At 67.7% G+C, this 851,611-nt stretch carries 788 protein-coding genes, 5 tRNA genes, 1 other RNA gene, 4 pseudogenes and 2 riboswitches (1 of these 800 running past the window's edge); of the genes and pseudogenes, 387 read left to right on the forward strand and 411 right to left on the reverse strand.

The window, feature by feature from the left end:
• Window positions 1-131, reverse strand: the beginning of a protein-coding gene (locus CUJ89_RS13465) for an AAA-associated domain-containing protein (protein WP_114177751.1). The gene continues 1,207 nt to the left of window position 1, outside the view; only the first 131 of its 1,338 coding nucleotides appear in the window; its start codon is at window positions 129-131; the stop codon falls past the left edge of the window.
• 22 nt (window positions 132-153) lie between these two features.
• Window positions 154-1,911: an ABC transporter permease gene (locus CUJ89_RS13470; RefSeq protein WP_114177752.1), complete on the reverse strand. Its 1,758-nt coding sequence runs from the start codon at window positions 1,909-1,911 to the stop codon at window positions 154-156.
• A 463-nt stretch (window positions 1,912-2,374) separates the two neighbouring features.
• Here CUJ89_RS13470 and CUJ89_RS13475 point away from each other — a divergent pair, with 463 nt between their 5' ends.
• Window positions 2,375-2,641 (forward strand): hypothetical protein, encoded by a 267-nt coding sequence (locus CUJ89_RS13475; RefSeq protein ID WP_114177753.1) that lies wholly within the window; start codon window positions 2,375-2,377, stop codon window positions 2,639-2,641.
• Window positions 2,642-2,698: 57 nt separating this feature from the next.
• Here the strand turns inward: CUJ89_RS13475 and CUJ89_RS13480 are convergent, their stop codons facing one another.
• Together CUJ89_RS13480 and CUJ89_RS13485 are read right to left on the reverse strand one after the other, a co-directional pair.
• Window positions 2,699-4,015, reverse strand: a complete 1,317-nt coding sequence (locus tag CUJ89_RS13480) for an ATP-binding protein (protein WP_114177754.1) — start codon at window positions 4,013-4,015, stop codon at window positions 2,699-2,701.
• A complete protein-coding gene (locus CUJ89_RS13485; protein ID WP_114177755.1) occupies window positions 3,999-4,724 on the reverse strand; it encodes a response regulator in 726 nt (241 codons plus the stop codon). The genes CUJ89_RS13480 and CUJ89_RS13485 overlap by 17 nt, the downstream gene beginning before the upstream one ends.
• A gap of 224 nt (window positions 4,725-4,948) precedes the next feature.
• Here CUJ89_RS13485 and CUJ89_RS13490 point away from each other — a divergent pair, with 224 nt between their 5' ends.
• Entirely contained in the window at window positions 4,949-5,497 is a 549-nt protein-coding gene (locus CUJ89_RS13490; protein WP_114177756.1) for a periplasmic heavy metal sensor, read from the forward strand.
• 70 nt (window positions 5,498-5,567) lie between these two features.
• Here the strand turns inward: CUJ89_RS13490 and CUJ89_RS13495 are convergent, their stop codons facing one another.
• A complete protein-coding gene (locus CUJ89_RS13495; RefSeq protein ID WP_114177757.1) occupies window positions 5,568-6,266 on the reverse strand; it encodes a pirin family protein in 699 nt (232 codons plus the stop codon).
• A gap of 372 nt (window positions 6,267-6,638) precedes the next feature.
• Here CUJ89_RS13495 and CUJ89_RS13500 point away from each other — a divergent pair, with 372 nt between their 5' ends.
• The 4 genes from CUJ89_RS13500 to CUJ89_RS13515 all read left to right on the forward strand — a co-directional run bounded on the left by CUJ89_RS13500 (window position 6,639) and on the right by CUJ89_RS13515 (window position 9,829).
• Complete coding sequence (locus CUJ89_RS13500; RefSeq protein WP_114177758.1) at window positions 6,639-7,415, forward strand: ABC transporter substrate-binding protein; 777 nt, start codon at window positions 6,639-6,641, stop codon at window positions 7,413-7,415.
• A 216-nt stretch (window positions 7,416-7,631) separates the two neighbouring features.
• Window positions 7,632-8,321 (forward strand): ABC transporter permease, encoded by a 690-nt coding sequence (locus CUJ89_RS13505; RefSeq protein WP_114177759.1) that lies wholly within the window; start codon window positions 7,632-7,634, stop codon window positions 8,319-8,321.
• Window positions 8,318-9,031 carry an ABC transporter permease gene (locus tag CUJ89_RS13510; RefSeq protein WP_114177760.1) on the forward strand — a complete coding sequence of 238 codons (714 nt, stop codon included), beginning with the start codon at window positions 8,318-8,320 and terminating at the stop codon, window positions 9,029-9,031. Before CUJ89_RS13505 ends, CUJ89_RS13510 begins: the two co-directional genes overlap by 4 nt.
• Before the next feature lie 18 nt (window positions 9,032-9,049).
• Window positions 9,050-9,829 carry an ABC transporter ATP-binding protein gene (locus tag CUJ89_RS13515; protein WP_114177761.1) on the forward strand — a complete coding sequence of 260 codons (780 nt, stop codon included), beginning with the start codon at window positions 9,050-9,052 and terminating at the stop codon, window positions 9,827-9,829.
• Window positions 9,830-9,895: 66 nt separating this feature from the next.
• Here CUJ89_RS13515 and CUJ89_RS13520 read toward each other — a convergent pair whose 3' ends face one another.
• Entirely contained in the window at window positions 9,896-10,393 is a 498-nt protein-coding gene (locus CUJ89_RS13520; RefSeq protein ID WP_114177762.1) for a GNAT family N-acetyltransferase, read from the reverse strand.
• A gap of 88 nt (window positions 10,394-10,481) precedes the next feature.
• Here CUJ89_RS13520 and CUJ89_RS13525 point away from each other — a divergent pair, with 88 nt between their 5' ends.
• Together CUJ89_RS13525 and CUJ89_RS13530 are read left to right on the forward strand one after the other, a co-directional pair.
• Window positions 10,482-11,453 (forward strand): LysR family transcriptional regulator, encoded by a 972-nt coding sequence (locus CUJ89_RS13525; RefSeq protein ID WP_236654894.1) that lies wholly within the window; start codon window positions 10,482-10,484, stop codon window positions 11,451-11,453.
• 558 nt (window positions 11,454-12,011) lie between these two features.
• Entirely contained in the window at window positions 12,012-13,091 is a 1,080-nt protein-coding gene (locus CUJ89_RS13530) for a porin (protein ID WP_114178609.1), read from the forward strand.
• A 142-nt stretch (window positions 13,092-13,233) separates the two neighbouring features.
• Here CUJ89_RS13530 and CUJ89_RS13535 read toward each other — a convergent pair whose 3' ends face one another.
• Together CUJ89_RS13535 and CUJ89_RS13540 are read right to left on the reverse strand one after the other, a co-directional pair.
• Window positions 13,234-13,572: a P-II family nitrogen regulator gene (locus CUJ89_RS13535; RefSeq protein WP_006398637.1), complete on the reverse strand. Its 339-nt coding sequence runs from the start codon at window positions 13,570-13,572 to the stop codon at window positions 13,234-13,236.
• Window positions 13,573-13,645: 73 nt separating this feature from the next.
• The gene (locus tag CUJ89_RS13540; protein ID WP_114177763.1) at window positions 13,646-15,367 is read right to left on the reverse strand and encodes an NAD+ synthase; all 1,722 of its coding nucleotides are present in this window, start codon (window positions 15,365-15,367) and stop codon (window positions 13,646-13,648) included.
• A 109-nt stretch (window positions 15,368-15,476) separates the two neighbouring features.
• On the opposite strand from CUJ89_RS13540, the gene CUJ89_RS13545 reads away from it, so the two are divergent.
• Window positions 15,477-16,655, forward strand: a complete 1,179-nt coding sequence (locus CUJ89_RS13545; RefSeq protein WP_114177764.1) for a GNAT family N-acetyltransferase — start codon at window positions 15,477-15,479, stop codon at window positions 16,653-16,655.
• A 95-nt stretch (window positions 16,656-16,750) separates the two neighbouring features.
• Window positions 16,751-17,596 (forward strand): GIY-YIG nuclease family protein, encoded by an 846-nt coding sequence (locus CUJ89_RS13550; protein WP_114177765.1) that lies wholly within the window; start codon window positions 16,751-16,753, stop codon window positions 17,594-17,596.
• A gap of 54 nt (window positions 17,597-17,650) precedes the next feature.
• Here CUJ89_RS13550 and ppa read toward each other — a convergent pair whose 3' ends face one another.
• Window positions 17,651-18,178 (reverse strand): inorganic diphosphatase, encoded by a 528-nt coding sequence (gene ppa, locus CUJ89_RS13555; RefSeq protein WP_011352863.1) that lies wholly within the window; start codon window positions 18,176-18,178, stop codon window positions 17,651-17,653.
• Between the two features lie 371 nt (window positions 18,179-18,549).
• On the opposite strand from ppa, the gene CUJ89_RS13560 reads away from it, so the two are divergent.
• The 3 genes from CUJ89_RS13560 to CUJ89_RS13570 all read left to right on the forward strand — a co-directional run bounded on the left by CUJ89_RS13560 (window position 18,550) and on the right by CUJ89_RS13570 (window position 22,266).
• On the forward strand, window positions 18,550-19,989 hold the full coding sequence (locus tag CUJ89_RS13560) for an aldehyde dehydrogenase family protein (protein ID WP_114177766.1): 1,440 nt from the start codon (window positions 18,550-18,552) through the stop codon (window positions 19,987-19,989).
• A gap of 85 nt (window positions 19,990-20,074) precedes the next feature.
• Window positions 20,075-20,833 carry an SDR family oxidoreductase gene (locus tag CUJ89_RS13565; RefSeq protein ID WP_114177767.1) on the forward strand — a complete coding sequence of 253 codons (759 nt, stop codon included), beginning with the start codon at window positions 20,075-20,077 and terminating at the stop codon, window positions 20,831-20,833.
• Between the two features lie 128 nt (window positions 20,834-20,961).
• Complete coding sequence (locus tag CUJ89_RS13570) at window positions 20,962-22,266, forward strand: MFS transporter (protein WP_114177768.1); 1,305 nt, start codon at window positions 20,962-20,964, stop codon at window positions 22,264-22,266.
• 203 nt (window positions 22,267-22,469) lie between these two features.
• Here CUJ89_RS13570 and CUJ89_RS13580 read toward each other — a convergent pair whose 3' ends face one another.
• The 3 genes from CUJ89_RS13580 to hemC are packed head-to-tail and all read right to left on the reverse strand — an operon-like array spanning window position 22,470 to window position 26,631.
• Window positions 22,470-23,657, reverse strand: coding sequence for a heme biosynthesis protein HemY (locus CUJ89_RS13580; RefSeq protein ID WP_114177769.1), 1,188 nt, complete (start codon window positions 23,655-23,657; stop codon window positions 22,470-22,472).
• 2 nt (window positions 23,658-23,659) lie between these two features.
• Window positions 23,660-25,630: a fused uroporphyrinogen-III synthase HemD/membrane protein HemX gene (hemDX, locus tag CUJ89_RS13585; RefSeq protein WP_114177770.1), complete on the reverse strand. Its 1,971-nt coding sequence runs from the start codon at window positions 25,628-25,630 to the stop codon at window positions 23,660-23,662.
• Window positions 25,630-26,631 (reverse strand): hydroxymethylbilane synthase, encoded by a 1,002-nt coding sequence (gene hemC / locus CUJ89_RS13590; RefSeq protein ID WP_114177771.1) that lies wholly within the window; start codon window positions 26,629-26,631, stop codon window positions 25,630-25,632. The genes hemDX and hemC overlap by 1 nt, the downstream gene beginning before the upstream one ends.
• A gap of 208 nt (window positions 26,632-26,839) precedes the next feature.
• Between hemC and ppc the strand changes: the two genes are divergently transcribed.
• Window positions 26,840-29,866: a phosphoenolpyruvate carboxylase gene (ppc, locus tag CUJ89_RS13595; protein ID WP_114177772.1), complete on the forward strand. Its 3,027-nt coding sequence runs from the start codon at window positions 26,840-26,842 to the stop codon at window positions 29,864-29,866.
• Window positions 29,867-29,998: 132 nt separating this feature from the next.
• On the opposite strand, the gene CUJ89_RS13600 is transcribed toward ppc, so the two are convergent.
• On the reverse strand, window positions 29,999-30,751 hold the full coding sequence (locus CUJ89_RS13600) for a class I SAM-dependent methyltransferase (protein ID WP_114177773.1): 753 nt from the start codon (window positions 30,749-30,751) through the stop codon (window positions 29,999-30,001).
• 160 nt (window positions 30,752-30,911) lie between these two features.
• Between CUJ89_RS13600 and CUJ89_RS13605 the strand changes: the two genes are divergently transcribed.
• The 3 genes from CUJ89_RS13605 to CUJ89_RS13615 all read left to right on the forward strand — a co-directional run bounded on the left by CUJ89_RS13605 (window position 30,912) and on the right by CUJ89_RS13615 (window position 34,025).
• Complete coding sequence (locus CUJ89_RS13605) at window positions 30,912-31,721, forward strand: helix-turn-helix transcriptional regulator (protein WP_114177774.1); 810 nt, start codon at window positions 30,912-30,914, stop codon at window positions 31,719-31,721.
• A gap of 116 nt (window positions 31,722-31,837) precedes the next feature.
• Window positions 31,838-33,247 (forward strand): argininosuccinate lyase, encoded by a 1,410-nt coding sequence (gene argH / locus CUJ89_RS13610; protein ID WP_114177775.1) that lies wholly within the window; start codon window positions 31,838-31,840, stop codon window positions 33,245-33,247.
• Window positions 33,248-33,341: 94 nt separating this feature from the next.
• Complete coding sequence (locus tag CUJ89_RS13615; RefSeq protein ID WP_114178610.1) at window positions 33,342-34,025, forward strand: HAD family hydrolase; 684 nt, start codon at window positions 33,342-33,344, stop codon at window positions 34,023-34,025.
• Between the two features lie 108 nt (window positions 34,026-34,133).
• On the opposite strand, the gene CUJ89_RS13620 is transcribed toward CUJ89_RS13615, so the two are convergent.
• The 5 genes from CUJ89_RS13620 to apbC all read right to left on the reverse strand — a co-directional run bounded on the left by CUJ89_RS13620 (window position 34,134) and on the right by apbC (window position 39,775).
• Window positions 34,134-34,964, reverse strand: a complete 831-nt coding sequence (locus CUJ89_RS13620; RefSeq protein WP_114177776.1) for a lysozyme inhibitor LprI family protein — start codon at window positions 34,962-34,964, stop codon at window positions 34,134-34,136.
• Window positions 34,964-37,243 (reverse strand): arginine/lysine/ornithine decarboxylase, encoded by a 2,280-nt coding sequence (locus CUJ89_RS13625; RefSeq protein ID WP_114177777.1) that lies wholly within the window; start codon window positions 37,241-37,243, stop codon window positions 34,964-34,966. Before CUJ89_RS13625 ends, CUJ89_RS13620 begins: the two co-directional genes overlap by 1 nt.
• An 81-nt stretch (window positions 37,244-37,324) precedes the next feature.
• Entirely contained in the window at window positions 37,325-37,894 is a 570-nt protein-coding gene (gene dcd, locus CUJ89_RS13630) for a dCTP deaminase (RefSeq protein WP_027785134.1), read from the reverse strand.
• Window positions 37,895-38,013: 119 nt separating this feature from the next.
• Window positions 38,014-38,550, reverse strand: a complete 537-nt coding sequence (gene sodC / locus CUJ89_RS13635) for a superoxide dismutase [Cu-Zn] (RefSeq protein WP_114177778.1) — start codon at window positions 38,548-38,550, stop codon at window positions 38,014-38,016.
• A gap of 133 nt (window positions 38,551-38,683) precedes the next feature.
• Entirely contained in the window at window positions 38,684-39,775 is a 1,092-nt protein-coding gene (gene apbC / locus CUJ89_RS13640) for an iron-sulfur cluster carrier protein ApbC (RefSeq protein ID WP_114177779.1), read from the reverse strand.
• A gap of 349 nt (window positions 39,776-40,124) precedes the next feature.
• Between apbC and CUJ89_RS13645 the strand changes: the two genes are divergently transcribed.
• Together CUJ89_RS13645 and metG are read left to right on the forward strand one after the other, a co-directional pair.
• Window positions 40,125-40,769 (forward strand): OmpA family protein, encoded by a 645-nt coding sequence (locus tag CUJ89_RS13645; RefSeq protein ID WP_114177780.1) that lies wholly within the window; start codon window positions 40,125-40,127, stop codon window positions 40,767-40,769.
• A gap of 376 nt (window positions 40,770-41,145) precedes the next feature.
• Window positions 41,146-43,299 (forward strand): methionine--tRNA ligase, encoded by a 2,154-nt coding sequence (metG, locus tag CUJ89_RS13655; protein ID WP_114177781.1) that lies wholly within the window; start codon window positions 41,146-41,148, stop codon window positions 43,297-43,299.
• Window positions 43,300-43,387: 88 nt separating this feature from the next.
• Here metG and CUJ89_RS13660 read toward each other — a convergent pair whose 3' ends face one another.
• A complete protein-coding gene (locus CUJ89_RS13660) occupies window positions 43,388-47,419 on the reverse strand; it encodes a translocation/assembly module TamB domain-containing protein (RefSeq protein ID WP_114177782.1) in 4,032 nt (1,343 codons plus the stop codon).
• Window positions 47,420-47,447: 28 nt separating this feature from the next.
• The gene (locus CUJ89_RS13665; RefSeq protein ID WP_114177783.1) at window positions 47,448-49,274 is read right to left on the reverse strand and encodes an autotransporter assembly complex protein TamA; all 1,827 of its coding nucleotides are present in this window, start codon (window positions 49,272-49,274) and stop codon (window positions 47,448-47,450) included.
• A gap of 384 nt (window positions 49,275-49,658) precedes the next feature.
• Between CUJ89_RS13665 and CUJ89_RS13670 the strand changes: the two genes are divergently transcribed.
• The 4 genes from CUJ89_RS13670 (at window position 49,659) to panD (ending at window position 52,265) form a co-directional block, all read left to right on the forward strand.
• A complete protein-coding gene (locus tag CUJ89_RS13670) occupies window positions 49,659-49,847 on the forward strand; it encodes a DUF3460 family protein (RefSeq protein ID WP_114177784.1) in 189 nt (62 codons plus the stop codon).
• A gap of 4 nt (window positions 49,848-49,851) precedes the next feature.
• Entirely contained in the window at window positions 49,852-50,724 is an 873-nt protein-coding gene (locus tag CUJ89_RS13675; protein ID WP_114177785.1) for a segregation and condensation protein A, read from the forward strand.
• A gap of 270 nt (window positions 50,725-50,994) precedes the next feature.
• Complete coding sequence (panC, locus tag CUJ89_RS13680; protein ID WP_114177786.1) at window positions 50,995-51,834, forward strand: pantoate--beta-alanine ligase; 840 nt, start codon at window positions 50,995-50,997, stop codon at window positions 51,832-51,834.
• Between the two features lie 44 nt (window positions 51,835-51,878).
• Window positions 51,879-52,265, forward strand: a complete 387-nt coding sequence (gene panD, locus CUJ89_RS13685) for an aspartate 1-decarboxylase (protein WP_031398432.1) — start codon at window positions 51,879-51,881, stop codon at window positions 52,263-52,265.
• A gap of 129 nt (window positions 52,266-52,394) precedes the next feature.
• On the opposite strand, the gene CUJ89_RS13690 is transcribed toward panD, so the two are convergent.
• From CUJ89_RS13690 to CUJ89_RS13700, 4 genes are all read right to left on the reverse strand, one after another.
• Entirely contained in the window at window positions 52,395-53,054 is a 660-nt protein-coding gene (locus tag CUJ89_RS13690; protein WP_114177787.1) for a ParA family protein, read from the reverse strand.
• 137 nt (window positions 53,055-53,191) lie between these two features.
• Window positions 53,192-53,605, reverse strand: a complete 414-nt coding sequence (locus tag CUJ89_RS13695) for a DoxX family protein (protein WP_114177788.1) — start codon at window positions 53,603-53,605, stop codon at window positions 53,192-53,194.
• Window positions 53,606-53,755: 150 nt separating this feature from the next.
• Window positions 53,756-53,896, reverse strand: coding sequence for a hypothetical protein (locus tag CUJ89_RS38265; protein ID WP_201752241.1), 141 nt, complete (start codon window positions 53,894-53,896; stop codon window positions 53,756-53,758).
• An 81-nt stretch (window positions 53,897-53,977) separates the two neighbouring features.
• On the reverse strand, window positions 53,978-55,480 hold the full coding sequence (locus tag CUJ89_RS13700) for a cobyric acid synthase (protein ID WP_114178611.1): 1,503 nt from the start codon (window positions 55,478-55,480) through the stop codon (window positions 53,978-53,980).
• Between the two features lie 74 nt (window positions 55,481-55,554).
• Between CUJ89_RS13700 and cobU the strand changes: the two genes are divergently transcribed.
• From cobU to CUJ89_RS13720, 4 genes are read left to right on the forward strand one after another with little or no spacing between them, the layout of a single operon-like run.
• Complete coding sequence (gene cobU / locus CUJ89_RS13705) at window positions 55,555-56,109, forward strand: bifunctional adenosylcobinamide kinase/adenosylcobinamide-phosphate guanylyltransferase (RefSeq protein WP_114177789.1); 555 nt, start codon at window positions 55,555-55,557, stop codon at window positions 56,107-56,109.
• Window positions 56,103-57,047: an adenosylcobinamide-phosphate synthase CbiB gene (gene cbiB, locus CUJ89_RS13710; RefSeq protein ID WP_114177790.1), complete on the forward strand. Its 945-nt coding sequence runs from the start codon at window positions 56,103-56,105 to the stop codon at window positions 57,045-57,047. The genes cobU and cbiB overlap by 7 nt, the downstream gene beginning before the upstream one ends.
• Window positions 57,040-58,059 carry a threonine-phosphate decarboxylase CobD gene (gene cobD, locus CUJ89_RS13715; protein ID WP_114177791.1) on the forward strand — a complete coding sequence of 340 codons (1,020 nt, stop codon included), beginning with the start codon at window positions 57,040-57,042 and terminating at the stop codon, window positions 58,057-58,059. The genes cbiB and cobD overlap by 8 nt, the downstream gene beginning before the upstream one ends.
• Entirely contained in the window at window positions 58,056-58,973 is a 918-nt protein-coding gene (locus tag CUJ89_RS13720) for a cobalamin-binding protein (RefSeq protein WP_114177792.1), read from the forward strand. Before cobD ends, CUJ89_RS13720 begins: the two co-directional genes overlap by 4 nt.
• Window positions 58,974-59,056: 83 nt before the next feature.
• Here CUJ89_RS13720 and cobC read toward each other — a convergent pair whose 3' ends face one another.
• The 5 genes from cobC to CUJ89_RS13745 are packed head-to-tail and all read right to left on the reverse strand — an operon-like array spanning window position 59,057 to window position 63,331.
• Window positions 59,057-59,641 carry an alpha-ribazole phosphatase gene (gene cobC / locus CUJ89_RS13725; RefSeq protein WP_114177793.1) on the reverse strand — a complete coding sequence of 195 codons (585 nt, stop codon included), beginning with the start codon at window positions 59,639-59,641 and terminating at the stop codon, window positions 59,057-59,059.
• On the reverse strand, window positions 59,626-60,402 hold the full coding sequence (locus CUJ89_RS13730; protein WP_114177794.1) for an adenosylcobinamide-GDP ribazoletransferase: 777 nt from the start codon (window positions 60,400-60,402) through the stop codon (window positions 59,626-59,628). The genes cobC and CUJ89_RS13730 overlap by 16 nt, the downstream gene beginning before the upstream one ends.
• Complete coding sequence (cobT, locus tag CUJ89_RS13735) at window positions 60,392-61,447, reverse strand: nicotinate-nucleotide--dimethylbenzimidazole phosphoribosyltransferase (RefSeq protein WP_114178612.1); 1,056 nt, start codon at window positions 61,445-61,447, stop codon at window positions 60,392-60,394. Before cobT ends, CUJ89_RS13730 begins: the two co-directional genes overlap by 11 nt.
• 52 nt (window positions 61,448-61,499) lie before the next feature.
• Complete coding sequence (locus CUJ89_RS13740) at window positions 61,500-62,315, reverse strand: ABC transporter ATP-binding protein (protein WP_114177795.1); 816 nt, start codon at window positions 62,313-62,315, stop codon at window positions 61,500-61,502.
• On the reverse strand, window positions 62,312-63,331 hold the full coding sequence (locus tag CUJ89_RS13745) for an iron ABC transporter permease (protein ID WP_321970376.1): 1,020 nt from the start codon (window positions 63,329-63,331) through the stop codon (window positions 62,312-62,314). Before CUJ89_RS13745 ends, CUJ89_RS13740 begins: the two co-directional genes overlap by 4 nt.
• A gap of 137 nt (window positions 63,332-63,468) precedes the next feature.
• Window positions 63,469-63,720, reverse strand: a riboswitch (cobalamin riboswitch).
• Window positions 63,721-63,874: 154 nt separating this feature from the next.
• Between CUJ89_RS13745 and CUJ89_RS13750 the strand changes: the two genes are divergently transcribed.
• The 5 genes from CUJ89_RS13750 (at window position 63,875) to CUJ89_RS13770 (ending at window position 66,254) form a co-directional block, all read left to right on the forward strand.
• Window positions 63,875-64,225 (forward strand): ATPase, encoded by a 351-nt coding sequence (locus CUJ89_RS13750; RefSeq protein ID WP_114177796.1) that lies wholly within the window; start codon window positions 63,875-63,877, stop codon window positions 64,223-64,225.
• Window positions 64,222-64,536, forward strand: coding sequence for a cell division protein ZapA (locus tag CUJ89_RS13755; RefSeq protein ID WP_006478091.1), 315 nt, complete (start codon window positions 64,222-64,224; stop codon window positions 64,534-64,536). The genes CUJ89_RS13750 and CUJ89_RS13755 overlap by 4 nt, the downstream gene beginning before the upstream one ends.
• A gap of 81 nt (window positions 64,537-64,617) precedes the next feature.
• Window positions 64,618-64,799: non-coding RNA, 6S RNA (ssrS, locus tag CUJ89_RS13760), on the forward strand.
• A 71-nt stretch (window positions 64,800-64,870) separates the two neighbouring features.
• Window positions 64,871-65,332 (forward strand): EVE domain-containing protein, encoded by a 462-nt coding sequence (locus tag CUJ89_RS13765; RefSeq protein WP_034178770.1) that lies wholly within the window; start codon window positions 64,871-64,873, stop codon window positions 65,330-65,332.
• A gap of 181 nt (window positions 65,333-65,513) precedes the next feature.
• Window positions 65,514-66,254, forward strand: a complete 741-nt coding sequence (locus CUJ89_RS13770; RefSeq protein WP_114177797.1) for an SIMPL domain-containing protein — start codon at window positions 65,514-65,516, stop codon at window positions 66,252-66,254.
• A gap of 110 nt (window positions 66,255-66,364) precedes the next feature.
• Here CUJ89_RS13770 and lgt read toward each other — a convergent pair whose 3' ends face one another.
• Together lgt and CUJ89_RS13780 are read right to left on the reverse strand one after the other, a co-directional pair.
• Complete coding sequence (gene lgt, locus CUJ89_RS13775; RefSeq protein WP_114177798.1) at window positions 66,365-67,261, reverse strand: prolipoprotein diacylglyceryl transferase; 897 nt, start codon at window positions 67,259-67,261, stop codon at window positions 66,365-66,367.
• 89 nt (window positions 67,262-67,350) lie between these two features.
• Window positions 67,351-68,265: a LysR substrate-binding domain-containing protein gene (locus CUJ89_RS13780; RefSeq protein ID WP_114177799.1), complete on the reverse strand. Its 915-nt coding sequence runs from the start codon at window positions 68,263-68,265 to the stop codon at window positions 67,351-67,353.
• 135 nt (window positions 68,266-68,400) lie between these two features.
• Between CUJ89_RS13780 and ilvD the strand changes: the two genes are divergently transcribed.
• Window positions 68,401-70,074 carry a dihydroxy-acid dehydratase gene (ilvD, locus tag CUJ89_RS13785; protein ID WP_114177800.1) on the forward strand — a complete coding sequence of 558 codons (1,674 nt, stop codon included), beginning with the start codon at window positions 68,401-68,403 and terminating at the stop codon, window positions 70,072-70,074.
• Window positions 70,075-70,201: 127 nt separating this feature from the next.
• Window positions 70,202-70,528 (forward strand): c-type cytochrome, encoded by a 327-nt coding sequence (locus tag CUJ89_RS13790; protein ID WP_114177801.1) that lies wholly within the window; start codon window positions 70,202-70,204, stop codon window positions 70,526-70,528.
• 111 nt (window positions 70,529-70,639) lie between these two features.
• Here CUJ89_RS13790 and CUJ89_RS13795 read toward each other — a convergent pair whose 3' ends face one another.
• From CUJ89_RS13795 to CUJ89_RS13805, 3 genes are read right to left on the reverse strand one after another with little or no spacing between them, the layout of a single operon-like run.
• Entirely contained in the window at window positions 70,640-71,401 is a 762-nt protein-coding gene (locus tag CUJ89_RS13795) for a DUF2486 family protein (RefSeq protein WP_114177802.1), read from the reverse strand.
• A 25-nt stretch (window positions 71,402-71,426) separates the two neighbouring features.
• Window positions 71,427-71,843 (reverse strand): DNA polymerase III subunit chi, encoded by a 417-nt coding sequence (locus CUJ89_RS13800; RefSeq protein ID WP_114178614.1) that lies wholly within the window; start codon window positions 71,841-71,843, stop codon window positions 71,427-71,429.
• A gap of 34 nt (window positions 71,844-71,877) precedes the next feature.
• Window positions 71,878-73,389 (reverse strand): leucyl aminopeptidase, encoded by a 1,512-nt coding sequence (locus CUJ89_RS13805; RefSeq protein ID WP_114177803.1) that lies wholly within the window; start codon window positions 73,387-73,389, stop codon window positions 71,878-71,880.
• A gap of 122 nt (window positions 73,390-73,511) precedes the next feature.
• Between CUJ89_RS13805 and lptF the strand changes: the two genes are divergently transcribed.
• Genes lptF through CUJ89_RS13820 form a run of 3 tightly spaced genes read left to right on the forward strand, consistent with a single transcriptional unit; the run spans window position 73,512 to window position 76,164 of the window.
• The gene (lptF, locus tag CUJ89_RS13810; RefSeq protein WP_114177804.1) at window positions 73,512-74,603 is read left to right on the forward strand and encodes an LPS export ABC transporter permease LptF; all 1,092 of its coding nucleotides are present in this window, start codon (window positions 73,512-73,514) and stop codon (window positions 74,601-74,603) included.
• Between the two features lie 3 nt (window positions 74,604-74,606).
• Window positions 74,607-75,755 (forward strand): LPS export ABC transporter permease LptG, encoded by a 1,149-nt coding sequence (gene lptG, locus CUJ89_RS13815; protein WP_114177805.1) that lies wholly within the window; start codon window positions 74,607-74,609, stop codon window positions 75,753-75,755.
• Between the two features lie 25 nt (window positions 75,756-75,780).
• Window positions 75,781-76,164, forward strand: a complete 384-nt coding sequence (locus tag CUJ89_RS13820) for a sirohydrochlorin chelatase (protein ID WP_114177806.1) — start codon at window positions 75,781-75,783, stop codon at window positions 76,162-76,164.
• An 81-nt stretch (window positions 76,165-76,245) separates the two neighbouring features.
• On the opposite strand, the gene cobA is transcribed toward CUJ89_RS13820, so the two are convergent.
• The 6 genes from cobA to CUJ89_RS13850 form a co-directional block, all read right to left on the reverse strand.
• Window positions 76,246-76,995 carry a uroporphyrinogen-III C-methyltransferase gene (gene cobA / locus CUJ89_RS13825; protein WP_114177807.1) on the reverse strand — a complete coding sequence of 250 codons (750 nt, stop codon included), beginning with the start codon at window positions 76,993-76,995 and terminating at the stop codon, window positions 76,246-76,248.
• A 70-nt stretch (window positions 76,996-77,065) separates the two neighbouring features.
• Window positions 77,066-78,382, reverse strand: coding sequence for a sulfate adenylyltransferase subunit 1 (locus CUJ89_RS13830; protein ID WP_114177808.1), 1,317 nt, complete (start codon window positions 78,380-78,382; stop codon window positions 77,066-77,068).
• Window positions 78,383-78,404: 22 nt separating this feature from the next.
• Complete coding sequence (cysD, locus tag CUJ89_RS13835; protein ID WP_114177809.1) at window positions 78,405-79,367, reverse strand: sulfate adenylyltransferase subunit CysD; 963 nt, start codon at window positions 79,365-79,367, stop codon at window positions 78,405-78,407.
• Window positions 79,368-79,443: 76 nt separating this feature from the next.
• On the reverse strand, window positions 79,444-80,193 hold the full coding sequence (locus tag CUJ89_RS13840) for a phosphoadenylyl-sulfate reductase (protein WP_114177810.1): 750 nt from the start codon (window positions 80,191-80,193) through the stop codon (window positions 79,444-79,446).
• Window positions 80,190-80,732 carry a DUF934 domain-containing protein gene (locus tag CUJ89_RS13845; RefSeq protein ID WP_114177811.1) on the reverse strand — a complete coding sequence of 181 codons (543 nt, stop codon included), beginning with the start codon at window positions 80,730-80,732 and terminating at the stop codon, window positions 80,190-80,192. The genes CUJ89_RS13840 and CUJ89_RS13845 overlap by 4 nt, the downstream gene beginning before the upstream one ends.
• Window positions 80,733-80,757: 25 nt before the next feature.
• Window positions 80,758-82,437 (reverse strand): nitrite/sulfite reductase, encoded by a 1,680-nt coding sequence (locus tag CUJ89_RS13850; protein ID WP_114177812.1) that lies wholly within the window; start codon window positions 82,435-82,437, stop codon window positions 80,758-80,760.
• Between the two features lie 218 nt (window positions 82,438-82,655).
• Here CUJ89_RS13850 and CUJ89_RS13855 point away from each other — a divergent pair, with 218 nt between their 5' ends.
• The 4 genes from CUJ89_RS13855 (at window position 82,656) to CUJ89_RS38270 (ending at window position 85,319) form a co-directional block, all read left to right on the forward strand.
• Entirely contained in the window at window positions 82,656-83,597 is a 942-nt protein-coding gene (locus tag CUJ89_RS13855) for a CysB family HTH-type transcriptional regulator (RefSeq protein ID WP_114177813.1), read from the forward strand.
• A 64-nt stretch (window positions 83,598-83,661) separates the two neighbouring features.
• Entirely contained in the window at window positions 83,662-84,819 is a 1,158-nt protein-coding gene (locus tag CUJ89_RS13860; RefSeq protein WP_114177814.1) for an ABC transporter substrate-binding protein, read from the forward strand.
• 95 nt (window positions 84,820-84,914) lie between these two features.
• A tRNA-Leu gene (locus CUJ89_RS13865) sits at window positions 84,915-84,999 on the forward strand.
• 152 nt (window positions 85,000-85,151) lie between these two features.
• Window positions 85,152-85,319: a hypothetical protein gene (locus tag CUJ89_RS38270; protein WP_201752242.1), complete on the forward strand. Its 168-nt coding sequence runs from the start codon at window positions 85,152-85,154 to the stop codon at window positions 85,317-85,319.
• Window positions 85,320-85,371: 52 nt separating this feature from the next.
• On the opposite strand, the pseudogene CUJ89_RS38525 reads toward CUJ89_RS38270, so the two are convergent.
• Window positions 85,372-85,645: pseudogene (locus tag CUJ89_RS38525) on the reverse strand (alpha/beta fold hydrolase); the annotation flags it as partial.
• Here CUJ89_RS38525 and CUJ89_RS13870 point away from each other — a divergent pair.
• Window positions 85,629-85,871 (forward strand): annotated as a pseudogene (locus CUJ89_RS13870) (LysR family transcriptional regulator); the annotation flags it as partial. The pseudogenes CUJ89_RS38525 and CUJ89_RS13870 sit on opposite strands and share 17 nt — an antisense overlap.
• Window positions 85,872-85,910: 39 nt before the next feature.
• On the opposite strand, the gene CUJ89_RS13875 reads toward CUJ89_RS13870, so the two are convergent.
• From CUJ89_RS13875 to copC, 4 genes are all read right to left on the reverse strand, one after another.
• Entirely contained in the window at window positions 85,911-86,846 is a 936-nt protein-coding gene (locus CUJ89_RS13875) for a LysR family transcriptional regulator (RefSeq protein ID WP_114177815.1), read from the reverse strand.
• 186 nt (window positions 86,847-87,032) lie between these two features.
• The gene (locus tag CUJ89_RS13880; protein ID WP_114177816.1) at window positions 87,033-87,806 is read right to left on the reverse strand and encodes an SDR family oxidoreductase; all 774 of its coding nucleotides are present in this window, start codon (window positions 87,804-87,806) and stop codon (window positions 87,033-87,035) included.
• Window positions 87,807-87,985: 179 nt separating this feature from the next.
• The gene (locus CUJ89_RS13885) at window positions 87,986-88,486 is read right to left on the reverse strand and encodes a DinB family protein (RefSeq protein ID WP_114177817.1); all 501 of its coding nucleotides are present in this window, start codon (window positions 88,484-88,486) and stop codon (window positions 87,986-87,988) included.
• 65 nt (window positions 88,487-88,551) lie between these two features.
• Entirely contained in the window at window positions 88,552-88,926 is a 375-nt protein-coding gene (copC, locus tag CUJ89_RS13890; RefSeq protein ID WP_114177818.1) for a copper homeostasis periplasmic binding protein CopC, read from the reverse strand.
• 113 nt (window positions 88,927-89,039) lie between these two features.
• On the opposite strand from copC, the gene CUJ89_RS13895 reads away from it, so the two are divergent.
• On the forward strand, window positions 89,040-89,756 hold the full coding sequence (locus tag CUJ89_RS13895) for a pseudouridine synthase (RefSeq protein ID WP_114177819.1): 717 nt from the start codon (window positions 89,040-89,042) through the stop codon (window positions 89,754-89,756).
• A 106-nt stretch (window positions 89,757-89,862) separates the two neighbouring features.
• Window positions 89,863-90,051, forward strand: coding sequence for a hypothetical protein (locus CUJ89_RS13900; RefSeq protein ID WP_114177820.1), 189 nt, complete (start codon window positions 89,863-89,865; stop codon window positions 90,049-90,051).
• Here CUJ89_RS13900 and CUJ89_RS13905 read toward each other — a convergent pair.
• Window positions 90,034-91,071 (reverse strand): NAD-dependent epimerase/dehydratase family protein, encoded by a 1,038-nt coding sequence (locus CUJ89_RS13905; protein ID WP_114177821.1) that lies wholly within the window; start codon window positions 91,069-91,071, stop codon window positions 90,034-90,036. The two genes, CUJ89_RS13900 and CUJ89_RS13905, sit on opposite strands and share 18 nt — an antisense overlap.
• Window positions 91,072-91,178: 107 nt before the next feature.
• On the opposite strand from CUJ89_RS13905, the gene CUJ89_RS13910 reads away from it, so the two are divergent.
• The 3 genes from CUJ89_RS13910 to CUJ89_RS13920 all read left to right on the forward strand — a co-directional run bounded on the left by CUJ89_RS13910 (window position 91,179) and on the right by CUJ89_RS13920 (window position 94,153).
• Window positions 91,179-92,210 carry a CDP-6-deoxy-delta-3,4-glucoseen reductase gene (locus CUJ89_RS13910; protein ID WP_114177822.1) on the forward strand — a complete coding sequence of 344 codons (1,032 nt, stop codon included), beginning with the start codon at window positions 91,179-91,181 and terminating at the stop codon, window positions 92,208-92,210.
• 289 nt (window positions 92,211-92,499) lie between these two features.
• Window positions 92,500-93,684 (forward strand): acetylornithine transaminase, encoded by a 1,185-nt coding sequence (locus tag CUJ89_RS13915; RefSeq protein WP_096471559.1) that lies wholly within the window; start codon window positions 92,500-92,502, stop codon window positions 93,682-93,684.
• A 13-nt stretch (window positions 93,685-93,697) separates the two neighbouring features.
• Window positions 93,698-94,153, forward strand: coding sequence for a GNAT family acetyltransferase (locus CUJ89_RS13920; RefSeq protein WP_114177823.1), 456 nt, complete (start codon window positions 93,698-93,700; stop codon window positions 94,151-94,153).
• A gap of 24 nt (window positions 94,154-94,177) precedes the next feature.
• Here the strand turns inward: CUJ89_RS13920 and CUJ89_RS13925 are convergent, their stop codons facing one another.
• From CUJ89_RS13925 to CUJ89_RS38850, 9 genes are all read right to left on the reverse strand, one after another.
• On the reverse strand, window positions 94,178-94,849 hold the full coding sequence (locus CUJ89_RS13925) for a DUF2278 family protein (RefSeq protein ID WP_114177824.1): 672 nt from the start codon (window positions 94,847-94,849) through the stop codon (window positions 94,178-94,180).
• 315 nt (window positions 94,850-95,164) lie between these two features.
• Window positions 95,165-95,869 carry an ABC transporter ATP-binding protein gene (locus tag CUJ89_RS13930; protein WP_114178615.1) on the reverse strand — a complete coding sequence of 235 codons (705 nt, stop codon included), beginning with the start codon at window positions 95,867-95,869 and terminating at the stop codon, window positions 95,165-95,167.
• An 8-nt stretch (window positions 95,870-95,877) separates the two neighbouring features.
• A complete protein-coding gene (locus CUJ89_RS13935; protein ID WP_114177825.1) occupies window positions 95,878-96,654 on the reverse strand; it encodes an ABC transporter ATP-binding protein in 777 nt (258 codons plus the stop codon).
• Between the two features lie 24 nt (window positions 96,655-96,678).
• A complete protein-coding gene (locus tag CUJ89_RS13940; protein ID WP_114177826.1) occupies window positions 96,679-97,848 on the reverse strand; it encodes an ABC transporter permease subunit in 1,170 nt (389 codons plus the stop codon).
• Between the two features lie 18 nt (window positions 97,849-97,866).
• On the reverse strand, window positions 97,867-98,817 hold the full coding sequence (locus tag CUJ89_RS13945; RefSeq protein WP_006488946.1) for a branched-chain amino acid ABC transporter permease: 951 nt from the start codon (window positions 98,815-98,817) through the stop codon (window positions 97,867-97,869).
• A gap of 210 nt (window positions 98,818-99,027) precedes the next feature.
• Window positions 99,028-99,636, reverse strand: coding sequence for an amino acid-binding protein (locus tag CUJ89_RS13950; RefSeq protein WP_114177827.1), 609 nt, complete (start codon window positions 99,634-99,636; stop codon window positions 99,028-99,030).
• Between the two features lie 269 nt (window positions 99,637-99,905).
• A complete protein-coding gene (ispH, locus tag CUJ89_RS13955) occupies window positions 99,906-100,886 on the reverse strand; it encodes a 4-hydroxy-3-methylbut-2-enyl diphosphate reductase (RefSeq protein WP_006488968.1) in 981 nt (326 codons plus the stop codon).
• A 2-nt stretch (window positions 100,887-100,888) separates the two neighbouring features.
• Window positions 100,889-101,344 carry an FKBP-type peptidyl-prolyl cis-trans isomerase gene (locus CUJ89_RS13960; protein WP_114177828.1) on the reverse strand — a complete coding sequence of 152 codons (456 nt, stop codon included), beginning with the start codon at window positions 101,342-101,344 and terminating at the stop codon, window positions 100,889-100,891.
• 11 nt (window positions 101,345-101,355) lie between these two features.
• Complete coding sequence (locus CUJ89_RS38850) at window positions 101,356-101,481, reverse strand: hypothetical protein (protein WP_265341756.1); 126 nt, start codon at window positions 101,479-101,481, stop codon at window positions 101,356-101,358.
• On the opposite strand from CUJ89_RS38850, the gene radC reads away from it, so the two are divergent.
• The 5 genes from radC to CUJ89_RS13985 all read left to right on the forward strand — a co-directional run bounded on the left by radC (window position 101,480) and on the right by CUJ89_RS13985 (window position 106,000).
• On the forward strand, window positions 101,480-102,256 hold the full coding sequence (gene radC / locus CUJ89_RS13965; RefSeq protein WP_114177829.1) for a RadC family protein: 777 nt from the start codon (window positions 101,480-101,482) through the stop codon (window positions 102,254-102,256). The two genes, CUJ89_RS38850 and radC, sit on opposite strands and share 2 nt — an antisense overlap.
• A gap of 237 nt (window positions 102,257-102,493) precedes the next feature.
• Entirely contained in the window at window positions 102,494-102,727 is a 234-nt protein-coding gene (gene rpmB / locus CUJ89_RS13970) for a 50S ribosomal protein L28 (protein WP_004186391.1), read from the forward strand.
• A gap of 17 nt (window positions 102,728-102,744) precedes the next feature.
• On the forward strand, window positions 102,745-102,912 hold the full coding sequence (gene rpmG / locus CUJ89_RS13975; protein ID WP_006478046.1) for a 50S ribosomal protein L33: 168 nt from the start codon (window positions 102,745-102,747) through the stop codon (window positions 102,910-102,912).
• A 160-nt stretch (window positions 102,913-103,072) separates the two neighbouring features.
• The gene (nadB, locus tag CUJ89_RS13980; protein ID WP_114177830.1) at window positions 103,073-104,659 is read left to right on the forward strand and encodes an L-aspartate oxidase; all 1,587 of its coding nucleotides are present in this window, start codon (window positions 103,073-103,075) and stop codon (window positions 104,657-104,659) included.
• A 120-nt stretch (window positions 104,660-104,779) separates the two neighbouring features.
• Complete coding sequence (locus tag CUJ89_RS13985) at window positions 104,780-106,000, forward strand: ISL3 family transposase (protein WP_114177831.1); 1,221 nt, start codon at window positions 104,780-104,782, stop codon at window positions 105,998-106,000.
• Window positions 106,001-106,064: 64 nt separating this feature from the next.
• Here the strand turns inward: CUJ89_RS13985 and nadC are convergent, their stop codons facing one another.
• The 6 genes from nadC to purN all read right to left on the reverse strand — a co-directional run bounded on the left by nadC (window position 106,065) and on the right by purN (window position 113,164).
• The gene (gene nadC, locus CUJ89_RS13990; protein WP_114177832.1) at window positions 106,065-106,946 is read right to left on the reverse strand and encodes a carboxylating nicotinate-nucleotide diphosphorylase; all 882 of its coding nucleotides are present in this window, start codon (window positions 106,944-106,946) and stop codon (window positions 106,065-106,067) included.
• 83 nt (window positions 106,947-107,029) lie between these two features.
• The gene (nadA, locus tag CUJ89_RS13995; protein ID WP_114178616.1) at window positions 107,030-108,166 is read right to left on the reverse strand and encodes a quinolinate synthase NadA; all 1,137 of its coding nucleotides are present in this window, start codon (window positions 108,164-108,166) and stop codon (window positions 107,030-107,032) included.
• A 258-nt stretch (window positions 108,167-108,424) separates the two neighbouring features.
• Complete coding sequence (locus tag CUJ89_RS14000; RefSeq protein WP_114177833.1) at window positions 108,425-109,621, reverse strand: acyl-CoA desaturase; 1,197 nt, start codon at window positions 109,619-109,621, stop codon at window positions 108,425-108,427.
• A 220-nt stretch (window positions 109,622-109,841) separates the two neighbouring features.
• A complete protein-coding gene (locus CUJ89_RS14005) occupies window positions 109,842-111,224 on the reverse strand; it encodes a mechanosensitive ion channel family protein (protein ID WP_114177834.1) in 1,383 nt (460 codons plus the stop codon).
• 18 nt (window positions 111,225-111,242) lie between these two features.
• A complete protein-coding gene (locus CUJ89_RS14010) occupies window positions 111,243-112,505 on the reverse strand; it encodes an RsmB/NOP family class I SAM-dependent RNA methyltransferase (protein WP_114177835.1) in 1,263 nt (420 codons plus the stop codon).
• Complete coding sequence (purN, locus tag CUJ89_RS14015; protein WP_114177836.1) at window positions 112,502-113,164, reverse strand: phosphoribosylglycinamide formyltransferase; 663 nt, start codon at window positions 113,162-113,164, stop codon at window positions 112,502-112,504. The genes CUJ89_RS14010 and purN overlap by 4 nt, the downstream gene beginning before the upstream one ends.
• Before the next feature lie 122 nt (window positions 113,165-113,286).
• Between purN and CUJ89_RS14020 the strand changes: the two genes are divergently transcribed.
• The 5 genes from CUJ89_RS14020 (at window position 113,287) to dut (ending at window position 119,502) form a co-directional block, all read left to right on the forward strand.
• Entirely contained in the window at window positions 113,287-114,279 is a 993-nt protein-coding gene (locus CUJ89_RS14020) for a bifunctional riboflavin kinase/FAD synthetase (protein WP_114177837.1), read from the forward strand.
• Between the two features lie 101 nt (window positions 114,280-114,380).
• Window positions 114,381-117,218 carry an isoleucine--tRNA ligase gene (gene ileS / locus CUJ89_RS14025; RefSeq protein ID WP_114177838.1) on the forward strand — a complete coding sequence of 946 codons (2,838 nt, stop codon included), beginning with the start codon at window positions 114,381-114,383 and terminating at the stop codon, window positions 117,216-117,218.
• Window positions 117,219-117,220: 2 nt separating this feature from the next.
• Window positions 117,221-117,721: a signal peptidase II gene (gene lspA / locus CUJ89_RS14030; protein WP_114177839.1), complete on the forward strand. Its 501-nt coding sequence runs from the start codon at window positions 117,221-117,223 to the stop codon at window positions 117,719-117,721.
• A gap of 67 nt (window positions 117,722-117,788) precedes the next feature.
• Complete coding sequence (gene coaBC / locus CUJ89_RS14035; RefSeq protein ID WP_114177840.1) at window positions 117,789-119,000, forward strand: bifunctional phosphopantothenoylcysteine decarboxylase/phosphopantothenate--cysteine ligase CoaBC; 1,212 nt, start codon at window positions 117,789-117,791, stop codon at window positions 118,998-119,000.
• A gap of 55 nt (window positions 119,001-119,055) precedes the next feature.
• A complete protein-coding gene (gene dut / locus CUJ89_RS14040) occupies window positions 119,056-119,502 on the forward strand; it encodes a dUTP diphosphatase (protein WP_114177841.1) in 447 nt (148 codons plus the stop codon).
• Between the two features lie 51 nt (window positions 119,503-119,553).
• Here the strand turns inward: dut and CUJ89_RS14045 are convergent, their stop codons facing one another.
• From CUJ89_RS14045 to clpS, 4 genes are all read right to left on the reverse strand, one after another.
• A complete protein-coding gene (locus tag CUJ89_RS14045; protein ID WP_114177842.1) occupies window positions 119,554-120,324 on the reverse strand; it encodes a hypothetical protein in 771 nt (256 codons plus the stop codon).
• 155 nt (window positions 120,325-120,479) lie between these two features.
• Window positions 120,480-121,859 (reverse strand): amino acid permease, encoded by a 1,380-nt coding sequence (locus CUJ89_RS14050; protein WP_114178617.1) that lies wholly within the window; start codon window positions 121,857-121,859, stop codon window positions 120,480-120,482.
• Between the two features lie 103 nt (window positions 121,860-121,962).
• Window positions 121,963-124,263, reverse strand: a complete 2,301-nt coding sequence (clpA, locus tag CUJ89_RS14055) for an ATP-dependent Clp protease ATP-binding subunit ClpA (protein WP_114177843.1) — start codon at window positions 124,261-124,263, stop codon at window positions 121,963-121,965.
• Window positions 124,260-124,574 (reverse strand): ATP-dependent Clp protease adapter ClpS, encoded by a 315-nt coding sequence (gene clpS, locus CUJ89_RS14060; RefSeq protein WP_114177844.1) that lies wholly within the window; start codon window positions 124,572-124,574, stop codon window positions 124,260-124,262. Before clpS ends, clpA begins: the two co-directional genes overlap by 4 nt.
• A gap of 543 nt (window positions 124,575-125,117) precedes the next feature.
• Between clpS and CUJ89_RS14070 the strand changes: the two genes are divergently transcribed.
• Window positions 125,118-125,321 carry a cold-shock protein gene (locus CUJ89_RS14070; RefSeq protein ID WP_006478030.1) on the forward strand — a complete coding sequence of 68 codons (204 nt, stop codon included), beginning with the start codon at window positions 125,118-125,120 and terminating at the stop codon, window positions 125,319-125,321.
• Between the two features lie 182 nt (window positions 125,322-125,503).
• Here CUJ89_RS14070 and CUJ89_RS14075 read toward each other — a convergent pair whose 3' ends face one another.
• A complete protein-coding gene (locus tag CUJ89_RS14075) occupies window positions 125,504-127,120 on the reverse strand; it encodes a multicopper oxidase family protein (RefSeq protein ID WP_114177846.1) in 1,617 nt (538 codons plus the stop codon).
• Between the two features lie 669 nt (window positions 127,121-127,789).
• On the opposite strand from CUJ89_RS14075, the gene CUJ89_RS14080 reads away from it, so the two are divergent.
• Entirely contained in the window at window positions 127,790-128,014 is a 225-nt protein-coding gene (locus CUJ89_RS14080) for a hypothetical protein (protein ID WP_114177847.1), read from the forward strand.
• Between the two features lie 120 nt (window positions 128,015-128,134).
• Here CUJ89_RS14080 and CUJ89_RS14085 read toward each other — a convergent pair whose 3' ends face one another.
• Window positions 128,135-130,363, reverse strand: a complete 2,229-nt coding sequence (locus tag CUJ89_RS14085; protein ID WP_114177848.1) for an NADP-dependent isocitrate dehydrogenase — start codon at window positions 130,361-130,363, stop codon at window positions 128,135-128,137.
• A 259-nt stretch (window positions 130,364-130,622) separates the two neighbouring features.
• On the reverse strand, window positions 130,623-131,879 hold the full coding sequence (gene icd, locus CUJ89_RS14090) for an NADP-dependent isocitrate dehydrogenase (RefSeq protein ID WP_048252141.1): 1,257 nt from the start codon (window positions 131,877-131,879) through the stop codon (window positions 130,623-130,625).
• Between the two features lie 277 nt (window positions 131,880-132,156).
• On the opposite strand from icd, the gene CUJ89_RS14100 reads away from it, so the two are divergent.
• From CUJ89_RS14100 to CUJ89_RS14120, 5 genes are all read left to right on the forward strand, one after another.
• Window positions 132,157-132,735 (forward strand): pseudouridine synthase, encoded by a 579-nt coding sequence (locus CUJ89_RS14100; RefSeq protein WP_114177850.1) that lies wholly within the window; start codon window positions 132,157-132,159, stop codon window positions 132,733-132,735.
• Window positions 132,736-133,016: 281 nt separating this feature from the next.
• Entirely contained in the window at window positions 133,017-133,238 is a 222-nt protein-coding gene (locus tag CUJ89_RS14105; RefSeq protein WP_114177851.1) for a hypothetical protein, read from the forward strand.
• Between the two features lie 160 nt (window positions 133,239-133,398).
• Window positions 133,399-133,899 carry a DUF192 domain-containing protein gene (locus tag CUJ89_RS14110; protein ID WP_114177852.1) on the forward strand — a complete coding sequence of 167 codons (501 nt, stop codon included), beginning with the start codon at window positions 133,399-133,401 and terminating at the stop codon, window positions 133,897-133,899.
• A gap of 216 nt (window positions 133,900-134,115) precedes the next feature.
• On the forward strand, window positions 134,116-136,221 hold the full coding sequence (gene fusA / locus CUJ89_RS14115) for an elongation factor G (protein WP_114177853.1): 2,106 nt from the start codon (window positions 134,116-134,118) through the stop codon (window positions 136,219-136,221).
• A gap of 157 nt (window positions 136,222-136,378) precedes the next feature.
• The gene (locus tag CUJ89_RS14120) at window positions 136,379-137,392 is read left to right on the forward strand and encodes a HoxN/HupN/NixA family nickel/cobalt transporter (protein WP_114177854.1); all 1,014 of its coding nucleotides are present in this window, start codon (window positions 136,379-136,381) and stop codon (window positions 137,390-137,392) included.
• Between the two features lie 92 nt (window positions 137,393-137,484).
• Here the strand turns inward: CUJ89_RS14120 and CUJ89_RS39085 are convergent, their stop codons facing one another.
• On the reverse strand, window positions 137,485-139,365 hold the full coding sequence (locus CUJ89_RS39085) for a hypothetical protein (RefSeq protein WP_161556539.1): 1,881 nt from the start codon (window positions 139,363-139,365) through the stop codon (window positions 137,485-137,487).
• 60 nt (window positions 139,366-139,425) lie between these two features.
• Window positions 139,426-140,271: an aldo/keto reductase gene (locus CUJ89_RS14130; protein WP_114177856.1), complete on the reverse strand. Its 846-nt coding sequence runs from the start codon at window positions 140,269-140,271 to the stop codon at window positions 139,426-139,428.
• 166 nt (window positions 140,272-140,437) lie between these two features.
• Here CUJ89_RS14130 and CUJ89_RS14135 point away from each other — a divergent pair, with 166 nt between their 5' ends.
• Window positions 140,438-141,184 carry a GntR family transcriptional regulator gene (locus CUJ89_RS14135; RefSeq protein ID WP_114177857.1) on the forward strand — a complete coding sequence of 249 codons (747 nt, stop codon included), beginning with the start codon at window positions 140,438-140,440 and terminating at the stop codon, window positions 141,182-141,184.
• A gap of 21 nt (window positions 141,185-141,205) precedes the next feature.
• On the opposite strand, the gene CUJ89_RS14140 is transcribed toward CUJ89_RS14135, so the two are convergent.
• Window positions 141,206-142,597 carry a CoA transferase gene (locus CUJ89_RS14140; protein ID WP_114177858.1) on the reverse strand — a complete coding sequence of 464 codons (1,392 nt, stop codon included), beginning with the start codon at window positions 142,595-142,597 and terminating at the stop codon, window positions 141,206-141,208.
• Between the two features lie 141 nt (window positions 142,598-142,738).
• Here CUJ89_RS14140 and CUJ89_RS14145 point away from each other — a divergent pair, with 141 nt between their 5' ends.
• Window positions 142,739-143,971, forward strand: coding sequence for a citrate/2-methylcitrate synthase (locus tag CUJ89_RS14145; protein ID WP_114177859.1), 1,233 nt, complete (start codon window positions 142,739-142,741; stop codon window positions 143,969-143,971).
• Here CUJ89_RS14145 and CUJ89_RS14150 read toward each other — a convergent pair.
• A complete protein-coding gene (locus CUJ89_RS14150; protein ID WP_114177860.1) occupies window positions 143,944-144,267 on the reverse strand; it encodes a DUF2917 domain-containing protein in 324 nt (107 codons plus the stop codon). The two genes, CUJ89_RS14145 and CUJ89_RS14150, sit on opposite strands and share 28 nt — an antisense overlap.
• Window positions 144,268-144,484: 217 nt before the next feature.
• On the opposite strand from CUJ89_RS14150, the gene mdtD reads away from it, so the two are divergent.
• Entirely contained in the window at window positions 144,485-145,921 is a 1,437-nt protein-coding gene (mdtD, locus tag CUJ89_RS14160; RefSeq protein ID WP_114177861.1) for a multidrug transporter subunit MdtD, read from the forward strand.
• A 179-nt stretch (window positions 145,922-146,100) separates the two neighbouring features.
• Window positions 146,101-147,375 (forward strand): EAL domain-containing protein, encoded by a 1,275-nt coding sequence (locus CUJ89_RS14165; protein ID WP_114177862.1) that lies wholly within the window; start codon window positions 146,101-146,103, stop codon window positions 147,373-147,375.
• A 19-nt stretch (window positions 147,376-147,394) separates the two neighbouring features.
• On the opposite strand, the gene CUJ89_RS14170 is transcribed toward CUJ89_RS14165, so the two are convergent.
• From CUJ89_RS14170 to CUJ89_RS14180, 3 genes are all read right to left on the reverse strand, one after another.
• Window positions 147,395-147,997 (reverse strand): class I SAM-dependent methyltransferase, encoded by a 603-nt coding sequence (locus CUJ89_RS14170; RefSeq protein WP_114177863.1) that lies wholly within the window; start codon window positions 147,995-147,997, stop codon window positions 147,395-147,397.
• 106 nt (window positions 147,998-148,103) lie between these two features.
• Window positions 148,104-149,150, reverse strand: a complete 1,047-nt coding sequence (locus CUJ89_RS14175) for a 2-dehydropantoate 2-reductase (RefSeq protein WP_114178618.1) — start codon at window positions 149,148-149,150, stop codon at window positions 148,104-148,106.
• Window positions 149,143-149,667: a DUF962 domain-containing protein gene (locus tag CUJ89_RS14180; RefSeq protein ID WP_114177864.1), complete on the reverse strand. Its 525-nt coding sequence runs from the start codon at window positions 149,665-149,667 to the stop codon at window positions 149,143-149,145. The genes CUJ89_RS14175 and CUJ89_RS14180 overlap by 8 nt, the downstream gene beginning before the upstream one ends.
• An 81-nt stretch (window positions 149,668-149,748) precedes the next feature.
• Here CUJ89_RS14180 and CUJ89_RS14185 point away from each other — a divergent pair, with 81 nt between their 5' ends.
• Window positions 149,749-150,456, forward strand: a complete 708-nt coding sequence (locus CUJ89_RS14185; RefSeq protein ID WP_114177865.1) for a Crp/Fnr family transcriptional regulator — start codon at window positions 149,749-149,751, stop codon at window positions 150,454-150,456.
• An 87-nt stretch (window positions 150,457-150,543) separates the two neighbouring features.
• Complete coding sequence (gene chrA / locus CUJ89_RS14190) at window positions 150,544-151,755, forward strand: chromate efflux transporter (protein ID WP_114177866.1); 1,212 nt, start codon at window positions 150,544-150,546, stop codon at window positions 151,753-151,755.
• Window positions 151,756-151,859: 104 nt separating this feature from the next.
• Here the strand turns inward: chrA and sodB are convergent, their stop codons facing one another.
• Together sodB and xseA are read right to left on the reverse strand one after the other, a co-directional pair.
• The gene (sodB, locus tag CUJ89_RS14195) at window positions 151,860-152,438 is read right to left on the reverse strand and encodes a superoxide dismutase [Fe] (RefSeq protein WP_114177867.1); all 579 of its coding nucleotides are present in this window, start codon (window positions 152,436-152,438) and stop codon (window positions 151,860-151,862) included.
• Window positions 152,439-152,664: 226 nt separating this feature from the next.
• Window positions 152,665-154,047: an exodeoxyribonuclease VII large subunit gene (gene xseA, locus CUJ89_RS14200; RefSeq protein ID WP_114177868.1), complete on the reverse strand. Its 1,383-nt coding sequence runs from the start codon at window positions 154,045-154,047 to the stop codon at window positions 152,665-152,667.
• Between the two features lie 450 nt (window positions 154,048-154,497).
• On the opposite strand from xseA, the gene lpxK reads away from it, so the two are divergent.
• The 5 genes from lpxK to CUJ89_RS14225 all read left to right on the forward strand — a co-directional run bounded on the left by lpxK (window position 154,498) and on the right by CUJ89_RS14225 (window position 158,580).
• Complete coding sequence (gene lpxK / locus CUJ89_RS14205; protein WP_114177869.1) at window positions 154,498-155,526, forward strand: tetraacyldisaccharide 4'-kinase; 1,029 nt, start codon at window positions 154,498-154,500, stop codon at window positions 155,524-155,526.
• Window positions 155,507-155,701: a Trm112 family protein gene (locus CUJ89_RS14210; RefSeq protein ID WP_010090898.1), complete on the forward strand. Its 195-nt coding sequence runs from the start codon at window positions 155,507-155,509 to the stop codon at window positions 155,699-155,701. Before lpxK ends, CUJ89_RS14210 begins: the two co-directional genes overlap by 20 nt.
• Window positions 155,702-155,813: 112 nt before the next feature.
• Complete coding sequence (gene kdsB, locus CUJ89_RS14215; RefSeq protein WP_114177870.1) at window positions 155,814-156,605, forward strand: 3-deoxy-manno-octulosonate cytidylyltransferase; 792 nt, start codon at window positions 155,814-155,816, stop codon at window positions 156,603-156,605.
• 207 nt (window positions 156,606-156,812) lie between these two features.
• Window positions 156,813-157,475: an adenylate kinase gene (gene adk / locus CUJ89_RS14220; RefSeq protein ID WP_114177871.1), complete on the forward strand. Its 663-nt coding sequence runs from the start codon at window positions 156,813-156,815 to the stop codon at window positions 157,473-157,475.
• A gap of 346 nt (window positions 157,476-157,821) precedes the next feature.
• Window positions 157,822-158,580, forward strand: coding sequence for an SDR family NAD(P)-dependent oxidoreductase (locus CUJ89_RS14225; protein WP_114177872.1), 759 nt, complete (start codon window positions 157,822-157,824; stop codon window positions 158,578-158,580).
• Window positions 158,581-158,647: 67 nt separating this feature from the next.
• Here the strand turns inward: CUJ89_RS14225 and CUJ89_RS14230 are convergent, their stop codons facing one another.
• Together CUJ89_RS14230 and murJ are read right to left on the reverse strand one after the other, a co-directional pair.
• A complete protein-coding gene (locus tag CUJ89_RS14230) occupies window positions 158,648-159,490 on the reverse strand; it encodes a SirB1 family protein (protein WP_114178619.1) in 843 nt (280 codons plus the stop codon).
• Window positions 159,491-159,498: 8 nt separating this feature from the next.
• On the reverse strand, window positions 159,499-161,049 hold the full coding sequence (murJ, locus tag CUJ89_RS14235; RefSeq protein ID WP_114177873.1) for a murein biosynthesis integral membrane protein MurJ: 1,551 nt from the start codon (window positions 161,047-161,049) through the stop codon (window positions 159,499-159,501).
• Between the two features lie 302 nt (window positions 161,050-161,351).
• On the opposite strand from murJ, the gene rpsT reads away from it, so the two are divergent.
• A complete protein-coding gene (rpsT, locus tag CUJ89_RS14240; RefSeq protein ID WP_011352994.1) occupies window positions 161,352-161,624 on the forward strand; it encodes a 30S ribosomal protein S20 in 273 nt (90 codons plus the stop codon).
• Window positions 161,625-161,773: 149 nt separating this feature from the next.
• Here the strand turns inward: rpsT and CUJ89_RS14245 are convergent, their stop codons facing one another.
• Complete coding sequence (locus CUJ89_RS14245; protein ID WP_114177874.1) at window positions 161,774-162,094, reverse strand: DUF3579 domain-containing protein; 321 nt, start codon at window positions 162,092-162,094, stop codon at window positions 161,774-161,776.
• A gap of 413 nt (window positions 162,095-162,507) precedes the next feature.
• Between CUJ89_RS14245 and argF the strand changes: the two genes are divergently transcribed.
• Window positions 162,508-163,437 carry an ornithine carbamoyltransferase gene (argF, locus tag CUJ89_RS14255; protein WP_114177875.1) on the forward strand — a complete coding sequence of 310 codons (930 nt, stop codon included), beginning with the start codon at window positions 162,508-162,510 and terminating at the stop codon, window positions 163,435-163,437.
• A gap of 89 nt (window positions 163,438-163,526) precedes the next feature.
• Here the strand turns inward: argF and murB are convergent, their stop codons facing one another.
• Window positions 163,527-164,576: a UDP-N-acetylmuramate dehydrogenase gene (gene murB, locus CUJ89_RS14260; RefSeq protein ID WP_114177876.1), complete on the reverse strand. Its 1,050-nt coding sequence runs from the start codon at window positions 164,574-164,576 to the stop codon at window positions 163,527-163,529.
• A 136-nt stretch (window positions 164,577-164,712) separates the two neighbouring features.
• On the opposite strand from murB, the gene CUJ89_RS14265 reads away from it, so the two are divergent.
• Entirely contained in the window at window positions 164,713-165,198 is a 486-nt protein-coding gene (locus CUJ89_RS14265) for a YajQ family cyclic di-GMP-binding protein (RefSeq protein WP_006482217.1), read from the forward strand.
• 74 nt (window positions 165,199-165,272) lie between these two features.
• On the opposite strand, the gene plsY is transcribed toward CUJ89_RS14265, so the two are convergent.
• Both plsY and ybaK read right to left on the reverse strand, forming a co-directional pair.
• Window positions 165,273-165,911: a glycerol-3-phosphate 1-O-acyltransferase PlsY gene (plsY, locus tag CUJ89_RS14270; RefSeq protein WP_114177877.1), complete on the reverse strand. Its 639-nt coding sequence runs from the start codon at window positions 165,909-165,911 to the stop codon at window positions 165,273-165,275.
• Between the two features lie 108 nt (window positions 165,912-166,019).
• The gene (ybaK, locus tag CUJ89_RS14275; protein ID WP_114177878.1) at window positions 166,020-166,511 is read right to left on the reverse strand and encodes a Cys-tRNA(Pro) deacylase; all 492 of its coding nucleotides are present in this window, start codon (window positions 166,509-166,511) and stop codon (window positions 166,020-166,022) included.
• Between the two features lie 229 nt (window positions 166,512-166,740).
• On the opposite strand from ybaK, the gene CUJ89_RS14280 reads away from it, so the two are divergent.
• Window positions 166,741-168,303 carry a class I adenylate-forming enzyme family protein gene (locus CUJ89_RS14280; protein ID WP_114177879.1) on the forward strand — a complete coding sequence of 521 codons (1,563 nt, stop codon included), beginning with the start codon at window positions 166,741-166,743 and terminating at the stop codon, window positions 168,301-168,303.
• Window positions 168,304-168,347: 44 nt separating this feature from the next.
• Here CUJ89_RS14280 and xerD read toward each other — a convergent pair whose 3' ends face one another.
• From xerD to queG, 3 genes are all read right to left on the reverse strand, one after another.
• Window positions 168,348-169,298: a site-specific tyrosine recombinase XerD gene (xerD, locus tag CUJ89_RS14285; protein ID WP_114177880.1), complete on the reverse strand. Its 951-nt coding sequence runs from the start codon at window positions 169,296-169,298 to the stop codon at window positions 168,348-168,350.
• Complete coding sequence (locus CUJ89_RS14290; RefSeq protein ID WP_114177881.1) at window positions 169,295-169,765, reverse strand: methylated-DNA--[protein]-cysteine S-methyltransferase; 471 nt, start codon at window positions 169,763-169,765, stop codon at window positions 169,295-169,297. Before CUJ89_RS14290 ends, xerD begins: the two co-directional genes overlap by 4 nt.
• 63 nt (window positions 169,766-169,828) lie before the next feature.
• On the reverse strand, window positions 169,829-171,064 hold the full coding sequence (gene queG, locus CUJ89_RS14295) for a tRNA epoxyqueuosine(34) reductase QueG (RefSeq protein ID WP_114177882.1): 1,236 nt from the start codon (window positions 171,062-171,064) through the stop codon (window positions 169,829-169,831).
• Between the two features lie 17 nt (window positions 171,065-171,081).
• On the opposite strand from queG, the gene tsaE reads away from it, so the two are divergent.
• The gene (tsaE, locus tag CUJ89_RS14300; protein WP_114177883.1) at window positions 171,082-171,636 is read left to right on the forward strand and encodes a tRNA (adenosine(37)-N6)-threonylcarbamoyltransferase complex ATPase subunit type 1 TsaE; all 555 of its coding nucleotides are present in this window, start codon (window positions 171,082-171,084) and stop codon (window positions 171,634-171,636) included.
• Window positions 171,618-173,138 (forward strand): N-acetylmuramoyl-L-alanine amidase, encoded by a 1,521-nt coding sequence (locus CUJ89_RS14305; RefSeq protein WP_114177884.1) that lies wholly within the window; start codon window positions 171,618-171,620, stop codon window positions 173,136-173,138. The genes tsaE and CUJ89_RS14305 overlap by 19 nt, the downstream gene beginning before the upstream one ends.
• Before the next feature lie 54 nt (window positions 173,139-173,192).
• Here CUJ89_RS14305 and CUJ89_RS14310 read toward each other — a convergent pair whose 3' ends face one another.
• Entirely contained in the window at window positions 173,193-174,071 is an 879-nt protein-coding gene (locus tag CUJ89_RS14310) for an EamA family transporter (RefSeq protein WP_201752313.1), read from the reverse strand.
• Window positions 174,072-174,331: 260 nt separating this feature from the next.
• On the opposite strand from CUJ89_RS14310, the gene CUJ89_RS14315 reads away from it, so the two are divergent.
• Window positions 174,332-175,213, forward strand: coding sequence for a pirin family protein (locus CUJ89_RS14315; protein WP_114177886.1), 882 nt, complete (start codon window positions 174,332-174,334; stop codon window positions 175,211-175,213).
• A 52-nt stretch (window positions 175,214-175,265) separates the two neighbouring features.
• The gene (gene trxA, locus CUJ89_RS14320) at window positions 175,266-176,111 is read left to right on the forward strand and encodes a thioredoxin (RefSeq protein WP_114177887.1); all 846 of its coding nucleotides are present in this window, start codon (window positions 175,266-175,268) and stop codon (window positions 176,109-176,111) included.
• Between the two features lie 99 nt (window positions 176,112-176,210).
• Here trxA and tcdA read toward each other — a convergent pair whose 3' ends face one another.
• Window positions 176,211-177,068, reverse strand: coding sequence for a tRNA cyclic N6-threonylcarbamoyladenosine(37) synthase TcdA (tcdA, locus tag CUJ89_RS14325; protein WP_114177888.1), 858 nt, complete (start codon window positions 177,066-177,068; stop codon window positions 176,211-176,213).
• 128 nt (window positions 177,069-177,196) lie between these two features.
• Here tcdA and pdxH point away from each other — a divergent pair, with 128 nt between their 5' ends.
• The 3 genes from pdxH (at window position 177,197) to CUJ89_RS14340 (ending at window position 180,505) form a co-directional block, all read left to right on the forward strand.
• Window positions 177,197-177,841 (forward strand): pyridoxamine 5'-phosphate oxidase, encoded by a 645-nt coding sequence (pdxH, locus tag CUJ89_RS14330; RefSeq protein ID WP_114177889.1) that lies wholly within the window; start codon window positions 177,197-177,199, stop codon window positions 177,839-177,841.
• Between the two features lie 121 nt (window positions 177,842-177,962).
• Window positions 177,963-179,183, forward strand: a complete 1,221-nt coding sequence (locus CUJ89_RS14335) for an SAM-dependent methyltransferase (RefSeq protein WP_114177890.1) — start codon at window positions 177,963-177,965, stop codon at window positions 179,181-179,183.
• Window positions 179,184-179,206: 23 nt separating this feature from the next.
• A complete protein-coding gene (locus CUJ89_RS14340) occupies window positions 179,207-180,505 on the forward strand; it encodes a DUF72 domain-containing protein (RefSeq protein ID WP_114177891.1) in 1,299 nt (432 codons plus the stop codon).
• A gap of 33 nt (window positions 180,506-180,538) precedes the next feature.
• Here CUJ89_RS14340 and msrA read toward each other — a convergent pair whose 3' ends face one another.
• On the reverse strand, window positions 180,539-181,099 hold the full coding sequence (gene msrA, locus CUJ89_RS14345; RefSeq protein WP_114177892.1) for a peptide-methionine (S)-S-oxide reductase MsrA: 561 nt from the start codon (window positions 181,097-181,099) through the stop codon (window positions 180,539-180,541).
• A gap of 569 nt (window positions 181,100-181,668) precedes the next feature.
• Here msrA and CUJ89_RS14355 point away from each other — a divergent pair.
• From CUJ89_RS14355 to CUJ89_RS14365, 3 genes are all read left to right on the forward strand, one after another.
• Window positions 181,669-183,075, forward strand: coding sequence for a selenium-binding protein SBP56-related protein (locus CUJ89_RS14355; RefSeq protein ID WP_114177893.1), 1,407 nt, complete (start codon window positions 181,669-181,671; stop codon window positions 183,073-183,075).
• Complete coding sequence (locus CUJ89_RS14360) at window positions 183,072-183,737, forward strand: hypothetical protein (RefSeq protein WP_114177894.1); 666 nt, start codon at window positions 183,072-183,074, stop codon at window positions 183,735-183,737. The genes CUJ89_RS14355 and CUJ89_RS14360 overlap by 4 nt, the downstream gene beginning before the upstream one ends.
• 302 nt (window positions 183,738-184,039) lie before the next feature.
• Window positions 184,040-184,549 carry a flavin reductase family protein gene (locus tag CUJ89_RS14365; protein ID WP_114177895.1) on the forward strand — a complete coding sequence of 170 codons (510 nt, stop codon included), beginning with the start codon at window positions 184,040-184,042 and terminating at the stop codon, window positions 184,547-184,549.
• On the opposite strand, the gene CUJ89_RS14370 is transcribed toward CUJ89_RS14365, so the two are convergent.
• On the reverse strand, window positions 184,536-185,036 hold the full coding sequence (locus tag CUJ89_RS14370) for an Lrp/AsnC family transcriptional regulator (protein ID WP_006477992.1): 501 nt from the start codon (window positions 185,034-185,036) through the stop codon (window positions 184,536-184,538). The two genes, CUJ89_RS14365 and CUJ89_RS14370, sit on opposite strands and share 14 nt — an antisense overlap.
• A gap of 130 nt (window positions 185,037-185,166) precedes the next feature.
• On the opposite strand from CUJ89_RS14370, the gene kynB reads away from it, so the two are divergent.
• From kynB to kynA, 3 genes are all read left to right on the forward strand, one after another.
• Complete coding sequence (gene kynB / locus CUJ89_RS14375) at window positions 185,167-185,808, forward strand: arylformamidase (RefSeq protein ID WP_114177896.1); 642 nt, start codon at window positions 185,167-185,169, stop codon at window positions 185,806-185,808.
• 25 nt (window positions 185,809-185,833) lie between these two features.
• On the forward strand, window positions 185,834-187,087 hold the full coding sequence (gene kynU / locus CUJ89_RS14380) for a kynureninase (protein WP_415859027.1): 1,254 nt from the start codon (window positions 185,834-185,836) through the stop codon (window positions 187,085-187,087).
• A 92-nt stretch (window positions 187,088-187,179) separates the two neighbouring features.
• The gene (gene kynA / locus CUJ89_RS14385; RefSeq protein WP_114177897.1) at window positions 187,180-188,115 is read left to right on the forward strand and encodes a tryptophan 2,3-dioxygenase; all 936 of its coding nucleotides are present in this window, start codon (window positions 187,180-187,182) and stop codon (window positions 188,113-188,115) included.
• A 32-nt stretch (window positions 188,116-188,147) separates the two neighbouring features.
• Here the strand turns inward: kynA and CUJ89_RS14390 are convergent, their stop codons facing one another.
• The 4 genes from CUJ89_RS14390 to mdlC form a co-directional block, all read right to left on the reverse strand.
• On the reverse strand, window positions 188,148-189,545 hold the full coding sequence (locus tag CUJ89_RS14390; RefSeq protein ID WP_114177898.1) for an MFS transporter: 1,398 nt from the start codon (window positions 189,543-189,545) through the stop codon (window positions 188,148-188,150).
• 261 nt (window positions 189,546-189,806) lie between these two features.
• Window positions 189,807-190,751 (reverse strand): ketopantoate reductase family protein, encoded by a 945-nt coding sequence (locus tag CUJ89_RS14395; RefSeq protein ID WP_114177899.1) that lies wholly within the window; start codon window positions 190,749-190,751, stop codon window positions 189,807-189,809.
• A gap of 13 nt (window positions 190,752-190,764) precedes the next feature.
• Window positions 190,765-192,216, reverse strand: coding sequence for an aldehyde dehydrogenase (locus tag CUJ89_RS14400; protein WP_114177900.1), 1,452 nt, complete (start codon window positions 192,214-192,216; stop codon window positions 190,765-190,767).
• Window positions 192,217-192,245: 29 nt separating this feature from the next.
• On the reverse strand, window positions 192,246-193,853 hold the full coding sequence (gene mdlC, locus CUJ89_RS14405) for a benzoylformate decarboxylase (RefSeq protein ID WP_114177901.1): 1,608 nt from the start codon (window positions 193,851-193,853) through the stop codon (window positions 192,246-192,248).
• A 99-nt stretch (window positions 193,854-193,952) separates the two neighbouring features.
• On the opposite strand from mdlC, the gene CUJ89_RS14410 reads away from it, so the two are divergent.
• The 4 genes from CUJ89_RS14410 (at window position 193,953) to CUJ89_RS14425 (ending at window position 199,077) form a co-directional block, all read left to right on the forward strand.
• Entirely contained in the window at window positions 193,953-194,864 is a 912-nt protein-coding gene (locus CUJ89_RS14410; RefSeq protein WP_114177902.1) for a LysR family transcriptional regulator, read from the forward strand.
• A gap of 174 nt (window positions 194,865-195,038) precedes the next feature.
• Complete coding sequence (dalD, locus tag CUJ89_RS14415; protein ID WP_114177903.1) at window positions 195,039-196,433, forward strand: D-arabinitol 4-dehydrogenase; 1,395 nt, start codon at window positions 195,039-195,041, stop codon at window positions 196,431-196,433.
• Between the two features lie 107 nt (window positions 196,434-196,540).
• On the forward strand, window positions 196,541-198,022 hold the full coding sequence (gene xylB / locus CUJ89_RS14420) for a xylulokinase (protein ID WP_114177904.1): 1,482 nt from the start codon (window positions 196,541-196,543) through the stop codon (window positions 198,020-198,022).
• A 56-nt stretch (window positions 198,023-198,078) separates the two neighbouring features.
• Window positions 198,079-199,077 carry a sugar-binding transcriptional regulator gene (locus tag CUJ89_RS14425; RefSeq protein ID WP_415859028.1) on the forward strand — a complete coding sequence of 333 codons (999 nt, stop codon included), beginning with the start codon at window positions 198,079-198,081 and terminating at the stop codon, window positions 199,075-199,077.
• A 160-nt stretch (window positions 199,078-199,237) separates the two neighbouring features.
• Here the strand turns inward: CUJ89_RS14425 and CUJ89_RS14430 are convergent, their stop codons facing one another.
• The 8 genes from CUJ89_RS14430 to CUJ89_RS14465 all read right to left on the reverse strand — a co-directional run bounded on the left by CUJ89_RS14430 (window position 199,238) and on the right by CUJ89_RS14465 (window position 207,530).
• On the reverse strand, window positions 199,238-200,347 hold the full coding sequence (locus CUJ89_RS14430; protein ID WP_114177906.1) for an ABC transporter ATP-binding protein: 1,110 nt from the start codon (window positions 200,345-200,347) through the stop codon (window positions 199,238-199,240).
• A gap of 55 nt (window positions 200,348-200,402) precedes the next feature.
• On the reverse strand, window positions 200,403-201,086 hold the full coding sequence (locus CUJ89_RS14435; RefSeq protein WP_114177907.1) for an HAD family hydrolase: 684 nt from the start codon (window positions 201,084-201,086) through the stop codon (window positions 200,403-200,405).
• Window positions 201,083-201,934: a carbohydrate ABC transporter permease gene (locus CUJ89_RS14440; protein ID WP_114177908.1), complete on the reverse strand. Its 852-nt coding sequence runs from the start codon at window positions 201,932-201,934 to the stop codon at window positions 201,083-201,085. The genes CUJ89_RS14435 and CUJ89_RS14440 overlap by 4 nt, the downstream gene beginning before the upstream one ends.
• On the reverse strand, window positions 201,931-202,878 hold the full coding sequence (locus tag CUJ89_RS14445) for a carbohydrate ABC transporter permease (protein ID WP_114177909.1): 948 nt from the start codon (window positions 202,876-202,878) through the stop codon (window positions 201,931-201,933). Before CUJ89_RS14445 ends, CUJ89_RS14440 begins: the two co-directional genes overlap by 4 nt.
• Before the next feature lie 99 nt (window positions 202,879-202,977).
• Window positions 202,978-204,303: an ABC transporter substrate-binding protein gene (locus CUJ89_RS14450; RefSeq protein ID WP_114177910.1), complete on the reverse strand. Its 1,326-nt coding sequence runs from the start codon at window positions 204,301-204,303 to the stop codon at window positions 202,978-202,980.
• Window positions 204,304-204,372: 69 nt separating this feature from the next.
• Window positions 204,373-205,734 (reverse strand): D-tagatose-bisphosphate aldolase, class II, non-catalytic subunit, encoded by a 1,362-nt coding sequence (locus CUJ89_RS14455; RefSeq protein WP_114177911.1) that lies wholly within the window; start codon window positions 205,732-205,734, stop codon window positions 204,373-204,375.
• Window positions 205,722-206,678, reverse strand: a complete 957-nt coding sequence (locus CUJ89_RS14460; RefSeq protein WP_114177912.1) for a sugar kinase — start codon at window positions 206,676-206,678, stop codon at window positions 205,722-205,724. Before CUJ89_RS14460 ends, CUJ89_RS14455 begins: the two co-directional genes overlap by 13 nt.
• A gap of 75 nt (window positions 206,679-206,753) precedes the next feature.
• Complete coding sequence (locus CUJ89_RS14465; protein WP_114177913.1) at window positions 206,754-207,530, reverse strand: L-iditol 2-dehydrogenase; 777 nt, start codon at window positions 207,528-207,530, stop codon at window positions 206,754-206,756.
• 328 nt (window positions 207,531-207,858) lie between these two features.
• Here CUJ89_RS14465 and CUJ89_RS14470 point away from each other — a divergent pair, with 328 nt between their 5' ends.
• The 4 genes from CUJ89_RS14470 to CUJ89_RS14485 are packed head-to-tail and all read left to right on the forward strand — an operon-like array spanning window position 207,859 to window position 210,949.
• Window positions 207,859-208,320, forward strand: coding sequence for a Fur family transcriptional regulator (locus tag CUJ89_RS14470; RefSeq protein WP_011546084.1), 462 nt, complete (start codon window positions 207,859-207,861; stop codon window positions 208,318-208,320).
• Between the two features lie 46 nt (window positions 208,321-208,366).
• Complete coding sequence (locus CUJ89_RS14475) at window positions 208,367-209,281, forward strand: metal ABC transporter solute-binding protein (protein WP_114177914.1); 915 nt, start codon at window positions 208,367-208,369, stop codon at window positions 209,279-209,281.
• 14 nt (window positions 209,282-209,295) lie between these two features.
• Window positions 209,296-210,174: an ABC transporter ATP-binding protein gene (locus tag CUJ89_RS14480; protein ID WP_114177915.1), complete on the forward strand. Its 879-nt coding sequence runs from the start codon at window positions 209,296-209,298 to the stop codon at window positions 210,172-210,174.
• Window positions 210,167-210,949, forward strand: a complete 783-nt coding sequence (locus CUJ89_RS14485; RefSeq protein ID WP_114177916.1) for a metal ABC transporter permease — start codon at window positions 210,167-210,169, stop codon at window positions 210,947-210,949. Before CUJ89_RS14480 ends, CUJ89_RS14485 begins: the two co-directional genes overlap by 8 nt.
• A gap of 159 nt (window positions 210,950-211,108) precedes the next feature.
• On the opposite strand, the gene fghA is transcribed toward CUJ89_RS14485, so the two are convergent.
• The 3 genes from fghA to CUJ89_RS14505 all read right to left on the reverse strand — a co-directional run bounded on the left by fghA (window position 211,109) and on the right by CUJ89_RS14505 (window position 214,791).
• Window positions 211,109-211,957 (reverse strand): S-formylglutathione hydrolase, encoded by an 849-nt coding sequence (fghA, locus tag CUJ89_RS14490; protein WP_114177917.1) that lies wholly within the window; start codon window positions 211,955-211,957, stop codon window positions 211,109-211,111.
• A gap of 16 nt (window positions 211,958-211,973) precedes the next feature.
• On the reverse strand, window positions 211,974-213,080 hold the full coding sequence (locus CUJ89_RS14495; RefSeq protein ID WP_114177918.1) for an S-(hydroxymethyl)glutathione dehydrogenase/class III alcohol dehydrogenase: 1,107 nt from the start codon (window positions 213,078-213,080) through the stop codon (window positions 211,974-211,976).
• A 274-nt stretch (window positions 213,081-213,354) separates the two neighbouring features.
• Window positions 213,355-214,791 (reverse strand): xylulokinase, encoded by a 1,437-nt coding sequence (locus CUJ89_RS14505; protein ID WP_114177920.1) that lies wholly within the window; start codon window positions 214,789-214,791, stop codon window positions 213,355-213,357.
• A gap of 439 nt (window positions 214,792-215,230) precedes the next feature.
• Here CUJ89_RS14505 and CUJ89_RS14510 point away from each other — a divergent pair, with 439 nt between their 5' ends.
• Complete coding sequence (locus tag CUJ89_RS14510) at window positions 215,231-216,607, forward strand: nucleobase:cation symporter-2 family protein (RefSeq protein WP_201752243.1); 1,377 nt, start codon at window positions 215,231-215,233, stop codon at window positions 216,605-216,607.
• 321 nt (window positions 216,608-216,928) lie between these two features.
• Here the strand turns inward: CUJ89_RS14510 and CUJ89_RS14515 are convergent, their stop codons facing one another.
• Genes CUJ89_RS14515 through CUJ89_RS14525 form a run of 3 tightly spaced genes read right to left on the reverse strand, consistent with a single transcriptional unit; the run spans window position 216,929 to window position 222,945 of the window.
• A complete protein-coding gene (locus CUJ89_RS14515) occupies window positions 216,929-218,452 on the reverse strand; it encodes an efflux transporter outer membrane subunit (protein ID WP_114177922.1) in 1,524 nt (507 codons plus the stop codon).
• Window positions 218,452-221,652, reverse strand: coding sequence for an efflux RND transporter permease BpeB (gene bpeB / locus CUJ89_RS14520; protein WP_114177923.1), 3,201 nt, complete (start codon window positions 221,650-221,652; stop codon window positions 218,452-218,454). Before bpeB ends, CUJ89_RS14515 begins: the two co-directional genes overlap by 1 nt.
• Before the next feature lie 15 nt (window positions 221,653-221,667).
• On the reverse strand, window positions 221,668-222,945 hold the full coding sequence (locus CUJ89_RS14525) for an efflux RND transporter periplasmic adaptor subunit (protein WP_114177924.1): 1,278 nt from the start codon (window positions 222,943-222,945) through the stop codon (window positions 221,668-221,670).
• 397 nt (window positions 222,946-223,342) lie between these two features.
• Here CUJ89_RS14525 and CUJ89_RS14530 point away from each other — a divergent pair, with 397 nt between their 5' ends.
• On the forward strand, window positions 223,343-223,984 hold the full coding sequence (locus tag CUJ89_RS14530) for a TetR family transcriptional regulator (RefSeq protein WP_114177925.1): 642 nt from the start codon (window positions 223,343-223,345) through the stop codon (window positions 223,982-223,984).
• 52 nt (window positions 223,985-224,036) lie between these two features.
• On the opposite strand, the gene CUJ89_RS14535 is transcribed toward CUJ89_RS14530, so the two are convergent.
• Window positions 224,037-224,714 (reverse strand): cysteine hydrolase family protein, encoded by a 678-nt coding sequence (locus tag CUJ89_RS14535; RefSeq protein ID WP_114177926.1) that lies wholly within the window; start codon window positions 224,712-224,714, stop codon window positions 224,037-224,039.
• Window positions 224,715-224,884: 170 nt separating this feature from the next.
• Here CUJ89_RS14535 and CUJ89_RS14540 point away from each other — a divergent pair, with 170 nt between their 5' ends.
• On the forward strand, window positions 224,885-225,892 hold the full coding sequence (locus CUJ89_RS14540; RefSeq protein ID WP_114177927.1) for a helix-turn-helix domain-containing protein: 1,008 nt from the start codon (window positions 224,885-224,887) through the stop codon (window positions 225,890-225,892).
• A 56-nt stretch (window positions 225,893-225,948) separates the two neighbouring features.
• Here the strand turns inward: CUJ89_RS14540 and CUJ89_RS14545 are convergent, their stop codons facing one another.
• The 6 genes from CUJ89_RS14545 to CUJ89_RS14570 all read right to left on the reverse strand — a co-directional run bounded on the left by CUJ89_RS14545 (window position 225,949) and on the right by CUJ89_RS14570 (window position 231,326).
• Window positions 225,949-226,653, reverse strand: a complete 705-nt coding sequence (locus CUJ89_RS14545; protein WP_114177928.1) for a CoxG family protein — start codon at window positions 226,651-226,653, stop codon at window positions 225,949-225,951.
• A gap of 28 nt (window positions 226,654-226,681) precedes the next feature.
• Window positions 226,682-227,041 carry a DUF427 domain-containing protein gene (locus CUJ89_RS14550; RefSeq protein ID WP_114178621.1) on the reverse strand — a complete coding sequence of 120 codons (360 nt, stop codon included), beginning with the start codon at window positions 227,039-227,041 and terminating at the stop codon, window positions 226,682-226,684.
• A 134-nt stretch (window positions 227,042-227,175) separates the two neighbouring features.
• Entirely contained in the window at window positions 227,176-227,613 is a 438-nt protein-coding gene (locus tag CUJ89_RS14555; RefSeq protein ID WP_114177929.1) for a carboxypeptidase-like regulatory domain-containing protein, read from the reverse strand.
• 104 nt (window positions 227,614-227,717) lie between these two features.
• Window positions 227,718-229,202 carry a DegQ family serine endoprotease gene (locus CUJ89_RS14560; protein ID WP_114177930.1) on the reverse strand — a complete coding sequence of 495 codons (1,485 nt, stop codon included), beginning with the start codon at window positions 229,200-229,202 and terminating at the stop codon, window positions 227,718-227,720.
• A gap of 111 nt (window positions 229,203-229,313) precedes the next feature.
• The gene (locus tag CUJ89_RS14565) at window positions 229,314-230,660 is read right to left on the reverse strand and encodes an ATP-binding protein (protein ID WP_114177931.1); all 1,347 of its coding nucleotides are present in this window, start codon (window positions 230,658-230,660) and stop codon (window positions 229,314-229,316) included.
• Between the two features lie 3 nt (window positions 230,661-230,663).
• Window positions 230,664-231,326: a response regulator gene (locus CUJ89_RS14570; protein WP_009691805.1), complete on the reverse strand. Its 663-nt coding sequence runs from the start codon at window positions 231,324-231,326 to the stop codon at window positions 230,664-230,666.
• 201 nt (window positions 231,327-231,527) lie between these two features.
• Here CUJ89_RS14570 and dacB point away from each other — a divergent pair, with 201 nt between their 5' ends.
• The 3 genes from dacB (at window position 231,528) to CUJ89_RS14585 (ending at window position 235,499) form a co-directional block, all read left to right on the forward strand.
• Window positions 231,528-233,066 carry a D-alanyl-D-alanine carboxypeptidase/D-alanyl-D-alanine-endopeptidase gene (gene dacB, locus CUJ89_RS14575; protein ID WP_114177932.1) on the forward strand — a complete coding sequence of 513 codons (1,539 nt, stop codon included), beginning with the start codon at window positions 231,528-231,530 and terminating at the stop codon, window positions 233,064-233,066.
• A 295-nt stretch (window positions 233,067-233,361) separates the two neighbouring features.
• Window positions 233,362-234,276 carry a sterol desaturase family protein gene (locus CUJ89_RS14580; RefSeq protein WP_114177933.1) on the forward strand — a complete coding sequence of 305 codons (915 nt, stop codon included), beginning with the start codon at window positions 233,362-233,364 and terminating at the stop codon, window positions 234,274-234,276.
• Window positions 234,277-234,371: 95 nt separating this feature from the next.
• A complete protein-coding gene (locus tag CUJ89_RS14585; RefSeq protein WP_114177934.1) occupies window positions 234,372-235,499 on the forward strand; it encodes an SGNH/GDSL hydrolase family protein in 1,128 nt (375 codons plus the stop codon).
• Window positions 235,500-235,581: 82 nt separating this feature from the next.
• Here CUJ89_RS14585 and CUJ89_RS14590 read toward each other — a convergent pair whose 3' ends face one another.
• From CUJ89_RS14590 to pyk, 6 genes are all read right to left on the reverse strand, one after another.
• On the reverse strand, window positions 235,582-236,610 hold the full coding sequence (locus CUJ89_RS14590) for an L-threonylcarbamoyladenylate synthase (protein WP_114177935.1): 1,029 nt from the start codon (window positions 236,608-236,610) through the stop codon (window positions 235,582-235,584).
• Window positions 236,611-236,622: 12 nt separating this feature from the next.
• Window positions 236,623-237,819 carry a 5-(carboxyamino)imidazole ribonucleotide synthase gene (locus tag CUJ89_RS14595; protein ID WP_114177936.1) on the reverse strand — a complete coding sequence of 399 codons (1,197 nt, stop codon included), beginning with the start codon at window positions 237,817-237,819 and terminating at the stop codon, window positions 236,623-236,625.
• Between the two features lie 81 nt (window positions 237,820-237,900).
• Window positions 237,901-238,422 carry a 5-(carboxyamino)imidazole ribonucleotide mutase gene (gene purE, locus CUJ89_RS14600; RefSeq protein ID WP_006763511.1) on the reverse strand — a complete coding sequence of 174 codons (522 nt, stop codon included), beginning with the start codon at window positions 238,420-238,422 and terminating at the stop codon, window positions 237,901-237,903.
• A gap of 32 nt (window positions 238,423-238,454) precedes the next feature.
• Window positions 238,455-239,345, reverse strand: coding sequence for a phosphoribosylaminoimidazolesuccinocarboxamide synthase (locus CUJ89_RS14605; protein ID WP_039360621.1), 891 nt, complete (start codon window positions 239,343-239,345; stop codon window positions 238,455-238,457).
• Window positions 239,346-239,580: 235 nt separating this feature from the next.
• On the reverse strand, window positions 239,581-240,645 hold the full coding sequence (fba, locus tag CUJ89_RS14610) for a class II fructose-bisphosphate aldolase (RefSeq protein WP_114177937.1): 1,065 nt from the start codon (window positions 240,643-240,645) through the stop codon (window positions 239,581-239,583).
• Between the two features lie 314 nt (window positions 240,646-240,959).
• Window positions 240,960-242,396: a pyruvate kinase gene (gene pyk / locus CUJ89_RS14615; protein ID WP_114177938.1), complete on the reverse strand. Its 1,437-nt coding sequence runs from the start codon at window positions 242,394-242,396 to the stop codon at window positions 240,960-240,962.
• Here pyk and CUJ89_RS38855 point away from each other — a divergent pair.
• A complete protein-coding gene (locus CUJ89_RS38855; RefSeq protein ID WP_265341757.1) occupies window positions 242,395-242,523 on the forward strand; it encodes a hypothetical protein in 129 nt (42 codons plus the stop codon). The genes pyk and CUJ89_RS38855 overlap by 2 nt on opposite strands.
• A 157-nt stretch (window positions 242,524-242,680) precedes the next feature.
• On the opposite strand, the gene CUJ89_RS14620 is transcribed toward CUJ89_RS38855, so the two are convergent.
• The 3 genes from CUJ89_RS14620 to CUJ89_RS14630 form a co-directional block, all read right to left on the reverse strand.
• A complete protein-coding gene (locus CUJ89_RS14620; RefSeq protein WP_114177939.1) occupies window positions 242,681-243,877 on the reverse strand; it encodes a phosphoglycerate kinase in 1,197 nt (398 codons plus the stop codon).
• Between the two features lie 280 nt (window positions 243,878-244,157).
• Entirely contained in the window at window positions 244,158-244,481 is a 324-nt protein-coding gene (locus CUJ89_RS14625) for an AzlD domain-containing protein (protein WP_059523415.1), read from the reverse strand.
• On the reverse strand, window positions 244,478-245,233 hold the full coding sequence (locus CUJ89_RS14630) for an AzlC family ABC transporter permease (protein WP_114177940.1): 756 nt from the start codon (window positions 245,231-245,233) through the stop codon (window positions 244,478-244,480). Before CUJ89_RS14630 ends, CUJ89_RS14625 begins: the two co-directional genes overlap by 4 nt.
• Window positions 245,234-245,427: 194 nt before the next feature.
• Between CUJ89_RS14630 and CUJ89_RS14635 the strand changes: the two genes are divergently transcribed.
• The 6 genes from CUJ89_RS14635 to CUJ89_RS14660 all read left to right on the forward strand — a co-directional run bounded on the left by CUJ89_RS14635 (window position 245,428) and on the right by CUJ89_RS14660 (window position 249,985).
• The gene (locus CUJ89_RS14635; RefSeq protein WP_114177941.1) at window positions 245,428-246,351 is read left to right on the forward strand and encodes a branched-chain amino acid transaminase; all 924 of its coding nucleotides are present in this window, start codon (window positions 245,428-245,430) and stop codon (window positions 246,349-246,351) included.
• 50 nt (window positions 246,352-246,401) lie between these two features.
• Window positions 246,402-246,596 (forward strand): zinc-finger domain-containing protein, encoded by a 195-nt coding sequence (locus CUJ89_RS14640; RefSeq protein WP_006749970.1) that lies wholly within the window; start codon window positions 246,402-246,404, stop codon window positions 246,594-246,596.
• Between the two features lie 140 nt (window positions 246,597-246,736).
• On the forward strand, window positions 246,737-247,774 hold the full coding sequence (gene waaF, locus CUJ89_RS14645; RefSeq protein WP_114177942.1) for a lipopolysaccharide heptosyltransferase II: 1,038 nt from the start codon (window positions 246,737-246,739) through the stop codon (window positions 247,772-247,774).
• Between the two features lie 115 nt (window positions 247,775-247,889).
• Complete coding sequence (locus CUJ89_RS14650; RefSeq protein WP_034178922.1) at window positions 247,890-248,336, forward strand: nuclear transport factor 2 family protein; 447 nt, start codon at window positions 247,890-247,892, stop codon at window positions 248,334-248,336.
• A 31-nt stretch (window positions 248,337-248,367) separates the two neighbouring features.
• Window positions 248,368-249,405 carry a hydrolase gene (locus CUJ89_RS14655; protein ID WP_114177943.1) on the forward strand — a complete coding sequence of 346 codons (1,038 nt, stop codon included), beginning with the start codon at window positions 248,368-248,370 and terminating at the stop codon, window positions 249,403-249,405.
• Complete coding sequence (locus tag CUJ89_RS14660; RefSeq protein WP_114177944.1) at window positions 249,398-249,985, forward strand: DUF2946 family protein; 588 nt, start codon at window positions 249,398-249,400, stop codon at window positions 249,983-249,985. The genes CUJ89_RS14655 and CUJ89_RS14660 overlap by 8 nt, the downstream gene beginning before the upstream one ends.
• Before the next feature lie 39 nt (window positions 249,986-250,024).
• Here the strand turns inward: CUJ89_RS14660 and CUJ89_RS14665 are convergent, their stop codons facing one another.
• Window positions 250,025-251,719, reverse strand: a complete 1,695-nt coding sequence (locus CUJ89_RS14665; RefSeq protein ID WP_114177945.1) for a M48 family metalloprotease — start codon at window positions 251,717-251,719, stop codon at window positions 250,025-250,027.
• Between the two features lie 178 nt (window positions 251,720-251,897).
• Between CUJ89_RS14665 and moaC the strand changes: the two genes are divergently transcribed.
• The 6 genes from moaC (at window position 251,898) to CUJ89_RS14695 (ending at window position 260,142) form a co-directional block, all read left to right on the forward strand.
• Window positions 251,898-252,386 (forward strand): cyclic pyranopterin monophosphate synthase MoaC, encoded by a 489-nt coding sequence (gene moaC / locus CUJ89_RS14670; protein WP_114177946.1) that lies wholly within the window; start codon window positions 251,898-251,900, stop codon window positions 252,384-252,386.
• 114 nt (window positions 252,387-252,500) lie between these two features.
• A complete protein-coding gene (locus CUJ89_RS14675; protein WP_114177947.1) occupies window positions 252,501-255,188 on the forward strand; it encodes a type VI secretion system Vgr family protein in 2,688 nt (895 codons plus the stop codon).
• The gene (locus CUJ89_RS14680) at window positions 255,181-256,101 is read left to right on the forward strand and encodes a hypothetical protein (RefSeq protein ID WP_114177948.1); all 921 of its coding nucleotides are present in this window, start codon (window positions 255,181-255,183) and stop codon (window positions 256,099-256,101) included. The genes CUJ89_RS14675 and CUJ89_RS14680 overlap by 8 nt, the downstream gene beginning before the upstream one ends.
• A 76-nt stretch (window positions 256,102-256,177) precedes the next feature.
• Window positions 256,178-257,338 (forward strand): WD40/YVTN/BNR-like repeat-containing protein, encoded by a 1,161-nt coding sequence (locus CUJ89_RS14685; RefSeq protein ID WP_114178622.1) that lies wholly within the window; start codon window positions 256,178-256,180, stop codon window positions 257,336-257,338.
• A gap of 340 nt (window positions 257,339-257,678) precedes the next feature.
• The gene (locus tag CUJ89_RS14690) at window positions 257,679-258,839 is read left to right on the forward strand and encodes a WD40/YVTN/BNR-like repeat-containing protein (RefSeq protein ID WP_114178623.1); all 1,161 of its coding nucleotides are present in this window, start codon (window positions 257,679-257,681) and stop codon (window positions 258,837-258,839) included.
• A gap of 97 nt (window positions 258,840-258,936) precedes the next feature.
• Window positions 258,937-260,142 carry a hypothetical protein gene (locus CUJ89_RS14695; RefSeq protein ID WP_114177949.1) on the forward strand — a complete coding sequence of 402 codons (1,206 nt, stop codon included), beginning with the start codon at window positions 258,937-258,939 and terminating at the stop codon, window positions 260,140-260,142.
• Window positions 260,143-260,238: 96 nt separating this feature from the next.
• On the opposite strand, the gene CUJ89_RS14700 is transcribed toward CUJ89_RS14695, so the two are convergent.
• The 9 genes from CUJ89_RS14700 to recA form a co-directional block, all read right to left on the reverse strand.
• Window positions 260,239-260,589, reverse strand: a complete 351-nt coding sequence (locus tag CUJ89_RS14700; protein ID WP_065499274.1) for a TonB family protein — start codon at window positions 260,587-260,589, stop codon at window positions 260,239-260,241.
• Between the two features lie 452 nt (window positions 260,590-261,041).
• Complete coding sequence (locus tag CUJ89_RS14710; protein ID WP_114177950.1) at window positions 261,042-262,820, reverse strand: PglL family O-oligosaccharyltransferase; 1,779 nt, start codon at window positions 262,818-262,820, stop codon at window positions 261,042-261,044.
• A gap of 153 nt (window positions 262,821-262,973) precedes the next feature.
• Window positions 262,974-263,570, reverse strand: coding sequence for a pilin (locus CUJ89_RS14715; protein ID WP_114177951.1), 597 nt, complete (start codon window positions 263,568-263,570; stop codon window positions 262,974-262,976).
• 103 nt (window positions 263,571-263,673) lie between these two features.
• The gene (locus tag CUJ89_RS14720; protein ID WP_114178624.1) at window positions 263,674-264,378 is read right to left on the reverse strand and encodes a TerC family protein; all 705 of its coding nucleotides are present in this window, start codon (window positions 264,376-264,378) and stop codon (window positions 263,674-263,676) included.
• A gap of 158 nt (window positions 264,379-264,536) precedes the next feature.
• Window positions 264,537-265,418, reverse strand: coding sequence for a succinate--CoA ligase subunit alpha (sucD, locus tag CUJ89_RS14725; protein ID WP_034178933.1), 882 nt, complete (start codon window positions 265,416-265,418; stop codon window positions 264,537-264,539).
• A 148-nt stretch (window positions 265,419-265,566) separates the two neighbouring features.
• Window positions 265,567-266,733 (reverse strand): ADP-forming succinate--CoA ligase subunit beta, encoded by a 1,167-nt coding sequence (sucC, locus tag CUJ89_RS14730; RefSeq protein WP_114177952.1) that lies wholly within the window; start codon window positions 266,731-266,733, stop codon window positions 265,567-265,569.
• Window positions 266,734-266,801: 68 nt separating this feature from the next.
• A complete protein-coding gene (locus tag CUJ89_RS14735) occupies window positions 266,802-267,440 on the reverse strand; it encodes a DUF2889 domain-containing protein (protein WP_114177953.1) in 639 nt (212 codons plus the stop codon).
• Between the two features lie 145 nt (window positions 267,441-267,585).
• Window positions 267,586-268,440 carry a recombination regulator RecX gene (gene recX / locus CUJ89_RS14740; RefSeq protein ID WP_114177954.1) on the reverse strand — a complete coding sequence of 285 codons (855 nt, stop codon included), beginning with the start codon at window positions 268,438-268,440 and terminating at the stop codon, window positions 267,586-267,588.
• On the reverse strand, window positions 268,440-269,507 hold the full coding sequence (gene recA / locus CUJ89_RS14745) for a recombinase RecA (protein ID WP_114177955.1): 1,068 nt from the start codon (window positions 269,505-269,507) through the stop codon (window positions 268,440-268,442). Before recA ends, recX begins: the two co-directional genes overlap by 1 nt.
• A gap of 190 nt (window positions 269,508-269,697) precedes the next feature.
• Between recA and CUJ89_RS14750 the strand changes: the two genes are divergently transcribed.
• From CUJ89_RS14750 to CUJ89_RS14765, 4 genes are all read left to right on the forward strand, one after another.
• On the forward strand, window positions 269,698-270,417 hold the full coding sequence (locus tag CUJ89_RS14750) for a response regulator transcription factor (protein ID WP_114177956.1): 720 nt from the start codon (window positions 269,698-269,700) through the stop codon (window positions 270,415-270,417).
• Between the two features lie 17 nt (window positions 270,418-270,434).
• On the forward strand, window positions 270,435-271,982 hold the full coding sequence (locus tag CUJ89_RS14755) for a sensor histidine kinase (RefSeq protein WP_114177957.1): 1,548 nt from the start codon (window positions 270,435-270,437) through the stop codon (window positions 271,980-271,982).
• Between the two features lie 226 nt (window positions 271,983-272,208).
• Complete coding sequence (locus tag CUJ89_RS14760; RefSeq protein ID WP_114177958.1) at window positions 272,209-273,867, forward strand: MFS transporter; 1,659 nt, start codon at window positions 272,209-272,211, stop codon at window positions 273,865-273,867.
• Between the two features lie 91 nt (window positions 273,868-273,958).
• A tRNA-Met gene (locus CUJ89_RS14765) sits at window positions 273,959-274,035 on the forward strand.
• Between the two features lie 246 nt (window positions 274,036-274,281).
• Here the strand turns inward: CUJ89_RS14765 and CUJ89_RS14770 are convergent.
• Window positions 274,282-275,256, reverse strand: coding sequence for a LysR family transcriptional regulator (locus CUJ89_RS14770; RefSeq protein ID WP_114177959.1), 975 nt, complete (start codon window positions 275,254-275,256; stop codon window positions 274,282-274,284).
• A gap of 173 nt (window positions 275,257-275,429) precedes the next feature.
• Window positions 275,430-276,401, reverse strand: a complete 972-nt coding sequence (locus CUJ89_RS14775; protein ID WP_114177960.1) for a GlxA family transcriptional regulator — start codon at window positions 276,399-276,401, stop codon at window positions 275,430-275,432.
• Between the two features lie 117 nt (window positions 276,402-276,518).
• Between CUJ89_RS14775 and CUJ89_RS14780 the strand changes: the two genes are divergently transcribed.
• A complete protein-coding gene (locus CUJ89_RS14780) occupies window positions 276,519-277,202 on the forward strand; it encodes a DJ-1/PfpI family protein (RefSeq protein WP_114177961.1) in 684 nt (227 codons plus the stop codon).
• A 59-nt stretch (window positions 277,203-277,261) separates the two neighbouring features.
• Window positions 277,262-277,573: a cupin gene (locus CUJ89_RS14785; protein ID WP_114177962.1), complete on the forward strand. Its 312-nt coding sequence runs from the start codon at window positions 277,262-277,264 to the stop codon at window positions 277,571-277,573.
• A gap of 58 nt (window positions 277,574-277,631) precedes the next feature.
• Here the strand turns inward: CUJ89_RS14785 and CUJ89_RS14790 are convergent, their stop codons facing one another.
• The 4 genes from CUJ89_RS14790 to CUJ89_RS14805 all read right to left on the reverse strand — a co-directional run bounded on the left by CUJ89_RS14790 (window position 277,632) and on the right by CUJ89_RS14805 (window position 282,203).
• Window positions 277,632-277,916, reverse strand: coding sequence for a PAAR domain-containing protein (locus CUJ89_RS14790; RefSeq protein ID WP_048242675.1), 285 nt, complete (start codon window positions 277,914-277,916; stop codon window positions 277,632-277,634).
• Window positions 277,917-278,041: 125 nt separating this feature from the next.
• A complete protein-coding gene (locus CUJ89_RS14795) occupies window positions 278,042-279,244 on the reverse strand; it encodes a porin (RefSeq protein WP_114177963.1) in 1,203 nt (400 codons plus the stop codon).
• 117 nt (window positions 279,245-279,361) lie between these two features.
• A complete protein-coding gene (locus CUJ89_RS14800) occupies window positions 279,362-280,834 on the reverse strand; it encodes an amidase (RefSeq protein WP_114177964.1) in 1,473 nt (490 codons plus the stop codon).
• 52 nt (window positions 280,835-280,886) lie between these two features.
• On the reverse strand, window positions 280,887-282,203 hold the full coding sequence (locus CUJ89_RS14805; RefSeq protein WP_114177965.1) for an MFS transporter: 1,317 nt from the start codon (window positions 282,201-282,203) through the stop codon (window positions 280,887-280,889).
• Between the two features lie 202 nt (window positions 282,204-282,405).
• Here CUJ89_RS14805 and CUJ89_RS14810 point away from each other — a divergent pair, with 202 nt between their 5' ends.
• The 3 genes from CUJ89_RS14810 (at window position 282,406) to CUJ89_RS14820 (ending at window position 287,854) form a co-directional block, all read left to right on the forward strand.
• Window positions 282,406-283,323 carry a LysR substrate-binding domain-containing protein gene (locus tag CUJ89_RS14810; protein ID WP_114177966.1) on the forward strand — a complete coding sequence of 306 codons (918 nt, stop codon included), beginning with the start codon at window positions 282,406-282,408 and terminating at the stop codon, window positions 283,321-283,323.
• Window positions 283,324-283,629: 306 nt separating this feature from the next.
• Entirely contained in the window at window positions 283,630-284,517 is an 888-nt protein-coding gene (locus CUJ89_RS14815) for a LysR family transcriptional regulator (protein ID WP_114177967.1), read from the forward strand.
• Window positions 284,518-284,761: 244 nt separating this feature from the next.
• Window positions 284,762-287,854 (forward strand): transglycosylase domain-containing protein, encoded by a 3,093-nt coding sequence (locus tag CUJ89_RS14820; protein WP_114177968.1) that lies wholly within the window; start codon window positions 284,762-284,764, stop codon window positions 287,852-287,854.
• A 33-nt stretch (window positions 287,855-287,887) separates the two neighbouring features.
• Here the strand turns inward: CUJ89_RS14820 and CUJ89_RS14825 are convergent, their stop codons facing one another.
• The gene (locus CUJ89_RS14825; RefSeq protein WP_114178625.1) at window positions 287,888-288,235 is read right to left on the reverse strand and encodes a GFA family protein; all 348 of its coding nucleotides are present in this window, start codon (window positions 288,233-288,235) and stop codon (window positions 287,888-287,890) included.
• 153 nt (window positions 288,236-288,388) lie between these two features.
• Between CUJ89_RS14825 and CUJ89_RS14830 the strand changes: the two genes are divergently transcribed.
• A complete protein-coding gene (locus tag CUJ89_RS14830) occupies window positions 288,389-288,634 on the forward strand; it encodes a DUF1272 domain-containing protein (protein ID WP_114177969.1) in 246 nt (81 codons plus the stop codon).
• 26 nt (window positions 288,635-288,660) lie between these two features.
• Here CUJ89_RS14830 and CUJ89_RS14835 read toward each other — a convergent pair whose 3' ends face one another.
• Complete coding sequence (locus CUJ89_RS14835; protein WP_114177970.1) at window positions 288,661-289,344, reverse strand: FadR/GntR family transcriptional regulator; 684 nt, start codon at window positions 289,342-289,344, stop codon at window positions 288,661-288,663.
• Window positions 289,345-289,499: 155 nt separating this feature from the next.
• Between CUJ89_RS14835 and dgoD the strand changes: the two genes are divergently transcribed.
• Window positions 289,500-290,648 carry a galactonate dehydratase gene (gene dgoD, locus CUJ89_RS14840; protein WP_114177971.1) on the forward strand — a complete coding sequence of 383 codons (1,149 nt, stop codon included), beginning with the start codon at window positions 289,500-289,502 and terminating at the stop codon, window positions 290,646-290,648.
• Window positions 290,649-290,810: 162 nt separating this feature from the next.
• Here the strand turns inward: dgoD and CUJ89_RS14845 are convergent, their stop codons facing one another.
• Window positions 290,811-291,743, reverse strand: a complete 933-nt coding sequence (locus CUJ89_RS14845) for a copper resistance D family protein (RefSeq protein WP_114177972.1) — start codon at window positions 291,741-291,743, stop codon at window positions 290,811-290,813.
• Between the two features lie 378 nt (window positions 291,744-292,121).
• Here CUJ89_RS14845 and CUJ89_RS14850 point away from each other — a divergent pair, with 378 nt between their 5' ends.
• The 3 genes from CUJ89_RS14850 (at window position 292,122) to CUJ89_RS14860 (ending at window position 295,778) form a co-directional block, all read left to right on the forward strand.
• Window positions 292,122-292,883 (forward strand): c-type cytochrome, encoded by a 762-nt coding sequence (locus CUJ89_RS14850; protein WP_114177973.1) that lies wholly within the window; start codon window positions 292,122-292,124, stop codon window positions 292,881-292,883.
• Between the two features lie 19 nt (window positions 292,884-292,902).
• Complete coding sequence (locus tag CUJ89_RS14855) at window positions 292,903-294,201, forward strand: c-type cytochrome (protein WP_114177974.1); 1,299 nt, start codon at window positions 292,903-292,905, stop codon at window positions 294,199-294,201.
• Window positions 294,202-294,332: 131 nt separating this feature from the next.
• Entirely contained in the window at window positions 294,333-295,778 is a 1,446-nt protein-coding gene (locus tag CUJ89_RS14860; RefSeq protein WP_114177975.1) for a DEAD/DEAH box helicase, read from the forward strand.
• On the opposite strand, the gene CUJ89_RS14865 is transcribed toward CUJ89_RS14860, so the two are convergent.
• The 3 genes from CUJ89_RS14865 to CUJ89_RS14875 all read right to left on the reverse strand — a co-directional run bounded on the left by CUJ89_RS14865 (window position 295,772) and on the right by CUJ89_RS14875 (window position 299,130).
• A complete protein-coding gene (locus CUJ89_RS14865) occupies window positions 295,772-296,278 on the reverse strand; it encodes a hypothetical protein (protein WP_114177976.1) in 507 nt (168 codons plus the stop codon). The two genes, CUJ89_RS14860 and CUJ89_RS14865, sit on opposite strands and share 7 nt — an antisense overlap.
• Window positions 296,279-296,348: 70 nt before the next feature.
• On the reverse strand, window positions 296,349-297,176 hold the full coding sequence (locus tag CUJ89_RS14870; RefSeq protein WP_114177977.1) for a ferritin-like domain-containing protein: 828 nt from the start codon (window positions 297,174-297,176) through the stop codon (window positions 296,349-296,351).
• 313 nt (window positions 297,177-297,489) lie between these two features.
• Entirely contained in the window at window positions 297,490-299,130 is a 1,641-nt protein-coding gene (locus tag CUJ89_RS14875) for a gamma-glutamyltransferase family protein (protein ID WP_114177978.1), read from the reverse strand.
• Window positions 299,131-299,343: 213 nt separating this feature from the next.
• Here CUJ89_RS14875 and CUJ89_RS14880 point away from each other — a divergent pair, with 213 nt between their 5' ends.
• Window positions 299,344-300,123, forward strand: a complete 780-nt coding sequence (locus CUJ89_RS14880; RefSeq protein ID WP_114177979.1) for a DeoR/GlpR family DNA-binding transcription regulator — start codon at window positions 299,344-299,346, stop codon at window positions 300,121-300,123.
• 302 nt (window positions 300,124-300,425) lie between these two features.
• Window positions 300,426-300,623, forward strand: a complete 198-nt coding sequence (locus CUJ89_RS14890; protein ID WP_201752244.1) for a hypothetical protein — start codon at window positions 300,426-300,428, stop codon at window positions 300,621-300,623.
• Between the two features lie 87 nt (window positions 300,624-300,710).
• Here CUJ89_RS14890 and CUJ89_RS14895 read toward each other — a convergent pair whose 3' ends face one another.
• Entirely contained in the window at window positions 300,711-301,079 is a 369-nt protein-coding gene (locus CUJ89_RS14895; protein ID WP_201752245.1) for a hypothetical protein, read from the reverse strand.
• Between the two features lie 162 nt (window positions 301,080-301,241).
• Here CUJ89_RS14895 and glpD point away from each other — a divergent pair, with 162 nt between their 5' ends.
• The 3 genes from glpD (at window position 301,242) to CUJ89_RS14910 (ending at window position 305,171) form a co-directional block, all read left to right on the forward strand.
• Window positions 301,242-302,765, forward strand: a complete 1,524-nt coding sequence (gene glpD, locus CUJ89_RS14900; protein WP_114177983.1) for a glycerol-3-phosphate dehydrogenase — start codon at window positions 301,242-301,244, stop codon at window positions 302,763-302,765.
• Between the two features lie 105 nt (window positions 302,766-302,870).
• The gene (glpK, locus tag CUJ89_RS14905; RefSeq protein WP_114177984.1) at window positions 302,871-304,373 is read left to right on the forward strand and encodes a glycerol kinase GlpK; all 1,503 of its coding nucleotides are present in this window, start codon (window positions 302,871-302,873) and stop codon (window positions 304,371-304,373) included.
• An 81-nt stretch (window positions 304,374-304,454) separates the two neighbouring features.
• Entirely contained in the window at window positions 304,455-305,171 is a 717-nt protein-coding gene (locus tag CUJ89_RS14910; protein WP_114177985.1) for an MIP/aquaporin family protein, read from the forward strand.
• Window positions 305,172-305,233: 62 nt separating this feature from the next.
• Here the strand turns inward: CUJ89_RS14910 and CUJ89_RS14915 are convergent, their stop codons facing one another.
• From CUJ89_RS14915 to CUJ89_RS14925, 3 genes are read right to left on the reverse strand one after another with little or no spacing between them, the layout of a single operon-like run.
• Entirely contained in the window at window positions 305,234-306,514 is a 1,281-nt protein-coding gene (locus CUJ89_RS14915; RefSeq protein ID WP_114177986.1) for an NAD(P)/FAD-dependent oxidoreductase, read from the reverse strand.
• A gap of 4 nt (window positions 306,515-306,518) precedes the next feature.
• Window positions 306,519-306,827 carry a non-heme iron oxygenase ferredoxin subunit gene (locus CUJ89_RS14920; protein WP_114177987.1) on the reverse strand — a complete coding sequence of 103 codons (309 nt, stop codon included), beginning with the start codon at window positions 306,825-306,827 and terminating at the stop codon, window positions 306,519-306,521.
• Between the two features lie 36 nt (window positions 306,828-306,863).
• The gene (locus CUJ89_RS14925; protein ID WP_201752246.1) at window positions 306,864-307,946 is read right to left on the reverse strand and encodes a fatty acid desaturase family protein; all 1,083 of its coding nucleotides are present in this window, start codon (window positions 307,944-307,946) and stop codon (window positions 306,864-306,866) included.
• A 162-nt stretch (window positions 307,947-308,108) separates the two neighbouring features.
• Here CUJ89_RS14925 and CUJ89_RS14930 point away from each other — a divergent pair, with 162 nt between their 5' ends.
• From CUJ89_RS14930 to CUJ89_RS14955, 6 genes are all read left to right on the forward strand, one after another.
• Window positions 308,109-309,173 carry a LacI family DNA-binding transcriptional regulator gene (locus tag CUJ89_RS14930; protein WP_114178626.1) on the forward strand — a complete coding sequence of 355 codons (1,065 nt, stop codon included), beginning with the start codon at window positions 308,109-308,111 and terminating at the stop codon, window positions 309,171-309,173.
• A 144-nt stretch (window positions 309,174-309,317) separates the two neighbouring features.
• Window positions 309,318-310,319, forward strand: a complete 1,002-nt coding sequence (locus CUJ89_RS14935) for a xylose isomerase (protein ID WP_114177989.1) — start codon at window positions 309,318-309,320, stop codon at window positions 310,317-310,319.
• 37 nt (window positions 310,320-310,356) lie between these two features.
• The gene (locus CUJ89_RS14940) at window positions 310,357-311,184 is read left to right on the forward strand and encodes a TIM barrel protein (RefSeq protein ID WP_114177990.1); all 828 of its coding nucleotides are present in this window, start codon (window positions 310,357-310,359) and stop codon (window positions 311,182-311,184) included.
• Between the two features lie 131 nt (window positions 311,185-311,315).
• Window positions 311,316-312,437 (forward strand): porin, encoded by a 1,122-nt coding sequence (locus tag CUJ89_RS14945; RefSeq protein WP_114177991.1) that lies wholly within the window; start codon window positions 311,316-311,318, stop codon window positions 312,435-312,437.
• A 72-nt stretch (window positions 312,438-312,509) separates the two neighbouring features.
• Entirely contained in the window at window positions 312,510-313,496 is a 987-nt protein-coding gene (gene iolG / locus CUJ89_RS14950; RefSeq protein ID WP_114177992.1) for an inositol 2-dehydrogenase, read from the forward strand.
• 209 nt (window positions 313,497-313,705) lie between these two features.
• The gene (locus CUJ89_RS14955; protein ID WP_114177993.1) at window positions 313,706-314,392 is read left to right on the forward strand and encodes an HAD family hydrolase; all 687 of its coding nucleotides are present in this window, start codon (window positions 313,706-313,708) and stop codon (window positions 314,390-314,392) included.
• 76 nt (window positions 314,393-314,468) lie between these two features.
• On the opposite strand, the gene ribB is transcribed toward CUJ89_RS14955, so the two are convergent.
• From ribB to CUJ89_RS14970, 3 genes are all read right to left on the reverse strand, one after another.
• Window positions 314,469-315,179, reverse strand: coding sequence for a 3,4-dihydroxy-2-butanone-4-phosphate synthase (gene ribB, locus CUJ89_RS14960; RefSeq protein ID WP_114177994.1), 711 nt, complete (start codon window positions 315,177-315,179; stop codon window positions 314,469-314,471).
• A 118-nt stretch (window positions 315,180-315,297) separates the two neighbouring features.
• Window positions 315,298-315,446, reverse strand: a riboswitch (FMN riboswitch).
• 198 nt (window positions 315,447-315,644) lie between these two features.
• Entirely contained in the window at window positions 315,645-316,328 is a 684-nt protein-coding gene (locus CUJ89_RS14965; RefSeq protein WP_114177995.1) for a helix-turn-helix domain-containing protein, read from the reverse strand.
• Between the two features lie 206 nt (window positions 316,329-316,534).
• Window positions 316,535-317,710, reverse strand: a complete 1,176-nt coding sequence (locus CUJ89_RS14970) for an MFS transporter (RefSeq protein ID WP_114177996.1) — start codon at window positions 317,708-317,710, stop codon at window positions 316,535-316,537.
• A gap of 146 nt (window positions 317,711-317,856) precedes the next feature.
• Here CUJ89_RS14970 and CUJ89_RS14975 point away from each other — a divergent pair, with 146 nt between their 5' ends.
• From CUJ89_RS14975 to lnt, 8 genes are all read left to right on the forward strand, one after another.
• Window positions 317,857-318,789 (forward strand): LysR family transcriptional regulator, encoded by a 933-nt coding sequence (locus CUJ89_RS14975; RefSeq protein ID WP_114177997.1) that lies wholly within the window; start codon window positions 317,857-317,859, stop codon window positions 318,787-318,789.
• Between the two features lie 242 nt (window positions 318,790-319,031).
• Window positions 319,032-320,405 (forward strand): tRNA (N6-isopentenyl adenosine(37)-C2)-methylthiotransferase MiaB, encoded by a 1,374-nt coding sequence (gene miaB / locus CUJ89_RS14980; protein ID WP_114177998.1) that lies wholly within the window; start codon window positions 319,032-319,034, stop codon window positions 320,403-320,405.
• 29 nt (window positions 320,406-320,434) lie between these two features.
• The gene (locus CUJ89_RS14985; protein ID WP_114177999.1) at window positions 320,435-321,478 is read left to right on the forward strand and encodes a PhoH family protein; all 1,044 of its coding nucleotides are present in this window, start codon (window positions 320,435-320,437) and stop codon (window positions 321,476-321,478) included.
• Between the two features lie 145 nt (window positions 321,479-321,623).
• Window positions 321,624-322,400 (forward strand): rRNA maturation RNase YbeY, encoded by a 777-nt coding sequence (gene ybeY, locus CUJ89_RS14990; RefSeq protein WP_114178000.1) that lies wholly within the window; start codon window positions 321,624-321,626, stop codon window positions 322,398-322,400.
• Window positions 322,401-322,412: 12 nt separating this feature from the next.
• Window positions 322,413-323,045, forward strand: a complete 633-nt coding sequence (locus CUJ89_RS14995) for a gamma-glutamylcyclotransferase (protein WP_114178001.1) — start codon at window positions 322,413-322,415, stop codon at window positions 323,043-323,045.
• Window positions 323,046-323,118: 73 nt separating this feature from the next.
• Complete coding sequence (locus CUJ89_RS38275; protein WP_201752247.1) at window positions 323,119-323,268, forward strand: hypothetical protein; 150 nt, start codon at window positions 323,119-323,121, stop codon at window positions 323,266-323,268.
• A 308-nt stretch (window positions 323,269-323,576) separates the two neighbouring features.
• A complete protein-coding gene (locus CUJ89_RS15000) occupies window positions 323,577-324,464 on the forward strand; it encodes an HlyC/CorC family transporter (protein ID WP_114178002.1) in 888 nt (295 codons plus the stop codon).
• Between the two features lie 52 nt (window positions 324,465-324,516).
• Complete coding sequence (gene lnt, locus CUJ89_RS15005) at window positions 324,517-326,208, forward strand: apolipoprotein N-acyltransferase (protein ID WP_114178003.1); 1,692 nt, start codon at window positions 324,517-324,519, stop codon at window positions 326,206-326,208.
• A gap of 61 nt (window positions 326,209-326,269) precedes the next feature.
• Here lnt and CUJ89_RS15010 read toward each other — a convergent pair whose 3' ends face one another.
• On the reverse strand, window positions 326,270-327,916 hold the full coding sequence (locus tag CUJ89_RS15010; protein ID WP_114178627.1) for a hypothetical protein: 1,647 nt from the start codon (window positions 327,914-327,916) through the stop codon (window positions 326,270-326,272).
• Window positions 327,917-328,203: 287 nt separating this feature from the next.
• On the opposite strand from CUJ89_RS15010, the gene glyQ reads away from it, so the two are divergent.
• The 5 genes from glyQ to CUJ89_RS15035 are packed head-to-tail and all read left to right on the forward strand — an operon-like array spanning window position 328,204 to window position 333,646.
• Window positions 328,204-329,208 carry a glycine--tRNA ligase subunit alpha gene (glyQ, locus tag CUJ89_RS15015; protein ID WP_114178004.1) on the forward strand — a complete coding sequence of 335 codons (1,005 nt, stop codon included), beginning with the start codon at window positions 328,204-328,206 and terminating at the stop codon, window positions 329,206-329,208.
• Between the two features lie 22 nt (window positions 329,209-329,230).
• Window positions 329,231-331,330 (forward strand): glycine--tRNA ligase subunit beta, encoded by a 2,100-nt coding sequence (gene glyS / locus CUJ89_RS15020; RefSeq protein ID WP_114178005.1) that lies wholly within the window; start codon window positions 329,231-329,233, stop codon window positions 331,328-331,330.
• Window positions 331,331-331,340: 10 nt separating this feature from the next.
• A complete protein-coding gene (gmhB, locus tag CUJ89_RS15025; protein WP_114178006.1) occupies window positions 331,341-331,904 on the forward strand; it encodes a D-glycero-beta-D-manno-heptose 1,7-bisphosphate 7-phosphatase in 564 nt (187 codons plus the stop codon).
• Window positions 331,905-331,947: 43 nt separating this feature from the next.
• Complete coding sequence (locus CUJ89_RS15030; RefSeq protein ID WP_114178007.1) at window positions 331,948-332,712, forward strand: lysophospholipid acyltransferase family protein; 765 nt, start codon at window positions 331,948-331,950, stop codon at window positions 332,710-332,712.
• A gap of 46 nt (window positions 332,713-332,758) precedes the next feature.
• Entirely contained in the window at window positions 332,759-333,646 is an 888-nt protein-coding gene (locus CUJ89_RS15035) for a M48 family metallopeptidase (RefSeq protein ID WP_114178008.1), read from the forward strand.
• Window positions 333,647-333,753: 107 nt separating this feature from the next.
• Here the strand turns inward: CUJ89_RS15035 and gloA are convergent, their stop codons facing one another.
• Window positions 333,754-334,143, reverse strand: a complete 390-nt coding sequence (gene gloA, locus CUJ89_RS15040; RefSeq protein WP_114178009.1) for a lactoylglutathione lyase — start codon at window positions 334,141-334,143, stop codon at window positions 333,754-333,756.
• Between the two features lie 343 nt (window positions 334,144-334,486).
• On the opposite strand from gloA, the gene CUJ89_RS15050 reads away from it, so the two are divergent.
• Window positions 334,487-335,422, forward strand: a complete 936-nt coding sequence (locus CUJ89_RS15050; RefSeq protein ID WP_114178011.1) for a DMT family transporter — start codon at window positions 334,487-334,489, stop codon at window positions 335,420-335,422.
• 102 nt (window positions 335,423-335,524) lie between these two features.
• Here CUJ89_RS15050 and rsmA read toward each other — a convergent pair whose 3' ends face one another.
• Genes rsmA through CUJ89_RS15070 form a run of 4 tightly spaced genes read right to left on the reverse strand, consistent with a single transcriptional unit; the run spans window position 335,525 to window position 341,173 of the window.
• Window positions 335,525-336,352, reverse strand: coding sequence for a 16S rRNA (adenine(1518)-N(6)/adenine(1519)-N(6))-dimethyltransferase RsmA (rsmA, locus tag CUJ89_RS15055; protein WP_114178012.1), 828 nt, complete (start codon window positions 336,350-336,352; stop codon window positions 335,525-335,527).
• Between the two features lie 49 nt (window positions 336,353-336,401).
• Window positions 336,402-337,391: a 4-hydroxythreonine-4-phosphate dehydrogenase PdxA gene (pdxA, locus tag CUJ89_RS15060; RefSeq protein ID WP_114178013.1), complete on the reverse strand. Its 990-nt coding sequence runs from the start codon at window positions 337,389-337,391 to the stop codon at window positions 336,402-336,404.
• 11 nt (window positions 337,392-337,402) lie between these two features.
• Window positions 337,403-338,761, reverse strand: a complete 1,359-nt coding sequence (locus CUJ89_RS15065) for a peptidylprolyl isomerase (protein WP_114178014.1) — start codon at window positions 338,759-338,761, stop codon at window positions 337,403-337,405.
• A gap of 51 nt (window positions 338,762-338,812) precedes the next feature.
• Window positions 338,813-341,173, reverse strand: a complete 2,361-nt coding sequence (locus CUJ89_RS15070) for an LPS-assembly protein LptD (protein WP_114178015.1) — start codon at window positions 341,171-341,173, stop codon at window positions 338,813-338,815.
• A gap of 211 nt (window positions 341,174-341,384) precedes the next feature.
• On the opposite strand from CUJ89_RS15070, the gene CUJ89_RS15075 reads away from it, so the two are divergent.
• The gene (locus CUJ89_RS15075) at window positions 341,385-342,434 is read left to right on the forward strand and encodes an aminoglycoside phosphotransferase family protein (protein ID WP_114178016.1); all 1,050 of its coding nucleotides are present in this window, start codon (window positions 341,385-341,387) and stop codon (window positions 342,432-342,434) included.
• A gap of 31 nt (window positions 342,435-342,465) precedes the next feature.
• Complete coding sequence (murU, locus tag CUJ89_RS15080) at window positions 342,466-343,185, forward strand: N-acetylmuramate alpha-1-phosphate uridylyltransferase MurU (RefSeq protein WP_114178017.1); 720 nt, start codon at window positions 342,466-342,468, stop codon at window positions 343,183-343,185.
• 74 nt (window positions 343,186-343,259) lie between these two features.
• On the opposite strand, the gene CUJ89_RS15085 is transcribed toward murU, so the two are convergent.
• The gene (locus CUJ89_RS15085; protein ID WP_114178018.1) at window positions 343,260-345,131 is read right to left on the reverse strand and encodes an ABCB family ABC transporter ATP-binding protein/permease; all 1,872 of its coding nucleotides are present in this window, start codon (window positions 345,129-345,131) and stop codon (window positions 343,260-343,262) included.
• 174 nt (window positions 345,132-345,305) lie between these two features.
• Here CUJ89_RS15085 and CUJ89_RS15095 point away from each other — a divergent pair, with 174 nt between their 5' ends.
• Window positions 345,306-345,701 carry an acyl-CoA thioesterase gene (locus tag CUJ89_RS15095; protein ID WP_114178020.1) on the forward strand — a complete coding sequence of 132 codons (396 nt, stop codon included), beginning with the start codon at window positions 345,306-345,308 and terminating at the stop codon, window positions 345,699-345,701.
• A gap of 37 nt (window positions 345,702-345,738) precedes the next feature.
• Here the strand turns inward: CUJ89_RS15095 and CUJ89_RS15100 are convergent, their stop codons facing one another.
• Complete coding sequence (locus CUJ89_RS15100) at window positions 345,739-346,221, reverse strand: nitrate reductase associated protein (RefSeq protein WP_114178021.1); 483 nt, start codon at window positions 346,219-346,221, stop codon at window positions 345,739-345,741.
• Between the two features lie 115 nt (window positions 346,222-346,336).
• On the opposite strand from CUJ89_RS15100, the gene fdhD reads away from it, so the two are divergent.
• Window positions 346,337-347,191 carry a formate dehydrogenase accessory sulfurtransferase FdhD gene (gene fdhD, locus CUJ89_RS15105; RefSeq protein WP_114178022.1) on the forward strand — a complete coding sequence of 285 codons (855 nt, stop codon included), beginning with the start codon at window positions 346,337-346,339 and terminating at the stop codon, window positions 347,189-347,191.
• 51 nt (window positions 347,192-347,242) lie between these two features.
• Here the strand turns inward: fdhD and CUJ89_RS15110 are convergent, their stop codons facing one another.
• From CUJ89_RS15110 to CUJ89_RS15195, 18 genes are all read right to left on the reverse strand, one after another.
• Complete coding sequence (locus CUJ89_RS15110; protein WP_114178023.1) at window positions 347,243-348,010, reverse strand: enoyl-CoA hydratase; 768 nt, start codon at window positions 348,008-348,010, stop codon at window positions 347,243-347,245.
• 92 nt (window positions 348,011-348,102) lie between these two features.
• Window positions 348,103-349,302, reverse strand: a complete 1,200-nt coding sequence (locus CUJ89_RS15115) for an acetyl-CoA C-acyltransferase (protein WP_114178024.1) — start codon at window positions 349,300-349,302, stop codon at window positions 348,103-348,105.
• A 31-nt stretch (window positions 349,303-349,333) separates the two neighbouring features.
• The gene (locus tag CUJ89_RS15120) at window positions 349,334-351,769 is read right to left on the reverse strand and encodes a 3-hydroxyacyl-CoA dehydrogenase/enoyl-CoA hydratase family protein (RefSeq protein WP_114178025.1); all 2,436 of its coding nucleotides are present in this window, start codon (window positions 351,767-351,769) and stop codon (window positions 349,334-349,336) included.
• Window positions 351,770-351,882: 113 nt separating this feature from the next.
• On the reverse strand, window positions 351,883-353,670 hold the full coding sequence (locus CUJ89_RS15125) for an acyl-CoA dehydrogenase C-terminal domain-containing protein (protein WP_114178026.1): 1,788 nt from the start codon (window positions 353,668-353,670) through the stop codon (window positions 351,883-351,885).
• A gap of 57 nt (window positions 353,671-353,727) precedes the next feature.
• Window positions 353,728-354,327, reverse strand: a complete 600-nt coding sequence (locus tag CUJ89_RS15130; protein WP_114178027.1) for a TetR/AcrR family transcriptional regulator — start codon at window positions 354,325-354,327, stop codon at window positions 353,728-353,730.
• Window positions 354,328-354,527: 200 nt separating this feature from the next.
• Window positions 354,528-355,802 (reverse strand): cardiolipin synthase ClsB, encoded by a 1,275-nt coding sequence (gene clsB, locus CUJ89_RS15135; RefSeq protein WP_114178028.1) that lies wholly within the window; start codon window positions 355,800-355,802, stop codon window positions 354,528-354,530.
• Entirely contained in the window at window positions 355,799-356,293 is a 495-nt protein-coding gene (gene nudB / locus CUJ89_RS15140) for a dihydroneopterin triphosphate diphosphatase (RefSeq protein ID WP_114178628.1), read from the reverse strand. The genes clsB and nudB overlap by 4 nt, the downstream gene beginning before the upstream one ends.
• 158 nt (window positions 356,294-356,451) lie before the next feature.
• Entirely contained in the window at window positions 356,452-358,254 is a 1,803-nt protein-coding gene (gene aspS, locus CUJ89_RS15145; protein ID WP_114178029.1) for an aspartate--tRNA ligase, read from the reverse strand.
• Window positions 358,255-358,321: 67 nt separating this feature from the next.
• Window positions 358,322-358,972 (reverse strand): DUF502 domain-containing protein, encoded by a 651-nt coding sequence (locus tag CUJ89_RS15150; protein WP_201752248.1) that lies wholly within the window; start codon window positions 358,970-358,972, stop codon window positions 358,322-358,324.
• Window positions 358,973-359,033: 61 nt separating this feature from the next.
• On the reverse strand, window positions 359,034-359,375 hold the full coding sequence (locus tag CUJ89_RS15155; protein ID WP_114178030.1) for an FmdB family zinc ribbon protein: 342 nt from the start codon (window positions 359,373-359,375) through the stop codon (window positions 359,034-359,036).
• A 95-nt stretch (window positions 359,376-359,470) separates the two neighbouring features.
• Window positions 359,471-360,097, reverse strand: coding sequence for an SAM-dependent methyltransferase (locus CUJ89_RS15160; RefSeq protein WP_114178630.1), 627 nt, complete (start codon window positions 360,095-360,097; stop codon window positions 359,471-359,473).
• Between the two features lie 17 nt (window positions 360,098-360,114).
• Entirely contained in the window at window positions 360,115-361,692 is a 1,578-nt protein-coding gene (ubiB, locus tag CUJ89_RS15165; protein WP_114178031.1) for a ubiquinone biosynthesis regulatory protein kinase UbiB, read from the reverse strand.
• A gap of 12 nt (window positions 361,693-361,704) precedes the next feature.
• Window positions 361,705-362,331 (reverse strand): SCP2 domain-containing protein, encoded by a 627-nt coding sequence (locus tag CUJ89_RS15170; protein WP_006487883.1) that lies wholly within the window; start codon window positions 362,329-362,331, stop codon window positions 361,705-361,707.
• A 164-nt stretch (window positions 362,332-362,495) separates the two neighbouring features.
• The gene (locus CUJ89_RS15175) at window positions 362,496-363,524 is read right to left on the reverse strand and encodes a Tim44 domain-containing protein (RefSeq protein ID WP_114178032.1); all 1,029 of its coding nucleotides are present in this window, start codon (window positions 363,522-363,524) and stop codon (window positions 362,496-362,498) included.
• A 41-nt stretch (window positions 363,525-363,565) separates the two neighbouring features.
• Window positions 363,566-364,297, reverse strand: a complete 732-nt coding sequence (gene ubiE, locus CUJ89_RS15180; RefSeq protein ID WP_114178033.1) for a bifunctional demethylmenaquinone methyltransferase/2-methoxy-6-polyprenyl-1,4-benzoquinol methylase UbiE — start codon at window positions 364,295-364,297, stop codon at window positions 363,566-363,568.
• 52 nt (window positions 364,298-364,349) lie between these two features.
• A complete protein-coding gene (locus CUJ89_RS15185) occupies window positions 364,350-364,763 on the reverse strand; it encodes a gamma-butyrobetaine hydroxylase-like domain-containing protein (protein ID WP_114178034.1) in 414 nt (137 codons plus the stop codon).
• A complete protein-coding gene (locus tag CUJ89_RS15190) occupies window positions 364,760-365,203 on the reverse strand; it encodes an HIT family protein (protein WP_114178035.1) in 444 nt (147 codons plus the stop codon). The genes CUJ89_RS15185 and CUJ89_RS15190 overlap by 4 nt, the downstream gene beginning before the upstream one ends.
• 85 nt (window positions 365,204-365,288) lie before the next feature.
• On the reverse strand, window positions 365,289-369,314 hold the full coding sequence (locus tag CUJ89_RS15195) for a DUF3683 domain-containing protein (protein WP_114178036.1): 4,026 nt from the start codon (window positions 369,312-369,314) through the stop codon (window positions 365,289-365,291).
• A gap of 578 nt (window positions 369,315-369,892) precedes the next feature.
• Between CUJ89_RS15195 and ilvA the strand changes: the two genes are divergently transcribed.
• Window positions 369,893-371,416, forward strand: coding sequence for a threonine ammonia-lyase, biosynthetic (ilvA, locus tag CUJ89_RS15205; RefSeq protein WP_114178038.1), 1,524 nt, complete (start codon window positions 369,893-369,895; stop codon window positions 371,414-371,416).
• A 12-nt stretch (window positions 371,417-371,428) separates the two neighbouring features.
• The gene (gene queF, locus CUJ89_RS15210) at window positions 371,429-372,253 is read left to right on the forward strand and encodes an NADPH-dependent 7-cyano-7-deazaguanine reductase QueF (RefSeq protein WP_114178039.1); all 825 of its coding nucleotides are present in this window, start codon (window positions 371,429-371,431) and stop codon (window positions 372,251-372,253) included.
• A 108-nt stretch (window positions 372,254-372,361) separates the two neighbouring features.
• On the opposite strand, the gene CUJ89_RS15215 is transcribed toward queF, so the two are convergent.
• From CUJ89_RS15215 to CUJ89_RS15225, 3 genes are all read right to left on the reverse strand, one after another.
• The gene (locus tag CUJ89_RS15215) at window positions 372,362-372,748 is read right to left on the reverse strand and encodes a RidA family protein (RefSeq protein ID WP_114178040.1); all 387 of its coding nucleotides are present in this window, start codon (window positions 372,746-372,748) and stop codon (window positions 372,362-372,364) included.
• Between the two features lie 133 nt (window positions 372,749-372,881).
• The gene (locus CUJ89_RS15220) at window positions 372,882-374,363 is read right to left on the reverse strand and encodes an N-acyl-D-amino-acid deacylase family protein (RefSeq protein WP_114178041.1); all 1,482 of its coding nucleotides are present in this window, start codon (window positions 374,361-374,363) and stop codon (window positions 372,882-372,884) included.
• 2 nt (window positions 374,364-374,365) lie between these two features.
• The gene (locus CUJ89_RS15225; protein WP_114178042.1) at window positions 374,366-375,304 is read right to left on the reverse strand and encodes a MurR/RpiR family transcriptional regulator; all 939 of its coding nucleotides are present in this window, start codon (window positions 375,302-375,304) and stop codon (window positions 374,366-374,368) included.
• Between the two features lie 119 nt (window positions 375,305-375,423).
• Between CUJ89_RS15225 and CUJ89_RS15230 the strand changes: the two genes are divergently transcribed.
• Together CUJ89_RS15230 and CUJ89_RS15235 are read left to right on the forward strand one after the other, a co-directional pair.
• The gene (locus CUJ89_RS15230) at window positions 375,424-376,704 is read left to right on the forward strand and encodes an amino acid deaminase (RefSeq protein WP_114178631.1); all 1,281 of its coding nucleotides are present in this window, start codon (window positions 375,424-375,426) and stop codon (window positions 376,702-376,704) included.
• A gap of 188 nt (window positions 376,705-376,892) precedes the next feature.
• Complete coding sequence (locus CUJ89_RS15235; RefSeq protein ID WP_048242758.1) at window positions 376,893-377,474, forward strand: DJ-1/PfpI family protein; 582 nt, start codon at window positions 376,893-376,895, stop codon at window positions 377,472-377,474.
• A gap of 116 nt (window positions 377,475-377,590) precedes the next feature.
• Here CUJ89_RS15235 and CUJ89_RS15240 read toward each other — a convergent pair whose 3' ends face one another.
• Together CUJ89_RS15240 and CUJ89_RS15245 are read right to left on the reverse strand one after the other, a co-directional pair.
• Window positions 377,591-378,037, reverse strand: a complete 447-nt coding sequence (locus CUJ89_RS15240) for a MarR family winged helix-turn-helix transcriptional regulator (RefSeq protein WP_114178043.1) — start codon at window positions 378,035-378,037, stop codon at window positions 377,591-377,593.
• Between the two features lie 27 nt (window positions 378,038-378,064).
• Window positions 378,065-379,660 (reverse strand): MDR family MFS transporter, encoded by a 1,596-nt coding sequence (locus CUJ89_RS15245; protein ID WP_114178044.1) that lies wholly within the window; start codon window positions 379,658-379,660, stop codon window positions 378,065-378,067.
• Window positions 379,661-379,769: 109 nt separating this feature from the next.
• On the opposite strand from CUJ89_RS15245, the gene CUJ89_RS15250 reads away from it, so the two are divergent.
• Complete coding sequence (locus CUJ89_RS15250) at window positions 379,770-380,612, forward strand: EcsC family protein (RefSeq protein ID WP_114178045.1); 843 nt, start codon at window positions 379,770-379,772, stop codon at window positions 380,610-380,612.
• Here the strand turns inward: CUJ89_RS15250 and CUJ89_RS15255 are convergent.
• The 5 genes from CUJ89_RS15255 to CUJ89_RS15280 all read right to left on the reverse strand — a co-directional run bounded on the left by CUJ89_RS15255 (window position 380,582) and on the right by CUJ89_RS15280 (window position 386,207).
• On the reverse strand, window positions 380,582-381,544 hold the full coding sequence (locus CUJ89_RS15255) for an alpha/beta hydrolase (protein ID WP_114178046.1): 963 nt from the start codon (window positions 381,542-381,544) through the stop codon (window positions 380,582-380,584). The genes CUJ89_RS15250 and CUJ89_RS15255 overlap by 31 nt on opposite strands.
• Before the next feature lie 89 nt (window positions 381,545-381,633).
• Entirely contained in the window at window positions 381,634-382,068 is a 435-nt protein-coding gene (locus CUJ89_RS15260) for a CHRD domain-containing protein (protein WP_114178047.1), read from the reverse strand.
• 308 nt (window positions 382,069-382,376) lie between these two features.
• Window positions 382,377-383,150 carry a class II aldolase/adducin family protein gene (locus tag CUJ89_RS15265; protein ID WP_114178048.1) on the reverse strand — a complete coding sequence of 258 codons (774 nt, stop codon included), beginning with the start codon at window positions 383,148-383,150 and terminating at the stop codon, window positions 382,377-382,379.
• Between the two features lie 465 nt (window positions 383,151-383,615).
• Window positions 383,616-385,247, reverse strand: a complete 1,632-nt coding sequence (locus tag CUJ89_RS15275; protein WP_114178050.1) for a phospholipase D family protein — start codon at window positions 385,245-385,247, stop codon at window positions 383,616-383,618.
• A 246-nt stretch (window positions 385,248-385,493) separates the two neighbouring features.
• Window positions 385,494-386,207 carry a FadR/GntR family transcriptional regulator gene (locus tag CUJ89_RS15280; protein WP_114178051.1) on the reverse strand — a complete coding sequence of 238 codons (714 nt, stop codon included), beginning with the start codon at window positions 386,205-386,207 and terminating at the stop codon, window positions 385,494-385,496.
• Window positions 386,208-386,335: 128 nt separating this feature from the next.
• On the opposite strand from CUJ89_RS15280, the gene CUJ89_RS15285 reads away from it, so the two are divergent.
• From CUJ89_RS15285 to CUJ89_RS15300, 4 genes are read left to right on the forward strand one after another with little or no spacing between them, the layout of a single operon-like run.
• A complete protein-coding gene (locus tag CUJ89_RS15285) occupies window positions 386,336-387,133 on the forward strand; it encodes a (Fe-S)-binding protein (RefSeq protein WP_114178052.1) in 798 nt (265 codons plus the stop codon).
• A complete protein-coding gene (locus CUJ89_RS15290) occupies window positions 387,130-387,873 on the forward strand; it encodes a LutC/YkgG family protein (RefSeq protein ID WP_114178632.1) in 744 nt (247 codons plus the stop codon). Before CUJ89_RS15285 ends, CUJ89_RS15290 begins: the two co-directional genes overlap by 4 nt.
• Window positions 387,870-389,315, forward strand: a complete 1,446-nt coding sequence (locus tag CUJ89_RS15295; protein WP_114178053.1) for a LutB/LldF family L-lactate oxidation iron-sulfur protein — start codon at window positions 387,870-387,872, stop codon at window positions 389,313-389,315. Before CUJ89_RS15290 ends, CUJ89_RS15295 begins: the two co-directional genes overlap by 4 nt.
• A gap of 52 nt (window positions 389,316-389,367) precedes the next feature.
• Window positions 389,368-391,074: a lactate permease LctP family transporter gene (locus CUJ89_RS15300; RefSeq protein WP_114178054.1), complete on the forward strand. Its 1,707-nt coding sequence runs from the start codon at window positions 389,368-389,370 to the stop codon at window positions 391,072-391,074.
• A gap of 99 nt (window positions 391,075-391,173) precedes the next feature.
• On the opposite strand, the gene CUJ89_RS15305 is transcribed toward CUJ89_RS15300, so the two are convergent.
• The 5 genes from CUJ89_RS15305 to CUJ89_RS15325 form a co-directional block, all read right to left on the reverse strand.
• Window positions 391,174-391,935, reverse strand: coding sequence for a M48 family metalloprotease (locus CUJ89_RS15305; RefSeq protein ID WP_114178055.1), 762 nt, complete (start codon window positions 391,933-391,935; stop codon window positions 391,174-391,176).
• Between the two features lie 198 nt (window positions 391,936-392,133).
• On the reverse strand, window positions 392,134-392,916 hold the full coding sequence (locus CUJ89_RS15310; protein ID WP_114178056.1) for a glycosyltransferase family 2 protein: 783 nt from the start codon (window positions 392,914-392,916) through the stop codon (window positions 392,134-392,136).
• Window positions 392,917-393,041: 125 nt separating this feature from the next.
• Window positions 393,042-394,340, reverse strand: coding sequence for an endoribonuclease L-PSP (locus CUJ89_RS15315; protein WP_114178057.1), 1,299 nt, complete (start codon window positions 394,338-394,340; stop codon window positions 393,042-393,044).
• Window positions 394,341-394,428: 88 nt separating this feature from the next.
• Window positions 394,429-395,145 (reverse strand): 3-oxoacyl-ACP reductase FabG, encoded by a 717-nt coding sequence (gene fabG, locus CUJ89_RS15320; RefSeq protein ID WP_114178058.1) that lies wholly within the window; start codon window positions 395,143-395,145, stop codon window positions 394,429-394,431.
• A gap of 110 nt (window positions 395,146-395,255) precedes the next feature.
• On the reverse strand, window positions 395,256-395,540 hold the full coding sequence (locus CUJ89_RS15325) for a phosphopantetheine-binding protein (protein ID WP_415859029.1): 285 nt from the start codon (window positions 395,538-395,540) through the stop codon (window positions 395,256-395,258).
• Between the two features lie 551 nt (window positions 395,541-396,091).
• Between CUJ89_RS15325 and CUJ89_RS15335 the strand changes: the two genes are divergently transcribed.
• The 10 genes from CUJ89_RS15335 (at window position 396,092) to CUJ89_RS15380 (ending at window position 406,432) form a co-directional block, all read left to right on the forward strand.
• Window positions 396,092-396,745 carry a hypothetical protein gene (locus CUJ89_RS15335; RefSeq protein ID WP_114178060.1) on the forward strand — a complete coding sequence of 218 codons (654 nt, stop codon included), beginning with the start codon at window positions 396,092-396,094 and terminating at the stop codon, window positions 396,743-396,745.
• Between the two features lie 67 nt (window positions 396,746-396,812).
• Window positions 396,813-398,552 (forward strand): AMP-binding protein, encoded by a 1,740-nt coding sequence (locus CUJ89_RS15340; RefSeq protein ID WP_114178061.1) that lies wholly within the window; start codon window positions 396,813-396,815, stop codon window positions 398,550-398,552.
• Window positions 398,549-399,532, forward strand: coding sequence for an acyl-CoA synthetase (locus CUJ89_RS15345; protein ID WP_114178062.1), 984 nt, complete (start codon window positions 398,549-398,551; stop codon window positions 399,530-399,532). Before CUJ89_RS15340 ends, CUJ89_RS15345 begins: the two co-directional genes overlap by 4 nt.
• The gene (locus tag CUJ89_RS15350) at window positions 399,529-400,176 is read left to right on the forward strand and encodes an outer membrane lipoprotein carrier protein LolA (RefSeq protein ID WP_114178063.1); all 648 of its coding nucleotides are present in this window, start codon (window positions 399,529-399,531) and stop codon (window positions 400,174-400,176) included. Before CUJ89_RS15345 ends, CUJ89_RS15350 begins: the two co-directional genes overlap by 4 nt.
• Window positions 400,176-402,638 (forward strand): MMPL family transporter, encoded by a 2,463-nt coding sequence (locus CUJ89_RS15355; RefSeq protein WP_114178064.1) that lies wholly within the window; start codon window positions 400,176-400,178, stop codon window positions 402,636-402,638. Before CUJ89_RS15350 ends, CUJ89_RS15355 begins: the two co-directional genes overlap by 1 nt.
• A complete protein-coding gene (locus CUJ89_RS15360; RefSeq protein ID WP_114178065.1) occupies window positions 402,635-403,519 on the forward strand; it encodes a polysaccharide deacetylase family protein in 885 nt (294 codons plus the stop codon). The genes CUJ89_RS15355 and CUJ89_RS15360 overlap by 4 nt, the downstream gene beginning before the upstream one ends.
• Before the next feature lie 63 nt (window positions 403,520-403,582).
• Window positions 403,583-404,794, forward strand: a complete 1,212-nt coding sequence (locus tag CUJ89_RS15365; protein WP_114178066.1) for a beta-ketoacyl-[acyl-carrier-protein] synthase family protein — start codon at window positions 403,583-403,585, stop codon at window positions 404,792-404,794.
• 8 nt (window positions 404,795-404,802) lie between these two features.
• On the forward strand, window positions 404,803-405,621 hold the full coding sequence (locus CUJ89_RS15370) for a beta-ketoacyl synthase chain length factor (protein ID WP_114178067.1): 819 nt from the start codon (window positions 404,803-404,805) through the stop codon (window positions 405,619-405,621).
• Window positions 405,622-405,623: 2 nt separating this feature from the next.
• Window positions 405,624-406,115 carry a hotdog family protein gene (locus tag CUJ89_RS15375; RefSeq protein WP_114178633.1) on the forward strand — a complete coding sequence of 164 codons (492 nt, stop codon included), beginning with the start codon at window positions 405,624-405,626 and terminating at the stop codon, window positions 406,113-406,115.
• Window positions 406,116-406,141: 26 nt separating this feature from the next.
• A complete protein-coding gene (locus CUJ89_RS15380) occupies window positions 406,142-406,432 on the forward strand; it encodes a hypothetical protein (protein WP_201752249.1) in 291 nt (96 codons plus the stop codon).
• Between the two features lie 82 nt (window positions 406,433-406,514).
• Here CUJ89_RS15380 and CUJ89_RS15385 read toward each other — a convergent pair whose 3' ends face one another.
• From CUJ89_RS15385 to CUJ89_RS15425, 9 genes are all read right to left on the reverse strand, one after another.
• On the reverse strand, window positions 406,515-406,721 hold the full coding sequence (locus CUJ89_RS15385; protein ID WP_114178069.1) for a hypothetical protein: 207 nt from the start codon (window positions 406,719-406,721) through the stop codon (window positions 406,515-406,517).
• A 109-nt stretch (window positions 406,722-406,830) separates the two neighbouring features.
• Window positions 406,831-407,574: an acetoacetyl-CoA reductase gene (phbB, locus tag CUJ89_RS15390; protein WP_114178070.1), complete on the reverse strand. Its 744-nt coding sequence runs from the start codon at window positions 407,572-407,574 to the stop codon at window positions 406,831-406,833.
• Between the two features lie 217 nt (window positions 407,575-407,791).
• A complete protein-coding gene (locus CUJ89_RS15395; protein WP_114178634.1) occupies window positions 407,792-408,973 on the reverse strand; it encodes an acetyl-CoA C-acetyltransferase in 1,182 nt (393 codons plus the stop codon).
• Between the two features lie 278 nt (window positions 408,974-409,251).
• Window positions 409,252-409,836 carry a TIGR01841 family phasin gene (phaP, locus tag CUJ89_RS15400; RefSeq protein WP_114178071.1) on the reverse strand — a complete coding sequence of 195 codons (585 nt, stop codon included), beginning with the start codon at window positions 409,834-409,836 and terminating at the stop codon, window positions 409,252-409,254.
• A 516-nt stretch (window positions 409,837-410,352) separates the two neighbouring features.
• The gene (locus CUJ89_RS15405; protein WP_114178072.1) at window positions 410,353-411,117 is read right to left on the reverse strand and encodes a ParA family protein; all 765 of its coding nucleotides are present in this window, start codon (window positions 411,115-411,117) and stop codon (window positions 410,353-410,355) included.
• Window positions 411,118-411,218: 101 nt separating this feature from the next.
• Window positions 411,219-411,842, reverse strand: coding sequence for a DNA-3-methyladenine glycosylase (locus tag CUJ89_RS15410; RefSeq protein ID WP_114178073.1), 624 nt, complete (start codon window positions 411,840-411,842; stop codon window positions 411,219-411,221).
• Window positions 411,829-412,377, reverse strand: a complete 549-nt coding sequence (mug, locus tag CUJ89_RS15415; protein WP_114178074.1) for a G/U mismatch-specific DNA glycosylase — start codon at window positions 412,375-412,377, stop codon at window positions 411,829-411,831. The genes CUJ89_RS15410 and mug overlap by 14 nt, the downstream gene beginning before the upstream one ends.
• A gap of 114 nt (window positions 412,378-412,491) precedes the next feature.
• Window positions 412,492-413,049: a single-stranded DNA-binding protein gene (locus tag CUJ89_RS15420; RefSeq protein ID WP_114178075.1), complete on the reverse strand. Its 558-nt coding sequence runs from the start codon at window positions 413,047-413,049 to the stop codon at window positions 412,492-412,494.
• Window positions 413,050-413,151: 102 nt separating this feature from the next.
• Window positions 413,152-414,339, reverse strand: a complete 1,188-nt coding sequence (locus CUJ89_RS15425) for an MFS transporter (RefSeq protein WP_114178076.1) — start codon at window positions 414,337-414,339, stop codon at window positions 413,152-413,154.
• Between the two features lie 264 nt (window positions 414,340-414,603).
• On the opposite strand from CUJ89_RS15425, the gene uvrA reads away from it, so the two are divergent.
• Window positions 414,604-417,489, forward strand: coding sequence for an excinuclease ABC subunit UvrA (gene uvrA, locus CUJ89_RS15435; protein ID WP_114178077.1), 2,886 nt, complete (start codon window positions 414,604-414,606; stop codon window positions 417,487-417,489).
• Window positions 417,490-417,741: 252 nt separating this feature from the next.
• Window positions 417,742-418,824, forward strand: coding sequence for an AI-2E family transporter (locus CUJ89_RS15440; RefSeq protein ID WP_201752250.1), 1,083 nt, complete (start codon window positions 417,742-417,744; stop codon window positions 418,822-418,824).
• Between the two features lie 128 nt (window positions 418,825-418,952).
• On the opposite strand, the gene purU is transcribed toward CUJ89_RS15440, so the two are convergent.
• From purU to CUJ89_RS15465, 5 genes are all read right to left on the reverse strand, one after another.
• Window positions 418,953-419,837: a formyltetrahydrofolate deformylase gene (gene purU / locus CUJ89_RS15445; RefSeq protein ID WP_114178078.1), complete on the reverse strand. Its 885-nt coding sequence runs from the start codon at window positions 419,835-419,837 to the stop codon at window positions 418,953-418,955.
• 74 nt (window positions 419,838-419,911) lie between these two features.
• Window positions 419,912-420,778, reverse strand: a complete 867-nt coding sequence (locus CUJ89_RS15450; protein WP_114178079.1) for an NUDIX hydrolase — start codon at window positions 420,776-420,778, stop codon at window positions 419,912-419,914.
• 5 nt (window positions 420,779-420,783) lie between these two features.
• On the reverse strand, window positions 420,784-421,398 hold the full coding sequence (locus CUJ89_RS15455; RefSeq protein WP_114178080.1) for a LysE family translocator: 615 nt from the start codon (window positions 421,396-421,398) through the stop codon (window positions 420,784-420,786).
• A 26-nt stretch (window positions 421,399-421,424) separates the two neighbouring features.
• A complete protein-coding gene (locus CUJ89_RS15460; protein ID WP_040141994.1) occupies window positions 421,425-421,991 on the reverse strand; it encodes an adenine phosphoribosyltransferase in 567 nt (188 codons plus the stop codon).
• Between the two features lie 78 nt (window positions 421,992-422,069).
• On the reverse strand, window positions 422,070-424,076 hold the full coding sequence (locus tag CUJ89_RS15465) for a monovalent cation:proton antiporter family protein (RefSeq protein ID WP_114178636.1): 2,007 nt from the start codon (window positions 424,074-424,076) through the stop codon (window positions 422,070-422,072).
• Window positions 424,077-424,201: 125 nt separating this feature from the next.
• Between CUJ89_RS15465 and kdsD the strand changes: the two genes are divergently transcribed.
• The 11 genes from kdsD (at window position 424,202) to CUJ89_RS15520 (ending at window position 433,436) form a co-directional block, all read left to right on the forward strand.
• Window positions 424,202-425,185, forward strand: a complete 984-nt coding sequence (gene kdsD / locus CUJ89_RS15470) for an arabinose 5-phosphate isomerase KdsD (protein WP_114178081.1) — start codon at window positions 424,202-424,204, stop codon at window positions 425,183-425,185.
• The gene (locus CUJ89_RS15475) at window positions 425,185-425,721 is read left to right on the forward strand and encodes a KdsC family phosphatase (RefSeq protein WP_114178082.1); all 537 of its coding nucleotides are present in this window, start codon (window positions 425,185-425,187) and stop codon (window positions 425,719-425,721) included. Before kdsD ends, CUJ89_RS15475 begins: the two co-directional genes overlap by 1 nt.
• A gap of 3 nt (window positions 425,722-425,724) precedes the next feature.
• Complete coding sequence (gene lptC, locus CUJ89_RS15480) at window positions 425,725-426,339, forward strand: LPS export ABC transporter periplasmic protein LptC (RefSeq protein ID WP_114178083.1); 615 nt, start codon at window positions 425,725-425,727, stop codon at window positions 426,337-426,339.
• 20 nt (window positions 426,340-426,359) lie between these two features.
• A complete protein-coding gene (gene lptA, locus CUJ89_RS15485) occupies window positions 426,360-427,025 on the forward strand; it encodes a lipopolysaccharide transport periplasmic protein LptA (RefSeq protein WP_114178084.1) in 666 nt (221 codons plus the stop codon).
• Entirely contained in the window at window positions 427,022-427,798 is a 777-nt protein-coding gene (gene lptB, locus CUJ89_RS15490) for an LPS export ABC transporter ATP-binding protein (protein ID WP_114178085.1), read from the forward strand. The genes lptA and lptB overlap by 4 nt, the downstream gene beginning before the upstream one ends.
• A 161-nt stretch (window positions 427,799-427,959) precedes the next feature.
• The gene (locus CUJ89_RS15495) at window positions 427,960-429,465 is read left to right on the forward strand and encodes an RNA polymerase factor sigma-54 (protein ID WP_114178086.1); all 1,506 of its coding nucleotides are present in this window, start codon (window positions 427,960-427,962) and stop codon (window positions 429,463-429,465) included.
• A 158-nt stretch (window positions 429,466-429,623) separates the two neighbouring features.
• Entirely contained in the window at window positions 429,624-429,983 is a 360-nt protein-coding gene (gene hpf / locus CUJ89_RS15500) for a ribosome hibernation-promoting factor, HPF/YfiA family (protein ID WP_006477786.1), read from the forward strand.
• 196 nt (window positions 429,984-430,179) lie between these two features.
• Entirely contained in the window at window positions 430,180-430,692 is a 513-nt protein-coding gene (locus tag CUJ89_RS15505) for a PTS sugar transporter subunit IIA (protein WP_048246965.1), read from the forward strand.
• Window positions 430,693-430,821: 129 nt separating this feature from the next.
• Window positions 430,822-431,790, forward strand: coding sequence for an HPr(Ser) kinase/phosphatase (gene hprK / locus CUJ89_RS15510; protein WP_006483133.1), 969 nt, complete (start codon window positions 430,822-430,824; stop codon window positions 431,788-431,790).
• Window positions 431,791-431,865: 75 nt separating this feature from the next.
• A complete protein-coding gene (rapZ, locus tag CUJ89_RS15515) occupies window positions 431,866-432,774 on the forward strand; it encodes an RNase adapter RapZ (protein WP_114178088.1) in 909 nt (302 codons plus the stop codon).
• A 26-nt stretch (window positions 432,775-432,800) separates the two neighbouring features.
• The gene (locus CUJ89_RS15520; protein ID WP_114178089.1) at window positions 432,801-433,436 is read left to right on the forward strand and encodes an LON peptidase substrate-binding domain-containing protein; all 636 of its coding nucleotides are present in this window, start codon (window positions 432,801-432,803) and stop codon (window positions 433,434-433,436) included.
• Window positions 433,437-433,572: 136 nt separating this feature from the next.
• Here the strand turns inward: CUJ89_RS15520 and mutY are convergent, their stop codons facing one another.
• Window positions 433,573-434,679 (reverse strand): A/G-specific adenine glycosylase, encoded by a 1,107-nt coding sequence (mutY, locus tag CUJ89_RS15525; RefSeq protein WP_114178090.1) that lies wholly within the window; start codon window positions 434,677-434,679, stop codon window positions 433,573-433,575.
• A 24-nt stretch (window positions 434,680-434,703) separates the two neighbouring features.
• Window positions 434,704-435,531, reverse strand: coding sequence for a bifunctional DNA-formamidopyrimidine glycosylase/DNA-(apurinic or apyrimidinic site) lyase (gene mutM, locus CUJ89_RS15530; protein WP_114178091.1), 828 nt, complete (start codon window positions 435,529-435,531; stop codon window positions 434,704-434,706).
• Between the two features lie 367 nt (window positions 435,532-435,898).
• Between mutM and CUJ89_RS15540 the strand changes: the two genes are divergently transcribed.
• From CUJ89_RS15540 to hisC, 8 genes are all read left to right on the forward strand, one after another.
• Complete coding sequence (locus tag CUJ89_RS15540) at window positions 435,899-437,722, forward strand: tetratricopeptide repeat protein (protein ID WP_114178093.1); 1,824 nt, start codon at window positions 435,899-435,901, stop codon at window positions 437,720-437,722.
• Window positions 437,722-438,342 carry a lipoprotein insertase outer membrane protein LolB gene (lolB, locus tag CUJ89_RS15545; RefSeq protein ID WP_114178094.1) on the forward strand — a complete coding sequence of 207 codons (621 nt, stop codon included), beginning with the start codon at window positions 437,722-437,724 and terminating at the stop codon, window positions 438,340-438,342. The genes CUJ89_RS15540 and lolB overlap by 1 nt, the downstream gene beginning before the upstream one ends.
• Window positions 438,343-438,369: 27 nt before the next feature.
• Entirely contained in the window at window positions 438,370-439,251 is an 882-nt protein-coding gene (ispE, locus tag CUJ89_RS15550) for a 4-(cytidine 5'-diphospho)-2-C-methyl-D-erythritol kinase (RefSeq protein ID WP_114178095.1), read from the forward strand.
• Between the two features lie 55 nt (window positions 439,252-439,306).
• Window positions 439,307-439,383: transfer RNA gene (locus tag CUJ89_RS15555), tRNA-Gln, on the forward strand.
• Window positions 439,384-439,427: 44 nt separating this feature from the next.
• The gene (locus tag CUJ89_RS15560) at window positions 439,428-440,384 is read left to right on the forward strand and encodes a ribose-phosphate pyrophosphokinase (protein ID WP_048246975.1); all 957 of its coding nucleotides are present in this window, start codon (window positions 439,428-439,430) and stop codon (window positions 440,382-440,384) included.
• Window positions 440,385-440,545: 161 nt separating this feature from the next.
• The gene (locus tag CUJ89_RS15565; RefSeq protein WP_114178096.1) at window positions 440,546-441,151 is read left to right on the forward strand and encodes a 50S ribosomal protein L25/general stress protein Ctc; all 606 of its coding nucleotides are present in this window, start codon (window positions 440,546-440,548) and stop codon (window positions 441,149-441,151) included.
• A 120-nt stretch (window positions 441,152-441,271) separates the two neighbouring features.
• Complete coding sequence (gene pth / locus CUJ89_RS15570; RefSeq protein ID WP_114178097.1) at window positions 441,272-441,871, forward strand: aminoacyl-tRNA hydrolase; 600 nt, start codon at window positions 441,272-441,274, stop codon at window positions 441,869-441,871.
• Window positions 441,872-441,989: 118 nt separating this feature from the next.
• A complete protein-coding gene (gene hisC / locus CUJ89_RS15575; protein WP_114178098.1) occupies window positions 441,990-443,057 on the forward strand; it encodes a histidinol-phosphate transaminase in 1,068 nt (355 codons plus the stop codon).
• Between the two features lie 78 nt (window positions 443,058-443,135).
• Here hisC and CUJ89_RS15580 read toward each other — a convergent pair whose 3' ends face one another.
• The 3 genes from CUJ89_RS15580 to rsmD form a co-directional block, all read right to left on the reverse strand.
• A complete protein-coding gene (locus CUJ89_RS15580) occupies window positions 443,136-443,402 on the reverse strand; it encodes a YfhL family 4Fe-4S dicluster ferredoxin (protein WP_114178099.1) in 267 nt (88 codons plus the stop codon).
• A 59-nt stretch (window positions 443,403-443,461) separates the two neighbouring features.
• Window positions 443,462-443,959 carry a pantetheine-phosphate adenylyltransferase gene (gene coaD / locus CUJ89_RS15585; RefSeq protein ID WP_031403077.1) on the reverse strand — a complete coding sequence of 166 codons (498 nt, stop codon included), beginning with the start codon at window positions 443,957-443,959 and terminating at the stop codon, window positions 443,462-443,464.
• Window positions 443,960-444,070: 111 nt separating this feature from the next.
• The gene (gene rsmD / locus CUJ89_RS15590) at window positions 444,071-444,685 is read right to left on the reverse strand and encodes a 16S rRNA (guanine(966)-N(2))-methyltransferase RsmD (protein ID WP_114178100.1); all 615 of its coding nucleotides are present in this window, start codon (window positions 444,683-444,685) and stop codon (window positions 444,071-444,073) included.
• A 217-nt stretch (window positions 444,686-444,902) separates the two neighbouring features.
• Between rsmD and ftsY the strand changes: the two genes are divergently transcribed.
• Window positions 444,903-446,057 (forward strand): signal recognition particle-docking protein FtsY, encoded by a 1,155-nt coding sequence (gene ftsY, locus CUJ89_RS15595; protein WP_114178101.1) that lies wholly within the window; start codon window positions 444,903-444,905, stop codon window positions 446,055-446,057.
• A gap of 74 nt (window positions 446,058-446,131) precedes the next feature.
• Here the strand turns inward: ftsY and maiA are convergent, their stop codons facing one another.
• Window positions 446,132-446,776, reverse strand: coding sequence for a maleylacetoacetate isomerase (gene maiA / locus CUJ89_RS15600; RefSeq protein WP_114178102.1), 645 nt, complete (start codon window positions 446,774-446,776; stop codon window positions 446,132-446,134).
• Between the two features lie 191 nt (window positions 446,777-446,967).
• Between maiA and ybiB the strand changes: the two genes are divergently transcribed.
• Window positions 446,968-447,942 (forward strand): DNA-binding protein YbiB, encoded by a 975-nt coding sequence (gene ybiB / locus CUJ89_RS15605; RefSeq protein ID WP_114178103.1) that lies wholly within the window; start codon window positions 446,968-446,970, stop codon window positions 447,940-447,942.
• A 380-nt stretch (window positions 447,943-448,322) separates the two neighbouring features.
• Window positions 448,323-449,978, forward strand: coding sequence for a 2-isopropylmalate synthase (leuA, locus tag CUJ89_RS15610; protein ID WP_114178104.1), 1,656 nt, complete (start codon window positions 448,323-448,325; stop codon window positions 449,976-449,978).
• Between the two features lie 143 nt (window positions 449,979-450,121).
• Here leuA and CUJ89_RS15615 read toward each other — a convergent pair whose 3' ends face one another.
• Both CUJ89_RS15615 and CUJ89_RS15620 read right to left on the reverse strand, forming a co-directional pair.
• A complete protein-coding gene (locus CUJ89_RS15615) occupies window positions 450,122-450,505 on the reverse strand; it encodes a nuclear transport factor 2 family protein (RefSeq protein ID WP_114178105.1) in 384 nt (127 codons plus the stop codon).
• A gap of 45 nt (window positions 450,506-450,550) precedes the next feature.
• Window positions 450,551-451,120, reverse strand: coding sequence for an acyloxyacyl hydrolase (locus tag CUJ89_RS15620; protein ID WP_114178106.1), 570 nt, complete (start codon window positions 451,118-451,120; stop codon window positions 450,551-450,553).
• A gap of 361 nt (window positions 451,121-451,481) precedes the next feature.
• Between CUJ89_RS15620 and rpoH the strand changes: the two genes are divergently transcribed.
• The 6 genes from rpoH to CUJ89_RS15655 all read left to right on the forward strand — a co-directional run bounded on the left by rpoH (window position 451,482) and on the right by CUJ89_RS15655 (window position 459,014).
• Window positions 451,482-452,417 carry an RNA polymerase sigma factor RpoH gene (gene rpoH, locus CUJ89_RS15625; protein ID WP_114178107.1) on the forward strand — a complete coding sequence of 312 codons (936 nt, stop codon included), beginning with the start codon at window positions 451,482-451,484 and terminating at the stop codon, window positions 452,415-452,417.
• A 349-nt stretch (window positions 452,418-452,766) separates the two neighbouring features.
• Entirely contained in the window at window positions 452,767-453,054 is a 288-nt protein-coding gene (gene cydP / locus CUJ89_RS15630) for a cytochrome oxidase putative small subunit CydP (protein WP_201752315.1), read from the forward strand.
• Window positions 453,044-454,624, forward strand: a complete 1,581-nt coding sequence (locus CUJ89_RS15635; RefSeq protein WP_114178109.1) for a cytochrome ubiquinol oxidase subunit I — start codon at window positions 453,044-453,046, stop codon at window positions 454,622-454,624. The genes cydP and CUJ89_RS15635 overlap by 11 nt, the downstream gene beginning before the upstream one ends.
• Window positions 454,625-454,655: 31 nt before the next feature.
• Entirely contained in the window at window positions 454,656-455,792 is a 1,137-nt protein-coding gene (gene cydB, locus CUJ89_RS15640; protein WP_114178110.1) for a cytochrome d ubiquinol oxidase subunit II, read from the forward strand.
• A gap of 54 nt (window positions 455,793-455,846) precedes the next feature.
• Window positions 455,847-455,963: a cytochrome bd-I oxidase subunit CydX gene (cydX, locus tag CUJ89_RS15645; RefSeq protein WP_114178111.1), complete on the forward strand. Its 117-nt coding sequence runs from the start codon at window positions 455,847-455,849 to the stop codon at window positions 455,961-455,963.
• Window positions 455,964-456,530: 567 nt separating this feature from the next.
• Complete coding sequence (locus tag CUJ89_RS15655) at window positions 456,531-459,014, forward strand: family 20 glycosylhydrolase (protein ID WP_114178112.1); 2,484 nt, start codon at window positions 456,531-456,533, stop codon at window positions 459,012-459,014.
• Window positions 459,015-459,170: 156 nt separating this feature from the next.
• Here the strand turns inward: CUJ89_RS15655 and nagE are convergent, their stop codons facing one another.
• The 5 genes from nagE to CUJ89_RS38000 form a co-directional block, all read right to left on the reverse strand.
• On the reverse strand, window positions 459,171-460,934 hold the full coding sequence (gene nagE / locus CUJ89_RS15660) for an N-acetylglucosamine-specific PTS transporter subunit IIBC (RefSeq protein WP_114178113.1): 1,764 nt from the start codon (window positions 460,932-460,934) through the stop codon (window positions 459,171-459,173).
• 77 nt (window positions 460,935-461,011) lie between these two features.
• Window positions 461,012-463,594, reverse strand: a complete 2,583-nt coding sequence (ptsP, locus tag CUJ89_RS15665; protein WP_114178114.1) for a phosphoenolpyruvate--protein phosphotransferase — start codon at window positions 463,592-463,594, stop codon at window positions 461,012-461,014.
• A 15-nt stretch (window positions 463,595-463,609) separates the two neighbouring features.
• A complete protein-coding gene (locus tag CUJ89_RS15670; protein ID WP_114178115.1) occupies window positions 463,610-464,617 on the reverse strand; it encodes an SIS domain-containing protein in 1,008 nt (335 codons plus the stop codon).
• A complete protein-coding gene (gene nagA / locus CUJ89_RS15675; RefSeq protein WP_114178116.1) occupies window positions 464,610-465,713 on the reverse strand; it encodes an N-acetylglucosamine-6-phosphate deacetylase in 1,104 nt (367 codons plus the stop codon). The genes CUJ89_RS15670 and nagA overlap by 8 nt, the downstream gene beginning before the upstream one ends.
• Window positions 465,714-466,097: 384 nt before the next feature.
• On the reverse strand, window positions 466,098-466,262 hold the full coding sequence (locus tag CUJ89_RS38000) for a hypothetical protein (RefSeq protein ID WP_161556541.1): 165 nt from the start codon (window positions 466,260-466,262) through the stop codon (window positions 466,098-466,100).
• Between the two features lie 508 nt (window positions 466,263-466,770).
• Between CUJ89_RS38000 and CUJ89_RS15680 the strand changes: the two genes are divergently transcribed.
• The 5 genes from CUJ89_RS15680 to CUJ89_RS15700 all read left to right on the forward strand — a co-directional run bounded on the left by CUJ89_RS15680 (window position 466,771) and on the right by CUJ89_RS15700 (window position 472,918).
• Complete coding sequence (locus tag CUJ89_RS15680; RefSeq protein ID WP_114178117.1) at window positions 466,771-467,313, forward strand: fimbrial protein; 543 nt, start codon at window positions 466,771-466,773, stop codon at window positions 467,311-467,313.
• A gap of 106 nt (window positions 467,314-467,419) precedes the next feature.
• Window positions 467,420-468,184 carry a fimbria/pilus periplasmic chaperone gene (locus CUJ89_RS15685; RefSeq protein WP_114178118.1) on the forward strand — a complete coding sequence of 255 codons (765 nt, stop codon included), beginning with the start codon at window positions 467,420-467,422 and terminating at the stop codon, window positions 468,182-468,184.
• A gap of 115 nt (window positions 468,185-468,299) precedes the next feature.
• Entirely contained in the window at window positions 468,300-471,056 is a 2,757-nt protein-coding gene (locus CUJ89_RS15690; protein ID WP_114178119.1) for a fimbria/pilus outer membrane usher protein, read from the forward strand.
• Window positions 471,046-472,122, forward strand: a complete 1,077-nt coding sequence (locus CUJ89_RS15695; protein ID WP_114178120.1) for a fimbrial protein — start codon at window positions 471,046-471,048, stop codon at window positions 472,120-472,122. Before CUJ89_RS15690 ends, CUJ89_RS15695 begins: the two co-directional genes overlap by 11 nt.
• A 250-nt stretch (window positions 472,123-472,372) precedes the next feature.
• The gene (locus tag CUJ89_RS15700) at window positions 472,373-472,918 is read left to right on the forward strand and encodes a fimbrial protein (RefSeq protein WP_114178121.1); all 546 of its coding nucleotides are present in this window, start codon (window positions 472,373-472,375) and stop codon (window positions 472,916-472,918) included.
• A gap of 302 nt (window positions 472,919-473,220) precedes the next feature.
• On the opposite strand, the gene CUJ89_RS15705 is transcribed toward CUJ89_RS15700, so the two are convergent.
• From CUJ89_RS15705 to CUJ89_RS15730, 6 genes are all read right to left on the reverse strand, one after another.
• Entirely contained in the window at window positions 473,221-476,439 is a 3,219-nt protein-coding gene (locus tag CUJ89_RS15705) for an error-prone DNA polymerase (RefSeq protein WP_114178122.1), read from the reverse strand.
• A gap of 6 nt (window positions 476,440-476,445) precedes the next feature.
• Window positions 476,446-477,969 carry a Y-family DNA polymerase gene (locus CUJ89_RS15710; protein WP_114178123.1) on the reverse strand — a complete coding sequence of 508 codons (1,524 nt, stop codon included), beginning with the start codon at window positions 477,967-477,969 and terminating at the stop codon, window positions 476,446-476,448.
• Window positions 477,902-478,609 (reverse strand): translesion DNA synthesis-associated protein ImuA, encoded by a 708-nt coding sequence (gene imuA / locus CUJ89_RS15715; protein WP_114178124.1) that lies wholly within the window; start codon window positions 478,607-478,609, stop codon window positions 477,902-477,904. The genes CUJ89_RS15710 and imuA overlap by 68 nt, the downstream gene beginning before the upstream one ends.
• Window positions 478,610-478,772: 163 nt before the next feature.
• Window positions 478,773-479,567, reverse strand: coding sequence for an ABC transporter ATP-binding protein (locus CUJ89_RS15720; RefSeq protein ID WP_114178125.1), 795 nt, complete (start codon window positions 479,565-479,567; stop codon window positions 478,773-478,775).
• Window position 479,568: 1 nt separating this feature from the next.
• Window positions 479,569-480,465, reverse strand: a complete 897-nt coding sequence (locus tag CUJ89_RS15725) for an ABC transporter permease (protein WP_114178126.1) — start codon at window positions 480,463-480,465, stop codon at window positions 479,569-479,571.
• A gap of 138 nt (window positions 480,466-480,603) precedes the next feature.
• The gene (locus CUJ89_RS15730) at window positions 480,604-481,569 is read right to left on the reverse strand and encodes an ABC transporter substrate-binding protein (RefSeq protein ID WP_114178127.1); all 966 of its coding nucleotides are present in this window, start codon (window positions 481,567-481,569) and stop codon (window positions 480,604-480,606) included.
• A 332-nt stretch (window positions 481,570-481,901) separates the two neighbouring features.
• Between CUJ89_RS15730 and CUJ89_RS15735 the strand changes: the two genes are divergently transcribed.
• Window positions 481,902-482,210: a VF_A0006 family four-cysteine protein gene (locus CUJ89_RS15735; protein WP_114178128.1), complete on the forward strand. Its 309-nt coding sequence runs from the start codon at window positions 481,902-481,904 to the stop codon at window positions 482,208-482,210.
• Window positions 482,211-482,320: 110 nt separating this feature from the next.
• Here CUJ89_RS15735 and CUJ89_RS15740 read toward each other — a convergent pair whose 3' ends face one another.
• Both CUJ89_RS15740 and CUJ89_RS15745 read right to left on the reverse strand, forming a co-directional pair.
• Window positions 482,321-483,136 carry a MetQ/NlpA family ABC transporter substrate-binding protein gene (locus tag CUJ89_RS15740; protein WP_114178129.1) on the reverse strand — a complete coding sequence of 272 codons (816 nt, stop codon included), beginning with the start codon at window positions 483,134-483,136 and terminating at the stop codon, window positions 482,321-482,323.
• 204 nt (window positions 483,137-483,340) lie between these two features.
• Window positions 483,341-484,978 carry a methyl-accepting chemotaxis protein gene (locus tag CUJ89_RS15745; RefSeq protein ID WP_114178130.1) on the reverse strand — a complete coding sequence of 546 codons (1,638 nt, stop codon included), beginning with the start codon at window positions 484,976-484,978 and terminating at the stop codon, window positions 483,341-483,343.
• A 236-nt stretch (window positions 484,979-485,214) separates the two neighbouring features.
• On the opposite strand from CUJ89_RS15745, the gene CUJ89_RS15750 reads away from it, so the two are divergent.
• Window positions 485,215-485,505 (forward strand): YciI family protein, encoded by a 291-nt coding sequence (locus CUJ89_RS15750; RefSeq protein WP_114178131.1) that lies wholly within the window; start codon window positions 485,215-485,217, stop codon window positions 485,503-485,505.
• Between the two features lie 138 nt (window positions 485,506-485,643).
• On the opposite strand, the gene CUJ89_RS15755 is transcribed toward CUJ89_RS15750, so the two are convergent.
• The 5 genes from CUJ89_RS15755 to CUJ89_RS15775 are packed head-to-tail and all read right to left on the reverse strand — an operon-like array spanning window position 485,644 to window position 489,727.
• Window positions 485,644-486,261: an SCO family protein gene (locus CUJ89_RS15755; RefSeq protein WP_114178132.1), complete on the reverse strand. Its 618-nt coding sequence runs from the start codon at window positions 486,259-486,261 to the stop codon at window positions 485,644-485,646.
• 18 nt (window positions 486,262-486,279) lie between these two features.
• Window positions 486,280-487,182, reverse strand: a complete 903-nt coding sequence (gene cyoE, locus CUJ89_RS15760; RefSeq protein WP_114178133.1) for a heme o synthase — start codon at window positions 487,180-487,182, stop codon at window positions 486,280-486,282.
• 8 nt (window positions 487,183-487,190) lie between these two features.
• Window positions 487,191-488,303 (reverse strand): COX15/CtaA family protein, encoded by a 1,113-nt coding sequence (locus tag CUJ89_RS15765; protein ID WP_114178134.1) that lies wholly within the window; start codon window positions 488,301-488,303, stop codon window positions 487,191-487,193.
• A gap of 26 nt (window positions 488,304-488,329) precedes the next feature.
• Entirely contained in the window at window positions 488,330-488,956 is a 627-nt protein-coding gene (locus tag CUJ89_RS15770) for an SCO family protein (RefSeq protein ID WP_114178135.1), read from the reverse strand.
• A 60-nt stretch (window positions 488,957-489,016) separates the two neighbouring features.
• Window positions 489,017-489,727 (reverse strand): SURF1 family protein, encoded by a 711-nt coding sequence (locus CUJ89_RS15775; protein ID WP_236654897.1) that lies wholly within the window; start codon window positions 489,725-489,727, stop codon window positions 489,017-489,019.
• Between the two features lie 84 nt (window positions 489,728-489,811).
• Here CUJ89_RS15775 and CUJ89_RS15780 point away from each other — a divergent pair, with 84 nt between their 5' ends.
• Complete coding sequence (locus CUJ89_RS15780) at window positions 489,812-490,021, forward strand: twin transmembrane helix small protein (protein WP_011886099.1); 210 nt, start codon at window positions 489,812-489,814, stop codon at window positions 490,019-490,021.
• A 184-nt stretch (window positions 490,022-490,205) separates the two neighbouring features.
• Here CUJ89_RS15780 and CUJ89_RS15785 read toward each other — a convergent pair whose 3' ends face one another.
• From CUJ89_RS15785 to CUJ89_RS15815, 8 genes are all read right to left on the reverse strand, one after another.
• Window positions 490,206-491,063: a cytochrome c oxidase subunit 3 gene (locus CUJ89_RS15785; RefSeq protein WP_114178137.1), complete on the reverse strand. Its 858-nt coding sequence runs from the start codon at window positions 491,061-491,063 to the stop codon at window positions 490,206-490,208.
• A 138-nt stretch (window positions 491,064-491,201) separates the two neighbouring features.
• Window positions 491,202-491,399 carry a DUF2970 domain-containing protein gene (locus CUJ89_RS15790; RefSeq protein ID WP_114178138.1) on the reverse strand — a complete coding sequence of 66 codons (198 nt, stop codon included), beginning with the start codon at window positions 491,397-491,399 and terminating at the stop codon, window positions 491,202-491,204.
• 16 nt (window positions 491,400-491,415) lie between these two features.
• The gene (locus tag CUJ89_RS15795; RefSeq protein WP_114178139.1) at window positions 491,416-492,024 is read right to left on the reverse strand and encodes a cytochrome c oxidase assembly protein; all 609 of its coding nucleotides are present in this window, start codon (window positions 492,022-492,024) and stop codon (window positions 491,416-491,418) included.
• Between the two features lie 35 nt (window positions 492,025-492,059).
• Entirely contained in the window at window positions 492,060-492,200 is a 141-nt protein-coding gene (locus CUJ89_RS38280) for a cytochrome oxidase small assembly protein (protein WP_043187223.1), read from the reverse strand.
• A 69-nt stretch (window positions 492,201-492,269) separates the two neighbouring features.
• Window positions 492,270-493,877 carry a cytochrome c oxidase subunit I gene (gene ctaD, locus CUJ89_RS15800; RefSeq protein WP_114178140.1) on the reverse strand — a complete coding sequence of 536 codons (1,608 nt, stop codon included), beginning with the start codon at window positions 493,875-493,877 and terminating at the stop codon, window positions 492,270-492,272.
• 43 nt (window positions 493,878-493,920) lie between these two features.
• Window positions 493,921-495,528 carry a cytochrome c oxidase subunit II gene (gene coxB, locus CUJ89_RS15805; RefSeq protein WP_114178141.1) on the reverse strand — a complete coding sequence of 536 codons (1,608 nt, stop codon included), beginning with the start codon at window positions 495,526-495,528 and terminating at the stop codon, window positions 493,921-493,923.
• A gap of 57 nt (window positions 495,529-495,585) precedes the next feature.
• Window positions 495,586-496,110 (reverse strand): DUF2244 domain-containing protein, encoded by a 525-nt coding sequence (locus CUJ89_RS15810; RefSeq protein WP_114178142.1) that lies wholly within the window; start codon window positions 496,108-496,110, stop codon window positions 495,586-495,588.
• A 195-nt stretch (window positions 496,111-496,305) separates the two neighbouring features.
• Window positions 496,306-497,271 (reverse strand): methyltransferase domain-containing protein, encoded by a 966-nt coding sequence (locus CUJ89_RS15815; RefSeq protein WP_114178143.1) that lies wholly within the window; start codon window positions 497,269-497,271, stop codon window positions 496,306-496,308.
• A gap of 83 nt (window positions 497,272-497,354) precedes the next feature.
• Here CUJ89_RS15815 and CUJ89_RS15820 point away from each other — a divergent pair, with 83 nt between their 5' ends.
• On the forward strand, window positions 497,355-498,158 hold the full coding sequence (locus CUJ89_RS15820; RefSeq protein ID WP_114178637.1) for a ComF family protein: 804 nt from the start codon (window positions 497,355-497,357) through the stop codon (window positions 498,156-498,158).
• A 101-nt stretch (window positions 498,159-498,259) separates the two neighbouring features.
• Window positions 498,260-498,730 (forward strand): tRNA (uridine(34)/cytosine(34)/5-carboxymethylaminomethyluridine(34)-2'-O)-methyltransferase TrmL, encoded by a 471-nt coding sequence (gene trmL, locus CUJ89_RS15825; protein WP_114178144.1) that lies wholly within the window; start codon window positions 498,260-498,262, stop codon window positions 498,728-498,730.
• 34 nt (window positions 498,731-498,764) lie between these two features.
• Here the strand turns inward: trmL and CUJ89_RS15830 are convergent, their stop codons facing one another.
• The 5 genes from CUJ89_RS15830 to CUJ89_RS15850 form a co-directional block, all read right to left on the reverse strand.
• Window positions 498,765-499,289 carry an O-acetyl-ADP-ribose deacetylase gene (locus CUJ89_RS15830; RefSeq protein ID WP_114178145.1) on the reverse strand — a complete coding sequence of 175 codons (525 nt, stop codon included), beginning with the start codon at window positions 499,287-499,289 and terminating at the stop codon, window positions 498,765-498,767.
• 92 nt (window positions 499,290-499,381) lie between these two features.
• A complete protein-coding gene (locus CUJ89_RS15835) occupies window positions 499,382-500,380 on the reverse strand; it encodes an NAD(P)H-dependent glycerol-3-phosphate dehydrogenase (RefSeq protein ID WP_114178146.1) in 999 nt (332 codons plus the stop codon).
• Window positions 500,381-500,405: 25 nt separating this feature from the next.
• A complete protein-coding gene (gene secB, locus CUJ89_RS15840) occupies window positions 500,406-500,891 on the reverse strand; it encodes a protein-export chaperone SecB (protein ID WP_114178147.1) in 486 nt (161 codons plus the stop codon).
• Window positions 500,892-500,998: 107 nt separating this feature from the next.
• On the reverse strand, window positions 500,999-501,259 hold the full coding sequence (gene grxC, locus CUJ89_RS15845; RefSeq protein WP_114178148.1) for a glutaredoxin 3: 261 nt from the start codon (window positions 501,257-501,259) through the stop codon (window positions 500,999-501,001).
• Window positions 501,256-501,678 carry a rhodanese-like domain-containing protein gene (locus CUJ89_RS15850; RefSeq protein ID WP_114178149.1) on the reverse strand — a complete coding sequence of 141 codons (423 nt, stop codon included), beginning with the start codon at window positions 501,676-501,678 and terminating at the stop codon, window positions 501,256-501,258. Before CUJ89_RS15850 ends, grxC begins: the two co-directional genes overlap by 4 nt.
• 134 nt (window positions 501,679-501,812) lie before the next feature.
• Here CUJ89_RS15850 and gpmA point away from each other — a divergent pair, with 134 nt between their 5' ends.
• From gpmA to CUJ89_RS15865, 3 genes are all read left to right on the forward strand, one after another.
• Window positions 501,813-502,559, forward strand: coding sequence for a 2,3-diphosphoglycerate-dependent phosphoglycerate mutase (gpmA, locus tag CUJ89_RS15855; protein WP_114178150.1), 747 nt, complete (start codon window positions 501,813-501,815; stop codon window positions 502,557-502,559).
• Between the two features lie 243 nt (window positions 502,560-502,802).
• Window positions 502,803-504,353, forward strand: coding sequence for a S41 family peptidase (locus CUJ89_RS15860; protein ID WP_114178151.1), 1,551 nt, complete (start codon window positions 502,803-502,805; stop codon window positions 504,351-504,353).
• Window positions 504,354-504,458: 105 nt separating this feature from the next.
• Window positions 504,459-505,211 (forward strand): HesA/MoeB/ThiF family protein, encoded by a 753-nt coding sequence (locus CUJ89_RS15865; RefSeq protein WP_114178152.1) that lies wholly within the window; start codon window positions 504,459-504,461, stop codon window positions 505,209-505,211.
• An 18-nt stretch (window positions 505,212-505,229) separates the two neighbouring features.
• Here the strand turns inward: CUJ89_RS15865 and ptsP (CUJ89_RS15870) are convergent, their stop codons facing one another.
• From ptsP (CUJ89_RS15870) to CUJ89_RS15900, 7 genes are all read right to left on the reverse strand, one after another.
• Window positions 505,230-507,002, reverse strand: coding sequence for a phosphoenolpyruvate--protein phosphotransferase (ptsP, locus tag CUJ89_RS15870; RefSeq protein WP_114178638.1), 1,773 nt, complete (start codon window positions 507,000-507,002; stop codon window positions 505,230-505,232).
• 201 nt (window positions 507,003-507,203) lie between these two features.
• Window positions 507,204-507,473, reverse strand: a complete 270-nt coding sequence (locus CUJ89_RS15875) for an HPr family phosphocarrier protein (RefSeq protein ID WP_072437289.1) — start codon at window positions 507,471-507,473, stop codon at window positions 507,204-507,206.
• A gap of 40 nt (window positions 507,474-507,513) precedes the next feature.
• Entirely contained in the window at window positions 507,514-507,984 is a 471-nt protein-coding gene (locus CUJ89_RS15880; protein ID WP_114178153.1) for a PTS sugar transporter subunit IIA, read from the reverse strand.
• Between the two features lie 231 nt (window positions 507,985-508,215).
• Window positions 508,216-509,172, reverse strand: a complete 957-nt coding sequence (gene gshB, locus CUJ89_RS15885; RefSeq protein WP_114178154.1) for a glutathione synthase — start codon at window positions 509,170-509,172, stop codon at window positions 508,216-508,218.
• Window positions 509,173-509,199: 27 nt separating this feature from the next.
• Window positions 509,200-510,489 carry a glutamate--cysteine ligase gene (gshA, locus tag CUJ89_RS15890; protein ID WP_031401334.1) on the reverse strand — a complete coding sequence of 430 codons (1,290 nt, stop codon included), beginning with the start codon at window positions 510,487-510,489 and terminating at the stop codon, window positions 509,200-509,202.
• 243 nt (window positions 510,490-510,732) lie between these two features.
• On the reverse strand, window positions 510,733-512,262 hold the full coding sequence (locus CUJ89_RS15895) for an ammonium transporter (RefSeq protein ID WP_114178155.1): 1,530 nt from the start codon (window positions 512,260-512,262) through the stop codon (window positions 510,733-510,735).
• Between the two features lie 37 nt (window positions 512,263-512,299).
• Complete coding sequence (locus CUJ89_RS15900; RefSeq protein WP_038711752.1) at window positions 512,300-512,638, reverse strand: P-II family nitrogen regulator; 339 nt, start codon at window positions 512,636-512,638, stop codon at window positions 512,300-512,302.
• Between the two features lie 355 nt (window positions 512,639-512,993).
• On the opposite strand from CUJ89_RS15900, the gene CUJ89_RS15905 reads away from it, so the two are divergent.
• Together CUJ89_RS15905 and CUJ89_RS15910 are read left to right on the forward strand one after the other, a co-directional pair.
• On the forward strand, window positions 512,994-513,245 hold the full coding sequence (locus CUJ89_RS15905; protein ID WP_006489451.1) for an accessory factor UbiK family protein: 252 nt from the start codon (window positions 512,994-512,996) through the stop codon (window positions 513,243-513,245).
• A gap of 237 nt (window positions 513,246-513,482) precedes the next feature.
• Window positions 513,483-515,081 (forward strand): YifB family Mg chelatase-like AAA ATPase, encoded by a 1,599-nt coding sequence (locus CUJ89_RS15910; RefSeq protein ID WP_114178156.1) that lies wholly within the window; start codon window positions 513,483-513,485, stop codon window positions 515,079-515,081.
• Between the two features lie 333 nt (window positions 515,082-515,414).
• Here the strand turns inward: CUJ89_RS15910 and CUJ89_RS15915 are convergent, their stop codons facing one another.
• A complete protein-coding gene (locus tag CUJ89_RS15915) occupies window positions 515,415-515,987 on the reverse strand; it encodes a hypothetical protein (RefSeq protein WP_114178157.1) in 573 nt (190 codons plus the stop codon).
• 163 nt (window positions 515,988-516,150) lie between these two features.
• On the opposite strand from CUJ89_RS15915, the gene CUJ89_RS15920 reads away from it, so the two are divergent.
• Window positions 516,151-516,687: a TlpA disulfide reductase family protein gene (locus CUJ89_RS15920; protein WP_114178158.1), complete on the forward strand. Its 537-nt coding sequence runs from the start codon at window positions 516,151-516,153 to the stop codon at window positions 516,685-516,687.
• A 96-nt stretch (window positions 516,688-516,783) separates the two neighbouring features.
• Here CUJ89_RS15920 and CUJ89_RS15925 read toward each other — a convergent pair whose 3' ends face one another.
• The 9 genes from CUJ89_RS15925 to CUJ89_RS15965 form a co-directional block, all read right to left on the reverse strand.
• Entirely contained in the window at window positions 516,784-518,139 is a 1,356-nt protein-coding gene (locus tag CUJ89_RS15925; protein ID WP_114178159.1) for a sigma-54-dependent transcriptional regulator, read from the reverse strand.
• 91 nt (window positions 518,140-518,230) lie between these two features.
• The gene (locus CUJ89_RS15930; protein ID WP_114178160.1) at window positions 518,231-520,255 is read right to left on the reverse strand and encodes a sensor histidine kinase; all 2,025 of its coding nucleotides are present in this window, start codon (window positions 520,253-520,255) and stop codon (window positions 518,231-518,233) included.
• A gap of 4 nt (window positions 520,256-520,259) precedes the next feature.
• Window positions 520,260-521,549 (reverse strand): dicarboxylate/amino acid:cation symporter, encoded by a 1,290-nt coding sequence (locus CUJ89_RS15935; RefSeq protein ID WP_114178161.1) that lies wholly within the window; start codon window positions 521,547-521,549, stop codon window positions 520,260-520,262.
• 400 nt (window positions 521,550-521,949) lie between these two features.
• A complete protein-coding gene (locus CUJ89_RS15940) occupies window positions 521,950-523,635 on the reverse strand; it encodes a cation acetate symporter (RefSeq protein WP_114178639.1) in 1,686 nt (561 codons plus the stop codon).
• Between the two features lie 11 nt (window positions 523,636-523,646).
• Window positions 523,647-523,955, reverse strand: coding sequence for a DUF485 domain-containing protein (locus CUJ89_RS15945; protein ID WP_114178162.1), 309 nt, complete (start codon window positions 523,953-523,955; stop codon window positions 523,647-523,649).
• Between the two features lie 130 nt (window positions 523,956-524,085).
• Complete coding sequence (locus tag CUJ89_RS15950; protein ID WP_114178163.1) at window positions 524,086-525,291, reverse strand: CaiB/BaiF CoA transferase family protein; 1,206 nt, start codon at window positions 525,289-525,291, stop codon at window positions 524,086-524,088.
• A 30-nt stretch (window positions 525,292-525,321) separates the two neighbouring features.
• On the reverse strand, window positions 525,322-526,479 hold the full coding sequence (locus CUJ89_RS15955; protein ID WP_114178164.1) for an acyl-CoA dehydrogenase family protein: 1,158 nt from the start codon (window positions 526,477-526,479) through the stop codon (window positions 525,322-525,324).
• A gap of 15 nt (window positions 526,480-526,494) precedes the next feature.
• The gene (locus CUJ89_RS15960) at window positions 526,495-527,703 is read right to left on the reverse strand and encodes an acyl-CoA dehydrogenase family protein (protein ID WP_114178165.1); all 1,209 of its coding nucleotides are present in this window, start codon (window positions 527,701-527,703) and stop codon (window positions 526,495-526,497) included.
• Window positions 527,704-527,732: 29 nt separating this feature from the next.
• Entirely contained in the window at window positions 527,733-529,868 is a 2,136-nt protein-coding gene (locus CUJ89_RS15965) for a 3-hydroxyacyl-CoA dehydrogenase NAD-binding domain-containing protein (RefSeq protein ID WP_114178166.1), read from the reverse strand.
• 241 nt (window positions 529,869-530,109) lie between these two features.
• Between CUJ89_RS15965 and CUJ89_RS15970 the strand changes: the two genes are divergently transcribed.
• Together CUJ89_RS15970 and ggt are read left to right on the forward strand one after the other, a co-directional pair.
• Window positions 530,110-531,072, forward strand: a complete 963-nt coding sequence (locus CUJ89_RS15970) for a LysR family transcriptional regulator (RefSeq protein WP_114178167.1) — start codon at window positions 530,110-530,112, stop codon at window positions 531,070-531,072.
• Window positions 531,073-531,248: 176 nt separating this feature from the next.
• Complete coding sequence (gene ggt / locus CUJ89_RS15975; RefSeq protein WP_114178168.1) at window positions 531,249-533,123, forward strand: gamma-glutamyltransferase; 1,875 nt, start codon at window positions 531,249-531,251, stop codon at window positions 533,121-533,123.
• 24 nt (window positions 533,124-533,147) lie between these two features.
• On the opposite strand, the gene CUJ89_RS15980 is transcribed toward ggt, so the two are convergent.
• The 6 genes from CUJ89_RS15980 to CUJ89_RS16005 form a co-directional block, all read right to left on the reverse strand.
• Window positions 533,148-534,122 (reverse strand): ABC transporter permease subunit, encoded by a 975-nt coding sequence (locus CUJ89_RS15980; protein WP_114178169.1) that lies wholly within the window; start codon window positions 534,120-534,122, stop codon window positions 533,148-533,150.
• On the reverse strand, window positions 534,119-534,916 hold the full coding sequence (locus tag CUJ89_RS15985) for a taurine ABC transporter ATP-binding protein (protein ID WP_114178170.1): 798 nt from the start codon (window positions 534,914-534,916) through the stop codon (window positions 534,119-534,121). The genes CUJ89_RS15980 and CUJ89_RS15985 overlap by 4 nt, the downstream gene beginning before the upstream one ends.
• A gap of 28 nt (window positions 534,917-534,944) precedes the next feature.
• Window positions 534,945-535,961, reverse strand: a complete 1,017-nt coding sequence (gene tauA, locus CUJ89_RS15990) for a taurine ABC transporter substrate-binding protein (RefSeq protein ID WP_114178171.1) — start codon at window positions 535,959-535,961, stop codon at window positions 534,945-534,947.
• A 262-nt stretch (window positions 535,962-536,223) separates the two neighbouring features.
• The gene (lipA, locus tag CUJ89_RS15995; RefSeq protein ID WP_114178172.1) at window positions 536,224-537,216 is read right to left on the reverse strand and encodes a lipoyl synthase; all 993 of its coding nucleotides are present in this window, start codon (window positions 537,214-537,216) and stop codon (window positions 536,224-536,226) included.
• Window positions 537,209-537,955: a lipoyl(octanoyl) transferase LipB gene (gene lipB / locus CUJ89_RS16000; protein ID WP_114178173.1), complete on the reverse strand. Its 747-nt coding sequence runs from the start codon at window positions 537,953-537,955 to the stop codon at window positions 537,209-537,211. Before lipB ends, lipA begins: the two co-directional genes overlap by 8 nt.
• A gap of 84 nt (window positions 537,956-538,039) precedes the next feature.
• Window positions 538,040-538,366, reverse strand: a complete 327-nt coding sequence (locus tag CUJ89_RS16005; protein WP_114178640.1) for a DUF2917 domain-containing protein — start codon at window positions 538,364-538,366, stop codon at window positions 538,040-538,042.
• Between the two features lie 102 nt (window positions 538,367-538,468).
• On the opposite strand from CUJ89_RS16005, the gene CUJ89_RS16010 reads away from it, so the two are divergent.
• A complete protein-coding gene (locus CUJ89_RS16010) occupies window positions 538,469-539,455 on the forward strand; it encodes a transcriptional regulator GcvA (protein ID WP_114178174.1) in 987 nt (328 codons plus the stop codon).
• Here the strand turns inward: CUJ89_RS16010 and CUJ89_RS16015 are convergent.
• The 10 genes from CUJ89_RS16015 to CUJ89_RS16060 all read right to left on the reverse strand — a co-directional run bounded on the left by CUJ89_RS16015 (window position 539,439) and on the right by CUJ89_RS16060 (window position 548,705).
• Window positions 539,439-539,747, reverse strand: a complete 309-nt coding sequence (locus tag CUJ89_RS16015; protein WP_048247125.1) for a YbeD family protein — start codon at window positions 539,745-539,747, stop codon at window positions 539,439-539,441. The two genes, CUJ89_RS16010 and CUJ89_RS16015, sit on opposite strands and share 17 nt — an antisense overlap.
• Window positions 539,747-540,673: a D-amino acid aminotransferase gene (locus CUJ89_RS16020; RefSeq protein ID WP_114178175.1), complete on the reverse strand. Its 927-nt coding sequence runs from the start codon at window positions 540,671-540,673 to the stop codon at window positions 539,747-539,749. Before CUJ89_RS16020 ends, CUJ89_RS16015 begins: the two co-directional genes overlap by 1 nt.
• A 59-nt stretch (window positions 540,674-540,732) precedes the next feature.
• Window positions 540,733-542,043 carry a D-alanyl-D-alanine carboxypeptidase family protein gene (locus tag CUJ89_RS16025; protein ID WP_114178176.1) on the reverse strand — a complete coding sequence of 437 codons (1,311 nt, stop codon included), beginning with the start codon at window positions 542,041-542,043 and terminating at the stop codon, window positions 540,733-540,735.
• A 465-nt stretch (window positions 542,044-542,508) separates the two neighbouring features.
• Window positions 542,509-543,153, reverse strand: a complete 645-nt coding sequence (locus tag CUJ89_RS16030) for an alpha/beta hydrolase (RefSeq protein WP_114178177.1) — start codon at window positions 543,151-543,153, stop codon at window positions 542,509-542,511.
• A 13-nt stretch (window positions 543,154-543,166) separates the two neighbouring features.
• Window positions 543,167-543,484, reverse strand: a complete 318-nt coding sequence (locus CUJ89_RS16035) for a (2Fe-2S) ferredoxin domain-containing protein (protein WP_011694422.1) — start codon at window positions 543,482-543,484, stop codon at window positions 543,167-543,169.
• A gap of 308 nt (window positions 543,485-543,792) precedes the next feature.
• On the reverse strand, window positions 543,793-544,944 hold the full coding sequence (locus CUJ89_RS16040; protein WP_114178178.1) for a VanZ family protein: 1,152 nt from the start codon (window positions 544,942-544,944) through the stop codon (window positions 543,793-543,795).
• Window positions 544,945-544,963: 19 nt separating this feature from the next.
• On the reverse strand, window positions 544,964-545,602 hold the full coding sequence (locus CUJ89_RS16045; protein ID WP_415859030.1) for an ABC-type transport auxiliary lipoprotein family protein: 639 nt from the start codon (window positions 545,600-545,602) through the stop codon (window positions 544,964-544,966).
• 73 nt (window positions 545,603-545,675) lie between these two features.
• The gene (locus CUJ89_RS16050; RefSeq protein ID WP_114178179.1) at window positions 545,676-546,605 is read right to left on the reverse strand and encodes an MlaD family protein; all 930 of its coding nucleotides are present in this window, start codon (window positions 546,603-546,605) and stop codon (window positions 545,676-545,678) included.
• 34 nt (window positions 546,606-546,639) lie between these two features.
• Window positions 546,640-547,584, reverse strand: coding sequence for an ABC transporter ATP-binding protein (locus tag CUJ89_RS16055; RefSeq protein ID WP_114178180.1), 945 nt, complete (start codon window positions 547,582-547,584; stop codon window positions 546,640-546,642).
• A complete protein-coding gene (locus CUJ89_RS16060; RefSeq protein ID WP_114178181.1) occupies window positions 547,581-548,705 on the reverse strand; it encodes an MlaE family ABC transporter permease in 1,125 nt (374 codons plus the stop codon). Before CUJ89_RS16060 ends, CUJ89_RS16055 begins: the two co-directional genes overlap by 4 nt.
• Window positions 548,706-548,986: 281 nt before the next feature.
• On the opposite strand from CUJ89_RS16060, the gene CUJ89_RS16065 reads away from it, so the two are divergent.
• From CUJ89_RS16065 to CUJ89_RS16090, 6 genes are all read left to right on the forward strand, one after another.
• On the forward strand, window positions 548,987-551,056 hold the full coding sequence (locus CUJ89_RS16065; RefSeq protein ID WP_114178182.1) for a bifunctional 2',3'-cyclic-nucleotide 2'-phosphodiesterase/3'-nucleotidase: 2,070 nt from the start codon (window positions 548,987-548,989) through the stop codon (window positions 551,054-551,056).
• 8 nt (window positions 551,057-551,064) lie between these two features.
• On the forward strand, window positions 551,065-551,910 hold the full coding sequence (locus CUJ89_RS16070) for a tetratricopeptide repeat protein (protein WP_114178183.1): 846 nt from the start codon (window positions 551,065-551,067) through the stop codon (window positions 551,908-551,910).
• 230 nt (window positions 551,911-552,140) lie between these two features.
• The gene (locus tag CUJ89_RS16075; RefSeq protein WP_114178184.1) at window positions 552,141-552,671 is read left to right on the forward strand and encodes a hypothetical protein; all 531 of its coding nucleotides are present in this window, start codon (window positions 552,141-552,143) and stop codon (window positions 552,669-552,671) included.
• Window positions 552,672-552,783: 112 nt separating this feature from the next.
• Window positions 552,784-553,704, forward strand: coding sequence for a biotin--[acetyl-CoA-carboxylase] ligase (locus CUJ89_RS16080; RefSeq protein WP_114178185.1), 921 nt, complete (start codon window positions 552,784-552,786; stop codon window positions 553,702-553,704).
• A complete protein-coding gene (locus CUJ89_RS16085; protein WP_114178186.1) occupies window positions 553,701-554,501 on the forward strand; it encodes a type III pantothenate kinase in 801 nt (266 codons plus the stop codon). The genes CUJ89_RS16080 and CUJ89_RS16085 overlap by 4 nt, the downstream gene beginning before the upstream one ends.
• A 179-nt stretch (window positions 554,502-554,680) precedes the next feature.
• Window positions 554,681-554,923 carry a hypothetical protein gene (locus CUJ89_RS16090; protein ID WP_114178642.1) on the forward strand — a complete coding sequence of 81 codons (243 nt, stop codon included), beginning with the start codon at window positions 554,681-554,683 and terminating at the stop codon, window positions 554,921-554,923.
• 29 nt (window positions 554,924-554,952) lie between these two features.
• Here CUJ89_RS16090 and rfaE2 read toward each other — a convergent pair whose 3' ends face one another.
• From rfaE2 to CUJ89_RS16125, 6 genes are all read right to left on the reverse strand, one after another.
• A complete protein-coding gene (gene rfaE2 / locus CUJ89_RS16095; RefSeq protein WP_114178187.1) occupies window positions 554,953-555,438 on the reverse strand; it encodes a D-glycero-beta-D-manno-heptose 1-phosphate adenylyltransferase in 486 nt (161 codons plus the stop codon).
• A 169-nt stretch (window positions 555,439-555,607) separates the two neighbouring features.
• Window positions 555,608-556,486 (reverse strand): ferritin-like domain-containing protein, encoded by an 879-nt coding sequence (locus CUJ89_RS16100; protein WP_114178188.1) that lies wholly within the window; start codon window positions 556,484-556,486, stop codon window positions 555,608-555,610.
• Between the two features lie 466 nt (window positions 556,487-556,952).
• On the reverse strand, window positions 556,953-558,179 hold the full coding sequence (locus CUJ89_RS16110) for a patatin-like phospholipase family protein (protein ID WP_114178189.1): 1,227 nt from the start codon (window positions 558,177-558,179) through the stop codon (window positions 556,953-556,955).
• 24 nt (window positions 558,180-558,203) lie between these two features.
• Window positions 558,204-558,932, reverse strand: a complete 729-nt coding sequence (locus CUJ89_RS16115; protein WP_114178190.1) for a PhaM family polyhydroxyalkanoate granule multifunctional regulatory protein — start codon at window positions 558,930-558,932, stop codon at window positions 558,204-558,206.
• A 79-nt stretch (window positions 558,933-559,011) separates the two neighbouring features.
• A complete protein-coding gene (locus CUJ89_RS16120; RefSeq protein ID WP_114178191.1) occupies window positions 559,012-559,839 on the reverse strand; it encodes an enoyl-CoA hydratase/isomerase family protein in 828 nt (275 codons plus the stop codon).
• A gap of 144 nt (window positions 559,840-559,983) precedes the next feature.
• Window positions 559,984-560,976, reverse strand: coding sequence for a fumarylacetoacetate hydrolase family protein (locus tag CUJ89_RS16125; protein WP_114178192.1), 993 nt, complete (start codon window positions 560,974-560,976; stop codon window positions 559,984-559,986).
• A gap of 129 nt (window positions 560,977-561,105) precedes the next feature.
• Here CUJ89_RS16125 and CUJ89_RS16130 point away from each other — a divergent pair, with 129 nt between their 5' ends.
• From CUJ89_RS16130 to metH, 5 genes are all read left to right on the forward strand, one after another.
• Window positions 561,106-561,972 (forward strand): IclR family transcriptional regulator, encoded by an 867-nt coding sequence (locus CUJ89_RS16130; RefSeq protein WP_114178193.1) that lies wholly within the window; start codon window positions 561,106-561,108, stop codon window positions 561,970-561,972.
• A gap of 118 nt (window positions 561,973-562,090) precedes the next feature.
• Entirely contained in the window at window positions 562,091-563,344 is a 1,254-nt protein-coding gene (locus tag CUJ89_RS16135; protein WP_114178194.1) for a DUF3108 domain-containing protein, read from the forward strand.
• A 241-nt stretch (window positions 563,345-563,585) separates the two neighbouring features.
• Window positions 563,586-563,843: a DUF3567 domain-containing protein gene (locus tag CUJ89_RS16145; RefSeq protein WP_006477667.1), complete on the forward strand. Its 258-nt coding sequence runs from the start codon at window positions 563,586-563,588 to the stop codon at window positions 563,841-563,843.
• A gap of 201 nt (window positions 563,844-564,044) precedes the next feature.
• Entirely contained in the window at window positions 564,045-565,106 is a 1,062-nt protein-coding gene (locus tag CUJ89_RS16150) for a homocysteine S-methyltransferase family protein (protein ID WP_114178196.1), read from the forward strand.
• 42 nt (window positions 565,107-565,148) lie between these two features.
• Complete coding sequence (gene metH, locus CUJ89_RS16155) at window positions 565,149-567,866, forward strand: methionine synthase (protein ID WP_201752251.1); 2,718 nt, start codon at window positions 565,149-565,151, stop codon at window positions 567,864-567,866.
• 111 nt (window positions 567,867-567,977) lie between these two features.
• Here metH and CUJ89_RS16160 read toward each other — a convergent pair whose 3' ends face one another.
• Entirely contained in the window at window positions 567,978-568,301 is a 324-nt protein-coding gene (locus CUJ89_RS16160) for a DUF1840 domain-containing protein (RefSeq protein WP_114178197.1), read from the reverse strand.
• Between the two features lie 200 nt (window positions 568,302-568,501).
• Here CUJ89_RS16160 and argS point away from each other — a divergent pair, with 200 nt between their 5' ends.
• From argS to CUJ89_RS16190, 6 genes are all read left to right on the forward strand, one after another.
• A complete protein-coding gene (argS, locus tag CUJ89_RS16165; RefSeq protein ID WP_114178198.1) occupies window positions 568,502-570,283 on the forward strand; it encodes an arginine--tRNA ligase in 1,782 nt (593 codons plus the stop codon).
• Window positions 570,284-570,392: 109 nt separating this feature from the next.
• Window positions 570,393-571,277 carry an SPOR domain-containing protein gene (locus CUJ89_RS16170; protein WP_114178199.1) on the forward strand — a complete coding sequence of 295 codons (885 nt, stop codon included), beginning with the start codon at window positions 570,393-570,395 and terminating at the stop codon, window positions 571,275-571,277.
• Window positions 571,278-571,346: 69 nt separating this feature from the next.
• A complete protein-coding gene (locus CUJ89_RS16175; RefSeq protein ID WP_114178200.1) occupies window positions 571,347-571,985 on the forward strand; it encodes a thiol:disulfide interchange protein DsbA/DsbL in 639 nt (212 codons plus the stop codon).
• A 19-nt stretch (window positions 571,986-572,004) separates the two neighbouring features.
• On the forward strand, window positions 572,005-572,778 hold the full coding sequence (locus CUJ89_RS16180) for an SDR family oxidoreductase (RefSeq protein ID WP_114178201.1): 774 nt from the start codon (window positions 572,005-572,007) through the stop codon (window positions 572,776-572,778).
• Window positions 572,779-573,206: 428 nt separating this feature from the next.
• Window positions 573,207-574,802 carry an ABC transporter substrate-binding protein gene (locus CUJ89_RS16185; RefSeq protein ID WP_114178202.1) on the forward strand — a complete coding sequence of 532 codons (1,596 nt, stop codon included), beginning with the start codon at window positions 573,207-573,209 and terminating at the stop codon, window positions 574,800-574,802.
• A 198-nt stretch (window positions 574,803-575,000) separates the two neighbouring features.
• Entirely contained in the window at window positions 575,001-576,641 is a 1,641-nt protein-coding gene (locus CUJ89_RS16190; protein ID WP_114178203.1) for an ABC-F family ATP-binding cassette domain-containing protein, read from the forward strand.
• A gap of 123 nt (window positions 576,642-576,764) precedes the next feature.
• On the opposite strand, the gene CUJ89_RS16195 is transcribed toward CUJ89_RS16190, so the two are convergent.
• The 3 genes from CUJ89_RS16195 to CUJ89_RS16205 all read right to left on the reverse strand — a co-directional run bounded on the left by CUJ89_RS16195 (window position 576,765) and on the right by CUJ89_RS16205 (window position 579,988).
• On the reverse strand, window positions 576,765-577,010 hold the full coding sequence (locus tag CUJ89_RS16195) for a DUF6429 family protein (protein ID WP_114178204.1): 246 nt from the start codon (window positions 577,008-577,010) through the stop codon (window positions 576,765-576,767).
• A 34-nt stretch (window positions 577,011-577,044) separates the two neighbouring features.
• Window positions 577,045-578,838 carry an SWIM zinc finger family protein gene (locus CUJ89_RS16200; RefSeq protein ID WP_114178205.1) on the reverse strand — a complete coding sequence of 598 codons (1,794 nt, stop codon included), beginning with the start codon at window positions 578,836-578,838 and terminating at the stop codon, window positions 577,045-577,047.
• 73 nt (window positions 578,839-578,911) lie between these two features.
• Window positions 578,912-579,988 (reverse strand): MBL fold metallo-hydrolase, encoded by a 1,077-nt coding sequence (locus CUJ89_RS16205; protein WP_114178206.1) that lies wholly within the window; start codon window positions 579,986-579,988, stop codon window positions 578,912-578,914.
• 304 nt (window positions 579,989-580,292) lie between these two features.
• Here CUJ89_RS16205 and aceK point away from each other — a divergent pair, with 304 nt between their 5' ends.
• From aceK to CUJ89_RS16260, 10 genes are all read left to right on the forward strand, one after another.
• The gene (gene aceK, locus CUJ89_RS16215; protein ID WP_114178207.1) at window positions 580,293-582,110 is read left to right on the forward strand and encodes a bifunctional isocitrate dehydrogenase kinase/phosphatase; all 1,818 of its coding nucleotides are present in this window, start codon (window positions 580,293-580,295) and stop codon (window positions 582,108-582,110) included.
• Between the two features lie 60 nt (window positions 582,111-582,170).
• Window positions 582,171-582,938 carry a carbonate dehydratase gene (gene can, locus CUJ89_RS16220; RefSeq protein WP_114178208.1) on the forward strand — a complete coding sequence of 256 codons (768 nt, stop codon included), beginning with the start codon at window positions 582,171-582,173 and terminating at the stop codon, window positions 582,936-582,938.
• A gap of 100 nt (window positions 582,939-583,038) precedes the next feature.
• Complete coding sequence (locus CUJ89_RS16225; protein WP_114178209.1) at window positions 583,039-583,716, forward strand: SDR family oxidoreductase; 678 nt, start codon at window positions 583,039-583,041, stop codon at window positions 583,714-583,716.
• A 39-nt stretch (window positions 583,717-583,755) separates the two neighbouring features.
• On the forward strand, window positions 583,756-584,193 hold the full coding sequence (locus CUJ89_RS16230) for a YchJ family protein (protein WP_114178210.1): 438 nt from the start codon (window positions 583,756-583,758) through the stop codon (window positions 584,191-584,193).
• A 107-nt stretch (window positions 584,194-584,300) separates the two neighbouring features.
• Window positions 584,301-585,575: a dienelactone hydrolase family protein gene (locus CUJ89_RS16235; protein ID WP_114178211.1), complete on the forward strand. Its 1,275-nt coding sequence runs from the start codon at window positions 584,301-584,303 to the stop codon at window positions 585,573-585,575.
• Window positions 585,576-586,047: 472 nt separating this feature from the next.
• Window positions 586,048-587,394 (forward strand): adenosylmethionine--8-amino-7-oxononanoate transaminase, encoded by a 1,347-nt coding sequence (gene bioA / locus CUJ89_RS16240; RefSeq protein ID WP_114178212.1) that lies wholly within the window; start codon window positions 586,048-586,050, stop codon window positions 587,392-587,394.
• Window positions 587,395-587,480: 86 nt separating this feature from the next.
• Window positions 587,481-588,665, forward strand: a complete 1,185-nt coding sequence (bioF, locus tag CUJ89_RS16245; RefSeq protein ID WP_114178645.1) for an 8-amino-7-oxononanoate synthase — start codon at window positions 587,481-587,483, stop codon at window positions 588,663-588,665.
• Complete coding sequence (bioD, locus tag CUJ89_RS16250; protein ID WP_114178213.1) at window positions 588,662-589,381, forward strand: dethiobiotin synthase; 720 nt, start codon at window positions 588,662-588,664, stop codon at window positions 589,379-589,381. Before bioF ends, bioD begins: the two co-directional genes overlap by 4 nt.
• Before the next feature lie 46 nt (window positions 589,382-589,427).
• Entirely contained in the window at window positions 589,428-590,447 is a 1,020-nt protein-coding gene (gene bioB, locus CUJ89_RS16255; protein ID WP_114178214.1) for a biotin synthase BioB, read from the forward strand.
• 196 nt (window positions 590,448-590,643) lie between these two features.
• Entirely contained in the window at window positions 590,644-591,045 is a 402-nt protein-coding gene (locus CUJ89_RS16260) for a hypothetical protein (RefSeq protein ID WP_114178215.1), read from the forward strand.
• A gap of 18 nt (window positions 591,046-591,063) precedes the next feature.
• Here CUJ89_RS16260 and CUJ89_RS16265 read toward each other — a convergent pair whose 3' ends face one another.
• Window positions 591,064-591,789: a copper homeostasis protein CutC gene (locus CUJ89_RS16265; RefSeq protein WP_114178216.1), complete on the reverse strand. Its 726-nt coding sequence runs from the start codon at window positions 591,787-591,789 to the stop codon at window positions 591,064-591,066.
• Between the two features lie 122 nt (window positions 591,790-591,911).
• Window positions 591,912-593,198 (reverse strand): EAL domain-containing protein, encoded by a 1,287-nt coding sequence (locus CUJ89_RS16270; protein ID WP_114178646.1) that lies wholly within the window; start codon window positions 593,196-593,198, stop codon window positions 591,912-591,914.
• A 299-nt stretch (window positions 593,199-593,497) separates the two neighbouring features.
• Between CUJ89_RS16270 and CUJ89_RS16275 the strand changes: the two genes are divergently transcribed.
• A complete protein-coding gene (locus CUJ89_RS16275; RefSeq protein WP_114178217.1) occupies window positions 593,498-595,165 on the forward strand; it encodes a Na+/H+ antiporter in 1,668 nt (555 codons plus the stop codon).
• A gap of 85 nt (window positions 595,166-595,250) precedes the next feature.
• Here CUJ89_RS16275 and CUJ89_RS16280 read toward each other — a convergent pair whose 3' ends face one another.
• Both CUJ89_RS16280 and CUJ89_RS16285 read right to left on the reverse strand, forming a co-directional pair.
• Entirely contained in the window at window positions 595,251-598,823 is a 3,573-nt protein-coding gene (locus CUJ89_RS16280; RefSeq protein ID WP_114178218.1) for an indolepyruvate ferredoxin oxidoreductase family protein, read from the reverse strand.
• A 1,822-nt stretch (window positions 598,824-600,645) separates the two neighbouring features.
• Entirely contained in the window at window positions 600,646-601,203 is a 558-nt protein-coding gene (locus tag CUJ89_RS16285; protein ID WP_114178219.1) for a sugar O-acetyltransferase, read from the reverse strand.
• Window positions 601,204-601,648: 445 nt separating this feature from the next.
• Here CUJ89_RS16285 and CUJ89_RS16295 point away from each other — a divergent pair, with 445 nt between their 5' ends.
• The gene (locus CUJ89_RS16295; RefSeq protein WP_114178221.1) at window positions 601,649-602,263 is read left to right on the forward strand and encodes a glutathione S-transferase family protein; all 615 of its coding nucleotides are present in this window, start codon (window positions 601,649-601,651) and stop codon (window positions 602,261-602,263) included.
• Window positions 602,264-602,313: 50 nt separating this feature from the next.
• Here the strand turns inward: CUJ89_RS16295 and CUJ89_RS16300 are convergent, their stop codons facing one another.
• Together CUJ89_RS16300 and CUJ89_RS16305 are read right to left on the reverse strand one after the other, a co-directional pair.
• Window positions 602,314-603,276 carry an ion channel gene (locus CUJ89_RS16300; protein WP_114178222.1) on the reverse strand — a complete coding sequence of 321 codons (963 nt, stop codon included), beginning with the start codon at window positions 603,274-603,276 and terminating at the stop codon, window positions 602,314-602,316.
• Window positions 603,277-603,463: 187 nt separating this feature from the next.
• Window positions 603,464-604,483: a sulfate ABC transporter substrate-binding protein gene (locus CUJ89_RS16305; RefSeq protein ID WP_114178223.1), complete on the reverse strand. Its 1,020-nt coding sequence runs from the start codon at window positions 604,481-604,483 to the stop codon at window positions 603,464-603,466.
• Window positions 604,484-604,935: 452 nt separating this feature from the next.
• Here CUJ89_RS16305 and dapA point away from each other — a divergent pair, with 452 nt between their 5' ends.
• Window positions 604,936-605,829 (forward strand): 4-hydroxy-tetrahydrodipicolinate synthase, encoded by an 894-nt coding sequence (gene dapA, locus CUJ89_RS16315; protein WP_114178224.1) that lies wholly within the window; start codon window positions 604,936-604,938, stop codon window positions 605,827-605,829.
• A 57-nt stretch (window positions 605,830-605,886) separates the two neighbouring features.
• Here the strand turns inward: dapA and CUJ89_RS16320 are convergent, their stop codons facing one another.
• The 3 genes from CUJ89_RS16320 to CUJ89_RS16330 all read right to left on the reverse strand — a co-directional run bounded on the left by CUJ89_RS16320 (window position 605,887) and on the right by CUJ89_RS16330 (window position 607,643).
• Entirely contained in the window at window positions 605,887-606,267 is a 381-nt protein-coding gene (locus CUJ89_RS16320; protein WP_114178225.1) for a type II toxin-antitoxin system VapC family toxin, read from the reverse strand.
• Window positions 606,267-606,494, reverse strand: coding sequence for a hypothetical protein (locus CUJ89_RS16325; RefSeq protein WP_114178647.1), 228 nt, complete (start codon window positions 606,492-606,494; stop codon window positions 606,267-606,269). Before CUJ89_RS16325 ends, CUJ89_RS16320 begins: the two co-directional genes overlap by 1 nt.
• A gap of 96 nt (window positions 606,495-606,590) precedes the next feature.
• On the reverse strand, window positions 606,591-607,643 hold the full coding sequence (locus tag CUJ89_RS16330) for a LysR substrate-binding domain-containing protein (RefSeq protein ID WP_114178648.1): 1,053 nt from the start codon (window positions 607,641-607,643) through the stop codon (window positions 606,591-606,593).
• A 106-nt stretch (window positions 607,644-607,749) separates the two neighbouring features.
• Here CUJ89_RS16330 and CUJ89_RS16335 point away from each other — a divergent pair, with 106 nt between their 5' ends.
• Window positions 607,750-609,021, forward strand: coding sequence for an MFS transporter (locus tag CUJ89_RS16335; RefSeq protein ID WP_114178226.1), 1,272 nt, complete (start codon window positions 607,750-607,752; stop codon window positions 609,019-609,021).
• Window positions 609,022-609,084: 63 nt separating this feature from the next.
• Here the strand turns inward: CUJ89_RS16335 and CUJ89_RS16340 are convergent, their stop codons facing one another.
• Window positions 609,085-609,723, reverse strand: a complete 639-nt coding sequence (locus CUJ89_RS16340) for a glutathione S-transferase family protein (protein WP_114178227.1) — start codon at window positions 609,721-609,723, stop codon at window positions 609,085-609,087.
• Between the two features lie 112 nt (window positions 609,724-609,835).
• Between CUJ89_RS16340 and CUJ89_RS16345 the strand changes: the two genes are divergently transcribed.
• The 3 genes from CUJ89_RS16345 to CUJ89_RS16355 all read left to right on the forward strand — a co-directional run bounded on the left by CUJ89_RS16345 (window position 609,836) and on the right by CUJ89_RS16355 (window position 613,394).
• On the forward strand, window positions 609,836-610,756 hold the full coding sequence (locus CUJ89_RS16345) for a LysR substrate-binding domain-containing protein (RefSeq protein ID WP_114178228.1): 921 nt from the start codon (window positions 609,836-609,838) through the stop codon (window positions 610,754-610,756).
• Window positions 610,757-610,940: 184 nt separating this feature from the next.
• Window positions 610,941-611,228 (forward strand): hypothetical protein, encoded by a 288-nt coding sequence (locus tag CUJ89_RS16350; protein WP_114178229.1) that lies wholly within the window; start codon window positions 610,941-610,943, stop codon window positions 611,226-611,228.
• Window positions 611,229-611,273: 45 nt separating this feature from the next.
• Complete coding sequence (locus CUJ89_RS16355; RefSeq protein WP_114178649.1) at window positions 611,274-613,394, forward strand: phosphocholine-specific phospholipase C; 2,121 nt, start codon at window positions 611,274-611,276, stop codon at window positions 613,392-613,394.
• A gap of 65 nt (window positions 613,395-613,459) precedes the next feature.
• On the opposite strand, the gene CUJ89_RS16360 is transcribed toward CUJ89_RS16355, so the two are convergent.
• Window positions 613,460-614,083 carry an RBBP9/YdeN family alpha/beta hydrolase gene (locus tag CUJ89_RS16360; RefSeq protein ID WP_114178230.1) on the reverse strand — a complete coding sequence of 208 codons (624 nt, stop codon included), beginning with the start codon at window positions 614,081-614,083 and terminating at the stop codon, window positions 613,460-613,462.
• A 318-nt stretch (window positions 614,084-614,401) separates the two neighbouring features.
• On the opposite strand from CUJ89_RS16360, the gene CUJ89_RS16370 reads away from it, so the two are divergent.
• The 4 genes from CUJ89_RS16370 to CUJ89_RS16385 are packed head-to-tail and all read left to right on the forward strand — an operon-like array spanning window position 614,402 to window position 617,044.
• Window positions 614,402-615,343: a 2-hydroxyacid dehydrogenase gene (locus tag CUJ89_RS16370; protein ID WP_114178231.1), complete on the forward strand. Its 942-nt coding sequence runs from the start codon at window positions 614,402-614,404 to the stop codon at window positions 615,341-615,343.
• Between the two features lie 32 nt (window positions 615,344-615,375).
• Window positions 615,376-616,308: a hydroxymethylglutaryl-CoA lyase gene (locus CUJ89_RS16375; protein ID WP_114178232.1), complete on the forward strand. Its 933-nt coding sequence runs from the start codon at window positions 615,376-615,378 to the stop codon at window positions 616,306-616,308.
• A 26-nt stretch (window positions 616,309-616,334) separates the two neighbouring features.
• Complete coding sequence (locus CUJ89_RS16380) at window positions 616,335-616,841, forward strand: YbaK/EbsC family protein (protein ID WP_114178233.1); 507 nt, start codon at window positions 616,335-616,337, stop codon at window positions 616,839-616,841.
• A complete protein-coding gene (locus CUJ89_RS16385) occupies window positions 616,838-617,044 on the forward strand; it encodes a DUF1289 domain-containing protein (protein ID WP_114178234.1) in 207 nt (68 codons plus the stop codon). The genes CUJ89_RS16380 and CUJ89_RS16385 overlap by 4 nt, the downstream gene beginning before the upstream one ends.
• A 253-nt stretch (window positions 617,045-617,297) precedes the next feature.
• On the opposite strand, the gene CUJ89_RS16390 is transcribed toward CUJ89_RS16385, so the two are convergent.
• Window positions 617,298-618,200, reverse strand: a complete 903-nt coding sequence (locus CUJ89_RS16390; RefSeq protein WP_114178235.1) for a DMT family transporter — start codon at window positions 618,198-618,200, stop codon at window positions 617,298-617,300.
• Between the two features lie 112 nt (window positions 618,201-618,312).
• On the opposite strand from CUJ89_RS16390, the gene CUJ89_RS16395 reads away from it, so the two are divergent.
• On the forward strand, window positions 618,313-618,804 hold the full coding sequence (locus CUJ89_RS16395; protein WP_114178236.1) for an Lrp/AsnC family transcriptional regulator: 492 nt from the start codon (window positions 618,313-618,315) through the stop codon (window positions 618,802-618,804).
• 31 nt (window positions 618,805-618,835) lie between these two features.
• On the opposite strand, the gene CUJ89_RS16400 is transcribed toward CUJ89_RS16395, so the two are convergent.
• Window positions 618,836-619,732, reverse strand: coding sequence for an alpha/beta fold hydrolase (locus CUJ89_RS16400; RefSeq protein ID WP_114178237.1), 897 nt, complete (start codon window positions 619,730-619,732; stop codon window positions 618,836-618,838).
• Between the two features lie 283 nt (window positions 619,733-620,015).
• On the opposite strand from CUJ89_RS16400, the gene CUJ89_RS16405 reads away from it, so the two are divergent.
• A complete protein-coding gene (locus CUJ89_RS16405) occupies window positions 620,016-620,975 on the forward strand; it encodes an NAD(P)H-dependent flavin oxidoreductase (protein ID WP_114178238.1) in 960 nt (319 codons plus the stop codon).
• A gap of 116 nt (window positions 620,976-621,091) precedes the next feature.
• On the opposite strand, the gene CUJ89_RS16410 is transcribed toward CUJ89_RS16405, so the two are convergent.
• The 3 genes from CUJ89_RS16410 to CUJ89_RS16420 form a co-directional block, all read right to left on the reverse strand.
• On the reverse strand, window positions 621,092-622,054 hold the full coding sequence (locus tag CUJ89_RS16410) for a LysR family transcriptional regulator (RefSeq protein ID WP_114178239.1): 963 nt from the start codon (window positions 622,052-622,054) through the stop codon (window positions 621,092-621,094).
• 181 nt (window positions 622,055-622,235) lie between these two features.
• The gene (locus CUJ89_RS16415; RefSeq protein ID WP_114178240.1) at window positions 622,236-623,312 is read right to left on the reverse strand and encodes a porin; all 1,077 of its coding nucleotides are present in this window, start codon (window positions 623,310-623,312) and stop codon (window positions 622,236-622,238) included.
• 345 nt (window positions 623,313-623,657) lie between these two features.
• Window positions 623,658-624,140 carry a peptide-binding protein gene (locus CUJ89_RS16420; RefSeq protein ID WP_114178241.1) on the reverse strand — a complete coding sequence of 161 codons (483 nt, stop codon included), beginning with the start codon at window positions 624,138-624,140 and terminating at the stop codon, window positions 623,658-623,660.
• Window positions 624,141-624,486: 346 nt separating this feature from the next.
• Between CUJ89_RS16420 and CUJ89_RS16425 the strand changes: the two genes are divergently transcribed.
• The 6 genes from CUJ89_RS16425 to CUJ89_RS16450 all read left to right on the forward strand — a co-directional run bounded on the left by CUJ89_RS16425 (window position 624,487) and on the right by CUJ89_RS16450 (window position 631,349).
• Window positions 624,487-625,518: a bile acid:sodium symporter family protein gene (locus CUJ89_RS16425; protein ID WP_114178242.1), complete on the forward strand. Its 1,032-nt coding sequence runs from the start codon at window positions 624,487-624,489 to the stop codon at window positions 625,516-625,518.
• Window positions 625,519-625,725: 207 nt separating this feature from the next.
• Window positions 625,726-627,564, forward strand: coding sequence for an EAL domain-containing protein (locus tag CUJ89_RS16430; RefSeq protein ID WP_114178243.1), 1,839 nt, complete (start codon window positions 625,726-625,728; stop codon window positions 627,562-627,564).
• Window positions 627,565-627,805: 241 nt separating this feature from the next.
• On the forward strand, window positions 627,806-628,825 hold the full coding sequence (locus CUJ89_RS16435; RefSeq protein WP_114178244.1) for a LacI family DNA-binding transcriptional regulator: 1,020 nt from the start codon (window positions 627,806-627,808) through the stop codon (window positions 628,823-628,825).
• The gene (locus CUJ89_RS16440) at window positions 628,822-630,102 is read left to right on the forward strand and encodes an AGE family epimerase/isomerase (RefSeq protein ID WP_114178245.1); all 1,281 of its coding nucleotides are present in this window, start codon (window positions 628,822-628,824) and stop codon (window positions 630,100-630,102) included. Before CUJ89_RS16435 ends, CUJ89_RS16440 begins: the two co-directional genes overlap by 4 nt.
• Window positions 630,099-631,007 carry a carbohydrate kinase family protein gene (locus CUJ89_RS16445; protein WP_114178246.1) on the forward strand — a complete coding sequence of 303 codons (909 nt, stop codon included), beginning with the start codon at window positions 630,099-630,101 and terminating at the stop codon, window positions 631,005-631,007. The genes CUJ89_RS16440 and CUJ89_RS16445 overlap by 4 nt, the downstream gene beginning before the upstream one ends.
• A 120-nt stretch (window positions 631,008-631,127) precedes the next feature.
• Window positions 631,128-631,349 (forward strand): hypothetical protein, encoded by a 222-nt coding sequence (locus CUJ89_RS16450; protein ID WP_114178247.1) that lies wholly within the window; start codon window positions 631,128-631,130, stop codon window positions 631,347-631,349.
• A 25-nt stretch (window positions 631,350-631,374) separates the two neighbouring features.
• On the opposite strand, the gene CUJ89_RS16455 is transcribed toward CUJ89_RS16450, so the two are convergent.
• Both CUJ89_RS16455 and CUJ89_RS16460 read right to left on the reverse strand, forming a co-directional pair.
• Window positions 631,375-631,569 (reverse strand): DUF2905 domain-containing protein, encoded by a 195-nt coding sequence (locus tag CUJ89_RS16455; protein WP_006484654.1) that lies wholly within the window; start codon window positions 631,567-631,569, stop codon window positions 631,375-631,377.
• A gap of 1 nt (window position 631,570) precedes the next feature.
• Window positions 631,571-632,767: a class I SAM-dependent methyltransferase gene (locus CUJ89_RS16460; protein ID WP_114178248.1), complete on the reverse strand. Its 1,197-nt coding sequence runs from the start codon at window positions 632,765-632,767 to the stop codon at window positions 631,571-631,573.
• A gap of 13 nt (window positions 632,768-632,780) precedes the next feature.
• On the opposite strand from CUJ89_RS16460, the gene CUJ89_RS16465 reads away from it, so the two are divergent.
• The 9 genes and pseudogenes from CUJ89_RS16465 to CUJ89_RS16505 all read left to right on the forward strand — a co-directional run bounded on the left by CUJ89_RS16465 (window position 632,781) and on the right by CUJ89_RS16505 (window position 639,949).
• Complete coding sequence (locus tag CUJ89_RS16465) at window positions 632,781-633,530, forward strand: SDR family oxidoreductase (RefSeq protein WP_114178249.1); 750 nt, start codon at window positions 632,781-632,783, stop codon at window positions 633,528-633,530.
• Window positions 633,531-633,607: 77 nt separating this feature from the next.
• Entirely contained in the window at window positions 633,608-634,012 is a 405-nt protein-coding gene (locus tag CUJ89_RS16470) for a dihydroneopterin aldolase (RefSeq protein ID WP_072437480.1), read from the forward strand.
• Window positions 634,009-635,004 (forward strand): tRNA 2-thiocytidine(32) synthetase TtcA, encoded by a 996-nt coding sequence (gene ttcA / locus CUJ89_RS16475; protein WP_114178250.1) that lies wholly within the window; start codon window positions 634,009-634,011, stop codon window positions 635,002-635,004. Before CUJ89_RS16470 ends, ttcA begins: the two co-directional genes overlap by 4 nt.
• Window positions 635,005-635,139: 135 nt before the next feature.
• On the forward strand, window positions 635,140-636,501 hold the full coding sequence (glmU, locus tag CUJ89_RS16480; protein ID WP_114178251.1) for a bifunctional UDP-N-acetylglucosamine diphosphorylase/glucosamine-1-phosphate N-acetyltransferase GlmU: 1,362 nt from the start codon (window positions 635,140-635,142) through the stop codon (window positions 636,499-636,501).
• Window positions 636,502-636,556: 55 nt separating this feature from the next.
• Window positions 636,557-638,374, forward strand: a complete 1,818-nt coding sequence (gene glmS, locus CUJ89_RS16485) for a glutamine--fructose-6-phosphate transaminase (isomerizing) (RefSeq protein ID WP_114178252.1) — start codon at window positions 636,557-636,559, stop codon at window positions 638,372-638,374.
• 130 nt (window positions 638,375-638,504) lie between these two features.
• Window positions 638,505-638,873, forward strand: a pseudogene (locus CUJ89_RS16490) (type II toxin-antitoxin system RelE/ParE family toxin); the annotation flags it as partial.
• Window positions 638,869-639,189: a helix-turn-helix domain-containing protein gene (locus CUJ89_RS16495; RefSeq protein WP_114178253.1), complete on the forward strand. Its 321-nt coding sequence runs from the start codon at window positions 638,869-638,871 to the stop codon at window positions 639,187-639,189. The pseudogene CUJ89_RS16490 and the gene CUJ89_RS16495, both read left to right, overlap by 5 nt.
• A gap of 92 nt (window positions 639,190-639,281) precedes the next feature.
• Complete coding sequence (locus CUJ89_RS16500) at window positions 639,282-639,731, forward strand: hypothetical protein (RefSeq protein ID WP_114178650.1); 450 nt, start codon at window positions 639,282-639,284, stop codon at window positions 639,729-639,731.
• Window positions 639,731-639,949 carry a hypothetical protein gene (locus tag CUJ89_RS16505; protein ID WP_114178254.1) on the forward strand — a complete coding sequence of 73 codons (219 nt, stop codon included), beginning with the start codon at window positions 639,731-639,733 and terminating at the stop codon, window positions 639,947-639,949. The genes CUJ89_RS16500 and CUJ89_RS16505 overlap by 1 nt, the downstream gene beginning before the upstream one ends.
• Before the next feature lie 77 nt (window positions 639,950-640,026).
• Here the strand turns inward: CUJ89_RS16505 and CUJ89_RS16510 are convergent, their stop codons facing one another.
• Both CUJ89_RS16510 and CUJ89_RS16515 read right to left on the reverse strand, forming a co-directional pair.
• The gene (locus CUJ89_RS16510; RefSeq protein WP_114178255.1) at window positions 640,027-640,863 is read right to left on the reverse strand and encodes an FTR1 family iron permease; all 837 of its coding nucleotides are present in this window, start codon (window positions 640,861-640,863) and stop codon (window positions 640,027-640,029) included.
• Between the two features lie 12 nt (window positions 640,864-640,875).
• On the reverse strand, window positions 640,876-641,208 hold the full coding sequence (locus tag CUJ89_RS16515) for a cupredoxin domain-containing protein (RefSeq protein ID WP_114178256.1): 333 nt from the start codon (window positions 641,206-641,208) through the stop codon (window positions 640,876-640,878).
• A 316-nt stretch (window positions 641,209-641,524) separates the two neighbouring features.
• On the opposite strand from CUJ89_RS16515, the gene CUJ89_RS16520 reads away from it, so the two are divergent.
• On the forward strand, window positions 641,525-641,725 hold the full coding sequence (locus tag CUJ89_RS16520; protein ID WP_059695248.1) for a heavy-metal-associated domain-containing protein: 201 nt from the start codon (window positions 641,525-641,527) through the stop codon (window positions 641,723-641,725).
• Between the two features lie 49 nt (window positions 641,726-641,774).
• Here the strand turns inward: CUJ89_RS16520 and CUJ89_RS16525 are convergent, their stop codons facing one another.
• Complete coding sequence (locus CUJ89_RS16525) at window positions 641,775-643,265, reverse strand: aldehyde dehydrogenase (RefSeq protein ID WP_114178257.1); 1,491 nt, start codon at window positions 643,263-643,265, stop codon at window positions 641,775-641,777.
• Between the two features lie 87 nt (window positions 643,266-643,352).
• Window positions 643,353-643,904, reverse strand: a complete 552-nt coding sequence (locus tag CUJ89_RS16530) for a cupin domain-containing protein (RefSeq protein WP_114178651.1) — start codon at window positions 643,902-643,904, stop codon at window positions 643,353-643,355.
• Between the two features lie 413 nt (window positions 643,905-644,317).
• On the opposite strand from CUJ89_RS16530, the gene CUJ89_RS38535 reads away from it, so the two are divergent.
• From CUJ89_RS38535 to CUJ89_RS16585, 11 genes are all read left to right on the forward strand, one after another.
• Window positions 644,318-644,542 carry a hypothetical protein gene (locus tag CUJ89_RS38535; protein WP_114178258.1) on the forward strand — a complete coding sequence of 75 codons (225 nt, stop codon included), beginning with the start codon at window positions 644,318-644,320 and terminating at the stop codon, window positions 644,540-644,542.
• Between the two features lie 283 nt (window positions 644,543-644,825).
• Window positions 644,826-645,611: a gamma-glutamyl-gamma-aminobutyrate hydrolase family protein gene (locus CUJ89_RS16540; protein WP_114178259.1), complete on the forward strand. Its 786-nt coding sequence runs from the start codon at window positions 644,826-644,828 to the stop codon at window positions 645,609-645,611.
• Window positions 645,612-645,640: 29 nt separating this feature from the next.
• Entirely contained in the window at window positions 645,641-646,978 is a 1,338-nt protein-coding gene (locus CUJ89_RS16545) for a glutamine synthetase family protein (RefSeq protein ID WP_114178652.1), read from the forward strand.
• 35 nt (window positions 646,979-647,013) lie between these two features.
• Window positions 647,014-648,441, forward strand: a complete 1,428-nt coding sequence (locus tag CUJ89_RS16550) for an aspartate aminotransferase family protein (RefSeq protein ID WP_114178260.1) — start codon at window positions 647,014-647,016, stop codon at window positions 648,439-648,441.
• 61 nt (window positions 648,442-648,502) lie between these two features.
• Complete coding sequence (locus tag CUJ89_RS16555; protein WP_114178261.1) at window positions 648,503-649,618, forward strand: polyamine ABC transporter substrate-binding protein; 1,116 nt, start codon at window positions 648,503-648,505, stop codon at window positions 649,616-649,618.
• A 188-nt stretch (window positions 649,619-649,806) separates the two neighbouring features.
• Window positions 649,807-650,961 (forward strand): ABC transporter ATP-binding protein, encoded by a 1,155-nt coding sequence (locus tag CUJ89_RS16560; protein ID WP_114178262.1) that lies wholly within the window; start codon window positions 649,807-649,809, stop codon window positions 650,959-650,961.
• A gap of 10 nt (window positions 650,962-650,971) precedes the next feature.
• Complete coding sequence (locus tag CUJ89_RS16565) at window positions 650,972-651,958, forward strand: ABC transporter permease subunit (RefSeq protein WP_114178263.1); 987 nt, start codon at window positions 650,972-650,974, stop codon at window positions 651,956-651,958.
• Window positions 651,955-652,800, forward strand: coding sequence for an ABC transporter permease subunit (locus tag CUJ89_RS16570; RefSeq protein WP_114178264.1), 846 nt, complete (start codon window positions 651,955-651,957; stop codon window positions 652,798-652,800). Before CUJ89_RS16565 ends, CUJ89_RS16570 begins: the two co-directional genes overlap by 4 nt.
• Window positions 652,801-652,915: 115 nt before the next feature.
• Complete coding sequence (locus tag CUJ89_RS16575) at window positions 652,916-654,508, forward strand: DUF3138 family protein (protein ID WP_114178265.1); 1,593 nt, start codon at window positions 652,916-652,918, stop codon at window positions 654,506-654,508.
• Window positions 654,509-654,617: 109 nt separating this feature from the next.
• Entirely contained in the window at window positions 654,618-655,922 is a 1,305-nt protein-coding gene (locus CUJ89_RS16580) for an NAD(P)/FAD-dependent oxidoreductase (protein ID WP_114178266.1), read from the forward strand.
• 25 nt (window positions 655,923-655,947) lie between these two features.
• Window positions 655,948-657,249: an NAD(P)/FAD-dependent oxidoreductase gene (locus CUJ89_RS16585; RefSeq protein ID WP_114178267.1), complete on the forward strand. Its 1,302-nt coding sequence runs from the start codon at window positions 655,948-655,950 to the stop codon at window positions 657,247-657,249.
• Window positions 657,250-657,406: 157 nt separating this feature from the next.
• On the opposite strand, the gene CUJ89_RS16590 is transcribed toward CUJ89_RS16585, so the two are convergent.
• The 3 genes from CUJ89_RS16590 to CUJ89_RS16600 all read right to left on the reverse strand — a co-directional run bounded on the left by CUJ89_RS16590 (window position 657,407) and on the right by CUJ89_RS16600 (window position 659,271).
• Window positions 657,407-658,072, reverse strand: coding sequence for a DUF799 domain-containing protein (locus CUJ89_RS16590; RefSeq protein ID WP_114178268.1), 666 nt, complete (start codon window positions 658,070-658,072; stop codon window positions 657,407-657,409).
• A gap of 10 nt (window positions 658,073-658,082) precedes the next feature.
• Window positions 658,083-658,526, reverse strand: a complete 444-nt coding sequence (locus CUJ89_RS16595) for a DUF4810 domain-containing protein (RefSeq protein ID WP_114178269.1) — start codon at window positions 658,524-658,526, stop codon at window positions 658,083-658,085.
• A 67-nt stretch (window positions 658,527-658,593) separates the two neighbouring features.
• Window positions 658,594-659,271, reverse strand: coding sequence for a CsgG/HfaB family protein (locus CUJ89_RS16600; protein WP_114178270.1), 678 nt, complete (start codon window positions 659,269-659,271; stop codon window positions 658,594-658,596).
• A 468-nt stretch (window positions 659,272-659,739) separates the two neighbouring features.
• Here CUJ89_RS16600 and CUJ89_RS38005 point away from each other — a divergent pair, with 468 nt between their 5' ends.
• The gene (locus tag CUJ89_RS38005; protein WP_161556542.1) at window positions 659,740-659,889 is read left to right on the forward strand and encodes a hypothetical protein; all 150 of its coding nucleotides are present in this window, start codon (window positions 659,740-659,742) and stop codon (window positions 659,887-659,889) included.
• Here CUJ89_RS38005 and gor read toward each other — a convergent pair.
• From gor to CUJ89_RS16625, 5 genes are all read right to left on the reverse strand, one after another.
• Window positions 659,886-661,241 (reverse strand): glutathione-disulfide reductase, encoded by a 1,356-nt coding sequence (gor, locus tag CUJ89_RS16605; RefSeq protein ID WP_114178271.1) that lies wholly within the window; start codon window positions 661,239-661,241, stop codon window positions 659,886-659,888. The two genes, CUJ89_RS38005 and gor, sit on opposite strands and share 4 nt — an antisense overlap.
• A gap of 243 nt (window positions 661,242-661,484) precedes the next feature.
• Window positions 661,485-661,712, reverse strand: a complete 228-nt coding sequence (locus CUJ89_RS16610) for a hypothetical protein (protein WP_047901084.1) — start codon at window positions 661,710-661,712, stop codon at window positions 661,485-661,487.
• A gap of 318 nt (window positions 661,713-662,030) precedes the next feature.
• Entirely contained in the window at window positions 662,031-663,173 is a 1,143-nt protein-coding gene (locus tag CUJ89_RS16615; RefSeq protein ID WP_114178272.1) for a porin, read from the reverse strand.
• 256 nt (window positions 663,174-663,429) lie between these two features.
• Window positions 663,430-664,551 (reverse strand): porin, encoded by a 1,122-nt coding sequence (locus CUJ89_RS16620; protein ID WP_114178653.1) that lies wholly within the window; start codon window positions 664,549-664,551, stop codon window positions 663,430-663,432.
• Between the two features lie 200 nt (window positions 664,552-664,751).
• Window positions 664,752-665,456 (reverse strand): YoaK family protein, encoded by a 705-nt coding sequence (locus CUJ89_RS16625; RefSeq protein WP_114178273.1) that lies wholly within the window; start codon window positions 665,454-665,456, stop codon window positions 664,752-664,754.
• A gap of 284 nt (window positions 665,457-665,740) precedes the next feature.
• Here CUJ89_RS16625 and CUJ89_RS16630 point away from each other — a divergent pair, with 284 nt between their 5' ends.
• Entirely contained in the window at window positions 665,741-666,079 is a 339-nt protein-coding gene (locus CUJ89_RS16630) for a hypothetical protein (RefSeq protein WP_114178274.1), read from the forward strand.
• A 39-nt stretch (window positions 666,080-666,118) separates the two neighbouring features.
• On the opposite strand, the gene CUJ89_RS16635 is transcribed toward CUJ89_RS16630, so the two are convergent.
• The gene (locus CUJ89_RS16635; protein ID WP_114178275.1) at window positions 666,119-666,646 is read right to left on the reverse strand and encodes a chromate transporter; all 528 of its coding nucleotides are present in this window, start codon (window positions 666,644-666,646) and stop codon (window positions 666,119-666,121) included.
• Window positions 666,643-667,269, reverse strand: a complete 627-nt coding sequence (locus CUJ89_RS16640; protein WP_114178276.1) for a chromate transporter — start codon at window positions 667,267-667,269, stop codon at window positions 666,643-666,645. Before CUJ89_RS16640 ends, CUJ89_RS16635 begins: the two co-directional genes overlap by 4 nt.
• Window positions 667,270-667,365: 96 nt before the next feature.
• Between CUJ89_RS16640 and CUJ89_RS16645 the strand changes: the two genes are divergently transcribed.
• The 6 genes from CUJ89_RS16645 (at window position 667,366) to CUJ89_RS16670 (ending at window position 674,026) form a co-directional block, all read left to right on the forward strand.
• Window positions 667,366-668,250, forward strand: a complete 885-nt coding sequence (locus CUJ89_RS16645; protein ID WP_114178277.1) for a transcriptional regulator GcvA — start codon at window positions 667,366-667,368, stop codon at window positions 668,248-668,250.
• Between the two features lie 914 nt (window positions 668,251-669,164).
• Window positions 669,165-669,671, forward strand: a complete 507-nt coding sequence (locus CUJ89_RS16650; protein ID WP_114178278.1) for a spore coat U domain-containing protein — start codon at window positions 669,165-669,167, stop codon at window positions 669,669-669,671.
• 131 nt (window positions 669,672-669,802) lie between these two features.
• On the forward strand, window positions 669,803-670,543 hold the full coding sequence (locus tag CUJ89_RS16655; protein ID WP_236654899.1) for a molecular chaperone: 741 nt from the start codon (window positions 669,803-669,805) through the stop codon (window positions 670,541-670,543).
• 25 nt (window positions 670,544-670,568) lie between these two features.
• Complete coding sequence (locus tag CUJ89_RS16660) at window positions 670,569-672,863, forward strand: fimbria/pilus outer membrane usher protein (protein WP_114178280.1); 2,295 nt, start codon at window positions 670,569-670,571, stop codon at window positions 672,861-672,863.
• Window positions 672,860-673,366, forward strand: coding sequence for a spore coat U domain-containing protein (locus tag CUJ89_RS16665; RefSeq protein WP_114178281.1), 507 nt, complete (start codon window positions 672,860-672,862; stop codon window positions 673,364-673,366). Before CUJ89_RS16660 ends, CUJ89_RS16665 begins: the two co-directional genes overlap by 4 nt.
• Before the next feature lie 180 nt (window positions 673,367-673,546).
• Window positions 673,547-674,026 (forward strand): hypothetical protein, encoded by a 480-nt coding sequence (locus tag CUJ89_RS16670; RefSeq protein ID WP_236654900.1) that lies wholly within the window; start codon window positions 673,547-673,549, stop codon window positions 674,024-674,026.
• A 45-nt stretch (window positions 674,027-674,071) separates the two neighbouring features.
• Here the strand turns inward: CUJ89_RS16670 and CUJ89_RS16675 are convergent, their stop codons facing one another.
• The 13 genes from CUJ89_RS16675 to flgB all read right to left on the reverse strand — a co-directional run bounded on the left by CUJ89_RS16675 (window position 674,072) and on the right by flgB (window position 687,586).
• A complete protein-coding gene (locus CUJ89_RS16675) occupies window positions 674,072-675,379 on the reverse strand; it encodes a solute carrier family 23 protein (protein ID WP_114178282.1) in 1,308 nt (435 codons plus the stop codon).
• A 263-nt stretch (window positions 675,380-675,642) separates the two neighbouring features.
• A complete protein-coding gene (flgL, locus tag CUJ89_RS16680; protein ID WP_114178283.1) occupies window positions 675,643-676,884 on the reverse strand; it encodes a flagellar hook-associated protein FlgL in 1,242 nt (413 codons plus the stop codon).
• Between the two features lie 23 nt (window positions 676,885-676,907).
• Complete coding sequence (gene flgK, locus CUJ89_RS16685) at window positions 676,908-678,893, reverse strand: flagellar hook-associated protein FlgK (protein ID WP_114178284.1); 1,986 nt, start codon at window positions 678,891-678,893, stop codon at window positions 676,908-676,910.
• A gap of 194 nt (window positions 678,894-679,087) precedes the next feature.
• A complete protein-coding gene (locus CUJ89_RS16690; RefSeq protein WP_114178285.1) occupies window positions 679,088-679,843 on the reverse strand; it encodes a flagellar brake protein in 756 nt (251 codons plus the stop codon).
• 219 nt (window positions 679,844-680,062) lie between these two features.
• Window positions 680,063-681,046 carry a flagellar assembly peptidoglycan hydrolase FlgJ gene (gene flgJ / locus CUJ89_RS16695; RefSeq protein WP_114178286.1) on the reverse strand — a complete coding sequence of 328 codons (984 nt, stop codon included), beginning with the start codon at window positions 681,044-681,046 and terminating at the stop codon, window positions 680,063-680,065.
• A complete protein-coding gene (locus tag CUJ89_RS16700) occupies window positions 681,047-682,225 on the reverse strand; it encodes a flagellar basal body P-ring protein FlgI (protein WP_114178655.1) in 1,179 nt (392 codons plus the stop codon).
• A 5-nt stretch (window positions 682,226-682,230) separates the two neighbouring features.
• Window positions 682,231-682,920: a flagellar basal body L-ring protein FlgH gene (gene flgH / locus CUJ89_RS16705; protein WP_114178287.1), complete on the reverse strand. Its 690-nt coding sequence runs from the start codon at window positions 682,918-682,920 to the stop codon at window positions 682,231-682,233.
• 21 nt (window positions 682,921-682,941) lie between these two features.
• Window positions 682,942-683,730 (reverse strand): flagellar basal-body rod protein FlgG, encoded by a 789-nt coding sequence (gene flgG, locus CUJ89_RS16710; RefSeq protein WP_114178288.1) that lies wholly within the window; start codon window positions 683,728-683,730, stop codon window positions 682,942-682,944.
• A 34-nt stretch (window positions 683,731-683,764) separates the two neighbouring features.
• Complete coding sequence (flgF, locus tag CUJ89_RS16715) at window positions 683,765-684,523, reverse strand: flagellar basal-body rod protein FlgF (protein ID WP_114178289.1); 759 nt, start codon at window positions 684,521-684,523, stop codon at window positions 683,765-683,767.
• A gap of 20 nt (window positions 684,524-684,543) precedes the next feature.
• The gene (flgE, locus tag CUJ89_RS16720) at window positions 684,544-685,785 is read right to left on the reverse strand and encodes a flagellar hook protein FlgE (protein WP_114178290.1); all 1,242 of its coding nucleotides are present in this window, start codon (window positions 685,783-685,785) and stop codon (window positions 684,544-684,546) included.
• Between the two features lie 27 nt (window positions 685,786-685,812).
• Window positions 685,813-686,574: a flagellar hook assembly protein FlgD gene (locus CUJ89_RS16725; protein ID WP_114178291.1), complete on the reverse strand. Its 762-nt coding sequence runs from the start codon at window positions 686,572-686,574 to the stop codon at window positions 685,813-685,815.
• 55 nt (window positions 686,575-686,629) lie between these two features.
• Window positions 686,630-687,055: a flagellar basal body rod protein FlgC gene (flgC, locus tag CUJ89_RS16730; protein WP_114178292.1), complete on the reverse strand. Its 426-nt coding sequence runs from the start codon at window positions 687,053-687,055 to the stop codon at window positions 686,630-686,632.
• 42 nt (window positions 687,056-687,097) lie between these two features.
• Window positions 687,098-687,586 (reverse strand): flagellar basal body rod protein FlgB, encoded by a 489-nt coding sequence (gene flgB, locus CUJ89_RS16735; RefSeq protein WP_114178293.1) that lies wholly within the window; start codon window positions 687,584-687,586, stop codon window positions 687,098-687,100.
• Between the two features lie 204 nt (window positions 687,587-687,790).
• Between flgB and flgA the strand changes: the two genes are divergently transcribed.
• The 3 genes from flgA to CUJ89_RS16750 all read left to right on the forward strand — a co-directional run bounded on the left by flgA (window position 687,791) and on the right by CUJ89_RS16750 (window position 689,970).
• The gene (gene flgA, locus CUJ89_RS16740; protein WP_114178294.1) at window positions 687,791-689,005 is read left to right on the forward strand and encodes a flagellar basal body P-ring formation chaperone FlgA; all 1,215 of its coding nucleotides are present in this window, start codon (window positions 687,791-687,793) and stop codon (window positions 689,003-689,005) included.
• Between the two features lie 118 nt (window positions 689,006-689,123).
• Window positions 689,124-689,453: a flagellar biosynthesis anti-sigma factor FlgM gene (gene flgM / locus CUJ89_RS16745; RefSeq protein WP_114178295.1), complete on the forward strand. Its 330-nt coding sequence runs from the start codon at window positions 689,124-689,126 to the stop codon at window positions 689,451-689,453.
• A gap of 76 nt (window positions 689,454-689,529) precedes the next feature.
• Window positions 689,530-689,970, forward strand: coding sequence for a flagella synthesis protein FlgN (locus CUJ89_RS16750; RefSeq protein ID WP_114178296.1), 441 nt, complete (start codon window positions 689,530-689,532; stop codon window positions 689,968-689,970).
• A 30-nt stretch (window positions 689,971-690,000) separates the two neighbouring features.
• Here the strand turns inward: CUJ89_RS16750 and CUJ89_RS16755 are convergent, their stop codons facing one another.
• Window positions 690,001-691,851, reverse strand: coding sequence for a M24 family metallopeptidase (locus CUJ89_RS16755; RefSeq protein ID WP_114178297.1), 1,851 nt, complete (start codon window positions 691,849-691,851; stop codon window positions 690,001-690,003).
• A gap of 419 nt (window positions 691,852-692,270) precedes the next feature.
• Here CUJ89_RS16755 and CUJ89_RS16765 point away from each other — a divergent pair, with 419 nt between their 5' ends.
• Window positions 692,271-693,074 (forward strand): helix-turn-helix domain-containing protein, encoded by an 804-nt coding sequence (locus CUJ89_RS16765; RefSeq protein ID WP_114178299.1) that lies wholly within the window; start codon window positions 692,271-692,273, stop codon window positions 693,072-693,074.
• Window positions 693,075-693,110: 36 nt separating this feature from the next.
• On the opposite strand, the gene CUJ89_RS16770 is transcribed toward CUJ89_RS16765, so the two are convergent.
• From CUJ89_RS16770 to CUJ89_RS16790, 4 genes are all read right to left on the reverse strand, one after another.
• Window positions 693,111-694,352, reverse strand: a complete 1,242-nt coding sequence (locus CUJ89_RS16770; protein WP_114178300.1) for a multifunctional CCA addition/repair protein — start codon at window positions 694,350-694,352, stop codon at window positions 693,111-693,113.
• On the reverse strand, window positions 694,349-694,996 hold the full coding sequence (locus CUJ89_RS16775; protein WP_114178301.1) for a glutathione S-transferase family protein: 648 nt from the start codon (window positions 694,994-694,996) through the stop codon (window positions 694,349-694,351). Before CUJ89_RS16775 ends, CUJ89_RS16770 begins: the two co-directional genes overlap by 4 nt.
• 64 nt (window positions 694,997-695,060) lie before the next feature.
• A complete protein-coding gene (locus CUJ89_RS16780) occupies window positions 695,061-696,020 on the reverse strand; it encodes a complex I NDUFA9 subunit family protein (RefSeq protein WP_114178302.1) in 960 nt (319 codons plus the stop codon).
• 345 nt (window positions 696,021-696,365) lie between these two features.
• A complete protein-coding gene (locus CUJ89_RS16790) occupies window positions 696,366-698,318 on the reverse strand; it encodes a lytic transglycosylase domain-containing protein (RefSeq protein ID WP_114178303.1) in 1,953 nt (650 codons plus the stop codon).
• A gap of 8 nt (window positions 698,319-698,326) precedes the next feature.
• Here CUJ89_RS16790 and CUJ89_RS16795 point away from each other — a divergent pair, with 8 nt between their 5' ends.
• A complete protein-coding gene (locus CUJ89_RS16795; RefSeq protein ID WP_114178304.1) occupies window positions 698,327-698,935 on the forward strand; it encodes a 5-formyltetrahydrofolate cyclo-ligase in 609 nt (202 codons plus the stop codon).
• Window positions 698,936-699,009: 74 nt separating this feature from the next.
• Here the strand turns inward: CUJ89_RS16795 and CUJ89_RS16800 are convergent, their stop codons facing one another.
• Window positions 699,010-699,522, reverse strand: coding sequence for a winged helix DNA-binding protein (locus CUJ89_RS16800; RefSeq protein WP_114178305.1), 513 nt, complete (start codon window positions 699,520-699,522; stop codon window positions 699,010-699,012).
• A 148-nt stretch (window positions 699,523-699,670) separates the two neighbouring features.
• On the opposite strand from CUJ89_RS16800, the gene pxpB reads away from it, so the two are divergent.
• The 3 genes from pxpB to pxpA are packed head-to-tail and all read left to right on the forward strand — an operon-like array spanning window position 699,671 to window position 702,211.
• Entirely contained in the window at window positions 699,671-700,327 is a 657-nt protein-coding gene (gene pxpB / locus CUJ89_RS16805) for a 5-oxoprolinase subunit PxpB (RefSeq protein ID WP_114178306.1), read from the forward strand.
• A complete protein-coding gene (locus tag CUJ89_RS16810; RefSeq protein WP_114178307.1) occupies window positions 700,324-701,391 on the forward strand; it encodes a biotin-dependent carboxyltransferase family protein in 1,068 nt (355 codons plus the stop codon). Before pxpB ends, CUJ89_RS16810 begins: the two co-directional genes overlap by 4 nt.
• A gap of 55 nt (window positions 701,392-701,446) precedes the next feature.
• Entirely contained in the window at window positions 701,447-702,211 is a 765-nt protein-coding gene (pxpA, locus tag CUJ89_RS16815) for a 5-oxoprolinase subunit PxpA (protein WP_114178308.1), read from the forward strand.
• 538 nt (window positions 702,212-702,749) lie between these two features.
• On the opposite strand, the gene CUJ89_RS16820 is transcribed toward pxpA, so the two are convergent.
• The 10 genes from CUJ89_RS16820 to CUJ89_RS16865 all read right to left on the reverse strand — a co-directional run bounded on the left by CUJ89_RS16820 (window position 702,750) and on the right by CUJ89_RS16865 (window position 714,142).
• Window positions 702,750-703,895, reverse strand: a complete 1,146-nt coding sequence (locus CUJ89_RS16820; RefSeq protein ID WP_114178309.1) for a TraB/GumN family protein — start codon at window positions 703,893-703,895, stop codon at window positions 702,750-702,752.
• A complete protein-coding gene (locus tag CUJ89_RS16825; protein ID WP_114178310.1) occupies window positions 703,888-704,904 on the reverse strand; it encodes a peptide ABC transporter ATP-binding protein in 1,017 nt (338 codons plus the stop codon). The genes CUJ89_RS16820 and CUJ89_RS16825 overlap by 8 nt, the downstream gene beginning before the upstream one ends.
• A complete protein-coding gene (locus CUJ89_RS16830; RefSeq protein WP_114178311.1) occupies window positions 704,901-705,896 on the reverse strand; it encodes an ABC transporter ATP-binding protein in 996 nt (331 codons plus the stop codon). Before CUJ89_RS16830 ends, CUJ89_RS16825 begins: the two co-directional genes overlap by 4 nt.
• Window positions 705,897-705,980: 84 nt before the next feature.
• Window positions 705,981-706,898, reverse strand: coding sequence for an ABC transporter permease subunit (locus CUJ89_RS16835; RefSeq protein WP_114178312.1), 918 nt, complete (start codon window positions 706,896-706,898; stop codon window positions 705,981-705,983).
• A gap of 4 nt (window positions 706,899-706,902) precedes the next feature.
• Window positions 706,903-707,913, reverse strand: coding sequence for an ABC transporter permease subunit (locus CUJ89_RS16840; RefSeq protein WP_114178313.1), 1,011 nt, complete (start codon window positions 707,911-707,913; stop codon window positions 706,903-706,905).
• Window positions 707,914-708,029: 116 nt separating this feature from the next.
• A complete protein-coding gene (locus CUJ89_RS16845) occupies window positions 708,030-709,658 on the reverse strand; it encodes an ABC transporter substrate-binding protein (RefSeq protein WP_114178314.1) in 1,629 nt (542 codons plus the stop codon).
• 346 nt (window positions 709,659-710,004) lie between these two features.
• Window positions 710,005-711,312, reverse strand: a complete 1,308-nt coding sequence (locus tag CUJ89_RS16850; protein WP_114178315.1) for an MFS transporter — start codon at window positions 711,310-711,312, stop codon at window positions 710,005-710,007.
• Window positions 711,313-711,501: 189 nt separating this feature from the next.
• Complete coding sequence (locus tag CUJ89_RS16855; RefSeq protein ID WP_114178316.1) at window positions 711,502-711,813, reverse strand: high-potential iron-sulfur protein; 312 nt, start codon at window positions 711,811-711,813, stop codon at window positions 711,502-711,504.
• Between the two features lie 139 nt (window positions 711,814-711,952).
• Window positions 711,953-713,062 (reverse strand): NAD(P)/FAD-dependent oxidoreductase, encoded by a 1,110-nt coding sequence (locus tag CUJ89_RS16860; RefSeq protein WP_114178317.1) that lies wholly within the window; start codon window positions 713,060-713,062, stop codon window positions 711,953-711,955.
• Window positions 713,063-713,161: 99 nt separating this feature from the next.
• The gene (locus CUJ89_RS16865; RefSeq protein WP_114178318.1) at window positions 713,162-714,142 is read right to left on the reverse strand and encodes an AAA family ATPase; all 981 of its coding nucleotides are present in this window, start codon (window positions 714,140-714,142) and stop codon (window positions 713,162-713,164) included.
• Window positions 714,143-714,371: 229 nt separating this feature from the next.
• Here CUJ89_RS16865 and CUJ89_RS16875 point away from each other — a divergent pair, with 229 nt between their 5' ends.
• The 10 genes from CUJ89_RS16875 to CUJ89_RS16920 all read left to right on the forward strand — a co-directional run bounded on the left by CUJ89_RS16875 (window position 714,372) and on the right by CUJ89_RS16920 (window position 724,500).
• On the forward strand, window positions 714,372-715,091 hold the full coding sequence (locus CUJ89_RS16875; RefSeq protein WP_114178656.1) for a nitroreductase: 720 nt from the start codon (window positions 714,372-714,374) through the stop codon (window positions 715,089-715,091).
• A 146-nt stretch (window positions 715,092-715,237) separates the two neighbouring features.
• Entirely contained in the window at window positions 715,238-715,726 is a 489-nt protein-coding gene (locus CUJ89_RS16880) for a hypothetical protein (protein ID WP_114178320.1), read from the forward strand.
• 5 nt (window positions 715,727-715,731) lie between these two features.
• Window positions 715,732-716,547, forward strand: a complete 816-nt coding sequence (locus tag CUJ89_RS16885; protein WP_114178321.1) for an endonuclease/exonuclease/phosphatase family protein — start codon at window positions 715,732-715,734, stop codon at window positions 716,545-716,547.
• A 109-nt stretch (window positions 716,548-716,656) separates the two neighbouring features.
• Entirely contained in the window at window positions 716,657-717,304 is a 648-nt protein-coding gene (locus CUJ89_RS16890; protein WP_114178322.1) for a LysE family translocator, read from the forward strand.
• Between the two features lie 228 nt (window positions 717,305-717,532).
• Entirely contained in the window at window positions 717,533-718,303 is a 771-nt protein-coding gene (locus CUJ89_RS16895) for a ferredoxin--NADP reductase (protein WP_114178323.1), read from the forward strand.
• Window positions 718,304-719,034: 731 nt separating this feature from the next.
• A complete protein-coding gene (gene rqpS / locus CUJ89_RS16900) occupies window positions 719,035-719,850 on the forward strand; it encodes a quorum system sensor histidine kinase RqpS (protein WP_114178324.1) in 816 nt (271 codons plus the stop codon).
• Window positions 719,851-719,857: 7 nt separating this feature from the next.
• Window positions 719,858-720,514 carry a response regulator transcription factor RqpR gene (rqpR, locus tag CUJ89_RS16905; RefSeq protein WP_114178325.1) on the forward strand — a complete coding sequence of 219 codons (657 nt, stop codon included), beginning with the start codon at window positions 719,858-719,860 and terminating at the stop codon, window positions 720,512-720,514.
• Window positions 720,515-720,719: 205 nt separating this feature from the next.
• Window positions 720,720-722,123: an amino acid permease gene (locus tag CUJ89_RS16910; protein WP_114178326.1), complete on the forward strand. Its 1,404-nt coding sequence runs from the start codon at window positions 720,720-720,722 to the stop codon at window positions 722,121-722,123.
• 556 nt (window positions 722,124-722,679) lie between these two features.
• A complete protein-coding gene (locus CUJ89_RS16915) occupies window positions 722,680-723,183 on the forward strand; it encodes a hypothetical protein (RefSeq protein ID WP_114178327.1) in 504 nt (167 codons plus the stop codon).
• A gap of 291 nt (window positions 723,184-723,474) precedes the next feature.
• Window positions 723,475-724,500 carry an XdhC family protein gene (locus tag CUJ89_RS16920; protein WP_114178657.1) on the forward strand — a complete coding sequence of 342 codons (1,026 nt, stop codon included), beginning with the start codon at window positions 723,475-723,477 and terminating at the stop codon, window positions 724,498-724,500.
• Window positions 724,501-724,585: 85 nt separating this feature from the next.
• Here CUJ89_RS16920 and CUJ89_RS16925 read toward each other — a convergent pair whose 3' ends face one another.
• The 6 genes from CUJ89_RS16925 to fliE all read right to left on the reverse strand — a co-directional run bounded on the left by CUJ89_RS16925 (window position 724,586) and on the right by fliE (window position 728,710).
• Window positions 724,586-725,320, reverse strand: coding sequence for a PepSY-associated TM helix domain-containing protein (locus tag CUJ89_RS16925; RefSeq protein ID WP_114178328.1), 735 nt, complete (start codon window positions 725,318-725,320; stop codon window positions 724,586-724,588).
• A 269-nt stretch (window positions 725,321-725,589) separates the two neighbouring features.
• The gene (locus CUJ89_RS16930; protein ID WP_114178329.1) at window positions 725,590-725,907 is read right to left on the reverse strand and encodes an EscU/YscU/HrcU family type III secretion system export apparatus switch protein; all 318 of its coding nucleotides are present in this window, start codon (window positions 725,905-725,907) and stop codon (window positions 725,590-725,592) included.
• Entirely contained in the window at window positions 725,904-727,256 is a 1,353-nt protein-coding gene (locus CUJ89_RS16935; RefSeq protein ID WP_114178330.1) for a flagellar hook-length control protein FliK, read from the reverse strand. Before CUJ89_RS16935 ends, CUJ89_RS16930 begins: the two co-directional genes overlap by 4 nt.
• Before the next feature lie 139 nt (window positions 727,257-727,395).
• On the reverse strand, window positions 727,396-727,728 hold the full coding sequence (locus CUJ89_RS16940) for a flagellar protein FliT (protein WP_114178331.1): 333 nt from the start codon (window positions 727,726-727,728) through the stop codon (window positions 727,396-727,398).
• Window positions 727,725-728,159, reverse strand: coding sequence for a flagellar export chaperone FliS (gene fliS, locus CUJ89_RS16945; protein ID WP_114178332.1), 435 nt, complete (start codon window positions 728,157-728,159; stop codon window positions 727,725-727,727). Before fliS ends, CUJ89_RS16940 begins: the two co-directional genes overlap by 4 nt.
• A gap of 206 nt (window positions 728,160-728,365) precedes the next feature.
• Window positions 728,366-728,710, reverse strand: a complete 345-nt coding sequence (gene fliE / locus CUJ89_RS16950; protein ID WP_114178333.1) for a flagellar hook-basal body complex protein FliE — start codon at window positions 728,708-728,710, stop codon at window positions 728,366-728,368.
• 250 nt (window positions 728,711-728,960) lie between these two features.
• On the opposite strand from fliE, the gene fliF reads away from it, so the two are divergent.
• Genes fliF through CUJ89_RS16980 form a run of 6 tightly spaced genes read left to right on the forward strand, consistent with a single transcriptional unit; the run spans window position 728,961 to window position 735,774 of the window.
• Entirely contained in the window at window positions 728,961-730,727 is a 1,767-nt protein-coding gene (gene fliF / locus CUJ89_RS16955; RefSeq protein WP_114178334.1) for a flagellar basal-body MS-ring/collar protein FliF, read from the forward strand.
• Window positions 730,717-731,712 carry a flagellar motor switch protein FliG gene (gene fliG, locus CUJ89_RS16960; protein WP_114178335.1) on the forward strand — a complete coding sequence of 332 codons (996 nt, stop codon included), beginning with the start codon at window positions 730,717-730,719 and terminating at the stop codon, window positions 731,710-731,712. The genes fliF and fliG overlap by 11 nt, the downstream gene beginning before the upstream one ends.
• A complete protein-coding gene (gene fliH / locus CUJ89_RS16965) occupies window positions 731,705-732,388 on the forward strand; it encodes a flagellar assembly protein FliH (RefSeq protein WP_114178336.1) in 684 nt (227 codons plus the stop codon). Before fliG ends, fliH begins: the two co-directional genes overlap by 8 nt.
• A complete protein-coding gene (gene fliI, locus CUJ89_RS16970; RefSeq protein ID WP_114178337.1) occupies window positions 732,382-733,923 on the forward strand; it encodes a flagellar protein export ATPase FliI in 1,542 nt (513 codons plus the stop codon). Before fliH ends, fliI begins: the two co-directional genes overlap by 7 nt.
• 5 nt (window positions 733,924-733,928) lie before the next feature.
• Window positions 733,929-734,387, forward strand: coding sequence for a flagellar export protein FliJ (fliJ, locus tag CUJ89_RS16975; protein ID WP_114178338.1), 459 nt, complete (start codon window positions 733,929-733,931; stop codon window positions 734,385-734,387).
• Between the two features lie 31 nt (window positions 734,388-734,418).
• Window positions 734,419-735,774: a flagellar hook-length control protein FliK gene (locus CUJ89_RS16980; protein WP_114178339.1), complete on the forward strand. Its 1,356-nt coding sequence runs from the start codon at window positions 734,419-734,421 to the stop codon at window positions 735,772-735,774.
• A 27-nt stretch (window positions 735,775-735,801) separates the two neighbouring features.
• Here the strand turns inward: CUJ89_RS16980 and CUJ89_RS16985 are convergent, their stop codons facing one another.
• Entirely contained in the window at window positions 735,802-737,442 is a 1,641-nt protein-coding gene (locus CUJ89_RS16985; RefSeq protein WP_114178340.1) for a GMC family oxidoreductase, read from the reverse strand.
• 728 nt (window positions 737,443-738,170) lie between these two features.
• Between CUJ89_RS16985 and CUJ89_RS17000 the strand changes: the two genes are divergently transcribed.
• Window positions 738,171-739,613 (forward strand): coniferyl aldehyde dehydrogenase, encoded by a 1,443-nt coding sequence (locus CUJ89_RS17000; RefSeq protein ID WP_114178342.1) that lies wholly within the window; start codon window positions 738,171-738,173, stop codon window positions 739,611-739,613.
• Between the two features lie 84 nt (window positions 739,614-739,697).
• Here the strand turns inward: CUJ89_RS17000 and CUJ89_RS17005 are convergent, their stop codons facing one another.
• Window positions 739,698-740,720, reverse strand: a complete 1,023-nt coding sequence (locus tag CUJ89_RS17005) for a serine/threonine protein kinase (protein WP_321970377.1) — start codon at window positions 740,718-740,720, stop codon at window positions 739,698-739,700.
• A gap of 58 nt (window positions 740,721-740,778) precedes the next feature.
• Entirely contained in the window at window positions 740,779-740,991 is a 213-nt protein-coding gene (locus CUJ89_RS17010; RefSeq protein ID WP_114178344.1) for a hypothetical protein, read from the reverse strand.
• Between the two features lie 52 nt (window positions 740,992-741,043).
• On the opposite strand from CUJ89_RS17010, the gene CUJ89_RS38010 reads away from it, so the two are divergent.
• From CUJ89_RS38010 to CUJ89_RS17025, 3 genes are all read left to right on the forward strand, one after another.
• Window positions 741,044-741,424 carry a hypothetical protein gene (locus CUJ89_RS38010; RefSeq protein WP_161556543.1) on the forward strand — a complete coding sequence of 127 codons (381 nt, stop codon included), beginning with the start codon at window positions 741,044-741,046 and terminating at the stop codon, window positions 741,422-741,424.
• Window positions 741,425-741,731: 307 nt separating this feature from the next.
• Window positions 741,732-742,613 carry a DMT family transporter gene (locus tag CUJ89_RS17020; protein ID WP_114178658.1) on the forward strand — a complete coding sequence of 294 codons (882 nt, stop codon included), beginning with the start codon at window positions 741,732-741,734 and terminating at the stop codon, window positions 742,611-742,613.
• Window positions 742,614-742,967: 354 nt separating this feature from the next.
• Window positions 742,968-743,153, forward strand: a complete 186-nt coding sequence (locus CUJ89_RS17025; RefSeq protein WP_014895742.1) for a hypothetical protein — start codon at window positions 742,968-742,970, stop codon at window positions 743,151-743,153.
• Between the two features lie 99 nt (window positions 743,154-743,252).
• Here the strand turns inward: CUJ89_RS17025 and mgrA are convergent, their stop codons facing one another.
• Window positions 743,253-744,296, reverse strand: coding sequence for an L-glyceraldehyde 3-phosphate reductase (mgrA, locus tag CUJ89_RS17030; RefSeq protein ID WP_114178346.1), 1,044 nt, complete (start codon window positions 744,294-744,296; stop codon window positions 743,253-743,255).
• Between the two features lie 185 nt (window positions 744,297-744,481).
• Between mgrA and CUJ89_RS17035 the strand changes: the two genes are divergently transcribed.
• Window positions 744,482-744,688 carry a DUF3185 family protein gene (locus tag CUJ89_RS17035; protein ID WP_107312557.1) on the forward strand — a complete coding sequence of 69 codons (207 nt, stop codon included), beginning with the start codon at window positions 744,482-744,484 and terminating at the stop codon, window positions 744,686-744,688.
• A gap of 148 nt (window positions 744,689-744,836) precedes the next feature.
• On the opposite strand, the gene CUJ89_RS17040 is transcribed toward CUJ89_RS17035, so the two are convergent.
• Complete coding sequence (locus CUJ89_RS17040) at window positions 744,837-745,610, reverse strand: phytanoyl-CoA dioxygenase family protein (protein WP_114178347.1); 774 nt, start codon at window positions 745,608-745,610, stop codon at window positions 744,837-744,839.
• 352 nt (window positions 745,611-745,962) lie between these two features.
• Here CUJ89_RS17040 and CUJ89_RS17045 point away from each other — a divergent pair, with 352 nt between their 5' ends.
• Window positions 745,963-746,304 (forward strand): hypothetical protein, encoded by a 342-nt coding sequence (locus tag CUJ89_RS17045; RefSeq protein WP_114178348.1) that lies wholly within the window; start codon window positions 745,963-745,965, stop codon window positions 746,302-746,304.
• Window positions 746,305-746,414: 110 nt separating this feature from the next.
• Here CUJ89_RS17045 and metK read toward each other — a convergent pair whose 3' ends face one another.
• Window positions 746,415-747,602 carry a methionine adenosyltransferase gene (gene metK / locus CUJ89_RS17050; protein WP_114178349.1) on the reverse strand — a complete coding sequence of 396 codons (1,188 nt, stop codon included), beginning with the start codon at window positions 747,600-747,602 and terminating at the stop codon, window positions 746,415-746,417.
• A gap of 265 nt (window positions 747,603-747,867) precedes the next feature.
• Between metK and CUJ89_RS17055 the strand changes: the two genes are divergently transcribed.
• The 9 genes from CUJ89_RS17055 to hslU all read left to right on the forward strand — a co-directional run bounded on the left by CUJ89_RS17055 (window position 747,868) and on the right by hslU (window position 757,237).
• Window positions 747,868-748,752, forward strand: coding sequence for a lipid A biosynthesis lauroyl acyltransferase (locus CUJ89_RS17055; RefSeq protein WP_114178350.1), 885 nt, complete (start codon window positions 747,868-747,870; stop codon window positions 748,750-748,752).
• 295 nt (window positions 748,753-749,047) lie between these two features.
• Window positions 749,048-749,932 carry a diaminopimelate epimerase gene (gene dapF, locus CUJ89_RS17060; RefSeq protein WP_114178351.1) on the forward strand — a complete coding sequence of 295 codons (885 nt, stop codon included), beginning with the start codon at window positions 749,048-749,050 and terminating at the stop codon, window positions 749,930-749,932.
• Between the two features lie 37 nt (window positions 749,933-749,969).
• The gene (locus CUJ89_RS17065; protein ID WP_114178352.1) at window positions 749,970-750,689 is read left to right on the forward strand and encodes a DUF484 family protein; all 720 of its coding nucleotides are present in this window, start codon (window positions 749,970-749,972) and stop codon (window positions 750,687-750,689) included.
• Window positions 750,690-750,702: 13 nt separating this feature from the next.
• Window positions 750,703-751,623 (forward strand): tyrosine recombinase XerC, encoded by a 921-nt coding sequence (gene xerC / locus CUJ89_RS17070; protein ID WP_114178353.1) that lies wholly within the window; start codon window positions 750,703-750,705, stop codon window positions 751,621-751,623.
• A gap of 76 nt (window positions 751,624-751,699) precedes the next feature.
• A complete protein-coding gene (locus CUJ89_RS17075; protein WP_114178659.1) occupies window positions 751,700-752,914 on the forward strand; it encodes a class I SAM-dependent rRNA methyltransferase in 1,215 nt (404 codons plus the stop codon).
• A gap of 193 nt (window positions 752,915-753,107) precedes the next feature.
• Window positions 753,108-754,199 carry a CobW family GTP-binding protein gene (locus tag CUJ89_RS17080; protein ID WP_114178354.1) on the forward strand — a complete coding sequence of 364 codons (1,092 nt, stop codon included), beginning with the start codon at window positions 753,108-753,110 and terminating at the stop codon, window positions 754,197-754,199.
• 497 nt (window positions 754,200-754,696) lie between these two features.
• The gene (dksA, locus tag CUJ89_RS17090; RefSeq protein ID WP_114178355.1) at window positions 754,697-755,113 is read left to right on the forward strand and encodes an RNA polymerase-binding protein DksA; all 417 of its coding nucleotides are present in this window, start codon (window positions 754,697-754,699) and stop codon (window positions 755,111-755,113) included.
• 233 nt (window positions 755,114-755,346) lie between these two features.
• Window positions 755,347-755,883 (forward strand): ATP-dependent protease subunit HslV, encoded by a 537-nt coding sequence (gene hslV, locus CUJ89_RS17100; RefSeq protein WP_114178356.1) that lies wholly within the window; start codon window positions 755,347-755,349, stop codon window positions 755,881-755,883.
• A gap of 10 nt (window positions 755,884-755,893) precedes the next feature.
• The gene (hslU, locus tag CUJ89_RS17105) at window positions 755,894-757,237 is read left to right on the forward strand and encodes an ATP-dependent protease ATPase subunit HslU (protein ID WP_114178357.1); all 1,344 of its coding nucleotides are present in this window, start codon (window positions 755,894-755,896) and stop codon (window positions 757,235-757,237) included.
• A 78-nt stretch (window positions 757,238-757,315) separates the two neighbouring features.
• On the opposite strand, the gene CUJ89_RS17110 is transcribed toward hslU, so the two are convergent.
• Window positions 757,316-759,388 (reverse strand): hypothetical protein, encoded by a 2,073-nt coding sequence (locus tag CUJ89_RS17110; RefSeq protein ID WP_114178660.1) that lies wholly within the window; start codon window positions 759,386-759,388, stop codon window positions 757,316-757,318.
• A gap of 256 nt (window positions 759,389-759,644) precedes the next feature.
• On the opposite strand from CUJ89_RS17110, the gene CUJ89_RS17115 reads away from it, so the two are divergent.
• Window positions 759,645-760,763 carry a helix-turn-helix transcriptional regulator gene (locus CUJ89_RS17115; RefSeq protein ID WP_114178358.1) on the forward strand — a complete coding sequence of 373 codons (1,119 nt, stop codon included), beginning with the start codon at window positions 759,645-759,647 and terminating at the stop codon, window positions 760,761-760,763.
• Window positions 760,764-760,927: 164 nt separating this feature from the next.
• Here CUJ89_RS17115 and CUJ89_RS17120 read toward each other — a convergent pair whose 3' ends face one another.
• The 3 genes from CUJ89_RS17120 to CUJ89_RS17130 all read right to left on the reverse strand — a co-directional run bounded on the left by CUJ89_RS17120 (window position 760,928) and on the right by CUJ89_RS17130 (window position 763,206).
• Window positions 760,928-761,470, reverse strand: a complete 543-nt coding sequence (locus CUJ89_RS17120; RefSeq protein ID WP_021156278.1) for a response regulator transcription factor — start codon at window positions 761,468-761,470, stop codon at window positions 760,928-760,930.
• A gap of 13 nt (window positions 761,471-761,483) precedes the next feature.
• Entirely contained in the window at window positions 761,484-762,890 is a 1,407-nt protein-coding gene (locus CUJ89_RS17125; protein ID WP_114178359.1) for an ATP-binding protein, read from the reverse strand.
• Window positions 762,891-762,981: 91 nt separating this feature from the next.
• Window positions 762,982-763,206 (reverse strand): cysteine-rich CWC family protein, encoded by a 225-nt coding sequence (locus CUJ89_RS17130; RefSeq protein ID WP_114178360.1) that lies wholly within the window; start codon window positions 763,204-763,206, stop codon window positions 762,982-762,984.
• Between the two features lie 284 nt (window positions 763,207-763,490).
• Here CUJ89_RS17130 and argB point away from each other — a divergent pair, with 284 nt between their 5' ends.
• The 8 genes from argB (at window position 763,491) to CUJ89_RS17180 (ending at window position 773,644) form a co-directional block, all read left to right on the forward strand.
• Window positions 763,491-764,390 carry an acetylglutamate kinase gene (gene argB, locus CUJ89_RS17140; RefSeq protein ID WP_114178361.1) on the forward strand — a complete coding sequence of 300 codons (900 nt, stop codon included), beginning with the start codon at window positions 763,491-763,493 and terminating at the stop codon, window positions 764,388-764,390.
• Window positions 764,387-765,178, forward strand: coding sequence for a pyrimidine 5'-nucleotidase (locus CUJ89_RS17145; protein WP_114178362.1), 792 nt, complete (start codon window positions 764,387-764,389; stop codon window positions 765,176-765,178). The genes argB and CUJ89_RS17145 overlap by 4 nt, the downstream gene beginning before the upstream one ends.
• Window positions 765,145-765,807 carry a nucleoid occlusion factor SlmA gene (slmA, locus tag CUJ89_RS17150; protein WP_114178363.1) on the forward strand — a complete coding sequence of 221 codons (663 nt, stop codon included), beginning with the start codon at window positions 765,145-765,147 and terminating at the stop codon, window positions 765,805-765,807. The genes CUJ89_RS17145 and slmA overlap by 34 nt, the downstream gene beginning before the upstream one ends.
• Before the next feature lie 223 nt (window positions 765,808-766,030).
• Window positions 766,031-768,970 carry an autotransporter outer membrane beta-barrel domain-containing protein gene (locus CUJ89_RS17155; protein WP_236654901.1) on the forward strand — a complete coding sequence of 980 codons (2,940 nt, stop codon included), beginning with the start codon at window positions 766,031-766,033 and terminating at the stop codon, window positions 768,968-768,970.
• Between the two features lie 326 nt (window positions 768,971-769,296).
• Window positions 769,297-770,442 carry a homoserine O-succinyltransferase MetX gene (gene metX / locus CUJ89_RS17165; RefSeq protein ID WP_114178365.1) on the forward strand — a complete coding sequence of 382 codons (1,146 nt, stop codon included), beginning with the start codon at window positions 769,297-769,299 and terminating at the stop codon, window positions 770,440-770,442.
• The gene (gene metW, locus CUJ89_RS17170) at window positions 770,439-771,047 is read left to right on the forward strand and encodes a methionine biosynthesis protein MetW (protein ID WP_114178366.1); all 609 of its coding nucleotides are present in this window, start codon (window positions 770,439-770,441) and stop codon (window positions 771,045-771,047) included. The genes metX and metW overlap by 4 nt, the downstream gene beginning before the upstream one ends.
• A gap of 133 nt (window positions 771,048-771,180) precedes the next feature.
• Window positions 771,181-772,602: an AmpG family muropeptide MFS transporter gene (locus CUJ89_RS17175; protein WP_114178367.1), complete on the forward strand. Its 1,422-nt coding sequence runs from the start codon at window positions 771,181-771,183 to the stop codon at window positions 772,600-772,602.
• Window positions 772,592-773,644, forward strand: a complete 1,053-nt coding sequence (locus CUJ89_RS17180) for a M48 family metallopeptidase (RefSeq protein ID WP_114178368.1) — start codon at window positions 772,592-772,594, stop codon at window positions 773,642-773,644. Before CUJ89_RS17175 ends, CUJ89_RS17180 begins: the two co-directional genes overlap by 11 nt.
• 21 nt (window positions 773,645-773,665) lie before the next feature.
• Here the strand turns inward: CUJ89_RS17180 and CUJ89_RS17185 are convergent, their stop codons facing one another.
• The gene (locus CUJ89_RS17185) at window positions 773,666-774,634 is read right to left on the reverse strand and encodes an AraC family transcriptional regulator (protein WP_114178369.1); all 969 of its coding nucleotides are present in this window, start codon (window positions 774,632-774,634) and stop codon (window positions 773,666-773,668) included.
• A gap of 226 nt (window positions 774,635-774,860) precedes the next feature.
• Here CUJ89_RS17185 and CUJ89_RS17190 point away from each other — a divergent pair, with 226 nt between their 5' ends.
• Window positions 774,861-775,913, forward strand: a complete 1,053-nt coding sequence (locus CUJ89_RS17190; protein ID WP_114178370.1) for an NAD(P)-dependent alcohol dehydrogenase — start codon at window positions 774,861-774,863, stop codon at window positions 775,911-775,913.
• Between the two features lie 102 nt (window positions 775,914-776,015).
• Here the strand turns inward: CUJ89_RS17190 and CUJ89_RS17195 are convergent, their stop codons facing one another.
• From CUJ89_RS17195 to gatC, 9 genes are all read right to left on the reverse strand, one after another.
• A complete protein-coding gene (locus tag CUJ89_RS17195) occupies window positions 776,016-776,738 on the reverse strand; it encodes a hypothetical protein (protein WP_114178371.1) in 723 nt (240 codons plus the stop codon).
• Complete coding sequence (locus CUJ89_RS17200; RefSeq protein ID WP_114178662.1) at window positions 776,735-777,349, reverse strand: hypothetical protein; 615 nt, start codon at window positions 777,347-777,349, stop codon at window positions 776,735-776,737. The genes CUJ89_RS17195 and CUJ89_RS17200 overlap by 4 nt, the downstream gene beginning before the upstream one ends.
• Complete coding sequence (locus CUJ89_RS17205; protein WP_236654902.1) at window positions 777,346-777,915, reverse strand: PAAR domain-containing protein; 570 nt, start codon at window positions 777,913-777,915, stop codon at window positions 777,346-777,348. Before CUJ89_RS17205 ends, CUJ89_RS17200 begins: the two co-directional genes overlap by 4 nt.
• Window positions 777,884-778,264: a PAAR domain-containing protein gene (locus tag CUJ89_RS17210; protein WP_114178372.1), complete on the reverse strand. Its 381-nt coding sequence runs from the start codon at window positions 778,262-778,264 to the stop codon at window positions 777,884-777,886. Before CUJ89_RS17210 ends, CUJ89_RS17205 begins: the two co-directional genes overlap by 32 nt.
• A 327-nt stretch (window positions 778,265-778,591) precedes the next feature.
• The gene (locus CUJ89_RS17215) at window positions 778,592-779,365 is read right to left on the reverse strand and encodes an exodeoxyribonuclease III (RefSeq protein ID WP_114178373.1); all 774 of its coding nucleotides are present in this window, start codon (window positions 779,363-779,365) and stop codon (window positions 778,592-778,594) included.
• A 40-nt stretch (window positions 779,366-779,405) separates the two neighbouring features.
• A complete protein-coding gene (locus CUJ89_RS17220) occupies window positions 779,406-780,245 on the reverse strand; it encodes a polyphosphate kinase 2 family protein (protein WP_114178374.1) in 840 nt (279 codons plus the stop codon).
• A 118-nt stretch (window positions 780,246-780,363) separates the two neighbouring features.
• Window positions 780,364-781,836 carry an Asp-tRNA(Asn)/Glu-tRNA(Gln) amidotransferase subunit GatB gene (gatB, locus tag CUJ89_RS17225; RefSeq protein WP_114178375.1) on the reverse strand — a complete coding sequence of 491 codons (1,473 nt, stop codon included), beginning with the start codon at window positions 781,834-781,836 and terminating at the stop codon, window positions 780,364-780,366.
• A 5-nt stretch (window positions 781,837-781,841) separates the two neighbouring features.
• Complete coding sequence (gatA, locus tag CUJ89_RS17230) at window positions 781,842-783,332, reverse strand: Asp-tRNA(Asn)/Glu-tRNA(Gln) amidotransferase subunit GatA (RefSeq protein WP_114178376.1); 1,491 nt, start codon at window positions 783,330-783,332, stop codon at window positions 781,842-781,844.
• Window positions 783,333-783,400: 68 nt separating this feature from the next.
• Window positions 783,401-783,700 (reverse strand): Asp-tRNA(Asn)/Glu-tRNA(Gln) amidotransferase subunit GatC, encoded by a 300-nt coding sequence (gatC, locus tag CUJ89_RS17235; protein ID WP_006477478.1) that lies wholly within the window; start codon window positions 783,698-783,700, stop codon window positions 783,401-783,403.
• A 370-nt stretch (window positions 783,701-784,070) separates the two neighbouring features.
• On the opposite strand from gatC, the gene CUJ89_RS17240 reads away from it, so the two are divergent.
• The 5 genes from CUJ89_RS17240 (at window position 784,071) to rodA (ending at window position 790,337) form a co-directional block, all read left to right on the forward strand.
• Window positions 784,071-785,114, forward strand: coding sequence for a rod shape-determining protein (locus tag CUJ89_RS17240; RefSeq protein WP_004189550.1), 1,044 nt, complete (start codon window positions 784,071-784,073; stop codon window positions 785,112-785,114).
• A gap of 125 nt (window positions 785,115-785,239) precedes the next feature.
• Window positions 785,240-786,289: a rod shape-determining protein MreC gene (gene mreC / locus CUJ89_RS17245; RefSeq protein ID WP_114178377.1), complete on the forward strand. Its 1,050-nt coding sequence runs from the start codon at window positions 785,240-785,242 to the stop codon at window positions 786,287-786,289.
• Window positions 786,286-786,798, forward strand: coding sequence for a rod shape-determining protein MreD (gene mreD / locus CUJ89_RS17250; protein ID WP_009687274.1), 513 nt, complete (start codon window positions 786,286-786,288; stop codon window positions 786,796-786,798). The genes mreC and mreD overlap by 4 nt, the downstream gene beginning before the upstream one ends.
• Before the next feature lie 108 nt (window positions 786,799-786,906).
• Window positions 786,907-789,177, forward strand: coding sequence for a penicillin-binding protein 2 (gene mrdA / locus CUJ89_RS17255; protein ID WP_114178378.1), 2,271 nt, complete (start codon window positions 786,907-786,909; stop codon window positions 789,175-789,177).
• An 11-nt stretch (window positions 789,178-789,188) separates the two neighbouring features.
• Complete coding sequence (gene rodA / locus CUJ89_RS17260; RefSeq protein WP_114178379.1) at window positions 789,189-790,337, forward strand: rod shape-determining protein RodA; 1,149 nt, start codon at window positions 789,189-789,191, stop codon at window positions 790,335-790,337.
• A gap of 93 nt (window positions 790,338-790,430) precedes the next feature.
• Here the strand turns inward: rodA and CUJ89_RS17265 are convergent, their stop codons facing one another.
• The 14 genes from CUJ89_RS17265 to def form a co-directional block, all read right to left on the reverse strand.
• Window positions 790,431-791,204, reverse strand: a complete 774-nt coding sequence (locus CUJ89_RS17265; protein WP_114178380.1) for a tetratricopeptide repeat protein — start codon at window positions 791,202-791,204, stop codon at window positions 790,431-790,433.
• Window positions 791,201-791,986: an HpcH/HpaI aldolase family protein gene (locus CUJ89_RS17270; RefSeq protein ID WP_114178381.1), complete on the reverse strand. Its 786-nt coding sequence runs from the start codon at window positions 791,984-791,986 to the stop codon at window positions 791,201-791,203. The genes CUJ89_RS17265 and CUJ89_RS17270 overlap by 4 nt, the downstream gene beginning before the upstream one ends.
• A 317-nt stretch (window positions 791,987-792,303) precedes the next feature.
• Complete coding sequence (queD, locus tag CUJ89_RS17275) at window positions 792,304-792,756, reverse strand: 6-carboxytetrahydropterin synthase QueD (protein ID WP_114178382.1); 453 nt, start codon at window positions 792,754-792,756, stop codon at window positions 792,304-792,306.
• 18 nt (window positions 792,757-792,774) lie between these two features.
• Window positions 792,775-793,407: a 7-carboxy-7-deazaguanine synthase gene (queE, locus tag CUJ89_RS17280; protein WP_114178383.1), complete on the reverse strand. Its 633-nt coding sequence runs from the start codon at window positions 793,405-793,407 to the stop codon at window positions 792,775-792,777.
• Window positions 793,408-793,482: 75 nt separating this feature from the next.
• Complete coding sequence (gene queC, locus CUJ89_RS17285; RefSeq protein WP_114178384.1) at window positions 793,483-794,217, reverse strand: 7-cyano-7-deazaguanine synthase QueC; 735 nt, start codon at window positions 794,215-794,217, stop codon at window positions 793,483-793,485.
• A 337-nt stretch (window positions 794,218-794,554) separates the two neighbouring features.
• A tRNA-Phe gene (locus CUJ89_RS17290) sits at window positions 794,555-794,630 on the reverse strand.
• Window positions 794,631-794,691: 61 nt separating this feature from the next.
• Entirely contained in the window at window positions 794,692-795,393 is a 702-nt protein-coding gene (gene esaR, locus CUJ89_RS17295) for a response regulator transcription factor EsaR (protein WP_114178385.1), read from the reverse strand.
• Window positions 795,394-797,808 (reverse strand): sensor histidine kinase EsaS, encoded by a 2,415-nt coding sequence (gene esaS / locus CUJ89_RS17300; RefSeq protein WP_114178386.1) that lies wholly within the window; start codon window positions 797,806-797,808, stop codon window positions 795,394-795,396. It lies immediately after the preceding gene.
• Window positions 797,798-798,388, reverse strand: coding sequence for a DUF4390 domain-containing protein (locus CUJ89_RS17305; protein WP_114178387.1), 591 nt, complete (start codon window positions 798,386-798,388; stop codon window positions 797,798-797,800). Before CUJ89_RS17305 ends, esaS begins: the two co-directional genes overlap by 11 nt.
• Window positions 798,385-799,776, reverse strand: a complete 1,392-nt coding sequence (gene rsmB, locus CUJ89_RS17310; protein WP_114178388.1) for a 16S rRNA (cytosine(967)-C(5))-methyltransferase RsmB — start codon at window positions 799,774-799,776, stop codon at window positions 798,385-798,387. Before rsmB ends, CUJ89_RS17305 begins: the two co-directional genes overlap by 4 nt.
• Before the next feature lie 249 nt (window positions 799,777-800,025).
• Window positions 800,026-800,883, reverse strand: a complete 858-nt coding sequence (htpX, locus tag CUJ89_RS17315) for a zinc metalloprotease HtpX (RefSeq protein WP_014895693.1) — start codon at window positions 800,881-800,883, stop codon at window positions 800,026-800,028.
• Window positions 800,884-800,983: 100 nt separating this feature from the next.
• Complete coding sequence (locus CUJ89_RS17320; RefSeq protein ID WP_114178389.1) at window positions 800,984-801,625, reverse strand: LysE family translocator; 642 nt, start codon at window positions 801,623-801,625, stop codon at window positions 800,984-800,986.
• A 110-nt stretch (window positions 801,626-801,735) separates the two neighbouring features.
• A complete protein-coding gene (gene fmt, locus CUJ89_RS17325) occupies window positions 801,736-802,719 on the reverse strand; it encodes a methionyl-tRNA formyltransferase (protein WP_114178390.1) in 984 nt (327 codons plus the stop codon).
• A gap of 34 nt (window positions 802,720-802,753) precedes the next feature.
• Window positions 802,754-803,257, reverse strand: a complete 504-nt coding sequence (gene def, locus CUJ89_RS17330) for a peptide deformylase (RefSeq protein ID WP_114178391.1) — start codon at window positions 803,255-803,257, stop codon at window positions 802,754-802,756.
• Window positions 803,258-803,442: 185 nt separating this feature from the next.
• Here def and dprA point away from each other — a divergent pair, with 185 nt between their 5' ends.
• The 3 genes from dprA to CUJ89_RS17345 all read left to right on the forward strand — a co-directional run bounded on the left by dprA (window position 803,443) and on the right by CUJ89_RS17345 (window position 808,003).
• Entirely contained in the window at window positions 803,443-804,768 is a 1,326-nt protein-coding gene (gene dprA, locus CUJ89_RS17335) for a DNA-processing protein DprA (RefSeq protein ID WP_236654903.1), read from the forward strand.
• Between the two features lie 36 nt (window positions 804,769-804,804).
• Window positions 804,805-805,185 carry a thioredoxin family protein gene (locus CUJ89_RS17340; protein WP_114178393.1) on the forward strand — a complete coding sequence of 127 codons (381 nt, stop codon included), beginning with the start codon at window positions 804,805-804,807 and terminating at the stop codon, window positions 805,183-805,185.
• Between the two features lie 193 nt (window positions 805,186-805,378).
• The gene (locus CUJ89_RS17345; RefSeq protein ID WP_114178394.1) at window positions 805,379-808,003 is read left to right on the forward strand and encodes a DNA topoisomerase III; all 2,625 of its coding nucleotides are present in this window, start codon (window positions 805,379-805,381) and stop codon (window positions 808,001-808,003) included.
• Between the two features lie 130 nt (window positions 808,004-808,133).
• On the opposite strand, the gene CUJ89_RS17350 is transcribed toward CUJ89_RS17345, so the two are convergent.
• Window positions 808,134-809,183, reverse strand: coding sequence for a LysR family transcriptional regulator (locus tag CUJ89_RS17350; RefSeq protein WP_114178395.1), 1,050 nt, complete (start codon window positions 809,181-809,183; stop codon window positions 808,134-808,136).
• A gap of 426 nt (window positions 809,184-809,609) precedes the next feature.
• On the opposite strand from CUJ89_RS17350, the gene CUJ89_RS17355 reads away from it, so the two are divergent.
• Entirely contained in the window at window positions 809,610-810,623 is a 1,014-nt protein-coding gene (locus tag CUJ89_RS17355; protein ID WP_114178396.1) for a D-2-hydroxyacid dehydrogenase family protein, read from the forward strand.
• Window positions 810,624-810,672: 49 nt separating this feature from the next.
• Here CUJ89_RS17355 and CUJ89_RS17360 read toward each other — a convergent pair whose 3' ends face one another.
• Both CUJ89_RS17360 and CUJ89_RS17365 read right to left on the reverse strand, forming a co-directional pair.
• Complete coding sequence (locus tag CUJ89_RS17360) at window positions 810,673-811,539, reverse strand: patatin-like phospholipase family protein (protein WP_114178397.1); 867 nt, start codon at window positions 811,537-811,539, stop codon at window positions 810,673-810,675.
• 8 nt (window positions 811,540-811,547) lie between these two features.
• Window positions 811,548-811,952: a PaaI family thioesterase gene (locus CUJ89_RS17365; RefSeq protein WP_114178398.1), complete on the reverse strand. Its 405-nt coding sequence runs from the start codon at window positions 811,950-811,952 to the stop codon at window positions 811,548-811,550.
• A 190-nt stretch (window positions 811,953-812,142) separates the two neighbouring features.
• On the opposite strand from CUJ89_RS17365, the gene CUJ89_RS17370 reads away from it, so the two are divergent.
• The 4 genes from CUJ89_RS17370 to CUJ89_RS17385 all read left to right on the forward strand — a co-directional run bounded on the left by CUJ89_RS17370 (window position 812,143) and on the right by CUJ89_RS17385 (window position 815,276).
• A tRNA-Lys gene (locus tag CUJ89_RS17370) sits at window positions 812,143-812,218 on the forward strand.
• A 644-nt stretch (window positions 812,219-812,862) separates the two neighbouring features.
• Window positions 812,863-813,291, forward strand: coding sequence for an excisionase family DNA-binding protein (locus CUJ89_RS17375; protein WP_321970378.1), 429 nt, complete (start codon window positions 812,863-812,865; stop codon window positions 813,289-813,291).
• A 1-nt stretch (window position 813,292) separates the two neighbouring features.
• Window positions 813,293-813,874 carry a PIN domain-containing protein gene (locus CUJ89_RS17380; RefSeq protein ID WP_114178400.1) on the forward strand — a complete coding sequence of 194 codons (582 nt, stop codon included), beginning with the start codon at window positions 813,293-813,295 and terminating at the stop codon, window positions 813,872-813,874.
• Between the two features lie 352 nt (window positions 813,875-814,226).
• The gene (locus CUJ89_RS17385) at window positions 814,227-815,276 is read left to right on the forward strand and encodes a DUF3592 domain-containing protein (protein WP_114178401.1); all 1,050 of its coding nucleotides are present in this window, start codon (window positions 814,227-814,229) and stop codon (window positions 815,274-815,276) included.
• 48 nt (window positions 815,277-815,324) lie between these two features.
• Here CUJ89_RS17385 and CUJ89_RS17390 read toward each other — a convergent pair.
• Window positions 815,325-815,447, reverse strand: a pseudogene (locus CUJ89_RS17390) (CGNR zinc finger domain-containing protein); the annotation flags it as partial.
• Window positions 815,448-815,599: 152 nt separating this feature from the next.
• Here CUJ89_RS17390 and CUJ89_RS17395 point away from each other — a divergent pair.
• On the forward strand, window positions 815,600-815,869 hold the full coding sequence (locus tag CUJ89_RS17395) for a hypothetical protein (protein ID WP_114178402.1): 270 nt from the start codon (window positions 815,600-815,602) through the stop codon (window positions 815,867-815,869).
• Between the two features lie 89 nt (window positions 815,870-815,958).
• On the opposite strand, the gene phnY is transcribed toward CUJ89_RS17395, so the two are convergent.
• Window positions 815,959-817,413, reverse strand: a complete 1,455-nt coding sequence (phnY, locus tag CUJ89_RS17400; RefSeq protein ID WP_114178664.1) for a phosphonoacetaldehyde dehydrogenase — start codon at window positions 817,411-817,413, stop codon at window positions 815,959-815,961.
• 29 nt (window positions 817,414-817,442) lie between these two features.
• Window positions 817,443-818,681 carry a phosphonoacetate hydrolase gene (gene phnA / locus CUJ89_RS17405; protein WP_114178665.1) on the reverse strand — a complete coding sequence of 413 codons (1,239 nt, stop codon included), beginning with the start codon at window positions 818,679-818,681 and terminating at the stop codon, window positions 817,443-817,445.
• A gap of 209 nt (window positions 818,682-818,890) precedes the next feature.
• On the opposite strand from phnA, the gene CUJ89_RS17410 reads away from it, so the two are divergent.
• The 5 genes from CUJ89_RS17410 (at window position 818,891) to CUJ89_RS17430 (ending at window position 825,531) form a co-directional block, all read left to right on the forward strand.
• On the forward strand, window positions 818,891-819,946 hold the full coding sequence (locus CUJ89_RS17410; RefSeq protein WP_114178403.1) for a putative 2-aminoethylphosphonate ABC transporter substrate-binding protein: 1,056 nt from the start codon (window positions 818,891-818,893) through the stop codon (window positions 819,944-819,946).
• Between the two features lie 97 nt (window positions 819,947-820,043).
• Window positions 820,044-821,135: a putative 2-aminoethylphosphonate ABC transporter ATP-binding protein gene (locus CUJ89_RS17415; protein ID WP_114178666.1), complete on the forward strand. Its 1,092-nt coding sequence runs from the start codon at window positions 820,044-820,046 to the stop codon at window positions 821,133-821,135.
• Complete coding sequence (locus CUJ89_RS17420) at window positions 821,132-822,859, forward strand: putative 2-aminoethylphosphonate ABC transporter permease subunit (RefSeq protein WP_114178404.1); 1,728 nt, start codon at window positions 821,132-821,134, stop codon at window positions 822,857-822,859. The genes CUJ89_RS17415 and CUJ89_RS17420 overlap by 4 nt, the downstream gene beginning before the upstream one ends.
• A gap of 48 nt (window positions 822,860-822,907) precedes the next feature.
• Entirely contained in the window at window positions 822,908-824,038 is a 1,131-nt protein-coding gene (locus CUJ89_RS17425; RefSeq protein WP_114178405.1) for a 2-aminoethylphosphonate--pyruvate transaminase, read from the forward strand.
• 104 nt (window positions 824,039-824,142) lie between these two features.
• Complete coding sequence (locus tag CUJ89_RS17430; protein WP_114178406.1) at window positions 824,143-825,531, forward strand: FAD-dependent oxidoreductase; 1,389 nt, start codon at window positions 824,143-824,145, stop codon at window positions 825,529-825,531.
• A gap of 91 nt (window positions 825,532-825,622) precedes the next feature.
• Here CUJ89_RS17430 and CUJ89_RS17435 read toward each other — a convergent pair whose 3' ends face one another.
• Both CUJ89_RS17435 and CUJ89_RS17440 read right to left on the reverse strand, forming a co-directional pair.
• Window positions 825,623-826,351 carry a phosphonate utilization associated transcriptional regulator gene (locus tag CUJ89_RS17435; RefSeq protein ID WP_114178407.1) on the reverse strand — a complete coding sequence of 243 codons (729 nt, stop codon included), beginning with the start codon at window positions 826,349-826,351 and terminating at the stop codon, window positions 825,623-825,625.
• Between the two features lie 195 nt (window positions 826,352-826,546).
• Window positions 826,547-828,718, reverse strand: a complete 2,172-nt coding sequence (locus CUJ89_RS17440; RefSeq protein ID WP_114178408.1) for a phosphocholine-specific phospholipase C — start codon at window positions 828,716-828,718, stop codon at window positions 826,547-826,549.
• A 230-nt stretch (window positions 828,719-828,948) separates the two neighbouring features.
• Here CUJ89_RS17440 and CUJ89_RS17445 point away from each other — a divergent pair, with 230 nt between their 5' ends.
• The gene (locus CUJ89_RS17445) at window positions 828,949-829,857 is read left to right on the forward strand and encodes a LysR family transcriptional regulator (protein WP_114178409.1); all 909 of its coding nucleotides are present in this window, start codon (window positions 828,949-828,951) and stop codon (window positions 829,855-829,857) included.
• Between the two features lie 111 nt (window positions 829,858-829,968).
• On the opposite strand, the gene CUJ89_RS17450 is transcribed toward CUJ89_RS17445, so the two are convergent.
• A complete protein-coding gene (locus CUJ89_RS17450; RefSeq protein ID WP_114178410.1) occupies window positions 829,969-831,609 on the reverse strand; it encodes an L-lactate permease in 1,641 nt (546 codons plus the stop codon).
• A gap of 539 nt (window positions 831,610-832,148) precedes the next feature.
• Here CUJ89_RS17450 and CUJ89_RS17460 point away from each other — a divergent pair.
• Window positions 832,149-832,460, forward strand: coding sequence for a DUF4148 domain-containing protein (locus tag CUJ89_RS17460; protein WP_114178412.1), 312 nt, complete (start codon window positions 832,149-832,151; stop codon window positions 832,458-832,460).
• 103 nt (window positions 832,461-832,563) lie between these two features.
• Here the strand turns inward: CUJ89_RS17460 and gshA (CUJ89_RS17465) are convergent, their stop codons facing one another.
• From gshA (CUJ89_RS17465) to ada, 3 genes are all read right to left on the reverse strand, one after another.
• Window positions 832,564-834,177 (reverse strand): glutamate--cysteine ligase, encoded by a 1,614-nt coding sequence (gene gshA / locus CUJ89_RS17465; protein WP_201752252.1) that lies wholly within the window; start codon window positions 834,175-834,177, stop codon window positions 832,564-832,566.
• A 305-nt stretch (window positions 834,178-834,482) separates the two neighbouring features.
• Window positions 834,483-835,439 carry a DNA-3-methyladenine glycosylase family protein gene (locus CUJ89_RS17475; protein ID WP_201752253.1) on the reverse strand — a complete coding sequence of 319 codons (957 nt, stop codon included), beginning with the start codon at window positions 835,437-835,439 and terminating at the stop codon, window positions 834,483-834,485.
• Window positions 835,436-836,527 carry a bifunctional DNA-binding transcriptional regulator/O6-methylguanine-DNA methyltransferase Ada gene (gene ada, locus CUJ89_RS17480; protein ID WP_114178414.1) on the reverse strand — a complete coding sequence of 364 codons (1,092 nt, stop codon included), beginning with the start codon at window positions 836,525-836,527 and terminating at the stop codon, window positions 835,436-835,438. The genes CUJ89_RS17475 and ada overlap by 4 nt, the downstream gene beginning before the upstream one ends.
• Before the next feature lie 430 nt (window positions 836,528-836,957).
• On the opposite strand from ada, the gene CUJ89_RS17490 reads away from it, so the two are divergent.
• Window positions 836,958-837,371 (forward strand): VOC family protein, encoded by a 414-nt coding sequence (locus CUJ89_RS17490; RefSeq protein ID WP_114178415.1) that lies wholly within the window; start codon window positions 836,958-836,960, stop codon window positions 837,369-837,371.
• Window positions 837,372-837,392: 21 nt separating this feature from the next.
• On the opposite strand, the gene CUJ89_RS17495 is transcribed toward CUJ89_RS17490, so the two are convergent.
• From CUJ89_RS17495 to speG, 3 genes are all read right to left on the reverse strand, one after another.
• Entirely contained in the window at window positions 837,393-837,947 is a 555-nt protein-coding gene (locus CUJ89_RS17495) for a YaeQ family protein (RefSeq protein WP_114178416.1), read from the reverse strand.
• 179 nt (window positions 837,948-838,126) lie between these two features.
• The gene (sap1, locus tag CUJ89_RS17500) at window positions 838,127-838,474 is read right to left on the reverse strand and encodes a surface attachment protein Sap1 (protein ID WP_201752254.1); all 348 of its coding nucleotides are present in this window, start codon (window positions 838,472-838,474) and stop codon (window positions 838,127-838,129) included.
• 501 nt (window positions 838,475-838,975) lie between these two features.
• Window positions 838,976-839,518 (reverse strand): spermidine N1-acetyltransferase, encoded by a 543-nt coding sequence (gene speG, locus CUJ89_RS17505; RefSeq protein ID WP_114178670.1) that lies wholly within the window; start codon window positions 839,516-839,518, stop codon window positions 838,976-838,978.
• Between the two features lie 142 nt (window positions 839,519-839,660).
• Between speG and CUJ89_RS38285 the strand changes: the two genes are divergently transcribed.
• From CUJ89_RS38285 to CUJ89_RS37730, 10 genes are all read left to right on the forward strand, one after another.
• Window positions 839,661-839,828: a hypothetical protein gene (locus tag CUJ89_RS38285; RefSeq protein ID WP_201752320.1), complete on the forward strand. Its 168-nt coding sequence runs from the start codon at window positions 839,661-839,663 to the stop codon at window positions 839,826-839,828.
• 127 nt (window positions 839,829-839,955) lie between these two features.
• Complete coding sequence (locus tag CUJ89_RS17510; RefSeq protein WP_114178417.1) at window positions 839,956-840,204, forward strand: DUF2795 domain-containing protein; 249 nt, start codon at window positions 839,956-839,958, stop codon at window positions 840,202-840,204.
• Window positions 840,205-840,313: 109 nt separating this feature from the next.
• Window positions 840,314-841,672 carry a sensor domain-containing diguanylate cyclase gene (locus tag CUJ89_RS17515; protein WP_114178418.1) on the forward strand — a complete coding sequence of 453 codons (1,359 nt, stop codon included), beginning with the start codon at window positions 840,314-840,316 and terminating at the stop codon, window positions 841,670-841,672.
• A 151-nt stretch (window positions 841,673-841,823) separates the two neighbouring features.
• A complete protein-coding gene (locus CUJ89_RS38860) occupies window positions 841,824-841,949 on the forward strand; it encodes a hypothetical protein (RefSeq protein WP_265341758.1) in 126 nt (41 codons plus the stop codon).
• A 475-nt stretch (window positions 841,950-842,424) separates the two neighbouring features.
• Window positions 842,425-843,084: a PAAR domain-containing protein gene (locus CUJ89_RS17520; RefSeq protein WP_114178419.1), complete on the forward strand. Its 660-nt coding sequence runs from the start codon at window positions 842,425-842,427 to the stop codon at window positions 843,082-843,084.
• A 10-nt stretch (window positions 843,085-843,094) separates the two neighbouring features.
• Window positions 843,095-843,640, forward strand: coding sequence for a PAAR domain-containing protein (locus CUJ89_RS17525; RefSeq protein ID WP_114178671.1), 546 nt, complete (start codon window positions 843,095-843,097; stop codon window positions 843,638-843,640).
• Window positions 843,641-843,644: 4 nt separating this feature from the next.
• Window positions 843,645-844,373 carry a M35 family metallo-endopeptidase gene (locus CUJ89_RS17530; RefSeq protein WP_114178420.1) on the forward strand — a complete coding sequence of 243 codons (729 nt, stop codon included), beginning with the start codon at window positions 843,645-843,647 and terminating at the stop codon, window positions 844,371-844,373.
• A gap of 4 nt (window positions 844,374-844,377) precedes the next feature.
• Window positions 844,378-844,848, forward strand: coding sequence for a hypothetical protein (locus CUJ89_RS37725; protein WP_152036627.1), 471 nt, complete (start codon window positions 844,378-844,380; stop codon window positions 844,846-844,848).
• A gap of 85 nt (window positions 844,849-844,933) precedes the next feature.
• Window positions 844,934-845,383: an OmpA family protein gene (locus CUJ89_RS17535; protein WP_152036628.1), complete on the forward strand. Its 450-nt coding sequence runs from the start codon at window positions 844,934-844,936 to the stop codon at window positions 845,381-845,383.
• 106 nt (window positions 845,384-845,489) lie between these two features.
• On the forward strand, window positions 845,490-845,981 hold the full coding sequence (locus CUJ89_RS37730) for a hypothetical protein (protein WP_152036629.1): 492 nt from the start codon (window positions 845,490-845,492) through the stop codon (window positions 845,979-845,981).
• 287 nt (window positions 845,982-846,268) lie between these two features.
• Here the strand turns inward: CUJ89_RS37730 and mnmE are convergent, their stop codons facing one another.
• Window positions 846,269-847,663: a tRNA uridine-5-carboxymethylaminomethyl(34) synthesis GTPase MnmE gene (mnmE, locus tag CUJ89_RS17545; protein WP_114178423.1), complete on the reverse strand. Its 1,395-nt coding sequence runs from the start codon at window positions 847,661-847,663 to the stop codon at window positions 846,269-846,271.
• A 338-nt stretch (window positions 847,664-848,001) separates the two neighbouring features.
• Here mnmE and CUJ89_RS17550 point away from each other — a divergent pair, with 338 nt between their 5' ends.
• Window positions 848,002-848,436, forward strand: coding sequence for a transcriptional regulator (locus CUJ89_RS17550; RefSeq protein WP_114178424.1), 435 nt, complete (start codon window positions 848,002-848,004; stop codon window positions 848,434-848,436).
• Window positions 848,437-848,560: 124 nt separating this feature from the next.
• Here CUJ89_RS17550 and yidC read toward each other — a convergent pair whose 3' ends face one another.
• The 4 genes from yidC to rpmH all read right to left on the reverse strand — a co-directional run bounded on the left by yidC (window position 848,561) and on the right by rpmH (window position 851,190).
• A complete protein-coding gene (gene yidC, locus CUJ89_RS17555) occupies window positions 848,561-850,228 on the reverse strand; it encodes a membrane protein insertase YidC (protein WP_114178425.1) in 1,668 nt (555 codons plus the stop codon).
• Between the two features lie 8 nt (window positions 850,229-850,236).
• The gene (gene yidD, locus CUJ89_RS17560; RefSeq protein ID WP_009694594.1) at window positions 850,237-850,503 is read right to left on the reverse strand and encodes a membrane protein insertion efficiency factor YidD; all 267 of its coding nucleotides are present in this window, start codon (window positions 850,501-850,503) and stop codon (window positions 850,237-850,239) included.
• A gap of 75 nt (window positions 850,504-850,578) precedes the next feature.
• The gene (gene rnpA / locus CUJ89_RS17565; RefSeq protein ID WP_114178426.1) at window positions 850,579-851,040 is read right to left on the reverse strand and encodes a ribonuclease P protein component; all 462 of its coding nucleotides are present in this window, start codon (window positions 851,038-851,040) and stop codon (window positions 850,579-850,581) included.
• A 15-nt stretch (window positions 851,041-851,055) separates the two neighbouring features.
• The gene (gene rpmH, locus CUJ89_RS17570; protein ID WP_004198824.1) at window positions 851,056-851,190 is read right to left on the reverse strand and encodes a 50S ribosomal protein L34; all 135 of its coding nucleotides are present in this window, start codon (window positions 851,188-851,190) and stop codon (window positions 851,056-851,058) included.
• Window positions 851,191-851,611: the final 421 nt, after the last annotated feature.

Below are 851,611 nucleotides of genomic sequence, written 5' to 3' on the forward strand. Positions count from 1 at the left end.
TCGAGCACGAGCAGTTCGCCCTGCGTCTTGTTGAAGCCGCGGCAGACGTGATCGACGCGCAGGATTTCCTCACCGAGGCGCGGTGGCTGGGACGTCTGGACGGGGGCGTGTACAGCATTCGGATTGTGCATCGCGTTTCGCTCTCAATCGGTCTCAGTCGAGCCGCAGCTTCGCTTCGGCGAAGGCATACAGCGGGCGCCACAGCAGGCGGTTGAACAGGGTGACGAACAGGGACATCACGGCGATGCCCAGGATGATCTTCGGGAAGTCGCCGGCGGCGGTGGTCTGCGCGATGTATGCGCCGAGGCCGTGTGCCTCGATCTTGGTCGTGCCCCACTGCACGGCTTCCGACACGATGCTCGCGTTCCACGCGCCGCCCGATGCGGTGATCGCACCCGTGATGTAGTACGGGAAGATGCCCGGCAGGATCGCCTGCCGCCACCATTGCCAGCCACGGATGCGGAAATTCGTCGCTGCCTCGCGGTAGTCGTTCGGATAGGACGTTGCGCCGGCGATCACGTTGAACAGGATATACCACTGCGTGCCGAGCACGATCAGCGGCGACAGCCAGATGTCGGGGTTCAGGTGGAAGCGCGCGATCACGATCACGAACACCGGGAACAGCAGGTTCGCCGGAAACGCGGCCAGAAACTGCGCGAGCGGCTGCAGCTTCTCGGCCAGCCTGGGGCGCAGCCCGACCCACACGCCGATCGGCACCCAGATCACCGACGCGATCGCGATCAGCACGACCACGCGCAGCAGCGTGATGAGCCCGAGCATGAGCACGTGGCCGACCTCGGCCATCGTCACGCCGGTCGAAACGAAACTGACGACGCGCCACACGATATAGGCCGTGCCGATCAGCACGAGGGCCGCCCACACGATGTCGACCGTACGCGACGCCTTCTTCTCGACGCGCGGCAGCGTGAAGCGCATCGCGCCGGACAGCGGCAGGCGCAACGGAATCCGCGCCGCCTTGGCGAAGAACCAGCCGGCCGGCACGAGCAACTGATGGATCAGGCGCGTGCGGCGCACGAGGTCGAGCAGCCACGACTCCGGCGCGTTGCCCGAGCTCGTGTTCTCCATCCGGAACTTGTCGGCCCACGCGACGAGCGGGCGGAACAGGAACTGGTCGTACGCGAGGATCACGACCGTCATCGTGAGGATCACCCAGCCGATCGCGCCGAGGTTCTTGTCCGAGATCGCCTGCGCGAGATACGAGCCGACCCCCGGCAGCGTGATCGTCTGGTTGCCGACCGTGATCGCTTCCGACGCGACGACGAAGAACCAGCCGCCCGACATCGACATCATCATGTTCCAGATCAGGCCCGGCATCGAGAACGGCACCTCGAGCTTCCAGAAGCGCTGCCAGGACGTCAGGTGGAAGCTCCGCGACACTTCGTCGAGATCGCGCGGCACCGTGCGCAGCGACTGGTAGAAGCTGAACGTCATGTTCCACGCCTGGCTCGTGAAGATCGCGAAAATCGCCGCGAGCTCCGCGCCGAGCACGCGGCTCGGGAACAGCGCGAGGAAGAACGTGACCGTAAACGAGATAAAGCCGAGCACCGGCACCGACTGCAGGATGTCGAGGATCGGGATCAGCACCATGCCCGCGCGCCGGCTTTTCGCGGCCAGCGTGCCGTAGACGAGCGTAAACGCGAGCGACGCGACCATCGCGGCGAGCATCCGCAACGTGGTGCGCAACGCGTATTCGGGCAGGTTCGACGGATCGAGCGAGATCTTCTGCGTCTGCAGGGTCCCGATCGGCGCCATCGTTTCGTGGAAACCGACGATCGCCATCGCAAGCAGGCAGATGATCAGCGGGAACGCGATGAAATCCCACCGGTTCGGCAGAACGCGCCACGCGGACGCGTTGGCGGTCCGGTTCGGATTGAAGAATCCGACGTCCATCAGGCGCTCTCCCCGGTAAGGCCGAACGAAGCCGGCAGTCGATGTTGATTCATGGCAAAGCGCACGGGCGCGGTAATTCGATTGACTGACGGTCTCACGCAGGCGCGATCCGCCGTGCGTGCATGCGCTGCCGCGCGAGTCCCGGTCGAGTCGGCCCGCGACGGCACGACACTACACCAACCTGTATTTCAGGTACAACCGTCCGGGGGCGGTGCAACCACCGTGCCGCGCGAGCGCGCACGGGGCGTGCCCGACGCGGCCGGGCGGCAGGCGCGCGGTAAGGCGCAGCCCGGCCGCAGTCTTCCGGCCGGCATGCAGGCCCGAATTATGCCGTGATCCGGGCCGGCCGTGAACCCGCCCGCCGCACACGGACACAAACCGGGCCGGGCATCCGGAGACGAACACGGCGAAGCGGGTATGATCGGGGCTGGCCCTCAGGGGATCGACGAGCGGGAGGAAGGGAATGGCAGGAAACTTGGTGATCGTCTGTCGCGATCAGGATGCCGACGCATTCTACGAACTGATGCAGGAGTACGGGTCATTCCAGACGCGGCTGTCGTCGACGGCGTGGTACCTGAACATGAACGTCGTGCCGGAATCGCTGCAGGAGGAAATCCTGGAGCGCCTCGGCCGGTATACGACCGTCTACATCTTCGAGGCCACCAGCGTGACCTACAACACCGTCGACAGCAACGCGGCCGAGACGCTCGGCACGCTGTTCGGCGAATGATGCCGCGCGGCGGCGGCCGGGCCGGGCAGGCGGCCCGGCAAGCGCCGCATGCGCCGCTTACGCAGCCTGTGCGTGGGGTTCGTCCTTCGGCACGACCTCGAACGGGAACGTCATCGCGACGCGCAGCCCGCCTTCGGGGCGATTGCCGATGTCACACGCCCCGCCCAGCCTGAGCACGAGCCGTTCGACGATCGCGAGCCCGAGCCCACTGTGGCCGTTCCCGCCGCGTGCGGGATCGAGCCGCACGAACGGCCGCGTGGCGGCCGCCAGGTCGCGCGGCGCGATCCCGCCGCCACTGTCGCTGACCGACAACACGTAGCCGGCCGGCGTGCGCGCCGTCTCGACGAGCACGGGCGGTGCGCCATACGCATGCGCGTTGTCCAGCAGGTTCGACAGGATCCGGTCGAGCGTCGCCGTCGGCAGGCGGAAGCCCGGATCGGCGTCGAGCCGCGTCTGGACCGTCGGTGCATTCGGCGCGACCGCGCGATAGCTGCGTGCGATCCGCTCGCACGCGTGATCGACCGGCACGGGCTCGCTGCGGTCGGACCCGCCGTGCGCAAACACCAGAAACTGGTCGACGATGTGCGACATCGAGTCGACATCGCGCACGACGCCGTCGCGCAAGCGCACGTCGTCCATCATTTCCGCGCGCAGGCGCATCCGCGCCAGCGGCGTGCGCAGGTCGTGCGCGACGCCCGCCAGCATCACCGCGCGGTCGCTGTCGGCCTGCGACACCTGTTCCACCATCTGGTTGAAGCCGTGCGTGAGCTGGCGCAGCTCGCGCGGGCCGCGCTCGCGCAGCGGCGGTACCGGCTGCCCGCGGCCGAAGCGCGCGACCGCGCGTGCGAGCGAGCGCAGCGGCTGCTGCAGCTGCCAGGCCGCGAATAGCGCGGCGATCACGCCGGCCGAGAAGATCGTGCCGAGCCACAGCAGCATCCGGTCGAGCGAGCGCGGCGGCCGCAGCGGCTGCACGGGCACCACGATCCAGTTGCGGTCGGTCGGCTCCTTCACCCACAGCACGGGCGGATGGCCGGGTGCGCCGATCTCGACGCGCGTGCCACGCGGCATCCGCTCGCTCACGTCGTCACGGAACCGCTTGAGCGGCGCCGGCAGGCTCGACGGGTCGCCCTTCGGCACGTCGGCGCTGTCGGGCGTCACGAGCCGCACACGCGACGGCAAAGGCTGGTCGGGCGTGCGCTCGACGTGCTGGCGCACCGCGTCGACCAGGAACGCGGCCTCTTCGACCGCATAGCGCGTCTGCATCTGGTTGCGCTCGAGCCGCATCGCGAAAAACCACGCGAAGTGCGACAGGAGCAGGACACCGACGACGAGCAGCGCCAGCCGCCCGAACAGTGAATCAATGGGTTTGCGCATGGGCCTCGCCGTCGGGCACGAACACGTAGCCGCGCCCGCGCACCGTCTGGATGAAGCGCGGCGTCGACGGATCCGTTTCGAGGATGCGGCGCAGGCGCCACACCTGGACGTCGATGCCGCGGTCGGTGCCGTCGTACTCGGGCCCGTGCAGCAGCTCGAGCAGCCGCTCGCGCGTGAGCGTGCGCAGCGCATGGTTCACGAAGATCTTCAGCAGCGCGAATTCGCTGCTCGACAACGTGGCCGGCTTGCCGTCGACCGACAGCGTGCGCGCCTGGAAGTCGAGCATGAAGCGTCCGAACGCGAACGGCTCGCGCTGTTCGGGCGCGGCCGCCGACGGCGTCGCGCGGCGGCGGCGCAGCACGGCCTGCACGCGCGCGAGCAGCTCGCGCGGGTTGAACGGCTTGCCGAGGTAGTCGTCCGCGCCGAGCTCGAGCCCGACGATGCGATCGACGTCGTCCGCACGCGCGGTCAGCATGATCACGGGGATGTCGTCGCCGGCCGCGCGCAACTGGCGCAACGCGGTCAGGCCGTCCACGCCCGGCATCATCAGGTCCAGCACGATCAGGTCGGGGCGCTCGCGCTCGAGACGCTTCTCGAGCGTCGCCGCGTCGTGCAGCACGGACACTTCCATCCCCTGGCGCACGAGATAGTCGCGCAGCAGGTCTCGGAGTTCTTGGTCGTCGTCGACGATGAGGATCTGGGTAGTCATGGCTCGAAGTTTACCGCGCGAGGGCGGAGTCGAAGAACGAAACAAAGGGACGAAAGGGTTACTGCGGGTTACCGCGCAAGGGAACTGTAATGCACCGTAACCGGACCACCACCCCGCGTAACACCGGCCGGGGCCTGCATCGCTAACCTGCGTCTTACCGGATGCGGTACACGGCTTTCCCCGTACCGCATCGCCGGACCCTTTGGATACAAGGAGTTTCTGAAATGTATAAGAAGACTTCCCGCGTGGCCATCGCGGCCGCCACTGTGCTCGCTCTCGCATTCGGCACCGCGCATGCCGCGCAGCCCAACGACATGCCGCCGCCGGGCGGCCCCGGCATGCACCAGATGCACGGGCACGACGGCGGCCCGTTCGGCGTAGTCATGAAACTGCACGACCAGTTGAAGCTCAACGCGTCGCAGGAACAGCAATGGCAGACGGCCATCAACACGATGAAGCAGAACCATGATGCGATGCGCAAGAGCCACGAGCAGATGCGCGAGCAGTTCAAGGCGCAGCAGAACCAGCCGATCCTCGACCTGAGCGCGATGCACACCGCGCGCCAGCAGGCCGAGCAGCAGAACGCACAACTGCGCGAGCAGACGTCCGCCGCGTGGCTCACGTTCTACAACGGGCTGAACGACCAGCAGAAGACCACGGTCAGCACGGCGCTCAAGCAGCAGTTTGCAAAGATGGAGCAGCGCCACGAGAAGATGAAGGAACGCTGGCAGCAGCATCGCGCGGCCAAGGCTGCGTCGGCGCCGGCGCAGTAAGCCGGCGGGCCGCTCCCCGGAGCGGCGCCGAAGGGGACGCGGGCACCGGCCTGCGTCCCCTTTTTTAATTTCAGGCGACGTCGAACAGCAGCACCTCGGCCGCACGGCCGCGCGCGAACGCCACCGCGTCCACGCCGCCGATCCGCGCGCCGTCGCCGGCGGCCAGCGCGCGGCCGTTGACCTCGATGTCGCCGCGCACCACGTGCACGTAGGTGCTGCGCCCGGCCGGCACGTCGAACGCCGCCGCCTCGTCGCCATCGATCAGCCCCGCGAAAATGCGTGCATCCGCACGCATCGACAGCGCGCCGTCATCGCCATCCGGCGACGCGACGAGCCGCAGCCTCCCGCGTTTCTCGTCGTCCGTGAAGCGCCGTTCCTCGTAGCCGGGCCGCCCGCCCCGCTCGGCCGGCTGTAGCCAGATCTGCAGCAGATGCAGCGGCCGGTCGCGCGACGCGTTGGTTTCGCTGTGCACGAGCCCCGTGCCGGCACTCATCCGCTGGATGCCGCCAGCCCGGACGATCGCGCCGCTGCCGAGGCTGTCGCGGTGCGCGAGCGCACCGCCCAGCACATAGGTGACGATCTCCACGTCGCGGCGCGGCTGCATCCCGAAGCCGCGCGTCGGCGCGATCAGGTCCTCGCTCAGCACACGCAGCGCGCCGACGGGCGAATGCGCGTTCGCGGCGCGGCCGGCGGGCGGAAAGCTGTGACTCGATTCGAGCCAGCCGTGATGCGTGTGGCAGCGGTCTTCGGCACGGCGGATCTGGAACATGGGGCGGACACTCCGGGAGGCGGGTTCTCTTATCGGGTTTACCTCCACTGTAGGGGGGGCAGATGGCGCCACAATCCACCGCCCACGCACTGCATCGTTGCACCCGCACGCCCAATTGTCGTAATACTCGTTGCGAATGCCACGATTGCCGCAACAACCGGATCAAAGAATCGAGGAATCGATCGGTCGCGCCGGATTGCCGTTTTCCGGGTATCGCGTTCGGGTAAAATACCGCCCTTTTGGCGTTCGCCGTTCCGGCGGCTGCCATCGCCAGAGCGCCGATCGGCGAATTTTGGCCGTCTAGAATACGCCGCGGCGCCCGGTCCGACCGGCCGCAAGCGCCCGCGGAAAGTCAGCAACAGAAGGATGCAAATGAAGAAGGCCGCCCTGTGCGCCGCCCTCGCCCTCGTGGCGGGCAGCGCCTTCGCGAAGGAGTGGAAGACCGTGCGGATCGGCGTCGATGCCAGCTACCCGCCGTTCGAGTCGACCGCGCCGAGCGGCGAGATCGTCGGTTTCGACGTCGATCTCACCAAGGAAATCTGCAAGCGGATCAACGTGAAATGCGTGTGGGTGGCGCAGGATCTCGACGGGGTCATCCCGGCGCTGAAGGCGAAGAAGTACGACGTCATCGTGTCGTCGCTGACCGTCACGGACAAGCGCCGCGAGCAGATCGACTTTTCCGACAAGGTATACGACGCGCCGGCGCGGATGATCGCGAAAACCGGCTCGCCGCTGCTGCCGACGGTCGCGTCGCTCAAGGGCAAGCACGTCGGCGTCGAGCAGGGCTCGACGCAGGAAACCTACGCGAAGGCGTACTGGGAACCGCAGGGCGTGACGATCGTTCCTTACCAGAACCAGGACCAGGTCTATGCCGATCTCGGCTCGGGCCGCCTCGACGCGACGCTGCAGGACGAGCTGCAGGCCGACTACGGCTTCCTGCGCACGCCGCGCGGCAAGGGCTTCGCGTTCGCCGGGCCGGAAGTGAAGGATCCGAAGACGATCGGCGACGGCACCGCGATCGGCCTGCGCAAGGAAGATACGGACCTGAAGCTCAAGATCAACAAGGCGCTGGCCGACATGCACAAGGACGGCACGTACGACCGGCTGTCGCACAAGTATTTCTCGTTCAGCGTCTATTCGACCCGCTGAGCGCCGACAAGAGGAAGCAACGGATGCGGGGCGGCCCCGCGTCCGGGCAGTACAGGCAGTCAACCACGCGCCGCCCGCCCCCTTGCCCGTCGCTCGCGCGCCGGGCCGGCCCGGCACCGTTGCCGGGGCGGGAGGTCATGATACGCACGGGGCGTTCCGCGCAGCTTGGCGGGCGCGTCTTTCGCGGCGCACAACGTGAGCCGTCAAGGACCACATATGTTTCTACAAGGTTACGGCCCGCTGATCCTCGCAGGCACCTGGCAAACCGTCAAACTGGCGGTGCTTTCGCTTGCGCTGTCGTTCCTGCTGGGTCTGCTCGGCGCAGGCGCGAAGCTGTCGCGCAACCGCTTCACGCACGGCGCCGGCACCGTCTACACGACGCTGATCCGCGGCGTGCCCGACCTCGTGCTGATGCTGCTGCTGTTCTACAGCCTGCAGATCTGGCTGAACATGGCGACCGACGCCATCGGCTGGGACCAGATCGACATCGACCCGTTCCTCGCCGGCGTGCTCGTGCTCGGCTTCATCTACGGCGCGTACTTCACCGAGACGTTCCGCGGCGCGTTCCTGTCGGTGCCGCGCGGCCAGCTCGAGGCCGGCAGCGCATACGGGATGACGAACTGGCAGGTGTTCACGCGGATCATGTTCCCGCAGATGATGCGCTTCGCGCTGCCGGGCATCGGCAACAACTGGCAGGTGCTCGTGAAGTCGACCGCGCTCGTGTCGATCATCGGCCTGGCCGACGTCGTGAAGGCGTCGCAGGACGCCGGCAAGGGCACGCTGCGGTTCTTCTTCTTCACGCTGATCGCGGGAGCGGTCTACCTCGCCATCACGACGATCTCGAACTTCGTGCTGATGTGGCTCGAAAAGCGCTACTCGACCGGTGTCCGCAAGGCTGACCTATGATCGAACTCATCCAAGAATACTGGCGCAACTATCTCTACACGGACGGTTACCGCATCACCGGCGTCGCGATCACGCTGTGGCTGCTAGTCGTGTCGATCGGCCTCGGCTTCTGCCTGTCGGTGCCGCTCGCGGTCGCGCGCGTATCGAAGCGGAAGTGGCTGTCGAGCGCCGTGTGGCTGTACACGTACGTGTTCCGCGGCACGCCGCTCTACGTGCAGCTGCTGCTCTGCTACACGGGCCTCTACAGCCTGCAGGCCGTGCGCGGCACGCCGATGCTCGACGCGTTCTTCCGCGACGGGATGCACTGCACGCTGCTCGCGTTCACGCTGAACACCTGCGCGTACACCACCGAGATCTTCGCGGGCGCGATCAAGGCGACGTCGTACGGCGAGATCGAAGCCGCGCGTGCGTACGGGATGACGCCGTTCACGATGTATCGCCGCGTGATCCTGCCGTCGGCGCTGCGCCGCGCGCTGCCGCTGTACAGCAACGAAGTGATCCTGATGCTGCACGCGACGACGGTGGCCTTCACCGCGACCGTGCCGGACATCCTGAAGATCGCCCGCGACGTGAACTCGGCGACCTACATGTCGTTCCACGCGTTCGGCATTGCCGCGCTGCTCTATCTCGTGATCTCGTTCACGCTCGTGTGGTTGTTCCGTCAGGCCGAGCGTCGCTGGCTCGCGTATTTGCGCCCGCAAGGCAAGTAAGTTTTCGCAGGACTATTGATGAATTCCCAGACTCAGAAGCTTTTCGTCGACGATCTGCACAAGCGGTACGGCGACAACGAGGTGCTCAAGGGCGTATCGCTGAAGGCGAACTCGGGCGACGTGATCAGCGTGATCGGCTCGTCCGGCTCCGGCAAGAGCACGATGCTGCGCTGTATCAACTTCCTCGAGCAGCCGAATGCGGGCCGCATCGTGGTCGACGGCGAGGAAGTGCGCACGACGGCCGACAAGTCGGGTGCGCTGCGCGCGTCCGATCCGAAACAGCTTCAGCGCGTGCGCACCAAGCTGTCGATGGTGTTCCAGCACTTCAACCTCTGGTCGCACATGAACGTGATCGAGAACGTGATGGAAGCGCCGGTGAACGTGCTCGGCATCCCGAAGAAGGAAGCCGAGGAGCGTGCACGCGAGTATCTGGAGAAGGTCGGCCTCGCGCCGCGCGTCGAGAAGCAGTATCCGTCGCACCTGTCGGGCGGCCAGCAGCAGCGCGTTGCCATTGCGCGCGCGCTCGCGATGCATCCGGACGTGATGCTGTTCGACGAGCCGACGTCGGCGCTCGACCCGGAGCTGGTGGGCGAAGTGCTGAAGGTGATGCAGAAGCTCGCCGAGGAAGGCCGCACGATGATCGTCGTCACGCACGAGATGGGCTTTGCGCGCAACGTGTCGAACCACGTGATGTTCCTGCACCAGGGCCGCGTCGAGGAAGAAGGCGTGCCGGCCGAGGTGTTTGCCAACCCGAAGAGCGAACGCCTGCGCGGGTTCCTGTCGGGCAGCCTCAAGTAACGCACGACACGCGAACGGGCGCCCCGCGGTTCGCCGCGCGGCGCCCGTTTTGCGTTTACATCCTGATCAAGCGGCGCTTACCGGCTCGCTGCCGGCGAACGCGCGCAGCGCGTCGCCCGCGAGCCGGTAACGCACCCATTCGCTCTGCGGCGCCGCACCGACGCGCTCGTAGAAGCGGATCGCCGGTTCGTTCCAGTCGAGCACGCTCCATTCGAAACGCCCGCAGCCCGACTCGACCGCGATCCGCGCGAGCGTCTTCAGCAGCCGCAGCCCGGCGCCGGCGCCGCGAAAACGCGGCGACACGTACAGATCCTCGAGATACAGCCCCTGCCGGGCGAGCCACGTCGAATACGAGAAGAAATACACGGCGAAGCCGGCCGGCTCGCCGTCGACCTCGCACACCAGCGCGCGCGCCGGCGACCCTTCGCCGAACAGGCTGCGCTCGAGCGACGCGGGCGTCGCGACCACTTCGTGCTCCGCTTTCTCGTAGACAGCCAGCTCGGTAATGAAACGCAGGATCTGCGGCACGTCGGCGACGGTGGCGGAACGGATCTCGATTTGCACGGATTGGGCCCTCCTCCGGCCCGGATTTGAAACGGTAAGCGGCGCCGCGCAACCGCGCTGGCGTCGAGCAAACCATCATGCTACGTTCATGCTCCGCCTGCAGGAAGTGCAGTTTCTTCATTCCGACCTGAACATGATGCATCCCGACCTGCGCCGTCTCGACCTGAACCTGCTGCTCGCATTCGACGCTCTGTACCGCCACCGATCGGTCGCCGCGGCCGCGCACGAGCTCGCGATGAGCCCGTCCGCGCTGAGCCACGCGCTCGCGCGGCTGCGCGACGCGATCGGCGACGCGCTGTTCGTGCGCCTCGGTAACGAGATGCAGCCGACCGTGCGCGCCGACGACATCGCCACATGGGCCGGCGACGCGCTCGACGCGATGTCGAAGGGGCTCGCCCGCGCGCGCCGCTTCGATCCCGCGCAAAGCGATCGCACGTTCGTGTTCGCCGCGACCGACTACACGGCGTTCGCGGTGCTGCCGGCGTTCCTCGCGCGCATCCAGCACGTCGCGCCGCGGCTGCGGATCCGCGTCGTCCATTCCGACCGGAAGATTTCCGTCGACGAACTCGCGGCCGGCCGCATCGATTTCGCGCTCGGCTACCACGAGGAATCGGCGGCCGACGCGGCGGGCATCGAGGATTTCGACTGGTTCTCCGACGACTACGTCGTGATCGCGAGCGCCGCCCATCCGGACATCCGCCGGCGGCTGACGCTCGAGCAGTACCTTGCGGCACGCCACGTGGTCGTCACGCCGTGGAACGAATCGCGCGGCGTCGTCGACTACGTGCTCGATCGCCTCGGCCTCGCGCGGCAGGTCGCCGTGCAATTGCCGACCGTGCTGGCCGCGCCGTTCGTGATCGCGGAATCCGCACTCCTGATGACCGTGCCGAACCGCGCCGCGCAGGCGCTGCGGCACGCGGCGCCGATCCGCATCTTCCCGGCGCCGTTCGAGATCCCGCGCTACACGGTGAAGGTCTACTCGCACGCGAAGCATGCGCGCACCGATGCGCACCGGTGGATTCGCGCGCAGCTGCTCGACGCACGGCCGGGCCCCGGCTGAGCGAAGCGCGCCAGTGCGGCGCGCCTTGCGCGACACGTGTTGCAGGCACCAGCCAGCGGCCGCCGACGGCCGCCAATTCATTACGAAATACTTACCAATTTCTCGTCTTGGGCGCTTACGCTCGCGCCCCGACAACGTCAATAGTGGCAATCCTTGACCCCTGTTCGCGGAATTCGTGTCTCCCTTGCGGGACAAGGGTTTTCCGGTAATTGCGAACCCTTAGGGCACCTGATGCGCACTGTGTTGCATGGCAATTTGGCGACACGTGTTAGTCAAACAACGATTTCCATCGCCACAAAATTGTATTTTTGCTAAATTAGTAACCAAAGTAGCAAAACGAAGTTCGTGAAATGTAGTTTAGCTTCACGACACTACAAGGAGACCCCGCAGGCCGACCCGGCTGCGCGGGACCGCTCAACGGTTTTCCGTCTGCTTGCCCGCGTGCTGCGCTTACCGGCCCTGCACGAGGTCTCCCTGGTTATCCCGCTTTTGCCCGGCGCTCGTTGCTCCGGGCATCTCGTGCAGTATGGGTTGACTTTTTGACAGGGTATGGAGGAGATGATGAAGAAAGCTTTGGTCGCGGCCGCGCTGATGGCTGCTGGGGTGGTGACGGCGCACGCGCAGAGCAGCGTCACGCTGTATGGCCGCCTGGATGCAGGCATCGAGTACATGAACGGCCTGCAAAACGGCCACCAAGTGCGCGCGGAAAGCGGCGACTGGGGCACGAGCCTGTGGGGCTTGAAGGGCAGCGAGGACATCGGCAGCGGCAACAAGATCCTGTTCCACCTCGAAGGCGCGTTCAACACGATGACCGGCGGCTTCAGCGGCTCGATCTGGGATCGTTTTGCGACGGTCGGCATCTCGAACGACCACTACGGTACGCTGCTGTTGGGTCGTGAACTCGCGATCGCCAACGGCGTGTGGGACTTCGACCCGTTCGGTCAGTCGGCCTGGTCGACCGCATCGCTCGTCCGCGGCCGCAACTGGAACAAGACCAGCAACAACGTTTCGTACCAGTCGCCGCAGTTCTACGGCCTCGACTTCTACGGTCAGTTCTCGTTCTCGAACTCGACCAGCTTCAACGGCAACACGACGGCCGGCCAACCGGGCCGTGCAATGGGCGGTCAGGTCACCTATACGAACTCGCTGTTCCAGTTGCGCGGCATCTACGACGAAACGCGCGACAGCAACGGCCGCTTCTCGGACGTGTTCAACTACTCGCGAGAATACTTCGCGGGCGTGAACGTGTTCCTCGGCCAGTTCAAGGTGCAGGCGGCGTACCAGGCATCGCGCGCGGACGGCAGCGGCGGCCCGGCAGTGAACGCCGGCGTGACCGGCACCCAGCAGGTCTGGGGCGGCGTGACGTGGCAAGCGACGCCGGCGGCGGCGCTGATCGCGGCCGCGTATCACGTGAACGCGAACCACGGCGGCGGCAACGCGAACATCTACACGGTCGGCGGCTCGTACAACATCTCGAAGCGCACGCTGTTCGATCTGCAGGTCGCGACGGTGCGCAACAGCAAGAACGCGAACTTCGGCCTGAACGCCAACGGTGCAGGTACGGCCGTATCGACCGGCAACCCGAACCCGGGCGGCAGCCAGACCGGCGTCTACGCCGGCATCCAGCACCTGTTCTGATCAGGCGCTGCCGAAGAACGAATCGACAACACTTTCCACGCTGCTGCGAGAGGCGCGTATCGGTGCGGTACCCTACCGGGTATCGCACCGTTTTTTATTGGCGTGAACAGGCCCTAACGCGGCCCGCTGCCGACTGCGGCGCTCAGACGGCCGCTTCGTTCTCTTCGCCGGTGCGGATGCGGATCACGCGCTCGACGTCCGACACGAAGATCTTGCCGTCGCCGATCTTGCCGGTGCGCGCCGCGCCGATCACCGCGTCGATCACCTGGTCGACCTGCGCTTCCGCGACAACCACCTCGATCTTCATCTTCGGCAGGAAGTCGACCACGTATTCGGCGCCGCGATACAGCTCGGTATGCCCCTTCTGGCGGCCGAAGCCCTTCACTTCCGTCACGGTCAGGCCCGTGAGACCCACTTCGGCGAGCGCTTCGCGGACTTCGTCCAGCTTGAACGGCTTGATGATGGCGGTGATGCGTTTCATGGTGGTTGTCCCCCAATGCTCGTTTGGATGAAAAATCGCGATCCCGATTGTAAGCCGGCGAGCCGCGCACGGCTCAATCGAGACGCTCGGTAAAACGTGACGTGATCGGGTAGCGCCAGTCGCGCCCGAATGCGCGGTGCGTGACGCGAATGCCGATCGGCGCCTGGCGGCGCTTGTATTCGTTGATCTTGATGAGCCGCGTCACGCGTTCGACGTCGGCCTGCGCATAGCCAGCCGCGACGATCTCGGCGAGCGGCCGGTCTTCTTCCATGTACATCCGCATGATCGCGTCGAGCACGTCGTACGGCGGCAGGCTGTCCTGGTCGGTCTGGTTCTCGCGCAGCTCGGCCGACGGCGCGCGCGTCAAGATCCGCTCGGGAATCACGTCGCGCAGCAGGTAGTCGGCCGTCTCGTTCCGATAGCGGCAGAGCCGGTACACGAGCGTCTTCGCGATGTCCTTGATCACCGCGAAACCGCCGGCCATGTCGCCGTACAGCGTGCAGTAGCCGACCGCCATCTCGCTCTTGTTGCCGGTCGTCAGCACGATCGAGCCGAACTTGTTCGACAGCGCCATCAGCAGCGTGCCGCGAATGCGCGCCTGAATGTTCTCCTCCGTCGCGTCTTCCGCGCGACCCGCGAACTCGCCCGCGAGCGATGCGCGAAACGCGTCGAACATCGGCGCGATCGCGATCTCGTCGTAGCGCACGCCGACGCGCCGTGCCATCTCCGCCGCGTCGGTGGTCGAGATGTCGGCCGTGAAGCGCGACGGCATCATCACCGCGCGCACGCGCCCGGGCCCGAGCGCATCGCACGCCACTGCCAGCACCAGCGCCGAATCGACGCCGCCCGACAGCCCGACGAGCACGCCCGGAAAACCGTTCTTGCCGATATAGTCGCGCACGCCGGTCACGAGCGCGCGGTACACCTGCGCGTGAGTCGACAGCTCGGGCGCGATCGCGCCGGGCAGCGGCCGCGCGCCGTCGAATTCGACGATCGCGTGCCCTTCGTCGAACTGCGGCATCTTCGCGACGAGCGCGCCCTGCGCATCGAGCACGAACGAACCGCCGTCGAACACGAGCTCGTCCTGGCCGCCGACGAGGTTCACGTACACCATCGGCAGCCCGGTCTCGCGGATCCGCGCACGCAGGATGTCGATGCGCACCGCGCCCTTGTTCATGTGGTACGGCGAGCCGTTCGGGATCAGCAGCACCTGCGCGCCGGCCGCCTTCGCGATCTGCGCGGCCGACGCATGCCACGCGTCCTCGCAGATGATCACGCCGTATTTCACGCCGTTCAGCTCGAACACGAGCGGCTCGGCGTCCGTCGCGAAATAGCGCTTCTCGTCGAACACCTCGGCGTTGGGCAGATCCTGCTTGCGGTAGGTGCCGACGATCTCGCCGCCGACGATCAGCGACACCGCGTTGAAGGTGTCGGTGGGCGGCACGCCGCGCTCGATCGGGCGGTTTGCATTACCATCGACGGCTGGCGCGAGCGGATCGCCGCCCGGCGCATCTTCGCCCACGCTGCGCAACGGATGGCCGACCAGCACCGCGAGCCCGTCGAACGCTTTCAGCGCGTCGGCGAGCGCGTCGAGCGCAGCGGCGGCCGCCGCGTAGAACGCGGGCCGCAGCAGCAGGTCTTCCGGCGGATAGCCGGACAGCGCGAGTTCGGGCGCGACCATCAGTTGCGCACCATCGTTGTGCGCGGCGCGCGCGGCCGCGACGATCCGCGCGACGTTGCCGGCGAAATCGCCGACGGTGACGTTGATCTGGGCGAGAGCGAGTCGGGTCTTCATGGCGGGATCGGCGCAGCCCGGCGGCGCGCCCTGAACGGCTGACGAAATTGTCCCGGGCGCGGGCCACGGCGGCACGCGTCCGGCAACCTCCAACGGTACGGATTCACGCTTGAAACACGAACGCATCGATTATCGCACGGGCATCCTGTCGTCCCCCGCCGAGGTGCCGGCCGACGAATGGAACGCGCTGCTCGCGCGCGACGCGCAGCCGACGCCATTCCTGCGCCACGAATTCCTCGACGCGCTGCACGTCGCGCGCTGCGCAGTCGACGATACAGGCTGGTCGCCGCACTTCGTCACGCTGACCGACGCGCGCACCGGCCGCCTCGCGGCCGCCGCGCCCGTCTACGCGAAGCAGCATTCGTACGGCGAATACGTGTTCGACTGGGCATGGGCCGACGCGTACCAGCGCAACAACCTGCCCTACTACCCGAAGCTGCTGTGCGCGGTGCCGTTCACGCCCGTGCAGGGCACGCGCCTGCTCGCGGCCGACGACGGCGCGCGCCGCCAGCTCGCGGCCACGCTGCTCGCATTCGCCGAGCAGAGCGACGTGTCGTCGCTGCACGTGCTGTTTCCGACCGGCGACGAAGCGCGGCTCCTCGAATCGATGGGGATGATGCTGCGCGAAGGCGTGCAGTTCCACTGGCTCAACGACGGCTACCGCCACTTCGATGACTTCCTCGGCACGCTCGAGCAGAAGAAGCGCAAGAACATCCGCGCGGAGCGCCGCAAGGTGCACGATGCGGGCGTGACATTCCGGCGCCTCACCGGCGACCGGATCACCGACGCCGACTGGCGCTTCTTTGCGCGCTGCTACCGGCAGACCTACCGCGAACACTTTTCCAGCCCGTACCTGAACCTCGACTTCTTCCGCACGATCGGCGCGACGATGCCCGAGAACCTGCTGCTCGTGATCGCGGAAGCCGACGGCCAGCCGATCGCGAGCGCGCTCGCGGTGTACCGGCGTGGCGAGCACGGCGGCGGCACGCTGTACGGCCGCTACTGGGGCGCGCTCGAGCACGTGCCCTGCCTGCATTTCGAAGCGGCCTACTACCAGTTGCTCGAATTCTGCATCGAGGCCGGGCTCGACACGTTCGAAGGCGGCGCGCAAGGCGAGCACAAGCTCGCGCGCGGGTTCCTGCCGACCGTCACGCACTCCGCGCACTGGCTCGCGCACCCGGCGTTCTCGGACGCGGTCGCGCGCTTTCTCGAACGCGAGACCGAGCATATCCACGCGTACGTCGACGAACTGCGCGAGCACGACCCGTTCCGGCGCGGCACGGCGTAGCGGCCCGCGCCGCTTCCGCGACGGGCACGGCGATCGGTGGCGTTGACGCGCGTGTTTTCTGAGACACTGGCGACTTCGTATCCCGCCGCCCTGCCATGTCCTGGTTTCTGTATCTGATCGAATGCGCCGACGACAGCGTCTACACCGGCATCACGACCGACGTTGCCGCGCGCTTCGACGAGCACGCGGCCGGCAAGGGCGCGCGCTACACGCGCTCGCGCAAACCGCGCGCCGTGCTCGCGTCGTTTCCGCTGCCCGACCGGTCGAGCGCGTCGCGCGCCGAATATTGGGTGAAGCAGCTCACGGCTGCGCAGAAGCGTGAGCTGGCGGCCGGCTTGCGTACGCTGGAATCGGTGCTGCCGGCCGTGGTGTCGCTCGACGAAAACGGCGACGCGGCCGGTTTGCAGGCGGGCACGCGCGGGCGGGAAAAGACGAAAGCAAAGGTGGAGAACGTCGACAACGCAACGAAGACGGCTGAAATGGAAAAGGTTGGCGGGAAGAGCGCGAAGACCGGGAAAGCCGGGAAAGCCGAGAAAGCCGTTAAGTCTGCAAAGACCGCGAAGACCCGACAAGCGACCAAGGCGCCAAAGGCAGCACAGGCCGCGCCGGTCGCAAAACGCGCGAAGACCGACGGCGATGCGGTCGAGAAAAAAGCCTCGGCGCGCGGCACACCGGCAAAAAAGGACAAGTCGGCAGCCGCCCCTTCGTCGAAACGGAAAGCGCCCGCCGCCAAGCCCGTCACAAACCGACGCGACGACGCGGCTTCCGCACCGGCCCACCGCCGTCCGTCGGCCACGAAAGCCGCCAAAGCCACCGCGGCCTCCGCTGCCCCTCGCCGCGCAAAACGCGCGAAGGACGCGCCGGACACCACCGCCCCGCCCGCCCCCGCTTCCGCGCGCAAGAAAACCGCACGCGCAAAACAAAACCGCGCGGCCTCCTGAAGAGACACGCGCGGTCTGCGTTTCGCACGAACCGGCCGTCGGCCGGCGCGCCGCTTACTTCTTGTAGTTCGCGGCGCCGTCGGTGATTTCCTTATGCGCGGCTTCGATGCCGGCCCAGCCTTCGACCTTCACCCACTTGCCCTTCTCGAGCGCCTTGTATTGCTCGAAGAAGTGCTTGATCTGGTCCTTCAGGTACTCGGGCACGTCGTCGATCGACTTCAGGTTCGCCGTCATCGGGCAGACCTTGTCGTGCGGCACCGCGACCAGCTTCGCGTCGACGCCCGACTCGTCGGTCATCTGCAGCATGCCGAGCACGCGCGAACGCACGATCGAGCCGGCCAGCAGCGGGAACGGCGTGATCACCAGCACGTCGACCGGATCGCCGTCGCCCGACAGCGTCTGCGGAATGTAGCCGTAGTTCACCGGATAGCGCATGCCCGTGCCGATGAAGCGGTCGACGACGAGGAGGCCCAGCTCCTTGTCCGCCTCATACTTCACCGGATCGCTTTGCGCGGGAATCTCGATGATCACGTTGAAATCTTGCGGCAGGTCCTTGCCGGCCGGAACATGATTGAAGCTCATGAGCGCTCTCTGTAGGTCGATGGGAATTCGGGACAGGGCGCCGCGGCCGATGCAACGCCGCGGGCGCCCCCAAGGGATTGCGCCATTATAGCCAATCGACCGGTGGCGTCCGGATGACGATCGGCGCGATAATCGTTCCGGATGTCCGGCCGTCGAACGACCGGCGGCGTTGCATGGGATCGGCGTCGGCGCTAAAGCACCGGCGCCGGTCGACCGCGAAGCATGGGACCCGATGCAAAGCATGGGGTCCGAGTAAGTGCTAAAGCACTAACTCGGTCCGACATAACCGCTGAAGCGCTAACTCGGGTCGACCGCGAAGCATGGGACCCGAGTAACCGCTGAAGCGCTAACTCGGGTCGACAGGAGCAGGCATGGAAGAGGCGAAGCACTTCATCGCAGGCGAATGGACGTTGCCCGCGCAACTGGAAACGATCGCGGTCGTCGATCCGTCCGACGGCCAGCCGTTCGCGACGATCGCGCGCGGCACGGCACCCGACATCGAGCGCGCGGTCGCCGCGGCCCGCGACGCATTCGCGGGCGCATGGGGCGCCGCGAGCGCCGCCGAGCGCGGCCGCGTGCTGATGCGGCTGTCGGCGCGCGTCACCGACTCCCTCGAGGAACTCGCCGCGATCGAGGCGCGCGACACCGGCAAGCCGCTGAAGCAGGCGCGCGCCGACGCGGCCGCGCTCGCGCGCTACTTCGAGTTCTACGCGGGCGCCGCCGACAAGCTGCACGGCGAAACCCTCCCCTATCAGGCCGGCTACACGGTGCTGACGGTGCGCGAGCCGCACGGCGTCACCGGCCACATCGTGCCGTGGAACTACCCGATGCAGATCTTCGGGCGCAGCGTCGGCGCGGCGCTCGCGGCCGGCAATGCATGCGTCGTCAAGCCGGCCGAGGATGCGTGCCTGTCCGTGCTGCGCGTCGCCGAACTGGCCGCCGAGGCCGGGCTGCCGGCCGGCGCGCTCAACATCGTCACCGGCTACGGCCATGAAGCCGGCGCCGCGCTCGCGCGCCATCCGGGCATCGACCACATCTCCTTTACGGGTTCGCCGGCAACCGGCACGCTGGTCACGCAGATGGCGGCCGAGAACCACGTGCCCGTCACGCTCGAACTCGGCGGCAAGTCGCCGCAGATCGTATTCGCCGATGCCGATCTCGACGCGGCGCTGCCCGTGCTCGTATCGGCGATCGTGCAGAACGGCGGGCAGACCTGCTCGGCCGGCAGCCGCGTGCTGATCGAGCGCGCGGTGTACGAGCCGCTCGTCGAACGGCTCGCCACCGCGTTCAACGGGCTGCGGGTCGGCCCGAGCCGCGCCGACCTCGACTGCGGCCCGCTGATCAACGCGAAGCAACAGCAGCGCGTGTGGGATTTCCTGTCCGACGCGCAGCACGACGGCATTCCGATGGCCGCGCACGGGCAGGTCGTTGCCGACGCGCCCGAAAGCGGCTTCTACCAGGCGCCCGCGCTGTTGCGCGACGTGCCGCCGTCGCACCGGCTCGCGCAGGAGGAAGTGTTCGGCCCCGTGCTCGCCGCGATGCGTTTCATCGACGAAGACGAAGCCGTCGCGCTCGCGAACGGCACGCCGTACGGCCTCGTCGCGGGCATCTGGACGCGCGACGGCGCGCGCCAGATGCGTCTCGCACGGCGCCTTCGCGCGGGCCAGGTGTTCATCAACAACTATGGCGCGGGCGGTGGCGTCGAACTGCCGTTCGGCGGCGTCGGCCACTCGGGCCATGGCCGCGAGAAAGGCTTCGAGGCGCTGTACGGCTTCACCGCGCTAAAGACGATCGCGATCCGGCACGGCTGAACGCGCGGCACGCGAAACGCGGCCGGCAGCGGCCGGCCGCCGGTCGACACACGACGACTCTCATCACCAGCACAGGAGACACACCATGCGGTTGAGCGGCAAGACGGCAATCGTCACGGGCGGCGGCTCGGGTTTCGGCGAAGGCATCGCGAAGACCTACGCGCGCGAAGGCGCGAACGTCGTCGTCAACGACCTGAACGGCGCGGCGGCCGAGCGCGTCGCAAGCGAGATCGCGCTCGCGGGCGGCAAGGCAATCGCGGTGGCCGGCGACGTGTCGAAGCAGGACGACTGGCGCGCGCTGCTGCAGGCCGCGCTCGACGATTTCCATTCGGTGCAGATCGTCGTGAACAACGCGGGCACCACGCACCGCAACAAGCCCGTGCTCGACGTGACGGAAGCCGAATTCGACCGCGTGTACGCCGTCAACATGAAGAGCCTGTTCTGGTGCGTGCAGACCTTCGTTCCGTACTTCCGCGAACAGGGCGGCGGCGTGTTCGTGAACGTCGCGTCGACGGCCGGCGTGCGCCCGCGCCCGGGGCTCGTCTGGTACAACAGCACGAAGGGCGCGATGATCACCGCGAGCAAGTCGCTCGCGGCCGAGCTCGGCGCCGACCGCATCCGCGTGAACTGCATCAATCCCGTGCTCGGCGAGACAGCCCTGATGACCGAGTTCATGGGCTGCGAGGACACGCCCGAGAACCGCCGCCGCTTCCTCGCGACGATCCCGCTCGGCCGCTTCTCGACGCCGCAGGACATCGCGAACGCGGCGCTTTACCTTGCGTCCGACGAAGCCGAATTCATCACGGGTGTCTGCCTCGAAGTCGACGGCGGGCGCTGCATCTAGACTCACCCGGCTAGTCGCGCGCCGCGTCGAGAGTCGCTGGCCGGCACGCCATCCACGCACTGCTTCGCACGAAACCGGATCGGGCACCGATGCGCCGACTCCGGCCAACTATAAGGACAGGAGACAACATGGCAACATCGACGCAGTCGCTGCCGGGCTCGTCCGGCGCATTCGAGGAAGCAACCTATCGCAAGGTGTCGTGGCGGCTCACGCCGCTCCTGCTGCTGTGCTACGTGGTCGCGTATCTCGACCGCGTGAACGTCGGCTTCGCGAAGCTGCAGATGGCGAGCGACCTGAACCTCAGCGATACCGTCTACGGGCTCGGCGCCGGGATCTTCTTCTTCGGCTATTTCCTGTTCGAGGTGCCGAGCAACATCATCCTGCACAAGGTCGGCGCGCGCGTGTGGATCGCTCGGATCATGGCGACCTGGGGCGTGATCTCGATCCTGACGATGTTCGTCACGACGCCCGCGATGTTCTACGTGATGCGCTTCCTGCTCGGCGTCGCCGAAGCGGGCTTCTTCCCCGGCGTGATCCTCTACCTCACCTACTGGTATCCCGCGCACCGGCGCGGTCGGATGACGACCTTCTTCATGACGGCGGTCGCGTTGTCCGGCGTGATCGGTGGCCCGATCTCGGGCTTCATCCTGAAGGCGTTCAACGGCGTGAGCGGATGGCACGGCTGGCAATGGCTGTTCCTGCTCGAAGGCATCCCGTCGGTGCTGGCCGGCGTACTCGTGTTTCTCAAGCTCGACGACCGGATCGCGAGCGCGACCTGGCTCACCGACGACGAAAAAGCGCTGCTCGCGCGCAACGTCGACGCGGAGGAAGCGACGAAGGAAGACCTGCCGCTCGGCACCGTGCTGGCAAGCCCGCGCGTATTCCTGATGGCGCTGATCTACTTCTCGTTCGTGATGGGGCTCTACGGCGTCGGCTTCTGGCTGCCGACGATCATCAAGGCGACGGGCGTCACCGACACGTTCATGATTGGCCTGCTGTCGGCGATTCCGTATGCGGCCGCGGTGGTCGCGATGATCCTGATCGCGCGCAGCGCGGACAAGCGCCGCGAGCGCCGCTGGCACCTCGCGATTCCGGCCGCGATCGGCGCGCTCGGGCTCGTGCTGTCGGTGATCTGGGCACACCAGACCGCGCTCGCGATGCTCGGCCTCACGCTCGCGACGATCGGCATCCTGACGACGCTGCCGCTGTTCTGGAGCCTGCCGACCGCGTTCCTCGGCGGTGCGGCGGCCGCGGCCGGCATCGCGATGATCAACTCGATCGGCAACCTCGCGGGCTTCCTGAGCCCGTACCTGATGGGCTGGCTCAAGCAGGCGACGGGCGCCAACGATGCGGGCATGTACATGCTCGCGGGGTTCCTCGTGCTCGGCGGGCTGCTCGCGCTGTCGGTGCCGAAGCAACTGGTCGACAAGTGACGCAGCGCGCGCTCGTGCGCGAGGCCAATCGCGGCAAATCGGCGTGGTTCGTCACGAGCGAGGACGACCTGCTGCGCAGGCTCGGCGCATAGCGCAGCCGGGCCGGCTCGCAACAGCCAAAAAAATGCCCCGAAAGCCGATTGGCGTTCGGGGCATGTTGCGCAGTGCTGCGGGCCGCCTGCGGCAGGCGGCCTCGGCCCGCGTCAGACCACGGTGATCGCGAGCGCGCTTTCGCGGTAGTGCTTCGCGGCCTTGTCGGTTTCGCCGAGATGCTCGAACAGGCGCGCGAGCGCGCGATGCGCACGCACCTTCAGCGCCTCGTTGTCGGCCAGCTTCAGTGCCGATTCAAGGAACGACTGCGCCTTGCCCCACAGCTGCTGCTGCTGGCAGAGGCGGCCGAGCGCGAACAGCAGGTCGGCATCTTCCGGGTGATCCTTCTTCCACCCTTCCGCCTTCTGGATCAGCGGCAGCGCATCGGCGCCGGCCGTGTCCGGGTAACGGCGCAGCAGGCGCGCGTCCCAGTTGTGCGCGAGCGCGTCCTCGACGATGCGGCGCGCTTCGTTGCGGCGCTCGAGCGACACGAGCAGATCGGCCGCGAGATCGGCAAGACGCGGCGACTGGCGCTCGATCGGCGACAGCGACTGCCACACCTCGAGCAGCGCGTCCGGGTCGTGCCGGCGTTCGCGCAGCAGGTTTTCCGCGGCCTGCTGGCGCAGCCGCACGGCCGCGGCCGGATGCAGCGCCTCGCGCTTCTCGAGCGCCTTCGTGAGCTTCAGCACCTCGGTCCAGTTCTTTAACTGCTGCTGCGCACGCAGTGCGACCTGCTGCGCATGGATGCGCTTGCCGCCCGCCTGCAAGTCGGCCAGCGCGGCGAGCGCACCGTCGGCATCGCGTGCGTCCGCGCGCATGTCGGCCGCGGCGAGCAAACGTGCGTCCTGCCATTCGGGCGCGTCGACCTTCGACAGCCAGTCGTCGCGGCGCGTGTACTCGTGCATCCGGTGCGCGGCGGTGGCCGCGACCAGACTCGCCGCGCCCTGGTTCGCGTCGACCGACAGCGCTTCACGCGCGGCCTTCTCCGCGCGCGAGAAGCGGCCCGCGTACAGGTTCGCGATCGCGTCGCGCAGCGACGCCTGCGCCTTCTGGTTGCGCGAACGCGCGCGATACGCGGCGACCCGCTGCGGCATGCGCCAGATGTTGCGCACGATGCGCAGCAGCGCGTACATGACGATAAACAGCACGACGACGGCGATCACGAACAGGTTCAGCGACACGTCGATCCGGTACGGCGGATAGACGAGCAGCACCTGCCCCGCGTCGAAACGGCCGACGGTGGCGAGCGCCGCGGCGATCGCGAACAGGACCGCGAGCCAGACGATTCCTCGAAGCGTCATCGTTACCCCCGGCTCTTGAACTGCTGAACGGCGTTCAGGCTCGTGTTCAGGTTCGGCACCGCGACCGTCAGCGATGCGCCGTCAACCTGCTTGAGCAGATCCTCGACGGTCTGCGTGTCCTTCGACGCCTGATCGAAATACTTCCCGAGCGACGCCTGCGCGGCGTGCAGGTCGGCCTTCATCGCACTGTCGTTGCGCGCGAGCAGCGACAGCCGCGCGGTGAGCAGGCGCAGTTTCACGTTCTCGCGCACGAAGTATCCCTGGTCGGGCGACGCGAGCATCGCGTCCGCGTTGTCGATCCGGCGCACCTGCACGAGACCCTTCAGCTGCTGGCCGAGACCGGCCGAGAAGTCGTGCCACCACACCTTCCAGCGCGGCTCGCCGGCCACGGCCGACGACGCGGCGTCGACCGGCGCGGCCTTCGGCGCCGCGTGCGGCACGATCGCTTCGCCGGAGAGCGGCAGTGCGTCGATCTTGCCGATCGCGTCGTCGAGCTTGATCGCGAGGCCCGTGAGATCGGCCGCCGGCGCGGCCTTCAGCTTCTCGATGTCCAGCGCGAGCGCCTTGCGCACCGTGACGGCCTGTGCGCTCTGCGATGTCGCGAGACGCGCGTCGGCATTCTGCAGCGCGATCAGCGCGAGCTGCGTGTTACCCGTCAGCTGAAGCTGCTGGCTCGCGCTCGACAGCATCTGGTCGACTTCCTCGAGCATCCACGCATCGCGGTTGCGCGACAGGTCCTGGTATTGCTGCTGCAGCGCCTGCTGCGCGCTCTGCGCGTCGGCGAGCTTGCCGTCGAGCTGCGCGAGCTGCGTGTCGACCTGGTGCGTGCTCGCGAGCGCCTGTTCGGTCTTCAGGCGCGTCTCGGCCGTCTGCGCGTCGAGCGCCTTCTGGCGCGTGACGAACGTGCCGTCGAGCCGGTCGATCTTGCGGTTCAGCGCATAGCCACCGACACCCGCCGCGCAGCCGAGCACGACGACGACGAACCACAGCACCGCGCTGCCGCCGCGGCGCGCGGGCGGTTCGGACGCCATGTAAGGAGGGCGGGACGGCGGTGCGGAGGCCGCGGCCGGCTGGGAAGCGACGCTTTTGGAATCGTTGGTATCTGTCATGCGTTTAGTCACCGGTGCGGCTGTCGCCGGTTGGACGGCCTCGTCGGCCATCGTTCGAAACGCGCGGACGATGCGCTCATCGCCCGCGCCGGTCAGCGTAATCCTATCAAAACCCAATGCGCGCGCGGTCTGCTCGATCCGCGGATGCGGCGTCACGAGCGGCGCATGCTTCAGTGCGTCGATCTCCGCGTCGTTCAGGTGCGCCCGCGCGAGTTCGTGCAGGTTGCGCACGCCTTCCGAGCTCGTGACGAGCCACGCATGCGGTTCACCGCCGAGCAGCACGTGCACGCGCTCCCACGCACCGATGCGCGGCTCGGGCACGACGCGCCGGTACGCGGCGACGAGCGTGACGTCCGCGCCGGCCTCGCGCAGCCGGTCGGCGAGCCATTCGCGCCCGCCGTCGCCGCGCACGATCAGCACGCGTTTGCCGGCCAGTGCCTGCGCGCCGCCGAACGCAGCCTCGATGCACACGAACAGGCTTTCGGAATCGTAATGCGGCACGCCGCCGTCGGCCGGCGCCTGCGGCGCGATCACGCGATGCGCGGGCGCCGCGATGCCGTGACGCTCGAGCGCCGCGACGCTGCCGGGCCCGACCACGCCAACCGGCAGCGCGTTCGGCCAGATCGCGCCGTACTGCGCAAGCGCGCGGTCGATCGCGTTCGGCGACACGAAAATCACGAGCGCGTAGTCGGCGAGCGCCGCGAACGCGGCGTCGAGCGGCGCCGGATCGTCGATCGGTGCAATGTCGATCAGCGGGAATTCGAGCACGTCGCAGCCGGCCTCGGCCAGTTGCGACGCGAGCGCGTCCGACTGGCCGTCCGGGCGTGTCAGGACCGCGGTGAACGCGCGCGCGCCGCCCGCCATCAGGCGTCGCCCTTGCCGGCCTGCGAGCCCGCGAGCAGCGCCCGGACGATGTCGAGCGCGCCTTGCGCCTCGAGCTCGTCGGACACGGCGCGGCCGAGCGCGAGCGCATCGGCGACGGTCACGACGGCGCCGCACTCCTCGGCCGTCAGCACGCGCTTGCCGTCGGTCGTCGACACGCGGCCCGTCAGGTACAGTTCGCCCGCGCGCCACACCGCGTGCGCGGCGAGCGGCACCTCGCAGCTGCCGCCGAGCGCGCGCGACACCATCCGCTCGGCCTCGACCGCGAGCGCGGTCTGCCGGTCGTGCAGCGGTGCGAGCCATGCGGCGACGTCGTCGCGGTGCGCTGCGATCTCGATGCCGAGCGCGCCCTGCCCGGCCGCGGGCGGGCTCGCCTCGACGTCGAGCAGCGCGCGGATCCGCGCTTCGAGGCCGAGGCGCTTCAGGCCGGCGGCCGCAAGGATGATCGCCGCGTAATCGCCGCGGTCGAGCTTCGCAAGGCGCGTGTCGAGGTTGCCGCGCAGCGGCAGCACGTCGAGGTGCGGATAGCGCGCGCGCAGCATCGCTTCGCGGCGCAAGCTCGACGTGCCGACGACCGCGCCGGCCGGCAGTGCGTCGAGCGACGCGTAGTCGTTCGACACGAACGCGTCGCGCGGATCCTCGCGCTCCATGATCGCGGCGAGCGAGAAGCCGTCGGGCAGCGCCATCGGCACGTCCTTCAGCGAATGCACGGCGAGATCGGCGCGGCCGTCGGCCAGCGCGCTCTCCAGTTCCTTCACGAACAGGCCCTTGCCGCCGACCTTCGACAGCGTGCGATCGAGAATCTGGTCGCCACGGGTCGTCATCCCGAGGATTTTCACGTCACAAGCTGGATATAATTTGCGCAGCGCATCACGCACATGTTCGGCTTGCCACATCGCCAGGCGGCTCTCGCGCGAAGCAATCGTCAATGTCGCGGGCGGCTGTGCCTGTTGCGGCCCGGCCGCAAGGGTCTCGGAATTCATTGCTGGGACATCGAAGGACGGGATTGAAGATCGAACAATGGTAGCACGCACGCCCCGGCCCGCCCGGGCCCGGAGCCTGCGCCGGACCGGCCCCTGCGCGGGTCGCGGCGCCGATGTGCGGATGTGCCGCACGTAGCTGGTTGCTTGACCGCAGTTCCCGCAGTTTTCGCAGTTCCTTTTGACTCGAGCTTTCCCAAGGAAACCCATCGTGAAGTCTTCCGGATCGGCGCGCACGGCGCGCCGCAATGCTGCCCTGTCCTCCTCCGACGCCCCGACGGGCACCGTCGCCACCGCCGCGAACGGCCGTGCGAAAACGGCAACGAAACCGAAAGACCCGATACGTCAGACAAAACGCACGACGAAAGCCGCCGGCCCGATTGCCCGCACCGCCGCCCGCCCGGCCGGCGCGCCGAAGTCCGGCACGCGCACGCGCGAGGACAAGGACGGTCCGCTGTTCGAGGACATCCGCTTCCTCGGCCGCCTGCTCGGCGACGTCGTGCGCGAGCAGGAAGGCGACACCGTGTTCGACGTCGTCGAGACGATCCGCCAGACCGCGGTCAAGTTCCGCCGCGAGGACGACAGCGAAGCCGCGCAGACGCTCGAGAAGAAGCTGCGCAAGCTGACGCCGGAGCAGACGGTGAGCGTCGTGCGCGCCTTCAGCTATTTCTCGCATCTCGCGAACATCGCGGAAGACCGGCACCACAATCGCCGCCGCCGCATCCACGCGCTGGCCGGCTCCGCGTCGCAGCCCGGCACGGTCGCGTACGCGCTCGAACAGCTGAAAACGACCGGCAACGCGTCGAAACGCCTGCTGCAGCGCTTCTTCGACGATGCGCTGATCGTGCCCGTGCTGACCGCGCACCCGACCGAAGTGCAGCGCAAGAGCATTCTCGACGCGCAGCACGACATCGCGCGCCTGCTCGCCGAGCGCGACCAGGAGCTGACCGCGCGCGAGCGCCAGCACAACGAAGCGATGCTGCGCGCACGCGTGACCGCGCTGTGGCAGACGCGCATGCTGCGCGACTCGCGCCTGACGGTCGGCGACGAGATCGAGAACGCGCTGTCGTACTACCGCGCGACGTTCCTCGACGAGCTGCCCGCGCTGTACGGCGACATCGAAGCTGCGCTCGCCGAGCACGGCCTGTCCGCGCGCGTGCCCGCGTTCTTCCAGATGGGCAGCTGGATCGGCGGCGATCGCGACGGCAACCCGAACGTGACAGCGCCGACGCTCGACGAGGCGATCAACCGCCAGGCCGCGGTGATCCTCGAGCACTATCTGGAACAGGTGCACAAGCTCGGCGCCGAACTGTCGGTGTCGAACCTGCTCGTCGGCGCGAACGACGCCGTGAAGGCGCTCGCGGCGGCATCGCCCGACCAGTCGCCGCACCGCGTCGACGAACCGTATCGCCGCGCGCTGATCGGCATCTACACGCGGCTCGCCGCGAGCGCGCGCGTGCGCGTCGGCGAAGGCACGGTGCCGGTGCGCAGCGCGGGCCGCGGCGCGCCGCCCGTGCGCGCGATCCCGTATGCGGATTCCGAAGCGTTCGTCGCCGACCTGAAGGTGCTGACCGCGTCGCTCGACGAACACCACGGCACGTCGCTCGCCGCGCCGCGCCTCGCGCCGCTCGTGCGCGCGGCCGAAGTGTTCGGCTTCCATCTCGCGAGCATCGACCTGCGCCAGAGCTCCGACATCCATGAAGCCGTGGTCGCCGAGCTGTTCGCGCGCGCGGGCGTCGAGGCCGACTACGCGGCGCTCGCCGAGGAAGACAAGCTGCGCGTGCTGCTCGCCGCGCTCGCCGATCCGCGCCCGCTGCGCTCGCCGTACATCGAATACTCGGCGCTCGCGCAGAGCGAGCTCGGCGTGTTCGAGAAGGCGCGCGACGTGCGCGCGCAATTCGGCGCGCGCGCGGTGCGCAACTACATCATCTCGCATACGGAAACCGTCAGCGACCTCGTCGAAGTGCTGCTGCTGCAGAAGGAGACGGGCCTGCTCGACGGCGCGCTCGGCGTGCCCGGCGGCAACGCGAAAAACAGCCTGATGGTGATCCCGCTGTTCGAGACGATCCCCGACCTGCGCGACGCGTCGCGCATCATGCGCGAGTACTTCGCGCTGCCGGGCGTCGATGCGCTGATCGCGCACCAGGGCGCCGAGCAGGAAGTGATGCTCGGCTATTCGGACAGCAACAAGGACGGCGGCTTCCTCACGTCGAACTGGGAGCTGTATCGCGCGGAACTCGCGCTCGTCGACCTGTTCCGCGACCGCAAGATCACGCTGCGGCTGTTCCACGGCCGCGGCGGCACGGTCGGCCGCGGCGGCGGCCCGACCTACCAGGCGATCCTGTCGCAGCCGCCGGGCACCGTGAACGGCCAGATCCGCCTGACCGAACAGGGCGAGGTGATCGCGAGCAAGTTCGCGAACCCCGAGATCGGCCGGCGCAACCTCGAGACGGTCGTCGCCGCGACGCTCGAGGCATCGCTGCTGCCGCAGTCGAACGCCCCCGCGCAACTGCCCGCGTTCGAGGCCGCGATGCAGACGCTGTCCGACTCGGCAATGGCCGCGTACCGCGCGCTCGTCTACGAAACGCCCGGCTTCACCGACTACTTCTTCTCGTCGACGCCGATCACCGAGATCGCCGAGCTGAACATCGGCAGCCGCCCGGCATCGCGCAAGCTGCAGGATCCGAAGCAGCGCAAGATCGAGGATCTGCGCGCGATTCCGTGGGGCTTCTCATGGGGCCAGTGCCGGCTGCTGCTGACGGGCTGGTACGGTTTCGGCAGCGCGGTGAGTGCGTATCTCGACGGCGCGCGGGACGACGCCGAGCGCACCAAGCGCGTCGCGCTGCTGAAGAAGATGAACAAGACCTGGCCGTTCTTCGCGAACCTGCTGTCGAACATGGACATGGTGCTCGCGAAGACCGATCTCGCGGTCGCGTCGCGCTACGCGCAGCTCGTCGCCGACCGCAAGCTGCGCAAGCACGTGTTCGAGCGGATCGTCGGGGAATGGGAGCGCACGTCGCAGGCACTGGCGGAAATCACCGGGCACGAAGGCCGCCTCTCGACCAACCCGCTGCTCGCGCGGTCGATCAAGAACCGTTTCCCGTATCTCGATCCGCTGAACCACCTGCAGGTCGAGCTGATCAAGCGCCACCGCGCGGGCGACACGAACGCGCGGCTACGCCGCGGGATTCACCTGACGATCAACGGGATCGCAGCCGGCCTGCGCAACACGGGCTGATCCGCATGCGGCGCGGGCCCGTTCCGCGCCGGCCGGCATCGCGAAAGCCGCGATACGCCACCGTACCCACGGTGCGTATCGCGGCTTTTTTCATCGGGCGGCGCAACGGCAACGACATGCCGCGCCGCCCGGTCAGTGCGCGTCGATCAGCAGCGCGTCGTGCTCGAACGAACCGTCGGGCCGCACAGCGTAGTAGCCGCGCACCTCGTCGGGCGCATGCGCCCACAGTGCACGAATGCCGGCGACGCTGTCGGCCGGCGTGCGGATGCGCGCGACCCACGTGTCGAAATCGATCGGCAGCCGCCAGCGGCTGTGCACGTGCGCGTCGAAACCGGCCTCGCGGAACATCGCGAGCCATTCGTCCGCGCGGTAGTCGCGCACGTGCGACGCGTCGCGCAGCACCTCCGCGGCCTGCAGGTACGTGTCGAGGAGCGGATGGTCGTTGCCCGCGATGTCGATCATCAGCACGCGGCCGCCCGGTTTCAGCACGCGGCGCACCTCGGCGAGCGCCGCGCGCAGGTCGTGCCAGTGATGCGCGCTCATCCGGCTCACGATCCAGTCGAACGTCGCCGTATCGAACGGCAGCCGCTCGGCCGGGCCCTGTTGCGTACGAATGTTCGCGAGCCCGCGCTCGCGCGCGGCCGCATCGACGGTCGCGAGCATCGGCGCGGCGAGATCGTACGCGACCACGTCGCGTACGTGCGGCGCGACCGCGAAGCTCGCGTGGCCGGCGCCGCAGCCGAGATCGAGCACCGCGGCATCGGGCGTCGCGCGTACCGCGTCGGCGAGCGTCTGCAGATCGGCGCCCGTCGCATGGACCGTGCTCGTCAGATAGGCGGCGGCCGTCGTGCCGAATGCGTCGGCGACCTGATCGTGGTGTTTCATCGCACACTCCATTTGTTTTGTGGGACGCCCGCTGCCTGTCAGCGCGCGAGCCGCTACAATAGGCCTGCGTTTGTACCAGTACAAGTTAAGCAGTTATTCTGGTATTCGTTACACCCGTTTGATCCTTGCCGCGTCCTCGCTCCCACTTCGCCGTTTCCGCATGAACCACCCGTCCTCCGCCCCCACCCCGCCGCTCGACGCCACGCCCGCCCGCGCGCTCGGCGAATTCATCCGCGCCCACCGCGAGCGGCTGTCGCCGCAGGCAGTCGGCCTGCCGCCCGGCCCGCGCCGCCGCACGCCGGGGCTGCGGCGCGAGGAAGTCGCGCAACTGTGCGGCGTCAGCCCGACCTGGTACACGTGGATCGAACAGGGCCGCCCCGTGTCGGCGTCGGCCGACGCGCTCGCGCGGATCGCCATCGCGCTGCAGCTGTCGAAGGCCGAGCGCGCGTACCTGTTCGAGCTGGCCGCGCAGCGCGACCCGGCCGAGCCCGACGTCGCGGGCGGCGACCTGCCGCCGACGCTCGCCGCGACCGTCGCGGCTATCGCGACGCCCGCGTACGTGCTCGACCGGCAATGGAACGCGCTCGCGTGGAACGCGCCGGCCGCCGCGCTTTTTTCCGGCTGGCTCGACGGCGAGCACGACCGCAACCTGCTGCGCTTCACGTTCATGTCGCCGGCCGCGCGCACGCTGATCGTCGACTGGGACACCCGCGCGCGGCGGCTCGCGGCCGAATTCCGCGCCGATTCGATCCGCCATCTGGCCGACGCGCCCACGCGCGCGCTGATCGACGCGCTGACCGCCGGCAGCGACGCGTTCGCGCAGTACTGGGCGTCGCAGGACGTGTTCGAACGCGAAGGCGGCCTGCGCGAATTCGACCATCCGGCCGACGGCCGCCTCGTGTACCAGCAGATCACGCTGAAGCCCGCGCACCGCGAGGACCTGAAGCTGGTCGTGCTCGTGCGCGACTAGCGGGCCGGCGGGCCGCCGCGAACGGCTGCGCGCCGCGGCGGGCGGGCCCGCGAATGTTAGAATCGCGGGATTCCTTCGGCGGCGCACGCCGCCCAACTCCCCTTCGAAGAATCGCCATGACGTCCCAACTGCACAAAAAGGGCGAGGCCTGGTCGGCCCGCTTCTCGGAACCGATGTCGGAGCTGGTCAAGCGCTACACGTCGTCGGTGTTTTTCGACAAGCGCCTCGCGCTCGTCGACATCGCCGGCTCGCTCGCGCACGCGAACATGCTCGCCGCGCAGAAGATCATCAGCGCCGACGACCTGGCCGCGATCGAACGCGGGATGGCGCAGATCAAGGGCGAGATCGAGCGCGGCGAATTCGAATGGCAGCTCGACCTGGAAGACGTCCACCTGAACATCGAGGCGCGCCTGACCGCGCTGATCGGCGATGCCGGCAAGCGCCTGCACACGGGCCGCTCGCGCAACGACCAGGTCGCGACCGACATCCGCCTGTGGCTGCGCGGCGAGATCGACCGCATCGGCGGCCTGCTGACCGACCTGCGCGGCGCGCTGATCGACCTCGCGGAACACAACGCCGGCACGATCATGCCGGGCTTCACGCACCTGCAGGTCGCACAGCCCGTCACGTTCGGCCATCACCTGCTCGCGTACGTCGAGATGTTCTCGCGCGACGCGGAGCGCATGCGCGACTGCCGTACGCGCGTGAACCGCCTGCCGCTCGGCGCAGCCGCGCTCGCGGGCACGAGCTACCCGATCGACCGTCATGCGGTCGCGAAGACGCTCGGCTTCGACGGCATCTGCGCGAACTCGCTCGACGCGGTATCCGATCGCGACTTCGCGATCGAATTCACGGCCGCCTCCGCGCTCGTGATGACGCACGTGTCGCGTTTCTCCGAAGAACTCGTGCTGTGGATGAGCCCGCGCGTCGGCTTCATCGACCTCGCCGATCGCTTCTGCACCGGCAGCTCGATCATGCCGCAGAAGAAGAACCCGGACGTGCCCGAACTCGCGCGCGGCAAGACGGGCCGCGTGAACGGCCACCTGATGGCGCTCCTCACGCTGATGAAGGGCCAGCCGCTCGCGTACAACAAGGACAACCAGGAAGACAAGGAACCGCTGTTCGACACGGTCGACACCGTCGCCGACACGCTGCGGATCTTCGCCGAAATGGTCGCCGGCATCACCGTGAAGCCGGACGCGATGCGCGCGGCCGCACTGCAGGGTTTCTCGACCGCCACCGACCTCGCCGACTACCTCGTGAAGCGCGGCCTGCCGTTCCGCGATGCACACGAAGCCGTCGCGCTCGCGGTACGGATCTGCGACGACCGCGGCATCGATCTGGCCGACCTGACGCTCGACGAAATGAAGCAGGAACTGCCGAACGTCGCGCACCTGATCGGCGACGACGTGTTCGGCTACCTGACGCTCGAGGGTTCGGTTGCCAGCCGCAACCACCCGGGCGGCACCGCGCCCGACCAGGTGCGCGCGGCGGCCAAGGCTGCCCGCGCCGCGCTCGGCCAGTAAGCCCGCTGTCCCGGACGGACGCCTTCGGCGTCCGTTTTTCATTCGGGCGGCCGGCGCGCCGCCCATCGACTTCCCCGCTTCCCGGATGCCGCCGATGACCTTTTCCGCCGCGCTCTTCGACATGGACGGCCTGCTCGTCGATTCCGAGCGGACCATCATGAACACGTGGATCGACGTGTCGAATACGCACGGTGTCGCGCTGACCGCCACCGACTATCTGCAGATCGTCGGCCGCTCGTTCGCCGAAGGCCAGGTCATCCTGGCGCGGCTGATCGGCAACGCCGATACGTTCGATGCCGTACGCGTCCGCGTGCGCGAACAGCTCGCGGCGCCCGAACCGCATCCGAAGTTTCCGCTGAAGCCCGGCGCGTTCGCGCTGCTCGACGCGCTCGCGCAGGCCGGCATTCCGTGCGCGGTCGCGTCGTCGTCCGCGTGCGACGTGATCCGTGCGCGGCTCGACGCGGTCGGCGTGCTGCCGTTCTTCCGCGCGATCGCGGGCGGCGACGAAGTCGCGCGCGGCAAGCCCGACCCGGCCGTCTACCGGCTCGCGGCCGAACGCCTCGGCGTGCCGGCGCACGAGTGCGTTGCGTTCGAGGACAGCGACTTCGGCGCGCAGTCGGCCGCCGGCGCGGGCGCATCGGTCGTCACCGTGCCCGACCTGAAGGCGCCGACGCCTGAAATCGTCGCACTGAGCCTGCACGTGCTCGCATCGCTCGATGATGCGGTCGCGCTCGTGCCGTCGTGGTTCGGCCGGCACGACACGCAACAGCCCGCGTAGGCCGCGCGAACGCGTCACGCGCGGCACGTTTCACGCCTTCCAATGCAAACGGGCACCCGAGGGTGCCCGTTTTGTCTTGTCGCCAAACCACCGGCGTCACGACGGCTGCTACTTGTTGCCGGCCGTCTCCGACAACCGCTTCATCGTCGCGATGCGCGCGCCGATCAGGTCGACGCGCCCGTCCTCGCCGACCAGCGGTGCGGTCGCATCGCGGAACGCGACCCACGCGCGCTGCGCGCGCACGAGCGTCGCGGCCGAATGCGCAGGCATCTTGCGACGCAGCTTCTGGTAATAACGGTTCAGGTCGAACAGCGCGTGCTCGCACGCGGCATCCTGTTCGCAAGGCCGCACGCGGCGCACGGCCGGATCGCGCGGCGCGTTGTTCGCCGGCTTGCCGTTCGGCGCGGCCGCGCCCTGGGCCGCGCTCGCACCGCCCTGCGCGCCGCTCGTGGCCGCGACCGGTACGGCAGCGGGCGGCGGCGCATAGCGATCGGCCGCACCGCGCAGCGCCAGCGCACGATCGCGCACGGGCTGCAGTTGCATGTCGGCGCTCGACATCGTATACGCCGTGCCGCGCGTCGTGTCGTACACGGCCTTCAGCAGATGCACTTCGTCCTTGCGCCACGTAAGCCAATGGCGCTGGCTGTCCTGCCAGCCGCGCTTCGCGTCGGCCGGCGCATCCTTCAGGAGGCGCTGGTACGCGTCGTCCATCACGGCTTGCCACTGCTGCTGCGCTTCGCCCATGCACTGGATCTGGCCAGCCGTCGACGACCGGTCGCGCCGCGCGAGACATTGCCGCATCGCGACGTCGATCGGGTCGGCCGCGGCGACTTCCGCGTGCGCCACACCCAACCCCGCCAGCCCCGCCGACCCTGCCGTCCAGACGGCGAGCGCGGCCACCGCCGCGCGCATCGCCTGGATTCGTCCGTGCGTCGCCATCAGTCGCGCACGCAGTCGACGAAGTACTCGACGCGGCCGTTCACCTCTTCCGCGACGAGGCCGTGGATGTCGGTGTGGAAGCCCGGGAAACGCGCGTTGAAGTCGCGCGCGAACCGCAGGTAGTTCATGATCGTCTTGTTGAAGCGCTCGCCCGGGATCAGCAGCGGAATGCCCGGCGGGTACGGCGTGAGCAGGATGCTCGTCACGCGGCCTTCGAGCTCGTCGAGCGGCACGCGGTCGATCTTGCGGTGCGCGAGCTTCGCGAACGCGTCCGACGGCTTCATCGCGGGCTCCATGTCCGACAGGTACATCTCGGTCGTCAGGCGTGCGATGTCGTTCGCGCGGTACACGTCGTGGATCTGCGCGCACAGGTCGCGCAGGCCGATGCGCTCGTAGCCCGGATGCTGCGCGACGAATTCCGGCAGCACGCGCCACAGCGGCTGGTTGTTGTCGTAGTCGTCCTTGAACTGCTGCAGCTCGGTCACCATCGAGTTCCAGCGGCCCTTCGTGATGCCGATCGTGAACATGATGAAGAACGAATACAGGCCGGTCTTCTCGACGATGATCCCGTGCTCGGCCAGGTACTTCGTGACGATCGCGGCCGGAATGCCCGTCTCGCCGAACTCGCCGTCGACGTCGAGCCCCGGCGTGATGATCGTCGCCTTGATCGGGTCGAGCATGTTGAAGCCTTCCGCGAGCGCACCGAAGCCGTGCCAGTGGTCGTTCGGCTTCAGCATCCAGTCTTCGCGCGAACCGATACCTTCTTCCGACAGGTTGTCCGGGCCCCACACGCTGAAGAACCAGTCGTCGCCATATTCGGCGTCGACCTTGCGCATCGCGCGGCGGAAATCGATCGCCTCGGCGATCGATTCCTCGACGAGCGCGGTGCCGCCCGGCGGCTCCATCATCGCGGCCGCGACGTCGCACGACGCGATGATCGCGTACTGCGGGCTCGTCGACGTGTGCATCAGGTACGCCTCGTTGAAGCGGTGCTTGTCGAACGTACGGTTCTCAGAATCCTGCACGACGATCTGCGATGCCTGCGAGATGCCCGCGAGCAGCTTGTGCGTCGAGTGCGTCGCGAACACGAGCGCGCCGGTGCGCGGGCGGCCGTCGCCGATCGCGTGCATGTCGCGGTAGAAGTCGTGGAACGTCGCATGCGGCAGCCACGCTTCATCGAAGTGCAGCGTGTCGAGCAGGTCGCCGAGCAGGTCCTTGATCATCTCGACGTTGTAGACCACACCGTCGTACGTGCTCTGCGTGATCGTCAGGATCCGCGGCTTCATGTCCGGGTTCTCGCGCATCGCCTCGCGCGCGAACGGGTTCGCCTCGATCTTCTTGCGGATGTTCTCCGGCTTGAATTCGTCGCGCGGGATCGGCCCGATGATGCCGAAATGGTTGCGCGTCGGCGTGAGGAACACGGGAATCGCGCCCGTCATCGTGATCGCGTGCAGGATCGACTTGTGGCAGTTGCGGTCGACCAGCACGATGTCGCCAGGCGCTACCGTCGCGTGCCAGACGATCTTGTTCGACGTCGACGTGCCGTTGGTCACGAAGAACAGGTGGTCGGCGCTGAAGATGCGCGCCGCATTGCGCTCGGACGCCGCGACCGGACCCGTGTGGTCGAGCAGCTGGCCGAGTTCGTCCACCGCGTTGCAGACGTCCGCGCGCAGCATGTTCTCGCCGAAGAACTGGTGGAACATCTGGCCGAGCGGGTTCTTCAGGAACGCGACGCCGCCCGAGTGGCCCGGGCAGTGCCACGAGTACGAGCCTTCGTCCGCGTACTTGACCAGTTCCTTGAAGAACGGCGGCGCGAGCGAGTCGAGATAGACCTTCGCCTCGCGGATGATGTGGCGCGCGACGAACTCAGGCGTGTCCTCGAACATGTGGATGAAGCCGTGCAGCTCGCGCAGGATGTCGTTCGGCAGATGGCGCGACGTGCGCGTCTCGCCGTACAGGAAGATAGGGATGTCCGCGTTGCGGCGACGCACTTCGGTGACGAACGCGCGCAGCTCGATGATCGCGGTCGCGAGCTCGGGCAGCTCGCCGTCCGCGCCGGTTTCGCCGAGCATGAGTTCGTCGTCGTCGATCGACAGGATGAAGCACGATGCGCGGCTCGACTGCTGCGCGAACGACGTCAGATCGCCGTAGCTCGTGAGGCCGAGGACTTCGACGCCCTCCTTCTCGATCGCTTCGGCCAGCGCCCGGATGCCGGAGCCCGAGATGTTCTCGGAGCGGAAATCTTCGTCGATGATGACGACGGGGAAACGAAACTTCATGGGCGATTCTCCAAAAAGAACGACCGCGGCGCGTCACGCGCAGCGGTCACCCGGAAACCGGTGAGACGTTATGCAACCAGATCAGGTTTTCGGCAGCGTGACACCGCGCTGACCCTGATACTTGCCGCCGCGATCGGCGTACGACACGTCGCACACTTCGTCGCTCTCGAAGAAGAGCACCTGCGCAACGCCTTCGTTCGCGTAGATCTTCGCGGGCAGCGGCGTGGTGTTCGAGAATTCCAGCGTGACGTAGCCTTCCCACTCGGGTTCGAACGGCGTCACGTTGACGATGATCCCGCAGCGCGCATAGGTCGACTTGCCGAGGCAGACCGTCAGCACGGTGCGCGGGATGCGGAAATATTCGACGGTGCGGGCCAGCGCGAACGAATTCGGCGGGATGATGCACACGTCGCCCTTGAAATCGACAAACGAACCTTCGTCGAAGTTCTTCGGATCGACGATCGTCGAGTTGATGTTCGTGAAGATCTTGAATTCGTCTGCGCAGCGGATGTCGTAGCCGTAGCTCGACGTGCCGTAGCTGACGATCCTGCGACCGTCCTCGGACTCGCGGACCTGACCGGGCACGAACGGCTCGATCATCTTGTGCTCTTCGGCCATGCGCCGAATCCATTTGTCGGACTTGATGCTCATATCGGGGCGCCTGGATACGCTGCGTGACGGTGGGTGTTAAGCGAAGGCCGCCGGTTCGAGACGGCGGCCGGGAAAGGCGCACATTTTACGCGATCATCGTCCCGCGCACGCGGCAGCCGTCAACGGATCACGCCGCAGGCGAGCGCGGCCCCCGCGCCATGCTGCGGAAACGCGGGATCGCTCGATTCGCGGTGCACCAGCGCCGCGCGGTTCAGCGCCGAGCGCACGCCATCGAGGGCCAGATCGGGGGCGACGATGAAGCCGGCCGCGACGCCGTTCGCATCCGCATGGATGTTGCCGAGATCGCCGGCGACGCGGGCACCCGCGCGCAGGCGATCGGCGGCCGGCGCGAACACCTGGCCGGCGCTCGAGCCGTCGCCCGCGTTGCAGTCGCCGCGCTCGTGCACCTGCAGCGCGTGATCGCTGTTGGGCGGCAGGCCGACCAGGTTGTAGGTGACCTGGACACCGTCCGGACGCTCGACGAACGTCACCGCGCCGCGTGCCTGCGAGCCGACCGTCGGCTGCAGTTGTGCGTCGGCCCGTTTTTCGTGCGACGAGGAAAAGGAGCTGCAGCCGGCCAGCAGGCCCAGCGCGGCGGCGGCCAGCAGCGCGCACCGCGCGCGGCCGGCGCGCGCGCCGTGATGTCGTTGTTTCATTCGATCCTCATGCCGGCTGATGGCCGTTTGATACGACGGCCGCGCCGGGCGGGTAAAGGAACCCGGGAAAAGTCGCCATGATACCGCGCCTCGCGGCGCCGTAAGCAGCGTAAGGCCCCGCCCCGCAAGGGTTTTACGTATTTTGAACAACGATCGACGGAAACTTCGACGTCATGTCGCGCGCGCGCTCGGCAATCGCCAGCGCAACCCCGCGCGCGATGTCGCGGTAGCGACGCGCCAGCGCGCCGTCCGGCTCGGCCGCGACGGTCGGCGTGCCGCTGTCGGCCCGCTCGCGGATCGCCATGTCGAGCGGCAGGCTGCCGAGCACGTTCACGTCGTAGTCCTTCGCCATCCGCTCGGCCCCGCCGGCGCCGAAGATGTGCTCCTCGTGGCCGCAGTTCGAGCAGACATGGATGCTCATGTTCTCGACGATGCCGAGGATCGGAATCCCGACCTTCTCGAACATCTTCAAGCCCTTCTTCGCGTCGAGCAGCGCGATGTCCTGCGGCGTCGTGACGATCACCGCGCCCGTGACGGGCACGCGCTGCGCGAGCGTCAGCTGGATGTCGCCCGTGCCGGGCGGCATGTCGACGATCAGGTAGTCGAGTTCGCGCCAGTTGGTCTGGCGCAGCAGCTGCTCGAGCGCGGAGGTCGCCATCGGGCCGCGCCATACCATCGGGTTGTCTTCCTCGATCAGGAAGCCGATCGAGTTGGCCTGCAGCCCGTGGCCGACGAGCGGGTTCATCGACTGGTTGTCGGGAGACTCGGGGCGCTGGCCGTGGATGCCGAGCATCGTCGGCAGCGACGGGCCGTAGATGTCGGCGTCGAGGATGCCGACCGACGCGCCTTCCGCGGCGAGCGCAAGCGCGAGGTTCACGGCCGTCGTGCTCTTGCCGACGCCCCCCTTGCCCGACGCGACCGCAACGATGTTCTTCACGTTCGGCAGCAGCTTCACGCCGCGCTGCACCGTGTGCGCGACGATCTCCTGCGACACGGCGACGCGCGCGTCGCGCACGCCGGGCACGGCCTGCAGTGCCGCGGCGACGCGCGCGCGCACGTCGTCGTGCTGGCTGCGCGCCGGATAGCCGAGCACCACGTCGAGCGCCACGACGTCGCCGTCGATCGCGACGTTGCGCACGCCCTTGTGCGCCGCATACGGACGGTCGGTATTGGGGTCGACGACTGCCGCCAGCGCGGCGTCGACTTGTGCCCGGTCAATGCTCATCGAAACTCCGTGAAAACGTTTTTCTCGCGCGCAAACGTCAAAAAATATCAAATTACGCTGCGAAAATCGGGAAAAGTGAAAGAATCTGTTGCATGCCATTGCGCGAACGCGCGGCCCGGCGCAATCTTCGCGTGCGGCACGCTATGGGGCCAAATCGGCCACTTACCGCCTATATTGTAGAGGCTGACGCGTCGCCCTGTCCGAACAGCCACGCTGACGGACTGGGCATGCGGCCGCTTCGGCGGCTGCCGCGAACGCAGGCTTGCCCTCCTTTTTCGGGCGGGCCTGCGCAGGGAGCCGTAACTGTTGTTGTCGTTGTCGACTCGTTCAACCAAGAGAGGAATCCAAGATGAACATGAAAATCGCGACTCGCCTGTCCGTCTTCGTGCTGGCCGGCGCCGTGCTGGCTGGCTGCGCATCGCCGCAAGGCACCAACACGGCCGTCGGTACCGGCACGGGTGCGGCACTGGGCGCCGGCATCGGCGCACTGGCGGGCGGCGGCAAGGGCGCGGCGATCGGCGCAGGCGTTGGCGCGCTGGTCGGCGGCGTGACGGGTTACAACTGGCAGGCGATCAGGAACAAGCTCGCGCCGTCGGCAGCGAAGACGGGCACGCAGGTGACCGAGCAGCCGGACGGTTCGCTGAAGCTGAACGTGCCGAGCTCGGTGACGTTCGCGACGAACCAGTACGCGATCACGCCGGCATTCACGCCGCTGCTGAACGACCTGGCGACGACGCTGAACCAGAACCCGCAAGTGACGGCATCAGTCGTCGGCTATACGGACAGCACGGGCTCGGCGCAGCTGAACCAGACGCTGTCGCAGAACCGCGCGCAAAGCGTCGTGAACGCGCTCTCGCAGCGCGGCGTCAACGGCGGCCGCCTGTCGGCGCAAGGCATGGGCGCATCGAACCCGATCGCAGACAACGCGAGCGAAGCCGGCCGCGCGCAGAACCGCCGCGTCGAAATCTACCTGCGCGCAGCTCAGGCGCAGTAAGCGCGCGACGAGGAGAATGCGCGGGCACGCCGCCCGCGCAGCCCCGCCGGACAAGGCTTCCGTCGGGGCCGGTAACAAAGCGAAAAAATTTTCGAACTTCTGTCGCAGGCCGCGGTCAGTATTTACGGTACGCGGCTGGTGTTGCCGGCGCGTCACCATTCTCCTCTTGTCGTTGTTGCTCCGGGGCCGTATCCGCCCCGGTTTTTTTTGCCCGCAGATTTCGTGCTGCATCACAGCATAACGCCGTCGGGCACGCCGCTTGCGCGGCCCCGCCCCTTCCGGCGCCCGGTCCGCGGCGCCCGCCCGCGTCGCTGGCCCGCGCCCCTGCTAGAATCGCGGTTTCCCGTCGTTTTTCCGCTGTTCCTCTACAGACCCTATGTCCGCATCCGACCTCACCTCCGTGCAGGCTGCGGCGCCGCAAGGCGGCCGCCAGATCCTCGTTACGTCCGCACTGCCCTATGCCAACGGGCAGATCCACATCGGCCACCTGGTCGAATACATCCAGACCGACATCTGGGTGCGGACGCTGCGAATGCACGGCCATGAGGTCTACTACATCGGCGCCGACGACACGCACGGCACGCCGGTCATGCTGCGCGCGGAAAAGGAAGGCCTGAGCCCGAAGCAGCTGATCGACCGCGTCTGGACCGAGCACAAGCGCGACTTCGACAGCTTCGGCGTGTCGTTCGACAACTTCTACTCGACCGATTCGGACGAGAACCGCGTGCTGAGCGAGAAGATCTACCTCGCGCTGCAGGAAGCCGGCCTGATCGCCGAGCGCGAGATCGAGCAGGCGTACGACCCCGTCAAGGAAATGTTCCTGCCGGACCGCTTCATCAAGGGCGAGTGCCCGAAGTGCCACGCGAAGGACCAGTACGGCGACAACTGCGAGGTGTGCGGCTCGACCTACCTGCCGACCGAACTGCTGAACCCGTATTCGGTCGTGTCGGGCGCGACGCCGGTGCGCAAGACGTCGACGCACTACTTCTTCCGCCTGTCCGACCCGCGCTGCGAGTCGTTCCTGCGCGAATGGGTGAGCGGCCTCGCGCAGCCCGAAGCGACCAACAAGATGCGCGAATGGCTCGGCGACGCCGGCGAGGCCAAGCTCGCCGACTGGGACATCTCGCGCGACGCGCCGTATTTCGGCTTCGAAATCCCGGGCGCGCCCGGCAAGTATTTCTACGTGTGGCTCGACGCGCCGGTCGGCTACTACGCGAGCTTCAAGAACCTGTGCGACCGCAACGGCATCGACTTCGACGCATGGATCCGCCCGGGCTCGACGGCCGAGCAGTACCACTTCATCGGCAAGGACATCCTGTACTTCCACACGCTGTTCTGGCCCGCGATGCTCGAGTTCTCGGGCCACCGCACGCCGACCAACGTGTTCGCGCACGGCTTCCTGACGGTCGACGGCGCGAAGATGTCGAAGTCACGCGGCACCTTCATCACTGCGCAGAGCTACATCGACACGGGCCTGAACCCCGAATGGCTGCGCTACTACTTCGCCGCGAAGCTGAACGCGACGATGGAAGACCTCGACCTGAACCTCGACGATTTCCAGGCACGCGTGAACAGCGACCTCGTCGGCAAGTACGTGAACATCGCGAGCCGCGCGGCCGGCTTCCTGATCAAGCGCTTCGAAGGCCGCGTGCAGGACAGCGCGATGAACCATCCGCTCGTCGCGACGCTGCGCGATGCGATCCCGCAGATCGCCGCGCACTACGAGGCGCGCGAATACAGCCGCGCGCTGCGCCACACGATGGAGCTCGCGGACGAAGTGAACGCGTACGTCGACGGCGCGAAGCCGTGGGAACTCGCGAAGGATCCGGCCAATGCGGTCGCGCTGCATGAAACCTGCAGCGTGAGCCTCGAGGCGTTCCGCCTGCTGTCGCTCGCGCTGAAGCCGGTGATGCCGCGCGTGGCCGAAGCCGTCGAGGCGTTCTTCGGGATCGCGCCGCTCGCGTGGGCCGATGCCGCGAAGCCGCTGTCGTCGGAACAGCCGATCAAGGCTTACCAGCACCTGATGACGCGCGTCGATGCGAAGCAGATCGACGCACTGCTCGCCGCGAACCGCGATTCGCTGCAGGCCGAGGCAACCGGCGCGGCCGCCGCGGGCGCGAACGCCGCGAAGGATGCGAAGAACGCCAAGGCGAACGCGAAGCCGGCCGTCGTGAACGGCGCCGACGACGCCCCCATCTCGATCGACGATTTCGCGAAGATCGATCTGCGCATCGCGAAGATCGTCGCGTGCCAGGCCGTCGAAGGCTCGGACAAGCTGCTGCAGCTCACGCTCGACATCGGCGAGGAAAAGACCCGCAACGTGTTTTCCGGCATCAAGTCCGCGTACCAGCCCGAGCAGCTCGTCGGCAAGCTGACGGTGATGGTCGCGAATCTCGCGCCGCGCAAGATGAAGTTCGGCCTGTCCGAAGGGATGGTGCTCGCCGCGTCAGCCACCGACGAGAAGACCGAGCCGGGCCTCTACATCCTCGAGCCGCACAGCGGCGCGAAGCCCGGCATGCGCGTGAAGTAAGCCGAGCGCCCCGCCGCTTGCGCAAAGCCCCGCACGATGCGTGCGGGGCTTTTTTCATGTCCGCGCGGGCGCCGCCGCGCGCCCGCCGTCATCGTTGACCGAACCAGCGATCGAAGCGCCGCGTGTAGTTCAGGTCGACGCCCTGGAACGTGCCGCCGTACGCGGACACCGACCAGAAGCGCGTCAGGTTGATCGTCGCCTTGAACGCGTTGCTCGCCGATTGCAGGCCCTGCTCGAAGCCGAGCACGAAACGCTCGTTGATCGCCTTCGACACCTGCACGACCTGCGGATCGGTCAGGCCGACATCGCTGCGGCCGATCGAGAACTCGTCGAGACCGAAGGTCTGCGCGACGCGCTTGCCGGTCACGCTGCCGAGCAGCCCGAGCGCCGCCGTCATCGTGCCCTGCTGGCCGACGTTGTTGCCCTGGTCGGTGCCGTGCCCGAACAGCAGCCACGACAGCTTTTCGTTGTCCGTGACGTTCGGCTCCGACACGAGCTTGACCGTCAGCGACTGGATCGTGCCCGTCACCTGCACGCCGGCTTCGACTTCCTGGTTGCGCCGCATCGCGAGGATGTTGACGCCCGGGTTCGACACGGGGCCGTTGAACGTGAAGAAACCGTTCTCGACCGCGAGCTTGCGGCCGAACGACGTGTACGTCGATCCTTCCGTCACGCGCACGTTGCCGACCGCGCGCAGCGGCACGCCCGGCGCGCTCATCACGGTGATCGTGCCGCGCAAGCCGAGATCCGCGCCGTGGCCCTTGAAGCGGAAGTTGTTGCCGAGGCCGATGTCGATGTTGGCGCGCGGCGCGAGCGACGGCGCCGGCTTGTCCGCGGCCGGCTGCGGCTTCGCGGCCGCGGTGCCCGTCGGTGTCTCGCCGCGCACGGTGCTGTCCGGCCGCACGATCACGACATCGTCGGACAGGTGCGGCGCCGAATCCTCGGGCAGGTCGAACAGCGCACGGTCGACGACGAACTTGCCGTCGATCGACAGCGCGCCGCGCGGCCCGTCGTTCGCGACGGTTGCCTTGCCCGACAGCGACAGCTTGCGGTCCGGCGCCGCGAACAGCTCGAGCTTGTCCGCGACGATGCTCGCGGTCAGGTCGGGCGCCTCGCCGTCGAGGCGCACGCGGCCGAGCGCGCGCAGCGTGCCGTCGCCGCCGTGGAACTCGACCTGCTGGAATTCGACGAGGTTTTCCGCGAGCTTCACGCGCACGATACCGTCCTTCAGCTGCACGCCCTGGTCGACGAGTGTCGCGGACAGATCGTCGCCCGTCAGCATCCCCGACAGGTTCGGCTTCACCGGCGTGCCGGCGACCGTCAGCTTCAGCGCCGCGCGCCCGCCGAGAAGATAGCTCGGGCCGAACAGGTTGCCGGTCGTCTTCAGCGCCGGGATGTCGGCGTCGATGCGGCCCGACAGCGGGCCATCGTCGACGACCCCGAACACGCCGTCGCGCAGCGCGAACGGCACCGTGACGTTCGCGTCGAGCGTGCCGATCCGGCTCGCCTTCGCGAGCGCCGTCACGTTGAGCCGGTTGCCGGGCGCGAAGCTTGCGCGCGCGGACAGGTCGGTCAGCCCGAGCGACGCGATGCCGCGCCCGCTCTCGATCGTCACGTCGCCGCCGCGGCGCTTCACCTGCACGTAGCCCGTCGCGTTCGCGCCGAGCGAGAAATCCCAGTCTGCGTCGAGCACGACGTCGGTCCGCACCGGCGGCCGCTGGCCCGTCAGCTCCTGGCGGATCTCGAGGAAGCGCGCGATCGACGCGCCGCTCACGGCGCCCGCCGAGCGCATCTGGCCGTGATCGAACACGAACGACTTCAGGTCGATCGCCGCGCCTTCGAGCGTAAGGCGCGTCGCGCCGAGCGTCACGCGGCCGGCGCCGGCCGACACGGCAAGCGGTGCCTGCAGCGCGACGGCCGGCGTGCCGCGGTTCGCGAGACGCGTGACGGTGCCGTCCCAGCGCATCCCGTCGCGGTTCTCGACCACACCGCCGTTCGCCGCGAGCGTCGCGTCGATCACGCGGCCGCCGGCCATCCCGACCGCCGATGCGTCGAGCGTGTGCTTCGCACGCGTGCCGTCGAGGTTCGCGCGCAGCGATTTCAGCTTCAGCGAGCCGAGCGCGATGTCGGTCGCGTCGGCGGTAAACACGAGTGCGCCGTGCGCGCCGTCGCGGATGTCCGTGCGGCCCTGCGCGGCGCCGATCCGGTTCGATCCGACGACGACGTGCTCGGCCTTGTAGGTGCCCGTCACGTTCGGATGCGCGAAGCTGCCGGTCAGGTCGCCCTGCGCCTGCACGAGCCCCTCCACGCCGAAGCCGAGCCGGTCGAGCTGCGGCGCGTCGACAACGAAGCGCAGCCGGTCGCCGGGCGCGCCGAAGCTGCCGCGCAGGTCGACATGGTTGCCCGCGATCGACAGGGTCGCGTTGCTCGGCAGGATCCGCGAGCCGGCGAGCTGCACGACGCCGGCACCGGTCAGCGGCACGCCGTCGTACAGGCTGTCGCCGAGCTTGAAGGTCGCCTTCGTCGACACCTGCGGCGCAAACGCACCCGACGCCGTCAACGTGCCCGACACGCGCGTCTCGCCGCGCTTGGCCGGCGCCTTTGCCGCCTTGCCGCCACCTGCCTTCGGCGCGCTCATCGCGGCGAGCAGCAGCGGATCGAATGCCGTCAGCGTCGCCTTCGCGTCATAGCTCGAATGCGCGTCGTGGCGGAACACGCCCGTCAGGTCGATACGGCCCTTGGCCGCCGTCACGCGCGCGTCGGTCAGCACGGTCTGCTGCGCCGTCAGCGCGACCTTCGCGCGCGCACCGAGCGCGAGCTTCGGGTCGTTCAGGTTGAAATCGACGGTCGTCACGTCGCCCGCGAGCGTCACGCCGAGCGGGCCGCCCAGGCGCATCGGCCGCAGCTCGGCGACGAATGCGTTCAGGTCGAGGTTCGCGACCTTCAGGTCGAAGCGGCCCTTGCCGCCCGTCAGCGTGCCGTTGCCCGTCACGCTGCCGTCGCGGATCAGTTTCAGCGCGAGTTCGTCGATCCGCTGCGCGTGCGCGTCGAGATGCACGTTCGCGTGCGCGTCGATCACCGGCAGCAGATGGTCGCCGAGCGTGCCGGGCTTCGCGTTGACGATCGACACCGGGCCCGTCACCGCGAAACCCTTCGCCGGCGCGGCGCCGGCCGGTGCGGTCACGGGCGCGAGCTCCGCGCGCACCGCGAGATCGGCGGCCGGCGCGCCGGGCGCGAGCGCCTGCGGGTTCACGTGATCGAACGCGAGCGACGCGCGCGTGAGCGGCACCGCGCCGAACGGCGCGGCCTCGACGTGTGCGCGCCCCTTCAGCTTCATCCCGCTCGCGTCGACATCGGCGACCAGCGCCTCGAGCGAGCCCGACACGCGGGCCCGCGCGTCGACCGGCTCGTCGGACAGCTTGCCCGCGTAGGTGGCTTCGCCCGTCAGCGCGAACGGCTTCACGCCGTCAAGCTTCGCGCGCGCGGTCAGCGCGCCGTACGGCGTATCGACGCCGTCGAGCACGAGCTCATGGTGACGGCCGTCGCTGCGGCCGTTCAGCGCGAGGTGGTCGAGCTGCGTCGTCGAACCGGCGTCGCGGATCGCGACGTGATCGACGCGCAGGTCGTCGATCCGCAACTGCAGCGGCAGGCTCAGGTCCTGCGGCGTCGTACTCGGCGTCGACGGCCCCGGCGCGATCCGCACGTCGATCGTGCCGGCACGAAGATAGGCAATGGACAGCCGCCACGGCGCGCGGGTCAGTGCCCAGCGGCCGTCGAGCCGGTCGATGCGGATCTCGGTGCCGGCGCCGTCGGGGCTGGTCCATGCGAACCCGCGCAACCGCACGCCGGTCGCGAGCGAGCCGCCTTCGAGCGTGCCCGCGAGCCGTGCGCCGAGCACGCGCCCGGCCACCTGCCACGCGAGCCGCGTGCCGCGCTCGGTCGTCGCCGCGGCCAGCACGAGCCCGGCCGCCAGCACGACGAGCAGCACCACCGTCGCGAGCGTCCACGCGACGACGCGCACCGCGCGCCCGCGGCGCGGCGCGCGCGGCGGCGCGTCGGGCGCACTGTCGGGCGAGTCCGGATCGTGAGGCGGCGGCGTGTCGTTCGGGTCCTTCGTCATGCGGTTCGTCGTCGATGAAGCGGTACGTTCAGAAAGCGATGCCGAGCGTCAGGTACGGGCGCACGCTATGGTTGCGCAACCCGTACGCGACGTCGACGTTGATCGGGCCGACGGGGCTGCGCCAGCGCGCGCCGATGCCGACGCCCGGGTAGAACACCTTCTCGCCCCACGCATCGGTGGCGGTGCCGATGTCGAAGAACGTCGCGGCGCCCCAGTCGCGGTTGAACCAGTGCTGGTATTCGGCGGTGCCCGTCATCAGGTACTTGGTCGGCAGCACCGAGCCGTCGACGCTGTTGCCGATGCTCTGGTAACCATAACCGCGCACCGAGTTCGAGCCGCCCGCGCGGAACAGCAGCGACGCGGGCACGCCCGTCGAACTGCCGCTCGTAAACACGCCGCCGAGCTCCGCACGGAACACGAACAGGTCGCGCTTGCCGACCGGCACGTATTGCTGGCCGCGCGCGTAGCCGCGGATGAAGGTCTGGTCGGTCGCCACGCCCTTGATCGCGAAACCGGCCTCCGCGTGGATCAGGTTGCCCGAGCGCGGGAACAGCGGATCGTCGACGTTGCGGCGCGTCCATGCCCATTGCGGCACGAGCGCGCGGCTCGTGGTCGGCCCCGCGCCGTTCTGGTCGAGCCGGTCCTGGTAGTACATCAGCGAATACGCGTAGTCGATGTACTGGCCGGTGCGCGTGCGCTGCACGCCGACCCGCGCGCTGTAGATGCGCGTGTCCGACACGTTGGTGTTCGTATAGGACGCGAGCACGCTGTTGGTCCAGCCTTTCTCGCCCGGCGGCATCGACAGCTGGACCTGCCCGTACTGCTGGATCTGGTCGAGCCGGCCCGACACGGTCAGCGGCCACGCGGCGCCAAACGTGTCGAGATACGTATAGGAGCCCTGCACGTGCGGGCCCGTGTCGGTTGCAAAGCCGACGCCGCCGCGGATGTTGTTGTACGGGAACTCGCTGACCTTCACGTGCACGGGCGTGCGCTCGGGCTTCGCCGTATCGTCGCCGACGTCGATCGCGACGCTCGCGTAGTACGGCGTGTTCTGCAACTGCCGCTGCAATTCGGTGATCCGCTGCACGTCGTAGATTTCGCCTTCCGACAGCGGATTGACGTTCGTGACGATCTTCTCCGGATAGCGGCGCACGCCGTCGACATCGACCTTGCCGATCGTGAACGTCGGGCCGCTGTCGAACGTGACCGCGAGCGTCGCGCGCTGCGTACGCGGGTCGATGCGCGCCTCGGACGAGGCGATCTTCGCGCCGAGATAGCGGCGCGACTGCAGTTGCTTGAGCGCCGAACCCTTCGCGCCATCCCAGTCGGACTGCGTGAACGGGTCGCCCGGCTTCAGCGAGAACGCGAAACGGGTCGCCGCCTCCTGTTTCGGATCCTCGGTGTCGATGGGCCCCTTGAACGTCAGATCGACCGTCGACACGACGGTCTGCGGCCCCGGATCGACCGCGATGCGCACGTCGCGCTTGCCGTCGCGCGTGCGCACGTCGGTGCGCACGACCGGCGAGAAATAGCCGGCCGTCGCGGCCAGGTCGCGCACCTGCTGCGGCGTGGCGGTCACGAGGAAGTCGAACTGGTCTTCGCTGATGTCGTCGCGTTTCGCGAAGCGCGCGATATCGAGATGCGACTTGAGCAGCTTGCGGATCGAGCGCGGCGCATCGATGTCGACGTCGTACTTGGCCTGCGCGGGCAACGCGGCGAGCATCGCGATGCAGGCGAGGGCCACGCGCGCGGCCCGGGCCGCCCCGCCGCCGTCACCGCGCCGGGCGCTGCTGCCGACTGCCTGCCGCCCGGCATCATGCGCCGCGGTTCGTTGCTGGTTCGCGTGACCCGCCAAATATGACCTCGACCTCGGTAATGTTCGAATTGATGGAAAACCCCGTATTTGACCACACGGACGCCGCCGAACCCGCTCACACGCGCGCCAGACGCGCAAAATGCAACATCGTCCGGACGTCATTCTCGACAATTTCCACCTCAAAAGAAGAGGACTCGTCTGATTCTCGTTCTCGGTCGCCCCAACCAGGAAGATCGAACCCGCCCGCCCGCGTGCGACGAGCAGATCACCGCCGGAACGGTCAAAACGGCAGCGCGCCACGACGCGCAACGCCGGCCCGCGGATTCGACGCGCGATTGGCGCCGGCTGTTCCCCGCGATGCGGTAAAATCCCGCCATCGCGAATCCGGCGCATCGTGCGCCGCCCGAAACGGAAAACCCAGCCATGCCGTACCAGTCCGACGTCACGCAGTTCCTGAACCAGCTCAAGCAGCAGAAGCCGACGCTCGAGGAAGAGCAGCGCAAGGGCCGCTCGCTGCTGTGGGACAAGCAGCCGATCGACCTCGAAGAGCGCACCGAGCAGCAGGAATCGCGCGTGACGCAAACGTCGTACGTCTACTACCAGAACTTCTGACGACGTGAGCGCCGCCGACGAGGCCAGCGCCGCCCGGCAGGGCGACGCAGTCGCCGCGCCCGCGGGCGCCGATTCGACGCCCGACACGGTCGACGGTGTCGCGGCGTTTGCTCGCCTGTATGGCGAGCCGCTCTTCAAGCTGCCGCAGGATCTCTACATCCCGCCCGATGCGCTCGAAATCTTCCTCGAGACGTTCGAAGGCCCGCTCGACCTGCTGCTCTACCTGATCCGCAAGCAGAACTTCAACGTGCTCGACATCCCGATGGCGCAGGTCACTGCGCAATATCTGGGCTACGTCGACCAGATCCGCACGTCGAACCTCGAGCTGGCGGCCGAGTACCTGCTGATGGCCGCCATGCTGATCGAGATCAAGTCGCGGATGCTGCTGCCGGTCAAGAAGGCCGACACCGGCGATGAAGCCGAGGATCCGCGCGCCGAACTCGTGCGCCGCCTGCTCGAATACGAGCAGATGAAGCTCGCCGCGCAGCGCATCGACCGGTTGCCGCAGCTCGGCCGCGACTTCCTGCGCGCCGATGTCTACATCGAGCAAAGCATCACGCCGCGCTTCCCCGACGTGAACTCGGACGACCTGCGCGCCGCGTGGGCCGATGTGCTCAAGCGCGCGAAGCTCGTCCAGCACCACAAGATCTCGCGCGAGGAGCTGTCGGTGCGCGAGCACATGAGCCTGATCCTGCGCCGGCTGCAGAACGCGCGCTTCATGGAGTTCGCCGACCTGTTCGACACGTCGCGCGGCGTGCCGGTCGTCGTCGTGAACTTCATCGCGATGCTCGAACTCGCGCGCGAATCGCTCGTCGAGATCACGCAGGCCGAGCCGTTCGCACCGGTCTACGTGCGCCTCGCGTACCTGCCCGCGTAAGGCCCGCCCCTCCCGCTCGGCCGATTCATCCCGACGCTCGCCGCTTCGCCGCGGCAGGTGGTCGCGCCCCGGTACACCCATGCGCGTCGGCTCCGGCACGCCTCAATAAAAAGTGAACGATCGTTCTTTTTTCGGTGCGTTTGGCGGCCAAATCCTCTACAATCCGCCGACGCCCGATGCGCCGCCCGCGCGTCGGCGTTCTCCGCTTCGACCCCGACGCCGCTGCCGCGGCGCCAACGCGCGCATGCGCGAGGAACCCGCTACCCGATCATGAAAGTCATCAGCTCGATCCACGAACTGCGCGACCAGTTGCGCGGACAGAACCGCACGGCCTTCGTGCCGACGATGGGCAACCTGCACGAAGGGCACCTGTCGCTGATGCGCCTCGCGCGCCAGCACGGCGACCCGGTGGTGGCGAGCATCTTCGTCAACCGGCTGCAGTTCGGCCCGAACGAGGATTTCGACAAGTATCCGCGCACGCTCCAGGACGATATCGAGAAGCTGCAGAAGGAAAACGTCTACGTGCTGTTCGCGCCGACCGAGCGCGACATGTACCCGGAACCGCAGGAATACCGCGTGCTGCCGCCGGACGATCTCGGCGGGATACTCGAGGGTGAATTCCGGCCCGGCTTCTTCACCGGCGTGTGCACGGTCGTGTCGAAGCTGATGGCCTGCGTGCAGCCGCGCGTCGCCGTGTTCGGCAAGAAGGACTACCAGCAGCTGATGATCGTGCGCCGCATGTGCCAGCAGCTCGCGCTGCCGGTCGACATCATCGCGGCCGAAACCGTGCGCGACGAGGACGGCCTTGCGCTGTCGTCGCGCAACCGCTACCTGACCGCCGACGAGCGCCGTGAGGCGCCCGAGCTCGCGAAGACGCTGCAGCGCATGCGCGAAAGCTTGCTGGGCGGCGAGCGCGACCTCGGCAAGCTCGAGCAACAGGCACGTACGCACCTCGCCGATCGCGGCTGGGCGCCCGACTATCTGTCGATCCGCCGCCGCACGAACCTGATCGCGCCGAGCGCCGCCGAACTCGAAGCCAGCGAGCCGCTCGTCGTGCTCGCGGCCGCGAAGCTGGGCGCGACGCGCCTCATCGACAACCTGGAAATCTGACGGGCCGCCCGCCCGCGCCTCTCACGACGCATCACGGAGACACCATGCAGCGCCACATGCTCAAATCGAAGATCCACCGCGCGGCAGTCACGCACTGCGAGCTGCACTACGAAGGCTCGTGCGCGATCGACGAAGACCTGCTCGAAGCGTCGAACATCGTCGAAAACGAACGGATCGACATCTGGAACATCAACAACGGCGAGCGCTTCTCGACGTACGCGATCAAGGGCGAGCGCGGCAGCGGGATGATCTCGCTGAACGGCTCGGCCGCGCGCCGCGCACAGCTCGGCGACCTCGTGATCATCGCGGCGTTCGCGATGGTCGACGAAGCCGAGCTGCAGGCCGGCTGGAAGCCGAAGCTCGTGTTCATCGACGACGGCAACAAGATCAAGGGCCACCGCGATCACGTGCCGACGCAGAACTGGACGTAACTTGACCGGCCACCCGCGTGCCGCGGCGCGCGGGCGTGGCTGCGCCGCTTGCGGTTGAAGGGCCGGATCTCGTAAGGCACGGCCCGGCCCTTTCTCATTTCGTCGCGCGCCGGCCCGATGGCCGCGCGATCAGGACGCCTTGGCGGCCTTCTCCGCCTTCGGCGCGCGGTGCTCGGCCCATTCGACGATCGGCCGCCACTGTTCGAGATCCTTGTCGACGCGGCTCTTCGCGACGTCCCACAGCGTGAGGCCGTGCGCGGCGATCTGCACGTAGTTCTGCGTGTCGCGCACGTAGCCGAGCACCGGCAGGCCAAGCCCTTCGACGAACCGGTGCAACTGGTCGGACGAGCGCGTGCGCGCGTCGACCCGCATCCCGACGATCCCGACCTCGACGCTGCCCTTGCGCACGGCCTTCTCGCCGGCGAGGCGCTCCAGAAACTGCTGGGTCGCGAGAATATCGAACATCGACGGCTGCAGCGGCACGATCACCTTGTCGGCCAGTTGCAGCGCGACGTTGAGCCGGTTGCCGTGCAGGCCGGCCGGCGTATCGATCACCGCATATTCGAGGCCGCGCGGCGGCTTCGTCGGCGCGTCCGGATCGAGATCCCATGCCTCGATCGCCGGCAAGCCGGCCGGCCGCAGGTCGAGCCACGCATGCGCGGACTGCTGCCGGTCCAGGTCGGCGAGCGCGACCCACGCGCCCTGCGCCGCGAAATAGCCGGCAAGATTGGTGGACAGCGTGCTCTTCCCCACGCCGCCCTTCGGATTCGCCACCACGATCACCGTCATGAATTCCCCCGAAAAAGCCACGCGGCGCCCGCCGCATGGCTGGCGCCGCTCGATTGCGGATACAGGGAGCGATGATATCGGCAAACGGGGTATCACCGGAACGGGTTGCGCCGAACCGCGCGCCGCTTACGCACCCGTCACGCATGCTGAACCGCGGCCTCCCGTGCGCCGATCGCGAACGCGCCACCGCCCAGCAGCGCCTGCACGGCCAGCGTGACGGCCCAGAACGCCGGATATTCCCAGCCGCCGTTCGGCGACGAGAAGCTCCAGCCGTTCGGCAGATGCGCGGCAGTCGCGCCGAGCATGAACGGCAGCAGCACGAGCGCGGCGACACGCACGCGGAAACCCGCGAGCAGCGCAAGGCCGCCCGCCAGTTCGACGAACGTCGTCAGGTACGCGAGCCAGCCCGGCAGGCCGATCGACGCAAAGAACTGCGCGGTGCCGGGCAGCGTGAAGACGAAGACCTTCTGCGCGACGTGCGCGAGGTACAGCACGCCGAGCGCGACGCGCAGCAGCGTCGCGGCGAAATCGTTCAGGCGATTGGGGTTCATGGCGGATTCCTTCGTGAGTGGATGAGAATGGATCGCACTCTATTCGAATCGATTCGACCGATAAACACGTCAATCCGCTTTAACTGATTCCCAATAGGAACGAATTGGATCGAAAAAAGGGGCACGACCGATCATGCCCCGCACCTTACGTCAGTAACCGCTTTTGCCTTGTGTGGCGTCGCCGGAACCGGGCTGACTGCCGCTTGGTCCGTACGAATCGCAGGCGTGCGCAACCGCCGACGCGCCCAGCAGCGCCGCGAGCAGCACGCTCCACCACCATCGAGCCTTCATCGTCGCACTCCTCCAGGCGGACATCCGCCCTCCTGTGTTGTACGCGATCCGGCGGAAAAAGCGAGGGCGCCCGGCGTCGCGTCAACGAAACTCGGCGTACAGCGCGCCGAGGTCGAGATGTTCGGCGAACGTGTCGGCAAGCCGCTCGAGCGATGCCTCGCGCAGCGCCGGATAGTCGATGCGTTCCGCGCCATCGAGTCCGGCCCATGCGAGCAGCGCCGCGCACGCGTCGGGCGAGTCGAACAGCCCGTGCACGTAGGTCGCGAGGATCTGGCCGTCGGCGGACACCGCGCCGTCCGGGTGCGCGCCGTCTTGCTCAGCGTCGGCTGCCAGCGCCAGCGCGGGCGCCGCGAGCGCGGGCCCGCGCGTGTCGCCCATGTGGATCTCGTAGCCGCGTACAGCGGCGTCGCCCGGCAGCGCGAGATGCCCCGTCACGTTCTTCAGTGTCTTGTCGGGCTGCAGCGTCGTGTCGAAATCGAGCAGCGCGAGCCCCGGCACGCTGCCGGGCGCGCCTTCGAGGCCGAGCGGATCGTCCAGCGTGCGGCCGAGCATCTGCATCCCGCCGCAGATGCCGATCACTTTGCCGCCATAGCGCAAGTGGCGACGGATCACCTCGTCCCAGCCCGCGTCGCGCAGCCAGGCGAGATCGCGCTGCACGCTCTTCGAACCGGGCAGGATCAGCAGGTCGGCGTCCGGCACGGGGCCGCTCTTCCAGTAGGTGAATTCGACCTGCGGATGCGCGCGCAGCGGATCGAAATCGGTGTGGTTGCTGATGCGCGGCAGCGCCGGCACGACGACGCGCAGCACGCCGGCGTCGCCGCGTGCCGCCGCGCTGCGCGCCTGCGCGGGCAGCATGTCCTCGGCATCGAGCAGCAGACCGTGCAGGTAGGGCAGCACGCCGAACACGGGCTTGCCCGTCTGCGCGCGCAGCCAGTCGAGCCCCGGTTCGAGCAGCTTGAAGTCGCCGCGAAAGCGGTTGATCACGAAGCCGCGCACGCGTGCGCGCTCGCTGTCCGACAGGCACGCGAGCGTGCCGACCAGGTGCGCGAACACGCCGCCGCGGTCGATGTCGGCGACCAGCACGACCGGGCAGTCGACGTGTTCGGCAAAACCCATGTTCGCGATGTCGCCGTCGCGCAGGTTGATCTCGGCCGGGCTGCCGGCGCCCTCGACGATCACTGTGTCGTAAGCGGCGCGCAGGCGCGCGTACGACTCGAGCACCGCGTCGAACGCGACCGGCTTGTAGTCGTGATACGCCCGCGCGTTGAGGTTCATGCGCGCCTTGCCATGAATGATCACCTGCGCGCCGCGGTCGCTCGTCGGCTTCAGCAGCACTGGGTTGAAATCCGTATGCGGCGCGACGCCGGCGGCCAGTGCCTGCAGCGCCTGCGCGCGGCCGATCTCGCCGCCGTCGGCCGTCACCGCGCTGTTGAGCGCCATGTTCTGCGGCTTGAACGGCGCAACGCGCGCGCCGGCACGGCGCGCCAGGCGGCACAGGCCCGCGACGAGCGTGCTCTTGCCCGCGTCGGACGTCGTGCCCTGGATCATCAGCGTGCCGCGCGGATGCGGCTCGGGTGCATTCATCGTGTAAAGGTCGTCGCGAAGCAAAGGCCGCATTATCGCCCGCGCCGGGATGCCCGCGCCGTTACAATCACGCGATGATTCCGCACGACCTCACCTTCGTCCTCGGCGGCGCACGCTCGGGCAAGAGCGCGCATGCCGAGCGGCTCGCGGCCGACAGTGGCCGCCCCGTCACCTACATCGCGACCGCGATCGCCGCCGACGCCGAATTCGCGCAGCGCATCGCGCATCATCGCGCGCGCCGGCCGGCCGACTGGGGTTTCGCCGACGCGCCCGTCGACCTCGCCGGCACGCTCGCGCGGCTCGACGATCCGCGCGCGTGCCTGCTCGTCGACTGCCTGACGCTGTGGCTCACGAACCTGCTGTGCCCGGCCGACGGCGAACCGCTCGACGATGCGCAGTACGCGGCGCAGGTCGACCGGCTCGAGCACGCATTGCGCGGCGCACGTGCGAAGGTGATCGTCGTCAGCAACGAGATCGGGCTCGGCGTCGTGCCGCTCGGGTCGGTCACGCGCCGCTACGTCGACGAACTCGGGCGCCTGAACCAGCGCGTCGCCGCGCTCGCGACGCGCGTGACGCTGCTCGTCGCCGGGCTGCCGCTCGACCTCAAGACGGGAGCGCCGTCATGCTGATGCTGTCGCTGCCCGTCGTCGCGATGCTCGCGGTCGCGGCCGTGCTCGTCGACCGCACGATCGGCGAGCCCGCCGGCTGGCATCCGCTCGTCGCGTTCGGCCGGCTCGCCGCGCGCATCGAAGGCGCACTGAACACGGGCCGGCGCGGCCGCGTGGTCGGGGTCGCCGCGTGGGCCGCGGCGGTCGTGCCGCCGGTGGCCGTCGCGGCATGGCTCGCGGCCGTGCTGCCGTGGCCGCTCGCGGCCGCGCTGCACGTCGCGCTGCTGTGGTTCGCGCTCGGCGCGAAGAGCCTCGCCGACCATGTCGCGCCGATCGCCGCGGCGCTCCTGCAACGCGATCTCGATGCGGCCCGCACGCTGACCGCGCGCATCGTGTCGCGCGACACGAGCAACGCGGACGAAGGGGCGCTGTCGCGCGCGGCCGTCGAATCGGCGCTCGAGAACGGCAATGACGCGATCTTCGGCGCACTCTTCTGGTTCGTCGTCGCGGGCGGCCTCGGCGCGCTGCTGTTCCGGCTCGCGAACACGCTCGACGCGATGTGGGGCTACCGCACGCCGCGCTTCCTGACCTTCGGCTGGGCCGCCGCGCGCCTCGACGACGCGCTGAACTGGATACCCGCGCGCCTCACTGCCGCGAGTTATGCGCTGCTCGGCGACACGGCCGCCGCATGGCGCTGCTGGCGCACGCAGGCGCGCCATTGGGACAGCCCGAACGCGGGCCCCGTGATGGCCGCGGGGGCCGGCAGCCTGAACGTGCAGCTCGGCGGCCCGGCCGTCTATCACGGCGAGATCGAGGATCGCCCGGCGCTCGGCACCGGCGCAACGGCGACCGCCTTCCACATCGTCGCCGCGCTGTCGCTCGTCACGCGCACGCTTGCCCTGTGGCTCGCGCTGCTGGTCGCGAGCGGCGCACTCGTCATGGCCACCCATCATGTCTGACCTACACATTGCGCACGGCGGCAACCTGCATGAAGCCGCACGCCGCCACGGCATTCCGTACGACGCGTGGCTCGACCTGTCGACCGGTATCAATCCGGTCGGCTATCCGGTGCCGCCCGTCCCGGCCGACGCGTGGCGCCGGCTGCCCGACGACGGCGACGGCCTCGCGGCCTGCGCCGCGCGGCACTACCACGCGCCCGATCCCGCGCACGTGCTGCCGGTCGCCGGCAGCCAGGCCGCGATCCGTGCATTGCCCGCGCTGCTGCCGACCGGCGACGCCGGCGTCGCGGCACTCGCCTACGGCGAATACGCGCCCGCCTTCGCGCGTCACGGCCATCGCGTCGTCCTGCTCGACATCGGCACCGATGCGCTGCCTGCGACGCTGCGTCACGTCATCGTCGGGAATCCGAACAATCCGACCGCCGAATGCGTGCCGGCCGAGCGTCTGCTCGGCTGGCATGCTCAGCTTGCGGCACGCGGCGGCACGCTGATCGTCGACGAGGCATTCGCCGATACAGGCGCGACGCAATCGCTCGCGCCGCAGGTCGATCGCCCGGGGCTCGTCGTGCTGCGCTCGGTCGGAAAGTTCTTCGGTCTCGCCGGCATCCGCGCGGGCTTCGTGCTCGCGTGCCCCGACCGCATCGTCGCGCTGCGCGACGTGCTCGGCGCATGGACGGTCGGCGGCCCTGCACGCCACGCGGTCGCCGCGGCGTTCGCCGATCGCGCATGGCAGGCGGCCGCACGCGAACGGCTCGCGGCCGACGGCGAGCGACTGGCCGCGCTGCTGCGCGCGCACGGCTTCGCGGTTCGCGCGACGCCGCTCTTCTGCTGGACCGACGACCCGCGCGCCGCGGCGCTGCATGCGGCACTCGCGACACGCGGGATCTGGACGCGATACTTCGCCACACCGTCGAGCGTACGCGTCGGCCTGCCGGGCAGCGAAGCCGAATGGCAGCGCCTGGGCGACGCGCTCGCGCACTGCGTGCCGATGCTGCAACCGGAATCCGCGTGAACCCGCGCATGTTCCGCCGGCTGGCGCCGGCCGCGACGCTGGCTGCGCTCGCTCACGCGCCGCTCGTCCACGCCGATGTCGCGACGCGCGACGACGCCGGCAATACCGTCACGCTGCCCGCGCCCGCACAGCGCGTGATCAGCCTCGCGCCGCACGCGACCGAGCTGGTCTACGCGGCCGGCGGCAGCGCAAAGCTCGTCGGCACCGTCACGTACAGCGACTATCCGCCCGCCGCGCAAGCGGTGCCGCGCGTCGGCGACAACAAGGCGCTCGACCTCGAGCGGATCGCCGCGCTGAAGCCCGACCTGATCGTCGTCTGGCGGCACGGCAACGCCGAGCGGCAGACCGACGCACTGCGCGCGCTGCACATCCCGTTGTTCTTCAGTGAACCGAAGCATCTCGACGACGTGCCGTCGTCGCTGCGCCGGCTCGGCACGCTGCTCGGCACGCAGCCGGCAGCCGACGCGGCCGCGGCCGCCTTTACGCGCGACATCGCCGCGCTGCGCGCACGCTACGCCTCGCGCGCGCCCGTCACGATGTTCTTCCAGGTCTGGGACCGGCCGCTGACGACGCTCAACGGCGCGCACCTGATCAACGACGTGATCGCGCTGTGCGGCGGCCGCAACGTGTTCGCGTCGCTCAAGCCGCTCGCGCCGACCGTCACCGACGAGGCCGTGCTCGCGGCGAATCCGGAAGCGATCGTGACGACGAGCGCCGGTGCGACGCGCTCGGACGAACCGCTGCCGAGCCTTGCGCGCTGGCGAGCATGGCCCGCGCTGACGGCCGTGGCGCGCAACAACCTGTTCGCGATCGACGGCGATCTGCTGACGCGGCCGTCGCCGCGGATCGCGCAGGGCGCGGCCGCGCTGTGCGAGGATCTCGATGCCGCCCGTGCGCGGCGGCCGGCGCGCTGATTCCGGGCAACCATGCGTCGTGTTCCGGTGCCCTGAACGCGCGAAGCATGTCGCATGCCGTTCACCTGCCGGCCCGCGCGCGCCTATTCATCCCAGTGCACGACTTCCCATGCGCGCGCCGCGTCGTCCGCGCGCAGCCAGACGACACCGCCCGTCGGCACCGGCCGCGACAGCAGCGTATCGAGCGGCACACGCAACACGTGCGAGGCAAACGCGCGGATCACGCCCGCATGCGTGACCGCCCATTGCGGCCCATCGCGCTGCGCAACCGCGTCGGCCCGCCGTGCGACGCGCGCGGCGAACCGCGCGACGCTTTCGCCGCCATGGGCGCACGCATGCATCAGGTCGGCCGCCCACGCATCGAGCGCCGCGCGGTCGATATCGTCCCAGCGCCGCATTTCCCACGCGCCGAAATCCATTTCCTGCCAGTCCGCGTCGCGTCGCAGCGGCACATCGAATCGCTGCGCGAGCCGTTCGGCGACCGACGCGCAGCGCGTCAGCGGGCTCGTCCAGAGCAGTGCCGGCGGCGGCGCGCCGAGCGCCGACAGATGCGCGTGCACGGCATGCGCGCCGGCGTCGGCCGGCGCGGCGAGCGGCACGTCGCTGCGTCCGTAGCAGATGCCCGGCTCGACGCTGACGGCCGGGTGACGGATCAGGACGACGTCCATCCAAGCACCACGAGATAGATCGTCAGTTCGCTCAGTTGCTGCGCAAAACCAAGACAGTCGCCCGTATAGCCGCCGATCCGCTTCACGAAATAGCGGGCCGCCCACGCGCGCACGAGCACGAGCGCGACGCATGCGGCGACGCCCGCACGCCAGTCGGGCCAGAAAAGCCACGGCAGCCCGAATACCGCCGCGACGCACGCCGCGCGTGCGCCCATCCGTTGCGCGACCGGCTTTGCCTTGCCTTCGGGCCGCACATAGTCGAGCGACATCAGCAGGCTCACGGCCGCCGCGCGGCTCGCCGCATGCGCGCCGATCATCGTCCATGCGGCGCGCAGCGGCGGCATGGCTGCGAGCGCCTGCCATTTCAGGCCGAGCGCGATCACGAGCGCAACCGCGCCGAACGTGCCGATCCGCGAGTCGTGCATGATGCGCAGCACGTCGTCGCGCATATAGCCGCCGCCGAACGCATCGCAACTGTCGGCCAGGCCGTCCTCGTGGAAGGCGCCGGTCGCGAGCAGCGTGGCGGCCATCGACAGCCCGACCGCGATCGACGCGGGCAGCACGCGCAGCGCGGCGAGATAGACGAGCGCGCCCCACGCACCGACGCATGCGCCGACCAGCGGGAAATAGCGCGCGGCCTGGTCGAGATCGCCGGCCGCGTAGCCGATCGCACGCGGCACGGGCACGCGCGTGAAATAGCCGAGCGCGACGAAGAAGTAGCGCAATTCGGCACGCACGCCGCGCGCGCGATCAGGCGTCACGATTGTCGACGCCGGCCGACTCGAAGCTCGCCATCTCGCTGAGGAACGCGGCCGCCGCGCGCACGAGCGGCAACGCGAGCGCCGCGCCCGTGCCTTCGCCGAGCCGCAGGTCGAGCGCGAGCAGCGGCCTGGCGCCAAAATGCTCGAGCATGCGGCGATGCCCGGCCTCGTGCGACGTATGCGAGAACACGCAGTAATCGCGCACGCCGGGTGCGATGCGCTCGGCGACGAGCAGCGCGGCCGTCGCGATGAAGCCGTCGACGAGGATCGTCATCCGCTCGCTCGCGGCCGCGAGATACGCGCCCGTCATCATCGCGATCTCGAAGCCGCCGAACGTCGCGAGCACGTCGAGCGGCGCGATCGCGTGCGAGTGCCTGACGAGCGCGCGGCCGAGCACCGCGCGCTTGTGCGCGAGACCCTGGTCGTCGAGGCCCGTGCCGCGCCCGACGCATGCGTCGATCGGCACGTCGAGCAGGCGGCTCATCAGGCACGCGGCCGACGACGTATTCGCGATCCCCATCTCGCCGAAGCCGATCACGTTCGTGCCGAGCGATGCGTGCAGGCGCACGCGTGCCGCGCCGGCCGCGAGCGCCGTCATCGCTTCGTCGTGCGTCATCGCCGGCTCCGTCGCGAAGTTGCGCGTGCCGCGCGCGACCGGCAGCGATACCAGCCGGTCGGACAGCGGCAGCGGCGACGCGACGCCCGCATCGACGATCTCGAGCGTGCTCTGCGCGACGCCCGAGAACGCGTTGATCGCCGCGCCGCCGGCCAGGAAGTTCGCGACCATCTGCGCGGTCACCGCTTGCGGATAAGGACTCACGCCCTCGGCCGCGATCCCGTGATCGCCGGCGAACACGATCGTTACGGGACGCTGCACGACCGGCCGCTCGGTGCGCTGGATCAGGCCGATCTGCAGCGCGATCGCCTCGAGCTGGCCGAGGCTGCCGGGCGGCTTGGTCTTGTGGTCGATCACATGCTGCAGGCGCTTGCGCAGCGCGTCGTCGAGCGGCGCGATCGCGGGCGGGAAGTGGGTCGGAGTCGTCATCGAGGAGCCGTGTCGTTGGCGCGGCATGCGCCGCGCATCGGAAAAGGAAAGGTCATTGTCGCTCGGGCCACGCCGGCAGCAGCGCGTCGCGGCCGTGCTCGCGGATCAGCACGAGCGGATAGCCGAACGCGTCGCTCGCGCGCTCGGGCGTCAGCACGTCGTGCACGGGGCCGGCCCACGCATGGCCGCGGCCGTCGAGCAACAGCGCATGCGTCGCGAAACGCCGCGCGAGATTCAGGTCGTGGCACGAGAACAGCACCGTGCGCGGGCCCGCGTCGAGCCATGCGGCCAGCGCGGTCAGGCAGTCGATCTGGTGATGCAGGTCGAGATGCGCGAGCGGCTCGTCGAGCAGCATCAGCGGCGCATCCTGGCACAGCGTCGCGGCCAGCGCGACACGCTGCCGCTCGCCGCCCGACAGCGACAGCACGTCGCGCGACGCGAGCATGGTCAGGTCGAACGTCGCGAGCGCGTCGCGCGCGGCCGCGCGGTCGCCGTCGCGCTCCCACCCCCAGCCGCCGAGATACGGAAAACGGTTGAGCAGCACCGTGTCGAATACGGTCGCGTTGAAGGCATCGTGCAGTTGCTGCGGCATCAGCGCGCGGCGCTGCGCGAGTTGCCCGGACGGCCAGGCGGCAAGCGGCCGGCCATCGATCTCGACATGTCCGCCGGCCGGCGGCTGCAGCCCCGCGAGCGTCGCGAGCAGCGTCGTCTTGCCCGCGCCGTTCGGCCCCGCGACGCACCAGATCTCGCCGGGGCGGAATGCGTGAGTGAAGCCGTCGAGCAGCGTGCGCGCGCCGGCCTTCAGTGTCAGGTCGACGGCCGCGCAGGTCATGTCGCCGGCGGCGGCGTGCAATGAGGCACCCGTCATCGCATCGGCCTCCTCAGCAACATCCACAGGAACACCGGCACGCCGATCAACGCGGTCATCACGCCAACCGGCAGTTGCGCGGGCGCGATCGCGGTGCGCGCGAGCAGGTCGGCCGCCATCACGCCGCCGCCGCCTGCGAGCATCGCGGCCGGCAGCAGCATCCGCTGGTCGTTGCCGAATGCGAGCCGCAGCGCGTGCGGCACGACGAGGCCGACGAAGCCGATCGTGCCGGCCGTCGTCACCGCGGCCGCGGCGGCCAGCGACGCGACGAGATAGATCCGCACGCGCAGGCGCGCAACAGGCACACCGAGCGCAAGCGCAGTCGCGTCGCCGCGCAGCAGCACGTTCAGTTGCGGCGCGGCCGGTAGCGCGACGCATGCGGCCAGCAGCAGCGCACCCCACGCGAACCACGGCGCCGTCACGCCGTTCAGGTCGCCCGTCAGCCAGAAGATGATGCCGCGCAGCCGCGCATCGGGCGCGAGCGACAGCAGCAGCGTGACGAGCGCGCCCCAACCCGCCGCGATCACGACGCCCGTGAGCAGCAGCCGCGGCGACGCGTCGCGCGACTCGCCGCGCCACAGCTCGCGGCGCGCAAGACCGAGCACGAGCGCGACCGACACGAGCGAGCCGGCGAACGCCGATGCGTCGACGAGCCACCATGCGCCGCCCGCGATCATCGCGACGAGCGCGAAGCCGGCCGCGCCACCGGACACGCCGAGCACGTAGGGCTCCGCGAGCGGGTTGCGCAGCAGCACCTGCAGCAGCGCACCGGCAAGCGCGAGCAGCGCGCCGCACGCGAAGCCCGCGAGCGCGCGCGGCAGGCGCAGCGTCCGGACGATGTCGGCGAACAGCGCGTCGCCGCCATGCGGCACGAGCGCCGCGAGCGCCTGCCACGGCGACATCGGCACGCTGCCGATCGACAGCGACGCGACGAACAGCAGCGCGACCACAGCGGCCAGCGCAGCCCAGATCGCGGTGGCGCGTGCGGCGCTCATGCCGCGCACGGCCCCGCGCATGACGCGCGGCGCATCCGCTTACTGCTGCCGGCCGGGTTTGACATGGGCGCCGCGCGGGCGATTGGGGTCAGCATCGAAGAATGTTCCGTGAAGCATTGCGCGCCCCGCTTCCCCGCAGGCCGCGCGTCACGAAGCCCGTGCGGGCTCCCCGTCTCGGCCGGTATCCGGGCTGGCGGCGTACCGGCTCGCCTTCCCGCGCAATGACGCGCAGTGGCCCGCGCCCGTGTGCATAACCTGCACGCGGAACGCGCCCGAGCCGGCCTGCGTCACAGGACGCGGCCGCTTACCGTTGCGGGGGCAGCGCAGGTTGGCGAGCTCATGGAGCCCGCGCCCTGCTTCCCGTTTAACCGCGCGTTCCACGCGCGAGCACCGAGGCGGCGCCAGTTTAGGAGCGGGTCGCGCGAGCGTCAAGGAAGCGTCCGGACACGCACGGGACGCACCTATTCGCGGCAAGAAGCAGGGGTGTTACGACTGGAAACGTTACAGATGTCGGATTGCGCGTTATTCCGCGCTAAAATGCTGGGTCTTTAGAGGACGCAGCAAATGCTCAACGAACTCGAAACATTATCTCAAAATATTGGCCGTCTGATTTCGCTGAACAAGCGCTATCACTCGGAACGGCTCGCGCTCGAGGAGCAGGTCGCGCAATTGCGCGCGGAAGCGGACACGGTCCGCGCGGAACTCGCGCAACTGCGCGACGAACGCAATGCGCTCGCGGCCGAGCGCGACACGCTGTCGGCAAAGATCGACGACGCCCAGGTGAAGCTGAACGCGATTCTCGAAAAGCTGCCGCGCTCGAAAAGCGCGGAGCAAGCCGACAACCAGCTCGACCTGCTGGATGGGCAGGCCCGCACGGATGGCGATGACGCGGCCAGCCACGGAGAACATGCATGAGCACCAAGCAGATCGAAGTCTCGATTCTCGGTCAGCCCTATCGGCTCGCCTGTTCGGCCGAAACGGAAGCGGCGCTGCTCGAGGCTGTCGCGCGCGTCGACGCCGAAATGTCGAAAATCCGCTCGAACAGCTCGGTCCGCGGCACCGATCGCATCGCCGTCATGGCGGCGCTGTCGCTCGCATCGGAATTGCTGCGGCTGCAAACGAGCGTGCGGCACGGTGAAGCATTTCCGGCGGAGGAAATCCGTCGTACAATGCACCAGATGAACGAACAGCTCGGCGCGGTGCTCGCACAGCACGAGACGCAGTAACGTTTCAGTCGATGCGTCGATTCCCCTTGATCTCGGCGATCAACGGTGTTCAAATTGGCGCATCGAATCACAGTTCAGTCAGCTTCCCTGCCTGGTTCGCCAAGGTCATATATTCCTTGAACCAATGCCATGTGCACGGTTGCGGAAATTTGTAGCACGGGCGCGCGCGTCACTCTGTCTGATGTACCCGAAGTGCTGCTAACTGCGACCAACTCTGAACCTCAGGTTCAGGATGCCGGCCTAGCGGCCAAGGCGGGGACCTATCCAACGGCATCGGGCACGTCCCGGTGCCGTTTTCTTTTGTAGCGGCCTCTTTCTGCGTCGATCACGATCCATGCAATACTGGCTGATGAAGTCCGAACCGGACGAAGCAAGCATCGACGATCTCGCCAATGCACCGCAGCGCTCGCTGCCATGGACTGGCGTACGCAACTATCAGGCGCGCAATTTCATGCGCGACACGATGAAAATCGGCGACGGCGTGCTGTTCTATCACTCGAGCTGCCCCGAGCCTGGCATTGCGGGCCTCGCCGAAGTGTCGTCGACGCCCTACCCCGATCCCACGCAGTTCGATCCGAAAAGCCCCTATTACGATCCGAAGTCGACTCAGGAAGCGCCGCGCTGGCTGCTCGTCGACGTGCGCTACGTGAAAAAGTCGCCGCTCGTGCCGCTCGCCGCACTGCGCGAACACGATGAACTCGCCGACATGCGCGTGCTCGCCCGCGGCAACCGGCTGTCGATCACACCCGTCACGCGCGCCGAATGGCGGTTCATCACCGAAAAGCTGATGAAGTAGGCGCGCGCCAAAGGTCAAATCTGGTCAGTACGCGCTCCCGCCACGGAACTCGCGGCACGTTCGCGCGGCCTAAGCAACCGCTGTCGGCCGATCGGGCCGGCTGTCGTTTTTTTCGTCGCGCGGTACGCCCGCGTCGCGCACGCGCGATCCGCGTGCGCGCCCTCGCACAAGGAGTCCAACAATGACCAAGAAATCCGCACTCGCGCTGTCGCTCGCCCTCGCCGCCGCCGTTCCCGTCGCGCTGACGCTCGCGTCGCCCGCCGCGCACGCGCAGACCGCGAATCCGCACTTTCCGGAGCCGGCGGGCGTGCTGTCGCTTTCGTCGCAGGCCAGCGCCGACGTGCCGCAGGACATCATCCACATCACGCTGTTCTACGAGCAGCAGGCAAAGGATCCGGGCAGCCTGACGTCGGCGCTGAACCAGCGCGCCGACGCTGCACTGTCGCAAGCGAAGGGCGTATCGGGCGTCACCGCGCACACGGGCGCGTTCTCCGTGTATCCGAGCACCGATCGCGACGGGAAGATCTCCGCATGGCGCGGCCGCACCGAGGTCGCACTCGAATCGCGCGATTTCGCCGCGGCGTCGAAGCTTGCGGGCCAGTTGTCGAGCCTGATGCAGGTCGCGAACGTCGAGTTCTCGCTGTCGCCCGAAGCGCAGCGCACGGCCGAGCAGAAGCTCACGACCGAAGCGATCAAGTCGTTCCGCGCTCGCGCGGACGAAGCCGCGAAGGCGTTCGGCTACAGCAACTACACGATCCGCGACGTGAATGTCAGCGGCGGCCGCAACGTGCAGCCCTATCCGCGCATGATGGCAATGGCCGCAGCGCCGATGGACAGCGCGAAGATGAGCGCGCCGATCGCAGTCGAAGGCGGCAAGGCCACCGTGTCGGTCACCGTCAACGGCTCCGTGCAGATGAAGTAACGCGCATCGCGCGGCAGTCGGATACGAAGACGCCGGCCCTCGGGCCGGCGTTTTTCGTTTGCATGCGTGTAGCCGATGCACGCGCCGATCGCGCGCGCACCGACATCGCATCACGCAGCCGCATTCGCATTCGCCGCGCGGCGGCGATACGCCCACACCATCAGCGCGATGCCCGCGAGGATCATCGGCAGCGACAGCCATTGCCCCATCGACAGGCCGAGCGCAAGCAGGCCGAGGAAATCGTCGGGTTCGCGTGCGAATTCGACCGTGAAACGCGCGAGGCCGTAGCCGATCAGGAACAGCGCGGACACGGCGCCCATCGGCCGCGACTTGCGCGAGAAGAAGAACAGCGCGAAGAACAGCGCGATGCCTTCGAGCACGATTTCATAGAGCTGCGAAGGATGGCGCGGCAGCATCTGGTACTGCATGAACACGTCGGCGAGATGCCACTTCTCGACGAGCGCCGGATGCTTCGGCAGCCATGCCGCATCGTCGCGCATCGCGCCCGGGAACAGCATCGCCCACGGCGCATTCGGATCGGTCACGCGGCCCCACAGCTCGCCGTTGATGAAGTTGCCGAGCCGCCCGGCCGCGAGCCCCGTCGGCACCATCGGCGCGACGAAATCGGTGACCTGCAGCCAGTGGCGCTTGCGCTGCCATGCGAACAGGATCATCGCGAGCGTCACGCCGAGGAAGCCGCCGTGAAACGACATGCCGCCTTCCCACACCTTGAACACGTCGAGCGGATGCGAGAAGTAGAAGTCGGCCTTGTAGAACAGCACGTAGCCGAGGCGGCCGCCGAGCACGGTGCCGAGCACGCCGTAGAACATCATGTCGTCGATGTCCTTCGCGGTCCAGCCCTGCGCCGCGACGTGCGGCAGCTTCAGGCGGATCCGGCCGACGACGATCGCCGCGATGAAGCCGACGAGATACATGAGGCCATACCAGCGCACGGCCAGCGGCCCGAGATGGATCGCAACGGGGTCGAAATTCGGGTGAATGATCATGAGTTAGCGAAGAAGTTTTCGAATGCGGTGCGGCCGTCGCGAACGCGCAGCACCGCGCTTTGGACGGCACCGGCGCGCCATCGTTCACGTCACGCGGCAAGGCCCTGCGCACGCACGACGTCGATGAAGCCGGCGAGCACGGGGCTCACGTCGCCCGTGCGCCACACAAGGCCCGTCTCGACGACCGGCGCATGACCGGCGAGCGGCCGGTAGACCACGCCGGTGCGCCGCAGGTTACGCAGCGATTGCGGCACCAGTGCGACGCCCATGCCGGCCGACACGAGGCTGACGATCGTCTGCATCTGGATCGCCTCCTGGCCGATGCGTGGAGTTTCCCCCGCCGCGCCGTAGCAGCCCGTAATGATGTCATAAAAGCCGGGCGCCAAACGACGCGGAAAGATCACGAGCGGCAATGCGGCGACATCGGCGAGATGCACGGGCTCGTCTTCAGGCGCGTCGGAGGCAGCGGCCGGCATCGCGACCACCAGCGGCTCGCGCACGACCGGCAGGTACGACAGCCCGGCCGCGTGGCGCGGCGGCACGGGCGGAATGACGAGCCCCGCGTCGATGCGGCCGGCGACGAGTTCGTCGATCTGCACGTCGCTCGTTGCCTCCGCGAGTTGCAGGCGCACCTGCGGATAGCGCGCGCCGAACGCGCGCAGCAGCGACGGCAGCAGCCCGTAATCGGCGGTCGACACGAACGCGAGCGACAGCGACCCGGCCTCGCCGCGCGCGAGCCGCCGCGCGAGCGGCGGCAGCGCATCGGCCGACGCAAGCAGCCGGCGCACGTCGGGCAACAGCGCCGCACCGACCGCCGTCAGGGCCACCGAGCGCTTGGTGCGGACGAACAGCGCGACGCCGAGCGCATCCTCGAGCGCCCGGATCGCCTGCGACAGCGGCGGCTGCGTCATCGACAGGCGCTCGGCCGCGCGGCCGAAATGACGCTCGTCGGCAACGGTCGCGAAATAGCGCCACTGGCGCAGGTCGGGCGTCGGATCGGCCATGCTTCACTCATTCGGGAAACGACTTAATAAGCGACAAATAATATATTGGACATCCCAATCCGGAAACACCATTCTTGTTTGATCCAAACCGGCGCGCCGCTCACGGGCGTCGCCCAGATAACGATGGAGTCCCCCATGTCGTACAACCGTCGCTCGAAGCACATCACGCAAGGCGTGGCCCGTTCGCCGAACCGCTCGATGTATTACGCACTCGGCTACCAGAAGGACGATTTCGACAAGCCGATGGTCGGCATCGCGAACGGCCACTCGACGATCACGCCGTGCAATTCCGGCCTGCAGCGCCTGTCGGACGCGGCCGTCGCGGCCGTGAAAGCGGCCGACGCGAACCCGCAGATCTTCGGCACGCCGACGATTTCGGACGGCATGTCGATGGGTACCGAAGGCATGAAGTACTCGCTCGTGTCGCGCGAGGTGATCGCCGACTGTATCGAGACCTGCGTGCAGGGGCAGTGGATGGACGGCGTGGTGGTGGTCGGCGGCTGCGACAAGAACATGCCGGGCGGCATGATCGCGCTCGCGCGCCTGAACGTGCCGGGCATCTACGTGTACGGCGGCACGATCCGCCCCGGCCACTGGAAAGGCCGGGACCTGACGATCGTGTCGTCGTTCGAGGCCGTCGGCGAATTCACCGCGGGCCGGATGTCGCAGGAGGATTTTGAAGGGATCGAGCAGAACGCGTGTCCGACGTCGGGTTCGTGCGGCGGCATGTACACCGCGAACACGATGAGCTCGTCGTTCGAGGCGCTCGGGATGTCGCTGCTGTACTCGTCGACGATGGCGAACCCCGACCAGGAGAAAGTCGATTCGGCTGCCGAGTCGGCGCGCGTGCTCGTCGAGGCCGTGAAGCGCGACCTGAAGCCGCGCGACATCATCACGAAGGCATCGATCGAGAACGCGGTGTCGGTGATCATGGCGACGGGCGGCTCGACCAATGCGGTGCTGCACTATCTCGCGATCGCGCACGCGGCCGAGGTCGACTGGACGATCGACGACTTCGAGCGCATCCGCAAGCGCGTGCCCGTGATCTGCGACCTGAAGCCGTCGGGCCGGTACGTCGCGACCGACCTGCACCAGGCCGGCGGCATTCCGCAGGTGCTGAGGATCCTGCTCGACGCGGGGCTGCTGCACGGCGACTGCATGACGATCACCGGCCGCACCATCGCCGACGAACTGAAGGACGTGCCGAGCGCGCCACGCGCGGACCAGGACGTGATCTTCCCGATCGACCGCGCGCTGTACAAGGAAGGCCACCTTGCGATCCTGAAAGGCAATCTCGCGGAAGACGGCGCGGTCGCGAAAATTACCGGCCTGAAGAACCCGGTGATCACGGGCCCCGCCCGCGTGTTCGACGACGAGCAGAGCGCGATGGATGCGATCCTCGGCGACCGGATCCGCGCGGGCGACATACTCGTGCTGCGCTACCTCGGCCCGCAGGGCGGCCCCGGCATGCCGGAAATGCTCGCGCCGACGTCCGCAATCATCGGCAAGGGGCTCGGCGAATCGGTCGGCTTCATCACGGACGGCCGCTTCTCGGGCGGCACCTGGGGCATGGTGGTCGGCCACGTTGCGCCCGAGGCATTCGTCGGCGGCACGATCGCGCTCGTGCAGGAAGGCGACTCGATCACGATCGACGCGCACCGGCTGGTGCTGCAACTGAACGTCGACGATGCCGAACTCGCGCGCCGCCGCGCCGCGTGGCAACAGCCGGCACCGCGTTACACACGCGGCGTGCTCGCGAAATTCGCGGCCCTCGCGCGGCCGGCGAACAAGGGCGCCGTCACGGGTTGACGCAAGTTCGTCGCAACATGCGCCCCCAATAAACATGGCCGCCGGGGGAACGCACAAAACGTGCTTTCCCTTTGCTTTTATAATGCGCGGACCATGAAGCCGGCCGTCCCCGCCGGCGGAGAACCGCATGAAACAGACGATATTGCGCACCCTGCTCGTGACGCTGCTGGCCGGCGGCGCGGCGGCGGCGCGCGCCGACCAGGCCGATGGGCTCGCGCTTGCGCAGCGCAAGAACTGCATGGCCTGCCATGCGGTCGGCAAGCCGCTGATGGGCCCGTCGTTCCGCGACATCGCCGGCAAGTATGCGGCGCGCGGCGATGCCGTCGACTACCTTGCCCAATCGATCGTGAAAGGCAGCGTCGGCGTATGGGGCAGCGTGCCGATGCCCGCCAATACGCAACTGACGGCAAGCGAAGCCCACGCGCTCGCGCAATGGGTGCTGTCGCTGCACTGAACCGGATGCCCCGCACGGGGATCACCGTTATACCGGGCTCCGCCGACAGGCGGGCCTGCACCGGCACTTACTGGAACCGCACCCTGTTTTGTCGCCGGAACGACCGCGCGTTCAACCGGATCGACCGGCGCGGCGGCGCGCGATCTCTTCATCGACCGCGTCGCGGACCCAGTCCATGACCTCGGTTTCCAGCGCCAGCGCCACTTCGCGCGTGATCTGGCCGACCAACCAGGCCGAATGGTCATGCAGCGCGTCGCGACAGCGGGCCTCGATGGTCTCGCGCCCTTCTCCGGTCAGATAGTTCGTCAGACGATTGCGCAGGCGCTCGGCGATGTGCTGCGCATCCTCCGGCGTCAGCCCGGTGGCTGCCTGCACATCCGGCTGCGGTGCTGCGGCCGGCACGACCGCCTCCGGCATGGCCGTGTCAGATGCCTGCCCGGCCGCTTCGTGCGCAACCGCGGCGAACGCGTGCTGCGGCACATCGTCGTCGGCCAGCGACGACCTCAGCGGCGCCATCATCGCCGCCGCATCTTCGGTGACCACGTGCTCCGCCGCGCCGGGTCCGGCCGGCGCATCGGTCTCGCCCACCGCCGCCGCCGCAGCCGTCGCCACGTCGCCCGGCAACTCGACCGTGGGCACGTGCGGCGTCGGCACGGGTTCGACCACGACCGATTCGGGGTCGGCCACGGCTTTCGCCGAATCGGCCGGCGCGGCCCCCGCAGTGCCCGGCGCGATCACGTCGGTGAGCGTCGGAAGCGCCGCGCTGTCGTGCGACTGCGGCGCGTCGGGCGCGGGCGAGCGCGCCGGCACCGGCTTGCCCGGCACCAGCACGTCGGTCAGCGTCGGGATCGAGGATGAATCGGCTTTTGTCACGGGAACACTCCGTCGACGGTTGTGGCTAGCTGCCCTGCTTGTAGTTGTTCAGCGCGTATCCGCGGTCGCGGTAGAACCGGTAGCGGTCGCGGCCCGCGGTCAGCTCGTCCGGCGCGTTGCCGACCACTTCGAGCAGGCGCTCGAAGCGCGCGAACTGCGCGGGCACGGCCGCGCCGAGGTTCAGCAGCACGTGATGATGCGGCGCCTTGTCGAGATCGGCGGCCAGCACGATCGGCGTGCCGGCTGCGTGCTCGCTGTCGACGCCGCAATGCGGGATGAAATCGAGCGGCGAGAACGTCCAGAGCCGCTCGTCGAGCGCGCGCAGGCGCGCGGGCTCGGCGAGCACGACGACCGGCTGCCCGGCCTGGTAGGCCTTGCGCAGCAGCCGGCACGCGTACGCGAGCGAATCGCCTACGTTCGAGTGGAAATCGATCCGTGTCATCGCCCGCGCACCCGCATCGTCGTCCATTCCGCCATCACTGGCCGGCGCGGTCGATCAGGAACTGCGCGAGCAGCGGCACCGGACGGCCGGTCGCCCCCTTCGCCGCGCCGCTCTTCCACGCGGTGCCCGCGATGTCGAGGTGGGCCCACGGGTAGTTCTCGGTGAAACGCGACAGGAAGCACGCAGCCGTCACGCTACCGGCCGGACGTCCGCCGATGTTGGCGAGATCCGCGAAGTTCGACTTGAGCTGGTCCTGGTACTCGTCGTCGAGCGGCAGGCGCCACGCCGGGTCGCCCGCCTCGCGCGATGCGTCGAGCAGTTCGCCCGCGAGCGCATCGTCCTTCGAGAACAGGCCGCTGTTGTGGTGGCCGAGCGCGATGATGCACGCGCCCGTCAGCGTCGCGACGTCGATCACGGCGGCCGGCTTGAAGCGCTCGGCATACGTGAGCGCGTCGCACAGGATCAGGCGGCCTTCGGCGTCGGTGTTCAGCACCTCGATCGTCAGGCCCTTCATGCTGGTGACGATGTCGCCCGGCTTCGTCGCGTTGCCGCCCGGCATGTTCTCGCAGGTCGGTACGATCGCGACGACGTTGATCTTCAGGCCCATCTCGGCGACCGCACGGATCGTGCCGAGCACGGAACCGGCGCCGCACATGTCGTACTTCATCTCGTCCATGCCCTCGCCCGGCTTCAGCGAGATGCCGCCCGTGTCGAACGTGATGCCCTTGCCGACCAGCACGACCGGCGCGGCCTTCGCGGCGGCGCCCTGGTAGTGCAGCACGATGAACTGCGGCGGCTCGACCGACGCACGCGCGACCGACAGGAACGAGCCCATCTTCAGCGCCTGGATCTGCTTGAGCCCGAGCACTTCGGCCTTCAGGCCCCAATCCTTCGCGATCTGCTTCGCGGTGTTGCCGAGATAGGTCGGCGTACAGACGTTGCCGGGCAGGTTGCCGAGGTCGCGGGTGAGATCCATCCCGTTCGCGAGCGCGACGGCCTGCTTGACCGCGACCTTCGCGGCCTTTTCGTCGGCCGGATCGACGCTGAACACGACGCGCTTGAGCGTGTGCGACGCCGGTTCCGGCTTGCTCTTCATCTGCGTGAAGCGGTAGGTCTCGTTGCGCAGCGCGAGAATCGCCGCGCGCACGCCCCAGTCGGAGCTGCGCTCGTCGACCGGCAGTTGCGCGAGCGTGAACGTGACCTGGACGACCTTGGTCGCCAGCAGCGCGCGCCAGGCGGCCGTCACGGCATCGTTATAGGCTTTCTGATTGAAAGCATCCTGTTTGCCGAGGCCGACGAGCAGCACGCGCGACGCGCCGATGCCCGACACCTCGTGCAGGAACAGCGTCTTGCCGCGCTTGCCGTCCATGTCGCCGGCCTTCACCACGCGCGCGATCAGTCCCTTGGTGGCCGTGTCGATGTCGAGCGCCGCGCCCGACAGCGTCTGCGCCTCGAAAATGCCGAGCACGATGCAGTCGGATTTCCCGGTCAGGAACCCCTTGGCCTCGCCTTTGCTCCAATCACAGCCTTTTATGCTAAAGTCCATCGCGCTTGTCCTCGGATAAAATCTGGGCTAAGGATGAAAGCCGCAATTATCCGCTATTTTTCCCGTGGCGGCGCGAGCGCTCCACCACGCGTGCGCAGCCTCCCGCCCACTTCTCATCAAGAATGATCTTCGAACGCTCCCTCCAGCGCGAGCTTGCGTATACGGCTGGCGCCGTGTTCATGGTGCTGCTCACGATCATGCTCACGACGATGATGATCCGTATCGTCGGCTACGCCGCGTCCGGTGAAATCGATCCGCGGGACGTGCTCGTGCTGATCGGCCTGACCGTGATCGGCTACCTCGCCGTGATGCTCGTCGTCACGCTGTTCGTGTCGATCCTGTTCGTGCTGACCCGGTGGTACCGGGATTCCGAAATGGTGGTGTGGCTCGCGTCGGGCGTGAGCCTCACGCGCCTCATCAAGCCGATCGGCGTGTTCGCCACGCCGATCATCCTGCTGATCGCGTTCTTCGCGTTCGTCGGCTGGCCGTGGTCGAACCAGCAGAGCAAGATGATCAAGGCGCGCTTCCAGCAGCGCGACGAAATCTCGCTGCTCGCGCCAGGCCAGTTCCGCGAATCGGCCACCAACCATCGCGTGTTCTTCATCGAGAAGATGACGCCCGACCAGAGCAAGGTGCAGAACGTGTTCGTGACGTCGACCGAGAACGGCAAGGTCAACGTCGTCGTGTCGCAGACGGGGCACACGGAAACGCGGGACGGCAGCCGTTTCGTCGTCCTGGAAGACGGCCGCCGCTACGACGGCACGCCCGGCCAGCCGAACTTCAAGATCATGGAGTTCGAGCGCTACGGCGTGAAGATCACGAGCAATCCCGTCGTCAACGTGCCTTCCACCAACAGCACGCCGACGCTCGACCTGCTGCGCAATCCGACGCGCGACAACCTCGCGGAATTCGCGTGGCGCGCGGGGCTGCCGCTGATCGCGCTCAACCTGATGGTGCTCGGCATCCCGCTCGCGTACCAGAACCCGCGCCGCAGCCGCACGATCAACCTCGTGATGGCCGTGCTGATCTACCTCACGTACTCGAACCTGCTGAACGTCGTGCAGGCACAGATCGAGCAGGGCAAGATGTCGTTCGGCGTCGGCCTCGTCGGCCTGCACGCGCTCGTCGCGGTGATCGTCGCCGTCATCTTCTGGTTGCGCGTGCGCAATCGTCCGCTGTTTACACGCGCGCTGTTCGGCCGCTCGGGAGCATGATCGATGCGGCTCTATGAAAAGTACTTCGCGCGGCAGATCTACGTCGCGTTCGTCTTCATCCTGTTCGCGTTCTCGGGCCTGTTCTTCTTCTTCGACCTGATCAGCGAACTGAACTCGGTCGGGCACGGCAACTACAAGTTCGGCTACGCGGTGCTGCGCGTCGCGCTGCAGACACCTTCGCGCTTCTACGAGATCATCCCGGTCGCCGCGCTGATCAGCGCGATCTACGTGTTCGCGCAGATGGCCGCGAGTTCGGAATTCACGATCTTCCGCGTGTCGGGCCTCGCGACCAACCAGGCGTTGCGCTCGCTGCTGAAGATCGGCATACCGCTCGTGATCATCACCTACCTGATCGGCGAATTCGTCGGCCCGTACGCCGACCAGCTGTCCGAACGCGTGCGGCTGCAGGCGCTCGGCGCGTCGGTGTCGTCGAACTTCCAGTCGGGCGTGTGGGTGAAGGACACGCTCGCGGCCCGCGAAAACGGCGAGCAGGTCACGCGCTTCGTCAATGTCGGCAACCTGTCGCCCGATTCGACGATCAGCAACGTGCGCATTTACGAGTTCGACTCGAAATTCCAGCTGCAGAATGTGCGGATCGCGCAGACGGGCCGCTACGAGCCGCCCGGCCACTGGCTGCTGACGGGCGTCACCGAGACCGAACTGACGCCGATCAAGCCGATCAACGGCCAGCCGGCCGACGCGCTGAACCCCGTGTTCCGCTCACAGCAGGTATCGCTGCCCGAATACCGGCTGCGTTCGGACCTGACGCCGCAGATCCTGTCGGTGCTGCTCGTGTCGCCGGAGCGCATGTCGATCGTCAACCTGTTCCGCTACATCCAGCACTTGAAGGAAAACCAGCAGGACACGCAGCGCTACGACATCGCGCTGTGGCGCAAGCTGCTGTATCCGTTCGCGGTGTTCGTGATGCTCGTGCTGTCGCTGCCGTTCGCGTACCTGCACACGCGCGCGGGCGTGGTCGGCGTGAAGGTGTTCGGCGGGATCATGCTCGGCATGAGCTTCCAACTGCTCAATACGCTGTTCTCGCACATCGGCACGCTGAATACCTGGCCCGCGCCGCTCACCGCCGCGACGCCGGGCCTCATCTACCTCGCGCTCGGCCTGTTCGCGCTCAAGTGGGTCGACCGGCACTGAGCGCCGCGTCACGACGGAGATCGACATGAGTTCGCACGGTATCGTCCTGTTCGGCCACGGCGCCCGCGACCCGCGCTGGGCCGAGCCGTTCGAGCGGCTCGCCACGCGGCTGCGCGGGGCCGGCTCCCCTGCGGCGCACGTGTCGCTCGCATTCCTCGAATTGATGACGCCGTCGCTCGGCGAGGCCGTCGCCGCGCAGGTCGCGGCCGGCTGCACGCGCATCATCGTGGTGCCGGTGTTCTTCGGCCAGGGCGGCCATGTTCGCCGCGACCTGCCGCAGCTCGTCGATGCATGCCGCGCCGCGCATCCCGGCGTCGAGATCCGCTGCGCGACGGCCGTCGGCGAAAACGACGCCGTGCTCGACGCGATCGCCCGCTATTGCGTCGACCAGATCGGCGACGACGCGTAAGCAACGCGGTGACGGCACACAAAGAAAAAGCGCTGGCTTCCGCCAGCGCTTTTTTGTTTCAGACTGCGGCCGGGATCCCGCTCAGGCGGCATCCCGCAGCGAATCACCCGCTTTCGCCTGCCGTGCGCGCTCCGCGAACGCGTCGCCGATCATCAGCAGGCTCGGTTCCGCGGGATCGAGCCACGCCTGCGCGTCGCCCGCCGCCATCTGCGCGAGCGTCAGCGTCAGCGAGCGTTCGCGCGCGGTGCTGCACGCCTCGACGATCGCCACGGGCGTCGCCGGCGCACGGCCGGCGTCGATCAGTTCCTGCGCGATACCGGGCGCGCTGTCGCGGCCCATGTAGTAGACGATCGAATCGGCACGTGCGGCTTCGCGGATCTCGTCGCTGCCCGGCGCGCGGCTGTGCGTCGCGAACGCGACGCTGCGCGACACGCCGCGCAAGGTCAGCGAACGCTTCAGCGTCGCCGCGCCGGCCAGCGCCGCGGTGATGCCCGGCACGACCTCGTAGTCGATGCCGGCCGCCTCGAGCGCGCGCATTTCCTCTTCCGCGCGACCGAACAGCATCGGATCGCCGCCCTTCAGCCGCACGACGCACGCGTGCTCGCGCGCCGCATCGACGATCTGCTTGTTGATGAAGTGCTGCGCGGTCGAGCGCTGCCCGCAGCGCTTGCCGACCGCAATCCTGCGCGCGTTCGGCGCGTAGTCGAGCATCGCGGGCTCGACGAGCGCGTCGTGCAGCACGACGTCGGCCTGCGCGAGCAGCCGCGCGCCGCGCACCGTGATGAGGTCCGCCGCGCCCGGCCCTGCTCCGATCAGATACACCTTGCCCATGTTTGTCGCTTCGCTTGTCCGCGGGCGTCGGCTCCGGCCCGCGCCGCCGTGAAGCGGCGCGGTTTCCCGGTTACGCCGAGAACGCCCGGATCATCCCTGCGGCGACCGTGTGGTGCGTCGCCTCGTCGATCAGCACGAACGCGCCCGTGCCCGGATGCGCGTCGTACGTGTCGCAGACGATCGGCTTCTGCAGCGTCAGCGCGACGCGGCCGATGTCGTTCATCTTCAGTTCCTGACGGTCGGTCGCGTGCGACAGCGTATGCACGTCGAGCACCTGCCTGACCGCGCCGATCTTCGCGAACACCGTGCTCGTAGTCTGCTTCAGCAGGTACTTGCGCTGCGGCGACAGCGGCGTTTCGTCGAACCAGCACAGGTCGGCCTCGAGCTTCTTGGCCGGCTCGACGGGTTCGGCGGTCGTGACGAACATGTCGCCGCGCGACACGTCGACATCTTCCGCGAAACGGATCGTCACCGTCTGGCCCGCGAACGCGTGCGCGACGGACGCGGTGCCGCCCGGCACCGGTGCGACGATCTCGGCGACCGTCGCGGTGCGGTTCGACGGCAGCACGACGATCTCGTCGCCGACCTTCACCTCGCCCGACTCGATACGGCCCATGTAGCCGCGGAAATCGTCGGCCGAGCTGCCGTCCTGGCGCGCGACCCACTGCACCGGGAAGCGCAGCGCGTCATGCGCCTGCGTCTCGACCGGCAGCGACTCGAGCACGTCGAGCAGCGGCTCGCCCGCGTACCACGGCATGCGCTCGCTCGCGCCGACGATGTTGTCGCCCTTCAGCGCCGACACCGGCACGAAGCGCACGTCGGTCAGGCCAAGCTGCTTCGCGAGCGCGACGTACGCGTCGCGAATCTCGTTGAAGCGCACTTCGCTGTAGTCGACGAGGTCCATCTTGTTGATCGCGACGATCACGTGCTGCAGCGCGAGCAGCTTGACGATCGCGCTGTGGCGCTTGGTCTGCGGCAGCAATTGCGCAACGCCGTTCTCGATCGTCACGCGCGTCGCGTCGACCAGGACGATCGCCGCGTGCGCGGTCGACGCGCCCGTCACCATGTTGCGCGTGTACTGCTCGTGGCCCGGCGTGTCGGCGATGATGAACTTGCGCTTCGCGGTCGCAAAGTAGCGATACGCGACGTCGATCGTGATGCCCTGCTCGCGCTCGGCTTCCAGCCCGTCCGTCAACAGCGCGAGGTCGAGCTCGTCGCCGACCGTGCGCTTGTTCTTCGCACGCGACAGCGCGGACAGCTGGTCGGACAGCACGGCCTTGCTGTCGTACAGCAGGCGGCCGATCAGCGTGCTCTTGCCGTCGTCGACGCTGCCTGCCGTGATGAAGCGCAGCACGCCGAGGTCTTCGTTGTTCTCGATGATGCTCATGATGTGAATGTCCTCGTGTGCTTCAGAAATAACCTTGCTTCTTGCGCTGTTCCATCGCGGCTTCGGACGCCTGGTCGTCCATCCGGGTCGCGCCGCGCTCGGTGATCTCGGTCACCGCCGTCTCGGCGATGATCTTCTCGACGTCGTCCGCGTCGCTCTCGACCGGGCACGTGCAGCTGATATCGCCGACCGTGCGGAAGCGCACCTGCGCGAACTCGCTCGTCTCGCCTTCACGCATCGGCGTGAGCGGCGTGACGGGCACGAGCAGGCCGTTGCGGCGCACGATCTCGCGCTCGTGCGCGTAGTAGATCGACGGCAGCTCGAGGTTCTCGCGCGCGATGTACTGCCATATGTCGAGCTCGGTCCAGTTCGAGATCGGGAACACGCGCAGGTGCTCGCCCTTGTGCAGGCGTGCGTTGTACAGGCTCCACAGTTCCGGGCGCTGCGCCTTCGGATCCCACTGGCCGAATTCGTCGCGGAACGAGAAGATGCGTTCCTTTGCACGCGCCTTCTCTTCGTCGCGGCGTGCGCCGCCGATCATCGCGGTGTAGCCATGCTGTTCGATCGTCTCGAGCAGCGTGACGGCCTGCGCGGCGTTGCGCGAATCGGTTTCGCGGCGCAGCACGACCGTGCCGCGCTTGATCGAATCCTCGACGTGGCCGACGACCAGCTCGGCGCCGAGCTCCTGCGCGCGACGGTCGCGGAAGTCGATCACTTCGGCGTAGTTGTGGCCCGTGTCGATGTGCACGAGCGGGAACGGCAGCGTCGTCTTGCGGTTCGCACCGAGGCCGAACGCCTTCAGTGCCAGGTGCAGCACGACGACCGAATCCTTGCCGCCCGAGAACAACAGTGCCGGCTTGCTGCATTCGGCGACCAGTTCGCGCAGGATGTGGATCGACTCGGCTTCGAGCCAGTCGAGGTGGCCCATGCGGCTGTCGTCACCGGTGGGCGGGGCAAAGGCGGATTGCTCGAGCGTCGTGCTCATGATTTCAGTCCTTCTTTTCTGGGTTCGTGCCGCCCGCTGTCGCGGGCGGCGCAATATTCAGTCTTTTGTAAGGCGTTCAGTGCGCGGCGCCGGCTTCGGCGGTCGCGGGAATCGGCGTGATCGTGATATGCAGGCCGCATTCCTTCGTGTCGCGCGATTCCCACCACCAGCGGCCCGCGCGGCTGTCCTCGCCGGGGCGGATCGCACGCGTGCACGGCTCGCAGCCGATGCTCGGGTAGCCGCGCGCGTGCAGCGGGTTCACCGGCACGTCAAACGCGTTAAGGTACGCCCACACATCGGCTTCCGTCCAGTCGGCGAGCGGGTTGTACTTCGCGATCCCGCGCGCTTCATCCTGTTCTTCCTCGTGCAGCTCCGCACGCGTGACCGACTGCTCGCGGCGCTGGCCCGTGACCCACGCGTCGACGTCCGACAGCGCGCGGTTCAGCGGCTCGACCTTGCGGATGTGGCAGCACGACTTGCGCAACTCGACGCTCTCGTAGAACGCGTTCAGGCCGTGCTCGGCGACGTACTGATCGACCGCATCCTGCTGCGGATGGAACTGCTCGATCTCGTAGCCGTAGCGCTCGCGCACGCGGTCGATCATGCCGAGGGTTTCCGCGTGCAGGCGGCCCGTGTTCAGCGAGAAGATGCCGATCGACACGCCCTTGGACAGGATTGCGTGCGTGAGCAGCATGTCTTCTGCCGCGAGGCTGCTCGCGAACTTCACCTTCGGATGACGTGCGCCGATCTGCGCGAGCAGCGCGCCGAGGCGTTCGACCTTCGCGGCGAGTTCCGGCGTCAGCGTGGTGGCGGAGGCGGTGCTCATGCGCTCACCTTCGCGTCGGGCACGGCAGCGCGGCGGCGGAACAGCGGCGCCGGCTCGTCGAACGCGCCCTGGTAACGCTGCGTGAATTCCGTGAATGCGTTCAGCGCGTCGTGGATGTCCTTGTCGGCGCGCACCGCGTATGCGTCGAAGCCGCAACGCGACATGTACAGCAGCTGGTCGCGCAGCACGTCGCCGATCGCGCGCAGCTCGCCCGTCCAGCCGTGGCGCTCGCGCAGCAGGCGCCCGATGCTGTAGCCGCGGCCATCCGCGAAACGCGGAAATTCCACGGCGATCAGCGAGATCGCGCCGAAATCGGCCACGAGATCGGCCGGTTCGCTGTCCGGCGCGAGCCACACGCCGAGTTCGTCCTTCGCCTTCGCCGCGACGAGCGCCGCACGCTCGGCCTGCCACAACGCGAACGGCACCAGCACCTTGCCGGCCGGCAATGCGTCGACCGCGGGCAGCGCACCGTCTTCCGCCGCGCGCACGACCTGCCATGCATCGTCGATCACTGCGCGGTTCTTGATAATCGAAGCCATCTGCAAATTCCTTCTAGCCGGTTGGTTAGGCGTTCACTGCCTGGCGCGCCGCATACACGCGCTCCTTGAACGGCGCGATGCCGATGCGGTCGTACGTGTCGACGAAGCGCTCGCCGTCGATGCGCGAATCGACGAACGTGTCGATCAGCTTCGCGATCACGTCGGGCACTTCTTCCGCCGAGAACGACGGCCCGATCACGCGGCCGAGGCGCGCGCCGTTCCGGCCCGTGCCCTGCTCGCCGCCGAGCGACACCTGGTACCACTCGGCGCCATCCTTGTCGACGCCGAGGATGCCGATGTTGCCGACGTGGTGGTGACCGCACGAGTTCATGCAACCGGAAATGTTCAGCGACAGGTCGCCGAGGTCGTACACATAGTCGAGATCGTCGAAACGCTGCTGGATCGCCAGCGCGATCGGGATCGACTTCGCGTTCGCGAGCGAGCAGAAGTCGCCGCCCGGGCACGCGATGATGTCGGTCAGCAGGCCGATGTTCGGCGTCGCGAAACCGGCCGCCTTCGCCTTTTCCCACACCTCGAACAGGTCGCGCTTCTTCACGTTCGCGAGAATCAGGTTCTGCTCGTGCGACACGCGCAGTTCGCCGAACGAGTAAGCGTCGGCCCAGTCGGCGACCCGTTCCATCTGCTGGTCGGTCGCATCGCCCGGCGCCACGCGATGATCCTTCAGCGACAGCGTAACGGCTGCGTAGCCCGGCACCTTGTGCGGCGCGACGTTGCGCTCGACCCAGCGCGCGAACGCCTTGCTCTCGAGCAGGTGCTGTTCGAACGATGCGTCCGTGTCGGCCAGCTTCTCGTAGACGGGCGGCAAGAAGTACTGCGACACGCGATCGACTTCCGCCTGCGTGAGCGTCGACGGGCCGTCCTTCAGGTGCTGCCACTCTTCCTCGACCTGCTGCGCGAACTTCGCCGGCGACAGCGCCTTCACGAGGATCTTGATGCGCGCCTTGTACAGGTTGTCGCGGCGGCCGTAACGGTTGTACACGCGCAGCACGGCTTCGCAGTACGTGATCAGGTGCTGCCACGGCAGGTCTTCCTTGATCACCGCGCCGACGATCGGCGTACGGCCGAGGCCGCCGCCCGCGAGGATGCTCGCGACCACTTCGCCCTGCGCGTTCTTCTTCAGGTACACGCCGAGGTCGTGGATCTGCACGGCCGCGCGGTCGTCCTTCGAGCCCGACACCGCGATCTTGAACTTGCGCGGCAGCCATGCGAATTCGGGATGGAACGTCGACCACTGGCGGAGGATTTCCGACCACGGACGCGGATCGATCTCCTCGTCCTGCGCGACGCCGGCGAACTGGTCGGCCGTGATGTTGCGGATGCAGTTGCCCGACGTCTGGATCGCGTGCATCTGCACCGACGCGAGCTTCGCGAGGATCTCGGGCGTGTCTTCCAGTTCGATCCAGTTGAACTGGATGTTCGAGCGGGTCGAGAAGTGACCGTAGCCGCGGTCGTGTTCGCGGGCGATGCGCGCCAGCATCCGGAGCTGGTCGCTGCGCAGGTTGCCGTACGGAATCGCGATGCGGTGCATGTACGCGTGGCGCTGCATGTACAGGCCGTTCTGCAGGCGCAGCGGACGGAACTCGTCTTCGCTCAACTCGCCCGACAGCCGGCGGCGCACCTGATCGCGGTACTGCGCGACACGCTCGTCGACGATCGTCTGGTCGTATTGGTCGTACTGATACATTCGGGGACCCCAGGGTTTTCGTGTTGACCGCGCGACGTCCTAGCCACGCCGCGCCCGAATTTCCGTTCCGTCGTCACCGCCGCCGGCCATCCGCTGCCGGGTGGATTGCTAATGACGAAAACAGATATCCATATTTGAAAAACTCCGGTGAATCGTAATAAACTCGCCTTATATTTCAAACGACTAAAAAATTCTTTTGATATGCCAAGGGGTTATAAATGAACCTGCACCAATTCCGCTTCGTGCGCGAGGCCGTCCGGCAGAATTTCAACCTCACCGAGGCCGCCAAGGCACTCTTCACGTCGCAACCGGGGGTATCGAAGGCAATCATCGAGCTCGAGGACGAACTGGGCGTGGAGATCTTCACGCGGCACGGCAAGCGCGTGCGCTCGCTCACCGAGCCGGGCAGGATCATCCTCGCGTCGGTCGAGCGGATCCTGCAGGAGGTTGAAAGTCTTAAAAGGGTCGGGAAAGATTATGCTGCGCAGGACCAGGGCAACCTGACCATCGCAGCGACCCACACGCAGGCCCGCTACTCGCTGCCGGCCGCGATCGCCGAGTTCAAGAAGCGCTTCCCGAAGGTGCACCTGTCGATCCTGCAGGGCAGCCCGACGCAGGTGGCCGAGATGGTGATCCACGACCAGGCCGATCTCGCGATCGCGACCGAGGCGATCTCCGACTACAAGGAACTCGTGTCGCTGCCCTGCTTCCAGTGGCACCACGCGGCCGTCGTGCCGGCCGACCATCCACTGCTCGAACGCAAGCCGCCGACGCTCGACGATCTCGCGCAGTACCCGCTGATCACGTACGACGATGCGTTCGCGGGCCGCAAGAAGATCAATCATGCGTTCGCGCTGCGCGGGCTGTCGCCGGACATCGTCCTCGAGGCGATCGACGCCGACGTGATCAAGACCTATGTCGAACTCGGCCTCGGCGTCGGCATCATGGCCGACATCGCGTTCAATCCCGAGCGCGACCGCAACCTGCGGCTGATCCCGGTCGGCCACCTGTTCGGCAGCAACGTGACCCGCGTCGCGCTCAAGCAGGGCGCTTATTTGCGCAGCTATGTGTATACGCTCGTCGAACTGCTGTCGCCGACGCTGAACCGCAAGCTGATCGAGCAGGCGCTCAAGGGCGAATCCGAATCGTACGAGCTTTGAGCCGCGTGTATAAACACAGGGGCGCATATCGCGCCCCTTTTTGCTGCCCGACGGAGAATCCCGCATGACGCTCCCCGCCCTGTTGCGCCGCGCCGCCGGCGCCGCCCTCGTGCTGGCCTGCGCGGCCGCGCATGCCGACCTGAAGGTCGGCGTCGACCTGTCGTCGACCGGCCCGGCCGCCGCGATCGGCATCACGAGCAAGAACGCGATCCTGATGTGGCCGAAGACGATCGCCGGGCAGCCCGTGCAGGTGACGGTGCTCGACGATGCGTCCGACCCGGGCACCGCGGTGCGCAACATCCGCAAGCTGGTCGACGAGGATCACGTCGACGTCGTGGTCGGGCCGAACATCACGCCGGCCGCGCTCGCGGCGCTCGACGCGGTGGCCGCCGGGCAGACGCCGATGATCACGCTGGTCGGCTCCGGCGCGATCGTCGAGCCGCAGGCAGGCGCGCGGACCTGGGCGTTCAAGATGGCGCAGAGCGACAGCGCGATGGCCGACGTGATGACGCGCTACATGGCGAACCATGGCGTGAAGACAGTCGGTTTCATCGGCTTCGCGGACAGCTATGGCGACAGCTGGCTGAACGAGTTCACGCGCTTCGCGGACCTGCGCAAGATCCGCGTCGTCGCGACCGAGCGTTTCAACCGCACCGACGCGAGCGTCACGGGCCAGGCACTGAAGCTGATCGCGGCGAAGCCCGACGCGATCCTGATCGCGGGCTCGGGCACGCCGGCCGTGCTGCCGCAGCGCACGCTGATCGAACGCGGCTACAAGGGCCCGATCTACCAGACGCACGGCATCGCCACGCCGGAATTCATCAGGCTCGGCGGCAAGGACGTCGACAGGACGCTGTTCCCGACCCAGCCGGTGGTCGTCGCACGCACGCTGCCGGCCGACCATCCGGCCCGCAAGGCCGCGCTCGCGTTCGTCGACGCATACGAGGCGAAGTACGGTGCCGGCACGGTCACGCAGTTCGCCGGCGACGCGGCGGGCGTCTACCCGCGCCTCGCCGACGCGGTCGGCCGCGCGCTGAAGACCGCGCAGCCCGGCACGCCCGCGTTCCGCGCGGCGCTGCGACGCGAGCTCGAACGCGCGCACGAACTCGTCGTGCCGAACGGCGTCGTCAACACCAGCGACAAGGATCATGTGGGGCTCGATCAGCGCGCGAGCGTGATGGGGATCGTGAAACAGGGCCGGTTCGTCTACCTGAGCCAGTGACGCGTGCGCCGGTGGCCGGGTGGCTTGCCCAGCCTCCGGATTTCCGCCATAATCCGCGTTTCGCCGCGCACAACCGCATGCGCGGCCAGGATCAAGCCCAGGTGGTGAAATTGGTAGACGCAGGGGACTCAAAATCCCCCGCCGCAAGGCGTGCCGGTTCGATTCCGGCCCTGGGCACCAGTATTTCGCAGCGTCATGCGCTGCACCTGTCGAAACCCGCGCAAGCTCACCGCTTCGCGGGTTTTTTGTTTTTGCCGTGCGCAACGTGCACCGCAACGCGTGCCTTCCCGCAGCAGTCCAAGCATCAGGGAACGCTGCACGGGAGGCAGGCCATGTCCACGCACGTCATTTCAAACCCGATTTGCCGCGGCGTGCTCGCCGCGCTTCTGTTGATCATGCTGAGCGGATGCGACGTGCTGCGCGAGCCGCCCGTGCCCGAATGGCCGGGGCCGCATGCCCCCTATCCGTTCCCGGACAACATTCCGCATCGCACCGAATGACCGGCTCGGCCGACCTCGCGCCGTGGCACGAGCCGCGCGCCCAGCCGTGCTCGCAGAACCGCAGAATCGCGTCCGCGACGGCCGCCGGCGCCTCGCGTTGCGGAAAGTGCCCGACGCCGTCCAGCACGGCGCGCTCGTAGCGGGCCGGTGAAGAACCGCTCGCGCACCGCGGATGTCTCCGGCGCGGTGCAGGTATCCGCGCCGCCGTGCAACATGAGCGTCGGCACCGACAGCACGGGCGCGGGCGTCAGTTGCGCGTCGTCTTCCGCATAGGCTGCACCGCCGTCGACGCCCCCCCGGAGATAACGGTACGAGAGCAGCAGCATGGCCGGCTGCGTATCGGCCGCGCTCGCGGGCTTCGCGGTCACCGCGCTGGCGCGCAGCCAGTTGCGCGACGGCCTGCGCGCATGCGGGGCGCAGGACGGGCTGCCAGCGCTGCCGGCCGCGCGCTTCTACGCGTTCGCGGCGAAACCGGACGGCGTCGGCGCGGCGTTGATCGATGCCGTGCGGGAAACCGGGCGCAACCGGCAGTTCGCGGCGCTGCCCGACTAACAAAGCGCAACGGCGCGCGACGCAAACCGGCCGTCCCGGTCAGTCGCCTTCCGCGCGCCCCCCCGCCCCGGCCGTCGTCAGCGCGTCCGCCATCAGCTCCCCGAACCACTCGATGAACGCATTGAGCCGGCGCGACCGGTGCCGCCGGTGCGGATACACGGCCGACACGTCCATCGGCTCGGCCCGATAGCCGGGCATCACGTCGACCAGTGCGCCGCTGTCGAGCAGATGTTCGACGTCGAACCGCGGAATCTGGATCAGCCCCATTCCCGCGATGCAACCGGCGATATAGGTTTCGGCGTTGTTGACGATCACGCGGCTCGGCAGCGTCAGCGTGTGCCGCCCGCCGTCCGCGCAGTATTCCCACCCGAGCTCGCGTCCCGTGGTCGGCGACGCATAGCCGATCGCCCAGTGCCCGTGCGCGAGCGCATCCGGATGCTCGGGCACGCCGCATTCGCGCAGGTAGTCGGGGCTCGCGCAGTTGATCAACGTGAACTGCCCGAGCGGCCGCACGACGAGGCTGCTGTCCGCGAGCCGCCCGACGCGGATCGCGCAGTCGACGCCCTCCTGCACCAGGTCGATCGAGCGGTCCGTCGAGCCGAGCGCCAGTTGCAGCTTCGGGTAGCGGCGAAACAGCGACGGCAGCGCGGGCGCGACCATGCGGCGCGCGATCCGGCTCGGCATGTCGACGTTCAGCCGTCCGATCACGTCGCGGTCGCGGCGGCGAAACAGGCGGTCGAGCTCGTCGGCCTCCACGAGCAGGCGCCGGCCGCGTTCGAGCAGCAGCACGCCGTCGGCAGTCAATTGCACCTGACGCGTCGTGCGGTGCAAAAGGCGCGTGCCGAGCCCCGTCTCGAGCTGCTGGACGGCCGCCGACACGGTCGCGCGCGGCACGTCGAGCGCGTGCGCGGCCTTGATGAAGCTGCCCATCTCGGCAACTTGCAGGAAGATTCTGACCTGATCCAGCTTGTCCATCGGCGGGGAACGTGGGTTCGGACGACCGTCGCCGCCAGTTGTCGCGCATCGCGGCGAGGTCCGGCGGCACAGAGAAAACGAGCGCGCTGCCTCGCGGCTGCGCGCCCGTCCATTGTCCACGCAAACGCGCCATTGCGGTGCACCACGCGCCCGCGACGGTCGCCGGCGCGGCCCGTTGCCGGGCGGTTACTTGGTCGTATAGCCGCCGTTGATCAGGATCGTCTGGCCCGTGATCCACCAGCCGTCGGTCACGAGATGGCGGATGAACGGCACGACGTCCTCGATGTCGGTCAGGCCCGTCTTGCTGAACGGCGACAGCGCGGCCGCCGTCTTGTGATACGCGACCGCATCGGCGCCTTCGGCCGGGTAGAAGAACGGCGTGTCCATCGGGCCCGGCCCGACGGCCGTCACCGAGATCCCGCGGGCGCCATATTCCTTCGACGCCGCGCGCGTGAAGTGCTCGACCGGCGCCTTCGACCCTTCGTACGCCGCATAGAACGGCGTGAATGCGCCGAGCAGCGACGTCACGAGCGTGACGAGCTTGCCGTGATCCTCGAGGTGCCGCCCCGCTTCCTTGATGAAGAAGAACGCCGACTTGCTGTTGACCGCGAACATCTCGTCGTACTCGGCCTCGCTGATCTCGGTGAACGGTTTCTTCAGCACCTTGCCGACCGTATTGATCGCGATGTCGAGCTTGCCGAAGCGCTGTTTCGCGTCGTCGAACAGCTTCTCGACCGCGGCGGCCGTCGTCAGGTCGGCCTGGAACGTTGCGGCGTCGGCACCGGCCGCGCGCACCGCGGCGGCCGTCTCCTCGGCCTGCGCCTGCGACGCCGCGCTGTTGTAGTGAATCGCCACCGCCTTCGCGCCGTGGCTCGCCAGGTCCCGCGCGATCAGGCCGCCGAGATTCTTTGCGCCGCCTGCGATCAGGACGACCTTGTCTGCGAGCGTGTGAGTTGCCACGGTTGACTCCTTTTTCCGTTGAACGAAGCTAGGAGTGTAGGCACGCGCGACGCGCCGGTCAGCCGGTCGCGGCTGGATGAATTATCCAGAAAATCGATCCAATCGAAACAATGCAATGTGGCCTGACGCACCGACAACCGCGCGGGAATCCGCGCGCGACTGCGCGACCGCCGGCCGGCTCAGCGCGCGTACAGCGCCGCGTCGATCTTGCCGAGCAGCCACTGCATGCCGGCCAGATGCTGTTGGTCGTGGCTGCACAGATAATGGACGAGCCCGCGCACGGTCAACGAACCGTAGCCGTCGAACTCGCCGGTGCGCGCGAACTGTTCGGGCGTGAGGCGCGACACGAGTTCCAGCGTCTCGCGTCGCGCTTCGCGGATCGCTGCGAGCACGTCGGACGCATACGCGTCGTTGTAGCGGCGCTCGATCGCGAGCGCGTCGCCGTCGATCGACACGAGCAGCGGCCGAGCTTCGTCGAGCATCCGCCGCAGCCGCACGTGATAGCCGTCGATCTCGATGTCGCGCACGTGGCAGAGCTGCCCGAGCGGCGAGAAGTGCTCGCTCGGGATCCCGGCCCAGTCGTCGGGCGTCCATCGCGCGTAGCCGTCGGGCACGGCCGCGAAATGGGCTTCGAGCAGACGGGGGAAATCGGCGAGTGCGTCGAGCGTCGTCGGATTCATGCGGGAAACTCCCTGTCGGAAAAGGGCGGCGGCAACCCTGGCACGAGCCTGCCGCCGCCGTTGCGTCACTTCACGCTGAAGCCGTACGCGCCCTGCGTGCGGTGCCCGTCGGTCGCGACGGCCACCCATTTCACCGTATAGGCGCCGGTGCCGACCGCCGTGAGCGGCACCGTCATCCGCTTGCGGTTCGACGCGTCGATGCGCGCTTTGCCATCCGACACCGTCTTGCCGTCGCCAGCGACGACGACGATCGAGCTGAACGCCGGCTCCAGCGGCTCGGTGAAGTCGATCGTGACGGCGGCCGGTGCGGCGGCCACTGCCGCGCCCGCCGCCGGGTCGCTCTTCGCGAGATGCGCGTGCGCGAACGCGGCCGACGAAACGGTCGCGGCAAGTACGACGGCAGCAGCCTTGCGGCCGAACGGGAACGAATCGAAATGCATGGACTTTCCGTGAAGAATGAACGGGTGCCGCGCCCCGCGCGGCGTTCCGGCAGCTTACCAGCTATGCGCGATCATGCCGGCCGCGCGTCGCCGCTTGATAGAATGCGCGCGCTATGGATCTCGAAAGCATTCTCTACACCCAGGGCTTCGGCTCGCGCCGCCAGTGCCGCGGCCTGATCGAAGCGGGCCGCGTCGCCGTCGCGGGCGTCAGCGCGACCGACCCCGACGCCACGTTCGACACCGACGGCCTCGTGTTCGAGGTCGACGATACGGCATGGCCGTTCCACGCGCACGCGTATCTCGCACTCAACAAGCCGGCCGGCTACGAGTGTTCGCGCGATCCGCAACACCACGCGAGCGTGTTCAGCCTGCTGCCCGCGCCGCTCGTTGCGCGCGGCGTGCAGTGTGTCGGACGGCTCGACCAGGACACGACGGGCCTGCTGCTGCTGTCCGACGACGGCCAGTTCGTACACGCGTACACGTCGCCGAAGCGCAAAGTGCCGAAGACCTACGTGGCGACCGTGCGCCACCCGCTCGACGACACGCAACTGCACGCGCTGCGCACCGGCGTGCAGCTCCACGGCGAGCCGAAACCGATCGCGGCGATCGCTGCCGACGCGCGCGACACGCACGCGCTCGCGCTGACCGTCCTCGAAGGCAAATATCACCAGGTAAAACGCATGGTCGCAGCGGCGAGCAATCGCGTTGACGCGCTGCACCGCGAAAGCATCGGCGGCTTCGCGCTGCCGGGCGACCTCGAGCCGGGCGCGTGGCGATGGCTCGACGACGCCGACCTTTCAGCACTGCGCAATTCCGTCAAAACCCTGTAAGGGAAAATCCGCACGACCGTTCGGTGTCCGGCCGCATCTCGGCCGCACCATCCCCCGCTATACTCGAATCACAAGCTGCACGAGCAGCGATGCAGGGGGAGACATCATGAACATCAACCATTCTTTTGAACTGTCGTACGTGACGATCGCGTTCGCGGTCGTCGGTGTCATCGTGATCGGCGGGCTGCTGGCCGCGATGCACGTGAAGCACAAATATCATCCGAACCTGATTGGCGCGCTGATCGGCGCGCTGCTGTGCTTCCTGCTGATCGAGGCGTTACCGGCGCTGACCTGACACGCTGCCCGGCGCGAGCGTTTGAAGGAAATCGTCTACGGTCGGATAGCGCAGCGTCACGCACAATTCGGCCTTGAGCCGTGTGTTGGACAGGCGCCGCGACTCGCGCATGAACGACAGCAGCGTCGGTTCGAGCTGGCGTTCGGCGTCCGCGCGGCTGACGCGCGGCGGCTTCGGCAAGCCGAGCACCTGCGCGACCCGGTCGAAATACTCTCCCATCCGCAGTTCGCTGTCGTCCGACGCGTGCACGGCGCGCGCCGGCCTGCCGCGTTCGGCTGCACGGCGCAGGATCGCCGCAAGATCGTCCGCGTGGATGTGATTCGTGTAGACGTCGTCGGCCGGCTCGAGCGCCGGCGTGCCGCGCTCGAGCCGCGCGACCGGCAGACGGTTCGCCGCGTAGATGCCGGGAATGCGCACGATGCGCGCGGACAGCACGCCGCGCACCGTCGCCGCGCGCAGTTGCCGCTCGGCCGACACGCGCCGGAACGCGCGCGGATTCGCGGGGCGCAGCGGGTGCGTTTCGTCGATCCGCGCCCCGCCGCAGTCGCCGTATACGCCCGTCGTGCTGGCGTAGACGAGCCTCGGCGCGCGCAGGCCGTCGGGTACAATACGCGCTGCCCGAACGGGCGCGCCGGCCTGTCGGGCAGCGGTGCGCAGCGTTCGGAGCCGGCCGACCGCCGATGCCGGCGGTACCGGCGGCCGTCGCGCGGGCACGGTCGTTGCGGCAATCAGCGCACGCGTGCGCCGATCGTCGCGGCCGTCGGACTGCGGCGGCGCGAGATGCAGGATCGTGCCGGCAAGGCCCGCGAGGCGGCCGAGCGTCGCCGGACGATCGAGGTCGCCGACGATCGGCGTCGCGCCAGCAGCGCGCAGTTCGTCGCGGCGGGCCGGGTGGCTGGTCAGCGCGAAGATCCGCAGGTTGCGGCGCGAGTCGCGCCATTGTGCGACGCAGCGCATGCCGACGTCGCCGCAGCCGACGATCAGTGCGCGCGGCCGGCGCAGGATTCGTGTCGCGATCATGTTGGTTGCGAAGTCAGTAGCCGCCGTTGCGCGACGCGCAACGGTTTTGCATTGTAGCTGCCGTGCGCGACACGCACGGTCCCCACATTTTGTTCTAGTTTGGTTCTATGGCATTCAACGTCACTCTCAAGCAAAGCGGCCGGCAATTCCAGGTCGAGTCGGACGAAACCGTGCTGGCGGCCGCGCTGCGCCAGAACGTCCATCTGCCGTACGGCTGCAAGAACGGCGCGTGCGGCTCCTGCAAGGGCCAGATCGTGTCGGGCCAGATCGAACAGGGCCCGCACGCCGCGTCGGCGCTGTCCAACGACGAGCGCACGCGCGGCCTCGCGCTGCTGTGCTGCTCGAAGGCGCAGTGCGATCTCGAGATCGACGTGCGCGAGATCGCCGGCGTCGACGGCGTGCAGGTCAAGAAGCTGCCGTGCCGGATCGCCGCGCTCGAACGCAAGGCCGACGACGTGATGGTCATGAAGCTGCAGTTGCCCGCCAACGAACGCCTGCAGTACCTCGCGGGCCAGTATGTCGAATTCATCCTGAAGGACGGCTCGCGCCGCAGCTACTCGATGGCGAACGCGCCGCACGAGGAAGGCCCGGTCGAGCTGCATATCCGTCACATGCCGGGCGGCAAGTTCACCGACCACGTGTTCGGCGCGATGAAGGAACGCGACATCCTGCGCTTCGAAGGCCCGCTCGGCACGTTCTTCCTGCGCGAGGATTCCGACAAGCCGATCGTGCTGCTCGCATCGGGCACGGGCTTCGCGCCGATCAAGGCGATCATCGAGCACGTGAAGCACACGGGCATCACGCGCCCGATGACGCTCTACTGGGGCGCACGCCGCAAGAAGGACATCTACCTCGGCGAGCTCGCCGAGCAGTGGGCGCGCGAGATCCCGAACTTCACGTACGTGCCGGTGCTCTCCGAGCCGGACACGGGCGACCAGTGGACCGGCCGCACGGGCTTCGTCCATCGCGCGGTGATCGAGGACCTGCCCGATCTGTCGGGCCACCAGGTGTACGCATGCGGCGCGCCGGTGATGGTCGAATCCGCGCAGCGCGACTTCACGCAGCACCACGCGCTGCCGGCCGACGAGTTCTACGCGGACTCGTTCACGAGCGCCGCCGATCTCGCGCATCCGGTCTGACACCGGGCCCGCCCGCGCCGCGCTGCGCGCCGCGATGTCACACCGGTGGCATCGCGGCGGTTTACAGTGGGGCGCGGGATGCCTTATGCTTGCGCACATGAACCGCTTCCTGTCCGCCCTTCGACGTCGCCGCTCGCCGCTCCGCCCGGATGCCGCCGGCTCGTCACGGACTCGCGCGTAACCCCCTCGCTTCACCGGTTACGACCAAGCTGTTCGACTCACCAGCCACGGCCTTCCGTGGCTTTTTTATTGCCCGTTTCCCTTTCAACGTCCGCTGGAGTCTGCTGCCATGCCCCTGAACGATTTTCCGATCGACTCGCTGATGTACATCACGAACCGCCCCGACATCGTGTTTACGCACGGCAAGGGTTCGTGGCTCTACGATCACACGGGCAAGCGCTATCTGGACTTCATCCAGGGCTGGGCCGTCAACAGCCTCGGCCACTGCAACGACGGCGTGGTCGAGGCCCTGAAGACGCAGGCGGAGAAGCTGCTGAACCCGTCGCCGGCGTTCTACAACGAACCGATGGCGAAGCTCGCGGGCCTGCTCACGCAGCACAGCGTGTTCGACAAGGTGTTCTTCACGAACAGCGGCGCAGAAGCGAACGAAGGCGCGATCAAGCTCGCGCGCAAGTGGGGCCGCAAGTTCCGCAACGGCGCGTACGAGATCATCACGTTCGACCACAGCTTCCACGGCCGCACGCTCGCGACGATGTCGGCCAGCGGCAAGCCGGGCTGGGACACGATCTACGCGCCGCAGGTGCCGGGTTTCCCGAAGGCCGAGCTGAACAACATCAACTCGGTCGAGAAGCTGATCACCGACAAGACCGTCGCCGTGATGCTCGAGCCGATCCAGGGCGAAGGCGGCGTGATTCCGGCGACGCCCGAGTTCATGCGCGAACTGCGCGCGCTGACGAAGCAGCACAACCTGCTGCTGATCGTCGACGAAGTGCAGAGCGGCTGCGGCCGCGCGGGCACGCTGTTCGCATACGAACTCGCCGACATCGAGCCGGACATCATGACGCTCGGCAAGGGCATCGGCAGCGGCGTGCCGCTCGCGGCGCTGCTGTCGAAGGCCGACGTCGCGGTGTTCGAGGCCGGCGACCAGGGCGGCACGTACAACGGCAACCCGCTGATGACGGCAGCCGGCTATTCGGTGATCTCGCAGCTCGTCGCGCCCGGCTTCCTCGAAGGCGTGCGCGCACGCGGCGAATACCTGAAGCGCAAGCTGCTCGAGCTGTCGGAGGAGCGCGGCTTCGAGGGTGAACGCGGCGAAGGCCTGCTGCGCGCGCTGCTGCTCGGCAAGGACATCGGCCCGCAGATCGTCGAGAAGGCGCGCGACATGCAGCCCGACGGCCTGCTGCTGAATGCCGCGCGGCCGAACCTGCTGCGCTTCATGCCCGCGCTGAACGTGACGACCGAAGAGATCGACCAGATGATGGCGATGCTGCGGTCGATTCTCGACACGCTCTAAGGAGACTGCCGCGATGGATGCCGCCGCCGATGCTGTCGCTATCCGCCCGTTCGAACGCGCCGACACCGATGCCGTGCTCGCGGTATGGCGCGACGCGTTCCCGCAGTACGACGAAGCCGGCGCGCCGCCGCACCGCGATCCGCTGCGATCGATCGAGCTGAAGCTCGCGACGCAGCCGGACCTGTTCTTCGTCGCGACCAGCGGCGCGCGCGTGGTCGGCACGCTGATGGCGGGTTTCGACGGACATCGCGGCTGGCTCTACTCGTTCGGCGTCGCGAACGATGCGCGGCGGCTCGGCGTCGGCCGCGCGCTGATCGCGCACGCGGAAAGCGCGCTCGCCGCGCGCGGCTGCCTGAAGATCAACCTGCAGGTGCTGCCCGGCAACGACGACGCGTGCCGCTTCTATGCGGCACTCGGCTATCGCGTCGAGGAACGCATCTCGTTCGGCAAGACGCTGCCGGCCGCGTGATGCCGCAGCAGCCGGCGGCCGGCCTCAGCGCGTGATCGGCCCCGCGCCCGGCAGCGGATTGCCGAGCGCGTCGGTCGGCACGGCCTGCTGCTCGAACGCCGCGAAATACGCGGCCCACTGCGTATCGCTCACGCGCACGATCAGCGCGCCATCCTGCCATACGTCGTTGTGGTCGTTATGGTCGTCGCCCGCGCGATGCAGGTAGTTCGGGCCCGTCGAGCCCTGGTTCATGTGCGTGTCGTGGATGCCGTTGCCTTCCGCATACGTGCGGCCGAACACGACGACGTCGAGGCCCTGCGACTGCGCGGCGCTCACGAGCCGCAGCAGCGACGGGATCGGCTCCGGATTCTCGGTGCCGTCCATCACCGCGCTCGCGCGCCACGCGCCCGTCTCGTTCAGGAGGTCGCTGCGCAGGTAGTCGAGCGCGGGCAGCGCCGCCTGCCCCGTGAGGTCGGTGTAGCCTTCGGCGGCGGCCGCGAGCGTCTGCGTGACGGGATGGTGGAAATCGTAGACGAGCTTGTAGTTCAACAGGTCGTCCGCATCGCTGGTGCCGACATTGATCGCGACATCCCAGTCGCCTGCCGGCAGCGCCAGCGTCAGGTGGATGTGATACTGGATCTCGCTGCCGTGCGGCGAGCCCTTCAGCTTCGCCACCGATGTCACCTTCGCCTTCACGAAACCGTAGTCCAGACTCATGCGTGTTCTCCGTGTCCCGATGGGCCGCCCATGCTACGCGGCCCGGATGTCGGTTTGGGGGCGGCCGGCGTCGGGCGACCGGCATTGGGTGGCGCATCGAACGCCTGCCGACGGCCAGGCCGGCGCTGCACCGTTCCCGCGCCGCATGCGCGGCGCAACTGTCGAATGGAGTCGCGTCCGCGCGCACAGTTCGACACGAATCGCACAACACGAAAAAAAAGCTGTCACGGCATCCCGTGACAGCTTTTCGAAAGCCCTGGCGCGGCGCGCGCGGCACCTGCCGTCGCGCGTCACCGGGCCCGCTCGTTCACTCGCTCATTCACCCAGATACGCGGCCCGCACCTTCGGATCGTCGAGCATCTGCTTCGCGTCGCCTTCCATCGTGACCGTGCCCGAATCCATCACGTAGCCGCGGTCGGCCGCCTGCAGCGCGAGGCGCGCGTTCTGCTCGACCAGCAGCACCGTGATGCCTTCCTTCGAGATCTCGCGCACCACTTCGAAGATCTTCTCGACCATGATCGGCGACAGCCCCATCGACGGCTCGTCGAGCAGCAGCAGCTTCGGCTTGCTCAGGATCGCGCGCGACATCGCCAGCATCTGCTGCTCGCCGCCCGACAGCGTGCCCGCGAGCTGCGTCGCCCGTTCCTTCAGGCGCGGGAAGAAGCCGAACATCCGCTCGACGTCCTTCTTGATCTGCTCGTTGTCGTTGCGCAGGTACGCGCCCATCTGCATGTTCTCGAGGATCGACATCCGCGCGAAGATCCCGCGGCCTTCCGGCACCATCGCGAGGCCGCGCTTGAGCAACTCGTGCGACGGCACGCCCTTGATCGACTTGCCGTCGTACTCGATGTCGCCCGCCGAATACGGCTTCAGACCCGTGATCGCCTTCATCGTCGTGGTCTTGCCCGCACCGTTCGCGCCGATCAGCGTCACCAGCTCGCCCTGCTGGACTTCCATGTCAACGCCCTTGACGGCCTGGATGCCGCCGTAGTTGACCTGCAAGCCCTTGATTTTCAACATCGCTGCCATCAGTGCACCCCTGCGCCGAGATATGCCTCAATCACCTTCGGATTCTTCTGCACGTCCTGCGGCAGACCCTCGGCGATCACCTTGCCGTAATCGAGCACCGTCATCCGGTTGCACAAGTGCATCACCAGCTTCACGTCGTGCTCGATCAGCAGGATCGTGCGGCCGTCCGAGCGGATCTTGTCGAGCAGGCGCGTGAGTTCGACCTTCTCGGTCGCGTTCATCCCGGCCGCCGGCTCGTCGAGCGCGAGCAGCTTCGGGTCGGTGGCCAGCGCGCGCGCGATTTCCAGCCGGCGCTGGTGGCCGTACGACAGGTTGCGCGACGTGTAGTCCGCGTACTGCAGCACGCCGACGTATTCGAGCAGCTCGATCGCGCGTTCCTTGATCTCGCGCTCTTCCTTGCGTTCGGCCGGCGTCTGGAACACCGCGCCGAGCAGGCCATGCTTGGTGCGCACGTGGCGGCCCACCATCACGTTCTCGAGTGCCGTCATCCCGCCGAACAGGCGGATGTTCTGGAACGTGCGCGCGATGCCGGCCTTCGCGACCTGGTGCACGGCCGTCGGCGTGTAGTTCTGGCCGTCCAGCTTGAAGTCGCCGGAGTCCGGCGTGTAGAGGCCCGTGATCACGTTGAAGAACGTCGTCTTGCCGGCGCCGTTCGGGCCGATCAGCCCGTAGATCTCGCCTTCCTTGATCTGCAGGCCGACGTCGGACAATGCCTGCAGCCCGCCGAAGCGTTTGTTCACGCCCTGCACGGACAGTCGGATTTGCTTGTCGCTCATGTGTATATCCCCTGTGTCCGTAGGTTAAGCGCGCACCGGCTTCTTGCTGGCGCGCTTCGCCAGTTTCGCGATCCTGTCCTCATGCTTCGGCGCGGGCCACAGGCCTTCCGAGCGGTACAGCATGATGACCACCATCGCGAGGCCGTACAGCGCCTGACGGATCACTTCCGTATCGACGATGTCATGACCGAACAACGCATGCTGCAGCGGGCTCATCGTCGAGCGCAGGAATTCCGGGAAGATCGCGAGCAGCACCGCGCCGAGGATCACGCCGGGGATGTGGCCCATGCCGCCGAGCACCACGCACGCGAGCACCACGATCGATTCCCAGAACGTGAACGATTCGGGCGACACGAAGCCCTGGAACGAGCCGAACATCGCGCCCGACAGGCCGCCGAACGACGCGCCCATCGCGAACGCGAGCAGCTTCACGTTACGCGTATTGATGCCCATCGCCTTCGCCGCGATCTCGTCCTCGCGGATTGCCGCCCATGCGCGGCCGATACGCGAGTGCTGCAGGCGCGTACACACCCAGATCACCAGCAGCGAGCACAGCACGAACAGGTAGTAGTACAGGTAGACCGACGGCAACTGGATGCCGAACAGCGAGTGCGTCTGCGCGAGACTGAAATCGCCGACGTGCACCGGATCGATGCCGGTGATCCCCTTCGGGCCGTTGGTGATGTTCACCGGACGGTCGAGGTTGTTCATGAAGATCCGGACGATTTCACCGAAGCCGAGCGTCACGATCGCCAGGTAATCGCCGCGCAGGCGCAGCGTCGGCGCACCGAGCAGCACGCCGAAGGTGGCCGCGACCGCCATCGCGATCGGCACGATGAAGTAGATCGGCACGTGCAGGCCGCCGGGCGCGAGGTTCGCGATCCACTCGAACTGCGAGGTCAGGTGCGGCGAGCTCAACAACGCCGCCGTGTACGCGCCCACCGCGTAGAACGCGATGTAGCCGAGGTCGAGCAGGCCGGCAAAGCCGACCACCACGTTCAGGCCCAGCGCGAGCATCACGTACAGCATCGCGAAGTCGAGCACGCGGACCCAGTAGTTGCCGCCGGCCGAGCCGATGATGATCGGTGCCGCGATCACGAAGGCCGCGGTCAGGATGCCGATGATGACGGTCTTCGCGGTGTTGCGCTCTTCGACGAGCGACGTCGAGGATTCGATCGGTTGAATGGATGTCATGTTGTTTGCTCCCTTCCGTTACGCGCGATCCGCGACACGTTCGCCCAGCAGGCCCGACGGACGGAACACCAGCACGATGATCAGCACGATGAAGGCGAACACGTCCTGGTAGTTACTGCCGAATACGCCGCCCGTGAGGTTGCCGATGTAGCCGGCACCGAGCTGCTCGATCAGGCCGAGCAGCACGCCGCCGACCATTGCGCCGCCAAGGTTGCCGATCCCGCCCAGCACCGCTGCCGTGAACGCCTTCATGCCGGGGATGAAGCCCATGTAGAAGTGCACGTTGCCGTATTCGGACGCGATCATCACGCCGGCCAGCGCGGCGAGCGCGGAGCCGATCATGAACGTCGCGGAAATCACGAAGTTCGGGTTCACACCCATCAGGCTCGCGGTATTCGGGCTTTCGGCGATCGCGCGCATCGCGCGGCCGAGCTTGGTCTTGTGCACGAGCAGCAGCAGGCCGCCCATCACGATGAACGCCACCGCGATGATCACGATTTCGGTCACCGAGATCACGGCGCCGGGCGTCGTGTCGGTCGCCTTGATCACGTTGATCGGGTCGGTCGGCAGCAATTGCGGGAACGGCAGCGGGTTGCGCGACCAGATGATCATCGCGGCGGTCTGCAGCAGGATCGACACGCCGATCGCGGTGATCAGCGGCGCGAGGCGCGGCGCGCGGCGCAGCGGCCGGTACGCGACCCGCTCGATCGTGAAGCCGACGAACGCACAGACGACCGCGGCGATACCCAGGCCGATCGTCAGCGTCGCGACGTTGCCGAGTCCGGGGAAATGGTTCTGCAGCACGGTGATGGCCGACAGGGCGACCATCGCGCCGATCATCAGCACGTCGCCGTGCGCGAAGTTGATGATGCCGAGAATGCCGTACACCATCGTGTAACCCAACGCGATGATGGCGTAGACACTGCCGAGCACCAGCCCGTTGAGAACCTGCTGGACGAAAATATCCATTTAAAGCTCCTTGGCCCGTGCTGCCGGAGGACGTTGCGCCCCGCGGGTAAGCGAGGAATCGCGCCTTCTCGGCGACACTGCGGGTACTAGTCGAACCGGTAAGGGTGGATCGTCCCGGCGCGCGCCGCCCGGCCTGTACGGCCGGACCTGCCGCCGGAGCGGATACAAAAACGACACCGCACTGTTCCGGTGCCGTCATGAGTCCCGTCGCTAAATCGTCACGACATCGAGGACGGTGTTCGTGGCCTCCTTGAAGTCGTACGGCAGCATGCTGAAACGGCCGTCGTCCGGTTGCCCGGAGTCCGTGCCTTTTTCCGTCCGGAGCGAGGCAAGCCCCGCACCCGGGCGGATCAGGTTCCGCGCCGCGTCGCCTCGCAAGGCGCCGCGAAAGCCGCGCCCGACATTCGTCAGGACTGCGTCGGAATCCGTCGTACGAACCACACCGCGCGCCACGACACGATCGGTCGCGGCGGCCTGCTGTTTCGTCGAATCGAAATGAAGGGGGGCCGGCGTCGCGCCACGATCGGCGGCCTGCTGCGAAGCAACCTGCGTGCCCGCTGCCGGACCGATCGTCAGGCCAAGCGCGTTGATTTCGTCGATCGTCAAACGTGCCCCGTTTTCCTTGTCCTTGCCTAATTGCGCGATACGGCACGCCGATGGCGCCGCACGACCGGTTCCGGCGACACGTACGCCGGTAGCCGGCGGTGCCGCGAACACCGCAGCCTTCCTGCCCGCCCCGTCGTCGCTCTTTTTGCTGCAACCGGCAAGCATTGCAACCGGTGCGGCGACGGACACGGCATAAGCAAACTTCACATGCATTGAATGGTCTCCCGCGCCTTGCCAAAATCCGATTTCAAAGCCATTCCGGCCTGAAAACGGGCGCATTGTAACTCCATTTATAGGACGCCAATAATCCTGATTCGATGGGGTTTTCCTGCATTGCAACCAATTTTGAGAGACAGTCTGGAACGGCGAGAGCAACCGGGTTGCACCATGATCGGGAATAATGGTTGCAATTACAATTTCGAGACGCAAAAAAAAGCGCGCCGGGAGGCGCGCTTCGGTGTGCCGTAGGTGCGATGCGGCAATCAGGCGGCGGGCGGCAGGTTCAACCCGCGCGGCAGCGGAAACGACACGTTTTCCTCGATGCCGTCGAGCGCGCGGACATTGCGCACGCCGAGCTCGCGCAGCCGCGCGATCACGGCCTGGGCGAGCACCTCGGGCGCCGACGCGCCGGCCGTCACGCCGATGCGGCGCTTGCCTGCGACCCAGGCCGGATCGATCTGGTCGGGCGCATCGACCATGTACGCGGCCACGCCGCGCTTCTCGGCCACTTCGCGCAGGCGGCTCGAATTCGAGCTGTTCGGACTCCCGACCACGATCACGACATCGCACTGCGGCGCCATGAACTTCACCGCGTCCTGGCGGTTCTGCGTCGCGTAGCAGATGTCCTGCTTCTTCGGCTCGCGGATCTTCGGATACTTCGCCTTCAGCGCTCCGATGATCTCGGCCGCGTCGTCGACGGACAATGTCGTCTGCGTGACGAGCGCGATGCGCTCGGGATCGGCGAGCTCGAGCTTCTGCACGTCCTCGACGCTCTCGACGAGATGCATGCCGCGCTCGACCTGCCCCATCGTACCTTCGACTTCGGGGTGGCCCTTGTGCCCGATCATGACGATGTCGACACCGTCCTGGCGCATCTTCGCCACCTCGACGTGCACCTTCGTGACGAGCGGACAGGTTGCGTCGTAAATGCGCAGCCCGCGCACGTCGGCCTCGTCGCGCACGGCCTTCGACACGCCGTGCGCGCTGAAGATCACGGTGTTGCCGGCCGGTACTTCCTCGAGTTCCTCGACGAAGATCGCGCCCTTCTTCTTCAGATCCTCGACCACGTACTTGTTGTGGACGATCTCGTGACGGACGTAGATCGGCGCACCGTGCATCGCGATCGCGCGCTCGACGATCTCGATCGCGCGGTCGACACCCGCGCAGAAACCGCGCGGCTGGGCCAGCAGGATTTCGGCATCGGCGGCGACGGTCTGCCCGGACAGCGTATCGGTGGTACTCATGATTACAGGATTCCGATGATTTTCACTTCGAACGTGAGCGCCTGGCCCGCGAGCGGATGATTGAAGTCGAACAGCGCCGAGGTCTCGCTGACTTCCTTCAGCACCCCCGCGTACCGTCCGCCGTCCGGCGCGTTGAACTCGATCAGCTCGCCCGGCGTGAAATCGTCGCCGACCATCCCGTTCTCGCGCAGCGTCGACAGCGTCACGCGCTGGAGCATGTCGGGATTACGGGGACCGAACGCCTGTTCGGGCGCTAGCTGATAAGTCGAGTGGTCGCCGACCCTGAGCCCGATCAGAATCTGTTCCAGCGAGGGCGCCAGTTGGCCTGCGCCGAGCAGCAGCGTGGCCGGCTTGTCGGAGAAGGTGTTGACGATGTCGGCGCCGTCGGCCAGTGCCAGCCGGTAATGCAACGTGACGTGGGAACCGGGCTTCACTTCGGATAGATCGATGAGGCTCATGAATTACTCGTTCAGTCGGCGCCCGAAACGGCCGAAAGGCCCGGCGCAAAGCCAATATTGTAAGTCACCTGAGCGCGCAAGGCGGAAAGTGCGACGACGTCGCGCACATGGCCCGGCGCCAATGGAGTTTCGATCATGCTGTCACCCTGCCTCACCCTGCCGCCGGTCGAATGCCGCGACGCCGGCGATACGCCGGCCGAGCCGGTCCCCGGCCCCCTGCCCGCGCGCCGGCGCAAGCGCCGCCCGCGCAACTGGCGGCCCGATTTGCCGCGCGAGCGGCTGCTGGAGCGCGGGCCGGCCGCGCTGACCGACGCGGAACTGATCGCGCTGCTGCTCGGCACGGGCGGCGGCGGGAAAAACGTATTCAAAAGCGCCACCGCACTGCTCGCCCGGTTCGGCGACTCGCTGCGCGGGATGCTCGAAGCCACGCCCAAGGATTTCAAGGCCCACCCCGGCATTGGCGACGCGCGCTCGGCGCTGCTGACCGCGGTGACCGAGATCGCGCGACGCATGCTCGCCGAAAAGGCGGACGAACGGATGCGAATCGACTCCCCCGGCGCGGTCGAGGACTTTCTGCGGCTCAAGATCGGCGCGCGCCCCCATGAGGTATTCGTCACGCTGTATCTCGACGCCCGTCACGGCATGATCGACATCGAGGAAAGCGCGCGCGGCTCGCTGACGCGGATGGCCGTCTATCCGCGCGAGATCGTGCGCCGCGCGATGACGTTGAACGCCGCTGCGTTGATCGTTGCGCACAACCATCCGTCGGGCGCCGTGCAGCCGAGCGCGGAGGACCGCCGCCTGACCCGCACGCTGAACGACGCGCTCGGGCTCGTCGACGTGCGGCTGCTCGATCATGTCGTCGTCGGCACCAGCGACACTTTCTCGTTCGCGCGGGCCGGTTGGCTGTAGACTGTGCGCCGCGGCCCGCCCCAGGGCGCTGCAACGACGATGCGAAATTAGGTTTGATTTTCCTGAACTTTTTCTGCTAGAATCGTCGTCTGTATTTTTTTCCAACCAGTTCTAGCCATCGAAGGGCCTTGTCTGCAAGGGCTACGGCATTCTGAGTGCAGCCATGGATCACGTGGCGGTGCGATGGAACCTTCATCGGCGATCGAACCCCGAATTTAGCGTATTAGGAGTGCTCTCATGGCACGCGTATGCCAAGTAACTGGGAAAGCGCCGATGAGCGGCAACAACGTTTCCCACGCCAACAACAAGACCAAGCGTCGCTTCCTGCCGAACCTGCAAAACCGCCGGTTCTGGGTTGAAAGTGAAAACCGCTGGGTGCGCCTGCGCGTCTCGAACGCCGGCCTGCGCCTGATCGACAAGAACGGCATCGATTCCGTGCTCGCTGACCTGCGCGCACGCGGCGAAGCCTAAGCCCAAGGAGCACAATCATGGCAAAAGGCGCACGCGACAAGATCAAGCTCGAGTCGACCGCTGGTACGGGTCACTTCTACACGACCACGAAGAACAAGCGCAACATGCCGGAAAAGATGGCGATCAAGAAGTTCGATCCCGTCGTCCGCAAGCATGTGGAATACAAAGAAACCAAGATCAAGTAATCTCCGGTTTCTGCCAGCCTCACGGCGAATGAAAAGCCCCGCACTTGCGGGGCTTTTTGTTTTGCGCACACGCTCGAGCCCGACGCGGTATGCTCTCCCCTTTCCGCGGCCATGGCCGCCGGAACGCACAAGATCAAAAGCGTAACGATGGAGATGCAGCATGAAATTCGACGTGGCGATCGTCGGCAGCGGCCTGGCAGGGCTGTCGGTCGCGCTCAATCTGGCCAGCACGCGACGTGTCGCGCTGATCGCGAAGCGTTCGATGATGGAGGGTGCAAGCGATAACGCGCAGGGCGGCATCGCGGCCGTCCTCGACTCGGCCGACAGCATCGAGAACCACGTCGACGACACGCTGGTCGCGGGTGGCGGCCTGTGCGACGAAGGCGCGACGCGCTACATCGTCGAGCACGGCCGCGAAGCGATCGAATGGCTGATCTCGCAAGGCGTGCCGTTCACGAAGGACGACGCGGCCGAGCTCGGCTTCCACCTGACGCGCGAGGGCGGCCACAGCCACCGCCGGATCATCCATGCGGCCGACGCGACCGGCCATGCGGTGCTCGCGACGCTGTCGGAGCGCGCGCGCCAGCATCCGAACATCACGTTCTTCGAAAACCACCACGCGATCGACCTGATCACGTCGGACCGGCTCGGCCTGCCCGGCCGCCGCTGTCACGGCCTGTATGCGCTCGACGTCGACAACGACCGCACGATCACGATCGAGGCGCCGCATACGGTGCTCGCGACGGGCGGCGCCGGCAAGGTCTACCTGTACACGACGAACCCCGACACGGCGACCGGCGACGGCATCGCCATGGCGTGGCGCGCGGGCTGCCGCGTGTCGAACATGGAATTCATCCAGTTCCACCCGACCTGCCTGTTCCATCCGTATGCAAAATCGTTCCTGATTTCGGAGGCCGTGCGCGGCGAAGGCGGCCTGCTGAAGCTGCCCGACGGCACGCGCTTCATGCCCGCACACGATCCGCGCGCCGAGCTTGCGCCGCGCGACATCGTCGCGCGCGCGATCGACTTCGAGATCAAGAAGCGCGGGATCGACTGCGTGTATCTCGACATCAGCCATCAGCCGGAAGCGTTCCTGCGCGAACACTTCCCGACGATCCACGCGCGCTGCCTCGAATTCGGCATCGACATCGCGAAACAACCGATTCCCGTCGTACCGGCCGCGCACTACACGTGCGGCGGCGTCGTGACCGATCTCGCCGGGCGCACCGATCTCGCGGGCCTGTATGCGGTCGGCGAAACGTCGTACACGGGGCTGCACGGCGCGAACCGGCTCGCGAGCAACTCGCTACTCGAATGTCTCGTGATCGGCCGTGCGGCGGCCGAAGCGATCGAGGCGGCCGGCTTCGATGCCGAAACGCCGGCCACGCTGCCCGCGTGGGACGAAAGCCGCGTGTCGGATGCGGACGAGGAAGTCGTCGTTGCGCACAACTGGGACGAGTTGCGCCGCCTGATGTGGAACTACGTCGGCATCGTGCGCACCGACAAGCGCCTCGAACGCGCGAAGCACCGGCTGTCGCTGCTGCGCGACGAGATCCACGAGTACTACGCGAACTTCCGCGTGACGCGCGACCTGCTCGAACTGCGCAACCTCGTCGACGTGGCGACGCTGATCGTGAAGAGCGCGCACTCGCGCCGCGAAAGCCGCGGGCTGCACTACAGCCGCGACTGGCCGAACACGCTGCCGAAGGCGTTGCCAAGCGTGCTCACGCCGCGCGCGCGCCGCTGAGCGGCGCGCCCTTCCCGGCTGCGCCCGCACAAGAAAAAAGGTTCATCGCAGGAAACCGTGGAGCGTTTGAGGGCGATTGCGTAACCTGACGCCTGATTCTATGGAGGTCAGGGGGAAGAATTGCTCGATCGCAAGGCGCTTCAGGCACTGGGCTGCTGGACCGGCTATCGGTTGGAACGGGTGGAATGGCCGGAAGGAGACGGCCATACGCTGTCGCTGCATCTGAAGCCAGTCAGCAAGGTCATGCACTGCGAACAGTGCGGCGCGCGCTGCCAGCAAATCCACGAGACGACGGTTCGGCGAGTGCGCGATCTGCCACTGTTCGAGTACCGAGTCGTGCTGCATGTCCCCCGCCGTCGGGTCTGGTGCGCACACTGCGGCGGCCCGAGGCTGGAGAAGCTGGCGTGGCTGGGCCGCTACCAGCGAGTGACGGAGCGGTTCGCCAAGGCCTGTGAGAAGCTGCTGCAAGCGGCCAGCGTGCAGGCGGTGGCAGCCTTCTACGACCTGGGCTGGCACACGGTCAAATCGATCGACAAGATGCGCTTGCGGGCTCGCGTGGCCGAGCCGGACTGGTCGACGATCCGCTATCTGGCAATGGACGAATTCGCGCTGCATAAGGGCCATCGCTACGCCACGGTGGTAGTTGATCCGATCGGCCGACAGGTGCTCTGGGTCGGCCCCGGACGTTCACGAGAAACGGCTCGAACCTTCTTCGAACAACTGCCCGAAGGCGTTGCCGAGCGCATCGAAGCGGTCGCGATCGACATGACCACGGCCTATGAGCTGGAGATCAAGGAGCAGTGCCCGCAAGCGGAAATCGTCTTTGACCTGTACCACGTCGTGGCCAAGTACGGCCGCGAAGTGATCGACAGGGTGCGAGTGGATCAGGCCAATCAACTACGACATGACAAGCCGGCCCGCAAGGTCCTGAAGTCCAGCCGCTGGCTGTTGCTGCGCAACCGTCACAACCTGAAACCAGAACAGGCCGTGCACCTGAAGGATCTGCTGGCCGCCAATCAGTCGCTGTTATGCGTCTACGTGCTGCGCGACGAACTCAAACGGCTCTGGTTCTACCGAAAGCCCGCCTGGGCGGAAAAGGCTTGGGGGCAATGGTTCGAACAGGCTCAGCAAAGCGGGATCGCCGCGCTGCAAAAGTTCGCTCAGCGCTTGCAGGGTTACTGGCACGGAATCGTGACTCGCTGCCGTCATCCGCTCAATACCAGCGTCGTCGAAGGCATCAACAACACCATCAAGGTCATCAAGCGTCGGGCTTATGGGTACCGCGACGAGGAATACTTCTTCCTCAAAATCCGCGCCGCGTTCCCCGGTAATCCGCGATGAACCAGAAAAAAGCCGTTGGCGTTTGCACGCCAACGGCTTTTTCGTCTGACCGCATGCCACTCGGTCAGTCGACGATCCGCATCGAATAGTCCGTTGCGCGCACGTCCTTCGTCAGCGCGCCGATCGAGATGCGATCGACGCCCGTCTCCGCGAACGCGCGCACCGTATCGAAATTGACGCCGCCAGACACTTCGAGCACGGCCTTGCCGTCCGCCACGCGCACCGCTTCACGCATCATGTCGAGCGTGAAGTTGTCGAGCAGCACCGACTGCGCGCGATGCGCGAGCGCCGTGTCGAGCTGCGCAAGCGTCTCGACCTCGACCTGCACGGGCACGCCCGAATCCAGCGCGAACGCCGCGTCGAGCGCCTCGCCGACGCCGCCCGCCGCTGCGATGTGGTTCTCCTTGATCAGGATGCCGTCGTACAGCGCGAGACGCTGGTTCTCGCCGCCGCCGACGCGCACCGCGTATTTCTGCGCGAGCCGCAGGCCCGGCAGCGTCTTGCGCGTATCGAGGATCTTCGCGCGCGTGCCTTCGACGCGATCAACGTAACGGCGCGTCGCGGTCGCGACGCCCGACAGCAGTTGCAGGAAGTTCAGCCCGTTGCGCTCGGCCGTCAGCAGCGCGCGCGCCGGCCCTTCGAGTTCGCAGACGGTCGAATCGGGCGACATCCGGTCGCCTTCGCGATAGCGCCATTGCACGACGATCGCCGGATCGATCCGGCCGATCACGGCCTCGAACCACGGCACGCCGCACAGCACGGCTTCCTCGCGCACGATAATGCGCGCGCGGCGACGCCCGCCGGCCGGCACGAGCCGCCCGGTCTGGTCGCCGGTGCCGACGTCTTCCGCGATCGCATCGGCAACGTTGCGCGCGATCGCGTCTTCGAATGCCGTGCCGTATTGCTCGCGGACGATCTCGAACAGCGGGGATACTGCGGTCGTCATGCCGCCTTCCGCCGGGCCGCCCCCAAGGACGGCGGCCGCCCCCTCGGGGGGCTGCGAACAAATGTGAGCTTGGGGGCCGTCCATTATGCCGCCCCCACGTTCGCAAACAGTTGCTGGTCGCGCTGCAGATCGCCGCTCGCCTGCACGCGCTTCTTCTGCGCGGCCGCGAAATCGAGCATCCGGTCGATCGGCAAGCGCGCGCGCGCGCCGATCGCGGGATCGACGAAGATCTCGTTGTGACCGCGTTCGAGCACGTCGGCGAGGTTCGCCAGGCCGTTCATTGCCATCCACGGGCAGTGCGCACAGCTCTTGCAGGTCGCGCTGTTGCCGGCCGTCGGCGCGGCGATGAAGGTCTTGCCGGGCGCCGCGAGCTGCATCTTGTGCAGGATCCCGAGATCGGTCGCGACGATGAAGTGCGTCGCGTCGAACTTGACCGCCGCGTCGATCAGCTGCGTGGTCGAGCCGACGACATCGGCCTGCGCAACGACGTTTTCCGGCGATTCGGGATGGACGAGCACCTTCGCGTCCGGATATTCGGCGCGCAGCAGATCGAGTTCGATACCCTTGAACTCGTCGTGGACGAGGCACGAACCCTGCCAGAGCAGCATGTCCGCGCCGGTTTTCTTCTGAATATAGTTGCCGAGATGGCGATCGGGCGCCCAGATGATCTTCTCGCCGCGCGCGTGCAGGTCGGCAACGATCTCGAGACCGATCGACGACGTGACCATCCAGTCCGCGCGCGCCTTGACGGCCGCGCTGGTGTTCGCGTAGACGACCACGGTGCGGTCGGGATGCGCATCGCAGAACGCCGAGAATTCGTCGACCGGGCAGCCGAGGTCGAGCGAACAGGTCGCATCGAGATCGGGCATCAGGATCCGCTTGTTCGGGCTCAGGATCTTCGCGGTTTCACCCATGAAGCGCACGCCGGCGACGACCAGCGTCTGTGCTTCGTGATCGCGGCCGAAGCGGGCCATTTCGAGCGAATCGGCGACGCAACCGCCCGTTTCGTCGGCCAGCTCCTGCAATTCGGCATCCACGTAGTAGTGCGCGACCAGCACGGCCTTTTCACGTACGAGCAACGCCTTGATGCGCGCCTTCAGCGCGGCGCGCTCCTCGGGGGACGGCGTATCGGGTACTTTTGCCCATGCCTGTCCGACACCGCAGACCGCGCCTGCCGCGACCGGACGGTCGTACTCGACGGGTTTGATCGTCGATTGCATCTCCATATCTCCTGTCGACCAGAGTTAGTGCTTTAGCACTTACTCTGGTCCCATGCTTTGCGGTCGACCGGAGTTAGCACTTCAGCGCTTACTTCGGTCCCATGCTTTGCGGTCGACCAGAGTTAGCACTTCAGCGCTTGCTTCGGTCCCATCCAAAGCTCAACCCTGTTGACGGCCACCTCGAAAACCGGCGGCCCAAATGAAAAAACCCCGCCAACGCGGGGTTTGTGACGTCCTTAGATTCTAATCGATTTCGAATCAGGCGTAGCGACGCAGGCGCGTCGCGAATTCCTGCAGCGACTTGATGCCGCTTTGTTCTGCGCGATGGCACCAATCCTGCAATTGCGCGAGAAGCTGCTCGCGCGACGCGGTCGAGCGATCCCAGATTGCGGCGAGATCCTGGCGCAGCTGGAAGTACGTGTGCAGCTTCTGGCTGTTCGCGAAGATTTCCGGCAGCAGCTTCTTCTGCGGCTCGTCGAGGCCCTCGGCGTCCTTGTGGAACCACTTGCGCGCGCCGCGCATCAGCTGGTACTTCTCGCTCGAACCTAGCTCCTTCAGGTGCGCGAGCTCCTGACGGTACGCACGCTTCACGGCCTTGCCGTAGCGCGCCATCACTTCGTAGCGGTTCGACAGCACGGCCTGCAGCGTTTCCTGGTCGAGCACCATCTTCGGCTTGTTCAGGCGCGGCGTCGGTGCGACCTTCTTCACCTTCGCGAGACCGAACGCCGACATGATGCGGATGTACATCCAGCCGATGTCGAACTCGTACCACTTGTTCGACAGCTTCGCCGACGTCGCGAACGTGTGGTGGTTGTTGTGCAGTTCTTCGCCGCCGATCACGATGCCCCACGGGAACAGGTTCGTGCTCGCGTCGGCCGAGTTGAAGTTGCGATAACCCCAGAAGTGACCGAAGCCGTTGACGACGCCAGCCGCCCAGAACGGAATCCAGACCATCTGCACGGCCCACACGGTCAGGCCGAGCACGCCGAACAGCGCGACGTCGATCACCATCATCATGCTGATGCCGAGGATCGGGTACTTCGTGTAGACGTTGCGCTCCATCCAGTCGTTCGGCGTACCGTGGCTGAACTTGCGCATCGTTTCTTCGTTCTTTGCTTCCGCGCGGTACAGCTCGGCACCCTCGAGGAACACCTTCCAGATGCCGCGCGTCTGCGGGCTGTGCGGATCTTCCTCGGTTTCGCACTTCGCATGGTGCTTGCGGTGAATCGCGGCCCACTGCCCCGTCAGCATGCCGGTCGTCATCCACAGCCAGAAGCGGAAGAAGTGGCTCGCGATCGGATGCAGCTCCAGCGCGCGGTGCGCCTGGCAGCGGTGCAGGTAGACCGTCACGCCGATGATCGTGACGTGCGTGACGGCGAGCGCGAACAGCGCGACCTGCCACCACGAAAAACGCAGGAGCCCGTGGGAAAGAAAATCGAGCAGGGAATTCAACAAGGCAGTTACCTGTGATGAGAGCGACGCCAGCCCGCGCAGACGTCAGAAAAATGAAAGCATACCGCGGATAGACCAGAATTTTACTTCAACCGTTCCAAGTCTTTGTAAAAAATGAATATTTTCTTGCCCTGACGCAATTAGAGCAGTCCATGGGCGGACCAGGAAAGGCTTCCGATCCGGTTCCGACCGCGGGGTCGATACGATTGACGACCGACACGCCCTACGCAGCCGGTGCGCGCCCGTCCGCCGCGCCGTTGCCGGCCGCCGGATCGTGCGCGGCCACGGCACCGGCGGCGGGAAAGCCGTCCGGCAACCCGACGACGCGCACTTCGCGCTGCGGAAACGGAATCGAAATCCCGTGCTCGCTGAACAGCCGCCAGATGTTGCGGTTCACGGTCGAACGCACGCCCGACGTGCCTTTCGCCGAATCCTCGATCCAGAAGCCGAGCTCCAGGTCGATCCCGTCCGCGCCGAAACTCACGAGATACGGAGTCGGTGCGGGCTCCGCCAGCACCCGCGGCACGCCCTTCGCGGCGTCGGCGAGCAACCCGAGCGCGTGCTCGACGTCGCTCGTGTATGCGACCTGCACCGCGACCTTCGCATACCCGCGCGTCAGGTACGACGACTGGTTCTGCACGACGTCGGTGATCAGCTTCTCGTTCGGGATCAGCGTCTCGTTGCCGTCGAGGCCGCGCACGACCGTATAACGCGTGCGGATCTGCGTGACGACGCCTTGCAACCCGCCGACGCTGATCGCGTCGCCGAGCCGCAGCGAGCGGTCGAGCAGGATGATGAAGCCCGACACGTAGTTGCTTGCGATCTTCTGCAGCCCGAAACCAAGGCCGACGCCCACCGCGCCGCCGAACACGCCGAGCACCGTCACGTCGATACCGACGAGCGACAGCCCGATCAGGATCGCCGCGAACACGAGCAGCGCGCGGCCGACCCGCGACAGCACGACCTTCAGGTTCCCGTCGAGCGTGCTCGCGCGCGCGAGGCGATCCTCGAGCACCGAGCCGAGCCACATCGCGACCATCAGCGTCACGCACACCCACAGCGCGCCGGAGATCAGCGACAGCAGCGTGAGGTGCGCATTGGCGACGCGGAACTGCACGCTGTCGAGCCAGCCAAGCACGTCGCGCTGGATGCCGAGCACGGTCAGCACCATCGCGGCCCACACGACGGTCGACACGATCTTCTCGACGATCGACAGCCACGCATGCGTGTGGCCATCGCGGGCGAACACGCGCCGCGCGAAGAAGAACAGCACGTAGATCAGCCCGATGCCGAACAGCGGCACAAGCGCGAGCGACAGCAGCGACGTCGACATGAACGGGTCGAACGCGAACTGCGCGACACCCGCGAAGACGCCGCCGAACAACGGGAACAACGCGCGCTTCAGGCTTTGTGCGCCCGCACCGGGCGCGCGGCCGGCCGCCCGGCGGCGCGCATCGATCCGGCCGTGCACGAAGCGCGCGGCCACCCACGCGAAACACAGCGCGCCGACGAGGATCGCCGCCTGCCAGATCATCACCGGCTGGTGGAAATCGCGAATCACCGATGCCAGCCGGTGCGACAGCAGGCGGCTCTGCAGATTCTCCATCGTCCGTCCGGGCCGCCGTTACTGCGCCCGCCGTTCGAGCACCGCGGCGAAGAAGCCGTCGGTCGCGTGACGATGCGGCCACAGCGACAGGTAGTCGCCCATCTCGAGCTCGATGCGCTGGTCAGCCAGCACCTTCTGCGCAGGCACCAGCACGAACTCGGGGTGGTCGGCCAGAAACTGTTCGACGATGCTCTCGTTCTCCGCGTCGAGCACGCTGCAGGTCGCGTAGACGAGCCGGCCGCCCTTCTTCACGAGGCGCGCGGCGCTCGCGAGGATCGACGCCTGCTTCGGCGCCAGTTCGTCGATCGCCGTGCGCGACTGGCGCCATTTCAGGTCGGGATTGCGGCGCAGCGTGCCGAGGCCGCTGCACGGCGCGTCGACCAGCACGCGGTCGATCTTGCCGGCGAGCCGCTTGATCTTCGCATCGTGCTCGCTGTCGATCAGCACGGGATTCACGTTCGACAGCCCGCTGCGCGCGAGGCGCGGCTTGAGCTTCGCGAGGCGCTTTTCCGACACGTCGAACGCATAGAGGCGCCCGGTCGAGCGCATCATCGCGCCGAGCGCGAGCGTCTTGCCGCCCGCGCCCGCGCAGAAATCGACGATCATCTCGCCGCGGCGCGGCGCGACCAGCGAGCACAGCAGCTGGCTGCCTTCGTCCTGCACCTCGATCTGGCCTTCGATGAACAGCGGGAGCTTCGTGAGCGCCGGCTTGCCGACGACGCGCACGCCGTACGGCGCGAACGGCGTCGCGCCGGCGTCGATCCCGCTCGCGCGCAGCGCGTCGACCACCTGCTCGCGGCTCGCCTTGAGCGCGTTCGCGCGCAGATCGAGCGGCGCCGGATAGTTGAGCGCGGCAGCGAGCTGCGCGAGTTCATCGGCATCGAAGCGGGTCGCCAGCGCCTGGTGGATCCACTCGGGCAGGTTGGTGCGAATGCGCACGGGCAGGCTCGCCGGATCGATCTTCGACACATGCTCGAGCCACGCGGCCTCGCCGGCCGACACGAACGGCTTCAGCGCGTTGCGGCCCATCGTCTGCATCAGGCCGAGCAGCGTGAGACGCCGCGCAGGCGTGCCCGTGCCGCTTTCGGCAAGATGCGAAAACTCCATCTTCCGGCGCAGCACCGCGAACACCGCCTCGGCGATCACGCCGCGCTCGGCATGCCCGAGCTTCGGGTGCGCGCGGAAGAACCGGCTCGTCGTCGCGTCGGCGGGGCCGGCGAACTTCAGCACCTCGGCCAGCAAAGTCTCGGTCTGGCCGATCAGGAATCCGTGCAGCTTCATACGCCCTCACTCGTTTCGGTATGCGGTTGATCCGCGAAAATCCAGCGCGCCTCTTCCGGCGCCACCACTGCACGGCCGTTCTCGAGGCGCAAGCGCCCCTCGACGAACCAGCGCACCGCGCGCGGATACAGCACATGCTCGACCGTCAGCACGCGCTGCGCGAGCGCGGCCGCGTCGTCGCCCGCGCGCACGGGCACCGCGCCCTGCGCGACGATCGCGCCGCTGTCGAGCTCGGGGATGACGAAGTGCACGCTCGCGCCATGCAGCGCGACACCCGCGTCGAGCGCCTGCTGGTGCGTGTGGATGCCCTTGAAGCTCGGCAGCAGCGACGGATGGACGTTCAGCAGCCGGCCTTCATATTGTCTGACGAATGCCGGCGTGAGAATGCGCATGAAGCCCGCGAGAACGACGAGATCGGGCGCGAAACGGTCGATTTCGGCGGCGAGCGCCGCATCGAAGCTGTCGCGGCCGTCGAACGACCGGTGGTCGACCACCGCCGTCGCCACCCCGTGCGACGCGGCAAAAGCCAGGCCGGCCGCATCGGGCCGGTTGGCGATCACGGCGGCAACCTCGGCCGGCCAGCGTTCCTGCGCGCACGCGCGTACGATGGCCTCCATGTTGCTGCCGCGACCGGAAATCAGGATCACGAGTTTTTTCATCCGCGAATTTTACCATTCGCCCCCGCGTTTCCCGCCTTCTCGGCCGCCGGCCCGCCCGAACGTTTATAATCTTCTGCTTTGCGGCATCCCACCGCCCATTCCCCGACGCTGCATCCGCTATCGTGAAAGTCTTCCGCGGCCTGCCCAACGCCGAAAGCCGCGCCCCGTGCGCGCTGACGATCGGCAACTTCGATGGTGTCCATCGCGGCCACCAGGCCTTGCTCGCGCGCGTGCGCGCGGCAGCGGACGCGCGCGGCCTGCCCGTGTGCGTGATGACTTTCGAGCCGCACCCGCGCGAATTCTTCAACCCGGCCGGCGCGCCGCCGCGCATCGCGATGCTGCGCGACAAGCTCGAGGCGCTGCGCGATCACGGCGTCGATCGCGTCGTCGTCGAGCACTTCAACCACACGTTCGCGAGCCAGTCGCCGCAGGCATTCGTCGAGCGCACGCTCGTCGGCGGGCTGCACACGCGCTGGATGATGGTCGGCGACGATTTCTGCTACGGCGCGAAGCGCGCGGGCACCTTCGACACGCTGAAGGCAGCCGGCGAGCAGTACGGCTTCGAGGTCGAGCAGATGGGCACGGTGGCCGGCAGCGACGGCACGCGCATCTCCAGCTCGGGCGTGCGCACCGCGCTCGCGGCCGGCGATCTCGACGCGGCCGCGCAGGCGCTCGGCCACGGCTATGCGATCAGCGGCCACGTCGCGCACGGGCTCAAGCTCGGCCGCGACCTCGGCTTCCCGACGCTGAACCTGCCGATCGCGCACAAGCGGCCGGCGCTCATGGGCATCTTCGTCGTGCAGGTGCACGGCCTCGGCCCCGCCCCGCTGCCGGGCGTCGCGAGCCTCGGCCTGCGCCCGACCGTCGACGATTCGGGCCGTGTGCTGCTCGAAGTCCACCTGCTCGACTGGCACGGCGATGCGTACGGCAAGCTCGTCCGTGTCGAATTCCTGAAGAAGCTGCGCGACGAAGCGAAATTCGACGATCTCGAGGCCCTGTCGCGCGCGATCGCACTGGACGTCGCGAATGCGCGCGCGTATTTCATCGAGCGCGACCGTGCGCCGGGCAGCCGCGCAACGGGCTTCTCGACGTCGGCAACCGACCGAATTAGCTGATCCGGACGGCGGCGCCCCGCGCCGCGCCCTCGCGCCGCTCACTCGCGCGCATACCCGATTCACGACGCACGAGCGTCCCCCGATTTGATAGCGATCCCATCATGAGCAACAAGAAAGCCGATTCGAAACCGCAGGCCAAGTATCCGGTCAACCTGCTCGACACGCCGTTCCCGATGCGCGGCGACCTGCCCAAGCGCGAGCCGCAGTGGGTCAAGGAATGGGAAGAGCGCGGCATCTACGACAAGATCCGCGCGGCCAGCAGCGGCCGGCCGAAGTTCATCCTGCACGACGGCCCGCCGTATGCGAACGGCGACATCCACCTCGGCCACGCCGTCAACAAGATCCTGAAGGACATCGTCGTCAAGTCGCGCAACATGGCCGGCTTCGACGCGCCGTACGTGCCGGGCTGGGATTGCCACGGGATGCCGATCGAGATCCAGATCGAGAAACAGTTCGGCAAGTCGCTGCCGGCGGCCGAAGTGATGAGCAAGGCGCGCGCGTACGCGACCGAGCAGATCGAGAAGCAGAAGGTCGGCTTCAAGCGCCTCGGCGTACTCGGCGACTGGGCCAACCCGTACAAGACGATGAACTTCGTCAACGAGGCGGAGGAGATCCGCGCGCTCGGCAAGATCATCGAGAAGGGTTATGTGTATCGTGGGCTGAAGCCGGTGAACTGGTGCTTCGACTGCGGTTCGGCGCTCGCGGAAGCGGAAGTCGAATACAAGGACCGCACCGATCCGACGATCGACGTGATGTTCGCGTTCGCGGAACCGGAAAAGACCGCGCAGGCGTTCGACCTGCCGGCACTGCCGCGCGCCGAGGGCGGCATCGTGATCTGGACCACCACGCCGTGGACGATTCCGGCGAACCAGGCGCTGAACCTCCATCCGGAAATCGTCTACGCGCTGGTCGACACCGAGCGCGGGTTGCTGATCATCGCGGAAGAGCGCGTCGCCGCGTGCATGGAAGAATTCAAGCTGACGGGCCGCGTCGTCGCGACCGCGCCCGGCGTGAAGCTCGCGAACCTGCGCTTCCACCACCCGCTCGCATCGGCCCACCCCGGCTACAAGCGCACCGCGCCTGTCTACCTCGGCGACTACGTGACGACCGACACGGGTACCGGCGTCGTGCACTCGTCGCCCGCGTACGGCATCGAGGACTTCATGTCCTGCAAGGCGCACGGGATGACCGATTCGGACTTCATCAACCCGGTGATGGGCGACGGCCGCTATATCGAATCGCTGCCGCTGTTCGGCGGCCTGTCGATCTGGGATGCGAACCCGAAGATCGTCGAAGCGCTGAACGCAGCCGGCTCGCTGCTGCGCAGCGAGAAGTACACGCACAGCTACATGCACTGCTGGCGCCACAAGACGCCGATCATCTACCGCGCGACGTCGCAGTGGTTCGCGGGCATGGACGTGACGCCGCGCGACGGCGGCAAGACGCTGCGCGAAGCGGCGCTCGAAGGCGTCGACGCGACCGCGTTCTACCCGTCGTGGGGCAAGCAGCGCCTGTTCAGCATGATCGCGAACCGCCCCGACTGGACGCTGTCGCGCCAGCGCCAATGGGGCGTGCCGATGGCGTTCTTCGTGCACAAGGAAACCGGCGAGCTGCACCCGCGCACGCTCGAACTGCTCGAGGAAGTCGCGAAGCGCGTCGAGCAGTCGGGCATCGAGGCATGGCAGACGCTCGACCCGCGCGAGCTGATCGGCGACGACGCGAACCTGTACGAAAAGAACCGCGACACGCTCGACGTGTGGTTCGACTCGGGCACGACGCACTGGCACGTGCTGCGCGGCTCGCACAAGGATCAGCTGCAGTTCCCGGCCGACCTGTACCTCGAAGGCTCGGACCAGCATCGCGGCTGGTTCCACTCGTCGCTGCTGACCGCATCGATGATCGACGGCTGCGCGCCGTACAAGGGCCTGCTCACGCACGGCTTCACGGTCGACGGCGAAGGCCGCAAGATGAGCAAGTCGCTCGGCAACGGCGTCGACCCGCATGAAGTCGCAAACCGCCTCGGCGCGGAAATCATCCGCCTGTGGATCGCATCGACCGACTATTCGGGCGAGCTCGCGATCTCCGAGGAAATCCTGAAGCGCGTGACCGAAGGCTATCGCCGCATCCGCAACACGCTGCGCTTCCTGCTCGCGAACCTGTCGGATTTCGACTTCGCGCAGCACGCGGTGCCCGTCGACGAATGGCTCGAGATCGATCGCTATGCGGTTGCCTTCTCCGAGCAACTGCAGACGGAACTGCTCGGCCACTACGAAAAGTACGAATTCCACCCGGTCGTCGCGAAGCTGCAGACGTACTGCTCGGAAGATCTCGGCGGCTTCTACCTCGACGTGCTGAAGGACCGCCTGTACACGAGCGCGGCCGATTCGCGCGCCCGCCGCTCCGCGCAGACGGCGCTGTACCACCTGACGCACGGCCTGCTGCGCGTGCTCGCGCCGTTCCTGTCGTTCACGGCGGAAGAAGCATGGAAGGTGTTCCAGCCGGCCAGCGAAACGATTTTCACGGAAACGTACTACGCGTATCCGGAAGTCGCCGGCGCGGCCGCGCTGATCGAGAAGTGGGCACTGCTGCGCGACGTGCGCGGCAACGTGACGAAGGCGCTCGAGGAAGCGCGCACCGCGAACCGCATCGGTTCGTCGCTGCAGGCCGAAGTCGCCGTGCACGCGAGCGGCGCGCGTTACGACGCGCTCGCGAGCCTCGGCGAAGACCTGAAATTCGTGCTGATCACGTCGGCCGCGACGGTCGTCAAGGTCGACGACGAAGCGCAGGAAAGCGTCGACGTGGCCGCGTCGAAGTACCAGAAGTGCGAACGCTGCTGGCACTACCGCGACGATGTCGGCGCGCACGCCGATCATCCGACGCTGTGCGGCCGCTGCTTCTCCAACCTGTTTGAAAACGGCGAAATCCGGAGCGCTGCTTAAATATGGCGAAAACCCTGTCGAAACCGGCCAGCGGCGCGCTCGCGCCCTGGCTCGGTATTTCGCTGATCGTGATCCTGTTCGACCAGCTGTCGAAGATCGCGGTCCTGAAAACGTTCGCGTATGGCGCGCAGCACGCACTGACGCCATTCTTCAACCTCGTGCTGGTGTACAACCGCGGCGCCGCGTTCGGCTTCCTGTCGACCGCGAGCGGCTGGCAGCGCTGGGCGTTCACCGCGCTCGGGATCGGCGCGACGCTGGTGATCTGCTTCCTGCTGCGCCGTCACGGCCAACAGCGGCTGTTCAGCCTGTCGCTCGCGCTGATCCTCGGCGGCGCGCTCGGCAACGTGATCGACCGGCTGGTCTACGGTCACGTGATCGACTTCCTCGATTTCCACCTCGGCGCCTGGCACTTCCCTGCGTTCAACCTCGCCGATTCCGCAATCACGGTCGGCGCGGTGCTGCTGATCTACGACGAACTGCGTCGCGTGCGCGGCTCGCGCTAAGCGCGCATACTCGGCGTCGACGGCCGGCCCCGCGCCGGCCGTCCTGTTCGCCCCTTGGAGGCCTGAGTTGGCACACGCAGAACTCGCAGGAAAACACCTCGTTCTCGGCCTGACGGGCGGCATCGCCTGCTACAAGATCGCCGAGCTCACTCGGCTGCTCACGAAGGCCGGTGCGACCGTGCAGGTCGCGATGACCGAAGCCGCCACCCAGTTCATCACGCCCGTCACGATGCAGGCGCTGTCGGGCCGGCCCGTCTATACGAGCCAGTGGGACGCGCGCATCGACAACAACATGGCGCACATCGACCTGTCGCGCGAAGCCGACGCGATCGTGATCGCGCCCGCGTCGACGGATTTCCTCGCGAAGCTCGCACACGGGTTCGCGGACGACCTGCTGTCGACCCTGTGCGTCGCGCGCGACTGTCCGCTGCTCGTCGTCCCCGCGATGAACCGCCAGATGTGGCAGAACCCGGCCACGCAGCGCAACGCCGCGCAACTGCGCGCGGACGGCGTGTCGGTGCTCGGCCCCGATTCGGGCGCGCAGGCGTGCGGCGAAGTCGGCGACGGCCGCATGCTCGAGCCCGAGGCGATCTATGAAGCGATCGTCGCGCACTTCGCGCCGAAGGTGCTCGCGCACCGGCGCGTGCTGATCACGGCCGGCCCGACGTTCGAACCGCTCGACCCCGTGCGCGGCCTCACGAACCGCTCGAGCGGCAAGATGGGTTTCGCGCTCGCACGCGCCGCGCAGCAGGCCGGCGCCGACGTGCATCTCGTCGCGGGGCCGGTGGCGCTCGACACGCCGTGGGGCGTTTACCGCCAGGACGTGCATACCGCGCAGCAGATGTACGACGCGGTGATGCAGGCTGTCGCCGATGCCGACATCTTCATCGCGGTGGCCGCGGTCGCCGACTGGCGCGTCGATCAGCCGGCCGAGCACAAGATGAAGAAGACGGCCGACCGCAAGATGCCGGCGCTCGCGTTCGTCGAGAACCCCGATATCCTCGCGTCGGTCGCGGCGCTGCCCGATCCGCCGTTCTGCGTCGGGTTCGCGGCCGAAAGCGGCGACCTCGACGTGCACGGCGACGAGAAGCGCAAACGCAAGAACGTGCCGCTGCTCGTCGGCAACCTCGGCCCGCTGACGTTCGGCCGCGACGACAACGAAGTCGTGCTGTTCGAGGCCGCCGGCCTCACGCGCCTGCCGCGCGCACCGAAGGACGAACTCGCGCATGCGCTCGTCGCGGAAATCGCGAAGCGCCTGCCCGACAACCGCCTGATCTGATCTCCCGCGCGGCGGCCATCACTGCCACGCCCTTCCCGACCGATTCGACGACCGCATGAAACTCGATCTGAAGATTCTCGACGCGCGCATGCGCGACTACCTGCCCGCCTACGCAACCACCGGCAGCGCGGGCCTCGACCTGCGCGCGTGCCTCGACGCGCCGGTCACGCTGCAGCCGGGCGAAACGACGCTCGTGCCGACCGGCCTCGCGATCCATCTCGCCGATCCCGGCTATGCGGCGCTGATCCTGCCGCGCTCGGGCCTCGGCCATAAGCACGGGATCGTGCTCGGCAACCTCGTCGGCCTGATCGACTCCGACTACCAGGGCCAGCTGATGGTCTCGACGTGGAACCGCGGCCAGGCCGAGTTCGTGCTGAATCCGTTCGAACGGCTCGCGCAACTCGTGATCGTGCCGGTCGTGCAGGCGCAGTTCAACATCGTCGGCGACTTCGCCGAAAGCGATCGCGGCGAAGGCGGCTTCGGCAGCACCGGCCGCCACTGAGCGGCATCAGGAAAAAAGGGCCTCGCGGCCCTTTTCTTTTTCCGTTCGCCGTCATTCGCCTACCGGCTGCGCGATCCGCGCGGGCACCAGTTCGCGCCGCCGCGCCTGCGCGATGCTCGCATAGATCACCAGCGCGACCAGCACGCCGAGCAGCACGGCCGACGAGCCGACCGTACCGAGCGCAAGGCCGCCCTTGGCGAGCGGCTTCGTCAGCAGGTCGCCGACCGTTGCGCCGAACGGACGCGTGAGCACGAACGCGGCCCAGAACAGCAGCACGCCGGAGATCCGCGTGAAGTAGTGCGCGAGCACGATCACCGCCAGCAGCCCGCCGATCAGCAGCGCGCCGCCGCCGAAGCCGAGCCCCGAGCTGTCCGCGAGGAAGTCGCCGAGCGCGGTGCCGAGCGTGTTCGAGAACAGGATCGCGATCCAGTACAGCAACTCGACCTTGCGCGTGCGAATCAGGTCGACCGACAGCGATTCGCCCGACAGCCGCCATACCGCGAAAATCGCCAGCAGGATGGCGACCAGGATCGACGAGCCGGCCGCATAGCCGAGGCCGAGCGTGCGGTCCATGAAGTCGGACATCGTCGTGCCGGCCGTGCTCGTCGCGACGATTACGGCCCAGTAGATTGCCGGGTGATAACGCGTCGTCTTGAGCTGCGCGCCCAGCGTCACGAGAAAGAAGCCGAACAGCAGGATCGAGCTCACCGCGTAGCCGACGTTCAGCGTCATCGACAGCAGGTCGCCGCCAGTTTCGCCGAGCGTGGTCGCGCAGATCTTCATGATCCAGAACGCGAGCGTAATTTCGGGAAGTTTGTTCATTCGAACCCCTTTTGCAGGAAAGCGGCATGCCGACGCATGCCGGCCCGCATTGCAGACAGGATCGAATGTAGTCGTCGCCGGCTTAACGGAACCTTAGCGAACGTGAAGAACGGCGTGGCCGGCGGGCGCAGCCGTGAGCGGCCGCACCGGCGCCGTCAGCGTGCGTGTTCGTGCCGGTAATGCAGCGCGTACGCGAGCGTCAGCAGCACGACGAACACGACGCCGACCACCATCGTCATCCGGAATTCGCGCGTGAACGCGGTCGTGATCAGGATCGCCGCGACGAGCCCCGCACCGAGCAGGCTGCCGAACGGGTGCCCCCACATCCGAAACGCGAGCGCGGGGCCGCGATACTGCGAACGGAAGCGCAGGTGCGTGACGAAGATCATCATCCACGTGAGCAGCGCGCCGAACATCGCGATCGCCATCATCACGGTGAACGCCGTGTCGGGCGCCAGCGCGACCAGCACGGCCGCTACCGCGACACCGCTCGTCGAGATCCAAAGCGCCGCGCGCGGCACGCCGTTCGTGCCGAGCCGGCCGAACGCCGCGGGCGCGAGCCGCGCGCGCGACAGGCTGAACATCATCCGTGTCGTCACGTAGAGCTGGCTGTTCATCGCCGACAGCGCCGCGACCAGCAGCACGAAGTTGATCACGCCTGCCGCATACGGCACGTGCGTCGCGGCCATCACCTTCACGAACGGGCTTTCGTCGGTGCCGGCCTGCGTCCACGGCACGATCGCGAGCATCAGCGACAGCGTCAGCAGGTAGAACAGCACGAGCCGGAACACCGTCGAGCGAAACGCACGCGTGACCGCGTGCTGCGGATCGCGCGCCTCGCCGGCCGCGATCGCGACGGCCTCGATGCTCATGTAGCTGAAGATCGCGACGATCACCGCGACCCAGGTGCCCCATGGCCCCTTCGGCATGAAGCCGCCGTGCACGGTGTAGTTCGCGAAACCGATGCCCGATGCGGCCGGCGCCGACCACACGAGATACGCGCCGAGCACGATGAACACGACGATCGCCGCGATCTTCAGCAGCGAGAACGCGTATTCGACCGAGCCGTACAGCGTGACGCTCGCGAGGTTCACGGCGATCAGCAGCGCGGAGAAGCCGATCACCCAGTACCAGCCGGGCACGGCCGGAAACCAGTACTTCATGAATACGGCGATCGCGCTGATCTCGGTGCCGATCGCGAACACGACCGCGAACCAGTACGCATAGCGCACCAGAAAGCCTGCTAGCGGGCCGACGTAGTGTTCGGCATACGCGCCGAACGAGCCGGCCGTCGGATGCGCGACGGTCATTTCCGCGAGCGCGCCCATCAGCAGCAGTGCGATCAGCGCGCCGATCGCATACGAGACAAGTACGCTCGGGCCGGCGAGCCCGATCGCGAACCCGCTGCCGAGGAACAGCCCCGTACCGATCGCACCGCCGATCGCGATCATCGCCATCTGCCCCGACGTCAGCGCGTGGCGCAGCCCTTGTTCGCGCGCGACGATGCTGTCGAACGACCGTTGTTGTTGTGTCACTGCGTTGCCACTCCCCTGCACCACCGTCGCGCCGCCGGCGCCAGATAAAACGAAACGGCGCGGAGAACTTCCCGCGCCGTTCGCATGAACAACGAATTATCGCTTACTCGACTTCGACCGTCTCTTCGTTCGGCTTGTGCGGCGGATTCGCCAGCTTGTCGAATGACAGCTGCACCTTGTCGCTTTCGTCGACGTCGACCGTCACGTGACCGCCGTTGACGAGCTTGCCGAACAGCAGTTCGTCAGCCAGCGCGCGACGGATCGTGTCCTGGATCAGCCGCTGCATCGGCCGCGCGCCCATCAGCGGGTCGAAGCCGTGCTTCGCGAGATGCTTGCGCAACGCGTCGGTAAAGAGCGCGTCGACCTTCTTCTCGTGCAGCTGTTCCTCGAGCTGGATCAGGAACTTGTCGACCACGCGCATGATGATTTCCTCATCGAGCGAGCGGAAGCTGATGATCGAGTCCAGACGGTTGCGGAACTCCGGCGTGAACAGACGCTTGATGTCGGTCATCTCGTCGCCCGTCTCGCGGCGCGTCGTGAAGCCGATCGTCGCCTTCTGCATCGACTCGGCGCCCGCGTTCGTCGTCATGATGATGATGACGTTGCGGAAATCCGCCTTGCGGCCGTTGTTGTCGGTCAGCGTGCCGTGGTCCATCACCTGCAGCAGCACGTTGTAGATGTCCGGATGCGCCTTCTCGATTTCGTCGAGCAACAGCACGCAATGCGGCTTCTTCGTGACGGCTTCGGTCAGCAGGCCGCCCTGGTCGAACCCGACGTAGCCCGGCGGCGCGCCGATCAGGCGGCTCACCGCGTGACGCTCCATGTATTCCGACATGTCGAAGCGGATCAGCTCGATGCCGAGCGTGAACGCGAGCTGGCGCGCCACTTCGGTCTTGCCGACGCCCGTCGGACCGGAGAACAGGAACGAGCCGATCGGCCGGTCCATCTTGCCGAGGCCCGCGCGCGCCATCTTGATCGATGCGGCGAGCGCGTCGATCGCCGGATCCTGGCCGAACACGACGCTCTTCAGGTCGCGGTCGAGCGTCTGCAGCTTGCTGCGATCGTCCTGCGACACGCTCTGCGGCGGCACGCGCGCGATCTTCGAGATGATTTCCTCGATCTCGCTCTTGCCGATCGTCTTCTTCTGCTTCGACTTCGGCAGGATGCGCTGCGCGGCGCCCGCCTCGTCGATCACGTCGATCGCCTTGTCCGGCAGGTGACGGTCGGTGATGAAGCGCGCCGACAGTTCGGCTGCGGCCGACAGCGCGCCCGACGAATACTTGACGCCGTGGTGCTCCTCGAAGCGCGACTTCAGCCCGCGCAGGATCGCGACCGTCTGCTCGACGGTCGGCTCCGTCACGTCGACCTTCTGGAAGCGCCGCGACAGCGCCGCATCCTTCTCGAAGATGCCGCGATACTCGGTGAAGGTGGTCGCGCCAATGCACTTGAGGGTGCCCGACGACAGCGCCGGCTTCAGCAGGTTCGACGCATCGAGCGTGCCGCCCGACGCGGCGCCCGCGCCGATCAGCGTATGGATCTCGTCGATGAACAGGATCGCGTGCGGGCGCTCCTTCAATTCCTTCAGCACCGTCTTCAGGCGCTGCTCGAAATCGCCGCGATACTTGGTGCCCGCGAGCAGCGCGCCCATGTCGAGCGAGTAGACCTGCGCGTTCGCGAGAATGTCGGGCACCTCGCCGCGCGTAATGCGGTAGGCCAGGCCTTCCGCGATCGCGGTCTTGCCGACACCGGCTTCGCCGACCAGCAGCGGATTGTTCTTGCGGCGACGGCACAGCACCTGCACGACGCGCTCGACCTCGGGCTCGCGACCGATCAGCGGATCGATGCGGCCGTCCTTCGCCATCTGGTTCAGGTTCTGCGTGAACTGCGCGAGCGGCGTTTCCTTCTGCGCATTCGCGTCTTCGCTTTCCGCGTTCGCGTCGGTCGACTTCGCGGCTTCGCCGTTGTTCGTCTTCGCGATGCCGTGCGAAATGAAGTTCACGACGTCGAGGCGCGTGACGCCCTGCTGCTGCAGGTAATACACCGCGTGCGAATCCTTCTCGCCGAAGATCGCGACCAGCACGTTCGCGCCGGTGACTTCCTTCTTGCCGTTCGACGTCGACTGGACGTGCATGATCGCGCGCTGGATCACGCGCTGGAAACCGAGCGTCGGCTGGGTATCGACATCGTCGGTACCCGGGACGGTAGGTGTGTTGTCGTGGATGAAATTGCGCAGGTTCTGACGCAGGTCCTCGATGTTTGCCGCGCACGCGCGCAACACCTCGGCTGCCGTGGGATTATCCAGCAGGGCCAGCAGCAGATGCTCGACCGTAATGAACTCATGGCGCGCCTGACGTGCTTCCATGAACGCCATGTGCAGGCTGACTTCCAATTCCTGGGCAATCATGCTTCCTCCATCACGCACTGCAGCGGATGCCCGGCCTGCCGCGCATGGGTAACGACTTGCTCAACCTTGGTCGACGCGATGTCCCGCGTATAGACCCCACAAACTCCTCGCCCTTCGCGGTGGACCTGCAGCATGATCTGCGTGGCCGTCTCGCGATCCTTCTTGAAATACTCCTGGACGACCATCACGACGAATTCCATAGGCGTGAAGTCGTCGTTCAGCAGCACCACCTTGTACATTGAAGGCGGTTTGAGCTTCTGCTGCTTGCGTTCCAGGACGGTACTGTCCTGCTTGTCCGGGATAATCGCCATACACCCATTCTAAACAACTCGGACAGGCCCGCAATCCTGCCATTACCCGACCGACCGGCCGGCGCCCTCCCCGGAATCCCGGAACACGCGATCGTCTTCGCGCCATACGAAAGCCGGCTGCGGTGCCGGCTTTCACGCGTGGCGCGGAACACGAACCGTCAGGGGGAATCGCACCGGAACGTCGTATCCGCATCCAGTATCCCACAAGCCGGGACGACTCGAACGCGTGTCACTCGAGCCTGGTATATGAGCCGATTATGCGGCTTTTCAAGTCCCCGCGCTTGGCCGCATGCTGCAAAGCAAAGCCGGAAAAACCCTGAAAATGGGTTCTTTACAACGGCCCTCTATCCGTCTAAAAATTCCACTTGACACTCCAATAAAGAGCGCCAACAATCAAGCTGGCACTTTTTAAATTGGCCGGTTGGCGAATTGAAAGAGGCCGAGGTGAGCTTGTGAGGGGGGAACGGCTGCATTTTCCGGTCGTTTAGCTTTTCGAGCGTGCTCGTGGTAAGTAGCAGCGACTGTGTGACAGGGGAAGTAGGAATGGCAACTGGTATCGTTAAGTGGTTCAACGACGCGAAGGGCTTCGGTTTCATCACTCCCGACGAGGGCGGTGAAGATCTGTTTGCGCACTTCTCGGCTATCACCATGAATGGCTTCAAGACGTTGAAGGAAGGCCAGAAGGTGAGCTTTGACGTCGTTCAAGGACCGAAGGGCAAGCAAGCGTCGAACATCCAGGCCGCATAAAGGCATCGGATATCGGACGAAGAAACCCGGCGCAATGCGCCGGGTTTCTTTTTTTTGAGGCCGGCCAATCGATAATCGATTGGCCGGCCTTTTCGTTCAATCCCGATAATTGAACATGCATTGTCTTGTCACGCACGCAGATCGAATACTGGTCCGGCACGTGAAACAGATTCGCCTCTTCGTTACACGACCTTCAGCGTGCCCATCATGCCGAGATCCTCGTGTTCGAGAATGTGGCAATGAAACATGCGCTCGCCGGACATGTCTTGCCTGACGAGAATCGTCACGGTTTCGCCGCTGCGCACGTTCACGGTATCGCGCCATGCGCGGAACGGTTCGCTCGTGCGCGAGCCGTCCGACGCACGCTCGATCACCTGGAACTGCGTGCCGTGCAGGTGGAACGGGTGATCCATGTCGGTGGCATTGCGGATCGTCCAGCGCTCGATGTCGCCGCGGCGGCTCGTCAGCGTCGCGCGGTGCGGCGCGTAGGTCTCGCCGTTGATCGTAAAGCGCATGCCGGCCGGGCGGCCGTGCGCCGCGCCCTTCATCATCGCCTCCATGTCCATCTCTTCGCCGAACGCCACCTCCTTGTGCGCGACGGGTTCGCCCAGCGCCGGCACCGCGCGCAGCGTCGCCGGCAGCGCACGTGCGCCGGCCGGCGCGAACGCAACGTCGGCCAGGGCCAGCGCCGGATCGGGCGGCAGGCTGCCGTGACCGTCGTCATGCGACATCGCCATCTTGCGGCGGTCGTATTCGGCCGCCTGCAGCACCGCGCGCGACGCGCGATCGCCGGCGCGCACCAGCAGCTCCGCACGCTCGCCCGGCGCGATCAGCAGCGACGTGACGCGGCGCGGCGCGTCGAACAGCCCGCCATCGGTGCCCGCGTGCTCGAACCCGCGACCGTCGTCGAACGCGACGCGCAGGTAGCGCGCGCTGCATGCGTTCCACACGCGCCAGCGTTCGTCGCCCGCGACGTCGATCCGCGGCCCGCGCGCGCCGTTGACCAGCACGAACTGGCCCTCGCGGCCGTTCATCCAGTCCATCATGTCGTTCGGCGCAATCGTGCCGTCGCGCGCGAGCTTCAGGTCCGACACGAACAGGTTGCGCTCGGGCCAGCCGGCGAGCGGATCGTCCGCGGCGCGCACGATGAACGGGCCGGCCAGCCCGCGAAAGACCTGCTCGGCCGTCATCATGTGCGGATGCGGGTGGTACCAGTAGGTGCCGGCGCTCCCCTTCGGCAGCGTGAAGCGGTACACACGCGACGCACCGGGCGCGACCGGATCGGACGGATTGCCGTCCTGGTCGGGCGGCACGGGCAGGCCGTGCCAGTGGATCGTCGACGGCTGCGGCAGCTTGTTCACGAACCTGATCTCGACCGTGTCGCCCTCGCGCACGTCGATCAGCGGACCGACGACGGGGCCCTGCGTGCCCGCGCCGAACTGCCAGAACGTGGTCGGCCGCGCCCCGTGCAGCATCGGGCGCGCCACGGGCTGCGCCACCAGCGTGGCCCGGAACGTGCCGGGCTCGCGGCTTTCGTTCGCGAGCGTACGCAGCGCCGCGAGCGGTGCGCCGGCCGGCAGCGCATCGGCGGCCGCGAGCACGGCCGGCGCGGGCTGGCCGTGCTGCCCGCGACCCGACATCCCTGACATGCCCGACATGCCGGGCATGTCGTCCATCTGGTCCATGCCGGCCATGCCGGCCATGCCGGCCATGCCTGCATGCTGCGCCCACGCGGTGCGCGCGAACAGCGCTGCGGCCGCGACACCGATAGCGCGCGACAGGAAGGTTCTCCGTAACATCAATCGTTCCTCGTTATCCATTGCTGCGTCGCGCGACAGCCGCGACGCTCGCGCCGGCCGGCTGGAACGCCGATGCGCGACGCGAAACCTGATGCCCGCGTCATCATAACCGCAGGCCCATATCGAAAAGCGTCGCCTCCGGTCGGGCGGCGATACGCCGCAGGGCGGCGCTGCCGGCCGGATTCGACGCGCATCGACCGGCATCGCCGATCGGCGTTGCGCGGCCCTTCGCCGGCGACCACGGCCAGCACTCATCCGCTCCCTTTGCAGCTGCCGGCCGATGCCTGGCGCCTGCCGTTCGGCCCCGCATTGGCGCTCGTCGCGTCATCGATCCGCGAATCCGCGAATATTTCACGATGCGGAACAAGTCTCTGCGTTATAAAAATTCGTGGTGCAGGGCACAAATTTCCCGTTTCGCGATGCCGAAAAACGTTCCGCAATACAAAACGTAATAAATAACACTTTGTTTTTAAACATGAATTTTTGTTTCGAGAAGCGCTTCTACGCGCACCATCCGATCGGGTCGCGGACGTAGACTTTGTTCCATGCACTGACGCTTCGCCACGACGTTCGATACGGAACCCGGCGCAAGCAGCCAGTCGGGCCACAGCCGGCCGAGCCGGCGGGCGGCACAACAGAATCGCTTGTGATCAGAAAGGGAGAACGGAAATGAAGGGATTTCGCTTTGGTTCAGCGCTCGGGTCGTTCTACATCCTGCCGGGTAACGGCGGCTGGGAAGCGACGTTCGGCAACGCCGTGCTCGGCGCATTCTCGTGCCCCGAAGTCGCGGCCGACCACATCTCCCGCGGCGACTGCCCGCACCTGTCCGAAATGGACACGGCGACGCTCGAAGTGCCGGACGAAATCGCCGAGTGGGAAATCGTTCACGTCTGAATGGCACGCCTGCAACGAAAAACGCCCCGGGCGACCGGGGCGTTTTTTTGCGGTGGGCGGTGGACGGCAAAGCCCGCCGCGCCGGCACACGCATTGGCTCGCGCGATTGCGCGGCCGGCGTCAGGCGACCGCGTCGACGATGCCGTTCAGCGTCGCGCTCGGGCGCATCGCCTGGCTCGTCAGGTCGACGTTCGGGCGATAGTAGCCGCCGATGGCCTGCGGCTTGCCCTGCGCGGCCGCCAGTTCTTCCAGGATGCGCGCTTCGCTGTCGGACAGCACCTTCGCCACGCCTTCGAACTGCGCCTTCAGCGCGGCGTCCTCGGTCTGCTCGGCGAGCGCCTGCGCCCAGTACAGGCACAGGTAAAAGTGGCTGCCGCGGTTGTCGAGACCGCCGACCTTGCGCGCCGGCGACTTGTTTTCGTCCAGGAACTTGCCGGTCGCCTGGTCGAGCGTCTTCGCGAGCACGACCGCCTTCGGGTTCTGGTACGCGAGGCCGAGGTGTTCGAGCGACGCAGCCAGCGCGAGGAATTCGCCAAGCGAATCCCAGCGCAGGAAACCTTCCTCGACGAACTGCTGCACGTGCTTCGGCGCGGAGCCGCCCGCACCCGTTTCGAACATTCCGCCGCCGGCCATCAGCGGCACGATCGACAGCATTTTCGCGCTGGTGCCGAGTTCCATGATCGGGAACAGGTCGGTCAGGTAGTCGCGCAGCACGTTGCCCGTGACCGAGATCGTGTCCTGGCCCGCGCGGATGCGCTCGAGCGAGAAGCGCGTCGCGTCGACCGGCGTCAGGATCCGGATGTCGAGACCGCTGGTGTCGTGATCCTTCAGGTAGCGTTCGACCTTCGCGATGATCTGCGCATCGTGCGCGCGCGCCGGATCGAGCCAGAACACGGCCGGTGCGCCGGTCGCGCGTGCGCGGTTCACCGCGAGCTTGACCCAGTCCTGCACCGGCGCGTCCTTCGTCTGGCACATGCGCCAGATGTCGCCCGATTCGACCGCGTGCTCGAGCAGCACGTTGCCGGCTTCATCGGTGACGCGCACGACGCCGTCCGCCGGGATCTGGAACGTCTTGTCGTGCGAACCGTATTCTTCGGCCGCCTGCGCCATCAGGCCGACGTTCGGCACGCTGCCCATCGTGACCGGATCGAATGCGCCGTGCTGCTTGCAGTCCTCGATCACGGCCTGGTACACGCCCGCGTAGCAGCGGTCCGGAATCACGGCCTTCGCGTCGTACAGTTCGCCGTCCGGGCCCCACATGCAGCCCGACTCGCGGATCATCGCCGGCATCGATGCGTCGACGATCACGTCGCTCGGCACGTGCAGGTTCGTGATGCCCTTGTCCGAGTTGACCATCGCGAGACGCGGGCGCACCGCGTATTCGGCCTTGATGTCGGCTTCGATCGCTTCGCGCGTGTCGGCCGGCAGGTCCTTCAGGCGCGCGTACAGGTCGCCGATCCCGTTGTTCGGGTTGAAGCCGGCCAGCGCCAGCACGTCCGCGTGCTTCGCGAGTGCGTCGCGGTAGAACACCGACACGAAATGGCCGAACAGGATCGGATCGGAGACCTTCATCATGGTCGCCTTCAGGTGCACCGAGAACAGTACGCCCTGCGCCTTCGCGTCGGCGATCTGCGCGTCGATGAAGCTGCGCAGCGCGTTGCGGCTCATCACCGACGCGTCGATCACTTCGCCGGCTTTCACGGCCGTCTTTTCCTTCAGGACCTTCTTCGCGCCGTCGGTCGTCGTGAGTTCGATCTTCACGCTGCCGGCATCGGCGATCAACGCCGACTTCTCGCTGCCGTAGAAGTCGCCTTCGCTCATGTGCGCGACGTGCGCCTTCGACGCGGCCTGCCAAGCGCCCATCTTGTGCGGATGCTTGCGTGCGTAGTTCTTGACCGACAGCGGCGCGCGGCGGTCGGAGTTGCCTTCGCGCAGCACCGGGTTCACCGCGCTGCCCTTGATCTTGTCGTAGCGGGCCTTGACGGCCTTCTCTTCGTCCGTCGACGGGTCTTCCGGATAAGCCGGCAGCTTGTAGCCCTGCGCCTGCAGTTCGGCGATCGCGGCCTTGAGCTGCGGCACCGACGCGCTGATGTTCGGCAGCTTGATGATGTTCGCTTCCGGCTTCAGCGTGAGCTGGCCCAACTCGGCCAGATCGTCGGAACCCTTCTGCTCCGACGGCAGGACGTCTGCGAATGCGGCGATGATGCGACCGGCGAGCGAGATGTCGCGCGTTTCGACGGCGACGCCGGACGAGCGCGTGAAGGCCTTGACGATCGGCAGCAGCGAATAGGTCGCGAGCGCGGGCGCTTCGTCGGTGAGGGTGTAGATGATCTTGGGCGAAGTGGACATGGTCAAAGCATTGCTACGTGATTGTGGGACTGAGAAGCGCCGGCTGTAACCGGCGGGGAGCGACCGGGTCGGTCGCGAAAGGGGCGCGCCGGCTCAGCCGGGCGGTGGTGTTGCGCGGGCCGTCATGTTCAACCTTGCAGGGCATGCGGGCCACATGCCGGACCGCCCTGCCAACAAACCTGCCATCCACGAAACGCCCCGGCGCCGGCAGCAGGCGCCGGGGCGGCCGGAAACGCTCCGGCCCACCCCGGAAGGGGACTTACATGTTCTCGATCAGCACTTCGCCGAAGCCCGAGCACGACACCTGCGTCGCGCCTTCCATCAGGCGCGCGAAGTCGTACGTGACGCGCTTCTGCAAGATCGACTTCTCCATCGCGGCGATGATCGTGTCGGCCGCTTCCGTCCAGCCGAGATGGCGCAGCATCATTTCCGCCGACAGGATCTCGGAACCGGGGTTCACGTAATCCTTGCCCGCGTACTTCGGCGCCGTGCCGTGCGTCGCCTCGAACATCGCGACCGAATCCGACAGGTTCGCGCCCGGCGCGATCCCGATGCCGCCGACCTGCGCGGCCAGTGCGTCGGAGATGTAGTCGCCGTTCAGGTTCAGCGTCGCGATCACGTCGTATTCGGCCGGACGCAGCAGGATCTGCTGCAGGAACGCATCGGCGATCGAATCCTTGATCACGATCTCGTTGCCCGTCCTCGGGTTCTTCACGCGCATCCACGGGCCGCCGTCGATCAGCTCACCGCCGAATTCCTTCTGCGCAAGCGCGTAGCCGGCGTCACGGAACAGGCCTTCCGTGAACTTCATGATGTTGCCCTTGTGCACCAGCGTGACCGACTTGCGATCGTTGTCGATCGCGTACTGGATCGCCTTGCGCACGAGACGCTCGGTGCCTTCGGTCGACACGGGCTTGACGCCGATCCCCGAGGTTTCCGGGAAGCGGATCTTCTTCACGCCCATCTCGTCCTGCAGGAACTTGATCACCTTCTTCGCCTGCTCGGAGCCCGCGGCCCATTCGATGCCCGCGTAGATGTCTTCCGAGTTCTCGCGGAAGATCACCATGTCGATCTTCTGCGGCTCGCGCACCGGCGACGGCACGCCCTTGAAGTACTGGACCGGGCGCAGGCACACGTACAGGTCGAGTTCCTGGCGCAGCGCGACGTTCAGCGAACGGATGCCGCCGCCGACCGGGGTCGTGAGCGGCCCCTTGATCGACACCACGTATTCCTTCAGCACCTGCAGCGTTTCGTCCGGGAGCCACACGTCCGGACCGTACACCTTCGTCGCCTTCTCGCCCGCGAAAATCTCCATCCAGTGGATCTTGCGCTTGCCCTTGTAGGCATGCGCGACCGCCGCGTCGACGACCTTGATCATGACCGGCGTGATATCGAAGCCCGTACCGTCGCCTTCGATATAGGGAATGATCGGCTGATCGGAAACGTTGAGCGAGAAGTCCTTGTTGACGGTGATCTTGTCACCGCCCTCCGGAACCTTGATGTGCTGATACGGCATGATCGACTCCAGTGACGTGGCTGAGCAGGTGATGCTGGTCGAAGCTGCGCGCGCGGCGGGGGCGCGGCATGGCCACCCCGTGACGGCAACAGCGAGCCGCTATTCTAGCGCCCCAACCGGGCACTTCGGCACGAAGCGCGGCACTGCGTATCAAGACCTCACTTATGTCTTATATAAGACAGAGGACTTGCCGTTCCGTATTATGCATTAAGATTCCGCCATTTGCCATAGACTGCCCGCCCCCGCTTCCCGCGGCGCACCGGGCGGGCGCCCCGCCATGAACCTGATCGCCCTCAACAAGCCGTTCGGCACGATTTGCCAGTTTTCCGCGCACGAGACGCGGCCGTCGCTCGGCGACTGGGTAAAAACGCCCGGCGTCTATGCGGCCGGCCGGCTGGACGCGGACAGCGAGGGCTTGCTGCTGCTCACCGACGACGGCGCGCTGCAGGCGCGCATCGCGGAGCCGCGCCACAAGCTCGTCAAGCGCTACTGGGCGCAGGTCGAAGGCGCGCCCGGCGCCGCCGACCTGAAGGCGCTCGCGCGCGGCGTCGATCTGGGCGACTACGTGACGCGCACGTGCCGCGCCGAACTGATCGAACCGCCCGACGCGCTGTGGCCGCGCAACCCGCCGATCCGCTACCGCGCCGCGATCCCGACCACGTGGATCGAGCTCGCGATCACCGAAGGCAAGAATCGGCAGGTGCGCCGGATGACGGCGGCCGTCGGCTTCCCGACGTTGCGCCTGGTGCGCGTCGGCATCGGTGCACTGGACATATTCGCACTCGGCATTGCACCAGGCGAAACAATGGCGCTGCCGCCGCGCGCGCCGTGGGACGGTTTCGCGCACGGCGGATGACGCATTCGGGGCGCGCGATTTTTTTCGTCATCTTTTTCGTCAACCACCTGCGAAGATCGCGCGTTAAACCACGCAGATGCCACCCTGAGCTATCCGGCATTGGCAGCCGAATCCGCGTTTGCGTCACGAAAGCGACGTTTTCGTCGAATACGATTCGGCGCCCGCAGCGCAAAGAGAAATTTCTTGGAGCGTCTGTCAACCGAAAGGTGGATGGCACCGTTAGACGTCATGACTCCTATGCCGGGTCATTTGGTTAATTAACTAAAGCTGAGGAACACAACATGAACAAACTGATCGCCGCTCTGGTCGCTGGTCTCTTCGCAACGGCTGCTTTCGCACAAGCTTCGGCTCCGGCTCCGGCCGCTCCGGCTGCTGCTGCTCCGGCAGAAGCTGCTTCGGCACCGGCAAAGCACGCTGCCAAGAAGCACCACGCAAAGAAGAAGCACCACGCTGCTAAGAAGGCAGCGAGCGAAGCCGAAGCCCCGGCAGCTGCTTCGAACTAAGCAAGCTGGTTGTAATAACGCAGTCAAGAACACGCAGTCTTGCCGTTCTTACGGCGTTGAAAGGCAGATCGCCGCAAGGCGATCTGCCTTTTTCTTTTTTGTGCCCGCCGGCACGCATCGCGTACCATGCGGGTCTCGTTTTCCAGATAGGAGCCTTGCTGTGCAATTCTCCCTGCGCTCGTCGCTCGGCCGCCTTGCGCGTGCCGCCGTGTTTCCCGCCGCGCTCGCCGTCCTCGCACTCGGCATGCAGGCCGCCAGTGCGCAGATGCCGCCCGGCGCCAAGCAGCCGAGCGAGTTCCCGCGCGTGAAGCTGCGCGCCGGCATGTACGTGATCGACGCGGCCGTCGCCGCGAACGACACCGACCGCGAACAGGGGCTGATGTACCGTTCGCAGCTCGCGCCGAACGAAGGCATGCTGTTCGTATTCAACGAGAATGCCGTGCACTGCTTCTGGATGAAGAACACGCTGATCCCGCTGTCGATCGCATTCATCCGCGCGGACGGCACGATCACCGACATCGACGAGATGCGGGCCGAGACGACCGACAACCACTGCCCGCGCAACAACGGCGTTTATGCGCTCGAAATGAGCAAGGGCTGGTTCGCGGCGAAGGGCATCAAGGCCGGCATGAAGCTCGACGGCCTGCCGAAGGCCCAGTAACGGCGATCGCCGCGGCCTTGCGCCGCGCACCGACCGGAGCCGGCCGCCCGTTGCGCGCCGGTTTTTTTTCGCCCGCCGGCGGCGCCCGCCTTGATTCCGCCGGTGCTGGCCGCATCTGCAAAAGCCACGCGCAAGCGCTATGCTTTAAGTCTCACCAGTTTCAGTCCGGGCCGGCCCAGCCGGCTCGCTTACGATCCGAACCACCAGGAGGTTCACGTGCCCCGCAAAACCCCCATCGAGCGCTATCGCAATATCGGGATCAGCGCTCACATCGATGCCGGCAAGACCACGACGACCGAGCGCATCCTGTTTTACACCGGCGTGAGCCACAAGATCGGTGAAGTGCACGACGGCGCGGCCACGATGGACTGGATGGAGCAGGAGCAGGAACGTGGCATCACGATCACGTCGGCCGCGACCACGGCCTTCTGGAAGGGCATGGCCGGCAACTATCCGGAACACCGGATCAACATCATCGACACGCCCGGGCACGTCGACTTCACGATCGAAGTCGAGCGCTCGATGCGCGTGCTCGACGGCGCGTGCATGGTCTACGACTCGGTCGGCGGCGTGCAGCCGCAGTCCGAAACCGTGTGGCGCCAGGCGAACAAGTACAAGGTGCCGCGCATCGCGTTCGTCAACAAGATGGACCGCGTCGGCGCCGATTTCTTCCGCGTGCAGCGGCAGATCGGCGAGCGCCTGAAGGGCGTCGCCGTGCCGATCCAGATTCCGATCGGCGCGGAAGATCATTTCCAGGGCGTCGTCGACCTCGTCAAGATGAAGGCGATCATCTGGGACGACGAGAGCCAGGGCGTGAAGTTCTCGTACGAGGAGATCCCCGCGAACCTCGTCGAACTCGCGCACGAATGGCGCGAGAAGATGGTCGAGGCCGCGGCGGAAGCCAGCGAGGAACTGCTCGAGAAGTATCTGCACGACCATGAATCGCTGTCCGAGGACGAGATCAAGGCCGCGCTGCGCCAGCGCACGATCGCAAACGAGATCGTGCCGATGCTGTGCGGCAGCGCGTTCAAGAACAAGGGTGTGCAGGCGATGCTCGACGCGGTGATCGACTACCTGCCGTCGCCCGCCGACGTGCCCGCGATCCTCGGCCACGACCTGCACGACAAGGAAGCGGAACGTCATCCGAACGACGAGGATCCGTTCTCCTCGCTCGCGTTCAAGATCATGACCGACCCGTTCGTCGGCCAGTTGATCTTCTTCCGCGTGTATTCGGGCGTGGTCGAATCCGGCGACACGGTGCTCAACGCGACGAAGGACAAGAAGGAGCGGCTCGGCCGGATCCTGCAGATGCATGCGAACGAGCGCAAGGAAATCAAGGAAGTGCGCGCGGGCGACATCGCTGCTGCGGTCGGCCTGAAGGAAGCGACCACCGGCGACACGCTGTGCGATCCGGCGCACCCGATCGTGCTCGAACGCATGATTTTCCCGGAGCCGGTGATTTCGCAGGCCGTCGAGCCGAAGACGAAGGCCGACCAGGAAAAGATGGGCCTGGCGCTCAACCGTCTGGCTCAGGAAGATCCGTCGTTCCGCGTGCAGACCGACGAAGAATCGGGGCAGACGATCATTTCAGGGATGGGCGAGCTCCACCTCGAAATCCTGGTCGACCGGATGAAGCGTGAATTCGGCGTGGAAGCGACGGTCGGCAAGCCGCAGGTCGCGTATCGCGAGACGGTGCGCACGACGGCGAAGGACGTCGAGGGCAAGTTCGTCAAGCAGTCGGGTGGCCGCGGCCAGTACGGGCACGCGGTGATCACGCTCGAGCCGAACCCCGGCAAGGGCTACGAGTTCGTCGACGCGATCAAGGGCGGCGTGATCCCGCGCGAATACATTCCGTCGGTCGACAAGGGCATCCAGGAAACGCTGAAGAGCGGCGTGCTGGCGGGCTATCCGGTCGTCGACGTGAAGGTCACGCTGACGTTCGGCTCGTACCACGACGTCGACTCGAACGAAAACGCGTTCCGGATGGCCGGCTCGATGGGGTTCAAGGAAGCGATGCGCCGCGCGAAGCCCGTCCTGCTCGAGCCGATGATGGCGGTCGAGGTCGAGACGCCCGAGGATTTCATGGGCAACGTGATGGGCGACCTGTCGAGCCGGCGCGGCATCGTGCAGGGCATGGACGACATCGCGGGCGGCGGCGGCAAACTCGTGCGTGCCGAGGTGCCGCTCGCCGAGATGTTCGGCTATTCGACGTCGCTGCGCTCGGCGACGCAAGGCCGTGCGACCTATACGATGGAGTTCAAGCACTACGCGGAAACGCCGACGAACGTATCGGAAGGCGTGATCAGCGCGAAGACGAAGTAAGCGCAGGGCGCTCGCGCCCTGCCGCATGCAAAGCCCGTCCGGTCCGGACGGGCTTTTTTTCGTCCAGCGCGCACCGTGCGCGGCTTTTTGATCGGCCCGCCAGGCGTTTTTTTCGCATGCCACAATGCATCGCGATTCGTCAGATGGAACTGTCCCGATGCCGCCGCCCACCCCTGCCCTGCGCCGCCTGCTGATCCTCTATGCCGGCCTGATCGCCGCGAACGTCGCCGTCTGGCTGTGGGCGTTCGCGGTGCTGCGCGACCATCCGCTGCTGCTCGGCACCGCGGCGATCGCATACGGACTCGGGCTGCGTCATGCGGTCGACGCCGATCACATCGCCGCGATCGACGTCGCGACGCGCAAGCTGATGCAGGACGGCCAGCGTCCGGTGACCGTCGGCCTGTTCTTCTCGCTCGGCCATTCGACGATCGTGATCACCGCGACGCTCGGCATCGCGCTGACCGCGTTCGCGCTGCGCGACCGGTTCGAGGCGTTCCGCGAGATCGGCGGCACGATCGGCACCGCGGTGTCGGCGACCTTCCTGCTCGTGCTCGCGTGCGTGAACCTGATGATCCTGCGCGACGTGTGGCGGCGCTATCGCGGCGCGCCAGCGCACGCGCACGGCACCACGCATGCGCACCGTCCGGCCGGACTCGTGTCGCGGCTGCTGCGCCCGCTGTTCCGGTTCGTGTCGACGAGCTGGCACATGTATCCGGTCGGCGTGCTGTTCGGCCTAGGTTTCGATACTGCAACCGAAATCGGCCTGCTCGCGATTGCCGCCGCGCAGGCGAGCCAGGGCCTGCCGGTCTATACGGTCATGCTGTTTCCCGCGCTTTTCACGGCCGGCATGACGCTGATCGATTCGACCGACAACGTGCTGATGATCCATGCGTACGGGTGGGCGATGGACGATCCGCAGCGCAAGCTGCTCTACAACGCGAGCATCACGTTCGTGTCGGCGGCCGTCGCACTCGCGATCGGCGGGATCGAGGCGGCCGGCCTGCTCGCCGACAAGCTGGCGCTGACGGGCCCCGTGCGCGACGCGCTCGATGCGCTCGGCGAACGCTTCGGCTCGATCGGCTACGGCATCGTTGCGCTGTTTCTCGTCTGCTGGATCGCGTCGATCCTGTTCCATCGCTGGCAGCGCGCGGCCGACGCGCCGGCGCGCTGAGCATCGCTCAGACGTTTCATTTCGGCAACAAAACTCCCACAACGACGCTTCATGCGCCGTCGCGTGCACGCGCACGCCTTGCGCCGCGGGCATCAACGGCCGATGGCACGAATCTCGCAGATAGAGATTCTGCACGGCGGGTCCGCGTGCCGATCCGCGTTCGCGGCTGGCTTCAAGTGCCGGCCCGAAGGTAATCGGCCGCCGAAAGGACTACGAATCTTTATTGGCCCCCTGCACCACACGTAGATAGCCGCGCAGCGACGAGGCATCGCGCGCACAGGGAGACCATGATGGATAAGACGAAACAGCCGTTCCGCACGGCGGGACGGTGCTATCGCGCGACCTTGATGGCCGCAGCCGCGTTTGCGTGCTGCTGCTCGTATGCAGTCGCGCAGAACGCTGCGCCCGAGGCGGTCCCCAACGCGGACACAATAATGATGCTGGTCGACGACGCTACGTCGTGCGCAGCCAATCCGGTTGCGTGCGCGGCGCACGTCTATGCCGGCGGCGGCGGCGGTAACGGTGCCGGCACAAATGGCACTGGCGGCAGCCCTGGCAGCGGAAGCGGGAGCGGGAGCGGCGGAAATAACGGGAACGGCGCTGTCGGACCTGCTGGTGTCGGCGGAACGACAGGCGCAACGTCCGGCGGTACGGGCGGTACGAGCGGTACGGGCCGCGGAGGCAATGCGTCCGGCAATGGTGGTTCGGGCGGCGGCACTTCGGGTGGCGGTACCTCGGGTGGCGGTACTTCGGGCGGCGGCACTTCGGGTGGCGGCACTTCGGGTGGCGGTACTTCGGGTGGCGGCACTTCGGGTGGCGGCACTTCGGGTGGCGGCACTTCGGGTGGCGGTACTTCGGGTGGCGGTACTTCGGGTGGCGGCACTTCGGGTGGCGGCACTTCGGGTGGCGGTACTTCGGGTGGCGGTACTTCGGGTGGCAGTACTTCGGGTGGCGGTACTTCGGGTGGCAGTACTTCGGGTGGCGGTACTTCGGGTGGCGGCACTTCGGGTGGCGGCACTTCGGGTGGCGGTACCTCGGGTGGCGGTACCTCGGGTAGCGGAGGACATGGTGGTCATGGCGGGAACGGCAATGGTGGCGGCCATGGCGACGGTGACGGTGGTGGTCACGGCAATGGTGGCGGCCATGGCGACGGTGATGGCGGTGGCCACGGTAACGGTGGTGGCCATGGCGACGGTGATGGCGGTGGTCACGGCAACGGTGGTGGCCATGGCGACGGTGACGGCGGCGGTCACGGCAACGGCGGTGGCCATGGCGACGGTAATGGCGGTGGTCACGGCAACGGTAGCGGCCATGGCGACGGCGACGGCGGTGGTCACGGCACCGGTGGCGGCCATGGCGATGGTGGCGGCGGTAGCCACGGCAACGGCGGTCACGGTAATGGTGGTGCCAACGGCAGTGGCGGCGCCGGTAATGGCGGTGCCAACGGTGTCGGCAACGGCGCCGGTAATGGCAGTGGCGCTGGTGGCAACGGTGGCCACGGTAATGGCGGCGGCAACGGCAATGGCAACGGCAGTGGCGGCGCCGGTAATGGTGGTGCCAACGGTGCCGGCAACGGTGCCGGCAACGGTGCCGGCAACGGCGCCGGTAATGGCAGTGGTGCTGGTGGCAACGGTGGCCACGGTAATGGCGGCGGCAACGGCAATGGCAACGGCAGTGGCGGCGCCGGTAATGGCGGTGCCAACGGTGTCGGCAACGGCGCCGGTAATGGCAGTGGCGCTGGTGGCAACGGTGGCCACGGTAATGGCGGCGGCAACGGCAATGGCAACGGCAGTGGCGGCGCCGGTAATGGCGGTGCCAACGGTGTCGGCAACGGCGCCGGTAATGGCAGTGGCGCTGGTGGCAACGGTGGCCACGGTAATGGCGGCGGCAACGGCAATGGCAACGGCAGTGGCGGCGCCGGTAATGGCGGTGCCAACGGTGTCGGCAACGGCAACGGCAGCGGCGGCGGTCACGGCAACGGCGGATCGTCCGGAAGCAACCACTGACCTGAAGCGTTGCCCGGCCTGGTGCCGTCAGAGCATCTCGAGCGCGCGTTTGCTGCGCGGCGGACGGAAGTACGCGTCAAGCTGCGCGCGCTCGTCATCGCTCAACACGAAATCGAGCGCGGCACGGTTGTCGCGCACGTGTTCGATCCTCGCTGCCTTCGGTATCGCGAATACACCCGGCCGCGCGAGCACCCATGCAAGCGCGACGCGCATCACCGACACGCCGCGCTGTCGCGCGATCTCGTCGAGCGGCGAGCGCTTCGGCAGCCGCCCGTGATCGACGGGACTGTAGGCCATCGCCGGCATCCGGTGTTCGGCGAGCCACGGCAACAGGTCGAACTCCGGGCCGCGCCGCGCGATGTTGTAGAGAATCTGGTTGGTCGCACATGCGCCGCCGCCCGCTTCGTCGACGAGCTCGGCCAGGTCGGCCGTATCGAAGTTGCTCACGCCCCAGTGGCGGATCTTGCCCGCGCGCCGCAGCGCCTCGAAGCCCTCGACCGTCTCCTCGAGCGGCACCGAGCCGCGCCAGTGCAGCAGGTACAGGTCGAGGCGATCGGTACGCAAGCGCTTGAGGCTCGCGTCGCACGCGGCGACGACGCCACGCCGGCTCGCATGGTGCGGATAGACCTTGCTGACGAGGAACACGTCGTCGCGCAGGCCCGCGAGCGCCTCGCCGACGAGTTCCTCGGTCGCGCCCTCGCCGTACATCTCCGCCGTATCGACCAGCGTCATCCCGAGCGCGATGCCCTCGCGCAGCGCGGCGATCTCGTCCGCACGCCGGGCCGGCTGCTCGCCCATTTCCCAGGTGCCCTGGCCGAGCTTCGGAATCGTCTCGCCGTCCGGCAAGACGACCGTGGCGATCGTGTCTGTCATGCGCTCCTCGTTGTGGATTCGTGGCCGCGCACCGCGACCGAAGCATGGAATACGACGCATCAGTGTAGTCAATCGGCGCGGCACCGGCCTATTGCACGGCAAAAACCGGCTATAACGGCGCCGCATGATGACTTAGAATGGCCGCAACCTGATCGATACCCACCCCATGAAGGCACCCACGGACGACCGCTGGCAGGACCTGCGCCCCGACCCCGACAACGACACGCCGCTCTACCTGCAGCTCGCGCGCAAGCTCGGCGACGCGATCCACGACAACCGCTGGATGGCCGGTGAAGCGCTACCTTCGGAGCGCGTGCTGTCCGACGCGCTCGGCGTGTCGCGCATCACCGCGCGCAAGGCGATCGCGCTGCTCGTCGAGCAGGGCCTGATCCGCCGCACGCAAGGCGCGGGCAACTTCATCCAGCCGCGCTACGAGGATCCGCTGTCGCGGCTGTCGAGCTTCAGCGAGATACTCGAACGGCGCGGCTTCAAGCCGAGCTCGCAATGGCTCGCGCGCGAGATCCAGCCCGCGAACCGCGACGAGGTGATCCAGCTCGGGCTGTCGCCGGCCGCATCGGTCACGCGCCTGAAGCGCCTGCGCCTGGCCGACGGCATCGTGATGGCCGTCGAGAACTCGACGTTCCCCGCGACGCTGATTCCCGATCCGCAGGCGATCGGCGGTTCGCTGTACAGCTATCTCGAAGCGCGCGGCACGCCGATCGTACGCGCGCTGCAGCATTTCCGCGCGGTCAACGCGACCGACGAGATCGCCGAACAGATGGGCATCGCGCCGCACGACGCGCTGCTGCTGATCACGCGGATCGGCTATACGTCGGACCAGCGCGCGATCGAACTGACCGATACCTACTGCCGCAACGACTACTACGACTTCGTCGTCGAGTTGCGCAAGTAACGCACGCCGCGCTGTCGGCGCTCACAGCCAGCGCGCATCGTCGGTGCCGAGCGGCACGGGCGGCCACGCGAACGACGGCGGCGTCGCCGACAAGCGCTCGGCCGGCCGCACGGCGTCGATCGTGCCGAACGGCGACGCGATGCGGTCGATCCGGTCGCGCACGTCGGCGGGCGCGAGATCGGGCGCTTGCAGGCCGTCCGGCACGACGCCGAACGACTGCAGCCAGCGTCCCGTCTGCGCGAGCGACAGTCGCACGTGCCAGCTTCCCCCTTCGCGCGCACGGCGCGCGAGCGCGATCATCGCGCCGAACGCCGCGAGATAGCCCGTCGCATGATCGAGCGCCTGGCACGGCAGATGGCGCGGCTTGTCCGCGTGCGCGGCCTGCTGCTCCTGCCATGCGATCCCGCTCGCCGACTGCACGAGGCTGTCGAAGCCGCGCCGCTTCGCCCACGGCCCCGCGTGCCCGTATGCGGACACCGACACGCAGACGATGCCGGGCCGCAGCGCCGCCAGCGCCTGCAGCGCGAAACCGCGCGCCGCGAGCGCGCCGGGCCGGTACGACTGCAGGAGCACATCCGCATCGCGCACGAGCGCGCGCAGCGTATCGATGCCCACCGCGTCGCGCAGATCGATCCACGTCGAACGCTTGCCGCGCCCGTTGTCGATCACGAGCGGCGCGATGTTCGGCAGGTGCGGGCCGTTGACGAGCAGCGTCTGCGCGCCGTGCGACGCCAGCGTGCGACCCGCGACCGGCCCCGCGATGATGCGCGTGAGATCCAGCACGCGCACGCCGGCGAGCGGCTGGCCGGCTTCGCCGCGACCGATCGGCTCGACCGGCGCGTCGCCGATCCGCTCGATCTCGAACAGCGGCAGCGACGCGATCGCGTGCGCCTGTTCGTGCGCGGCCCATTCGTCAGGCATTCTGATCAACGCCGCGCACAGGCCGGCCTCGGCCAGCGCAGTATCGAGCGCTGCGCCGTCCCACGTGCGGATCGCCGCGGCGACCTCGGCCGGCTGCGCACCGCAACCGAGCACATCGAGTATCCCGTGCAGGTGATGCGGGAAGTTCGCGTGCAGCTGGATCCAGCGCCCGTCGCCCGTCTCGAAGAAGCCCGTCACCGGATGACGCAACTCCGGCGGCGGGCCGTCGTCCACGCGCAGGTAGCGTTCGCTGCGGAACGCGACGAGCGCGTCGCGCACCGACACGTCGACGGATTGCGCGACACCCGTGCGAAGCCGGTGGCATTCCGCCGCCGCGAGCCCGGCTGCCGCGATCGTCGCCGCGGCGAGTGTGCCGACATGGAACGTCGACGGCAGCGTCGGGTCCTGCCCTGTCACGGTCGCGCGGGCCAGCGCGCCGGGGTTGCCGTGTGCGAGTTGCCACAGATGCGTCAATGCGAGTTCGGGTGTCATGGCGAGATGGGCGCAGTAAGAGGAGACGAAATCGAGTCTAGAATTCGCGACGGGCGCGATCAATCTTGATTGCGCGAATCAATACATAACGAATAGTTGTAGCGGGGCCGCGCTTCATGTGCCCCGACAGGAGCGATCGGCATGACATCCCTCAGCGCGCAGGAAGCCGCCGGCATCCTCGGTGTCAGCGTGAGCACCCTCTATGCGTATGTGAGCCGCGGCCTGCTGCGCTCGCTGCCCGACGGCGCGACCAAGCGCCGCTGCTACGACGCGGACCAGGTGCGCCTGCTCGCGCGCCGCCGCGCCGATGCGAAACGCGCGGGCGGCGTCGCCGAGCGTTCGCTCGACTGGGGCGTGCCGGTGCTCGAATCGCGGATCACTCAGATCGCCGATGGCCGCCTGCGCTATCGCGGCGCCGATGCGATCGCACTTGCCGACGATGCGACACTCGAAGAGACGGCCGCGAGGCTCTGGGGCTGTCCGCCCGCGCGGCTTGCCGCCGCGTCGCTCGCGTCGACCGGTTTCGACGCCGCGCAGTGGGACGACTGGGCGCGCCGCTGGGCGCATCTCGCGCCACTCGAACGCACGCTGGTGCTGCTGCCTGCCGCGGCCGCATCGCTGCCGCGCCTGTGGGCGCAGGGGCGCGACGCGCAGCTCGATTCGGCCACGCTGCTGCTGCGGGTCGCGACGGCCGCGCTCGCCGGCATCGCGCCGGACGACGCGCCCGTGCACCGGCAGCTCGCTGCCGCGTGGCGCGTGCGACGGCGCGGCGAAGCCGACCTGCTGCGCCGCGCGCTCGTGCTGTGCGCCGATCACGAACTGAATCCTTCGACCTTTGCGGTGCGCTGCATCGCGTCGACCGGCACCCACCTGTTCGGCGCGATCGCGGGCGGGCTCGCGGCGTTGTCGGGCCCGCGCCACGGCGGCGAGACGTTCCGCGCGGGCACCCTGCTCGACGAAGCGGCCCGTGCCGCCGACCTCGATCGCACCCTCGCGCTGCGGCTTGCGCACGACGAACGTGCGGACGGCGGCCGCACGGCACTGCCCGGCTTCGCGCACCCGCTCTACCCCGACGGCGACCCGCGCGCGCGGGCGCTGCTCGACGCACTGCACGCCGCGGTGCCCGACCGTCCCGTGCTGCAGATGGCGCGCGCGCTCGCCGCGCGCGTCGAAGCGGCGACGGGCCTGCGGCCGGCGATCGATTTCGCGCTCGCGGTACTGGAGCGCACGCTCGCGCTGCCGGACGGCGCGGCGTTCACGCTGTTCGCGGCCGGCCGCACGGCCGGCTGGATCGCGCATGCGCTCGAACAGCATGCGGACGGCAAGCTGATCCGGCCCCGGGCGCGCTACGTCGGCAGCGACGCGGCCGCGTGACGCCGGCCGTCGCGCCACGCGACGAGCGACCGCCACCACGTCTGCGCGGCGCGCACGGCCGGCACCGCGAGCGGGCCGAACGCGAACGTCGCGCCGTGCGGCCCCGCGCTGACCCACACGCGCATGCCGGGCATGAGCGTCAGCGAATCGCCGGCGCCGAGCCAGTGATCGTCGGGCCGGCCCTCGATGGTCACCCACACTTCGCCCTCGGCCACCTGCAGTGCGGTGCGGTCGACGATCCGCCACCGTCCGGCCGGCTCGTCGCCTTCGATCACATAGAGTCGCAGTTCACGCATGGCAGCCTCCTGGTCGCACGGGTTCGATGGCACCAGTATTTCGGACAGTGGCAGCACACGAACAGATACGCCTGCAGACACTTTTGACTGAACTGTACTGGTCAGCGGACGGACGGGCATCCGCCGGCCGGATCTGGCGTCGCACCCCGCGCCGAACCTGCGCGGTGCGGCGGCTTTCCCTACAATGTCGGCTGTCCCGCGCCACCGCCCCGCCTTCATGTTCCAACACTCGCCTGCCGCCGCTCCCGGCGAAAAAAACCTCACCGTGATGCTCTGGCTCGTTGCGACGGGCTTCTTCATGCAGACGCTCGATTCGACGATCGTCAACACGGCGCTGCCGTCGATGGCCGCGAGCCTCGGCGAATCGCCGCTGCGGATGCAGTCGGTCGTGATCGCCTACTCGCTGACGATGGCAGTGATGATCCCCGTGTCGGGCTGGCTCGCCGATACCTTCGGCACGCGGCGCGTGTTCTTCAGCGCGATCCTGGTGTTCTCGCTCGGCTCGCTGCTGTGCGCGAACGCGCATACGCTGACGCAGCTCGTGGTGTTCCGCGTCGTGCAGGGGGTGGGCGGCGCGATGCTGCTGCCGGTCGGGCGGCTCGCGGTGCTGCGCACGTTCCCGGCCGAGCGCTACCTGCCCGCGCTGTCGTTCGTCGCGATTCCCGGCCTGATCGGTCCGCTGATCGGGCCGACGCTCGGCGGCTGGCTCGTGAAGATCGCGTCGTGGCACTGGATCTTCCTGATCAACGTGCCGGTCGGCGTCGCGGGCTGCATCGCGACCTTCTACTCGATGCCCGATTCGCGCAACCCGGCGGTCGGCCGCTTCGACCTGAAGGGTTATCTGCTGCTGACGATCGGCATGGTCGCGATCTCGCTGTCGCTCGACGGGCTCGCCGATCTCGGCATGCAGCACGCGGCCGTGCTCGTGCTGCTGATCCTGAGCCTCGCGTGCTTCGTCGCGTACGGGCTGTATGCGGTGCGCGCGCCGCAACCGATCTTCTCGCTCGAACTGTTCAGGATCCACACGTTCAGCGTCGGGCTGCTCGGCAACCTGTTCGCGCGGATCGGCAGCGGCGCGATGCCGTACCTGATCCCGCTGCTGCTGCAGGTGAGCCTCGGCTACTCGGCGTTCGAGGCCGGGCTGATGATGCTGCCGGTGGCGGCGGCCGGGATGTTCTCGAAGCGGATCATCACGCGCCTGATCACGCAGCACGGCTACCGCAAGGTGCTGCTCGCGAACACGATCATGGTCGGCGTGATGATGGCGAGCTTCGCGCTGATGCGCGACACGGTGCCCGTCTGGGTGAAGGTCGTGCATCTCGCGCTGTTCGGCGGCTTCAACTCGATGCAGTTCACCGCGATGAACACGCTGACGCTGAAGGATCTCGGCACGGGCGGCGCGAGCAGCGGCAACAGCCTGTTCTCGCTCGTGCAGATGCTGTCGATGAGCCTCGGCGTCACGGTCGCGGGCGCGTTGCTGGCGACGTTCACGGGCATGCTGCGCACCGTGACGCCGAGCAACACGCTGCCCGCGTTCCATGCGACATTCATCTGCGTCGGGATCATCACCGCCGCGTCCGCGTGGATCTTCGCGCAGCTCGCGCCCGAAATCCGCACCACCGCGCGCAAGACCGACCCGTCCGAGCGCGCGTGACGCGCGGCGCGCGCCGAACCGGTACGGTGCGCACCATCTCGGTGCAGCGCAGCCCCGCCATGCGCCCGCCATGCCTCGCGTGTCGGGCGCGACGGGCCGCCGCACGGGGCACGATGCCGTGCACGCTTCTTGCTGGCCTATTCTCTAGGTAAACTGGCAGTCTTCCATCGGCCGACATCATGAGCATGATCGACATCGATCCCCCCGGCTTTCAGCCGCCCCGCCCCGTCGCCGGCGACGACGGGAACCGGCGCACCGTGCTGTACGGCGGCTACACCGTGTTCAGCGTGTTCCAGCCCGTTTTCTCGGTGTCGCACCGCCGCGCGATCGGCTATCACGCATCGCTGCGCGCGCACGACGAGGAAAGCCGCCAGGTGGCGTCGCACGAGGTGTTCACGCAGGCGGCGCGGCGCGGCGACCTGCTCGAGCTCGGCCGGCTCGCCGAATCGCTGCATCTCGGCAACTTCCACGCGTTCGACAGTCATGACGAATGGCTCTTCCTGAGCCTGCATCCGGCCGCGCTGATGGACACCATCTACGGCGACGCGCTGCTCGCGAACCTGAAGGCGCTCGGGCTGCCACCGCACCGCGTGGTGCTCGAGGTGCCCGAGCAGGCGGGCGGCGAGACGCCGCGCTACGCGGCGATCATCGACGGGCTGCGCAAGGCAGGCTTCCTGATCGCGCTCGTCGGTTTCGGCGCGAAGCATTCGAACATCGACCGCGTGTGGCACCTGCATCCCGACATCGTCACGCTCGACCGCGGCATCCTCGCGCAGGCGAGCGAGCACTCGCATCTCGAACGCGTGCTGCCGGGGCTGGTGTCGCTGCTGCACGAATCCGGCCAGCTCGTGCTGATGGGCGGGCTCGCGACCGAGCGCGACGCGATGATCGCGCTCGAGTGCAACGTCGATTTCGTGCAGGGCCAGTACTTCGCGGGGCCGAGCGTCGACCCCGTGCAGCCGCAGGCCGCCGCGGGCTGCATGGATACGCTGTCGGCCGCGTTGCGGCTGCGCGTCGCACAACGCGAGCGCACGCAGGCGGAACGGCTCGCGCCGTACGTCGCCGCGCTCGAGGAAGCGAGCCAGAAGCTCGGCGCGGGCGAGCCGCTCACCGATGCCGCCGCCGCCGTGCTCGGGCTGCCCGAGACCGCACGCTGCTTCCTGCTCGACGCATCGGGGCGCCAGATCGGCGACAACGTGCTCGCGCGCGGCAGCGTGTCGCAGCGCGCCAAGCGCTTCCGGCCGCTGCTGCATTCCGAAGGCGCGAGCTGGGAGCGCCGCCCGTACTTCATCGACGCGATGCGTGCGCCGGGCCACGTGCATCTGACGCCGCCCTACCTGTCGATCAACGAGGCGCACCTGTGCGTGACCGCGTCGGTCGCCGCGCCCGCCGCGGCCGGCATGCAGGTGCTCTGCGTCGACATCAACTGGGAAGCGGCGCTCAACCGCGAGTGAACGCCACGGCGCGCCGCATTCACGCAGCGGCCGCCTTGCGCACGATCAGCCGGTGCACGCGCTTGCCGGACGATGCGCTGACGACCTCATGCTCGTCGATCACCTGCGTGCCGGCGCCGAGCGCCGCGTGCATCCGCGCCGAGTCGAGCGGCGTATAGAGGCGGCCGCGCTCGTCGCGCAACACGCCGTTTCCGGCCACCCGCCAGCTCAGGTACAACGTGCCGCCCGGCATCAGGAGATCGGCCAGCCGCGCGGTGGCCGCCGCCGCGTCCGCCTGTTCGAGGTGCATGACGACCGTTTCGCACAGCACGTTGCGAAACGCGCCGGACGGCACGCCGGCCAGCGCCGGCAGCGCAGCCAGTTCGAAGATCAGGTCCGGATGGCGCCACCGCGCCTCGTCGAGCAGCGCAGCGCTCGCGTCGTAGCCGCGCACTTCGAATCCGCGCGACGCGAGCCACGCCGTATCGCGCCCGGCTCCGCAGCCGACGTCCGCGGTCGGCCCCGGCGAGAAATGCTGTTCGAGCAGCGCGTACATGTCGTCGGGCGCAGCCTGGTCGAGCCAGTCCTGCGCATATTGCGCGGCATGGGTGTCGTAGGCGTCGAGAGTCGGGCGATCCACCATGGTGACTGCTCCACATAGGCGTCGTATGACGCACTCCGCATCTTAGCCGTTGCGCGGCGTGTGTGACGTCACACGCGCCCTCCGAGACGGCGGGCAAATCCCGCCCCTATGCGGCCCGCACGTCGCCCGCGCGCGGCGCCTGCGCGGTCAGCTCGGCCCACAGCGCATCGCCGCGCCAGGCCGGGCGCGCCGCCGCGCTTTCCGCGTCGTGGACGAGCGCGCACAGTCGCGCGTTGACGGGCGCCTGCGCGCCGAAGCGCGCGGCGAGCCGCACGATTTCGCCGTTGATCCACTCGACTTCCGTCGCACGGCGCGCCGCGAGGTCGTCGGACATCGACGAGCGCGCGAGCGGATCAATCGCGAGTATCCGGCCGCCGAGCACGCGGAACGCGGCATCGGGAAGATCGAGCACGGCCGGGATCCACGCGGCCGGCAACGGTGTCAGCCGCGCGGGCTGGATCGCGGCACGTGCAAGCCAGTGCAGCGCTTCGCGCTGCGCGAGCGCGACGCAGCGCCGGTACGCACGTTGCGCGAGTTCGTCGCGAAGCGGCAGGTTCGCGAGCGCATTGACCGCGTTGTTCAGGTTGAGCAGCAGCTTCGCCCACTGCACGGCGCGCATGTCGCGATGCAGCGCGAGCGGCAGCCCGGCGCGCGCGAATGCGCCGGCGAACGGCTGCAGCGCGGGCGATGCATCGGCCGCGAGCGTGCCGGCCGAACCCTGGTGAAACGCGCCGGGCCCGCGCTCGATCACGTTGAACGACACCATGCCGGCCAGCACGGTCGCTTGCGGCAGCGCGTCGCGCAGCACGTCGGCATTGTGCAAGCCGTTCTGGAAGCTGATCACGATCGTGCCCGGCTGCAGCACGCCAGCAAGCTGCGCCGCGGCGTCACGCGTCGCGGCCGACTTCACCGCGACGAGCACGAGCCGCGCGGCGGCCGCGGCCGCCGGATCGGTCGCGAATGCGACATCGGCCGGCGCGAGCGTCGTGCGATAGCCGCGCGGGTCGGTCAGCGTGAGCCCGTGCAGATGAATCGCGTCGCCGATCCGCGCGCGGCCGACGAGCGTCACGTTCGCACCGGCCGCCGCGAGCCGGCCGCCGAGATAGCAGCCGACGGCGCCTGCGCCGAACACGCAGACCGGCACGTCAGACATGCGAGTGCGCGCCGCCGTGCACGGGGCCGGCCCGCCGCTCGACTTCGCGGCGCACATCGCCGCGCAGCCCCGCGAAAAACGCGACCTCGGCGACCACGAACAGCGGCCCGACCATCAGGCCGACCAGATCGTCGACGAACGCGGGCTTGCGCCCTTCGAACCAGTGCCCGACGAACTGCACGATCCAGCCGACGACGAACGCGCCGATGCCGATCGCGAGCCATTGCGCGGTCGGCAGCAACGCGAGCGCCTGCGCGGCCCACAGGCCGAGCGCGAACAGCACGGTCATCACGATCCCGAACCGCAGGTCCAGACGCAGGTAGAACACCGCGAACGCGACGGCGAGCAGCAGCGCCGGCGACAGCGCGATGCCGGCCAGCATCCCGATCGCCGGCCGCGACAGCAGCACCTCGACCGCGAACACGATCATCGGGATGCCGACCAGGTGCGTCGCGATGTTGCGCGCGTCGCGATGGTAGGCCGCATACTGGGACAGATGGTCTTCGAGCGTCTTCATGGCGTCTCCTGGCCGGTCGATGAGCGCTATGATGCGCGTCACGCCCGAGAACCTCTGTCAGCTACCCGACATCGCGTGCCCATGCCCTCGTCGCTCGCCCCCTACCTGCCGCTGATCGACGCGAATCCGTGGTTTGCTGCGCTGCCGCCCGCGTTGCGCGCGGACCTGCTGGCCCGCGCGGCGCTGCGCCGCCTGCCGGCCGGCCACGCGCTGTTCCGGCGCGGCGACCCGCCGTGCGGGCTGTACGCGGTACTGGCCGGTTCACTCACGATAGGTGCGGTCAATCCGCAGGGCAAGGAAGCGCTGCTGACGGTCGCCGAGCCCGTCACCTGGTTCGGCGAAATCGCGCTGTTCGACGGCCAGCCGCGCACGCACGACGCGATCGCGCTCGATGACACGCTGCTGCTGCACGTCCCGCAGGCTGCGCTGCTCGCGATTCTCGACGCGACACCGCAATACTGGCGGCAATTCGCGCTGCTGATGGCGCAAAAGCTGCGCCTGAGCTTCCTGACCGTCGAATCGATGAGCGTGATGCCGGCCGCGCAGCGGCTCGCCGCGCGCCTGCTGATGATCGCCGACGGCTACGGCGGCATCAGTGCCGGACGCACACACATCCGGCTGTCGCAGGAAACGCTCGCATCGATGCTGTCGCTGACGCGGCAGACCACCAACCAGTTGCTGAAGGCGCTGCAGGCCGACGGCGTCGTGAGGCTGCATGTCGGCGAGATCGAGCTCGTCGACATCGACGCACTACGCCGCGCCAGCAGGCTGGCCGACGGCGCGCACTGAACAGGGCGCCACGGCCGCCGCGCGAGGCCCCGTCGTCACGGCGTTGCGCTATCGTGGCGGCTCGCTCCGTCCACCGCCCGCATCGCCTTGAACACGTCGACCGTCCCCGCCCCCTCCCGTCATCCGTGGCCCGTGTTCGTCGCCTTCCTGCGGCTCGGCCTCACGTCGTTCGGCGGCCCGGTCGCGCATCTCGGCTACTTCCGCGCCGAGTTCGTCACGCGGCGCGGCTGGCTCACCGAGCGCACGTATGCGGATCTCGTCGGGCTGTGCCAGTTCCTGCCGGGGCCCGCGAGCAGCCAGGTCGGGATGGCGATCGGCCTCGCGCGCGCCGGCTATGCGGGAATGTTCGCCGCGTGGCTCGGCTTCACACTGCCGTCGGCGCTGCTGATGATGCTGTTCGCGCTCGGCGTTCACGCGACCGGCGCGCCGATCGAAGCCGGCGCGCTGCACGGGCTTCGCATCGTGTCGGTTGCCGTGATCGCGCAAGCCGTCTGGGGCATGGCGCGCACGCTGTGCCCGGATGCGCGCCGCGTCACGCTGATGGCCGCGGCCGCGTGCGTCGCACTGCTCGCGCCGGCCTCGTGGACGCAGGTGGCCGTGATCGTCGTGGCCGGTGCGGCCGGCCTCGTGTTGCTGCCGCAGCCGGCGCGCGGCGCCCACGATCCGTTGCCGCTGCACGTGTCGCACCGCGCGGGCGTGCTGTGGCTCGCGCTGTTCGCCGCGCTGCTCGTCGTGCTGCCGCTCGCGGCCCGCGCGCTCCGCTCCGACACGCTCGCCGTCGTCGACGCCTTCTTCCGCACGGGCGCGCTCGTGTTCGGCGGCGGGCATGTGGTGCTCCCGCTGCTGCAGGCCGCCGTGGTCGCGCCCGGCTGGGTCAGCGATTCGGCGTTCCTCGCCGGGTATGGCGTCGCGCAAGCCGTGCCGGGGCCGCTGTTCACCTTCTCGGCCTTCCTCGGCGCTTCGTTGCACGACGCGCCGAACGGCTGGCTCGGCGGGACGATCGCGCTGGTCTCGATCTTCGCTCCGTCGTTCCTGCTGGTTGCCGGTACCGCGCCGTTCTGGGAACGCCTGCGCCGCAGCACACGCATGCAGGCCGGGCTCGCAGGCGTGAACGCGGCCGTCGTCGGGCTGCTGCTCGCCGCGCTCTATCACCCGGTCTGGACCGACACGATCGAGTCGCCGCGCGACCTGGCCGCCGCGCTCGTCGCGTTCGTCGCGCTGACGTTCTGGCGCGTGCCGCCATGGGCCGTCGTGATCGCAAGCGCGGCGCTCGGCTGGGTGCTCGGTATGGTCGCCTGATCCGGCAAACGCGGCACGTTCCTGCGGGACAAAAACAAAAAAGCCCTCGCAGCGAGGGCTTTTTCTGGGTACCGCGCGCCGTAGCGGCGCGCAGGCACCGGGACTTACGCGAAGTTCTTCGCTGCGAAGTCCCAGTTCACGATGTTCCAGAACGCTTCGACGAACTTCGGACGCGCGTTGCGGTAGTCGATGTAGTACGCATGTTCCCACACGTCGATCGTCAGCAGCGCCTTGTCGGCGGTCGTCAGCGGCGTGGCGGCGTTGCTCGTCGACACGATGTCGAGCGAACCGTCAGCCTTCTTCACGAGCCATGCCCAGCCCGAGCCGAACGTGCCGACTGCAGCCTTCGTGAACGCTTCCTTGAATGCGTCGTACGAACCCCACTTCGCGTTGATCGCGTCGCCCAGCGCGCCCGTCGGTGCGCCGCCGCCGTTCGGCGACAGGCTGTTCCAGAAGAACGTGTGGTTCCAGATTTGCGCGGCGTTGTTGAAGATGCCGCCCGACGACTTCTTCACGATCTCTTCCAGCGACAGGGTTTCGAATTCCGTGCCCGGGATCAGATTGTTCAGGTTCGTCACATAAGCCTGATGATGCTTGCCGTAGTGGTACTGGATCGTCTCGAGCGAGATGGTCGGCGCGAGAGCGTCTTCAGCGTACGGGAGCGGCGGGAGCGTATGAGCCATGGCGATTCCTTCGTTGAGTATGTAGGGGGGCTTGTGTTGGATGCTGCCGAGCGTCCGATTGTAGGCGAGGACGAATAACCCCGCAAACTCACGGGCCATTTATCCGCGGTATGCGGAAAAGCGATGTTTGCGCAACGTCCGGCAGGACGAGCCGACGATGCGCAGCATCCGTTCCCGTGCGTGATACGTCTGTCGCGGGACCTTCGTTTCGCTTACGCCGGCCGGCTCAGATCGTATCGGTCAGGCGCGGCTGCACGTCGGCAAGCGACACGTCGGCCGAGCCTTCGGCGAGATGCACGGTCAGGCGCCGCTGCGGCTTCAGCGCGCCCGGCGCGCGCACCGCGCGGCCAGTCTGCGCGTCGATGATCGCCGCATAACCGCGCTCGAGCGTGCGCTGCGGGCTCAGCACCTCGAGCCGTGCCGCACAGGTTGACACGCGTGCCGTGTCGCGTTCGTGACGGCGCTGCAATGCCAGCGCGAGACGTTGCGACAGCCCCGCGAGCGCCTGGCGCGCCGGTGACGAATCGGGCCGCGCGCGCTGCCAGCGCAGTTGCGCGAGCGCGAAACGCGCACGCGCGTCGCGCACGGGCCGCGAGGCCGCCGACGCGAGCCGCACCGCGAGCTGCTCGATGTGCGTACGCTGCCGCTGCAGCCGCTCGGCCGGGCTCACGAGCCGGCGCGCGAGCCAGTCGAGCTGCTGCGCGCGCTGTTCGAGCACGCGTTCGATGCCGCGCGCGAGCGCCCGCTGGCGGTCGCCGACTTCGCGCAGCAGCAGCGCGCGCTGCGGGCTCGCGAGTTCGGCCGCACCGGTCGGCGTCGGCGCGCGCACGTCGGCCGCGAAGTCCGCGATCGTGAAATCGGTTTCGTGCCCGACGCCGCTGACGACCGGCAGTTCGCTCGCCGCGATCGCGCGCGCCAGCGCTTCATCGTTGAACGACCACAGATCCTCGATCGAGCCGCCGCCGCGACAGACCAGCAGCACGTCGACCTCGCGCCGTGCATTCGCGGCCTGGACGGCCGCGACGAGCTTTTCGGCGGAACCGGCACCCTGCACGGGCGCCGGATAGACGATGACCGGAATGTGCGGCGCGCGGCGTGCGAGCGTGGTCAGCACGTCGCGCAGCGCCGCGGCCTGCAGCGACGTGACGATGCCGATCGCGCGCGGATGGGCCGGCAATGGCCGCTTGCGCTCGGGCGCGAAGAGCCCCTCGCCTTCGAGCTGCGCCTTCAGCCGCAGGAACGCCTCGTACAGGCGCCCCTGCCCGGTGCGCCGCACGGCCTCGACGTTGAGCTGCACTTCGCCGCGCGGCTCGTACATCGTGACGACCGCGCGCACCTCGATCCGGTCGCCTTCGCGCGGCGTGAATTCCGCGTATTGCGCGCGACCGCGGAACATCACGCAGCGCATCTGCGCCTGCTGGTCCTTGATCGAGAAATACCAGTGGCCGCTCGCGGCGCGCGTGAAATTCGACACTTCGCCCGAAATCCACAGCAGCGGAAACGAGCGCTCGAGCATCGTCGAAATCGCGCGATTGAGCGCCGAAACGGGAATCACTTCGTCGCCGCCGCGGGTCGCGCCGGGTGCGGCAAAAGGGGAATCGGAAAGCATGGACGGTCGGATGAATGCTGGCGGCCACACGATAGTCCGACACGCGCGCGGCGTCCAGCGCCGGCCGCATTCGCGGCCATGCGCGGAAGGTGTCCACATTCTGGCAATCGTCCGCCTAAAACGCGTGGAAACCCCGGAAAAATCCAGACAATTCCATGTAATGCATTGATTTTTATAGATTTTTAAACCTTTCGGAATGATTCTCATCCGATTCGATGCCCACCCGGCGGGCGTTTGAGGCAATCGGCCGGGGAGTTTTTCACAGAGTTATCCACAGGCCGCCGCGATCCGGCCCCGCGGGCTGTGTCGGCCGGTCGCGCTTGCCGCGTCCGCGTGCGGCGCGCTAGAGTGCCGCCTTCCGCAGACCCCGCGGCATGCGCCGCCCAACGGAGAATCCGCCTTGACGAATCCGTCCCACGCCACGGCGCACGACGCGCCGCGCCCGGCCCGATGAGCGCGCCCGGCGGCCCGCTCGCCCGGCTCGAAGCGCACCTGACACGCGAATGGCAGCGGCGCGGCGCGCTCGCGTGGGCGCTCACGCCGTTCGCGTGCGTGTTCGGCCTGTGCGCGGCGCTGCGGCGCACCGCTTACGCGCAGGGCTGGAAGAAGCCGGTCGACGTCGGTGTGCCCGTCGTCGTGGTCGGCAACGTGACCGTCGGCGGCACCGGCAAGACGCCGACCGTGATCGCGCTGGTCGACGCGCTGCGGGCGGCCGGCTTCACGCCCGGCGTCGTGTCGCGCGGCTACGGCGCGAACGTGAAGGCGCCGACCGCCGTCACGCCCGCGTCGCGCGCGGGCGCGGCCGGCGACGAACCGCTGCTGATCGCGCGCCGCACCGGCGCGCCCGTCTGGGTGTGCCCCGACCGCGTCGCGGCCGCGCAGGCGCTGCGCGCCGCGCATCCGGACGTCGACGTGATCGTCAGCGACGACGGCCTCCAGCACTACCGCCTCGCGCGCACGGTCGAACTCGTCGTGTTCGACCACCGGCTCGGCGGCAACGGCTTCCTGCTGCCGGCCGGCCCGCTGCGCGAGCCGCTGTCGCGGCACCGCGACGCCACGCTCGTCAACGATCCGTACAGCGGCACGCTGCCGCCGTGGCCCGACACCTACTCGCTCGCGCTCGCGCCGGGCGCCGCGTGGCACCTCGACCAGCCCGCGCTGCGCCGCCCGCTGTCGCAGTTCGCGAACGAGCGCGTGCTCGCCGCGGCCGGCATCGGCGCGCCGGAACGCTTCTTCGCGACGCTGCGCGCGGCCGGTCTCGCACCCGCGACGCGCGCGCTGCCCGACCACTACGCGTTCGCCGACAATCCGTTCGTCGACGACGCCGTCGACGCAATCCTGATTACCGAGAAGGATGCAGTAAAATTGGGCGCTTCCTGGCGCGACGCTCGACTCTGGGTCGTCCCCGTCGAAGCCGCGCTCGACCCTCGCCTCATTGCCCTCGTTGTGGAGAAACTCCGTGGACGCTCGCCTGCTTGAAATCCTTGTGTGCCCTATCTGCAAAGGCCCGCTCCACTACGACCGTGCCGCGCAGGAGCTGATCTGCAACGCGGACAAGCTCGCCTACCCGATCCGCGACGGCATCCCCGTGATGCTCGTCGACGAAGCGCGCCAGACCGTCGAAGGCACGCCGGTCGACCCGGCCGGCCGCTAAGCCGCTCACCGGCGGCCCGGCCGCGGCCCATCCCCGGCCGGGCCGCCGAACCCCGCCGGGCAACCGGCTCCGGACGCGCCGCCCGCCTCGTCCTTCTCACCGCTCACCCCCGATGACTCACCCGCAACCTTTCATCGCCGTCATTCCCGCCAGGCTCGCGTCGACGCGGCTCCCGAACAAGCCGCTCGCCGATCTCGGCGGCAAGCCGATGGTCGTGCGCGTCGCCGAGCGCGCGCGCGAAGCGGGCGCGCAGCAGGTGCTCGTCGCGTCCGACGCGCAGAGCGTGCTCGATGCGGCGCGCGATCACGGCTTCGAAGCGGTGCTGACGCGTGCCGACCATCCGTCCGGCACCGACCGGCTCGCGGAAGTCGCAGCGACGTTCGGGTGGAGCGACGACACCGTCGTCGTCAACGTGCAGGGCGACGAGCCGCTGATCGACCCCGTGCTCGTGCGCGACGTGGCGTCGCACCTGGCCGCGCATCCGGCCTGTGCGATCGCGACGGCCGCACACCCGATTCACGAAGCGGCCGATGTGTTCAACCCGAACGTCGTGAAGGTCGCGCTCGACGCGCAGAGCGTCGCGCTGTACTTCTCGCGCGCGCCGATTCCGTGGAGCCGCGACGCATACCAGCCGCACTGGCCCGACGTCGCGGCCATGCCAGCTCCGGCATTCCCGGTCTACCGGCACATCGGCCTCTATGCGTATCGCGCGCGTTTCCTGCGCACGTATCCGTCGCTCGCGCAGGCGCCGATCGAACAGGCCGAGCAGCTCGAACAGCTGCGCGCGATCTGGCACGGCGAACGCATCGCGGTGCTGATCACCGAGCGCGCGCCCGAAGCCGGCATCGACACGCCGGCCGATCTCGCGCGCGTGCAGGCCCTTTTTCAGCCGGGATCAAAATAACCCGTGGCATAATCAAGCGATTGTGCGAGCCGTCCGCGACCAGCGCGTCCTCGCTTGACCCCGCCCGCGGCCCTGCCGGCAGCCGCGCGTCGCCAAAGCCGACGCGCCGCATCAGACCAGTCCGCCGCGCGCCAGGCAAGCCCCGCGCACGCTGTCGCCGGCGCCTTTGCGTCTCGCCACACGAATCTACATACCGGAGATATCACCATGCGTTTGATCCTGTTGGGCGCGCCCGGCGCGGGAAAGGGCACCCAGGCAAACTTCATCAAGGAAAAGTTCGGCATCCCGCAAATCTCGACGGGCGACATGCTGCGCGCGGCCGTGAAGGCCGGCACACCGCTCGGCGTCGAGGCGAAGGGCTACATGGACGCCGGCAAGCTCGTGCCGGACGCGCTGATCATCGGCCTCGTCAAGGAGCGCCTGAAGGAATCCGACTGCGCGAACGGCTATCTGTTCGACGGTTTCCCGCGCACGATCGCGCAGGCTGACGCGATGAAAGAAGCCGGCGTCGCGATCGACTACGTGCTCGAGATCGACGTGCCGTTCTCGGAAATCGTCGAGCGCATCAGCGGCCGCCGCACGCACCCGGCATCGGGCCGCACGTACCACGTCAAGTTCAACCCGCCGAAGGTCGAGGGCCACGACGACGTGACGGGCGAACCGCTGATCCAGCGCGACGACGACAAGGAAGAAACCGTCAAGAAGCGTCTCGAAGTGTACGAAGCGCAGACCAAGCCGCTGATCACGTACTACGGCGACTGGGCGCAGCGCGGCGAGGAAAACGGCCTGAAGGCGCCGCAGTATCGCAAGATCTCGGGCCTCGGCAGCGTCGATGAAATCCGCGAGCGCGCGTTTGACGCACTGAAGTAAGCACCGCGTCGCGCCCCCACGAGCCGCCCTTTCCGGGCGGCTTTTTTTCGCCCGGCCGATATTCGCACGACCGTTCTTGTCTCGCCGCCGCGCGAGGGCGCCCCGTACAATCGATCGAACGCGTGCGCCCCCGCCAACCGGCGCACCGGCTTTTCAACCGATCGTGTGGCATCGGACAGAACAACCGCTTTGCGTGGGACCTCCCCAAGCGCTAAAGCGCCAAGGACGGTCGACCGCGTTGCATGGGACCGCCCCAAGCGCTAAAACGCCAAGGGCGGTCGACCGCTTTTGCATGGGACCTCCCTAAGCGCTAAAGCGCCAAGGGCGGTCGACAAAGGAGACAGTCATGGATATTCGCGGCAGCGTCTTTCTGATCACGGGCGGCGCATCGGGCCTCGGCGCCGGAACAGCCCGGATGCTCGCGCAGGCGGGCGGCAAGGTCGTGCTCGCCGACCTGAACGAGGCGGCGGGCGCTGCGCTCGCGACCGAGCTGGGCGGCGTCTTCGTGCGCTGCGACGTGTCGAGCGAGGCCGACGCGCAGGCGGCCGTCGACGCGGCGACGCGCGCGGGCACGCTGCGCGGCCTCGTGAACTGCGCGGGCATCGCGCCCGCCGCGAAAACGGTCGGCAAGGACGGTGCGCATCCGCTCCACGTGTTCGCGAGGACGATCAACGTGAACCTCGTCGGCACGTTCAACATGATCCGGCTCGCGGCCGCCGTGATGGCTGCGACCGCGCCGACCTCGGAAGGCGAGCGCGGCGTGATCGTCAGCACCGCGTCGGTCGCCGCATTCGACGGGCAGATCGGCCAGGCCGCTTACGCGGCATCGAAGGCCGGTGTCGCGGGCATGACATTGCCGATCGCGCGCGACCTGTCGCGCAGCGGCATCCGCGTGATGACGATCGCGCCCGGCCTGTTCGAGACGCCGATGCTGCTCGGCATGCCGAAGGACGTGCAGGACGCGCTCGGCGCGATGGTGCCGTTCCCGCCGCGGCTCGGCAAACCGGCCGAATACGCGATGCTGGTGCGCCAGATCGTCGAGAATCCGATGCTCAACGGCGAAGTGATCCGCCTCGACGGCGCGATCCGGATGCAGCCGAAGTAAGCCCGCATGAAAAACGCCCGCGATGCGGGCGTTTTTTCATTCCGGGTTCCGGCAGCAGCGCTTTGGTTCAGTCCTCGCCGTCGCGCTGCATCCGCTGCCGCAATTCGGTCACCTGCGATTCGACGACGGTCGCGTCGTCCGCGTCCGGCCGCTCGCCGAGATACTGCTCGAGATCCTCGAGCGCGGGGCGCAGGTAGTCGAGCCGCGCATATGCGAAACCGCGGTCGCGCACCTCGTCGAGATGCTCGGGCAACAGGATCACGAGCCGCTGCTGCACGGCAAGCAGCCGCTGCCAGCGTTCCGTCTGCAGATAGATCGTCTTCAGGTTGCGCAGCATCCGCGCGATGATCTCGCGGCTCGTCGCGGGCTGCAGCAGCGCACGCAACGCGCTGTCGACCGCGCCGGCCGCGCGCGCGACGTACGGCTCGAGCATCTCGACCATCTCGGCTTCGGACAGCGAATGGCCATTCGTCGGATCGATGATCAGGTCGCCATCCGCCAGCGTGACACGCAGCAGGAAATGGCCGGGAAACGAGACGCCGCGCGCCGGCACGCCGATCTGCTCGGCGAGTTCCAGGTACAGCACCGACAGCGAGATCGGGATCCCGCGCCGTCGCTTCAGCACGGCGTTCAGGTGGCTGTTATCGGGGTCGTAGTAATCGTTGTGATTGCACGCGAAGCCGAGCTCGCGGAAAAAGAAATCGTTCAGCGCGGCGACGCGGCCCTTCAGGTCCGCATCGTCGGTGAGCCGCCGGCGCAGCCGCGCCGCCAGCATGTCGAGTTCGGCCAGCGTGCCCTGCAGGTCGAGGTCGGGATACGCGTCCTGCGCCAGCGACAGCGCGGTTTCCGTGACGGGCAGGCTGTCGTCGTCCGCCACGAGCGTGCTGAAGTAGTCGAGGACGCGGGTCATTGCGGTCATCACTTGGCGCGCCTTCTGAAGTAAGCGTATTTGAAGCCCATCACCCACAACATACCGAAATATAGTGCAGCGAACAGCACGAGGCACGCGGCCATCAGCGCGATACGCGCGAGCGGCTGCGCGCGCAGCCCGGTCCAGTCGAAGCTGATCGCGAACCAGTGCATCGTGCCGGCAAGCACCAGCGACGCGCCCACGAGTTGCACGAAGAAGCGCGGCCAGCCCGACGACGGTTGGTAGATGCCGCGCTGCCGCAAGCCGATGAACAGCAGCAACGAGTTCAGGCACGCGCCGACGCCGATGCTCAACGTGAGACCCGCGGTGCCGAGCAGCGGTACGAACACGTAGTTCGACAATTGCGTGACGACGAGCACGCCGATCGCGATCTTCACGGGCGTCTTGATGTCCTGCTTCGCATAGAAGCCCGGCGCGAGGATCTTGATCAGGATGATGCCGACGAGGCCGATCCCGTAGGTCGCGAGCGCGCGCGCGACCATCGTGACGGTATGCGCGTCGAACTTGCCGTAGTTGAAGAGGGTTGCGGTGAGCGGCGTCGCGAAGAAGAACAGCGCGAGCGCGCTCGGCGCCGCGAGCAGGAACGTGACGCGCAGCCCCCAGTCGAGCAGCGCCGAATACTCGTGCGAATCGGCGTCGACGTGCGCCTTCGACAGGCTCGGCAGCAGGATCGTGCCGAGCGCGACGCCGAGCAGCGCGGTCGGGAATTCCATCAGGCGGTCGGCGTAGTTGATCCACGACACGGCGCCCTGCCCGAGCCGCGACGCGATGTTGGTGTTGATGATCAGCGACAGTTGCGCGACCGACACCGCGAACGTCGCCGGCACCATCTTCGCGAGCACGCGCTTCACGCCGCGGTGCCGCAGCGCGCGCAGCGGGTTGAGGCCGATCAGCGGCACCATGTCGATCTTCTTCAGGCCCGGCAACTGCACGAGGAACTGCAGCAAGCCGCCCGCGATGACGGCCCATGCGAGCGCGAACACCGGCACCTTCAGGTGCGGCGCGACGAACACGGCGGCGGCGATGAACGCGACGTTGAGCAGCACCGGCGCGAACGCGGGCAGCGAGAAGCTCTTGTACGTGTTCAGCACGCCGGACGCGAGCGTCGTCAGCGAAATGAACACGATGTACGGGAACATGATCCGCGTCATCGTGACCGCGAGCGGGAACGCCTGCCCGTCGGTGTGCAGGCCGGACGCGACCGCGAACACGACCCACGATGCGCCGACGATCCCGAGGACCGACAGCACGGCGAGCGCCCACGCAAGCACGGTCGACATCGCGTCGACGAGCGCCTTCGTCGCATCGTGCCCCTGCTGGTTCTTGAACTCGGCGAGGATCGGCACGAACGCCTGCGAGAACGCGCCTTCCGCGGACAGGCGGCGCAGCAGGTTCGGGATACGGAAGGCGACGTAGAATGCGTCGGTATATTGACTGGCACCGAACGCACGGGCGATCAGCGTCTCGCGGGCCAGTCCGGTCACGCGCGACAGCAGCGTGAAGCCGCTGACCGTCAGCAGGGCTCGGAATAGATTCATGGGGCGCTTATTATACGGACGTTGCGCGGCGCGGCACGGCCGGATGCCGAAAAGCGCACCCGCCGCACCCGCCCGGCATGCAAGGGTGACGCCAAACTTGCCACGCGCTTGATTTTGTTGCTATAATCCGCCGTTTCTGGGCTTGCCACATGCGTTGCGCCTGACGTTTCCATGTGTTGGCTCCGGTAAAATCACCGTTTTTTATGCGCCCCTGGGCAATCGCTCTCAGGGGACGGATCGAAAAGCAGCGCTTGGCCGTCTAGGCTCCAAGCTCTGGAAACAGGACAGGATAAGGAACCGTCATGGCTAACTCCGCACAAGCACGCAAGCGCGCCCGCCAAGCCGCGAAGGCAAATTCGCACAACTCGGCGCTGCGCTCGAAATTCCGTACCGCGATCAAGGCTGTTCGCAAGGCTGTCGACGCCGGCGACCAAGCCAAGGCTGCCGATCTGTTCAAGGCTGCCGTGAAGACGATCGACACGATCGCCGACAAGAAGATCGTTCACAAGAACAAGGCCGCTCGCAGCAAGAGCCGCCTGGCCGCAGCCGTCAAGGGCCTGCAGGCAGCAGCGTAAATCCGGTGCGCCCGCTCGCGCGGGCGCTCCTGTTTCCTGCGATCGCAAAAAAACCCGCCTAGGCGGGTTTTTTTGTTGCGTGCCGTCCGGGCATCACACCGGCTGACGGCAACCGAAGCGGGCGCGGCAGGCGCCTTCGCCCACCGGCATCACTTCTTCGCGTTGTAGTCCGGCAGCTCGCACGCCTCGGTAACGACGAGGTGGTTGTCCTTCGCGAAATTCAGCACGAAATCGAAAGCCATCGGCTCGATGTCGCGCAGCCGCGAATCGAGGATCACGCATTTCAGGTCGCCGAGCATGGTCGGGCGCACGTACAGCGAATACTTGAGACGCGCATTCGGGCCGCTCGCCCCCGGCCCGAAGCAGGCCATCACACCGGCCAGACGTTCCGACCAGTCGCTCGGACGAAACTTTTTCCCGTCTTTCGTGATGCCCTGGATGAAAAATTCGGTCGGAGGGGTTTCAGCCATGTGGTTACCCAAGTGACGGCCCGGCGATGCCCAGGCGACGGCGCCTGGATACGCGAACACAAAGCTGGAATGGACGGCGGCACAAGCATTTCGATATCCCGAAAACGGGGCGTCGATGCGCGCTGCCGATGTGCTGCACCGGATTTGTGCAGCGCACCGCTTGTGTCCGGCAGAGCGCGAGGAGGCTTGCCTGCCGGGCTGGAGAAAACTTTTGGATTATACCGCAGCGCGCCATCGCGCGTCGTCCCGAGGCCCTGCTTCCCGTGCCGCCGGCCGCACGCGGCGATCGTGCCCCGCTTCTCTTCGCGGCTCGTCAAAGCACAGAAAATCCTTTATGCTGCTTTGAGTTATCCACACCCGACGGCGGCGCCGTCCGGCCTCGCTGCCGGGTGAAACCCGCCGTATCTCGCTTCATGACCGCCAAAACCATTCGTCACTACCTGCAGTTCAAGGATTTCTCGCTGGAAGACTACGAGTACGTGCTCGAACGCACGGGTATCCTGAAGCGCAAGTTCAAGAACTACGAGACCTATCACCCGCTGCACGACCGCACGCTCGCGATGATCTTCGAGAAGAGCTCGACGCGCACGCGCCTGTCGTTCGAGGCTGGGATCTTCCAGCTCGGCGGCCACGCCGTCTTCATGAGCACGCGCGACACGCAGCTCGGCCGCGGCGAACCCGTCGAGGATTCCGCGCAGGTCATCTCGCGGATGGTCGACATCATCATGATCCGCACGTTCGAGCAGGAGGTCATCCAGCGCTTCGCGGAAAATTCCCGCGTGCCGGTGATCAACGGCCTGACGAACGACTACCACCCGTGCCAGGTGCTCGCCGACATCTTCACGTACTACGAGCACCGCGGCCCGATCGCCGGCAAGACCGTCGCGTGGGTCGGCGACGCGAACAACATGCTCTACACGTGGATCGAAGCCGCGCAGATCCTCGGCTTCAAGCTGCGTCTGTCGACGCCGCCCGGCTACGCGCTCGACATGAAGCTCGTGTCGCCCGGCAGCGCGCCGTTCTACGAGGTGTGCGACGATCCGAACGAAGCGTGCAAGGGCGCCGATCTCGTGACGACCGACGTGTGGACGAGCATGGGCTTCGAGGCCGAGAACGAGGCACGCATGCAGGCCTTCGCCGACTGGTGCGTCGACGAGGAAATGATGGGCCACGCGAACCCGGACGCGCTCTTCATGCACTGCCTGCCCGCGCACCGCGGCGAGGAAGTGACGGCCGGCGTGATCGACGGCCCGCAGAGCGTCGTGTGGGACGAGGCGGAAAACCGCTTGCACGTGCAGAAGGCGCTGATGGAGTTCCTGCTGCTCGGCCGCCTCAAGCACTGACGCGCCGGAACCCGGTAATCCGTAAAAAAGCGCCGATCGACGATCGGCGCTTTTTTATTGGGTGCGCGAAAAACGGCGCGGAACCCGCGTTACAGGCAGACCGGTTCGGGCTCGAGTTCGACGCCGAAATGCTCGCGCACGTCGGCCTGGATCGCCCGCGCCAGCGCAAGCACGTCGGCCCCCGTCGCGCCGCCGCGATTGACGAGCACGAGCGCCTGGCGGTCGTGCACGGCCGCCGCACCCAGCACGCGCCCCTTCCAGCCGCAGCGGTCGATCAGCCAACCGGCCGCGAGCTTCACGTGCCCGTCCGGCTGCAGATACGACACGACATCCGGCGCACGGGCCCGCAGCGCATCGAACTGCGCCGCGTCGATCACCGGATTCTTGAAGAAACTGCCCGCGTTGCCGAGGACGAGCGGATCGGGCAGCTTCGCGCGGCGGATCGCGACGACCGCGTCGAACACGTCGCGCGGCGTCGCCGCATCGGGCGCAATACCGCACGCGTCGAGCTGGCGCGTGACGTCCGCGTAGCCGAGCCGCGACTTCCATTGCCTGGGCAGCCGGAACGTCACCGACACGATCGCGAACCGGCCGCGCCCTTCCCGCTTGAAGAAGCTGTCCCGGTAGCCGAACCCGCAGCGTGCGGCGTCGAAGCGCTCGCTGCGCCCCGTCGCAAGCTCGACCGCGACCAGCGAGTCGAAATACGCCTTCATCTCGAGGCCGTACGCGCCGATGTTCTGGATCGGCGCGGCACCCACGGTGCCCGGGATCAGCGCGAGATTCTCGAGGCCCGGCATCCCGTGCTCGAGCGTCCACGCAACGAATGCGTGCCAGTTCTCGCCGCCGCCTGCCTCGACGTACCACGCGTCGTCGTCCTCGCGCACGACGCGGCGGCCCGCGATCTCGTCGAGCAGCACGACGCCGTCGAAATCGCGCGTGAACACGACATTGCTGCCGCCGCCAAGCACGAGCTGCGGCAGGCGCGCGACGCGCGGGTCGCGATGCAGCGCCTCGAACTGCGACGCGTGCGTGATGCGCGCGGCAACGCGCGCCCTCGCGTCGATGCCGAACGTGTTGTGCGCGGCGAGCGGATGGTCGGGAAGCAGCGACAGGGCGGAATCGTCAGGAGGCATCGGCATTCGCGGTCACGTCCGCCCGGACGGCACACGGCCGGCCTTGGGCAAACGGAAGGGCATCGGTAAAATGGCAAACAGTCCGCAATTATAGCGAGTGCCCGCGCGCGAGCCGGGCACCCGCATCTCAAGGGAGAATGCCATGCCATCGTTCGACGTCGTTTCCGAAGCGAACATGATCGAAGTGAAGAACGCCATCGAGCAGTCGAACAAGGAAATTTCGACGCGCTTCGACTTCAAGGGCTCCGACGCGCGCGTCGAGCAGAAGGAACGCGAGCTGACGCTGTTCGCCGACGACGATTTCAAGCTCGGCCAGGTCAAGGACGTGCTGATCGGCAAGCTGGCCAAGCGTAACGTCGACGTGCGCTTCCTCGACTACGGCAAGGTCGAGAAGATCGGCGGCGACAAGGTCAAGCAGATCGTCACCGTGAAAAAAGGCGTGACGGGCGATCTCGCGAAGAAGATCGTGCGGCTCGTGAAGGACAGCAAGATCAAGGTGCAGGCGAGCATCCAGGGCGACGCCGTGCGCATATCGGGCACGAAGCGCGACGACCTGCAAAGCACGATCGCGATGCTGCGCAAGGATGTGACCGACACGCCGCTCGACTTCAACAACTTCCGCGACTGATCGGCCGCCGATCCGCCACGTCATCACGCCGGGCCCCGCACGCGCGGCGCGCCCGGCACGCGGCAACCGCCGCCTCAGGCTTTCCCGCCATCCTGCGCGCCGCCGTTCGCGGCCGCCTTCTTCTTGTCGCCGATCCGGCTCTCCTGCCCTGCGAGCAGCTTCGAAATGTTGCCGCGGTGACGCCACACGAGCAGTACGCTCATCGCAAGCACGGCCCACGCGACCGGGTTGTGGCCCGTGCCGAACAGGAACACGTCGAACACCGGCGCGAACACGGCCGCCACCAGCGCCGCGAGCGACGAATAACGGAAGAAGAACGCGACGATCAGCCAGGTCAGCGCGGTCGCGAGCCCGAGCACCGGGTGCACGGCGAGCAGCACGCCAGCCGCGGTCGCGACGCCCTTGCCGCCCTGGAAGCGGAAGAACACCGGATACAGGTGGCCGAGGAACACGGCGATCGCGACCCATGCGACCGCGACGTCGGGCAGGCCGAGGCGCCGCGCGAGCCAGACGGCGATCCAGCCCTTGAACGCGTCGCCGACGAGCGTCAGGATCGCGGCCTTCTTGTTGCCGCTGCGCAGCACGTTGGTCGCGCCGGGATTCTTCGACCCGTACGAACGCGGGTCGGCCAGGCCCATCGTGGCGCTGACGACGACGGCGAACGACACCGAGCCGATCAGGTAGGCAACGAGGGCGGCGAGCAGGATCTGCATGCGGAGGACTCTTCTTTCAACGTATCGGTAAAGGGACGGCTATGCGCGGCAAGCCGAAACGGCGCCCATTCTACCGAACGAGCGCGGCCTGCCATGAAGGTGAAACCCTCAGTCGACGCTCGCGCACTGCACAGGCTGCGCGCCGAGCAGCGACGTGAGCACCGCCGGCTCGAGGCTGACGAGGTAGCCGCGACGCCCGCCGTTCAGGTAGATCGTCGGCAATTCGAGGATCGTCGCCTCGACGTAGACGGGCATCGTCTTGCGCGTGCCGAACGGCGACGTGCCGCCGACGAGATAGCCCGAATGGCGGTTCGCGACCTCGGGCTTGCACGGCTCGACGCGCTTCGCGCCGATCTGCCGCGCGAGGTTCTTCGTCGACACGGTGCGGTTGCCGTGCATCAGCACGATCAGCGGCTTCGCGTGCTCATCCTCCATCACGAGCGTCTTCACGACACAGTGCTCATCGACGCCGAGCTGGCGCGCCGATTCGCCGGTGCCGCCGTGCTCGACGTATTCGTAAGGATGCTCGCCGAACGCGACCCCGTGACGGCGCAACAGCTGGGTCGCGGGAGTTTCGGACACGTGTCTGGATTTGCTCATGGCGGCATTCTAATGGCGAACGCTCGGCGGGCGGGCAATGGCGCGCCGGCGGTATACTCGCCGCCCGTTTTCCGCCGGCCGGCCTCCCGCATCGCCGCAACGATTCCGCCCGTCATCATTGCGGACCTCGCGAAGCGCTATTGCCCGATTGGCCGATTGTGGCGCGCGCGTCGTCATGGCACGATCGTTCGCAAACATCGTCAGCCGCCGCCCCTTTTCTGGAGACGCCATGCCCTCGCCCACCCGTTCATCCGAGCCGCTCGACGTCGATGCGCTGCTCGCCGCGCTGCCTCGCCGCATCGCCGACGTGCCCGCGCGCTGGGCCGCGCATGCGCCCGCGCACCCGGCGCTGATCGAGGACGCGCGCCGCCTGTCGTACGGCGACCTGTCGCAGGCCGTCGATGCGGCGGCCGCGCTGCTCGCGAGCCTCGGCGTGCAAGGCGGCGACCGCGTGATGATCGTCGCCGAAAACTGCGTCGCGCAGATCGTGTTGCTGTTCGCGGTCGCCCGCATCGACGCGTGGGCGCTCGTGTCGAACGCGCGGCTGTCGGCCGGCGAACTCGATGCGATCACCGCGCACGCGCGTCCGAAGCTGATCGCGTTCGCGACGGACCCATCGCCCGATGCGCGCGCGCATGCCGCGCGGCACGGCGCGACGCCCGCCGCCGCGCTGCCGGTCGACATCGGCGCGTGGTCGTATCACGTCGACGCGAGCGCGCCGCGCGAACCGGTGGCCGCCGACGGCGCCGCGCAATGTGCGGCGCTGATCTACACGACCGGCACGACAGGCGCACCGAAAGGCGTGATGCTGTCGCACCGCAACCTGCTGTTCATCGCGGCGACGTCGAGCACGCTGCGCCGCGTGTCGCCCGACGACGTCGTCTACACGGTGCTGCCGGTGTCGCATGTGTACGGGCTCGCGTCGGTCTGCCTCGGCAGCCTGTACGCGGGCGCGACGCTGCGGCTCGCCCCGCGCTTTGCGCCGGAAGCCGTGCGCGTCGCGCTCGCCGACGAAGGCGTCACGATCTTCCAGGGCGTACCCGCGATGCACGCGAAGCTGCTCGAACACCTGCACACGCACGGCCACGCATGGCATGCGCCGCGGCTGCGCTTCGCGTATTCGGGCGGCTCGCCGCTCGACGCGAACCTGAAGGCGCGCGTCGAGCGCCTGTACGGCGTGCCGCTGCACAACGGCTACGGAATGACCGAAAGCAGCCCGACGATCACGCAGACGCCGCTCGACGCGCCGCGCGCCGACAGTTCGGTCGGCGTGCCGATTCCGGGCGTGGACATGCGCATCGTCGCGCCGGACGGCACCGACGTGCCGCAAGGCGAAGTCGGCGAGATCCGCGTGCGCGGGCCGAACGTGATGCTCGGCTACTACCGCAACGCGGACGCGACGCGCGCGGCCGTCTCGCCGGACGGCTGGCTGAGCACTGGCGATCTCGCACGGCAGGAGGCGGACGGCGCGGTGACGATCGCGGGCCGCAGCAAGGAGTTGATCATCCGGTCAGGCTTCAACGTGTATCCGGTCGAAGTCGAACAGGTGCTGAACGCGCATCCGGACGTCGTACAGGCTGCCGTCATCGGCCGCGCGGTCGAAGGCAACGAGGAAGTGCTCGCGTTCGTCGAGCGGGTGCCGGGCACCGCGGCGGACGAAGCGGCGTTGCACGCATGGTGCGCGGAGCGGCTCGCGCCTTACAAACGCCCTGCGCATATCCGCGTGCTCGACGCGCTGCCGGCCGCGTCGACGGGCAAGGTGCTGAAGCACAAGCTGCGCGAGCTGATCTGACGCCGGCCGACGCGCACGACGGAGCGCGCCGCGCCGGACGCGCGCTAGCCGCGCGGGTGGTGTTGCGCGTGCAGCGTCTTCAGCCGCTCGCGCGCGACGTGCGTATAGATCTGCGTGGTCGAGATGTCGCTGTGGCCGAGCAGCATCTGCACGACGCGCAGGTCGGCGCCGTGGTTCAGCAGGTGCGTCGCGAACGCATGCCGCAGCGTGTGCGGCGACAGGTGCGCGCGCACATCGGCCTGCTGCGCGTGGCGCTTGATGATGTTCCAGAACTGCTGGCGCGTCATCCCGTCGCCGCGCGCGGTCACGAACAGCGCGTCGGCCGCGCGCGCGCCGAGCAGCGCCGGCCGCGCGTCGCGCAGGTAGCGCTCGATCCAGTCGTGCGCCATTTCGCCGAACGGCACGAGCCGCTCCTTCGAGCCCTTGCCCATCACGCGCACGACACCCTCGTTGAGGCCGACCTCGACGGTCTTCAGCGTCACGAGCTCGCTCACGCGCAGCCCGCTCGCGTACATCAGCTCGAGCATCGTGCGATCGCGCAGGCCGAGCGGCGTGCCGATGTCGGGCGCGCCGAGCAGCGCCTCGACCTGCGCCTCGGACAGCGTCGACGGAAACCTGGCCGCCTGTTTCGCGGACGTGATCCGCAGCGTCGGGTCGGCGCTCGCGCGATGCTCGCGCACGGCCCAGCCGTAATAGCGACGGAACACGGACAGCCGCCGGTTCGACGACGTCGCCTTGCCGTCGCTGCGCGCGGCAATGTAGCCCGTCACCATCGCCTCGTCGGCCGAATCGAGCGGCGCGTCGTGCGTCGCGGCCAGCCATTGGGAAAACAGCACCAGATCGCGCCGGTACGCGTCGAGCGTGTTGCGCGCGAGCCCGTGCTCGAGCCACAGCGCATCGCAGAACACGTCGATCGACGCACGGCTCGCGAGCAGCGCGGGCGATGCCGCGGCTGCATCGCCGTCGGCTTCGGGGGAAATCAGCGGTTCGCTCATCGGTACGGCACGCCCTCGTGCGCCAGCAGCCAGCGCTTCACCTTCTGGTAATAACCATTGTCGTCGTGGTTCGCGAAGCCGCCGAGGCCGCCGGCCGCGACCACGCGATGGCACGGAATCACGAGCGGGAAGTAGTTCGCGCCGCACGCCTGGCCGACCGCGCGCGGCGCGCTGCCGATCCGCTTCGCGACCTGGCCGTAGGTCAGCACCGTGCCGGGCGGGATATCGCTGATCACGTTCCACACGCGGTGCTGGAATGCGCTGCCGACTTCGGCGAGCGGCAGGTCGAAGCGCGCCGACGCACGCTCGAAATAACGTTCGATCTGCTTGACCGCGCGCTTCGCGAGCGGCGAGTCCGGCTCGACCGACTTCACCGATTCGGGCAGATAGACGATCTCGCGCACCACCGCGGCGTCCGTGCGGATGCCGACCTTGCCGAACGGCGCGTCGATGACTGCATTGAACATTGCCCCTCCTGACCGATGGATGCGCGCGACACCGCCGCGCGCCGACGACACTTTACGCCGCCTTCACGCGGCACGCAGCGCCCATTCGACATGCTCGCGCACGACCGGCGACCGATCGTCGGCCCGCGCGCGCAACGCGGCGACGATCGCGTCGCGCGCCTGCGGCGCGAGCCGGTCGGCGCCCGTGCGCAGCGCATTGCCGAGCCCGACCGCGAGATTGCGCAGCCAGCTTTCGTAGCCGATGCGCCGGATCGCGCTGCCCTGCATCCGCGTATCGAACGCGTCGGCGTCCCACGCGAACAGCTCGACGAGCGTCGCGCGATCGAGGCCGTGCCGCACGTCGAAATCGGCAACGGGTGCGGCCTGCGCGAACTTGTTCCACGGGCACACGAGCTGGCAGTCGTCGCAGCCGTACACGCGATTGCCGATCATCGGCCGCAGTGGTTCGGGGATGCTGCCTTTCAGTTCGATCGTCAGGTACGAGATGCAGCGGCGCGCGTCGACGCGGTACGGCTCGACGATCGCACCGGTCGGGCAGGCGTCGATGCAGCGCGTGCAACTGCCGCAGTGCGCGCCGGGCGTCTCGGGCGCGGTGTCGGGCGACGTGTGCGCGTCGGTCGGCAGCGGAATGTCGACGTAGATCTCGCCGAGGAAGAACAGCGAGCCGGCATCGCGCTGCAGCAGCAGCGTGTGCTTGCCACGCCAGCCGACGCCGGCCTTCTGCGCGAGTTCGACCTCGAGCACGGGTGCCGAATCGGTGAACACGCGATAGCCGAACGCGCCGATCTCGCCTTCGATACGCTCCGCGAGGGTCTGCAGCCGGTTGCGCAGCACCTTGTGATAGTCGCGGCCACGCGCATAGATCGACACGACGGCCGCCTGCGGATCATCGAGCCGCGCCCGTTCGCGCGCGCGCCAGTCGTGCGGCGCGAGCGCGCCCGGCTCGCCGCCGGGCGCGCCGGCGTCGAGCGTTTCGGCCGGCAGGTAGGCGAGCCGCACGGAGATCACGCGTCGCGTACCGGCCACAAGTTCGGCCGGCCGCGCGCGTTTCATCCCGTGTTTCGCCATATAATCCATTTCGCCGTGGCATCCGGCTTCCAGCCAGGCGGCGAGGCCTGCTTCGGCATCCGAGAGATCGGTACCGCTGATGCCGATCGCCCCGAAACCCAATTCGCGCCCCCACGCCCTGATGCGAGCGGCGAGCGCAGTCAACGCCGCATCATCGAGCGCGCACGGCGCCGCGCCTTCGGCACGAGTCGAAGGCTTGTCGGATGCAGAGAGTTCCGGTAATCGGTTCATCGCACTATTTTACGAGAATGCCAGCTACGTCCAGTCATACGCCTCATGACGCCATGCTGTCCGCCCCATTCGCGGAGCGCGTGATCGCGCTCGCTGACCAAGCGGCGACCGAGGCCTTCGGCACCCGTTTCGCGCACGCGCTCGACGCGGCGCGCGCCGATCTCGCCCGCGCGCACGCGTTCGACGGGCTGCAGATCCAGCTGGTCGGCGATCTCGGCGCGGGCAAGACGAGCCTCGTGCGAGCCATCCTGCGCGGCCTCGGCCACCCGGGACGCGTGCGCAGCCCGACCTATACGCTCGTCGAGCCGTACGCGCTCGAACGCGACGATGGGGAACTTGAGGTCTATCACTTCGATCTGTATCGATTCAATGATCCGGCCGAATGGTCCGACGCAGGCTTTCGCGAATATTTCAATTCCAGCGCGATCTGCCTCGTCGAATGGCCGCAACAGGCGGGCGCGCTGCTCGGCGTGCCCGATCTGGTCTTCTCGCTCGACGTGGATGGCGACGGCCGCGCCCTCACCGTCCGGGCGTATAGCGCTTCAGGAAAGGCATGTCTCGAAAGATGTTGATCAAACCGTTCCGCTCGATCGAATCGGCGGCCACCGCGACGCACAACTGGCGGCGCCGCCAGATCCTGTGCGCGGGCGCGTCGACGCTGGTGCTCGGTCTCGTCGCCCCGCGGCTCGCGCACGCGTCGTCGGTGCTCGGCGTGCGCGTCTGGCCCGCGCGCGATTACACGCGCGTCACGATCGAATCCGACCAGCCGCTGCAGAATAGCCAACAGCTGCTGCAGGGTCCCGACCGTCTCGTCGTCGACCTGACCGGCCTCGATCTCGACCAGGCGCTGCGCGACCTCGTGTCGAAGATCGCGCCGAACGATCCGCAGATCCAGTCGGTGCGCGTCGGCCAGTATCAGCCGCACGTCGTGCGGATGGTGTTCGACCTGAAAGGCTCGGTAAAGCCGCAGGTGTTCACGCTGCCGCCGGTTGGCACCTACAAGTACCGGCTCGTGTTCGACCTGTATCCGGCCGTCGCGCCCGATCCGCTGACCGACCTGATCGCGCAGACGGAACGCAAGGAGCAGGCGCTCAACGACACGGCGCGCGCGCAGCAGATGCAGCCGCCGACCGCGCTGAACGGGCCGGGCGCACCGCCGCCGCCCGCCGCGGGCGACAACAGCGACGCGTTCTTCCAGCGCTTCGCGCAGAACACGCCGCGCACGCCGCCGGCCGCCGGCGCGCCTTCGACGCCCGCGAAGCCGGCCGTCAAGCCGCCGCCCGTCATCGCGCGCCGCGACGACAGCGACGACGACGGCGACACCTACAAGTTCACCGCGCCGAAATCCGGCAAGGGCGGCACCGTGCGCCTGCTGACGGTCGCGATCGATCCGGGCCACGGCGGCGAGGATCCGGGCGCGATCGGCGGCGGCGGCACGTACGAGAAGCACATCGCGCTCGACATCGCGAAGAAGCTGCGCGCGAAGATCGACGGGGCGCCGAACATGCGCGCGATGATGACCCGCGACGCCGACTTCTTCGTGCCGCTGAACGTGCGCGTGCAGAAGGCGCGCCGCGTGGGCGCCGACCTGTTCGTGTCGATCCACGCCGATGCGTTCACGACGCCGTCCGCGCGCGGCTCGTCGGTGTTCGCGCTATCCGACCACGGCGCGACGAGCGCCGCCGCGCGCTGGATGGCGAACAAGGAGAATTCGTCCGACCTGATCGGCGGCATCAATATCAAGACAGCGGATGCGGCCGTGAACCGCGCGCTGTTCGACATGTCGACGACCGCGCAGATCCGCGACTCGCTGCGCTACGGCAACTACGTGCTGAAGGAAGTCGGCGGCATCAACAAGCTGCACAAGGGCTCGGTCGAGCAAGCCGGGTTCGCGGTGCTGAAGGCGCCCGACATTCCGTCGATCCTCGTCGAGACCGCGTTCATCAGCAACCCGGACGAAGAGCGCAGGCTCAACGACGAAAGCTATCGCGACGAGATGGCCGACGCGATCTTCCGCGGCATCAAGCGTTATTTCGCCGCGAATCCGCCGCTCGCGAAGAACCGGATGGCCTGACGGCTTCCCTGGCCGTCCCTTCCCTGCCGCCGGCACGCAGCGCGTGCTGGCGCGTCACGACGCCGCGAAGCGGCGCATCAGTTTCCCGCCGAACACGTTCACCGCGAGCCCGCCCATCACGAGCGCCGTGCCGATCAGCTGCGTGCGCGTCAGATGCTCGTCGAGCAGCAGCGACGACGACGCGAGCCCGACGATCGGCACCAGCAGCGAGAACTGCGCGACCTGCGCGGCCGGGTAGCGCGACAGCAGGCGGCTCCACAGCCCGTAGCCGAGCAGCGTCGCGACGAACGCGAGATAGACGACCGCGAAGATCGATGCGCCGTTCAGCCCGGCGAGCGCGGTCGCGATCCGCTGCGGCCCTTCGAACCACAGCGACAGCAGGAAGAACGGCACGGGCGGCACGAGGCTCGCCCACACGACGAGCGACACGAGGTTCGCACGGCCGACCTTCTTCGTGACGATATTGCCGAACGCCCACATCGCGGCCGAGCAGATGGTCAGCAGGAAGCCCGCGAGCGTCATCGCGTGGCCACCCTGCGCCGCGATCACGACGAGCCCGCCCGCGGCGATCGCGAGCCCGAACAGGTTCTGCACGTGCAGCCGCTCGCCGAGGAACAGCATCGCGAACACGAGCGTGAAGAACGCCTGCGACTGCAGCACGAGCGACGCGAGGCCGGCCGGCATGCCGACGTACATGCCGGTGAACAGGAACACGAACTGGCCGAGCTGGATCGTCGCGCCGTACAGCACCAGCAGGCGCCACGGAATCTGCGGCCGGCGCACGAAGAACACCGCGGGCACGGCCGCGAGCGTGAAGCGCAGCGCGCCGAGCAGCATCGGCGGCATGCCGTGCAGGCCGACCTTGATCACGACGAAGTTCACGCCCCACGCCAGGATCACGACCAGCGCAAGCAGCAAGTCCTTCGGGGCCATCATCGGCGTCTCCTCGATTGTCGAATCGTTGTGCAAAGTGCCCCCGGCCCTGTCGCTTCGCGCCAGGCCCCCCCGAGAGGGTCATCCCCCAGCGGGACTTCCTTCGGGGCGGAAAACCTGGGGCGGCACGGCGTTTTCCTGTGAAGCCGGTCAGTCTACCGGGTTTCGCCGTACGGCCCGATACCCGCGCGGCAAGCATGGAATCGGCGGCGGGCGGCCGTACAATGACCGGCATCCCCCGCCGCCCCACAGGACCCGCCATGACCGATCCGATCAAAGCCCTGCTGAAGCCGCATGTGCGCGACATCGGCAACCTGCAGGTGCGCCGCACGCTGCCCGCGCTCGCCGCGCGCCTCGTCGGCCCGTTCATCTTCTTCGATCACATGGGGCCCGCCACGCTGCCGGCCGGCACGGGGCTCGACGTCCGCCCGCATCCGCATATCGGGCTCGCCACCGTCACCTACCTGTTCGACGGCGCGATCCTGCACCGCGACAGCCTCGGCTCGCGGCAGGAAATCGTGCCGGGCGACGTGAACTGGATGACGGCCGGCCGCGGGATCGTCCACTCCGAACGCACGCCCGATGCGCAGCGTGCAAACGGCCACACCGTGCACGGGATCCAGACCTGGGTCGCGCTGCCGCGCGCGCACGAGACGACCGAGCCGTCGTTCGAGCACCATGCGGCCGACTCGCTGCCGAAGCGCAACGAAGACGGCGTGTCGCTGACGGTGATCGCCGGCGACGCATTCGGGCTGCGCTCGCCCGTCACGACGTTTTCGCGCACGCTGTATGTCGCGGCCGAATTCGCGGCCGGCGGCCGCGTCGAACTCGACGCGTCGCACGAGGAGCGCGCGGTCTACGTGGTCGACGGCGATCTCGCGATCGACGGCACGCCGGTTCCGCCCGAGCAGATGGCCGTGCTCGCGCCGGGCGCGGCGGTCACGCTGACGAGCGGCAGCGGCGCGCGCGCGATGCTGCTCGGCGGCGACAAGATCGACGGCGAACGCTTCATCGAATGGAATTTCGTCGCCAGCAGCCGCGATGCGATCGAGCACGCGAAGCAGGCATGGACGCGCCAGGAAATGGGCAAGGTGCCGGGCGAGACCGAGTGGATTCCGCTGCCCGAGTCGAAGCCGCGTTGAAAAAGGGGCGCGCCGCCCCCATCCTGACGATATTCGAACGGAAGAGAACGACATGGACACCACGCTTGCCACATTCGAGAAAGACGTCATCGAGGCGTCGCTGGACACGCCCGTGCTGGTCGACTTCTGGGCGCCGTGGTGCGGCCCCTGCAAGACGCTCGGCCCGCTGCTGGAAAAGCTCGAGGGCGACTACGAAGGCCGCTGGAAGCTCGTGAAGGTCAACGTCGACGAGAACCAGGAACTCGCCGCGCACTTCCAGACGCGCAGCATCCCGCACGTGATCGCGTTCGCCGACGGGCGCCCCGTCGACCAGTTCGTCGGCGTGCTGCCGGAAGGCCAGTTGCGCGCGTTCCTCGACCGGCTGCTGCCGGCACCCGAAGAAGCCGAACGCCGCGCTGCACAGTACGCGATGGCCGAATCGCGCTACGACGACGCGCTCACGCACCTCGAAGCGGCGCTCGCGCTGAACCCCGGCTTCGACGACGCGCGCCTCGACCTGATCGAATTGCTGCTCGCGAGCAACCAGGTCGACGCCGCGCGCGCCGAGACCGAGCGCCTGTCGCAGACCGTGCAAGACGGCGACCCGCGCTACCAGGCGATCAAGACCCGTTTCGACGCGCTCGACGCAACGGCCGACCTGCCGCCGACCGACGCGCTCGAAGCGCGCATCGCGGCGAACCCCGGCGATCTCGACGCGCGCTTCGATCTCGCGCAAAGCCTGATCGCGCGGCGCGCGTATGAAGGCGCGCTGGAACAGCTGCTGGAAATCGTGACGCGCGACCGCGCGTACGGCGACGATCTCGGCCGCCGCACGATGATCTCGGTGTTCGAACTGGCCGGCGATCGCCCCGACCTCGTCGCCGGATGGCGGCGCAAGCTGAGCATGGCGCTCAACTGACGCGCGACCGGCCGGGCCGCAACGGCCCGGCTGAATCGACGTAGCGCCTGCAGCGCGTTGCCCGCGCTGCCGCATCCGTCAACGCCCGCGCTTCGCGGATCAGCCGGCGGCCTGCGCCGCGATCGCGCGCAGCGCATGCGCGGCGGCCGCGAAGCCGAAGCTCGCGGTCACGCACACGCTCGAACCGAATCCCGCACAGTTGAGCCCCGCGACGTGCGCGGCCGTGGACGGCTCGGCGCCGTCTTCGATATCGCATGCGGCCGCTTCCGGATAGATCAGCGGCTCGTCCGAATACACGGCGCTGACCTTGAAACGCGCCTTCGGACCGCGCGGAAAGCCGTGCTGCTTGCGCAATTGCGCGCGCACCTTCGACAGCAGCGGATCCTGGATCGTCAGCGCGAGATCGTCGATCCGGATGCGCGTCGGGTCGAGCTGCCCGCCGGCGCCGCCGACCGTGACGAGCGGCTGCCGCTTCGCGACGCACCACGCGATCAGCGCGACCTTGGTGCGCACGCTGTCGATCGCGTCGATCACGTAGTCGAAGCCGCCGCCGAGCAGCGCGTCGAAGTTGTCGGGCTCGGCGAAATCCTCGATCCGGTTCACGCGGCACGCGGGATCGATCAGCGCGATCCGCTCGGCCATCGCGTCGACCTTCGGCTTGCCGTAATTGCCGTCGAGTGCATGGATCTGCCGGTTCGTATTGCTTTCCGCGACGTTGTCGAGATCGATCAGGGTCAGCGTGCCGATCGCGCTGCGCGCGAGCGCCTCGGCCACCCACGACCCGACGCCGCCGATCCCGATCACCGCGACATGAGCCCGCTCGAAAGCGGCGAGCGCCGGCGCGCCGTACAGCCGCGCGATGCCGCCGAAACGCCGCTCGCGATCCACGTCAAGCCGGATTGTCGGGGTCGGGGTAAGATCAGAAGTACTGGGCGGGGCAGTGTCGGCAGCGGGCATGGCAGCAAGGAAAACGTAAGTCGTGCAGCCCTCTATTTTGCCTGAACTCCCCGCTCGCACGCGCCACTGTGCACGCACGATTCTTGCGCGTTCGCTATACTGGCCCCAGATTGAAGCGTTTGCATAACATGACGACTCTCGCCGATCTTCGAATCAATTATTCGCGTGCTTCGCTCGACGAAGCCGATGCCGCCCCCGACCCCTTCGCCCAGTTCGACCGCTGGTTCAAGGAGGCGCTCGCCGCCCAGCTGCCCGAGCCGAACACGATGACGCTCGCGACCGTCGGCGCCGACGGCCGGCCGTCGGCCCGAATTGTGCTCATCAAGGGCGTCGACGCACGCGGGTTCGTCTTCTTTACCAATTACGAAAGCCGCAAGGGGCGCGATCTCGCCGCGCATCCGCAAGCGGCGCTGCTGTTCTACTGGATCGAGCTCGAGCGCCAGGTGCGCATCGAAGGCCGGATCGAGAAAACCAGCGCCGAGGAAAGCGACCGCTATTTCGCGTCGCGCCCGCTCGGCTCGCGCATCGGCGCATGGGCATCCGAGCAGAGCGCCGTGATCGACAGCCGCGCGACGCTCGAAGCGCGCGAAAAGGCCGTCAGCGAACGCTACGGCGACACCCCGCCGCGCCCGCCGCACTGGGGCGGCTACCGCCTCGTGCCCGACGCGATCGAGTTCTGGCAGGGGCGCCCGTCGCGGCTGCACGACCGTCTGCTCTACACGCGCGACGCCGACGCGTCGCCGGGCTGGACGATCTCGCGCCTGTCGCCGTAAACGCGGCGCCGGCGCACGCCGGTCGTGTCTCGTGTTGCATCCGGGCGCCCGCCTCGCAAGCGGCGGACGCCGGTCAAGATACTTGGCTGTATTCGATTCAACGAACAAACGGAGAATCCAAATGTTCTGGGAAAAGAAGCTGGCACAGTGGGCGGACGAAGTACGGGCGAAAGCGAACATACCGGCGCGCCTCGTGCTATGGAACGGCGATCAACTCGATTTCGGCACCTTCAGCGCGCCGCAGGTCACGCTGAAGGTGAACAGCGCGTCTGCGTTGCCGCTGCTGCTCGAACCAAGCCTCGACAATCTTGGCGAGGCGTACGTGAAGGGCAAGATCGACATCGAGGGCAAGCTGTCGGACATCATCAACATCGGCTACTCGCTCGCGCGCAACACGGTGACGAGCGCGAGCAAGCTCGCGCGCGTGAAGCGCTACTTCAATCACTCGAAGAGCACCGACAAGAAGGCGATCCAGTACCACTACGACGTCTCGAACGAGTTCTACCAGCTGTGGCTCGACGAGAACATGGTGTACTCGTGCGCATACTTCGAGAACGGCGACGAGGATCTCGCGACCGCGCAGATCAAGAAGATCGACCACATCCTCACGAAGATCCAGTTGCAGCCGGGCCAGCGCCTGCTCGACATCGGCTGCGGCTGGGGCGCGCTCGTGCTGCGTGCCGCGCAGAAGTTCGGCGCGACCTGTCTCGGCGTGACGCTGTCGCAAAACCAGTTCGACCTCGCGACCGCGCGCGTGAAGGCTGCCGGGCTGGAGGACAAGATCGAGATCCGCCTGCAGGATTACCGCGAGATCGACGGCCAGTTCGACCGCATCACGAGCGTCGGGATGTTCGAGCACGTCGGCCGCAAGAACCTGCCGCTCTATTTCTCGCGAGTCCGTGAGTTGCTCGCCGACGACGGCATCGCAATGAACCACGGGATCACGTCGACCGACGCGGAAAGCGGCGAAACGGCGCTCGGCGGAGGCGAGTTCATCGACCGCTACGTGTTCCCGGACGGCGAACTGCCGCACATCAGCCTCGCGCTCGAATCCGCGCAGCGCGGCGGACTCGAGGCGGTTGACGTCGAAAGCCTGCGGCGGCACTATGCGCGCACGCTCGAGATCTGGACGGAAAACTTCGAGGCGAAGGCCGAAGCAGCACGACAACTCGTCGACGACGAAAAATTCCGCATCTGGCGCGTGTATCTGGCCGGCTGCGCGTATGCGTTCGAACACGACGACGTGTCGATCTTCCAGATCGTGTGCCGCAAGGCCGGACACAGCGCGAAAACGCTGCCCTGGTCGCGGCGCTACATGTACGAACACGCGCTGCCGCGCTAGGCGGCGCTTCACGCTGGGCACGCATGGGTGACGGCAGGACACGGCGCAAGGCGCCGCCGGAACGACAGCAGCACGACGACACGGACGGGTCGCGCGCCGACGGACAATTCGACCTGTTCGGCGCGCCGCCCGACGCTGCACGCGCGTCGCCGCCCGCGGACGACGATCTCCCTGCCAACGCCGATGAGCACATGACACAGGGCGCGCATGACGATGCGCTGCCGGTGCCGCCTGCCCGCGCCACCTCCCGCCCGTCCGACGAAGCACCGCCCTCGTCCTCCGGCCTGCTGTGGGACGAACCGTCCCCGCCGGCCGCGCCGCCGAAGCAAGGCCGGCGCCGGCGCGGCGTGCCGCCCGCGCCGATCGCGGCGGACGTTGCCGACGCAGCAGCCGGCCTGCCGCCGAATGTCCGGCTCGGCACGTCGTCGTGGTACTTCCCCGGCTGGAACGGCATCGTCTACGACGGCGATTTCGCGCAGACGAAACTGTCGCGCGAAGGGCTCGAAGCATACGGCGCGCATCCGCTCCTGAAGAGCGTGAGCCTCGACCGGTCGTTCTACGGCCCGTTGTCCGTCGCCGACTACCTGCGCTACGCGCAGCAGGTGCCCGACGACTTCCGCTTCGTCGTGAAGGCGCCGGCCTCCGTGACCGACGCGGTCGTGCGCGGCCGCCGCGGCGAGCCGTCGGGGCCGAACCCGACCTTCCTCGACGCGCAGCTCGCCACCCGCGAATTCGTCCAGCCGTGCGTCGAAGGGCTCGGCCGGAAAGCCGGCGTGCTCGTGTTCCAGTTCTCGCCGCTGCCCGACCGGCTGCTCGCCGAACCGGCCGCGCTGATCGACCGGCTGGCCGCGTTCTTCGCGGCACTGCCGCCGTTGCCGCCGGAACACGACGGCCCGCGCTACGCGATCGAGATCCGCGACGCGAGCCTGCTCACACCGCGCTTCATCCGTGCGCTCGCCGCGCTCGGCGTGCGCTACTGCGTCGGCCTGCACGCGCGGATGCCCGACCCGCTGCGCCAGGCCGCCGCGCTCGCGCTGCTCGACGGCGACGCGCCGGGCCCGCTGATCGTGCGCTGGAGCCTGCACGGCGGCTTCAAGTACGAACAGGCGAAAGCGAAGTACGAGCCGTTCGACAAGCTCGTCGACGAGGATCCGGCCACCCGCTCGGCGCTCGCCGAACTGGCCGCGCGCTACGCGCTGGCCGGGCAGCCGGTGATCATCACGATCAACAACAAGGCGGAAGGCTCCGCGCCGCTGTCGTGCATCGCGCTCGCGCGCGAGATCGCCGCCGCGTGCGCGCAGTGGCGCAACGAGGCGGCATAACGTCGATTTCGCCGGTTTGCACCGGTCACGCGCTTACGCGCCGCGCAGCGACTTCAGCCGGTGCGAAAACTTCTGCCGGAATTTCGCGAGCTTCGGCCCGATCACGACCGAGCAGTAGCCCTGCCCCGGGTTACGCGCGTAATAGTTCTGGTGATAATCCTCGGCCGGCCAGTAGTTGCCGTCGAGCGGCACGACCTGCGTGACGATCGGCTGCCCGAACACCTGCTCGCGCTCCAGCTCGCGGATCACGTCGAGCGCGGTGTCGCGCTGCGCGTCCGAATGCGTGAACACGACCGACCGGTACTGCGTGCCGGTGTCGTTGCCCTGCCGGTTCAACTGGGTCGGATCGTGCGTCGCGAAGAAGATCTCGAGGATCTCGCGATAGCCGATCCGCGCCGGATCGAATGTCACGTTGACGACTTCCGCGTGGCCCGTATCGCCTTCGCATATGTCGCGATAACCCGGATTGCGCGTATGGCCGCCCGCGTAGCCCGACTGAACGGCCGTCACGCCGTCGACGTCGAGAAACACGGCCTCGGTGCACCAGAAACACCCGCCGCCCAAAGTCGCGGTTTCAAGCATCTCGTTCCCCATGAAATCAGTACTGCGTTGATGACAGCGGCCGGCACGCATGCGCCGGCGCCACCGGTCCGTCTCGCCGCTGCCCGTCCGTGGTGCGGGACGAAGCGGCACGTCGGCAAGTATCTCACTCGCGCGCGAACCCGGCAGATCGCGCGCGACCCGCCGCGCGTTTCTCGCCTACACTTAGGCACGTGTGACCGCGGCGGCAAGCCGTCGGGTCACGCGAAGCGTCCGATGCATGCCCGCCCCTGATGCAAACATCATCTGCCGGAACATCGATATGCACGCGTCAACAGCCATCACCTGCGTAGCCAGCCCGGCCGCCGCCGCCTCGCGGGCCGCGGCTTCGACTGCGTCACCGCCATGCCATGCATCCGTCTCGCCACCTGCGCGGCGATCGGGCGCATCGCCTTTACCCGCTTTCACGATCTGATGCACAGCGCCGTGCGTGTCACCGACGCGTGCATCCGCCTGCCGATCGCTCCCGCCGGCGCAATGCGCACCGCGCGGCAACCCCGACCCGCACGCCCGCAGCGCACGGCCGTGCATCTCTGATCCGATACCACCGAGAGGGCACTACCATGAGCATGCGGCCTGACCCGACGTTTCACGCTTCGCCGGAGCTTGCGATGCAGGCACCGGCGGAAGCGTTTGCCTATACGTTGTTGCTGAGCCCCGATTTTTCCAGACCCGACGCGCTCGCCGTGATCGACGTGAAGCACGGCTCGCCGACCTACGGAAAAATCGTGCATACGGTGACGATGCCGAACACCGGCGACGAGTTTCACCACTTCGGCTGGAATGCGTGTTCGTCGGCGCTGTCGCCGCTGACCGGCCATGCGTTCCTCGAACGCCGCTTCCTGATCATCCCCGGCCTGCGCTCGTCGCGCATCTACGTGATCGATACGAAGCCGCACCCGACGCAGGCACGCATCCACAAGATCATCGAGCCCGACGAGATCTTCGCGAAGACCGGCTATTCGCGGCCGCACACCGTTCACTGCGGCCCCGAGGGCATCTACGTGAGCACGCTCGGCGGCGCGGGCAAGGACGGCACCGACGGCGCGCCCGGCATCTTCATCATGGACTGCGAAAGCTTCGACGTGCTCGGCCGCTGGGAGATCGACCGCGGCCCGCAGGACAAGCATTACGACTTCTGGTGGAACCTGCCGCGCGACTACATGGTGTCGAGCGAATGGGCGCTGCCGCCGCAATTCGAGAACGGGATCGTGCCCGAGGACCTGCTCGCGAACAAATACGGCCACCGGCTGCATTTCTGGGATCTGCGCGCGCGGCGCAACGTGCAGACGATCGATCTCGGCGCGCAGCACCAGATGGCGCTCGAGGTGCGGCCCGCGCACGATCCCGTGCGCGAATACGGGTTCGTCGGCGTCGTGGTCGACACGACCAATCTCGAAGGCTCGATCTGGACCTGGTGGCGCGAAGGCGGCAAGTTCCACGCGAAGAAGACAGCGACGATCCCGGCCGAGCCGGCCGCGGCGGACGCACTGCCGCCGCTCCTGAAATCGTTCGGTGCCGTGCCGCCGCTCGTGACCGACATCGACCTGTCGCTCGACGACCGCTTCCTCTACGTGTCGTGCTGGGGCACCGGCGAAATGCGCCAGTACGACGTGTCGGACCCGCACAACCCGGTGCTCGCGGGGTCGGTACGCATCGGCGGCATCGCGCGCCGCGCGCCGCACCCGAACGGCCGCGCGTTCGCGGGCGGCCCGCAGATGGTCGAGATCAGCCGCGACGGCCGGCGCGTGTACTGGACCAACTCGCTCTATTCGACGTGGGACGACCAGTTCTATCCGGACGGCGTGCCGGCCGCGCAGGTGCTCGCGCATGCGGGGCCGGACGGCGGGCTGACGCTCGCCGACGATTACTGGGTCGAGTTCCCCGACGGCTATCGGGCGCACCAGATCCGGCTCGAAGGCGGCGACTGCTCGACCGACTCGTTCTGCTATCCGTCGGTCAAGCGTTGAGCGCCGGCCTTCACGCGCAGTTCGCGCTGTGGGCGGCCGTGCTCGCGAGCGGTGTCTATCACGGGCTCAACCCCGCGATGGGCTGGCCGCTCGCGGTGTCGAACGCGCTGATGACGCGCCGCGGCGGCGCGCTCGTCGCGGCGCTCGGCTATCTCGCGCTCGGCCATGCGCTCGCGGTATTCGCGGTGATGCTGCCGTTCGGGCTGCTCGCCGCGCTGCTCGCATGGCAGTCGGCGATCCGGATCGGCGCGAGTGCGCTCGTGATCGGCTTCGGCGCCGTCCTGCTGATCCGGCGCCGGCATCCGCGTGCGCTTGCGCGGATCCCGCCCGCGCGGCTCGGCCTGTGGTCGTTCGCGGTTGCGATCGCGCACGGTGCGGGGCTGATGCTGGTGCCGATCTACCTCGGGCTCTGCGGGCTCGACCTGGACGCCGGCCACCGGGCGGCGGCGACGCTCGTCGACGCGCATCTCGGGATGGCGCTCGTCGTCGCGGCGGTGCATGCGGCCGCGATGATCGCCGCCGGCGGCGGGCTCGCTTGGCTCGTGTACCGCTATCTCGGGCTGAGGTTCGTGTCGCGGAGCTGGTTCAATCTCGACGCCGTATGGGCGTCGAGCCTGATCGTGACGGGCGCGCTGTCGCTCGGGTTCGCGGCGGCGCGATAGCGCGGGCATCGATGGCAGGCGTGGCGGAGCGGCGTTGAGCGGAGCGGCCGCACCGCACAAAAACGCGACAGAACGGCCGGTCCGATCCGCCTGCCATCGCGAATCCGGCATCGCGCCGCAGTGTTCGCTACGTCACCCTATCCCCGCAATGCGCCGTCCGGCCGGGCCCGGCCGCTCCGATTCCGCTAAAATCGGGCCATGCGCACCACTTCCCAACCGACCGCCTTGTCGCCTTTCGTCCGCCGCGCCCGTCACACCCGCGTCGCGCCGTGCCCGCCCGTTTCGTTCCGGATGGCCGCCCGATGAGCCACGCCAACCCGCCGGATTTCGACGCGTCCGCCTTCCGCCAGGCGCTCGGCCAGTTCGCGACGGGCGTGACGGTGATCACGACGCGCGCGCCGTCCGGGCAACTGATCGGCATCACCGCCAGCTCGTTCAACTCGGTATCGCTCGATCCGCCGCTCGTGCTGTGGAGCCTCGCGCACAAATCGGCGTCGACGCCCGTGTTCCGCGGCAACAGCCATTACGTGGTGAACGTGCTCGCGGCGTCGCAGCTCGACCTGTGCAAGCGCTTCTCGACCTACAAGGGCGATCGCTTCGAAGGGATCGCGCACGCGGCCGGCAACTCGGGGATGCCCGTGCTCGACGGCGCGCTCGCGTGGTTCGAATGCCACAACCGCAGCCGCTACGACGAAGGCGACCACGTGATCTTCGTCGGCGAAGTCGAACGCTGCGGCGTGCGGCCCGCATCGGACACGACGCCGCCGCTCGTGTTCCACGGCGGCGGCTTCCACGGCCTCACACAGCTTTGATCGCGCCCGTGCGCGCCAGCCCGACCGGCGCGCCGGCTTCATCCTTCAGCGTCTGCAGCACGATGTTCGAACGGATGTCCATCACGCCGGGCGCCTTGTAGAGCCGGTTCAGCACGAAATCCGAATAGTGCTTGAGGTTGTGCGCGAGCACGCGCAGCAGATAGTGGCTCTCGCCCGTCACGACGAACGCGCCGACCACCTCCGGCCATTCGCGCAGCGCTTCCGCGAAGCGCTCGTGCCATTGGTTTTCCTCGTTGCGCATCGATACCTGCACGAACGCCTCGAGCTCGAAGCCGAGCTTCTCGCGGCTCAGGCACGCGCGATAGTGCTCGATCACGCCCTGCTCCTCGAGCAGGCGCATGCGGCGCAGGCAGGCGGATGGCGAAAGCGAAATCCGTTCCGCCAGGTCGAGATTGCTGATTCTGCCCTCCTCCTGCAGTACCGCCAGAATCCGGCAGTCGGTGGCATCGAGCGTGATCGCGTGCATTTATGGTCCCCGTTTTCCCTCTGAGTCGAATTATCTGCCAATCCGGCGGATTGTCCATGTTTATTTCGCAAGCACTTTCTGCGAGCGTCCACCTATCATTCGAAGGATCGACTCACCGATTCGTCATGCCATGGACACACTCTGGGACATCTCGCCGCCTGTCAGCCCCGCCACCCCCGTGTGGCCGGGCGATACGCCGGTTTCCGTCGAACGCGTGTGGCGGATGGAGGCCGGTTCGCCGGTCAACGTCGCGCGCCTGACGCTGTCGCCGCACACGGGCGCGCACTGCGACGCGCCGCTGCACTACGACGCCGACGGCGCGCCGATCGGCGCCGTACCGCTCGACACCTACCTCGGCCCGTGCCGCGTGATCCATTGCATCGGCGCATCGCCCGTCGTGCAGCCGGCCGACATCGCGGCCGCGCTCGACGGCGTGCCGCCGCGCGTGCTGCTGCGCACCTGCGAGCACGCCAGCGTCGAGCAGTGGGACAGCAACTTCTGCGCGGTCGCGCCCGCTACCGTCGACCTGCTCGCCGCGCACGGCGTGACGCTGATCGGCATCGATACGCCGTCGCTCGACCCGCAGGAATCGAAGACGATGGATGCGCATCACCGCGTGCGCGCACACCGGATGGCGATCCTCGAAGGCATCGTGCTCGACGACGTGCCGCCCGGCGACTACGAACTGATCGCGCTGCCGCTGAAGTTCGCGACGCTCGACGCGAGCCCCGTGCGCGCGGTGCTGCGCGCGCTGCCCGCGCGTGCTTCCTGATTCTCCCGACCTACGACCCCACACCATGATCAAGACCCGTGAAGACGCGCTCGCCCTCGACCGAGACGACCTGCTCGCCCCGCTGCGCGACCAGTTCTCGCTGCCCGACGGCGTGATCTACCTCGACGGCAATTCGCTCGGCGCACAACCGCGCGCATCGGCCGCCCGCGCACAGCAGGTGATCGGCACCGAATGGGGCGAAGGCCTGATCCGGAGCTGGAACACGGCCGGCTGGTTCGCGCTGCCGCGCCGTCTCGGCGACAAGCTCGCGACGCTGATCGGCGGCGCGCCCGGCGAAACGGTCGTCACCGACACCATCTCGATCAACCTGTTCAAGCTGCTGTCGGCGATGCTGCGCAGCCAGGCCGAGCGCGCGCCCGAGCGCCGCGTGATCGTGTCGGAGCGCTCGAACTTCCCGACCGACCTGTACATCGCGCAAGGGCTGATCGAACAGCTCGGCGGCGACTACGAACTGCGCCTGATCGACGATCCGGCGGACCTGCCCGGCGCGCTCGGCGCGGACACGGCCGTCGCGATGATCACGCACGTGAACTACCGCACCGGCTACATGCACGACATGCCGGCCGTCACGCAGCTCGTGCACGACGCGGGCGGGCTGATGCTGTGGGATCTCGCGCACTCGGCCGGCGCCGTGCCGGTCGACCTGAACGGCGCGCGCGCGGACGGTGCGGTCGGCTGCACGTACAAGTACCTGAACGGCGGCCCCGGTTCGCCCGCGTTCGTGTGGGTGCCGCAGCGCCATCACGCGCATTTCTCGCAGCCGCTGTCGGGCTGGTGGGGCCACCGCGCGCCGTTCGCGATGCAGCCAAGCTTCGCGCCCGATCCGGGCATCGCCCGCTTCCTGTGCGGCACGCAGCCGATGGTGTCGATGTCGATGGTCGAATGCGGGCTCGACGTGTTCCTGCAGACCGACATGCAGGCAATCCGCCGCAAGTCGCTCGCGCTGACCGACGCGTTCATCGCGCTCGTCGAAACGCGCTGCGCGGGCCTGTCGCTGAAGCTCGTCACGCCGCGCGCGCATCACCAGCGCGGCTCGCAGGCGAGCTTCGAGCATCCGCACGGCTACGAGGTGATGCAGGCGCTGATCGCGCGCGGCGTGATCGGCGACTACCGCGAGCCGTACGTGCTGCGCTTCGGCTTCACGCCGCTCTATGTGCGCTTCGCCGACGTGTGGGATGCCGTCGAGACGCTGCGCGACATCCTGGCCACCGCCGCGTGGAAGGCGCCCGAGTTCGCCGAGCGCGGCGCGGTGACCTGACCGGTTTTGCCCGGCGCGCGCCGCAGTTACGTGCGGATTGCGCGCCGCGCCCCCGTTATTCAAATCTGGAGAAAGTCGTGAATTCTGGTCATATGCAGCCACCCGGCGACGACGCGCCGGCGGGCTGCCCGTTCTCGGGCGCGCGCGCCGCACAATCGGCGCAACCGGCGCACGAAGCACCGCACGTGCCCGGCGAGGCCGCCGGGCAAGCCGGCTGGCACGACGCGCAGCTCGATTTCTCGAAGTCGATGAGCTACGGCGACTACCTGTCGCTGAATTCGATCCTCGACGCGCAGCATCCGCTGTCGCCCGATCACAACGAGATGCTGTTCATCATCCAGCATCAGACGAGCGAGCTGTGGATGAAGCTCGCGCTGTTCGAGCTGCGCGGCGCGCTCGATGCGGTCCGCGGCGACGCGCTGCCGCCCGCGTTCAAGATGCTCGCACGCGTGTCGCGCATCCTCGAGCAGCTCGTCCAGGCGTGGAGCGTGCTGTCGACGATGACGCCGTCCGAGTATTCGGCGATGCGGCCGTATCTCGGGCAGTCGTCGGGCTTCCAGTCGTACCAGTATCGCCAGCTCGAATTCCTGCTCGGCAACAAGAACGTGCAGATGCTGCAGCCGCATGCGCACCGGCCCGACATTCTCGAACAGGTGCGCGCGACGCTCGAAGCGCCGTCGTTCTACGACGAGGTGGTGCGCCTGCTCGCGCGGCGCGGTTTCCCGATCGCGCCGGCACGGCTCGATCGCGACTGGACGCATCCGACGCGGCACGACGAAACCGTCGAAGCCGCTTGGCTCGAGGTCTACCGTCATCCGCAGCAGCACTGGGAGCTCTACGAGATGGCCGAGGAACTCGTCGATCTCGAGGACGCGTTCCGCCAGTGGCGCTTCCGTCACGTGACGACCGTCGAGCGCATCATCGGCTTCAAGCAGGGCACGGGCGGCACCAGCGGCGCGCCGTATCTGCGCAAGATGCTCGATGTCGTGCTGTTCCCCGAGCTCTGGCACGTGCGCACGGCGCTGTAACGCACGGCCTGTTCACCACCCGGCCCGCGCCGTCACGGCGACGTGCGGGCCAGCTCCTCCCCTTCGCACGGTTGTGCCGGCGCGCGCGACAGTCGCGGGATATGCCGCCGCACGGCGAGCAGCGCGACGCAGACGACACCCATCGCGGCAGCCAGCATCGTCAGATACGCCGTCGCGCCGCCCGCGGTAATCACGAGCGCGCCCGCGAATGCGCTGAGGATCGCGCCGAGCCGGCCGAACGCGAGTGCGCTCGCGGTGCCCGTCGCGCGCACCGCCGTCGGGTAGAGGTACGCACAAAGCGCATACATGGTCGACTGCACTGCGTTGACGAACAACCCGTGCACGCCAAGCCCGACGATCAGCCAGCCCGTGTGGCGGCCTGCATCGACACCCATCAGCCACACCGCGCTCGCCGCACCGCCGATGCTGCACAGCGCGAGCGGCCAGCGCGACCCGGCATGCGCGATCGCCCATGCGCACAGCAGCGCGCCAATCACGCCGCCGAGGTTGTACGCGGTGAGCCCCGCGCCCGCGACCGACACGCTGAGCCCGCTCGCGGCCAGCATCGTCGGCAACCAACTGAACGCCGCGTAGACAGCAAGCAGGCACATGAAGAAGGCGCACCACAGCGCGATCGTGTCGCGCGCCTGGCCGCTCGCGAACAGCGCGCCGAAGCCGCCGCGGCCGCCGGGCGTGCGTGCGTCTTTCATATCGGTGAACACGGTGCCCGGCGCGACCGGCCGCTGCATCCGCGCGAGCAGCGCGCCGAGCTCCGCCCAGCGCGCGGGCCGTCGCGCGAGGTAGCGCGGCGATTCGGGCAGCGCGCGCACGAGCACGAAGCCGAGCACGAGCGGCAGCGCACCGCCCGCGAAGAACAGCCCGCGCCAGCCGTAGCGCGGCAGCACCTCGTGGGCGAACAGGCCGGCCAGCATCCCGCCGAGCGGCACGCAGACGATCGTCGCCGTCACCATCATCGTGCGGCGCCGCGCGGGCGTGTATTCGGCCGTCATCGTCGTGGCCGTCGGCAATGCACCGCCGATCCCGAGCCCCGCGCAGAAGCGCAGCATCGCGATCGCCGCGACGTCGGGCGCGAAACCGATCGCGCAGGTCGCGACGCCGAACAGGAACACGCTGCCGATCACGGCCTGGCGGCGGCCGAAGCGGTCCGCGACGATCCCCGCGCACGCGCTGCCGATGCCCATCCCGATCAGCCCGGCCGCCACGGCCGGCGCGAACGCGCCGCGCGTAATGCCCCATTCGCGGATCAGCACCGGAATCGCGAAGCCGATCAACTGGCCATCGAAACCGTCGAGCACGATCGCGAGCGCGGCGAGCAGCACCACGCAGCGCTGCATTGTCGTGAAGGGTCCATCGTCGAGCGTCGTGCCGATGTCGACCGACGGCGGCTGCAATGCGTCACGCGTGCTCATGCAGCCTCCGATACGCCGCGCTTCGGCGGCAACGTGTGCGCGGGGCGCGCGGCAGAACAGCGGCGTACGGTGGTTTTCATGGTGTCTCCAGTTGCCCGGGCTGGCGCTCGGCGCTTGCCCGGATCTCGTGCTTCGCGATCGACCGGCGCGACGGCTTCGTCGCCGGCTGCGAGTCTGTCCAACCGATTCCAACCTAGCGCCGTGGCTCGCCCCGGCGCACGTGTCGGTTTGCGCGGCGCAAGCCGGCCGCCGGCGTGATGCTCAGTTCATGCGTGCGTCGATCAGCCGGACGAGCGCGAGCAGCGTCTCGGTATGCGGCACCGCGACGCCTGTTTCGCGCGCGGCCGCGACGACCTTGCCGCTGATCGCGTCGATCTCCGTGCGGCGGCCCGCGAGCACGTCCTGCAGCATCGACGGGCGATGGCCGCGATGCGCGCGGATCGCGTGCTCGACGTTGCGCGCAATGCGCTCGCCGTCCTCCGCGATTCCCTTCGCGCGGGCGACGGCGGCCGTCTCGGCCGCGATCGCGAGCGCGAGCCGCGGCCCGTCATGATGGTTGCCGAGCTGGTCGACCGTGCAGCCCGTCGCCGCGCACAGCGTGTTGAGCGCCGCGTTGAACGCGACCTTCTCCCAGATCGCGGCCCACACGTCGGCGTCGAGCGTGCACGCGAGTCCTGCGCGCGACAGCGCGTCGGCGACGGTTGACGCGAACGGCCGCGTCGCGCCGTCGGCCGTCATCATGCGGATCGTGCCCGCACCGTGCGAGCGAACGTGCGCGGGCCCCGCGGCGTCGGCCGGCCACGTCGTCACGCCGACCAGAATGCGTTCGAGCGGCACGAACGCATTCAGCGTCTCGACGTTGCCGAGCCCGTTCTGCAGCGTCAGCACGTGCGTGCCCGGCGTCAGCAGTGCGCGCACGCCATCGAGCGCGGTGCGCGTATGCAGCGATTTCGTGAAAACGATCAGCAGGTCGAACGGCGTGTCGGGCGACGCGGCCGCGTCCGCATTCGCGGCTTCCGGCCGTACGGCCTGCAATACGCGGATGCGACGTTCGCCGCGATCGTCGTCGATGCGCAACCCGTCGCGGCGGATCGCGTCGAGATGCGCGTCGTTCACATCGATCAGCGTGACGGCCTCGCCGCTTTCGGCCAGCAGCCCGCCGAACAGCGAGCCCATCGCGCCCGCGCCCAGAATTGCGATCCTCATCGTCGTGGCCTCGTCAGAACGGGTAGTGGCGCGGCGCCGTCTGCACGGTGATCCAGCGCAGGTCCGTGAACGCCGCGATGCCGGCCTTGCCGCCAAAGTGACCGAAGCCGCTGTCCTTCACGCCGCCGAACGGCATCTGCGCCTCGTCGTGCACGGTCGGGCCGTTCACGTGGCAGATGCCCGATTCGATGCGTGCCGCGACGCGCATCGCGCGCGCGACGTCGCGGCTGAACACGGCCGACGACAGCCCGAACGCGTTGTCGTTCGCGCAGCGGATCGCGGCCGCCTCGCCGTCGACGCGCACGATGCCCTTCACCGGACCGAACGATTCCTCGGCATAGATGCGCATCGCCGGCGTCACGCGATCGAGCAGCGTCGCCGGGAACAGCGTGCTGTCGGCCTTGCCGCCGCACAGCAGCGTCGCGCCATGCGCGAGCGCATCGTCGATCAGCGCGTTGCAGCGCTCGACGGCCTTCATGTCGATCAGCGAACCGAGCACCACGGGCCCGTTGCGCGGGTCGCCGAGCGGCAGCGACGCGGCCTTGTCGGCAAGCTTCGCGACGAACGCATCGGCAATCGATGCGTCGACGATGATCCGCTCGGTCGACATGCAGATCTGCCCGGAATTCGCGAACGCGCCGAACGCGGCCGCCGCGACCGCTGCGTCGATATCGGCATCGTCGAGCACGACGAACGGCGCCTTGCCGCCGAGCTCCAGCACCGACGGCTTCAGGTGGCGTGCGCACGCTTCGGCGACGATCTTGCCGACCCGCGTCGAGCCCGTGAAATTCACGCGGCGCACGGCCGGATGCGCGATCAATGCGTCGACGACGGCGCCCGCATCCTCGGGCGCGTTCGTCACGAAATTGACGACGCCCGGCGGCAGCCCGGCCTCCTGCAGCGCCTCGACGATCAGCCCGTGCGTGACGGGGCACAGCTCCGAACCCTTCAGCACGACCGTGTTGCCGCATGCGAGCGGCAGCGCGAGCGCGCGCGTCGCGAGGATCACCGGCGCGTTCCACGGCGCGATGCCGAGCACCACGCCGGTCGGCTGCCGCACGCCCATCGCGAGCGAGCCGGGTACGTCGGACGGAATCAGCTCGCCGCCGACCTGCGTGGTCAGCGACGCGGCCTCGACGAGCCCGCTCGCGGCAAGGTGCACGTTGAAACCGGCCCACAACGCGGACGCGCCCGTCTCCGCCGCCATCGCAGCGACGAACTGCTCATGCTTCGCTTCGAGCGCGGCGGCCGCTTTCAACAGCAGCGCGCGGCGCGCGCCGGGGCCGAGCGCGGCCCATTCGGGAAACGCGCGGGCGGCCGCGTCGGCCGCCGCGCGCGCATCGTCGACGGTGCACGCGGGCGCTGCGGACGCGATTTCGCCGTCGAGCGGGTTGCGGCGCACGAAGGTCGCGCCGCTGGACGAATGGCGGCGTTCGCCGCCGATCAGCATCGATACGGTTTGCATGGAGTCTCCGGAAAGGCGCGCACCGCGCGTCAGGCAATCTCGACTTCGACGACGACCGGCGCAGCAACACGCAGCGCGTCGGCCAGCGTATCGCGCAGACACGCCGCGTCGGCCACGCGCACGCCGCGGCAGCCCATCCCTTCGGCGAGCGCGACAAAATCCAGGTCGGGCAAATCGGTGCCCTGCACGGGGTCGCCCGGGCCGAAGCCGAACACGGGCGCGAAATCCTGCAGCGCCGCGTAGCGCCGGTTGTTCAGGATCACGAACGTGATCGGCAGCTTCAGTTGCGCGGCGCTCCACAGTGCCTGGATCGAATACAGGCTCGACCCGTCGCCGATCAGCCCGATCACGCGCCGGCCCGGCTGCGCGAGCGCGACGCCGACGGCGGCCGGCATCCCGTAGCCGAGCCCGCCGCTGTCCATCGTGTAGAACGTGCCGCTGCGCGTGAACGGCAGATGCGCCTGCATCACCGGCCGTGCGCTCGGCGCCTCCTCGACGACGATGTCGCCCGCGTCGCGCACGTCGGCGAGCGTCTGCAGCGCGAACGCGACCGACATGCGCTCGCCGGCGGCCGGCGCGTCGACGCGCGCGCACGACGGCCGCGGCGTGGGCATCGGCCGCTCGGGCGGCGCCGGCCGCGCCAGCAGGTCTCGCGCCGCGAGCCGCAGGTTACCGACGACCGCGTCGCCCGACGGCGTCCACGCGGCGATGCCCGGATCGTCGACGAGCTGCACGAGCGTCGCACCCGGCGGCACGTGCGGGCCGAAGCCTTCGATGTGATAGGTGAACGCCGGTGCGCCGAACGCGAAAACGAAATCGTGCCCGTCGAGCCGCGCGACGATCTTCTCGCGGATCGCGGGCAGGAAGCCGGCGAACAGCGGATGGTCCTCGGGGAAGCTGCAGCGCCCCGACATCGGCGCGACGTACACGCGCGCACGGTGCCGCTCCGCGAGCCGCACGACGTCGTCCCACGCGCCCGCACGGTCGACGGCCGCGCCGACCACGAGCGCGGGACGCCGCGCGGCGTCGAGCGCGTCGCCGAGCCGCGCGAGCGCGTCGGGATCGGGCCGCACGACGCTGCTCACGTCGCGCCGCGGCAGCAGTTCGGCCGGCTGGTCCCAGTCGTCGACCGGAATCGACACGAACACGGGGCCGCGCGGCTCCTGCATCGCGATGCGGTACGCACGCGCGATCGCGGCCGGCACGTCCTGCGCGCGCGCGGGCTCGATGCTCCACTTCACGTACGGCTTCGGCAACTCGGCGGCCTGCGTCGCGCCGAGGAACGGGTCGAACGGCAGGATCGCGCGCGCCTGCTGGCCCGCGGTGACGATCAGCGGCGTGCGGTTCTTGAACGCGGTGAACAGATTGCCCATCGCGTTGCCAACGCCGGCCGCCGAATGCAGGTTGACGACCGCCGCATGGCCGGTCGCCTGCGCGTAGCCGTCGGCCATCCCGACCACGACGGCCTCCTGCAGCCCGAGCACGTAGCGGAAATCGGCCGGGAAATCGCGGAACATCGGCAGTTCGGTCGAACCGGGATTGCCGAACACGCGGTCGATCCCGAATTGGCGTAGCAGGTCGATCACTGCATCGCGAACGGTGACCGGTGCGGCGGATAGGGGCGGGTGGCCGGACATGCTCGGGTGTCTCCTCGAAGGCTTGGCGGTTTCCACAGTATCGAAGCGCAAGCCATTCTCGGATACTGTATTTTTTGCGATAAGCCATTACATTCCGACATGACTTTCGATCTCCGACAATTGCGCGCCTTCACGACGATCGTCGCGTGCGGCAGCCTCGGCCGCGCGGCCGACGCGCTGCATGTGACACAGCCGGCGCTGAGCCGGATCCTGAAGCGGCTCGAGGACCAGGTCGGCGCGCCGCTGTTCGAGCGTCATTCGAAGGGCGTGCAGCTCACCGCGTTCGGCGACGCGCTGCTGCCGCATGCGACGCTGCTGCAGCACGAGGCCGAGCATGCGCGCGAGGAACTCGACGCGATGCGCGGGTTCGCGAAGGGCACGATCAAGGTCGGCGCGGTGGGCAGCATCGCGAGCCTCGTGCTGCCGGTCGCGGTCGGCCGCGTGCTCGACCGCTGGCCGAACCTGCGTGTCGAGATCATCGAAGGTGTGTGGGACCGGCTCGCCGAGGGGCTCAACAAGCACGAGATCGATCTCGCGCTGTCCGCGCACGGGCCCGACACCGACGAGATCGTCGCGATTCCCGAGTGCCGCTGGGAAGATCGCAGCCATATCGTTGCGGCGCCGCAGCATCCGCTGCGCGCGCTCGGCCGCGCACCGACGCTCGCCGATACGATGCATGCGCGCTGGGCGATTCCGCCGCGCGGCACCGCACCGTTCGACCACATGCGCGCGACCTTCGACGCGCACGGGCTCGCGCTGCCCGACATCGCGGTCGAGACGCGCTCGGTCACGACGCTGAAGAGCCTCGTCGCGCATGCGGGCTTCCTGAGCTGGATGGCCGAGCCGATGTACGGCGCCGAGCAGCGCGCCGGCACGATCGACACGCTGCCGGTGCACGAGGTCGTCGCGGTGCGCACGCTCACCGCGTTCCGGCGCCGCCACGGGATCCTGCCGGGGCCGGCCGGCAAGCTGCTCGACGAACTCGTCGCGCTCACCCGCGAAGGGCGCTGACGCCTTTTCTCGTCCGGCCACCCGCGCCCGCCCTGCCCGCGTGCCGCCGCAGCGCACCATCGAAATGCAGTTTCCCCGCCTTGACTTTCGCTCGCCCGAATACGATCATTCGCTCACACGAAGAGCAAATGATCGTATTCAACAGGAAAGACCGGCACGAACAGGAGACACCGGATGAGCGAATCGCCCTCCGCCCGCGCGCCCGTGCTGCTGCACATCGGCGCGGGCTCGTTTCACCGCGCGCACCAGGCGTGGTATCTGCATCGCGTGAACGCGGCCGTGCCGGCCGACGAACGCTGGTCGCTGACCGTCGGCAACATCCGCGACGACATGCGCGCGACGATGGACGCGCTCGCCGCGCAGCACGGCGCGTACACGCTCGAAACCGTCACGCCGCAAGGCGAACGCGCGTACGAGACGGTCCGCGCGATCACGCGCGTGCTGCCGTGGTCGATCGACCTCGCCGCGCTGATCGACGCCGGCGCCGACCGGGCCTGCCGGATCGTGTCGTTCACCGTCACCGAAGGCGGCTACTACCTCGACGAACACAACCGGCTCGACGTCGCGAACGCCGATCTGGCGGCCGACCTGCAGGGCGCGCGCACGACGCTGTACGGCGCGCTCGCGGCGCTGCTCGCCGAACGCATGAAGCGCGGCGCGGGCCCGCTCACGCTGCAGAGCTGCGACAACCTGCGCAACAACGGCGCGCGCTTTCGCGCGGGGATGCGCGAGTTCCTCGAACAGCGCGGAGCGGCCGACCTGCTCGCGTGGTTCGAGGCGAACGTCGCCACGCCGAGCGCGATGGTCGACCGCATCACGCCGCGCCCGACCGCCGACGTGCGCGAACGCGTGCTCGCGGCCACCGGCATCGACGACGCCTGCCCGGTGATGGGCGAAGCGTTCATCCAGTGGGTAATCGAGGACCGCTTCGCAGCCGGCCGGCCGCGCTGGGAGCTGGCCGGCGCGGAGCTGGTCGACGATGTGCACCCGTACGAGGAAGCGAAGATCCGCATCCTCAACGCGACGCACAGCTGCATCGCGTGGGCCGGCACGCTCGCGGGCCACACGTATATCCACGAGGGCACGCACGACGCGGCAATCCGCCGCTTCGCGCACGACTACGTGACGCAGGACGTGATCCCGTGCCTCACCCCGAGCCCGCTCGATCTCGCGCGCTACCGCGACGTCGTCCTCGAACGCTTCGGCAACCCGTACGTGCTCGACACCAACCAGCGCGTCGCGGCCGACGGCTTCTCGAAGATCCCCGGCTTCATCGCGCCGACGCTGGTCGAATCGTTCGCGCGCGGCGCCGCGCCGGTCGCCACCGCCGTGCTGCCCGCGCTGTTCCTGCGCTTTCTCGAACGCTGGGCGCGCGGCACGCTGCCGTACGCGTACCAGGATGGCGTGATGGACGAAAGCGCCGCGCGAGCGATCGTCGGGGCCGCCGACCCGGTCGTCGCACTGTGCGCGAGCCGCCCGCTGTGGGGCTCGCTCGCCGGCAACGCGGCGCTGTTCGAGGCGCTGCGCGCCGGGCTCGCGCGGGTCGACGGATGGCTCGCGCCGCGCTGACGCGCGGCGGCGGCCATGCACGACCGTGCATCCGGGCGAACCAGCCTTGGCAGGTGCCCGGCCGCGCGACTAAAGTAGCGGCTCCTCTCTGACGGAACGGATCGCTCATGTATCTCGGCATCGACCTCGGCACCTCGGAAGTGAAGGTGCTGCTGCTCGCCCCGGACGGCGCGGTCGTCGGCACCGCCGGCTCGCCGTTCACCGTGTCGCGGCCGCATCCGCGCTGGGCCGAACAGCATCCGGACGACTGGTGGCAAGGCACGCTCGCCGCGCTCGCGGCGCTGCGCGAACGGCACCGCCAGGCGTTCGCGCAGGTGCGCGGCATCGGCCTGTCGGGCCAGATGCACGGCGCCGTGCTGCTCGGCCGCGACGACCGCGTGCTGCGCCCCGCCATCCTGTGGAACGACATGCGCAGCGCCGACGAATGCGCGCTGCTCACCGAACGCGCGCCCGATCTCCACGCGCTGGCCGGCAATCTCGCGATGCCGGGCTTCACCGCGCCGAAACTGCTGTGGGTCGCGAAGCACGAACCCGACGTGTTCGCCGCGACCGCGTGCGTGCTGATGCCGAAGGACTACCTGCGGTTCCGGCTGACCGGCGCGAAGGTGTCCGACCCGTCGGACGCGGCCGGCACGCTGTGGCTCGACGTCGCGCGCCGCGACTGGTCCGACGCGCTGCTCGCCGCATGCGGGATGACGCGCGACCAGATGCCGCGCATCGTCGAGGGCAACGCGCCGTCCGGCACGCTGCGCGCCAATATCGCACGCGAACTCGGGCTGTCGGAGGCCGTCGTGGTGGCGGGCGGCGGCGGCGACAACGCGACGAGCGCGCTCGGCATCGGCGCGATCCACGCGGGCGACGGCTTCGTGTCGCTCGGCACGTCGGGCGTGCTGAGCGTGGTCGGCGACCGCTTCATGCCGAATCCCGCGTCGGCCGTGCATGCGTTCTGCCATGCGATTCCCGATCGCTGGCAATTGATGAGTGTCGTGCTGTCGGCCGCGAGCTGCCTGCGCTGGGTCTGCAAGCTGACCGGCACCGACGAGCCCGCACTGCTCGCCGAAGTCGGGGCGCTCGACGCCGACGCGCTCGCGACGGCCCCGCTGTTCCTGCCCTACCTGTCCGGCGAGCGCACGCCGCACAACGATCCGTACGCGCAAGGCGTGTTCTTCGGGATGACGCATGCGACCGAGCGCGCGCATCTCGGCTACGCGGTGCTCGAAGGCGTGACGCTCGGCCTCGCCGACGGCCTCGACGCGCTGCATGCGGCCGGCGTCGAAACCGACCAGCTGTCGCTGATCGGCGGCGGCGCGCGCAGCGCGTTCTGGGCGCAGCTGATCGCCGACGCGCTGAACGTGCACACGCGCCAGATCGGCGGCGGCGAAACCGGCGCGGCGCTCGGCGCGGCGCGGCTCGGCTGGCTGGCCGTCGGCGGCGATCCGCAGACGGTGCTGACCAAGCCGCCCGTGCGCGCCGAATACGCACCGGACGCCGCCCGCCATGCGCTGCTGCGCGAACGCCTCGACGCGTTTCGCACGCTGTACCGTCACGTGCGGCCGCTCTACGAACCGTCGCGCGCGCGGCTCGCGTAAGCGCCGCGGTCGCGCGCACCGGCCGTCGGCCGCGCGTGCGACATGCGGTACAGTGGATGCCGTCGTGCGGCCCGCCGGCCGGCCCTGATCCGAACCGAATCGCTATCGTGTCCAAGTCCTCAGAAAAACTCGATCTCGCCACGCGTGCCGCGTGGCTCTACTACGTCGCGGGCGACACGCAGAACGAAATCGCCGAAAAGCTGCAGGTGTCGCGCCCGGTCGCGCAGCGCCTCGTCGCGTTCGCGGTCGAGAAGAACCTGATCCGCGTGCGCGTCGACCACCAGCTCGCCGACTGTCTCGATCTCGGCGCGCAGCTGTCGAAACGCTATGGCCTCGCGATGTGCGAAGTCGTGCCGGTCGATGCCGATGCGCCCGATGCGATCGACCGCAAGCTCGCGGTCGCCGGCGCGCAGGTGATGGAGCGCTACCTGAACGAAACGCGGCCGATGGTGATCGCGGTCAGCAGCGGCCGGACGCTCAAGGCCGCGGTCGCGCAGATCGCGCAGATCGACCGCCCGCAGCACCGGCTCGTGTCGATGGTCGGCGCGATCGCGGCCGACGGTTCGTCGAACCGCTACGACGTCGCGCAGTACATCTCCGAGAAGACCGGCAGCAAGCACTTCCTGCTGCCCGCGCCGCTGTTCGCCGACAGCGATGCCGAGCGCGCGCAGTGGTGCAACCACCGGCTGTACCGGATCGTCGAGGCGCTGTCGGGCCAGGCCGACGTCGCGTTCGTCGGGATCGGCAACACCGGCCCGCACTGCCCGCTCTACGACGACGGCTTCATCACCGAACAGGAGCTCGACGAGATGACCTCGCTCGGCGCGGTGGCCGAACTGCTCGGCATGCCGATCGACGCGCACGGCAAGCTGATCGACGTGTCGACCAGCACACGCGTGACGAGCGTGTCGCTCGCCGCGCCGCCGAAACGCCCGACGATCGCGTTCGCGGGCGGCCCGAAGAAACGCGACGCGGTGATTGCTGCGCTGCGCGGCGGCTGGCTGTCGGGGCTCGTCACTGACGAAACCTGCGCGAAGGCGGCGCTCAACGCATGAGTGCGACCTGAGAACGCGTGCAGCGAGCGACCTTCGCGCCCATTAGCCGGTATTAGCCGGCCCCGGCGAACGTCTGCGAAATCAGCCTGCACGCGCCCCTCACCGCTTCAGGGAAGCGGTCGGCGCAGGCGGCAATCGACCGCCGCCTGCCCGCTCCTCGTCACGCGGCCTTCGCGTGCGCACTGAGCCGGCGGAACGCCTGCCCGTGCTCGTCAAACAGGTGGCAGTGCTCGGCTTCCGCTTGCACGCGCAGCGCCTCGCCGGTGCGATACGTGTCGAGCGGCGGAATCCGCGCGATCAGCCCGTCCGGCGCGACCGCCGACTCCGCATACAGATACGCGGCATCGCCGAGCGACTCGACGGCCATCGTCCGCGCGGCGACGCCCGTGGCCGCTGCGCCGACCTGCAGGTGCTCGGGCCGCACGCCAACGGTCACCGCTGCGCCGCGCTGCAGCCCCGCTGCTTCGACCGCGACGCGCTGGGTCTCGCCGCTGTCGAAGCGCACCAGCACGCCGCCCGCATCGACCGATTCGACGGTGCCTTTCAGGAAGTTCATCTTCGGCGAACCGATGAAGCCCGCGACGAACTGGTTCGCGGGCGCATGGTACAACTGGTTCGGTGTGCCAACCTGCTGCACCGCGCCACCCGACAGCACGACGATCTTGTCCGCGAGCGTCATCGCTTCGACCTGGTCGTGCGTCACGTAGATCATCGTCGTCTTCAGTTCGTCGTGCAGCCGTGCGAATTCCAGCCGCATCTTCACGCGCAGCGCGGCGTCGAGGTTCGACAGCGGCTCGTCGAACAGGAACACCTTCGGCTTGCGCGTGATCGCGCGGCCGATCGCCACGCGTTGCCGCTGGCCGCCCGACAATTGCTTCGGCTTGCGGTCGAGCAGGTGATCGATGTGCAGGATCTTCGCGGCCTGCTTCACGGCCTGGTCGATCTCGGGCTTCTTCGCGCCCGCGAGCTTGAGGCCGAACGCCATGTTGTCGTACAGCGTCATGTGCGGGTACAGCGCATACGACTGGAACACCATCGCGATGCCGCGCTTCGCGCTCGGCACGTCGTTGACTTTCGCGCCGTCGATCAACAGGTCGCCGTTCGAAATATCCTCGAGGCCCGCAATCATCCGCATCAGCGTGGATTTGCCGCAGCCGCTCGGCCCGACGAACACGACGAATTCGCCGTCGCCGATGTCGAGGTTCACGTTGCGCAGCACTTCGGTGTCGTCGTAGCGCTTTGCGATGTTGCGCAGGAGCACGCTTGCCATGATCTGTCTCCGTTCGTTCGTGATGCGCCGCGCATCGCGTGGCGCGCAATCGTTGCTAGTTCGGCAGCACCGCGCCCGTCGCCTGCCAGCGCGCGACGTAGCCGGGCAGCTCGTGCATGTCGTCGAATACGTGGCGCGCGCCGATGCCGCGCAGTGCGTCGATCTGCGCGGCCGACGCATGCCCGCCGCCGACGAAGCCGAGCACGGTCATGCCGGCCGCGGCCGCCGCGGTGATGCCGGTCACGCTGTCCTCGACGACCAGGCATTGCGCGGGCCCCGCGCCGAGCGTGCGCGCGGCCGCGAGATACACGTCCGGCGCCGGCTTCGGCCGCGCGACGGCATCCGCGCAGAACAGCCGGTCGCCGAAGAAGCGCGCGAGGCCCGTGCGCGCGAGCGCCGCCTCGACATACGCACGGTAGCTGTTGCTCGCGCAGGCCGTCGTCAGCTCGATCGCCGCCAGCGCCGCGTCGATGCCGTCGACCATCGGTGCATTGACGGCCGCCGCCTCGACCGCGCGGCGGATCGCGTCGACGTCGTCGGCCGACAGCGTACGGCCGACGGCATCGCCCGCGCCGGCCAGCACGCGCTCGATGCGCAGCCCGAGCAGCGGCATCACGGCCGGCCGCGCATCGACGCCCGGCCAGCGCGCGTCGAGTTCGCGCACGATCACGTCGGCGGCGACGGCCTCGCTGTCGATCAGCACACCGTCGCAATCGCAAATCAGCACATTCCCGTTCATTTGACCGCTCCGAACGTGAGCCCGCGCACGAGCTGCTTCTGCGACAGCCAACCGACGATCAGGATCGGCGCGACCGCGAGCAGCGAAGCGGCAGACAGCTTCGCCCAGAACAGCCCCTCTGGGCTCGAGTACGACGCGATGAACACGGTCAGCGGCGCGGCGTTCGAGCTCGACAGGTTGATGCTCCAGAACGCCTCGTTCCACGACAGGATCACGAGCAGCAGCGCGGTGGACGCGAGCCCGGGCAGCGCCATCGGCATCAGCAGGTAGACGATCTCCTGCCACGTCGACGCACCATCGATGCGCCCGGCTTCCAGGATGTCCTTCGGGATCTCGTTGAAGTACGTGAAGGTCATCCACACCGCGATCGGCAGGTTGATCAGCGTGTACACGATCACGAGGCCCGACACCGTATCGAGCAGCCCCGCGTTCTTCCACAGCAGGTAGATCGGCACGAGCACGCCGACCGACGGCATCATCTTCGTCGACAGCATCCACAGCAGCACCTTCTGCGTGCGGTGGTTCGGGAAGAACGCCATCGCGTAGGCGGCCGGCACCGCGAACAGCAGCGAGATCACCGTGACGCCCGCCGAGATCAGCACCGAATTCCACGCGAACGCGAAGTAGTTGCTGCGCGCGAACACCTCGCGGAAGCTGTCGAGCGTCGGCACGAACAACAGCGTCGATGCATAGGCCTGCTGCTCGGTCTTGAACGCGGTGATCGCCATCCAGAAGATCGGGAAGAACAGCAGCAGCGCGATCAGCCACGCGAGCGTGCCGGGCAGCGCGCGCCGCACGAGGCCGAACATGGCCGGCACGCGCCGGCCTTCGAAGGTCAGGTCGCTCATTTTTCGTATTCCCCCTTCAGGTTGCGCGCGAGCATCCGCACGAGGAAGAACGACACGACGTTCGCGACCACGACGGCGATGATGCCGCCCGCGGACGCGAGGCCGACGTCGAACTGCTGCAGGCCGAGCGCGTAGATCAGATAAGACAGGTTGGTGGTCGCGTCGCCCGGGCCGCCGCCGGTCGTCGTGTAGATCTCCGCGAAGATCGACAGCAGGAAGATCGTCTCCATCATCACGACCACGGCGATCGCGCGCTTCAGGTGCGGCAGCGTGATGTAGAAGAACATCGCGATCGGGCCCGCGCCGTCGATGCGCGCGGCTTCCTTCTGCTCCTGGTCGAGCGACTGGATCGCGGTGAACAGGATCAGGAATGCGAACGGCAGCCACTGCCACGCGACGATCATGATCACGGCGGTGAGCGGGTAATCGGCGAACCAGTCGATCGGCGTCATCCCGAGCGCGCGCATCGCGTTCGCGACGAGCCCGTAGACCGGGTGCAGGATCATGTTCTTCCAGATCAGCGCGGACACCGTCGGCATCACGAAGAACGGCGCGATCGCGAGCAGCCGCGCGATGCCCTGCCCGTAGAACTTGCGGTCGAACAGCACGGCCATCAGCACGCCGCCGATCACCGTGATCGCGAGCACCGCGCCGATCAGCACGAGCGTGTGCCAGATCGCCGGCAGGAACGACGGATCGGTCGCGAGGAAGCGGTAGTTGTCGAGCCCCGCGAAGCCCTTCACGTCCGGGTTCAGCAGGTTGTAGCGCGAGAACGAATACCAGATCGTCATCGCGAGCGGAATCGACATCCACAGCAGCAGCACCGCGACGGACGGCGAGACGAGCCAGCTCGCGCCGCCGCGCGCGCGGCGCGGCGCGCCCGGCGGCAACGACGCGTCGCCGACCGACGGCGCGTGGCTCAGGGGAAGACGTAGGTGACGCATGATCGGGTCCCTCCGGTTGATGCGCGGGTGCGAACGACATGCCCGCCTGTCAGCTTCGTCGACGCGCACCGTGCGCGACGGCGCACGGTGCGGGCCGCGTTACTTCTTGTAGCCGGCCTGCCGTACCGCGCGGTCGGCGGCGGCCTGCCCGGCGGCGAGCGCCTGGTCGACCGTCATCTGGCCCGCGACCGCACCCGCGATCGACTGGCCGACCACCGTGCCGAACGACTGGAATTCAGGAATCCCGACGTACTGCACGCCCGTGTACGGCACCTTCTTCAGCGACGGATCGTTCGGGTCGGCCGTCTCGATCGCCTTCAGCACGAAGTCCGAGAACGGCGCGGCGGCCTTGTACTCGGGGCGCTGATAGGTCGACGTGCGCGTGCCCGGCGGCACCGACGCCCAGCCTTCGTCCTTGCCGGCCATCTCGACGTACTGCTTCGACGTCGCCCACGCGATGAACTTGCGCGCGGCGTCCTGCTGCTTCGACGTCTTCGGCACGGCCAGCGCCCACGCCCACAGCCAGTGCGAGCCCTTCGGCGTGACGGCGACCGGCGCGGCCGCGAAGCCGATCTTGTCGGCCACCTGCGACTGCTGTTTGTTATAGAGCATCCCGGCCGCGACCGTCGCATCGATCCACATCGCGCACTTGCCCGACGCGGTCAGGGTCAGGTTCTCGTTGAAGCCGTTCGAGCTCGCTCCCGGCGGGCCGTCCTTCTTCAGCAGGTTCACGTAGAACGTGATCGCCTTCTTCCATTCGGGCGACGTGAGCTGAGCGTTCCAGTTCTCATCGAACCAGCGGCCGCCGAACGTGTTCACGACCGTCGACACGAACGCCATGTTCTCGCCCCAGCCGGCCTTGCCGCGCAGGCAAATCCCGTAGGTGCCCTTCGCCTTGTCGGTGAGCTTGTCCGCGAATTCGGCGATCTGGTCGTAGGTCGGCTGGTCGGGCATTTTCAGCCCCTTCGCCGCGAACAGGTCCTTCCGGTAGAAGGTCATCGAGCTTTCCACGTAGAACGGCAGCGCATAGAGCTGGCCGTTGTACGACAGGCTGTCGCGCGCGGTCTTCACGATGTCGTTCAGGTCGTAGTCGGCGGGCAGGCCCGTCATCGGCGCGAGCCAGCCGCGCTTGCCCCACTGCGGCGTCTCGTAGGTGCCGATCGCCATCACGTCGAACTGGCCGCTGCCGGTCGTGATGTCGGTCGTCGCGCGCTGGCGCAGCACGTTCTCCTCGAGGATCACCCAGTTCAGCTTGATGTCGGGGTTCGCCTTCTCGAACGCCGGCGACAGCTTCTTCAGCTCGATCATGTCGGGGTTGTTCAGCGTCGCGATCGTCAGCGTGCCGGCGGACGCGGCGCAGGCAGCCGTCGCGAGCGTGGCGCCGGCGAAGCAGCGTGCGGCGGCGTCGAGCATCTTTCGTTGCATGGCATGTCTCCTGTGATTGTTCGAAGTGTCGTCGGTCTTTCGTCGGTCTTGCGTTTCCTTCGCGGCCCGTCATGCCGGCCGCTGCATTCCGCACGCGCGCGCATAGTGCGCGATCACGTCGCGTATCCGGTGGCGCACCCACGCGCGCGGCTCCTTCGCGAGGCCGCCCGCGCGGCACGCCGCGTAGACATCCGGCAGCCACTGCGCGACGAGCGTCTCGGGCACCGGCTGCCGCGCGAGGTTGCCGAACAGTTGCTCGACCGCGGCCACGACGGCCGGCTGCAGCCAGTAGTAGCGGATGCGGTCGCTGTAGCTGAACTGGCGCGCGAGCCGCTGCTCGGTCTCGTCGCCGCGGTAGTACGGTGCCCAGTGTTCGGGCTGCGCGCGCATCGCGGCGTCGACGACGTCGCGCAACCGCGAGCGCTGCGCGACGTCGTCGATCAGCGCATCCTCGATGAACGTCAACGCGAACAGCGCCTCGCGCAGCGCGAACGTCAGCGCGGGGCCAACCTTCAGCACCGCGAAGTGGTCGCGCACGAGCGCGGCGAGCGCGCCCTCGGTCTGGTAATCGGTCGAATGCGCCTCGAACACGAGGCGCGGTGCATGCAGGATACTCGCGCCGAGTGACGCGGCCTTGGCGCTGTCGTAATCGAGCACGTGGCGATCGTCGAAGTCGACACCCGGCTGCGCGACGATCGCGATGACGCGCGTCCACGCATCGTCGAGCCCGACCGCCGCGAAGGCGCGGCGGTGCGCGTCGAGCGTCGCCTCGATGCTGTCGCTGCGCGTGACCGCGATCCGCGCGATCGCCGCATCAGCCGCGTCGCCTGCATCGCCGCTAACTTCGCCGCCCGGCGTCGGCACCTCGGTGCCGATCACGTAGACGGGCGAGACGCCGGCACGCGACGCCGCATCTTCCGCCACGCGGCACAGTTCGGCCGCGCGCGCGGCGATCGTGCGGTCGTCGAGCCGCGCCGGATCGTCCGCGCACGCCATGCTCGCATCGAGGTGGATCTTTTCGAAACCGGCTTCGACATACGCGGCAACCATCGCGCCGGCCTCGCGCATCGCATCGGCCGCGCGGCGATGCCGCCACGGGTTCGGACCGAGATGGTCGCCGCCGAGCACGAGCGCCGACTGCGGGAGCCCGCAGCGCGCGGCGATCGCGTCGACGTCGCGGCGGAAATCGGCCGGCGTCATGCCGGTATAGCCGCCGAGATGATTCACCTGGTTGCAGGTCGCCTCGATCAAGAGCGGCGAGCCGTCCGCGCGCGCGGCTTCGCAGGCGGCCTCCAGCACGAGCCGGTGCGCGCTGCAGATCGAGTAGATGCCGCGCTGCGCGTCCGCGCGGTTCGCGTCGAAGATCATCCGCAGCACGGCGTCGGCGTGCGCGGTGCGCGCTCGCTCGGCGATGGTGGTCAGGCCGGACATGCAACACCTCGTTCGGTCAGGAAACGGTCGATCTCGGCCGCGCTGCTGTTGCCTTCCATCGGGCCGCGCCGCGTGACCGCGATCGCGCCGGCCGCGTTCGCGCGGCGCAGCGCGACATCGATCGGCATGCCCGCGACGAGACTCGCGACCAGCGTGCCGCCGAAACAGTCGCCGGCGCCGGTCGGATCGAGTTCGTCGACCGGAAAAGCCGGCGCCTCGACGCGGCTCGCGCGGTCGAACGCGACGCTGCCTTGGGCGCCGCGCTTCAGCACGACGCGCTCGAGCAGCGGATGCGTCGCGAGCAAGCCGGCGATCGCGCGCTCGGCCGGCTGCGGCCCGCAGAAGAACAGCAGATCGGCCTCGCTCGGCAGGAACAGGTGGCATGCGGCGAGCATCTGGTCGAGCGCCGCGCGCATCGGGCGAAAGCTCAGCATCTCGGGGCGCACGTTCGGATCGAACGACACCTTCGCGCCGCCACGCGCGGCCTCGATCACGCCGCGCTGAACCGCCGCGATCGCCGATTCGCTCGTCAGCGACGAGCCCATCACGTGGAAGTAGCGGCAGCCATCGAACATCGCCGTATCGACGTCGGACGCATCGACGCACGCGGCCGCGCTGGTGGAAAGACTGAAGACGAAGCTGCGCGAGCCGTCGTCGCGATACGCGACGAACGCGGTGCCGGTCGGGCGCGCGACGCGGCGGATGCGCGCGACATCGACGCCGTCGCGTTCGAGCCGCGCGACGATCGCATCGCCGAACGCGTCGCGGCCGACGCAGCCCGCATACGCGACGCGTGCGCCGAGCCGTGCGGCCTGATCGGCAAAGATCGCGGGTGCGCCGCTCGGGAACGGTCCGGCGAACAGGCCCGGCACGTCGAAGCCCTGGCCGCGCTCGGCGGCGACGAATTCGGCCAGCAGTTCGCCGGCGACGACGATCGCGGCCATCAGACGGGCCCTCGTTCGACGGCGACCGCCCCATCGAGGGCCGGCCGGCAGGTTGTGCATGCGAGCGGCGCCACGTCAGCTCATCCAGTTGCCGCCGTCGACGTTCAACGTCTGGGCGGTGATATAGTCGGCGTCGGACGACGCGAGGAACAGCGCGGCGCCCGTCAGGTCGCCCGGCACGCCCATGCGGCCGAGCGGCACGGCTTCGCCCACGAGCCGCTTCTTCTCGCCGAGCGGCCGGTTCTCGTAGCGCGCGAACAACGCATCGACCTGCTCCCACATCGGCGTGTCGACGACGCCCGGCGCGATGCCGTTCACGTTGATCCGGTGCGGTGCGAGCGCGAGCGCGGCCGACTGCGTATAGCTGATCACCGCGGCCTTGGTCGCGCAGTAGTGCGAAACGAGTGCCTCGCCGCGACGGCCGGCTTGCGACGACATGTTGACGATCTTGCCGCCGCGCCCCTGCTCAACCATCCGCTGCGCGACGGCCTGCATCAGGAAGAACAGCCCTTTCACGTTGACCGCGAACAGCCGGTCGAACACGTCCCACGATTCGTCGAGGATCGGGCGCATGTCGAACAGCGCTGCGTTGTTGAACAGGATGTCGACGCCGCCGAAGCGCTCGACCGTCGTGGCGACGATCCGCTCGATGTCGTCGCGGCGCGTGACGTCCGCGGTCACGGCCATTGCGCGGCCGGGGTTCGCCTCGATCAGCCGCGCGAGCGAGCCGCCTGCCGGCTTCACGTCGACGAGCACGCAGCGCGCGCCCTCGTCCAGATAGCGTTGCGCGACCGCCTCGCCGATGCCGCTTGCGGCGCCCGTCAGGATCGCGACCTTGTCTTCCAGTCTCACTGGCTGTCTCCGGTTCGTTCTGCTGTACGACGGCCGCGAAGTGAGCGAACGCTCGCCGACCGATCAATTGCTCTGTTAGTGATCGAATGATCGGATACGCGATTCGCGCTGTCAAGGCGACGCAACAGCTTTCTATGACGCGCTGCGGCACAACGGCGCATGGCGACGGGCCGCGGCGCATGCCCGGCAAGGCACGGCGCGCACGGTGCGGCGCGGTCGGATCGGCGATGAAGGGGGCGGAGCGTGGACGGAAAGCGGAATTCGCGCTGCACGGCGCGACGATACGTTATATCATCGCCGTACTCCGTTTCATTGCCCGCTTCACGCCATGGCTACCTCATCGTCCATTGACGCCCGGCTGTCCCGAGCCGACGCATTCGCCGCCGAGCACGGGCTCGCGTGGACGCCGCTGCGCCGCCAGGTCTACGAACGCGTGCTGGCCGCGCAGCGCCCGATCGGCGCGTACGACCTGCTCGCCGAACTCGAACCGCAGCGCGGCCGCGTGCCGCCCACGACGGTCTATCGCGCGCTGGATTTCCTCGTCGAGCACGGCTTCATCCACCGGATCGAATCGAAGAACGCGTTCTTCGCGTGCTGCGAGATCGGCGTACCGCACGAAGGCCAGTTCCTGATCTGCGATTCATGCGGTGACACCGTCGAGATTCCCGGCGGCGACCTCGCGAAGCAGTTGTCCGCGAGCGAGCCCGCACACGGTTTCGAAGTCCACCATCAGGTCGTCGAACTGAGCGGCCTGTGCGGGCACTGCAAGCGCAAGCCCGCGCAGCGCTGACGCGAATCGCGCGGCGCCTGCACCGCCCCTTCCAACGAGGAGTTCCATGCCCATTGCCCTGAAGCGCGCGCCGCGGCGCGCCCTGTCGCCTGTCCGCTGGCTCGCCGCCACGGTCGCCGCACTGTCGCTCGCGGCGCCCGCGTTCGCGCAGGCCGCGACCGTCAACGTCGTCGCCGCCGAGAATTTCTACGGCGACGTCGCGTCGCAGATCGGCGGCCGCCACGTCGCGGTGACGAGCATCCTCAGCAATCCCGACCAGGATCCGCACCTGTTCGAAGCAAGCCCGAAGACCGCCCGCGCGCTCCAGCACGCGCAGGTCGTGATCTACAACGGCGCCGACTACGATCCGTGGATGGGCAAGCTGCTCGGCGCCTCGAAGCAGGCGAAGCGCGCGACGATCGTCGTCGCCGATCTCGTCGGCAAGAAGGCCGGCGACAACCCGCACCTGTGGTACGACCCGGCGACGATGCCGGCCGCCGCGCGCGCGATCGCGGCCGAGCTCGGCCGCGCCGACCCGGCGAACAAGGCCGACTACGACGCGAACCTGCAGAAGTTCGTCGCGTCGCTGAAGCCCGTCGACGACAAGGTCGCCGCGCTGCGCGCGCAATACAAGGGCCTGCCCGTGACGGCCACCGAGCCCGTGTTCGGCTATATGTCCGACGCGATCGGCCTCGACATGCGCAACCAGCGCTTCCAGCTCGCGACGATGAACGACACGGAGGCGAGCGCGCAGGACGTCGCCGCGTTCGAGAACGACCTGCGCAAGAAGCAGGTGCGCGTGCTGATCTACAACAGCCAGGCCGAAGCACCGATGACGAAGCGCATGCTGAAGATCGCGCGCGACGGCGGCGTGCCGACCGTCAGCGTCACCGAGACGCAGCCGGCCGGCAAGACCTTCCAGCAATGGATGGCCGGCCAGCTCGATGCGCTCGCCAGCGCGCTTTCCGCCGGCAAGAAATAAACGACCGCAACGAAATGACCGCCACTCCCCACGCACTCGCACTCGATCGCGTCACGCTCGAACTGGGCGGACGCACGATCCTGCGCGACGTCAGCTTCTCGATCGAACCCGGCGAATTCGTCGGCGTGCTCGGGCCGAACGGCGCGGGCAAGACAACGCTGATGCGCGCGGTGCTCGGCCTCGTGCCCGTCTCGGGCGGCACGCTGTCGGTCGGCGGCGTGCCGGTCGTGCGCGGTAACGCGTCGATCGGCTACATGCCGCAGATCCGCAGCGGCCTCGCGAACCGCCGGATGCGCGGCTACGACTTCGTCGCGATGGCCGCCGACGGCCACCGCTGGGGGTTGCCGCACACGAACGCGGCGACGCGGCGCGACGTCGACCGCGTCCTCGACCTCGTCGGCGGCCCGACGCTCGCGCGCCGGCCGCTGTCGGAGCTGTCGGGCGGCGAGCGGCAGCGCCTGCTGCTCGCGCAATGCCTGCTCGGCAGCCCGAAGCTGCTGCTGCTCGACGAGCCGCTGATCAGCCTCGACCCGAACCACCAGCGCGGCGTCGTCGAACTCGTGCGCAACGTGCAGCGCGAGCTCGGCATCACCGTTCTGTTCTCCGCGCACGAACTGAATCCGCTGCTGAACGCGCTCGACCGCGTGCTGTATCTCGGCAACGGTGTCGCGGCGCTCGGCACCGTCGACGAGGTGATCACGAAGCCCGTGCTGTCGCGGCTCTATGGATCGCCGATCGACGTGATGCGCGTGAACGGCAAGATCTTCGTGATGTCGGGCGACGTCGAGATCGAGAAGCACGACCACGAGCACGAGGACGACGACGGCCACTCGCACGGCGGCGGCCATCACCACCACGGACACGCTCATCCCGGGCATTCGCACGATGTTTGAATACGACTTCATGATCAACGCCTTCGCGGCGTCGGGAATCGTCGCGGTGCTCGCGGGCATCGTCGGCTACTTCCTGGTGCTGCGCGGGCAGACCTTCGCCGGCCATGCGCTGTCGCACGTCGGCTTCACCGGCGCGACGGGCGCGGTGCTGCTCGGCATCTCGCCGATCTGGGGGATGGTCGGCTTCACGCTCGCGGCCGGGATCGGAATGGGCGCGCTCGGCGAACGGCTCGCGGGCCGCGACGTCGCGATCGGCGTGATCCTGTCGGGCGCGCTCGGCTTCGGCCTGCTGTTCCTGCATTTCTATACGTCGTTCGCGACGCAGGTCACCGCGCTGCTGTTCGGCAACGTGCTCGCGGTCAGCCACGACACGCTCGCGGTGCTGGCGGGCATCGGCACGGTGAGCCTGATCGCGCTTGCACTGATCGCGCGGCCGCTGCTGTTCGCGTCGCTGCAGCCCGAACTGGCCGAAGCCAAGGGCGTGTCGCTGCGCACGGTGTCGATGCTGTTCCTCGCGGTGTGCGCGCTCGCGGTGGCCGCGGCGACGCAGATCGTCGGCGTGCTGCTCGTGTTCACGCTGCTGGTCGGGCCGGCCGCGGCCGCGCAGAACGTGTCGACGCGGCTGTCGACGGGCGTGCTGCTCGCCGCGCTGTTCGCGCTGTTCGAGGCGTGGGCCGGCATCGTGCTCGCGTATCACACCGACTGGCCGACGAGCTTCTGGATCACCGCGCTGTCGGCGCTCGTGTACGGCGCGAGCCTGTTGCGGCGTAACTGATGCGCTGACGCGCGCGGCCCGCGTCGCAGCGGGCCCGTGAGGAAAATGAAAACGCCGGCGTGCCCGAGGGCTTCGCCGGCGTTTTGTTTTGCGGCCGCCGCTGTCGTGTGACAACGCGACGGGCGTATTCGCATCAGCGGGACGCGTGTCCCGCTCGGTTCACCGTGCGAGCACGCGCGCGTGATGCGCGATGTGATCGGCGATGAACGTCGAGATGAAGTAGTACCCGTGGTCGTAGCCCGGATGGCGACGCAGCGTCAGCGGCTGGCCGGCCTTCGCGCAGGCGGCTTCGAACACGTCGGGGTTCAGCTGGTTCGCGAGGAATTGATCGGCAAGCCCCTGGTCGACCAAGATGCCTTCCGCGAACTTCGGCGCATCCGCGCGCACGACGAGCTCGCTCGCGTCGTGCTGCTTCCAGGCTTCGCGATCGGCGCCCAGGTAGCCCGAGAACGCCTTCTCGCCCCACGGGCAGCGCGTCGGTGCGGCAATCGGCGCGAACGCCGACACCGACTTGTACAGACCGGGATGACGCAGCGCGAGCGTCAGCGCGCCGTGCCCGCCCATCGAGTGCCCGAAGATCCCGAGCCGCGCGCCGTCGATCGGCAGCTCGGCCGCGACGAGTTCGCGCAGTTCGCCCGTCACGTACGACTCCATCCGGTAATGCGCGGACCACGGCGCCTCGGTCGCATCGACGTAGAAGCCCGCGCCGACGCCGAAGTCCCATGCATCGGTCTCGCCCGGCACACCCGCGCCGCGCGGGCTCGTGTCGGGCATCACGAGCGCGACGCCGTGCTGCGCCGCGTATTGCTGCGCACCGGCCTTGATCGCGAACGTCTCGTCGGTGCACGTGAGCCCCGCGAGATAGAACAGCGCCGGCACGCGGCCGTGCGCGGCCTGCGGCGGCAGGTACACCGAGAACTTCATCGGCAGGCCGATGGCCGCCGAATCGTGACGGTAGAAGCGCTGCTCGCCGCCGTGGCACGCATGCGAAGAAACGAGTTCGAGCATCGTCTTGCCTCGGCGATCAGTACAGCACGACCGAGCGGATCGACTCGCCCTTCTTCATCAGGTCGAAACCGTCGTTGATCCGCTCGAGCGGCAGCGTGTGCGTGATCAGGTCGTCGATGTTCAGCTTGCCTTCCATATACCAGTCGACGATCTTCGGCACGTCGGTGCGGCCGCGCGCGCCGCCGAACGCCGAGCCCTTCCACTCGCGGCCCGTCACGAGCTGGAACGGACGCGTGCTGATTTCCTCGCCGGCCGCGGCGACGCCGATGATGAACGACTGGCCCCAGCCCTTGTGCGTGCACTCGAGCGCCTGGCGCATCAGCTTCACGTTGCCCACGCATTCGAACGAGTAGTCGGCGCCGCCGTCGGTCAGTTGCACGATGTGGTCGACGACGTTCTCGACTTCGTTCGGGTTGATGAAGTGCGTCATCCCGAACTTCTTCGCGAGCTCGACGCGCTTCGGGTTGATGTCGACGCCGATGATCTTGTCCGCGCCGACCATCTTCGCGCCCTGGATCACGTTCAGGCCGATCCCGCCGAGACCGAACACGACGACGTTCGCGCCGGCCTCGACCTTCGCCGAGTAGACGACCGCGCCGACGCCCGTCGTCACGCCGCAGCCGATGTAGCAGATCTTGTCGAACGGCGCGTCCTCGCGCACCTTCGCGACCGCGATCTCCGGCACGACGATGTAGTTCGAGAACGTGGACGTGCCCATGTAGTGGAACAGCGGCTTGCCGTCGAGCGAGAAACGCGACGTCGCGTCGGGCATCAGGCCCTTGCCCTGCGTCGCGCGGATCTTCTGGCACAGGTTGGTCTTGCGCGACAGGCAGAACTTGCACTCGCGGCATTCCGGCGTGTAGAGCGGAATCACGTGGTCGCCCTTCCTCACGGTGCCGACGCCGGGGCCGACGTCGACCACCACGCCCGCGCCTTCATGGCCGAGGATCGCCGGGAAGATCCCTTCCGGATCGGCGCCCGACAGCGTGTAGTAGTCGGTGTGGCAGATGCCCGTCGCCTTCACTTCGATCAGCACTTCGCCTGCGCGCGGCCCTTCCAGATCGACTTCCTCGATCGTCAGCGGCGCACCCGCCTTCCATGCAATCGCAGCTTTCGTCTTCATCGTGTCACTCCTGTCTGTCTATTAGGTCGATCCGGGTTGGCGCTTCAGCGCCTGTGTCGACCGGAGTCAGTGCTTCAGCCTGACTCCGGTCCCATGCTTCGCACCGGGTTCCATGCAAAGCTGTCGAAGCCGGGCCGCGCGGCATCGCGCGCGACACGGCAAAGGAATCTCGTGCTCGCCATGATGGCCGGTCCCGCCGCGCACCGCGTGCGGGAAACGGCCGCCGGCTTGCCACGATGCGTCATCGCTGACGCAAAAGAACAAGTGTCCGAGTTTAAACGCCCGTCGTGAACCATGCATCCGTGCGCGCGTACAAATCGATGAAGCGCGCATGGCGCGCGGCCAGCATGCGATCGTCGCGCGGCGCAGCGACCGGCGACGCGGTCGGCGCAAGCGCGGGCAACGCGTCTTCCCGCCAGTGTCCGATCGCGACGCCCGCGAGCAGCGCGGCGCCGCGCGTCGCGGCGTTCGGGCAATCGATCGCGTGAAGCGACGCGCCGAGCGCATCGGCGAGCAACTGGCGCCAGCGCGGATCGACCGAGCCGCCGCCCGCGAGACGCAGCGTCGTCACCGGGTCGCCGCGATCGGCGTCGCGGATCGCATCGAGCCCCGCGCGCAACGCGAACGCGACACCTTCGAACGCGGCGCGCATCATCGCGCCGCGCGTGTCGCCGAGCCCGAGGCCGAGCCAGCCGCCGCGCGCATCGGGGTTCATCCACGGTGAACGCTCGCCCGTCAGGTACGGCAGGAAGCACAGCCGTTCGGACGCCGGTTGCGCGAACGCATCGTCATACGCGTGCGCCCATCCCGGATAGCCGAGCCAGCCGCGCACGGCTTCGAGCGCGAGCCCGACGTTCTGCATCGCGGCCATCGTGTAATAGCCGCCGCCGGCCGCCGCGCGATAGCGATGCAGCCCGCGCCGCGCAGGCGGCAGCGCATCCGCGAGCACGACGATCTGGCCGCCGCTGCCCGTCGTCAGCAGCGCGTCGCCGGCGGCGGAAAGCCCGCTGCCGAGCGCTGCGCACGCCGTATCGGCCGCGCCCGTCGCAAACGGCACGCCGGCCGGCAGACCGAGCGCAGCAGCAGCCTGCGCGCCGAGTGCACCGCAGCGCGCGGTCGACGCATGGACCGGCGCGAACCGGTCGGCCGGCAGTCCGAGCGCGTCGATCAAGGCCGTATCCCATGCGCCGTCGGGCATCGCGAGCGCGGTCGCGCACGCGTCGCTCGGATCGGCCGCGACGTCGCCGCCCAGCGCGATGCGCAGCCAGTCCTTCGGCTGCACGGCCCAGCGCGCGGTGCGCAGCGCATCGGGTTCGTGCACGGCCAGCCACCGCAACAGCGGGCCCGCCATGCCCGGCGCGACGGGGTTCGGTGCGACGGGCCAGCCGGCCGCGTCGGCTTCGCGCACCGCGCGCGTGTCAGGCCACAGCAGCGCGGGCCGCACCGGCTGCCCGGCCGCGTCGATCAGCACGACGCCGTGCATCTGGCCCGAAAAGCCGATCGCCGCGACCTGCGCACGCTCGCCGGCCGGCAGCCGCGCGGCCGCGCGCACGAGCGCCTGCCACCACGCGTCGGGCGCGATCTCGGCCCAGCCGGGCTGCGGCGACGACAACGCATAAGGTTCGCTCGCGACCGCGCGCTCGACGCCGTCGGCATCGAGCGTGACGAGTTTGATGGAGCCGGTGCCGAGGTCGATTCCGAGCAGGCGCATGACGGGAGGGCGAATTCGAATGAACGGATGTCGATGATAACGGGATCGTGATGCGCGCCCCGGTTTTTGCCGCCGCCGCGACCCGCCGAAAGCGCGCTCGGCAGCCAGGTTGCACCGGGCTGCACCTTGCGTACAAAAGCGGCCGTTCGCGGGTTAACCCGGCACGATTTTTCGAAGCCCCGTTTTGCCACTATGCGCCTCCACCGATACACACCATAAAGCCAGCCATATTTGACACGGGGGCCGGCGCTATTTTGAAGGGCTATAAAACCGGGGAACCTCACTCCTGCGGCAGTTCCCCGATGATCGACACCCTGTTTCATGCCGAAACGGCATATCGAACCAGCAAAGAGCGGAATAGTACCCAGTGCTCTTGTTGCGCGGATTCATTCCGCATAACTTCGTATCACCCCGAAAACAAGATCATGGAGTGAGACAGATGCAATCGAACACGGTCCATCCGTGCGATGAGGTGCTGCCGACCGGCAAGCTGGTAACGCTTGGCCTGCAACACGTCCTCGTCATGTACGCCGGCGCTGTCGCCGTACCGCTTATCGTTGGCGGCGCGCTCAAGCTGCCAAAAGACCAGATCGCGTTCCTGATCAGCGCCGATCTGTTTTCGTGCGGCATCGCCACGCTGATCCAGACGCTGGGCCTGTGGATCTTCGGGATCCGCCTGCCCGTCATCATGGGCTGCACGTTCGCGGCAGTCGGCCCGATGATCGCGATCGGCACGAACCCCGGCCTCGGCATTCTCGACATCTTCGGCTCGACCATCGCGGCCGGCATCATCGGCATCGTGCTGGCGCCGATGATCGGCAAACTGTTGCGGTTCTTCCCGCCGGTGGTCGTCGGCACCGTGATTGCCGTGATCGGGCTGTCGCTGATGGAAGTCGGGATCAACTGGGCAGCCGGCGGCGTCGGCAACCCCGAATACGGCAGCCCCGTCTATCTCGGCCTGTCGCTGCTCGTACTCACGCTGATCCTGCTGATCAACAAGTTCGGCCGCGGCTTCATCGCGAACATCTCGGTGCTGCTCGGTATCGTCGCCGGCTTCGCGATCGCGTTCGTCGTCGGCCGCGTGAACACGGAAGGCGTGTCGCTCGCGCCGTGGGTCGGCTTCGTGATGCCGTTCCACTTCGGCTGGCCGCACTTCGACCCGCTGTCGATCGCGACGATGGTCACGGTGATGTTCGTCACGTTCATCGAATCGACCGGCATGTTCCTCGCGGTCGGCGACATGGTCGATCGTCCGGTCAACCAGGAGCGCCTCGTGCGCGGCCTGCGCGTCGACGGCCTCGGCACGCTGATCGGCGGCATCTTCAACTCGTTCCCGCACACGTCGTTCTCGCAGAACGTCGGCCTGATCGGCGTGACGGGCGTGAAGAGCCGTTACGTGTGTGCAACGGGCGGCGTGATCCTCGTGCTGCTCGGCCTGTTCCCGAAGATGGCGCAGGTCGTCGCGTCGGTGCCGCCGTTCGTGCTCGGCGGCGCAGGCATCGTGATGTTCGGGATGGTGGCGGCGAACGGCATCAAGGTGCTGTCGAAGGTCGACTTCGTGAACAACACCCACAACCTGTTCATCGTCGCCGTGAGCGTCGGCATGGGCCTCGTGCCGGTCGTGTCGCCGCACTTCTTCTCGAAGCTGCCGCCCGCGCTCGCACCGATCCTGCACAGCGGCATCCTGCTGGCATCGGCAACGGCCGTGATCCTGAACATCGTGTTCAACGGCGTAAAAGGCGAGAAGGACGCGCGCTGCGACATCCGCCGCGCCGGACACGACTTCGACGGCCGCCCGGCCGACGTGCATCACTGATCGCGCCGCGCCGGATGACGGCGCAAAGCGGTAAAGGAACAACGCCACGGCATGCCGTGGCGTTTTGCTTGGCGGGTGCCGGATCGGGAGAACCGACCGGCGGCGCGGCGCGGGGTGCCGATTGGTCGCGCGAGTCGAAGTGACCGGAATAACCGGAGTAACCGGAGTCCGATGCAGGAATCGTCACAGCAACGGTCCGCGCCCGCACAAAGCGACAGCACAAAAAGAAACGCCACGGACTTTCGTCCGTGGCGTTTTCGTTTCCGTGTATAGCCGGTTCGGCGAACAGGAGCGACTGCCCGCCCCTGCCCTTCGTCGTGCTTACCCGTTCGTCGCCGCTGCCGACGCGGGGGCCGGGGCGGCCGCCTTGTCGTAGTCGACCGGCTCGTCCGGCGCGCGCGGCGTCTCGCCGGCCCGCTGGATCCACCCGCCGCCCAATGCACGGTACAGATCGACCAGGTTCGTCCAGCGCGCCAGCCGCGCGCTGATCAGCGACTGCTGCGCCGAGTACAGATCCGTCTGCGCGGTCAGCACCGACAGGTAGCTGTCGACACCGTTCTTGTAGCGCAGGTCCGACAGGTCGAAGCGGCGCTGCTGCGCGTGCTCGTTGCGCTCCAGCGCCGCGATCTGCTGGTCGTACGTGCCGCGTGCGGCGAGGCCATCCGATACTTCGCGGAATGCCGACTGAATCGCCTTCTCGTAGTTCGCGATCTCGATGCGCTTCTGCACGTGCGCGAGATCGAGGTTCGCGATGTTCTGCCCGCCCTCGAAGATCGGCAGCGCAATGTTCGGCGCGAACGACCACGCCGCCGTGCCGGCCTTGAACAGCCCGCCGAGCGTCGGGCTCGCGGTACCGAACGCCGCCGTCAGCGAGATCTTCGGGAAAAACGCCGCGCGTGCCGCGCCGATGTTCGCGTTCGCAGCCAGCAGCGTCTGCTCGGCCTGCATCACGTCCGGACGACGCGTCAGCAGGTCCGACGGCAACCCGGCCGGCACGTCCGTCAGCAGGTTCTGCGCGTCGAGCGGCATGCCCGGCGGCAGATCGTCCGGCAGCGGCTCGCCGATCAGCAGCACCAGTGCGTTCACGGCCTGCGCGCGTGCCCGTGCCTGCGCCTGCTGGTTCGCGAGCGCCGTCTCGACCACCGTCTGCGCCTGACGCAGCTCGAGCTCGGAGCCCGTGCCGTTGTCGAACTGCAGCTTCGTCAGGTCGTACGACGCCTGCGCGGACTTCAGCGTGTTCTCCGTGACCTTCAGCAGATCGTCGGTCGACAGCACCGCCAGGTATTGATCCGCAACCTGCGACACCAGCGAGATTTCCGACGCCTGCCGCGCATACGCGGTCGACAGGTACTGCGCGAGCGCCTGGTCCTTCAGGCTCTGCACGCGACCGAACAGGTCGAGCTCCCATGACGCGGACAGCCCGACGTTGTAGGTGCGCGAGATCAGCGGCGCCCCGGTCGTCGACACACCGGCCGGCAGACGCTGGATGTTGCCCGTGCCCGTCGCATCGAGCGTCGGGAACAGGCCCGCGCGCACGATCTGGTACTGCGCGCGCGCCGCCTCGATGTTCAGCACCGACACGCGCAGGTCGCGGTTGTTCTTCAGCGCGATCTCGATCAGCCGCTGCAGGCGCGGATCGACGAAGAATTCGCGCCAGCCGATGGCGGTCGCCGCCTGGCCGTTCGCGCCGCGCGCGCCGGCAGCGCCCGGCTGCGTCGCATAGACGCCGCCGGCCGGGTACGCCTGTGCGACGGGCGCGTCGGGCCGCTTGTAGTGCGGCGCCATCGTGCAGCCCGTGGCAAAGAGCGCGACCGCGATTGCAGTCAAAGCGTGTTTTTGCATCATCACTGCCCCTTGTTGCTTTCGTCGCCGTTGCCCGGCTTCTCTTCGTGGTGCGAGTGCTCCTGAGCCAGGCGCAGCGCTTGGTCGACGTCTTCCTTCTCGCCGCTGAAGATCGCGCGGATCTTCACGAAGAACATCGGGATCATGAAGATCGCGAGGAACGTCGCCGTGATCATCCCGCCGATCACGCCCGTACCGATTGCGTGCTGGCTCGCCGAACCCGCGCCGTTGCTGATCGCGAGCGGCATCACGCCGAGAATGAACGCGAGCGACGTCATCAGGATCGGACGCAGCCGCAGGCGCGCCGCTTCCAGCGCGGCCTCGATCGGCCCCATCTTTTCCGACTGCTGCAACTCGCGCGCGAACTCCACGATCAGAATCGCGTTCTTCGCGGACAAGCCCACGGTGGTCAGCAGGCCGACCTGGAAGAACACGTCGTTCTCGAGGCCGCGCATCGTCGCCGCGAGCAGTGCGCCGATCACGCCGAGCGGCACCACCATGATCACCGAGAACGGGATCGACCAGCTTTCATACAGTGCCGCGAGACACAGGAACACGACGAGGATCGAGATCGCGTACAGGATCGGCGCCTGCGAACCGGACTGGATTTCCTGGAACGACAGGCCCGTCCACGAATAGCCGATACCGACCGGCAGCTTCTTCGCGAGCCCTTCCATCGCGGTCATCGCCTGGCCGGTCGACTTGCCCGGTGCGGCCTGACCCTGGATTTCCATCGCCGACACACCGTTGTAGCGCTCGAGCTTCGGCGAACCGTACGTCCAGTGACCGGTCGAGAACGCGCTGAACGGCACCATCCCGCCCGACCCGTTGCGCACGTACCAGATGTTCATGTCTTCCGGCGTCATCCGGAACGGCGCGTCGGCCTGCACGTAAACCTTCTTGATCCGGCCGTCGGTGTCGAGGAAGTTGTTCACGTACTTCGACGCCCATGCGATCGAGAACGTCTGGTCGATCGCGTCCGCCGTCACGCCGAGCGCATTCGCCTTCTCGCGATCGATGTCGACCTTGTACTGCGGCGTGTCGTTCAGGCCGTTCGGGCGCACGCCCTGCAGCGTCGGATCCTTCGAGGCCATCCCGAGCAACTGGTTACGCGCGGCCATCAGCGCGTCGTGGCCGAGACCGGCGTTGTCCGTCAGCTCGAAGTCGAAGCCGGCGGCCGTGCCGAGTTCAGGAATCGACGGCGGGTTGAACGGGATCACGATCGCGTCCTTGTAGCCCGCGTAGCGCCCGAACATCCGGCCGATCAGCGCCTGGACCTTCTGGTTTGCGTGCTGACGCTGCGAGTAGTCCCTCAGGCGAACGAACACGAGACCCGAGTTCTGGCCGCGGCCCGCGAAGCTGAAGCCGTTGACCGTGAACGCCGATTCGACGATTTCCTTCTCGTCCTTCAGCAGGTAGTCGGAAATGTTCGCGAGCGTCTTCGCGGTCGTTTCCTGCGTCGAACCCGACGGCGTCTGCACGATCACGAACATCAGGCCCTGGTCTTCATCGGGCAGGAACGACTTCGGCAGGCGCACGAACAGCAAGCCGACCGCGACGATCACGACCAGGTAGATGATGAGCCAGCGGCCCGAGCGCTTGATCACGTGGTGCACGCCGACGTGGTACTTGTCGCGGCTGTTGTTGAACGTGCGGTTGAACCAGCCGAAGAAGCCCTTCTTCTCTTCGTGATGCCCTTGCGGGATCGGCTTCAGGATCGTCGCGCACAGTGCGGGCGTCAGAATCAACGCGACGAGCACCGACAGCACCATCGCCGACACGATCGTCAGCGAGAACTGACGATAGATCGCGCCGACCGACCCGCCGGAGAACGCCACCGGCACGAACACCGCCGACAGCACGAGCGCCACGCCGACGAGTGCGCCGGTGATCTGGCCCATCGCCTTGCGGGTTGCCTCCTTCGGCGACAAGCCCTCTTCCGCCATCACGCGCTCGACGTTCTCGACCACCACGATCGCATCGTCGACCAGCAGGCCGATCGCGAGCACGAGGCCGAACATCGACAGCGTGTTGATCGAGAAGCCCACCAGCGACATGATCGCGAACGTGCCGAGCAGCACGACCGGCACCGCGATCGTCGGGATGATCGTCGCCCGCAGGTTCTGCAGGAACAGATACATCACGAGGAACACGAGCACGATACCTTCGAGCAGCGTCTTGACCACTTCCTCGATCGACAGCTTCACGAACGGCGTCGTGTCGTACGGATACTTCACGACGAGGCCGTGCGGGAAGAACGGTGCCAGCTCGTCGATCTTCGCGCGCACGGCCTTCGCGGTCGCGAGCGCGTTGGCGTTGGTCGCGAGCTGGATACCGAGTGCCGCGGTCGGCTGACCGTTGTACTTCGTGTCGAAGTTGTAGTTTTCGCCGCCGAGGCCGATCTGCGCGACGTCCTTCAGGCGCACCTGCGAGCCGTCCTGGTTGACCTTCAGCAGGATGTTGCCGAACTGCTCGGGCGTCTGCAGCAGCGTCGATTCGGTGATCGTCGCCTGCAGCACGGTGCCCGGCTTCGCCGGCGTGCCGCCGATCTGGCCGCCCGCGATCTGCACGTTCTGTGCGGTGATCGCGGTCGACACGTCGACCGGCGTGAGGCCGTAGTTCGTCAGGCGGGTCGGGTCGAGCCAGATCCGCATCGCGTACTGCGAGCCGAACAGCGTGACGGTACCGACGCCGTTCAACCGGCTGATCGGATCCTTCACGTGCGACGCCACGAAGTTCGCGAGGTCGTACTTGTTCATGCTGCCGTCTTCGGAGTTGAAGGCGAGCACCAGCAGGAAGCTGCTGCTCGACTTCGTCACCGACAGGCCGAGCTGCTGCACGACCTGCGGCAGAACCGGCGTCGCGAGCGACAGCTTGTTCTGGACCTGGACCTGTGCGATGTCGGCGTTGGTGCCCGGCGCGAAGGTCAGCGTGATCGTCGCGTTGCCCGAGTCGTCACTCGTCGACGACATGTACAGGAAGTTGTCGAGGCCGCTCATCTGCTGCTCGATCACCTGCGTCACCGTGTCTTCCACCGTCTTCGCGGAAGCGCCCGGGTAGTTCGCGGTGATCTGGATCGATGGCGGCGCGATCGTCGGATACTGCGAGATCGGCAGCGTGAAGATCGCCGCAACCCCCGCCAGCATCAGGATGATGGCGATCACCCACGCGAAGATAGGGCGATCGATAAAAAACTTTGCCATGAAACAGGCTCCCTGTTATTGCGCGCTCGAAGCGGCGGCAGCACTCGCCGGCGCGGCGCCCGATGCGGCAGCACCGGAAGCGGCGGCGGCGCCGGAACCGGCGGCAGCCGGCGCGGCGGATGCGGCAGCAACGCCCGATGCGGCATCTGCCGCCGGTGCGAGCTGCGCCGCGACGGCCTTCACGGTCGCACCCGGACGAACCTTGTCGACGCCCTGCACGATCACGTGATCGCCCGCTTCCAGGCCGCCTTCGACGACCCAGTTCTGGCCCTGCATGCCGGTGGTCTTCAGCGGACGCGGCTCGACCTTGTTGCTGGCGTTCACCACCATCGCGACCGCCTGCCCCTTCTGGTCATGCGTGACGCCGATCTGCGGCACCAGGAACGCGTTCTCGTTCACGCCTTCCTCGATCCGTGCGCGCACGAACATCCCCGGCAGCAGCACCCTGCCCGCATTCGGGAAGACCGCGCGGATCGTCACCGAGCCGGTGGTCTGGTCGACCGTCACGTCCGAGAACTGCAGCTTGCCCGGCTCCGAATAGGTCTTGCCGTCTTCCAGCACCAGCGACACCTTCGCGGCGCCCGGGCCGGTCGTCTTCAACCGCCCGCTCTGCACGTCCTGGCGCAGCTTCAGCCCGTCGAGACTCGACTGCGTGAGGTCCACATACACCGGGTCGAGCTGCTGCACCGTCGACATCAGCGTCGCCTGGCTCGCCTGCACGTATGCGCCCGGCGTTACCTGCGAGATGCCGACGCGACCGGTGATCGGCGAGACCACGTCGGTATAGCCGAGGTTGATCTGCGCGGTGTCGACCGCCGCCTTGCCGGCCGCGACGTCCGCCGCGGCCTGCCCTTGCGTGGCCACCGCATTGTCGTAGTCCTGCTTGCTGACCGCATTCGCCGCCACCAGCACCTTGTAGCGCGCGACCAGTGCGTTCTGCGTCACGAGGTTCGCCTGCGCCTTCGCAAGCGTCGCCTTCGCGCTGTTCAACGCGGCGACGTACGGCGCCGGATCGATCTTGTAGAGGCGCTGACCGGCCTTGACGTCGGTGCCTTCGGTAAATTCACGGCGCAGCACGATGCCGTCGACCCGTGCGCGCACCTGCGCGACGAGGAACGCGCTGGTGCGGCCCGGCAGTTCGGTGAAGACCTGTACCGATTGCGGCTGGACGGTGACGACGCCGACTTCCGGCGTTTGCGGCGGCGGTGCCGATTCTTTTTTGCCGCACGCGGCCAGGAAAACGGCGGCCGTCGCGACAGTGATTAAGCGGTATGGAACCCGTTCGACGCGCATGGAGCGACCTCTGTGTATAGCCAATGGAATAAGTGCAGCGCCCGATCGGGGCGCAACACGGATGCGCCTCGCGGCGCCGATCGAACACCTGAATGACTGGACTGCTGGATACAGCACGTCGGCACGAGACCTCCGTGCCGACGGGATGCCGCGAACTGCGGACTGGTACTTGGCGGGAATCAGCAGAGTGGGATATTAACTGATTGCCACTTTGGTCATTCGATCGTAGGGTGGTATTGTATATACATTCACGAATGTATGTAAAAAGCTCGTTTGTGCCCCGCCGACGGTCCAGTCTTACGGATTGTTACCAGTCGCAAGCATAGCCCGCCTGCATGAAGGCGACGAGAGTTGCAGACCCTATATTCACCTACGAACGATCCAATCAGGCCTGCACATGGTCAGACGTACCAAGGAGGAGGCACTCGAGACGCGTAATCGCATTCTCGACGCCGCCGAACACGTGTTCTTCGAGAAAGGCGTGTCGCACACGTCGCTCGCGGACATCGCCCAGCACGCCGGCGTGACGCGCGGCGCGATCTACTGGCATTTCGCAAACAAGAGCGAACTGTTCGACGCGATGTTCGACCGCGTGTTTCTGCCGATCGACGAGTTGAAGCGGATGCCGCTCGACGCGCCGGGCGGCAATCCGCTCGAGAAGGTCCGCCAGATCCTGATCTGGTGCCTGCTCGGGGTGCAGCGCGACTCGCAGTTGCGGCGCGTGTTCAGCATCCTGTTCATGAAGTGCGAATACGTCGCGGACATGGAACCGCTGCTGCAGCGCAACCGCGCGGGGATGAGCGAGGCGCTGCACACGATCGATGCCGATCTCGCGGTGGCCGTGCGACTCAAGCTGCTGCCCGAGCGGCTCGATACGTGGCGTGCGACGCTGATGCTGCACACCCTCGTCAGCGGTTTCGTGCGCGACATGCTGATGCTGCCCGACGAGATCGACGCCGAGCAGCATGCGGAAAAGCTCGTCGACGGCTGTTTCGACATGCTGCGCTACAGCCCGGCGATGCTGAAGGAAGGCGACTGACGGCGCGGCGCTCGCTGCGACGCCCTGCTCGCCCCCTGTCTCTCCGGCCGGTTCAGGCCGCCTTCGCGCGATGCGCGCGGGCCCGCCGGTTCGACGCGGCCACCGAATCGCGCTTCGGCATTGGCGCGCCGGCCAGTCCCTCGATCCACGCTTCGGTCGACATCACGGCCGCGAAATTCGACTGGAACACCACCGTGTACGCGCGGTGAATCTCTTCGGCGCTCGCCGCGCCCGCTTCGTTCTCGTAAGGCAACGCGCCCGTCGCGTCCTCCAGGTACTCGACCTTCAGCCCCGCGTGCGCCGCGTGATAAACCGTCGACGCATTGCAGTTGTGCGTCATGTAGCCGGCCACCGCGAGCGTGTCGATCCCGTGCGCATCGAGCCAGGCGGCGAGATCGGTCCCGGCAAACGCGCTCGCCTGCGTCTTCTCGATCAGGTGCGCGTACGGCCGGCCGGCGACAACCGCGTGCAGTGCAACGCCGTCGGTGCCGGGTGCAAAGATCGGCGCGCCGGCCGGCGCGACGTGCTGAACGACGATCACCGGCACACCGGCCGCATGCGCGGCGTCGATCGCGCGGTCGATGTTAGCGAGCGACACGTCGAGCGGCGGATACTCGATCGGCAGGTTGCCCGTCACGTATTCGTTCTGGACGTCGATCACGATCAGCGCACGGCGGGAAGCGGGACGGGAAACGGAATGAGAAGTGGAATGCGGGACGGCGTTCGACATGGCGGCTCCTGGTCGGGGGCCGCTGGCCGCCCCGGAACGGGACGGCCAGCGGCGCGATGCGATGCGATGCGATGCGATGCGATGCATTGTCGGGCCGCATCGTTCGCGCGGACAGTGGCCCGATAGCCATTCTTCGATAAAATCGGGCCATCGCCATTCCGGAGCCTGCCATGACCGCCGCCGCGTCACCCGCCCCGCCCGTTCCGACTGTCGTCGCGGTGATCGCGTACGACGGCATCAGCCCGTTCCACCTGTCGGTGCCGTCCGTCGTGTTCGGCAAGGAACGCGACGCGGCCGCAGCGCCCGCATTCGAGTTCCGCGTCTGCTCGGCCGAGCGCGGCCCGCTGTCGACCACGGGCGGCTTCACGATCACCGCGCCGTACGGGCTCGACGCGCTCGACGACGCGGACATCGTCATCGTGCCGGCCTGGCGCGACCCGGATGAAGCGCCGCCGGACGTGCTGCTCGACGCAGTCCGCGCGGTCGCCGCACGCGGCGCGCAGCTCGTCGGGCTGTGCCTCGGCGCTTACGTGCTCGCCGCGGCCGGCCTGCTCGACGGCCGCCCGGCCACGACACACTGGGCGTGGGCCGACGACTTCGCCCGGCGCTTTCCGCGCGTGAGGCTCGATCCCGACGTGCTGTACGTGGACGACGGCAACCTGATGACGTCGGCCGGCACGGCCGCGGGGCTCGACTGCTGCCTGCACGTCGTGCGGCGGCGCTTCGGCTCGGACGCCGCGAACCAGATCGCGCGCCGCCTCGTGATCCCGCCGCACCGCCAGGGCGGACAGGCCCAGTACGTGCCGCAGCCGGTCGCCGCGCATCCGCGCGATGCGCGGCTCGCGGGCCTGCTCGACTGGGTGCGCGCACACCTCGACACCGCGCACAGCGTCGATTCGCTCGCCGAACGCGTGCTGATGAGCCGGCGCACGTTCACGCGCCACTTCCGCCAGGCGACGGGCACGACCGTCACCGCGTGGCTGCAGGCCGAGCGGCTCGCGCGCGCGCAGCATCTGCTGGAAACCACCGGACAATCGATCGACGCGATCGCGCAGGCGGCCGGCTACGGATCGAGCGTGTCGCTGCGCCAGCATTTCGCGGGCGCGCTCGGCACCTCGCCGTCTGCGTATCGAAGGGAATTTCGCGGCGCCGGAGCCGGTGCCGATGCGGGGCTGTGACGCCCGCCGCACGCGCAGCGGGCCCCCGTGAAGCGGAACCGGTAGCGCGCGGCCGCTCAGCCGCCGTTGATCCAGCGCGCCGCATAAAGCAGCAGCGCAACGAAGACGATCATCGCCGCCCATGCCCATACGGGCACCGTGCCGGAACCGCGATGAGGGAGCGCGCTGGCACGCCCGGACAGCGTGCCGCCGAGGTGCGGCGGCAGCGAACGCTTGGTCGCGGCCACCAGCGATGCCGGCCGCAGGAACACATGCTGGCGCCGCTGCGCGGTCGAGCGCGCGCGATTCGGCGCGAGGCCGTGCTTGGCCTGCACGACCGCGCAGAACTCGCGGAAGAAATCGTCGGTCCATTCGCGCAGCGCATTGTCGATCTGCCGCACCGGCAGCTCGGCGAGCGGCCCGCTCGCCGTCGCCCAGACCACGTACTCGATGCACGTGGCGTTCGCGTCGTCATCCGGCATCAGTACGAGTTCGACCTGGCCGCGCAGCGCGCCGAGGCCGTCGGCCCGCGCCTTGAAATTGATCACGCGGCGCGGCCGCCCTTCCGCGTCGCCCTGCTCGGCGGCCGCATGCGCACGCACGTCGTAGCGTGCGCGCAGCGGGCCGAGCGGCACCGTGATCGTCAGCGCGAACTCGTCGTGCGCGAGCTTCTCGAACGATTCGCAATGGTCGAAGCTTGCCCGCAGCAATGCGAGATCCTCGAAGGCCTCCCGCACGACAGGCAGCGCGAGCGCTACGCGTAACGTGTCGTTCAGTTCCATGATGCCTCCCCGATGAACGCGCGCCGCATCAGGACGTCTCGACGAGGCTGTCGATCCGTGCGGCATCGAAGGCGACGTAGTGCGCGAGCGCGGACGCCGCCTCCTTCGGTTCTTCGTAACTCCATGCGGCGTTCTCGATCACGCCGTCTTCCGTCTGCAAGTCGAAGTGCACCGCCTGCCCCCTGAACGGGCAGGCCGTCGTGAAACCCGATTTCACGAGCCTGCGCATGTTGACGTCGCCGCGCGGCAGGTAGTGGATGTCCGGCAGTCCCGTTTCGCGCACGGTCAGCGCGCCGTGCGAATCGGCGTACGTGATGCCGCGATGGATCACGCGCACGCGATGACGGTTCGGCACGATTTCGAGACGGGGAGCGGCTGCATCGGACATCGTTTCTCCTTCGGGCGGCCCGGCAAGCAAGCCGGCGCAGGAAACGAAAAAGCCACGGCACGGGTGCCGTGGCTTTCATTATGAGCGAAACTGCGGCCAATTGCGCGGCCCCGGCCGGGGTCGCGCGCGGCGGGCTACTGCGCGCTCCACTGGAATGCGGCTTTCGCGCCGCCCTTCGCGCCGACCGTAACGGCGCGCGATTCGTCGCTGCCCTGGTACGACGCGTGTACCGTATAGCGCCCCGGCGGCAGCTTCACCAGCATGTACGGCCCGCGCGCGTCGGTCGCCAGCACCTCGGTGCCCTTGCCGTCGACGATCCGGACATGGACGTCGGCCAGAAACTCGCCGCCCTTGCCGGTGAAGCGCAGCGCCAGCGGCCATGACGCCTCGTTACTCTGGAATGCCGTCGACTGGTCCTTGCCGATACCGCCCGACACATAGCTGATATCGCCTTGCTGGCTCGCGGCGGGCAGACCGTCCGACTGCGCGTACGCGCCGGTCGCACCGGCCGCGAGGCCGGCGGCCAACGCCGCGGCGACGGCAAATCGGGACACGTTGCGTAGATATTGCATGGCTCTCTCCTTGGGGTCGGAACACATACGGGGCACCGCGCCGTGCGGTCGAACGGCGGCAGCACCCGCCGCGGCCGGCCTGGCCGGCCGTCGGCCGTCGCCGGTCAGCTCAGGTCGACCGGCACGAAGATCTGTGCATTATCGCGCTGGATCAGCAGAGCAAGACTGTTGCCCGCACCCTTGACCGCGTCGCGCAACTGCTCGGGGCTCGTGACCGGCCGGCCGTTGACCGCGAGGATCACGTCGCCGGGCTGGATGCCCGCGTTGGCGGCCGGCCCGCCGGCCTGCTGCACGATCAACCCGTGCGACAGGTTGTCGGCATTGCGCTCCTGCGGCGACAGCGGACGCACCGCGACACCCAGGCGCCCCTGCTCGACGGGCCCGCCGTCGTTCGACGCGAGCTTCGCATCGGCCATCGCGCCGAGCGTCACGCTGATCGACTTCTTCGACTTGTCGCGCCAGATCTGCAGGTCGGCCTTCGAACCCGGCTTCAGGTTCGCGATCTGCGCGGGCAGCGACGTCGAATCGGCGACCGGCGAGCCGTTGACCGACAGGATCACGTCGCCCGGCTGCAGGCCCGCCTTCGCGGCCGGACCGTTCGAATCGACCGAACTGACGAGCGCACCGTCCGGCTTCTGCAGCCCGAACGAACTCGCGAGCGTCTGGTTCAGCCCCTGCACGGCGACGCCGAGGCGACCGCGGCTCACGTGGCCCGTCTTCACGAGTTCGTCCTTCACCTTGATCGCCTCGTTGATCGGGATCGCGAACGACAGGCCCTGGAAGCCGCCCGTCTGCGAGTAGATCATCGAGTTGATGCCGATCACCTCGCCCTGCAGGTTGAACAGCGGGCCGCCCGAGTTGCCGGGGTTCACCGGCACGTCGGTCTGGATGAACGGCGTGTAGTTCTCGTCCGGCAGCGCGCGCGACTTCGCGCTGATGATGCCCGACGTGACCGTGTTGTCGAAGCCGTACGGTGAACCGATCGCGACGACCCACTGGCCGACCTTGCTCTGGGCCGGATCGCCGATCTTCACGGTCGGCAGGCCGCTCGCGTCGATCTTCAGCACCGCGACGTCCGACTGCTTGTCCGAGCCGACGACCTTCGCCTTGTACTCGCGCTTGTCGGTCAGCTTGACCGTGACGACGTTCGCGCCGTCGATCACGTGTGCATTGGTGAGGATGTATCCGTCGGAACTGACGATGAAGCCCGACCCGAGGCTCGCGCTCGGCTGGTCGTCCGGCTGCGCGTCGCCGCCCATGCCCGGCACCTGGCCGTAGAAGTGCTTGAAGAACTGGTAGAACGGGTCGCTCGGATCGATCGGCAGTTGCGGCTGCGGCGCACGCCGCGACACCTGCTTCACGACGTGCTTCGCACTGATGTTCACGACCGCCGGGCCGTAGGTCTCGACCAGCCCGGAGAAATCGGGAATGCCGGTCTTGGCGGCCGCTTCGGCCGGCATCAGCGCGGCCGCCTGCGCGGGCGTGATGATCTGCGGATCGGCGCGGCGGGTGCCGGCGAAGTAGCCGGCCGACAGGGCGGCCGCCACGGCGACCGCGACGGCGCCGCGCGCAAGGAATCGGGTGTTCATCGTAGGACCTCCTCTTTGTTAGGACGCAGCGTAACGACCCTGACTTAAAGGAGGCTTAATCAGCCTTAACCAGGGCTTAAGCGGGCCGCCCGGGCCCGCCCGGCCCCCTTCTCAGACGGATTCCGGCTGGCGCGGCGCCTGGGCCGGCATCTCGGCGTCGCGGAACACGACGCTGACGAGCAGGCCGCCCGCGGCCGCGTCGCCGAGCGACACCGTCGCGCCCTGCTGCGCCGCCACGCGCTTGACGATCGCCAGCCCGAGCCCGCTGCCCGACAGGTCGGTGCGCGCCCGCGCGGAGCTGTCGCGGTAGAAGCGGTCGAACACGCGCTCGCGCTCGTCGGCGGGGATGCCGGGCCCGCTGTCGCCGATCTGCACGCACGCGCGGCCCGCCGCATCGCGGGTCAGCGACACGTCGATGCGGCCGCCGTCCGGCGTGTACTTCACCGCGTTGTCGAGCAGGTTGCCGAACATCACGCGCAGCGCGCCGACGTCCGCGACGACGCTCGCCGCGCGCGTCTCCTCGAAGCCGAGATCGATGTCGCGCCGCTGCGCGAGCGGCGCATGCGCGGCCACGCATTCGGCGAGCAGCGACTGCAGGTCGACCGGTTCGCGCATCGTCGCACCGTCCGGTTCGGCGCGCGCGAGCGCGAGCAGCTGCTCCGCGAGGCGCGTCGCGCGCGTGACGCCGTCCTGGAGATCCGCGACCGCCTCGCGGCGCGACGCGTCGTCCTTCGCGCGGGCGACGAGCTGCGCCTGGATCTGCACGGCCGCGAGCGGCGTGCGCAGTTCGTGCGCGGCGTCGGCCACGAACGCCTTCTGCGTGTCGAGCGCGGCCGACAGCCGCGCGAGCAGCCCGTTCAGCGCGCGCACGAGCGGCTGCACCTCGAGCGGCAGGCGGCCGTCGGGCAGCGGATCGAGCGCCTCGGGCCGGCGCGCCTCGACCGCGCGCGTCACGCGGCCGAGCGGCGCGAGCCCGCGCCCGACGATCACCCACACGGCCGCGCCGAGGAACGGCAGCAGCACGATCAGCGGCCACAGCGTGCGCAGCGCGACGTTCGCCGCCAGCCGGTTGCGCACCGACAGCGGCTGCGCGAGCTGCACGACGTTGTCGCCGACGATCGCGCCGTACACGCGCCATTCGCCGCGATCCGTGCGCTCGGTCGAGAAGCCGAGCTCCGCGCGCGGCGCGATCGGCGCGCGCGGATGCGAGAAGTACATCAGCACGCCGTTGCGGTTCCAGATCTGGATCACGATGCCTTCGTCGCCGTTGGTACGCGAGCCGAACACCTGCGAGAACGGCTCCGACGGCAGCGCCGCGGCGATTTCCTGCAACTGATAGTCGAACAGCTCGTTCGCCTCGGCGAGCGCCTGCCGATAGATGAGCCAGCCCGCGACGCCCAGGCCCGCGACGACGATCGCGAGCAGCCAGATCAGCAATTGATGACGAATCGACCTCACGCGTCAGCTTTCCTTGACGACCATGTAGCCGAGCCCGCGCACGTTGCGGATCAGGTCCGAGCCGAGCTTCTTGCGCAGCGCGTGGATGTAGACCTCGACCGTATTGCTGCCGATCTCCTCGCCCCAGCCGTACATCTTCTCCTCGAGCTGGCTCTTCGACAGCACTGCGCCGGGCCGCGCGAGCAGCGCCTCGAGCAGCGCGAACTCGCGCGCGGACAGCGCGACGGGCGCGCCGTCGAGCGTCACCTGGTGCGAAGCGGGATCGAGCGTCAATGCGCCGTGGCGGATCAGCGACTCGCTGCGCCCGGCCTGGCGGCGGATCAGCGCGCGCATCCGCGCGCCCAGTTCGTCGAGGTCGAACGGCTTGACGAGGTAGTCGTCGGCGCCTGCGTCGAGCCCCTTCACGCGATCGGCGATCGCATCGCGCGCGGTGACGATCAGCACCGGCAGCGACAGCCCGCGCGCGCGCAGCGTGCGCAGCACGTCGATGCCGTCGCGCTTCGGCAGGCCGAGATCGAGCAGCAGCAGGTCGTACGTCTCGCCGCCGAGCGCGGTGAGCGCCGCGTCGCCGTCCTGCACCCAGTCGACCGCAAAGCCGTCCGAGCGCAGCGCCTTGCGCACGCCCTCGGCAATCATTCGATCATCTTCGACAAGCAGAATCCGCATCGGGGCAAGCATCCATGGGGCGAGTCAAACACGCCGACCATTGTAGCGCCGCGAATCGCGTGCGCGGCATGCGCGCGGCAAAGTGATGCCGCAACGCGGCACGACAGGCGATTTCGGCGGGCATTTGCCCACTTGTCTCTACAATGTGCGCTTGCGCGCGACGCGCGCGCCGCCCGAGCCCCTGCTTACCCGTATTCGTCCATGCCGATTTCCGCTCTCTCCGCCCGGTTCGCCCCCCGCGCCCGCGCCCGCATCTGCCTGCGCACAGCCGCTGTCATCGCCACCTGCACGGCCCTGGCCTTCGCGCCGGCCGCGCAAGCCCGCAAGAAGTCCCACAAGGAAGCCCGCAAGACGGCCGTCGTGTCGCCGGCCGCGCGCGCGGCCGGCCTGCCGGCGTCCGTGCTCGTCGCGCTGCAGCGCGCGAAGGTGCCGGCGTCGGCGATGAGTGTCGTCGTCGAGCGCGTCGGCGATCCCGAACCGCTGATCGCGTGGAATGCGAGCCGGCCGATGCTGCCCGCGTCGACGATGAAGCTCGTGACGACCTTCTCGGGCCTGTCGATCCTCGGCCCCGACTTCCGCTGGCGCACGACCGCCTATACGGACGGCACGATCGACCCCGACGGCACGCTGCAGGGCAACCTGTACATCAAGGGCACCGGCGATCCGAAGCTGGTGCCCGAAGAGCTGATCGACCTCGTCGACAAGATCCGCAAGGCCGGCATCAAGCGCGTGGCCGGCGGCCTCGTGCTCGACAAGAGCTATTTCGCGGCGTCGACGCGCGACCTGCCGTCGTTCGACGACGACGCAAGCGCGCCGTACAACGTCGGCCCCGATCCGCTGCTGTACGCGTTCAAGGCCGTGTCGTTCACGGTCACGCCAGGCGACGACGGCAAGGTGGCCGTCGACGTGCTGCCGCCGCTCGCGGACCTGTCGATCGACAACCAGCTGGTCGAAGGCACCGGCTCGTGCAGCGCGGCGGCCGCAGCTGCGCGCCCGACGCTGACGGCCGGCGGCGGGATGATGACCGCGTCGTTCGCGGGCGACTATCCGCTGCGCTGCGGCGCGCACACGACCAACCTCGCGATCCTCGATCACACGACGTTCTTCGCGCGCGGCTTCCTCGCGCTGTGGCAGCAGGACGGCGGCACGATCACGGGGCCCGTGAGCGAAGGCAAGGTGCCGACCACCGCGCGGCCCGTCGCCGTGCATCACAGCCCGGTGCTCGGCAGCATCGTCTACGACATCAACAAGTTCAGCAACAACGTGATGGCGCGCAACCTGTTCCTGACGATCGGCGCGGTCAGCGGCAAGCCGCCCGCAACGCCCGAGCAGTCGAGCCGCGCGATCCAGGCGTTCCTGCAGAAGAACGGGATCGCGATGCCCGACCTCGTGCTCGAGAACGGCTCGGGGCTGTCGCGCGAAGAGCACGTGAGCGCGCTGTCGCTCGCCGCGCTGCTGCAGGCCGCGAACGCCAGCCCCGTCGCGCAGGCGTTCGTCGATTCGCTGCCGATCGCCGGCATCGACGGCACGATGAAGAACCGCCTCACCAACGCCGGCGTGCTCGGCAACGCGCACATCAAGACCGGCACGTTGCGCGACGTGCGCGCGATCGCCGGCTACGTCGCCGGCACCGACGGCCAGAGCTACATCGTCGTCAGCTTCATCAACAACGATCACGCGGAAGGCGCGCGCGCCGCGCACGACACGCTGCTCGAATGGATCTACGCGGGCGCGCACTGACGCGTCGCCCCGCGCGCACGATCGTGCGCGCGTCCCTCATCCCGTGCGCCGGCCGCCACGCATGACGGCCGGCACACCGCCTCCGTTCCGTCCCCAACCGCGCACATCAATCGGGGCCGTACCGCCCGGCCCCGTGCCGCGCGGCTTCCGTAGAAACCCTGTCCTCAGAGGGAACCCTCTACGCTCCCCTCTCGCCTAGCGCGTGGCGATTGCGTAGGCTGTTGGCCTGACCGATATCTACAACGGGCCACACGCCCGGCCTCACGGCTTGCAGGGGAAAGGAGGAGACACGCCCATGCGATTCGACGTCGAATTGCTTCTGCTCGCGCTGGCGCCCGTCTTCCTGCTCTGCATCGCGTGGGAGGCCTGGCACCTCGCCCGCACACGCGCGCAGGACCATGTCTATGCGTGGCGCGACACACTGTGCAATGCGGCGCTCGCGCTGATGCACCAGGGCGCCGACAAGATCGCGTGGCTGTTCGTGATCCCCGTCTACGCGTACTGCTACCGGCACTATCGCCTGTTCACGTGGCACGACGGCTGGCTGTCGTTCGCGGTGCTGTTCGTCGCGCAGGACTTCCTCTACTACGTGTTCCATCGCGCGAGCCATCGCGTGCGCTGGCTGTGGGCCGCGCACGTCGTGCACCACTCGTCCGAGCGAATGAATTTCTCGACCGCGTTCCGCCAGAGCCTGATGTATCCCGTCGCGGGCATGTGGGTGTTCTGGCTGCCGCTCGCGTTCGCCGGCTTTCCGCCGCAACAGGTCGTCGGCATCGTGCTGATCAACCTCGCGTTCCAGTTCTTCGTGCATACGCAGGCGATCGGCAAGCTCGGCTGGCTCGAATACGTGCTCAACACGCCGTCGATCCACCGCGCGCACCATGCGCGCAACCCGCGCTACATCGACCGCAATTACGCAGGCGTGCTTGTGATCTGGGATCGCCTGTTCGGCAGCTATGTCGAGGAAACGCCCGACGATCCGCCGCAGTACGGGATCGTCGAGCGGCTCGGCTCGAACAACCCGATCGTCGCGACATTCCACGAGTGGGTGTCGATGGCGGCCGACGCGTTGCGCATCGACGGATGGCGCAACAAGCTGCGCGCGATTTTCGGCCCGCCCGAGTGGGCGAGCGCTTATCATGCGCAGATCGACGAGGCCGCGAATCAGGATCCGCGCACCGTGCCGCTTGCGGCTGCGCGCGAACAATAACCCGTTTCAGCCAACGGCCGCCGCGCAGCCCGGAACCGAGCAGGCACGCGGCAGATGAGAAACACATCAGGCCATATCTACGAGGAGATCGAACGATGCAGTCACAACAACCATTCCCGTCGCATATCCGGCAACGCCTGCTGCGCACCGCGCAGGTCGCGATCGCCGGCGCCGCGCTCGCGCTGCTCGCCGCCTGCGGCGGCGGTGACGACAACAACAACAGCGCGTCGAACACGCCGCCGTCGGGCGTGAAGATGCAGATCGTGTCGTTCGGCGATAGCCTGTCCGACGCCGGCACCTACTCGCAGATCAAGCTCGGCTTCGGCGGCGGCCGCTTCACGACCAACCCCGGCCAGGTGTGGACGCAGAACGTCGCGCAGTACTACGGCGACACGCTGCAGCCCGCGAACCAGGGCGGCTTCGGCATCCCGCTGCAGGCCACCGGCGGTCTCGGTTATGCGCAAGGCGGCTCGCGCGTGACGCAGCAGCCGGGCATCGGCCATGCGGACGCCAGCGTGCCGAACGCCGACTACGCGCAGGCGACGACGACGCCGATCGCCAGCCAGCTCACGCAATACATCCAGCAGCACGGCAGCTTCAACGCGAACCAGATCGTGCTGCTGAACGGCGGCGCAAACGACATCTTCTATCAGGTCGCGGCCCTGCAGGCAGGCGCCATCACGCCGACGCAACTGCAGCAGAACATCGGCGCTGCCGCGCAACAGCTCGCCGGCCTCGTCCAGCAGATCGTCGCCGCCGGCGCGACGCACGTGTTCGTGTCGAACGTGCCCGATATCGGCGGCACGCCGCTCGCCCTCCAGGGCGGCACGCAAACCACCCTCACGCAACTGTCGATGCTGTTCAACGGCACGCTCGCCGCGACGCTGCAGGCACTCAAGGTCGACACGACCAAGTACGTGCTGCTCGACACGTTCACGTGGCAGGATGGCATCCTCGCGAACTTCCAGGCGAATGGCTTCACCGTGTCGAATACCGACACCGCGTGCAACCTGAAGGCGATGGTTGCGGCTGCAACCCAGTACGGCGTCGCGAACGCGACCGCGTTCGGCTCGTCGCTGTTCTGCTCGCCGCAGACCTACACGGTCGCGAACGCGGACCAGACCTACATGTTCGCCGACACGGTCCACCCGACGACGCGCCTGCACGCACTGTTCTCGCAATTCGTCGAACAGCAGATCGCGAAGGCAGGCGTCGGCAAGTAAGCAGCCGGCCGCACGCCCCAACAAAAACGCCCGACCGGGTTTGCCGGTCGGGCGTTTTTTATTCCTGAAGCGCCGGACTTCGTCAGTCGCGCGCTTCGAACGCGGCCGCCGCACGGCCGAGGCGATCGTTGACCGCGATCCATTCGACGGTCTCGGGCAGCTTCTCGACCAGAATGCGCGCGACCTGCGCGCGGTCGAGCGCACGCAGCATCCCGTACAGGTCGCGCGCATAGGCCTGCGGATCTTCGGGCGCCGCGACGAAATGCACGCCGTCGGCCTGCGCCCAGCGTCCCGCACGCGACGCGCGTGCGACGAGCGCGACGCGCTCGCCGTCGGTTTGCGCGGCCGCGAGCAGCGGCTCGAGCGCGTCGAACGGCAGCAGCGCGAGCGGCGTGCTCGGTGCGTAATGGGCTTTCAGCGTGCCGGACGCGCGCGGCGCGGTCGCGTCGCTGCCGTCCGGCAGCCGCGGCGCGCGGCCGAGCACGTCGGCGATCTGCTGCGGCGTCACGTGGCCCGGGCGCAGCAGCGCCGGGAAACCGCGCGACAGGTCGAGAATCGTCGATTCGATGCCGACTTCGGATGCGCCGCCGTCGAGCACGTGCACGGTGTCGCCGAATTCGTCACGCACGTGCTGCGCGGTCGTCGGACTCACATGGCCGAACCGGTTCGCGGACGGCGCGGCAACGCCGCCGTGCCCGCTGCGCCGCGTGCTGAACGCGGCCAGCAGCGCCTGCGCGACCGGATGCGACGGACAGCGCAGCCCGACCGAATCCTGCCCGCCGCTCACGGCGTCCGGGATGCGCGCATGGCGCTTCAGGATCAGCGTCAGCGGGCCCGGCCAGAATGCAGCGATCAGCGCCTGCGCATCGGCCGGCAGCGCGTCGGCCCAGTAGCCCGGATCGCCGCCGGGCGGCAGGTGCACGATCACCGGATGGTTCGCGGGCCGCCCTTTCGCCGCGTAGATGCGCGCGACGGCCTCGGGATTCGCCGCGTCGCCGCCGAGCCCGTAGACGGTTTCGGTCGGGAATGCGACCAGTTGCCCCGCGTCGAGCAGCGCGGCAGCTGCGTCGATCTGCGCGGGCGTCACGGACTTCGGGAGATCGATGGACATCGGCCTGGCGCCTCAGTCGAGCGGCACGCGCAGCAATTGCGCGCACGCGGTGGCTGCGGCAACGGCTTCGTCGCGCGTCTCGGCCGTGAAGTTCACGTGGCCCATCTTGCGGCCGACACGCGCGTCTTCCTTGCCGTACAGGTGCAGATGCGCAGCCGGCATCGCCGCGACCGTGTCCCACGGCGGCGTGACGGCATCGGCCGCCGCACCGTTCGGGAACCACACGTCGCCGAGGATGTTCAGCATCGCGGCCGGCGAATGCTGGCGCGGGTTGCCGAGCGGCATGCGCGTCATCGCGCGCACCTGCTGCTCGAACTGGCTCGTTGCGCACGCATCGACCGTGTAGTGGCCCGAGTTGTGCGGGCGCGGCGCCATCTCGTTCGCAACGAACGAGCCGTCTTCCAGCACGAAGAACTCGACGCACAGCACGCCGACGTAGCCGAGCGTATCGGCGATCCGCACGGCCGCCTGCTGCGCTTCTTCGACGCGCGCGGCATCCGCGGCCGGCGCGGGCACGACCGTCAGCGCGAGGATGCCGTGGTGGTGCGCGTTCTGCGCGAGCGGGAACGCGGCCGAGCGGCCGTCCGCGCCGCGCGCGATCAGCGCCGACACTTCGTATTTCAACGGCAGGCGCTTTTCGAGCACGCACGGCACGCCGCCGAGCGCCGCATGCGCGTCGCGCGTTTCCTGCGCGGTGCTCACGCGTACCTGGCCCTTGCCGTCGTAGCCGAGGCGCGCCGTCTTCAGGATGCCCGGCAGCACCGCGTCGAGCGCGGCATCGTCGAGCGTGGCGAGCGCCGCCGACGATTCGATCACGACGTGCGGCGCGACCGGTACGCCCGATGCCTCGATAAAACGCTTCTCCGCGATCCGGTCCTGCGCGACCGCGACGCAACGGCCGGCCGGCGCGACGAACGTCGTGCGCGCGAGGAAATCGAGGCTCGCGGCCGGCACGTTCTCGAACTCCGTCGACACCGCGTCGCACAGGTCGGCCAGTTCGGCGAGCGCGGCTTCATCGTCGTAGGCCGCGCGCAGGTGGCGATCGGCGACCGCGCCGGCGGGGCTCGTCGGATCGGGATCGAGCACGGCAACGCGATAGCCCATCGACTGGGCGGCAAAGCAGAACATGCGGCCGAGCTGGCCACCGCCGACCATGCCCAGCCACGCGCCGGGCAGGATCGGGGAAACGGAATCAGGAGTTGCGGTCATGTCAGTGGTCGGTCGCGGCGGGCGCTGCCCGCCGCAGTGGGGAGAGTCGGGCAGCCGCGACGCGCGGCCGCCGGTGCGCCGTCATTCCAGCGGCGGCAGCACCATCGCGTGCGCGGCTTCGTTCTGGCGCACGCGGAACGCGGCGAGCCGGTTCGCGTAGTCGGCCGACGTGCCGGACAGGATCGACACCGCGAACAGCGCGGCATTCGCGGCGCCGGCCTCGCCGATCGCGAACGTCGCGACGGGCACGCCCTTCGGCATCTGCACGATCGAGTGCAGCGAATCGACACCCTTCAGATACTTGCTCGCGACCGGCACGCCGAGCACCGGCACCGTGGTTTTCGCGGCAAGCATGCCGGGCAGGTGCGCGGCGCCGCCGGCGCCCGCGATGATCGCGCGCAGCCCGCGCTCGCGCGCCTTCTCCGCATAGTCGAACATCTCGTCGGGCATCCGGTGCGCGGATACGACCTTCGCTTCGTACGGCACGCCGAATTCCTGCAGGATCGCTACCGCGTGCTTCATTACGTCCCAGTCGGAACTCGAACCCATCAGCACGCCGACGAGCGGCGCGCTGTGCGTGTGGGCGGTCTGGACTTCACTCATTTCGTGCATCTCCGGTTCCATGCAAAGCTCGATCAGGCGAGCGACTGGCCCGTGATGCGCTCGAGCGCTTCCTGGTACTTCGCGGCCGTCTTCTCGACGACGTCGGCCGGCAGCGCCGGCGCCGGCGCCGTCTTGCCCCACGGCTGCGCCTCGAGCCAGTCGCGCACGAACTGCTTGTCGAACGACGGCGGGTTCGTGCCGACTTCGTACTGGTCGGCCGGCCAGAAACGCGACGAATCGGCCGTCAGCACTTCATCCATCAGGTACAGCTTGCCGTGGTTGTCGAGGCCGAATTCGAACTTCGTATCGGCGATGATGATGCCGCGCGTCGCCGCGTAGTCGGCCGCTTCCTTGTACAGCTTGATCGAGATGTCGCGGATCGTCGCGGCCAGCTCGGTGCCGATGCGGCGCTCGGTTTCCTCGAACGTGATGTTCTCGTCGTGCTCGCCCATCTCGGCCTTCGCGGCCGGCGTGAAGATCGGCTCGGGCAGCTTCTGCGCGTTCTGCAGGCCTTCCGGCAGCTGCACGCCGCACACGGCGCCCGACGCCTGGTATTCCTTCCAGCCGCTGCCGGCCAGGTAGCCGCGCACGACCGCTTCGATCATGATCGGCTCGAGGCGCTTGACGACCACGCCGCGGCCCTTCACCTGCTCGACCTCGTCGGCCGCGACGACCGCTTCAGGCGCGTCGCCCGTCAGGTGGTTCGGCACGATGTGCGCGAGCTTGTCGAACCAGAAGTTCGCCATCTGGTTGAGCACGCGACCCTTGTTCGGAATCGGCTCGCCCATCACCACGTCGAATGCCGACAGGCGGTCGGTCGTGACGATCAGGAGCTTGTCGTTGCCGACCGCGTAGTTATCGCGGACCTTGCCGCGACCGAGGAGCGGCAGCGAGCGGAGCGTGGATTCGTAAAGGGTAGACATCGTCTTTTCGCAGATAAGGAGCCAAACAAAAAGGGAAACGCCGTTCCCCGCGGCAGGCGGGAACGGCGGTCTTGCAATACGTCGGCGAACCGGCCGGGCGACGGCGCCCGGGCGGTTGCCGGCCGGCCCTCGTTCGGCCGGACGGAACGGCTGCCCGGGGCCGGATCAAGTCCGGCAACCGGGCGGCCCGCCCCTGCCCAGCGGCAGAATCGGGCGGGGCAATCGTACTACAGTCTCAGCGCACGACCTGCGCGAGCGCGCCGGACTTGTACTGCTCGGCGATCTTGTCGAGCGACACCGGCTTGATCTTGCCGGCCTGGCCTTCGCAGCCGAACGCGAGGTAACGGTCGACGCAAACCTGCTTCGCCGCTTCGCGCGCGGGCTTCAGGTAGTCGCGCGGATCGAACTTGCCCGGGTTCTCGAACAGGTAGCGGCGGATCGCGCCGGTGATCGCGAGACGCAGGTCGGTGTCGATGTTGATCTTGCGCACGCCGTGCTTGATGCCTTCCTGGATTTCCTCGACCGGCACGCCGTAGGTTTCCTTCATGTCGCCGCCGAATTCGCGAATCTCGGCCAGCAGTTCCTGCGGCACCGACGACGAACCGTGCATCACGAGGTGCGTGTTCGGGATGCGCGCGTGGATTTCCTTGATGCGCTGGATCGACAGGATGTCGCCCGTCGGCTTCTTCGAGAACTTGTACGCGCCGTGCGACGTGCCGATCGCGATCGCGAGCGCATCGCACTGCGTGAGCTTCACGAAGTCGGCCGCCTGCTCCGGATCGGTCAGCAGCTGCTCGCGGGTCATCGTGCCTTCCGCGCCATGGCCGTCTTCCTTGTCGCCCTTCATCGTCTCGAGCGAGCCGAGCACGCCGAGTTCGGCTTCGACCGTCACGCCGATCGAGTGCGCCATCTCGACGACCTTGCGCGACACGTCGACGTTGTATTCGTACGATGCGACCGTCTTGCCGTCGGCTTCGAGCGAACCGTCCATCATCACGCTCGTGAAGCCGCTGCGGATCGCGCCCATGCAGACCGCCGGCGACTGTCCGTGATCCTGGTGCATCACGACCGGGATGTGCGGGTACGACTCGACTGCCGCTTCGATCAGGTGGCGCAGGAACGGCTCGCCCGCGTACTTACGCGCGCCGGCCGATGCCTGCATGATCACGGGCGCGCCGACCTGGTCCGCCGCCGCCATGATCGCCTGGACCTGCTCCAGGTTGTTCACGTTGTAGGCCGGCAGGCCGTAACCGTGTTCTGCCGCGTGGTCCAGCAATTGACGCATTGATACGAGAGGCATTGTGGAACTCCTTGGAATGAAAACCGGTGCGCCCTGACGCCGGCGCGGCACCCGCCCCCGTTCAAACCGGGGCGACGCGGCGCGGCTGAGCGTCGAATAGCCGCATTTTATCGCGAAGCGCCGCCGATTCCGACCGCCCGGTGGCGCCCACTCGCAATTTGTTACGTTCGCACGGCACAATGCGGGCAAAAAAGAGAAAAAAAGCCGCGCGGGGCTTCGGACCCCGCGCGGCTTTTGCCTGGAAAACGGTGCCCGATCGAATCGGATCGACCGGGGACGCCGGCCCGCAGGCCGGCCAGGTGCTCAGTCGGCGCTCAATAGTGCTCGCCGACCCGTACGATCTTCAGCGTGTTGGTGCCGCCCGCCTGCCCCATCGGCTCGCCGACGGTCAGCACGACCATGTCGCCATGCTGCACGTAGCCCTGCTTGACGACGATCTCGAGCGCCGCCTGCAACGCCGAGTCGCGGTCGCTGTTGAAGTCGACGTGCAGCGGCGTCACGTTGCGGTACAGCGCCATCGTGCGCTCGCTGCCGACGCGCGGCGTCAGCGCGAAGATCGGCACGTGCGTGTAGTGACGCGACATCCACAGCGCGGTCGCGCCCGATTCGGTCAGCGCGATGATCGCCTTCGCACCGAGGTGGTATGCGGTGAACAGCGCGCCCATCGCGATCGACTGGTCGATCCGCGTGAACGTGCGGTCGAGGAAATCCTTGTCCAGCTCGACGTGCTCCGACTTTTCCGCCTCGACGCACACGGCCGCCATCGTCTCGATCGTGACGACCGGATACTTGCCGGCGGCCGTCTCGGCCGACAGCATCACCGCGTCGGTGCCGTCGAGCACCGCGTTCGCGACGTCCGACACTTCCGCGCGGGTCGGCACGGGCGCGTAGATCATCGACTCCATCATCTGCGTCGCGGTAATCACGAGCTTGTTCGACTCGCGCGCCATCCGGATCATCCGCTTCTGCAGCGCCGGCACGGCCGCGTTGCCCACCTCCACCGCGAGGTCGCCGCGCGCGACCATGATGCCGTCGGATGCGTCGAGGATGCTCTGCAGCGCCGGAATCGCCTCGGCGCGCTCGATCTTCGCGATCATCTTCGGCTTGATGCCGTAGGGCGCGCCCGCGATGTTCGCGAGCTGGCGCGCCATTTCCATGTCGGTCGCGTTCTTCGGGAACGACACCGCGACGAGGTCCGCGCCGAGCGACATCGCGGTGCGGATGTCTTCCATGTCCTTCGCGGTCAGCGCGGGTGCCGACAGGCCGCCGCCCTGGCGGTTGATCCCCTTGTTGTTCGACAGCTCGCCGCCCACCTTGACGATCGTGTGGATCTCGTCGCCGAGCACGCGCTCGACGGTCAGCACGATCAGGCCGTCGTTCAGCAACAGCAGGTCGCCCGGCTTCAGGTCGCGCGGCAGTTCCTTGTAGTCGAGGCCGACCCGCTCGTCGTTGCCGAGTTCGCAGCCCGCATCGAGGATGAAGGCCTGGCCCGGCTCGAGCGTCGTCTTGCCGTTCTCGAACTTGCCGACGCGGATCTTCGGGCCCTGGAGGTCGGCCATGATCGCGATCTCGCGGCCAACCTTGCGGGCGGCCTCGCGCACCATCTCGGCGCGCTGGCGGTGATCGTCGGCCGTGCCGTGCGAAAAATTGAGCCGCACGACGTCGAGGCCCGCCTGCATCATCTGCAGCAGAATCTCCGGCGAACTGGAGGCCGGGCCGATCGTGGCGACTATCTTGGTGGCGCGCTGCATGAAACTCCTCATCTGGATCAAGGTGGATGCGCTGGGTGAAACGCTGCGAGAGCCGGAAGCGGCAGGCCCAGCGGCCGCCGCTCCGGAGGGCGTGCCGGTGCTTGCGCCCGGCATCGCTTTGTTCTGAATCTCGTGGTGCTGCACGGCCGCGTCGCCGGCGGCCGCCGGTGCGCGCGGGGCGGTGTTCGCCCGCGCGGGCGCGCGTTTGCGCTTGCCCGCGCCGGCCGGCTGCTCCGCTTTCGCGGAGCGCGCGGCCTTCGTCACCCCTGCGCGCGCCGCCACGCTCAGGCCGCCCGCGTTTCGAGCACTTCCACCGCCGGCAGCTTCTTCCCCTCGAGGAACTCGAGGAAGGCGCCGCCGCCCGTCGAGATGTAGCTGACCTGGTCGTGAATGCCGTACTTCGCGATGGCCGCAAGCGTGTCGCCGCCGCCCGCGATCGAGAACGCGGACGATTTGGCGATCGCTTCGGCGAGCGTCTTGGTGCCATTGCCGAACTGGTCGAACTCGAACACGCCGACCGGGCCGTTCCACACGATCGTGCCGGCCTTCTCGAGCTGGCTCGCGAGCGCCTTGGCCGTGTCCGGGCCGATGTCGAGGATCATGTCGTCCGCTTCGATGTCAGCGACCTGCTTCACCGTGGCCGCGGCCGTCGGCGAGAATTCCTTGGCCGTCACGACATCGGTCGGGATCGGCACCGACGCGCCGCGCTTGCGTGCGTCGTCGATGATCGCCTTCGCGTCGCCGACGAGGTCGGTTTCCGCGAGCGACTTGCCGATCGGCAGGCCGGCCGCGAGCATGAACGTGTTCGCGATGCCGCCACCGACGATCAGCTGGTCGACCTTCTCGGCCAGCGACTTCAGGATCGTCAGCTTGGTCGACACCTTCGAGCCCGCGACGATTGCCACCAGCGGGCGTGCCGGGTTGCCGAGCGCCTTGCCGAGCGCGTCGAGTTCGGCGGCGAGCAGCGGGCCCGCGCACGCGACCGGCGCGTACTTCGCGATCCCGTGCGTGGTCGCTTCCGCGCGGTGCGCGGTGCCGAACGCGTCGTTCACGTACACGTCGCAGAGCTTCGCCATCTTTTGCGCGAGCTCGTCCGAATTCTTCTTCTCGCCCTTGTTCACGCGGCAGTTCTCGAGCAGCACGACCTGGCCCGGCGCGACGATCACGCCGTTCTCGACCCAGTTCGAGACGAGCGGCACGTCGCGGCCGAGCAACTCGGCGAGGCGCTTCGCGACCGGCGCGAGCGAGTCTTCCGGCTTGAATTCGCCTTCGGTCGGGCGGCCGAGGTGCGACGTGACCATCACGGCCGCGCCGGCGTCGAGCGCGGCCTGGATGGCCGGCACGGACGCGCGCACGCGCGTGTCCTCGGTGATGTTGCCCCGATCGTCCTGCGGGACGTTCAGGTCGGCGCGGATGAACACCCGCTTGCCGGCGAGCTGGCCGGCGGCGATCAGGTCGGTAAGACGCTTGACTTGGCTCATGTTGAACAGATTGAAGTAGTGGATGGGGAAAGGGGATTCACGCTGGATGTGCGCGGGCTGCCGCGAAAGGGCGCCGGATGCGGCCGTGGCTGGCGGTTCGCATGACGCGCACGGGTAAAAAATCTCGAACGGGCATTCTAGCCGATCCACCCGGCAGACTGACCCGTGCGGCGGCGAATTCCGCCTATTTGGGATCGCGCGCGGAAACGGTCACATTTCTGCAGCGCAGCAATTCACCCACGCAAGCGGCAGGCGCTCGGCGGGCCGGAACGGCGGCCCATCAGAAGATCAGACGCAGCGCGGTGAACACGAGCATCCCGACGACGATCGTGCCGAGCATGCTGCGCCGCCACAAAAACCAGCCGAGGCCGGCGAGCGCCGCGTAGAACGGATGGTTGGACAGCGCGAACGACAGACCGGCCGGCGTTTCGAGCACGTCGGGCAGCACGACGGCGACAAGCGCGGCCGCCGGCGCGTAGCGCAGCGCGCGCTGCGCGCGTTCGGGCAGCACGGTACGCTCGCCGCCGATCAGGAACAGCGCGCGCGTGACGGCCGTGACGATCGTCATCCCGATGATGACGATCCAGATCTCCGTCGCGCTCATTCGATCTCCTTTTCCTGCACGGTTTCGGTGCGAATGCGCCGCCAGTCGGCCCGTTCGACGAAGAAATCGGCCATGCTGCCGGCCGCGAGCGCAGCGAGCACCGCGATCGGCAGCGCGAGCCGGTACGGCAGGTCGAACGCGACGAGCGACACGATGCCCGCGACCGCGACCGCCGCGAGCGTCGAGCGGTTCGCGACCGCCGACACCATGATCGGGATCAGCGCGAGCGTGCCGGCCAGCTCGAGGCCCCAGCTCGCGGGAAAGAAGCTCGCGAGCAGGATGCCGGCGAGCGACGACACCTGCCACGACACCCAGCTCGCGAGCGCCATCCCCCAGAAATACGCCTCCTTGCCCGGCACCTGGCCGTTCGCGAAGCCCTGTTTCTGGAACAGCAGGTAGATTACGTCGCCGTTGAAATAGCCGATCGCGAGACGCCGCCACAGCGGCAGGTAGGAAAAATGGGGAGCAAGCCCGGCGCTGAAGATCACGAAGCGCATGTTGACCATCGCGGCCGTGAGCAGCACGGTCCAGATCGGCAGCTTCGCGGCGAGGAGCGGCAGCACTGCGAGTTGCGACGAGCCCGCGTAGACGAGCAGCGACATCGCGCTCGCCTGCCCGAGCGTCATGACCGACTTGCTCATCGCAATGCCGGTGACGAGCCCCCAGGACAGAATCGCCATCAGTGTCGGGGAATAGTCGCGCGCGCCCTGGATCAGCGCGAAGCGGTCGGTGGCGGACAATCGAGCGAGCATGGGAAAGCGGGCCGCAGCGGGCGGTTCGTCGGGACGCCGGCGCCTCCTGCCGGCACGACCCGTCATTATTGGAATCGGTGCCGGACGATTATAGCGCCGGCCCCGCGCCGACCGACCGGATCGTCGCCAAATGACGCTAAAATGAGCGTCTTTCAGGCTCAACGCTGCACACAACCGCATCCCAGGAGAATCCTATGTCAATGGCCGACCGCGACGGCAAGATCTGGATGGACGGCAAGCTGATCGACTGGCGCGACGCCAAGATCCACGTCCTGACCCACACGCTGCACTACGGCATGGGCGTCTTCGAGGGCGTGCGCGCGTACAAGGCGGCTGACGGCAGCACCGCGATCTTCCGCCTGCGCGAGCACACGAAACGTCTGCTGAATTCGGCAAAGATCTTCCAGATGGACGTGCCGTTCGACCAGGAAACGCTCGAAGCCGCGCAACTCGAAGTCGTGCGCGAGAACAAGCTCGAGTCGGGCTACCTGCGCCCGATCATCTGGGTCGGCTCGGAAAAGCTCGGCGTGTCGGCGAAGGGCAACACGATCCACGTCGCGATCGCCGCGTGGCCGTGGGGCGCGTACCTCGGCGAGGACGGCCTCGCGAAGGGCATCCGCGTGAAGACGTCATCGTTCACGCGCCACCACGTGAACGTGTCGATGGTGCGCGCGAAGGCGTCGGGCTGGTACGTGAACTCGATCCTGGCGAACCAGGAAGCGACGGCCGACGGCTACGACGAAGCGCTACTGCTCGACGTCGACGGCTACGTGTCGGAAGGCTCCGGCGAGAACTTCTTCCTCGTGAACAACGGCAAGCTGTACACGCCCGACCTGGCGTCGTGCCTCGACGGCATCACGCGCGACACGATCATCACGCTCGCCAAGGATGCCGGCATCGAGGTGATCGAGAAGCGCATCACGCGCGACGAGGTCTACACGGCCGACGAAGCGTTCTTCACCGGCACGGCCGCCGAAGTCACGCCGATCCGCGAGCTCGACAACCGCACGATCGGCAGCGGCGCGCGCGGCCCCGTCACGGAAAAGCTGCAGTCGGCGTTTTTCGATATCGTGTCGGGCAAGAACCCGAAGTACGCGCACTGGCTGACGAAGGTCTGAGCGCGCCGCGCCACCGACCGCCCCACAAAAGAGTGATAAGAGAAAGTCTCATGAGTGAAATCAAGGAAATGCCGCTGGTCGAGCTGACGGCCAAGGATCTTCCCGCCTACTGCCCGAACCCGGCCATGGCGCGCTGGAGCGCTCACCCGCGCGTCTTCATCGACGTCTCGCACGGCGAAGCGCGCTGCCCGTACTGCGGCACGCGCTACAAGCTGCGCGACGGCGAGGTCGTCAAGGGCCACTGAACCCGGGCGGCCGGGCCCGCGGGCCCGCCGACTCGCGAGGCGGCGCAGCCGGATGCCCGGCGCGCCGCCCTTCTCCATTCTGGCAACCCGAACGCGGCGCCCGCGCGCCGTGCTTCATTACGACATCGGAAGTCGACCTGATGCGTCGAGCGCTGGTTATCGCACCGAATTGGATCGGTGACGCATTGATGGCGCAGCCGCTTTTTGCGCTGCTGAAGAAACTCCATCCCCGCATCGCGATCGATGCCGTCGCGCCCTCGTGGGTCGCGCCCGTGCTCGAGCGGATGCCCGAGATCCACGATGTCTACGCGACCGATCTCGCGCATGGCAAGCTGCAGCCGCTGCGCCGCTGGCAGCTCGCGAGCGACCTGCGCGACGTCGGCTACGACGCGGCGTACGTGCTGCCGAATTCGCTGAAGTCCGCGGTGATCCCGTGGCTCGCGAACATCCCGCTGCGGATCGGCTACACGGGCGAGCACCGCTACGGGCTGCTGAACGTGCGGCACGCGAACCCCGACAAGTCGGGCGAGCGCCCGCCGATGACAACCCACTACGCGGCGCTCGCATATGCGCCGGGCGCGAAGCTGCCCGAGTCGATGAAGACGCTGCCCGCACCGCGCCTCGACGCCGACCTGAACGAGACGGCGCGCGTGTCCGCGCGTTTCAATCTCGATACGCGCAAGCCGCTCGTCGTGTTCTGCCCCGGCGCAGAATACGGCCCGGCCAAGCGCTGGCCGCCCGAGCACTTCGCGTCGCTCGCGACGATCGTGCACCAGTCGTTCCCGTATACGCAGATCGTCGCGCTCGGCTCGCAGAAGGACGCCGCGGCCGCGCAGGCGATCGCCGACCACGCGCCGAACGTGCGCAACCTGTGCGGGCAGACGTCGCTCTCCGAGGCGTGCGCGCTGATCGCGCGCGCGAACGCGGTCGTCACCAACGATTCGGGGCTGATGCACGTCGCCGCCGCACTGCGCCGGCCGCTCGTCGCGCTGTACGGCTCGACGGATCCGCGCCACACCCCTCCGCTGTCGGACCTGGCAAAGGTACAATGGCTGCATCTCGAATGCAGTCCCTGCTTCGAACGCGAGTGCCCGCTCGGCCACCTGAAATGCCTGCGCGAACTCGGTCCCGAGCAGGTATTCGGCGATTTGCGCGGCATGCTCGTCGGGCAGCGCTGACCCTGGCCGGCAGCGTCGCCCGGCGCGCCGGGCAATCCGATTCACCGGTGTGCGGCGGCTCCATCCGGGCCGCCGCGCTGAATACGGCGCGCGACGCGCGCGAGAGATAAACCCGATGCCACGTTTTGCCCGCCTCTTCGAAGCCGCAGCCGATACGCTCAACGCTTACTACCAGGCCGTCGCCGATGCCAATCTCGACGCGCTGCTGGCGTTGTGGATCGACGAGGATTTCGCCAGCTGCGTGTGGGCGGACGGCGAGCATCTGCACGGCCTCGACCAGATCCGCAGCGGGCTCGCCAATCGCCTCGCGACGCGCCCCGTGACGATCGAACCGCTCGATATCCGCGTTTACGACAGCCTCGGCACGGTCGTCTACACGATCGCCGAAGCGCATCAGCAGGCCGACCTGACGGCCGAACCCGACATGGTTTTCGCGACGTACGTGATGATCCACGAACGCGGCGAATGGCGCATCGCGCACATCCACGCGAGCCCGATTCCCGAACAGGCGGCCGGGCAGTTCGCCGCCAAGATCCGCCATGGGCAGGGCCCGCTGCACTGACGAATCGACGAAGAAATGAAGTGGGGCGATCATGAGTACGGCTTCTCCGCCCACCTCGCCGCTGGCCGGGGCCCACGCCCCTGACGACGACGCATTGCGCTATCGCGCACCACGCTGGCTGCCGAACAGCCATGCGCAAACCATCGTGCCCGCGCTGTTCGCGCGGCGTCCGGTCGTCGCGTACCGACGAGAGCGATGGGAAACCCCCGACCACGATTTCATCGACCTCGACTGGGTCGCCCACCTCGACAGTGCCGCGCCGCGGCCCGACGCGCCGCTGTTCGTGCTGTTCCACGGCCTCGAAGGCAGCTCCGGCTCGCACTATGCGCTCGCGATGATGGCCGCCGCGCGCGCGAAGGGCTGGCACGCCGTCGTGCCGCACTTCCGCAGTTGCAGCGGCGAGATCAACCGCCGGCCGCGCTTCTACCATCTCGCCGACAGCGCCGAGGTCGACTGGATCCTGCGCCGGCTCGCCGCGCAGCACCGAGGGCCGCTGGTCGCGGCCGGCGTGTCGCTCGGCGGCAATGTGCTGCTGCGCTGGCTCGGCGAGCATCGCAGCGACACGTCGATCCTGCGGGCGGCCGCCGCGATCTCGACGCCGATCGACGTGCACGCGGGCGGCCTCGCGCTGTCGCAGGGGTTCGCGATGATCTACACGCGCAGCTTCCTGAAGACGCTCAAGCGCAAGGCGCTCGCGAAGCTCGACCAGTACCCGGGGCTGTTCGACCGCGACGCGATGCTGCAGGCCGTGACGATGCGCGATTTCGACGAGGTCGTGACCGCGCCGCTGCACGGTTTCGCGGACGCGGACGACTACTGGACGAAGGCGACGACGCGGCCGCTGCTGCCCGCGATCGACGTGCCGACGCTGATCCTCAACGCCCGCAACGACCCGTTCCTGCCCGAATCGGCGCTGCCGGGCCCGGCCGACGTATCGCCGGCCGTCGAGCTCGACCAGCCCGCGGACGGCGGCCATGCGGGCTTCATGACCGGGCCGTTCCCCGGCCGCCTCGACTGGCTGTCGGCGCGGGTGTTCGGCTATTGCTCGAAATTCGTCGACCATGGATGACATCGTCAGACAAGCGCTCGCCAAATGGCCGGACGTGCCGCACTGCACGGGCTGGCTGCTGCTCGACCGGCGCGGCGAATGGCGGCTGCGCGACGACGCGGCGCAAGCGGCCGGCGAGCTCGGCTCGCCGGTCCGGCATGCGGCGCTGAACGCGTTCATCGGCCGCAACTACGAATGCGACGCGCAGGGCCAGTGGTTCTTCCAGAACGGGCCGCAGCGCGTGTACGTCGAGCTCGCCTATACGCCGTGGGTCGTCCGGCTCGCCGAGCACGACGGACAGCTCACGCTCACCGACCAGACGGGCGCACCGTTCGAACCGGGTGAAGCATGGCTCGACGATGGGGGCGGCGTGCTGTTTCGCGATACCGGCACGCCGCCGCGCGTCGCGGCGCTGCACGATCACGACCTCGGGCTGTTCGCCGATCACGCGGATTTCGACGCCGCGCCGCCCGTGCTGCGCTGGCGCGACGGCCGCACGCTGCCGCTCGGCAACATCGTCTGCGCCGACGTGCCCGCGCGGTTCGGCTATGTCGCGAGCCCGGCGCGACACGCACGCGACGCGGCCGACGGCGGCAACTGACCCGCAGTCGCCCCACCCGCGTTCGCCGCGCGACGGCCGCTACCCGCGGCCGTTCTTCTCGTCCTCGCGCTCTTCCTTGTAGCGCGCCTCGAATTCCAGCAGCCGCGCGCCGATGATCGATTGCTCATAGAACGACACTTCCTTCGCGTCGCGCGCTTCCTTCAGCTGGCGGATCGCCGACGGCCAAGCGCCGTCGAGCGCGAGTTTCTCCGCGAGCGCGCGGCGCCGCGCGAGCACGTCGCCCTTGCCGTCGCTCGCCTTCGCGAGGTAGTCCCACCAGTCCGGCTGCTCGGGATCGGCCTTCGCCTGCGCGCGTGCGAGCGCCTGCGCCTCGGCGAAGCGGCGCGCGGCGATCAGCGCCTGCAGGTGCGCGACGATCGCCGCGTGCGACGCCGGCCAGCGCCGCTGAGCGAGCGCCGCGAGCCGCACCGCGTCGTCGGTCCGGCCCGCGCGGCGCGCGATGTCGGCGGCCAGCACGTCGAGGCTCGGCGAACTCGTCACCGGATCGTCCTCGCGCCGCTCGCGCGCATCGAACGCGGCGCGTGCCGACGCGAGCGCCTTGCCGGCCGCGTCGTATTCGCCGAGCAGCAGGTTCGCGAGCGCGATGCCGTACCCGTTCGCCGCGACGTTCGGCGCCGTGCGATCGTCGATCTCGAGCTGCATCCGGCGCGCTTCGGCCGCGATATCGGTCGGCGCACGGTTCTGCAGGATACGCAGCCGCGCGCGCACGAACCCGTATTCGGCCGACTGGCGCGGCTGCCGGTACGGCGCGCGGCGCGCGCGATCTTCCATATCCGCGATCCGCTCGCCGGTCAGCGGGTGCGTGCGCGCATAGGCCGGCACGCCCGCATCGCCCATCGATGCGCGATCGAGCCGTTCGAAGAAGCCCGGCATCCCGTACGGATCGTAGCCCGCGCCCGCGAGCAGCTGGAAGCCGACGCGATCGGCCTCGCGCTCGGCCGAACGCGAGAAGCGCAGCTGGTTGTCGACCGCGTAGGCCTGCCCGCCCACCGCGATCGCGCTGCCGAGATCGCCGCTTCTCGCCAGCACGCCGGCCAGCACGCCGAGCAGCATCGTCGCGAGCGCCGTGTAGCCGGTCTTCTCGCTCGCGCCGATCATCCGCGCGATATGCCGCTGCAGGACGTGCCCCATCTCGTGGCCGACCACCGATGCGAGCTCCGACTCCGTCTGCGTCGTGACGACGAGCCCGCTGTTGATCCCGATGAAGCCGCCCGGCATCGAGAACGCGTTGATCTGCGGATCGCGCACCGGGAACAGGTCGAAGTCCGGTGTGTAGCCGCCGATGTAGCGCGCGGCGGCCGCGGCCGCGAGCCGCGCCGCCATCGCGTTCAGGTAGTCGCGCACGAGCCAGTCGTCGAGATAGTCGGGGTCGCGCCGCACTTCGCGCATCACGCGCTCGCCGAGCCGGCGCTCGGCCCGCGGCGTCAGTGAACCGCCGGAGCCGTCGCCGAGGTCGGGCAGCTCGAGGGCGCGGAGCGGCGCGCGCAGGCTCGCGGCCGGCGCCGACGCGCCATCCGCGCCCGAAAACCGGCTCTCCGCGCCGCCGTACGTGCCGAAAACGCCGGTCGCGATGCCGGATGGCACGGTGGAAATCGACGGGGAGCCGCCGGTCGCCGGCTCGAGCGGCGGCGCGGACACGCTCTGCGCATGGCCGCTCGGCGGCAACGCGAGCGCCGCCGACAGCGACACCGCAAGCAACTGTTTGACACGCATGGCAGGATGAAAACGACACCGCCCCGCGCGCCGGGCGCGCATCGCGGCGTTTGGTCTGAATATTCCGGTCATTGTACCGGCGCCGCCGCGACTGTCTCGTGCCGCGCATGCCGCATCTGCGCCCCCGGCGACGCGAACGCCGCTGCTATGATAGGCGCCCGTTGAGACGGAGCATGACATGTCAGGACTCACCCATTTCGATGCCGCCGGCCATGCGCATATGGTCGACGTCGGCGGCAAGCAGGAAACACAACGCATCGCGATCGCGCGCGGCACGATCCGGATGCTGCCGGCAACGTTCGCGCTGATCCGCGACGGCAAGGCAAAGAAAGGCGACGTGCTCGGCGTCGCGCGCATCGCGGCAATCCAGGGCGCAAAGCGTACGGCCGACCTCATTCCGCTGTGTCATCCGCTCGCGCTGACACGTGTGGCCGTCGACTTCGAACTCGACGACGCGCTGCCGGGCGTCCACTGCGTCGTGCAGGTCGAGACGTTCGGGCGAACCGGCGTCGAGATGGAAGCGCTGACCGCCGTGCAGGTCGGGCTGCTGACCGTCTACGACATGTGCAAGGCGGTCGATCGCGGGATGGTGATTACCGATGTGAGCGTGCGGGAGAAGCGCGGCGGGAAGTCGGGAGACTGGAAGGCGGAGGAGACAGCCGGCTGAGCGGCCGGGACGCCGCCAGCAGGTAAATTCGGGATAAAGCCAGTTATCTCATACAATTACCGGATTCCGCACGGGAGAGCGTGCGAACCAGCACAAAAAGAGCGAGCACTGGTGATGAATTCGCAAGAGTTAAGAAGCGCACTGCTGGCCGGGCCGATTCAGGACGAGCGACTTGTCAAACTGGATACGCCGCTCGGTTCCGATGTCCTGCTGCCCCATCGCATCAAGGGGCGATCCCGGCTCGGGCATCATTTCGAGTTCACCGTTGACGCCGTTTCGGTGTCCGACGACATCGAACTCAAGAAGCTGATCGCGCAACCGGTCACGCTGCGGATCCAGCAGGCCGACAAATCGTACGCGCCCCACCACGGGTATGTGCACTCGGCACGCCGACTCGGGTCGGACAGCGGCGTCACGCACTACCAGATCGCCTTCGCGTCGTTCCTGCACTTCCTGAAGTTCCGCCGCGACCAGCGCATCTGGCAGGACAAATCTGCCGACGACATCATCGCCGACGTACTGAACCAGCACCCGCAGGCCAAGGGCAACTTCGTCTTCCGGCTCTATCAGCCGCTGCCCGCTCGTTCGTTCTGCATGCAGTACGAGGACGACTGGAATTTCGTGCACCGCCTGATGGAATCGGAAGGCCTGTACGGCTTCTGGGAGCAGGCGGACGACGGCAAGTCGCACAAACTCGTCGTCGTCGACCGGATCGACGCGCTACCCGCGCTGTCGCCACAAACCGTCCGCTTTCATCACGCCGGCGCAAACGACGAAGCCGATTCGCTCGTCCAGTTCTCCGGCACGCGCACGCTGCGAAGCGTCGCACGCACGACACGCACGTTCGACTACAAGCAGCCGCCCACCGCGTCGAATCCGAAGGCAATCCATACGCCGACGATCGCGAACCAGGGCGACCTGCCGCAGCAACTCGAAGTCTACGAATACACGGGCGCCTATACCTACCCCGAACAGTCTCGCGGCGACCATCTGTCGAAGATCTGGATGGAGGAGCAGGAGTCGCACGCGAAGCGCTTTCATGGCATCGGCGGCGTGCGCCGCATGGACGCGGGACGCACCTTCGAACTGGCCGAACACCCCGCGCACGACAAGGACGATGCCGGCCAGCGCGAATTCGCCGTGATCGAGACGGCGTGGATCATCGCGAACAATCTGCCCGTCGCCGATCCGCAGGCCGGGTTCCCGCACAGCCTGCAGGCTGAAATCGGCGACCTCGCGCAGTCGAGCGGCGCGGACCTGTCGCGTGTTTCCCATCCGGACGGCAGCGAGGGATTCTTCCAGATCAGCATCGAAGCACAACGCACGACGGTGCCGTTCCGCAGCCCGCTCGAGCACGCCAAGCCGCCGATGCACCTGCAATCGGCGATCGTCGTCGCGCCGCAGGGCGAGGAAGTCCATACCGACGAACTCAACCGGATCAAGGTCCGCTTCCACTGGGATCGCCTCAACGACGGCGACGAGAAGGCGTCGTGCTGGCTGCGTGCCGCCGCATCGGATTCGGGCAACGGCTATGGCGCCGTTCACCCCCACCGCAGCGGCGAGGAAGTGCTGGTCGATTTTCTCGGCGGCGACTGCGATCGCCCGCTCGTCGTCGGGAAGCTGTACAACGGCGCGACGAGCCCGCAATGGCACAGCAACGGCATCCTGTCCGGATACCGGTCGAAGGAATACGCGGGCGCCGGCTACAACCAGCTGGTGCTCGACGACGCGACAGCGCAGAACCGCGTGCACCTGTACAGCAGCCAGGCCAACGCGCATCTGCACCTCGGCTACCTGATCGACCACACGGGCAACAACCGCGGCAGCTATCTCGGCAGCGGTTTCGACCTGCGATCCGACGCCTTCGGCGCGGTTCGCGCGAACCGCGGGCTCTACGTCACCACGCATCCGAAACAGCCGGCCAGCCAGCCGCTCGACGTCCAGGAGACGCAACAGCAGCTCGTCAGGGCGGAAGGCCTGATGGAAGCGATGTCGGATGTCAGCACCCAGCATCAGGGCGAGTCGCTCGATCCCGGTCATGCGGCATTGAAGCAGTTCAGCGATGCGACGCAGAACAGCGTGACCGGCAGCGCGTCGGGCGGGCGAACCGGCGGCGGCGGAACCGGCAGCGCCAATGCGTTCAAGGAACCCGTGATGCTGTTCGGCAGCCCGGCCGGCATCGGGTTGTCGACGCAGCAATCCGTGCAGTTCGCCGCGGACCAGCACGTCAACCTCGTCAGCGGACAGAGCACCCATGTCGCCGCCGGGAAATCGCTGATCGCGAGCGTCATCGACCGGATCAGCCTGTTCGCGCAGAACGCGGGCATGAAGCTGTTCGCCGGCAAGGGCAAGGTGGAAATCCAGGCACACGCGGACAACATCGAGTTGACCGCGCAGAAGGCGCTGAAGCTGATGGCGGTCACCGAGTCGATCGAAGGCGCCGCGGCGAAGGAAATCCTGCTGACGTCCGGCGGCGCGTACATCCGCATCGCGGACGGCAACATTGAGGTGCACGCGCCCGGCAAGATCGACATCAAGGGTGCGCAGCACGCGTTCAGCGGGCCCACGCACCTGTCGCAAACGATGCCGACGCTGCCGAACTCGAGCGGCAACTACGATCAGGCGTTCATCGCGCACTGGGCCGGCACCGACATTCCGGTCGCGAACACGCGGTACCAGATGTTCTCGAACGGCAAGCTGCTCTCGGAAGGCGTCACCAATGCGGCAGGTGAGACGGGGCTCACGCAGAGCCACGTACCGCATGACGTCGTCGTCAAGTTTCTAGGGAAATCGAATGGCTGACGGACAACAGGACAACAACGTGCTCGGCAGCGGCTCGGGGATGCTGACGCCGACGGGGTACAAGGATCGGCCGAAGGTTGAGATCAACATCTGCGACAAGCATGTGACGCCGGCGGCGGATTCCGTCATCGGCCACTGCACCTACTATTACCAGCCGCTGCACGGCGAGTATATGGAGACGGTCGAAAAGGTCAGCAAAGCGAGTATCTGGGAGACGGTCAAGGCGTTTGCGACGTCGTGGGATCCATGGAAAGACCAGAAAGTCGCCCAGCGACTACTGCATCGGCGGGAGGATCTGATCAAACCGGACAGCAGTGATTCCGACTGGTCCCGTCACGGCAATTTCATGATGCGTCATATCGGGTGCGGGCATAAGCCGCCGGGATACTACGTCAGCTACGGCTATTACTACTGCTCGAACTACGGCGCAAAACTCGCGCCGCGGCTGACCGACACGGGCAAGGCCTGGCTGGCAAGCGCGCGCTGGTTTCTCCAGCACTACATGGAACAGGGGTTGCAGCAAAACATGCGCGGCGACGCCATTTCCATCCGAGGCAAGAAGCCGAACAGCGGCACCTGCGCGATGACAATTCCGCAGTACTCACTGGAACTGGACGACTACACGTTCAAGACGTTCGCGTTCAAGACCCACCCGCTCGCGTACCTCGACGGCGGCCTCGCCGGACTCGGGCCGCTCGATATGGTCAAGATCCTGGGCGAGCCCAATACCCAGGAATGGGGTGATGTCAGAACGCTGTATCAGGCGTACGACAGCGGCGTCGGTGTCGGCAAGCAATATTTCGACAATACGGTGGATTACGCGAAGGCCGCAGGCAACGCAGCAAGCAACGCCGTCAACGAACACGTCGTTGACCCGGTTGCGCAGGCACTCGAAAAATTGATGTCGAAATGAAATGACCAGAAAACTCCTGAAGCTGTCGCTCGGTGCGACAGCGTTGCTCATTGTTCTGATCGTCGGATACACCTATATGTCGAATGACTGGCAAGTCGTTTCCAATAACTTCATGAAGAACAGCAAGCCCTACGGCGGCGGTGACTTCGTGATAACGGGAAATGAAGCAATCACGCTGAAGATCAGCGATCCCGAGATCACCTTCAAGCCGTACGCGGAATGGAAGGACAAGGAAAAGGCCGAGCCGGCCGAAGCCTGGATGAATGACAGCCGCGAAACGCTGAACAGGACGTCGGTCGAATTCTGGCGCGGCCCCGTCAACGGCGACATGACGCGCCATTTCAAGCAGCAGGGCCAGAATGCCGCGTGGTGGCACGCCAAGGACTGGGCCGTCGAATTCGTCAGCACCGGCTGGATGGACTACAAGTCGCCGCAGCCCGCCGACGGGTTGACGCCGCAAGTGACCAAGCTCTGGAAGTCGTCCAACGGCGGACGGGACTGGGTCCAACTCGCGTGGCCCGAGGACCGGAACATCGGTCGCCTGCTGTTCCTCGATCCTCAGCGCGGCTATGCGATCGGCTGGGGCCCGCACGTATGGCGCACGTCCGATGGCGGTCAATCGTGGCAGGAGGTCGTGCTGCCGCCTGACGCTCGCGATACCGGTAAGCCGCGACGCCAGTTCGACGGCGTCGACCTCGGTCCCGACGGCGTGCTGCGCGTGGCGTACCACGTCGCACAGACCGAACACATACCGGCGGGAAGCGTGGTCTACCGGCTCGGCTGGGAACAGCACGAGTTCATCGCCGATGTCGTTCTGCCCGGGCAGGTCGTCGTCGGCCTGTCGTCCACGCCTGGACCGTCGAATCGCTATGCGCTTTACGCGCTCTCGCGTCTCGGCGAACCGCGCAATCTCGACAACGCCGCAGACAACGGACATCGCATCGGCGCGATTTCAACCTGGACGAGCAACGGCGCCGAGCACGTCGAGCAACTGCATACGTTCGGCGACCAACTGATGCTCGACGGGATGAGTGTCGGCCGGGGCGGGCTGCTGCTCGTGTATGCGACCAATCCCAACCCCAACGGCGCACCGATCGATCTCACGTTCATCAGCAGCGACGCAGGAAAAACCTGGAACCAGTCCAGGGACAAGGCGACCCAGGGTGGATATTTCGACGCGAAAACGAATACGCTGTATTCGCTCGTCGCCTATACGCTCAAGAAGCGGCAGTTCTGATCATCTCCCGATGCGATTGCCGCGGAGGCCCGCACCGCTGTTTTCACCCCGGCCCCGCGGCATTCGACCGATCTCGCAAACCCGCCCGATCATGCGGGCAACCCGCAGCCGCCTCGAAGAAACCGTCGCTCCGGACACGCTTCGCACGGCGGATCCGATCCCGCATCGCTTCGCGCCGCGCATCGAAAACACCCCGCCGCGACGGCAAAGACCTGCTCGTCCCGGATCGAACACGTACCGGATCGACCGCCCGCCAAGTGACATGCAAAAACACGCGCACCAAAAATGGATTGCCGGAGGCCTCGTTGCCCTGGCCCTTGCAACCTGCGGGTACGTCAATCTGACGACGGGATGGGAAACGGTTTCGACAAGCTTCATGCCGGGCGGCGGCAACTTCCGCATCAAGGGCAATGAGGCGATGAGCGTGACGCTTGCCATGCCCGAAGTGACGTTCAAGCCTGCATCCGAATCGAAGGATCCGCAGCGGGCCGAGCCGGCGGAAACATGGATGAACGACACGAGCGAGTTGCTGAATCGCATGACGATCAATTTCTACCGGGGAACCCTGGACGGCGGCATGCAGCACCACTTCCAGCAACCCGGCCAGAATTCGGCATGGTGGTACTCGAAAGACTGGGGCACGCAATTCATCAGTACTTTGTGGATCGACTACAAGTCCCCGGACACGCCGGACGGTTTCGCGCCGCGCGTCACCAAGTTGTGGAAGTCGAGCAACGGCGGGCAAACGTGGGGGCAACTCACGTGGCCCGAGAACCGGAACATCGACCGCCTGCTGTTTCTCGATCCGCAGCGTGGCTACGCAGTCGGCGGGGGGCCGCACGTATGGCGGACCTCGGATGGCGGAAATACGTGGCAAGCAATCGAGATCCCCGTCTCTGCACGGGACGCCGACAAGCCATACAAGAACTTCAAGGCAGTCAATCTTGGTCCGGAAGGTGTCCTGCGCGTTGCCTACTATGTCGAGCAGACCGCCGGTGCGCCAGCCCGCAGCGTCGTCGACCGGCTCGCCTGGGAGCAGCACGCATTCGTGACGGATACTGCGCTGCCGGGCCAGGTCGTCACCGCGCTCGACACCACGCCGGGACCGGCATCACGCTATTCGCTATACACGCTGTCGCGCCTCGACAAGCCGCAGAACGGCGAGGTTCGCGACAATGGCCGCCGCACGGGCGCCATTTCCACGTGGACGAGCGATCATCCCGAGTCGGTGCAGCAACTGCGCACGTTCGACGAAAAGCTCAGACTCGACAGCCTGAGCGTCGGTCGCGACGGTCTCCTGCTCGTCTATGCAACCGACCCGAACACGGGGAGCGACGGCCGCGGCGGCGGCGCACCGATCGACCTGACGTTCAGCAGCACCGACTCCGGCAAGTCGTGGGATCAAACGACCGACAAGACCGCACAAGGCGGCTACTTCGACGCGCAGACCAACACGTTGTACTGGCTGCACGCATTCACATTGATGAAGCGGACGTTCTGACCACGCACCGACCTGCCTGCACGCGAAACCGAACCTCCCGGTTCACCCCGTCCGGCTAGAATGCGCAGGCCTCACGCCCCGAACAAAGCAGAGCCCGATGATGAAAACGCTGAAACGCGCAGCACTGGCGCTCCTTGTTATATCCGCCACGCCCACCGCCGCCTTCGCCGCAAACACCTGCCCCGCCGCCGACACCGCGGCGCGCATCGCGCTCGACGCACAGCACCACATACAGCAGGTCCGCAATCCACAAGGCGACGGCGCCGGCAGCGTCGATATCTCGCCGCCGCTGCGCGACGCGCTTCGTGCGTACAAGCAGGCGCTCGTCGGCGCGATCGACGCGCGGCTCGCGTGCAGCGACGAACATGTCGACCCGGCCACGCTGAAACGCACGCTCGCGGCCGCTCTCGGCGTGCCGGCACAGTCGGTGCAACCGAAAAACGGCGAATCGGCGTTCGGCCGCAATCCGGACGTCGATGTCGAACGCAGCGGCACGTCCCGCCCGCTCCTCTTCGTGCGCGCCGGCTTCGACATCGCGTGCGGCGACGACAACCTGCTCACCGCCTACGCATGGGAGAACGGTAGCTGGCGGCGCGTGCTGCGCTGGCAGGCCGACGACTACAAGGACATCGGCGGCGCCTACGGCGGCGGCTTCTGGTTCTCGGCGCTGCCCGGCGGGCAGGTCGCGGTCGTCCACGGCACGCCGTGGTGCTCGTCGCGCTGGAGCCGGTTCGCCGCGGATGTGGTCGCGCCGGCAAATGGCTCGGCCGCGCAACGCACGCTGTTTCATACGGAACACGGCTACGTGATCGATGACGACGCGATCCGGTTCAAGGTCCGCCCCGACGGCTTCGAGCTGCGCACGACGGTCGGCTCGCTCGACAGCGACGTGATGACGCGGCCGGGCATCTTCCGCTACCGCGTCGACGGCGACACCGTGCAACGCGTACAGCCCGTGGCGCTCAACGGCCGCGATTTCGTCGACGAGTGGCTGAAGGCGGACGATGCGCCTGCGCGCGAATGGAGCGAGCCCGCCGCCGCAGCAGCCGCGCTGAAAGCCCGCCAGGCGTTCAACGCGGCAAGCAAGGCGCCCGATACCGGGTTCGCGTACGGCCCCGTGCGCGGATGCGCGGACAGCAAGGATCGCTTTCAGGTCGAACTGGATTTGACGGGCAAGAGCGGGGAAACCGTCGCGCGGCACTATGTGCTGATTCGCCAGGAGCGCAACGGGTTCACGATGCTCGGGCTGCGCAATGCAGCCGAGCCTGCCTGCCGCGGCGCGAACCTGATGCCGCAGCACTGAACATCGAGCGCGCGCGCCGCAACGGCCGCGCGTATCGACTTTCGACCGCGACGCGCAACGGTGCGGCAAGCCGCACGCAAGGCGCGCCGCCGCGCATCACTCGCCGCGTCGCGGCTCGAACACGAACGGCTGCGTCAGCAAGAACGGATTCGCGGTCGCGCCCGTCTGCACGCAGGTCGCGTGCGTCATCGCTTCGACGGCCGCGCGATCCGCCGCCGCATTGCGGCTGCTCGTCGTCACGGTAACGTTCTGCGCTTCGCCGGACGTCGTCATCAGCGCGCGCACGAGCACGGTCGCCGGGCGCGTAAGCGGCTTCGCGGTGTCCGGATAGACGGCGCGCGGAATGTGGCAGGTCAGCTTGCTTTCCTGCGACGACGACAGCATCGCGCAGCCGGAAAACAGCATCGCGACGGCGGGCAGGATCAGGTAGGTCGAGCGAATAGCCATGGTCGAATATCGTTCTTCAGCACTGTTCTGGACGAACGCGCCGCACACCGGGAGACTTCGCCCGGCTGCATCGCGAGCGGCGCACCGCGCCGCGGCCATCGGACCGGCGCCCCGTTACGGCCGCACGGCCGATCGATGCTCGGCCGCGATCCTGCTGGGCGGGTTTCCCGGATAGCCGGGGTGTTGCCTGTGTTCACGCCAGCCCCGCGCCCCACGCGGGTCGGCACGCAAGCGCTTTCGCGCATTGTGCACGCGCCACCCGGTCAGCGGCGGCGATTTGACAATGGTTGACGCGAATCGCCGCGCAATCGGCCGGAATCCACGCAATCCACGAGGTAATCGATACCTGGCCGGATTCGCGCGGTTCGCGCCGGGCCGTTCCGCCCGACACCTGCCCTTGCTTCATCGCGACGCGGCAAACACCGGGATTCCCCGTCCCGGCACTGCGCGCGTCAATCCGAATCGTCGTCGTCCGAATCGTCGGCCGCATCGGCCGGCACTTCGCCGTACTTCGCGACGACGGCCGCCTTGAACGCCTTCAGCGCCGGCTGCTGGTCGCACAGCTTGTACAGCAAGGCCAGCTGTTGCGGCCAGTCCTTCAACTCCTTCGCAAACACATGCAGGCGCGCGACGGTATCGAGCGCGTCGGCTTCGCGGCCCGCCAGCGCCTGCAGCGCCGCATAGCGGCGCAGCACCGTCTCGCCGGGCAGCAGCGCGATCGCGCGTTCATGCGCGGCGAGCTTGGTCGGCAAGTCTTCCGGCGAAATCGTGAGCAGCGTGGCCACGCCGTAATCGCCCCATGCGCCGAACAGCAGCGACGGCGCATCGCGGTACTGCGCGGCCGGGTCGTTGCCGTAATACAGCACCTCCGCGCGCTGGTAGTCGCGCAGCACGGGCACCGCCGCCAGCACGCCGCCGAACGACAGCACCGCGAACAACCCGAATGCCGCACGTCCCGGCAGGATGCGCAGCGGCTTCACGTCGAGCAGCCCGATCACGAACATCGCCGGCAGCAGGAAGAACATGTACTGCTGCGGATACTCGACCAGCGCATGCATCAGCAGGATGCCGATCAGCGCGAAGCCGAACACGCGCATGCTCGACTGCGGCGCGCGCAGCGCACGCACGAACCACATCACGAGCGTGACGGCGAGCAGGCCGAGGCCGACGAGACCGGACTTCGCGAGCAGGTCGATGAAGATGTCGTGCGAGTTGTTCGCGATCTCGACACCGCCGAGCGTGCGCACGAGCGCAAACTGGTGCGACGGGAATTCGCCCCAGCCGACGCCGAGCAGCGGATACTCGCGGAACATCGCGAGCCCGTACTTCCACAGCGCGAGACGCGGCGCGATCTGCCCCGCGTCGCGCATCCGGTCGGCCGCCGATTCCGCCAGACCCAGGTGATAGTGCACGTTGGCCCAGCGCACCGCGACGTTCACCGCAATGAACGCGGCCGCGAGCACGACCGGCATCAGCCACGCGCGCACATTGCCCGGCGTGCGGCGCGATTCGAGCCGCGCCATCCAGAAGCCCGCGACGACCATCACCGCGACCTGCAGCCACGGCCCGCGCGACACCGTCAGCGCGAGGCCGACCGACAGCACGATCGACAGCACGAGCCATGCCCATACCGCGAGCCGGCGCGTCTGCACGAGATACAGCGCGCCCGCGAGCGCGAATGCGATGTAGGTCGCCAGGTGGTTCGCCTGCGCCATGTTGCCGTACGGGCGTCGATCGACCGCGACGTTGTACATCACGACGAACGGCGACACGGCCGACTCGAGGTGGAACAACTGCACGATCTGGGTTCCGACCGCGAACACGCCACCGACGAGCAGCGCACCCGCCATCATCTGCGACACGGCTTCGGCAAACCCGCCGCGCGCGAGCGCATAACCGGCCTGCATCGCGACCAGCGCGGCGGCGAGATAGCCGACCGCCAGCCAGTTCATCGACGGCACCTTGAGCGGGATCAGCGCGACCTGCGCGATGAGCACCACGGCGAACCCGAGCGGCACGACGAACGCGGCCGGTGCGGCAAACGGCTCGGCCGTGCGGCCCGTCCGCGCGAGCAGCACGACCGACAGCCCCACGAGCAGATACAGCACCAGCGCGGAAAACTCGGAATAAAAGGTCGGGATCGGATACGTGTGATTCGTGATCGCGTACGGCACGATCAGGGCGACAGCCAGCGCAACGAGCGACAACGAACGGGAAAAAGTAGAAGGCATGAGCAAACCGGATGTCAGCAACCGGCGCACTATACAAAACTTTCCCCCCTCTGTGCGGGGCGGTCGCGCCACGACCCGATGCGGTGCGACCGCTCCGGCCGGCCGAAGCGACGGCCGGCACGCCGTGCGCGCCGCCCGCCTCCTCCGCCGGCGCTACGCGCGGCACTCGGCCGGCGCATATTTCGCAGGCAGCGTCGCGGCGGCGCCCGGCACCGGCCCGGCCCCTGGCGCCGGCAGCGACGACGCACCCTTGCCGGCGGCAAAGCACTCCCACGCGATCGCGCCGGCTTGCATCGCGCCCTTTTTGAGCGGCACACGCGCGGTGGGCGTATCGGCCTTGTCGGGCGCGGACGGCACGAGCACCAGCGTATTCGAGCCAGCCGCGGCGACGCGGGTGGAGAACGCGACCGTGATCTGGCCGGTCTCGCCGTCGATGGTCACGGATTCGACATTGCGGGTCGCAGCCGGCGGACTGTAGCCGCCGTCGAGGCTCGTGCCACTTGCCGCGTTGTCGGCGACCGCGAGCCGCGCGGACGACGCGAGCGCGAGCCCCTCGCCGACGCGTGAACGCGCGAGGTAATCCTGGTACGCGGGAATCGCATAGGCCGCGACGACGCCGACGATCGCCAGCACGATCATCAGCTCGATCAACGTGAAGCCGGCCGGCCGCCAGCGCGGCGAAGGCCGGTTCGCGCGCCGCAGATCGGCGGCAACGCGACGGAACAGGGAAACGGAAAAGGCTTCGAACATGGCAGGCTCCGGAAACGAAAAACGCCTGCCGATGAAGGCAGGCGTCTCGATCGTAGCCAGCGGGCCGCGAATCCGGCAGTCGGCCGGACGGCCAACGTCAACGTCAGTGCGCGCCCGGTGCGCTGCGGCGCCTCCTGAGCGCGTAGCCGGCTGCCACGACGAACAATGCGCCCGCCATGCTCGCGCCGTAGATCGCGGACGGCGTATCGAGCACCGGCCAGCGGTCGCCGACCGGGTCTTGCACGATCAGCCCGCCCGCGATCCAGCCGAGCAGCGCGGCGCCGAGCGTCACGACGATGGGAAAGCGGTCGAGCAGTTTCAGCACCAGCGTGCTGCCCCACACGATGATCGGCACGCTGACGACGAGACCGAAGATCACGAGCGCGATCCGGTGCGACGGGTCGGCCTGCTCGGCCGCGCCGGCGATCGCGATCACGTTGTCGAGGCTCATCACCGCATCGGCGATCACGATCGTCTTCACGGCGTCCCACAGCCGGTCGGCCGGCTTTACGTGGTCGTGCGCGTCGGCGGCCGGCGCCATCAGCTTGATGCCGATCCACAGCAGCAGCAGCCCGCCGCCGATCTTCAGGAACGGCACGTCGAGCAGCGCGACCGCGAACGTGATCAGCGCGACGCGCAGCAGGATCGCGCCCGCGGTGCCCCAGACGACGCCGCGCAGCCGCTGGTTCGCCGGCAGGTTGCGGCACGCGAGCGCGATCACGACCGCGTTGTCGCCACCGAGCAGGATGTCGATGATAACGATCTGGAGAACGGCGCCCCAGTGCAGCGACGTCAGGAATTCGAGCATGGCGGTGACGGGCAGGACAGCGGCCGCCCGGCGGGCGGCCCGGTTCATCGACGGCACATGCGCGACGCATGCCCGGTGCTTACGAATTCATTGCGCGAGCATAACAAAAAACGCCGGCAAAGCCGGCGTTTTCTGCAGGACAAACCCAGGCGGAAATATTACAGCGCTGCCTTCAGCAGGCGGCCCATTTCCGACGGGTTGCGCGTGACGGTGATGCCGCACGCTTCCATGATTTCCAGCTTCGCTTCGGCCGTATCCGCACCGCCCGAGATCAGCGCGCCGGCGTGGCCCATGCGCTTGCCCGGAGGCGCCGTGACGCCAGCGATGAAGCCGACGACCGGCTTCTTCATGTTGGCCTTGATCCACTCGGCGGCATTGGCTTCGTCCGGACCGCCGATTTCGCCGATCATCACGACCGCGTCCGTATCCGGATCGTCGTTGAACATCTTCATCACGTCGATGTGCTTCAGACCGTTGATCGGGTCGCCGCCGATACCGACTGCCGACGACTGGCCGAGGCCGAGTGCCGTCAGCTGGGCAACGGCTTCATACGTCAGCGTGCCCGAACGCGACACGACGCCGATGCGGCCCTTGCGGTGGATGTGACCCGGCATGATGCCGATCTTCAGTTCGTCCGGCGTGATCGTGCCCGGGCAGTTCGGCCCGAGCAGCAGCGTCTTGCGGCCTTCGCGGCGCATGCGGTCCTTCACTTCGATCATGTCGCGCACGGGGATGCCTTCCGTGATGCAGATCGCGAGATCCAGATCGGCTTCGACCGCTTCCCAGATCGCAGCCGCTGCGCCTGCCGGCGGAACGTAGATGACCGACACGGTCGCGCCGGTTTCTTCCTTCGCTTCCTTGACGCTTGCGTAGATCGGAATGCCTTCGAAATCTTCGCCGGCCTTCTTCGGGTTCACGCCCGCGACGAATGCTTCGCGGCCGTTTGCGTATTCACGGCAGGCGCGCGTATGGAACTGACCGGTTTTGCCGGTGATGCCCTGCGTGATGACCTTCGTGTCCTTGTTGATCAGAATCGACATGTATTTTGACCTCTGTTCGATGGGCGTCGCGTGCAAGCCGCGCCGCCATGCGTATTCAATTAGCGCGCCAAGAAAACGCCGGGCCGCCCCAAGTTTTCTTGACCCCCTCGGGGGGCCTGGCGCACGGCGCCAGGTCTGGGGGCGCTTCTTACTTGCCTTCGGCAGCCGTGACGACCTTCTGCGCAGCTTCTTCCATGCTGTCCGCCGAGATGATCGGCAGGCCCGAATCGGCCAGCATCTTCTTGCCGAGGTCCTCGTTCGTGCCCTTCATGCGCACGACGAGCGGCACCTTCAGGTTCACGGCCTTCGAACCGGCGATCACGCCTTCCGCGATCACGTCGCAGCGCATGATGCCGCCGAAGATGTTCACGAGGATCGCCTTCAGATCCGGGTTCTTCAGCATCAGCTTGAACGCTTCCGTGACCTTCTCGGTCGTGGCGCCACCGCCGACGTCCAGGAAGTTCGCCGGCTCGCCGCCGAACAGCTTGATGGTGTCCATCGTCGCCATCGCGAGGCCCGCGCCGTTCACGAGACAGCCGATGTTGCCGTCGAGCGAGATGTACGCGAGGTCGAACTTCGACGCTTCGATTTCAGCCGGATCTTCTTCGTCCAGATCGCGGTAAGCAACGATTTCCGGGTGGCGGAACAGCGCGTTCGAGTCGAAGTTGAACTTCGCGTCGAGTGCGATGACCTTGCCGTCGCCGGAAACGTTCAGCGGGTTGATTTCGGCCAGCGACGCGTCGGTTTCCCAGAATGCCTTGTACAGGCCTTGCAGGATGGCGCGCGCTTGCGGAATCGAAGCAGCCGGCACGCCGATCTTCGCGGCAAGGTCGTCGGCCTGGGCGTCGAGCAGGCCGGTCGACGGCTCGACGATGACCTTGTGGATCAGTTCCGGGTGCTTTTCGGCAACTTCTTCGATGTCCATGCCGCCTTCGCTCGAACCCATCAGAACGATCTTTTGCGACACGCGATCCACGACGAGGCTGACATACAGTTCCTGCTTGATGTCGGCGCCTTCTTCGACCATCAGACGGTTGACCTTCTGGCCTTCCGGACCGGTCTGGTGCGTAACGAGCTGCATGCCGAGGATCTGGTTCGCGTATTCGCGCACCTGCTCGAGCGACTTCGCGACCTTCACGCCGCCACCCTTGCCGCGGCCACCCGCGTGGATCTGTGCCTTGACGACCCATACCGGGCCACCGAGCTCTTCCGCCACCTTGACGGCCTCGTCAACCGAGAACGCCGGCTTGCCGCGCGGTACCGCGACGCCGAATTTCCGCAGGATTTCCTTACCCTGGTACTCGTGAATCTTCATGCGTGATTCCCTTCAGTCTGAGAGTTGGATGAAAAGTCGCTTAAGACGCTTCTTCGAATGATTTCCGTTCATTCCTTCGTGCCGTCCCCGACGGGCATGTCCCGAACGGGCATGTCCCGGACGGGGACGTCCGGCCGACTCGCGCCATACCAGCGCGGGTAGTACTGCCGCACGACCTCGCCGTCGAACCGCAGCGCACGGCAGCGGCCGAGCTGGAAAGGCGGTTCGTCGCGCGCGCCGTCGTGATCCGGCCCTTCGCCACCCTCCTCGCGCACGTTCCACACGTCACCGGCGAACGCCTGGATCGCTGCCGTCGGCAGCACGGCGCACAGTTCGGTGAGGTGGGAGCAGCCTGCGACTCCGGACAGCAGTCGGTTCGCATCGCGGCGGAAGTGGCGGAAGAGATTGAGCCCGATGAGGGCCCGATAGGCGGGAGGGGCGGATTGACACTGACCGGGATAGGGCACCCATTCCGAAGACGCTTCGGCGTCGACGACATTGAGGTCACGATCGATAGTCACGCGCAGCCAGAGTTCGTGGATCGGCAGGCCTTGGGGCCGGATGCCCGACGCAAGCGCGACATCGCGCGGCTTGTGATCGGTCAGGCAGGCTTCGATGTCCCACAAGCCGTCGCCGCGCTCATAAGCTTCCGCTCGGATTGCGCGTCGATGTCGCAACTGACGGGGCACGGGCTCGGATAGCGGCATGCTGGAGGTTGAGGCCGAAGAGGAAAACCCACGGATTTTAGCATATTGGGTATTTGAGACAGTTTGACGCGACGGCGGGTATTCCCGCCTGCCGGAAGCAGTTGCATTGCAGCAAAATCGCGCGCCACGCGTGCGACCGGCCCGGTCAGTCGTCGATCGGGAAATCGTCGCCAACCTTCAGCAACTTCACGATGGTCGCGCTCGAGAAGCCGCGCGCAGCGAGAAAGCGCGCCTGCTTCGCACGCTCGGCCGGCGTTTGCGGCAGTGCACCGAATTTCTTGCGCCAGACGGCCTGCGCACGCGCCCATTCGGTCTCGCGCAACTGCGCGTTCACCTCTTCGACCAGCGTGTCGCCAACCGCATGGCGCTTCAGCTCGCTGACGATCCGCGCGGCGCCGACACGCGATGCGCGGCGATGCACGAGACTCTCGGCAAAGCGCGCGTCGGACAGCCAGCCTTCCTTTTCCAGCGCATCGAGCACCGGTTCGACGGATTCGTCTTCGCCGACGTAGGGCGCGAGCTTGCGTGCGAGTTCCGTGCGGCTGTATTCGCGCCTGGACAGATAGCCGAGCGCGCGGCCCTTCAATGACCGCGGCGGCTTCGACGACTTGCGCTCGCCGGCGCCCGGATCGTCACCGGAAGAAGCGCCGGACGCACGACGTGTGCGGCGCGGATGCTGGCTGCTGCGCGTATAGACATCTTCCCTGGCCGGCGCCGACGCATCGGATGCACGATCGCCCGGGAAACTGACACCGGACACGCGACGGCGGGGCCGGTCGTGCGCGTCGAACGATTCATCGTCGTCGAACGGATCGTCCGGCGCGGCAATCTCAAACGAAACGAGGGCATCGTCGGATGCCCTCGTCGCGGTGCGGTTCGCATTGCTGCCTGCGACCCGCCGGTCGGCACCCGAGGATCCGGCTCGCCGGCCGGAGCGACCCGCCGTTTCGGGCGCGTCGCTCTCTTCCGGCTCGCCAGCCTGACCCCGGCGCCCGACCATCACTCTTCTTCGTCCATCGCCTCGGCTTCGTTGCCTGCGCCATCAGGCATTGCGACGACGCCGAGCGATTCGCGAATGCGGTTCTCGATCTCGCGCGCGATTTCCGAATTCTCGCGCAGGAATTCACGCGCGTTGTCCTTGCCCTGGCCGATCTTCTCGCCGTTGTAGCTGTACCAGGCGCCCGCCTTGTCGACGATCTTCGCCTGCACGCCGAGATCGATGATCTCGCCCTGACGCGAAATGCCCTCGCCATACAGGATGTCGAAGATCGCTTCGCGGAACGGCGGCGCCACCTTGTTCTTGACGACCTTCACGCGGGTCTCGTTGCCGATCACCTCGTCGTTCTTCTTGATCGAGCCGATCCGGCGGATGTCGAGACGCACCGACGAATAGAACTTGAGCGCATTGCCGCCCGTCGTGGTTTCCGGGTTGCCGAACATCACGCCGATCTTCATCCGGATCTGGTTGATGAAGATCACGAGGCAGTTCGTGCGCTTGATCGTGCCGGTCAGCTTGCGCAGCGCCTGCGACATCAGGCGCGCCTGCAGGCCCGGCAGCGAATCGCCCATCTCGCCTTCGATTTCGGCCTTCGGCACGAGCGCCGCGACCGAGTCGATGACGATCATGTCGATCGAGCCCGAGCGCACCAGCGCGTCGGTGATTTCCAGCGCCTGCTCGCCGGTATCCGGCTGCGAGATCAGCAGTTCCGGCACGTTGACGCCAAGCTTGGACGCGTACTGGACGTCGAGCGCGTGCTCGGCGTCGATAAACGCGGCCGTGCCGCCGATCTTCTGCAGTTCGGCGATGACCTGCAGCGTGAGCGTGGTTTTACCGGACGATTCCGGACCGTAGATCTCGACCACCCGGCCGCGCGGCAAACCGCCGACGCCAAGCGCGATGTCGAGACCGAGCGAACCCGTGGAGACGACCTGGATATCCTCCACCTCGCCGTCGCCCATGCGCATGATCGACCCTTTGCCGAACTGCTTTTCGATCTGGGCAAGCGCGGCGGCCAGCGCCTTGCTCTTCTCGGCGGTCATCCCGGAGCCCTTCTTGCTTTCTTCCATGAATCGTCCTTTGCTATGATGAGCAGCGTCTGTTAAAGGCGCGCCCGCTTTCAAGCGCCGCCCACGAATGCAGACACTGTATAAAAAAACAGTGTTTTATGCAAGCCCGCAATGCAGGCTGCGTCGCACACGAATAATTTCGGAGACAGCCGCGCCGGCGCGAACGCCCTGCCGGCCATCGGTCAGCCACATGCGAATTCTCATCGCCGAAGACGACAGCATACTCGCGGACGGCCTCACCCGGTCACTCCGCCAATCGGGCTATGCGGTCGACCACGTGAAGAGCGGCGTCGACGCCGATACGGCGCTGTCGATGCAGACATTCGACCTGCTGATCCTCGATCTCGGCCTGCCGAAAATGTCCGGACTCGATGTGCTCAAGCGCCTGCGCGCCCGCAATTCCAACCTCCCCGTGCTGATCCTGACCGCCGCCGACAGCGTCGACGAACGCGTGAAGGGGCTCGACCTCGGCGCCGACGACTACATGGCCAAGCCGTTCGCGCTCAACGAGCTCGAGGCGCGTGTGCGCGCGCTGACCCGGCGCGGCGCGGGCGGCGGCCCGACCGTCGTGCGCCACGGCTCGCTCGCGTTCGACCAGGTCGGCCGCATCGCGTATGCGAACGATCACGTGCTCGACCTGTCCGCGCGCGAGCTCGGCCTGCTCGAGGTGCTGCTGCAGCGGATCGGCCGGCTCGTGTCGAAGGAGCAGCTCGTCGACCATCTGTGCGAATGGGGCGAGGAAGTCAGCAACAACGCGATCGAAGTCTACGTGCACCGGCTGCGCAAGAAGATCGAACCGAGCGGCGTACGGATTTCGACCGTGCGCGGCCTCGGCTATTGCCTCGAGAAGGTCGCGCCGGCCGACACGACAGCGCCCCAGCCCGCGGTGGCCGGCACGCCGCTGCGCTGAAGCCGGGCGTCGCCGCGATGGCCACGCCGGCCCATTCCCGCCACCCGACCGCTGCGCCGTCGTCGGCCGCCGACGACGCGCGCGACGCCCGCTACGAGAATCCGTTCGCGCCGCCCGACGAAACCGATGCGCCCGAGGCCCCGCGCCCGCGCTCGCTGTTCGGCGAAATCCTCGACTGGATGCTCGCGCCGCTGCTGCTGCTGTGGCCGATGAGCATCGCCGTCACCTATCTCGTCGCGAAGACGATCGCGAACAGCCCGTTCGACCGCGCGCTCGAGACCAACGCCTACGTGCTCGCGCGGCAGATCCACCCGGTGAACGGGGTCGCCGAGCTGACGCTGCCGGAGCAGACGCGCGACTTCCTGCGCGCGGACAACGTCGACAGCGTTTACTTCCAGGTGCTCGGCACGCGCGGCGAGCTGGTCGCGGGCGAGGCCGACATGCCGCTGCCGCGCGACGAGGACCGCCCGCCGCCGGGCGTCGTCGTGTTTCGCGACGACCTGCTGCGCGGCAACGACGTGCGCGTCGCGTATACAACAGTCGCGCTGCCGCAATCGAGCGGCACGCAACCCGTGCTCGTGCAGGTCGGCGAGACGCTCGACAAGCGCAACGCGCTCGCGAACGACATCATCAAGGGCGTGATCCTGCCGCAGTTCGTGATCCTGCCGCTCGCGATCCTGCTAGTCTGGTTCGGGCTGTCACGCGGGCTCGCGCCGCTCAACGCGCTGCAGGCGCATATCCGCGCGCGGCGGCCCGACGACCTGTCACCCGTCGAGGCGCAGCGCGCACCGCCCGAGATCGAGCCGCTCGTCACGTCGTTCAACGACCTGCTCGCGCGTCTCGAACAGAACATGGCGCTGCAAAAGCGCTTCATCGCCGACGCCGCGCACCAGATGAAGACGCCGCTCGCGGGCCTGCGCACGCAGGCCGAGTTCGCGTTGCGCCACCCCGTCCCGCCCGACGTGCAGCGCTCGCTCGAGCAGATCGCGACGGGCTCCGAGCAGGCCGCGCGGCTCGTCACCCAACTGCTTGCGCTCGCGCGTGCCGAGAACCGCGCGAGCGGGCTCACGTTCGAGCCGGTCGAGATCGCCACGCTCGCGCGGCGCGCCGTGCGCGACTGGGTGCAGGCCGCGCTCGCGAAGCGGATGGATCTCGGTTACGAAGGCCCGCCGGACGACGCGCCGCTCGACGTCGACGGCAATCCGGTGATGTTGCGCGAGATGCTCGGCAACCTGATCGACAACGCGATCCGCTACACGCCGGAAGGCGGCCGCATCACGGTGCGCGTGCGCGCCGAGCGCGCGGCGCGGGTCGTGCATCTCGAAGTCGAGGACACCGGGCCGGGCATCCCGACCGCCGAACGCGAGCGCGTCGTCGAGCGCTTCTACCGGATCCTCGGCCGCGAAGGCGACGGCAGCGGCCTCGGGCTCGCGATCGTGCGCGAGATCGCCACGCAGCATGGCGGCACGCTGACGCTCGACGATCACGTCTACCAGCACGCACCGCGCCTCGCCGGCACACTCGTGCGCATCAGCCTGCCGCTGACCGAAACCGCCCCGGATTAACCCTGACGCGCACCGCCGCAGCGCGCCGCGATCGCACCGAAACCGGCGATTTACCGGACGTTCGCGCCACAATCGGCACGCGAAGCGGCCGATTCGGCGCGGGTTAACGCGCAGTCGTTTTGTACGCGCGAGTCAGTCCGCCGTAAGTTTCCGTGCCAATAATCGTCGACAGGCCCGCCCACCCAAGGCGGCCGCACATCTATATCAAGGGACTTGGAGACGATTCATGGCAACGTTAGGCGGGCAAATTTCGCACTCGCCGATGACGGGCGAAGAGAAGAAGGTGATCTTCGCGTCGTCGCTCGGCACCGTGTTCGAGTGGTACGACTTTTACCTGGCCGGTTCACTCGCGGCCTACATCAGCAAGAGCTTCTTCTCCGGCGTCAATCCGACCGCCGCGTTCATCTTCACGCTGCTCGGTTTCGCGGCCGGCTTCGCGGTGCGGCCGTTCGGCGCGATCGTGTTCGGCCGGCTCGGCGACATGGTCGGGCGCAAGCACACGTTCCTCGTGACGATCGTGATCATGGGCATCTCGACGTTCGTGGTCGGCTTCCTGCCCGGCTACGCGTCGATCGGCATCGCCGCGCCGGTGATCTTCATCGCGATGCGGCTGCTGCAGGGCCTCGCGCTCGGCGGCGAGTACGGCGGTGCGGCCACCTACGTCGCCGAGCATGCGCCGGCGAACCGTCGCGGCTTCTACACCGCGTGGATCCAGACGACGGCGACGCTCGGCCTGTTCCTGTCGTTGCTCGTGATCCTCGGCGTGCGCACGTTCATCGGCGAGGAAGCGTTCGGCAGCTGGGGCTGGCGCGTGCCGTTCGTCGCGTCGATCCTGCTGCTCGCGGTGTCGGTGTGGATCCGGCTGCAGCTGAACGAATCGCCGGTGTTCCTGCGTATCAAGGCGGAAGGCAAGACGTCGAAGGCGCCGCTGACCGAAGCGTTCGGCCAGTGGAAGAACCTGAAGATCGTGATCCTCGCGCTCGTCGGCCTGACGGCCGGCCAGGCCGTCGTGTGGTACACGGGCCAGTTCTACGCGCTGTTCTTCCTCACGCAGACGCTGAAGGTCGATGGCGCAAGCGCGAACATCCTGATCGCGATCGCGCTCCTGATCGGCACGCCGTTCTTCCTGTTCTTCGGTTCGCTGTCGGACAAGATCGGCCGCAAGCCGATTATCCTGGCGGGCTGCCTGATCGCCGCGCTGACCTACTTCCCGCTGTTCAAGGCGCTCACGCACTACGCGAACCCGCAGCTCGAGATCGCGACGCAAAAGGCACCGATCTCGGTCATCGCCGATCCGGCCACCTGTTCGTTCCAGTTCAATCCGGTGGGCACGTCAAAGTTCACCGACTCGTGCGACATCGCGAAGGGCGCGCTCGCGAAGGCCGGCCTGAACTACGAGAACGTCGCGGCACCGGCCGGCACGACCGCGCAGATCAAGGTTGGCGACACGGTGATCCCGGCATATGACGCCAAGGGGGCCGACGCGAAGGCGCAGGGCACGGCGTTCGACAAGACGCTCGCGTCGACGCTGAAGACGGCCGGCTACCCGGCGAAGGCGGACCCGGCGCAGCTCAACTGGCCGATGACGATCGTGATCCTGACGATCCTCGTGATCTACGTGACGATGGTCTACGGCCCGATCGCCGCGATGCTGGTCGAGATGTTCCCGACGCGGATCCGCTACACGTCGATGTCGCTGCCCTATCACATCGGCAACGGCTGGTTCGGCGGCTTCCTGCCGGCGACCGCGTTCGCGATCGTCGCGGCGAAGGGCAACATCTACTCGGGGCTGTGGTATCCGATCGTGATCGCGCTGGCCACGTTCGTGATCGGGCTGCTGTTCGTCAAGGAGACGAAGGGCTCGGACATCTACGCGCAGGATTGAGGTCGACGCGCGGGCCTTCGGCACCTTTTTTCACGGAAGATGAAAAAAGGTGTTGACAGCCCGATAGCCGATCTCCATAATTCATTTCTTCGGCGAATTAGCTCAGTTGGTTAGAGCGACGGAATCATAATCCGCAGGTCCGGGGTTCGAGTCCCTGATTCGCCACCAGTTGTAAAGAAAGCCGCTGATCCGAAAGGGTTAGCGGCTTTTTTCATTGCATCCTGCGATGCGTCGGTTTCGCTTTCGCGTTTCGAGCATTCCGCTCGCCGCTCCACTTCCGCCGGCATCAACGTCGTCCAGCGCACCAGCCGACGTCGCCCGATGATCCCCACCACTCCCGGCAAGACGTCGCGCATCGGGGCAACCTGCCGTTCTGATCGGCCGCGACACGCGCGGCCGATCCCGCGCACCGGCCTACGCCGCCACCGACCCGCGCCGCTCCTCCTCCGCACGCGCCACCACCCGCCCCCGCCAGTTCTCCCCGCCCTCCAGCGCCGGCGTCGACTCGAACACCTCCGCGATCCAGTCGGCGAACACGCGCACCTTCTGCGACAAATGGCGGTTGTGCGGATAAACGATCGAGATCGGCTTCGGCTTCGGATTGCAGTCCGGCAGCACCTCGACCAGCGATCCGTCGAGCAGGTTCGGCAGCACCATGAACAGCGTCGGCTGGATCATCCCGAACCCTTCGAGCCCGCACGTCACGTAGCCATCCGAATCGTTGACCGTGACGCTCCCGTTCATTCGCACTTCGACCGGCTTGCCTTCGATCATGAACACCCACGGAATCGCACGCGCGCCGTGGCTCGAACGAAAATTCACCGCATGATGTTCGGCAAGATCGGCAATCTCTTGCGGCTCGCCGTGACGCGCGAGGTAATCGGGCGACGCGCAGGTCACGCGCTTCAGCATCCCGATACGCCGCGCGACCATCGACGAATCCTCGAGCGGCCCGACCCGGATCATGCAGTCGATGCCCTCCTCGACCGGATCCACATAGCGGTCGGAGAGCCCCAGCTCGATCGTGATGTCCGGATAGCGCTGCCGGAAAATCGACAGCGACGGCAACACGATGCGCCGCCCGAGCGAACTCGGCATGTGGACGCGCAGCACGCCGCTCGGCTTGCGATTGCCCGCCTGGAAACTCGCGTCGGCTTCCGCGATCTCCGAGATGATCTTCGTGCAATGCTCGTAATACGCGGCGCCTTCCGGCGTCAGCGACAGCCGGCGCGTCGTCCGGTGCATCAGGCGCACGCCGAGCAGTGCCTCGAGATTCTGGATGATGGTCGTCACCGACGCGCGCGGCATCGCGAGCGTGTCGGCCGCGCGCGTGAAGCTGTTCGCGTCGACCACACGGGTAAAAACTTCCATTGCCTGGATTCGGTCCATGCTGCCCCCTTCGAATCGCCAACGGAACAGAATAGAGCGCGCGGCGGGCGCGGCACAAGCCCCCACCTATTGTTCCCCTATCCCGAATAGTTTCGGTAGTTCGCACTGGAAAACGATCAATTTCCGTTCAGTTCCACGCGATAACCGCTCGGGCCCCGATCGCGCCCCGCGCGTCACCGCACGAACCGCTCGCGATACCCCTGCGGCGACACGCCCAGCACGCGCACGAAACTGCGCCGCAGCGTCTCCTCCGAACCGAATCCGCAACGCGCGGCGATCCGTTTGACGGGCCATGCCGTTTCGCCGAGCAGGCGCTGCGCGGCTTCGACGCGGATCTGCTCGACCGCGCGCGCGGGCGTGCGGCCGGTTTCCGCGCGATAGTGGCGCACGAAGCTGCGCTCGCTCATGCGCACGCGCTCGGCCAGCGCGGGCACCGACAGGTCGGCCGCCAGGTGCTCGGCCATCCACGCATGCAGCTCGCCGAACCGGTCGTCGGTGCGCTGCATCGACAGCATCGTGCTGAACTGCGCCTGTCCGCCCGGACGCTTCAGGAACACGACGAGTTCGCGCGCGACGTCGAGCGCGATCGCCCGCCCGAGATCCTCCTCGACCAGCGCGAGCGCGAGATCGATGCCGGCCGTCACGCCGGCCGACGTCCACAGCGCGCCTTCGCGGATGAAGATCGGGTCGGATTCGACGCGTACGTTCGGATAGCGCGCCGCGAATTCGTCGCAGCGCGCCCAGTGCGTGACCGCGCGCCGCCCGTCGAGCAGGCCGGCCTCGGCGAGCAGGAACGCGCCGGTGCAGACCGACGCGACGCGTCGCGCGCGCTCCGCCTGCTGCCGCACCCAGCGCACCAGCCGCACATCCTGCGATGCCGCGTGCACGCCCTTGCCGCCGGCAACAATCAGCGTATCGGGATGGCGCGCAGCCGAACGCAGCGACTCGGCCATCACGACGAGGCCCGACGATGTCTCGACGGGCCCGGCGTCGGCCGCGACGACCCGTGGCGCGTACGGCGCCGGCTGCCCGCGCTCCAGCGCGAGTTCGTTGACGGACGCGAACACCTGCAGCGGCCCCGACACGTCGAGCAGTTGTGCGCGAGGAAACGCGAGGACCAGGATCGAGCGCGGGGCGGCAGGCATGGCGATTGGCTGAAAACGTGGGCGATATGGCAATTTCGCCAAACACTACGCGCCTAGAATCGATCTGTCCATCGGGTGCCGGCAACGGCGCGTTCGTCTTCCACTCGGAGTCTTCGCATGACCCTGCATATCGGCCTTCTCGTGTTTCCGGGCGTCCAGCAACTCGATCTCACCGGCCCGCACGACGTGCTCGCGTCGCTGCCCGACGCAGCCGTCCATCTGGTCTGGAAATCGCGCGACGCGGTCGCGTCGAGCAGCGGCCTCGCGCTCGCGCCGACCTGCACGTTCGACGACTGCCCGCCGCTCGACGTGATCTGCATTCCGGGCGGCATCGGGATCAACGACCTGCTGCTCGATGCCGAAACGATCGCGTTCGTGCAGCAGCGCGCGGCCACCGCGCGCTACGTGACGTCGGTCTGCACGGGCGCGCTGCTGCTCGGCGTGGCCGGCCTGCTGCGCGGGCGGCGGGCGACCACGCACTGGGCGTCCCACGCGCTGCTCGAACCGCTGGGCGCGGTGCCCGTGCGCGAGCGCGTCGTGCGCGACGGCAACCTGATCACGGGCGGCGGCGTAACGGCCGGCATCGACTTCGCGCTGACGATCGCCGCGGAACTGGCCGGCGATGAAGAGGCGCAGGCGATCCAGTTGCAGCTCGAATACGCGCCCGCGCCGCCGTTCGACGCCGGCTCGCCCGACACCGCGCCAGCATCGGTCGTGAAGCGCGTCACCGAGCGTTCGGCGGCCGGCCTGGCGAAGCGCAGGCAGATGATCGAGCAGGCGCTGCGCGCGATGTCGCGCTGAATGCGGATGCCGGGGAATTGACTGGAAGGCGACGCGCATTCGCGCCGGAGAACACATCGATGAACATCATCCGCAGTACTGCATTCACCGCGGACCGCCCGTGGGGCGCGCTCGACATCGCGAACCTGAACGGCATCACGGTCCGCCTGCACTGGACCGACCAGCCCTATCGATGGCATGTGAACGACGGCGAGGAAGTGTTCGCGGTGCTCGACGGCCGCGTCGAGATGCGCTATCGCGAAGCAGGCTTCGAGCACGCGGCCGTGCTCGAAGCGGGCGACGTCTTCCACGCGACGGTCGGCACCGAGCACGTCGCGCATCCGCTCGGCGAAGCGCGCATCCTCGTGATCGAGACCGAGGGCAGCGCCTGACGGCGGGCGGCCGTGCGCCGATGCCGCGCGGACGGAAACCGCCTCCGCGCGGCGGGATTCACCCCGTGATCGTTCCCGTTGCCTGCGACGCGATCAGTTTCGGCTGCGGCGTGCACAGGCACTGGCACAGGTCGTGTTCGAGCGCGACGACCTTGCCCATCACGGTCATCGTCCGCTCGCCGCCGTCCGACACGATCACGCCCGGCGACTTGCACGCGGCGCAGAACACGGGCGCGCCGAGATAGGCGAGCTCGCGTCCGTCGAACGACGAATTGGCGATCCCTTCGAGCACGACGCCGCCATGGTCGGTCGTGTCGCCCTTCAGAATGAATTTGCGGCTCATGATGTCGGTTCTTCCCTCGGAAACGCCGCGCAACGCGGCAGCGCGGCCGCGCACGGGCTGTCGGTATCCACCCGTCGGTCGCGGGCGTCCCGCGAGCATATCACCGCTCGCCGCGGCCGCGCCGCTCAGAACTTGTGCCGTATGCCGACCCGCGCTTCGAACTGGCGGTCGTTCGCGGACGCGCCGGGGCCGTTGATCGCGGCGACTGCCGACCGCCCCGTCGAGTCGGTGCCCGACGCGCGCTGATAGACCACGGTCAGATATACGTCGGTGCGCTTCGACAGGAAGTCATCGAGCCCCGCCGCGACCTGGTGATACGTCGCGCCGTCGCGGCCGTCCACGCCGCCGCCGCGCGTGTAGTCGTACGCAACGCCGCCGAACAGGTAGGGCGTGAACTGGTAGCGCACGCTCGCCTCGACATTGTTGAACACCGCGTTGCCGGACACGCCGCCGGGGTTCGGACCGGAAGACAGGTCGCCGAGCCGGCGGAACGACGTGTTCGTATACATCGCGCCGAGCGTCACCGCGCCGATCGCGTAGGTGCCGCCCGCCGCCGCGACCTGAAGCGTGCGTGCCGACGCGTAGCCGGCGTACACGGGCGACAGCATGTTGTTGCCCGGCACGCCGCCCACGGCCGGCGCGGGGCTGCCGGTCGTGCCGAAGAACGACACGTTCGGGTTGCGCGCGTTCAGGTAGCCGGCCGCGACCGCGAGCGGCCCACGCGCGTAGCCGGCCGTCACCGACCACACCTGGTCGCGCGTCGCCGCACCCGCGATGCCGCCGACCCCGTACATCGCCGCGACGCGGAACCCGCCGTAATCGTTGCTCGTGAACTTGATCGCGTTGTTGGTCGAGTTCGCGTTGTTCACGTTGTCGAGATCGCCGGGGTGCGCGACCATGTAGCCGCCGAACAGCGCGGCGGCCTCCAGCGGCCCGAGGAAGTCGACGTTGGTGTCGTACTGCCGCCCGAGCGTGACGGTGCCGAACGGCCCCGACAGCCCGACGAACGCCTTCTTGCCGAAGATCAGCCCGCCCTGTCCGAGCTTGCCCGTGCTCGGGTCGAAACCGTTCTCGAGCGTGAAGATCGCGGCCAGCCCGCCACCGAGATCCTCGACGCCGCGCAGCCCCCAGCGGCTCGCCTGCTGCACGCCGCCCAGCAGGCGCAGCGCGGGCTTGCCGCTCACCGTGCCGTTCGGGCCCGCGACCGCGATGTTGCTCGTATAGGTCAGCCCTTCGTCGATAATGCCGTACAGCGTGACGCTGCTCTGTGCATGCGCCGCACCCGCGATCAGCGCGATGCCCGCGCCTGCCACCAGCCGTTTGTTCATCAAGAGATCTCCAGTGCGCGGGTTGGTTGGGCAAAACGCAGGCGTGCGCGTCCCCCGCAGGCGCGCGGCCTGCTCCGGTGCTAACCGGAACGGTCAGGTGTGAGTCGGGAAAGACGCTCAGCGCATCGCGTCGGCGACGACGGGCGGCGGTGTCCAGCGGCGGCCGGCCGCGACTTCGTACGCATGGCCGAACTGCAGCACGCCCCAGTCGTCGCGGTGCCCGCCGACGATCTGCATGCCGATCGGCAAGCCGTCCGCGCCGAATCCGCACGGCACCGACAGGATCGGCACCTCGGTCGACGACAGGTACCAGCACACGCGCATCCAGTCGATGTAGGTGTGGTTCGCGACGCCCATCACGCCTGCGGGCAAGCGCAGGCCGGCGTCGAACGGCATCACCTGCGTGGTCGGCAGCACATAGAACGCATGACGCTGCATGAACGCGCGCATCCGCTCGAACAGGCGCGTCTTGCGCACGAACATGCGGCCGAGATCGGCGGCCGTCAGCGCGCAATGCAGCCGGTATTCGTCGTGAATCTCGGGTTTCAGCGCCGCACGCTGCGCGTCGTCGAGCCCGTCGACCAGCGTGCCGATCATCCACGCGCGCTCCACGCGGAACACGTCCTCGGCATCGGCGAGATCGGGGTCGGCGAACTCGACCTCGCAGCCGAGCGCGGCAAACACCTGCGCCTGCGCGTCCACCGCGCGCTGGATTTCCGGATCGACCGGCACGCCGGGCAACCCGCGCGACATCGCGATGCGCGTGCCGCGAAAGTCGCGCTCGAGCGGCAGCGCGAAGCGCGCGCCGGGTTCCGCGAGCTCGGTCGCGGTTTCCCCGCTCGGCCCTGCGATCGCGGAGAGCAGCAACGCAGTGTCGGCGACATCGCGCGCCATCGGCCCGTCGACGCCGAGCGTCGCCCAGCCGTTCAGGTCCGGCGCGCGCGGCACGCGGCCCGGCGACGGCCGCAATCCGACGACGTTGTTCCATGCGGCCGGATTGCGCAGCGAGCCGCCCATGTCGCTGCCGCATGCGAGCGGGTTCATCCCGCACGCGAGCGATGCGGCCGCGCCGCCGCTGCTGCCGCCCACCGATCGGCTCAGATCCCACGGGTTGCGCGTCGTGCCGAACACCTCGTTGAACGTATGCGACCCGGCGCCGAATTCGGGCGTGTTCGACTTGCCGATCATCAGCGCGCCGGCGCTCGCGCAGCGGCGCACGATCAGCGCATCGTGCTGCGGCACGTGATCGCCGAACAGGCGCGAGCCGTACGTCGTGCGCACGCCGCGCGTCGCGGTCAGATCCTTCTGCGACACGGGCAGCCCGTGCAGCGGCCCCTGCCATTCGCCGCGCATCCAGCGGGCGTCGATGTCACGCGCCCGGGCACGCAGCGCGTCGGGATCGACGACGGTCACGAGCGCGTTCACGCGCGGGTTGACCGTCGCGATCCGCGCGAGATGCGCGTCGAGCAAGTCGCAGGTGCTGATCTGCCGCGTCTTCAACAGGTCGAGCATCGTGCGCGCGGGCAGGTCGCACAGGTCGCCGGCCTCGACGTCGGCGGGCGTGGACGAAAACGAAACGGTGGCGGTCATACGGTTCGGAGCGAAGAGGATAGAAGGAAGCGACGGCAGCGGGCGCAGCCGGTCACGCATCGTGATCGCTGCGATTCGACGCGAACGCGAGCGCGACGAGCGACAGCACGCCGCAGACGATCACGTACCACGCAGGCGCGGCCGGATTGCCGGTCGCGCCGATCATCCACGTGACGATGAACTGCGCGAAGCCGCCGAAGATCGACACGCCGCCCGCATACGCGATCGACAGCGCGGTGGCGCGCGTGCTCCTCGGGAACAGCTCGGCGAGGATCACGCCGTTCGCGCCGGCGTTGATCGAGTGCAGCGCGGCGAGCAGCATCACGACCGCATACATCGTCGCGATCGACGGCACCACGCGCATCAGCCAGAAGCCCGGCAGGATCAAGACGGTCAGCGCCACGCGTGACCACAGCGCGACACGCTTGCTGCCAGTGCGGTCCGCCAGCCGGCCGCCGATCGGCGCGGCGACGAACATCACGGCGCCGGACAGGATCCCGCACCACAGCGCGGTATCCATCGGCAGGTGCAGCACCTTGATCGCGTACGTCGACATGTAATACAGCACGATGAAATGCGCGGCGGTGCCGCCGATCACGAGGCCGAGCGCCGTCAGCACGGCGCCGCCGTCGCGCCGCAGCACGGTGCCGAGCACCGTCGACGAGCGCCGCGCGGCCGCGGCCGGCGCGTGCTGCTCGATCGCGTTGAAGCGCGCGCGCAGGTAAAGGCCGACCGGCGCGATCAGCACGCCCGCGAGGAACGGCACGCGCCAGCCCCACGATTCGAGCGACGCCGTGTCGAGGAAATACGACAGCAGGAAGCCGACGAACGAGCCAGCCAGCGCCGCGGCGCCCTGACTCGCGAACTGCCAGCTCGTGTAGTAACCGCGCTCGCCCGCCGGTGCGCGCTCGGCGAGCAGCGACGTCGACACGCCGACCTCGCCGCCGGCCGAAAAGCCCTGCAGCAGCCGCGCGAGCACGACCAGCACGGGCGCCGCGACACCGATCTGCGCGTAGGTCGGCAGTACGCCGATCATCCCGGTGCCGATCGCCATCGTGACGAGCGTGAGGTTCATCGCCGGCACGCGGCCGAAGCGGTCGGCGACGAGTCCGATCACGACGCCGCCGACCGGCCGAGCGATGAAGCCGACGCCGAACGTCGCGACCGACATCAGCAATTGCTGCTGCGCGGACACGGCCGGAAAGAACAGTTTGCCGAGCAGCACCGCAAAGAAGCTGAACACGGTGAGATCGAAGAATTCGAGGCCGTTGCCGATCGTGATTGCGACGATCAGCTGGCGATTGGACGGGGATGCGGCAGCGTCGCCGACATGCCCGCCGAACATGCTGTCCGCTCGGGGCGCCTTCATGAAGGTGTGTCTCCGTACTTGGTATGCGTTGGCGGATGCGCAGCCCGTTTCGCCGGCCTGCGCATGCAGTCTAGGCATCCAAAATAGGCAGCCCGGAGCGACATTTTCCGATCGTGATAACGCACGGTTATCACGTGCTTTCGCTGCGGCGGCCCGGTGTAGGATAGGGACGTTCCTACTGCCGCCGCGCCCCGCCCACGCCGTGAAACACCACCAGCTCCGGGCGCTTGCCGCCATCGCCGAACACGGCAGCCTGCGCGCGGCCGCGCGCGCGATCCACCTGTCGCAGCCCGCGCTGACGAAGGCGATTCGCGAACTCGAACTCGATCTCGGCGTGCCGCTCGTCACGCGCAATGCGCGCGGCGCGCAGCTCACGCGCTTCGGGCAGGCCGTCTATGCGCGCGCACGGCTGATCCTCTCGGAGATGCAGCACGCGCGCGACGACGTGATCCAGTTGTCGGGCGGCAAGGAAGGCGCGCTCGCGTGCGCGCTGACGCCGCTGATGTCGCTCGGCTTCCTGCCGGCCGCACTCGACGCGTTCCGCCAGCGGATGCCGACGATCCGCCTCGACGTGCGCGAAGGCTTCCTGGATACGGCGCTGCCGCGCCTGCGCGACGGCTCGCTCGACTTCGTGATCGCGATCGTCGATGCGACCCGGCTGTCGCCGGAATTCATGTTCCGGCCGCTGCTCGAATCGGAGCTGATCCTGATGACGCGCGCGAGCAATCCGCTGCGTCACAGCACGTCGCTCGCGCAGCTGCAGGATGCGCAATGGATCCTCAACACGTCGCCGGAAAGCATCGGCCGGCTGCTGCAGGACGTGTTCGTCGCGCACGGTTATCCGGCGCCGCAGCCGATCGTCGAATGCACATCGTTCAGCGCGGCGTTTTCGCTGTCGGTGCACACCGATACCGTGTCGTGCGTGCCGAAGAGCTTCATGGAGGTCGACTGGATTCGCGAGCGGATGGTCGCGATCGACGTGGAGGAAACGATTCCGGCCGTGTCGGTCGGCGTGCTCACGCGCCGCGATGCGCTGAACACGATCGCCTGCGACTACCTGATCCATTGCTTCGTCGAGGCCGTGCGCCGGCACGATCGCGCGAAGCTGCTGTGGCGGTAGCGGCGCAATGAATGTCCGTCTGAATTAATTTAGTACAAGTACTATAATTTTTTCATCAAATTAATATTGAACGCCGTTTATATCAATAAATCCCGCCGGCCATTTACGCCGCGTCTCAACGGTCTGAATCCGCCCGCACAAGGCCTTCCGGCCGGGTAGAAGCGACACCAAACCTTTCAGAATCCACCCGGAACGCGCCGCCATTTCCACCTGATTCGATAAAACATTATTTCAGGCAATTATTTCAACAATTAAAAAACAGAGGAATACAATTCAATAAAAGAAAATTCATTTACCAAAGAAAAAATGGACGAACTTCTATCGATGCGTTTATTCGTCAAGGTTGCCGATTGGCAGAGCTTCGCCAGGGCCGCCGCCGACCTGAACATTTCCAACTCGTCCGCGACGCGGCTGATCATGAGTCTCGAAGACCGCCTCGCCACTCGTCTGCTGAATCGCACGACCCGCAGCCTGTCGCTGACCGACGCGGGACGCATCTACCTGAATCAGATTCGCCGCGTGATCGACGAGATCGACCATGTCGAGGAAACGATCGCGTCGCTGAACCATGAACCGATCGGCTCGCTGAGAATCGTCGCGCCCGTGATGTTCGGCATGCAGGTGCTCGCGCCGGCGCTCGGCTCGTTCAAGCGGCGCCACCCGAACGTCGTCCCCGAGGTCACGATCGTCGACCGTCACGTCGATCTTGCCTCCGAAGGCTTCGACGTCGGCCTGCTGCTCACGCAGCGCATCAGCGGCGTCAATACCGTGCGGCGCGTGCTGACGCGGCTCGCGCTCGTCGTCTGCGCGTCACGGCAATACGTCGAGCAGCACGGACGGCCGACGCACCCGCGCGACCTCGAATGTCACGCGTGCCTGCTGTTCCATTCCGATTACGCAGGCGAATACCTGCTGTTCGAGTGCGACGACGCGCACCTCAGTATTCGACCGAACAAATCGGCATCGTCGAACAACATGGGCCTGATCCGGCAATTCGTACTGGACGGCATGGGCGTCGCGATCCTGCCGAGCTTTCTCGTCGAGCAGGATATCCGCGACGGCCGCCTGCTGCCGCTGCTCGACGGCTACCGGATCCAGGATCTCGAGATGAATATCGCCTATCCGAGCCGCCGCCACTTTCCGCGCAAGGCGCGCCTGTTCGTCGATCACGTGCTCGAGCATTTCGCCGCGTAGCGGCGCAGCGATCCGGCACGATTTGCCCGCGCGCCCGCCGGATCGGCCTGCACTGCGGCGCACGGCCGGGCGGGCTTCAGGTATGGAACCTGCGCCGCACGCACCGCGGCGGTGCACACCGCCGCCGCGTTCGTTGCATCCGCGCATCTCGGTAGTGAACCCGCCTTGGCAGCGCGCGGCAGGGGACTACACTAATCCTTAATGGGGTGCGGCCGGAGCCCGCGCCCCTCAGGGAGACGCCGCTATGAATCGGCCGCTGAATCGTATCCTGCCGCGCATGACCGGTCTTGCATCGGTCTGGACGTGGGTCAAGTGGTCTTTGCTGGCCGCGCTGCTGATCGCGGTGGCGATCGTTGCGCGACTCGTCCAGACCGAGATCGAAACGTCCCGGCTGCAGGCGCATTACTTGTCCGAGCTCACCCGCGACGTCGGCTACACGGTCGAAACGGGCCCGAGCGACCATATCCGCTTCCCCGCCAACGGCCCTTACGACCAGCGCCTCGGCTACGCGATGATTCCATCGTTCCAGGAGCGGCTGCTCGCGCGCGGCTTCGTCGTCAGCAAGCAGGCACGCGATTCGCAACGGATGCAGTCGCTCGGCGATCGCGGGTTGTTCCTCCCTTACGAAGAGAAGGACCAGGCGGGCCTGATGCTGTTCGACTCGACCGGCTCGCCGCTGTTCGCGACCGTGTTCCCGCAGCGCGTCTATGCCGACTTCGACACGGTGCCGCGCGTGGTCGCCGATTCCCTGCTGTTCATCGAGGATCGCTACCTGCTCGATGCGAACGAACCGAACCGCAACCCGGCGATCGACTGGGGCCGCTTCAGCCGCGCGCTCGCCGACCAGGCGCTGCACGTCGTCAACCGTCACCAGGCGCGCCCGGGCGGCAGCACGCTCGCGACGCAGATCGAGAAGTTCCGCCATTCGCCCGAGGGCCGCACCGCGACGCCGCCCGAGAAGCTGCGGCAGATCGCGTCCGCGTCGGTCCGTGCCTACCTGAACGGTCCGCAGACGATGCTCGCGCGCCGCACGATCGTGGTGCGCTACCTGAACTCGGTGCCGCTCGCCGCTCGGCCGCATGTCGGCGAGATCACGGGCATCGGCGACGGTCTCGCCGCATGGTACGGCCGCGACTTCAACGACGTGAACCGCATCCTGTCGGCGCCGACCACCGGCGACAACGTCGACGAACAGGGCAAGGCGTTCCGCGAAGTGCTGTCGCTGATCATCGCGCAGCGTGCGCCGTCGTACTTCCTCAACCGCGGCTATCCGGTGCTGCAGCGGCTGACCGACAGCTACCTGCGGCTGCTGTCGGGCGGCGGCGTGATCTCGCCCGCCCTGCGCGACGCCGCGCTCTCCGCGCAGATCGAACGCAGCGCGCCGCCGGCCGCCGCGCATGTGCAGTCGTTCGTGTCGCGCAAGGCCGTGACGTCCGCGCGCGCGTCGCTGTTGTCGGCGCTCGGCATCGGCGACCTGTACCAGCTCGACCAGCTCGACCTGCAGGCAACGAGCACGCTCGACAACGGCGTGCAGCAGGCCGTCGCCGAGCGGCTCGCGCGGGCGTCGACCCGCGACGGCGCGCAGGCCGCCGGCCTGTACGGTTTCGAGATGCTCGCGCCGAAGGACGACCCGTCGCACCTCACGTACAGCTTCACGCTGTACGAACACCGCAACGGCGCGAACATGCTGCGCGTGCAGACCGACAGCGTGAACGAACCGTTCGACGTGAATCGCGGCGGCCGTATCAACCTCGGCTCGACCGCGAAACTGCGTACGCTGATCACGTACCTGCAGATCGTCTCCGACCTGCATGCGCGCTATGCGAACCTGTCGAACGCGGAGCTTGCCCGGGTGAAGCCCGACCCGATCGACGGGCTGTCGCACTGGGCGCTCGACTATCTGTCGCATACGCGCGATCGGTCGCTGCAGGCGATGCTCGACGCGGCCGTCGAACGCAAGTATTCGGCGAGCCCCGACGTGTTCTACACGGGCGGCGGCGCACAGGTGTTCTCGAACTTCGACAAGTCGGACAACGGCCGCATCCTGACGCTGCACGCGGCGTTCGAGCATTCGGTCAACCTGGTGTTCGTGCGGCTGATGCGCGACATCGTCCACTACGAGACGCTGCAGGCGGCCGGCCCGTCGTCGTCGTGGCTCAACGATCCCGAGCAGCGCCAGCATTACCTGCAACAGTTCGTCGACGGCGAAAGCCAGGTCTACGTGAAGCGCTACTACACGCGCTACGCGGGCAAGGCGCCCGACGATGCGCTCGCGCTGATGCTGCACGACGTGCGCAAGTCGCCGCCGAAGATCGCGACGGTGCTGCGCAGCGTCGCGCCGAACGAATCGCTCGCGTGGTTCGATGCGCAGATGCGCGCGCAACTGAAAGGCACGCCGGCCGCGACGCTATCCGACGACGACCTCGCCGCGCTCTACGCGAAGTACGCGATCGGCCGCTTCAACCTCAACGATCGCGGCTATATCGCGAGCGTGCACCCGCTCGCGCTGTGGACGCTCAACTACCTGCGCGCGCACCCGGGCGCGTCGCTCCGCGACGTCCAGCGCGACAGCCACGATGCGCGTTTCTACACGTACTCGTGGCTGTACAAGACGCGCTACCACGCGACCCAGGACCGGCGCATCCGTCGCATGGTCGAGTTGCGCGCGTACGCGGAGATCACAAAAGCGTGGCGCGCGCTCGGCTACCCGTTCGCGGAAGTCACGCCGTCCTACGCGGCCGCGATCGGCGCATCGGGCGACCAGCCCGACGCGCTCGCGAAACTGATCGGGCTGATCGCGAACGGCGGCCAGAAGGCGCCGACCGAAACGATCACGCGGCTCGACTTCGCGAAGGGCACGCCGTACGAGACGCGCTTCGTGCGCGCGGCCGCGCAGCCGCAGCCGATGCTGTCGCCGGAAATCGTCAACGTGACGCACACGCTGCTGCGCGACGTCGTGCTCAACGGCACCGCGCGCCGCATCGCGGGCGGCTTCACGCTGCCCGACGGCAAGACGCTCGACGTGTACGGCAAGACGGGGACGGGCGACCAGCGCTTCAACGTCTATGCGCGCGGCGCGCGGCTGATCGAGTCGCGCAAGGTCAACCGCAGCGGCACTTTCGTGTTCGTGATCGGCGACCGGTTCTTCGGGGTCCTGACGGCGACCGCGCACGAACCGTATGCGGCGCGCTACGACTTCACGAGCGCGATGGCCGTGCAGTTGCTGCGGTCGATGGCGCCGGCGCTCGCGCCGCTGATCGAACGCCCGGCCAACGCCGGCCCGCGCACCGCGGGCCCCGCACCGCAGGCGGAAATGCCCGCGGCGCGGCCATCCTGACCGTGGCGCGCAAGTTCGTGCGTGGTGCGCCGCTCAGTGCGAGCGGCCGTCGTAGTGCGTGACGGGTAGCGCGTCGAGATCGATATTCTCGAGGCAGCGCACGTTGATCGCGGCCATCGCGGAGCCGTCCGGATGGACGCCCTCGCCGAACGCATGAATCCCGCAGCGCTTGCAGAAGCGATGCCGGATCACGTGCTTGTTGAACATGTAGGTCGCGAGATTCTCGTCGGGCGTGAGGAGCGTCATGTGGTCGCGCGGCACGAACCACATCAGCGCGCCCTTGCGCTGGCAGATCGAGCAGTTGCACGCCATCACGCCCTGCAGGTCGCCTTCCGCCTCGAACTTCACGTCTCCGCAGTGACAGCTTCCGCGATAAAGCATGGTCGTCTCCCGGTGCGGCCCGTGCGCGACGACGGCGCCCGGGCGGGACACCGTTGGCCAAGCCGATCCATGCGCGTACAGTAGCGCGCACATGCGCCGCACGCAATGTCCGGCGGCGCCCGTCCCGACCCTCCCCGACCAAGGAAAACCGTCATGCTCGAACTGCGCCCCGGCTGCGAATGCTGCGACAAGGACCTGCCGCCCGATTCGGCGGATGCGCGCATCTGTACCTTTGAATGCACGTTCTGCGCGACCTGCGCCGACGAGGTACTGAGGGGCCGCTGCCCGAACTGCGGCGGCGACCTGGTCGTGCGCCCGCGGCGGCCGGAGAGCCTGCTCGCGAAATACCCGGCGTCGACGGAGCGCATCCACAAGCCGGGCGGCTGCGCGAACGCCTGACGCGCAGCACCGCCCGGCCCTCCCCGCTACGACATCTCGATCCGCGCGCGCGTCACCGCGAGCAGCGCCACCATCGCGCGGCGCGCGCCGTCCTCGTCGCGCACGCGGATCGCATCGCTGACGGCCGTGTGCTCGGCGAGCGACGCGTTGTACACGTCCGCTCGGCGCGCATTCAGATGCAGTTGCGCCTCGAGCGTGCGATCGATCAGCGCGCCGAGCGGCACCAGCAGCTCGTTGCCGCCGGCCTCGAGCACGCTCAGGTGAAAGCGCAAGTCGGCGCGCACCCATTCGTCGACGTTGCGCGCAGCGGCCATCGCGCGCGCCGCGTCGTCGATCGCATCGAACGCTTCCGGCGTATGCGCACGCGCGGCAAGCGCGGCCGCGAACGGCTCGATCATTTCGCGCATCTCCTGCAGCTTCAGCGCGAACGCGAGCGGCGGCGCGACGCGCGCGTACCAGTCGAGCAGGTCGGCGTCGAGCAGGTTCCACGCGCGGCACGGTCGCACCCGCGTGCCGACCTTCGGCCGCGATTCGACGAGCCCCTTCGACGTCAGCGTGCGCAGCGCCTCGCGCATCACCGTGCGGCTTACGCCGTACATCTCCATCAGGTCAGGCTCCCTCGGCAGCAGCGACTCGGGCGGATAGTCGCCGCGCAGGATCGCCGTCGCAAGCCGGAAGGCCGTCTGTCCATGCAGGTCGCGTTGAATGATCGTTCTCCGTTGGGCCGGCGTGCCGGCAGCCCACTATCTGCACAATAGTGCTATTAATACTATTTTTTATCGAGCTACGCTAGGATATCAGTGAAAGCACGCGACCGTGCGCCGCGCCGGAGGGCCCGAGCCGGTCAACCATGGAGACTCCCGTCATGAAAATCACCCGCCTCGAAACCTTCGTCGTCCCGCCGCGCTGGCTGTTCCTCAAGATCGAAACCGACGAGGGCATCGTCGGCTGGGGCGAGCCGATCGTCGAAGGGCGCGCACACACGGTCGAGGCCGCCGTGCAGGAGCTGGCCGACTACCTCGTCGGCCGCGACCCGCTGCTGATCGAGGATCACTGGCAGGTGATGTACCGCGCGGGCTTCTACCGCGGCGGCCCGATCATGATGAGCGCGATCGCAGGCGTCGACCAGGCGCTGTGGGACATCAAGGGCAAGCATCACGGCGTGCCCGTGCACGCGCTGCTGGGCGGCCAGGTACGCGATCGCATCAAGGTGTATTCGTGGATCGGCGGCGACCGGCCGAGCGACGTCGCGAACAATGCGCGCGCGGTCGTCGAGCGCGGCTTCAAGGCAGTGAAGATGAACGGCTCCGAGGAGCTGCAGATCGTCGACACCTACGACAAGGTCGAGCAGGTGATCGCGAACGTCGCGGCCGTGCGCGACGCGGTCGGCCCGCACGTCGGGATCGGCGTCGACTTCCACGGCCGCGTGCACAAGCCGATGGCGAAGGTGCTCGCGAAGGAGCTCGACCCGTACAAGCTGATGTTCATCGAGGAGCCCGTGCTGTCGGAAAACGCCGAGGCGCTGCGCGACATCGTCAACCAGACCAACACGCCGATCGCGCTCGGCGAACGGCTGTACTCGCGCTGGGACTTCAAGCACATCCTCGCGGGCGGCTACGTGGACATCATCCAGCCCGACGCGTCGCACGCGGGCGGCATCACCGAGTGCCGCAAGATCGCCACGCTCGCGGAAAGCTACGACGTCGCGCTCGCGCTGCACTGCCCGCTCGGCCCGATCGCGCTCGCCGCATGCCTGCAGCTCGATGCGGTCAGCTACAACGCGTTCATCCAGGAGCAGAGCCTCGGCATCCACTACAACCAGGGCAACGACCTGCTCGACTACCTGCGCAACCCCGAGGTGTTCCGCTACGAGGACGGCTTCGTCGCGATCCCGCAGGGCCCGGGCCTCGGCATCGACGTCAACGAGGAGAAGGTGCGCGAGATGGCCAGGACCGGCCACCGCTGGCGCAACCCGGTGTGGCGCCACGAGGACGGCAGCGTCGCCGAGTGGTGAGCGCAATGCGCATCGCGCGCGGCTGCGGCCCGCGCGGTACGCATCGACTTGAGTACGGCCGCCTGATGAACTGACAGGCGGCCGTTTTTGCATGCGCGGCGAGCATGACATGCGTGGCGCACGCTCGTCGCGCCCTTGCATTGCGCTGCGCAGAACCTGCCGTCAGCCGAGCGCCGCGAACCCCGGCACGCTGAACGACAGCACGGCGGCCGCGACGAACACGCCGATCATCGTCAGCCCTTCGAGATGCAGGATGTTGCGGAACGTGTGCGCGTCCTCGGTCGACGCGGTGCGGCGCAGGCGCGGCAGCGCCGAGAAGCGGTTCAGCCCGCCGAGCACGAGCGCGAGCACGACGAGCAGCAGCTTCAGCAGCAACACGCGCCCCCACGTGCTGCCGTCGAGCGCCGCGAGCGAGCCGCCGAGCCCGCGCACTGCATTGAGCGCGCCCGTCCCGAGCACGAATACGACCGCGAAGATCGACGTACGCGACAGTTGCCGGCCGATGCGGATCAGCGAACCGCGCGCGACCGACGAACCGAGCGCCGGCAGCACCGCGAGCCCGCCCGCGAGCACGAGGCCGCCCCACACGGCCGTCGCGAGCAGGTGCAGCGTCTGCACGCCGACCGCCGCGGACAGCGCGCCCGTATCGGCCGCATGGCCGAGCGATGCCTTGCCGGCCGCGACCACGATCACCGCGAGCCACAGCACCGCGTGCGCGCCCCGGCCGTCCGGCTTCGCCAGCGCGACGATCGCGAGCACCACCGCGCCGGCGAACGCGACGCTCCACGCGAAGCCCGTGTGCGTCTGCACCAGCACGGTCGGGATCGCGGCGAAGGCGCCGCCGAGCCCCGCGCCGCTCATCGTCGCGGCCTCGTAGACGAGCCAGCCGAGATCCGCGAGCACGAGCGCCAGCGCCGCCGCGACCAGCGAATGTTGCGCGCGCAGCCATGCGGGATGCGAAGGCGCGATGACCGGCCGCGCGCCGTCCTTGCCGAGCCACGCCTTGAGCAGCGCCGAGCCGATCGCCATCGCGAGCGCGGCGTCCATCAGCGCCGCGAGCGCGACCTGCCCGATCCACAAGCTGTCGAACTTCATCGCGCGCACCCTCCCGCAAACGGCAGGCCGGCAGTGCGGCGGCAACGGGACAGACAGCGTGAAGAAGGCAACGGCACGGTAGAAAACGTCATCGATGAATCCGGAAACGGGAGAAATGACTGGACCTGCGGCGGAGGCGGCGCCGCGCGACCCGCGAGTGTACGGTCTTCGATGGTGAAAGCGCACGCCGGTTCACACAGCCGCTGCGCAATGCGCGTCAAATTGTCGCAAGTCGCAAACAGACAGGAACCCATGTCCTTTTGCCAAATAGCCGTCATTACCCATCGATGATAGAATGCCGCGTCGCAGCAGCCCGGCTGTCCTGCCGTCCATGCGCCGAGCCGATCGTAGCCCGGACAAGGTCCCCGACGAATAAACATGGAGTCCCGTGTGTCTTCAAGACGCCTCTTCCGTCCGCTGCTCGCCGTTCTGTTGATCGGCGGAGCGGGCCTTATGAGCGCTGCCCAAGCGCAGACCAAGCCCACGGAGCAAGCCGCCCAGCAAGCGCCGCTCAAGGCACCCGATACGATGGCCGAGCGCGTGCGCGGCTGTACTGCATGCCATGGCGTCCACGGCCAGGGCACGGACAACGACTACTTCCCGCGTCTTGCCGGCAAGCCGGCCGAGTACCTGTACAACCAGCTCGTCAACTTCCGTGACGGCCGGCGCAAGTACCCGCCGATGAACTACCTGCTGACGTACCTGAACGACGATTACCTGCGCGAGATCGCCGAGCACTTCTCGGCCGAGCGTCCGCCGTACCCGACGCCGGCGAAGTCGATGCTGCCGGCCGCGACGCTCGCGCGCGGCAAGCAGCTCGTCACGCAGGGCGATCCGTCCCGCAAGCTGCCGGCCTGCGTGGCCTGCCACGGCGCAGGGTTGACCGGCATGCAGCCGGCGATCCCGGGCCTCGTCGGCCTGCACGCCGATTACCTGAGCGCACAGCTCGGCGCATGGCGCTCGGGCAACCGCCACGCCAAGGCACCCGACTGCATGCATGACATCGCATCGAAGCTTTCCGACGAAGACGTGACGGCCGTGACCGCATGGCTCGCAGCACAACCGGCGCCCGCCAACCCCGTGCCGGCCCCGGCGCGTTCGATGAAGACTCCGCTCGCCTGCGGCAGCGAACCGCAATAAGGCAAGGGAGACAGACACAATGAAACGCAAGTCCCTGTTTGCACTCTCGGCTGTCGCGATCGTCGCGGCCGTCGCCCTCGTCCCGGTCCTGTGGCCGGGCAACGACACGCTGCACGGCGCCTCCGCCGTCGCGGCCACGCCGGCCGACCAGGCCGCGCTGATCAAGAAGGGCGAATACCTCGCGCGCGTCGGCGACTGTATCGCGTGCCACACCGTGCGCGGCGGCAAGTCGTTCGCGGGCGGCCTGCCGATGGCCACGCCGTTCGGCACGATGTACACGCCGAACATCACGCCGGACGACCAGAACGGCATCGGCAAGTGGACGTCGGACGACTTCTACCGCGCGATGCACTCGGGTCGCTCGAAGGACGGCAGCCTGCTCTACCCGGGCTTCCCGTTCGCGAGCTACACGAAGGTCACGCGCGCCGATTCGGACGCGATCTACGCGTACCTGCGCTCGGTCGCGCCGGTGTCGGTACCGAGCCGTCCGCACGAACTGAAGTTCCCGTTCAACAACCGCAACCTGCTGATCGGCTGGCGCACGCTGTTCTTCAAGGAAGGCGAGTACAAGCCGGATCCGACGAAGTCGGTCGAATGGAACCGCGGCGCGTACCTCGTCGAAGGCCTCGGCCATTGCTCGATGTGCCATACGTCGATCAACATGATGGGCGGCCCGGTGAGCTCGTCGGCGTTCGCCGGCGGCCTGATCCCGCTGCAGAACTGGTATGCGCCGTCGCTGACGAACGACAAGGAACTCGGCCTCGGCGACTGGCACGTGCAGGAGCTGTCCGACCTGCTGCAGGCCGGCGTGTCGCACAAGGGCGCGGTGTTCGGCCCGATGGCGGACGTGGTCCACAACAGCCTGCAGTACATGAGCGACGAAGATACGCGCGCGATGTCGACGTACCTGAAGTCGATCCCGCAGAAGGCTGAAGCGCCGAAGAACATGCAGTACGAGCCGTCGAAGCAGTTCGGCAACACGCTGTTCGACCAGGGCAAGAAGATCTACGCGGACAACTGCGCGACCTGCCACGCCGCAACCGGCTCCGGCAAGCCGCCCGCTTATCCGCCGCTCGCGGGCAACCACTCGATCGTGATGGAATCGGCAGTCAACCCGATCCGCATGGTGCTGAACGGTGGCTATCCGCCGAGCACGTTCAAGAATCCGCGTCCGTACGGGATGCCGCCGTTCGCACAATCGCTGTCGAACCAGGAGGTTGCGGCGGTCGTTACGTACATCCGCATGTCGTGGGGCAACAACGGTACGCCGATCTCGCCGCAACAGGTGAGCGACCTGCGTTCCGCTCCGCTCGACTGACCATCGGGTGACGCTAACGGGGCGCGGCTGCGGGAAACCGCGGCCGCGCCCTTTTGTTTTTTGCTTTTTCAGCGATGCACCTCTGCGCGGGCCGCGCGACGCATCGCCGATCATATAACTCAAGAGTGTCTATGTCTTTCGCATCCCTCGGCCTGGCCGAACCGCTCGTCAGGGCGGTCAACGAGCTGGGCTACACATCGCCTACGCCGATCCAATCGCAGGCGATTCCTGCCGTGCTCGGCGGCGGCGACCTGCTCGCCGGTGCGCAAACCGGCACGGGCAAGACCGCCGGCTTCACGCTGCCGATCCTGCAACGCCTCCACACGTTCTACGCCGAAAACCACAACGCGAAGCGCGCGGTACGCGCGCTGATCCTCACGCCGACGCGCGAACTCGCCGCCCAGGTCGAGGAAAGCGTGCGTGCGTACGGCAAGTACCTGAAGCTGCGCTCGACCGTGATGTTCGGCGGCGTCAGCATCAATCCGCAGATCGATGCGCTCAGGCGCGGCGTCGACATCGTCGTCGCGACGCCGGGCCGCCTGCTCGATCACATGCAGCAGAAGACGATCGACCTGTCGAATCTCGACATCCTCGTGCTCGACGAAGCCGACCGGATGCTCGACATGGGCTTCATCCACGACATCAAGCGCGTGCTCGCGAAGCTGCCGCCGCGCCGCCAGAACCTGCTGTTCTCGGCGACCTTCTCCGACGAGATCAAGGCGCTTGCCGACAGCCTGCTCGACTCGCCCGCGCTGATCGAAGTCGCACGCCGCAACACGACCGCCGAGAGCATCGCGCAGAAGATCCACCCGGTCGATCGCGACCGCAAGCGCGAACTGCTCACGCACCTGATCCGCGAACACAACTGGTTCCAGGTGCTCGTGTTCACGCGCACGAAGCACGGCGCGAACCGGCTCGCCGAGCAGTTGACGAAGGACGACATCAGCGCGATGGCGATCCACGGCAACAAGAGCCAGTCGGCACGCACGCGCGCGCTGGCCGAGTTCAAGAACAGCACGCTGCAGGTGCTCGTCGCGACCGATATTGCCGCGCGCGGGATCGACATCGATCAATTGCCGCACGTCGTCAACTTCGACCTGCCGAACGTGCCCGAGGATTACGTGCACCGGATCGGCCGCACGGGCCGCGCGGGCGCGACCGGCGAAGCCGTGTCGCTCGTGTGCGTCGACGAGAAGCAGCTGCTGCGCGACATCGAGCGGCTGATCAAGCGCGAGATTCCGCAGGAAGTGATCGCGGGCTTCGAACCCGATCCGAACGTGAAGCCGGAGCCGATCCAGTTGCGCCGCGGGCAGCAGCAGCCGCGCAGCGGTGGCGGTGGTGGCGGCGGCAATCGCCAGCCGCGCGCGGGCGGCTCAGGCCAGCCGGCCGCAAAACGCGAAGGCAACGCGCAACCGAAAGCGTCGCAGCAGAAGGCCGCGAAGCCGCGCACGCAAGGCGGCGCCGGCGGTACTGGCGGACGCCCGGCGGGCGGCGGCAACAGCGCACGCCCCGCGAGCGGCAACGCCGCGCACGCGAACCGCAACCGTTCGTCGCGCAGCGGCCAGCGCGGTCACTGAAGCCGCGCGGCCGCGCGCCGCAGGTGCTCGACCTGGCGTTGCCAGCGTGCGAGCACCGCGGCGCGCTCCCCTTCCAGCGTGAACGTGACGCCTGTCGCGAGACGCGCATAGCCGACCCGCTGCGCATCGCCGTGCGCGATCGTCGCGGCGAATCCGGCCAGTCCGCCGAAGTCGCCTTCGAGCGGCTCGATCCTCAATTGCGCCTGAAAGAACGCGCCGTCCGCGACGAGTGTCAACGCGGCCGCGCGCCGTTGCGCGATCGCGCTCGCCGCACGCGATTGCGGCCATAGCGCGACCAGCAGAGTGCGCGCATCGTGCGCATAGATCTCGCCGACGCCGAGCAGCGTCGTGCGCAACTGGCCGTCGTCGGTCGCGACGATCAACGATGCGGCGATATCGGCATGACGCTCGAGTGCGGTGCCGTCGAACATCGATACGACGGCCGGCGGCCACGCGTCGAACGTCCATTGTTCGAGCGCGTGGCGATGGGTATCGGTCATGGTGGCGCGGCCCCGGTGCGGATCGGATGATGATGCGTCAGCATACGCTCGACGGGCCGCGCCGCGGCGATCAGCGCAAGAATACGTGCCGCGTGATCTTCGTGAGCGGATAGTGGATGCCCGGCTGGATCTTCGCGGGCAGGTCGAGCGGCTTGAGCAGCATCTTCACGCACATATCGGCCGACAGGTTGTGCCGCACGAGCGAACTGATGCGCGCGACGCGCTCGCGGTTGTATTGGCTGTCGCCGACGCGATCGGGATAGCGGATCGCGAACACGTGGCGCAGCGCGATCTCGGAATCCTCGTTCTTGATTTCCATCACGCGGCGCATCAGCGCGCCGAGCACCGCGAGCCGGCCATTGCCTTCGAGCTGGTTGTACTTCTTGAAGAACTTGAAGAAGTGCTTGTAGTGACGCACTTCGTCGGTACGGATGTTGTCGGTAATTTCCTTCAACACGGGCTCATCCGAGCATTCGTTGATCGCGCGATAGAGCGTGGCCGTGCCCGTCTCGACGACGCAGCGCGCGACCATCTCGAGCGCGCGGGTCTTCTCGAACGCCTCGACCAGGCAGGTCTTCGAATACTCGGCAAAGAAATTTGCGAATGCGGCATCCCAGTCGAACTCGGGCCACACGTGCGCGATGTACGCCTTCAGCGCGCGGCCGTGCTGCAATTCTTCGTGCTCCCATACATTGTTGAGCCACTCGGATACTTCAGGATCGTCGTTGAAGAATTCGCTCAGATTGCTCGTGTAGAGATCCGAGCCGCTTTCGATGAACGACGACGCGCACAGCAGCAGCAGCAGATCCTCGTTCGCGGCGGCACGCTGACGATCGATCCGGTTCAGGTCGATGTCCTCGATTCGCCACGGCATGACATGCGTCGTTTTAGTGTCCATGGTGGTGCGCTCCCAGTCGTCGCACGGGGGCCGGCCCGTGCCTTCGGCACAGGCGCCAACCGTCCCGCAGGCGGCGTATTACTTGCGTTTATAGTGAGTTGGTCCGGCCGAACCATGCTGGCATCTTAGCCGGACTTCGACGTTCGTGCTCCAGAGCACTGACCATACCCGACAAGCGCAGTTCCATAGCGTCTGTTGCCGTTCGTTAGACGAGTCCTTCGAACCGCTTGCAACCGTTCAATGGTACGGCCGCACCAAACGAAACGGGCGGCCGTTCGGCCGCCCGTCGAGCGCATGAAGCGGAAGCGAACCGTCAGAAACCGGCCGCCAGACCGTCGCGCCGGCTGTCGCTCGCGGCCACATAGCCGCGCTCGCGATCGTCGCGGTCGAGACGCCAGATGAACTGCCCCGAACCGAAATCCATGTAAGGATCGTCGATCGACTTGATCGTATGGCCGCGCGCGGCAAGCGCGTCGACCGTCGCGCGATTCATCGTCGCCTCGACGTCGAGCGTGAAGTCACGGTTGACCTTCCAGCGCGGCGCATCGCATGCGGCCTGCGGCTGCTGCCCATAGCCGAGCATCCGCACGACGGTCTGCAGGTGGCCCTGCGGCTGCATGTCGCCGCCCATCACGCCAAAGCTCATCGCGGCCTCGGTGCGGCCGTCGACCTCCTCGGTCACGAATGCCGGGATGATCGTATGGAACGGCCGCTTGCCGCCCGCGACGACGTTCGGCGAAGCCGGATCCATCGAGAAGCCGTGCCCGCGGTTCTGCAGCGCGATGCCGGTGCCGGGCACGACGAGCCCCGAACCGAAGCCCATGTAGTTCGACTGGATGAAGCTCACCATCATCCCGCGCTCGTCGGCCGCCGACAGGTAGATCGTGCCGCCCGAATGCGGCCGGCCGGCGCCGAAGTGCGTCGCGCGCGCGGGATCGATCTGCTTCGCGCGTTCGGCGAGATACGCGTCGTCGAGCATCTGCTCGGGCGTGACTTCCATCGCGCGCGGATCGGCGACGTAGCGATAGACGTCCGCGAACGCGAGCTTCATCGCCTCGATCTGCAGATGCTGCGAGTCGACCGAATCGACGGGCCATTCCGTCACGCCCGCATGCTCGGCGATCCCGAGCGCGATCAGCGCGGCGATGCCCTGCCCGTTCGGCGGAATCTCGTGAATCGTATGACGGCCGAAGCGCTTGCCGATCGGCTCGACCCATTCCGGCCGGTACGCACGCAGGTCGGCTTCGGTCATCGCGCCGCCGCCTGCGCGGGAAAACGCGGCGATGCGCTCGGCGAGCGCGCCCTCGTAGAACGCGCGGGCGCCGTCCTGCGCAAGCGTGCGCAGCGTCTGCGCATGACCGGGCAGGCACACGCGTTCGCCGACGAGCGGCGCCCGGCCGCGCGGCATGAAGGTCTCCGCGAAACCCGGCAGCCCCTGCAGCGCGGGCACGGCGGCCGCCCACTTGTGCGCGACGATCGGCGGCACCGCATAGCCGCGCTCCGCGATCTCGATCGCCGGCTCGAGCAGGTCCGCGAACGGCAGCGAACCGAACTTTGCGTGCAGCGCTTCCCAGCCAGCGATCACGCCCGGCACGGTGACGGTATCCCAGCCGCGCGTCGGCTTGTTCGCGATGCCATGCGCATCCTCGCCGTGGCGCTTGCGGAAATAGTCGACGTTCCACGCGGCCGGCGCGACGCCCGACGCGTTCAGCCCGGACAGCCGCTCGCCGTCCCATACGAGCGCGAACGCGTCGCCGCCGAGCCCGCACGACACGGGCTCGACGACCGTGATCGCGGCCGCGGCGGCCAGCGCCGCGTCGACCGCGTTGCCGCCCTTCCACAGCATTCGCAGCCCGGCCTGCGCCGCGAGCGGGTGCGACGTCGACACGACGTTGCGCGCGAACACCGGAATACGGGTCGTCGGATACGGGTTGTGCCAGTTGAAGCCAGTCATCGGTTCCACCTCGTCGAAAGCTGAATGAGCGCGCGCCCGCGGGCGCGGGCAATCCGTCATTGCAACGCGATCAGCGCAATCGCACAAATTCATTTGTCACATGAATCAATGCAATTTCCGCATGAATAACGCGCGGCCATGCCCCGGAGGCCGGCCGAACGCCGTTGCCGCCCTTACAATACCCGCTCCGTCTCACGACACGTCCATCGAGCCATGACCCGAGATCCCCGCCTCACCCTCAACGCGCGTCAGCAGGAACTGCTCGAATGGGTGCAGCGCGACGGCTTCGTGACCGTCGACGATCTCGCCGCGCACTTCGCGGTGACCCCGCAGACGATCCGCCGCGACGTGAACTGGCTCGCCGACCTGAACCTGCTGCGCCGCTACCACGGCGGCGCGAGCCTGCCGACCAGCTCGGAGAACGTGTCGTACACGGCGCGCCAGCGGATGTTCCACGACGAGAAGCGGTGCATCGCGGCACTCGCCGCGTCGCACATCCCCGACCAGGCGTCGCTGTTCATCAACCTCGGCACGACGACCGAGGAAGTCGCGCGCGCGCTGAACCGCCACCACGGGCTGCACGTGATCACGAACAACCTGAACGTCGCGTCGATGATGAGCGGCTACCCCGACTGCGAGGTGCTGATCACCGGCGGCATCGTGCGGCCGTGGGACAAGGGCATCGTCGGCGAGCTCGCGATCGACTTCATCCGGCAGTTCAAGGTCGACTACGCGATCATCGGCACGTCGGCGATCGAGGCCGACGGCACGCTGCGCGACTTCGATACGCGCGAGGTACGCGTCGCCGAGGCGATCATGCAGCACGCGCGCACGGTCTACCTCGTGGCCGACCATTCGAAGGTCGGCCGTCCCGCGCTGGTGCGCCAGGGCCACCTGAGCCAGGTGCACGCGCTCTTCACCGACAAGCCGCTGCCACCCGAGATGGCCGACACGGTGGCGGCCGCCGGCACTCAGGTGTACGTCGCGGAATGATCGTTGCGATGCTGCACCGCACCCGAAACTTCAAGTGAAATCAAGAAGTTGGCGTCGCGACCGGACCGCTTGCGCGCGGCCCGGCTGTCAAACGGAAAATTAACGGGGCACGATTTGTCGTTGCCTGCGCGCTCGACTAGACTCCAGTTCCCCGGCCCGTTTGCACGTTCCGCCCGTGCCAAGGCGTGTGCGAATCTCAGGGCCGGCGAATACAGCTTTCCCCCCAAGCCATACCCCGCGGGGTATCGTGCGTCGGCGTTTGCGCCGGCCGCGCGGGCAGACCGGTTGCCATGGAGAGAACGATGCTGAGTCCGCATGAATTCGCCACGCTATTGCTTGTGAAGGACGCCCCTGATCAGGGCGACATGGATCGGGATGAACTGGACATACTGCTCGAACAGCAGCTCGTCCGCCTTGAAGGGCTCGGCTCGGGGCGCAAATACTGCGTGACCGAGACCGGCGACGCCGCATTGCGATCCATCAAGTACCGCTATTCGTAAAGTCCCGCTGTTCCTGACCTGACCGCGCCGGCCGGATTCCCGGCCGCGCTGTCGTTCTGCGTCCCCGCCGGTTCGCCGCAGCCTGTTTCAGCCACCGCGCAGCGTCGGATCGACCGCCGCTCGCCAGCTGATGGCTTGCGCGCGCGCACCGTTGAAATACGCGATCCAGCCGGCGCGCGCCGCCGCGTCAGGCGCCGCATAGCGCGTCGAAAGTTCGTTTACGAACGCACAATAGTTCGCTGCGGTCAGCCCGCGATACCGTTTCGCCACATACGCATCGTACAGCGTCGAATAGACCGGCTGCGCGTCCACGCCCCAGTCGCGCGCCGTGCCGCCGCACGACGTCTGCAGGTCGACGAACGACGGCGCCCGCCAATTGCCGGCGAGCGGCGGCGTGCCTGCGCTGCAGCCCGCCAGAAGGACCGCGCACACGCCGGCCCACATCCCAATACGCATGATTCACCTCGCGAAACGGTCGATCCAGCCAGTATCGTCCGGGATCGCGCCGCGCGCTACTGGCCCCGCTTTTTCGAACTTTACTTTTTCGATTTCGTTCGTTAAATTTCGAATTCGAACATTTCGTGTTCGCCAACTTCCATCAGACGATAAGGACAGCAGGTGACCCAACCGAATCGCTACGATCTGCTCGTCGTCGGCGGCGGCATCAACGGCGCAGGGATCGCGCGCGATGCGGCCGGCCGCGGCCTGTCGGTCATGCTCTGCGAGCAGGACGATCTCGCGTCGCATACGTCGTCGTCCAGCACGAAGCTGATTCACGGCGGCCTGCGCTATCTCGAGTACAACGAATTCGGGCTGGTGCGCAAGGCGCTGCAGGAGCGCGAGACGCTGCTGCGCGCGGCGCCGCACATCATGTGGCCGCTGCGCTTCGTGATGCCGCACATGCCGAACCTGCGTCCGGCCTGGCTGATCCGCATCGGCCTGTTCCTCTACGATCACCTCGCGAAACGCGAACTGCTGCCCGGCTCGCGCGGCATCGACATGCGCCGGCATGCGGCCGGCACGCCGCTGATCGACTCGATCAAGCGCGGCTTCGTGTATTCGGACGGCTGGGTCGACGACGCGCGCCTCGTCGTGCTGAACGCAATGGATGCGCAGGAGCGCGGCGCCGAAATCCTGACGCGCACGAAGCTCGTGTCCGCCGAACGCCGCGGCGACGAATGGGAAGCGCGGCTGCAGCACGCCGACGGTTCGGTCCGCGTCGTGCATGCGCGCGCGATCGCGAACGCGGCCGGCCCGTGGGTCGGCGAAGTGCTGCACGGCGCGCTCGGTCGCGGCGCGCAGCACAGCGTGCGGCTCGTGAAGGGCAGCCACATCATCACGCGCCGCCTGTTCGATCACGACCACGCGTACATCTTCCAGAACCCGGACAAGCGGATCATCTTCGCGATTCCGTACGAGGACGACTTCACGCTGATCGGCACGACCGACGTCGAATACACGAACGATCCCGCAAAGGTCGCGATCGATCGCGACGAAACGCAGTACCTGTGCGATTCGATCAACCGCTACTTCAAGCGCAAGATCTCGCCGGCCGACGTGCACTGGACCTATTCGGGCGTGCGCCCGCTGCTCGAAGACGAAAACGCGAGCAACGCATCGGCCGTCACGCGCGACTACCGCCTCGAGCTGGACAACGGCGCGGGCGCGCCGCTCCTGTCGGTGTTCGGCGGCAAGATCACGACGTTCCGCAAGCTCGCGGAAGAAGCCGGCGACATGCTGTGCCGCGCGCTCGGCCGCGACGCGAAAACCTGGACGGCCGGCGTCGCGCTGCCGGGCGGCGACATCGCGAACGCGAAGTTCGACGTGTTCGCCGACACGTTCGCCAAACGCCATCCGTGGCTGCCCGCCGCGCTCGCCCGCCGCTATGCGCGCGCGTACGGCACGCGCGCGGAGCGCGTGATCGACGGCGCAAAATCGCTCGCCGGGCTCGGCACCGAAATCGCACCGGGCCTCTACGATGCCGAACTGCGCTACCTGCGCGACGCCGAATGGGCGACCTGCGCGCAGGACGTGCTGTGGCGCCGCTCGAAACTCGGCCTGCACGTCACGCCGGGCACGCTCGATGCCGTGACGGCCGCGGTCGACGCATGGTTCGCCGCCGCGCACGCGCCGCACGCCTGATCCGAATGCAGTTGCAGTTGCCTTACCGACGTTGACTCACCGACGCGCCGCCCACCATGCGGCGCGCATCACAACTAAGCCAATCCACGGATGGAGATGAGAGACATGCAGGACCAGTACATCCTCGCGCTTGACCAGGGCACCACAAGTTCCCGCGCGATGCTGTTCGATCGCCAGGGCAATATCGTATCGATCGCCCAGAAGGAATTCGAACAGATCTACCCGCAACCCGGCTGGGTCGAGCACGACCCTCAGGAAATCTGGTCGACGCAAGCCGGCGTCGCCGCCGAAGCCGTCACGCGCACGGGCCTGAACGGCACGTCGATCGCGGCGATCGGCATCACCAACCAGCGCGAGACGACCATCGTCTGGGATCGCGAGACGGGCCAGCCCGTCTACAACGCGATCGTCTGGCAGGATCGCCGCACGGCCGACTTCTGCGATTCGCTGAAGAAGCAGGGGCTCGAAGCGAAGGTGCGCGCGAAGACCGGCCTGCCGATCGATTCGTACTTCTCCGCGACGAAGATCCGCTGGATCCTCGACAACGTGCCGGGCGCGCGCGACAAGGCGCGCCAGGGCAAGCTCGCGTTCGGCACCGTCGACAGCTGGCTCGTGTGGAACTTCACGAAGCACGAACTGCACGTGACCGACGTGACGAACGCGTCGCGCACGATGCTGTTCAACATCCATACGCGCGAGTGGGACAACGAGCTGCTCGAACTGCTCGACATCCCGCGCAGCATGCTGCCGGAAGTGAAGGCGTCGTCGGAAATCTACGGCCACACGAAAACCACCGTGTTCGCGTCGAAGATCCCGCTCGCGGGCATCGCCGGCGACCAGCACGCAGCGCTGTTCGGCCAGATGTGCACGACGTCGGGCATGGTGAAGAACACCTACGGCACCGGCTGCTTCCTGATGATGAACACCGGCGACAAGCCGATCGAGTCGAAGAACAACCTCGTCACGACGATCGCCTGGCAGATCGGCGACGACGTGCAGTACGCGCTCGAAGGCAGCATCTTCATCGCGGGCGCGGTCGTGCAGTGGCTGCGCGATGGCGTCGGCGTGATCAAGACGGCCGCCGAAATCGAATCGCTTGCCGCGAGCGTGCCGCACACCGACGGCGTCTATCTCGTGCCCGCGTTCGCCGGCCTTGGCGCGCCGCACTGGAACGCGCGGGCGCGCGGCTCGGTGTTCGGCGTCACGCGCGGCACGACCTCCGCGCACCTCGCGCGCGCGGCACTCGATGCGATCGCGTACCAGTCGCTCGACGTGCTGGCCGCGATGGAAGCCGATTCGGGCATCAGCATCGGCGAACTGCGCGTCGACGGCGGCGCGAGCGCGAACGACCTGCTGATGCAGTTCCAGGCCGACCTGCTCGGCGTCGACGCGGTGCGTCCGCAGATCACCGAGACGACCGCGCTCGGCGCGGCCTACCTCGCGGGCCTCGCGATCGGCTACTGGAAGAACCTCGACGAAGTGCGCGACCAGTGGCAACTCGATCGCCGCTTCTCGCCGTCGATGCCGAAGGAACAGGTCGAGCGCTGCATGGCCGGCTGGCAGCGTGCGGTGCGCGCCGCGAAGGCGTGGGCCGACGACACCCAGTAACCGTCACGCATCCAGACGAAATACAACAACATCGGCGGACCGCGCAGCGCGCGAGTCCGCCGAGACCTACGAGAGACAACCATGTCACCTTATATTGCAGAATTCATCGGCACCGCGATCCTCGTGCTGCTCGGCAACGGCGCGGTCGCCAACGTGCTGCTTGCGAAGACCAAGGGCAAGGGCGCGGACCTGATCGTGATCGTGTGGGGATGGGCGATGGCCGTCTTCATCGCCGTCTACGTGACCGCGTCGTTCAGCGGCGCGCACCTGAACCCGATCGTCACCATCAGCCTCGCGCTCGCGGGCAAGTTCGCGTGGTCGAAGGTCGGCGGCTACATCCTCGCGCAGATGCTCGGCGGGATGGCAGGCGCGTTGCTCGTGTGGCTCGCGTATCGCCAGCACTTCGCGAAGGAAGCCGATGCCGACCTGAAGCTCGCAGTGTTCTGCACCGCGCCCGCGATCCGCAGCGTCCGCCACAACGTGCTGACCGAAGCGATCTGCACGTTCGTGCTGATCCTCGGCGTGCTGTATCTGGCGTCGCCGCAGGTCGGCCTCGGCGCGCTCGACGCACTGCCCGTCGGCCTGCTCGTGCTCGGCATCGGCATCTCGCTCGGCGGCCCGACCGGCTATGCGATGAGCCCCGCGCGGGACCTCGCGCCGCGCATCATGCACGCGCTGCTGCCGATCCCCGGCAAGCGCGACAGCGACTGGCGCTATGCGTGGATTCCCGTCATCGGGCCGCTGCTCGGCGGCGCCGCGGCAGCCTTCCTGTATCTGCGGTTGCACACGGCGGTTTGATCGCGGTTTAACCGAAGCGCGCAGCCTACACCGCTGCGCGCTTCACGCCCCCTTCCCTCGCCTCACTGCCGCTCGGCCGGCACCGCCTCCCGCTCGCGGTCGCCCGCGGCCGACATCAGCGACTTCAGCGTCACGCCCGTATCCGCGACCGCGGCCGGCGTCACGTCGATCCCGCGCTCGACCAGCATTCTCGCCACGCGCATCTCCTTGACGAATCCCGACGCGCGGCCGAAGCCGCTCGCGGCGACGAGCCGCGCACCGGCGTCGAAATGGAAATGGATTTCCGCATCGTCGCCGAGCACGCGCGCGACCGACCGTTCGCCGAGCGCCGGTTCCCCGGCCACCTGCAACTGCGCGTCGTACTGATCCGACCAGAACCACGGCGTCTCGCGATACGGCGCGTCGGCGCCGAGCATGTTGCGCGCGGCCACGCGCGCCTGTGTCTCGGCGCCGTGCCACGTCTCCTGCCGGACCGGTCGCCCGGACAACGCGCTCGGAAACACCGCGACGTCGCCGGCCGCGTAGATGCCGCGCGCCGATGTCTCGAGCCGCGCGTTCACGACGATGCCGCGCTCGACCGCGAGGCCCGCGTCGCGCGCCAGCCCGTCGGCCGGTTCGATGCCGATGCCGGCCACGACGGTATCGGCGATCAGCGTGTCGCCGTCGTCGAGCACGACGGCCAGCGCACCGCCGGACGTGCGCTCGATCGCAACGGGTCGACGGTTCACGCGGATCGCCACGCCCTGCTGTTCGTGAAGCGTCTGCACACGCGCCGCGATCGTCTCCGGCACCGCGCGTCCGAGCAAGCGCGGCGCAGCGTCGAGCACGGTCACGCGGCAGCCGCGCAGTCGCGCCGACGCCGCGACTTCGAGGCCGATGAAGCCGCCGCCGATCAGCACGATGCGCGCGCCGGGCACGAGCCGCGCGCCGAGCACCGCCGCGTCGTCGAGCGTGCGCAACGCGAACACGCCGTCGAGCGCCGCCCCCGGAATCGCGAGGCGGCGCGCGCGACCGCCGGTCGCGAGCAGCAGCGCGTCGTAGCCGAACACCCGCTCGCCGGACACGTGCAGTTCGCGTGCGTGCGGGTCGATGCGCTCGACGGTCGCGACGACCGGCTCGATACGATCGGCCGCCCATGCGTCCGGATCGCGCAACCGGCACTGCGCCGCGCTGTACTCGCCGGTCAGCACGCCCTTCGACAACGGCGGCCGCTCGTACGGCAGATGCGCCTCTGCACCGATCAGCACGATACGCCCGCGCCATCCGGACTCGCGCAACACCTGCGCTGCGCGGCCGCCGGCATGGCCGGCGCCGACGATCGCCATCACACGGTCGGTCGTCATCGCGTCACACCTCGATCAGGATACGGCCGCCCTCGATCTTCGCGCGGTACGTGCGCAGCTTCTCGCACGCGGGCGCGGACAGCGGCCGGCCGTCGCGAACGTCGAAGCGCCCGTTGTGCTTCGGGCATTCGATCACGTGGTCGATCACGAGGCCGTCCGCGAGATGCACGTGCTCGTGCGTGCACAGGCCGTCGCTCGCATAAACGTGGCCGTCGATCCGGTAGATCGCGTACGTGCGGCCTGCGTGGTCGAAGCGCGCGACGTCTTCATCGTCGATGTCGTCGAGCGCGCCGGTGTCGATCCATTGCGTCATGATGCGTGTCTCCTGGGTTGGATGGTTCGATGTCGGTCACGTGCGCGCCGTGTCCGGCACCGGCCGCACGACGTGATGCGACGGGTCGCGCGTCTGCCGGACCAGCGCCGGCACGATCTCCGCATACGCGGCGAGCGTGCTGCGGTACGGCGGCGGCATGTCGGCTTTCACGGCGTCGTGCAGCTGCGGCAGCGCGTGGAACGGCACCATCGGGAACATGTGGTGCTCGACGTGGTAGTTCATGTTCCAGTACAGGAAGCGGAACACGGGATTCATCATCACGGTCCGGCAGTTGCGCCGGTGATCGAGCACGTTCTCGGGCATGCCCGCATGCTGCGTCAGGCCGAAGTACAGGTACAGCCACGCGCCGTAAAGGCTCGGCAGCCCGATGTAGAGCAGCGGCAGGATCGTGTGCCAGTAAAGCGATACACCGGCCACGAGCACGTAGACCGCGAGATGGATGCGCGCCTCGCGCACGACCTTCGGCCGTTCCGATTCGGGCACGTAGGTGCGCTCCTCGTCGTCGAGCCGGCCGGTGAACGCAACGGCGATCATCTTGCGCAGCTCGCCGGCCACATGCTTCAGTGCGACGACGTTCAGCACGAGCGCGAGCCAGTCGGTCGGCTTCGGCGCGGCGATTTCCGGGTCGCGCCCGACGACCAGCGTGTCGGTGTGATGGCGCGCGTGGCTCCAGCGCCACGCCGTCGCGCGGCGGAACACCTGGAACGATGCGACCTGGTACAGCGCGTCGTTCATCCAGCGCGTGCGGAACGCCGTGCCGTGCCCGCATTCGTGCCAGCGCGAGTCGGCCGGGCTGCAGTAAAGCGTGCCGTAGATGAAGAACGCGGGGAGCGCCCACGCCGAATGCGCGCGCCACGCAAGCCACGCGAGCACGCCGCTGATCGCGATCGCCGCGTACCAGACCAGCGTGTCGCGGATCGCGCGCGCGTCGCCGCGCTGCATCAACTGCTTCATCAGCGGCCGCGGCACCGGGCACCGGTACCACTCGGCGTTGACGAGCCCGGCCGCGTGCGCGCGCTCGCCGGCACCGCCGATCATTCGGTATGCGTGACGGCGCGCCGCCGTGCGATCGTGCGCCTGGTCGTCCTTATGGGCCACTCGTGTCTCCTTGTTCCTGGTGCGCGGCAAGCGCTTCGTCATAGAACCAAAATTAGGCGACCGACGGCGCCCGCTCAATCGAAACGTTGACGAAATTTCGCCATCGCTTTAGCGTTCGTGACAGCGCCACGCGACCGATGGCGACCACAGATGGAGACAACCATGGCAGGCGAATCCGGGCCGCGCTGGCGCAAGCGCACCGCGCGCTTCGACGAGATCGCGGCGCTCGCCGGGGTCAGCACGACCACCGTCGACCGCGTGCTCAACGAGCGCGGCAGCGTATCGGCGCAGGCGCGCGAACGCGTGGTGGCGGCGGCGCGGCAGCTCGGCGTGCCGCGGCAACTGCCCGACACGCGGCACGGGCTGATCCACATCGACGTGCTGCTGCCGGACACCGATGCGCCGTTCTTCCTGCGGCTGCAGCAGGCGCTGCAGCGCTCGCTGCAGATGCTCGACCGGCGCGTGGTCGTGCACCGGGCGATCCTGCCGGCCGCGGACGACGAACGGGCCGCCGCGCTGATCGAACGGCCCGCCTACCGGCGTGCGGCGCTGATCGTCACGGCGCACGACACCGCCCGCGTGCGCAACGCGCTGGCCGGCGCGATCGCACGCGGCGAGACCGTCGTCACGATGGTCACCGACATCGGCGGCATCGACCGCGTGCATTACGCAGGCATCGACAACTACCGCGCCGGGCGCACGGCCGGCTACTACATCGGCCGCCTGGCGGCGCGCCCCGGCCGCGTGCTGCTGCTCGGCGGGCGCATGGGCTACCGCGCGCACGCCGACCGGATGGCCGGATGCCGGGACCAGCTCGCCGACGCGTTCGCCGCCGTCCGTTGCGACGACGAGCCGATCGAGACGCTCGACCAGGACGACCGCTGCTATCGCGCGGTGACGAAGGCGCTGCACGCACATGACGACGTGGTCGCGATCTACAACAGCGGCGCCGGCTCGGCCGGCATCGAAGCGGCACTGCGCAAGGCCGGCGCGACCGGGCGCGTCGTCTGGATCGGTCACGAGATGATCGACCTGCACCGCACCTTCATCGAAGCCGGCGCGATGGACCTCGCGATCGACCAAGATCCGGACGGACAGGCGCTTTCCGCGCTGCAGCACGTGCTGCATGCGTGCGGGATCGTCGAACAGGCGCCGCCGGGCGACCCGGTCGAATTCCGCGTGTTCTGTCCGGCGAACGTGAGGACGAGCGCCTACCTGCAGGCCTGAAGGTCGCCGCGTATCGCGCCGCGCGCGCGTGGCGAAAAAATCGACCGCCGCATTGGCGATTTTTCGTCAACGTTTGTCATGCAACCCGCGTGACGCATCCGTACATTGGGCAGCCATTCCCCGGACAACAACGGACAGGAGACGATGGCTGAACCGATCCTCATCGGCGTGAACCTCGACGGCGTGCTCGAACACGACGGCCTGCCGTTGCCCGCGCCCGCCGAACGCTTCCGGATGGTCGCCGGCGCCGGCGTGTTCGACTACGTCGAAAAGAACCCGGCACCCGGCGAAGATCTGTCGCCGTATTTTGCGCTGGTCGAACGCCACGCGCTGCCGATTCGCGTGATCGGCGGCATCTGGCGCGCAGGCCGAGACGAAGCGCACGTCGCCGAAATCGTCGACGCGGGCGCGCGGTTCGGCAGCACGGTGCTCAACTGCCAGCTATACGCGCATCACGCGGACGGCCATCCGCTGTCGGACCGCGAGGTCGCCGATTTCTACCTGCGCACGTACGAACGCGGAGAGCCGGCCGGCTGCCTGCCGAGCCTCGAAGTGCACGTCGACATGTGGAGCGAGGATTTCACGCGCATCGCGCGCGTCGCACAGCATGTCGAGCGGGCCGGCGTGCCGTTCCGGATCACGCTCGATCATTCGCACCTGCTGTTCAAGCTCGGCAATCGCGCCGAACTCGACGCATCGAGCATGCGCGAGTCGGTCGACGGCGGCCGCCTCTTGCTCGACCCCGCGTCGCCCGCGGCCCTCTATGCCGACTGGATCGCGCACGGCTGGGTCCGGCATGCGCATGCGCGCAGCGTGATTCCGGACAATCCGGACAACCGCTGGATGCGCCGCGCGGACGGCAGGCCCGGGCGCGGCATCCAGTACCCGTTCGTCGCGCCCGCGCCGGGCGCCTATCACGGCGAATGGCGCGCGGCGGCGCTCGACACGTGGAAGGCCGCGCTGCGCCAATTGCTGCAATCGCAAGTTCACGCGCGGCCGGCGCGGCTCGAACAGATCAGTTGCGAGTTCATCCCGTTCCCCGACTACGGCGGCGGCGCGCGCTATTCGATCTTCGACAACAACGTCGCGTGCGCGCAATGGCTGCGCGACACGTGGCGCGCGGCCATCGCGCGCACCGGCACCTGATTCGGACCCAGCCCCCTCGAGACCCAAGGACAGAACCATGACGCAAGCATTCCACTTTTCGCTGAACCGGATGAGCGCGCCGCGCATGCCGCTCGACCGCTATGTCGCGCTGTGCCGGCGCCTCGGCGTCGACACGATCGAGATCCGCAACGATCTCGACGGCGTCGAGATCGCCGACGGCACGCCGGCCACCGCCGTGCGCGCGACGGCCGAAGCCGGCGGCGTGACGATCCTGACGATCAACGCGCTGCAGCGCTTCGAGCAATGGAACGCCGAGCGCGCGGACGAGGCAACCGTGCTGGCCGACTACGCGGCGCACTGCGGTGCGCGCGCGCTGGTGCTGTGCCCGACCAACAGCCGCACCGACGCACGCGGCACGGATGTGCGCCATGCGGATCTCGTGAAGGCACTGAAGGCGCTGAAACCGATCCTCGAAGCGCGCGGCCTGCTCGGCTTCATCGAACCGCTCGGTTTCGAGGAGTGCGCGCTGCGCCGCAAGTCGGACGCGGTAAAAGGCATCTACGACGCGGCGGGCGAACAGGTCTTCCGGCTCGTGCACGACACGTTCCACCATCACCTGTCCGGCGAGGACATCTTCTTCCCGAACCTGACGGGCCTCGTGCACATCTCGGGCGTCGAGGAAGGCGACCTGCCGGTCGACCGGATGCGCGACGGCCATCGCGTGCTGGTCGGCGGCGCCGACCGGCTCGGCAACATCCGGCAGTTGCGCGAGCTGCTCGCGCGCGGCTACCGCGGCGCGTTTTCGTTCGAGCCGTTCGCGAACGAAATCGCCGAAGCCGACGACATCGAAGACCGGCTGCGGGCCAGCATCGAGTACGTGCGCGGCGAACTGGCGACTCGCTGAGCATCGCGGCGGCACGTGCCGCCGCGGCAACCGCCGCGCGTCATGCCGCGCACGCAGATGCACGCGATGCGACGCAGGCAAGCAGGTAATCAGGCAACCCACAAGAAAACGACAATCGGTTTGGAGACGACATGAAACGAATCGCGCTATCCGCACTCATCTGCTCAGGAATCCTCTGTTATTCTGGCGCTTTTGCCCAGACGTCGATCACGCTGTATGGCGTCGCCGACGCGGGCCTCGATTACGTGAGCCAGGTGCAGACCGGCAACGGCACCACCGCGTCGCGGCTGCGTGCGCAAAGCAGCGACTGGGGCGCGAGCCGGTTCGGGCTGCTCGGCCAGGAAGACATCGGCGGCGGCTATCGCGTGATCTTCAACCTCGAATCGGGCACCAACCTGATGTCGGGCACGGCAGGCGAAGGCAACGGCCGCCTGTTCAGCCGCAAGGCGCTCGTCGGCGTGCGCAACGACCGCATCGGCACGCTGACGTTCGGCCGCAACCTGTTCATCGCGAACGACCAGTGGGACATGGACCCGCTGCTGCAGCAGGCGTATTCGGCGACCGCGCTGGTGCGCAGCCGCAACGTGCCGATCACCAGCAACAACATCGAATACCGGTCGCCGTCGTGGAACGGTTTCAACGTGCATGCGCAGTACGCGCTCGGCAACCAGGCCGGCGGCTTCAATCTCAGCGCGGCAAACGAGTTCGGCCGCAGCGACGGGATCCAGCTCACGTACCGCAACGACTTCGTGATGCTGCGTGCGATGTATGACGAACTGCGCGACGCGAACGGCCGGATGAGCAACGTGTTCACGAGTTCGCGCGAAGTCTTCGCCGGCGCGAACCTCTATTGGCGCGCGCTGACCTTGCAGGCCGCGTACACGCACCTGAACGCGCCCGACACGCCCGCCGGCCTCGCGCGCAATGCGGATCACTACTGGGTCGGCGCGCAGTATCGCGTGACGCCCGCGCTCGCGCTCGGCGGTGCCGCGTACTACGTGCACGTCGGATCGGGCGCAGGCGATGCGACCCACGATCCGTCCGGCCACGCATCGATGTTCGCGCTCGGCGCCGCATACAGCCTGTCGAAGCGCACGCTGCTCTACGCGACCGTCGCGCATGTGCGCAACGCAAGCGGATCGAATTTCTCGGTCGCGAACAACAACCCCGGCACGGACAACGACAATCTCGCGAATCCGCTGCCGGGCCGTTCGCAGACCGGCGCGAACATCGGCATCAACCATTCGTTTTGACGTGCAACGCGGGGCCGCGGCCGACGCGTGCCGCGCCCTATCGGAAGACAACGGAGTCAACAGGAGAGCAGGATGATCGAATTCGCTTTGTTCGGTGCCGGAAGAATCGGCAAGATCCATGCGGCCAATCTGGCGCGCCACCCGGGCGCGAAGCTGAAATACGTGATCGACCGGCATGCGCCGTCGGCCGACGCGCTCGCACGCACGCACGGTGCGCAGGTCGCCGACATCGAACGCGCGCTCGGCGATGCGGCCGTGCAGGCGGTCGTGATCGCGTCGAGCACCGACACGCACGCCGACCTGATCGTCGCCGCGGCGAACGCGGGCAAGGCCGTGTTCTGCGAGAAGCCGGTCGACCTGACCGTCGAGCGCTCTCGCGAATGCGCGGAGGTCGTCCGGCGCAACCGCGTGACCTGCATGATCGGCTTCCAGCGCCGCTTCGATCCCACGTTCGCCGCGCTGAAGGCGCGCGTCGAGCGCGGCGAGATCGGCACACCGGAAATGCTGGTCGTCACGAGCCGCGACCCGGGTGCACCGCCCGTCGACTATCTCCGAAGCTCGGGCGGCATCTTCAAGGACATGCTGATCCACGATTTCGACGTGTTCCGCTGGATCCTCGGCGACGAAGCGCAGACGCTGCACGCGACCGGCAGCTGCCTGACCGATCCGGCCGTGCTCGACGCGGGCGACATCGATTCGACCGCCGTGACGATCCGCACGCGGCGCGGGCTGCTGTGCCAGATCAACACGTCGCGGCGCGCCGCCTACGGCTACGACCAGCGCTTCGAGCTGCTCGGCAGCAACGGGATGCTGCAGGCCGGCAACGTGCGGCCGACCGAAGTGAGCGCGTGGCTCGCAAGCGGCATCGCGACGGACGTGCCGGAGCCGTTCTTCCTCGAACGCTACCGGCATGCGTACGCGGCCGAGATCGCACACTTCGTCGACGCGCTGCGCGACGGCACGCCGGTCAGGACGACGATCGACGACGGGCTCGCCGCGCTCGAGCTGGCCGAGGCCGCGATGACGTCGTGGAAAACGGGGCGCGTGATCGAGATGTAACGCAAACGGCGGCGGCGCGTGCAAGCGGGCCACCGCCGTCGCACGACCGGCCGGCGGAGCCCGGGCGCAATCGGCGGCACATCGGTACGACAGGCTGCGGCGGCGCGGCGGCATCGGGCAAATTTGCCGAAACGTCGCGCGGCGCGCGGGTGAAAGCACGTATGATGACGCATTGATCGGCGTCGCCGACACCCCGCTTCTTCACCATCATGCTCGATCACCTCATCTGCGACTGCGACGGCGTGCTCGTCGACAGCGAAGTCATCGCCGACCGCGTGCTGCTCGATACGCTGTCCACCACGTTCCCGAACATCGATTTCGAAGCCGCCGCGAAGACGGCGTTCGGCCAGCAGACGTCGCGCTTCCTCGCCGGGCTCGAATCCCGCTTCGGGGTCGAGATGCCCGCCAACTTCATCGAGACCATCGAGCACAACATCGAGATCGCGCTGGCGCAATCGCTCGCGCCGATCACCGGCGTGCGCGACGCACTGCTGAAGGTCAGCCTGCCGGCGGCCGTCGTGTCGAACAGCCGGCTCGCACGCGTGCGCAGCTCGCTGAAGCGCGCATCGCTCACCGAAATCTTCGGCGAGCGCGTGTTCAGTTCCGAGCAGGTGTCGCGGCCGAAGCCCTACCCCGACGTCTACCTGCATGCGGCGCAAACGCTCGGCATCACGCCGGCGCGCTGCATCGTCGTCGAGGACAGCGTGTCGGGGCTGAATGCCGCACGCGCGGCGGGGATGAAAACGATCGCGTTCGTCGGCGCGAGCCACATCCCCGACAACTACGCGGACGCGCTGCGCGCGATGGGCATCACGCGGATCATGCGCAGGATGGACGAACTGCCGTTACTCGTCGAAGCCGGCATGCGCGGCGAATTCGGCGACGTGCAGTCCTGACGGTCATTCAATCCGGCGTGCGCCGATTCACGCACGCCGTACTGCGGGCGCGCGAACGCACCCGCTTGCTCGTCGCTCAGGCCGGTTCGCAGCAGCGTTCGCGCGCGGCCGCCAGCGCCTCGCGGAATTCGACGAGTTCCGCGATCGTCAGCATCGGCAGCCCGTGCTGTCGTGCGAAACGCTCGACGTCGTCGCCGCGCGTCATCGTGCCGTCCGGATTCATCAGTTCGCACAGCACGCCGGCAGGCTTCAGGCCGGCGAGGATCGACAGGTCGACCGTGCCTTCGGTGTGACCGCGGCGGGCAAGCACGCCACCCGGTTGCGCACGCAACGGAAACACGTGGCCGGGGCGCACGATGTCGTGCGGCTTCGCGCCGTCGGCGATCGCCGCGCGGATCGTCGTCACGCGATCGGCCGCCGATACGCCCGTATGCACGCCTTCGCGCGCCTCGATCGATACGGTAAACGCGGTGCCGTTGCGGCTCTCGTTGGTCTGCACCATCGGCGGCAGCTCGAGCGCGCGCACCGTGTCGTCGGTCAGGCACAGGCATACGATGCCGCTGCACTCGCGAATCAGGAGTGCCATCGTCTCGGGCGTGATGCGCTCGGCGGCGACGATCAGGTCGGCCTCGTTCTCGCGGTCGTGATCATCCTGCAGCACGACCGCACGGCCGGCGCGCATTGCATCGAGCGCAGCGGCGATGCGCGGCGGCACCGGTTCGGAATCCAGCAACGGGAGATCGGCAAAGGCATCGGCGGGTGCCGACGAAACGGACATCAAGGACATGTGAAACGCTCCTCGCAAATACGATGTGGGCGAAAAACGTTTCAGGGCATTGCAAACAGACAGAACGACAACCCGCTTCGCACGCATAGCGAAGCGGCCCTGACGGACATGACTATCTGCACATCTTCTCTCATCCGGACTGTAACCGTCGGCTCTGGCATTCGACCAGATCTGCTGACCCCGCGCGGATGCGCGGGCGCTCGCGGGCTCGCCGGCTTACGCCAGCCTACCGCCGGTGGGGAATTTCGCCCCGCCCTGAAGACGCACTGATTGCCGGATGGGGGCTGCCCATCGCCGGCGGGCCAAGCATACAACAGCTGCGCGCGCGGCGCAGCGAACCACACCTAAAACCTTACTGACGACGCCGTCTAACGGCATCGTCCAAACGGCCGACGGCCGGACCGCGATCCCGCCGATTCCCGCCCGATACGGGGAAAGCGGCCGTTCCGTGCGGGGCGCACGCGGTCAGCCGGCCGCGTGCGCCGCGTCCGGCACGAGCCAGCGCGGCGGCACTTCAGGGCTCACCGTCACGCGGAACGCGCGTACCTCGCTGTCGCCCGGATTGCGCAGGCTGTACGGCTGGTCGGCATCGAACACGATCGCGTCGCCGGTCGCGAGCAACTGGCGACGGTCATGCACGCTGACTTCGAGCGTGCCCTCGCTGACGACGAGATTGACCGTCGTGCCGGGCGCGCGACGCGCGCCAGGCTCCGTATGCAGCGGTGCGATCCGCAGCTCGTGGAACTCGGCCGCGGCCGGCTCGCCTTCCGGGTACAGCGCGCGCGCCGAGAAGCGGCCGTTCGAGCTGACGACGCGCGACGCACGCTCCGCCGCCAGGTGCTCGAAGCCGTTCACCGCATGGCGGCGCAGGAAGGCGGCGACCGACACCTTCAGCGCCGCGGCAATCTTGCAGAGCACCTTGATCGACGGCACGCTGCGCGCCGACTCGATCTGCGCGAGCATCGCGCGCGACACGCCGGACAGCCGCGCGAGCGCGTCGAGCGACAGCTGCCGCTCGGCGCGCAACCGCGCGAGGTTCACGCCGACGACCTGTTCGAGGACATCGAGCGACGCGGACGCCCGCGCTTCGGCGGCGTTGCCGGACTCGAAGGAAGACACGTCGCGCACGAGCGCCAGGGATGAAGACATAGCATTGCCTCCGGGCCGCTGTGCGGCCCTGCGTAGGGGGTAAGCCGGGATCGGAATCGCGTTGCGCCAGCAATGGCGCGTATCGAGACGCTATCACCCGGTCTGGCGCGGGCAAACGAAGTTATCTTCACACCGTTATCAGCATCGCGGAGAAATGCGTTTCTCGCGAACCTTTTCCTGCTGCCATGACGTCGCCATGGCGCCGCTCATTGCGCTGCCGGCGCCGCGCCGCGTGCCGGGCCGCGCGCATCGAACCGCATCGCGAGCCACGTGACGACGAGCGCCGCGAACGTCACCGCGACGGCGACCCACGGCAGCGCATCGAGCGCGAAACCGTGCTCCAGCGCAAGGCCGCCGAGCCATGCGCCGCCCGCATTGCCGACGTTGAACGCGCCGATATTCAGCGTCGATGCGAGATGCGGCGCGCTCGCGGCCTTCTCGACCACCCGCGCCTGCAGCGGCGGCACCGTCGCGAACGCGGCGATCCCCCACACGAACACGGTGACGGCGGCCGCGACCGGCAGGTGGCTCGTCTTCGCGAACACGGCCATCACGGCCATCAGTGCGACGAGGATCGCGATCAACGACGGCATCAGCGCGCGGTCGGCGAGCTTGCCGCCGAGCGTGTTGCCGATCGTCAGCCCCGCGCCGAACAGCACGAGGATCAGCGCGACCGCGCGCGGCGAGTAGCCCGACACGGTCTCGAGAATCGGCGCGATATACGTGAACACGACGAACACGCCGCCGAAGCCGAGCACGGTCATCAGCAGCGCGAGCCACACCTGCGGCTCCTTCAGCACGCGCACTTCGTGGCCCAGGCCGACCGGCCCGCTGTCGTGGCGGTTCGGCACGAGCGCGGCGACGCCGCCGAGCGCCAGCACGCCGAGCGCGGCGACGATCCAGAACGATGCGCGCCAGCCGAGCAACTGGCCGACGAACGTGCCGAACGGCACGCCGAGCACGTTCGACAGCGTGAGCCCCGTGAACATCAGCGCGATCGCGCTCGCGCGCTTGTCGGCCGGCACGAGCGACGCGGCGACCACCGCGCCGATCCCGAAGAACGACCCGTGCGCGAACGACGTGACGACGCGCGCGACCATCAGCATCGCGTAGCCGGACGCGGTGGCGCACAGCACGTTGCCGACGATGAAGATCGCCATCAGCAACTGCAGCGCGGCCTTGCGCGGCATGCGGCTCGTCAGCACCGCGAGGAGCGGCGCGCCGACCGCGACGCCGAGCGCGTAGCCCGTGACGAGCAGGCCGGCCGACGGCAGCGACACGGCGAGGTCGTGCGCGACTTCGGGCAGCAGGCCCATGATGATGAATTCGGTGGTGCCGATGGCGAAGGCGCTGATCGCGAGCGCCAGTAACGGAATGGGCATGACGTTCTCCGGAAGGCGGCGGACGCGGCGCCCGGTCGGTGCCGCACCGCACAAGAAGCGAGATGTGCGCGCATTGTCCCGAACACGCCTGCATTTGATAATTGGCGTGGCATTTGAACCATTTTCAAAAATTTCTGGAAAATCGAATGGACCGACTGGGCGATATCCGGCTGTTCGTCGAGGCGGCGGAACTGGGCAGCCTGTCCGCTGCCGGGCGCAAGCTGAACCTCACGCCGGCCGCCGCGAGCGCGCGCCTCGCGAAGCTCGAGGCGAAGATCGCGACGCGGCTGTTCGAACGCACGACGCGGCAGTTGCGGCTCACCGACGAAGGCCGGTTGTACCTGAACTGCTGCCGGCAGGCGCTGCAGGCGCTCGACGACGCCGACGCGATGCTGCAGGAAGGCCGCAACGTCGTCAGCGGCAAGGTGCGGCTGTCGTCGACGTCCGATTTCGGCCGCAACCAGTTGCTCGACTGGCTCGACGAATTCACGACGCGCCATCCGGACGTCACGTTCTCGCTGACGGCGTCCGATTCGTCGTCGAACCTGTGGCAGGACGAGATCGACCTCGCGATCCGCTTCGCCGCGCCGCCCGACGGCGCGCTGATCGCACGCCGGCTCGCGACGAACCGGCGCGTGCTGTGCGCGGCGCCGTCGTTCGTCGAACGCCACGGCATGCCGGCCGATCCACACGATCTGGCCCGCTTTCCGTGCAACGTGATCACGATCGCGTCGGGGCCGATGAACACCTGGCATTTCACGCGTGGCGACGAGGTGCAGATCCATACGGTGCCGGTGTCGACCGCGTTCGAGACCAACGACGGCGGCCTCACGCGCGAATGGACGCTGCGCGGCCACGGCATTGCGCTGAAATCGCTATGGGACATTGCCGACGACGTCCGCGCGGGCCGGCTGCGCGTGCTGCTGCCCGACTGGCGGCACCAGGACGCGCCGCTGCATGCGATCTATCACGGCAAGCGCTACATGGCGCCGCGCGTGCGCGTGCTGCTCGACTTTCTCGCCGAACGCTTCGCGCACGAGGAAGCCGCGCTCGACGACCTGCTGAACGCGTGCCGCTGACGGCCGGCGCACCGCCGCCCAGGGGTCGGAACCCGACGATCGGCGTCGCGCGACCGCAACCCGGTGCCCGTCCGGAGCGGCGTGAAAAGCTATAATGAAAGGCTTTCCCGACGGCTTTTCATGCTTGATGCGCGCTGCGCGCGCCCGGCCCGCCACGCGGCCGCGGCATGGGCACCATGCGTGCCGTCCCGATTCACCCTTGACGACGCCCCCAGGTCAACCACTGCGAACGGCGAATCCCCATGACCAAGAAAGTTTACGTAAAGACCTTCGGCTGCCAGATGAACGAGTACGACTCGGACAAGATGGTGGACGTGCTCAATGCGGCCGAAGGCCTCGAAAAGACCGATACGCCGGAAGATGCGGACATCATCCTGTTCAACACGTGCTCGGTGCGTGAAAAGGCGCAGGAGAAGGTGTTCTCCGATCTCGGCCGCGTGCGCGAGCTGAAGGAAGCGAAGCCCGGCCTGCTGATCGGCGTTGGCGGCTGCGTCGCGAGCCAGGAAGGCGCTTCGATCGTGTCGCGCGCGCCGTACGTCGATCTCGTGTTCGGCCCGCAAACGCTGCACCGCCTGCCGCAGATGATCGACGCGCGCCGCGCGAGCGGCCGCGCGCAGGTCGACATCACGTTTCCCGAAATCGAGAAGTTCGACCACCTGCCGCCCGCGCGCGTCGAGGGGCCGAGCGCGTTCGTGTCGATCATGGAAGGCTGCTCGAAGTACTGCAGCTACTGCGTGGTGCCGTACACGCGCGGCGACGAAGTATCGCGCCCGCTCGACGACGTGCTGACCGAAGTGGCCGGCCTCGCCGACCAGGGCGTGCGCGAAGTCACGCTGCTCGGCCAGAACGTGAACGCCTATCGTGGCGCACTGACGGCCGGCGCATCCGAGATCGCCGATTTCGCGACGCTGATCGAATACGTCGCCGACATCCCCGGCATCGAGCGGATCCGCTACACGACGTCGCACCCGAAGGAATTCACGCAACGGCTGATCGACACCTACGCGAAAGTGCCGAAGCTCGTGAACCACCTGCACCTGCCGGTCCAGCACGGCTCCGACCGCATCCTGATGGCGATGAAGCGCGGCTACACGGTGCTCGAATACAAGTCGGTGATCCGCAAGCTGCGCGCGATCCGCCCCGACCTGTCGCTGTCGACCGACATGATCGTCGGCTTCCCCGGCGAGACCGAGGAGGATTTCGACAAGATGATGGCGCTCGTGCACGACATGAGCTACGACACGAGCTTCTCGTTCATCTACAGCCCGCGCCCCGGCACGCCGGCCGCGAACCTGCACGACGACACGCCGCGTGAGGTCAAGCTCAAACGCCTGCAACATCTGCAGGCGACCATCGAGGAGAACGTCGCACGCATCAGCCAGTCGATGGTCGGGAAGATCGAACGGATCCTCGTCGAGGGCCCGTCGCGCAAGGACCCGAACGAACTCGCGGGCCGCACCGAGAACAACCGGGTCGTGAATTTCCCGGCGCCGCTCGCGTCGCACCCGCGCCTGATCGGCCAGATGATCGACGTGAAGATCAACCATGCGTATCCGCATTCGCTACGCGGCGAGCTCGTGCTCGTCAGCGACGACGCGAGCGCGGCCACTCACTGACTGACGTCCAACAGGAGCCCGACGCCACTTTGAAGACCGTCCAAGCACTGGAATTCACCGCGCCGCGCGACGACAACGCGCGCCTCGCCAATCTCTGCGGCCCGCTCGACGAAAACCTGCGGCAGATCGAACAGGCGCTCGACGTCACGCTCGCACGACGCGGCCACCGGATCACGATCCGCGGGCGCGGCGCCAAGCTCGCGCTCGCCGCGCTCGACAACTTCTACAACCGCGCGCGCGATCCGCTGTCGGTCGACGACATCCAGCTCGCGCTGGTCGAAGTGCGCCACACGGCCGGCAACGGCCGCCAGGACGCGATCGACGTGCGCTTTCGCGGCGACCCCGACCATCCGTTCGACGAACCCGCCGGGCCCCTCGACGACGAAGCGCTCGAGGAAGCCGCGCCGAAGCTGTACACGCGGCGCGCCGACCTGCGCGGCCGCACGCCCGCGCAGCGCGAATACCTGAAGCAGATCCTGTCGCACGACGTGACGTTCGGCATCGGGCCGGCCGGCACCGGCAAGACCTACCTCGCGGTCGCCTGTGCGGTCGATGCGCTCGAGCGCGACCAGGTCAAGCGGATCGTGCTGACGCGCCCGGCCGTCGAGGCCGGCGAACGGCTCGGCTTCCTGCCGGGCGACCTCGCGCAGAAGGTCGACCCGTACCTGCGCCCGCTCTACGACGCGCTGTACGACCTGCTCGGCTTCGACAAGACCGCGAAGATGTTCGAGCGCCAGATGATCGAGATCGCGCCGCTCGCCTACATGCGCGGCCGCACGCTGAACCACGCGTTCATCATCCTCGACGAGGCGCAGAACACGACGCCCGAGCAGATGAAGATGTTCCTCACGCGGATCGGCTTCGGCTCGAAGGCGGTCGTGACCGGCGACACGAGCCAGGTCGACCTGCCGCGCGGCCACAAGAGCGGCCTCGTCGAGGCGCAGCAGGTGCTCGGCGGCGTGCGCGGCATCGCGCTCACGCGCTTCACGAGTGCGGACGTCGTACGCCATCCGCTCGTCGCGCGCATCGTCGAGGCATACGACGAATTCCACGCGCAGCACCAGGACGGCTGACCGCCCGGCGGCGCCCGCGCGCGCTGCCACAGCCTGCCGGCCCGGCCCGCCAGACGGCGCGCCGGGCTTTTTTTCGCCCGTGCGAATTCGGGTGCGATCGGCCATTTGGTGTATCCTCAACGCGTCCCAAATCGCCGCACGCGTCATGAAATCCTCCCGTTCTCGCAAGTCCGGGCGCGCCCAGTCCGCCGCGCCCGAATCCCCCCGTCTTTCGCTGTTCGATGCGAAGGGCAAGGCCCGGACCGTCAACGCGCAAGGGCTGCGGATCGACTTCCCGGACGGCCGCAGCCTGATGTTCGACCTGTCGGGCAGCTCGGGCGACGCGGCCGTCGCGATCGTCGCGCAGCACAACGATCCGGCGATGCGCGCGAAGCTCGCGCTGCAGCCCGAGCATTACGACAGCGTGACGCTGCACGTCGGCGCCGAACTCGCGCCGCGCGAAGACGAAATCGAAAACGAACTGCGCGAGCCGGAACTCGACCTGTCCGTGCAGTACGGCGACGAGATCACGAGCGACGTGCGCAAGACGCTGCCCAAGCGCAAGCTGATCGCCGAATGGATCGAGCCGGCGCTGTTCGCCAGCGCGCAGCTCACCGTGCGCTTCGTCGGCGAAGACGAAGGCCGCACGCTGAACGACGGCTACCGCCACAAGGACTACCCGACCAACGTGCTGACCTTCGCGTACGACGCGGCGCCCGACGGCACCGTGATCGGCGACCTCGTGCTGTGCTGTCCGGTCGTCGAGAAGGAAGCGCACGACCAGGGCAAGCCGCTCGCGGCCCACTACGCACACCTGCTGGTGCACGGCGCGCTGCACGCGCAGGGCTACGACCACGAGACGAGCGACGAGGACGCGACCGAGATGGAAGCGCTCGAAGTCGACATCCTCGCGAAGCTGGGCTTCCCGAACCCGTACCAGTAAGCCGGCCGCACGATGCGCAACGCCGCGATGCTCCCGTCCGCCTACCCGCCGTCGATCGGCGACGGGCGGCTGCTGACGGACGACGAGCTCGGGGCATCGCTCGCGCACACGATGCGCGACTGGGACGGCCGCCAGGACCTCTGGCTGTTCGGCTATGGCTCGCTGATCTGGAACCCGGGATTGCCGACCGTCGCCGCCGTGCGCGGCAAGGTGCACGGCTACCATCGCGGGCTCTATCTGTGGTCGCGCGTGAACCGCGGCACGCCCGAACGCCCGGGCCTCGTGCTCGCGCTCGATCGCGGCGGCTCGTGCTCGGGCATCGCGTTCCGGCTCGCGGGCCCGACCGCGCAGCCGCACCTCGAGACGCTGTGGAAGCGCGAGATGCCGATGGGTTCGTACCGGCCCGCGTGGCTGCCGTGCTCGCTCGAGAACGGCGAACGCGTGAACGCGCTCGCGTTCGTGATGCGCCGAGACGCACCGGCCTATACGGGCAAACTGTCCGACCCCGTCGTGAAGGAAGTGTTCGGCTGCGCGGCCGGCCGCTACGGCACGACGCTCGATTACGTGAGCCGCACGGTCGACGCGCTGCGCGCGAGCGGCATCCCCGATCGCGCACTGGAAGGGCTGCTCGCGCGATGCCGGTGACGCGACACGACGCCCGGCTTGCCGCCACGCGATGCCGCGCCGCCGCCTGCGCATGCGAACGAGGACACGACCGATGAAACCGTCACGCCGGTCGCGTTGCAAGGTCGCTGCGCTGATCGTCGCCGCGAGCATCGCGCTGTCCGGCTGCGGGATCCTCGGCTGCGGCGGCGCCGCGACCAACGGCGGGGCCGCCGGCGGCTGCTCGGCCGGCATGCGGTTCTGAACCTCGCCCCGGCGGCGCCCGCGTGCGGCAGCATGCCGCCGTCGCAGGCCACCTCGGCCGGTCGCCTTCCCGCGTCGCGCTTCCCCGCCCTTCCGGTACCCGTTTTTTGCCGCCGCTGCCCCGCCGCCCCTTTCTGAGATAGGATGGATACGAGGACGATGTCGCGCCCGGCGCGGCCGTCTGCGAGCGGGGCTCGCGCAAGCCGCCCACCCTGGCCGTCCGGCCGGGTGACATGGCTGCGCCATGCCCTTGGTGTATCCTTGCCTACTCCGTGACAGCGCGCCCCGGCATGACCCAGGCGCACCACCATGAACGATTCGTATCCCAGTCGTAAGCCAACCGACAAACCGCAAGAAAAGCGCTCGCTGCTCGAGCGCCTGACCGACTTCATCTCGCCCGAGCCCGAATCCCGCGGCGAGCTGCTGGAAATCCTCCAGGACGCCCACGAACGCAACCTGATCGACGCCGATTCACTGTCGATGATCGAAGGCGTGTTCCAGGTATCCGACCTGTGCGCGCGCGACATCATGGTGCCGCGCGCACAGATGGACGCGATCAACATCGCCGACAAGCCCGAGGATTTCATCCCGTTCGTCCTCGAAAAGGCGCACTCGCGCTACCCCGTGTACGAGGAAAACCGCGACAACGTGATCGGCGTGCTGCTCGCGAAGGATCTGCTGCGCTTCTATGCCGAAGAGGAATTCGACGTGCGCGGGATGCTGCGCCCGGCCGTGTTCATTCCCGAATCGAAGCGCCTGAACGTGCTGCTGCACGACTTCCGCGTGAACCGCAACCACCTCGCGATCGTCGTCGACGAATACGGCGGCGTTGCGGGCCTGATCACGATCGAGGACGTGCTCGAACAGATCGTCGGCGACATCGAGGACGAATACGACTTCGACGAGGAAGCCGGCAACATCATCGCGGGGCCGGACGGCCGCTACCGGGTGCGCGCGCTCACCGAGATCGAACAGTTCAACGACGTGTTCGGCACCGATTTCCCCGACGACGAGGTCGACACGATCGGCGGCCTGATCACGCATCATTTCGGACGCGTGCCGCACCGCGGCGAGAAGCTGCAGCTCGGCAACCTCGTGTTCGAGATTCAGCGCGGCGATGCGCGCCAGGTTCATGTGCTGCTGGTGCGCCGCAACCCGCTCACCAGCCGTCGCGCCGAAACCTCGCACGAGGACTGACCGTCCCGCGCCAGCCGCGTCTCCTTCAACCGCTCGCCCACTTCCGCTTCACATGGACGATCCGATCCCGTCCCGCCCGGCTGGCGGCTTTCTCGCGCCGGCGCCCGGCCGCGCGCTGCCACGCTGGCATTACCCGGCCGCACTGCTCGCCGGCGCGGCCAATACGCTCAGCTTCGCACCGACGCCGCACGGCGGCTGGCTGCAGCTCGTCGTATTCGTCTGGTTTTTCGCGCAGCTGACGCGCACGTCGAGCTGGCGCGGCGCCGCGCTCACGGGCGGCGCGTTCGGCTTCGGCAACTTCATCAGCGGCATCTGGTGGCTCTACATCAGCATGCACGTGTACGGCGAGATGGCCGCGCCGCTCGCGGGCGGCGCGCTCGTGCTGTTTTCGCTGTACCTGTCGCTGTACCCGGCGTTCTCGGCCGGGCTGTGGTCGTTCTGCGCGGGCCATGCGTGGCATCGCCGCGCACCCGACCCGCGGCCGTTCTCGCCGACCTGGCACGGCGCGTTCGCGTTCGCGAGCGCGTGGGCCTGCGGCGAATGGCTGCGCGGCACCCTGTTCACCGGCTTTCCGTGGCTCGCGAGCGGCTATCCGCAGGTCGACGGCCCGTTCGCGGGCTTCGCGCCGGTCGTCGGCGTGTACGGGATCGCCTGGGTGCTCGCGCTGTTCGCCGCGCTGGTCGTGCAGGCGCTCGCCGCCGCGCGCTCGTCGCCCGCGCGCGAAAGCGGCGCCAGCGGCAACGCACGCGTGCGCATCGCCGCGCCGGCCGGCATTGCCGTCGCGCTCGTCGCGGCCGGCCTCGGGCTGTCGCAGGTCACATGGACCGTGCCCGCGAACGCGCCGCTCACGGTACGGCTGCTGCAGGGCAACGTGAAGCAGGACATCAAGTTCGAGCAGGAAGGCATCGACGCGGCGATCAAGATGTACCAGCAGATGATCGTCGAGAAGCCGGCCGACCTGATCGTCACGCCGGAGACCGCGATCGCGGTGATGATCCAGGAGCTGCCCGAGCCATTCGCCGTCGCGATCCGCAAGTTCAGCGACACGACGGGCTCGGCCGTGCTGTTCGGCGCGGTCGGCGCGTCGGTGACCGAGGACGGCCGCTACGTCGACTATACGAACAGCCTGTACGGCGTGACGCCGCACTCGCGCGACATCTATCACTACGACAAGCACCACCTCGTACCCTTCGGCGAATTCATCCCGTGGGGCTTCCGGTGGTTCGTCGACCTGATGAAGATGCCGCTCGGCGATTTCGCGCGCGGCGCGCCGGTGCAGAAGCCGTTCCTGGTGCACAACCAGCCCGTGATGGCCGACATCTGCTACGAGGATCTGTTCGGCGAGGAAATCGCCGCGACGATCCGCGACAACCCGCAGCCGCCCGGCGTGCTCGTCAACGTGACGAACCTCGCGTGGTTCGGCGACACGATCGCGCTCGACCAGCACCTGCAGATCGCGCGGATGCGCTCGCTCGAGACGGGCCGGCCGATGCTGCGCTCGACCAACACGGGGATGACCGCCGCGATCGACGCGCACGGCCGCGTGCTCGGCCAGTTGAAGCCGTTCACGATCGGCTCGCTCGACGTGCGGATCGAAGGCACGAGCGGCTTCACGCCCTACGTGACGAGCGGCAACAACATCGTGCTCGCGGTGTCGTTCGTGCTGCTCGCGTTCGGCTTCACGTACGGGCCCGGGCTGCGTCGGCGCAACGGCCGGAAGAACGGCGACGACCAGCCGGCATGACGCGGCAGGCGGCCGCCGCGCACTGCGCGCAGCGGCCCGTAACCGCAAACCGGTCGACCGCTCAGGCCTGCCGGGCCGATTGAGCCGACTGCGCGGCCAGGCTCCGCAGGTCGCGGCTCACGTCCTCCATCACCGGTTCCCACGCGCCGAACGTCCGTTGCCGGTACAGCGTCGCGGTCGGATACCACGGACTATCCTTGCGTTCGAGCAGCCACGGCCAGTGCGGATTCACGTCGAGCAGCACCCAGGTGCGCGCGCCGAGCGCGCCCGACAGGTGCGCGACCGACGTGCACACGGTGATCACGAGATCCAGCGCGCCGATGAATGCGGCCGTATCGTCGAAGCTCTTCAGTTCGGCCGTACGATCGTCGATCGCGAAGCCGGCCGCGCGTGCCGCCGCGACGTCGGCCTCCGCGCCCGGCTGCAGCGAATGGAATGCGATGCTGTCGAGCCCGCGGAATGCCTGCGCATAGCGCTCGAGCCCGACACGCCGGAACGGATTGCGCTGATGCCCCGCGCTGCCCGTCCACACGAGCCCGACCTGCAGCCGCCGATCGCCCGCGAGCCGCGCGCGCCACGCATCGCGCGCGTCCGGCTCGGCCCGCAGGTAAGGTACCGACGATGCGAGCGGCGCGTCCTCCATGCCGAGCATCAGCGGCAATTCGATCAGCGGCACCTCGTAGTCGAACGCGGGCAGCACGTCGACGCCGCCGCCGGCGCCAAACGTGTCCGCGTGCGCGCCGAGACTGCGCTGCAGCAGCGTGCCCACCTGCGGGAACGTGTTCCACGCCAGCCGGCCGCCCTCGCGATGCACGCGTTCGGCGAGCGGTGCGACGAAGCGGCAGAACTGCAGCACGTCGCCGAGCCCCTGCTCGCCCCATACGAGCAGCGTCTTGCCTGCAAGCGGCTCGCCCTGCCAGCGCGGGCCCGGCAGCGCCGGCCGCCGGCCGCGCAATTCGCCGGCGCCGTCCCAGCGCGCCTCGTGGCCACGCCAGCCGGCCGCGTAGTTGCCGCGCACGAGCTGGATGATCGCGAGGTTGAAGCGGTACGACGCGTCGCCGGGCGCCAGTTCGCACGCGCGCGCCGCGTAGCGCTCGGCGTCGTCCCAGCGCTGCGCCTCCTTCATCGCCATCGCGACGTTGTTCATCGCGAGCCCGTTGTCCGGTGCGATCTCTGCGAGCCGTGCGGCGCAGGCGAGCGCGCCGTCCAGGTCGCGCAGCGCGAGCCGCGCGACGACGAGGTTGATCCACGCCTGCACGTCGCGCGGATCGGCCTGCACGGCCGCGTCGAGCAGCGCGACTTCCTCCGCGCGGTCGCCGCCCGACAGCCGCAGTGCGATCGCGAGGTTGTTGCGCAGCGACGGCCAGCCGGGATCGATCGCGAGCGCGGCACGGTAAGGCGCGACGGCATCCGCGTGGCGGCCGGCCATCTGCAGCGCGTAGCCGTGGTTGAAACCGGCCGCGGCGCCGGGGTGCACGCGCGCCGCGCATTCGGCGAGCGCGACCGCGTCGGCGGCGCGCTGCCGCACGACGAGCGCGGCCGTGAGCTGCGCGATTGCATCGGCGTCGACCGCATGCAGATGAGCGGCAGCGGCGAGCCACAGGTCGTGCGTGGCACGCTCGCCGCGCGCCTGCGCATCGGCGGCCTGCCCGAGCAGCGCAATGAATGGCGGAAGCAGCGGAATGAGGATGTCGTTCGAATCGTCCATGCGGTCGGGATCGGCAATCGGTGGCGCGGCGAGCGTCGCACGCACCGCAATATGTGCATCTTAACGCCCTCGCGAAGCGGCGCGGCATGCGCACCGGCCACGCCTGCGCAGGCCGCCGGAACCGGGCCGACGGTGCCCTCGCCTGCGTTCCGGCCGCATCCGGTCGCCGATCCGGTAAAATTACGCGTTTCAGCACACTAACAAGCCGCGCCGCCGCGCGAGCCGACCCTCCGGGCCCCGCCCGGAGCGCCGCCCGCAACGGAGCGCCAGCGCCACGAAGGCTCTTCATGCTTACGTTTCAGCAAATCATCCTGACGCTGCAGTCCTACTGGGACAAGCAGGGTTGCGCCCTGCTCCAGCCCATCGACATGGAAGTCGGCGCGGGCACGTCGCACGTCCACACGTTCCTGCGCGCGATCGGCCCCGAGCCGTGGCGCGCCGCATACGTGCAGCCGTCGCGCCGCCCGAAGGACGGCCGCTACGGCGAGAACCCGAACCGCCTGCAGCACTACTACCAGTACCAGGTCGTGCTCAAGCCGGCGCCGGAGAACATCCTCGACCTGTACCTCGGCTCGCTGGCAGCGCTCGGCTTCGACCTGAAGCAGAACGACGTGCGCTTCGTCGAGGACGACTGGGAAAACCCGACGCTCGGCGCGTGGGGCCTCGGCTGGGAGGTGTGGCTGAACGGGATGGAAGTCACGCAGTTCACGTATTTCCAGCAGGCCGGCGGCCTCGACTGCAAGCCCGTGCTCGGCGAAATCACGTACGGCCTCGAGCGCCTCGCGATGTACCTGCAGAAGGTCGAGAACGTGTACGACCTCGTGTGGACGGAGTGGGAAGAGCAAGGCCCGAGCGGTCCCGAGCTGCGCCGCCTGTCGTATGGCGACGTCTACCACCAGAACGAGGTCGAGCAGTCGACCTACAACTTCGAGCACGCGAACGTCGACCTGCTGTTCACGTTCTTCAACAGCTACGAAGCGGAAGCGAAGCGAATGATCGACGCGCAGCTCGCGCTGCCCGCGTACGAACTCGTGCTGAAGGCCGGCCACACGTTCAACCTGCTCGACGCGCGCGGCGCGATCTCGGTCACCGAACGCGCGGCATACATCGGCCGCATCCGTGCGCTGTCGCGTCTCGTCGCACAGGCTTACTACGACTCGCGCGAGAAGCTCGGCTTCCCGATGCTCGGCAACCCGCCGGGCGTGCCGGGCCTCACCACCGACGCCCAGGATGCCGCGCAACCGGCATGGGCGCCGCCGCTCAAGGTCGAACGCAAGATCGATCAGGACTGACGAGACCAGATTTCCTCCAAACATGACGCACAATCATCCCGCTCCCCTGCTCGTCGAACTGCTGACCGAAGAGCTGCCGCCGAAGGCCCTCGCGCGCCTCGGCGACGCATTCGCCGAAGGTCTCGCGCAACGCCTCGCGGCGCGCGACCTCGTCGATGGCGAACTCGTGTTCGAACGCTACGCCACGCCGCGCCGCCTCGCCGTCGTCGTGCAGAACGTGCGTGCCGTCGCACCTGAAAAGCAGGTCCGCGAAAAGGTCCTGCCCGTGTCGGTCGCACTCGACGCCGAAGGCAAGCCGACCGCCCCGCTCGCGAAGAAGCTCGCGGCGCTCGGCCACCCGAACCTGTCGATCGCCGATCTCGAGCGCGCGCAGGACGGCAAGGCCGAAGCGTTCTTCGTCAACTATTCGGCAGCCGGCGCGACGCTCGCCGACGGCCTGCAGGCCGCGCTCGACGAAACGCTCGCGAAGCTGCCGATCCCGAAGGTCATGACCTACCAGCGCCCGGACGGTTCCGACGTGCAGTTCGTGCGCCCGGTGCATCGCCTGACGGTGCTGCACGACGATCGCATCGTGCCCGTCACCGCGTTCGGCATCGACGCCGGCGACACCACGCTCGGCCACCGCTTCCTGTCCGACGGCCTCGTCGCGATCCAGCATGCGCGTGCCTACGCCGACACGCTGCGCGACAAGGGCCGCGTGATCGCGCACTTCGCCGATCGCCGCGAAACGATCCGCACGCAGCTGAACGAGCACGCGAACGGCGATACGGTCGTGATGCCCGAATCGCTGCTCGACGAAGTGACGTCGCTGGTCGAATGGCCGGTCGTCTACCCGTGCCGCTTCGAGGACGAATTCCTGCAGGTGCCGCAGGAATGCCTGATCCTCACGATGCAGACGAACCAGAAGTATTTCGCGCTGACCGACGTCGGCGGCAAGCTGCGCTCGCGCTTCCTGATCGTGTCGAACATCGAGACGAAAGCCCCGGGCGAGATCATCGAAGGCAACGAGCGCGTCGTGCGCCCGCGCCTCGCCGATGCGAAGTTCTTCTTCGAGCAGGACAAGAAGAAGCCGCTCGCCGACCGCGTGCCGCAGCTCGCGAATGTCGTCTATCACAACAAGCTCGGTTCGGCGCTCGCGCGCGTCGAGCGCCTCGAGGCGCTGGCCGGCGAGATCGCGCCGGCGATCGGCGCCGACGCCGCGCACGCGAAGCGCGCCGCACGCCTCGCGAAGGCTGACCTGCTGACCGACATGGTCGGCGAGTTCCCGGAACTGCAGGGCACGATGGGCACGTACTACGCGCGCCACGACGGCGAAGCCGACGACGTCGCGCTCGCCTGCGCCGAACACTACCAGCCGCGCTTCTCCGGCGACGCGCTGCCGACCACGCCCGTGTCGACCGCCGTCGCGCTCGCCGACAAGCTCGAGACGATCGTCGGCATCTGGGGCATCGGCCTCGCGCCGACCGGCGAGAAGGATCCGTTCGCGCTGCGCCGCCACGCGCTCGGCGTGCTGCGCCTGCTGCTCGAGAAGCAGTTGCCGCTCGATCTCGTGTCGCTGCTGCGCACGGCCCATGCGCGCTTCGAAGGCGTGCCGGGCGTGGCCGAATCGACCGATGCGATCCTCGCGTTCTTCATGGATCGCCTGCGCGGCCTGCTGCGCGAGCGCGGCTATTCGGCCGGTGAAATCGAAGCCGTGCTGAGCCTGAACCCGACGCGCGTCGACGATCTCGTCGCGCGCCTCGACGCGGTGCGCGAATTCACGCACCTCGCGGAAGCCGAAGCGCTCGCGGCCGCCAACAAGCGGATCTCGAACATCCTGAAGAAGTCGGAGGGCGGCGCGAATGGCGCAGTGCAGCCGACGCTGCTGGTCGAGGCCGCCGAGAAGGCGCTGCACGAACAGCTCACGGCCGTGACGCCGCACGTGCAGTCGCAGCTCGAGGCGCGTGCGTACACGGGCGCGCTGTCGGCGCTCGCCGCGCTGCGCGCGCCGGTCGACACGTTCTTCAACGACGTGATGGTCAACGCGGACGATCCCGCGCTGCGAGCGAACCGCCTCGCGCTGCTGTCCGCACTGCACCAGCAGATGAACTGCGTCGCCGACATCTCGAAGCTCGCCGCGTAAGGGCCGCACGATGCCGATCAGCCCCAACCGAAAGCTCGTCGTCCTCGACCGGGACGGCGTGATCAACGTCGATTCGGATGCGTTCATCAAGACGCCCGACGAATGGATCGCGCTGCCCGGCAGCCTCGAGGCGATCGCCCGGCTCAACCACGCAGGCTATCGCGTGGTCGTCGCGACCAACCAGTCCGGCATCGGTCGCGGGCTGTTCGACATGGCCACGCTCAACGAGATGCACCTGAAGATGCATCGCGCGGCGGCCGCGGTCGGTGCGCGCATCGACGCGGTGTTCTTCTGCCCGCACACGGCCGAGGATCACTGCGACTGCCGCAAGCCGAAACCCGGCATGATGCAGATGATCGCCGAACGCTTCGAGATCGATCCCGATCACACGCCGGTCGTCGGCGATTCGCTGCGCGACCTGCAGGCCGGCGTCGCGGTCGGCTTCCAGCCGTACCTCGTGCTGACCGGCAAGGGCAAGAAGACGCTCGCCGCGGGCAATTTGCCGCCCGGCACGAAGGTCCACGACGACCTGCGCGCGTTCGCGCTCGATTTCCTTTCACACGAATACGAGTGATGCCGCCGCCGCGCGCATCCTCCCTAACGCCAGACCCACGCCGATGCGCTTCGTCCGCTCCCTGCTGCTGCTGATCTACTTCATCCTGTACACGGTGCCGTACGCCACCGCATGCTTCATCGCGTTCCCGTTCATGCGCCCCGACGCGCGCTACTGGATGGCGGCCGGCTGGTGCAAGTCGACGCTGTGGGTCGTGCGCTGGCTGAACGGCATCCACTACCGGATCGAAGGGATGGAGAACCTGCCCGACGGCCCGGCCGTGCTGCTGTCGAAGCACCAGTCCGCGTGGGAGACGCTCGCGTTTCCGGCGCTGATGCCGAAGCCGCTCTGCTACGTGTTCAAGCGCGAGCTGCTATACGTGCCATTCTTCGGCTGGGCGCTCGGGCTGCTGCACATGGTCAACATCAACCGCAAGGAAGGCAAGCACGCGTTCACCTCGGTGATCCGCCAGGGCAAGAAGCGCCTGTCGGAAGGCGCATGGATGATCATGTTCCCCGAAGGCACGCGCACGCCGGTCGGCAAGCAAGGCAAGTACAAGACGGGCGGCGCGCGCTTCGCGATCGAAACCGCCACGCCCGTCGTGCCGATCGCGCACAATGCAGGTCGGGTGTGGCCGCGCAACTCGTTCACGAAATTCCCGGGCGTCGTCACCGTGTCGATCGGCAAGCCGATCCCCGTCGAGGGGCTGACGCCCGATGCATTGAACTCGCAGGTCGAAGCATGGATCGAAGCGGAAATGCGCCGTATCGATCCCGATTCGTATCGCCAGGCGGGCAATGCCGGCACGCGCGATGCCGCGCGTGTCTGAATCCCCCGGATTGCAGCCGTTGCGAACGACAAAAAGAAGCGAACTGATGAAACAGCGTCCGCGGCCACGGCCAGCCGTCGTGGCCCTCGATCATCACCAGATGGACCTGCCGCTCTTCGACGGGCCGGCCGCCGCACCGTCGGCGCCCACTACACCGCCAGCCCCGCCCGAAACGGCGCCCGCCGCACCCCTCGATCCGGGCCCGGCGCCCGACCGCTCGCGCGTGCGCACGTTCGCCCTCGACAGCCGCGTGCTCGAATATCGCCTGAAGCGCTCGGCACGCCGCACGATCGGTTTCACGATCGATGGCAGCGGGCTGTCGATCACCGCGCCGCGCTGGGTCACGCTCGCCGACATCGAGGCCGCGATCTCCGAGAAGCAACGCTGGATCTTCGCGAAGCTCGCGGAGTGGAAGACCCGCACCGAACAGCGCGCGCTGCCGCAGATCGACTGGCGCGACGGCGCGCAGCTCCCGTATCTCGGCAAGACGGTGACCATCGCGCTCGGCGCGGGCCCCGTCGCGTTCGATGCCGATGCGCTGCGGCTCTCACTGCCGCTGCCCGCGCAAGCCGACATGCAGCAGATCAAGGATCGCGTGCAGGGCTGGCTGCAGGGCGAGGCCAAGCGGATCTTCGGCGAACGCCTCGCGGTCTACGCGGAAAAGCTCGGCGTCACGTATTCGATGTACGCGCTGTCGTCAGCCGCGACACGCTGGGGCAGCTGCTCGAGCGACGGCAAGATCCGTCTGAACTGGCGGCTGATCCATTTCCCGATGTCGATCGTCGACTACGTGGTCGCGCACGAGCTGTCGCACCTGCGCGAGATGAACCACAGCCCGGCCTTCTGGCAGACCGTCGAGTCGATCTTCCCCGAGTTCCGCGAAGCACGGCACACGCTCAAGCATCACCCGCCCGAGCTGCTGCCGTCGCTGTAACGCGCACGGCCATGCCGTAAACGCAGACGGGCGATGCGGGTCACCCCGCACCGCCCGTCCGTGCCACCGCCGCGCGCATCGCGCGCCGCAGCCCGTTCATCCGGCGCTCAGTGCGCCTTCTTCTGGATGAACTCGATCTTGTAGCCGTCCGGATCCTCGACGAACGCGATCACGGTCGTGCCGTGCTTCATCGGGCCCGCTTCGCGCGTGACCTTGCCGCCTTGCGCCTTGATCTTGTCGCAGGCCGCGTACGCGTCCTCGACTGCCACCGCCAGATGGCCGAAACCGTTGCCCAGATCGTAGGCCGGCGTGTCCCAGTTATGGGTCAGTTCGATCACGGTGCCCGTGCTTTCGGCTTCGTAGCCGACGAACGCGAGCGTGAACTTGCCTTCCGGATAATCCTCGCGACGCAGCAGCTTCATGCCGAGCAATTCGGTGTAGAACTTGATCGAGCGGTCGAGATCGCCGACTCGCAGCATCGTATGCAGCAAACGCATGGGTTGTACTCCTGTGGGGACTTTCCAGAACCGGAAACTCTACCAGAGTCGGGTCGACTTCGCCGAGGGCGCCCTGGGCGTGGCAGCCGATACGAAGCATGGGTCCGGCATGCCCGAACACGCGCACGCCGGCAGAACCGGTCGCGCCCGACCGGCCCCCTTCGCGCCTGCCGATCGGGTACCATCCTTCCACTTCGCACCAAAAGCGGGCATCCGGCCCGCCCCCGAACGCGACCACCCTCCCACTCAGCCACACTGCCGTGCGACACCACCGATTCGAGCGCGCCGAACGCGCCGCCCACCCGACCTCGCTGCCGCCGTGCCGGACCGGCGAGGCCCACCGATGACCGCGCTCGCCGCCGCCCCCGTGCGCCGCGCGCTCGACACGCGCGCCGTCGGCGTGATGCTGCTGCTGTGCGCGATCTGGGGCTTCCAGCAAGTCGCGATCAAGAGCACGAACGCCGCCATCGCGCCGATGTTCCAGGCCGGGCTGCGCTCGGTGATCGCTGCGGCGCTGCTGTGGGGCTGGGCCCGCGCGCGCGGCACGCCGCTGTTCCAGGCGGACGGCACGTTCGGCGCGGGCCTCGCGGCCGGTTCGCTGTTCGCCGGCGAATTCATCTGCGTGTTCTTCGGGCTGACGCTGACCAGCGCGTCGCACATGGCGATCTTCCTGTACACGGCGCCCTGCTTCACCGCGCTCGGCCTGCATCTGTTCGCGCCGGGCGAACGGCTGCAGCGCACGCAGTGGGCCGGCGTCGGCCTCGCGTTCGCCGGCATCGCGCTCGCGTTCGCGGACGGCTTCCTGAAGCCGCGCGCGCCCGGCGCGTCCGCGCTGGCGGGGCTGGCCGGCGACGCGCTCGGGATTCTCGGCGGCGCGATGTGGGCCGCGACGACCGTCGTCGTGCGCTCGACGGCGCTCGCGCGGGCGAGCGCGAGCAAGACGCTGTTCTACCAGCTCGCGGTGTCGGCGGTCGTGCTGGTCTCGCTCGCCGCGCTGTTCGGCCAGGTGTCGTTCGCGCACGTGACGCCGGTCGCGGTGGCAAGCCTCGCGTACCAGTCGGTGATCGTCGCGTTCGTCAGCTATCTGTCGTGGTTCTGGCTGCTGACGCGCTACAGCGCGTCGCGGCTGTCCGTATTCACGTTCCTGTCGCCGCTATTCGGCGTCGCGTTCGGCGTGCTGCTGCTCGGCGAATCGGTTGGCTGGCGCTTCATGTCCGCGGCCGCGCTCGTGCTGACCGGTATCGCGCTCGTCAACACGCCGCCGCGCAGGCGGGCGTGACGGCCGCCAACTGCCCGGCATGCGCCACACGTCCGTGCAATTAAAAAGGCTGCCCGCGGGGCAGCCTTGTCGGCACATCCGGTCCGGCTCGCGCCGCGCGCGTCATCCGGCCTTGCGCACCGCCGCGAGCGCCTGCGCGACGCCGACGTATTCGGCCACGCTCACGTCCTCCGCACGGCGCGCGAGATCGAAACCGAGCGCCTCGAAATCGATCGCCTCGCGGTAGTCGCCGAGCGTATTGCGCAGCATCTTGCGGCGCTGCGAGAACGCGGCGGTGACGATTTCGCCGAGCAGCACGGGATCCACCTCCGGCAGTTCGTGCGGCTCGTACGGAATCATCCGGACGATCGCCGAATCGACCTTCGGCGGCGGCTGGAACGATTCCGGCGGCACGTCGAGCATCTTTTCCATCACGTAGCGGTACTGCAGCATCACCGACAGCCGCGAAAAAGCCTTCGTGCCCGGCTCCGCGACCATCCGTTCGACGACTTCGTTCTGCAGCATGAAATGCTGGTCGATGACCGCATCGGCGAACGTCATCAGGTGAAACAGCAACGGGCTGGAAATGTTGTACGGCAGGTTGCCGACGATCCGCAGCGACGGCTTGTCGCCCGGCGCCGCGAGCGAACGGAAGTCGAACGCGAGCGCGTCGCCCGCGTGCAGTTCGAGCAGCGCGCCGAAGCGCCGTTGCAGGCGCCCGATCAGGTCGCGGTCGAGCTCGACCGCATGCAGCGGCGACTCGGGCGTCGCGAGACGCTCGATCAGCGGCCCGGTCAGCGCGCCGAGCCCGGGGCCGATCTCGACCATGCGCTGGCCGCGCGCGGGCCCGATCGTCGAGACGATCGAGTCGATCACGCCGTGATCGACGAGGAAGTTCTGCCCGAAGCGCTTGCGCGCGAAGTGGCCTTGATGCTGTCTGCTGTTCGACATCGACTCAGTAAAACGAAAAATACGACGAATGGGGTCAGGTCGGGACGCGTCAGGCCGCGCGGCGATGGCGCGCCATCGTGACGGCCGTGTCGAGCGCGGCAACCATGCTGCCCGGATCCGCGCGGCCCGTGCCGGCCAGATCGAGCGCGGTGCCGTGATCAACCGACGTACGGATGATCGGCAGCCCGAGCGTCACGTTGATGCCCTCGCCGAACGTCGCATACTTCAGCACGGGCAGCCCCTGGTCATGGAACATCGCGAGCACGCAATCGGCGTCGGCCAGATGGCGCGGCTGGAACAGCGTGTCGGCCGGATACGGGCCGCGTGCATCGATGCCCTGCGCGTTCGCGCGTGCCAGCGCCGGCGAGATCACGTCGATCTCCTCGCGACCGAGATAACCGTTCTCGCCCGCGTGCGGGTTGAGCCCCGTCACGAGGATGCGCGGCGCGGCGAGACCGAAGTCGCGCCGCAGGTCGCGATCGATGATCGCGAGCGTCTCGACGAGCCCGTCGATCGTCAGCGCGGCCGACACGTCCTTCAGCGGCAGGTGCGTGGTCGCGAGCGCGACGCGCAGCGGCTTGTCGCCGGTGCCCGCCAGCATCATCACGACACGCGGCGTATGCGTGCGCTCCGCCAGGTATTCGGTATGGCCGGTGAACGGAACGCCCGCATCGTTGATCGTGCTCTTCTGCAGCGGGGCGGTAACAATCGCGTCGTACCGGCCTGCCAGCGCGCCGTCGATCGCCGCGTCGAGCAACCCGAGCACGTACCGGCCGTTCGCCGCGTCCAGCCTGCCCGCCTGCGCGGGCGCGGCGAGCGCGCGATGCGCGACCGACACCTGCCCGCCGCCGGCAAGCATTGCCCGGTCGACGCCGACGGCTGCCGCACGCGCATCGAGCAGCGCCGCATCGCCGAGCACGGTGAAATGCGCGTCGGGCCAGCGCTGCGCAGCGTCACGCAGCGCCTGCACGGTCAGCTCCGGGCCGACCCCCGCGGGTTCGCCGGTCGTGATCGCGATCTGCAGCGCGGGCGTCGTCATCGAAAGCTCGCTCAGTTCGCCGGGCTGACGCCGCCGATCTTGTACTGCACGTACGACGAATCGCGCAGCTCGCGCAGCCAGTCGGCATACGCCTGCTCGGCCTTGCGCTGGCCGATCGCCTGGCGCGCGATGTCCATCTGCTGCTGCACCGAGCCTTCCGCATCGCGGCGGTTCAGCACCTGGATCAGGTGGTAGCCGTATTCGGTACGAATCGGCTGGCTGATCTGGCCGTCCTGCAGGTTGTTCATCGCACGCTCGAATTCCGGCACGGTCTCGCCCGGGCTGATCCAGCCGAGATCGCCGCCCTGCGATGCCGAACCGTCCTGCGAGTAGGTGCGCGCGAACTTCGCGAAATCGCCGCCTGCCTCGACCTGGTTACGGATGTCGACCAGTTGCTGGCGCGCCTGGCCTTCCGACTTGCCTTCGCCCACGCGCAGCAGGATGTGGCGTACGTGCGTCTGGACGATCTTCGGCGCCGCGGCGGCGGCGCCCTGGCTCTGGCGGCGGTCGACGAGACGCACGATCTCGAAGCCGTCCGGCACGCGGATCAGCGTCGGGTTGACCTGGCCCGGGCGCAGCTTCGATGCGGCATCGACGACCTCGGCCGGCAGCGCGCTCGGCGCCTTGAAGCCGAGGTCGCCGCCCTTCTTCGCGTCGTTCGCTTCCGAATTGTTCTTCGCGAGCCGCTCGAAATCAGAGCCCGACTTCGCCTGCTGCAGCAGCGCCTCGGCCTTCTTCTGCGCGACTTCGATGTCGGCCTGCGGCGCGTTGGTCGGCGCCTTGATGAAGATGTGCTGGAAGCGCAGGTCCTGCTGCTGCGACGCATTCGGCCCGCGCTGGCTCGCGATGTAGTTCGCGACCTCGGCGTCCGACACGGTGATCTTGCCGTCGACCTCGCGCTCGCGCAGCTTCGACAGCATCAGCTCGGTGCGCGCGTCGCTCGTGAAGATGCTCCAGGGCACGCCTTGCGCCTCGAGACGCGCGCGGTACTGTTCGAGCGTCATCCCGTTCGCTTGCGCGAGACGCTGCAGCGTGGACTGCACGGTCGCATCGTCGACGCGGATCCCGTCGTCCTTGGCCTTCTGCACCTGGATACGCTCGAGCACCATCTGGTTCAGCACCTGCGCGCGCAACTGGTCGTCCGGCGGCACGGGCGCGTTCTGCTGCTGCAGCCGGCGCGCGATCAGGCCGGCACGCTGGTCGAGTTCGCGGCCCGTAATCACGTCGTTGTTGACGACCGCGACGACTTCGTCGGCGAGCTGCGCACCGTGCGAACCGAGCGCCTGCGCCGCGGCCGGCGCGGCGGCGAGCAGCGCGGCGGACGCGGCGAGGCTGGACACGACTGCCGCGAAACGAAGGGTTTTCTTCATTGCCACTGGAACTCCATTGAAATCGTGCTGACCGGTGCAGACAAGCCGGCGTTACTCGTAGTTGCTGAAGCGGGACATCGGCGGCGGCGGCGGCGGCAGCGGCGTGTAGCCCGGCACCCCGGCGCGGAATGCGGACACCAGGCCGTTGTCGACGGTCGACAAGCCCTTGAGCGTCAGCTGCATCATGAATCGCGTCGACGAGTTCTGCTGCCCCGACGAATTCACGCCGTTCGCAAACCGCTGGACACCGACCCCGAGCGCCCAGCAATCCGCGTCGTATTGTAAGCCGAGCAGACCATCGACCACGCGATCGGCGGAGAGGTCGTAGTTGAAGCGCCCGATCGCATACAGGCGGCGCGTGAGCGGCCATTGCGCGGACACCAGGAACTGGTTGATCGGCTGGCCGTCGAGCGTGGTGTTCGCACGCGTATAGCGGTAGCCGACGTTGACCACGCGACGCTCGCCCGGGCTGTAACCGAAACCGATGCTCGACTTCACGAGCTGGTTGTTGTTCTGGTTGTACTGGAACGCCGTCTCCGACATGAAGCCCGAGCCGAGCTTCAGCGCGGCGCCGACGATCAGGTCCGAGTGGCGCGCCTGCGCCGCGGTCTGGCCGGAATTCAGCGTGACGCGCTGATCGGCGAAGTAGTACTGCTGCGCGATCACGAAGCGCGCACGCTCGTCGCCGGTGCGCGGATCGATGAAGCGCGACGTGAGGCCGGCCGTGATCCGGTTCGCATCGGCGATCCGGTCGTTGCCGACGAACGTGTTCGGCTGATAGATCTCCGCGAGGCCGAAGTCCGATTCCGCGGTGTCGAACAGCGGCGCGTTCGACTGGTCGCGATACGGCGTGTACACGTAGTACAGGCGCGGCTCGAGGGTCTGGATGAAGTCCTGGCCGAACAGGCGCACCGAGCGGTCGAAGATCAGGCCCGTATCGAAGCTCACGGTCGGGATCGACTCGGTGAAGCGCTTCGGGCTGTTGGGCGTGCTCGACGACAGGTAGTTCAGGTCGTACGACGCGAAGTGGTACTGGACCTTCGGCACGACGAAGTAGCCCGGGCCGTACACGCCGTACGCGATGTACGGGTTGAAGACGATCCGGTCGCCTTCGGTCGCATCGGCCGTCGTGATGCGGAACCGCGAATAGTCGGCTTCCGCGCCGTAGTCGAAGCCGCCGACGTTGTACTTCGTGTACTTCACGTTCAACTGCGGCTCGCGGCTGTACGGCGCGATCGACGGCGGCAGCGTCTGCCAGTGCTGGTAGCGCGCGAGCACCGACCACGGGCCGTTGTTGTACGTGACACCGGCTTCCTGCTGGTACAGCGTCTGCGTCCCGTTGATGAACTGGTTCATCGAACCAAGATCTTCGGGATACGTGTTGTCCGAGACCTTGTTGAAGTAGACGTAGCCGCCGAAGCCGCCGCCGAAGTTCTGCTGGTGCTGCCAGTAGATCGCGTAGCGGTTGCGGTGCGCGAGCCGGTCATCCGGCAGGTAATTGGCCGTAAACGTGCCCGAATACGACGGCGACAGATAGCGGAACGTCGCCTCGGCCATCACGCCGCGCCGCGAGATGATGCGCGGCGTGAGCGTCAGGTCGCGGTTCGGCGCGATGTTGAAGTAGTACGGCAGCGTCAGCTCGAACCCGTTGTTCGAGTTCATCGAGAACGTCGGCGGCAGCAGGCCGCTGCGCCGCTCGCCCGACAGCGGGAACGTCATCCACGGGCTCGCGAAGATCGGCACGCCCTGGAAGAACAGCACGCCGTTGCGCGCGGTGCCTTCGTCGGCGCCCGTATCGAAGTCGAAGCGGCTGCCCTTGATATACCACGCGGGGTTCGTCGAGCACTGGCACGCCGTGTAGGTGCCGTTGACGAACACCGAGCGCTCGTTGTCGAGCATGTCGACGCGCTCCGCGCTGCCCGACCCGCCCGTCACGTTGAAGTGGTACTTCGGCGCCGTCATGAAGCCCTGGTTCGCCTCGATCTTCAGGTGCGCCTCGGGGCCCGCGAACGACGTGCCCCCATTGAGCACCCTGACCTGGCCGTACGCATCGGCCATGTCGGTATCCTGATCGTAGTGGATCGCGTCGGCCTTCACGACGGCGTCGCCGCGCCGCAGCTCGGCCGAACCCTTCGCGGCAAGATCCTGGTCGGCCGTGCCGCTCGTGTGGTCGGCGATCACGAAGGCGGACGGTTTCGCGCCGTCCTTCAGCGGATGATCCTCGAGCTGGGGCGCGAGACGCAGATCCCACGGCGTGTCGAGCGGCTGCGGCTGCGCGGCCGCGCCCGACAGCTGCGCGTACGACACGGCCGGCACGAGGCCGGGCACGGCCAGGAGCGCGAGCGCGAGCCGCCGTTTGCGCGGCGCCCCGTCACCGGGGAAAACATTCGGGAATAGCGGTTTGGGCGGCATCTATCGTTTGGCGAATCGCCCCTTGTCAACCGCGCCTTCACGCACGGCGGGCCGCGCCGTCGAACCGCGACTGCGGCTGAGCGCAAACCGGGGAGGCGATCGGGCGACGGCGCGACAGGCAGCGGGCCTGCACGGCGGAAGCTGACGCGGGGCGCGTCAAAAAAGTCGTGGGGTATTATATGGCAAGACGTTCTCCCCTCCCCCGAGTTTCATGACGCCCCCATCCGCCGCACCCCAGCCCGACGCCCGCCTCGAAGCGCTCACCGCGTGGCTGCACCCGCTCGCCGAGCGCTACGCCCTCGACCTGTCGACCCTCGCGCCCGCGTCGTCGGACGCCAGTTTCCGCCGCTATTTCCGTGTCGCGTCGGCCACGAGCCCCGGCGGCGCGCTGATCGCCGTCGACGCGCCGCCGCCCGAGAAGTGCCGCGAATTCGTCCAGGTCGCGCAGCTGCTCGCCGCAGCCGGCGACCACGTGCCGGACGTGCTGGCCCACGATTTCGACGCGGGCTTCATGCTCGTGACGGACCTCGGCCGCACGTCGTACATCTCGGTGCTCGATCCGGCCGACCCGGCCGCCGCGCGGCCGCTGATGCGCGACGCGCTCGATGCGCTGATCCGCTTCCAGCTCACGTCGAAGCCCGACGTGCTGCCGCCGTTCGACGAGGCGTTCCTGCGCCGCGAAATGGAGTTGCTGCCCGAATGGTACGTCGGCCGCCACCTCGGCAAGCCCGTCACCGACGCGATGCGCGGCACGCTCGACCGCACTTTCGCGCTGCTGGTCGCCAGCGCGCACGCGCAGCCGCAGGGTTTCATGCTGCGCGACTTCATGCCGCGCAACCTGATGGTCTGCGAGCCGAACCCGGGGGTGCTCGATTTCCAGGACGCCGTCTACGGGCCGCTGACGTACGACGTCGTTTCGCTGCTGCGCGACGCATTCATCAGCTGGGACGAGGAGTTCGAGCTCGACTGCTTCGCGTACTACTGGGAAAAGGCGAAAAAGGCCGGCCTGCCGGTCGACGCCGATTTCGGCGAGTTCTACCGCCAGCTCGAATGGATGGGGCTGCAGCGCCACATCAAGATCCTCGGCCTGTTCGCGCGCATCAATTACCGCGACGGCAAGCCCCACTACCTGAACGACCTGCCGCGCTTCCTCGCGTATGCGCGCAAGGTCGCGCTGCGCTACCGCCCACTCGGGCCGTTCGCGAAGCTGCTCGACGAACTCGAGGGCAACGCGGCGGACGACGTGGGCTATACGTTCTGACCGTCCCGACCGTCCTGATACCCAGCCGAACATGAGCAACACCCTGACCACGGCGATGATCTTCGCCGCCGGGCGCGGCGACCGGATGCGCCCGCTGACCGACACCTGCCCGAAGCCGCTGCTCGAGGCGGGCGGCAAGCCGCTGATCGTGTGGCAGATCGAAGCGCTCGCGCGCGCGGGCATCGACACGATCGTGATCAACCACGCATGGCTCGGCGAACGGATCGAGGCCGTGCTCGGCGACGGTTCGCGCTGGGGCGTGCGGCTCGCGTATTCGGCCGAGGGCGAAGCGCTCGAGACCGCCGGCGGCATCGCGCAGGCGCTGCCGCTGCTGGAACGCGACGGCCGGCCGACGGTGTTCGTCGCGGTGGCCGGCGACGTATTCGCCACATTCGATTACGGGACGCTCGCCGCCCGCGCGGCGCGCATGTTGGCGCTCGACACGCCCGCGATGCATCTCGTGATGGTGCCGAATCCGCCGTTCCATCCGTCCGGCGACTTCGTACTCGGGGGCGACGGGCGCCTGTCGCTCGACGGCAGCCCGCGCGTCACGTTCGGCAGCATCGGCCTGTACGACACGCGGATGTTCCGCGATCTCGCGCCCGGCACGCGGCGCGCGCTCACCCCCTACTTCCGCGCGACGATCGAAGCCGGCCGCGCGAGCGGCGAACTGTACGAAGGGATCTGGGACAACATCGGCACGCCCGCGCAGCTCGGCGAGCTCGACGCGCGGCTGCGCGCCGCGGGCTGACGGGCGGCCGCCAGCACGAGCACTTCCCGCCAAGCACCGGTTTCCGCTGAGCGCCGCGGCGCGCAGCGCTTTCATCAAACCGCCTCGGCCTCTTCCCCGCCCGCCGCCGCGCGCTGCTGCTGCAGCGCCCACATCTGCGCATACAGCCCGTCGGCGCGCACGAGTTCGTCATGCGTGCCACGCTCGACGATCCGACCGTGGTCCATCACGAGGATCTGCTGCGCGTGCACGACCGTCGACAGCCGGTGCGCGATCACGAGCGTCGTGCGATGCCGCGCGATCTGGTCGAGCTCGTGCTGGATCGCGCGCTCCGAGCGCGAATCGAGCGCCGACGTCGCCTCGTCGAACAGCAGGACCGGCGGATCCTTCAGCAGCGTGCGCGCGATCGCGACGCGCTGCTTCTCGCCGCCCGACAGCTTCAGCCCGCGCTCGCCGACCGGCGTGTCATAGCCCTTCGGCAAGCTTTCGATGAAATCGTGAATGTGCGCGGCGCGCGCGGCCGCGACCACCTCGTCGCGGGTCGCGGTCGGCCGGCCGTACGCGATGTTGTAGTAGATCGAGTCGTTGAACAGCACGGTGTCCTGCGGCACGATCCCGATCGACGCGCGCAGCGAGTCCTGCGTGACGTCGCGGATGTCCTGGCCGTCGATGCGGATCGCCCCGCCCGCCTGCCGGTCGAGATCGTAGAAGCGGAACAGCAGGCGCGACAGCGTCGACTTCCCGGAGCCGCTGTGGCCGACCACCGCGGTCGTCGTGCCCGCGTCGATCGTGAACGTCACGTCGTGCAGGATCGACCGCGCCGGCTCGTACGCGAAGTTCACGTGCTCGAAGCGCACCTGCGCGCCGGCCACCGCGAGCGGCTGCGCGTCGGGCCGGTCCGCGACTTCCTTCGCGGACGACAGCAGCCCGAACATCCGGTCCATGTCGGTGAGGCTCTGCTTCAGCTCGCGATAGACGACGCCGAGAAAGTTCAGCGGAATGTAGAGCTGCAGCATGAACGTGTTGATCAGCACGAGATCGCCGAGCGTCAGCTTGCCCGCGAGCACGCCCTGCGTCGCGCGCCACAGGATGAACACGAGCCCCGTGCCGATGATCGCCTGCTGGCCGAAGTTCAGCACCGACAGCGAGTTCTGCGAGCGGATCGCGGCCTTCCGGTAGCGCTTCAGGTTCTCGTCGTAGCGCTGCGCCTCCCACTCTTCGTTGCCGAAGTACTTCACCGTCTCGTAGTTGATCAGCGAATCGATCGCCCGCGAGTTCGCGCGCGAATCGAGTTCGTTCATCGTGCGGCGGAAATGCGTGCGCCAGTTGGTGACCTTCACCGTGAACACGATGTACGTGACCAGTGCCGCGAACGTCACGTACGCGTAATAGGCCTCGTACTTGACCACGAAGAAGCCGAGCACGAGCCCGACCTCGACGAGCGTCGGCAGGATGCTGTACAGCGAATACGAAATCAGTTGCTGGATGCCGCGCGTGCCGCGCTCGATGTCGCGCGACATGCCACCCGTCTGGCGTTCCAGGTGAAACCGCAGCGACAGCCCGTGCAGGTGCCGGAACACCTGCAGCGCAAGCTGGCGCACCGCGCTCTCGGTGACCTTCGAGAACAGGATCTCGCGCAGCTCGGTAAACAGCGACGTCGACAGCCGCACGAACGCATACGCGACGACCAGCAAGCCGACGCCGCCCGCGAGCACGATGCCGGCCGACTGTTCGGCGCGGCCGAGCGCGGTGATCTGCTGCACGTAGGACAGGTGGTCGACGATGCGCTTCATCACGACCGGCACGCCGAGGTTCGCGACCTTCGCGCCGATCAGGCAGCCGAGCGCGAGCGCGACGCGCCATTTGTAGGTGGTCAGGTACGGCAGCAGCGACCGGATGGTCTGCCAGTCGTTGCGGGGCCCGGTCGAAGCCGGCGCGGGCTCGCCGGAAGCTGGAAATCTGCGCATGGGGGAAGGATCGGCGGCGGTGCCGGGCGCGTGCATCGGCGACCGGCTCGCCCGCTTTCTCGTACAATTTGCGAACGTTGTATTGTCGCAGAAGCCGCTTCGCGCCGCTGCCGGCGGACTCGCCGGCCAGCCTGCGCGCGGCGGCCTATTTATTACAGGATGAAAGCCCCCGTCATGACCGATTCGACCCTCGAACTCCCGCAAATGCAGCCCGCGCTGCGCGTCGTCCCGCAACCGCACGACGCGAACGTCCACGGCGACGTGTTTGGCGGCTGGATCATGTCTCAGGTCGACATCGCCGGCTCGATCCCCGCGAGCCAGCGCGCGAACGGCCGTGTCGCGACGGTCGCGGTCAACTCGTTCGTATTCAAGCAGCCGGTGTTCGTCGGCGACCTGTTGAGCTTCTACGCGACCATCACGCGCACCGGCAACACGTCGATCACGGTCGACGTCGAGGTGTACGCGCAGCGCATGCGCCTGATGGGCGAAATCGTGAGGGTCACCGAAGCGACGCTCACGTACGTCGCGACCGGCCCGGATCGCAAGCCGCGGCAACTGCCGCCGCTCTGACGGGCGAGCGCCGCGCTGCGGCGCGGCACGCGGCCCGTCAGTGCGTGGCCGTCAGCCCGAACTCCCGCATCGCGGGCAGGAAATCGTGATTCAGCTTCGGCTTGCGCGACAGCTTCACCAGCACGTAGCGCTGGAACGGCGCGAGCCGCTGCCACTGCGCGAGCGCGGGCGCCGTCAGCCCGGCCAGCGCGCTCTGCTGCACGAGCGACTCCGGCACCGTATCGATGGCGCACCAGGTCGGCTGCTCGTCCGGCTGGAACCAGGTCGGTTCCAGATCGGCGTGCGTGCGCAGCATTTCGAACAGCGCGTGATCGAAGTTGGGCTCGATCGCGGTGTCGTCGTCGGCCGGAAAGCGCGCGAGCAGCTTGCGGTCCTCGAGCGGCAGCAGCTGCCACTGCTCGAGCGAAATCCGCAGGCCGAAGCGGTCGAGATTGAAACGCACGATCATCGGGATGTACGTGAAGTTTTCCGACGAATCGTGTTCGAAATTGAATAGCAACGGAGCGTCGCTGAGTCCCATGGTCGTTACCTGACGTGGCGGATGCCGGCGCGGCCGGCCTGCCTGAGGTATTTTAGAACCTCTGCGCGTGGGCGGCGGACACGATTGTCGCCGGCCGTGCCTCGAATCAACGGGAGTGCTCGTGAATCCGACCGAAACCGACGAACTACGCGCCGAACCGCACGCCGAACCGCGCGGCGCGATCGAACTGTCCGTCCGCCGCACGCGCGGCGGCGCCGTCGAGACCGCGCACGACTACGTGGGCCAGGAATGGCCGGTCGCACTCGTCTTCAACGGCATCTCGCACGCGGTGATGATGTGCACGCCGTGCGACCTCGAAGCGTTCGCGGTCGGCTTCGCGATCTCGGAAGGGATCGTCGCGCGCGGCAGCGACATCAAGGACATCGAGGTGATCCTGCACGCCGACACGCCGCTGCCGCATGCGGAGGTGCACCTGGAGGTCGTCCAGCAGGCATTCGCCGCGCTGAAGGACCGGCGCCGCGCGCTCGCGGGGCGCACGGGCTGCGGCGTATGCGGAATCGAAAGCATCGACCTGCTCGACCTCGCGCCCGAACGCGTGCCCGACACGGGCTTTCTCGCGCGCCTCGCACCCGACGCGCTGGCGCGCGCCGCGCATGCGCTGCCGGCCCACCAGGCGCTCACGCAGCTCACGGGCGGCCTGCATGCGGCCGCATGGTGCGACGCAACAGGCACGATCCGGATGGCGTTCGAGGACGTCGGCCGCCACAACGCGCTCGACAAGCTGATCGGCTCGCTCGTGCTGTCGCGCGCCGATGCGACCGACGGCTTCGTGTTCCTGTCGAGCCGCGCGAGCTACGAGCTCGTGCGCAAGGCCGCACGGGTCGGCATCCCGCTGGTCGCGACGATCTCCGCGCCGTCGTCGCTCGCGATCGACATCGCAAAGGCGGCCGGTTTGCGGCTCGTCAGCTTCTGCCGCGAAACCGGCCACGTCGACTACGGCACGGCCTGATCGCGATCGCGGGATCGCGCCGGCGGTCTGCCGCCGGCGCGGCCTGCTCCATCAGTCGAACTGACGGAAATCCGGCTTGCGCTTCTCGAAGAACGCCGTCATCGCCTCGCGCGCTTCCGGCGCCCGCAGCATCGCGGCGAAGTGGCGCGCCTCCTCGGCCATCCGCGCGGGCGTGGCCACGCCACCCGCATCCTTCAGCAGCGCCTTCGTCACGCGCAGCGACGACGCCGGCAGCGCAGCAAGCTTCGCCGCCTGCTTCGCCGCGAACGCGTCGAGCTCGGAAGCCGGCAGCACGCGATTGACGATGCCGATCCGGTGCGCTTCCAGTGCGTCGAACGCCTCGCCGAGCAGCAGCTTCTCCGCGGCGACCTGATGGCCGGCCAGGCGCGGCAGCAGTACGCTCGATGCGGCTTCCGGACACAGCCCGAGTTGCGCGAACGGCAGCGAGAACGTCGCGGTGTCGGCCGCGTAGACCAGATCGCAGTGCAGCAGCATCGTCACGCCGACGCCGATCGCGATGCCCGGCACCGCGGCCACGACCGGTTTCTGTGCGCTGCTGATCCGCGCGAGAAACTGGAACACCGGCGCGCTGTCGTCCTTCGGCGGCGTCTTCAGGAAATCCTCGAGATCGTTCCCCGCGCTGAAATTGCCGTCGCCGCCGCGCAGCAGGATCACGCGGATCGCCTTGTCTTCCTGCGCGTCGGCCAGTGCATCGGCCATCGTCTGGTACATCGCCGCCGTCAGCGCATTCTTCTTCGCCGGGCGCGCGATCGTGATCGTCATCACGCCTTCGGTGCGTTCCACTTGAATTTCGGCCACAACCGTCTCCTTTGACTTTCCTCTACCGGAATGAAAAAACGGTGCGCGAGCTCGTGGCCCGCGCACCGTCGTCGCTATCGTCGCGTTCCCGCTTACAGGCGTTCGATGATGCCCGCGGCGCCCATGCCGGTGCCGACGCACATCGTGACCATCCCGTACTTCAGGTTGCGGCGGCGCAGGCCGTGCACGACGGTCGCCGCGCGGATCGCGCCGGTCGCGCCGAGCGGGTGGCCGAGCGCGATCGCGCCGCCCAGCGGGTTGACCTTCGACGGGTCGAGGCCGAGATCGCGCATCACCGCCAGCGATTGCGCGGCGAATGCTTCGTTCAGCTCGATCCAGTCGAGATCGTCCTGCTTCAGGCCCGCAGCCTTCAGCGCGGCCGGAATCGCTTCCTTCGGGCCGATGCCCATGATTTCCGGCGGCACGCCGCGCACCGCGAAGCTCACGAAGCGCGCGAGCGGCGTCAGGTTGAACTGCTTGAGCACCTTCTCCGACACGACGAGCAGCGCGCCCGCGCCGTCCGACGTCTGCGAGCTGTTGCCGGCCGTGACCGAGCCCTTGTTCGCGAACACCGTGCGCAGCTTCGCAAGGCCTTCGATCGACGTATCCGCGCGCGGACCTTCGTCGAGCGCGATCTCGCGCGTCTTCACGTCGACTTCGCCCGTTGCCAGGTTCGGGAAACGCTCGGTGAGCGTGTACGCGGCGATCTCGTCGTTGAATTCGCCGGCCTGCTGCGCGGCGAGCGCCTTGCGGTGCGATTCGACCGAGAACGCGTCCTGGTCTTCGCGGCTCACCTTCCATTGCTCGGCGACACGCTCGGCCGTCAGGCCCATCCCGTACGCGATGCCGAAGTCTTCGTTGCGGTCGAAGATGTGCGGCGACATCGACGGCTTGTTGCCCATCATCGGCACCATGCTCATCGATTCGCAGCCGCCCGCGAACAGCGCGTCCGACTCGCCGACGCGAATGCGGTCGGCCGCCATCGCGAGCGCCGTGATGCCCGACGCGCAGAAGCGGTTGACCGTCACGCCGCCGACCGTCTGCGGCAGGCCCGCGAGCAGCGCACCCATCCGCGCGACGTTCAGGCCCTGCTCGGCTTCCGGAATCGCGCAGCCGATGATCGCGTCCTCGATCAGCTTCGTGTCGAAGCCGGGCACCTGCGCGACCGCCGACCTGATCGCGTGGACCAGCAGCTCGTCCGGGCGCGTGTTCTTGAAGACACCGCGCGGGGCCTTGCCGATCGGCGTGCGGCTGGCGGCGACGATGTATGCGTCTTGCAATTGTTTGCTCATATCAGACTCCTTGTCCGCTCTGTCCGCTCGCTCAGTTACGCACCGGCTTGCCGGTCTGCAACATGCCCATGATCCGTTCCTGCGTCTTCTGCGTGCCGAGCAGCTCGACGAACGCGCGGCGCTCCAGCGCGAGCAGCCACTGCTCGTCGACCAGGCTGCCGGCTTCGACGTCGCCGCCGCACACGGCTTCGGCGATGCGGCTCGCGATCAGGTAGTCGTGGTCGCTGATGAAGCGGCCGTCGCGCATGTTGACGAGCGATGCCTTGATCGTCGCGATCGCCGAACGGCCCGCGACCGGTACGTCCTTCGCCCGCAGCGGCGCACGGTAGCCGGTTGCGGCCAGCGCGCGCGCTTCCTTCTTCGCGGTGTCGAGCAACTCGAACACGTTGAAGATGATCGTGTCGGACGGCTTCAGGTAGCCCATCGCACGCGCATCGTGCGCGGACGCAGACACCTTCGCCATCGCCGCGTTCTCGAACGACTTCGTGACGAACTTCAGGATGTCGGTGGTCGCGTTCGCGGCCGTTGCGGCTTCCGCCGCGCGCAGCGCCGCTTCCTTCAGGCCACCGCCCGCCGGCACGAGGCCGACGCCCACTTCGACCAGGCCGACGTAGCTCTCGACGTGCACGACGCGCTTCGCGCTGTGCAGCATCAGCTCGCACCCGCCGCCGAGCGCGATGCCCGACACGGCCGCGACGACCGGCACGTTTGCGTACTTCACGCGCAGCATGCCTTCCTGGAACTTCTTCACGAACGGCTCGATACCCTTCGCGCCGCCCATCATGAACGCGGGCATCGCCTCTTCGAGGTTCGCGCCTGCCGAGAACGGGCCACCCGGCGTGCCGAGCTTCAGCGACGTCGGCTGCCAGATCACCACGCCCTTGTAATCCTTCTCCGCGAGCTCGATCGCCTGCACGAGGCCGTCGATCACGCTCGGGCCGATCGTGTTCATCTTCGACTTGAACGACACGATCACGACGTCGTCCTCGCCCGCACGGTCGTCGACCCATGCGCGCACCGCGTCGGTCTCGAACAGCGTCTTGCCGTACGACTTCGGATCGGCACCCGCTTCGCCGAGCAGCGGCGCGCGGAATACCTGCTTGCCGTAGACCGCCAGGTCCGAACGCGGCACGAAGCGCTTCGCTGCCGGCGCCCACGAGCCTTCGGCCGTGTGCACGCCGCCCTGCTCGGCGACCGCGCCCTCGAGCACCCACGACGGCAGCGGCACGTTCGCGAGCGCCTTGCCGGCCGCGATGTCTTCCTGCACCCACTCGGCAACCTGCTTCCAGCCCGCAGCCTGCCAGCCTTCGAACGGACCTTCGTTCCAGCCGAAGCCCCAGCGGATCGCGAGGTCGACGTCGCGTGCGTTGTCGGCGATCGACTCGAGATGCACGCCGATGTAGTGGAACACGTCGCGGAAGATCGACCACAGGAACTGTGCGTGCGGATGGTCCGTCTCGCGCAGCAGCTTCAGGCGCTCGGCCGGCGGACGCTTCAGGATGCGGCCGACGGTTTCGTCAGCCTTCGCGCCGGCGTCGACGTAGCTGCCCGTCTTCGCGTCGAGCACCTTGATCGCCTTGCCTTCCTTCTTGTAGAAACCGCCGCCCGTCTTCTGGCCGAGCGCACCCTGCTTCACCAGTTCGGCGAGCACGGCGGGCGTCTGGTAGACCGGGAAGAACGGATCGTCGGCGAGGTTGTCCTGCATCGTCTTGATCACGTGCGCCATCGTGTCGAGACCGACCACGTCCGCGGTGCGGAACGTCGCCGACTTCGCGCGGCCGAGGCGGCTGCCCGTCAGGTCGTCGACTTCGTCGAAGCGCAGGCCGAACTTCGCGGCCTCGGTGATCACCGCGAGGATCGAGAAGATGCCGACGCGGTTCGCGATGAAGTTCGGCGTGTCCTTCGCGCGCACGACGCCCTTGCCGACGATGCTCGTCAGGAACGTCTCGAGCTGGTCGAGGATCTCCGGGCGCGTATGCGCGGTCGGGATCAGCTCGACGAGGTGCATGTAGCGCGGCGGGTTGAAGAAGTGCACGCCGCAGAAGCGCGACTTCAGCTCGTCCGAGAAACCTTCGGACAGCTTCGTGATCGACAGGCCCGACGTGTTGGTCGCGAAAATCGCGTTCGGCGCGATGTGCGGCGCGACCTTCTTGTACAGGTCGTGCTTCCAGTCCATCCGCTCGGCGATCGCCTCGATCACCACGTCGCACTCGGCGAGCTTCGCGATGTCGTCTTCGTAGTTGGCTGCCTCGAGGTACTTCGCGTCGTCCTTCACGCCGAACGGCGCGGGCGACAGCTTCTTCAGGTTCTCGATCGCCTTCAGCGCGATCGCGTTTTTCGGGCCTTCCTTGGCCGGCAGGTCGAACAGCAGCACCGGCACGCGCGCGTTGATGAGGTGCGCGGCGATCTGCGCGCCCATCACGCCGGCGCCCAGCACGGCGACCTTGCGAATCAGGAAATTGCTCACGGGATATCTCCGGATAGTGTCGTGCAGCGCGGGGTGTGAGGGCTGCACGGCGAAGTGAGTACCAGGAACCGTTGCGTTCGGGCGGCGCGCATCGCGCACCGCCCGGACTCGCGTCAGAACAGCGATTCGTCGACTTCCATCAGCGTCTTCGAACCGGCGCGCGCGGCGCGGATCGTGGACGCCGTCTCGGGCAGCAGGCGCGCGAAGTAGAAACGGGCCGTCGCGAGCTTCGACTTGTAGAACGGATCGCCCGACGCTTCGTTGTCGAGTGCGAGGCGCGCCATCCGCGCCCAGAAGTACGAGAACACCAGGTGGCCGACGGTGCGCAGGTACGGCACGGCGGCAGCGCCGACTTCGTCGGGGTTCTGCATCGCCTTCATGCCAATTTCCATCGTCAGCTTCTGCACCTTGTCGCCGATGTCGGCGAGCGGGTTGATGAATTCGGCCATTTCCGGCTTCACGCCTTCGGCTTCCGCGAATTCCGTGACGAGCTTGCCGAACTTCTTCAGCTTCGCGCCCATGTCGCCGAGCACCTTGCGGCCCAGCAGGTCGAGCGACTGGATCGAGTTCGTGCCTTCGTAGATCATGTTGATCCGCGCGTCGCGCACGTACTGCTCCATGCCCCACTCGGAGATGAAGCCGTGGCCGCCGTAGATCTGCATCGCGTGGTTCGTGCACTCGAACGCGTTGTCGGTCAGGAACGCCTTGATGATCGGCGTGAGCAGCGCGACGAGGTCGGCCGATTCCTTGCGCACCGCTTCGTCGCCGTGCGACAGCTCCTTGTCGATCTGCAGCGCGGACCAGTACGTGAACGCGCGTGCGCCTTCCGCGTAGGCCTTCTGCGTGAGCAGCATGCGGCGCACGTCCGGGTGCACGATGATCGGGTCGGCCGGCTTGTCCGGTGCCTTCGGGCCCGTCAGCGAGCGCATCTGCAGGCGCTCCTTCGCGTACGCCAGCGAGTTCTGGTAAGCGACTTCCGTGAGGCCGAGGCCCTGCGCGCCGACGCCGAGGCGTGCCGCGTTCATCATCACGAACATCGCGTTCAAGCCCTTGTTCGGCTCGCCGACCATCCAGCCCTTCGCGTTGTCGAGGTTGATCACGCAGGTCGAGTTGCCGTGGATGCCCATCTTGTGCTCGATCGAGCCGCACTTGACGCCGTTGCGCTCGCCCGGCGCGCCCGATGCATCCGGAATGAACTTCGGCACGATGAACAGCGAGATGCCCTTCGTGCCTTGCGGCGCTTCCGGCAGGCGTGCGAGCACGAGGTGGACGATGTTCTCGGCCATGTCGTGTTCGCCGCTCGAGATGAAGATCTTCGTGCCGCTGATCGAATACGAGCCGTCGACGTTCGGTTCGGCCTTGGTGCGCAGGATGCCGAGGTCGGTGCCGCAGTGCGGCTCGGTCAGGCACATCGTGCCCGTCCATTCGCCCGTCACGAGCTTCGGCAGGTATTGCTTCTGCAGTTCCGGCGCGCCGTGCGCGTGCAGGCACTCGTATGCGCCGTGCGACAGGCCCGGATACATCGTCCACGCCTGGTTCGCCGAGTTCATCATCTCGTAGAGCGCATTGTTCACGAACGCGGGCAGGCCCTGGCCGCCGTAGTCCGGATCGCAGCCGAGCGCCGGCCAGCCGGCCTCGACGTATTGCCGGTAGGCCTCCTTGAAGCCGGTCGGGGTCTTCACGACGCCGTCGCCTTCATACGTGCAGCCTTCGCGGTCGCCGACCTGGTTCAGCGGGAACAGTACCTCGGAGCAGAACTTGCCCGCCTCCTCGAGGACCTGGTTGATCGTGTCGGCGTCGAGGTCCGCATGCCGCGGCATTTGCTTGACCTCGGCTTCGACGTTCAGAAGCTCGTGCAACACGAATTGCATGTCGCGCAGCGGCGCGGCGTACTGTCCCATGACTCTCTCCAAAGGTGGGCAAAACGGCTCGAGCTCCTGGCGGGCGGTCACGCGCCGCTAACGGCTCTCGCTCTGATACGAAACAATCGTCTTTTCCAGCGCGGCCCACGTGAGGCGCACTGCGTCCGGCGAATGCAGGAAGCGCGCGTCGTGATGCAGGCCGAGCGTGAAGCTGTACAACTCGAAGAGCATCAGGTCCGGATCCGTATCCGCACGCAGATGGCCTTCGTCCTTCGCCTGCGAAATGGCTCTCAGCATCGCCGCACGCCAGGCTGTCACGCTCGCGATCAATTGCTCGCGCACGGGGCTGTCCGGCCGGTCGTCGTACTCGACGGCACCGCTGATGTAGATGCACCCGGTCGTCACCTCCTGGATGCGCTTCTCCGTCCAGCGCGCCAGCATCGCCCGCAGGCGCGGCAGACCGCGCGGCTCGCGCAGGCTCGGAAAAAACACCTCGTTTTCGAAACGATGGTGATACTCGCGCACGACCTCGACCTGCAAATCCTCGCGCGATCCGAAGTGCGCGAACACGCCGCTCTTGCTCATCTGCATGCGCTCGGCCAGCAGGCCGATCGTCAGCCCCTCCAGCCCGTCACGGCTGGCGAGGTCCAAAGCAGCTTCAAGTATCGCGGCACGCGTCTGTTCGCCTTTTCGCATAGCTATTTCTGTAACCGTTCGGGGGTTCGAATAAAATCGAACGGCCGTACTATTATTGAGTGCGGCCGCTCGCGAAACAAGGAAATTATTAGAAACCGGTGTCTAACCGAGCCGCTATTTTGCGCGATTCCGGCGAGGCCGGAGCGGCTTTTCCGCACGAACGTGCGGACAGTTTTTTTGAAGCGAACGCTTAGTCTGCGTCAGTCGTAACCGCCGACCGTCAGCGCCTTCATCACGACGCGATACGTCGTATAGGCGAGCCAGTTCAGCATGCGCTCGATGCGCGGGCGCGCGGCAAACCGTGCGGGGTCGATCTCCCGGCCGTCGGCGAACGCGGCTGTAATCGCGTCGCGCAGTTCGTTCGTGACCGCATCGTAGCGCACGAGCACGACGTTGGCCTCATTGTTCAGCATCAGGCTCAGCGCGTCCAGATTCGACGAGCCGACCGTCGCCCAGCTGTCGTCGATCACGGCCACCTTGCCGTGCAGCATCGTCTTGTCGTATTCGGCCACGCGCACGCCCGCGCGCAGCAGCGCGTGATAGAGGAACGGCACGGCCGTATCGAGCGCCGCGAACTCCTTGCGGCCGATCAGGATCCGTACGTCGACGCCGCGCCGCGCGGCGCCCGTCAGCGCGCGGCGCAGCTTGCGGCCCGGCATGAAGTACGGATTCGCGAGCAGGATCTGCTGGCGCGCCTGGCCGATCGCCGCGAGATAGGCCTTCTCGATCGCGCGGCGGTTCACGACGTTGTCGCGCGCGACGAACGCGACGCTCGGCTCCGTCACGACCCGCAGCGCGCCGGCCTTGATCCACCGGTGGCTGCGCATCCAGCGCCGGAACATGTCGGGGAACGCTTCGCCGCCATGCAGCCCGGCCGCGTACTGCGCATACGGCTTGTGGCCGAACCGGATCCGGTGCCACTGCAGTTCGAACGCGGCGCGCACGTCGGACACCGCGGGCCCCGCCATCTCGACCGCGAAATCCCAGCGCGGAAACGGCAGCGTCGCGCCGTTCTGCGCATAGTCGTCGATGATGTTGATGCCGCCGCAGAACGCGGCCGCGTGATCGATCACCGCGAGCTTGCGGTGCGTGCGCGAGAAGCCGAAGCGGCCGAACAGGAAGCGGTTGTAGACGCAGTGCTCGACGCCGGCCGCCACCCACGTGTCGAACAGCGGCAGGCGCGCGGTGCCGATGCCGTCGGTGATCACGCGCACGCGCACGCCGCGCTGCGCCGCGCGGATCAGCGCGTCCGACACCGGGCGGCCGGCCGCGTCGTCGCAGAAAATGTAGGTTTCGAGCATCACCTGCTCGCGCGCGGCATCGATCTGTTCGATCAGTGCCCGGAAGAATTCGCCGCCGCCCTCGCACAACCGCACCGTGTTGCCCGACGTGAACGCGAGCCGCGACGCGGAGCCACGTTCCTGCAGGAACATCTGCCGCAATTGCGCGAAGCGCTTGCGGGTCTCCGCATTCATGCGGACGAGCCGTGCGGCGCCCGCGCGAGTGCCACGCGCGCGGGCAATTGCAGAATCGCCTCGGCGTTCGACGGCGAGAAGCAGCGCGCGGCCGCCTCACGGAACGGCAGCCATGCATGGTCGACATGCTCGCGCGGCGACAGCGTCACGTCGACGCGACGCGGCACGCACAGGCCGAACCAGTGCTCGGTGTTGCGCGTGACGCCCGGTGCATAGCGGTGCAGGTATTGCGGATAGATGGCGTATTCGATCCGGTGGCGCCAGTCGATTAGCGCGGCGGCAGGCACGTCCGGCGTGCCGACCGCGATGCCGGTTTCCTCGGCCACTTCGCGCGCGGCCGTAACCGCGAGCGGCTCGTCGAGCGTGTCCTTCGATCCGGTCACCGATTGCCAGAAATCGGGCTGGTCGGCACGCTTGATCACCAGCACATCGAGGTCGGGCGTGTAGATCACGACAAGAACGGATTCGGGGATTTTCGGCGGCTTCGTCATCGTTGTTTCATGCGGCACAGGGCCGCGCGCCGGGCCTATGCTCCGAACGTGCGGCAAGTGCTGCGACTGTACCGCAAAAAATGAAAAAGGCGCATCGCGGCGCCTTCTTCATGTGTGTCGTGTACGCGTCGCCGCACACACGACCGGCGAGACGCGCGTTACGCCTTCGGCTGCTCCGGCTGACGCAGACGGATATGCAGTTCGCGCAGCTGCCGCTCGTCGACCGGGCTCGGCGCTTGCGTGAGCAGATCCTGCGCACGCTGCGTCTTCGGAAACGCGATCACGTCGCGGATCGAGTCGGCACCGGCCATCATCGTGACGATGCGGTCGAGACCGAATGCGATACCGCCGTGCGGCGGCGCGCCGTACTGCAGCGCGTCGAGCAGGAAGCCGAACTTCAGCTGCGCCTCTTCCGCGCCGATCTTCAGCGCGCGGAACACCTTGCTCTGCACTTCCTCGCGGTGGATACGCACCGAGCCGCCGCCGATTTCCCAGCCGTTCAGCACCATGTCGTAGGCCTTCGCGAGGCAGCGGCCCGGATCGGTCTCGAGGTACTCGAGGTGCTCGTCCTTCGGGCTCGTGAACGGGTGGTGCGCAGCAACGTAGCGTGCATCTTCGTCGTCGTATTCGAACATCGGGAAGTCGACGACCCACAGCGGCTTCCAGCCGGCCTGAACGAGGCCGTTCGCCTTGCCGAATTCCGAATGGCCGATCTTCAGGCGCAGCGCGCCGAGGCTGTCGTTGACGACCTTCGCGCGGTCGGCCGCGAAGAAGATGATGTCGCCGTCTTCAGCGCCGGTGCGCTCGAGGATCGCCGCGATCGACGCGTCGTGCAGGTTCTTGACGATCGGGCTCTGCAGGCCGTCGCGGCCCTTCGCCTTCTCGTTGACCTTGATCCATGCGAGGCCCTTCGCGCCGTAGATGCGCACGAATTCCGTGTAGCCGTCGATGTCGCCGCGCGACAGCTCGCTGCCCTTCGGCACGCGCAGCGCCGCGACACGGCCGTCCTTCGCGTTGGCCGGCGTGCTGAACACCTTGAAGTCGACGTCCTTCATCGCGTCGGTCAGCTCGGTGAATTCGAGCTGCACGCGCAGGTCCGGCTTGTCCGAACCGAAACGCGCCATCGCTTCCGAGTACGGCATCACCGGGAATGTCGCGTCGAGCTCGACGTCGATCGTCGTCTTGAAGATGTGACGGATCATGTCTTCGAACAGGTCACGGATTTCCTGCTCGCCGAGGAACGACGTCTCGCAGTCGATCTGCGTGAATTCCGGCTGACGGTCGGCACGGAGATCTTCGTCGCGGAAGCACTTGGTGATCTGGTAGTAACGGTCGAAGTTCGCGACCATCAGCAGCTGCTTGAACAGCTGCGGCGACTGCGGCAGCGCGAAGAACTGGCCCGCGTTCACGCGCGACGGCACGAGGTAGTCGCGCGCGCCTTCCGGCGTGCTCTTCGTCAGCATCGGCGTTTCGATGTCGATGAAGCCCTGTTCGTCGAGGTACTTGCGCGCCTCGATCGCGACGCGGTAGCGCAGGCGCAGGTTGTGCTGCATCTGCGGGCGACGCAGGTCGAGCACGCGGTGCGTGAGACGCGTCGTTTCCGACAGGTTGTCGTCGTCGAGCTGGAACGGCGGCGTGACCGACGCGTTCAGCACGGTCAGCTCGTGGCACAGCACTTCGATCTTGCCGCTCTTCAGCCCGGCGTTGACCGTGCCTTCCGGACGGTTGCGCACGAGGCCCTTCACCTGCACGCAGAACTCGTTGCGCACGCCTTCGGCGGTCGCGAACATCTCCGCGCGATCCGGGTCGCACACCACCTGCACGAGGCCTTCACGATCGCGCAAGTCGATGAAGATCACACCGCCGTGATCGCGGCGGCGTTGCACCCAGCCGCACAGCGACACGGTTTGGCCCAGCAGGTGTTCGGTCACGAGACCGCAGTATTCAGTACGCATCGACATGATGTTTGCTTTCGTTCGGTTTGATCAACGGGCGCCGCAACGCGCGGCCCGGGCGATGATTCTTTACTTACAGCGGCGGCTCGACGGGGCGGCGGGCGGGCGCCGGAGCCGGCGCCGGAGGCGCCACGACGCCCATCGAGACGATGTACTTGAGCGCGGCATCGACCGACATGTCGAGTTCGATGACTTCGCTCTTCGGCAGCATCAGGAAGAAGCCCGACGTCGGGTTCGGCGTCGTGGGCACGTACACGCTCACGTACTCTTCCGTCAGATGGTTGACCACGTCGCCGCCGGGCGCGCCGGTCAGAAACGCGATCGTATACGAGCCGCGGCGCGGGTATTCGATCAGCAGCGCCTTGCGGAACGCATTACCGCTGCTCGACAGCAGCGTGTCCGACACCTGCTTGACGCTCGTGTAGATCGGCCCGACGACCGGGATGTGACGCACGACCGCGTTCCACCACGTGACGAGCTTCTGGCCGACGAAGTTCTGCGTGGCCAGCCCGACGACGAAGATGAAGGCGAGCGTCAGCACCGCACCGATCCCCGGCAGGTGGAAGCCGAGCGTCCGCTCGGGCTGCCACGATTCGGGCAGCAGGAGCAGCGTCTGGTCCATCGTGCCGATGATGAGACCGAGCACCCACAGCGTGATCGCGAGCGGGACGAGAACCAGCAGGCCGGTCAGAAACACCGATTTCAGGGTCGTCTTTTTCATCATCTGCCGTCAATGAACCGCGCCGTCGGCGCGGAGTGATCGCGACCCGGCCGGGCCGCGACTGTCAACTGCTGGCTGCGGGCGCCGCGGCCGGTGCGGGCGCGGCGCTCGTCGTCGTCGTGCTTTCGGAACTCGCTGCGGCCGGCGCGGCCGCAGCCGGTGCCGCGGGTGCTGCCGGCGCCGCGTCGCCCGACGCCGCTGCCGGCGCACTGGCGCCGCCCGCGCCACCGCGGAAATCGGTGACATACCACCCCGAACCCTTCAACTGGAAGCCGGCGGCGGTGACCTGCTTGCGAAAAGCATCCTTCCCGCATTCAGGGCATTGCGACAGCGGCGCGTCGCTCATCTTCTGGAGCACGTCCTTCGCGAAACCGCACGCGTCGCATCGATAGGCGTAGATCGGCATGATATTTATCCCGCAGAAACTGGAAACGGCTTGCAAAACCTTGAATTATAGCCGAAACCCTGGCGCGCTCCGGCAACGGCCGCGACGCCCGGGCATCAGCGGCGGCGCCACGTGAGCCAGCGCTCGTGCCCTTCGAACACGGCCAGCGAATCGGTCACGGGCAAATCCTCGATCAGTTCGAAGTGCGGTGCGAGCAGCGCGTCGAGTTCGGCACGCTCGATCCCGAACGGCGGCCCCTTCGGTTTCGCCGTCAGGAAGAAATAGCCGGCCAGCAATCCGTCCACGGGCAGCAGTTCAGCCATCCGCGCCGCATAGCCGGCGCGCAGGCTCGGCGGCAGCGCGCACAGGAATGCGCGCTCGTACACCCACTGCACGTCGAACGGCGGCCGGTACGCGAAGAAGTCGGCCTGCTCGACGACATCCGCATGCGCACCGAGCTGCGCCTTCGCGGCGGCCACCGCCTGCGCGGCGAAATCGATCGCGCGCACGGGCCAGCCGGCCTCGGCAAGCCACCCTGCCTCCTGCGCGCTGCCGCAGCCGGGAATCAGTACCGCGCACGGCTCGAGCCGGTGCGCGAACACGCGAAAGCCGTCGGGCACGCCGCCGAATTCCCACGGCGTCACGCCGCGCTCGAAACGCTCGTCCCAGAACGACGCGTTGCCGGGATCGCGCGTCGCGAAATCGGCGGCCGCCGGTGCGGCCGGTTGCTTCGGATCGGTCATCGCCGTGCTCCTTTCGGTCATGCGCCGTACGTGAGCGCGAGCAGCACGCGCGCGACGAGCGCCCCGACGCCGACGGCAAGGCCGAAGATCAGCAGCGCCTGCAGCAGCCGGTTCGTACGTTTCTGCTCGACGAGGACCTGGCGCATCAGATCCTCGCTCGCGGCGCGCGGCGCATCGTGGCGCGCCGCCATCGCATGGTGGATCAGGCGCGGCAGTTGCGGCAGCGTCTTGCTCCACTGCGGCGCCTCGACCTTGAAGCGCTCGTACCAGCCGCGCAGGCCGATCTGCTCGGTCATCCAGCGCTCGAGGTACGGCTTCGCGGTCTTCCACAGGTCGAGTTCGGGGTCGAGCGAGCGGCCGAGCCCTTCGACGTTCAGCATCGTCTTCTGCAGCAGCACGAGTTGCGGCTGGATCTCGACGTTGAAGCGGCGCGACGTCGAGAACAGGCGCATCAGCACCTGGCCGAGCGAGATGTCCTTCAGCGCACGATCGAAATACGGCTCGCACACCGCGCGGATCGCGCTTTCGAGCTCCTCGACGCGCGTCTCGGGCGGCACCCAGCCCGATTCGAGGTGGAGTGTCGCGACACGGTGGTAGTCGCGCTTGAAGAACGCGAGGAAGTTCTGCGCGAGGTAATTCTTGTCGAAATCGGACAGCGCGCCGACGATCCCGAAATCGAGCGCGATATAGCGGCCGAACGTGTTCGGGTCGAGGCTCACCTGGATGTTGCCGGGGTGCATGTCCGCATGAAAGAAGCCATCGCGGAACACCTGCGTGAAGAAGATTTCGACGCCTTCGCGCGCGAGCTTCTTGATGTCGACGCCGGCCGAGCGCAGCGTCTCGACCTGGCTGATCGGCACGCCGGTCATGCGCTCCATCACGAGCACCTGCGACGTCGAGAAATCCCAGAACATCTCGGGCACGAGCAGCAGGTCGAGGCCCGCGAAGTTGCGACGCAGCTGGCTGCCGTTCGCGGCCTCGCGCATCAGGTCGAGCTCGTCGTGCAGGTACTTGTCGAATTCGGCGACCACCTCGCGCGGCTTCAGGCGCCGGCCGTCGGCCCACATGCGCTCGGTCCAGATCGCGATGTCGCGCATCAGCGCGAGATCGGAATCGATGACGGACAGCATGTTCGGGCGCAGCACCTTGACCGCGACGGCCTTGCCCGCGTGCACGCCCTCCTTGAGCTTCGCGAAATGCACCTGCGCGATCGACGCGCTGGCGATCGGCTCGCGCTCGAATTCGTCGAACAGCTCGTCGACCGGCGCGCCGAGCGACTTCTCGATAATTGCGATCGCGACCGCCGAATCGAACGGCGGCACCTGATCCTGCAGCTTCGCGAGTTCGTTCGCGAAATCGACCGACAGCAGGTCGCGGCGCGTCGACAGCACCTGGCCGAACTTCACGAAGATCGGGCCGAGGCTTTCGAGCGCATGACGCAGCCGCACGGCGGGCGGATCGGAATAGCGGCGGCCGATCGTCGTGATCCGCAGCAGCAACTTCACGCGGCGGTCGTCGATCCGGGACAGCATCACCTCGTCGAGACCAAAGCGGATGACGGTGAAGACAATCTTGATGAAACGGAAAATGCGCATGCCCTGCGGCCCTCAGTGCGCGCCGCGCGGGCCTGAACCCGTGCGCGCGCCGATTTTTTGTTCGAGTCGCTCGACCCGCTTTTCGACCCGCGCGAGCGCATCGCGTGCGCGCGCCAATTCGGCGTCGAAGCCGCCGAGCGACGCGCGCCGGACGACTTGCGGGTTCTCGTCGAGCCAGTATTCGGCGACGGAATCGAGCACGTTGCGGCCCGTGCGTCGCGCGCGCGCGCCGGCGTCGCGCACGACCGTCGCGATCCGGTACGCCGCCGCGTCGCCGACCAGCTTCGCGAGATCTTCTTCGGGTTCCCAGCGCAGGTGCTCGGCCAGCTTCGCGATCTGCGTCGCGAACTCCGCATCGCCCTCGATCTTCACGTGCTTCATCACGGCCGCCTGGCCGCCCTGCAGGAACGCGGCGACCGTGTCGCCCGCGAGCGCGATCGACACGTCGACCTGTTGCGCATCGTGCGCGTCGACGGCCGACAGATAGCCGTCGGGCTGCACCAGCAGCGTGAGCGTGACGGGCGGCACGTCGATCCGGGCAGTCTTGCCCGCATAGGGAATCAGGCGGTCGCGCGCCCACGATTCGCGCGCGAGCAGGTGGTTGACGGCAGCAGCAAAAGGCTTGGCGGCAAAGGTCATCGGGCTGGGAAAGAAAAAACCCGCGCAGGCCGGGCGCCCACGCGGGTTTCTATTGTAACGTCGGATCGTCGGCAGACCGTGCCCGACCGCACACCCGGGCGGCAAGCGGTCGCAGTGCGGCGGCCATCGCCCGGGCGTCCGGCGGCCCGGGCCGCCGGTCACGCTCAGTGCGTGTTGATCTGCTGGATGCCCGCGAGCAGCCAGCCCTGACTGCCCGACTTCGACAGGTTCCACACCTCGTCGAGCGGCGCGGCCGACGCATTCGGCGATTCGCGGATCAGGCCGTGGAAGCGCACGCTCGCCGACTGCTCGATGCCGCGATCCTCGATCGCGACCAGTTCCGCGTCGAGCTGCACGACATCGGTCTGGTTCGACTCGTTGCCGCGCGAATCGAGGTCGATCTTGATCTCGGCGAACATTTCGGGCGTCGTGAACTCGCGGATATCGGCCAGGTTGCCCTGGTCCCACGCGGCTTGCAGGCGCACGAAATAGACTTTCGCGCTGCGCAGGAACGCTTCGGTGTCGAAGCCGGCCGGCACCTGGAGCGGCGCCGCCGTAGCCGCCGCGCCGGCGGCCGCGGCACCGCCGCCGAACACGCCTTGCGCTTCGTTCGCGTAGCTGCTGCCGCTGCCCGCATAGTTGCTGCCGGTGCTGCCCTGCTGGAACGACGGGCTTTGCGAGTAGCCGCCCGACGACGACGCCGAGCCGCCGGCCGAGTACGCCGGCTCCTGCGTACGGCGGCGGTTCATGAACTTGCGGACCAGCCAGATGCCGACCATCGCGAGCAGCGCGATCACGATGATGTTCGACATCATGCCGGCGAATGCCTCGCCGAGACCGAAGTGCGACAGCAGCGCCGCGATGCCGAGACCGGCCGCGAGGCCGGCGATCGGCCCGAGCCAGCGCGAGCGGTTGGGCTGCGCGGCCGGCGCGGCCGCGGCCGGGTTCGCACGCTGCGCCTGCGACGGCGCGGCCTGCTGCATCGGCTGCTGCGCAGGCGGCGTGGCCTGGCGCTGCGTGACGGTGGAATTCTGACGGCCGATGCTGCGCCCGCCGCCCATGCGCTTGGCTTCGGCGTCGAGCGATGCGAACGTGCCGGCCGTGAGCAGGCCGACCATCAGCAGCGTGCCGACCCGTCGAGCCCACGGCTTCGACGGCTTGCTACGGTTGAACAACGAACGCGATTCGGACATCACTTTCTCCAGATGTAAGGCTAATGTATGGAAAGAACCCCTTAGTACTTGGTTCCCATGTGTAAAGCTACCACGCCACCTGACAAATTGTAATATTTGACGGCATCGAGGCCCGCTTGTTCCATCATCGTCTTCAGCGTGTCCTGATCGGGGTGCATCCGGATAGATTCAGCAAGATACCGGTAACTTTCAGCATCTTTCGCGAACTTGTCGCCAAGCCACGGTAATACTTTGAAAGAATACAGATCGTACGCTTTTTTCAGCGGATCCCAGACTTTCGAGAATTCCAGCACCATCACGCGGCCGCCGGGCTTCGTCACGCGGCGCATCTCGGCCAGCGCAGCATCCTTGTGCGTCATGTTGCGCAGCCCGAACGCGACCGTGACGACGTCGAAGTAGTTGTCCGGAAAGGGCGTTTTCTCGGCATCGCACAACAGCGACGGTGTCACGATACCCTTGTCGAGCAGCCGGTCGCGGCCGACACGCAGCATCGATTCGTTGATGTCCGTGTGCCAGACCTCGCCCGTCGGCCCGGCAGACTTCGCGAACGATTTGGTCAGGTCGCCGGTGCCGGCCGCGATGTCGAGCACCTTGAAGCCGGGGCGCACGTTCGCCTGCGCAATCGTGAACGCCTTCCACGCGCGGTGCATACCCGCCGACATCAGGTCGTTCATCAGATCGTAGTTGCTCGCGACCGAATGGAACACGCCCGCCACTTTCTTCGCTTTTTCGTTTTCCTCGACGCTTTCGAAGCCGAAGTGGGTTTTGCTCATCGCGTTGATCCTCAGTAAATGGCAAGACGGCGCCGAGCGGGCGCCGTCGATTTCAGTGGCAGTGGCCGTGCGGCGCCGTGGCCGCCTGCATCGGGGCGTCTCGATCGGCGCCCGCCGCCTTCAGTTTTTCGAAATAGTCGCGCCACAGCGCGTCCTGCTGCGTCGCCAGCTCGTACAGCAGATCCCACGAGTAGATACCGGTCGAATGGCCGTCGGAGAAGGTCGGCTGCAGCGCATAGTTGCCGACGCCCTCGAGCGCCGTGATCGTCACTTCGCGCTTGCCCGTCTGCAGCGTCTCCTGGCCGGGCCCGTGACCGCGCACCTCGGCCGACGGCGAATACACGCGCATCAGCTCGAACGGGATCCGGTAGCTGTCGCCGTTCGGGTACTGCAATTCGAGCACGCGCGACACCGCGTGCACGACGACGCCGGACGGAATCGGCGTCGTGGAAGTCAAACCGCTCATGGCTGCCTCGAATCGGTCATGCGTTGAATTTCCTCGCGCACCGCATTGTGCAGCAGCGAGGCCTGCGCGGCGCGCGAGCGCAGCAGCGCCTCGGACACGCCACGCTGGCGCGGCGCCCATACGGGCTGCGGGAAATGGGCGTCGTTCGAAAAGCGCGGGATCACGTGCCAGTGCACGTGCGGCACCATGTTGCCGAGACTCGCGAGATTCACCTTGTTCGGCTGCATCACGCGGCGCACGGCCCGCTCGACCGCGTAGACCACGCGCATCAGGTGTGCCCGCTCGGGCTCGCCGAGATCGGAGAATTCGGCCACGTGCGCGCCCCAGATCACCCGGCAGAAGCCCGGGTACTCGTGCTCGCCCGTTGCCAGCACGACGCGCAGCGCATCGTCCCGCCAGAGCAGCTCGCCGCCGTCTTCACGGCAAAACACGCATTCCATCGTCGCTCCCATGTGGGCGGGCGCCCGCGCGTCAACGCCGGCGCCCGCTCATCCCAAGCCCGGTCGGGCGGTCGTCATGCCCGCATTAGACCAGCACGCGCTCGATCCCGCCATGGTTCGCGCGTGCGACATAGTCGGCCATCCAGTTCTCGCCGAGCACCTGGCGCGCGATCTCGACCACGATGTAGTCGGCTTCGAGGTTCGCATCCTCGCTGTAACGCGACAGGCCCTGCAGGCACGACGGGCAGCTCGTCAGGATCTTCACGTCCGGGCCGTTCGCGGCGGCTGCGGCCGGTGCGGGCTCGCCGCCCGCGACGACCGGGATGCTGCGCAGCTTCGCGGCGCCCTTGCGGATCTCCTCTTCCTTGCGGAAGCGGACCTGCGTCGAAATGTCCGGACGCGTGACCGCGAGCGTGCCCGACTCGCCGCAGCAGCGATCGTTCTTCTCGATCTTGTAGCCGTCCTTCTCGGCGCCCATCAGCTCGTTGACGAGCTTCACCGGATCCATCGTCTTGATCGGCGTATGGCACGGGTCGTGATACATGTAGCGCGTGCCCGACACGCCGTCGAGCTTCATCCCCTTCTCGAGCAGGAACTCGTGGATGTCGATGATCCGGCAGCCGGGGAAGATCTTGTCGAATTCATACCCGGCGAGCTGGTCGTAGCAGGTACCGCACGACACGACCACCGTCTTGATGTCGAGGTAGTTCAGCGTGTTCGCGACCCGGTGGAACAGCACGCGGTTGTCGGTGACGATCTTCTCGGCCTTGTCGTACTGGCCCGCGCCGCGCTGCGGATAGCCGCAGCACAGGTAGCCCGGCGGCAGCACGGTCTGCACGCCCGCTTCCCACAGCATCGCCTGCGTCGCCAGCCCGACCTGCGAGAACAGGCGCTCGGAGCCGCAGCCCGGGAAGTAGAACACCGCTTCCGAATCGACGGTCGTCGACTTCGGGTTGCGGATGATCGGCACGATCTTGTTGTCCTCGATGTCGAGCAGCGCGCGCGCCGTCTTCTTCGGCAGGTTGCCCGGCATCTTCTTGTTGACGAAGTGGATCACCTGCTCGACGACGGGCGGCTTGCCGGTCGTCGCGGGCGGGTGCTGCGTCTGCTTCGTCACGACCTTCTTCAGCATGTCGTTCGCGAAGCGCTGGACCTTGTAGCCGACGCCCATCATCACGCTGCGCGCGACGTTGATCGTCTGAGGATTGGTCGCGTTCAGGAAGAACATGCCCGCCGCATTGCCGGCATTGAACTTCTTCTTGCCCATCTTGCGCAACAGGTTGCGCATGTTCATCGTGACGTCGCCAAAGTCGATCTTCACCGGGCACGGCGTCACGCACTTGTGGCAGACCGTGCAGTGGTCGGCCACGTCGTTGAACTCGTCCCAGTGCTTGATCGACACGCCGCGGCGCGTCTGTTCCTCGTACAGGAACGCCTCGACCAGCAGCGACGTCGCGAGGATCTTGTTGCGCGGGCTGTACAGCAGGTTCGCGCGCGGCACGTGAGTCGCACACACCGGCTTGCACTTGCCGCAGCGCAGGCAGTCCTTCACCGAATCGGCGATCGCGCCGATGTCGGACTGCTTCATGATCAGCGATTCGTACCCCATCAGCCCGAAGCTCGGCGTATAGGCATTACGCAAATCGGCGCCGTCGAGCAGCTTGCCCTTGTTGAAGCGGCCGTTCGGGTCGACGCGCTGCTTGTACGCGCGGAATTCGGCGATCTCGTCGTCGGTCAGGAATTCGAGCTTGGTGATGCCGATCCCGTGCTCGCCGGAAATCACGCCGTCGAGCGAGCGCGCGAGCTTCATGATGCGCGCGACCGCCGCGTGGGCGTCCTGCAGCATCTCGTAGTTGTCGGAGTTGACCGGCAGGTTCGTGTGGACGTTGCCGTCGCCCGCGTGCATGTGCAGCGCGACGAACACGCGGCCGCGCAGCACCTGCTTGTGGATCGCCTGCGCCTCTTCGAGGATCTGCTTGAACGCGCCGCCGTTGAAGATCGCGCGCAGCTCCGCGCGAATCTCCTGCTTCCACGAGATGCGCACCGTGCGGTCCTGCGTGATGTGGAACACGGTCGCGCCCGGCTGCTCGTCGGCGCGATCCGCGAACTTCTCGGCCAGCGCCTCGTAACCGAGCTGCACGAGGTAGTGCTGCGCCTCGCGCACCGGCTGGTCGAGCCGGTCGCGCACGAATTCCCAGCGGGCACGCACGCGCTTGAGCAGTTCGAGCGCCTGCTGCACGCGGTCTTCGAGCAGTTCGGCGCTCGGGATCTCGTTCGCGTCGTCGGTCTTGCCGAGCGGCAGGTTGCCGGCCCGGAAGAACGCCTCCAGCGCGTCGACGAGCTGCAGCTTGTTCTTCAGCGACAGCTCGATGTTGATCCGCTCGATGCCGTCGGTGTACTCGCCCATCCGGTTCAGCGGGATGACGACGTCCTCGTTGATCTTGAACGCGTTCGTGTGCTTCGCGATCGCGGCCGTGCGGCTGCGGTCGAGCCAGAAGCGCTTGCGCGCCTCCGCGCTGACCGCGACGAAACCTTCGCCGCTCTTGCCGTTCGCCATCCGGATCACCTCGGACGTCGCTTGCGCCACCGCGTCGGCATCGTCGCCGACGATGTCGCCGATCAGCACCATCTTCGGGAATGAATTGCGCTTGCTCTTGGTCGCGTAGCCGACCGCGCGCAGGTAGCGCTCGTCGAGGTGCTCGAGACCCGCGAGGATCGCGCCGCCCTGCTTCGACGTCTCGAACAGGTAATCCTTGATTTCGACGATGCTCGGGATCGCCTCGCGCGCCTGGCCGAAGAATTCGAGGCAGACGGTGCGCGTGTGCGCGGGCATCTTGTGCAGCACCCAGCGCGCGGACGTGATGAGCCCGTCGCAGCCTTCCTTCTGCACGCCCGGCAGGCCGGCGAGGAACTTGTCGGTCACGTCCTTGCCGAGGCCTTCCTTGCGGAACCGGCGGCCTTCGATCTCGAGCATTTCGGTGCGCAGCAGCTTCTCGCCCGGCGCGTACGCGCCGTCGAACCACTTCAGCTCGAAACGAGCGACCGCGATGTCGTGGATCTTGCCCTGGTTGTGCTCGTGGCGCGTGACTTCGAGCCAGTTGCCGTCCGGGTCGACCATCCGCCACCAGGCCAGGTTGTCGAGCGCGGTGCCCCACAGCACGGCCTTCTTGCCGCCCGCGTTCATCGCGACGTTGCCGCCGATGCACGACGCGTCGAGCGAGGTCGGATCGACCGCGAACACGTAGCCGGCCGCCTCGGCCGCCTCGGTCACGCGGCGCGTGACGACGCCCGCGCCGGAGAAGATCGTCGCCACCTTGTGCGCGACGCCCGGCAGTTCGGTCAGCTCGACCGCGCCGAGCTGTTCGAGCTTCTCGGTGTTGATCACCGCGGAGAACGGCGTGAGCGGCACCGCGCCGCCCGTGTAGCCGGTGCCGCCGCCGCGCGGGATCACGGTCAGGCCAAGCTCGAAGCAGGCCTTGATCAGCGCCGCGATCTCGGCTTCGGTGTCGGGCGTCAGCACGACGAACGGGTATTCGACGCGCCAGTCGGTCGCGTCGGTCACGTGCGACACGCGCGACAGCCCGTCGAAGCGGATGTTGTCCTTCTGCGTGCAGCGGCCGAGCGCCTTGGTCGCGCGGCGGCGCAGGTCGGCCAGTTTCTCGAATTCGTCGGCGAACTCGTCGACCGCGCGCTGCGCGGCGGTTTCGAGCATCTCGACGCGCACGGCGCGCTCGCGGCCCGCGTCGTCGCGGTGCGCGGTGAGATCCGCGCTGCGGCGCTTGCCGATCTCGGTCAGGCGGTGGTTCAGTGCCTCGATCAGCAGCGCGCGGCGCTTCGGATTGTCGAGCAGGTCGTCCTGCAGGTACGGGTTGCGGCGCACGACCCAGATGTCGCCGAGCACTTCATACAGCATCCGTGCCGAGCGACCCGTGCGACGCTCGGCGCGCAGTTCGTCGAGCACCGACCACGCCTCTTCGCCGAGCAGCCGGATCACGATCTCGCGATCCGAGAAGGACGTGTAGTTATAGGGAATCTCGCGCAGACGGGGCGCGGGGTCGGCGGCGACGGCGGCGGCCGCGCCATTCGGATCGAAAACTTGTGGTGCGTTCATGGTCTGACGACTCGGAGGGCCGATACACCGTGCACGGGCGTCGGCAAGCGCGTGGGCGCAATCTTGGGGAAATCTGTTCTGTTACCAGGCGCGCGGCTGTCCTTCATGGGGCCGGAGCGGGCGTTGGTTCGCCCCTCCTGGCCGGCGACAGGGCCTGGCGGCACTCGGAATGATCAGCACGATCGCGCGCGGCGCGCATGCCGTTCCGCCGCTGGGCTGGCTGCGCGCGGCGACGGCTTCAACTGGGCGATCCGAGGGTGCCTCTGCATCTTCCGATCCTTGATTCAAAACAGAATTCTAACCCATGATCGAGCCATACGTGACACGCCGGACAGGTCGTGGGGCTATCGCCGCAAGCCGCGCCAGGCCTGGCTCGGCGCGGTTTCGTGCGATCATTCGCCGGCCGTCCGGTCGGTAACCGTGCGGTTAAACCGGTAAAAACGGCACGCTCCGCGTCGCGAACGCACCGCCCGCGCGGCCCCGCGACTGCTCGCTCGGCATGCCGCTTGCGTGCGGGCGGACCCTTGGCGCTATCATTGATCTTTTACCGTCTGCTTCCGCACTGCACGCGAGCGCCCATGGCATCCCACGATTACCTGAAGAAAATCCTCACCGCGCGCGTCTACGACGTCGCAATCGAGACGGAACTCGAACCCGCCCATAACCTGTCGGCCCGGCTGCGCAATGCCGTGTACCTGAAGCGCGAGGACAACCAGCCGGTGTTCTCGTTCAAGCTGCGCGGCGCGTACAACAAGATGGCGCACATTCCGGCGGACGCGCTCGCGCGCGGCGTGATTACGGCGTCGGCCGGCAACCACGCGCAGGGTGTCGCGTTCTCCGCGGCCCGGATGGGCATCAAGGCCGTGATCGTCGTGCCCGTCACGACGCCGCAGGTGAAGGTCGATGCGGTGCGCGCGCACGGCGGCCCGAGCGTCGAGGTGATCCAGGCGGGCGAATCGTACAGCGATGCGTACGCGCACGCGGTCAAGGTGCAGGAGGAACGCGACCTCACGTTCGTCCACCCGTTCGACGACCCGTACGTGATCGCCGGCCAAGGCACGATCGCGATGGAGATCCTGCGCCAGCACCAGGGCCCGATTCACGCGATCTTCGTGCCGATCGGCGGCGGCGGGCTCGCGTCCGGCGTCGCCGCGTACGTGAAGGCGGTGCGTCCGGAGATCAAGGTGTTCGGCGTGCAGGCCGAGGATTCGTGCGCGATGGCGCAGTCGCTGAAGGCGGGCGAGCGCGTCGAGCTGACCGAAGTCGGCCTGTTCGCGGACGGTACCGCGGTGAAGCTCGTCGGCGAGGAGACCTTCCGGCTGTGCCGCGAATTCCTCGACGGCGTCGTGACGGTCGACACCGACGCGCTGTGCGCGGCGATCAAGGACGTGTTCCAGGACACGCGCAGCGTGCTCGAGCCGTCCGGCTCGCTCGCGGTAGCGGGCGCGAAGCTCTACGCGGAACGCGAAGGGATCGAGAACCAGACGCTCGTCGCGGTCACGTCCGGCGCGAACATCAACTTCGACCGGATGCGCTTCGTCGCCGAGCGCGCGGAGGTCGGCGAAGCGCGCGAAGCCGTGTTCGCCGTCACGATCCCCGAGGAGCGCGGCAGCTTCAAGCGCTTCTGCTCGCTCGTCGGCGATCGCAACGTCACCGAGTTCAACTACCGGATCGCCGATGCGCAGTCCGCGCACATCTTCGTCGGCGTGCAGATCCGTCGCCGCGGCGAATCGGCGGAGATCGCGGCGAACTTCGAGTCGCACGGCTTCAAGACCGTCGACCTGACGCACGACGAGCTGTCGAAGGAACATATCCGCTACATGGTCGGCGGCCGCTCGCCGCTCGCGCTCGACGAGCGGTTGTTCCGCTTCGAATTCCCGGAGCGGCCGGGTGCGCTGATGAAGTTCCTGTCGTCGATGGCGCCGGACTGGAACATCAGCCTGTTCCACTACCGCAACCAGGGTGCGGACTACAGCTCGATCCTCGTCGGACTGCAGGTACCGCAGGCCGATCACGCCGAATTCGAGCGCTTCCTCGCGGCACTCGGCTATCCGTATGTCGAAGAGAGCGCCAACCCGGCTTACCGCCTCTTCCTGTCGTAAAGGCGTCACGCAATGAATCCCGAACATTCCCCGCTCGGCAAGGCCACCGTCTACGCAGTCCAGTACGACGCGTCGCTGCTGTTCCCGATCCCGCGCGCCGGCGCGCGCGAGCAGATCGGCATCACGTCGGCGCTGCCGTTCTTCGGCACCGACATCTGGAACGCCTACGAGCTGTCGTGGCTCAACGCGCGCGGCAAGCCGCAGGTCGCGGTCGCGACCTTCTACGTGCCGGCCGAATCGCCGAACATCGTCGAATCGAAGTCGTTCAAGCTGTATCTCGGCTCGTTCGCGCAGTCGAAGTTCGACTCGGTCGACGCGGTGCGCGACACGCTGAAGCGCGACGTGTCGGCCGCATGCGGCGCGAGCGTCGCCGTGCAACTCGTGTCGCCGCACGACTTCCGCAAGCTGAACATGGACGAGCTCGACGGGCTGTCGCTCGACCGGCTCGATCTCGACACCGACGTGTACGAACCCGATCCGTCGCTGCTGTCGGCGGCCGTTGACGAAGCGCCGGTCGAGGAGACGCTCGTGTCCGACCTGCTGAAGTCGAACTGCCCGGTCACGGGCCAGCCCGACTGGGGCAGCGTGCAGATCCACTACGTCGGGCCGCAGATCGACCACGCGGGCCTGCTGCGCTACATCATCTCGTTTCGCAACCACACGGGCTTTCACGAGCAGTGCGTCGAGCGGATCTTCCTCGACATCCTGCATGCGTGCAAACCGGTGAAGCTTGCGGTGTACGCGCGCTATACGCGCCGCGGCGGGCTCGACATCAATCCGTTCCGCACGAACTACAACCAGCCGATGCCGGACAACGCGCGGACGGCGCGGCAGTAATAGCGGCAAGCGGTCACCGCAGGCCGTAGCGGCATCGCCTAAACGAAACAGCCCGTCCGGCTCGCGCCGAACGGGCTGTTTTCCTGTGCGCGGGGAAGCGCGGCCGCGTTACTTCGCCGGCGCCTTGTACGCGATGCAGTCGACCTCGACCTTGCAGTCGATGACCATGCTCGACTGCACGCACGCGCGTGCCGGCGGATGCTCGCCGAAGTACGAGATGAACACCTTGTTGAACGACGCGAAATCGCGCGCGTCGTCGAGCCACACGCCGCAGCGCACGACGTGCTCAAGGCCGTAGCCCGCTTCCTTCAGGATCGCGATCACGTTCTCGATCGTCTGCTTCGACTGCGTGACGATCCCGCCTTCGACGGCCTCGCCGTTCACCATCGGCGTCTGGCCCGACACGTACAGCCAGCCGTCGGCCTCGACCGCGCGTGCGAACGGCATCACCTGGCCGCCGGTCCCCTTCGCTTCGCCTACGCCATATCGCTTCATCGTTTCACTCCTTGTTTTGTCGACCCGGGCAGGCGCTTCAGCGCTGACCCGGATCCCGTGCAACGCACGGTTGCGGATGCGCGTGCCGGCAGCGGCACACGCGGGAAGATCGGAACAACAGCCGCGCCCGGACTCAGAACGCAGCCTCTGCGCCCACCGGCACGCGCTCGCCGCGCGCGACGAAGCCGCCGGCGCGCTCGCCGGTCGGCTGGCCGTTCTCGTAGGTCAGCACGCCGTTCACCCATACGGCGTCGATCCCGTGCGCGGGCTGCTGCGGCTTCTCGAACGTCGCGGCGTCGATCACGCGCGCCGGATCGAACAGCACGAGATCCGCGTGGTAGCCCACCTGCACCTCGCCGCGCTGCGCGATCCCGTAGCGGCGTGCGGACAGCGACGTCATCTTGCGGATCGCCTCCTCGAGCGGCAGCAGGTTCGTGTCGCGCACGTAATGGCCTAGCACGCGCGGGAACGCGCCCCACAGCCGCGGGTGCGGCAGCGGATCGTTCGGCAGGCCGTCCGAGCCAACCATCGTCGCGGGGTGCGACAGAATCCGGCGCACGTCGTCCTCGGACATGTTGTGGTACACGGCGCCCGCCGGGCGGACGCGCTGCGCGGCCTCCTGCTCGGTCACGCCCCAGTCGGCCGCGATCGCCTTCAGCAGCTTGCCGGCGACTTCCGGGTGCGGCTCCGACCACGTGATCGTGATGTCGATATCGCCCGTCACCTGCTTCAGGTCGAGCGTGGACGAGCTGCGGCTGTACGGGTAGCAGTCGCAGCCGACCGGCTGATAGCGGCGCGCGCCTTCGAGCGACGCGAGCACTTCGGTGCTGCGCCCCCAGTTCGACGGGCCCGCGCACTTCAGGTGCGAGATCACGACCGGCACCTGCGCATGGCGGCCGACGCGATACGCCTCGTCCATCGCATCGAGGATCGCGTCGAACTCGGTGCGCATGTGCGTCGTGTACAGCGCGCCCGCGTTCGCGAGCGGCTCGGCGAGCGCCATCACTTCCTCGGCCGGCGCCGCGAACGCGGAGCCATATGCGAGGCCCGACGACAAGCCGAGCGCGCCGTTCGCCAGCGCCTCCTCGAGCTGCGCGCGCATCCCGGCGATCTCGCCGTCGGTCGCCGCGCGGTCGAGGCGGTCCATCTGGTTGTTGCGCAGCGCCGTATGGCCGACGAGCGCCGCGACGTTCACGGCCGGACGCGCGTCGTTCACGGCCGCGACGTAGTCGGCGAAGGTCGGGTACAGGAACGCGCCGCGCTCGCCGAGCAGGTTCATCGGGTCGGGCGGATCGCCCGCGAGCGTCACCGGCGACGCGCTGATCCCGCAATTGCCGACGATCACGGTCGTGACGCCCTGCGAGATCTTCGGCAGCATTTGCGGCGCGCGGATCACGTGCGTGTCGTCGTGCGTGTGCACGTCGACGAAACCCGGCGCGAGCGCACGGCCGTTCGCATCGACGACGGTCTCGGCGAGCCAGTTCGACAGGTTGCCGATCGCCGCGATCACGCCGTTGCGGATCGCGACGTCGCGCGTGACGGGCGGTGCGCCGGTGCCGTCGTAAAGCTGCGCGCCGACGATCAGCGTATCGGCGGCTTCGGGATGCGAATGCATGGTCAGTCTCCTACCGGTTGACGGTCTCCGCCGCCGCGATGCGCATCGAGCGCATGCTTGATGCGGCGCAACGATTCTCGGCCCGCATCCCCGAGCCGCAGCGCGACTCCGGTGACGAGCACGTCGATCGCCATCATCATCGCGTAGCGCGATGTCGACGGCTTGTAAATGAAATCGGTTTCGAACGCGACGACCGGGATCAGGTGGTCAGCCAGCTTCGCGAGCGGGGAAGCCGGCGCCGTGATCGCGATCAGCTTCGCGCCGTAGCGCTTCGCGAGGCGGCAGCTCTCGAGCAGTTCGGGCACGCGCCCGCTCACCGACAGCGCGACGACGACGGCGTCGCGCGACAGCGTCGCGGACACCATCCGCTGCAGCAGGCTGTCCTGGTAGCTTGCGACCGGCCGGCCGAAGCGCACGAGCCGGAAGCGCAGCTCGTCGGCGAGCGCGGTCGAGCCGCCGCCCTGCCCGTACACGTAGATCATCTTCGCGCCGGCGAGCAGGTCGGCCGCCGCGTCGAACGACGTGTTGCGCAGCAGCTGGTGGTTGTGCGCGAGCGCCAGGCGAATCTCGTCGTAGACGACCGACGCGGGGTTCGTGTCGTCGGACGACGCATCGTCGGACGGCACGAGAAAGCGCTGGCCGACCGCCGCCGCCTGCGCGACCAGCACCTTCAGTTCGCGCACGTCGCGGCAGCCGACGGCCTTCGCGAAACGCGTGACCGTCGCGACGCTGACTTCCGCGTCGCGCGCAAGTGCGCCGATGCTCGCATGCGCGGCGCGCGCGAGATCGGCGAGGATGAACGCGGCGACCTTGCGCTCGGCTTCGCGCAGCTCGGGCGCGCATTCGGCGATCCGCGCGACGATGTCGAGGACCGGCGGAGCGACCGGAGCCGGATGGGGCTCTACCGCGAGCGGAGCGGACGGGGTGGCGGGCGTATTCATCTGTGGGAAAGGGTGTGGAGCTTGATGTTACTAAATAACATCACCGCGCAGATGCTACTTTCTGTACCATCTGCGTGTCAACTTCAGTGCAATGCATAGTGATGATGGAGCAGGATGACATGAAAGTTACAAACTATCAGGAAGCGACGATTGATCCGTTCGGCAAGGGTCTCGGCAATCTGCCGAGCGCGAGCGTGCCGCTCGGCGACGCGGGCCGCCTCGAGTGGAACCTGCTCGCCGAAGACGTCAGCCTGCCGGCCGCCGTGCTTTACGAGGATCGCATCGAACACAACCTGAACTGGATGCAGGCATTCGTCCAGCAGTATGGCGTCAAGTTTGCGCCGCACGGCAAAACGACGATGGCGCCGCAACTGTTCCGCCGCCAGCTCGACGCGGGCGCGTGGGGCATCACGCTCGCAACCGCGCACCAGACGCAGGCCGCGTATCACGGCGGCGTGCGGCGCGTGCTGCTCGCGAACCAGCTCGTCGGCCGCCAGAACATGACGATCATCGCCGGGCTGCTGTCCGATCCTGACTTCGAATTCTTCTGCCTCGTCGATTCCGCCGAGAGCGTCGACCAGCTCGGCCGCTTCTTCGGCGAATTGAAGAAGCCGCTGAACGTGCTGCTCGAGCTCGGCGTGCCGGGCGGCCGCGCGGGCGTGCGCGATGCCGCGCAGCGCGAGGCCGTGCTCGCCGCGCTCGCGCGCTATCCGGACACGCTGAAGCTGGCCGGCATCGAACTCTACGAAGGCGTGCTGAAGGAGGAAGGCGAGATCCGCGCGTTCCTGCAGGGCGCGGTCGCGCTCACGCGCGAGCTGGCCGCCGCGGGCCGCTTCGCGCGCACGCCGGCGATCCTGTCCGGCGCCGGTTCGGCGTGGTACGACGTGGTCGCGGAGGAATTCGCGAAGGCGTCCGACGCGGGCTTCGCGGAAGTCGTGCTGCGTCCGGGCTGCTACCTGACGCACGATGTCGGCATCTACAAGAAAGCGCAGACCGACGTGTTCGCGCGCAACCCGATCGCACGCACGATGGGCGAAGGGCTGCTGCCCGCGCTGCAGCTGTGGGCCTACGTGCAGTCGGTGCCGGAGCAGAATCGCGCGATCGTCGCGCTCGGCAAGCGCGACGCGGCGTTCGATGCAGGACTGCCCGAGCCGGCGCGCCACTTCCGCCCGGGCCGCGACAGCACGCCGCGCGACGTCGCCGCCACCGAAGGCTGGGCCGTCACCGGGATGATGGACCAGCACGCATACCTGCAGATCCCGCCGGGCGCGGACGTGAAGGTCGGCGACATGGTCGCGTTCGACATCTCGCACCCGTGCCTGACGTTCGACAAGTGGCGCCAGGTGCTCGTGCTCGATCCGCAGTTCCAGGTGACGGAAGTGGTCGAAACCTTCTTCTGACGCATGGTGCGCGCGCCGCCCCGCCGCTCGCGCGGGGCGGCCGTCACGCGCGCTTCAATCTGCCGGAGTACACTGCGCTTTCGTCCTCGGGACCGTTGTGCGCTGCGCAACGGCGCCTCGAGGCCGTTGCGCCCGTCTGCCGCGCACGGCGCGAACGGGCGCTCAACGCCGCTTCACTGGAGAAAGCCATGGCCGCGAAGAAGATCCTGTTCCTGACCGGCGATTTCGCCGAAGACTACGAAACGATGGTGCCGTTCCAGGCGCTGCAGGCCGTCGGCCACCACGTCGACGCAGTCTGCCCGGGCAAACGCGCGGGCGACAAGATCAAGACCGCGATCCACGATTTCGAAGGCGACCAGACCTACACCGAGAAGCCCGGCCACCAGTTCACGCTGAACGCGGCATTCGACGACGTCGACGCGTCGCGCTACGACGCGCTCGCGATCGCGGGCGGCCGCGCCCCCGAATACCTGCGACTCGATCCGAAGGTGATCGCGCTCGTGCGCGCGTTCGCCGAGGCCGGCAAGCCGATCGCGGCGATCTGCCATGCGGCGCAGCTGCTCGCGGCGGCCGACGTGATCCGCGGCAAGCGCATCTCGGCCTACCCGGCCTGCGCGCCCGAGGTGAAGCTCGCGGGCGGCGAATACGCGGACATCCCGGTCGACGCGGCCGTGACCGACGCGCCGTTCGTCACCGCGCCCGCGTGGCCCGCGCATCCGGCATGGCTCGCGCAGTTCCTCGCGCTGCTGGGAACACGCATCGAGCTGTAAACGTGAAGTGAAGTGAAATGAGATGAGATGAAGCGCCGGCCGGTGGCGGGATGTCAGGCCCGCTTGCCGGTCGCGATCGGGCGCGGTCGCGGCGTACGCGCCACCTGCCCCGCGCTTCAGCGCGCGACCGGCGTCGAACCGGCGTCCGCGATCCGCGATTCCAGCATCGCCAGCGCGCCCGACAGCGCATTCAGCACGTCGTCCGGCAACTGCGCCATCGTCTGCTCGAGAAACGCCTTGCGGCGCGGCATGCACGCGTCGAACGCGGCACGGCCGTCGTCCGTCAGCGTCACATTGGTCACGCGGTTGTCGCGCGCATCGGATTCGCGCTCGATCCAGCCGAGCGCATCGAGCGCCTTCAACTGGCGCGTCAGCGCGCCCGGATCGATGCGCAACACTTCGACGAGCCGCTTCTGCGACGAATGCCCGCCCATCGTGTGCAACGCGACCATGATGCGCCAGCGCGGCATCGGCTGCCCGACGTGCGCTTCGAACGCGGTCATGAACGCGCGGTACGTGCGTCCGAATTGCTGCAAGATCGCGACGCGGTCCTGTTCTTCCATGCGCTGATTTCGTTTCCGGTGAATCGTTCAATCGGCCGCGACGTGCGGTTCGATCTTGCTCCGCAGCGCGATCGGCGGCACGCGGCGGCACTGCCACACCGACACCACGGCGACGAGGGCCGCCATCGCGACGCCCAGGTGAATCGCGCCGACGAGCGATTCGCGGGCCGCTTCCAGCAGCAGCGCGCCATTATGCCCGGCACGCGTCAGCTCCGCGACGAGACCGCCCTGCGCCGCGCGATCGATCAGGATCTGCGGATCGGCGAGCTGCGCATGCCACTGCATCGCATGGTCGGCCGACAGCGCATTGCGCACGCCGCCCGAATACATCTGGTTGACGAGCGTGCCCGTCAGCGCGGTGCCGACCATCCCGCCGACCATCCGCAGCGACTGCAGCAGCGCCGTCGCGATGCCGAGGTGCTCGCGGCCGGCCGCCTGCTGCGCGAACACGGTGAGGTTCGGCAGCACGAAGCCGAGCCCGATGCCTCCCGCGGCCATCAGCGCCATCAGCATCCAGGTCGGCGTCGTGTGCGTCGACACGACGATGCCCGCGCACGCGATCGCGAACAGCACGAAGCCGACGTGCAGCATCGCGTTCGGATTGCGGATGCGCGTGACGACGCGGCCGTTCATGATGCTGCCGATCGTGATGAACACGACGAGCGGCGTGATCACGAGCCCCGCCTCCTTCGGCGACATCCCGAAGCCGCCCTGGAACAGCAGCGGCGCGTAGAACAGCAGCGAGAACATCGAGAAACCGGCGAGGATCGCGAGCATGAAGAGCGCCGACAGCGCGCGGTTGCCGAACATGTCGAACGGCAGAATCGGCTGCGCGCAGCGCTTCTCCCAGTGCCACAGGCCGACGCCGGCCGCGACCGCGACGACGAGCAGCAACGACGCCCAGCTCGCGACGCCGTACTTCGGCAGCCATTCGACGAACAGTTGCATTGCGCCGAGCGACAGCGCGATCAGCAGCGCGCCCGGCCAGTCGAGCCGCATCTTGCGATCGTGCTCGACGTGGCGCAGGTGCGGCAGGTAGCGCCACACGAACAGCAACGACAGCAGGCCGACCGGCAGGTTCACGTAGAACACCGAGCGCCAGCCGAACGACTGGGTCAGCACGCCGCCCAGCGACGGGCCGACCGCGTTCGCGATGCCGAAGGCGGAGCTCATCAGCACCTGCCAGCGCAACCGCACGACGGAATCGGGGAACAGGTCGGGAATGCACGCGAACGCGGTGCCGACCAGCATCCCGCCGCCGATGCCTTGCAGCCCGCGCGCGAGCACGAGATACAGCATGTCGTTGGCCATCCCGCACAGCACGGATGCGGCGGTGAACACGACGATCGACGCGATCACGAACGGCTTGCGGCCGTAATAGTCGCCGAGACGGCCGAAGATCGGCACCGTGATCACGGAACTGAGCAGGTACGAGGTCGCGACCCACGCGTACAGGTCGAAGCCCCTGAGCTCGGCGACGATGGTCGGCAGCGCGGTGCCGACGACGGTCTGGTCGAGCGCGACGAGCATGGTGACGAACGAGATCCCGATCATCGCCAGCAGCGATTCGCGGAACGGCAGGACTTGCCCGCTCGAATGGTGGGCGGCAGTATGGACGGCCATTTTTTGTTGATGCAACTTTTGACGAGTCAAACAATCTCAAAATTCTAGCACGTCGGAGTAACCTAGGCTGGCGACGGTTTAGGGCCTGTTCCGGCCGCCAAGGAGAAAAATGGAACCGATTTCAATCACCCCCGCGACGACGCTGTCCCAGGAGGATCGGGACGCGCTGGGGCGCGCGAAGCAGGTGCTGGAAAGCCCGTCACTGACGATGAAGCTGACGGGCATGCTCGGCGCGCCGGTCGAGAAAATGATCGCCCGGCTGCCGGATTTCGCGACCGGCAAGATCAACGATGCGACGCAGCTCGCGCTGCGCAAGTGCCTGAACATCGCGCTGCGCACGCTCGGCAAGCCGCCGGCGCCGGACGCCGAGCCCGACAAGCCGAGCAACCTGCTGCACAAGCTCGCGGTCGCGACAACCGGCGCGGCGGGCGGCGCGTTCGGCTTTTTCGCGCTGCCGGTCGAACTGCCGGTCACGACCACGCTGATCTTCCGCTCGGTGTGCGACATCGCGCGCAGCGAAGGCGAGGACCTGGCGTCGGTCGATACGCAACTGCAATGCCTGGCCGTACTCGGCATGGGCGGTAGCACGAACAAGCAGGAAGAGGACGCCGATCTCGGCTATTTCGTGCTGCGCGGCGCGCTCGCGCAGGCCATCTCGAAGGCGTCGTCCGACATCACGACGAAAGGCATCGCCGCGCACAGCTCGGCGGCCGTGTTCAAGCTCGTGCAGACGGTAGCATCGCGCTTCTCGGTACAGGTGACCGAGCAGATGGCCGCGAAGTCGATTCCGGCGATCGGCGCCGTGCTCGGCGCGACCGTCAACACGCTGTTCATCGACCACTTCCAGCAGATGGCGCACGGCCACTTCACCGTGCGCCGGCTCGAGCGCAAGTACGGCTCGGTGGCCGTCAAGGCCGCCTATCAGGCGATCGACGCCTCGCCGACGCGCTGAACCGCACGTTCGACCGCGACGCGGCGCAGGAACGCGGCCGCGCGGTCGAGCGCGTCGCGCGCTTCCGGCACCATCGGCGCATACAGTTGCCACACGTGCGGCATGTCCGGCCACACCTCGAGCTCCACCGGCACGCCAGCCGCCTTCGCCTTCTCGGCGACGCGGCGCGAATCGTCAAGCAGCACCTCGGTGCTGCCGACCTGGATGTAGAGCGGCGGCAGGCCCGCGAAATCCGCGTAGAGCGGCGACGCGTACGGATTCGTCGCCGGTTCGTCGCCGAGATACAGCTTCGCGGCTTTCGGCAGCGCCGCGCCGGCGAACATCGGATCGGCGCCGTCGTTGGTGCGCATCGTGTCGCCGGTGGCCGCCAGGTCGGTCCACGGCGAGAACAGGATCGCGCCGGCCGGCAGCGGCTCGCCGCGGTCGCGCAGCGCGACGAGCGTCGCGAGCGCAAGGCCGCCGCCCGCCGAATCGCCGCCGAGCACGATCGACTCGGGCGGCGTGCCGAGCGCCAGCAGTTGCCGGTACGCGGCCAGCGCATCGTCGAGCGCGGCCGGGAAGCGGTTTTCGGGCGCGAGCCGGTAGTCGAGCGAGAACGAGCGCACGCCCGCGCGCTTCGTCAGGCCGAACACGAGCGGCCGATGGGTCCTGGTCGAACAGAAGTAATAGCCGCCGCCGTGGAAGTACAGCAGCGTGCGGCCGGGCCCGCGACCCGCGCCTGTGTCGGTGCGTTCGAGCCATTCGCCGCGCAGCGGCGCGTCGCCCACGCCGTAGCACTGGCGCAACCGGTAGCCCGACGGCGCGCGGCGCGGCACGACCATCCGCAGGTCGGTAAAGCGCCGTGCGCGGGCGGGATCGAGCACCTCGCGCGTGGTCTCGGGACGGAACTGCCAGCGCAGCAGCCAGCAGGCGAACTTGCTTTGCCAACTCATCGGACGCACTCCGTAATCACAATGTGACGATGGTAAGTGCGATCGCTCCCGCGCCGCTTGACAGGAGCCTCTACATCAAACGCCGGCGCTCAGTTCGCCGGCATCACCTGGCCACGGATCTCACCCGACGGGTGCTCCTTCGTATGGACGTTGAAGTACCACTTGCCGCTCATCAGGTCGGTGACCTGCGCGTCGGTGAGCTCTTTCGAGCCCTTGATCGGGCTCGCCAGCGCGTCCTTCGGAATCGGCACCTGCACGCCCGCGTTCTGGCCGACCGGCGCGGGCCCGTGGAAATGCGCAGCGGTAGCCGGCCCCGTGAGATCTTTGTAAGTTACCGCCCACTGCAGCGTGTGCGTGGCCGTGTCGTAGGTGGCCTCGACGGCGCCCGAGCCCTTGGTTACCGTCGGCGGCACTTCGCTCGACGGCTGGAGATTGGCGGACAGGCGTACCGTTTCGGCGGCGGCGCTGCCGGCGGCCAGCACGCCCGCGAGTAACGCGACCTGGAGCAAACGCAGCTTGAGCATGGACTCTCCTTGCACGACGTTGTACGCCGCCCGAACGGGGGCGCCAGACATGATGGTAGTCGATCGCCGCCGATCCGGCAGTCCGCCGAACGGCCATGCCGCGAATCGCCGCACCGCCCGTCGGCGCGTCAGTCTGCGTCAACCTGGAACGGACCTTTGCAGCCCGATGGCTGAATCCGCGCGCGGCCTTTCGCTACACTTCGTTTCACAGTTGCTTGTTTCCTTCGTCCGAAGGAGTCTGCGAGTATTCACGCGGCCACCCGGCCGCGTTTTTTTTCGTGCGCCGCCGGTGAGCGCAGCGCTTCGCGTCACGCGCGATAGCCGGGATCGATGCGATCGACGATGCGCTGCAGCGCGTCGAACGCGTCCTGCCCCGCGCCGTGCTTCGGATCGAAATTCAGCGAATCGCGCACGCACGCCTCGAGCACGGGCGGCGCGACCGGCAGCGCATCGCCGATCGCGTGCGTGGCGACCTGCACCTCGCACGCGCGATTGAGCAGCCACATCAGCGCGAACGTCTGCGCGAGCGTCGCGCCGATCGTCACGGGTCCGTGGTTGCGCAACAGCAGCACGGGCCGCCCGCCCGCGCTCTCGACGATGCGCCGCCCCTCCTCGAGATGCACGGTGACGCCCTCGAAGTCGTGATACGCGATCTTCCCGTACAACTGCGCCGAATAGAAATTCGAGAACGACAGCCCGTCGCGCGAACAGCACACGGCCATCGCGGGAGTCGTGTGCACGTGCATCACGCAGTGCGCGCCGGGCAGCGCCGCATGGATCGCACTGTGAAACGTGAAGCCGGCCGGATTGATCGGCCAGTCGGAATGACCGATCACGTTGCCGTCGATGTCGATCTTCACGAGGTTCGACGCGCACACCTCGCGGTAATGGAGCCCGAACGGGTTGATCAGGAAATGCCCGTCCTCGCCCGGCACGCGCAGCGAGATATGGTTGTAGATCAGTTCGGTCCAGCCGAGATGATCGAAGATGCGGTAGGCCGCCGCAAGCTGCACGCGCGCCTGCCATTCGGCTTCGGAGAAGCGGGCGGGACGCGTGAACGGCTGGTTCGGTACACGTTGCATTGGGGGAACTCCGGTTGCGGGTGTGCGCGGCGCGCGTGGCGCGGGCCGTCCGGCGGCACCGTCATGCGCGCCACGATAGTTGCACGCACAACCATATCACCTTTCCCCGCGCACCGGTAACGCGGGTTTAGCCGGTGCGATTCCGTCGCCTTAGGGCCTGTTCCCGCTAATAACGGGCTTGCGCTGGCCACCAGAAGGGCCGAGCGCAAGGAATGCGACGAAGCGAATACTTGACGTATTCGCGAGGAGTATGACGCGGCGATCGGCCCTTCTGGTGGCCAGCCCCACGAACGAATTTTCCAAAACAGGGGAACGTGCCGTGCCGGCCACACTGCGGCGTCGATCGTCGCTTGTTTGGCACGGCCAAACGGCGCTCCTCACTCCTTGCATGCGCCCCGCAGGAAGTCCCCTTGGGGGACGGCCGGCAAGGCACGTTCGCAAGCCCGTTATTAGCGGGAACAGGCCCTAAAGCTGGTCGTCGACCGGCAGCAGCATGAAGATGCCGGTCATCAGGTTGCGCAGCAGCCCCGCGTGCGGATCGACGTGATAGGTGGTCGGCCGGCCGTCGTCCGTGCCCGTCCACTCGAGTTCGGGCGCGCCGCCGCTCGACGGCGTCGCGAGGCTCACGCGATAGCTTTCGTCCGGCTGCGTCGCGCGCGCGAAGATCGTCGCGGCCTGCTGCGCGAGCGCCGGGCTGTGGATCACGAGGGCCAGTTCGGTATTCAGGTGCGCGGAACGCGGATCGAGGTTCATCGAGCCGATCACGAGGATCTTCCGATCGATCACGTATGCCTTCGCGTGCAGGCTCGCGCGCGAGCGCGACCCGAACAGGCGCGGGCGCTGCTGCCCGGGCTGCGCCTTGAACTCGTACAGCTCCACGCCGTGCTGCAGCAGCGGCACGCGGTACGGCCCGTAGCCGGCCTGCACGGCGACCGCGTCGGTCGCGGCGAGCGAATTCGTCAGGATCGCGACACGCACGCCGCGCGCGGTCGTGTCGCCGAGGATCTTCACGCCCGCGTCGTGCGGCACGAAGTACGGCGAGAACGCGAGGAATTCCTGCTGCGCGCCGCGCGTCAGCTCGACGAGGCGCTGCATCGGCGGGCTCACGTACGCGTCGGTCGGCTGCGCGACCTTGTCGGGCGCGTCGACCTTGAACTCGGCCGGCGCCCACACGAGCGCGAGCTCGTCGCGCGCGATCTGCTGCGCGAGCGGCGTCGCGTTCAGCGGCTTCGCGTTGTACGGGTCGGCGTTCTTGCGCCAGTGGCCGCGCAGCTCGTCGCGCATCGCGTCGAGCTCCTTCGGATCGAACGTCTGTTGATTCAGCACGCGCAGCGGATAGCTGCTCGCGCTCGACCAGTAGGTGTCGAAGCTCGCCGAGATGTCGTTCGTCACGGGGCCCGCGGCGAGCACGTCGAGATCGCGGAACTGCAGGGTCGGACTCGCGCTGAAGTATTCGTCGCCGAGATTGCGGCCGCCGACGATCGCGATCTGATTGTCCGCGATCATCGCCTTGTTGTGCATCCGGCGCGTGAAGCTGTCGATGCGCGTGAAGAAGTCGGTCGTGCGCTCGACCATGCCCTGCTGCGATGCGCCGAACGGGTTGAACACGCGGATCTCGATGTTCGGGTGCGTGTTCAGCGCAGCCATGATGCGATCGATGTCGCGGAAGTTCAGGTCGTCAACCAGCATCCGCACGCGCACGCCGCGATCGGCTGCGTAGAGCGCCGCGGCAAGCAGCAGCTTGCCCGTCGTGTCCTCGGTCGCGATGTAGTACTGCATGTCGAGTGTTTTCGTCGTGGCGCGCGCGAGCGCAATGCGCATCTGCAGCGCCTCGGCGCCGTCGGCCAGCAGCCGGAAGCCCGACTGGCCCGGATGCGCGGCCTCGGGCACGGCGAGCGCGTCGCGCAGCGGCGTCGCGGTATCGGGCGGCAACGCGTGGGAGATCGGGCGATCGAGCGTGGTGGCAGGCGGATGCGTTGCGCACGCGGCGACGAGCGACAGCAGCGCGCAGACGGCCAGCGCACGGGCCGGGCGGCACGCGGCGCGCCACGACAGCACGGCCGGCGCGCGCCGGAGCCAGATGAAAGACGTGAGCACGGAAGCTTCCTCGACTGGCGGAACAAAGGGTCCGCATTTGCCGCGGCGCGCGGCTGGCGAGCGGTTCCGGCCGATTCTAGTGGGCGCCCGATGAACCGGTCAATCGCGCGAGCAGTGCGGTCGGTGTCACGCGGCGGCGGTGCGTGACGCGGGCCGCCGGCGTACGGCCGCCTGCCGGGCGCCGATGTCCCGCCGCACCTGATTCGCCCACCGGACGGACCACGCACAGAAGCGGTCCGACCAATCTCACGCCATGTCGCCGCTGCGCTCGAAATGGCTGCGCACGTAGTCGATATGCGTCTGCATCGCGGTGCGCGCCTCTTCGGGCCGGTTCGCGCAGATCGCGTCGCAGACGACGCGGTGTTGCAGCAGCAACTGGTCCGCCTGCTCGTCCTGCTCGCTCATGCCGGCGACATTGATCGAGATGTGCTCGCGCAGCATCCCGATCACGCTCGTATGCAGGTGCAGGAACATCGTGTTGCGCGACGCGCGTGCGATCGCCTCGTGCAGCTTCGCATCGGTCGCGGCCTCCACGACCCGGTCGTCGTTCGCGTGCGCGGTTTCGAGTTCGCGCAGCAGCGCGCGGATCCGACGCCGGTCGTTCGCGTCGGCCCGCAGCGCGGCGAAGTACGCGGTCGCGCCTTCGAGCACGCGGCGGAATTCGAGGATGTCGTCGCGCAACGCCGGATGATCGGCCACCAGTTGGCCCCACGGCGACGCGATGCCCGCGCGCAACTGGTCGGTCACGTACACGCCCGCGCCGCGCCGGCTCTGCAGCAACCCGCGCGCGACGAGCCGCTGGGTCGCCTCGCGCACCGTATTGCGCGCGACACCGTACTGCTGCGCGAGCACGCGCTCGGCCGGCAGGCGCGCGCCGGCCGGCCAGGTGCCGTCGAGCAGCGCCGTCTCGATCTTGCGCATCACCACTTCGGTCCGGCCCCGTGCCGTCATCGCTGCCATCGTCGCGTCTCCCTCTGGAATGCCCGTCGCGCCGATTGGCCCAACCAATTTGAGCTGCGGCGCCGTCGCGGGAATTATGCAGCGAAATCGTCGTCCCGCATGCCGGGCCGTCGCCTCTGGAGCGAGACATGAACGAAAGGCAGTACCCCGCCGCCGCCACGCACGTCTATCTGTTCGCGACCTGCCTGGTCGACCTGTTCGTCCCCGAAGCGGGGCTCGACGCGGTCCGCCTGCTGGAACGCGAAGGCCTGACCGTCCACTATCCGCGCGGCCAGAGCTGCTGCGGGCAGCCGGCCTACAGCAGCGGCAATCCCGACGAAGCGCGCCGCGTCGCGGCCGCGCAGCTCGACCTGTTCGCCGAACCGTGGCCCGTGATCGTGCCGTCCGGCTCGTGCGCGGGCATGATCCGGCACCATTGGCCTGCGCTGTTCGCCGACGATCCCGTCCACGGCCCGAAAGCCCGCGCGATCGCGGAGCGAACCTACGAACTCGCCGAATTCCTGGTCCATGTGCTCGACCTGCAACTCGACGCGGCCACGGTAAACGGCCGGCCCGACGAGTGCGTCGTGCTGCACACGTCGTGCGCGGCGCGCCGCGAGATGGGCACGCGCGGGCACGGCGTCGCACTCGTCGACGCGCTGCCGGGCGTGACGCGCATCGAACACGAACGCGAATCCGAATGCTGCGGCTTCGGCGGCACGTTCTCGCTGAAACATCCCGACATCTCCGGCGCGATGGTGCGCGACAAGGTCGCGTCGGCCTGCGCGACCGGCTGCGACCGGCTCGTGTCCGCGGACTGCGGCTGCCTGCTGAACATCGGCCACGCTGCGACCAAGGCCGGCGCGCCGTTGCCGGTCGAGCATCTCGCGAGCTTCCTGTGGCGTCGCACGGCCGGCGCCGCCTCGTTGCGCGGAGACAAGCGATGAGCGCGCGCGCCGCGATTCTCGCGCGCCTGCGCGCAACCGCCCCGGGCGTCGCCGCGACGGCCGCCCCCGCGCTCGACGCGCGCATCGACACGCATTACGACGCGCGACGCGCATCGACCGCGCGCGATCCGCACGCGCTCGCCCAGGCGATGCAGGCCGCGCTCGCCGCATCGCACGCGGACGTCTGGTGCGCGACCGCCGACGCATGGCCCGCGCAGCTTGCCGCGCGCCTCGCCGACGCCGGCGTGCGCCGCCTGCTGCTCGACCCGGCCCGCGCCGAATCCGCGGCCCTCGCCCGCGCGCTGCCCGACGCGGTCGCGCCCGTGCCGTTCGACCGGCCGATCGACGTGTGGAAGGCCGAACTGTTCGACACGATCGACGCAGGCTTCACCGTCGCGCGCTCGGGCATCGCAGCCACCGGCACCGTCGTGCTCGCGCCCGATCCCGGCACGCCGCGCACGGTGTCGCTGGTGCCGCCGCTGCATGTCGCGCTCGTCCACGCGAGCACGCTGCATGCGGACCTGCACGCGGCCGTACACGCGGAGCGCTGGCATGCCGGCATGCCGACAAACCTCGTGCTGGTGTCGGGCCCGTCGAAGACGTCCGACATCCAGCAGACGCTCGCCTATGGCGCACACGGCCCGCGCCGCCTGTGGGTCGTGATCGTCACCGGTCCGGCCGACGCACTGGCCACGTCCAACCCGTCCGCCTCGACCACCCGCCAGGAAATGCCGCGATGACCAACCAGCCGCTGCAATTCGTCGCCCCCGGCGACTTCAAGGCCCGCGCGCGCGCCGCGCTCGACGATCCCGCGCTGCGCCGCAGCTTTCGCGGCGCGATGGACTTCCTGCAGGACAAGCGCGCGACCCAGTTCCCCGACGACACCGAGCTGCAGCAGTTGCGCGATCTCGGCGAAGCCGTGCGGCAGCACGCGCTCGCGCAATTGCCCGCGCTGCTCGAACGGCTGGAGGCGAAGCTCGCCGAAGCCGGCGTGCACGTGCACTGGGCCGAAACAGCCGCCGACGCGAACGCGATCGTGCTCGGCATCGCGCAGGCGAAGAAGGCGCGCCGCGTGATCAAGGGCAAGTCGATGGCAAGCGAGGAAATCGAGTTGAACCATTACCTCGCGGATCACGGGGTCGACTGCATCGAGTCCGACATGGGCGAGTTCATCGTGCAGCTCGCGGGCGAGAAGCCGTCGCATATCGTGATGCCGGCGATCCACAAGACGCGCGGCGACATCGCCGAACTGTTCGAGGCGCACATCCCCGGCACGCGCTACACGGAAGACGTCGACGAACTGATCCAGACCGGCCGGCGCGCGCTGCGCCGCGCGTTCGCCGATGCGGACATCGGCCTGTCCGGCGTGAACTTCGCAGCGGCCGACACCGGCACGCTGTGGCTCGTCGAGAACGAAGGCAACGGCCGCCTGTCGACGACGGTGCCCGACACGCACGTCGCGATCATGGGCATCGAGAAGGTCGTCGAAAAGCTCGAGCACATCGTGCCGCTGTCGAGCCTGCTCACGCGCTCGGCCACCGGGCAGGCAATCACGACCTACTTCAACCTGATCTCGGGCCCGCGTCGCGACGGCGAACGCGACGGCCCGCGCGAGCTGCATCTCGTGCTGCTCGACAACGGCCGCACACAGGCCTACGCGGACGAGCAACTGCGCGCGACGCTGCAGTGCATCCGCTGCGGCGCGTGCATGAACCACTGCCCCGTCTATACGCGCATCGGCGGCCACGCATACGGGACGACCTACCCGGGGCCGATCGGCAAGATCATCTCGCCGCACCTGCTCGGCCTCGACGCGACGGCCGACCTGCCGACCGCGTCGACGCTGTGCGGCGCATGCGGCGAAGTCTGCCCGGTGCGGATTCCGATCCCGCAATTGCTCGTGCGGCTGCGCACCGAGGCGAACCGCAAGCCCGACGCACCCGTCGCGCATCCGCTGCGCGGCCAGGGCGCGAACTACAGCCGCGCGGAAGACCTCGTGTGGCGCTTCTGGTCGGGCGCGTTCGCGCATCCGCGCGCATACCGCGCGTTCCGCTGGACCGCGACGCGCCTGCGCGCGCTGACGCCCGCGAAACAGATGGGCTGGACGCAGCACCGCACGCCGCTCGAACCGGCGCCGCGCAGCCTGTCCGACCTGCTGCGCGCACGCGGCCAGCCCGAATAGCCCCCGCTTTTCTACCCATCCCATTAGACAGATATAGTTGGAGGAGACACCCATGCAGGTTTGGCACCAGATCTACACCCCGCTCGGCAGCCTCGGGTTGTCGGCGTTCGTCGCCGCGATCCCGATCATCTTCTTTTTCATCGCGCTGGCCGCGCTGCGGATGAAGGGCCACGTCGCCGCCGCGGTCACGTTGCTGCTGTCGCTCGGCGTCGCGATCCTCGCGTACGGGATGCCCGTGCCGCAGGCGCTCGCGGCGGCCGGCTTCGGCTTCGCGTACGGCCTGTGGCCGATCGCGTGGATCATCGTCGCGGCGGTGTTCCTGTACAAGATCGTCGTGAAGACCGGCCAGTTCGACGTCATTCGCGCGTCCGTGCTGTCGATCACCGACGACCAGCGCCTGCAGATGCTGCTGATCGGCTTCTCGTTCGGCGCATTCCTCGAAGGCGCGGCCGGCTTCGGCGCGCCCGTCGCGATCACCGCCGCGCTGCTCGTCGGCCTCGGCTTTCGCCCGCTGCACGCGGCCGGGCTGTGCCTGATCGCGAACACCGCGCCGGTCGCGTTCGGCGCGATGGGCATCCCGATCATCGTCGCCGGGCAGGTGACGGGCATCGACCCGTTCCACATCGGCGCGATGGCCGGCCGCCAGCTGCCGCTGCTGTCGCTCGCGGTGCCGTTCTGGCTGGTGTTCATGATGGACGGGCTGCGCGGCGTGCGGCAGACATGGCCGGCCGCGCTCGTCGCGGGCGGCAGCTTCGCGGTCACGCAGTACTTCACGTCGAACCACATCGGGCCCGAGCTGCCGGACATCACGTCGTCGCTCGTCAGCCTCGTCGCGCTCGCCGCGTTCCTGAAGGTCTGGCAGCCGCGCACCGCGCAGCAGCCGGCCGACGGCATCGTCACGTCCGGCGGCGGCGCGGCGCTGGCCGGTTTCGGCGCGGGCGGTAGCGGCAACGGCTTCGGTGCGAGCCGGCAGGCATCGCCGTACACGCTCGCGCAGACCGTTCGCGCGTGGTCGCCGTTCCTGATCCTGACGGCCGTCGTCACCGTGTGGAGCATCGCGCCGTTCAAGGCGCTGTTCGCCGCGCACGGCGCGCTCGCGTCGACCGTGCTGAAGTTCCATGTGGCGGGGCTCGACCAGCTCGTCGTGAAGACCGCACCGATCGCCGCGACGCCGAAGGCGCTCGAAGCCGTGCTGAAGATCGATCTCGTATCGGCGGTGGGCAGCGCGATCCTCGTGACCGCGCTGATCTCGATGGCGTTGTTGCGGATGAAGCCGCACGACGCGCTCGTCACGTTCGGCGAGACGCTGAAGGAACTGACGCGCCCGATCCTGTCGATCGGCCTCGTGCTCGCGTTCGCGTTCGTCGCGAACTACTCGGGGATGTCGTCGACGCTCGCGCTGATGCTGGCCGCGACCGGCGCCGCGTTCCCGTTCTTCTCGCCGTTCCTCGGCTGGCTCGGCGTGTTCCTGACCGGCTCGGACACGTCGTCGAATGCGCTCTTCTGCTCGCTGCAGCAGGCCACCGCCCATCAGCTCGGCGTGCCCGAGACGCTCGTGGTCGCCGCGAACACGACGGGCGGCGTGACCGCGAAGATGATCTCGCCGCAGTCGATCGCGGTCGCCTGCGCGGCGACGGGCCTCGTCGGCAAGGAGTCGGAGCTGTTCCGCTTCACGGTGCGGCACAGCCTGCTGTTCGCGGTGATCGTCGGGTTGATCACGCTCGTGCAGGCGTACGTGCTGCCGGGAATGGTGCCGTAAGCGGCGCGCTGCAAAAACAAAACCCCACGCTCCGACGAGCGTGGGGTTTTTCTTTCTGCATCCGGCGCGCCGGCCCGGGGCCGGCGCCGCGGCCTGCGATCAGCTGCCCTTCGCGATGCGATCCTGGATGTGCTGCGCACGGCTCGCCGACGACGGGTGCGAGCTCATCATCGAGCTCTGGCCGCCATCGAGCTGCGCGAGCTTCTGGAATGCGGTGACGAGGCCCTTCTGGCTCATGCCCTTCTGCTTCATCAGGTCGAACGAGTAGTCGTCCGCCGCGCTTTCCTGCGTCTGCGAGAACTGCGCGTTGATGAACTTCTCGGTGATGTCGCCGAGCTGCGAGCTCGACAGCGCCGCCACGCCCGGCGATGCCGCGCCAGCCGCGCTGCGCGCGGCGCTCACCGCGTACGCCGTCTGCATCGCCTTCTTCGAGTGACCCAGTGCGACGTGGCCCATTTCATGGCCGATCACGCCGCGCAGCTCGTCGTCGTTCATCATGTCCATCAGGCCGCTGTACACGCGCACGCAGCCGTTGCCCATCGCCCACGCGTTGACGTCCTTGGTCACGTACACCTTGTAGTTGACCTTCTGGCCGTTCAGCGTCATGTCGCCGAAGCCCTTCATCACCTTCGTCAGGCGCTTCGAATACGCGCTGTTCGCCGGCGCGATCTTCGATTCGGCGTCGCTGGACTTGCACGAGTCGTTCGACAACGCGGCGATGTCTGTATCCGACAGCGTCGCTGCCTTGAACAGGTTCGTCCCCGCCGACGTCAGGCTGTTCGCGTCGAGACTCTGTACCCCGCCGCATGCGCTCAACAGGAACGCCACGCCACACGCTGCCACCGCTTTCTTGAGTTGCATCCCGGATCCCTCGATAGTTGTATTTGGGAGCGGGGATTTTGCATAATCCGGCAGAAAATTACCAGATGTTTACATCCCATGACACCTTTATTACTCAGAACAATGAAATGAAACGGCGATCCGGAACGGGATTGACGACAAAAACAGAGACAATCGCCGCGACCGGGCGATGAACGGGACGGAAAACGGGCGCACCGCTCAGGCCGTCTGGCCACGGCGTCGCGTCAGCCGCCGCGCGACCAGCACCGGCAGCCGCACGGCGAAGCCGATGAAGAGCCGCAAGTGCATCCAGGCGAGCAGCGCGTTGTCGCGGCCGTAGTGGAAATGCGAGACGCCGCCCTCGTGCCGGCCGAAATAGCGCACCGGCGCGTCGATGCGGATCGGGCGCACGCCGGCCCAGCACAGCCGCACGGCTGCCTCGGGATCGAAGTCGAAGCCCCGCATCCACGGCTGGCGGCGCATGATCGCGGCGAGCGGCGCGACCGGATACACGCGAAAACCGTACAGCGAATCGCCGATCCCGGCCCACAGCGTCTCGAGGTCGGCCCACGCGTTCGACAGCCGGCGCCCCTGCACGCGCAACTGCGGCGCGCTCGCGTCGAACTTCGGCACGCCCAGCACCATCGCATCGGGCGCGGCCTGCGATGCGGCCATGAAGGCGGGAATCAGGTCGGCCGGATGCTGGCCGTCGGAATCCATCGTCAGCACGTGCGTGAAGCCGCTCGCGGCAGCCGCGTCGAGCCCCGCGAGCACCGCGGCGCCCTTGCCGCGGTTCTCCGGCAGCACGATCACGCGCAACCCGGGATCGCGCTCGGCCATCGCCTGCAGCCGTTCGGCGCTGCCGTCGGTGCTGCCGTCGTCGACGACCCACACCGGATTCCACTGCGCGCGGGCATTGCGCACGGTCGTGTCGACCTTGGCGCCCGGGTTGTAGCTCGGGATCAGTACCAGATGGGTGGACGACGCGTGCAGCTTGGACATGGAAACGGCCGATTGCGAAGACAGGGATCCTGACAAAAGTTTATGACTTGCCGACGACTGGCGGCAGGCTTCGTCGACGCTGCCCGCGTGCGGCGCCGATTGCCGGATCGTGAGGCTCTCGCGCTTCATGACAGCCACTCCACCGCATGCCCGCCACTGGCCTCGATCTCGACCAGCAGGTCGTCGCGGCACACGTCCGCATGGACGACGAGCGGCCGCACGCCGGGGCCGGCCGCCTCGCGCAGCACGCGCTCGATCGCGGCAAGCGCCGCGGCATCACCGGCGTCGCGCACGTAGACGCGATAGCTCAGGTCGGCGAGCGAGAACGGGCCATGCCCCTGCCGCGCGGCCTGCCCGAGCACGGCCGCGAGGTTCGCGACCGTCTCGCGCGTTTGCGCGACGACATCGCCGTGATGCACGGTGCGGTGCCCGACGATGCTCGCGGTGCCCGACACGAACAGCACCGGTGCGGCGTCGCCATCCGCCCACGCGGCTGCGCGCGCGAACGTCGGCGCACGCGGGCCGTACTGCGCCGGATAGTGATACGCGCTGACCTGGCGCGGGTTCTCGACCGGATCGGCCGGCGTGCGGCTCGCGAGGAAATGGATCGCGAGCGGCGCGGCCGGCGACGCATCGCCCGCGACCGGCACGACCGAGCCGAGCGCACAAGCGGCCGGCACGCCATCCGTCAGCGCGCGGCGGCACGCATCGAATGCGTGTTGACGGCCGATATTGAACTGACGATAGCGTTCGATCCCGAACTGCACCGCATTAATCGCCGGCACGGTATTCCAGATGCGCAGCGGATGCGGCATGCCGAGCGTATCGAGCACGTCGAACAGCGCGCGGTATGCATCGCGCGTCGCGCGTTCGAGCGGCGTGCCGCCGTCGCGCTGCGCATCATGCGTCTCGTGCACGACGATGCTGCCGAACACGAGGCCCGCCGTTTCGCTATAGCGATAGTGCAGCGCGCCGCGCCGTTCGCTGCGCAGGTCGCGCGCATTGCATTGCCAGATTTCGCAGACGGCATCGCCCGGTGCGGCACCGGCACCGAGCAGCGCCATCTGTACCGGTGCGACCGGCAGGTCGGGCGCGGCATCGGCCAGCATCCGTGCCGCCGCACCGGCCTGCGATGCAACCCGCGATTCGTCCTGCCACCCGGCCGCGCCGATACACACCGCGCCCAACGCGCCAGGAAACGCGTGATCGAATCCTTCGCCACGAATGCGCGCATCGTGCAGCAACGCGACGAGTCGCGCCTGGTTCATCTGGACGAGCCGCAGTGCGCGGTCGCCGCCGTTCGCGAGCGGCGCGCCCGATCGCGATGCGGCCGGCCCGCCTGCCGTCTGTCCGCGCACAACCGGCGCGGTGGCGGACGACAGGGAACACGGGCGCCGTTCGGCGTCGACTGGATGCACGGACACTTCGATTTCCTCACTATGCGGCGCAGGCCGCGCGGCATCGCGGCACTACGCCGCGTTGCGTTACGTTAGGCCGACGCGGCGCGCTGCGTCATGCGAGCCCGCCGTTGACGGACAACACCTGCCCCGTCACATAGGCCGCGGCGTCGGACACCAGATACGCGACCATCGCCGCGACTTCGTCGGGCCGGCCCGCGCGCTGCGCGGGCACGAGCTGCTTGATACGTTCGGCGGGAAACGCCTGTTCGGCCATCGGCGATTCGATAATGCCGGGCGCGACCGCGTTCACGGTGATGCCGCGCGACGCGAGCTCCAGCGACAGCGACTTCGTCGCGCCGATCAGCCCCGCCTTCGCGGCCGCGTAGTTGACCTGCCCGCGATTGCCGGTCACGCCGGCCACCGACGCGATGTTGACGATCCGTCCGCGCCGCGTGCGGATCATCGGCAACAGCAGCGGCTGCGTGACGTTGAAAAAACCGTTGAGCGTCACGTCGATCACGCTGTGCCACTGCCGGCGCGACATGCCGGCCATCGGCGCGTCGTCGTGGATGCCCGCGTTGTTCACGAGGATCTGCACCGGCACGTCGTCGGCGAGCGGCGCCAGCGCGGCGAGCGTCGCGTCGGCGTCGGTCACGTCGAACGCGATCGCGCGCGCGGTGCCGCCGGCCGCGACGATCTGCTGCGCGACTGCCTCCGCCTGCGCGAGATGGCGGTTCGCATGCACCCACACTTCATGGCCGGCCTGCGCGAGCGCCGCGCAGATCGCCTGCCCGAGTGCGCCGCTGCCGCCCGTCACGAGCGCCCGCATCGAATTGCTCCGTTCATCGCGTTCCCCCTTGATCGACGCGGCAGCGAATCGTCTGCCGATCGCCGCCGCGTGCCGTCATCACCTGCGCGCCGCGACCTGGCGCGACGCCGTCACTTCGTGCGATGCGCGGCGACGTAGGCAGCCAGTGCGCCGAGCGTCGCAAAGATTTTCTGGTTATCCGGATTGTCCGAGCGCAGCTCGAAGCCGTATTTCTTCGAGATCAGCAGCGCGATTTCCAGAATGTCGATGGAGTCGAGCCCGAACCCTTCGCCATACAGCGGGGTCTCGGCCGTCACTGTTTCGAGCGGGACGTCTTCGAGATTCAATTCGCCGATGATCAGCGTGGCGAGCTCTTGTTCCAGTGCGTTCATCATGCGTGCGAGCAGGCGGCCCACGGCAGCAGGAGGCGCCCGGAAACGGCAACTGTCGTGCACGCGCGGCGGCGTGCAGATCTCCGTCCCTCCGGCGTCTGCCGGCTTCCCCGCCTGCGTTATTTGGGGATCGTTGGTAAAAGTTACGCGGATTCTAGACGATGGGTATCGGCCCGTATACCGCGAATGGTTACAGACTGGCGAGCCGGCGCCGCGGCCCGTTTCGGCACGCGAATGCACGAGACGCTTGAGCCGCTTTGGATGGAAATGGACCGACCCCGCGAAACCCTTCGTCCGGTGCCATACAATCGGTTACAAAACCCACTCGCGCCCGCCCCGAACACGCGGTGCCGGGGCCCTAAAATGGGCGTGCCCGACCACCGGCCCGGACACGCGTCCCGGCCGCCATTCATATGATGTTTGACGGCCCGACCACCGCGTCCGGCCACGATCCGCCCGATGTCTCCAGTCATGCCGCGCCCGTCCTTCCGCTCCGTTCCGGTTCGCCCGCCCGCCCGCTGCCGCTCGGCGGCCACCGGTGACGGGCGCCCGCGCCGCACGCACGGAGGCCGTCGATGAGCCGGCTGCTGCCGGTCGCGCGCGGCGTCGCTGCGGTCGGCGCCGTGGCGGCCTACCAGGCCGGCGCGCACTACGCGGTCGCGACGCCCGGCGCGCACGGCTTCGGCCTCGCGATGGCGCTCGTGCCGCCGCTGCTGCTCGCGCTCGGCGCGGCGCTGCGCTCGCCGCGGCGCGCAGCGTTCGTGCCGGCGTGGCTGCTGGTCGCCGCCGCGCTGTGGGCCGTGCGCGCGCCGCTCGCCCGGCATTTCGAATGGGGCCTGTATCTGGAACACGCGAGCTTCAACATCGCGATGGCGCTGCTGTTCGGCCGCACGCTCGCGGCAGGCAAGGTGCCGCTGTGCACGCGCTTCGCGACGATGATCCACGGCGCGCTCACGCCGGCCGTCGCGCGCTATACGCGGCAGATCACGCTCGCGTGGGCGCTGTTCTTCGTCGCGATCGCCGCCGTGTCGACGCTGCTGTTCGCGACCGCGCCGATCGTCACGTGGTCGACGTTCGCGAACTACCTGTCGCTGCCGCTCGTCGCCGTGATGTTCGCCGCCGAGCATGCGTGCCGGCGCTTCGCGCTGCCGCACGAGTCGCGGTCGCGGATGGTCGACGCGGTGCGCGCGTATCGCGCGACAACGCACGCGTCGCAGGCCTCACGATGAATTCACGGCCGGCGCGGCGCCGCAACGCGGCCGCGCCGGCCTTCGCCCCTGTCGTTTTTACCGATTTATGCCGACTCACCCGCTGGTATTCCATTCCTCGCCGGACCAGACGATCGCCTGGCGCGACGGCGCGCCCGTCACCGTGCGCGCGTTCGTCGCCGACGTCGCGCGCGTGGCCGCCGCGCTGCCCGCCGGCGCTCACGTGTTCAACGTGTGCCGCGACCGCTACCGCTTCGCGGTCAGCCTGTGCGCGGCACTCGTCGCCGGCAGGATCAGCCTGCTGCCGTCGACGCACACACCGGAAATGGTGCGCCAGCTCGCGTCGTTCGCGCCCGACGCGTTCTGCCTGCACGACGCGCCCGACTGCGCGATCGACCTGCCGCGCTTCGCGTATCCCGATGCCGCACCCGGCGACCGCGCGGACGATGCGCCGTTCGCCGTGCCGCAGATCGATGCCGCGCGGATCATGGCCTACGTGTTCACGTCCGGCTCGACCGGCGCGCCGGTGCCGCACCGCAAGACCTGGGGCTTCCTGGTCGGCTGCGTGCGCGCGGCGGCCGACCGCCTCGGGCTGCTCGACGGCCGCGCGGCCACGCTGATCGGCACGGTGCCCGCGCAGCACATGTACGGCTTCGAGTCGACGGTGCTGCTCGCACTGATCGGCGGCCTCGCGTTCAGCAACCGCCAGCCGTTCTACCCGGTCGACATTCGCGACGAACTCGACGCGATCCCGCAGCCGCGCGTGCTCGTCACGTCGCCGATCCACCTGCGCGCGCTGCTGTCGGCCGGCCATGCGCTGCCGCGCGCGGCGCTCGTGCTGTCGGCCACCGCACCGCTGTCGGAAAAGCTCGCGGGCGAAGCCGAGGCCGCGCTCGACGCACCGCTCGTCGAGATCTACGGCAGCACCGAGACCGGCCAGATCGCGACCCGCCGCACGTCGCAGGGCGCGACGTGGCAGCTGTTCCCGGGCATCCGGCTCGACGCGCGCGACGAACCGGCAAGCGACGATGGCGCGCCGACCGTGTGGGTGACGGGCGGACACGTCGAGGCACCCGTGCCGATGGGCGACGCGCTCGAACTGCTCGGCGACGGCCGGTTCCTGCTGCACGGCCGCAAGGCGGACCTCGTCAACATCGCCGGCAAACGTACGTCGCTCGCGTACCTGAACCATCAGCTCAATGCGATTCCGGATGTGGTCGACGGCGTGTTCTTCATGCCCGACGAAGCCGCGCCGGCGCATGCCGACACGGCGCTCGAACCGGTCACGCGCCTCGTCGCGCTCGTCGTCGCGCCGACGCTCGCGGCCGCCGATCTGCAGCGCGCGCTGCGCGAGCGGATCGATCCCGCGTTCATGCCGCGCCCGCTCGTGTTCGTCGACGCGCTGCCGCGCAACGAAACGGGCAAGCTGCCGCGCGACGTGCTTGCCGCGCTCGTTGCACAACACGCGCGCGCCACGGCAGCGCCGCCCGTGCGCGACACGGCCGGCACGCCCGCGCTCGCGTTCACGATTCCCGCCGACCATCCGGCGCTGCCCGGCCACTTCCCCGGCCATCCGGTCGTGCCGGGCGTCGTGCTGCTCGATCACGCGATCCACGCGATCGGCACGGCGCTGAACCGCCCGCTGCACGCGTGGCGGCTCGGTTCCGCGAAATTCCTGAGCCCGGTCGCGCCCGGCGAACCGCTCGAACTCGCGCTCGACGCCGCGGCCAGCGGCGCGATCCGCTTCACGCTGCGCGCCGGGTCGCGCGATGTCGCGACCGGCGTGCTGTCCGCGCCACCGGCCGCGCAGGATGGCGCGCAGCCATGAAGCGCACCGCGTGGGCCGAACGCCAGGAGCGCAGCAACGCGGGCTTGCTGCGCGTGATGACGTGGATCTCGCTGCACTTCGGCCGGCAGCGCGCACGCGTCGTGCTGCACCTGATCGCGACGTATTTCGTGCTGTTCTCGCCGGTCGCGTGCGCGGCGTCGCGCGACTACCTGCGCCGCGTGCTCGGCCGCCCCGCACGCTGGCGCGACGTGTACCGGCACGTGTTCACGTTCGCGGCGACGATCCACGACCGCATCTACCTGATGAACGGGCGCTTCGACCTGTTCGACATCCGGCTGCACGGTGAAACGCTCGTCGACGATGCGCTCGCCGGCGGACGCGGCGCGTTCCTGATGGGCGCGCACCTCGGCAGCTTCGAGGTCGTGCGCGCGATCGGCCGCACGCACCCGGACCTGCGCGTCGTCGTCACGATGTACGAGAAGAACGCGCGCAAGATCAACGCGACGCTCGCCGCGGTGAATCCCGCCGCGATGCCGGAAGTGATTCCGCTCGGGCAGGTCGACTCGATGCTGAAGGTGCGCGAGCGCCTCGACGCGAACTGCATGATCGGCATGCTCGCCGACCGCACGCTGCTCGACGACGCGGCCGCGTCGCTGCGGCGGCTGCCGCTGCTCGGTACGCCGGCCGCGTTCCCGCTCGGGCCGCTTTACATGGCCGCGATGCTGCGGCGCCCGGTGATCTTCATGACGGGCCTCTATCGCGACGGCAACCGCTACGATGTGCACTTCGAGACGCTCGCCGACTTCTCCGACGTGCGGCGCGACGCGCGCGCGGCGGCCGTCGACGCGGCACTCGCGCGCTACGTCGCGCTACTCGACCAGTACTGCCGCGCGGCACCGTACAACTGGTTCAACTATTTCGATTTCTGGCAAGGCGGCGATGCCGCGGCCTCGGCCGCGCGCCGCGACGCTGCGCACGCCGGTGCCGACCTGCCCGCCACGAGGGATTCCGACGCATGACCACCGTTCGCCGCTGCCTGCCCCTGCCCGCGTTCCCGCTCGCGCTGCGTCGTGCCGTCCGCATGCTCGCCGCCACCGCCGCCGCGATCGCGCTGGCCGTGCCCGCGCAGGCGGCCGACACGGGTTCGGCCTGGAACCTCGACCGGCTGATGTCGACGCTCGCACAGCACAAGTCGGGACGCGCGACGTTCACCGAGACCAAGTACCTGTCGATCGCCACGCAGCCGGTCGAATCGTCCGGCGAACTCGTGTTCGTCGCGCCCGACCATCTCGAGAAGCACACGCTGAGCCCGAAGCCCGAACACCTCGTCGTCGACGGCGACATGCTCACCGTCGAGCGCAACAACCGCAAGTACACGCTCGCACTCGCGCGCTATCCGGAACTCGGCGCGTTCATCGACAGCATCCGCGCGACGCTCGCCGGCAATCGCTTCGCGCTCGAACAGGTCTACAAGGTCGCGCTCGCCGGGCGCGGCGACGACTGGACGCTGACGCTCACGCCGCTCGACTCGCGGATGCTGAAGGTCGTCAGCACGATCACGCTCGACGGCACGCGCGACGTGCTGCGCAGCGTCGCGATCCGGCAGGCCGACGGCGATCATTCGGTGATGCGCCTGCAACCCGTTCCGGCGAACCCGAACTGATGGACGAACGGATCCGGCCCTCGCCCGTCGCCCGCCGCCTGCACGCATTGCGGCAGCGCGCGGTGATCGTGTGGCTGCTCGCGCTCGTCGCGTGCGGCGTCGCGATCGGGCGCGCGCACTTCACGGCCGACCTGTCCGCATTCCTGCCGAGTTCGCCAAGCGCCGGGCAGCGCGTGCTCGTCGACCAGTTGCGCGACGGCATCGTGTCGCGGCTGATCCTCGTCGCGATCGACGGCGGCGATGCGACCACGCGCGCCACGCTGTCGCGGCGCGTCGCCGGCGCGCTGCGCGCCGACCCGCAGTTCGCGGCGGTTCACAACGGCGAAGCCGCGAACGACGCGCGCGACCGGCAATTCATCTTCGATCACCGCTACCTGCTGAGCCCGGCGATCACGCCGCAGCGCTTCAGCGCCGACGGCCTGCACCAGGCGCTCGGCGACAGCCTCGACCTGCTGAGCTCGTCGGCCGGCCTCGTGGCCAAGGCGATGCTGCCGCGCGACCCGACCGGCGAAGTCGCCGCGCTCGTCGACCAGTTCGACAGCGCGGCGCAACCGGCAAGCCGCGACGGCGTGTGGGCGTCGCGCGACGGTACGCGTGCAGTACTCGTCGTGCAGACGACCGCCGCCGGCTCCGATACCGATGCGCAGGCACGCGCGATCGACACGGTGCGGCGCGCGTTCGCCGCCGCGAAGCAGGCCGTGCCAAACGCGACCGCAACCACGCTCGCGATGACCGGCCCCGGCGTGTTCTCGGTCGACATGCGCGACACGATCCGGCATGACGTCGAACGGCTGTCGACGGCGAGCGTCGTGCTGATCGTCGCGCTGCTGCTGACGCTATATCGCTCGCCGCGCACGCTCGCGCTCGGGTTGCTGCCGGTGCTGACGGGTGTCGCTGCGGGAATCGCGGCGGTCAGCGTCGCGTTCGGCACGGTCCACGGGCTGACGCTCGGCTTCGGCACGACGCTGATCGGCGAAGCCGTCGACTATTCGATCTACCTGTTCGTGCAATCGGCGCAGGCCGGCACGCGCGGCGCGGTGCGCCCGGCCGACGCGACGCGCGCATGGCTCGCCGCGTACTGGCCGACGATCCGGCTCGGCGTGCTGACGTCCGTGTGCGGTTTCGCGTCGATGCTGTTCTCCGGATTCCCGGGCCTGGTGCAGCTCGGGCTGTATTCGATCGTCGGGCTGACGGCCGCCGCGCTCGTCACGCGCTTCGTGCTGCCGCACCTGCGCGGCGAACATGTCGCGATCCGCGACGTGTCGCGCGTCGGCGCCGTGCTCGCGCGCGCGGCCGACGCCGCGCCGCGGCTGCGCTGGCCGCTCGCCGTGCTCGTGGTCGCCGCGGGCGCGACGCTCGTGCTGCATCGCGACGGCCTGTGGAGCCGCGAGCTCGCCGCGCTCAGCCCCGTGCCGGCACACGCGCAGGCGCTCGACGCGCGGCTGCGCGCCGATGTCGGCGCGCCCGACGTGCGCTACCTCGTCGTGATTGCCGCGCCGACCGAACAGGCCGCGCTCGAACGCGCGGAAAAGGTCGCCGCGCAGTTGCAACCGCTCGTCGACCGCGGCGCGCTCGCGGGTTTCGAAAGCCCCGTGCGCTACCTGCCGAGCGACGCCGCGCAGCGCGCGCGCCAGGCGAGCCTGCCGGATGCGGACGTACTTGCCGCACGGATGCGCGACGCCGTCGCGAACCAGCCGATCGCGGTGAAGCCCGACCTGTTCGCGCCGTTCATCGCCGACGTCGAGGCCGCGCGCCACGCGCCGCTGCTGGCGCGCGCGGACTTGCGCGGCACGTCGATGGCGCTCGCCGTCGATGCGCTGCTGACCGAACGCGCGGGCCGCTGGAGCGCGATGCTGCCGCTGCGCGCGCCGGACGCCGCGCGCACCGCGCAGCCGGCGCCGGGGCTCGACGCGACACCCGTTCGCGCGGCCGTCGCGCGCGCGGGCGTGCCCGATGCGCTGTTCGTCGACATGAAGGCCGAAGCCGACCGCCTGTACGTGAGCTACGTGCGCGAGGACATCCGGCTGTCGCTCGCGGGTTTTGCCGCGATCGCCGTGCTGCTGCTGATTGCACTGCGCTCGCCGCGCCGCGTCGTGCACGCGCTCGCGCCGCTCGTCGCGGCCGTGCTGGTCGTGGCGGCCGGCTTCGCGCTCGCCGGCGTGCAACTGACGATCCTGCACCTCGTCGGGATGCTGCTGATCGTCGCGGTCGGCTCGAACTATGCGCTGTTCTTCTGCAAGCGCGACGACGCGCAGTCCGTCACGCCGACCACGCTCGTGTCGCTGCTGATCGCGAACCTCGCGACGGTCGCCGGCTTCGGGCTGCTGGCGCTGTCGCGCGTGCCGCTGCTCGAAACCTTCGGGCTGACCGTCGGCCCCGGCGCGATGCTCGCGCTCGCGTTCGCGGCGATTCTCGCGCCGCGCGCCGCGGCGGATGAGCGTCGTCAAGGAAGCCCCGCATGAACGCGCCGTCGTCCAACCCACCGCGCCAGGCCGGCGATGCGCGCCGCTGGAAACCGACGCCGCTGATCGCCGGCACGGCCGCGCTGCACGCGGGCGCGGCTGCCGCTGTCGTCGCGCAGCCGGCCGCGTGGCCGTGGGCGGTCGGCGGCGTGGTCGCCTCGCATCTCGCGCTGACCGCCGCCGGCCTGTGGCCGCGCAGCACGCTGCTCGGCCCGAACTGGACACGCCTGCCGGCCGGCGCCGGCCGCCGGATCGCACTGACGATCGACGACGGCCCGGACCCGGACGTCACCCCACGCGTGCTCGACCTGCTCGCGCGCTACGACGCGCGTGCGACGTTCTTCTGCATCGGCGATCTTGCGCGCCGTCATCCGCAGTGGATCGAAGCGATCGTCGCGCACGGTCACGCGGTCGAGAACCACAGCCAGCGGCACCGGCACACGTTCTCGTTGTCGGGGCCCGCCGCGCTGCGCCGCGAAATCGCGGCTGCGCAGCGGACGCTGACCGAGATCGCCGGCACGCGCCCGCTGTTTTTCCGCGCGCCTGCCGGCCTGCGCAATCCGTTTCTCGAACCGGTGCTATGCGAACTCGGCCTGCAGCTCGCGAGCTGGACACGGCGCGGCTTCGACACGCACACACACGATGCCGCGACCGTCACGCGCCGCCTGCTGCACGGCCTCGAACCGCGTGACATCCTGCTCGTGCACGACGGCCACGCGGCGCGCGACGCGCGCGGCGAACCGGTCGTGCTCGACGTGTTGCGGGCCATGCTGCGCGCGGCCGCCGACGCGCAGTTGCACTGGACCACGTTGCGCGCGGCGCTCGCGCCCGAACCGCCCGGCGGGCCGGGCGGTTCGGCACCCCCGTTTGATAAAATCTGACTGCGAACGGCGCGCCTGCCAGCCCTGCTGCGGCGCCCGTTCCGGCCACCGGATGCGACCCTCGTGAAACCACTCCTGCTCTCGCACTTCACCGCCACCAGCTGCATCGGCCGCGGCCTCGATGCGACCCTCGATGCGCTGCGCCACGCCCGCGGCGGGCTCGTGCCGTGCGACTTCGAGCGCGCGGATCTCGACACGTGGATCGGCGCGGTGGACGGCGTCGATGCGCAACCCGTGCGCGCGGACCTCGCCGACTTCGAATGCCGCAACAACCGCCTCGCGCAGCTCGGCCTCGCGCAGGACGGCTTCGACGCACACGTCGCGGCGGCGGTGGCGCGCTACGGCGCGGCGCGCGTCGGCGTATTCGTCGGCACCAGCACGGCCGGCATCCTCGAGACCGAACGCGCGTACCAGCGCCGCGATCCGGCGAGCGGCGCGCTGCCCGCCGACTTCCGCTATGCGCACACGCACAACCCGTATTCGCCGGCCGCGTTCGTGCGCGCGTATTTCGCGCTGCGCGGGCCGGCAATGGCGATCTCGTCTGCGTGTTCGTCCGGCGCGAAGGTGTTCGGCTCCGCGCGACGCATGATCGAGGCAGGGTTGATCGACGCGGCCGTCGTCAGCGGTGTCGATTCGCTGTGCCTGACGACGCTGTACGGCTTCAATTCGCTCGAACTGCTGTCGCGCCAGCCATGCCGGCCGTTCGATGTCGCGCGCGACGGCATCTCGATCGGCGAGGCCGCCGCGTTCGCGCTCGTCGAACGCGTGCCCGACCCGCCCGCCGCGCTCGACGGCAACGCGATCCTGCTGCTCGGCATCGGCGAATCGAGCGACGCGCATCACATGTCGTCGCCGCATCCGGAAGGGCTCGGCGCGCGCGTCGCGATCGAGCAGGCGCTCGCGTTCGCCGGCCTCGGCGTGAACGATATCGACTACGTGAACCTGCACGGCACCGCGACGCCGAGCAACGACGCGGCCGAAAGCCGCGCGGTCGGTGCGCTGCTCGCCAGCACGCCGTGCAGCTCGACGAAGGGCGCGACCGGTCACACGCTCGGCGCGGCGGGTGCGCTCGAAGCGGTCGTCGCCGCACTCGCGCTGCGCGAGCAATTCGTGCCGGCCGGCGTCAACACGACGCAACCCGACCCGGCCCTCGCCACCGACTACGTGCTCGCGAGCCGCGACGCGCGCGTGCGCGCCGTCCTCTCCAATTCGTTCGGCTTCGGCGGCACGAATTGCAGCCTGATCCTCGGCCGCGCCGACCACGCACGCCACTGAGGCCCGCCATGACGCTCACCGCCTTCATCGAAAGCATCGGCCTCGTCGGGCCGGGATTGAACGACTGGCCGCACGCGGCCGACGTACTTGCCGGCCGCGCACCCTATGCGCCCGCACGCACCGAGCTGCCGCCGCCGGCCGGCCTGCCGTCAGCCGAGCGGCGCCGCACGGGCCCGGTCGTGCGCGTCGCGCTCGCGGTCGGCCACGAAGCAGTGGCTGCAAGCGGACGCGACGCGGCCACGCTCGCGACCGTGTTCAGCGCGTCCGGCGGCGACGGCCAGAACTGCCACGCGATCTGCGAAACCCTTGCCGGCGACGATCGCCAGCTATCGCCGACGCGCTTCCACAACTCCGTGCACAACGCACCGGCCGGTTACTGGGGCATCGCGGCCCGCGCGATGGCGACGTCGAACGTGCTGTGCGCGCACGACGGCAGCTTTGCTGCGGGCCTGCTCGAGAGCCTGTGCCAGGTCGTGGTCGATCGCGTGCCGAGCCTGCTGATCGCGTACGACACCGACTATCCGGAACCGCTGCGCACGGTGCGGCCGATCGGCGACGCATTCGGCGTCGCGCTCGTGCTCGCACCCGAAGCGAGCGCGCGCGCGCTTGCCCGCATCGACGTGCAGCTCACCGACGCGCCCGCCACCACACTCGCGAATGCCGATCTCGACGCACTGCGCTCCGGCAATCCGGCCGCGCGCGTGCTGCCGCTGCTCGACGCGCTCGCCGCGCGGCGTTCGACCCGCGTCGTGCTCGACTACCTGGCCGATACGCGCGTGCAGGTCGACGTCGCGATGGCCGATGTCGCCGCGGAGCATGCTCGATGAAGATGACGCTTGCGCCGCCGCTCGAGCACGCATGGATCGCCGCGCATATTCCGCACGGCGGCGCGATGTGCGTGCTCGATACGGTCGATGCGTGGGATGCCGCACGCATCAGTTGCACCGCGACGAGCCACCGCGACCCGCACAACCCGCTGCGCTCGCACGGCCGGCTCGCGTCGGTCTGCGGCATCGAATACGCGGCGCAGGCGATGGCCGTGCACGGCGCGCTGCTCGGCGCGCACGAAGATTGCCCGCGCGTCGGCTATCTCGCGAGCGTGCGCAATGTCGACGCGTTCGTCGATCGGCTCGACACGTTCGACCTGCCGCTCACCGTCGAAGCGGAACGCGTGAGCGGCGACGGCCGCTCGGTGCTGTACGGCTTCGCGCTGCGCTGCGGCGAGCGCGTGCTGCTGTCCGGCCGCGCCGCGGTGATGCTCGACGCAGCGTCGGCCGGCACGTTTCGCCCGGCGCCTGCCGGCAATACGAATCCTCGTTGAAGAGGCTTACTCAAGGGAACCAGGTCGTGAAAATTCGTCAGTTCATTGGCACCACGCTCGTTCTGGCGCTGATCAGCCCGATCGCGCACGCGGACATGTCGGAAGTGAAGCAGGACATCAAGCGCGATTCGAAGGAAGCCGCGCACAAGACCGGCGAGGCTGCACGCAGCTTCGGCCACGCGACCGCGAGCGCCGCGAAGACGGTCGGGCACGGGGTCGCACACGCGTCGCGCGAAGGCTGGGATGCCACCAAGCGCACGACGAAACGGGTCTTCCACAAGAACGACTCGGGCGGAAAGAGCGAAAAGAGCGATTGAGCACGCGCCTCGCGCGCATCACCGACTGCATGCGCGCGAGGCCTGACCGTTCATCAACCGTGACGCCGCGATATCGCTGCCGTCACCGCGCACCGCGCATGCGGCGTGCCGGCCTCGCCGGCCCGCGCGCGATGCACTTGCCGTACGCGACAAGCCAGCAATCGCGATGATCGAAGTTCCGCAGCCGCCGCGCGCGGCGCCGCTCGAGCCAGTAGAGCGCGATCGCCATCGCCAGCGCGACGGCCAGTGCCGAGCCGCCGATCGCGAGTCCCATCCAGGTGTCACCCATGCCTTCTCCGGAATGCGAGGCCGAAGCGGCGCGCCTGCCGCCGCTCCGGCACTGGATACAGCGGAACGCGGCCCGACACGCGCGCGAACGCCGTCCGGGCCGCCACGCGTCAGTGCATGTGCTGGCCGCCGTTGATCGCGATGTTGGAGCCCGTCACGAAGCCGGCCTCCTCCGAGCACAGGTAAGCGACCAGCGCCGCGACTTCCTCGGGCTTGCCGAGCCTGCCCGCCGGAATCTGCGGGAGGATCTTCGTGTCGAGGATGTCCTGCGGGATCGCCGTCACCATCTTCGTCGCGAGGTAGCCCGGCGACACCGTGTTCACCGTCACGCCCTTGCGCGCGATCTCGAGCGCGAGCGATTTCGTGAAGCCGTGCATGCCGGCCTTCGCGGCCGCGTAGTTGGTCTGGCCGACCGACCCCTTCGAGCCGTTCACCGACGAGATGTTGACGATCCGGCCCCAGCCGCGCTCGACCATGCTTTCGCAAACGGGCTTCGTCATGTTGAACACGGAATCGAGGTTCGTGCGGATCACGGCATCCCAGTTGACCTTGTCGAGCTTGCGCAACGTCATGTCGCGCGTGATGCCCGCGTTGTTCACGAGAATGTCGACCGGGCCGACGTCCCGCACGATCTTCTCGATGCATTGCTGGCACGAATCGTGATCGGCCACGTCCACCGGGTACGCATGGAACTCGCGGCCGGCCGCGTGCATCTCGGTCAGCCAGCGGTCCGCGCCGGTGTTGTTCGGCGAATACGTGACGACAACCCGGTGGCCCGCGTCGTTCAACCTGATGCTGACCGCTTCGCCGAGGCCGCCCATTCCACCTGTCACAACTGCAATTCGCTTAGTCATCCTATAAATTACCGACAAAAAAGTAATCGATGAATGCGGGGCGACGGCATGGCACATGCTGCCGCCCCACCGCTTCGATGCGCAACCGCCCGCGTCGCGGGCACGGCACGCACCGGAACATCGCGCTTGTTGTTGACTGCTTGTCGTGCGCGAAAACCGCTTCGCCCGCATGCGCCGCTGGCCGGCGCCGCATGCGAGCCGTGTCGTCAACCCGGGCTCAGACGCGCTCGACCGCGAGCGCGACGCCCATCCCGCCGCCGATGCACAGCGACGCCAGACCGCGCTTCGCATCGCGCTTGGCCATCTCGTGCAGCAGCGTCACCAGGATCCGGCAGCCCGACGCGCCGATCGGGTGACCGATCGCAATCGCGCCGCCATTCACGTTCACCTTCGACGTGTCCCAGCCCATCTGCTTGTGCACCGCCAGCGCCTGCGCCGCGAACGCCTCGTTGATCTCCATCAGGTCCAGGTCGCCCGGCGTCCAGCCCGCGCGCTCCAGACACCGGCGCGACGCCGGCACCGGGCCCATCCCCATCACGCTCGGATCCACGCCCGCATTCGCGTACGCCTTGATCCGCGCCAGCGGCGTCAGGCCCAGCGCCGCTGCCTTCTTCGCCGACATCACCAGCACCGCCGCCGCGCCGTCGTTCAGCCCCGACGCGTTCGCCGCCGTCACCGTGCCGTCCTTCGAGAACGCCGGCTTCAGCCCCGCCAGCGCTTCCGCCGTCACGCCGTGACGCACGAACTCGTCGGTCGCGAACTGCAGCGGCTCGCCCTTGCGTTGCGGGATCGACACCGGCACGATCTCGTCGTTGAAGCGCCCGGCCTTCTGCGCCGCTTCCGCCTTGTTCTGCGACAGCGCCGCGAACGCGTCCTGCTCGTCGCGCGTGATCCCGTATTCCTTCGCGACGTTCTCCGCCGTGATGCCCATGTGGTACTGGTTGTACACGTCCCACAGGCCGTCGACGATCATCGTGTCGACCAGCTTCGCGTCACCCATCCGGAACCCGTCGCGCGAGCCCGGCAGCACGTGCGGCGACGCGCTCATGTTTTCCTGGCCGCCCGCGATCACGATGTCCGCGTCGCCCGCGACGATCGCATTCGCCGCCAGCATCACGGCCTTCAGGCCCGAGCCGCACACCTTGTTGATCGTCATCCCCGGCACTGCCGCCGGCAACCCGGCCTTGATCAGCGATTGCCGCGCCGGGTTCTGCCCCGAGCCGGCCGTCAGCACCTGGCCCAGGATCACTTCGCTGACCTGATCGGGCTTCACGCCCGCACGTTCCAGCACCGCGCGGATCACCGTCGCGCCCAGCTCGGGCGCCGCAATCTTCGCAAGCGAGCCGCCGAATTTGCCGACCGCGGTCCGCGCGGCCGATACGATCACTACATCCGTCATGTTCAGTTCCTGCATCGAAATCAGTTCGTCGTTCTGACGCCGGCACGAGCCGGCTGCAACTGGCGATGGCGCACCTCGGGCCATCCGGCGCGAGAGCGATCGCACGCCGCCGCGCCGCAAGCGCCCGGTTGCACCAGCACACCGGCATTGCCCGCCCATGCACCAGCGCCTTGCGGCAAACCGGAGGTGCGCCGGACACCGCGTGGCACACACGGCGTCCGGCGCCATCCGGCGCCGATCAATCGTGTCGCGCCTGCGCGCGACACGCGGTCACGTGGTTACGCGGCCGAATCGCGCGTGGCCGCTGCGTCCTTGCGCGCGGCGGCAGCCGTCTGCTTGGCGCCACGCGTTGCCGTTTCGCTGACCGCATCGAAGCCGCTCTGTGCGGCTTCGATCGCCTGCCCCGTTGCTGCACGCACGGAGTCGGCCGCGGCGGTCGCCGCGGACAGCGCCGAATTCAGAGCGGCCACGACAGGCGCCGAGCCGGCCGGCGCATGCTTCGACAGTTCGCCGAGCGCGTCCTTCAGGCGCTTGTCGTTCTGTTCGTATTGCGCCTGCGCGACCTTCGCCCATTCGGATTGCGTCGACACGGCGATGTCGAACAGATGGCGGCCGTACGACACGACCTTGCCGGTCGTTTCCTGCGGTGCGGCTACCTGCTGCGCGAAGCCCGCGGCCGGATTGCTGCTGTTAAATGCGTTCTTCAGCTTGTCCTCGTACTCTTCGAGCGCCGTCCGGGCCGCTTGCAGGTTGAGTTCGACGACAGCCTCGAAACCGTGGATCGCCGGACGGGCGATCGCAAACCACGCGGCGATTCCGGATTGATAATCGGCGGCGAGTTTTTCGGGGGCAAATACGGACATCGGGCACGCTCCTGTTGGCAATGCGAGAGACGACGTAAAGAAAAATGGAAGCCAGATCAGCAACTGCTTCCTTATTGGCAACCCGTCACTTATTTGGATGCGGGAAGTTGAAGGAAGCCATTCTAGATCGACTTATTGTCAATTAAATGGCATTAATGATAGGTGCAAACCCTTATAACCCTATCAAGCGGCCGCCGAAGCCATGGCGCGCCGACATCGCAGAGAAAGCATCATAACACCCTGTCCCGAAACGCCTTTTACCTTTTTACAGCATGGCGCACCATGACTTCGCGCAACATTTACCAGATCAACATTTACCAGCGCATTATTCCGGTTATTAGAAAACAAGGGAGCATTGAAAATGAAGGGGCCCCTTATGTAATCGTTTTTCCAGATTTATTCTGAAATCGTTTCCGGGATTATTAATGACAAAATCAATGATCGGATGAATTGCGGGTCGCAATAAAAAAAAGCGGCCGCATGAAGCGGCCGCGGTCGGCTCCGGCAGGCGCGAGATCAGCCGGCCAGTTCGCGATGCAGTGCGCGAAACTCCTGCGCGAGCTTGTGCCCCGGCTCGAGGTGAATCACCGGCGTGGACTGCTGATGCGACTCGCGGATCTTCACCGACGCCGACAGCCTCGACGCCAGCACCGGCAGCCCTTCGTCGACGAGTTCGTCGACCAGCCGTTGCGGCAGGCTCGCGCGCGGCTGGAACTGGTTGATGACGATCCCTTCCACCTCGAGCGCCGCGTTGTGGTCCTGCTGGATTTCCTTCACGTTCTCGAGCAGCGTGTACAGCGCGCGGCGCGAGAAATCGTCGCAGTCGAACGGGATCAGGCAGCGCTCGACCGCGATCAGCGCCGAGCGCGTATAGAAGTTCAGCGCGGGCGGCGTGTCGATGTACACGGCGTCATAGGTGTCGAGCTCGTTCAGCGCGTCGCGCAGCTTGTAGATCTTGTAACGCGATTCGAGCTTGCCGTGCAGCGTGTCGAGATCCGCGTGCGCGGGCATCACGTCGAGCCCGTCGAACGGGGTCGGATGGATGAACGACGCGACGTCGACCGGACGGAAGTTGAAGGTCAGTGCGGTTTCGAAGAAACCGGCGACGCCCGGTTGCGCGTCGGCCGCGGCGTCGCCGAGCAGGTAGCGCGTGGAGTTCGCCTGCGCATCGAGGTCGATGACGAGCGTGCGCAGCCCTTCGCTCGCGCTGATCGCCGCCAGGTTGCAGACGATCGTCGATTTGCCCACGCCGCCCTTCTGGTTGAATACGACCCGCCGCATTGTGTCCCCTCGATTGAAACGTCGAAAGAACCAGCTTAGCCGGTCAATCATGGCGACAGCATGACGCAGGTCGATTTGCACGCGATTGTGCACGGCACGCGTCAGGTGCGCGACAGCGCCCCCGATACATACCGGTTGCCGGGCACGCTCCACCGCCACGGAAGATCCTTGCCGACGCGAATGCCGATGCGCGGGCCGCCCGCCAGATCCGTGGGCGGCGCCATGCCGTCGTCCACGATCGCGAACCCTTCGCGCGCGCCAACCAGGTCCACGCCATCCTGGGCGCCGCCGATCCCCATCGCCTGGGTCAGCCGGGCCGGCCCCCGGCACAGGTCGCGATCGGGCGTCTGCGGCGGCCGTGCCGCGCGCATGTGTTCGAGCCCGTGCAGCGGTTCCAGCGCACGGATCAGCACGCCCGTTCCCGTGCCATCCGGGCCGCACACGCAGTTGCAGCACCAGTGCATGCCGTACGTGAAATAGACGTACAGGTGCCCCGGCGGCCCGAACATCGTCGCATTGCGTGGCGTCTTGCCGCGATAGGTATGCGCCGCCGGATCGATCGCGCCGGCATAGGCCTCCACTTCGACGATGCGGCCGGCCCTGCCGTCCGCTGCCGCGAGGATCTTGTTGAGCAGTTGCGGTGCCACCGTGGTGGCGGCACGATCGAAGAACGCGCGCGGCAGCGTTGCCCCCGGCCAGTGCGGCGCAGTGTCAGTTCGCGCCATCGGGCACCTCCCGTCGAAGGACGGAATCGGCCGCCACCACCAGATGAAGCTGACGATACGCGTCGACCAGATCGTCGAGACCGAACGCGCGATTTCTTCCGCTCGGATTGGGCAGGACCCAGACGGTCGCGCGCGCCAGACGAGCCGCTTGCCGTCCCCATGCGATATCGCGCTGGCCGGACAACGCGGCGTACGCCGCCTTGCCCAGGAACGCGACGAAGCGCGGCGCGTGATGCGCGATCTTCTGCTCGAACCCGGTGGCGGCCGCCCCGAATTCCGCTTGCGAAAGCTGATCGGCACTCGCCGTCGGCCGGCTCACCACCGTCGTCAGCCCGCATCCGTAGCGAAGTATCGTGCGGTCGTCCTGCGGCGCGATTTCGTGCGGCGTAAAGCCCGCGAGGTGCAGCACGCGCCAGAAGCGGTTGTTGCGTCCCTCGAAATGATGCCCGGTCGCAGCCGCGGCCAGGCCAGGATTGATTCCGCAGAACAGCACGTCGAGATGCGCGGCGATGACATCGGGGAGTGCGTCAGCCATGTGCCGCCCGAACCGAAAAATGCGCAAACGAAAAAAGACCCGAAGGCCCGGACCAGGCAACCGGCCTGGCGCGGACATTCGGGTCCATCCTGATACGGGGTGCCGACGCGATGCTCAGAACGGAATATCGTCGTCCATCTCGTCGAAGCCGCCGCCGGCCGGTGCGCTCGGCCGGCTCTGCGCGCCGCCGCCGGCACCACCAGCACCGCCACGCGCCGCGCCGCCGGCACGACCACCACCGCCGCCACCGCCGCGCTCCATCTGCTCGCCGCCGCCACCACCGTAGCCGCCGCCATAACCCCCTTCGTCACCGCTGCCACCGCCGCCGCCCGCACCGCCGCGGCCGCCGAGCATCTGCATCTGGTCTGCGACGATTTCGGTCGAGTAACGATCCTGGCCATCCTGGCCCTGCCACTTGCGGGTGCGGATCCGGCCTTCGATGTACACCGACGAACCCTTCTTCAAGTATTGGCTGACGATTTCCGCGAGACGACCGAAGAACGCGACGCGGTGCCACTCGGTCATTTCCTTGGAATCGCCGCTCGCCTTGTCTTTATAGCGGTCGGTCGTCGCGAGGCGGATGTTCGCAACCGCGTCGCCGCTCGGCAGGTAACGGACTTCAGGATCGGCGCCGAGATTGCCGACGAGGATGACCTTGTTGACGGATGCCATGTGTTTCTCCAATAAATTCGATGCCGGGCCGCCCGCGCGTGTCGTCGGAGCGGCCCGCCGGGCAAGCCGGCGAACGCCGCCGGTGCCTGCCCGAAAATAGGTTCAGGCCTTGCGCGGCGGCGCTTTCATGCTGGCCGCGATTATAAGCCACGCGGCAACGAGCCCAGAACACGTGAAGAACACCGTGTTCGCGCCGCCGTGCTTCAGCAGCCAGCCACCCACGATGCCGCCGAGCGCGAGCCCGATCGACTGCGTGGTGTTGTAGACGCCCGTGGCCGCACCCTTGCGCGAACCCGGCGCGAGCTTCGACACGAGCGACGGCTGCGACGCTTCCAGGATGTTGAACCCGAGGAAGTACACGAACAGGACCGCCGCCACAATCAGGATGGTATGCGGCGCGCTGCCCAGCAGCAATTGACCGATCAGGATAGCCAGAATGCCGCCGAGCAGCACCGGCTTCATCTTGCCCCTTTTTTCCGCGACGATGATCGCCGGGACCATCATCACGAACGCGAGCCCCATCACCGGCAGGTAGACCTTCCAGTGCGCGGCGACCGGCAGCCCGCCTTCGACGAGCAGGCGCGGCACGACGAGGAACAGCGCCGTCTGCGTCGCGTGCAGCACCAGCACGCCGAAGTTCAGGCGCAGCAGTTCGACGTTGTGCAGCACCTCGGCGAACGGCGCGGGCACGTGCACGGGCTTCGCCGCGTCGGGCACGATCCACAGCACCACGCCGATCGCCAGGATCGACAGCACGCCGACGATCGCGAACAGCCCGCTCATCCCGACCCAGTGGAACACGATCGGCGCGCCGACGATCGCGACCGCGAACGACACGCCGATCGACCCGCCGACCATCGCCATCGCCTTCGTGCGGTTCTGCTCGGAGGTCAGGTCGGCGATGAACGCGAGCACCGCGGACGACACGGCGCCCATCCCCTGGATCACGCGGCCGACGATGATCCACGTGATGTCGTGCGCGAACGCGGCGACGAAGCTGCCGAGCGCGAAGATCACGAGGCCCGTGGCGATCACCGGCTTGCGGCCGAACTTGTCGGACGCCCAGCCGTAGAAAATGTAGAACAGCGACTGCGTGACGCCGTAGGCCCCGAGCGCGATGCCGACGAGCAGCACGTTGTCGCCGCCCGGGATGGTTTTCGCGTAGACCGAGAACACCGGCATGATCATGAACAGGCCGAGCATGCGCAGCGCGAAGATCGCCGCGAGCGACGTGGTCGCGCGCAGTTCGGGCGCGGTCATGCGGGAAGACGTGGCGGACGGATTGGACATCGGGAATGAATTTCGAATGATCGGAATGTCCGCCCGACACCGGGCGGCGGAAGATCAGGACCAGCGGCCCGGGAGGCCTGGCGGGCGACACGTCGGGGCAGGATGCAGGCGGCCTGCGGGCCGCCCGGAACCGCGCGACGCGACCGCTTTCCCCGGCGCAGGCGCCGCCTTGCTGCCACCTGCTGTAAAGGCTGGGGCCCCAAACGACGGTCTCGAAAAGCCGTTATAGTAGCAGGTTTGGTTCCCTCCATTTTCGCCAGGTTCATGGAACAGATCCGTATCCGTGGGGCACGCACCCACAACCTGAAAAACGTCAATCTCGACCTGCCGCGTCACAAGCTGATCGTGATTACCGGGTTGTCCGGGTCGGGCAAGTCGTCGCTCGCGTTCGATACCCTTTATGCCGAGGGCCAGCGCCGCTACGTCGAAAGCCTGTCCGCGTATGCCCGCCAGTTCCTGCAGTTGATGGAGAAACCCGACGTCGACCTGATCGAGGGCCTGTCGCCCGCGATCTCGATCGAGCAGAAGGCGACGTCCCACAACCCGCGTTCGACCGTCGGCACGGTCACGGAAATCCACGACTACCTGCGACTTTTGTACGCACGTGTCGGCACGCCGTACTGCCCCGACCACGACATCCCGCTCGAGGCGCAGAGCGTGTCGCAGATGGTCGACGCCGCGCTCGCGCTGCCCGAGGAAACCAAGCTGATGATCCTCGCGCCCGTCGTCGCGGACCGCAAGGGCGAGCACGCCGAGCTGTTCGAGGACATGCAGGCGCAGGGCTTCGTGCGCTTTCGCGTGCGCTCGGGCGGCGGCACCGCAAACGAAGGCGTCGCGAAGATCTACGAGGTCGAGTCGCTGCCGAAGCTCAAGAAGAACGACAAGCACACGATCGACGTCGTCGTCGATCGCCTGAAGGTGCGCCCGGACATGAAGCAGCGCCTCGCCGAATCGTTCGAGACGGCGCTGCGCCTCGCCGACGGCCGCGCGATCGCGCTCGAGATGGATACCGACCACGAGCACCTGTTCAGCTCGAAGTTCGCGTGCCCGATCTGCTCGTACTCGCTGCAGGAACTCGAGCCGCGCCTGTTCTCGTTCAACAACCCGATGGGCGCGTGTCCGGAATGCGACGGCCTCGGCCAGATCACGTTCTTCGACCCGAAGCGGGTCGTCGCCCACCCGTCGCTGTCGCTCGCCGCAGGCGCCGTGAAGGGCTGGGACCGCCGCAACCAGTTCTACTTCCAGATGCTGCAGAGTCTCGCGGCGTTCTACGAATTCGACATCGACGCCGCGTTCGAGGATCTGCCGGAAAAGATCAGGAAGGTGCTGCTGTTCGGCTCCGGCAAGCAGACGATCCCGTTTTCGTACATCAACGAGCGCGGCCGCACGACGATCCGCGAGCACGTGTTCGAAGGGATCATCCCGAACCTCGAGCGCCGCTACCGCGAGACCGATTCGGTCGCGGTGCGCGAAGAACTGTCGAAGTACCAGAACAACCAGCCGTGCCCGTCGTGCGACGGCACGCGCCTGCGCCGCGAGGCACGCCACGTGCGGATCGGCGCGGGCGACTACGCGCGCGGCATCTATGAAATCAGCGGCTGGCCGCTGCGCGACGCGCTCGGCTATTTCGACGGCCTGACGCTCGAAGGCGCGAAGCGCGAGATCGCCGACAAGGTGATCAAGGAAATCGTCGCGCGCCTGACCTTCCTGAACAACGTCGGCCTCGACTACCTGTCGCTCGAGCGCAGCGCAGAAACGCTGTCGGGCGGCGAGGCGCAGCGCATCCGGCTCGCGTCGCAGATCGGCTCGGGCCTGACGGGCGTGATGTACGTGCTCGACGAGCCGTCGATCGGCCTGCACCAGCGCGACAACGATCGCCTGATCGGGACGCTCAAGCACCTGCGCGACCTCGGCAACTCGGTGATCGTCGTCGAGCACGACGAGGACATGATCCGCACGGCCGACTACGTCGTCGACATGGGCCCCGGCGCGGGCGTGCACGGCGGCGTGGTGGTGGCCGAAGGCACGCCGAAGCAGGTGCAGTCCAACCCGCAGTCGCTGACGGGCCAGTACCTGCTCGGCAAGCGCACGATCGAGTATCCGGACGAGCGGCTCGCACCCGATCCCGAGCGGATGCTGCGCATCGTCGACGCGTACGGCAACAACCTGCAGCACGTCGATCTCGAGCTGCCGGTCGGCCTCTTGACCTGCATCACCGGCGTATCGGGCTCCGGCAAGTCGACGCTGATCAACGACACGCTGTATCACGCGGTCGCGCGCCACCTGTACGGTTCGTCGGCCGAGCCGGCGCCGCACGAGGCGATCGAGGGCCTCGAGCACTTCGACAAGGTGATCAACGTCGACCAGTCGCCGATCGGCCGCACGCCGCGCTCGAATCCGGCCACGTACACGGGGCTGTTCACGCCGATCCGCGAGCTGTTCTCGGGCGTGCCGACCTCGAAGGAGCGCGGCTACGATCCGGGCCGCTTCTCGTTCAACGTGAAGGGCGGCCGCTGCGAATCGTGCCAGGGCGACGGCGTGCTGAAGGTCGAGATGCACTTCCTGCCGGACGTCTACGTGCCGTGCGACGTGTGTCACGGCAAGCGCTACAACCGCGAAACGCTCGAAGTGCAGTACAAGGGCAAGAACATCAGCGAAGTGCTCGACATGACGGTCGAGCACGCGTACGAGTTCTTCAGCGCGGTGCCGGTCATTGCGCGCAAGCTGAAGACGCTGCTCGACGTCGGCCTCGGCTACATCCGCCTCGGCCAGTCGGCCACGACGCTGTCGGGCGGCGAGGCGCAGCGCGTGAAGCTGTCGCTCGAACTGTCGAAGCGCGACACGGGCCGCACGCTGTACATCCTCGACGAGCCGACCACCGGCCTGCACTTCCACGACATCGCGCTGCTGCTCGAGGTGATCCACCGGCTGCGCGACCAGGGCAACACGGTCGTGATCATCGAGCACAACCTCGACGTGATCAAGACAGCCGACTGGGTGATCGACCTCGGCCCCGAAGGCGGCGCCGGCGGCGGCCAGATCATCGCGCAGGGTACGCCCGAGCAGGTCGCGAAGACGAAGGCGAGCTTCACCGGCAAGTACCTCGCGCCGCTGCTCAAGCGTACGGCCCGCAAAGTCGCGGCCGGCTGACGCGCTTCCTGCCCTTCCTGCCCTTCCCGCGCGCGGCCGCCCGGCCGCGTGCGCCCGTCCGCGGTACACCGCCCGCCCCTTGTTTTCCCTCTGCGTTTACACCATGCGCCAAACGGCCCGTTTGCGGCCCATAATGGCGGCTATACTTTACGGTCGTAAGGTTCGCCATCCGCACCAATCCGGTGCAGCGCCGGGCGACCCGCGCTCTGCCGCACGCTGCGCGGCATGACACACGAACGACAGGAATCCACGATGGAGAAGCAACCCGAGTCGCGCGACGCGCAGAACCGCGAGCCGCACCTGCGCAGCGTGCGGCTGACGAGCGACTTCAGCCTGCCGAATCTGTCGGCACTCGAGATCGGCAGCTATCTCTTCGCGATCATCATGATGTGGCTCGTCCTCGAGCTCAGGCTGCTCGGCGGGCTGCTGGCCGGCCTGCTCGTCTACCAGCTGATCCACACGATCGCGCCCGTGATCGAACGCCACACGACGAGCATGCGTGCGCGCTGGGTCGCCGTCGTGCTGCTGTCGATCGTGATCGTCGGCGGGCTCACGGGCCTGACGATCGGCATCATCGAGCATTTCGAGCGCACGGTGCCGAACCTGCAGAGCCTGCTCGACCAGCTGATGCAGATCGTCGAGCAAACCCGCGCGCGTACGCCGGCCTGGATCGCGAACCTGCTGCCCGTCGACGTCGAGCAGATGAAGACGAAGGCGGCCGTGCTGATGCACTCGCACATGGACCAGCTCCAGCAAAGCGGCAAGAGCGTCGCGCGCGGCTTCGGCCATGTGCTGTTCGGGATGATCATCGGCGCGATGATCGCGATCGGCGTCGAGCACGGCAAGGTGCGCCGGCCGCTGTCGACCGCGCTCGTCACTCGCGTGTCGCGCTTCGCCGATGCGTTCCGCCGGATCGTGTTCGCGCAGATCAAGATTTCGGCGATCAACGCGACGTTCACGGGCATCTACCTGCTCGTCGCGCTGCCGATCTTCCACCAGCGGCTGCCGCTGTCGAAAACGCTCGTGCTCGTCACGTTCATCGTCGGCCTGCTGCCCGTGATCGGCAACCTGATCTCGAACACGCTGATCGTTGCCGTGTCGCTGTCGGTCAGCATGGGCACCGCGATCGCGTCGCTCGCGTTCCTCGTGGTCATCCACAAGCTCGAATACTTCCTGAACGCGAAGATCATCGGCGGCCAGATCGAGTCGCGCGCGTGGGAGCTGCTGCTCGCGATGCTGATCATGGAGGCCGCGTTCGGGCTGCCGGGCGTGATCTCCGCGCCGATCTTCTATGCGTACCTGAAGCGCGAGCTGTACCTGCTGCGGCTGATCTGAAGCCCGCGCATCCGGCTATAAAAAACGCCGCGCCCCGTAAAGGGCGCGGCGTTTTTGTTTGTGCGGGGCCGGCCATCCGGCGGCCGGCGGCCGGCGCTCCGGGGGCCGGCCGTCCGGCGAATCGCGAATCAGCGGAACACGACCGTCTTCGTCCCGTTCAGCACGATCCGGTGCTCGACGTGCCACTTCACCGCACGCGCAAGCGTCACGCACTCGACGTCGCGGCCGATTGCGGTCAACTGGTCGGGCGTCATGCTGTGGTCGACGCGCTCGACTTCCTGCTCGATGATCGGGCCTTCGTCGAGATCGGTCGTCACGTAGTGCGCGGTCGCGCCGATCAGCTTCACGCCGCGGTCGAACGCCTGGTAGTAAGGCTTCGCGCCCTTGAAGCTCGGCAGGAACGAATGGTGGATGTTGATTGCGCGCCCGGCGAGTTGCTTGCACATGTTCGGCGACAGGATCTGCATGTAGCGCGCGAGCACGACGAGATCGGCCTGGTGCTCGTCGATCACTTCCAGCACGCGCGCTTCCTGCGCGGCCTTCGCGGCGTCGGACGAACCGCCGATCAGCGGGAAGTGATGAAACGGGATGTTGTAGCTCGCGGCGAGCTGGTAGAACTCCTTGTGGTTCGACACGATCGCCGGAATCTCGATCGGCAGCTGGCCGGTGCGATAGCGGAACAGCAGGTCGTTCAGGCAGTGACCGATCTTCGACACCATGATCACGACGCGCGGCTTCACGGCCGCGTCATGCATCTCCCAGCGCATCGAGAACTGCTCGGCGAGCGGTGCGAATTCCTTGCGAAGCGTGTCGAGCGCCGACGCGGCGTCCACCCCGCCGCCGTCCTGCTCGAAGTGCACGCGCATGAAGAATTCGCTGGTGTGGCTGTCGCCGAACTGCGCCGAATCGAGGATGTTGTTGCTGCGCTCGAACAGGAAGCCCGAGACCGCATGGACGATGCCGTGCCGGTCAGGGCACGACAGTTTCAAGATAAAGCTGTGATCGGTCGGCATGACCGCTACTCCCTTCGTTTCCGTATTCGTCAAATTGCCCGTTCGCGCCGCCGGGCCGCAAATCGCGGCGCGCGTCACGCGGCCGGCGCGAACAGCGCGTCGATGCCCGCCGCGTCGGCCGCCGCGAGCCAGCGGTGGCGCAGCAGCGTGTCGAGCATCGCGAGGCTCGCGTCCATCGTCGCGCGGCCTTCGAGCAGCCAGCCGATCACCTCGGGCACGCCGGCCAGCAGGTGCTCGGCCACTTCGCCGTCCTGGTTGCGCGGCGCGAAATCGTGCGGCAGCGGCAGGTCGTACACGAAGATCAGTTCGGACTGCGTGCCTTCCGGCAGCGAGCACAGCACCTGCACCGCACGGCCCGCGATCGCGCGCGCCGCCAGTTCGGCCGGAATGCCGGCTTCTTCCCAGCATTCCTTCGCAAGCGTCTCGTGAACGTCCAGGCCCCAGCCGATGCCGCCCGCGACGACGTTGTCGAGCATGCCGGGATCGGTTGCCTTGGTCGCGCTGCGGCGACCGAGCCACATCTGCGGCACGGCAGCAGCGGACGGCCCACCCGGCGCAACCGCATATTCTACGATGCCGTTCAGATGCACCGCATAAGTCTGCGTCCCGAAAAAGCGCGACGCAGCGCGCTCGATGTACGCGAGCGGCGGATCGTCGAAGCGGTTGCGAATCGCGTAGATCTCGTCGCGCCAGCCGGGAATCGCGCCTTCGGCCGCGAGCGCGCCGATCGCGCTCGCCAGCGCCATGCTGCGTGCATCGACCGAGTCGTAGCGCGCCGACAGCACCACGCGCTCGCCGGTAAGTTCGAACACGTCGGGCCAGCGGGCGAGCTTCGCGACGTCCTGGCGGCGCACCCAGCCCACCGCGTGGCCGGCGATCTCGAAACGCAGGTGCGCGGCCGGATCGAAGCGGTGCGCAGCCGCGATGCACGGAAACGTCATCGCTGTCAGTCCTTCAGCGCGACGCGGATGCCGATCGCGATGAAGGTCGCGCCGGCAATCCGGTCGAGCCACACGCCGGCCTTCGGGCGGCGCTTCAGCCACGTGCCGATCGCGCCGGCGCCGACGCCGAACAGCGAGAACACCACGGCCGTCTGCAGCATGAACAGCGCGCCGAGTTCGAACATCTGCAGCGTCACGCTCTGCACGCCATGCGGATCGACGAACTGCGGCAGGAACACGACGAAGAACAGCGTGACCTTCGGGTTCATCAGGTTGCCGATCACACTCTGCCGGAAGATCGCGCCAAGCGGCTGCGGCGGGCGTTCGTGCGCATTCGCGAGGCCCTGGCTGCGCAGCGCCTTGATGCCGATCCACACGAGGTACGCGGCGCCCGCGAGCTTCAGGATCTCGAACGCGACCGGCGACGAACGCAGCACGGCCGCGACGCCCAGCGCCGCGAGCGTCGTGTGGAACAGGATCCCGGCGGTGAAGCCGAGCGCGGCGACGAAGCCGGCCGCGCGGCCCTGCGAGATGCCGCGCGCGAGCACCTGCAGGTTGTCGGGACCCGGCGCGAACGTGATCGCGATCGACGTGGCGAGAAACAGCATGAAGTTGGGCATCGTGACCTCGTTGCGTAAGCCGGCGTTCAGTGGCCGGCGAATTCGGTGACGGTATAGACGGGCAGTCCCGCGTTGCGCAGCAGCGCCGAGCCGCCGAGATCGGGCAGGTCGATGATCGCTGCGCCTTCGACGACCACCGCGCCGAGCCGCTGCAGCAGGTTGCGCCCGGCCATCATCGTGCCGCCGGTCGCGATCAGGTCGTCCATGATGATCACGCGGTCGCCGGGGCGGCACGCATCTTCGTGGATCTCGACCGTCGCGCTGCCGTATTCGAGGTCGTACGATTCCGAGCGCGTCTTGTACGGCAGCTTGCCGACCTTGCGGATCGGCACGAAGCCGACGCTCAGCTCGTACGCGACGATCGGCGCGATGATGAAGCCGCGCGCGTCGAGGCCCGCGACGTAGTCGAGCTTCGCATCGACATAGCGTTCGACGAACAGGTCGACGAGGATGCGCAGCGCCTTCGGGCTCTGCAGCAGCGTCGTGATGTCGCGGAACATCACGCCCGGCTGCGGCCAGTCGGGCACCGTGCGGATCTGGCTGTGGATGAAGGCGACCGGATCGAGCGGCGCGCCCGACGACGAATGCGGCATGAAACTCTCCGAAAAAAACGGTGCGCGAAGATCGGGCACCGTTTCGAATAAATACGGGTCAGGTTATTGAATCGCGGCTCAAGCAGCCGCGGCCGGCGGATCGCGCCGATGGCGCGACAACCGCTCCTCCGCGAGCGCGAGCGCCTCGGGCAGCCCGCGCAGCACGACGATGTCGCTCGCGCGCAGCTTGGTCTGCGGATCGGGTTCGACGCCGCGGATGCCGTGCCGGCGAATCGCCGTGACCTCCAGCCCGAGCGCATACAGCCCGAGTTCCTCCAGCGAGCGCCCGACCGCGTCGGCGCGCGCATCGACCGGCACCGATTGTAGCCGCACCTGCTCGTGGTCGTCGTCGTCCGCATCGTCCGCGCCGCGGAAATAGCCGCGCAGCAGGCTGTAGCGCTCGTCGCGCATCTCCTCGACGCGCCGCACGACCTTGCGCATCGGCACGCCGACCAGCACCAGCGTATGCGATGCGAGCATCAGGCTGCCCTCGACGATCTCCGGAATCACCTCGGTCGCGCCCGCCGCGAGCAGCTTCTCGAGATCGGCATCGTCGACGGTACGCACGATCGCGGGCAGCGTCGGCTCGAGCTCGTGCACGTGGTGCAGCACGCGCAGCGCGGACGGCGTGTTCGCATAGGTGATCGCGACCGCCGCCGCGCGGTGGATACCGGCCGCGAGCAGCGACTCGCGCCGCGCCGCGTCGCCGAACACGACCGATTCGCCGGCCGTCGCGGCCGCGCTGACGCGATCGGGGTCGAGGTCCAGCGCGACATACGAAATGCCTTCCTGTTCGAGCATCCGCGCCAGGTTCTGGCCCGCGCGGCCGTAGCCGCAGATGATCACGTGGCCGCGCTGCTTGAGGCTCTGCGTCGCGATTCGCGTCATCTGCAGCGACTGCTGCATCCATTCGGTCGACGACAGCCGCATCACGATCCGGTCGGCGTTCTGGATCAGGAACGGCGCGGCGAGCATCGACAGCAGCATCGACGCGAGGATCGCCTGCAGCAGCGTCGAATCGACGAGATGCCGGTCGAGGATCAGGTTCAGCAGCACGAAGCCGAATTCGCCGGCCTGCGCGAGGCCGATGCCGGTGCGCATCGCGACGCCCGGCGTCGCGCCGAACAGCCGCGCGAGCCCCGTGATCATCGTGGCCTTGAACAGCACCTGGCCGACGAAGAAGCCGAGCACGAGGAGCGGATGCTCCCAGATCACGCGCGGATCGAGCAGCATCCCCGTCGTCACGAAGAACAGGCCGAGCAGCACATCGCGGAACGGCTTGATGTCCTCTTCCACCTGATGGCGGAACGGCGTCTCGGAAATCAGCATCCCCGCGATGAACGCGCCGAGCGCGAGCGACAGGCCGAACTTGTCGGTGATGAACGCGGCGCCGAGCGTGACGAGCAGCAGGTTCAGCACGAACAGCTCCTGCGAGCGGCGCCGCGCGACGACGTTGAGCCAGCGCGTCATGAAGCGCTGCCCGACGATCAGCAGCAGCGACAGCGCGATCACGATCTTGACGGCCGCGAAGCCCAGCGTGAGCGCGAGATCCTTCGACGATTCGGCGCCGAACGCGGCAATCACGATCAGCAGCGGCACGACCGCGAGATCCTGGAACAGCAGCACGCCGAAGATGTTGCGCCCGTGCTCGGTCTCGATCTCGAGCCGCTCGGCGAGCATCTTCGACACGATCGCCGTCGACGACATCGCGAGCGCGCCGCCGAGCGCGATGCTGCCCTGCCACGTGATGTGCACCCAGCGCTCGAACAGCGCGCCGAGCGCGAGCGCGAGCACGAGCGTCGCGACCACCTGCAGCAGCCCGAGCCCGAACACGAGCCGCTGCATCGACCTCAGCTTCGCAAGGGAGAATTCGAGGCCGATCGAGAACATCAGGAACACCACGCCGAATTCCGCGAGATGCTCGGCGCGTTCGAGATCCCCCGCGATCCCCAGCGCGTGCGGGCCGACCAGGATGCCGACGGTCAGGTAGCCAAGCATCGGCGGGAGGTTCAGCGAACGGAACACGACGACGCCCACCACCGAAGCCAGCAGCAGCATGAGCGTCATTTCGAGCGGGGAAATCACGGGCAAAGCGTCCTCGTTCGTCGGGGCCACGGCAATGCGGGCGCGGGTGGTGGCGGTGGACGGGCGGCATCGGACAAGTCCGATGGCCCGGCGCGGCGAACAAACGCCTTTGCTATACTCCGCGCATGATAGCGAAAATCAATGATGACCGGGCGCTCGCGCTCGCCCGCGACGTGCTCGACATCGAGGCGGACGCCGTGCGCGCGCTGCGCGACCAGCTCGACGGCGGCTTCGTCGAGGCCGTCGCGCTGCTGCTCGGCTGCCGTGGCCGCGTGGTGGTATCCGGCATCGGCAAATCGGGGCATATCGCCCGCAAGATCGCGGCAACGCTCGCGAGCACCGGCACGCCGGCCTTCTTCGTCCATCCTGCCGAGGCCAGCCACGGCGACCTCGGCATGGTCACGTCGGACGACGTCTTCATCGGCATCTCCTATTCCGGCGAGTCCGAAGAACTCGTCGCGATCCTGCCGCTCGTCAAGCGGATCGGCGCGAAGCTGATCGCGATCACGGGCCGGCCCGGATCGAGCCTCGCCACGCTGGCCGACGTGAACCTGAACGCCGCGGTTTCGAAAGAAGCGTGCCCGCTGAACCTCGCGCCCACCGCGAGCACGACCGCCGCGCTCGCGCTCGGCGACGCGCTCGCCGTCGCCGTGCTCGACGCGCGCGGCTTCGGTTCGGAAGATTTCGCGCGCTCGCACCCGGGCGGCGCGCTCGGCCGGCGCCTGCTCACCTACGTGCGCGACGTGATGCGCTCGGGCGACGCCGTCCCGTCCGTCGGGCTCGACGCGACGCTGTCGGACGCGCTGTTCCAGATCACCGCGAAGCGCCTGGGCATGACGGCCGTGGTCGACGGCGACGGCAAGGTCGCGGGCATCTTCACGGACGGCGACCTGCGCCGCGTGCTCGCGCGCGACGGCGACTTCCGCACGCTGCCGATCACCGACGTGATGACGCGCGACCCGCGCACGATCGCGCCGGATCACCTGGCGGTCGAGGCCGTGGAACTGATGGAGCGCTACCGGATCAACCAGATGCTGGTCGTCGATGCCGACGGCGCGCTGATCGGCGCGCTGAACATGCACGACCTGTTTTCGAAGAAGGTGATCTGATGAGCGCAGCGCTGACTGCGGCCGAACGCGCCAGCCGCGTGAAGCTGATGATTTTCGACGTCGACGGCGTACTGACCGACGGCGGCCTGCTGTTTACCGCGGCCGGCGACGCGATGAAGTCGTTCAATTCACTCGACGGCCACGGCGTGAAGCTGCTCGGCGAGGCCGGCATCGCGACCGCGATCATCACGGGCCGCCGCTCGGAAATCGTCGCGGCGCGCGCGAAGGAAATGAAGATCGCGCACCTGTTCCAGGGCGTCGAGAACAAGCTCGCCGTGTTCGCCGACCTGATCGCGTCGCTCGGCCTCACCGCCGACGCGTGCGGCTACATGGGCGACGACTGGCCCGACCTGCCCGTGATGCTGCGCTGCGGCTTCGCGACCGCGCCCGCGAACGCGCACCCCGAGGTAATCGCCCGCGCGCACTGGGTGGCCGAGGGCCGCGGCGGCCACGGCGCCGTGCGCGAAGCCTGCGACGCGATCCTGCGCGCGCAGCACCGCTACGACGCGCTGCTCGCGGCCGCCTGCGGAGCCTGACGGATGAATACGCATTTCCGCTGGACCCAGTTGCTGCCGCTCGCCGCGGTCGCCGCGCTCGCGGGCATCACGTGGTGGCTGCTGCAGGCGACGCTGCCGCCGCCCGGCGAGGGCATCGTGCAGCCGAAGCGCCATACGCCCGACTATTTCGCGGACAACTTCTCGGTCACCGAACTCGACCAGTCCGGCACGACCCAGTACCGGCTGACGGCCGCGAAGCTGATCCATTACGAAGACACCGACAACAGCGACCTGGCCGATCCGGCCATGCGCGCATTCCAGCCCGGCAAGCCGGTCGTGACGACCACCTCGAAGCGCGGCACCGTCAACGGCGACGTGTCGATCGTCGATTTGTACGACGACGCGCGCATCCTGCGCGCGGCCGGCGGCGGCGATCCGCAGATGCAGGCCGATTCCCAGCATTTCCGGATCTTCGTCAATGACGATGTGATCCAGACCGAAAAGCCGGTTAAACTTCAGCGCGGCCTGTCCCTCGTCAACGCGACCGACGGCATGAAGTACAACAACGTCACCCGGGTCATCGAGCTTTACGGCAACGTGCGCGGCACGATCGCCGCGGCGGACACGTCCGGCGGCTCGAAAGGTCAACCCAAGTGACGCTTCCCTCACGTGATTGCATGAACGAACCGTTCCCTCGACAGAATTCCGGCGGCGCTGCGCGCGCCGTCCGCGCCGCGCTCGCCGCGACGCTCGTGGCGCTCCCGTTGATCGGGCTGACGCCGCTCGCCCATGCCGAGAAGGCCGACCAGAGCAAGCCGATCAACGTCGAGGCCGACAACCTGACCTATGACGACCTGAAGCAGGTCACGGTCGCGACCGGCAACGTCGTGATCACGAAGGGCACGATCATCATCAAGGGCGATCGCGTCGAAGTGCGCCAGGACCCGGAAGGCTATCAGTACGCGACCTCGTTCGGCAGCGGCAAGAAACACGCGACGTTCCGCCAGAAGCGCGAAGGCCTCGACGAATACATCGACGGCGACGCCGAGCGCATCGACTACGACGGCAAGCAGGACCTGACCACACTGACCACCGCCGCGACCGTGCGCCGCCTGCAGGGCACGTCGACGATCGCCGATACCGTGCACGGCAGCGTGGTCACGTACGACGGCCAGCGCGACTTCTACACCGCGAAGGGCGGCAAGGACGTCGCGGCGCCGGGCAACCCGAACGGCCGCGTGCGCGCGATGCTGTCGCCGAAGAACGGCGGCCCCGCTCCGCTGAACGGCGGCCCGGCGAAACTGTCGCCGTCGACCACCATCCAGGGAGCGCCGGGCCAATGAACGCGCTACCGAACCGCCAGCCGGCCGGCACCACGAGCTCGCTCGTCGTCCGCAACCTGAAGAAGCGCTATGGCTCGCGCACGGTCGTCAAGGACGTGTCGCTCGACGTGAAGAGCGGCGAAGTTGTCGGCCTGCTCGGCCCGAACGGCGCCGGCAAGACGACGTCGTTCTACATGATCGTCGGCCTCGTGCCGCTCGACGCGGGCGAGATCTCGCTGAACGGCAGTTCGATCAGCCTGCTGCCGATCCACAAGCGCGCGTCGCTCGGCCTGTCGTACCTGCCGCAGGAAGCGTCCGTGTTCCGCAAGCTGACCGTCGAGGAAAACATCCGCGCGGTGCTCGAGCTGCAATACGGCGAAGACGGCAAGCGGCTGTCGAAGGATGGCATCTCGTCGCGCACCGAAGCGCTGCTCGACGAGTTGCAGATCGGCCACCTGCGCGAGAATCCCGCGTTGTCGCTGTCGGGCGGCGAACGACGCCGTGTCGAGATCGCGCGCGCGCTCGCGACCAACCCGAACTTCATCCTGCTCGACGAACCGTTCGCCGGCGTCGACCCGATCGCGGTGCTCGAGATTCAGAAGATCGTCAAGTTCCTGAAACAGCGCAACATCGGCGTGCTGATTACCGATCACAACGTCCGCGAAACGCTCGGCATCTGCGACCACGCCTACATCATCAGCGACGGCTCGGTGCTCGCCGCCGGCGCGCCCAGCGAAATCATCGAAAACGAAAGCGTGCGCCGCGTGTACCTCGGCGAACACTTCCGCATGTAACTTCCTCCTCGTGGCTGGCTGCACCCCGCCCGGCATGGCCGCGCGGGGCCCGTGCCCCGCTTCGCGGCCATGCCCGCGACCGGGCGGCGCGCCGCGCGTAATCGCGGATGGCTCAACGCGCCTGGGTCGTGGCACACTGCCGGTATGACTCCCTCCTTGCCATGAAAGCCAGCCTTCAACTTCGCCTGTCGCAACATCTGGCGCTGACACCCCAGCTACAGCAGTCGATCCGGCTCCTGCAGTTGTCGACGCTCGAATTGCAGCAGGAAGTCGCGATGGCCGTTGCGCAGAACCCGCTGCTCGAGAACGACGACGAATGGATCGCGAGCCCGCTGCGCGTCGGGTCGGACGGATCGCTGATCGCGCAGACGCCTCCCGCGCAGAACACCGAGCCGGCCGCGGGGAACGGCAGCAGCCAGTCGGGCGACCGCGCGGAGCGCGACGAGCCGGCCGGCGCGGACGAATACGACGGTTACTCGTCCGGCGACGGCAACGACGGCCCGCAATGGAATCTCGACGAATTCGGCCGCTCGAGCGGCGCGTCCGACGACGACGATCTCCCGCCGCTGCAGGTGCAGGAAGCCGCGACGTCGCTGCGCGACCACCTGTCCGCGCAGTTGCGCGTCACGCAGGCCGGCCCGCGCGATCGCGCGCTCGTGATGTTCCTGATCGAATCGCTCGACGACGACGGCTACCTGACCGCCACGCTCGACGAAGTGCTCGCCGACCTGCCGCCCGAGCTGGAGATCGACTGCGACGAACTGAACGCGGCGCTCGCGCTGCTGCACAGCTTCGACCCGGCCGGGGTCGGCGCCCGCTCGGCATCCGAATGCCTGAAGCTGCAGTTGCTGCGCCTCGATCCGTCCCCGACGCGCACGCTCGCGCTCGAGATCGTGTTGCAGCACCTCGAACTGCTCGCCGCACGCGATTTCACGCGGTTGCGCAAGCACCTGAAGGCGAACGACGACGCGCTACGCGACGCGCATGCGCTGATCCGCTCGCTGGAGCCGTTCCCCGGCGCCGCGTACGGCAAGGCCGAGGCCGACTACGTCGTGCCCGACATCATGGTGAAGAAAGTCGGCCAGGGATGGCTCGCGGAACTCAATCCGGAGGTCATGCCGCGCCTGCGGATCAACAGCCTCTACGCGAACATCCTGCGCAACAGCCGCGGCGATCCGTCGGCCGGTTCGCTGAAGCAGCAGCTCCAGGAAGCACGCTGGCTGATCAAAAACATCCAGCAACGTTTCGACACGATCCTGCGTGTCGCGCAGGCTATTGTCGAGCGTCAGAAGAATTTCTTTGCGCATGGCGAAATTGCCATGCGCCCCTTGGTTTTGCGGGAAATAGCTGATACGCTGGGCCTACACGAGTCGACTGTCAGCCGTGTGACAACCGGGAAGTACATGCTGACCCCGTTCGGGACGCTTGAATTTAAGTACTTCTTCGGATCACACGTTTCGACCGACACCGGTGGCGCCGCCTCGTCGACCGCCATCCGAGCCCTCATCAAGCAACTGATAGGAGCTGAAGACCCAAAATCGCCACTTTCGGATAGCCGCATTGCCGAGCTGCTGGCAGAACAGGGTTTCGTGGTCGCGCGCCGCACGGTTGCCAAATATCGCGAAGCCCTCAAGATCCCGGCAGTCAATCTGCGTAAGTCTCTTTAGGCCTGCTGCCTGCCCGGCGGCAGGCGTGTTCCGGCCACCGCGCACACGGGGAACAAGCCGGGCGACCTGTCTGCGATACGCCGCCTCGTGCGGCACGGGCAAGTCGACTGGAGCGCCGCCTCGATGCGGCCGGGTGGTCACTCGCTTGGAGAAGCACTATGAACCTGAAGATCAGTGGACATCATCTCGAAGTCACGCCTGCAATTCGCGAATACGTGATCACCAAGCTGGACCGGGTGCTACGGCATAGCGATCAGGTGATCGATGGCACTGTGATCCTCTCGGTCGACAATCACAAGGAAAAGGACAAGCAGCAGCGCGCGGAAATCAACCTGCACCTGAAGGGCAAGGATATCTTCGTCGAAAGCGCAAACGGCAACCTGTACGCGGCGATCGATCTGCTGATCGACAAGCTGGATCGCCAGGTCGTCAAGCACATGGAGCGCCTGCAAACGCACGCGCACGACCCGATCAAGCTTCAACCGTCGATCGACCAGATCGAACTGCCGCCGCAGTAACGGTCACCGCAGCACGCACGCCGCCCGGTTCGCCGGGCGTTTTTTTTGCGACTCCGCGCAGTGGTGCGACCGGTCCGTCCATGCTGCGCCACGCACGCGGCTGTGCTCTATAATGTTCCGGTTATCGCCGGGGGGGCATTGGGTACGGTAGCTGCCTTGCAGGTTGCCGATGCCATACGCCTTGATATCGCCGAACATGGAAAATCAGTCTGCCGCCGCAAGGAGACCCCAGGCCGCCCAATCGCCTGCCAACATGAATCGCCTAGCCAAAATCCTGCCCATAGAGAACGTCGTCATCGACCTCTCAGTCACCAGCAAGAAACGCGTCTTCGAACAAGCCGGGCTGATGTTCGAGAATCAGAACGGCGTCGCCCGCAGCACCGTCACGGACAACCTGTTCGCGCGCGAGCGCCTCGGCTCGACCGGGCTCGGCGAAGGCGTCGCGATTCCGCACGGGCGCATCAAGGGTCTCAAGCACCCGCTCGCCGCGTTCGTCCGGCTCGCCGACGCGATCCCGTTCGAAGCGCCCGACGGCCAGCCGGTCGGCCTCCTGATTTTCCTGCTCGTCCCCGAGCAAGCCACCCAGCAGCACCTCGAGATCCTGTCGGAAATCGCGCAATTGCTGTCCGACCGCGACGCGCGCGAGCGTCTGCACAACGAAACGGATATCGCCGAGTTGCATCGCCTGCTCACTCAGTGGCAACCTTGAGTTGATCCGGGCGGAATATTTTCCCGTACGAGGCGGCACGCGGCGCCGTCCAGGGCCGCCCGGCGCCGGCCCGGCATGGCGACGTCCGTCGCCGCGCGCATGCACCGGCCCATTGGAGTGACGAGAGTCATGGATACGTCCAGCATCAACGCCCAGAGCATCTTCGACGACAACGCGGCCACGCTGAAACTGAGCTGGCTGACGGGGCATGAAGGCTGGGAACGCGGCTTTTCGGCCGACACGGTCGGCAACGCAACGTCGAGCGCCGACCTCGTCGGCCACCTGAACCTGATCCACCCGAACCGGATCCAGGTGCTGGGCGAAGCCGAAATCGACTACTACCAGCGGCAGACCGACGAAGACCGCTCGCGCCACATGGCCGAGCTGATCGCGCTCGAACCGCCGTTCCTCGTCGTCGCCGGCGGCGCCGCGGCGCCGCCCGAACTTGTGCTGCGCTGCACGCGCTCGTCGACCCCGCTGTTCACGACGCCGATGTCGGCCGCCGCGGTGATCGACAGCCTGCGGCTCTACATGTCGCGCATCCTCGCGCCGCGCGCGACGCTGCACGGCGTGTTCCTCGACATCCTCGGGATGGGTGTGCTGCTGACCGGCGATTCGGGCCTCGGCAAGAGCGAACTCGGCCTCGAACTGATCAGCCGCGGCCACGGCCTCGTCGCCGACGACGCGGTCGATTTCGTCCGTCTTGGCCCCGATTTCGTCGAAGGACGCTGCCCGCCGCTGCTGCAGAACCTGCTCGAAGTGCGCGGCCTCGGCCTGCTCGACATCAAGACGATCTTCGGCGAAACCGCCGTGCGGCGGAAAATGAAGCTGAAGCTGATCGTCCAGCTCGTGCGGCGCCCGGACGGCGAATTCCAGCGCCTGCCGCTCGAAAGCCAGACCGTCGACGTGCTCGGTTTGCCGATCAGCAAGGTCACGATCCAGGTCGCCGCCGGCCGCAACCTGGCGGTGCTCGTCGAGGCAGCCGTCCGGAACACGATCCTGCAGTTGCGCGGAATCGACACTTTGCGCGATTTCATGGATCGGCAACGACTCGCGATGCAAGATCCCGACAGTCAGTTCCCCGGCAAGCTGGTATAACCCGCACGCGCCGGCCGCGCAACGCCGACGCGTCGAGCCGGTGCTATGATGAAACGTCAGGATTCTCTGCTTCCCATGCGCATCGTCCTTATCACCGGCATCTCCGGCTCAGGCAAATCCGTCGCGCTGAACGCGCTCGAAGACGCAGGCTATTACTGCGTCGACAACTTGCCGCCGCACGTGCTCCCCGAACTCGCCCGCTACCTCGCCCAGGACGGCCAGCGCCGGCTCGCGGTCGCGATCGACGCACGCTCGAGCGCATCGCTCGACGAAATGCCCGGCCTGATCCGCGATCTGTCGCGCGAGCACGACGTGCGCGTACTGTTCCTCAACGCGAGCACCCAGGCGCTGATCCAGCGCTTCTCCGAAACGCGCCGTCGCCATCCGCTGTCCGGTTCGCTGTCGCACGATGCGAACGTCGGCCTGCTGTCGTCGCTCGAGGAAGCGATCGAGCGCGAACGCGACCTCGTCGCGCCGCTCGCCGAATTCGGCCACCAGATCGACACGAGCACGCTGCGCGCGAACGTGCTGCGCACGTGGGTCAAGCGCCTCATCGAGCAGAAGGACAACGCCCTGATGCTGATGTTCGAGTCGTTCGGCTTCAAGCGCGGCGTGCCGCTCGACGCCGACCTGATGTTCGACGTACGCGCGCTGCCGAATCCGTACTACGACCACGAGTTGCGCCCGCTCACCGGGCTCGACCAGCCGGTCATCGCCTTTCTCGACGCACTGCCGATCGTCCACCAGATGATCGACGACATCCATGCGTTCCTGATGAAATGGCTGCCGCACTTCCGCGATGACAACCGCAGCTACCTGACCGTCGCCATCGGCTGCACGGGCGGCCAGCATCGCTCGGTGTTCATCGCGGAAACGCTCGCCGCGCGCCTTGCGCACGAGGCGAACGTGATCGTGCGGCATCGTGACGCGCCAGTGGATGTCGACGCGTCGTCGCGGCTCGTCTCCGAGGTCGACCGACCCTAGCGACACCGCCCCTTCGTTAGCGCGCCATGTCCTCCCTATCGACCAGCCTGATCGACCTGCCGCTGTTTCCGCTGCACACGGTGCTGTTTCCGGGCGGCCTGCTCCCGCTCAAGGTGTTCGAGGCGCGCTATCTCGACATGTCACGCGCATGCCTGCGCGACGACGTACCGTTTGGCGTGTGCCTGCTGAAGAGCGGGCCCGAAGTCGCACAGGACGGCGCCGTGTCGGTGCCCGAAACCATCGGCTGCATGGCGCGCATCACCGAGTGCGATACCGGTGAATTCGGGATGCTGTATCTGCAGGCGGTCGGCACGCAGCGTTTCGAGCTGCTGTCGTATCGCGTCGAAGGCAACGGGCTGCTGGTCGGCATCGCGGAACCGCTGCCCGACGACATCCCGCTCGAAGGCGAGCAGTCGCTCGCGCAGTTCGGCTCGTGCGCCGAGGTGCTCGAGCGCATCATCGACGCGCTGAAGAAATCCGAACCGGGCAAGCTGCCGTTCGGCGAACCGTTCCATCTCGACGATCCGAGCTGGGTGTCGAACCGCCTGTCGGAACTGCTGCCGCTCGACCTGCGCGCGCGGCAAAAGCTGATGGAGTTTCCGGACGTCGGCGCGCGCATCGACGCCGTGCACCACGTGCTCGGCCGGCACGGCTGGCTGTAAGCGCCCGCGGATCTGTCGCTTCGCGCCAGCCCACCGAGGGGGCATCCCCAAAGGGGACTTCCTTCGGGGCGAAAAACTTCTGGCGGCCCGACGTTTTCTTGAGCACGCGGCCCACGCCGCGCCCTTCGCCTTTTCGTTACAGCAACGGCCCGCTCAGCGCATCGAGCAGTTTGCGCACAGGCGCCGGCACGCCGTACGCATCGAGCCTGCTCAGCGGTACCCATGCGGTGTCCGCGTCGCGCGCGTGCGAAGGCAAGCCGCCACCGTCCGCCATGTCGCTCAGCCGCGGCTCGATCTCGAGCCGGAAATGCGTGAACGTGTGCGTGAACGGCGCGAGCGACACCGGGCCGCCGCCGCCGAAGCCGCGCGCGAGTTCCGCGAGCGCGGCATCGCCGTCCGCTTGCGGCAAGCTCCACAGGCCGCCCCAGATTCCGGCCGGCGGCCGCCGCTCCAGCAGCACGGCGTCGCCGTCCCGCAGCACGAGCATCCAGGTCTTGCGCGTCGGCACCGCCTTCTTCGGTCGCGCGGCCGGCAGTTCGCGCTGGCGGCCCGTCGATTGCGCGACGCAGTCGCCCGCGAACGGGCAGCGCACGCAATCGGGCTTGCCGCGCACGCACAGCGTCGCGCCGAGATCCATCAGGCCCTGCGTATAGGCGCTCACGTCGGCCGCGTTCGCGGCGTCGGGCAGCAGCGATTCGGCGAGCGCCCACATGTCGTTCTCGACGCGCTTCTCGCCCGGAAAGCCCTCGACGCCGAATACCCGCGCGAGCACGCGTTTCACGTTGCCGTCGAGGATCGTCGCGCGCGCGCCGTACGCGAACGACGCGATCGCCGCGGCCGTCGAGCGGCCGATGCCCGGCAGTTCGGCCAGTGCGTCGGGCGTCGACGGAAAGGCACCGCCGTGCTCGGCGACGACGACCTGCGCGCAGCGGTGCAGGTTGCGCGCACGCGAGTAGTAGCCGAGCCCCGCCCACAGCGCCATCACGTCGTCGATCGGTGCGGCCGCGAGCGCGGCGACGTCGGGGTAGCGTTCGAGAAAGCGCGTGTAATACGGGACGACGGTCGACACCTGCGTCTGTTGCAGCATGATTTCCGACAACCAGATCCGGTACGGATCGCGGGTGTTCTGCCATGGCAGGTCGTGGCGGCCGTGCTCGCGCTGCCAGGCGATCAGGCGCGTGGCGAACATGCGGTGCAGCGGCGTGACAGGGAACGGAGCGGGAGCGGTGCGGGGCGGCTTCAAGTTATCTAATCGCGGAAAAAGGTTTCAACGCTGGCAGGTCGGGCAGAAATAGGTCGACCGCTGGCCCTGCACGATCTGGCGGATCGGCGTGGCGCATACGCGGCAAGGCTGGCCCGCGCGATCGTAGACGAAGCAGTCGAGCTGGAAATAGCCGCTTTCGCCGTTGCTGCCGACAAAATCTCGCAAGGTGCTGCCGCCGCGCTCGATCGCGTCGGCGAGCGTCGCGCGCACCGCGTCGGCCAGCCGCTCGTAGCGCGGCAGCGAGACCTTGCCGGCGGCCGTCGTCGGCCGGATGCCGGCGCGGAACAGGCTCTCCGACGCATAGATGTTGCCGACGCCAACGACCATGTCGCCCGCGAGCAGCGCCTGCTTGACCGACACCGTGCGGCCGCGCGTGCGCGCGTGCAGCAGCGCGCCGGTGAACGCCGGCGAGAACGGCTCGACGCCGAGGCTCGCGAGGAGCGGGTGCGCATGCACGTCGCCCGCTTCGCGCGGGTGCCACAGCACGGCGCCGAAGCGGCGCGGATCGCGGAACCGCAGCACGAATTCGTCGAAGATCCAGTCGATGTGGTCGTGCTTCGCGGCGACGGGCACGCCGGCCGCGGGCAGCACGCGCAGCGTGCCCGTCATGCCGAGATGGACGATGAACCAGCCCGCGTCGACCTCGAACAGCAGGTACTTGCCGCGACGCTCGACGGCGAGCACCTCGCGCGCGCGCAATTGCTCGGCGAGCCCCGCCGGCACGGGCCAGCGCAGCATCGCGGTACGGACGTCGACACGCTCGACGCGGCGGCCCGCGACAAAGGGCTCGATGCCCCGGCGCGTGACTTCGACTTCTGGCAACTCTGGCATGTTTTGCGGGTCTGAGACTAGGGTCTGTTTACATCTGGAACGCACATGCGTTGCCACGAGAACGGCCGCTCGCGAGGCGCGCGACGCCGCGAATACTGACGTATTCGCAAGGAGCGCAACGCGGCGAGCGGTCGTTCTCGTGGCAACCCCAAATTAAAAAATTCATGTCACGGGAATGCCCGAAATCGCCCGTATGGCGGCGTCGCTCGTCGCTTGTTTGGCTCGCCAAACGGCGCTCGTCGCTTCTTGCCATACGGGCGATTTCGGGCATTCGCATGTGCGTTCCAGATGTAAACAGACCCTATCACGATCGTGCGTGTATTGTAGCGAGCGCGTTACAATCGGTTGAAACATCGAACGGATTTCCATGACCCTGCCCTCGAAGCTGCTTCAGAAGCGCCCCGCCGCCGTGCGCGGCGTCCGCGCCTTCCCGGTCCGTCGTGCACTCGGCGCCGCGCTGTTTGCCGCCTGGACCCTCACCGCCTTCCCGGCTCACGCGCAGGATCCGGCATCGGACGACGCGGAGTCGCAGGGCGCGTTCGAGCATGTGATGCCGGACGAGCAGAGGAATCTCCCCGGCGTCCCGCTGACGAGCCAGGTCGTTTATCAAGTGCTTGCCGCCGAGGTCGCGCTCCAGCGCAACCAGCCCGCGCCGGCCTACCAGACCTACCTCGCGCTCGCCCGCGACACGCGCGATCCGCGCATGGCGCAGCGCGCGACCGAGATCGCGCTCGGCGCGCAGAGCCCGGCCGACGCGCTGTCCGCCGCCAATCTGTGGCGCCAGTACGCACCGGATTCGAACCGGGCGTCGCAGGTCGACGCGGCGCTGCTGGTGCTCGCCGGCAAGCCGGCCGACGCGCAGCCGATGCTCGCGCGCGAGCTGGCCCGGGCGACCGGCGAGACGCGCGGCCCGGCAATCCTCGCGCTGCAGGCACTGCTCGTGCGCGGCTCCGACCGCGTCGGCGGCCTCGCGGTGCTGAAGGACATGCTGAAGAACGACATGAACCGGCCCGAGGCACAGCTCGCGATCGCGCGGCAACAGCTCGCGGTCGACGACAAGGCCGGCGCCGCGCAGTCGCTGAAGCAGGCGCTGCAGCTCCGCCCCGACTACCTGCCGGCGGCCCTGATGCTGTCGCAGATGGGGCCGGCGGAACGCGCGGCGGGCATCGCGTCGTTCGAGAAGTATGTTCAGCAGAATCCGAAGTCGCGCGACGCGCGGCTGGCGCTGTCGCAGCTCTATCTCGCCGACGATCGCCTCGACGATGCGCAGAAGCAGTTCGAGACGATGCGCAAGCTCGACTCGAAGGATCCGACGCCGCTGATGGCGCTCGCGCTGATCAGGATCCAGCAGAAGAAGCTCGACGAAGCGACCGCCTACCTGAAGCAGTACGTGCAGCTCGGCGACAAACAGCCGAACCTCGACGTCGGCCAGGGCTACATCTACCTCGCGCAGATCGCGATCGACCAGAACAACGACGCGCAGGCGTCGCAATGGCTCGACAAGGTCGACCAGACGAGCCAGCACTACCTCCCCGCGCAGATCACGCGTGCACAGCTGCTGCAGAAACAGGGCAAGACCGACGAGGCACGCAAGGTGCTCGACGACCTGCCCATCACGGATCCGCGCGACGCGGCCGTGGTCGCGCGCACCGACGCATCGATCCTGTTCACCGCGAAGCGCTATCCGGAAGCCGAGGCACGGCTCGGGCAGGCGGTCCAGGATTTCCCCGACGATCCCGACCTGCGCTACGACTACGCGATGGCGGCCGAAAAGACCGGCCACTACACGACGATGGAAAAGCAGCTGCGCGAGCTGATCCGCACGCAGCCCGACAACCCGCAGGCGTACAACGCACTCGGCTATTCGCTCGCCGACCGCAACCAGCGCCTGCCCGAGGCCAGCAAGCTGATCGACCAGGCGATGACGCTCGCGCCGAACGATGCCTACATCATGGACAGCCTCGGCTGGGTGAAGTACCGGATGGGCGATACGACAGGCGCGGCGACGGTCCTGCGGCGCGCGTACGAACTACAGCCGAACGCCGAGATCGGCGCGCATCTCGGCGAAGTGCTGTGGAAGAGCGGCGCGCAGGACGACGCGCGTTCCGCGTGGCGTGCCGCGCAGAAGCTCGAGCCCGACAACGACACGCTCGTGCAGACGCTGAAACGCCTCCAAGTCAACGGCCTCTGATGCAGATGTTCCCGATGCTTTCCCTGTCCTCCCGCGCGCAGCGCACGCTGGCCACGGCCGGCGCGGCGCTCGCGCTCGCCGGCTGCGCGAGCACGCCGCCGTCGGTCAGCGCGCCGACAGGCGCGCCGCTGCAGACCGCCGCGACGCACGCTTACCATGGCCGCTTCGCGGTGCAGTACGACGATCGTCTCGGCAAGCAGCAGAACGTGTACGGCAACTTCGACTGGCAGGAGCACGGCAACGACGTGTCGCTCGAACTGCGCAGCCCGCTCGGCCAGACGCTCGCGGTCGTGAAATCGACGCCGCGCGCGGCGTCGCTCGAGTTGCCGAACCGTCCGACGCAATATGCGACGGACGTCGGCGACCTGATGCAGAAAACGCTCGGCTTCGAACTGCCGCTCGCGGGCCTGCGCTACTGGCTGCTGCCGACGCCCGCGCCCGCGACGCACGCGGAGACGGTGCGCGATCCGGCCGACGGCACGCGCGTCAAGCAGATCCGCCAGGACGGCTGGACGATCGACTACCTCGCCTACGCTGATGCCCCGGCCACGGGCGTCAAACGCGTCAACCTCGTGCGCGCGACGCCGCCGCTCGACATCAAGCTCGTGCTCGATCAGTGAACACGTGCGCCTAGCTCCGACATACGCATGACCGATTCGACTCGCTCGCTGCGCAACTGCCTTGCGCCCGCGAAACTCAACCTGTTCCTGCACATCACCGGCCGCCGCCCGAACGGCTATCACGATCTGCAGAGCGTATTCCAGCTGCTGAACTGGGGCGACACGCTGCACTTCACGCTGCGCGACGACGGCCGCGTCGCGCGCGTCACCGACGTGCCCGGCGTGCCCGAGGAAAGCGATCTCGTCGTGCGCGCGGCCAACCTGCTGAAAGCACACACCGGCACCGCGTCCGGCGTCGACATCGAGATCGACAAGTGTCTGCCGATGGGGGCCGGCCTCGGCGGCGGCAGCTCCGACGCGGCGACGACGCTGCTCGCGCTGAACCGCCTGTGGCAACTCGACCTGCCGCGCGCGGCGCTCCAGTCGCTCGCGGTAAAACTCGGCGCAGACGTTCCGTTTTTTATTTTTGGAAAAAATGCGTTCGCAGAGGGTATCGGAGAGGAATTAGCTGAGGTAGAATTGCCGACTCGCTGGTTCCTGGTTGTGACGCCACGCGTTCATGTCCCGACCGCTGAAATATTTTCAGATGAGTTGTTGACAAGAAATTCGAAGCCCGTCACAATTGCTGACTTTCTTGCACAGCAAAACAGCGATGCGGGATGGCCAGACAGCTTCGGCCGGAACGATATGCAGCAAGTTGTGACAAGTAAGTACGCGGAAGTTGCGCAGGTGGTCAAATGGTTGTATGATGTGACCCCCGCGAGGATGACCGGCTCCGGAGCAAGCGTGTTTGCGGCGTTCCGCAACAAACACGAGGCAGAAGCGGCGAAAGCCAGGCTGCCCGCCGGTTGGAACGGTGCAGTTGCCGAGAGCCTGAACGAGCATCCGCTCTTCGCTTTCGCGTCATGAAGTTTTACTTTGCCGGACGGCCTACACAAGTCCGGTGGAGTTATCAGTTAAGTGTAGGGGAGTCGCCAAGTTGGTCAAGGCACCGGATTTTGATTCCGGCATGCGAGGGTTCGAGTCCTTCCTCCCCTGCCAAATATTTTCCCGCATTTCCCGCCCAAGCCTGAAGCAGGTGCACGATGAGCAGCCATGACGGCCTGATGGTTTTTACTGGCAACGCGAATCCCGCGCTCGCCCAGGAAGTCGTCAACATTCTTGGAATCCCCCTCGGCAAAGCGATGGTCAGCCGTTTCTCCGACGGCGAGATCCAGGTCGAGATCCAGGAAAACGTGCGTGGCAAGGACGTCTTCGTCCTGCAATCCACGTGCGCGCCGACGAACGACAACCTGATGGAACTGATGATCATGGTCGATGCGCTCAAGCGCGCATCCGCCGGCCGGATCACTGCTGCCATCCCCTACTTCGGCTACGCCCGCCAGGACCGCCGCCCGCGTTCGGCGCGGGTCGCGATCTCGGCGAAGGTCGTCGCGAACATGCTGGAAATCGCCGGCGTCGAGCGGATCATCACGATGGATCTGCACGCCGACCAGATTCAGGGCTTCTTCGACATCCCGGTCGACAACATCTACGCAACGCCGATCCTGCTGGGCGACCTGCGCAAGCAGAACTACTCGGATCTGCTCGTCGTGTCGCCGGACGTCGGCGGCGTGGTGCGTGCCCGGGCACTTGCGAAGCAGCTCAACTGCGATCTCGCGATCATCGACAAGCGTCGTCCGAAGGCGAACATCGCCGAAGTGATGAACATCATCGGTGAAGTCGAAGGCCGCACCTGCGTGATCATGGACGACATGGTCGATACGGCCGGCACGCTCTGCAAGGCCGCGCAAGTGCTGAAGGACCGCGGTGCGAAGCAGGTGTTCGCCTATGCGACGCACCCCGTGCTGTCGGGCGGCGCCGCAGATCGCATCGCCGCATCGGCGCTCGACGAGCTGGTCGTCACCGATACGATCCCGCTGTCGGCCGAATCGCTGGCATGCTCGAAGGTCCGCTCGCTGACGAGCGCGAGCCTGCTGGCCGAGACGTTCTCGCGGATCCGTCGCGGCGACTCGGTGATGTCGCTGTTCGCGGAATCCTGATCGCGAATCGACACGACAAAGTATTCGCAGAAAGCGAAGCGGCAACGCTTCGCTTTTTGCACAATCGGACGGGATAGACGAAACCCCGGCCGTTTCATCGGGGGCCGCCGTTTGACGGCCCCGTTTTACTGCCTGGTCGCGGGCAGCCATTGGAGAATCACATGAAAGTCGTCGCTTTCGAGCGCCAACAGCAAGGTACGGGTGCGAGCCGCCGCCTGCGCAATTCGGGTAAGACCACGGGTATCGTCTACGGTGGCGAAGCTGCCCCGCAAAAGGTCGAACTCGATCACAACGCCCTGTGGCACGCCCTGAAGAAGGAAGCCTTCCACTCGTCGATCCTCGAGCTCGAAGTGGCCGGCCAGACGCAACAGGTTCTGCTGCGCGACGTGCAATACCACCCGTTCAAGCAACTGGTGCTGCACGTGGACTTCCAGCGCGTTGACGCGAAGAAGAAGCTGCACACGAAGGTGCCGCTGCACTTCCTGAACGCTGAAGTCAGCCCGGCCGTGAAGCTGTCGAGCGCGATCGTTTCGCACGTCGCGACCGAAGTCGAAGTCGAGTGCCTGCCGGCCGACCTGCCGGAATTCCTCGAAGTCGATCTGTCGAAGCTCGAAGCCGGTCAGTCGATCCACGTGAAGGACATCGCACTGCCGAAGGGCGTTGCGCTGATCGCGCACATCGACGTGGAAAACCCGGTCGTCGCGTCAGCAACGATCCCGGCTGGCGCCGTGTCGGACGCTGCAGAAGGCGAAACGCCGGCTGCCTAAGCGGCTGCCCACGCGCCCAATCGATCCGTTTCACGAAACGGTCGACGCAACCCGCCGCGGCTTGCCCGGCGGGTTTTTCTTTTTCTGCGCCCAGGCGGCCCGCGCCGCCTTCGAAACGTCATGATCAAACTGATCGTCGGCCTCGGCAATCCCGGGGCGGAATACACCGCGACGCGCCACAATGCCGGCTTCTGGCTGATCGACCAGCTCGCCCGCGAAGCAGGCGCGACGCTGCGCGACGAGCGCCGCTTCCACGGCTTCTACGCGAAAGCGCGCCTGCACGGCGAGGAAGTCCACCTGCTCGAACCGCAGACCTACATGAACCGCTCCGGCCAGTCGGTCGTCGCGCTCGCGCAATTCTTCAAGATCCTGCCTGACCAGATCCTCGTCGCGCACGACGAGCTCGACCTGCCGCCCGGCACCGTGAAGCTGAAGCTCGGCGGCGGCAGTGGCGGCCACAACGGCCTCAAGGACATCTCCGCGCACCTGTCGTCGCAGCACTACTGGCGGCTGCGGATCGGCATCGGCCATCCGCGCGACCTGATTCCGGAAAGCGCGCGCGCCGGCGCGAAGCCCGATGTCGCGAACTTCGTGCTGAAGCCGCCGCGTCGCGAGGAACAGGAGGTGATCGACGCGTCGATCGAACGCGCGCTCGCCGTGATGCCGATGGTCGTCAAGGGCGAACTCGACCGCGCGACGATGCAATTGCATCGCAACTGACCGCGCATCGCACCGGCACGGTGCAACGGACCGTCCGGCCTCGCCGGGCGGCACCGCCCTTCCCACGGTAACGCGCACATGCGGTAATCTGGTCGTTTTGCCCGACAGGAGCCAAGCGGTGAGCCGTTACTGGAGCGATGTCGTTCAGCAACTCGTGCCTTACGTGCCGGGCGAGCAGCCCGCGCTCGCGCACCCCGTCAAGCTGAACACCAACGAGAATCCCTATCCGCCGTCACCGCGCGTCGTCGCGGCGATCGCACGCGAACTCGGCGAGACCGGCGACACGCTGCGCCGCTATCCCGACCCGGTCGCGCGCGCCCTGCGCGAGACGGTCGCGGCCCATCACCGCATCAGGCCCGAGCAGGTATTCGCCGGCAACGGCTCCGACGAGGTGCTCGCGCACGCGTTCCAGGCGCTGCTCAAGCACGACCGGCCGCTGCGCTTTCCCGACATCACGTACAGCTTCTATCCGACCTATGCGCGCCTGTACGGCGTGGAGACCACGGTCGTGCCGCTCGCGGACGACTTCTCGATCCGCGTCGACGACTATCTCGACGACGCCGGCGGCGTGCTGTTTCCGAACCCGAATGCGCCGACCGGGCGCGCGCTGCCGCTCGCCGACGTCGAGCAGATTGCGGCCGCGAATCCGTCGTCGGTCGTCGTGATCGACGAGGCATACGTCGATTTCGGTGCCCAGTCCGCGATTACGCTGATCGACCGCCATCCGAACCTGCTCGTCGTGCACACGACGTCGAAGGCGCGCTCGCTCGCCGGCATGCGCGTCGGCTTCGCGTTCGGCGATGCGGCGCTGATCGACGCGCTGAACCGCGTGAAGGACAGCTTCAACTCCTATCCGCTCGACCGGCTCGCGCAGGTCGCCGCGCAGGCCGCGTACGAGGACACCGACTATTTCGGCGCGACCTGCCGGCGCGTGATCGACAGCCGGACGCGGCTCACGCACGCGCTCGACGCGCTCGGCTTCGACGTCGTGCCGTCGGCCGCGAATTTCGTGTTCGCGCGCCATCCGGCGCACGATGCGGGCGCGATTGCGGCAAAGCTGAAGGAACGGGAAATTTTCGTGCGGCACTTCCGGCTGCCGCGGATCGACCAGCACCTGCGCATCACCGTCGGCACCGACGCCGAATGCGATGCGCTCGTCACGGCGCTGCGCGAGCTGCTTGGCTGAACCGGAACCGGCGCCGGGCGGCGCCGCTCGGGAATCGTGATGCGCGCGCCGCCTGGCTGGCGCGTGCGTCACGACATGTCACGACGCGTCGTCGCCCTTCACGGCGATCAACGCGTGATACTTCTCCATCAATTGCTCGTGCGATTCGTCATGCTGCGGATCGCGCGGGATGCATTCGACCGGACACACCTGCTGGCACTGCGGTTCGTCGAAATGGCCGACGCACTCGGTGCACTTGTTCGGGTCGATCACGTAGATGTCCGGGCCCATCGAAATCGCGCCGTTCGGGCACTCGGGCTCGCACACGTCGCAATTGATGCACTCGTCGGTAATCATCAAAGCCATACTGATCTCACTTCTTCAGGCCGGCGGCCGGCTTCGCAACGAAACCGGCCAGCGCCGCGTCACGCGGCAGGGCCTCCCATCGCGGCGACTTTCTCGGTCAACCACTTCTCGACTGACGGAAACACGAACTTGCTGACATCGCCGCCCAACTGTGCGATTTCGCGCACGATCGTCCCCGAGATGAACTGGTACTGGTCGGACGGCGTCATGAACATCGTCTCGACGTCGGGCAACAAATAGCGGTTCATCCCCGCCATCTGGAACTCATATTCGAAATCGGACACGGCGCGCAGGCCGCGCACGATCACGCGCGCGTTGTTGGTGCGGACAAAGTCCTTCAGAAGGCCCGTGAAACTCATCACCTTCACGTTCGGATAATGGCCAAGCACCTCGTTCGCAATCGTCAGACGTTCTTCGAGCGAGAAGAACGGCTTTTTCGCGCGACTGTCGGCGACCCCGACCACCAGCGTATCAAAAATGCTCGACGCACGCCGCACGAGGTCTTCGTGCCCGCGCGTCAGCGGATCGAACGTACCGGGATACACGGCGACTACCATGTCGCTCCTCCTGTCATCACGCAAACGGGATGGCAGCCGTGCCACGCGCACGCCACTGCCGAGATGGGCATGCGTCGCCTTTGCGGCGCGCCGCCTCGTATGGAACGCGCATTATTCATCATTTTCGCGCCGCAGCAAATGATAGTGAACCGCACCGGCCTTGCCGTGCTTCACGACCTGCCAGCCCGCGAGCGCGTCGTGCGCGGCCGGGTCGAGTTCCGCCCCCGTCTCGACGTACAGCGCGCCGCCTGCCGCGACGAGCGGCGCCGCCAGCGCGATCGCGCGCTCGAGCACGGCCGTATCGCCGAACGGCGGATCGAGAAACACGACGTCGAACGCGCCCGGCGAGAGCCCGGCTGCGAGCCGCAGCGCGTCGGCCTCCGCGACCTCGACCGAGCGAGCGCCAAGCTTGTCCTTGATCGCGCGCAGTTGCTGCGCAGCGCGCGGATGGCGCTCGACCATCACGACGCTCGCCGCGCCGCGCGACGCGGCTTCGAAGCCCAGCGCGCCGGTGCCCGCGAACAGGTCGAGGCAGCGCCGGCGTTCGAGATCCTGGCCGAGCCAGTTGAACAGCGTCTCGCGCACGCGATCGGGCGTCGGCCGCAGGCCGTCGAGATCGAGCACCGCGAGCGGCGTGCGTTTCCAGTCGCCGCCGATGATGCGGATCGTGTGCGGCTTGCCGCGGCCGGGAGTGGCCGCCGGGCGGCCGGAAGAGGAACGGGACATACGGAATATCGACAACGGAGGGACCGGGCGCGCGCAGGGGCGCACCGCCAAACAGGCGCACGTTACCACAGCGGCGGCGCACACTGACGCGAGCGCCACGCCGCACTGATAAAATGCACGGTTTCGGCCGCCATGCGCCGCGCCCGCGCGAATGCAGAACGGCCCCTCCGGCGCCCCGCCCCTGGGCGGCGGCCCGCCCTCTTCCCGACGTCAGACCATGTTCAGCTTCTTCAAACGATTCAAGAAAACGCAGGAGCCCGATCCGGCGGAATCGCAATCGGCCGACGCGTCGCAGCCGGACGCGTTGTCCGATGCGCCCGCGGTCGAGGCACCGCCCGCGGTCGAAGTACCGCAGGCCCCCGCACAACCGGCCGCGCCGACCGTCGTGATGACGGTCACGCCCACCAACGACGGCCGCGACGAAGTCGTCGAGACGGTCGAAATCGTCCCGCCGCCGATGCAGGACGCATCCGCGAAGAAATCGTGGCTCGCGCGCCTGAAAACGGGGCTCTCCAAGACGGGCTCGAGCATCACCGGCGTATTCGTCAACACGAAGATCGACGAGGATCTGTACGAGGAGCTCGAAACCGCGCTGCTGATGTCCGACGCGGGCGTCGACGCGACCGAGTACCTGCTCGGCGCGCTGCGCGAAAAAGTGCGCACGGGCCGGCTGACCGACCCGCAGCAGGTGAAGGATGCGCTGCACGACCTGCTCGTCGAACTGCTGAAGCCGCTCGAGAAATCGCTGATGCTCGGCCGCGCGCAGCCGCTCGTGATGATGATCACCGGCGTGAACGGCGCGGGCAAGACGACCAGCATCGGCAAGCTCGCGAAGCATCTGCAAAGCTTCGACCAGTCGGTGCTGCTGGCCGCGGGCGATACGTTCCGCGCAGCCGCGCGCGAACAGCTGGCGATCTGGGGCGAGCGCAACAACGTGACGGTCGTGCAGCAGGAAAGCGGCGATCCGGCCGCGGTGATCTTCGACGCGGTCAGCGCCGCGCGCGCGCGCAAGATCGACGTGATGATGGCCGACACGGCCGGCCGCCTGCCGACGCAGCTCCACCTGATGGAAGAGCTGAGGAAGGTAAAGCGCGTGATCTCGAAGGCGCACGACGGCGCGCCGCACGAAGTGCTGCTGGTGATCGACGCGAACACCGGCCAGAACGCGCTCACGCAGGTGAAGGCATTCGACGACTCGCTCGGCCTCACGGGCCTCATCGTCACGAAGCTCGACGGCACCGCGAAGGGCGGGATTCTCGCCGCGATCGCGCGGCAACGCCCGGTGCCCGTCTACTTCATCGGCGTCGGCGAGAAGGTCGAGGACCTGCAGCCGTTCAGCGCCGAGGAATTCGCGGACGCACTGCTCGGCTGAACGCCGCCGGCACGCATCGCACAGGGCGCCTTCGGGCGCCCTTTTTCATGCGCGCCCGGCCGGGCGCGCCGCACTCACTCGGCGTCGGGCTGCGCGCCGGGCTCGGCCGCCTTGAAGGCGTCGAGCGTCGCTGCGTGGTCGACGATCCGCTGGATCGTCGGATAGCGCGTCGTGTCGATCGAGAAGCGGTTCGCGTTGAACACCTGCGGCACGAGGCACACGTCGGCGAGCGTCGGCGTGTCGCCGAAGCACAGCTTGCCGGTGCGCGGATCGCTCGCGAGACGCGTCTCGAGCGATTCGAAGCCCGCCTCGATCCAGTGCCGGTACCACGCGTTCTTCGCCTCCTCGGGCACCTGCAGCGTGTGCTTCAGGTACTTCAGCACGCGCAGGTTGTTGAGCGGATGGATTTCGCACGCGATCTGCAGCGCGACCGCGCGCACATACGCGCGATCGACCGGCTGCTTCGGCAGCAGCGCGGGCTCGGGATGGGTTTCCTCGAGATATTCGATGATCGCGAGCGACTGCTGCAGGGTCGCATCGCCGTCGGTCAGCGTCGGCACGACCGCATCCGGATTCAGCGCGCGGTATTCGTCTTTCAGTTGCTCGCCGCCGTTGCGCAGCATGTGCACGGGGACATAGTCGAACGGCAACTGCTTCAGGTTCAGGGCGATCCGCACGCGGTACGACGCGGAACTGCGGAAATAGCTGTAGAGCTTCATGGGTGTCTCTCGTGATCGTATTCGGCCGGCAACGGCACCGGCGCGGTGCAGCCGGCGCGCACCGCCGTGAATCAGAGTGTAGCGCGGCGCGATGTGCGGCAGCGCTTGCACCGGCCGCGCCCGTGCGATACTCGGGGCATTCCTCACCGCTCACCGCGCGACCCGATGCCGGCCGCCCGCCCCACGCCCCGATGACCGCTTCCCACGATCCCGCAGCCGTTCCGTTCCCTTGCGCCCGCTTCATCAAGGAAATCGGCCGTGGCCCGCACGGCGCGCGCGCGCTGTCCGCCGAGGACACGTTCGAACTCTATCGCGCGATGCTCGACGCGCGCGTGTCGGACGTCGAACTCGGCGCGATCCTGATCGCCTATCGGCTGAAGGGCGAAACCGCCGACGAACTGGCCGCGATGCTTGCCGCCGCGCAGGCGTCGTTCGAGCCCGTGCACGTGCAGGACGCCGCATTCCGTCCCGTGTCGATCCCGAGCTACAACGGCGCGCGCAAGCAACCGAACCTCGTGCCGCTGCTCGCGCTGCTGCTCGCTCGCGAAGGCGTGCCGGTGCTCGTGCACGGCGTAGAGCGCGATCCGGGCCGCGTGACGAGCGCGGAGATCTTCTCGGCGCTGTCGCTCGCGCCGTCGACGTCGCACGATGCGATCGAGGACACGCTCGCCGAGCGCCGCGTCGCGTTCGCGCCGATCGAAGCGCTGGCGCCGCGCATCGCGCATCTGCTGTCGATGCGCAGCGTGCTCGGCGTGCGCAACTCGACGCACACGCTCGTGAAGATCCTGCAGCCGTTCGCGCCGGCCGGCCTGCGGCTCGTCAACTACACGCATCCGCCGTACCGGGACAGCCTCGCGCAGTTGTTCCGCGACCATCCGGACGCCGCGCCTGGCGGCGCGCTGCTCGCGCGCGGCACCGAAGGCGAGGCCGTCGCCGACACGCGGCGCCAGGTGCAGGTCGACTGGCTGCACGACGGCGTGTGCGACACGCTGATCGAGGCCGAACGCTCATCGACCGATACGCCGCCCGTCACACTGCCCGAATCGCGCGATGCGGCGACCACGGCTGCGTGGACGGACGCCGTGTTGCGCGGCGAGGTGCCGGTGCCCGACACGGTCGCGCGGCAGGTCGGAACGATCGTGCAGATCGCCCGCATCGCGCGCTGACGGCGCAGCGGCGGCCCGCCCCCGCGCCACGACCATTTGACACGCGCCCGCATCCTGGCATAGAGTTGCCGTCATGCGTTCCTTTCCGAACACCCTCCGAATTACCTCCGGCCGCCTAGCGCGGCCGCTATCGCTACGACTAGCCTAAGGCTGTCGTAGCGCCGTGTGCTGTCCGCACGGTCCCTCCCAGCAGTTCCTCGCAGTACCCCTCTCGCAGTTTTTACAACCCGAAGTCGTCAGCATTCGTCCGTCTATCCGTCGGTCGATTCGCGAAGATCATCCGCATCCGCAGCGCGATCGCGCGCCACGGTGCGAGGCAGCGCCAACCGTCGCCCATGCCGCCCGTCTTCGCTCACGACTTGAGACCCGAGGTCCAGAAGATGAAGCGCAATCCGCAAGACAAGTACCGTCCGTTCGAGCCCGTCCGCATCAACGGCCGCCGCTGGCCGACCCGCACCATCGAGCGCGCGCCCGTCTGGATGAGCACCGACCTGCGCGACGGCAACCAGTCGCTGATCGAGCCGATGAGCATCGAGCAGAAGCTCGAGTTCTTCGAGATGCTGGTCGCGATCGGTTTCAAGGAGATCGAAGTCGGTTTTCCGTCGGCGTCGCAAACCGACTTCGATTTCGTCCGCAAGCTGATCGACGACAAGCGCATCCCCGACGACGTGACGATCGAGGTGCTCGTGCAGTCGCGCGAAGACCTGATCACACGCACGTTCGACGCGCTCGACGGCGTGCCGCGCGCGATCGTGCACCTGTACAACGCGGTCTGCCCGTCGTTCCGCCGCATCGTGTTCGGGATGTCGAAGAACGACGTGAAGGCGCTCGCGGTCGACGGCACGCGCATCGTCAAGGAGCACGCCGCCGCGCGCCCCGACACGCACTGGACCTTCCAGTACTCGCCGGAAACCTTCAGCATGACCGAGCTGACTTTCGCGCGCGAGATCTGCGACGCGGTCGCGCAGACCTGGCGGCCGACCCGCGACCACAAGATGATCGTCAACCTGCCGGCCACCGTCGAAGCCGCGAGCCCGAACGTGTTCGCCGACCAGATCGAATGGATGGACCGCAACCTCGCGTATCGCGACAGCATCGTGCTGTCCGTGCATCCGCACAACGATCGCGGCACCGCGGTCGCGGCGGCCGAACTCGCGCTGCTCGCGGGCGCCGACCGCATCGAGGGCTGCCTGTTCGGCAACGGCGAGCGCACGGGCAACGTCGATCTCGTCACGCTCGCGCTGAACCTCTACACGCAGGGCATCGACCCGGGCCTCGATTTCTCCGACATCGACGCGGTGCGCCGCGTCGTCGAACGCTGCAACCAGATTCCCGTGCATCCGCGCCATCCTTACGCGGGCGACCTCGTGTTCACCGCGTTTTCGGGCTCGCACCAGGACGCGATCCGCAAGGGCTTCGCGCAGCAGCGCCCCGACGCGATCTGGGAGGTGCCGTACCTGCCGATCGACCCGGCCGACCTCGGCCGCAGCTATGACGCGGTGATCCGCGTGAACAGCCAGTCCGGCAAGGGCGGCGCGACGTTCCTGCTCGAACGCGGGATGGGCTTCACGCCGACGCGCCGCGTGCAGATCGAATTCAGCCACGCGGTGCAGACGCTCGCCGACGCGTCCGGCGAGGAAGTGACGGGCGACGCGATCTGTGCGCTGTTCGCCCGCGAATTCTTCGAGACCGACGGCCCGGCTGCGCGCCATGGCAGCGGCGCGCGCTGGCAGAATCGCGAGATCGCGGCGGCGCCCGCGGCCGACGCGGCCGACGCGGCGCCCGAGGACGCCGTGCGGCGTTTGGCCGCGGCATTCGCGGCGGCGGCCGGCACCGCGATCGACGTCGCGTCGTGCGAACACGCGCGCACGACGGACGGCCGGATCGCGGTATCGGTCGGCTGCCGGGTCGGCGATGCGCCGCTGCGACATGGTGTCGGCCTGCACGCCGATGCGGCCGGCGCCGCGCTCGACGCGGTCGTCAGCGCGATCAACCGCTCGGCGTGGCACTGCACGGACCGACGCGCGGCGGCCTGACTCCCAGGCCTGGATTCAGGGTTCAAACGTCAGCGAGCGGGGCGTGACCGCCCGTGCGCCGCGCGATCCGCGCCGCACGAGGCAGCAAAAAGCGGCCCGGAAGGCCGCTTCGGTCGGGACATGAAAAGGAGCGCCACGCGCGCTCATGTCTCGGTCGCGCACCGCGTCGCCTGCCATGCGAGCAGGCACCAGCGGCCCTGCTCCCGGGTGTGGACTGACGTATAGGCAATCGGGAAGACCAGACCGCCGTTGTTCGCTTCCATCTCGATCAACGCGCGCCCGGTGACGACGCAGGTTTCGTCGCCGACGGGCAGCACGTCCTGCGACTGGATTTCGATCTGGCGATAGCGGCGGCGGCCGGCGACGATGGCGTCGATGAACTGCTGCTTGGTTTCACGTTTGCCGTTGGTGTGCACGAAGAACACGTTGCCCGACAGCAACGCGTCGAGCGCCTCGCCGTCCCCGTCCACCATCGCCCGGAACCGATCGCGCTCGAGCGCGCGGATCGCATCGATCACCTTCGCCATCGCCTGACTCCTCGGCAACGCACACGCCGTGCGCCGGCGTGCGGATCAGAAGTTGTACTGCACGTAGAACTGGTGGAAATTTATACCAGGATTCGGCTCTTTGATACCCGCGTTAGACACATGTTGAAAACGGTAACCGACCTGATACTGTTGCCGTTCTCCGAACTGTGCGCCAACGCCGACGACATCCGCGAACTGGAACGACGTCCCCAGCGAAAGATGGTCGGAGATCGTCGGGGAAGTCAGGAACCGGATGCCTGCGCCGGCCTCGATGAACGGGCGCACCTGGCCCGCGCTCTTGATGAAGCGAAACATCGGCGTCGCGCCGATCTCGCCGAGACTGCCGTGAACATTGCCGCCCGTGTGCCAGTAGCCGACGTGGCCTTCCATCACGAACGCGAAGTGCCAGCCGCCGATTTCCCACCAGTTCCAGCCCGGATCCCACACCACGCCGAGATCGGCCTTGTCGATCCCGTGACGATCCGAAAATCCGCCGCCCGCCTGGATCCCCCATCGATCCGCGAATGCCGCACCCGATCCGCCCAGAAGAGACGCCGCCAGCATCGCATGCAGCGCAAGCCGGCTGCGGGGCCGGCGATTCTTCTTATCGTTCATCTGACACTCCAACTTTGTGGGTTGAATGGGGCCTGCCGCGACAGCCGGGCCCGAGCGAACTGAATGGTATGGTAAAGGACTTTTCTGATCGGCATCGCGAAGCGAAATGGCTTGCTTCCAAATCGACAAAAATCGAAATCGTCTACTGATTCCCATCAGAAACAACGGTTTACGGAACTTCGCTTCGCCGCCTTGGTCGCAGATTAGACTATCGACTCGAGAAGTTCGATAGAAAACCCGGGAACTCCGATGCCCACGCCCGCTCTAAGGAATTAGCACTCAGTTTGCGGGAGTGCTAAGATTGCCCACGAAATCTCATCCGAGACCGGGGGCTTGTCCCTGATTCCAAAGGAGTTTTTTAGTGAGCAACGCCCTGACCCTCCCGAACATCCTGAGCCCGACGCCGGCCAAGGCCGAATCGGCAGGCTCGCTGGCGCTCGCAGCTCAATCGATGTTGCCGGGCCAGCTTGGCAACATCGACGCGTATATCCAGGCCGTCAATCGCATTCCGCTGCTGACGGCCGAAGAGGAACGCCAGTACGCAACCGAATTCCGCGAAGACAACAACCTCGACTCGGCACGCCGCCTCGTGCTGTCGCACCTGCGGCTCGTCGTGTCGATCGCGCGCAACTATCTCGGCTACGGCCTGCCGCATGGCGACCTGATCCAGGAAGGCAACATCGGCCTGATGAAAGCCGTGAAGCGCTTCGATCCGGCCCAGAACGTGCGTCTCGTGTCGTACGCGATCCACTGGATCAAGGCCGAGATTCACGAGTACATCCTGCGCAACTGGCGCATGGTGAAGGTCGCGACGACGAAGGCGCAGCGCAAGCTGTTCTTCAACCTGCGCAGCCACAAGAAGACCATGCAGGCGATGACGCCCGAGGAAATCGACGGCCTCGCGCAAGAGCTCAACGTCAAGCGCGAAGACGTAAGCGAGATGGAAACGCGCCTGTCGGGCGGCGACATCGCGCTCGAAGGGCAGGTGGAAGACGGCGAGGAGTCGTACGCGCCGATCGCCTACCTGGCCGACTCGCACAACGAGCCGACCGCCGTGCTCGCCGCGCGTCAGCGCGACACGCTGCAGACGGACGGCATCGCGCAGGCGCTCGACGCGCTCGACGCGCGCAGCCGCCGCATCATCGAGGCGCGCTGGCTGCACGTCGACGACGACGGCTCGGGCGGCTCGACGCTGCACGATCTCGCCGCCGAGTTCGGCGTGTCGGCGGAACGCATCCGCCAGATCGAGGCGAGCGCAATGAAAAAAATGCGCACCGCCCTCGCCGAATACGCATAAATCCTGACGATTTAGAGCGCCTCATCGAAAACCGCTGCCCACCGGCAGCGGTTTTTTTTCGTCTGTCCTTTTCGCCTGCTTTTCACCCGCTTCTTCGTTCGTTTCTGCGCCGATTAATCGACCCGATTCATCAGGTATTACGCGGTTTGCGGTCCCCTTCCGCATAACCTTGATCTGCCTCAAGTTTTGGCCCGCGTTTCGCGACGGTCTGCCGCAGCGCAGCACTCGGCATCGGAAAGCCGTCCTTTTAAAATTCGCATGTCAGCCGCAAAAGGATTAAAACAGCTTAACGGCCGTCATAAATCCGACGTAAAGTCGCCCCAAAACCGACCTAAATCGATTCAGGATAATCGCCTTGATCTCGATCAATAAAGAGCCTGCGCCGCCGCCTCCCCCGCGGCCAGCCGGCACGATCGGCTGGCGCGCGCGCATCGCCGCGTGGGCACGCGGACCGACCCTCGCCCGCGACATCACCCTGGTGCTGATCGTCAAGCTGATCCTCCTGATGTCGCTCAAATACGCATTCTTTAATCATCCGCAGGCCGAGCACATGTCGCTGCCGCCTGCCGCCGTCGCCGAGAAGCTGCTCTCGGTGCCGGCGCCTGCATCTACCGAGGGAGACCACCATGATAAGTAGTGAAGTCGTCGATCTGTCACGTCTGCAGTTCGGCATCACGGCGCTCTACCACTTCCTGTTCGTTCCATTGACGCTCGGCCTGTCCTGGCTGCTCGTCATCATGGAAGCCGTCTACGTGATGACCGGCAAGCAGGTCTACAAGGACATGACCCAGTTCTGGGGCAAGCTGTTCGGGATCAACTTCGCGATGGGCGTGACGACCGGCATCACGCTCGAATTCCAGTTCGGCACCAACTGGTCGTACTACTCGCACTATGTCGGCGACATCTTCGGCGTGCCGCTCGCGGTCGAAGGCCTGATGGCGTTCTTCCTCGAATCGACGTTCGTCGGCCTGTTCTTCTTCGGCTGGAACCGCCTGTCGAAGGTCAAGCACCTGATGGTCACGTTCCTCGTCGCGCTCGGCTCGAACCTGTCCGCGCTGTGGATCCTCGTCGCGAACGGCTGGATGAACAACCCGGTCGGCGCCGAGTTCAACTACCAGACGATGCGCATGGAGATGACGAGCCTGTTCGACGTGCTGTTCAACCCGGTCGCCCAGGTGAAGTTCGTGCACACGGTGTCGGCCGGCTACGTGTCGGCCGCGATGTTCGTGCTCGGCGTGTCGTCGTGGTACCTGCTGAAGAAGCGCGACGTCGACTTCGCGCTGCGTTCGTTCGCGGTCGCGGCCGGCTTCGGCCTCGCGGCGACGCTCTGCGTGATCGTGCTCGGCGACGAATCGGGCTATACGACCGGCGAAGTGCAGAAGATGAAGCTCGCCGCGATCGAATCCGAATGGGAAACGCAGCCGGCGCCCGCGTCGTTCACGCTGATCGGCATTCCGAACCAGGAAGAACAGCGCACCGACTACGCGATCAAGATCCCGTATGCGCTCGGCCTGATCGCGACGCGCTCGATCGACGAACCGGTGATCGGCCTGCGCGATCTCGCCAAGCACAGCGAGGAGCACATCCAGAGCGGGATGGTCGCGTACGGCGCGCTGCAGAAGATCAAGGAAGGCGACACGAGCGCCGCGACGCGCGAACTGTTCGACCAGCACAAGCAGTATCTCGGCTACGGGCTGATGCTCAAGCAGTTCACGCCGAACGTGGTCGATGCGACGCCCGAGCAGATCAAGGCCGCCGCGAAGAAGACGATCCCGCCGGTCGCGCCCGTGTTCTTCTCGTTCCGGATCATGGTGTTCCTCGGCCTCCTGTTCGTTGCGACGTTCATTGCCGCGTTCTGGTTCTGCGCGCGCCGCGAACTGCTGCAGGACAATCGCCGCTGGTTCCTGCGCTACGCGGTGTGGGCGATCCCGCTGCCGTGGATCGCGATCGAATTCGGCTGGATCGTCGCCGAGCTCGGCCGCCAGCCGTGGACGATCGCGGGCGTGCTGCCGACGCACCTGTCCGCGTCGAGCCTGACGCCGACCGACCTGTACCTGAGTCTCGCGGGCTTCATCCTGTTCTATACCGTGCTGTTCGTCATCGAGATCAAGCTGATGTTCAAGTACGCGCGCCTCGGCCCGTCGTCGCTGCATACCGGCCGCTATCACCACGAACTCGCGGCCGCCAGCGAGAGCGCCCCGGCCTGAGCACGCACCCGAAACGGAACAAGGAATCGCTATGGACTATGCAACTCTCAAGCTGATCTGGTGGCTGCTCGTCGGCGTGCTGCTGATCGGCTTCGCCGTCACCGACGGCTTCGACATGGGCGCGACCGCGCTGCTGCCGTTCCTCGGCAAGACCGACGACGAGCGCCGCATCATCGTCAATACCGTCGGCGCGACATGGGAAGGCAACCAGGTGTGGCTGATCACGGCCGGCGGCGCGATGTTCGCCGCCTGGCCGCTCGTCTACGCGGCGTCGTTCTCGGGCTTCTACTTCGCGATGCTGCTCGTGCTGTTCGCGCTGTTCTTCCGGCCGGTGGGCTTCGACTACCGCAGCAAGCGGCCTGACCCGCGCTGGCGCGCGGGCTGGGACTGGGGCCTGTTCGTCGGCGGCTTCGTGCCAGCGCTCGTGTTCGGCGTCGCGTTCGGCAACCTGCTGCAAGGCGTGCCGTTCAAGTTCGACAGCGACCTGCGCGTGACCTACTACGGCAGCTTCTGGGCGCTGCTGAACCCGTTCGCGCTGCTGTGCGGGCTCGTCAGCCTCACGATGCTCGTCGCGCACGGCGCCGCGTTCATCAAGATGAAGACCGACGGCGTGATCGCACGCCGTGCATCGATCGCGCTGCGCGTGTCGGCGTTCCTCGCGGTCGCGCTGTTCGTGCTGGCCGGCGTGCTGATCGCGTCGACTATCGGCGGCTTCCACATCACGAGCGCCGCGGCGACCGACACGGTCGCGAACCCGCTGCTCAAGGACGTCGCCGCCGGCTCGGGCCTGTGGCTCGCGAACTACAGCGAATATCCGTGGACGATCGCGGCGCCCGTCCTCGGGATCGCGGGCGGCCTGCTCGCACTGCTGCTCGCCGGCTCGAAGCAGGAGAAGACGGCGTTCTTCTGCACGGGCCTGATGATCGTCGGCGTGATCCTGACCGCGGGCTTCTCGATGTTCCCGTTCATCATGCCGTCGTCGCTCGACCCTCGCAGCAGCCTGACCGTGTGGGATTCGACATCGAGCCAGAAGACGCTGCAGGTGATGCTGTTCGCGGTGATCGTGTTCCTGCCGATCATCCTGATCTACACGAGCTGGGTGTATCGCGTGATGCGCGGCAAGGTCACGCGCCAGTCGCTCGAAGAGAACAAGCACTCGATGTATTGAACCGGGCCGGGGCGCGCAGGCGCCCCCGTCCACCGTTTCGCAAGGAGTCGGATCATGTGGTATTTCAGCTGGATTCTCGGTATCGGCGTCGCGCTGTCGTTCGGCATCGTCAATGTGATGTGGCTCGAAGCGCGGCAGAAGACGCAGGAAGCGCGCGTGCGCCACGACTGACGCGCGCGGCCGATCACGCCGCCGCCGTCCGGAAAGAACCTCGCTTCGCGCGAGGTTTTTTTTCGCCCCGGCCGGCCGGACAGGCCCGGCGCGCCGATGCCAATTTAGCGCCAGATTGATACCACTTGAATACCAATAAAAGGTTTCATAAGATCTTTGGACACGGCCGCTGACAGGCCGAATCCATCTGGGTGGGGGAGACATGCGAATCCCGTATGTGGCGCGCGCCTGCGCGCCGTATCGCTGTCCGTGTGCGGCGGCGGCCGGTTGCCGTGCGGCGGCGCCCGACGTCGCCATCGCGCGAGGCCGGCCGAACGCAATCGGCTACGACCGCCTCGTCGCGGCGGTTGCCGCGCGCCGCCGATGAGCACGCGTACGCCACCACGCCGATCCGATCGGCACGCGTGCCCGCCTCCCGATCCGTAACGCACGCCCCGCGTGCCGAATGCGCGCGGTGCGGCCGCATCGCCCCGTGCGCGGGTATCTCCTGCAGCTCCGTTGAAAGCCCCGATCGCAGCGACGTCACCCCACGACGCCGCTACGCCTCCCTTTTTTTCAGGAGTTCGAATGAAACACGCCTTGCCATCCCTCTTTGCCTCCCTGCTGATCGCGGCGCTGTCGCCGGCCGCGATCGGCGCGCAGCCGGCATCGACCGCCGCTGCCGCGACCACCGGCACCGTACCATCGGCCGCGCAACCGGCCAATCTCGCGGCGCTGCTGTCGAACGGCCTCGCATTGCGCGTCGCCGTCGACAACAACCACGCGGCCGCAGCCGGCGTGCCGTGCGCCGATCTCGGCGCCGATGGCGCGGCCTGCGCGACAGGCCGCCTGATCCTGCAGAACCGCGGCCACCAGGTGATCGCCGACGGCGGCTGGAAGCTCTACCTGCACAGCATCCGCCGCCTGCTGCGGATCGACCGCCCGGGCTTCGCGCTGCGGCAGCTCACGGGCGACCTGTACGAACTGACGCCGCAGCCGGGCTCGGTGCGGCTTGCGCCCGGCGAGCGCATCGAACTGCCGTTCGTCGCCGAATACTGGCTGCGGCGCTACAGCGACGTGATTCCGCGCCCGTATGTCGTCGTCGACGGCGCGCCGCCGGCCGTGCTCCGCTACAACGACACCGACGACGAGCTTCGCTACGTCGAATCGCTGCCGGCCGACGCGCAGAACAACTCGACCGGCAATGCGCCGCCCGTGGCCGCACGGCCCGACGCGAGCCGCGCGCTGCCGAGCGTGAAGCGCGAACAGCCGCTGCCCGGCACGCTCGACCTGCGCGGTGTCGAACTCGCGCTGGCGGACCTGCCGGACACGCAGGTCGCGGCGCTGCGCGAGCGCGCGACGACACTCGGGCTCGACGGCGCGCGCGTGCCGGTCCGCGGCGCCGTCGCGCCGCGCCGGCTGCCGGCCGACATCGCGACGCCGGGCGGCTACCGGCTCGCGATCGGGCCGCGCGGCGTGCTCATCGAAGGCTATGATCGCGCGGGCCTCTATTACGGCGTGCAGACGCTCTTCTCGCTCGCGCCGGCCGGCGGCGGCCCGATCCCGGCGATGCTGGTCGAGGATGCGCCGCGCTTCACGCATCGCGGGATGCACGTCGATCTCGCGCGCAACTTCAAGCACCCGGCGACGCTGCGCCGCCTGATCGACCAGATGAGCGCGTACAAGCTCAACCGCCTGCACCTGCATCTGTCCGACGACGAGGGCTGGCGCATCGAGATTCCCGGCCTGCCCGAGCTGACCGCGATCGGAGGACGCCGCTGCCACGACCCGAGCGAGACGCGCTGCCTGCTGCCGCAGCTCGGCTCCGGCCCCGACAACCGCTCGGGCGGCGGCTACCTGACGCGCGACGACTATGTGGCGCTGGTGCGCTACGCGGCCGCGCATTTCGTCGAGATCATCCCCGAGATCGACATGCCCGCGCACGCACGCGCGGCCGTCGTGACGATGGAGGCGCGCTACCGCCGGCTCCATGCGGCCGGCCGCGAACAGGAAGCGAACGCGTACCGGCTGCTCGATCCGCAGGACACATCGAACCTGCTGACGGTGCAGTTCTACGACCGGCGCAGCGACCTGAACCCGTGCGTGCCGGGCGCGCTCAATTTCGCGTCGAAGGTGATCCGCGAGATCGCGGCGATGCATGCGGACGCGCAGGCGCCGCTGCACATCTGGCACTACGGCGGCGACGAGGCGAAGAACATCCTGCTCGGCGCGGGCTTCCAGCCGCTGAACGGCACCGACCCGAACAAGGGCCGCATCGATCTCGCCGCGCAGGACAAGCCGTGGGCGCGTTCGCCCGCGTGCACGGCGCTGCTCCAGCGCGGCGAGATCAAGTCGATCGACGAGCTGCCGACGCGTTTCGCGAAACAGGTGAGCGCAGCGGTCAACGCGAACGGAATCGACACGATGGCCGCATGGCAGGACGGCATCAAGCATGCGAACGGGCCGCAGGACTTCAGCACGCGCCACGTGATGGTGTCGCTGTGGGACACGATCTTCTGGGGCGCGTCGGACAGCGCGCGCGACCTGAGCGGCAAGGGCTACCTGACGGTGCTGGCGCTGCCCGACTACCTGTACTTCGACTTCCCGTACACGCTCAACCCGCGCGAGCGCGGCTACTACTGGGGCTCGCAGGCAACCGACGAGTACAAGGTGTTCTCGTTCGCGCCCGAGAACCTGCCGCAGAACGCCGAAGTGATGGGCGACCGTGACGGCAACCCGTTCGAGGTAACGGGCACGGGCCCCGCGCCGCGCATCGAAGGCATCCAGGGGCAGGCGTGGGGCGAGGTGATGCGCAACGACACCTTCCTCGAATACATGGCCTATCCGCGGCTGCTCGCGCTCGCCGAGCGCGCGTGGCACCGGGCCGACTGGGAGCTGCCGTACGCGGCTGGCGTGCGCTACAAGCGCGGCGACACGCATCACGTCGACACGGCCGCGCTGCAGCGCGACTGGGCCGGTTTCGCGACGCTGCTCACGCAACGCGAATTGCCGAAGCTCGACCGGGCCGGCATCGGCTACCGGAAGCCGACCTTTACGCTGACGAACCCGTGAACGGCTGGATGGTCGAGCGGTAAGCCATGCGCGATGCGGGGGCACGCATCGCGCAATCGCTCCGCCAAAGAAAAACGGCTTGCGACGCATCGCAAGCCGTTTTCGTTTTGCCGGCCGGCCCGAACCCGCATCGCGGATCCGGCCGGCCCGGTCGCGTCAAGCCGGCTGCGCGGCCGCCCCGCCGCCCGACGGCGGCAGGCGCGCGCCGAGCTGTTCGGCATAACGTGCCGCCGCGTTGCCGCAGACGATGTGGAACGTGTCGAGCGACACCCAGGCGACGTCGAGTGCGCCGAGACGATCGCGATCGACCGCCGCCGGATCGCGCACGACGACGCGCAGGCGCGTGGTCGCGACCGCGTCGAGCGACACGACGTTGGTCGCCCCGCCGAACACCGCGAGCCAGCGGGCCGGCTCCGGATCGAGCGGGCCGGCGGCCGCGCCCGTGACGGGCTGCGCCGCAGCGGCCGTCACCGTCGACGCCGCGCCGGTCGCGCCGCTGCCGATGGCGGTACGCATCTCGTCGGCAATGATGTCGGCCTCGGGCCCGATGATCACCTGCACGCTGTTGCCGCCGCGCTTGAGCACGCCGCGCGCGCCGATCGACTTCAGTTCCGGCTCCGATACCTTTTCCGGATCGACGACGCTCAGACGCAGGCGCGTCGTGCATGCGTCGACGACCGTCAGGTTGCCCGCACCGCCGAGCGCGGCGATGTAGCGTTGCGCGCGCGGCGCAGCCGCGGCAGCGCCCGCAGCCGGCGCGACGAAGCCGCCCGATGCGTACGATTCCGCCGCCGCATCGGCCGATGCCGGCTCGCGGCCCGGCGTTGCCATGTTGAACTTTCGGATGAAGAAGCGGAACAGCCCGTAGTACGCGGCGCCGTACGCAATGCCGAGCGGGATCGCGATCCAGCCCTTCGTCGACAGCCCGTAGTTCAACACGTAGTCGATCGCGCCGGCCGAGAACGTGAAGCCGAGCTTCACGCCGAGGATCTGGCAGATCGCGAGCGACAGCCCCGTCAGCACCGCGTGGATCAGGTACAGCACCGGCGCGAGGAACATGAAGCTGAATTCGATCGGCTCGGTCACGCCGGTCAGGAACGACGTGAGCGCCATCGAGAACAGCAGGCCGCCGACCATCGCGCGGCGCTCCTTCGGCGCTTCGTGCAGCATCGCGAGACACGCGGCCGGCAGGCCGAACATCATGATCGGGAAGAAGCCGGCCATGAAGGTGCCCGCGGTCGGGTCTCCCGCGAAGAAGCGGTGCAGGTCGCCGTGCACGATGTCGCCGCCGGCGGGCGGCGTGAAGTTGCCGAACACGAACCACGCGAGCGAGTTGATGATGTGGTGCAGGCCCGTGACGAGCAGCAGGCGGTTCAGGAAGCCGAACACGAACGCACCGATCGCGCCCGCCGTCGTCAGCCACTGGCCGGCCGCATCGATCACATGCTGGACCGGCTGCCAGACGTAACCGAACACGATGCCGAGTATCACGCATACCAGCCCCGTGATGATCGGCACGAACCGTTTGCCGCCGAAGAACGCGAGGTAGTCCGGCAGCTTGATGTCCTTGTAGCGGTTGTACAGCAAGCCTGCGACCACACCCGCGATGATCCCGGACAGCACGCCCATGTTCAGCTTGGGATCGATGTCCTTCATGATCGCGGTTTCGATCAGGTAGCCGATCGCACCCGCGAGCGCCGCGACGCCGTTGTTGTCCTTCGCGAAGCCGACCGCCACGCCGATCGCGAACAGCAGCGGCAGGTTGTCGAAGATCGCACCGCCGGCGTCGGCGATCATCTTGATGTTGAACACGTCCGGCTGGCCGAGTCGCAGCAGGATGCCGGCGACCGGCAATACCGCGATCGGCAGCATCAGCGCCCGGCCCAGGCCCTGTATTTTCAGAAACGGATTCCCGTTCATTCAGTCCTCCAATCCTTGTCTCGTCGTTGACTTAATTGCTTTCGTAGTGAAACGGGCCGCGAGCCTGCCGTCGACGTTCAGTCGAGCGGCCAGACCTCGCGGCTTGCTGCCCTTACCGCCTGTGCCGAATCGAGCGCGAGCAGATCCTGCGCGCGCTGACGGCACAACTGGTAATCGAGACGGCGCACGCGCGCCTTGATGCCCGGCACCGATCCCGGGTCGACCGACAGCTCGGTCACGCCGAGGCCGACGAGGATCGGCACCGCGAGCGGATCGCCGCCCAGTGCGCCGCACACGCCGACCCACTTGCCGTGCCTTTCCGCGCCGCGCACCGCGATGTCGATCAGGCGCAGCACGGCCGGATGCAGGCCGTCGGACTGCGCGGCCAGGTCGGCCTGGCAGCGATCCATCGCGAGCGTGTACTGCGTCAGGTCGTTGGTGCCGATCGACAGGAAATCCGCGTGTTGCGCGAGCTGGTCGGCCAGCAGCGCGGCCGACGGCACCTCGATCATCACGCCGACCTCGATCGGCTCGGTGCGGCCCTGCGCGCGCGCGAATTCGTCGATGCGCTTTCTCAGCCGCACGAGCTCGCCCGCGTCGGTGACCATCGGCAGCAGGATGCGCACCGCGCCGAATGGCTTCACCGCGAGCAGGCCCTGCAGTTGATCGTCGAGCAGATCGGGGCGCACCTGCGCGAGGCGGATGCCGCGCAGGCCGAGCGCCGGGTTCGGTTCGGGCGGCAGCGTCAGGTAGTCGACTTCCTTGTCGGCGCCGACGTCGAGCGTGCGGATGATCGCGGTGCGGCCCTGCAGCGCGTCGACGATCGACTGGTAGCTCTGCTGGTGTTCGGCGACCGTCGGCGCGACCTGGCGATGGATGAACATCAGCTCGGTGCGCAGCAGGCCGACCGCGTCCGCGCCGTTGTCGACCGCGGTGTTCGCGTCGTCGAGCGTCGCGATGTTCGCGGCGACCTCGATCGCACGGCCGTCGGCCGTCGCGGCAGCAACGCCGGCCATCTGCCGGTTCGACTCGCGCACGCCGTCCAGGCGCTGGCGCTCGTGCCGCGCGCGCTCGACGTCGAGCGCGGTCGGTGCGTGTTCGAGACGGCCCGCGCTTGCATCGACGACGACCTGCGTGCCGTCCGGAATCGCGTACAGCGCATCGCCGACCGCAACCAGCGCCGGGATGCCGAGCTGCCGCGCGATGATCGCCGCGTGCGACGTCGCGCCGCCGCGCGCCATCACGAGCGCGGTCACGCGCTGGCGATCGAGCGACGACAGGTCCGACGGCGTGAATTCCTCGGCCGCGAGCACGGCCTCGTCGGGCAGCGCACGCGCCGCGCCGTTCGTGTGGCCGAGCGCGCGCAGCACGCGCTTCTCGATGTCGCGCAGGTCGGCCGCGCGTTCGGCGAGCAGCGTGTCGTCGAGCTTCGACAGCGTGTCGATCTGCGTGCGGATCGTCGCACGCCATGCGAAGCCCGCGCTCTTGCCGAGGCTGATCAGGTCGCGCGCCGCGTCGACCAGCGTCGGGTCCTCGAGCAGCACGCGATGCACCGCGAAGATGCCCGCTTCGCCGACCGCGCCGCGCGCCGACGCGTTGCGCACCGTTTCGTCGAGTTCGCCGTCGACGGCCTTCAGCGCCTGATCGAGCTGGCGGCTTTCCGTAGCGGGCGTGCCGGATGCCTGCTCGGGCGGCACGATTTCCGCATCGTCGAGACGCACCAGCGTGCCGACCGCGATGCCGGGCGCCGCGCACACGCCTGCAAGCGTGTTCGGGTCGATGGGCGCACCGACGTTGCGCGCGACCGTCTGCGGCGCGGGCGAATTCAGCCGCGCCGGCTTTTCCTCGACTTCGCCGTGCGCTTCGCGCAGCAGTTCGTGCTCGACCGCATCGACGGCCTGCTGCGCGTGCGCGCCGCGGCCGACCAGTTCAACCGTCGCGCCTTCGCCGGCGCCGAGGCCGAGCAGGCCGACGACGCTCGCGATCGACGCCTTGCGGCCGTCGAACTGCACGTCGACGGTCGCGTCGAACCCGCGCACGGCTTCACGTGCGCGCGCGGCCGGCCGCGCATGCAGGCCGCCCGGCTGCGCCAGCACGATCTCGCGGCGCACTTCGTTCATCGCTGCCGCGCCGGCCTGTGCCGCCTGCTCGGCGGCTTCACCCTTGCCGCGCAGCGCGAGCAGCGGCGTCTTGCCGGCCGTCGCGAAACCGCTCGCGCGGTCGACGACCTCGAACGCGTCGGAGTTCGCGATCGCGATCACCGACACGAGCGAGTGCGCGCTGCGCGCGACCGCGTCCTGGTCGAACTCGATCAGCAGATCGCCCGCTTCGACACGCGCGCCTGCCTCGACGTGCGCGGCGAAGCCCTGCCCGTTCAGCTCGACGGTGTCGATGCCGATGTGCAGCAGCACTTCCGCGCCTTGCGGCGTCGTGATCGTCACCGCGTGGCCCGTGCGCGCGAGATGCGACACGATGCCCGCGCACGGCGCGACGAGCTTGCCCGCAAGCGGGTCGATGCCGATACCGTCACCGAACATCCCGCCGGAGAACACCGGATCGGGCACGTCGGCCAGCGCGACGATCGGCCCCGTCAGCGGGGCAAGCAGGACGATCTGATCGTGGGTGGGGCTGTTCAACTGGGACTCCTCGGCGCGTCTCATCGGCTTTCTCGGCTATCAGTGCGTTTCGGTGACTTTGTTCAGGTGGCGCGGCGTGTCGGGATTGCGGCCGCGCGCGACGGCGAGATCCGCCGCCATCACGTAGAACGAAAGAATGGCGGCGATCGGGTCGAGCGCCGGATGGGCGGACTGCGCGAGCGGCAACGTCGCGCCGGGCGTGCCGGCGGGCGCCGCGAGCAGCACGGCGGCGCCGCGTGCGCGCATGTCTTCGACGAGCTGCAGCAGGCCGGCCTGCTCAGGCCCCGGCGGCGCGAACACGAGCAGCGGATAGTCGCGGTCGATCAGCTCCATCGGGCCGTGACGGACTTCGGCGCTCGAGAACGCCTCGGCCTGGATGCCGGAGGTTTCCTTCAGCTTCAGCGCGGCTTCCTGCGCGATGGCGAGACCGAGGCCGCGGCCGATGACGATCATCCGCTCGACGCCCGCGAGCGCGGCAACGGCTTGCGACCAGTCGAGCCGGCCGGCCTGCGCGAGCACATCGGGCAGGCCGCGCAGCGCGGCTATCAGTGCCGCGTCGCGCTGCCAGAACGCGACGATCTGCGCGGACAGCGACAGCATCGCGATGTAGCTCTTCGTCGCGGCGACCGACAGTTCGGGGCCGGCGAGCAACGGCAACTGGTGCTCGCACGCGTCGGCGAGCGGCGACGGCAGCACGTTCACGGCGGCGACGGTGCGCGCGCCGGCTTCGCGCAGCGCGGCCATCGTGTTGACGAGATCGGGGCTCTTGCCCGACTGGGAGAACGCGATCGCGAGCTGGTCCTGCACCTTCAGCGGCGCCTGCTGCAGCGTCGCGACCGACATCGGCAGCGACGCAACCGGCACACCGAGGCGGCTCATCGTCAGGCTCGCGAAATAGCTCGCGGCGTGATCCGAGCTGCCGCGCGCAACCGTCAAGGCGACTGCCGGCGGGTGATCGAGCAATTGGCCGGCGAGCGCTTCGACGCGCGTGGTGTCGGCGATCTGCGCGGCGACGACCTGGGCGGACTCGCGCGCTTCCTTAAGCATATTCGACAATCGATTCTCCTTCGACGTAGGTCGCGGTGAGGTTCAGGTCGCGATCGAACACCGCGAGGTCGGCCCATGCGCCGCGCACGAGGCGGCCGCGATCGGCGACCCCGAGGTAGTCGGCCGCATAGCGCGACATCCGGTTCGACACGTCGGCGATCGGCAGGCCGAGCGACACGAGGTTGCGCAACGCCTGGTCCATCGTCAGCGTGCTGCCGGCGAGCGTGCCGTCGGCCAGCCGCACGCCGCCAAGGCATTTCGTCACGTGCTGGCTGCCGAGCCGGTATTCGCCGTCGGGCATGCCCGTTGCGGACGTGCTGTCGGTCACGACGTACAGGCGCGGGATCGCGCGCAGCGCAGCACGAATCGCGCCCGGATGCACGTGCAGCAGGTCGGGAATGATTTCCGCGTATTCGGCATGCGCAAGCGCCGCGCCCACCAGGCCCGGGTTGCGGTGATGCAGCGGCGACATCGCGTTGAACAGGTGCGTGAAGCCGCACGCGCCGTGCTTGAGCGCGGCGACGGCGTCGTCGTAGGTCGCGAGCGAGTGGCCGAGCTGCACGCGCACGCCGCGCGCGGCCATCTCGCCGATGATCTCGATGTGGCCGGCGATTTCCGGCGCGAGCGTGACGACGCGGATCGGCGCGATCGACAGGTACTTCAGCACTTCGTCGAGCACGGCCGACACGGCCGCGTCGGGCTGCGCGCCGAGCTTGCCGGGGTTGATGTACGGCCCTTCGAGGTGCACGCCGAGCACGCGCGCGCCGCCCGGCGTGCGGGTGCGTGCGACGGAGCCGAGGTTGCCGACGACCTTCATCAGTTCGTCGCGCGGCGCGGTCATCGTCGTCGCGAGCAGGCTCGTCGTGCCGAATTGCGCGTGCGTGCGGGCGATCGTCTCGATCGCGTCGCCGCCTTCCATCACGTCGGCGCCGCCGCCGCCGTGCACGTGAAGGTCGATGAAGCCGGGCAGGATGTACGGCGCGTCGTTCTTCGCGGGATCGGCGGGCGTACCGTCGAGCGTGGTGATGCGGCCGTTCTCGCTATCGAGCGAACCGTGAATCCAGCCGTCGGGGGTGAGGATGTTTCCAGTCAGCATGACGTTCTCTTGATGATCTGGTGACGCGGGCATCCGCGTCGTGAGTTCCGGAATCTGTTGCTTGCGGCACTTGCCGCGCGCCGGTGCAGTGTCGCCGGTCGGCGTTTCAACCAGGCGACGAAGCCGTGGCAATCGGCCTGTACACCAGGGAAGCCGGACGACGCACGCGCACCATCGAAAGTGAGGGCATTATATAACCACAATAATACCAGTCAACGAACTGGTATTAGCCTCGTGGAAATCGCCGAAAGCCTTGCCAGGCAAGCGTTTTAGCTCAAACAAAGCCTTTGTTTACAATGCCTTGCAGGATAGGGATTTACCCGATGCGGGATGCAAAGGGACAGTTCATGACAGCCTACAGGCGGCTGTCAGCGCACCGAAATGCTATTGAGATAGGACCAGTTTCACCAACTGGTATGCATTGCGCGGATGCGCGTCGACGATCACCGCCAGCGAGCGCAGCGCGTCCCGGATTTCATCCGGTATCACGAACGGCACGACGTGGTGCTGCGGCCCGGCAGCGGCACCCGCGGCATGGCCGCGCAGCACGCTCGATGATCCGGGAGATCGAAAAATCAACCGCGTCGCTTGTGGCGAAGAATGCACGCCATCGCGTGCCTTAACGGCAATGCGGCTTCGGGGTACCGCCGCTTACGTCCGGGATGATGTGGATCGCTTGACGGCGAATCGCCATTCAGCGGTCCCTGCTCGCGTTCCGAATGGTGCGCGCCCTCTCCGACCGAATAATAATTAGTGATCCGAATTTAATTCATCTGCACGCCTGCGGGTCTGGAGGGCGTCTCGACAACGTTCGCTGTCCGTTCGGAGGCGATCCCGAAACCGCCAAACGGGTCCAAAACTGCAATTTAGTACTCGTCCTATCGGTCTGGATAGACAAACTAATTCTCGTCCCATTTCCGTGGATGTCGGACCTTTCGATAATTACAACCGTTTCCTGTCACGGCTTCGGTCAGCTTTCCTGGCAGTTGCCACCGGCGCGACGGGAAATGTCCGCGTGTCGTTTTTCGACGCAAGCTCACTATTGAAAGGTATCTACATGCGCAAGAAAGTTCTCTCGGTTTTGCTGGCAACTGCTGGTCTGGCAACGATCGCTTCGTCGGCCCACGCAGCGGACGGCACCATCACGTTCAAGGGCGAAATCACCGGCCAGACCTGCACGATCTCCGGTGACGGCGGCGGCAAGGATTTCACCGTGACGCTGCCCACCGTGTCGACGTCGTCGCTCTCGACGGCAGGCACGACCGCCGGCCGCAAGCCGTTCCGTATCGCACTCACGAACTGCTCGCCCAATTCGGGCAATGCTTCGGTGTACTTTGAACCGGGTACGACGGTCAACGCGGAAACCGGTCAGCTGAAGAACGTGACGGGTACCGCATCGAACGTCGAAGTCGGCCTGCTGAACAAGGATAGCTCCAACATCAAGCTCGGCGCGGCCCAGGCGCAGCAGAACTCGCAAGTGGTGCCGATCTCGGGTGGTTCGGCCACGCTCGACTATTTCGCGCAGTACGTCGCTACCGGTGGCGCAGCCACCGCCGGCACGGTCGCTACGTCGGTCCTGTATTCGATCGCGTATCAATAAGCCGGTCGGATGACGGGTGGGTCGGGAGCCGCGGCTGTTCCGCGCGGCACCCGTCCTTGTCCGGTTCATGGATGAACCGTTTCGTTTGTAAAGAAGGAGATCAGCGATGGACGTACGAAAGGGTTGGCGCAAGGGTGCAGGCACCGCCATGCTGGCCGCGTCGTTGCTCGGCCCGAGCATGGCCGACGCGAGCGTCGTGATCAGCGGCACGCGAGTCGTCTATACGGAAAAGGAGCGCGAGGTCACCGTCAAGCTGACCAATGAGGGGGACAAGCCTTCACTCGTTCAGGCGTGGATCGATGCCGGCGACGTGAACGCGCTGCCGAGCGAGTCCAACGTCCCGTTCACGCTAACGCCCCCGTTGTTCCGGCTCGACCCGAAGAAGGGGCAGAGCCTGCGAATCCTCTACACGGGGGATCCGTTGCCGCAAGACAGGGAGTCGCTGTTCTGGCTGAACGTGCTCGACGTCCCGCCACAGGCGGCCGAAGATCCCGACGCGCCGAACATGCTGCAGCTCGCGTTTCGTTCACGCATCAAGCTGTTCTACCGGCCTACCGCGTTGCAAGGCGACGCGGGCGAAGCAGCCGAGCAGGTGCGCTGGAACTTCGCGCCGAAGCAAGGTGGCGGCTACGTGCTGGAAGCGAACAATCCCACCCCCTATCACGTGACGTTCAGCCGGATTGCCGTCAAGGCAGGCGCGTCGACGTGGGCCAACGAGCTGGGCGGCATGGTCGATCCGAATGCCACCGCGAAGTTCGATGTCGGCAACGTGCCATCGCTGCCGGCGGGACCGATCGAGGTCGACTACACATATCTCAGCGATTACGGCGCGGGCGTCAAGGGCAAATACGAACCCAAGGTCGCGCGCTAGCGCAGCACGCTTCGGGCTAACTCATTCCAGGCTGGAACCGAATCGGCGGTGATTGCACCGTCATTGGCAAACCGTCGTTCGCGTTATGACGCTACGGCATCAATGATATCGACTAATGCGAACGTCTCATCAATATCAACCACCGCAGGACGCGGCGCACCCAGCACTCAAGCTGAGCTACGTGTTCGTTCTCGCGGCGCTCGGCAGCTGGGCAGCGCAAGGCCAGGCGTCGGGTTTGCCGGGCGCGGCCGAGGACAAGCTCGAGATCGCGCAAGTTCGCTTCAGCGATCTGCTGATGATGAAGCCGCGCGGCCAGCAGCTCGATCTCGGTCGTTTCGAGAAAGGCAACCCGGTCGCGCCGGGCGACTATCTGGTCGATGTCTACACGAACGGCGCCTGGATCGGTCGCACGAACGTGCGCTTCCTCGCCAGCGAAGGCAGCACCATCGCAAAACCATGCTTCGACAAATCGCTGCTCGGCCGCATCGGCATCGACGACCGCGCGCTGTCCGACGCTGCCCGCACGGAGTGGGCGCGCGTCCAGGCGGGCGATGCATGCACGGATATCTCCAGGTTGGCCGACGATGCGTCGTACGCATTCGACATGTCCGAGCTGCGTCTCGATCTGAGCGTGCCGCAGGCAGTACTGCTGCGCAATCCGCGCGGCTATGTCAGCCCCAAGTTGTGGAGCGAGAGCGTACCTTCCGCGACGCTCCGATACAACGCGAACGTGTTCCGCAGCGCGTCGTCCGGCTACACCAGTACGCAGGCGTACGTCGGCCTCGCCGCCGGCGTCAACATCGGGAACTGGCATTTCCGGCACAACGGCTCGTACAGCACGCAAACGGGCGGCGACAGCGGCTACCAGAGCATCAACACCTATGTGCAGCGAGATCTGCCGGCGCTGCGCAGCCAGCTGAAAATCGGCGAGACCTATACCGACGGCAGCCTGTTCGACAGCGTCGGCATGCGAGGCGTCACGCTCGAAACTGACGATCGCATGTTGCCGGATTCGATGCGCGGCTATGCACCCGTGGTGCGCGGCATCGCGATGAGCAACGCGCATGTCGAGGTCTCGCAGAACGGCAACGTGCTCTACGAAACCAACGTGGCGCCCGGGCCGTTCGAGATCAACGATCTCTACCCGACGGGCTACGGCGGCAACCTGCTCGTGAAAGTCACCGAAGCGGACGGCAGCAAGCACAGCTTCACCGTGCCATACGCGTCGGTCGTGCAATCGCTGCGCCCCGGCGTGACGCGCTATGGCGTGGCGGTCGGCCAGTTACGCGATCCGTCGCTCAATGGTCATCCGAATTTTGCGCAGGTCACGGTGCAACGCGGCATCAGCAATCTGCTGACCGGGTACGCCGGCGCGATCGTTGCGGAGAACTACCTGGCAGGGCTGGTCGGGGCGGCGTTCAACACCCCGCTCGGCGCGCTGGCGTTCGACGTCACGCAAGCGTCGGCGAAGATCCCCGGGGTGGCCAATACCAGCGGCCAGAGTGTGCGCGTGAGCTACAGCAAGTTCGTGGACGCGACCAATACCAATATCGCGGTGGCGGCCTATCGCTACTCGTCGAGCGGCTACTGGGGCATGCGCGACACGATGTATGCACGCGAACGCTCGGCGTCCGGCACGGACCCGAACGCTGCATACCGCCAGCGCAATCAGATTCAGCTGACCTTGAACCAGAACCTCGGCGCAGAGCGCGGCAGCGTGTTCGCAGTGGGATCGACGGCCAGCTACTGGAACCGCCAGGGCACGACCACCCAGTTCCAGGTCGGCTACAACAACAGCTTCCGGCTGAGTGGCGTCAACCTGAGCTACAACCTGTCGCTATCGCGCCAGCGCGACGGTTTCACCGGGCAGTTGAACAACCAGGTGTTCGCGAACCTGTCGCTGCCGCTCGGCAAGCGCTCGTACGCGCCGACCTTGAGCACGAATATCGGGTACGACAACCGGAACGGCTCGTCCCAGCAGATGTCGCTGAGCGGCTCGGTCGGTGAATCCGGCGTGCTGTCGTACGGCGTGAACGCGGACCATGTATCGGGTTCGATGTCCGGCGGCGGCAACCTGCAGTACCGCAGCCCCTACGCGACGTTCTCCGGCAGCGCGAGCGGCGGCAGCGGGTATTCGAGCGTGTCCGCCGGCATGTCGGGCGCCCTGGTCGGGCACGCGGGCGGTGTGACGCTGGCGAACGATCTCGGCGACACCGTCGCGATCGTCGAAGCGAAGAACGCCGTGGGTGCGCGCATCACGAACGGCTCGGACGTGAGGATCGACGGGCGCGGCTATGCGGTGGTGCCGTACCTGACGCCGTACAGGATGAACACCATCGAACTCGATCCGAAAGGCATTCCGCTCGATGTCGAAATGATGTCGACCAGCCAGCAGATCGCGCCGCGCGCGAACTCGGTCGTGAAGGTTCGTTTCGCGACCGTCAGCGGGCGGGCGGCGTTGTTGACGGTGCGCCAGCCGAACGGAGCACCGGTGCCCTTCGGGACCAGCGTGGTCGACAACGACGGCAAGTATGTCGGGACAGTGGGGCAAGGCGGGCACCTGTTCGTTCGAGGCGTGGAGGACACCGGCACGCTGACGGCGAAATGGGGCAATCGATCCACGGACGTCTGCGCGTTCACCTACCAGTTGCCGACCAAGGATGCGAAGGGCGCGGTTTATGCGCGTGCCGATGCGGTCTGCGATTACAGCGCGCCAAAGGCCGTCAAGTCGCTTGATCCCGCCGCTGCGGCTGCGCCTGCGAATGCCGACGTCGAGGCTCGCTCAATCGAACACAAGGGCATCGCAAGCGACACACGTAGCGAGGCAAGCGCCGATGCTTTGAAGTTGGAGGGAAATTCAAATGAAATTTGATGCAAAAAACCGCCTGATTCGCATATTGAGACTTATCACGTTTTTTGGATTCGCATGGATTTGCGTTAATCATTCCGCATATGCTCAGGCCATTTGTAAATTCACACAATTATCCCATGTCAGCAACACACGCTTCACCTTCGGCGATATTGTCATTCCACGTGATGTTCCGGATGGCGCTCCCATTGCAACGATAGTATTCAATCTTGCGTACGATTGCCCGATCAACCCTCCTGCTTACCCACTCAATATAGGCGGATTTTCTATCAAATACGACGGCGCTCTGGCACTGGCAACGCAGTTTCCGGGAGTCGGGCAGTTCAACACTGCTTATGAAGGTCTTTATAAGTACACTGGTTTGCGCATGACCAACATGGATACGGGTCAGGTGATGAATCCCTTGGGCTTTACCACAACTGAGTGGGGGACCACAATTACTGGCGCCAACCCCGTTTCCGGCATGATCAGGATGAAGATAGAGTTGATCAAGCTGAGCGATGGCATTTACAAAATAACACAAATGCCAAACGACTCACGACCACCGGTATTTGTAGTCAGGCTTGCAAACAGAAACATTGACGATCCCGCCGCTCATAACAGAATGGTTGTCACTCATCAAATTAGTGGGACCCTCAAGCCCATGCAGCAGAGTTGCACGGTCACGAACTCGTCGCCGGAGGTGCGCCTGCCACCTGTCGGCGCGAGCAAGCTGAATCTTGCGGGTGCCACTGCGGGCGACACCGGCTTCAATATCGGGCTGACTTGCCGGGCCGGCTCGAACGTGTACGTGACCTTGACCGATCTGACTGCCCCGGGCAACACGAGCGACCTGTTGACGCTGACCCAGGACTCGACGGCGAAGGGGGTGAAGCTGCGCGTCTCACAAAACGGGCGGCCGGTCCGCTACGGCCCCGATTCGCGCGTCCCCGGCAATCTGAACCAGTGGTATGTCGGTCCGTCGGCGTCGACGTCGAACATCCCGCTGAGCGTGCAGTACGTCGCCGACGGCCCGGTGTCCGGCGGAACAGTAAAGGGAGTCGCCACGTTCACCATGAGCTATCAGTGAGCGCACGAGGCCATTGGCATTTCGAATCCTGGGGAAACGAAGCGTTCGCGAGACGAAGTCACGCAACGTGAGTTTTCTCCGGCAAGCCGCCGACCGGCGGTTAAAACCGGCTTCTGCTTAGCAATCCGAATGGGTTGTGTCAGGAGGCCATCGCAGGAGGAGGTCGCGAGTAGCAGGCGGTGCCGGCAAGGGCAGCGGCGGCGATTCGACGACGGAATCCGTTTTTCTACTTACGTACCAGGAAATTGATATGAAACTCGCATTCTCCAGCATCGCAGCGCTCACGGTGGCCATGGCGGCAGCACTGCCGGCGGTGTCGCACGCGGCCGACGGCCAGATCACGATCAACGGCAAGATCGGCAGCCAGACCTGCACGATCAACGGCAACGACTCCGGCGGCACGAACTTCACGGTCCAGCTGCCGAAGGTGGCAACGTCGTCGCTGGCGGTGGGCGGCTCGACCGCGGGCCGTACGCCGTTCAACATCGCGCTGACCAACTGCACGCCGAACTCGGGCAACGTCTACACCCACTTCGAACCGGGTACGACGGTCAACTCGACGACCGGCCAGCTGGTCAACGCGCAGGGTACGGCGAAGAACGTCGAGGTCGGCGTGCTCAATGGCAACGATCACAGCCAGATCGGGATCGGCAAGGCCGCGGAGAATTCGACGGCCGTCGCGCTCTCGAACGGCGCCGCCACGCTGCCGTACCAGGCCCAGTATGTCGCGATGGGCGGCGCTGCGTCCGCGGGTACGGTGAACACGTCGGTGCTGTATTCGATCATGTACCAGTAATGGCGTAGCGCGCGCCATGCGCATTCCCGCGCGGCGTCGAGTCGCCGCGCGGGAATCGTCGCGCAACGCGTTTGTCGGGAACTGTCGGGGCCAGCGAGCCGGTGAGGCTGGCGGAGCCCCATTCATTGAACGACGGTCTCCTTGTCTGGGGCGATGGTGGAAGCCTCTCCATTGTCACGCCCCCTCCCCGGCCTCTCGACGCCATGACCGTTCCGTGCGGCCAACCGGCGGCCAAGGCGCCCGCCAACCGATATCGACATAGAACCCATATCGCACACTGGCATGCATCGCACCGGCGTGCATCAGTGAAATTCCCGGCTCGATGTGCGCAAACCGCCGAGCAGCGACGTCAGATCCTCGAAATGCTGCGCGACGAGGTGCCTCACGTCGCTCACGACCTGCCACACGCCCGACACCGCGAGCAGTTGCGAATCGAGCGTCTCGCGACGCTGTCGCGCGAGCAGTTCGGGCCGGACGATCACGTTCACGCAGCCGGTCTCGTCCTCCAGCGTCATGAACATCACGCCTTTCGCGGTGCCCGGCATCTGCCGCGCGGTCACGAGCCCGCATGCACGCGCGAGCCGGCCGTTCGGGCGGTCGCGCAGTGCCTCCGCCGACGACAGCCGCCGCGCCTGCAGCGCGGGCCGCAGCAGCGCAACAGGATGGCGGTTCAGCGTGAGACCCGTCGTGCTGTAGTCGGCGAGGATGTCGTCGGCTTCCGACGGCGCGCCGAGCGCGGGCTTGTCCGGTTCGTCGATCGGCGCGGCCGCGAGCAGGTCGCGCTCCGGCGCAGCAGCGACGGCCTGCCACAGCGCGTCTCGGCGATGGCCGGCAAGCGTCGCGAGCGCGTTCGCGGCGGCGAGCGCTTCGAGGTCGCGACGTTCGAGTTGCGCGCGGCGCGCCAGTGCGTCGACGTTCTCAAAGGGGCCAGCCGCACGCGCGATGTCGATGCGTCGCGCGGCCGCCTCGCCGAGACCGCGCACGAGCGACAGGCCGAGCCGCACAGCCGGCTGGCCGTGTGGCGGCGGCTGGCCGGGCAGCGCTTCGAGCGATGCCTCCCAACCGCTTTGCGTCACGTCGATCGGCAGGACCTGCACGCCGTGGCGCTTCGCGTCCTGTACGAGTTGCGATGGCGGGTAGAAACCCATCGGCTGACTGTTCAGCAGCGCGGCGAGGAAGATCGCCGGTTCGTGACATTTGAGCCAGCTGCTCGCATAGGCCAGTTTCGCGAAACTGGCCGCGTGGCTCTCGGGGAAGCCGTATTCGCCGAAGCCTTTGATCTGCTCGAAGATCTGTTCGGCGAATTCGCTCGTGTAGCCGCGGGCCAGCATGCCGTCGACGATCTTGTCATGGTAAGGGCCGAGATCCCCCCTGCGTTTCCACGCGGCCATCGCACGACGCAACTTGTCGGCTTCGCCGGGCGTGAAGCCGGCCGCGACGATCGCGATCTGCATTACCTGTTCCTGAAAGATCGGGATGCCGAGCGTGCGTTCGAGCACTTCCTTGAGCGCGTCGCTCGGATAGGTGATGTCCCCTTTCTCCTCTCCCGCCTTGATCCTGCGCCGCTTCAGATACGGATGCACGGCGCCGCCCTGGATCGGCCCGGGACGCACGATCGAAACCTCGATCACCAGGTCGTAATAGTCGCGCGGCCGCAGACGCGGCAACATCGACATCTGCGCGCGCGATTCGATCTGGAATACGCCAACCGTGTCGGCACGGCAGATCATGTCGTAGGTCGCTTCGTCATCCTGCGGAATGTGCTTCAGCGTAAACGGCTTGCCGTCCGGCTCCGGCGGCCCGCGCCACGCGGTGCGCATGTCAAACGCGCGATGCAGCGCCGACAGCATGCCGAGCGCGAGCACGTCGACCTTCATCAGCCCGAGCGCCTCGAGATCGTCCTTGTCCCACTGGATCACGCGCCGCCCGTCCATCGCTGCGTTCTCGACCGGCACGAGCCGCGTGAGCTTGCCGCGGCTGATCACGAAGCCGCCGGAGTGCTGCGACAGGTGGCGCGGAAAGTTGAGCAGCCGGGTAGCAAGTTCAGCCCATGCCTGAATGATTGGCGCGCCTGGATCGAGATCGACCGAGGCGAATTGCTGCAGCAGGTCGCGACTGCCGTCGAACCAGCGATGCCCTTTCGCAACGCGGTCGATCAGCATCGGATCGACGCCGAGCGCCTTGCCGGTTTCGCGCAGCACACCACGCGGGCGGTAAGTCGATACGGCGGCCGCGAGTGCGGCGCGATCGTGTCCGTATTTGCTGTAGATATGCTGAATCACTTCTTCCCGACGCTGATGCTCGAAGTCGACATCGATGTCGGGTGGCTCGCCACGCTCCTCGCTGATGAAGCGTTCGAACAGCATCGTGCTCTGATCGGGATCGACCTCAGTGATGCCGAGGCAATAACAGACTACCGAGTTTGCCGCCGAGCCTCGTCCCTGGCACAGGATGTTCTGGCTGCGTGCGTATTTGACGATGTCGTAGACAGTCAGGAAGAACGGTTCGTATTCCAGTCTTTCGATCAGGTCGAGTTCATGCCGGATCTGCTTCTCCACTTTCTCCGGAATACCCTGCGGATAACGCTCGGCCGCCCCTGCCATGGTTTCCTGTTCCAGATAACTCGTCGGCGTGAGCCCCTTCGGCACGATCTCATCGGGATACTCATAGCGCAGCTTGTCGAGTTCGACATGACACCCATCGAGAATCGCGCACGTCTCCGCGATTTCGTCAGCCGAAAACAGCTTCGCGATCCGCCCGCGCGAACGCAGATGCTGTTCCGCGTTCGGCGCGAGCGCATAGCCGCATTCCGACACCGGCATCCCGACGCGAATCGCCGTCATCACATCCTGCAACTTCTTGCATGAACGCTTATGCATCGTCACGTCACCAAGCGCGACAACGCGCACGCCGCGCCGCGCCCCAGCCTCGCGAATCTCCTCGCGCTGCACACCATCCAGCGCGCGCTGCAGTTGCACGAGCCCGAGCCGCGCACGCTCGCCGAACGTCGCGCGGAACCACGCGACCTGTGCATCAAGCACGTTCGCGCGAACCGGATACGCCGGCACGAGGATCGCGAAGCAGTCGGGCATCCCGCGCAAATGCGCGAATTTTTCAGGTGGCGCCGACAACATCCGCGACGTCAGTTGGTACGTACCCTTCGGCGCTGCCATCCGCCGCCACGAAATCAGCTCGGACAGGTTGCCGTAGCCTTCACGATTCTGCGCGAGCAACACGAGCCCGAACGCGCCGGGCCCCGGATCGTAGCCGGGCGGAACATCGTCCGGCGTCACCTCGAAGTACGAGCCAACGATCAGCGGCAGCCCGGCCGCTTTCGCCGCGACATGCATGCGTGGCGCACCCGCGAGTGAACATTCGTCTGTGATCGCGATCCCGCGATAGCCGAGTTCGACTGCGCGCTCGACCAATTCGTCTGCATGCGACGCGCCATGCAGGAATGAGAAGTTCGAGCGGCAGAACAACTCCGCGTAATCGGGCAGCACACTGAATTCCGCATTCATCGCCGCTCACCCGAACAGCCCGTGCAGAAACCAGCGCGGGTCCGCCTGGCTGCTCGTCCGTTCCTTGAATACCCAGTAGCACGCGCCCTCTTCGTCCTGCGCGACGCAGTAATCACGCTCGACCAGTTGACCGTCGAACCAACCCGCCTCGATCCGCTCGGGCGACGACATCATCCTGAGCGGCGTATGGAACACCGGCCGCTCCCCGCGCATCAGCAGCGGCAGCGGCTCGGCCAGCAGCCACGCGGGACGCGGCGGCGCGGCGGGCAGCGCGACAGCCGGCTTGCCCGCCTGCGCATCGAGCGGCAACCAGCGGTTCGCGGCCTCGGGCCGATGATCGGCGACGGGCGCCGCACGCAGCACGTTGTCCGCGCCGAGCCGCGCGACCAGCAGCTCGAACAGCCGCTCGCGCGTCTCGCGCGTGCTGCCCGGCTCGGGAAAGAGATCGTCGGCCGGCGGCGCGACCGATTCGACGCGCGTGGCCTTCAGACGCACCGCGATCACCGCGGCCGGCAGTTCGACGCGCGCGAGCCGCTCGCCGAGCAGCCGCATGAAGTGTGCCTCGTCGCGCACGGGTGCGGCGAACGCGAGTTCGAGCGGCGTCGGCGGCACAGCCTGGCGGCCGCGCTCGTGCTCGAGATCGAATGTCATCGCGGCCAGCGACAGCTGCCGCGCGGCCAGCCAGCCGCACAGCTGCACAACGAGCCGCCGCGCGGCGAACAGCACAGCCTCCGCATATTCGACGCGCTCCGGCAATTCGAGCCGCACGTCGAACACGGGCGGCACCGCCATCCACGCGAGCGGCTCGACCGCGTCGCCATACGCACGATCGAGCGCGGCCAGCAGCGCGGGACCGCAGCGCCGCTGCAGCCCCGCGCGCGGCAGGCCGCGCAGATCGGCGAGCGTGCGGCAGCCGAGACCGTCGAACCAGCCCGCATACGGACGCGCATCGGGCAACAGCACGCACGGCAGCCCGTCGAGCGCGCGGACCAGCGACGCGCGGCCGGCCACCCGGCGCCGGATCCGCGCACGGGCCGATACGCGCGCCAGCAGCCATGCGCCGCACCCGGTCGGTGCAGCGGACAGGCGCGCGGCATAGCCGAGCGCCGCGAGCGTCGCGCGCACCTGGCGGCACAGCGACGGCAGACCGCCGAACAGCCGCAGGCTCGGGCCGACGTCGACGATGAGCGTGGCTTCGCTGTCGAGCGCGACGCACGGCGAAAAGCGCAGCAACGCGAGCGCGACCGCGCGCAGCGCGTCAGCCTCGCGCGCGGGATCGCGTTCGACGAGCCGCGTGTGCGGCGCGAGCGTGAGCACGCCGCCGCGCTTCATGCCCGCGCGCACGCCGTGCCGGCGCGCGGGCGCGTCGGCGATCAGCACGACGCCCTGTTCGAGCACCGCGCAGCCCGCGTCGTCCGCCTCGCCTGCGTCGCTTGCCTCGCCCGTGTCATCCGCGCCGCCGTCAAACAGCAGCGGGGCGCACACGTCGAGCGGCAGGCGCGGCAGATGGATGCCGAGCAAGACGCGCATAGCGGCTCTCCACGATGGGCGACGGCAGGTCGAGCACGAGCGGCTCGCTGCGCGCGGGCCCGCGACGCTTGACGATGTCGAGCGACACGCCGCCCGGCACCGGATACAGCGCGACGCGCAGCACGGCCGGCGACGGCTGCCGCGCGGCCGACAGCGGGCGCAGCATCACGAACAGCGTGTCGCCGGTGCGCGCGGCCGCGAGATGCAGGCGCCGCAGCGCATCGGGCCGCGCGTCCTGCCAGAGCAGCAGCGCGCCGCAGCAGCCAGTCTTGAGCACCTGCTCGGCAGCCCACAACGCATCCGTGCGGCTGCCCGCACGCAGCCACAGTAGCGCGTCGGCCGGCACGCCGAGACTGGCGAGCGCGGTCGCATGCGGCGCTTGCGGCGGCGCGACGAGCGCGAGCGGGCGCCGCGCGCTGACGGTGCGCGCGAGCGCGGGCGCGAGCAGCCGCATCTCGCCGCAGCCCGGCTGCGCGGCCAGCAATTCGACGAGCCCGCCGACCGGCCAGCCGCCGCCCGGCAGCTCGCTGGACAGCGACGCAAAACCCGTGTCGATCGTGCGCGGACCGCCGCGCGCGAGTTGCGAACCGCGCCAGAGCGACGGATGAAGGGATTCGGGGGAAATGGAGGATGCGAGCATGACGCCACCCACAACTGTATGGATATACAGTATATGGCAATGCGCTCGCGTCGCACAGCGCCAGTGAAAACCGGCCTTTCGTCAGAAGAAAAACATGGGAAAGCCAAAGCGTCCGGCCGACGCGACGCGGCACCCCGCATCGCGCCGGCACACGCGCGTTGCCTCACCCCAGCAGCAGCGCGTCGTCGTCGAGCTGCTCGTGCCGCACCTTCTCGAACATCTGCAGCAGGTCCGGCACGTCGAGCCCCTTGCGTTCGCCGCCCGACACGTCGAGCACGACCTGCCCCTGGTGCAGCATCACCGTGCGGTCGCCGTAGTCGAGCGCCTGTCGCATGCTGTGCGTGACCATCATCGTCGTCAGCTTGCTTTCGGCGACGATACGCGCGGTCAGCTCCAGCACGAACGCCGCCGTCTTCGGGTCGAGCGCGGCCGTGTGCTCGTCGAGCAGCAGGATCCGCGACGGCCGCAGCGACGCCATCAGCAGGCTCACGGCCTGCCGCTGCCCGCCCGACAGCAACCCGATCCGGTCGGTCAGCCGGTTCTCGAGGCCGAGGTTCAAGAGCCGCAGCTTGTCGCGGAACAGCTCGCGCGACGGCCGGCCGAGTGCGGCCCGGAAGCCGCGCCGCACGCCGCGCGCCATCGCGAGCGCCATGTTCTCCTCGATCGTCAGCGCCTCGCAGGTGCCGGCCATCGGATCCTGGAACACGCGCGCGACGAGGTGCGCGCGGTCCCACGCGGGCTGGCGCGTGACGTCCGCGCCATCGATCGCGATGCGCCCCGAATCGACGCGCTGGTCGCCGCTGACCGCATTGAGGAAGGTCGACTTGCCGGCGCCGTTCGAGCCGATCACCGCGACGAACTGGCCGTCAGGAATCTCGAGCGACAGCCCGCGCAACGCGCGCGTCTCGATTGGCGTGCCGGGATTGAACGTGAGTTTCAGGTCTTGTGCGGACAGCATGTCATGCCCCTCCGTTCTTGCGCGCGAACAGCTTCTTGCGCGTCGCCGGCAGCACCAGCGCGATCGTGACGAGCGCGGCCGTCACGAGGTTCAAATCCTGCGCCTTCAGGCCGATGAATTCGCTGTTCAGCGCGAGCGCGATGAAGAAGCGGTAGACGATCGCGCCAAGCACGACGGCGAGCGTCGTCAGCACGAGCCGGCGTGCCGGCAGCAGCGTCTCGCCGATGATCACGGCGGCCAGCCCGATCACGATCGTGCCGATCCCCATCGAGATGTCCGCGCCGCCCTGCGTCTGCGCGAACAACGCGCCGGCGAGCGCGACGAGCGCATTCGACAGCGCCATCCCGGCGAGCGTCGAGCGGCCCGTCGCGATGCCTTGCGCGCGCGCCATCCGCGGATTCGCGCCGGTCGCGCGCATCGCGAGGCCGAGCTGCGACGAGAAGAACCAGTCGAGGCAGAGCTTCGCGACCACGACGACGATTGCGAGCAGCGCCGGGCGCAGCACGTAGTCGGGCATCCAGTCGGGCTGCAGCACGGTGAAGATCGTCGGCTCGGTGATGAGCGGCACGTTCGGCCGGCCCATGATGCGCAGGTTCACCGAATAGAGCGCGATCATCATCAGGATGCTGGCGAGCAGGTCCATGATCTTCAGGCGCACGTTGAGCCAGCCCGTGATGAAGCCGGCAACCGCGCCCGCGACGATCGCGATGCAGGTCGAGCTGAACGGGTCGTAGCCGGCCGAGATCAGCGTCGCGGCAACGGCGCCGCCAAGCGGAAAGCTGCCGTCGACGGTGAGGTCGGGGAAGTTGAGGATGCGAAACGAGATCAGCACCCCGAGGGCGACGAGACTGAAGATCAGGCCGATCTCCAGCGCGCCCAGTAACGAGAACAGAGACATGATGGGGAATCCTGTTGCTTCCCGGCCGGACGTGTACGGCCGGGCGAAGCGAACGGGCAGCCCCGGGTGGAAGCCGCCCGTTCGGCGGTGTCGTTCAGGCCCGGATCGGGCCTGCCGGCGCAGCGGTCGGGCCGCGGCTTACTTGATGACCGTCTTCGCTTCCTTCACGAGATCCGACGACAGCGTCACGCCCTGCTTCGCAGCCGCGCCCGTATTGACGAACAGCTCGAGGTTGCTGCTCGTCTCCGACGCGATCGCGCCCGGCTTCTCGCCCTTCAGGATGCGTGCGACGACCTTGCCCGTCTGGCGGCCGAGGTCGCCGTAGTTGATGCCGAGCGCCGCGATGCCGCCGCGCTTCACGCTGTCGGTGTCGCCGGCGACGAGCGGGATCTTCGCTTCGTTCGCGACCTTCACGAGCGCTTCGTACGCGGACACGACGTTGTTGTCGGTGTTCGTATAGATCACGTCGACCTTGCCGATCAGGCTTTTCGCGGCCGGGCCGATGTCGACGGTGCGCGGCGCGGCCGCTTCCTTCAGCGTCATCCCCTGTTTCGCGAGGAGCTCCTTGAGCGCCTTCACGACGACGACCGAGTTCGCTTCGCCCGGGTTGTAGACCATGCCGACCGTCTTCGCATTCGGCACGACGCGCTTGATCAGTGCGACCTGGCGGTCGAGCGGCAGCTTGTCGGACACGCCCGTCACGTTGCCGCCCGACGGGCCCCAGCCCTTCACGAGCTGTGCGGCGACCGGATCGGTGACGCCCGAATAGACGACGGGCACGCTCTTCGTCGCTGCGACGACCGACTGCGCGGCCGGCGTTGCGATCGCGACGATCACATCGGGCTGGTCGCCGACGAACTTGCGCGCGATCTGCGCGGCCGTGCCCGTGTTGCCCTGCGCGCTCTGGTATTCCCACTTGAGCTTGTCGTCGCCGTAGCCTTCCGCCTTCAGTTCGGCGCGCACGCCGTCGCGGATCGCGTCGAGCGCCGGATGGTCGACGATCGACAGCACCTTGACGGTCTGTGCGTGCGCGGCACCTGCCAGCGCGAGTGCGGCCACGCCGGCCGTGATCGAACGGATCGCGAAAGTCTTGAATCGCTTCATGGGTGAGTCTCCCCCGTATTGTGTCGGTTCTGGATGATGGATTCCCGCCGCCGTCATGCGGGCGCCGCAGCGCGTACAACACGGCGGCGGCCGGCCCGCGCCCCCCGGGAAGGCGTGCAGCGGCGAACGCATGAGGATACCATTTCAGCAGACCACCGCCTGACTCCGCGCTTTCATTCGGCGCACCGGATCGCGGCACCCACCGGGGCGCCGCGACCGCGCGCGAAGCCCGGCCGGCGGCGGTTCCCGCCGGTGTCCGCGCAACGCATCAGCCGCGCTCGCGGCTTTACGTTATGCTGTCGACCGACCCAATTCACTCCATCGGAGGGCCGATGAAACGGGGGATCCGTGCAATCGCATTCGCGGCCGTCGCGCTGGCGCTGCCGGTCGCGGCCTTCGCGCTGACCGACGGCGATGCGCAGTACGACGACTGCATGCTCAACGCGCTGCGCGAAAGCCGCAACGGCGCGGCGGCCCAGTTGATCCAGCGCTCCTGCGACGCGCTGTACCACAACAACGCGATGCTGCTGCCGCGCGAGCGGCGCTTTCACGAGTGCGTGGTGCAATCACTGCCGGGCGTGCGCGACAACTACGCGATCCAGCAGATCATGGCGATCTGCTCGCGGCGCGGCGATATGTGAGCCAGCGCTGAACGCCGGGCGCCGCGCAGCCGTCGGTCGGGCGCGCCAATGAAAAAGGGCCTGCGCGATGCAGGCCCTTTCCGTTCAGCGGTCCGACCGGTGTGCGGCGTTCAGAACGACGCAACCATCGAGCCCTTGAACTGCTTCTTGATGAACTCCTTCACTTCCGGCGACTGGTACGCCTTGACCAGCTTCTTCACCCACGGCTGATCCTTGTCCTTCGCGCGTACGGCGATCAGGTTCGCGTACGGGCTCGTCAGCGCTTCGAGCGCGATCGCGTCCTTGGTCGGCTGCAGGTTCGCGGCCAGCGCGTAGTTCGTGTTGACCACGGCCGCGTCGACGTCCGACAGCACGCGCGGCAGTTGCGCGGCATCGAGTTCGGAGATCTTCAGCTTCTTCGGGTTCTCGGCGATGTCGAGCACCGTCGCGTTGTTGCCGCCCGTGCCGGCGCCCGCCTTCAGCTTGATCACGCCTTGCGTCTGCAGCAGCAGCAACGCGCGGTTCTCGTTCGACGGATCGTTCGGCACCGCGAGCTTCGCGCCTTGCGGCAGGTCCTTCAGCGCCTTGAACTTCTTCGAGTACACGCCCATCGGCGAGATGTAGGTCAGGCCCGCGCTGACGATCTTGTAGCCGCGCTGCTTCACCTGGCTGTCGAGGTAGGGCTGGTGCTGGAAGCTGTTCGCGTCGAGGTCGCCCGAGTCGAGCGCCGCGTTCGGCTGCACGTAGTCGTTGAACTCGATGACCTTCACGTTCAGGCCTTCCTTCTCCTTCGCGACCTTCTGCACGAGTTGCCATACTTCCGAATCCGGGCCGGCGACCGTGCCGACCTTGATCACCTTGTCTTCGGCGTGCGCGCCCGCCGACAGCGTCAGCGCTGCACCAGTGGCCAGCACGGAAAATACCTTCAGGAGACTGCGACGCTTCATCTGTTTCTCGCTTTCTTGCTTACTTTAAATGGGGCGCGATACGGGTATGCCCCGACTCGCAGGAAGGGGCAAATGGTGTCACAGGATCGGCGGGAAGTGAAATACATCCCGCTCATATGGGTATGCACCTCGGCGGTGCTGGCGGCGGATGCGAGGCTTGGCTGTTAGTTGCATTTGTGCGTGACGCGCATCAACCAGCCCGCGTCACGCGACCACTGCCCCGTCGGCCGCCTTCGTGCCGAACGCGGGTTCGACCGCCCGCTCGCCGGCCCGGCGCGGCGACAGGCCGCCGGCGTCGCCGACCCGGAACGCGCCAACCGTGTCGCGCAGCCGCGCGGCCTGTTCCTGCAGCGACGCGGCGGCCGCGGCGGCCTCCTCGACGAGCGCCGCGTTCTGCTGCGTCACCTGGTCCATCTGCGTGACCGCGCGCCCGACCTGCGTGATGCCGCTCGCCTGCTCCTCGGACGCGGCCGCGATCTCGCCCATGATGTCGGTCACGCGCGCGACGGCCTGCAGGATCTCGCCCATCGTCGTGCCGGCCTGGCCGACGAGCGTCGAACCGTTGCGCACACGTTCGCCCGAATCGACGATCAGCTCGCGGATCTCCTTCGCGGCCGTCGCGCTGCGCTGCGCGAGCGAGCGCACTTCGCCCGCGACCACCGCGAAACCGCGGCCCTGCTCGCCCGCGCGCGCGGCCTCGACCGCCGCGTTCAGCGCGAGAATGTTGGTCTGGAACGCGATGCCCTCGATTACGCCGATGATGTCGGCGATCTTGCGCGAGCTGTCGTCGATCTCGCCCATCGTGCCGATCACGCGGTTCACGACGTCGCTCCCCGTGCGCGCGATGTCCGACGCGTTGTTCGCCAGCCCGCTCGCCTGCCGCGCGTTGTCCGCGTTCTGTTTCACCGTCGCGGTCAGCTGCTCCATGCTCGCGGCCGTTTCTTCCAGCGACGCGGCCTGCTCCTCGGTACGCTGCGACAGGTCGTCGTTGCCGGCCGAGATTTCGCGGCTCGCCGACGCGATCGCTTCGGCCGACTGGCGAATCCCGCCGATCGTCGCCTGCAGCCGTGCCTGCATGTCGTGCATCGCGGCCATCATGCTCGTGCGGTCGCCCGCGCGCACGGGCACCGGCTGCGTCAGGTCGCCCTGCGCGATGCGCGTCGCGAGCGCGGCCGCTTCGTCGGGCTCGCCGCCGAGGCTGCCGCGCACGTTGCGGATGATCACCAGCATCGCCGCGCTGATCACGAAGCCGATCACGAACACGACCGCGAGGTGGCCGAGCAGCGTCCGGTAGTAGAGGGTGTCGATGTCCTTCAGGAAGACGCCGCTCGAGATGTTCCAGTCCCACGGCGCGAAGCGCGTGACGTAGCTGATCTTCGGCACGGCGGTCTCGCTGTGCGGCAGCCGCCCGCGATATTCGGCGAAGCCGCTGCCGGTCGCCTTCGCGGCGTTCAGGATCGTGACGAACAGCGGCTTGCCGTCCGGATCGAGATAGTCGCCGACCTGCGTGCCGACCAGCTTCGGCAGCGTCGGATGCATCAGCACGACCGGCTGCGAGTCCATCACGAACACGTAGCCCGAATCGCCGTAGCGCATCGCGGCCAGGCTCGCGAGCGCGTCGCGCTTCGCGTCGGCCTCGGGCAGCGTGCCGCTCTGCGCAAGCGCGTGATACGCATTCACCACGCCGGCCGCCGAGTCGACGAGATTCGCGATGCCGGCCTTGCGTTCGGCGAGCATCGTCGCGCGCGTCTCGTAGGCGCTCCATGCGCCGACGCCCAGGAGACCGATCCATACCAGCGCAAGCGCGAGCCACAGCTTGCGGTTCAAACTCATTCTGCTCATCTGCGTGCCTTGTTGTCGATGTCGATGCGCACGAACGGCCCGTCGCGCGCAAACGGTTGCCCTTCTATTTACGGCAACGAGGCTTACAACTTGAATACGGGCCGGCGCGATGAACACGCGGCCGACCCACTGCCCTCGCCCCGCAACGCGACCGCCGGCGCGACAGCCCGCATTCGCTGTGCTAAAAAGACCGGCTGGCCGGCGCGCGAAGCGCCGGCGCCATTCCAGGGCCATCCATGTACGTCATCGACATCCACTACACCGCGTCGCTCGAGCGCATCGACGACGCGCTCGAACGCCACCGTGCGTATCTGCAGCCGCTGCTCGACAAGGGCATCTTCATCGCGGCGGGACCGAAGGTGCCGCGCGAAGGCGGCGTGATCCTCGCCGCGCGCATCGATCGCGACGAACTGGACACGATCCTGAAGACCGACCCGTTCGTGACCGAAGGGCTCGCCACGTATCGCGTGACGGAATTCCGGATCACGCGCGCCGCATCGGGCTTCAACGTGCCCGCGCTGCCGTAACGCGACACCTGCGCGACGCGCGCGCAGGCCGACGTGCCGCCCGACGGGCGGCGCATGCAAACAACGAGGGGAGAGAATGCGCAACGGCGCGTGGCGGCCGTCACGCGATCGCCGGGCCGTGCGCCCGGCGGATGCCGTTCAGTCGACCAGCAGCTTCAGGTCGTGGACCCACGGGCCGGGGCCCTGGCCGTCGCGCACGAACAGGCGCAGCTTGCCGTCGCGGTCGAACACGTAGCTCGCGGCGGTGTGATCCATCGTGTAGCTGCCGGGCGTCTTGCCGGGCACCTTCGCGTAGTAGACGCGGAAATCCTTCGTGACCTTCTTCAGCGCCGCTTCGTCGGCCGGCCGCAGGCCGATGAACGACGGATCGAACGCGGGCACGTACTGGCCGAGCAGCGCAGGCGTGTCGCGCTCCGGATCGACGGTGACGAACAGCACCTGCACGCGCTTCGCGGCATCGGGCCCGAGTTGCTTCAGCGCCTCGGACAGCTCGGCCATCGTCGTCGGGCACACGTCCGGACAGTGCGTATAGCCGAAGAACATCACGACGGCCCGGCCCTTGAAATCGGCGAGCGTGCGCACCTTGCCGGCCGTATCGGGCAGCGAGAAGTCGTTGCCGAACTGCGTGTTGCCGGTGATGTCGAGATTCTGGAATTTCGGCGCGTTGTCGCATCCGGCGAGCAGCAGCGCTGCCGTGAATGCGCATGCGAGCATCCAGCCTTGGCGCGCGCGGCGCCCGAACCGTGAATGGAGCATTGCGTTCAAACCGTGCGGTTACACGCCGAGCAGCGGGCGTGCATAGTGATCGACGAGCAGCGCGGCGAACAGCAGCGACAGATAGACGATCGAGTAGCGGAAGGCCTTGCGGGCGAGTGCGTCCGAATAGTCGCGGTAGATCTTCCACGCATACGCGAGGAACACCGCGCCGAGCAGCACCGCGCTCGTGAGGTAGACAACCCCGCTCATCCCGGAGATGAACGGCATCAGCGTGACCGCGAACAGGATCACCGTGTACAGCAGGATGTGCAGCCGCGTGAACTTCTCGCCGTGCGTGACGGGCAGCATCGGCAGCCCCGCGCTCTCGTAATCCTTGCGGCGATAGAGCGCGAGCACCCAGAAATGCGGCGGCGTCCACACGAAGATGATCAGCACGAGGATCCACGCGTCGCCGGGCACCGCGCCGGTGACCGCGGCCCACCCGAGCGCCGGCGGCATCGCGCCCGACGCGCCGCCGATCACGATGTTCTGCGGCGTCATCGGCTTGAGCAGCAGCGTGTAGATCACCGCGTAGCCGACGAACGTCGCGATCGTCAGCCACATCGTCAGCGGGTTCGTGAACGTATAGAGCGTCCACGCGCCGGCGCTGCCGAGCACGGCCGAGAACAGCAGGATCTGCGGCGACGTGATCTCGCCGCGCGCGGACGGGCGCCATGCGGTACGGCGCATCATCGCGTCGATCTTCTGTTCGACGAGGCAGTTGATCGCGAACGCGGCGCCGGCCAGCAGCCAGATGCCGACCGTGCCGCCGATCAGCACATGCCACGGCACCATGCCCGGCGTCGCGAGGAACATGCCGATCACCGCGCAGAACACCGCGAGCTGCGTGACACGCGGCTTCGTCAGCGCCATGTATTGGGAAAAGCGGCTACCGAGCGATTGGGAGAGGGTGCTTTGCATGGGGGCGGTCACGCCGGGGCAGCGTCGCGCGCAGGCAGCGCGACACGGCCAGGGCGGCTTGAAAGGATGCGAAAGTTTAACATGACGACGAGCAGCAGCAGGATCGCAGCCCCCCCGTTGTGCGCGACGGCGACCGGCAGCGGCCACTGCAGCACGATGTTGGTCAGGCCCGTCACGAACTGCAGCAGCACGACCAGCAGCACGCCGTTGGCGGGCCGCCGCAGCGATTCGAAGCGGCGCATCTTCAGCGCGAACGCGACCAGGTACGCGACCACGACGAACGCGAACGTACGATGCGTCCAGTGGATCGCGACCAGCGCGTCCTGCGTGATCGCGTCGCCGTCCTTCGTCATCCCGAGCGCGCGCCACAGGTGGAAGCCGTGCTGGAAGTCCATCGGCGGGATCCACTGGCCGTTGCAGGTCGGGAAGTCGGTGCACGCGAGCACCGCGTAGTTGGTGCTCACCCAGCCGCCGAGCGCGATCTGCACGACCAGCAGCACGAGCGCCGCGAGCGCGGCCGCACGGTAGCGGCCGGCCTCGGGATCATGCGACGGCAGCGGCGTCTGCCGCGCCGCGAGCCAGCCGAGCGTGCCGAGCAGCGTGAGGCCGAGCAGAAGGTGGATCGTGACGATCACGGGCTGCAGTTTCATCGTGACCGTCCACGCGCCGAATGCACCCTGCACGAGGATCAGCAGCAGCAGGCTCGTCGGCCACCACGGCGACACGTGCAGCGGGCGGCGGCGCAGCCGCGCGGACCACGCGATCACGACCTGCGCGATGATCAGCACGCCGATCGCCATCGCGAAATAGCGGTGGATCATCTCGATCCACGCCTTCGACATGCTGACGGGGCCCGTCGGCATCGCCTGGTGCGCGGCCGTGATCGCGGCGTGCGCGATGAACGGCGACGACGTGCCGTAGCAGCCGGGCCAGTCGGGGCAGCCGAGCCCCGAATCGGTCAGCCGCGTGAAGCCGCCGAACATCACGAGATCGAGCGTGAGGAACGTGGTGATCCACACGAGCTGGCGGAACTTGTTGTCGTCGGCCTTCACCCACACGTACGACAGCGGCAGCAGCGCGATGCAGAAGCCGATCAGGCCGAGTTGCAGTAGATACGACATCGGAATGTGTGCCTCGTTGTCTCGCCTTAGCCGATGCTCGACCACTTCAGCAGCTTCGTCACGTCTGCCTTGATCTTGCTGGGATTCGGATCTTTCGGGAAACGCATCATCAGGTTGCCGTTCGGGTCGACCATGTAGATGTGGTCGGTATCCCGCGTGCCGGCGTCGGCCGGCAGCCATGCGGCAACCGCAGCCGGATCGGCGACGAGCCGGCGCGTGTCCGGGTAGGCCTCGAGCACCTTCTGCGGCGTCGCGCCCGCATCGCTGCGCAGCCACACCATCGTGATCCGGTGCCGTTCGCCCGCCTGCGTGACGCGGATCTGGCGCATGAAATAGAGCTTCTGCGCGCAGGCTTCGTCGCACGCGCTGCTGTCGGTCATCACGAACAGCCACACACCGCGCAGCGACGACAGCGGCACGGTCTTGCCGGTTTCGTCGGTGACCTGCAGATCCGCCGGGATCGCCCGCTGCGGCTCGATCAGCGTGCCGTAGTTCGTCGAACCGCCCTTCGGCTTGATCACGTAATAGGTGAAGTACGACGCGAGCATCGGCGCGGCGCACACGAGCCCCAGCAGCACGAGCATCCAGCGGCCGCGCTTGCGGGCCGCCGGCGAAACCGGCTTGGCGGCCGGACCCTGACGGGAAGATTGCATGGACAAATCAGACCTCTCGAAACGAACCCGCGGCGCTTGTGCCGCGTCCTGGCATGGCGCTCACGCGCCGGCCGACTTCTTCGCCGCACGCCGCGCGGCGTACAGGCCGAAACCGAGCGCGGCCGCCGCCATGGCCCACCACTGAAACATGTAACCGTAATTGCGCTCGACGCCGGTCGTCGCCGCCGGCCAGTCGCGCACGAGCTTGTCGCCGTCGTCGCTCGTCTGCTGGATCACGAACGGCTGCAGCGGCAGCCCCGTTTCCTTCGCATACGCGGCGACGTCCAGGTTCTGCCGGATCTTCTGGTGCGCCGCCGAACCGCCTTCGCCGAGTTCGAACGCGCGCGACGCGTCGGCGCGCGCAATGCCCACGATCTCGACGTCGCCCGCGGGCGTCGCGAACGACTCGATCGCCGTGCGATCGGCGATGTTGCGCGGCAGCCAGCCACGGTTGACGAGCACGACGCCGCCGCCCGTGAGTTTAAACGGCATCACGACGTAAAAACCCGGCTGGTCGTTATACGGCCGATTGTCGAGGAACACCGCTTGCTCGGGCGTGAAGCGGCCCGTCGCACGCACGCGATGAAATTCGATCGACGCCAGCGGAATCGGCTGCGCGCCGACGTCGACGGGCGCCGCATGCTCGTAGCGCACGATGCTCGCCTGCAGCGCTTCCTTCTGGTGCGCGCGGTCGCGCTGCCAGAAACCGAGACGGATCGTGGCGGCGACGACGACGAGGATCAGCAGCGCAGGCAGCCAGCGAATCTTCATCGTGCGGCCCGCCCGGTACATTCGCGAAAGCGAAGTGCGATAATTATCCCCTTCCTTTCGAATTGCCGTCGTCCGGTTCGTGTCATGCACATACTCGTTCCCATCGCCTTCGTCCTCATCATTGCCAGCATGGGCTCGGCGCTCTACTTCATGATGCACGACCGTGGCCACACGAAACGCATGGCCTGGTCGCTCGCCACCCGCGTCGGGCTGTCGGTCTCGCTGTTCCTGTTCATCCTGTTCGCCAACTGGATGGGCTGGATCCATTCGACCGGCCTGCCGATCGGGCGTTGATGCATGTACCGCTGCGGGCACCACGACCCGCTGTGACATTTCGCCGCACGGCATCGCCACCAAGCAAAAGCGCCGCCTGACTGAGTCGCGGCGGCGCCAGGGTGGTGCGGGCCGACAGCCAGCCGCTGCCAGGTCAACACCAATGAAAACGGCCCGCGCATTGCCGCGCGGGCCGTTTTTCCATTTACAGCCAGTAGACGACGACGTACAGGCCGAGCCAGACGACGTCGACGAAGTGCCAGTACCACGCGGCGCCTTCGAATGCGAAGTGGTGATCGGGCGTGAAGTGGCCGCGGATCATCCGCACCAGCACCACCGCGAGCATCGTGCCGCCGAGGAACACGTGGAAGCCGTGGAAGCCCGTCAGCAGGAAGAACGTCGAACCGTACACGCCCGAGTTCAGCGTCAGGTTCAGTTCGTTGTATGCGTGGTAGTACTCGAAGCCCTGCAGGAACAGGAAGCAGATACCGAACGCGAGCGTCGCGGCCATCCATGCGATTGCTTTCCTGCGATGATCGTCGCGCAGTGCGTGGTGCGAGATCGTCAGCGTCACGCCCGACGACAGCAGGAATGCCGTGTTCAGCGTCGGGATCGGCCACGGGCCCATCGTCTTGAAGTGACCGGCGAGCGCGGCGGGGCCTTCGTTCGGCCACACGGCGGAGAAATCCGGCCAGATCAGCTTGTAGTCAAGGCTGCCGAGCTGGTGCAGCGCGATTTCACGCGCATAGAACAGCGCGCCGAAGAACGCACCGAAGAACATGACTTCCGAGAAGATGAACCAGCTCATGCTCCAGCGGTACGACTTGTCGACGTTCTTGCCGTATTGACCACCTTCCGATTCGGCGATCGCGTCGCCGAACCAGTGATACAGCGTGAAGAGCAACCACAGCAGGCCGAGCAGCGACGTAAACGGCGCCCAGTCGTGACCGTTGATCCACAGCGCCGCCGATCCGAGCATGACCAACAGGCCGATGGCCGCGCTGATCGGATGGTGCGACGGATGCGGCACGAAATAGTACGGGGTCTGGTTTTGACCGCTCATGCTTGATTCTCCACTTCAGTCCAATTTGTGTACCGGAAACCGCTCCGGCTTTATTTCTTGCGCGGCGCAACCACCGCCGCTCTTTCCTGCACGCAGCGCCGTGGCGCCGCGCACTGCATTCTTTCGTGCCCGCGGGCTTCAGCCCACGACGGCACGCACGATCAGGATCAGCACGCCGATGAACACGCCGGCCGCGATCAACGCGACGATCAGCACGTGCAGCGGATTCAACTGCGTCGCGTCGGCCTCCAGGTCGCGCCGCTTGCGCACCCCGAAGAACGACCACAACACGGCTCTCACTGCCTGGCCGAAACCGCCGCGCTTGCCCTCCGTCATCGCCCCGCCTCCGTCGTCATGCACCCGGCGTCGCCGCGCCCTGCGCCGCGGTACTACGCTGCGCCGGCGCCGGCGCGGCCGGCGTATTCAGCTCGAAGAACGTGTACGACAGCGTGATCGTCTTCACGTCCTTCGGCAGTTTCGGATCGATCACGAACACCACCGGCATCTTGCGCGACTCGTTCGCGGCCAGCGTCTGCTGCGTGAAGCAAAAGCACTCGATCTTCTTGAAGAACTCCGTCGCCTGCTTCGGCGCGTAGCTCGGAATCGCCTGCGCAACGACCGGCCTGCCCTGCCCGTTCGTCACGTCGTACACGATCGTCGTCAGTTCGCCCGGATGCACGTCGAGACTGTTGTGCTCCGGCTTGAAACCGAGCGGGCCGCGCGCGTTCGCATCGAACTCGACCGACACCGTGCGGCTGGTGTCGACCTGCGAGTTCTTCACCTCGCGCTCGCTGACATCGCGCTGCACCAGGTTGTTGATGCCGGTGATCTGGCAGATCGCCCGATACATCGGGATCAGCGCGAAGCCGAAACCGAACATCAGCCCTGCCACGACGAAGAGCTTCACCAGCATCGAACGATTGAACGCGCGATCGACGGCGCCCTCTTCCGGCTTCGACATACGACAACTTCCTCGCTACTGCGTCAGTTACTGCATCAGTGGGTGGACAACCACCACTGCTTGATCACGACACCCATAAAAAAAACGGCGGCGATGACGAGCAGGATAAGGCCGAGCCGCTTGTTGCCCGCGCGAATCTGCTCGGGCGTTCGTCTTTCTTGTGGATTCCGGTTCATCTGAAACTTCGGTTCGGCGCCCGCCGCGCCTGCCTGCGCGGCAGGCAGCGGCGGAGCGCACTGTGAAACTTACTCGACGTGCGGCGGTTGCTCGAACGTGTGGAAGGGAGCCGGGCTCGGCACCGTCCACTCGAGGCCCGTCGCGCCATCCCACGGCTTGTCCGACGCCTTTTCCAGCTCGCCGCCGCCACGGTAGGCCGGCAGCGCGACCGCGAACAGGAAGTACACCTGCGCGAGGCCGAAGCCGAATGCGCCGATCGTCGCAACCTGGTTGAAGTCCGTGAACTGCGCCGGGTAGTCCGCGTAGCGGCGCGGCATGCCCGCGAGACCGACGAAGTGCATCGGGAAGAACGTCAGGTTGAAGAAGATCATCGACGCCCAGAAGTGGATCTTGCCGCGCGTCTCGTTGTACATCCAGCCCGTCCACTTCGGCGCCCAGTAGTACCAGCCCGAGAACAGCGCGAACAACGAGCCTGCCACCAGCACGTAGTGGAAGTGCGCCACCACGAAGTAGGTGCCGTGATACTGGATGTCGAGCGGCGCCATCGCAAGCATCAGGCCCGTCAGGCCGCCGAACGTGAACACGAACAGGAAGCCGATCGCGAACAGCATCGGGGTTTCGAACGTCATCGAGCCGCGCCACATCGTCGCGAGCCAGTTGAACACCTTCACGCCCGTCGGCACGGCGATCAGCATCGTCGCGTACATGAAGAACAGCTGGCCGGTGACCGGCATGCCCGTGGCGAACATGTGGTGCGCCCAGACCATGAACGACAGGATCGCGATCGAAGCCGTCGCGTACACCATCGAGCTATAGCCGAACAGCGTCTTGCGTGCGAACGCCGGGATCACCTGCGACACGATCCCGAACGCCGGCAGAATCATGATGTACACCTCGGGGTGGCCGAAGAACCAGAAGATGTGCTGGTACATCACCGGGTCGCCGCCGCCTGCCGCGTTGAAGAACGACGTGCCGAAGTGGCGGTCGAACAGCACCATCGTGATCGCACCTGCCAGAACCGGCATCACGGCGATCAGCAGGTAGGCCGTGATCAGCCACGTCCATGCGAACATCGGCATCTTCATCAGCGTCATGCCCGGCGCGCGCATGTTCAGGATCGTCACGACGATGTTGATCCCGCCCATGATCGACGACGCGCCCATCAAGTGGACCGCGAAGATCGCGAAGTCCATGCCCGGGCCCATCTGCGTCGACAGCGGCGCATACAGCGTCCAGCCGGCGGCCGTCGCGCCGCCCGGCGCGAAGAACGAGCCGACCAGCAGCACGGCCGCGACCGGCAGCAGCCAGAAGCTGAAGTTGTTCATCCGCGCGAACGCCATGTCGGACGCGCCGATCTGCAGCGGAATCATCCAGTTCGCGAAGCCGACGAACGCCGGCATGATCGCGCCGAACACCATGATCAGGCCGTGCATCGTCGTGAGTTCGTTGAAGAACTCCGGACGCATGATCTGCAGGCCCGGCTCGAACAGTTCGGCACGGATGCCGAGCGCCATCACGCCGCCCGACAGGAACATGATGAACGAGAACAGCAGGTACAGCGTACCGATGTCCTTGTGGTTGGTGGCCAACAGCCAGCGCCGCCAGCCGTGCGGTGTTGCGTGCGCGTGGTCGTCGTGCGCGTGGTCCGCGGCTACGTCGTGCCCGATGCTAGACATGAGAATCTCCTAATGCGAATACGTCGACTAACTCAGCGACACGTCAAGCCGCCGGGCCGATCTCGACACGCCGCGCTTCCTTCGCGTCAGCGCCGCCCGAGATCGTTTCCGGTTTTTTGAGAATAATGTGGTCTTCCGCCACGCCTGCTGCCTTCAGCGCGTCGCGCACGGCTTGCGCACGATGCTTGGCCAGTTCGGCGTTCGTGCCGGCCGAGCCCGTCTTGTCGGTGAAGCCCGACAGCGCGAGCTTCGCGTCCGGATGCGCCTTCGCATAGTCGGCCGCGGCGGCGATCGCCGCTTTCGCGTCGGCCGGCAGTTCGCTCTTGCCCGTCTCGAAGTAGATCGTCGACAGTGCGGCCGTGGCCGATGCCGATGCCGACGCTGCCGCCGGCTGCTCGGCTGCGCCCGACGCGGCTTGCGCCGGCGCCGAAGCCGCTTCAGCCGGCGCCGCTGCGCCTGCCGTGTCTTCCGGCATCTTGCCGTTGCGCGCGTCAGCCACTTGCTTCGGCTGCAGCAGGTCGTTCTTGTGGTTGCCCCACGAATTGCGCTCGTACGTGATGACCGAGGCGATGTCGAGGTCCGACAGCGATGCCCACGACGGCATCGCGCCCTTGCCGTGCAGCACGCGCTCGACGTGACCGGCGATCGGGCCGTTCACGATCGGGCTGCCGTCCATCGCCGGGAAGGCGCCGAGGCCCTTGCCGCTCACCTGGTGGCAGGCCGCGCAGTTCGTCTTGTAGACTTCCTCGCCGTGCGCGACGAGTTCGGCCATCGTATAGACCTTGTTCGGATCGACCGACGCGCTGGCCAGCTTGGCCTTCTGCGCGGTCACCCACTTCGCGTAGTCGTCTTCCGACAGGACTTCGACCACGACCGGCATGTACGCGTGTTCCTTGCCGCACAGCTCGGTACAGAAACCGCGGAAGGTACCGACCTTGTCGGCCTTGAACCACGTGTCGCGCACGAAGCCGGGAATCGCATCCTGCTTCACGCCGAACGCGGGCACGTACCACGAGTGGACGACGTCGTTCGCGGTCGTGATGATGCGGATCTTCTTGTTGACCGGCACGACGAGCGGGTTGTCGACTTCCTGCAGATAGGTGTCGGTGATCGGCTTCTTGCCCATCACTTCGTCACGCGGGGTCGCGAGCGTCGACAGGAAGCCGATGCCCTCGCCCGGACCCTTCACGTAGTCGTAGCCCCACTTCCACTGGTAGCCGGTGACCTTGATCGTGAGATCGGCGTTCGTCGTGTCCTTCATCGCGACGACGGCCTTCGTCGCCGGCAGCGCCATCAGCACGACGATGACGAACGGCACGATCGTCCAGATGATCTCGACGGTCGTGCTTTCATGGAAATTGGCGGCCTTGTGGCCTTTGGATTTGCGATGCGCGAAGATCGAATAGAACATCACGCCGAACACGGCGACGAAGATCACCGTACACAGGATCAGCATCATCGTGTGGAGATCGTAGAGCTCCTCGGCGATCTTCGTGACAGGCGGCTGAAAGTTGATCTCGTTGACACGGGGGCCGCCCGGGCTATCACCGACCGCCAGGGCGGCACCGGCAAAGAGCAATCCGCTGCATGCCAGCACGCCCGTGAGGGCTCGCTTGATTGTTTTCATAGCATCCTTACCCAAAATTTCCATTCAAACCCTCCCCCGTCGCAAGCCGCCGGCCTGTTCCCGGCCGGTGCCCGCGCCTCGTCAGCCGCAGCGCCTGAGCGACACGCGCAGTTCGTCGGCGAACTGCGCACGCTTGTACTGCGCGAGATGCTGCCCGATTACGACGGTCTGCCCGCGCGATACCAGTCGAATCGGATCGCGTGGCGTCGCACCCGGCTCGACCCGCACCCAGCGCGGGTTGAATTCGATCAGCGTGAGCCGCTCCGCATCCATCCGCTCGATCACGAGCCGGTGCGGAAACAGCCTGATGCGCTCGTAATCGACCGCATGGCGGGCATAGATCGCAAACGCGACACCCACCGCCAGCAACTCGATTCCGGTGAAGGGCATGACGAGCCAAGCCCCCCGCCACATCAACAACGCCGCGATCACCAGCGAGAAGCCCGCGAGCGACGCGTAAAACAGCACGAACTGGCGTGGCGACGCCGAACAGTTGCGTTTCATGAGCCAGTCTTCGAGGACCGGTTCGCCGCTCGTCGTCTCTGCCGAAACCCTCGCTGCTTCCATCGCCGCCTCACGCGAATGGCATGCGATGCATGCCTGCATCGGACTCGTCGCCCCGTATTGCGGGGACCCCAGGGCGACAAGCTGACGCATTATAGGCGGGTTCAATGGCATCCACAAGCAAGCGCCTATCGCCCCGCAAGCCAAGTGCGACAAGCTTTCCGGCCATTTTTGGCGCCAATTCGACCCCGCTTTGCGCCGCTAATTCCAGACATAACAAAACCCCTCTTTACCGCTTTACCGATTCTTCGGACGTCCCTTTCCGATGTCCTCGATGCGCACGATCCCGTGCCCCTCGGCGGTCGTGCGCGGCACGGCCTTCCACGCGTGGCCGTAAATCACCTCGAAGGTCAGCGGAATCGTGCCGTCCGCGCGCCGGCGCGCTTCCAGCGCGTCGCCGAGCGCCGCGCGAAAGCGCCGCGTCTCGCGCTGCGGCGCCGCGCGCTCGAACGGATAGGCGCCCCAGCGGCGCACGTCGGCCAGCAGTGAGTCGGAGGATTTGTACGTGACGGTCAGCACTTCCTGGTCCATCACGGGAATCTCGAAGCCGCTCTCGACGAGCATGTCGCCGAGGTCGTGCATGTCGACGAAATCGATCACTCGCGCGGCGGGCGGCGCGATGCCGAGCGCCGCTTCGGCGTCCGCGCAGGCCGCGCGCAGTTCGCGCAGCGTGTCGGGACCGAGCGTGCTGAACATCAGCAGCCCGTTTACGCGCAGCACGCGCTGCCATTCGGGCAGCACCGCATCGGGGCGCGAATGCCAGTGAAGGGCGAGATTCGACCAGATCAGGTCGAACGCGCCGCCCGGGAACGGCAGCGCGGCGAAGTCGGCCTGCGCGACGCGCGGGCCGCGCGGGCCGAGCGCCCGGCCGAGCGAAGCCGGCAGCCAGCGGCGCCAGCTCGTCTGCTCGACCTCGCGCTGACCGGCCCGCGCGAGCATCGCGCCGGACAGGTCGACGCCGAAGACGGGCGCTTCCGGAAAGCGCGCGCGCAGCGCCGGCAGGTCGTCGCCCGGGCCGCAGCCCGCATCGAGCACGGCCGCGGGGCTCACCTTGATGTATTCGAGGCGCTCGTTCATTCGCTGCGCGATCTCGCGCGGCAGGAATGCGACCGCGTCGAACGTGGCAGCACGGCGGTCGAAGATCCGCCGCAGGCGCCTGGCGTCATTGGCCGGACGGCTGGTTGAAGTCGAAGCTGGGGACATGTCGGGCACACTGGCGAAGAGCCCGAAGTATACTCGCTCGCCCCGCAGGCTTCATCGAGACGGGGCCGCCAGGAGTGTTCGCGATGACCCACCGTTCCGCTCCGCGCACGATGCGCGTCGTTTTGTCGCAGGTTCGCGCGCTGGCAGCGCGCGTCGCCGCGGTCACGCTGCCGAATCGCTGCGCACTGTGCGGCAATTTGTCACATGCCGTGATTTGCGGCGCTTGCGACGCCGCGTACTGGAATGAGGCGCGGCTGCGCTGCGACGTCTGCGCGCTGCCGCTGGGCGTCGGGCAACCGCATTCGCGCCCGCCCCGTGGCGGGCACACCGGCACCGGCCGCGCGGCCGCGTATCGGTGCGACGCATGCCGCACCGAGCCGCCGCCGTTCGATGCGACGCTCGCGCTCGCGGATTACCGCGCGCCGCTCGACGGGCTCGCGCGCGGCCTGAAGTTTCATGCGCGGCTCGCGCTCGGCGCCGAATTCGCAGCCCGGCTCGCCCGGCTGGTCGACGATACGCGCGGCGCAAGCGGCTTCGACCTGGTCGCACCGGTGCCGCTGTCGCACCGGCGGCTCGTCGCGCGCGGCTACAACCAGGCGTGGGCGATCGCGCGTCCGCTCGCGCACCGGCTCGGCGTGCACTCGGATGCGGCGCTGCTCGCGCGCGTCGCCGACACCGCGCCGCAGTCGCGGCTCGACCGGCAAGCACGGCGCGACAACGTGATGGCGGCGTTCGCGGTGGCAGGCGGCGTCGCCGGCCGCCACGTCGCGCTCGTCGACGACGTGATGACGTCCGGCGCGACGCTCGCGGCGGCCGCGCACGCGCTGAAAGCGGCGGGCGCCGCACGCGTGACGAATCTGGTTGCGCTGCGCACTGCCAGGGATTAATTAGATAGAGAGGCCGGCCGCCCGAACGCGGCCGTCACGAACCGGCCGGCCGGGAACGAGCGCGCGTTGCTCCGCCCCGGCCGGCCCAGCCAAACCGAAACATGTTCAACGTCGTCCTCGTCGCCCCCGAAATCCCGCCGAACACCGGCAACGTGATCCGCCTGTGCGCCAACACCGGCGCGCACCTGCACCTGATCGAGCCGCTCGGCTTTCCGCTCGACGACGCGCGGATGCGCCGCGCCGGCCTCGACTATCACGAATACGCGCAGATGCGCGTGCACCGCGACTGGGACGCGTTCGTCGCGGCCGAATCGCCCGATCCCGCGCGGATGTTCGCGTTCACGACGCGCGGCTCGGGCCGCTTCCACGATCATGCGTTCCTGCCCGGCGACTGGTTCGTGTTCGGCTCGGAGACGCGCGGCCTGCCCGCCGGGCTGCTCGAACGCTTCCCGAGCGAACAGCGCGTGCGCCTGCCGATGCGGCCGGACAACCGCAGCCTGAACCTGTCGAACACGGTCGCGGTGGTCGTGTTCGAGGCGTGGCGCCAGGCCGGCTTCGAAGGCGGCGCCTGACGCGTGCCGGGCGCGGCCCGCACCGCGGGACGTGTCAGGCACGCGCGAGCCGCGCGCGATACAGGTCGTAGATGTCGGGGGAAAAGCACGCGAACACCACGCGTGCGAGGTTAGGCGCCTGCGGCAGCATTTCGGCAACGGTACCGACCGCGATGTCGACAGCCTCTTCGGCCGGATAGCGGTAGATTCCGCAGCTGATCGCCGGGAACGCGATCGACGTCGCGGCAACCTCCTCGGCCAGCTCGATCGCGCGCCGGTAGCACGACGCGAGCAGATCGGCCTCGCCGCGCCCGCCGCCGTGCCACACAGGCCCGACCGCATGGATCACGTAGCGCACCGGCAGCCCGTGGCCGCGCGTGAGCTTCGCGTCGCCCGTGTCGCAGCCGCCGAGCGTGCGGCACTCGGCGAGCAGGCCGGGGCCGGCCGCGCGGTGGATCGCGCCGTCGACGCCGCCCCCGCCGAGCAGCGAGCCGTTCGCGGCGTTGACGATCGCATCGACATCGAGCGTCGTGATGTCGACGAGCTGCGCGTCGAGCGTGGTGGAATGGATCCGCAGCATGACAACCTCCCGGAACGCCGGAGACTGTTCAAGCGTAGTGCGCTTTGGCGCCGCGCGCTTGGTGCGACCGTACCGGGCGGCGCCGGTTCGCGCTACTCGGCGCGCGCGTCGCGCCGCAGCAGGCCGCTGACGGCGTCGCGCGGCGCAATGCCGTCGAACAGCACGCCGCACACGGCTTCGGTGATCGGCATCTCGATCGACTGCGCGCGCGCGATCGCCAGCACGGCCTGCGCACAGCGCACGCCTTCGGCCACGTGGCCGAGTGCGCCGAGGATATCGTTCAGCGTGCGGCCGGCCGCCAGTTGCAGGCCGACCGTGCGGTTGCGCGACAGGTCGCCCGTCGCGGTGAGGATCAAGTCGCCGAGGCCCGTGAGGCCCGTGAAGGTTTCCGCGCGGCCGCCGAGCGCGACGCCGAGCCGCGACATTTCGGCGAGGCCGCGTGTGACCAGCGCGGCGCGCGCGTTCAGCCCGAGGCCGAGGCCGTCGGCAATGCCGGTCGCGATCGCCAGCACGTTCTTCACCGCGCCGCCGACCTCGACGCCGACCACGTCGTCGCCCGTATAGATCCGCATCGCGCCGTGATGGAACGCGGCGAGCGTGCGCTCGCGGCATTCGGCGGACACGCTCGCCACCGTCAGCGCGACCGGCAGCGACAGCCCGACCTCGCGCGCAAAGCTCGGCCCCGACAGCACGCCGTTGCTGTGCTGTTCGGGCAGCTCGGCCGCGATCACCTGATGCGGCAGCAGATGCGTGTCGGCCTCGAAGCCCTTGCAGACCCAGACGACATGCGCGGGCACGCAGCCGGCGTCGCGCATCGCGTGGTACAGCGTGCGCAGCCCGGCCACGGGCGCGGCAATCACGCATAGCGCGTCGTCCGCGGCGCCATGCGCGAGCGCGGCGCCGAGATCGGCGTCGTAGCGCAATGCGTCAGGCAGCGCGATGCCGTCCAGATAACGGGAATTTTCGTGCCGGGCCTGCAGCCCGGCGATGAGCGCGGCGTCGCGCGCCCATAGAAGCGTATCGTGCCGCGCGGCCAGATGGCCCGCGAGCGCGGTGCCCCAGGCACCGGCGCCGAGAACGGCTACTTTCATACCCAGCACCGGTCCGAGTGAAACGTCAGTTCAGCGTCGAGCCGTTCGGCGCGCCTGCTGCGGCACCGCCCTGCTGCTGCTGAAGCTGCGCGAGACGCTGCTCGTACAGCGCCTGGAAGTTGATTTCCGCCAGGTGGATCGGCGGGAAGCCCGCGCGCGTGATCGCATCGGCGATGTTCGAGCGCAGGTACGGGAACAGGATCGTCGGGCAGGCGATGCCGACGAGCGGGTCGAGCTGTTCGTCCGGAATGTTGCGAATGTCGAAAATGCCGGCCTGCTTCGCTTCGATCAGGAACGCGACCTTGTCCTTCACCTTCGCGGTGACGGTACCCGACACGACGACTTCGAACACGCTTTCCGCGAGGCGGTCGGCCTTGACATCGACTTCGACCTCAACCGACGGCATGTCCTGCTCGAGGAAGATCGCCGGCGAATTCGGCTGCTCGAGCGACATATCCTTCAGGTAGACGCGCTGGATGTTGAAGAACGGTTGGTTTTCGACGTCGGACATGGTGTTTCCCTAAAAGTGGTGACGGGACGGCCCGGCTTCTCGCCGGCCGCCACGGATGAATCCTGCGCGCCCAAGCCGCGGCGCGGCCGGCGGCCATTCTGCCCTAATCAGGCTGCTTGCAGAAGCGGGGCGAGCCCGCCTTCGCGGTCGAGCTTCGACAGATCGTCGTAGCCGCCGACGTGCGTGTCGCCGATGTAGATCTGCGGCACCGTGCGGCGCCCCGTGCGCGTCATCATTTCCTCGCGGCGGGCCGGATCGCGGTCGATCAGCACCTTTTCGATCTGCTCGACACCGCGCAGCTTCAGCAGGCGCTCGGCCTGCATGCAATACGGACACACCTGCGTGCTGTACATCAAAACCTTGGTCACTTCGCCACTCCTTGTTTGACGACCGGCATCCCGGCCTGCTGCCAGGCGGCCACGCCGCCCTCGAGCACATGCACCTCGGCGTAACCCGCCGCCTCGACCTCGCGCGCCGCCTTCTGCGACTGCTGGCCGTTCTGGCAGACGAGCAGCACGGGCGTGCTCTTGTTCTTCGCGACCTGCGCAATCTTCGCACCGATCTCGCCCGCCGCGACCTGACGCGCCGACGGCAGGTGGCCGGCGGCGAAATCGGACGCGGCACGCACGTCGATCACGATCGCGTTGCGACGGTTGATGAGTTGCGTCGCCTCTGCGGCCGACAGGCCGCCGCGGCCGCGGCGCAGTGCGGGCCATGCCAGCAGGCCGCCCGATACCAGCAGGATCGCGATAAGGGCCAGGTTCGTGTAATCGGTAAAGAACGTCACGGAATTCCGCCGGAAAAAGAGAAATCGGATGAGGACAATCCCGCCATTATAAAATAACCGTCTTGCGCGATGGCGGACCCGGGTCGGGTTCCGCGCGACGCGCACCGCTTCCTTCACTACCGACCGCAAGATCCATGTACAAACTCGTTCTCATCCGCCACGGCGAATCGACGTGGAACAAGGAAAACCGCTTCACCGGCTGGGTCGACGTCGACCTGACCGAACAGGGTCGCAACGAGGCCTACCAGGCCGGCGAATTGCTCAGGGAGGCCGGCTACACGTTCGACATCGCGTACACGTCGGTGCTCAAGCGCGCGATCCGCACGCTGTGGCACGTGCAGGACCGGATGGACCTCATGTACCTGCCCGTCGTCCACTCGTGGCGCCTGAACGAGCGTCACTACGGCGCGCTGTCGGGCCTGAACAAGGCGGAAACGGCCGCGAAGTTCGGCGACGACCAGGTGCTCGTCTGGCGCCGCAGCTACGACACGCCGCCGCCCGCGCTCGAGCCGACCGACGAGCGCGCGCCGTTCAACGACCCGCGCTATGCAAAGGTGCCGCGCGAGCAGTTGCCGCTCACCGAGTGCCTGAAGGACACGGTCGCGCGCGTGCTGCCGCTGTGGAACGAGTCGATCGCGCCGGCGGTCCGCGCCGGCAAGCAGGTGCTGATCGCCGCGCACGGCAACTCGCTGCGTGCGCTGATCAAGTATCTCGACGGCATCTCGGACAACGACATCGTCGGCCTGAACATCCCGAACGGCGTGCCGCTCGTGTATGAACTCGACGAGAACCTGAAGCCGATCACGCACTATTACCTCGGCGACCAGGAAGCGATCGCGCAGGCGCAGGCCGCCGTCGCGAAGCAGGGCAAGGCGGGCTGACGCCCGTCACCGGGCGAGCCGCGTCCGGCGCGGCGTGCCCGGCCAGCCCGGCGCGGCGCGCGAACCTTCGCGGCCCCGGCGCTGTCGAAACCGCTTTCACACCCGCAAGCGCGTCCGGCGGCGCCTCTCCGGCCTTCTCCGGGCCCTTTTCGCACCGTTGCACTGAGTCATCGGACGAACAGTTATACTTGTCCGCTACATCCCCGCTACCGCCACGCGCTTCCCGACCGCACCAGACTCTCTATGCGAATGAAATTGAAGAACATCGGCCTGATTGCCGCGGGCCTCGCCACGGGCGTGTTCGCCACGCTGCAGATTTCCGCGTCGGCCGAGCAGACGGCCACGGCGCCGCTTCCCCTCGACCAGCTCCGCCTGTTCGCGGAAGTATTCGGCCAGATCAAGCGCGAGTACGTCGAACCGGTCGACGACAAGAAGCTGCTGACGGCGGCGATCAAGGGCATGGTGTCGAGCCTCGACCCGCACTCGTCGTTCCTCGACAAGACCGACTATGACGAGTTGCAGGAGCAGACGAAGGGCCGCTTCGCGGGTCTCGGCATCGAGATCTCGCAGGAAGACGGCCTCGTCAAGGTGATCTCGCCGATCGAAGATACCCCCGCGTTCCGCGCCGGCATCCGTCCGGGCGACCTGATCACGCGCATCAACGACAAGCCGGTGCGCGGCATGACGCTCGACAAGGCCGTCAAGCAGATGCGCGGCGAGCCGGGCACCAAGGTCACGCTGACGATCTTCCGCAAGAGCGACGACCGCACGTTCCCGATCACGGTCACGCGCGCGATCATCAAGGTGCAGAGCGTCAAGATGAAGATCCTCGATCCGGGCTACGCGTATGTCCGCATCACGAGCTTCCAGGAGCGCACGACGCCCGATCTCGCTGCAAAGCTGCAGGACATCGCGCGCCAGCAGCCGAACCTGAAGGGCCTGATCGTCGACCTGCGCAACAACGGCGGCGGCCTGCTGCAGAGCGCGGTCGGCGTCGCCGGCGCATTCCTGCCGCCCGACTCCGTCGTCGTGTCGACCAACGGCCAGATCCCCGATTCGAAGCAGGTCTACCGCGATACGTACGACAACTATCGCCTGCCGTCCTTCGACGGCGATCCGCTGAAGAACCTGCCGCCGGTCTTCAAGACCGTGCCGATGATCGTGCTGACGAACGCCTATTCGGCGTCCGCGTCGGAAATCGTCGCCGGCGCGCTGCAGGATTCGAAGCGCGCGCAGATCATGGGCAAGACGACGTTCGGCAAGGGTTCGGTGCAGACGGTCCGCCCGATGACGGCCGACACCGCGCTGCGCCTGACGACCGCGTACTACTACACGCCGAGCGGCCGCTCGATCCAGAACAAGGGCATCACGCCCGACGTGCCGGTCGATCAGTATGCGGATGGCGATCCGGACGACGTGCTCGTGACGCGTGAGGTCGACTACACGAACCACCTCGCGAACACGCAGGACCCGAACGAGAAGAAGGAACAGGAAGAGCGCGAGCAGCGCCGGATGGATCAGTTGCGCGTCCTCGAAGAGCAGAACGACAAGAAGACGCCGGAGCAGCGCCAGAAGGATCGCGATCGCAAGCCGATCGAGTTCGGCAGCACCGACGACTTCATGATGCAGCAGGCGCTCAACAAGCTCGAAGGCAAGCCCGTCCAGGAATCGAAGTCGCTGCTCGCCGAGAGCACGACGAAGAGCCCGGCCGGCAAGGCCGCCGCGGCACCGAAGGCATCGGGCACAAGCGCGAAGCCGGCCTCCGCACCGAAGCCCGCGTCGGCGCCGAAGTAAGCGCCGGCCGGCATCCGACGGGCCATCGCGGGAAGACCGCGATGGCCCGTTTTTCATGCGCGCCTAAAATAACGAAACGTACGCCCGCCTCGCCCACGACTCCCCATGAACGACGATCAACTCCTGCGCTACTCCCGTCACATCCTCGTCGACGAAATCGGCATCGAGGCGCAGCAGCGCTTTCTCGATGCGCATGCGATCGTTGTCGGCGCGGGCGGCCTCGGCTCGCCCGCCGCGATGTACCTCGCGGCGTCGGGGGTCGGCACGATCACGCTCGTCGACGCCGATACGGTCGACCTCACGAACCTGCAGCGGCAGATCCTGCACGTGACGTCATCGGTCGGCCGCAGCAAGGTCGAATCGGGGCGCGACGCGCTCGCGCAACTGAATCCCGGGGTGAGCGTGCGCGCGGTCGCGGAACGCGTCGACGATGCGTGGCTCGATGCACACGTGCCGGGCGCGACCGTCGTGCTCGACTGCACCGACAACTTCGCGACGCGGCACGCGATCAACCGCGCGTGCGTCGCGCACGGCGTGCCGCTCGTGTCGGGCGCCGCGCTGCGCTTCGACGGCCAGATCAGCACGTTCGACTTCCGCGACCCGGCCGCGCCCTGCTATGCGTGCGTGTTCCCGGAAGACCAGCCGTTCGAGGAAGTCGCGTGCGCGACGATGGGCGTGTTCGCGCCGACGGTCGGGATCATCGGCGCGATGCAGGCCGCCGAAGCGCTGCGCGTGATCGGTGCGATCGGCACGACGCTCAACGGGCGACTGATGATGCTCGATTCGCTGCGGATGGAATGGACGACGATGAAGATCGCGCGCCAGGCCGACTGCCCCGTATGCGGGGGCCGGCACTGACGCGCGTCACGCGGGCGCCTAAGCCGCGGCGTCCGCGCGCGGCTCGGCGACCGACAGGCGCTTCAGCGCCGCCTGCACTTCTTCCGGCTCGAACGCGGCGAGCACGTCGGCCGTCGGCTTCTCGAGCGCCTTCAGGTGTGCGCGCAGGATCTCCTGCTTCACGACGAGCAGCTGGCTCGGGTGCATCGAGAACTCGGTGAGCCCCATCCCGAGCAACAGGCGCGTGAGCGCCGGATCGCCCGCCATCTCCCCGCATACCGACACGGACACGCCCGCGCGCTTCGCTTCGCGCAGCGTATACGAGATCAGGTGCAGCACCGCCGGATGCAGCGGGTCGTACAGGTGCGCGACCGCGTTGTCCGCGCGATCGATCGCGAGCGTGTACTGGATCAGGTCGTTGGTGCCGATCGACAGGAAATCGAACCGCTTCAGGAACAGCGGCAGCGCGATCGCCGCGGCCGGAATCTCGATCATCGCGCCGATGCGCACGTTCGGATCGTACGCGAGCCCCGCGTCGTCGAGCTGGCGCTTCGCCTCGCGGATCAGGTCGAGCGTCTGGTCGATCTCCTGCGCGTGCGCGAGCATCGGAATCAGGATCTTGACCTGCCCGAACGCGGACGCGCGCAGGATCGCGCGCAACTGCGTGAGGAACATCTGCGGCTCGGACAGGCTCCAGCGGATCGCACGCAGGCCGAGCGCCGGGTTCGGCGCCGTCTCGTAGCCTTCGTCCAGCGCCTCGAGCGGCTTGTCCGCGCCGACGTCGATCGTGCGGATCGTGACGGGCATGCCCTTCATCCACTCGACGGCCCGCTTGTACGCGCCGAACTGCTCCTCCTCCTCGGGCATCACCTTCTGATGCATGAACAGGAACTCGGAGCGGAACAGGCCGACACCGACCGCGCCGGCCTCGACGGCCGCCTTCGCGTCGTCGGGCAGCTCGATGTTCGCGTACAGCTCGATCTTGGTGCCGCATAGCGTTTGCGTCGGCGAGAATTTCAGACGCTGCAGCTTGCGTTGCTCCAGCAGCTTCTCGGACTGGCGGTACGAATATTCCTCGAGGACGATCGGCGCGGGATCGACGATCACGATGCCCTGGTCGCCGTCGACGATGATCAGGTCGTTCTGACGGATCAGCGCGCTCGCGTGCTGCACGCCGACCGCGGCCGGGATGCCGAGGCTGCGCGCGACGATCGCCGTGTGCGACGTGCGCCCGCCGAGGTCGGTGACGAACGCCTGGAACGACTGCGTCTTGAACTGCATCATGTCGGCCGGCGCGATGTCGTGCGCGACGACGATCATCTCGCTCGTGCCGTTCGCGGCCGCGCGGTCGAGCGCCTGCGACGCGGACGGCGCGCCGGCGAGCGCCTTCAGCACGCGCTCGACCACCTGCTCGATGTCGGCCTTGCGCTCGCGCAGGTATTCGTCCTCGATGTCGTCGAAATGGCGCGTGAGCAGCTCGAGCTGCTCGGTCAGCGCCCATTCGACGTTGTAGCGGCGCGTGCGGAGCAGGTCGATGGTTTCCTGCACGAGCATCGCGTCGCGGAGGATCATCGCGTGCACGTCGATGAACGCGCCCACTTCGCTCGGGGTGTCGTCGGTCAGGTCGGCGCGCAGCGCTTCGAGTTCGTGATGCACGACGTCGAGCGCCGTGCGGAATCGCTCGACCTCGGCGTCGATCTGGTTCGCCTCGATCAGGTAATGGGCGACGTCGAGCGCCGCCGGCGCGATCAGATACGCTCGCCCGATCGCGATACCTCGTGAGACGGGAATGCCATGCAGCGTGAAGGACACGCGCACCTCCTCTGTACAAGTAAAGCCGCGGCACACTGCTGCGATGCGCTTATGACCCCGGTTAGCGATTATAGATTCCGCGACTCCCCGCTGACTGCATGCACCGCAGCATTGCGCATTCCGCATCAATGCTTCCGACGAAAAAAATGCCGCGAAATCCGCGGCATTCTGACTGGAAACAGCAACGATCCCGCGCGAGAATCACTGGCCTTCGCCGAACTTGTCGGCGATCAGCTTCAGCAGCGCGTCCATCGCTTCCCGCTCGTCGGCCCCTTCGGTCTCGATCGTCACGGTGCTGCCGATGCCCGCCGCCAGCATCATCACGCCCATGATGCTCTTCGCATTGATCTTGCGCCCGTTGCGTGTCATCCAGACTTCCGACTGGAAGTTGCCGGCCAGTTGCGTAAGCTTGGCCGATGCGCGCGCATGGAGCCCCAATTTATTGACGATGGTGGTTTCTTGTTGAAGCATGATTCTCGGTCGGGTCGGTCTAAAACGGAAAACGCGGTGGTCAGTGCGATTCGGTGCGCGGTTTCGGCTCGGGCGGAATCGGCGCGCACTGCCCGCAGCCGGTTTCCGACGGCGGCGGCGGCGTGCCGGCCGCGACTTCGTGGACGCCTTTCGCGCCGCCTGACAGGGCCTTGTCGGCCAGCTTGTCGAGCGGCATCTGGCGGTAACAGACCGCACGCACGAGCATCGGCAGGTTGACGCCCGCCAGCACCCGCACGTCCGCGATCTTCGCGAGCTGACCCGCGATGTTCGCGGGCGTCGCGCCGTACATGTCGGTCAGCACGATCGCGCCGTTCTCTTCCTTGAGCCGCGCGAGCTCCGCGTGCGCGAACGCCATCACCTGGGTCGGATCGCTGTCCGCCTGCACGTCGATGCAGCCGATCCGGGCAGGCACGCCACCGTAGATGTGCGCGATGCAGTCCCGCAGCGCGGTGGCGAGCGGCGCGTGTGCGATGATCAGAATCCCGGCCATGTCAGATCGCTCCCGGCCGCCCCTGGCGGACCGACGCCCCGCGGCGGGGCAACGAGCATAGCGAGTATGGGGAACGTATCATGTTCAGCCTTGCAACAGTGTCGGCCCGACCGCCGGGCCTTCGGTGCGCCGATCGCGGCACCGGGCAAGCGGGCATTGTAGCAGGCCGGTCAAGCTGCTCCGGCGACGGGGGACCTGCGCGGCCGCCGCCGGGGTTGTGCGGGAAACGGCCTACGCGGCCGCACGCTCCAGCGCGTCGATGAACATCGCGGCGACGTCGAAGCCCGTCTGCTCCATGATCTCGCGGAAGCACGTCGGACTCGTGACGTTCACCTCGGTCAGCCAGTCGCCGATCGCATCGAGGCCGACCAGCAGCAGCCCGCGCGACGCGAGCACGGGACCAAGCGTTTCGGCGATCTCGCGATCGCGGGCGGTCAGCGGCTGCGCGACACCGAGCCCGCCCGCGGCGAGATTGCCGCGCACCTCGCTGCCCTGCGGAATCCGTGCGAGCGAATACGGCACGGGCTCGCCGCCGATCAGCAGGATGCGCTTGTCGCCGGCCTTGATCTCGGGGATGAACTTCTGCGCCATCACCGAGCGCGTGCCGTCGTGGCTCAGCATTTCGACGATCGAGCCGAGGTTCATGCCGTCCGGCTTCACGCGGAACACGCCCATCCCGCCCATCCCGTCGAGCGGCTTCAGGATCACGTCGCCGTGCTCGGCGTGGAACGCGCGCAGCCGTTTCGCGTCGCGCGTGACGAGCGTCGGCGCGACGAACTGCGGAAACTCGCCGATCGCGAGTTTCTCCGAATGGTCGCGGATCGACTGCGCCTTGTTGAACACGCGCGCACCGGCGCGCTCGGCCAGTTCGAGCAGCCAGGTCGACGTCACGTATTCCATGTCGAACGGCGGATCCTTGCGCATCAGCACCGCGCCGAACGATTCGAGGCGGCGCGCATCGAGCGGGCCCGCATCGAACCAGGTCTCGCGATGCAGGTCGTCCAGTTCGCCGACGAAGGTGATGCGCCGCACGTCGGCCTCGACGGCCGACCCCGTCCACGCGAGGTGGCCCGGTTCGCACGCATACACCGCATGCCCGCGCCGCGCGGCCTCGGCCATCATCGCGTAGGTCGAATCCTTGTAGATCTTGAAGCGCTCGAGCGGGTCGGCGATAAAGAGAATGTCCATGCGGGTCCTGTACGTAGCGAAGGTCCGTTACACCTGGATGGCTTCGGGATCGGTCTTTTCCAGTTCGATCGACGACGCGATCAGCGACAGGCGCGCGACGACGCCGTACATGTAGAAACGGTTCGGCGGCGCGGCGCCCGGCTTGGCGCCGGCATCCGGCAGCGCGGTGTGCTCGAAGCCGAGCGGCACGTAGTGCATGCCGGGCGCGTTCAGGTTCTGGTCGCGCTCGCGGCCGCCGTGCGTGCGGTAGAAGCCGCCGACCACGTAGCGGTCGATCATGTACACGACGGGCTCGGCGACTTCGTCGCCGACGCGCTCGAACGTATAGACGCCTTCCTGCACGATCACGTCGCGCACCGCGAGGCCGGCCTTCGACTCGGCCATCTGCGCGCGCTCGGCCTTCGACAGGCGGCCGATCTCGGCCGCGTCGTGCACGGTCATCACGCCGCGCCCCGCCGTGCCCGCATCGGCCTTCACGACGACGTACGGCTTCTCGCTGATCCCGTATTCGCGGTACTTGCGCGCGATCTTCTTCAGCACGCCGTCGATCGCGTCGGCGAGTGCCTGCTCGCCTTCATGCGCCTGCCAGTCGACACCCTCGACGTGCGCGAAATACGGATTCACCATCCACGGATCGACGCCGACCATCTTCGCGAACTTCTTCGCGACGTCGTCGTAGCACGAGAAGTGCGTCGACTTGCGGCGCACGGCCCAGCCCGCGTGCAGCGGCGGCAGCAGGTACTGCTCGTGCAGGTTCTCCAGCACGGCCGGGATGCCGGCCGACAGGTCGTTGTTCAGCAGGATCGAGCACGGGTCGAAATTCTTCAGGCCGAGGCGGCGCTGCGAACGCTCGAGCGGTTCGAGCACGATCTTCTGGCCGTCGGCCAGCGTGATCGGCGTCATGTCGGTGATGCTCGGGTCGAGCGAACCGAAACGCACGTTCAGGCCGGCCTGGCGCATGATCGTCGCGAGGCGCGCGACGTTTTCCAGGTAGAACGCGTTGCGGGTCGGCAGCTCGGGAATCACGAGCAGGTTCTTCGCGTCCGGGCAGATCTTCTCGATCGCGGCCATCGCGGCCTGCACGGCGAGCGGCAGCACTTCGGACGGCAGATTGTTGAACGCGCCGGGAAACAGGTTCGCGTCGACGGGCGCCAGCTTGAAGCCGGCGTTGCGCAGGTCCACCGAACAATAGAACGGCGGCGTGTGTTCCTGCCATTCGAGCCTGAACCAGCGTTCGATCGCAGGCGTCGCGTCGAGGATCTTTTGCTCGAGTTCGAGCAGCGGACCGTTCAACGCGGTAACGAGGTGGGGAACCATGAATCACTCGCGAGCGGGAGAATGAAGATTGTAGAGCAATTGCCTTGCCCATTTGGGGATTGTTCCCGGCTTCGCAAGGGTTTGGAGGAAGTTTTCGGCTATTGACCCGATAGCGCGCAGGGTTATGCGCTACGACAGCCGGCGGCAGGAGAAAAAAAGCCCGCCGGGTAGGCGGGCCGAAGTCGCTGCGCTCATTCGTGGCGGGCGCCGTCGTCGCGGCGGCCCGCCGTGCATCCTTATGACTTATTCGACATGCTCGCCGTGCAGGATCACGTCGAGGCCTTCGCGCTCTTCCTCTTCGGACACGCGCAAGCCCATCGTCAGGTCGATCAGCTTCAGCAGCACGAAGCTGATCACGCCGCTGTAGACCAGCGTGATCAGCACGCCCTTCGCCTGCAGCAGCAGGCTGCCGTCGGCGCCGCCGATGTCCTTGACCGCGAACACGCCCGTCAGCAGCGCGCCGAGAATCCCGCCCACGCCGTGCACGCCGAACGCATCGAGCGAATCGTCGTAGCCGAGCTTCGACTTGAGCCACGTCGCCGACCAGAAGCACACGACGCCGGCCGCGATACCGATCACGAGCGCACCCGTCACGCCGACGAAGCCGGCCGCCGGCGTGATCGCGACGAGACCCGCGACCGCGCCCGACACGATGCCGAGCACCGACGGCTTGCCCTTCGCGATCCACTCGGCAAACATCCAGCCGAGCGCCGCGCAGGCCGTCGCCACTTGGGTCGTCAGCATCGCGAAGCCGGCACGGCCGTCGGCCGCGACTGCGGAGCCTGCGTTGAAGCCGAACCAGCCGACCCACAGCATCGAGCCGCCGATCATCGTCAGCACGAGGTTGTGCGGCGCCATCGATTCGCGGCCGTAACCGACGCGCTTGCCGAGCACCAGGCACGACACGAGGCCCGCGATACCGGCGTTGATGTGCACGACGGTGCCGCCCGCGAAGTCGAGCACGCCGTCCGACGACAGCCAGCCGCTCGGCTCCCACACCATGTGCGCGATCGGCACATAGACGATCAGCGACCAGAGCGCCATGAACACGAGCATCGCCGAGAACTTCATGCGATCGGCGAACGCGCCGCAGATCAGCGCCGGCGTGATGATCGCGAACGTCATCTGGTAGACGAAGTAGACCGATTCCGGAATCGTCGGCGCCAGGTGGCTGACGGTCAGCGTCGTCGCCTTGTCGCCGTGGATGTAGTTCATCCCGTGCAGGAACGCGCGCGACAGGCCGCCGATGAAGCCGTTGCCCGGCGTGAACGCGAGGCTGTAGCCGACCACCGTCCATAGCACCGTGATCAGCGCGGTGATCGCGAAGCTCTGCATCACGGTCGCGAGCACGTTCTTCTTGCGGACCATGCCGGCGTAGAACAGCGCGAGGCCGGGGACCGTCATGAACAGCACGAGCGCGGTGGACGTCAGCATCCACGCGGTGTCGCCCGCGCTGATCTTCGACGAATCGACCGAGAACGGTGCCGTCGGCGCGGCGGGTGCGGCCGGCGCGGACGCGGCGGCGGCCGATGCCGCAGCGGCGGCCGATGCGTCGGCGGCGCCCGAGGCCGGTGCAGCGGCAGCGGCGGCGGCGGATGCGTCCGTCGCGGCCGGTGCCGAAGCTGCCGAGGCGGCAGCAGCCGACGCGTCGGAAGCCGTTGCGGCGGGCGCGGAAGCCGTTGCGGCGGACGCCGCGTCGTCCGCGAGCGCGGAGCCGACGCCGGCCGCGATCAGCGAGCCGGCCATCAGCAGGGACATCAGAAGTTTGCGCATCTTGGGTTTCCTCTTGTCGCTTGTCTTGTCTGTTCTGTTACAGCGCGTCTGCGCCGGTCTCCCCGGTGCGAATCCGGATCACTTGCTCGATTTGCGTGACGAAGATCTTGCCGTCGCCGATCTTGCCGGTGCGCGCGGCCCGCTCGATCGCCTCCACCGCCTGGTCGACGAGATCGTCGGACACGGCCGCCTCGATCTTCATCTTCGGCAGGAAATCGACCACGTATTCGGCGCCGCGGTACAGCTCGGTATGCCCTTTCTGGCGCCCGAACCCTTTTACCTCCGTCACCGTGATGCCCGAGACGCCGAGCGCCGACAGCGCTTCGCGCGTCTCATCGAGCTTGAACGGCTTGATGATTGCGGTAATGAGTTTCATGAAGTCCTCTCGCTGGGTTGTCCCGTCGAATTGGTTGGAATGTTGTAACGGACTCTTCTCAGCAACTCGCATGCCATGTTCGTCCGAGCACCGTCTCGAAGGGCTCCGGAACGGGGTCGCATCCCGTGATGTAAGGCGCGGAAGCCCGGCCGAATGGCCAACGTGGCCCGGTTTGCTGGCGCGACGAAAGGATCGTTGCTAGAGTGCACGCACGTCCCGGATCGCCGGGACATTCACCCATGCGGGCGCCATGCCCGGAATTCGCGCTTCGGGCGCACCATTTCCGGTCACGCGTGCATCATGGGCACGTACGCAACTGAAGATGCACATTTTTTGTGCAAGGAAGGGGAATCACATGAAGCAACCCAGCGACGTTTTCAACGATCTGCAGTCGCGCGTCAGCGATCTGCTGAAAAACTCGCCGGCCAAGGACGTCGAGCGCAACGTGAAGGCCATGCTGTCGCAAGGCTTCTCGAAACTCGATCTCGTCACGCGCGAGGAATTCGACACGCAGGCGCAGGTGCTCGCCCGCACCCGCGTGCGCCTCGAGGAACTCGAAAAGCGCGTCGCGGAACTCGAGCAGAAGCTCGCAGCGCCGCAGGCCTGACGCCCCACCCGGCCGCAAGGTCCGGGCGCGGGCCGCCTCGTGCGGCCCGCGCCCGCCGCCCGAAGCCGTTCCGCCGTTCTTCGTAGTCTGTCGTTCTTCGCTGTTCATCGCTCTTCGCTGTTCCGCAGTTCCTCGTTCTTTCCCCGCGCCACGCCGGCAAGCGCGCACCGATTCCTCCGATTCCCGCGGCATGCGGCCCCGAACGGCCGTCGCCCGTCTGTTTACAGGAGCCTCGCCATGTCGCTCGCCGTGGTGCGCAGTCGCGCGCCTGCGTCCGGCCGCGCGCCGGACGTCACCGTCGAAGTCCATCTTGCCAACGGGTTGCCGTCGTTCTCGATCGTCGGCCTGCCCGATCTCGAAGTCCGCGAAAGCCGCGAGCGCGTACGCGCCGCGCTGCAGAATTGCGGATTCGAATTCCCGGTGCGTCGCATCACCGTCAACCTCGCGCCGGCCGATCTGCCGAAGGAATCGGGCCGGTTCGACCTGCCGATCGCGCTCGGCATCCTCGCCGCGAACGGCCAGATCCCGGCCGACGCGCTGGCCGGCCGCGAATTCGCGGGCGAACTGTCGCTGACCGGCGCGCTGCGGCCGATGCGCGGCGCGTTCGCAATGGCGTGCGGCGCGGCGCGGGACTGGCGCGCGGGCGAAACCGGATCGGGCCTCGGTTCAGGGCCAGACGCCGTCACCCTATCCGGCTCCGCGGCAACGTCGCGCCCGCCCGAGCTGTACCTGCCGCTCGACAGCGCGGCCGAGGCGGCACTCGTGCCGGGCGTCACGGTGTTCGGCGCGCGCGACCTGCCCGCGCTGTGCGCACATCTCGCCGATGCGCCGGACGGGCGACTCGCGCCGGTCGCAGCGCCGTGCCTCGACGGCCTGCCGGCGCCCGCCGCACCCGACCTCGCGGACGTGATCGGCCAGCGCGGCGCCCGGCGCGCGCTTGAAGTCGCCGCCGCGGGCGGCCACCACATCCTGATGGTCGGGCCGCCGGGAGCCGGCAAGTCGATGCTGGCCGCGAGGCTGCCGGGCCTCCTGCCGCCGCTGACCGACGACGAAGCACTGACGTCGGCCGCCCTCCTTTCCGCGAGCCGCATCGGCTTCTCGCCCGCGCAGTGGCGCCGGCGGCCGTTCCGCTCGCCGCATCACTCGTCGAGCGCCGCCGCACTGGTCGGCGGCCGCAACCCGCCGCAGCCGGGCGAAATCACGCTCGCGCACCTCGGCGTGCTGTTCCTCGATGAACTACCGGAATTCGACCGGCACGTGCTCGAGATGCTGCGCGAGCCGCTGGAAGCCGGCCGCATCACGATCTCGCGCGCGGCCCAGCAGGCCGACTTCCCGGCCGCGTGCCAGTTGATCGCCGCGATGAACCCCTGCCCGTGCGGCTGGCATGGCGATCCGTCCGGGCGCTGCCGCTGCACGCCGGACGTCGCCGCGCGCTACCTGCGCAAGCTGTCGGGGCCGCTCCTCGACCGCATCGACATCCAGATCGACCTGCCCGCGCTGTCGCCGGCCGAACTCGCGTCGCGCGCGACGGCGCCCGGCGAGCCGAGCGCCGCGGTGGCCGCGCGGGTCGCGCAGGCGCGCGCGCTGCAGCTTGGCCGGCAGGGCAAGACGAATCACATGCTGAGCGGCCGCGAGACCGACGACCGGTGCCGGCCGACCGACGAAGGCGAGCGGCTGCTGCGCGAAGCCGGCGAACGCTTCGGCTGGTCGGCGCGCGCGTATTTCCGTGTACTGAAGGTCGCGCGGACGATCGCCGACCTGGCCGGCGACCCGCTGCCGACGGCCGCGCAGATCGCCGAGGCGATCCGCTACCGGCGCGCGCTCACGGCGCTCTGAGTGCCCTCGGAGGACAAAATCCGGCTGTCAAGACTTGACTTATGCACAATTTCGCGAATCCGGCCCCGGATCACGATTCGCCGGGATGCCTCCATCGCGAAATTCGTATCCCTTTGTTTTTATTGATTTTTATCAAAAGTCGAGCAAGCAACCAAACGAGCCGGAAGGCCGTCCGGCGCGGCTCGGCGGGAGGTAGGGCCGACTTTTCAACAAAGTTATCCACATGCGCTGTGGATAGCTGAAAAACCCTCGCAAAATCCGGCGATTAGCGTCGAAAGCTGCGAATGAACTTTCAGTTGTCACACAGTGTCCGAGCGCCCTCGCCGGCCGCCGTCAGTCGAGTTTGAACGAGCCGAAAAACTGGTCGAATTGTTCCTGCGTGAGCGGCCCGTCGGCGATCACGACGACCTGGTACGCATGGCGGCCGCGCGCCACGAGGCGCGCGACGATCGTCTTGCGCGCCCGATCGCCGCCGGCCGCGGCGCCCGCGACGTGCAGCTCGAGGGCGTTCACCGCGCCGCCGGACGCGAGCGGCACGGACACCGAAGCCGTCTGCGGCGCGCCTTCGAGGTTGCGGGACAGCCCGGCGCGCAGGAACTCGAGCGCCGCGCGGCGCGTGTCGTCGCGGTCGTCGGGCAGCATCAGCGTACCGACCGCGAACACCGCGCCGTCCACGTGCGCGGCCTGCATCCGCATCGGCATCGACGTCCCGCCGATCGCAACCGGCTGCTCCTCGACGGTCGGCTTCGCGGGCAGGTCGATCGTGTAGCCGGCGTCATTGTGCAGCGTGCGCCAGTCGTATGACGGCGAGCACGCGGCCAGCGCGATGCTCGCGCAGGCAAGCGCGGCGAAGTGTCGCAGCGGGCGAAAAAGGGGGCGCAACGAATCGATGACTTCCTTCGGCATGGTGTGGATCGGGCAGGCAAAAAGGGACATAATCCGTCGAACCGGAATCTCGGGATGTGTGGTGGCCACCGGTGCGCGCGCCGCATTCGCGCTAAAATGAGCGCCGAATTTCGATGTCTTTTGCATTGATCCGCGTCATCGACCGACTCCGAGAGCACCGCAGATGAACACCACGCCTCCCACCCGGCGCAGCGCCGGCCCCGTCCGCTACATCGTCGCCGCCGCTGTCGTCGCGGCCATCGCCGTAGCCGGCTTCTTCGCGTTCAACGGCAAGTCCACCGTGCCGGACGCGACGTTCACGCTGCTGTCGGGCCAGAAGGTCTCGACCGCCGGCGACCTGAAGGGCAAGGTCTATCTCGTGAACTTCTGGGCGACGAGCTGCGCGACCTGCATGCAGGAAATGCCGCAGATGGTCGATACCTATAACCGTTTCAAGGGCCAGGGGCTGGAATTCGTCGCGGTCGCGATGAACTACGATCCGCCGATGTACGTCGCCAACTACGCGCAGACGCGCCAGTTGCCGTTCAAGGTCGCGCTCGACGACGGCAGCGTCGCGAAGCAGTTCGGCAACGTGCAGCTCACGCCGACGACCTTCGTCGTCGACAAGAACGGCAAGATCCTGAAGCGCTATGTCGGCGCACCGCAGTTCGCGGAACTCGACGCGCTGCTCAAGAAGGCGCTCGACAGCAACGCGGCCTGAGCGCCGCCGGATCCGGTTCGAAGGGCCGCACGCAGCGCCCTTCGCCGACAACGGACCGCACGACCGGCCAGCCCGGTTCCGCGGTCCGTTTGCTTTTCAGCGGTCGGTTTCGCCTTTCGCCGACAGTCCGTAGCGCTTCATCTTCTCGTACAGCGTCGCCTTGCCGACATGCAGCCGGTCAGCCGTCGCGGCGACCGCACCGCCCGTCTGGTTCAACGCCTCGGCGATCACCGCGCGCTCGAACTGCTCGATGCGCTCCTTCAGCGTCTGCTCGTTGTCGGCATCGTCGCTGCCCGCGCCCGTTTCCTGCGGCATGTCGGCCACGCCGAGCACGAAGCGGTCGGCCGCGTTGTGCAGCTCGCGCACGTTGCCGGGCCAGTCGCGCTGCATCAGGCTCGCGCGCTGCCGATCGGTCAGCACCGGTGCAGGCCGCCCGTAGCGCACGGCCGCATCGAGCATGAAGTGCTCGAACAGCGGCACGATGTCCTCGCGGCGCTCGGCGAGCGGCGGCAGCGCGATCGTCACGACGTTGAGCCGATACAGCAGGTCGCGCCGGAACGTGCCGGCCGCGACGAGCTCGCTCATGTCGCCCTTCGCGGCCGCGACGATGCGGCAGTTCACACGAATCGGCTGGTTCGAGCCGAGCCGCTCCAGCACGCCGTCCTGCAGCACGCGCAGCAGCTTCACCTGCAGCGCGAGCGGCATGCTTTCGATTTCGTCGAGGAACAGCGTGCCGCCGGACGCGTATTCGAGCTTGCCGACGCGCCGTTTCGCGGCGCCGGTGAACGCGCCGGGCTCGTAGCCGAACATCTCCGACTCGAACATCGGCTCGGGCAGCGCACCGCAATTCACCGCGATGAACGGCTTGTCGCGGCGCGGCGACAGTTCGTGCAGGCTGCGCGCGATCAGCTCCTTGCCGGCGCCCGTGTCGCCGTTGATCAGCACCGACGCGTCGGTGGGCGCGACATTCGCGAGCAGCTTGCGCACCTGTTCGATCGCGGGGCTGCGGCCGATGATGCGCGGCGCGACGACGTTCTGCCCGGCCAGCTCGCGCCGCAGCGCATGGTTCTCGAGCACGAGTTCGCGCCGCTCGAGCGCGCGGCGCACCGTCTCGATCAGGCGCTCGGCCGCGAACGGTTTTTCGATGAAGTCGTAGGCGCCGTCGCGCATCGCCTGCACGGCCATCGAGATGTCGCCGTGCCCGGTGACGAGGATCACGGGCACGTCGGGCACGCGCTCGCGGCACTGCGCGAGCACGTCGAGCCCGCTTGCGCCGGGCAGCCGGATGTCGCTGACGATCGCGCCGGCGGTGTCCGCGACGATCGCCTTCTCGGCCGCTTCGGCCGACTCGAAGCCGACGACGTCGAAGCCCGCCAGTTGAAGGCTCTGCACGCTCGCCCGGCGAACGAGCGCATCGTCTTCGATATAAATCACTTGCAGCCGGTTGGCCATCGTACTCACTTGCTCCTGACGGGCCGCGCGGCGCTGTCGCGCGCGCGGCTGCGTTGATGCCGGTCGTTCGCCGACCGGACCTGACGTATGCTCAATGCGGGCCTGCCGGCTCGGACACGGAGTCCGGATGATGCGTGCGCGCGCGCCGCAGCGTCAAGACGAACAGCGCACCACCCGACGGCACGTTGCGCGCGGTCAGCGCACCGCCCGCGTCGCTCGCGATCGACGACGAGATCGCGAGGCCGAGCCCGAGCCCGCGCCCCATTTCCTTCGTCGTGAAGAACGGTTCGAACAGGCGCGGCAGCAGGTCGGGCGCAATGCCGGACCCGTTGTCGCGCACCTCGAGCGCGAGCGTCGCGGCCGACACCGCGATCGTCACCTCGATGGCCGGCGCCGCGACACCGGCGACCGCATCGAGCGCATTGCCGAGCAGGTTGATCAGCACCTGCTCGAGACGCAGGTCCTCGCAGCGGGCGACGAGTTCGGGATAGTCGCGCGCCAGATCGAGCGGCGCATCCCACGGGGACTTCCGTTGGACGTCGTGCGCGGGCGACACGGTCGAGTCCTGCAGCCTCAGCGTGAGCGCGACGCCGCGCAGGCGATCGTCGAGCAGCGACAACGCACTGCGCAGCGCGCGCACAACGAGCGCCCGCTCGTTGCGCGGCTTCGCGCGGCCGACGAACAGCTTCAGCTGGTTCGTGATCTTGCCCATCCGTTCGGTGAGCGCGGCGATCGCCTCGAGGTTCTCGCGCGCGGCCGCCTGCTCGCCGCGATCGAGCAGCACGCGCGTGTTGTCCGAGAAGCTGCGCAGCGCCGCGAGCGGCTGGTTCAGTTCGTGCGTGATGCCGGCCGCCATCTGGCCGAGCGCGGCGAGCTTGCTCGCCTGGATCAGTTCGTCGTGCGCGGCGCGCAGCTCCTGCTCCGCGCGGATCCGGTCGCCGACTTCCTTCTGCAATTGCTCGTTCGCTTCCGACAGGTCGGCCGTGCGCTCCTCGACGCGCCGGTTCAGCTCCGCGTACGCCTGCTGCAGCAGCGCGCGGCCGCGGATCATTTCGCGCACGCGCGCGCGGCGCATCCGCCAGTAGAACGCGAGCAGCGCGACCGATACGAAGCCGAAGCCCGTGACGATCGTCGCGTTGCGTGCATCGGCGTCGACGGGCGCAATCGGCGCGAGCGTGACGAGCAGCCAGTCGGGCTCGCCGATCCGGCGCTTGCTGGCCAGAAAACGCGGCGCGCGCAGGCCAAGGCCGAGGCGCACGATCTCCGCGTCAGGCCCGAGCACCTGCTCGACGCGCAGCGGCAGCGGCGTGACCGGCTGCTGCGCGTACTGGCGGGTTTCATAGATCGACGCGGCAACGGACCCCGTCAACGGGCGCAGCGTGTGGTACTTCCACGCGGGCACCGACGACAGGAACACCACGCCGTGATCGTCCGCGACGACGAGCGGCTCGGACGCGTCGGCGCCCTGGAACCATTCGAGATTGAGCTTCACGACGACGACGCCCGCGATCTTGCCGTCGCGCCACACGGGCTGCGAGATGTAGTAGCCGGGATCGCGCGAGACCGTGCCGATCCCGAAGAAGCGGCCGACCTGGCCGTTCATCGCGTCGAGGAAGTACGGGCGGAAGCGGTATTCGATCCCGACGAAGCTGTCGGGCGCGCGCCAGTTGCTGGCGGCAACGCACAGGCCGTCCGCGCCGATCACGTAGGTGACGGTCGCGTGCGCGTGTTCGTTGAGGTCTTCGAGATAGCGGTTGACGCGCGCGGTGTAGTCGCCGCGCTTCGGCTCGGCGAGCAGGTCCTGCACGTACGGATGGCTGCCGAGCAGATAGGGCAGCGATTCGTAGCGGTCGAGCGTGCTCTTGAGCGCGTTGGTGGTACGGTCGACGCGCACCGCGGCGTTGCGCTGCAGCTCGGCGACGCCGCGCCGCCAGGTAATCGTCCACGTCAGCGCGCACGCCGCGGCGAGCGCGGCGGCAAGCACGACGAGGATGAGCAGGCGGCGCGTCACGGTCGAGGCTTCCTGGCGATGCGGATCGCCTATTGTGTCATAGGCATCCAGATCGTCGCCGCGCGCCGCGCCGCCGGCGGGCGGTGCCGCCGCCTGCTCCTTCATGACGTCAGGCGCCGGCCTTCTCGGCCGTCGCGACCTCGCCGCCGCCCTTCAGCGCCTGGCTCAGCTTCGTGCGATCGAGCTCCTTCTCCCATGCGGACACGACGACCGTCGCGACGCCGTTGCCGACGATGTTGGTCAGCGCGCGACATTCGCTCATGAAGCGGTCGATGCCGAGGATCAGCACCATGCCCGACAGCGGAATCGTCGGCACGACGGCCAGCGTTGCGGCCAGCGTGATGAAGCCCGCGCCCGTGACGCCGCTCGCACCCTTCGACGTCAGCATCGCGACCGCGAGCAGCGTGAGCTGCTGCATCCACGTCAGTTCGATGTTGGTCGCCTGCGCGATGAACAGCACGGCCATCGTCATGTAGATGTTGGTGCCGTCGAGGTTGAACGAATAGCCGGTCGGCACCACGAGGCCGACGACCGAGCGCGAGCAGCCGGCCTTCTCGAGCTTTTCCATCAGCTGCGGCAGCGCGGCTTCCGACGAGCTCGTACCGAGCACGATCAGCAGCTCTTCCTTGATGTAGGACACGAAGCGGATGATCGAGAAGCCCGTGAAGCGCGCGATGGTGCCGAGCACGACGAGCACGAACACGACCGACGTCAGGTAGAACGTGCCGATCAGCTTGAGCAGCGGCACCAGCGAGCCGACGCCGTACTTGCCGATCGTGAACGCCATCGCGCCGAACGCGCCGATCGGCGCCAGCTTCGTGACGATGTGCACGATGCCGAACAGCACGCGCGTGAGGCCGTCGATGAAGTCGGTGACGACCTTGCCGCGCTCGCCGAGGTGCGCGAGCACGCTGCCGAACAGCAGCGCGATCAGCAGGATCTGCAGGATCTCGCCCTGCGCGAACGCATCGACCATCGTGTTCGGGATGATGTGCATCAGGAAGTCGACCGTCGACTGCCCGTGCGCCTTCGCCGCGTACGACGCGACGGCCTTGCCGTCGAGCGTCGCCGGATCGATGTTGAAGCCGACGCCCGGACGCAGGATGTGCGTGGCCGCGAGGCCGAGCAGCAGCGCGAAGGTCGACACGATCTCGAAGTACAGCAGCGCCTTGCCGCCGACGCGGCCGACCTTCTTCATGTCCTCCATGCCGGCGATGCCGGTGACGACCGTACAGAAGATGATCGGACCGATCACCATCTTGATCAGCTTGATGAACCCGTCGCCGAGCGGCTTCATGTCGGTGGCGAGCGCCGGGTAGTAGTGGCCGAGGATCACGCCGACGATGATGGCGAAGATCACCTGCGCATAGAGCACTTTGTAGAAGGGTTTTTTCTTCACGATGATTCCTGCTGAAGTAGATGAGCCGGTGGAATCGGCGTCACGCGCGCGGACGAATGTCAGGGGAAAACAAATCGCCCGCGCGGCTGCCGTGCCGCAACAAGCGATGCCTCAGGACATCCGGAGGGGGAGGAAGGCAGTGGTCATCGATTGTCTCCTGTCGACCCGAGTTAGCGCTTCAGCGCTTACTCGGGTCCCATGCAACGCTGGTTTAATAGTCGGGCCGGGGGGACGGCCGTGCGTTTTATATCGCAAGGTCGATGCCAGGTTTCCGGAACCCCTCAAGCCGTTGTTTTCATTGTATTTATCATAATGCGGCAGGCAAGAAAATCCGGGATTCCGGATTTCCGGAAAATATCCGTCCGGCGATCCGGACGGATGCATGCATTGGTCGGACGAATCAGTGCTGCACGGCCCGGCCGGCCAGCACGCCCGTCTGCGCATAGAACTCCTGCTGCGCGAACGCATCGCGCTCGCGCCGCGCGCGCTCGCCGCGATCCGCGAGCGAGCCGACGACGATCCCGATGAACGCGAGCGGCACCGACACGAGCGCGGGGTTGTCGAGGAACACCGGCGCGTGCGCGTGGTGCAGCACGTCGACCCACACCGACTTCGACAGCACCGTGAGCACCACCGCCGACGCGAGGCCGAGGCCGCCGCCGAGCACCGCGCCGCGCGTCGTCATCCCGCGCCAGAAGATCGACATCGCGAGCACCGGGAAATTCGCGCTCGCGGCCACCGCCGCGACGAGGCCGACCATGAACGCGACGTTCACGTGCTCGAACAGGATCGACAGCCCGATCGCGACGGCCGACAGCGCGATCGTCGCCGCGCGCGAGATGCGCATCTCGAGGCGCTCGTCGGGCTTGCCGCGCGCCCACATCTGCGCGTACAGGTCGTGCGAGATCGTCGTCGCGCCGGCGAGCGTCAGGCCCGCGACCACCGCGAGGATCGTCGCGAACGTGACGGCCGCGATGAACCCGTAGAACCAGTTCCCGCCGACCGCCTGCGCCAGCTTCACCGCGACCATGTTCGAGCCGCCGAGCAGGTCGTGCGTCAGGTTGAACGTGCCGTTCGCGCCGAGCCGGAAGAATTCCGGATGCTGCGCGAGCAGCACGATCGCCGAGAAGCCGATCACGAAGGTCAGCAGGTAGAAGTAGCCGATGAAGCCGGTCGCGTAGAGCACCGACTTGCGCGCCTCCTTTGCGTTCGGCACCGTGAAGAAGCGCATCAGGATGTGCGGAAAGCCGGCCGTGCCGAACATCAGCGCGATGCCGAGCGACAGCGCGTTGGCCGGATCGCGGATCAGCTTGCCGGGCCCCATGATGCCGAGCGCGCCCGGGTGCACGGCCACCGCGCGGCGGAACATCTCGTCGATGCTGAAGCCGAATTCGCCGAGCGCGAGCAGCACGAGCAGCGTCGCGCCGCACAACAGCAGCACGGCCTTGATCATCTGCACCCAGGTGGTCGCGGTCATCCCGCCGAAAAACACGTAGACGACCATCAGCACGCCGACGATCAGCTCGGCCGTGCCGTACGACAGCCCGAACAAAAGCTGGATCAGCTTGCCCGCGCCGACCATCTGCACGACGAGGTACAGCACCACGATCGTCAGCGAATTCGCGGACGTCAGCAGCCGGATCGGCCGCTGCGCGAAGCGGTACGCGACGACGTCAACGAACGTGAACTTGCCGAGGTTGCGCAGCGGTTCGGCGATCAGGAACATCACGAACGGCCAGCCGACGAGAAAGCCGATCGAGTAGATGAGCCCGTCGAAGCCGAACATGAACACCATGCCTGACAACCCGAGGAACGACGCAGCCGACATGTAGTCGCCCGCGATCGCGAGCCCGTTCTGCAGCCCGGTGATGCCGCCGCCGGCCGTGTAGAAGTCGCGCGTCGAACGCGTGCGGCGCGCGGCCCAGCGCGTGAGCGCGAGCGTCGCGAACACGAACGCGAAGAACATCCCGATCGCGACCGGGTTCAGCTCGACCTTGTCGGGCATCGGGCCGGCGACGGATACCGCATGCGCGGCGGAGGAAACGACGGCGCAAAGCGCGCCGAGCGCGATCGAGAAACGATGCATCGCGGCCCCCGTCATGATGAGCGCCCGAGGATCGTGGCGACCGTGCGGTCGAACACGCGGTTCGCGCGCAGCACGTAGCACGCGGTCAGGCCGATCGCGACCAGGATGATCGCGACGCCTGCGGCGATCCCGACCGACGTGGTCGCGCCGCGGTACAGCGGCGCCGCGAGCACGTGCGGTGCGAGCGCGACGAGCAGGATGAAGCCGTAGTAAGTGGCGATCATCAGCGCCGTCAGCGTGAAGCTGAAGCGGCGCCGCGCGCGCACGAGTTGCTGGTAGTCGCGGCGTGCCGTGACCGATTCGACGACGGAAAGCTCCATATTGTCTCCAGTCCCATGTCAATGGGCCTCGTCTCGCGAGGATTGTTGTGTGATCCATCGATCGGCGCGCCCTGCTCCGCCCGCGCCGCAGCGGTTTCAATGCGATATGCGTGATGACGCGTGCAGCGGTTCAGACCACACGATCCGCGCGCAGCCGCGCCACCTCGTCGGCCGACATCCCGAGCCAGCCGCCGAGCACCGCATCCGTATCCGCGCCCAGCACCGGCGGCGCACCGCGCACCGGCAGCCGCGCGCCGTCGAAACGGTACGGCGGCGCGAGCACGTCGACGCCGCCCGCGACCGGATGCGGCTGCCGCGTGACGAGCCCCGCGCTGGTCGCGCGCTCCGATGTCAGCGCTTCGTGCAGCCCGAGCACTTCGCCGCACGGAATGCCCGCGTCGGCGAGCGCCGTGAGCAGCGTCGCGCGCGAACGACGCGCGAGTTCGCGGCGAATCTCGGGCAGCAGGTCGGCACGGTTTTCCGAGCGGCCGAGGTTGGTCTTGTATCGCGCGTCGGCCGCGAGGTCGGGCCGCCCGATCGCGTCGCAAAAGCGCGCGAACTGCGTGTTGTTGCCGACCGTGATCACGAGCGGGCCGTCGGCCGCGTCGAACACGCCGTACGGCACGATCGACGGATGCGCATTGCCGTAGCGCGGCGGGTCCTCCCCCATCAGCAGCGCGTCGAGCCCGTAGTACGCGGTGATCATCAGCCCGCAGTCGAACAGCGCCATCTCGATGCGCCGCCCGCGCCCCGTCGCGTGGCGCTCGTACAGCGCGGCGAGGATCGCCTGCGCCGAATACATGCCGGTGAACAGGTCGACCGCCGCGACGCCGAACTTCAGCGGCGGCTGGCCGGCCTCGCCGTTCAGCGCCATCAGCCCGGCCTCGCCCTGCACGACGAGGTCGTAGCCGGGCCGCGCGGCCTCGGCACCGGAACGGTCGTAGCCGGAGATCGCGCAGTGCACGAGGCGTGGATTCAGTTCGGCCAGCGCGTCGTAGCCGAGGCCGAGCTTTTCCGCGCCGCCGAACTTGAAGTTGTGGATCAGCACGTCGGCCTGCGCGGCCAGCTCGCGCGCGACGCGCTGCCCCGCTTCCGTCTGCAGGTCGACGCAGATCGACCGCTTGCTGCGGTTCACGCTGTTGAAATACGTGGTCTCGGTATCGCCGATCCGCAGCCCCCAGTCGCGCGTGTCGTCGCCGCGCGCCGGATGCTCGACCTTGATCACTTCCGCACCGAAATCGGCGAGCACCATCGCGCACCACGGGCCCGCGAGCACGCGCGAGAAATCGAGCACCTTCACGCCGGCCAGCGGCAACGCACGCGGTTCGTTCGTCATCCTTGTCTCCTCCATTCGCGATTTTCGCTTTTACTGTTTCGACAGCGCGATGTAGCGCGCGAGATGGTGATCCTCGTCACCGAGCTGGTGATCGATCATCACGAGGCGCTTCGCGTAGTGCGACAGCGGCAGCTCCCACGTCATCCCGATCCCGCCGTGCAACTGGATGCTCTCCTCGGCGACGAGCGTGCCGATCCGTCCGATGCTGTATTTGGCCGCCGCAAGCGCGCAATCGCGCACCGCGCGCGGCGCATCGAGCTGCGCGGCTGCGTTGATCACGGCCGAGCGCGCCTGCTCGACTTCGAGCAGCAGGTCGGCCATCAGGTGCTGCAGCGCCTGGAAGCTGCCGATCGGCAAGCCGAACTGCTTGCGCGTGCGCAGGTATTCGAGCGTGTGCTCCTTCGCGACGTCCATCGCGCCGAGCGCTTCCGCCGACAGCGCGAGCAGCCCGTAGCCGAGCACGCGTTCGAGCAGCGCCGCGCCCGCTTCGTCGTCTTGATCGCCACGCTCGCCGCCCGGCTTACCGAGCGCTGCATCGGCCGGCAGCGCAACGCGATCGAAGCGCACCTCGGCCGCACGGCCGCCGTCGATCTTCAGGTAGTCGCGCAGCGACACGCCCGGCGCGTCGGCCGGCACGACGAACAGGCCGATGCCGGCCGCATCGTCGTCGTGACCCGACACCCGCGCACTGACGACGAAGAACGCCGCCTGCGCGGCCTGATCGACGACGCCCTTCGCGCCCGTCAGCACCCAGCCGTCGCCCGCGCGTTCGGCGCGCGTGCGCACGGTCGTCAGTTCGTAGTGCGAGCCCGGCTCGTCGTGCGCGAACGCGGCGCTCGCGCTGCCGTCGATCAGCGCGGCGAGCTTGTCGCGATGTGCATCGCCGCCCGCGAGCGACAACGCGCGGCCGGCCAGCAGCGCGCCGAGGAACGGCTCGACGACGAGCCCGCGCCCGAGGCATTCGAACACCACGGCGATGTCGAAACCCGCGCCGCCGAAGCCGCCGTCGGTTTCGGGAAACAGCGCGCCGACCGTGCCGAGTTCGGCAAAGCGCTGCCACATCGCGCGATCGAAGCCCTCGACCGACTGCGCGATGCGATCGCGCACCGGGAACGCGTACTGTTCGGCGATGAAGCGGTTCAACGTGTCCGCCAGCATCCGGCGGTCTTCTGTGTGCTGGAAATCCATCGTCGCGTTCCCTCGTTACAGCCCGAGCATCATCTTCGCGATGATGTTCTTCTGGATCTCGTTCGAGCCGCCGAAGATCGACAGCTTCCGGTTGTTGAAGTACTGCTGCGCGGCGCTCGCTGCTTCGTCGGGGCCGACCGGTTCGCCGTCGTAGTCCGCATCGAGCGCGTCGTCGACGAACGGCTGCGCGTACGGCCCCATCGCGCGCCGCATCAGCGACGTGATCTCCTGGCGGATCTGCGTGCCGCGGATCTTCAGCATCGAGCTTTCCGCGCCCGGCGCGCCGCCGCCCGCGACCGCGGCCAGCACGCGCAAGTTGGTGGTGCGCATGTTCTCGAGCTCGATCTCGACCCGCGCGACGCGCGCCGCGAAGAACGGATCGTCCGCGAGCGGCCTGCCGTTCTTCATGACCTTCGCGGCGACCGCGCGCAGCCGGTCGAGCGCGGCCGTCGAGAAACCGATCCCCGCGATGTTGGTGCGCTCGTAGGTGAGCAGGAATTTCGCGTAGGTCCAGCCGCGGTTCTCTTCGCCGACGAGGTTTTCCGCCGGCACGCGCACGTCGGTGAAGAACACCTCGTTCACCTCGTGCTCGCCGTCGAGCGTGATGATCGGGCGCACGTCGACGCCCGGTGTATTCATGTCGATCAGCAGGAAGCTGATGCCTTCCTGCTTGCGCACGTCGGTCGCGGTGCGCACGAGGCAGAAGATCATGTTCGCGTAGTGGCCGAGCGTGGTCCACGTCTTCTGGCCGTTCACGATGTAGTGCTCGCCCTGCGCGTCGATCCCGCGCACCGCGCTCGTCTTCACCGCCGCGAGATCGGAACCGGCACCCGGCTCCGAGTAGCCCTGGCACCACCAGTCGGTGCCGTCGAGAATGCGCGGCAGCCAGTGGCGCTGTTGCGCTTCGTTGCCGTACTTGATCAGCACCGGGGCGAGCATGTTCACACCGAACGGCACGATGCGCGGCGCACCCGCGAGCGCGCATTCGTTGTCGAACAGGAACTTCTGCGCGACGCTCCAGCCGGGGCCGCCGTATTCGCGCGGCCAGTGGCTCGCGAGCCAGCCGCGCGCGTTGAGGATCGCGTGCCACTCGCGCATGTTGTCGCGCGTGAGGTGCAGGCCGCCCTTCACCTTGCGCGCGATGCGCGCGGGAAGTTCGGCTTGCAGGAAGCGCTGCACTTCCGTGCGGAACGCTTCCTCTTCGGGAGTGAAATTGAGGTCCATCGTCGGTCCGTTGCGAATGCGGTTGGCGTTCAGTCGATGCGGTTCAGGCTCGCGAAATCCGCGCCGCGCGCGACGAGTTCGACGAGGAGCGGCGAAGGCTTCCAGAACAGCGGATCCTCCTTCGCGAACGCGCGAATATCGGCGAGCACGTTCGCGAGGCCGACCGTGTCCGCGTAGTGCATCGGGCCGCCGCGATAGCGCGGGAAGCCATAGCCGTACAGGAACACCGCGTCGACATCGAGCGGCCGCAGCGCGATCTTCTCGTGCACGACGTTCGCGCCTTCATTGATCATCGCGGCGAGGTAGCGGCGCAGGATTTCGTCGTCGGTGAACGTGCGCGGCGTGACGCCCTTCTTCGCGCGCTCTTCGGCCACGATCGCGTCGACTTCCGGGTCCGGCGTGCCGACGCGCGCGCCGTCCGGATACAGGTAGTAGCCGCGCGCGGTCTTCTGCCCGAACCAGCCGCGCTCGCACAGCCGGTCGGAAATCTCCACGTAGCGCGCGCGCGGGTCGCGCGTCGCCGCGCGGCGCTTGCGGGTCGCCCAGCCGATGTCGCCGCCCGCGAGGTCGACGACCTGGAACGGCCCCATCGGGAAGCCGAATTCACGCACCGCGCGATCGATCTGGTACGGCGACGCGCCGTCCTCCATCAGGTAGTCGGCCGCCGTGCGATAGACGGCGAGGATCCGGTTGCCGATGAAGCCGTCGCACACGCCCGCGCGCACCGGCGTCTTCTTCAGCTGCCGGGCCAGCGCGAATGCGGTCGCGACCACGTCCGCGCTCACGTGCGCCGGCACGACGATCTCGAGCAGTTTCATCACGTTGGCCGGCGAGAAGAAATGCAGGCCGATCACGTCGGCCGGCCGGTCGATGCTCGCGGCCAGTTCGTCGATGTCGAGATACGACGTGTTGGTCGCGAGCACCGCGCCTGGCTTGCAGACGCGCGCGAGCTCGGCGAACACGGCCTGCTTCACGGCCATATCCTCGAACACGGCCTCGATCACGACGTCGGCCTGCGCGAGCGCGTCGTACGACGTGCTGCCCTTGAAGCGCGCGAGCCGCGCCGCATGCGCGGCCGGCGTCATCCGCCCTTTCGCGACGAGGCCGTCGTATACCTTCTCGACATGCGCGCGGCCGCGCGCGAGCGACGCTTCGTCGCGTTCGATCATCGTCACCGGCAGCCCGGCATCGAGCGCCGCGACCGCGATGCCCGCGCCCATCGTGCCGCCGCCGACCACGCCGATCCGCTCGACCGGCCGCGCGCTCGCACGCCGCGCCTCGGGCGCCTTCGCCGCTTCGCGCTCCGCGAAGAACGCATGCACGAGGCCTGCGCGCTGCGGGCTGTCGATGCACTGCAGGAACAGGCTGCGTTCGAACTTCATCCCCGCGTCGAACGACTGCGTGAGCGCGGCCTCGACCGCGTCGACGATCTTCGCCGGCGAGAACAGCCCGCGCGATTTCTTCGGCAGCTCGGCACGAGCCGCGTCGATCGCGGCCTGCGCGGCCGCGCGATCGGCGAGCCCCTGCGCATCGCGCGTGCGGCGCACGGGTGCGCCGAGCGACACGAGTTCCTGCGCATACGCGAGGCCTTCGGCGAGCGTGTCGTCGCTGTGCGCGACGCGGTCGACGAGGCCGAGCACGAGCGCTTCGTCCGCACTTGCATGACGGCCCGTCAGCATCAGGTCGAGCGCGGCCTTCGCGCCGATCAGGCGCGGTGCGCGCTGCGTGCCGCCCGCGCCGGGCAGCAGGCCGAGCGTGACTTCGGGCAGCCCGAGCTTCGCGCCGGGCACCGCGAGCCGGTAATGCGCGGCCAGCGCGACTTCGAGACCGCCGCCGAGCGTCGCGCCGTGCAGCGCGACCACGACCGGCTTCGCGCTCGATTCGATCCGCTCGCACACGTCGGGCAGCGACGGCGGCACGGGCGGCTTGCCGAATTCGCGGATGTCGGCGCCCGCGATGAAGTTGCGGCCGGCGCCGACGATCAGCACCGCGCGGATCGCGTCGTCGGCCTGCGCGGCGTCGAGCGCGTCGGCAAGGCCGCGCCGCACGTCGGCCGACAGTGCGTTGACGGGCGGGTGGTCGATCGTGACGACGAGCACCTTGTCGCGCCGCTCGCGCGTAACCGGGCCGGCTTGGGGTGTAGCGGGGGATGCGGGTGAATTCATGGTTTCTCCTGTCGACCCGACTTGGCGCTTTAGCGCTTGGTCGGGTCCCATGGCGTGGCGGGTTGGCGTTGGCGCTTCAGCGCCTGCGCCAACCCCACGGCGGTCGCGTGCTCCAGACATGACCTGATTCTCGATTGATCCAGATTCATTGACAATTCCCGCACGCCTTTACAAGCTGTCAAGTCCGACTTGACATTGAATGCTTTCCGACCGTTAAACGGGACTGATCAGGAGCGAACGCATGGACCTGAACGCGCTGACGCTGCTCGTCGAGATCCTCGACGCCGGCAATCTCAGCAAGGCCGCGCAGCGGCTCAAGATGAGCCGCGCGAACGTCAGCTACCGGCTGAACCAGTTCGAGCGCTCGATCGGCCAGCAGCTCGTGCGGCGCACGACGCGGCGCATCGAGCCGACCGAGATCGGGCTGAAGCTGTACGAGCACGGCCGGCGCATCCGCAACGAACTCCTCGCCGCGCAGGAATCGGTGACGACGCTCGGCCAGGACCTGCAGGGCCGCGTGCGGCTGTCGGTGCCGAGCGGCTACGGCCAGATGGTGATGTCCGAATGGCTGCTCGCGTTCAAGCGGCGGCATCCGGGCATCGTGCTCGACGTCGTGTTCGAGAACCGCGTGGAAGACCTGATGCGCGACGAAGTCGACATCGCGATCCGCGTGATGTCCGAGCCGCCGCAGAACCTCGTCGCGCGCGACATGGGCGCGGTGCGCTACATCGCGTGTGCGTCGCCCGCGTTCGCGGCCGCATACGGGATGCCCGCGAGCCTCGGCGCGCTCGCGGCCGCGCCGGTCGTCACCGCGACGGTGATGGGCCGGCAGCTCAAGATCGCCGCGTATCTCGGCGACGAGCGCCACGAGGTACTGCTCGAGCCCACGCTGATTTCGGAGAACTTCCTGTTCCTGCGGCAGGCGATCCTCGCGGGGATCGGCGTCGGCATCGTGCCCGACTACGTGATGCAGGACGACATCCGGGGCGGTGCCGTCGTCACGTCGCTCGACGCGTACCGGCTCAGCATCTTCGGCACGCACATGTACATGCTCTACATGCCGAACCGGCACCACACGCGCGCGACCTCGACGTTCATAGAGTTCATCCTCGAACAGGCCGGAAAGACCGGCCGGGGCGGGCCCGGCGGGATGCGTCAGGGTTTCCTGTCGGATGACAATCCGCCGGCCACGCGGCGACAATAGCGCGCCGGGGCGGGCGCGGCGCGGCGGCGCCCCGACAGCACGCACGCGTCGCCGGCCGGCCGCGCGTACGCCGCGACGTCGGGGCCGCAGCCGACCTGCCGCTCGCCGCCTGTACAGACAGCCCCTGTCGCGGCACAACCGCCGCCTCCTTCGAATTCACTGCTGCCGAGGGTTCAATGTTCGACCGGATTCGTCCGCATTCGCGTCCCTGGACGCTGCTCGCCGCCGTCGCACTCGTCGCGTTCAACGCCGGCTGCTCGTCCCCGTCCACGCCGTCGGGTGCCGTCGTCCCTGTCGTCGCCGCATCGGGCGCCGCCGTCCCGCTGCCCGGCGTCCACGCGCCCGAGCAGTCGTCCGGCTGGACCGACAAGCCGGGCTGGACCTCGCAGCACTTCATGATCGCGGCCGCGAACCCGCTCGCGACGCAGGCCGGCTACGAGATGCTGAAGGCCGGCGGCACCGCGATCGACGCCGCGATCGCGACGCAGATGGTGCTCGCGCTCGTCGAGCCGCAATCGTCGGGGATCGGCGGCGGCGCGTTCATGCTGTACTTCGACGGCAAGGCGACACAGGCATACGACGGCCGCGAAACCGCGCCGGCCGCCGCGACCGACCGGCTGTTCTACGGGCCGACCGGCCAGCCGATGGGCTTCTACGAAGGCGTGGTCGGCGGGCGTTCGGTCGGCACGCCGGGCGTGCTGCGCATGCTCGACGCCGCGCACCGCGCGCACGGCAAGCTGCCGTGGCGCCGGCTGTTCCAGCCCGCGATCCGGCTTGCCGAGCACGGCTTCACGATCAGCCCGCGGCTCGCGATGCTGATCGCGAACGACAAGTATCTGAGGAACGACCCGGCCGCGCGCGCGTACTTCTACAACCCGGACGGCACGCCGAAGGCGGCCGGCACGGTGCTGAAGAACCCTGCGCTCGCGACCGTGCTGCGCCAGGTCGCCGACCGCGGCGCGAACGCGTTCTACAGCGGCGCGATCGCGCGCGACATCGTCACGAAGGTGCGCAAGCACCCGACCAACCCGGGCCTGCTGTCGCTCCAGGATCTCGCGCGCTACAAGGCGAAGGTGCGCGCGCCGCTATGCGCCGACTACCGGCGCTCGGTCGTCTGCGGGATGCCGCCGCCGTCGTCGGGCGGCCTCGCGATCGCGCAGATGCTCGGCATCCTCGAAGCGATGCCCGACTGGCAGCAGATCGGCGCGCAGAAGCCGGTGCGCAACGACATCGGCTACGAGCCGACGCCGTTCGCCGCGCACCTGTTCAGCGAGGCCGGACGCCTCGCGTATGCGGACCGCGCGCGTTATGTCGCCGATCCCGATTTCGTGCCGCTGCCGGGCGGCAACTGGGCGAGCCTCACCGACAAGACCTATCTCGCGCAGCGCGCGCGCCTGATCGGCGACAACACCATGGGCGTCGCGCAGGCCGGCACGCCGCAGGGCGCGACGCTCGCGCTGGCCGACGACCGCAGCCCCGAATTGCCGTCGACGTCCGACATCGCGATCGTCGACCGCTACGGGCAGGCACTGTCGATGACGACCAGCATCGAGGATGCGTTCGGCTCGCGGCTGATGGTGCGCGGCTTCATGCTGAACAACCAGCTCACCGATTTCTCGTTCGTGTCGAACGACAACGGCCGGCCGGTCGCGAACCGCGTACAGCCCGGCAAGCGGCCGCGCTCGGCGATGTCGCCGGAGCTCGTGTTCGACAAGAAGACGCAGCAGGTGACGATGATCGTCGGCTCGGCGGGCGGACCCGCGATCATCAATCACGTCGCGAAGACGCTGGTCGGCGTGCTCGACTGGGGCATGACGATGCAGCAGGCGATCGCGCTGCCGAACTTCGGGTCGATGAACGGGCCGACGCAGCTCGAGCGCGGCCGCGTGTCGGACGCGCTGGCCGACGGGCTGAAGGGCCGCGGGCACGACGTGCAGGTCGTCGAGATGAACTCGGGGCTGCAGGGGATCCAGCGGCTGAACGTGCAGGGGCAGACGGTTTGGTTCGGCGGTGCGGACCCGCGGCGCGAAGGGGTGGCGATGGGGGATTGACGGGCGAGCCGGTGCCGCGCGGCGTTAGCCCCGCCCCTTCCACGGCACCACCCGCCGCTCGACCCAGCGCATCGCAAGATCGAACAGCCACGCGATCGCGCCGATGATCAGGATCCCCATCACAACGATGTCGGTGCGCAGGAAGCTCGATGCGTTGAGCACCATCTGCCCGAGCCCGGCCGTCGCGGCGACCATCTCGGCCGCGACGAGCGTCGTCCAGCCGAAGCCGATCGCGATCCGCAGCCCCGTGAGAATCTCCGGCATCGCCGCCGGCAGCACGACGTGCCGCACGATCTGCGCGAAGCTGCCGCCGAGCGAATACGCGGCGTTGATCTGCTCGACCGTCGCCGCGCGCACGCCGGCGCGCGCGGCCATCGCGATCGGCGCGAAGCACGCGAGGAAGATCACGACGAGCTTCGCCGTTTCGTCGATACCGAACCAGATCACGACGAGCGGCAGGTACGCGAGCGGCGGCAGCGGCCGGTAGAACTCCAGCAGCGGATCGAGCACGCCGCGCGCGACGTGGCTCACGCCCATCAGGATGCCGGCCGGCACGCCGATCGCGGTCGCGAGCAGGAACGCGCCGAACACGCGCGCGGCACTCCACAGCAGGTGCTCGGACAGCGGCAGGCCGCCCTGGATGCGGCCGTGCCACGCGTCGACGAAGGCCGCCCACACGGCTTCCGGCGCAGGCAGGAACAGCGGCGGCAACCACTGCCGGTGGGTCGCGACCCACCACAGCACGACTAGCGCCGCGACCGTCGCCGCGCTCAGCCCCGCCGTCTTCCCCTGCCCCGGCAACCGGTAACGGTGCGATGGATACGATGCGCGCACGGGGCGCGCCGCCTGACGCCGCGTCGTGCGATCGTCCTGCTCGAAACCCGCGGCCGCGCGATCGGCCGCCCACGAATCCTGCGTGCTCATGCTGTCCTGCCTGTGCAAAGTGCTGATTCGACCGCGCCCGACGGACGCGCCCTGCCGCGCCAGTTCGCGCGTCACGCGGCCTCCCCGATCGCTTCATCGCGATGCAGGTACGCGATCAGCCGCTCGCGCCACGCGATGAAATCCGGCGACGACTTCACCGCGCGCGCATCGCGCGATTCGACGTAGCGGCGCGCGAACGGCAGTTCGAAGGTGTCCGCGATCCGGCCGGGGCCCGGCGTCATCACGACGAGACGCGTCGCGAGGAACAGCGCCTCCTCGACGTCGTGCGTGATGAAGAACACCGTCTTGCCGGTGCGCGCCCATACGTCGAGCACGAGCGCCTGCATCGTGCCGCGCGTCATCGCGTCGAGCGCGCCCATCGGCTCGTCCATCAGCAGCACGCGCGGGTCGCTCGCGAGCGCACGCGCGATGCCGACACGCTGCTGCATCCCGCCCGACAGTTCGTACACGCGCGCATGCGCAAGGCCGTCGAGCCCGACCAACGCGAGCATCTCGCGCGCACGCGCTGCGCGTTCGGCCTTCGGCACGCGGGCAAAGCGCAGCCCGAGCGCGACGTTGTCGAGCACATCGAGCCACGGCAGCAGCGCGTATTTCTGGAACACGACGCCGCGATCGGCGCCGGGGCCCGTGACCGTCACGCCGTCGACGCGCACGTCGCCGGTCGTCGGCGCGACGAAGCCGGCCATGCAGTTCAGCAGCGTCGTCTTTCCGCACCCGGACGCACCGAGCGCGACGACGAATTCACCGGCGTCGATGCGCAGGTCGACGCGGGCGAGCGCCTGCGTCGTCGGCCGCCCACGCTCGCCCGGATAGGCGACCGATACCTGACGGACTTCCAGCGTGCTCATGATCGATGCTCCGCGATGCGAGCCGCGCTCAACGCGCGGCTTTCTGCACGAACTGCGGATCGACGCCGACCGAGTAGTCGGCAAGCACCGTCTGGATCGTGCCTTGCGATTTGAGGAACGTGGCCGTGGCCGCGAGCGACTTCGCGGCGCCCGATTGCGCACCGCCGCCGAGCCACGTCGGCGACGCCTGCTCGGCCGGCGTCGGGAATGCGTAGAGCGCGAGGCTGGCCGGCACGTCCTGCGCGTTCGCGCCCGACACCTTCGCCACCGCCGCGACCTGCGGCGAGCCAACCTTCCAGGCCGCCGCATGCGCGCGGTAGTCGGCATCGGCGGCCGCGAGCACCTTCACGAAGCCCGCGACGAACTCGGGATTCTCGCGCGCGAACTTGCGGCTCACGACGAAGCCGTCGAAGGTTGCCTTGCCACTTTCTTTCGCAACCCGGCCCGACGTCGTCAGCACGGTGCCCGACTGCTTGACCTTGGCGAGCACCGGATCCCAGATATAGGTCGCGTCGATGTCGCCGCGTGCCCACGCAGCCGCGACTTCGGGCGGACGCAGGTTGACGATCTTCACGTCGTTCGGATTGACGCCCGCGGCCTGCAGCGCGACGAGCGTATGGAAATGCGACGTCGACACGAACGGCACGCCGATCTTCTTGCCCTTCAGCCCCGCGATGCTGGTCACGCCCGAACCGTTGCGCGCGACGAGCGCCTCCGCGTCGTTGATGTTGTCGAGCACCCAGAACAGCGAGATGTCGAGGCCCTGCGACAGGCCGGCCGCGATCGGGCTCGAACCGGCTTCGCCGAGCTGCACCGAACCCGACGCGAGCGCGCGGATCACGTCCGCGCCGCTGTCGAGCTTGCGGAACCTGACCTTGTAGCCGGTCGCCTTCTCGACTTCACCGCTCGCCTGCGCGTAACGCCACGGCACGACCATGTCCTGGTACGCGATCACGACTTCGCGCGATTCGGCGTGCGCCGCGCCGAACGCGGCAAAGGCGGTCAGCGCGACGACGGCGCGGCGGATGAAGCTGAAACGGGACATGCGGCTCTCCTTCGGAATACGGGCGGTGCTGCGGGAGAGCCGACTATAGGAGCTTTGCGCGCGGCGGGAGCGAACTTATCCTGCGAAGCTATCGATGCCGTTTCAGCTTTGCTTTTCGTGCTGGATTGGATCGCGCGTCCGGTCAGGTGGCGATTGTCGCGCCGGGGCGCGGGCCGCGCCCGGGGCTTGCGCCAATGAAAAAGCCCGCATCGCTGCGGGCTTTATCGACTGCGTCGTGTGTGCCGACAGGCAACGCGGACGCTCAGACCACCCCGGCCCCATGCGCCTGCAGATCGGCGTGATAGCTCGAACGCACCATCGCACCGACGGCCGCGTGCGTGAAGCCCATCTTGTACGCCTCTTCCTCGTACATCTTGAAGGTATCCGGATGCACGTACGCACGCACCGGCAGGTGGTGCTCGGACGGCTGCAGGTACTGCCCGATCGTCAGCATGTCGACGTCGTGCGCGCGCAGGTCGCGCATCACCTGCAGGATTTCCTCTTCCGTCTCGCCGAGGCCGACCATCAGGCCCGACTTCGTCGCGACGTCCGGATGCAGCGCCTTGAAGTCCTTCAGGAGCTTCAGCGAGTGCGCGTAGTCCGAACCCGGGCGCGCTTCCTTGTACAGGCGCGGCACCGTTTCGAGGTTGTGGTTCATCACGTCGGGCGGTGCGGCGTTCAGGATCGAGATCGCGCGATCGAGACGACCGCGGAAATCCGGCGTCAGGATCTCGATGCGCGTTTCCGGCGACTGCTCGCGCACTTCGCGGATGCACTCGACGAAGTGGGCCGCACCGCCGTCGCGCAGGTCGTCGCGGTCGACGCTCGTGATCACCACGTACTTGAGCTTCAGCGCGCCGATCGTGCGCGCGAGGTTCTTCGGTTCATCGGCGTCGAGCGGATCGGGACGGCCGTGGCCGACGTCGCAGAACGGGCAGCGGCGCGTGCACTTGTCGCCCATGATCATGAACGTCGCGGTGCCCTTGCCGAAGCATTCGCCGATGTTCGGGCAGCTCGCTTCCTCGCACACGGTGTGCAGGTTGTGCTCGCGCAGGATCGTCTTGATCTCGTTGAAGCGCGAGCTGCCGGTAGCCGCCTTCACGCGGATCCACTCGGGCTTCTTCAGCTTCTCGATCGGAATGACCTTGATCGGGATGCGCGCCGTCTTCGCCTGCGCTTTCTGTTTGGCGGTCGGATCGTAGGCAGGGGTGGCAGCCGAATCGGCCGGTGCGGGAGAAGCGGTAACGTCAGTCATTCGATTGTTCCAGTGCCTGCGGCTTGTCGGCGGCCGCGGATGCGCCGTCGAGGTTGGCGATCAGACGGCGCACCAGCGTGTGGGCGACGTCGTTCCAGTCGGCGGCAACCTCGAGGCTCGCCATGTCGACAGTTTCCAGTCCGGCATAGCCGCACGGGTTGATCGCAAGAAACGGGCGCAGATCCATCTTCACGTTCAGGCTCAGCCCGTGATAGCTGCAGCCGTTGCGGATCTTCAGGCCGAGGGCCGCGATTTTCGCGCCTTCGTGCACGCCGGATGCCACGTAGATCCCGGGCGCGCCCGCCTTGCGGACCGAAGCGAGATTATACGCCGCGAGGGTTTCGATCACGGCCTCCTCGATCTTCGTCACGAGCGTGCGCACCATCAGCTTGCGCCGGCGCAGGTCCAGCAGCAGGTAGACGACGATCTGGCCGGGGCCGTGGTAAGTGATTTGTCCGCCGCGGTCGACCTTCACGAGCGGCACGCCGCTGTCGGCCACCAGCAGGTGGGCCGGGTTGCCCGCCTGGCCGAGCGTGTAGACGGGCGGATGCTCGACCACCCAGATCTCGTCGCCGGTATCGGCCGCGCGCGTGTCGGTGAACGCACGCATCGCGTCGAAGCTCGTCTCGTAGGCCTCGACGCCCCGCCAGCGCACGGCGACCGGCTGAACCGGTGATTCGGCGGGCAAAGCGGAAACGGCGACAGGCGTGGACACGATGGAAACCGGCGAGACGGACATGGGCGGTAGTTTACCGAAAACCCATGGGTCTCGCCGGCTCTGGAAAGGGGACGGATTGTCGGTATCCGTCGGAGGAAATGATGGTCAGACGGTGCGCCATCCGTCATGGAGCAGCGCAGTCACGCGTTCGCGCAGCCGGGCCAGCCCGCCGAGCGCGACTTCGCGGGTCGGCCGCGACACCGAGAACGCGACGCACGCGCCTTCCCGGCCTTCCGCGCTGAGCCACAGCCGCTCGCCGCGGCGCAGCTTGAGGGTCTCGCCATCGACCAGGAAGTAGTCGTCGACGTCGTTGCTGCGCGTCGCCCAGACCGGCCCGCACTGGACAATCAGCCGCGTGCTGCGTTGCACCTTCATCGGCACGGTTTCGCCCGCGGGGATTTCGAACGTGATGCTTGAAGAAATTTCTTGCATGATCGACTCCGCCAATAAATGCTTCGATGGCTACAATCGTAGTCACTTCAAGGCGTCCGACCAAACGACCAATTTTCACGTCGATGTGAGGAAAATTAGCAAATGGACCTCCGCCAGCTGCCTGCGCTGAACGCGATTCGCGCGTTCGAAGCCGCCGCCCGTCACGAGAATTTCTCGCGCGCCGCCGACGAGCTGTACGTCACGCACGGCGCGGTCAGCCATCAGGTGCGCGCGCTCGAGGAAGAGCTCGGCGTGCAGCTTTTCACGCGCAACGGCAAGCGGCTGTGCCTGACCGACGCCGGCATGCGCTACGCGCAGCAGGTTCGCACCGCGCTGATGGTGATCGCCGACGCGACGCGCGACGTGCGTGCGAGCGATCGCGACCGGCGCCTCGTGGTGTCGATGCTGTCGTCGTTCGCCGCGCGCTTCATCACGCCGCGCATCGGCACGTTCATCGAGCGGCATCCGGAAATCGACGTCGAACTGCAGTCGACCAACTCGCTCACCGATTTCGCGCGCGACGACGTCGATCTCGCGATCCGCTTCGGCTTCGGCACCTATCCGGGGCTGCATGTCGAGCCGCTGTTCGAGGAGGTGTTCTTTCCGGCATGCGCGCCGACGCTGAACGGCGGCAAGCTGCCGCAGACACCCGCCGATCTCGCGCACTACAACCTGCTGCGCTCGGACGACGAGCTGTGGCGGCCGTGGTTCGATGCGGCCGGGCTCGATACGCTGACCGAGCCGAAACGGGGGATTCTGTACCAGGATTCGTCGAACCTGCTGCTGGCCGCGATCGACGGCCAGGGCATCGCGCTCGTGCGGCGTTCGCTCGCGGTGCACGACCTGCTGGACGGGCGCATCGTGCGCCTGTTCGACATCGACGGGCCAAGCCCGTGGCACTATTTTTTCGTGTGTCCGCCGCCGCTGTTGAACACGCCGCGCGTGCAGGCGTTCAGGACCTGGCTGCTTCAGGAAGTCGCCGAATACAGGCTGCTGTGCGACGAACTGGACGCGCGGCGCGCGGCGGGGAAGACCCCCGCCGAATGCGCGCAGGAAGGAGGATGGAAGGCGCTTAGAGTACGACCTTGACCATCGGATGGCCGGTCAGTGCACGGTAGATGTTGTCGAGCTGCTCCTGGCTCGTCGCGCGCACGGTAATCGTGAGGCCCGTGTAATTGCCGCCGCTCGACGCCCGCTCCTCGATCTTCTCGACGTCGATCTCGTTGTCGTGGACGGCGACGACCTTGAAGATCGTGTCCCTGAACTCGGGGTGCGCCTTGCCCATGATCTTGATCGGGAAATCGCACGGAAACTCCAGCAGCGACTCCTTCCGGGTCTCGATCGCGCCGGTGACCTCGACGGTTTTGGTCGGTTCGCTCATCATTTTCTCCGGGTTAGGTCAAACTGTTCAAACTCGCGTGCCTTCGCACGCTGGTACGCGTCGTACAGCGCCGCGAACACGGGGCCCGGCTTGCCGCCCTGCACGGGCAGATCGTCGAGCGACGTGACGGGCAGCACTTCCTTCGTGGCCGACGTGATCATGATTTCGTCGGCCGAGCGCAACTCCACTTCGCTGATCTCGCGTGCGACGAACGGGATCCCGCATTCGTCGGCCAGCTGCTCGACCAGCGCGTAGCGGATCCCTTCGAGGATCTTGTTGCTGCGCGGCGGCGCGATCAACTCGCCGTTCTTCACGATCCACACGTTCGACGACGAGCCTTCGGTCAGGTAGCCGTCGCGCAACTGCAGCGTCTCGAACGCGTCGCGTTCGGCCGCATGCTGCGCCATCAGCACGTTGCCGAGCAGCGAGATCGACTTGATGTCGCAATGCAGCCAGCGGCGATCCTCGGCCGTCACGCAGCGCACGCCGTTCGCGCGCTCTTCTTCCGGCGGCAGGCGCAGCGGGCTCGTCATCGCGAACACCGTCGGCACCGTATTCGCCGGGAACGCGTGGCCGCGCTTCGCGACACCGCGCGTCACCTGCAGGTAGACGAGCGCGTTGCCGTCGCCGAGGCCTTCGGCATTCGACTCGACGACGCGCTCGATCAGCGCGCGCCAGCCGGCCGCGTCGTGCGGGTTGTCGATGCCGATCTTCTTCAGGCTGCGCGCGAGCCGTTCCAGATGCTGCTCGATCCGGAACGGCACATGCGCGCCGTCGTGCGCATAAACGGGGACGACTTCATACACGCCGTCGCCGAAGATGAACCCGCGGTCGAGCACCGGGACACGGGCTTCCGACAGCGGCACCCACTCCTCCTGCGACGAGACGCTGAGGTAGACGATCGGTTCGAATTCGGCTTGGCTCATGGCTATGACAGATGGGGATGAAGTCGTAAAAACAAAGGCCCGTCGTGCGTGCTGCGCGCTTACTTCTTCTTGCTGAACATCAGCAGGATCGAGTCCCAGATACGCCCGAAGATACCCGCTTCCGGCACGGCCTGCAGCGCGACGACCGGGAATTCGGACAGCGTCTTGCCATCGGCGACGATCTTCACGGTGCCGACCTGCTGGCCTTCCGCGAGCGGCGCGATCAGCGGCGCGTTGACGGCGACTTCCGTCTTGACCTTGTCGCCGAGGCCGCGCGGCATGGTCGCCCACTGGTCGACCTTCACGCCGACCTGCACGGTGTTGTCCTTGCCCTTGTAGATGCGCGGCGTCGAGATCGCCTGGCCGCCCTTGAACAGGCGCACCGAATCGAACGCGCTGTAGCCGTAGTTCAGCATCTTCATGCTGTCCTGCGTGCGCTCGCCTTCCTTCTGCTCGCCCATCATCACCGACACCAGGCGGCGCTGGCCGTCGACGCCCGGAATCGCGCGCTTGGCCGACGCGATCAGGCAGTAGCCGGCCGCCTGCGTATGACCCGTCTTCAGGCCGTCGACCGTCGGGTCGAGCCACAGCAGACGGTTGCGGTTGCCCTGGCGGATGTTGTTGTACTTGAATTCCTTCTCCGAGAAGATGCTGTAGTACTGCGGAAAATCGCGGATCAGGTGCGCGGACAGGTTCGCGAGGTCGCCGGCCGTCGTGTAGTGGTTCGGGTCGGGCATGCCGTTCACGTCGGCGAAGTGCGTGCCCTTCATGCCGAGGCGCTTCACCTCGTCGTTCATCATGTTGACGAACTGCCCTTCGCTGCCGCCGACGAGTTCGGCGAGCGCGATCGCGGCGTCGTTGCCCGACTGGATGATCATCCCGTACACGAGGTCATGCACGGACACCGGCTTGTTCGCCTCGATGAACATGCGCGACTCGTCGCGGCCGACGCGGCGCACCGCGTCGCTCGGCGTGACGATCTGCTCCATCGAGATCTTCTTCTTGTCGAGCGCCTCGAACACGAGATAGGCCGTCATCAGCTTCGTCAGCGACGCGGGCTCGACGCGCTCGTCCGCATTGCCCGACGCGAGCACCGTGTTGCTCGTCGCGTCGACGAGCACCCACGAGCGCGCGTTCACGCCCGGCGGCGGCACCGCGCCCGGCATGTAGGTCGCGGGCGCGCCGGTGAACTGCTCGGCGGCGGCCGGCGCGGCATGCGCCTTGGCCTTGGCGGCCGGCTTCGCCTCGGCGACGACGATCGTCGATGCGAGCGCGACGGGCAGCATCACGCCGAGCGCGACGTTGCGCGCGGCGGTGCCGAAGGCGATGGAGGAAGCGAGGGACTTGAGGCCTTGGGGAGACAGACGCATGATCGATTCAGGCTGATGGCAGAAAGTGCGGTGCGAAACGCGCAGGGTTGAACGGCAAGGCGGCGGGCGTTTCGGGCACTCGCCCGAAACCGTCGGGCGACGCGAAACGCGCCGGTTGGACTCGTGCGGACGCGTTCGGTTCGCGGCCGTCGCGAGCGGGCGGACAAGCGGCGAAACGAGCGCCGCATGGGCCCAGCCGGGCCGCGGGCGACGCGAAATGCGGCCATTATACGTGGCCGCGAACGGCGTTTTCGGGAACCTGGCGCGGGACGACCGCGTACCAGCTTCGAGAGCATGGCGCGGGCGCGCTGCGGGCCAACGCACTCGAAGCCGCACGAAAGGCGCGCGCAGGCTGTGTGCAAGTCGGGTTGTGCGGCGCAATGTCGCGTGGTCGATCGCGCATCCGGCCGGGTGCCGGTGTGCGACGCGGGCCGCCGGCGCGTTACGCCAGCGCCCGCGTGCCGGCTAGCGCCATGCGTCGACGATGATGCGCTTCAGCACATGCAGCTTGCGATGAAGGAAATGCTCGGCACCGGGGATCACGACGACCGGCAGCTCCTGCGGCCGCGCCCAGTCGTATACCGATGCGATCGGCACCGTGTCGTCGGTTTCGCCGTGGATCACGAGCGTGTTTTCGGGCACGTCGGCCACCTGCCAGCGGCTCGCCGCCGTGCCGACAAACACCATCCGCTCGATCGTCTCGCCCGCGTCGCGCAGCCGCTTCGCGACGTGCGACAGCACGAAGGTGCCGAACGAGAAGCCCGCGAGCACGAGCGGCAGGTCCGCATACGCGGGCTGCGCGCGCATGTGCGCGAGCACCGCGAGCAGGTCGTCGGCCTCGCCGGTGCCGTTGTCGTGCACGCCTTCGGTCGCGCCGACGCCGCGGAAGTTCGACCGGTAGACGACGTAATCGAGCTGGACGAGCGTGCGCGCCAGCGTTTGCGCGACCTTGTTGTCCATCGTGCCGCCGAACAGCGGATGCGGATGCGCGACGAGCGCGATGCCGCGCGGCGCGGCGACGCCTTCGCGCACGGCGTCGGGCAGGTCGACCGCGATTTCGATCTGCCCGACCGGGCCCGCGATCAGCGATTTCTGCGTATGTACGTTCATTCGGCCGGCCCGCTCAGATCTTCAGGCGGTCGACGACCTTGCCGTCGCGCAGGTGCGATTCGACGATCTCGTCGATATCGGCCTGGTCGACGTACGTGTACCACGTGCCTTCCGGATACACGACCATCACGGGCCCTTCCTCGCAACGGTCGAGGCAGCCGGCCTTGTTGATGCGAACCTTGCCGGGCCCCGCGAGGCCGAGCTCCTTCACGCGCTTTTTCGCGTATTCCTGCATGGTCTGCGCGTCGCATTGCGCGCAGCTCGGGCGTTCGGCGCCCGGTTCGCGCTGGTTCAGGCAGAAGAAGACGTGGTGCTGGTAGTAGGAATCCATGATGGTCGCGAGCGGCCCGGCGCAATGCCGTGCGGAAAGAGGGGCGATTGCCGTTGCGCGGGGCAACGGTCGTGTAGTGTTCGGTGCTAAGCGGCACTTATGTGCCAGCGGATTCGTGCTCGTGGCAAGGCGCAAACCGCAGCGATGCCCAGTGGCATCGCGAGGATTTGCAACGCGGCCACGGGCGCGAAGGCGCAGCACATAAGTGCCGATTAGCGCCGAACACTGCACTCGTGCGAACGATTATAGCGACCGGCGCACACCGCTGCCCGCGACAGGGCGGCGGCCGCGCTGCCCGAGCCGCCGCGTCAGCGGCGCAGCGCGGCCGGCAGCCACGCATGCTCGACGCGCTGGCCGAGCCAGATCAGCGCCGCGTACGGCCAGATCCACGCGAGCCAGCGCGCGAGGCTGTTGAAGTGCACGTAGCGCCCCTGCCGCCAGCCCGACAGCGTGAAGTCGAAGAACGGATTGACGGGCAGCAGGTTGACGAGCGCCACGCCGGCCAGCAGCGCGAGCGCCGCGAGCGTCGCGCGCCACGTCGCCGGCACGCGCAGCGCGACGAGCGCGGCCGCGAACCCGAGCTCGATCCCGAGCCGCGCGCCGGGCGTCGCCCACACGACCACAAGGCCGGTGGCCGACTGCATGAACGTCGCGGCCGCCTTCAGCACGAGCGTCGCGACGACGAACGCGATCAGCAGCCGGATGCGCGGCGCGCGCGGCCGCATCGCGAGCGACGCGATCGCCAGCGCAGCGAACAGCATCAGCCCGCCGAGCGCGGCCTCCCATCCGGAGTCGGACAACCAGCCGTCGACGCGCTCGGGCCATTCGCTCACGCGCCATGCGGCCGGCAGCCACGCGAGCAGCGTGTCCTGCATCGACGCGTCGGCGCGCTCCCACAATGCGGCCGGCCAGTCGCCGATGCCGAACAGGAACGGCGACGGAAACAGGATCGCGAACGGCCACAGCACGGCGAGCAGCAGCGGCGTCGCGCCGTCGGTCTCGAACCACGCGAAACGCAGCCGGCGCAGCGCGCCGCGGTCGAGCAGCGCCCCCGTGGCCGGCGCGACGAGCGCCGCACCCAGCAGCGCGCCGAGCGCGTTGGCCGCGAGATCGAGATTCGACGCGACGCGCGTCGGCAGGTAGGTTTGCAGCGCCTCCATCGAGCCCGACAGCAGCACGCCGAGCCCGCCCACGATCAGCGTCGCGGCAACGCCGCGCCAGCGCGGGTGCAGCGCGAGCACGCCGAGCGCGCCGAACGGCAGGTAGCCGAGCACGTTCGTGACTACGTCGAACGCAGTCACGTAGCGCTGCATCGGCGCGAACAGATAGTCGAACGGCCCGATGCCGAGCGACACCCAGCCGTCGAACGGATACAGCGATGCGTAGACGATGAGCGCCGCGTAAGCGGCAAAGGCCTGCCGCGCGAGCGACGACGCGCGAGGCGTGCCGGTCGCGTTCATCGCGGCTGCGCGGCACGCGTCACGGCGTGCCCGCGTATGCCTGCATGCCGACCCACGCAGCGATCTGCGACACGAGCTCGTCGCTCGCCGTCGCGAGCGCGCGCGCGCCGCCAGCGGCGTCGGGCGTGCTCGACGGCGCGCGCGCGACAAACGTGCGCTGGCCGAGCACCTTGCCGTCCAGCGTCAGCGTCGCGCGCGCGGTGACGGCGCCGTGGCTCTGCGACTGACCGTCGAACACCTGCTCGAATTCGTTCAGGTCGACCTTGAGGGTCGGCGCGCGCACGCCGTCGGACCCTTCGAGCACCGCGCCGCGCGACGACAGCGCGCCGCGCAGCCGCTGCGTAAGCAGTTGCGCGGGCGGTGCGGTCCAGCGGCTGTCGCGATAGACGGCCACGTGCTGCGCATCCGCGTATGCGAGGCGATACGAGAACTTGTCCGAGTCGAGCGCGTCGGGCGCGCCGACGTCGAGCACCTTCAGCGCCGGGCCCGCACCGGCGGTCACGACTGACGCGGCCGGCCCGAGGTCGTAGCGGACATTCGACATTACCGCGCTGTTGCCGGCGCAGCCGGCGGCAAGCGAGAGCGTCAGCACGGCGAGCGCGGCCGTGGCCGGACGCAGCGCACGGTCAAGGATTCGTGGCATGGCGTGTTCCTGCATGATGTTTCCGGTTTCGATGGGCGTCACCGCCCGGCCGTTTCCGGCCAGTCGATCGATGGGTTGCCGATGTATGTCACTGCCCGGCCGTCGCACCCGGCCAGACGAAGCCCGGCTCGCCGGGCCCCGGCGCCGGGCCGGGCGAACCGAACAACAGACTGCTCGGATTGCGGCCGAGTTCACCGGCGACGTCCTTCAATTGCCGCGACGCGTCGCCGACGCTGCCGGCCAGCGCATTGAAACGCGGCAGCGTGTCGTACTGCACGCGCGCGTTGAGGTCGTTCAGCGCGACGCCGACCTGCTCCGCGGCCGTGCCGGCCTTGTTCAGGTTCGACACGAGCGGCCCGTTCGGCTGCAGCAGCGTGTTCGCCGACGCCATCGTGCGGTTCACCTCGTGCATCGTCTGCGGCACTGCGGCGACCGCCGGGCCGAGTTGCTTCGACAGCGTCGTCACGCCATCGGCCGCGTGCTGCAGGCTTTCGGCCGTCGCGCGCAACTGCTCGCGCATCTCGGGCGACATCAACTGGTTTGCGCTTTTTGCGGCCAGTTCGAGTTGATGCAGCAGCACGTCGCCGCGCTCCTGGATCTGGTCGAACAGGCTCGGCCGCATCGGGATCTGCGCGATCGCCTTCGACGACGACGGCAGCGGCGCCAGGTCGCGGCCCGTATCCTCGAGCTGCACGAACGCGATGCCCGTCACGCCCTGGAAGCCGAGGCTGCCGTAGGTCGACTGCGTAATCGGCGCATCGTGGTCGACGAGAATCCGGATCCGGATCTGGCCCGGGTGCGTGCGATCGAAGCCGATCGACTGCACCTTGCCGACGTCGAGGCCGCGAAAGCGCACGGCCGCGTCCGGGAACAGCCCCGTCACGTTGGTACGCGCGAGCAGGTCGTACGGCACGCGCACGGTGCGGTCGACGTTGAACCAGAAAACGGTGCCCGCGATCGCGAGCGTCAGCGCGATCGTGAACAGGCCGGCCCAGAACGCATGTGATTTGTTTTCCATCAGAGGGTTCCTTCGTCCTTGCGCTAGGCTCTGCTTACAGCTCGACGCTCGACAGCGCCGGTTCGAGGGCCGCCTTCGGCAGCTTCGCGCGCCGCTCGGGCGGCAGCGCCTGCAATGCGCGGCGCCCGCGCAGCCCCAGGAAATATTCGTGGATGAACGGATGGTCGACGTTCGCGGCCTCCTCGACCGGCGCGGCGACCAGCACCTTGCGGTCGGCCAGCACCGCGACGCGGGTCGACAGCGCGACCATCGTGTCGAGATCGTGCGTCACCATCACGACGGTCAGCCCGAGCGTGCGGTGCAGCGTCGCGATCAGCTCGACGAATTCGTCCGACGCCTGCGGATCGAGGCCGGCCGTCGGCTCGTCGAGGAACAGCAGCTCGGGCTCGAGCGCGATCGCGCGCGCGATGCCGACCCGCTTGATCATCCCGCCCGACAGCGCGGCCGGCATCTTCGACGCGTGCTTGCACGGCAACCCGACCATCTCGAGCTTCAGCATCACGATGTCGTGCAGCAGGTCCGGCGGCACGCGACCGAGCTCGCGCAGCGGCTGCGCGACATTGTCGAACACCGTCATCGACGAGAACAGCGCGCCCTGCTGGAACAGCATCCCCGAGCGCGTGCGCATCATCCGCGCGCTCGCGGCGTCGATCGTCGCCGTATCCTCGCCGAACACCTTGATCGTGCCCGACGTCGGCCGCTCGAGGCCGAGGATCTGCCGCACGAGCGTCGTCTTGCCGGAGCCCGAGCCGCCGACGATCGACACGATCTCGCCGCGCCGCACGTCGAAGTCGAGCTTCTGGTGAACGATGTTGCGCCCGTAGCGCTTCGTCAGGTTGCGCACCTCGATCACGAGGTCGCCGGCATCGGCCGCGGCGGCCGACGGCGTGCCGACCGATGCGGCGCCGATTGCCGCGGCATGGGTGCCCGCGGCATGGGCCGCCGCGGCACCGGCCGGCGATTCGTTCGATGCGTTCATCCGAGCCCCACGTTCTGGAACAGGATCGCGAACACCGCGTCGGCGAGGATCACGACCGTGATCGACGACACGACCGACGTGGTCGTCCCTTCGCCGAGGCTCTGCGAGTTCGCCTTGATCCGGAAACCGAAATGGCATGCGACCAGCGCGATCAGCATGCCGAACACGACGCCCTTGCCGACGCCGATGTACAGGTTCGCGATCGGCACGACGCCCGGCAGCGAACGCACGAAATAGTTGACGTCGATCCCGAGCACGATCTTCGCGGCGAGCGCACCGCCCGACAGCGCGATGATGTTGGTCCACATCACGAGCAGCGGCATCGCGACGCCGAGCGCGAGCACGCGCGGCAGGATCAGCCGCAGCCCGTGCGGAATGCCCATCACGCGCATCGCGTCGAGCTCCTCGGTCACGCGCATCACGCCGATCTGCGCGGTGATCGCCGAGCCCGAGCGACCCGCGACCAGGATCGCCGACAGCACCGGGCCTAGCTCGCGGATCACCGACAGCCCGAGGATGTTCACGATGTAGCGGTTCGCGCCGAACATCTGCAACTGCTGCGCGGACAGGTAGCTGAGCACGATGCCGATCAGGAACGCGACGAGCGCCGTGATCGGCAGCGCCTGCGCACCCGCGCTGTAGATGTTCGCCGAGGTTTCCTTCCACGGCATGATCCGCGGGCGGCGCAGCACCGATATCGCATCGAGAACCACGAGGCCGAACATCGCGATGCCGCCCTGCAGGTGTTCGCCGAACGAGAAGATCGCCTGGCCGAGCCGCGTGACGGGATCGAAGCGCACGACGCGCTCGGGCGCCTCGCGCCCGCTGTCGAGCCGCTCGATGCGCTCGAAGATCGTGCGCTGCGTGACGCTCAGTGCGACGCCGGCCGGCAGCTTGCGGCCCCACACGCGCCACAGCGCCTGGCCGCCGACATGGTCGAGCCGCTCGATACCGGACAGATCCCATTCGCTCACGCGCCCGGACGCGATGCTCGCGACGCGGCGCGCAACCGCGCCGCGATTGCGCGCGAGCGCGAGCGCGGTCCACTGGCCGTACAGGCGCACGGTCTGGCCCTGGCCGCCGGCGTCGACCGACAGGCCGGGAGGAGTCTCGAAGTCCAAGGGCAGGTTGTTTGCAAAAGGATGACAGCGGTCATTGTAGCGAACCGCCCGGCGCCGCGACGTGAGGATTTCCGTGGGGCGCCGGGCCGGGGGCGCCTGGCCCGGGTCTGCCCTGAGGCCACCGCACACCCCGGCCCGTTGCCGGCGTCATCACCTTTCATTCTTCCGTCACGTTTCCTTTCGATACTCTCACGCGCCGCATATCAGGCCGTCGGCGCCCCGCGCCGCCATTTCGTTGCGCACCTCGCCAAAACAGAACAGAACACCGAACAGGACAACCGATGCGTTTTCCCCCGCTTTCCCGCCGCCGCGCGCCGGCCGCCGCCGCGCTCGCCGGCCTCGCCTTTGCCCTCGCCGGCTGCAACGGCGACGACGTCACCGCCCCGCCGTCGTCGCAGACGCAGGCCCAGGCGCCCGTCGGCACGACGGCCACGCTCGCGCTGCTCGAGACGACCGACCTGCACACCAATGTGCTGTCGTATGACTATTTCAAGCTCGCCGCCGACAATTCGCTCGGCTTCGAGCGCGTGTCGACGCTGATCGCGCAGGCGCGCGCGCAGTATCCGAACACGCTGCTGCTCGACAACGGCGACACGATCCAGGGCACCGCGCTGTCGGACTACCAGGCGCTCGTGAAGCCGGTCGGCTGCGACCAGACGCTCGCGATCTACAAGGTGATGAACGCCGCGAAATTCGACGGCGGCGGGATCGGCAACCACGAGTTCAACTACGGGCTGCCGTACCTGTCGCAGGTGACCGGCAACACGTTCGAGGTCGACGGCCTGCCGGCCCCGGCCCAGCAGAAGAAGTGCGCGGGCCCGACCTTCCCGCAGGTGCTCGCGAACGTGATCAGCGCGAAGACCAACGCGCCGCTGTTCACGCCGTACACGATCCTGACCCGCACGGTGACGGCGACGACGCCGGACGGCAAGACGGTCAGCGCGCCCGTGAAGATCGGCATCATCGGCTTCACGCCGCCCGCGATCATGAGCTGGGACAAGCGCTGGCTCGACGGCAAGGTCTACACGACCGGCCTGAAGGAAGCCGCCGAGAAGTACATTCCCGAGATGCGCGCTAAGGGCGCCGATCTCGTCGTCGCGATCTCGCACGGCGGCCTCGACAATGCCGCGTATTCGCCGACGATGGAAAACGGCAGCTGGTGGCTGTCGACGGTAGCCGGCATCGACGCGATGCTGATTGGCCACTCGCACCAGGTGTTCCCGGACGCCAACAGCACCGTGTCGCAGTTCAACCTGCCGGGCGTCGACAAGGTCAAGGGCACCGTCAACGGCGTGCCGACCGTGATGGCCAACTACTGGGGCAAGCACCTCGGCGTGATCAAGCTCGGCCTGAAGTTCGACGGCAAGACGTGGAGCGTCGACAAGTCGCAGACGACCGTCGAGGCGCGGCCGATCCAGAACGCCGACAAGACCTACGTCGCGGCCGATCCGTCCGTGTCGGCCGCGATCGCCGCCGAGCACCAGGCGACGATCGACTACGTGAAGACGCCGATCGGCTCGACCGACTACCGGATGAACTCGTACTTCGCGGATGTCGGCGATCCGGGCGCGATCCAGATCGTCAACGAGGCGCAGGCCGACTACGTCGCGCGCTACGTGCAGGCGAACCTGCCGCAATACGCGTCGCTGCCGGTGCTGTCGGTCAGCGCGCCGTTCAAGAGCGGCTTCGGCGGCGGCAGCGACTACACCGACGTCGCGCCGGGCGCGCTCGCGATCAACAACGCGGCCGACCTGTACCTGTATCCGAACACCGTCTACGCGGTGAAGGTGAGCGGCGCCGACGTGAAGAACTGGCTCGAGACGGCCGCGAAGCGCTTCAACCGGATCGACCCGACCAAGGCGACCGTGCAGCCGCTCGTCAGCAGCTTCCCCGGCTACAACTTCGACATGTTCACGTCGGCCGATCTCGCGTATGAAATCGACGTCACGCAGCCGCTCGGCAGCCGGATCAGGAACCTGACCTACAAGGGCACGCCGATCGACCCGAACGCGCAGTTCATCGTCGCGACCAACAACTACCGCGCGAGCGGCGGCGGCAACTTCCCGGGCCTCGACGGCAGCAAGACGATCTTCGCATCGCCCGATGCGAACCGCGACGTGCTGATCGCGTTCGTGAAGCAGCGCGGCAAGATCACGCGCACGGCCGACGGTGCGCAGCGCAGCTGGCGCTTCACGAAACTCGCGAGCTCGGTCGCGCACGTGCAGTTCGCGTCCGCGCCGAACCGTCTCGGCGATGCGGCGGCGGCCGGCCTGACCGGCATCACGCAGGTCGCGGCCGACGACGGCTCGGGCAAGACCCTCGCCACCTACGAGATCGACCTCACGCAATGAGACACGCGATGCAACCGATCCGGACGATGCGGCCGGCCGAAACCGGCTTCGCCGCCGCCGCGCGGCGCCTGCTGCGCGCGAAACTCCCGCCGGCCGCGCTGCTCGCGGCGGCGGCCGTGACCGTCGCGGCCGTCGTCGCGGCGACCGGCCTGCGCGGCACCGGCCCCGCGCCGAGCGCCGCGCAACTCGACGAATGGCAGGCGATGGTCACGCAGGCCGCCGAACCGCACGCGCTCGCGCAGTTGCGCACGCTCGCGCGCCGCGGCTCGGGCGCCGCCCAGGCGGCGCTCGGCATCGCGCTCGTCGACGCGCGCGAACCGGGGCTGCGCGACGAGGGACGCGGCTGGCTGGAAACAGCCGCGCAGGCGGATGGCCATGCCGACGCGCCGGCCGCGCGGCGCGCGCAGCTCGCGCTCGGCAAGGCACTGTTGCTCGGCAGCGGCGACATCCCGAAGGACTACGCACGCGCCCGTGCGCTGCTCGGCGAAGCGGCCGAACAGGGCGAACCGGCCGCCGCGTATTACCTCGGGCTGATCTATCGCAGCGGCTACGGCATCGCTGCCGATCCCGTGCAGGCCGCGCGCTGGTTCGACATCGCATCGCGCGCGGACATCCCGGCCGCGGACTTCATGCTCGCGAACGCGTACCGCGACGGCAGCGGCGTGCCGCGCGACGATGCACGCGCGCTCGCGCTGTATCGCCGGGCCGCCGAACACGAGTTGCCGGAAGCCGTGCAGACGCTCGCGATGGCCTATCGCAACGGCGAGCTCGGCCTGAAGCCCGACGCGGACGCGTTCCACGCGCAGTGGATCGAGACCGCGCATGCGCTGAAGCATCCGGTTGTCGCGCCTTGACGGTTCCGCGGCACGCGCGAGCGCGAACCAGCGGAACAGCGGCTGCCTGATGCGCACGACCCGACGCCCCGCGCATCGATCGCCCGGAAGCGGAATCGATCGTGGGGCGCGGGCGAGCGCGCCGGTCGCTGTATCGCCGTGTCGCCATCCGATCGATCCGTGTCGGTCGATAGGTGCGCGGCGATGCCTTAACATGCAGCCTCACAACAAAACCTGAGAGAACTGCATCCATGTCCGATCGCCTGTCCTGGCTTCGCGCCGCCGCCATTTCCGTCACTGCCGCCCCGTTCGTTGCGCTCGCCGCGCCGCCTGCCCATCCCGACATTTTCAACGCCGCGCTCTGCAAGCCACCGTTTACGTCGGACCTGATGGACTCGATCTACAACGCCGTGAAGGCGACCGATCCGAAGCCGGACGAGTCGATGCTGGGCGCCGCGGTCTTCCGTCTGCCGGAGCCGATCCGCCGGGACGACTTCACGACGCAGCACGTCGTGTTCGTCGGTACCGGGATCGGCGTGCTCGTCGAAGGTGAGGTTGCCGACCGGCTCGCGCAGCGCTACCAGCTCGCTCCCGAGAAGGGCCACCTGCTGGGCACGTCGTCCGTCGGCTATTCGCGCCGGCTGACGGTCCGCGGCCCCGGTGGCGCGCTGATCCTCGTGTCGGCCCGCCAGGGCCCGGCGCTGAAGGGCAGGACGCTGCTTGCGTGCGAAATGACGTCCGAGGAAGACATCAAGGCGCTGGAGCGGATGGAAAAGCAGTAAGTCGTGTGGCGGGGCACCGGCGCCGTTCGCGTGCGGGCCGCCGCACCTTGCCCCGCCTGTCGCGCGCGCTGCCCGGCGCGCGCCATCGCCCCCTGTGGCTACAATAAGCGCCATGAACGCCCCCACCTCCTCCGACACGCCCGATTCCGGCGACGCGCACATCGCGCGCAACCGGCTCGACGCGCACCTGGACGCCGCGCCGCGTGCGTGGCCGCTCGACATCGTCGCCGCCACCGGCTCGACCAACGCCGACGTCGCAACCCGGCTCAAGGCGCTGCCGCGCAGCGCGAACGCATTGCCCGCGCCGCTCGTGCGCGTGGCGTTCGAGCAGACGGCCGGCCGCGGCCGGCAGGGCCGCCCGTGGTTCGCGCAGCCCGGCAACGCGCTGCTGTGCTCGGTCGGCTGCATCGTGCCGCGCCCCGTCGACGCGCTCGGCGGCCTCAGCATCGCGATCGGCGTCGCGCTCGCCGAAGGGCTGGCCACGCTGCCGCTCGACACCCACACGCGCGTCGCGCTCAAATGGCCGAACGACCTGTTGCTGACGGCCACCGACGACGGCACGCCGCGCATCGTCGGCAAGCTCGCCGGGATCCTGATCGAAACCGTCTGGACCACCGCCAACGCAACCGCCGTCGTGATCGGCTTTGGCATCAACGTGCGCGGCGCGGAAGCCGTCGCCACGCAGGTCGACGCGCTGCGCGCGCGCGATGCGACGCTCGCGAGCGGCCTGCCGCCCGCCGCGCTGTCGATCGCGTGCGCATCGGCCAACCTCACCGATACGCTCGCCGCGTCGCTGAACGCGCTCACGCCCGCGCTCGCGCAGTTCGGCGCCGACGGGCTCGCGCCGTTCCTGCCGCGCTGGCACGCGCTGCACGCTTACGCGGGGCGCGAAGTCGTCCTGCTCGAACAGGGGGTCGAACGCGTGCGCGGCATCGCGACGGGTATCGATGCGACCGGCCAGTTGCTGCTCGACACGCCGGACGGCGTGCAGGCGATCGCAGCCGGCGACGTGTCGCTGCGCGAAGCGCAATGAGCGAGCCGCACCTGCTGATCGACGCCGGCAACAGCCGGATCAAGTGGGCGCTCGCGGATGCGCAGCGCACGCTCGTCGATACGGGCGCGTTCGGCCACGCTCGCGACGGCGGTGCCGATCCCGACTGGTCGAACCTGACGCGGCCGCGCGGCGCATGGATCTCGAACGTCGCGGGCGCCGACGTGGCCGCGCGGCTCGACGCGCTGCTCGATGCGCGTTGGCCGGACCTGCCGCGCACGACGATACGCTCGAGGCCCGCGCAATGCGGCGTGACGAACGGCTATACGACGCCCGAACAGCTCGGCAGCGATCGCTGGGCCGGCCTGATCGGCGCGCACGCGGCCTTTCCGGGCGAGCACCTGTTGATCGCGACGTTCGGCACCGCGACGACGCTCGAGGCGCTGCGTGCGGACGGCCGCTTCACGGGCGGGCTGATCGCGCCGGGCTGGGCGCTGATGATGCGCGCGCTCGGCACGCACACCGCGCAGTTGCCGACGCTGACCACCGACATCGCGAGCGGGCTGCTCGCGGGCGCGCAGGCCGAGCCGTTCCAGGTCGATACGCCGCGCTCGCTGTCGGCCGGCTGCCTGTACGCGCAGGCCGGGCTGATCGAACGCGCGTGGCGCGATCTCGCCGACGCGTGGCAGGCGCCCGTGCGGCTCGTGCTGGCCGGCGGCGCGGCGGACGACGTCGCACGTGCGCTGACGGTCCCGCATACGCGGCACGACGCGCTGATCCTGTCCGGGCTCGCGCTGATTGCCGCGGAAGCGGCCGCCGCAGCGGCGGCACAGGATTGACGGAAAGATGCCGGCGCGGGGCGACACAAGCCCCCGGGCGGGCATGCGTCACGATGACGATGCAATACGGGCGGCGACGCAGCGGCGGCCCGCGCGAACGGTTAGCGGAAGCAATGAAAAAAACCGGCCATGTGGCCGGCCTGACTGAATGACATGAACGACGACGAGGAGTGTCGACGATGCTACGCTGGCTGATCGCTGTTCTCTTTCTCGCCAACATGCTCGCGTTCGTGGTGTCGCGCGGCGTGTTCGGGCCGCTGCCGGCGGCCGGCCCGCGCGAACCCGGCGTGCTGTCGCGGCAGGTGCGGCCCGATGCGCTGCGCGTGACGCCACTGGCGCAGGCGACCGACCAGCCCGTCATCGGCGGCCCGATCGCGCCGCCGGCCGTCACGGCTGCGCCGCTCGCGGCATCCGCGCCCTGACGGCACTCCTGACGGCAATAACGCCGCGCTCAGGACTGCTGCGCGCGCACCTTCTTCAGCAACGCGGTGGTCGAGCGGTCATGCTCGAACGGAATCGCCAGCGCGCGGCCGCCCCAACCGCGCACGAGCGCCGATTCCGGCAGCGCATCCATGTCGTAGTCGCCGCCCTTCACGAGGATGTCCGGACGGACGGCCTCGATCAGCGACACAGGCGTCTTTTCCTCGAACTTCACGACCCAGTCGACGCTTTCCAGCGCCGCGAGCAGCGCCGCGCGGTCGTCCTCGCGATTGATCGGCCGGTCGTCGCCCTTGCCGAGCATGCGCACCGACGCGTCGCTGTTCAGGCCGACGATCAGGCATGCACCGAGCGCTTTCGCGTCGGCGAGATACGTGACGTGTCCGCGGTGCAGGATGTCGAATACCCCATTGGTGAACACGACAGGCGACGGCAGCGACGCGCGCAGGGCGACGAGGGCATCACGGGTGATCAGCTTGCGTTCGAAGGTGGCGGGCATGATGGAGGTCGGACGGAATGAACGACGGCGCGCGCGGCAGACCTCGACGGCAGGACGCGGCGGCGGCGCCAGATAAAAAGCCCGCCGGACCGGCCGGGCGGGCTTCATGCAACGGACGCGAAACGGCGCAACGCGGCCGGCGCGACTCACGCCGGCTGCGGCGCCTGCCTCAGGCCGGCTGCGCGGCCGACGACGGGCCGCTTTCGGACTGCAGGCGGCCGGTGACTTCCTTGCGGTAGCGGTTCAGTTCCTGCGCGGTCGCGAACGTGCGCTCGAACAGGATCGACAGGTTGTGCAGGATGCGCTCGACGACCTTCTTTTCCCACTCGCCGTCGAAACGGATCTGCTCGTCGAGCCAGCGCTCGAGCCATTCCGGATCGGGCAGGCGCGACTGCACGGTGTCGCGCGGGAACAGCGCCTGGTTCACGTGCAGGTTGGTCGGGTGCAGCGGCTTCTCGGTGCGGCGCGCCGACGCCATCAGCACGCCGATCTTCGCGAACGCGGCACGCGCGACGTCGCCGCAGTTGTTCAGCGCCTTCTTCATGTAGCGCAGGTACGCGCCGCCGTGGCGCGCTTCATCGCGCGAGATCGTTTCGTAGATCTGCTTGATGACGGGCTCGGTGTGCCAGTCGGCCGCGCAGCGGTACCAGTGGTTCAGGCGGATCTCGCCGCAGAAGTGCAGCATCAGCGTCTCGAGCGGCGGCGCCGGGTCGAACTGGAAGCGCACCGCGTGCAGCTCCTCCTCGGACGGCACCATTTCCGGCTTGAAGCGGCGCAGGTATTCCATCAGCACGAGCGAATGCTTCTGCTCCTCGAAGAACCACACGCTCATGAACGCGGAAAAGTCGCTGTCGTGCTGGTTGTCGCGCAGGAACATTTCCGTCGCGGGCAACGCCGACCATTCGGTGATCGCGTTCATCTTGATCGTCTTCGCCTGCTCGTCGGTGAGCAGCGAAGCGTCGAACTTGTCCCACGGAATGTCCTTCTCCATGTCCCAGCGGACAGCTTCGAGCGACCTGTAAAGTTCCGGATAAAGCATCGTGTTCATGATGGTCCCACCCCTGTTCTGCGCAATGCGACTTCTCTAAACGTGACTGTTGCCGCAAAAGTGCGCCAAGCGCGCTTTTTGCAGCCAAGACTCTAATTTTACGCGTGAAACCGACCGACCGGACGCTGATTCCGCGTCCGGCAGCCGGGCGGCCGCGCCGCCGCCGTTGGGCACGCCGCAGCCACGCTCCGTACGAACGGAACCGGCCGCGCTTGCCTGAGTTGGGGGCCGGCGCTGGCCGGCTCGTTGGCGAGCCCGTCCCCTGCCCCCAGGCGGGTTCCCCGAAGGGTCCCGTGCGGATGCCGGATCGGCGGGCTGCTCGATATGGTGTATACGGCGGCGGCCATGATATCACGCGTGCATGACGGTTCCGAGACGCCTGCCCGGCCGCGCCGCGCCCATCGCGATGCGGCGATCGGTCGCGGCCGACCGTCGCGAAAACGCAACCGCACGCCCCCTCCATGCATCAGACCCGTATTTCGCCCGTCGCGAGACCGTCTTCCGGCGGCGTGCCGGCAGCCGGCGCGCTGCCGCCGTCCGCCTGCGCGATCCAGCCGACGAGCGTGTCGCGCTGCGCCCGCCCGTCGCAGTAGCCGAGTTCGATCAGTTCGCGCGTGAACGCCTCCTCGAACAGCAGGTAGCTCGCGAACGACGCGCCGGCCGGCTGGCTGCCGCCCACCGCGCCGAGCAGCCCGCGCATCGTCGCCGGCATCTGCTTCAGGTGCTTCGCGGCGATCAGCTCGATGCGCTCGGACGGCGCGATCGCCAGCACGTCGACGTGCCGCCAGCCGCTGTCCACCTCGACCTGGTGCGGCAGGTGCTCGATCATCCGGTTGATGTGCTCGATCCGCTCGATGTCCGAGCCGATCGAGTCGAGAAACACGCTCGCGAGCACCTGCTGGCCGATCTGCGCGAGCGTCGGGTAGCCGCGCACCAGGCCCGCGCCGTTCGCGGCCGGAATCTCGGGCCGCGGGTCGGCGGCGCCGACGACGACGATCCGGTCCGCGCCGAAGTGAATCGCCGGCGACAGCGGGGCAATCTGCCGGATCGAACCGTCGCCGAAGTATTCGATCTGCCCGTCGAGCACGAGCGGCACGGCCGGGAACACGAATGGAATAGCCGACGACGCGAGCAGGTGCGACGCCGACAGGTCGACGAGCCGCGCGGTGCGCTGCGCGCGCCGCCACGCCTGGATCGGCTCGGCCGCCTGGTAGAACGTGAGGTGCCGGCCGCTCGAATAGCTGAGCGCCGTCACCGCGAGCGCATGCAGCAGGCGCGCCTCGAGCATCTGCTCGATCCGGTGGAAGCTCAGCTCGCGCTGCAGCAGGTGCGCGAGCGGCTTGTTGTCGAGCAGCCCGCGCGGCGAGCTGCGGGACGCCCAGCCGAAGGTCATCGCCGCGAGCCAGCGCGCGCCGGCGGCCGCGATGCCGAGCCAGTCGGTGCGATACACGTAGTCGGCGCGCAGCGGTTCCCAGAATTCGAGCAGGCGCCGCACGCCGTGGGAAAAATCGTCCGCGTGGCTCGCGATCGACGTCGCGTTGATCGCGCCGGCGGACGAGCCGCACACGACCGCGAACGGCAGCGTGTGCCGTTGCGGATCGGCCTCGCGCGCGATCTCGGTCAGCGCCTTCAGCACGCCGACCTGATAGGCGGCACGCGCGCCGCCTCCCATCAGAACGAGCGCGAGCCGCATGATCGACCTGCTACCTGCGCCGCGTCACGTCGAGCGCTTCGGCGGACGGGTTGCGGGCGACGAAGCGGCCGCCGCGCGCGCCGCGGCCGAATCGGCCGGCTTCGCGCGCTTCGCCGCGGGCTTGCGCGGCGCGGCAGCAGCCGGCGCCGGCTTCGCGGCTTTCTCCGGCGCTGCGGCCGTGTCCGGCGGCGCGTCGCCCGGCGCCGCGGGCTCCATGCCCGGCTGCGCCATCGCGAGGTTCGCAAGCTGGTTGAACTGCGACTGCAGCAGGTTCCACCAGCCGGCCGGATCGAAGGCCTGCTGCGCGGCGTCGCCTTCCGGCGGCGCATCCGCGGCGTCCGGCGCCGCCGACGCGGCTTTCGCCGCATGCGCCGCCACGACGGCCGCTTCCTCGGCCGCCGACATCGAGCTTTGCGCGAACGCGCCGAACGCACGCAGCGTCGCGAGCGTCGCGCGCTGCACCTCGAGCGCCTGGATCGCAGACTGCAGCATCCCGAGATTGAGCTTCAGCCACTGCTCGACCGCGCGCATATCGGTGATCCGCTTGTCGAGTTCCTCGACGCTCGTGAGCGGCGCCATCATGTCGGACATGCTCGACAGCGACGGCGGCAGCCCTGGCGTGGCGCCCGGAAACGGCGTCATCCCGCCGAACGGCGACATCCGGACCATGTCCCACATCCGGTCGAGCATGTCGGCGGGCTTGAAGCCGGCAAAGCCGGCGAAAGGGTTCGAGCCGGAGGCATCGGTCGTCATACGGGCATCCTGGTTGACTGAGGGAGCGAGGCGGCCGCCATGCGTCGCGCAGCCGCGCGTGGTTCGATCATAGCGCGCGTCAGAACGGCGCGTCGCCGGGGAAGTCGGGCGGACGCCGCTCGCGCAGCGAGCGGAGGCCTTCCTGCACGTCGGGCCCCGAGAAACCCATGAATTCGAGCGCGAGCGACGCGTCGAAGGTCGGCCCGGCCGTGCGCAGCCAGTTGTTCAGCGCGTACTTGGTCCAACGGATCGCCGACTGCGAGCCGTGCGCGAGCCGCCCGGCCACTTCGTACGCCTTCGGCAGCAGGTCGGCCGGCTCGACCGCGAGCGATACCAGGCCGATCCGCTCGGCCTCCTCGCCGCTCACGGGCTCGCACAGCAGCAGGTAGTACTTCGCCTTCGCCATCCCGCACAGCAGCGGCCACACGATCGCCGCGTGGTCGCCGGCCGCGACGCCGAGCCGCGTATGGCCGTCGATGATGCGCGCATCCTTCGCGGCAATCGAGATGTCGGCGAGCAGCCCGGCGACGAGCCCCGCGCCGACGGCCGGGCCATGCATCGCCGACACGATCGGCTTGCTGCAGTTGATCACGTTGTAGACGAGGTCGCGCGCCTCGCGCCACACGCGGGCGCGCACGTCGAAGTCGTTCGCCATGTCCTCGACGAGCGCGAGATCGCCGCCCGCCGAAAAGCCCTTGCCTTCGCCGCGGATCACCGCGACGCGCGTGTCGGGATCGCGGTCGACGTCGCGCCAGATGTCGGCGAGCTCGCGATGCATGCGCGCGTTCGCGGTCGCGAGACCGCTGCGGTTCGCGCCCTCGCCGCTCATCACGATGTCGAGCACGCCATGATCGCGGCGCGTCACCTTCAGTGCTTCGTAACCGCCGTACGCGGCGAGATCGGCCATGCTCTGCTCCTTGCCATACGGTCTGTTTCCACATGAAAACAGACCGTCGCTCCTGAATCGAGTGTAACCAAGCCCGCGCGGGCAAACATCAGGCGAAACCCGGCGCGCGGGCCGGGGCTGGGTTTCGCAGGTGCGTGGCGCGACTTACGCCGCGCCGTCGGGCGGCGCGACCGACTGCTCGATCGCGCCGAAGATCGACTTGCCGGCCGCATCGAACATCTCGATGCGCACCGTATCGCCGTAGCGCATGAATTCCGTCTGCGGCGCGCCGTGCTCGATCGTTTCGAGGCAGCGCTTCTCGGCGATGCAGCAGTAGCCGCGCTTCGCGTCCTTGTTCGACACCGTGCCCGAGCCGACGATCGAGCCGGCGCGCAGGTTGCGCGTCTTCGCCGCGTGCGCGACCAGCTGGCCGAAGTGGAACACCATGTCGGTGCCCGCATCGGGCTGGCCGACCTTCTTGCCGTTCCAGTGGACGATCATCGGCCGGTGCACGCGGCCTTCACGCCATTCGTCGCCGAGCTCGTCGGGCGTCACGGCGACCGGCGCGAACGCGGTGGCCGGCTTGCTCTGGAAGAAGCCGAAGCCCTTCGCGAGCTCGGCCGGAATCAGGTTGCGCAGCGACACGTCGTTCACGAGCGTGACGAGCCGCACGGCCTTCAGCGCGTCGTCGGGCGATGCGCTCATCGGCACGTCGCCGGTGATCACCGCGACTTCCGCCTCGAAATCGATGCCCCATTCCTCGGACGGGCACACGACGTCGTCGCGGGCGCCGAGGAAATCGTCGCTGCCGCCCTGGTACATCAGCGGATCGGTCCAGAACTCGGGCGGCATCTCCGCGCCGCGCGCACGGCGCACGAGCTCGACGTGGTTCACGTACGCGGAGCCGTCGGCCCACTGGAACGCGCGCGGCAGCGGCGCCATGCAATTGGCCGGATCGAACGCGAACGGGTTGCGCGCGCGGCCGTGATTCAGCGCTTCGTACAGGTCGCGCAGTTGCGGCGCGTAGAACGCCCAGTCGTCGAGGACGCGCTGCAGCGTCGACGCGATCGCGTCGGCAATCGCCGCGGTGTGCAGGTCACGCGACACGACGATCAGCTGGCCGTCGCGCGTGCCGTCCTTCAGCGAAGCAAGTTTCATAGGGGGAATTTGCCGTTGTAGTGACGATGGAGGGAATCTATTTTACGATGGTGAATCCATGCGGCGCGCCACGATTGCGTACGCCGTTTCCGCCCTGATCCTTGCCGCATTTTCGCGCACCCGTTGCCCATGCCCGCCAGCCCGCTTCCCGACGATGATCTCGCCGACTCCGACTCCGATGACGCCGCCTCCGGCGAGAACGGCGAGAAGGTCCGTTCCGGCATCCAGTCGATCGAAGTCGGCTTCCGCCTGCTCGACGTGCTGACGAGCGAGCCGCGCGCGATGATGCTGCGCGACCTCGCGCAGCGCGCGGGCATGAGTCCTGCGAAGGCGCACCGCTACCTGGTCAGCTTCTCGCGGCTCGGCGTCGTGTCGCAGGACCCCGTATCGGGCCGCTACGAGCTCGGCGGCTTCGCGCTGCAGATGGGGCTCGCGCGGCTCGCGCGCGTCGACGGCGTGAAGCTCGCGCGGATCGCGCTGACCGAGTTCCGCGACCGCCTCGACCAGACGGTCGGCATCGCGGTATGGGGCAACCAGGGGCCGACGATCGTACACTGGATGGAATCGAGCCATCCGGCGAAGGCGTCGCTGAAGCTCGGCGACGTGATGCCGCTGCTCGGCTCCGCGACGGGGCTGCTGTTCGCTGCGTACCTGCCGCGCAGCAAGACCGCCGCGATGCTCGAGCGCGAACTCGCCGATACGCGCCGCTCGCCGCACCACGGCGGCCCACGCACGCTCGACGAGGTCGACGCGGTGCTCGCCGACGTGCGCAAGCACGAAGCCGCGCGCGTCGAAGGGATGCTGCTGCCGACGATCCACGCGTTCTGCATGCCCGTGTTCGACGCGGTCGGCGAACTCGCGCTCGCGATCGTCGCGCTCGGCCAGGAAGGCTCGTTCGACATTGCGTGGGGCGGCGAGATCGACGCCGCGCTGCGCACCTGCGCGCAGAAACTGTCTTACGAACTCGGCTATAGTCCCGACGCGCGCGACGCCTGACGCGCCCGGTACCCGCCCGGCACGCCACGCACCGCGAACGCGCGGCGCATCCGACGGTCCGATTCCTGTGGCGCGCGCTGCGCACCCGACGTCACGCGACCGCCCCGATCCTGTTCCGATGCCCATGCCGCCTGCCGACATCCGCCCGAGTCACGCCCTGCCCCGCCGCTGGCTGCGCGTGGGCGTCGCGCTCGTGGTCGTGCTGGTGCTGCACGCGCTCGCCGCGCTCTGGCTGATGCGCAACCGCGAATCGTTCACGCCGCCCGCGCCCGCCGAGGTCCCCGTGCAGATCGAGCTGCTGAAGCCGCAACCGATCGAGCGCCAGCCCGCACCGCCCGCACCGAAGCCGGTCGAGCATCCGGCCGCGCCCGCGCCGGCCACGCCCAAGGCCGCCGCACCGAAGCCCACGCCATCGCCGACGCCGGTCCTCACGTCGACGCAGACAGCCGAGCACGGCGAGCCGCCGCCGGCCGCCGCGTCGGCGGCGAGCGGCGTGCCGGGCGCATCGGGCGCGCAGGCCGCGTCGGCTGCCGGCGCAAGCAGCGCCGCGACGCCGGGCCCCGCGACGAGCGGCGTGAAGTTCGCCGCGCCGCCGTCAGGCGACCTGCAATACGACACGTTCTACAACGGGATGCAGAACATGATCGGCACGATCCACTGGCGCACCGACGGACGCACCTACGATCTGTCGGTATCGATGCCCGTGCCGTTCGTCGGCCCGTTCACCTATCGCAGCGAAGGCCGCATCGACGCGTTCGGCGTCGCGCCCGACCGTTACGTCGAGAAGCGCGGCAAGCGGCCGGAAGACATCGCGATCTTCAACCGCGAGATCCGGCAGGTCGTGTTCACGCGCACGCCGAACAACGCGCCGCTGCCCGACGGCGTGCAGGACCGCTTCAGCATGCTGATGCAGTTGTCGGGGCTCGTCCGCGGCAATCCTGCCGCGTACCAGCCGGGCGTCACGCAGCAGTTCGTCGTGATCGACAACAACAGCAGCGAGACCTGGCCGATCACCGTGATCGGCGACGAGCAGGTGCAGACGCAGAGCGGTATCATCAACGCACGGCACTTCATGCGCCTGCCGCGCCGCGACGGCGACACGCGCCGCGTCGACATGTGGCTCGCACCGTCGCTCGGCTGGCTGCCCGCACGGCTCGTGCAGACCGAGCCGAACGGCACGCAGATCGAACTGCTGTGGCATGGCGGGCTCGCGGCGCCGGCCGGCGGTGCAACGAACGCGCCCACCGGCGCACCGACGCCCGATGCATCGGCCGCACCGGTCGCGGAACCGGCACAACCCGCGCCGCCGGCCGCCGTGCAACCGCCGGCACAACCGGCTGCACCGCCCGCCTCGTCGCCGGCCGCACCGTAACGGCAAGCGATTCGGCAATTTCGACCGATTACAGATTTTCGTGAAATAGCCGATGACACTCTTTAACAACTATTTCCGTACACCGGCAGACAATAAGAAACGTTTCATAGACATCGGCTTCTAACCGATACACCCCACGCAACGGGAACGGGGTGTGCAGCGCAAGCCCCTTGAAACCGGCAAGGCCCGCCCCACCTAGGGGACAACAAGGCCAGATGCCACTGCGAAGAGGAGTGCCGCCATGCAAATGATCTACAACAGCCCCAACTACTGCGTCGTCGAATTTGCGCCGCAGGCTGGCCATCATCTGATGAATGCCGGCGGATACGAAATCGTCGACAAGAATGCGCAGCGCGAGATCTTCATCGACGGCGAACTTGCCGAACGCTTCCGCGCGCACGTGAAACAGCTGATCGAGGATGAACCGTCGCTCGACGAAGTCGACGAATTCCTCGGGCAATTCGACAGCCTGATGATGATGCCCGTCGTGCTGCACTGACGACCCGCGGCCCGGCGCCTCGCGCGGCCGGGCCATTCGCCGCGCACCGACGCGGCGCCGCGAGCACTCCGATCATGCCCCCGCCCGGTTCGCCGGGCGGGGGTTTTCGTTTGGCGGGCCGCCCGGCCGGCGCGAGGCCGGGCGGCGGTCAGGCGCACCGGCTACAATGACGGCTTTCCCGTCTTCGCCGGTCTTCCGCCCATGTCTGCGACACCTCTCGCCGCTTACGCCGACGCGCCCTACACGCGCGGCGCCGCACTGCCCGCGCTGCTGAAATCGCGCATCCTGATCCTCGACGGCGCGATGGGCACGATGATCCAGCGCTACAAGCTCGACGAAGCCGCGTATCGCGGCGAGCGCTTCAAGGATTTCCCGCGCGACATCAAGGGCAACAACGAACTGCTGTCGCTCACGCAGCCGCAGATCATCGGCGAGATCCACGACCAGTACTTCGCGGCCGGCGCCGACATCGTCGAGACCAACACGTTCGGCGCGACCACAGTCGCGCAGGCCGACTACGGGATGGAAGATCTCGTCGTCGAGATGAACGTCGAATCGGCACGGCTCGCGCGCGAATCGGCCGCGAAATACGCGACGCCGGCCAAGCCGCGCTTCGTCGCGGGCGCGATCGGGCCGACGCCGAAGACGGCGAGCATCTCGCCGGACGTCAACGATCCGGGCGCGCGCAACGTCACGTTCGACGAGCTGCGCAACGCGTACTACGCGCAGGCGAAGGCGCTGCTCGACGGCGGCGTCGACCTGTTCCTCGTCGAGACGATCTTCGACACGCTGAACGCGAAGGCCGCGCTGTTCGCGCTCGACGAACTGTTCGAAGACACCGGCGAGCGCCTGCCGATCATGATCTCGGGCACCGTCACGGATGCCTCCGGCCGCATCCTGTCGGGCCAGACGGTCGAGGCGTTCTGGAATTCGCTGCGCCACGCGAAGCCGCTCACGTTCGGCCTGAACTGCGCGCTCGGCGCGGCGTTGATGCGCCCGTACATCGCCGAGCTCGCGAAGCTGTGCGACACCTACGTGTCGTGCTACCCGAACGCGGGCCTGCCGAACCCGATGAGCGACACCGGCTTCGACGAGACGCCTGACGTCACGTCGGGCCTCCTGAAGGAATTCGCGCAGGCCGGGCTCGTGAACCTCGCGGGCGGCTGCTGCGGCACGACGCCCGAGCACATCGCCGAAATCGCGAAGGCGCTCGCCGACGTGAAGCCGCGCCGCTGGCCGAACCAGTACAGCGACAACGCCTGACCCGATCGCCCCACGCCCTTCATCACCAGAATTCGCACCGCCATGACCGATCACATGATGCGCCTTGCCGGCCTCGAGCCGTTCAACGTCACGCCCGGGACGCTCTTCATCAACGTCGGTGAACGAACCAACGTCACCGGCTCGAAGGCGTTCGCGCGGATGATCCTCAACGGCCAGTTCGACGAGGCGCTCGCCGTCGCGCGCCAGCAGGTCGAGAACGGCGCGCAGGTGATCGACATCAACATGGACGAGGCGATGCTCGATTCGAAGGCGGCGATGGTCCGCTTCATGAATCTGATCGCGTCGGAGCCCGATATCGCGCGCGTGCCGATCATGATCGACTCGTCGAAGTGGGAAGTGATCGAGGCCGGCCTCAAGTGCGTGCAGGGCAAGGCGATCGTGAACTCGATCTCGCTGAAGGAAGGCGAGGAAGCGTTCCGCCACCACGCGAACCTGATCCGCCGCTACGGCGCGGCAGCCGTCGTGATGGCGTTCGACGAGACGGGCCAGGCCGACACGTACGCGCGCAAGACCGAGATCTGCAAGCGCTCGTACGACTTCCTCGTCAACCAAGTCGGCTTCCCGCCGGAAGACATCATCTTCGACCCGAACATCTTCGCGGTCGCGACCGGCATCGAGGAGCACAACAACTACGCGGTCGACTTCATCGAGGCGACCCGCTGGATCAAGCAGAACCTGCCGTACGCGAAGGTGAGCGGCGGCGTGTCGAACGTATCGTTCTCGTTCCGCGGCAACGACGCCGTGCGCGAGGCGATCCACACCGTGTTCCTGTACCACGCGATCCAGGCGGGGATGGACATGGGCATCGTCAACGCGGGCCAGCTCGGCGTGTATGCCGATCTCGACGCCGAGCTGCGCGAGCGCGTCGAGGACGTGATCCTGAACCGCCGCGCGGATTCCACCGACCGGCTCCTCGAAATCGCCGACAAGTTCAAGGCGGGCGGCGCGAAGAAGGAAGAGAACCTCGAGTGGCGCAACCAGCCGGTCGAGAAGCGGCTCTCGCACGCGCTCGTGCACGGCATCACGACCTTCATCGTCGAGGATACGGAAGAGGTGCGCGCGAAGATCGACGCGGCGGGCGGCCGCCCGATCAACGTGATCGAAGGCCCGCTGATGGACGGGATGAACATCGTCGGCGACCTGTTCGGCCAGGGCAAGATGTTCCTGCCGCAGGTCGTGAAGTCGGCGCGCGTGATGAAGCAGGCGGTCGCGCACCTGATCCCGTTCATCGAGGAAGAAAAGCGCCTGCTCGCGGAAGCGGGCGGCGACGTGCGCGCGAAAGGCAAGATCGTCATCGCGACCGTGAAGGGCGACGTGCACGACATCGGCAAGAACATCGTGTCAGTCGTGCTCCAGTGCAACAACTTCGAAGTGGTCAACATGGGCGTGATGGTCCCGTGCAACGAGATCCTCGCGAAGGCGAAGGTCGAGGGCGCGGACATCATCGGGCTGTCGGGCCTCATCACGCCGAGCCTCGAGGAAATGGCGTACGTCGCCTCCGAAATGCAGCGCGACGACTACTTCCGCGTGAAGAAGATCCCGCTGCTGATCGGCGGCGCGACCACCTCGCGCGTGCACACGGCCGTGAAGATCGCGCCGCACTACGAAGGCCCGGTCGTCTACGTGCCCGACGCGTCGCGCTCGGTGTCGGTCGCGTCGAGCCTGCTGTCCGACGAAGGCGCGACGAAATACCTCGACGAGCTGAAGTCCGACTACGATCGCATCCGCGTCCAGCACGCGAACCGCAAGCAGCAGCCGATGGTCACGCTTGCCGAAGCACGCGCGAACCGGGCCAAAATCGACTGGGCAAACTACCAGCCCACGAAGCCGAAGTTCATCGGCCGCCGCGTGTTCAAGAACTACGACCTGAACGAGCTCGCGAACTACATCGACTGGGGCCCGTTCTTCCAGACGTGGGACCTCGCGGGCCCGTACCCGGCGATCCTGAACGACGAGATCGTCGGCGAATCGGCGCGGCGCGTGTTCTCCGACGCGAAATCGATGCTCGCGCGCCTGATCCAGGGCCGCTGGCTAACCGCGAACGGCGTGATCGCGCTGCTGCCGGCGAACACCGTCAACGACGACGACATCGAGATCTACAGCGACGAGTCGCGCTCGGAAGTACTGCTCACGTGGCGCAACCTGCGCCAGCAGAGCGTGCGCCCGGTGGTCGACGGCGTGATGCGGCCGAACCGCTCGCTCGCCGACTTCATCGCGCCGAAGGAATCCGGCGTCGCCGACTACATCGGGATGTTCGCGGTCACGGCCGGCCTCGGCGTCGACGTGAAGGAAAAGCAGTTCGAAGCCGACCACGACGACTACAGCGCGATCATGCTGAAGGCGCTCGCCGACCGCTTCGCGGAAGCGCTCGCGGAAGCGATGCACGCGCGCGTGCGACGCGAGCTGTGGGGCTACGCGGGCGGCGAGACGCTCGACAACGACGCGTTGATCGCGGAAAAGTACGCGGGCATCCGCCCGGCGCCCGGCTACCCGGCCTGCCCCGACCACCTCGTGAAACGCGACATGTTCGACGTGCTGCGTGCGGACGAGATCGGCATGAGCGTGACCGACTCGCTGGCGATGCTGCCGGCCGCGAGCGTGTCGGGCTTCTACCTCGCGCATCCGGACAGCCGGTATTTCTCGGTCGGAAAAATCGGGCAGGATCAGCTCGAGGACTACGCGCAGCGCATGGCGCTGTCGCTCGACGACGCGCGCCGCGCGCTCGCACCGCAGCTCTGATCCATGCGGACGGGCGGCCAGCCGCCTGTTTTGTCAGACAAAAAGAAAAGCCCGCTCGAAAGCGGGCTTTTTCTTGTCTTGCCAACCGTTCGTACTGTCGGGCAAGGAAACTCAGAACCCCCAGTGCACGTCGGCTTCGCCGGCCTTCGCTTCGCGCAGCATCGTGAGGAACGGCGCGACGCGCTGTGCCAGGCTCGGCGGCACTTCGTGGTGAGCGTGGTCGGCTTCGTCCTCGTGGAAGTGGCCGGCGTGCTCGGCACGCGCCTGCTTCGCCTGCGCGACGGAGCCTTCCAGCTTCGCGATCGCGTCGTCGAGTTCGTCGTGCGTAATCACGCCGCGCTCGCCCAGCGGCTTGCCGACGACACCCAGCACGAAAACCGCGAAATCCTTCAGCACGTCGAGATCCTGTGCCGCCTTGCTCTTGAACGTAATCATGACAATTCCCTTTTCATCTTGTTGTGCCTGCGCGGCGAAGTTGGGGGACGCCGGCAGACCGGCGTCCGGCCTCGCGGACGCGGGCCGCCTGATCGGCATATTAGCACCTGTTAAAATTCTGCGATCCCTGAAACGCGCGCTTAAAAAGCGCGCCGGCGGGCCGGCATTTCCGGCCGCCACCAACGAAGCCTTCTACCAGCATGCTGCCAGCACACAAACAGACCCTCGAAGCCCTGCTCGCGGATAGCGTCAAGCAGGTCGCACACGCGCTGAAAGGCGCCGACGCCGCGTTCGTCGCCCCGGCCATCACGCTGGAGCGCCCGAAGGTCGCCGCGCACGGCGACGTCGCGTGCAACGTCGCGATGCAGCTCGCGAAGCCGCTCGGCGCGAACCCGCGCCAGCTCGCCGAGCAGATCGTCGCCGCGCTCAACGCGCAGCCGGCCGCGCAAGGGCTCGTCGAAGCCGCCGAGATCGCCGGCCCCGGCTTCATCAACCTGCGCCTGTCGGCCGCCGCGAAGCAGGCGGTGATCGCCGCCGTGTTCGACCAGGGCCGCGCATTCGGCACGTCGGATCGCGAGAAAGGCAAGCAGGTGCTGCTCGAATTCGTGTCGGCGAACCCGACCGGCCCGCTGCATGTCGGCCACGGCCGCCAGGCCGCGCTCGGCGACGTGCTCGCGAACGTGATCGCGAGCCAGGGTTACGCGGTGCACCGCGAGTTCTACTACAACGACGCGGGCGTGCAGATCGGCAACCTCGCGATCTCGACGCAGGCGCGCGCGCGCGGCCTGAAGCCGGGCGACGCGGGCTGGCCGGAAGCCGCGTACAACGGCGAATACATCGCCGACATCGCACGCGACTACCTGAACGGCGAAACGGTCGCCGCATCGGACGGCGAGCCGGTCAAGGGCGCGGGCGACGTCGAGGATCTCGACGCGATCCGCAAGTTCGCGGTCACGTACCTGCGTCGCGAGCAGGACATGGACCTGCAGGCGTTCGGCGTAAAGTTCGACCAGTACTACCTCGAGTCGTCGCTGTACAGCGAAGGCCGCGTCGAGAAGACGGTCGACGCGCTGATCAAGGCCGGCATGACCTACGAGCAGGACGGCGCGCTGTGGCTGCGCACGACCGACGAAGGCGACGACAAGGATCGCGTGATGCGCAAGTCGGACGGCACGTACACGTACTTCGTGCCGGACGTCGCGTACCACGTGGCGAAGTGGGAGCGCGGCTTCACGAAGGTGATCAACATCCAGGGCTCGGACCACCACGGCACGATCGCGCGCGTGCGCGCGGGCCTGCAGGGGCTGCACGTCGGGATCCCGAAGGGCTATCCCGACTACGTGCTGCACAAGATGGTCACCGTGATGCGCGACGGCCAGGAAGTGAAGCTCTCGAAGCGCGCGGGCAGCTACGTGACGGTGCGCGACCTGATCGAATGGTCGGGCGGCGCGGCGCCGGGCCAGGAAGCGGCGCCCGACCTGATCGACGAGGCGACCATCACGCGCGGCCGCGACGCGGTGCGCTTCTTCCTGATCTCGCGCAAGGCCGATACCGAGTTCGTGTTCGACATCGACCTCGCGCTGAAACAGAACGACGAAAACCCGGTCTATTACGTCCAGTACGCGCATGCGCGGATCTGCTCGGTGCTCAACGAATGGAAGTCGCGCTACAACGGCGATGCCGCGCAGCTGCCGGGCGCCGACCTGTCGCAGCTGACGAGCGCGCAGGCCGCGTCGCTGATGCAAAAGCTCGCCGAGTACCCGGACATGCTCACGCACGCGGCGAACGAGCTGGCGCCGCACGCGGTCGCGTTCTACCTGCGCGATCTCGCTGGCGAATTCCACTCGTTCTACAATGCGGAGCGCGTGCTGGTCGACGACGAAGCGCCGCGCAATGCGCGCGCAGCGCTCCTCGCCGCGACCCGGCAGGTACTCGAGAACGGCCTGGCGGTGCTCGGCGTGTCCGCGCCCGCCAAGATGTAAGCGGCCCGAACCGGGCAGCGAATGGCCGCGGCAGCGCCCGCCGTCGGATACCCGCCGCCGGATGCCCGTCGCAGCCCTTTCACGATTCTTTTTGCAGGTGACTCAAGCAATGGCACAAGCACGCCGCACTTCGAAGCAATCGAAACAAGCCGGAGGAACATTTCTTGGAATCGTGCTGGGCCTGATCGTCGGCCTCGCGATCGCGGTGGTGGTGGCGCTCTACATCACGCGTTCGCCGTCGCCATTCGTGTCGAAGGTCGCGCCGCCGCCGGCCGACAACGGTGCGAGCCAGCCGCAGCAGTTCGACCCGAACCGCGCGCTGCAGGGCAAGACGCCCGGCCAGCCGGTGCCGCAGGCCGCGCAGCCCGCGCCGCCCAACACCGCGCCCGGCCAGGCCGCGAACCAGACGCAGGGCGGCCTGCTGCCGGAGCCGCAGATCGTCGAAGTGCCGCCGTCGGCCAACGGGTCGAGCGGCTCGAACAGCACCGGCAGCTCGAACGGCACGACCGCGTCGAACAATGCGTCGTCGGGCAACGGCGTCGCCGTCGCGCCGAAGCCGGCCGACAACACGCCGCCGAAGAAGACGCAGCCGCAGCAGCAGGCCGGCGAGGACGACCTCGCGCGCTTCGCCGCGCAGAAGCAGGCACAGCAGGCCGCCGCGCAAAAGCAGCAGCAACTGGCCGCGAACACGCCGAAACCGACGTCGTCGGCCACGGCCGCCGCGGCCGCGAAGCCGCCGACCGCGAGCGACGCGAATACCGGCTACTTCCTGCAGGTCGGCGCGTATAAAACGGAAGGCGACGCCGAGCAGCAGCGCGCGCGCCTCGGCTTCCAGGGCTTCGAGTCGAAGGTGTCGAAGCGCGACGTCAGCGGCGTGACCTATTTCCGCGTGCGCGTTGGCCCGTTCTCGAAGTTCGAGGATATGAACTCGGCCCGTCAACGCCTGTCCGATGCAGGTGTCGACACGGCGGTGATCCGCTTCACGAAGCAGTAAGCAGCCGGCCGAGCCCACGCAGAACCCGTTACGTTTCGTAACCCGAGCAACTGATTTGACGTTCACAACATGAAAAAACTGCTTAGCACGCTCCTTCTGTCCCTGGGCCTCGCGGCCGGCTTCGCCCAGGCTTCGGCCGCCGCGCCGGTCGCCGGCAAGGACTTCGAGGTGATGAAGTCGCCGCAGCCGGTGTCCGCGCCGGCCGGCAAGGTCGAGGTGATCGAGTTCTTCTGGTACGGCTGCCCGCACTGCTACGAATTCGAGCCGACGATCGAGGCCTGGGTGAAGAAGCAGGGCAACAACATCGACTTCAAGCGCGTGCCGGTCGCATTCCGTGACGATTTCGTCCCGCACTCGAAGCTGTTCTACGCGGTGTCCGCGCTCGGCATCTCCGAGAAGGTCACGCCGGCGATCTTCAACGCGATCCACAAGCAGAAGAACTACCTGCTGACGCCGCAGGCGCAGGCCGACTTCCTGGCCACGCAGGGCGTCGACAAGAAGCAGTTCACCGACGCGTACAACTCGTTCAGCGTGCAGGGCGAGGTGAACCAGTCGGCCAAGCTGCTGAAGGACTACGCGATCGACGGCGTGCCGACGGTCGTCGTCCAGGGCAAGTACAAGACAGGCCCCGCTTACACGAACAGCATCCCGGGCACCGCGCAGGTGCTCGACTTCCTCGTGAAGCAGGTTCAGGACAAGAAGCTCTGATCCCCGCCCGCGCGCCGGCATGACTACTCCGCTGAAGGTCTTCATCACCGGCGCGTCGAGCGGCCTCGGCCTCGCGATGGCCGAGGAATACGCCCGCCAGGGCGCCACGCTCGCGCTCGTCGCGCGCCGCCCCGATGCGCTCGATGCGTTCGCGCGGCGCTTCCCCAAGCTGTCCATCTCCGTCTATTCCGCCGACGTGCGCGACGCCGACGCGCTCGCGACGGCCGCCGCGTCGTTCATCGCGACGCACGGCTGCCCCGACGTCGTGATCGCGAACGCGGGCATCAGCCAGGGCGCCGTCACGGGCCAGGGCGATCTCGCGACATTTCGCGACGTGATGGACATCAACTACTACGGGATGGTCGCGACGTTCGAGCCGTTCGTCGGCCCGATGACGGCCGCGCGCCACGGCACGCTGGTCGGCGTCGCGAGCGTCGCCGGCGTGCGCGGTCTGCCCGGCTCCGGCGCGTACAGCGCGTCGAAATCGGCCGCGATCAAGTATCTCGAATCGCTGCGCGTCGAGCTGCGCGCGGCCGGCGTCGGCGTCGTGACGATCGCGCCCGGCTACATCCGCACGCCGATGACGGCGCACAACCCGTACCGGATGCCGTTCCTGATGGACGCCGACCGCTTCGCCGCGCGCGCGGCACGCGCGATCGCGCGGCAGCATGCGTTCCGCGTCATTCCGTGGCAGATGGGCGTCGTCGCGAAGGTGCTGCACGTGCTGCCGCGCTGGCTCTACGACCGCCTGTTCGAAAAGGCGCCGCGCAAGCCGAAGGCCGGCACGCGCTGACGCACCGCAGGCCCGGCACGCGCGACGCGCGCCGGGCCACATCGCCGCGTCGACGTTTCGGTTTCGCGGCACTTGCCGCGGCGTCCGCGCCGCTCCCGACGCGCCGATCTCCAGCACCTCTGCCCCCGCTTCTCCCGCTTCTCCCGCTTCTCCCGCTTCTCCCGCTTCTCCCGCTTCTCCCGCTTCTCCCGCTTCTCCCGCTTCTCCCGCTTCTCCCGCCGCCCAGCCAGCACCCTCCCGCCGCGTCAACATCCGTTCCGTCGCGAACGCAGCCTTTGTTCGGTCAATTCGCCGCGTTCCGGCGCCTTTTTTCACGCGTCGCGCGCTTTGGCGCTATGCTATTCGCCAGCCGCGCCGGCCCCGCCCGCTTCCGGGTCGCGCCCGCATCCCGTCATCAAGCAAAAAGCACAAGCCACGTGGGAGATCCTATGCACGTCAAGCTGTTCGCCGCGGCCGCGGTCGCCGCCGCACTCGCCGCCCCCGGCCTCGCCGCCGCCAAGCCGCTCACCGTCTGCACGGAATCGAGCCCGGACGGCTTCGACGTCGTGCAATACAACTCGCTCGTCACGACCAACGCGTCGGCCGACGTGCTCTTCAACACGCTCGTGTCGTACGACGAAGCCGCGAAGAAGGTCGTGCCCGCGCTCGCCGACAAATGGGAAGCGAGCGCCGACGGCCTCACCTACACGTTCCACCTGCGCCCGAACGTCGCGTTCCAGACCACCGACTATTTCAAGCCGGGCCGCGCGCTCGACGCGGACGACGTCGTGTTCACATTCACACGGATGCTCGACGATTCGAACCCGTGGCACAAGGTGGCCGGCGCGAGCGGCTTCCCGCACGCGCAGTCGATGGGCCTCGTGAAGCTCGTAAAGTCGGTCACGAAGGTCGACGACAGCACGGTGAAGTTCGTGCTGAACGAGCCGAACGCGACGTTCGTGCCGATCCTGACGATGGGCTTCGCGTCGATCTACTCGGCCGAATACGCGAACCAGTTGCTGAAGGCCGGCAAGCAGGCCGACCTGAACGCGAAGCCGGTCGGCACGGGCCCGTTCGTGCTGAAGAGCTATACGAAGGACGCACTGATCCGCTACGACGTGAACCCCACGTACTGGGGCACGAAGCCGAAGGTCGACCGGCTGATCTATGCGATCACGCCCGACGCGTCGGTGCGCCTGCAGAAGGTAAAGGCCGGCGAATGCCAGATCGCGCTGTCGCCGAAACCGCAGGACGTGCTCGCCGCGAAGGGCGAAAGCGCGCTGAAGGTCGTGCAGACGCCCGCGTTCATGACCGCGTTCGTCGCGCTGAACACGCAGAAGAAGCCGCTCGACAACGACAAGGTACGCGAGGCGCTGAACCTCGCGTTCGACCGCACGACCTACCTGAAGGTCGTGTTCGACAACACCGCGACGGCCGCGAACAACCCGTATCCGCCGAACACGTGGAGCTACGCGAAGGACGTCGCGCCGTATGCGTACGATCCCGCGAAGGCGAAGCAGCTGCTCGCGCAGGCCGGCTTCCCGAACGGCTTCTCGACGACGATCTGGACGCGCCCGACCGGCAGCGTGCTGAACCCGAACCCGAAGGTCGGCGCGGAACTGCTGCAGGCCGACCTCGCGAAGATCGGCGTGAAGGCCGATGTGAAGGTGATCGAATGGGGCGAGCTGATCAAGCAGGCGAAGCTCGGCCAGCATGACATGCTGTTCATGGGCTGGGCCGGCGACAACGGCGATCCGGACAACTACCTGTCGCCGCTGTTCAGCTGCAACGCGGTGAAGTCGGGCATCAACTTCGCGCGCTTCTGCGACGCGCAACTCGACAAGCTGATCGCCGACGGCAAGTCGACCGCCGACCAGGCCAAGCGTGCGAAGCTGTACGAAGCGGCGCAGAAGATCATCCACGAGCAGGCGCTGTGGATCCCGCTCGGCTACCCGACCGCGGCGGCGCTCACGCGCGCGAACGTGAGCGGCTATCGCGTGAGTCCGTTCGGACGACAGAACTTCACGACGGTCTCCGTGCAATAACCGCGATAACCGCGCGTGGCGCGCAAGCGACGGCGTTCGCACCCGTCGCTTGCGGCCCGCGCGCTTCGCTTGCTACACTCCGCTCCTATTCCTCATACTGGACGCCAGCCAAAGTGAATAACTAAGCCTTCCCAAAATGTTTTCGCCGCCGTGCCACGCACGCCGCGCGAAGGTCTTCACACATTTTCGGAGGTGCTTATGGCTGCAGCCACGCCCACTGGCGCGCTCGTCGCGCTTCATCACGTTTCCTTCCGCTTCGACGACGGCTTCACGCTGTTCGATTCGCTCGACCTTTCCATCGACCGCACGCCGACGGGCATCGTCGGCCGCAACGGCGTCGGCAAGAGCCTGCTCGCGCAGTTGATCGCGGGCCGCTGCGCGCCGGGTTCGGGGACGATCGACCGGCACACGCCCGTCGCCTACGTCGCGCAGCAGCACGACGACGGATCGGCCGGCCCGCGCACCGTCGCGCAAATCGCCGCGCTCGATGCGCCGCTCGGCGCGCTTGCGCGTCTCGCTGACGGCCAAGCCGAGCCGCACCACTTCGACCTGATCGGCGATCGCTGGGATCTCGCCGAGCGGCTGCGCGCGGCGCTCGACGCGGCCGGCCTGCACGACGTGCGACCCGACACGCCCGCGCAGGCGCTGAGCGGCGGCCAGCTCGCGCGCGTCGCGCTGATCGGGGCACTGCTGTCCGGCGCCGGCCTGCTCGTGCTCGACGAACCGACCAACCATCTCGACGCGCCGGGCCGCGCATGGCTGCGCACGGCGCTCGACGGCTGGCGCGGCGGCCTCGTCATCGTGAGCCACGACCGTGCGCTGCTCGCCAACGTGCAGCGCATCGTCGAGCTGACGCCGCAAGGCGCACGCTCGTACGGCGGCAACTACGCGCTCTACCGCGCGCAGCGCGACGCGGAACGGGATGCCGCGCAAGCGGCGCTCGATCATGCGCGCACCGAGCGCGGACGCGTCAGGCGCAGGCTCGAACAGGAACACGACACGATCCAGCGCCACGCGGCCGGCTCGCTGCGCGATGCAAAGACGGCCAATCTGTCGTCGATGGCGCGTCAGAGCCGCAAGGGTGCGGCGCGCAACGTCATGGGGCAGGTCCGGCGCCACCAGGACGAATTCAAGGCGACGCTCGACGAACGCGTACAGCAGGCGGCCGCGCGCGTCGAGGCCGATGCGCCCGTGCTCGTGTCGCTGCCCGGCACCGAGATCAGCGCGCGCCGCCAGCTGTTCACGCTCGAACGCGCACAACTGCCGTGGCGTGTGGCCGGCGACGCCGATGCGATCACGTGGTCGGCGAGCGGCGCGGTGCGCATCGCGCTGACGGGCCCGAACGGCTGCGGCAAATCGACGTTGCTGCGGATGCTCGCGGGCGAGCTCGCGCCGCGTTCAGGCACCTGCACGACGCACGTGAGCGCGGCGTATCTCGACCAGCGGCTCGCGCTGCTCGATCCCGGGCGTTCGATCGTCGAGCAGTTGGGGTTGCTCGATACGCCGCTCGCCGAAGGCGACCTGCGCAGCCGTCTCGCGCTGCTGCAGCTCGACGCGACGCGCGCGACGCAACCTGCGCGCCAGTTGAGCGGCGGCGAACGGCTGAAGGCCGCGCTCGCGTGCGCGTTGTGGCGCGGCACGCCCGCGCAACTGCTGCTGCTCGACGAGCCGACCAATCACCTCGATCTCGAATCGGTGCGCGCGATCGAAGCCGCACTGGCCGGCTTCCCGGGCGCGATCGTGGTCGCGTCACACGACACCGCGTTTCTCGCGGCACTCGAACCGACGCATACGATGCAATGGCATCACGACGGGTGGCGCTACGAACCCGTCGTGTGAGGAGAACGAAGCGGTATCAGCTGGCGGTGCGGAACCGCAGCACGCCGTCGTCGCTCTGCTCGCGCACGCGACGTGCACTTCGTCGTGGTGCGCGCCGAGCAAAGCGCGTAGACATTCATTTCATCACGGTTCAGCGGCAGTGTCGGAACTGGCGAAAAGTCGCTTGAAAAGGCGTGCCGACTCTCGCAAGCCCTCGTCGGTCAGGACGACCGACTTCGTCTTGTTGACGGGATCGTCGACCAAACCGCGCGCATGCAGCCGGTTCAGCACCTCCCAGTCGAAACTCTTCCAGGCGCGGTTGTGGTCATGCAGAGTCAAGTAGAGGAGCGCAAGGACCGCGTCATCGATTGCGGCTATGTCGACGTTCATCGCATGTTCCCTCCTGATCTTTCGATGCTTCCATTCACCCCGCCGACACGCCGAGCGTCGCAAGCAGCTTGATGAAGTTCCGCTTCGCGCGATACGTTTTCCGAATCGACTCAAGCTCCGCATCGAATTCCGTTTGCTGCCGACGCGCCCCACGCAGCGCGCCGATCTTGCGCACGACGTCGAACGCGTCGTCGTAGCGCGCATTGCCCGTGCCATGCTCGACCGCAACCGGCAGCAGCCGATGATAGAGCGCAATCGCATCGTCGGGATGCGTCTTCGCGCGCGCGGCTGCCATCGCCGACCAGACTGCGGTCGCGACCGGCCCGCCGCAGAACGCGTCCCAGGCCGCCAAGTCATCCTTGTCGGCGAGCAGCAGTTTGACTAGCTCGGTGCGCGGCGACGGCTGCCAGCCCCACCGCGTCTTCGCGCTCTCCTTCGAGGTTTCCGACTGTCGCGCCAACGTCCGCAAATGCACGAGCGCGCGTTCGCGCACGGCATCGCGCCGCGCGGTCTTCGCAGCCACCTTCATCAGCGCGGCGAATTCGTCGGCGGTCGGATTGGTCTCGAAGCGCTGCCAGGCGAGCGCGTCGGCCCGGTCGAAATCGCGCCGGCGCAGGTATTCGACGATGCAGAAGCCTAGCAGGTCCGAATTGTGCCGCTCGGGCGCTTCCTGGATTCCGCGCTCCGCCCACGCGAGACCTTCATCGAAACGATCGTGGGCAGCGCACAATTCCGCGATCTGCAGAAACCGGTATGAACCGGACAGATCCTTCGACCAGATGCGGATCAGCGCGTCGACATCGCCATCGTGCTTCGCCAGCGATTCCATCGCGTGCTCGAGATTCAAACGCACCGTATCGTAGGTACGCCGATCGTCCCGCCCCGGCGGCAGTAGCGGCAACGCGGACCAATGCTGCTCGACCAGTTCGCGATACCGGGCCAATCCCGTCTCGCCGAGCGGCTCGCCGTAGTTCGGCAGCACGTCGTAGAACGTATCCCACTGCCCGCCGGCCTGCACGCGGAACAGACGGTCGGCGAGCTTCACCGGATCAGGCCGGGTCCGGCGGCACGCGTCGAGATGCAGGTCCGCCAGCTCGCGAATCCCCGGCGCGACGCTGCCGTCCGAATCGTCGATCTGCTCGAGGCTCGCTTCCGCGTCCGCGATCGCGAGTTCGGCAAGCTCGACCACCAGCGCGGCATGAGGGCCGGCCAGTTGCCGGCGCAGCATATCCGCCAGTTCGAACAGGCCTTCCCCGTAGACATGGGCTTCATCCCAGCCGAGCGGCCGCGCCACACGCGCCAACTGGCGGACGGCAGCTCTCAGGCTCGCAACATCGCCGGCACTCGCGGCGCGCGCCTCGAACAGCAACCGGTCGCGCAATGACCGGTCGCGCTCGGCCGCGTCGAGCAGCCAGTTCCGCAGGGCGTCCTCGTCAAGTGCCGCCAGATACTCGCGAATCAGCTCCGCATGGGTCTTGCGCTTGCGCCGCGAACGTGTCGGTCCGGGCGTCTCGTCGTGAAAGACCTCCTCGCCGCTGTTTTCAAGCCACGACAATGCGACAGCCACCGCATGCTTGCAAAACGCGCCGCCGTCGCCGACCGGACAATTGCATGCGTAGTCCAGCGCGCCGTCGTCGCTCACCTCGAATTCGACGTGATAGCGGTACGTGCCGCGCACGGTCGCCGACAGCACGCCGTCGCGCTCGGTCAGCCGCGAGACGGCGCCGTCGTGATAATAGGCCTTGCCGCGCTCGAAGGATTTCGGATCGGCCAGCGCCTGGATTTCCGCGAGCGAGATGACGTCGGAGAGGGAGACATTGCCCGGCATGAGTCGCGACAGGTATTCGGATCGAGGGAGAAAATTGTACACAAGCGCCAGGCTGGCCCCGGCCGGCGCGCGCTCAATGCCGCGCGAAACGGATCACGCCGTCCGCGTTCTCGCTACGCTTCAATTCGCCCGCGAGCCACAACAGGTTCAGGTGCGCGAGCGCCTCGCCAAGCGCGAACGTCATCTGGTGGATGTCGAGCTCGCGGCGGCGGAACATGATCGGCACGATGTCGGCCGCGCTCATCGGCTGTTCCGCGCACGCGACGCGCACTTCGTCGAGCCGCGCGTCGTGGTGCGCGCGCAGTTGCGCGATGCGCGTGCGCACGCCGCGGAACGGCTTGCCGTGCGACGGCAGCACGAGCGTGTCGGGCGCCATCGTCTCGTAGCGGCCGAGCGACTGCAGGTACAGCGCGAGCGGGTTCGCTTCCGGCTCGAGGTCGAACACGGACACGTTCGTCGAGATGCGCGGCAGCACCATGTCGCCGGAGATCAGCACGCCGTCCGCTTCGCTGTGCAGCGCGCAATGTTCAGGCGAATGGCCGAAGCCGGTGACGACGCGCCAGGTGCGCGCGCCGATCGTCACCGCGTCGCCTTCGCGCAGGCGCCGGTAGCGCGCCGGCACGGCCGGCACGAGATCCGAGTAGTAGCTGCGGCGGTTGCGCAGCTTGTCGAGCGCGGCCGGATCGGTCAGCCCGTGACGCGCGAAATGATCGGCGGCCGCGGCGCCGCCCGCGTTCGAGCCGTTGCCGCCGGCCATCAGGCAGCCGAACAGGTATTCGCCGAGCGTCATCCACAGCCGCACGTTCCAGCGGCCCTTGTCGCCGCCTTCGCACAGCCAGTTCGCGAGGCCGAAATGATCGGGGTGGCAGTGCGTGACGAGCACGCGCAGCACGGGCAGGCCGTCGAGATGCGACTCGAAGATCTGCTCCCAGTGCGTGCGGATCGCATCCGACGAGATCCCGCAATCGACGATCGTCCAGCCGGCCTGCCCGTCGATCTCGTCGCGCAGCAGCCAGAGATTGATGTGGTCGAGCGAGAACGGCAGCGGCATGCGCAGCCAGCGCACGCCGGGCGCGACCTCGAACGTGTCGCCCGCGGCGGGCAGCGTGTCGGCGAAGGGATAGTCGAGTTGGTGTTCCAGTGCGTTCATCGGTGGGGCGTCTCGTCGTTATCGGTGCGAATGCGCGCCAGCGGCGGGCCGCGGCGCGCGTTGCGTCGATTCTATCGCCGTCCCGCGAAACGCGTGCCCGGCGGCCGCCGGCCCGTCAAAAAAAGTTCGTGCCAGAATCGGTTCCGTACCCGTATCTTTACGCGAAGATGCACCGAACGGCACCCAACGGCAGGCAACCCGTCGCTTGCCGGTTGGCTGCGCATTGCCGCAAAGTCCTTGAACCGCCCGCTTGGGCGCTAAAATGGCGAGTGCTTACAGCCCCTCCTGAACGAGCCTGCACGCAATGAATCACTTCCCCAAACTGCTGTCATCGCAGATCGGTTTCGACGTCGCGCAGACGATGCTCGAATACTTCGATCGCCACTACCGGATCTTCCGCGAAGCGGCCGTCGAGGCGAAGACGCTGTACGAGCACGGCGACTGGCACGGGCTGCAGCGGCTCGCGCGCGAGCGGATCACGTCGTACGACGATCGTGTGCAGGAATGCGTCGAGGTGCTGCAAGACGAATACGACGCGGAGAGCATCGACGACGAAGTCTGGCAGCAGATCAAGCTGCACTACATCGGCCTGCTCACGTCGCACCGCCAGCCCGAGTGCGCGGAAACCTTCTTCAATTCGGTGTGCTGCAAGATCCTGCACCGCTCGTATTTCAGCAACGATTTCATCTTCGTGCGCCCGGCGATCTCGACCGAATATCTCGAGAACGACGAGCCGGCCGCGAAACCGACCTATCGCGCGTACTATCCGGGCACCGACGGGCTCGCGGTCACGCTCGAGCGCGTCGTCACGAACTTCCAGCTCGAGCCGGCGTTCGAGGATCTCACGCGCGACATCGCGTGCGTGATGCAGGCGATCAACGAAGAGTTCGGCCGCTTCGACGAAGCGCCGAATTTCCAGATCCACGTGCTGTCGTCGCTGTTCTTCCGCAACAAGAGTGCGTACATCGTCGGCCGCATCATCAACGCCGACCGCGTGCTGCCGTTTGCGGTACCGATCCGCCACGTGCGTCCGGGCCTGCTCGCGCTCGACACCGTGCTGCTGCGCCGCGACCTGCTGCAGATCATCTTCAGCTTCTCGCACTCGTATTTCCTCGTCGACATGGGTGTGCCGTCCGCGTACGTCGACTTCCTGTGCACGATCATGCCCGGCAAGCCGAAGGCCGAGATCTACACGTCGGTCGGCCTGCAGAAGCAGGGCAAGAACCTGTTCTACCGCGACCTGCTGCACCATCTGTCGCATTCGAGCGACCGCTTCATCATCGCGCCCGGGATCAAGGGCCTCGTGATGCTCGTGTTCACGCTGCCGTCGTTCCCGTACGTGTTCAAGATCATCAAGGATCACTTCCCGCTGCCGAAGGAAACGACGCGTGCGCAGATCATGGAGAAGTACCAGCTCGTGAAGCGCCACGACCGTCTCGGGCGGATGGCCGACACGCTCGAGTATTCGAGCGTCGCGCTGCCGCTCGCGCGGCTCGACCACGCGCTCGTGCGCGAACTGGAGAAGGAAGTGCCGTCGCTGCTCGAATACGAGGGCGGCGATCTCGTGATCAAGCACCTGTACATCGAGCGCCGGATGGTGCCGCTCAACCTGTACCTGCAGAACGGCACCGACGCGGACGTCGAGCACGGCGTGAAGGAGTACGGCAACGCGGTGAAGGAGCTGATGAAGGCGAACATCTTCCCCGGCGACATGCTGTACAAGAACTTCGGCGTCACGCGCCACGGCCGCGTCGTGTTCTACGACTACGACGAGATCGAGTACCTGACCGACTGCAACGTGCGCCGCGTGCCGCTGCCGCGCAACGAGGAAGACGAGCTGTCCGGCGAACCGTGGTATACCGTCGGCCCGCACGACATCTTTCCGGAGACCTACGGGCCGTTCCTGCTCGGCGACCCGCGCGTGCGCAGCGTGTTCATGAAGCATCACGCCGACTTTTTCGATCCCGCGCTGTGGCAGGCGAGCAAGGACAAGCTGATGCAGGGCGAATTGCCCGATTTTTATCCGTACGACACGGCGCTGCGCTTTTGCGTGCGCTACCCCGAACGCTTCGGCGCGACGGACCAGGAGAACGACGAAGGCGGCGCGCAGCGCGCCGCCTGACGCGCGATCCCGACGAACCACCCGATATCGACCCGATTTCCGATGACGGAATCCACACCGATGAATATTCAAGACCACCCGCTTTCACACCTGTTCGACAACAACGACGTCTGGGTCAAGCGCAAGCTCGCCGACGATCCGCAGTACTTCTCGCGTCTCGCCGACCAGCAGGCGCCTGAATACCTGTGGATCGGCTGCTCGGATTCGCGCGTGCCGGCGAACCAGATCATCGGCCTGCCGCCGGGCGAGGTGTTCGTGCATCGCAACATCGCGAACGTCGTCGTGCACACCGATCTCAACTGCCTGTCGGTGATCCAGTTCGCGGTCGACATCCTGCGCGTGAAGCACATCATGGTCGTCGGCCACTACGGCTGCTCGGGCGTGAACGCGGCGCTGCACAACCGCCGCGTCGGCCTCGCGGACAACTGGCTGCATCACGTGCAGGACGTGCGCGAGCGTCACGCGGCGCTGCTCGACGAATGGCCGATGGGCGAAGCGCGCTATCGCCGCCTGATCGAACTCAATGCGATCGAGCAGGTCGTCAACGTATGCCGCACGACGATCGTCAACGACGCGTGGGCGCGCGGCCAGTCGCTCACCGTGCACGGGCTCGTGTACGGCGTGCACGACGGGCGGATGCGCAACCTCGGGATGGCCGTGTCGAACTTCGCCGCGTTGGACGAGACCTACCGGAAGTGCGTCGCCGCGCTCACCGCCCGCGGCCAGCATTCGCCCGACAACGACATGGTCGCGGCGGACGCGGCGCGGCTCGACGACGTCGCGCAGGCCGTCGCCGACACGCTGAAGCCGTGCGGGGACGAGAAGTAACACCGCGGCCTGCGCGACTGCAACGCGACCACGACACGCATCGAACGGAACTGACACCGGCACCGCCACGACGGCGGTGCCAACGAAAGGAGCGACGGGCATGAAAACCGTAATGATCGTCGGTGCATCGCGCGGCCTCGGCCGCGAATTCGTCCGGCAATACCGGCGCGACGGCTGGAACGTGATCGCCACCGCGCGCGACGAAGCGTCGCTCGTCGCACTGCGCTCGCTCGGCGCGCAAGCGCATGCACTCGACATCGCGCAGCCCGAGCAGATCGCGGCGCTCGGCTGGAAGCTCGACGGCGAGCGGCTCGATGCGGCCGTGCTCGTGTCCGGCGTCTACGGGCCGCGCACCGAAGGCGTCGAGACGATCACCGCCGAGGATTTCGACGCGGTGATGCATACGAACGTGCGCGGGCCGATGCAGTTGCTGCCGATCCTGCTGCCGCTCGTCGAGGACGCGCGCGGCGTGCTGGCCGTCGTGTCGAGCCGGATGGGCAGCATCGCCGAGGCGACCGGCACGACCGGCTGGCTGTACCGCGCAAGCAAGGCCGCGCTGAACGACGTGCTGCGCATCGCGTCGCTGCAGACGCGTCACGCCGCGTGCATCTCGCTCCATCCCGGCTGGGTGCGCACCGACATGGGCGGCGCGCAGGCCGCGATCGACCCGGAAACCAGCGTGACCGGCATGCGCCACGTGATTGCCGAAGCCGGCGCGGACGTGTCGCAGGCAAACGGCCGTTTCTTCCAGTACGACGGTATCGAGTTGAGCTGGTGAGCCAGACCGACAACCCGGCGTCGTTAATTCCCGTTTCGCATGATTTTGAACCGACCTGACGCGTGCCCGTGCGGCGGCGCGTCCCCCGCTCCCGCCGGCAAAGCGCCGGCGCCCCGCTACGCGGCCTGCTGCGGCCGCTTCATCGACGGCGGCGAAGCCGCGCCGACCGCGCTCGAGTTGATGCGCTCGCGGTACAGCGCGTACGTGCTCGGCGCGACGGGCTACCTGCGCGCGACGTGGGCGGCGCGCACCTGCCCGCCCGATCTCGACACCGACCCCGAAGCGCCCGACGCGCCGCGCTGGCTCGGCCTCGCGGTGAAACGCCATGTACCGCTCGACGAACGGCACGCGGAGGTTGAGTTCGTGGCCCGCTACAAGGTTGGCGGACGCGCTTGCCGGCTCCACGAGACGAGCCGTTTCGAGCGCGACGAGCATGGTTTCTGGCGCTATGTCGACGGCGAAGTAAGTGAACGCTGACAAATAGTTGCTGTGTCAGACGCCGGGTAATTCCCGCATTGCACAACCCGAATTTGTCGGGCTACGATGACCCTCGAATTGGTCATGTTGCATGGCAGGGCTTACGAATGGCGTTCAGCAAGGTATTGGTGGGATGGATGGCGGCCTGTGCGCTGTCGGCCGCTCAGGCCGGTACGCTGCCGAACGCGAATACGGGTGCCGTCACGGCAAGCGGCTCGCTCGCCCACGCCGAGCGCTTCGATTACGGCGACTCGAACCTGCCGCAGGTCGCAGCCAACCTCAACGAGCAGATCCTCCGCATTCCGGCCGATGCTTCGGGCTCCGTCATGCTCGAGGCGACGCTCTTCAAGCCGGACGGCCCCGGTCCGTTCCCGCTCGTCGTCTTCAACCACGGCAAGAACACCGGCGATCTCCATCTGCAGCCGCGCAGCCGACCGCTCGCGTTCGCGCGCGAATTCGTGCGCCGCGGCTATGCGGTGATCGCGCCGAACCGCCAGGGCTTCGCAGGCTCGGGCGGCACGTACCAGCAGGAAGGCTGCGACGTCGGCAAGAACGGCCTCGCACAGGCGGCCGACGTCGATGCGACGGTTCGTTACATGTCGCGCCAGTCCTACGTCGATGCTTCGCACATCGTCGTCGCGGGCACGTCGCACGGCGGCCTCGTGTCGGTCGCGTATGGCACCGAAGCCGCACCGGGCGTGCGCGGCATCATCAACTTCTCCGGCGGGCTGCGCCAGGATCTGTGCGACGGCTGGCAGCGCAACCTCGTCGACGCGTTCGACCGGTACGGCGCGCACACGGCCGTGCGGTCGCTGTGGCTGTACGGCGACAACGATTCGGTGTGGACGCCCGGGCTCGTCGCGCAGATGCACGACGCGTACGTGTCGCACGGCACGCAGGCCCAGTTCATCGATTTCGGCCGCTACAAGGACGATGCGCACCGGCTGATCGTCGATCGCGACGGCGTGCCCGTGTGGTGGCCGGCCGTCAACGCATTCCTCGCTCAACTGAACCTGCCGACCTCGGTGCGCTATGCGGTCGCGAACCCGCACGAGCCGAAGGCGACCGGCTATGCGTCCATCGATGCAGTCAACGCGGTGCCGTATGTCGACGAAGCCGGCCGCGAAGGCTATCGCCGCTTCCTGAACCAGCATCCGAGCCGCGCATTCGCGGTGTCCTCGGAAGGCGCGTGGTCGTGGGCCGAAGGCGGCGACGACCCGATGGCGCTCGCGCTCGACAACTGCGCGAAGCAGGACGCGGGCGCGTGCCGGCTGTATGCGGTCAACGACCGCGTCGTGTGGAACGCGAACACGACGCAGACGGCCGACAACGGCGACGGCAACCCGCGCGATACCGATACGCGCGCGCTGGCTTCGCGCTGACACGCGGCGGCCCGCACGCCGCGCCGTTTTCTTCCGCTTCCTCCGCTTCCTTTCCTCCGCTGCTCTCCCGTTCGCGACCGCGCCGCGCGCCGTCGCATGCCGTTCCGACAGCCCGTTCCCGTACCGGATTCCGCCTACCATTCGGCCGCAGCCTCTCGCGCCTGGCATCGCTCCGCTTCACCGCACCCTGCTTCGATCCCCGATTTTTCGCGATCGCGCCGCGTCTCGGCCCGCGATTTTTTTCTGTCGGAGGGGCTCACTCGAACGTCGTCATCTGCGGCGATTTCCGCGCATCCGGCGCGTACCGTTCCGAGCCCCCATTAACTGCGCCGAACTCCCGCCCGGCAAGGCTTTGCGGTGTTTGTAACCGCTAGTGCAACGTGCCGCGGAACGCGCTAATCTCAGCGCGTTTTTGTATCCGCTGCGCGGCATCCCGCCGATGCCCGCCGCCGTTTTACCCCCCGGAGTTGCCTTGAGTACGCCAGCCACCGACGACTGGGTCGCGCGCAGCCTGCGCGCGGTCTGGCATCCCTGCACCCAGATGAAGCATCACGAGCGCCTGCCGCTCGTCCCCGTCGCGCGCGGCGCAGGCGTATGGCTGTACGACCGCGACGGCCGCCGCTACTTCGACGCGATCAGCTCGTGGTGGGTCAACCTGTTCGGCCATGCGAACCCGGACATCAACGCGGCGCTGAAGGACCAGCTCGACACGCTCGAGCACGCGATGCTCGCCGGCTGCACGCACGAGCCCGCGATCGAGCTCGCCGAGCGGCTGCACGCGCTCACCGCGCGCACGCTCGGCCATGCGTTCTTCGCGTCGGACGGCGCGTCGGCCGTCGAGATCGCGCTGAAGATGAGCTTCCACGCGTGGCGCAACCGCGGCCGCGCGGGCAAGCAGGAATTCGTCTGCGTCGCGAACAGCTATCACGGCGAGACGATCGGCGCGCTCGGCGTGACCGACGTCGCGCTGTTCAAGGACGCGTACGACCCGCTGATCCGCCATGCGCATGTGGTCGCGTCGCCCGACGCGCGCGGCGCGCTGCCGGGCGAGACGGCCGCCGATGTCGCGGGCCGCGCGCTCGCGGACGTGCGGCGCCTGTTCGTCGAACGCGGCGACCGGATCGCCGCGCTGATCGTCGAGCCGCTGGTGCAGTGCGCGGCCGGCATGGCGATGCACGATCCGTCGTACGTGCGCGGGCTGCGCGCGCTGTGCGACGAATTCGGCGTGCACCTGATCGCCGACGAGATCGCGGTCGGCTGCGGCCGCACGGGCACCTTCTTCGCGTGCGAGCAGGCCGGCATATGGCCCGATTTCCTGTGCCTGTCGAAAGGCATCAGCGGCGGCTACCTGCCGCTGTCGCTCGTGCTCACGCGCGACGACGTGTTCGCGGCGTTCTACGACGACGACACGACGCGCGGCTTCCTGCACTCGCATTCGTACACGGGCAACCCGCTCGCGTGCCGCGCGGCGGTCGCGACGCTCGACCTGTTCGCACGCGACGACGTGCTCGCGGAAAACGCCCGCAAGTCGGCAACGATGCGCACCGCGCTCGCGCCGCTCGACGCGCACCCGCAGGTGCGCCACCTGCGCGAGCGCGGCACGCTGTTCGCATTCGACGTCACGCTCGACGGCGAGGCGGCGCGCGGCTTCTCGCGGCGCTTCTTCGAACGCGCGCTGGAACGCGAGCTGCTGCTGCGCCCGATCGGCACGACGGTGTACCTGATGCCGCCGTACGTGATGAACGACGACGACATCGCGTGGCTCGCGCAGCGCACGCGCGACACGCTTGACGCCACGCTCGCGGAGATCGCGCAATGACGATGAAACAGCCCCCACGCTCACCTCGTTCGCTGCCTCCCGAGGGGGCGGCTGCCGTCCCTTGCGGCGACCCGGCGGGCGGCAGCATACCCCTGCTCGACACCCTGCAGCGCGGCCTCGCCGATCTCGACGCGCAAGGGCTGCGCCGCGTGCGCCGCATTGCCGACACCGCGTGCGACGCGCGCATGACCGTCAACGGCCGCGAGATCGTCGGCTTCGCGAGCAACGACTACCTCGGCCTCGCCGCGCATCCGGCGCTCGTCGCCGCGTTCGGCGAAGGCGCGCGGCGCTACGGCTCCGGCAGCGGCGGCTCGCACCTGCTCGGCGGCCATTCGCGCGCGCACGCGACGCTCGAGGACGAACTCGCGGGCTTCGCCGGCGGCTTCTGCGACGCGCCGCGCGCGCTGTACTTCAGCACCGGCTACATGGCGAACCTCGCGGCAATGACGGCCCTCACCGGCAAAGGCGCGACGATCTTCTCCGACGCGCTGAACCACGCATCGCTGATCGACGGCATGCGGCTGTCGCGCGCGAACGTGCAGGTGTATCCGCATGCGGACACGGCCGCGCTCGCTGCACTGCTCGAAGCATCGGATGCCGAAACGAAGCTGATCGTCAGCGACACCGTGTTCAGCATGGACGGCGACCTCGCGCCGCTCGCCGAACTCGTCGTGCTGGCCGAACGCCACGGCGCGTGGCTGGTCGTCGACGATGCGCATGGCTTCGGCGTGCTCGGCCCGCAGGGCCGCGGCGCGCTCGCGGCCGCCGCGCTGCGCTCGCCGCATCTCGTGTATGTCGGCACGCTCGGCAAGGCGGCCGGTGTCGCGGGCGCGTTCGTGATCGCGCACGAGACGGTGATCGAATGGCTGATCCAGCGCGCGCGCAGCTATATCTTCACGACGGCCGCGCCGCCGGCCGTCGCGCATGCGGTATCGGCCAGCCTGAAGGTGATCGCGGGCGACGAAGGCGACGCGCGACGCGCGCACCTCGCCGCGCTGATCGAGCGCACGCGCGCGCTGCTGCGCAACACGCGCTGGCAGCCGGTCGATTCGCACACGGCCGTGCAGCCGCTCGTGATCGGCAGTAACGACGCGACGCTCGCGGCGATGCGCGCGCTCGACGCGCACGGCCTGTGGGTGCCCGCGATCCGGCCGCCGACGGTGCCGGCCGGCACGTCGCGGCTGCGCGTGTCGCTGTCGGCCGCGCATTCGTTCGACGATCTCGCGCGGCTCGAAGCCGCATTGATCGAAGCCAGCGAGAACGCAGCATGACGGCGCCGCTATCGCTCTTCGTCACCGGCACCGACACCGAAATCGGCAAGACCTTCGTATCGGCCGCGATGCTGCACGGCTTCGCGCGGCACGGCCTGCGCGCGGCGGCCCTGAAGCCGGTCGCGGCCGGCGCGTACGAACGCGATGGCATCTGGCGCAACGAGGACGCCGACCAGCTCGACGCGGCCGCGAACGTCGTGCTGCCGCCCGCGTTGCGCACGCCGTTCCTGCTGAAGGCACCGGCCGCGCCGCACATCGTCGCCGCGCAGGAAGGCGTGACGCTCGACCTCGACACGATCGTAGCGTGCCACCGCGAAGCGCTGACGCGCGCGGATATCGTCGTCGTCGAAGGCGTCGGCGGATTTCGCGTGCCGCTGAACGACACGCAGGACACGGCCGATCTCGCGGTCGCGCTCGGCCTGCCCGTCGTGCTCGTCGTCGGCGTACGGCTCGGCTGCATCAGCCACGCGCTGCTGACGGCCGACGCGATTCGCCAGCGCGGCCTCACGCTCGCGGGCTGGGTCGCGAACCACGTCGACCCGGCCATGTCGTTCGCCGACGAAAACGTCGCGACGATCCGCGACTGGCTCGCACGCGAGCACCGCGCGCCACTGCTCGGCCGCATCGCGCACCTGAGCCCGGCCGCCCCCGAATCCGCCGCGGCGATGCTCGACATCGCCGCGCTCGTCGAGTCGCTGCGCGCCGCGCAGCATTGACCGAACCGATCCCCCAATTCAATCCAGTCCACGACAGGAAAACGATATGACCCAAGCCCAGACCGCCGCCGTGCAACCCGACGCGATTCCCGTGGCTGCTCCGGCGCCGCAGCGCTGGCGCGTCGCCGACGTCGTCGCGCTGTTCGAGCTGCCGTTCAACGACCTGATCTTCCGCGCGCAGCAGGTGCATCGCGAGCACTTCGACGCGAACGCGGTGCAGCTGTCGACGCTGCTGTCGATCAAGACGGGCGGCTGCGAGGAAGATTGCGGCTACTGCTCGCAGTCGTCGCATCACGACACGGGCCTGAAGGCCGAGAAGCTGATGGACGTCGACACGGTGCTCGACGCCGCGCGCGCGGCAAAGGCGAACGGTGCGAGCCGCTTCTGCATGGGCGCCGCGTGGCGCAACCCGAAGGAGCGTCACATGCCGGCGCTGACCGAGATGGTGCGCGGCGTGAAGGAACTCGGCCTCGAGACCTGCATGACGCTCGGCATGCTCGAGGACGAACAGGCGCAGCAGCTCGCCCACGCGGGCCTCGACTACTACAACCACAACCTCGACACGTCGCCGGAGTTCTATGGCCAGGTGATCTCGACGCGCACGTACCAGGACCGCCTCGACACGCTCGATCGCGTGCGCGACGCGGGCATCAACGTGTGCTGCGGCGGCATCGTCGGGATGGGCGAATCGCGCCGCGAGCGCGCGGGCCTGATCTCGCAGCTCGCGAACCTGAACCCGTATCCGGAATCGGTGCCGATCAACAACCTCGTCGCGATCGAAGGCACGCCGCTCGAAGGCACCGCGCCGCTCGACCCGTTCGAGTTCGTGCGCACCATCGCGGTCGCGCGCATCACGATGCCGAAGGCTGTCGTGCGCCTGTCCGCCGGCCGCGAGCAACTCGACGACGCGATGCAGGCGATGTGCTTCCTCGCGGGCGCGAACTCGATGTTCTACGGCGACCAGTTGCTGACGACGAGCAACCCGCAGACGCAGCGCGACCGCGCGCTGTTCGAGCGCCTCGGCATCCGCGCGAGCCAGGCCGACGCACTGTCGGGCAACGCGTAAGCGGCTACGTCGCGCAGCGCATTCCAACGAAAAACCGGGGCACGCCCCGGTTTTTTTCATGCATTGTCAAACAACGTTGCCGATCGCGTGCAGATGCGGAAAGTCCGCACTAACATTGCCTGACCGCCGCGATCGCCGGGCGCACAGGCGCCCGGCCGTCGGGTGGGTATCCAACCACACATCCGGGGAAACAGGAATGAAGAGAACGGCACTGATGCTGCTCGCCCTCGTCGCGACGGCCGCGCATGCCGCGGCACCGAAATGCTCGACGCAGACGCTGAACGGACACACCAGCGAACTCTGCGTGACCAGTACCGCGTTCCAGCACGACTACTACACGCTGAAAGTCGACCGCGCGCTGATCTTCGTGCTGCCGGACGACTACATCGAAGACGTCACGCTGACACACACGATCCCGAAGGATGCGGCCATCGAATTCCCGCTGTCCCAGCAAGGCACGCCCACCGTGAAAATTTCCGGCGGCTGCACGCCCGTCAGCGAAACCCGGGACGGGCAGGCGGTCGAAGTCGGCCGGCGCTGTTCGTTCCAATGGGGCAACGTCGAGATCCTGAAGGATCTGTCGATCCGCTACGATTGATGCGCATCGGCGTGCGCGTCACACGTGCGCCGACGCGCCGTCGAGCGCCGCGCGCACCCGCTCGACGAGTTGCTCGTCGACGGGCGCCAGCACCTCGCCGCGCGGCCGCACGCCCGAGCCGAAATGCACCGCGCGCACGCCGGTGGCACGCACGAAATCGCCGACCGCATCGACAGTGAGCCCCGAGCCAGCCAGCACCGCGCAGGTCGAGCCTGCCGCCTGCCGCACCAGACGCGCAATCGTCGCGGCCGCGTCGAGCACCGACGGATGGCCGCCCGACGTCAGCACCGACGTGACGGCCGGCACGCGCAGCAGCGCGTCGAACGCGGCGTTGAGGTCTCGCGACACGTCGAACGCACGGTGGAACGTGAGCGCGCGGCCGTCCGCGGCCGCGGCGATGCGGGCGAGCGCGCCGAGATCGACGTCGCCGCGCGCGTCCAGCGCGCCGAACACGATGCCGTTCGCACCGGCCACGACCGCCGCGCGCACGTCGCGCTCGATCACGCGCAGGTCGTCGGCGTCGTAGACGAACGACCGGCTGTGCGGGCGCACGATCACGTTGACGGGAATCGGCACGGCGGCCACGACGGCCTCGATCAGGCCGGCGCTCGGCGTCAGCCCGCCTTCGGTGATCGCGGTCACGAGTTCGAGGCGGTCGGCGCCCGCGCGGGCGGCGGCCTTCGCATCGCCGACGGTCGTGGCGATCACTTCGAGGAGGATGGAGGAAGCGGCGTTTCGGTTCATGGGCGGCCCGCGAATCGTCAGGACAATTCGCGCATCCTAGCCGAGCCGTGCGACGGGCGCCAGCGTGCCGGCCGACGCGCGCGTCAGCCGCGCCGCAATCGCCGCCTGCGGTGCGCGCGGCGCTAGCCGGCGTCCGCTTCGTCGTCGGCCCAGTCGATATCGGCGCACAGCACGCGCAGCGCATCGCCGACGCGCACGGCCACCGACAACGTCACGCACGGCTGCGCCTCGTTGATCGACAGGTACGGCCGCGTGACCTGCACGCGCCCCGGTTCGGCGATCGCCGAACGGAAATACGGCCGGCGCAGCCAGTTCGCGCCCTGCGCGTCCGCCAGCGGCGAGAAGCGCGCCTCGCTCAGTGCGCGATCGGCGCGCAGCACGACGTTGCGGCCCGACTGGCGGCCCTGCGCATCGAGCTGGAAGCAGCGCGCGGCCGCGTCGAGCGCGAGGAAGTTCCAGCACACCTCGTCCAGCGGCTCGCCGGCCGCGAGTCGCTCGGCCGCGCGCTCGAACGCGCGCAGGTACGGCGCGAGCCGCTGCGCCTCGCGCCGCTCGCGCGCTTCGGTTTGCTGACGAAAACGCTCGGTCAGCTCGCCGATGCAGCCGGTCGCGGCCGCGCTGTCGGGCAGCCCCGGCGCCGGGCGGCCGAAGTAGTAGCCCTGCACGAAATCGGCCTCGCACGACAGCGCGATCTGTGCCTCGTGCTCGGTCTCGATCCCTTCGACCAGCACGAGCTTGCCGGCCTCGTGCAGCAGCGTCACGAGCCCGTGCAGGATCGCGGTGAGCCCGGTGCGATGCGCCGCGTGTGACAACATGATCCGGTCGAGCTTCACGATGTCCGGGTTCAGCTGCCAGATCCGCTCGAGGTTCGAGTGGCCGGCGCCGAAATCGTCGAGCGCGATCAGGAAGCCGTGCGTGCGGAATTCGCGCACGGCCTCGGCGAGTCGCTCGACGTCGTCCGCGCGCTGCTCGAGCACTTCGAGCACGACGCGGCGCGGCGGCATGTCGAGCCGTTTCAGGTTCGCGAGCAGCGCGGCTGCCTGGAACGGGTCGGTGAGCGCGCCCGGATGGATGTTGAGGAACAGCCACTCGCGCTCGGCGCCAAGCAGCGCGAAGTTCTCGAGATGCAGCGCCTGCGCGAGCCGGTCGAGCTGCAGCAGTTCGCCCTGGCGCGCGGCTTCGCCGAACACGTCGAGCGGCGACACGGCGCGGTCGAGCGCATCGTGCGCGCGCAACAGCGCCTCGTAGCCGACCGCACGCTGGTGCGACAGGCTGAATATCGGCTGGAACACGGTCGTGAGCGTCAGGTCGCGATGCTGCGTCGCCAGACGTTCGAGGCCGGAGCTCATCTCCCGCTCGAACCGGTACGGCGACGCGGCGGCCGGACGCTCCTGTTGCACGATCGTCATACCTTCTTCCTCCTGGTGATGCACTCGAACGCGGCAGCCGACGAAACGAACGGCGCGCGCCATGTCATGGTTGGACCCTCGGTTGCCCGGTCGATGCCGGACGGCTGACCAGCATCAAGCAAGCTCCGTGCAAGGTGCGAACAACCCATGCGCCGCGCGGGCGCGCCGTGCTGCCGCACCACCGTGGCGCGCGCCCGACGCACCATTTTCGTGCGCACGCACCGGCCTCTCGAACGCAGCCGCCACGCCGGCACGCTACACTCCGTACGATCGTTTCATTCCCCGTATTCGCCGTATCGATGGAAATCGTCTTCACCGTCCTGATCCTGCTGCTCACCGTCGCGCTGTCCGGCGCCGTCACGCGGAACCTGCCGTTGCAACTGCCACTGCCGCTGATGCAGATCGCGTTCGGCGCGATGCTCGCGTGGCCGAAGCTGAACCTGCACGTCACGTTCGATCCCGAAATCTTCATGCTGCTGTTTATTCCGCCGCTGCTGTTCGCGGACGGCTGGCGGATTCCGAAACGCGAGCTGTACCTGCAGCGCCGCGCGATCCTGATGCTCGCATTCGGGCTCGTGTTCATGACGGTACTCGCAGTGGGCTACTTCGCGCATTGGCTGATTCCCGAGTTGCCGCTGCCGATCGCGTTCGCGCTCGCGGCCGTGCTGTCGCCGACCGATGCGGTCGCGCTGTCGGGCATCGCCGGGAAAGGCCGGATTCCGCCGCAACTGATGCACATCCTCGAAGGCGAGGCGCTGATGAACGACGCGTCGGGCCTGGTCGCGCTGAAGTTCGCGATCGCAGCCGCGCTGACGGGCATGTTCTCGCTGCGCGCCGCGTCGGTCACGTTCGTGATCGTCGCCGCCGGCGGGCTCGCGACGGGCGCAATCGTGTCGTGGGTGTTCAGCGCGCTGTCGACGCGCTTCCTGAACGCCGAGCAGGAAGGCGATCCGGCCCCGGGCATCGTGATGACGCTGCTCGTGCCGTTCGCGGCCTATCTGTTCGCCGAGCACCTCGACCTGTCGGGCGTGCTGGCGGCCGTATCGGCCGGGATGATGATGAACTACACGAGCTTCTCGCGCAAAAGCACCGTCGCGTCGCGCGTGCGTGCCGAAAGCACGTGGGCGATGATCGAGTTCGTGTTCAACGGCATGGTGTTCATCATGCTCGGGCTGCAGTTGCCGCACATCATCGGCCGCGCGCTCGTCGACGCGCACCATACGAGCGACGCGCTGGTCGGCCGGATGATCTTCAACGTCTGCGCGATGATGATCGCGCTGTACGCGATCCGCTTCCTGTGGGTCTGGCTGCTGCGCTGGATCGCGAGCCGCCGCGCCGCGCGCCAGGGCCTCGCGGGCACGATGGCCGGCGTGCGCACGATCGCGGTGATGACGGTCGGCGGCGTGCGCGGCGCGGTCACGCTCGCCGGCGTGCTGTCGATCCCGGTCGCGCTGTCCGACGGCGCGCCGCTGCCGGGGCGCGATACGGCGATCTTCGTCGCGTCGGCCGTGATCCTCGGCTCGCTCGTCGTCGCGGTAATCGGCCTGCCGCTGCTGCTGCGCGGCGTGCGTTCGTCGCGCAACCCGCTCGCCGACGAGGAGCGCACCGCGCGCTCGGCCGCCGCGCAGGCCGCGATCCGCGCGATCGACTCGTCGCACGACGCGATCTCGGCCGATCTCGACGAATCGGGCGCCGCGCGCTGCGCGGACATCTCCGCGCGCGTGATGGACCAGTACCGCCGCCGGCTCGCCGCGCTCGCCGAGGACAGCCCCACGCCGCGCGCGGAAGCGAAGCAGACCGAAACGATGGAGTTGCAGATGCGGATCGCCGCGATCCGCGCGGAGCGCTCGGTGCTGTACCGGCTGCGCAGCGACAGCAAGATTTCCGACGAGACGCTGACGAAGCTGATTCGCGAAATCGACCTGTCGGAAACCGCGCTGTCGACGCGCAAGAAAGGCATCCTCTGACGGGCCGGCCGCTGCCCGCGCGCCACCGCCCATAAAAAACGGCGACGCCGAAGCGTCGCCGTCTTCACCTCCGCCCGCGTTCGCGCTACTTCGCGACGACGACCGGAATCCCCTTCAGCATTCCCGCGCCCTTCATCTCGTCGAGCGCGTGCTGCACGGACGCGCTCGTCGCCGCGTCGATGCCGAGCTGCAGCGCGAGTTCGCGCTCCGCGCGCTTCACGCCGGCCAGGTTGCGCACCTTCACGTGACCGAAGCCGCGCACGCGGGCGTGCAGGTCGGCCAGCTGCGCGACCTGCGCCGCATTGCCGGCCGTCATCGCGGCAAGCGCACGCGCGAGCGTCGTCTCATAGTCGTCGGCAAGCGCGCGCTCCATCTTCCGCTCGACGGTGCGGCCGAACGGATCGAGCCACGTGCCGCGCAGGCTGCGCACGCGCGCGAGCACGCCGAACACCGGCCACATCCACTGGCCGAACACGCGCTTCTTCGGCACGCTGCCGTCGCTGCCGGCCTTCGCGACCGTCGGCGGCGCGAGGTTGAACTTCACGCGATACGCTTGCCCCGGCACGCCTTCGAACTGCGCCTCGAGCGCCGTGCGGAATGCGTCGTCCGCGTAAAGCCGCGCGACCTCGTATTCGTCCTTCACCGCGAGCAGCCGGTAGAAGGTCGTCGCGACCGCGCGCGTCAGCGCGTCGTCGCCCTTCGCGCGCGCCGCGTTCACGAGCGCACGGTAGCGCTCGACGTAGCGCGCGCCGCCGTACGCATCGAGACGCGCTTCGCGATCGGCGATCAGTTCGGCGAGCGTCTCCGGCGCGACGTGCGCAGCCACCGCGTGACGCGCGTTCCACAACGCATCGAGGCCCGCCGCATCGCCGGCCGCCATCCGGCCGATCGAGAACGCGAGCTTGTTCATCGGCACCGCGACGTTGTTCAGCTCGATCGCACGCATCATCGCGGCGAGCGACACCGGCACGAGGCCGAGCTGCCACGCGTAGCCGAGCATCAGGATGTTCGCGCCGATCGGGTCGCCGAGGAACTTCGCGGCGAGCGCCTGCGCGTCGCAGCTCGACAGGTAGCCGTCGCCGGCCGCGTGATGCATCTTTTCGAGCAGCGCGTCCGCATGCAGGTTCGCGTCGGGGTTCTGCACGAACGACGCGTTCGGGATCCGGTGCGTGTTGACGACGATCCGCGAACGCTCGTGACGCACCGTCTGCAATGCTTCGGCACTCGCGCCGACGACCATGTCGCACGCGAGCAGCACGTCGGCCTGCTGCGTGTCGATCCGCACCTGGTTCAGCCATTGGTCGCTCGCGGCGATCCGCACGAACGACAGCACCGAGCCGCCCTTCTGCGCGAAGCCCATGAAGTCGAGCACCGACGCGCTCTTGCCTTCGAGGTGCGCGGCCATGCTGATCAGCGCGCCGACCGTCACGACGCCCGTGCCGCCGACGCCCGTCACGAGCATGTCGAACGGCGCCGCATCGAGGTGCGTCGCCGGCACCGGCAGCGCGTCGACGCGCACGGCGAGCGCCGCTTCGTCAAATGCGGCGCCCGCGGCCTTCTTCAGCGCCGCGCCTTCGACCGTCACGAAGCTCGGGCAGAAGCCGTTCACGCACGAATAGTCCTTGTTGCACGACGACTGGTCGATGCGGCGCTTGCGGCCGAGCGGCGTCTCGAGCGGCTCGACCGACAGGCAGTTCGACTGCACGCCGCAGTCGCCGCAGCCTTCGCATACCGCGTCGTTGATGAACAGGCGCTTGTCCGGGTCGGGGAATTCGCCCTTCTTGCGGCGGCGGCGCTTCTCGGCCGCGCAGGTCTGGTCGTAGATCAGCACGGTGACGCCCGGCGTCTCGCGCAATTCGCGCTGCACCGTGTCGAGCTCGCTGCGGTGATGGAACGTCGTGCCCTTCGGGAACTGCCCGTGATGGCCGTCGTACTTCTCCGGTTCGTCGGATACGACGACGAAGCGCGACACGCCTTCCGCCTCGACCTGCCGCGCGATCTGCGGCACCGAGATGCTGCCGTCGACCGGCTGGCCGCCCGTCATCGCGACCGCATCGTTGTAGAGGATCTTGTACGTGATGTTCGCTTTCGCGGCGACCGCCTGGCGGATCGCGAGGATGCCCGAGTGGAAGTAGGTGCCGTCGCCGAGGTTCTGGAACACGTGCTTCGTGTTGGTGAACATCGCGTGCGCGGCCCAGTCGACGCCCTCGCCGCCCATCTGGATCAGCCCCGTCGTGTCGCGCTCCATCCACGACGCCATGAAGTGGCAGCCGATGCCGGCCTGCGCGATCGAGCCTTCCGGCACCTTCGTCGACGTGTTGTGCGGACAGCCCGAGCAGAAGTACGGCGTGCGCTTCACCGCGTCGGCCTCGTTCGACAGGATCTGCGGCGCGACCAGATCGACGACGCGTTCGCGGCGGTCGAGCGCCGGCTTGTGCCGCGCGAGCCATTCGGCGAACACCGGCAGGATGCGCGACGGGCGCAGTTCGCCGAGTTCGGACAGCAGGCATGCGCCGGCTGCGTCGTGCTTGCCGAGCACGCGCGGGCGCGCGCCGTCGGTGCGGTTGTACAGGTAGTCCTTGATCTGCTGCTCGATGACCGGGCCTTTTTCCTCGATCACGAGCACTTCCGACAGCCCGTCGATGAAGGTCTCGATACGTGTCATCTCGAGCGGATACGACAGGCCGACCTTGTAGATCCGCACGCCGGCCGCGTCGAGGTCGGCCACCGTCAGGTCGAGACGGCGCAGCGCTTCCATCAGGTCGAGGTGCGCCTTGCCGCAGGTGACGATGCCGACGTTCGCCTGCGCACTCGGCGCGATCCACTTGTCGATGCTGTTGGTGCGCGCGAAATGGCGCACCGCGTCGAGCTTCGCGGCGAGGCGCGCCTCGATCGTGAGGCTCGGCAGGTCGGGCCAGCGGTTGTGCAGGCCGCCCGTCGGCGGCGTGAAGCCCGCCGGCGCCGGCCACTGCGTCTGCAGCGCGTCGAGGTCGACGGTCGAGCCCGACTCGACCGTTTCCGAAATCGCCTTGAAGCCGACCCAGGCGCCCGAGTAGCGCGACAGCGCCCAGCCGTACAGGCCGAATTCGAGCATGTCGGCGATGTTCGCCGGGTTCACGACCGGCATGTGCCACGCGATCATCGCGAAGTCGCTCTGGTGCGGCATCGACGACGACACGCAGCCATGGTCGTCGCCCGCGACGACGAGCACGCCGCCATGCGGCGACGAACCGTACGCGTTGCCGTGCTTCAGCGCGTCGCCGGCACGATCGACGCCCGGGCCCTTGCCGTACCACATCGCATACACGCCCTCGACCGTGCGCTCGGGATCGGCCTCGACGCGCTGCGTGCCGAGCACGGCCGTGCCGCCGAGTTCCTCGTTGATCGCAGGCAGGAAGCGCACGCCGCCCGCATCGAGCAGTTTCTGCGCCTTCCACAACTGCTGGTCAACCATGCCGAGCGGCGAGCCGCGATAGCCGCTGACGAAGCCGGCGGTGTCGAGCCCTTGTTCGACGTCGGCCGCACGCTGCATCAGCAGCAGGCGGACGAGCGCCTGCGTGCCGGTCAGGAAGATCCGGCCGCGCGTCGCGGTCAGGTTGTCGGTCAGGCGGTAGTCGGACAGGGCAGGCGTGCCGTCGACAGGCAAGCGGGCGGTCATGGGGAGTGTCTCCTGATTATGCTGTTCTGGGCTGCGCGGCAAGGCGTCGGGCGACGCGTGGGCGCCGGCAGCGAATGGCTCTATTTTTTCGCGCGCAGACGAGAATGTTTTTTCTCATCTTGCTCGGAAGGGTCCACAGTGAGAAAAACTGCGCAGCTTTTTACCGGGATTTGAGAGAGTTTTCGCGCGCGCAGTGGGAGCGGGATTGGCGGGGCGTCGGGACGGTCGGCTGGTTTGCCGAAAAGGCCGGGGCGCGTCCGACGGCAACCCGCCGGCGTGACGGCGCGCGCTCGCGCCCCGTGTGACAAGGGTTTCGGCGGCGGCAGGCGGTCATCCTCACCGTTGGTATACACAGCGTTCCGATTGGTCGGCGGCGACGGATGTCCACAATGTCGCGCCCCTCGGCCGATCGGGCTTGCGCGCTCACCGGTCGAATGCACAGAGTTTCGAGTGGCGTTGGGGCCGGGCTGTCCACACCGTTATCGGTACTCGGTTCGCCCGGGCGCCGACGCTCACCGTTGAAATTCACAGCGCGTCGAGTGGGTTTCGACGCAGGATATCCACACCGGGACCGACGCACTTCGTCGGTCCGCCGCTCACACTCACCATTCGAATACACAGGATCGCGAGTGCGCTCGCCGGCCGGATATCCGCGCCGGAACACGCATGCTGCGCAATCGCAGGCTCGCACTCACCGCTGAAATACACAGGGCTTCGAGTGGCCTGGGGAGCCGGATATCCACATGGACGAGCATCCGCCGCTCGATGGCGGATGCGCGTTTCGAAGGGTACCGACGACCGGTCATCCATGCCTGTAGCCGCACGCCGTCCGATCGGGCGCCGACACTCACCTCCAAAATACACAGTGACGCGAGTCGTTCAGGCAGCCAGATATCCACACGGGAACCCGCGCGGCCCTCGATCGCTTGCTCGCCGCCCGAGCCTGACATGCACGGCACGTCAGACAGCGACGTCGGCCGAATGGCAACATCTGAACGGGTTGCCCGCCGGTCGCGTGCCCACGCCCGAGCCTGACATGCACGGCACGTCAGACAGCGACGTCGGCCGAATGGCAACATCTGAACGGGTTGCCCGCCGGTCGCGTGCCCACGCCCGAGCCTGACATGCACGGCGTGTCCGACGGCGACGTCGGCCGAATGGCAACATCTGAACGGGTTGCCCGCCGGTTGCGTGCTCGCACTCACCATTGAATTGCACAGCGCTTCGAGTCGCTCGGGAACGCGGATATGCGCAGCGAAATCTGCATGTTGCGGGCCACGCACCTGCGCTCACCGTTAAAATGCACAGCCCTTCGAGTGGCTTCCGGAACCGGATAATCACGTCGCGGCGCACTCGCGGTTCTGTCACGCATGCGCGCGGTCGGCTAGAATGCGCGGCGCCCCGAACCACGGCAAAAGTCGGGAAACCGCGCCGGAACAAGCGCATCGCGTGATCGAGCGCCGACACTCACCGTGGAATTTCACAGCATTTCGCTTCGTCTCGTGGGCGAGTTATCCACAACCCTTCTCATGCACGACGCGACCTCCGGTCATTCTCACCTGTGAAATGCACAGGGCGCCGAGCCGTTTCGGTGCGCGGATATCCACAACGGATCGCGCGAAGAAACCTTCGCCCGCACATCGGCAGAACCGTTCCGCACATCAACCCGCAGCAATCGCGCGATAACCGGAAAGCCTTATCCTGACAGCCTCTACGGCACCCTCACCGCTCAAACGCACAGCGTTTCGAGTCGCCTTGAGGGTGGGTTATCCACATCTGTCCGGCTCCACCTCTTCGAGCCGGCCCGCGCTCCCGAGCGACGTTATTCGGCAATCGACCGAATGACCGTCGCCGGATTGCCGCCGACCAGCGTATTCGCGGGGACGTCCCGGGTGACGACGGCCCCGGCCGCGACAACCGAGTTCTCGCCCACCGTCACGCCGCCGATGATCGTCGCGCCGGCGCCGATCCACACGTTCCGTTCGATCACGATCGGCTTCGCGACGACGAAGTCGCGCCGCCGGGAAGGTTCGACGGGATGGCCTGACGTGATGAGGCTGACGTTCGGCCCGATCATCGCGTCGTCGCCGATCTCGAGCCCGCCCAGGTCGTAGAACGTGCAGTTCTGGTTGACGAACACGTTGCGTCCGACCTTCATGCCGGCGCCGCCCGTCGCATGGAACGGCGGGATCAGCAGGAAGCCGTCATCCACCTGCGCGCCGATCAGTTCGCTGAACAACGCGCGAACTTCAGCGGCATCGTCGAACGTCAGACGGTTGAGCCTCGCGGTGATCGCCATCGCTCGCTTGACCTCGGCCACCATGGCCGCGGATTCGGGCGTTCTTCGCGGAATGGTCGTGGTGCGATCGTCGTTTGCCATGCGTGATTTGCCTCCATGCGCGGTCGAACCGGCGGTTGGTGCGTGACGGCAGCGCCGTGTTTGACGATTCCCGCGTTTCGCGACGCGCCGGCGATCGCGGCCGAATGCTCGCGTTGTCGCGTTGTCGCGTTGTCGCGTTGTCGCGTTGTCGCGTTGTCGCGTTGTCGCGTGCGCGGGTGCTGCGGCATCGGCGAGGCATTGTAGTCATGCCGATTTACACCGAGGTTTTCATCAATTTTAATAACTAGTCTAAATATAACTAGTTATTCATTGACTTTCCTATAACGGCAGGCTTTCTGCTCGATTCACGCCCGACACACAACACCTTGGACCAGACACGCGCAGCCGGGCGCCCCTTGTCGGCCGCCCCTGTCCGAACCTCCCGCGCTCGGGTACGCTTGAGCATCCACCGGACCGACATCTGCACCCAAACGCGGAGACTCTGATGAAGCTCTACTACTGGCCGAAGACCCGGGCATTCCGGGCGTTGTGGATGCTCGAGGAAATCGGCGTGGTGTACGAACTCGTGCCGATCGACCTGCGCTCGCACGAACAGGGCAGCGACGCGTTCGTGCAGGTCAACCCGATGGCCAAGCTGCCCGCACTCGACGACGGCAGCGCGCCATTCGCCGAATCGGGCGCCGTACTGCTCTATCTCGCCGACCGTTGCCCGGGCGCCGGGCTTGGCGTCGCGCCCGACGATCCGCTGCGCGGCCGTTTCCTCCAATGGCTGTTCTTCACGCCGACCTGCCTCGAACCGGCAATGGCCGAGAAATTCACGGGCGCGTCGGGCAATCCGGTCGCGTTCGGCTGGGGCAACATCACGCGCGTGCAGCGCGCGCTCGCGCAAACGCTCGCCCATAACCCCTGGCTCGTCGGCGACCGCTTCACCGCGGCCGACCTGCTGCTCGCCAGCACGCTGAAGATCGCGTTCGACGCGCACCTGCTGCCGCACGAAGGCGTGCTCGGCGACTACGTCGCGCGAGCCGAGGACCGCGACGCGTTCCGCCGCGCGGTCGCGATCGAACAGCGCGAAGCCGCGCGTCTGCTGCACGCGTGATGCGTGAGCGGCGCCGCCGGCCGAAGGCGCACGCCGCGCGGCGAGCTCATCTATGCGGCCGGGCCCGGCGCCGCGGCGCCGGCTTCGACCACCACGCCCGGCGAGCCGCGCTCGTCGGTGTCGGCGTCGACCGGCACGACCTCGTGAAAATGCGTGTAGTCGATGTGCGTGATGCCGTCCTCCTCGTGCATCAGGTCGACATAGCGGTGACGCCAGCGGATCTCCCCATGCGCCCATGAGTGACGCGCCTGCATGACCTGCGCGGTCGTCTCGTCCGAGCCCTCGATCGTGATCAGCAACGACGCGTCGCGCGCGGCCAGCGATTCGGCCGTCTCGCCGAACAGCGGGCTCGATTCGTCGATCACGTGCATCAGGTTCCAGCCGAGCAGGAAGATCGGATGTTCGCTGCGCACCAGCGGCAGGTCGTGGATCTTGCGCAGCGTGTAGCCCTCGTGCGTGCCTTCGATGCGCATCATCCGCAATTTCGCCTGCGCCTCGGCAATCACGTTCTGGCGTGCATTCGCAGCGCGCACCATCAGCGTCATCCGGCCGTTCAGCGGCCGCACGATCGCATGGCGCGCGAACAGGATCTTCGCCTGCGGCCGGGAAAACCGTGCGAACACGAGCCCCGTGGCCAGCGCGATGCTCGACATCCCGACGAAGATCTCGAACGTCGCGACCAGGTGCGCATACATGGTCTGCGGATGCATGTCACCGTAGCCGACGGTCGCGAGTGTCTCCACGCTGAAGAAGAACGCGCCGCCGAACCCGGCCGGCGACTGGTTCGCGATCGGCGCCTGGCCGAGGAGGTAAAGCGTCGCGAAGCCGCCGTTGAGCAGCAGGAACAGCACCGCGAGCGACAGGAAGAACACAGGCCAGCTCACCGTCAGCGCGCGGTGATAGAAGTCGCGCCAGCCGAGCGGCGGCATCCCGTAGGCGATCACCGGGCGGGTGCCCGACCAGATCTTGCGGCCACGGCCGCGGGAGGATGGGGAGGGCGAATCGACGTTCATCGCGCGGGGCCTGTTGCAGGGAGGCGATGAGCGTAGCACGCGCGGCGGCGGCCGGGAATGCGTGCCGATTCGGAACGGAAATCCGCCTCGCCGCCGGATGCGCGCAGCCGCGCGGCGTCAAAAAAAACCGGCCGCGTGGGCGGCCGGCTGCATCGTCATGTGCGAACACGCGCGCTGCGCGCCGCGGTCACTTCCGGTCGACGATCACCTGGTCGAACGTGCCGCCGTCGGCGAAATGGGTCTTCTGCGCGTTCGCCCAGCTGCCGAAGACCTGCTCGACGCTGAACGTCTTCAGCGGCTTGAACTCGGCTGCATGCTTCTTCAGCACGTTCGCGTCGCGCGGGCGCAGATGGTGCTGCGCAATGATCTCCTGCGCTTCCGGCGTGTACAGGTAGTCGAGATACGCCTGCGCGACCTTGCGCGTGCCTTTCTTGTCGACGACCTTGTCGACGACGGCGACGGGCGGCTCCGCGAGGATGCTCGCCGACGGATACACGGCGTCGAACTGCGCGCCCGACGCGCCCGTGTCCATCAGCGCGACTTCGTTCTCGAACGTGACCAGCACGTCGCCGATGCCGCGCTGCGTGAAGGTCGTCGTGGCGCCGCGGCCGCCCGAGTCGAGCACCGGCACGTTGCGGAAGATCGCCTTCTCGAAGTCGAGCGCCTGCTGGTCGGTTGCGCCCTTCTGCTTCTGGAAGCCCCAGGCGGCGAGATACGCGTAGCGGCCGTTGCCCGACGTCTTCGGGTTCGCGATGATCACCTGGACGCCCGGCTTCGCGAGATCGCCCCAGTCCTTGATCGCCTTCGGGTTGCCCTTGCGCACGAGGAACACCATCGTCGTCGAATACGGCGAGCTGTTGTCCGGGAAGCGCGCACGCCAGTCCTTCGGCAGCAGCTGGCCGCGCTCGGCGAGCAGGTCGATGTCGTTCGGCTGGTTCATCGTCACGACGTCGGCCTGCAGTCCCTGCAGCACCGACAACGCCTGCGCGCTCGACGCGCCGTGCGACTGCTTGATCGCGACCGTCTCGCCGGCCTTCTGCTTGTAGGCGGCAGCGAAGCGCGTGTTGATGTCCTTGTACAGCTCGCGCGTCACGTCGTACGACACGTTCAGGATCGACGTGTCCGCGTGGGCAGCCGTCGCCGCCACGACCAGCGCCGCCGCCGCGCCCGTGTGCAGCCAGCGGCCGATCCCCTTCATGCTTGCCATCGTGATATGCCCCGTTTCCCGTGGTGGTGAATGTGCGTGACGGCACGCGTACGCGCTGTCATCGAAACGTAAGCGGGCATTCTAGCGGCCGTGCGCGGCGCGCCTTCCAATCAGTCGTGGAAAGCAAATCTCGAATCCTGCTAAACGGCGGCCGACGCTCGCGCGCGCGTCCGATCAGATGTTAAGATCGCCGCTCAGCCCACTTCACGATTCATCCATGTCCGCTGCCCTGCGCTCGTCCTCGATCCTCGCCGCCATCGCGGCAGGTGCGCGCGCGGCCGGGCTGAAACTGAAAAAACGACTCCTCGACTGACGGGGACGTCGCGTCCCGTCAGGCGAATGCCGGACGGGATGCCCGCAGGTCGTTTCTTTCTCCTCGCTCGCACGCCTCGTTCCGGCACACCGCCGGCGGAACGGTTCCTTCCCACTCCGTTTCCACCATGAGGCTTTGCATGCACACACGTTTCGAAGGTATCTGGCTGCCGATCATCACGCCGTTCCACCACGGCGAAGTCGACCATGCGGCGCTCGCGCGGCTCGCGCGCCACTATGCGGCCGCGGGCATCGCGGGCTTCGTCGCGGGCGCGACGACCGGTGAAGGCGTACTGCTCGACGCGCGCGAACAGGACGCCGTGTTCGCGACGCTGCGCGACGCCGCGCCCGGGCTGCCGATCGTCGTCGGGCTGACCGCGAGCGCGACGCATTTCGCGGCCGCCCGCGCACGCGAACTCGCGACGCTGCGGCCCGACGGGCTGCTCGTCACGCCGCCCGTCTACGTGCGGCCGACACAGGACGGCATCCGCCGCCATGTCGAGGCGATCGTCGATGCGGCCGACCTGCCGGTGCTCGTCTACAACATCCCGTACCGCACCGGCGTGAACGTCGAACTCGACACGCTGCAGGCGCTCGCGCGCGACCCGCGCGTCGCGGGCATCAAGGAATGCGGCGGCACGCTCGACCGGATGAGCCGGCTCGTGCACGACACGCCGCTCGCGATCTTCTCCGGCGACGACAACCAGAACTTCGCGGCGCTGTGCGCCGGTGCGCACGGCGCGATCGCGAGCAGCGCGCACGTGCTGCCCGAATGGCATGTGCGTATCCATGCGCTGCTGCGCGACGGGCGGCTCGCCGATGCGCGGCGCCTGTCGGTCGCACTGCAGCCGCTCGTCGCGGCGCTGTTCGCGGAACCGAACCCGGCACCGGTGAAGGCCTTGCTGGCCGCGCAAGGGTGGTGCGAGGACGGGTTGCGGTTGCCGTTCGTGCCGGCGAGCGACGGGTTGCGGGAGAGGTTGGGCAGGCTCTGCGCGGCGCTCGAGGAAATCGAACCGCACGCTGCTGCTGCATGAACGGCCCGTCATGCATTGGGGGCCGGCGACCGCCGGCTTCCCGCCTGGCAGATTGTTTCAGACTGTCAGAACTAGAGACATGCCGTACCGGGCAAGATGCCCATCGGCAGTGACGAGCTGCAGGGGTTCATGCTGGGCCTGCGCAACGAGCAGCCGATCGAATGGGTCGCGATGATGGCTCGGCAAGTTGCGCACGGCTGCCCCGTGTACGGCCCGGACCGGCAGTTCGCGGAACCCGCTCGCCCGAAGCGCGCGGACCAGCCGATCCACATCGACATCGAGCTTCCCCAAGCCGGCCTTGATGGCGGCTTCCCAGATACTCGCGCTGCTGACGAACCGCTCGTCGGCATCCGAGATCAGTCTGCGCGCTCGGGCGCTGAGCTTCGGGTCGTTGGTTACGCTCCACAAGAAGATGTGCGTATCGAGCAACAACCGCATCAGCGCCCTTCGAAAGCAGCCAGCAAGTCGTCGGGCAGCGGTGCGTCGAAGTCGTCCGCAATCCGGACCTGACCTTGCAGGACGCCGAACCGAACGGGCCGTTTGACGGATATGGAGCGATCCCCGGATGCTGCCGGGTTCGGGATCGCGACTTCCTCGCCGGAAATCGAAACGTCGACTTGTTGCGATGGATGGGCCGTGGTGCCGGGGATGTTTGCGCGTTGCATGATGACCTCCGCTTTGAATGCCACCACTGTAGTCAAGTCCGCCCGGATGATCCATTCAGCCGAACGGGGGATGCCAAGCCGGATCTCGGCGGCGCATCACGCCGCGAGCGCCGTCCCCACCCCGCCCGTCGCCTCCCGCACCGCCTGCGTCACGATCCGCGCGAGCCGGTCGACCGTCGGCGTTGCCGACGACGTGCGCCGCAGCAGGATCAGCGGCAGGCCCGGCAGTTCCGGCAGCCCGAACGACGCCGCGTCGAGCACGCGCACCGACGCAGGCAGCCCGTAGTGCGAGCGCACCGTCAGCCCGAGTCCGGCCGCCGCGGCCGCCCATAGCCCGGCGAGGCTCGGCGTCGTGAACGCGACGCGCCACGGCACGCCCGCGCGGTCGAGTGCGCCGGTCGCCGCGCCGAAGAACCGGCACGGCCGGTCGAACACGACGAGCGGCAGCGGCTCGCCCGGCGCACGCACGGCACGTCCGCCCGTGTCGCACGCACCGCCTTCGGCGCCCTCCTCGCCGCCACCGTCCGGCATACCGAAACCGCCCGCGCCCACCGCGCCGATCCATTGCATCGGCACCTGCGCGATCGCCTCGCTGTCGATCCCCGCCCGCGACACGAGCGCCGCCGATGCCGGGTCGCCCCACACGAGCGCGAGATCGAGCTGGTTCGCGTCGAGCCGGTCGAGCAGGTCGGCATTGCGCGCCACGCGCGCCTCGATCCTCACCTGCGGATGCGCGCGCGCGAATCGCCCGAGCACGTCGGGCAGGATCGCCTCACCGAAATCCTCCTGCAGCCCGACCCGCACCCAGCCGTCGAGATTCACGCCGCGCACGGCCGCGGCCGCTTCGTCGTTCAGCTCGATGATCCGCCGCGCATAGCGCAGCATCGCGTCGCCGGCATCGGTCAGCGCGAGCCCGCGCCCCGCTTTCACGAACAGCGGCGTGCCGGCCTGCTCCTCGAGCTTGCGGATCTGCGCGCTCACCGCCGACGACGAGCGCGCGACGCGGTCGGCCGCCTTCGCAAAACTGCCGAGATCCACGCCTGCGACAAGGCTGCGCAGCGCCGCCACGTCGAAGTTGGGCCGGGCCAGCGCGGCATCGGCCACCGCGAGCAACTCGCCGCCGCCGCGCGGAATGTCTTGTCCGGTCATGTCAATCATCCCGTTTTATCGAACGATTCATCAAAAACTTTCCGATTTTCAGGATGAATGTAGGCCGCCAGACTGTGGATGTCAATTTCCAACCGGGCCTGCCGTCATGGATACCTCGTGCATCGCTTCCCCCTCCTCGCCCGTCCGCGACGCACGCGGCCCGGCCCATCGCTGGCGCGTGCTGGCGGCCGGCGTTGCCGCGAACATGAGCTTTTCGGCCGCCGCGGCCGGCATTCCGACCACCGCCGTGTGGATGCGCACGGCCTATCACCTCGACAACGGCGCACTCGGCCTCGTGCTCGGCGCGCTCGGCTTCGGCGTCGCGCTGTCCGAGCTGCCGTGGGGGATCGCCGCCGACCGCTTCGGCGATCGCCGCGTGCTGCTGACCGGGCTCGTCGCGACGGCCGCGATGCTCGTGCTGATGGTGTGCACGATCGTCCCGACCGCGCACGCGGTGCCGCCGCTGATGCGCGTCGTCGCGGCGATGTGCTGCGTCGGCCTGCTCGGCGGCAGCGTGAACGGGTCGAGCGGGCGCGCGGTGATGCGCTGGTTCGGCGAGCGCGAACGCGGGCTGGCGATGAGCATCCGCCAGACGGCCGTGCCGCTCGGCGGCGGCGTCGGTGCGGCGCTGCTGCCGTCGCTTGCGTCACATCTGGGCTTCGCGGCAGTGTTCGGCGCGCTGATGCTGTTGTGCGCAGGATCGGCCGCACTGACCTGGCGCTGGCTGCACGAGCCGCCCGCCGCACCGGCCGTCGCGCACGTCGCCGCGCATCGCCCCGTCGCGCCGCAGCAGCCCGCCCGGCACGCCCGCGGGCCGCTCGCGAGCGGCCCCGTGTGGCGCATCGTGCTCGGCATCGGCGCGCTGTGTGCGCCGCAGTTCGCGGTGCTCACGTTCGCGACGGTGTTCCTGCACGACTTCGGCCGGCTCGGCCTCGCCGGCATCAGCGCGGCGATGGTCGTGCTGCAACTCGGCGCGATGGTGATGCGCGTGTGGAGCGGCCGCCATACCGACCGGCACGGCAACCGGCGCGCGTACCTGCGCGGTTCGGTGCTCGTCGCGGCCGGTTCGTTCACGCTGCTCGCGGCCGCGACGGCCGGCAGCCCGCACGTGCCGCTCGCCGCGATCGTCGCGATTCTCGTGTTCGCGGGCATCTGCGTCTCGGCGTGGCACGGCGTCGCCTACACGGAGCTCGCGACGCTCGCGGGCGCGAACCACGCGGGCACCGCGCTCGGGATGGCGAACACGATCGTCTACCTCGGGCTGTTCGCGACACCGCTCGCGATTCCGCCGCTGCTCGCCGTCAGTTCGTGGAGCGTGGTGTGGCTCGCGGCCGCGCTGGTCGCGGGCGCGACTTATCCGCTGTTCGCCGCGCGCTAGCGGCCGCGCGTTGCATGCGGGCATCGCGACGTACACACCGACGCAACGACACCCGCGCATCCGTCAGGCAGCCTCGCGCGCCAGCGCGCGCCGCACGGCCGGCCGTTCGGCCTCGCGCTGCGCATGGGCGCTCCACGCGGGATGCCGCGTCATGTCGAGTCCGATCGCGACACCCCAGCGATACAGCACGAACAGGAACGGATCGACGATCGAATGCGCGCCCGGTTCGGCCCACCTACGGCCGTCGGCGAGCGCGGCTTCGATCGACGCGTTCGCGGCGTCGATCACGCCGCGCCCGTGCGCGCTGACCGCACCGTGCAGGGCCGGATCGCCGATGAAGCGTCCCGGCCGCCACAGCGCGCCGTAGCCGACGCCATGCACCCAGCCGACCAGCCATGCGAGCCATTCGTGGCACCGCGCCTCACGCAGCGGATCGCCGATCGGCAGCAATTGCGCGTCCGGATAACGGCGCGCGAGATACGTGAGGATCGCGGGCGTTTCGGTCAGCACGCGCGGCTCGCCCGGAATCGCAAGCACGGGCACGCGCGCCTTCGCGTTGATCTCGAGATAGCGCGCTTCGAGGTTCTGCTGCTGCTGCACGGAGACGATCTCGACGTCGAACGGTGCACCGGTTTCCTCCAGTGCGATGTGGGCGGCAAGCGAGCAGGCGCCCGGCGAAAGATAGAGACGATATGCGTTCATGATGGTGTGGCCCGACCGGGCTGTGGAAGACGGAACCGAGTGTAGGAACGCGCGGACGGCCGCCGCAAACGATGAATTGTCGTGCTCGGACATTAGTGTTACTAATACCCGCATGCGACGCATCCACCTCCCTCCGCTGCAAACATTGCGCGCGTTCGAGACCGCCGTGCGGCTGCAGAGCTTCACGCGCGCGGCCGACGCACTCGCGCTCACGCAAGGCGCGGTCAGCCAGCACATCCGCGCACTCGAGGCTCAGCTCGGCTACCCGCTCTTCACGCGCGAGCGCAACGGCGCGACCCCGACGCACGCCGCGCACGCGCTCGCGCTGCAGGTGCGCCAGGGCCTCAGCGTGCTCGAACGCGCATTCGAGCCGACGCTCGCCGTGCGCAGCCGCCCGCGCACCGGCGACGTCACGCTGAACGTCAGCGTGCTGCCGAGCGTCGCCGAGCGCTGGCTCGCGCCGCGCCTGCCGCGCTTCTCGGCCGCGCATCCGCACATCGCGATCGCGCTGCACCCGGACGTGGCGCTCGCGCCGCTGCGCAAGCGCGACCGCATCGACGTCGCGCTGCGCTACGGGCCCGGCACCTGGCCGGGCGTCGTCGCCGAGAAGCTGATGAACGAGACGATCTTTCCGGTTGCGAGCCCCGCGTACCGCAATCGCGACGGCGTCGCGCCGCGCGCGCCGGCCGATCTCGTGCACGCGACGCTGCTGCGCCATCCCGCGCAGCCGTGGGAACCGTGGTTCCAGGCCGCGCGGCTCGACCTCACCGAATCCGCTCGCGCGCCGCGCTTCACCGATGCGAACGCGCTGATCGACGCGACGCTGCAAGGCCGCGGCGTCGCACTCGCGCGCCGCTCGCTGATCGAGCCCGAACTCGCGGCCGGCACGCTCGTGCGCGTATCGACGGTGCGCGTGACCGACGTGTATGCGCACTACGTCGTGTGGCGCCCCGGCCATCCGCACGAAGCGGCGATCCGCACCTGGCTCGACTGGCTGCGCAGCGAGGTGCGACGCAGGACGCCGCGGCGCTGACGGGCAACGCTGACCGGCGGCGGTCGGCGACGGCCGCATGCCGGCCGCACGCGTGCGAAAGCAATGTGTCGGCTTCACGAAAGCATTTCGCGATCACGCACCGGTCGCAAACGATTCACCGAAACGTCGCATCGCATCGGCATACTCGAAAACGTTTCCCGATCAGCCTGCCAGGAGAGAAGTCATGCGTCGCGTTTCCGTCGTCGTTCTTTGTGCCGCCGCTTTCGTCGCCGCCTGCAGCGATGACGCGCCGCACGACGCACACGCGGTCGACGCGTCGCAGCAGGCCGGCGCATCGGCCGGCTCCGCCAGCGCGTTCAACAGCGATGCAAGCGCGAACGCCGCCGCGTCCGATGCCGCTCCGCTCGCGCCGCCCGTCGTGCACTACCCGCCCGATGACGACGACGACGCGAAACCCGCGACGAACGCGAACGCGGCCGCGTCGGGCGCCGCCGCATCGTCGCCGAACTGATCCCGTCGTTTCCGTCCCCCCGACCGCAGAACCGAGGTGAACAACATGCCGTCATCGAGCCGCCGCCGTTTCCTGCATACCGTCGCACAATCCGCGGGCGCCGCCGTTGCGCTCAACGCATTTCCCGAATCGATCCGCCGCGCGCTCGCGATTCCCGCCGTGCGCGGCACCGGCACGATCCGCGATGTCGAGCACATCGTCGTGTTCATGCAGGAAAACCGCTCGTTCGATCATTACTTCGGACACCTGCGCGGCGTACGCGGCTACAACGACCGCTTCCCGATCCCGCTGCCGAACGGCAAGCCGGTGTGGTACCAGCCGTCGAAGGCCGATCCGGGCAAGCCCGTGCTGCCGTTCCGGCTGAACACGCTGACGACGAGCGCGCAGTGCGTCGGCGACCTCGACCACTCGTGGTACAAGACGCACGCGGCGATCGACGGCGGCCGCTACGACCAGTGGCCCGCGAACAAGACCGACATGACGATGGGCTATCACGTGCGCGAGGACATCCCGTTCCACTACGCGCTCGCCGATGCGTTCACCGTGTGCGACAACTACTTCTGCTCGCTGCCGGGGCCGACCCACCCGAACCGTTCGTACCTGATGACGGGCACGGTCGACCCGACCGGCAAGTTCGGCGGCCCGCTGCTCGACAACAGCGACTACGTCGACGGCGACGGGCCGCCTGCCTACCAGCTGCTGTCGTGGACGACCTTTCCCGAACGCCTCGAGGCACACGGCGTGTCGTGGCAGATCTACCAGCAGGGCACGACGGGCAACGATCCGTACAACGGCAATTACGGCACGAACGTCCTGCAGAACTTCGCGAACTTCATCAACGCCAAGCCGGGTTCGTCGCTTTACCAGCGCGCGCAGACGGTGCGCACGCTCGACAACCTGAAGGACGACGTGATCAACGACCGGCTGCCGCAGGTGTCGTGGCTGTGCCCGCCCGCCGCGCTCTCCGAGCATCCGAAATACACGCCCGCGTACGGCGCGAACTACACGTCGCAGATCCTCGATGCGCTCACGTCGAATCCGGACGTGTGGCGCAAGACCGTGCTGTTCATCATGTACGACGAGAACGACGGCTTCTTCGACCACATCGTGCCGCCGCAGCCGCCGACGTCGGCCACGCAGGGCGCGTCGACCGTGACGACCGATGGCGAGCTGCATACGGTCGTGAACCCCGGCCGCGGCGGCAGCTACACGGCCGACGGCCTGCCGTACGGCCTCGGGCCGCGCGTGCCGATGACGGTCGTGTCGCCCTGGACGAAAGGTGGCTTCGTCTGCTCGCAGGTGTTCGACCACACGTCGGTGATCCGTTTCATCGGCGAGCGTTTCGGCGTCGACGAACCGAACATCACGCCGTGGCGCCGCACGATCTGCGGCGACCTCACCGCAGCGTTCGACTTCCGCTCGTCCGACGCGTCGTTCCCGCCGCTGCCGGACACGAGCCAGTACCGCTCGATCGCGGACCAGCAGTGCACGTCGCAGCCCGCGCCGACCGTGCCCGTGACGCCGTCCCCGGTCGCCCCGCAGGAGCCCGGCGTGCGGCCGGCGCGCGCGCTGCCGTACGAACTTCATGTCAACGCGAGCCTCTACGGCGGGTCCAAACTGCGCATCGAGTTCGCGAACCGCGGCAATCAGGGCGCGCACTTCCACGTGTATTCGACGAACCGCACCGACGGCCCGTGGCGCTACACGGTCGGCGCGCGCCGTCTGCTGCATGCGGACTTCGACCTGACGGTGACGAACGGCGCGTATGCGTTCTCGGTGTACGGGCCGAACGGCTTCGTGCGCGTGTTCTCGGGCAACGTGTCGGGCACGGCCACGCCCCACCGCAACCCGGCGCAGCCGGAGGTGAAGGCCGGCTACGACGTCGCGAACGGGAACCTGTACCTGAAGCTGCACAACCACGGCGCGGCCCACGTCACGCTGACGCTGACCGACAACGCGTACGGCGCGCCGTCGCGGCAGGTGACGCTGCACGGCGGCGACGAGCAGGTCGAGCAATGGGCGCTCGCGTCGAGCCACCAGTGGTATGACGTGACGGTGAGCGACGGCGCGAACGGCACGTTCTCGCGCCGCTTCGCGGGGCACGTCGAGAACGGCCGGCCGAGCTATTCGGACCCGGCCGCGGTGCAGCCCGTCTCCACGTCGTAAGCGCGGCGGCGCGGCGCGGCGTTGCGCGGCACCCGCCGTGCAGCGCGCGCCGCCTACCCGGCCCGTCAGACCGCGTGCGCGAGCGAGCGGTCGACGAGCGCGGCGTCGAAGCCGTCGTCCGCGTCGCGAAAGCGCAGCGGCGCCGCGCAGTGAACCAGCGTATCGACGAAGTACTTCGCGCGCGGCCACGGCCCGAAGCCGGCCGCCGTGTTGATGTGCCCGGCGTCGCCGAGGTTCACGAACGCGCTGCCCAGTCGACGCGCGAGCGTGCGCGCATCGGCGAGCGGCATCCACGGATCGGTCTCGCTGCCGATCACGATCGACGGCGCCGCGAGCCGGCGCGCATCGAACGGCCCGGCAAACGTGAATTTCTTCGGACTGGCGGGCGCGACGAACAGCACGCCCGCGACATCGCCCGCATGCGGCCACTGCGCGAGCGCATGCGCGGCCGCGAGGCAGCCGAAGCTGTGCGCGGCGAGCACGAACGGGCCGCGCTCGCGATCGAGCAACGCGCGCACGGATTGCGCCCAGCGCGCGAGATCGGGCGCGTCCCAGTCGTCCTGCTCGACGCGCAGCGAGCGCGGGAACTGCCGTTCGAGCCAGGTCTGCCAGTGAGTGCCTTCGCTACCGTGCAGGCCCGGAACGGTGACGAGCCGCGGCGGCCACGCCGATTTGCTGCATGCGCGCATGATTGCCCTCGCTTGCTTGAAGACGAGATCCGATTGTGGCGCGGCGTACCCGGCGGTCGAACCAATATTTTGTGCTTTGCTTTTGCGCGGGATGGCAGGCCGGCGCCGGGTGGCCGGCCCGCGCACCGGCGCGCGATGCGTCGCGAGACCGTAGAATGTGGGCTTCCCGTCAGCTTCACACGGAACCGGGCCGGGCGTCGATGCGCCGGGCCCGGTCGTCAGGAGACGCCCGATGTCCGCTACGCCCGCCGGCGCGCTGCGCCCGTTCCATCCCGCCTTTCCCGTGACGCGCCGCGCCGGCGCGCGCGCGGCCACGCGATGAAGATCCTGTTCTATTCGCCGCACCAGGAAGCCGGCGCATGGCGCGACGAAATCGCGCACGCGCTGCCGGAAGCCGAACTGCGCGCGTGGCAGCCGGGCGATACGGCCGCCGCCGACTACGCGCTCGTCTGGCGCGCGCCGCGCGAGCTCTTCGCGCCGCGCGACGGCCTGCGCGCGATCTTCAACCTCGGCGCGGGCGTCGACGCACTGCTCGCGCTCGACCGCGCGCATCCGGGCACGCTGCCGCCGCACGTGCCGCTCGTGCGGCTCGAGGATTCGGGCATGGCGCAGCAGATGGTCGAATACGTCACGCACGCGGTGCTGCGCTACCTGCGCCGCTTCGACGAATACGACGCGCAGCAGCGCGAGCGCCGCTGGCACCCGCTCGAACCGCATGCGCGCGCGAGCTTCACCGTCGCCGTGCTCGGCCTCGGCGTGCTCGGCGCGCAGGTCGCGCTCGCGCTTGCCGCACTCGGCCTGCCCGTGCGCGGCTACAGCCGCAGCGCGAAGCAGCTCGACGGCATCGCGACCTTCGCCGGCGACGGCGCGTTCGACGCGTGTATCGACGGCGCAAAGGTGCTCGTCAACCTGCTGCCGAGCACGCCCGACACCGACGGCATCCTGTCGGCCCGCGCGTTCGCGCGGCTCGCGCCCGGCGCCTATGTCGTCAACGTCGCTCGCGGCGCGCATCTCGTCGAGGCCGACCTGCTCGACGCGCTCGCAAGCGGCCGGATCGCCGCGGCGACGCTCGACGTGTTCCAGCACGAGCCGCTGCCGGAAGATCATCCGTTCTGGTACGCGCCGCGCATCACGATCACGCCGCACAGCTCGGCCGAGACGCTGCGCGCGGAGGCCATCGAGCAGATCGCCGGCAAGATCCGCGCGTTCGAACGCGGCGAGCGCGTCGGCGGCATCGTCGACTACGCGCGCGGCTATTGAATTCCGCCCTACAGAGCAACCAGGAGACAACCATGACGTTCCCCACCGCCGTCAAGATCGTCGAAGTCGGCCCGCGCGACGGGCTGCAGAACGAGAAGACCTTCGTGCCGACCGACGTGAAGATCGCGCTCGTCGACCGGCTGTCGCGCGCCGGCTTCCGCAACATCGAGGCCGCGTCGTTCGTGTCGCCGAAATGGGTGCCGCAGATGGCCGACGGCGCCGACGTGATGGCCGGCATCGAGCGCCGCGCGGGCACCGTGTACTCGGTGCTCACGCCGAACCTGAAGGGCTTCGAGAACGCGCTCGCCGCGCGGGCCGACGAAGTCGTGATCTTCGGCGCGGCGAGCGAGGCGTTCTCGCAGCGGAACATCAACTGCAGCATCGCCGAGAGCATCGCGCGCTTCGAGCCCGTCGCGAAAGCCGCGAAGGACGCGGGCCTGCGGCTGCGCGGCAGCGTATCGTGCACGCTCGGCTGCCCGTACCAGGGCGAAGTGCCCGTCGCGTCGGTCGTCGACGTCGTCGAACGCTTCGCGGCGCTCGGCTGCGACGAAATCGACATCGCCGACACGATCGGCGTCGGCACGCCGAAGCGCACGCGCGAAGTGCTCGCGGCCGTCACGCGCGTGTTCCCGCGCGAGCGCCTGTCGGGCCACTTCCACGACACCTACGGCCAGGCGCTCGCGAACATCTACGCGGCGCTGTTCGAAGGGATCGAGATCTTCCACGCGTCGGTCGCCGGCCTCGGCGGCTGCCCGTACGCGAAGGGCGCGACCGGCAACGTCGCGACCGAGGACGTGCTGTACCTGCTGCAGGGCCTCGGCATCGATACCGGCATCGATCTCGCGCAGGTCGTCGCCGCCGGCGACTTCATCTCGAACGCGATCGGCCGCACCAACGTGTCGCGCGCCGGTCGCGCGCTGCTCGCCAAGGCGCAGAGCGCGGCCGACGCCGCGAACTGCGTCTGACCCCGGCATTCCATGGATTCCTCGACATGACGACCCCTGCTTCATTCGATTCCCTCCCCGATTCCGCGCGACGCGTCGCGCTGCTGCTGCGCGAGCGCGGACATGCGAAAGGCATCGTGATGCTCGCCGAAACCGGCAAGACCTCGGCCGAGGCCGCGGCCGGGCTCGGCTGCTCGGTCGCGCAGATTGCTAAGTCGATCCTGTTTCGCCGGCAGTCGGACGGCGCGCCCGTGCTCGTGGTCGCGAGCGGCGTCAACCGCGTCGACGAGAAGAAGGTCGCCACGCAGGTCGGCGCGGTCGGCCGCGCGGACGCGAAGTTCGTGCGCGACAACACCGGTTATGCGATCGGCGGCGTCTGTCCGATCGGCCATCTCGTCGAACCCGTCATGCTGATCGACGCCGACCTGCTCGAGCTCGACAGTTTGTGGGCGGCCGCCGGCCATCCGCACGCGGTGTTCAACCTGTCGCCGCACGAACTCGTCGCGCTGACGGGCGCGCCGGTCGCGGACGTCGCGTTGCGGGACAACGCATGAGCGACGTAACGGTGCCGGTCAGCACGGTCGGGTCGCCGTGCACCGACGTGTGCCGGATCGATCCGCGCACCGACTGGTGCGCGGGTTGCCTGCGCACGCGCGACGAGATCAAGGGGTGGCGCGCGTCGGACGACGACGCGAGGCGCGCGGTGCTCGCGCGCCTCGATGCGCGGCGGCGTATGCTCGCCAGGAGCGGCGCATAAAAAAAAAGCCGTTCAGCCTCACGGGCGAACGGCGTCGAAATCGGAATCCTGTGAACGTGATCAACGTCACAGCCCGCATCATACGAGCGACGCGGCCGCATCGCATCGGGTGTTTCCCTACAACTTCTTACAGCATCTTTCACGCGTGCGCGCGGGCCCGGCGCGGGCCCCTTGCGTGCGCAATCTGCCAGCAATTCCCGTTCCCGACATTCACCTTCGGCGAGCCGCAGCGGCACCGAATCGCACGACCGTTTCAGTTGCCGACCGCGGCGCGACGCGCGGGCACGATGCGCCAGCCGAGATTCACGCCGGCCGCCGCGAGCAGGATCAGCAGCGCGCCGAACACCTGCGTCCACGCGAGCGTCTGCCCGAACGCGACGTGATCGACGACGATCGCGACGACCGGATAGACGAACGACAGCGCGCCGGTCATCGCAGTCGGCAACTTCTGAATCGCGCCGTACAGCAGCACATACATCAGGCCCGTGTTCACGACGCCGAGCACGACCAGGTCGAGCCACTGCGCGGCTGTCGCGGGCAACGTGCCGAAGTGTGCGAACGGCGCGAGCAGCACGACGCCGAGGCCAGCCTGCAGCAGCGCGAGCAGATGCGGCGGCGTGCCCTTCAGGTGCTTCGTGACGATCGACGAGATCGCATACAGGAATGCCGCGCCGAGCGACAGCGCGACGCCTTCCAGATATTCGCCCGGCACCGCGAGCACGGCCGGCTCGACGCGCACCACGCAGACGAGCCCGGCGAACGCGAGCGCGAGCCACGCGATCGTCGACGCGCTGATCCGCTCGCGGAACACGACGGCGCCGAGCGCGACGAGCATGAACGGCTGCGTGTTGTAGACGGCGGTCGCCATCGAGATCGACGCGCGCGAATAGGCGGCGAACAGCAACAGCCAGTTCGCGACGATCGCGACGCTGCCGAGCGTCGCGAGCGCAAGCATGCGCGGCGAGAACAGCGCGCGGCGCAGGAAGCCGAACGCCGCGCAGACGATCGCGAGCGTCGCGGCGCCGAACAGGCAGCGGAAGAACACGACGTTCGTCAGCGGCTGCTGCGACGACATCACGAGCCAGCCGATCGTGCCGGACATCATCATCGCGACGATCATCTCGGCGGCGCCGCGGCGCATTTCATTCGAGGCCATCATGAACTCCGTTGAAGAGAGTGGATGACTTCGATTCTAGAAACTTGCTTTCGCCGCAACCACGGCTAAACTGAAGTGAAACAACCGATTCACCTTCGAAAGCAAAGCGATCATGCCAAAACGCCTTTCCCCACCTGCCGTCGCGTCGCTCGACGCGACCGACCGCGCGATCCTCGCGGCGCTGGCCGACGACGCGCGCATCGCGACCAGCGAACTCGCGCGGCAGATCGGGCTGTCGGCGCCCGCGACCGCCGACCGCGTGCGGCGGCTCGAGGCGCAAGGCGTGATCGCCGCGTTCACCGTCGATCTCGACCCGCGCGCGCTGGGCTACACGCTGCAGGCGATCGTCCGCGTGAAGCCGCTGCCGGGCCAGTTGCATCTCGTCGAGGAGTTGCTGCGGCGGATTCCCGAATTCGTCGAATGCGACAAGGTGACCGGCGACGACTGCTTCATCTGCCGGCTCTACCTGCGCACGATCGAGCACCTCGACGACATCCTGTCGAAGGTGACGGAGCGCGCGGAGACCAGCACCGCGATCGTGAAATCGACGCCCGTGCCGCGCCGGCTGCCGCCGCTCGCCGAGGACGACGGCGCGCACCGCTGAGCGGCCGGCCCGCGCCGCCCGTGCCGCCCCCTTATGCGGCCGGGTCGCGCGCCTCGAAGAACGCGAGCAGTTCGTCGATCAGCGCGACCGGCGCCTCTTCCGGAATGTAGTGCCCGCACTCGAGCGCGCGGCCGCTGACGTCGCGCGCGACGCGACGCCATTCGTCGAGCGGATCGAAGCAGCGGCCGACGATCCCGTTCGCGCCCCACAGCACGCGCAGCGGGCACGCGACCTTGTTGCCGCGCTCGAGATCCGCACGGTCGTGCTCGAGGTCGATCGTCGCCGATGCGCGGTAGTCCTCGCACATCGCGTGCACGGCGCCCGGCTGCGCGAGCGCGGCACGGTACGCGTCGAGCGCCTCGCGCGCGAACGGCGCGAGCCCGGCGGACCGGTTGCCCATCACGCGCTCGATGTACGCATCGGTATGCGCGCCGATCAGCGTCTCGGGCAGCGGCTCCGGCTGGATCAGGAAGAACCAGTGGAAATACGCGGTCGCGAATGCGCGATCGGTTTTCTCGTACATCGCGAGCGTCGGCGCGATGTCGAGCAGCATCATCCGCTCGACGGCGTCCGCGTGATCGAGCGCGAGCCGGTGCGCGACACGCGCGCCGCGATCGTGCGCGCACACGTGGAAGTGCTCGAAACCGAAATGCCGCATCACGGCGACCTGGTCGGCCGCCATCGCACGTTTCGAATACGGCGCGTGCTGCGCGTCGCTCGGCGGCCGTCCCGATGCGCCGTATCCGCGCAGGTCGGTGGCGATCACCGTGAAGTGATTCGCGAGCGTCGCGGCAACGCGATGCCAGATCATGTGGGTTTGCGGATGTCCGTGCAGCAACAGCAGCGGCGGACCCGAGCCTCCTTTGACACCGAAGATGTCGGTGTCCTGCACCGTCACGCGAAACGGTGCAAACGTCTCAAACGACATGGTTTGTTTCTCGTTGGTTTGTTATGGCGGCTATTTTAGGAGCGCCGGCGCGTCTTCACAGTGGGGCAACCGCCAGAATCCGTAGAAAGAGAACACTCACTCGATTGCCGCCACACCGCGCATTTTGTTAAGCTCGCGTAGAATCGCACGACCGTTCGTATTAATATGAACGAACGACCACGTCCGCAGCTACACTCGAATCACCGTTCGACCGCAAAGCATGGTGTCGGCATCAGCCGCGACCGCGCGGGTGCCGACCGCCCCTGGAGACTGGAGACATCACATGGCATTACCCACTGTCCTGCAGAACCTGACGCTACCCGTCATCGCGTCGCCGATGTTCATCGTCAGCTACCCCGAACTCGTGCTCGCGCAATGCAAGGCGGGCATCGTCGGTTCGTTCCCCGCGCTCAACGCCCGTCCGGCCGAACTGCTCGACGAGTGGCTCACGCAGATCCAGTCGCAGCTCGCCGACCACAAGGCGAAACACCCCGACGCTGTGATCGGCCCGATCGCGGTCAACCAGATCGTCCACCAGTCGAACGCGCGGCTCGAGCACGACGTGCGCGTGTGCGTCGAGCACAAGGTGCCGATCTTCATCACGAGCCTGCGCGCGCCGGCACGCGAAATCGTCGACGCGGTGCACAGCTACGGCGGCATCGTGCTGCACGACGTGATCAACCTGCGCCACGCGCAGAAGGCGCTCGAAGCCGGCGTCGACGGCCTGATCCTCGTCGCGGCCGGCGCGGGCGGCCACGCGGGCACGACGTCGCCGTTCGCGCTCGTCGGCGAAGTCCGCAAGATCTTCGACGGTCCGATCGTGCTGTCCGGCTCGATCGCGAACGGCGGCTCGATCCTCGCCGCGCAAGCGATGGGCGCCGATTTCGCGTACATGGGCACGCGCTTCATCGCGACACAGGAAGCGCACGCGATCGACGACTACAAGCGCGCGATCGTCAACGCGAAATCCTCGGACATCATCTATACGAACCTCTTCACGGGCGTGCACGGCAACTACATCCGCGAGAGCATAGAGAAGGCCGGCCTCGATCCGGAGGCGCTGCCGGAATCCGACAAGACCAAGATGAATTTCGGCGGCGACAAGACGAAGGCATGGAAGGACATCTGGGGTGCCGGCCAGGGCGTCGGCCTGATGGACGACCTGCCGAGCGTGGGCGCGCTCGTCGAACGCCTGAAGCGCGAGTACGACGACGCGAAAGCGCGGCTCGGCATCGCACGCTGACCCGATGCGGCGGTCACGGCCGCCGCCGCTGCAAATACCGTCGGACAAAACAAAAAGCGCGAACCGCAGCGGTTCGCGCTTTTTGTTTCATGGCCCCGCCGGACGGCGCGTGCGGTTCAGACCGCGCGCTTCATCCGCGTGATCGGCAGCACGCGCAGGTGCGATTCGATCGACGGGCACAGCGACTGCCCTTCGAAACGCGCCGCCAGGAAGTCGACGAACGAACGCACCTTCGCGGACACGTGACGACGGCTCGCGTACACCGCATAGATCGGCGCCTCGTGCGGCGGCACCGAGTCGAGCAGCACCGGCACGAGCCGGCCGGATTCGATGTCGTCGCCCACCACCTCGGTGCCGAGCAGCGCGATGCCCGCGCCGGCGAGCACGGCCGCACGCAGCCCTTCGAGGTGATTCACGATCAGGTTGCCGTTGAGGTTCACGCGCGACGCGGCCGCCGCGTCGATCACCAGCGCGTCGAGCATCGTCGAATTCGACTCGCGCCGCAGGTAGTTGTGGTGCGCGAGATCGGCAATCGTCCCGGGCGTGCCGTGCTTGTCGAGATACTCGGGCGACGCGACCAGCAGGATGTGCGCGGTCGCGATCTGCCGCGCGACCAGCGACGACGATTTCAATCCGTTCGGCGCCGCGCGCACCGCGACGTCGTAGCCTTCCTCGATCAGGTCGACCACCCGATCGGACAGCGTCATGTCGACGGTCACGTCCGGGAAACGGCCCGCGTAATCGGTGACGGCCTGCATCACGTGCCGCAGCCCGAACGCGGACAACGACGTCACGCGCAGCCGGCCCTGCGGCACCACGCTCGCGGCGCCGACGGCCTGCCCGGCTTCGTCGAGTTCCGACAGCGCCTGCACCAGGCGCTCATAGTATTCGCGTCCCGCCTCGGTAGGCGCGACGCGTCGTGTCGTGCGATGCAGCAGCCGCGCGCCGAGCTGCTGCTCGAGATGCATCACGTGCTTGCTCGCCATCGCGGCCGACATCTGCATGCGCTCCGCCGCGCCGACGAAGCTGCCCACTTCGACGACGTAGCGAAACACATTCATGCTGACGAGGGTATCCATCGAACTAGCTCGCAATTCCTGGGAATCATGCAATTACGAGATAGGGTAACAAAGGCGAGGAAACAGAAAGGTCAACAAAGGCAAAACGGCGCCGCGGGTGGCGGCGCCGTTTCGGGCGGAAAACATGCAGCCGGAATGCGCGATTGTCGCGCGCGGCCGGCGAACCGATCGCGCGTATGCGTCAGAATTTCGCGCGGATACCTGCGCCGAACGTGTTGCCGGTCGACAGGCCGCTGATGTGATCGTTCATGTACGCAGCGTAGACGTCCGTGCGCTTGGACAGCGGATAGTCGTAGCCGACGGCCCAGGTCTGGCGCGTCTGGTCGAGGCCGCCCGCGTCGCGCGAATACGCGTACGACGCCATCGCGCTGCCCACGCCGAGCGGCACCGACACGCCGCCCTGCGCGGTATTCACGTGCCAGCTGCCCGCGACCTGGTCATTCTTCGTATACATGTACTGGCCGAACAGCTTCACGAGCTTCAGGTCGTAGGTCGCACCGACCAGCGCGATGCCCTGGCTCTTCATGCCGGTGACGAGCGCGCTCAGGTCCTGCGGGCCGTTGTTGAAGTTCACGTACTGATACACGGCGGTCGCCGCGAACGGGCCGTTCGCGTAGTTGAACTGCGCGCTCCACTTCTTCGAGCGGTTGTCGCCGGCCTGGTTGCCGAGCGCGTACATCGCGCCGAAGTTCAGGCCACCGAACGACGGCGACGTATACGACAGCGCGTTGTTCCAGCCCGAATCGCCCACCGCGCCCTGGTCGCTCGGATAGGTCGGGAACGTGCCGAGGCCGAGGAACACGTGGTACACCATCGGCGAGAAGGTGTACGAGTCGTAGAACGGGTTGAACAGGATCGTCGACAGGAACAGGTGCGTCGTCAGGCGGCCTGCCGTCACCGTGCCGTACGGCGAGCTGATGCCGACGTACGCGTTGCGCGCGAAGAACGTATCGCCCTGGAAGCGGCCGAACTGGCCGTTCTGTGCGCGGAAGAAGCTCTCCAACGTGAAGATTGCCTTGTAGCCGTTGCCGAGATCCTCGGCACCGTGCAGGCCCCAGTACGACGTCGACATCCCGCCGCCGCTCACGTTCCAGGCACGGTCGCCGCCCGGGAACTTGGTTGCGCCGACCCATTCGTCGACCTGACCGTAGAGCGACACGCTCGACTGCGCATGGACGGGAGCGGTGGCCGCCACGCAGGCGGCTGCGGCGATCAGCTTGACGGACGTGCGCGACGCACGGCGAGCGAATGCATTCATTGGATCTCCAGATTTTGTCGAATTGTCGATAAGTGGCGCGAGCGTTGTTGTTTGGAGCCGAGTGCTTGCGTCGTATGGGGCGCAGCCATCTTTACGGATCATTCGTCCGGTCAAAATTGCGCACACTTATTGCTGGTATAGCGCCAGCATTAACTTCGCGGAATCGAACCATGGCCGGAAACACGTCGGCGGCCCGCCACGAAAGCGGCCGCGCGGCGGGACGGCGGCGTGGCATACGCGCGCCGGGCGCGAAAGATAGCGCAATGCGGCGGGAAAATCAGCGGAAATCTGCGCGCGACTGTGGCGAATTCGCATCAGCCGGCGGGGGGACGAGCGCGCGGGCGCTCAGTTTCGGTAGAACGGGGAGAAAGACGGCGAGTGCGCAGGCTCTTCCTGCGAGCGGGGCGGCGGCATCGGACGGCCGCCGCGCTCCTCGTTGTAGCGCGCGACGTCGGCGCGGATCGAACCGGCACGCAGCGGCACGTTGCCGCCGCCCGGCGGGTGCGGCATCTGGCGCGTGTCGGCGCTGATCGGGCGATACGGGCTTTGCGCGGCGTAATGGCCATACGACGGCGTCGGTCGCAGCCCCCAGCGGGAGCCGTAGCTGCTCACGCCGCCGGCACGCGCACCGGCGGGCGGCGGAACGCGACGCCAGACGGGCCCGCCGCCAGACGACTGACCGTACGCGCGCATGTCGCCGCCGCCGAAGCCGTGGCCGCCGAACGCATGACCGCCGTGTGGCGGTTGCGCGAGCGCGAGCGGCATCAGCAGCGCGCCGAGCACGCCTGCCACCCATCGTCCGATCTTCCGTTTCACCCGTTCCGTCATCGTTCAGTGCCTGTCGACGCCCGCCGCCGGCTCCTTTCGGCCGACGCAAGGCTTTCAGCAGTAATTTATGAGCGGTCCGAAAGTGTGTCGAGCCAAAAAGTGTTATGTCGCCGGCATCGGTGTAACACCATGTTACCTCTAGGTTTTTTCACTTCAGGGCGCGAACGCGACAGAACATTCTTCTGCCGTTTTGCGCATGGCCGGGCAGGCGCGATGGCCGTTGTCGCATGCAGTCGATTCATCAATCGATTCCCACAATGAATTTGTGTAGTGAATCACCAACCGGGACAATATCGCCATCCGCGCGCGCGACGCGCGCCTCCGTCGTTTCCGAATCGAGTTCCCGATGGCCCGTCCCCGTTTTCTTCCCGACAACTTCACGCTCGCGCTCGTCGGCACCGTCGTGCTCGCGAGCCTCCTGCCCTGCCGCGGCCCGGCCGCGCACGCGTTCAACTGGGCGACCAACATCGCCGTCGGCCTGCTGTTCTTCCTGCATGGCGCGAAGCTGTCGCGCGAAGCTGTCGTCGCGGGCGCGACCCACTGGCGGCTGCACGCGGTCGTGCTGCTCAGCACGTTCGCGCTGTTCCCGCTGCTCGGCCTCGCGCTGAAACCCGTGCTGCAGCCGCTCGTCACGCCCACGCTTTATGCGGGCGTGCTGTTCCTGTGCACGCTGCCGTCGACGGTCCAGTCGTCGATCGCCTTCACGTCGATCGCGAAGGGCAACGTGCCGGCCGCCGTGTGCGCGGCATCCGCGTCGAGCCTGCTCGGGATCTTCGTCACGCCGGCACTCGTCGGGCTGATGGTCACGTCGCAGTCGGCCGCCGCCGCGTCGCCGTGGAGCACCGTCGGCAGCATCGTGATGCAGCTGCTCGTGCCGTTCGTCGCCGGCCAGTTGCTGCGGCCCGTGATCGGCGGCTGGATCGATCGCAACCGTGGCGTACTGCGCTTCGTCGACCAGGGCTCGATCCTGCTGGTCGTCTACGTCGCGTTCAGCGAGGCCGTCAACCAGGGCCTATGGCACCAGATCCCGGCGCGCGCGCTCGGCGGCCTGCTCGTCGCCAACCTCGTGCTGCTCGCGATCGCGCTGCTGCTGACCGCGTTCGTCAGCAAGCGGCTCGGCTTCAACCGCGCCGACCAGATCACGATCATCTTCTGCGGGTCGAAGAAGAGCCTCGCGGCCGGCGTGCCGATGGCGAAGGTGATCTTCTCGGCGAACGCGGTCGGCGCGATCGTGCTGCCGCTGATGCTGTTTCACCAGATCCAGCTGATGGCGTGCGCGGCGCTCGCGCAGCGCTGGGGCGCGCGCGACATGAGCGGCGAAGGCGACGAGGGCGACGCGACATCGGCGCCCGGCGCGCTGAGCGCGGGCAAGCGCTGACGAACGCGGCGGCGCGACGGCCGCCGGATGGCGGCCTTCCCGCCTTCCGCCTTCCGTCTCTCCCTCTCCCACCACCGTCCGGATGCGCATCGATGCGCGCCCGGCGCGATGCACCATCCGTGCGCATCGCGTCATGAAATCTTCATTCAATTCTCCGCGAGCGGTGCCGTTAAGCTGGGCGTCCCGTCGATTCGGCTGCCCTCGCCCATGCCCGCGCTCCACCCCGACCCCGCTGCCGCCCGCACCACGCGCCTGATCGCGGATCGCGCGCTCGCCGCCGTATTCCAGCCGATCGTCGACCTCGGGTCGGGGACGGTCGTCGGTTACGAGGGCCTGATACGCGGCCCGCGCGGCACCGACCTCGAGCCGCCCGCCGCGCTGTTCGCGCAGGCCGCGCGCGAAGGCGCGACCATCGCGCTCGAACAGGCCGCCGCGCTCACCTGCCTCGACGCGTTCGCGGCGCTCGGCTGCGACGGCAAGCTGTTCCTCAATTTCAGCGCGGGCGCGATCCTGCAACTCGCGCGCGAACGCGAGCGCGCACGCCTGCTGCTCGGCCGCGCGCGGGTCGGCGCCGAGCGCATCGTGATCGAGCTGACCGAGCAGAACGCGATGCCGGACATCGCACACATCGGGCCGGCGATCGCGTCGCTGCGCGACGCCGGCGTCCAGTTCGCGCTCGACGACTACGGCACCGCGAACGCGAGCATGAACCTGTGGCTGCGCCTGCAGCCGGACGTCGTGAAGATCGACCGCTTCTTCATCCACGACATCGCGCGCGACCCACTCAAGTTCGAGGCCGTGAAGGCAATGCAGCACTTCGCGCAGGCGAGCGGCGCGCAACTGATCGCGGAAGGCATCGAGAACGAATGCGACCTGCTCGTCGTGCGCGACATGGGCATCTGCTACGTGCAGGGCTTCCTGCTCGGCCGGCCGAACGCGCAGCCGTCGCGGGTCGTCGCGCCGGCCGCGCGCGACGCGATCCGTGCGCCACACATCGCGGTGTTTCCCGGTGCGACCCGCACCGTGCGGCCGGCCGGCACGATCGCCGCGAAAATGCTCGTCCCCGCGCCGGCGCTGCCGCGCGACGCGACCAGCAACGATGTGCTCGACCTGTTCAACCGGATGCCCGACCTGCACGCGGTCGCGCTCGTCGAGCGCGGGCGGCCCGTCGCGCTCGTGAATCGCCGCGGCTTCATCGACCGCTTCGCGCTGCCGTACCACCGCGAGGTGTTCGGGAAGAAGCCGTGCCTGCAGTTCGCGAACGACGCGCCGCTGATGATCGACAACGCGACGACGGTCGAGCAGCTCGCGATGCTGCTCGCGAGCCACGACCAGCGCTATCTCGCGGACGGCTTCGTGATCACCGAACACGGCCGCTATGTCGGGCTCGGCACCGGCGAGAGCCTCGTGCGCGCGGTGACCGAGATGCGCATCGAGGCCGCGCGTTACGCGAATCCGCTGACGTTCCTGCCCGGCAACATCCCGATCAGCGCGCACATCGACCGCCTGCTCCAGCGCGATGCCGGCTTTCATGCGTGCTACGTCGACCTGAACCAGTTCAAGCCGTTCAACGACCAGTACGGCTACTGGCAGGGCGACGAGGTGCTGAAGTTCGCCGCGACGGTGCTGGCCGGCGTGTGCGATCCTCAGCGCGACTTTCTCGGGCACGTCGGCGGCGACGATTTCCTCGTGCTGTTCCAGCGCGACGACTGGCGCGAACGCGCCGCCGACGCGATCGCGCGCTTCAACGACGGCGCGCAGCGCTTCTACACGCAGGCCGACCGGCAGGCAGGCGGGCTGCGCGGCGAGGATCGGCGCGGCAACCCGGCGTTCTTCGGCTTCGTGACGATGGCGATCGGCGTGGTGGGCGTGCCGGCCGGCGCGCACGGCGCGCAGCGCTACGGCAGCGACGAGATCGCGTCGGTTGCGGCGCTCGCGAAGCGGCGCGCGAAACAGCAGCCGGACGGGCTCGCGGTCGTCGATCTCGACGCGGGCCGCGCCGCGCTGCGCAATCGCGGCGAACCGCCGGCCGAGGCGGTGCGCTGAACGGCCGGCGAGCGTCGTTCGCAGAGCGCGAAGCACGAAGCCGGCCCACCTCCCGTCCGCGGAACCCGCACGTCCACCTTGCCTTTTTCGCGTTTTGTTTAGTATTTTTAGTAACGGCGTTTTCGCAGATTAGCGCTTAAAAAACCGTTATTTGCGGGTATTCCCCGGCCATCCGGCCCGAATTCCGCAATACGTTTTACTATACAATCGCTTTCACCCTAAACAAACCAGACCCCGAACGATGGGCACCACCATTCGCGATGTGGCGCGGGCGGCAGAGGTCTCGATCGGCACCGTTTCCCGCGCGCTGAAAAACCAGCCGGGCCTGTCCGAAGCAACGCGTGCGCGCATCGTCGAGATCGCGCAGCAGCTCGGCTACGATCCCGCGCAGCTGCGGCCGCGCATCCGCCGGCTCACCTTCCTGCTGCACCGCCAGCACAACCGCTTTCCCGCCAGCCCGTTCTTCTCGCACGTGCTGCACGGCGTCGAGGACGCATGCCGCGAGCGCGGCATCGTGCCGACGCTGCTCACGGTCGGCCCGAACGACGACGTGCTGCGCCAGATGCGCCCGCACGCGCCCGACGCAATCGCGGTCGCCGGCTTCATCGAGCCCGAGACGATCGAGGCGCTCGCCGCGACCAGCCGGCCGCTCGTGCTGATCGACCTGTGGGCGCCCGGGCTGCGCTCGGTCAACATCGACAACGCGACGGGCGCGGCGCTCGCGATGCGCCATCTGCTCGCCACCGGCCGCTCGCGCATCGCGTTCATCGGCGGCTCGCCCGCGCACTACAGCATCGCGCAGCGCGCAATCGGCTACCGGCGCGCGTTCTTCGAGGCCGGGCGGCTGTTCGATCCCGCGTACGAAGTGACGATCGACGCGGGGCTCGACCCCGACACGGGCGCCACGCGTGCGATGGCGCAACTGCTCGACGCGCCGGGCCCGCGCCCCGACGCCGTATTCGCGTACAACGATGCGGCCGCGCTGGCCGCGCAGCGCGTGTGCACCGCGCGCGGCCTGCGCATTCCGGACGACATCGCGATCGTCGGCTTCGACAACATCCCGGCCGCCGCGCACGCGAGCCCGCCGCTCACGACGCTCTCGGTCGACAAGGAAGCGCTCGGCCGTCGCGGCGTCGAGCTGCTGCTCGCCGATTCGCCCGAGCGCACCGAGATTTCCCTGCCCGTCGAGCTGATCGTGCGGGCCAGCAGCCAGCCCGCCGGCTCCCCGGCATTCGATACCGCCACGGTCACCGAATCATGAACATGCCCCCGGTCCAACCCTGCACGGCCGCGCCGGCCGCCCACGCGCAAACAGCGCCGTTCGTCGCGAGTTTCCGCGATCCGTCGTTCCTGCTGTCGCACATCGAGGACACGCTGCGCTTCTACGCGACGAACGCATTCGACCCGACCGGCGGCTTCTACCACTACTTCCGCGATGACGGCAGCATCTACAACCGCACGTCGCGCCACCTCGTCAGCAGCTGCCGCTTCGTCTTCAACTACGCGATGGCGTACCGGCATTTCGGCGATCCGCGCCACCTCGACTCCGCGCGCCACGGGCTGCGCTTCCTGCGCGACGCGCACTGGGACGACGAGCTGCAGGGCTACGACTGGGAACTCGACTGGCGCGACGGCGCGAAGCGCGCGACGCTCGACGGCACGCGCCACTGCTACGGGCTCGCGTTCGTGCTGCTCGCCGCCGCGCATGCGACGATGGCCGGCATCGACGAGGCGCGCCCGCTGATCGCGGCGACCTACGAACTGGCCGAGCACCGCTTCTGGGATGCGGCCGCGGGCCTGTATGCGGACGACGCGACGGCGAACTGGATCGTATCGTCGTACCGCGGCCAGAACGCGAACATGCATATGACGGAGGCGCTGCTCGCGGCCTACGAGGCGACCGGCCACCTCACGTACCTCGATCGCGCGGAAAAGCTCGCGACCCACATCACGCAGCGCCAGGCCGCGCTGTCGGGTGGACTCGTGTGGGAGCACTACCATGCTGACTGGTCGGCCGACTGGGACTACAACAAGGAAGACAGTTCGAACATCTTCCGTCCGTGGGGCTTCCAGCCCGGGCACCAGACCGAATGGGCGAAGCTGCTGCTGATCCTCGAGCGGCACCGCCCGCTCGACTGGCTCGTGCCGCGCGCGGCCGAACTGTTCGACGCGGCGCTCACGCACGCATGGGACGCCGATCACGGCGGCCTGTGCTACGGCTTCGGCCCCGACTTCACGATCTGCGACCACAACAAGTATTTCTGGGTGCAGGCGGAAACCTTCGCGGCGGCCGCGATGCTCGGCGCGCGCACCGGCAGCGAGCGCTTCTGGGACTGGTACGACGAGATCTGGCGCTATAGCTGGGCGCACTTTGTCGATCACCGCTACGGCGCGTGGTACCGGATCCTCACCTGCGACAACCGCAAGTACAGCGACGAGAAAAGCCCGGCCGGCAAGACCGACTATCACACGATGGGCGCGTGCTACGACGTGCTCGCGACCCTCGCGCGCACGGCCCGCAGCGAGCCGACGCAATGAGCGGCGGCATGTTTCCGGCTTTCGTATCGGCGGGCGACATCCTGACCGACATGGTGCGCGCGGGCGATGCGCAGTGGACGTCGGTGCCGGGCGGCGCCGGCTGGAACGTCGCGCGCGCGGTCGCGCGGCTTGGCGTGCCGAGCGCACTCGCGGGCTCGATCGGCGAGGACTGCTTCTCCGACGAGCTGTGGCGCACGAGCGACGCAGCCGGGCTCGACCTGCGCTTCCTGCAGCGCGTCGCACGGCCGCCGCTGCTCGCGATCGTCCACGAGACCCGCCCGCCCGCGTACTTCTTCATCGGCGAAGCAAGCGCCGATCTCGCGTTCGATCCCGCGCGGCTGCCGGCCGGCTGGGCCGACCACGTGAAATGGGCGCATTTCGGCTGCATCAGCCTCGTGCGCGAACCGCTCGCGGGCACGCTGGCCGCGCTCGCGGCCGACCTGCACGCGCGCGGCGTGAAGATCAGCTTCGACCCGAACGTCCGGAACCTGATGACGGCCGCGTACCGGCCGACGCTGGAGAAGATGGCCGGCCTAGCCGACCTGATCAAGGTGTCCGACGAGGACCTGCGGCACCTGTTCGGCGGCGACGGCCCCGACGCGATCGCGGCGGCGCGCGCGCTGAACCCGCGCGCGGCCGTGCTCGTCACGCGCGGCGCGCAGGCGGCGACGCTCTACGCGGACGGCGACGTGCACGAAGCCGCCCCGCCGCGCGTCGAGGTGGCGGACACCGTCGGCGCGGGCGACGCGTCGATCGGCGGCATGCTGTTCAGCCTGATGGCCGCGCCGCAGCGATCGTGGCGCGAGCATCTCGTGTTCGCGCTGGCGGCGGGCGCGGCCGCATGCCGGCACACGGGCGCGCACGCGCCGACGCTCGACGAGGTCGCCGCGCTGATCGAACGCTGATCGAACGCTGATCGAACGCTGATCGAACGCTGACCGGGCGTCGTTCGGTCACCGATAAGCCGCGCTGTACATGCTGCGCCGCAGTGCTACGATGAAGTGTCCTTTTGCGGGAGAGGCACGATGGACACCAACACGTTCACGAAAGGCATCTACACGGCCAAGGCACATACCCAGCATGCGGGCAACGGGCAGTTCCAGGGTTACGTGATCCTCGCACGGGACGACGGGGACGGCACCGAGAACATGCGCTACGACGTCCACTCGACGAGCCCCAGCGAGGAGGAAGCGTTCGACGAGGCGAAGGCGCTCGCGCACCGGATCCTCGGCGAGATCGAGCTGTAACGCGCGCCGCCCTTTCCGGCGCGGCTCAGAGCAACCGCGCCACCATCGATACCAGCATCGTCAGCACCAGCGTCGACATGAACGGGAACGGGTAGCGCCGCCCGCCGAGCGTCAGCGTGACGTCGCCCGGCATTCGCCCGATGCCGAGCTTGCCGAGCCACGGCCAGCAGCGCGTCAGGATCATCACCGCGACGAACGACGCCATCAGCCAGCGCAGCATGTCAGAGCGCATGCGAGCGGTCGCCGCGCGCGAACGCGTCGAGCGTGCCGTCGATCCCGCGCGAGAACGCGATCACCTTGAACAGCTCGCCCATCTCGGCTTCCGAGATCAGCTTCTGCACCGCGTTCGCGGCCGGCAGGAACTGCCTGATGTCGGACGGATCGATCGCGGCCAGCGCGTCGGTGATGCCCGCGTTCAGCAGGAAGCGCGCCTGCGACGTGTAGCCGAGCAGGTCGGCGCCGGCGGCGATGGCCGCGTCGTAGATGCCGGTGAATTCGACGTGCGCGGTGATGTCCTGCAGGCCCGGGTACAGGAACGGGTCGTCGTGCGCGTGGTGGCGGTAGTGGCACATCAGCGTGCCGCGGTCGCGCTGCGGATGGTAGTACTCGTGCGCGGGAAAGCCGTAGTCGACCAGCAGCACCGCGCCGCGCGCGAGCATCGTGCAGACGGTGCGCGTGAACGCCAGCGCGGCCTCGTGCGTCTCGGTCACGTAGCCGTCGGCGGCCTCGGCGTCGAGCCCCGCGAGTACCGGAGGCAGACTGGCGGGCGCCGCCGGCCGATCGTCGAACACGAACGCGTGCCGCGCGTCGAGCGCGACGCCGCGCTCGTGCCAGGCGCCGTCCGCCTTTGCGAACAGCCGCACCGGCATCGCATCGAGCACCTCGTTGCCGACCACGACGCCGTCGAACCGCTCCGGCAGCGCGTCGAGCCAGCGCACCTTCCCGGCGAGCGCCGGCGCGGCGGCCGCGATCGTATCGCGCTGCCGCTCGCGCAGCTCGCCGGACAGGTCGACGATCAGGTATTCGTCGAGTCCGGCGCCCAGCGCGTCGAGCGCCGCGAGCAGCCCGGCCGCGAGCTTGCCCGTGCCGGCGCCGAATTCCATCACGCGACGCGTGCCGCTCGCCGCGAGGGCTTCCGCCACCGGTTGCGCGAGCGTCTGCGCGAACAGCGGCGACAGCTCGGGCGCGGTGACGAAGTCGCTGCCGTCGTCGGCGCGGCGCCCGAACTTGCGCGCGCCGCCGCTGTAATAGCCAAGGCCCGGCGCATACAGCGCGCGCTCCATGAAGCGGTCGAACGGCAGCCAGCCGCCGGCCGCGGCGATCTCGTCGCGCAGTTGCGCGGCGAGGGTTTCGGACTGCGCAAGCGCGTCAGGGCCGGGAGCAGGTAAACTAGCGGGTTCGTGAGCTTTCGGGTTCATCCCGGCATTGTAAATGACCGTTTCAGCCGATACGTCGACGTCGCCCGCGCACGTGGTGCTCGTCGCGGGCGCCCTGGGCAGCGCGGCCGACGCCGCGTCGATCGGCCGTGCGCTCGCGACGGGATTCGCGCGGCGCGGCTGGGACATCGCGTTGCAGCGCGGCCACGGCGCGCCGCGCGCGGCCGCCGACGCGCTGGTCGCCGAAGTCGCGGCGCTCGGCCGCCGCGCGGCCGTGCTCGACGCCGATCTGGCCCTGGAAACCGACGCGGCCGCACTGGTGGCCGCGTGCGGCGCGGCGCTCGGCCGGCCCGCGTGCGTGGTGTTCGTGAGCGCCAGCGCGGGCACCGATGACGCGCACACGGTGGACGGCGCGTCGCTCGCCGGCGCACTCGCGCGCAACGTGACGGCGCCGCTCGCGCTGGCCCGCGCGCTCGCCGATGCGACGCCCGACGCCGCGCGCGATAACGAAGCGCTGCGCGCGTGCGCGATCCACGTGCTGGACCAGGCGCTGTTTCACCCGGCGCCGGCGCAGCTGTCGCACGCGCTGATGCAGGCCGCGCTGAACCGCGCGACGTCGGCGCTCGCACTGGCGCTGGCGCCGAAGGTGCGGGTCGCGGCGCTCGTGCGCGGCCACGCGCCGCACGCGGACGACATCGCGGCGGCCGCCTGCTATCTCGCGAGCGCGCCCGGCGTCACGGGCGCGACGCTGACCGTCGACGGCGGCGAGCACCTGGTGCCGCCCGCCGCCGGCCCGAATGAATGAACCGCGCGGGCGCGCGGCCTGACCGCCGCCGCCCGCGCCGCTTTGCGTGCGCGCACGCCAATTTGACTGGGACGACCATGTTTTCCGCTCTCCTGCACCCCCGCCTCGCGGATTGCCGCAGGCTCTACCTGCGCGATTACGAAGTGCACATCAACATCGGTGCCTTCGAACACGAGAAGCGCGGCGAGCAGCGCGTCGTCATCAACGTCGACCTGTTCGTGCCGCTCGCGCTGTCCACCCCCGTCGACGACCGGCTGCACGAAGTCGTCGACTACGACCTGATGAAGCAGAGCGTCGCGCAATGCATGGCGCGCGGCCACATCCACCTGCAGGAAACGCTGTGCGACGCGATCGCCGCGCACCTGCTGGCGCACGACGCCGTGCGCGCGGTACGCGTCTGTACCGAGAAACCGGACGCCTATCCGGACTGCGACGCCGTCGGCGTCGAAGTCTTTCGCATCAAGGACGAGGAGCGCGCATGAACGCCCCCCACATGAATGACACGGCGGCCGACGCCGCCCCCCTCGACGCGACCGCCGCCCCGGCCGGCCGCCAGGCGCTGACGCGCCGCGAGCAGAAGGAAGCGTACGAGAACAACAAGCTGTTCAAGCGGATCGTGCGCCAGGTCGGCCAGGCGATCGGCGATTACAACATGATCGAGCACGGCGACAAGGTGATGGTCTGCCTGTCCGGCGGCAAGGACAGCTACGCGATGCTCGACGTGCTGCTGCGCCTGCGCGAGCGCGCGCCGATCGACTTCGACATCGTCGCGGTGAACCTCGACCAGAAGCAGCCGGGCTTCCCCGAGCACGTGCTGCCCGAATACCTGAAGCAGGTCGGCGTGCCGTTCCATATCGAGAACCAGGACACCTACAGCATCGTCAAGCGGCTCGTGCCCGAAGGCAAGACAACCTGCTCGCTGTGCTCGCGGCTGCGCCGCGGGATCCTGTACCGCGTGGCCGGCGAGCTCGGCGCGACCAAGATCGCGCTCGGCCACCACCGCGACGACATCGTGCAGACGCTGCTGCTCAACATGTTCTACGGCGGCAAGCTGAAGGGGATGCCGCCGAAGCTGCAGTCGGACGACGGCAAGAACATCGTGATCCGCCCGCTCGCGTACGTGAAGGAAACCGATCTCGAGAAATACGCGGAGCTGCGCGAATTCCCGATCATCCCGTGCAACCTGTGCGGCAGCCAGCCGAACCTGAAGCGCGCGGAAATGAAGGCGTTGATCCGCGAATGGGACAAGCGCTTCCCGGGCCGCGTCGAGAACATGTTCAACGCACTCGCGAAGGTCGTGCCGTCGCACCTGATGGATGCGACGCTGTTCCCGTTCGCGTCGCTACGCGCGACAGGCGAAGCCGATCCGCACGGCGACATCGCGTTTGACGAAGAGCCGTGCGCGTCGGGCGACGACACCGCGGCACCGGGCGCCGCCAAACCGATCTCGATCGTCCAGTTCGACGACCTGTAAACGGGGCCGGAACATCCGCCGGAACGGGGCGCAGGCCGCCCGTTCCGGGGCTGCCGCGCCCGCGCGGCAGCCCCGGAACGGCGGGGGCCGCATGCTAAAATGGTCAGCTTCGAACTCCTCTGACAAGCTGACGCCATGAATATCGTGATTTTGGCGGCAGGCACCGGCAAGCGCATGCGTTCCGCGCTGCCGAAAGTGCTCCATCCCCTGGCCGGCAGGCCGCTCCTCTCCCACGTCATCGCCACCGCGCGCACGCTGCAGCCGTCCCGGCTCGTCGTCGTGGTCGGCCACGGTGCCGAGCGGGTCCAGGCCGCCGTCGCCGCGCCCGACGTCCAGTTCGCGGTGCAGGCCGAGCAGCTCGGCACCGGCCACGCGGTGCGCCAGGCGCTACCGCTTCTCGATCCCGCGCAACCGACGCTCGTGCTGTACGGCGACGTACCGCTCACCCGCGCGGCGACGCTGCGGCGTCTCGTCGACGCCGCGCGCGAGGGCCGCTACGGGATTCTGACCGTCACGCTCGACGATCCGACCGGTTACGGCCGCATCGTGCGCGACGCGTCCGGCTTCGTCACGCGCATCGTCGAGCAGAAGGACGCGTCGCCGGAAGAGCTGAAGATCGCCGAGATCAACACGGGCATCATCGTCACGCCCACGGCCCAGCTGTCGATGTGGCTCGGCGCGTTGAAGAACGAAAACGCGCAAGGCGAGTACTACCTGACCGACGTCGTCGAACTCGCGATCGAGGCCGGCTTCGAGGTCGTCACGTCGCAGCCCGACGACGAATGGGAAACGCTCGGCGTGAACAGCAAGGCGCAGCTCGCGGAACTCGAGCGCATCCACCAGCGCAATGTCGCGGAAGCCCTGCTCGTCGACGGCGTCACGCTCGCCGATCCGGCGCGCATCGACGTGCGCGGCACGCTGCGCTGCGGCCGCGACGTATCGATCGACGTGAACTGCGTGTTCGAAGGCAACGTGACGCTCGCCGACAACGTGACGATCGGCGCGAACTGCGTGATCCGCAACGCGTCGGTCGGCGCCGGCACGCGCATCGACGCGTTCACGCACATCGACGGCGCCGAGCTCGGCGCGAACACCGTGATCGGCCCGTACGCGCGGCTGCGCCCCGGCGCGCAGCTCGCGGACGAAGCGCACGTCGGCAACTTCGTCGAGGTGAAGAACGCGGTGATCGGCCACGGCTCGAAGGCGAACCACCTCACCTACATCGGCGACGCCGACATCGGCGCGCGCGTGAACATCGGCGCGGGCACGATCACCTGCAACTACGACGGCGCGAACAAGTTCCGCACCGTGATCGAGGACGACGTGTTCGTCGGCTCCGACACGCAGTTCGTCGCGCCGGTGCGCGTCGGCCGCGGCGTGACGATCGCCGCCGGCACGACGGTCTGGAAGGACGTCGCCGACGGCCTGCTCGCATTGAACGAGAAGACCCAGATCGCGAAGAGCGGCTACGTCCGCCCGGTCAAGAAGAAAAGCTGAACCTTTTGCGGGCGCCCGGACGGCGCCCGCGTCGACTTACAGGACTGACCCATTCATGTGCGGCATTGTCGGCGCAGTTGCGCAGCGTAATATCGTTCCGGTGCTGATCGAAGGATTGCGGCGCCTCGAATACCGTGGCTACGATTCGTGCGGCGTCGCCGTGCTCGAGCCGAACGGTCCGAAGCGCGCGCGCAGCGTCGCGCGCGTCGCCGATCTCGACGCGCAGGTGCGCGAATCGCACCTCGAAGGCACGACGGGCGTCGCGCACACGCGCTGGGCCACGCACGGCGCGCCCGTCACGCACAACGCGCACCCGATCTTCTCGTCGGACGCGCTCGCGCTCGTCCACAACGGCATCATCGAGAACTTCGAGCCGCTGCGCGAAGCGCTGCGCGCGAAGGGCTACGAATTCGTGTCGCAGACCGACACCGAAGTGATCGCGCACCTCGTGCACAGCCTGTATCGCGGCAACCTGTTCGACGCCGTGCGCGACGCCGTGCAGCAGCTGCACGGCGCGTATGCGATCGCCGTGATCCACAAGGACCAGCCGCACACCGTCGTCGGCGCGCGCCAGGGTTCGCCGCTCGTCGTCGGCCACGGCGACGGCGAGAACTTCCTCGCGTCCGATGCGCTCGCGCTGGCGGGCAGCACCGACCGCTTCACGTTCCTCGAGGAAGGCGACGTGTGCGAGCTGTCGCTCGACGGCGTGAAGATCGTCGACCGCAGCGGCGCGCTCGCGCAGCGCGAGACCCGCGTCGTCAGCGCCTATGGCGGCGCGGTCGAGCTCGGACCCTATCGCCACTTCATGCAGAAGGAAATCTTCGAGCAGCCGCGCGCGATCGGCGATACCGTGCCGCAGACCGACGCGTTCGACGCGACGCTGTTCGGCGACGCCGCGCCCGCCGCGTTCGCGGAGATCGACAGCCTGCTGATCCTCGCGTGCGGCACGAGCTACTACTCGGGCCTCACCGCGAAGTACTGGCTCGAATCGATCGCGAAGATCCCGACCCAGGTCGAGATCGCGAGCGAATACCGCTACCGCGAGTCGGTGCCGAACCCGCGCCAGCTCGTGCTCGTGATCTCGCAGTCGGGCGAGACGGCCGACACGCTCGCGGCGCTCAAGCATGCGCAGTCGCTCGGCCACACGCACACGCTCGCGGTCTGCAACGTCGCGACGAGCGCGATGGTGCGCCTCACCGAAATGCAGTTCCTGACGCACGCGGGCACCGAGATCGGCGTCGCGTCGACGAAGGCGTTCACGACGCAGCTCGTCGCGCTGTTCGTGCTGGCCGCGACGCTCGGCAAGCTGCGCGGGCGCGTCGACGCTGCGCAGGAAGCGGAATTCCTGAAGCAGCTGCGCCACCTGCCGGCCGCGCTGAACAGCGTGCTCGCGCTGGAGCCTCAGATCATCGCGTGGTCGGAAGAATTCGCGCGCAAGGAAAACGCGCTGTTCCTTGGCCGCGGGCTGCACTACCCGATCGCGCTCGAAGGCGCGCTGAAGCTGAAAGAAATCTCGTATATCCATGCCGAGGCCTATCCGGCCGGCGAACTGAAGCACGGGCCGCTCGCGCTCGTCACGGAAGCGATGCCGGTCGTCACGGTCGCGCCGAACGACGCGCTGCTCGAGAAGCTGAAGTCGAACATGCAGGAAGTGCGCGCGCGCGGTGGCGAGCTGTACGTGTTCGCCGATGCCGATACGCAGATCGTCAACGACGACGGCCTGCACGTGATCCGGATGCCGGAGCACTACGGGCAACTGTCGCCGATCCTGCATGTCGTGCCGCTGCAGCTGCTCGCGTATCACACCGCGTGTGCGCGCGGCACCGACGTCGACAAGCCGCGGAACCTCGCGAAATCGGTGACGGTGGAGTAAATCCGGTCGACCGGGATGGCCCCCGCCGGGCCGTCCCGACCACGTACCGGCGCGAAGCAGGCCATTCGGCCAGGTCGAAATATGTACCACGTAGTGGCATATAATCCTGTGCTAACTCGATCGGCCCGATATGCCCGCCTCCGTACGACGCGTCTTCAAGACGAAGTGGTTTCACAAGGCAGCCAGAAAAGCAGGAATCGCCGATGCAGAACTCTGCCGCGCCACGCGGGAACTGGCGCGCGGCCAGAGCGTCGAGCTCGGCGGCAACGTCTGGAAAAAGCGCCTGGACGGCAATCGGCAGCGCGGGATCGTGCTGAGCAAGGTCGGGCAAGCGTGGGTTTTCGTGTTCCTGTTCGCGAAGCGCGACAAGGACGACATCGACGAACGCGAACTGCGTGCCTTCAGAAAGCTCGCTGCGGACGTCGCGCGCCGCACCGACGCCGACATCGACATCGCGACGCTGATCGCGTTGAAAGAGCTTGTGGAGATTTGCAATGGCCAAGAGTCGATTCAAGAGCGACGCAACGGAGGCGATCCACAGCGCCGCGTCGGGCCTTTATCGCGCCAGGCTGATCGACAAGAAGACGATGCGCGAATACGACGATCTCTGCATCGAAGCCGCCCCGCAGTTCGATCCGGAAGCGATCGCCCGCATCCGCAAAGCCGTCAACGTCAGCCAGAGCGTGTTCGCGCTCTACCTGAACACGACAACGTCGACGATCTGCCAATGGGAACAGGGCGACAAGCGGCCGAGCGGCATCGCCGCACGGATGCTCCAGATCGTCGAGAAACACGGGCTCGAGGTGTTCTCCTGAGCCGGCTTCCCCGAATGCGCATGCACGGCCGACCGAACGCGGGCCGCACCGGATACCGCGACGCGAACCGCAAGGAATATGACGGAGAGACAATGGCAAGACTGATTGGATGCGGTTTGCTGGCGCTGACGTTCGCGTCGACGGGCTGGGCCGCCGAGCACTACGTCGAGGTCTGGAACCCGCCCGAGGCGCGGCAGCCGGCAGCACGGACGCCAGCGCATGCGGGCGCCGACGCGCGCGCCGGCAAGAGCGCGGAGAAGCACGCGAGCGCAACGCCGAAGGCCGCCGTGAAGCCGCACAAGCGCCGCGTCGCGCAGGCCGTGAAAGCCGGTTCGCATCGTCCGCCCGCCGCCGCGGCCGACACGCCGGCCGCACCGCGCCCCGTCGCGCAGCCCGCGCCGGGCCGTCTCACGGTGATGCAGCCTGCCGGCCCCGACGCGACGCACGCGCTCAATTTCTCCAACATCCCGCGGCAATACACGCCGGACGGCAACGTGCTGCGGGTCGGCACGCACAACCGCTCTGCGGAGGTGACTCGATAATGGAAGCGCAAACCTACCGCGGCTACCAGATCTGGGGCCACGCGATCCTGCAGCAGGACGAGATCCTGCAGCCCGAACGCTTCGCGGCGAGCGGCACGATCACGCAGAACAACCGGCTCGTCGAAGCGTCCGGCGTGCTCGGCGTATTCGACACCGAAGACGCCGCACGCGATGCCGGGCTCGAATGGGCTCGCGCATGGATCGACAACCACCGCTGAACGGTCAGGTCCGTCGACAAACACAAAAGGGGCGTCCGCGGAGTGGACGCCCCTTTTTCTTCGTATCGGGCCGGCCTTCAGGCGGCCTGTTGCGGCGGCAGAATCCGCTGCTGCGGCCGGCCGACGAGCCGGGCCAGCACGACGATCGCGACGAGCGTGCCGACATACGCGACGATCTGGATGCCGGCCGGGCGGGCCGTATAGCCGATCAGCGTATGCAGCGCCTTGCCGACGATGCTCGAATCCTTGAGCAGCCACGACGTGTCCCAGATCGTGTCGCCCCACGACGGAACGAGGCCCGCCGCCAGCAGGAAGCCGACGCACTGGCTCGCCATCCCCGCTGCGAGCAGCACGATCAGCCCGTTGGTAACGGCGAACAGGCGCTTCAGCGGAATCTGCAGCAGGCCGGCATACATCGCATAGCCGAGCCCGGCCCCGCCGAGCACGCCGAGCAGCCCGCCGACGATCATCTGCGGCGTCTGCCCGGGATCGCCTGCCGCGATGCCGTACAGGAACAACACCGCCTCGGACCCTTCGCGCAGCACCGCGACGCCGACGACGATCGCCAGCCCGGTCAACGGCCGGCTGCCCGCGGCGACGTCCCGGCCGATCGCGGACATGTGCAGCGCCATCTCGCGGCCATGCCGGCTCATCCAGATGCAGTGCCAGGCCAGCATCAGCGTCGCAACGAACATCACGCCCGCGTTGAAGACCTCCTGGCCCATCCCGGACGCCCACTGCGAGATCACGTCGGCGAACGCCGCGATCAGGCCGGCGCCGATCACGCCGCCGACGAGGCCGCCGCCGACCCACCAGCCGCGCCGCGGCACGCCCTTCGTGGCGGCCATCACGATCGAGACCACCAGCGCGGCCTCGAGCACTTCACGAAAGACGATCAGGGCAGTAGACAGCATGGCGATATGGGCTTATTTGACGGTCAGGTGCGTCTTCGACTGAGCCTCGTGATACTCGTCGTGAAACTCGTAGGTGCCGGCCTTCAGCGGCCCGACCAGGATCTCGACCGACTTGCCGGCCGGCACGACCTTCTCCGCCTTGAAGTCGTCGCTTTCGAATTCCGCCGGCGTTGCGTCGAGGTTCTTCACGACGAACTTCACCTTCTTGCCGGCCGGGATCGTCACGCCGTCGGGCGAAAACTTGTGGTCCTTCAACGTCAGGTTGACGACGTCGTCGGCGGCGAAGGCGGCGGTAGCCGAGGCGCCCAGCAGGGCCACGGCGCACCCGAATGCGAAACGGTTCATGGTCGGAACGGAATGAAATATCGAGGGGAACTGATAGTAAGAGCTATTCGCATTTCCAATGCAAGTACCCGCGCTGTCATTATGGAGATAGCGCTTCACGGGAACGCGAGCGGCCGGCAACATATCGCGGTCAATCGGGACAAGTGCCGACTGAAGCGTGCGGCGGCACTTTCATTCGCCAGACCTCATTTTTACGAATACCTGTCGCTGCGCTACTTCGACGCATGCGCTCGTCACGCGAACGCACGCTTGACCTTTCCACCATAGGAAGCTTCATGCTGTGCCCCATCGTCAATCGTCAACTCAGGAGAACACGATGGAATTCGAAGTCCAGGACATGACCTGCGGCGGCTGTGCCAACGCGATCACGCGCGCGGTGACGGCCGCCGATCCGGCCGCGAAGCTCGACATCGACGTCGCGGCGAAGATCGTCAAGGTCGAATCGGCGCAAGGCGCCGAGCGCGTGCAGTCGATCATCGAAGCCGCCGGCTTCCATCCCGCGCTGCGCAGCGCATAACGCGGGCTGCGGGCGCACCGCCGAACGGCGATGCGCCCCCGGCAGCGCGTCAGTGCAGCCGGATCAGCGTCGACTTCAGCTCGGTGTACTTCTCGAGCGCGTGCAGCGACTTGTCGCGACCGTTGCCCGACTGCTTGTAGCCGCCGAACGGGAAGTTCATGTCGCCGCCCTCGTCGTAGCAGTTCACCCACACCGTGCCCGCACGCAGCCGGCGCGACACGTCGTGCGCAGTCGTCAGGTTCGACGTCCACACGGCCGCGGCCAGCCCGTATTCGGTGTCGTTCGCGATCCGCACGGCCTCGTCGACGTCGTCGAACACGATCACCGACAACACGGGCCCGAAGATCTCCTCGCGCGCGATCCTCGCATCGGGCTTCACCTCGAACACCGTCGGCTCGACGTAGAAGCCGCCCGTTTCCGCCTTCACGCGCGCGCCGCCCGTGACCAGCCTGCCTTCGCTGCGCCCCGCGTCGATATAGCCGAGCACGCGCTCGAGCTGGATGCCGTCGACGATCGCGCCCATCGACACCGACGGATCGAGCGGGTTGCCGGGCACGTACGCGCGCGCGGCCGCCACGAGCTTCTCGATGAACGCGTCCTTGATGTCGCGATGCACGAGCAGCCGCGAGCCGGCCGTGCACATCTCCCCCATGTTGTAGAAGATCGCGCTGGCCGCGGCCTGCGCGGCGCGGTCGAGATCGGGGCAATCGGGCAGCACGATGTTCGGCGACTTGCCGCCGAGTTCGAGCCACGCGCGCTTCAGGTTCGACTGCGCGGCGTACTGCATGATCAGCTTGCCGACCGCCGTCGAGCCCGTGAACGCGATGCAGTCGACGTCGCGATGCAGCGCGAGCAGTTTGCCGGGTTCGCCTGCACCCGGCACGACGTTGAACACGCCGGCCGGAATGCCGGCCTCATGCGCGAGTTGCGCGACGCGGATCGCGGTCAGCGGCGACTTCTCCGACGGCTTCAGCACGACGCTGTTGCCGGCCGCGAGCGCGGGGCCGAATTTCCACGCGGCCATCAGGATCGGGAAGTTCCACGGCACGACGGCCGCCACCACACCGACCGGTTCGCGCGTGACGAGCCCGACGAGATGATGATCGGCCGGCGCAACCTCGCCGCCGACCTTGTCGATCGCCTCCGCAAACCATTCGACGCAGTACGCGGCGCCCGGCACGTCGACCGTCGTGGTGTCGCCGATCGGCTTGCCCGCGTCGAGCGTCTCGAGCAGCGACAGTTCGTCGAGATGCTCGCGCATCAGCGCGGCCCAGCGCAGCAGCACGGCCTTGCGCGCACGCGGGTTCAGGCCGGCCCACACGCCTGCGTCGAACGCGCGGCGCGCGGCCGCGACGGCCGCGTTCACGTCGGCTTCGCTGCACTCGGCGACCTTCGCCAGCACGCGGCCGTCGATCGGGCTCACGCAGTCGAACGTCTTGCCGCCATGCGCGTCGCGCGACGCGCCGTCGATGAATGCGCGCCCTTCGATCTCGAGCGACGCCGCCTTGTCCTGCCAGTCAGCCAAAGTCAACTTGTTCATCAGGAAGCCTCAATGTTGTGGCATTCGCGATGCGGCACGCCGCGCGCTGGTCGCGCAGCCGCCGTCAGCGAATGCGGTGACGCGCGGTCAGAAGGTCGCCGGCGAATTGGCCGAGACGACCTCGCAAATCAGTTCCGCGCTGGGATTGCGAAAACGGTGCGGCAAACGGCTTTCGAAGTAGTAGCCGTCTCCGGGGTCGAGCAGCCACGTCGCGCCGTCGACGGTCAGCTCGAGCCGGCCCGACACGACGACACCGCCCTCGTGCCCCGCGTGCACGAGCATCTCGGGCCCCGTATCGGCGTGCGGGTGGTAGATCTCGCGCAGGATGCACATGTTGCGGTCCTTCACGCTCGCGCCGACCAGATGAAACGCGAGCGTGTCGTTACCGAGGTTCGGCATCTCGTCGCGACGCGACACGACCGAGCGCGATTCGACGAGCTCGAACGTGAAGAACTCCGCGAGACTCATCGGTATGCATTCGAGCAGTTTCTTCAGCGAGCCGACCGACGGGCTCACGCGGCCCTGTTCGATCAGCGAGATCGTGCCATTGGTGACGCCGGCGCGCTTCGCGAGTTCGCGCTGCGACAGGCCATGCTTGTTGCGCACGAAACGCAGGCGCTCGGCGACTTCGGTGGACATCGGTTCGGTTTCGGACACGATAAGTGCGATGACAAAGTGAAACGACGCAGTGGACAGCCGTTGAATATTCTAATCACTTTATGCCGCATATCAGCGGGGAAAACCCTGAAAGGCGTTCGAAATAATCAACACCTCGCCGGTTATTCCTTTTGCGAATATTTTGTTCGCACTGCTCGGGAAAGCCCTGATACAAGACCGTTAAAAAACATTTGACGCCGTTTTTGGCTCGTATATGCTGGCTCTCAGGTCAGCGTCATCAGGCTTTCATAGGCAACAAAACGCGTTATCGCAACGCAAAAATTGATGCCCATCAATGTAAATGACGCAGGACCGGCGCCTTGATTATTTTAAACGCCCAGCGCGTTGAAACGTTCAGGTGCTCAATATTTTCAACAAACCAGTCGAGTGTAATCGTGAGAGTCCGTGGCCCTCTGGTGAGGTGGGATCGAAGCGTTGCGCGAAGTTCGCGCGGCGCGGCGCCCGCTTCCGATGGCAGTTGCGGCTGGCATAGTCCTCGCCTGCTTCATCTGTCGATCTACACCATCCTGTCCCGTCGTTCCGTTCGGCGTCACAACGCTGTTTCCGCACGCGCATTCGTCGCCGTCGATACCGACGAAGTGGCGTCGCTGCTGCCGTAGCGCCTCTCCTTTCTTCACGTCGTTCGTTTCGTCTGCCGATTCGCCAACCGCATCGTCCGTGCGGTGACGGAACGCGTTCGCGCATTCGTTGCCGCGTCGCGTGTCGCAATGAAACGAACGACGGCCTGATCGTCGCGCGCAGCGCGGATCGCCACGCCATCCCGTTGCGCCCATTCACCAGCGGCCTTGCGCTTTGCGCCAGGCTGCGGGGCTGCTGCACGCCTGCGTTTCGCCGCATCCGGCAAGACGCACGCAACAGCCCTTCGGATAACTGATTGACGTCATGGAAAGGAAACCCCTCGTCGGCCTCACCGCCGACTACACGCAAATCGGCACGCACGCGTCGCATACGGTCGGCGACAAATACGTCGCCGCGATCGTCGACGGCGCGCACGCGTTCGCGATGGTGCTGCCCGCGCTCGGCGAACGCCAGTCGGTCGACGACGTGCTCGATACGGTCGACGGCCTGCTGTTTACCGGCAGCTATTCGAACATCGAGCCGCATCGGTACGGTGGCGAGCCGAGCGCGCCCGGCACGAAGCACGACCCGGCACGCGACGCGACGACGCTGCCGCTGCTGCGTGCGGCAATCGCCGCGGGCGTGCCCGTGCTCGCCTTATGCCGCGGCTTCCAGGAGCTGAACGTCGTCTGCGGCGGCACGCTGCACCAGCGCGTGCATGAAGTGCCGGGCTTCGCCGATCACCGCGAGGACGATGCCGCGCCGATGGACACGCAGTACGGCCCCGCGCACGTCGTGCGCCTGACGCCCGGCGGCGTGCTGCATGCGCTCGCCGGCGGCCGCGACGAAGTTCAGGTGAATTCGCTGCATAAACAGGGCATCGCGCAACTCGGCTCCGGCCTCGCGATCGAGGCCGTCGCGCCGGACGGCCTGATCGAGGCCGTGAGCGTCGTCGACGCACCGGCTTTCGCGCTCGCCGTGCAATGGCATCCGGAATGGCGCCATGCGCTCGACCCGCTGTCGACCGCGATCTTCCGCGCGTTCGGCGATGCGTGCCGCGCCCGCCGGGATGCCCGTACGCGTACCAGGGCCGCCGCCGCGCTCGCCTGAGCGCGGCCGACCAACCAACGAGAACGAATATGCAAGACATCGAAGATTTTCTGAAGCAACACCGCATTACCGAGGTCGAGGCGATCATCCCCGACATGGCCGGCATCGCGCGCGGCAAGATCACGCCGCGCAACAAGTTCACGTCCGGCGAATCGATGCGGCTGCCGCAGGCCGTGATGGTGCAGACCGTCACCGGCGAGTATCCGGAAGACGGCTCGCTGACGGGCGTGACCGATCCCGACATGGTGTGTGTGCCCGATCCGTCGACGATCCGCCTGATCCCGTGGGCCGTCGACCCGACCGCGCAGGTGATCCACGATTGCGTGCACTTCGACGGCTCGCCGGTCGAGATCTCGCCGCGCTACGTGCTGCGCCGCGTGCTCGACCTGTACAAGGCGAAGGGCTGGAAGCCGGTCGTCGCTCCCGAGCTCGAGTTCTACCTCGTCGACATGAACAAGGACCCCGACCTGCCGCTGCGCCCGCCGGTCGGCCGCACGGGCCGCCCCGAAACGGGCCGCCAGTCGTATTCGATCGAGGCCGTCAACGAATTCGATCCGCTGTTCGAGGACATCTACGAGTACTGCGAGTCGCAGGGCCTCGACATCGACACGCTGATCCACGAAGTCGGCGCCGCGCAGATGGAGATCAACTTCATGCACGGCGACCCGCTGTCGCTGGCCGACCAGGTGTTCCTGTTCAAGCGCACGGTGCGCGAGGCCGCGCTGCGGCACAACATGTACGCCACCTTCATGGCCAAGCCGATGGAGAACGAGCCGGGTTCCGCGATGCACGTGCACCAGAGCATCGTCGACGAGGAAACGGGCCGGAACCTGTTCACGTCGCCGGAAACGGGCGGTGCGACGTCGATGTTCTACAACTACCTCGCGGGGCTGCAGAAGTACACGCCGGCGCTGATGCCGATCTTCGCGCCGTACATCAACTCGTACCGCCGGCTGTCGCGCTTCATGGCCGCGCCGATCAACGTGCAGTGGGGCTACGACAACCGCACGGTCGGCTTCCGCATCCCGCACTCGAGCCCCGTGGCGCGCCGCATCGAGAACCGCATTCCGGGCGTCGACTGCAACCCGTACCTCGCGCTCGCCGCGACGCTCGCGGCCGGCTACCTCGGCATGACGCAGCGCCTGGAGCCGACCGAGCCGCTCGTCAGCGACGGCTACGACCTGCCGTACCAGTTGCCGCGCAACCTGGAGGAAGGCTTGACGCTGATGGCCGCATGCGAGCCGCTCGGCGAAATTCTCGGCCAGAAATTCCTGAAGGCGTATTTCGCGCTGAAGGAAACCGAATACGAAGCGTTCTTCCGCGTGATCAGCTCGTGGGAACGCCGCCATCTGCTGCTGCACGTATAAGCGCGCGCACCGCCATACGGAATCACGGAGGAAACATGACGTACCGCAACGAATCAGCCTGGATCCAGCCCGCCGCGCCGGCGGCCCGCACCACGCAGCAGCGCTCGACCGCCGAATACCGCGCGCTCGACGCCGCGCACCACATCCACCCGTTCTCGGACATGGGCGCGCTCAACCGCGCGGGCAGCCGCGTGATCGTAAGGGCCGACGGCGTCTACCTGTGGGACTCGGACGGCAACAAGGTCATCGACGGGATGGCCGGCCTCTGGTGCGTGAACGTCGGCTACGGCCGCAAGGAACTCGCCGATGCCGCGTATCGCCAGCTGCAGGAACTGCCGTTCTACAACACCTTCTTCAAGACGACGCACCCGCCGGTGATCGAGCTTTCCGCGCTGCTCGCGGAAGTGACGCCGGCCGGCTTCAATCACTTCTTCTATTGCAACAGCGGCTCGGAAGGCAACGACACCGTGCTGCGTCTCGTGCACCAGTACTGGCGCGTACAGGGCAAGCCGCAGAAGAAATACGTGATCTCGCGCAGGAACGGCTACCACGGCTCGACGATCGCGGGCGGCACGCTCGGCGGGATGGGCTACATGCACGAGCAGATGCCGTCGAAGGTCGAGCACATCGTGCACATCGACCAGCCGTACTTCTTCGGCGAAGCGCAGCCGGGCGAAACGCCGGAAGCGTTCGGCCTCGCGCGCGCGCAGCAGCTCGAAGCGAAGATTCTCGAACTTGGCGCGGAGAATGTCGCGGCATTCATCGGCGAGCCGTTCCAGGGCGCGGGCGGCGTGATCTTCCCGCCGTCGACGTACTGGCCGGAAATCCAGCGGATCTGCCGCAAGTACGACATCCTGCTGGTCGCCGACGAAGTGATCGGCGGCTTCGGCCGCACCGGCGAATGGTTCGCGCATCAGCACTTCGGCTTCGAGCCGGACCTGATCACGATGGCGAAGGGCCTCACGTCGGGCTATGTGCCGATGGGCGCCGTCGGCATTCACGAGCGTGTCGCGCGGCCGATCATCGACAACGGGGAATTCAACCACGGCCTCACGTACTCGGGCCATCCGGTCGCCGCGGCCGTCGCAGTCGCGAACCTGAAAGTGCTGCGCGACGAAGGGATCGTCGAACGCGTGAAGACCGACACGGGCCCGTACTTCCAGGCGCTGATGCGCGAAACCTTCGCGCGTCACCCGATCGTCGGTGAAGTGCACGGCCACGGCCTCGTCGCAAGCCTGCAGTTGTCCGAAGCACCGGCCGAACGCCGCCGCTTCGCGAACGGCGGCGACGTCGGCACGATCTGCCGCGACTTCTGCTTCAACGGCAACCTGATCATGCGTGCGACCGGCGACCGGATGCTGCTGTCGCCGCCGCTCGTGATCTCGCGTCAGGAAATCGATGAACTCGTATCGAAGGCGAAGAAGGCCGTCGATGCAACCGCCCAGCAACTGGGTATTTCGTAACGGCCTTGCCTACAGGCGTGCGGCGGGCGCCGCACGCCGCCATAACCAGGGGAATTCCACCATGCGTGCCTGCTTTCTTCGCCAAGCCTGTTCTGTTGCCGCCCTTGCCGCCGCGGCCGCGTTCACGTCGGTCGCCAGCCCGTCGGCGCATGCCGACGAGCTGAACGTCTACAACTGGTCCGACTACATCGCACCGGACACGATCCCGAACTTCCAGAAGCAAACGGGCATCCACGTCAAGTACGACAACTACGACAGCGACGACACGCTTCAGGCGAAGCTGCTTGCCGGCAGTTCGGGCTACGACATCGTCGTGCCGACGTCGAACTACATGGCCAAGCAGATCCAGGCCGGCGTGTACCAGAAGCTCGACAAGTCGAAGCTTCCGAACCTCGCGAACCTCGACCCGCTGCTGATGAAGATGATCGGGGATGCCGATCCGGGCAACCAGTACGGCGTCCCCTGGGCCTACGGCACGGACGGCATCGGCTACAACGCGCAGGCAGTGAAGAAGGCACTCGGCGACAAGGCGCCCGTCGACAGCTGGGCACTGGTGTTCGATCCGGCCAACATGGAGAAGCTGAAGGGCTGCGGCGTGTCGTTCCTCGACCAGGCCGTCGACGTGTTCGCCGCCACGCTGCAGTATATGGGCAAGGATCCGAACAGCAAGAACCCCGGCGATTACCAGGCCGCATTCGAAGTCCTGAAGAAAGTCCGCCCGTACATCACCCAGTTCAACTCGTCCGGCTACATCAACGACCTCGCGAACAACGACGTATGCGTCGCGCTCGGCTGGTCGGGCGACGTCGGCATCGCACACCGTCGCTCGGCCGAAGCGAAGCGCTCGTACGACATCAAGTTCTCGAACCCGAAGGAAGGCGGGCTGCTGTGGTTCGACGTGATGGTGATCCCGAAGGACGCGCCGCACCCCGAGAGCGCGCTGAAGTGGATCAACTACGTCTCCGATCCGAAGGTCAACGCGGCGATCACCAACACGGTGTTCTACCCGACCGCGAACAAGGCCGCGCACCCGTTCGTCACGCCGTCCGTCGCACAGGACCCGACCGTCTACCCGCCGGAAGACGTGCTGAAGAAGATGGTGCTGATGAAGCCGATGCCGGCCGACATCCTGCGCCTCCAGAACCGCCTGTGGGCGCAACTGAAGACCGGCCACTGATCGCCGCGCATCACGGCGGCGCAGGCATCGCTCCACGCCTGCCCGCCTGAGATCCGCGGACATCCGTCCGCCCGCGCGCACCGCGCGCACTGTTCCATCCGGCACGAGCCGTTGCCCGCGAGTCGCGTCATGCGCGTCGCGCGGGAACGCTCACGCCTGCAATCCGTGAAGAACGAATGGTGACTCCCATGCAATCGATACCCTCTTCCGCTGCTGCAAGACAGACTCAACCGGCCGCCGCGCCCCGTACGCAAAACGACGCGTTCGTACGCATCGAAAACGTCGTGAAGAAATTCGGCGACAGCACGGCCGTCGACAATGTGAACCTGACGATCGCGAAGAACGAGCTGTTCGCGCTGCTCGGCAGCTCGGGCTGCGGCAAGTCGACGCTGCTGCGCATGCTCGCCGGGCTGGAGACGGCCACCTCCGGCAAGATCTTCGTCGACGGCGAGGACCTCGCGTCGCTGCCGCCGTACCGCCGCCCGGTGAACATGATGTTCCAGTCGTACGCGCTGTTCCCGCACATGTCGGTCGAATCGAACGTCGCGTTCGGCCTGAAGCAGGAAGGCACGCCGAAGCACGAAATCAAGGAGCGCGTGGCCGACGCGCTCGCGCTGGTGCAGATGAGCAAGTATGCGCAGCGCAAGCCGCACCAGCTCTCCGGCGGCCAGCAGCAGCGCGTCGCGCTGGCGCGCTCGCTGGTCAAGCGCCCGAAGCTGCTGCTGCTCGACGAGCCGATGTCCGCGCTCGACAAGAAGATCCGCCAGAAGACCCAGCTCGAACTCGTGAACATCATCGAGAAGGTCGACGTGACCTGCGTGATGGTCACGCACGACCAGGAAGAGGCGATGACGATGGCCAGCCGCCTCGCGGTAATGAGCGAAGGCAAGATCGTGCAGATCGGCGCGCCCGGCGAAGTGTACGAGTTCCCGAACAGCCGCTTCTCGGCCGAATTCATCGGCTCGACCAACCTGTTCGAAGGGCGCGTGGTCGAGGACGAACCCGATCACATCTTCGTCGAAAGCGACGACCTCGAAACGCGCATGTACGTGAGCCACGGCGTGACGGGCCCGCTCGGGATGCCGGTCGGCATCTCGGTGCGCCCGGAACGCGTGCACGTGTCGCGCGAGAAGCCGGGATCGAAGCACAACTGGGCGCGCGGCGTGGTGACCGACATCGCGTACATGGGCAGCTACTCGCTGTATCACGTGCGCCTGCCGAGCGGCAAGACGGTCGTGTCGAACCTGTCGAGCTCGCACCTGCTGCACGACAGTGCGCCGGCCTGGAACGACGACGTGTTCGTGTCGTGGTCGCCGGCCAGCGGCGTCGTGCTGACGCAGTGAGGACGACACGATGAGAACCTCCGCTTCCACTCCGTCCGCGCCGGTGTCGTCCGGCGCCGCGAGCACCGACGCCGGCCGGGCCCGCCCGAGCCGCTTCGCCGCGCTGTCGCGTTTCCTGCCGTCGGGCCGCAGCGTCGCGATCGGCGTGCCGTTCCTGTGGCTCGCAGTCTTCTTCGCGCTGCCGTTCGTGCTGGTGCTGAAGATCAGCTTCGCCGACCAGGTGATGGGCATCCCGCCGTACACGTCGCTCGTCGAGTTCAAGGACGGCGTCGTGCACTTCGCGATGCAGCTGTCGCACTACGCGTTCCTGCTGCAGGACGACCTGTACATCGCGACCTACCTCAGCTCGCTGAAGATGGCCGCCGTGTCGACCGTGCTGTGCCTGCTGATCGGTTACCCGATGGCGTACTACATCGCGCGTGCCGAGCCGAACCGGCGCAACGTGCTGATGATGGCCGTGATGCTGCCGTTCTGGACGTCGTTCCTGATCCGCGTGTACGCATGGATCGGCATCCTGAAGGACGACGGCCTGCTGAACCACACGCTGATCGCGCTCGGCATCATCCACACGCCGCTGCGGCTGTATCACAGCGATGCGGGCGTCTACATCGGGATGGTCTATTCGTACCTGCCGTTCATGGTGATGCCGCTGTACGCGCACCTGGTGAAGATGGACCTCACGCTGCTCGAGGCCGCCTATGACCTTGGCGCGAAGCCGTGGGTCGCGTTCACGCGGATCACGCTGCCGCTGTCGAAGAACGGGATCATCGCCGGCAGCCTGCTGGTGTTCATCCCGGCGGTGGGCGAGTACGTGATTCCGGAACTGCTCGGCGGCGCGGACACGCTGATGATCGGCCGCGTGATGTGGGATGAATTCTTCAACAACATGGACTGGCCGATGGCGTCCGCGGTGACGGTCGCGATGGTGATGCTGCTGCTGGTGCCGATGGCGCTGTTCCAGTACTACCAGGTCAAGGAACTGGAGGAAGCGAAATGATCAAGCCGAGCAAACCGCTGTCGACGGGCGTTCTCGCCTTCGGGTTCCTGTTCCTGTACATCCCGATCATCAGCCTGGTCGTGTACTCGTTCAACGAGTCGAAGCTGGTGACGGTGTGGTCGGGCTTCTCGCTGAAGTGGTACGCGGCGCTGTGGCAGGACGACGAGCTGCTGACCGCCGCATGGCTGTCGCTGAAGATCGGCCTGCTGACGGCCACCGCGTCGGTCGTGATCGGCACGTGGGCGGGCTTCGTGCTGGCGCGCTTCGGCCGCTTCAAGGGCTTCACGCTGTACACGGGGATGATCAACGCGCCGCTGGTGATTCCGGAAGTGATCCAGGGCATCTCGCTGCTGCTGCTGTTCGTTGCACTGGAGCAGATGTTCGGCTGGCCGAAGGGGCGCGGGATGCTGACGATCTGGATCGGTCACGTGATGCTGTGCGTGTCGTACGTGGCGATCATCGTGCAGTCGCGGGTGAAGGAGATGAACAAGTCGCTGGAAGAGGCCGCGCTCGATCTTGGGGCGACGCCGCTGAAGGTGTTCTTCGTGGTGACGCTGCCGCTGATCTCGCAGGCGCTTCTGTCGGGTTGGCTGCTGTCGTTCACGCTGTCGATCGACGACCTGGTGCTGTCGGCGTTCCTGTCGGGGCCGGGGTCGACGACGCTGCCGCTGGTGGTGTTCTCGCGCGTGCGGCTGGGGCTGAACCCGGAGATGAACGCGCTGGCGACGCTGTTCATCACGGCCGTGACGGTCGGCGTGATCGTCGTGAACCGGATGATGATCGCGCGCGAGCGACGCCGGGTGGCCGACATGAAGGCGGCGTTCGCGGTGGCGGCAGCATGACGTCCCGCTTCCTGTTCCGACGATAACAAGCACTGCAAACAAGCAAGGCGCGCCGCCCAGAGGCGGCGCGCGATTCGATCACGTATCGACAGGCGCACGACAAGGAGAATCCGCAATGAAGAAGAAACTGATCTGCCTGCTGGTGGCCGGCGCGTTGCCGGGCATCGCGCTGGCCGGCTCGACATCCGCCGAGATCAAGGCGCTGCAGGCGCAGGTCGCGGCGCTGCAGAAGCAGATGAAGGCCATGCAGGCGCAGCTCGGCGCGAAGCCGGGCGGCGCCGTTGTCGCGCAGTCCGGCGCGAAGGCCGCCGCTGCGCCGGCCGAGGTGGCCGCCGATCCGGGCTCGCCGGACTACGGCAAGGCGCGCGCCACGCTGACCAACGACGACGTCAGCGAGATGAAGCAGCAGATCGCGAACCAGCAGCTGAAGGTCGACTCGCTGACGGACGCGGCCAACACGGGCCCGCTCGCCGGCCTGTCGGTGACGGGCTACATCGATCCGACCTACATCTACAACCGCGCGGCCGGCACGTCGTCGTTCCTGTTCGCGAACCACGAGAACGCGTACAACTACTTCAACAGCACGTTCGGTGATCTCTACCTCGACATCAAGAAGACCTTCGGCGTCGGCCCGATGGCGCCGTCGGCGGAAATCACGCTGATGCCGAACCGCGGCAACGGCATCACGCTGCTGCAGAACTCGCGCGGCTCGATCACCGACAACCTGCTGAACACGGCGGTCATCAACGTGCCGATCACCGCCGAGACGACGCTGGTCGCCGGCCTGATCCCGAGCTTCGGCGGCTACGAAGTGCAGCAGTCGAACCAGATGCTCACGCTCACGCACAACCTGCTGTACGATTTCTCGGATCCGGGCAGCTACGTCGGCGTCGGCGCGAACTACACGAAGGGCAGCTGGGCGTGGAAGTTCTTCGTCGGCAACGAGCAGTACCGCACCTACGGCTCGGTCACGCAAACGGGCACCAATGCGCTCGGCGACCCGATCACCACCAGCAACAGGGTGCCGACCTTCACCGCGCGCGCGGACTACACGTGGTCGAGCGCACTTGACCTCGGCGGTTCGTTCAACATCGGGCGGCAGACGCTGTCATCGGCGGCAGTGACAGATCCGGTGACCGGCCAGCAAATCGGCGTTAACTATGGCCCGGGTGGTGCCTCACCGAGCGCCTACGGTTCGTTCTTCTTCGGCGAACTCGACGCGACCTACACGCTCGCCGATATCCAGTACAACGCCGAAGTCGACTACGGCCGGCAGCAGCATGCGGCATTCAACGGCGGGCTCGCGCAGTGGTACGGCCTGTCGCTGCTCGCGCACCGCAAGTTCAACGCGCCGGTGGTCGGCCGCATGGGCGTGACGCTGCGCTACGACCTGCTCGCCAACACGAAGAACGGCGGCGGCGGCGGCGGCATCGCGCTGAACGGCAACGGGATGGATCCGAACAACGGCTTCGGCGTCGATGCGGACTGCCTCGCGATGTCGAAGGCCGGCGGCGGCCTGGGCTTCGAGTGCAAGGGCGCCGTGCGCCAGGACGTCGCGCTCGACCTGCTGTTCTATCCGACCCAGCAGATCACCGTGAAGGTCGAATACCGGCACGACTGGGCGAACAACAAGGTGTTCCTGCGCAACGACGGTTCGTACGGCAAGTCCAACGACCTGCTCGCGACGCAGTTCATCTATTCGTTCTGACGCTGGCCGCGCGGGACGCCGTGCCGCGCGCACGGCGTCCCGCGCCGTTTTCAACGGCGGCTGCCGGCCGGTCGCGTGCCGTTGCAGCCTTTTCGAGGGAGTCGGTTTGATGACGCAGTCTTTCACCCGCCGCGCCGATGCGCTCGCGCGCGACTCGTACTACGAAGCGACGGCCGCACGGCCCGTGGTCGATGACCCGGTGCTCGACGACACGATCGACGTCGATGTCTGCGTGATCGGCGCCGGTTTCGCCGGCCTGTCGACGGCGCTCGACTGCCGCGCGCGCGGGCTGTCGGTCGCGGTGATCGACGCGCACCGGCCCGGCTGGGGCGCGTCGGGCCGCAACGGCGGGCAGGCGATCACCGGCTTCGCGAAGGATGAAGAGATCGAGCGGCAGCTCGGCGCCGACGGCGCGCGCGCCGCGTGGTCGCTGTCGCTCGACGGCGTCGCGCTGATCGCCGAGCGGATCGCGCACTACGGGATCGACTGCGACTACACGCGCGGCTACCTCACGGTCGCGACGAAGCCGCGCCGCATCGACGACCTGCGTGCGTGGATGAGCGCCGCGACGTCGCGCTGGGGCCATCCGTCGCTCACGTGGCTCGACACCGGCGAAATCCGCACGCGCATTGCATCCGCGCGTTACCTGGCCGGCGTGCACGATCCGCTGTCGGGCCACCTGCATCCGCTCAAGTACTGCCTCGGCCTCGCCGATGCCGCGCGCCGCGAAGGCGTCGCGCTGTACGCGCACACGCCCGCGCTCGACGTCGTGCGCGGCGCACGGCCCGTCGTGCACACGCCGTCGGGCGAGGTGCGCTGCCGCTTCGTCGTGTCGTGCTGCAACGCGGGCCCGGGCGGCGTGCTGCCCGCCGCGACCGCCGCACGCATCGCGCCGATCGCGTCCTACATCATCGCGACCGAGCCGCTCGGCCAGGCACGCGCCGACGCGCTGATCGCGCGGCGCGAAGCCGTATGCGACAACAACTTCTTCCTCGACTACTTCCGGCTGTCGGCCGACCACCGGATGCTGTTCGGCGGCCGCGCGAATTCGGCCGGTGCGTCGCCCGCCACGCTCGCCGAAACGATCCGGCAGCGCATGGCCGGCGTGTTCCCGCAACTTGGCGACGTGCGCGTCGACCACGCGTGGGGCGGCTTCGTCGACGTCACGCGCAACCGCGCGCCGGACTTCGGCACGCTCGATCCGAACTTCTTCTACGTCCAGGGCTTCAGCGGGCACGGCGTCGCGCTCACCGGCATCGCCGGACGCGCGATCGCCGGCGCGATCGCGGGCGACACGCGCGCGTTCGACCTGTTCGCGCGCATGCGCCACCGGCGCTTTCCCGGCGGCGACGCATGGCGGCAACCCGCGCTCGAACTCGGGATGCTGTACCACCGCGTGCGCGAGCTGTTCTGAGCCCTCTTTCTCCGTTCTCCTGATCATGCAGACATTCGCCAACCAGCCGCACGTCGCGTCCTACTACGCGGCGACCGCCAACGATACGACCCGCCACGCGCCGCTCGCCGGCGCGGCCGACGCCGACGTGTGCGTGATCGGTGCGGGCCTCACGGGCCTGTCCGTCGCGCTCAACCTCGCCGAGCGCGGCCATTCGGTGACCGTGCTCGAAGCGTCGCGGGTCGGATGGGCGGCGAGCGGCCGCAACGGCGGCCAGTTGATCGGCGGCTTTGCGTGCGACATCGACACGTTCGGGCAATTCATGCCGGAAGGCGACGTGAAGCGCATCTGGGACATGGGGCTCGAAACGCTGTCGCTCGTGAAGTCGCGGATCGCGCAGCACGACATCGACTGCGCGCTGGTGCCCGGCTACCTGACCGCCGCGAACACCGAGCGCGACGCCGACGCGCTGAAACGCTGGCGCGACGAAGCCGCGAAGCGCTTCGGTTACGACCGCTTCCACTTCGTCGAAGCCGACGCACTCGGCGACTACGTGCAGTCCGCCCGCTATTGCGGCGGCTTGTACGACCCGGACAGCGGCCACCTCCATCCGCTCAACTACACGCTCGGCCTCGCCCGTGCGGCGACCGGCGCGGGCGTGCGCATCCACGAAGACAGCTGCGTGACGCGCGTGCGCGACGTCGCGGGCGGCCACGTCGTCGAGACCGGCAACGGTCATGTGCGGGCGCGCTTCGTCGTGCTCGCGTGCAATACCTACGTCGGCACGCTCGCCCCCGCGCTGGCGAAGAAGATCATGCCGGTCGGCACCTACGTGATCGCGACCGAGCCGCTCGGCGAAGCGCGCGCCGCCGCGCTGATGCCCGCGCGCGCGGCGATCTGCGACAGCCGCTTCGTGCTCGACTACTTCCGGCCGGCACCCGACACGCGGCTCGTGTGGGGCGGCAAGGTCAGCTATTCGACGCGGCAGCCGAACGATCTCGCGGCCGCGATGCGTGCGGACATGCTGAAGACGTTCCCGCAGCTCGCGGACGTGAAGGTCGACTACGCATGGGGCGGCTTCGTCGACATCACGATGAACCGCGCGCCGCACTTCGGCCGCATCGCGCCGACGATGTACTTCGCACAGGGGTTTTCGGGGCACGGCGTGAACACGACCGCGCTCGCGGGCAAGCTGATCGCCGAGGCGATCGACGGGCAGGCGAGCCGCTTCGACCTGTTCGACAAGATCCGGCATCGCGACTTCCCGGGCGGCGCGGCGCTGCGCACGCCGGCGCTGGTGCTCGCGATGAGCTGGTACCGGCTGCTCGACGCGTTCGGCGTGCATTGAGCGGCGCGGCGCGTGCCGCGCGCCGTGTTCCGGCACGCGCGGCCGCGTCAACGCAAAACGGCCGCGCACACGCGCGGCCGCCCGGTTTCAATGGCCCGATGCCGCAAGCGCGGCTTACTGCCGCCCCGCCGCATCGGCGCCCATCACGCCATGCCGGTCAGTCGGTGCCGTACTTCGGCGAGTGCGGACCGTACAGCAGCCCGTTCGGCGGCCCCGCCGCCAGCAGCCTTCCGCTTGTAAACGCGGCAACGTCGTGGCTCTGGTCCATCAGCGTATTGGCGATCTGCTTGACCGCGGCCGTCACCAGCATGCCGATCAGGCCGCCGCCGCCGCTGTTGCCGCCTTCGTCGCTGGCCGCGCTGGCCTCGCCCTGCCACAGCACGTCGCCCGTGCGCAGGTCGACGAGTTTGGCCGACGCGGACACCACCGTCGCGCTCGCGAGGATCCGGTACACGGTGCCGTACTTCGATACCTTCGCGTACAGCGCGGCGTCCGCGCCGAAGATCTCGCGCAGCTTCGCGGGCGGCGTCTCCTGGATCTCGGCCGCATTGGTCAGGCCGTTCTGCTTGAAGGTCTCGTCCATCACCGCGACCGGCACGACGTAATAGCCGGACTCGGCGAGCGGCAGCGTCATCTGCGACAGCATCCCGTAGGTCGCGCCGACGTCGGAGGTCTCGTTGACGGGCGGCAGCACGAGGATCGAGCGCGGCTGGCTCTTCTTGAATGCCGTGTAGTCGGGTCGTTTCACCGGCTGCGCGCACGCGCTCAGCAGCGCGGCGATCGACAGCACGGACATCAGCTTGAATGAGAGAGTCTTGAACATGGCTGGCGCGTCACTGTTTGGCTGTGTTCGAATCGGCGGTCTTCTGCCCGGCGATCGTCTGGCTGGCGGCCTGCTGGCCGGCGGCCTTCTGATCCGCGGATTTCGGCGCGCCGGTTTTCTTCTTCAGCAGGAAATCCATGTAGGTCGAGGATTCCGGGAACAGTTGCTTCTCGGCCTGCAGTTCCTGCTCGGCCTGCTGCTCGTTGCCGACACTCGCGTACAGCATCCCGAGATGCGCATGGAAGCCCGGCGGCGGCGTATGGCCCTTGCCGCGAATCTCCTGCAGCGCCTTTTCGAGCGCGTCGATCTGCTCCTGCGGCGACTTCTGTCCCTTGAAGTATTCGTACACCTGCGGCTGATAGCCCGTCCACTGATAGAGCGGCGGCGTGGAACTCGCGCAGCCGGCGAGCAGCAATGCGGCGGCCGTCGCCGGCAGCCAGTTACCCCGTTTCATGGTCTTTTCTCTTTTGATGTCGTGGTGAATCGATCGCGTGCAGCGCCGGCCCCGGCGCCTGCAGCGCTTACTGCGCGGTCTTCAGCGCGCCGGCGTCGACCTGCTCGGCGAGATGGTTCACGGCCTCCTGGATCGCGAGGTCGAGCACCTTGCCGTTGAGCGTCGAGTCGTAGCCGGCGGTGCCGCCGAAGCCGATCACCTCGCGGTTCGACAGGCTGAATTCGCCCGCGCCCTGGCTCGACGCAACGACTTCCGACGTCGTCGTGTCGACGATGTTCAGGTTGACCTTCGCATACGCGACCTGCGTCTTGCCGCGGCCGAGAATGCCGAACAGCTGGTGATCACCGACGTCCTTGCGGCCGAACTCGGTCACGTCGCCCGTCACCACGTAGTTCGCGCCCTTCACCGCCTGCGCCTTCTTCATGAAGCCGGCTTCCTGCTTGATCTCGTCGAGATTCTCGCGATCGAGCACGTTGAAGCGCCGGCTCTGCTGCAGGCGCGTGACGAGAATCGTCTTCGCTTGCCCGCCGAGGCGGTCGATGCCGTCCGAGAAGATGCCGCGCATGTAGCTCGAGCGGTTGTCGAACTTGCCGACCGCAATCGCGACGGGCTTGCCCGCGTAGGGCTTCTGCGCGCTGCTCACGGCCGGCACGTCGAGCGTGCGCGACGATTCGGTCGCGCAGCCGGACAGCGCGGCCGCAACCGCGGCCGCGACGAGAACGATGCGTCCTGTCTGGATATTCACTGCTGGGTCTCCTTGCGTGGAAAGGTGCCCGGATCGGGCGCGCCGGCTCGCGAACGAACCGGCGATCGGAACGGATACGGCAGCACTCATCGCCCGACGGGCGATGGCGGCATTCGAGGGGAAGAAGCGTGCAACGGACGCGTTGCAGCGGCAGGCGCAAAGGCGGCGGCGCGCCCGATATTCGCGCGCGCCGCGGTGATCCCGTTATTCTGATTGCTGCGCTGTTGATCGCGCATGATCGGCCCCGTATATGATTTTGCGCGATGATACCAAACGTATTTATTGAGACGGACTGTCTTTAAAAGAATTGACGATTTTCACGTCCCGCGGGTTGACGCATGCGGCTCCCCGCTCAGCCATGCGATTCACGGCACAGCGCGTCACCCAGCGGAATGGGTCATGCCCGGCTCCCGCAACAGCGAGATCGCCGGCGAGACGAAAATATTGAGATAACTCGAAAAGCCGCGCATGCGCATTGCCAATACCCCGAAAACAATTCTCGAGACACGGCACGGCATCTCCATCCAGAAAACCGGCAATCCGATCGATGCGCCATTGCGGCAGCCTGCACGCGCGCCCGCCGTCGATCACCCGCCGGCGCGCGCTGCCCTCCGCTAATCCGCCACCTTCTGCCGCATCGTCACGAACTCCTCGGCCGCGGTCGGATGGATGCCGATCGTGTCGTCGAACTGTGCCTTCGTCGCGCCCGCGCGAATCGCGATCGCGATGCCCTGGATGATCTCGCCGGCGTCGCGCCCGACCATGTGCGCGCCCACCACGCGCTGGCTGTCGCGCGCGACCACGAGCTTCATCATCGTGCGCTCGTCGCGACCCGACAGCGTGTGGCGCAGCGCCTTGAACGACGTGCGGTAGACGTCGACTTCGCCGTGCGCGCCACGCGCATCCGCCTCGGTCAGCCCGACCGTCGCGACCTCGGGCTGGCTGAACACGGCCGACGGCACCCATTCGTGATCGGCCGCGACGCGCGCCCCGCCGAACAGCGTGCGCGCGAGCAGCCCGCCGTCGCGCGTTGCCACCGGCGTGAGCTGCGGCCGTGACGTGACGTCGCCGATCGCATGGATCGAAGCGACCGACGTCGCCGAATACGCATCGACGGCGATCGCGCCGTGTGCATCAAGCATGACGCCCGCCTGTTCGAGCCCGAGCCCGTCGACATTCGGCACGCGGCCGGTCGCATAGAGCACCGCATCGTACGGCCCGTGCCGCGCGTCGCCGACGCGCACGCTCAGCGTGCCGTCGTCCGCGCGGGAAATCGACTCGACCACCGTGCGCGCGTGGATCGTGACACCCTGCTTCGTCATTTCGTCGGTCAGGAATTGGCGCACGTCGTCGTCGAAGCCGCGCAGGATTTTCTCGCCGCGATAGAACAGGTCGACCTGGCTGCCGAGGCCGTTGAAGATGCCCGCGAACTCGACCGCGATATAACCGCCGCCAACCACTGCGATGCGCGCGGGCAGCGCGGCGAGCGACAGCGCCTCGCGCGATGTGATCGCGTGCTCGATGCCGGGCCGCGGCGGCAGCGACGGACGCGAGCCGGTCGCGATCGCGATGTGGCGCGCCCGGATCGTGCGTTCGCCGATCGCGACCGTGTGCGCATCGACGAGCGTCGCGCGCCCCGCATGCATGTCGACGCCCGATTGCCGCAACAGGTTGATGTAGATGTCGCTCAGCCGATTGATCTCGCGATCCTTCGCGGCGATCAGCGCGGGCCAGTCGAGCGTGCCGGCGCCGAAGGTCCAGCCGAAGCCCTTCGCGTCTTCGACTTCGTGCGGGTAGTGCGATGCGTAGACGAGCAGCTTCTTCGGGATGCAGCCGCGCAGCACGCAGGTGCCGCCGATCTGCTCTTCTTCCGCTATGCCGACGCGCGCGCCGTATGACGCCGACATTCGCGCGAGCCTCACGCCGCCCGAGCCGGCGCCGATGACGAACAGGTCGTAGTCGAAATCCATCGCATTCCCTCATCGCAGTTCGGATGAAGGCACGATAGCAAGATTCGGGAATTCGTGCGGCGCACGGCGCGATCCGGCGCGCGCCCAATAAAAAACGGCGAGAGACGTCGCCTCTCGCCGGTCAACCCAGCTGCCGGTTTGTCATGCGTCACCGATCGACCGCATGCCCGACCTGCCGGTCGCGCGGCACCGGTCCGCCCGGGCGCGCGAACGGCGCGCCCACGGCCGGTCCAGCCGCCATGCTCATGCCTGCGACGTGTCGCTGCCGTCCGTCGCCTGCGTATCGTCTGCCGCCTGTTCGGGTTTCTCTTCCTTCTTCTCGAGCATGCCTTCGATCGCCTCGGCGCCCTTGAAGCCGGCGACGGCCGCTGCCGCCTTGGTCAGCAGGCCCGCATCCGGATCCAGCTTTTCCGCGCCTTCGACTGCCGCCACTGCGCCAGCGATTTCACCCACCGTGTTCAGGATACCCATCGTCATCCCCTTTCAAGAAAATCGTGTGACGGATCGTCCCACGAATAAAACCGGCGGACCGCGTTTGTCATCACCGGATACACAAGTTACGCACCAGGCCGGCCGCGCTCGCCGAGCGCCCGCCGGAACGACGCACGCGCGTGCACGGCGGCACACAGCGGCGATGTACGCAGCGTAGCGGAAAGCCTTCGCGCGTACTGTAAAAGTATGTTCTGGAATGCCGACGGATAGCTTACGAATTCCGCCGCGTCATGAAGCTGACGCCGAACGATGCGGTCCGAACCGGTGCCGGCCGCGCACACACGGCCGGCATCCCGTTCAGAACTGGTGCCGGATGCCGGCCATCACGCCGAGTTGCGTCATGCCGGGTGCGGGCGTCGTGCCGCCGCCGCCTTGGCTGACCGTGTACTGCGCGTTCGCGCTGTTCCACAGGTATGCGCCTTGCAGGTAGACGGCCGTGCGCTTGGACAGCAGGTACGTGCCGCGCAGCACGCCGATCGTGCCGCGCGCGTCGTGCACGCGATTGACGATCCGGTACGCGCCACCGTCGAAGACCAGGAACGGCGCGGCCCGCCACGACGCGGTCAGATAGAACTGGTCGTAGCCGACGTTCGGCATCTGCGCGGACACGAGCCGCACGCGGCGGCCGAGCCAGCCGCCGCCGAATCGCCACGCACCGAACTCGCCGTAACCGTTCAACTGCATGCGCACATCCTTGTCGCCCGGCTGCGTGAACGGGATCGGCGCGGCGCCGTCATAGAAACTCGCGGCCGCGCCCGCGCCGCCGCGCTGCTCGTCGTACGCGGCGGCCACGCCGAAGCCGTGCGCGTCGTAGCGCAGCATCGCCGACCATTCGCGGCACGTCTGCGCGCTGCCCGGCACCGGACCGGCGCAGGTGCCCTGCCCGGGCGAATTGCCGGTACCGGCCGCGTCGCGGCCGAACGACCAGGTCGCGCCGACGGTCAGCCCGCCGAACGCCCCCTTGTACGCGATCGTGTTGTCGCTGCGCGCGCTCGGCAGATATTGATCGAACGAAGCCAGGCCGCCATAGATGTCGGGCCCGAGCAGGTCGGCATCGGCCACCGCCCAGTACGTCATCGTGTACTGGCGGCCGAAACTCAGGCTGCCGTACGGACCGTCCACGCCGACCCACGCCTGCCGACCGAACAGCCGCCCGCCCTGGTTCGCGGCGCCGTTGCGCATGTTGAAGCCGTTCTCGAGCACGAAATTCGCGCGCCAGCCGCCGCCTAGCGCTTCGCTGCCGCGCAGCCCCCAGCGCGACGGCAGCTCGCCGGTGATGCCGGGCATGCGCACCACGCCGTCGCCCGCCGTGTCGGCATGCGAAACGAATTCGACGCCCGTATCGACGACGCCGTACAGCGTGACGCTGCTCTGCGCGCACGCCGGCGCGCACGCGAACGCGGCCAGCGCGGCGGATCCCGCCGCAACCCATGCTTTCATGATCTTTTGTCTCCGTCCGTTTTATTTCGTAGTCCGGATCGAATGAATGCATGGCACGCTGATGCTGCCGCATGCGATCCGGATGCTGGGCGCATTATCCGGAGACAAAACCGTGCTGAAAATTGCCGATTCGGCGAAAAGTCATAACCGCATGGCATGACTTGGTGGCGCGGCGCGCGACGACGATGCGCCAGTCAAAAGCCGGGAGGCGCGTTGCGGCGCCTCCCGGCATGCGATCGAACGAAACGTCTTTCGATCAGAAGATATTGCGCAGGCCGATCGCGATGCCCGTCTGGTTGCTGCGACCCGGCAGTTCGACGTTCGCCGCGCCGTTCGTCTTGTTGAAGTCGACGGTGCCGTAGACTTCGGTGCGCTTGCTCAGCGCGTACTCGGCGATGCCGACGATCGCGTAGCGGTTGCCGCTCGCGAGCGTGCCGTTCGCGGTCATCGCATTGCGCATGTGATCGTAGTAGAACGCGCCCGTCAGCGTCAGCGGCGTGCTGACCTGCCAGCTCACGCCCGCGAACGGACCGTCGTCGATCCGGCCGGTGCCCTTCGCGACCGGAATCGTCTGCTGCGCGAGCAGGCTGTCGACGAAGCCCGTGTCGTCCTTCGAGCGCAGGTAGCCGGCGTAGACCTTCGCCTTGCTGAACGCGTACACGACGTTCGCGTGGTAGATCGTCTGCTTGCGCGCCGAGTTGTCGCTGTTCTGCTGCGCGCCGGCCGCGATGCTGAGCGGGCCCATCACGTACGACAGCGACACGCCCCACGCATTGCCCTTGCCGAGCGAACCCGGAATCTGGCCCGAGAAGCCGCCGGCGCCGGTCGATTCGTAGTTGGTGCCGGTCGAGTACATCGCCTTCGCGGTCAGGCCCGCGAACTTGCCCGTGTACTTGATCTGGTTGTCCGCATACAGGCCGCCGCCGAGTGCGACCGGCAGCCATGCGTTCTCGAGGTAGTTGCCGACCGTCAGCGGATCGTAGGTGTCCGACAGCAGGTCGAACAGCGGCGTCTTCTGGCGGCCGAGGGTCACCGTGCCGTACAGGCTCTGCAGGCCGACGTACGCCGCGCGGTTGAACAGGCGGCCGCTGTCGGCGAATGCGCCGTTCTGCAGGTTCACGCCGCTTTCGAGGTTGAACACGGCCTTCAGGCCGCTGCCGAGGTCTTCCGTGCCGTAGATGCCGAAGCGGCTGTTGGTGATCGCGCCGTTGGTCATCGACAGCAGGCCGTCGTTCTTGGCGTTTGCGTTGGTCAGGTAGCGAATGCTGGCGTCGGCGACGCCCCAGAGCGTGACCGAGCTTTGTGCCGCCGCGTACTGGCTGGCGAATGCGAGCGCGGCGCCCCCTGCGATGGCTGCGAGTCGGGTGGTCTGCTTCATGAGCTTTCCTTTTTGTAGGTGTCTCCGTTCATTGCCGGCCGCGTGCGCAGCCGGGTGGCGATCGCGCACGCTCATGGCGCGCGCGATGTGGCCTGAATCATATGACGAGTCGGAAACATGAAAGAAATTGAAATGCGCCGTCACGGTGCGTTTGTCGTCCGGGAACAACGTTTCCCGCGCCGGGCTTCCGTCGCGCGCCGTCAGGTCGTTTGCGCCGCCCCGCCGCCGCCATTCCCCGCGCGACGCCACGCGCGCCGCACGATCTCCGCAAAGGCGCCGACGAGCAGCAGCACGGCGCCCCACAGCGCGACGTCGGGCACGAGCCGCGTCACGAGGCCGCCGACCACCGCGCCGGCCAGGAAGCAGAAGCTGATCGTCGCGAGCAGCGCCGAGTCGTGCAGCGCGCCCGCGTCATAGCGCGGGATCAGCCCGACGAACAGCTTCTGCGCGGCGCGCCGCAGGTTGCCGGTCGTCATCACCGACGTATACGACAGTTCCTCGAGATGGGTGAACGACAGCGTCTGCAGCGTCGCGACGAACGAGATGCCCGGAATCAGCCATGCGCTCGACGCACCGACGAGGCCGCTCGCGGCCACGCCGAGAAATGCGATCTCGACGATCAGGCTCGTGAACGCCGTGTGCCGCATCCAGCCGCGCTGCGCGGCAAGGCCAAGCAGGTGCGCGACGAACACCGCGATCACGAAGCCGAAGAGCGGCGGCACGTGATGCAGCGCGGCAGCCCATTCGCCGGCCGACAGGTTGATGCCGAGCAGCGCGACGTTGCCGGTCATCGTGTTCGCGAACACGTGGCCGTGGCCGACATACGTGTACGCGTCGAGGTAGCCGCCGGACAGCGTCAGCAACGCGGCGACAGTGAGATTGCGGCTGGCGCCGTCGAGATCCATCGATTCTCCGGTGGTGCGCGCCGCCCGGCCGCGCGCGGCGGGCGGTGCGACATTCAGTCCTGCCGGCGCGGGACGCCGCCGGCGCTGCGCGGCCGGGCATCGCCGCGTGCCGCGCGCCAATATAATGCTCGTCGTCGGGTGGCGGATTCCCGCCGCGCATCGCAGCCAGCCGGAACGTGCCGACCGGGCAGGTTTCACCGCCGAAGAACCGGCCGAGTATACCGGGCCGATCGGACCCGATTGCGACCCGATCGCCGCCCTGCGCCGCTTCACCGAGCCTTCGAATGACACTCGCGAAGTTCTTCCTGCGCTACACCGTCATCCCGTTCGCCGCGATCGTGCTGGTGGCCGTCTGGGCGTTCAACCGCGAATCGGGCGAGATCGACGCGCGCCAGTATGCGGCGCTGGTGGCCGCCTATCCGTCGTTCACGCCGAAGCTGAAGCACGAGGTGGCCGACGCGTTGCGCGGCGGCAGGCTCGCAAAGGCCGATTACGGCACGATCATGCGCGATGCGCTCGATGCGGGTTATGTGGTCGACTGGCCGGCCGTGACGGACGACGTCGGCAGCGAGCGCGGCCGGCTGCTCGGCATCGTGAACAGCGACCTGCCGGCGTCGCAGTAGCCTGCGGCCGCAGCCGGCAACGGCCGGCTGCGCGGCGGCTCACTGCCCGATGCCCGTGAGCCCGATCAGCGCGCCGCCCGCGAGCAGCCACAGCGGATGGATGCGCGTGCGCCACGCGAGCACCGCGCACGCGGCCGTGATGCCCCACTGCATCGCCGTGCGGTTCGACGCCTCTGAGATCAGCACCGCGCTCGCTGCGACGAGCCCCGCCGTGACGGGCATCATCCCCTGCTGCACGTAGCGGCGCCACGGCCGGTCGCGAAAGCGCTCCCATGCATGCAGCGCGAGCACGGTGACGATCGACGACGGCCCGAACTTCGCGAGCGACGCGACCAGCAGCCCGGCCCAGCCGGCCACGTGCCAGCCGACCAGCGACACGATCATCATGTTCGGCCCGGGCGCTGCCTGCGCCAGCGCGAACAGCGCGGTGAACTCGTGCGCGCTCATCCAGTGATGCACGTCGACGACCTGCCGCTGCATCTCCGGCAGGATCGTGTTGCCGCCACCGAACGCGAGCAGCGACAGCTGGCTGAAGATCGTCGCGATCGCGACCAGCGTGTCGTTCATGGCCGGCCTCCATGCTGCGCGTCGCGCGCGGCAGCCGGCGCCGGCCGCGGCGTGCCCGCATCGCGGCGCCGCGACGCGAGCCACACGCTGATGGGTGTGAGCACCAGCATCGTGGTCAGCAGCGGCATGCGCAGCACCGCGATCGCGACGAACGCGAGCGCCGCGATGCCGGCCGCCGCGCGCGCGTGCCGCAACGGCTTCGCGACCTTCACGGCCATCGCGACGAGCAGCCCGGCGGCCGCGGCAGCGAGCCCCGCGAACAGGTGCTGCACGTGCGGATCGTTCTGCGTCTTCGCGTACAGCACGCCGAGCGCGACGACGACGAGCGTCGGGCCCGCGATCAGCCCGAGAATGCCCGCGAACGCGCCGGCGACGCCACGAAAGCGCATGCCGACGGCGACCGACAGGTTGATCACGTTGCCGCCCGGCAGGAACTGGCACAGGCCGAGCAGATCGGTGAATTCGTCGGCGGAGAGCCACTTGCGCTCGTCGACGATCGTGCGCCGCGCGAACGGCAGCGCGCCGCCGAACGACATGAGGCCGAGCGACAGGAAGCCGGTGAACAGCTCGGCGAGACCGACCCTGCGGGGTGACGCGACAGGCGGCGGGGAAACGGATTGCATGGGGATCCTCATCAAACGGTCAGCCGAGGTTACCGCCGTTCGGGATTCCGGCAAAACGATTTTATCGGCGCTTCCTTGTGATCTAGAATCACAAGCATGGCACGCGATCTCCCGCCCTTTTCCGCGCTTCGAGCCTTTGAAGCCGCGGCACGACATGAAAGCTTCAGCGCCGCCGGCGACGAGCTGCATGTGACTCATGGTGCCATCAGCCGGCAGATCGCCGCGTTCGAGGCATGGCTCGGCAAGCCGGTGTTCCACCGCTACGGCAAGCGCGTGAAGCTCACCGACGAAGGCCGCCGCTACCTGGACACCGTGCGCGCGGCGTTCGACAGCATCGCGCACGCGACCGAGCAGTTGCGCAACAGCGGCGCGGCGCGCGTGCTGCGCATCAATGCGCTGCCGACCTTCGCGATGAAATGGCTGCTGCCGCGCCTGTCGCGGTTCCAGCGCGACGTGCCGAACGTCGAGCTGAAGCTGTCGACATCGAACGCGCCGCTCGACGCGCTCGACGGCTTCGATGTCGCGATCCGCCGCGGCCCCGGCCACTGGCCGAACTGCACGAGCGGCCACTTCCTCGACGAAAGCGTGATTCCGGTCTGCAGCCCCGCGCTGCTCAGGCGCGCGCCGATCGCGCGCGCGGACGACCTCGCACGGCACGTGCTGCTGCATTCGGATACGCGGCCGGAAGGCTGGCGCGACTGGTTCGCGGCGGCCGGCGTGGCGATGAAGGGGCGCAAGCGGCAGTCGTTCGACCACTTCTACCTGGCGCTGCAGGCGGCCGTCGACGGGCTCGGCGTCGCGCTCGGCCCGCTGCCGCTGATCGACGACGAGCTCGCGAGCGGCCGGCTCGTGATGCCGCTCGGCGGGCCGCGCATCGCGACGCGCAGCTACTGGTGGATCACGCCGCGCGCGCCGGCCGACGATCCGCTCGTCGCGCAGTTCTGCGCTTGGCTCGAAGCGCAGACGAACGCAAACGCATGACGCGTTGCACACCCGACACCTGATCGAAACGCAAGCGCTGCGCTGCCGCCCGTCCCCGCACGCGTTGCAAGACTGAAACCATTCGCACGCGTCGCATCCGTTTCCCCTGCGGATTCGCCGTCGCGCCGCACATGCGATCCCCCGTCACTCCGGCCTTTCCGCACCGGGCCTGGCGCGCCGCCGACCGGCCCCGCCGTCGCCGGTTTCACGCCTGAAACATTGCCCCCTCCGAAACGTTGCACGGCTGCAAGCAGCGACCGCCCAGCCCCTGCCCGCGCGGCTATCCGCGCGCTGGCCCGCTCCTTGCTGATGCAGCCGTGCAAACAACGACGACTGCACGGCCGGGTGGCTCGATGCAGGCGACAAACAATCATCAAGCAGGTCGGGGAAATCATGTCGAAAATCATATCGGCCGTCACACGGCTGCTGTCTCGCCTCACTGTTCCTATCACTGCTCCTGTTACGCATCGGCTGATGCCGGCGGCGCGACTTCGCACCGTCGACATCCGATGCGCCGACACGGTCCGCATCGTCACCCGACATCACGACGCCTCGATTCGATAGGCAAACCCCGGGAAGCCCCAGCCGGGCGCATGCGCGCCACGACGACGATCCGCGCCGTTCGCGCGGGCATTGCCGCCGACGGCCGCCCCGCGCGCAAAACAAGCGCGCAGGGCGGCGACGGCTGCGAGATGTCGTACGCCCCGCAGCGCCGAGGCCAGGCCTCCCATGCCCCAAGCGCCGCGCCGGTCGGGCCGGCGCATACCGACACGAAGGAGGCGCCCGCCCAGCAAACGACCCCACTCCGACACAACCAGAAGACCCATTGCGCATCTGGACGATCGAGATCCCGTCCCGAATGACCTTCTCGTCGCACCGGCCGCACATTCCAGCTTTCAAGGGAGAAACCCATCATGAAGCATTCCTTACTGACCAAGGCGGCGCTTGCCGCATCGCTCGCTTGCGTGGCCGTCGCGGTATCGGCTGGACAAGCCAGCTCGACGTTCGGCGTGTCCGCCACCGTCAACGCAACCTGCCTGATCGACTCGGCGAGCGCGCTGACCTTCCCCGCCTACACGCCGGGCACCGGCGATCAGACGGCGCAGTCGGCGATCACGGTCCGCTGCACGAACGGCACGAATTTCAACATCGGCCTGAATGCGGGCACCACGTCGGGCGCCACGGTCGCGAGCCGCATCATGACGAGCGGCTCGAATCAGCTCAATTACACGCTGTACCAGGATTCGAGCCGCTCGGTCGTCTGGGGCAATACGCCGCCGACCGACACCGTCAATGGCACGGGCGCAGGCATGGCGATGGCCCAGGCGATCACCAGGACCGTCTACGGCAAGGTGCCGGACCAGCCCAACGCCGTGCCGGGCAACTACGCCGACACGGTGACCGTCACCGTGACGTTTTAGCGCGGCGCGGGAGGGCCCGCCGCATCCCGCATGCGCGCGCCCTCCCCACCGGCCGCCGCCGCGCCCGTCGCACGCAGCGCTGCGCATGGCGAAGCGAATCTCACAGGGGTAGATCTGCGATGAAACCGAACATGTGCCAACTCGCGAAGTGGATCGCGGCCGCAACGCTTGCCGCGGCATGCGTCGACAGTCATGCAACGAACTTCACGGTGTCTCCCGTTCGCGTCGAGCTGTCCGCGGCGCACACGAGCGTCGCGCTCACGGTCAGGAACGAGTCGGCCGACGAACCCGTGATCGTCCAGCTGGGTACCGCCGCGTGGTCGCAGAGCGCGGGCGACGACGTCTATGCGTCCACCGGCGACCTGATTGCCGCTCCGCCCATTTTCACGATCCCGCCCGGCGGTTCGCAGGTCGTGCGGGTCGGCCTGCGACACGCGCCGAGCGCGGATCAGGAGATCGGCTACCGGCTCTATCTGCGCGAAGTGCCGCCCACGCCGAAGCCGGGGTTCGCCGGCGTGCAGATCGCGCTCGAAATGAGCCTGCCGATCTTCGTGAGGCCGAAGACCGACACTGCCCCTCGCCTGCGCTGGGCAGCGGCCCCGCGTCCGAACGGCGCCGGCATGCTCGCGTTGCGCGTGACCAACGAAGGCACCGCGCATGCGCAGGTGGCAAACCTCGAGCTGCTCACGCCGGGCAGCGACCGGCCGGTCGCCACGCATGCGGAATTTGCCTACATTCTGCCGGGCCAGTCGCGGCAGCTGATGTTCAAACCCGGCTCCGGCACCGTACCGGCCGTTGCTTCCGGATTGCATTTGGTCGGCTACTCCGATGCAGGCAACATCGACTCCACGATCGCGCCGAGCGACCGCTAAGGCGGCGATCCTGATCGCGATCATCATGAGCACACGGATGACATTCGCGGAAGAACGTCCGGTCGCGGCACAAGCGGCACCGGCGGCGCACGCTGCGGCGGGCGGCGCGGCCGAGCTGCTGTATCAGGTCGACATCAACCGGCAGGGGCTCGACGAAACCGCGTTGCTGATCAAGGCGGGCGACGGCGAATTCTACGTGTCGGCCGACGACCTGAAGCGCTGGCGGCTCAAGTTGCCGGACGTCCGGCCGCTGGCCGGCGCCGACGCGCCGTTCTACCCGCTGAAGTCGATCGCGGGGCTCGCCTGCACGGTCGACGAGCAACATCTGACGATGTCGATCAGCGTGCCTGCCGACGCGTTCGTCGGCGCATCGTTCGACGAGACGGAGCGGAATCGCCTGCCCGCGGTCGAGCCGGGCATCGGCGGCTTCTTCAATTACGACCTGCTCGCCGAGCAGGCCGCGGGCCAGACGCATGGCTCGGGCCTGTTCGAACTCGGCTTCTTCAACCGCTTCGGCGTCGGCGTCGGCACGTTCCTCGCGGACGAGTCGGGCCCGACCCGCCGGCTGACGCGCCTCGAAACCACGTGGACGACCGATCGACCCGGCAAGCTCGCCAGCCTGCGCATCGGCGACGCGATCAGCCGCCCCGGCATGTGGGGCCGCGCGATCCGCTTCGGCGGCATTCAGTACGCGACCAATTTCGCGACGCAGCCCGGGCTCGTCACGATTCCGCTCCAGGGCGTGAGCGGGCAGGCCGTGCTGCCTTCGACCGTCGACGTCTACGTCAACAACGCGCTCACGTCGACGCGCGACGTCGCGCCCGGCCCGTTCGCGATCAACAACGTGCCCGTGGTGACCGGCCAGGGCGACGTGCGGGTCGTGGTGCGCGACGTCATGGGCCGCGAGCAGGTGATCACCCAATCGTTTTACGCGAGCGCGAATCTCCTCAAGCAAGGCATGCAGGACTTCTCGTACGAAGTCGGCAAGGAGCGGCGGGATTTCGGCCTGGCAAGCAACGACTACGGACGATGGTTCGCCAGCGTGACGCACCGGATCGGGGTGACCGACCGGTTCACCGGCGAGATCCACGCCGAAGCCGAAGCATCCCGGCAGAACCTCGGCGTCGGCGGCGTGGTGCTGGCCGGGCCGCTCGGCGTCGTCAATGCGGCCGCGGCGGCGAGCCGCAGCACCGACGGCCCCGGCGCCCTCGCGGTGATCGGCGTCGAGAGCCAGTCAGGCCTCGTCGACATCGGCGCGCACGCGCAATGGGCCACGCCGCATTTCGCGCAGATCGGGCTCGAGCCGGGCACGCCCGCGCCGAAGCTGCTGACGAGCTTCAACATCGGCGTCGGGATGGGCCGCTTCGGCTCGCTCGGGCTCGCACACGTATTCGTCGACGATCGCGGCGGCTACAAGGTTCAGCTGCTGTCGCTCAGCTACAGCGTTCAGCTCGGACGCTTCGGCTTCGCGAACGTCAGCGTCAGCAAGCCGCTGGGCGGATCGGGCGCGACCAGCGTCGGCGTCGCGTGGACGATACCGATCGACAACCGCACGAGCGCGTCCTTCGCGATGACGCACCAGCAGGGCGCCACCGACATGCTTGCGCAAGTGCAGCGCAGCCTGCCGGTCGGCGAAGGATTCGGCTACTCGGTTCAGGCGGGCAACAACACGCAGGATGCGAGCGCGACGCTGCAGACGCGCACCGGCGCCTACAGCGTCGAGGCCGCGTCCTATCGCGGCCGGGCCGGCGTACGGGCCAACGCATCGGGCGGCGTCGCATTCGTCGACGGCACGGCGCGCCTGTCGCGCCAGATCACGGACAGCTTCGCGCTCGTCAAGGTGCCGGGCTTCGCCAACGTCGGCATCCTCGCGGACAACCAGCTCGTCGCTCACACCGACGCCAACGGCGTCGCGCTGCTGCCACGGCTGCGCGCCTACGAAAGCAATCCGATCTCGATCGAGCAGGCCGACCTGCCGTTCGACGCGAAGATCGGCACGCTGAAGCTCGACGCGGTGCCCTATTTCCGCAGCGGCATGGCGCTCGAGTTTCCGATCTCGCGTTCGCGCGGCGCGGTGCTCACGCTCGATCTCGAGAACGGCGGTCACTTGCCGGCAGGCGCGGTCGTCACGGTCGCGGGGCAGAAGGATGCCTTCCCGGTCGGCCATGACGGCGTCGTCTATCTCACCGGACTGTCGGCGCAGAACCGCCTGCGCGCGACGTGGCGCAACCAGCAGTGCGACCTGACCGTCCGCTTTCCCGCCGGCGACGATCCGCTGCCGGACCTGGGCACCCATCTTTGCAAGGGAGTCACACCATGAGACATCGCAAGCATGCCGGGCGGCGTGACCGGCTGACGCGCCTTCGCGCCGCCGCGACGGCGCTCGCGGCCGGCGCGGCCGTGCTGCCCGCGCTGCCCGCGCTCGCGGCGACCACCTGCACGATGAATGCGCCGTCGTCGATGGTGTTCGGCACGTACGACACGATCAATGCCGCCACCTCCGCGGTCACGATCTCGGTCAACTGCACCGGCAGCGGTACCGCCACGCCGACGGTGTCGGCAAGCATGGGCGGCGGCACCTACGCGAATCGCCTGATGACCCGGACCGGCGGCGCGCAGACGTTGGGCTACAACATGTATCTCGACAGCGCGCACACGACGATCTGGGGCGACGGCACGAGCGGCACGTCGACGATTTCGTGGGGCAAGATCAACGGCGCCGCCAACTTCAGCTCGACCGTGTACGGACTGATCCGCGGCGGCCAGAACGTCGTGCCGGGCGGCTACGCGGACCAGAACATCACGATCATGTTCAACTACTAGGCGCAGCGGCGGCGCGTGCACGATCCCGCCGCCGCCGATCGCCATCACGGACTCAGACAACGGGTGCAGATCATGAATCGAACCGAGACAGCGAGTGCCGCCGCATCGCGGTGCAGGCAGTGCGGACGGCGCGGCGCGGCCCATCCCGCGCCGATACGGGCCGCTCGCCACGCGAAACGGATGCTGGCCGCGACGGCCGCGCTATCGATCGTGTTGTTCGGCGCCGCGTCAGGCCCGGCCGATGCGAAGCAGGCCATCCGGTCGCTGGCGGTCGGCGCGACGGTCCAGCCGTACGCGCGGCTCAAGGCGACCAGTCCGGCCCAGCTCGTGATCGCGAACAAGGACACGAGCATCGGCTACCTGAACGTGCCGAACGTCAACAACGCCACCGGGACGACGCTTGCGGTCCAGACCAACGACCGGGCCGGGTACACGGTGCTGGTGCAGGTTGCCGCCACCAGCCAGTCGCAGTTCAGCTCGATCGAGATCAGCGGAATCGGCAGCAAGGTCGTGCTTCCAGGGACTGGCGGCAAGATCGCCGTGCCGTATACCGCGCTCAACACGACCTTCACGGTGACCTATCGCTTCGTGTTCGCGCCGAAGGCGAAGGACGGGACCTTCGTATGGCCGATTACGTTTTCGGTGCAGCCCAACCCGTGACGTCCGGCGATCGCCGGGGCCGGCAGCCATGATCCGCGCCGTGGCTCACAGCACCGGCCCCGGCTCCTTTTCCTTGCGCAGGATCGCGTACAGGATGATCGCGCCGAACGTCGCGGTGCCGATCCCGCCGAGCCCGAAGCCGCCGATCTTCAGCGAGAAATCGCCGGCGCCGAGCACGAGCGTGACGGCCGCGACGATCAGGTTGCGGTTGTCGGAGAAGTCGACCTTGTTGACGACCCAGATCCGCGCGCCCGTCACCGCGATCAGCCCGAACACGACGATCGACACGCCGCCGAGCACCGGGCCCGGGATCGTCTGGATCACCGCGCCGAACTTCGGCGAGAAGCCGAGCACGATCGCGATCAGCGCGGCGACGACGAACACGAGCGTCGAATAGATCCGCGTGACGGCCATCACGCCGATGTTCTCCGCGTAGGTGGTCACGCCCGTGCCGCCGACGCTGCCCGACACGATCGTTGCGATGCCGTCGCCGATGAACGCGCGGCCGACGTAGCGATCGAGGTTGTGCCCCGTCATCGCGCTGACGGCCTTGATGTGGCCGAGGTTCTCGGCGACGAGAATCACCGCGATCGGCGCGAGCATCAGCATCGCGCGCGGTTCGAACACGGGTGCACGGAAGGTCGGCACACCGAACCACGCTGCATGCGCGACGATCGAGAAGTCGATCGGCTTGCCGAGCCCCATGCCGTTGGTCGCGATCGCGTAGAGCACGTACGCGATCACGAGCCCGACGAGGATCAGCAGGCGCTGCATCATCCCGCGCGCGAACACCGCGACGCCACCCACCGACAGCACCGTGACGAGCGCCATCACCGAGTCGAAAGTCGACGCCGAGACGCCCTTGACCGCGATCGGCGCGAGGTTCAGCCCGATCACCGCGACGACCGCGCCGGTGACGACGGGCGGCATCAGCGTCTCGATCCAGCGCGTGCCGATCGCCTGCACCAGCGCGCCGAGCGCAACGTACACGACGCCGCACGCGACGATCCCGCCGAGCGCGACCGGGATGTTCGGGTTCGGGCCGCTGCCGCCGTAGCCCGTCACCGCGATCACGAGGCCGATGAACGCGAAGCTCGAGCCGAGGTAGCTCGGCACGCGGCCGCCGACCAGCACGAAGAACAGCAGCGTGCCGATGCCCGACATGAAGATGCACAGGTTCGGGTCGAAGCCCATCAGCAGCGGCGCGAGCACGGTCGAGCCGAACATCGCGACGACGTGCTGCACGCCCATCGCGACCATCTGCGGCCACGACAGGCGCTCGTCGGGGCCGACCACGCGCGACGCCGCGCCGGTCGATTGCACCCGCCAGCGCGGGAAGTAGGAATCGGACATGGGAAAAGGGCTCCTGTCGGTCGCCGGCTGCGGAGGGTGCGCCGGTCTGGAATCTGGCGCGAGTTTACGGAGCGGAAATGGGGCTGGCAAGCGGGGGACACGCGGGGCCGTCAAGCGCGGGGGGCGACTTGCCGCATGCGCGAACCGGTGCGCGGCCGCGCGGCCCGGTTGCGTCGGCCGTCCGCGCAGGGCGCGCGGGCGGCGGCGGATGGCGCCGGCAGCGATGCAAGCGTGCGCTCACATCGCTGCCGACGCACCGTGCATCAAGGATTGATGTACTGGAACAGCGACAGGTTCTGCAGTTGCGAGTAGGCCTTCTGCGCGCCGGTCAGCGCGTTCTGCACCTGCAGGTACTGGCTGATCGTCGTCACCATGTTGGTGCTGGTCAGGTCCGACAGGTTGCTGGTCGTCTGCAGCGACGCGGTCTGGTTGACGGTCTGCATCGCCTTGACCTCCTGCTCGCGGCCGCCGACCGACGCCTGGATCGTCGTGACGTTGCGCATCGTGTTGCCGAGCTTGGTCGAGCCCGTCATCAGCGCGTTCGTGAGCGCCGCGCCCGCGACCGCATTGCCCGTCACGGGCGTCTTCAGCGCCGCGATCATCGAGTCGAGCGTCGAGAACACGTCGGAGCCGCCGCTCGCCTGCGGCGCGGGCGCCACCGCGAACGTGTCGCCGGCGGCCGGCGTACCCGACACCGACACCGTCATCCCGCCGCCGAGCGAAATCGCCGAGCCCGCCGAGTAGGCCTGCGCCGGCGTGGTGGTCGGCGGGCTGGCCGATTTGTCGGTCACCGTGTAGGTCGGCGCGGCGGACGTGCCGCCGAACTGGATCGTGAACTGGTGGCCGTTCGTCGCGACCGACGGATTCGTCACCGTGACCGCGGTAATCGTGCCGGTGCCCGTGTTGGCGGCACCGGCCGACGGCACCGGCGCGCTGCCGATCCCCGGCACCGACATGAACACGGCCGCGCCCGTGTCGCCCTGCGACACGCTGCTCGAATCGGCGATCTGCACCTGGCGCGTGCCCGTGTCGCCGACATACGCGATGCTGCCGTTCGGCGTGGTCGTAAACGGCGCCGCCGAATTCTTCGTGCCGGCGAACAGATAGTTGCCGGCGCCGTCGTTCGTGTTCGCGAGCGTCGTCAACTGGTCGCGGTAGCCCTGCAGTTGCGTCGCAAGCGCCGAGCGGTCGCTGTCGGACAGCGAACCGTCGCCCGCGCGCACCAGCAGCGTCTGTGCGCTCGTCAGCACGCCGCTCACGCTCTGCAGCGTCTGGTCCTCGGCCTGCAGCGACGCGAGTGCCGTGTTCTGGTTGGTCGCGTACTGCGACAGCGTCGCCGAGGTCATCGACAGCTGCACGGCCTGCGCCGCGCCGACCGGGTTGTCGGCCGCCGTCTGCAGGCTCACGCCGCTCGAGATCTGCTGATACAGCTGCGCGAGCTGGGCCTGCTGGTCGTTCATCTGCGAGACGTTCAACTGGAAAAACTGGGCGCTGGAGATCCGCATCGCTTCTATCCTCTCGAATCCGGTCAGTTGAACAGGCCAAGCACGGTCTGGAACAGCGTCGCCGCCGTCTGGATCACCTTCGCGTTCGCCTGGTAAAGCTGCTGGTACTGCATCAGGTTGGCCGCTTCCTCGTTCTGGTTCACGCCCGACACCGACTGCTGTGCGGTGGTGATCTGGCCGACCAGCGCGGTCTGCGCGGCGCTCGACGACTTGAGCTGGGTCGCCGTGTTGCCGATGCCGTTCACGTAGTTCGCGTACGCGCCCGTGAGCGTCGTCGTGCCGCTGCCGAGCGCCTTCGCATTGACCAGTTGCGACAGCGCGAGCGCGTTGGAGCCGTCGCTGGTGCCGCCCGCGTACGGCCCGATCGTGAACGAATCGCCGGTCGCCGGGGCGCCGGACAGCGTGACGCTCACGCCGTTGAGCGCGCCCGCGGCCGTCCCCGACATCGTCATCGTCGCGCCGGCCGCCGGGTCGTACGGCACGGTGTCGGTCGCATTGTTGATCGTCACCGTCGTCGGCGGCGTGCCGGCGATCTTCACCGTGGTGCCGACCGGGAAGCCCGACAGCGACTTCGACGCCGCGTCGTAGGTCAGCTTGGTGGTCGGCACCTGATAGCCCGAGGTCACTCCGCTCAGCGTGATCTTGCCGGTGCCGGTGTTGGTGCTCGCCGCCGACGTGACGGCCGGCGACGCGGCCGCGATCGCCGAGCCGCTCGTCGTCGCGAGGCCGAAGCCGTTCAGCGCGCCGCGCGTCGGCAGCACGGTGAACGCGTCGCCGGCCTGCATCTGCGGGCCGGTCCCGGTCGAGAAGTCTAGCCCGCCGAGCGTGACCGGCATCGGCCCTGCCTTCTGGTCGACCACCGAACCGCTCGCACGGTCGGTCAGCGTGTAGTTCGTGCCGTCGTAGGACAGCGTGTAGTCGCTCGTCGTCGGCTGCGACGCGTTCGCGAACGACACGGACAGCGTCGCGGTGCCCGTATTCCCCTGGTTCGCGTATACGGCCGGGGACGGCGTCGTGAACAGGTTGCCGCCCGGGTTGCCCGACAGGTCGATGCCGAGCGCGTTCTGCGCGTTGACCTGCGCGGCGAAGCTGGTCGCGATCGCACCGAGCTGCGCCTGCGCGGGGTCGAGCGTCTGGCTGCGGAACGCGAGCAGGCCGCCGAGCGTGCCGCCCGACAGCGACGCATCGGGCAGCGCCTGGTTCGGCCCCTGCGGGTTCGCACCGGCGATCCCCTGCGACACGACGGTCAGCTCGCTCGGGTCCGACTGCGATGTGGCCGTCGCGAGCTGGTAGCTCTTGTCGGCGACGACGAGCGGCTGGCCGCCCGACAGGAACACGCTGTAGCCGCTGTCGTTGCGCACGACCTGGATGCCGGCGAGGCCCGACAGGTTCGACACCGCGAGGTCGCGCTGATCCATCAGCTGGTTCGGCGGCTGGCCCTGGCTGCTCGCCGCCGCGATCTGCTGGTTCAGTTGCGCGATCTGCGCGGTGTACGTGTTGATCTGCGACACGGTGCTGGTGAGCTGCGTGTTGACGCTCTGGCGCAGCGCGTCGTACTGCTGGCCGGCCGCGTTGATCTGGTTGGCCAGCGTCTGCGCATTGCTGATCGCGGTCTGCCGCACCGACGGATCGGAAGCGTTGTTCGCAATGTTCTGCAGCCCGGTGAAGTAGCTCGTGATCCCGGTCGAAATCCCGGCCGTCGGGCTGCCGATGTAGTTGTTCAGCTGCGCGACGAGCGTGTACCACGTCGACAGCGCACCGCCCTGCGTCTGCGCGCCGTTCAGCTGGTCGCTCAGGTACTGGCTGTACTGCCGCTGCACGGTGACGGTGTTCACGCCCTGCGGCATGTAGCCGCTGCTCGTGTATTGGCCGCTCGCCTCGGCATAGACGGGTCGTTCGACCGAATAGCCCGGCGTCGCGGCGTTGCTGATGTTCTGGCCGGTCGTCGTGAGGCCCCAGAGCGCGGCATTCAGGCCGCTGACGCCGAGGTTCATGAGTGTGTTGGACATGCGCGATCCTGATGAGCCGGCCGCGCTGCGGCCGCCGGGTTGCGTGACTCCCGGTATAACGGCCGCGGATCGAAAAAATTGAGGAAAAAATGCACGCGCGACGCGCGGGCGCGCGTCGCGGGTCGAAGCGTCCTGCAACCGGTGCCGGAGGCGGTGCGCGGGCAGCCCGTGCGGGGCCGGCCGCCGCGTGCGCGTCAGGCCCGCACGAGCGAGCGGCGCTTCATCTCGAGCTGCGTGATCAGCCGCTGCAGCGTGTTCTCCGCGCTGCCCGGCAGCGACATGTAGCGAAAGCCGAGCTGGTAGCGCCGCGACCCGTTCGGCATCTGCGTCGAACGCAGCGACACGAGCTGCAGGTCGAGCGACAGCTTGCCGTGGCCGGTCAGCTCGAGCTCGACGTCGGGCAGCAGCGTGCCGACCTCGAGCGCCTCGACGCGTTCGTCGGCCGTGCGCAGCCCCACGCCGCCGAGCGACAGGTTGTGCACCTCGAACAGGAAGCTCTCGCCGTCCGGCAGCTTGCCGCGGCACAGGAACGGATCGACGATCGGCGCGTCGACCCGGAAATATTCGCGGCGCTGGATGCAGACCAGCACGTCGGGGAAATCGGCGACGAACGCGGGCAGCCCCTCGTAGCGCGTCTCGCGCGGCGTGCCCGTGGTGAATTCGACGCGCACGCCCTCCGGCGAGGCCGCGAACGTGCAGTGCGACGCGCCGAGGATGCCGGCGTTCTGCTCGGACAGCGCGCCCCAGTCGAACGTGAACGTCCGCGCGCCGACGTCGACCTCGAGCAGGCGCGTCACGAGCTGGCCGCCCGGATACTGGACGGTCAGGAAATCGCCGCGGTTCACGAGGTTGCGCAACTGCACGCCGATTTCCAGCGGATTGCGGCGGGCGTAGTCGGGCCCGGAGTGGCCTGCATCCAGGCTGGGGTCCGTCGACGTTTCGATATTCATGGCTAGCCGGTCTTTCTTGTCATGGGCGCCCGGACAACCGGTGCGCAGTAAAACCGGGTCAGAACGCAGGCCCGGTCGCAGGTCTCTCACACTTAGCGGCAGTGCTGACCGAAAGTTTAGATCGAAATGCCGCTTTTTTTCGCGCAAACGTTGAAACCGCGCGCGGCGGGAAGCCGGGCGCGGTCCGAGGGGGGCAACAGGCGGCGGCGGGTGGCCCCGTCAGCCGATCTGCTGCATGATCGAAATCAGCTTCTTCGCGTAGTTCGGATCGGTCGCGTAACCGGCCTTCTGCATCCCGTGCGCGAAGCCTTCGACGCTGCGGCTCGCGCTCAGCACGCCCGAGTAGCGCGGATTGTTCTTCAGCAGGTTCGCGTAATCGGTCATCGCGTGCTCGTACGAGTCGTACGCGCGGAATTTCGCGACCACGCGGCGCGGCGTGCCGTTCACGTACTCGGTCGTCAGCGCCGACACCGTACGGCCCGTCCAGCCCTTGTTCGCCTTGATGCCGAACACGTTGTAGCTGGTCGAGCCGTCGGTCGCGCGGATCTCGCGCTTGCCCCAGCCCGATTCGAGCGCGGCCTGGCCGACGATGAAGCGCGCCGGGATGCCGGTCGACGCGCTCGCCGCCTGCGCGGGGCCCGCGAGCCGGTCGACGAATGCGTCGGCGCCCGGCGCGCCGCTCGCGCCCTTCAGCGGCGGCGTCAGCGCGCTGCCGGCCGAGTAGCCGCGGGCGCCGGCGAGCCCGCCGTTGTTCGCCGCGTTCGCATAGGCCTTCGCCATCGCGTTCATCGCGGCGAGGCTGCCTTCGTTGCCGGCCGTGCCAAGTCCGCCCGCGCCCATCCCGCCCGCGCCGACGTCGGCCGCCGTGTCGCTGCCCGCGCCCTGCCCCGCGTTGCGCAGCAGCTGCTTCATCAGCGCGTCGGCGACACCGATCCCGTGCTTCGACATCTGCTGCGCGAGCTGCTGGTCGAGCATCGACGTGTACATCTTCGACGTATGCGAATCGAACAGCCCGCCGTCGGGCGACGCGTCGCGCATGCTCTTGAGCATCATCTGCGTGAACATCGCGTCGAACTGGCCGGCGACGGCCTTCGCGCCCGCCTGCGGCGACTGCTTCGCCTGCGCGCGCAGCGCGTCGAACCCCTGCACGTCGAGCGCGAAGCGCTGCGTGAGGTCGTTCGCATTCGGAAGATTGGCTGCCATTTAGATGACCTCCAGGTCGGCGCGCAACGCGCCGGCCGCCTTCATCGCCTGCAGGATCGACATCAGGTCCGCGGGCGTCGCGCCGAGCGTGTTCAGCGCCTTCACGACGTCGGCGAGATTCGCGCCGGCCGTCACCATCTTCAGCGCGCCGTTGTCCTGCTTGAGCTGGATCTGCGACTGCTGCGCCACCACTGTCTGCCCGTTCGAGAACGGCCCCGGCTGCGACACGACCGGCTGCGTGTTGACGACGACCGACAGGTTGCCGTGCGCGACCGCGCAGCTCTGCAGCGTAACCATCTGGTTCATCACGATCGAGCCGGTGCGCGCGTTCAGGATCACCTTCGCCGCGGCCTTGTCCGGGCTCACGTCGAGGTTCTGCAGCCGTGCCATGAACGCGACCTGCTGCGCCGAGTCGGCGGGCGCGGCGAGCTGGATCGTGCGGCCGTCGAGCGCCGTCGCGGTGCCCGGGCCGAAGTTCGAGTTGACCGCGGACACGATCCGCTGCGCGGTGCCGTAGTCCATGTCGTTCAGTTGCAGTTGCAGCACGCCGTTCATCTGCGCGATCGCGTTCGGCACCCCGCGCTCGACGATCGCGCCGCCGACGATCCGGCCCGCCGCGAGCTGGTTGACCTGCACGCGGCTGCCGTTCGCACTGGCACCCGCGCCGCCGACCGCCATGTTGCCCTGCGCGAGCGCGTACACCTGCCCGTCCGCGCCCTTCAACGGCGTGAGCAGCAGCGTGCCGCCGCGCAGGCTCTTCGCGTTGCCGAGCGACGACACGGTGACGTCGAGCGCCTCGCCGGGCCGCGCGAACGGCGGCAGCGTGGACGTCACCATCACGGCCGCGACGTTCTTCAGTTGCATGTTGTTCAGCGACGACGGGCCGCCGTTGGCCGATCCGTTGTTGATCGAGATGCCGAGGTTCGCGAGCATGTTCGCGAGCGTCTGCGTCGTGAACGGCGTCTGCATCGTCTGGTCGCCCGTGCCGTCGAGGCCGACGACGAGGCCATAGCCGATCAGCGGGTTGTCACGCACGCCCTGGATCTGCGCGAGATCCTTCAGGCGTTCCGCGTGCGCGGGCGCCGCGCCGAACACGCAGGCCACGGCCGCGAACGCGACGGCGAGCCGCGCGGCGGCATGCGCGCGAGTCGACAGGCGGTTGAACAGGGTCGTCTGCATCGTCATCACCACGGCGCGATGTTGAGGAAGAAGCGCTGCAGCCAGCCCATCGTCTCGGCTTCGTTGATGTAGCCCTTCGACGAGTATTCGATCTTCGCGTCGGCGACCTGCGTCGAATAGACCGAGTTCGCGCCCGAGATCGTGTTCGGGTTGACGACCCCCGAGAAGCGCACGAATTCGTTGCCCTGGTTGATCAGCATCTGCTTCTCGCCGCTGACCACGAGGTTGCCGTTCGGCAGCACGTTGGTGACGGTCACCGTGATCGTGCCGTTGAACGTGTTCGCCGCGCTCGCGCCGCCGGTGGCCGCGAACTTGTTCGCGCCGGTCGCAGACAGGTTCGCCTTCGCGAACAGCCCGCCGAGGAAGCCGGCCGTCGGCACGTTGAAGTCGGTGTTGCCCTGCCGGTTCGTGTTCGCGCCCGACGACTTGGTCGCGTTGATGTTCTCCGCGATCATGATCGTCAGGATGTCGCCGATGTTGCGCGGCCGCTGATCCTCGAAAAGCGGCCGCCCCGCGTAGCCGGGGTTGTAGATCGAGCCGGGCGCCTGCATCGACATCGGCCTCGGCGGCTGCGCCGTCATCGGCTGCTGGATGATCGGATCGCGCGGGATCTGCGCGCAACCGGCGAGCGCCGCCACCGCGAACGCGCACGCGGCGCGGACGGTGGCTGACGGGAGGAGGCGAACCTGCTTCATGGCGACGACGGGGAGTTCCGGTTAGCTCTTCATCTGCGTGACGGTCTGCAGCATCTGGTCGGACGTGGTCACGGCCTTGCTGTTGATCTCGTAGGCACGCTGCGTCTGGATCATGTTGACGAGCTCCTGCACGACGTTCACGTTCGACGCCTCGACATAGCCCTGGTTGAGCGCGCCCGCGCCGTTCAGCCCCGGCTGCGACACGTTGGGCGCGCCCGACGACGTGGTCTCCGAGAACAGGTTCTCGCCCCTCGCCTCGAGGCCGGCCGGGTTGATGAAGGTCGCGATCTGCAGCGAGCCGATCTGCACCGCGTTGCCCGAGCCCGGCTGCGTGACCGACACGACGCCGTCCTTGCCGATCGTCAGCGACTGCGCGTTCTGCGGCACGGTGATCGCCGGCAGGATCTGGTAGCCGCTCGACGTGACGAGCTGGCCCTGCGCGTTGGTCTGGAACGAGCCGTCGCGCGTGTACGCGTTGGTGCCGTCCGGCATCAGCACCTGGAAGAAGCCCGCGCCGTTGATCGCGACATCCTTCGAGTTGCCGGTCTGCGTGAGGCCGCCCTGCGTGTACAGGCGCTCGGTCGCGACCTGCTGCACGCCGGTGCCGAGCTGCAGGCCCGACGGCAGCTCGGTCTGCTGCGTCGAGTTCGCGCCGGGCTGGCGGATGGTCTGGTAAAGCAGATCCTCGAACACCGCGCGCGACGCCTTGAAGCCGTTCGTGCTGGTGTTCGCGAGGTTGTTCGAAATCACGTCCATCTGCGCCTGCTGCGCATTCATGCCGGTGGCGGCGATGTAGAGCGAACGGTTCACTTGTAAGGTCTCCTGCGTGGGCTGGCGCGGGCGCTCAGCTGAAGTTGAGCAGCTGGTTCGCCGACTGCTCGTTCTGGTCGGCCGTCTGGATCAGCTTCGACTGAAGCTGGAACGCGCGCGCGTTGTCGATCATCGCGACCATCGCGGTCACCGGGTTGACGTTGCTGCCTTCGAGCGAATTCGGCGTGACGACCACGGTCGGGTCGGTGTCGGCCGGATTGCCGTCGGCGGTGCGGAACAACCCGTCGTTGCCGCGCGTAAGCGTGGCCGGATCGGGATTGACGAGCTTCATCTGGTCGACGATCGCGACCGCCGTCGGCGGGTCGCCCGGCATCAGCGCGGACACCGTGCCGTCCTTGCCGATCGTCACTTCCGCGTTCGGCGGCACCGAGATCGGGCCGCCGTTGCCGATCACCGGCAGGTTGCTCGCATTGACGAGCTGGCCGTTCTCGTCGACGTGCAGGTTGCCGGCGCGCGTGTACGCCTCGCTGCCGTCGGCCGTCTGCACGGACATCCAGCCGGCGCCCTGCACGGCGACGTCGAGCGGATTGCCGGTGCGCGTGATCGGCCCCGGCGCGAAATCCGCGCCGGGCGTCGACGCGAGCACATAGGTGCGGGTCGTCGTCGGGTCGATCGTGCTGCCGTCGCCGAAATTCATCGGCACCGCGCGATACGTCGCGAGCTGCGCGCGAAAACCCGTCGTCGATGCGTTCGCGAGGTTGTTCGCGACGATCGCCTGCTGGTCGAGCGACTGCGACGCGCCCGTCATCGCCGTGTAGATCAGTCGGTCCATGGCTGCCGGTTATCCGTGCGTCACAGGTTGATGAGCGTCTGGTCGACGGTCTGCTGCGTCTTGATCGTCTGCGCGTTCGCCTGGTAGTTGCGCTGCGCGGTGATCAGGTTCACGAGCTGCGACGTGAGGTCGACGTTCGAGTTCTCGAGCGCGCTGCCCTGCAGCGTGCCGTGGTTCGTGCTGCCTGGCGCGGAGACCTGCGGCACGCCCGATGCGGCGCTCTCCGCATACTGGTTGCCGCCGAGGTTGACCAGCCCGTTCGGGTTGTTGAAGTTCGCGAGCGCGATCTGGCCGAGCACGGCGGACTTGCCGTTCGAGTAGTTGCCGGTCAGCTTGCCGTCGGTGCCGATCGTGTAGGTCGTCAGCGTGCCGCTCGCGAAGCCGTCCTGCACGAGGTTGTTCACGCCGTCCTTGCCGCCGTACTGCGTCGTGCCGGTCAGGTCGAGCGTGAGGCTCTGCGGCGTCGCCGAGCCGTCGGTGTTCGGCACGGTGAACTGGAACTGGCCGACCGACGTGGTCGGCGTCGGCGGTGTGCCCGTCGTCGTGCTCTGGATCGCACCCGACGAGTTGAACGTGACCGTGCCGAGATCGGTCGTGGCGCCGCCCTGGACGCCCGCGTACGCTTCCCACGTGCCGGCCGCCGACTTCGCGAAGTAGATGTTGACCGCCTGCGAACCGCCGAGCGAGTCGTACACCTGGATCGACGTCGAGTAGTTGGAGGTCGTGGTGTCGTTCGGGTCGAACGGCGTCTTGGTCGGCACCGTATCCTGCGAGTTCAGGTTGAACTGGCCGGTGATCTTGGTCGTCACGGTCGGCGCGATGTTGTTGGTCGGCGCCTGCAGCGGCACGGTCTGCGCGGTGTTGATCACGCCGCCCGGGCCCGCCGCGTAGCCCATCAGGTTGCGGCCTTGCGAGTCGACGATGAAGCCGCTCTTGTCGCGCTGGAACGTACCGTCGCGCGAGTAGGTCGTCACGCCGTTGTTCGACATCTGGAAGAAGCCGTTGCCGTTGATCGCGACGTCGAGCGACGAACTCGTCGTATTGATCGTGCCCTGGCCGAAGTTCTGCTCCACCGAGTTCAGCGCCGTGCCGATGCCGATCTGCGTGTTGACCGACGTCGCGACCGAGTTCGCGTACATGTCGGCGAACTGCGCGGTGCTCGACTTGAAGCCGACCGTGTTCGCGTTCGCGATGTTGTTGCCGATCACGTCGAGCGCGTTCGATGCGCCGGCGAGGCCGCTCAGACCCTGTTGATAACCCATTTCGGTCTCCGTTTCGAGAAAGCTCGATCAGTTGGTAGTGGTGCCGCCGGACGAGGACGAAGCCGACGTGGACGACGTGCTGTTCGGGAAAATCGACGCGACCTGGGTGAGCCCCACCGTCGTGCCGTTCGACAGCACGAGCCCCGCCGTGCCGTCCGCCTGCTTGATCACGCTCTGTACCTGCGCGGCCGCGAGCACGGTCGGCGCGTAGGTCTTGCCGTCGGTGCCGGTGTACTGCGCGCTGACCGTGTACTTGCCGTCCGGCAGCGCGTTGCCGGCCGCATCGGTCGGTGTCCAGTTGAACGGCACGGTACCGGCCGACTGCTTGCCCGCGTTGATCGTGTTGACGACGACGCCCGCGTCGTTCTTCACGGTGATCGTCAGGTTCGACACGTCGCTCGTGAGCGACACGCCGAACGGTGACGCCGCGCCGCTCTTCACCGCGACGGCGTTGCCGGGCGCGAGCACGTTGCTGCCGATCAGCAGCGCGGCCTGCGTCTGCTGGCCGGCCGCGAGCTGCGTCGACAGCGACGTGAGCGACGTGTTCAGCTGCGCAATGCCGCTCACCGTGTTGATCTGCGCGAGCTGCGAGGTCATCTGCGAGCTGTCGACCGGGCTGGTCGGATCCTGGTTCTGCAGCTGCGTGACGAGCAGCTTCAGGAACGTCGCCTGCAGGTCGCTCGCCGACGTGCCGTTGGTCGACGACACGTTGTTGGTGTTCATCGTGTCGGTCGGCAAGGTCGACACGTTGGTGCCGCTGCCGCCGATCGTCGTGTTGGAGGATGTCATCCTGGCTGGCCTTCTGTCGGAACTGTCGGGTCTGTAAGGTCGGTCGGCGCGCGGCTCACGAGCCGATCGTCAGCGTCTTGAGCATCAGTTGCTTCGCGGTGTTCAGCGTCTCGACGTTGGCCTGGTACGAGCGCGACGCCGAGATCATGTTCACCATCTCCTGCACCGGATCGACGTTCGGCATCTGCACGTAGCCGTTCGCGTCGGCGGACGGGTTCGCCGGGTCGTAGGTCGACTTCATCGGCGAGGGGTCGTCGACCACCTTGGTCACGCGCACGCCGCCCACGCCCTGGCCGGACGCGGTGCGCGCGCCGCCGATCGGGTCGGTCGCGAACACGACCTGCTTGGCCTTGTACGGCTTGCCGTCGGGGCCGGTGGCGCTGTCGGCGTTCGCGAGGTTCGACGCGGTGACGTTCAGGCGCTGCGATTGCGCGGACAGCGCCGAACCGGCGACGCCGAAGATGTTCATCAACGAAGGCATGGAGGCTCCTTGTGCTTGTGCTCGGGTTCGGAAGCGGCGTGCTTACGAGTTCGTCGAGATCGCGGCGATCATGGCCTTGATCTGCTGGGTCATCACGGTCATCCCGGTTTCGTAGTGCAGCGCGTTGTTCGCGAACTGCACGCGCTCGACGTCGAGATCGACCGTGTTGCCGTCGAGCGACGGCTGCAGCGGCGTCCGGTACTGCGCGCGGCCGTAGTCGTCCGCCGGGCCGCCCGTCGGGATCAGCTTCGCCGTGCCGGCCATGTGGCCCGCCGCCGTCGACACCATCGACATGCCGCTCGTCACGCCGGCCGGCTGCGTCATCGGCAGTTGCGCGGCGTTGCTCGGCGCGAGGCCGCCGTTCGTCTGCTTCAGCGAGCGCGCGAGCGTCGACGCGAAATCGACGTCGCGGGCCTGGTAGCCGGGCGTGTCGGCGTTCGCGATGTTCGACGACAGCAGTTCCTGCCGGTAGGCGCGCACGTCGAGCGCCTGTCGGCCGAACGCGAATTCCGCATCGAGTTTGTCCAGCATGTGTGCGTCTCTCCGTATGAAGCGCTGCACGCCCCTCGCGCCGGATGGCGACCCGAGAGGCTTTTTTCCATGACAGCGATGGTAGGCGTCGCACGCAACCGGCAATCGGGCGAATAACGCGGCAAAGGCCCCCTCTATTCATCGTTTGCGCGGCGGCCCCGCTCCCTAGAATGCAAAGCGGATCAACGGATCGAGGACACGGCGATGACTGGCAGCGCACTTCGCGGCAGGAACGGGCGGCTCACGCAAGTCCGGCGTGCGTTTGCGCTCGCCGCGGCGCTGTGGATCGCGGCGCCGGCCGCGCACGCGGACGACGGGATGATCGTGATTCCCGGACGCGGCGAGACGGCCGAAACCGCGCTCGCGCACGCCAATGCGGCGAGCGGCGGGCAGTTTGGCGGGAATGCGGGCATGGCTTCGGGTTCGGGCATGGCTTCGGGTTCGGGCATGGCGCCGGACGCGGGCCGCGCGGTGGCCGGCGTGGGTGCCGCGGCCAGTACCGGCTATGCGGCGCAGCCGGCCGGCGCGATGGTCGTCACGAGCGTCCCGCCGCCGGCTCCCGTCCAGGCAGCCGCCCGCGCGAATGCCGCGAATGCCGGTTACGGCGCGCCGCGCGCCGCCGATCCGGGCGGCATCGTGACGGTCGTCGCCGGCACGGCCGAGCCCGCGTCGCATGCCGCACGGCCGACGCAACCGCCGGCAGTCGCCGCACGCATGGCGGCGGCCCGCGCCGCGTCGGCGGTTTCCGCCACCCCGGCCCCGGCAGCGCCCGCGGCCCAGCCCGCGACGCCGCCCGGCCAGCAGGACCCCGACGCGATCCGGCGCGCGGCCCTCGTATTCCTGCAGCAGCAGATCGCGGGCCTGCCCGGCAAGACCACCGCGACGGTCACGACCGCGTTTCCGCGCGGGCTCGCCGCGTGCACGACGCTCGAACCGTTCATGCCGACCGGCGCGCGCCTGTGGGGCCGCACGACGGTCGGCGTGCGCTGCGCGGGCGAGCGGCCGTGGACCGTCTACCTGCAGGCGAAGGTCGCCGTGCAGGCCACCTATTACGTCGCCGCGCGCCAGATCGCGCCCGGCGAGCCGCTGAGCGCGGCCGACCTGATTGCGCGCGACGGCGACCTGACGGTGCTGCCGCTCGCGGTGATCACCGATCCGGCGCAGGCGATCGGCTCGACCGCGCTTGCGCGCATCTCGGCCGGGCTGCCGCTGCGGCAGGACATGCTGAAGAGCGCGGCGTCGGTGTCGGCCGGCCAGACGGTGCGGGTCGTCGCGGCCGGGCCCGGTTTCACGATTTCGGCCGAGGGCAGCGTGCTGGCGAATGCGGCGCCGGGCCAGTCGGTGCGGGTGAGGATGGCGGCGGGCCAGATCGTCACGGCGATCGTCAAGGACGCCGGCACCGTGAAAATTCCGCTGTAGGGACGGATGCCGCCGCAAGATTGCAAAGAATTGTTTATTCGGAGAATTTCGGGCTCACGATGCTAAAGTTCGGGCCGACCCGGCCGTTATCTGGGTCAAACCGTACAGGAAACCTATCGTGAAGATCGATTCCACTCCGAACCCGAGCCCCCTCGCGCCGACCGGCAACGGCGCGACCCGTGCGCAATCCGGCGCGGCCCAGTCGTCCGCGCAGGCAGCCGACGCAGGATCGACCGGCGGCGACGCGAGCGTGAACCTGTCGGGTCTGTCGGGTCAGTTGCGCTCGGTATCCGCGTCCGGCAACGCCGATATCGACACGGGCCTGGTCCAGTCGATCAAGGACGCGCTGAACAACGGCACGCTGACGATCGACGCGAACAAGATTGCCGACGGCGTATTGAACACCGCCCGCGAGCTGCTGCAGCAGCAGCGCCCGCAGGGCAGCTAAGCCGGCCGCCTCGCGGCCGGTCCCCCGGTTTGCCGGCGCGCCGCACCTCGCGCACCGGCGCGACGAGCATGACGCGATGAGAGAAGAGCTGCTGGCCACGGTCAACGACGAACACGCGACGGTCGAGGCGTTCGCGTCCCTGCTCGCCTACGAGGAAAAGGCGCTGACGACGGCGGAGCCGCTCGAGATGCTGCCCGGGATCGTCGAGCAGAAAAGCGCGCTGATCGACCGGCTCGCGCAGCTCGAACGCACGCGCGACACGCAGCTTTCCGCGCTCGGCTTTCCGTCCGGCAAGAAGGGGATGGACCAGGCCGCCGAACGCGATGCACGCCTCGCCGGCCGCTGGCAACTGCTGCAGCAGGCCGCCGAACGCGCGCGCCAGGCCAATGCGAACAACGGGATGCTGATCCGGATCCGGATGGACTACAACGAGCGCGCGCTCGCGGTGCTGCGCTCGGCGCCCGCGCCGGCCGGCGTCTACGGCCCCGACGGGCGCGTATCGGCGCTCATGCGCTGACGTCGCGCCGCGCGCCGGCCCTCTCCTTCGTTACAACAGCGGACACGCGGTGACCTGCGTGCCGCGCGCCACACACAGCCGTTCGTAGTCGCGCAGGTACGCGCGCTCGTCGTCGCTCAACAGGTCGAGATCGATCAAGTCCCAGTCGTAGCCGACCGTCACGATGTTCTCGAACGTCACCGTGCCCGGCTGCGCGTCGTCCGGCCGGATGATCACGATGTTCTCGATCCGCACGCCGCCCTTGCCCGGCACGTAGATGCCCGGCTCGACCGAAATCACCGCATTCGGCACCAGCCCGTACTGCGCGCCCGGCGCGAACCGCACGCCGCCCTCGTGCACGTGAATCCCGACGCCGTGCCCGGTGCCGTGGCCGAAATCGTGGCCGTGATCGCGGCACACCTGCCGCACGACCGCATCGACGTCGCCGCCCGTCGCCGTGCTCGGGAAGCGCGTGACGAGCCCCTTGATGCAGGCCTTCAGCGCGACCGTGTAGATCTCGCGCTGCCACGGCTGCGCGACCGTATCCGCGCGGGTCCGGCGCAGCACGACGCGCGTGCAGTCCGTCGCGAAACCGGCTTCGTAATAGGCGCCGCTGTCGAGCAGCACGAGTTCGCCTTCCGTCAGTTCGACGTCGGCGCTCGCCGCCGTGTAATGCGCGAACGCGCTGTTCGCGCCGTTCGCCGCGATCGACGGAAACGTCAGCGCGACCGCCGCGCGCGCGCCGTACGCGTCGTTGATCGCGCGCGCCAGGTCGTATTCGGTGTGGCGTGCGCCCGGCTCACCGGCCTTCGCCCAGCGCATCGTCTCGGCGATTGCCGCGGAACTGCGCGCGAACGCGTCGCGGAACCGGTCGAGCACCGCCGGCGTCTTGCCGGCCCGCATCGCCTCGACCGGGTTGAAGTCGGCATGCCGCGCCTGCGGCCACACGCGGCTCACCGCGTCGACGAGCGCGCAGTTCACCGATTCGAAGCCGTAGCACACGTGATCGACCGCGAACTGCGCGAGAAAGCGCTCGAGCGCCGCGACATCGCGCCGGATCACGTGCAGCGCCGGATACGACGAGAGCGCGACCTCGCAGCGGTCGCAGCCTTCCGGCAGGAACAGCGCGACCTGATCGCCGACCGCGAACAGGAAGCCGAGGTGCGACGACGCATTCGGGATGTGATAGCCGCGGCTGTTCAGCAGATACGCGAGATCGTCCGACGCGCAGGTGAAGAACGCGGTCTTGCCGTCCGCCGCGCCGGTATGCGCGGCCAGCTTGCGGTTCAGCGTGTCGAGGTTCTGCGCGACGCTCAGGCCGGTCATCGATTCCGGCAGCTCGAAGATCGGCCGCTCGACGATCCAGCCCGGCAGCGCGATCGCGCGGTCGATCTCGCGATCGGCGAGGCTCGTCCAGTCGAGCCCCGCGGCCTGCGTCTGCTCGAGCAGCCGGTCGCGCTGCGCGACGCTGATCCGCAGCGCGTCATAGCCGACCCGCGCGAGCCGGCTCGCGTGCGCGACCAGCCAGTCGGCCAGCGCCTGCCAGATCGTCACGTTCATCCCGAGCTTCTCGATGCGCACGCGCGCCGGATCGCACTGCTGCTCGGCCTGCAGGTGATAACGACCGTCGACGAACAGCACGAACGGCGGCACGCCGAGCGCCTGCGCGGTCGCCGCGCCCAGGAAGATCCCGCAGCCGGCCGAGCCGTCGAAGCCCGACAGCGCGTAGCGCGGGTTATTGCCGCGCGGCAGGTACTCGGTGACGTATTCGTCCTGCGACGTGACCACCACGGCGTCGAGCCGCGCGGCGTCGAGCAGGCGCGACAGGCCGGCCTGCGTGTCGACGACGGACGCGTCGTACGGGGGAAGGCCGGAGAAGCTGTATTTCAGTCGATCGATCATCGGATGCCCACGTTATTCATCGTTGTCGGCGGCCGGCGGCGTGACGCGGCGGGGCGCATGCCTGAAGCGACACGGCGCCCGTGCGCGAATGACGCGCGGCCCGGCGCGCCGCCGGGCCACTGTGCCGCGCCAGCGGCAGGACTTCGGGAATTTTTGTCTCACTTAACTTTTTTTGATGCGCGCGACAGAATCTAGAGCAGGCTGAAATTGAGGTCAAGCCAAAATTTTCGTAGGACTAAAATCGGCGGCACGGTGCGGCACGCCCGCGCGACGCGGCTTCGCCCAGCGACACCGCACGGTACAATGCGCCGGCATCGTCGTCCCGACGGCCGTGCTTCGTGCGATGCGCGGAAAGCAACGTCCCGGCGACTGCACCGCCGCTCCGCTCGCCTCCCGACTCGTTGCCACGAAAGAGATTCATGGATTCAGACATCATGCGTATCGGCCAGCGCATTCGCCGCCTGCGCCGGGAAGCGAAGAAGACGCTGCTGGAAGTCGCGACCGAAGCGAAACTGTCGGTCGGGTTCCTGTCCCAGGTCGAGCGCCATCTCACGGGCATCTCCCTGTCGTCACTCGTCAACGTCGCGAAGGCGCTCGGCGTGCCGCTCGGCGCGCTGATCGACCAGCCGCGCCAGGCGCAGCCCGATTCGCACGAGGGCAGCCGCGAGCCGTACGCGGTCGACAGCACGTCGCAGTGGTACGAACGGCTCTCCACCACGTTCGACGGCAGCCAGATCAACGCGGTCAAGGTGCAGATGATGGAAGGCTACCGCTCGGAATGGGTGGCGCACGGCGGCGACGAATTCGTGTACGTGCTGGCCGGCCGCATCTGCTACACGATCGGCAAGAAGGATTACCCGCTGTCGCCCGGCGACTCGCTGCACTTCGACGCGCGCAAGCGGCATCGGGTCGCCAACGTGGGCGACGGTCCCGCCGAGCTGATCGCGGTCGGCACGCTGCCGCTGTTCGACGACAGTTGCGCCGAATTCGTGTCCGCAACGATGGAAATCAGGCAGCCCGCGCCGGGCGCGCCGGGCGAGCCGCGCGTGAGCCGCCGCGAGCCGGCGCCGAAACGCGACCGCGACGCCGATGCGGCACGGCCGGCCGACCAGCCCGCCAACGCAACGGAAAAGAAGGCGTCGGCCAAGCCGCGCGCATCCGCCGGCAAGCGCCCGGCCGCCGCCACGCCGGCACGCAAGGCGACCGCGCACAAGAAGCCATAACGGCTTGCCGGCGCGCGCCGCGCGCCCTTTCCGTCCCTATTCGCCGATCTCGAGCGCCTGCGCGACGGCCTGGATCCGCGCGCGATGCACGGCATCCTTGATCTTCTCCGCCTCGTTGCCGATGCCGCGCGCGATCGCGCCGGCATCGACGCTGCGCGCGGCCGCGAGCGCGACGCGCAGCCGCTCGGCCTGCGGATACGGCTGCGCGTCGAGCCCGAGCCGCCCGCGCGCATCCGATTCGCACGCCTGCAGCATCTCGGCGAAACGCGCCGGCTTGCGCAGCGCGTCGCTGCGCTCGAAGAGCCGCACCAGCGCGGCCGCGCCCATCTCCATCACGCGATGCAGGTTGCCGTGCTCGCGCGCGACCACGAGCGCGAGATCGCGGCATTCGTTCGGCACGCGCAGCCGCTCGCACAGCGGCTTGAGCAGGTCGACGCTGCGGCCCTCGTGGCCGACGTGGCGCGGCAGCACGTCCGCGGGGGTCGTCGCCTTGCCGAGATCGTGCGTGAGCGCCGCGAACCGCACCGGCAGCGAATAGCCCTGCTTCGCCGCATAGTCGACCACCATCATCACGTGCACGCCCGTGTCGACTTCCGGGTGGTAGTCGGCGCGCTGCGGCACGCCCCACAGCGCGTCGACCTCGGGCAGGATGCGCGCGAGCGCGCCGCACTCGCGCAGCACCGCGAACATCCGCGACGGCGTCGCCTCCATCAGCCCGCGCGCGATTTCCTGCCACACGCGTTCGGGCACGAGCGCGTCGACCTCGCCCGCGTCGACCATCCGCCGCATCAGCGCGAGCGTCTCGTCCGCGACCGTGAAATCGGCGAACCGCGCGGCGAAGCGCGCAATGCGCAGGATCCGCACCGGATCCTCGACGAACGCGTCGCTCACGTGCCGGAACACGCGCGCGCGCAGGTCGGCCTGCCCATCGAACGGATCGATCACGGGCCCGACCAGCCCGCCCTCCGGGCTCACCTCGCGCGCCATCGCGTTGATCGTCAGGTCGCGCCGCGCGAGATCCTCGTCGAGCGTCACATCCGGCGCGTAATGGAACTGGAAGCCGTGATAGCCGGCCGCCGTCTTGCGCTCGGTGCGCGCCAACGCGTATTCCTCCTGCGTGTGCGGATGCAGGAACACCGGGAAATCCTTGCCGACCGGCCGGAAGCCCTGCGCGGCCATCTGCTCGGGTGTCGCGCCCACCACCACGTAGTCGCGGTCCTGCACCGGCACGCCGAGCAATTCGTCGCGGATCGCACCGCCTACTGCGTAAATATTCATGGCAGCGGCTCGTAGTCGGCGATCACGGTCGTTTCGCGGCGCGCCGCGTCGATCCATCGCTGGACGGCCGGCAGCGCCGTCACGCGCGCCGCGTAGCCGGCCGCTTCCGGCGACAGGCCCGGCGCGTATGTGTTGAAGCGCATCACGACCGGCGCGTACATCGCGTCGGCGATCCCGAACTCGCCGAACAGGAACGGCCCACCCGACGCCTCGAGGCACGCGCTCCACAGCGCGTCGATGCGCGCGACGTCGGCAAGCGATTCGGCCGTCGCGCCGCGCCCCGGCATCGACGCGCGCACGTTCATCCCCATCTGGTTGCGCAACGCCGCGAAGCCGGAATGCATCTCGGCCGCGACGCAGCGCGCATGCACGCGCTCGAGCGGATCGGCCGGCCACATCGGGAACTGCGGGTAGCGTTCGGCGAGCGTCTCCGCGATCGCGAGCGAATCCCAGATCGCCATGCCGTGGTCGTCGACGAGGCACGGCACCTTGCCGGTCGGCGAATACTCGTGGATGCGCGCGGCCGTGTCGTCGCGGCGCAACTCGATCGCGATCTCGTCGAACGGGATGCCGAAATGCGTGAGCAGCAGCCACGGGCGCATCGACCACGACGAATAGTTCTTGTCTCCAATGACGAGTTTCATGACGGTGTTCCGGAAAACGCGAAGGTGGAAAGGACGGTGCCGACCAACGGCGACCCGGGCGGGCCTAGCGGCGCGAGCGGAACCAGTCGAACCGCGACCGCTTCGTGGCGTCGCCGAGATACGCGGGCGCAATGCTTTCGAGACTCGCGGGCGAGATCCCGAGTTCCGGCGCGAGCGGCCCGGACATCACGTTCGGCACCGACATCGACGCGAGATTGTCGCGCGTGAGCACGGGTTCGCCGGGCAGGCATTCGAACACGCTCGCCTGCAGCCGCGCGAGCGCGTCGGGCAGCCGCACGATGCGTGCCTGCCGGCCGACCAGCGTGCCGCAATAGCGCACCAGTTGCTCGAGTGTGTAGACGGTCGGGCCGCCGAGCTCGTAGGTCTTGCCGTGCGCGGCCGCGAGATCGAGCGTGTTGACGAACGCGCGCACGACATCGCCGACGAACACCGGCTGGAAGCGCGCGTCGGGCATCGCGAGCGGCAGCACGGGCACCGTGCGCTGCAGGTTCGCGAACGTGTTGAGGAATGCGTCGCCGGGGCCGAACACGACCGACGGGCGGAAGATCGTCAGCGCGAGCGAATCGGTCGCTGCGATCGCATGCAGCGCGGCTTCGCCGTCGCCCTTCGAGCGCTGGTACATGCTCGCGCCGCGCGAATCGGCGCCGAGCGCGCTCATGTGCAGCAGGCGCTGCACGCCGACCTCGGTGCAGGCGCTCGCGAGCGCGGCCGGCAGCGCGACGTGCGCGCGCTCGAAACCGGGCCCGTACGGCGTGCCGCGGCCGCCGTGCAGCACGCCGACCAGGTTGATCGCCGCCTGCGCACCGGCGACGAAGCGCGCGAGCGTGCGCGTGTCGAGCGCTTCAAGCTCGACGATCTCGACCGGCAGCATCTGCAGATGGCGCGCGTGGTCGCGCCGCCGCGTGCCGATCCGTACCTGCTTGCCGGCATCGATCAGCGCATTGACGAGCCGGTTGCCAATGAAGCCGGTGCCGCCCAGCAGGGCGACGGTCTGGCGATCCATGTTCGGGACCTCTAAGGGGCTGTTCACGCTAATAACGGGCTTGCGAACGAGCCTGGCCGGTTGCAGTGCAAGAAGCAAGGAGCGCCGTTTGGCCGAGCCAAACAAGCGACGCGCGACGCTGCAATGCGGCCGGCCAGGCTCGTTCCCCTGACTTGGAAAAATCATGAATGGGGCTGGCCGCCAGAAGGGCCGCTCGCTGCGTCATGCTCCTTGCGAATACGTCGAGTATTCGCTTCGTCGCAATCCTTGCGCTCGGCCCTTCTGGCGGCCAGCGCAAGCCCGTTATTAGCGTGAACAGCCCCTTAAACACTGCCGCGTCTCGCGCGGCAGTGTGAAGATTGCGGATCAGGGCGAGATCATGCCTAGACGTTTCTTCAACGACTGCGGTTTGCCCTCGAAGAGCGCCGCGTAATAGACGGTGTTCGACAGCACGTTCTTCACGTAGTCGCGCGTCTCGTTGAACGGAATCGTCTCCGCAAAGATCGCGCCTTCGACCGGCTGCGTCAACACCTGGCGCCACTGGCGCGGCCGGCCGGGGCCCGCGTTGTAGCCGGCAGTGGCCAGCACCGGCGAGCTGTCGAAGTTGTTGTAGATGTCCGCCAGATACCAGGTACCGAGCTGGATGTTGGTATCGATGTCGTGCATCTGCGCGCGCGAGATCGTGCCCATGCCGAGCTTCTTCGCGACCAGCTGGGCCGTGGCCGGCATCAGCTGCATCAGGCCGCCCGCGCCCACCGACGAGCGCGCGGTCGTGATGAAGCGCGACTCCTGGCGGATCAGCCCGTACGCCCATTCGATGTCGAGGCCCGTCGACTGCGCGTAGCGCTCGACGATGTTGCGGTACGGCGACGGGTAGCGCAGCGTGAAGTCGTGCTCGGCCTTCGTGCGGTCGGCCGTGTTGACCGTGCGGTCGAGCAGCTCGACGCGCTTGCCGTACTCGGCAGCCGCGAGCAGCTGGCGATCGGTCATCCCGCGCAGCGGCCAGTTCCATTCGCGGTTGCCTTCGAGGCGCAGGTTCAGCCCGTAGAAGCGTTGCGCGAGCGCGAAGCCCGGAATCTTGCTCATCGCGTCGATCTCGGCGTCGCTCACCTTCGTGCGCGGCGGGACCGTCGTGCGCTGGCCTAGCTCTTCGCCGGCGAGCTGCCCGTAGAAGTTGAACTGGCCCGCGACCTGCTCGAATTCCTGATTCGCCTGCAGCGTGTCGCCGCTCTGCTTGAGCGCGCGCGCATGCCAGTAGATCCATGCCTGATCGTCGCGCAGCGACGGCGGCATCTGCTCGATCGACCAGCGCACCATCGGCCAGTTGCCGGCGAGCAGCGCGGCGCGCGTGCGCCATTCGTAGCCCGGGTTCGACAGCGGCGCATTCGCGGATTTCGCGTACCAGACCGACGCGAGCGGCGAGCGCTTGATCGCGCCCTGGTAGCCGATCGCGCCCCACGCGATCGCCTGCTCCTGCTTGGTCAGCGATGCGGCGACCGAGGTCAGCATCCCGGCGGCCGCGTCCGGATCGTTGCGCGCCATGCGGCCGAGCGCGATCAGCGCGAGCTGGTGCGATGCCGCGTCGGGGCCGACGCCGCGCGCTAGATACAGCGGCGGTGCGCTCGTCGCCTGGTCGAAGCCGACCGGGCGCGGGCCGAGCGCGTCGACGATCTTGCCGCCGAGCGTCGTGTAGTTCTGCTCGTACGCGAGGCGCGCCTGCTGCCACACGTCGTCGCTCGTGAACTGCTGGTTGACGGTCAGCGCGGTGATCAGGTCGACGCATGCGTCGCCGTAGTACTTCGGCTCGACGAGCAGCGCGCGCGCCGCGTCGCCGACGTTCTCGCCGCGCGCCGCGCGCGATTCGAGCGCATAGCACTTGACCTGCGTGTCGTCGTCGAGCACGAAGCGCTTGTATTGATCGTCGAAGCTGCGCCAGTCGTGGCGCGCGCCGAGCACGAGCAGGTAGTCGTTGCGCAGGCGGTCGGCGATTGCCTGGCCGTCGTAGCGCTGCAGGAACGACTGCACGGGCGCGTCCGGCGCATCGACGCGCGCGCGGCCCGTCGAATCGAACAACTGCGGCTTGATCTGGAAATACTCGACGTAGGACGGTACCGGATAATTCGGGATCATCGACGCGAGCTGCGCGGCTTTCGCTGCGTCGTTGCGGCGCGCGGCTTCGCGAAGCTGCACGAAGACCTGGTCATCCCCGGCGACCGTGTCGTCGCCAGGTGCGGCGCACGCGGCGGTGCCCGCGACGAGCGCGGCGGCCGAAAGCGTCAGCGCGACCGCGCGATATACTCGGAAAAGGCTGTTCGACATCGTTTTGAATGGAGCGCGAATTGAGCGAAAGCATAGCACGCAACCCTGTGCCGAACCCGAAGGTTGCGCTGCGTAAAACGCTGTCCGGCGCGCGTCGCGACGCCGCATCGCAGCCCGCCGCGAACGCCGCGCTCGACACGCGGCTGCGCACGCTGCTCGAACGGCTCGCGCCGCGCACGGTCGGGTTCTACTGGCCGCTGCCGGGTGAATTCGATGCGCGCGATGCCGTGCTCGCATGGTGCGCGGCCGGCGCGGGCCGGTGCGCCGCGCTGCCGGTGATCGGCGAGCGGCACACGCCGCTCGCGTTCCATGCGTGGGACGCGCACACGCCGATGCGCGAAGGCCATCACCGGATTCCGGAACCGGCGTCGGGAATCGTCGTCGTGCCCGACCTGCTGCTGATTCCCTGTGTGGGATTCGATCCGCAGCGCTACCGGCTCGGCTACGGCGGCGGCTACTACGACCGCACGCTCGCCGCGTGGCCGGGCAGCACGCTGCCCGTGACGGTCGGCATCGCCTATGAAGCGTGCCGCGTCGATTCGCTGCCGGCCGAAGCGCACGATCTCGCGCTGCGCTGGGTCGTGACCGACGGCGCGCTCTACCCGGCCGCCGGATGACGCGGCGCGCGGCGCTACGGTCGTCGTCGCACGCCCGTCAGCGCATCGCCGCGCGCAACCCTTTCCGCAATCGTTTACAGCGACGCCGCCGCGCGCGCGGCCGTGTCGTAGAGGCCCGATGCGTGGCGCAGCAACTGCGCCGCGTCGCCGATCTGCTCGTTGGTGAGCCCGCTGTCCTTCAGCGTCTCGATCAGGCAGTGCTCGCGCACCTCGCGATACTTCAGGCACAGGTCGCGGCCCGCGTCGGTGGCGAAGAAGAACACTTCCTTGCCGTTCTTCTCGCTCTTCACATAGCCGCGGGCGATCAGTTTTTTCAGCGCATAGGTCGCGACGTGCGTATCCTCGATATTGAGCACGAAGCAGATGTCGGCGAGCTTCTTCTTGCGCTCGCGATGGCTGACGTGATGCAGCAGCGACACCTCGACCGCCGTCATGTCCTTCGCGCCGGCCGCCGACATGCAGCGCACCATCCAGCGGTTGAACGCGTTGCCGGCCATGATGAGCCCGTATTCGAGCTCCGACAGCTCCGCGCTCGAATCGGAAACGAGGTGTTCGGATGACACGATCTGGGTCGGAGGACGCTTCATGGAAAGGCGGCGCAAGCAGGATGTCAGGGTGTGCCGAGTGTACGCCAGAAGCCCCGGCATACGGGCTAGGCGAAAACGCTTATTGGTAACTTATCGATATCTTATTGACAATGTGCGCTAACATTGCCGTCCGAACCGTGCCAGTCCGATGACGCAACCCCGCATTTATCCGCTCGGCGATGCCGCCCTCGTCTGCGAGGTGCCGCCGCCCGCCACGCTCGATTGCCAGCGCCGCGTCTGGGCCGTTGCCGAGGCCGCGCGCGCGTGGCCCGACGTGATCGACGTCGTGCCGGGCATGAACAACCTGACCATCGTATTCGATGCGCTCGCCACGACGGCCGAGTCGCTCACGCCGGCGCTGCGCGACGCGTGGGAGACGGCCGACGTCGAGCACGCGGACGGCCGCGAAGTCGAGATCCCGGTCGAGTACGGCGGCGCAGCCGGCCCCGACCTGCCAGCCGTCGCCGCGCACACGGGCCTGTCGGTCGACGAGGTCGTCGCCCGCCACGCGGCCGGCGAATACGTCGTGTTCTTCGTCGGCTTCCAGCCGGGCTTCGCGTATCTGGGCGGCCTCGACGCGTCGCTGCACACGCCGCGCCGCGCGGCGCCGCGCCTCGAAGTGCCGGCCGGCTCGGTCGGCATCGGCGGCGCGCAGACGGGCATCTACCCGGCCACCTCGCCCGGCGGCTGGCAACTGATCGGCCGCACGTCGCACGTGCTGTTCGATCCGGCGCGGCAGCAGCCGACGCTGCTGCTGCCCGGCGACCATGTCCGCTTCACCATTGCGGGAGTCGACGCGTCATGACCCAGAGCAACGCGCCGGGCAACATCGAGGTGTTGCGGGCCGGCCCGCTGTCGACCGTGCAGGATCTCGGACGCCGCGGCGCGCGCCATCTCGGCGTCGCGCAGGGCGGCGCGCTCGACGGCCTCGCGCTCGAGGTCGGCAACCGGCTCGTCGGCAACCGCCCCGACGCGGCAGCCGTCGAGATCACGATCGGCCCGGCCGCGTTCCGCTTCACGCGCGCGACCCGCATCGCGATCACCGGCACCGAGTTCGCCGGGACGCTCGACGGCCAGCGCGTATATTCGTGGTGGAGCCTGCCGGTCGACGCCGGGCAGACGCTCGTGCTGCCGGCCGCGAAACGCGGGATGCGCGGCTATCTGTGTATCGCGGGCGGCATCGACGTGCTGCCGATGCTCGGCTCGCGCAGCACCGATCTCGCGTCGCGCTTCGGCGGCCTCGGCGGCCGCACGCTGCGCGACGGCGATCGGCTCCCGGTCGGCGTGCCGCCGGCCGGCGCGGGCTGCCTCGCGGCCGATGCGCCCGAATTCGGCGTGAAGGCGCCGGCGTGGTGCGCGTTCGTGCGCGTCGACGAGCCGCCGCGCCGCCACCGCCCCGCGCATGCGCCGTGGGCGATGCCCGTGCGCGTGCTGCCGGGCCCCGACTATGCGTCGTTCGCGGCCGATTCGCAGCAGGCGTTCTGGGACGAGGAATGGCTCGTCACCGCGAACAGCAACCGGATGGGCTATCGCCTCGCCGGCGCCGAGCTCCTGCGCGAGCGGCCGGTCGAATTGCTGTCGCACGCGGTGCTGCCCGGCACGATCCAGGTGCCGCCGAACGGCCAGCCGATCGTGCTGATGCACGACGCGCAGACCACCGGCGGCTACCCGAAGATCGGCACGGTGATCCGCGCCGATCTGTGGAAGCTCGCGCAGGCGCGGCTCAACCTGCCGATCCGCTTCGTGCGCACGACACCCGACGCCGCGCGCGCCGCCCTCGCCGCGGAACGTGCGTATCTGCGGCAGATCGACGTCGCGATCGACATGCGCGAGGAAGCGCGCCGCCGCGCACAATCGCGTGCGGCGTGACAATGATGGAAGCAGCACGGAGGACGCGCCACGCAATCAGTGGACGAGGAACACCATGGAAATCGATCTGAATGCCGATCTCGGCGAAGGGTGCGGATCGGACGAGGCGCTGCTCGACCTCGTCACGTCCGCGAACATCGCATGCGGGTGGCACGCGGGCGGCGCCAATGCGATGCGCGACTGCGTGCGCTGGTCCGTGCAGAAAGGCGTGTCGATCGGCGCGCATCCGAGCTTTCACGATCCGGAGAATTTCGGCCGCAAGGAAATGCAGCTGCCGGCCGGCGACATCTATGCCGGCGTGCTGTACCAGCTCGGCGCGCTGTCGGCGATCGCGCAGGCCGAAGGCGGGCGCATCGCGCATGTGAAGCCGCACGGCGCGCTGTACAACCAGGCCGCGCGCGACCCGATGATCGCCGATGCGGTGGTATCCGCGATCCACGATTTCGATCCGTCGCTCGCGGTGTTCGGGCTCGCGAACAGCGTGTTCGTCGCGGCCGCGCGGCATGCGGGGCTCGCCGCGGTGGAGGAAGTGTTCGCCGATCGCGGCTACCGCGCGGACGGTTCGCTCGTGCCGCGCAGCCAGCCCGGCGCATTGATCGACGATGAAGACGCAGTGCTCGCGCGCACGCTCGACATGGTGCGCAACCGGCAGGTGCGTGCATTGAGCGGCGAATGGGTGCCGCTCAACGCGCAGACCGTCTGCCTGCACGGCGACGGGCCGCATGCGCTGGCGTTCGCGAAGCGGATTCGCGCGGCGCTCGAGGCGGCGGGCGTCGACGTGGTGGCGCCGGGGGTGCTGCAAGCCGACGAAGGCGCGTGATCCACGCGGGTCGCACACCCGAAGCACAAAAGAAAAAAGCGCCCTCGTGGCGCTTTTCCGTTGGCGCAATCGCTGCGGCTTCGCCGTCTGTCGATTCGCTCCCCCGAAACCGTCTTGCGACGGTGACCGGAAAAATATTCCGGATTAAAAAACGTCCGCCGCCGCCCGCACTGCATTCCCCGGTCAGACGACGGAACGTTGCTTATCTGCAAGTCGGTCCGCATGCATGTGTTGTCCGACGATGATTGGCCCCGCCGTACATGCAGACACTCCGCGGCCGGCACGCGCTTCACGTGCCGGCGACGCTAACCCCGCGCTTTATTTCTGCTACCCCGTAGAACTTATCTATTCTTTTCATTTTTTCAACTTGTGGGATGAAGAATAGATATTGGCAGAACGGGATGTCAATCGTTTTAAACGCTATTTTCCGACGAATCGAGGGTTTTCCTTATCGATTGCCGCCGCGATGCAGGCGCCTCACCGCGTGCGCGCGATGTCGATCAAACAGGGGAAGATCGGTGCGTGGAACCCGGCGCGATCAGTTCGCGTCGACCCGGTATCCTTGCTGCCGCAACAATTCGAGCACGCCGCGCGGGCCGCCCAAGTGCAGCGCGCCGATCGCGACGAACAGCGGCCGGTTCGGCGCGGCGATTGCGGTCATCCGTGCAACGAAGCGCCGGTTGCGCTCGTACACGATCTTGTTGTCGATCGACGCCGACAACGCCTTCGAACGCGCAAGCCGCTCGCCCTTCGCGACGGCCCATGCCGAGATCGCGTCGGCGTCGCCAATGCGCCACAGCCGGTGCAGCGACTTGATGTCGTCGGCGTTCTGCGCGGGTGTCTGCACCATGTCCTGCGCGAGCATCTCGCGCTGCTCGGCCAGCGTGAGCCCGGTGAACGCGCGCATCTGTTCGGCGAGCGTCTCGAGCCCGATCACGCGGCCGCCCTTCTTCTTCAGGAACACGTTCTGCAGTTGCGCCTCGGTGCCGTACTCGGTCTGCAGGCCGGCCGACAGCGAATCGTAGGTCTCGACGACGAGCGCTGCGAGCCACGGCCGCATCTTGCGGATCTCGGCGAGCGCGGCCGGGTTGCCGCGCAGGCGTGCCGCGAGCCGTTGCCACAGCGGCTCGGGCAGCAGGCGCTGCAGGCACGGGTAGCGGCACACGCCGTACTTCGACACGTCGTCCTGCGATTCGAGCAGGTCGTCGGGCGACAGCTCGAGCGCGAGCGTCGGCGACGCGGCGAGCGCCGCGAGGATGCGCGGCCGGAACGGCTGCACGCTCGGGTAATCGGACGGGTCGCCGGTGTGCAGCGTGCCGAGCACGTAGAGCGTGACCTTGCCCTTGGTCGCGACGTAGAACGGCATGCGCGCGGGCTGCACGCGCACCGTGCCGCGCGCGACCGTGCCGTCCGACGCGGCAGGCGCGTGGAAGCCCGGCAGGCTCATGCCGGGCGGCGGGACCTGCGACGGATGGATCGGCGAGGTGGCCGGCGCGCGCCCTTCGGCGCGCGCCGGCTCGACGGGAACAACAAGGCTGGCCGCCACGCACGCGCCAGCCAGCGCCGCGCCCGTGACGGTCCGCACGCTCCAGCGCCGCGCGTAGCGGTACGCGCGCATCACGCGCGCGCTGCTTGCCCCCGAACGGCGCACGCCGGACGCGCGCGCCGCCAACGCTTCAGGCATTCGCCTCCCCTACCTCCTCGGCGCGATGGCAGGCCACGCGCCGTCCGTCGACGTCGCGCAGCTGCGGCTCCTCGGCACGGCAGCGCTCGACCGCATACGGGCAGCGCTGGTGGAACGCGCAGCCCGACGGCGGATTGAGCGGCGACGGCAGTTCGCCCTGCAGCTTGATCTGCACGCGGCGGTCTTCCTCGAAGATCGCCGGCGTCGCCGACATCAGCGCACGCGTGTACGGATGGCGCGGCCGCGCGTAGATCGTCGCCTTGTCGCCAAGCTCGGCGACGCTGCCGAAATACATCACCATCACGTCGTCCGCGACGTGCTCGACCACCGACAGGTTGTGCGAGATGAACACGTAGCTCGTCTTGAACTGCTCCTGAAGATCCATGAACAGGTTCAGGATCTGCGCCTGGATCGACACGTCGAGCGCGGACACCGGCTCGTCGGCGACGACGATCCGCGGATCGAGGATCATCGCGCGCGCGATCGCGACGCGCTGCCGCTGGCCGCCCGAGAACATGTGCGGATAGCGCTTCGCGTGCTCGGGCCGCAGGCCGACCGTGCGCATGATCTGCGCGACGCGCTGCGCGCGCTCGGCGGCCGTCAGGTTCGCGTTGATCTCGAGCGGCTCGGACAGCGTCTGCTCGACGGTCTTGCGCGGGTTGAGCGACGCGAACGGGTTCTGGAACACCATCTGCACGCGGCGGCGCAGGTCGGCGACCGTGTCGCGGCTCGCGCCGGCCACGTTCTTGCCGTCGATCGTCAGGCTGCCCGACGTGGGCGTCTCGATCATCGTGAGCTGGCGCGCGAGCGTCGACTTCCCGCAGCCCGACTCGCCGACGACGGCGAGCGTCTTGCCGCGCTTCAGCGAGAACGACACGCCGTTCAGTGCCTTCACCGTGCCCTGCCCGAACATCCCGCGCTTGACCGAATAGTGCTTCGCGAGCCCGTTAGCCACCAGCACGGCTTCCTCGTCGTGCGGAGCACGATGCGTATCTTGGACTGCATTCATCGTGCGCCTCCCGTCAGGTCGAGGTTGGAAACATTGAGCGGCTTGATACAGCGCGCGCGCATCGCATCGTTGCCGGACACCAGCGTGTCGAGCGCCGGCCGCGCCTTGCGGCAATCGTCGACGACGTACTTGCAGCGCGGCGCGAACAGGCACCCGGACGGGCGATCATCGCGGCCCGGCACCATGCCGGGCAATGCGGCAAGGCGACGCGCCCCCTTATTGTGCTCGGGAATCGCCGCGAGCAGTGCTTCGGTGTACGGATGATGCGGCGCGCGGAAGATATCGGGCACGCGGTTGGTCTCGATGATCTCGCCCGCGTACATCACCGCGACGCGCTGCGCGACCTCCGACACCACGGCCAGGTCGTGCGAGATCAGCACGAGCGCCATCCCGCGCTCCTTCTGCAGCTTCACGAGCAGGTCCATGATCTGCGCCTGGATCGTCACGTCGAGCGCGGTGGTCGGCTCGTCGGCGATCAGGAGCTTCGGGTTGCACGCGACGGCCATCGCGATCATCACGCGCTGGTTCATCCCGCCCGACATCTGGTGCGGGAACGACGTGATGCGGTTCTTCGCATCGGGAATGCCGACCTGGTCGAGCAGTTCGAGCGCGCGCCGGTTCAGCGCGTCGCCGCGCAGGCCTTCGTGCAGCTTCAGCACCTCCTTGATCTGGTAGCCGACCGTGTAGCTCGGGTTCAGGCTCGTCAGCGCGTCCTGGAACACCATCGCGATGTCCTTGCCGACGATCTTGCGGCGCGCCTTCGGCGACGCCTTCAGCAGGTCGACGCCGTTGAACGAGACCTCGTCGGCCGTCACCTTGCCCGGCGCGTCGATCAGGCCCATCAGCGCCATCATCGTCACGCTCTTGCCCGAGCCCGATTCGCCGACGACGCCCACCACCTCGCCCGGGGCGATCGACAGGTTGATCCGGTCGACCGCGGGCAGGCCGTTGAAGTTCACCGCGAGATTGCGGATGGTCAGAAGGTTGCTCATGTCATCCTCCGCCGGGCCGCCCCAAGGAGGATGACCGCCCCCTCGGGGGGCAGCGAACGAAGAGAGCGTGGGGGTCGTTTCATCTCATGCCATCCGTTTCAGTTTGGGATCGAGCGCGTCGCGCAGCCCGTCGCCGAGCAGGTTGATCGCGAGCACCGAAATCAGGATCGACAGGCCGGGCATCGTCACGATCCACCACGCGTTGTCGATGTAGTCGCGTGCGGACGCCAGCATCGCGCCCCACTCGGCGGTCGGCGGCTGCACGCCGAGGCCGAGGAAGCCGAGCGCGGCCGCGTCGAGGATCGCCGACGAGAAGCCGAGCGTCGCCTGCACGATCAGCGGCGCGGTGCAGTTGGGCAGCACCTGCGAGAACATCAGGCGCAGCGTGCCGGCACCGGCCACGCGCGACGCCGTCACGTATTCCTTCTGCAGCTCGCCGAGCGCCGACGCGCGCGTGAGGCGCACATAGGCCGGCAGCGCGACGATCGCGATCGCGAACATCGTGTTGGTGAGGCCCGGGCCGATGATCGCGACGACCGCGACCGCGAGCAGCAGCGACGGCAGCGCAAGCAGCACGTCCATGATGCGCATCACGGGCGTGTCGGCCCACTTCTGGAAGAACGCGGCGACGAGCCCGAGCACGATGCCGGGGATCAGCGCGAGCACGACCGACACGAAGCCGATCCAGAACGACATCCGCGCGCCGAACATCAGGCGCGAAAGAATGTCGCGGCCCGCTTCGTCGGTGCCGAGGATGAATTTCCAGTTGCCGCCGTCGAGCCACGCGGGCGGGATCTTCACGTAGTCGCGGTATTGCTCGACCGGGCTGTGCGGCGCGATCAGCGGCGCGAGCAGCGCGACCAGGATCAGCGCGACCACGACGATGCCGGCGCCGACGGCGCCGCGGTTGCGCGAGAAGTTGGCCCAGAACTCGCGCAGCGCGAGCGCTCGGCCGCCGGCCGGCGCGGATTCGGTCGGCAGGGTGTTTTGCAGATTGCTCATGGAATTACCTCGTGTGGCGGATGCGCGGATTCAGCACGCCGTACAGCAGGTCGACGACCAGGTTCACGACGATCACGAGCGTCGCGATCAGCAGGATGCCGCCCTGGACGACCGGATAGTCGCGGCGGCCGATCGCATCGATCAGCCACTTGCCGACACCGGGCCACGAAAAGAGCGTCTCGGTCAGCACGGCGCCCGCGAGCAGCGTGCCGATCTGCAGGCCGATCACGGTGACGACCGGGATCAGCGCATTGCGCAGCGCATGCACGACGACCACGCGCACCGGTGACAGCCCCTTCGCGCGTGCGGTGCGGATGTAGTCCTCGCGCAGCACTTCGAGCATCGACGAGCGTGTCATCCGCGCGATCACCGCGAGCGGGATCGTGCCGAGCACGATCGCCGGCAAGATCAGGTGGCTGACCGCCGACCTGAACGAGCCTTCGTCCGGCGCGAGCAGCGCGTCGATCAGCATGAAGCCCGTCGGGTGCGGGAAATCGTATTCGACGGCGATGCGCCCCGACACGGGCGTCCAGCCGAGGTACGACGAAAACACCATGATGAGGATCAGCCCCCACCAGAAGATCGGCATCGAGTAGCCGGTGAGCGCGGTGCCCATCACGCCGTGGTCGACGACCGAGCCGCGCCGCAGCGCGGCAATCACGCCGGCCGGCAGCCCGACGGCGAGCGCGAACACGAGCGCGCACAGCGACAGCTCGACGGTCGCCGGGAAGCGCGCGAAGAACTCGCCCGCAACGCTCGTGTTGGTGATGATCGACGTGCCGAGGTCGCCGTGCGCCGCACGGCCGATGTAGTGGAGGTACTGCATGGGCAGCGGCTCGTCGAGCCCGAGGCGTTTCATCGCCTCCGCGTGCATGGCGGGATCGACGCCCCGCTCGCCCATCATCACTTCGATGGGGTCGCCCGGTATCAGGTGAATCAGCGCAAACGCCAGGATGGTGATGCCGATGAAAGTCGGGATCACCATGCCCACGCGGCGCAACACGAATGTGAACATGATGCGTCTCGTATTTTCTTGTGGGAAATGTGCGACCGGCGACGGGAAGCTCGTGGCCTCCCGCCGCCGGATGAATTACCGGTCTCGGTCTTCGTAGACAGCTTACGCCTGCCGTGTTACTTCACGCCGACACCGTCGAAGCGTGCATAACCGAGCGGCTCGATGCGCATGTCGACCACGTTCTTGCGCACCGGCTGGTAGACCGTCGAGTTCGCGATCGGCGAGAACGGCAGCTGCTGCGCGAAGATCTGCTGCGCCTGCGTGTAGAGCTTCGTCCGCGCGTCCTGGCCCGTCGTCGTGCGGCCCTTCTGGACCAGTTCGTCGAACGGCTTGTAGCACCAGTGCGAGAAGTTGTTGCCCTTGATCGCCTCGCAGCCGAGCAGCGTGCCGAGCCAGTTGTCCGGGTCGCCGTTGTCGCCCGTCCAGCCGATCAGCATCGTGTCCTGCTCGCCCGAGTGCGCGCGCTTGATGTACTCGCCCCATTCGTACGTGACGATCTTCGCCTTCACGCCGATCTTCGCCCAGTCGGCCTGAATCATCTCGGCCATCAGGCGGGCGTTCGGGTTGTACGCGCGCTGCACGGGCATCGCCCACAGCGTGATCTCGAAACCGTTCGCATAGCCGGCCTTCGCGAGCAGCGCCTTCGCCTTCGCGGTGTCGTACGCGGCCATCTTCAGGTTCTTGTCGTACGACCATTGGGTCGGCGGCACCGGCGCGGTGGCGGCCTGGCCGGCGCCCTGGTAGACGGATTCGAGGATCGCCTTCTTGTTGATCGCCATGTCGAGCGCCTGACGCACCTCGAGCTTGTCGACCGGCTTGTGCTCGACGTTGTACGCGAGATAGCCGAGGTTGAAGCCCGCCTGCGACGGCATGTCGACGCCCGAATCGGCCTTCAGCGTCGCGATGTCGGCCGGACGCGGATAGCTCATCACCTGGCATTCGTTGCGCTTGATCTTCTGCACGCGCACGCCCGGGTCGGGCGTGATCGAGAAGATCAGCTTCGAGAGCTTCACTGCGCCCTTCTTCCAGTAATCAGGATTGCCGTCGAAACGGATCGTCGCATCCTTCGTGTAGCTGCGGAAGATGAACGGGCCCGTGCCGACCGGCTTCTGGTTGATGTCGGCGGCCTTGCCGGCCTTCATCAGCTGGTCGCCGTATTCGGCCGACAGGATCGACGCGAATTCCATCGCCATGTTCTGGATGAACGGCGCGTTCGGCTCGGCCAGCGTGAACTTCACGGTGTACGGATCGACCTTCTCGACCTTCGTGATCAGCTTGTCGAGGCCCATGTCCGTGAAGTACGGGAACGACACCGGGTACGCCTTGCGGAACGCCTGGTTCGGGTCGAGCATGCGCTGGAACGTAAACAGCACGTCGTCCGCGTTGAATTCGCGCGTCGGCTTGAAGAAGTCGGTCGTGTGGAACTTCACGCCGTGGCGCAGGTGGAAGGTGTACACCTTGCCGTCGGACGACACGTCCCACTTCTCGGCGAGGCCCGGCTCGACCTTCGTGCCGCCGCGCTCGAATTCGACGAGACGGTTGTAGACGGTGAACGTGGCGGCGGTGAAATCGACGCCGGTCGTAAATTGCGCGGAATCAAAACCCGCCGGGCTGCCTTCTGAGCAGTAGACGAGCGTTTTGTTCGGGATCTGTGCGAATGCAGAGCCCGCGACGCCGAGCGATGCCGCTGCCACGCCTGCAATGGCGGTAACACGCAGGGTGTGCAACAGACGGTTGTATTCCATGTTTCCTCCAGGTCTCCAGATCGGAACCGGTCCCGCCAGGGGCCGGTGTACGCGGATATTACTTGAGCTAGCGATGCTGCAACAAGCTGGAGAAAAAACTCTTCTAGACGCGCCCGCACGGGTTTTTGCGGATGTTTTGCGCAGGCAAAAAATGCGAAAACGCGCGCGAGCGACAGTTCCGTTCATCCCGCGCAAGTTTCGTTCGATCACTAAACAATTCGGGCGCGAACACGAACGAAAACCACGTCGTTTTCCGCGTCGGGCCACCCATCATTGCGTTTTACGAAACGATCCGATGACGCGCCTTCACGCCGTCACGCCGTCACGCCGTCACGCCGTCATGCCGTCATGCCGGCGCGTCGAGGTCGGCGCTGCGCGCGGGCACGAACGCAACCGCGACGATCGACAGCGCGAGCCCCGCCATCACATAGTAGGTCGGTGCCAGCGGCGTACCCGTGACCTCGATCAGCCACGTGACGATGAACTGCCCGAAGCCGCCGAACAGCATCACCGCGACGTTGTATGCGATCGACAGCCCGGTCGAGCGCACGTTGGCCGGGAACAGCTCGGCGATCATCGCGCCGAACGGTCCGTAATAGCCGGCGAGCGTCACCGACAGCACGGCCTGCACCGCGATCAGCCGCCCGATGCTCGGCGTCGCGTCGAGCCATGCGAACAGCGGATACATCAGCGCGAGCGTCAGCACGAGCGACCACAGCGACAGCCCCTTGCGGCCGATACGGTCCGACCATGCGCCCGCGACCGGCGACAGCACCATGAGCAGCAGGTTGCCGACGATCACCGCGTAGAACGATTCCGCGTACGGCAGCTTCAGTTGCCTCACCGCGAAGGTCGGCAGATAGATGATCAGCGCGTAGATCGTCACCGTCAGCGCGATCACCGAGCCGAGCCCGCACAGCACCTCGCGCGGGTGGCGCGTGAACACTTCGCCGAGCGTCGCGCGGCGCGCGCTCTGCTGCGCATGCAGGAACGCTTCGGAATCGGCGAGATGGCGGCGGATGTAGAAACCGATCGGGCCGATCACGAGCCCGAGGACGAACGGCACGCGCCAGCCCCAGCTGTGCAGCGCGTCGTGCGACAGCCCGCGCGTGACGGCCGCACCGACGAGCGCGCCGATCAGCAGCGCGGCCGCCTGGCTCGCCATCTGCCAGCTGCCGTAGAAACCGCGCTTCGAGAACGGCGCGGCTTCGATCAGCAGCGCCGTCGCGCTGCCGAATTCGCCGCCCGCGGAGAAGCCCTGCAGCAGGCGGCCGAGCACGATCAGGATCGGGCCGCCGATGCCGATCGCCGCATAGGGCGGCGCGACCGCGAGCAGGAAGATGCCGGCCGTCATCAGCAGGATCACGAGCGACAGCGCGGCCTTGCGGCCGGCGCGATCCGCGTACAGCCCGAACACGATGCCGCCGATCGGGCGCATGAAGAACGCGACGCCGAACGTCGCGGTGGTGAGGAGCAGCGACGAATATTCGCTGGAGGTCGGGAAGAACAGCTCGGCGATCACGACCGTCATCAAGCCGAACACCGTGAAGTCGTACCACTCGAGCGCGTTGCCGATCACGGCGGCCACGACCGCACGCCGGTTCAGCGCACGCTCGGGCCGGATCGTTTTCGTTGAATTCGCAATCGTCGCCATGCGTGCCTCTTCCTCGTGAATTCGCCGTGTCGGGCGGCGCGGCGCGCGGTATGCCACGGCTCGCTGGTTTGCAGCGAGTGTAGAAAGCGACGGAACCGTTTTCAAGCAATAAAAACGCCCGCCATCAGACGACGGCGGGCGTTTTGCGGTTTTCGCCACAATGCGGCATCGCACGATGCCGCACGGACCTCAACCCATCTTCGAGAATGCGCTGCACCAGCCCTTCGCCGACACCTGCTTGCCGGGGAAGGCGCCGCACGGGCCCGAAGCCGAACCCTTCTTGCCCTGGTACAGCATGCAGGCCGCGCAATCCTGGCCCGCTGCGTATTTCGGGTACTTCGTCTTGTCGACCTTCGTGGCATCGGCCTTGTAGCCGAGCGCCACCGCGGTCGGATCGGTTTCCGACAGCATCGGCGTATCGGCCAGCGCTTCGCGCGACAGCGCCAGCGCGGACACGACGCCAACGCTCGAAATCAGGAAACTCCGACGGGATGTTTTCATGGGGGACTCGCTCCAACGTTATCGGTTTGAAAGCTGTTCTGGCGACAGCCGTCCGACAGAATAACGCTCAAGCGAATAAATGTGCGCGTCGAAATTCCAGAGATAAGGAATTTCACACAGCCGGCACGCGCACGCCGCGTCAGCGGTAAGCCGCCATGTCGCCTACGCGCTGTGCGAGCGCGAGCGACGCAGTGAGCCCGGGTGACTCGATGCCGAACAGGTTCACGAGCCCGCGCACGCCATGCTGCGCGACGCCCTGCACGATGAAGTCGGCCGGCGGCTCGCCGGGCCCCGCGACCTTCGGCCGGATGCCCGCGTACGCCGGCTGCAGCGCGTCGTCGGGCAAGTCCGGCCAGAACGCGCGGATCGACGCGTAGAACGCGCCGGCGCGCGCCGGATCGACTTCGTAGCGCAGCGCATCGACCCATTCGACGTCCGGCCCGAAGCGCGCCTGCCCGGCCAGGTCGAGCGTCAGGTGCACGCCGAGCCCCGCGCGATCGGGCATCGGGTAGATCAGGTGCGAGAACGGCGCGCGGCCCGACAGGCTGAAGTAATTGCCGCGCGCGAGATAGAGCGGCGGCACCCAGCGCGGGTCGAGGCCGCGCGTGCGGCGCGCCAGCGCCTGCGCACCGAGGCCCGCGCTGTTGATCACGCAGGCGGCCTCGATCTCGGTCGGCGCGTCGCCGCCCGTGCGCACGACGAAGCGCCCGCCGCGCAGCACGTCGATCGATTCGACCGGGGATTGCAGCGCACAGACGGCGCCGGCGCGTTCCGCGTCGCCGAGCAGCGCGAGCATCAGCTGGTGGCTGTCGACGATGCCGGTGGACGGCGAGAACAGCGCCGCCACGCATTCGAGCGCGGGCTCGAGCGTCTGCGCCTCGACGCGCGTGAGCGGCAGCAGGTCGAGCACGCCGTTTTCGGCCGCGCGTGCGGCAATCGTCTTCAGCTGCTTCACCTGCGCGGCGCTCGTCGCGACGAGCAGCTTGCCGGTACGCCGGTGCGGCACGTGATGCGTCTCGCAGAAGTCGTACAGCAGGTCGCGCCCGCGCACGCACGACAGCGCCTTCACCGACCCGCGCGGATAGTAGAGCCCCGCGTGGATCACTTCGCTGTTGCGCGAGCTCGTGCCCGTGCCGATCGCGTCGGCGGCCTCGAGCACGAGCGTCTCACGCCCGCGCGCGGCCAGTTCGCGCGCAATCGCAAGCCCGACGACGCCCGCGCCGATCACCACACAATCCATCTGCTCCATGACTTTTCGCGTCGCTAACGCGTCGAGGGGAGAGAAGAGAATTGTACGTCCCGGTTCACCCGCTTGCCGAACGTATGTGCACCGCGTCGCGCCGCCGGTTCAGAAACCGATCGGCCGGCGCTTCGCGGCGCCCTCGTCGGCGCGGATGTCGCGCGGCCCGATCGCGTCGCGGCCGTCGAGCCGCGCGGCGCCGAATGCGTGCAGCAGCGCGCGGCGCATCGTGCGCGGCGGCGTCGCGGCCAGCACGTCGAGCGCCTCGTCGCCGAGCGTGTCGGGGAAGCGCCGCCCCCACGCATGCGACGTGCGAATCTCGTCGTAGATCGTCTGCGCGATCCGGCGCGCGCCGGCCGCATCGGGCGGCTCGATCTCGTACACGTTCATCCGGTTGAGCAGCGGCTCCGGAATCGCCTGCGCGTCGTTCGCGGTCGCGATCCAGATCACGTTGCCCGCATCGATCGGCACTTCCGCAAATTCGTCGACGAACGCGCGCGCGGTGTCGTGCTCGAGCAACGCATATAGCGCGCCGAGCGGATCGTATTGCGCATCGCTGCCGGCCTTGTCGATCTCGTCGACCGCGATCACGGGGTTCGCATAGCTGCCGTTCACGAGCGCCTCGAACACCTTGCCGGGCTTCGCGTTCTTCCATTGCGACGACGCGCCCGACAGGATCCAGCCGGCCGTCAGCGAGCTCATCGGCACGTAGTGGTACGCGGTGCCGAGCAGTTGCGCAAGCGCCTTCGCGAAATGCGTCTTGCCGATGCCGGGCGGCCCGAGCAGCAGGATCGGCATCAGTTCGAGCCGGTCGTCCGTTTCGAGGCACAGCGCGATTTGCTTGCGCACGTCGCCGAGCGGCTCGACGAAATTGGGCAATGCGTCGCCGAGCGTGTCGAACGACGGCATCCGGTTCGGCTTCACGCAGAAGCGCAGGTTGCCCGTCTTGAGCATCCTCTCGTAGGTGGCGCGCAGTGCGTCACTCGCGCTCTCGTTCAGGTCGCTCAGCGCCGTCTCGACCTGCTCGAGGTCGTACACCGTGCTGAAGGACGCCACCGCCAGTTCCTGCTTCACCATCGCCGTCGTCATACCAACCTCGCTGCCGCTTGCCGTCACACAACCATCAGACCCTTACGATTTCAGTGTAGCGGGCCCGCATCCCCGCGCAAGCAAGCAGCCGCGCGAGTCTGCTGCTAACAGCCGGCGCGGGCTGCACGCCTGCGCGCCGCGGCGTATGATTGTCGGTTCACCCACCACCGCGCCGGCTTCGCCGACGGCGCCCGCGCGGCGCTTCGCGTCCGGCCCCGAAGGTATGCCGATGTCCGTCCCCATTGCTTCCCCGCGCGTCGATGCCGATGCGATCGGCGCCGTCGACACGGCGCTCACGTCGCGCCGCGCAGTCCGCGCGTTCCTGCCGACGCCCGTGCCGCGCGCCACGCTCGAGGCGATCCTCGAAGCCGCGAGCCGCGCGCCGTCGGGCACCAACATCCAGCCGTGGCGCGTGTACGTCGCGACGGGCGCCACGCGCGATGCGCTCGCCGCCGCGCTCACCGCGGCCCACGACGATCCCGCGCGCGACGAGAAATACGTCGCCGAGTACGACTACTACCCGCGCGTGTGGGTGTCGCCGTATATCGACCGGCGCCGCAAGGTCGGCTGGGACCTGTATGGCCTGTTGAACATCGGCCGCGACGAGAAGGCGCGCATGCACGCGCAGCACGCGCGCAACTTCCGTTTCTTCGATGCGCCGGTCGCGCTGTTCTTCACACTCGACCGCGTGATGACGCACGGCGCGTGGCTCGATTGCGGGATGTTCCTGCAGGGCGTGATGACCGCCGCACGCGCACGCGGGCTCGATACCTGCCCGCAGGCCGCGTTCGTGCCGTTTCACCGGATCGTCGCCGAACACCTCGGCATTCCCGCCAACGAACAGTTCGTCTGCGGCATGTCGCTCGGCCATGCGGACCCCGACGCGATCGAAAACCGCCTCGTCACCGAGCGCGCGCCCGTCGCCGAGTTCGCGCGCTTTTTCGCTTGAAAACGCGTAACGCGGCGCTACCTTTCGAACAGGACCGCATCGTGCGGCGAACCTGTCGCGGCGCGTCCTGTCACATCACGATCGAAATCGATCGGGCGTAAGATGTGCGTCCGTTCCCCGCTATTCCGCGTTTCCGGAGACGTTTCATGCTGAAACACGGCCTGGCCGTCCTGCTCGCGAGCGTCGCGCTCGCCGCCCATGCGCAGAGCCCCGCGCCGGCCCTCGTCGCGTGGGAAATCCAGGTGGTACGCGACGGTCAGACGATCGACACGTTCCAGCAGCGCACCACCGTGGGTCAGACCCGCACCGATACCCATCGCTATCCGTCCGCCGTGCCGGTCGGCTGCGGCAATGCCGCGCGCGTCGTGCCGATCGAGCGCTCGCGCTCGGTGACGGTCGCGCCGCTCACCGTCGACGCAAGCGCGAACACGGTGTCGCTCGCGCTCGACGTGCAGGAAACGCTCGACGACGAAAACGCGAAGCGCGGCGATCCGTGCGTGCCCGCATCGCCGCGGCAAATCGTCGCGAGCCACCCCGGCCTGTCGGTCGGCGGCGATGCATGGACCGACTGGACGCTCGTCAACCAGCACCCGCACCTCGTCTACCGCGTGCGCGCGCACGTCGCGAAGGACTGAGCGCCATGTCCGCCGACGCCCTGTCCTTGCCATTCGCCGAACCGCACGCCGCACCCGACGAAATCACCGCGGTCAGCTGGAACCTGCACAAGGGCCGCTCGCCGCTCGGCTTCACCGCGTGGAACGCGATGCGCAACTGGATGCAGTCGACGCACGCCGACGTGTATTTCCTGCAGGAAGCGATGGCGCGCCGCATGCCGCGCCCCGTGCTCGCGCCCGGCTTCGGCGTGCCGATGGACGACGCGGTCGACGACGTATGGCACTGCCAGGCCACCGAGATCGCGCATGCGCTCGACTGGCAGATCGCGCTCGGGCCGAACGTGTTCAAACCGTCGTGGCGGCACGGCAACGCGATCCTGTCGCCGCATCCGCTCGACCTCGGCGGCCGCTGGGACATCTCCGCGCACCGCTTCGAGCGGCGCGGGCTGCTCGTCGCGCGCGCGACGCTCGCGGGCGCGCGCCCGGTCACGCTGCTGTGCGCGCACCTCGCGCTCACGCGCGCCGCGCGGCTGCGCCAGATGCACTGGATCGCGCACTGGATCGTGCGCAACGCGGGCGACGGCCCGCTGATGCTCGCCGGCGACTTCAACGACTGGCGCAACGATTCGGTCGCGCTGTTCGGCGAGATCGGGCTGTCCGAGGTCGCGACGCTGCTCGGCGAATCGGGCCGCACGTTCCCCGCGTTCTCGCCGGCGCTCGCGCTCGACAAGATGTTCGTGCGCGGCCTGACGCCGCTCGAATGGCGCGCGCCGTCCGGCGAGGCCGCGTGGCTGTCGGACCACCTGCCGTACATCGCGCGCCTGCGCCTCGATCCGCAATAACGATCCCGAGAACGACTCGATCACGCTCCACCAAAGCGCGGCCGCACGGCAGGCGCTACATTAACGGCTTGCCCATCCCGCCACCGCCCCGCATCCGGGGCGCGCCGCCATGACCTACCTTCCGATCCTGCTGCAAATCGCCGCCGTCTATCTCGTCGCGGCGATCACGCCCGGCCCGAATTTCTTCATGATTTCGCAACTGTCGCTCGCGGGGCGCCGCAGCCTCGGCGCCGCATCGGCGCTCGGCGTCGGCACCGCGTCGGTCGCGTGGGCGACGCTCGCGATGCTCGGCCTCGCGGCCGTGCTGCACCAGGTCGAATGGCTGTACGAGGCGATCCGGATCGGCGGCGCCGTGTATCTCGTGTATTTCGGCTTCAAGCTGCTGCGCTCTGGCGTGCGCCGCGACGCGGCGCCGGCCGACTCGCCGGACGAACGCGCGCCGCTGGCCGCGCCGCATGCGCGCGACTACCTGCGTGCCTATCGCAGCGGCCTGTTCACCTGCCTGACGAACCCGAAATCGTGCGCGTTCTGGACCAGCGTGTTCGCGGCGATGCTGCCCGCGCACGTGCCGCTGTGGTTCAACGGCGCGGTGCTGGTGACGATCGGCGTGCTGTCGGCCGGCTGGTATTCGTGCGTCGCGTACCTGTTCGCGAGCCCGCGCGCGCAGCGCGGCTACCGGCGCGTGCGGCGCCCGCTCGACGCGCTGTGCGGGGTGGCGCTCGTCGGCCTCGGCGCGAAACTCGCGGCCGATCGCTGAAAGCTTGTTGCAAGAATTCGTTGCGCCAAATCCGCGCAACCGCGGGGGTCAAGCCCGCGATCCGCGCCAAGCAGGGTAAAATAACGAGTTCCTCAATCGTCTGTCATCGAGAAGGCGCGTGTCCGACGCGCCGGCCGGCCGATCCTCGATCGGGCCGTCGCACTCGGTTTTTTTGCCCGTTTTTGGGCCCGTTACACGCGTTCGCTACGCGCGTCCGTTTTCAAAGCCATGAGCAAATACGACACCGCCACCGTCCAATCCGTCCATCACTGGACCGACACGCTTTTCAGCTTCACCTGCTCCCGTGAGGCGGGCCTGCGCTTCAACAACGGCGAATTCACGATGGTCGGCCTCGAGGTCGACGGCAAGCCGCTCGCGCGCGCCTACTCGATCGTCAGCCCGAACTACGAAGAGCATCTCGAATTCTTCAGCATCAAGGTGCAGAACGGCCCGCTGACGTCGCGCCTGCAGCACCTGAAGGTGGGCGACACGGTGCTGATCGGCAAGAAGCCGACGGGCACGCTCGTCGCCGACAACCTGCTGCCGGGCAAGACGCTGTGGATGCTGTCGACGGGCACGGGCCTCGCGCCGTTCATGTCGATCATCCGCGATCCGGACATCTACGACCGCTTCGACAAGGTGATCCTGACGCACACGTGCCGCCTGAAGGGCGAGCTTGCGTACATGGACTTCATCAAGCATGACCTGCCGGGCCACGAGTACCTCGGCGACATCATCAAGGAAAAGCTCGTCTACTACCCGACGGTCACGCGCGAAGCGTTCGACAACGAAGGCCGGATCACCGACCTGATCGCGACGGGCAAGCTGTTCACCGATCTCGACGTCCCGCCGTTCTCGCCGGAAAACGACCGCGTGATGCTGTGCGGCAGCACCGCGATGCTGAAGGACACGACCGAGCTGCTGAAGCAGGCCGGCCTCGTCGAAGGCAAGAACAGCGCGCCGGGCCACTACGTGATCGAGCGCGCATTCGTGGACTGATCCGCACTCGTAGGGCCTGTTCCCGCCAATAACGGGCTTGCGCTGGCCGCCAGAAGGGCCGAGCGCAAGGAATGCGACGCAGCGAATACCGGGCGTATTCGCAAGGAGCATGACGCCGCGATCGGCCCTTCTGGCGGCCAGCCCCACAAACGATTTTTTCCAATCAAGGGAACGCGCCTTGCCGGCCGTATTGCGGCGTCGATCGTCGCTTGTCCCCCAAGGGGACTTCCTTCGGGGCGTTTGGCTCGGCCAAACGGCGCTCCTCACTCCTTGCACTACAGCCGGCAAGGCACGTTCGCAAGCCCGTTATTAGCGGGAAGAGACCCTATTTGTGCCGCATCAAGAACCGGAGCGAAAGCTCCGGTTTTTTTTCGTCCCTACTTGGCGAATTCGTAACAAACTGGGACCATTCCATCTCAAATAGTTACATTTGGATACGTCATCGCACGGTGCTTGGGTGTCAGTGTTTTTCCTACAACACGTTCATTCCGATTATTCACATTTACCCTTAAATGTCCGCCCGACATGACCTTTTCGGAATTTTTGAGATATTATTCGGCCCGCGTGGTGGCCGTTCGAATGAGTGTGGAAGGGTCGGATGCAAGTGTTACAACATGTAACTTTTGTTACGTCGGCATGGGGCGATTCTCTGGCGGAGATCGTCATCGAAACGGCAGCCGATCCACGCAGCCAGCCGGTGTCTGAACCGCTTTCTGACAGCAGGGAGAGTCATGGATACGTCGCTTAACGCGCCCTCGGGTGCCCACGCCCCGTTCCCGTCGCGGCAGCTCATGCACAGCTGCGCCGCTACTCCGCCCATTGCCAAAGCCGCGTCGAAACGCGACGCATCCGCCGCACGAATCGCGGCCCTGTCCGCCCAATTGCTCGCCGCCGACGAAGCGGCCCGCCGCCACTTGGCCGGCGAGCTGCACGACGGGCTCGGCGCCGAACTCACCGCTGCCCGCTTCGCGCTCGCAAACGTTCAAACGTGGCTGCCGGCCGATGCGCCGGACGGTTGCCTGCGCGCGCTGGCGCTTGCGCAGCAGGCGCTCGACTCCGCGACCGACGCGAATCGCCGGCTGATCGACGAGCGCGGCACGCCGGCGCTCGACGCGGGCGTGGTCGGCACGCTGTCGTCGTGGGTCGACAGCCATGCGACGCGCACGGGCCTGCGCACGAGCTTCGTATGCGCGGCCGACGCGCGCCTGACGCAGATCGCCGGCGCCAGTGCGCTCGCGGTGTTCCGCGTCGCACAGGAAGCGCTGTCGAACGTCGCGAAGCACGCGCGCGCGGCGTCGGTCGACGTGCGGATCGTCACCGACGGCACGCATCTGTCACTGATTGTCGCCGACGATGGGACCGGTTTTGCCCGTGGCCGCCGCACCGGCTACGGCCTCGCCGGCATGCGCGCCCGCTGCGAAGCGTTCGGCGGCAGCTTCGAGACGGCCACGCCGGAAACCGGCCACGGCACGCGCGTCACCGCGCGCTTCGCGTGGGATTCGCTGCTCGCGCTGCCCGTCGCGGCACGCCGCGCGTCGCTTTCGTGAGGTCGTCATGAGCCTGAACATCCTGCTCGTGGATGATCACGCGATCGTCCGGCAAGGGGTCCGCCAGTTGCTGATCGACCGCGGCGTCGCGCGCGACGTCACCGAGGCCGAGAACGGCGGCGACGCCATGGCCGCCGTCGACAAACAGGAATTCGACGTGATCCTGCTCGACATCTCGCTGCCGGACACGAACGGCATCGACGTGCTCAAGCGCCTCAAGCGCAAGCTGTCGCGCACGCCGGTGCTGATGTTCTCGATGTACCGCGAGGACCAGTACGCGGTACGCGCGCTGAAGGCCGGCGCCGCCGGCTACCTGTCGAAGACGGTCAACGCCGCGCAGATGATCGGCGCGATCCAGCAGGTCGCGGCCGGCCGCAAGTACGTGAGCCCCGCGATGGCCGAGGCGCTCGCCGAATACGTGTCGTTCGAGAACGAGCCGCTGCCGCACGAGAAGCTGTCCGACCGCGAATACCAGACGCTTTGCATGCTCGCGTCGGGCAAGCGGCTCACCGACATCGCGAACACGCTGTCGCTGTCCGTGAAGACGGTGAGCGTGTACCGGTCGCGGCTGCTCGAGAAGATGCGGCTGTCGAACAACGCGGAACTCACGTTCTACGTGATGAGCAACCGGCTCGTCGACATGGCGCCCGCAGCCTGCGCCTGATACACCCGATTCGCCGGGCTCAACGGCGCGGCGCGCGCCGCAACGCCGTCAACCGCCGCCCGTTTCACGCGCAAGCGCTTGTTTTATCGGACGATTCCGCGGGGTGCCGCTGCGCTGCAGCGGGTCTTGTTCGCCAAATCGGCTAAAATTACGGGTTTTCACTCAGTCAGCGCTGCCGCGCTCGCGCGCTGGCGATTCATCCGCAATGTCTCTCTTCCGCAAGAAAAACGTCGATCGCATGATCGCCGGCGCGCACGCCGCCGGGCTCAAGAAAGCGCTCGGCGCGATCGACCTCACCTTCCTCGGCATCGGCGCGATCATCGGCACCGGCATCTTCGTGCTGACCGGCACCGGCGCCGTGCAGGCCGGCCCCGCGCTGATGCTGTCGTTCTTGATCGCCGCGATCGCGTGCGGCCTCGCGGCGCTGTCGTACGCGGAGTTCGCGTCGTCGATCCCCGTCGCCGGCTCGATCTACACGTATTCGTACGCGACGCTCGGCGAACTCGTCGCGTGGATCATCGGCTGGGACCTGATGCTCGAATACGGCCTCGCGGCGTCGGCCGTGTCGGTCGGCTGGTCGGGCTACCTGCAGTCGCTGCTGCAGGGCTTCGGGCTCACGCTGCCCACCGTGCTGACCGCGGCGCCCGGCGCGGTGCCGGGCGTCGTCACATGGTTCAACCTGCCCGCGTTCCTCGTGATGCTCGTGATCACGACGCTGCTGTCGATCGGCATCCGCGAGTCGACCCGCATCAACAACATCATGGTGTTCATCAAGGTGTCGGTCGTACTGCTCGTGATCGCGGTCGGCGTGTTCCACGTGACGCCCGCGAACTGGAAGCCGTTCATGCCGCACGGCTGGAACGGCGTGTTCGGTGCGGCGGCCGTGATGTTCTTCGCGTTCATCGGCTTCGACGCGGTGTCGTCGGCGGCCGAGGAAGTGAAGAATCCCAAGCGCGACCTGCCGATCGGCATCATCGCGTCACTCGCGGTGTGCGCGGTGCTGTATGTGACGGTCGCCGCGGTCGCGACCGGCATCGTGCCGTCGGCCCAGTACGCGAACATCTCGCACCCGATCTCGTACGCGCTGCAGGCCGCCGGCGAGACATGGGTCGCGGGCTTCATCGATCTCGGCGCCGTGCTCGGCATGCTGACCGTGATCCTCGTGATGAGCTACGGCCAGACGCGCGTGATCTTCGCGATGTCGCGCGACGGGCTGCTGCCGGCGATGCTGTCGCGCGTGCACCCGCGCTACGCGACGCCGTTCCTGACGACCTGGCTCGTCGGCCTGTTCTTCGGGCTGATCGCCGCGCTCGTGCCGCTCAACGTGCTCGCCGAGCTGATCAACATCGGCACGCTCGCGGCGTTCTCGATGGTGTCGATCGCGGTGCTCGTGCTGCGCCGCACGCACCCCGACCTGCCGCGCGCGTTCCGCTGCCCCGGCGTGCCCGTGGTGCCGATCCTCGCGGTCGCGTCGTGTCTGTTCCTGATGCTGAACCTGCAGCCCATCACGTGGGCCGCGTTCGGCATCTGGCTCGTGATCGGCCTCGTGATCTACTTCCTGTACTCGCGACACCACTCGAAGCTCGCGCACGGCAGCGACGCGCACTGAACCCCGCCGCTCCGCGCGCGAACGCAGCGCGTGGAACGGTGCGACACCCCGCGGGGCCGAATCCCGGCCCCGCGCGCACTTCACCGCCCTTCCTCCTGACCGCCGGTCGCGACTCGCGCACGGCGGGTTCATTGCTGCGGATCCGGTTTTCAGAATTCAGCCGCACTCAATACATTTCAATCAATTAAACGGCGCATCGTTCACCCCGATTAAATTACCAAGAAATGACAAAAAAATAATCCGCCAATCTTCATTGACCTATTTCGACCGCGAAACTAGTATTCAGACCGATCACCGCCGAAGTGCCCGCCCGGCCTTGCGCTCCCGAAGCGACGAGCCGCCGCACACACCGCGCGGCATGACGAAAACGATATTGCGGAGACCAATCTTCCCTAATTTTAATTCGGGTATAAATTCCTGAAACTAAAATTCCAGACCCTATTATACGATTTTCATTAAATCGGCTAATTCGCTCGTCCGTTCGTATTGAATTGCCTCCGCATGGAGGCATGGTGCAGTACTGTCTGAAGTTCAACTGGAACCTGAGAGGTCAGTCATGAACAATACTTTGGTCAATGTCACGGCAAAGACCGAGATCAACGCAGCCAATAGCACGATCGCCGAGCTCAAGGAGTATCAGAGCCGTAACTGGGCGATCGGCATGAACGGGGATACGCTGGCGCCGGACGGCTTCCTGTCCTTCTTCACCGAGCGCAGCCTGCCGTTCAGCTACTACGTGCGTGCGCGAGGCGTCTCCGTCGGCGAGCCGACCGCGTACCCGGTGAACATCGAAACGCTCACGCAGCACATCGCTGCGATCCGCGCCGCCGAGTCGAACCTCGTCACCGCGACGATTCGCGATCTCGAACTGTACAAGTCGCGGAACTGGGCGATCGGGCTGAACGGCACGACGCTGCAGCCGGACAATTTCCTGCCGTTCTTCGGCACCCGCTCCGTGCCGTTCGAATACTACGTGCGCAGCGGCGGCGTCGAGCTCGGCTCGCCGAGCGCCTACGACAACAACATCCGCAACCTGAAGCAGTACCTCAGCGCGCTGTAACCGCTGCGATGTGCCGTCCCGCCGGGTGCTTGCGCCCGCCCGGCGGGTGAACCGGCGCCGCCCCGCCAAGGCCGGTCGGGGCGGCGCACATGCCCGGCGTGTGCCGACTCGCTCCCCGGCATCGTTCTCGCGATCGCCCGGTATCCGGGCGTCCCATCGTTTCGCCCATTCGTCTCTTTCCGCCGAGCCCATCCGCACGGCCTCCTGCACGCTTGCGCCGGGCAGTTCATAATCCCGCCATCGAACGACGGGCCGGGCCGACCGGGCCCGTCAAGCAACAGGAAGCGGATGATGGAAAGCGTCGATCTCGATGTACTGAAATCCAGCGCGCGCTGGCTCGAAGAAGGGCGCCGCGTGCTGCTCGTGACGGTCGTGAAGACGTGGGGCTCGTCGCCGCGCCCCGAAGGCGCGATGCTCGCGGTGCGCGAGGACGGGCTCGTGGTCGGCTCCGTGTCCGGCGGATGCATCGAGGACGACCTGATCGCCCGCGTGCATGCGAGCGGGATCGCGGCCGATGCGCGCCCGGAAGCGCTCAAGTACGGCGTGACGGCCGAGGAAGCTCATCGCTTCGGGCTGCCTTGCGGCGGCACGATCCAGCTCGTGCTCGAGCCACTCACGCGCGACAGCGGGATTGCCGCGCTGTGTGCGGAAGTCGAGGCCGGCCGCCTCGTCACGCGCACGATGACGCTCGCGACCGGCCGCGCGTCGCTGTCGCCCGCGCAGGCAGCCGACGGGCTCGCGTTCGACGGCGAGCGGCTCGTGTCGATCCACGGGCCGCGCTACCGGATGCTCGTGATCGGCGCCGGCCAGTTGTCGCGCTATCTGTGCCAGATCGCGGTCGGGCTCGACTACCAGGTGACGGTGTGCGATCCGCGCGAGGAATACACGGATGCGTGGGATGTGCCGGGCACGCGCATCGTGCGCACGATGCCCGACGATACGGTGCTCGACATGAAGCTCGATGCGCGTTCGGCCGTGATCGCGCTCACGCACGATCCGAAGCTCGACGATCTCGCGCTGATGGAGGCGCTGAAGACGCCCGCGTTCTACGTGGGCGCGCTCGGCTCGCGGCGCAACAACGCGGCGCGACGCGAACGGCTGCGCGAATTCGACCTGAACGAAGCGGAACTGGGCCGGCTGCACGGGCCCGCCGGCATCTACATCGGCAGCCGGACGCCGCCGGAAATCGCGATCTCGATCCTCGCCGAGATCACCGCCGCGAAGAACAACGTGTCGCTGCCGACGATCCTGCAGGTCGAGGGCGCGAAGGCCGCGCGCGAGATCGCGTCGAACAGCGGCGCGGCCTGCGGCCTCTGATCCGGACCGCCGCGCCGGATGCGCGGCGGACGCGCATGCGCGGCCGCCACGGCTCGCGCCGGCGGCAGGCCGGCGCGAGCGTCGATCAGGTCAGGCCGGCGGCAAGCGCCGCGGCCACCGAGCCGGCCACCAGCACGACGCCGACCGTGCGGCGCTTGTTCAGCTCGGTCCACAGCAGCACGCCCGTCAGCGACAGCAGGATCAGCGAGCCCGCAATTGTGTCCATCAGCAGTACCCAGCCGAGATTCATCCCGACACCGCGATGCAGGCTGTTCAGCGTCGACAGGAACGAGTTGCTGGTGCGCTTCACCGACACGTAGCCGTTGCCAACCCAGTATTCGGCCTGCAGGTTCTGGTGCGGGCCGAACAGGCCGAACTGCCAGTGCTCCGGCTGCATCACGCGCTGGTCGCCCCATGCGACGGCCTGCGCGGGCTCCTTGCGCATACGGCCCGGCTTGCCGTCGAAATGCAGCGCGTGCTGCAGCCATTTCGTCATCGCAGCGGGCGTCTTCGGCACCGGATCCGGCAGCGCGATCTGCATCTCCTCGACCTGCGGCTCGCCGGTCGAAATCTTCAGCGGCGGCGCGCGGTGATTGAGCAGCACACCCGTCACGCCGAACAGCAGCCCGAGCACCGCGCCCCACAGCCCGACCCAGCCATGCACCTTGCGCAGCCACTTGATGAAGGTCGCGCGGCGCGAGCGCTGGCGGCGCGCGGCCAGTTCGTCGTCGGTCAGCGGGCGGGCCGCCGGGTGCAGCACGGTGACGCCCGCGCGGGGCATATCCACCTGCGGCGGATTGATCGTTTCGGGCGCGTTCACGCGGAAGGTTCCATTCGTTCAAAACAACGGGCGGCACGCAGAGATTGCGCGCCGCCCGAGCAGCATGAAAATGAGAATGGATATCATTACACAAATTGAATGCCGGCTCAATCCGTCCGGGGGCGCGGCGGCTGGCTCGATGAACGAAGAAACGCGAACGAAGTGTGCGCGTTGCACCGCGATGCCGATCGATAGACGGCAAATGCCGGCAGCATGACCATGCCAGGTCAAGACGGCATTTTGTAAGAATCCGCGCGATGCGGAGCCGTTCAGCGCAGCGGTGGCAACGAAAAGCGCGGCGCGGCGTTGTCCGGTGCGGGTTCGGTGCGATCGAGCGCGTACAGCCACGCGAGCAGATCCGCGACGGCCTGGTAGAGCTGCGGCGGAATCCGGTCGTCGAGGTCGACCTGCATCAGCAGCGACACCATCTCCGGCGCGGTATGCACGTACAGCCCCGCGTCGTGCGCGCGCGCGACGATCATCTCGGCCAGCACGCCGTAACCCTTCGCGACCACCCGCGGCGCTGCATCGCCGCCTTTCGGGTCGTAGACGAGCGCAGCCGCGCGCTTGCGGGACGTCATGCTCATTGCGGCACCTCGTCGTCGGGCGCACGCGGTGCCGGCCCGCCGGCCGCGCCGCTCGCATACGCTGCGGCCGCCGCCTGGGCGGCAAACAGGTCGAAGCCGTCCGGCCTGTCGTCGACCGCGCGGATCGACAGCCCGCCAACCCGCAACCCCGATCCTTCGAGCCGCTGTCGCAGCGCAGCCTCGTGCCGCGCGAGGCGGTCGGCGCCCGTCTGGTTCGCACGCAGCCGCGCGACGAGCTGCGTGCCGTTCAGCACCAGTTCCGCGTCGATCGTGCCGAGCGACGGCAGCGTCAACGTCAGGCGCGTGCGCCATGCGATGCCGTCACCCGCGTCGTCGTCGCCGCCGCGCGGCGCGCGGTGGCCCGGATCGTCGGGCTCGATCGTCCAGTCGAGCCGCGCACCGGGCCACGCTTCGCCCGTCCAGCGGAACTGGTCGGTCGCGAGCGCGTCGAGCTGCTGCCTGACGAGCGGCACGGCGGCCGGGTGCACGGGAGCAAGCGTCTGCGCCTGCGGATCGGACGACGCAGCAGCCAGTTCGGCACGCGCGGGCGTCCAGCGCGCGTCGGCGCGCGCGCCGAGCGGATCGGCGGTGTCGGGCGGCACCGACGCGCCCTGCCGGGCGGCCGCCGGCAACGCCGGTGCAGGGTCGCGAGCGGGTGCGCCGGCTTGGGCCGGCGCGCCCGGTTGCGCGGCCGCCCGCGCGGGCGCGGGCGGCGGCAGGCGCTGCGCGAGCAGTTCGTCGAGCACGTCGGTCGAATCGTGCTGCGCAGCATCCGGGTCAGCCGGCGCGAGCGCGGCCGCCAGGCGCGCCTGCGGCTCGCGCATCAGCGCCGCGAGCGGACGCTGGCCGGCCAGCCACTGCGCCAGATGGGATTCGTAGAAAAGGCCGCTCTCGCTCACGGCCTGCGCGAGCGCCGCGCGCAGCGCCGCGACCGGCGGCGGCGCGGCCGCTTCATGCGCAGCCGCGGCGGACGACGCCGCAGCGGAAGAGGGCAAGGCAGACGCCGCCGAAGCGGATGCGGCCGGCGCGCGCGCCGGCACGGCCGGACCGGTCAGCAGCACCGCCGGATCGGCCAGCAGCGGCGTGCGCCCGGCGATCGCCGGCGTCGCGTCGCCGCCTGCGCGCGAGATCGCGTCGAGCACGCGCCCGACATCGGACAACGCGGTCTGCGTGGAAGCCGGCGGCGCGACGGGCGGGCTGCCGGCCGCAGTCGAGGACGACGCGCCGGCGCCCGGCGTGCCGACCTGCGAGGTCGCGCCGCCGCCGGCAGGCGCCGACACGGTGCCGGTCAGCAGGCTGTCGAGCCGGCTCGCCAGCAGCGCGGCCGCAACGGAGTCGATACCGGTCATGATCGGAGCCTGCTCACCTCAGCCACCTCGTTGCGAATCCGGGAACGGCACGCTCGTGCCGCCCGCGGGAACAGCGCGCCTGCCGCTTGCTGCAACGGGTTCGTGCGCCCGCCGCGCCCGGCGCCCCGAAAAACAGGCCCTACCCGCGCGCGCGGTAGAGATCGGTTAATACCTTGGTCGAGCGCCGCGCCTCGAACAGCGCGGACAGCCGCGCGACGTCCGGGCTCGCGAGATCGCGGATCGCGGCGTCGTCGGCCAGGATGCGGCGGATCAGGTCGAGCTTGCGGCCGAGATCCGATTCGTCGAGCGCGACGCCCGGATCGGCTTCCTTCAGCCCGTCGACGAGCTGCATGAATTCGGCCTGCAACCCCGGCAACGCGCTCCAGTCGGCGCCGCGCGCGGCGCACAGCATCCGGCCCGACACGGCGGCGAGCGCCTCGTAACATGCGAAGTATTCGGCCTTGAGATTCATCGTGATGCTTCCGCTGCCTGTTGCGCGGCCATCCGCGCGACTTCCGGGGCGATCCCCGTCCATGCTTCCTCGAGCGTCGCGAGCAGCCCGTCGACCTCGACCAGCATCGCGTCGCTCGCCTGCGCGTTCGCTTCCAGCAGACGCCGGCCGACATACGCATACAGCACGTCGAGCCGGCCCGCGATCTCGCCGCCCGCATCGCGGTTCAGCGACGCCTGCAGGCCGCTCTCGACGATCCGGATCGCCTTGCCGATCGCTTCGCCGCGCGCGGACACGTTGCCCTGCTGCAGGTGCATGCGTGCCAGCGCAATCGCCTGCCGCGCGCCCTGGTACAGCATCGCGATCAGCCGGTGCGGGGAGGCGCCCATCACCCCCGTCTCGACGCCGACACGCGCGTATGCACTGGCTCCAGCGTGTCCTGGGGAAAACATGCGCTTCTCCTTGTGATGCCTTGGCTATACGGGAGCCGCCGCCGTGCATCGCACGACGCGGCCTTCTCCGGAGTTATCGGAAGGGATTTGAAAAGCTTTAGGCGGGGCCGCCACCGGGCGCGGGAAGTCGGCCCCGCCCGGCACGCCCGGATGGCCGTCCCCGGATTGCCGTCCCGCGGATTGCCGTCCCCCGGATGGCCGGCCCGTCACACCGACATCTGCATGATGTCGTTGTAAGCGCTCACGAGCTTGTTGCGGACCTGGAGCCCGAACTGGAAGCCGATGTTGGCTTTCTGCATGTCGACCATCACGTCGTTCAGCGACACGTTCGCCGCGCCGACCTCGAACGCCTTCGCCTCGCCGAGCGCGTGCTGCTGGTCGCCGCTGATCTTGTCGAGCGACGCCTTCATCGCGCTCGCGAACGTGCCGGCCGTCGCCGCGCCCGAGCCGGCAAGCGCCGCCGTCGGGCTCGCGACGCCGCCCGACGCCTGCGCGGCCATCGACTGCATCTGTTGCAACACCGAACCGATTCCGCTGACGTTCGCAGTCATGCTGTCCCCAAGACTTGAGAGAAGAGACCCGGACGCACCGGGCGATCCGCCGGTGCCGCACCACGCGCACCATGCCGGATCGCGAAAAAGGATAGCAGCGCGCCACGCGTCAAAGCCGAGAAAGTACGGGGGAAACCCCGCTCTTTTCGGTCGATCGGAGTACGGCCCGGGTCACGATAATCGCATCGTGTCATTGTCCGCCCGCTCGTCCGAGCGAGCTCAGTCGTCCCGCTCCGGAGAAACTCGACGCATGGATTCGCAGGCCAACTCGCTGATCAACCCAGACGCCCGCGCGGGCCTCGCCAGCCCGGTGCCCGGCGCCGCCGCGGCCGCCGCGTTGCCGGGCGCGGGTGGCGCAGGCGCGGACTTCGGACTTGGCGGCTTCGCGGAACGCATTCCCGGCATCACGCGGATGAAGGGCAACCCGAAGCTGCCGTTCATGATCGCCGTCGCGTTCGCGATCGCCGCGATTACCGCGCTCGTGCTGTGGAGCCGGACGCCCGACTACCGCGTGCTGTACAGCAACCTGTCGGACCGCGACGGCGGCGCGATCATTGCCGCGCTCCAGCAGGCAAACGTTCCCTACAAGTTCGCCGATGCCGGCGGCGCGATCCTCGTGCCGTCGAGCCAGGTGCATGAAACGCGCCTGAAGCTCGCCGCGATGGGTTTGCCGAAGGGCGGCTCGGTCGGCTTCGAGCTGATGGACAACCAGAAATTCGGCATCAGCCAGTTCGCCGAACAGGTCAACTACCAGCGCGCGCTCGAAGGCGAGCTGCAGCGCACCATCGAATCGATCAACGCCGTGCGCGGCGCGCGCGTGCATCTCGCGATCCCGAAGCCGTCGGTATTCGTGCGCGACAAGGAAGCGCCGAGCGCGTCGGTGTTCGTCGACCTCTACCCGGGCCGCGTGCTCGACGAGGGCCAGGTCCAGGCGATCACGCGGATGGTGTCGTCCGGCGTGCCCGACATGCCCGCGAAGAACGTGACGATCGTCGACCAGGACGGCAACCTGCTGACCCAGTCCCCGTCGGCATCCGGCCTCGACGCGAGCCAGCTCAAGTACGTGCAGCAGGTCGAGCACAACACGCAGAAGCGCATCGACGCGATCCTCGCGCCGATCTTCGGCGCCGGCAACGCGCGCTCGCAGGTCAGCGCGGACCTCGACTTCTCGAAGATCGAACAGACGTCGGAAAGCTACGGCCCGAACGGCGTGCCGCAGCAGGCCGCGATCCGCAGCCAGCAGACCAGCAGCGCGACCGAGCTCGCGCAGGGCGGCGCGTCGGGCGTGCCGGGCGCGCTGTCGAACACGCCGCCGCAGCCGGCCTCCGCGCCGGTCGTCGCCGGCAACGGGCAGAACGCGCCGCAGACGACGCCCGTGAGCGACCGCAAGGACCAGACGACCAACTACGAGGTCGACAAGACGATCCGCCATCTCGAGCAGCCGATGGGCAGCGTGAAGCGGCTGTCGGTCGCGGTCGTCGTCAACTACCAGCCGGTCGCCGACGCGAAGGGCCACGTGACGATGCAGCCGCTGCCGCCCGCGAAGCTCGCGCAGGTCGAGCAGCTCGTGAAGGACGCGATGGGCTACGACGACAAGCGCGGCGACTCGGTGAACGTCGTGAACAGCGCGTTCTCGACCGTGAGCGACCCGTACGCCGACCTGCCGTGGTGGCGCCAGCCCGACATGATCGCGATGGCGAAGGAAGCCGCGAAATGGCTCGGCATCGCGGCGGCCGCGGCGGCGCTCTACTTCATGTTCGTGCGCCCGGCGATGCGCCGCGCGTTCCCGCCGGCCGAGCCGGTCGCGCCGGCGCTCGCGGCGCCGGAAGATCCGGTCCTGCTCGACGGCCTGCCGGCGGCGCCGGTCAAGGCCGACGAGCCCGACTCGCTGCTGCTCGGCTTCGAGAACGAGAAGAACCGCTACGAACGCAACCTCGACTACGCGCGCACGATCGCCCGCCAGGATCCGAAGATCGTCGCCACCGTCGTGAAGAACTGGGTGTCCGATGAACGCTGAAGGCTTGACCAAGAGCGCGCTGCTGCTGATGTCGATCGGCGAGGAAGAGGCCGCGCAGGTATTCAAGTTCCTCGCGCCGCGCGAGGTGCAGAAGATCGGCGCCGCGATGGCCGCGCTGAAGAACGTCACGCGCGAGCAGGTCGAGAACGTGCTGCAGGACTTCGTGAAGGAAGCCGAGCAGCACACCGCACTGTCGCTCGATTCGAGCGAGTACATCCGCTCGGTACTGACGAAGGCGCTCGGCGAAGACAAGGCCGGCGTGCTGATCGACCGCATCCTGCAGGGCAGCGACACGAGCGGCATCGAGGGCCTGAAGTGGATGGACTCGGGCGCCGTGGCCGAACTGATCAAGAACGAGCATCCGCAGATCATCGCGACGATCCTCGTGCACCTCGACCGCGACCAGGCGTCCGAGATCGCGTCGTGCTTCACCGAACGGCTGCGCAACGACGTGATCCTGCGGATCGCGACGCTCGACGGCATTCAGCCGGCCGCGCTGCGCGAGCTCGACGACGTGCTGACCGGCCTGCTGTCCGGCAGCGACAACCTGAAGCGCAGCCCGATGGGCGGCATCCGCACCGCCGCCGAAATCCTGAACTTCATGACGAGCGTGCATGAGGAGGGCGTGCTCGAAAGCGTGCGCCAGTACGATGCCGATCTCGCGCAGAAGATCGTCGACCAGATGTTCGTGTTCGAGAACCTGCTCGAACTCGAGGACCGCGCGATCCAGATGGTGCTCAAGGAAGTCGAGTCGGAAACGCTGATCATCGCGCTGAAGGGCGCGCCGCCCGCGCTGCGCCAGAAGTTCCTCGCGAACATGTCGCAGCGCGCGGCCGAACTGCTCGCCGAGGATCTCGACGCGCGCGGCCCGGTGCGCGTGTCCGAAGTCGAGACGCAGCAGCGCCGCATCCTGCAGATCGTGCGCAACCTCGCCGAGAGCGGCCAGATCGTGATCGGCGGCAAGGCGGAAGACGCATATGTCTGATTCGGCGAGCGATCGCGCGGGCACCCTCACCGCTTACGAGCGGTGGGAGATGACGTCGTTCGACCCGCCGCCGCCCCCGCCGCCGCCCGACGACGCGGCGGCAGCCGCCGCCGCGCTCGCCGAGGAACTGCAGCGCGTGCGCGACGCCGCACACGCCGAAGGCCAGGCGGCCGGCCACGTCGAAGGCCAGGCGCTCGGCTACCAGGCCGGTTTCGAGCAGGGCCGCGAACAGGGTTTCGAGGTCGGCCAGGCCGACGCGCGCGAACAGGCCGCGCAGCTCGCGGCGCTCGCCGCGTCGTTCCGCGAGGCCGTGTCGGCCGCCGAGCACGATCTCGCGTCCGACATCGCGCAGCTCGCGCTCGACATCGCGCAGCAGGTCGTGCGCCAGCACGTGAAGCACGACCCGGCCGCGCTCGTCGCGGCCGTGCGCGACGTGCTCGCGACCGAACCCGCGCTGTCCGGCGCGCCGCATCTCGCGGTGCATCCGGCCGACCTGCCCGTCGTCGAAGCCTATCTGCAGGACGATCTCGATACGCTCGGCTGGAACGTGCGCACCGACGCGTCGATCGAGCGCGGCGGCTGCCGCGCGCACGCCGCGACCGGCGAGGTCGACGCGACGCTGCCCACGCGCTGGCAGCGCGTCGCCGCCGCGATCGGCAAGGTGAGCACGTGGTGACGCGGCCGCCCGAATCGCTCGCACACGACGGCATGACGCCGCTCGAACGCGAGCTCGCGCTCGCGTCGTTCGGCCCCGCAGCCGCGCACAACACCGCGCACGATCCGAAACCGCACGCGGCCGACGCAGCCGGCGCCGCGCCGCGCGCGCCGCACAATCCGCATCTCGCGCACTGGCGCACGCACCTGAACGGGCTCGCCGCGCGCAGCCACCGCGCACTGCCGCTGCGGCCGTGCGGTCGCCTTACGCGCGCGGCGGGCCTCGTGCTCGAGGCGATCGGGCTGCGCCTGTCGGTCGGCGCCGAATGCACGATCGAACTGCCGCCCGGCAGCACGCTGCCGCACGCGGAAGCGGAAGTCGTCGGCTTCGCCGGCGACCGCCTGTTCCTGATGCCGACCACCGACGTCGCCGGCGTGCTGCCCGGCGCGCGCGTGTGGCCGCGCGAAACCGCACCCGTCGCCGATCCGCTCGCGGGCGCGAAACGGCTGCCGGTCGGCTGGGAGATGCTCGGGCGCGTCGTCGACGCGTCGGGCCGCCCGCTCGACGGCCTCGGCCCGCTCGCGTCGAAGGTCGATGCGCCGCTGTCGGCGCCGTCGATCAACCCGCTCGAGCGCGAACCGATCCACCATGTGCTCGACGTCGGCGTGCGCGCGATCAACGCGCTGCTCACCGTCGGGCGCGGGCAGCGGATGGGCCTGTTCGCGGGCTCCGGCGTCGGCAAGTCGGTACTGCTCGGCACGATGGCGCGCTACACGAGCGCGGAAGTGATCGTGATCGGGCTGATCGGCGAACGCGGTCGCGAAGTGAAGGAATTCATCGAGCAGATCCTCGGCGAGGACGGGCTCGCGCGCTCGGTCGTCGTCGCGGCGCCGGCCGACGTGTCGCCGCTGCTGCGGATGCAGGGCGCGGCCTACGCGACGTCGCTGGCCGAGTATTTCCGCGACCAGGGCAAGCACGTGCTGCTGCTGATGGATTCGCTGACGCGCTACGCGATGGCGCAGCGCGAGATCGCGCTGGCGATCGGCGAACCGCCCGCGACGAAAGGCTATCCGCCGTCGGTGTTCGCGAAGCTGCCCGCGCTCGTCGAGCGCACCGGCAACGGGCCCGAAGGCGGCGGCTCGATCACCGCGTTCTATACGGTGCTGACCGAAGGCGACGACCAGCAGGACCCGATCGCCGATTCGGCGCGCGCGATCCTCGACGGCCACATCGTGCTGTCGCGCGCGCTCGCCGAGGCCGGCCACTATCCGGCGATCGACATCGAGGCGTCGATCAGCCGCGCGATGACCGCGCTGATCGACGAAACGCATCTCGACCACGTGCGGCAGTTCAAGCAAATGCTGTCGCGCTACCAGCGCAATCGCGACCTGATCGCGGTCGGCGCCTACGCGCCCGGCCGCGACGCGCAGCTCGACCGCGCGATCGCGCTCTATCCGCGCATCGAGGCGTTCCTGCAGCAGGGCTTTCGCGAATGCGCGCCGTTCGCGTCGAGCCTCGCCGGGCTCGATGCGCTGTTCGACGCTTACGGAGGCTGATCCCGATGGCTCACGGCTTTCCCCTTCAGCTGCTGCTCGACCGCGCGCAGGAAGACCTCGACATGGCCGCGAAGCAGCTCGGCGCCGCGCAGCGCGACCGCACCGCGGCCACCGAGCAGCTCGACGCGCTGCTGCGCTATCGCGACGAATATCACGCGCGCTTCGCGCAATCCGCGCAGCACGGGATGCCGGCCGGCAACTGGCGCAATTTCCAGGCGTTCATCGACACGCTCGACGCCGCGATCGCGCAGCAGCGCAACGTGCTGGCCGCGGCCGACGTCCGTATCGACGAGGCACGCCCGAACTGGCAACAGAAGAAACGCACCGTCGGCTCGTATGAAATCCTGCAGGCGCGCGGCGTCGCGCAGGAAGCGCAGCGCGACGCCCGGCGCGAACAGCGCGACGCCGACGAACACGCCGCGAAGATCCTGCGCATGCGGGCCGACGCGGCCCGCTCGTCGTAACCGACCACCGCATTCGAACGAGAGAACCGTCATGCCTCCCCTGCCCCTGCTCGGCGCGCTGATCGACACCGCCGGCGCCGCACTCAAGGCCGCCCGCGGCTCGGGTTCGTCTGCCACCGCCACCGGCAACGACGCCGCGACCGCCGTGCCGTTCGCGCAGACGCTGAAGCAAAGCGTCGTCACACGCCACGACGCGGCACATTCCGGCACGCCGGATGCTTCGACAAAACAGGCTTCGTCGAAGCCGGCCGCAGGCACGAAGCCGTCCGGCGCGGACGACGACCAGTCGACCGACGACGCGAACGCCGCCACCCACCCCGACGCCGCCGCGCTCGCGGCCGCCGCGGCCGTGCAGGCGCAACTGCAGGCGCGCACGGACAACGCGACGCCGGCCGATGCCGCTAGCGCCGCTGCCGCGACGCAAAAGACGGCCGTGTCCGGCCAGCCCGACGCCACCGCCACGCTGGCGGACCATGCGGCCAAGGATGCGGCCGCCCAGCCGGCCGCGCCGGCGTCGAGCCGCGACGCGCTGCAGGCAGCGCTCGCCAAGCTGACGGGCGGCTCGGGCGCGATCGCGATGCCTGCGACCGGCACGACGGCGTCCGCGTCCGCGTCGGCCTCGGCACCGGCATCGACCGGATCGGCCAGCGCCGCCGCCGCACCGCTGACGCCAAAGGTGCCGACGTTCGACCGCACGCTCGCCGACGCGAAAGGAGCACTCGCCACGCAGCAGACACCGACGCAGGCCACCGCGCAGGCGCTGCAGGCCGACGCGAACGCGCAATCCGGCGCGCAGCACGCGCTCGCCGCTGCCAGCGACGCGACGGATCCGGCCGCCAGCGCGACGCTCGCGGCCGGCGCAACGGCTGCGGCCGCGGCGCAGGCGAACCTGCAGTTGTCGCCGGCCGCGAGTTCGATCGCCGCCGCCAACGCGCACGTGCTCGCCCCGCACGTCGGCACCGCCGACTGGACGGACGCGCTGAGCCAGAAGGTCGTGTTCCTGTCGAATGCGCACCAGCAGAGCGCCGAGCTGACGCTCAATCCGCCCGATCTCGGGCCGCTGCAGGTCGTGCTGCGGGTCGCGGACAACCATGCGCACGCGCTGTTCGTGTCGCAGCACGCGCAGGTGCGCGACGCGGTCGAAGCCGCTCTGCCGAAGCTGCGCGATGCGATGGAAGCAGGCGGGCTCGGACTCGGCAGCGCGACCGTCAGCGACGGCGGCTTCGCGTCGCAGCAGCAGAACCCGCAACAGACCAACGCCCGCGGCCAGTCGCCACGGCGCGGGAACGGCGGATCGTCAGCCGTCGATGCACCGGCCGACGCTGCGCGATCCGCACCGGCCGCCGCGAGCGTGAGCCGCGCGGGCCTCGTCGATACATTTGCCTGAGCATTTCCGCGCGGTACTGCACGCCGCTCAGCGGCCGTGCACCGCCGCGGCCGCCTCGCCGCGCGGCACACCGCCGTTGCGCGCCGCGACGATGAAGTCAGCCGCGCGTTCGCCGATCATCACCGACGGCGCATTCGTGTTCCCGCCGACCAGCGTCGGCATCACCGATGCATCCACCACGCGCAACCCTTCGACGCCGCGCACGCGCAGCTGCGGATCGACGACCGCGCGCGCATCGGAGCCCATCCGGCACGTGCCGACCGGGTGATAGATCGTGTCGGCATGCGCGACGATCGTCGCGCGCAACTCGGCTTCGCTCTGGTTCGCCCGCGTGTACAGTTCGCGCCCGCCCTGCGACGCGAGCGGCGCCTGCGACAGGATGCGGCGCATCGCCTGCGTGCCGCGCACGAGCAGGTCGAGATCGCGCGAATCGCTGAAGAAGCGCGGATCGATCAGCGGCGCGTCGCGCGCGTCGCCGCTCGCGAGCGCGACCGTGCCGCGGCTGAACGGCCGCAGCGCACATACGTGCAGCGAATAGCCGAAGCCCCAGTGCATCTTGCGGTTGTGGTCGTCGACGAGCGCCGTGCAGAAATGCAGCTGCAGGTCGGGACGCTCGAGCGACGGATCGCTCTTGATGAAGCCACCGGCCTCCGCGACGTTGCTCGTCATCATCCCCGTGCGGCTCGAGAAATAGCGCGCGAGCGCGGGCGTCATCTTCGCGATGCCGCGCAGGCACACGCCGACCAGCTCGGACGAATTCACGCGCGTGTTGATGATGAAGTCGATGTGGTCGATCAGGTTCGTGCCGACGTCCGGTGCATCCTGCACGACCGAGATCCCGTGCCGGCGCAATTGCTCCGCCGGGCCGATCCCCGAACACATCAGCAGTTGCGGCGAATTGAACGCACCGGCCGACAGGATCACTTCCGCGCGCGCGCCGAGCGTCTCGACGCGTCCGTTGCGCGATACCGCGACGCCGACCGCGCGCTTGCCGTCGAAGCCGACGCGCAGCACCGTCGCGCCGGTGATCACGTGCAGGTTCGGCCGGTTGCGGCCGTAGATATAGGCGCGTGCGACGCTGCAGCGCGAGCCGTCGCGGTGCGTGACCTGATAGAAGCCGACGCCTTCCTGCGTCGCACCGTTGAAGTCGTCATTCAGCGGATAGCCGGCGGCGTGCGCGGCCTGGATGAATCGTTCGGAGAACGGATTGCGAAAGCGCAGATCCGATACCGACAGCGGGCCGTCCGCGCCGTGCCACGCGTCGGCGCCGCGCGCGTTGCCTTCCGCGCGGCGGAAATACGGCAGCACGTCCTGCCAGCCCCAGCCCGTCGCGCCGAGCTGCGCCCACTCGTCGTAGTCGCCCGGGTGGCCGCGCGTATAGATCATCGCGTTGATCGCGCTCGAGCCGCCCATCCCGCGCCCGCGCGGCTGGTAGCCGCGCCGCCCGCCGAGGCCCGGCTGCGGCACCGTCTCGTAGCCGTAGTTCGTGCCGAGCTTGAACGGCACCAGCGCCGCGATGCCGACCGGCATGTTGACGAGCAGGTTGCGCTCCGTATGCGAGCCGGCCTCGATCAGCGCGATCGTCGCGTCGGGGCAGGCATCGGCGAGACGGCCTGCCAGGCTCGAACCGCCCGAACCGCCGCCGACGATGATGTAGTCGTATTGCATGTCACGTCTCCGTCGTGTCATGGAAGGCGCCCGGCACCGCCGCGCGACGCGTCCCCTCTTGTAATGTCCGGGCATTGTAGGAATGGCCGTCGCGCGTGCGGCGCGCGGATTCAAGAGCGATTCCTCTAAACGCCTGCGTGAACTAAATTTAAGATGTATCGATTCGCTTTGCGCGACACGCCGGCCACGAGAAGCCGATCCGTCGCGAAACGGGAGAGACGACGATGCAGCGCCAGGTTCTGCAGGCCGCGTGCCGACCGGGTTGCCCGGATGCGACGCGCGCGGCCCGCATTTCATTTCAAACGGCCGTCCGCGCGGAGACGCACAGCGTCATGCGCGCGGACGATCGAAATCGAACGGCACATGGTGTCGCCGACCGTTTGGACGGCGGGTCGCCGCAGCGGCACGATGCGCTGCGGCACGTATTGGCGTACGCGTCGCATTGCCCCGCTTCGGTGCACCGGCAGGCGATCGCGCTGCAGTGTCGCGGGCCCGGCGGCAGTCGCATCGCGCCGCGCGCGCATGCGCCACGGCGCGGCTTTCGGATGCGGACACCGTCGCGCGGATGCGACGCCCGCCGCACGCTGCAACCGGTTTTCGCGCGCACGTCGCATCCGGCCCCGCGCCGCGCGGCATGTGCCACCCCGATCCGCGTCGCCGCGCTCGCCGAGCAGGCGCGTGCGGCGTGACAGCTGGCCGACAAGCCAGGCCCAACTGGAGGAGACGAAATGAAGAACGACCTGCCCGAACTGGCCCCGCAAGCACTGCCGTCGGCCGATGTGCTGACGTCACTGCTGCGCGACCAGCGCGCGGCCTACCTGCGCGCGCCGTACCCGGCGTGGGAAACGCGCACGCAGCACCTGCGCGCGCTGCGCACGATGCTGATCGACCACGCGGACGCGCTCGCCGAAGCGATCAGCGCCGATTTCGGCCATCGCGCGAAGCAGGAGGTGCTGCTGTCGGAAATCTGGATGGCGAAGGAGGAGATCGACGACGCGCTCAAGCACGGCAAGCGCTGGATGAAGCCGATCCGCAAGCCGATGAACAAGTGGCTGCGCCCGGCGCGCGCGAAGGTGATTCCGCAGCCGCTCGGCGTGGTCGGCATCGTCGTGCCGTGGAACTATCCGGTGCTGCTCGCGGCCGGCCCGCTGATCTGCGCGCTCGCGGCCGGCAACCGCGCGATCATCAAGATGTCCGAACTGACGCCGCGTACGTCGGCGCTGTTCGAGCAGCTGATCGCGAAGACCTTCGCGCGCGACCACGTCGCGGTCGTGAACGGCGATGCGGAGGTCGGCGCCGCATTCAGCGCGCTGCCGTTCGATCACCTGCTGTTCACCGGCTCGACCCACGTCGGCCGCCACGTGATGCGCGCGGCCGCCGACAACCTCACCCCCGTCACGCTCGAGCTCGGCGGCAAGTCGCCGGCCATCGTCGGCCCGAACGCGCGCTTCGATGCGGCCGTCGACGCGATCGTCGCGGGCAAGACGCTGAACGCGGGCCAGACCTGCATCGCGCCCGACTACGTATTGTTGCCGCGCGGGATGGAAGCCGCGTTCATCGAGCGCGCGCGGGCACGGTTCGCGAAGATGTATCCCGACCTGTCGGCCAACGGCGACTATACGACGATCGTGTCGCCGCGCCATTACGCACGGCTGCAGCAGCTCGCGAGCGACGCGCAGGCGGCCGGCGCACAGTTGCATCCGCTGTCCGACGCGCAATCCGATCCCGCGTCGCGCCGCTTCGTGCCGTGCGCGGTCACGCAGGTGCCGGCCGCGTCGCAACTGATGCAGGAGGAAATCTTCGGGCCGCTGCTGCCGCTCGTGCCGTACGAGCGGCTCGACGAGGCGATCGCGTATGTGAATGCGCGCCCGCGTCCGCTGGCGCTCTATCTGTTCGACGAGGATGGCGGCACGATCGACCGCGTGATGCGCGAAACGATCTCGGGCGGCGTGTCGATCAACGAAACGCTGATGCATATCGCGTGCGGCAGCCTGCCGTTCGGCGGCGTCGGTGCGAGCGGCATGGGCGCGTATCACGGCTACGACGGCTTCGTGACGTTCTCGAAGATGAAGCCGGTGCTCACGCAGGCACGCCTGAACGCACGCAACCTGCTCGCGCCGCCGTACGGCAAGCGCTTCGCCGCGCTGATCAAGGTGATGTTGAAGTTCTGAGCCGGACGGGCCAGACGGGCCGCGTGCATCGCACCGCGGCCCGTGGTGCATGCATGCCACGCGGCGCAGGTGCCGCGCGCGCCGTCACACGGGCCAGAGCGGCCCTTCCTGCATCGCGCCGATCTGCTCGCGCAGTTCGAGCACGCGTGCTTCCCAGTAACGATGCGTGTTGAACCACGGGAACGCGGCCGGGAACGCGGGATCGTCCCAGCGCCGCGCGAGCCATGCCGCGTAGTGGATGAGTCGCAGCGTGCGCAGCGCTTCGACGAGATGCAGCTCGCGCGGCTCGAAATCGCAAAAATCCTCGTAGCCGGCCAGCAGGTCCGCCAGCGCGCGCGACGCGCCTTCGCGATCGCCCGGCAGCAGCAGCCACAGATCCTGGATCGCGGGTGCCATCCGGCTGTCGTCGAAGTCGACGAAATGCGGGCCGGCATCGGTCCACAGCACGTTGCTCGGATGACAGTCGCCGTGCGTGCGCAGCAGGCGAATCTCGCCCGCACGCTCGAACGCGGCCTCGACGCCTTCGAGCGCGAGCGTGACCGCCGTCTCGTACGCGGGCCGCACGTCATCCGGAATGAAATCGTGCGCGAGCAGGTAGTCGCGCGGCTCGTAGCCGAACGTGCTCATGTCGAGCACGGGACGCGCGACATACGGCTGCGTCGCGCCGACCGCATGGATCCGGCCGATGAAGCGGCCGAGCCATTCGAGCGTGTCGCTGCGATCGAGATCGGGCGCGCGGCCGCCGCGCCGCTCGAAGACCGAGAAGCGAAAGCCGTCGAACGCGTGCAGCGTGCGGCCGTCGAACGCGCGCGCGGGCACCGCCGGAATCTCGCGCGCGGCGAGTTCGTCGACGAACGCGTGCTCTTCGAGGATCGCGTCGTCCGACCAGCGCGCCGGGCGGTAGAACTTCGCGACGACCGGCGGGCCGTCTTCGATGCCGACCTGGTAGACGCGGTTTTCGTAGCTGTTGAGGGCGAGCAGGCGCCCGTCGGTGCGCAGGCCGGCCGGTATCAGCACGCTGTCGAGCGCGTCGAGCACGCACTCGGGCGTGAGCCCGGCGAACGGCGGGGCGGCGGGAGAAGCAGGAGCGGAAGTGACGTCTTTCATGCTCCGCATTGTGCCGCCAGCCGGGCCGAAAGACGAGCGTCCGCTGCGGCGCGCGCGCTCAGTGGAGCGCCGCGCCCGCCGGCAGCACGGATTCGCCGGTGTCGATCAGGTCCTCGAGAAAGAACGGCTCGGTGTTGAGTTCCTTCGACTCGCCCGGCACGCCCGCGTACCAGGTCACCATGGCCATGTCGCCCAGGATGCGCTGGACGATGCCGCGCGCGCCCTTAGGCACCGCGAGATGGGTAGTGCAGACAATCGACCCGACATGCATGATGGTTCCCCACTCTTGAAACTTGAAACCCGGCCCGCTGACGCGCCGGCAAATGCACGATCCGCGCCGCCCTCATCGGAGCGTTGCGCGTGATCCCATTGTTCACGGTTTATCGAAGCGCGAAAAGAAGAAGAAGCAGGCGAAGTGCCGCGAATTCGTCGAATGTCTCCAATCAACCACTGCGTCGCGCGTGCGCTTGCACGGGCGGATACCCCCATCATACCCTGTCGAATATGACTGCCCGCCGAATCCGCCCGGCGCTGCGATCGCGTCCGGCATCGCGTGCGTGACGTTCGGCTTCTTCGCCGGACATTCGATCGCGAGCAGCCGGGTCGGCCGCCTCGCGACGCACGACATCACCGCAACACGTCTTTCGCCGTACGGGGGCTGCCGACAGTTGTTGCACTGGATGCCGGCCTTGCGGTACCTTTGACTTCCATTCGCGTTCAATCGCATTTCGCCACGACACGATGCATCCGCTCACGTCCGCCCTCGCAAAATCCCGGCCGCAGTTCGACTCGCGGCCGCAGGCGTGCGCGCATCCGTCGGTCCTCCCGCCTCCTGTCGCACCGCCGCTCGTCGGCGCCGCGCCGCCCCCTCCGGCGGCACGCGCCGGCTGACCAGCCGGCTGCCGTTTCGTCTTCCATTCGCCCGTCAGCTTCCGTTCGTGCGTCGTGACGCACGGCGCTTCGCTGCGCGCGCGGATGGAACGTTCCGATCCGTTCGACAGGTGGATTCACATGGTTTCGTTCAAACGAGCGCTTGCCGCGCATGGAGCGACGTCGCTCTTCGTGCTGCTGTGGAGCAGCGGCGCGATCTTCGCTGAACTCGGTCTGCGTCACGCCTCCGCGTTCGTCTTTCTCACCGCGCGTTTCGCGCTCGCGTCGCTCGTGCTGCTCGCGCTGGCCTTCATGCGCAAACGCTGGCTGCCGCCGCGCGGCGAGCGACGCATGGCCGCGCTGACCGGCTTGCTGATGATGGGCGGCTATTCGATCTTCTACCTGCTCGCGCTCGAACGCGGGATCGCGCCGGGCGTGCTCGCAACGATCCTCGGCGTGCAGCCGATCCTCACGCTCGCGATCGTCGAGCGGCGCTGGCAACCCGTGCGCGCCGCGGGGCTTGCGCTGTCGCTGGCCGGCCTCGCGCTCGTCGTGTACCGCGGCGTGGGTGGCGCCGGCCTGCCGGTCGCGGGCATCGCGTGCGCGCTCACCGCGCTCGTCGCACTGACCGTCGGCTCGCTGCTGCAAAAGCGCGTACGCGCGGCGCCCGCCGACGTGCTGCCGCTGCAGAATGCGATCGGTCTCGCGCTGTGCGTGGCGATCGTGCCGTTCCGGCCGGCATCGTTCGACATGAGCTGGGCGTTCGTCGTACCGCTGCTGTGGCTCGGCATCGTGATATCGGTGATCGCGCAACTATTGTTCTACCGGTTGATGCAGCGTGGCGATCTCGTCAACGTGACGAGCCTGTTCTATCTCGTGCCCGTCGTCACCACGCTGATGGATGCCGTCTGGCTCGGTAACCGGCCCGAGCCGCTCGCGCTCGTCGGCATGGGCGCGATCGTCGCGGGGCTCGCACTCGTGTTCCGCGCGCCGGCCGCCCGCGCGCAACCCGACCGCGCGTAAGCGGGCAGGCCGCCGCGCCCGCGGGGGCGGCGGCCCGCATCGGACACGTACGACAATTCCGCAAAAATCGAAAGGAACAGGAAAGATGCGTGCAAGGCGTTCGTCGAAATTGCGGGAAAAATGCGCGGTTCGCCAGGCATTCCGCTGATTTTTAATGGTTCGGATAGCGAAAAGCGCACCGGGTTGCCTATACTCGAATTGACCGCCCCGCTCGCAATCGGGTCGGACCAATACTAGAAACACCCGGCATGGGGCCGAGTATGTGCTAAAGCGCCAACTTCGCGCCGAAATCCCACAGGGATGGGGCCGAAGTAAGCGCTAAAGCGCCAACTTCGGCCGACACTGGAGACACGCATGACCACCTATTTCACGATCGGCGACTTCATCCTGTTGATTCCGATGGCGCTGGCCGGAGCGCTATTTCTCGGCGCGGTGCCGTGCGCAACCGAATTCCGTCACAACCTGCTGCGCGTGCTGGGCGTCATCCTCGGCGTCGGTGTCGCGGTATTGCTGGTCGAAGGCCTGCCTGCGCTGCTCTAGCAGCGCCCCCTCGCCTGACGCGCATCGCTGCACCGCAGCGATGCGACGGGCTGCCTGCAATACGGCACACGATGCTTCGCATGCCGTATCGACTGCCGGTCAGATGGCCTGATCGGTGGATGGCTTTTCCCAAAGATTGATGCCGCCTTCCGTCGCGTAACGATCGATCTCCGCGAGCTCCTCCGCCGAGAATTCGAGGTTCTTCAGCGCACCGGCGTTTTCACGCACCTGCTCCGCACGGCTCGCGCCGATCAGCGCGGACGTCACGCGGCCGTTGCGCAACACCCACGCAAGCGCCATTTGCGCGAGGCTCTGCCCGCGCCGTTCGGCGATCGCGTTGAGCTTGCGCACATGCTCGAGGTTGTCCGCGCTCAGGTGATCCTGCTTCAGCGAGCCGCCGCCCGGCTTGTTCACGCGCGCGTCGGCGGGCACGCCGTTCAGGTATTTCGACGTGAGCAGCCCCTGCGCGAGCGGCGTGAACGCGATGCTGCCCGCGCCGACGTCGTCGAGCGTGCCGAGCAGTTCGCTCTCGATCCAGCGGTTCAGCATGTTGTACGAAGGCTGGTGGATCAGCAGCGGCACCCTGTACTGCGCGAGCAGCCCGGCCATCTCGCGCGTCTTCGCCGCCGAATACGACGAAATGCCGATGTAGAGCGCCTTGCCCTGCTGCACGGCCGATGCGAGCGCGCCCGCCGTTTCCTCGAGCGGCGTGTGCGCGTCGAAGCGGTGCGAATAGAAGATGTCGACGTAGTCGAGCCCCATCCGCTGCAGGCTCTGGTCAAGGCTCGCGAGCACATACTTGCGCGACCCGCCGCCGCTGCCGTACGGCCCCGGCCACATGTCCCAGCCGGCCTTCGTCGAGATCAGCAGTTCGTCGCGATACGGCCGGAAATCCTCCTTCAGCAGGCGGCCGAAGTTGGTTTCGGCGCTGCCGTACGGCGGCCCGTAGTTGTTCGCGAGATCGAAGTGGTTGATGCCGAGGTCGAACGCGGTGCGCAGGATCTCGCGCTGCGTCGAGATCGGCGTCGAGTCGCCGAAGTTGTGCCACAGGCCGAGCGACAGGGCGGGCAGTTTGAGCCCGGATTTGCCGCAGGTGCGGTATTGCATGTCGGCATAACGTTCGGAAGCTGCTTCGTAGGCCATGAATATTTCCCGTCGGGACGTCGGAGGGAGGGGCGCGCGCCAGCCGCGCGCACGGCGCGGCGGCGGCGAAAGAGTCGTACGACGACTATGGTAGCGAAAGCGGCCCGAGCGCGCACGGCAATGGACGCGACTGCGGCCGTCGCCTACACTGCGGCGTCTCGAATCACCGTTTCAGCGAGGTTGGTATGTCCCGGGTCATCTCGGTTGCGCTGCTCGTCGGCGGCGTCGTGCTGCTGTATTTCGGCGGCCAGTCGTTCCATTCGCTCAACGACAACATGTCGCGCTTCTTCACGGGCTCGCCCGCCACGAAGACGATCCTGCTGATCGTGGGCGGCGCCGTCGCATCGTTCATCGGCCTGATCGGCCTCGCGATGCCGGGCGGCAAACGCTGATCGCGCCGCCGCGCGACGTGCGCACGGCCCGCGTCATCCGATCGGGCCGCGCAAAACGAAACGGGCGGCCAAGCCGCCCGTCGCTCCATTCGCCCGCGATGCACCGCATCGCGTGACGCCGCGGCCTCGCCGGCCGCCCGATCCGCACCTAGAACTGCACTTCCGGCTTCGCCGCCGAGCGCGTGCCAGGCACCGGCCGGTTGCTCGCGCCGTGGTAGGTGTACACGAGCGAGAACTTCACCTGGTCGGAACGGTTCTGCCCGGCCGAATGCAGCGTATTGCTGTGGAAGAACACGATATCGCCCGCCGCGAGCGGCGGGCACGTGGCCGCATCGATCATCTTCCGGTTCTCCGGCAGGTCGCTGCGGAAGAACTTCGCGTCGTCGAACGCTTCAGCCCCGAATTCGGCCGTGTGCGAACCCGGCACGAGCCACAGTGCGCCGTTCTCGTTCGTTTCCGGCCCGAGTGCGAGCCACACCGACACCATGTTCGGACGCTCGAACGCCCAGTAGCGGAAGTCGCGATGCCAGCCCGTCAGGCTGCCGTACGCGGGGTGCTTCGTCATCATGCAGTTGTGATGCGCGCGGGACAGCACGGGTTCTTCGCCGAAGTACTCGCGCATCCACGCGCCGATTTCGGGCGCGATCGCGCGCTCGGCGAACGCCGGATCGCGCGAATAGGCATCCAGCAGCCGCCGCACCGTGTGCCCGCCCGGTGCATGCTTCGAATCGGGTGCCCCCGGGTAGCGCAGGTCCGCTTCGAATTCGATCGGCTCCGCGGCCTCTTGCAACTGACGTTCCGCGATACGTTTGAGCGCTGCACACTGCTCCGCGCCGACCAGGCCACGCGCGACGACGAAGCCGCGTTCGCGCAATTCCGCGACTTGCGCGCGGATCGATTCCGACTGCAATGGAGACGACATGGGATGCCAGACGTTTATTGTGTGAATGTGACGATTGTAAATCGGCGCCGGATGCCGCGAACAGCACCATTGTCGTGCGCAGGGGCATGCCAATCGGCGATTTGATCCGGATCAGGGAACTGTGCGGCGCGGCGCTAGCCTCACCGACAGGCGGTATGCGGCACACGCCTTGTGGCACAAGGGTTTATCGCGACTTTTGCCCGTCATGAATCCCCTGTAGCCTGACGCGGCCTGTCAATTCTGGCGGGCGCGGCGCGCAGCGACTTTCGGTAAGATGCGCTGCGCAATCCGAGGCCGTTCATACCAGTGCGCTCTTCAAGGGTGCCATCCATACAAGCGAAGCATCGTTCACATGCCATTCCGTCTGTCTTCCCGTTTCAGCCGCGCTGCAAAGCGCGTCGTGCCGTCCGCTCCTGCCCGCTCGCTGCGTCATCACCGCGCACGCGCGCAGGCGCTGGCCGAGCGTACGCACGCACACAGCCGGCTGGACGGCATCCGTGCGTGGTTCCACGCGTTTTTCTCGATGATGAGCACGCAGGCGTTCGCACGCCGTGCCGGCCTGCGCTCGCTGCTGCAGAAGCCGTCGTCGCTGCGCGCGCTCGCATTGCGCCGCGCGCTCGGCCCGCAGCGCCGCGTCAACCGCCCGCGCCGCCTCGCGGCCAGCAACGGCTGGTTCGGGTTCGGCGCGCGCTGAAGCAGCGCCGGCGGGCACTGCCCGCGATGATCGCCGCCGTTGCGCCGGCGATCGGAACGCATAAAAAAACCCCGGCATGGCCGGGGTTTTTCGTTTCGGGCGAACGACGCTTACGCGACGCGTGCCGTCGGCTCCACGCCGGCCGCTTCGGCCAGCGCAAGCGCCTTGTCGGTCGCTTCCCACGAGAATTCCGGCTCTTCGCGGCCGAAGTGGCCGTAAGCGGCCGTCTTCTCGTAGATCGGGCGCAGCAGGTCGAGCATCTTGATGATGCCCTTCGGACGCAGGTCGAAATGCTCGCGCACGAGTTTCGTGATCACTGCATCCGACACGCGGCCCGTGCCGAACGTGTTGACCATCACCGAGGTCGGCTCGGCGACGCCGATCGCGTACGACACCTGGATCAGCGCGCGCGACGCAAGGCCGGCGGCGACGATGTTCTTCGCGACATAGCGGCCTGCATACGCAGCCGAACGGTCGACCTTCGACGGATCCTTGCCCGAGAACGCGCCGCCGCCGTGCGGTGCGGCACCGCCGTAGGTGTCGACGATGATCTTGCGGCCGGTCAGGCCGCAGTCGCCCTGCGGGCCGCCGATCACGAACCGACCGGTCGGGTTCACCAGGAACTTGATGTCGCCCTTGATCAGGTCGGCCGGCAGCGTCGGCTTGATGATCTGCTCGATCACGGCTTCGCGCAGCGCGGGCAGCTCGATGTCCGGTGCGTGCTGCGTCGACAGCACGACGGTGTCGATCGAATCGGGCTTGCCGTCGACGTAGCGGACCGTCACCTGCGACTTCGCGTCCGGGCGCAGCCACGGCAGGCGGCCGTCGCGGCGCAGGCTGGCCTGGCGCTCGACGAGACGGTGCGACAGGTAGATCGGCAGCGGCATCAGTTCCGGCGTTTCGTCGCACGCATAACCGAACATCAGGCCCTGATCGCCCGCGCCCTGGTCGAGATTGTCGTCGTGTGCACGATCGACGCCCTGTGCGATGTCCGGCGACTGCTTGTCGTACGCGACGAGCACCGCACAGCCCTTGTAGTCGATGCCGTAGTCGGTGTTGTCGTAGCCGATGCGCTTGATCGTGTCGCGCGCGATCTGGATGTAATCGATGTTGGCCGTCGTGGTGATTTCACCAGCCAGAACGACGAGACCCGTGTTGCACAGCGTTTCCGCCGCAACGCGGGAATATTTGTCCTGCTCGAGGATGGCGTCGAGAATCGCGTCCGAGATTTGGTCCGCGACTTTGTCCGGATGGCCTTCGGAGACGGATTCGGACGTGAAGAGATAATCGTTTGCCACTTTTTCAGGCTCCTGTGTGGTTACGGTTGGTTTCACGTAGCCAGCTTCGTTGGGCCTGAAGCGGCGACGCTTTAGCGGATTACCAGGACCGGGAAGCGCGCATCGCGCCAGCCGGCTTCGCCCCGCAAGTTGTCAGTTAACTCGGCGAAGACCGTATTATAGCGGCTTTCCTGAATTGTCACAGAGCGCCGCCCGTGCTGCATCTTCCGCTGTCTTACCACCCTGTTTGCTACGCGCCGACCCGCCGGATCCACGGAGGTTCCACATGCTAGGCCGCCTCGGCACGTATCTCGCCATCGGCTTCCTGAAACTGCTCGCGCGATTGCCTTACGGCCTGACCGCGCGCCTCGGCGACGGCCTCGGCTGGCTGCTCTATCAGATCCCCAGCGGGCGAAAGCGCATCGTACACACCAATCTGAAACTCTGCTTCCCGGAGTGGAGCGACGAACGGCGCGAGGAAGTGGCCGGCCAGCATTTCCGTCACGCGATCCGCAGCTACGTCGAGCGCAGCTACCAGTGGTTCGCGTCGGAAGAGACCTACCGCAAGCTTTTCACCGTCGAGAGCGAGGTCGACCTCACCGATCCCGACATGCCGCCGACCCTGCTGCTCGGTTTCCACTTCGTCGGCATCGAGGCCGGCTCGATGGCGATCAATCTCGCGCTCGGCCGTATCTGCGGCTCGCTCTATACGCCGATGAAGAACCCGGAAATCGAAGCCGCGGCCAAAGCCGGCCGCAGCCGCTTCGGCGCGGAACTGGCGAGCCGGGCCGACAGCGCGCGCGTCGTGCTGCGCTGGCTGCGCGACCGCAAGCCGGTGATGCTGGGCGCCGACATGGACTACGGGCTGCGCAACTCGACATTCGTGCCGTTCTTCGGCGTGCCCGCCTGCACGCTGACGGCGGTCGGCCGGTTTGCGAAGACGGGCCACGCGCAGGTTCTGCCGTTCATCGGCGAGGTCCTGCCGAACTACAAGGGCTACCGGCTGAAGGTGTTCAAGCCGTGGGACAACTACCCGACCGGCGACGACGATCTCGACGCGCGGCGGATGAACGCATTCCTCGAGGAACAGATCCCGCTGATGCCCGAGCAGTATTACTGGGTCCACAAGCGCTTCAAGACCCGCCCGCCCGGCGAGCCGAGCCTGTACTGACCCTGCCGGGCAAAACCCGCTGGCGCGCGTATCCCGTGTATCCGCCGCAACGGCGCCGCCACGCCGCACCGCGTCAATCGGCTCCCTCGTCACGCACACGACCAGTCGGCCGATCGGCAGATACGGCCCCCTTCGCCTGCGCAACCGACGCGCAGCCCAGCCCGCGCACGACACCCCTGTCGGCTGCATGTATCATTTGCGGTTGAGATCAGCACGACGAACGAGGCCGCCCGGCGTGGCAGCAAGCCGTTCGCGTCGTGCCGACCGCCTTGTTCGCCATGGAATTCCGGACCCAGTGAAACTCTCGTTCACCAAGATGCACGGCGCGGGCAACGACTTCGTCGTGCTCGACGGCTATTCGCGCGCGTTGCCGCCGCTCACCGAAGCGCAGGTGCGCGCGCTCGCCAACCGGCACTTCGGCATCGGCGCCGACCAGTTGCTGCTCGTCGAAAAGCCAACCGTCGACGGCGCGGATTTCAAGTACCGGATCTTCAATTGCGACGGCGGCGAGGTCGAACACTGCGGCAACGGCGCACGCTGCTTCGTGAAGTTCGTCAGCGACCGCGGCCTGACCGACAAGCGCAGCGTGCGCGTGCAGGTCATGAAGGGCCTGATCACGCTGACGCTGCAGGACAACGGCGAAGTCGTCGTCGACATGGGTGCGCCCGTGTTCGCGCCGGCGCAGGTGCCGTTCGATACGGCCGGTCCAGGCGCGTCGGGCCTCGACGGCCGCGCCGAAGGCCGCGACACGCTGTGGCCGCTCGACGTCGGCGGCGCGACGCGCTGGATCTCGACGGTGTCGATGGGCAATCCGCATGCGGTGCAGATCGTCGACGATGCCGAAGCGTACCCCGTGCTCGAGGAAGGCCCGCTGATCGAGCGCCACGCGCGCTTCCCGCAGCGCGTGAACGCCGGCTTCATGCAGATCGTGTCGCGTAACGAAGTGAAGCTGCGCGTATACGAACGCGGCGCGGGCGAGACGCTCGCGTGCGGCACGGGTGCATGCGCGGCGGTCGCGGCCGGCATCCGGCGCGGCCTGCTCGATTCGCCCGTGACCGTGCACACGCACGGCGGCACGCTGACGATCGGCTGGGACGGCGCGCGCGACGAAGCCGCCGCGCTGATGATGGCCGGGCCCGCCACGACCGTGTTCGAAGGCGAGATCGAATTGAACGCCTGATCCTGCAACGTCCTTGATAACTGAACGCGCCAGCCACATGAACGATCGCGAAGTCGCCGACTACCTGCTCGCCAATCCCGAATTCTTCGCGCAGCACGCCGAACTGCTCGCGACGATCCGTCTCGCGAACCCGCACGGCAAGGCCGCGATCTCGCTGCAGGAGCGGCAGATGGAGATGCTGCGCGACAAGAACAAGCATCTCGAGCGCCGTCTCGCCGAGCTCGTGCGCTACGGCCACGAGAACGACAGCCTGTCCGCGAAGTTCAGCCGCTGGACCGCGCGCGTGATCGCCGAACGCGATCCGTACGCGCTGCCGCGCACGATTGCCGACGGCATCGCCGACGTGTTCGACGTGCCGCAGACGGCACTGCGCGTGTGGGACGTCGCCGACACCTACGCGCAAGCCGACTTCGCGCGCCAGGTCGGCGAGGAAGTACGCCTCTTCACGAACGGCCTGTCGACGCCGTACTGCGGCGCGAACACGGGCTTCGAGGCCGCGCAGTGGCTCGCGCTCGCCGCGCCGGTCGCGAGCGCGGCGGAAGGCGCCGAAGCCGCACCGGCCGGCGACGGCTCGGCCACGTCGGTCGCGCTGCTCGCGCTGCGCGCGCCGCTCGCCGGCACCGATGCGCCGGCGTTCGGCCTGCTCGTACTCGGCTCGCCCGATCCGCGCCGCTTCCACGACGGCATGGCCACCGACTTCCTCGCGCAGATCGCGACGCTCGCGAGCGCCGCGCTCACGCGCCTGCTGCCGCACTGATCCGCCGCACGCGATGACAGACGATCCGGTCGCCGCCTACCTGTCGTACCTGAAGCACGTCAGGCAGCTGTCGGAACACACGCTGCGCGCGTACACGCACGAACTCGACGAACTGAAGAAGCTTGCGGCCGGCCGGCCGTTCGACGCGCTGACGGCCGCCGACATGCGCGGCGCGGTCGCGCGCGCGCATGCGGGCGGGCTGTCGGCGCGGTCGATCTCGCACCGGCTGTCCGCATGGCGCGCGTTCTACCGCTGGCTCGCGCAGCGCATCGAGATGCCCGCGAACCCGGTTGCCGCGGTGCGCGCGCCGAAACGCGCAAAAACCTTGCCGAAAGCGCTGTCGGTCGACGACGCATCGGCGTTGATGGACGCGCCGGTCGCCGGCACGACCGAAGGCATCCGCGATCACGCGATCCTCGAGCTGTTCTATTCGTCGGGGCTGCGCCTGGCCGAGCTGATCGGGCTCGACGTGATGTACACGCAGGCCGACGGCTACCGCTCGGCCGGCTGGCTCGATCTCGCCGAAGCCGAAGTCACCGTGCGCGGCAAGGGCAACAAGGAGCGCAAGGTGCCGGTCGGTCGCAAGGCGATCGATGCACTGAACGCATGGCTCGCGGTGCGCGGCGAATTCGTGAAGCACGACCCGCATCCGCTCTTCCTGTCCGTGCGCGGCAACCGGATGGCACCGGGCGTCGTGCGCGATCGCGTGAAGCGCGCGGCGCTCGCCGCGGGCATCCCCGCCAACGTCCATCCGCACGTGCTGCGCCACTCGTTCGCGACGCACGTGCTGCAGTCGAGCGGCGACCTGCGCGCAGTGCAGGAACTGCTCGGTCACGCGAGCGTGGCCGCAACGCAGGTTTATACGTCGCTCGACTTCCAGCATCTCGCGAAGATTTACGACAGCGCGCATCCGCGCGCGAAGAAGCGCGACTGACGCGCTTCCCGTGTCACCCGCCGCGCGCGGCGACCGGCAACGGTCGGCTTCGCGCGCGGCCCATTTCGATCTCATCATGCAAACCGTCACACTCAAGCCGTCCAAGGAAAAATCGCTGCTGCGCCGCCATCCGTGGATCTACGCCAATGCGATCGACCGTGTCGACGGCAAGCCCGCGCCCGGCGCGACCGTGATCGTGCGCGCGCACGACGGCCGCTTCCTCGCGCGCGGCGCGTACAGTCCGCAGTCGCAGATCCGCGTGCGCGTATGGAGCTTCGACGAGAACGAGCCGATCGACCACGCGTTCTTCAAGCGCCGCGTGCAGCGCGCGGTCGCGCACCGCACGACGATGGTGTCGGGCACGGGCGCGGTGCGGCTCGTGTTCGGCGAAGCCGACGGGCTGCCGGGGCTGATCGTCGACTATTACCTCGCGGACACCGCGGAAGCCGGCGCCGCGCCGCGCGGCCAGCTCGTCTGCCAGTTCATGGCCGCGGGCGTCGAAGCGTGGAAGGACGCGATCGTCGCGGCGCTTGCCGGCGCGACGCGCTGTCCGAACGTGTACGAGCGCTCGGACGTGTCGATCCGCGACAAAGAGGGGCTCGAACAGACGACCGGCGTGCTGGCCGGCGATGCGCCGCCCGCGACGCTGATCGCGAACGAAAACGGCGTGCGCTATCACGTCGACGTGCCGAACGGCCACAAGACGGGCTTCTACGTCGACCAGCGCGACAACCGCGCGCTCGTCGCGCAGTACGCGGCCGACCGCGACGTGCTGAACTGCTTCTGCTACACAGGCGGCTTCTCGCTCGCGGCGCTCAAGGGCGGCGCGAAACGCGTCGTGTCGATCGACTCGTCGGGCGATGCGCTCGCGCTCGCACAGCAAAACGTCGTCGCCAACGGGTTCGACGCCGAACGCGCGACCTGGCTCGACGCCGACGCGTTCAAGACGCTGCGTCGCCTCGTCGACGAAGGCGAGCGTTTCGACCTGATCGTGCTCGATCCGCCGAAGTTCGCGCCCACCCGCGACAGCGTCGATCGCGCGGCGCGCGCGTACAAGGACATCAACCTGAGCGGCTTCAAGCTGCTGCGCCCGGGCGGCCTGCTGTTCACGTACTCGTGCTCGGGCGCGATCGACATGGACCTGTTCCAGAAGATCGTCGCGGGCGCGGCAGCCGATGCCAAGGTCGACGCGCGCATCCTGAAACGGCTCGGCGCGGGCGTCGATCACCCGCTGCTCGCCGCGTTCCCGGAAGGCGAATATCTGAAGGGCCTGCTGTTGCAAATCGTCTGATCGCCCCGATCTTGGCGGACATCGAGATCCGCAGGCCTTGCCTGGCGGGCCAGCGCTTTCGCCTGTCGTCCGGACGACGGGCGAGGGCTTGACAGGTATGTTTCAATGGATAGTTGTGCACCCCGGCTCGTAGCGCGAGGGTGCAACGCACATCCTGGTTTTGACCCCGATTCACGAACCACAGGCGACCGACATGGCCACTCCCGTCACCATCCTTACCGGCTTCCTCGGCAGCGGCAAGACGACGCTGCTCAAGCGCATCCTGAACGAACAGCACGGCATGAAGATCGCCGTGATCGAGAACGAGTTCGGCGAAGAGAACATCGACAACGAAATCCTCGTGCAGGACTCGAACGAGCAGATCATCCAGATGAGCAACGGCTGCATCTGCTGCACGATCCGCGGCGATCTCGCACGCGCGCTCGGCGATCTCGCCGCGAAGAAGCGCGAAGGCAAGCTCGACTTCGACCGCATCGTGATCGAAACCACCGGCCTCGCTAACCCGGGCCCCGTCGCGCAAACCTTCTTCATCGACAGCGAAATCGCCGACGATTTCCTGCTCGACGCGGTCATCACGCTGGTCGACGCGAAGCACGCGAACGCGCAGCTCGACGAACACGAAGTCGTGCAGCGCCAGGTCGGTTTCGCCGACCGCCTGTTCATCACGAAGTCGGACCTCGTCGACGACCAGACCGTCGCCGGCCTCAAGCACCGCCTGATGCACATGAACCCGAAGGCGACGATCAAGATCGTCAACTTCGGCGATGCCGACATCAAGGAAATCTTCGACCTGCGCGGCTTCAACCTGAATGCGAAGCTCGAGATCGACCCCGATTTCCTCGCCGAGGACGATCACGCGCACCACGATCACGATCACGATCACGATCACGATCACGACCATGATCACGATCACGCCGATTGCGACCACGATCACGGTCAATGCGCGCACGATCACGACCACGGCCATCACCATCACGCGCACCACGACGACAAGATCAAGTCGTTCGTGTACCGCAACGACCGCCCGTTCGACCCGAACAAGCTGGAAGACTTCCTCGGCGGCATCCTGCAGATCTACGGCGAGCGGATGCTGCGCTACAAGGGCGTGCTGTACATGAAGGGCGTCGACCGCAAGGTCGTGTTCCAGGGCGTGCACCAGATGATGGGCAGCGACCTCGCCGCGAAGTGGCTGCCGGTGGAGAAGAAGACCAACAAGATGGTGTTCATCGGCGTCGACCTGCCGCAGGACCTGATCACCGACGGCCTCGACGCCTGCCTCGCCTGACGCGCGCGGGCAACCTCCGCGCACCCCGCCGCGCGGCCGCCTTCGCAGGCGGCTGAGGCGGCCGCGCGGCGCCCTTTCCGGGCAGGGTTTCGCCGTCATCGCTTTTTCGCGATTTGCGCGTTATATTTTCTAGATATTGGCGCAACCGACGGGGATCGACCCGATACGGCGCCCGCTTGCGATTCAGTTACAATACGTGCCCGCTGGAGTACGGCAACAAACAGGCCCGGTTCTTGCTGAACCAGTTGTCCGGGCATCGCAACCGCGCCGGATCGCCCATCCGCCACCCGGCCGCGGCCGATGCGATCTGCCGCGCAGCACCCGGTTCGCCGCGCGCGCAAATCCGCGCCAGGCCTATCCTGGTATTTGAGAACCGGTTTTTCCAGAGGCTTTCGGCCCCGCGGCGGCAAATCGCAAATGATTGCAAGCGCGGTTGCGGGTAATCCCAAAGTGCAGGCAATATCTGTCGATTTGCCGCACATTGAAGAAGCAAGCAGATGACGAAGAAACTCTTGACCGAAGCCGAAATCCTGAAGATGAGCGACAAGGATTACATGAATGGGGATCAGCTCGCCTTCTTCAAAGCTCGGCTCGAACAGTTGCAGGCGGAAATCCTCCACAACGCCGGCCAGACGACCGAGAACCTCCGCGAGACGGTGATCGTGCCCGATCCCGCCGATCGCGCGACGATCGAGGAAGAGCACGCGCTCGAGCTGCGCACGCGCGATCGCGAACGCAAGCTCCTCAAGAAGGTTCAGCAGTCGCTCGCCCGGATCGATTCCGGCGATTACGGCTGGTGCGAGGAAACCGGCGAACCGATCGGCATCCCGCGCCTGCTCGCGCGCCCAACGGCCACGCTGTCGCTCGAGGCGCAGGAGCGCCGCGAGCTGCGCCAGAAGCTGTTCGGCGACTGATCGAGCGGCGTTCCGCTCCGACACGCTGCTTCCCGAAAGCGCGCGGCCTGCCGCGCGCTTTTTGTTTTTCCGGCACCGGTTCCCGGCCGCCGATTTGCCCCCCGCCTCTTGATATCCCTGCGCCCGCCCTAAAATGAAACGGATGCGCGCCGGGCCGCTCCCCGGCGCACTGCGATTCACGCGGCGGCGCCTCGCGCCGCCCGACTCTTCCCCGTTTTTCTCAAGGAACGCAGATGGAGCAATTTCACGGCACGACCATCGTTTCGGTCCGGCGCGGCGACAAGGTCGCACTCGGCGGCGACGGCCAGGTAACCCTCGGCAACATCGTCATGAAGGGTGGCGCGCGGAAAGTGCGGCGGATCTACAACAACCAGGTACTGGTCGGATTCGCGGGCGGCACCGCCGATGCGTTCTCGCTGCTCGACCGCTTCGAGGCGAAGCTCGAGAAGCACCAGGGCAACCTGACCCGGGCGGCCGTCGAGCTCGCGAAGGACTGGCGCACCGACCGGATGCTGCGCCGCCTCGAGGCGATGCTGATCGCGGCCGATGCAACCACCACGCTCGTGATCACCGGCAACGGCGACGTGCTCGACCCCGAAGGCGGCATCTGCGCGATCGGCTCGGGCGGCGCGTACGCGCAGGCCGCGGCCCGCGCGCTCGTGGAGAACACCGAGCTGTCGCCGCGCGAGATCGTCGAGAAATCGCTCGGGATCGCCGGCGACATGTGTATCTACACGAACCACAACCGCATCATCGAAACGATCGAGTAAGGACCGCACCATGAGCACCATGACCCCTGCCGAGATCGTCTCGGAACTCGACAAGCACATCATCGGCCAGAACAAGGCCAAGAAAGCCGTCGCCGTTGCGCTGCGCAACCGCTGGCGCCGCCAGCAGGTCGCCGACCCGCTGCGCACGGAAATCACGCCGAAGAACATCCTGATGATCGGGCCGACGGGCGTCGGCAAGACCGAAATCGCACGCCGCCTCGCGAAGCTCGCCGATGCGCCGTTCATCAAGATCGAAGCGACCAAGTTCACCGAAGTCGGCTACGTCGGCCGCGACGTCGACAGCATCGTGCGCGACCTGATGGAGACCTCGGTCAAGCAGACGCGCGAAACCGAGATGCGCAAGGTGCGCAGCAAGGCGACCGACCAGGCGGAAGACCGCATCCTCGACATCCTGCTGCCGCAACCGCGCGCGGTGGGCTTCGGCGGGAACGCCGAACACGCGAACGACGACAACAACGTGACGCGCCAGACCTTCCGCAAGCGCCTGCGCGAAGGCCAGCTCGACGACAAGGAAGTCGAGCTCGACCTCGAGCAGCCGTCGGCCGGCATGGACATCATGGCGCCGCCCGGGATGGAAGAGATGACCGAGCAGATCCGCTCGATGTTCTCGAACCTCGGCAGCGGCAAGAAGCAGCGCCGCAAGGTGAAGATCAAGGAAGCGCTGAAGCTGCTGACCGACGAGGAAGCGGCGAAGATGCTGAACGAAGAGGAAGTGAAGACGAAGGCCGTGCAGAACGTCGAGCAGAACGGCATCGTGTTCCTCGACGAGATCGACAAGATCACGTCGCGCAACAACGAAGGCAGCGGCGGCGAAGTGTCGCGCCAGGGCGTGCAGCGCGACCTGCTGCCGCTCGTCGAAGGCACGACGATCAACACGAAGTACGGGATGGTGAAGACCGATCACATCCTGTTCATCGCGAGCGGCGCGTTCCACCTCGCGAGGCCGAGCGACCTGATTCCGGAACTGCAGGGCCGCTTCCCGATCCGCGTCGAGCTCGACTCGCTGTCGGTGGAAGATTTCGAGGCGATCCTCGACGCGACCGACGCGAGCCTCGTCAAGCAGTACCAGGCGCTGCTCGCAACCGAGGACGTGCAGCTCGATTTCGCCGACGACGGCATCCGCAGGCTGGCCGAGATCGCGTATTCGGTCAACGAGAAGACCGAGAACATCGGCGCGCGCCGACTGTACACGGTGATCGAGAAACTGCTCGAGGAAGTGTCGTTCTCGGCCGGCAACCACGCCGGCGAGCGCGTGACGATCGACGCGAAGTATGTCGACCGGGCGCTCGGCGAAGTGTCGCAGGACGAAGACCTGTCGCGCTACGTGCTGTAACGCGGCACTCGGCATTCAACGAAAAACGGGCGGCTCCGGTGGAGCCGCCCGTTTTTTTGGGGCCGCCGCGCCCGCCCGTCAGCGGTCGTACTCGACCGACACCGTAAACTGCATGTCGAACGGATCCGACCAGCTCAGGTTCGCGAACGAGAAGTCGGTACCGCCCGTCCAGCCGACCACCGACGGAAACGCCACGCCCTGATCGCCCGGCACGTTGAGCGTCACGGCCGTGCCCGGCTGCGCGGGCGTGGCGCGGGCGGACCCGTTGACGAAGACCGCCGACGTCTGCCCCGCCGACGTCGCGCGAACCTGCACGTTGCCGCGCTTGACGAACGGCAGCCCCGCTTTCGACGTCCAGCCGAGCGGGAAGGTCGCGCCGCCCGCGAACGTGCTGGCCGTACCCGGCGTCAGCATGTCGCGCGTCGACTGCGCGGGGTCGTGCCACTGATACTGGCGCAGCGCGTCGGGCGACGGCGACGGGGTACGCAGCCGAACCGTATAGTGCCTTGCCGGCGCCGCCGTGCTGCCGTTCTGGTAGAGGTCGATCGTATAGGCGCTGAACGGCCTGATGTCGGCCAGCTCCACGGCGCTCAATTGCGGCTTGGACCACGCCGTGTTGTTGCGCGGTGCGTCGCCGGGCCACGTGAACACGCCCTGGTTCGCCGGGTCCTGCGCGACGCCGGCCAGCCGATAGTTGTTACGGCATTGGTTGCCCTTCGCGAGCGCGGCGAGTTGGGCCGGCGTCTGCCCGCTGGCGATCTGCGCGCGGATATTGAGCGTGTCGCACGTGCCGCTCGACGGCTGGAGGAACACGCCGTTGCGCAAGCCCGGGCCGTTGACGATCGCGAAATCCACGGCCTTGCCGGCTGCATCGACGATTCCGACCTGCAGGTTCAGCGAGTCGACGAACGCGTTGGTGCCGGTCGACGGATTGGCCGGATTCAGCCAGTCCCACTTCTGCGCGTTCGCATTCACCTTGGTCAGCACCGCGCGCTGATTGCCGATCACGCGCCAGCCGGTGTCGCCGCTCGCGCGGGCACCTTCCTTCACCGCCAGTTGCACGTGCTGCTGCATGCCATCGCGGATGCCGTCCGTGCGCGTCCACGACAGCTTGACCCACATCGTGTCGCCGGCGATCACGCGAATCACTTCCGGCAGGCTGAAGCTTGCATTGTTCATCCCGTCGTCGGCCACGATGCCCGGCGACGTGCCGAACTCCTGCTGCACCGACATCCCGTTGTTGAGGTAGGTCGCGGGCACGCCGGCGTTCAACGCGCCGGACGCGACGTCGTCGACGACGAGTTGGCTGCAGGCCGGCACGCCGCCGCCGAGACGCGCGGTGGCGGTGGTGCCAGCGAAGCATTGGTTGAACGCGGCCTGCAGCGAGGCGAGATCGCTGGCGCTCGGCAGGTTCGACACCGACGCGCCGTTGATGGTCGCGACGGCCGGCAGGCTGGCCTTGTCGCTGGCTTGCGGCGCGACGCCCGGCGCGAGCTGAAGCTGTGCGGGCGTATCGCTCGACGCGCCCGCCACCGAGCTGATCTGCACGCCGCCGTCCGGCAGCACGTTGACCTTCAACTGGTCAAGCAGCCGGTCGAGCCCAGGCGCGCCCGCGGTCAGCGGCCCGGCGATCAGGTCGGCGCCGGCGTTGCCGGTTGCGGACAGTACGTCGGCCAGCGCGGCGGAGTATGCCTGCACGGCGCCAGCGACGGCCTGCGCCGTTATCTTGCTCTGCAGCAGCCCGGTGTTGCCCAGCAGCTTCGTGGGGTTGTCGCCGACGATCGTGGCGGCGATCGCATTCGTGAGTGGCGTGATGTTGATCGTCTGCGTGCCCGCGGTGGCGCTGAGCGAGATCAGCGTCGCCTGCGAATCGGCGACGTTGCCGACGGCCGACAGTGCGAAGGGCGCGGTCATGCCAGTCACCGTGCAATGGAACGCGCCGGTGGTTGCGTCGGCCGGACAGTCGACCGATTTGCCCGTCGTGTCGACGAGCGTGACGGTCGCGCCCTGCATCGCGGCACCCGCCGCCGCGACGCCGCTGACCGTCTGCGCGGCCGGCGGCGGCGTGCCGCCGGACGACGAATCGCTGCCGCCGCCGCAAGCAGTCAGGACCAGTGCGGCAATACCGAGTACGACAGGTGTGCGTTTCATTGCGTTTCCCCCGAGAACCTTCTGGTTGTTGCGTGACATACGCGTCGCGCACGCACGCTGAATGGCGGGGATTCTCGCAAAACCGATTTTCCGGATCATCATCCAGGTAGATGAAAATCGCGACCGCACATGCCTCTGTTCGCAAAGGACCTGTGATAGCCTGACTGAACATTCGGGGTTCGAAGCAATATCATCAGACCAAAGACCGATGCGCCGCGATTGCCACGCGAGCCAGCGGGGAAGTGAGGGAAGAACAATGCAAAGAGACCACCTCATCGGCGACCTCTATGAGGCCGCGCTGCACCCGGACAGCTTTCTCGAAATCTTTCATCAGGTATCCGAATCACTCGGCGCAAACGTTTTTCACATGTTCAGTTGGGACTCTGCGCGCAATGCGCCGCAGTTCTCGATCTACTCCCCGCGCGCAGAACTGGAAAATGTCGTCGCACTCTACGACCAGTATTACGGCGCACTCGATCCGCGCCGCCGCTTTGTCGAGCAAGCACCGCTCGGAGAATTCGTCTGCTGTCAGGATCACCTCACCGAGCAGGATGTCGCGCGCAGCGAATTCTTCCAGGACTACCAGATTCCGTCAGGCATTCGCTATCTGATGGGCGTCCGCCTGGCGCGCCCGGGCGGCGACGACATCCTGCTCGGGTTGCTGAGGGCTTGCGGCCGCCCACCCTACTCGCCCGAGGAACGCGTGACCCTGACGGGCATGGCAGGACATCTGCAACGCGCGATCAACCTCTGGCAGGATGCGAACGTGCTGCACCGCGACGCCGCGCTCGGCGCCGAACTGATGGAGGAGCTGGGTCTGGCCGTGTTCGCGCTGGACCGGCATATGCGCGTCGTCTTCGTCAATCGGGCGGCGGAGTCGATGTTGCGCGCGACGACCTGCCTCAAGCTCGAGCATGGACACCTGAGCGTCGCGAGCGCGCTGCACAACGATGCGCTGAAGGCCGCGCTGGCGCGCGTCGCGAAGACCCGCCACGGCGAGAGCCTCGCCCTGGCGGGCTCGCTGGACGCCGCCCACGAAATCTTTCTCGGCATCGCCACGCTGGCCGGACCGGCGCTCCATGCCGCATTCGGCGGCGCGACGATGCTCGTGACGGCCAGGCGGCGAAGCGCCGCACCACTCGTCGTCGCGCAACAACTGCGGCAGGCGTTCGGCCTGTCGAGTGCCGAAGCCGCCGTTGCGGAGGCGTTGATCAGCGGCAAAACGCCCGATGAATGCGCGGCGAGCGCCCGGGTGTCGCTCGCCACCATTCGCACCCAGTTGCGTGCGATCTACGAGAAAACACATTCACGAAACCAGGCCGAGGCAGTGGGAAGAATGCTGTGGGTGCTTCCACGGCACCCACGCGAAAACTGACGCCGTGAATCGGCAAGTGTCGCTCACCCGGCCGAAGGTGCGCTCCTGCGGCGATCCTCGCAGCGAACCGCTACCGCATGCGTCCGACGCGGCGGCGGCCGGTGCGCGGCCCGACGCCGGTACCCTCGCGAACGGCCTGCCGCACGAAACGACGCGCGCTGGACTTACTGCCGCACCGGCTTCTTCGCGAGCTTGCGCTGCAGCGTGCGGCGGTGCATGTTCAGCGCGCGCGCGGTCGCCGAGATGTTGTTGTTGTTCTCGGCCAGCACGCGCTGGATGTGCTCCCATTCGAGCCGGTCGACCGACAGCACGACCGGGTTCTCGAGCGCCTCGTCGGCCTGCACTTCGGTCGCGTTGGTCTGCAGCGCGGCCAGGATCGATTCGACGTTCGCGGGTTTCGCGAGGTAGTTGTCGGCGCCTTCCTTCACCGCCTGCACGGCGGTCGCGATACTCGCGTAACCGGTCAGCACGAGAATCCGCGCATCGGGCTGCAGGTCGCACAGCGGCGCGATCAGGCTCAGCCCCGAATCCTCGCCGAGATGCAGGTCGACGGTGATGAACTGGAACTTGCCGCCCGCGGCGAGCCTGAGCGCCGCCTCCTTGTCGTGCGCCTGCTGGACCGCGTAACCGCGGCGCTCGAGACCGCGCGCGAGCGTGCCTGCGAACACCTCGTTGTCGTCGATCACCAGAAAATTGTTCTCGCTCATGTGGTTTCTCCGTCTACGTGTTGGTTGAGGCGGCCAGCGCCGCGACGCGCACGACCGGCAGGCGCAGCACGGCCCGCGTGCCGCGCCCGGCGGTTACGCCGGCCGGGCGGCTGTCCGGCGTGCCGGCCGTTCGTTCGGCCGCGCGTGGACCCGATGCAGCGGCGGCCTGGCCGTTCGCCGCACCGCCGGCCCGCCCGTTGCCGCCCGCCGCGCGCGGCGTGACATCGGACAGTTCAATCTCGCCGCCGAGCCGCGCGGCCGCACTGAACGCGAGATACAGGCCGACCCCGTGCCCGCCCTGCGTGCTGTCGACCGGCATCGCGCCGAGCGATTCGCGCAACGCAGCCGGAATGCCCGGCCCGTCGTCGCACACCTCGAATTCGATCTCGTCGGCCGCGCGGTCGTGCGCGACCTTCGCGGCCAGCGTCACGCGCCGCGGGCTCGCGCGCGCGGCGTTATCGAGCAGGATCGTCAGGATCTGGCCGGCCGCGACCGTGTCGTCGAGCCCGACGCCCGCCGGGCGCGCGCCGAGCAGCTCGAACTGCACGTGCGGATGCCGCAGGCGCCAGTGCTCGACGAACGTGTCGAGCCAGTCATCCACCGACTGGCGGCTCGCCGGCGCGCTCGCGCGGCTGCGCAGGCGCGCGAGCGCCGACGTGCAGAGCGTCATCTGTTCTTCGAGCACCTTCAGGTCGGCCTCGTAGCGGGCCAGCCCCGGATCGGCGCGCGCCGCGTCGCGCAGCTCCTCGGCGAGCATCGCGATCGTCGACAGCGGCGTGCCCATCTCGTGCGCGACGGTCGCGGCCTGCACGCCCAGCGCGACCGCCCGCTCGTCACGCAGCAGGTGCTGCTGCGCTTCGCCGAGCGCCGAATCGCGCTGGCGCAGCGCATTCGACATGCGTGCGACGAACCATGCGATCAGCCCGACGCTGACCATGAAGTTCGCCCACATCCCCGTGCGGTAGTAGTCGAACAGGTTCGCGGGATTGTCCATGTTGAGCGGCACCGAATCGAAGCCGAGCGCCGCGTAGCACGCGACCGCGAACGCCGCGAGCCAGATCATCAGGTGCCACGGCAGCACGGCCGCCGCGATCGCGAGCGAAGGCAGGTACAGCGACACGAACGGATTGGTCGTGCCGCCCGACAGGAACAGCAGCGCGGACAGCGCACCGAGGTCGACCCACAACTGGCCGAGCAGCTCGAAATTGGTCTCGGGCCGCGCGCGCAGCACACGCACCCAGGTCAGCGCGTTGAAAACGATTTCGAGCGCGATGACCATCAGCATCGCCGGCAACGGCAGGTGCACGCCGAAATAGGTCTGCACGACGCCGATCGTCACGAGCTGGCCGATGATCGCGAGATTGCGGAGCCAGAACAGGTGACTGAGGTTGACGCGCCCGGTGGTGGTGATTCGTTGCATGCGGGCAGTTTACCCGTTTAGCGGGCGACGCCTGTAGCGGGGCCGGATCGAAGCGGGTGAACGGGACGCACCGCGTGCCCGGCCGGCGCCGTCAGCCGGCCGCGCCGGCCATGCGCTGCGCGATCTCGTCGGCCAGGCACTCGGGGCACCGGCAGCGCTCGCCGGCCGCCGGCGGCATGCCGCCGGGCAGCACCGGCATCGCCGCGCACCAGCAGTCGAACGGCTGCGTGAGCGCGCCGCAGTCGAAGCCGCGCCCGCAGCGCGGGCAGCGCGCGCGTCGCGGGGCGGAACGGGCATCGGCGGCGGAATCGGTCATGGCGGAATCGCGGAAGCGGGCGTGAAGTCGCCCTACGCGACAAGCATAGCGCGGCGAACGGATTTTGCGCGCCGGCCGCCCGGCCGATGTTCGTCGCCAATACACGCCGCCCCGCCCGCCGACGCCCCCCGCGCGCATCGCGCAGCGCCATAGCCGGCGGGCCGCCGCGTGCGGCGTCCGACCCGCGCCGCCCGCGCTCCGGCCCGCCCAAAAACACGATGCTGCGCTGCGCCACTCCTGTACAATTCGCCCTGTTTCAACCGTTCCCAGCCAGAGATGCCGCCATGTCCGAGCCCATCGACCTCTCGCAGATCGCCCCCACGCTGAAAGCAGAAATCCTCGCCGAAGCGCTGCCGTATATCCGCCGCTACCACGGCAAGACCGTGGTCATCAAATACGGCGGCAACGCGATGACGGAAGAACGGCTCAAGCAGGGCTTCGCGCGCGACGTGATCCTGCTGAAACTGGTCGGCATCAATCCCGTGATTGTCCACGGCGGCGGTCCGCAGATCGATCAGGCGCTGAAGAAGATCGGCAAGGCCGGCACCTTCATCCAGGGCATGCGCGTGACCGACGAAGAGACGATGGAAGTCGTCGAATGGGTGCTGGGCGGCGAAGTGCAGCAGGACATCGTGATGCTAATCAACCACTTCGGCGGCCACGCGGTCGGCCTGACGGGCAAGGACGGCGGCCTGATCCATGCGCGCAAGCTGCTGATGCCGGATCGCGACAATCCCGGCCAATACATCGACATCGGCCAGGTCGGCGAAGTCGAGACGATCAACCCGGCGGTCGTGAAGGCGCTGCAGGACGACGCGTTCATCCCGGTGATCTCCCCGATCGGCCTCGGCGCGGACGGTCTCTCGTACAACATCAACGCGGATCTCGTCGCGGGCAAGCTCGCCACCGTGCTGAACGCCGAGAAGCTGCTGATGATGACCAACATCCCCGGCGTGATGGACAAGGACGGCAACCTGCTGACCGATCTGTCCGCGCGCGAGATCGACGCGCTGTTCGAGGACGGCACGATCTCGGGCGGCATGCTGCCGAAGATCTCGTCGGCGCTCGACGCCGCGAAGAGCGGCGTGAAGTCGGTGCACATCGTCGACGGCCGGATCGAACACTCGGTGCTGCTGGAAATCCTGACCGAGCAGCCGTTCGGCACGATGATCCGCTCGCATTGAGCGCGCGCCGCAAGACCGCCAGCCCCGACCTGCCGGCCCCGCTGCGGCGCCGGCGTATCTCGCGCAGCCGGCCGCGCGGCGGCGCGCCCGTGTGGCTGTTCGATCTCGACAACACGCTTCACCACGCATCGCACGCGATCTTTCCCGAGATCAACCGCGCGATGACGCAATACATCATCGACGCGCTGCAGGTCGAGCGCGCCGAAGCCGACCGGCTGCGCACCGGCTACACGCAGCGCTACGGCGCGGCGCTCCTCGGCCTCGCGCGCCATCATCCGATCGATCCGCACGACTTCCTGCGCGCGGTCCACACGTTCGTGGATCTGCCCGCCATGGTGCGCGCCGAGCGCGGCCTCGCGCGCATCCTCGCCGCGCTGCCGGGCCGCAAGCTGGTGCTGACCAACGCGCCGGAGAACTACGCGCGCGCGGTGCTGCGCGAGTTGCGTATCGAACGGCTGTTCGAGCGCGTGATCGCGATCGAACACATGCGCGACCGCCGTGCGTGGCGCGCGAAGCCCGACCACGCGATGCTGCGCCGGACGCTGCGCGCCGCGCACGCGCGCGCGGCCGACGCGATCCTCGTCGAGGATACCCGCAGCCACCTGAAGCGCTACAAGCGTCTCGGCATCGGCACGGTATGGATCACGGGGCACCTGCCCGGCCATCTGCCGGGCACCGGGCGCCCGCTTTATGTCGACCAGCGGATTCGTTCGTTAAAATCGCTGCGACTGGGCACTCGATCGGGGCGACAAAAATGCAGCCGACTCACCCGCAGGACCAAGCCGTAACGGAAGGCCAGGCCACACCCTCGCGCCCGCGCCCGAAGCCGGGCGAGCGCCGCGTGATGATCCTGCAGACGCTCGCCGCGATGCTCGAGGCGCCGAAACCCGAGAAGATCACGACCGCCGCGCTCGCAGCCCGGCTCGACGTGTCGGAAGCCGCGCTTTACCGGCACTTCGCCAGCAAGGCGAAGATGTACGAAGGGCTGATCGAATTCATCGAGCAGGCGCTGTTCGGGCTCGTCAACCAGATTGTCGCGAAGGAGCCGAACGGCGTGCTGCAGGCGCGCACGATCGCGCTGACGATGCTCAATTTCGCCGCGAAGAATCCCGGGATGACGCGCGTGCTGACGGGTGAGGCGCTCGTCGGCGAGGACGAGCGCCTCACCGAGCGCGTGAACCAGTTGCTCGACCGCATCGAGGCGACCGTCAAGCAATGCCTGCGGGTCGCGCGCACGGAAGCGGGCGCGCCCGACGGCGCGGCGCCGTTCGCGCTGCCGGCCGACTACGATCCGGCCACACGCGCGAGCCTGCTCGTCAGCTACGTGATCGGCAGGTGGCATCGCTTCGCGAAGAGCGGGTTCGCGAAGGCACCCGGCGAACAGGCCGATGCGCAGTTGCGGCTGATTCTGCAGTAGCTCGGCGCCGGCCCGCAGCCGGCAACGACGCAGGCCGATTTCGCTCATTCGACGTACATATCTCCCCGCAGCGCCACACCACGTTCTCCTCCCCGTGGCGACTGCCGCATGACAATTCGAACTCGTCCAATATCACGCATCCACCTAACAAGTTAAATTTAACTTGTTATAGATAAAACCAGGTGAGATGGTGAATTGCAAATCCCGACGTTCCCAGGCGAGGATGGCCCGACGCCTCGTCCACTCGACACTGCTTGCGGGTGCGGCGCTGCCATGGCCGTCCGCAGCGCAAGTGACCAACGGCGGACCGCAGCAGGCAGACGGTGTCGCCCTTGAAATCGCGCCGGGCGATTATTCGGCGACGCGGTCCGGCGATGCCGTGCTGTCCGCCGTCAACGGCGGCACGCTGGCGACGACCGGCAAGACGCACGTATTCTCGACCGGCGCAGCTTCGGCCGGCGCCGCCGCGTGGGGCACCGGCTCGACCGTCAAGCTGCGCGATACGGAAATCCGCACCCGCGGCGGCTCCAGCGCCGGCATCGACATCCGCTACGGCGGCAGCGCGACGGCGAAGCGTATCTCGATCGATACCGATGGCGACTATTCACACGGCGCGGCCGTCGACAGCGCCGGCGGCCGGCTCGGCATCGCCGACAGCGTGATCGTCACACGGGGAAAGGAAGCCTATGGCATCTCTGTGAACTATGTGCCGGGCGGCGCCATCGACATTGCCGACACGCTGATTCGCACCAGCGGCCTGTTTGCCTACGGCGTGGCCATCGGTTACGAGGGCGTCCGTGCGACGTTGAATCGCGCGAATATCCGGACGGACGGCGACTACGCGTCGGCGCTGTTCCTGCCCGGCGCGTCAGCCGTCGCCTTCAGCGACAGCCGCCTGGAAACCGGCGGCGATTACGCGCTCGGCGTGGACAGCCGCGAGGGAAGCGTCGAACTCGCGCGCACGCAAATCGTCACGCACGGCCGCAGCGCACACGGGTTGTACGCGTCGAAGGAATATACCGACACCCCTTCCCTGGAAGCGACCGATACGCAGGTGACAACGACCGGTGCCCGTGCGATTGGCGTATTAGCTCGACTCGGCGGTCGGATCTCGATGACGCGCGACGGCATCGAGACGAGCGGCGAACGCGCGCGCGGCGCGATGTCTGCCGGCACGGGCTCGGTTGTGTCGCTCACTGACGCGCTCGTCGAGACGCACGGCAACGAGGCTACCGCGCTATATGCGAGCTCAGGCGGCAGCATCGATCTGCTGCGCACCGACGCACGCACAACCGGCGATGCCGCGCCTGCTGCCGGCGTCTATGCGGCCATGCTGACAGCCGACGGCGGGTCGCTCTACAGCGAACGGAATGCCGCCATCGACGCGTTCAGTGCCGACATCACCCTGCGCAACGCTGCCCGCGCCGCCAGCGGCACCGGCACGCTGCTGTCGGTCCACGCCGAGTCCGGCGCACCCGTACGCGTGACGCTCGACACCGGCGCGCATGCCGAAGGCGACATCGTGAACCACCCGACCGACGACGGCAGCCCGACGTTCGCCGTGACGGACGTCGCCCTGTCCAACGCATCCGCCTGGATCGGCGCTACCGACGTAGTTCGCACGTTGTCGCTCGACGCGGACAGCCGCTGGACCGTCACCGCCGATTCGTCGGTCGGCGCCGTCGCGCTGAACGACTCGACGATCGCGTTCGCCGCGCCGGAGGCCGGCACGCCGCCGACGCCGCGCACACTCGTCGTGACCGGCGACTATGCGGCCCGCAACGGCCGGCTGGTCGTCCATACGATGCTGCAAGACGACGCGTCGCCCACCGACCGGCTCGTGATCGACGGCGGCCATGCGTCGGGCAACACGGGAATCGTCGTGAAGCGCACGGGCGGCGACGGCGCGCCGACGACACTCGGCATCCCGATCGTCGAGACGCGTCACGGCGGGACAACCGACGCGTCGGCATTCGCGCTCGACGCCGCATCGGACGGCTACCGGAACGGCTTCGGCACGCTGTCAGCGGGTGGCTACGATTACACGCTCAAACGCGGCGGCACCGGCGGCCACGAAGAGAACTGGTACCTCACCTCCGCCGCCAAACCCGAGCCACCGCCGCCGCCCGCGCCCGGCCCGGTCGATCCCGACCCGCCCGTCGGACCGGAAATCGTCCCGCCGGCCCCGCCGCGCGCGGCCGCGCCCGAACCGGATGCGTACCTGGCGAACGCCGATGCAGCCGCGACGATGGCGATCCATACGCTGCATCAGCGTGAGGACCGTTCGCTGCGCGCGACTCCCGGCGCGACGCCCCCGCTCGACGGCGCCGTCTGGGTGCGCGCCGAGGGCCAGTTCACGTCGATGTCGGGCGGCAACCGCAGCGTGTCGGGCAACGGCCGCCTGATCCACGCGGGTGCCGACCTGCTCCGTTTCGACGACGGGCGCGGCGGCAGCGTCCGGGTTGGCGCGATGGGCATGTACGGCAGCCAGACGAGCTGGTCGACCCGCCCGCTGTGGAACGCGGTCGAACAGCGCATGGCCGACGCCACCGCGCGCGGCAGCGTCGCGGGCTACAACGTCGGACTGTACGGCACCTGGTACGGCAATCGCGACATCCTGTCCGGGCCCTACGTCGATACGTGGTTCATGTACGGCGCCTATGCGAACAGTGTCGGCGGCAGCCTCGCCGGCGATTCGTACCGCTCGCGCACCGTGACGGGATCGATCGAGACCGGCTATTCGATCCGCTTCTACGAGCGCGGCGATACGCGGTTCTTCGTCGAACCCGAGGCGCAACTCGTCGTGTCCGACTATCGCGCGGCCGCGCACGACACCCCGGGCGGCCGCCTCGACGGGCAAGGCTCGACCGACGTGCTGACCCGTCTCGGCGTACGCGTGCACGGCGTGACCGCGATGCCGTCGGGACGCGAGCTGCGGCCGTTCATCGAGGCGAACTGGTGGCATGGCCCCGGATCGCGGTCGCTGACGCTCGACCGCAATGCGTTCTCGTTCAGCGTGCCGCGCGATCGCGCGGCGTTCCGGGTCGGCGCGACGGGCCAGTTGTCGAAGCGCCTCGTGATATCGGCCGGCCTCGGGCTGGAGGCGAACCTGTCCGACTATGCGGTGGTCAAGGGCGAGTTGGCGGCGAAGTACCGCTGGTGACGCGGCACGGCCGGCGCCGCCTGTTCCCCACACTGGCGGTCCCGGCCAGCCCCGCGCGTCCGCGGAGCCCGGGCCTGGCCGACGACCGCCCCGCACGCGCCCGAATCGGCGCGTCCCGCAATTTCCGCTATACTTTGCCGACTTGCCGCCCCCTTGGCGGCAGGTCGGAAGCGCGCCGATTTGCTGACTCGATTGCGGGCGCGCGAACCGGCCGGGGCTCGTCCCGGCGGTTCACTACAAATGCGGCTAAAGAGGTCGTCAGCCGCGCATCTTCGACTCCGCGCCTCGCCGACACCATTTAGCCGCCCAGTCATAAGGCGGAACGAATGGAATCGATCGGCATCGTCGCTCCACAGACCATGCACTTCGCCGAACCGCTGCGCTTGCAAAACGGCAGCGCGCTCGGCAACTATCAGCTCGTCGTCGAGACATATGGCGAGCTCAACGCCGCGCGCTCGAACGCGGTGCTCGTCTGCCACGCGCTCAACGCGTCGCATCACGTCGCCGGCGTCTACGCGGACGATCCGCGCAGCACCGGCTGGTGGGACAACATGGTCGGGCCGGCCAAGCCGCTCGACACCAACCGCTTCTTCGTGATCGGCGTGAACAACCTCGGCTCGTGTTTCGGCTCGACCGGCCCAATGAGCATCGACCCGACGTCTGGCGAGCCGTACGGCGCGCGCTTTCCGGTCGTCACCGTCGAGGACTGGGTGCACGCGCAGGCGCGCGTCGCCGACGCGTTCGGCATCGAGCGCTTCGCGGCCGTGATGGGCGGCAGCCTCGGCGGGATGCAGGCGCTCGCGTGGAGCCTGATGTATCCGGAGCGCGTCGCGCACTGCATCGACATCGCGTCGACGCCGAAGCTGTCCGCGCAGAACATCGCGTTCAACGAAGTCGCGCGCTCGGCGATCCTGTCCGACCCCGACTTCCACGGCGGCAACTACTACGCGCACGGCGTGAAGCCGAAACGCGGCCTGCGCGTCGCGCGGATGATCGGCCACATCACCTATCTGTCCGACGACGACATGGCCGAGAAATTCGGCCGCGCGCTGCGCCGCGCGGACGGCGCGCTCGACGCGTACAACTTCAGTTTCGACGTCGAGTTCGAGGTCGAGTCGTACCTGCGCTACCAGGGCGACAAGTTCGCCGACTACTTCGACGCGAACACCTACCTGCTGATCACGCGCGCGCTCGACTATTTCGATCCGGCCAAGGCGTTCGACGGCAACCTGACGGCCGCGCTCGCGCAGACGCAGGCGAAATACCTGATCGCGAGCTTCTCGACCGACTGGCGCTTTGCGCCGGCGCGTTCGCGCGAGATCGTGAAGGCGCTGCTCGACAACAAGCGCACGGTCAGCTACGCGGAGATCGACGCGCCGCACGGCCACGACGCGTTCCTGCTCGACGACGCGCGCTATCACAACCTGATCCGCGCGTATTACGAACGAATCGCCAACGAGGTGGGTGCATGAACCAGCAAGCGCTGAATTCCCTGTCCGCGCGCGCGGACTTCCGCACGATCGCCCGCTGGGTCGAGCCGCGCTCGACCGTGCTCGACCTCGGCTGCGGCGACGGCTCGCTGCTGGCGCTGCTGATGGAGGAGCTGGATGTCACCGGCTACGGCATCGAGCTGAACGACGCGGGCGTGCTCGCGAGCGCGAAGAACAAGATCAACGTGATCCAGCAGAACCTCGAGGACGGCCTGCGCCTGTTCGAGGATCACAGCTTCGACATCGCGATCCTGTCGCAGACGTTGCAGACAATCCACCAGACGGCCGCGATCCTGCGCGAGACGGCGCGCGTCGGCCGCGAGTGCATCGTGTCGTTCCCGAATTTCGGCTACTGGACCCACCGGCTGTCGGTGCTGCACGGCCGCATGCCGGTGTCGAAATCGCTGCCGTACCAGTGGCACAACACGCCGAACGTGCGCGTGCTGACGATCAAGGATTTCGAGGCGCTCGCGCCCGAGGTCGGCGTCACGATCCTCGACCGCGTCGTGCTGCACGAAGGCCAGCCGATTCGATGGGGAGCGAACTGGCGTGGTAGTCTTGCTGTCTACCGCGTCAAGCGCAGCTGAGCCGGGGAGCCGTTGACGGAAGCACGGCCGGGGCTGGCCCGGCCCGCACGCACGGGCGGCCGTGCCCCCTGCGCCGTCCGCGCCGCCGCCTGCGCTGCCGCCGCAATCAGTCAACGCTACCCAGTTCCAGTCCATGTCGAAAACGCCACACGAGGCGCCCGCACTCACCGCTCACGAGGATCACCCCGGCTGGCGCGCCTATCTGAACACGCACATGCTGATCTGCGTGTTCCTGGGCTTCACGTCGGGCCTGCCCCTCTTCACGCTCGTCTACCTGGTGCAGGCATGGCTGCGCTCCGAGGGCGTGAACCTGAAGGAAATCGGCCTGTTCGCGCTGATCCAGTTCCCGTATACGTGGAAGTTCCTGTGGGCGCCGCTGATGGACCGCTATCTCCCGCGCCTGCCCGGCTGGCGGCCGGGGCGCCGGCGCGGCTGGATGCTGCTCACGCAGGTGCTGGTCGCGGGCGCGATCGCCGCGCTCGGCTTCGTGTCGCCGCGCGATTCGATCTGGACGGTAGCCGCGCTCACCACGCTCGTCGCGTTCTTCGGCGCGAGCTCCGACATCGTGATCGACGCGTACCGCCGCGAGTTGCTGCGCGACACCGAACAGGGCCTCGGCAACGCGGTGCACGTGAACGCGTACAAGCTCGCCGCGCTGATCCCCGGCTCGCTGGCGCTGATCCTGTCCGATCACATGCCGTGGGACGTCGTGTTCGCGATCACCGGCGCGTTCATGCTGCCGGGCATCCTGATGACGCTCGTCGTGCGCGAGCCCGAAGTGGTCGGCACGCCGCCGCGCAACCTGCGCGACGCGATCGTGCTGCCGTTCCGCGAATTCATCCAGCGCGACGGCTGGGCCGGCGCGCTGCTCGTCATCGCGTTCATCTTCCTGTTCAAGATCGGCGACACGATGGCCACCACGCTGTCGACGTCGTTCTTCCTCGACATCGGCTTCACGCGCACCGAGATCGGCATCGTCGCGAAAACCACCGCGCTGGTCGCGAGCGTCGCCGGCGGCATCATCGGCGGCGTCTGGCTCGTGAAGATCGGCATCGGCCGCGGGCTGTGGATCTTCGGCGCGCTGCAGATGGTGTCGACGCTCGGCTTTGCGTGGCTCGCCCAGCTCGGCCCCGGTTCGCCCGCGCTCGCGATGCTCTACGACTTCACCGTTTCGACAAGCCACGCGATCGCATCGGGGCTGTCGATGTTCGGCATTACCGTCACGCCGCAATTCAGCCCGATGACGGTCGCGCTCGCGCTCGTCTACGGCGCCGAAACCTTCACCACCGGCCTGACGATGGCCGCGTTCGTCGCGTATATCGCGAGCACGACCGACCCGCGCTATACGGCCACGCAGTTCGCACTGTTCACGAGCCTCGCGTCGGTGCCGCGCACGCTCGCGTCGGCCGCGAGCGGCTTCGTCGTCGCGAAGATCGGCTGGTTCGACTACTTCCTGGTGTGCACCGCGCTCGCGATTCCCGGCATGCTGCTGCTGTTCAAGATCGCGCCGTGGAACGGTACCGCGCGCAACGGCGAGGCCAGCCGTGCGCAGTAACCGCCTGCACGGCCTCGCGCGCGTTGCGGCTACGTTGAGCGTCAGTGCCGCGGCACTCGCCGCGACGTTCGCGCACGCGGCCGACGCCAGCGCGACCGCGGCGGGCTCCGCGCCGACCGCTGCGCCGGCTTCGCCGCCCGCGCCTTCGAATTCCGCCGCGCCCGCCCCGCCGTCCGCCGCCGAAGCCGCGCAGCCGACCGGCGGCGCCGTGCAGGCGAAGGCCTATACGCCGACGCCGCAGCAGGTCCGCTACGGCAACGCGATCGCCTTCCGCACGCTGATCCCGTCGCCGCTGCTCGAGCAGCTCACCGCGAACGAATACGCGCAAATCGTGCAGACGGCCGCCGACAGCAACCGCCTGCTGCCCGCGAACCAGCCGCGCGTGAAACGGCTGCGCGCGATCGTCGCGAAGCTCGCGCCGTATTCGGTGAAATGGAACGACCGCGTGAAGAGCTGGGCGTGGGACGTCAACGCGATCCGCTCGCGCGACATCCGCCTGACCTGCCTGCCGGGCGGCAAGATTCTCGTGTACGGCGGCATGCTCGACCGCATCCGCCTGAACGACGACGAGTTCGGCGTGCTGCTCGCGCACGGCATCGCGCATGCGCTGCGCGAACACGCGCGCAGCAACTTCAGCGCGACCTCGCAGACGTCGCTGCGCGCGGCCACGCTGCCGCCGCTGTTCGGCGTCGGCGATCCGCTGCCGCAGGCACTGAACCTCGGCGAGCGCCTGCAGGCGCTCCACTACGACCCGACCGACGAAACCGAAGCCGACGTGATCGGCGGCGACATCGCGTCACGCGCGGGCTTCGATCCGCGCGCGGCGGTCACGCTGTGGGACAAGCTCGCGGTCGCGACGCGCGCGAACAAGGCGACGGGCTTCATCTACACACACCCGTACAGCACCGCCCGGCGCCAGGATCTGCTGAACCGCCTGCCGGACCTGATGCCGCTGTACGCGAAGGCGATCGGCAAGCGCGTCGACATGCTGCCCGACTATGCGGGCATCAGCGCGCAGCGGCGCAAGGTCGTGCGGCGCTGAGCGCCGCGCGAAGCGATCGTTTCATGCGCCGACGTCGGCCGCGGCCGGCTTGGCCGACGCCGCGCCCGCCGGACGGCTGCCGCTCTCGCGCATCCAGCGCACTTCGTCACCCGGGCTGCGGCCGAACAGCCGCTTGAACTCGCGGCTGAACTGCGACGCGCTCGCATAACCGACGCGGGCAGCGGCCGTGCCGGCACCCACCCCGTCCCGCACCATCATCAGCCGCGCCTGGTGCAGCCGCGCGGTCTTCACGTACTGCATCGGCGATGTCGCCGTCACGTGCTTGAACTGCGCGTGGAATACCGCGAGGCTCATCCCGGCTTCGCGTGCGAGCGTCTCGACGTCGAGATCGGCCTTCAGTTCCGCATGAATGCGCCGCAACGCCTTCGCGATGCGGCCGAAATGATGCTGCTGCACGAGCGCCGCGCGCATCGCGTCGCCCTGCGCGCCCGTCAGCACGCGATACGCGATCTCGCGCATGATCGCGGGCCCCAGCACGCGTGTGTCGTGCGGCGACGCGAGCGCTTCGAGCAGCCGCACGACCGCATCGGCCAGCGGCGCATCTAGCGGGGTCGAATAGATGCCGAGCGGCTCGCTGACGGCCGCGCCGAGCGTCTCGTCGAGCAGGATCGCGAGTTCGGCGATCACCGCGAGATCGACGCGGATCGAGATCGCGAGAAACGGCTCGTCCATGCTCGCGAACGTCTCGCATTCGAACGGCAGCGGCACCGACAGCACGAGATACTGCTGCGCGTCGTAGACGAACGAGCGCTCGCCGAGATAGCCGAGCTTGCGCCCCTGGCACACGACGATGATGCTCGGCTCGTACAGCACGGGCATGCGCGGCGCCGGATGGGTCACACGGATGAAGCGCACGCCATCGAGCGCCGCGAGCGTGTCGCCCTCGTTCGGCGCGAGGCGCGTGTGCAGCTCGATCATGCGACGCTGCACGCGCTCGGCCGCGTCGGCCAAAAGGGGCTGGAAGCTCATGGGCATGGTCCTGTCCGGCAAGAGAATCTGGCTCGCAATGTAGCACCATGAACGTATTTTGACGGCTGTTCGCGGGCAATTCGAGAGGAATAGGCAAATCTTCCAGACCTTCGTGTATTTCGCCGCGGCGGTGCGCTCCTTACGATAGGCACCTGTCTCGCCGCATCGCCACATGGTGCGGCGGCAGTCTGTTTCGCCGGATGTTTTCCGGACAAGGAGCCATTGCATGAGCACAACCTATGCCTACGCGGCAACCGATTCGCAATCGCCGCTCGCCCCGTTCGAATTCCAGCGTCGCGCATTGCGCGACCTCGACGTCCAGATCGACGTTCTCTACTGCGGCGTCTGCCACTCGGATCTGCACCAGGCCCGCAACGAATGGCGCAACACGATCTATCCGGTCGTGCCGGGCCATGAAATCGTCGGCCGCGTGACCGCGACCGGCCCGCAGGTATCGCGCTTCAAGGTCGGCGAGCTGGTCGGCGTCGGCTGCCTCGTCGATTCGTGCCGCACCTGCCCGAGCTGCGCCGACGGCCTCGAGCAATATTGCGAGAACGGCTTCGTCGGCACCTACAACGGCCAGGATCGCGTGACGGGCGACGTCACGTACGGCGGCTATTCGACGCAGCTCGTCGTCGACGAGGCGTTCGTGCTGCGCGTGCCCGAGACGCTCGACCCGGCCGGCGCCGCGCCGCTCTTGTGCGCGGGGATCACGACCTACTCGCCGCTGCGGCAGTGGAACGTCGGCCCCGGCAAGAAGGTCGGCATCGTCGGTCTCGGCGGCCTGGGCCACATGGGCGTGAAGCTGGCGCGCGCGATGGGCGCGCACGTCGTGCTGTTCACGACGTCGCCGTCGAAGATCGAGGACGGCAAGCGCGTCGGTGCGCATGAAGTCGTGATCTCGAAGGACGAAGCGCAGATGAACGCGCACCTGAACAGCTTCGACTTCATCCTGAACACGGTCGCCGCGCAGCACGACCTGAACCCGTTCCTGCACCTGCTGAAGCGCGACGGCACGATGACGCTGGTCGGCGCGCCGGAGCACGACCATCCGTCGCCGCAGGTGTTCAACCTGATCTTCAAGCGCCGCCGCCTCGCGGGCTCGCTGATCGGCGGCATCGCGGAGACGCAGGAAATGCTCGACTTCTGCGCGGAGCACGGGATCACGTCGGATATCGAAACGATTCCGATGCAGCAGATCAACGCGGCCTATGAACGGATGCTGAAGAGCGACGTGAAGTACCGGTTCGTGATCGACATGGCGTCGATCAAGCACTGAGCGAGAAGGTGGGCTTGCGTGGCCTTGCGCAGGCCCGCAAGTGCGCCGAATCGAGATCGCGGGCACGACACCCTGGTAGTGCCCACGATATCGATCGGTACGTCAGTCCCTGTCCTGCAGCGAGAATTGAAACGGATTCTCCGGCGTATTGAATCCGAGCCGGAGCGCATCGCGGGTTTGAGCAAAGCGCCGCCCCTCGAACGTGTAGTACTCGACCAGTAATCCGGTCCGCACCGCATGCGTGTCGTCGAACAGATAGCTATTCTTCGGAAATGTGAGCTTCCCGTCGCTCGTCGCCGCAACGGCCCGGCATGACGAAAGCAGTCCGGGCAATTGCAGAAACGTTGGCTTACGCGCCAACGGATTCATCACCAGGAAAACTTGCCGGTATCGGCTGGCAGCCTCGCCCGACGCACTGCCGTTACCTTCCACGCAGATCAGCGGCGGGTGGGCACCGGTTCGCTCGGCGACGTACACATCGGCCGAGCCCGGATATATGTCGGACGCACGCTCGCCCGGGAACGCCGTCGCACGCGCAAACCGATAGACTCGGCCGTTGACTACGATGCGGTCTTGCCAAAGTTCAAGATCAAGTGCACGTCGCCTCAACTCGGCGTGCAGCGCCGCAAATTGGCCCGGCTTTCCCGGGTACGCATAAAGCACATGCGCGCCCGGCGTATTCGGGTCAACCTCTCGCCCGACCGGAGCGTGAAATACCGAGCCTGGCCGTGCCGCGTAAAACGCATCGTAGCTGTCGTACGACTCAGCCATGGCATCGCATGACAAGACGACCACGGCAGTGACCAGTATCGTTACGATTTTCATCGGTGTGCCTTCGCTCCCGTCGCCCCCAGAAAATCGGGATTGTATTTCCAGAAAATTGTGCTTCCGTAGGCCGCAGTTGAAACCCATACCGAATCGTAGCGGCCTCGTTCGGCCCCATCGACCGTTTTCCCGGTCTTCTTGTTCACCACTCTCCATCGCGTAACGAACGACCCCGGATTCTCCTGTACCTCGAAAATGTTGTGTGAAGGCGCCCCCCACTTAAACGTGTCTTTGACTTTCGGGTGTGATGCGTACACCGTCATGAAGTCACGACCATCCCACCAAAACGCACCATTCGATGGGTCCGGACCTTCATTTGCCAGCGCTTTGCGCGCCCACTCGACAGCCAACTTCATCCCCGGGTCAGCATCGAGGTTGTCGTCCGGGGTAGACATCAGCTTGTTGAACCGCTGATTGGTGCCATTCCACGCATAGGCATAGTTCCGGTCCGCTGCACGTAGTTGGGATACGCTCTTCCCGCCCCATGCCCGACACCGGTTTGCGACAGCAAAAGCGATTCCTCCGATTTCGTCCGAATCATTTGCGACGGACGCTTCACCGTATGCGATCGCAGCAAGCAATCGCAGGTCCTCGTTGATCACGTCGCTCATCGTGCCCCCCCTGTCCGCCACGCCACAACGGAAATATTGGGGTGCATTTTCATCGAAAACGAGCGCGTTCTACCGTGTACAAGAGGCACGTCATCAACGAGCGTGTATCCATTGCTCAGCACCTTGCAGCGCAATCCTTCGACAGGTTTTCTGGTGATTGCGTCGACAATCTCGAAAAATTGCTCGATATCGTCCTCAGAGGTGTCCGACATCAGTTCTGCACTCGAAGCCGTCGCGTGCGCAACAGCCGGTACACCATCGCTACGTGTCTCCAGAAATATTCCTGGATTGCGGCCGGCGAGGACCCGATTCGCTTTGCATGGACAGAGTACGAGGTCGCCTTCAACAACTACGTCTCGTCCTTTTTCCGACATCCCTTTGCCGGTTCCAAATATTTTGAATATCCCCTCGCAGTTGCCGCACGTCGCTTCATCGCCGCTCAGCGCCACGTGCTTTCGATCGTCATAAATCGTGGAGGAATAGGCGAACACGATTCCACGTGTCGTTGTAGGGTCGCCATGCCGAATCGCAGCCTTACGCACGACCGTCTCCAGTACGAACAGCATCAGCCAAAGTCGGCGAATACGCCGAATCAAACAACCCGGGAATTTCCTCGCCATCGCGAACCGTAATGCCGAACGCGTCCTGTGCGGCGGTCACGATACGATCGCCATTACTCAAATGTGATCCGACGAGTGCAACCGGCCTGTTACCCCACATGGCAGCAAAGCCGGCCCCATCAACGATAGTGGCCTCTGTACCGTCCTCGTATGCAACGATATCGCCAACTACTGCGAGACCCAGATCGTCGACCGTCGCATTGGTGGACACGCGCGTAACCTTCCCACCACGCTCGGTTCGCGCGCCGATAGTTGCGAAAAGATGCGTCGTTTCGTTGATTGCTTGTTTCGACATGCGGAGTTCTCCTGTCTGAACGGACCATCGCGGCCTACGAACGGCCGAGATGAGTGATTCGCGCTTTCGGACAACACGCGAATATCCGTCGAGCAGTCTCCACAAAACGAGGGGCCGTGAATATGGGATGAGTTCGAAAATGCGAGCGCTACTTGAACGGATCAGTGCTCCGTGGAAGTGGCATTCGTCAAACGCTGAAGGAGAAAAGCCGCCGGGCGGCCTGCGTGATCACCACCACAAATGAAACGGGCCGCATGTCAGACATGCGGCCCGTTTTGCATCCGGCGAACCGGCATCGCTACCGCGCTTGATGCGCAGCCCCGAACATCACTTCTTATAGTCGTAATCGATCGTCAGCGGCGCATGGTCGCTGAACTTGATGTCCTTGAAGATCGACGTGCTTTTCGCGGTACCGGCCACGCCCGGCGTCGCGATCTGGTAGTCGATCCGCCACCCGACGTTCTTCGCGTACGCCTGGCCGCGGTTGCTCCACCACGTGTACTGCTCCGCGCGCGGGTCGAGCGTGCGAAACACGTCGACATAACCGACGTCGTCGAACAGCTTCGTGAGCCACTCGCGCTCTTCCGGCAGGCAACCCGAGTTCTTCTGGTTGCTCTTCCAGTTCTTGATGTCGATTTCCTTGTGGACGATGTTCACGTCGCCGCACAGGATCACCTCGCGCTTCTTCTTCAGCGCGGCGAGGTGCGGCATGAACTCGTCCATGAAGCGGTACTTCGCCTGCTGGCGCTCTTCGCCGCTCGAGCCGGACGGCACGTACACCGACACGACCGACAGCTTGCCGTAGCGCGCTTCGACGTAGCGCCCTTCGGAATCGAATTCGCTGCTGCCGAAGCCGATGATCACGTCATCGGGCTCGTGGCGGCTGTACACGCCCGCGCCGCTGTAGCCCTTCTTCTCGGCATGGTGGAAATAGCTCCTGAAGCCATGCGGCTCGACGAATTCGGCCGGCAGGTCGTCGGCCGAGACCTTGATTTCCTGCACGCACACGCAATCGGCTTTCTGCTCGCCGAGCCAGTCGAAGAAGCCCTTCTTCGCGGCGGAGCGGATGCCGTTCAGGTTGGCGGTAATCACTCGCATCATGTCGGGTTCCGTTCAGTTCGATGTTTTACAGGGTGGCAGCTTAACGGATCTTCACGCCTTCGAGCTCGGGCTTCGGCGGCGGGAATTCCAGCTTCATGTCGGTCATCGTGCGCAGCAGCAGCTCGGCGATCATCACGTTGCGGTGCGTCTTCGAATCCGCCGGGATCACGTACCACGGCGCATGCTCGGCCGACGTCGCGGCGAGTGCGTCGCGGTACGCAGACTGGTACGCGTCCCAGTGCTTGCGGGCATCGAGATCGGCGATGTCGAACTTCCAGTGCTTGGCCGGATCGTCGATGCGCGCCTGCAGCCGCTCGCGCTGCTCGTCCTTCGAGATGTGCAGGAAGCACTTGATGATCGTCGTGCCGTTCTCGAACAGCATCGTCTCGAAATCGCGGATCTGCCGGTAGCGGCGCTCGCATTCCTTGCTGTCGATCGCGCCGAGCACGCGCGGCACGAGCACGTCTTCATAGTGGCTGCGGTTGAAGATCGCGAGCTCGCCCGCGGCCGGCACCTGCGCATGCACGCGCCACAGGAAATCGTGCGCGGCCTCGATCGGCGTCGGCGCCTTGAACGACACGACGCGCAGGCCGAGCGGATCGACCTCGCGGAACACCGCGCGCACGGTGCCGTCCTTGCCGCTGGTATCCATCCCCTGCAGCACGAGCAGCACGCGCTTCTTCTGCTGCGTGTGCAGGCGCTCCTGCTGCACGTCGAGTTCGGTCGACACGGCCGACAGCCGCTCGCGGTCGGCTTCCTTCGAACCCGACGAGAACGGCTTCGCGCCCGGGTCGAACACATCGAGCTTGAATGCGGCGGCTTCCTTGTCGCGCGTGCTGTACGGCACGCGGAAATCGTCGAGCGACGGTTGTTTCGCCATACCTTCCTCCGTTGGGCGGTGTGGTGCATACGATAACGCACCCACCAAACGCGACGGGCCGCCCCGAACAGATTCGAGGCGGCCCGTCGTCAAGCGCGGTTCAGGCGCGCGATCATGTTCAGCCGAGCTTCTTCTTCAGCAGTTCGTTGACCTGCTGCGGATTGGCCTTGCCCTTCGTCGCCTTCATCGCCTGGCCGATCAGCGCGTTGAACGCCTTTTCCTTGCCCGCGCGGAATTCCTCGACCGACTTCGCATTCGCCGCGAGCACCTCGTCGATGATCGCTTCCAGCGCGCCGGTGTCGGAGATCTGCTTCAGCCCCTTCGCGTCGATGATGCGGTCGGCCGCGCCTTCGTCATCCGCCTTCTCGTCCCAGATCGTCGCAAAGATTTCCTTCGCGATCTTGTTCGAGATCGTGCCGTCGGCGATGCGCTGCAGCACCAGCGCGAGCTGCGCGGCCGACACGGGAATCGCGTCGATCTCGATGCCGTCGCGGTTCAGTTGCGACGACACGTCGCCCATCAACCAGTTCGCGACGATCTTCGCGTTCGCTTCGCCAGCCTTCGCGACCACCGCCTCGAAGTACGCGGCCATCGCCTTGCTCGACGTCAGCACGCCCGCGTCGTACGCGGACACGCCATATTGCTCGACGAAGCGCTGCTGGATCGCGGCCGGCAGTTCGGGCATCCCGGACTGCACGCGGTCGATCCAGTCCTGCCCGATCACGAGCGGCATCAGGTCGGGGTCGGGGAAGTAGCGGTAATCATGCGCGTCTTCCTTGCTGCGCATCGAACGCGTCTCGCGCTTGTCCGGATCGTAGAGGCGCGTTTCCTGCACGACTTGGCCGCCGTCCTCGATCAGCTCGATCTGGCGACGCACTTCGTAGTTGATCGCTTCCTCGAGGAAGCGGAACGAATTCAGGTTCTTGATTTCCGCGCGCGTGCCGAACTTCTCCTGGCCGACCGGGCGCACCGACACGTTCGCATCGCAGCGGAACGAGCCTTCCTGCATGTTGCCGTCGCAGATGCCGAGCCACATGACGAGCCCGTGCAGCGCTTTCGCATAGGCTACGGCCTCGGCCGCACTGCGCATTTCCGGCTCGGTGACGATCTCGAGCAGCGGCGTGCCCGCGCGGTTCAGGTCGATCCCCGTCGCCCCGGCGAAGTCTTCGTGCAGCGACTTGCCGGCGTCTTCCTCGAGGTGCGCGCGGGTCAGGTTGACGGTCTTCTCGTACGCTTCCTTGCCGGCCTTTTCATTGGCGGGCACCTGGATCGTGATCGTGCCGCCCTGCACGACCGGGATCTCGTACTGGCTGATCTGATAGCCCTTCGGCAGATCGGGATAGAAATAATTCTTGCGCGCGAAGATGCTGCGCGGCGCGATGGTCGAGCCGATCGCGAGGCCGAAGCGGATCGCGCGCTCGACCGCGCCGCGGTTCAGCACCGGCAGCACGCCCGGCAGCGCCAGGTCGACCGGGCACGCCTGCGTGTTCGGCTCGGCGCCGAACTGCGTCGACGCGCCCGAGAAAATCTTCGAGACGGTCGACAGTTGCGCGTGCGTCTCGAGACCGATAACGACTTCCCATTGAGTCATGGTGTTCACACTCCTGCCGGAACTTGCTTGTGCCAGTCGGTCGCGCGCTGGAACGCGTCGGCGACCTGCAGCATCCGGGCTTCGTTGAAATAGTTGCCGATGATCTGCAGGCCGACCGGGCGCTGCGCGTTCGCGCCCGCACCGAAGCCGCACGGCACGCTCATGCCGGGCAGGCCGGCGAGGCTCACCGACAGCGTGTAGATATCCGCGAGATACATCGCCACCGGATCGTCGCCCTTCGCGCCGAGATCCCACGCGACCGTCGGCGAAGCCGGGCCCATGATGACATCGCAGGACTCGAATGCTTGCTGGAAATCCTGCGCGATGATGCGGCGGATCTTCTGCGCCTGCAGGTAGTACGCGTCGTAGTAGCCGTGCGACAGCACGTACGCGCCGACGAGAATCCGGCGCTTCACCTCGGGGCCGAAGCCTTCGGCGCGCGACTTCTTGTACATGTCGAGCAGGTCGCCGTACTGCGCGGCGCGGTGGCCGAAGCGCACGCCGTCGAAACGCGACAGGTTCGACGACGCCTCGGCCGGCGCGATCACGTAGTACACGGGAATCGACAGTTCCGTCTTCGGCAGCGACACCGGCACGAGGGTCGCGCCGAGCGCTTCATAAGCTTTAAGTGCCGCGTCGATCGTCGCGCGCACGTCGTCGGCGAGACCCTCGCCGAAATACTCGTTCGGCAAGCCGATGCGCAGGCCCGCGAGCGGCTTGGCCGCATCGTTGCCGGCCGCCCACGGCTGGCCGAGGTGGCGCGTGAAATCCTCGTCGTCGCGCTCGAGGCTGGTCGAGTCGCGCTCGTCGAAGCCGGCCATCGCGTTCAGCAGCAGCGCACAGTCGGACGCGCTCTGCGCCATCGGGCCGCCCTGGTCGAGCGACGACGCGAACGCGATCATCCCGTAGCGCGACACGCGGCCGTAGGTCGGCTTGATGCCCGTCACGCCCGCGAACGACGCGGGCTGGCGGATCGAGCCGCCGGTGTCGGTGCCGGTCGCGGCCGGCGCGAGGCGCGCGGCGACGGCGGCCGAACTGCCGCCCGAGCTGCCGCCCGGCACCGCGTTCGTGTCCCACGGGTTCTTCACCGCGCCGAACGCCGAATTCTCGTTCGACGAGCCCATCGCGAACTCGTCCATGTTGGTCTTGCCGAGCGTGACCATGCCGGCCGCCTGCAGGCGGGCAACGACGGTCGCGTCGAACGGGCTCTCGTAGTTCGCGAGCATCTTCGAGCCGGCGGTCGAGCGCCAGCCGCGCGTGACGAATACATCCTTGTGCGCGATCGGCAGGCCGGTGAGCGCGCCGCCCGCGCCGCGCGCGAGTTCCGCGTCGGCGGCTTTCGCCTGCGCGAGGGTCAGATCGGCGTCGACGTGGACGAACGCGTTCAGGTCGCGCGCGGCGTCGATCCGTTTCAGGTAGTGCTGCGCGAGCTCGACGGCCGAGCATTCCTTGGCGGCGAGCGCGGCGCGCAGTTCGGTCAGGCTTTTTGCGTGCATTGAGTGGTTTTCCTGGAATTCTGGGTGGCGCGCGGCGCTAGCCGGCCGGCACGCTTGTCATCGAACGCTTACTCGATCACCTTCGGCACGAGATAGAGGCCGTCCTGGACGGCCGGCGCCGGACGCTGGTTGTCGTCGCGATTGACGACTTCCGTCACGGCGTCGTCGCGCAGGCGCTGCGCGACTTCCTGGATCTGTTCGATCGGGTGGGCGAGCGGCGCGATGCCGGCGGTGTCGACCGCCTGCATCTGCTCGACGAGGCCGAAGAATTCATTGAGCTGGCCGAGCATATGCTCGGCGTCGGCGTCGGCCATTTCGAGTCGCGCCAGATGCGCGATGCGTTTCACATCGGTCAGGGTCAGGGCCATGCGATCACCGGAAAAACAAGGCTGCGCAGCGCATCAAAAGCAGCGCTGCGGCGGGGGGTTGGAGGGTACGATCCCACCCTCAAAAATCGGGGCCGAAGCGGCAAAAATACCGCCCGTTTCGATTCAAATACCGTGAAATTATAAGGTATCATTACGCGTTCGACCCAAACCCGGCAGCCTTTTCCCGCACCGTTTCGCCCCACTTCGGCAAGCCGTGCGTGCTTCGTGCGATCCCCGGTAGACATCACTCGCAGCTTCGTGCGCCGCGGCGGCCGCTTCCGCCACGCTTCCCGAGGCTGTTATTTTTTCCGCTGCCGCCCTCAGCGCTCCTCGCTACACAGGGCCGGCTCAGAGCGAAACAGGATTCTGAATGTTCGGTTTTTTGCGCAGCTACTTCTCCAACGATCTCGCGATCGACCTCGGCACCGCAAACACCCTGATCTACATGCGCGGCAAGGGCATCGTGCTCGATGAGCCGTCCGTCGTGTCGATTCGCCAGGAAGGCGGCCCCAACGGCAAGAAGACGATCCAGGCGGTCGGCAAGGAAGCCAAGCAGATGCTCGGCAAGGTGCCGGGCAACATCGAGGCGATCCGCCCGATGAAGGACGGCGTGATCGCCGACTTCACCGTCACCGAGCAGATGATCAAGCAGTTCATCAAGACGGCGCACGAGTCGCGCATGTTCTCGCCGTCGCCGCGCATCATCATCTGCGTGCCGTGCGGCTCGACCCAGGTCGAGCGCCGCGCGATCAAGGAAGCCGCGCACGGCGCCGGCGCATCGCAGGTCTACCTGATCGAGGAGCCGATGGCGGCCGCGATCGGTGCTGGCCTGCCGGTGTCGGAAGCCACGGGCTCGATGGTCGTCGACATCGGCGGCGGCACGACGGAAGTCGGCGTGATCTCGCTCGGCGGCATCGTGTACAAGGGCTCGGTGCGCGTCGGCGGCGACAAGTTCGACGAGGCGATCGTCAACTACATCCGCCGCAACTACGGGATGCTGATCGGCGAACAGACCGCCGAGGCGATCAAGAAGGAAATCGGCTCCGCGTTCCCGGGCTCCGAAGTCAAGGAAATGGAAGTGAAGGGCCGCAACCTGTCGGAAGGCATTCCGCGCAGCTTCACGATCTCCAGCAACGAAATCCTCGAAGCGCTGACCGATCCGCTGAACCAGATCGTGTCGTCGGTGAAGATCGCGCTCGAACAGACGCCGCCGGAACTCGGCGCCGACATCGCCGAACGCGGGATGATGCTGACGGGCGGCGGCGCGCTGCTGCGCGACCTCGACCGCCTGCTCGCGGAAGAAACCGGCCTGCCGGTGCTCGTCGCGGAAGATCCGCTCACCTGCGTCGTACGCGGTTCGGGTATGGCGCTCGAGCGCATGGACAAGCTGGGCAGCATCTTCTCGTACGAGTGATCGTCTAGGCAGTTCCTTGACATGACGCACCCGCGGCGTGGCCGGATCGCTCGTTTAGAACGAACCGCCGCGCCGTTTGCGCGTCTGAGCATCATTTAACCGATCACACGCGCCCGGCGCCGACCATGGAATACAGTCCGCCGCCCCTCTTCAAGCAAGGTCCGCCCGCGCTCGCGCGGCTCATCTTCTTCGTTGCCCTCGCCATCGCGCTCCTCGTGTCGGACGCGCGCTTCAGCACGCTCGAAATCGTCCGCGGCGTGCTCGGCACCGTGCTCTATCCGCTGCAGCGCGCGGCGCTCGTGCCGCGCGACCTGTTCATGGGCGCGGCCGACATCGCCGTCACCGGCTCGTCGCTGCGCCACGAGAACGACGACCTCCGCAAGCGCAACCTGCAACTGTCCACGCAGGCCAACCAGGCCGCCGTGCTCGCGCAGGAAAACGTGCATCTGCGCGCGGTGCTCGAACTGCGCCAGCACATCGCGACGCAATCGACGCCGGTCGAGATCCAGTACGACACGAGCGATCCGTTCACGCAGAAGATCGTGATCGGGCAAGGTTTGCAGCAGGGCATCCAGAACGGCGCGCCCGTCGTCAGCGAGAACGGCGTGATCGGCCAGGTCACGCGCGTGTTCCCGCTGCAGTCCGAGGTCACGCTGGTCACCGACCGCGATCTCGCGATTCCCGTGCAGGTGCTGCGCACCGGCCTGCGCAGCGTGATCTACGGCACGCCGAAGGGCGATTCGCTCGACCTGCGCTTCGTGCCGACCAGCGCGGATCTCGTCGTCGGCGACGAGCTCGTCACGAGCGGCCTCGACGGCGTTTATCCCCCCGGCCTGCCGGTCGCGAAGGTCGTACACGTCGACAAGCTCGCCGATACGGCGTTCGCGCGCGTGACCTGCGCGCCGATCGCCGCCGTGCGCGGCGCGCGCCAGATGCTCGTGCTGCATTACCAGAACGACATCCCGCCGCGCCCGGCCGAGCTCGATCCGGCCGCCGACAAGAACGCGAAGGGCGGCAAGAAGGGCGCGAAGACCGCCGCAAAGGGCGAGAAAGCCGACAAGGCCGACGCGAATGCGAAGCCGGCCGCCAGCGCGAAGCCCGCGCCTGCCGCCCCCGGCAAGCCCGCCGCCGCGCCCGCGAAGCCGGCGGCCGGGCAACCAGGAGCCCAGCGATGAACCGCCCGCAATACATCCTGCAGCCGGTCAATCCGTACTTCATCGTCTTCAGCCTCGCCGCCGCGTTCCTGCTGAACCTGATGCCGTGGGGCCGCCTGCCCGGCGTGCCCGACTTCGTCGCGCTCGTGCTGCTGTTCTGGAATATCCACCAGCCGCGCAAGGTCGGGATGGGCGTCGCGTTCGCGCTCGGCATCCTGATGGACGTGCATGACGCGGGGCTGCTCGGCGAGCATGCGCTCGCCTATACGCTGCTGTCGTACGGCGCGATCACGATCCACCGCCGCGTGCTGTGGATGCCGATCGGCGTGCAGGTGCTGTATGTCACGCCGCTGCTGGTCGTCGCGCAGCTCGTGCCGTTCGTGATCCGTCTCGTGATGGGCGCCGCGTTCCCGGGCTGGCGCTACCTGGTCGACGGCTTCGTCGAAGCCGCGCTGTGGCCGATCGCGAGCCACCTGCTGCTGATGCCGCAACGCCGCCCGGTCGATCCGGACGATACGCGCCCGATCTGAGACCGACCGTGACTACCCGCCGCCCCCACGCCCGCCGCGCACCGCGCCTCGGGGCGGCACCTCGCCCGTGCACGCGTGCAGTGCGCGGGTCAGACCGACCCTGACCGCATGACCGAATTCAACGACACCCAACAGCAGCTCTCGAAGTTCCGCCTGCGCGTCGCGGCGGCGGGCGTGTTCGTGTTCGTCTGCTTCGGGCTGCTCGCGAGCCGCTTCTTCTACCTGCAATTGATGCAGCACGGCAAATACGCGCTGCAGGCCGAGGAAAACCGCATCTCGGTCGCGCCGATCGTGCCGAACCGCGGAATCATCACCGACCGCAACGGCGTGATCCTCGCGAAGAACTATTCCGCGTACACGCTCGAGATCACACCATCGAAGCTGGACGACACGCTCGACAACACGATCGACAAGCTGTCGGAGATCATCCCGATCGACGCACGCGACCGCCGCCGCTTCAAGAAGCTGCAGGAAGACTCGAAGAACTTCGAGAGCCTGCCGATCCGCACGCGGCTCACCGATGCGGAAGTCGCGCGCTTCACCGCGCAGCGCTTCCGCTTCCCCGGCGTCGACGTGCGCGCGCGGCTGTTCCGGCAGTACCCGCTCGGCACGACGGCTGCGCACGTGATCGGCTACATCGGCCGGATCTCGAAGCGCGACCAGGATCGTATCGACGCGATAAGCGACGACAACGATAGCGACCAGGAAAACTACGATCCGCGCCGCGACGCGAACAACTACAAGGGCACCGACTACATCGGCAAGATCGGCGTCGAGCAGAGCTACGAGACCGAACTGCACGGGCTGACGGGCTTCGAGGAGGTCGAGGTGACGGCCGGCGGCAGGCCCGTGCGCACGCTGTCGCGCACGCAGGCGACGCCCGGCAACAACCTCGTGCTGTCGCTCGACATCGGGCTGCAGCAGGTCGCCGAGCAGGCGTTCGCCGGCAAGCGCGGCGCGCTCGTCGCGATCGAGCCGAAAACGGGCGACGTGCTCGCGTTCGTGTCGTCACCGAGCTTCGACCCGAATTCGTTCGTGGACGGCATCGACCAGCAGACCTGGGACGAGTTGAACACCTCGACCGACAAGCCGCTCCTGAACCGCCCGCTGCACGGCACCTACCCGCCCGGCTCGACATACAAGCCGTTCATGGCGCTCGCGGGCCTGACGCTCGGCAAGCGCTCGCCGGGCTGGGGTTTCCAGGATCCCGGCTACTTCACGTTCGGCGGCCACACGTTCCGCAACGACGTGCGCTCGGGCCAGGGATGGGTCGACATGAACAAGGCGATCATGGTGTCGAACGACACCTACTTCTACATGCTCGCGCGCGACCTCGGTGTGAACGCGATCGCGAACTTCATGAAGCCGTTCGGCTTCGGCCAGATCACCGGGATCGACATCCAGGGCGAGGCGCGCGGGATCCTGCCGTCGACCGACTGGAAGAAGAAGGCATTCAAGAAGGCCGCGCAGCAGAAGTGGTTCGACGGCGAGACGATCAGCCTCGGGATCGGCCAGGGCTACAACTCGTTCACGATCCTGCAGCTCGCGCACGCGACCGCGACGCTCGCGAACAACGGCATCGTGATGAAGCCTCACCTCGTGAAGGAAGTCGAGGATCCGATCTCGCGCGGGCGCCACCTGACCGTGCCGAAGGAAAGCGAAGTGATCCCGCTCAAGCAGTCCGACATCGACGTCGTGAAGCGCGGGATGGAGAACGTGATCGAGAACCCGTCCGGCACCGCGTACAAGGTGTTCCGCGGCGCGCAGTACCTCGCCGCCGGCAAGACCGGTACCGCGCAGGTGTTCTCGCTGCAGGGCGCCAACTACAAGGGCCACCTGCTCGCCGAGCACCTGCGCGACCACGCACTGTTCATCGCGTACGCGCCAGCCGACCATCCGAAGATCGCCGTGGCGCTGGTCGTCGAGAACGGCGGCTGGGGCGCGCAGGCCGCCGGCCCGATCGCGCGCCGCGTGCTCGACTTCTACCTCGTCGACCGCCAGAACCCGACCAACGAGGCCGCGGCCGTGGCCGCCGCGGCGTCGGCGACCGAACCCGTCAACGCGCCGGTGATCGGCGACGCGAACAGGCCCGCCGCCGTCGCGGCCGGCTTCACTACGCTGCCGCAGCCCGTCGTGCCGTCCGCGGCCAGCGCGGCGGATGCGGCATCGGCCGCATCGGCGCCCGATGCGTCGGGGGCGGCCGGTGCGGCCGGCGCCAGCGCCGCGGCGCCGATGGCCGCGAGCCTGCCGCCGATCCGGCGCCCGCACCGGCCGCGCCGGCCCGCCAGCGACGCGCAGCCGCTCGTCGCCACGCCGCGGGACGACAACCACCGTGCGACGGCTCCCGCGAAAGCGGCGGACGCCGGCACCGCTCATTAACGGAGAAAGGCATGCAATTCGACAAGCGCGCCTGGCTCGACAAGATCAAGCAGATGTTCGCGGGCTTCGACCGCCCGCTCGCCCTCATCGTGTTCCTGCTGCTGTGTGTCGGCATCGTCACGCTGTACAGCGCGGCGATCGACATGCCGGGCCGCGTCGAGGACCAGTTGCGCAACATCCTGCTGACGTTCGTGCTGATGTGGGTGATCGCCAACATCCCGCCGACCACGCTGATGCGTTTCGCGGTCCCGCTCTACACGTTCGGGGTCGCGTTGCTGGTCGCGGTCGCGCTGTTCGGGATGACCAAGAAGGGCGCGAAGCGCTGGCTGAACGTCGGCGTCGTGATCCAGCCGTCCGAGATCCTCAAGATCGCGACGCCGCTGATGCTCGCGTGGTATTACCAGCGCCGCGAAGGCGGGTTGCGCTGGTACGACTTCCTCGCCGCATTCGGGATCCTGCTGGTGCCGGTCGGACTGATCGCGAAGCAGCCCGACCTCGGCACGGGCCTGCTCGTGTTCGCGGCCGGCTTCTTCGTGATCTATCTCGCGGGCCTGTCGTTCAAGCTGATCGTGCCGGTGCTCGTCGCCGGCGTGATCGCGGTCGGTTCGATCGCCGTGTTCGAGCAGCGCATCTGCCAGCCCGACGTGCAGTGGCCGTTGATGCACGACTACCAGAAGCACCGCGTGTGCACGCTGCTCGACCCGACCTCCGACCCGCTCGGCAAGGGCTTCCACACGATCCAGGCCGTGATTGCGATCGGCTCGGGCGGCGTGCTCGGCAAGGGCTACCTGAAAGGCACGCAGGCGCACCTCGAATTCATTCCGGAGAAGCACACCGACTTCATCTTCGCGGTGTTCTCGGAGGAATGGGGGCTCGTTGGCGGGCTCGTGCTGCTGACGCTGTACATGGCGCTGATCGCGCGCGGGCTCTACATCGCCGCGCAGGGCGCGACGCTGTTCGGCCGCCTGCTCGCGGGCTCGCTCACGCTCGCGTTCTTCGTCTATGCGTTCGTCAACATCGGGATGGTGAGCGGCGTACTGCCGGTCGTCGGCGTGCCGCTGCCGTTCATGAGTTACGGCGGCACCGCGCTCACGACGCTCGGCATCGCGATCGGGATGATCATGAGCGTCGGGCGCCAGCGGCGGCTGATGAAGAGCTGACCGCGCGGCACGCACCGCGGAAAGAAAGCGGCGCCCCGGGGCGCCGCTTTTGCATTGGGCATGCCGAACGCGGCCGCGCAGCGCAGCGCCCGCTCACTGCGGCGGCGAGTGCGCGCCCCCTTGCTCCGCGCCGCTGCCCGATGCAGGCCCCTGCGCCTTCAGCCGCGCGCTCAACTCCTTGAATTTCAGCCCGGCCGTCTCGTCGCCCTGCGCGGCCGCCGCCGCGTAATACGCGCGCGCGATGTTCAGGTTCTGCGCGACGCCGTCGCCGCCGCGCTCGTAGAACGACGCGGTCACGTACTGCGCGGTCGGCTCGCCCGCGTCGGCGGCCTGCTTGTACCACGCAAACGCCTGCCGGTTGTCGCGCGGCGTGCCGCGCCCGTCGAGGAACTGGTTCGCGAGCGACAGCTCGGCCTGCACGTGCCCCTGCTTCGCCGCCCGCAGGAACCAGCGATGCGCTTCGGCCGGATTGCGCGCGACGAACTCGCCGTCGTCGAACATCCGGCCGTACACGTACTGCGCATGCGACATGTTCGCGTCGGCCGCGCGCTTCAGCCAGCGCAGCCCTTCGTCGACGTTCGCCGTCACGCCTTCGCCCGTCAGCAGCATCATCGCGTAGTTGAATTGCGCGAGCCGGTCGCCGCGCTCGGCCGCGTCGTGGAACTGCACCAGCGCCGCGCGATAGTCGCCGGCGTTGTAGTCGGCGACTGCCGATTGCGTCTCGTGCGACGGATCGGGCTTCGCTTGCGGCGCGCCCTGCGCAGCGGCCGCGACACACACGACCCACAGGCCGAGCATTGCGCCGACCCGCCCGCGCGCACCGGTCGCACCCTGCGCGCGCCTGCGGCACGCACCGTCGCCGTTCATGACCGCACCTCCTGCAGCGCCTGCCGCGTCGCGCGCAACAGCCAGCTTACGTCGGCCGACAGCGTGATCATCCGGTAGCCGGCCTCGCGGTACTGGCGCGCGCCCGCCGTATCGCCCGCGAAGATGCCGACCGCGACGCCGGCCTGCTTGCCGGCCGCGAGCACGCGCGCCATCGCGATTTCGACATCCGGGTGGCGGATGTCACCGAGATGCCCGAGGCTCGCCGCGAGATCGGCCGGGCCGACGAACAGGCAGTCGACGCCAGGCATCGCCGCGATCCGCTCGACTTCGTCGACGCCGCGCGCCGATTCGATCTGCACGATCACCGCGACCTGCGCGTTCGCGCCCTGCAGGTAATCGCGGCGCATGCCGAACGCCGCCGCGCGCACCATGCCAGCGACGCCGCGCAGCCCGTCAGGCGATTCGGGCGACGGAAAGCGCGTGAGCCGCACCGCGTGTGCGGCGTCGTCGGGCGTCTCGATGCACGGAAACATCAGCGTGCGTGCGCCGGCGTCGAGCGCGCGCTTCACGAGCCACGGCTCGCGCGCCGGCACGCGCACGACGGGCTCGCTCGGCAGGTGCGCGGCAGCGATCGCGCGCAGTTGCGACGCAACGTCGCGGCTGTCGTTCGGCGCGTGTTCCATGTCGATGCAGAGCCAGTCGTAGCCGGCGTGCGCGAGCGCTTCCGCGGCCGAGTCGCTGCCGAGCGACAGCCACAGGCCGTACAGCGGCTCGTCGCCGTCGTGCAGGCGTTGTTTGAGGGAATTGGTGAGCGTGCTCATCGATACGGCCTCCTGGACGGAACGGCAATCGAACGGGACAAGCAACAGGCGAAGCGAAGCGCAACACGCCGGGCAGTCGAAGCACGACGGCGACGCCAGGCCGGGCCCTGGAACGTCAGTCGGTGGCGGGCGGCCGATCTGACAACGCCGGCCGCGCGACGGCGCACGGGCGCGTTTTCCGGTGCCACGCAACGATCATAGCGCGGCGTTACGCGGAATGTGGGAACGGGCGGGGAACCGCACCGTCGCCGGACAGGGCCGCGGGGCGCGGTGGCAGGCAGCCCGCGCCGGACGGCGGGGCTGCCGGGAAGGCAGGATCAGCGGCCGGGCTGGCGCTCGACGTCGGCCCAGCAGTTCGGCGTCTCGTACAGGCGCACGCGCTCGAGGCGCAGGTTCACGCCGTAGTGCGCGTCATACACGCTCGCGAGGAGGTCGAACGCGATCGCCGCGAGGTTCTCGACGGTCGGGATCCGGTCGAGCACGACGGTCTTGTGGTCGGCCATCTGCTCGAGGAACGAGCGCACGACCTCGTCGCGCGCATAGACCAGGAACGCGTGGTCCCACTTGCTGACGAGGTGCTCGACCGCGAGCGCCTTTACGTCGGCGAAATCCATCACCATGCCGCGGTCGGGCGCCCCCTCGGTATCGACGAGATCGCCGCGCAGCGTGACTTCGAGCACGTAGCGATGGCCATGCAGGTTCCGGCACTGGCTGCGGTGATCGGGAATGCGGTGGCCCGCGTCGAATTCGAGTTTTCGGGTAATCAGCACGATGTCAAAAGCCGTGGCTCAGGGAATGTTCAGATATTTGTGGGTCTGCATCGACAGGCGCCACTGCGGATGCCGCTTGCACCAGTCGATCGCGAGCTTCGTATTGAGGTCGCGCGACGGGCCGTCCATCGGCTGGACGAGGAAATACTCGAAGTCGAGCTTCGCATAGTCGGCCAGCCGCTGGTTGTCCTGCGGGATCACGACCTTCAGTTCGTTGCCCTTCGTGACGACGAGCGGCGCGTCGGCCTTCGGGCTCACGCAGATCCAGTCGATCGATTCGAGCACCGGCAGCGAGCCGTTGGTCTCGATCGCGATCTCGAAGCCCGCCGCGTGCAGCGCGTCGACGAGCGGCTGGTCGATCTGCAGCATCGGCTCGCCGCCCGTGCAGACGACGAAGCGGTGCGCTTCGCCATCCGGCCACAGGCCGGCGATCGTCGCGACGAGCGCGTCGGCGTCCTTGAACTTGCCGCCGTTCTCGCCGTCGGTGCCGACGAAGTCGGTATCGCAGAAGCGGCACACGGCCTCCGCACGATCCTCTTCGCGGCCCGACCACAGGTTGCAGCCGGCAAACCGGCAGAACACGGCCGGCCGGCCCGCATTCGCGCCCTCGCCCTGCAACGTGTAGAAAATTTCCTTGACCGCGTAAGTCATCGTCCTTCGTCCGGCTCGCGCCGCTCGTTGTCGATCAGAATCCGTTATTCATCAAGCGCTGCCGGCGCACCCGCATCACAGCGGCGCTTCGGTCACCCGCTCGCCCTTCAGGTAGGCCTCGTAGCCGCGCTTGCGCAGCTTGCAGGCCGGGCATTCGCCGCAGCCGAAACCCCAGTCGTGCAGTTCAGCGCGCTCGCCCAAGTAGCAGGTGTGCGTCTCGACGCGGATCAGTTCGACGAGCGCTTCGCCGCCGAGTTGTTCGGCGAGTTGCCACGTCTGCGCCTTGTCGAGCCACATCAGCGGCGTCTCGAGCACGACGCGCGTGTCCATTCCGAGGTTCAGCGCGACCTGCAACGCCTTCATCGTGTCGTCGCGGCAGTCGGGGTAGCCCGAAAAATCGGTCTCGCACATCCCGCCGACCAGCACGCGCAGCCCGCGGCGATAGGCGATCGCCGCGGCGATCGTCATGAACAGCAGGTTGCGGCCCGGCACGAACGTGTTCGGCAGGCCGTTCGCCGCCGTCTCGATCTCGATCGTGCGCGTCATCGCCGTATCGCTGATCGCGCCGAGCACCGACAGGTCGATCATGTGATCGTCGCCGAGACGGTCCGACCAGGCGGGAAACCGGTGCTTCAGCGCTTCAAGCACGCCTTCGCGACATTCGAGCTCGACGCGATGGCGCTGGCCGTAATCGAAGCCGAGGGTCTCGACCGTCTGGTAGCGTTCGAGGGCCCATGCCACGCACGTGGCCGAGTCCTGCCCGCCGGAAAACAACACGAGCGCGCCGTCTTTAGCGTCTGTCCGAATCACCGTGATACTCCGTGAATGTGTAGGCTCGCGTCGCACTGCGCCCCAGGGCCGGCTGCCACCGGGCGGCCCGACGCGTGCCGGCCTGCGCCGGCTCGACCAGTATAGGCAGCGCGGTCGGCCACGAACGCGGCGGAGCGCTTATACCGCCCATCGCGCGGCATCGTTGCCGCGCGCCACGGCGGCGCCACGCTGGCGGCCTGCCGTGCGCATGAAGCGATGCGCTAAGTCATTGAGCGGGCACGGATTTTATCACGCCCCCGCGAACGCTGCCGGGCACGCGATGCCCACCACAAACGAAAAACCCCAAGAACCTTCCGATTCTTGGGGTTGGAACTGCTGGTGGCCTGGGACGGAATCGAACCATCGACACGCGGATTTTCAATCCGCTGCTCTACCAACTGAGCTACCGGGCCAACGAAGAAAAGCGATTATAGCGAGGTTCCTGAAGGTGCTCAAGTGTTTTCGCGAAATTTTTTACACGGCGCCTTCGGTCGGCTTCTTGCCGAGCTCGACGCCGAGCTGCTTGAGCTTGCGATACAGGTGCGTGCGCTCGAGGCCCGTCTTCTCCGCGACGCGCGTCATGCTGCCGTTCTCGCGTGCGAGGTGATATTCGAAGTACGCGCGCTCGAACGCGTCGCGCGCTTCGCGCAACGGGATGTCGAACGGGATCGCGGCCGTCTGGCCCGCGAGGCCGAGTGCCGAAGCCATGTCGTCGCCGAGCGTCGGCAGCGCAGCCGCGGACGCAACCGCCGCGGGCCCGGCGGCCTGCCCAGCACCGGCCCTCGCCGCGGCGTTGGCGGACGCGGGCGCCGCGCCGCGTGCGAGACCATGCTCGACGGACTTCAGCAGCTTCTGCAGCGCGATCGGTTTCTCGAGGAAATCGAGTGCGCCGATCTTCGTCGCCTCGACGGCCGTATCGATCGTCGCGTGCCCGGACATCATGATCACGGGCATCGTCAGCAGCCCCTGCGCCGCCCATTCCTTGAGCAACGTCACGCCGTCGGTATCGGGCATCCAGATATCGAGCAGCACGAGATCGGGCGCCTGATTCAGCCGGTATTCCCGCGCGGCCTGCGCGTTCTCCGCCGCCTCGACGACATGCCCTTCATCGCTGAGGATCTCCGAGAGCAATTCCCGGATGCCCATTTCATCATCTACCACCAGGATGGTTGCCATTTACGCTGCCTTTGTCTGCACACTTGCTTTTGTCTTAGCGGGGGCCGTCCCGCCCTGCACGCCAGATTCGGCGCCTGGCGCATCGCTCGCCATCTGCAGGAACAGGATCGACACCTGCGCACCCTCGACGGTCTCGCCGTGCATGCGATTGCGCAGATCGATCCGCGCGCCGTGCTCGTCGACGATTTTCTTGACCGTGGCCAACCCGAGCCCCGTGCCCTTCGCCTTCGTCGTCACGTAAGGCTCGAACGCGCGGGTCAGGATGCGCGCCGGAAAACCGGGCCCGTTGTCGGACACGGTAAGACGTACCGCGACGCGCGTTTTGCCCTCGGCGTCGGGATCGCCATATTCTACTGTCTTGGTTTCGATCAACACACGCGGATGCGCAGACTCCGCGACCGAATCCTGCGCATTCTGCAGCAGGTTGTGAATCACCTGGCGCAGTTGCGTCGCGTCGCCGCGAATCACCGGCAACGACGGCGCGAGCTCGGCGACGATCGGGTTCTTGCCTTCGCCTACGCCATACAGCCCGAGCACCTCGCTCGCCAGTTCGTTCAACTGCAGGTTCGCGAGCACCGCCGGCGGCGTGCGCGCGTATTCGCGGAAATCGTCGACCATCCGCTTCATCGCGGCCACCTGGTTGACGATCATCGTCGCGCCGCGCTTGAGCACGTCCGCGTCGGGCGGCGCGAGCTTGTCGGACAGCTTCATCTGCAGCCGCTCGGCCGACAGTTGAATCGGCGTCAGCGGATTCTTGATCTCGTGCGCGAGCCGGCGCGCGACCTCACCCCATGCCACCGAACGCTGCGCGGAAATCACGTCGGAAATATCGTCGAACACGACGACGTAACCGGACGTCTGCGGATCGTCGGCCTGCCCCTCGACCGTCGATACGAGGCGCGTGCCGCGCACGAGCAGCGTCAGCGGATCGGATTCGCCGGGCACCTCGATCGCGAACTGTTGCTGCCAGTGGCCGCGATCGCCGCTGCCGGCGTCGGACGCCGCCTCGCGATCGGCGAAGGCCTTGCGCACCATCGCGCCGAAGCCCGCGGCCACGCCGATCCGGTCGAGCGTCGTGCCGATCAGCGAATTGAACGGCTGCCGGAAGATCCGCTCGGCGCCGCGGTTGGCCGTCGTCAGCCGGAACTGGCGGTCGAGCACGAACACGCCGGCCGTCAGGTTCGCGAGGATGCTCTCGAGGTACGTCTTCGAATGCTCGAGCGCGACGCGGTTCTTCTCGACCGCGAGCCGCGCCTCGGACAACTGGCGCGTCATCGCGTTGAACGACTGCGTGAGGAAGCCGAGCTCGTCGCGCGTCTTGATCTCGCGCTTCGGCGTGTAGTCGCCTTCCGTGATCTCCTTCGTGCCCTGCGCGAGCAGGAACAGCGGCCGCGCGAGCTGCTGGCCGAGCGCGAGCGCGAGCATCATCGCGATGAAGGTCGCGAGGAACAGCGCGAGCGTCAGCGTGCCGATGTACATCTTGCGCAGCCCCGTGCGGCCGAGCGCCTTTTCCTGGTACTCGCGATACGCGCGCTGCACGGCATCGGCGTTGTGCGCGAGCGTCGGCGGCACCGGTTGCGTGAGCTGCAGGAACCGCTCCGCCGGCTGCAGCAGCGACGTCGACGCATCGGGAATCGGCCGCACGACGCGCAGCCGCAGCGCGCCCTTCGCGCCGTGTGAGCGCGGATCGCCGTCGACTTCGCCCTCGATCGCCGCGTACGCGCCGTGTTCGCGCGCCTGGCTCAGCATCAGCGGCGTCGGCAGGTCGTCCGGAATCAGCGCCGCGAAATTGCCCGACGCCTGCGCGACGATATGCAGGTCGGGCGCCGCGCCCGAGCCGCCGCGGCTCGGCTCGACGATCGTCGCGTCCTGCACGCCGAACTGGTCGCGCAGCCGCAGCAGCGTGAGCGTCGTGCCGTTCGTGTTCGCATCGACGCTCGCGAGCTGGTCGGACATCATCCGTGCCTTCGTCTGCAGATCGGACAGCGACGCATCGAGCATCCCGCGGCCAAGGTTCAGGCCGGCCGTCAGCGCCGTCTCGACGTTCACGTCGAACCACGACTCGATGCTGCGCGACACGAACTGGTACGACACGATGTAGATGATCCCGCCCGGCACCACGCCGACGAGCGCGAAGAACACCGCGAGCTTCGCGAGCAGCCGCGTGCCGAACTTGCCCTTCCTCAGGCGCACGACGATCATCCCGATCAGCCCGAGCACCACGAGCAGGAACACGAGCGCGACGACGATGTTCGTCGCGTACAGCCACGAGTAGTAGCGATCGAAGAATTCGGTGTTGGCACTCGCGGCCGCGAGCAGCACGAGCAGCAGCAGCGCGGTGAGCGCGACAGTCGAGACGATCACGCGAACGAGGAGGCTCTTCCCGCTGGCCGCGCGGCGCACTTTATTTAGCACGTTCGGTCACCGTGAAGTTGAAGCGCTTCCAGTCCGACCCGAGCGTCCAGTCGCGGTTGTTCACGGCGTCGACCTGGAACGGCTTCGGCATCAGTGCCGTATCGAGCTGCATCCGCACCGAGGCCACGTAGGTTTCGCCCGCGCGCACCTGGTTGCGGTCGATCACGTGCCACGACGTGATGTGCCTGACGACCGCAAGCGCGTCCTTCAGCGACGGGAAGCCAAGCTGCAGGCCGCCCGTCGACACGCGGTACTCGCGCGTGAGCGGCTGGAACGACAGGCGGATCGTCTGCGTCACCGACACCGGCTGCTCGTCGAACCAGTACCAGCGCGCACGGCTCAGCTCGAAGTCGGTCGTGAAGTAAAGCGGGATGCCCTTGTTGACGGCATCCTCGAGGTTCGGATTCAGCTCGAAATCGAAGCGGGCGTCGAGGCTCCAGCCGCTTCCGTCGGCCTGGAGCGACGCGCGCTGCACGGCGGCCGATTCGGCATGCGCCGGCCGGACGAAGGCCAGGCACAGCGCCAACGCGACCATCAGGACGGCCGCGAGCCGAAGTGGAAAAAGGTGTTTGATCGTCACCGTTTCTGAAACCGCGCGTAGAAAAATCCGTCGTGATCGGTGTTTTGGTCGAGTGCGCCGGCGGCCGCCCCTCCCTGCACGCCGCCCGGCAGCAGTTGGCCGGGGGCGTCCAATCGTACCGCATCTTCACAGGCCGCTTCAAACCAGCGGGCCTGCAACTCGCCTTCTTCGGGGAAGATCGAACAGGTCACGTAAAGCAGTTCGCCGCCCGGCTTCACGAGCGGCCACAGCGCCGACAGGATGCGGCGCTGTTCCGCGACGAGCGCCGGGATGTCGGCCTCGCGGCGCAGCCAGCGAATGTCGGGGTGCCGCCGCACGATGCCGGAGGCCGAGCACGGCACGTCGGCCAGGATACGGTCGAACGGGCGCCCGTCGTACCACGCGTCGGGCGCCCCCGCATCGCCGACACACACGTCCGCCTCGAGCGACAGGCGCACGAGGTTCTCGCCGATGCGCGCCGCGCGCGTCGCGTCGCTTTCGAGCGCGACGACTTCCGCATGGGCCAGTTCGAGAATATGGCTGGTCTTGCCGCCGGGCGCCGCGCATGCGTCGAGCACGCGCATGCCGTCGCGTGCGCCGAGCCATTCGGCCGCGAGCTGCGCGCCGGCGTCCTGCACCGACACCACGCCATCGGCGAATCCCGGAATGCGCTCGACCGGCAGCGCCGACGCGAGCCGCACCGCATGCCGGCCGATCGCGGTCGCTTCGATCCCGCTCGCGCGCAGCGTGTCGAGATACGCGTCGACGCTCGCGCGGCGCGCATTCACGCGCAGCGTCAGCGGCCCCTGGCGCTCGCCGGCCGCGAGGATCGCCTGCCATGCGTCGGGCCATGCGCGCTTCACCGCATCGACCCACCATGCGCGGTAATTCCAGCGCGCGACGGCGTCGCCTTGCATCGCCGCGACGAGCGCGTCGCGCTCGCGCAGGAAACGGCGCAGCACCGCGTTGACCATCCCCTTCGCGAACGCGTATTCGCGGCGCGCGCCGATCACGGTAACAGCCTGGTCAACCACCGTGAACGCCGGATACGCGACGGCGTCCGCCGGGTCGAGCAACAGCGCGAGCGCGCCGGCGAGCACCGCGTGCACGTGCGCGGACGGCGCCTTGCTGACGAGCCAACCGATCAGCCAGTCCGCGCTGCCGAGGCGACGCATCGTCCGGTAGGCGACGTCCTGCGTCGCGCCGCGCGCGAGCGCCTGCGCACCGGGAGCCATCTGCGCGAATACCGTCGAGAGTGCCGCCGGCAACGCGGTGCCGCGCCGCACCGCATCGACCGCCTGCGCGGCCGCGTCGAGTGCGAAGCCGAGCGACTCGGGCGCAAGATGCAGCGCGGACAGGCGCGCCGGGCGGCCGGAAGAAGACGGAGCGGAAGAACGGGTTCGTGTCATCGGAGCGGAATCGGCAACAAGCGCGGCAAACAAGCGCGGCAAACAGGCGCAGCAAACAAATGCGGCAAACGTCGGGATCGCAACGACCGCGTGGCCCTGCGACTCCAAACCGAGCATTGTAGCGTGCGACCATGCGGCCCCTTTGGCCCCTTTACGGCGCGCACAAATGAAACACCCCGCAGCGCGAAGCGTGCGGGGTGGCGTGGCAGCCCCTCGCGCGGCAACAGCCGCGCGGCGGCGCGCCGAGGCTTAATCGAAGCGGCCGGTACGCGCCATCTCCATCAGGCGCGCAATGCGCTCCTCGGTGGCCGGGTGCGTCGAGAACAGGTTCTGCAGGCCACCGCCGTGCAGCGGGTTCATGATCATCATCTGCGCAGTGGCCGGATGCGCCTCGGCTGCCTGGAACGGGATACCGGCCGCATAGCGATGGATCTTGTCGAGCGCGGTCGCAAGCGACTGCGGATCGCCGGAAATCTGCGCGCCGCCGCGGTCGGCCTCGAACTCGCGTGCCCGCGAAATCGCCATCTGGATCAACGCGCCGGCAATCGGCGCGAGCAGCGCGACCGCAATACCCGCGATCGGGTTGGCCGGCCGGCCGTTCTCGTCGCGCCCGCCGAAGAACATCGCGAAGTTCGCGAGTGCCGAGATCGCGCCCGCCATCGTCGCGGTGATCGTCGAGATCAGGATGTCGCGGTGCTTCACGTGCGCGAGCTCGTGCGCCATCACGCCGCGCATCTCGCGCTCCGACAGCACGCGCAGGATGCCCGTCGTCGCGGCGACCGCCGCGTGCTCGGGGTTGCGGCCCGTCGCGAACGCGTTCGGCGCATCCTCGTTGATCAGGTAGACGCGCGGCATCGGCAGGTTCGCGCGCGTGGCGAGCTCGCGCACCATCCGGTAGAACTGCGGCGCCGTGTTCTCGTCGACTTCCTGCGCGTTGTACATGCGCAGCACCATCTTGTCGGAGAACCAGTACGAGAAGAAATTCATGCCGAGCGCGAACAGCAGCGCGATCGTCATGCCGCGCGAACCGCCGATCATGCCGCCGATCACGATGAACAGGGCCGTGATCCCGGCCATCAACATCGCCGTTTTGACCCAATTGAACATACCCACTCCTTATCCGTCAGGGGACCCGCCGTGCATCACAGGGCACGGCGGAAAATTGTAAGCGATTTGTTAGATAAGGTCTTGCCGGAAAAATTCAATCTCAGCGTTGCAATGTTGCAAGACGAAGGCCGAGGCCGACGAAAGCGCTGCCGACCGTGCGGTCGAGCCACTTCTTGACGCCCGGCTTGCCGGAAAAGCGCTGCGTGACGCTGCCCGCGACCCATGCGACCAGGCTGGTCCAGACCGTGCTCATCCCGACGAACACAGCGCCGAGGGTCAGGAACGCCAATGCCTTGTGCGGGCTGTCGGCCGACACGAACTGCGGGAAGAACGACACGAAGAACAGCACGACCTTCGGGTTCAGCACGTTCGTCCAGAAGCCCTGCATGAACAGCTGGCGCAGCGGCTTCGCAGCCGAGGCCTGCGCGGCCTCGGTGCCCGACGGCGTGGCGGCCTGCTTCGCGACGATCATGCGCACGCCCAAGTAGATCAGGTAGGCGGCGCCGACCAGCTTGATCACCGTGAACGCGGCAGCCGATGCCGCGAGCAGCGCGGTCAGGCCGAATGCGCACGCGAGCGCGTGAACGCAGCAGCCGGCCGAAATGCCGAGCGCCGACATCAGCCCCGCGCCGCGCCCCTGCGCGACACTGCGGCCGATGATATAGGCCGTGTCGGGGCCGGGCGTGACGTTCAGCAGGAAAACCGCGAGCACGAAGAAGCCGAAATGGGTGATGCCGAACATGAAAACCTCGAAACCGGAGAGCGCAGGGAAATTCTACGCGCGCCTGCCGTGCCGCGCGACTCGGCCGTCCGGCCAATTGCGCACGGCCGGCAGGTCGTGTCGAATGGCGGTCAGGCAGCGTCAGGCAGCGCGAAACGCTGGCCCGCGGCGAGCGGCGAGCCGGCCAGAAATTCGCGCGCGGGCAACCGCTTGCCGCCCGGCTTCTGCAACTGGGTGACGCGCAGCGCGCCACTGCCGCACGCGACGACCACGCCTTCCGGTGCGGCTTCGACGATCGTGCCGGGCGCCGCGTCGCCGCGCGCCGCCACGGGCTCGGCCGCCCACAGCTTGATCGCCGCGCCGTCGAGCGTCGCGACGCCGCCCGGGAACGGATCGAACGCACGCACCTGGCGCGCGAGCACATCGGCGGGCTTGCGCCAGTCGAGCGCCGCTTCATGCTTGCCGATCTTTTCCGCATAGGTCACGCCGTCGGCCGGCTGCGGCGTCGCCGGCAGCGTGCCGTCGCGCTCGAGCCGCACGAGCGCGTCTACGATCAGCCGCGCGCCTTCGGCAGCGAGCCGATCGTGCAGTGTCGCGGTCGTATCGTCGGGCGCGATCGCGATGCGCGCCTCCTCGATCATCGCACCGGTGTCGAGGCCGACGTCCATCTGCATCAGCGTGACGCCCGTCTCGGCATCGCCAGCCTCGATCGCGCGATGGATCGGCGCGGCGCCGCGCCAGCGCGGCAACAGCGACGCATGGATGTTGATGCAGCCGTCACGCGGAATGTCGAGTACCTCCTGCGGCAGCAGCAGGCCGTACGCGGCAACCACCATCACGTCGTGCGGGGTCGCACGCAGCAGCTCGATCGCGTCGGCCGCCTCCGCAGGGTACTTGCCCGCGCGGCGCAGCGACGGCGGCTGCGCGACGGGCATCCCGTGCTCGACGGCGTAGCGCTTCACGGCGCTCGCCTGCAGTTTCATCCCGCGCCCGGCAGGGCGATCGGGCTGGGTGAGCACGAGCGGCACCGGAAAACCGGCCTCGTGGATCGCGGCGAGGGCAGCCGCGGCAAATTCCGGCGTACCGGCAAAAATCACGCGCAACGTATGGGTCATGACAGCGTTCGGGGTCGGGCAGGGCGAACGCGCATCACATCGCGCGTTCGAGTTTCTTCATCTTCGACTTGATGCGCGTCTGCTTGAGCGGCGACAGGTATTCGACGAACACGCGCCCCATCAGGTGATCCATCTCGTGCTGGACGCACACGGCGAGCAGGCCCTCGCAGTCGAGCTCGATGGTCTCGCCCTGCTCGTTGAGCGCGCGCACGCGCACGTGGTCGGGACGCTCGACTTCGTCGTAGATGCCGGGCACCGACAGGCAACCCTCTTCGTAGATCTGCTTCACGTCGCTCGACCACACGATCTCGGGGTTGATGAACGCGCGCAGCTCGTTCTTCTCCTCGGAGACGTCGATCACGATCACGCGCTCGTGCACATCGACCTGCGTGGCCGCCAGGCCGATGCCGGGCGCCGCGTACATGGTCTCGGCCATGTCGGCGACGAGCTTGCGGATCCGGTCGTCGACCTTGTCGACGGGCTTGGCGACCTTGTGCAGCCGCTTGTCGGGGTAATGAAGAATGTTGAGCAAAGCCATGGTGTTCGGTATTCGGTAGAGCGACGTGCCGCATCGGCCATCCGGCCGGCTGGCGCCGCCGCCGCGATGCAATGAAGATAAGGCGGATACGCGGCGTATCAATGCCGCGGATCGCGCCTCCTGCAATTGGCCGGGCGCCTGCGCGCGCGGCCCTGTCGAGTATTTCGGATGATGAAAATTTTATCATGGCGCCACGCGGTCCGCTGGCCGCCGCATTCGAGGGGAGCCTCATGTCGCCGCAAGCGCTGACCACCTCCGCGCTGCGCGCATGGCTGCAGCTCGCGCATGCGCCCGGCCTCGCGCCCGCCGTGCTGCAGGTGCTGCTCGATGCATTCGGCTCGCCGGCGGCGCTGCTGCGCGCGTCCGACCAGGCCATCGCCGCCGTGAGCAGCCCCGCCGCCGCACAGGCCATGCGCGCGAGCGAGCGCGACGATCTCGACGCGCGCACCGACGCCGCGCTCGCGTGGCTCGATGCGCCGGGCAACGCGCTCGTCACGCTCAACGATCCGGCCTACCCGCCGCGGCTGCGCGACCTGCACGATCCGCCGCCGCTGCTATATGTAAAGGGCCGGCTCGACCTGCTGCACACGCGTGCGCTCGCCGTGGTCGGCAGCCGCCACGCGACACCGCAGGGGCTCGCCGACGCGACGCGCTTCGCGCGCGAGTTGTCCGACGCAGGGCTCTCGATCGTCTCGGGCCTCGCGCTCGGGATCGACGGCGCCGCGCATCGTGGCGGGCTCGACGGCCGCTCGGGCACGGTCGCGGTGATCGCAACGGGCGCCGATCTCGTCTATCCGGCGCGGCACCGCGCGCTCGCCCACGAGATCGCCGCGCACGGCGCGATCGTGTCGGAATGGCCGCTCGGCACGCCGGCCCGCGCCGCGCATTTCCCGCAACGCAACCGGCTGATCGCCGCGCTCGCGATCGGCGCGCTCGTCGTCGAGGCGGCCCCGCGCTCCGGCTCGCTGATTACCGCACGGCTCGCGAACGAACTGGGGCGCGATGTGTTCGCGATGCCGGGCTCGATCCACGCGCCGCTCGCGCAGGGCTGCCACGCGCTGATCCGCGACGGCGCGAAGCTCACGGCAGCGCCGCTCGATGTGCTCGAGGAATACGGGCTGGGCGAACCGGCGGCTCGCGCGGCGAGTGGCGCGTCGTGCTCCGGAAATGCGGGCGCGAACGGCGGCGACCTCCGCGAAACCGCAGCCGCCGGCATCATGCAGGCTGACTCCGTCGCGCCGGCCGCCGCGCCACCCCGAATCGAAGCACCGCCACTGCCGCCACCATCCGGCAACCCATCCGAACAGGCCGTGCTTGCCGCATTGGGATACGGCCCCGTCACGTACGAATGGCTCGCCGAACACAGCGGCTTGCCTGACGACGTGCTGCACCGCGCGCTGCTCGCGCTGGAACTGGCCGGCCGCGTCGCAAGCCTCCCCGGCGGACGCTTCGCGCAGCTTGACGCGGCGCCCACTCCGCCTGCGCGCGGCGTGCTACATTTCCCCGCATAGGGGCGGCCGCGCCGCCAACGATACCCAAGGAAATCCATGCCCGCGCTGAATCTCGACACCGATGCGGATCGGATCGCCGAGCGCCTCGCCGATCCCGGCACGTTGCTCGTCGCCTGCCTGTGCGCCGAGTGGTGCGGCACGTGCCGCGACTACCGGATGGCCTTCGACCAGCTCGCCGACGCGCATCCGGACGCCTGCTTCGCCTGGATCGACATCGAAACGCATGCCGACCAGCTTGACGATCTCGACGTCGAGAACTTCCCGACGATCCTGATCGAGGATACCAACACCGCACGCTTCTTCGGCACGGTGCTGCCGCACGCGGCGATCGTCGAGCGGATGCTGTCCGACCTGAGCGCGGTACCCGGTGCGCCGCACGCACCGAAATTGCGCAACGTGCTGAACGTCGAAGCCTGAATTCGCGAGCCGGCCCGGCGGTTTTTCGTGCGTTTGCGCGCCCCGCCGCGGCGGGCGCTTGCCGCCGTTGCAACCCCCCTCTATGATGGGCCGCTTTTTACGCGCTGAGCCGCCGTTGCTGCGGCGTGTGCTATAAAGCGGTCGTAAAAGGGACCCACAACCGGCGAACCCTGTCCACCAACACACACCTGTCATGTCCAAAGCACTGATCATTGCGGAAAAGCCTTCTGTCGCGAACGACATCGCACGCGCTTTGGGCGGCTTTACCAAGCATGACGAATACTTCGAGAGCGACGAATTCGTCCTTTCGTCCGCGGTCGGCCACTTGCTGGAAATCGCCGCCCCGGAAGAATACGAGGTCAAGCGCGGGAAATGGAGTTTCGCGCATCTGCCCGTCATCCCCCCGCATTTCGACCTGAACCCGATCGCAAAAAGCGAGTCGCGCCTCAAGGTGCTCACCAAGCTGATGAAGCGCAAGGACGTCGACCGCCTGATCAACGCATGTGACGCGGGGCGCGAGGGCGAGCTGATTTTCCGCCTGATCGCGCAGCACGCGAAGGCGAAGCATCCGGTCCAGCGCCTGTGGCTGCAGTCGATGACCCCGCAGGCAATCCGCGACGGCTTCGCGAACCTGCGCAGCGACACGGACATGCAGCCGCTCGCCGACGCCGCGCGCTGTCGCTCGGAAGCCGACTGGCTCGTCGGGATCAACGGCACCCGCGCGATGACCGCGTTCAACAGCAAGGGCGGCGGCTTCTTCCTGACGACAGTGGGTCGCGTTCAGACGCCAACGCTGTCGATCGTCGTCGAACGCGAAGAGAAAATCCGCCGCTTCATCCCGCGCGACTACTGGGAAGTGAAGGCCGCATTCGCGTGCGCGGGCGGCTTCTACGAAGGCAAGTGGTACGACCCGAAATTCAAGCGTGACGAATTCGATCCGGAGAAGCGCGACTCCCGCCTGTGGAGCCTGCCTGCCGCCGAAACGATCGTCGCCGCATGCCGCGACCAGGTCGGCACGGTCTCCGAGGAATCGAAGCCGTCGACGCAGCTGTCGCCGCTGCTGTTCGACCTGACGAGCCTGCAGCGCGAAGCGAACGGCCGTTTCGGCTTCTCCGCGAAGAACACGCTCGGCCTCGCGCAGGCGCTGTATGAAAAGCACAAGGTGCTGACCTACCCGCGTACCGACGCACGCGCGCTGCCGGAAGACTACCTGTCGACGGTCCAGTCCACGCTCGAGATGCTCAAGGAGAGCCACAACTACCTGCCGCACGCGAAAAAGGTGCTCGACAAGGGCTGGGTGAAGCCGAACAAGCGGATCTTCGACAACTCGAAGATCACCGACCACTTTGCGATCATCCCGACGCTGCAGGCGCCGAAAGCGCTGTCCGAGCCCGAGCAGAAGCTGTACGACCTGGTCGTGAAGCGCTTCCTCGCGGTGTTCTTCCCGGCGGCCGAATTCCGCGTCACGACGCGGATCACCGAAGTTGCCGGCCATCACTTCAAGACCGAAGGCAAGGTGCTCGTCGAGCCGGGCTGGCTGCAGGTGTACGGCCGCGACGCCGAAGGCGCGGACGCGAACCTCGTGCCGGTGCAGAAGGACGAGAAGGTGAAGACGGACGAGATCGCCGCGGTGGCGCTCGTGACGAAACCGCCCGCCCGCTACTCGGAAGCGACGCTGCTGTCCGCGATGGAAGGCGCGGGCAAGCTCGTCGAGGACGACGAGCTGCGCGAGGCGATGGCCGCGAAGGGCCTCGGCACGCCGGCGACGCGCGCGGCGATCATCGAAGGCCTGCTCGGCGAGAAATACCTGCTGCGCGAGGGCCGCGAAATGATCCCGACCGCGAAGGCGTTCCAGCTGATGACGCTGCTGCGCGGGCTCGGCGTGAAGGAACTGACCGCGCCCGAGCTCACCGGCGAATGGGAATACAAGCTGTCGCAGATGGAGCGCGGCAACCTTGCGCGCGACACCTTCATGCAGGAAATCGCCCGCATGACGCAGCAGATCGTCAAGCGCGCGAAGGAATACGATTCCGACACGATCCCCGGCGACTACGCGACGCTCGAGACGCCGTGCCCGAACTGCGGCGGCCAGGTGAAGGAAAACTATCGCCGCTTCGCGTGCACGAAGTGCGAGTTCTCGATCTCGAAGATCCCGGGCAGCCGGCAGTTCGAGATCCCGGAAGTCGAGGAGCTGCTGCAGAAGAAGGAAATCGGTCCGCTGTCCGGGTTCCGCAGCAAGATGGGCCGCCCGTTCTCGGCGATCCTCAAGCTGTCCTTCGACGACGAAACGAAGAACTACAAGCTCGAGTTCGATTTCGGCCAGGACCAGGGCGGCGAGGAAGGTGAAGCTCCCGACTTCTCCGCGCAGGAACCGGTCGGCGCGTGCCCGAAGTGCAAGGGCCGCGTGTTCGAGCACGGGATGAGCTACGTGTGCGAGCACTCGGTTGCCAACCCGAAGACCTGCGACTTCCGCTCGGGCAAGGTGATCCTGCAGCAGGAAATTGCGCGCGAGCAGATGGGCAAGCTGCTTGCCGACGGCCGCACGGATCTGCTGCCGAACTTCAAGTCGTCGCGTACCGGCCGCAACTTCAAGGCGTTCCTCGTGAAGCAGCCGGACGGCAAGATCGGCTTCGAGTTCGAGAAGAAGGAACCGAAGGCCGCCGCCGCGAAGAAGACGGCAAAATCGGCGACGAAGGATGCCGAAACCGTGACGGAAGGCGCCGAAGAGAAACCGGCACCGGCCCGCAAGACCGCCGCCAAGACCGCAGCGACCAAGACCGCCGCCCGCAAGACGACGGCGCGCAAGACGGGTTCGTAACGGCGCGACCGCCGGGGGCTTACCCCGGCGCATCAGGCTCCGGCAGGCAGCCATAAAAAAACGCGGATCGATCGCTCGATCCGCGTTTTTTCTTTGTGCCGGCGGCAACCGCCGCCCGGCCGTCGCGCCGTTACAGCGGCGACGGCACCGCGACGCGCGTGCGCGGCGAACGCGGCAGGCGCGGCGACAGGTTCGGGTCGGCCGATTCGGGTAGCTCGGCGCGCGTCTCGACACCGATCGGCGCGGGCGCCGAACTCTGCGCGGCCCACTGTTCGCCCATCATCGCGTCGGTCGAGTGGCTGAAATGCTCGACGAGGTGGTCGATGAACGTGCGCACCTTCGCGGGAAGATGGCGCCGGCTCGGGTAAGCGATGTTGATCTCGACCTGCGGCAGCCGGAAATCCGGCAGCAGCCGCACGAGCGCGCCGCGCGTGATGTCGCTGCCGATCAGGTAGCTCGGCAGGATCGCGACACCCATCCCGAGCAGCGCACACTGGCGCAGCATCGCGGTGTTGTTCGCGACGATCACGTTGGTCGGCCGCACGCGCACTTCGCCGTCCGGCCCCGTGAACACGCGCTCGTCGCCCCAGTATTCGGTCGGCAAGCTCAGGCTCGGGTGCGCGGCGAGCTGCTCCGGATGGGTCGGCACGCCGTGCTTCTCCAGATAGCTCGGCGTCGCGCACACGGTCATGCAGCCCGTGGTCAGGCGCCGCGTGACGATGCTCGCGCTGCGCATCTGGCGCGTGACGACGATACCGACGTCGAAGCCTTCCTCGACGAGATCGACCTGCCGGTCGACCAGCGTGAGATCCGGCACCACTTTCGGGAAATTCTCCGTGTACGACTGCAACACGGGCGCGAGGTTATGCAGGCCGAACACGACCGGCGCGACAATGCGCAGCGTGCCGACCGGCTCGTGATTGCGCGCGACGACCATCTGCTCGACGTCCTCCAGCTCATCGAGGATCTGGCGAGCACGCTCCAGATAAACCTGGCCCGACTCCGTCAGGGAAAGGCTGCGCGTGGTGCGGTTCAGCAACCGCGTGCCGAGCCGGCCTTCCAGATCGGCGACGTGACGCGTCGCAACCGCGTTGGAAATATCCATTGCGCTCGCGGCCCGCGCGAAACTGCCGAGATCTGCAACCTTGACGAACACGCGCATCGACTGCAAATGATCCATAAACGACTCCTGCCGCTGTTACAACTTCAAAAAGATGAAGCAAATGCGTAATTCTCCTACGACAGCGGAAATGATGCAGAGTTGCTCAACAAGGCCCCGGTTGACGATAAAAATAGTCAAAAATCCTCGCCCTTTGCGGATAGTTGATCCAACTATTCTGATTGGAGCAACAATTGGGTGAACCTCGTCGAACAAGCGGTCGAATCAGGAAGGACGTATTTGATGCGACACAACAGCGCACCCTGCCGCCCCGCACGCGAGCGGCTCCGGGTAAGGCTGCCGCCGATTGCGGCGGAGCGTAACAACCTGTTAAAAAGACACCACGAAGACGGCCGACGTAGCATCATGTCGGCCCCGGCCGGGCGGGACGGGTGCGCGACGTGCGCCGCCGCCACCGCCGCTTTCAACGCGCGACATCCGCTCACCATGAAAATTGCCATCCTCGACGACTACCAGGACGCCGTCCGCAAGCTGAACTGCTTCGAGATGCTTGCCGACCACGACGTGAAGGTCTTCAACAATACGGTGCGCGGACTGGGACAGCTCGCAAGCCGTCTGGCGGAAGTCGAGGCGCTCGTGCTGATTCGCGAACGGACCCCGATTTCGTCGCAACTGCTCGCCAAGCTGCCGAACCTGCGCATGATCAGCCAGACCGGCCGGGTCTCGACCCACATCGATCTCGAAGCCTGTACCGACCGCGGCATCGCCGTGCTCGAGGGCACGGGTTCGCCGGTTGCGCCCGCCGAGCTGACCTGGGCGCTCGTGATGGCCGCCCAGCGCCGCATCCCGCAGTACGTTGCGAACCTGAAGCAGGGCGCATGGCAACAGTCCGGCCTGAAGACGTCGGCGATGCCGCCGAACTTCGGCCTCGGCCAGGTGCTGCGCGGCCAGACGCTCGGCATCTGGGGCTACGGCAAGATCGGCCGGCTCGTCGCCGGCTACGGCAAGGCGTTCGGGATGAACGTGCTGATCTGGGGCCGCGAGCATTCGCTCGAGGCCGCGCGCGCCGACGGCTACACGGCCGCCGAGAGCCGCGAAGCGCTGTTCGAGCAGAGCGACGTGCTGTCGCTGCACCTGCGCATGCACGACGACACGCGCGGGATCGTCAAGCAGGAAGACCTGATGCGGATGAAGCCGACGTCGCTGCTCGTCAACACGAGCCGCGCGGAACTGCTCGAGGAAAACGCGCTCGTCAACGCGCTGTCGCACAACCGTCCGGGGATGGTCGCGATCGACGTGTTCGAGAGCGAGCCGATCCTGCAGGGCTACAGCCTGCTGCGGATGGAAAACGTGATCTGCACGCCGCACATCGGCTACGTCGAACGCGAAAGCTACGAGCTCTACTTCAGCGCGGCGTTCAAGAACATCCTCGCGTTCGACGAGGGCGACATGTCGAGCGTCGCCAACCCGGAAGCGCTGACGCCGATCCGCAAGCGCTGACCGCGCGGGCTGCGCGCGCCGCGCGGCCCCGCCTCTCCGTTCCCTGCCTTCAGGCGACCACGCGGCCGCCAGTCATCGCGCCGACGCGCGTGAGGAAGTGCTCGCCGTCGCGCCGCCCGAGGTCGTACGCATGCCGCATCTGCGACGGGCTCGTGTAATCCCAGCTCGAAATCGGCACCTTGCTCGACGGCTGCACGTACAGCCGCCGCTGGTCGCCGTGCGCGACCGTGAACATCTGCGGACGCGGATACAGCCGCGTGACGAGCACCAGCACGTCGCCCGGCGATGGGTCGAGCGCGTCGACCGGCACGTTGTCGACCATCCCGCCGTCGAGCACGGGCCGACCGCCGCGGCGCAGCACCGGCGTGAACGGAGGCGTGCAGGACGACTGCAGGATCAGGTCGGCGAGTTCGTCGACTTGCGTGCAGGCCTGCGCGCGCACGAATTCGGGCCGAAAGCCGAGCGTGCGCCCGAGCGTCGGGTGCAGCGTCTTGCGCACGTACTTCTCGATGTTGTACGCGACAAGGCCAGCGGCAACCGCGCTGCGCGCGCCGAGCCAGCGCGGCACGTGCGACACGCCGATGCGGATCTCCGGTGCCGCGGCGAGCTTCGCGAACGGCTCGCCGTAGATGTCGAGCAAGGCCTGACGGTAAATCCGGTAATGCGGAAACACGGGCTCGCGGCCGAACAGGTTGCCCCAGTACGCGTTCTTCCGGTTGTGGCGCAGCGCCTCTTCGTAATAGCGCATCACCCACGCGGCGTCACGCGTATACAGCATGCACGCGGTCGCCGCGCCAGCCGAGATGCCGGCGATCACGCGCGGGCGCAGGCCGAGTGCCGGCTGCGCGACGTCCCAGAAGCCAGCCTGCCACCAGCAGCGATTGCCGCCGCCCGCAAAGACGATCTGGTCGAACATCGCGCCGCTCAGCTGACGAGCGCGTAGGTCGACGTCGCGTGGACAGCCATCTTGCCGTCCTCGTCGAACAGCTCGACTTCGCCGAACACGAGGTTGCGCCCCATCCGCAGCACGCGCGCAGTGACGAGCACGTCGCCCTTGCGCACGGGACGCATGAAGTTCGTGTTCAGCGACACGGTCGTCATCGGCCGGAACTCGCCGAGCGCGGCCGAGATCGCGACCACCATCGCGGTGTCGGCGGCGGCCGTGAACACCTGGCCGCAGATCCCGCCGCCCGAATGGCGGAATTCGCCGGAAAACGGCAGGCGCATCGTGACGCTGTCGTCGCCGATCGACACGGGAACCAGACCGAGCGAGCGGACCCACGGGGCCAGCAGGCGATCCAGCAATTCGCGGACTGCGTTTTCGTCCATCTTCGAATGTCCAGAAAACGTTACGCGACCGCCGCGCAACGCGTGTGGCGTCATCATACCGGGAGCGCGCAAACTGCGACCGCTCGTTACCGCGCCGACAGCTACCGTTGTCGTGATGAAATATTTTCAGGATATTTGCACAAAGGGCTTGCCAAGCCTGAAATACTCACGCATAATCTTTCTTCTGTTGGGGGCGTTAGCTCAGTTGGTAGAGCAGCGGACTCTTAATCCGTAGGTCGAGTGTTCGAGTCACTCACGCCCCACCAAGCATTTTGAAGCCCGGTTAGCGAAAGCTGACCGGGCTTTTTGCTTTGTCCGAGACAGGCAACACAACTTGCAGCGCGCGCCCTTCAACGATCCCCCTCCCCCGCCGAGCAGGTCGCATCTACCGATGCTTCTCGCAAAACGGGCAGCGACTCAATTGGGTTGAAGCGGCGATAGCTTTGACTGCGCTGAACTGCGAGACGCGGAACGTCTCCGCAAGAACCCATTCAGAAACATCCAACCGGCATAGGATGGGCCTGCGATTCGCCGCGATTCACGGCTAATCGCCAGCCCGTGCGCGCTGGCGGCGACCCGCCTCCCATGCCCCGCGCCCGCACGCAGCCGCGATCGATGCGCGCGCCGGCGGCGACCGACCCTCCCACGCCCGGCGTCCGTACGCGTCGGCGATCGACCTCCCCGCGCTGCGCCCGCGCGCCGGCGGCGGACAAGGGGCGAGCTGGCGACCAGGTTGCGAGCGTAGCCGACAACCAACAGTTATTGCATATATTGCATTTATTTCAGATAGGCACTAGGCTTGCAACCGCAGCGCACGCGGTTGCAAGCCTAGTGCCTATCTGGTTTTTTTACTTTGAGAGAGGAATATATGCGCACCGTAGAGCGGATTCGGGAGATGACGCCACCGGAGATGACCAAGAAGGACCTTGAAATGGCTAGCGTTGCACAGCGCTGCATCATGGAGGCCCTGGATCATTCGTGCGCGGCAAAAATCACCCTGACGACTGATACCGGGGACCATCCAACCATCGCCCTCCCGCCGGCCTCACTGAAACTCATCGGACAATTGCTCGGAGCCATAAGCGAGGGCCAGCCGGTCACCATCATGCGCGCGGATCGCGAATTTACGACCGTGGAAGCCGCCAACTTCCTCAACGTGTCGCGCCCATTCGTGATCAAGGAAATCGAGGCGGGCAGGCTCAAACATCGCATGGTCGGCACGCACCGGCGGATCGCGCTTGAGGACCTTAGCGAGTACGCACGTCAAATGCGCGAAAAGCAAGTGGCTGCGCTGGACCGGCTGGCAGAAAACGCCCAGGAACTGGGACTGGATTACTGACATGGCCGGCCACGTACGTTATACGGCTCTGCTCGATGCGTGCGTGCTGTTTCCGATTGCGGTTGCCGACTCCCTCATGAGTCTGGCAACCGCAGGGCTCTTTGCTGCGAAGTGGACTCAATGCATCGAGCAAGAATGGATCACCAACCTGGAAGCGCTTCGCCCGGAGCTCGCGGGCAGGCTCGAAGTGCGGCGAGATGGCATGCGGGACGCGGTGCTGGATTGGGAAGTGCCCGAATCCGCATGGACCCCACTCGTTGCAAATATGAGTCTCCCCGATCCTGACGACAAGCACGTATTGGCAGCGGCCATCGCGGGCCACGCCGATTGCATCGTGACGGCCAATCTAAAGGACTTCCCGGCTGAGATCGTCGGCCCGTATGGAATCGAAGTAATCCATCCCGACCGCTTCATCATCAATCAATGGGACCTGGACTACATCGCCACCATGTCGGCATTCAAAGGTATGCGGAGACGATGGAGAAATCCGAAAGCGAGCCCCGAGGATTTCGCCCAGGCGCTTGAACGCAATGGCCTGCCGGCGACCGCGCAGCGCATTCGCGAAGCGGCCGAACTGATCTAGATCGCGATCTGCAATTTGGAGCGAGGCCCAGGCCTGGTGCGGATTCCAGCCCATTGCACAAGCGGCGATTTGTAGACGTGAACGGCAAGTAGAGCATTGATCGCAAACGAGTTTACGCATGCCTCTTAATCCGTAGGTCGAGTGTTCGAGTCACTCACGTCCCACCAGGAATTCAAAAGGCCGGTCAGCGCAAGCTGACCGGCCTTTTTCATTTCCGCCGCCCGCTCACGGCGGCGCGCCCATCGCGGCAAGCAACCGCACGCCCCTTCCGCATCGTTTCCGCTAGAATCGTCCGACAAATATCACATGACCGGCGCAGGCACTGTCGTTTGTCCGTCGGCACTGAGAGAACATGGGACGTCACACATGGAAGCATGCGAACGAGGCGCGACCATTCAGAGGGCATGGTTGCGCCGATATCGGCCTGTCCGACGAGGCACGCCGCTCACCCGAGCACACCCGAATCCGCCGCGCGACGCACGAACCGGATCCGGTCATGCCGGGTAAGAACGCGCGCGTCGCGCTGGCGCTCGGCGTCGTGCTGCTCGTGCTGGCAGGCGTACTCGCCGTCACGGCCGGCCGGGCGACCGGCCAGCTGGTCCGTACACCGGGCACGGTCGTGCGCATCGTGCAGGACAGCGACGCGATGCGCGCGTACCGGCCGATCGTCGCGTACCTCGCGAATGACGGCCAGCGCCGCGAAGTCGCCGGCAATACCGCATCGACCGTCCCCGCGTACGACATCGGCGAGAACGTCGACGTCTTGCTCGACCCCGCCCATTCCGACCGCCCCGCACTGATCGACGATTTCGCGCAACGCTGGTTTCCGGCGGCGGTGCTGGCGCTGCTCGCCATCGCGTCGTTCGCGATCGGCGGCCTGCTGACCGTCGGCGAGCGCCGCCGCCGGCAATCCGACGCACCGCCGACCCGGGCCGCACGCAAGCAGGCGCGGCGCCGCTGGGATATCGCGATCGTGCTGATTCCGATCGCGATCGGCACGGGCTTCCTCGCCGGCGCCGGTGCGGCCGGCCTGCGTCAGTGGCAGATCGCCCACCACTATGCGCGCTCGACCGGCCATGTCGTCGAGATCGCGAAAAATGCCCGGTCGCCCCTGGCACGCGCGTCGCTGTATTCGGCGATCGTCGCGTTCACGACCGACAGCGGACGCCAGATCACGTTCGCCCAGGGTTCGGCGTCGTCGCATCCGGGCCTGCACGAAGGCGAAGCGGTCAACGTGCTGTACGACCCCGTCACCCCCGAGCGCGCGGTCGTCGACCGCTTCTGGGATAGCTGGGGCCTCACCGCCATCCTGTTCGCGATCGGTGCGCCGTTCCTCGCGGCCGGGCTGTTCGTCGCCGCGACGCTGTGGCCGGAACATCGGCCGCACGAAGCCGTTCCATGACGCTCGCGCGCCGGCCGCACGAGGTGCGGCACCGTCACGGCGCGCGCTTCACCGTTCCCTGAACGCCTCCACCTTCGCGCGATTCCCGCACGTGCGCATGTCGCACCATCGGCGCCCGACGCCGCGGCCGCGATCGACGAAGAACCACGTACAACGGCCGCACTGTCGCACGTTGATCAGCGCGGCAATCGTCCGACGATCCGTTACCGTCGGTTACAGAAGCGACACCGCGGTATCACCCATTCGGCACACGCTACGTACCATGAAGGCACGTGAACCGATTGCTCGCGGGCCTTGCCGCCCACGAACGGAGTGAACGGCAAATGAAACGCATCCTGTTGTCCGGTGCCCTCGGCATCGCGGCCGCCTGCCTGTCGGCAAGCGCGTTCGCGCACGCCGACATCGGCGTGTACCTCGGCGTGCCGGGGCCGGTGATCGAGGCGCCGCCGCCTGTCTACTACTCGCCGCCGCCCGTCGTGTACGAGCCGGCGCCCGCCTATTACGGCCCGTACTACGGCGAATATCGCTACCGCCGCTACCGGCACGACAACGGCTGGCATCGCGGCTGGCGACATCACCACGACGACGATTGACCGTCGCCTGGCGGCCGTCGCGGCCGCATCCCGCCGGGGGGCATTCCGCGCGCCGGCCTTCGAGCCGGCGCGTCCGCATCACCCACCGCTTACCATGGCAGCGAATACGTCTTCGTATTCGTGAAGCTCTTCATCGCCTCCTGTACGCCTTCCTTGTAGCCGAGCCCCGAATCCTTCACACCGCCGAACGGCGTCAGTTCGAGCCGGTAGCCCGGCACCTCGCGCACGTTCACGCTGCCGACTTCCAGCTCGGTGATGAAACGCGTGATGTTGTCGAAGCGGTTCGTGCAGACCGACGACGACAGCGCATAGTCGGTGCTGTTCGACATCCGGATCGCTTCGTCGATGTCGCGGAAGCGCATGATCGGCGATACAGGGCCGAACGTTTCGTACTTCACCAGCGGCATGTCGGGCGTCACGCAGTCGACAACGGTTGGCGAATACAGCGCGCCGTCGCGCACGTTGCCGACCAGCAGCCGCGCACCGCGCGCGATCGCGTCGTTCACCTGCTGCTCGCAGAACTTCGCGGCCGCTTCGTCGATCACGGTGCCCATGTCGACCGACGGATCGGCCGGATTGCCGTACGACCATGCGCGGGTTTTCTCGACGACCAGTTCGGTGAAGCGATCGGCCACCGCTTCGTGCACGAGCATCCGCTTGATCGCGGTGCAGCGCTGCCCCGAATTCTTGTACGAGCCCGACACCGCGAGCGTGCTCGCCTCGTCGAGATCGGCGTCTTCCATCACGATGATCGGATCGTTGCCGCCGAGTTCGAGCACCGCGCGCCGGTAGCCCATCCGCGACGCGATCGACTTGCCGATCGACACGCCACCGGTGAACGTGATGAGGTCGATCGCCGGGTTCGTGATCAGTTCGTCGGCGATCTCCTTCGGATCGCCGGTGAGCACCTGCAGCATCTGCGGCGGCAAACCGGCTTCGTACAGGATGTCCGCGAACAGGTAGCACGACAGCGGCACCTTCTCCGACGGCTTCACGACGATCCGGTTGTTGGTCGCGATCGACGGCACGATCTTGTGCGCGACCTGGTTCATCGGATGGTTGAACGGCGTGATCGCCGAGATCACGCCAAGCAGCGGATCGCGCTGCGTGTACACGCGGCGCTTCTTGCCGTGCGGCGTCAGATCGCACGAGAAGATCTGCCCGTCGTCCTTCAGCACTTCACCGGCGCCGAACGTGAGCACGTCGGCCACGCGGCCCGCTTCGTACGTCGAATCCTTGATGCACAACCCGGCTTCGGCCGTGATCAGCGCCGCGATCTCGGCGGTGCGCGACCGCACGATGTCGGCCGCGCGGCGCAGGATCGCCGCGCGATCGTGGCGCGTGAGCGTCGGCCGGTATGCATGCGCGACCGCGAAGGCGCGCCGTACGTCTTCCAGCGTCGCCTTCGGCACGGTGCCGACCAGCGAGCCGTCGTACGGGTTGCGCACGTCGATCACCGCGTCCCGATGAATCCGTTCGCCGTCGATTCGCAGTGCTTCGCGACGAATCTCGCGGACGGCCGTCGATGCTGCAATGGCGTTCATGAGTGTGTCCCCTTGCGGATGCGTGCGCATCACTGCAGATGGTTGAGCGCGATGTCGATGATGTCGAAGTTGCGCAGCCGCGCGCGGCCCGTGACGTCGGTGGCGACCGGCTTGCTGAAGATCAGCGGCACGATCTGCTCGGAGATCCCGCCGTGCGAGCGCAGCGGCACGTCGAGGCCCGACAGGTCGTGCTTGATGCGGCGCGTTCCGAGCACGACGTCCTGCTTCGAGATCACGATCAGGTCGCCCATCCGCGCGGGCGGCAACTCGAAGCGCGCGCAGCCCTCGGCGCCCGTCAGCACGACCTCGATGCCGTCCACCGCGGCGAGCCGCGCACGCAACGCATCGGCATCGGCCGATGCCGGCACGTAGACGGTCGCGAACGAGCCGAGCGCGCCGTGGTGCACGACGTACGGATCGGTGATCGGCAGGATCACGCGCGCCGCGTCGTGGCCGAGCCATTCGTCGAACAGCTCCTGCAGGTAGATCACGTTCGGCTCGCCGGTCTCGTCGTCGTGCTTCGCGTTCATTCCGTGGTCGGCCGTGATCGCGACGATCGCGCCGAGTTCGTCGAGCCGCTGCAGGTACTTGTCCATCATTTCGTAGAACGCGTTCGCGCCCGGCGTGCCGGGCGCGCACTTGTGCTGCACGTAGTCGGTCGTCGACAGGTACATCAGGTCGATCGGGCGCGTCTCGAGCAGGCGCACGCCGGCCGCGAACACGAATTCCGACAGATCCGCGCTGTACACGCTCGGCACCGGCTTTCCGACCAGTTCGAGCACGTTGTCGATGCCGTTCTCGTCGATGCTCGCCTCGTCGGCCTTCTCCGACGAGAAGCAGATGCCCTTCAGCCCCTTGCCGAGCAGGCGACGCAGCTTGTCCTTCGCGGTGACGACCGCGACGCGCGCGCCCTGTTCGGCGAAGGTCGCGAGCACGGTAGGCGCGACGAGGTACTTCGGATCGTTCATCAGCACCTCGGCGCCGGTGTCGCGATCGTAGAAGTAGTTGCCGCTGATCCCGTGGATCGCCGGCGGCACGCCGGTCACGATCGACAGGTTGTTCGGGTTCGTGAAGCTCGGCACCACGCATTCGCCCTTGAGCGCCGTGCCGGGCTTCAGCAGCGTGCGCAGGAACGGCGCGACGCCGGCCTCGGCCGCCATTTCCAGATATTCGTACGCGCAGCCATCGACGCAGACGACCACCACGGGCCGGCTCATCCAGTTGTAGCGGCGGCCGTTCACTTCCACGGATACAGGCGTTTCAGTCATGACGTTCATTCCTTTCAGATCGAAGGGGTTGAGCCGTCGGCGCCCGCGCCGCGCCGAAGGGAGGTGTTTTCCATGCTTGACATTAAAATTGATGATTTGTAGATTGTCAACAACATGCAGAGAACAGAAAGCAAAACGACGTAGCAGCAAGAGGGCTGGTCTCCACTCATCCGCCGCGTGCCGCGGCGCCACAGTCAAGGGGTCTGAAGATGAACGAAGTGCCGGTAAACAAGCGTTTGAACGCATGGGCGGCGGGCGCGGCCCGCTTCGCGCTGGCCGCGGCGGTCGCGCTCGGCGCCGCGCAGGCGGCGCACGCAAGGACGTCGCTGCTCGTCTATACCGCGCTGGAAGACGAGGCGATGAAGCCCTATAAGGACGCGTTCGAGAAATCGAACCCCGATATCGAGATCCGCTGGGTGCGCGACTCGACCGGCTCGGTCACCGCGAAGCTGCTCGCGGAAAAGAACAACCCGCGCGCGGACGTCGTGCTCGGCCTCGCCGCGTCGAGCCTCACGCTGCTCGACCTGCAGGGCATGCTGATGCCGTACGCGCCGAAGGGCTTCGACCAGCTCACACGCAAATACAGCGACGCGAACAATCCGCCGCGCTGGGTCGGCATGGACGTATGGGGCGCGACGATCTGCTACAACCGCATCGCCGCGCAGGCGAAGAACATCCCGAAGCCGACATCGTGGGAAGACCTGACGAAGCCGGTCTACAAAGGCGCGATCGTGATGCCGAGCCCCGTGTCGTCGGGCACCGGCTACCTCGACGTGACCGCGTGGCTGCAGACCTTCGGCGACGACCGCGGCTGGAAATTTATGGACGCGCTCGACAAGAACGTCGCGCAGTACGTGCACTCGGGCTCGAAGCCGTGCACGCTCGCCGGCACCGGTGAATTCCCGATCGGCATCTCGTTCGAGTTCCGCGGCCACGAACTGCAGTCGCAGGGCGCGCCGATCGATCTCGTGTTCCCGAAGGAAGGGCTCGGCTGGGACATGGAAGGCACGGCGATCATGAAGACGACGAAGCAACCCGATGCCGCGAAGAAGCTCGCCGACTTCATGGCGAGCAAGGACGCGAACCAGATCACCGCGCGCTGGTGGGCAATCGTCGCGTATCCGGGCGTCGCGCGGAAGCTGGCCGGCATCCCCGACAACTATTCGGACCTGCTCGTGAAGAACGACTTCGTGTGGTCGGCCAGGAACCGCCAGTCGATCCTCGACACGTGGCAGAAGCGCTACGGGGCGAAAACGCAGCAGTAACGCCGCGACCGGCAGCGGGGCCGCGCCGCGCGCCGCCCCGCGCCACCCTTTCCATCGTCGAATCCGGCCTCCGGGCCGCCCCAGCATGGAGGCGCGCATGGCACCTTATCTGAGCGTAGAACGCATCGAGAAGCGGTACAACGACACGCAGGTCCTGACCGACATCAACCTGAGCGTGACGAAGGGCGAGATGATCTGTTTCCTGGGGCCGTCCGGCTGCGGGAAAACCACGCTGCTGCGGATCATCGCGGGGCTCGAGGCGCAAAACGCCGGCCAGATCATGCAGGACGGCCGCGACATCTCGCGGCTGCCGCCGCAATTGCGCGACTACGGGATCGTGTTCCAGTCGTACGCGCTGTTCCCGAACCTCACCGTGTACGACAACGTCGCGTACGGGCTCGTGAACCGGAAGATGAAGCGCGAGGCGATCCACGAGCGCGTGCACACGCTGCTCGCGCTGGTCGGCCTGCCCGACAGCCACCGCAAGCATCCGGGCCAGTTGTCGGGCGGCCAGCAGCAGCGCATCGCGCTGGCGCGCGCGCTCGCGACGTCGCCGGGCCTGCTGCTGCTCGACGAGCCGCTATCCGCGCTCGATGCGCGCGTGCGCGTGCGGCTGCGCCAGGAGATCCGCGCGCTGCAGCAGCGGCTCGGCGTGACGACGATCATGGTCACGCACGACCAGGAAGAAGCGCTGTCGATGGCCGATCGCATCGTCGTGATGAACCAGGGCGTGATCGAACAGATCGGCACGCCGCTCGAAATCTACCGGCAACCCGCGTCGCCGTTCGTCGCGGATTTCATCGGCCGCGTCAACACGATTCCCGCGGAAGTCGCGCAGGACGGCACGCTGCGCGCGGGCGCCGTCGGCCTCGACTGCCGGCACGGCGCCGCACGGCCCGTGCAGGGCGCGGCGGTGTCGGTCTACGTGCGGCCCGAGGACCTGCGCATCCGCGTGCCGGGCGAAACGGCCGACAACGTGCTGGCCGGCCGCGTCGAGAAGCTCGAATTCCTCGGCGCGTTCTGCCGCGTGAGCTTCCGGATCGACGGGCTCGACGGCCAGGAAATCGTCGCCGACCTGTCGTATCACGACGTCGACCGCACCGGCGTGCAGGCCGGCGCGCGCATCGATCTCGCGCTCGATCGCGAGCATGTCCGCGTGTTCCCGAGCGCGAAGGAGCGACTGCAATGAGCACCGTGCTGACCGAGCGCCGCCGCGGCGCCTCCGCCCCCGCCGACGTGCGGCAGATCACGCACTGGCACGACCGCCTCGCGCAGCTCGCGCTCGTCGCGATGGCCGCGCTGATGTCGCTGTTCCTGCTGCTGCCGCTCGCGCTCGTCGTGCAGAAGTGCTTCGTCGACGCGGACGGGCATTTCGTCGGCGCGCACAATTTCGTCGAGTATCTCGAGGACAGCGGCGTGCTGCGCTCGATGCTGCATTCGCTGACGGTGGGCGCGCTCGTCACGGCGATCGTCGTGCCGATGGCGTTCACGTTCGCGTATGCGCTGACGCGCTCGTGCATGCCGCTGAAGAACGCCGCGCGCACGATCGCGCTGCTGCCGCTGCTCGCACCGACGCTGTTGTCCGCCGTGTCGTTCATCTACTGGTTCGGCAATGCGGGGCTGCTGAAGCCGCTGCTGCACGGCCATTCGATCTACGGGCTGCCGGGGATCGTCGCGAGCATGGTGTACGCGTCGTTCCCGCACGTGCTGATGATCCTCGTCACCGCGTTGTCGCTCGCGGACGGCCGGCTCTACGAGGCCGCCGACGCGATGGGCACGCGCCGCACGCGCAAGTTCTTCACGATCACGCTGCCCGGCGCGAAGTACGGGCTGATCAGCGCGACGATGGTCGCATTCACGATGTGCATCAACGACTTCGGCGTGCCAGTGGTGATCGGCGGCTCGTACAACGTGCTGTCGACCGACATCTACAAGCTGATCATCGGCCTGCAGGACTTCAACCGCAGCGCGGTCGTGAGCCTGATGCTGCTGTGCCCGGCGCTGGTCGCGTTCGGCGTCGACTTCTTCATCCGCCGCCGCCAGCAGTCGCAGCTCGGCGCGCGCTCGACGCCGTACCAGCCGAAGCCGTCGCGCGGCTTCGACGCTGCGATGCTCGCGTACTGCGCGCTCGTGTGCGCGTTCTTCGTCGCGGTCGTCGGCATCTCGGTGTTCGCGTCGTTCGTGAAGTTCTGGCCGTACCAGATGAGCCTTGGCCTGCAGCACTACCGGATGGGGCTGATCGCGGCCGGCATCTTCGACGCGTACAAGAACAGCCTGCGGATGGCCGCGACCGTCGCGGTCGGCGGCACGATCGTCGTGTTCGGCAGCGCGTACCTGATCGAGAAGACGCGTGGCGCGCGCTGGCTGCGCGGCTTCATCAGCCTCTGCGCGATCCTGCCGATGGGTGTGCCGGGCCTCGTGCTCGGCATCAGCTACATCTTCCTGTTCAACGCGCCCGGCAATCCGCTGAACGGGCTGTACGGTTCGATGTGGCTGCTCGCGATCGTCACGGTGGTCCACTACTACGCGTCGAGCCACCTGACCGCCGTCACCGCGCTCAGGCAGATCGACAGCGAGTTCGAGGCCGTGTCCGCCTCGCTGAAGGTGCCGTTCTACAAGACCTTCCTGCGCGTGACGGTGCCCGTGTGCCTGCCCGCGATCCTGCTGATCGCGCGCTACCTGTTCGTCAACGGGATGACGACCGTGTCGGCCGTCGCGTTCCTCTACTCGCCGGACACGCAGCCCGCCTCGGTCGCGATCCTGAACCTCGACGACGCGGGCCAGATGGGCCCGGCCGCCGCGATGGCGACGCTCGTGCTCGCGACGTCGTCGTGCGCGTGCCTGCTGTTCGCGTGCATCTCGCACCGCCTGTTGCGCCGTACGCAGGCCTGGCGCAACCCGCATCGCCGCTGATCCTTTCGCCGCATTCACGTGACGTCCCGACTTCATCGAGGAGACACCATGACGCTCGCCGCCCAGCCCATCCTGCTCACCCCCGGCCCCCTGACGACCGCCGCCCGCACGCGCGACGCGATGCTGCGCGACTGGGGGTCGTGGGACAGCGACTTCAACGCGATCACCGCGCGGCTGCGCGAACGCCTGCTGCAGATCGTGCACGGCGAAGGCACGCACGAATGCATACCGTTGCAGGGCAGCGGCACGTTCTCGGTCGAAGCGGCGCTCGGCACGCTCGTGCCGCGCGACGGCCACGTGCTCGTGCCGAACAACGGCGCGTACTGCCAGCGCATCGCGAAGATCTGTCGCGTGCTCGGCCGCACGCTGACGACGATCGACTACACCGAGGAACAGCGCGTCGATCCGGCCGACGTCGAACGGGCGCTTGCCGCCGATCCGACCATCACGCATGTCGCGCTCGTGCACTGCGAGACGGGCACCGGCGTGCTGAATCCGCTGCATGAGATCGCGCAAATCACGGCGAAGCACGGGCGCGGGCTGATCGTCGACGCGATGAGCTCGTTCGGCGCAATCGACATCGACGCGCGCACGACGCCGTTCGACGCGGTGATCGCGGCGTCCGGCAAATGCCTCGAAGGCGTGCCGGGGCTCGGCTTCGTGATCGCGAAGCGCAGCACGCTCGAACGCTGCGAAGGCAACAGCCACTCGCTCGCGATGGACCTGTACGACCAGTGGGCCTACATGCAGCGCACGACGCAGTGGCGCTTCACGCCGCCGACGCATGTGGTCGCGGCGCTCGACGCGGCCGTCGCGCAATACGTCGACGAAGGTGGGCTCGCCGCGCGCGGCGGCCGCTACCAGCGCAACTATCGCGCGCTGATCGACGGGATGCTCGCGCTCGGCTTCCGGCCGTTCCTCGATCCGGTGATCCAGGCGCCGATCATCGTCACGTTCCATGCGCCGGACGATCCGAACTACGATTTCAGGACCTTTTATCAGGAGGTCAAAAAGCGCGGCTACATTCTGTATCCGGGCAAGCTGACCGAAGTCGAGACGTTCCGTATCGGCTGCATCGGCCACTTCGGCGAAGCCGGCATTCCGGGCGCCGTCGCCGCGATCGCCGACACGCTGCGGGCGATGGGCGTGCGCCGCGTGTCGGCCGAAGCGGCCGCCTGACGTGACCTGACGTGATGCACCCGGCCGCGTGCGCGTGCGCACACGGCGGCCAAGTGATCCGGCCGTGCACGGCATGGCCCCGAACCATATTGACGAAACATTCGATGCGACCCTTCTGGATCGAACAAGCGCTGTTCAACGACGGCGATCTCGCCCCCGCGCTGCAAGGCGCGACGCAAGCCGACGTCTGCATCGTCGGCGGCGGCTTCACCGGGCTCTGGACCGCGATCCAGGCGAAGCAGCAGAACCCCGCGCTCGACATCGCGATCGTCGAGGCCGACCTGTGCGGCGCCGGTGCGAGCGGCCGCAACGGCGGCTGTCTGCTCACGTGGTCCGCGAAATTCCTGACGCTGCGGCGCCTGTTCGGCGAAACCGAGGCGATCCGGCTCGTGAAGGCGTCGGAAGCGGCCGTCCAGCACATCGCCGATTTCTGCCGCGCGCACGACATCGACGCCGAGCTGCGGCTCGACGGCACGCTGTACACCGCGACGTCGCGCGCGCAGGTCGGCACGCTCGCGCCGGTGCTCGACGCGCTCGCCGCGTGCGGCATCCACAGCTACGAGCCGCTGCCGCCCGCCGAAGTCGCGCGCCGCTCGGGTTCCGCGCGCAATCTCGACGGCGTCTACTCGCCGATCGCCGCGACCGTGCATCCCGGCAAGCTCGTGCGCGGGCTGCGCCGCGCCGCGCTCGCGATGGGCATCCGGATCTACGAGCGCACGCCGATGCTCGACTTCACGCCCGGGCAGCCGGCCGTCGTGCGCACGCCGTCCGGCAGCGTGACGGCCGGCAAACTCGTGTTCGCGATCAACGCGTGGATGGCGAGCCGCTTCCCGCAGTTCGAGCGCACCATCGCGGTCGTGTCGAGCGACATGGTCATCACCGAGAAATGCCCGGCGCTGCTCGAGCAAACCGGACTCGTGGACGGCGTGTCGGTGCTCGATTCGCGGATCTTCGTCTACTACTACCGCACCACCGCCGACGGCCGGTTGATGCTCGGCAAGGGCGGCAACACGTTCTCGTGGCGCAGCCGCATCGCGCCCGTGTTCGACCGGCGTTCGCCGTACGAAGCGCAGCTCACGCAAAGCCTGCGCGAATTCTTTCCGTCGCTCGCGGGCGTGCCGGTCACCGCGAGCTGGAACGGCCCGTCGGATCGCTCGGTCACGGGCTTCCCGTTCTTCGGCCGCCTCGACGACGCGCCGAACGTGTTCTACGGTTTCGGCTATTCGGGCAACGGCGTCGGGCCGACCTACATGGGCGGGCAGATCCTGTCGTCGCTGGTGCTCGGCCTCGACAACGCGTGGACGCGCAGCCCGATCGTGCGCGGCCCGCTCGGCCATTTCCCGCCGGAGCCGATCCGTTATGTCGGCGCGCACGTCGTGCGCAATGCGATCCGCCGCAAGGAGCGCGCGGAGGACGAGAGCCGGCAGCCGTCGGCCGTCGATACGTGGCTCGCGAAATTCGCGAGCGCGGCCGGGAAGGCCGACAAGGCGTGACGATGCGTTTGACGTAACGAAGCAATGAAAAAGGGACGCTGCGAAACGTCCCTTTGCTCTTGGGCGGCAGCCCGCGCGGGCCTTGCCGGCCTTACGCGCGCGCGGTTTTCTCCCGCGCCGCCTTGCCCGTCGCGGGCAGCCCCTGCTCGTGCATGCGACGCATCCGCGCGAGGCCGTGCGCAACGTGCTCGCGCACGAGCGCGACGGCCTTCTCCTGGTCGCCGCCCGCGAGCGCCTGCACGATCTTGTCGTGCTCGGCCGCAGACACGGCGATCGCATCCTCCTCGGCCTCGATCGCGGCCTGGCGCAGCAGGCCGAGCTGGCGCACGAGCCGGCGGTAGGTGTCGGTGAGGTGCGTATTGCCGACGCCGACGACCATCGCGTCGTGGAACTGCACGTTCAGCTCGGTATAGCGCGTGACGTCGTGCGTCTTCGCGGCGTCCTTCATCGACTGGATGATGCCCTTCAGCACCTTCAGCGTGTCGGGAGAAATGCGCTTCGCGAGCGCGCGCGCGACCGATTCGTCGAGCATCGCGCGCACTTCGTAAATCTCCTCGGCCTCGCGCAGCGGCACGACGCGCACGGTCACGCCGCGATTCTTCTCGTTGCGCAGCAAGCCGGCCTGTTCGAGCGCGCGGAACGCTTCGCGCACGGGGCCGCGCGACACGTTCAGCTTCGTCGCGATCTCGACTTCGTTGAGCTTCTCGCCGGGTGCGTATTCGCCGGAGACGATCGCGCGCTCGAGCATGTCCTGGACAATCATCGCGAGCGACTGGCTTTGCAGGAGTTCGATGGCGCTGAGCGCGTTCGAGGCAGTCATGGTCGGGCAGGCAGCGGGGCTGCGGGTGAAAACGAGGGCGCCATATCGGCGAATGATCGTTATATACCCTCGGCCCGACACATTGTCAACAGTTTTCAGTTTCCAAAAACCAATTCCGCCTGCCGGCATGCAACCGGCAGGCGGCTGTCGCGCGTCAGGCCGACCTCGCCCGAACCGCGCGACGTGTGCCGGCCGTCAGGCCGGGTGCTTCACCGGCCCCGGATCGCTGTGGCTCGGCCGGCCCGTCTCGACGTGGCCCGCGAAGCGGCGCACGACCTTGTCGTCGCCGCCGCGCAGCGTCGTCGCGGTGATCGTCAGATCGTACCAGCCGTGGCTCGACGACAGCTCGAAGTGATCCTCGACGCGCTCGCCCGGCTCCAGCGTGTAGGTCTTCGCGTGCGCATGGCTGTACGCGTTGTCGACCGTCACGCGGCACGTCGCGCGCCCGCTGTTGCGCAGCTGCAGGTACACGTGGCGGTTGCTCACGTCGTAGCCGATCTTCGCTTCGGGGTTCGCGTGGCGGCCGTCCGCCGCGAGCCGCGTGTTGCCCTGGAACTCGCACAGATAACCGTTCGGGCCATACGCCGCGAGATGGTAATCGCCGCGCGCGGCCGACGTGCTCCACGTGTCGACGAAGCGGTCGTGCGCGGACACCGCGTAGCGGCGCGGCGGCGTCGCCGGGTTGCGGCGGTCGTACACGTAGAACGCCGCGCCCGCATCGCCGGAGTTGGCGAAGTCGAGCGATACGGTGTCGTCGTGTCCGCTCACGCGGCTGTGCACGAACAACTCGTACGGCAGCGCGCGCGCGGGCCGCGTGCCGGGCTCCTGCGCCGGCATCGACTGCTGCGCGGGCACCTGGTACGCCTGGCCGGCCGTCGCGATGTGCTGCGGCACCGTGAAGCTCACCGTGCGCGTGTCGGGGCGCGCGGAGAAGTCGAACGCCGACGTGAGGTCGCCGCAGATCGACCGGCGCCATGCGCTGATGTTCGGCTCCTGCACGCCGAAGCGCGCTTCGAGGAAACGCAACACCGACGTATGGTCGAACGTCTCCGAGCAGACCCAGCCGCCCTTCGTCCACGGCGAGATGATGATCAGCGGCACGCGCGGCCCGAGGCCGATCGGCTGGATGCCGCCCGGGTCCGCGCCCGGCACGAGCGGGCTCATCTCGCCCGGGTACTTGTTCAGGTCGAGCAGCTCGTCGCCGAGGTTCGACAGCAGGTTCGACGACACGATCCCCTGGCCGTTGACGCCGCTCGTCACCGGCGGCACCGGCGGCACGACGTGGTCGAACAGCCCGTCGTTCTCGTCGTAGTTGAGGATGAACACCGTCTTCGCCCACACCTCGGGGTTCGACGTCAGCGCCTCGAGCACCGTGTTGATGTAGAACGCGCCGTCGGTCGGCGACGCCTGCGGGTGCTCGCTGTATTTGTACGGCGCGACGATCCACGACACCTGCGGCAGCCGGTTGGCCTGCACGTCGGCCTTCAGCTCCGCGAGCGTATGGTCCGACGCGCCCTTGTCGACCAGCGGGCCGCTCGCGCCTTCCTTCACCTGGAAGCGCTTGAAGAACATCAGCGAGTTGTCGGTGTAGTTGTCGGTCGGGTCGCCCGGGATGCCCGTGCCGCCCTGGTACACCTTCCAGCTGACCTTCGCGTTCTCGAGGCGTTCGGCGTAGGTCGTCCACGTGTAGCCGTTCACGTCGTCGCGCTCGCCGATGCCCGGGCCGTTCGGCGGATTGCCGTAGATGTTGCGCGGGTCGACCGTGCCGGTCCACAGGTAGATGCGGTTCGGCGCCGTGTCGGCGTGCGCAGAGCAGAAGTACGAATCGCAGATCGTGAACGCGTCGGCCAATGCGTAGTGGTACGTGAGATCCTGGCGCTTCAGGTAGCCCATCGTCAGCACGTCCTGCTTCTGGTTCACCCACTGGTCCCACTGGCCGTTGTTCCAGGACAGGTGGCCGCTGCTCCAGCCGTGGTTCGTGCCCGGCTGGAATTCGGTCGTCTGCTTCGGATCGAGGTAGAACGGCAGTACGTACGGCGCAGACGGATCGAGGCCGCGCGAATGGTAGTTCTTCGTGAACGCCGACGCCGGCGGCTGCTGCCACACCGGTGCGCCGCTCGGCAGCAGATGCGGGCGCGGGTCGTTGAAGCCCCGCACGCCGCGCAGCCCGCCGAAGTAATGGTCGAACGAACGGTTTTCCTGCATGAAGATCACGACGTGTTCCACGTCGCGGATCGTGCCGGTGCGATAGGCGGCCGGCATCGCCAGCGCGTTGCGGATCGCGGGCGGGAAGCCCGCGTAGGCGGCCATCGCGCCGGCCGACTGGGCAGCGAGGCGCAGGAAATCGCGTCGATTGTTCGAGGACATGGAGAGGACCCTGTGGTCGGTAGGAGTGGGGCGCCGGTCGAGCGGGGCCGGCGGTCGGTGCGTTGCCGCTATTACCCCGCACCGGCATGTCCCGGCCGTGACCGGTTCCAACAGGTTTCTTGCGGTCACCCCCAGCTTTTTTTCGAAGTGGCGCACGACGCGTCTTTCATGCGGCCGACACATGCCTGCGCTACGCTGACGCGCGATGAAGAGGGGGGAGAAGTCGAGTCGTGTTCGATCAGCTGAAGGCGTTCCACGCGACCGTCCGGCAGGGCAGCATCACGCGCGCCGCGCGCCACCTGGGCGTGAGCCAGCCGACGATTGCCGCGCAGATCCGGCAGGTCGAGCAGTTGTACGGCGTCGAGCTGTTCTACCGCAGCGGCCGCAAGCTCGAAGTCACCGAGACGGGCATCGAGCTGCTGCCGCTCGTCGAGAAGATGATCGCGCTCGAGGCGCAGGCCGACATCATGCTGCGCAACGTCGGCGGCCTGTTCGAAGGCCACTTGCGGATCGGCGCGACGGGGCCGTACTACATCATGGACGCGGTCGGCCGCTTCTCGAACGCGCATCCGTCGATCGCGCTCACGTGCCGGATCGGCAACTCCGAGGAGATCCTGCAGGCGCTGCAGGAATTCCGCATCGATCTCGCCGTCTCGTCGCAGCGCAACGACGCCGAAGGCCTCGAACGCAAGGTGATCTCGACCGATCCGCTGGTGCTCGTCGTGCATCGCACCCATCCGCTCGCGCGTTTCGACGCGATCGATCCAGTGCAGCTCGCCGACGTGCGGCTGCTGATTCGGGAAGAAGGTTCGGTTACGCGCCGCTGCACGGAGACGATCCTCGCGGCGGCCGGCATCGCGGCCGCGTCGGTCGCCGAGATCGGCAGCCGCGAAGCGATCCGCGAGGCGATCCTGCATGGTGTGGGCGGCAGCCTGTTTCCGCTCGGCGAGGCCGAACGCCATCCGGACCTGCGCGTCGTCGCGCTGCGCGGCGTCGACACGACGATCGACGAATATGTGTACTACCTGAAGGCGCGCCGCCAGAGCCCGGCGATCGATGCGTTCCTCGCGTGCATCCTGCCGGCGGAGCACGCAACGATCGATGCAAAGCGTGCAACGCGGCGGGTGAACGCGCGCTGAGCCGCCACGCGTTCACCGGTTGCGCGCTTTTTTTCGTGCATTTTTTGGCGCTTGTCCTCGCGCCTTCCCTCGTCTTTTCCTCGTGCCTTCCTTCTCGCGTCCGGCCACGCGTCACTTCGGCAGCGCCGGAATCATCCACGTCAGCACGTGCTGCTGCAGGAACACGAGCACGCCGAGCAGCAGCGTGAGAATCACGCTGTGCCAGAAGGTGCGCGCGAACACGACGCCTTCCTGCCCCTTCAGGTCCGTCGTCGACACGCCCGTCGCGATGTTCTGCGGCGAGATCATCTTGCCCATCACGCCGCCGGACGAGTTGGTCGCGGCCATCAGCACGGGATCGAGGCCGAGCTGCCTGGCGGCGACAACCTGCAGGTTGCCGAACAGCGCGTTGCCCGACGTGTCGCTGCCGGACAGGAACACGGCGATCCAGCCGAGCGACGCGGATACCAGCGGGAACAGCGCGCCCGTCGACGCGACGCCCGTGCCGAGCGTGTAGCTGATCCCCGAGTAGTTCAGCAGGTACCCGAGCCCGACGATCATCATCACCGTGACGATCGCGATCCAGGTCTGCCGCCACGTCTTGACCACGCATTCGAGGAACGCGCCGGGGCCGGTGCGCGTCAGCGCGGCCGTGATGATCGCCGACAGGAGGATCGCGGTGCCCGTGCCGAGCGGCTGGAAGTCCCAGATCGCCGCATACGGCTTGTGGTACAGCGACACGAACACCGCGTTGTGCAGGCCCGGCCACTTGATCTTCACGTCGCCGATCATCGCGATGTTCGCGTGCACCCACACGATCACGACCACCGACACGACCAGCCACGGCAACCAGCCGCCAAAGCCCGCGCGCGCGGCGCCGGCGGCCGCGGGCACGCTGCGCGCAAGCGCGAATTGCGGATCGGGCTGCGGCTTCCACAGCTGCAGGAAGCCGATCGTGACGATCAGCGACGTGAGCGACGACAGCACGTCGGTGAGCTGGTAGCCGAGGAAGTTCGACGTGACGAACTGCGCGATCGCGAAGCTGCCGCCCGACACGAGCAGCGCCGGCCACAGCTGCTTGATCGAACGCAGTCCGCCGTACGCGCCGACCACGTAGAACGGCAGCAGCAGTGCGAAGAACGGCAGCTGGCGGCCGACCATCTGGGCGAGCGTCGCGGGCGGCAGCGACGTGACCGCGCCGAGCACGGTGATCGGCACGCCGAGCGCGCCGAACGCGACCGGTGCGGTGTTGAACAGCAGCGTATAGGTGAGCGCTTCGAGCGCGGGGAAGCCGAGCGCGATCAGCAGCGCGCTCGTGATCGCGACCGGCGTACCGAATCCCGCGATCCCTTCGAGCAGGCAGCCGAACGAGAACGCGACGACGAGCAGCACGAGGCGGCGGTCGTCGGGCAGGTTGTCGAGCATCCACTGCCGGAACTGGTCGAAGCGGCCCGACTTCACCGCGATGTTGTACAGCAGCAGCGCGTTGAAGACGATCCACATCACCGGCACGACCGCGAGCGCCATGCCCGCGCCGACCGCGTTGAACGCGAGCGCGGCCGGCATGCCCCATGCGCCGATCGCGACCGCCAGGCCGGCGACGAGCCCGGCGAGCGACGCCTGCCACGCGGGGCGGCGCAGCACGCCGAGCGCGATCAGCGCGACCGCGATCGGGATCGCGGCGACGAGGAAGGACAGGAGCAGCGAGTTGGCGACCGACGTCAACGGCTGCGCGAAGACGATGCCGGGCGGTAGGGCGTCGGTGGGATTCATCGTGTCTCCAATGTGGGCCCGGGTTGGCGCTTTAGCGCTTATGTCGGACCGAGTGAGTGCTTCAGCACTTACTCGGACCCCATGCTTTGCACCGATCCCCATGCGTTGCGCGGTCGGCCCGGGTTAGCGCTTCAGCCCCCCGGATTCGGTGCAAAGCGGCGTTCAGCAGTCGCGACAACGATCGGTCGCTTGCGCACGCAACTACGTTGCACGGCCAACCGATCAGTCGCTTAAAAGAGGTTAGGAGGCGCGCGGCGCTTGTACAAGGGGGACAAGCCCGATACGCGGCGCCCCGACACAGCCCCCCTCCGCCGCAAGGTGGCCGGCAGATGGCGGGCAACTGTCGCGCTCGACAGGAACCCCGTCGCGAACGGTTCGCCGGAGTGCACGACGCCATCACCCGCGCAATGTTGCACGTGCGACCAAGGTGCCTGCCGGCGGGCGGGGTGTTTCGTTTGGCGTCCGAAGCCTAGACTGGCCGCATCGATTCCGCCCGCGCCGACAACGGCGCGGCACCGGACCCTCACGGAGCAAACACGATGAAGACGATGAAACACGCGGCAGGCGCGTGCCTGCTGATCGGCGCGGCCTTCGCCGCCCACGCGCAGGCCGCATCGACGCTGACGCGCGCGCAGGTCCGCCAGGAACTCGTGGAGCTGCAGGCCGCCGGCTACCGGACGAGCCTCGCGAGCAGTCCCGACTTTCCGGAGAACATGCAGGCGATCATGCAGCGTGCCGCGCAGGCGCGCGGCGAGGATGCCGGTTACGGGAGCAACGGCCGGGCGAACGTGGAATCGGGCAAGCCGGCGCTGCCGCCCGCGACCGGTCGCGGCACATACGCCCATCACTGATGGCTGACTGAACCGGATTGAACGCGTCACGGCGCGGGTGCAACCGGCGACGCAGATGCGCACCGCGCACCGCGCCGACCGACGCGGTGCCCGTGCGCGATCGTCAGACGCTGAAGCGGTTCAGCGTGTACGCGCGATAGGCCGCGACGAACGCGTCGAACGATCCGGCCTCTTTCGCTTCGATCTCGGCCTGCTCGGCCAGCGATTTCGCGGCGAGCGCCTGCTCGGTGCGCAGCGTCTCCGCCGACGGCGGATGCGCGCGGAAATACTCGGCATGCACTTCGCTCTGCGCCAGCGCGAACCCGAGGAACGACTGCCCGTTCTCGCGCATCGTGCGCAGCACGCGCGCGGACGACGTGCGCTCCGGATCGGCGAGCTTCTCGCGTTGCGCGGCGATGGCACGCGCATGCTCGTCACCGCCGCGGATCTCGTCGAGACGGCGGCCGACGGTTTCGATATCGGCCATCAGCTGGTCCGCCCACGCCTGCAGCGTGATCGACTCACCGTCGCGCGACAGCATGAGCCCCGGCTTGCGGCCTTCCATCGTCACGCTGCCGAAGTTCGCGTTCGCTTCCTTGTACGCGGGGCAGTCGAGCGCCGGGCTCTCGTCGAGCGCGCACGCGAGCAGGAATGCGTCGATGAAGCGCGCGGTCTCCAGCGCGATGCCGGTCGGCTCGAACGGATCGATGTCGAGGCAGCGCACCTCGATGTACTGCACGCCGCGCGATGCAAGCGCATGCAGCGGGCGCTCGCCCGAATACGTGACGCGCTTCGGCCGGATCGTCGAGTAGAACTCGTTCTCGATCTGCAGCACGTTCGTGTTGATCTGGATCCACTCGCCGTCGCGATGCGTGCCGATCGCCTCGTACGCCGGATACGGCTCGCTCACGGCCGTCGACAGCGCGTCGAGATAACCGGGCAGCGTGTTGTAGTCGACTTGCAGCGCGGCCTGGGCGGTCGTGTTCGAGTAGCCGAGATCGCTCATCCGCAGGCTCGTCGCATACGGCAGGTACAGCGTATCGGCGTCGAACGTATCGAGCCGGTGCGGCTTGCCGCGCAGGAACTTCGTGTCGAGCGCGGGCGACGCGCCGAACAGGTACATCAGCAGCCAGCTGCGGCGGCGGAAGTTGCGGATCTGCGCGAGATAGCGCTCCGACTGGTAATCGACGAGCGTGGCCGTCGAGCCTTCTTCCGCATGCAGGCGCCGCCACACTTCCTCGTGCAGCGAGTAGTTGTAGTGAATGCCGGCGATGCACTGCATCGTGCGGCCGTAGCGATACGCGAGGCCGCGCCGGTACACCGTCTTCAGGCGGCCGATGTTCGACGTGCCGTAGTCGGCGATCGGAATCTGGTCGTCGGCCGGCAGCAGGCCCGGCATCGATTCGTTCCACAGCATCTCGTCGCCGAGCGACGCATACACGTAGCGATGCAGATCGTCGAGGCGTTCGAGCGTGATCGCGGCGTCGCTTTCCGCGGGCGTGATCAACTCGATCAGCGCTTCGGAGTAGTCGGTCGTCAGCGCCGGATGCGTGAGCGCCGAACCGAGCGTGCGCGGATGCGGCGTGAACGCGATCATCCCGTCGCGCGTCACGCGCAGGCTTTCCTTTTCGATGCCGCGCAGGCCGTCGGGCAGATGCTGCCGCGTCGGGCCCGAGCTCAGCGCTTCGAGGCGATTCAGCAGCAGTTCGGACTGGCGGTGAGTCATGGTGTTCGACATGGAGACGCAAGTGCGTGACGGCCGCGCGCAGAACGCCGCGCGCGGCCGGCTGGATTGTTGGTCGCTTCGTTGGTAGCGGGCACTTTAACATCTCGCCGGAACACGCGCTTGAGGTGGCCCCGGGCATGGCGCGCGGGCCGGAGCGGGCCGCCGGACGGGCCGATCGCGGCTGTCGTGTCTTGTGTCACCGGTTCCAGGCGGCGCCGATGGGCGCGTCGGTCACGCGCATTCGTCCTACGGAACCTCAAGAGCTGGCAGACCTCGCGCGGTCGCACCCGACCGCGGGCCGTCGTCGTCGCCCACCATCACCCGCCGCGCGCGCCGCCCGCCCGGTCGGCCACCTCGTTCCACAAATGCAGCGCCGCATACGCGCGCCACGGCCGCCAGCCTTCGGTGCGGCGCTTCTGGCTCGCCAGCCGGTCGAGCGCCGGATCGCGCGCGGCGATCGACTGCATCAGCACGAGATCGGATGCCGGCCACGCATCGGGGTCACGCCACGCGCGCATCGCGATGTATTCGACGGTCCACGGGCCGATACCAGGCAGATCGAGCCACGCGCCGCGCAGCGTCGCGAGATCGGCATGTGCGCGGTCGACCGGTACGTCGCCGGCCGCCACCGCGCGCGCCACGCCCGTCAATGCCGCCACCCGCTTGCCGGGCATCCCGATCTTCTCGAGATCGCACGCGGCCAGCGCGTCGGGCGTCGGGAACCGCCAGGCAGGCATGCCGTCTTCAGGCACGACACGCTCGCCGGCCCGTTCGACGAGCCGGCCGACGATCGTCGTCGCGGCCTTCACGCTCACCTGCTGGCCGACGATCGCACGCACGGCCAGTTCGAAGCCCGACCATGCGCCCGGCACGCGCAGCCCCGGCGCGGCCTCGACGAGCGGCGCGAACCATGGATCGCGCGCGAGCCCGCCGCCGATCGCGGCCGGATCGGCGCCGAGGTCGAACATCGTCGCGACGCGCGCGGCGAATGCATCGTCGACGTGACGGGCCACCGCCCCTTCGACCGTCGCGATCAGGCAATGCTTGCGCGGATGTTTCGTGACCGTGAGCCGGCCCGAGTCGCCATGCAGGTCGACGATGCGGCGATACACGCCGTCCGCGACCTGCTCGACGCCCGGAATCGCGCGCCCGCTGAAAAAGCGCAGCACGCGTGCCCAGTCGTAGGGCGCCTTGAAGCGCAGCTCCATCTGCGCGGACGGCGGCACATGGCCGCCGTTCACGATTGACGTGATCGTTATTTTGTCGATGCTCAAACTGCGCTGCCCTCCGTCACGGCTTCGTTTTCATCGTGGTGGACATGGCGTGCCTCGGACGCGAGCAGCGTGGCCTTGCGGCGCACGCCCCAGCGATACCCGGACAGCGCACCGCCCTTTTGCACGACGCGGTGACACGGGATCGCAAGCGCGACCGGGTTCGACGCGCACGCGGACGCGACAGCGCGCACCGCGCGCGGCGAGCCGAGCGCCTCGGCAATCTCCGAGTAGCTGCGCGTTTCGCCGTATGGAATATGCGTCAGCGCCTCCCACACGCGCTGCTGGAACGCGGTCGGCGCGATGTCGAGCGGCAGGTCGAACGCATGCCGCGTGCCGCCCAGGTACGCGCGGATCTGCGTGACGAACGGCGCGAGCCGTGCCGACGATTCAACCAGTTCGGCGCGCGCGAACGCGTCCTTCAATTCGCCGACGAGCAACGCCGGCTCGTCTCCAAACGCGATCCGGCAGATGCCCTGTTCGGTTGCGGCGACGAGCACCGTGCCGAGCGACGTCGATGCGGTCGCATAGTCGATCCGCAGGCCAGCGCCCTGGCGGCGGAACGCGGACGGCGCCATCCCGAGTTCGCGCGGCACCGACGCATAGAGCCGCGACGGCGAGTTGAAGCCCGCGTCGACGGCCGCCTGCGTGACCGGCTGCCCGCTTTGCAGCGCCTGCCGCAGCGCGGCGCCGCGCTGGGCGGCCTGGTACTGCCGCGGCGACACGCCGACCACGCGCTTGAAGAGCCGCTGAAGGTGGAACGGGCTGACGTGCACGGCATCGCTCAGTTGCTGGAGCGTGAGCCGCTCGGCATGCGCGTCGAGCACCGCGCACGCGCGGTTGACGATCTCGAGCTCGCGCGGCAGCCCTTCCGGCTGGCAACGCTTGCAGGGCCGGAAGCCGGCCGCACGCGCGGCGGCTGGATCGACGAAGAAGGACACATGCTCGCGGCGCGGCAGCCGCGACGCGCAGGTCGGGCGGCAGAACACGCCGGTCGTGCGCACGGCATAGAAGAACGCGCCGTCCGCATGCGGATCGCGCTCGGTCACGGCGCCCCAGCGGGCATCGTCGGTCGGATAGGCGGTTTTCATCTGAACCTCGCACTCTCTAGTGTAGATGTGCCTACTCTAGACATCGGCACGTGCCGTCGCGCCCCGAATCTTGCTCTGTGATTCGTGCCGGCGAATCGGGGTCACATCAATCGACAATCAATCGGACAAACCGCGTGCGCCGGCCGCTCCGACGCGGGTTTCGTCATCGACCCGTCACCATTTTGCTGCAGTGCGGATGCGACAAATCGCCGTCCTGACGTTTTTTTACACTCGAAATATTGCGTCGCACCATCGCCGTGTGTATAGTTGGAACTGTCTCCTCCATGTCTCCTCCTGATATGGATTAAGCCCGTTCCGCTCTGCGTGAACGGGCTTTTTTTCGTCCGTCGATTGTGCCGCGTTCCGGCGGGCGGCGCAGGCGCGATGCGTCTACACTCGATGCTCGATGACCGCGAAGGAGTATCCGCCCATGAAACCCACCATCCGCGCGATCGATCACATCGTGCTGCGCGTGACCGACATGGCGGCGATGACGCGCTTTTACTGCGACGCCGTCGGCTGCCACGTGGAGAAGGAACAGCCCGATCTGGGCCTCGTGCAGTTGCGCGCCGGCGATGCGCTGATCGACCTGCTGTCGGTCGGCGGCCCGATCGACCGTCCCGACAGCGGCCCGCCCGGCACGGGACGCAACCTCGATCACCTGTGCCTGCGCGTCGAGCCGTTCGATCCCGACGCGCTGATCGCGCATTTCGCCGCGCATGGCGCGCAGCCGGGCGCTCCCGCGGAACGCTATGGCGCCGGCGGCTACGGGCCGTCGATCTACCTGTTCGATCCGGAAGGCAACATGCTGGAATTCAAGGGGCCGCCGGCCGCGATCGGCTGAACGCGGCCGGTGCGCGGGCCGTCACGCGCCCGCGCGCGCCTTCAGGACCGTCCATTCGACCGCGACCGGATCGTGGTCGGCGCTCGAGATCCACGCCGTGCCGTCCTGCACCGTGCACTGCAGGCGCATCGTGCGCTCCGCGAGCTGCCCGAGCGCGGTCGCGACGCCGTCGGCAAGCAACAGCACCTGCACGTTGCGCAGCCGCTCGACCTTGCTGCGCACACCCTGCCACCAGATATCCGACGCCTTGCCGCCGTACGCGATCACCGTGACCTGCCCCGCGCGGCCGGCCGCCTTCGAGATGCGCCGTTCGTCGGGCTGGCCGGCCTCGATCCAGACGTCGATCGCGCCCGTCAGGTCCTTCTGCCACAGATCGGGCTCGTCGACGTCCGACAGCCCCTTGCAGAATTCGAGCCGCTCGTGCGCGAACAGCGCGAACGCGACGATGCGCACCATCATCCGGTCGTCGGTTTCCGATGGATGGCGCGCCACCGTCAGCGCGTGATCGGCGTAGTAATGCCGATCCATATCGGCGATTTGCAGTTCGGCTTTGTAGATCGTGGATTTCAGCGCCATGCGGATGCGGCCCGGGCGGGCATTCGGTTCGGTCGGGCCGTGATGATACCGAATGCGCGCCGTCCGGCGCGTGTCATGTGCGACCCACAGCACAACGGCCCGGCATCGGCCGGGCCGTGTTCGGTTCGCGCCGCCGGCTCATCGGGCCGGCGCGCTCGCGCGTCGTGCGACTGCGCGGGTTATTGCTTGACGAAGCGCGAATCGGTCCAGAGACCCTGCTGGTCGCTGTTGTCGGCGCTGACGAACTGCACGTCGCCCTGGTCGACCGACACCACGCGGAAGCGCTGGCCTTCCGGCACCGACAGGCAACGGTAGTCGTCGAAGTACTGCTGCTTCGCCTGCGACTTGCCGTCACGCTCGTGACCCAGTACGGAGTCCAGATTGTCTTTCGACAGGCAGCCCCATGCGTTCTTCGTCAGCTGGATTTCCTGCTTCGGCTTGACGGCCGAATCGCCGCCTGCCTGGGCAATCGACACCACGGCAAATGCGCCGACGAGGGCAAAAAGGATACCGGTTCGTTTCATCATGTTCTGTCTCCAGGCTTGCGGGCACCAGGCTTGGGTTAGCTATGTGTTTAAAGATGATCGTGAACCCGCGTTTTTCACTTTAGAAGACCGGCAAGCGATAGCAAGCACATTTGTTGTGCGACCGCAATAGCGGCGGATTGTCGCACCCCGCACGCAGCCCGTTTTACGCGCAATGCGCGCGGGGTGCGCTGCCTGCCGCGCAGTGGACAGGCCCGTGACGTCGGGCGGAAAACGTTGCCCGGCAAGGCTTTCAGCAGAATTACAACGCACCGGTTGAACGGTTTGGATAATCCATTTCGATATCCCGACCATTTTGATGCGTTGCACATAAAGTCATCCGAAACGATCCGACTTTACCGCAGCGCGGAATCGCACTTACCTGATACAAGAAAAATGCCAGGTATAAGCGCACCCGTATTTATCCGTATTTCCCCGCATACGGCCGACGCCCGTGGCGGTCCTGCCGCACGCATCTTTCATCGGAGTTTTACCCGGCTTTATTCAGGCCGATTGCTGATGCTCGAAATAATCGCGCTGGAAGATGCACATGCGATAAGCATTGTGATACGCGCCGTTTCCGAAAAATTCTTCCTTCAATTCGGCCTCGTGCTGGAATCCGCATTTCTCGTACACGTGAATCGCCGCTGCATTCGACGTATCGACGATCAGGTACAGCTTGCGCATGTTCAGCACCTTGAATGCGTACTCGATCGCGAGGCGTGTCGCCTGGCCCGCATAGCCGCGCCCCTGGCATTGCGGCGCGATGATGATCTGGAACTCGCCGCGGCGATGGATGTAGTCGAGCTCGATCAGCTCGACGAGGCCGACCAGTTCGCCTTGCGCATCGACCGCGACGAAACGGCGCTCGCGCTGGTCGTGCACGTGACGATCGTACAGTTGTGACAGTTCCGAGAAGGTTTCGTACGGCTCCTCGAACCAGTAGCGCATGATCTTCGCGTCGTTGTTCATCTCGTGGACGAAGCGCAGGTCCTGGCGCTCCAGCGGCCGCAGCGCGAGCGTGTTGGTATCGTTCTGGAGTTGCATGTTCATGTCCTTTTTTGATGCCGGCGCACGTGCGGAACGCCCGTGTTCGGGCCCGTTCCGCACTGTAAGAAGTTGAACGCGGGCGAAGTTCAGAGCCTAGAATGGGAGCAAGGGTTCCTGCCACCGCAAGGAGGCTATCGTGATGGAGCAAGTCATACTCGGAATTTTCCTCGTGCTGCCGCTCGTCATCGTGGCGGCGCTGTTCTCCGACGAACTTTGGCAGGAGCATCGGCGTCAGCATCCGCGCGACGAAAACGCACCGCACATCGACTGGAAGCATCCGTGGCGCCGCGTGCGACGCGGGCATTGAGTCGATCGCCGTCCATCCGCAGGGCGCCCAGGTCGGGCCGCCCCGAGTCGTGCAACGCGTGGCGTGCCCCTTGGTGCACCCCTATTCCGCTTCGATCCCATTCCCGCTCAACCCGCGAGACGCCGACGTGAACAACAAGCCCGCTCTCCCTCCGCACGATATCCCTCACGAAACGATCGATCTGCAGATCGCCGACGTGCTGGCGGCCGTCCGCTACCCGGCGAACAAGGATGCAATCGTCGATGCCGCGCGCGACGCCGGCGCCAGCAACGAAGTGCTGTCGATGCTCGACGGCCTGCCCGAACAGGACTACGCGGACGTCAACGCCGTCACGCACTGGGTCGCCGGCAACTTCGGCCCGGGGCTCGGCATTTGAGCGCGAGCGAATAACGCGATAGGATCGGACCGCACCGGTCGCGCCGCGGCCGGATGCGTGGCGCCCGGCGCAAGACCGGGCGTTTCAGCACGCGTGCCCGGGGGACTCCATGGAAGGCATCCTGATCCAGCATACGACGCGACGTCAGCTCTGGTTCGGCGCGCTGACGACGCTCGTCATCGTGCTCGTGCTCGGGATCGCCGCGCCGCACGCAAACGTCGCACTGCCGGCCGTCGAGCCGTTCATGCCGATGTGCGCACTCACCGTGTTCACGACCGCGAGCATCGCGGCGTTCTTTCTCGGCGCGCAGTTCACCGTGACGCGCCAGCCCGTGCTCGGCGCGCTCGGCGGCGCCTATGCGTTCACCGCACTCGCCGTCGCGCTGCAGCTGCTCACCTTTCCCGGCGTGTTCGCGCCGCATGGCCTGCTCGGTGCGCGCCCGCAAAGCGCCGCGTGGATGTGGATCTTCTGGCACGCGGGCTTTCCGTGTTTCGTGATGGCCGCGCTGCTCGCGCGCGAACGACTGACGCGCACACCGGTCGGCACGCAGCAGACACGCCGGTGGACGGTCGCGCTCGTCGGCGGGCCTGCCGCCGCGGCCGCGCTGCTGTGCGCGCTCGCGCTGAACGTGTCGCTGCCGCCCGCGTTCCATTCGCCCGGCGACACGGCCGTGCTGCCCGTCAGCGGCGTCGCGCTCGCCGTGTGGATACTCAATGCGCTCGCGCTCGTTGCCGTGCTGGTCACGGGCCGGCTGCGCACGACGCTCGACCTGTGGCTCGCGATCGCCGTGCTCGCGTGCCTCACCGACACGACGCTGAACCTGTTGACCGCAAACCGCTTCACGGTCGGCTGGTATGTCGCACGCGTGTTCAGCATGTTCACGCCCGGCGTGCTCGTGTGTGTGCTCGCCTGGGAAGTGACGACGCTGTACCAGCAGTTGTTCGAGGCGCACGCGACGCTGATTCGTTCTTCCGCGCGCGACGGGCTGACGGGCGCGTTCAACCGCAGCCACTTCAACGATCATTTCCACACGCTGTTCCTGCAGGCCAGAAGGCAAGGCGAACCGCTGTCGCTGCTGATGGTCGATGTCGATCACTTCAAGGCGTACAACGACGCGTTCGGTCACGTGAAGGGCGATGCGTGCCTGATCGCGGTCGCGAATGCGCTGGCCGGCGCCGTGAGGCGGCCCGCGGATATCGTCGCGCGTTACGGCGGCGAGGAGTTCGCGATCGTGCTGCCGAACACGGGTGCGCGCGGCGCGCGGGTGGTCGCCGACGAGTCGCGCGAAGCGGTGCTGCGGCTCGATCTCGCGATGCCTGCTTCGCCGGCCGGGCGCGTCAGCGTGAGCGTCGGCTGTGCGACCGTGTCGGCCGACGATCTGTCGACGCCCGATGCATTGATCGAAGCCGCCGATGCCGCGCTGTATCGTGCGAAGGATACGGGGCGAAACAGGGTCGTCGTCGCCTGAATACGTCTGCTGTTTCGGGCATTTGTTCCGGTCATTTTGACCGGAATAATCTGCCGTTACGGATTGCGCAACAGGGATACCAACGCTTACAGCCGGTGTTGCGGGCGCTCGCTATGCTGGGTTTCATATTGAACCCGAGCAGGTGACCGCGATGAAGAAGACCCTTTTGCTGATTGCCGGCGTCGCCGTATTGTTGAGCGGCTGCATCGTGGTGCCTGATGGTGGCGGGTATTACGGTGGTGGTGGCGGGTATTACCATCACCGTCATTGGGATTGATGTCGTGAAGCGTGAGGCGCTTCGACGGGAGGATGGCCGAGGCAGGCGTCGTCCCGATTATGCGCCGTTCGGATAGGGCGACGATTTCGTCGGCCGTCGCACGCCGCGTTGGCCTGAATTCTGGTCGGATGACAGGAAGTCTACCGACTGACATCGTCCAGGCCATACGCCACATCACGCGCAGACACATCACGCGCAGAACATTTCCTTGTTCCCAACTTGAAATCGAACGACCGGGACACCCACGGGGCACGGGGTTCCCGGCCGTCGGCCGGTCGGAAATCCCCCTGAAGAAATCAAGCAACCGCGCTGCTCGGCCAGCGCAATCGCGCGCGCTCGGTTGGCGCAATCGGTAAAATCGAACAATTCATATTAGTTACGGATACCGAATCATATTCGTCCGATTGATCCACGTTTCTTACTTGGAATAGCGTCTCTAGGCGGGTTATTCCATTTACTGAGACAGGGAAGCCGGATGAAAAACGAGCACGAAGCACCGACGCATCTTTTTGCCACCATTGGCGCTCTCACGGAACGCGGCGGACGCGTCACCGCAGCAACCAGCGGACTCACCTTGGCCGGGCTGGAAGTAGCCCGCGTGGGCGACGTCGTGACCTACGACGACGGCAGCGAGGCCGTGATCATTGATGGGGCGGGACACGTCCATAGCGGCGACAAGCCCTTTGCATTGGTTGGCAGCCGCTTGAGCAATGGCGATCGCATTACCGAAACGCTGCGCACCGCATGGGGCATTCATGTGCCCGAGGGACGAAGCATTCCGGGGCTATTCGATCCGGCCTATGTGCCGCCGCCCGCACCGCCCACCTACAGACTGGCGGTACGCGGCGCGACGACGGCACGCGGCGGCGTGTTGCGCGAGCCGTCCGGCACGTGGGAAGTAGCAGAGCACTTGGGCAAGGCAGGCGCCGTAGGCGACCTGATCCACTATCCGGATGGCTCGACCGCGCGCATTGCGAATGGCTTGGGTTTAGCCGACCGCCCTGACTTCGCGCCGCTCGCATTCGTCGGCAGCGAACTCGATAACGGCGACACGATCACCGACAGTCCCGAGCGACACGGTGAGGCGTCGTCCGTCGTATTCACCCTCGTCCCCCATTCGCCCCAAGCCGGCTGAGGTGGCCGCGATGATTCGCTACTTTCTTGCAAAAGGCGATCGCGCCAGGGATGCGGTGATTATCGAAGGGCTCGACTCCGTAACCTGTTCGAACCCGCCGCCGAGCGTCAATATCGCCACGCTCGACATGAAAACCTACTGCACGGCCTGCAAGCGGGAGGGATACATCGCACCGCTGGGGCCCCGTTGGCCGGGTACAGGCCCAAACGGCAAGCAATGGGCATTGAGCGGGGATATCAATGTCTGCGGCTGCAGTCCGCCGCCCGTCTTCTACGCCGAACGCGGCATGCAAATGACCTTCACCGCCGCCCAGGTCGCGACGTTGAACGGAGGCAAGCCCGGCGCTGCTCACTTGTCGCCCACGCCATCGGATGTCGCGCACGACGAGCAATTTACCTTGCTCGATGACGCGCGCCGCCCGCTCGCAAACGTCCGTTACCGAATCGTTACCCAAACCGGGCAATCCTTCACCGGCATCACGGACGCGGCCGGACGAACGTCTCGAATCGCCACCGACGCAGCGGCATCCTTGAAAATCTATACGAAAGGATACTGAAGCAATGAACGACTTTTCCCCAAAAAACAGATACGGTTTCAAAGTTGACGAAAACGATGAATGGGTTCTCGTTCATTCGGGTGCTGTTACCAACACCAACCCGGGGTCAATGGTCTATGTGTCCATCAACACAACGCCCATTTGCCCCAACATGAGAAACAATGATTTCCGCTCGCTAATAATGCGACTTCGAGATACAGCGCTAATTCTAATTTCAGAGCGCATATCTGATTTAATCAAATGGGACAAAGGAGCAAAAGATCGAGTGCAATTTTGGTTCGGTCGAAGTGATGAGACAATACGCAAAAAACTACAATCCGGCCTCCCGAAACTCGCGGCCGCCATGCACGAGCTTAAGCCAGAGAAGATCATTAGATGGGATGAGCAGCACAAGAGGCAACTCACGTGCTCAGTGGCACCTGATACTGGCACCAACGATGCAGCCGTGTGCAAGCCTGATTCGGCACGCCGCATCATCGCGATCTATCCACATTTTTGCACCGTCGAGGATGTTTATGTTGCCGGAAACTGCAAACTAAAAATCCTTATCCATGAATGCTCACACTACATTGACACATTCGATGCAGATGACGTCAACTATGGTTTTGCCAGTGGAATTGGTTACTGGGCACAAAACGATTCGGACGGCGCAAGCAGAAATGCAGATAACATTGCGTGCTATGTCGCACATTTTGACGACATGGACGAATTTAGAAGAAAGAATATTTGGTGACCGCATGTCAAAAATTCCACTTTCCATCGCTGCATTAATAAGCGCGTTTTGCATTCAACACGCTAGCGCCTGCACGATATCTGAAAATATGCTTGAGAGTGTACCTCTAAATTACGCCGGCATACCTAATGCATATCGACTAAAAATGACAGATATGGTATTGGCCGCACGACGATGGCCTGATGTTGAAATACAAGCACAAATCATTGCTAGTGCGTACGCCGGTGAACATAACGCCTTGCGCCTAGCTCAATCAAGAGGCGAACAACTGAAAAATTTTTTGATGCAACTCGGCATCAAGTCTCAATATATCTATGTTGACACACACATAAATCGAACCGTATATCCGGTCGATAGTACCGGCCATGGAGGGTACCTGCAACTTGGCGTAAGCCTTTTACCTCTTTGCAAAAATGGATGCGAGAGATTATGCAATGATCCACGGGTCACACCGACAACAAAGCTCATCAATTAGACAATGCCAAAATCTATTCTCGACTTGCCCCTCATCACCTTTTAGCCACCCGTGGCATTCCAAAGAATAAGCCGTTGGAGGTAACGTGAAAATTTTAACCATATCATTAACCGCATCGATCTCAGCTTCATCTCTTCTGTCTGCAAATGCTATGGCAGAGTGCCAAGGATCGCAAAATTTGCCGTCGCGGCAATCATTCGTAGCCTTCGCATCAAATAGCCACACAATTGCCGAATTGGAAAGAAATCAGCTAAGTAAGTGGGCTTCTGAAATGAACTCAAAATATCCAATTCAAAACTGGATCACCGTAATTGGCGGCGCCTCAAGAAATGAAATCGAACCTTATCAACTTGCAACAAAGCGCGCTTCCGCAGTGGCAAAAACCATCATAGATGACGGCTTGATAAACGCACCGATTCAGATAAATATGCAAATCAACCCAACTAATAGCACCACCGAATCAAGCGCGGAAACTCGTGAAGTTACCGTTCAAGTGAGTCCTGGATGCCCCAACAACTGCTGTGACGGCATGTAATCTCGCACTGCTGGCAATCACATCAATGATGCATGACGCACTCGGGCGGTGCGCCTATCGGGGCACACCACACGGTCCCAGACAACGCGCCGCCGCGCATCGCAAAATGAAAGCTCATCTCAAAGACATCGTCGGACGTACATGGGTCGCGCTCACGGTATCCGCATGCATTAGCATCGCGCCCGCATCGGCATGCACCATTGCGGAATCAATTCGAATCCCGCTACCGCTAAACAACACCGATTTTTCTAATTCTGACAGACTAAAAATTGCTGACGCTGCAATCGAGGCGAAGACGTGGCCGAACGTTGAAATTCAAGCCGTCGTCATATCCGGTGCTTATACGAAGGAACGGAACGGCGAACGCCTTAAAGACGAGCGCGCCAAAGTTGCGGCCGCATATCTAACGCAACTAGGAGTCAAGAGTGAAAACATCATCATCGAAAAAAAGACGTTCACTGATGACATGGTACGAAATAGCGATGGAACGCTAGACTTGTATCAGATCGATATCGAACTAGCCCCGCTTTGCCGGGGTGGATGTCAAAAGCTCTGTGACGACCCGCGCGTGACGCCGCGAAGCAGAATGATCCAGTGAAAGCCATCGACTCGCTCCCCCAACTCGAGCCCGACCTGCAGCATTTGCAACGGTTCTACTAGCGCCTCGGTCCACGCATTCTCCCGGTTGATGCCGTGAAATATGCTTTTCCCGAACCCGTCGCTCGGACCGATGCCCCCGCCTTGGCAAGACTTCGCCAATCGATCCGCAAAGCGCCCCGGAGAATTTCAACGGAAGAACGCCAAAGCAGGCACCTCAGCCCACCATGCTGGCGACAGTAGCCCAACGACATCCGCTGCCAGACCTCGGCACCCCTCACCGTCCAATCACTTCCCGATACAAAACCTGCTGAAAATCACCCCCAGCAGATCATCCGAAGTGAACTCCCCGGTAATCGCATTGAGCTGTTCCTGCGCGAGCCTCAACTCCTCGGCAAACAGATCGAGCGACTGCGCCCGTTGCTCCGCATGATCCGCCGCCTGTGCCAAATGCTCCTGCGCGGCCCGCAACGCGATCAGATGCCGCTCGCGCGCGAGATACACGCCCTCAGCCCCCGCCTGCCACCCTGCGATCCGCAGCAGCTCCGCGCGCAGCATGTCGATCCCGTCGCCGCGCTTGGCCGACAGGTGCACCTCGGTCAGATCCCCTGCCGCCACCGGATGCTCGACGCAAGCCGGCACGCCGGTCAGATCCGTCTTGTTCAGCACGCGCACCACCGGCACGCCGCCCGGAAACCGCGCCGCGATCGTCCCGTCATCCGGCGTCATCCCCGTGCGCGAGTCGAGCAGATGCAGCACGACATCCGCGCGCTCGATCTCGCTCCACGTGCGCGCAATCCCGATCCGCTCGACTTCGTCCTCCGTCTCGCGTAGCCCGGCCGTATCGATGATATGCAGCGGAATCCCTTCGACCTGGATCGTTTGCGCAACCTTGTCGCGCGTCGTCCCGGCGATCGGCGTGACGATCGCCAGCTCCGCGCCGGCCAGCGCATTCAGCAACGACGACTTGCCGACGTTCGGCTGCCCCGCGAGCACGACCGACAACCCTTCGCGCAACAGCGCGCCCTGCCTCGCGTCACCGAGCACGTGCACGAGCTGCGCGCGGATCTTCGCGAGCTTGCCGCGTGCGTCGGCCGCTTCCAGGAAATCGATCTCCTCTTCCGGAAAATCGAGCGTCGCCTCGACCAGCATCCGCAGCGTGATCACGTCGTCGACCAGCGCATGGATCTGCCGCGAGAACGCGCCGTCGAGCGAACGCCCGGCCGAACGCGCCGCGGCTTCGGTGCTCGCCTCGATCAGGTCGGCGACGGCCTCGGCCTGCGCGAGGTCGAGCTTGTCGTTCAGGAACGCGCGCCGCGTGAACTCGCCCGGCTCCGCGAGCCGCAGGCCGAAGCCCCGCCCCGCGTCCAGGCAGCGCTGCAGCAGCAGCTGCATCACGATCGGCCCGCCATGCCCCTGCAGCTCGAGCACGTGCTCGCCGGTGTACGAATGCGGCGCCGGGAAATACAGCGCGATCCCGCGGTCGAGCGGTGCGCCGTGCTCGTCGAGGAACGGCACGTAGCTCGCATGACGCGGCGCAAGCTTCTGCCCGCACAACGCGTCGATCAGCGGCAGCGCGGCCGCCTCGCCGCCGCGCCCGAACGACACGCGGACGACACCGATGCCACCCCGGCCAGCAGCAGTGGCAATGGCGACGATCGGATCGGAATCGGTAGCGAGCATGGGAATCGGATGAATCGGGTGATCAGGCAGTGAGTGGTGCGCCCGCGCAACAGTTCGGGCATCGGGACGCCGGCATTGTAGCGTGCCGGCCCACACGCCACCGGCCGCCACGCAGGATTCGGACTCGCCCGAATTTATCCCGACGGGGATAAGCCGGGTATCAGTTCAGCGCAATGTCACGGCGGCCGTTTCGGACAAGTATGCCTGCCGGAGCGGCCTTACGCTGCGTCCCTCAATTCCATCGCCCATCCCGGGCAAGGTCGGGATTCGTCTGAATGGGATATGTTTATCCCATATGGTTGTCTTAAGTGCGGCGGTGGAATTGCACAATCTCCCCCATGCCGACATCCGAAGAAAAAGCCGCGTTCTCGGAACGCCTGAAATTCGCCCTGCGGCGCAGCCCGGAGAAGGTCGCCGGCGCGACGGAACTTGCGAACCGATTCAATCTGCGCCACCGCGGAGCGCATCCCGTTTCTCCGCAAACCGCGCACAAATGGCTGACGGGCCGCACGATTCCGACGTCGGACAAACTCGAAACGCTCGCCGAATGGCTGCGCGTCGAACAGCACTGGCTACATTACGGCCCGTCGCCGAGCGTGATCGAACACCCGACGCCGCAACCGTTGCCGCGCGACGAACGCTATCCGCCGACGCCCGAGACGATCGAACTCGCATCGAAGATCGAGGCACTGTCGCCGCATCAGCGCTACCTCGTCCAGGAACTGATCGAACAGTTCTACGGCGAACCGAAAGTCGAAGCGAAGAAAGCCTGAACGGAAACGGCACGCGCATCGCACGCCGCGCGCCGCCGTCCGGAAACAAAAAAGCCGCATGGATCGAACCATGCGGCTTTTTTGCGTACGCAGCGGGCGGAGGGCCGCCCGCGTGCGACAGGCGTCAGGCCGGTTTCTTCTTGGCCCCGCCGAGCTTGCGCGTGATGTAGTACTGCTGCGCGATCGACAGCACGTTGTTCACGACGTAGTACAGCACGAGGCCGGCCGGGAAGAAGAAGAACATCGCCGAGAACGCGATCGGCATGAACTTCATCATCTTCGCCTGGACGGGGTCCGGCGGCGTCGGGTTCAGGCTCGTCTGCACGAACATCGACACGGCCATCAGCACCGGCAGGATGAAGAACGGATCGCGCTGCGACAGGTCGTGAATCCACAGAATCCATGGCGCGCCGCGCATTTCGACCGACGCGAGCAGCACCCAGTACAGCGAGATGAACACCGGGATCTGGATCACGACCGGCAGGCAGCCGCCGAACGGATTGACCTTCTCGGTCTTGTACAGCTCCATCAGCGCCGAGTTCATCTTCTGCGGATCGCTCTTGAAGCGTTCGCGCAGCGCCTGCATGCGCGGCGTGATTTCCTTCATGCGCGCCATCGACTTGTAGCTCGCAGCCGACAGCGGGAAGAACACGGCCTTGATCAGCAGCGTCAGCAGCACGATCGCCCAGCCCCAGTTGCCGACGTAGCTGTGGATCTTCTCGAGCAGCCAGAACAGCGGCTTCGCGATGATCGTCACCCAGCCGTAGTCCTTCACGAGCTCCAGGCCCGGCGCGATGCCTTCGAGCATGCGCTCTTCTTCCGGACCGGCGAACAGGCGTGCCTGCACGTCGGCCGACTGGCCCGGTGCAATCGCGGCGACCGGCTGCTTCACGCCGACGCGGTACAGCGTCGGATCGATCTTTTCAGCGTAGATGTCGCGCTTCACGCCCGTCTGCGGAATCCATGCCGACGCGAAGTAGTGCTGCACCATCGCGACCCAGCCGTTGTCGGCGGAGGTCACGTAGTCGGCCTTGTTCTTGTCGAGGTCGCTGAAGTTGATCTTCTGGAAGTGCTTCGCGTCCGTGTAGACCGCCGGCCCGAGGAACGTGTGCGAGAACATCGGCGTTTCGACGGCCGTGTTGTCGCGGACGAGTTCCATGTAGACCGTCGGCGTGACAGGCGCCGTGCCGACGTTGTCGATCTTGGTATCGACGCCGATCACGTAGCTGCCGCGCGTGAACGTGTAGGTCTTCACGACCTTCACGCCACCCTTCACCGGCGATTCGAACGACAGCTTCAGCGTGTTCTGGTCGCCCGTCAGCGACGTCGCGCCGGCATTCACCTGCGAGTAGACGTCGTTGTGGTTCGGGAAGTCGCCGCCGAGCAGGCCCGAGCGCGCGAGGTACGTGTGGCCGGCCGTGTGGTCGAACAGCGTGATGTACAGGTCGGGCTGCTTGCCGTCGCCCTGCTTCTTCAACGTCAGCTTGGCGAGCGTGCCGCCGCGCGTGTCGATTTCGCCGTCGTACACGTCGGTCGAGAACTTCACGAGCTGCGCCTGGGCGGCCAGTGCCGTCGTCGTCGGTGCGGCGCCGGCTGCGGCGGCAGGCACTTCACCTGCGGTCGTCGTCGTCGCGCCCGTGCCCGATGCGCCGCCGGCAGCGGCCGCGGGGGCCGTCTGCGTGGCGCTCGGGAAGAACATCGACGGGCGCCCATGGGACCGCTGCCAGTTGTCGTACAGCATGACAGCTGACATGAAGAAGATCACCCATAGGACGGTGCGTTTGATATCCATGCGTTGTCTCAGAGTCGATGGGACCGCGCGTCGGCTTCGCCGCGAGCGCGAGTGTCGGAGTTGGGCGGCGGGACGAGGTCGATGCCGCCCGCGGAAAACGGATGGCATCGGCACACGCGCCTGACGGCGAGATACGTGCCGCGCGCGGCGCCATGATACTGGATTGCCTCGCGCGCGTAATCCGAACAGGAAGGATAAAAACGGCAACGGTTGCCGAGCAGAGGGCTCACGGCAACCTTGTAGAAGCGCAGCAAGGCGATCAATACCGTTTCCATACCTTGGGCGGCGCCGTTCGGCGCCGCGTCAAAACCGGCCGGGCGGGCGCGAACGCCGCACCGCGGACGGATGCGTCACTCGGACGCGGGCTTCGACGCGCGGCGGGCGATTTCCCGGACTGCCCTGTCGAGCAGTTCGCGGATTTCGGCCGCGCACATCGCCGCGAGCGGGGCGGAAGCCGCGCTCGGCAGCGCTTTCTTGTCGAAGCGCGTGTGCTGCCGCAGCAGCAGGTCGTAACCGGCGAATTCGGCCCGGCGCAAACGAAACGCGTCGCGCGCCAGCCGCTTCACCAGATTGCGTGTGACTGCACGCGGCGCGTACTTCTTGCCGACGACGAGCCCCAAACGCGCGGGTTCACCGGTCGGCTTGCCGTAGATCACGAAGTGCGCGGACCGCTGCCAGGGGCGCAAACGAAAAACGGATGAAAATTCATCCGTTTTCAGAAGTCGCGCAGCTTTCGGGAAGGCGGCTTTCGTCTGCGACGGATTCGCACCCGGCTCGACGGCCCCTTCCGCAGCACTGCGGACGGCGGACACAGCGCGCAACCTGCCTTAGATGGCGAGGCGCTTGCGGCCCTTCGCGCGGCGAGCGTTGATGACCTTGCGGCCACCTGCCGTCTTCATACGGACACGGAAGCCATGGGTGCGCTTGCGGCGCGTCACGGACGGTTGGTAAGTACGTTTCATGATGTTCTCACTTGTTCGAGAATGTCGAAATTCAGGGGACCGCGTGCCCTTAACCGGAGGCATTCGGGCGAACGCAATCGCCGGGAATACAGGATTGGTTTTCGCGGAACCCGCTATTTAAACCGTTTTTCTCTTGACGGTCAATACTTTAGGAGTCACTCGCCTGTGCCCGCCCCGGCCGATCCGGCCCCGCGCCCCACAATCGCAGCCTGTGGATAAGTCCCGCTGTGGCTGCGTTTGGCGTTAGAATCTCGCCTTATCTCCAAGAATCCCGCACGCCGCCTCGGCTCGCGCCTGCCTCTCCACGACTGTGACGCAGGCGTCCGAGGCACGCTCGCACGACCGCTTCGGGCCTTGTTGCGCAACCGCGACAAGGGCGCCGGCGAGCCGCACCGTGCATGCAAAAAACGACAGCGACTTG

The sequence above is a fragment of the Burkholderia pyrrocinia genome, assembly GCF_003330765.1.
GTDB lineage: Bacteria > Pseudomonadota > Gammaproteobacteria > Burkholderiales > Burkholderiaceae > Burkholderia > Burkholderia pyrrocinia_B.

Coding starts and splice junctions, on each gene's coding strand:
- ispE (WP_114178095.1), top strand. CDS start 438,370: ATGACCGATTCGACTCGCTCGCTGCGCAACTGCCTTGCGCCCGCGAAA.
- bpeB (WP_114177923.1), bottom strand. CDS start 221,652: ATGGCAAAGTTTTTTATCGATCGCCCTATCTTCGCGTGGGTGATCGCC.
- CUJ89_RS14605 (WP_039360621.1), bottom strand. CDS start 239,345: ATGTCTACCCTTTACGAATCCACGCTCCGCTCGCTGCCGCTCCTCGGT.
- CUJ89_RS15050 (WP_114178011.1), top strand. CDS start 334,487: ATGACCGCGCTCGCCGCCGCCCCCGTGCGCCGCGCGCTCGACACGCGC.
- CUJ89_RS13830 (WP_114177808.1), bottom strand. CDS start 78,382: ATGAGCATCATCGAGAACAACGAAGACCTCGGCGTGCTGCGCTTCATC.
- fliS (WP_114178332.1), bottom strand. CDS start 728,159: ATGTTTTCCCCAGGACACGCTGGAGCCAGTGCATACGCGCGTGTCGGC.
- CUJ89_RS16190 (WP_114178203.1), top strand. CDS start 575,001: ATGGCTGCAGCCACGCCCACTGGCGCGCTCGTCGCGCTTCATCACGTT.
- CUJ89_RS14105 (WP_114177851.1), top strand. CDS start 133,017: ATGAACAAACTGATCGCCGCTCTGGTCGCTGGTCTCTTCGCAACGGCT.
- CUJ89_RS16420 (WP_114178241.1), bottom strand. CDS start 624,140: ATGACGGAACGGGTGAAACGGAAGATCGGACGATGGGTGGCAGGCGTG.
- CUJ89_RS17265 (WP_114178380.1), bottom strand. CDS start 791,204: ATGAACGGCGACGGTGCGTGCCGCAGGCGCGCGCAGGGTGCGACCGGT.
- CUJ89_RS16395 (WP_114178236.1), top strand. CDS start 618,313: ATGCCAAAACGCCTTTCCCCACCTGCCGTCGCGTCGCTCGACGCGACC.
- CUJ89_RS16910 (WP_114178326.1), top strand. CDS start 720,720: ATGTCTCTCTTCCGCAAGAAAAACGTCGATCGCATGATCGCCGGCGCG.
- CUJ89_RS15450 (WP_114178079.1), bottom strand. CDS start 420,778: ATGACGTTTCCGTGCATCGCGGCTGCGCACCGCTTCGATCCGGCCGCG.
- CUJ89_RS17035 (WP_107312557.1), top strand. CDS start 744,482: ATGTCCCGGGTCATCTCGGTTGCGCTGCTCGTCGGCGGCGTCGTGCTG.
- CUJ89_RS15335 (WP_114178060.1), top strand. CDS start 396,092: ATGAGCCGGCTGCTGCCGGTCGCGCGCGGCGTCGCTGCGGTCGGCGCC.
- murB (WP_114177876.1), bottom strand. CDS start 164,576: ATGCCGATGCCTCCTGACGATTCCGCCCTGTCGCTGCTTCCCGACCAT.
- CUJ89_RS16035 (WP_011694422.1), bottom strand. CDS start 543,484: ATGGATTCCTACTACCAGCACCACGTCTTCTTCTGCCTGAACCAGCGC.
- CUJ89_RS13930 (WP_114178615.1), bottom strand. CDS start 95,869: ATGTTGAAAATCAAGGGCTTGCAGGTCAACTACGGCGGCATCCAGGCC.
- ftsY (WP_114178101.1), top strand. CDS start 444,903: ATGTTCAGCTTCTTCAAACGATTCAAGAAAACGCAGGAGCCCGATCCG.
- cysD (WP_114177809.1), bottom strand. CDS start 79,367: ATGAGCACGACGCTCGAGCAATCCGCCTTTGCCCCGCCCACCGGTGAC.
- gatB (WP_114178375.1), bottom strand. CDS start 781,836: ATGACTCAATGGGAAGTCGTTATCGGTCTCGAGACGCACGCGCAACTG.
- CUJ89_RS15960 (WP_114178165.1), bottom strand. CDS start 527,703: ATGGACCTCAATTTCACTCCCGAAGAGGAAGCGTTCCGCACGGAAGTG.
- iolG (WP_114177992.1), top strand. CDS start 312,510: ATGATCGAATTCGCTTTGTTCGGTGCCGGAAGAATCGGCAAGATCCAT.
- slmA (WP_114178363.1), top strand. CDS start 765,145: ATGCAGCCGACTCACCCGCAGGACCAAGCCGTAACGGAAGGCCAGGCC.
- CUJ89_RS16080 (WP_114178185.1), top strand. CDS start 552,784: ATGAACGCCCCCACCTCCTCCGACACGCCCGATTCCGGCGACGCGCAC.
- CUJ89_RS15495 (WP_114178086.1), top strand. CDS start 427,960: ATGAAAGCCAGCCTTCAACTTCGCCTGTCGCAACATCTGGCGCTGACA.
- CUJ89_RS16820 (WP_114178309.1), bottom strand. CDS start 703,895: ATGCCTGAAGCGTTGGCGGCGCGCGCGTCCGGCGTGCGCCGTTCGGGG.
- CUJ89_RS16115 (WP_114178190.1), bottom strand. CDS start 558,932: ATGACGACCGATGCCTCCGGCTCGAACCCTTTCGCCGGCTTTGCCGGC.
- CUJ89_RS13470 (WP_114177752.1), bottom strand. CDS start 1,911: ATGGACGTCGGATTCTTCAATCCGAACCGGACCGCCAACGCGTCCGCG.
- CUJ89_RS13845 (WP_114177811.1), bottom strand. CDS start 80,732: ATGGCTTCGATTATCAAGAACCGCGCAGTGATCGACGATGCATGGCAG.
- CUJ89_RS13625 (WP_114177777.1), bottom strand. CDS start 37,243: ATGAAGTTTCGTTTCCCCGTCGTCATCATCGACGAAGATTTCCGCTCC.
- CUJ89_RS14080 (WP_114177847.1), top strand. CDS start 127,790: ATGAAGGGATTTCGCTTTGGTTCAGCGCTCGGGTCGTTCTACATCCTG.
- tsaE (WP_114177883.1), top strand. CDS start 171,082: ATGCCAGCTACGTCCAGTCATACGCCTCATGACGCCATGCTGTCCGCC.
- CUJ89_RS14580 (WP_114177933.1), top strand. CDS start 233,362: ATGCGATTCGACGTCGAATTGCTTCTGCTCGCGCTGGCGCCCGTCTTC.
- CUJ89_RS15720 (WP_114178125.1), bottom strand. CDS start 479,567: ATGCTGTCCGCACAAGACCTGAAACTCACGTTCAATCCCGGCACGCCA.
- CUJ89_RS15775 (WP_236654897.1), bottom strand. CDS start 489,727: ATGAAGATTCGCTGGCTGCCTGCGCTGCTGATCCTCGTCGTCGTCGCC.
- flgH (WP_114178287.1), bottom strand. CDS start 682,920: ATGAAGCAGGTTCGCCTCCTCCCGTCAGCCACCGTCCGCGCCGCGTGC.
- CUJ89_RS15010 (WP_114178627.1), bottom strand. CDS start 327,916: ATGGACGATTCGAACGACATCCTCATTCCGCTGCTTCCGCCATTCATT.
- CUJ89_RS16595 (WP_114178269.1), bottom strand. CDS start 658,526: ATGAAACGGGGTAACTGGCTGCCGGCGACGGCCGCCGCATTGCTGCTC.
- CUJ89_RS16570 (WP_114178264.1), top strand. CDS start 651,955: ATGATCAAGCCGAGCAAACCGCTGTCGACGGGCGTTCTCGCCTTCGGG.
- lptF (WP_114177804.1), top strand. CDS start 73,512: ATGATCTTCGAACGCTCCCTCCAGCGCGAGCTTGCGTATACGGCTGGC.
- CUJ89_RS16040 (WP_114178178.1), bottom strand. CDS start 544,944: ATGAACGCGACCGGCACGCCTCGCGCGTCGTCGCTCGCGCGGCAGGCC.
- CUJ89_RS16295 (WP_114178221.1), top strand. CDS start 601,649: ATGAAGCTCTACTACTGGCCGAAGACCCGGGCATTCCGGGCGTTGTGG.
- apbC (WP_114177779.1), bottom strand. CDS start 39,775: ATGAGCATTGACCGGGCACAAGTCGACGCCGCGCTGGCGGCAGTCGTC.
- CUJ89_RS15340 (WP_114178061.1), top strand. CDS start 396,813: ATGCCGACTCACCCGCTGGTATTCCATTCCTCGCCGGACCAGACGATC.
- ubiE (WP_114178033.1), bottom strand. CDS start 364,297: ATGAGCAAAACCCACTTCGGCTTCGAAAGCGTCGAGGAAAACGAAAAA.
- CUJ89_RS14650 (WP_034178922.1), top strand. CDS start 247,890: ATGCCACGTTTTGCCCGCCTCTTCGAAGCCGCAGCCGATACGCTCAAC.
- tauA (WP_114178171.1), bottom strand. CDS start 535,961: ATGTCCCGTTTCAGCTTCATCCGCCGCGCCGTCGTCGCGCTGACCGCC.
- CUJ89_RS15280 (WP_114178051.1), bottom strand. CDS start 386,207: ATGGCAGCGATGACGGCACGGGGCCGGACCGAAGTGGTGATGCGCAAG.
- CUJ89_RS16755 (WP_114178297.1), bottom strand. CDS start 691,851: ATGATCGATCGACTGAAATACAGCTTCTCCGGCCTTCCCCCGTACGAC.
- plsY (WP_114177877.1), bottom strand. CDS start 165,911: ATGCAGATCCTGCTCGCCGCCCTCGTTGCCTACCTGATCGGCTCGGTG.
- rfaE2 (WP_114178187.1), bottom strand. CDS start 555,438: ATGCCCGCCACCTTCGAACGCAAGCTGATCACCCGTGATGCCCTCGTC.
- CUJ89_RS16875 (WP_114178656.1), top strand. CDS start 714,372: ATGTCCGTCCCCATTGCTTCCCCGCGCGTCGATGCCGATGCGATCGGC.
- CUJ89_RS14510 (WP_201752243.1), top strand. CDS start 215,231: ATGCAATCGAACACGGTCCATCCGTGCGATGAGGTGCTGCCGACCGGC.
- CUJ89_RS14450 (WP_114177910.1), bottom strand. CDS start 204,303: ATGCAACGAAAGATGCTCGACGCCGCCGCACGCTGCTTCGCCGGCGCC.
- pxpB (WP_114178306.1), top strand. CDS start 699,671: ATGACGCAACCCCGCATTTATCCGCTCGGCGATGCCGCCCTCGTCTGC.
- sodC (WP_114177778.1), bottom strand. CDS start 38,550: ATGAAACAACGACATCACGGCGCGCGCGCCGGCCGCGCGCGGTGCGCG.
- CUJ89_RS16185 (WP_114178202.1), top strand. CDS start 573,207: ATGCACGTCAAGCTGTTCGCCGCGGCCGCGGTCGCCGCCGCACTCGCC.
- purE (WP_006763511.1), bottom strand. CDS start 238,422: ATGAGTGAAGTCCAGACCGCCCACACGCACAGCGCGCCGCTCGTCGGC.
- CUJ89_RS16380 (WP_114178233.1), top strand. CDS start 616,335: ATGACGACCCCTGCTTCATTCGATTCCCTCCCCGATTCCGCGCGACGC.
- CUJ89_RS14590 (WP_114177935.1), bottom strand. CDS start 236,610: ATGTCCATCGATCTCCCGAAGTCCGTGACGCCCGCGCAGATCGACGCA.
- kdsD (WP_114178081.1), top strand. CDS start 424,202: ATGATAGCGAAAATCAATGATGACCGGGCGCTCGCGCTCGCCCGCGAC.
- purN (WP_114177836.1), bottom strand. CDS start 113,164: ATGAAAAAACTCGTGATCCTGATTTCCGGTCGCGGCAGCAACATGGAG.
- CUJ89_RS16425 (WP_114178242.1), top strand. CDS start 624,487: ATGGCCCGTCCCCGTTTTCTTCCCGACAACTTCACGCTCGCGCTCGTC.
- tcdA (WP_114177888.1), bottom strand. CDS start 177,068: ATGCCCGCTGCCGACACTGCCCCGCCCAGTACTTCTGATCTTACCCCG.
- CUJ89_RS16335 (WP_114178226.1), top strand. CDS start 607,750: ATGGATACCTCGTGCATCGCTTCCCCCTCCTCGCCCGTCCGCGACGCA.
- CUJ89_RS15220 (WP_114178041.1), bottom strand. CDS start 374,363: ATGCATTCGCATCCCGAAGCCGCCGATACGCTGATCGTCGGCGCGCAG.
- cobD (WP_114177791.1), top strand. CDS start 57,040: ATGTCTGACCTACACATTGCGCACGGCGGCAACCTGCATGAAGCCGCA.
- CUJ89_RS14335 (WP_114177890.1), top strand. CDS start 177,963: ATGTTCTGGGAAAAGAAGCTGGCACAGTGGGCGGACGAAGTACGGGCG.
- CUJ89_RS17005 (WP_321970377.1), bottom strand. CDS start 740,720: ATGAAAGACGTCACTTCCGCTCCTGCTTCTCCCGCCGCCCCGCCGTTC.
- CUJ89_RS14680 (WP_114177948.1), top strand. CDS start 255,181: ATGGCTGACGGACAACAGGACAACAACGTGCTCGGCAGCGGCTCGGGG.
- CUJ89_RS17435 (WP_114178407.1), bottom strand. CDS start 826,351: ATGACTGCCTCGAACGCGCTCAGCGCCATCGAACTCCTGCAAAGCCAG.
- CUJ89_RS16110 (WP_114178189.1), bottom strand. CDS start 558,179: ATGCGGCTCGCGCTCGTTCTGATGGGAGGCGGCGCGCGTGCCGCCTAT.
- CUJ89_RS16460 (WP_114178248.1), bottom strand. CDS start 632,767: ATGAACCCGAAAGCTCACGAACCCGCTAGTTTACCTGCTCCCGGCCCT.
- CUJ89_RS16590 (WP_114178268.1), bottom strand. CDS start 658,072: ATGTTCAAGACTCTCTCATTCAAGCTGATGTCCGTGCTGTCGATCGCC.
- CUJ89_RS14245 (WP_114177874.1), bottom strand. CDS start 162,094: ATGGCTGAAACCCCTCCGACCGAATTTTTCATCCAGGGCATCACGAAA.
- lnt (WP_114178003.1), top strand. CDS start 324,517: ATGGACGATCCGATCCCGTCCCGCCCGGCTGGCGGCTTTCTCGCGCCG.
- CUJ89_RS14935 (WP_114177989.1), top strand. CDS start 309,318: ATGGCTGAACCGATCCTCATCGGCGTGAACCTCGACGGCGTGCTCGAA.
- CUJ89_RS16765 (WP_114178299.1), top strand. CDS start 692,271: ATGGATTCAGACATCATGCGTATCGGCCAGCGCATTCGCCGCCTGCGC.
- CUJ89_RS17490 (WP_114178415.1), top strand. CDS start 836,958: ATGAAACCCACCATCCGCGCGATCGATCACATCGTGCTGCGCGTGACC.
- CUJ89_RS14785 (WP_114177962.1), top strand. CDS start 277,262: ATGAACATCATCCGCAGTACTGCATTCACCGCGGACCGCCCGTGGGGC.
- CUJ89_RS15420 (WP_114178075.1), bottom strand. CDS start 413,049: ATGGCATCCGTCAACAAGGTCATCCTCGTCGGCAATCTCGGCGCCGAT.
- CUJ89_RS15075 (WP_114178016.1), top strand. CDS start 341,385: ATGACGCCCCCATCCGCCGCACCCCAGCCCGACGCCCGCCTCGAAGCG.
- lptC (WP_114178083.1), top strand. CDS start 425,725: ATGAATACGCATTTCCGCTGGACCCAGTTGCTGCCGCTCGCCGCGGTC.
- CUJ89_RS17420 (WP_114178404.1), top strand. CDS start 821,132: ATGAGCACCGTGCTGACCGAGCGCCGCCGCGGCGCCTCCGCCCCCGCC.
- CUJ89_RS14045 (WP_114177842.1), bottom strand. CDS start 120,324: ATGAACAAACTTCCCGAAATTACGCTCGCGTTCTGGATCATGAAGATC.
- CUJ89_RS17355 (WP_114178396.1), top strand. CDS start 809,610: ATGAAAATTGCCATCCTCGACGACTACCAGGACGCCGTCCGCAAGCTG.
- CUJ89_RS15410 (WP_114178073.1), bottom strand. CDS start 411,842: ATGGCGCGAACTGACACTGCGCCGCACTGGCCGGGGGCAACGCTGCCG.
- CUJ89_RS14515 (WP_114177922.1), bottom strand. CDS start 218,452: ATGATGCAAAAACACGCTTTGACTGCAATCGCGGTCGCGCTCTTTGCC.
- gmhB (WP_114178006.1), top strand. CDS start 331,341: ATGCCGATCAGCCCCAACCGAAAGCTCGTCGTCCTCGACCGGGACGGC.
- CUJ89_RS15785 (WP_114178137.1), bottom strand. CDS start 491,063: ATGAGCGGTCAAAACCAGACCCCGTACTATTTCGTGCCGCATCCGTCG.
- xerD (WP_114177880.1), bottom strand. CDS start 169,298: ATGAGCGAACCGCTGATTTCCCCCGAAGCCGACGGCGATGCAGCCGCG.
- nadA (WP_114178616.1), bottom strand. CDS start 108,166: ATGCAATCGACGATCAAACCCGTCGAGTACGACCGTCCGGTCGCGGCA.
- gloA (WP_114178009.1), bottom strand. CDS start 334,143: ATGCGTTTGCTGCATACGATGCTGCGAGTCGGCGATCTCGACCGCTCG.
- CUJ89_RS15710 (WP_114178123.1), bottom strand. CDS start 477,969: ATGCGCGTCTTGCTCGGCATCCATCTGCCGCGCCTGCCGCTCGACGTG.
- CUJ89_RS15670 (WP_114178115.1), bottom strand. CDS start 464,617: ATGCTTAAGGAAGCGCGCGAGTCCGCCCAGGTCGTCGCCGCGCAGATC.
- CUJ89_RS16915 (WP_114178327.1), top strand. CDS start 722,680: ATGAACAATACTTTGGTCAATGTCACGGCAAAGACCGAGATCAACGCA.
- CUJ89_RS14265 (WP_006482217.1), top strand. CDS start 164,713: ATGCCATCGTTCGACGTCGTTTCCGAAGCGAACATGATCGAAGTGAAG.
- CUJ89_RS16450 (WP_114178247.1), top strand. CDS start 631,128: ATGGACACCAACACGTTCACGAAAGGCATCTACACGGCCAAGGCACAT.
- CUJ89_RS16940 (WP_114178331.1), bottom strand. CDS start 727,728: ATGAATCTCAAGGCCGAATACTTCGCATGTTACGAGGCGCTCGCCGCC.
- CUJ89_RS13510 (WP_114177760.1), top strand. CDS start 8,318: ATGATCGAACTCATCCAAGAATACTGGCGCAACTATCTCTACACGGAC.
- CUJ89_RS16260 (WP_114178215.1), top strand. CDS start 590,644: ATGAAGAGAACGGCACTGATGCTGCTCGCCCTCGTCGCGACGGCCGCG.
- CUJ89_RS17425 (WP_114178405.1), top strand. CDS start 822,908: ATGACGCTCGCCGCCCAGCCCATCCTGCTCACCCCCGGCCCCCTGACG.
- CUJ89_RS17440 (WP_114178408.1), bottom strand. CDS start 828,718: ATGTCCTCGAACAATCGACGCGATTTCCTGCGCCTCGCTGCCCAGTCG.
- CUJ89_RS16015 (WP_048247125.1), bottom strand. CDS start 539,747: ATGAGCGAACCGACCAAAACCGTCGAGGTCACCGGCGCGATCGAGACC.
- CUJ89_RS13615 (WP_114178610.1), top strand. CDS start 33,342: ATGACCTTTTCCGCCGCGCTCTTCGACATGGACGGCCTGCTCGTCGAT.
- CUJ89_RS16920 (WP_114178657.1), top strand. CDS start 723,475: ATGGAAAGCGTCGATCTCGATGTACTGAAATCCAGCGCGCGCTGGCTC.
- CUJ89_RS16515 (WP_114178256.1), bottom strand. CDS start 641,208: ATGAACCGTTTCGCATTCGGGTGCGCCGTGGCCCTGCTGGGCGCCTCG.
- CUJ89_RS16615 (WP_114178272.1), bottom strand. CDS start 663,173: ATGAAAGCATGGGTTGCGGCGGGATCCGCCGCGCTGGCCGCGTTCGCG.
- CUJ89_RS13515 (WP_114177761.1), top strand. CDS start 9,050: ATGAATTCCCAGACTCAGAAGCTTTTCGTCGACGATCTGCACAAGCGG.
- CUJ89_RS17110 (WP_114178660.1), bottom strand. CDS start 759,388: ATGAAACGCACACCTGTCGTACTCGGTATTGCCGCACTGGTCCTGACT.
- CUJ89_RS14640 (WP_006749970.1), top strand. CDS start 246,402: ATGAGTGAAATCAAGGAAATGCCGCTGGTCGAGCTGACGGCCAAGGAT.
- CUJ89_RS15725 (WP_114178126.1), bottom strand. CDS start 480,465: ATGTCTCTGTTCTCGTTACTGGGCGCGCTGGAGATCGGCCTGATCTTC.
- ada (WP_114178414.1), bottom strand. CDS start 836,527: ATGAAAACCGCCTATCCGACCGACGATGCCCGCTGGGGCGCCGTGACC.
- CUJ89_RS14805 (WP_114177965.1), bottom strand. CDS start 282,203: ATGAAGGCGCCCCGAGCGGACAGCATGTTCGGCGGGCATGTCGGCGAC.
- kynB (WP_114177896.1), top strand. CDS start 185,167: ATGGACACACTCTGGGACATCTCGCCGCCTGTCAGCCCCGCCACCCCC.
- CUJ89_RS14995 (WP_114178001.1), top strand. CDS start 322,413: ATGCGCAACGCCGCGATGCTCCCGTCCGCCTACCCGCCGTCGATCGGC.
- kynA (WP_114177897.1), top strand. CDS start 187,180: ATGCAGCCACCCGGCGACGACGCGCCGGCGGGCTGCCCGTTCTCGGGC.
- CUJ89_RS16500 (WP_114178650.1), top strand. CDS start 639,282: ATGGCAAGACTGATTGGATGCGGTTTGCTGGCGCTGACGTTCGCGTCG.
- lptB (WP_114178085.1), top strand. CDS start 427,022: ATGAACGCGCTACCGAACCGCCAGCCGGCCGGCACCACGAGCTCGCTC.
- CUJ89_RS16825 (WP_114178310.1), bottom strand. CDS start 704,904: ATGAATGCAGTCCAAGATACGCATCGTGCTCCGCACGACGAGGAAGCC.
- CUJ89_RS14390 (WP_114177898.1), bottom strand. CDS start 189,545: ATGAGCACGCGTGACGCATTGCAGCCGCCGTCGGTCGACATCGGCACG.
- CUJ89_RS15730 (WP_114178127.1), bottom strand. CDS start 481,569: ATGAAGCGATTCAAGACTTTCGCGATCCGTTCGATCACGGCCGGCGTG.
- CUJ89_RS15370 (WP_114178067.1), top strand. CDS start 404,803: ATGACGCTCACCGCCTTCATCGAAAGCATCGGCCTCGTCGGGCCGGGA.
- CUJ89_RS15235 (WP_048242758.1), top strand. CDS start 376,893: ATGGCCGCGAAGAAGATCCTGTTCCTGACCGGCGATTTCGCCGAAGAC.
- trxA (WP_114177887.1), top strand. CDS start 175,266: ATGGACACCACGCTTGCCACATTCGAGAAAGACGTCATCGAGGCGTCG.
- cydX (WP_114178111.1), top strand. CDS start 455,847: ATGTGGTATTTCAGCTGGATTCTCGGTATCGGCGTCGCGCTGTCGTTC.
- CUJ89_RS16020 (WP_114178175.1), bottom strand. CDS start 540,673: ATGAGCCAAGCCGAATTCGAACCGATCGTCTACCTCAGCGTCTCGTCG.
- metH (WP_201752251.1), top strand. CDS start 565,149: ATGACCGATCACATGATGCGCCTTGCCGGCCTCGAGCCGTTCAACGTC.
- CUJ89_RS13530 (WP_114178609.1), top strand. CDS start 12,012: ATGATGAAGAAAGCTTTGGTCGCGGCCGCGCTGATGGCTGCTGGGGTG.
- CUJ89_RS13495 (WP_114177757.1), bottom strand. CDS start 6,266: ATGTTCCAGATCCGCCGTGCCGAAGACCGCTGCCACACGCATCACGGC.
- CUJ89_RS13945 (WP_006488946.1), bottom strand. CDS start 98,817: ATGGATATTTTCGTCCAGCAGGTTCTCAACGGGCTGGTGCTCGGCAGT.
- CUJ89_RS16375 (WP_114178232.1), top strand. CDS start 615,376: ATGACGTTCCCCACCGCCGTCAAGATCGTCGAAGTCGGCCCGCGCGAC.
- CUJ89_RS14710 (WP_114177950.1), bottom strand. CDS start 262,820: ATGCCTTCTACTTTTTCCCGTTCGTTGTCGCTCGTTGCGCTGGCTGTC.
- CUJ89_RS15940 (WP_114178639.1), bottom strand. CDS start 523,635: ATGCATCGTTTCTCGATCGCGCTCGGCGCGCTTTGCGCCGTCGTTTCC.
- CUJ89_RS15305 (WP_114178055.1), bottom strand. CDS start 391,935: ATGCAACTCAAGAAAGCGGTGGCAGCGTGTGGCGTGGCGTTCCTGTTG.
- CUJ89_RS13780 (WP_114177799.1), bottom strand. CDS start 68,265: ATGGCCGATCCGACGCCCGACCTGCGCCAGTGGCGCTATTTCGCGACC.
- CUJ89_RS14070 (WP_006478030.1), top strand. CDS start 125,118: ATGGCAACTGGTATCGTTAAGTGGTTCAACGACGCGAAGGGCTTCGGT.
- CUJ89_RS16835 (WP_114178312.1), bottom strand. CDS start 706,898: ATGAGCAATCTGCAAAACACCCTGCCGACCGAATCCGCGCCGGCCGGC.
- nudB (WP_114178628.1), bottom strand. CDS start 356,293: ATGACGAAGCCGCCGAAAATCCCCGAATCCGTTCTTGTCGTGATCTAC.
- CUJ89_RS16285 (WP_114178219.1), bottom strand. CDS start 601,203: ATGGCAAACGACGATCGCACCACGACCATTCCGCGAAGAACGCCCGAA.
- CUJ89_RS15955 (WP_114178164.1), bottom strand. CDS start 526,479: ATGGATTTCCAGCACACAGAAGACCGCCGGATGCTGGCGGACACGTTG.
- flgA (WP_114178294.1), top strand. CDS start 687,791: ATGACTGGCAGCGCACTTCGCGGCAGGAACGGGCGGCTCACGCAAGTC.
- CUJ89_RS15125 (WP_114178026.1), bottom strand. CDS start 353,670: ATGGGACAGTACGCCGCGCCGCTGCGCGACATGCAATTCGTGTTGCAC.
- ppa (WP_011352863.1), bottom strand. CDS start 18,178: ATGAGCTTCAATCATGTTCCGGCCGGCAAGGACCTGCCGCAAGATTTC.
- CUJ89_RS17200 (WP_114178662.1), bottom strand. CDS start 777,349: ATGAGCGACGTGATCAACGAGGACCTGCGATTGCTTGCTGCGATCGCA.
- lipB (WP_114178173.1), bottom strand. CDS start 537,955: ATGTCCGTCTCGCCGGTTTCCATCGTGTCCACGCCTGTCGCCGTTTCC.
- xylB (WP_114177904.1), top strand. CDS start 196,541: ATGTATCTCGGCATCGACCTCGGCACCTCGGAAGTGAAGGTGCTGCTG.
- CUJ89_RS14620 (WP_114177939.1), bottom strand. CDS start 243,877: ATGAGCCAAGTCAAGCGTCTTACCGACCTGATCGCCGCCGGCCAGCTC.
- CUJ89_RS13790 (WP_114177801.1), top strand. CDS start 70,202: ATGAAACAGACGATATTGCGCACCCTGCTCGTGACGCTGCTGGCCGGC.
- CUJ89_RS14770 (WP_114177959.1), bottom strand. CDS start 275,256: ATGGACCGAATCCAGGCAATGGAAGTTTTTACCCGTGTGGTCGACGCG.
- CUJ89_RS15095 (WP_114178020.1), top strand. CDS start 345,306: ATGACCGATTCGACCCTCGAACTCCCGCAAATGCAGCCCGCGCTGCGC.
- CUJ89_RS13915 (WP_096471559.1), top strand. CDS start 92,500: ATGCCCCTGAACGATTTTCCGATCGACTCGCTGATGTACATCACGAAC.
- CUJ89_RS17320 (WP_114178389.1), bottom strand. CDS start 801,625: ATGTTCGGCATCACCCATTTCGGCTTCTTCGTGCTCGCGGTTTTCCTG.
- nadB (WP_114177830.1), top strand. CDS start 103,073: ATGAAATTCGACGTGGCGATCGTCGGCAGCGGCCTGGCAGGGCTGTCG.
- CUJ89_RS15440 (WP_201752250.1), top strand. CDS start 417,742: ATGGAGAAGCAACCCGAGTCGCGCGACGCGCAGAACCGCGAGCCGCAC.
- CUJ89_RS16530 (WP_114178651.1), bottom strand. CDS start 643,904: ATGTCCACCGAAGTCGCCGAGCGCCTGCGTTTCGTGCGCAACAAGCAT.
- CUJ89_RS14410 (WP_114177902.1), top strand. CDS start 193,953: ATGACTTTCGATCTCCGACAATTGCGCGCCTTCACGACGATCGTCGCG.
- CUJ89_RS16055 (WP_114178180.1), bottom strand. CDS start 547,584: ATGAACGCATCGAACGAATCGCCGGCCGGTGCCGCGGCGGCCCATGCC.
- ilvD (WP_114177800.1), top strand. CDS start 68,401: ATGTCGTACAACCGTCGCTCGAAGCACATCACGCAAGGCGTGGCCCGT.
- gatC (WP_006477478.1), bottom strand. CDS start 783,700: ATGGCCCTGACCCTGACCGATGTGAAACGCATCGCGCATCTGGCGCGA.
- CUJ89_RS17410 (WP_114178403.1), top strand. CDS start 818,891: ATGAACGAAGTGCCGGTAAACAAGCGTTTGAACGCATGGGCGGCGGGC.
- CUJ89_RS14795 (WP_114177963.1), bottom strand. CDS start 279,244: ATGAACAAACGGCTGGTGGCAGGCGCGGGCATCGCGCTGATCGCGGGT.
- CUJ89_RS13600 (WP_114177773.1), bottom strand. CDS start 30,751: ATGAAACACCACGATCAGGTCGCCGACGCATTCGGCACGACGGCCGCC.
- CUJ89_RS15560 (WP_048246975.1), top strand. CDS start 439,428: ATGAGCAGCCATGACGGCCTGATGGTTTTTACTGGCAACGCGAATCCC.
- CUJ89_RS13925 (WP_114177824.1), bottom strand. CDS start 94,849: ATGAGTCTGGACTACGGTTTCGTGAAGGCGAAGGTGACATCGGTGGCG.
- mreD (WP_009687274.1), top strand. CDS start 786,286: ATGAACCGCCCGCAATACATCCTGCAGCCGGTCAATCCGTACTTCATC.
- CUJ89_RS16440 (WP_114178245.1), top strand. CDS start 628,822: ATGAACATGCCCCCGGTCCAACCCTGCACGGCCGCGCCGGCCGCCCAC.
- queG (WP_114177882.1), bottom strand. CDS start 171,064: ATGAACCGATTACCGGAACTCTCTGCATCCGACAAGCCTTCGACTCGT.
- CUJ89_RS15905 (WP_006489451.1), top strand. CDS start 512,994: ATGAAGCAACCCAGCGACGTTTTCAACGATCTGCAGTCGCGCGTCAGC.
- aceK (WP_114178207.1), top strand. CDS start 580,293: ATGAATCACTTCCCCAAACTGCTGTCATCGCAGATCGGTTTCGACGTC.
- rapZ (WP_114178088.1), top strand. CDS start 431,866: ATGCGCATCGTCCTTATCACCGGCATCTCCGGCTCAGGCAAATCCGTC.
- CUJ89_RS17350 (WP_114178395.1), bottom strand. CDS start 809,183: ATGGATCATTTGCAGTCGATGCGCGTGTTCGTCAAGGTTGCAGATCTC.
- CUJ89_RS15070 (WP_114178015.1), bottom strand. CDS start 341,173: ATGCCGCCCAAACCGCTATTCCCGAATGTTTTCCCCGGTGACGGGGCG.
- CUJ89_RS15880 (WP_114178153.1), bottom strand. CDS start 507,984: ATGGCCGGGATTCTGATCATCGCACACGCGCCGCTCGCCACCGCGCTG.
- CUJ89_RS38275 (WP_201752247.1), top strand. CDS start 323,119: ATGAAACCGTCACGCCGGTCGCGTTGCAAGGTCGCTGCGCTGATCGTC.
- CUJ89_RS17195 (WP_114178371.1), bottom strand. CDS start 776,738: ATGAAAATCGTAACGATACTGGTCACTGCCGTGGTCGTCTTGTCATGC.
- CUJ89_RS15815 (WP_114178143.1), bottom strand. CDS start 497,271: ATGTCCCCAGCTTCGACTTCAACCAGCCGTCCGGCCAATGACGCCAGG.
- CUJ89_RS17205 (WP_236654902.1), bottom strand. CDS start 777,915: ATGCTGTTCGTACTGGAGACGGTCGTGCGTAAGGCTGCGATTCGGCAT.
- CUJ89_RS16300 (WP_114178222.1), bottom strand. CDS start 603,276: ATGAACGTCGATTCGCCCTCCCCATCCTCCCGCGGCCGTGGCCGCAAG.
- CUJ89_RS14430 (WP_114177906.1), bottom strand. CDS start 200,347: ATGGCAAGCGTGCTCCTGCGCAACATCGCAAAGCGCTACGACGACACC.
- def (WP_114178391.1), bottom strand. CDS start 803,257: ATGGCTTTGCTCAACATTCTTCATTACCCCGACAAGCGGCTGCACAAG.
- CUJ89_RS17155 (WP_236654901.1), top strand. CDS start 766,031: ATGGCCCGACGCCTCGTCCACTCGACACTGCTTGCGGGTGCGGCGCTG.
- CUJ89_RS13840 (WP_114177810.1), bottom strand. CDS start 80,193: ATGAGCACCGCCTCCGCCACCACGCTGACGCCGGAACTCGCCGCGAAG.
- CUJ89_RS15000 (WP_114178002.1), top strand. CDS start 323,577: ATGAACGATTCGTATCCCAGTCGTAAGCCAACCGACAAACCGCAAGAA.
- CUJ89_RS14945 (WP_114177991.1), top strand. CDS start 311,316: ATGAAACGAATCGCGCTATCCGCACTCATCTGCTCAGGAATCCTCTGT.
- CUJ89_RS17210 (WP_114178372.1), bottom strand. CDS start 778,264: ATGTCGAAACAAGCAATCAACGAAACGACGCATCTTTTCGCAACTATC.
- CUJ89_RS17395 (WP_114178402.1), top strand. CDS start 815,600: ATGAAACGCATCCTGTTGTCCGGTGCCCTCGGCATCGCGGCCGCCTGC.
- CUJ89_RS16560 (WP_114178262.1), top strand. CDS start 649,807: ATGCAATCGATACCCTCTTCCGCTGCTGCAAGACAGACTCAACCGGCC.
- CUJ89_RS13505 (WP_114177759.1), top strand. CDS start 7,632: ATGTTTCTACAAGGTTACGGCCCGCTGATCCTCGCAGGCACCTGGCAA.
- CUJ89_RS14475 (WP_114177914.1), top strand. CDS start 208,367: ATGCCCATTGCCCTGAAGCGCGCGCCGCGGCGCGCCCTGTCGCCTGTC.
- CUJ89_RS15245 (WP_114178044.1), bottom strand. CDS start 379,660: ATGGCCGTCCATACTGCCGCCCACCATTCGAGCGGGCAAGTCCTGCCG.
- CUJ89_RS16445 (WP_114178246.1), top strand. CDS start 630,099: ATGAGCGGCGGCATGTTTCCGGCTTTCGTATCGGCGGGCGACATCCTG.
- CUJ89_RS16630 (WP_114178274.1), top strand. CDS start 665,741: ATGACACTCGCGAAGTTCTTCCTGCGCTACACCGTCATCCCGTTCGCC.
- CUJ89_RS38855 (WP_265341757.1), top strand. CDS start 242,395: ATGAAACTCCTCATCTGGATCAAGGTGGATGCGCTGGGTGAAACGCTG.
- CUJ89_RS15820 (WP_114178637.1), top strand. CDS start 497,355: ATGACCCACCGTTCCGCTCCGCGCACGATGCGCGTCGTTTTGTCGCAG.
- ptsP (WP_114178114.1), bottom strand. CDS start 463,594: ATGAGACGCGCCGAGGAGTCCCAGTTGAACAGCCCCACCCACGATCAG.
- CUJ89_RS14830 (WP_114177969.1), top strand. CDS start 288,389: ATGCTCGAACTGCGCCCCGGCTGCGAATGCTGCGACAAGGACCTGCCG.
- CUJ89_RS13605 (WP_114177774.1), top strand. CDS start 30,912: ATGAACCACCCGTCCTCCGCCCCCACCCCGCCGCTCGACGCCACGCCC.
- CUJ89_RS13860 (WP_114177814.1), top strand. CDS start 83,662: ATGACGCTCCCCGCCCTGTTGCGCCGCGCCGCCGGCGCCGCCCTCGTG.
- hslV (WP_114178356.1), top strand. CDS start 755,347: ATGGAGCAATTTCACGGCACGACCATCGTTTCGGTCCGGCGCGGCGAC.
- CUJ89_RS13670 (WP_114177784.1), top strand. CDS start 49,659: ATGCCGTACCAGTCCGACGTCACGCAGTTCCTGAACCAGCTCAAGCAG.
- rqpR (WP_114178325.1), top strand. CDS start 719,858: ATGAGCCTGAACATCCTGCTCGTGGATGATCACGCGATCGTCCGGCAA.
- CUJ89_RS15790 (WP_114178138.1), bottom strand. CDS start 491,399: ATGACGGAGGGCAAGCGCGGCGGTTTCGGCCAGGCAGTGAGAGCCGTG.
- CUJ89_RS15835 (WP_114178146.1), bottom strand. CDS start 500,380: ATGAAAGTAGCCGTTCTCGGCGCCGGTGCCTGGGGCACCGCGCTCGCG.
- murU (WP_114178017.1), top strand. CDS start 342,466: ATGAGCAACACCCTGACCACGGCGATGATCTTCGCCGCCGGGCGCGGC.
- CUJ89_RS15865 (WP_114178152.1), top strand. CDS start 504,459: ATGAACGACGATCAACTCCTGCGCTACTCCCGTCACATCCTCGTCGAC.
- CUJ89_RS16320 (WP_114178225.1), bottom strand. CDS start 606,267: ATGCGGTTGTTGCTCGATACGCACATCTTCTTGTGGAGCGTAACCAAC.
- CUJ89_RS16675 (WP_114178282.1), bottom strand. CDS start 675,379: ATGTCCGATTCCTACTTCCCGCGCTGGCGGGTGCAATCGACCGGCGCG.
- CUJ89_RS16635 (WP_114178275.1), bottom strand. CDS start 666,646: ATGAACGACACGCTGGTCGCGATCGCGACGATCTTCAGCCAGCTGTCG.
- CUJ89_RS14005 (WP_114177834.1), bottom strand. CDS start 111,224: ATGGAGAATCTGCAGAGCCGCCTGCTGTCGCACCGGCTGGCATCGGTG.
- CUJ89_RS15505 (WP_048246965.1), top strand. CDS start 430,180: ATGGAAAATCAGTCTGCCGCCGCAAGGAGACCCCAGGCCGCCCAATCG.
- CUJ89_RS14780 (WP_114177961.1), top strand. CDS start 276,519: ATGACCCTGCATATCGGCCTTCTCGTGTTTCCGGGCGTCCAGCAACTC.
- CUJ89_RS13875 (WP_114177815.1), bottom strand. CDS start 86,846: ATGGACAAGCTGGATCAGGTCAGAATCTTCCTGCAAGTTGCCGAGATG.
- flgE (WP_114178290.1), bottom strand. CDS start 685,785: ATGGGTTATCAACAGGGTCTGAGCGGCCTCGCCGGCGCATCGAACGCG.
- CUJ89_RS14700 (WP_065499274.1), bottom strand. CDS start 260,589: ATGGCTATTCGCTCGACCTACCTGATCCTGCCCGCCGTCGCGATGCTG.
- CUJ89_RS16625 (WP_114178273.1), bottom strand. CDS start 665,456: ATGGATCTCGACGGCGCCAGCCGCAATCTCACTGTCGCCGCGTTGCTG.
- CUJ89_RS14440 (WP_114177908.1), bottom strand. CDS start 201,934: ATGAGCGACCTGACCTTCGAAGGCCGGCGCGTGCCGGCCATGTTCGGC.
- CUJ89_RS38850 (WP_265341756.1), bottom strand. CDS start 101,481: ATGATCGAAACTCCATTGGCGCCGGGCCATGTGCGCGACGTCGTCGCA.
- rpmH (WP_004198824.1), bottom strand. CDS start 851,190: ATGAAACGTACTTACCAACCGTCCGTGACGCGCCGCAAGCGCACCCAT.
- CUJ89_RS15970 (WP_114178167.1), top strand. CDS start 530,110: ATGGACCTGAACGCGCTGACGCTGCTCGTCGAGATCCTCGACGCCGGC.
- CUJ89_RS14890 (WP_201752244.1), top strand. CDS start 300,426: ATGCTGAGTCCGCATGAATTCGCCACGCTATTGCTTGTGAAGGACGCC.
- argH (WP_114177775.1), top strand. CDS start 31,838: ATGACGTCCCAACTGCACAAAAAGGGCGAGGCCTGGTCGGCCCGCTTC.
- CUJ89_RS14895 (WP_201752245.1), bottom strand. CDS start 301,079: ATGCGTATTGGGATGTGGGCCGGCGTGTGCGCGGTCCTTCTGGCGGGC.
- CUJ89_RS17450 (WP_114178410.1), bottom strand. CDS start 831,609: ATGAATCCCACCGACGCCCTACCGCCCGGCATCGTCTTCGCGCAGCCG.
- can (WP_114178208.1), top strand. CDS start 582,171: ATGAATATTCAAGACCACCCGCTTTCACACCTGTTCGACAACAACGAC.
- kdsB (WP_114177870.1), top strand. CDS start 155,814: ATGACTCACCCGCAACCTTTCATCGCCGTCATTCCCGCCAGGCTCGCG.
- CUJ89_RS16235 (WP_114178211.1), top strand. CDS start 584,301: ATGGCGTTCAGCAAGGTATTGGTGGGATGGATGGCGGCCTGTGCGCTG.
- nagE (WP_114178113.1), bottom strand. CDS start 460,934: ATGAACGGGAATCCGTTTCTGAAAATACAGGGCCTGGGCCGGGCGCTG.
- CUJ89_RS16200 (WP_114178205.1), bottom strand. CDS start 578,838: ATGCCGGGCAATGTCTCCCTCTCCGACGTCATCTCGCTCGCGGAAATC.
- ubiB (WP_114178031.1), bottom strand. CDS start 361,692: ATGCGCATTTTCCGTTTCATCAAGATTGTCTTCACCGTCATCCGCTTT.
- CUJ89_RS16840 (WP_114178313.1), bottom strand. CDS start 707,913: ATGTTCACATTCGTGTTGCGCCGCGTGGGCATGGTGATCCCGACTTTC.
- CUJ89_RS17345 (WP_114178394.1), top strand. CDS start 805,379: ATGTCCAAAGCACTGATCATTGCGGAAAAGCCTTCTGTCGCGAACGAC.
- CUJ89_RS15350 (WP_114178063.1), top strand. CDS start 399,529: ATGACCACCGTTCGCCGCTGCCTGCCCCTGCCCGCGTTCCCGCTCGCG.
- CUJ89_RS16030 (WP_114178177.1), bottom strand. CDS start 543,153: ATGAACGTACATACGCAGAAATCGCTGATCGCGGGCCCGGTCGGGCAG.
- ttcA (WP_114178250.1), top strand. CDS start 634,009: ATGAACGCCCCCCACATGAATGACACGGCGGCCGACGCCGCCCCCCTC.
- CUJ89_RS14880 (WP_114177979.1), top strand. CDS start 299,344: ATGACCCGAGATCCCCGCCTCACCCTCAACGCGCGTCAGCAGGAACTG.
- CUJ89_RS15475 (WP_114178082.1), top strand. CDS start 425,185: ATGAGCGCAGCGCTGACTGCGGCCGAACGCGCCAGCCGCGTGAAGCTG.
- lipA (WP_114178172.1), bottom strand. CDS start 537,216: ATGACTGACGTTACCGCTTCTCCCGCACCGGCCGATTCGGCTGCCACC.
- ispH (WP_006488968.1), bottom strand. CDS start 100,886: ATGAGTACCACCGATACGCTGTCCGGGCAGACCGTCGCCGCCGATGCC.
- CUJ89_RS15780 (WP_011886099.1), top strand. CDS start 489,812: ATGCACATACTCGTTCCCATCGCCTTCGTCCTCATCATTGCCAGCATG.
- CUJ89_RS14920 (WP_114177987.1), bottom strand. CDS start 306,827: ATGACGCAATGGATCGACACCGGCGCGCTCGACGACATCGACGATGAA.
- rpsT (WP_011352994.1), top strand. CDS start 161,352: ATGGCTAACTCCGCACAAGCACGCAAGCGCGCCCGCCAAGCCGCGAAG.
- CUJ89_RS15255 (WP_114178046.1), bottom strand. CDS start 381,544: ATGAGTTGGCAAAGCAAGTTCGCCTGCTGGCTGCTGCGCTGGCAGTTC.
- CUJ89_RS17115 (WP_114178358.1), top strand. CDS start 759,645: ATGCAAAGAGACCACCTCATCGGCGACCTCTATGAGGCCGCGCTGCAC.
- kynU (WP_415859027.1), top strand. CDS start 185,834: ATGATCAAGACCCGTGAAGACGCGCTCGCCCTCGACCGAGACGACCTG.
- mug (WP_114178074.1), bottom strand. CDS start 412,377: ATGGCTGACGCACTCCCCGATGTCATCGCCGCGCATCTCGACGTGCTG.
- flgJ (WP_114178286.1), bottom strand. CDS start 681,046: ATGGCAGCCAATCTTCCGAATGCGAACGACCTCACGCAGCGCTTCGCG.
- CUJ89_RS13690 (WP_114177787.1), bottom strand. CDS start 53,054: ATGACGGTGATCGTGGTGGCGAATCCGAAGGGCGGCGTGGGGAAGAGC.
- CUJ89_RS14355 (WP_114177893.1), top strand. CDS start 181,669: ATGAGCATGCGGCCTGACCCGACGTTTCACGCTTCGCCGGAGCTTGCG.
- CUJ89_RS15215 (WP_114178040.1), bottom strand. CDS start 372,748: ATGAAGCGATATGGCGTAGGCGAAGCGAAGGGGACCGGCGGCCAGGTG.
- CUJ89_RS15295 (WP_114178053.1), top strand. CDS start 387,870: ATGACCAACCAGCCGCTGCAATTCGTCGCCCCCGGCGACTTCAAGGCC.
- CUJ89_RS15310 (WP_114178056.1), bottom strand. CDS start 392,916: ATGTCCAAGCTGCACGCGTCGTCCACCCATCTGGTACTGATCCCGAGC.
- htpX (WP_014895693.1), bottom strand. CDS start 800,883: ATGTTCAATTGGGTCAAAACGGCGATGTTGATGGCCGGGATCACGGCC.
- CUJ89_RS16130 (WP_114178193.1), top strand. CDS start 561,106: ATGCCCGCCAGCCCGCTTCCCGACGATGATCTCGCCGACTCCGACTCC.
- CUJ89_RS15405 (WP_114178072.1), bottom strand. CDS start 411,117: ATGCGGCGGGTCGTATTCAACCAGAAGGGCGGCGTGGGCAAATCGACG.
- CUJ89_RS14085 (WP_114177848.1), bottom strand. CDS start 130,363: ATGTCCACTTCGCCCAAGATCATCTACACCCTCACCGACGAAGCGCCC.
- CUJ89_RS14550 (WP_114178621.1), bottom strand. CDS start 227,041: ATGTCCGATGCAGCCGCTCCCCGTCTCGAAATCGTGCCGAACCGTCAT.
- CUJ89_RS16350 (WP_114178229.1), top strand. CDS start 610,941: ATGCGTCGCGTTTCCGTCGTCGTTCTTTGTGCCGCCGCTTTCGTCGCC.
- CUJ89_RS14675 (WP_114177947.1), top strand. CDS start 252,501: ATGAATTCGCAAGAGTTAAGAAGCGCACTGCTGGCCGGGCCGATTCAG.
- CUJ89_RS15345 (WP_114178062.1), top strand. CDS start 398,549: ATGAAGCGCACCGCGTGGGCCGAACGCCAGGAGCGCAGCAACGCGGGC.
- CUJ89_RS16930 (WP_114178329.1), bottom strand. CDS start 725,907: ATGAGCATGACGTCCCGCAAGCGCGCGGCTGCGCTCGTCTACGACCCG.
- CUJ89_RS15360 (WP_114178065.1), top strand. CDS start 402,635: ATGAACGCGCCGTCGTCCAACCCACCGCGCCAGGCCGGCGATGCGCGC.
- CUJ89_RS17190 (WP_114178370.1), top strand. CDS start 774,861: ATGAGCACAACCTATGCCTACGCGGCAACCGATTCGCAATCGCCGCTC.
- CUJ89_RS13700 (WP_114178611.1), bottom strand. CDS start 55,480: ATGAATGCACCCGAGCCGCATCCGCGCGGCACGCTGATGATCCAGGGC.
- queF (WP_114178039.1), top strand. CDS start 371,429: ATGAATCCCGAACATTCCCCGCTCGGCAAGGCCACCGTCTACGCAGTC.
- CUJ89_RS15915 (WP_114178157.1), bottom strand. CDS start 515,987: ATGCCGAAGGAAGTCATCGATTCGTTGCGCCCCCTTTTTCGCCCGCTG.
- gpmA (WP_114178150.1), top strand. CDS start 501,813: ATGTACAAACTCGTTCTCATCCGCCACGGCGAATCGACGTGGAACAAG.
- CUJ89_RS16330 (WP_114178648.1), bottom strand. CDS start 607,643: ATGACCGGACAAGACATTCCGCGCGGCGGCGGCGAGTTGCTCGCGGTG.
- CUJ89_RS14455 (WP_114177911.1), bottom strand. CDS start 205,734: ATGTCCGGCCTGACCACCATCGCCGAGCGAGCGCGCACCGCGCACGCC.
- glyQ (WP_114178004.1), top strand. CDS start 328,204: ATGCTTACGTTTCAGCAAATCATCCTGACGCTGCAGTCCTACTGGGAC.
- CUJ89_RS16135 (WP_114178194.1), top strand. CDS start 562,091: ATGCCCATGCCGCCTGCCGACATCCGCCCGAGTCACGCCCTGCCCCGC.
- CUJ89_RS17010 (WP_114178344.1), bottom strand. CDS start 740,991: ATGCATGTCGGGTCGATTGTCTGCACTACCCATCTCGCGGTGCCTAAG.
- CUJ89_RS15615 (WP_114178105.1), bottom strand. CDS start 450,505: ATGGCGAAGGTGATCGATGCGATCCGCGCGCTCGAGCGCGATCGGTTC.
- CUJ89_RS16175 (WP_114178200.1), top strand. CDS start 571,347: ATGAAAAAACTGCTTAGCACGCTCCTTCTGTCCCTGGGCCTCGCGGCC.
- CUJ89_RS38280 (WP_043187223.1), bottom strand. CDS start 492,200: ATGAACCGGAATCCACAAGAAAGACGAACGCCCGAGCAGATTCGCGCG.
- CUJ89_RS17515 (WP_114178418.1), top strand. CDS start 840,314: ATGGAAGGCATCCTGATCCAGCATACGACGCGACGTCAGCTCTGGTTC.
- CUJ89_RS13910 (WP_114177822.1), top strand. CDS start 91,179: ATGGCATTCAACGTCACTCTCAAGCAAAGCGGCCGGCAATTCCAGGTC.
- CUJ89_RS15930 (WP_114178160.1), bottom strand. CDS start 520,255: ATGAAGGAGCAGGCGGCGGCACCGCCCGCCGGCGGCGCGGCGCGCGGC.
- ybaK (WP_114177878.1), bottom strand. CDS start 166,511: ATGAGCAAATCCAGACACGTGTCCGAAACTCCCGCGACCCAGCTGTTG.
- copC (WP_114177818.1), bottom strand. CDS start 88,926: ATGCATTTCGATTCGTTCCCGTTCGGCCGCAAGGCTGCTGCCGTCGTA.
- CUJ89_RS15170 (WP_006487883.1), bottom strand. CDS start 362,331: ATGACCTTTGCCGCCAAGCCTTTTGCTGCTGCCGTCAACCACCTGCTC.
- CUJ89_RS14940 (WP_114177990.1), top strand. CDS start 310,357: ATGACGCAAGCATTCCACTTTTCGCTGAACCGGATGAGCGCGCCGCGC.
- leuA (WP_114178104.1), top strand. CDS start 448,323: ATGAAGCGCAATCCGCAAGACAAGTACCGTCCGTTCGAGCCCGTCCGC.
- CUJ89_RS15750 (WP_114178131.1), top strand. CDS start 485,215: ATGTACGTCATCGACATCCACTACACCGCGTCGCTCGAGCGCATCGAC.
- CUJ89_RS17365 (WP_114178398.1), bottom strand. CDS start 811,952: ATGGACGAAAACGCAGTCCGCGAATTGCTGGATCGCCTGCTGGCCCCG.
- cydB (WP_114178110.1), top strand. CDS start 454,656: ATGGACTATGCAACTCTCAAGCTGATCTGGTGGCTGCTCGTCGGCGTG.
- lptA (WP_114178084.1), top strand. CDS start 426,360: ATGAACGAACCGTTCCCTCGACAGAATTCCGGCGGCGCTGCGCGCGCC.
- CUJ89_RS14370 (WP_006477992.1), bottom strand. CDS start 185,036: ATGCACGCGATCACGCTCGATGCCACCGACTGCCGGATTCTGGCGGTA.
- dalD (WP_114177903.1), top strand. CDS start 195,039: ATGAGCGAATCGCCCTCCGCCCGCGCGCCCGTGCTGCTGCACATCGGC.
- CUJ89_RS14135 (WP_114177857.1), top strand. CDS start 140,438: ATGAAGGCACCCACGGACGACCGCTGGCAGGACCTGCGCCCCGACCCC.
- CUJ89_RS15765 (WP_114178134.1), bottom strand. CDS start 488,303: ATGTCGTATCTACTGCAACTCGGCCTGATCGGCTTCTGCATCGCGCTG.
- CUJ89_RS15265 (WP_114178048.1), bottom strand. CDS start 383,150: ATGCAACGTGTACCGAACCAGCCGTTCACGCGTCCCGCCCGCTTCTCC.
- lspA (WP_114177839.1), top strand. CDS start 117,221: ATGGCGAAAACCCTGTCGAAACCGGCCAGCGGCGCGCTCGCGCCCTGG.
- CUJ89_RS15035 (WP_114178008.1), top strand. CDS start 332,759: ATGAAACAGCGTCCGCGGCCACGGCCAGCCGTCGTGGCCCTCGATCAT.
- CUJ89_RS16855 (WP_114178316.1), bottom strand. CDS start 711,813: ATGAAAACATCCCGTCGGAGTTTCCTGATTTCGAGCGTTGGCGTCGTG.
- CUJ89_RS13540 (WP_114177763.1), bottom strand. CDS start 15,367: ATGAAGACCCGACTCGCTCTCGCCCAGATCAACGTCACCGTCGGCGAT.
- CUJ89_RS14365 (WP_114177895.1), top strand. CDS start 184,040: ATGAGCCACGCCAACCCGCCGGATTTCGACGCGTCCGCCTTCCGCCAG.
- CUJ89_RS16070 (WP_114178183.1), top strand. CDS start 551,065: ATGCAACCGATCCGGACGATGCGGCCGGCCGAAACCGGCTTCGCCGCC.
- CUJ89_RS14150 (WP_114177860.1), bottom strand. CDS start 144,267: ATGCGTGAACTGCGACTCTATGTGATCGAAGGCGACGAGCCGGCCGGA.
- CUJ89_RS16195 (WP_114178204.1), bottom strand. CDS start 577,010: ATGAACGTCGACATAGCCGCAATCGATGACGCGGTCCTTGCGCTCCTC.
- recA (WP_114177955.1), bottom strand. CDS start 269,507: ATGGAAGAAAGCAAGAAGGGCTCCGGGATGACCGCCGAGAAGAGCAAG.
- glmS (WP_114178252.1), top strand. CDS start 636,557: ATGTGCGGCATTGTCGGCGCAGTTGCGCAGCGTAATATCGTTCCGGTG.
- CUJ89_RS16520 (WP_059695248.1), top strand. CDS start 641,525: ATGGAATTCGAAGTCCAGGACATGACCTGCGGCGGCTGTGCCAACGCG.
- hslU (WP_114178357.1), top strand. CDS start 755,894: ATGAGCACCATGACCCCTGCCGAGATCGTCTCGGAACTCGACAAGCAC.
- CUJ89_RS14850 (WP_114177973.1), top strand. CDS start 292,122: ATGGAGTCCCGTGTGTCTTCAAGACGCCTCTTCCGTCCGCTGCTCGCC.
- CUJ89_RS13920 (WP_114177823.1), top strand. CDS start 93,698: ATGGATGCCGCCGCCGATGCTGTCGCTATCCGCCCGTTCGAACGCGCC.
- maiA (WP_114178102.1), bottom strand. CDS start 446,776: ATGAAGCTCTACAGCTATTTCCGCAGTTCCGCGTCGTACCGCGTGCGG.
- CUJ89_RS16325 (WP_114178647.1), bottom strand. CDS start 606,494: ATGCAACGCGCAAACATCCCCGGCACCACGGCCCATCCATCGCAACAA.
- CUJ89_RS16620 (WP_114178653.1), bottom strand. CDS start 664,551: ATGAAGCAGACCACCCGACTCGCAGCCATCGCAGGGGGCGCCGCGCTC.
- gor (WP_114178271.1), bottom strand. CDS start 661,241: ATGGATTTCGACTACGACCTGTTCGTCATCGGCGCCGGCTCGGGCGGC.
- bioD (WP_114178213.1), top strand. CDS start 588,662: ATGACGGCGCCGCTATCGCTCTTCGTCACCGGCACCGACACCGAAATC.
- CUJ89_RS38010 (WP_161556543.1), top strand. CDS start 741,044: ATGCACGATCCGCGCCGCCCTCATCGGAGCGTTGCGCGTGATCCCATT.
- CUJ89_RS16230 (WP_114178210.1), top strand. CDS start 583,756: ATGATTTTGAACCGACCTGACGCGTGCCCGTGCGGCGGCGCGTCCCCC.
- pyk (WP_114177938.1), bottom strand. CDS start 242,396: ATGCAGCGCGCCACCAAGATAGTCGCCACGATCGGCCCGGCCTCCAGT.
- CUJ89_RS15240 (WP_114178043.1), bottom strand. CDS start 378,037: ATGGAAGAACAGGACCGCGTCGCGATCTTGCAGCAATTCGGACGCACG.
- lpxK (WP_114177869.1), top strand. CDS start 154,498: ATGAGCGCGCCCGGCGGCCCGCTCGCCCGGCTCGAAGCGCACCTGACA.
- CUJ89_RS13580 (WP_114177769.1), bottom strand. CDS start 23,657: ATGACGCTTCGAGGAATCGTCTGGCTCGCGGTCCTGTTCGCGATCGCC.
- CUJ89_RS13660 (WP_114177782.1), bottom strand. CDS start 47,419: ATGACGAAGGACCCGAACGACACGCCGCCGCCTCACGATCCGGACTCG.
- CUJ89_RS15920 (WP_114178158.1), top strand. CDS start 516,151: ATGAACACCACGCCTCCCACCCGGCGCAGCGCCGGCCCCGTCCGCTAC.
- CUJ89_RS13560 (WP_114177766.1), top strand. CDS start 18,550: ATGGAAGAGGCGAAGCACTTCATCGCAGGCGAATGGACGTTGCCCGCG.
- CUJ89_RS38005 (WP_161556542.1), top strand. CDS start 659,740: ATGCGCATTGCCAATACCCCGAAAACAATTCTCGAGACACGGCACGGC.
- CUJ89_RS15745 (WP_114178130.1), bottom strand. CDS start 484,978: ATGAGCAGAATGAGTTTGAACCGCAAGCTGTGGCTCGCGCTTGCGCTG.
- CUJ89_RS15565 (WP_114178096.1), top strand. CDS start 440,546: ATGAAAGTCGTCGCTTTCGAGCGCCAACAGCAAGGTACGGGTGCGAGC.
- CUJ89_RS16100 (WP_114178188.1), bottom strand. CDS start 556,486: ATGAACACGATGCTTTATCCGGAACTTTACAGGTCGCTCGAAGCTGTC.
- CUJ89_RS13895 (WP_114177819.1), top strand. CDS start 89,040: ATGGATCTCGAAAGCATTCTCTACACCCAGGGCTTCGGCTCGCGCCGC.
- CUJ89_RS14225 (WP_114177872.1), top strand. CDS start 157,822: ATGGATATTCGCGGCAGCGTCTTTCTGATCACGGGCGGCGCATCGGGC.
- CUJ89_RS15910 (WP_114178156.1), top strand. CDS start 513,483: ATGTCGCTCGCCGTGGTGCGCAGTCGCGCGCCTGCGTCCGGCCGCGCG.
- CUJ89_RS13770 (WP_114177797.1), top strand. CDS start 65,514: ATGACCAAGAAATCCGCACTCGCGCTGTCGCTCGCCCTCGCCGCCGCC.
- CUJ89_RS16145 (WP_006477667.1), top strand. CDS start 563,586: ATGCAAATGATCTACAACAGCCCCAACTACTGCGTCGTCGAATTTGCG.
- CUJ89_RS14555 (WP_114177929.1), bottom strand. CDS start 227,613: ATGCAATATCTACGCAACGTGTCCCGATTTGCCGTCGCCGCGGCGTTG.
- CUJ89_RS13480 (WP_114177754.1), bottom strand. CDS start 4,015: ATGCGCAAACCCATTGATTCACTGTTCGGGCGGCTGGCGCTGCTCGTC.
- rsmA (WP_114178012.1), bottom strand. CDS start 336,352: ATGTCGAACAGCAGACAGCATCAAGGCCACTTCGCGCGCAAGCGCTTC.
- CUJ89_RS16355 (WP_114178649.1), top strand. CDS start 611,274: ATGCCGTCATCGAGCCGCCGCCGTTTCCTGCATACCGTCGCACAATCC.
- CUJ89_RS16205 (WP_114178206.1), bottom strand. CDS start 579,988: ATGAACGCACTGGAACACCAACTCGACTATCCCTTCGCCGACACGCTG.
- CUJ89_RS16555 (WP_114178261.1), top strand. CDS start 648,503: ATGCGTGCCTGCTTTCTTCGCCAAGCCTGTTCTGTTGCCGCCCTTGCC.
- CUJ89_RS13805 (WP_114177803.1), bottom strand. CDS start 73,389: ATGGACTTTAGCATAAAAGGCTGTGATTGGAGCAAAGGCGAGGCCAAG.
- CUJ89_RS15150 (WP_201752248.1), bottom strand. CDS start 358,972: ATGATGAAAAAGACGACCCTGAAATCGGTGTTTCTGACCGGCCTGCTG.
- metW (WP_114178366.1), top strand. CDS start 770,439: ATGAACCAGCAAGCGCTGAATTCCCTGTCCGCGCGCGCGGACTTCCGC.
- argS (WP_114178198.1), top strand. CDS start 568,502: ATGCTGCCAGCACACAAACAGACCCTCGAAGCCCTGCTCGCGGATAGC.
- rpmG (WP_006478046.1), top strand. CDS start 102,745: ATGGCAAAAGGCGCACGCGACAAGATCAAGCTCGAGTCGACCGCTGGT.
- CUJ89_RS14505 (WP_114177920.1), bottom strand. CDS start 214,791: ATGCGCCTGCTCGGAATCGACCTCGGCACCGGCTCCATCAAACTCGTC.
- CUJ89_RS14485 (WP_114177916.1), top strand. CDS start 210,167: ATGTTTGAATACGACTTCATGATCAACGCCTTCGCGGCGTCGGGAATC.
- flgC (WP_114178292.1), bottom strand. CDS start 687,055: ATGCCTTCGTTGATGAACATCTTCGGCGTCGCCGGTTCGGCGCTGTCC.
- CUJ89_RS16725 (WP_114178291.1), bottom strand. CDS start 686,574: ATGACATCCTCCAACACGACGATCGGCGGCAGCGGCACCAACGTGTCG.
- CUJ89_RS16360 (WP_114178230.1), bottom strand. CDS start 614,083: ATGCGCGCATGCAGCAAATCGGCGTGGCCGCCGCGGCTCGTCACCGTT.
- CUJ89_RS17360 (WP_114178397.1), bottom strand. CDS start 811,539: ATGTTCGACCAGATCGTCTTTGCGGGCGGCGGCAATCGCTGCTGGTGG.
- CUJ89_RS17495 (WP_114178416.1), bottom strand. CDS start 837,947: ATGGCGCTGAAATCCACGATCTACAAAGCCGAACTGCAAATCGCCGAT.
- CUJ89_RS13850 (WP_114177812.1), bottom strand. CDS start 82,437: ATGTATCAGTACGACCAATACGACCAGACGATCGTCGACGAGCGTGTC.
- CUJ89_RS14290 (WP_114177881.1), bottom strand. CDS start 169,765: ATGTTCAATGCAGTCATCGACGCGCCGTTCGGCAAGGTCGGCATCCGC.
- fmt (WP_114178390.1), bottom strand. CDS start 802,719: ATGACCCATACGTTGCGCGTGATTTTTGCCGGTACGCCGGAATTTGCC.
- CUJ89_RS14305 (WP_114177884.1), top strand. CDS start 171,618: ATGTCTCGAAAGATGTTGATCAAACCGTTCCGCTCGATCGAATCGGCG.
- glpK (WP_114177984.1), top strand. CDS start 302,871: ATGCAGGACCAGTACATCCTCGCGCTTGACCAGGGCACCACAAGTTCC.
- ctaD (WP_114178140.1), bottom strand. CDS start 493,877: ATGTCTAGCATCGGGCACGACGTAGCCGCGGACCACGCGCACGACGAC.
- CUJ89_RS15175 (WP_114178032.1), bottom strand. CDS start 363,524: ATGTCCGAATCGCGTTCGTTGTTCAACCGTAGCAAGCCGTCGAAGCCG.
- CUJ89_RS16810 (WP_114178307.1), top strand. CDS start 700,324: ATGACCCAGAGCAACGCGCCGGGCAACATCGAGGTGTTGCGGGCCGGC.
- CUJ89_RS14140 (WP_114177858.1), bottom strand. CDS start 142,597: ATGACACCCGAACTCGCATTGACGCATCTGTGGCAACTCGCACACGGC.
- ggt (WP_114178168.1), top strand. CDS start 531,249: ATGTTCGACCGGATTCGTCCGCATTCGCGTCCCTGGACGCTGCTCGCC.
- rsmD (WP_114178100.1), bottom strand. CDS start 444,685: ATGTCCCGTTCCTCTTCCGGCCGCCCGGCGGCCACTCCCGGCCGCGGC.
- panC (WP_114177786.1), top strand. CDS start 50,995: ATGAAAGTCATCAGCTCGATCCACGAACTGCGCGACCAGTTGCGCGGA.
- cobU (WP_114177789.1), top strand. CDS start 55,555: ATGATTCCGCACGACCTCACCTTCGTCCTCGGCGGCGCACGCTCGGGC.
- CUJ89_RS15030 (WP_114178007.1), top strand. CDS start 331,948: ATGCGCTTCGTCCGCTCCCTGCTGCTGCTGATCTACTTCATCCTGTAC.
- dacB (WP_114177932.1), top strand. CDS start 231,528: ATGCCGATTTCCGCTCTCTCCGCCCGGTTCGCCCCCCGCGCCCGCGCC.
- phaP (WP_114178071.1), bottom strand. CDS start 409,836: ATGTCCGTATTTGCCCCCGAAAAACTCGCCGCCGATTATCAATCCGGA.
- CUJ89_RS17130 (WP_114178360.1), bottom strand. CDS start 763,206: ATGACCGATTCCGCCGCCGATGCCCGTTCCGCCCCGCGACGCGCGCGC.
- CUJ89_RS15770 (WP_114178135.1), bottom strand. CDS start 488,956: ATGCAATCTTCCCGTCAGGGTCCGGCCGCCAAGCCGGTTTCGCCGGCG.
- CUJ89_RS17240 (WP_004189550.1), top strand. CDS start 784,071: ATGTTCGGTTTTTTGCGCAGCTACTTCTCCAACGATCTCGCGATCGAC.
- CUJ89_RS14870 (WP_114177977.1), bottom strand. CDS start 297,176: ATGGACACTAAAACGACGCATGTCATGCCGTGGCGAATCGAGGACATC.
- CUJ89_RS16850 (WP_114178315.1), bottom strand. CDS start 711,312: ATGGCGACGATTGCGAATTCAACGAAAACGATCCGGCCCGAGCGTGCG.
- CUJ89_RS14845 (WP_114177972.1), bottom strand. CDS start 291,743: ATGAAGTTCGACAGCTTGTGGATCGGGCAGGTCGCGCTCGCGGCGCTG.
- CUJ89_RS15755 (WP_114178132.1), bottom strand. CDS start 486,261: ATGCTCCATTCACGGTTCGGGCGCCGCGCGCGCCAAGGCTGGATGCTC.
- mrdA (WP_114178378.1), top strand. CDS start 786,907: ATGACCGAATTCAACGACACCCAACAGCAGCTCTCGAAGTTCCGCCTG.
- CUJ89_RS15290 (WP_114178632.1), top strand. CDS start 387,130: ATGAGCGCGCGCGCCGCGATTCTCGCGCGCCTGCGCGCAACCGCCCCG.
- gshB (WP_114178154.1), bottom strand. CDS start 509,172: ATGGACATTCTCTTTATCGCCGACCCGCTCGAGCGCTTCAAGATCTAC.
- CUJ89_RS14315 (WP_114177886.1), top strand. CDS start 174,332: ATGACCGATCCGATCAAAGCCCTGCTGAAGCCGCATGTGCGCGACATC.
- CUJ89_RS14525 (WP_114177924.1), bottom strand. CDS start 222,945: ATGCGCGTCGAACGGGTTCCATACCGCTTAATCACTGTCGCGACGGCC.
- CUJ89_RS14630 (WP_114177940.1), bottom strand. CDS start 245,233: ATGCTCGCTCGATTGTCCGCCACCGACCGCTTCGCGCTGATCCAGGGC.
- CUJ89_RS14310 (WP_201752313.1), bottom strand. CDS start 174,071: ATGGCCCCGAAGGACTTGCTGCTTGCGCTGGTCGTGATCCTGGCGTGG.
- pxpA (WP_114178308.1), top strand. CDS start 701,447: ATGGAAATCGATCTGAATGCCGATCTCGGCGAAGGGTGCGGATCGGAC.
- pth (WP_114178097.1), top strand. CDS start 441,272: ATGATCAAACTGATCGTCGGCCTCGGCAATCCCGGGGCGGAATACACC.
- CUJ89_RS13750 (WP_114177796.1), top strand. CDS start 63,875: ATGCTCAACGAACTCGAAACATTATCTCAAAATATTGGCCGTCTGATT.
- msrA (WP_114177892.1), bottom strand. CDS start 181,099: ATGGGGAACGAGATGCTTGAAACCGCGACTTTGGGCGGCGGGTGTTTC.
- CUJ89_RS16050 (WP_114178179.1), bottom strand. CDS start 546,605: ATGGAAAACAAATCACATGCGTTCTGGGCCGGCCTGTTCACGATCGCG.
- CUJ89_RS15225 (WP_114178042.1), bottom strand. CDS start 375,304: ATGAATACGCCCGCCACCCCGTCCGCTCCGCTCGCGGTAGAGCCCCAT.
- CUJ89_RS38265 (WP_201752241.1), bottom strand. CDS start 53,896: ATGAAGGCTCGATGGTGGTGGAGCGTGCTGCTCGCGGCGCTGCTGGGC.
- CUJ89_RS16455 (WP_006484654.1), bottom strand. CDS start 631,569: ATGCTGCGCTGGCTGATGGCGTCGTTCGTCGCGGTGATGATCCTGACG.
- CUJ89_RS15985 (WP_114178170.1), bottom strand. CDS start 534,916: ATGAGCACGCTGGAAGTCCGTCAGGTATCGGTCGCCTATCCGGGCGAG.
- CUJ89_RS16750 (WP_114178296.1), top strand. CDS start 689,530: ATGAGAGAAGAGCTGCTGGCCACGGTCAACGACGAACACGCGACGGTC.
- CUJ89_RS17075 (WP_114178659.1), top strand. CDS start 751,700: ATGCAAACCGTCACACTCAAGCCGTCCAAGGAAAAATCGCTGCTGCGC.
- CUJ89_RS14495 (WP_114177918.1), bottom strand. CDS start 213,080: ATGAAGACGAAAGCTGCGATTGCATGGAAGGCGGGTGCGCCGCTGACG.
- CUJ89_RS13950 (WP_114177827.1), bottom strand. CDS start 99,636: ATGCATGTGAAGTTTGCTTATGCCGTGTCCGTCGCCGCACCGGTTGCA.
- CUJ89_RS14965 (WP_114177995.1), bottom strand. CDS start 316,328: ATGTCTTCATCCCTGGCGCTCGTGCGCGACGTGTCTTCCTTCGAGTCC.
- CUJ89_RS13490 (WP_114177756.1), top strand. CDS start 4,949: ATGTATAAGAAGACTTCCCGCGTGGCCATCGCGGCCGCCACTGTGCTC.
- waaF (WP_114177942.1), top strand. CDS start 246,737: ATGCGTCGAGCGCTGGTTATCGCACCGAATTGGATCGGTGACGCATTG.
- CUJ89_RS14470 (WP_011546084.1), top strand. CDS start 207,859: ATGGCTACCTCATCGTCCATTGACGCCCGGCTGTCCCGAGCCGACGCA.
- CUJ89_RS16225 (WP_114178209.1), top strand. CDS start 583,039: ATGAAAACCGTAATGATCGTCGGTGCATCGCGCGGCCTCGGCCGCGAA.
- CUJ89_RS14400 (WP_114177900.1), bottom strand. CDS start 192,216: ATGCAAACCGTATCGATGCTGATCGGCGGCGAACGCCGCCATTCGTCC.
- CUJ89_RS14130 (WP_114177856.1), bottom strand. CDS start 140,271: ATGACAGACACGATCGCCACGGTCGTCTTGCCGGACGGCGAGACGATT.
- radC (WP_114177829.1), top strand. CDS start 101,480: ATGCTGTCACCCTGCCTCACCCTGCCGCCGGTCGAATGCCGCGACGCC.
- CUJ89_RS13900 (WP_114177820.1), top strand. CDS start 89,863: ATGAACATCAACCATTCTTTTGAACTGTCGTACGTGACGATCGCGTTC.
- rqpS (WP_114178324.1), top strand. CDS start 719,035: ATGGATACGTCGCTTAACGCGCCCTCGGGTGCCCACGCCCCGTTCCCG.
- CUJ89_RS14425 (WP_415859028.1), top strand. CDS start 198,079: ATGCCGTCGTGCGGCCCGCCGGCCGGCCCTGATCCGAACCGAATCGCT.
- CUJ89_RS14530 (WP_114177925.1), top strand. CDS start 223,343: ATGGTCAGACGTACCAAGGAGGAGGCACTCGAGACGCGTAATCGCATT.
- CUJ89_RS15250 (WP_114178045.1), top strand. CDS start 379,770: ATGGAACCGATTTCAATCACCCCCGCGACGACGCTGTCCCAGGAGGAT.
- CUJ89_RS15300 (WP_114178054.1), top strand. CDS start 389,368: ATGCAGGTTTGGCACCAGATCTACACCCCGCTCGGCAGCCTCGGGTTG.
- phbB (WP_114178070.1), bottom strand. CDS start 407,574: ATGACTAAGCGAATTGCAGTTGTGACAGGTGGAATGGGCGGCCTCGGC.
- CUJ89_RS15190 (WP_114178035.1), bottom strand. CDS start 365,203: ATGGAATGCGTGTTTTGCCGTGAAGACGGCGGCGAGCTGCTCTGGCGG.
- ribB (WP_114177994.1), bottom strand. CDS start 315,179: ATGTCCTTGATGTCCGTTTCGTCGGCACCCGCCGATGCCTTTGCCGAT.
- CUJ89_RS14955 (WP_114177993.1), top strand. CDS start 313,706: ATGCTCGATCACCTCATCTGCGACTGCGACGGCGTGCTCGTCGACAGC.
- CUJ89_RS17215 (WP_114178373.1), bottom strand. CDS start 779,365: ATGATGCGAGTGATTACCGCCAACCTGAACGGCATCCGCTCCGCCGCG.
- CUJ89_RS16770 (WP_114178300.1), bottom strand. CDS start 694,352: ATGAATATTTACGCAGTAGGCGGTGCGATCCGCGACGAATTGCTCGGC.
- glmU (WP_114178251.1), top strand. CDS start 635,140: ATGAATATCGTGATTTTGGCGGCAGGCACCGGCAAGCGCATGCGTTCC.
- CUJ89_RS14585 (WP_114177934.1), top strand. CDS start 234,372: ATGCAGTCACAACAACCATTCCCGTCGCATATCCGGCAACGCCTGCTG.
- cobC (WP_114177793.1), bottom strand. CDS start 59,641: ATGGACGTCGTCCTGATCCGTCACCCGGCCGTCAGCGTCGAGCCGGGC.
- CUJ89_RS15230 (WP_114178631.1), top strand. CDS start 375,424: ATGAAAGTTACAAACTATCAGGAAGCGACGATTGATCCGTTCGGCAAG.
- sap1 (WP_201752254.1), bottom strand. CDS start 838,474: ATGATGAAACGAACCGGTATCCTTTTTGCCCTCGTCGGCGCATTTGCC.
- CUJ89_RS15830 (WP_114178145.1), bottom strand. CDS start 499,289: ATGCTGCGGATCCATTCCACCACGCTCGACGCGCAGCTCGTCGACATC.
- CUJ89_RS13800 (WP_114178614.1), bottom strand. CDS start 71,843: ATGACACGGATCGATTTCCACTCGAACGTAGGCGATTCGCTCGCGTAC.
- CUJ89_RS16865 (WP_114178318.1), bottom strand. CDS start 714,142: ATGACGACGGCGATGGTGAAGCAGGAACTGGCGGTGGCGTCCTTCAGC.
- CUJ89_RS13500 (WP_114177758.1), top strand. CDS start 6,639: ATGAAGAAGGCCGCCCTGTGCGCCGCCCTCGCCCTCGTGGCGGGCAGC.
- CUJ89_RS14910 (WP_114177985.1), top strand. CDS start 304,455: ATGTCACCTTATATTGCAGAATTCATCGGCACCGCGATCCTCGTGCTG.
- CUJ89_RS17125 (WP_114178359.1), bottom strand. CDS start 762,890: ATGCAACGAATCACCACCACCGGGCGCGTCAACCTCAGTCACCTGTTC.
- CUJ89_RS17415 (WP_114178666.1), top strand. CDS start 820,044: ATGGCACCTTATCTGAGCGTAGAACGCATCGAGAAGCGGTACAACGAC.
- CUJ89_RS14975 (WP_114177997.1), top strand. CDS start 317,857: ATGGACCGACTGGGCGATATCCGGCTGTTCGTCGAGGCGGCGGAACTG.
- ybiB (WP_114178103.1), top strand. CDS start 446,968: ATGACCGCTTCCCACGATCCCGCAGCCGTTCCGTTCCCTTGCGCCCGC.
- CUJ89_RS16790 (WP_114178303.1), bottom strand. CDS start 698,318: ATGTCGAACAGCCTTTTCCGAGTATATCGCGCGGTCGCGCTGACGCTT.
- rpmB (WP_004186391.1), top strand. CDS start 102,494: ATGGCACGCGTATGCCAAGTAACTGGGAAAGCGCCGATGAGCGGCAAC.
- CUJ89_RS14735 (WP_114177953.1), bottom strand. CDS start 267,440: ATGCCGCTATCCGAGCCCGTGCCCCGTCAGTTGCGACATCGACGCGCA.
- cobA (WP_114177807.1), bottom strand. CDS start 76,995: ATGGGCAAGGTGTATCTGATCGGAGCAGGGCCGGGCGCGGCGGACCTC.
- CUJ89_RS14120 (WP_114177854.1), top strand. CDS start 136,379: ATGCCGCCGCCCACCCCTGCCCTGCGCCGCCTGCTGATCCTCTATGCC.
- CUJ89_RS14930 (WP_114178626.1), top strand. CDS start 308,109: ATGGCAGGCGAATCCGGGCCGCGCTGGCGCAAGCGCACCGCGCGCTTC.
- CUJ89_RS16305 (WP_114178223.1), bottom strand. CDS start 604,483: ATGGCAAGCATGAAGGGGATCGGCCGCTGGCTGCACACGGGCGCGGCG.
- CUJ89_RS16525 (WP_114178257.1), bottom strand. CDS start 643,265: ATGAACAAGTTGACTTTGGCTGACTGGCAGGACAAGGCGGCGTCGCTC.
- CUJ89_RS15740 (WP_114178129.1), bottom strand. CDS start 483,136: ATGAAGCGTCGCAGTCTCCTGAAGGTATTTTCCGTGCTGGCCACTGGT.
- fliG (WP_114178335.1), top strand. CDS start 730,717: ATGAACGCTGAAGGCTTGACCAAGAGCGCGCTGCTGCTGATGTCGATC.
- fliF (WP_114178334.1), top strand. CDS start 728,961: ATGGATTCGCAGGCCAACTCGCTGATCAACCCAGACGCCCGCGCGGGC.
- mreC (WP_114178377.1), top strand. CDS start 785,240: ATGGAATACAGTCCGCCGCCCCTCTTCAAGCAAGGTCCGCCCGCGCTC.
- CUJ89_RS16700 (WP_114178655.1), bottom strand. CDS start 682,225: ATGCAGACGACCCTGTTCAACCGCCTGTCGACTCGCGCGCATGCCGCC.
- CUJ89_RS15875 (WP_072437289.1), bottom strand. CDS start 507,473: ATGCTTCAACAAGAAACCACCATCGTCAATAAATTGGGGCTCCATGCG.
- CUJ89_RS16170 (WP_114178199.1), top strand. CDS start 570,393: ATGGCACAAGCACGCCGCACTTCGAAGCAATCGAAACAAGCCGGAGGA.
- CUJ89_RS14625 (WP_059523415.1), bottom strand. CDS start 244,481: ATGAGCGCGACGGAGATCTGGATCGTCATCATCGGGATGACGATCGTC.
- CUJ89_RS14665 (WP_114177945.1), bottom strand. CDS start 251,719: ATGCGTGTCAAACAGTTGCTTGCGGTGTCGCTGTCGGCGGCGCTCGCG.
- CUJ89_RS15700 (WP_114178121.1), top strand. CDS start 472,373: ATGAAACTCGCATTCTCCAGCATCGCAGCGCTCACGGTGGCCATGGCG.
- CUJ89_RS16075 (WP_114178184.1), top strand. CDS start 552,141: ATGTCCGATCGCCTGTCCTGGCTTCGCGCCGCCGCCATTTCCGTCACT.
- CUJ89_RS17530 (WP_114178420.1), top strand. CDS start 843,645: ATGAACGACTTTTCCCCAAAAAACAGATACGGTTTCAAAGTTGACGAA.
- CUJ89_RS14790 (WP_048242675.1), bottom strand. CDS start 277,916: ATGAGCCGCAAATTCATTCTGAAGGGCGACACGACCGACCATGGCGGC.
- CUJ89_RS13535 (WP_006398637.1), bottom strand. CDS start 13,572: ATGAAACGCATCACCGCCATCATCAAGCCGTTCAAGCTGGACGAAGTC.
- CUJ89_RS17080 (WP_114178354.1), top strand. CDS start 753,108: ATGGCCACTCCCGTCACCATCCTTACCGGCTTCCTCGGCAGCGGCAAG.
- CUJ89_RS16495 (WP_114178253.1), top strand. CDS start 638,869: ATGGCCAAGAGTCGATTCAAGAGCGACGCAACGGAGGCGATCCACAGC.
- sodB (WP_114177867.1), bottom strand. CDS start 152,438: ATGGCTCATACGCTCCCGCCGCTCCCGTACGCTGAAGACGCTCTCGCG.
- CUJ89_RS14480 (WP_114177915.1), top strand. CDS start 209,296: ATGACCGCCACTCCCCACGCACTCGCACTCGATCGCGTCACGCTCGAA.
- CUJ89_RS16065 (WP_114178182.1), top strand. CDS start 548,987: ATGCGTTTTCCCCCGCTTTCCCGCCGCCGCGCGCCGGCCGCCGCCGCG.
- CUJ89_RS17375 (WP_321970378.1), top strand. CDS start 812,863: ATGACCAAGAAGGACCTTGAAATGGCTAGCGTTGCACAGCGCTGCATC.
- CUJ89_RS15945 (WP_114178162.1), bottom strand. CDS start 523,955: ATGGAGCTTTCCGTCGTCGAATCGGTCACGGCACGCCGCGACTACCAG.
- dcd (WP_027785134.1), bottom strand. CDS start 37,894: ATGAGCATCAAGTCCGACAAATGGATTCGGCGCATGGCCGAAGAGCAC.
- CUJ89_RS14445 (WP_114177909.1), bottom strand. CDS start 202,878: ATGCGTCACCTACGTCTTCCCCTGAGCCACGCGCCGTCGGTCGGCGAC.
- CUJ89_RS15520 (WP_114178089.1), top strand. CDS start 432,801: ATGTCCTCCCTATCGACCAGCCTGATCGACCTGCCGCTGTTTCCGCTG.
- lolB (WP_114178094.1), top strand. CDS start 437,722: ATGCAGATGTTCCCGATGCTTTCCCTGTCCTCCCGCGCGCAGCGCACG.
- sucD (WP_034178933.1), bottom strand. CDS start 265,418: ATGTCGATTCTGATCAACAAGGACACGAAGGTCATCACGCAGGGCATC.
- CUJ89_RS17430 (WP_114178406.1), top strand. CDS start 824,143: ATGCGACCCTTCTGGATCGAACAAGCGCTGTTCAACGACGGCGATCTC.
- dgoD (WP_114177971.1), top strand. CDS start 289,500: ATGAAAATCACCCGCCTCGAAACCTTCGTCGTCCCGCCGCGCTGGCTG.
- CUJ89_RS16370 (WP_114178231.1), top strand. CDS start 614,402: ATGAAGATCCTGTTCTATTCGCCGCACCAGGAAGCCGGCGCATGGCGC.
- CUJ89_RS15900 (WP_038711752.1), bottom strand. CDS start 512,638: ATGAAACTCATTACCGCAATCATCAAGCCGTTCAAGCTCGATGAGACG.
- CUJ89_RS16405 (WP_114178238.1), top strand. CDS start 620,016: ATGGCATTACCCACTGTCCTGCAGAACCTGACGCTACCCGTCATCGCG.
- CUJ89_RS14815 (WP_114177967.1), top strand. CDS start 283,630: ATGGACGAACTTCTATCGATGCGTTTATTCGTCAAGGTTGCCGATTGG.
- purU (WP_114178078.1), bottom strand. CDS start 419,837: ATGCCGACCGATCACAGCTTTATCTTGAAACTGTCGTGCCCTGACCGG.
- CUJ89_RS15895 (WP_114178155.1), bottom strand. CDS start 512,262: ATGCGCAAACTTCTGATGTCCCTGCTGATGGCCGGCTCGCTGATCGCG.
- ileS (WP_114177838.1), top strand. CDS start 114,381: ATGAGCAACAAGAAAGCCGATTCGAAACCGCAGGCCAAGTATCCGGTC.
- CUJ89_RS14100 (WP_114177850.1), top strand. CDS start 132,157: ATGAACCTGATCGCCCTCAACAAGCCGTTCGGCACGATTTGCCAGTTT.
- CUJ89_RS14760 (WP_114177958.1), top strand. CDS start 272,209: ATGGCAACGTTAGGCGGGCAAATTTCGCACTCGCCGATGACGGGCGAA.
- mgrA (WP_114178346.1), bottom strand. CDS start 744,296: ATGGCCTACGAAGCAGCTTCCGAACGTTATGCCGACATGCAATACCGC.
- CUJ89_RS14560 (WP_114177930.1), bottom strand. CDS start 229,202: ATGAACACCCGATTCCTTGCGCGCGGCGCCGTCGCGGTCGCCGTGGCG.
- nagA (WP_114178116.1), bottom strand. CDS start 465,713: ATGCTGACTGGAAACATCCTCACCCCCGACGGCTGGATTCACGGTTCG.
- CUJ89_RS17550 (WP_114178424.1), top strand. CDS start 848,002: ATGCCGACATCCGAAGAAAAAGCCGCGTTCTCGGAACGCCTGAAATTC.
- pdxA (WP_114178013.1), bottom strand. CDS start 337,391: ATGACGACGCCCGCGCTGCAGATCGCGATCACGACCGGCGAACCCGCG.
- CUJ89_RS14075 (WP_114177846.1), bottom strand. CDS start 127,120: ATGTTACGGAGAACCTTCCTGTCGCGCGCTATCGGTGTCGCGGCCGCA.
- cbiB (WP_114177790.1), top strand. CDS start 56,103: ATGCTGATGCTGTCGCTGCCCGTCGTCGCGATGCTCGCGGTCGCGGCC.
- CUJ89_RS15130 (WP_114178027.1), bottom strand. CDS start 354,327: ATGCGAAAAGGCGAACAGACGCGTGCCGCGATACTTGAAGCTGCTTTG.
- CUJ89_RS13935 (WP_114177825.1), bottom strand. CDS start 96,654: ATGAGCGACAAGCAAATCCGACTGTCCGTGCAGGGCGTGAACAAACGC.
- CUJ89_RS16435 (WP_114178244.1), top strand. CDS start 627,806: ATGGGCACCACCATTCGCGATGTGGCGCGGGCGGCAGAGGTCTCGATC.
- CUJ89_RS14915 (WP_114177986.1), bottom strand. CDS start 306,514: ATGACGACCGACCGTGTGATGGCGATCGTCGGCGCCGGCCATGCCGGC.
- CUJ89_RS16505 (WP_114178254.1), top strand. CDS start 639,731: ATGGAAGCGCAAACCTACCGCGGCTACCAGATCTGGGGCCACGCGATC.
- CUJ89_RS14145 (WP_114177859.1), top strand. CDS start 142,739: ATGACATCCCTCAGCGCGCAGGAAGCCGCCGGCATCCTCGGTGTCAGC.
- CUJ89_RS13570 (WP_114177768.1), top strand. CDS start 20,962: ATGGCAACATCGACGCAGTCGCTGCCGGGCTCGTCCGGCGCATTCGAG.
- CUJ89_RS16025 (WP_114178176.1), bottom strand. CDS start 542,043: ATGCGTCTGTCTCCCCAAGGCCTCAAGTCCCTCGCTTCCTCCATCGCC.
- CUJ89_RS15810 (WP_114178142.1), bottom strand. CDS start 496,110: ATGCAGGCATGCATCGCATGCCATTCGCGTGAGGCGGCGATGGAAGCA.
- coxB (WP_114178141.1), bottom strand. CDS start 495,528: ATGGAAATTTTGGGTAAGGATGCTATGAAAACAATCAAGCGAGCCCTC.
- CUJ89_RS14685 (WP_114178622.1), top strand. CDS start 256,178: ATGTCGAATGACTGGCAAGTCGTTTCCAATAACTTCATGAAGAACAGC.
- CUJ89_RS14855 (WP_114177974.1), top strand. CDS start 292,903: ATGAAACGCAAGTCCCTGTTTGCACTCTCGGCTGTCGCGATCGTCGCG.
- gatA (WP_114178376.1), bottom strand. CDS start 783,332: ATGCACGCAAAAAGCCTGACCGAACTGCGCGCCGCGCTCGCCGCCAAG.
- CUJ89_RS16660 (WP_114178280.1), top strand. CDS start 670,569: ATGAGCACACGGATGACATTCGCGGAAGAACGTCCGGTCGCGGCACAA.
- CUJ89_RS15690 (WP_114178119.1), top strand. CDS start 468,300: ATGCGAACGTCTCATCAATATCAACCACCGCAGGACGCGGCGCACCCA.
- mdtD (WP_114177861.1), top strand. CDS start 144,485: ATGTTCCAACACTCGCCTGCCGCCGCTCCCGGCGAAAAAAACCTCACC.
- fliE (WP_114178333.1), bottom strand. CDS start 728,710: ATGACTGCGAACGTCAGCGGAATCGGTTCGGTGTTGCAACAGATGCAG.
- CUJ89_RS13620 (WP_114177776.1), bottom strand. CDS start 34,964: ATGGCGACGCACGGACGAATCCAGGCGATGCGCGCGGCGGTGGCCGCG.
- CUJ89_RS16180 (WP_114178201.1), top strand. CDS start 572,005: ATGACTACTCCGCTGAAGGTCTTCATCACCGGCGCGTCGAGCGGCCTC.
- cobT (WP_114178612.1), bottom strand. CDS start 61,447: ATGACGACTCCGACCCACTTCCCGCCCGCGATCGCGCCGCTCGACGAC.
- CUJ89_RS15925 (WP_114178159.1), bottom strand. CDS start 518,139: ATGGCCAACCGGCTGCAAGTGATTTATATCGAAGACGATGCGCTCGTT.
- CUJ89_RS17065 (WP_114178352.1), top strand. CDS start 749,970: ATGAACGATCGCGAAGTCGCCGACTACCTGCTCGCCAATCCCGAATTC.
- CUJ89_RS16895 (WP_114178323.1), top strand. CDS start 717,533: ATGAGCAAATACGACACCGCCACCGTCCAATCCGTCCATCACTGGACC.
- xseA (WP_114177868.1), bottom strand. CDS start 154,047: ATGCTTTCCGATTCCCCTTTTGCCGCACCCGGCGCGACCCGCGGCGGC.
- mutM (WP_114178091.1), bottom strand. CDS start 435,531: ATGCCAGAGTTGCCAGAAGTCGAAGTCACGCGCCGGGGCATCGAGCCC.
- CUJ89_RS13765 (WP_034178770.1), top strand. CDS start 64,871: ATGCAATACTGGCTGATGAAGTCCGAACCGGACGAAGCAAGCATCGAC.
- CUJ89_RS17460 (WP_114178412.1), top strand. CDS start 832,149: ATGAAGACGATGAAACACGCGGCAGGCGCGTGCCTGCTGATCGGCGCG.
- hprK (WP_006483133.1), top strand. CDS start 430,822: ATGGATACGTCCAGCATCAACGCCCAGAGCATCTTCGACGACAACGCG.
- CUJ89_RS14875 (WP_114177978.1), bottom strand. CDS start 299,130: ATGACTGGCTTCAACTGGCACAACCCGTATCCGACGACCCGTATTCCG.
- CUJ89_RS16415 (WP_114178240.1), bottom strand. CDS start 623,312: ATGAATGCATTCGCTCGCCGTGCGTCGCGCACGTCCGTCAAGCTGATC.
- CUJ89_RS38270 (WP_201752242.1), top strand. CDS start 85,152: ATGTCCACGCACGTCATTTCAAACCCGATTTGCCGCGGCGTGCTCGCC.
- sucC (WP_114177952.1), bottom strand. CDS start 266,733: ATGAAGATTCACGAGTACCAGGGTAAGGAAATCCTGCGGAAATTCGGC.
- fghA (WP_114177917.1), bottom strand. CDS start 211,957: ATGCTCGAACTCGTTTCTTCGCATGCGTGCCACGGCGGCGAGCAGCGC.
- nadC (WP_114177832.1), bottom strand. CDS start 106,946: ATGACGACCGCAGTATCCCCGCTGTTCGAGATCGTCCGCGAGCAATAC.
- moaC (WP_114177946.1), top strand. CDS start 251,898: ATGTCAGGACTCACCCATTTCGATGCCGCCGGCCATGCGCATATGGTC.
- CUJ89_RS16575 (WP_114178265.1), top strand. CDS start 652,916: ATGAAGAAGAAACTGATCTGCCTGCTGGTGGCCGGCGCGTTGCCGGGC.
- CUJ89_RS13755 (WP_006478091.1), top strand. CDS start 64,222: ATGAGCACCAAGCAGATCGAAGTCTCGATTCTCGGTCAGCCCTATCGG.
- CUJ89_RS14230 (WP_114178619.1), bottom strand. CDS start 159,490: ATGACCCGCGTCCTCGACTACTTCAGCACGCTCGTGGCGGACGACGAC.
- CUJ89_RS16650 (WP_114178278.1), top strand. CDS start 669,165: ATGAAGCATTCCTTACTGACCAAGGCGGCGCTTGCCGCATCGCTCGCT.
- CUJ89_RS15795 (WP_114178139.1), bottom strand. CDS start 492,024: ATGTCGAAGCCGGAAGAGGGCGCCGTCGATCGCGCGTTCAATCGTTCG.
- secB (WP_114178147.1), bottom strand. CDS start 500,891: ATGTCCGACGTCGAAAACCAACCGTTCTTCAACATCCAGCGCGTCTAC.
- CUJ89_RS15385 (WP_114178069.1), bottom strand. CDS start 406,721: ATGGGTGACACCTGGATGGGACTCGCGATCGGCGGCTCGGCACTGGCC.
- CUJ89_RS13885 (WP_114177817.1), bottom strand. CDS start 88,486: ATGAATCCGACGACGCTCGACGCACTCGCCGATTTCCCCCGTCTGCTC.
- CUJ89_RS13745 (WP_321970376.1), bottom strand. CDS start 63,331: ATGCGCGGGGCCGTGCGCGGCATGAGCGCCGCACGCGCCACCGCGATC.
- CUJ89_RS16345 (WP_114178228.1), top strand. CDS start 609,836: ATGCGACGCATCCACCTCCCTCCGCTGCAAACATTGCGCGCGTTCGAG.
- CUJ89_RS14165 (WP_114177862.1), top strand. CDS start 146,101: ATGAGCATGATCGACATCGATCCCCCCGGCTTTCAGCCGCCCCGCCCC.
- CUJ89_RS14460 (WP_114177912.1), bottom strand. CDS start 206,678: ATGGCCGCGATCGTCGTCGCCGGCGAACTGCTGGCCGAATTCGTCGCC.
- CUJ89_RS37725 (WP_152036627.1), top strand. CDS start 844,378: ATGTCAAAAATTCCACTTTCCATCGCTGCATTAATAAGCGCGTTTTGC.
- CUJ89_RS14180 (WP_114177864.1), bottom strand. CDS start 149,667: ATGAAGACGCTCGAAGACCATCTGTCCCAGTATGCGGCCTACCATCGC.
- CUJ89_RS16885 (WP_114178321.1), top strand. CDS start 715,732: ATGTCCGCCGACGCCCTGTCCTTGCCATTCGCCGAACCGCACGCCGCA.
- fliJ (WP_114178338.1), top strand. CDS start 733,929: ATGGCTCACGGCTTTCCCCTTCAGCTGCTGCTCGACCGCGCGCAGGAA.
- CUJ89_RS13565 (WP_114177767.1), top strand. CDS start 20,075: ATGCGGTTGAGCGGCAAGACGGCAATCGTCACGGGCGGCGGCTCGGGT.
- CUJ89_RS17025 (WP_014895742.1), top strand. CDS start 742,968: ATGACCACCTATTTCACGATCGGCGACTTCATCCTGTTGATTCCGATG.
- CUJ89_RS14435 (WP_114177907.1), bottom strand. CDS start 201,086: ATGAACGGGAATGTGCTGATTTGCGATTGCGACGGTGTGCTGATCGAC.
- CUJ89_RS15285 (WP_114178052.1), top strand. CDS start 386,336: ATGAACGAAAGGCAGTACCCCGCCGCCGCCACGCACGTCTATCTGTTC.
- CUJ89_RS14755 (WP_114177957.1), top strand. CDS start 270,435: ATGGCCACGCCGGCCCATTCCCGCCACCCGACCGCTGCGCCGTCGTCG.
- pdxH (WP_114177889.1), top strand. CDS start 177,197: ATGACGACTCTCGCCGATCTTCGAATCAATTATTCGCGTGCTTCGCTC.
- CUJ89_RS16005 (WP_114178640.1), bottom strand. CDS start 538,366: ATGCAAGAAATTTCTTCAAGCATCACGTTCGAAATCCCCGCGGGCGAA.
- CUJ89_RS13525 (WP_236654894.1), top strand. CDS start 10,482: ATGCTCCGCCTGCAGGAAGTGCAGTTTCTTCATTCCGACCTGAACATG.
- CUJ89_RS16690 (WP_114178285.1), bottom strand. CDS start 679,843: ATGAATATCGAAACGTCGACGGACCCCAGCCTGGATGCAGGCCACTCC.
- CUJ89_RS13940 (WP_114177826.1), bottom strand. CDS start 97,848: ATGACATCCATTCAACCGATCGAATCCTCGACGTCGCTCGTCGAAGAG.
- dut (WP_114177841.1), top strand. CDS start 119,056: ATGAAACTCGATCTGAAGATTCTCGACGCGCGCATGCGCGACTACCTG.
- CUJ89_RS14860 (WP_114177975.1), top strand. CDS start 294,333: ATGTCTTTCGCATCCCTCGGCCTGGCCGAACCGCTCGTCAGGGCGGTC.
- CUJ89_RS13855 (WP_114177813.1), top strand. CDS start 82,656: ATGAACCTGCACCAATTCCGCTTCGTGCGCGAGGCCGTCCGGCAGAAT.
- CUJ89_RS15460 (WP_040141994.1), bottom strand. CDS start 421,991: ATGCCGCATTCGTCGTCGGGCGCGCCGCTCGATCCGGTCGCCTTCATC.
- CUJ89_RS14660 (WP_114177944.1), top strand. CDS start 249,398: ATGGATGACATCGTCAGACAAGCGCTCGCCAAATGGCCGGACGTGCCG.
- CUJ89_RS16880 (WP_114178320.1), top strand. CDS start 715,238: ATGCTGAAACACGGCCTGGCCGTCCTGCTCGCGAGCGTCGCGCTCGCC.
- CUJ89_RS16010 (WP_114178174.1), top strand. CDS start 538,469: ATGGACCTCCGCCAGCTGCCTGCGCTGAACGCGATTCGCGCGTTCGAA.
- CUJ89_RS14540 (WP_114177927.1), top strand. CDS start 224,885: ATGACCGCCGCCGCGTCACCCGCCCCGCCCGTTCCGACTGTCGTCGCG.
- CUJ89_RS17340 (WP_114178393.1), top strand. CDS start 804,805: ATGCCCGCGCTGAATCTCGACACCGATGCGGATCGGATCGCCGAGCGC.
- xerC (WP_114178353.1), top strand. CDS start 750,703: ATGACAGACGATCCGGTCGCCGCCTACCTGTCGTACCTGAAGCACGTC.
- cyoE (WP_114178133.1), bottom strand. CDS start 487,182: ATGCAAAGCACCCTCTCCCAATCGCTCGGTAGCCGCTTTTCCCAATAC.
- CUJ89_RS15355 (WP_114178064.1), top strand. CDS start 400,176: ATGGACGAACGGATCCGGCCCTCGCCCGTCGCCCGCCGCCTGCACGCA.
- CUJ89_RS16090 (WP_114178642.1), top strand. CDS start 554,681: ATGCTACGCTGGCTGATCGCTGTTCTCTTTCTCGCCAACATGCTCGCG.
- CUJ89_RS15425 (WP_114178076.1), bottom strand. CDS start 414,339: ATGTCCAATCCGTCCGCCACGTCTTCCCGCATGACCGCGCCCGAACTG.
- CUJ89_RS16665 (WP_114178281.1), top strand. CDS start 672,860: ATGAGACATCGCAAGCATGCCGGGCGGCGTGACCGGCTGACGCGCCTT.
- phnY (WP_114178664.1), bottom strand. CDS start 817,413: ATGAACGCCATTGCAGCATCGACGGCCGTCCGCGAGATTCGTCGCGAA.
- CUJ89_RS14715 (WP_114177951.1), bottom strand. CDS start 263,570: ATGTTCGAAGCCTTTTCCGTTTCCCTGTTCCGTCGCGTTGCCGCCGAT.
- CUJ89_RS16265 (WP_114178216.1), bottom strand. CDS start 591,789: ATGAACCGAAACGCCGCTTCCTCCATCCTCCTCGAAGTGATCGCCACG.
- CUJ89_RS16430 (WP_114178243.1), top strand. CDS start 625,726: ATGCCCGCGCTCCACCCCGACCCCGCTGCCGCCCGCACCACGCGCCTG.
- aspS (WP_114178029.1), bottom strand. CDS start 358,254: ATGTCGATGCGTACTGAATACTGCGGTCTCGTGACCGAACACCTGCTG.
- CUJ89_RS14280 (WP_114177879.1), top strand. CDS start 166,741: ATGCCCTCGCCCACCCGTTCATCCGAGCCGCTCGACGTCGATGCGCTG.
- CUJ89_RS13550 (WP_114177765.1), top strand. CDS start 16,751: ATGTCCTGGTTTCTGTATCTGATCGAATGCGCCGACGACAGCGTCTAC.
- CUJ89_RS17120 (WP_021156278.1), bottom strand. CDS start 761,470: ATGAGCGAGAACAATTTTCTGGTGATCGACGACAACGAGGTGTTCGCA.
- dapA (WP_114178224.1), top strand. CDS start 604,936: ATGCACACACGTTTCGAAGGTATCTGGCTGCCGATCATCACGCCGTTC.
- CUJ89_RS15100 (WP_114178021.1), bottom strand. CDS start 346,221: ATGGGACTCAGCGACGCTCCGTTGCTATTCAATTTCGAACACGATTCG.
- CUJ89_RS15655 (WP_114178112.1), top strand. CDS start 456,531: ATGAAACACGCCTTGCCATCCCTCTTTGCCTCCCTGCTGATCGCGGCG.
- rsmB (WP_114178388.1), bottom strand. CDS start 799,776: ATGACACGAACCCGTTCTTCCGCTCCGTCTTCTTCCGGCCGCCCGGCG.
- dprA (WP_236654903.1), top strand. CDS start 803,443: ATGGCGCCACGCGGTCCGCTGGCCGCCGCATTCGAGGGGAGCCTCATG.
- argB (WP_114178361.1), top strand. CDS start 763,491: ATGTCCGAGCCCATCGACCTCTCGCAGATCGCCCCCACGCTGAAAGCA.
- CUJ89_RS14545 (WP_114177928.1), bottom strand. CDS start 226,653: ATGGAACTGAACGACACGTTACGCGTAGCGCTCGCGCTGCCTGTCGTG.
- fabG (WP_114178058.1), bottom strand. CDS start 395,145: ATGCGGGCGCTCGTGACGGGCGGCAGCGGCGCACTCGGGCAGGCGATC.
- hemC (WP_114177771.1), bottom strand. CDS start 26,631: ATGAATTCCGAGACCCTTGCGGCCGGGCCGCAACAGGCACAGCCGCCC.
- CUJ89_RS14800 (WP_114177964.1), bottom strand. CDS start 280,834: ATGACCGCCACCGTTTCGTTTTCGTCCACGCCCGCCGACGTCGAGGCC.
- CUJ89_RS16340 (WP_114178227.1), bottom strand. CDS start 609,723: ATGAACGCATATCGTCTCTATCTTTCGCCGGGCGCCTGCTCGCTTGCC.
- CUJ89_RS16120 (WP_114178191.1), bottom strand. CDS start 559,839: ATGGCCGATCTCGCCGCGTACGGCGGTTACGAAGCACTGAAGGTGACG.
- CUJ89_RS16385 (WP_114178234.1), top strand. CDS start 616,838: ATGAGCGACGTAACGGTGCCGGTCAGCACGGTCGGGTCGCCGTGCACC.
- CUJ89_RS16565 (WP_114178263.1), top strand. CDS start 650,972: ATGAGAACCTCCGCTTCCACTCCGTCCGCGCCGGTGTCGTCCGGCGCC.
- gshA (WP_201752252.1), bottom strand. CDS start 834,177: ATGTCGAACACCATGACTCACCGCCAGTCCGAACTGCTGCTGAATCGC.
- speG (WP_114178670.1), bottom strand. CDS start 839,518: ATGCAACTCCAGAACGATACCAACACGCTCGCGCTGCGGCCGCTGGAG.
- CUJ89_RS17040 (WP_114178347.1), bottom strand. CDS start 745,610: ATGTCGTCTCCATTGCAGTCGGAATCGATCCGCGCGCAAGTCGCGGAA.
- CUJ89_RS15950 (WP_114178163.1), bottom strand. CDS start 525,291: ATGACGAACGAACCGCGTGCGTTGCCGCTGGCCGGCGTGAAGGTGCTC.
- clsB (WP_114178028.1), bottom strand. CDS start 355,802: ATGAATGCGGAGACCCGCAAGCGCTTCGCGCAATTGCGGCAGATGTTC.
- CUJ89_RS13645 (WP_114177780.1), top strand. CDS start 40,125: ATGAACATGAAAATCGCGACTCGCCTGTCCGTCTTCGTGCTGGCCGGC.
- CUJ89_RS14635 (WP_114177941.1), top strand. CDS start 245,428: ATGTCAATGGCCGACCGCGACGGCAAGATCTGGATGGACGGCAAGCTG.
- CUJ89_RS15620 (WP_114178106.1), bottom strand. CDS start 451,120: ATGAACGATAAGAAGAATCGCCGGCCCCGCAGCCGGCTTGCGCTGCAT.
- CUJ89_RS16550 (WP_114178260.1), top strand. CDS start 647,014: ATGACGTACCGCAACGAATCAGCCTGGATCCAGCCCGCCGCGCCGGCG.
- CUJ89_RS17045 (WP_114178348.1), top strand. CDS start 745,963: ATGCCATTCCGTCTGTCTTCCCGTTTCAGCCGCGCTGCAAAGCGCGTC.
- CUJ89_RS15375 (WP_114178633.1), top strand. CDS start 405,624: ATGACGCTTGCGCCGCCGCTCGAGCACGCATGGATCGCCGCGCATATT.
- CUJ89_RS17185 (WP_114178369.1), bottom strand. CDS start 774,634: ATGAGCTTCCAGCCCCTTTTGGCCGACGCGGCCGAGCGCGTGCAGCGT.
- CUJ89_RS16830 (WP_114178311.1), bottom strand. CDS start 705,896: ATGAGCAACCTTCTGACCATCCGCAATCTCGCGGTGAACTTCAACGGC.
- fliH (WP_114178336.1), top strand. CDS start 731,705: ATGTCTGATTCGGCGAGCGATCGCGCGGGCACCCTCACCGCTTACGAG.
- CUJ89_RS16085 (WP_114178186.1), top strand. CDS start 553,701: ATGAGCGAGCCGCACCTGCTGATCGACGCCGGCAACAGCCGGATCAAG.
- CUJ89_RS14535 (WP_114177926.1), bottom strand. CDS start 224,714: ATGTCGAACGCCGTCCCGCATTCCACTTCTCATTCCGTTTCCCGTCCC.
- lgt (WP_114177798.1), bottom strand. CDS start 67,261: ATGATCATTCACCCGAATTTCGACCCCGTTGCGATCCATCTCGGGCCG.
- CUJ89_RS16670 (WP_236654900.1), top strand. CDS start 673,547: ATGCTGGCCGCGACGGCCGCGCTATCGATCGTGTTGTTCGGCGCCGCG.
- CUJ89_RS17175 (WP_114178367.1), top strand. CDS start 771,181: ATGTCGAAAACGCCACACGAGGCGCCCGCACTCACCGCTCACGAGGAT.
- CUJ89_RS13695 (WP_114177788.1), bottom strand. CDS start 53,605: ATGAACCCCAATCGCCTGAACGATTTCGCCGCGACGCTGCTGCGCGTC.
- flgL (WP_114178283.1), bottom strand. CDS start 676,884: ATGCGGATCTCCAGCGCCCAGTTTTTCCAGTTGAACGTCTCGCAGATG.
- CUJ89_RS15160 (WP_114178630.1), bottom strand. CDS start 360,097: ATGACCGATCCGAAGCAACCGGCCGCACCGGCGGCCGCCGATTTCGCG.
- CUJ89_RS15860 (WP_114178151.1), top strand. CDS start 502,803: ATGCGAATGAAATTGAAGAACATCGGCCTGATTGCCGCGGGCCTCGCC.
- CUJ89_RS16860 (WP_114178317.1), bottom strand. CDS start 713,062: ATGGAGCAGATGGATTGTGTGGTGATCGGCGCGGGCGTCGTCGGGCTT.
- CUJ89_RS16795 (WP_114178304.1), top strand. CDS start 698,327: ATGGAGCGCGAATTGAGCGAAAGCATAGCACGCAACCCTGTGCCGAAC.
- glyS (WP_114178005.1), top strand. CDS start 329,231: ATGACGCACAATCATCCCGCTCCCCTGCTCGTCGAACTGCTGACCGAA.
- CUJ89_RS17520 (WP_114178419.1), top strand. CDS start 842,425: ATGAAAAACGAGCACGAAGCACCGACGCATCTTTTTGCCACCATTGGC.
- CUJ89_RS16510 (WP_114178255.1), bottom strand. CDS start 640,863: ATGCTGTCTACTGCCCTGATCGTCTTTCGTGAAGTGCTCGAGGCCGCG.
- CUJ89_RS14170 (WP_114177863.1), bottom strand. CDS start 147,997: ATGGTGGATCGCCCGACTCTCGACGCCTACGACACCCATGCCGCGCAA.
- CUJ89_RS15635 (WP_114178109.1), top strand. CDS start 453,044: ATGATAAGTAGTGAAGTCGTCGATCTGTCACGTCTGCAGTTCGGCATC.
- CUJ89_RS15680 (WP_114178117.1), top strand. CDS start 466,771: ATGCGCAAGAAAGTTCTCTCGGTTTTGCTGGCAACTGCTGGTCTGGCA.
- murJ (WP_114177873.1), bottom strand. CDS start 161,049: ATGAATCTATTCCGAGCCCTGCTGACGGTCAGCGGCTTCACGCTGCTG.
- CUJ89_RS13905 (WP_114177821.1), bottom strand. CDS start 91,071: ATGATCGCGACACGAATCCTGCGCCGGCCGCGCGCACTGATCGTCGGC.
- ilvA (WP_114178038.1), top strand. CDS start 369,893: ATGGCATCCCACGATTACCTGAAGAAAATCCTCACCGCGCGCGTCTAC.
- CUJ89_RS15455 (WP_114178080.1), bottom strand. CDS start 421,398: ATGCCCAACTTCATGCTGTTTCTCGCCACGTCGATCGCGATCACGTTC.
- CUJ89_RS16985 (WP_114178340.1), bottom strand. CDS start 737,442: ATGCAATACGACTACATCATCGTCGGCGGCGGTTCGGGCGGTTCGAGC.
- CUJ89_RS16610 (WP_047901084.1), bottom strand. CDS start 661,712: ATGGGTATCCTGAACACGGTGGGTGAAATCGCTGGCGCAGTGGCGGCA.
- CUJ89_RS16150 (WP_114178196.1), top strand. CDS start 564,045: ATGTCTGCGACACCTCTCGCCGCTTACGCCGACGCGCCCTACACGCGC.
- CUJ89_RS14185 (WP_114177865.1), top strand. CDS start 149,749: ATGCCCTCGTCGCTCGCCCCCTACCTGCCGCTGATCGACGCGAATCCG.
- CUJ89_RS16125 (WP_114178192.1), bottom strand. CDS start 560,976: ATGAAACTTGCTTCGCTGAAGGACGGCACGCGCGACGGCCAGCTGATC.
- ybeY (WP_114178000.1), top strand. CDS start 321,624: ATGAAATCCTCCCGTTCTCGCAAGTCCGGGCGCGCCCAGTCCGCCGCG.
- hpf (WP_006477786.1), top strand. CDS start 429,624: ATGAACCTGAAGATCAGTGGACATCATCTCGAAGTCACGCCTGCAATT.
- clpS (WP_114177844.1), bottom strand. CDS start 124,574: ATGGCGATTATCCCGGACAAGCAGGACAGTACCGTCCTGGAACGCAAG.
- CUJ89_RS15115 (WP_114178024.1), bottom strand. CDS start 349,302: ATGAGCAAACAATTGCAAGACGCATACATCGTCGCCGCCAGCCGCACG.
- CUJ89_RS13960 (WP_114177828.1), bottom strand. CDS start 101,344: ATGAGCCTCATCGATCTATCCGAAGTGAAGCCCGGTTCCCACGTCACG.
- CUJ89_RS15065 (WP_114178014.1), bottom strand. CDS start 338,761: ATGAAGAAAACCCTTCGTTTCGCGGCAGTCGTGTCCAGCCTCGCCGCG.
- CUJ89_RS17220 (WP_114178374.1), bottom strand. CDS start 780,245: ATGGCGAAACAACCGTCGCTCGACGATTTCCGCGTGCCGTACAGCACG.
- CUJ89_RS16390 (WP_114178235.1), bottom strand. CDS start 618,200: ATGGCCTCGAATGAAATGCGCCGCGGCGCCGCCGAGATGATCGTCGCG.
- argF (WP_114177875.1), top strand. CDS start 162,508: ATGACCGCCAAAACCATTCGTCACTACCTGCAGTTCAAGGATTTCTCG.
- adk (WP_114177871.1), top strand. CDS start 156,813: ATGCGTTTGATCCTGTTGGGCGCGCCCGGCGCGGGAAAGGGCACCCAG.
- yidC (WP_114178425.1), bottom strand. CDS start 850,228: ATGGATATCAAACGCACCGTCCTATGGGTGATCTTCTTCATGTCAGCT.
- CUJ89_RS13485 (WP_114177755.1), bottom strand. CDS start 4,724: ATGACTACCCAGATCCTCATCGTCGACGACGACCAAGAACTCCGAGAC.
- lptG (WP_114177805.1), top strand. CDS start 74,607: ATGCGGCTCTATGAAAAGTACTTCGCGCGGCAGATCTACGTCGCGTTC.
- CUJ89_RS17000 (WP_114178342.1), top strand. CDS start 738,171: ATGAAGAACGACCTGCCCGAACTGGCCCCGCAAGCACTGCCGTCGGCC.
- yidD (WP_009694594.1), bottom strand. CDS start 850,503: ATGGAAACGGTATTGATCGCCTTGCTGCGCTTCTACAAGGTTGCCGTG.
- flgF (WP_114178289.1), bottom strand. CDS start 684,523: ATGGACCGACTGATCTACACGGCGATGACGGGCGCGTCGCAGTCGCTC.
- CUJ89_RS14865 (WP_114177976.1), bottom strand. CDS start 296,278: ATGACCGATACCCATCGCCACGCGCTCGAACAATGGACGTTCGACGCG.
- CUJ89_RS13740 (WP_114177795.1), bottom strand. CDS start 62,315: ATGACGGGTGCCTCATTGCACGCCGCCGCCGGCGACATGACCTGCGCG.
- CUJ89_RS38285 (WP_201752320.1), top strand. CDS start 839,661: ATGGAGCAAGTCATACTCGGAATTTTCCTCGTGCTGCCGCTCGTCATC.
- CUJ89_RS16280 (WP_114178218.1), bottom strand. CDS start 598,823: ATGACCGCCCGCTTGCCTGTCGACGGCACGCCTGCCCTGTCCGACTAC.
- CUJ89_RS14340 (WP_114177891.1), top strand. CDS start 179,207: ATGGGTGACGGCAGGACACGGCGCAAGGCGCCGCCGGAACGACAGCAG.
- phnA (WP_114178665.1), bottom strand. CDS start 818,681: ATGACTGAAACGCCTGTATCCGTGGAAGTGAACGGCCGCCGCTACAAC.
- CUJ89_RS16545 (WP_114178652.1), top strand. CDS start 645,641: ATGCAAGACATCGAAGATTTTCTGAAGCAACACCGCATTACCGAGGTC.
- CUJ89_RS16275 (WP_114178217.1), top strand. CDS start 593,498: ATGGAAATCGTCTTCACCGTCCTGATCCTGCTGCTCACCGTCGCGCTG.
- CUJ89_RS15085 (WP_114178018.1), bottom strand. CDS start 345,131: ATGCGCAGATTTCCAGCTTCCGGCGAGCCCGCGCCGGCTTCGACCGGG.
- CUJ89_RS17270 (WP_114178381.1), bottom strand. CDS start 791,986: ATGAGCACGCTCACCAATTCCCTCAAACAACGCCTGCACGACGGCGAC.
- CUJ89_RS13475 (WP_114177753.1), top strand. CDS start 2,375: ATGGCAGGAAACTTGGTGATCGTCTGTCGCGATCAGGATGCCGACGCA.
- CUJ89_RS15735 (WP_114178128.1), top strand. CDS start 481,902: ATGAAACGGGGGATCCGTGCAATCGCATTCGCGGCCGTCGCGCTGGCG.
- CUJ89_RS17380 (WP_114178400.1), top strand. CDS start 813,293: ATGGCCGGCCACGTACGTTATACGGCTCTGCTCGATGCGTGCGTGCTG.
- queE (WP_114178383.1), bottom strand. CDS start 793,407: ATGACTTACGCGGTCAAGGAAATTTTCTACACGTTGCAGGGCGAGGGC.
- uvrA (WP_114178077.1), top strand. CDS start 414,604: ATGGAACAGATCCGTATCCGTGGGGCACGCACCCACAACCTGAAAAAC.
- CUJ89_RS13820 (WP_114177806.1), top strand. CDS start 75,781: ATGAGTTCGCACGGTATCGTCCTGTTCGGCCACGGCGCCCGCGACCCG.
- CUJ89_RS15965 (WP_114178166.1), bottom strand. CDS start 529,868: ATGAATTCACCCGCATCCCCCGCTACACCCCAAGCCGGCCCGGTTACG.
- dksA (WP_114178355.1), top strand. CDS start 754,697: ATGACGAAGAAACTCTTGACCGAAGCCGAAATCCTGAAGATGAGCGAC.
- CUJ89_RS16655 (WP_236654899.1), top strand. CDS start 669,803: ATGTGCCAACTCGCGAAGTGGATCGCGGCCGCAACGCTTGCCGCGGCA.
- CUJ89_RS15695 (WP_114178120.1), top strand. CDS start 471,046: ATGAAATTTGATGCAAAAAACCGCCTGATTCGCATATTGAGACTTATC.
- esaR (WP_114178385.1), bottom strand. CDS start 795,393: ATGGCAACCATCCTGGTGGTAGATGATGAAATGGGCATCCGGGAATTG.
- CUJ89_RS16270 (WP_114178646.1), bottom strand. CDS start 593,198: ATGACGATCGTGCAACAGGAGCGTCCGGCCGCCGCGTCGCCGTACCGG.
- CUJ89_RS16890 (WP_114178322.1), top strand. CDS start 716,657: ATGACCTACCTTCCGATCCTGCTGCAAATCGCCGCCGTCTATCTCGTC.
- CUJ89_RS16585 (WP_114178267.1), top strand. CDS start 655,948: ATGCAGACATTCGCCAACCAGCCGCACGTCGCGTCCTACTACGCGGCG.
- CUJ89_RS16580 (WP_114178266.1), top strand. CDS start 654,618: ATGACGCAGTCTTTCACCCGCCGCGCCGATGCGCTCGCGCGCGACTCG.
- flgK (WP_114178284.1), bottom strand. CDS start 678,893: ATGTCCAACACACTCATGAACCTCGGCGTCAGCGGCCTGAATGCCGCG.
- panD (WP_031398432.1), top strand. CDS start 51,879: ATGCAGCGCCACATGCTCAAATCGAAGATCCACCGCGCGGCAGTCACG.
- hemDX (WP_114177770.1), bottom strand. CDS start 25,630: ATGGCGGGCGGCGCGCGCGCGTTCACCGCGGTCCTGACACGCCCGGAC.
- CUJ89_RS14775 (WP_114177960.1), bottom strand. CDS start 276,401: ATGCCTGCCGCCCCGCGCTCGATCCTGGTCCTCGCGTTTCCTCGCGCA.
- flgB (WP_114178293.1), bottom strand. CDS start 687,586: ATGCTGGACAAACTCGATGCGGAATTCGCGTTCGGCCGACAGGCGCTC.
- metX (WP_114178365.1), top strand. CDS start 769,297: ATGGAATCGATCGGCATCGTCGCTCCACAGACCATGCACTTCGCCGAA.
- CUJ89_RS14570 (WP_009691805.1), bottom strand. CDS start 231,326: ATGCGGATTCTGCTTGTCGAAGATGATCGAATGATTGCCGAGGGCGTG.
- CUJ89_RS17525 (WP_114178671.1), top strand. CDS start 843,095: ATGATTCGCTACTTTCTTGCAAAAGGCGATCGCGCCAGGGATGCGGTG.
- CUJ89_RS16045 (WP_415859030.1), bottom strand. CDS start 545,602: ATGCAGGAACACGCCATGCCACGAATCCTTGACCGTGCGCTGCGTCCG.
- bioB (WP_114178214.1), top strand. CDS start 589,428: ATGACCCAAGCCCAGACCGCCGCCGTGCAACCCGACGCGATTCCCGTG.
- CUJ89_RS16980 (WP_114178339.1), top strand. CDS start 734,419: ATGCCTCCCCTGCCCCTGCTCGGCGCGCTGATCGACACCGCCGGCGCC.
- rodA (WP_114178379.1), top strand. CDS start 789,189: ATGCAATTCGACAAGCGCGCCTGGCTCGACAAGATCAAGCAGATGTTC.
- CUJ89_RS14010 (WP_114177835.1), bottom strand. CDS start 112,505: ATGAAGCTGCACGGATTCCTGATCGGCCAGACCGAGACTTTGCTGGCC.
- CUJ89_RS16465 (WP_114178249.1), top strand. CDS start 632,781: ATGACCGTTTCAGCCGATACGTCGACGTCGCCCGCGCACGTGGTGCTC.
- coaD (WP_031403077.1), bottom strand. CDS start 443,959: ATGGTAGTCGCCGTGTATCCCGGTACGTTCGATCCGCTGACGCGCGGG.
- CUJ89_RS15540 (WP_114178093.1), top strand. CDS start 435,899: ATGACCCTGCCCTCGAAGCTGCTTCAGAAGCGCCCCGCCGCCGTGCGC.
- CUJ89_RS16800 (WP_114178305.1), bottom strand. CDS start 699,522: ATGAAGCGTCCTCCGACCCAGATCGTGTCATCCGAACACCTCGTTTCC.
- icd (WP_048252141.1), bottom strand. CDS start 131,879: ATGCCGTATCAGCACATCAAGGTTCCGGAGGGCGGTGACAAGATCACC.
- CUJ89_RS14175 (WP_114178618.1), bottom strand. CDS start 149,150: ATGTCTGACGTGCCGGTCTGCGTGTTCGGCGCAGGCGCCGTCGGCTGC.
- CUJ89_RS14395 (WP_114177899.1), bottom strand. CDS start 190,751: ATGAGGATCGCAATTCTGGGCGCGGGCGCGATGGGCTCGCTGTTCGGC.
- CUJ89_RS16400 (WP_114178237.1), bottom strand. CDS start 619,732: ATGTCGTTTGAGACGTTTGCACCGTTTCGCGTGACGGTGCAGGACACC.
- CUJ89_RS17055 (WP_114178350.1), top strand. CDS start 747,868: ATGCTAGGCCGCCTCGGCACGTATCTCGCCATCGGCTTCCTGAAACTG.
- CUJ89_RS14595 (WP_114177936.1), bottom strand. CDS start 237,819: ATGACCGCAACTCCTGATTCCGTTTCCCCGATCCTGCCCGGCGCGTGG.
- CUJ89_RS17020 (WP_114178658.1), top strand. CDS start 741,732: ATGGTTTCGTTCAAACGAGCGCTTGCCGCGCATGGAGCGACGTCGCTC.
- CUJ89_RS15155 (WP_114178030.1), bottom strand. CDS start 359,375: ATGCCGATCTACGCCTATCGATGCGACGCGTGCGGTTTCGCGAAGGAC.
- mdlC (WP_114177901.1), bottom strand. CDS start 193,853: ATGTCCGGCCACCCGCCCCTATCCGCCGCACCGGTCACCGTTCGCGAT.
- fba (WP_114177937.1), bottom strand. CDS start 240,645: ATGCCTCTCGTATCAATGCGTCAATTGCTGGACCACGCGGCAGAACAC.
- gshA (WP_031401334.1), bottom strand. CDS start 510,489: ATGGTTCCCCACCTCGTTACCGCGTTGAACGGTCCGCTGCTCGAACTC.
- CUJ89_RS16160 (WP_114178197.1), bottom strand. CDS start 568,301: ATGATTACGTTCAAGAGCAAGGCGGCACAGGATCTCGACGTGCTGAAG.
- CUJ89_RS16845 (WP_114178314.1), bottom strand. CDS start 709,658: ATGGAATACAACCGTCTGTTGCACACCCTGCGTGTTACCGCCATTGCA.
- CUJ89_RS14820 (WP_114177968.1), top strand. CDS start 284,762: ATGAATCGGCCGCTGAATCGTATCCTGCCGCGCATGACCGGTCTTGCA.
- CUJ89_RS16410 (WP_114178239.1), bottom strand. CDS start 622,054: ATGGATACCCTCGTCAGCATGAATGTGTTTCGCTACGTCGTCGAAGTG.
- CUJ89_RS16935 (WP_114178330.1), bottom strand. CDS start 727,256: ATGACCGGTATCGACTCCGTTGCGGCCGCGCTGCTGGCGAGCCGGCTC.
- miaB (WP_114177998.1), top strand. CDS start 319,032: ATGACCAAGAAAGTTTACGTAAAGACCTTCGGCTGCCAGATGAACGAG.
- CUJ89_RS16775 (WP_114178301.1), bottom strand. CDS start 694,996: ATGAAACTCGTCATTGGAGACAAGAACTATTCGTCGTGGTCGATGCGC.
- mnmE (WP_114178423.1), bottom strand. CDS start 847,663: ATGCTCGCTACCGATTCCGATCCGATCGTCGCCATTGCCACTGCTGCT.
- CUJ89_RS14720 (WP_114178624.1), bottom strand. CDS start 264,378: ATGCTCGAATTCCTGACGTCGCTGCACTGGGGCGCCGTTCTCCAGATC.
- CUJ89_RS16540 (WP_114178259.1), top strand. CDS start 644,826: ATGGAAAGGAAACCCCTCGTCGGCCTCACCGCCGACTACACGCAAATC.
- CUJ89_RS16780 (WP_114178302.1), bottom strand. CDS start 696,020: ATGGATCGCCAGACCGTCGCCCTGCTGGGCGGCACCGGCTTCATTGGC.
- CUJ89_RS14970 (WP_114177996.1), bottom strand. CDS start 317,710: ATGCCCATTCCGTTACTGGCGCTCGCGATCAGCGCCTTCGCCATCGGC.
- CUJ89_RS15195 (WP_114178036.1), bottom strand. CDS start 369,314: ATGAACGCACCACAAGTTTTCGATCCGAATGGCGCGGCCGCCGCCGTC.
- CUJ89_RS16640 (WP_114178276.1), bottom strand. CDS start 667,269: ATGCAATCCGTTTCCCCGCCGCCTGTCGCGTCACCCCGCAGGGTCGGT.
- clpA (WP_114177843.1), bottom strand. CDS start 124,263: ATGATTGCCCAGGAATTGGAAGTCAGCCTGCACATGGCGTTCATGGAA.
- trmL (WP_114178144.1), top strand. CDS start 498,260: ATGTTCAACGTCGTCCTCGTCGCCCCCGAAATCCCGCCGAACACCGGC.
- CUJ89_RS17385 (WP_114178401.1), top strand. CDS start 814,227: ATGGGACGTCACACATGGAAGCATGCGAACGAGGCGCGACCATTCAGA.
- CUJ89_RS14750 (WP_114177956.1), top strand. CDS start 269,698: ATGCGAATTCTCATCGCCGAAGACGACAGCATACTCGCGGACGGCCTC.
- CUJ89_RS16470 (WP_072437480.1), top strand. CDS start 633,608: ATGTTTTCCGCTCTCCTGCACCCCCGCCTCGCGGATTGCCGCAGGCTC.
- CUJ89_RS15580 (WP_114178099.1), bottom strand. CDS start 443,402: ATGGCTTTGATGATTACCGACGAGTGCATCAATTGCGACGTGTGCGAG.
- CUJ89_RS14825 (WP_114178625.1), bottom strand. CDS start 288,235: ATGCTTTATCGCGGAAGCTGTCACTGCGGAGACGTGAAGTTCGAGGCG.
- metG (WP_114177781.1), top strand. CDS start 41,146: ATGTCCGCATCCGACCTCACCTCCGTGCAGGCTGCGGCGCCGCAAGGC.
- CUJ89_RS14655 (WP_114177943.1), top strand. CDS start 248,368: ATGAGTACGGCTTCTCCGCCCACCTCGCCGCTGGCCGGGGCCCACGCC.
- CUJ89_RS38860 (WP_265341758.1), top strand. CDS start 841,824: ATGAAGAAGACCCTTTTGCTGATTGCCGGCGTCGCCGTATTGTTGAGC.
- CUJ89_RS14695 (WP_114177949.1), top strand. CDS start 258,937: ATGATGAAAACGCTGAAACGCGCAGCACTGGCGCTCCTTGTTATATCC.
- CUJ89_RS37730 (WP_152036629.1), top strand. CDS start 845,490: ATGAAAGCTCATCTCAAAGACATCGTCGGACGTACATGGGTCGCGCTC.
- CUJ89_RS15705 (WP_114178122.1), bottom strand. CDS start 476,439: ATGAATGCGGAATTCAGTGTGCTGCCCGATTACGCGGAGTTGTTCTGC.
- CUJ89_RS15395 (WP_114178634.1), bottom strand. CDS start 408,973: ATGACGGATGTAGTGATCGTATCGGCCGCGCGGACCGCGGTCGGCAAA.
- CUJ89_RS15185 (WP_114178034.1), bottom strand. CDS start 364,763: ATGAGCGGTTTGACTTCCACGACGCCGATTCCGTCCGGCGTCGTCGTG.
- CUJ89_RS16645 (WP_114178277.1), top strand. CDS start 667,366: ATGGCACGCGATCTCCCGCCCTTTTCCGCGCTTCGAGCCTTTGAAGCC.
- imuA (WP_114178124.1), bottom strand. CDS start 478,609: ATGCTCGCATCCTCCATTTCCCCCGAATCCCTTCATCCGTCGCTCTGG.
- CUJ89_RS15685 (WP_114178118.1), top strand. CDS start 467,420: ATGGACGTACGAAAGGGTTGGCGCAAGGGTGCAGGCACCGCCATGCTG.
- recX (WP_114177954.1), bottom strand. CDS start 268,440: ATGGTCGGGCGCCGGGGTCAGGCTGGCGAGCCGGAAGAGAGCGACGCG.
- CUJ89_RS15260 (WP_114178047.1), bottom strand. CDS start 382,068: ATGCTCAAGCTGCGTTTGCTCCAGGTCGCGTTACTCGCGGGCGTGCTG.